Origin of the sequence: Mycobacterium europaeum (genome assembly GCF_034555895.2) — a bacterium.
In the GTDB taxonomy this organism is placed as follows: domain Bacteria; phylum Actinomycetota; class Actinomycetes; order Mycobacteriales; family Mycobacteriaceae; genus Mycobacterium; species Mycobacterium europaeum.
The window spans coordinates 1,827,840-2,750,585 of record NZ_CP157315.1; the positions used below are offsets into that span (position 1 = coordinate 1,827,840).

Annotated in this window: 693 protein-coding genes, 2 tRNA genes, 11 pseudogenes and 3 riboswitches (2 of these 709 running past the window's edge); of the genes and pseudogenes, 290 read left to right on the forward strand and 416 right to left on the reverse strand. The window is 68.6% G+C overall.

The window, feature by feature from the left end; all coding sequences use genetic code 11:
- Together U8D42_RS08580 and U8D42_RS08585 are read left to right on the forward strand one after the other, a co-directional pair.
- On the forward strand, positions 1 to 42 hold the end of the coding sequence (locus U8D42_RS08580; RefSeq protein ID WP_322861449.1) for a glycosyltransferase. 1,131 nt of this gene lie to the left of the window's left edge; the window shows 42 of its 1,173 coding nt (coding positions 1,132-1,173); its start codon lies beyond the left edge, outside the window; the stop codon is at positions 40 to 42.
- A gap of 51 nt (positions 43 to 93) precedes the next feature.
- Positions 94 to 1,137, forward strand: a complete 1,044-nt coding sequence (locus U8D42_RS08585; protein WP_322861450.1) for a class I SAM-dependent methyltransferase — start codon at positions 94 to 96, stop codon at positions 1,135 to 1,137.
- Positions 1,138 to 1,151: 14 nt separating this feature from the next.
- On the opposite strand, the gene U8D42_RS08590 is transcribed toward U8D42_RS08585, so the two are convergent.
- Positions 1,152 to 2,657 carry an FAD-dependent oxidoreductase gene (locus U8D42_RS08590; protein WP_322861451.1) on the reverse strand — a complete coding sequence of 502 codons (1,506 nt, stop codon included), beginning with the start codon at positions 2,655 to 2,657 and terminating at the stop codon, positions 1,152 to 1,154.
- Positions 2,658 to 2,716: 59 nt separating this feature from the next.
- Complete coding sequence (locus tag U8D42_RS08595; RefSeq protein WP_322861452.1) at positions 2,717 to 3,535, reverse strand: hypothetical protein; 819 nt, start codon at positions 3,533 to 3,535, stop codon at positions 2,717 to 2,719.
- A gap of 132 nt (positions 3,536 to 3,667) precedes the next feature.
- On the opposite strand from U8D42_RS08595, the gene U8D42_RS08600 reads away from it, so the two are divergent.
- The 3 genes from U8D42_RS08600 (at position 3,668) to katG (ending at position 7,787) form a co-directional block, all read left to right on the forward strand.
- On the forward strand, positions 3,668 to 4,954 hold the full coding sequence (locus U8D42_RS08600; RefSeq protein ID WP_322861453.1) for a L,D-transpeptidase: 1,287 nt from the start codon (positions 3,668 to 3,670) through the stop codon (positions 4,952 to 4,954).
- Between the two features lie 153 nt (positions 4,955 to 5,107).
- The gene (locus U8D42_RS08605) at positions 5,108 to 5,512 is read left to right on the forward strand and encodes a Fur family transcriptional regulator (protein WP_420845642.1); all 405 of its coding nucleotides are present in this window, start codon (positions 5,108 to 5,110) and stop codon (positions 5,510 to 5,512) included.
- Between the two features lie 34 nt (positions 5,513 to 5,546).
- On the forward strand, positions 5,547 to 7,787 hold the full coding sequence (katG, locus tag U8D42_RS08610; protein WP_322861454.1) for a catalase/peroxidase HPI: 2,241 nt from the start codon (positions 5,547 to 5,549) through the stop codon (positions 7,785 to 7,787).
- Positions 7,788 to 7,946: 159 nt separating this feature from the next.
- On the opposite strand, the gene U8D42_RS08615 is transcribed toward katG, so the two are convergent.
- The gene (locus U8D42_RS08615) at positions 7,947 to 8,753 is read right to left on the reverse strand and encodes a DUF1906 domain-containing protein (protein ID WP_322861455.1); all 807 of its coding nucleotides are present in this window, start codon (positions 8,751 to 8,753) and stop codon (positions 7,947 to 7,949) included.
- A gap of 358 nt (positions 8,754 to 9,111) precedes the next feature.
- Here U8D42_RS08615 and U8D42_RS08620 point away from each other — a divergent pair, with 358 nt between their 5' ends.
- The 3 genes from U8D42_RS08620 to U8D42_RS08630 are packed head-to-tail and all read left to right on the forward strand — an operon-like array spanning position 9,112 to position 12,192.
- Entirely contained in the window at positions 9,112 to 10,377 is a 1,266-nt protein-coding gene (locus tag U8D42_RS08620; RefSeq protein ID WP_322861456.1) for a glycosyltransferase family 4 protein, read from the forward strand.
- Positions 10,371 to 11,129: a class I SAM-dependent methyltransferase gene (locus tag U8D42_RS08625; RefSeq protein ID WP_090422076.1), complete on the forward strand. Its 759-nt coding sequence runs from the start codon at positions 10,371 to 10,373 to the stop codon at positions 11,127 to 11,129. Before U8D42_RS08620 ends, U8D42_RS08625 begins: the two co-directional genes overlap by 7 nt.
- Positions 11,116 to 12,192, forward strand: coding sequence for a prenyltransferase (locus U8D42_RS08630; protein ID WP_322861457.1), 1,077 nt, complete (start codon positions 11,116 to 11,118; stop codon positions 12,190 to 12,192). The genes U8D42_RS08625 and U8D42_RS08630 overlap by 14 nt, the downstream gene beginning before the upstream one ends.
- 9 nt (positions 12,193 to 12,201) lie before the next feature.
- Here U8D42_RS08630 and U8D42_RS08635 read toward each other — a convergent pair whose 3' ends face one another.
- Positions 12,202 to 12,864, reverse strand: a complete 663-nt coding sequence (locus U8D42_RS08635; protein ID WP_085238886.1) for a class I SAM-dependent methyltransferase — start codon at positions 12,862 to 12,864, stop codon at positions 12,202 to 12,204.
- Between the two features lie 123 nt (positions 12,865 to 12,987).
- Here U8D42_RS08635 and U8D42_RS08640 point away from each other — a divergent pair, with 123 nt between their 5' ends.
- Positions 12,988 to 13,659: a cutinase family protein gene (locus U8D42_RS08640; protein WP_085238887.1), complete on the forward strand. Its 672-nt coding sequence runs from the start codon at positions 12,988 to 12,990 to the stop codon at positions 13,657 to 13,659.
- Between the two features lie 24 nt (positions 13,660 to 13,683).
- Here the strand turns inward: U8D42_RS08640 and U8D42_RS08645 are convergent, their stop codons facing one another.
- Together U8D42_RS08645 and U8D42_RS08650 are read right to left on the reverse strand one after the other, a co-directional pair.
- Complete coding sequence (locus U8D42_RS08645; protein WP_348636942.1) at positions 13,684 to 14,439, reverse strand: sulfite exporter TauE/SafE family protein; 756 nt, start codon at positions 14,437 to 14,439, stop codon at positions 13,684 to 13,686.
- 52 nt (positions 14,440 to 14,491) lie between these two features.
- Positions 14,492 to 16,891 (reverse strand): plasma-membrane proton-efflux P-type ATPase, encoded by a 2,400-nt coding sequence (locus tag U8D42_RS08650; RefSeq protein ID WP_322861492.1) that lies wholly within the window; start codon positions 16,889 to 16,891, stop codon positions 14,492 to 14,494.
- Positions 16,892 to 17,701: 810 nt separating this feature from the next.
- Between U8D42_RS08650 and U8D42_RS08655 the strand changes: the two genes are divergently transcribed.
- Positions 17,702 to 18,550: a glycoside hydrolase family 16 protein gene (locus U8D42_RS08655; RefSeq protein ID WP_085238890.1), complete on the forward strand. Its 849-nt coding sequence runs from the start codon at positions 17,702 to 17,704 to the stop codon at positions 18,548 to 18,550.
- Between the two features lie 12 nt (positions 18,551 to 18,562).
- Here U8D42_RS08655 and U8D42_RS08660 read toward each other — a convergent pair whose 3' ends face one another.
- Both U8D42_RS08660 and U8D42_RS08665 read right to left on the reverse strand, forming a co-directional pair.
- On the reverse strand, positions 18,563 to 19,408 hold the full coding sequence (locus U8D42_RS08660; protein ID WP_322861459.1) for a class I SAM-dependent methyltransferase: 846 nt from the start codon (positions 19,406 to 19,408) through the stop codon (positions 18,563 to 18,565).
- Positions 19,409 to 19,438: 30 nt separating this feature from the next.
- Entirely contained in the window at positions 19,439 to 20,113 is a 675-nt protein-coding gene (locus U8D42_RS08665) for a hypothetical protein (protein ID WP_322861460.1), read from the reverse strand.
- Between the two features lie 76 nt (positions 20,114 to 20,189).
- Here U8D42_RS08665 and U8D42_RS08670 point away from each other — a divergent pair, with 76 nt between their 5' ends.
- Positions 20,190 to 21,200: an NADP-dependent oxidoreductase gene (locus U8D42_RS08670; protein ID WP_322861461.1), complete on the forward strand. Its 1,011-nt coding sequence runs from the start codon at positions 20,190 to 20,192 to the stop codon at positions 21,198 to 21,200.
- A gap of 3 nt (positions 21,201 to 21,203) precedes the next feature.
- Here the strand turns inward: U8D42_RS08670 and U8D42_RS08675 are convergent, their stop codons facing one another.
- The 5 genes from U8D42_RS08675 to U8D42_RS08695 all read right to left on the reverse strand — a co-directional run bounded on the left by U8D42_RS08675 (position 21,204) and on the right by U8D42_RS08695 (position 25,730).
- On the reverse strand, positions 21,204 to 22,040 hold the full coding sequence (locus U8D42_RS08675; RefSeq protein WP_322861462.1) for a class I SAM-dependent methyltransferase: 837 nt from the start codon (positions 22,038 to 22,040) through the stop codon (positions 21,204 to 21,206).
- Between the two features lie 37 nt (positions 22,041 to 22,077).
- The gene (locus U8D42_RS08680; RefSeq protein WP_085238895.1) at positions 22,078 to 22,302 is read right to left on the reverse strand and encodes a DUF2905 domain-containing protein; all 225 of its coding nucleotides are present in this window, start codon (positions 22,300 to 22,302) and stop codon (positions 22,078 to 22,080) included.
- A gap of 5 nt (positions 22,303 to 22,307) precedes the next feature.
- Positions 22,308 to 22,955: an SOUL family heme-binding protein gene (locus tag U8D42_RS08685; protein ID WP_322861463.1), complete on the reverse strand. Its 648-nt coding sequence runs from the start codon at positions 22,953 to 22,955 to the stop codon at positions 22,308 to 22,310.
- Between the two features lie 218 nt (positions 22,956 to 23,173).
- Positions 23,174 to 24,628 carry an aldehyde dehydrogenase family protein gene (locus U8D42_RS08690; RefSeq protein WP_322861464.1) on the reverse strand — a complete coding sequence of 485 codons (1,455 nt, stop codon included), beginning with the start codon at positions 24,626 to 24,628 and terminating at the stop codon, positions 23,174 to 23,176.
- A 199-nt stretch (positions 24,629 to 24,827) separates the two neighbouring features.
- Positions 24,828 to 25,730: an NAD-dependent epimerase/dehydratase family protein gene (locus U8D42_RS08695; RefSeq protein WP_322861465.1), complete on the reverse strand. Its 903-nt coding sequence runs from the start codon at positions 25,728 to 25,730 to the stop codon at positions 24,828 to 24,830.
- 196 nt (positions 25,731 to 25,926) lie between these two features.
- Here U8D42_RS08695 and U8D42_RS08700 point away from each other — a divergent pair, with 196 nt between their 5' ends.
- On the forward strand, positions 25,927 to 26,661 hold the full coding sequence (locus tag U8D42_RS08700; protein WP_322861466.1) for a PE family protein: 735 nt from the start codon (positions 25,927 to 25,929) through the stop codon (positions 26,659 to 26,661).
- A 20-nt stretch (positions 26,662 to 26,681) separates the two neighbouring features.
- Here U8D42_RS08700 and U8D42_RS08705 read toward each other — a convergent pair whose 3' ends face one another.
- Entirely contained in the window at positions 26,682 to 27,866 is a 1,185-nt protein-coding gene (locus U8D42_RS08705) for an acyl-CoA dehydrogenase family protein (protein ID WP_322861467.1), read from the reverse strand.
- Positions 27,867 to 28,011: 145 nt separating this feature from the next.
- Here U8D42_RS08705 and U8D42_RS08710 point away from each other — a divergent pair, with 145 nt between their 5' ends.
- Entirely contained in the window at positions 28,012 to 28,392 is a 381-nt protein-coding gene (locus tag U8D42_RS08710) for an NYN domain-containing protein (RefSeq protein WP_090422063.1), read from the forward strand.
- 59 nt (positions 28,393 to 28,451) lie between these two features.
- Positions 28,452 to 29,330: an NAD(P)H-dependent flavin oxidoreductase gene (locus U8D42_RS08715; RefSeq protein ID WP_348636963.1), complete on the forward strand. Its 879-nt coding sequence runs from the start codon at positions 28,452 to 28,454 to the stop codon at positions 29,328 to 29,330.
- A 51-nt stretch (positions 29,331 to 29,381) separates the two neighbouring features.
- Here U8D42_RS08715 and tpx read toward each other — a convergent pair whose 3' ends face one another.
- Complete coding sequence (gene tpx, locus U8D42_RS08720) at positions 29,382 to 29,876, reverse strand: thiol peroxidase (RefSeq protein WP_085238902.1); 495 nt, start codon at positions 29,874 to 29,876, stop codon at positions 29,382 to 29,384.
- A gap of 110 nt (positions 29,877 to 29,986) precedes the next feature.
- Here tpx and U8D42_RS08725 point away from each other — a divergent pair, with 110 nt between their 5' ends.
- Together U8D42_RS08725 and U8D42_RS08730 are read left to right on the forward strand one after the other, a co-directional pair.
- Entirely contained in the window at positions 29,987 to 30,946 is a 960-nt protein-coding gene (locus U8D42_RS08725; RefSeq protein ID WP_322861469.1) for a GlxA family transcriptional regulator, read from the forward strand.
- 79 nt (positions 30,947 to 31,025) lie between these two features.
- A complete protein-coding gene (locus U8D42_RS08730; RefSeq protein ID WP_348636964.1) occupies positions 31,026 to 31,751 on the forward strand; it encodes a DJ-1/PfpI family protein in 726 nt (241 codons plus the stop codon).
- A 38-nt stretch (positions 31,752 to 31,789) separates the two neighbouring features.
- Here U8D42_RS08730 and U8D42_RS08735 read toward each other — a convergent pair whose 3' ends face one another.
- Positions 31,790 to 32,266, reverse strand: coding sequence for a nuclear transport factor 2 family protein (locus U8D42_RS08735; RefSeq protein ID WP_322861471.1), 477 nt, complete (start codon positions 32,264 to 32,266; stop codon positions 31,790 to 31,792).
- Between the two features lie 58 nt (positions 32,267 to 32,324).
- Between U8D42_RS08735 and U8D42_RS08740 the strand changes: the two genes are divergently transcribed.
- Positions 32,325 to 33,095: an SDR family oxidoreductase gene (locus tag U8D42_RS08740; protein ID WP_322861472.1), complete on the forward strand. Its 771-nt coding sequence runs from the start codon at positions 32,325 to 32,327 to the stop codon at positions 33,093 to 33,095.
- 40 nt (positions 33,096 to 33,135) lie between these two features.
- Here the strand turns inward: U8D42_RS08740 and U8D42_RS08745 are convergent, their stop codons facing one another.
- Positions 33,136 to 33,792, reverse strand: coding sequence for a hypothetical protein (locus U8D42_RS08745; protein ID WP_085238907.1), 657 nt, complete (start codon positions 33,790 to 33,792; stop codon positions 33,136 to 33,138).
- A 116-nt stretch (positions 33,793 to 33,908) separates the two neighbouring features.
- Here U8D42_RS08745 and U8D42_RS08750 point away from each other — a divergent pair, with 116 nt between their 5' ends.
- Complete coding sequence (locus U8D42_RS08750) at positions 33,909 to 34,760, forward strand: bile acid:sodium symporter family protein (protein ID WP_244275495.1); 852 nt, start codon at positions 33,909 to 33,911, stop codon at positions 34,758 to 34,760.
- Between the two features lie 12 nt (positions 34,761 to 34,772).
- On the opposite strand, the gene U8D42_RS08755 is transcribed toward U8D42_RS08750, so the two are convergent.
- The 4 genes from U8D42_RS08755 to U8D42_RS08770 form a co-directional block, all read right to left on the reverse strand.
- Positions 34,773 to 35,444 (reverse strand): GAP family protein, encoded by a 672-nt coding sequence (locus U8D42_RS08755; RefSeq protein WP_322861473.1) that lies wholly within the window; start codon positions 35,442 to 35,444, stop codon positions 34,773 to 34,775.
- 8 nt (positions 35,445 to 35,452) lie between these two features.
- Complete coding sequence (locus tag U8D42_RS08760) at positions 35,453 to 37,780, reverse strand: arylsulfatase (RefSeq protein WP_322861474.1); 2,328 nt, start codon at positions 37,778 to 37,780, stop codon at positions 35,453 to 35,455.
- Between the two features lie 94 nt (positions 37,781 to 37,874).
- Complete coding sequence (locus U8D42_RS08765) at positions 37,875 to 39,107, reverse strand: serine hydrolase domain-containing protein (protein WP_322861475.1); 1,233 nt, start codon at positions 39,105 to 39,107, stop codon at positions 37,875 to 37,877.
- A gap of 75 nt (positions 39,108 to 39,182) precedes the next feature.
- The gene (locus U8D42_RS08770; protein ID WP_322861476.1) at positions 39,183 to 41,018 is read right to left on the reverse strand and encodes a fatty acyl-AMP ligase; all 1,836 of its coding nucleotides are present in this window, start codon (positions 41,016 to 41,018) and stop codon (positions 39,183 to 39,185) included.
- Positions 41,019 to 41,210: 192 nt separating this feature from the next.
- Here U8D42_RS08770 and U8D42_RS08775 point away from each other — a divergent pair, with 192 nt between their 5' ends.
- Positions 41,211 to 41,678 carry an SRPBCC family protein gene (locus U8D42_RS08775; protein ID WP_322861477.1) on the forward strand — a complete coding sequence of 156 codons (468 nt, stop codon included), beginning with the start codon at positions 41,211 to 41,213 and terminating at the stop codon, positions 41,676 to 41,678.
- Between the two features lie 31 nt (positions 41,679 to 41,709).
- Here the strand turns inward: U8D42_RS08775 and U8D42_RS08780 are convergent, their stop codons facing one another.
- The 5 genes from U8D42_RS08780 to U8D42_RS08800 all read right to left on the reverse strand — a co-directional run bounded on the left by U8D42_RS08780 (position 41,710) and on the right by U8D42_RS08800 (position 47,458).
- Positions 41,710 to 42,873 carry an LLM class flavin-dependent oxidoreductase gene (locus U8D42_RS08780; protein WP_322861478.1) on the reverse strand — a complete coding sequence of 388 codons (1,164 nt, stop codon included), beginning with the start codon at positions 42,871 to 42,873 and terminating at the stop codon, positions 41,710 to 41,712.
- 183 nt (positions 42,874 to 43,056) lie between these two features.
- Entirely contained in the window at positions 43,057 to 43,458 is a 402-nt protein-coding gene (locus U8D42_RS08785; protein WP_322861479.1) for a hypothetical protein, read from the reverse strand.
- A 154-nt stretch (positions 43,459 to 43,612) separates the two neighbouring features.
- Positions 43,613 to 43,825 (reverse strand): hypothetical protein, encoded by a 213-nt coding sequence (locus U8D42_RS08790; RefSeq protein ID WP_090422054.1) that lies wholly within the window; start codon positions 43,823 to 43,825, stop codon positions 43,613 to 43,615.
- A 400-nt stretch (positions 43,826 to 44,225) separates the two neighbouring features.
- Positions 44,226 to 46,514, reverse strand: coding sequence for an isocitrate lyase ICL2 (aceA, locus tag U8D42_RS08795; protein WP_322861480.1), 2,289 nt, complete (start codon positions 46,512 to 46,514; stop codon positions 44,226 to 44,228).
- Positions 46,515 to 46,738: 224 nt separating this feature from the next.
- Positions 46,739 to 47,458, reverse strand: coding sequence for an MBL fold metallo-hydrolase (locus tag U8D42_RS08800; RefSeq protein WP_322861481.1), 720 nt, complete (start codon positions 47,456 to 47,458; stop codon positions 46,739 to 46,741).
- Between the two features lie 112 nt (positions 47,459 to 47,570).
- Between U8D42_RS08800 and U8D42_RS08805 the strand changes: the two genes are divergently transcribed.
- Positions 47,571 to 48,017 carry an SRPBCC family protein gene (locus U8D42_RS08805; protein ID WP_090422050.1) on the forward strand — a complete coding sequence of 149 codons (447 nt, stop codon included), beginning with the start codon at positions 47,571 to 47,573 and terminating at the stop codon, positions 48,015 to 48,017.
- Positions 48,018 to 48,056: 39 nt separating this feature from the next.
- The gene (locus U8D42_RS08810; protein ID WP_322861482.1) at positions 48,057 to 48,659 is read left to right on the forward strand and encodes a YbhB/YbcL family Raf kinase inhibitor-like protein; all 603 of its coding nucleotides are present in this window, start codon (positions 48,057 to 48,059) and stop codon (positions 48,657 to 48,659) included.
- 9 nt (positions 48,660 to 48,668) lie between these two features.
- On the opposite strand, the gene U8D42_RS08815 is transcribed toward U8D42_RS08810, so the two are convergent.
- Positions 48,669 to 50,231, reverse strand: a complete 1,563-nt coding sequence (locus tag U8D42_RS08815) for a phytoene desaturase family protein (protein WP_322861483.1) — start codon at positions 50,229 to 50,231, stop codon at positions 48,669 to 48,671.
- A 105-nt stretch (positions 50,232 to 50,336) separates the two neighbouring features.
- Here U8D42_RS08815 and U8D42_RS08820 point away from each other — a divergent pair, with 105 nt between their 5' ends.
- The 8 genes from U8D42_RS08820 to U8D42_RS08855 all read left to right on the forward strand — a co-directional run bounded on the left by U8D42_RS08820 (position 50,337) and on the right by U8D42_RS08855 (position 56,229).
- On the forward strand, positions 50,337 to 50,936 hold the full coding sequence (locus U8D42_RS08820) for a TetR/AcrR family transcriptional regulator (protein ID WP_322861493.1): 600 nt from the start codon (positions 50,337 to 50,339) through the stop codon (positions 50,934 to 50,936).
- Positions 50,937 to 51,073: 137 nt separating this feature from the next.
- Positions 51,074 to 51,466 carry a tautomerase family protein gene (locus tag U8D42_RS08825; RefSeq protein ID WP_090422048.1) on the forward strand — a complete coding sequence of 131 codons (393 nt, stop codon included), beginning with the start codon at positions 51,074 to 51,076 and terminating at the stop codon, positions 51,464 to 51,466.
- Positions 51,463 to 52,437 (forward strand): NAD(P)H-dependent flavin oxidoreductase, encoded by a 975-nt coding sequence (locus U8D42_RS08830; RefSeq protein WP_322861484.1) that lies wholly within the window; start codon positions 51,463 to 51,465, stop codon positions 52,435 to 52,437. Before U8D42_RS08825 ends, U8D42_RS08830 begins: the two co-directional genes overlap by 4 nt.
- 165 nt (positions 52,438 to 52,602) lie before the next feature.
- A complete protein-coding gene (locus U8D42_RS08835) occupies positions 52,603 to 53,232 on the forward strand; it encodes a nitroreductase family protein (protein WP_090422046.1) in 630 nt (209 codons plus the stop codon).
- Positions 53,232 to 53,726 (forward strand): SRPBCC family protein, encoded by a 495-nt coding sequence (locus U8D42_RS08840; RefSeq protein ID WP_085238923.1) that lies wholly within the window; start codon positions 53,232 to 53,234, stop codon positions 53,724 to 53,726. The genes U8D42_RS08835 and U8D42_RS08840 overlap by 1 nt, the downstream gene beginning before the upstream one ends.
- Before the next feature lie 104 nt (positions 53,727 to 53,830).
- Entirely contained in the window at positions 53,831 to 54,415 is a 585-nt protein-coding gene (locus tag U8D42_RS08845; protein WP_322861485.1) for a hypothetical protein, read from the forward strand.
- 63 nt (positions 54,416 to 54,478) lie between these two features.
- Entirely contained in the window at positions 54,479 to 55,450 is a 972-nt protein-coding gene (locus U8D42_RS08850) for an FAD-dependent oxidoreductase (RefSeq protein WP_322861486.1), read from the forward strand.
- Positions 55,447 to 56,229 carry an enoyl-CoA hydratase/isomerase family protein gene (locus U8D42_RS08855; protein WP_085238925.1) on the forward strand — a complete coding sequence of 261 codons (783 nt, stop codon included), beginning with the start codon at positions 55,447 to 55,449 and terminating at the stop codon, positions 56,227 to 56,229. The genes U8D42_RS08850 and U8D42_RS08855 overlap by 4 nt, the downstream gene beginning before the upstream one ends.
- Here the strand turns inward: U8D42_RS08855 and U8D42_RS08860 are convergent.
- Positions 56,226 to 56,618: a phage holin family protein gene (locus tag U8D42_RS08860; RefSeq protein WP_085238926.1), complete on the reverse strand. Its 393-nt coding sequence runs from the start codon at positions 56,616 to 56,618 to the stop codon at positions 56,226 to 56,228. The genes U8D42_RS08855 and U8D42_RS08860 overlap by 4 nt on opposite strands.
- A gap of 42 nt (positions 56,619 to 56,660) precedes the next feature.
- On the reverse strand, positions 56,661 to 57,725 hold the full coding sequence (locus U8D42_RS08865; RefSeq protein ID WP_085238927.1) for an amidohydrolase family protein: 1,065 nt from the start codon (positions 57,723 to 57,725) through the stop codon (positions 56,661 to 56,663).
- 154 nt (positions 57,726 to 57,879) lie between these two features.
- Between U8D42_RS08865 and U8D42_RS08870 the strand changes: the two genes are divergently transcribed.
- Complete coding sequence (locus U8D42_RS08870) at positions 57,880 to 59,076, forward strand: MFS transporter (RefSeq protein WP_348636965.1); 1,197 nt, start codon at positions 57,880 to 57,882, stop codon at positions 59,074 to 59,076.
- A gap of 9 nt (positions 59,077 to 59,085) precedes the next feature.
- Here the strand turns inward: U8D42_RS08870 and U8D42_RS08875 are convergent, their stop codons facing one another.
- Both U8D42_RS08875 and U8D42_RS08880 read right to left on the reverse strand, forming a co-directional pair.
- The gene (locus U8D42_RS08875) at positions 59,086 to 60,360 is read right to left on the reverse strand and encodes a competence/damage-inducible protein A (RefSeq protein ID WP_322861488.1); all 1,275 of its coding nucleotides are present in this window, start codon (positions 60,358 to 60,360) and stop codon (positions 59,086 to 59,088) included.
- Between the two features lie 47 nt (positions 60,361 to 60,407).
- The gene (locus tag U8D42_RS08880; RefSeq protein ID WP_085238929.1) at positions 60,408 to 60,713 is read right to left on the reverse strand and encodes an MTH1187 family thiamine-binding protein; all 306 of its coding nucleotides are present in this window, start codon (positions 60,711 to 60,713) and stop codon (positions 60,408 to 60,410) included.
- A gap of 51 nt (positions 60,714 to 60,764) precedes the next feature.
- Here U8D42_RS08880 and dtd point away from each other — a divergent pair, with 51 nt between their 5' ends.
- Together dtd and U8D42_RS08890 are read left to right on the forward strand one after the other, a co-directional pair.
- A complete protein-coding gene (dtd, locus tag U8D42_RS08885) occupies positions 60,765 to 61,196 on the forward strand; it encodes a D-aminoacyl-tRNA deacylase (protein ID WP_085238930.1) in 432 nt (143 codons plus the stop codon).
- Between the two features lie 64 nt (positions 61,197 to 61,260).
- Positions 61,261 to 62,172 carry a class I SAM-dependent methyltransferase gene (locus U8D42_RS08890; RefSeq protein ID WP_322861489.1) on the forward strand — a complete coding sequence of 304 codons (912 nt, stop codon included), beginning with the start codon at positions 61,261 to 61,263 and terminating at the stop codon, positions 62,170 to 62,172.
- A 6-nt stretch (positions 62,173 to 62,178) separates the two neighbouring features.
- Here the strand turns inward: U8D42_RS08890 and U8D42_RS08895 are convergent, their stop codons facing one another.
- The 4 genes from U8D42_RS08895 to U8D42_RS08910 form a co-directional block, all read right to left on the reverse strand.
- A complete protein-coding gene (locus tag U8D42_RS08895; RefSeq protein ID WP_322861490.1) occupies positions 62,179 to 63,204 on the reverse strand; it encodes an alcohol dehydrogenase catalytic domain-containing protein in 1,026 nt (341 codons plus the stop codon).
- A 10-nt stretch (positions 63,205 to 63,214) separates the two neighbouring features.
- The gene (locus tag U8D42_RS08900; protein ID WP_322861491.1) at positions 63,215 to 65,146 is read right to left on the reverse strand and encodes a flavin-containing monooxygenase; all 1,932 of its coding nucleotides are present in this window, start codon (positions 65,144 to 65,146) and stop codon (positions 63,215 to 63,217) included.
- A 109-nt stretch (positions 65,147 to 65,255) separates the two neighbouring features.
- Complete coding sequence (locus U8D42_RS08905) at positions 65,256 to 66,644, reverse strand: HNH endonuclease signature motif containing protein (protein ID WP_348636943.1); 1,389 nt, start codon at positions 66,642 to 66,644, stop codon at positions 65,256 to 65,258.
- Complete coding sequence (locus tag U8D42_RS08910; RefSeq protein ID WP_322861387.1) at positions 66,641 to 66,850, reverse strand: hypothetical protein; 210 nt, start codon at positions 66,848 to 66,850, stop codon at positions 66,641 to 66,643. Before U8D42_RS08910 ends, U8D42_RS08905 begins: the two co-directional genes overlap by 4 nt.
- 175 nt (positions 66,851 to 67,025) lie before the next feature.
- Between U8D42_RS08910 and U8D42_RS08915 the strand changes: the two genes are divergently transcribed.
- Entirely contained in the window at positions 67,026 to 67,490 is a 465-nt protein-coding gene (locus tag U8D42_RS08915; protein ID WP_322861388.1) for a hypothetical protein, read from the forward strand.
- Between the two features lie 116 nt (positions 67,491 to 67,606).
- A complete protein-coding gene (locus tag U8D42_RS08920; protein WP_085243650.1) occupies positions 67,607 to 68,737 on the forward strand; it encodes a nitronate monooxygenase in 1,131 nt (376 codons plus the stop codon).
- Positions 68,738 to 68,743: 6 nt separating this feature from the next.
- On the opposite strand, the gene U8D42_RS08925 is transcribed toward U8D42_RS08920, so the two are convergent.
- Genes U8D42_RS08925 through U8D42_RS08935 form a run of 3 tightly spaced genes read right to left on the reverse strand, consistent with a single transcriptional unit; the run spans position 68,744 to position 69,731 of the window.
- Positions 68,744 to 68,974, reverse strand: a complete 231-nt coding sequence (locus U8D42_RS08925) for a hypothetical protein (protein ID WP_322861389.1) — start codon at positions 68,972 to 68,974, stop codon at positions 68,744 to 68,746.
- 58 nt (positions 68,975 to 69,032) lie between these two features.
- Entirely contained in the window at positions 69,033 to 69,323 is a 291-nt protein-coding gene (locus U8D42_RS08930) for a hypothetical protein (RefSeq protein WP_322861390.1), read from the reverse strand.
- Between the two features lie 9 nt (positions 69,324 to 69,332).
- Positions 69,333 to 69,731 carry a hypothetical protein gene (locus U8D42_RS08935; RefSeq protein ID WP_085243653.1) on the reverse strand — a complete coding sequence of 133 codons (399 nt, stop codon included), beginning with the start codon at positions 69,729 to 69,731 and terminating at the stop codon, positions 69,333 to 69,335.
- 211 nt (positions 69,732 to 69,942) lie between these two features.
- Here U8D42_RS08935 and U8D42_RS08940 point away from each other — a divergent pair, with 211 nt between their 5' ends.
- The 3 genes from U8D42_RS08940 to U8D42_RS08950 are packed head-to-tail and all read left to right on the forward strand — an operon-like array spanning position 69,943 to position 72,811.
- Complete coding sequence (locus tag U8D42_RS08940) at positions 69,943 to 71,211, forward strand: cytochrome P450 (RefSeq protein ID WP_322861391.1); 1,269 nt, start codon at positions 69,943 to 69,945, stop codon at positions 71,209 to 71,211.
- A gap of 24 nt (positions 71,212 to 71,235) precedes the next feature.
- The gene (locus U8D42_RS08945) at positions 71,236 to 72,249 is read left to right on the forward strand and encodes an alcohol dehydrogenase catalytic domain-containing protein (protein ID WP_322861392.1); all 1,014 of its coding nucleotides are present in this window, start codon (positions 71,236 to 71,238) and stop codon (positions 72,247 to 72,249) included.
- 13 nt (positions 72,250 to 72,262) lie between these two features.
- Positions 72,263 to 72,811: a YceI family protein gene (locus U8D42_RS08950; protein ID WP_322861393.1), complete on the forward strand. Its 549-nt coding sequence runs from the start codon at positions 72,263 to 72,265 to the stop codon at positions 72,809 to 72,811.
- A 17-nt stretch (positions 72,812 to 72,828) separates the two neighbouring features.
- On the opposite strand, the gene U8D42_RS08955 is transcribed toward U8D42_RS08950, so the two are convergent.
- Positions 72,829 to 73,935, reverse strand: a complete 1,107-nt coding sequence (locus U8D42_RS08955; RefSeq protein WP_322861394.1) for a DUF7159 family protein — start codon at positions 73,933 to 73,935, stop codon at positions 72,829 to 72,831.
- Positions 73,936 to 74,557: 622 nt separating this feature from the next.
- Here U8D42_RS08955 and ag85B point away from each other — a divergent pair.
- Positions 74,558 to 75,550 (forward strand): diacylglycerol acyltransferase/mycolyltransferase Ag85B, encoded by a 993-nt coding sequence (gene ag85B, locus U8D42_RS08960; RefSeq protein ID WP_085243658.1) that lies wholly within the window; start codon positions 74,558 to 74,560, stop codon positions 75,548 to 75,550.
- Positions 75,551 to 75,637: 87 nt separating this feature from the next.
- On the opposite strand, the gene U8D42_RS08965 is transcribed toward ag85B, so the two are convergent.
- Positions 75,638 to 76,255: a hypothetical protein gene (locus tag U8D42_RS08965; protein ID WP_322861395.1), complete on the reverse strand. Its 618-nt coding sequence runs from the start codon at positions 76,253 to 76,255 to the stop codon at positions 75,638 to 75,640.
- 56 nt (positions 76,256 to 76,311) lie between these two features.
- Between U8D42_RS08965 and U8D42_RS08970 the strand changes: the two genes are divergently transcribed.
- The 7 genes from U8D42_RS08970 to U8D42_RS09000 all read left to right on the forward strand — a co-directional run bounded on the left by U8D42_RS08970 (position 76,312) and on the right by U8D42_RS09000 (position 81,118).
- A complete protein-coding gene (locus tag U8D42_RS08970; RefSeq protein WP_322861396.1) occupies positions 76,312 to 76,890 on the forward strand; it encodes a chorismate mutase in 579 nt (192 codons plus the stop codon).
- A gap of 105 nt (positions 76,891 to 76,995) precedes the next feature.
- Positions 76,996 to 77,433, forward strand: coding sequence for a resuscitation-promoting factor RpfC (rpfC, locus tag U8D42_RS08975; protein WP_322861397.1), 438 nt, complete (start codon positions 76,996 to 76,998; stop codon positions 77,431 to 77,433).
- A 38-nt stretch (positions 77,434 to 77,471) separates the two neighbouring features.
- A complete protein-coding gene (locus U8D42_RS08980; RefSeq protein ID WP_142278532.1) occupies positions 77,472 to 77,945 on the forward strand; it encodes an SRPBCC family protein in 474 nt (157 codons plus the stop codon).
- Positions 77,946 to 77,951: 6 nt separating this feature from the next.
- On the forward strand, positions 77,952 to 78,782 hold the full coding sequence (locus U8D42_RS08985) for an SDR family oxidoreductase (protein WP_322861398.1): 831 nt from the start codon (positions 77,952 to 77,954) through the stop codon (positions 78,780 to 78,782).
- A 13-nt stretch (positions 78,783 to 78,795) separates the two neighbouring features.
- The gene (locus tag U8D42_RS08990; RefSeq protein WP_085243662.1) at positions 78,796 to 79,215 is read left to right on the forward strand and encodes a lipoprotein LpqH; all 420 of its coding nucleotides are present in this window, start codon (positions 78,796 to 78,798) and stop codon (positions 79,213 to 79,215) included.
- A gap of 53 nt (positions 79,216 to 79,268) precedes the next feature.
- Positions 79,269 to 80,600 (forward strand): cytochrome P450, encoded by a 1,332-nt coding sequence (locus tag U8D42_RS08995; protein WP_322861399.1) that lies wholly within the window; start codon positions 79,269 to 79,271, stop codon positions 80,598 to 80,600.
- A 62-nt stretch (positions 80,601 to 80,662) separates the two neighbouring features.
- On the forward strand, positions 80,663 to 81,118 hold the full coding sequence (locus U8D42_RS09000; protein WP_085243663.1) for a nuclear transport factor 2 family protein: 456 nt from the start codon (positions 80,663 to 80,665) through the stop codon (positions 81,116 to 81,118).
- Positions 81,119 to 81,135: 17 nt separating this feature from the next.
- Here the strand turns inward: U8D42_RS09000 and U8D42_RS09005 are convergent, their stop codons facing one another.
- The 6 genes from U8D42_RS09005 to bfr all read right to left on the reverse strand — a co-directional run bounded on the left by U8D42_RS09005 (position 81,136) and on the right by bfr (position 87,836).
- Complete coding sequence (locus tag U8D42_RS09005; RefSeq protein ID WP_322861400.1) at positions 81,136 to 82,245, reverse strand: amidohydrolase family protein; 1,110 nt, start codon at positions 82,243 to 82,245, stop codon at positions 81,136 to 81,138.
- 10 nt (positions 82,246 to 82,255) lie between these two features.
- Positions 82,256 to 83,608, reverse strand: a complete 1,353-nt coding sequence (locus U8D42_RS09010) for a glutamine synthetase family protein (protein ID WP_322861401.1) — start codon at positions 83,606 to 83,608, stop codon at positions 82,256 to 82,258.
- A 41-nt stretch (positions 83,609 to 83,649) separates the two neighbouring features.
- Complete coding sequence (locus U8D42_RS09015; RefSeq protein ID WP_322861402.1) at positions 83,650 to 84,537, reverse strand: TIGR03854 family LLM class F420-dependent oxidoreductase; 888 nt, start codon at positions 84,535 to 84,537, stop codon at positions 83,650 to 83,652.
- A 139-nt stretch (positions 84,538 to 84,676) separates the two neighbouring features.
- A complete protein-coding gene (locus tag U8D42_RS09020; protein ID WP_085243667.1) occupies positions 84,677 to 85,171 on the reverse strand; it encodes a carboxymuconolactone decarboxylase family protein in 495 nt (164 codons plus the stop codon).
- Positions 85,172 to 85,200: 29 nt separating this feature from the next.
- Positions 85,201 to 87,273: an MDR family MFS transporter gene (locus U8D42_RS09025; RefSeq protein ID WP_322861403.1), complete on the reverse strand. Its 2,073-nt coding sequence runs from the start codon at positions 87,271 to 87,273 to the stop codon at positions 85,201 to 85,203.
- A gap of 83 nt (positions 87,274 to 87,356) precedes the next feature.
- Positions 87,357 to 87,836 carry a bacterioferritin gene (bfr, locus tag U8D42_RS09030; protein WP_007170080.1) on the reverse strand — a complete coding sequence of 160 codons (480 nt, stop codon included), beginning with the start codon at positions 87,834 to 87,836 and terminating at the stop codon, positions 87,357 to 87,359.
- Positions 87,837 to 88,192: 356 nt separating this feature from the next.
- On the opposite strand from bfr, the gene U8D42_RS09035 reads away from it, so the two are divergent.
- Entirely contained in the window at positions 88,193 to 88,378 is a 186-nt protein-coding gene (locus U8D42_RS09035; protein WP_322861404.1) for a (2Fe-2S)-binding protein, read from the forward strand.
- 12 nt (positions 88,379 to 88,390) lie between these two features.
- Here U8D42_RS09035 and U8D42_RS09040 read toward each other — a convergent pair whose 3' ends face one another.
- Genes U8D42_RS09040 through U8D42_RS09055 form a run of 4 tightly spaced genes read right to left on the reverse strand, consistent with a single transcriptional unit; the run spans position 88,391 to position 91,272 of the window.
- A complete protein-coding gene (locus U8D42_RS09040) occupies positions 88,391 to 89,143 on the reverse strand; it encodes an enoyl-CoA hydratase/isomerase family protein (RefSeq protein WP_322861405.1) in 753 nt (250 codons plus the stop codon).
- Positions 89,144 to 89,161: 18 nt separating this feature from the next.
- Complete coding sequence (locus U8D42_RS09045) at positions 89,162 to 89,602, reverse strand: TIGR03618 family F420-dependent PPOX class oxidoreductase (RefSeq protein ID WP_085243670.1); 441 nt, start codon at positions 89,600 to 89,602, stop codon at positions 89,162 to 89,164.
- Positions 89,599 to 90,309, reverse strand: a complete 711-nt coding sequence (locus tag U8D42_RS09050) for an EthD domain-containing protein (protein WP_322861406.1) — start codon at positions 90,307 to 90,309, stop codon at positions 89,599 to 89,601. The genes U8D42_RS09045 and U8D42_RS09050 overlap by 4 nt, the downstream gene beginning before the upstream one ends.
- 27 nt (positions 90,310 to 90,336) lie before the next feature.
- On the reverse strand, positions 90,337 to 91,272 hold the full coding sequence (locus tag U8D42_RS09055) for a hydrogen peroxide-inducible genes activator (protein ID WP_322861407.1): 936 nt from the start codon (positions 91,270 to 91,272) through the stop codon (positions 90,337 to 90,339).
- Positions 91,273 to 91,372: 100 nt separating this feature from the next.
- Here U8D42_RS09055 and U8D42_RS09060 point away from each other — a divergent pair, with 100 nt between their 5' ends.
- Genes U8D42_RS09060 through U8D42_RS09070 form a run of 3 tightly spaced genes read left to right on the forward strand, consistent with a single transcriptional unit; the run spans position 91,373 to position 93,839 of the window.
- The gene (locus U8D42_RS09060; protein WP_085243673.1) at positions 91,373 to 91,960 is read left to right on the forward strand and encodes a peroxiredoxin; all 588 of its coding nucleotides are present in this window, start codon (positions 91,373 to 91,375) and stop codon (positions 91,958 to 91,960) included.
- 27 nt (positions 91,961 to 91,987) lie between these two features.
- Positions 91,988 to 92,524, forward strand: a complete 537-nt coding sequence (locus U8D42_RS09065; RefSeq protein ID WP_322861408.1) for an alkyl hydroperoxide reductase — start codon at positions 91,988 to 91,990, stop codon at positions 92,522 to 92,524.
- Positions 92,525 to 92,528: 4 nt separating this feature from the next.
- The gene (locus tag U8D42_RS09070) at positions 92,529 to 93,839 is read left to right on the forward strand and encodes an alpha-amylase family glycosyl hydrolase (protein ID WP_348636944.1); all 1,311 of its coding nucleotides are present in this window, start codon (positions 92,529 to 92,531) and stop codon (positions 93,837 to 93,839) included.
- Here U8D42_RS09070 and U8D42_RS09075 read toward each other — a convergent pair.
- Positions 93,825 to 94,262: a DUF1810 domain-containing protein gene (locus tag U8D42_RS09075; protein ID WP_085243676.1), complete on the reverse strand. Its 438-nt coding sequence runs from the start codon at positions 94,260 to 94,262 to the stop codon at positions 93,825 to 93,827. The genes U8D42_RS09070 and U8D42_RS09075 overlap by 15 nt on opposite strands.
- Positions 94,263 to 94,281: 19 nt before the next feature.
- Here U8D42_RS09075 and U8D42_RS09080 point away from each other — a divergent pair, with 19 nt between their 5' ends.
- From U8D42_RS09080 to U8D42_RS09115, 8 genes are all read left to right on the forward strand, one after another.
- A complete protein-coding gene (locus U8D42_RS09080; protein ID WP_090422011.1) occupies positions 94,282 to 95,541 on the forward strand; it encodes an alpha-hydroxy acid oxidase in 1,260 nt (419 codons plus the stop codon).
- A 121-nt stretch (positions 95,542 to 95,662) separates the two neighbouring features.
- Complete coding sequence (gene lon, locus U8D42_RS09085; RefSeq protein WP_322861410.1) at positions 95,663 to 97,984, forward strand: endopeptidase La; 2,322 nt, start codon at positions 95,663 to 95,665, stop codon at positions 97,982 to 97,984.
- A 249-nt stretch (positions 97,985 to 98,233) separates the two neighbouring features.
- Positions 98,234 to 98,659, forward strand: a complete 426-nt coding sequence (locus tag U8D42_RS09090) for a hypothetical protein (protein WP_244275282.1) — start codon at positions 98,234 to 98,236, stop codon at positions 98,657 to 98,659.
- 82 nt (positions 98,660 to 98,741) lie between these two features.
- The gene (locus U8D42_RS09095; protein ID WP_322861411.1) at positions 98,742 to 99,128 is read left to right on the forward strand and encodes a nitroreductase family deazaflavin-dependent oxidoreductase; all 387 of its coding nucleotides are present in this window, start codon (positions 98,742 to 98,744) and stop codon (positions 99,126 to 99,128) included.
- Between the two features lie 8 nt (positions 99,129 to 99,136).
- The gene (locus tag U8D42_RS09100; protein ID WP_085243679.1) at positions 99,137 to 99,469 is read left to right on the forward strand and encodes a TfoX/Sxy family protein; all 333 of its coding nucleotides are present in this window, start codon (positions 99,137 to 99,139) and stop codon (positions 99,467 to 99,469) included.
- A 44-nt stretch (positions 99,470 to 99,513) separates the two neighbouring features.
- Positions 99,514 to 100,149: an endonuclease gene (locus U8D42_RS09105; protein WP_322861412.1), complete on the forward strand. Its 636-nt coding sequence runs from the start codon at positions 99,514 to 99,516 to the stop codon at positions 100,147 to 100,149.
- Complete coding sequence (locus U8D42_RS09110; RefSeq protein ID WP_322861413.1) at positions 100,146 to 100,871, forward strand: DUF72 domain-containing protein; 726 nt, start codon at positions 100,146 to 100,148, stop codon at positions 100,869 to 100,871. The genes U8D42_RS09105 and U8D42_RS09110 overlap by 4 nt, the downstream gene beginning before the upstream one ends.
- Positions 100,872 to 100,920: 49 nt before the next feature.
- Positions 100,921 to 102,153, forward strand: coding sequence for an NAD(P)/FAD-dependent oxidoreductase (locus U8D42_RS09115; RefSeq protein WP_322861414.1), 1,233 nt, complete (start codon positions 100,921 to 100,923; stop codon positions 102,151 to 102,153).
- Here U8D42_RS09115 and U8D42_RS09120 read toward each other — a convergent pair.
- From U8D42_RS09120 to U8D42_RS09130, 3 genes are all read right to left on the reverse strand, one after another.
- Entirely contained in the window at positions 102,142 to 104,253 is a 2,112-nt protein-coding gene (locus U8D42_RS09120; protein WP_322861415.1) for an NAD-dependent epimerase/dehydratase family protein, read from the reverse strand. The genes U8D42_RS09115 and U8D42_RS09120 overlap by 12 nt on opposite strands.
- A 110-nt stretch (positions 104,254 to 104,363) precedes the next feature.
- A complete protein-coding gene (locus U8D42_RS09125) occupies positions 104,364 to 105,848 on the reverse strand; it encodes an acetyl-CoA acetyltransferase (RefSeq protein ID WP_322861416.1) in 1,485 nt (494 codons plus the stop codon).
- Between the two features lie 45 nt (positions 105,849 to 105,893).
- Positions 105,894 to 108,287 carry a CoA transferase gene (locus U8D42_RS09130; protein ID WP_420845703.1) on the reverse strand — a complete coding sequence of 798 codons (2,394 nt, stop codon included), beginning with the start codon at positions 108,285 to 108,287 and terminating at the stop codon, positions 105,894 to 105,896.
- Between the two features lie 168 nt (positions 108,288 to 108,455).
- Between U8D42_RS09130 and U8D42_RS09135 the strand changes: the two genes are divergently transcribed.
- The 3 genes from U8D42_RS09135 (at position 108,456) to U8D42_RS09145 (ending at position 111,688) form a co-directional block, all read left to right on the forward strand.
- The gene (locus tag U8D42_RS09135) at positions 108,456 to 109,373 is read left to right on the forward strand and encodes an undecaprenyl-diphosphate phosphatase (RefSeq protein ID WP_322861417.1); all 918 of its coding nucleotides are present in this window, start codon (positions 108,456 to 108,458) and stop codon (positions 109,371 to 109,373) included.
- 186 nt (positions 109,374 to 109,559) lie between these two features.
- The gene (locus U8D42_RS09140) at positions 109,560 to 111,152 is read left to right on the forward strand and encodes an alkaline phosphatase family protein (protein ID WP_322861418.1); all 1,593 of its coding nucleotides are present in this window, start codon (positions 109,560 to 109,562) and stop codon (positions 111,150 to 111,152) included.
- Positions 111,153 to 111,190: 38 nt separating this feature from the next.
- On the forward strand, positions 111,191 to 111,688 hold the full coding sequence (locus tag U8D42_RS09145) for a DUF427 domain-containing protein (RefSeq protein ID WP_322861419.1): 498 nt from the start codon (positions 111,191 to 111,193) through the stop codon (positions 111,686 to 111,688).
- Between the two features lie 26 nt (positions 111,689 to 111,714).
- Here U8D42_RS09145 and U8D42_RS09150 read toward each other — a convergent pair whose 3' ends face one another.
- Positions 111,715 to 112,224, reverse strand: a complete 510-nt coding sequence (locus U8D42_RS09150; protein WP_322861420.1) for a GNAT family N-acetyltransferase — start codon at positions 112,222 to 112,224, stop codon at positions 111,715 to 111,717.
- A gap of 111 nt (positions 112,225 to 112,335) precedes the next feature.
- On the opposite strand from U8D42_RS09150, the gene U8D42_RS09155 reads away from it, so the two are divergent.
- The 3 genes from U8D42_RS09155 (at position 112,336) to U8D42_RS09165 (ending at position 116,520) form a co-directional block, all read left to right on the forward strand.
- On the forward strand, positions 112,336 to 113,184 hold the full coding sequence (locus U8D42_RS09155) for an SDR family oxidoreductase (protein ID WP_322861421.1): 849 nt from the start codon (positions 112,336 to 112,338) through the stop codon (positions 113,182 to 113,184).
- A 103-nt stretch (positions 113,185 to 113,287) separates the two neighbouring features.
- Positions 113,288 to 115,657: a phosphoketolase family protein gene (locus U8D42_RS09160; RefSeq protein WP_322861422.1), complete on the forward strand. Its 2,370-nt coding sequence runs from the start codon at positions 113,288 to 113,290 to the stop codon at positions 115,655 to 115,657.
- Between the two features lie 101 nt (positions 115,658 to 115,758).
- Complete coding sequence (locus tag U8D42_RS09165) at positions 115,759 to 116,520, forward strand: CPBP family intramembrane glutamic endopeptidase (RefSeq protein WP_085243689.1); 762 nt, start codon at positions 115,759 to 115,761, stop codon at positions 116,518 to 116,520.
- 5 nt (positions 116,521 to 116,525) lie between these two features.
- Here U8D42_RS09165 and U8D42_RS09170 read toward each other — a convergent pair whose 3' ends face one another.
- From U8D42_RS09170 to modA, 6 genes are all read right to left on the reverse strand, one after another.
- Positions 116,526 to 117,554, reverse strand: a complete 1,029-nt coding sequence (locus tag U8D42_RS09170) for a zinc-binding alcohol dehydrogenase family protein (protein ID WP_322861423.1) — start codon at positions 117,552 to 117,554, stop codon at positions 116,526 to 116,528.
- 48 nt (positions 117,555 to 117,602) lie between these two features.
- Entirely contained in the window at positions 117,603 to 117,902 is a 300-nt protein-coding gene (locus U8D42_RS09175) for a GlsB/YeaQ/YmgE family stress response membrane protein (RefSeq protein WP_067760758.1), read from the reverse strand.
- Between the two features lie 131 nt (positions 117,903 to 118,033).
- Positions 118,034 to 119,065, reverse strand: a complete 1,032-nt coding sequence (locus tag U8D42_RS09180; protein ID WP_322861424.1) for an alanine and proline-rich secreted protein Apa — start codon at positions 119,063 to 119,065, stop codon at positions 118,034 to 118,036.
- A gap of 121 nt (positions 119,066 to 119,186) precedes the next feature.
- Entirely contained in the window at positions 119,187 to 120,293 is a 1,107-nt protein-coding gene (locus tag U8D42_RS09185) for a sulfate/molybdate ABC transporter ATP-binding protein (RefSeq protein ID WP_322861425.1), read from the reverse strand.
- Positions 120,290 to 121,096: an ABC transporter permease gene (locus U8D42_RS09190; protein WP_322861426.1), complete on the reverse strand. Its 807-nt coding sequence runs from the start codon at positions 121,094 to 121,096 to the stop codon at positions 120,290 to 120,292. The genes U8D42_RS09185 and U8D42_RS09190 overlap by 4 nt, the downstream gene beginning before the upstream one ends.
- A 3-nt stretch (positions 121,097 to 121,099) precedes the next feature.
- Positions 121,100 to 121,873 carry a molybdate ABC transporter substrate-binding protein gene (gene modA / locus U8D42_RS09195; RefSeq protein WP_322861427.1) on the reverse strand — a complete coding sequence of 258 codons (774 nt, stop codon included), beginning with the start codon at positions 121,871 to 121,873 and terminating at the stop codon, positions 121,100 to 121,102.
- A 250-nt stretch (positions 121,874 to 122,123) separates the two neighbouring features.
- On the opposite strand from modA, the gene U8D42_RS09200 reads away from it, so the two are divergent.
- The 4 genes from U8D42_RS09200 to U8D42_RS09215 all read left to right on the forward strand — a co-directional run bounded on the left by U8D42_RS09200 (position 122,124) and on the right by U8D42_RS09215 (position 125,859).
- Positions 122,124 to 122,801 (forward strand): SDR family oxidoreductase, encoded by a 678-nt coding sequence (locus tag U8D42_RS09200; protein ID WP_322861428.1) that lies wholly within the window; start codon positions 122,124 to 122,126, stop codon positions 122,799 to 122,801.
- A gap of 59 nt (positions 122,802 to 122,860) precedes the next feature.
- Entirely contained in the window at positions 122,861 to 123,778 is a 918-nt protein-coding gene (locus U8D42_RS09205) for an LLM class F420-dependent oxidoreductase (protein ID WP_322861429.1), read from the forward strand.
- Between the two features lie 111 nt (positions 123,779 to 123,889).
- Complete coding sequence (locus U8D42_RS09210; RefSeq protein WP_085239543.1) at positions 123,890 to 124,270, forward strand: DUF4189 domain-containing protein; 381 nt, start codon at positions 123,890 to 123,892, stop codon at positions 124,268 to 124,270.
- Between the two features lie 200 nt (positions 124,271 to 124,470).
- Positions 124,471 to 125,859 carry an NAD(P)/FAD-dependent oxidoreductase gene (locus tag U8D42_RS09215; RefSeq protein ID WP_085239544.1) on the forward strand — a complete coding sequence of 463 codons (1,389 nt, stop codon included), beginning with the start codon at positions 124,471 to 124,473 and terminating at the stop codon, positions 125,857 to 125,859.
- A gap of 44 nt (positions 125,860 to 125,903) precedes the next feature.
- Here U8D42_RS09215 and U8D42_RS09220 read toward each other — a convergent pair whose 3' ends face one another.
- Positions 125,904 to 126,317, reverse strand: a complete 414-nt coding sequence (locus tag U8D42_RS09220; protein WP_322861430.1) for a PaaI family thioesterase — start codon at positions 126,315 to 126,317, stop codon at positions 125,904 to 125,906.
- 257 nt (positions 126,318 to 126,574) lie between these two features.
- On the opposite strand from U8D42_RS09220, the gene U8D42_RS09225 reads away from it, so the two are divergent.
- The 4 genes from U8D42_RS09225 to U8D42_RS09240 all read left to right on the forward strand — a co-directional run bounded on the left by U8D42_RS09225 (position 126,575) and on the right by U8D42_RS09240 (position 130,986).
- Complete coding sequence (locus tag U8D42_RS09225; RefSeq protein WP_322861431.1) at positions 126,575 to 126,994, forward strand: BlaI/MecI/CopY family transcriptional regulator; 420 nt, start codon at positions 126,575 to 126,577, stop codon at positions 126,992 to 126,994.
- A 14-nt stretch (positions 126,995 to 127,008) separates the two neighbouring features.
- Complete coding sequence (locus U8D42_RS09230; RefSeq protein ID WP_085239547.1) at positions 127,009 to 127,959, forward strand: M56 family metallopeptidase; 951 nt, start codon at positions 127,009 to 127,011, stop codon at positions 127,957 to 127,959.
- A gap of 101 nt (positions 127,960 to 128,060) precedes the next feature.
- On the forward strand, positions 128,061 to 129,530 hold the full coding sequence (gndA, locus tag U8D42_RS09235) for an NADP-dependent phosphogluconate dehydrogenase (protein WP_322861432.1): 1,470 nt from the start codon (positions 128,061 to 128,063) through the stop codon (positions 129,528 to 129,530).
- A 79-nt stretch (positions 129,531 to 129,609) separates the two neighbouring features.
- Positions 129,610 to 130,986 (forward strand): GuaB1 family IMP dehydrogenase-related protein, encoded by a 1,377-nt coding sequence (locus tag U8D42_RS09240; protein ID WP_348636966.1) that lies wholly within the window; start codon positions 129,610 to 129,612, stop codon positions 130,984 to 130,986.
- 13 nt (positions 130,987 to 130,999) lie between these two features.
- On the opposite strand, the gene U8D42_RS09245 is transcribed toward U8D42_RS09240, so the two are convergent.
- A complete protein-coding gene (locus U8D42_RS09245) occupies positions 131,000 to 131,626 on the reverse strand; it encodes a GNAT family N-acetyltransferase (protein WP_322861434.1) in 627 nt (208 codons plus the stop codon).
- A gap of 291 nt (positions 131,627 to 131,917) precedes the next feature.
- Here U8D42_RS09245 and U8D42_RS09250 point away from each other — a divergent pair, with 291 nt between their 5' ends.
- The 4 genes from U8D42_RS09250 to U8D42_RS09265 all read left to right on the forward strand — a co-directional run bounded on the left by U8D42_RS09250 (position 131,918) and on the right by U8D42_RS09265 (position 138,953).
- Complete coding sequence (locus U8D42_RS09250; protein WP_322861435.1) at positions 131,918 to 133,285, forward strand: hemolysin family protein; 1,368 nt, start codon at positions 131,918 to 131,920, stop codon at positions 133,283 to 133,285.
- Between the two features lie 8 nt (positions 133,286 to 133,293).
- Complete coding sequence (locus tag U8D42_RS09255; protein WP_322861441.1) at positions 133,294 to 134,322, forward strand: hemolysin family protein; 1,029 nt, start codon at positions 133,294 to 133,296, stop codon at positions 134,320 to 134,322.
- 290 nt (positions 134,323 to 134,612) lie between these two features.
- Positions 134,613 to 136,808, forward strand: coding sequence for a malate synthase G (locus U8D42_RS09260; RefSeq protein ID WP_322861436.1), 2,196 nt, complete (start codon positions 134,613 to 134,615; stop codon positions 136,806 to 136,808).
- A gap of 108 nt (positions 136,809 to 136,916) precedes the next feature.
- Positions 136,917 to 138,953: a hypothetical protein gene (locus U8D42_RS09265; RefSeq protein WP_322861437.1), complete on the forward strand. Its 2,037-nt coding sequence runs from the start codon at positions 136,917 to 136,919 to the stop codon at positions 138,951 to 138,953.
- Between the two features lie 81 nt (positions 138,954 to 139,034).
- Here U8D42_RS09265 and U8D42_RS09270 read toward each other — a convergent pair whose 3' ends face one another.
- The 9 genes and pseudogenes from U8D42_RS09270 to U8D42_RS09310 form a co-directional block, all read right to left on the reverse strand.
- Positions 139,035 to 139,844 (reverse strand): methyltransferase domain-containing protein, encoded by an 810-nt coding sequence (locus U8D42_RS09270; RefSeq protein ID WP_322861438.1) that lies wholly within the window; start codon positions 139,842 to 139,844, stop codon positions 139,035 to 139,037.
- Between the two features lie 215 nt (positions 139,845 to 140,059).
- Positions 140,060 to 141,067, reverse strand: a complete 1,008-nt coding sequence (locus tag U8D42_RS09275; RefSeq protein WP_322861442.1) for a zinc-dependent alcohol dehydrogenase — start codon at positions 141,065 to 141,067, stop codon at positions 140,060 to 140,062.
- 340 nt (positions 141,068 to 141,407) lie between these two features.
- Positions 141,408 to 141,554: a hypothetical protein gene (locus tag U8D42_RS09280; protein WP_322861439.1), complete on the reverse strand. Its 147-nt coding sequence runs from the start codon at positions 141,552 to 141,554 to the stop codon at positions 141,408 to 141,410.
- A gap of 100 nt (positions 141,555 to 141,654) precedes the next feature.
- Positions 141,655 to 167,862: a non-ribosomal peptide synthase/polyketide synthase gene (locus U8D42_RS09285; RefSeq protein WP_348636945.1), complete on the reverse strand. Its 26,208-nt coding sequence runs from the start codon at positions 167,860 to 167,862 to the stop codon at positions 141,655 to 141,657.
- 23 nt (positions 167,863 to 167,885) lie between these two features.
- The gene (locus U8D42_RS09290; protein WP_322861686.1) at positions 167,886 to 168,116 is read right to left on the reverse strand and encodes an MbtH family protein; all 231 of its coding nucleotides are present in this window, start codon (positions 168,114 to 168,116) and stop codon (positions 167,886 to 167,888) included.
- A 1,283-nt stretch (positions 168,117 to 169,399) separates the two neighbouring features.
- Positions 169,400 to 182,785 (reverse strand): amino acid adenylation domain-containing protein, encoded by a 13,386-nt coding sequence (locus U8D42_RS09295; protein ID WP_348636946.1) that lies wholly within the window; start codon positions 182,783 to 182,785, stop codon positions 169,400 to 169,402.
- 29 nt (positions 182,786 to 182,814) lie between these two features.
- A pseudogene (locus U8D42_RS09300) lies at positions 182,815 to 183,038 on the reverse strand (MbtH family protein).
- 197 nt (positions 183,039 to 183,235) lie between these two features.
- Positions 183,236 to 222,994: a non-ribosomal peptide synthase/polyketide synthase gene (locus tag U8D42_RS09305; RefSeq protein WP_348636947.1), complete on the reverse strand. Its 39,759-nt coding sequence runs from the start codon at positions 222,992 to 222,994 to the stop codon at positions 183,236 to 183,238.
- 45 nt (positions 222,995 to 223,039) lie between these two features.
- Positions 223,040 to 223,252, reverse strand: coding sequence for an MbtH family protein (locus U8D42_RS09310; protein WP_322860349.1), 213 nt, complete (start codon positions 223,250 to 223,252; stop codon positions 223,040 to 223,042).
- 1,147 nt (positions 223,253 to 224,399) lie between these two features.
- Between U8D42_RS09310 and U8D42_RS09315 the strand changes: the two genes are divergently transcribed.
- Together U8D42_RS09315 and pks2 are read left to right on the forward strand one after the other, a co-directional pair.
- A complete protein-coding gene (locus U8D42_RS09315) occupies positions 224,400 to 225,707 on the forward strand; it encodes a cysteate synthase (RefSeq protein WP_322860348.1) in 1,308 nt (435 codons plus the stop codon).
- A gap of 430 nt (positions 225,708 to 226,137) precedes the next feature.
- On the forward strand, positions 226,138 to 232,395 hold the full coding sequence (gene pks2, locus U8D42_RS09320) for a sulfolipid-1 biosynthesis phthioceranic/hydroxyphthioceranic acid synthase (protein WP_348636948.1): 6,258 nt from the start codon (positions 226,138 to 226,140) through the stop codon (positions 232,393 to 232,395).
- Positions 232,396 to 232,408: 13 nt separating this feature from the next.
- Here the strand turns inward: pks2 and U8D42_RS09325 are convergent, their stop codons facing one another.
- Entirely contained in the window at positions 232,409 to 233,965 is a 1,557-nt protein-coding gene (locus U8D42_RS09325; protein WP_322860364.1) for an MFS transporter, read from the reverse strand.
- 349 nt (positions 233,966 to 234,314) lie between these two features.
- Between U8D42_RS09325 and kasB the strand changes: the two genes are divergently transcribed.
- Together kasB and U8D42_RS09335 are read left to right on the forward strand one after the other, a co-directional pair.
- The gene (gene kasB, locus U8D42_RS09330; protein WP_322860346.1) at positions 234,315 to 235,568 is read left to right on the forward strand and encodes a 3-oxoacyl-ACP synthase KasB; all 1,254 of its coding nucleotides are present in this window, start codon (positions 234,315 to 234,317) and stop codon (positions 235,566 to 235,568) included.
- Positions 235,569 to 235,633: 65 nt separating this feature from the next.
- A complete protein-coding gene (locus U8D42_RS09335) occupies positions 235,634 to 236,506 on the forward strand; it encodes a haloalkane dehalogenase (protein ID WP_322860345.1) in 873 nt (290 codons plus the stop codon).
- A 15-nt stretch (positions 236,507 to 236,521) separates the two neighbouring features.
- Here U8D42_RS09335 and gcvP read toward each other — a convergent pair whose 3' ends face one another.
- The 12 genes from gcvP to U8D42_RS09395 all read right to left on the reverse strand — a co-directional run bounded on the left by gcvP (position 236,522) and on the right by U8D42_RS09395 (position 250,110).
- A complete protein-coding gene (gcvP, locus tag U8D42_RS09340) occupies positions 236,522 to 239,359 on the reverse strand; it encodes an aminomethyl-transferring glycine dehydrogenase (RefSeq protein ID WP_322860344.1) in 2,838 nt (945 codons plus the stop codon).
- A gap of 42 nt (positions 239,360 to 239,401) precedes the next feature.
- A riboswitch (glycine riboswitch) is annotated at positions 239,402 to 239,526 on the reverse strand.
- Between the two features lie 2 nt (positions 239,527 to 239,528).
- Positions 239,529 to 239,626, reverse strand: a riboswitch (glycine riboswitch).
- 41 nt (positions 239,627 to 239,667) lie between these two features.
- Positions 239,668 to 240,273 (reverse strand): MerR family transcriptional regulator, encoded by a 606-nt coding sequence (locus U8D42_RS09345; RefSeq protein ID WP_085239559.1) that lies wholly within the window; start codon positions 240,271 to 240,273, stop codon positions 239,668 to 239,670.
- A gap of 282 nt (positions 240,274 to 240,555) precedes the next feature.
- Positions 240,556 to 241,050: a bifunctional nuclease family protein gene (locus tag U8D42_RS09350; RefSeq protein ID WP_007170013.1), complete on the reverse strand. Its 495-nt coding sequence runs from the start codon at positions 241,048 to 241,050 to the stop codon at positions 240,556 to 240,558.
- 105 nt (positions 241,051 to 241,155) lie between these two features.
- Complete coding sequence (ftsR, locus tag U8D42_RS09355) at positions 241,156 to 241,914, reverse strand: transcriptional regulator FtsR (protein ID WP_322860343.1); 759 nt, start codon at positions 241,912 to 241,914, stop codon at positions 241,156 to 241,158.
- The gene (gene garA, locus U8D42_RS09360; RefSeq protein ID WP_276038948.1) at positions 241,914 to 242,375 is read right to left on the reverse strand and encodes a glycogen accumulation regulator GarA; all 462 of its coding nucleotides are present in this window, start codon (positions 242,373 to 242,375) and stop codon (positions 241,914 to 241,916) included. Before garA ends, ftsR begins: the two co-directional genes overlap by 1 nt.
- A 262-nt stretch (positions 242,376 to 242,637) precedes the next feature.
- Positions 242,638 to 243,036 carry a glycine cleavage system protein GcvH gene (gene gcvH / locus U8D42_RS09365; protein ID WP_322860342.1) on the reverse strand — a complete coding sequence of 133 codons (399 nt, stop codon included), beginning with the start codon at positions 243,034 to 243,036 and terminating at the stop codon, positions 242,638 to 242,640.
- 28 nt (positions 243,037 to 243,064) lie between these two features.
- Positions 243,065 to 243,829 carry a DUF881 domain-containing protein gene (locus tag U8D42_RS09370; protein ID WP_322860363.1) on the reverse strand — a complete coding sequence of 255 codons (765 nt, stop codon included), beginning with the start codon at positions 243,827 to 243,829 and terminating at the stop codon, positions 243,065 to 243,067.
- A gap of 174 nt (positions 243,830 to 244,003) precedes the next feature.
- A complete protein-coding gene (locus tag U8D42_RS09375) occupies positions 244,004 to 244,336 on the reverse strand; it encodes a small basic family protein (protein WP_007170008.1) in 333 nt (110 codons plus the stop codon).
- 49 nt (positions 244,337 to 244,385) lie between these two features.
- Positions 244,386 to 245,312: a DUF881 domain-containing protein gene (locus U8D42_RS09380; protein WP_085239563.1), complete on the reverse strand. Its 927-nt coding sequence runs from the start codon at positions 245,310 to 245,312 to the stop codon at positions 244,386 to 244,388.
- Positions 245,305 to 245,934, reverse strand: a complete 630-nt coding sequence (locus U8D42_RS09385) for a CDP-alcohol phosphatidyltransferase family protein (RefSeq protein WP_090421965.1) — start codon at positions 245,932 to 245,934, stop codon at positions 245,305 to 245,307. The genes U8D42_RS09380 and U8D42_RS09385 overlap by 8 nt, the downstream gene beginning before the upstream one ends.
- Positions 245,935 to 246,089: 155 nt before the next feature.
- Entirely contained in the window at positions 246,090 to 248,414 is a 2,325-nt protein-coding gene (gene secA2, locus U8D42_RS09390; protein ID WP_322860341.1) for an accessory Sec system translocase SecA2, read from the reverse strand.
- 52 nt (positions 248,415 to 248,466) lie between these two features.
- Positions 248,467 to 250,110, reverse strand: coding sequence for an acetolactate synthase (locus tag U8D42_RS09395; RefSeq protein WP_322860340.1), 1,644 nt, complete (start codon positions 250,108 to 250,110; stop codon positions 248,467 to 248,469).
- 93 nt (positions 250,111 to 250,203) lie between these two features.
- On the opposite strand from U8D42_RS09395, the gene U8D42_RS09400 reads away from it, so the two are divergent.
- The gene (locus tag U8D42_RS09400) at positions 250,204 to 252,129 is read left to right on the forward strand and encodes an ABC transporter ATP-binding protein/permease (protein WP_322860339.1); all 1,926 of its coding nucleotides are present in this window, start codon (positions 250,204 to 250,206) and stop codon (positions 252,127 to 252,129) included.
- 58 nt (positions 252,130 to 252,187) lie between these two features.
- Here U8D42_RS09400 and U8D42_RS09405 read toward each other — a convergent pair whose 3' ends face one another.
- From U8D42_RS09405 to U8D42_RS09415, 4 genes and pseudogenes are all read right to left on the reverse strand, one after another.
- Positions 252,188 to 253,651, reverse strand: coding sequence for an FAD-binding protein (locus tag U8D42_RS09405; RefSeq protein ID WP_322860338.1), 1,464 nt, complete (start codon positions 253,649 to 253,651; stop codon positions 252,188 to 252,190).
- Positions 253,648 to 253,755, reverse strand: a pseudogene (locus U8D42_RS29350) (hypothetical protein); the annotation flags it as partial. The pseudogene U8D42_RS29350 and the gene U8D42_RS09405, both read right to left, overlap by 4 nt.
- 2 nt (positions 253,756 to 253,757) lie before the next feature.
- Positions 253,758 to 254,258, reverse strand: coding sequence for a VOC family protein (locus tag U8D42_RS09410; RefSeq protein WP_322860337.1), 501 nt, complete (start codon positions 254,256 to 254,258; stop codon positions 253,758 to 253,760).
- Positions 254,259 to 254,375: 117 nt separating this feature from the next.
- Positions 254,376 to 255,062: a TetR/AcrR family transcriptional regulator gene (locus tag U8D42_RS09415; RefSeq protein WP_322860336.1), complete on the reverse strand. Its 687-nt coding sequence runs from the start codon at positions 255,060 to 255,062 to the stop codon at positions 254,376 to 254,378.
- Between the two features lie 112 nt (positions 255,063 to 255,174).
- Here U8D42_RS09415 and U8D42_RS09420 point away from each other — a divergent pair, with 112 nt between their 5' ends.
- A complete protein-coding gene (locus tag U8D42_RS09420) occupies positions 255,175 to 255,630 on the forward strand; it encodes a nitroreductase/quinone reductase family protein (RefSeq protein ID WP_322860335.1) in 456 nt (151 codons plus the stop codon).
- A gap of 5 nt (positions 255,631 to 255,635) precedes the next feature.
- Here U8D42_RS09420 and U8D42_RS09425 read toward each other — a convergent pair whose 3' ends face one another.
- The 22 genes from U8D42_RS09425 to U8D42_RS09535 form a co-directional block, all read right to left on the reverse strand.
- Entirely contained in the window at positions 255,636 to 256,319 is a 684-nt protein-coding gene (locus U8D42_RS09425) for a hypothetical protein (RefSeq protein WP_085239572.1), read from the reverse strand.
- A gap of 95 nt (positions 256,320 to 256,414) precedes the next feature.
- Positions 256,415 to 257,305, reverse strand: a complete 891-nt coding sequence (locus U8D42_RS09430; protein ID WP_431523865.1) for a sterol desaturase family protein — start codon at positions 257,303 to 257,305, stop codon at positions 256,415 to 256,417.
- A gap of 138 nt (positions 257,306 to 257,443) precedes the next feature.
- Positions 257,444 to 258,160, reverse strand: a complete 717-nt coding sequence (locus tag U8D42_RS09435) for an MgtC/SapB family protein (protein ID WP_085239574.1) — start codon at positions 258,158 to 258,160, stop codon at positions 257,444 to 257,446.
- Between the two features lie 156 nt (positions 258,161 to 258,316).
- Positions 258,317 to 258,637, reverse strand: a complete 321-nt coding sequence (locus U8D42_RS09440; RefSeq protein WP_322860333.1) for a DUF732 domain-containing protein — start codon at positions 258,635 to 258,637, stop codon at positions 258,317 to 258,319.
- A 100-nt stretch (positions 258,638 to 258,737) separates the two neighbouring features.
- Complete coding sequence (locus U8D42_RS09445; RefSeq protein WP_322860332.1) at positions 258,738 to 259,061, reverse strand: DUF732 domain-containing protein; 324 nt, start codon at positions 259,059 to 259,061, stop codon at positions 258,738 to 258,740.
- Between the two features lie 79 nt (positions 259,062 to 259,140).
- Positions 259,141 to 260,541, reverse strand: coding sequence for a PPE family protein (locus U8D42_RS09450; protein WP_322860331.1), 1,401 nt, complete (start codon positions 260,539 to 260,541; stop codon positions 259,141 to 259,143).
- Positions 260,542 to 260,611: 70 nt separating this feature from the next.
- Positions 260,612 to 261,877, reverse strand: coding sequence for a PPE family protein (locus U8D42_RS09455; RefSeq protein ID WP_322860330.1), 1,266 nt, complete (start codon positions 261,875 to 261,877; stop codon positions 260,612 to 260,614).
- 642 nt (positions 261,878 to 262,519) lie between these two features.
- The gene (locus tag U8D42_RS09460; RefSeq protein ID WP_046182844.1) at positions 262,520 to 262,804 is read right to left on the reverse strand and encodes a WXG100 family type VII secretion target; all 285 of its coding nucleotides are present in this window, start codon (positions 262,802 to 262,804) and stop codon (positions 262,520 to 262,522) included.
- Between the two features lie 342 nt (positions 262,805 to 263,146).
- A complete protein-coding gene (gene eccA, locus U8D42_RS09465) occupies positions 263,147 to 264,979 on the reverse strand; it encodes a type VII secretion AAA-ATPase EccA (RefSeq protein ID WP_322860329.1) in 1,833 nt (610 codons plus the stop codon).
- Positions 264,976 to 266,175 (reverse strand): type VII secretion protein EccE, encoded by a 1,200-nt coding sequence (eccE, locus tag U8D42_RS09470; protein ID WP_322860328.1) that lies wholly within the window; start codon positions 266,173 to 266,175, stop codon positions 264,976 to 264,978. Before eccE ends, eccA begins: the two co-directional genes overlap by 4 nt.
- Positions 266,176 to 266,194: 19 nt before the next feature.
- Complete coding sequence (locus U8D42_RS09475; protein ID WP_322860327.1) at positions 266,195 to 268,033, reverse strand: type VII secretion-associated serine protease mycosin; 1,839 nt, start codon at positions 268,031 to 268,033, stop codon at positions 266,195 to 266,197.
- Complete coding sequence (eccD, locus tag U8D42_RS09480; protein WP_062899480.1) at positions 268,011 to 269,522, reverse strand: type VII secretion integral membrane protein EccD; 1,512 nt, start codon at positions 269,520 to 269,522, stop codon at positions 268,011 to 268,013. Before eccD ends, U8D42_RS09475 begins: the two co-directional genes overlap by 23 nt.
- On the reverse strand, positions 269,519 to 269,650 hold the full coding sequence (locus U8D42_RS09485) for a hypothetical protein (RefSeq protein ID WP_322860326.1): 132 nt from the start codon (positions 269,648 to 269,650) through the stop codon (positions 269,519 to 269,521). The genes eccD and U8D42_RS09485 overlap by 4 nt, the downstream gene beginning before the upstream one ends.
- 137 nt (positions 269,651 to 269,787) lie before the next feature.
- A complete protein-coding gene (locus tag U8D42_RS09490; protein ID WP_062899479.1) occupies positions 269,788 to 270,690 on the reverse strand; it encodes an ESX secretion-associated protein EspG in 903 nt (300 codons plus the stop codon).
- 87 nt (positions 270,691 to 270,777) lie between these two features.
- Positions 270,778 to 271,062, reverse strand: coding sequence for a WXG100 family type VII secretion target (locus U8D42_RS09495; protein WP_046182844.1), 285 nt, complete (start codon positions 271,060 to 271,062; stop codon positions 270,778 to 270,780).
- 50 nt (positions 271,063 to 271,112) lie between these two features.
- Positions 271,113 to 271,409 (reverse strand): WXG100 family type VII secretion target, encoded by a 297-nt coding sequence (locus U8D42_RS09500; RefSeq protein ID WP_090421951.1) that lies wholly within the window; start codon positions 271,407 to 271,409, stop codon positions 271,113 to 271,115.
- Positions 271,410 to 271,689: 280 nt separating this feature from the next.
- The gene (locus U8D42_RS09505) at positions 271,690 to 271,989 is read right to left on the reverse strand and encodes a PE family protein (RefSeq protein ID WP_062899477.1); all 300 of its coding nucleotides are present in this window, start codon (positions 271,987 to 271,989) and stop codon (positions 271,690 to 271,692) included.
- A gap of 625 nt (positions 271,990 to 272,614) precedes the next feature.
- Positions 272,615 to 274,033 (reverse strand): MFS transporter, encoded by a 1,419-nt coding sequence (locus U8D42_RS09510; protein ID WP_322860325.1) that lies wholly within the window; start codon positions 274,031 to 274,033, stop codon positions 272,615 to 272,617.
- A 975-nt stretch (positions 274,034 to 275,008) separates the two neighbouring features.
- Complete coding sequence (locus tag U8D42_RS09515) at positions 275,009 to 275,803, reverse strand: DUF6065 family protein (protein ID WP_322860324.1); 795 nt, start codon at positions 275,801 to 275,803, stop codon at positions 275,009 to 275,011.
- Positions 275,804 to 276,391: 588 nt separating this feature from the next.
- Positions 276,392 to 277,612: a PPE family protein gene (locus U8D42_RS09520; protein WP_322860323.1), complete on the reverse strand. Its 1,221-nt coding sequence runs from the start codon at positions 277,610 to 277,612 to the stop codon at positions 276,392 to 276,394.
- A 416-nt stretch (positions 277,613 to 278,028) separates the two neighbouring features.
- Positions 278,029 to 279,240, reverse strand: coding sequence for a PPE family protein (locus tag U8D42_RS09530; RefSeq protein ID WP_322860322.1), 1,212 nt, complete (start codon positions 279,238 to 279,240; stop codon positions 278,029 to 278,031).
- 490 nt (positions 279,241 to 279,730) lie between these two features.
- Positions 279,731 to 279,925 (reverse strand): ferredoxin, encoded by a 195-nt coding sequence (locus U8D42_RS09535; RefSeq protein WP_062899471.1) that lies wholly within the window; start codon positions 279,923 to 279,925, stop codon positions 279,731 to 279,733.
- A 266-nt stretch (positions 279,926 to 280,191) separates the two neighbouring features.
- Between U8D42_RS09535 and U8D42_RS09540 the strand changes: the two genes are divergently transcribed.
- Together U8D42_RS09540 and U8D42_RS09545 are read left to right on the forward strand one after the other, a co-directional pair.
- On the forward strand, positions 280,192 to 281,343 hold the full coding sequence (locus U8D42_RS09540; protein ID WP_322860321.1) for a cytochrome P450: 1,152 nt from the start codon (positions 280,192 to 280,194) through the stop codon (positions 281,341 to 281,343).
- Between the two features lie 58 nt (positions 281,344 to 281,401).
- Positions 281,402 to 282,562: a cytochrome P450 gene (locus tag U8D42_RS09545; protein WP_322860320.1), complete on the forward strand. Its 1,161-nt coding sequence runs from the start codon at positions 281,402 to 281,404 to the stop codon at positions 282,560 to 282,562.
- Positions 282,563 to 282,599: 37 nt separating this feature from the next.
- Here U8D42_RS09545 and eccCa read toward each other — a convergent pair whose 3' ends face one another.
- Both eccCa and eccB read right to left on the reverse strand, forming a co-directional pair.
- On the reverse strand, positions 282,600 to 286,769 hold the full coding sequence (eccCa, locus tag U8D42_RS09550) for a type VII secretion protein EccCa (protein ID WP_322860319.1): 4,170 nt from the start codon (positions 286,767 to 286,769) through the stop codon (positions 282,600 to 282,602).
- Positions 286,766 to 288,283, reverse strand: coding sequence for a type VII secretion protein EccB (gene eccB, locus U8D42_RS09555; protein ID WP_085239034.1), 1,518 nt, complete (start codon positions 288,281 to 288,283; stop codon positions 286,766 to 286,768). The genes eccCa and eccB overlap by 4 nt, the downstream gene beginning before the upstream one ends.
- Before the next feature lie 430 nt (positions 288,284 to 288,713).
- On the opposite strand from eccB, the gene malQ reads away from it, so the two are divergent.
- The 5 genes from malQ (at position 288,714) to U8D42_RS09580 (ending at position 294,700) form a co-directional block, all read left to right on the forward strand.
- A complete protein-coding gene (malQ, locus tag U8D42_RS09560; protein ID WP_085239033.1) occupies positions 288,714 to 290,876 on the forward strand; it encodes a 4-alpha-glucanotransferase in 2,163 nt (720 codons plus the stop codon).
- Between the two features lie 4 nt (positions 290,877 to 290,880).
- Entirely contained in the window at positions 290,881 to 291,759 is an 879-nt protein-coding gene (locus U8D42_RS09565) for an LLM class F420-dependent oxidoreductase (RefSeq protein WP_085239032.1), read from the forward strand.
- A 5-nt stretch (positions 291,760 to 291,764) separates the two neighbouring features.
- Positions 291,765 to 292,232, forward strand: coding sequence for a nuclear transport factor 2 family protein (locus tag U8D42_RS09570; protein WP_322860318.1), 468 nt, complete (start codon positions 291,765 to 291,767; stop codon positions 292,230 to 292,232).
- 323 nt (positions 292,233 to 292,555) lie between these two features.
- A complete protein-coding gene (locus tag U8D42_RS09575) occupies positions 292,556 to 294,298 on the forward strand; it encodes a molybdopterin-dependent oxidoreductase (RefSeq protein ID WP_085239052.1) in 1,743 nt (580 codons plus the stop codon).
- Positions 294,299 to 294,418: 120 nt separating this feature from the next.
- A complete protein-coding gene (locus tag U8D42_RS09580) occupies positions 294,419 to 294,700 on the forward strand; it encodes a hypothetical protein (RefSeq protein WP_090421938.1) in 282 nt (93 codons plus the stop codon).
- Positions 294,701 to 294,702: 2 nt separating this feature from the next.
- Here the strand turns inward: U8D42_RS09580 and U8D42_RS09585 are convergent, their stop codons facing one another.
- Together U8D42_RS09585 and U8D42_RS09590 are read right to left on the reverse strand one after the other, a co-directional pair.
- Entirely contained in the window at positions 294,703 to 295,131 is a 429-nt protein-coding gene (locus U8D42_RS09585) for a type II toxin-antitoxin system Rv0910 family toxin (RefSeq protein ID WP_322860317.1), read from the reverse strand.
- A 121-nt stretch (positions 295,132 to 295,252) separates the two neighbouring features.
- Positions 295,253 to 295,810, reverse strand: a complete 558-nt coding sequence (locus tag U8D42_RS09590; protein WP_085239029.1) for a hypothetical protein — start codon at positions 295,808 to 295,810, stop codon at positions 295,253 to 295,255.
- A 195-nt stretch (positions 295,811 to 296,005) separates the two neighbouring features.
- On the opposite strand from U8D42_RS09590, the gene U8D42_RS09595 reads away from it, so the two are divergent.
- Entirely contained in the window at positions 296,006 to 297,763 is a 1,758-nt protein-coding gene (locus U8D42_RS09595) for a DUF4407 domain-containing protein (protein ID WP_322860316.1), read from the forward strand.
- Between the two features lie 39 nt (positions 297,764 to 297,802).
- On the opposite strand, the gene U8D42_RS09600 is transcribed toward U8D42_RS09595, so the two are convergent.
- Both U8D42_RS09600 and U8D42_RS09605 read right to left on the reverse strand, forming a co-directional pair.
- Positions 297,803 to 298,612 (reverse strand): DAPG hydrolase family protein, encoded by an 810-nt coding sequence (locus tag U8D42_RS09600; protein WP_085239028.1) that lies wholly within the window; start codon positions 298,610 to 298,612, stop codon positions 297,803 to 297,805.
- Positions 298,612 to 299,952, reverse strand: a complete 1,341-nt coding sequence (locus tag U8D42_RS09605) for an FAD-binding oxidoreductase (protein WP_322860315.1) — start codon at positions 299,950 to 299,952, stop codon at positions 298,612 to 298,614. Before U8D42_RS09605 ends, U8D42_RS09600 begins: the two co-directional genes overlap by 1 nt.
- Positions 299,953 to 300,019: 67 nt before the next feature.
- Between U8D42_RS09605 and U8D42_RS09610 the strand changes: the two genes are divergently transcribed.
- Positions 300,020 to 300,766: an IclR family transcriptional regulator gene (locus U8D42_RS09610; RefSeq protein WP_085239026.1), complete on the forward strand. Its 747-nt coding sequence runs from the start codon at positions 300,020 to 300,022 to the stop codon at positions 300,764 to 300,766.
- 202 nt (positions 300,767 to 300,968) lie between these two features.
- Here U8D42_RS09610 and U8D42_RS09615 read toward each other — a convergent pair whose 3' ends face one another.
- From U8D42_RS09615 to U8D42_RS09625, 3 genes are all read right to left on the reverse strand, one after another.
- Positions 300,969 to 301,256 (reverse strand): ANTAR domain-containing protein, encoded by a 288-nt coding sequence (locus U8D42_RS09615; protein ID WP_085239025.1) that lies wholly within the window; start codon positions 301,254 to 301,256, stop codon positions 300,969 to 300,971.
- Between the two features lie 245 nt (positions 301,257 to 301,501).
- The gene (locus U8D42_RS09620) at positions 301,502 to 302,866 is read right to left on the reverse strand and encodes a wax ester/triacylglycerol synthase domain-containing protein (RefSeq protein WP_322860314.1); all 1,365 of its coding nucleotides are present in this window, start codon (positions 302,864 to 302,866) and stop codon (positions 301,502 to 301,504) included.
- Positions 302,867 to 302,983: 117 nt separating this feature from the next.
- Positions 302,984 to 304,228 carry a CaiB/BaiF CoA transferase family protein gene (locus tag U8D42_RS09625; protein ID WP_322860313.1) on the reverse strand — a complete coding sequence of 415 codons (1,245 nt, stop codon included), beginning with the start codon at positions 304,226 to 304,228 and terminating at the stop codon, positions 302,984 to 302,986.
- A gap of 231 nt (positions 304,229 to 304,459) precedes the next feature.
- Here U8D42_RS09625 and U8D42_RS09630 point away from each other — a divergent pair, with 231 nt between their 5' ends.
- From U8D42_RS09630 to U8D42_RS09665, 8 genes are read left to right on the forward strand one after another with little or no spacing between them, the layout of a single operon-like run.
- Positions 304,460 to 305,332 carry a mycofactocin-coupled SDR family oxidoreductase gene (locus U8D42_RS09630; RefSeq protein WP_085239022.1) on the forward strand — a complete coding sequence of 291 codons (873 nt, stop codon included), beginning with the start codon at positions 304,460 to 304,462 and terminating at the stop codon, positions 305,330 to 305,332.
- Positions 305,333 to 305,337: 5 nt separating this feature from the next.
- Positions 305,338 to 306,327 (forward strand): thiamine pyrophosphate-dependent dehydrogenase E1 component subunit alpha, encoded by a 990-nt coding sequence (locus U8D42_RS09635; protein ID WP_085239050.1) that lies wholly within the window; start codon positions 305,338 to 305,340, stop codon positions 306,325 to 306,327.
- 2 nt (positions 306,328 to 306,329) lie between these two features.
- Positions 306,330 to 307,328, forward strand: a complete 999-nt coding sequence (locus U8D42_RS09640; RefSeq protein ID WP_085239021.1) for an alpha-ketoacid dehydrogenase subunit beta — start codon at positions 306,330 to 306,332, stop codon at positions 307,326 to 307,328.
- Positions 307,321 to 307,557, forward strand: a complete 237-nt coding sequence (locus U8D42_RS09645; protein WP_085239020.1) for a lipoyl domain-containing protein — start codon at positions 307,321 to 307,323, stop codon at positions 307,555 to 307,557. Before U8D42_RS09640 ends, U8D42_RS09645 begins: the two co-directional genes overlap by 8 nt.
- A 20-nt stretch (positions 307,558 to 307,577) precedes the next feature.
- Complete coding sequence (locus U8D42_RS09650; protein ID WP_085239019.1) at positions 307,578 to 308,450, forward strand: enoyl-CoA hydratase-related protein; 873 nt, start codon at positions 307,578 to 307,580, stop codon at positions 308,448 to 308,450.
- Positions 308,451 to 308,468: 18 nt separating this feature from the next.
- A complete protein-coding gene (locus tag U8D42_RS09655) occupies positions 308,469 to 310,013 on the forward strand; it encodes an acyl-CoA synthetase (RefSeq protein WP_322860312.1) in 1,545 nt (514 codons plus the stop codon).
- Positions 310,014 to 310,031: 18 nt separating this feature from the next.
- The gene (locus U8D42_RS09660) at positions 310,032 to 311,417 is read left to right on the forward strand and encodes an aromatic ring-hydroxylating oxygenase subunit alpha (RefSeq protein ID WP_322860311.1); all 1,386 of its coding nucleotides are present in this window, start codon (positions 310,032 to 310,034) and stop codon (positions 311,415 to 311,417) included.
- A complete protein-coding gene (locus tag U8D42_RS09665; protein WP_322860310.1) occupies positions 311,414 to 313,096 on the forward strand; it encodes an FAD-binding protein in 1,683 nt (560 codons plus the stop codon). Before U8D42_RS09660 ends, U8D42_RS09665 begins: the two co-directional genes overlap by 4 nt.
- Here U8D42_RS09665 and U8D42_RS09670 read toward each other — a convergent pair.
- Both U8D42_RS09670 and U8D42_RS09675 read right to left on the reverse strand, forming a co-directional pair.
- Positions 313,093 to 313,941, reverse strand: a complete 849-nt coding sequence (locus tag U8D42_RS09670; protein ID WP_322860309.1) for an enoyl-CoA hydratase-related protein — start codon at positions 313,939 to 313,941, stop codon at positions 313,093 to 313,095. The two genes, U8D42_RS09665 and U8D42_RS09670, sit on opposite strands and share 4 nt — an antisense overlap.
- Positions 313,942 to 314,031: 90 nt before the next feature.
- Positions 314,032 to 314,592: a class I SAM-dependent methyltransferase gene (locus U8D42_RS09675; RefSeq protein WP_322860308.1), complete on the reverse strand. Its 561-nt coding sequence runs from the start codon at positions 314,590 to 314,592 to the stop codon at positions 314,032 to 314,034.
- 64 nt (positions 314,593 to 314,656) lie between these two features.
- On the opposite strand from U8D42_RS09675, the gene U8D42_RS09680 reads away from it, so the two are divergent.
- Entirely contained in the window at positions 314,657 to 315,220 is a 564-nt protein-coding gene (locus tag U8D42_RS09680) for a TetR/AcrR family transcriptional regulator (RefSeq protein WP_085239013.1), read from the forward strand.
- An 18-nt stretch (positions 315,221 to 315,238) separates the two neighbouring features.
- On the opposite strand, the gene U8D42_RS09685 is transcribed toward U8D42_RS09680, so the two are convergent.
- Positions 315,239 to 317,005, reverse strand: a complete 1,767-nt coding sequence (locus U8D42_RS09685; protein WP_322860307.1) for an N-acyl-D-amino-acid deacylase family protein — start codon at positions 317,003 to 317,005, stop codon at positions 315,239 to 315,241.
- A gap of 174 nt (positions 317,006 to 317,179) precedes the next feature.
- Between U8D42_RS09685 and U8D42_RS09690 the strand changes: the two genes are divergently transcribed.
- The 3 genes from U8D42_RS09690 to U8D42_RS09700 all read left to right on the forward strand — a co-directional run bounded on the left by U8D42_RS09690 (position 317,180) and on the right by U8D42_RS09700 (position 318,949).
- The gene (locus tag U8D42_RS09690) at positions 317,180 to 317,851 is read left to right on the forward strand and encodes a TetR/AcrR family transcriptional regulator (RefSeq protein ID WP_085239012.1); all 672 of its coding nucleotides are present in this window, start codon (positions 317,180 to 317,182) and stop codon (positions 317,849 to 317,851) included.
- A 42-nt stretch (positions 317,852 to 317,893) separates the two neighbouring features.
- A complete protein-coding gene (locus U8D42_RS09695) occupies positions 317,894 to 318,364 on the forward strand; it encodes a hypothetical protein (protein ID WP_322860306.1) in 471 nt (156 codons plus the stop codon).
- A 117-nt stretch (positions 318,365 to 318,481) separates the two neighbouring features.
- Positions 318,482 to 318,949: a nuclear transport factor 2 family protein gene (locus U8D42_RS09700; protein WP_322860305.1), complete on the forward strand. Its 468-nt coding sequence runs from the start codon at positions 318,482 to 318,484 to the stop codon at positions 318,947 to 318,949.
- A gap of 10 nt (positions 318,950 to 318,959) precedes the next feature.
- Here the strand turns inward: U8D42_RS09700 and U8D42_RS09705 are convergent, their stop codons facing one another.
- The 3 genes from U8D42_RS09705 to U8D42_RS09715 all read right to left on the reverse strand — a co-directional run bounded on the left by U8D42_RS09705 (position 318,960) and on the right by U8D42_RS09715 (position 321,116).
- Positions 318,960 to 319,340, reverse strand: coding sequence for a DUF5073 family protein (locus U8D42_RS09705; RefSeq protein ID WP_090421915.1), 381 nt, complete (start codon positions 319,338 to 319,340; stop codon positions 318,960 to 318,962).
- Positions 319,340 to 320,125, reverse strand: a complete 786-nt coding sequence (locus U8D42_RS09710; protein ID WP_322860362.1) for a heavy metal-binding domain-containing protein — start codon at positions 320,123 to 320,125, stop codon at positions 319,340 to 319,342. The genes U8D42_RS09705 and U8D42_RS09710 overlap by 1 nt, the downstream gene beginning before the upstream one ends.
- Positions 320,126 to 320,219: 94 nt before the next feature.
- Entirely contained in the window at positions 320,220 to 321,116 is an 897-nt protein-coding gene (locus U8D42_RS09715; protein WP_431523837.1) for an SDR family NAD(P)-dependent oxidoreductase, read from the reverse strand.
- 729 nt (positions 321,117 to 321,845) lie between these two features.
- Here U8D42_RS09715 and U8D42_RS09720 point away from each other — a divergent pair.
- The 3 genes from U8D42_RS09720 (at position 321,846) to U8D42_RS09730 (ending at position 323,932) form a co-directional block, all read left to right on the forward strand.
- Positions 321,846 to 322,655, forward strand: coding sequence for a SigB/SigF/SigG family RNA polymerase sigma factor (locus U8D42_RS09720; RefSeq protein ID WP_322860304.1), 810 nt, complete (start codon positions 321,846 to 321,848; stop codon positions 322,653 to 322,655).
- A gap of 122 nt (positions 322,656 to 322,777) precedes the next feature.
- Positions 322,778 to 323,401, forward strand: a complete 624-nt coding sequence (locus tag U8D42_RS09725) for a hypothetical protein (protein ID WP_322860303.1) — start codon at positions 322,778 to 322,780, stop codon at positions 323,399 to 323,401.
- A gap of 36 nt (positions 323,402 to 323,437) precedes the next feature.
- Positions 323,438 to 323,932, forward strand: a complete 495-nt coding sequence (locus U8D42_RS09730) for a DUF2231 domain-containing protein (RefSeq protein ID WP_322860302.1) — start codon at positions 323,438 to 323,440, stop codon at positions 323,930 to 323,932.
- A gap of 15 nt (positions 323,933 to 323,947) precedes the next feature.
- On the opposite strand, the gene U8D42_RS09735 is transcribed toward U8D42_RS09730, so the two are convergent.
- A complete protein-coding gene (locus tag U8D42_RS09735; protein ID WP_322860301.1) occupies positions 323,948 to 324,424 on the reverse strand; it encodes a nitroreductase family deazaflavin-dependent oxidoreductase in 477 nt (158 codons plus the stop codon).
- Positions 324,425 to 324,574: 150 nt separating this feature from the next.
- Here U8D42_RS09735 and U8D42_RS09740 point away from each other — a divergent pair, with 150 nt between their 5' ends.
- The 5 genes from U8D42_RS09740 to U8D42_RS09760 are packed head-to-tail and all read left to right on the forward strand — an operon-like array spanning position 324,575 to position 330,029.
- Entirely contained in the window at positions 324,575 to 325,252 is a 678-nt protein-coding gene (locus U8D42_RS09740; RefSeq protein ID WP_322860300.1) for a TetR/AcrR family transcriptional regulator, read from the forward strand.
- Between the two features lie 39 nt (positions 325,253 to 325,291).
- Positions 325,292 to 326,515, forward strand: a complete 1,224-nt coding sequence (locus tag U8D42_RS09745) for a cytochrome P450 (protein WP_322860299.1) — start codon at positions 325,292 to 325,294, stop codon at positions 326,513 to 326,515.
- Positions 326,509 to 327,687: an amidohydrolase family protein gene (locus U8D42_RS09750; protein ID WP_322860298.1), complete on the forward strand. Its 1,179-nt coding sequence runs from the start codon at positions 326,509 to 326,511 to the stop codon at positions 327,685 to 327,687. The genes U8D42_RS09745 and U8D42_RS09750 overlap by 7 nt, the downstream gene beginning before the upstream one ends.
- A gap of 1 nt (position 327,688) precedes the next feature.
- Complete coding sequence (locus U8D42_RS09755) at positions 327,689 to 328,924, forward strand: M24 family metallopeptidase (protein ID WP_322860297.1); 1,236 nt, start codon at positions 327,689 to 327,691, stop codon at positions 328,922 to 328,924.
- Positions 328,914 to 330,029, forward strand: a complete 1,116-nt coding sequence (locus tag U8D42_RS09760) for a M24 family metallopeptidase (RefSeq protein ID WP_322860296.1) — start codon at positions 328,914 to 328,916, stop codon at positions 330,027 to 330,029. Before U8D42_RS09755 ends, U8D42_RS09760 begins: the two co-directional genes overlap by 11 nt.
- A 5-nt stretch (positions 330,030 to 330,034) precedes the next feature.
- Here the strand turns inward: U8D42_RS09760 and U8D42_RS09765 are convergent, their stop codons facing one another.
- A complete protein-coding gene (locus tag U8D42_RS09765; RefSeq protein ID WP_322860295.1) occupies positions 330,035 to 330,646 on the reverse strand; it encodes a TetR/AcrR family transcriptional regulator in 612 nt (203 codons plus the stop codon).
- 96 nt (positions 330,647 to 330,742) lie between these two features.
- On the opposite strand from U8D42_RS09765, the gene U8D42_RS09770 reads away from it, so the two are divergent.
- From U8D42_RS09770 to U8D42_RS09780, 3 genes are all read left to right on the forward strand, one after another.
- Positions 330,743 to 331,975, forward strand: a complete 1,233-nt coding sequence (locus U8D42_RS09770; RefSeq protein WP_322860294.1) for a sulfotransferase family protein — start codon at positions 330,743 to 330,745, stop codon at positions 331,973 to 331,975.
- Positions 331,965 to 333,125, forward strand: a complete 1,161-nt coding sequence (locus tag U8D42_RS09775) for a DUF1214 domain-containing protein (RefSeq protein WP_085238996.1) — start codon at positions 331,965 to 331,967, stop codon at positions 333,123 to 333,125. Before U8D42_RS09770 ends, U8D42_RS09775 begins: the two co-directional genes overlap by 11 nt.
- Before the next feature lie 91 nt (positions 333,126 to 333,216).
- On the forward strand, positions 333,217 to 334,599 hold the full coding sequence (locus U8D42_RS09780; protein WP_322860293.1) for an HNH endonuclease signature motif containing protein: 1,383 nt from the start codon (positions 333,217 to 333,219) through the stop codon (positions 334,597 to 334,599).
- A 1-nt stretch (position 334,600) separates the two neighbouring features.
- Here U8D42_RS09780 and U8D42_RS09785 read toward each other — a convergent pair whose 3' ends face one another.
- From U8D42_RS09785 to U8D42_RS09815, 7 genes are all read right to left on the reverse strand, one after another.
- On the reverse strand, positions 334,601 to 335,878 hold the full coding sequence (locus tag U8D42_RS09785; protein WP_322860292.1) for a hypothetical protein: 1,278 nt from the start codon (positions 335,876 to 335,878) through the stop codon (positions 334,601 to 334,603).
- Between the two features lie 31 nt (positions 335,879 to 335,909).
- Positions 335,910 to 336,674, reverse strand: a complete 765-nt coding sequence (locus U8D42_RS09790) for an SDR family NAD(P)-dependent oxidoreductase (protein WP_322860291.1) — start codon at positions 336,672 to 336,674, stop codon at positions 335,910 to 335,912.
- Positions 336,671 to 339,016, reverse strand: a complete 2,346-nt coding sequence (locus tag U8D42_RS09795; protein WP_322860290.1) for a CaiB/BaiF CoA transferase family protein — start codon at positions 339,014 to 339,016, stop codon at positions 336,671 to 336,673. The genes U8D42_RS09790 and U8D42_RS09795 overlap by 4 nt, the downstream gene beginning before the upstream one ends.
- A 19-nt stretch (positions 339,017 to 339,035) precedes the next feature.
- Positions 339,036 to 340,004: an enoyl-CoA hydratase/isomerase family protein gene (locus U8D42_RS09800; protein ID WP_085238991.1), complete on the reverse strand. Its 969-nt coding sequence runs from the start codon at positions 340,002 to 340,004 to the stop codon at positions 339,036 to 339,038.
- Between the two features lie 30 nt (positions 340,005 to 340,034).
- Positions 340,035 to 340,871, reverse strand: a complete 837-nt coding sequence (locus U8D42_RS09805; RefSeq protein WP_322860289.1) for a mycofactocin-coupled SDR family oxidoreductase — start codon at positions 340,869 to 340,871, stop codon at positions 340,035 to 340,037.
- The gene (locus U8D42_RS09810; protein WP_322860288.1) at positions 340,868 to 342,073 is read right to left on the reverse strand and encodes a cytochrome P450; all 1,206 of its coding nucleotides are present in this window, start codon (positions 342,071 to 342,073) and stop codon (positions 340,868 to 340,870) included. The genes U8D42_RS09805 and U8D42_RS09810 overlap by 4 nt, the downstream gene beginning before the upstream one ends.
- A gap of 262 nt (positions 342,074 to 342,335) precedes the next feature.
- On the reverse strand, positions 342,336 to 343,016 hold the full coding sequence (locus U8D42_RS09815; RefSeq protein WP_322860287.1) for a TetR/AcrR family transcriptional regulator: 681 nt from the start codon (positions 343,014 to 343,016) through the stop codon (positions 342,336 to 342,338).
- Positions 343,017 to 343,115: 99 nt separating this feature from the next.
- Between U8D42_RS09815 and U8D42_RS09820 the strand changes: the two genes are divergently transcribed.
- Complete coding sequence (locus U8D42_RS09820) at positions 343,116 to 343,760, forward strand: SecDF P1 head subdomain-containing protein (RefSeq protein ID WP_322860286.1); 645 nt, start codon at positions 343,116 to 343,118, stop codon at positions 343,758 to 343,760.
- A gap of 433 nt (positions 343,761 to 344,193) precedes the next feature.
- Here the strand turns inward: U8D42_RS09820 and U8D42_RS09830 are convergent, their stop codons facing one another.
- Both U8D42_RS09830 and U8D42_RS09835 read right to left on the reverse strand, forming a co-directional pair.
- Positions 344,194 to 345,429 carry an FAD-dependent oxidoreductase gene (locus U8D42_RS09830; RefSeq protein ID WP_322860285.1) on the reverse strand — a complete coding sequence of 412 codons (1,236 nt, stop codon included), beginning with the start codon at positions 345,427 to 345,429 and terminating at the stop codon, positions 344,194 to 344,196.
- Positions 345,430 to 345,442: 13 nt separating this feature from the next.
- A complete protein-coding gene (locus tag U8D42_RS09835; protein WP_322860284.1) occupies positions 345,443 to 347,044 on the reverse strand; it encodes an arylsulfatase in 1,602 nt (533 codons plus the stop codon).
- Between the two features lie 110 nt (positions 347,045 to 347,154).
- Between U8D42_RS09835 and U8D42_RS09840 the strand changes: the two genes are divergently transcribed.
- Positions 347,155 to 348,174 carry an NAD(P)H-dependent flavin oxidoreductase gene (locus tag U8D42_RS09840; protein ID WP_322860283.1) on the forward strand — a complete coding sequence of 340 codons (1,020 nt, stop codon included), beginning with the start codon at positions 347,155 to 347,157 and terminating at the stop codon, positions 348,172 to 348,174.
- A gap of 4 nt (positions 348,175 to 348,178) precedes the next feature.
- Here U8D42_RS09840 and U8D42_RS09845 read toward each other — a convergent pair whose 3' ends face one another.
- From U8D42_RS09845 to U8D42_RS09895, 11 genes are all read right to left on the reverse strand, one after another.
- Complete coding sequence (locus U8D42_RS09845) at positions 348,179 to 349,000, reverse strand: class I SAM-dependent methyltransferase (protein ID WP_085238985.1); 822 nt, start codon at positions 348,998 to 349,000, stop codon at positions 348,179 to 348,181.
- Positions 348,997 to 349,467, reverse strand: coding sequence for a GbsR/MarR family transcriptional regulator (locus U8D42_RS09850; RefSeq protein ID WP_085239044.1), 471 nt, complete (start codon positions 349,465 to 349,467; stop codon positions 348,997 to 348,999). The genes U8D42_RS09845 and U8D42_RS09850 overlap by 4 nt, the downstream gene beginning before the upstream one ends.
- A 201-nt stretch (positions 349,468 to 349,668) precedes the next feature.
- The gene (locus U8D42_RS09855; protein WP_322860282.1) at positions 349,669 to 350,937 is read right to left on the reverse strand and encodes an amidohydrolase family protein; all 1,269 of its coding nucleotides are present in this window, start codon (positions 350,935 to 350,937) and stop codon (positions 349,669 to 349,671) included.
- A gap of 41 nt (positions 350,938 to 350,978) precedes the next feature.
- Positions 350,979 to 351,752 (reverse strand): class II aldolase/adducin family protein, encoded by a 774-nt coding sequence (locus U8D42_RS09860; protein WP_085238983.1) that lies wholly within the window; start codon positions 351,750 to 351,752, stop codon positions 350,979 to 350,981.
- On the reverse strand, positions 351,749 to 353,347 hold the full coding sequence (locus U8D42_RS09865; RefSeq protein ID WP_322860281.1) for a class I adenylate-forming enzyme family protein: 1,599 nt from the start codon (positions 353,345 to 353,347) through the stop codon (positions 351,749 to 351,751). Before U8D42_RS09865 ends, U8D42_RS09860 begins: the two co-directional genes overlap by 4 nt.
- Before the next feature lie 47 nt (positions 353,348 to 353,394).
- Positions 353,395 to 353,703 (reverse strand): hypothetical protein, encoded by a 309-nt coding sequence (locus tag U8D42_RS09870; protein ID WP_141659242.1) that lies wholly within the window; start codon positions 353,701 to 353,703, stop codon positions 353,395 to 353,397.
- A 430-nt stretch (positions 353,704 to 354,133) separates the two neighbouring features.
- A complete protein-coding gene (locus U8D42_RS09875; protein WP_322860280.1) occupies positions 354,134 to 354,658 on the reverse strand; it encodes a hypothetical protein in 525 nt (174 codons plus the stop codon).
- Entirely contained in the window at positions 354,651 to 356,018 is a 1,368-nt protein-coding gene (locus tag U8D42_RS09880; protein ID WP_431523838.1) for a molybdopterin-dependent oxidoreductase, read from the reverse strand. The genes U8D42_RS09875 and U8D42_RS09880 overlap by 8 nt, the downstream gene beginning before the upstream one ends.
- A 54-nt stretch (positions 356,019 to 356,072) precedes the next feature.
- Positions 356,073 to 356,813, reverse strand: coding sequence for an SDR family oxidoreductase (locus tag U8D42_RS09885; protein WP_085238980.1), 741 nt, complete (start codon positions 356,811 to 356,813; stop codon positions 356,073 to 356,075).
- Between the two features lie 69 nt (positions 356,814 to 356,882).
- Positions 356,883 to 358,289 (reverse strand): fatty acid desaturase family protein, encoded by a 1,407-nt coding sequence (locus U8D42_RS09890; protein ID WP_322860278.1) that lies wholly within the window; start codon positions 358,287 to 358,289, stop codon positions 356,883 to 356,885.
- A 16-nt stretch (positions 358,290 to 358,305) separates the two neighbouring features.
- Positions 358,306 to 359,403: a ferredoxin reductase gene (locus U8D42_RS09895; protein WP_090421879.1), complete on the reverse strand. Its 1,098-nt coding sequence runs from the start codon at positions 359,401 to 359,403 to the stop codon at positions 358,306 to 358,308.
- 255 nt (positions 359,404 to 359,658) lie between these two features.
- Between U8D42_RS09895 and U8D42_RS09900 the strand changes: the two genes are divergently transcribed.
- The gene (locus U8D42_RS09900) at positions 359,659 to 360,534 is read left to right on the forward strand and encodes a DMT family transporter (RefSeq protein ID WP_249025816.1); all 876 of its coding nucleotides are present in this window, start codon (positions 359,659 to 359,661) and stop codon (positions 360,532 to 360,534) included.
- Here the strand turns inward: U8D42_RS09900 and fadD1 are convergent.
- Genes fadD1 through U8D42_RS09945 form a run of 9 tightly spaced genes read right to left on the reverse strand, consistent with a single transcriptional unit; the run spans position 360,510 to position 369,567 of the window.
- Complete coding sequence (gene fadD1, locus U8D42_RS09905; protein ID WP_322860277.1) at positions 360,510 to 362,099, reverse strand: fatty-acid--CoA ligase FadD1; 1,590 nt, start codon at positions 362,097 to 362,099, stop codon at positions 360,510 to 360,512. The genes U8D42_RS09900 and fadD1 overlap by 25 nt on opposite strands.
- Positions 362,096 to 363,697: a flavin-containing monooxygenase gene (locus tag U8D42_RS09910; RefSeq protein ID WP_322860276.1), complete on the reverse strand. Its 1,602-nt coding sequence runs from the start codon at positions 363,695 to 363,697 to the stop codon at positions 362,096 to 362,098. Before U8D42_RS09910 ends, fadD1 begins: the two co-directional genes overlap by 4 nt.
- Positions 363,694 to 364,650 carry an alpha/beta hydrolase gene (locus tag U8D42_RS09915; protein ID WP_322860275.1) on the reverse strand — a complete coding sequence of 319 codons (957 nt, stop codon included), beginning with the start codon at positions 364,648 to 364,650 and terminating at the stop codon, positions 363,694 to 363,696. Before U8D42_RS09915 ends, U8D42_RS09910 begins: the two co-directional genes overlap by 4 nt.
- A 30-nt stretch (positions 364,651 to 364,680) precedes the next feature.
- The gene (locus U8D42_RS09920) at positions 364,681 to 365,082 is read right to left on the reverse strand and encodes a Zn-ribbon domain-containing OB-fold protein (RefSeq protein WP_322860274.1); all 402 of its coding nucleotides are present in this window, start codon (positions 365,080 to 365,082) and stop codon (positions 364,681 to 364,683) included.
- 2 nt (positions 365,083 to 365,084) lie between these two features.
- Entirely contained in the window at positions 365,085 to 366,287 is a 1,203-nt protein-coding gene (locus U8D42_RS09925; protein ID WP_322860273.1) for a thiolase family protein, read from the reverse strand.
- Positions 366,284 to 366,739 carry an acyl dehydratase gene (locus U8D42_RS09930; protein ID WP_322860272.1) on the reverse strand — a complete coding sequence of 152 codons (456 nt, stop codon included), beginning with the start codon at positions 366,737 to 366,739 and terminating at the stop codon, positions 366,284 to 366,286. Before U8D42_RS09930 ends, U8D42_RS09925 begins: the two co-directional genes overlap by 4 nt.
- A 7-nt stretch (positions 366,740 to 366,746) precedes the next feature.
- Positions 366,747 to 367,199, reverse strand: coding sequence for a MaoC family dehydratase (locus U8D42_RS09935; RefSeq protein ID WP_322860360.1), 453 nt, complete (start codon positions 367,197 to 367,199; stop codon positions 366,747 to 366,749).
- 37 nt (positions 367,200 to 367,236) lie between these two features.
- Positions 367,237 to 368,373, reverse strand: coding sequence for an acyl-CoA dehydrogenase family protein (locus U8D42_RS09940; RefSeq protein WP_322860271.1), 1,137 nt, complete (start codon positions 368,371 to 368,373; stop codon positions 367,237 to 367,239).
- Positions 368,374 to 368,376: 3 nt separating this feature from the next.
- Positions 368,377 to 369,567, reverse strand: coding sequence for an acyl-CoA dehydrogenase family protein (locus tag U8D42_RS09945; RefSeq protein WP_322860270.1), 1,191 nt, complete (start codon positions 369,565 to 369,567; stop codon positions 368,377 to 368,379).
- Between the two features lie 259 nt (positions 369,568 to 369,826).
- On the opposite strand from U8D42_RS09945, the gene U8D42_RS09950 reads away from it, so the two are divergent.
- A complete protein-coding gene (locus tag U8D42_RS09950; protein ID WP_167542718.1) occupies positions 369,827 to 369,991 on the forward strand; it encodes a hypothetical protein in 165 nt (54 codons plus the stop codon).
- A 16-nt stretch (positions 369,992 to 370,007) separates the two neighbouring features.
- Here the strand turns inward: U8D42_RS09950 and U8D42_RS09955 are convergent, their stop codons facing one another.
- The 3 genes from U8D42_RS09955 to U8D42_RS09965 all read right to left on the reverse strand — a co-directional run bounded on the left by U8D42_RS09955 (position 370,008) and on the right by U8D42_RS09965 (position 374,629).
- Positions 370,008 to 370,724, reverse strand: coding sequence for an MIP/aquaporin family protein (locus U8D42_RS09955; RefSeq protein ID WP_322860269.1), 717 nt, complete (start codon positions 370,722 to 370,724; stop codon positions 370,008 to 370,010).
- Between the two features lie 111 nt (positions 370,725 to 370,835).
- Positions 370,836 to 373,502 carry an FHA domain-containing protein gene (locus U8D42_RS09960; protein ID WP_322860268.1) on the reverse strand — a complete coding sequence of 889 codons (2,667 nt, stop codon included), beginning with the start codon at positions 373,500 to 373,502 and terminating at the stop codon, positions 370,836 to 370,838.
- Positions 373,503 to 373,591: 89 nt separating this feature from the next.
- Positions 373,592 to 374,629, reverse strand: a complete 1,038-nt coding sequence (locus U8D42_RS09965; protein WP_322860267.1) for an alpha/beta hydrolase — start codon at positions 374,627 to 374,629, stop codon at positions 373,592 to 373,594.
- Between the two features lie 184 nt (positions 374,630 to 374,813).
- Between U8D42_RS09965 and U8D42_RS09970 the strand changes: the two genes are divergently transcribed.
- Positions 374,814 to 375,659, forward strand: a complete 846-nt coding sequence (locus U8D42_RS09970; protein WP_085243607.1) for an SDR family NAD(P)-dependent oxidoreductase — start codon at positions 374,814 to 374,816, stop codon at positions 375,657 to 375,659.
- 12 nt (positions 375,660 to 375,671) lie between these two features.
- On the opposite strand, the gene U8D42_RS09975 is transcribed toward U8D42_RS09970, so the two are convergent.
- From U8D42_RS09975 to U8D42_RS09985, 3 genes are all read right to left on the reverse strand, one after another.
- Positions 375,672 to 376,175 (reverse strand): isoprenylcysteine carboxyl methyltransferase family protein, encoded by a 504-nt coding sequence (locus U8D42_RS09975; RefSeq protein WP_322860266.1) that lies wholly within the window; start codon positions 376,173 to 376,175, stop codon positions 375,672 to 375,674.
- An 11-nt stretch (positions 376,176 to 376,186) separates the two neighbouring features.
- Positions 376,187 to 377,293, reverse strand: coding sequence for a type III polyketide synthase (locus U8D42_RS09980; RefSeq protein ID WP_322860265.1), 1,107 nt, complete (start codon positions 377,291 to 377,293; stop codon positions 376,187 to 376,189).
- 119 nt (positions 377,294 to 377,412) lie between these two features.
- Positions 377,413 to 379,593 carry a molybdopterin-dependent oxidoreductase gene (locus tag U8D42_RS09985; protein ID WP_348636967.1) on the reverse strand — a complete coding sequence of 727 codons (2,181 nt, stop codon included), beginning with the start codon at positions 379,591 to 379,593 and terminating at the stop codon, positions 377,413 to 377,415.
- A 260-nt stretch (positions 379,594 to 379,853) separates the two neighbouring features.
- On the opposite strand from U8D42_RS09985, the gene U8D42_RS09990 reads away from it, so the two are divergent.
- The 4 genes from U8D42_RS09990 to U8D42_RS10005 all read left to right on the forward strand — a co-directional run bounded on the left by U8D42_RS09990 (position 379,854) and on the right by U8D42_RS10005 (position 383,081).
- Positions 379,854 to 380,030: a hypothetical protein gene (locus U8D42_RS09990; protein ID WP_167542717.1), complete on the forward strand. Its 177-nt coding sequence runs from the start codon at positions 379,854 to 379,856 to the stop codon at positions 380,028 to 380,030.
- 123 nt (positions 380,031 to 380,153) lie between these two features.
- Positions 380,154 to 380,588, forward strand: a complete 435-nt coding sequence (locus U8D42_RS09995; RefSeq protein ID WP_322860263.1) for a nuclear transport factor 2 family protein — start codon at positions 380,154 to 380,156, stop codon at positions 380,586 to 380,588.
- A 183-nt stretch (positions 380,589 to 380,771) separates the two neighbouring features.
- Positions 380,772 to 382,160: a WS/DGAT/MGAT family O-acyltransferase gene (locus U8D42_RS10000; RefSeq protein WP_322860262.1), complete on the forward strand. Its 1,389-nt coding sequence runs from the start codon at positions 380,772 to 380,774 to the stop codon at positions 382,158 to 382,160.
- 57 nt (positions 382,161 to 382,217) lie between these two features.
- Complete coding sequence (locus U8D42_RS10005) at positions 382,218 to 383,081, forward strand: alpha/beta fold hydrolase (RefSeq protein ID WP_322860261.1); 864 nt, start codon at positions 382,218 to 382,220, stop codon at positions 383,079 to 383,081.
- A gap of 84 nt (positions 383,082 to 383,165) precedes the next feature.
- On the opposite strand, the gene U8D42_RS10010 is transcribed toward U8D42_RS10005, so the two are convergent.
- Positions 383,166 to 383,636 carry a nuclear transport factor 2 family protein gene (locus tag U8D42_RS10010; protein ID WP_085243613.1) on the reverse strand — a complete coding sequence of 157 codons (471 nt, stop codon included), beginning with the start codon at positions 383,634 to 383,636 and terminating at the stop codon, positions 383,166 to 383,168.
- A 319-nt stretch (positions 383,637 to 383,955) separates the two neighbouring features.
- Here U8D42_RS10010 and U8D42_RS10015 point away from each other — a divergent pair, with 319 nt between their 5' ends.
- The 4 genes from U8D42_RS10015 to U8D42_RS10030 all read left to right on the forward strand — a co-directional run bounded on the left by U8D42_RS10015 (position 383,956) and on the right by U8D42_RS10030 (position 392,430).
- Complete coding sequence (locus tag U8D42_RS10015; RefSeq protein WP_431523866.1) at positions 383,956 to 388,383, forward strand: HAD-IC family P-type ATPase; 4,428 nt, start codon at positions 383,956 to 383,958, stop codon at positions 388,381 to 388,383.
- A 436-nt stretch (positions 388,384 to 388,819) separates the two neighbouring features.
- Positions 388,820 to 390,004 (forward strand): acyl-CoA dehydrogenase family protein, encoded by a 1,185-nt coding sequence (locus U8D42_RS10020; protein ID WP_322860260.1) that lies wholly within the window; start codon positions 388,820 to 388,822, stop codon positions 390,002 to 390,004.
- Positions 390,005 to 390,013: 9 nt separating this feature from the next.
- Positions 390,014 to 390,934, forward strand: a complete 921-nt coding sequence (gene bphC, locus U8D42_RS10025) for a biphenyl-2,3-diol 1,2-dioxygenase (RefSeq protein WP_322860259.1) — start codon at positions 390,014 to 390,016, stop codon at positions 390,932 to 390,934.
- Complete coding sequence (locus U8D42_RS10030; protein ID WP_085243617.1) at positions 390,931 to 392,430, forward strand: FAD-dependent oxidoreductase; 1,500 nt, start codon at positions 390,931 to 390,933, stop codon at positions 392,428 to 392,430. Before bphC ends, U8D42_RS10030 begins: the two co-directional genes overlap by 4 nt.
- Here U8D42_RS10030 and pstS read toward each other — a convergent pair.
- Entirely contained in the window at positions 392,401 to 393,516 is a 1,116-nt protein-coding gene (pstS, locus tag U8D42_RS10035) for a phosphate ABC transporter substrate-binding protein PstS (protein WP_322860358.1), read from the reverse strand. The genes U8D42_RS10030 and pstS overlap by 30 nt on opposite strands.
- Positions 393,517 to 393,968: 452 nt before the next feature.
- Between pstS and U8D42_RS10040 the strand changes: the two genes are divergently transcribed.
- A complete protein-coding gene (locus tag U8D42_RS10040; protein ID WP_322860258.1) occupies positions 393,969 to 394,292 on the forward strand; it encodes a DUF732 domain-containing protein in 324 nt (107 codons plus the stop codon).
- 52 nt (positions 394,293 to 394,344) lie between these two features.
- On the opposite strand, the gene U8D42_RS10045 is transcribed toward U8D42_RS10040, so the two are convergent.
- Together U8D42_RS10045 and U8D42_RS10050 are read right to left on the reverse strand one after the other, a co-directional pair.
- Positions 394,345 to 394,647 (reverse strand): ferredoxin, encoded by a 303-nt coding sequence (locus tag U8D42_RS10045; protein ID WP_322860257.1) that lies wholly within the window; start codon positions 394,645 to 394,647, stop codon positions 394,345 to 394,347.
- Positions 394,644 to 395,786, reverse strand: a complete 1,143-nt coding sequence (locus tag U8D42_RS10050) for a Rieske 2Fe-2S domain-containing protein (RefSeq protein WP_322860256.1) — start codon at positions 395,784 to 395,786, stop codon at positions 394,644 to 394,646. The genes U8D42_RS10045 and U8D42_RS10050 overlap by 4 nt, the downstream gene beginning before the upstream one ends.
- A 90-nt stretch (positions 395,787 to 395,876) precedes the next feature.
- Between U8D42_RS10050 and U8D42_RS10055 the strand changes: the two genes are divergently transcribed.
- Complete coding sequence (locus tag U8D42_RS10055) at positions 395,877 to 397,589, forward strand: 3-ketosteroid-delta-1-dehydrogenase (RefSeq protein WP_085243621.1); 1,713 nt, start codon at positions 395,877 to 395,879, stop codon at positions 397,587 to 397,589.
- 4 nt (positions 397,590 to 397,593) lie between these two features.
- Here the strand turns inward: U8D42_RS10055 and U8D42_RS10060 are convergent, their stop codons facing one another.
- Positions 397,594 to 398,487, reverse strand: coding sequence for a hypothetical protein (locus U8D42_RS10060; protein WP_420845701.1), 894 nt, complete (start codon positions 398,485 to 398,487; stop codon positions 397,594 to 397,596).
- Between the two features lie 68 nt (positions 398,488 to 398,555).
- On the opposite strand from U8D42_RS10060, the gene U8D42_RS10065 reads away from it, so the two are divergent.
- Positions 398,556 to 399,680 carry an FAD-dependent oxidoreductase gene (locus tag U8D42_RS10065; protein WP_322860255.1) on the forward strand — a complete coding sequence of 375 codons (1,125 nt, stop codon included), beginning with the start codon at positions 398,556 to 398,558 and terminating at the stop codon, positions 399,678 to 399,680.
- Between the two features lie 11 nt (positions 399,681 to 399,691).
- Here the strand turns inward: U8D42_RS10065 and U8D42_RS10070 are convergent, their stop codons facing one another.
- Positions 399,692 to 401,164, reverse strand: coding sequence for a multicopper oxidase family protein (locus tag U8D42_RS10070; RefSeq protein WP_322860254.1), 1,473 nt, complete (start codon positions 401,162 to 401,164; stop codon positions 399,692 to 399,694).
- The gene (locus U8D42_RS10075) at positions 401,161 to 401,904 is read right to left on the reverse strand and encodes a helix-turn-helix domain-containing protein (RefSeq protein WP_276327162.1); all 744 of its coding nucleotides are present in this window, start codon (positions 401,902 to 401,904) and stop codon (positions 401,161 to 401,163) included. The genes U8D42_RS10070 and U8D42_RS10075 overlap by 4 nt, the downstream gene beginning before the upstream one ends.
- 121 nt (positions 401,905 to 402,025) lie before the next feature.
- On the opposite strand from U8D42_RS10075, the gene U8D42_RS10080 reads away from it, so the two are divergent.
- The 9 genes and pseudogenes from U8D42_RS10080 (at position 402,026) to U8D42_RS10120 (ending at position 408,379) form a co-directional block, all read left to right on the forward strand.
- The gene (locus U8D42_RS10080; protein WP_348636968.1) at positions 402,026 to 403,243 is read left to right on the forward strand and encodes an APC family permease; all 1,218 of its coding nucleotides are present in this window, start codon (positions 402,026 to 402,028) and stop codon (positions 403,241 to 403,243) included.
- On the forward strand, positions 403,236 to 403,730 hold the full coding sequence (locus U8D42_RS10085; protein ID WP_322860252.1) for a DoxX family protein: 495 nt from the start codon (positions 403,236 to 403,238) through the stop codon (positions 403,728 to 403,730). The genes U8D42_RS10080 and U8D42_RS10085 overlap by 8 nt, the downstream gene beginning before the upstream one ends.
- A gap of 38 nt (positions 403,731 to 403,768) precedes the next feature.
- Entirely contained in the window at positions 403,769 to 404,095 is a 327-nt protein-coding gene (locus U8D42_RS10090) for an ArsR/SmtB family transcription factor (RefSeq protein WP_431523839.1), read from the forward strand.
- Positions 404,092 to 405,595: pseudogene (gene arsB / locus U8D42_RS10095) on the forward strand (ACR3 family arsenite efflux transporter). The gene U8D42_RS10090 and the pseudogene arsB overlap by 4 nt, the downstream one beginning before the upstream one ends.
- Before the next feature lie 23 nt (positions 405,596 to 405,618).
- On the forward strand, positions 405,619 to 406,026 hold the full coding sequence (locus tag U8D42_RS10100; protein ID WP_322860251.1) for an ArsI/CadI family heavy metal resistance metalloenzyme: 408 nt from the start codon (positions 405,619 to 405,621) through the stop codon (positions 406,024 to 406,026).
- A 46-nt stretch (positions 406,027 to 406,072) separates the two neighbouring features.
- Positions 406,073 to 406,570, forward strand: coding sequence for a flavin reductase family protein (locus U8D42_RS10105; RefSeq protein ID WP_322860250.1), 498 nt, complete (start codon positions 406,073 to 406,075; stop codon positions 406,568 to 406,570).
- A gap of 2 nt (positions 406,571 to 406,572) precedes the next feature.
- A complete protein-coding gene (locus U8D42_RS10110) occupies positions 406,573 to 407,262 on the forward strand; it encodes a pyrimidine reductase family protein (protein WP_322860249.1) in 690 nt (229 codons plus the stop codon).
- A 44-nt stretch (positions 407,263 to 407,306) separates the two neighbouring features.
- Positions 407,307 to 407,693 carry an ArsR/SmtB family transcription factor gene (locus U8D42_RS10115; protein WP_431523840.1) on the forward strand — a complete coding sequence of 129 codons (387 nt, stop codon included), beginning with the start codon at positions 407,307 to 407,309 and terminating at the stop codon, positions 407,691 to 407,693.
- On the forward strand, positions 407,690 to 408,379 hold the full coding sequence (locus tag U8D42_RS10120; RefSeq protein WP_322860248.1) for a cation transporter: 690 nt from the start codon (positions 407,690 to 407,692) through the stop codon (positions 408,377 to 408,379). The genes U8D42_RS10115 and U8D42_RS10120 overlap by 4 nt, the downstream gene beginning before the upstream one ends.
- Positions 408,380 to 408,401: 22 nt before the next feature.
- On the opposite strand, the gene U8D42_RS10125 is transcribed toward U8D42_RS10120, so the two are convergent.
- The 4 genes from U8D42_RS10125 to csoR all read right to left on the reverse strand — a co-directional run bounded on the left by U8D42_RS10125 (position 408,402) and on the right by csoR (position 412,143).
- A complete protein-coding gene (locus tag U8D42_RS10125; RefSeq protein ID WP_085243648.1) occupies positions 408,402 to 408,986 on the reverse strand; it encodes a hypothetical protein in 585 nt (194 codons plus the stop codon).
- A 14-nt stretch (positions 408,987 to 409,000) separates the two neighbouring features.
- Entirely contained in the window at positions 409,001 to 411,373 is a 2,373-nt protein-coding gene (locus U8D42_RS10130) for a copper-translocating P-type ATPase (protein WP_322860355.1), read from the reverse strand.
- Between the two features lie 59 nt (positions 411,374 to 411,432).
- Positions 411,433 to 411,711, reverse strand: coding sequence for a DUF1490 family protein (locus tag U8D42_RS10135; protein ID WP_090421838.1), 279 nt, complete (start codon positions 411,709 to 411,711; stop codon positions 411,433 to 411,435).
- 69 nt (positions 411,712 to 411,780) lie between these two features.
- On the reverse strand, positions 411,781 to 412,143 hold the full coding sequence (gene csoR / locus U8D42_RS10140) for a copper-sensing transcriptional repressor CsoR (protein ID WP_090421836.1): 363 nt from the start codon (positions 412,141 to 412,143) through the stop codon (positions 411,781 to 411,783).
- 103 nt (positions 412,144 to 412,246) lie between these two features.
- Between csoR and U8D42_RS10145 the strand changes: the two genes are divergently transcribed.
- From U8D42_RS10145 to U8D42_RS10155, 3 genes are all read left to right on the forward strand, one after another.
- Entirely contained in the window at positions 412,247 to 412,996 is a 750-nt protein-coding gene (locus U8D42_RS10145) for a DUF2182 domain-containing protein (protein WP_322860247.1), read from the forward strand.
- A gap of 195 nt (positions 412,997 to 413,191) precedes the next feature.
- Entirely contained in the window at positions 413,192 to 413,533 is a 342-nt protein-coding gene (locus tag U8D42_RS10150) for a hypothetical protein (RefSeq protein ID WP_085243636.1), read from the forward strand.
- 102 nt (positions 413,534 to 413,635) lie between these two features.
- Positions 413,636 to 415,417: a serine/threonine protein kinase PknE gene (locus U8D42_RS10155; RefSeq protein WP_322860246.1), complete on the forward strand. Its 1,782-nt coding sequence runs from the start codon at positions 413,636 to 413,638 to the stop codon at positions 415,415 to 415,417.
- A gap of 15 nt (positions 415,418 to 415,432) precedes the next feature.
- Here the strand turns inward: U8D42_RS10155 and U8D42_RS10160 are convergent, their stop codons facing one another.
- Genes U8D42_RS10160 through U8D42_RS10170 form a run of 3 tightly spaced genes read right to left on the reverse strand, consistent with a single transcriptional unit; the run spans position 415,433 to position 420,568 of the window.
- On the reverse strand, positions 415,433 to 416,917 hold the full coding sequence (locus U8D42_RS10160; RefSeq protein WP_322860245.1) for an MFS transporter: 1,485 nt from the start codon (positions 416,915 to 416,917) through the stop codon (positions 415,433 to 415,435).
- A gap of 55 nt (positions 416,918 to 416,972) precedes the next feature.
- Positions 416,973 to 418,766: an N-acetylglutaminylglutamine synthetase gene (ngg, locus tag U8D42_RS10165; RefSeq protein WP_322860244.1), complete on the reverse strand. Its 1,794-nt coding sequence runs from the start codon at positions 418,764 to 418,766 to the stop codon at positions 416,973 to 416,975.
- Positions 418,763 to 420,568 carry an N-acetylglutaminylglutamine amidotransferase gene (locus tag U8D42_RS10170; RefSeq protein WP_322860243.1) on the reverse strand — a complete coding sequence of 602 codons (1,806 nt, stop codon included), beginning with the start codon at positions 420,566 to 420,568 and terminating at the stop codon, positions 418,763 to 418,765. Before U8D42_RS10170 ends, ngg begins: the two co-directional genes overlap by 4 nt.
- Before the next feature lie 538 nt (positions 420,569 to 421,106).
- Here U8D42_RS10170 and U8D42_RS10175 point away from each other — a divergent pair.
- Positions 421,107 to 421,445, forward strand: coding sequence for a DUF732 domain-containing protein (locus U8D42_RS10175; protein ID WP_322860354.1), 339 nt, complete (start codon positions 421,107 to 421,109; stop codon positions 421,443 to 421,445).
- 17 nt (positions 421,446 to 421,462) lie between these two features.
- On the opposite strand, the gene U8D42_RS10180 is transcribed toward U8D42_RS10175, so the two are convergent.
- Both U8D42_RS10180 and U8D42_RS10185 read right to left on the reverse strand, forming a co-directional pair.
- A complete protein-coding gene (locus tag U8D42_RS10180) occupies positions 421,463 to 452,611 on the reverse strand; it encodes a non-ribosomal peptide synthase/polyketide synthase (RefSeq protein ID WP_322860242.1) in 31,149 nt (10,382 codons plus the stop codon).
- 52 nt (positions 452,612 to 452,663) lie between these two features.
- Positions 452,664 to 452,885, reverse strand: coding sequence for an MbtH family protein (locus U8D42_RS10185; protein WP_068059651.1), 222 nt, complete (start codon positions 452,883 to 452,885; stop codon positions 452,664 to 452,666).
- A 1,136-nt stretch (positions 452,886 to 454,021) separates the two neighbouring features.
- Here U8D42_RS10185 and U8D42_RS10190 point away from each other — a divergent pair.
- From U8D42_RS10190 to U8D42_RS10220, 7 genes are all read left to right on the forward strand, one after another.
- Positions 454,022 to 454,813 carry a GAP family protein gene (locus U8D42_RS10190; protein WP_322860241.1) on the forward strand — a complete coding sequence of 264 codons (792 nt, stop codon included), beginning with the start codon at positions 454,022 to 454,024 and terminating at the stop codon, positions 454,811 to 454,813.
- 42 nt (positions 454,814 to 454,855) lie between these two features.
- Positions 454,856 to 455,596: an ANTAR domain-containing protein gene (locus U8D42_RS10195; RefSeq protein ID WP_322860240.1), complete on the forward strand. Its 741-nt coding sequence runs from the start codon at positions 454,856 to 454,858 to the stop codon at positions 455,594 to 455,596.
- A 75-nt stretch (positions 455,597 to 455,671) separates the two neighbouring features.
- The gene (locus U8D42_RS10200) at positions 455,672 to 457,228 is read left to right on the forward strand and encodes a succinic semialdehyde dehydrogenase (protein WP_322860239.1); all 1,557 of its coding nucleotides are present in this window, start codon (positions 455,672 to 455,674) and stop codon (positions 457,226 to 457,228) included.
- Between the two features lie 95 nt (positions 457,229 to 457,323).
- Positions 457,324 to 457,758, forward strand: a complete 435-nt coding sequence (locus tag U8D42_RS10205; RefSeq protein ID WP_322860238.1) for a DUF4383 domain-containing protein — start codon at positions 457,324 to 457,326, stop codon at positions 457,756 to 457,758.
- 301 nt (positions 457,759 to 458,059) lie between these two features.
- A complete protein-coding gene (locus U8D42_RS10210; protein ID WP_322860237.1) occupies positions 458,060 to 458,443 on the forward strand; it encodes a hypothetical protein in 384 nt (127 codons plus the stop codon).
- A gap of 54 nt (positions 458,444 to 458,497) precedes the next feature.
- On the forward strand, positions 458,498 to 459,211 hold the full coding sequence (locus tag U8D42_RS10215) for a sensor domain-containing protein (RefSeq protein ID WP_322860236.1): 714 nt from the start codon (positions 458,498 to 458,500) through the stop codon (positions 459,209 to 459,211).
- Between the two features lie 29 nt (positions 459,212 to 459,240).
- Positions 459,241 to 459,948: a sensor domain-containing protein gene (locus U8D42_RS10220; RefSeq protein WP_322860235.1), complete on the forward strand. Its 708-nt coding sequence runs from the start codon at positions 459,241 to 459,243 to the stop codon at positions 459,946 to 459,948.
- A gap of 445 nt (positions 459,949 to 460,393) precedes the next feature.
- On the opposite strand, the gene U8D42_RS10225 is transcribed toward U8D42_RS10220, so the two are convergent.
- The 4 genes from U8D42_RS10225 to U8D42_RS10240 all read right to left on the reverse strand — a co-directional run bounded on the left by U8D42_RS10225 (position 460,394) and on the right by U8D42_RS10240 (position 463,465).
- Positions 460,394 to 461,113: a sensor domain-containing protein gene (locus U8D42_RS10225; RefSeq protein ID WP_322860234.1), complete on the reverse strand. Its 720-nt coding sequence runs from the start codon at positions 461,111 to 461,113 to the stop codon at positions 460,394 to 460,396.
- Between the two features lie 114 nt (positions 461,114 to 461,227).
- A complete protein-coding gene (locus U8D42_RS10230) occupies positions 461,228 to 462,055 on the reverse strand; it encodes an isocitrate lyase/PEP mutase family protein (protein WP_322860233.1) in 828 nt (275 codons plus the stop codon).
- 129 nt (positions 462,056 to 462,184) lie between these two features.
- The gene (locus U8D42_RS10235; protein ID WP_322860232.1) at positions 462,185 to 462,961 is read right to left on the reverse strand and encodes a cutinase family protein; all 777 of its coding nucleotides are present in this window, start codon (positions 462,959 to 462,961) and stop codon (positions 462,185 to 462,187) included.
- A gap of 198 nt (positions 462,962 to 463,159) precedes the next feature.
- Complete coding sequence (locus tag U8D42_RS10240; protein WP_322860231.1) at positions 463,160 to 463,465, reverse strand: hypothetical protein; 306 nt, start codon at positions 463,463 to 463,465, stop codon at positions 463,160 to 463,162.
- 225 nt (positions 463,466 to 463,690) lie between these two features.
- Here U8D42_RS10240 and U8D42_RS10245 point away from each other — a divergent pair, with 225 nt between their 5' ends.
- From U8D42_RS10245 to U8D42_RS10255, 3 genes are all read left to right on the forward strand, one after another.
- Positions 463,691 to 464,365 (forward strand): DUF2510 domain-containing protein, encoded by a 675-nt coding sequence (locus tag U8D42_RS10245; protein ID WP_322860230.1) that lies wholly within the window; start codon positions 463,691 to 463,693, stop codon positions 464,363 to 464,365.
- Positions 464,366 to 464,400: 35 nt separating this feature from the next.
- Positions 464,401 to 464,562, forward strand: coding sequence for a hypothetical protein (locus U8D42_RS10250; protein ID WP_322860229.1), 162 nt, complete (start codon positions 464,401 to 464,403; stop codon positions 464,560 to 464,562).
- A 380-nt stretch (positions 464,563 to 464,942) separates the two neighbouring features.
- Positions 464,943 to 465,368 (forward strand): DUF4189 domain-containing protein, encoded by a 426-nt coding sequence (locus U8D42_RS10255; protein WP_322860228.1) that lies wholly within the window; start codon positions 464,943 to 464,945, stop codon positions 465,366 to 465,368.
- Positions 465,369 to 465,507: 139 nt separating this feature from the next.
- Here U8D42_RS10255 and U8D42_RS10260 read toward each other — a convergent pair.
- Positions 465,508 to 465,687: pseudogene (locus U8D42_RS10260) on the reverse strand (R2-like ligand-binding oxidase); the annotation flags it as partial.
- 1,212 nt (positions 465,688 to 466,899) lie between these two features.
- Here U8D42_RS10260 and U8D42_RS10265 point away from each other — a divergent pair.
- Positions 466,900 to 467,469 (forward strand): annotated as a pseudogene (locus U8D42_RS10265) (PPE family protein); the annotation flags it as partial.
- A 1,629-nt stretch (positions 467,470 to 469,098) separates the two neighbouring features.
- On the opposite strand, the pseudogene U8D42_RS10270 reads toward U8D42_RS10265, so the two are convergent.
- Positions 469,099 to 469,282 (reverse strand): annotated as a pseudogene (locus U8D42_RS10270) (transposase); the annotation flags it as partial.
- Positions 469,283 to 469,525: 243 nt separating this feature from the next.
- Between U8D42_RS10270 and U8D42_RS10275 the strand changes: the two are divergent.
- The 3 genes and pseudogenes from U8D42_RS10275 to U8D42_RS29355 all read left to right on the forward strand — a co-directional run.
- Positions 469,526 to 469,651 carry a hypothetical protein gene (locus tag U8D42_RS10275; protein ID WP_322860227.1) on the forward strand — a complete coding sequence of 42 codons (126 nt, stop codon included), beginning with the start codon at positions 469,526 to 469,528 and terminating at the stop codon, positions 469,649 to 469,651.
- Positions 469,652 to 470,086: 435 nt separating this feature from the next.
- Entirely contained in the window at positions 470,087 to 470,455 is a 369-nt protein-coding gene (locus U8D42_RS10280; protein WP_322860226.1) for an STAS/SEC14 domain-containing protein, read from the forward strand.
- Positions 470,456 to 470,561: 106 nt separating this feature from the next.
- Positions 470,562 to 470,657, forward strand: a pseudogene (locus U8D42_RS29355) (VOC family protein); the annotation flags it as partial.
- A gap of 90 nt (positions 470,658 to 470,747) precedes the next feature.
- On the opposite strand, the gene U8D42_RS10285 reads toward U8D42_RS29355, so the two are convergent.
- The 4 genes from U8D42_RS10285 to U8D42_RS10305 all read right to left on the reverse strand — a co-directional run bounded on the left by U8D42_RS10285 (position 470,748) and on the right by U8D42_RS10305 (position 473,920).
- On the reverse strand, positions 470,748 to 471,209 hold the full coding sequence (locus tag U8D42_RS10285) for a TOTE conflict system archaeo-eukaryotic primase domain-containing protein (protein ID WP_322860225.1): 462 nt from the start codon (positions 471,207 to 471,209) through the stop codon (positions 470,748 to 470,750).
- A 332-nt stretch (positions 471,210 to 471,541) separates the two neighbouring features.
- On the reverse strand, positions 471,542 to 472,336 hold the full coding sequence (locus U8D42_RS10290; RefSeq protein ID WP_322860353.1) for an ABC transporter permease: 795 nt from the start codon (positions 472,334 to 472,336) through the stop codon (positions 471,542 to 471,544).
- 640 nt (positions 472,337 to 472,976) lie between these two features.
- Positions 472,977 to 473,315, reverse strand: a complete 339-nt coding sequence (locus U8D42_RS10300; RefSeq protein ID WP_322860352.1) for a DUF1490 family protein — start codon at positions 473,313 to 473,315, stop codon at positions 472,977 to 472,979.
- A gap of 65 nt (positions 473,316 to 473,380) precedes the next feature.
- Complete coding sequence (locus U8D42_RS10305; protein ID WP_348636949.1) at positions 473,381 to 473,920, reverse strand: ABC transporter ATP-binding protein; 540 nt, start codon at positions 473,918 to 473,920, stop codon at positions 473,381 to 473,383.
- A gap of 783 nt (positions 473,921 to 474,703) precedes the next feature.
- On the opposite strand from U8D42_RS10305, the gene U8D42_RS10310 reads away from it, so the two are divergent.
- Entirely contained in the window at positions 474,704 to 477,577 is a 2,874-nt protein-coding gene (locus U8D42_RS10310; RefSeq protein WP_322860224.1) for an ATP-binding cassette domain-containing protein, read from the forward strand.
- 421 nt (positions 477,578 to 477,998) lie between these two features.
- On the opposite strand, the gene U8D42_RS10315 is transcribed toward U8D42_RS10310, so the two are convergent.
- Positions 477,999 to 478,075 (reverse strand) — tRNA-Pro (locus U8D42_RS10315).
- A gap of 415 nt (positions 478,076 to 478,490) precedes the next feature.
- Here U8D42_RS10315 and U8D42_RS10320 point away from each other — a divergent pair.
- The gene (locus U8D42_RS10320) at positions 478,491 to 479,198 is read left to right on the forward strand and encodes a sensor domain-containing protein (protein ID WP_322860223.1); all 708 of its coding nucleotides are present in this window, start codon (positions 478,491 to 478,493) and stop codon (positions 479,196 to 479,198) included.
- 289 nt (positions 479,199 to 479,487) lie between these two features.
- Positions 479,488 to 480,117, forward strand: coding sequence for a sensor domain-containing protein (locus U8D42_RS10325; protein WP_322860222.1), 630 nt, complete (start codon positions 479,488 to 479,490; stop codon positions 480,115 to 480,117).
- Positions 480,118 to 480,165: 48 nt separating this feature from the next.
- Here the strand turns inward: U8D42_RS10325 and U8D42_RS10330 are convergent, their stop codons facing one another.
- From U8D42_RS10330 to U8D42_RS10345, 4 genes are all read right to left on the reverse strand, one after another.
- A complete protein-coding gene (locus U8D42_RS10330) occupies positions 480,166 to 480,924 on the reverse strand; it encodes an IclR family transcriptional regulator (protein WP_322860221.1) in 759 nt (252 codons plus the stop codon).
- Positions 480,921 to 481,751, reverse strand: coding sequence for a cyclase family protein (locus tag U8D42_RS10335; RefSeq protein WP_322860220.1), 831 nt, complete (start codon positions 481,749 to 481,751; stop codon positions 480,921 to 480,923). Before U8D42_RS10335 ends, U8D42_RS10330 begins: the two co-directional genes overlap by 4 nt.
- Positions 481,752 to 481,762: 11 nt before the next feature.
- Positions 481,763 to 482,548: an SDR family NAD(P)-dependent oxidoreductase gene (locus U8D42_RS10340; protein ID WP_322860219.1), complete on the reverse strand. Its 786-nt coding sequence runs from the start codon at positions 482,546 to 482,548 to the stop codon at positions 481,763 to 481,765.
- Positions 482,549 to 482,792: 244 nt separating this feature from the next.
- A complete protein-coding gene (locus U8D42_RS10345; RefSeq protein WP_322860218.1) occupies positions 482,793 to 483,899 on the reverse strand; it encodes a phosphotransferase in 1,107 nt (368 codons plus the stop codon).
- 79 nt (positions 483,900 to 483,978) lie between these two features.
- Here U8D42_RS10345 and U8D42_RS10350 point away from each other — a divergent pair, with 79 nt between their 5' ends.
- A complete protein-coding gene (locus tag U8D42_RS10350; protein WP_322860217.1) occupies positions 483,979 to 484,602 on the forward strand; it encodes a TetR family transcriptional regulator in 624 nt (207 codons plus the stop codon).
- Between the two features lie 29 nt (positions 484,603 to 484,631).
- Here U8D42_RS10350 and der read toward each other — a convergent pair whose 3' ends face one another.
- From der to U8D42_RS10380, 6 genes are read right to left on the reverse strand one after another with little or no spacing between them, the layout of a single operon-like run.
- On the reverse strand, positions 484,632 to 486,032 hold the full coding sequence (gene der / locus U8D42_RS10355) for a ribosome biogenesis GTPase Der (RefSeq protein WP_322860216.1): 1,401 nt from the start codon (positions 486,030 to 486,032) through the stop codon (positions 484,632 to 484,634).
- Positions 486,029 to 486,709, reverse strand: coding sequence for a (d)CMP kinase (cmk, locus tag U8D42_RS10360; RefSeq protein WP_322860215.1), 681 nt, complete (start codon positions 486,707 to 486,709; stop codon positions 486,029 to 486,031). Before cmk ends, der begins: the two co-directional genes overlap by 4 nt.
- Positions 486,706 to 487,449 (reverse strand): pseudouridine synthase, encoded by a 744-nt coding sequence (locus U8D42_RS10365; RefSeq protein WP_322860214.1) that lies wholly within the window; start codon positions 487,447 to 487,449, stop codon positions 486,706 to 486,708. Before U8D42_RS10365 ends, cmk begins: the two co-directional genes overlap by 4 nt.
- Positions 487,449 to 488,144, reverse strand: a complete 696-nt coding sequence (gene scpB / locus U8D42_RS10370) for an SMC-Scp complex subunit ScpB (RefSeq protein ID WP_322860213.1) — start codon at positions 488,142 to 488,144, stop codon at positions 487,449 to 487,451. The genes U8D42_RS10365 and scpB overlap by 1 nt, the downstream gene beginning before the upstream one ends.
- Positions 488,144 to 488,959, reverse strand: a complete 816-nt coding sequence (locus U8D42_RS10375) for a segregation/condensation protein A (protein WP_322860212.1) — start codon at positions 488,957 to 488,959, stop codon at positions 488,144 to 488,146. Before U8D42_RS10375 ends, scpB begins: the two co-directional genes overlap by 1 nt.
- Positions 488,956 to 489,819, reverse strand: coding sequence for a ParA family protein (locus U8D42_RS10380; RefSeq protein WP_085238696.1), 864 nt, complete (start codon positions 489,817 to 489,819; stop codon positions 488,956 to 488,958). Before U8D42_RS10380 ends, U8D42_RS10375 begins: the two co-directional genes overlap by 4 nt.
- 325 nt (positions 489,820 to 490,144) lie before the next feature.
- Here U8D42_RS10380 and U8D42_RS10385 point away from each other — a divergent pair, with 325 nt between their 5' ends.
- Positions 490,145 to 490,897, forward strand: a complete 753-nt coding sequence (locus U8D42_RS10385) for an O-methyltransferase (protein ID WP_322860211.1) — start codon at positions 490,145 to 490,147, stop codon at positions 490,895 to 490,897.
- Between the two features lie 13 nt (positions 490,898 to 490,910).
- Here the strand turns inward: U8D42_RS10385 and xerD are convergent, their stop codons facing one another.
- The 13 genes from xerD to tyrS form a co-directional block, all read right to left on the reverse strand.
- Positions 490,911 to 491,855, reverse strand: coding sequence for a site-specific tyrosine recombinase XerD (xerD, locus tag U8D42_RS10390; protein ID WP_322860210.1), 945 nt, complete (start codon positions 491,853 to 491,855; stop codon positions 490,911 to 490,913).
- Positions 491,852 to 492,475, reverse strand: a complete 624-nt coding sequence (locus U8D42_RS10395; RefSeq protein ID WP_322860209.1) for an NUDIX hydrolase — start codon at positions 492,473 to 492,475, stop codon at positions 491,852 to 491,854. Before U8D42_RS10395 ends, xerD begins: the two co-directional genes overlap by 4 nt.
- The gene (locus U8D42_RS10400) at positions 492,468 to 494,219 is read right to left on the reverse strand and encodes a CTP synthase (protein WP_322860208.1); all 1,752 of its coding nucleotides are present in this window, start codon (positions 494,217 to 494,219) and stop codon (positions 492,468 to 492,470) included. Before U8D42_RS10400 ends, U8D42_RS10395 begins: the two co-directional genes overlap by 8 nt.
- A 123-nt stretch (positions 494,220 to 494,342) precedes the next feature.
- On the reverse strand, positions 494,343 to 495,287 hold the full coding sequence (locus tag U8D42_RS10405; protein ID WP_322860207.1) for a copper transporter: 945 nt from the start codon (positions 495,285 to 495,287) through the stop codon (positions 494,343 to 494,345).
- Positions 495,288 to 495,294: 7 nt separating this feature from the next.
- Entirely contained in the window at positions 495,295 to 496,476 is a 1,182-nt protein-coding gene (gene steA, locus U8D42_RS10410) for a putative cytokinetic ring protein SteA (protein WP_322860206.1), read from the reverse strand.
- Between the two features lie 199 nt (positions 496,477 to 496,675).
- A complete protein-coding gene (gene recN, locus U8D42_RS10415) occupies positions 496,676 to 498,430 on the reverse strand; it encodes a DNA repair protein RecN (RefSeq protein WP_322860205.1) in 1,755 nt (584 codons plus the stop codon).
- Between the two features lie 7 nt (positions 498,431 to 498,437).
- The gene (locus U8D42_RS10420; protein WP_322860204.1) at positions 498,438 to 499,361 is read right to left on the reverse strand and encodes an NAD kinase; all 924 of its coding nucleotides are present in this window, start codon (positions 499,359 to 499,361) and stop codon (positions 498,438 to 498,440) included.
- On the reverse strand, positions 499,358 to 500,167 hold the full coding sequence (locus U8D42_RS10425) for a TlyA family RNA methyltransferase (protein WP_322860203.1): 810 nt from the start codon (positions 500,165 to 500,167) through the stop codon (positions 499,358 to 499,360). Before U8D42_RS10425 ends, U8D42_RS10420 begins: the two co-directional genes overlap by 4 nt.
- An 8-nt stretch (positions 500,168 to 500,175) precedes the next feature.
- The gene (locus U8D42_RS10430) at positions 500,176 to 500,361 is read right to left on the reverse strand and encodes a hypothetical protein (RefSeq protein WP_322860202.1); all 186 of its coding nucleotides are present in this window, start codon (positions 500,359 to 500,361) and stop codon (positions 500,176 to 500,178) included.
- Between the two features lie 12 nt (positions 500,362 to 500,373).
- Positions 500,374 to 501,375: an HAD-IIA family hydrolase gene (locus U8D42_RS10435; RefSeq protein ID WP_322860201.1), complete on the reverse strand. Its 1,002-nt coding sequence runs from the start codon at positions 501,373 to 501,375 to the stop codon at positions 500,374 to 500,376.
- A 1-nt stretch (position 501,376) separates the two neighbouring features.
- Positions 501,377 to 502,159 (reverse strand): hypothetical protein, encoded by a 783-nt coding sequence (locus U8D42_RS10440; RefSeq protein ID WP_085238632.1) that lies wholly within the window; start codon positions 502,157 to 502,159, stop codon positions 501,377 to 501,379.
- Between the two features lie 27 nt (positions 502,160 to 502,186).
- A complete protein-coding gene (locus U8D42_RS10445; protein ID WP_244275271.1) occupies positions 502,187 to 502,561 on the reverse strand; it encodes a DUF732 domain-containing protein in 375 nt (124 codons plus the stop codon).
- Positions 502,562 to 502,635: 74 nt separating this feature from the next.
- A complete protein-coding gene (gene tyrS, locus U8D42_RS10450) occupies positions 502,636 to 503,907 on the reverse strand; it encodes a tyrosine--tRNA ligase (protein ID WP_322860200.1) in 1,272 nt (423 codons plus the stop codon).
- A gap of 117 nt (positions 503,908 to 504,024) precedes the next feature.
- On the opposite strand from tyrS, the gene U8D42_RS10455 reads away from it, so the two are divergent.
- A complete protein-coding gene (locus tag U8D42_RS10455; protein ID WP_322860199.1) occupies positions 504,025 to 504,915 on the forward strand; it encodes a bile acid:sodium symporter family protein in 891 nt (296 codons plus the stop codon).
- 3 nt (positions 504,916 to 504,918) lie between these two features.
- Here the strand turns inward: U8D42_RS10455 and U8D42_RS10460 are convergent, their stop codons facing one another.
- The gene (locus U8D42_RS10460; protein ID WP_322860198.1) at positions 504,919 to 505,530 is read right to left on the reverse strand and encodes a DNA-3-methyladenine glycosylase; all 612 of its coding nucleotides are present in this window, start codon (positions 505,528 to 505,530) and stop codon (positions 504,919 to 504,921) included.
- 70 nt (positions 505,531 to 505,600) lie between these two features.
- Here U8D42_RS10460 and U8D42_RS10465 point away from each other — a divergent pair, with 70 nt between their 5' ends.
- From U8D42_RS10465 to U8D42_RS10480, 4 genes are read left to right on the forward strand one after another with little or no spacing between them, the layout of a single operon-like run.
- On the forward strand, positions 505,601 to 506,872 hold the full coding sequence (locus U8D42_RS10465) for an ammonium transporter (RefSeq protein WP_322860197.1): 1,272 nt from the start codon (positions 505,601 to 505,603) through the stop codon (positions 506,870 to 506,872).
- A 58-nt stretch (positions 506,873 to 506,930) separates the two neighbouring features.
- Positions 506,931 to 507,698 carry an ABC transporter ATP-binding protein gene (locus tag U8D42_RS10470; protein ID WP_322860196.1) on the forward strand — a complete coding sequence of 256 codons (768 nt, stop codon included), beginning with the start codon at positions 506,931 to 506,933 and terminating at the stop codon, positions 507,696 to 507,698.
- Positions 507,629 to 508,450 carry an ABC transporter permease gene (locus tag U8D42_RS10475; protein WP_322860195.1) on the forward strand — a complete coding sequence of 274 codons (822 nt, stop codon included), beginning with the start codon at positions 507,629 to 507,631 and terminating at the stop codon, positions 508,448 to 508,450. Before U8D42_RS10470 ends, U8D42_RS10475 begins: the two co-directional genes overlap by 70 nt.
- On the forward strand, positions 508,450 to 509,073 hold the full coding sequence (locus U8D42_RS10480) for a TetR/AcrR family transcriptional regulator (protein WP_085238625.1): 624 nt from the start codon (positions 508,450 to 508,452) through the stop codon (positions 509,071 to 509,073). Before U8D42_RS10475 ends, U8D42_RS10480 begins: the two co-directional genes overlap by 1 nt.
- Here the strand turns inward: U8D42_RS10480 and U8D42_RS10485 are convergent.
- From U8D42_RS10485 to U8D42_RS10495, 3 genes are all read right to left on the reverse strand, one after another.
- Positions 509,039 to 509,254, reverse strand: coding sequence for a Trm112 family protein (locus U8D42_RS10485; protein ID WP_085238624.1), 216 nt, complete (start codon positions 509,252 to 509,254; stop codon positions 509,039 to 509,041). The genes U8D42_RS10480 and U8D42_RS10485 overlap by 35 nt on opposite strands.
- Complete coding sequence (locus tag U8D42_RS10490; RefSeq protein WP_085238623.1) at positions 509,247 to 512,234, reverse strand: acyl-CoA synthetase; 2,988 nt, start codon at positions 512,232 to 512,234, stop codon at positions 509,247 to 509,249. The genes U8D42_RS10485 and U8D42_RS10490 overlap by 8 nt, the downstream gene beginning before the upstream one ends.
- Positions 512,235 to 512,333: 99 nt before the next feature.
- Entirely contained in the window at positions 512,334 to 512,579 is a 246-nt protein-coding gene (locus U8D42_RS10495; protein WP_141659238.1) for a hypothetical protein, read from the reverse strand.
- Positions 512,580 to 512,819: 240 nt separating this feature from the next.
- Between U8D42_RS10495 and U8D42_RS10500 the strand changes: the two genes are divergently transcribed.
- Entirely contained in the window at positions 512,820 to 513,506 is a 687-nt protein-coding gene (locus U8D42_RS10500; RefSeq protein WP_085238694.1) for an MspA family porin, read from the forward strand.
- On the opposite strand, the gene U8D42_RS10505 is transcribed toward U8D42_RS10500, so the two are convergent.
- The gene (locus U8D42_RS10505; protein WP_322860194.1) at positions 513,507 to 514,940 is read right to left on the reverse strand and encodes an HNH endonuclease signature motif containing protein; all 1,434 of its coding nucleotides are present in this window, start codon (positions 514,938 to 514,940) and stop codon (positions 513,507 to 513,509) included. It lies immediately after the preceding gene.
- A gap of 103 nt (positions 514,941 to 515,043) precedes the next feature.
- Between U8D42_RS10505 and U8D42_RS10510 the strand changes: the two genes are divergently transcribed.
- The 10 genes from U8D42_RS10510 to U8D42_RS10555 all read left to right on the forward strand — a co-directional run bounded on the left by U8D42_RS10510 (position 515,044) and on the right by U8D42_RS10555 (position 526,856).
- The gene (locus tag U8D42_RS10510; protein ID WP_348636969.1) at positions 515,044 to 516,276 is read left to right on the forward strand and encodes a transposase family protein; all 1,233 of its coding nucleotides are present in this window, start codon (positions 515,044 to 515,046) and stop codon (positions 516,274 to 516,276) included.
- Between the two features lie 358 nt (positions 516,277 to 516,634).
- Positions 516,635 to 517,114 (forward strand): hypothetical protein, encoded by a 480-nt coding sequence (locus U8D42_RS10515; RefSeq protein WP_085238620.1) that lies wholly within the window; start codon positions 516,635 to 516,637, stop codon positions 517,112 to 517,114.
- 5 nt (positions 517,115 to 517,119) lie between these two features.
- Positions 517,120 to 517,866: a gluconate 2-dehydrogenase subunit 3 family protein gene (locus U8D42_RS10520; protein WP_322861117.1), complete on the forward strand. Its 747-nt coding sequence runs from the start codon at positions 517,120 to 517,122 to the stop codon at positions 517,864 to 517,866.
- The gene (locus tag U8D42_RS10525; protein WP_322861116.1) at positions 517,866 to 519,569 is read left to right on the forward strand and encodes a GMC family oxidoreductase; all 1,704 of its coding nucleotides are present in this window, start codon (positions 517,866 to 517,868) and stop codon (positions 519,567 to 519,569) included. The genes U8D42_RS10520 and U8D42_RS10525 overlap by 1 nt, the downstream gene beginning before the upstream one ends.
- Positions 519,562 to 521,349: a glycoside hydrolase family 15 protein gene (locus tag U8D42_RS10530; RefSeq protein WP_322861115.1), complete on the forward strand. Its 1,788-nt coding sequence runs from the start codon at positions 519,562 to 519,564 to the stop codon at positions 521,347 to 521,349. The genes U8D42_RS10525 and U8D42_RS10530 overlap by 8 nt, the downstream gene beginning before the upstream one ends.
- A 19-nt stretch (positions 521,350 to 521,368) precedes the next feature.
- Positions 521,369 to 522,385 carry an SDR family oxidoreductase gene (locus U8D42_RS10535; RefSeq protein WP_322861114.1) on the forward strand — a complete coding sequence of 339 codons (1,017 nt, stop codon included), beginning with the start codon at positions 521,369 to 521,371 and terminating at the stop codon, positions 522,383 to 522,385.
- On the forward strand, positions 522,382 to 523,488 hold the full coding sequence (locus U8D42_RS10540) for an enolase C-terminal domain-like protein (RefSeq protein ID WP_322861113.1): 1,107 nt from the start codon (positions 522,382 to 522,384) through the stop codon (positions 523,486 to 523,488). Before U8D42_RS10535 ends, U8D42_RS10540 begins: the two co-directional genes overlap by 4 nt.
- Before the next feature lie 75 nt (positions 523,489 to 523,563).
- Positions 523,564 to 524,295, forward strand: coding sequence for a PAS and ANTAR domain-containing protein (locus U8D42_RS10545; RefSeq protein ID WP_431523841.1), 732 nt, complete (start codon positions 523,564 to 523,566; stop codon positions 524,293 to 524,295).
- A 19-nt stretch (positions 524,296 to 524,314) separates the two neighbouring features.
- On the forward strand, positions 524,315 to 526,096 hold the full coding sequence (locus U8D42_RS10550) for an ABC-F family ATP-binding cassette domain-containing protein (protein ID WP_322861112.1): 1,782 nt from the start codon (positions 524,315 to 524,317) through the stop codon (positions 526,094 to 526,096).
- 7 nt (positions 526,097 to 526,103) lie between these two features.
- Positions 526,104 to 526,856, forward strand: coding sequence for an SGNH/GDSL hydrolase family protein (locus tag U8D42_RS10555; RefSeq protein ID WP_322861111.1), 753 nt, complete (start codon positions 526,104 to 526,106; stop codon positions 526,854 to 526,856).
- Positions 526,857 to 526,860: 4 nt separating this feature from the next.
- Here the strand turns inward: U8D42_RS10555 and U8D42_RS10560 are convergent, their stop codons facing one another.
- The 17 genes and pseudogenes from U8D42_RS10560 to U8D42_RS10640 all read right to left on the reverse strand — a co-directional run bounded on the left by U8D42_RS10560 (position 526,861) and on the right by U8D42_RS10640 (position 559,011).
- On the reverse strand, positions 526,861 to 527,922 hold the full coding sequence (locus U8D42_RS10560) for a type III polyketide synthase (protein ID WP_322861110.1): 1,062 nt from the start codon (positions 527,920 to 527,922) through the stop codon (positions 526,861 to 526,863).
- Between the two features lie 124 nt (positions 527,923 to 528,046).
- Positions 528,047 to 531,109, reverse strand: a complete 3,063-nt coding sequence (locus U8D42_RS10565; RefSeq protein WP_322861109.1) for a type I polyketide synthase — start codon at positions 531,107 to 531,109, stop codon at positions 528,047 to 528,049.
- Position 531,110: 1 nt separating this feature from the next.
- A complete protein-coding gene (locus U8D42_RS10570; protein ID WP_431523867.1) occupies positions 531,111 to 537,443 on the reverse strand; it encodes an SDR family NAD(P)-dependent oxidoreductase in 6,333 nt (2,110 codons plus the stop codon).
- Positions 537,444 to 537,450: 7 nt separating this feature from the next.
- Entirely contained in the window at positions 537,451 to 543,825 is a 6,375-nt protein-coding gene (locus U8D42_RS10575) for an SDR family NAD(P)-dependent oxidoreductase (protein WP_322861107.1), read from the reverse strand.
- A gap of 44 nt (positions 543,826 to 543,869) precedes the next feature.
- A complete protein-coding gene (locus tag U8D42_RS10580) occupies positions 543,870 to 544,931 on the reverse strand; it encodes a type III polyketide synthase (RefSeq protein ID WP_085238608.1) in 1,062 nt (353 codons plus the stop codon).
- Between the two features lie 106 nt (positions 544,932 to 545,037).
- Positions 545,038 to 546,456 (reverse strand): argininosuccinate lyase, encoded by a 1,419-nt coding sequence (argH, locus tag U8D42_RS10585; RefSeq protein WP_322861106.1) that lies wholly within the window; start codon positions 546,454 to 546,456, stop codon positions 545,038 to 545,040.
- A gap of 79 nt (positions 546,457 to 546,535) precedes the next feature.
- On the reverse strand, positions 546,536 to 547,732 hold the full coding sequence (locus tag U8D42_RS10590) for an argininosuccinate synthase (RefSeq protein WP_085238606.1): 1,197 nt from the start codon (positions 547,730 to 547,732) through the stop codon (positions 546,536 to 546,538).
- Positions 547,733 to 547,744: 12 nt separating this feature from the next.
- Positions 547,745 to 548,245: an arginine repressor gene (locus tag U8D42_RS10595; protein ID WP_085238605.1), complete on the reverse strand. Its 501-nt coding sequence runs from the start codon at positions 548,243 to 548,245 to the stop codon at positions 547,745 to 547,747.
- A complete protein-coding gene (gene argF / locus U8D42_RS10600; protein ID WP_085238604.1) occupies positions 548,242 to 549,171 on the reverse strand; it encodes an ornithine carbamoyltransferase in 930 nt (309 codons plus the stop codon). Before argF ends, U8D42_RS10595 begins: the two co-directional genes overlap by 4 nt.
- A complete protein-coding gene (locus U8D42_RS10605) occupies positions 549,168 to 550,310 on the reverse strand; it encodes an acetylornithine transaminase (RefSeq protein ID WP_348636970.1) in 1,143 nt (380 codons plus the stop codon). Before U8D42_RS10605 ends, argF begins: the two co-directional genes overlap by 4 nt.
- A 38-nt stretch (positions 550,311 to 550,348) precedes the next feature.
- A complete protein-coding gene (gene argB, locus U8D42_RS10610; RefSeq protein WP_085238602.1) occupies positions 550,349 to 551,236 on the reverse strand; it encodes an acetylglutamate kinase in 888 nt (295 codons plus the stop codon).
- The gene (gene argJ, locus U8D42_RS10615) at positions 551,233 to 552,465 is read right to left on the reverse strand and encodes a bifunctional glutamate N-acetyltransferase/amino-acid acetyltransferase ArgJ (RefSeq protein WP_322861127.1); all 1,233 of its coding nucleotides are present in this window, start codon (positions 552,463 to 552,465) and stop codon (positions 551,233 to 551,235) included. Before argJ ends, argB begins: the two co-directional genes overlap by 4 nt.
- 56 nt (positions 552,466 to 552,521) lie before the next feature.
- Positions 552,522 to 553,581: pseudogene (gene argC / locus U8D42_RS10620) on the reverse strand (N-acetyl-gamma-glutamyl-phosphate reductase).
- 37 nt (positions 553,582 to 553,618) lie between these two features.
- Positions 553,619 to 556,111 (reverse strand): phenylalanine--tRNA ligase subunit beta, encoded by a 2,493-nt coding sequence (gene pheT, locus U8D42_RS10625; protein WP_322861103.1) that lies wholly within the window; start codon positions 556,109 to 556,111, stop codon positions 553,619 to 553,621.
- Positions 556,111 to 557,154, reverse strand: coding sequence for a phenylalanine--tRNA ligase subunit alpha (gene pheS, locus U8D42_RS10630; RefSeq protein ID WP_322861102.1), 1,044 nt, complete (start codon positions 557,152 to 557,154; stop codon positions 556,111 to 556,113). Before pheS ends, pheT begins: the two co-directional genes overlap by 1 nt.
- Before the next feature lie 121 nt (positions 557,155 to 557,275).
- Positions 557,276 to 558,079: a rhomboid-like protein gene (locus U8D42_RS10635; RefSeq protein ID WP_322861101.1), complete on the reverse strand. Its 804-nt coding sequence runs from the start codon at positions 558,077 to 558,079 to the stop codon at positions 557,276 to 557,278.
- Between the two features lie 8 nt (positions 558,080 to 558,087).
- Positions 558,088 to 559,011, reverse strand: coding sequence for an adenylate/guanylate cyclase domain-containing protein (locus tag U8D42_RS10640; protein WP_322861100.1), 924 nt, complete (start codon positions 559,009 to 559,011; stop codon positions 558,088 to 558,090).
- Between the two features lie 190 nt (positions 559,012 to 559,201).
- Here U8D42_RS10640 and U8D42_RS10645 point away from each other — a divergent pair, with 190 nt between their 5' ends.
- A complete protein-coding gene (locus U8D42_RS10645) occupies positions 559,202 to 560,257 on the forward strand; it encodes an oxygenase MpaB family protein (RefSeq protein ID WP_322861099.1) in 1,056 nt (351 codons plus the stop codon).
- On the opposite strand, the gene U8D42_RS10650 is transcribed toward U8D42_RS10645, so the two are convergent.
- From U8D42_RS10650 to infC, 4 genes are read right to left on the reverse strand one after another with little or no spacing between them, the layout of a single operon-like run.
- Positions 560,244 to 561,035 (reverse strand): TrmH family RNA methyltransferase, encoded by a 792-nt coding sequence (locus U8D42_RS10650; protein ID WP_322861126.1) that lies wholly within the window; start codon positions 561,033 to 561,035, stop codon positions 560,244 to 560,246. The genes U8D42_RS10645 and U8D42_RS10650 overlap by 14 nt on opposite strands.
- A gap of 3 nt (positions 561,036 to 561,038) precedes the next feature.
- Positions 561,039 to 561,434 carry a 50S ribosomal protein L20 gene (gene rplT / locus U8D42_RS10655; RefSeq protein ID WP_085238595.1) on the reverse strand — a complete coding sequence of 132 codons (396 nt, stop codon included), beginning with the start codon at positions 561,432 to 561,434 and terminating at the stop codon, positions 561,039 to 561,041.
- 58 nt (positions 561,435 to 561,492) lie between these two features.
- Positions 561,493 to 561,687, reverse strand: a complete 195-nt coding sequence (gene rpmI / locus U8D42_RS10660; RefSeq protein ID WP_085238594.1) for a 50S ribosomal protein L35 — start codon at positions 561,685 to 561,687, stop codon at positions 561,493 to 561,495.
- A gap of 41 nt (positions 561,688 to 561,728) precedes the next feature.
- Entirely contained in the window at positions 561,729 to 562,337 is a 609-nt protein-coding gene (gene infC, locus U8D42_RS10665) for a translation initiation factor IF-3 (protein WP_085238593.1), read from the reverse strand.
- A 429-nt stretch (positions 562,338 to 562,766) separates the two neighbouring features.
- Between infC and lysX the strand changes: the two genes are divergently transcribed.
- The 4 genes from lysX to U8D42_RS10685 all read left to right on the forward strand — a co-directional run bounded on the left by lysX (position 562,767) and on the right by U8D42_RS10685 (position 568,341).
- Positions 562,767 to 566,120, forward strand: a complete 3,354-nt coding sequence (lysX, locus tag U8D42_RS10670; protein ID WP_431523868.1) for a bifunctional lysylphosphatidylglycerol synthetase/lysine--tRNA ligase LysX — start codon at positions 562,767 to 562,769, stop codon at positions 566,118 to 566,120.
- Between the two features lie 75 nt (positions 566,121 to 566,195).
- Positions 566,196 to 567,677, forward strand: a complete 1,482-nt coding sequence (locus U8D42_RS10675; protein ID WP_322861097.1) for an alpha/beta hydrolase — start codon at positions 566,196 to 566,198, stop codon at positions 567,675 to 567,677.
- Between the two features lie 6 nt (positions 567,678 to 567,683).
- The gene (locus U8D42_RS10680; RefSeq protein WP_322861096.1) at positions 567,684 to 568,112 is read left to right on the forward strand and encodes a DUF6653 family protein; all 429 of its coding nucleotides are present in this window, start codon (positions 567,684 to 567,686) and stop codon (positions 568,110 to 568,112) included.
- The gene (locus tag U8D42_RS10685) at positions 568,102 to 568,341 is read left to right on the forward strand and encodes a hypothetical protein (protein ID WP_322861095.1); all 240 of its coding nucleotides are present in this window, start codon (positions 568,102 to 568,104) and stop codon (positions 568,339 to 568,341) included. Before U8D42_RS10680 ends, U8D42_RS10685 begins: the two co-directional genes overlap by 11 nt.
- Positions 568,342 to 568,403: 62 nt before the next feature.
- Here U8D42_RS10685 and uvrA read toward each other — a convergent pair whose 3' ends face one another.
- Entirely contained in the window at positions 568,404 to 571,307 is a 2,904-nt protein-coding gene (gene uvrA, locus U8D42_RS10690) for an excinuclease ABC subunit UvrA (protein WP_322861094.1), read from the reverse strand.
- A gap of 111 nt (positions 571,308 to 571,418) precedes the next feature.
- On the opposite strand from uvrA, the gene U8D42_RS10695 reads away from it, so the two are divergent.
- Positions 571,419 to 572,105: an MBL fold metallo-hydrolase gene (locus tag U8D42_RS10695; RefSeq protein ID WP_322861093.1), complete on the forward strand. Its 687-nt coding sequence runs from the start codon at positions 571,419 to 571,421 to the stop codon at positions 572,103 to 572,105.
- Positions 572,106 to 572,229: 124 nt separating this feature from the next.
- On the opposite strand, the gene U8D42_RS10700 is transcribed toward U8D42_RS10695, so the two are convergent.
- Positions 572,230 to 572,673 carry a universal stress protein gene (locus U8D42_RS10700; RefSeq protein WP_085238589.1) on the reverse strand — a complete coding sequence of 148 codons (444 nt, stop codon included), beginning with the start codon at positions 572,671 to 572,673 and terminating at the stop codon, positions 572,230 to 572,232.
- Between the two features lie 285 nt (positions 572,674 to 572,958).
- Between U8D42_RS10700 and U8D42_RS10705 the strand changes: the two genes are divergently transcribed.
- Complete coding sequence (locus tag U8D42_RS10705) at positions 572,959 to 574,530, forward strand: glycosyltransferase family 39 protein (protein ID WP_322861092.1); 1,572 nt, start codon at positions 572,959 to 572,961, stop codon at positions 574,528 to 574,530.
- Positions 574,531 to 574,594: 64 nt separating this feature from the next.
- Here the strand turns inward: U8D42_RS10705 and U8D42_RS10710 are convergent, their stop codons facing one another.
- The 3 genes from U8D42_RS10710 to U8D42_RS10720 form a co-directional block, all read right to left on the reverse strand.
- Positions 574,595 to 576,004, reverse strand: a complete 1,410-nt coding sequence (locus tag U8D42_RS10710; RefSeq protein WP_322861091.1) for an MFS transporter — start codon at positions 576,002 to 576,004, stop codon at positions 574,595 to 574,597.
- 58 nt (positions 576,005 to 576,062) lie between these two features.
- Positions 576,063 to 578,222, reverse strand: a complete 2,160-nt coding sequence (gene uvrB / locus U8D42_RS10715) for an excinuclease ABC subunit UvrB (RefSeq protein ID WP_322861090.1) — start codon at positions 578,220 to 578,222, stop codon at positions 576,063 to 576,065.
- Between the two features lie 161 nt (positions 578,223 to 578,383).
- On the reverse strand, positions 578,384 to 580,423 hold the full coding sequence (locus U8D42_RS10720) for a serine/threonine-protein kinase (RefSeq protein ID WP_322861089.1): 2,040 nt from the start codon (positions 580,421 to 580,423) through the stop codon (positions 578,384 to 578,386).
- A gap of 188 nt (positions 580,424 to 580,611) precedes the next feature.
- Here U8D42_RS10720 and U8D42_RS10725 point away from each other — a divergent pair, with 188 nt between their 5' ends.
- The 4 genes from U8D42_RS10725 (at position 580,612) to U8D42_RS10740 (ending at position 585,182) form a co-directional block, all read left to right on the forward strand.
- Positions 580,612 to 583,215, forward strand: a complete 2,604-nt coding sequence (locus U8D42_RS10725) for an FHA domain-containing protein (protein ID WP_322861125.1) — start codon at positions 580,612 to 580,614, stop codon at positions 583,213 to 583,215.
- 75 nt (positions 583,216 to 583,290) lie between these two features.
- A complete protein-coding gene (locus U8D42_RS10730; RefSeq protein ID WP_322861088.1) occupies positions 583,291 to 583,731 on the forward strand; it encodes a DUF402 domain-containing protein in 441 nt (146 codons plus the stop codon).
- Positions 583,716 to 584,723 carry a non-homologous end-joining DNA ligase gene (gene ligD, locus U8D42_RS10735; protein WP_322861087.1) on the forward strand — a complete coding sequence of 336 codons (1,008 nt, stop codon included), beginning with the start codon at positions 583,716 to 583,718 and terminating at the stop codon, positions 584,721 to 584,723. The genes U8D42_RS10730 and ligD overlap by 16 nt, the downstream gene beginning before the upstream one ends.
- 42 nt (positions 584,724 to 584,765) lie before the next feature.
- On the forward strand, positions 584,766 to 585,182 hold the full coding sequence (locus tag U8D42_RS10740; RefSeq protein ID WP_322861086.1) for a hypothetical protein: 417 nt from the start codon (positions 584,766 to 584,768) through the stop codon (positions 585,180 to 585,182).
- Here the strand turns inward: U8D42_RS10740 and coaE are convergent.
- From coaE to polA, 3 genes are all read right to left on the reverse strand, one after another.
- Positions 585,179 to 586,396, reverse strand: coding sequence for a dephospho-CoA kinase (coaE, locus tag U8D42_RS10745; protein ID WP_322861085.1), 1,218 nt, complete (start codon positions 586,394 to 586,396; stop codon positions 585,179 to 585,181). The genes U8D42_RS10740 and coaE overlap by 4 nt on opposite strands.
- Positions 586,397 to 586,408: 12 nt before the next feature.
- Positions 586,409 to 587,851, reverse strand: a complete 1,443-nt coding sequence (gene rpsA / locus U8D42_RS10750) for a 30S ribosomal protein S1 (RefSeq protein ID WP_085238580.1) — start codon at positions 587,849 to 587,851, stop codon at positions 586,409 to 586,411.
- A 188-nt stretch (positions 587,852 to 588,039) separates the two neighbouring features.
- Positions 588,040 to 590,700, reverse strand: coding sequence for a DNA polymerase I (polA, locus tag U8D42_RS10755; RefSeq protein ID WP_322861124.1), 2,661 nt, complete (start codon positions 590,698 to 590,700; stop codon positions 588,040 to 588,042).
- 134 nt (positions 590,701 to 590,834) lie between these two features.
- Here polA and U8D42_RS10760 point away from each other — a divergent pair, with 134 nt between their 5' ends.
- Both U8D42_RS10760 and U8D42_RS10765 read left to right on the forward strand, forming a co-directional pair.
- The gene (locus U8D42_RS10760; protein WP_322861084.1) at positions 590,835 to 591,278 is read left to right on the forward strand and encodes a Zn-ribbon domain-containing OB-fold protein; all 444 of its coding nucleotides are present in this window, start codon (positions 590,835 to 590,837) and stop codon (positions 591,276 to 591,278) included.
- Positions 591,275 to 592,477: a lipid-transfer protein gene (locus tag U8D42_RS10765; RefSeq protein WP_322861083.1), complete on the forward strand. Its 1,203-nt coding sequence runs from the start codon at positions 591,275 to 591,277 to the stop codon at positions 592,475 to 592,477. Before U8D42_RS10760 ends, U8D42_RS10765 begins: the two co-directional genes overlap by 4 nt.
- A gap of 202 nt (positions 592,478 to 592,679) precedes the next feature.
- On the opposite strand, the gene U8D42_RS10770 is transcribed toward U8D42_RS10765, so the two are convergent.
- Positions 592,680 to 593,294 carry an ANTAR domain-containing response regulator gene (locus tag U8D42_RS10770; protein ID WP_167542712.1) on the reverse strand — a complete coding sequence of 205 codons (615 nt, stop codon included), beginning with the start codon at positions 593,292 to 593,294 and terminating at the stop codon, positions 592,680 to 592,682.
- 126 nt (positions 593,295 to 593,420) lie between these two features.
- Here U8D42_RS10770 and U8D42_RS10775 point away from each other — a divergent pair.
- Positions 593,421 to 593,497: transfer RNA gene (locus U8D42_RS10775), tRNA-Leu, on the forward strand.
- A 339-nt stretch (positions 593,498 to 593,836) separates the two neighbouring features.
- On the opposite strand, the gene U8D42_RS10780 is transcribed toward U8D42_RS10775, so the two are convergent.
- On the reverse strand, positions 593,837 to 594,031 hold the full coding sequence (locus tag U8D42_RS10780) for a hypothetical protein (protein ID WP_322861082.1): 195 nt from the start codon (positions 594,029 to 594,031) through the stop codon (positions 593,837 to 593,839).
- 199 nt (positions 594,032 to 594,230) lie between these two features.
- Between U8D42_RS10780 and U8D42_RS10785 the strand changes: the two genes are divergently transcribed.
- From U8D42_RS10785 to cydC, 6 genes and pseudogenes are all read left to right on the forward strand, one after another.
- On the forward strand, positions 594,231 to 595,559 hold the full coding sequence (locus tag U8D42_RS10785; RefSeq protein ID WP_322861081.1) for an adenylate/guanylate cyclase domain-containing protein: 1,329 nt from the start codon (positions 594,231 to 594,233) through the stop codon (positions 595,557 to 595,559).
- A 30-nt stretch (positions 595,560 to 595,589) separates the two neighbouring features.
- Entirely contained in the window at positions 595,590 to 596,186 is a 597-nt protein-coding gene (locus U8D42_RS10790) for an HdeD family acid-resistance protein (protein WP_090421733.1), read from the forward strand.
- An 85-nt stretch (positions 596,187 to 596,271) separates the two neighbouring features.
- A complete protein-coding gene (locus U8D42_RS10795) occupies positions 596,272 to 597,744 on the forward strand; it encodes a cytochrome ubiquinol oxidase subunit I (protein ID WP_322861080.1) in 1,473 nt (490 codons plus the stop codon).
- A gap of 35 nt (positions 597,745 to 597,779) precedes the next feature.
- Positions 597,780 to 598,820, forward strand: a complete 1,041-nt coding sequence (gene cydB, locus U8D42_RS10800) for a cytochrome d ubiquinol oxidase subunit II (RefSeq protein ID WP_322861079.1) — start codon at positions 597,780 to 597,782, stop codon at positions 598,818 to 598,820.
- Positions 598,821 to 598,900: 80 nt separating this feature from the next.
- Positions 598,901 to 600,514: a thiol reductant ABC exporter subunit CydD gene (gene cydD, locus U8D42_RS10805; RefSeq protein WP_322861078.1), complete on the forward strand. Its 1,614-nt coding sequence runs from the start codon at positions 598,901 to 598,903 to the stop codon at positions 600,512 to 600,514.
- Positions 600,501 to 602,236, forward strand: a pseudogene (gene cydC, locus U8D42_RS10810) (thiol reductant ABC exporter subunit CydC). Before cydD ends, cydC begins: the two are co-directional and overlap by 14 nt.
- Here the strand turns inward: cydC and U8D42_RS10815 are convergent.
- The 10 genes from U8D42_RS10815 to U8D42_RS10860 form a co-directional block, all read right to left on the reverse strand.
- The gene (locus U8D42_RS10815) at positions 602,149 to 603,546 is read right to left on the reverse strand and encodes a bifunctional lysylphosphatidylglycerol flippase/synthetase MprF (RefSeq protein ID WP_322861077.1); all 1,398 of its coding nucleotides are present in this window, start codon (positions 603,544 to 603,546) and stop codon (positions 602,149 to 602,151) included. The pseudogene cydC and the gene U8D42_RS10815 sit on opposite strands and share 88 nt — an antisense overlap.
- A 134-nt stretch (positions 603,547 to 603,680) precedes the next feature.
- Positions 603,681 to 604,556 (reverse strand): acyl-CoA thioesterase II, encoded by an 876-nt coding sequence (locus U8D42_RS10820; protein WP_090421725.1) that lies wholly within the window; start codon positions 604,554 to 604,556, stop codon positions 603,681 to 603,683.
- Between the two features lie 25 nt (positions 604,557 to 604,581).
- Complete coding sequence (gene pyk, locus U8D42_RS10825) at positions 604,582 to 606,000, reverse strand: pyruvate kinase (RefSeq protein WP_322861076.1); 1,419 nt, start codon at positions 605,998 to 606,000, stop codon at positions 604,582 to 604,584.
- A gap of 66 nt (positions 606,001 to 606,066) precedes the next feature.
- On the reverse strand, positions 606,067 to 606,504 hold the full coding sequence (locus U8D42_RS10830; protein WP_085238569.1) for a DUF2752 domain-containing protein: 438 nt from the start codon (positions 606,502 to 606,504) through the stop codon (positions 606,067 to 606,069).
- 48 nt (positions 606,505 to 606,552) lie between these two features.
- Entirely contained in the window at positions 606,553 to 607,962 is a 1,410-nt protein-coding gene (locus U8D42_RS10835) for a prolipoprotein diacylglyceryl transferase (RefSeq protein ID WP_322861075.1), read from the reverse strand.
- The gene (trpA, locus tag U8D42_RS10840; protein ID WP_322861074.1) at positions 607,959 to 608,774 is read right to left on the reverse strand and encodes a tryptophan synthase subunit alpha; all 816 of its coding nucleotides are present in this window, start codon (positions 608,772 to 608,774) and stop codon (positions 607,959 to 607,961) included. The genes U8D42_RS10835 and trpA overlap by 4 nt, the downstream gene beginning before the upstream one ends.
- Positions 608,771 to 610,033, reverse strand: coding sequence for a tryptophan synthase subunit beta (gene trpB, locus U8D42_RS10845; RefSeq protein ID WP_431523842.1), 1,263 nt, complete (start codon positions 610,031 to 610,033; stop codon positions 608,771 to 608,773). Before trpB ends, trpA begins: the two co-directional genes overlap by 4 nt.
- A gap of 17 nt (positions 610,034 to 610,050) precedes the next feature.
- Positions 610,051 to 610,869, reverse strand: a complete 819-nt coding sequence (gene trpC / locus U8D42_RS10850; RefSeq protein ID WP_085238565.1) for an indole-3-glycerol phosphate synthase TrpC — start codon at positions 610,867 to 610,869, stop codon at positions 610,051 to 610,053.
- A gap of 113 nt (positions 610,870 to 610,982) precedes the next feature.
- Positions 610,983 to 611,660: a TIGR02234 family membrane protein gene (locus tag U8D42_RS10855; RefSeq protein ID WP_085238564.1), complete on the reverse strand. Its 678-nt coding sequence runs from the start codon at positions 611,658 to 611,660 to the stop codon at positions 610,983 to 610,985.
- A complete protein-coding gene (locus U8D42_RS10860) occupies positions 611,653 to 613,191 on the reverse strand; it encodes an anthranilate synthase component I (RefSeq protein WP_085238563.1) in 1,539 nt (512 codons plus the stop codon). The genes U8D42_RS10855 and U8D42_RS10860 overlap by 8 nt, the downstream gene beginning before the upstream one ends.
- Before the next feature lie 94 nt (positions 613,192 to 613,285).
- Between U8D42_RS10860 and U8D42_RS10865 the strand changes: the two genes are divergently transcribed.
- Positions 613,286 to 613,741 (forward strand): peroxiredoxin, encoded by a 456-nt coding sequence (locus U8D42_RS10865; RefSeq protein WP_322861072.1) that lies wholly within the window; start codon positions 613,286 to 613,288, stop codon positions 613,739 to 613,741.
- Positions 613,742 to 613,744: 3 nt separating this feature from the next.
- Here U8D42_RS10865 and U8D42_RS10870 read toward each other — a convergent pair whose 3' ends face one another.
- Complete coding sequence (locus U8D42_RS10870; RefSeq protein ID WP_085238561.1) at positions 613,745 to 614,836, reverse strand: calcium:proton antiporter; 1,092 nt, start codon at positions 614,834 to 614,836, stop codon at positions 613,745 to 613,747.
- Between the two features lie 217 nt (positions 614,837 to 615,053).
- On the opposite strand from U8D42_RS10870, the gene U8D42_RS10875 reads away from it, so the two are divergent.
- Positions 615,054 to 615,410, forward strand: coding sequence for a WhiB family transcriptional regulator (locus tag U8D42_RS10875; RefSeq protein ID WP_085238560.1), 357 nt, complete (start codon positions 615,054 to 615,056; stop codon positions 615,408 to 615,410).
- A 35-nt stretch (positions 615,411 to 615,445) separates the two neighbouring features.
- On the opposite strand, the gene hisI is transcribed toward U8D42_RS10875, so the two are convergent.
- The 8 genes from hisI to hisD form a co-directional block, all read right to left on the reverse strand.
- Positions 615,446 to 615,793 carry a phosphoribosyl-AMP cyclohydrolase gene (gene hisI / locus U8D42_RS10880; protein ID WP_085238559.1) on the reverse strand — a complete coding sequence of 116 codons (348 nt, stop codon included), beginning with the start codon at positions 615,791 to 615,793 and terminating at the stop codon, positions 615,446 to 615,448.
- Positions 615,790 to 616,575, reverse strand: coding sequence for an imidazole glycerol phosphate synthase subunit HisF (hisF, locus tag U8D42_RS10885; RefSeq protein WP_085238558.1), 786 nt, complete (start codon positions 616,573 to 616,575; stop codon positions 615,790 to 615,792). Before hisF ends, hisI begins: the two co-directional genes overlap by 4 nt.
- Position 616,576: 1 nt before the next feature.
- Entirely contained in the window at positions 616,577 to 617,377 is an 801-nt protein-coding gene (locus tag U8D42_RS10890) for an inositol monophosphatase family protein (protein WP_322861071.1), read from the reverse strand.
- Positions 617,378 to 617,384: 7 nt separating this feature from the next.
- Positions 617,385 to 618,116, reverse strand: a complete 732-nt coding sequence (priA, locus tag U8D42_RS10895; RefSeq protein ID WP_322861070.1) for a bifunctional 1-(5-phosphoribosyl)-5-((5-phosphoribosylamino)methylideneamino)imidazole-4-carboxamide isomerase/phosphoribosylanthranilate isomerase PriA — start codon at positions 618,114 to 618,116, stop codon at positions 617,385 to 617,387.
- An 82-nt stretch (positions 618,117 to 618,198) separates the two neighbouring features.
- Positions 618,199 to 618,819, reverse strand: coding sequence for an imidazole glycerol phosphate synthase subunit HisH (gene hisH, locus U8D42_RS10900; protein ID WP_090421712.1), 621 nt, complete (start codon positions 618,817 to 618,819; stop codon positions 618,199 to 618,201).
- On the reverse strand, positions 618,816 to 619,436 hold the full coding sequence (gene hisB, locus U8D42_RS10905; RefSeq protein ID WP_085238554.1) for an imidazoleglycerol-phosphate dehydratase HisB: 621 nt from the start codon (positions 619,434 to 619,436) through the stop codon (positions 618,816 to 618,818). Before hisB ends, hisH begins: the two co-directional genes overlap by 4 nt.
- Positions 619,433 to 620,569 (reverse strand): histidinol-phosphate transaminase, encoded by a 1,137-nt coding sequence (locus tag U8D42_RS10910; protein WP_085238553.1) that lies wholly within the window; start codon positions 620,567 to 620,569, stop codon positions 619,433 to 619,435. Before U8D42_RS10910 ends, hisB begins: the two co-directional genes overlap by 4 nt.
- Positions 620,566 to 621,882, reverse strand: a complete 1,317-nt coding sequence (gene hisD / locus U8D42_RS10915) for a histidinol dehydrogenase (protein WP_322861123.1) — start codon at positions 621,880 to 621,882, stop codon at positions 620,566 to 620,568. Before hisD ends, U8D42_RS10910 begins: the two co-directional genes overlap by 4 nt.
- A gap of 115 nt (positions 621,883 to 621,997) precedes the next feature.
- Here hisD and U8D42_RS10920 point away from each other — a divergent pair, with 115 nt between their 5' ends.
- On the forward strand, positions 621,998 to 622,420 hold the full coding sequence (locus tag U8D42_RS10920) for a nitroreductase family deazaflavin-dependent oxidoreductase (RefSeq protein ID WP_322861069.1): 423 nt from the start codon (positions 621,998 to 622,000) through the stop codon (positions 622,418 to 622,420).
- A 132-nt stretch (positions 622,421 to 622,552) separates the two neighbouring features.
- Here the strand turns inward: U8D42_RS10920 and nadC are convergent, their stop codons facing one another.
- From nadC to nadA, 3 genes are read right to left on the reverse strand one after another with little or no spacing between them, the layout of a single operon-like run.
- Positions 622,553 to 623,404 carry a carboxylating nicotinate-nucleotide diphosphorylase gene (gene nadC, locus U8D42_RS10925; RefSeq protein ID WP_322861068.1) on the reverse strand — a complete coding sequence of 284 codons (852 nt, stop codon included), beginning with the start codon at positions 623,402 to 623,404 and terminating at the stop codon, positions 622,553 to 622,555.
- Positions 623,404 to 624,975, reverse strand: coding sequence for an L-aspartate oxidase (locus U8D42_RS10930; RefSeq protein WP_322861122.1), 1,572 nt, complete (start codon positions 624,973 to 624,975; stop codon positions 623,404 to 623,406). The genes nadC and U8D42_RS10930 overlap by 1 nt, the downstream gene beginning before the upstream one ends.
- Positions 624,975 to 626,024 carry a quinolinate synthase NadA gene (nadA, locus tag U8D42_RS10935; RefSeq protein WP_322861067.1) on the reverse strand — a complete coding sequence of 350 codons (1,050 nt, stop codon included), beginning with the start codon at positions 626,022 to 626,024 and terminating at the stop codon, positions 624,975 to 624,977. Before nadA ends, U8D42_RS10930 begins: the two co-directional genes overlap by 1 nt.
- 46 nt (positions 626,025 to 626,070) lie before the next feature.
- Between nadA and U8D42_RS10940 the strand changes: the two genes are divergently transcribed.
- Both U8D42_RS10940 and U8D42_RS10945 read left to right on the forward strand, forming a co-directional pair.
- Positions 626,071 to 626,790 carry an NUDIX hydrolase gene (locus U8D42_RS10940; protein ID WP_322861066.1) on the forward strand — a complete coding sequence of 240 codons (720 nt, stop codon included), beginning with the start codon at positions 626,071 to 626,073 and terminating at the stop codon, positions 626,788 to 626,790.
- A 183-nt stretch (positions 626,791 to 626,973) separates the two neighbouring features.
- Positions 626,974 to 628,314, forward strand: coding sequence for a lipase family protein (locus U8D42_RS10945; protein WP_322861065.1), 1,341 nt, complete (start codon positions 626,974 to 626,976; stop codon positions 628,312 to 628,314).
- Here U8D42_RS10945 and U8D42_RS10950 read toward each other — a convergent pair.
- Genes U8D42_RS10950 through bioB form a run of 3 tightly spaced genes read right to left on the reverse strand, consistent with a single transcriptional unit; the run spans position 628,309 to position 630,256 of the window.
- Positions 628,309 to 628,971 carry a DUF2567 domain-containing protein gene (locus U8D42_RS10950; protein WP_431523843.1) on the reverse strand — a complete coding sequence of 221 codons (663 nt, stop codon included), beginning with the start codon at positions 628,969 to 628,971 and terminating at the stop codon, positions 628,309 to 628,311. The genes U8D42_RS10945 and U8D42_RS10950 overlap by 6 nt on opposite strands.
- An 8-nt stretch (positions 628,972 to 628,979) precedes the next feature.
- A complete protein-coding gene (locus U8D42_RS10955; RefSeq protein ID WP_085238544.1) occupies positions 628,980 to 629,207 on the reverse strand; it encodes a hypothetical protein in 228 nt (75 codons plus the stop codon).
- 14 nt (positions 629,208 to 629,221) lie between these two features.
- Positions 629,222 to 630,256, reverse strand: a complete 1,035-nt coding sequence (gene bioB, locus U8D42_RS10960) for a biotin synthase BioB (protein ID WP_085238543.1) — start codon at positions 630,254 to 630,256, stop codon at positions 629,222 to 629,224.
- 130 nt (positions 630,257 to 630,386) lie between these two features.
- On the opposite strand from bioB, the gene U8D42_RS10965 reads away from it, so the two are divergent.
- The 4 genes from U8D42_RS10965 (at position 630,387) to U8D42_RS10980 (ending at position 634,241) form a co-directional block, all read left to right on the forward strand.
- Positions 630,387 to 630,578, forward strand: coding sequence for a hypothetical protein (locus U8D42_RS10965; protein WP_085238542.1), 192 nt, complete (start codon positions 630,387 to 630,389; stop codon positions 630,576 to 630,578).
- A 108-nt stretch (positions 630,579 to 630,686) separates the two neighbouring features.
- Positions 630,687 to 632,516 carry a hypothetical protein gene (locus tag U8D42_RS10970; RefSeq protein WP_431523869.1) on the forward strand — a complete coding sequence of 610 codons (1,830 nt, stop codon included), beginning with the start codon at positions 630,687 to 630,689 and terminating at the stop codon, positions 632,514 to 632,516.
- 4 nt (positions 632,517 to 632,520) lie between these two features.
- Positions 632,521 to 632,880 (forward strand): hypothetical protein, encoded by a 360-nt coding sequence (locus U8D42_RS10975; protein WP_322861063.1) that lies wholly within the window; start codon positions 632,521 to 632,523, stop codon positions 632,878 to 632,880.
- On the forward strand, positions 632,877 to 634,241 hold the full coding sequence (locus U8D42_RS10980; RefSeq protein WP_322861062.1) for a hypothetical protein: 1,365 nt from the start codon (positions 632,877 to 632,879) through the stop codon (positions 634,239 to 634,241). The genes U8D42_RS10975 and U8D42_RS10980 overlap by 4 nt, the downstream gene beginning before the upstream one ends.
- Here U8D42_RS10980 and U8D42_RS10985 read toward each other — a convergent pair.
- Genes U8D42_RS10985 through U8D42_RS11000 form a run of 4 tightly spaced genes read right to left on the reverse strand, consistent with a single transcriptional unit; the run spans position 634,238 to position 637,938 of the window.
- Positions 634,238 to 634,747, reverse strand: coding sequence for a 2'-5' RNA ligase family protein (locus U8D42_RS10985; RefSeq protein WP_085238538.1), 510 nt, complete (start codon positions 634,745 to 634,747; stop codon positions 634,238 to 634,240). The two genes, U8D42_RS10980 and U8D42_RS10985, sit on opposite strands and share 4 nt — an antisense overlap.
- Positions 634,747 to 635,427 carry a dethiobiotin synthase gene (gene bioD, locus U8D42_RS10990; protein ID WP_322861061.1) on the reverse strand — a complete coding sequence of 227 codons (681 nt, stop codon included), beginning with the start codon at positions 635,425 to 635,427 and terminating at the stop codon, positions 634,747 to 634,749. The genes U8D42_RS10985 and bioD overlap by 1 nt, the downstream gene beginning before the upstream one ends.
- A complete protein-coding gene (locus tag U8D42_RS10995; RefSeq protein ID WP_322861060.1) occupies positions 635,424 to 636,572 on the reverse strand; it encodes an 8-amino-7-oxononanoate synthase in 1,149 nt (382 codons plus the stop codon). Before U8D42_RS10995 ends, bioD begins: the two co-directional genes overlap by 4 nt.
- Before the next feature lie 55 nt (positions 636,573 to 636,627).
- Positions 636,628 to 637,938: an adenosylmethionine--8-amino-7-oxononanoate transaminase gene (locus U8D42_RS11000; RefSeq protein WP_322861059.1), complete on the reverse strand. Its 1,311-nt coding sequence runs from the start codon at positions 637,936 to 637,938 to the stop codon at positions 636,628 to 636,630.
- Between the two features lie 62 nt (positions 637,939 to 638,000).
- Here U8D42_RS11000 and U8D42_RS11005 point away from each other — a divergent pair, with 62 nt between their 5' ends.
- The 6 genes and pseudogenes from U8D42_RS11005 (at position 638,001) to treZ (ending at position 648,287) form a co-directional block, all read left to right on the forward strand.
- Complete coding sequence (locus tag U8D42_RS11005; protein ID WP_322861058.1) at positions 638,001 to 638,465, forward strand: hypothetical protein; 465 nt, start codon at positions 638,001 to 638,003, stop codon at positions 638,463 to 638,465.
- Between the two features lie 330 nt (positions 638,466 to 638,795).
- Positions 638,796 to 639,452: pseudogene (gene ripD / locus U8D42_RS11010) on the forward strand (NlpC/P60 family peptidoglycan-binding protein RipD); the annotation flags it as partial.
- A 402-nt stretch (positions 639,453 to 639,854) separates the two neighbouring features.
- Positions 639,855 to 642,011 (forward strand): acyltransferase family protein, encoded by a 2,157-nt coding sequence (locus U8D42_RS11015; protein WP_322861057.1) that lies wholly within the window; start codon positions 639,855 to 639,857, stop codon positions 642,009 to 642,011.
- Positions 642,012 to 642,049: 38 nt separating this feature from the next.
- A complete protein-coding gene (gene glgX / locus U8D42_RS11020) occupies positions 642,050 to 644,248 on the forward strand; it encodes a glycogen debranching protein GlgX (protein ID WP_431523844.1) in 2,199 nt (732 codons plus the stop codon).
- A 3-nt stretch (positions 644,249 to 644,251) separates the two neighbouring features.
- Positions 644,252 to 646,552, forward strand: coding sequence for a malto-oligosyltrehalose synthase (treY, locus tag U8D42_RS11025; RefSeq protein WP_322861056.1), 2,301 nt, complete (start codon positions 644,252 to 644,254; stop codon positions 646,550 to 646,552).
- Positions 646,545 to 648,287 carry a malto-oligosyltrehalose trehalohydrolase gene (treZ, locus tag U8D42_RS11030; RefSeq protein ID WP_322861055.1) on the forward strand — a complete coding sequence of 581 codons (1,743 nt, stop codon included), beginning with the start codon at positions 646,545 to 646,547 and terminating at the stop codon, positions 648,285 to 648,287. The genes treY and treZ overlap by 8 nt, the downstream gene beginning before the upstream one ends.
- A 227-nt stretch (positions 648,288 to 648,514) precedes the next feature.
- On the opposite strand, the gene U8D42_RS11035 is transcribed toward treZ, so the two are convergent.
- Positions 648,515 to 649,843 (reverse strand): aminotransferase class I/II-fold pyridoxal phosphate-dependent enzyme, encoded by a 1,329-nt coding sequence (locus U8D42_RS11035; protein ID WP_322861054.1) that lies wholly within the window; start codon positions 649,841 to 649,843, stop codon positions 648,515 to 648,517.
- Between the two features lie 35 nt (positions 649,844 to 649,878).
- On the opposite strand from U8D42_RS11035, the gene U8D42_RS11040 reads away from it, so the two are divergent.
- Positions 649,879 to 650,568, forward strand: coding sequence for a pyridoxamine 5'-phosphate oxidase family protein (locus tag U8D42_RS11040; RefSeq protein ID WP_322861053.1), 690 nt, complete (start codon positions 649,879 to 649,881; stop codon positions 650,566 to 650,568).
- Between the two features lie 48 nt (positions 650,569 to 650,616).
- On the opposite strand, the gene ilvA is transcribed toward U8D42_RS11040, so the two are convergent.
- The 5 genes from ilvA to U8D42_RS11065 all read right to left on the reverse strand — a co-directional run bounded on the left by ilvA (position 650,617) and on the right by U8D42_RS11065 (position 654,638).
- A complete protein-coding gene (gene ilvA, locus U8D42_RS11045) occupies positions 650,617 to 651,912 on the reverse strand; it encodes a threonine ammonia-lyase (protein WP_322861052.1) in 1,296 nt (431 codons plus the stop codon).
- 38 nt (positions 651,913 to 651,950) lie between these two features.
- Positions 651,951 to 652,388: a nitroreductase family deazaflavin-dependent oxidoreductase gene (locus U8D42_RS11050; protein WP_322861051.1), complete on the reverse strand. Its 438-nt coding sequence runs from the start codon at positions 652,386 to 652,388 to the stop codon at positions 651,951 to 651,953.
- Between the two features lie 203 nt (positions 652,389 to 652,591).
- The gene (locus tag U8D42_RS11055; protein ID WP_322861050.1) at positions 652,592 to 653,155 is read right to left on the reverse strand and encodes an arsinothricin resistance N-acetyltransferase ArsN1 family B; all 564 of its coding nucleotides are present in this window, start codon (positions 653,153 to 653,155) and stop codon (positions 652,592 to 652,594) included.
- 168 nt (positions 653,156 to 653,323) lie between these two features.
- Positions 653,324 to 653,842 (reverse strand): phenolic acid decarboxylase, encoded by a 519-nt coding sequence (locus U8D42_RS11060; RefSeq protein ID WP_090421687.1) that lies wholly within the window; start codon positions 653,840 to 653,842, stop codon positions 653,324 to 653,326.
- Between the two features lie 49 nt (positions 653,843 to 653,891).
- Positions 653,892 to 654,638: an MBL fold metallo-hydrolase gene (locus tag U8D42_RS11065; protein ID WP_322861049.1), complete on the reverse strand. Its 747-nt coding sequence runs from the start codon at positions 654,636 to 654,638 to the stop codon at positions 653,892 to 653,894.
- Between the two features lie 125 nt (positions 654,639 to 654,763).
- Here U8D42_RS11065 and U8D42_RS11070 point away from each other — a divergent pair, with 125 nt between their 5' ends.
- A complete protein-coding gene (locus U8D42_RS11070) occupies positions 654,764 to 655,849 on the forward strand; it encodes a GGDEF domain-containing protein (RefSeq protein ID WP_322861048.1) in 1,086 nt (361 codons plus the stop codon).
- Between the two features lie 31 nt (positions 655,850 to 655,880).
- On the opposite strand, the gene U8D42_RS11075 is transcribed toward U8D42_RS11070, so the two are convergent.
- Genes U8D42_RS11075 through U8D42_RS11090 form a run of 4 tightly spaced genes read right to left on the reverse strand, consistent with a single transcriptional unit; the run spans position 655,881 to position 660,511 of the window.
- The gene (locus U8D42_RS11075; RefSeq protein WP_322861047.1) at positions 655,881 to 657,773 is read right to left on the reverse strand and encodes a lysophospholipid acyltransferase; all 1,893 of its coding nucleotides are present in this window, start codon (positions 657,771 to 657,773) and stop codon (positions 655,881 to 655,883) included.
- Complete coding sequence (fadD11, locus tag U8D42_RS11080; RefSeq protein ID WP_322861046.1) at positions 657,770 to 659,596, reverse strand: fatty acid--CoA ligase FadD11; 1,827 nt, start codon at positions 659,594 to 659,596, stop codon at positions 657,770 to 657,772. Before fadD11 ends, U8D42_RS11075 begins: the two co-directional genes overlap by 4 nt.
- A 40-nt stretch (positions 659,597 to 659,636) precedes the next feature.
- Positions 659,637 to 660,116, reverse strand: coding sequence for a VOC family protein (locus tag U8D42_RS11085; protein WP_322861045.1), 480 nt, complete (start codon positions 660,114 to 660,116; stop codon positions 659,637 to 659,639).
- Between the two features lie 14 nt (positions 660,117 to 660,130).
- Positions 660,131 to 660,511 (reverse strand): helix-turn-helix domain-containing protein, encoded by a 381-nt coding sequence (locus tag U8D42_RS11090; protein ID WP_322861044.1) that lies wholly within the window; start codon positions 660,509 to 660,511, stop codon positions 660,131 to 660,133.
- A 54-nt stretch (positions 660,512 to 660,565) separates the two neighbouring features.
- Here U8D42_RS11090 and U8D42_RS11095 point away from each other — a divergent pair, with 54 nt between their 5' ends.
- The 5 genes from U8D42_RS11095 (at position 660,566) to U8D42_RS11115 (ending at position 664,020) form a co-directional block, all read left to right on the forward strand.
- The gene (locus U8D42_RS11095; protein ID WP_322861043.1) at positions 660,566 to 661,012 is read left to right on the forward strand and encodes a PPOX class F420-dependent oxidoreductase; all 447 of its coding nucleotides are present in this window, start codon (positions 660,566 to 660,568) and stop codon (positions 661,010 to 661,012) included.
- Positions 661,009 to 661,938, forward strand: a complete 930-nt coding sequence (locus U8D42_RS11100; RefSeq protein ID WP_322861042.1) for an MBL fold metallo-hydrolase — start codon at positions 661,009 to 661,011, stop codon at positions 661,936 to 661,938. Before U8D42_RS11095 ends, U8D42_RS11100 begins: the two co-directional genes overlap by 4 nt.
- A 149-nt stretch (positions 661,939 to 662,087) precedes the next feature.
- The gene (locus tag U8D42_RS11105) at positions 662,088 to 662,894 is read left to right on the forward strand and encodes an SH3-like domain-containing protein (protein WP_322861119.1); all 807 of its coding nucleotides are present in this window, start codon (positions 662,088 to 662,090) and stop codon (positions 662,892 to 662,894) included.
- 36 nt (positions 662,895 to 662,930) lie between these two features.
- Positions 662,931 to 663,647 (forward strand): thiocyanate hydrolase subunit gamma, encoded by a 717-nt coding sequence (scnC, locus tag U8D42_RS11110; RefSeq protein ID WP_322861041.1) that lies wholly within the window; start codon positions 662,931 to 662,933, stop codon positions 663,645 to 663,647.
- Positions 663,648 to 663,657: 10 nt separating this feature from the next.
- Positions 663,658 to 664,020 (forward strand): thiocyanate hydrolase, encoded by a 363-nt coding sequence (locus tag U8D42_RS11115; RefSeq protein WP_322861040.1) that lies wholly within the window; start codon positions 663,658 to 663,660, stop codon positions 664,018 to 664,020.
- Positions 664,021 to 664,130: 110 nt separating this feature from the next.
- On the opposite strand, the gene dnaE is transcribed toward U8D42_RS11115, so the two are convergent.
- From dnaE to U8D42_RS11135, 4 genes are all read right to left on the reverse strand, one after another.
- Positions 664,131 to 667,697, reverse strand: a complete 3,567-nt coding sequence (gene dnaE, locus U8D42_RS11120; RefSeq protein ID WP_322861039.1) for a DNA polymerase III subunit alpha — start codon at positions 667,695 to 667,697, stop codon at positions 664,131 to 664,133.
- A 65-nt stretch (positions 667,698 to 667,762) separates the two neighbouring features.
- Positions 667,763 to 668,194, reverse strand: coding sequence for a type II toxin-antitoxin system Rv0910 family toxin (locus tag U8D42_RS11125; RefSeq protein WP_085238510.1), 432 nt, complete (start codon positions 668,192 to 668,194; stop codon positions 667,763 to 667,765).
- 161 nt (positions 668,195 to 668,355) lie between these two features.
- On the reverse strand, positions 668,356 to 669,159 hold the full coding sequence (locus tag U8D42_RS11130; protein ID WP_322861038.1) for an SDR family NAD(P)-dependent oxidoreductase: 804 nt from the start codon (positions 669,157 to 669,159) through the stop codon (positions 668,356 to 668,358).
- Positions 669,160 to 669,163: 4 nt separating this feature from the next.
- Positions 669,164 to 670,204 (reverse strand): SDR family NAD(P)-dependent oxidoreductase, encoded by a 1,041-nt coding sequence (locus tag U8D42_RS11135; protein WP_322861037.1) that lies wholly within the window; start codon positions 670,202 to 670,204, stop codon positions 669,164 to 669,166.
- A gap of 285 nt (positions 670,205 to 670,489) precedes the next feature.
- Between U8D42_RS11135 and U8D42_RS11140 the strand changes: the two genes are divergently transcribed.
- On the forward strand, positions 670,490 to 670,900 hold the full coding sequence (locus U8D42_RS11140; RefSeq protein WP_322861036.1) for a group I truncated hemoglobin: 411 nt from the start codon (positions 670,490 to 670,492) through the stop codon (positions 670,898 to 670,900).
- A 123-nt stretch (positions 670,901 to 671,023) separates the two neighbouring features.
- Positions 671,024 to 671,782 (forward strand): class I SAM-dependent methyltransferase, encoded by a 759-nt coding sequence (locus U8D42_RS11145; protein WP_322861035.1) that lies wholly within the window; start codon positions 671,024 to 671,026, stop codon positions 671,780 to 671,782.
- On the opposite strand, the gene U8D42_RS11150 is transcribed toward U8D42_RS11145, so the two are convergent.
- A complete protein-coding gene (locus tag U8D42_RS11150; RefSeq protein WP_085238506.1) occupies positions 671,783 to 672,709 on the reverse strand; it encodes an RluA family pseudouridine synthase in 927 nt (308 codons plus the stop codon).
- Positions 672,709 to 673,290: a signal peptidase II gene (lspA, locus tag U8D42_RS11155; RefSeq protein WP_085238505.1), complete on the reverse strand. Its 582-nt coding sequence runs from the start codon at positions 673,288 to 673,290 to the stop codon at positions 672,709 to 672,711. The genes U8D42_RS11150 and lspA overlap by 1 nt, the downstream gene beginning before the upstream one ends.
- 70 nt (positions 673,291 to 673,360) lie before the next feature.
- On the opposite strand from lspA, the gene U8D42_RS11160 reads away from it, so the two are divergent.
- Positions 673,361 to 674,287 (forward strand): asparaginase, encoded by a 927-nt coding sequence (locus U8D42_RS11160; protein ID WP_322861034.1) that lies wholly within the window; start codon positions 673,361 to 673,363, stop codon positions 674,285 to 674,287.
- Here U8D42_RS11160 and U8D42_RS11165 read toward each other — a convergent pair.
- Positions 674,252 to 675,649, reverse strand: a complete 1,398-nt coding sequence (locus U8D42_RS11165) for a DNA polymerase IV (protein ID WP_322861118.1) — start codon at positions 675,647 to 675,649, stop codon at positions 674,252 to 674,254. The two genes, U8D42_RS11160 and U8D42_RS11165, sit on opposite strands and share 36 nt — an antisense overlap.
- Before the next feature lie 48 nt (positions 675,650 to 675,697).
- Between U8D42_RS11165 and U8D42_RS11170 the strand changes: the two genes are divergently transcribed.
- Positions 675,698 to 676,198, forward strand: a complete 501-nt coding sequence (locus U8D42_RS11170) for a hypothetical protein (protein ID WP_322861033.1) — start codon at positions 675,698 to 675,700, stop codon at positions 676,196 to 676,198.
- Positions 676,199 to 676,247: 49 nt separating this feature from the next.
- Here U8D42_RS11170 and U8D42_RS11175 read toward each other — a convergent pair whose 3' ends face one another.
- The 9 genes from U8D42_RS11175 to U8D42_RS11215 all read right to left on the reverse strand — a co-directional run bounded on the left by U8D42_RS11175 (position 676,248) and on the right by U8D42_RS11215 (position 726,713).
- Positions 676,248 to 677,108, reverse strand: a complete 861-nt coding sequence (locus U8D42_RS11175) for a DUF559 domain-containing protein (protein ID WP_322861032.1) — start codon at positions 677,106 to 677,108, stop codon at positions 676,248 to 676,250.
- Positions 677,109 to 677,203: 95 nt separating this feature from the next.
- Positions 677,204 to 680,329: an isoleucine--tRNA ligase gene (gene ileS, locus U8D42_RS11180; RefSeq protein ID WP_322861031.1), complete on the reverse strand. Its 3,126-nt coding sequence runs from the start codon at positions 680,327 to 680,329 to the stop codon at positions 677,204 to 677,206.
- Between the two features lie 319 nt (positions 680,330 to 680,648).
- Positions 680,649 to 680,900, reverse strand: coding sequence for an Rv1535 family protein (locus U8D42_RS11185; RefSeq protein ID WP_322861030.1), 252 nt, complete (start codon positions 680,898 to 680,900; stop codon positions 680,649 to 680,651).
- Positions 680,901 to 681,193: 293 nt separating this feature from the next.
- Positions 681,194 to 681,363, reverse strand: a riboswitch (M-box (ykoK) riboswitch).
- 213 nt (positions 681,364 to 681,576) lie between these two features.
- Entirely contained in the window at positions 681,577 to 682,701 is a 1,125-nt protein-coding gene (locus U8D42_RS11190; RefSeq protein ID WP_322861029.1) for an NAD(P)H-dependent flavin oxidoreductase, read from the reverse strand.
- A 32-nt stretch (positions 682,702 to 682,733) separates the two neighbouring features.
- Positions 682,734 to 683,315 (reverse strand): carboxymuconolactone decarboxylase family protein, encoded by a 582-nt coding sequence (locus U8D42_RS11195; protein ID WP_322861028.1) that lies wholly within the window; start codon positions 683,313 to 683,315, stop codon positions 682,734 to 682,736.
- A gap of 130 nt (positions 683,316 to 683,445) precedes the next feature.
- A complete protein-coding gene (locus U8D42_RS11200; RefSeq protein WP_348636950.1) occupies positions 683,446 to 708,132 on the reverse strand; it encodes a non-ribosomal peptide synthase/polyketide synthase in 24,687 nt (8,228 codons plus the stop codon).
- A gap of 413 nt (positions 708,133 to 708,545) precedes the next feature.
- Positions 708,546 to 716,192, reverse strand: a complete 7,647-nt coding sequence (locus U8D42_RS11205) for a non-ribosomal peptide synthetase (protein ID WP_322861324.1) — start codon at positions 716,190 to 716,192, stop codon at positions 708,546 to 708,548.
- The gene (locus U8D42_RS11210) at positions 716,189 to 726,442 is read right to left on the reverse strand and encodes a non-ribosomal peptide synthetase (RefSeq protein WP_322861323.1); all 10,254 of its coding nucleotides are present in this window, start codon (positions 726,440 to 726,442) and stop codon (positions 716,189 to 716,191) included. The genes U8D42_RS11205 and U8D42_RS11210 overlap by 4 nt, the downstream gene beginning before the upstream one ends.
- A 40-nt stretch (positions 726,443 to 726,482) precedes the next feature.
- Positions 726,483 to 726,713, reverse strand: coding sequence for an MbtH family protein (locus U8D42_RS11215; protein WP_085238829.1), 231 nt, complete (start codon positions 726,711 to 726,713; stop codon positions 726,483 to 726,485).
- A gap of 965 nt (positions 726,714 to 727,678) precedes the next feature.
- Between U8D42_RS11215 and U8D42_RS11220 the strand changes: the two genes are divergently transcribed.
- The 8 genes from U8D42_RS11220 to U8D42_RS11255 all read left to right on the forward strand — a co-directional run bounded on the left by U8D42_RS11220 (position 727,679) and on the right by U8D42_RS11255 (position 738,611).
- Positions 727,679 to 728,098, forward strand: coding sequence for an MmpS family protein (locus tag U8D42_RS11220; protein ID WP_322861337.1), 420 nt, complete (start codon positions 727,679 to 727,681; stop codon positions 728,096 to 728,098).
- On the forward strand, positions 728,095 to 730,998 hold the full coding sequence (locus U8D42_RS11225) for an RND family transporter (protein WP_322861322.1): 2,904 nt from the start codon (positions 728,095 to 728,097) through the stop codon (positions 730,996 to 730,998). Before U8D42_RS11220 ends, U8D42_RS11225 begins: the two co-directional genes overlap by 4 nt.
- A 162-nt stretch (positions 730,999 to 731,160) precedes the next feature.
- A complete protein-coding gene (locus tag U8D42_RS11230; RefSeq protein WP_322861321.1) occupies positions 731,161 to 734,073 on the forward strand; it encodes an RND family transporter in 2,913 nt (970 codons plus the stop codon).
- A gap of 97 nt (positions 734,074 to 734,170) precedes the next feature.
- A complete protein-coding gene (locus U8D42_RS11235) occupies positions 734,171 to 735,118 on the forward strand; it encodes an ATP-binding cassette domain-containing protein (RefSeq protein ID WP_322861336.1) in 948 nt (315 codons plus the stop codon).
- A complete protein-coding gene (locus U8D42_RS11240) occupies positions 735,115 to 735,855 on the forward strand; it encodes an ABC transporter permease (RefSeq protein ID WP_322861319.1) in 741 nt (246 codons plus the stop codon). Before U8D42_RS11235 ends, U8D42_RS11240 begins: the two co-directional genes overlap by 4 nt.
- Complete coding sequence (locus U8D42_RS11245) at positions 735,855 to 736,646, forward strand: ABC transporter permease (RefSeq protein WP_431523845.1); 792 nt, start codon at positions 735,855 to 735,857, stop codon at positions 736,644 to 736,646. Before U8D42_RS11240 ends, U8D42_RS11245 begins: the two co-directional genes overlap by 1 nt.
- On the forward strand, positions 736,643 to 737,650 hold the full coding sequence (locus U8D42_RS11250; RefSeq protein WP_322861317.1) for a glycosyltransferase family 2 protein: 1,008 nt from the start codon (positions 736,643 to 736,645) through the stop codon (positions 737,648 to 737,650). Before U8D42_RS11245 ends, U8D42_RS11250 begins: the two co-directional genes overlap by 4 nt.
- A gap of 304 nt (positions 737,651 to 737,954) precedes the next feature.
- Positions 737,955 to 738,611, forward strand: coding sequence for a hypothetical protein (locus tag U8D42_RS11255; protein ID WP_322861315.1), 657 nt, complete (start codon positions 737,955 to 737,957; stop codon positions 738,609 to 738,611).
- 98 nt (positions 738,612 to 738,709) lie between these two features.
- Here U8D42_RS11255 and U8D42_RS11260 read toward each other — a convergent pair whose 3' ends face one another.
- From U8D42_RS11260 to gmd, 4 genes are all read right to left on the reverse strand, one after another.
- On the reverse strand, positions 738,710 to 739,459 hold the full coding sequence (locus U8D42_RS11260) for a glycosyltransferase family 2 protein (protein WP_322861335.1): 750 nt from the start codon (positions 739,457 to 739,459) through the stop codon (positions 738,710 to 738,712).
- A gap of 98 nt (positions 739,460 to 739,557) precedes the next feature.
- Positions 739,558 to 740,283 carry an FkbM family methyltransferase gene (locus U8D42_RS11265; RefSeq protein ID WP_322861314.1) on the reverse strand — a complete coding sequence of 242 codons (726 nt, stop codon included), beginning with the start codon at positions 740,281 to 740,283 and terminating at the stop codon, positions 739,558 to 739,560.
- A 95-nt stretch (positions 740,284 to 740,378) separates the two neighbouring features.
- Positions 740,379 to 741,341 (reverse strand): GDP-L-fucose synthase family protein, encoded by a 963-nt coding sequence (locus U8D42_RS11270; protein WP_322861312.1) that lies wholly within the window; start codon positions 741,339 to 741,341, stop codon positions 740,379 to 740,381.
- 6 nt (positions 741,342 to 741,347) lie between these two features.
- Positions 741,348 to 742,370 (reverse strand): GDP-mannose 4,6-dehydratase, encoded by a 1,023-nt coding sequence (gmd, locus tag U8D42_RS11275; RefSeq protein WP_322861311.1) that lies wholly within the window; start codon positions 742,368 to 742,370, stop codon positions 741,348 to 741,350.
- 392 nt (positions 742,371 to 742,762) lie between these two features.
- Here gmd and U8D42_RS11280 point away from each other — a divergent pair, with 392 nt between their 5' ends.
- The 4 genes from U8D42_RS11280 to U8D42_RS11295 all read left to right on the forward strand — a co-directional run bounded on the left by U8D42_RS11280 (position 742,763) and on the right by U8D42_RS11295 (position 748,579).
- Positions 742,763 to 744,661: a hypothetical protein gene (locus U8D42_RS11280; RefSeq protein WP_322861310.1), complete on the forward strand. Its 1,899-nt coding sequence runs from the start codon at positions 742,763 to 742,765 to the stop codon at positions 744,659 to 744,661.
- Positions 744,662 to 744,739: 78 nt separating this feature from the next.
- Positions 744,740 to 745,702, forward strand: coding sequence for a methyltransferase type 11 (locus U8D42_RS11285; protein WP_322861309.1), 963 nt, complete (start codon positions 744,740 to 744,742; stop codon positions 745,700 to 745,702).
- Between the two features lie 263 nt (positions 745,703 to 745,965).
- Entirely contained in the window at positions 745,966 to 747,219 is a 1,254-nt protein-coding gene (locus tag U8D42_RS11290) for a glycosyltransferase (protein ID WP_322861308.1), read from the forward strand.
- A 79-nt stretch (positions 747,220 to 747,298) separates the two neighbouring features.
- The gene (locus U8D42_RS11295) at positions 747,299 to 748,579 is read left to right on the forward strand and encodes a glycosyltransferase (RefSeq protein WP_322861307.1); all 1,281 of its coding nucleotides are present in this window, start codon (positions 747,299 to 747,301) and stop codon (positions 748,577 to 748,579) included.
- 9 nt (positions 748,580 to 748,588) lie between these two features.
- Here the strand turns inward: U8D42_RS11295 and U8D42_RS11300 are convergent, their stop codons facing one another.
- The 12 genes from U8D42_RS11300 to mutA all read right to left on the reverse strand — a co-directional run bounded on the left by U8D42_RS11300 (position 748,589) and on the right by mutA (position 764,992).
- Positions 748,589 to 749,392, reverse strand: a complete 804-nt coding sequence (locus tag U8D42_RS11300) for a TylF/MycF/NovP-related O-methyltransferase (protein WP_431523846.1) — start codon at positions 749,390 to 749,392, stop codon at positions 748,589 to 748,591.
- Positions 749,393 to 749,525: 133 nt separating this feature from the next.
- Positions 749,526 to 750,329 (reverse strand): TylF/MycF/NovP-related O-methyltransferase, encoded by an 804-nt coding sequence (locus U8D42_RS11305; protein ID WP_090423242.1) that lies wholly within the window; start codon positions 750,327 to 750,329, stop codon positions 749,526 to 749,528.
- Between the two features lie 134 nt (positions 750,330 to 750,463).
- Positions 750,464 to 751,750, reverse strand: a complete 1,287-nt coding sequence (locus tag U8D42_RS11310; RefSeq protein ID WP_322861305.1) for a glycosyltransferase — start codon at positions 751,748 to 751,750, stop codon at positions 750,464 to 750,466.
- A 391-nt stretch (positions 751,751 to 752,141) separates the two neighbouring features.
- Positions 752,142 to 753,410, reverse strand: coding sequence for a glycosyltransferase (locus U8D42_RS11315; RefSeq protein ID WP_322861304.1), 1,269 nt, complete (start codon positions 753,408 to 753,410; stop codon positions 752,142 to 752,144).
- Between the two features lie 115 nt (positions 753,411 to 753,525).
- Positions 753,526 to 754,332, reverse strand: a complete 807-nt coding sequence (locus U8D42_RS11320; RefSeq protein WP_322861303.1) for a TylF/MycF/NovP-related O-methyltransferase — start codon at positions 754,330 to 754,332, stop codon at positions 753,526 to 753,528.
- A 300-nt stretch (positions 754,333 to 754,632) separates the two neighbouring features.
- Complete coding sequence (locus U8D42_RS11325) at positions 754,633 to 755,694, reverse strand: NAD-dependent epimerase/dehydratase family protein (RefSeq protein WP_322861302.1); 1,062 nt, start codon at positions 755,692 to 755,694, stop codon at positions 754,633 to 754,635.
- A gap of 131 nt (positions 755,695 to 755,825) precedes the next feature.
- On the reverse strand, positions 755,826 to 756,854 hold the full coding sequence (locus U8D42_RS11330; RefSeq protein WP_322861301.1) for a sulfotransferase family protein: 1,029 nt from the start codon (positions 756,852 to 756,854) through the stop codon (positions 755,826 to 755,828).
- 381 nt (positions 756,855 to 757,235) lie between these two features.
- Positions 757,236 to 758,150, reverse strand: a complete 915-nt coding sequence (locus U8D42_RS11335; RefSeq protein ID WP_322861334.1) for a sulfotransferase family protein — start codon at positions 758,148 to 758,150, stop codon at positions 757,236 to 757,238.
- A 344-nt stretch (positions 758,151 to 758,494) separates the two neighbouring features.
- Positions 758,495 to 759,781 (reverse strand): serine hydrolase domain-containing protein, encoded by a 1,287-nt coding sequence (locus U8D42_RS11340; protein ID WP_322861300.1) that lies wholly within the window; start codon positions 759,779 to 759,781, stop codon positions 758,495 to 758,497.
- Between the two features lie 62 nt (positions 759,782 to 759,843).
- Positions 759,844 to 760,833: a methylmalonyl Co-A mutase-associated GTPase MeaB gene (meaB, locus tag U8D42_RS11345; protein ID WP_322861299.1), complete on the reverse strand. Its 990-nt coding sequence runs from the start codon at positions 760,831 to 760,833 to the stop codon at positions 759,844 to 759,846.
- Positions 760,834 to 763,110 (reverse strand): methylmalonyl-CoA mutase, encoded by a 2,277-nt coding sequence (gene scpA, locus U8D42_RS11350; RefSeq protein WP_322861298.1) that lies wholly within the window; start codon positions 763,108 to 763,110, stop codon positions 760,834 to 760,836.
- Positions 763,111 to 763,114: 4 nt separating this feature from the next.
- Positions 763,115 to 764,992 carry a methylmalonyl-CoA mutase small subunit gene (gene mutA, locus U8D42_RS11355; RefSeq protein WP_322861297.1) on the reverse strand — a complete coding sequence of 626 codons (1,878 nt, stop codon included), beginning with the start codon at positions 764,990 to 764,992 and terminating at the stop codon, positions 763,115 to 763,117.
- A gap of 168 nt (positions 764,993 to 765,160) precedes the next feature.
- Here mutA and U8D42_RS11360 point away from each other — a divergent pair, with 168 nt between their 5' ends.
- A complete protein-coding gene (locus U8D42_RS11360) occupies positions 765,161 to 765,928 on the forward strand; it encodes a TVP38/TMEM64 family protein (protein WP_322861296.1) in 768 nt (255 codons plus the stop codon).
- A gap of 105 nt (positions 765,929 to 766,033) precedes the next feature.
- A complete protein-coding gene (locus tag U8D42_RS11365; protein ID WP_322861295.1) occupies positions 766,034 to 766,870 on the forward strand; it encodes an endopeptidase in 837 nt (278 codons plus the stop codon).
- A 413-nt stretch (positions 766,871 to 767,283) separates the two neighbouring features.
- Here the strand turns inward: U8D42_RS11365 and U8D42_RS11370 are convergent, their stop codons facing one another.
- Both U8D42_RS11370 and U8D42_RS11375 read right to left on the reverse strand, forming a co-directional pair.
- Positions 767,284 to 768,798: a sensor histidine kinase gene (locus U8D42_RS11370; protein WP_322861294.1), complete on the reverse strand. Its 1,515-nt coding sequence runs from the start codon at positions 768,796 to 768,798 to the stop codon at positions 767,284 to 767,286.
- Positions 768,795 to 769,517, reverse strand: a complete 723-nt coding sequence (locus U8D42_RS11375) for a response regulator transcription factor (protein ID WP_322861293.1) — start codon at positions 769,515 to 769,517, stop codon at positions 768,795 to 768,797. The genes U8D42_RS11370 and U8D42_RS11375 overlap by 4 nt, the downstream gene beginning before the upstream one ends.
- Positions 769,518 to 769,703: 186 nt before the next feature.
- On the opposite strand from U8D42_RS11375, the gene U8D42_RS11380 reads away from it, so the two are divergent.
- The 3 genes from U8D42_RS11380 to U8D42_RS11390 all read left to right on the forward strand — a co-directional run bounded on the left by U8D42_RS11380 (position 769,704) and on the right by U8D42_RS11390 (position 770,917).
- Entirely contained in the window at positions 769,704 to 770,078 is a 375-nt protein-coding gene (locus U8D42_RS11380; protein WP_322861292.1) for a hypothetical protein, read from the forward strand.
- 99 nt (positions 770,079 to 770,177) lie between these two features.
- The gene (locus tag U8D42_RS11385) at positions 770,178 to 770,435 is read left to right on the forward strand and encodes a hypothetical protein (protein ID WP_322861291.1); all 258 of its coding nucleotides are present in this window, start codon (positions 770,178 to 770,180) and stop codon (positions 770,433 to 770,435) included.
- 65 nt (positions 770,436 to 770,500) lie between these two features.
- Entirely contained in the window at positions 770,501 to 770,917 is a 417-nt protein-coding gene (locus U8D42_RS11390) for a nitroreductase family deazaflavin-dependent oxidoreductase (protein ID WP_322861290.1), read from the forward strand.
- Here U8D42_RS11390 and U8D42_RS11395 read toward each other — a convergent pair.
- From U8D42_RS11395 to U8D42_RS11405, 3 genes are read right to left on the reverse strand one after another with little or no spacing between them, the layout of a single operon-like run.
- Positions 770,914 to 771,270 (reverse strand): DoxX family protein, encoded by a 357-nt coding sequence (locus U8D42_RS11395; protein WP_085239627.1) that lies wholly within the window; start codon positions 771,268 to 771,270, stop codon positions 770,914 to 770,916. The genes U8D42_RS11390 and U8D42_RS11395 overlap by 4 nt on opposite strands.
- A gap of 9 nt (positions 771,271 to 771,279) precedes the next feature.
- On the reverse strand, positions 771,280 to 772,428 hold the full coding sequence (locus U8D42_RS11400; RefSeq protein WP_322861289.1) for an SPFH domain-containing protein: 1,149 nt from the start codon (positions 772,426 to 772,428) through the stop codon (positions 771,280 to 771,282).
- 36 nt (positions 772,429 to 772,464) lie between these two features.
- Entirely contained in the window at positions 772,465 to 772,902 is a 438-nt protein-coding gene (locus U8D42_RS11405; protein WP_085239625.1) for an NfeD family protein, read from the reverse strand.
- 57 nt (positions 772,903 to 772,959) lie between these two features.
- On the opposite strand from U8D42_RS11405, the gene U8D42_RS11410 reads away from it, so the two are divergent.
- On the forward strand, positions 772,960 to 773,886 hold the full coding sequence (locus U8D42_RS11410; RefSeq protein ID WP_322861288.1) for a hypothetical protein: 927 nt from the start codon (positions 772,960 to 772,962) through the stop codon (positions 773,884 to 773,886).
- Here the strand turns inward: U8D42_RS11410 and U8D42_RS11415 are convergent.
- Genes U8D42_RS11415 through fabG1 form a run of 3 tightly spaced genes read right to left on the reverse strand, consistent with a single transcriptional unit; the run spans position 773,883 to position 776,540 of the window.
- Complete coding sequence (locus U8D42_RS11415) at positions 773,883 to 774,893, reverse strand: ferrochelatase (protein ID WP_322861287.1); 1,011 nt, start codon at positions 774,891 to 774,893, stop codon at positions 773,883 to 773,885. The genes U8D42_RS11410 and U8D42_RS11415 overlap by 4 nt on opposite strands.
- A gap of 22 nt (positions 774,894 to 774,915) precedes the next feature.
- A complete protein-coding gene (gene inhA / locus U8D42_RS11420) occupies positions 774,916 to 775,725 on the reverse strand; it encodes an NADH-dependent enoyl-ACP reductase InhA (RefSeq protein ID WP_090423229.1) in 810 nt (269 codons plus the stop codon).
- 47 nt (positions 775,726 to 775,772) lie between these two features.
- Positions 775,773 to 776,540 (reverse strand): 3-oxoacyl-ACP reductase FabG1, encoded by a 768-nt coding sequence (gene fabG1, locus U8D42_RS11425; RefSeq protein ID WP_085239620.1) that lies wholly within the window; start codon positions 776,538 to 776,540, stop codon positions 775,773 to 775,775.
- A 92-nt stretch (positions 776,541 to 776,632) separates the two neighbouring features.
- On the opposite strand from fabG1, the gene U8D42_RS11430 reads away from it, so the two are divergent.
- Entirely contained in the window at positions 776,633 to 777,472 is an 840-nt protein-coding gene (locus tag U8D42_RS11430; protein WP_322861286.1) for a type IV toxin-antitoxin system AbiEi family antitoxin, read from the forward strand.
- Between the two features lie 62 nt (positions 777,473 to 777,534).
- On the opposite strand, the gene U8D42_RS11435 is transcribed toward U8D42_RS11430, so the two are convergent.
- The 6 genes from U8D42_RS11435 to U8D42_RS11460 all read right to left on the reverse strand — a co-directional run bounded on the left by U8D42_RS11435 (position 777,535) and on the right by U8D42_RS11460 (position 783,761).
- On the reverse strand, positions 777,535 to 778,542 hold the full coding sequence (locus tag U8D42_RS11435) for a VWA domain-containing protein (protein ID WP_322861285.1): 1,008 nt from the start codon (positions 778,540 to 778,542) through the stop codon (positions 777,535 to 777,537).
- Positions 778,539 to 779,450, reverse strand: a complete 912-nt coding sequence (locus U8D42_RS11440) for a DUF58 domain-containing protein (protein ID WP_431523870.1) — start codon at positions 779,448 to 779,450, stop codon at positions 778,539 to 778,541. Before U8D42_RS11440 ends, U8D42_RS11435 begins: the two co-directional genes overlap by 4 nt.
- A gap of 38 nt (positions 779,451 to 779,488) precedes the next feature.
- Entirely contained in the window at positions 779,489 to 780,625 is a 1,137-nt protein-coding gene (locus U8D42_RS11445) for an AAA family ATPase (RefSeq protein ID WP_322861283.1), read from the reverse strand.
- Between the two features lie 152 nt (positions 780,626 to 780,777).
- Entirely contained in the window at positions 780,778 to 781,515 is a 738-nt protein-coding gene (gene ripB / locus U8D42_RS11450; protein WP_322861332.1) for an NlpC/P60 family peptidoglycan endopeptidase RipB, read from the reverse strand.
- Between the two features lie 25 nt (positions 781,516 to 781,540).
- Complete coding sequence (ripA, locus tag U8D42_RS11455) at positions 781,541 to 782,977, reverse strand: NlpC/P60 family peptidoglycan endopeptidase RipA (protein ID WP_322861282.1); 1,437 nt, start codon at positions 782,975 to 782,977, stop codon at positions 781,541 to 781,543.
- A gap of 241 nt (positions 782,978 to 783,218) precedes the next feature.
- The gene (locus U8D42_RS11460) at positions 783,219 to 783,761 is read right to left on the reverse strand and encodes a DUF6676 family protein (RefSeq protein ID WP_322861281.1); all 543 of its coding nucleotides are present in this window, start codon (positions 783,759 to 783,761) and stop codon (positions 783,219 to 783,221) included.
- Positions 783,762 to 783,962: 201 nt separating this feature from the next.
- On the opposite strand from U8D42_RS11460, the gene U8D42_RS11465 reads away from it, so the two are divergent.
- Positions 783,963 to 786,782 (forward strand): aconitate hydratase, encoded by a 2,820-nt coding sequence (locus U8D42_RS11465; RefSeq protein WP_322861280.1) that lies wholly within the window; start codon positions 783,963 to 783,965, stop codon positions 786,780 to 786,782.
- Positions 786,783 to 786,802: 20 nt separating this feature from the next.
- Entirely contained in the window at positions 786,803 to 787,417 is a 615-nt protein-coding gene (locus tag U8D42_RS11470; RefSeq protein WP_322861279.1) for a TetR/AcrR family transcriptional regulator, read from the forward strand.
- A 12-nt stretch (positions 787,418 to 787,429) separates the two neighbouring features.
- On the opposite strand, the gene U8D42_RS11475 is transcribed toward U8D42_RS11470, so the two are convergent.
- From U8D42_RS11475 to trxA, 4 genes are all read right to left on the reverse strand, one after another.
- The gene (locus U8D42_RS11475) at positions 787,430 to 787,627 is read right to left on the reverse strand and encodes a helix-turn-helix domain-containing protein (RefSeq protein WP_085239637.1); all 198 of its coding nucleotides are present in this window, start codon (positions 787,625 to 787,627) and stop codon (positions 787,430 to 787,432) included.
- 91 nt (positions 787,628 to 787,718) lie between these two features.
- Positions 787,719 to 789,347, reverse strand: a complete 1,629-nt coding sequence (locus U8D42_RS11480) for an ABC-F family ATP-binding cassette domain-containing protein (protein WP_322861278.1) — start codon at positions 789,345 to 789,347, stop codon at positions 787,719 to 787,721.
- A 30-nt stretch (positions 789,348 to 789,377) separates the two neighbouring features.
- A complete protein-coding gene (locus tag U8D42_RS11485; protein WP_085239610.1) occupies positions 789,378 to 790,187 on the reverse strand; it encodes an enoyl-CoA hydratase in 810 nt (269 codons plus the stop codon).
- A 519-nt stretch (positions 790,188 to 790,706) separates the two neighbouring features.
- Positions 790,707 to 791,060, reverse strand: a complete 354-nt coding sequence (trxA, locus tag U8D42_RS11490; protein WP_085239609.1) for a thioredoxin — start codon at positions 791,058 to 791,060, stop codon at positions 790,707 to 790,709.
- 251 nt (positions 791,061 to 791,311) lie between these two features.
- On the opposite strand from trxA, the gene U8D42_RS11495 reads away from it, so the two are divergent.
- The 3 genes from U8D42_RS11495 to U8D42_RS11505 all read left to right on the forward strand — a co-directional run bounded on the left by U8D42_RS11495 (position 791,312) and on the right by U8D42_RS11505 (position 794,851).
- Positions 791,312 to 793,138 (forward strand): acyl-CoA dehydrogenase, encoded by a 1,827-nt coding sequence (locus U8D42_RS11495; RefSeq protein WP_322861277.1) that lies wholly within the window; start codon positions 791,312 to 791,314, stop codon positions 793,136 to 793,138.
- A gap of 85 nt (positions 793,139 to 793,223) precedes the next feature.
- Positions 793,224 to 794,006, forward strand: coding sequence for a DUF5666 domain-containing protein (locus tag U8D42_RS11500; RefSeq protein ID WP_322861276.1), 783 nt, complete (start codon positions 793,224 to 793,226; stop codon positions 794,004 to 794,006).
- Between the two features lie 110 nt (positions 794,007 to 794,116).
- A complete protein-coding gene (locus tag U8D42_RS11505) occupies positions 794,117 to 794,851 on the forward strand; it encodes a DUF5666 domain-containing protein (RefSeq protein WP_322861275.1) in 735 nt (244 codons plus the stop codon).
- A gap of 108 nt (positions 794,852 to 794,959) precedes the next feature.
- Here the strand turns inward: U8D42_RS11505 and U8D42_RS11510 are convergent, their stop codons facing one another.
- From U8D42_RS11510 to U8D42_RS11540, 7 genes are read right to left on the reverse strand one after another with little or no spacing between them, the layout of a single operon-like run.
- A complete protein-coding gene (locus U8D42_RS11510; RefSeq protein WP_055405537.1) occupies positions 794,960 to 795,307 on the reverse strand; it encodes a metal-sulfur cluster assembly factor in 348 nt (115 codons plus the stop codon).
- On the reverse strand, positions 795,282 to 795,770 hold the full coding sequence (gene sufU, locus U8D42_RS11515; protein WP_090423219.1) for a Fe-S cluster assembly sulfur transfer protein SufU: 489 nt from the start codon (positions 795,768 to 795,770) through the stop codon (positions 795,282 to 795,284). The genes U8D42_RS11510 and sufU overlap by 26 nt, the downstream gene beginning before the upstream one ends.
- Before the next feature lie 9 nt (positions 795,771 to 795,779).
- On the reverse strand, positions 795,780 to 797,021 hold the full coding sequence (locus tag U8D42_RS11520) for a cysteine desulfurase (protein WP_322861274.1): 1,242 nt from the start codon (positions 797,019 to 797,021) through the stop codon (positions 795,780 to 795,782).
- A gap of 2 nt (positions 797,022 to 797,023) precedes the next feature.
- A complete protein-coding gene (sufC, locus tag U8D42_RS11525; protein WP_322861273.1) occupies positions 797,024 to 797,809 on the reverse strand; it encodes a Fe-S cluster assembly ATPase SufC in 786 nt (261 codons plus the stop codon).
- Positions 797,806 to 798,993 (reverse strand): Fe-S cluster assembly protein SufD, encoded by a 1,188-nt coding sequence (gene sufD, locus U8D42_RS11530; protein ID WP_322861272.1) that lies wholly within the window; start codon positions 798,991 to 798,993, stop codon positions 797,806 to 797,808. The genes sufC and sufD overlap by 4 nt, the downstream gene beginning before the upstream one ends.
- Positions 798,993 to 800,450 (reverse strand): Fe-S cluster assembly protein SufB, encoded by a 1,458-nt coding sequence (sufB, locus tag U8D42_RS11535; protein ID WP_322861271.1) that lies wholly within the window; start codon positions 800,448 to 800,450, stop codon positions 798,993 to 798,995. Before sufB ends, sufD begins: the two co-directional genes overlap by 1 nt.
- Positions 800,447 to 801,247, reverse strand: coding sequence for a helix-turn-helix transcriptional regulator (locus U8D42_RS11540; protein ID WP_322861270.1), 801 nt, complete (start codon positions 801,245 to 801,247; stop codon positions 800,447 to 800,449). Before U8D42_RS11540 ends, sufB begins: the two co-directional genes overlap by 4 nt.
- A gap of 156 nt (positions 801,248 to 801,403) precedes the next feature.
- Between U8D42_RS11540 and U8D42_RS11545 the strand changes: the two genes are divergently transcribed.
- A complete protein-coding gene (locus U8D42_RS11545) occupies positions 801,404 to 801,694 on the forward strand; it encodes a hypothetical protein (RefSeq protein ID WP_322861269.1) in 291 nt (96 codons plus the stop codon).
- A gap of 27 nt (positions 801,695 to 801,721) precedes the next feature.
- Here the strand turns inward: U8D42_RS11545 and U8D42_RS11550 are convergent, their stop codons facing one another.
- Positions 801,722 to 802,564 carry a HugZ family protein gene (locus U8D42_RS11550; protein WP_322861268.1) on the reverse strand — a complete coding sequence of 281 codons (843 nt, stop codon included), beginning with the start codon at positions 802,562 to 802,564 and terminating at the stop codon, positions 801,722 to 801,724.
- 47 nt (positions 802,565 to 802,611) lie between these two features.
- The gene (locus U8D42_RS11555) at positions 802,612 to 803,451 is read right to left on the reverse strand and encodes an NlpC/P60 family protein (RefSeq protein WP_322861267.1); all 840 of its coding nucleotides are present in this window, start codon (positions 803,449 to 803,451) and stop codon (positions 802,612 to 802,614) included.
- Positions 803,452 to 803,453: 2 nt separating this feature from the next.
- Between U8D42_RS11555 and mptB the strand changes: the two genes are divergently transcribed.
- From mptB to U8D42_RS11575, 4 genes are all read left to right on the forward strand, one after another.
- A complete protein-coding gene (gene mptB, locus U8D42_RS11560) occupies positions 803,454 to 805,166 on the forward strand; it encodes a polyprenol phosphomannose-dependent alpha 1,6 mannosyltransferase MptB (RefSeq protein WP_085239599.1) in 1,713 nt (570 codons plus the stop codon).
- A complete protein-coding gene (locus U8D42_RS11565; protein WP_322861266.1) occupies positions 805,163 to 806,098 on the forward strand; it encodes an ABC transporter ATP-binding protein in 936 nt (311 codons plus the stop codon). Before mptB ends, U8D42_RS11565 begins: the two co-directional genes overlap by 4 nt.
- A gap of 65 nt (positions 806,099 to 806,163) precedes the next feature.
- Positions 806,164 to 806,874, forward strand: coding sequence for an ABC transporter permease (locus U8D42_RS11570; protein ID WP_322861329.1), 711 nt, complete (start codon positions 806,164 to 806,166; stop codon positions 806,872 to 806,874).
- Between the two features lie 105 nt (positions 806,875 to 806,979).
- Positions 806,980 to 807,933, forward strand: a complete 954-nt coding sequence (locus U8D42_RS11575; RefSeq protein ID WP_085239597.1) for a COX15/CtaA family protein — start codon at positions 806,980 to 806,982, stop codon at positions 807,931 to 807,933.
- Here the strand turns inward: U8D42_RS11575 and U8D42_RS11580 are convergent.
- Entirely contained in the window at positions 807,883 to 808,530 is a 648-nt protein-coding gene (locus tag U8D42_RS11580) for a hypothetical protein (protein WP_322861265.1), read from the reverse strand. The genes U8D42_RS11575 and U8D42_RS11580 overlap by 51 nt on opposite strands.
- A 19-nt stretch (positions 808,531 to 808,549) precedes the next feature.
- Here U8D42_RS11580 and U8D42_RS11585 point away from each other — a divergent pair, with 19 nt between their 5' ends.
- The gene (locus U8D42_RS11585; protein ID WP_322861264.1) at positions 808,550 to 809,524 is read left to right on the forward strand and encodes a quinone oxidoreductase family protein; all 975 of its coding nucleotides are present in this window, start codon (positions 808,550 to 808,552) and stop codon (positions 809,522 to 809,524) included.
- 9 nt (positions 809,525 to 809,533) lie between these two features.
- On the opposite strand, the gene U8D42_RS11590 is transcribed toward U8D42_RS11585, so the two are convergent.
- Complete coding sequence (locus U8D42_RS11590) at positions 809,534 to 810,460, reverse strand: heme o synthase (protein ID WP_322861263.1); 927 nt, start codon at positions 810,458 to 810,460, stop codon at positions 809,534 to 809,536.
- Between the two features lie 256 nt (positions 810,461 to 810,716).
- Here U8D42_RS11590 and tkt point away from each other — a divergent pair, with 256 nt between their 5' ends.
- Genes tkt through U8D42_RS11620 form a run of 6 tightly spaced genes read left to right on the forward strand, consistent with a single transcriptional unit; the run spans position 810,717 to position 817,559 of the window.
- Positions 810,717 to 812,807: a transketolase gene (tkt, locus tag U8D42_RS11595; RefSeq protein WP_322861262.1), complete on the forward strand. Its 2,091-nt coding sequence runs from the start codon at positions 810,717 to 810,719 to the stop codon at positions 812,805 to 812,807.
- 15 nt (positions 812,808 to 812,822) lie between these two features.
- The gene (gene tal / locus U8D42_RS11600; protein ID WP_322861261.1) at positions 812,823 to 813,941 is read left to right on the forward strand and encodes a transaldolase; all 1,119 of its coding nucleotides are present in this window, start codon (positions 812,823 to 812,825) and stop codon (positions 813,939 to 813,941) included.
- Positions 813,938 to 815,482: a glucose-6-phosphate dehydrogenase gene (zwf, locus tag U8D42_RS11605; RefSeq protein ID WP_322861260.1), complete on the forward strand. Its 1,545-nt coding sequence runs from the start codon at positions 813,938 to 813,940 to the stop codon at positions 815,480 to 815,482. Before tal ends, zwf begins: the two co-directional genes overlap by 4 nt.
- A complete protein-coding gene (opcA, locus tag U8D42_RS11610) occupies positions 815,479 to 816,390 on the forward strand; it encodes a glucose-6-phosphate dehydrogenase assembly protein OpcA (RefSeq protein WP_085239633.1) in 912 nt (303 codons plus the stop codon). The genes zwf and opcA overlap by 4 nt, the downstream gene beginning before the upstream one ends.
- Positions 816,387 to 817,142, forward strand: coding sequence for a 6-phosphogluconolactonase (gene pgl / locus U8D42_RS11615; RefSeq protein ID WP_322861259.1), 756 nt, complete (start codon positions 816,387 to 816,389; stop codon positions 817,140 to 817,142). The genes opcA and pgl overlap by 4 nt, the downstream gene beginning before the upstream one ends.
- Before the next feature lie 27 nt (positions 817,143 to 817,169).
- Positions 817,170 to 817,559: an ATPase gene (locus U8D42_RS11620; protein ID WP_085239589.1), complete on the forward strand. Its 390-nt coding sequence runs from the start codon at positions 817,170 to 817,172 to the stop codon at positions 817,557 to 817,559.
- A 12-nt stretch (positions 817,560 to 817,571) separates the two neighbouring features.
- Here the strand turns inward: U8D42_RS11620 and U8D42_RS11625 are convergent, their stop codons facing one another.
- The 9 genes from U8D42_RS11625 to U8D42_RS11665 all read right to left on the reverse strand — a co-directional run bounded on the left by U8D42_RS11625 (position 817,572) and on the right by U8D42_RS11665 (position 828,548).
- A complete protein-coding gene (locus U8D42_RS11625; protein ID WP_322861258.1) occupies positions 817,572 to 818,381 on the reverse strand; it encodes a DUF1206 domain-containing protein in 810 nt (269 codons plus the stop codon).
- A gap of 16 nt (positions 818,382 to 818,397) precedes the next feature.
- Positions 818,398 to 821,205: a phosphoenolpyruvate carboxylase gene (gene ppc, locus U8D42_RS11630; RefSeq protein ID WP_322861257.1), complete on the reverse strand. Its 2,808-nt coding sequence runs from the start codon at positions 821,203 to 821,205 to the stop codon at positions 818,398 to 818,400.
- A 45-nt stretch (positions 821,206 to 821,250) separates the two neighbouring features.
- On the reverse strand, positions 821,251 to 821,484 hold the full coding sequence (secG, locus tag U8D42_RS11635; RefSeq protein WP_040624202.1) for a preprotein translocase subunit SecG: 234 nt from the start codon (positions 821,482 to 821,484) through the stop codon (positions 821,251 to 821,253).
- A gap of 30 nt (positions 821,485 to 821,514) precedes the next feature.
- On the reverse strand, positions 821,515 to 822,300 hold the full coding sequence (gene tpiA / locus U8D42_RS11640) for a triose-phosphate isomerase (RefSeq protein WP_090423212.1): 786 nt from the start codon (positions 822,298 to 822,300) through the stop codon (positions 821,515 to 821,517).
- Positions 822,297 to 823,544 (reverse strand): phosphoglycerate kinase, encoded by a 1,248-nt coding sequence (locus U8D42_RS11645; protein ID WP_322861256.1) that lies wholly within the window; start codon positions 823,542 to 823,544, stop codon positions 822,297 to 822,299. The genes tpiA and U8D42_RS11645 overlap by 4 nt, the downstream gene beginning before the upstream one ends.
- 12 nt (positions 823,545 to 823,556) lie before the next feature.
- A complete protein-coding gene (gene gap, locus U8D42_RS11650) occupies positions 823,557 to 824,588 on the reverse strand; it encodes a type I glyceraldehyde-3-phosphate dehydrogenase (RefSeq protein WP_322861255.1) in 1,032 nt (343 codons plus the stop codon).
- A 114-nt stretch (positions 824,589 to 824,702) separates the two neighbouring features.
- Positions 824,703 to 826,130, reverse strand: a complete 1,428-nt coding sequence (locus U8D42_RS11655) for a phytoene desaturase family protein (protein WP_322861254.1) — start codon at positions 826,128 to 826,130, stop codon at positions 824,703 to 824,705.
- Positions 826,127 to 827,938, reverse strand: a complete 1,812-nt coding sequence (locus tag U8D42_RS11660) for a DUF3556 domain-containing protein (protein WP_322861253.1) — start codon at positions 827,936 to 827,938, stop codon at positions 826,127 to 826,129. The genes U8D42_RS11655 and U8D42_RS11660 overlap by 4 nt, the downstream gene beginning before the upstream one ends.
- Positions 827,939 to 828,092: 154 nt before the next feature.
- Positions 828,093 to 828,548, reverse strand: coding sequence for a hypothetical protein (locus U8D42_RS11665; RefSeq protein WP_322861252.1), 456 nt, complete (start codon positions 828,546 to 828,548; stop codon positions 828,093 to 828,095).
- Positions 828,549 to 828,804: 256 nt separating this feature from the next.
- Between U8D42_RS11665 and U8D42_RS11670 the strand changes: the two genes are divergently transcribed.
- The 5 genes from U8D42_RS11670 to U8D42_RS11690 all read left to right on the forward strand — a co-directional run bounded on the left by U8D42_RS11670 (position 828,805) and on the right by U8D42_RS11690 (position 835,200).
- Positions 828,805 to 829,548: a lysophospholipid acyltransferase family protein gene (locus U8D42_RS11670; protein WP_090423506.1), complete on the forward strand. Its 744-nt coding sequence runs from the start codon at positions 828,805 to 828,807 to the stop codon at positions 829,546 to 829,548.
- Between the two features lie 69 nt (positions 829,549 to 829,617).
- Positions 829,618 to 831,189: an acyl-CoA ligase FadD12 gene (gene fadD12, locus U8D42_RS11675; RefSeq protein ID WP_322861327.1), complete on the forward strand. Its 1,572-nt coding sequence runs from the start codon at positions 829,618 to 829,620 to the stop codon at positions 831,187 to 831,189.
- Positions 831,189 to 832,463 carry an alpha/beta hydrolase gene (locus U8D42_RS11680; protein ID WP_322861251.1) on the forward strand — a complete coding sequence of 425 codons (1,275 nt, stop codon included), beginning with the start codon at positions 831,189 to 831,191 and terminating at the stop codon, positions 832,461 to 832,463. Before fadD12 ends, U8D42_RS11680 begins: the two co-directional genes overlap by 1 nt.
- 100 nt (positions 832,464 to 832,563) lie before the next feature.
- Positions 832,564 to 833,928 carry an HNH endonuclease signature motif containing protein gene (locus U8D42_RS11685; protein ID WP_322861250.1) on the forward strand — a complete coding sequence of 455 codons (1,365 nt, stop codon included), beginning with the start codon at positions 832,564 to 832,566 and terminating at the stop codon, positions 833,926 to 833,928.
- A gap of 126 nt (positions 833,929 to 834,054) precedes the next feature.
- Complete coding sequence (locus tag U8D42_RS11690; protein WP_322861338.1) at positions 834,055 to 835,200, forward strand: Rieske 2Fe-2S domain-containing protein; 1,146 nt, start codon at positions 834,055 to 834,057, stop codon at positions 835,198 to 835,200.
- A 9-nt stretch (positions 835,201 to 835,209) separates the two neighbouring features.
- On the opposite strand, the gene U8D42_RS11695 is transcribed toward U8D42_RS11690, so the two are convergent.
- The 7 genes from U8D42_RS11695 to uvrC all read right to left on the reverse strand — a co-directional run bounded on the left by U8D42_RS11695 (position 835,210) and on the right by uvrC (position 844,354).
- A complete protein-coding gene (locus U8D42_RS11695) occupies positions 835,210 to 836,460 on the reverse strand; it encodes a cytochrome P450 (protein WP_322861339.1) in 1,251 nt (416 codons plus the stop codon).
- Between the two features lie 18 nt (positions 836,461 to 836,478).
- Positions 836,479 to 837,663 carry a 3-hydroxy-9,10-secoandrosta-1,3,5(10)-triene-9,17-dione monooxygenase oxygenase subunit gene (hsaA, locus tag U8D42_RS11700; protein ID WP_322861340.1) on the reverse strand — a complete coding sequence of 395 codons (1,185 nt, stop codon included), beginning with the start codon at positions 837,661 to 837,663 and terminating at the stop codon, positions 836,479 to 836,481.
- 332 nt (positions 837,664 to 837,995) lie between these two features.
- Complete coding sequence (locus U8D42_RS11705) at positions 837,996 to 839,384, reverse strand: WS/DGAT/MGAT family O-acyltransferase (RefSeq protein ID WP_322861341.1); 1,389 nt, start codon at positions 839,382 to 839,384, stop codon at positions 837,996 to 837,998.
- 53 nt (positions 839,385 to 839,437) lie between these two features.
- The gene (gene whiA / locus U8D42_RS11710; protein ID WP_090423477.1) at positions 839,438 to 840,415 is read right to left on the reverse strand and encodes a DNA-binding protein WhiA; all 978 of its coding nucleotides are present in this window, start codon (positions 840,413 to 840,415) and stop codon (positions 839,438 to 839,440) included.
- Complete coding sequence (gene yvcK, locus U8D42_RS11715) at positions 840,412 to 841,488, reverse strand: uridine diphosphate-N-acetylglucosamine-binding protein YvcK (RefSeq protein ID WP_322861342.1); 1,077 nt, start codon at positions 841,486 to 841,488, stop codon at positions 840,412 to 840,414. Before yvcK ends, whiA begins: the two co-directional genes overlap by 4 nt.
- Positions 841,485 to 842,372, reverse strand: coding sequence for an RNase adapter RapZ (rapZ, locus tag U8D42_RS11720; protein ID WP_208859498.1), 888 nt, complete (start codon positions 842,370 to 842,372; stop codon positions 841,485 to 841,487). Before rapZ ends, yvcK begins: the two co-directional genes overlap by 4 nt.
- Before the next feature lie 26 nt (positions 842,373 to 842,398).
- Positions 842,399 to 844,354, reverse strand: a complete 1,956-nt coding sequence (gene uvrC / locus U8D42_RS11725) for an excinuclease ABC subunit UvrC (protein WP_322861343.1) — start codon at positions 844,352 to 844,354, stop codon at positions 842,399 to 842,401.
- 264 nt (positions 844,355 to 844,618) lie between these two features.
- On the opposite strand from uvrC, the gene U8D42_RS11730 reads away from it, so the two are divergent.
- From U8D42_RS11730 to U8D42_RS11740, 3 genes are all read left to right on the forward strand, one after another.
- Positions 844,619 to 845,635 (forward strand): cupin domain-containing protein, encoded by a 1,017-nt coding sequence (locus U8D42_RS11730; protein WP_322861382.1) that lies wholly within the window; start codon positions 844,619 to 844,621, stop codon positions 845,633 to 845,635.
- 354 nt (positions 845,636 to 845,989) lie between these two features.
- On the forward strand, positions 845,990 to 847,432 hold the full coding sequence (locus U8D42_RS11735) for a PPE domain-containing protein (RefSeq protein WP_322861344.1): 1,443 nt from the start codon (positions 845,990 to 845,992) through the stop codon (positions 847,430 to 847,432).
- A 123-nt stretch (positions 847,433 to 847,555) separates the two neighbouring features.
- A complete protein-coding gene (locus tag U8D42_RS11740; protein WP_085238703.1) occupies positions 847,556 to 847,894 on the forward strand; it encodes a hemophore-related protein in 339 nt (112 codons plus the stop codon).
- Positions 847,895 to 847,941: 47 nt separating this feature from the next.
- Here U8D42_RS11740 and U8D42_RS11745 read toward each other — a convergent pair whose 3' ends face one another.
- From U8D42_RS11745 to U8D42_RS11755, 3 genes are read right to left on the reverse strand one after another with little or no spacing between them, the layout of a single operon-like run.
- Positions 847,942 to 848,403 (reverse strand): PH domain-containing protein, encoded by a 462-nt coding sequence (locus U8D42_RS11745; RefSeq protein ID WP_322861345.1) that lies wholly within the window; start codon positions 848,401 to 848,403, stop codon positions 847,942 to 847,944.
- The gene (ribH, locus tag U8D42_RS11750) at positions 848,400 to 848,882 is read right to left on the reverse strand and encodes a 6,7-dimethyl-8-ribityllumazine synthase (protein ID WP_085238705.1); all 483 of its coding nucleotides are present in this window, start codon (positions 848,880 to 848,882) and stop codon (positions 848,400 to 848,402) included. Before ribH ends, U8D42_RS11745 begins: the two co-directional genes overlap by 4 nt.
- Positions 848,883 to 848,919: 37 nt before the next feature.
- On the reverse strand, positions 848,920 to 850,197 hold the full coding sequence (locus U8D42_RS11755) for a bifunctional 3,4-dihydroxy-2-butanone-4-phosphate synthase/GTP cyclohydrolase II (protein WP_085238706.1): 1,278 nt from the start codon (positions 850,195 to 850,197) through the stop codon (positions 848,920 to 848,922).
- 266 nt (positions 850,198 to 850,463) lie between these two features.
- Between U8D42_RS11755 and U8D42_RS11760 the strand changes: the two genes are divergently transcribed.
- Positions 850,464 to 850,739, forward strand: coding sequence for a hypothetical protein (locus U8D42_RS11760; RefSeq protein WP_322861346.1), 276 nt, complete (start codon positions 850,464 to 850,466; stop codon positions 850,737 to 850,739).
- A 38-nt stretch (positions 850,740 to 850,777) separates the two neighbouring features.
- Here U8D42_RS11760 and U8D42_RS11765 read toward each other — a convergent pair whose 3' ends face one another.
- Complete coding sequence (locus U8D42_RS11765; RefSeq protein WP_090423201.1) at positions 850,778 to 851,380, reverse strand: riboflavin synthase; 603 nt, start codon at positions 851,378 to 851,380, stop codon at positions 850,778 to 850,780.
- A gap of 129 nt (positions 851,381 to 851,509) precedes the next feature.
- On the opposite strand from U8D42_RS11765, the gene U8D42_RS11770 reads away from it, so the two are divergent.
- Both U8D42_RS11770 and U8D42_RS11775 read left to right on the forward strand, forming a co-directional pair.
- On the forward strand, positions 851,510 to 852,217 hold the full coding sequence (locus U8D42_RS11770) for an LppX_LprAFG lipoprotein (RefSeq protein WP_431523847.1): 708 nt from the start codon (positions 851,510 to 851,512) through the stop codon (positions 852,215 to 852,217).
- The gene (locus U8D42_RS11775) at positions 852,214 to 853,776 is read left to right on the forward strand and encodes an MFS transporter (protein ID WP_322861348.1); all 1,563 of its coding nucleotides are present in this window, start codon (positions 852,214 to 852,216) and stop codon (positions 853,774 to 853,776) included. Before U8D42_RS11770 ends, U8D42_RS11775 begins: the two co-directional genes overlap by 4 nt.
- Before the next feature lie 6 nt (positions 853,777 to 853,782).
- Here U8D42_RS11775 and ribD read toward each other — a convergent pair whose 3' ends face one another.
- The 4 genes from ribD to fmt form a co-directional block, all read right to left on the reverse strand.
- Positions 853,783 to 854,805, reverse strand: a complete 1,023-nt coding sequence (gene ribD, locus U8D42_RS11780; protein WP_322861349.1) for a bifunctional diaminohydroxyphosphoribosylaminopyrimidine deaminase/5-amino-6-(5-phosphoribosylamino)uracil reductase RibD — start codon at positions 854,803 to 854,805, stop codon at positions 853,783 to 853,785.
- A complete protein-coding gene (gene rpe, locus U8D42_RS11785; protein WP_085238711.1) occupies positions 854,802 to 855,488 on the reverse strand; it encodes a ribulose-phosphate 3-epimerase in 687 nt (228 codons plus the stop codon). The genes ribD and rpe overlap by 4 nt, the downstream gene beginning before the upstream one ends.
- Before the next feature lie 116 nt (positions 855,489 to 855,604).
- Complete coding sequence (locus tag U8D42_RS11790) at positions 855,605 to 856,993, reverse strand: RsmB/NOP family class I SAM-dependent RNA methyltransferase (protein WP_322861350.1); 1,389 nt, start codon at positions 856,991 to 856,993, stop codon at positions 855,605 to 855,607.
- Entirely contained in the window at positions 856,990 to 857,922 is a 933-nt protein-coding gene (gene fmt, locus U8D42_RS11795; protein WP_322861351.1) for a methionyl-tRNA formyltransferase, read from the reverse strand. The genes U8D42_RS11790 and fmt overlap by 4 nt, the downstream gene beginning before the upstream one ends.
- A 170-nt stretch (positions 857,923 to 858,092) precedes the next feature.
- On the opposite strand from fmt, the gene U8D42_RS11800 reads away from it, so the two are divergent.
- Complete coding sequence (locus tag U8D42_RS11800) at positions 858,093 to 858,905, forward strand: class I SAM-dependent methyltransferase (RefSeq protein WP_085238714.1); 813 nt, start codon at positions 858,093 to 858,095, stop codon at positions 858,903 to 858,905.
- A 16-nt stretch (positions 858,906 to 858,921) separates the two neighbouring features.
- Here U8D42_RS11800 and U8D42_RS11805 read toward each other — a convergent pair whose 3' ends face one another.
- The 3 genes from U8D42_RS11805 to U8D42_RS11815 all read right to left on the reverse strand — a co-directional run bounded on the left by U8D42_RS11805 (position 858,922) and on the right by U8D42_RS11815 (position 862,336).
- Positions 858,922 to 859,410 (reverse strand): MarR family winged helix-turn-helix transcriptional regulator, encoded by a 489-nt coding sequence (locus tag U8D42_RS11805; RefSeq protein ID WP_322861352.1) that lies wholly within the window; start codon positions 859,408 to 859,410, stop codon positions 858,922 to 858,924.
- A gap of 128 nt (positions 859,411 to 859,538) precedes the next feature.
- Positions 859,539 to 861,482, reverse strand: a complete 1,944-nt coding sequence (locus U8D42_RS11810) for a primosomal protein N' (protein WP_322861383.1) — start codon at positions 861,480 to 861,482, stop codon at positions 859,539 to 859,541.
- A 119-nt stretch (positions 861,483 to 861,601) separates the two neighbouring features.
- Positions 861,602 to 862,336 carry a lysoplasmalogenase gene (locus tag U8D42_RS11815; RefSeq protein WP_322861353.1) on the reverse strand — a complete coding sequence of 245 codons (735 nt, stop codon included), beginning with the start codon at positions 862,334 to 862,336 and terminating at the stop codon, positions 861,602 to 861,604.
- Between U8D42_RS11815 and U8D42_RS11820 the strand changes: the two genes are divergently transcribed.
- The 3 genes from U8D42_RS11820 to U8D42_RS11830 are packed head-to-tail and all read left to right on the forward strand — an operon-like array spanning position 862,335 to position 865,793.
- Complete coding sequence (locus tag U8D42_RS11820) at positions 862,335 to 863,297, forward strand: alpha/beta hydrolase (protein ID WP_322861354.1); 963 nt, start codon at positions 862,335 to 862,337, stop codon at positions 863,295 to 863,297. The two genes, U8D42_RS11815 and U8D42_RS11820, sit on opposite strands and share 2 nt — an antisense overlap.
- A gap of 22 nt (positions 863,298 to 863,319) precedes the next feature.
- Positions 863,320 to 864,285 carry an alpha/beta hydrolase gene (locus U8D42_RS11825; protein WP_322861355.1) on the forward strand — a complete coding sequence of 322 codons (966 nt, stop codon included), beginning with the start codon at positions 863,320 to 863,322 and terminating at the stop codon, positions 864,283 to 864,285.
- An 11-nt stretch (positions 864,286 to 864,296) separates the two neighbouring features.
- Positions 864,297 to 865,793: a flavin-containing monooxygenase gene (locus tag U8D42_RS11830; RefSeq protein WP_322861356.1), complete on the forward strand. Its 1,497-nt coding sequence runs from the start codon at positions 864,297 to 864,299 to the stop codon at positions 865,791 to 865,793.
- Here the strand turns inward: U8D42_RS11830 and metK are convergent.
- From metK to mihF, 5 genes are all read right to left on the reverse strand, one after another.
- Positions 865,790 to 867,001, reverse strand: a complete 1,212-nt coding sequence (gene metK, locus U8D42_RS11835) for a methionine adenosyltransferase (protein WP_085238719.1) — start codon at positions 866,999 to 867,001, stop codon at positions 865,790 to 865,792. The two genes, U8D42_RS11830 and metK, sit on opposite strands and share 4 nt — an antisense overlap.
- 97 nt (positions 867,002 to 867,098) lie before the next feature.
- Positions 867,099 to 868,352, reverse strand: coding sequence for a bifunctional phosphopantothenoylcysteine decarboxylase/phosphopantothenate--cysteine ligase CoaBC (gene coaBC / locus U8D42_RS11840; protein WP_085238720.1), 1,254 nt, complete (start codon positions 868,350 to 868,352; stop codon positions 867,099 to 867,101).
- Positions 868,353 to 868,373: 21 nt separating this feature from the next.
- A complete protein-coding gene (rpoZ, locus tag U8D42_RS11845; protein ID WP_085238721.1) occupies positions 868,374 to 868,700 on the reverse strand; it encodes a DNA-directed RNA polymerase subunit omega in 327 nt (108 codons plus the stop codon).
- Between the two features lie 55 nt (positions 868,701 to 868,755).
- Complete coding sequence (gmk, locus tag U8D42_RS11850; RefSeq protein WP_090423193.1) at positions 868,756 to 869,412, reverse strand: guanylate kinase; 657 nt, start codon at positions 869,410 to 869,412, stop codon at positions 868,756 to 868,758.
- A 49-nt stretch (positions 869,413 to 869,461) separates the two neighbouring features.
- Positions 869,462 to 869,776: an integration host factor, actinobacterial type gene (gene mihF, locus U8D42_RS11855; RefSeq protein ID WP_007171927.1), complete on the reverse strand. Its 315-nt coding sequence runs from the start codon at positions 869,774 to 869,776 to the stop codon at positions 869,462 to 869,464.
- 462 nt (positions 869,777 to 870,238) lie between these two features.
- On the opposite strand from mihF, the gene U8D42_RS11860 reads away from it, so the two are divergent.
- A complete protein-coding gene (locus U8D42_RS11860; RefSeq protein ID WP_085238723.1) occupies positions 870,239 to 870,661 on the forward strand; it encodes a TOBE domain-containing protein in 423 nt (140 codons plus the stop codon).
- Between the two features lie 113 nt (positions 870,662 to 870,774).
- Here the strand turns inward: U8D42_RS11860 and pyrF are convergent, their stop codons facing one another.
- From pyrF to pyrR, 7 genes are all read right to left on the reverse strand, one after another.
- The gene (pyrF, locus tag U8D42_RS11865; protein ID WP_322861357.1) at positions 870,775 to 871,602 is read right to left on the reverse strand and encodes an orotidine-5'-phosphate decarboxylase; all 828 of its coding nucleotides are present in this window, start codon (positions 871,600 to 871,602) and stop codon (positions 870,775 to 870,777) included.
- Positions 871,599 to 874,964: a carbamoyl-phosphate synthase large subunit gene (gene carB / locus U8D42_RS11870; protein WP_322861358.1), complete on the reverse strand. Its 3,366-nt coding sequence runs from the start codon at positions 874,962 to 874,964 to the stop codon at positions 871,599 to 871,601. The genes pyrF and carB overlap by 4 nt, the downstream gene beginning before the upstream one ends.
- A gap of 127 nt (positions 874,965 to 875,091) precedes the next feature.
- Positions 875,092 to 876,213, reverse strand: a complete 1,122-nt coding sequence (gene carA / locus U8D42_RS11875) for a glutamine-hydrolyzing carbamoyl-phosphate synthase small subunit (RefSeq protein WP_322861359.1) — start codon at positions 876,211 to 876,213, stop codon at positions 875,092 to 875,094.
- Positions 876,210 to 876,710 carry a transporter gene (locus tag U8D42_RS11880; protein WP_322861360.1) on the reverse strand — a complete coding sequence of 167 codons (501 nt, stop codon included), beginning with the start codon at positions 876,708 to 876,710 and terminating at the stop codon, positions 876,210 to 876,212. The genes carA and U8D42_RS11880 overlap by 4 nt, the downstream gene beginning before the upstream one ends.
- Complete coding sequence (locus U8D42_RS11885) at positions 876,707 to 877,999, reverse strand: dihydroorotase (protein WP_322861361.1); 1,293 nt, start codon at positions 877,997 to 877,999, stop codon at positions 876,707 to 876,709. The genes U8D42_RS11880 and U8D42_RS11885 overlap by 4 nt, the downstream gene beginning before the upstream one ends.
- On the reverse strand, positions 877,996 to 878,955 hold the full coding sequence (locus U8D42_RS11890) for an aspartate carbamoyltransferase catalytic subunit (RefSeq protein WP_085238728.1): 960 nt from the start codon (positions 878,953 to 878,955) through the stop codon (positions 877,996 to 877,998). Before U8D42_RS11890 ends, U8D42_RS11885 begins: the two co-directional genes overlap by 4 nt.
- Entirely contained in the window at positions 878,952 to 879,515 is a 564-nt protein-coding gene (gene pyrR, locus U8D42_RS11895) for a bifunctional pyr operon transcriptional regulator/uracil phosphoribosyltransferase PyrR (RefSeq protein ID WP_322861362.1), read from the reverse strand. Before pyrR ends, U8D42_RS11890 begins: the two co-directional genes overlap by 4 nt.
- Positions 879,516 to 879,726: 211 nt before the next feature.
- On the opposite strand from pyrR, the gene U8D42_RS11900 reads away from it, so the two are divergent.
- Entirely contained in the window at positions 879,727 to 880,365 is a 639-nt protein-coding gene (locus tag U8D42_RS11900) for a class I SAM-dependent methyltransferase (protein ID WP_322861384.1), read from the forward strand.
- Here U8D42_RS11900 and U8D42_RS11905 read toward each other — a convergent pair.
- Entirely contained in the window at positions 880,362 to 880,790 is a 429-nt protein-coding gene (locus tag U8D42_RS11905) for a cellulose-binding domain-containing protein (RefSeq protein WP_085238731.1), read from the reverse strand. The two genes, U8D42_RS11900 and U8D42_RS11905, sit on opposite strands and share 4 nt — an antisense overlap.
- A 211-nt stretch (positions 880,791 to 881,001) precedes the next feature.
- Here U8D42_RS11905 and U8D42_RS11910 point away from each other — a divergent pair, with 211 nt between their 5' ends.
- Genes U8D42_RS11910 through U8D42_RS11920 form a run of 3 tightly spaced genes read left to right on the forward strand, consistent with a single transcriptional unit; the run spans position 881,002 to position 883,145 of the window.
- Complete coding sequence (locus U8D42_RS11910) at positions 881,002 to 881,352, forward strand: STAS domain-containing protein (protein WP_322861363.1); 351 nt, start codon at positions 881,002 to 881,004, stop codon at positions 881,350 to 881,352.
- A gap of 43 nt (positions 881,353 to 881,395) precedes the next feature.
- On the forward strand, positions 881,396 to 882,601 hold the full coding sequence (locus U8D42_RS11915) for a serine hydrolase domain-containing protein (RefSeq protein ID WP_322861364.1): 1,206 nt from the start codon (positions 881,396 to 881,398) through the stop codon (positions 882,599 to 882,601).
- A gap of 4 nt (positions 882,602 to 882,605) precedes the next feature.
- Positions 882,606 to 883,145 carry a GNAT family N-acetyltransferase gene (locus U8D42_RS11920; RefSeq protein ID WP_431523848.1) on the forward strand — a complete coding sequence of 180 codons (540 nt, stop codon included), beginning with the start codon at positions 882,606 to 882,608 and terminating at the stop codon, positions 883,143 to 883,145.
- 55 nt (positions 883,146 to 883,200) lie between these two features.
- Here U8D42_RS11920 and U8D42_RS11925 read toward each other — a convergent pair whose 3' ends face one another.
- Positions 883,201 to 884,460: an MFS transporter gene (locus U8D42_RS11925; RefSeq protein ID WP_322861365.1), complete on the reverse strand. Its 1,260-nt coding sequence runs from the start codon at positions 884,458 to 884,460 to the stop codon at positions 883,201 to 883,203.
- 286 nt (positions 884,461 to 884,746) lie between these two features.
- On the opposite strand from U8D42_RS11925, the gene U8D42_RS11930 reads away from it, so the two are divergent.
- On the forward strand, positions 884,747 to 885,523 hold the full coding sequence (locus U8D42_RS11930; protein WP_085238734.1) for a COG4705 family protein: 777 nt from the start codon (positions 884,747 to 884,749) through the stop codon (positions 885,521 to 885,523).
- Positions 885,524 to 885,541: 18 nt separating this feature from the next.
- On the forward strand, positions 885,542 to 886,210 hold the full coding sequence (locus U8D42_RS11935) for a response regulator transcription factor (RefSeq protein ID WP_322861366.1): 669 nt from the start codon (positions 885,542 to 885,544) through the stop codon (positions 886,208 to 886,210).
- Here the strand turns inward: U8D42_RS11935 and U8D42_RS11940 are convergent.
- Positions 886,192 to 887,574, reverse strand: coding sequence for an ATP-binding protein (locus U8D42_RS11940; protein ID WP_431523849.1), 1,383 nt, complete (start codon positions 887,572 to 887,574; stop codon positions 886,192 to 886,194). The genes U8D42_RS11935 and U8D42_RS11940 overlap by 19 nt on opposite strands.
- Before the next feature lie 94 nt (positions 887,575 to 887,668).
- Between U8D42_RS11940 and U8D42_RS11945 the strand changes: the two genes are divergently transcribed.
- Complete coding sequence (locus U8D42_RS11945) at positions 887,669 to 887,932, forward strand: hypothetical protein (RefSeq protein WP_085238737.1); 264 nt, start codon at positions 887,669 to 887,671, stop codon at positions 887,930 to 887,932.
- Between the two features lie 2 nt (positions 887,933 to 887,934).
- Here U8D42_RS11945 and U8D42_RS11950 read toward each other — a convergent pair whose 3' ends face one another.
- The 6 genes from U8D42_RS11950 to U8D42_RS11975 all read right to left on the reverse strand — a co-directional run bounded on the left by U8D42_RS11950 (position 887,935) and on the right by U8D42_RS11975 (position 893,844).
- Entirely contained in the window at positions 887,935 to 890,799 is a 2,865-nt protein-coding gene (locus U8D42_RS11950) for an aminotransferase class I/II-fold pyridoxal phosphate-dependent enzyme (RefSeq protein WP_322861367.1), read from the reverse strand.
- A 78-nt stretch (positions 890,800 to 890,877) separates the two neighbouring features.
- Positions 890,878 to 891,267 (reverse strand): antitermination protein NusB, encoded by a 390-nt coding sequence (locus U8D42_RS11955; protein ID WP_322861368.1) that lies wholly within the window; start codon positions 891,265 to 891,267, stop codon positions 890,878 to 890,880.
- Positions 891,264 to 891,761, reverse strand: a complete 498-nt coding sequence (gene nusB, locus U8D42_RS11960) for a transcription antitermination factor NusB (protein WP_322861369.1) — start codon at positions 891,759 to 891,761, stop codon at positions 891,264 to 891,266. Before nusB ends, U8D42_RS11955 begins: the two co-directional genes overlap by 4 nt.
- The gene (gene efp / locus U8D42_RS11965) at positions 891,758 to 892,321 is read right to left on the reverse strand and encodes an elongation factor P (protein ID WP_007171952.1); all 564 of its coding nucleotides are present in this window, start codon (positions 892,319 to 892,321) and stop codon (positions 891,758 to 891,760) included. The genes nusB and efp overlap by 4 nt, the downstream gene beginning before the upstream one ends.
- A 133-nt stretch (positions 892,322 to 892,454) precedes the next feature.
- The gene (locus U8D42_RS11970; protein ID WP_231980576.1) at positions 892,455 to 892,676 is read right to left on the reverse strand and encodes a hypothetical protein; all 222 of its coding nucleotides are present in this window, start codon (positions 892,674 to 892,676) and stop codon (positions 892,455 to 892,457) included.
- 49 nt (positions 892,677 to 892,725) lie between these two features.
- Positions 892,726 to 893,844: a M24 family metallopeptidase gene (locus U8D42_RS11975; RefSeq protein WP_322861370.1), complete on the reverse strand. Its 1,119-nt coding sequence runs from the start codon at positions 893,842 to 893,844 to the stop codon at positions 892,726 to 892,728.
- Positions 893,845 to 893,877: 33 nt separating this feature from the next.
- Between U8D42_RS11975 and U8D42_RS11980 the strand changes: the two genes are divergently transcribed.
- Positions 893,878 to 894,576 carry a B-4DMT family transporter gene (locus tag U8D42_RS11980; protein ID WP_322861371.1) on the forward strand — a complete coding sequence of 233 codons (699 nt, stop codon included), beginning with the start codon at positions 893,878 to 893,880 and terminating at the stop codon, positions 894,574 to 894,576.
- On the opposite strand, the gene aroQ is transcribed toward U8D42_RS11980, so the two are convergent.
- The 10 genes from aroQ to U8D42_RS12030 all read right to left on the reverse strand — a co-directional run bounded on the left by aroQ (position 894,573) and on the right by U8D42_RS12030 (position 904,082).
- Entirely contained in the window at positions 894,573 to 895,013 is a 441-nt protein-coding gene (gene aroQ, locus U8D42_RS11985) for a type II 3-dehydroquinate dehydratase (protein ID WP_085238744.1), read from the reverse strand. The two genes, U8D42_RS11980 and aroQ, sit on opposite strands and share 4 nt — an antisense overlap.
- On the reverse strand, positions 895,010 to 896,107 hold the full coding sequence (aroB, locus tag U8D42_RS11990) for a 3-dehydroquinate synthase (protein WP_322861372.1): 1,098 nt from the start codon (positions 896,105 to 896,107) through the stop codon (positions 895,010 to 895,012). Before aroB ends, aroQ begins: the two co-directional genes overlap by 4 nt.
- Entirely contained in the window at positions 896,104 to 896,640 is a 537-nt protein-coding gene (locus U8D42_RS11995; RefSeq protein ID WP_085238746.1) for a shikimate kinase, read from the reverse strand. The genes aroB and U8D42_RS11995 overlap by 4 nt, the downstream gene beginning before the upstream one ends.
- The gene (gene aroC, locus U8D42_RS12000; RefSeq protein ID WP_322861373.1) at positions 896,640 to 897,854 is read right to left on the reverse strand and encodes a chorismate synthase; all 1,215 of its coding nucleotides are present in this window, start codon (positions 897,852 to 897,854) and stop codon (positions 896,640 to 896,642) included. The genes U8D42_RS11995 and aroC overlap by 1 nt, the downstream gene beginning before the upstream one ends.
- Positions 897,855 to 897,911: 57 nt before the next feature.
- Positions 897,912 to 898,337, reverse strand: coding sequence for an A24 family peptidase (locus U8D42_RS12005; protein ID WP_322861374.1), 426 nt, complete (start codon positions 898,335 to 898,337; stop codon positions 897,912 to 897,914).
- Between the two features lie 10 nt (positions 898,338 to 898,347).
- Positions 898,348 to 899,187 carry a shikimate dehydrogenase gene (locus tag U8D42_RS12010; protein ID WP_322861375.1) on the reverse strand — a complete coding sequence of 280 codons (840 nt, stop codon included), beginning with the start codon at positions 899,185 to 899,187 and terminating at the stop codon, positions 898,348 to 898,350.
- The gene (locus U8D42_RS12015) at positions 899,165 to 900,403 is read right to left on the reverse strand and encodes an endolytic transglycosylase MltG (RefSeq protein ID WP_090423184.1); all 1,239 of its coding nucleotides are present in this window, start codon (positions 900,401 to 900,403) and stop codon (positions 899,165 to 899,167) included. Before U8D42_RS12015 ends, U8D42_RS12010 begins: the two co-directional genes overlap by 23 nt.
- Positions 900,396 to 900,905 (reverse strand): Holliday junction resolvase RuvX, encoded by a 510-nt coding sequence (ruvX, locus tag U8D42_RS12020; RefSeq protein ID WP_085238751.1) that lies wholly within the window; start codon positions 900,903 to 900,905, stop codon positions 900,396 to 900,398. Before ruvX ends, U8D42_RS12015 begins: the two co-directional genes overlap by 8 nt.
- The gene (gene alaS / locus U8D42_RS12025; protein ID WP_322861376.1) at positions 900,906 to 903,608 is read right to left on the reverse strand and encodes an alanine--tRNA ligase; all 2,703 of its coding nucleotides are present in this window, start codon (positions 903,606 to 903,608) and stop codon (positions 900,906 to 900,908) included.
- 84 nt (positions 903,609 to 903,692) lie between these two features.
- Positions 903,693 to 904,082, reverse strand: coding sequence for a secondary thiamine-phosphate synthase enzyme YjbQ (locus U8D42_RS12030; RefSeq protein WP_208859496.1), 390 nt, complete (start codon positions 904,080 to 904,082; stop codon positions 903,693 to 903,695).
- 185 nt (positions 904,083 to 904,267) lie between these two features.
- Between U8D42_RS12030 and U8D42_RS12035 the strand changes: the two genes are divergently transcribed.
- The gene (locus tag U8D42_RS12035) at positions 904,268 to 904,891 is read left to right on the forward strand and encodes a hypothetical protein (protein ID WP_322861377.1); all 624 of its coding nucleotides are present in this window, start codon (positions 904,268 to 904,270) and stop codon (positions 904,889 to 904,891) included.
- 147 nt (positions 904,892 to 905,038) lie between these two features.
- On the opposite strand, the pseudogene U8D42_RS12040 reads toward U8D42_RS12035, so the two are convergent.
- Positions 905,039 to 905,289: pseudogene (locus tag U8D42_RS12040) on the reverse strand (hypothetical protein).
- Positions 905,286 to 906,662, reverse strand: a complete 1,377-nt coding sequence (locus U8D42_RS12045) for a replication-associated recombination protein A (protein WP_322861378.1) — start codon at positions 906,660 to 906,662, stop codon at positions 905,286 to 905,288. The pseudogene U8D42_RS12040 and the gene U8D42_RS12045 overlap by 4 nt, the downstream one beginning before the upstream one ends.
- A 91-nt stretch (positions 906,663 to 906,753) precedes the next feature.
- Between U8D42_RS12045 and U8D42_RS12050 the strand changes: the two genes are divergently transcribed.
- The 3 genes from U8D42_RS12050 to U8D42_RS12060 all read left to right on the forward strand — a co-directional run bounded on the left by U8D42_RS12050 (position 906,754) and on the right by U8D42_RS12060 (position 913,985).
- A complete protein-coding gene (locus U8D42_RS12050; RefSeq protein ID WP_322861379.1) occupies positions 906,754 to 907,758 on the forward strand; it encodes a hypothetical protein in 1,005 nt (334 codons plus the stop codon).
- Between the two features lie 117 nt (positions 907,759 to 907,875).
- Positions 907,876 to 911,274, forward strand: coding sequence for a DUF2126 domain-containing protein (locus tag U8D42_RS12055; protein ID WP_322861380.1), 3,399 nt, complete (start codon positions 907,876 to 907,878; stop codon positions 911,272 to 911,274).
- Complete coding sequence (locus U8D42_RS12060) at positions 911,274 to 913,985, forward strand: circularly permuted type 2 ATP-grasp protein (protein ID WP_322861381.1); 2,712 nt, start codon at positions 911,274 to 911,276, stop codon at positions 913,983 to 913,985. Before U8D42_RS12055 ends, U8D42_RS12060 begins: the two co-directional genes overlap by 1 nt.
- A gap of 22 nt (positions 913,986 to 914,007) precedes the next feature.
- Here the strand turns inward: U8D42_RS12060 and U8D42_RS12065 are convergent, their stop codons facing one another.
- The 4 genes from U8D42_RS12065 to U8D42_RS12080 form a co-directional block, all read right to left on the reverse strand.
- Positions 914,008 to 915,372, reverse strand: a complete 1,365-nt coding sequence (locus U8D42_RS12065) for an HNH endonuclease signature motif containing protein (protein ID WP_322861494.1) — start codon at positions 915,370 to 915,372, stop codon at positions 914,008 to 914,010.
- Between the two features lie 113 nt (positions 915,373 to 915,485).
- Positions 915,486 to 916,034, reverse strand: coding sequence for a DUF6629 family protein (locus tag U8D42_RS12070; protein ID WP_322861495.1), 549 nt, complete (start codon positions 916,032 to 916,034; stop codon positions 915,486 to 915,488).
- Between the two features lie 21 nt (positions 916,035 to 916,055).
- Complete coding sequence (locus tag U8D42_RS12075) at positions 916,056 to 917,111, reverse strand: zinc-binding metallopeptidase family protein (RefSeq protein WP_322861496.1); 1,056 nt, start codon at positions 917,109 to 917,111, stop codon at positions 916,056 to 916,058.
- Positions 917,104 to 918,045, reverse strand: a complete 942-nt coding sequence (locus U8D42_RS12080; protein WP_322861497.1) for a transglutaminase family protein — start codon at positions 918,043 to 918,045, stop codon at positions 917,104 to 917,106. Before U8D42_RS12080 ends, U8D42_RS12075 begins: the two co-directional genes overlap by 8 nt.
- Positions 918,046 to 918,134: 89 nt before the next feature.
- Between U8D42_RS12080 and U8D42_RS12085 the strand changes: the two genes are divergently transcribed.
- Positions 918,135 to 918,524 carry an MmcQ/YjbR family DNA-binding protein gene (locus U8D42_RS12085; protein ID WP_085241511.1) on the forward strand — a complete coding sequence of 130 codons (390 nt, stop codon included), beginning with the start codon at positions 918,135 to 918,137 and terminating at the stop codon, positions 918,522 to 918,524.
- Positions 918,525 to 918,530: 6 nt separating this feature from the next.
- Here U8D42_RS12085 and U8D42_RS12090 read toward each other — a convergent pair whose 3' ends face one another.
- Genes U8D42_RS12090 through aspS form a run of 3 tightly spaced genes read right to left on the reverse strand, consistent with a single transcriptional unit; the run spans position 918,531 to position 921,789 of the window.
- Positions 918,531 to 919,562 (reverse strand): FUSC family protein, encoded by a 1,032-nt coding sequence (locus tag U8D42_RS12090; protein ID WP_322861498.1) that lies wholly within the window; start codon positions 919,560 to 919,562, stop codon positions 918,531 to 918,533.
- A gap of 5 nt (positions 919,563 to 919,567) precedes the next feature.
- Entirely contained in the window at positions 919,568 to 919,999 is a 432-nt protein-coding gene (locus U8D42_RS12095) for a nitroreductase family deazaflavin-dependent oxidoreductase (RefSeq protein ID WP_322861499.1), read from the reverse strand.
- A complete protein-coding gene (gene aspS / locus U8D42_RS12100; protein ID WP_142278399.1) occupies positions 919,996 to 921,789 on the reverse strand; it encodes an aspartate--tRNA ligase in 1,794 nt (597 codons plus the stop codon). The genes U8D42_RS12095 and aspS overlap by 4 nt, the downstream gene beginning before the upstream one ends.
- A 56-nt stretch (positions 921,790 to 921,845) precedes the next feature.
- On the opposite strand from aspS, the gene U8D42_RS12105 reads away from it, so the two are divergent.
- Both U8D42_RS12105 and U8D42_RS12110 read left to right on the forward strand, forming a co-directional pair.
- Positions 921,846 to 922,733, forward strand: a complete 888-nt coding sequence (locus U8D42_RS12105; protein ID WP_322861537.1) for an oxidoreductase — start codon at positions 921,846 to 921,848, stop codon at positions 922,731 to 922,733.
- Between the two features lie 9 nt (positions 922,734 to 922,742).
- Positions 922,743 to 922,746 carry the start of an SRPBCC family protein gene (locus U8D42_RS12110; RefSeq protein WP_322861500.1) on the forward strand. Its footprint extends 500 nt past the window's final position, so 4 of the gene's 504 nt are visible here — the first part of the coding sequence; the start codon lies at positions 922,743 to 922,745; the stop codon falls past the right edge of the window.

Here is a 922,746-nt window from a genome sequence, read left to right on the forward strand (position 1 = left end):
AAAGCCGCCGACCTCTTGGAAGACGCCGCCCGCGCGGGCTGATCGGTGCGACGTTCAGTGGTGCAATGCGGCCGGGTCGTGTAGAAGGTTCTGGTGCAGGATCCGCCTTCTGAGCCGTTCGATCCGGCGATGCTCCACGAAGCGGTGGTCAGGCGGTTGTATCGCCGGTCGATGGCCGAGGGGCAGATCAGGGTCCCGGCAGTGCCCGCCTTGATCGACGAGTACGTCCAGTTGTGCGGCAACCTATGCGCCACGCTCGGGGTTTGGTACACGCCCGAACAGTCGTCTCAGTTCAGGGCCGCCCTGCAAGCAGAGCTCGCGAAGGGCTTCAAGGCCTCGCCCCGGTCGGACCTCGTCATCTCGTTCAACTCCCCCTTCGGAACCGGCGTGAATTTCCGAGTCAAGGCCGAATGGCGGACCCTCGACGCCGATTACGACGAATGGGTGGCCGTCCGTCCGCCGCCGCTGTTCGGCACCGAGCCCGATGCCCGCGTGTTGGCGCTGGCCGCCGAGGCGCCTGATCCGATGACCTACCGCGTGCTGGACGTCGGCGCGGGCACCGGGCGCAACGCTTTGGCCCTCGCCCGACTCGGCCACCCGGTGGATGCGGTCGAGATGGCGTCGAAGCTGGCCGATGTCATGCGTTCGGAGGCGGATCGCGAATCGCTGGCCGTGCAAGTGATTCAGAGCGACGTCTTCACCGCCATGGAAAGCGTCCACGAGGAATATCAGCTGATGGTGCTCTCCGAGGTGGTGCCCGACTTCCGGACGACCCACGAATTGCGGGGCATGTTCGAACTCGCCGCCGACTGCCTCGCTCCTGGCGGACGTCTGGTGTTCAACGCCTTCTTGCCCCGCGACGGATACGTCCCGGACGACGCTGCGATTGAGCTCGGGCAGCAGTGCAACACCATGATCTACACCCACGACCAGATGGCGAGCGCCGCGGTCGGCCTGCCCTTCGAGCTGATCGCCGACGACTCCGCCTACGAATACGAGAAAGCCCACCTTCCCGAGGGCGCCTGGCCGCCCACGGGTTGGTTCGAGGGATGGGCCCACGGGCTCGATGTGTTCGACGTCGAGCGCGAGCACTCGCCGATCGAGTTGCGCTGGCTCGTCTACCAAAAGGCGGGCTGAGCCCTCCTCTTGGCTCAGGCGGTCAGGTCGCGGGTCGCCGGCCCCTCCAGCAGGGTGCCGTCCGGCGCGAACCGCGACCCGTGCAGTGGGCATTCCCACGCCTGATCGGCGTCGTTCCAGTTCACGATTCCACCGAGGTGAGGGCACACCGGGGAAACGACATGCTCGGTGCCGTCGACGCGGCAGCGCGCCTCCAGATGCCACGGCGGCCCGCTGACCACGCCGCCCTCGTCCGCGCCGGGGCTTCGACGGCCGGCGCGCAGCAGCGGGGTGATCCAGCCCTTGGCCAGATCGAAGCCCACCTCGAGGTTGGCCTGCAAGGCCGTCGGCAGGCCCGACAGCTCGTGGGGGCTCCAGCTGGCGAACGCCCGGGCCCAGTCCATTCGGCCCCCGAGGATCCGGCTGGACAGGGCCAAGGCCGCTGCGGCGCCGTTCGTCATTCCCCATTTGTTGAATCCCGTTGCCACGAAGATGGTTTGGGTGTTGGGCAGGATGGGCCCGACATAGGGCAACTGATCGATGGGCGTGTAATCCTGCGCCGACCAGAAATGCGTCTGCTCGGCACCCGGATAGTGCGCGCGGGCCCACGACGCCAGCTCCTCGAGCGCCTTCGAAGGGCTCTTCTTGCGACCCACCGTGTGGCCGGCCCCGCCCACAATCAGCCGCTCCCCGTCCGCGGTGGGCGCGTAACGCACCGAACGCGTCGGCGAATCGGTGGAGATCATCATCGGCCGGGTGATCTCGCCCGGCACCTTGAACGCCAAGCAGTACGAGCGGCTGGGCTTCACGCGCGCGAAGTATCCACCGCGATCCAGGATCGGGATGCCGGTCGCGAGAACGAGCTGGCCGGCTTCGAGCGCCACGTCGCGCCGGGCCGCGTCGTTGGCGTGCACCGTCACCCGGTCCCCACGGGTGGACACCCGCCGGACCCGCGTGTGCTCGACCAGCCGTCCACCGCGGCCGAGCAGCTCCGTGGCCAGCGCGTCCAGGAACGGCACGGGATCGAACTGCGCCTGCTCGGGCAGCCGCACACCACCGTGATACGGGAACGGGACCCCGGCGTCGTCGTCCCAGACCGCCGGCAGCCCGACCGCCTGGCACGCTTTCAGCTCCAGGCGGGCGGACGGCACTCCCTTGGCCGACTGGGCGTAGCTGTAGGCGTCCTCGCGCTGCACCGCGATGTCATGCGACCGGCAGTAATCGACCACCCAGTCCTGGCCTTCGCGGTTGCCCTCCACATACGCGCGGGCCAGTTCCCTGCCATGCCTGGCCAGGATCTTCGACAGATGGGTGCCCTGTAGCAGGCTGATCTTCGCGGTGGTGTTTCCCGTCGCGCAGGCCCCCACCGTGCGCGCTTCGAGCACCAGCACATCCTTGCCCGCGCGGGCCAGCAGCACCGCGGTCATCAGCCCGGTGATGCCGGCGCCGACGACGATGACATCCGCGGAACGGGGGCCCTTGTCAAGGTCGCTTGCGGCCCAAGGCTGTTCGGCTCGACTGTCCAACCATAAAGACGTCACGGGTGGGCTAATACCCTCACGGGGGCCGGGGAAACACCGCCGCGGGCCGGTCGCCGCCGTCACGCCCGCTTCAGCTGTGCTTTCGCCTCTTTCACCGATTCCGCCGCGGCACGGCTGGCGTCCTTGGCCCGCTCGTAGCTCTCTTCGGCGCGTTCGAGGTCGCACTCGGCCGTTCGCAGCGCCGTAACGGCCTGATCGCGTCGCTGCCGGGACGTGTCCCGCTCGGCCCGACGCTGCGACAGCCTGGCGTCGGCGTCGGCCTTTTCGCGCTCGGCGGCGGTCACGGCTGCCGTCAGCTCGTCGAGCCGCCGCTGCTTGGCCGCGTCGCGCGCGGGTCGCTTGGCAGGTCGCGGCCGCGCAGGCGTCGGTCGCTCCGCCTGCCCCGCTGCCGCGGTCGTCCTCACCGGCGCCGCCGCGCCGAAATCGCCGAAACCCGACCACTGCTCGGGGCGGGCCAGCCGGCCGAGCCGCTCCCTCACCTCGGGTTCGGCGATCGCCGCTTGCAGTGTGCTGGTGATGTCGTCGCGCACGGCGGATGACGGGTTGCTGACGTCAGCCGCTTGCAGTGCCGCCCGCGTGAGTTCGTCGATGAGCTGGTGCTGCTTCGCGGACAAGTCGCGGATACGTGCGCCGTCCATCGCGGCGTGCGCGGCGCGCAGCTGATCGCCCAGGTCCGCCAGGCGTTGTGCGGAGTCGGTGTGCCGCAGGGCGAGTCGGTTGACGACCCACGCCGCCGTGGTCGGTTTGTTGGCCGCGGCGATCCGCTTTGCGGCGGCGTCGTCCCGGCGTCGCTTGGCCGCGGCCGTCAATCTGGTGCGCTCGGCGATGAAGTCCTTCGGCGCCGCCCAATAGAGACTGTCGAGTTCGTCGTCGGCCATGACGCCATGATCCCCGCGCCCGCGGGCGCCGGTTTAAAAATCGGACGACCGTGGCACCTGATGGACAACATCGTCCCGCTGGGTAGTGGCTTGGTCCCGGCAACCAACAGAACGCAAGGATCCGACAGCTCAATGATGTCCACGAACAGTGATCGGCCCGCCCGCCGGATCCTCGGCGATCGCCGGCCCCGCCGGTTGCTGATCGCCGCGCTGGTGCTTGCGGTCGTGGTGGCCGCAGTCGTGATTGCGGCATCGCTGGGTTGCTTCGGCGGCGGCTGCGGTCATCGCAGCGCGTCGCCGAAAACCGCAGGACCGGCGCAAGTCACCATCACGCCCGGCCCGGACGCGCGCGACGTCGATCCGGTCGCGCACGTGATGGTCAAGGCCGACTCGGGGACGCTCACCGACGTCCGGATGGTCAACGAGAACGGCAAGCAAGTGCAGGGCGTGATGACGCCGGACAACACCGTGTGGAAGCCCACGGTCCCGCTGGGCTACGGCCGCACCTACACGCTGACGGTCACCAGTCGCGGCCCCAACGGCATTGCTTCGCAACAGGTTTCGTCCTTTTCGACGCTCAAACCGTCGAACCAGACCAAGGTCTCGTTCACCACCACGTCGGAGGCCGCGCTCAAGGACGGCGGGACATACGGTGTCGGGACGGTGGTCGTGGCCCACTTCGACGAGCAGATCGGCGACCGGGCCGCCGCCGAGCGGCAACTGGCCGTGACCACCGACCCCAAGGTGCAGGGCTCGTGGTTCTGGGTCGACAACCAAACCGCCCACTGGCGGCCGGAGCACTACTACGCCCCCGGCACGACCGTCACCGCCGAGGCCAAGATCTACGGAATCGGCCTGGGCAACGGCCTATTCGGGCAGGACGACACCAAAGTGTCGTTCCGGATCGGCGACGCGCATGTGTCCATCGCCGACGATGCCACCAAACAAGTCAGCGTCTTCAACAACGGCACGTTGATGCGCACGATGCCCACCTCGATGGGGATGGGCGGCACCGAAAACGTCGGCGGTAAGAGCATTTCGCTGTGGACGCCGCCGGGCATCTATACCGTCCTCGACAAGGGCAACCCCGTCGTCATGGACTCCTCGACGTTCGGCCTGCCCAAGAACTCGCGCCTGGGCTATCGCGAAACCATCAACTACGCCACCCGGATCAGCACCGACGGCATCTACCTGCACGAGCTCGACGCCACGGTGTGGGCGCAGGGGCATCGGGACACCTCGCACGGATGCCTGAACCTCAACGCCGACAACGCGAAGTGGTTCTACGACTTCTCGGTGCCCGGGGATGTGGTCGAGGTTCGCAACAGCGGTGGCCCGCCGTTGACGCTGGCGCAGAACGGCGACTGGACGCTCAGCTGGGACGACTGGCGCAAAGGCAGCGCCCTGAAGCCGACCTGAAGCTAACTTGACGCCAACCTGACGCCGATGTGACGCAGCCCATTCGTCACCTGCATTTGTGGTCTGCTTCACAATAAACTCTTGACTCGTTCCAATTAAGTGCGTCATATTGGTGCGGTGGCACCGACCGCCGATTACGCGGAACGACTGCGGATGGCCGATCTGCGGGTGACCCGTCCCAGGGTCGCCGTGCTGGAGGCGGTGGACGCCCACCCGCACGCCGACACCGAGACCATCTTCTCGGCGGTGCGCGTCGGCCTGCCCGACGTCTCCCGCCAGGCCGTCTATGACGTCCTCAACGCGTTGAGCACGGTGGGTCTGGTCCGCCGGATCCAGCCCTCCGGGTCGGTCGCCCGTTACGAGTCGCGAGTCGGCGACAACCACCACCATGTGGTGTGCCGGTCCTGCGGCGTGATCGCCGACATCGACTGCGCGGTCGGTGCCGCTCCCTGCCTCACCCCGTCCGACGAGAACGAAGTTCTCGACGGTTTCGTCCTGGACGAGGCCGAGGTCATCTACTGGGGCGTGTGCCCCGACTGTTCGACCGCAGATGCCTAGCTCGCAGCCCAATCACCCCTAAGAAAGGAATGCTGTGTCCAGCGATACCTCCCAGAGTCGGCCGCCCCACGACGACACCAAGACGGCCAGCACCAGCGAGAGCGAAAACCCCGCAATCCCCTCCCCCAAGCCGAAATCGAACGCGCCCCTGACCAACCGGGACTGGTGGCCCGACCAGATCGACACATCGATGCTGCAGCCGCACAACCCGCAGTCCAACCCGCTCGGCGAGGACTTCGACTACGCCGCGGAGTTCGCCAAGCTCGACGTCGACGCGCTCAAGGCCGACATGATGTCGCTGATGACCAACTCCCAGGACTGGTGGCCCGCCGACTACGGCACCTACGGCGGCCTGTTCATCCGGATGAGCTGGCACGCCGCGGGGACCTACCGCATTCACGACGGCCGCGGCGGCGGCGGCCAGGGCATGCAGCGCTTCGCCCCGATCAACAGCTGGCCGGACAACGTCAGCCTGGACAAGGCGCGTCGACTGCTGTGGCCGCTCAAGAAGAAGTACGGCAGCAAGATCTCCTGGGCGGACCTGATCATCTTCGCCGGCAACTGCGCCCTGGAGTCCTTCGGGTTCAAGACCTTCGGCTTTGCCTTCGGCCGTGAGGACGTCTGGGAGCCCGAAGAGATCCTCTGGGGCGAGGAGGACGAGTGGCTGGGCACCGACAAGCGCTACTCCGGTAAGCGCGACCTGGCCGAGCCCTACGGCGCCACCACCATGGGCCTGATCTACGTCAATCCCGAAGGCCCCGAGGGCAAACCGGATCCCATCGCCGCCGCGATCGACATCCGCGAGACGTTCGCCCGCATGGCGATGAACGACGAGGAGACCGCCGCGCTCATCGTCGGCGGCCACAGCTTCGGCAAGACCCACGGCGCCGGCAGCGGCGATCTCGTCGGCCCCGAGCCGGAGGCCGCCCCGATCGAACAGCAGGGGCTGGGTTGGAAGAGCTCCTACGGCACCGGCGTGGGCAAGGACGCCATCACCAGCGGCCTGGAGGTGGTCTGGACGCCCACCCCGACGAAGTGGGACAACACCTTCCTCGAGACCCTGTACGGCTACGAGTGGGAGCTCACCAAGAGCCCCGGCGATGCCTGGCAGTTCGTCGCCAAGGACGGCGCCGGCGCGGGCACCATCCCCGACCCGTTCGGCGGGCCGGGCCGCGCCCCGACGATGCTGGTCACCGACATCTCGATGCGTGAGTCGCCGATCTATCGCGACATCACCCGGCGTTGGCTGGACCACCCCGGAGAGCTGACCGAGGCGTTCGCCAAGGCCTGGTTCAAGCTGCTGCACCGCGACATGGGGCCGGTCAGCCGCTACCTCGGCCCGTGGATCCCCGAGCCGCAGCTCTGGCAGGACCCGGTTCCGCCGGTCGACCACGCGCTGGTCGACGAAAGCGACGTCGCGGCGCTGAAGAGCAAGGTGCTCGCGTCCGGGCTGTCGGTTCCTCAGCTGGTCAAGACCGCCTGGTCCGCGGCGGGCAGCTACCGCAACACCGACAAGCGCGGTGGCGCCAACGGCGGACGGCTGCGCCTCGAGCCGCAACGGAACTGGGAGTGCAACGAGCCCTCCGAGCTCGACAAGGTGTTGCCCGTGCTGGAAAAGATCCAGCAGGACTTCAACGGCTCTGCATCGGGCGGCAAGAAGATCTCACTGGCCGACCTCATCGTGCTGGCGGGGTCCGCGGCGGTCGAGAAGGCGGCCAAGGACGCCGGCTACGAGATCTCGGTGCACTTCGCTCCCGGGCGCACCGACGCTTCCCAGGAGAACACCGATGTGGAGTCCTTCGCGGTGCTCGAACCGCGGGCCGACGGCTTCCGCAACTACACCCGGCCCGGCGAGAAGGCTCCGCTGGAGCACCTGTTGATGGAGCGGGCGTACCTGCTCGGTGTGACCGCCCCGGAGGCGACGGTGCTCATCGGCGGCCTGCGTGCCCTCGGCGCCAATCACGGTGGCTCCAAGCACGGGGTGTTCACCGACCGGCCCGGCGCGTTGACCAACGACTTCTTCGTCAACCTGCTCGACATGGACAACGCGTGGAAGGCGTCGAAGTCGGCGGAGAACGTCTACGAGGTCGTCGACCGGGCCTCGGGCACGGTCAAGTGGACCGCGACCGCGAATGACCTTGTCTTCGGGTCGAACTCGGTGCTGCGCGGGCTGTCCGAGGTCTACGCCCAGGACGACAACCAGGGCAAGTTCGTGGAGGACTTCGTCGCGGCGTGGGTCAAGGTGATGAACAACGACCGGTTCGATCTCAAGTAACGCCGGATGCCGGGCGGCGCCCCGTGGGCCATCGGCTCGCGGGGCGCCGTGCTTCGCGGGTACGTCAGCGGGTCGGGCGGTTCGTCCGCGACACAGAAACCGCGCACACGACACGCCGCGATTGGTCGCAACCGGTGAAGTCTGGCGGGCGAGCGCTACTCAGCGCGCGAAGTCCCACTGGCCGAAGTCCGGCGCGAGCACGTCGTCGATGTCGACGTTGATCCCGCCGAGGAGCGGACTCGGGTTCGACGGGCTGTTCACCACGGCCTGGTAAAGCACGGCCGCGGGTTCGCGGGCGCCGTGCGACCACGATTTCGTCTGCCACGCCCACCGATGTCCCGCACTGCTCGAGTTGCCGATGACGCCGTCCCGGATCGCCCACCCGCACGCGTGGGCATGCCCGTAGATGCCGGTGCGTCCCACCCCCAACGCGGAGTTGATCCCCCGAAACCATTGGACGGCAACGCTGTTCCAGGTGTTCTCGTCGATGTCGTCGTCGACGCTGAAGAAGATCGGCGCCGATGCCGGGCCCCCGGCCGCGCCGTGCAGCCGCTGGGCCGTCTGGGCATCCGCGACACCGCCGTCGAAACCGCGGGTGTAATCGGAGGGGTCCGGCCAGCCGGGTTTGCCGTACTGGAAGTTGCTGACGATGTGCAGGCCCGCCGCCCGCAGCGCGTCGGCATACGCGCGGGTGAGCGGTTTCGCCTCGAAGTTGGCCCCCGGCCGCGACTCCGACACGTAGTTCACCACGCCGTCATAACCCGCCGACCTGATCTCGTCCGGCGAGATCCTGCGCTCGGCGAAATCGATCAGCCGCATGTCGGCGGCGAACGCTTTCCCGTCGTCGAACGGTGCGGCGGCCGCGCCCAGGCCGAGCAAAACCGGCGCGGCCGCGAACTTGAAGACGTCGCGCCGCGATACCGATCGCCGCGCGCCGCGGTCGCCCGATGCGGCCGAATCCTGCACGGGCGTGATGCTAACAAACGGCCCAAAAGTGGTGCTCGGACGCCATCTACTGGTCGGCGCGGCCACAGTGAAGCGCTTCCGATGCATGGCTGGGTACAGCGGCTCAGACCGTGATCGCGTGGGGCGGGGCGAACGGTTCAGCCCGCCTCGGTGCCGGGTGGCATGATCTTTGCGTGCCGGATTTCCGTCAGAGCGATGACACAGCGGCCGGTGACGTCCGAGCTCGTTGCGCTCGATTAGGTAATCGAACTATAGTCTGGACACATGTCCAGTTTGCTGTCACGGAGTTCGGGAGCCCGTTGACCGCGATGGGTTCGGCGTTGTTCCGCGGTCATTCACCAGCAAAGAAGAGTTGAGTATGCGAATTGCCCTGCTGTCCTACCGTAGTAAAACTCATTGCGGCGGACAGGGCGTCTACGTGCGCCATCTCAGCCACGGCCTGGTGGAACTCGGTCACGACGTCGAGGTGTTCTCGGGCCAGCCTTATCCGGACCTGCTCGACCCGCGGGTCCGGCTGACCAAAGTGCCGAGCCTGGACCTCTACCGCGAACCCGACCCGTTCCGCGTGCCGCGGCCCAGCGAGATCCGCGACTCGATCGACCTGCTGGAACTGCTCACCACGTGGACCGCGGGGTTCCCCGAACCGCGGACATTCACCATGCGCGCCGCGCGGTTACTGGCCGGCCGGGTGGCCGATTTCGATGTCGTCCACGACAACCAGAGCCTGGGCACCGGCCTGCTTCGGATCGCCGCCGCGGGACTGCCGGTGGTGGCGACCGTGCATCACCCCATCACCCGTGACCGGGTGCTCGATCTGGCCGCCGCGCGGTGGTGGCGAAAACCGTTGGTGCAGCGATGGTATGGGTTCCTGGCGATGCAGCAGCAGGTGGCCCGTCAGATCCCGGACCTGCTGACGGTTTCCTCGTCGTCGGCGGCGGACATCGTCAGCGACTTCGGTGTCTCGCCGGAGCAGCTGCACGTGGTGCCGCTGGGCGTCAACACCGAGCTGTTCAAGCCGGGGTCGCGCCCCCGGCATCGAGGGCGGATCATCGCCATCGCCAGCGCAGATACCCCGCTCAAGGGTGTGCGCACCCTCCTGCACGCGGCCGCGCGGTTGCGCACGAGTAGGGATCTGGAGCTGCGGCTCGTCGCGAAGGTCGAACCCAACGGCCCGACCCACAAACTCATCGCCGAGCTCGGCATCTCCGACATCGTCCACATCACCAGCGGGCTTTCCGACGCCGAGCTTGCCGCGCTGTTCGCGTCGGCCGAGGTCGCCTGCATTCCCTCGCTCTACGAAGGGTTTTCGCTGCCCGCGGTGGAGGCCATGGCCAGTGGCACGCCGATCGTGGCCAGCCGGGTCGGCGCGCTTCCCGAAGTCCTCGGCACCGACGGCGCGTGCGCCGAGCTGGTACCGCCCGCCGACGTCGATGCGCTCACCCGCGCGCTCGGTGACCTGCTGGATTCACCGGAGAAGCGACGGAGTCTGGGCAAGGCCGGACGAACCCGCGCGGTCGACGTGTTCAGCTGGGAGGCGGTGGCCGCTCAAACCGTCCGGGTCTACCAGCGGGCGATCGCACGCAACGCCGCCCCCGCCGCGGCCGAAGGCCAGGCGCAATGCTGACCGTCGATTTCGACCGGCTACGGATCGGGCCCGCGACCAAGGTCATCGACGTCGGGTGTGGGGCCGGCCGGCACGCCTTCGAGGCGTATCGGCGCGGTGCGGACGTGGTCGCATTCGACCGCGATGCGGACGAATTGCGTTCGGTCGACACCATTCTGCGCGCGATGGCCGAGGCCGGTGAGGCGCCCGCCGGGGCGTCGGCGACGGCGGTGCTCGGCGACGCGCTGAAATTGCCGTACGCCGACGGGACGTTCGACTGCGTGATCGCGTCGGAGATCCTCGAGCACATCCCGCACGACGACGCCGCCATCGCCGAACTGATCAGGGTGCTCAAGGTTGGCGGCACCCTGGCGGTCAGCGTTCCGCGCTGGCTCCCCGAGCAGGTGTGTTGGCTGCTGTCCGACGAATACCACAGCAACGAGGGCGGCCACGTCCGCATCTACCGCGCCAGCGAACTGCGCGCCAAGATCCTCGATGGCGGAATGCGATTGACGCACGCTCACCACGCCCACGCGCTGCACTCCCCCTTCTGGTGGCTCAAATGCGCTGTGGGCGTGTCGAACACCGATCACCGCGCCGTGTCCGCATACCACAAACTCTTGGTGTGGGACCTGATGCAGCGGCCGAAGATAACGCAGCTGGCGGAATCGCTGCTCAATCCCCTGGTCGGCAAGAGCGTGGCGATGTACTTCGTCAAACAGCCGACCGCCGAGCGCCCAGCGACTGTGGGGTACGCAGTTGCGTCGGTCTAACCCGCCATCGGTCCCGGGTGTCCTGAGCCCGGAGCAATGCCGCCAGACCGCGCTGTCGATCGCAGCCCTCCAAGAATCCTCGGGAGCCATCCCCTGGTCTGAGGGCGGCCACACCGATCCGTGGGATCACGTCGAGTGCGCCATGGCGCTCACCGTCGCCGGACTGCTGGAACCGGCGCGCGCGGCGTTCGAGTGGAGCCGCCGCACCCAGCGGCCCGACGGCTCCTGGCCCATCCAACTGCGCGCGGGGGTCGTCGAAGACGCCAACAGCGACAGCAACTTCTGCGCCTACATCGCCACCGGTGTCTGGCACCACGTGCTCGTCACCGGTGACCGGCGCTTTGCCGCCCAGATGTGGCCGGTCGTGCACAAGGCCATTGACTTCGTCATCGACCTGCAGGTCGGCTACGGCGAGATCTGTTGGGCCCGAAGCGAAGCCGGTCCCCTGCAGGAAGCGTTGCTGACCGGCTGCGCGAGCGTCTTCCACAGCATCCGGTGCGCCTTGGCGCTCGCCGCCCTGATCGGTGAACCGCAGCCGGAGTGGGAACTGGCGCTGGGCCGCCTCGGGCACGCGATCGCCGCTCACCCCGAAGCGTTCACCGAAAAAGACCGCTACTCGATGGACTGGTACTACCCCATCCTCGGCAGCGCGTTGCGCGGGCCGGAGGCGGCCGCGCGGATCAAACAGCGGTGGGACGAGTTCGTGGTCGGCGGCCTGGGCATTCGGTGCGTAGTCGACAGGCCCTGGGTCACCGGTGCCGAGACGTGCGAGTTGGTCATGGCGCTCGACGCCATCGGCCAGCGGTCGGCAGCCCACCGGCAGTTCGGCGCGATGCAGCACTTGCGCGAAGAGGACGGCTCGTACTGGACGGGCCTGGTGTTCGCGGACGGAAAGCGGTGGCCCGAGGAGCGCACCACGTGGACGGGAGCGGCGATGATCCTCGCCGCCGACGCGCTGTCGGACACCACCGCCGGCGCCGGGATCTTCCGCGGCCACGGGCTGCCGATGGGCCTGCAAACGGACTTCGACTGCGAATGCGTGGCCGCCGGGCCGGGTCGGTGACCGTCGACTCTAGATCGCCTCGCCCGGCTGACCGCTGACGCGTTCGAGGACCCGCAGCGAACCGGTGGCCGAAACCTCCCGGAACTGGCCGGAATCGATTGCGCGGCAGTAGATGTAATACGGGGGTCGCCCGCCGTCCCTGGGGTCCGGGAACACGTCGTGGATGGCCAGTCCACCGCCGACGCTCACCCACTTCGCCCATCCGTCGAAGTCCTGGTTCGCAGCGGCCTCGCTGTGGCCGCCGTCGATGAACAAGAACTGCAGCGGCGAGCGCCACCCGGAAGCCACGACCGGCGACTTCCCCACGATCGCAACGACGTGGTCGTCCAGCCCCGCGGCATCCAGCGTGCGGCGGAAGGTCGGCAATGTGTCGAACAGTCCCGTGACGTCGTCCACCAGCGAGGCGTCGTGGTACTCCCAGCCGACCTGGTGCTCCTCGGAGCCGTGGTGGTGGTCGATCGTGTAGAGCACGGCGGCCCTCTGTTGGGCGGCGGCGCCGAGCAACAGCGTGGATTTGCCGCAATACGTGCCAATCTCGACCCCTACGCCGCCGTCGAGATAGCGCAGCGCGGCGTCGTAGAGGGCGCGGCCCTCGTCGGCGGGCAGGAAACCTTGCACCTGCTCGGCCAACGCAAACAAGCGCTCGGGTGCGCCCGCATCGACGTGACTCATCAGCTGAACCTATCGTTCCCGGCGACAGCGCCGGCGCGGTGGTCGTCGTCGCCGCCGCACCATCGGGTCAGGCCGCTACACCTAAGCCCAGCGGGGGTGGCGAGACCGCTTTACGATCATGCTGTGCTTGCCCGCAGACTCGGTGAAATCGGTTCGGCGGCCGTCCTGACCGCGGCCGTCGTGGTGTTGCCTGCCGCGGTGCCGTCGTCCGGCATCCCCAGCGCGGCCGCGGCCAGTTGCCCACCGGTGCAGGTGGTGTTCGCCCGCGGGCGCATGGAATCGCCGGGACCGGGGGCGCTGGGCAACGCCTTCATCAGTGCGCTGCGATCCAAGGTCAACAAGAACATCGGGGTGTATGCCGTCAACTATCCGGCCGATACCGAGGTCGCGCAGGGTGCCAACGACATGAGCCGCCATGTTCAGGACATGATCACCAACTGCCCCAACACCCGGCTGGTGCTGGGCGGCTACTCGCTGGGGGCGGCCGTCACCGACGTCGTGCTCGCGGCACCCATCAGCGCGTTCGGTTTCGACAGCCCCCTGCCGCCCGGCGCCGATCAGCACATCGCGGCCGTGGCGTTGTTCGGCAACGGAAGCCAGTGGGTGGGGCCGATCACCAACTTCAGCCCCGTCTACAACGACCGGACCATCGAGTTGTGCCACGGCGCCGACCCCATCTGCAACCCGGCCGACCCGAATACCTGGAAAGCGAACTGGCCACAACACCTGGCCGGCGCCTACATCGATGCCGGCATGGCCAACCAGGCCGCCGATTTCGTCGCCGGCAAGCTCTGACCGACGACGGCACCGTCGAACTGCTCAGCCGGCCAGGCGATACACGGTAAACGCAGTCCCGCTGGCGATCAGAAACCAGCCGAAAGCCGCCTGTACGTTCCTGGCACTCATCTGCTGAGCCCACAGAGCGGTCACCGTGCCGGACGGCGCGGCACCGAGAGTGAGCGCCGCGGCCACCGACCAATCGATATGCCCCAGTGCCCAATGCGTGGCGGTGGTTGGAATGACGAGCACGCTGATCACCGCCAGGCTCGTCCCCGCGGCCTGGGGCATCGTCAATCCGAAGAAGAGCAGGAACATCGGAACGAGAAGAAAACCGCCACCGTTCGCCAGCAACCCGGTGAGAAGGCCGACCCCCGCAGACACCGCCACCAACCGGACGCGATTCTTCCGCCGTGCCTCCCCAATGCGACGATCCCGGCCGGACACCGGACGCAATACCCTGACCCCGACGGCGATCAGAACCACACCGGAGGCGATCAGCAACGGGTCGCCACCGACCAGCGGCGAGAGCAGTGCGCCCCCCACGGTGGCGGGGACCGCGCCGAGCAACGACCACAACGCCGCCCGGGGGCGAACATGGCCCTTGCGCAGGTAAGGCCAGCCGGCGGCCAGAGCCGTCGGCAGTGTCGCGGGAAGCGGCGTAGCCACCGCCATCAATGCGGGCAGCCCGAGCAGCGACAGCAACGGCGTGGCCAGTGATGAACCACCGACGCCGAACACACCGCTGAGCGCGCCCAGCCCCGCACCCACCACCAGGAATTCCAGCCAGGGCGGCACAGCTAAGCCGCTAAGCTTTGACGCGACGAATCAGCCTGGGGCATCCGCGGTTTCACCTAGCGCGGCTGGAGCTGTGATTTAGCACCCAATAAGCGGCGAGCTTGAGCCGGTCATTGAAGAGAAACCAAACGACCGAGTAGCCCCAGACGAGGCCGGCCCACCGCCATCCGAGCGGCGCCATGGCCACGCCGTAGACGGCAATCAGGGTGGCGATGGTTTGAGCCGTGATGACCGCCCCCACCATCAGCGGTGCGGGTGCGGGCCGCGACCAGAACGGGCCGCGGGAACGGGTGAGGAAGATGGTCAGCTGACCGGCGACGGACAGCTTCAGGTAGATCATGGTGCGGATGAGGTCGTGGCTGAGCCCGAAGACCCTGTCGGCGAGGAAGAACAGCGTGAAGGTCGCGACGACGCCGATGACACCCAGCACGGTGGCGATGGTCAGCACGGCGCGCATGTCCCACTTGACGGGCCTGGGTGAGCCGCGCACGTGGTCGTAGGCGATCGACAGGATCGCGCCGTCGTTGAGCAGCGCCAGGAACACGATCATCGCCGCGGTGACCGGGAAGAAGTTCATGAACACCACCGCCAGGGTGATCAGCAGCAGCACCCGGATGGTCTCGGCGATGCGGTAGGTGGCATAGCTGGTCAACCGGGCGAAGATCTCGCGGGCCAGACCGATCGCGCGCACGATCACGGACAACCCCGGCGCCAGCAGGACCACGTCGGCGGCCGCGCGCGCCGCATCGGTGGCCCCGGACACCGCGATGCCCGCGTCGGCCTGCTTGAGCGCGGGGGCATCATTGACGCCGTCGCCGGTCATTCCGACGATGTGCCCGCGGGCCTGCAATAGCCGCACGATGTGGTACTTGTGCTCGGGAAACACCTGTGCGAAGCCGTCCGTCGCCTCCACCCGGGCGCCGAGCTCGTCGTCAGCGGCGCCGTCGAGGATGGCGGCATCGAGGATCTGGTCGCCCAGGCCGACCTGGCGAGCGATCTCGCGGCCGATGGCGACCTGATCTCCGGTGACCATCTTGACGTCGATGCCGAGTTCCCGTGCGGCGGCGATAGTCGCCGCGGAGTCCTCGCGGGGCGGATCCGCCAAAGCCAGCACACCCATCAGCCGCCAGGTGTCGTCGCCGTCGGTCTTCGCCACGCCGAGTGCCCGGTACCCGTGGCCGGCGAACCGTTCGACGACGCCGTCGACCTCCGCGGACGCGCCATCACCGCCACAGAGGGCGGCGATGACCTGTGGTGCGCCCTTGCTGACCCGGAAGGTCTTGCCCCCTGCGCCGTGCACCAGCGCCTCGGTGCGCTTGTTGACCGGATCGAACGGAAGGAACTGGGCCACCCGCTGCGCCGGTGGTTGTCCGGCGGCCGCCAGCACCGCCAGATCGATGAGGTCGTTGTCCTCCGCACGCGAGGCCAGCGCGGCGGCCTCGAGCAGTTCGTCGTCGCTGACGGCGGTGGCGGTCCAGCGCGCGGCGAGCGCCAGGCGGTTCTGGGTCAGGGTGCCGGTTTTGTCTGAGCACAGGAGGTCGATGCCGCCGAGTTCCTCGACGGCGGGCAGATGGCTGACCACGGCCTCGTGACGCGCAAGCTGGCGCGCGCCGATGGCCATGGTCACCGACAGCACCGCCGGCAGCGCCACCGGGATCGAGGCGATCGTGACGACCAGGGCGAACTCCAGGGTCTGCAGCACCGGGTTGCCCCGAACCAGCGAGACCGCGACCGTCAGGGTGACCAGGGCGAGCGCGATCACGATCAGGTAGTTGGCGATGCGCAGCACCGCGCGCTGGAAGTGGCTGACCGTGCCCGCGCTTTCCACCAGCGCGGTGGTCTTGCCCATGAACGACGCCGCGCCGGTCGCACAGACCAGCGCGTCGGCCTCCCCGCGCACCAGCACCGACCCGGAAAACAGGTCGTCGCCCCGCCCGCGACTGACGGCCAGCGACTCGCCGGTCAGCGCGGACTGGTCCACCTCGAGGGTGGCGTCGTCCAGCACCCGCAGGTCGGCGGGAACTACGTCGCCCAGCCGCACCCGCACCATGTCGCCGGGCACCAACTCGCGCACCGCCACCGTCACCCACGCGCCGTCGCGCAGCACCCGCGCGGAGGTCGCCAGCCGCTGTTTGAGCGCGGCGATCGCGTTGGCCGCCTGGTGCTCCTCGAAATACGCCACCAACCCGTTCATCGCCAGCAACACCCCGATGATCGCCGCGTCGGTCCAGTGCCGGGCGGCCAGCGACAACGCCAGCGCGACCTCGATCATCCACGGGATCGGTGCCCAGAAATATCCGAGAAAATCCAACACCGGATTGCGGTGCCGCTCGGCAATCTCGTTGGGCCCGTATTGTTCGAGCCGCTGTTGCGCCTCGGCTGATGTCAAGCCTGTTGTGGCGCCCCTCAATTCGCCGGCGTGTGTCAACTCTGCCTCCCCGCATACGGCAATTTCACGGTCCACCCTGGCACGGTCACTGGGTGCGAAGTAAGGGCCGAACGGCCCCAACGCTTTCCAGCGCTGCGCCGCGGAGACCCGTCGCGATGGCGGCTCGCGAGCCTTTAGGTGGCCGGGCAGCGCAGGTGTGGCGCGAATACCACGATGATTGGATACCGCCTCTCCCCGTCCACAATTCGAAAAATCGCGGCGAGGCCGCGAGCTTTGGTGGGCCGCGCTGCGCCCGGAAGCTCAGCCGTCATCCGAAACGGTGCAGGGGTCGGCGGGTCGTTGCCGCTGCCACGCTAACTCGTTGGCGCCCGAGTAACTGGCGCGGCCGCTTTTCCGCAATTTGCGCGGAGAAATGTCAGGCCGGGGTATTGGTGCTCGAGTACAACTTGAACTCGCGCATAAGCGGAATGACCTCGCCGCCGGGAATCGCGGCGCACTGCCGGGAGCGGAAAGCGGGATGACGGCGCATCGCGTCACGACGCTCGCGCTCGTGCCGCTGGGCCGCGGTCCATAACGGATGGGACTGAAGGAAAATTACCGTCGCTCCCGTTGTTTCAGCCACGATCGTTAACCCCTCTCAGCACGACCCGTAATAGCGGTGGTTATCGGCTTGTGATCTCAGAATGCCCGGCCGATCCTGAGACCAAACCATCCGTGAAGTTGAGAATTAGCCATGAATTTCGACTAATCGTTCAACCACCGCCGTGTCGCCATCCGTGCTGGCCCGGCGACGAAACGAAACGTTAGCGGCGGCCACCGACACATTTCGGTGTTTCGGCTCCGCACGGTGGCGGCTGCTATGGTCCCTTGCGTATGCCCGAGATGGATCGCCGCCGCATCATTTTGACGACCGGGATCGGCCTGCTGGCAGCCGCGCTGCCTGCGCCGCACGCCCTGGCCCACCCCGTGGGACGGGATTCGCCCGCGGACCGTCCTCCCGCTCCGGCGGCGCCTAGCGGCCAGACCGGCAGCTACGTCTTTCACGACGAGTTCGACGGTCCCGCCGGCTCGGCCCCCGACGCCTCGAAGTGGACGGTGGCGAAGGCCCGCGAGACCATCAAGGACCCGACCTATTGGGAACAGCCCGAGCACATCGGGCAGTACCGCGACGACCGGCGCAACGTCTTCGTTGACGGCAACTCCAACCTCGTGTTGCTCGCCGCCAAGGATGGCCCGACCTACTACAGCGGCAAGGTGCAAGGCCTCTGGCGCGGCGGCGTCGGCCACACGTGGGAGGCCCGCATCAAACTCAACTGCCTGACCGCCGGCGCCTGGCCTGCATACTGGCTCGGCAATGAGGACCAGGGCGAGATCGACGTCATGGAGTGGTACGGCAACGGCAGCTGGCCCTCGGCCACCACGGTCCACGCGAAAGCCAACGGCGGCGAATGGAAGACCCACAACATCGCGATGGACAGCGCCTGGCACACCTGGCGCACGCAGTGGGATGCGGCCGGTATTCGATTCTGGAAGGACTACGCCGAAGGGGCCCAGCCCTACTTCGACGTACCGGCGAGCTCGCTGCCCGATTGGCCCTTCAACGCCCCGGGCTACACCGTTTATCCGGTGTTCAACCTGGCGGTCGCCGGCTCCGGCGGCGGCGATCCCGGGCCCGGAACCTATCCCGCCAGCATGCTCGTCGACTGGATACGGGTCTGGTAGGAAGCCCCGCCGTCAGTGGGTGAGCAGGGCCACCGCACTCGAGGATCTGCCGCCCGGACGGCGCAAATCCGGTCGAGGCAGCCAGGCAAGCGGGCGCATCCAGATCGGTAGGCGATGCAATCGGTGGGCGGCCACCAGTACCGATTCCGCCTCGACCGTCCTCCAACCAAGGTTTTCGAAAAAGGCCAGCCCGTTGTCGGGTGCGAATTTGAACGGCGCGTTCTCCGAGATTCCGGCGACGTTCTTGTTGATTCGCTTCTTCAGGCCGGGAAAGGCGAAATCGAGCATCCACCACGCGACTTCGGGGCGCTTGATCGCATCCGAAAGCCCGGCGATGGCGGTGGGTTCGAGATACATCGACAGACCCTCAGTCAGCACGAAGGCCTTCGACGCACCGTCGAGCGCGTCGTTGAAGAACGCGTCTCGGGCGTGCGGGTCGGCGAGGTCAACCGCTATGCGCCGGAGTTGGCAGCGCGGGGTCTGATCGGCGAGTACTTGCGTCTTCTCCTCGAGCAACTTGGGCAGATCGGCCTCGATCCAGGTGAGATCAGCGGGGAGGTCCAAGCGGTAGGGCCGGGTGTCCAGGCCGGCGGCCAGATTCAGCACCCGGTCGCAGCCGTTCGCGAGCGCGTCGGCGATGGCGTCATCGATGAGCTTGGTGCGGGCGACCAGCCAGAAACCGCTGCGATCCGTCCAGCGAACGTTGTCGACGATCGCGCGGCCGTGTTCGCCGGCGAGGCGTTCGGCGAGCGGGTCGCGGAACAGCGCATCGGGGCGGGCCGATTCGGTCGCCCGGTGCAACGCCGTCCACCGAGCGGTATCGGAAACATGGGTGATGGTGTGCGCGTCGCCTGACATACGTTGCGTTATAGCAGCCCCGGTGCCGCCTTACTGTCCAGCCCTGCCCCCGGCGAGCCAGGCCTCGGTCACGGCGCGGGTCGCCGGCGGCGGAAGGACGGCGTCCGGTGCGCCGAGGCGGCCGACCTTGACGGTCCACGCCGCAGCGGAGCGGTCGATGCAGGATCCGGGCCCCTGGCTGGGCAGCCACAGCACGGCGAGGCCGCTGCCGGGGCCGCCGCAGCCGTAAACGCCGACGTAGCCATCGGCGCGTCCGCCCCACGCGCCACCGTTGCGCAGCAGGCAGCGGGTGCCGTCGTCCAGAGTGAGCGCGAACGGGTCCGGCGTCGCGCTCGGCCGCACGGGCGGGAGCGGGCCGTCGTAGCTGACCCGATGGAGGCGCTGCTGCCAGGGATCGTCCACGCACAACAGCGATCCGGGTGTCGACGGCCAGCAGGTGCCCGCGCCGGCCGCGCTGGGTGAGCAGTAGTAGACGTCGTCGGCCACCGCCGACGGCGACGGGGTGGTGCAGTCGTTGACGACGACGACGTTGCCCTCGGGAGGCGTTTCCTTATAGCCGTTGATCGGTTGGCCGCCGGGACCGACGGCCACCACGGTGATCACCTGGGTCGGTGGCGGATCGGCGGTCGCGACCCCGGGCTGCGCGGACACCGCCAGCGCCCCCACTGCGATCGACACGAAGACGAGTCGTGGCATCACCTTCATCGAGTCCACCTCCGGTCGAGCGGCGCCCCTTTGTGCAGGGTAGAACGCGCACGCGCGTGGAGGGTACGGTGCGCTAATGACCGGACGAAATCGTCGTTTCCTGCTGCGCGAACGTCCCGTCGGGCGCATCGGCCCCGGAACGTTCGAACTGACCGAAGAGGCGATCCCCGAGGTCGGCGACGGCGAGGCGCTGGTGCGGGTGGACTGGATCTCGCTGGACCCGACGAACCGCATGTGGATCAACGACACCCCGTCCTACCTGCCTCCGGTAGGCATCGGCGAGGTCATGCGAGCGGGTGCCCTCGGCGAGGTCGTCGCGTCGAAGAGTTCCACCTACGCCGTCGGTCAGCGGGTGCAAGGCCTGCTCGGCTGGCAGGAGTACGCGGTCATCTCGGACACGTCGCTGGTCAATCCCGTCGAGGTCGCGCCGGGCATTTCGCCGAGCGCCTACCTCGGTGCGCTGGGGATGACCGGGCTCACCGCGTGGATCGGGATCCGCGATATCGGCAAGCCGCAGCCCGGCGAGACCGTCGTCGTCTCCGCGGCGGCCGGTGCGGTCGGCTCGGTCGCCGGCCAACTCGCCAAGGACGCCGGAGCGCGTGTCGTCGGAATCGCCGGAGGGCCCGAGAAATGCGCGCTGCTCACCGACCGGCTGGGGTTCGACGCGGCGGTCGACCACCGTGCCGACGACTGGGCCGCCCAACTGGCCGCGGCGACACCCGACGGCATCGACGTCGACTTCGAAAACGTCGGCGGCGACCTCATGGACGCGATCTTCGCCCGGCTCAACATCGGCGCCCGCGTCGCGCTGTGCGGCCTGATCTCCGGCTACAACGCGGAGGACCCCCCGCCGGGTCCGCGTGCGTTCGGGAACCTGCTCATCCAGCGCGCCACCCTGCGGGGCTTCATCGTGCTCGACCACTTCGGGCGCGCGCCGGAAGCGATCAGCGAGATCGCCGGCCTGATCGAGGCCGGAAGGCTCACGCCGCTCGAGACCGTCGTCGAGGGGTTCGAGCAGTTGCCGACGGCGATCAACATGCTGTTCGACGGCAAGAACGTCGGCAAGCTGGTGGTCAAGGTCGGCTGATACTCAGCCGAAGTCGAGCAGAGCGTAGACCCCGCGGAAGGGCTTCATCGGCGGGAACCGCCACAACGCGGGGTACAGCGTCCCGAAGAACATGCCCCGGCCCGCGGGCATCGGGACATCGTGCACGGCGCGGATGCCGGGCACGGTCCGAGCCCATTTCTCCAGTTGGCCCACGGAGAGACTGAACGGCATCGGCGGCACCCGGTAGCGCTTGGACGAACGCAGTCCCTGCCGGGCGACCATCTTGATGGCGGTCGGCGGGAGGTCGAAGAACATCTGGCCGCCGGGAAAGCTTCTGGCGCACGCAGCGATCAGTCCCAGCGCCTCCTCGGGTTGCAGGTACATCAGCAGACCTTCGGCGCTGACGAACACGCCGTTGTCGCCGTCGACACGGTCGATCCAGCTGTAGTCGAGGACGGATTGTGCGAGGTGACTGATCCGCCGGGACTGCGGCAGCAGGCGCTTCCGAAGGTCGACGACGGGGGCCAAATCCACCGACAGCCACCTGAATTCCGCGTCGGGCAGGGCGCGGTGGAGGCGCCAGAAGGACGTCTGGAAACCCTCCGCGAGCGCGACGACGGTCGCCTTGGGGTGCGCGGTGAGGTATTCGACCGCGCACCGGTCGACGGCCAGCGAGCGCAGCGCCATCTCCTGGCCCTTGCGCCCGAATTTCTCGAAGTCGAAGTCGATGGAGCCGACGAGTTGGACGGCCATCGGATCGTCGATGATCGGGTCCGGGTGCGCGGCCTGGTGTGCCCTTCCGTTCAGGGTCAGCAGCGCCGTCTCCGACACGTCGGTCAGCATCCCGGCGTCGACCTTCTGTCCGTCCGGAGGGGTCATTTCCCCACACCGTAACCGGTGGCCGGTGCGCGACGCGTCATCGCCGAAACATGTAGCGCACCAGCGAGACCACGACCGTCGCCGCGACCGACACCAACAGCATCGACATCACCGGAACGTAGACGCGTACGTTTCCGCGCTCGATCCGAATATCCCCCGGGAGGCGACCGAACCACGACAATCCGCCGGCCCACACCAGGATGCCGAGCAGCGCGATGAGGATTCCCGCCGTCACGATGAACGGGCCGATGTGCCGTTCCATGCGGGCTAGCCCGGTGCGGACGCCGGATCGACGGGGATCGCGATCTCGTTGCGGCGCCGCATCGGCAACGTCCAGGGCGGGTCGTAGAACCAGGCCTCGGGATCTCCGGCCGGTTGAATTCCTCGCTCCTGCAATATCTTCAACAGTTCGTTCGTGCGGGCGGTGACCGCCTTGGGCCCGCGGTCGCCGCTGAATCGCAGCACCGCCACCGTGGCGGGCGGCACGCTGACGAGGCGGACCTGATCATCCTTGGGCATGGGAAGGGTCTCCAATGTCCACTTCGCGGGCATGAAAAACCGGATCGTCCAGCCGGTCTCGGTGCCTGCGGACTGGACGACGGGGGCGGTCATCGCGATCTGTTTGCCGCGACGGCTCGACTGCTGACTGACCGGCGCCGTCATCGAGATCGATTGGTCGCCCCGATTGCCGCCGAAGATATAGCCCGCCAACCGCCGGAACCCGACGTCGCGAGCGCGGATCTGGTCGGCGTCGACGGTGGTCTCGGCGGCAATCCGCGGACCGTAGCGGCGTATCTCGACGGCGTCGGTGACTGGGTGGTGCGTGTAGGTAGGCTCCTCGGTACCGACCCGGATGCCGCCCACGGCCAGAACTGATTCGACCACCTGCTCGGCCAGCTTGATCGGATTGATCATCAGGACCGTTTCCTTCCTCGATTCGAGAAGCAGACCAGGCTGACCCGCGGCGTCACGGGTGCTCCCCTGAATTGACCCACCAGCAGCAGTCTGCCCGCAAGCATGCCTTCGTCGCAGCGACTCTTGGGACCGGTAGCCGGTTCGCGGCCCCGCACTTGGTGCGAGGTGACGCGCCGGCGCGTTCGCGCTGTGGAGCGCCTTCCGTCTGACGCCGCGCGTTAAAGCTGGATCCAGGCCGACTTCGTCTTCATGTACATGTCGATGCCCTCTTTACCGAACTCGTGCCCCCAACCGGACTGCTTGTGGCCGCCGAACGGCACGTCGTGGTCGAAGACCAACTGGCAGTTGACCTGAACGCTGCCGGCGTGCAGGCGCTTGAGCATCCGGTGAGCCCGGCCGACATCCTGCGTCCAGGCGGTGGCCGCCAGGCCGTAGGTGGTGTCGTTGGCCATCGCCACGGCCTCGTCCTCGTCGTCGAAGGGCAGGATGGTGACGACGGGCCCGAAGATCTCCTGCTGGTACAGCCGCATGCCCGGATCGACGTTGGTGAGCACCGTCGGGTGCACGAAGTAGCCCTTGCGGTCCAGTCGGTAGCCGCCGGTGACCACCTCGACCCCGTCGCTGCGGCCCTCATCGATGAAGCCCATGACGCGGCTCAGCTGTTTGTGGCTGATCAGCGGGCCGCTGACGCAGCCCTCCTCGTTGGGCGCGCCCAGTTTGAAGGTATTCGCCATCATGGCAAGGCCTTCCACGACGCGGTCGTACACGCCGCGCTGCGCGAAGATCCGCGATCCGCACACGCAGCCCTGGCCGGAGTGGACGAAGATGCCCAGCGACGCCATCAAAATCGCCTTGTCCAGGTCGGCGTCGTCGAAGATCACGACCGGTGACTTGCCGCCCAACTCGAGCGTGACCTTCTTCAAGTTGCCGGCCGACGCCCGCACGATCTCCTTGCCGACCTCGGTGGACCCGGTGAAGGCGACCTTCTCCACGTCGGGATGCGCGGTGATCGCGGCGCCGGCGGTGTGGCCGTAACCGGTCAACAGGTTGACGACGCCCTCGGGTACGCCGGCCTCGTGGACCAGCCTGTCGAGCAGCAATGCCGAGAGCGGCGTCTCCTCGGCGGGTTTGACGAGCATGCTGCAGCCGGCGGCCAGCGCGGGCGCGAGCTTGGCGCTGGCGTTGAAGATCGGGCCGTTCCACGGGAAGATCAGCCCGACCACGCCGTACGGTTCCTTGCGGGTGTAGGCGTGCATGTTGACGAAGGCGTCCGTCGCGATGCCGTCGGTCTTCACGTCGTAGGCGACGCCGTTGATCTTCGAACACCAACCGGCGTAGTAGCGGAAGAACTCCGAGCAGGTCGACATCTGCAGCGTTGCCTGCATCAAGGGCATGCCCGTGTTGAGCGAGTCGAGCTGAGCGAACTCGTCGGCGTGTTCGTCGATCAGATCCGCTATGCGCCACATGATCTTGGCCCGCTCGCGGCCAGGGAGCTCGGACCAGACGCCGGACTCGAACGACGCCCTCGCCCGCGCGACGGCGTCGTTGACCGCCGCTCCCCCGCAGTCGGTGAATTCGGTGATCGTCTCCTCCGTGGCGGGGTCGATGACCGCGATGACGTCACCCGTTCCCGGCCGCTTGCGCAGGTCGTCCAATACCGTCTGCAGCGTCATCTGATCCCTCCCGTGCCGCGGGCCGTCCGGCCGCGAGTGCGTCACAATGCTGAGCACTTGCTTAGCATTGTGCGCGTGCAGCGGTCAAGGACCGCGTTCACGGGCACGACCGTGGGGCCGCGAAATCGGCTAGGCGCCGTCGATTACCGGGCGTGTGTCGAGTGGAGCCGTTGAATCCGGATCAGGTTGCCTGCCGGGCCTACGCGCCGACCAGCTCCGGATGGAACTTGGCGGCCATGCGGCGCAGCCCGTCCCGCCAGCCGACCGCCGTGCCGCCGATGAGCTCGTGCATCCGCGCGCTGTCGGTGGGATTGCCGCGCAGCGCCTGCTCGCTCACCTCGAAGACCGGCTCCTTGCCCACCAGTGAACCGAGGTAGCCGCACCACTCCTGAATGCTGACCGTTTGGTCGCCGCCCCAGTTGACCGTGGTCGCCGGGACGGCGGCCACCTCGAGCAACTTGGGAATGGTCGCGATGATGTCGTCCTCGTGGATGGGGTTGTAGCGGGCGGGCGCCCCGGGCGGCACCGGGATCGGGATGCCCGCCAGCATCATCTCCATGTGGTAGAACGGCCACCCGCCGTTGTCGCCGTAGGGAACGTTGAGCCGCGCGATCGTGGTGGGCACTCCGAGGACCCGCGCCATCGACCGGGCGACCACCTCCCCGGCGATCTTGGAGATGGAGTAGGTGGGAAACAGGGGCTTGTGGTTGTCGCCCAGGGCGGCATCCTCGGTCCGGGGATCGTCGCCGGGCGGGTCATACACGGCGGCGGACGAGCAGTGCAGAAACGCCTTCGCGTCGCGGCAGTGCGCCATGAGCAGGCCCACCGACTCCGCGTTGGCCGCGAGATCCTTGTCCCAGTTCCCGCTCTTGGCCACCGCCAGGTTGAGCACGTACTCGAAATCGTTTGGCAGATCGCCGAACTCACCGGCCGCCAGGTTGACCGTCTGGGTGTGGACGCCCGACTTCTGCAGACCCTCCCGAGCCGCTGGATCGGTGAAGCGGGCGATGCCCCACACCTCGTTGTCGGCCGCGAGTGCCCGTGCAATCGGGGTGGCGATTTGACCGGTGGGGCCGGTGATCAGGATCTTTGAGCCGCGCATGCGCTGATAGTAGGCGACGATCCGAGCGGGCCGACGATTTCGAGGTTCGGCGTGGTGTGCTCGCACGGGAGGGCGGCAGCCGGGCCCGCCCGAAAGTGTGGGCAGCACCCAACCGGCGCCCTTAGACTTGATTCATCGCCCAGCGCAGCTGGTCCCGACGTATCGGCGCTCATCGCTCGCACAGGAGCACACGCACATGGAACCGCTGTCACATGACCCGGCCGCGGGGGCCATCGGGTTGCAGGTGGTGGAGCTCGCCACCCAAGGTCTGGCCTCCGGCGCCGCCGCGACGGGGCCGGTGACCGCGTTGGCTCCCGCCGGCGTGGACGAGGTCTCGATGCTGGCCGCGACGGCATTCGCCGCCGAGGGCACCGCCATGCTGGCCCTCAACACCGCCGCCCAGGAAGAGATCGCCCGGACGGGGGTGGCGTTTGCCGACATCGCCCGGATGTACGCCCAGGTCGACGGAGAGGCGGCGGGCACTTTGCACTCAGCCGGCGGCCGGATCGTTGGCCAGACCTTCCTGGGGCCCACGGGCGGCGGCGGACTGCTGCGCGCGGAGGTGCTGCCGGGGGCGGGCGGCTCGGCTCCCCGCACGCCGCCACTGGCCGACCTGGTCGGGCGAGGGCCGGTCGCCGGCCCGGCGCCGACGGTGCCGGCCCCCTCACCGACGGTGCCGGCCCCCTCACCGACGGTGCCGACCCCCTCGCCCACGGTGCCGACCCCGGGCCCGGCGATGCCCGCCGCCGGCGCCGCGTCGACGTTGCTGGGCGCCGGTGCGGCACCTCTCAGCTCGCTTGGTTCGCTGGCCCAGGGGGCGTCGGCCGGCGGGGCCGCCGGGCCGGGCCTGGCCTCGTCGCTTGCGGGCAACACCGACGAAGGGAAGCGCGACGAGCCGGGCGACCAACAGCCGGGCGAACGCTTGGTCTAGCCGACGACCGGGTCAGCGAGTCACAGCCCCGGCTGGTCGTCGATGATGCCGAGCCAGATCTGCGCGACGTCGATGGCCACCTTCTCGCTGATGAAGGCGTGCTGCGTGCCGGTGTAGATGTCCCGGAAGGCGCGCTCCAGCCGGCTGCCCTCGCGGATGGAGCTGGTGCCGGCGACCAGGTGCGCCCACTCCGAGCAGCTCCGGGCCGTGTCGGTCGCGTAGACCGCGGCCACCCGCATGTCCGCGCGCAGCGCGGGCGTCAGCTCCTCCCCCGACGCGACCGCGGCCTCGGCGGTGGTGAACGCGTCGAGCACCAGCAGTCGGGCGGCGCGCCAGGCCGCGCGGTGGTGCGCCAGCCCCTTCTGGAATGTCGGGCGGCTGGCCAGCGACGCCATGTCACTCATCCGAAACTTCGTCGCCGCCAGTTCCTGGACATCGTCGAGCATGCTTTTCGCCACGCCGAGCGCCCACGACGCGTGCCCGGCGGCGGTGACCGGCATCAGGCCCATCCGGGTGGCCGGTGAGCTGCCCCGGTGCGGCTGGCGCGTGAACAGCTCGAAGGTGCGGCTCGCCGGCACGAACACCTCCTGGGCGCTGTAGTCGTAGGACCCGGTTCCCTTGAGGCCCTGGACGAACCAGCCGTCGTTGAAGCTGATCTGATCCCGGGGAATCACTGCGACCCGCATCTCGGGGAAGCCCTCGCTGATCCAGCGCATTTCGCCGTTGTCCATCGGCAGGAACCCCGCCGCGATGTACTGCGAGTGGCCGGTGCCCGAGCCGAAGTTCCACGACCCGCTCACCAGGTAACCGCCGTCGACGGCGGCCCCTTGACCGTTGGGAAAGAATTGGCCGCCCATGGTGACGCGGTTGTCGTGCGCCGTGAACACCTCGGCGAAACCGTCGTCGGGCAGGTAGGCCGCGGCGGCGAACGACGAGGGCAGGTTGGCGATCCCGATCCAACCGAAAGAGCCGTCCTGCCAAGCCATTTCGATCCAGGTCTCGATCATCTCGGCGAACGAGGGTTCCACACCTCCGGCCGCCGCCGGGTTGAACGCGGACATCAGCCCGGTGGCCCACATCTCGTCGACGATCCCCGGGGTCAGGGTGCGCATCCGCTCGGATTCGGCGGCCTCGGCGCGCACCAGTTCGCGCATTCCGCGGGCCAGCGACACAACCCGGTCATCGGTGTCGGCTATCGACGTCATTCACCAGTCCCATCGTTGCGACGGCATCAGCGGCAGCTGATATCGGTGACCGTACCAACCGCTTGACGCCCGAGAATGGAAACGGCGCGCCGCGGAATGCGGGGCCGTGAGCGCCGGTGTGACATGCCGCCTTACCGTAGGGGCCGTGCGGTGGATTGTGGACGGCATGAACGTGATCGGGAGCCGCCCGGACGGTTGGTGGAAGGACCGCGGCCGCGCCATGGTGGCGCTGGCCGAGCGGCTCGACCGATGGGCCGCCTCCCAGGGAGACGACGTGACCGTCGTGTTCGAACGGCCCCCGTCGACCGCCATACCCGCGTCGGTGATCGAGATCGCGTATGCGCCCAGGGCGGCCGCGAACTCGGCGGACGACGAGATCGTTCGGCGCGTCCGGGCCGCTCCCCGACCGCACGATATTCGTGTGGTGACGTCCGACAAAGGGCTCAGCGACCGCGTGCTCAGCCTGGGGGCCACGGTCCAGCCCGCCGCGAGCTTCCGGGACCTCATCGACCCGAGGTCCGCATGAACACAGTCAACCGGGTCTGCGGACTCGCCGGGATCGACATCCCGATCATCCAGGCGCCGATGACCTACATCGCCGGCGCCCAGCTGGCCGCCGCGGTGTCCAACGCGGGCGCGCTGGGCATCATCGAGACCACTTCCGAGCAGGGCCGAGCCGATCTACGGCGCGTCCGCGACCTCACCGACCGCCCGGTGGGCGCCAACATCGCGCTGATCATGAACCGCGACCCGGGCACCGTGGATCTCTTGGTGGCCAACGGGATTCGCTTCGTCACCACGTCCGCCGGCGATCCGGCGCTGTTCACCGGCCGGCTCCACGACGCCGGCATCACCGTGTTCCATGTGGTGGGCACCCTCGCGGCGGCCCGCAAGGCCGTCGATGCCGGGGTGGACGGGCTGGTGGTCGAGGGTGTCGAGGGCGGCGGGTTCAAGAACCGATTCGGTGCATCGACCATGGTGCTGCTGCCGTTGGTGGCGGCCCACGTCGACGTGCCGATCGTGGCGGCGGGCGGAATCTGCGACGCGCGCTCGATGGCGGCCGCGTTCGTGCTGGGTGCCGAGGGCGTGCAGATGGGCACGCGGCTGCTGGCCTCGGCGGATTCCCCGGTCCACGGCAACCTGAAGCAGGCGGTCGTCGCGGCCGACGAAACGTCCACCGTGCTGCTGCCCCTCGACGGCAAACGCATGATGCGTGTCATCCGGACGGCCGCCGCCGACAGGCTCGATGCCGCAACGTCTTCCGCCGATGGCGCCGCGGCGCTGCAGCGGGTGCAGCGGCTCTACTTCGACGGGGACATGGACGTCAGCGTCGCCAACACCGGTCAGGTGGCCGGCCGCATCCAGGACATCCCGCCCGCCGCCGAGATCATCGAGCGGATGTGGGCGGGGTGCCGCGAAGTGCTGGCGGTCACGGCCGATCGCCTGGGGCCGGCCGGGGCCTAGCCGCGGCGGTCCCTTGCCGTCGGAAACGACGCCGCTGCGGTCAGCCGGGGATCAGCCCGCCGCGGCCAGCGCCGCGTCGTAGTTCGGCTCTTGGGCGATCTCCGGCACCAGTTCGGTGTAGGCGACCTTGCCGTCCGCTCCGACCACGACGATGGCCCGGGCGAGCAGACCCGCCATCGGTCCGTCGCTCATGGTGACGCCGTAGTCCTCGCCGAAGCTGCTGCGGAACGCCGAAGCCGTCTTGACGTTGTCGATGCCCTCGGCGCCGCAGAAGCGGGCGAACGCGAACGGCAGGTCCTTCGACACGCACACCACCGAGGCGCCGCTGGCGGCGGCGCGCTCGTTGAAGGTCCGGACGCTGGTCGCGCACACCGGCGTGTCCACGGACGGGAAGATGTTGAGCACCACGGCTTTACCGCCGAGCTGGTCGCTACTGACCGCTCCCAGGTCGCCGCCCGTCAGGCTGAAGGCCGGCGCCGGAGATCCGACGGCAGGCAGCTCGCCGACGGTGTTGATCGGGTTTCCACGCAACGTTATCTGTGCCATGCCGACAGTCTGCCAAGCCCGTCGCGACGGCCATGGGTCAGGTCCCATGTCCTAATTCGTGGGGTGCAGGTCGTAGACGACACGCCCCGGCGTGCCGAACACTTGACCTCATGGCTCGCAAAGTGGTCATCGCCGGGTATCCCGGCGTGCAGGCGCTCGACGTGGTGGGGCCGCACGACGTGTTCACCGGCGCGGCGCGGCTCACCGGCGGCGGGTACGACGTCGTCGTGGCCTCCGTGGACGGGCGGGCCGTCACCACCCCGACCGGCCTCGCCTTCGTCGCCGCGCCGCTGCCGGAACCCGACGACCCCCGCGAAAAGATCGACACGGTGGTGCTGCCCGGCGGCGGCGGCGTGCAGGAAGCGCGGTCGGATGCCGAGCTGATCGGCTGGATCAAGGCCGTCGCCGCGACCGCCCGTCGCGTGGTCACGGTCTGCACGGGGGCGTTCTTGGCGGCCGAGGCGGGGTTGCTCGACGGGCAGCGGGTGACCACGCACTGGGCTTTCGCCGGACGGTTGGCCCGCGAATTCCCCGCGATCGACGTGGACGCGGATCCGATTTTCCTCCGCAGTTCGAAGACCGTGTGGACGGCGGCCGGTGTCACCGCGGGAATCGACCTGGCGCTCTCGCTGGTGGAGGACGACCACGGCACCGAGGTCGCGCAGACCGTCGCGCGGTGGCTGGTCTTGTATCTGCGCCGTCCCGGCGGGCAGACGCAGTTCGCGGCGCCGGTGTGGATGCCGCGCGCCAAACGACAGTCGATCCGCGCCGTGCAGGAGGCGATCGAGGCGGATCCGGGCGGTGAGCACGGCATCGACCAGCTGGCCCGCCGGGCGGCGATGAGCCCGCGTCACTTCACCCGGGTGTTCACCGCCGAGGTCGGCGAGGCGCCCGGGCAGTATGTCGAGCGGATCCGCACCGAAGCCGCGCGGCGGCAGTTGGAGGAGACCGACGACACCGTCGTCACGATCGCCGCCCGATGCGGTTTCGGCACCGCGGAAACCATGCGACGCAACTTCCTTCGCCGGGTCGGTATCCCGCCCGACCAATACCGCAAGGCCTTTGCCTGAAAAGACGCCTGAAACCGAGAGGACGACACCCATGACCCAGATCGCGATCGTGACCTATCCAGGATTCACCGCGCTCGACATGATCGGCCCCTACGAGGTGCTGCGCAACCTGCACGACACCGAAGTGCGGTTCGTCTGGCACCAGCCGGGGCCGATCACCGCCGACTCCGGCGTGCTGGTGATCGGGGCCACCCACTCGCTGGCCGAAACGCCCTCGCCCGACGTCGTTCTCGTGCCGGGCGGCCCCTCCACACCGGTGCACGCCCGCGACGAGGCGCTGCTGGACTGGCTGCGGCAGGCCCACCGGACGGCCCGATGGACGACGTCGGTGTGCTCCGGGTCGGTCATCCTGGCGGCGGCCGGCCTCCTCGTCGGCCGGCGCGCCACGTCGCACTGGCTGACCATGCCGGCGTTGAAGGCGTTCGGCGCCGTCCCGGTGGGCGACGAGCGAATCGTGCGGCAGGACAACGTCGTTACCGGCGCCGGGGTGTCGGCGGGACTCGACCTCGCGTTCTGGCTGGCCGGACAGATCGGTGGAGAAAGCCGCGCCAAGGCAATCCAACTCGCGATCGAATACGACCCGCAGCCGCCGTTCGACTCCGGCCACGTGTCGAAGGCGTCGGCGACCACGAAGGCGGCCGCGACCGCGCTGCTGTCCAGGGAAAGCGTCAAGCCGGCCAACATGAAGGCCGCCACCATGCTGGCCTGGGAGCTGGCCTGGGAGCAGGCATTGGCGGCCGTGCGATCGCGGCGCCGGGGCGCCTTCGGGGCCGACCGCGCATTTCGCGACACGACACGCCGGTGAAGCGTCGTAGCCTGCACGCTCGGCGGGGGTGGGACCGTCTACGCCTGAGGTTGCAGGATCTCGGTTGACTCGAGCCGTCCGCCGGCCTGCAGCCAGGCGGCCACCACGCCGGGCGCATCCCGGTTGGGGTTATAGATGTCTTCCTCGCTGGAGAACAAGCCGTTGCCGGCGTAGACCAGCCGCGTCCAGTTCGGGAACCAGAAGGGTTCGCCGTCGGGATCGGTCGGGTGGTCCAGCAGATTCTTGATCATCACGACGACGGCGTCGTTGTCCTCGTCGTAGGCGGTCCAGTCGGACGGAAATCGCATGTGCGGGAACGGCGCCATGACGGCGACGATCCAGTCCCGCACGGCCTCGCGGCCGTAGAACACCCCGTAGTGATGTTCGGTGTAGACGACGTCCTCGGTGAAGAGATCGGCGAACGGCCGCCAGTCGCCCGAGGCGCTGCACCCCTCCACGACCCGCGTGTAGTTCTCGACGGCTTGCTCGATTTCGGCCCTGGTGAATTTGCCCATGGCGGACACACTAGAACGTGTTTCCGGTACAGGTAGCTCGTCTGAATGGGGAGATCGCATGAACGTCTTGAAGTTGTTCGATCTGCGCGGCAAGCGGGCCCTGATAACCGGGGCATCGAGCGGCATCGGCAAGAAGGTGGCCCAGGCCTACCTCCAAGCGGGGGCCGACGTGGCCATCGCGGCGCGCCGTCCCGAGAGCCTGGACCGGGTCGCCCGGGAGATCGCGGGGGACGGCGAGGGCAAGGTCGTGCCGATCCGTTGCGACGTGACCCAACCCAATCAGGTCGGCGAGATGCTGGACCGGGTGACCGCGGAGCTGGGCGGCGTCGACATCGCGGTCTGCAACGCCGGCATCATCAGCGTGAACCCGATGCTGGACATGTCGCCGGAAGAGTTCGAACGCATCCAGAGCACCAACGTCACAGGCGTTTTCCTCACCGCGCAAGCGGCGGCCAGGGCGATGGTCCGACAGGGACGGGGCGGCGCCATCATCACGACGGCCTCGATGTCGGGGCACATCATCAACGTTCCGCAGCAAGTCGGTCACTACTGCACCTCCAAGGCGGCGGTGATCCAGCTGACCAAGGCCATGGCCGTCGAGTTGGCGCCGCACAACATTCGGGTCAACAGCGTCAGCCCGGGCTACATCCTCACCGAACTCGTGGAGCCGCTGACCGAATACCACCGCCAGTGGGAGCCGAAGATACCGCTCGGGCGGATCGGCCGCCCCGAAGAACTCGCCGGCCTGTACCTCTACCTGGCCAGCGACGCTTCCAGCTACATGACGGGTTCCGACATCGTGATCGACGGCGGATACACCTGCCCGTAGCTCACGTAACGCGGACGGGTCGGCCGAACCGGTTCGCAGGTCAGCCCTCGAGCTCCCCGGAGATCCCCCGCTCGATGCCGGCCTGGGTGGTGGCCGGCAAGACGATGAGGCCGTCGAGTTCCCGGCGCGCCAAGTCGTAGGCGCGCCCGCGTTCCTGCGATGTCGCCGCGGGATCCGACGCCACCCGGAGCAGGTTCTGAGCGCGCGCGATCCGCTGCTGGTCGGTCCCGGAGAAGTCACTGCGACGCCTGCGCATCGCTTCGGTCTCGGCGGCGTTGAAGGCGGTCACGTAATCCTCGACCGCGTGCCGGTATTGGGCGGTGGCCTCGCGGTCGTCGAGCAGCTCTTCGGCTTTGACCGGGCGCAGGAAGTCGGCCCGGAGCTTGGCCTTGTGAAAGGCGACCGTGAGCGGATCGCGCATGTCCGTCATGAGCGGGAAGTCGAGGAGCTTGGCGACGTCGAGCTCGTAGGCGAGCCAGCGCGCGTCGGTGCGGCTGTGCTCCTCGAGGATCCGGCGCAGCGACCGCCACTGCGCGACGTGATTGTCACCGGTCGGCGGTGTCTCCGTCCGTTCGGGAGGCGACTGCTGTTCGGCGCGCCGGCGGTTGGCCCCGAACGCGCGCACCGCCGCGACGGTCGCACCCGCCAGGGGCAGGAGCACGATCAACAGCTCGGCCAACCGGATGAGCACACCCACACGGCCAGGATGCCATTGCAGGGCCGTCCGGCGCGGGCTCGCGCGCATCCCGTGGTGCGTCCTCGACCATCCCGGCACCGTGCTGAGGCCGGCGTGGCAGGCTGACCGGTGTGAGCATGGCCGATGCGGCACGCATAGCCTTCCAGATCAGCCTCTTCGTCGTGATCCTCGGTTACGGGTTGACCGCGCGGTTCGCCGACGCCGCCTACCTGTTGCGCCTGCCGGATCTGCTGGCCCGCTCCTTGCTGGCCGTGCTGGTCGTGGCGCCGGTCATCGCGGGCGTGTTGGTGGGGGTGCTGGACCTGCGCCCCCAGGTGGCCATCGCGCTTGTCACCCTGGCGGTTTCACCGCTGCCGCCGTTGCTGCCGCGGCGGGGCGAGAAGGCGGGCGGGCGCCCGCAATACGGGCTCGGCCTCGTGCTGGTGCTCGCCGTTCTCGCGGTCCCGGTGATCTCCGTGGCCGCGCCGTTGATCGCGCGCGTGTTCGGGCACCAGTACGTCGCGAGCCCCTGGGCGATCGCGGAGCTGATGCTGATGTCGGTGGTGGCGCCGCTCGTCGCGGGAATGGGGATCCGGAGGCGCTGGCCGGCCCTCGCGGCGCGTATCGAGGGACCGATCGACCACGTGCAGCGGTGGGCGCTGCCGGTGGCGATGGTCGTTCTGCTGATCGCCGCGGCGCCGAGCATGTGGAAGCTGCTGGGTGAGTCGACGCTGCTGGCGATGGTGTTGTTCGCGGGCAGCACGGTCGCCGTGGGGCACGTGCTCGGGGGCCCCGAGCGGGAGTCGTCGGCGGTGCTGGCATTCGCCAGCAGCTGCCGTCACCCCGCGACGGCGTTGACCATCGCATCGGTGAACTTTCCCAACGCGGACGAACACGGGGCCGTCGCCCTCTACGGGCTGGTCACCGTCGCGGTGGGTGCGGTCTACACCTTCTGGTTGCGACGGCGCGCGGCCACGCCATCCGCCTGACCGGCGAGGTCCCTAGAGAATCCCGAAGCCGCGCAGGGCTTTGAGCGCGAACCATCCCCCGAAGACCACGCCCAGCGCGATCACGATCTGCCGGTCGTGTCCTTGCAGCCAACCCAAGACCCTGTCCAGCAGGGCGCGCGATCGGTCCGGGAAAACCGCTGCCACCACGACGATGAGGAGATTCACGCTCGCGGCGAGCGCCACAAAGAGGACATAAGAACCGACATTGGCGGGCCGGCTCAAATTCGCGTTGCCGATCACGCTGATGGCCCCGAGCGTGAAGACCCAGGCTTTCACCGACACGGCGATGACCCCGGCACCGATGAAGAACGCTTTGGCGGGCGTGGCCGACGTCAGCATGGTCATCCACTTCGGCGGCGGTGCGTCGGGATCGTCGTCCGTCAACAGCTCCCGCGCCGCGGTGACCAGCAGCAGCAGTGCCACCACCAACAGCGCGGTGGCAGCGATCCAGTGGTGCGGGCGGTCCGGGTCGGCGCTACGCGCTCCCCAATGCAGGATGGTGCCGAAGATGAGGCCTTGCAGCAGGCGCGTGCTGATGTGCCCCGCAACCCAGGCGCCGGCCGACCGCACACGCGACGGGGTCCCCAGCAGCATGATCGTGATGACGACTTCGATCGGTTCCAGCGCACAACCGAGGAGCAGCGGGACGAGGCCGCTCCACATCGCGAGCACTACTGCGCCCCGAGCGCGGCGCGCATCTCCGCCTCGGCGAGCGCCGCGGCCAGGTCGGTGGGATGCGGATGCACGGTGGCGTCGATGCGGTCGATGCGACCGGTGAACCGGAAATCGTGCCCGTAGGGCGCGACCGGGGAGCCGGTGTCGGTGCCCACGTCCAACGTCTCGCCGCTCATCGAGAAGCGAAACGGAACCGTGCGTTCGACGCGGCCGCCGGCCACGGTCATGTCGTTGACACGCAGCGACACCGAGGCGCCTTTGCCCAGTCCGCCGCCGTCGTAGTCAAACGACACGGCCAGCGCGACAGGGCCTTCCGGCAGCGGCTCGGTCGCCGCAATGGTGGTGAGCTCATGGCCCAGGTAGTTGTAGGCGAAGCGGGGAACGCCGCGTTGCAGGTACAAGCTCCACCCGGCCATCGCGCCGCCGATGCAGATGACCACGCCCCGAGCGCCGCCCGCCGGAATGGCGAGCTGTGCTCGCAATTCGAAAGAGGTGCTGGTGTAGCTCAGTGTCACGGGCTCGGGGATGCGCACCTGCCCGGCGTAGTAGGTGACCGAGGTGCGCTCGGCCAGCAGGCTCGGCCGGTTGCCGGGGAAGGCGCGGGCCAGCGTCGCGTCGCTGAGCGGGTAGACGTCGTATTTCCGCGCCTCGGCATCGAATACGGCCTTCAGCTCCGCGAGCTTGGCGGGGAGTTGCGCCGCCAGGTCGACGCCCTGGCTGAAATCGTCGGCGAGGTGGTAGAGCTCCCAGCGTTCGGTGTCGCCGAACGGCGTTGCGCGCTGGGCGCGGACCCAGGGCAGTCGACCGTGAAAACACGAGGCGATCCAACCATCGTGGTACACAGCGCGATTGCCGAAGATTTCGAAATACTGGGTGGTCCGCCGCCCGGCTGCGGCAGGGTCGTCGAACGAATACCGCATGCTGACACCCTCGACCGGCTTCTGTTCGACGCCGTTGACACACGTGGGCATCTCGATGCCGGCGGCTTCCAGGATCGTCGGCACGATGTCGATGACATGGTGGAACTGGCTGCGCTGCTCCCCCGCCGCCGCGATGCCCCGCGGCCAGGAGATCGCCAGCCCATTGCGGGTTCCGCCGAAGTGGGACGCCACTTGTTTCATCCACTGAAACGGTGCGTCGAGCGCCCACGCCCAGCCCACGTTGTAGTGGTTTTCGCAGCGTGGCGTGCCGAAGTCGGCGATGTGGGCCAGCAGCCACTCCGGATCCTCGGGCATGCCGTTCTGGAAGGCCGGTGAGCTCCACGCGCCGTGCAGCGTCCCTTCCGCGGATGCGCCGTTGTCGCCGCACAGGTAGATGAACAACGTGTTGTCCCACTGCCCTGACGCGTCGACGGCGTCGATGACCCGCGCGACCTGGGCGTCGGTGTGAGCCAGAAACCCGGCGTAGACCTCCATCAGCCGCCGGGCCACCGGCTTGTAGCGGTCGTCGTAGTCGGCCCATGCGGGTATCTGCGGGGGTCGCGGCGTCAACACGGCGCCGGCGGGGATGATCCCCATTTCCAGCTGGCGGGCGTAGATGCGTTCCCGCAGCGCATCCCAACCGTCGTCGAATTGGCCGGCGAACCGGTCCGACCATTCCGGCCACACCTGGTGCGGGCTGTGGGTGGCGCCGGGCGCGAAGTACAGGAAGAACGGCTTGTCCGGCGCGGACGTTTGCTGCAGCCGGATCCAGTCGATCGCCTTGTCGGCGAGGTCTTCGGTCAGGTGGTAGTCGTCGCGTCCCAGGTACGGCTCGACGGGCGTGATCTGGTCGTAGAGCGCGGGTTCGTACTGGGAGGTGTCCCCGCCCAGAAATCCGTAGAAACGCTCGAAGCCGAGTCCGGTCGGCCAGCGGTCGAACGGACCCGCCGGCCCGATCTCCCAAATCGGGGTGAAGTGCGCCTTGCCGAACAGCGCCGTGCTGTAGCCGTTCATCTTCAGCACCTGGGCGACGGTGGCGGTGCTCTGTGGGATCAGGCTGTCGTAACCCGGGAATCCGTAGGCGATCTCGCAGATGGTGCCCATGTGCGCGCTGTGATGATTGCGACCGGTCAGCAGTGCGGCGCGCGTCGGTGAGCACAGCGCGGTGGTGTGGAATTGGTTGTAGCGCAACCCGGCGCCGGCGACGCGGTCCAGTGCGGGGGTCGGCACCGGTCCACCGAAGGTCGACGCGGCGCCGAACCCGACGTCGTCGAGCAACACCACGACGACGTTGGGCGCGCCGGCGGGCGGGGCGACGATCGACGGTCTTACCGGGGTGGAGTCGGCCGTCGACGGGTTGAGGCCCCCGTCGAATCGTGCGTCCCCGCGGGGCGGGTTGACCATGGCGCCTCCTGGTGCTGGTGCAGCGGATCTCCCGGCTGTCCCCCAGGCAACTCGGCAGCCTCACCGTAGCGGACGAAAAGGATTTCCACCGGCGTCACGTCTGCGGACGCACGCCGAGCACGTCGCGAAACAGCGCCTGCCGCAGGGCGAGTTCGCGCGGGTCGCTCCACAGGTGAAAGCCCAGCCGATTCATCACGTAGGCGAACCCGACGCCGGTGTCCGGGTCGGCGCAGCCGAACGAGCCGCCGAAGCCCGGAGTTCCGAAGGCCTTTTCCGAGGAGCCGAAGGCGAAGTGCGGCACCGGTTTACAGAACCCCAGCGAATACACCACGTCCACGTTCATGACCTTGTCGCGGGCGCCCCGGCTCGGCTCGAGCGCCGGCGCCGCCAGCGCATCGAGGGTGTCGCCGCCGAGACCGAGTTCCGCTCCCCCGGTGGCCGCGCCGCCGTACAGCCGCGCCACCGCGCGGGCGGTGCCGATGCCGTTGGCCGACGGGATCTCGACCGCCCGCACCTCGTCGCGGTTGTAGTCGCCGTTGAACGCGTTGACGCCGCGCGGGACCCCGATGGTGCGCGCCGTCAGGCCGACCGGGTTGAGGGAGGCGCCGACGAACCCGGCCGGCATCACGTTCAGATGCAGCAGCGACTCCGCGCGCGCCCAGTTGTGGACGTGCGCCACCCGCTCGCGGTCGACCGAATCCGGCAGTCCGATGTGCAGGTCCAGTCCCAGCGGCCGGACGACCTCGTCGGCCATGAAACGGCCCAGCGTGCGGCCGGCCGGGTCGGTCCGGCGGATCAGCTCGGATTCGTACCAGCCGAGCGTGATCGCGTGGTAGCCGTGCCGGGTGCCCGGGCGCCACGCGGGCGCCTGCGCCGCGAGGATCGGCGCAAGCCTGGCGGGGTCGGCGACGTCGGCCAGCGTGGGTTTCGGTTTGAGCGCGCACAGTCCGGCCTGGTGCCCGAGGAGTTGGCGTACCGTCACCTCGCCCTTGCCCGCTTGCGCGAATTCCGGCCAGTAATCGGCCACCCGGGCGTCATAGGAGAGGAGTCCCCGGGACACCGCCACGGCCACGACCAGGGCGGCGACCCCTTTGGTCGTGGAGAACATGTTGACCATCGTGTCGGGCCGCCAGGGCTCCTTGGCCAACCCGTTGCGGTAGCCGCCCCACAAGTCGACGACCTTGACCCCGTCCCGGTACACCGCAACGGCGGCGCCGACTTCCGCGCCGGCGCGGAAACTGGCGCGGAAGGCGTCGGCGACCTTTCCGTAGCCGGTGTCGGCGTCGCCGTGAATCCGATCCGCCGGCACCGCAATCTTGAGCACCATCGTTCGCCTCCCACGGGAGACTAAGTCAACCGCGCCGCGAGGGCCCCGCTTTTGGGGCGTCCCGGCCCGCCGCGGTCAGCGCGCGCCCAGGCTGCCGCTGAGGTATTGGGCGCGGCACGCGCGGCGCGCCAGTTTGCCGCTGGTGGTGCGCGGAATGGCGCCGGCCGACAGGAAACGCACGTCGGCCACCGGCACACCGTGGCGGCGCGAGACCGCGGCGCGGATGGCCTCGATGGCCGGCTGCGGGTCGGCGCGGCTGGTTCCCGTGGCCCGCTCGGCGATGATCACCAGCTGTTGACCGGTGCCCTCGGCCGGCACCGCGAAGGCGGTCACGTACCCGCGCCGGACGATCGGCGACGCTTCTGCGACGGTCGCCTCGATGTGTTGCGGGTAGTGGTTGCGGCCGTCGACGGTGACCATGTCGGCGATCCGGCCCGTGACGTACAGCTCGCCGTCGAGATGGGTGCCCAGGTCCCCGGTCCGCAGCCACGGGCGTTCGGCGGCGGCGCCCTGGGCGTGGCTGCCCTCGGCGAGCCGCGAGTGCAGCCGGGCGCCGAACGCTCGCCGGGTGTCGTCGGGCAGCCCCCAGTAACCCCGGCCGACGTTGTTGCCCTGGATCCAGATCTCACCGATACGACCGTCGGGCAGTTCGGTGCCGGTGTCCGGGTCGACGATGACGGCCCATTCGCTGCGGCCCACCTGACCGCAGGAGACCTGTGCCACCGCTCCCGGCGCGTCCGCCGCCACCCGCACCGCGCGCCCGGCGCCCAGCTCGTCGCGGTCGAAGTAGGCGGCGGTCGCCTGGGCGTCGGGGGCGATGGTCGCGACGAACAGCGTGGCCTCGGCGATGCCGTAGGAGGGCTTGAACGCGGTGGGCTGCAATCCGTACGGGGCGAACGCCTTGTTGAAGCTGGTGATCGCGTCGATGCTGACCGGTTCGGACCCGATGATCAGCACCACGTTGCTCAGGTCGACGTCGTCGCCCGGGGCGGGCAGGCCCCGCTGGGCCGTCCACTCGTAGGCGAAGTTCGGCGCCGCGGTGACGGCGCGCCCCGCCTGGGCGGACAAGGCCTTGATCCAGCGCTGCGGCCGGCGGACGAACGCGGCGGGCGACATCAGCGTGGAGTGTCCCCCGTACACCGCCGGGAAGCCGATCATCGACAGGCCCATGTCGTGGTAGAGCGGTAACCAGCTCACCCCGTGGGTGTTGCGGTCGAGCAGGTCGATCGACAGGATCATCTGCACGAGGTTGGTGCCGACGGCCCGGTGCGTGATCTCCACGCCCACCGGGGGCCGGGTCGAGCCCGACGTGTACTGCAGGTGCGAGACGTCGTCGTGGCGTAACTCGGTGGGCGCGAACGATTCCCGCGCCGAGTCGGGGATCTCGTCGATGACGAGGACCCGCGGGCGCCGCAATTGCGGAAGGGTGCTCAGAAAGTCCTCGACCGCGCCCCGGGCCGCCGCCGTCGTCAACACCGCCGTCGGCTCCGAGTCCCGCAGGGCGGTATCGAGACGTTCCGCGTGCCCGGGCAACTCCGGCGCGAACAGCGGCACGGCGATGGTTCCGGCCTTGATCGCCGCATAGAAACCCATCACGTAGTCGAGGCTCTGCGGCGCCAGGACCGCGACGCGTTCGCCACGGCCGGCCGCCTGTTGGACGCGCGCGCCGATGGCTTCCAGCCGCACCCCGAACTGGCTCCACGTCACCTCCTCGACGAGCCCGTCGGCCGACCGGCTGTAGTCCAGGAATCGGTACGCCACGGCGTCACCGACGTTCGCGATGTTGCGCTCGATGAGCGAGATCAGCGTGACGTCCGGCGGCGGCATGATGTTGCCGTCGGCATCCAGGCAGTCCTCGATCTCGAGCAAGCCGGGAGGAGCTTGGTTGTGCTGCCGGGAACCGAACGCCATGGACAACACTGTAGGCAAGGCCGGCGGGCGGCGGCCGTGAACGTGATCATCGGCACCCCGGGGGCGAAGGGCGTTGAGGCCGAACTGAATTCGCCTGTCCCGCGAACCCCGTCCCGGGGATGCGCAGTGTGGGCGATAACCTACCCGCGAGCGGCACGCAGGGTCGCCGACGATGCCAGCGGGGGTTTGGTCATGTCAGGCAGGACATTTTCTTTCGAGGTGAACCGCACCAGCACCGCGCCCGCCGCGACGCTGTTCCGGCTCGTCACCGACGGCGCCAACTGGTCGAAGTGGGCCAAGCCCATCGTCGTGCAGTCGAGCTGGGCGCGGCAGGGCGATCCCGCGCCCGGCGGCATCGGGGCCATCCGCAAGGTGGGACTGTGGCCGGTGCTGGTCCAGGAGGAGACCGTCGAGTACGAGCAGGATCGCCGGCATGCCTACCGGCTGGTCGGGCCCCCGACACCCGCCAAGGATTACTCGGGCGAGGTGGTGTTCACACCGAACCCGGCGGGTGGAACCGACATCCGCTGGACCGGTTCGTTCACCGAGGGCGTGCGCGGGACGGGTCCGGTGATGCGTGCCGCCATGGGCGGCGCGGTCCGGTACTTCGCCGGTCGCCTGGTGAAGGCGGCCGAGCGGGAATCGAACGGCCGGCGCTAGCCCGCTTCCCGAGGCGGAACACGCTGAGCCGCTACGTCGCGCCGACCTCATCCTGGTACTTCTTCGTCATGTGCGCGACGGCGTCCAGCTGCGATTGCGCCAGGCTGTCGCGGGCCTGTCCGGCACGCGCGGCGGCATCCAGCGTCGGCTGCGCCTGGCCCTGGAAATGCGGCATGACTTCGGCGGCAAACAACTCCGCGGACCGCCGCGTGGCGGCCGGGTTGGCCCACTCGTGGCCCATCTGCAGCATGCAGCCGAACCCGCCGGATTGATCCCACAGGCGCTGCACCTGCTGGCGCGCCCGCTCGGGCGTGCCGATCACGCCCGCCCCGTTGTCGTTGATGACGTCGATCATCTCGTCGAGCTGCTCGCCGGGCATCGTCATCTGCGGGAAGGCGGCCACTTTCTGGAAATAGCGGAACCATGGCTCGATGCCGAACTTGACCTCTTCCCGGGCCTGCTTCTCGGTCTCGGCGAGATGGAACAGGCCGACCAGGCTCCAGTTCCTGCGGTCGACCTGCGTGCCGAAGGCCGCCGCACGCTCCTCGACGATGCCCCAGTGGTAGGAGAGCGCGTTGAAACCCTCGACGGTCAACGTCGCACCGATGGACAGCAGGCCGATGCCATGCTTGCCCGCCAGCCGCGCACCGGTTGGCGATGCGACCGCGGCGACCGAGAGCGGGATCCCGCCGTCCGAGTACGGGGCGAGCTGCAGCTTGGCGTCGAACAACTGATGCGTGGCCGTCTTGGCGCTCACCGTCTCCCCCGCCAGCAGCCGGACGACGATGTCGAGGTTCGTTTCGAGCAGCTCGCGGGTGTCCGTGGGGGTGAGCCCGATCATCGACGAGTCGCTGGGCAGTGAACCCGGGCCCACGCCGCCGATGATCCGGCCATGGGTGAGGTGATCGAGCAACATCAGCCGGTCGGCGACCCAGAGCGGGTTGTGATACGAGAGCGAAATGACCCCGGTGCCAAAGCGAATGCGCTTGGCGCGTTCGGCCGCGGCGGCGATGAAGATCTCCGGTGAGCTGATGATCTCGCTGCCCGCCGAGTGGTGTTCGCCCAACCACACTTCGTCGAAGCCCAGGGCGTCGAGGTGCTCGATGAACTCGAGGTCGCGCTGCAATGCCAGCGTCGGATTCGTGCCCGCCCGATGGAACGGGGCGATGAAGTATCCAAACCTGAGCTTCGCCATTGAAGTCCCCTTGCATCCGAGTTGGCCAGAACCATAACTCGAATCCGATGTTCGGCCCAGGGGTTTCGCGTCGCAACGTTCGGAGCGCGAGTTTCAGTCGGCGGGGCCGGGTGATCGCGGCCCCGCCGACTCAGGGAGCAAGTCTTCGTCTCGGTGCGCTACGGCCGGCTCAGCGCACGGATGTCAGTAGCCGCCGCAGACGTTGCCGACGCAACCCCCGCCGCCACCCGGGCCGCCGCCGCCACCCCCGACACCGGGGATGCTGCCGCCACCGCCGCCGGGTCCGCCGCCGCCGCTCGGGCCGCCGGGGATCCCGCCGCCGCCACCGCCGGGCCCGCCACTGCCGGTGGGCCCGCCCGGGACCCCGCCGCCGCCACCGCCGGGCCCGCCGCCTCCCGTGGGGCCGCCCGTGGTGCCGCCGCCACCCGGTGTCGACGGAGCGACGCTCGATGAGGGCGTCGTCGTGGTCGTGGTGGTGGTGGTGCTGCTCGGCCCCTTGTTGCCGCCACCGCCACACCCGACCGCGAGCACCAGCATGGCCGCCCCGCTAAAGAGCGCGACCGAGGTTCTTGCTGCAGATCTCATCGGAGTCCCCAATCCCCACCCGCACGGGGTGCAGGTGGTCCACTTCTCCTTACCCCGGTGTGCGGGGCGGCAAACGGGATCCGACGGGGCGACTTCCGCTCCCCAAAACGCCGGTGGCCCATCACGCGGATGGGCCACCGGGACAACAGCCGCGCTAGCAGTCGAGGCCGGACACGCAGCCGGCCAGGGTGGCCACATGGGTGCCGGCGCCGGTCGTCGACGTCGCCGCCGTGCTGGACGACGGGTGCGTCGCCGCTGCCGGCGCGCCGCCCGCCGGGTCGATGCCGACCGCGCCGAATCCCACCGCCAGGGCAACCGCGGACATCCCGCCGAACACCGCAGCCGCCGTCTTGATCTGCGCCTTCATCAACCGCTCCTCCCTGCCGCTGCGCGCCATAACTGGCGCGCATCCATGACCTAATCCTACATCTGTGCAACTATTGCTACACGACATATTTTCCGAGGGCATGGAGTGGATGTCGCACGAGGCGTGCCTCGTCGACCGCAGGGTGCTGAGGGTGGGTGTTGACGCGAGCGGAAAGCCCTGGGACTGAGCCCGGTGGGACCGATGGCCCATCTCGGGCTAATGGGCCATCGGTCAGCCAAATCGTATCCCCGGAAAACTGTTGTCATGCGGGAATTTACAAACCCGGCAATAAAAAATTTTCTTATTCGTAAATTGGACGTCTGCTCTCGCCCGGGGCGAGCCGAAACCGGATGGTATTGCCGTCCAACGCCTTCGCCACGGCGAGAACGCCGTCCGCCGGCTAGTCCTCCTTGGTGATGAGCTTCCGCAGGGCCACGCGGTCGGGCTTCAGCAACTCCTCGATGCGCGGGTGGTTCACCTCGGCGACGATGATCTCGCCGACCTCCTGGTACACCTCGCTGAAGATGCCGTGCGACTTCATCTTCGAGGTCTGGTACTGATTGTCCTCCGTCGGCGTCACGTAGTACACCGCGTCGGCCTTGAAGCGGTGCACGAGCCAGAGGTGGATCAGCGTCATCAGCCGCTTCTGACGCAGCTTCTCGGCGAAGGTGTTCTGATCGCGGACGGTGAGGATGCTGCGGCCGTGGCGGTCCTTGATGGGGTCGAAGACGACGTTGGCCAGCTGTTCGTCCCCGTTGCCGTAAATGCCCAGCACCAGCACGTCCGACCCGGCGCGCCGGGGCCGCAACTGCACCCGCAGCTTCTCGCCGAGGTGGTAATGCTCGCTCCACAGCGTGAGCCATTCCTCGAGCAGCTTCTTCGGCACCTCGGTCTGCACCAGATGCTGGTGCTGGGTCGAGCCCTTGCCCATCGCTTTGGTGGTCGCCGTGCGGCCGGAGGACGCCTGCAGCGCCGCGTCGCTGCGGGGGCCGCCGACCAGCGTCTGCGGCGTGCGGTACGGCGACTCCACCAGGCGCATCTTGCGCTGCAGGCGGGCCAGCGCCAGCATGCCGTCCTGCTTGAGGGAGGTGGCGAACTCCTCGGCCGCCACGCCGTCGATCTGGTGGCCGCCGTAGGTGATGAAGTTGAAGACGAAGCCCATCTTGCCGAGCTCCTCGGGGAATCGCTTCATCTCCTCGTCGGTCATCCCGGTGGTGTCCCAGTTGAACGACGGCGACAGGTTGTAGGCCAGCATCTGGTCGGGGAACTTGGCGTGAATCGCCTCGGCGAACTGGCGGGCATCGGCCAGGTCGGCGGTTTTGGTCTCCATCCACAGGATGTCGGCGAACGGGGCGGCCGCGAGTGACTTGGCGATCGCATACGGAATTCCGCCGCGAATCTGGTAGTAGCCCTCCGGCGTCTTCGCCAGCTCGCAGTCCCACGGCGGGTCTGCGCCAAGCTCTTTCGCTTTCTCCCGTGCCGCGTACAGCGACGCGGACTCGGAGAATTGCCGCCACTGCTCGGGACTCATGTCGACGGGTTCGTCCTCGCTCTCGCCGAACGCGAGCACCTCGGCGACGGCCTCGCCGTAGGTCATCAGCCCGGCGTCGTCCTCCCAGGCCGCCACGAACCGCGACTCGACCTGGTCGAAGAGGTCGTCGATTGATTCGTGCCCGTCCTCTCGCCGGGCGTTCACCGCCTCGGCGATCAGGCCCTGGATGCCCTGGCGCTCGAGCCAGGCTGTGGCGGCGGCGTACTCGGAATCGGCGAGCGCGTAGAGCAGGTGGCCGTTGAGCTCCTTGACGCCCAGCTCGTAGAACCGCCGGACCATCGCCAGGAAACACGACTTGTACGAAGGGATGTTGAGGTTGGTGGCGCCGAGCAGGAACGGCTGGTCGCGCTCGTCGGCGCGGCTGTCGATCAGGTTGGCCGCCTCGGCGTCGGTGCGCGCGACGATGATCCCCGGCACGCGCATGATGTCCAGCTGGAAGCGAGCCGCGTTGAGCCGCTTGATCTGTTCGTCGGACGGCACCAGCACCTTGCCGCCCTGGTGACCACACTTCTTGGTACCGGGGCGCTGGTCCTCGATGTGGTAGCCGGCCACGCCGACCTCGACGAAACGGCGGATCAGGTTGCGCACGTGCGGATCACCGCCGTGGCCGGTGTCCGCGTCGGCGATGATGAACGGGCGATAGTCGTAGGCGGGCGTGCTGGCGCGCTGCCGCTCGCTCATGTTCACGCGCAGGTACTGCTGATTGCGGTCGGCGGTGAGCAGGGCCCGCACCAGCACCGCGGCGTCGTCGGGCACCTGGCTGAGCGGGTAGCTGGCGAGGTCGGGACCGGGGTCTTCGGTGGTGGAGCCCTTGGCCGAGGTCGCCCAGCCGCCGAGGTAAATGCCCTCGATGCCCATCCGCTTCATGGCCACCGCCTGGCCGGGCGAATAGGGCCCGAAGGTGGTGATGCTCTTCTTGGCGGCGAACAGTTCGCGCAGCCGGTCGTAGAAGGCCGTCGCCGCGTTGCGCGCCACCGGGTAGTCGGTGGGGATGGTGCCGCGTTGCTCGACGACCTGGCGGGCGGTGTAGAGGCGCGTGATGCCGGCGAACCGCGGGCCGTCCATGTACCGCTGCGTGGCGGCGATGTCGTCTTCGAACGATGTCCGGACCTCGGTGTCCGAGTCGATGATGGCCATGGCCTTGAGCTCCTCTTCGGCGAGATTCCCCTGAATACGAGAGTCTATCCCCGGAACAGGCCGTTCAATCAGGGGTCAAAAGACCCGAGCCAAAACTGTTGTCGTGCCGTAGTCCGGCAGCCGTCGAGTGCCTCCCCGGGCCCGGGCGTGGCCGCCGGTGGGCGCCGGCCGCGCGCCCGGGCGACCACTTGGGATCGCATCAACATGCGGCGCAACCCTTTTCGTCATTGCGGCCTGATGGCCGCGCGTCGGCTCAGCCAGTCGCGCTGTCGGCGGACGAACTCGGCGTCGACCACGCTTCCATGTCCCGGGACGTAGAGGGCTTCCGATCCGCCGAGCGCAAGCACCCGATCGAGGGATGCCGGCCACGACGCGAGGTCGGAGTCCGCATCGATAGCCGGATCTCCGGACTCCTCGATCAAGTCGCCGGTGAAGACGACGACCGGGTCGCCCGGGTTGGTCCCGGCGGCCACCACCACCAAATCGGACGTGGTATGTCCGCGTCCGGGGTGCGCCACCACGACGGTGCGGTCGCCGAGGTCGATGACCGCGTCATACAGCCCCCGCTCCGGGCAACGCAGGGCCGCGATCGCCCGGTCGATCGCCCGCGGTTCGGCGCCGTGGCGCAGCGCGTCCTCGCGGAGTTCGCCCGTCGCCGAGGACAGCGCGTCGGCGACGCCGGGCGTGCAGTAGACGTCCGCCCCGGCGAACGCCGACGAACCCAGGACATGATCGAAATGCTTGTGCGTCAAGACGATATGGGTGACCGGGCCCCCGGCGAGCCGCCGCACGTCGGCCTCGATCGCCGCCGCCTCGGTGAGGGTGGAACCGGTATCGACCAGCAGCGCCCCGCCGCTCCCCCACACCAGCCCGACCGTGACATCGCAGAACGGCAGCCGGGTGCGGTACGCGCGGTCGGTCAGCCGTTCCCACGTCAGGTGCACGGTTTCCGACGCTAGTCCGCGGCCGGCGGCACGACCAAGGCGTGCGCACGGCACATGACGATGGCGGCGCAAAGTGGGTTTCTGGCGTCGTCGCTGTGGCTATGTTGCACCCATGGCTGTCACCGAATCCCGAGAAGTCGTCATCGAGGCCACCCCCGATGAGGTCATGGGCGTGTTGTTCGACCTGGAGTCGTTGCCCGAGTGGTCCTCGGTGCATCAAAACGTCGACATCCTCGAACGCGACGATGAGGGCCACCCGCTGAGGTCCCGGCAAGTGGTCAAACTGGTGGGCTTCACGGAGGAGCAGGTGCTGTCCTACGTGGTGCACGACGACGGTGTCAGCTGGACGCTGGACAGCGCCAAGCAGCAGCGCGCGCAGGAGGGCCGGTACACGCTGACCCCCGACGGGGATTCCACTCGCGTCCGGTTCGACCTCACCGTCGACCTCCTGATGCCGGTTCCGGGCTTCCTGGTCAAGAGGGGCGCCAAGAGCCTGATGGACACCGCCACCAAGGGCTTGCGCAAGCGGGTCCTGGAAGTGAAGAAGTCCGGCGGCTAGAACCTTTTCTATGGCGCCCCGGTCGGCGACACTTTCCCTATGGAAACCACGACGGCACGCAGGCGAATCGTTCTCGTGGTCGCGGCGCTGGCGCCGGTGCTGGGATTGGCCGGCTGCGGTGGGCACGGCGACACCCGGATCACGGCGCCGTCGACGCCGAGGGTGACAACCCTCGCGCGAACCGCCCCGGCCGCACCCGCCGGCGCACCGTTGAGCATCGCCAGCCCGGCATTCGCCGACGGTGCGCCGATCCCGGTGCAGTACACCTGTAAGGGCGCCGGCATGGCGCCGCCGTTGACATGGTCGGCCCCGTCGGCCGCGGCGCTCGTGGTCGACGACCCCGACGCCGTCAACGGGCTGTACGTGCACTGGGTCGTGACCGGAATCGCGCCGGGCGCCGGCAGCACCGCCGACGGTCAGACGCCGCAGGGGGCGACCACGCTGCCCAACAGCGGCGGACGGTCCGCCTACCAGGGCCCGTGTCCGCCCGCGGGAACCGGCACCCACCACTACCGGTTCACCCTCTACCAGCTGCCCGACGACTACCGGTTGCCCGGCGGTCTGGCCGGCGTCCGGGCGGCGACGACGATTGCGGGCGCCGCGACCGCGCACGCCCAGCTCACCGGAACCTTCGGCGGCTGACGGGCGCTCTCAGGCCATGTCGTCGAGCGCCTGATAACCGGCGTTGTAGCCGGGCGTGAAGGTGATGCCCGGCCCGCCGTGGCATCCCGCGCCGCCGAGGTAGAGGCCCTCGATCGGGATCGGGAAGTCGAGGAATCCCCTGGGCCCCGGCCTGTTGGGCCCCATCAAGTCCGGATGCAGCAGGCCATGGCAGAAGTCGCCCGCGGGGGCCCCGAACATCGTGTTCATGTGGTAGGGGGCAAAGGTGATGTGGCGGATCACGATGTCCTCGAAGTTGGGCGCCAACCGGGTGATCTTGTCGATAACGCGCTGTGCCATCTCATTTTTCAGTCGGCCATGATCGTGCCGGTCGACCTCCACCGGGAAGGCGTACGCGTAGGCGCTCGCGGCTTGCTTGCCGGGCGGCGCCATGCCCGGATCGTGCACCGACGGGATCTGCATTCCCATCGACGGGTTGTCCGGGACGATGCCCCGCCGGCAGTTCTCCCAGTGCAGCTGTTGTTCTTCGGGAGCGCCGAAGATGCCGACCGACTGCTGCATGCCTTCTTCGTTCAAAAACTCGTAGGGCGGGGCGAATTCGGGCAGTCCGTCCAGGGCGAAGTGGATCTGCACGAAGGAGGCGCGGTGGTCGCGGCCGGACAGCCGCGAGATCAGCTCCGCCGGAACATGCTCGGGTGCGACGAGATCGGTGAGGGTGACGTCGGGCGCGAGGTTGGAGACCACGATCGGCGCGGTGAGCGTTGACCCGTCGCGCAACCGCACCCCGGTCACTGCGCCATGCTCGACCAGGATCTGTTCCACCTTGGCGCGGAAGCGGATCTCGCCGCCGTGGGAGACGAACAGCTCCCGCAGGTGTTCGGTGAGCGCGCCGATGCCGCCCTTGAGTTTGGTCATCATGGCCGTGCTGTCGTCCGGTACCGCCAGGGCGAAGGCCAGGCAGGTGGCGCTGCCCGGCGTGTAGGGGCCGCGGTAGGTGGAGTTGATCGCGAGAAAGGCGAGCATCCCCCGCATGACCGCGTGCTTGTCCTTGTCGGGCAGGTATCGGTCGATGACGTCCATCGCCGACCCGAACAGCATCTCGTGGATGGCGCGCCGTTCGGCATCGTTGGCCGCGCACGCATACATCTCGTCGAGGGTCTTCGGTGGTGTGCGAACGTCGAAGCGCCCTAATGCTTTTGCGGGCCCCTGGCTCCACCCGATCAGTTCGGCCATGCCGGTGACGGCTTCGATGCCGTGCTTTTCGCCGAGGTGCGTCATCAGCCGCATCGGGTCGCGGTAGAAGATCATCGGTTCCTCGCCGTGGTCGCCGATGTTGGTGGACATCACGTCCGGCTCCACCGTCGGCAAGGTGTCCAGGCCGAGGTCCTTGGTGATCTGGCTCGCCGTCGGGAACTGCACCGAACCGGCGATCTCGTAGCGGAAGCCGTCGATCAGTTCGACGGTCGCCGCCATGCCGCCCGCGTAGGTGTTGGCTTCCAGGCACAGGGTGTGCAGGCCCGCGCGCTGCAGCACCGTCGCCGCGGTCAAGCCGTTGTGGCCCGCTCCCACGACGATCGCGTCATAGTCCGGCATGGCTTCCTCCCTGGGCTCGGCGTGACAAGAATATGTCAGTACTGACACAATTGGAAGATGTCAGTACTGACCGATTCCACCGGGGTGGGATACCATCCCCGTGGGATGAGCGCGCCGACGAACCGCCACCAGCTACGCCGACGATCGACGCATGAGGCACTGCGCGAGGCGGCCTTGAACAGCTTCGCGCGCAAAGGATTTACCAATGTCACCGTGACCGAGCTGGCCCGCGAAGCCGGCGTCACGGAACGGACCTTCTTTCGCCACTTCCCCACCAAGGAGGCGGTGCTCTTCCAGGACTACGAGACCCAGCTGGAATGGCTGGCCGAGGCGCTGGCCGCCCGCCCGGCCTCCGAGTCGCTCTTCGACGCCGTGCTCGCGAGTGTCGCGGCATTCCCGCATGACCTCGAAGTGGTCCGCCAGGCCGCGTCGGCCCGCGCCGAACTGATCGGCGCCGAGCGGATCGCGAGCCATCTGCGCGTCGTGCAGGCGTCGTTCGCGCGGGTGCTGACCGACTTCGTCAGGGGTCGCAACCCGGACGTGCCGAACATCGACCTGCTCGCCGAGGTCACCGGCTCGGCGCTGGCCGCCGCCCTCGTTGTGGCGGTGGAGAATTGGGGCCGCAACGGCTGCGCCGGCGACCTCGGCGAACTCGTGGCGTCCAGCCTGGCGCTGCTGCGCTCGGGTTTTGCGCTGCTCGCCTGACCCATCGAATGTGCGGCTACGCTCGCGACACGCCGAGCGATGCCGCCACGGGCGCACGCTCGACGTCGCGGGCGCACACTCAACCGCCGTGCGCCGTTTCGAGGGCGGACTCGAGGACATCAATCGGAGGAGACGAAATGCCACTGCTGTACATCGACCTCATCGAGGGTCGCACGCCGTCGCAGGTCCGGGTGCTGCTGGACGCGGTTCACGAATCCGTCGTCGAAGCGTTCGGGGTGCCGGCGCGGGACCGCTATCAAGTGGTGCGCACCCATCCCGCCCACGAGGTCGTCGCTTTGGACACCGGCCTCGGCATCGCGCGCTCGTCGCAACAGGTGATTGTGCACGTGGTGAGCCGGCGGCGCACGCGGGCGATGAAGGAGAAGTTCTACGAGTTGCTGGCCGTCAACCTGGCCGACCGGTGCGGGCTCGACGGGTCCGACCTGGTCGTGTCGATCACCGAAAACGGCGACGAGGACTGGTCTTTCGGCCACGGCCGGGCGCAGTTCCTCACCGGGGAGCTGCAATGAGCCTCGACACCGGCGTGACCAGGTTCTTCGGTATCGAACACCCCGTCGTGCTGGCCCCGATGGCGATGATCTCCGGTGGCCGACTGGCGGCGGCGGTGACCTCGGCCGGCGGTCTGGGCCTCATCGGCGGCGGCTACGGGGAGGCGGAGTGGCTGCGGCGCGAATTCGCCCGAGCCGAAGGGCAAACCGTCGGATGCGGGTTCATCACCTGGAGCCTGGCCCGCCAACCCGCCCTGCTCGAGGAGGTTTTGCGGCGGCAGCCCGCCGCGATCATGCTGTCGTTCGGCGAGTTGCACCCCTTTGCCGAGCGCATTCGGGCCGCGGGCGTCCCGCTCATCGCGCAGGCGCAAACGCTCGACCACGCGCGCCGGGCCCTGGATGCCGGCGCGGACGTCGTCGCGGCGCAGGGCGGCGAGGCCGGTGGGCACGGCATGACCCTGCGGTCCACGTTCACGCTGGTGCCCGACGTCGTCGACCTGGTCGCCGAACGCGCACCGGGCACCCCGGTGCTGGCCGCGGGCGGGGTCACCGACGGACGCGGCCTGGCCGCCGCGCTGGCGCTCGGCGCCGACGGTGCGCTGGTGGGCACCAGGTTCTGGGCGTCCCAGGAGGCGTTGGTGTCGCCGCGGGCGCACGAGCGCGCGTTGACGGCCAGCGGTGACGACACCATTCGCACGCGCGCCTATGACCTTGTGCGGCGGCTGGATTGGCCGGCCGGCTACAACGCGCGGGCGCTGGGCAACGACTTCCTGGACGCATGGCACGGCAACGAGGACCGGTTGGCGGCGTCGCTGCCCGATGCGGTGACCGACTACGAGAAAGCGGTTGCCGCGGAGGATTTCGACACCGCCGCCATCCTCGTCGGCGAAGGAGTGGGGCTTGTTCGCCAGGTCCGGCCCGCCGCCGACATCCTGGCCGACATGGTCGATCAGGCCTGCCGGATCCTGAACAGGTCGCGAACGGCGGAGTGACCGTGATCGCCGGCTCACCGCCCTGGACAGCCGAGTCGCGGATCTGATTTGCTCGACTCGCTGGTCACCTCAGACCGCCAGGAGTCGCCGATGGCCGTCTCGACGCGCCGGATGGCGCGGGCGTCGGGCGGTTCTGCGCAATCGATCTCTAGTGAGGAACACCGAATGGACCTGGCCACGGTCGACGAACTGCTGACGACGACGCGGTCGGTGCGCCGGCGCCTCGACTTGGACCGGCCGGTCGGCCGCGAGGTGATCCTCGAGTGCATCCGGCTGGCGATGCAGGCGCCCACCGCGAGCAACGCGCAGGACTGGCGCTGGCTGGTGATCACCGATGCCGACAAGCGCGCCGCCATCGCCGAGATCTACCGCAGCGTCGGCGCCGACTACCTGGCGCATGCGGCCAAGGAGGCGTCCGACCCGCAGACCCGGCGGGTGTACGCCGGCGCGCTGGCGCTGACCGAGACGCTGGGCAAGGTCCCCGTGCATGTGATCCCGTGCCTGGACAGTCGCATCGACAACGCCACCCTGTTGACCGCCGCGTCGGCCTGGGCGTCGATCATCCCGGCCGGCTGGAGTTTCTTGCTCGCCCTGCGGTCCCGCGGGCTGGGGTCGGTGTGGACGACGATGCATCTGGCCAGGGAGCGAGAAGTGGCCGAGTTGCTCGGCATCCCGGACACCGTCACGCAGGCCGCGCTGTTCCCGGTGGCCTACACGATCGGCACCGACTTCCGGCCGGCCGCGCGGCCGCCCGCGGAAACCGTGACGTTCTGGGATAGCTGGGGAGACGGCTGATGCAGTCCTACACCGTGCGTTTTCACGTCGAGGCACCCCCGGCGAAGGTGTGGCGGGTGCTGCATCCGCCCCCTCCGCCCAACGCACCCCGGCCGCGCGTTCTGAAGTGGCCCACCGGCAGCATGGAGATCCTCAACGAGGGCAACGAGGCGGGCGAGGGTCTGGTCCGCACCTGCATCTTCGAAGTACCCAAGTACCTCCTGTCGGGTGGCAAGGCACGTTCGTGGGAAACCGTCACCGAAGCCGAAACCAACAAGCTGTCGCGCTACATCGCCGTCGGCGCGCCGCTTTGGTCCCGGGCCGAGGGCTACCACCGGCTCGAGGAACAGCCGGACGGGACCACCGTGCTGACCTTCCACGAGACCTACCACGCCTACAACCCGGTGCTGCGCTTCCTTCTCGAACGCCCGGTGCACGCGAAGATCTCTCGCGACAACCTCAAAACCTATGAACACGCGCTCGGCCACGCCGGTCGCGTGCGCCGGCTCGCGTAAGGGCTCGGACGTGCCCGTGGCCACCGGTTTCGCGTCCGGGAACGGCGGCCGGCCCGTGGCGGCGCAGGTGATTTAGGCTGCTCATCCCGGTACGCTGGCGTGCTATGGGGATTGAGGCAGGTATACCTCCCGCGGCGCGACTGGTTGTCGCGGGGCTGTTGGTCGCGGGCTGGGCAGTCTCGGCGGGCGTGGCGGGCGCCGACCCCGACCAGACGCCGCCCCCGTCGCCTTCACCGGCGGCCTCCACGGGACCGGCACCCGGGCCCCCGCCGTCTTCGGCGTCACCGGCACCGTCACCCGGGGCTTCCCCCGCCGCCTCCCCCGCGCCCGGACCGAAGACGAGCATCGACAAGGACGGCATCTACAACGTCGGGACCGACATCGCCCCCGGGATCTACAGCTCGGGCGGACCCGCCAACAACGGCACCTGCTACTGGAAGCGCACGGGCAATCCCGACGGCAACATCATCGACAACAACATGACCAAGAAGCCGCAGGTGGTCCAGATCGACCCGACGGACAAGGCGTTCAAGACCTCGGGCTGCCAGCCGTGGCAGCTGACCCCGGATGCCGCCCTGCCGCCCACCACGCCCCCCGCCGGTGTGCAGGGCACGCTCGGCCTGCTCAACGGGTTGCTCGGCGGTCAGGCCGGCCAGCAGCCTGCGCCCCCGCCTCCCCCTCACTCCTGACGCGCTCTGATCACTAGCCCGGCCGCACCCCCGCGGAAGGGCTAGTTTCGCTACGGTGGCGCCGTGGCCTCTGCGCAACAGATCGTCGTCGTCGGTGCCGGTGTCAGCGGGTTGACGTCGGCGGTGTGCCTGGCCGAGGCCGGGTGGCCGGTGCGGGTCTGGACGGCTGCGATGCCACAGCACACGACGTCGAGGGTGGCCGGCGCGGTTTGGCTGCCGCCGCGCCCCGCCGAACGTGCCAGCGGCACGCTCGATTGGACCGAACACTCCCTGCGGGTGTTCCGCGAGCTCGCCACCGATCCGGGCTCCGGCGTTCAGCTCGCGCCCGCGCTGGCCGCCGGCGAACTGACGGCGACCGAGGCGATGGCGTCCGCCGCGGCCTTGATTCCCGACCTGCGGCCGGCCGAGCCGGCCGACCTGCCCGCCGGCCTCGGCAACGGCTTTCGCGCCACGCTGCCGATGATCGACATGCCGCACTATCTGGACTACCTGACGGGCCGGCTGGCCGCGGCAGGCTGCGAAATTGAGGAGCATCCGGTGCGGTCACTGGCCGAGGCCGCCGACGCCGCGCCGATCGTGGTCAACTGCGCCGGTCTGGCCGCGGGACGCCTGACCGGGGACGACACGGTGCGGCCCCTGTTCGGCCAGCACGTCGTGCTCACCAATCCCGGTCTGCAACAACTGTTTCTGGAGATCAACGGCGGCCCGGAATGGACCTGCTACTTCCCCCATCCCCGGCGCGTCGTGTGCGGCGGGATCAGCATCCCCGACCGCTGGGACACCACCGCGGAGCCCGACGTGACCGAGCGGATCCTGCACCGCTGCCGCCGGATCGAGCCGCGGCTCGCCGACGCCGAGGTGATCGAGACCATCACCGGGCTGCGGCCCGACCGCCCGTCGGTGCGGGTGGAAGCCGAGCCGCTGGGACGAGCCGTGTGCATCCACAACTACGGCCACGGCGGCAACGGCGTGACCCTGTCGTGGGGTTGCGCGCGCGACGTGGTCCGCCTGGCCGGTCAGCGGGGGGCGCGGTGAGCATCGATTACGCGGTGGGCGGGCACATCGCCACAATCACGATCAACCGCCCCGAAACCCGCAACTCGCTGGACATGGAACACTTCCGCGACCTGGCCCACGCGTGGGCGGCGTTCCGCGACGACCCCAGCGCGTGGGTGGCGGTGATAACCGGTGTGGGGCAGGACTTTTGCACGGGCGCCGACCTGAAGAAGTTCATCCCCGAACTCACCGGCGACCTGCCGCAGCCGCGAGGGTGGAATAAGGACGACGCCATCCACGCCGTCCTGCACCGCTTCCCCGTCTACAAGCCGATCATCGCCGCCGTCAACGGCACCTGCGTCGCGGGCGGCTTCGAGATGTTGAGTTCGACCGACATTCGGGTGGCCGTGCCGGCCGCGCGATTCGCGGTGATGGAGCCCAAGCGGGGCTTGTTCGCCGGCGGCGGGAGCACCGTGCGGTTGCCGCGTCAGATGCCCTATCCGCTGGCGATGGAGCTGCTGCTGACCGCCGACATGGTGGACGCGCAGCGGGCGCTGGCCATGGGGCTGATCAACCGTGTCGTCCCGCCCGAGCAACTGATGGACACCGCCTACGACTACGCCGAGCGCGTCGCGGCGAACGCGCCGCTCGCGGTGTTCGCGACGAAGCAGTCCGCCGTCGAGGGTTTGGCGCTCGACCTGGAGTCAGCCTACGACAACGAAACCCGGCACAGCGACCGCGTTTTCGAGACCGAGGACGCCAAGGAGGGGCCGCGCGCATTCGCCGAGAAGCGACCGCCGCGCTGGCGGGGACGCTAGCGACGGCTGACGTCCCGAATGATCAGCGACAGCACCCAGCTCACGATCGACAACACGACCGCGGCCCAGATCGCCGTCCACCAGAAGTGATCGATCTGCAAACCCCAATGCGTGGTGTGCTCGGTGATCCACGCCGTGATCCACAACATCAGGGCGTTGACGACGACATGGAACAAGCCGAGCGTCAGGATGTACAGCGGGATCGACAGCAACTGGACGATCGGCTTGATGAACGCGTTGACCAGTCCGAAGACGACGGCGACGACGAAGATGATGCCGACGCGCTCCAGCTTCGTGTCACCGCCGACGAACGTGATCCCGTGGACGAACTTCGTGACCAGCCACAGCGCGAAACCGGTCAGTGCGGCGCGAAGCAGAAAAGGGCCCATGGTCCAAGATCCTCCCACCTCCCGCGGCGAAGGGCGTCGCGTTCAGTTCAAGTTGTAGAAGCGCTGAGCGTTGAGCCCGCCGATCTTTTCGCGCGCCTCTTCGCTGATGTCGGAGCGGGTCCGCAGATGCTTGGTGCTTTCCGGCCATTCCCCGTCCCAGTGCGGGTAGTCGCTGGCGAACATGATGAAGTCGGCGCCGAGCACGTCGATCACCCCGGGCAGGATCGGCTCCTCCGGCTCGCAGGTCACCCAGATGTTGCCCGCGGCCAGGTACTCGTGCGGGTCGCGGCGCCATCCGCGTTCGATCCAGTCGCCGCGCTTCTCGTAGTGCTCGTGCAGGCGATCCATGAAGAAGGGCACCCAACCCGCGCCCGCCTCGAGGAAGGCGACCCGCAACCGCGGGTGGCGCTCGAAGACGCCGCCGGAGACCAGCGCCGTCATCGCCGTCATCTGGTCGAACGGGAAACTGATGCAGTGCACCTGGATGTAATTGGTGAAGCGGTCCACGCCGATCTTGGGCAGGTGGATGCCCGGCGCGCCGTGAATCCCCAGCGGCATCTCCAGTTCGACCGCCGCGGCATAGAACGGATCGAGATCGGGGTGGTCGAGGTTGCGGGTCTTGAGCGCCGGCGGAACCAAAGTCGCCACCAGTCCAAGGTCTTTCGCTTCCGTCATGACGTCGATAGCCGCCTGGCCGTGCTCGATCGGGGTCACGGCGACACCCCGTAGCCGGCCGCCCGACGGGGCGCAGTAGTCCGCGATCCACTGGTTGTAGAGCCGGGCGAACCCCGCCGCGAACTCGGGGTCCTCCAGCGTGGGCGCGCACAGGCCCAGACTCGGATACAACACCATGGTGTCGATGTGGTCGCGGTCGGCGTCGCCCAGCACGCCTTCGGTGGAGCGGCAGTTGATGTCCGGCGCCTTGCTGATGCCGTGCTGGGGCGGACACCCGGCGCCCGGGCCGTGATCCTCCGGGTAGCTGCGACCCTCGAACGTCAACCGGCTGCCGTCGGCCGCCGGCTTGACGTATTGCGGCCAGCGCTTGATCGCCTCGGCCGCCAGCGAGGGGTTCTCGGCAACATGTCCGTCGGCGTCGATGATGCGCATGTATCCGCAACTTACTCTCGCGGACCGCAACTCGAAACGGCTCGCTTTACCGTCCCCGGTACGCCACGATGCTGACGTGACCACACAAAGTCCGCAACCGAAGTTGACCGCCGATCAGCGAAACTCGTTCATCGCGGCCCTATTGGGCTGGACCATGGACGCCTTCGACTACTTCATCGTGGTGCTCGTCTACGCCGACATCGCAAAGACCTTCCACCACAGCAAGGCCGAGGTCGCGTTCGTCACCACCGCCACCCTGATCATGCGTCCCGTCGGCGCGCTGTTGTTCGGGCTGTGGGCCGACCGCGTCGGTCGGCGGCTGCCGCTGATGGTGGACGTGATGTTCTACTCGGTGGTGGGCTTCCTGTGCGCGTTCGCCCCCAACTTCACCGTGCTGGTGATTCTGCGGCTGCTGTACGGCATCGGCATGGGCGGCGAGTGGGGGCTGGGCGCCGCGCTGGCCATGGAGAAGGTTCCCGTCGAGCGGCGCGGCTTTTTCTCCGGCCTGCTGCAGGAGGGGTACGCGTTCGGCTATCTGCTGGCGAGCGTCGCGTCGCTGGTGGTGATGAACTGGCTCGGGCTGTCCTGGCGGTGGCTGTTCGCGCTGAGCATCATTCCGGCGCTGGTCAGCCTGATCATCCGTTACCGGGTGGAGGAATCCGAGGTGTGGGAGGCCGCGCAGGACCAGATGAAGCTCACCAGCACCAGGATCCGCGACGTGCTGCGTGACGCCAAGATCATCCGCCGGTTCGTCTACCTGGTGCTGTTGATGACCGCCTTCAACTGGATGAGCCACGGCACCCAGGACGTCTACCCGACATTCCTGACAGCCACCACCAACCACGGCGCCGGATTGTCCAGCGCGACGGTCAAGTGGATCGTGATCGTCTACAACATCGGCGCCATCATCGGCGGCCTGTTCTTCGGCACGCAGTCGCAGCGGTTCAGCCGCCGCCACACCATCATCTTCTGCGCACTGCTGGCGCTGCCGATCGTGCCGCTGTTCGCCTACTCGCGCACGGCGGCCATGCTGTGTCTGGGCTCGTTTTTGATGCAGCTGTTCGTGCAGGGCGCGTGGGGGGTCATCCCGGCCCACCTGACCGAGATGTCACCGGATGCCATCCGCGGCCTCTACCCGGGCGTGACCTACCAACTGGGAAACCTGCTGGCCGCGTTCAACTTGCCCATTCAGGAGCGCCTGGCCGAGTCGCACGGCTATCCCTTCGCGCTGGCGGCGACGATCGTGCCGGTGCTGATCGTCGTCGCGTTGCTGACCCTGATCGGCAAGGACGCGACGGGAATTCGCTTCGGCACCGCGCAAACCGCTTTCCTGGCAACCGATCCGATGTGAGTTGGCACCCTACTCGGGGCTGCTGAGGGCGCGGCGCAGCAGGTGCATCGCCACCGTCGTGGAGCGCTCCCGGATGTCGGAGCGGTTCCCGGGCAGCCGCAACGTGCGCGTGTCCTTGAAGCCGTCCGCCAGCGCCACCGTGAAACAGACTGTGCCGACCGGCTTTTCGGGAGTGCCCCCGCCCGGGCCGGCGATTCCGGTGATCGCGACGGCGGTGTCGGCGCCGAACCGGCTTAACGCGCCGGCCGCCATCGCCTCGGCCACCGGCTCGGACACCGCGCCGTGCGCCGAGATCAGCGCCGGGTCGACGCCGAGCAGCTCGGCTTTCGCGTCGTTGGCGTAAGCCACCACCCCGCCGGCCACGTAGTCCGACGATCCCGGCCGGTCGGTCAGCCGCGCGGCCAGCAGACCGGCGGTGCAGGATTCGGCCGTTGCGATCCGCCGGCCGGCCAGCGCCCGGGCGACCAGATCGTCCACCGTCGAACCGTCTTCGGAGAAGAGCTGCTGTGCGTGCCGGTCGCGCACCAGCTGCATCAGCTTTGCGTAGCCGGCCGCGGCTTCCGGTTCGTAGCGCGTGACCATCTCGATTTCGCCGCGCCGCAGGCAGGTGGTGATCTCGAGCGATTCGAAGCCGGGGACCGACGCCTCGGCGTCGCGCAGCGTCTCGGCCAGACCGGACTCGGGCAGCCCGAACATGCGCACGGTGTCCTGGCGATAAAGCGTCCGGCCGGCGATCGCCTGCTGCGCCGCGGGTGTCTCGATGGCCCGGCGCCACATCGGCTGCAGCTCGCGCGGTGGCCCCGGCAGGACGATCACGGTCGGCTTGCCGGGGACGACCACGCCGGGCGCGGTGCCGACCGGGTCGAGCACCTGCGCCCCGGCGGGAATCATCGCCTGCTTGCGATTGGCGGCGCGCACCGCTTCGAAGTCGGCGCCCTCGAAGCGGGCCATCAGCTTCCTCAGGATGTCCGCGATCTTGTTCTCGGTCTCGTCGTCCAACACCAGCTCGCGGCCGCAGAACCGTGCCACCACCTCCACGGTCATGTCGTCGGCCGTGGGCCCCAGACCGCCGCTGGTGACGATCAGGTCCATGCCCTGCTCCGCCAGGAAGCGGAGCTGAGCCTCGATGTCGGCCGGGCGGTCGCCGCAGATGGTGATGTGCGCGAGCTCGACGCCGAGCTCCAGCAGGCGGTCGGCGATCCACGGGCCGTTCGCGTCTTGGACTCGCCCGGTGAGGACTTCGGTTCCGGTGACGACGATGCCTGCGCGTGCGCTCACCGCCATGAGCCTACTGGCAGCGCCGGAAGGCGGAGCCGACCCACCGCGACGGGCTAACCGTTGTCCAGGTAGCGCTCGACGGAGGCGACCTTCTGGGTCATCGCGTCGCTGACCCCGGACCGCCAGTCCACCTTGATCACCGTGCTGACGCGGGGCGCGCGGGCGGCCACCACCTCGACCGCGCGCTGCACCACGCCCATCACTTCGTCCCAGGTTTCGCCCTCGATCACGGTGAACATCGAATCCGTCTCGTTGGGCAGGCCGGAATCGCGAACCACCCGAACCGCTTCGGCGACGATCTCGCCAACTCCCTCGCCGACACCCATCGGTGTCACGGAGAACGCGACGAGCACAGACACCCGACGAGCCTACCTAACCTCTCCGGCGCCGGGCTGGCAGCATCAAGGCCCATGCGGGTCTTGGTGCAGCGGGTCGCGTCGGCGACGGTGTCGGTCGACGGCGAAGTGGTGGGCGCCATCCGGCCGGACGGTCAGGGCCTGCTGGCCTTCGTCGGCGTCACCCACACCGACGACCCCGACAAGGCGCGCCGCCTCGCTGAAAAGCTTTGGTATCTGCGCATTCTCGCCGATGAGCGGTCGGCCGCCGACGTCAACGCACCGATCCTGGTCGTCAGTCAGTTCACCCTGTACGCCGACACCGCCAAGGGCCGACGGCCGTCGTGGAACGCGGCCGCCCCGGGCGCGGTCGCCGAACCGCTGGTAGACGCGTTCGCCGAGGAGTTGCGGCGGCTGGGCGCCGAGGTCCAGACCGGGTTGTTCGGCGCGAACATGCAGGTCGAATTGGTCAATGACGGGCCGGTTACAGTGTTTCTGGAGCTTTGACACAGGAACCGCGGGTACGTTGACGACGCCGGTTTTCGTTGGTCGATTGACGGGAGGCCCGACCATGAGCGCGACGCCCGAATTCGGCTCGCTGCGTTCGGACGACGACCACTGGGACATCGTCAGCAGCGTGGGTTACACCGCGTTGCTGGTGGCCGGATGGCGGGCGCTGCACGCGCTGAGCCCGCAGTCGCTGGTGCGGGACGACTACGCCAAGGTTTTCATCGAGGCCTCGCGCGACCCGTATCTGGCGGGCCTGCTGGCCAACCCGGGCACGTCCGAAGACGAGTTGGCCTTCCCTCGGCTCTACGGGGTGCAGACCCGGTTCTTCGACGACTTCTTCATCGCGGCCGGCGCCGCGGGCATCCGCCAAGCGGTGATCGTTGCCGCCGGCCTGGACTCCCGCGCATATCGGCTTGAATGGGTGCAGGGCACAAAGGTTTTCGAGATCGACCTGCCGAAGGTGCTGGAATTCAAGGCGCACGTGCTCGCGCAGCACGGCGCCAAACCAAAGGCCCCCAGGGTCGAAGTCGCCGCCGATCTGCGCACCGACTGGTCCAGGGCGCTGGAGGCCGCCGGATTCGACGTGGAACGCCCCAGCGCCTGGTCGGTGGAGGGAGTGTTGCCCTACCTGACTGACGAGGCGCAGAACACCCTGTTCACCCGGATCAGCGGGCTCAGTGCGCCCGGCAGCCGGATCGCGATCGGGGCGCTGGGGTCCCGCCTGGATCACGACCAGCTCGAGGCCCTCGAGACGGCGCATCCCGGCGTCAACATGTCCGGCGATGTCGACTTCTCCGCCCTGACCTACGAGCCGCGGACCGACCCCGCCGAACGGCTGGCCGCGCACGGATGGACGGTTGAACCCGTCCGCAACACGCTCGAGCTGCAGGCCGGCTACGGGATGACCCCGCCGGACGTCGACGTCAAGATCGACAGCGTCATGCGGTCCCAATACATCACGGCGACCCGGTAACGGGCGTCAGGGCGTCAGCAGGATTTTCACGTCGTCGCCCGTGCGGGACGCCGCGGTGGCGTAGCCCTTGGACGCTTCCTCCAACGGCAGCGTGGTGGTGAAGATGCCGTCGACGTCGAGGCGCCCGGACTGCAGTAGTGGGATCAATTCCGGCCAGGTGCGCTGCACCGGCGCCGTCGTCATCCGCAGCGTGATGCTGCGGATCAGGCACCCCAGGGCGTTGAGCGGGAACGGGTTCATGTCGTGCACGCCGACGACCGAGACGGTGCCGCCGGGCCGTACCGCGTTGAGCGCGTCGGTCAGGGACGCGTCGGTGGCGACGGCGTCGATCACGGCGTCCGCACCGCGACCGCCGGTCGCGGCGAGGATGGCCTCGACCGCCGGCGCCTGCAGGGGTGTCGCTCCCCACCGGGCGGCGCGGTCCAACCGCCCCTGGACCTGATCGACAGCAAAAACCGTTGCTGCGCCTTGAAACAGCGCGCTGCGCAGGGAGCACAGGCCGACAGCGCCCAAGCCGATGACGGCCACGGTGCCGCCGAATGGAATGTCGGCGCGTTGGGCGGCCGCCCAGCCGGTGGCGAGGTTGTCGGTGAGCAGCAACGCCTGTTCGGCGCTGATGCCTTCCGGCATTTTGAGCAGCTGGAAGTCGGCCGCCGGCACGGCCAGCAGGTCGGCCTGCGCACCGCCGAGCACACCGCCGCCGAAGATCTGGAAGCCGTTGTGGCACATGACCGGATCGCGGGTGGCGCAGCCGGCGCAGGCGCCGCACCCGGTCACCGACGACACCATGACCGGGTCGCCCACCTTGACGGTGTGCACGTCGTGGCCGACATCCACGACGGTGCCGATCGCTTCGTGGCCCAGCGCGATCGGCTCTGGCATCGGGAAATCCGCTTCGTAGAAGTGCAAATCCGATCCGCAGATGCCGGCGGCGGTGACCTCGACGATCGCCGCGTCCGGGCCGGGAAGGGTGGGGTCGGGCCGGGTGTCGACCCGAATGCTGTGGGGCCCGTCGACGACTACCGTACGCATGGTGAGGCGCTCACTTCCTTTGTCGCACGACGAATTGTGACCAGTCGGGCTCGCGCACCGCGGCCCAGTACTCGTTGAGGCGCCACGGACTGACGGTGTGGATCTCACCGTTGGCGTTCTTGAAGTAGGAGTGTTTGACGGCGGGGTGCGCCCACACCATCTTCTTGATCTGGGTCTGGGTGCGCTCATGCCAGTCGGCGGCGGCCTCGGGCTTGGGTTCCAGCGAATGCACGTCCGCCTCGGCCAGCCGCGCCAGGCACTGGTCGATGTAGCGCATCTGTAGTTCGGACTGAAAGATCAGGCTGCCGCCGTGCGCCAGGTGGGTCCCCGGTCCGTAGATGATGAACAGGTTGGGGAACTTCGGAACGGTGATGCCGAGGTAGGCGTACGGTCGGCTCCCCCACAACTCGTGCAGGTCGACCCCGTCGCGGCCGGTGATCTTCAGCGGCCACAGCACGTCGGTGTGCCGGAAACCGGTGGCGTACACGATGACGTCGGCGTCATGCGTCGCACCGTCCTCAGTGACGATGCCGCGGGGGGTGATCCGCCGGATCGGTGTGCGCACCAGCTCGACGTTGTCTCGTTGCAGCGTCTGCAGCCAGCTGCCGTTGTCCTGCAGGGTCCGCTTGCCGCAGGCCGGATAGTCGGGCATCACCTTGCTCAGCAGTTCGTGGCCTTCACCGACCTGGCTGGTGATCCACTGCGAGAACATCATCTGGGCGGCGGCGTTGATGTCGCTGACGGCGTGCTCTTGGTCGGCATAGTCCGGGTCGCTCTCCGCGGCGTCCAGGCCCTTGTCGGAGCCGGGCCAGAGCACCAGGAACCGGTACCACCGCCCGTAGAACGGCAGGTGCCGCATGGCCCAGCGCATGCCGTCGCCGACCTCGTCGTGATACATCGGGTTGGGGAACATCCACTGTGCGGTCCGCTGAAACACGGTGAGCTGTCCGACGATTGGGGCGATGGTGGGGGCGATCTGGAATCCGCTGGCGCCGGCGCCGACGAGCGCGACCCGTTTGCCGCTCAGATCGACGGAGTGGTCCCAGGCGGCGGAATGGAAGGCGGGGCCGGCGAACGTCTCGGCCCCGTCGAAGTGGGGAATGTTGGGCCGGTTGAGTTGACCGACCGCGGTGATCAGGGCCCGGGCGCGCACCGTGCTGGTCTGTCCATCGGCGCCGCGCAGCCGGACGCTCCAGGTGGCGTCCCCGTCGATCCACTCGGCGGTCAGCACTTCCGTGTTCCACAGCACGTGCTCGGCGAGGTCGTGCTTGCTCATCACCCGGGTGAAATAGCCCTGCAACTCGTGCTGCTCGGCGAAGAAATGCGTCCAGTCGTTGTTGGGTTCGAAGCTGTAGCAATAGAAATGGTTTGCCACGTCGACGCGGGCACCGGGATAGCTGTTCTCCCACCAAGTTCCGCCGGGGCCGGCGTTCTTCTCCACGATGGTGAAGGGAATGTTGGCCTGGCGGAGCCGGATTCCGGCCAGGATGCCCGATTCACCGCAGCCGACGACGAGCACCGGGATTTCGGTCGCTGTCTCAACCGGCAGGGCCGGTGGGCGGCGCGGGTCGACGCCGTCGAGGTCGATCTCCTCCAGGACCAGGGGCAGGTAGTCGTCGCTCACGTGCTCGCAGGCCGCCCAGTCCATCATCTCGCGGATGAGGTCGAGGCTGAGCGGCTTTGGCTCGGGGCAGCCGCGGTCCCGGTAGTCGGCGATCACCGGCAGGGCCGCCGCGCGGGCGCGCGCCTTGTCCTCCTCCGACATGAACCCTTGAATCTCGTTGAGGAAGACGCCCATCTGCTTGAACTCGCGGATGAACCGCGGGTCACCGGTGATGTGCACGAGCGACAGCAGCAGCGTCGGGATGCTGACGTCCGCGAGCGCCGCTTCGATCTCCGCCGTGGACGTGGTGAAGGGAACGCCGGCATAAACGCTGCGCATCAAGCGAATCCTTCCGGTGGATGAGTGCTGCAATTACGCTACGTGCCGTGTCGTAATTGGCAGCACTACGCTACCCGCTGGCCAGGGAACGGATCAATAGGCCGGACCGCTACGGCGCGTCGTCGTCATCCCCGTCTGACATCAACTTTTCGGGGTGGTGGAAGGTGTTGGTGCGTGGTTGCCCGCGGTCCAGGTGCGGCGGTGGGATCCATTCGGTGTCGCCGTTGGCGCGTTTTCGGGTGGTCCAGCCGTCGTCGAGGAGTCGGTGGTGGGGTCCGCAGGCCAGGGTGAGTTGGTCGATGTCGGTGCGGTAGGTGCTGGCCCAGTCCTCGACGTGGTGCACCTCGCAGTAATAGCCGGCCACATCACAACCCGGATGCGAACAACCGCGGTCCTTGGCGTACAACACGATTCGCTGACCCGGTGAGGCCAGCCGCTTGCCGTGATACAGCGCCACCGCCTTGCCCTTGTCGAAGACGGCCTGGGGGTACCTCCCGCTTGCGGGGGCATAGTGGCGGGCGTGGCGGGCCAGGCGGATCACGTCGGACATCGGTAGCACGGTGCCCCCACCGGTGAGCGCCTTGCCGGTGGCGGATTCGAGGTCTTTGAGCGTGGTGGTGACGACGATGGTCGCCGGCATCCCGTTGTGCTGACCCAACTCGCCCGAAGCCAGCACCGCCCGCAGTGCGGCGTTGAGGCCGTCGTGGTTGCGCTGGGCCGGGCTGCGGGTGTCGCGCTGGATCGCGTCCTCGCCAGGGGCGCCGTCGACGACCGGGGTCTGGTCGTCGGGGTTGCACATGCCGGGTGCGGCCAGCTTGGCCAACACCGCCTCCCACGTGGCCCGCGCCTCGGGGGTGAGCCAGCCGCTCAACCGCGACATGCCGTCGGCCTGCTGATGGCCCAGCACCAGGCCGCGAGCCCGCGCCCGGTCGGCATCGGTGTAGGTGCCGTCGGGATTGAGGCAGTCCATCAGGTGGCGGGCGAGCTTGACGAGTTCATCCGGGCGATAGTGGGTGGCCTCGCACGCCAGGTGTTTCTCGGCGTGCTCACGCGTGTCGAGGTCGACGCAGTCCGGCAGCTGGCGGAAAAACCTCCGGATCACCGCCACCTGCTCGGCCCCGATGGCCCCGTCGCGCTGGGCCGCCGCGGTTGCGGGCAGCACCGGCGCCAACGGCTCACCAGAAAGCGCCCGGCGCGGCCCCAGCTCGGCGGCCTCAGCGATGCGGCGGCTGGCCTCACTGCGGGTGATGTGCAGCCGATCGGCCAATGCCCACGACAGCTTCCCACCCAACTCGGTTGAATCAGCCTGCTCCCCAACCTGATTGATCAGCTGATGACTGGGTGTCTGCAGCCGGCGCGTCTCACACTCCAGGATCTCCAACAACGCCAACCGTTCCGGATTCGTCAACGCCGCATATGAATGCCCCTGAAAGCGGGACACCGCGGCACGCAACACCGCGACATCGTGCTGGATCTCCTCACGGTCCGTCACAGTCATGCGCGCCGCTCACCTGGCCACCCAAACGGACTGGACAACTCGTAGATGAGCGCATCGAGCTGGCCCATCAGAAACGCGTATCTGTCGAGGGCCGCGATGAGCTCGGAGCCCGTCAACGAGCCTGTGGACGCGAAGAACAGATATTGCGCCAGCTCGACGCGATCAAGCACGGCGGCGAACCGATCGTAAGCATCTATCGAACTCATGTTCGAATGCTACGACAGCCCACCGACAAAAGCGGTCCGGTCCGAGACCACTGAAACGAAAGTGGCGCAAGTGATTTCAGGGCGAGGCGCGCTATCCCCGACGCCCTTGCGCCGCTGCGAAACAATGGGTCCACACCGAGCAGTGCTCCCGGTGCGCCGGAGATGGAGGAGCGTCATGGCCTCATTGCTCACAGCCTGCGGCGGGTTCCTGCTCGCCGTCTTGTGGATGGATTTGATATTCGACGTTCAGGTTCTCCGGTTCCGTTCTGCCTCAGGGGATCTGCCCGAGGGCGTGCTCGCTTCCATCGCGGCTTACTACCATCGCGCCACGACCACGTCGCGCCCGATGGGCCGGTTGATCGCCGTCGTCATGGTGACCTTGTTGGGGGCGTTGACCTACGAGTCCGCACGCGGGCTGGAACCGTGGTGGGTCCTGTTGTCGTCGGCCGTGCTCGCTGGGGCGCCGATCATGCTCGCTTTGACGCAGACGGTTCCGGACGCGGTGCGACTGGGTGGCCGTACCGATGATCCGCCCGAGCAGACTCGCCTGGCGCGGTCGGTCTGCCGGGACCATCTCGTGTGCGCCGGGTGCATGTTCACGTTCCTGGCCCTGTGGGTCGCTTACAGCGCGGCGGCCTGAGCGTTCGACGCGACGGGTCGTAGTGACAAAATGCAGGTCAGGACCCGCTGGCCACGTCAATGAGGTTCGTACTAAACTAGAACACGTTTCAATTCGGCCGCGTCCCAGGAGTAGGCATGCACACCGCCATCTGCGATGAGCTTGGTATCGAGTTTCCGATCTTCGCGTTCACCCACTGTCGTGATGTTGTGGTCGCGGTGAGCAAGGCCGGGGGGTTCGGCGTGCTCGGCGCGGTCGGCTTCACCCCTGAGCAGCTCGAGATCGAGCTCAACTGGATCGACGAGAACATCGGCGACCACCCCTATGGCGTCGACATCGTCATCCCCAACAAATACGAGGGCATGGACTCGCATCTGTCCGCCGAGGAGCTGGCCGACACGCTGCGCAAGATGGTCCCCCAGGAGCACCTGGACTTCGGCAAGAAGATCCTCGCCGACCACGGCGTGCCGATCGAGGACAGCGACGGCGACAGCCTGCAGCTGCTCGGTTGGACTGAGGCGACGGCCACGCCCCAGGTCGAGGTGGCGCTCAAGCACCCCAAGGTGAAGATGATCGCCAACGCGCTCGGGACTCCGCCGGCCGACATGATCAAGCACATCCACGACGCCGGGCTCAAGGTGGCCGCACTGTGCGGCTCGCCTTCCCAGGCACGCAAGCACGCCGACGCGGGTGTCGACATCATCATCGCCCAGGGCGGCGAGGCCGGCGGCCACTGCGGCGAGGTGGGCTCGATTGTGTTGTGGCCGCAGGTCGTCAAGGAGGTCGCCCCGGTGCCGGTGCTGGCGGCCGGCGGAATCGGCAGCGGCCAGCAGATCGCGGCCGCGCTGGCCCTGGGCGCCCAAGGGGCGTGGACGGGATCGCAGTGGCTGATGGTCGAGGAATCCTCGAACACGCCGGTTCAGCAACAGGCGTACGTCAAGGCGGGTAGCCGCGACACCGTCCGCAGCCGGTCGTTCACCGGCAAGCCGGCCCGGATGTTGCGCAACGACTGGACCGAGGCGTGGGAGCAGCCGGACAACCCCAAGCCGCTCGGCATGCCGCTGCAGTACATGGTCTCGGGCATGGCGGTGCGGGCGACCAACCGGTACCCGAACGAGAGTGTCGACGTCGCGTTCAACCCGGTCGGTCAGGTCGTCGGCCAGTTCACCAAGGTGGAGAAGACGGCGACGGTCATCGAGCGCTGGGTGCAGGAGTACCTGGAGGCGACGAACAGGCTCGACGAGCTCAACGAGGCCGCCTCCGTCTGAGGACTCCTATACGTCGTCGTCGTCGTCGACCTCGTCGCGGCCGGTGAACATCTCCTTCGTCCTGTCGACCGCGTACGTGCCGATGTCGATCGAGTTCTGAACGATCCCGCTGGCACCGCCGGCGATGTCGCCGCGGATGATGTCGCTGGCATGCTCGACGATGTCGGAGGCCTTCTCGACCGCGTTGGTCGCGATGTCCCTGGCCGCGTCGACCGCATCTTTCGGATTGAAGCCCATCTCGAGTCTCCTCTTGTCGCAGGACCAGTTGGTATGACTCTAGCCCGGGCGCTGCGCGTCAGTAGTTGACCAAGCTGCGCCAGTAAGACTCGGGGATCTCGGCCCCGGAGCGCAATATTCGGGCCAAGCCCACGGCCATCGCGATACCCAGCAGGCCCAGCCACAGGCCCGCCAGCCCGATGACGGCCCACAGCACAGCGGTCACGACGGGCCACGGCGACAGCACGGCGAGGACCGGCGCGAAAAAGAATCCGGTCCCGATGTACCACGCCGAGCCGGCGCGATCCGACGCGAGGACGATGCGCAGCCAGCGCGGGACCGGGGTTCCGGAGGGCCGGCCGTCACCCATGTCAGCCGCTCATTCGGAAGGCGGGAAGAAGCCCGCCCCGGTGAACCATCCCTCCTGCCAGCCCCGCTCGCCCAGGCACAGCATGGGCAGTCCGCGATCCGACTGCGCCGCCGCCTGCGGCCCAGGGCACTTCGCCCCGGCCTGCTGCACCCCGTACAGCGGGTAGGAGATGACCCAGTACCCGGTGGTGGCGGCCGGGAACTGGTTCGGCGGGGGGAAATGGCACGCCTCGGCCTGGCCGCTGGGGCCCCGGCCGAAGATGAAGCGCTCGTAGTTGTCGCACGGCGCGCCCAGCGACGCCTGATAATTCATGCCCGGCACGTCGCCGTCGTACCCGGCGGCCGCACACGGTGCCACGCCAATCGCGATGCCCGCTGCAGAAGCGGCGCTGAGCAGTTCCCGAATCATGTTCCACCCCGCCTGTCGTCGCCGGTGACCTGCACCAAAGCATATCCATCGGGGCTCCGGCCACAAGACCGTATCCGCGGGCGGGGCGGGGAACGAGGAACACGTTCCAATTTGCCCCCTGCGATCTTGCGTCAATGCTTCCCAACCGTGGTGCGGCAATGGTTTATTTGCACAAAGACGACTAGACCACTTCGTCATCGAGGAGCGGGCCATGCCAACCGTCGAGCCAACCGCCAAGCCGGTCCCCAATCTCCCGCCCGGATTCGACTTCACCGATCCGGACATCCACGCCGAGCGGCTGCCGGTGGAGGAACTGGCCGAGCTGCGGCGGACGGCGCCGATCTGGTGGAACGAACAGCCAATCGGGGCGGGTGGATTCGACGACGGCGGCTTCTGGGTTGTCACCAAGCACAAGGACGTCAAAGAGATCTCGCTGCGCAGCGACGTCTTCTCCAGCCTGAAGAACACCGCCTTGCCGCGCTATAAGGACGGCACGGTCGGCGAGCAGGTGGAACGCGGCAAGTACGTCCTGCTCAACATGGACGCGCCGCAGCACACCCGGCTGCGCAAGATCATCTCGCGCGCCTTCACCCCGCGCGCCATCGAGCGCCTGCGCGGCGACCTCGCCGAGCGCGCCCGGTGCATCGTCGAGCAAGCGGCCGCCGAGGGCCGCGGGGACTTCGTCGAGCAGGTCTCGTGCGAGCTGCCGCTGCAGGCCATCGCCGGGTTGATGGGGGTGCCACAGGAAGAACGCAAGAAGCTCTTCCACTGGTCCAATGAGATGGTCGGTGACCAGGACCCCGAGTTCGCCACCAACGACGCCATGACCGCGTCCGTCGAACTCATCATGTACGGCATGCAGATGGCCGCCGACCGGGCGAAGAATCCGGGCGAAGACCTCGTCACCAAGCTGGTCCAGGCCGACATCGATGGGCACAAGCTTTCCGACGACGAGTTCGGCTTCTTCGTCATCCTGCTGGCCGTCGCCGGCAACGAGACCACCCGCAATTCCATCACCCAGGGCATGATGGCCTTCACCGACTTCCCCGACCAATGGGAGCTGTACATGCGGGAGCGCCCCGCCACCGCGGCCGACGAGATCGTCCGCTGGGCCACCCCGGTGACGTCGTTCCAGCGCACCGCCCTACAGGACTACGAACTGTCCGGCGTGCAGATCAAGAAGGGCCAGCGCGTGGTGATGGTCTACCGCTCGGCCAATTTCGACGAGGACGTCTTCGACGACCCGTTCACCTTCAACATCCTGCGCGACCCCAACCCGCACGTGGGATTCGGTGGCACCGGCGCGCATTACTGCATCGGGGCGAATCTGGCGCGGATGACCATCGACCTGATGTTCAACGCGATCGCCGACGGCATCCCCAACCTGGAGTCAATCGGGAAGCCCGAGCGGCTGCGGTCGGGCTGGCTCAACGGGATCAAGCACTGGCAGGTCGACTACCACACCGACGCGGCGAAATGATCTGTCGCGCATTAGGCTAAGCCGATGCCGACACATCAAGCCGTCCGGATCCAATCCGTGGGCGGCCCTTTAGAGCTGGCCGAAGTAGAAACCCGCCGACCCGGTCGTGACGAGGTACGCCTGACGGTCACCGCGTGCGGGATCTGCGGCACCGACCGCGCCTTCGTGCACGGCGGTTTCCCCAACATCACGTGGCCGCTGACCCCGGGGCACGAAATCGCCGGAACCATAGCCGAACTCGGCGAGGGTGTGGACAACTTCGCCGTCGGCGACCGCGTCGCGGTCGGCTGGTTCGGTGGCTGCTGCTACCAGTGCGACCCCTGCCGCAAAGGCATTTTCATCCACTGCGTCAACGGCAAGGTGCCGAGCTGGCACTACCCCGGAGGCTACGCGGAATCGGTGACGGTGCCCGCCAACGCGCTGGCCCGGATTCCGTCGGAGCTCACGGACGCGGAAGCCGCGCCCATGGGATGCGCCGGGGTCACCACCTACAACGCGCTGCGTCACACGAAGGCGGCGCCCGGTGACCGGGTGGCGATTCTGGGCGTCGGCGGGCTCGGTCATCTTGGCCTGCAGTTCGCGCGCGCGATGGGGTTCGAGACCATCGCGATCGCGCGCGGCACCGGCAAAGCCGAGGACGCAGAGAAACTCGGCGCCCACCATTACATCGACTCCACCAGCGGTGACGTCTCTGCCGCACTGCAGGCCCTGGGCGGCGCAACCGTCGTCCTGGGCACCGCCGGCAACGCCCAGGCCATGGCCGACACCGTCGGCGGCCTGGCGCCACAGGGCGAGTTGGTGACCATCGGCGTCACCCCGGACCCGTTGCCCATCAGCCCGGTGCAGCTGATAACGCCGGGCCTGAGCATCGTCGGCCATCCGTCCGGCACGGCCAAAGACGTCGAGGACACCATGCATTTCGCGGTGCTGTCCGGTGTCCGCGCCTGGATCGAGGAGCTGCCGCTGGCGCGGGCGGCCGAAGGCTATGCGGCGTTGGAGCAGGGCCGAGCGCATTACCGCACCGTCTTGACGATGTGACTACAGTCGGTCCGTGACCGAGCTATGGACCCTTACCCCATCCGACGGTGAGTTGTTGATCCGCACCGGCGTCACCGGCCGGGCCGCGCGGATGGGCCATCGGCTCACCATCGCGATGACGCGCTGGGAAGCCACGGTGGGGTGGGCCGGCGCCGAACCGGTCACCGCCGAGCTGGCCGTCGAGGTCGATTCCTTCGAGGTGCTGCGCGGCGAGGGCGGCGTGAAGGGGTTGACCGGGCCCGAGAAGGCCTTGGTGCGCTCCAACGCGCTGAAGTCGTTGGACGCCGGCAGGTTTGCCGGGATCCGCTTCTCCGCACGGACCATCGAGAAGACGGGCGACGGCTACCGCCTCTCCGGCCAACTCGAAATTCGGGGGAAGTCCCAAGACCATGTCATCGACCTTCGCACCGAGGATCTCGGCGACGCCTGGCGGATGTCTGCCGAATCCACCGTCCGGCAGACCGATTTCGGCGTGAAGCCGTACTCACTGCTGATGGGTTCACTCAGGGTCGCCGACGACGTTGTGGTGTCGTTCACCGCAACCCACGCGAAAGAGCCCTGAAGGGGCCAACGCCGCCGTCAGGGCTGCGGCTCGGCGGGCGCCGGCACTGCCGAGTCACCGACCGGTTCGCCGGCGTCGGCCGGTATGTGCTCGAGCACTCGCGTCAAATACGGCTGCCGGCCATCGGGGTCCGGCTGCGGTGCGTCCGACGCGGCGGGCTCCGTGATCGGTTCGCCCGCAGGCACTTTCGCCTGCGGGGTCAGCGGAGCGACGACCGCCGGCGGCGCCACGGCCTGGGCGACCTGCGGGGTCGGCGCGTGCACCGCGTGCCGCGGGGCGGAGTTGCTGGCCGGGGCCAGCTGGAAGCCCACCGCGAGCGATATCGAGGAGACGAAGGTGACCACGCCGGCGGCCAGCGTGGTCACGGCACCGGCGTAGGGCAACTTGCGAGGTGGCGCGGGCGTGGCCGCGGCTTCCGCGTCGTCCACCGCCAGTTCGTGGTCGGTGAACTCGGTGCTGCGGGCGGCGGCGAGCGCCGCGCCTCTCGCGATGGTCACCTGAGCCATCGATTGCACGAAAACCGGTACCGGCAGCGTCTTTTCGAGGTGCCAGGAGAAACTTTCGATGTCGTCGTGCGCACCGACGACCACGACCCCGCCGGGCTGCCATCCGTTGCGGTCGAACATGCCGGTCAGCCAGCGAGTCAGTCCGTCGAAGCCGCCACGCACCTGCTTGGTCGCCGTCTGTGTTTCCCCGCCGTGGGTGTCGACCATGACGACCGTCGTCGAATCGTGTTCGAGGATGCAGACCGCGGTCTGCTCGTAGCCGATGACCGGTGTGATGGCCTGCGCCAGCGTGTCGACGGCCTCGAGTTGCCGAACCGGCACCACGTTGTCGAAGCCGGCGTCGGTCAGCGCTTCCAGCACCAGCGCGGCCTGGGCGGCCGCGTCGTCGTTCCACGTCACCGCGATCATCCGCAGGCGATGCTCGGTGGCGGCCGCCTGCGCTTCGATCCGCGCGACCTCGTCCGCCACTTGCTCGGCGGTACTGACGGCGCGCGGCCCCCGGCCGGCGTCCAGCGTCAGCTGCTGATGGTCCAGGATGGTGCCGTCTGCGCCGTGCCCCTCAGCGAGGACCCACCCAATGGCGGTCGGCGTCACTGATAGCCCAAGTACCGTGTCCAAAACTCATTGCCCCAATCGGTCCCGGGTCTCCGACACCCTCACCCGCACCCGACGCGCTCCAGAAATCCCTGGTGAGGTGGTTCGTGAGGGCCGGAACGGACCGGGAAAACGTGGTCTCCATCGGCTTGCTTCGTGAGAGCCTACGCGGTCGGCGTGAGTCCGGCTGCGCCGGTTCACCTCACCGCGCAACCTGCCGGGCGGCGAGCGGCGGATGTGTCGACCGGACGCGCGGGTGAGGCAACGGTCGTCGGCGCCGGGAATCCGTGCCTTGTTGTCCCCGGGGATAAACGGCCACGCCAACGGCGACGTCCCAAATCCGCCTTTTCGGCGCCGGTTCGGCGTCGGGGCGCCGGCCGTCGTCCCCGCCGAGTCGACAATGGGCGCTTTATCCATTACCGCCTACCGCCGCGCGGCCCCGCTGCCAGGCGTTTCGGTCCGGCCAGCGCCGGTGGTGGGCGGCCGCGCCGACCGGCATCAGGCTGGCGTGCCGTTATCCGGGGTTCCAAATTCGTACGGGAAAAGTGATACCGAACTGAGATGACCTCGCGTCCCGATCGACATTCAGCCTATTCGCACGGTAAATTCCTGCTGAGACGACGATCACATGCGACAAGGGGCAGGTATGACAGATCTGAGCGAGATGGTCCGGGCCTGGGGGCGCCGGCTTTTAGTCGGTGCGGCAGCGGCTGTCACCCTGCCGGGCCTGATCGGTCTTGCCGGCGGCGCGCCGACCGCGGGAGCCTTCTCCCGGCCGGGTCTGCCCGTCGAATACCTGCAGGTGCCGTCGGCGGGGATGGGCCGCAACATCAAGGTCCAATTCCAGAGCGGCGGCAATAACTCCCCCGCGGTCTACCTGCTCGACGGGTTGCGGGCCCAAGACGACTACAACGGCTGGGACATCAACACCCCGGCGTTCGAGTGGTACTACCAGTCCGGCCTGTCGATCATCATGCCCGTCGGTGGCCAGTCCAGCTTCTACAGCGACTGGTACAGCCCGGCCTGCGGCAAGGCCGGCTGCACCACTTACAAGTGGGAGACCTTCCTGACCAGTGAGCTGCCGCAATACCTGCAGTCCAACAAGAGTGTGAAGCCCACCGGCGGCGCCGCGGTCGGCATCTCCATGGCCGGCTCCTCGGCGCTGATCCTGGCCGCCTACCACCCGCAGCAGTTCATCTACGCCGGCTCGCTGTCGGCCTTGATGGACCCCTCGCAGGGCATGGGGCCCTCCCTGATCGGCCTGGCGATGGGTGACGCCGGCGGCTACAAGGCGAGCGACATGTGGGGCCCGTCGAGCGATCCCGCGTGGCAGCGCAACGACCCCACGATCCAGATCCCCAAGCTGGTGGGCAACAACACCCGGCTCTGGGTCTACTGCGGTAACGGCACACCGTCGGAGTTGGGCGGGGCCAACATGCCCGCCGAGTTCCTGGAGAACTTCGTGCGCAGCAGCAACCTGAAGTTCCAGGACGCCTACAACGCGGCCGGCGGCCACAACGCCGTGTTCCACTTCGACCAGAACGGAACGCACAGCTGGGAGTACTGGGGAGCTCAGCTCAACGCCATGAAGCCCGACCTGCAGGGCACCCTGGGTGCCACGGCCGGCGGCGGCGGATAACCCCCGCCTGACCCGAGGTCGCTACTGCGCCCGACGACGACGCCGTCGGGCGCAGTAGCACGTCATGGCCCCTTTGCTCTGAGCGGTTCAGCGCGTCCGGGGGAATTGGTCGGTGACATCGGTCCATGTCGTGGCGTCGCGGCGATGGTCATTCATGTTCCGGCACTCGCCGTAGACCCGCAGGACCCCCAGTCGGGGTTCGTCGTCGTGGCGGTAAACGATCACCGTGACCGAGTCCCTGGTGAGCGTCCTGGCCCACGCATGATTGTTGGGCGGCAGGCCCTCGGCCCAGCCGTGCTCGCCCAGCGTCGCGGCGATTCGGGCGAAATAGGCGTCGGCCGGCGCCGCCGCGGGCACCGTGAACGTCAGGTAGACCGAGCCTTGATACGGCGGGTCGTCGCGGTTCTTGCAGGACATCAGCGAGTAGCCGGCCGACGACGTCTGCAGGCCCGTCATGACCACGACGCTCTGCGCCGCCTCGACGGCCTGAGCCCTCGACTGGCCGTCGCTGACCGGGCTGGCTGGATGCTCGAGGGCGTCGGTGGGGGTCGAATGGAGGCGATCGACCAGCAGGAACAGGGCGCCCAACAGCAGCGGAATCGCCAGCGTAACGGCTATCAGCGCGCGAATCTGCTTCGCGCGCAACGCCTTCCCGCGTAGGCTGCTATCGCGGCGCGGGCCGCGGCTGTTCATGGTCGACGACATCAGCAATTCAGGCTAACTCCGAAAGGCCCGGGTGGGCCTGCCGCACAATCATGGCTATGACCAACCGCGGGATCAGCCGTATCGCCCGCCGCTGCGGCGGCGTCATCGGTGGGATGGCGATTTTGGTCGCGTCGCCGGTGCGGGCGGACGACACGATCCCGCTCGAGGCGTTGGTCGACGCCGCGGCGCAGCGGTTGGCGATCGCCGAGCCGGTGGCCGCCTTCAAGTGGACCACCCACGGGGCCATCGAAGACCCGGTCCGCGTCCGGCAGGAACTCGCGAACATGGCCGCCCAGGCCTCCGCCCGGAAGATGAATCCCGATTACGTCACCCGGATATTCGGCGACCAGATCAGCGCTACTGAGGGCATCGAATACAGCCGGTTCGCGGAGTGGAAGCTCGACCCCGCGGCCGCACCCACCGGGGCGGAGGATCTGGCGGCGTCGCGATCCGCGATCGATGGCCTCAACCAGGTGATGCTGTCCCAGGTGGCGGCCAGCTGGGACCTGCTGCATTCGCCGGCGTGTCCGGGGCAGCTCGACCTCGCCAGCCGCGCGGTCATCGGCGCGCGCCGGCTCGACGGCCTCTATCAACGGGCGCTGGCGTTAGCAACTCAGTCATATTGCCAGCAATAATTTAGTTTTTCCTCATCGCTTTCTAACATTTTTCTGTGGCCCCGGAATAGGGGCATATCCGCAGATAGAAGGCCAATCTCGTGGCATTTTCGAATAGGTAACGCTTTGGCCACGGCCGCCGAAATCCAGGGCATGAAAATTCTCTGCAAGCCTCTCGTCAAGTCCCTGGCGGTCGGCGGGTTCGTTGCAGTGTCGATAGCTTCGTCCACCGGTGTGGCCACCTCGGCCCCCACCCCCAACTGGGACGCGATCGCCCAGTGCGAATCCGGTGGCAACTGGCACGCCAACACCGGAAACGGCGAATACGGTGGGCTCCAATTCAAGCCGGGCACCTGGGAACGATACGGCGGTGTCGGCAATCCGGCGGCCGCGTCCAGGGAACAGCAAATCGCCGTAGCCAACCGGGTTTTCGCCGACCAGGGCGTGGAGGCATGGCCGACGTGCGGCGCCGCCTCGGGCCTGCCGATCGGCTGGTACTCGCACCCGGCGCAGGGCATCAAGGAGATCATCAACGGGCTGATCCAGGCGGCGGTCCCGCACTGACGATCAACCGCCGTTGCGGTCTATGACCGCGCAGCAAGCTGTGTTTGGATCAGGCGATGGAAGGTTCGGCGACTGTTCACATGGCGGCGTCCGCGGACAAGATCTGGGATCTGATCGCAAACGTCGGCAATATCGGACGGTTCTCCCCCGAAGTGTTCGAGGCCGAGTGGCTGGGCGACGCGAATGGTCCGGCCCTCGGCGCCAAATTCCGCGGTCATGTGCGCCGCAACGAGATCGGTCCGGTGTATTGGACGACGTGCGAGGTCACCGCGTGCGAGCCCGGCCGCGAGTTCGGCTTCGCGGTGCTGCTCGGCGATCGGGCCGTCAACAACTGGCACTACCGATTGGCGCCCAGCGGCGGCGGCACCGACGTCACCGAATCGTTCCGGCTCAGCCCGGCGCCGTGGCTGGGCATCTACTGGTTGTTCGGTGGTTTTCTGCGCAAGCGACGCAACGTCCGGGACATGACCAAAACCCTGAACCGCATCAAAGATGTGGTCGAGGCGGGCTGACGCGCCGTGAAGTCGGTCTTCATCACGGGCGCCGGCAGCGGCATGGGCCGGGAGGGCGCCAAGCTGTTCCACGCCAAGGGCTGGCGGGTCGGTGCCGTGGACCGCAACGACGACGGCCTCGCGACGCTGCGAGAAGAACTGGGTGAGCGGCTGTGGACCCGCCGGGTCGACGTGATGGACAAGGCGGCGTTCGAGGCCGCCCTGGCCGACTTCTGCGCCGGCAACAGCGACGGCGGGCTCGACATGATGTGGAACAACGCCGGCGTCGGCGAATCCGGGTGGTTCGAGGACGTGCCGTACGAGGCCGCCATGCGCGTCGTCGACATCAATTACAAGGCGGTGCTCACCGGCGCCTACGCGGCGTTGCCGTACCTGAAGAAGTCCCCGGGCAGCCTGATGTTCTCGACGTCGTCGTCGTCGGCGACCTACGGCATGCCGCGCCTGGCCGTGTATTCGTCGACCAAGCACGCGGTCAAAGGCCTGACCGAGGCGCTCAGCGTCGAATGGGGTCGGCACGGCGTCCGCGTCGCCGACGTCCTCCCGGGCCTGATCGACACGGCGATCCTGACCACCACGCCCAACCGTTCCAACGACGGGGGCGCGCCGATGTCGGCGGAGGAGCTGCGCGCCGTCGCGCCGAAGAAGGGCATGCTGCGGTTGATGCCGGCGAGCAGCGTGGCGGAAGCGGCGTGGCAGGCTTACCACCACCCGAAGCGGTTGCACTGGTACGTGCCCAAGAGCATTCGTCTGATCGACTTGTTCAAGGGTCTGAGTCCGGAGCTCGTGCGACGGAGCATCGTCAAATCCCTACCCGCACTGATGCCGAAGCGGCAGTGAAGGAGGTGAACCGGTGCGACACCGGTTACCCGCGATTGTTCTCGTTCTCATCGCCGGCATCGGTGTCGCGGGTTGCGGCACGGCGCCGACGATCCCCCGCAAGGCGGCGCGCCTGATCCTCGACGGCGCCACCCACACGACACGCCCGCCGTCGTGCAGCCAGAACCAGCAGTACCGCACGATCGACATCAAGGATCACGACGGCGGCGTCGAGGCGGTGGTGCTGACCAGTGGCTACCGGGTGATACCCGAGTGGGTGAAGATCCGCGACGTCGACGGTTTCACCGGCAGCTTCTGGGAAGGCGGCGTGGGCGCCGCGCACGCCGACATCACCAACGACGCGTACACGATCAGCGGCAGTGCCTACGGCATCAACCGCAGCAACCCGGACAAAGTGGTGACGACAGAGTTCAAGATCATCGCCGAGTGCTGACCCGGCGGGGGCTGCGGGCCTAGGCTCGGTGACATCGACCGATGGAGGCGCCAGTGAAGGAACGATTGCACTGGTTGGCGATGCACGGCTTCATCCGGGGTGTCGCGACGCTCGGGGTCCGGCGGGGCGACCTGCACGCCAGGCTGATCGCCGACCCGCGGGTCGCCGCCGATCCGGTTCCGTTCTACGAGCAACTCCGGGTGGCGGGCCCGTTGGTCAAGGGCCGCGTCAGCTATCTGACGGCAGATCATGCCCTCGCCCACGAGCTGCTGCGGTCCGACGATTTTCGCGTGCTGGTATTCGGAGCGAACCTGCCGCGGCCGTTGCGCTGGCTGGAGGGCCGCACCCGCGACGCGCTGCTGCATCCGCTGCGCGCGCCGTCGCTGCTCGCCGTCGAGCCGCCAGACCACACCCGCTATCGCAAGACGGTGTCGGCGGTGTTCACTCCCCGCGCCGTCGCCGCGTTACGAGATCGCGTCGAGCAGACCGCCGCCGGCCTGCTGGATCAGTTGGCCGCCGAGTCTGGTTCCTCCGACGTCGTCGACGTCGTGGGCCGGTATTGCTCGCAACTTCCGGTCGCGATCATCAGCGACATCCTCGGCGTCCCCGAGCCAGACCGGCCGCGCGTCTTGGAATTCGGCGAACTGGCGGCACCGAGCCTGGACATCGGGCTGACGTGGCAGCAGTACCGCAGGGTGCAGCGAGGGCTCGAGGGCTTCAGCTCCTGGCTCGGCGAGCATCTGGGCCGGTTGCGCCGCGCCCCGAGCGACAATCTGCTGAGCCAGCTGATCCAAATTGCCGAAAGTGGCTCCGCGGAAACATATTTGGACGAGAACGAACTTCAGGCGATCGCCGGACTGGTGCTGGCGGCCGGGTTCGAGACCACGGTCAACCTGTTGGGCAACGGGATCCGTATGCTGCTGGACGCGCCCGACCGCCTCGATGCGTTGCGGCAACGACCCGAGTTGTGGCCCAACGCCGTCGAGGAGATTCTGCGGCTGGAGTCGCCGGTACCGCTGACCGCGCGGATGGCGCAGGGCGACGTCGAGCTGGCCGGCACGCCGCTGCAGCGGGGCGACTTGGTGATTGTCTATCTCGCCGCCGCCAACCGCGACCCGTCCGTCTTCGACGACCCGCACCGCTTTGACATCGAACGGCCCAATGCCGGAAGGCATCTCGCCTTCTCCGGGGGCCGGCACTTCTGCCTGGGCGCGGCGCTGGCGCGCGCCGAGGGCGAAGTCGGGCTCCGGGCCTTCTTCGACCGTTTTCCCGAGGTGCGCGCGGCGGGTGCGGGAAGCAGGCGCGACACGCGCGTGCTGCGGGGTTGGTCGTCTCTACCGGTGGCACTGGGGCCGGCGCGGTCGATGGCTCGCGTGAACGGCTAGGGATTCACGCTGTTGACACCGGTGCGGTTACCGAGTTTATTTACGCTATGACAGACACTTCTATGATCTCGGTCGAGGACGCCGTGCTCGGGCTGTGGCGGGCGCTGTCGCGACGGGACTGGGACGCGGTCAAGACGTTCCTCTCCGACGACTGCCTTTACGTCGACATGCCGGTGCCCGCGCTGGCGGCGCGCGGACCCGAAGACATCGTCAAGCGGCTCAAGATGGGTCTCGAGCCGCTGGCGGGCTACGAGAACCACGACGGCGTGCTGCTGTCCAACGGCTCCGACGTGATGTACGAGCATTCCGAGACCTGGACATTCGCGTCGGGCGAGCAAGGCGTGCTGCGATTCGTGACCGTTCATAAGGTCGCCGAGCGAGACGGCGCGGCCAAGATCACTGTCTGGAAAGACTATTGGGACATGAACAGCCTGGTGGCCTTCGCTCCCCCGAACCACTTCGAGAACCTGGCGAACGCCGACACCAGCTGGGTGTTCGACGCGACCGGGTTGGTCTGACCGGGCATCATCGCGGGTCAAAGGCGGTAGAGTCCGGCGGCGTTGTCGTGGGCGATCAGGTCGACCACCCGGAGGGCGTCGCGCTCGTTCCAGTCGTCGTCGGCCACGAAATCACCCAGCACGCGTTGCATCGCCCTGCGCCACAGGGCCGCGCCGAGGAAGTGGAGTTCCGCGGGGCCGAACCCGTCCGACGAGTAGAGGATCTTGCGGAACGGCGCCAACTCCAGGAGCCGGGCCACGAACGCCGGTGACCGCGCTCCGAGCTGGTTCACGCTGAGCCCGCCGTCGAGGTAGACGTTGTCGAAGGCCTGCGCCAGGTATCCGGCCTCGCGCTCGTACGGGTAGCAGTGCAACAGCACGATCGGGGTGCCCGCGGACTGGCGCAGGAAGTCGAGCAGCAGCAGCGGGTTGGTCTTGTGCAGGTCGCAGTCCCGGTCGCCGAGGCCGACGTGGAATTGCAACGGCTTCCCCAGCCGCAGCGCCCGGTGCAACCCGAAACGCAGCAGCACCCGATCCCGTAACCGGGTGCCGCCGCTGTCACGCCACCGTCCGGCCGCCTCGGCGACCTGCGCGGCCGACGGTTCGCTCAGGTCGCCGTCAAATCCGCCGCGGTAGGCCAGGATCGACTTGGTGCCGACCGCCGTAGCCGCGCGCAGCGCAAGGATCTCCTCGAACGCCGCCGCGTATTCCCCCGGCGCCTGCGCGGCCTGTTCGGCCACCTCTTCGAGGCGGACCACCTCGTGGGCGCGCCCGCCGGACAGCTCGGCCATGCCGGCCGGGCCGGCGGTGTCGGCGCCGATTCCGGTGTCCACCAGCCAGTCGCTCACTCCCGCGGCCGGCAGGAACATGCGGGCCAGCTCGGACTCACTGAACCGGCTGCGGTGTTCCCAATACGATTGCGGATCAACGTGTTTGGGCAGTCCCAGGACAGGGCCGCAGTGGGCGCGCACCGCAAAGCCGAGTTGGGAGTCGAAACCCGGGCCCGTGCTGGGTTCGGTGTTCGCCTCGTTGAGCGCGTTCTCGAACCGCCGTAGATCCCCTGCCGCCAACCAGCAGCCGTGGACGTGGTGATCGACCAACGTCACTTCGCCGATGCGCTGGGCCAGCGCCGAAGGGTCAGACACCATGGCGGGGCCGTCACACGCTCCAGGCCATGCGGAACCTGTCCGCCAATTGCTCGGTGTAGAGATCGCCGTACCGCTCGTGTTCCAGCCGGCGGACGGCAACCACCATGTCGACCGCGGGGTCGCCCAGAATTCTCCGCATCAGCTCCGAGCTATCCAGTGCGGCAATCACTTCGGCCTGCCCCCGGTGTAGGCACGTGATGCCTTCGCGATGGCGGTCGGACTCGGACAGGGCAGCCGGGTCGATGGTGATCTCCGGTGGTAGCGCGGCTTGGCGGTTGATTCCATCCAGGGCCAGCCCCAGGATCGCCGCCGACGCCAGGTAGGGGTTGGCGGACGGGTCGACGATCTTCACCTCGACGTTGCCGCCCCGCGGGTTGCCGGGCCCACCCGTGATGAATCGCACCGCCGCCTCGCGGTTCTCGGTTCCCCAGCACGCGTACGCCCCGGCCCAATTGCCGGGCTGCATCCGCAAGCCGGACACGATCGACCCGCACAACACGCCCTGTGCCTCACGCAGTCCGGCAACCACCCCCGCGACCGCGCTCTCCCCCGCAGCCGTCATGCCCTGGGCGCCCGTACCTCCGGAGAACAGCGGTCCCTCCGGCATGGTCAGCGAAAAATGCTGGTGTGCACCCGATCCCACGCCACCGGCGAAGGGTGCGGGCGACAGGCTGACGCGAACCCCGTGACGGCGCGCCACGCGTCCGAGGACGAGCCGTAACAGCACGAGTTGATCGGCCGCGGCTACCGGAGGCTGTGGCGCCAGCGACAGTTCGAACTGGTTGGCGCCGTACTCAGGATGGAACTGCTCGATCGCGATGCCCGCCGCGGCCGCCGACCGGGTGACCTCCCGGACGAACGCTTCGTGTTCCAGCACGCCGGCGAGGCCGTATTGCGCCCACAGCGTCGAGGGGAGGCGGCCGCCGTCGGGGGCGACCAGAAGGAATTCGACCTCGTGGCCGACGATGGCCTCGATCCCGGCCTCGGTGAGCGCGGCCTCGATCCGGCTCAGCGTGCCGCGGGCGCAGGCGGGAATGGGTGCGCCGTCCTGGGAGAAGAACGCGGCGGGCGCCCACGCGAGCCCGTCGCCGACGAAGCGCAGCGCCGCCAGGTCGATGCGGAGGCGTTGGTCGCCGACCACGCCGACATCGCGGGTGAAGGCGATGCCGCTCTGGTCGATCGCGAAGGCGTGCCACGAGGGGCTGGCGCCGAGGCCCGGTTCGGCGAACGCGCTCGTCCGCCGGATCGGAACCGTCTTGGCCAGGGTGAGTCCGGCGGGGTTCACGACGGTGCCGACCACGGTGTCGACGCCCTGGGCCTCCAGCTCGGCGATCGCGGCGGCGGCAAGCGGTGTGCCGGTCATGGCAGTCATTGTGCAGGGTCGCGGTGCTCCGGCTCGTGAATTCAGTTCTGCCGGCCGGTCAATTCGGTGACGAACCGATCGAGGAAGGCGTCGACCGGTGCGCCGCCCGCCGGGCGGATGACGAATTTGGTCAGTCCCGCGTCGATGTAGGCGTCCAACTGCCGGTGCAGCCGGTCCCAGCCGACGGCGATCAGCTCGGCGGGATCGACGTCGGGGCGACGCGCCCGGGCGGCTGTGGCCAGCGCCGCGGGCAGCTCGCCGGACCCGTCGACGACGGCCAATGAGATCCCGAAATGATCGGGGTCTATCTGCCGGCCGGCCTGCTCGGCCGCGCGTTCGATCGCCTCCCGGCCCACCCGCGCCTCCGCCGGGGTCAGGAAGCTGCCCAGCCAGCCGTCGGCAAGCGCGCCGATGCGCCGGAACGCCGGCGGCGCGGAGCCGCCCAGCCAGATGTCGAGCGGAGGGTTCGGCCTGGGCATGACCCCGGCCCCGCTGACGGTGAAATACCGGCCGCTGTAACGGGGCGGATCCTCGACCAGCACCGAGCGCAGCACCCGGAGCGACTCGTCGAATACCGCGGCGCGTTCCCCGTCGGGAACCACGAACACCTCGCGCTCGGCGGGTATCGCCGACCGCAGGCCGAAGACGGGCAGAACCCGCTTCGGCGCCAGGGCCGCCAACGACGCGAGTTGCTTGGCGACCAGTACCGGGTGCCGCCCGGGAAGCACGGCCACCGAGGTGCCGACCTTCAACCGGGTCGTGCGGGCCAGTGCGTACGCCATCCCGACCGCCGGATCGACCGCCGGCGTGTACACCAGCTCGGAGAACCACAGGGAGTCCACCCCGCTGGCTTCCAGGTGATCGACGATGGGCGCCAATTGATCTGGAGCGGTGTCCGCGCCCAGGCCGACGCCGAAGCGAATCTTCACCCGTGGAGCAACACCGTGGTGCCGCGCTTTGTGCCCACGAGACATAAACGTCTGCGACGTTTTCCGGCGGCGTGTCGTCGCCGCCGTTTATGTGTCGTGGCGCGTTGTGCCGGACGGAGGAGCCGAAGGCGCCCGGCGGCTATGCGCGGCTGGGAATGGTCAGCTTGCAGGCTTGGCCGATGTCGAGGGTCCGCAACACTCGGCCCATGCCGACCCACAGCGCGCACGACAGTGCCAGGTCGGCCAGCAGTTCGTCGGAGAAGTGTTCGGAGCACCGGCTCCAGAAATCCTCGTCGTCGCGCAGGGCGGTGTGGTCGGTGGCGAAGCGGTCGGCGAACTCGGCCGCCAGCCGCTCCTGGTCGGTGTAGCCGGGCCAGGTGCGCCACTGCGTGGCGTGGTCGTACAACTCCTCGTCGACACCGGCGGCGGGCCCGTCTTCGTCGCGGGTGTTGACGCAGACGACGCATTCGTTGCGGTGGGCGATCACCGCGCGGGCCAATTCGCGGGTGCGCAACGGCAACCGGTTCTTGGTGTAGACGGCCTGGCTGAAGCCGCCGAGGGCGCCGCCGATGTCAGGAGACTTCGCGAACCAGCCGGCCAGGTCGTCGTCAGCAAATGTTCCGATTCGGCTCATGGCGTGATGGTACGCCCGCGCCGCCCTTTTCAGGGTGCGGGCACCGGGATCTTCGTGGTGGGACGGTCGTCGTTCCAGTCCCGTTGCGCGAGAACGCGGCCCGCGACTCGATTCAGTGCCGCTTCGACCGCGCGACGATCCGGCCGTCCGTCGAATCCGGGTGACCGGGCGAGCTTGTCGACCAGCCAGCCCACCAGCAGCGAGTGCACGTAGTCCACTTGCTGTGCCCCCGCGGGTGTCAGCCACATCTGGTCGCCGTCGCCCTGGGCGTATCCGGTCGCGATCAGGCGCGAGAAGGTGGGCTCCAAGACCTCGAAGGGTATCCGTAGATAGTCGGCGATGTCGGTGAGCCGGGCCGTGCCGTACATCTGTCCGTAGCGGTTGATGCGTAGGACGCCCCACAATCCGGCCACGTCGAGCCGGCAGTCGGGTCGCATGGCGATGCTGCGCAATCGCATGCCGGGCACACCGCGCAGCATGCGTTCGACCGCGCCCTCGAGTATCTGATCCGGTGTCTCGGTGTTCGGCATGCCGAACGCGTCGCCGAGATCGATTGTGCTGTCGTGCATTTCCCGCAGGGGGACCTCCCGCAGGAACAACGCCAGGACGAACCCCGCAACCGCGACCGGAACCGCCCAGAAGAACACGTGGGTGAGCGACTCGGAGTAGGCGGCGACGATCGGAGCGGCCGCCTGGCGGGGCAACCGGTGCAACGCCTCCGGCGACGCGGCGGCCGCGGCCGGCGCCCGGCCGGCCGCCAGAGCCGGGCCGATCCGGCTGTGCAAGAAGTTGGTGAACAGTGAACCGAAGATGGCGGCGCCGAACGAGCTGCCGATCGTGCGGAAGAAGGTGACGCCGGAGGTTGCGACGCCGAGGTCGTCGAAGTCCACGGTGTTCTGCACGATCAGGACAAGGGTCTGCATGCACATCCCGATCCCGGCGCCGAGGATGACAAGGAACAGCGATTGAACCACCACCGATGTCGAGGGGTCCATCCTCGACATCAGAAAGAACGCCACCGCCATGACGGCGGTGCCGGCGACGGGAAAGACTTTGTATCTGCCCGTGCGGCCGACGATGAGGCCACTGCCCATCGAGGTGGTCAGCATCCCGATCACCATCGGCAGCGTGCGCAGGCCCGACGTGGTGGCCGAGACGCCGTCGACGAACTGCATGTACGTCGGCAGGAACGTCAGGGCGCCCAGCATCGCGAACCCGACCACGAAGGACAGGACGCAGCACACCGTGAACACCGGACTGCCGAACAGCCGGGTCGGCAGGATCGGCGCGGCGGCGCGGCTTTCCACCCAGGCGAATACGCACAACGCGATTACCGAGCCGACGAACAGGCCGACGATCGCGGGCGATCCCCACGGGTAGGTGGTCCCGCCCCAGCTGGTGGCCAGTGTCAGCCCGGCGGCGCCCAGGCCGACGAACACGATGCCGGTGTAGTCGATGACCGGTTTGGTGCGGTCGGACAGCGCCGGGATGGCGGCGGCCGCCACGAAGAACACCACGAACGAGATCGGCACGTTGATCCAGAACGCCCAGCGCCAGGTGAAGTGGTCGGTGAAGTAGCCACCGAGCAGCGGACCGATCACGGTCGTGACGCCGAATACCGCGCCCATCGCGCCTTGGTAGCGGCCGCGGTCCCGCAACGGGATCACCTCGCCGATCAGCGCCATGGCGGTCACCATGAGCCCGCCGCCGCCGATGCCCTGCAGCGCGCGTGACGCGACCAGCATGCCCATCGAGCTCGAGAGCCCACACAGCACCGATCCGGCGACGAAGAATACGACGGCCGCCTGGAACACCCGCTTGCGGCCGAACAGGTCACCGAACTTGCCGACGAGGGCGGTGATGATGGTCGAGGCGAGCAGGTAGCTGGTGACCACCCACGATTGATGGCCTGCGCCACCAAGATTGGCGACGATGGTTGGCAACGCGGTCGCCACGATCGTCTGGTCCAGCGCGGCCATCAGCATGCCGAGCAGGACCGCCACGAAGATGAAATTGCGTCGCTGCGGGTCGACCGCGACGTCCCCGGGTCCCGAATCCGAAGCGCGGCCGGCCGGAGCCGCCGCTGGTGTCGCCCTCGTCATGCCCGCCTTCCCACGGATTTCGATGGTATCGAGTGCCCACGGTCAACCCGTGGCAACCAAAACCGCGAAAGGCGCGTGCGGTGTTAGCTTGGCGGCCTCGAGACGCACTGTGCCGAGTAGAGCTCCACGCCGAGCTTGTCCATCAGCTCCAGCTGTGTCTCGAGGTAGTCGATGTGCTTCTCCTCGTCGGCCACGATCTCTTCGAGCAGGTTGGCGCTCGTGGTGTCCTGCTTCTCGCGGCACATGATGATGCCGGGCTTGAGCCGGTCCATCACCTCGTACTCGATGGCCAGATCGGCCTCGAACTGTTCGCGCAGCGTCTGGCCGATGCGCAGCGAGAACAGGCGCTGGTAGTTGGGCAACCCGTCGAGCAGCAGGATGCGGTCGGTGATCGCCTCGGCGTGCCGCATCTCGTCGAAGGACTCCTCCCGGGTGTGCTTGGCGACCTCGGTGAATCCCCAGTTGTCCTGCATCTTGGAGTGCAGGAAATATTGGTTGATCGCGGTGAGTTCGCCGGTCAACTGCTCGTTGAGCAGGCGCAAAACGTCGGGATCCCCTTGCATGTTCACTCCCCTACGGTGACGGTGAAAACGGTGGTCATTCTCGGCCCCGGGCCGGACGCGCTGGGCTGCGGCATCATGGCTGGCCGTACCCGCACTTTGCCACGGCGGGGTGCAATCTGCCAGCAAGGTATGGCTGTGCTCAGTGTGTGTCGCGTGGTAGCCGGAGGCGAGATGTTGCTGGCGAGTAAGGTTAGACTGCGCTAACGAACTTAGGTTAGACTCAACTAATACTGGGTCTCGGTTCGGCACTTTCCGGCCACCCCGATGACACGGGATGCCGAGAGGGAGGACGAAGTGCGCTCGCTTGGCCACGCCGCCAACCAAGGGAACGCCGCCCGCATGCAGGGGCCGCGCTGATGTACGTCTGCCTGTGTGTCGGCGTCACCAACCACACCGTGTCCGAGTTGGTCGCGCGCGGCGCCTCCACCTCCAAAGAGGTCGCCGCCGCGTGTGGCGCCGGGGGGGACTGCGGGCGCTGCAAGCGGACGCTGCGCGCGATCATCGCCGCGTCGACAAATCTCGAGACCGCTCCCTCGCATTGAGGGGGCGCCCGCTCAGCGGGCCTTGTTGAAGTCCGCCAGGGCCGCGGCGTTGGCCTGCGCGCCCATCAGTTCGGCGAAGTGAGCGTTCTCCCGCGCGCTGGCCGCCGCGATCTCCGGACGGACCGGTTCCATCATCGTGTGTTTGACCGCCATCAAGCTCGAAATGGGGCGGCCGGCAAGCACTTCCGCGTGACGACGGGCTTCGGGCAGCAGATCCTCGGGAGCGCACACCCGCCAGACCAGACCCATCCGCAGCGCCTCGTCGGCGTCGACCCATTCCGACGACATCAACAGCCAGGCCGCGTTCTGGCGGCCCACCAACTGTGGCAGCAGATAGGACGAAGCCGCTTCCGGTGCCACGCCCAGGCTGGTGAACGGGCACTTCAGGCGGGCCATCGACGACATGAATGCCAAATCCGCGTACCCCAGGATCGTGGCACCGATGCCGACACCGACGCCATTGACCGCGCAGATGAGCGGCTTGGGGAACGCGCTGAGGGCATCGATCAGCCCGGTGAAGCCGTGCCGGCCCGGAGTGAAGTCCGGATCGGTGATGCGGGCCTGCATTTCGGCGAGGTCGGTGCCGGCACTGAAGCCGCGGCCCGCCCCGGTCAGCAGCACCACGGCGACCTCGGGATCGTCGGCCGCGGCCAGCAGCGCGTCCGCGGTGGCGTCGTAGAGGGCTTCGTTGAATGCGTTCAGCGCCTCGGGCCGGTTCAGCGTGAGGGTGCGCACCCGCTTGTCGTCGTCGATCTGCAGCGTCACGGCTGCAGCCTAACGAGGTCAGCCGTTGCCGTAGACGCGGGTGGGCGCGACCAGTACGACGGCCCGGCGCTCCCCGGCCATGACGCGGTCGTAGGTGTCCCAGTCGTCGTGGGTGCCGCCCGCGGCGGTGAACACCTCGCGAAGCAGCAGCCGCAGCCGGTCGGGGGTCAGCCACGGCTGCGGGTCGTCGGGGCCGGCCAGCTCCGCGCGGCCCTCGACGGTCACCCACCGCCATCCGTTGCGGAAGGTGATCGCCAGCTGCGGCCGTTCCCGGAGATTGCCCAGTTTGACCTTGCCGTAGGTCGTGAAGCCCAAAACCTCCCGGCCGTTTTCGGGGTGCGCGAGCAGGCCGACGTTGACCAGCGAGGCCTGCACGGTTGTGTCGGCGCGGACGGTGGACACCACCGCCAGCCCGTGTTCCGCCGCGGCCAACGCGACGGCGTCGCGCAGTGTTGTCACGTGAGTTCCTCGACGAACGGGGTCCGGAAGACGTAGCGGCTGGTGGGGACGGTGTCGATGTTCTCGTTGGCGCCGAATGCCGTGGTGCTGGCAACCATTCGGCCCAACCGGTCCTGGAGGTCGGCGTCGTCGGCGGCGCCGAAGAACGCCTTGAGATCGGTGATGGCCTCCGCGGGGAACAGCTCTTCGACGATGCCCGCGATCTCCGGTGCGTCGGGGGTCAGCGTTCGCACCACCCAGTTCTGGGTGTAGCCGAAGGTCGACTGCGTCTCGATGGCCACCGAGGTGTGGTCGCGCTGCCACCGGGTCAGCCAACTGTCCCGGTCCAGGCCGGCGGGCCGGCGCAGCAGCGCGATATTGGCCAACCCCGCGGTGCGGGCACCGGATTCGGTCACCGGCGCCTTCAGCGGGACCGACTCGGTCACCAGGTACGCGGCGAGCTGTTGGCACTCCGCCTCCAGCAGGGTCAGCGCCGCGGCCATCTGCTCGCCGTAACACTGTTGGGTCCACATGCTCACCACCGCCGCGACCGGGGGGTCCAACGTGGTGAGCGTCATCAGTGAGTGGCGCACCGCGTCGTCGCGGACGTTGACCGACAGCCCCGGCAGGCGCAATTCCAACAGGGCATTGGCGACGGGCCCCCGCTGGCGGGCGCACCACTCCTCGTCCGAATCGGAACGCATGAGCACGGCGATGACCTTTTCCATAGGCAGAACCTACCGCCGGCGACCGCGCTATTTGACCAGCCGCACCTGGTGCTCGCCGCTGACCAGGGTGCCGATGGTCTTGGCCAGCTGCCGATAGGACTCGTCGCGTCCGCTGGACGAGCGGTACACCAGGCCGATGCGCCGCCCGGGCCGGGGGGCGGCGAACCGCGCCAGGCCGAGCCGGCTTCGCGTCGCCTCGACCGGCACCGCGCTCTGCGGGATCAGCGTGACCCCCAGCCCGCCGGTCACGCATTGCACGGCGGTGGCCAGCGACGCCGCGCGGGTGTTGGCCAACTCCGCTCGCACGCCCGCCTTGTGGCACACCTCCAGGGCCTGATCGCGCAGGCAGTGCCCCTCTTCCAGCAGCAGCAAGGGCAAGTCGGCCAATGCCGTCGCCGGCACCCGCCGTTTTCCCGACAGCGGATGCCCGGGCGGCAGCGCGAGGACGAAGTCCTCGTCGTAGATCGGGACCGCGGTGACACCGCCGGCGTCGACGGGCAACGCCATCAGCGCCGCGTCCAGCGCTCCTTCCCGCAGCACCGTCAGCAGCCGCTCGGTCTGGTCTTCGGTCACCCGCAAGGTCATCCCGGGGAATTGCTCGGCGAGGCCGGCGAGCACGGTGGGCAGGACGTAGGGCGCCACCGTCGGGATGAGCCCCAGCCGCATCCCGGCGCGCAACGGATCGGATGAGCCCGCGGCAGCGGCGGAGAACGCGTCCACCGCCTCGATCACGGCCTGGGCGCGCGGCAGCAGCTCCGCGCCCTCCGCCGTCAAGAGGACACGCCGCGTCGAGCGCTCGATGAGCCGGGTGCCGAGGCCGGTCTCCAGCGCCGCCAGCGCCTGCGACAGCGTGGACTGACTGACACCGAGACTGGTTGCGGCACTGCTGAACTGACGCTTTTCGGCGATCGCGGCGAACGCGCGGAGGCCGGCGATGGTGGGCTGATAAGTCTTATCGGGCATACCTATTAGTGTAGTGGGAAATATCACCTTTACTTCAGCCTGGGTGAACGGCACTATGGGTGACGACCGCTAATCTTGAGTAAATCCAATAAGGAGCGACATGCCTCTGCTGACCATCGGCGACCAGTTCCCCGCCTACGAGCTCACCGCGCTGATCGCGGGCGACCTGTCCAAGGTCGACGCCCAACAGCCCGAGGACTACTTCACCACCGTCACCAGCGAGGACTACGAGGGCAAGTGGCGCGTCGTGTTCTTCTGGCCCAAGGACTTCACCTTTGTGTGCCCGACCGAGATTGCCGCGTTCGGCAAGCTCAACGACGAGTTCGCCGACCGTGACGCGCAGGTCCTGGGTGTTTCGATCGACAGCGAGTTCGTGCACTTCAACTGGCGGGCCCAGCACGAGGACCTGAAGACCTTGCCGTTCCCCATGCTCTCGGACATCAAGCGTGAGCTGAGCCTGGCCACCGGCGTCCTCAACGCCGATGGCGTGGCAGACCGCGCCACCTTCATCGTGGACCCCGACAACGAGATCCAATTCGTCTCGGTCACCGCCGGTTCCGTGGGACGCAACGTGGAGGAAGTGCTGCGGGTTCTCGACGCGCTGCAGTCCGACGAGCTGTGCGCCTGCAACTGGCGCAAGGGCGACCCGACGCTGAACGCCACCGAGCTGCTCAAGGCCTCGGCCTAGTCGCCTAAGGTCTGCTGAGGAGGCGAGATGAGCGTAGACAACCTCAAAGAGGCACTGCCTGAGTACGCCAAGGACCTCAAGCTCAACCTGGGCTCGATCACGCGCACGACCGAGCTCAACGAGGAACAGCTGTGGGGCACCCTGTTGGCTACCGCCGCAGCGACGCGGAACGCCCAGGTGATCAGCGAGATCGGCGCCGAGGCGGCCGACATCCTGTCCGCCGGGGCATACAACGCGGCGCTGGGAGCCGCATCGATCATGGCGATGAACAACGTGTTCTACCGTGGCCGGGGCTTCCTGGACGGCAAGTACGACGACCTGCGTGCGGGATTGCGGATGAACCTCATCGCCAATCCCGGCGTGGAGAAGGCGAACTTCGAGCTGTGGTGCTTCGCGGTGTCGGCGATCAACGGATGCCCGGACTGTGTGGCCTCCCACGAGCACACGCTGCGCGAGGCGGGCGTGGGCCGGGAGACCATCCACGAGGCGCTGAAGGCCGCGGCGATCGTCTCCGGCGTGGCGCAAGCGCTCATCACCTCCCAGACGCCGGCTGCCGTCGGCTGACGCAGTGACGGCACCAGCCTGGGTAGAGCACGCCATCTGGTGGCAGGTCTACCCGCTGGGGTTCGTCGGCGCCTTCCCCGTGTCGTCGGAGCCGCCGCAGCCGGACCAACACCGGCTGCGGCGGCTCGTCGACTGGTTCGACCACGCCATCGCGCTGGGCGCGTCCGGCGTCGCGCTGGGACCGATCTTCGCCTCGCGCACACACGGTTACGACACCACCGACCACTACCGCATCGATCCGCGGCTCGGTGACGACGCCGACTTCGACCACCTCGTCGCCGAGGCCCGTCGCCGCGGCCTGCGCATCCTGCTCGACGGCGTGTTCAATCACGTCGGCCTGGATTTCCCCCGCTACCGGGAGGCGCCCAACGACGAGGCCGCCGCGCGCTGGTTTCGCGGGCGCCCCGGACGCTTTCACACGTTCGAGGGCCACGCGGAGCTGATCACGCTCAATCACGACAATCCCGAAGTGGTCGACTACACCGTCGACGTGATGACGCACTGGCTGGACCGCGGCGCCGACGGCTGGCGCCTCGACGCGGCCTACGCGGTGCCGGAACGCTTCTGGGCATCCACACTGCCCCGGGTGCGCGAGCGGTTCCCGGAGTCCTGGTTCGTCGGCGAGCTCATCCACGGTGACTACGCCGCGGTGGTCCGGGCCGCCACGTTCGACTCGGCCACCCAATACGAGCTGTGGAAGGCGATTTGGAGCAGCCTCAACGACGGCAACTTCTTCGAGCTGGACTGGGCGCTGCAGCGCCACGGCGAGTTCCTGGCCCGCTTCGCCCCGCTCACCTTCATCGGTAACCATGACGTCACTCGCATCGCGAGCCGGCTCGAACGCCCCGAGCACGTGGCACACGCGCTGGTGATCCTGCTGACCGTCGGCGGCGTGCCCAGCGTGTACGCCGGTGACGAGCTGGGATTCCGCGGCGTCAAGGAGGAGCGGTACGGCGGCGACGACGCGGTTCGCCCGGAGTTCACCTCTCCCCCAATGGAATTGGATGCCTTCGGGGCGCAGATGTGGGCGTTGCACCAGTTCCTCGTGGGGCTGCGTCGCCGTCACCCATGGCTGCACGGGGCGACGACCAGCCCGGTGCGGTTGGAAAACCGGCACTACGTGTACGAGGCCCGCTGCGGGGACAACGCGCTGCTGGTCGCCCTCAACATCGACGACGAGCCGCTGCGCCTGGCGCTGCCGGAGCTGGGTACGGCCCACCGAAAGGTCATCGGCGGATCGGCGGCCCCGCCCGAAGAGGTGGTGGACACGCTTGTCGTGGAACCGCACGGCTGGCGGATTTTAAGCCCGGCCTAGGCGTTGCAGTGTCAGCCGGTCCTGCTGGCCGTCGTAGTACTTGTCCAGGACCGCAAGGAAATCCGCGTTGTCGTCGGTCGCGTGGGCGAACAACGTCATCGACGAGCGCAGCTTCAGGTCGTCTGGCGAGCCGAAGATCTCGCCGATCGACCGGCCCTGCACTTCGTTCACCAACCGGGTGCACTCGCGCAGCCGCGGTCCCAGTACGTCGTGGCGCAGATAGCCCTTGGCTTCCCCGAGCGAGGAGATGCCATACCGATCGGCGGTCGGACTGCTGCCCAGACCGCGCAATTGCGGGAACACGAACCACATCCAGTGACCGCGTTTTCGCCCGTCGCGCAACTCCGCGACGACGTGCGGGTAGACCGCGGCCTGAGCCTTGGTGAAGCGATTCAGATCGTAGGGGTCGGTCGCCGATTCCATGTGACTACGGTGGCACACTGTGGAATCCAAAAGACGGAAGGCCGTCCAACGACGAGTGCCCAGGGTGCGCGATCTCGCGCCGCTGATCCGGTTCAAGCGGCCGCAGTTCGACGCGACCAGGCGCCGCCTCGACACCGCGTACACCATCGAGGACCTGCGGCGCATCGCTCGACGGCGCACGCCCCGGGCGGCGTTCGACTACACCGACGGCGCCGCCGAGGACGAGCTTTCCCTCGGGCGCGCCCGACAAGCGTTTCGCGACATCGAGTTTCATCCGACGATTCTGCGTGACGTCACGAACGTGACCGCCGGCTGGAACGTCCTGGGTGCACCGGTGGTCCTGCCGTTCGGCATCGCGCCCACCGGCTTCACCCGGTTGATGCACACCGAGGGCGAGATCGCCGGCGCGGCGGCGGCGGCCAAGGCGGGCATCCCGTTCTCGCTGTCCACCCTGGGCACCTGCGCGATCGAGGACCTGGCGACCGCCGTTCCGCAGGGCAGGAAGTGGTTTCAGCTGTACATGTGGCGCGACCGCGAACGGTCGATGGCGCTGGTGCAGCGCGCGGCCGATGCGGGTTTCGACACCCTGCTGGCCACCGTCGACGTCCCGGTCTCCGGCGCCCGGCTGCGCGACAACCGCAACGGGATGACGATCCCGCCGACGCTGACGCTACGCACCGTGCTCGACGCCGTGCCGCACCCGAAATGGTGGTTCGACCTGTTGACCACCGAGCCGCTGGCGTTCGCGTCGCTGGACCGCTGGCCGGGCACCGTCGCCGAGTACCTGAGCACCATGTTCGACCCGAGCCTCACCTTCGACGACTTGGAGTGGATCAAGGCCCAATGGCCGGGCAAGTTGGTGGTCAAGGGCATCCAGACGCTCGACGACGCCCGCGCCGTCGTCGACCGCGGTGTCGACGGCATCGTGTTGTCGAATCACGGTGGGCGGCAACTGGATCGGGCCCCGGTGCCCTTCCATTTGCTGCCGTCGGTCGCGCGGGAGGTCGGCAAGCACACCGAGATCCTGCTGGACACCGGCATCATGTCGGGCGCCGACATCGTGGCGGCCATCGCGCTGGGCGCGCGCTGCACGCTGGTCGGGCGGGCCTACCTGTACGGGCTGATGGCCGGCGGCGAAGCCGGCGTCACCCGCGCGATCGACATCCTGGCCGAAGGCGTGATCCGGACCATGCGGCTGCTCGGCGTCACCTGCCTCGAGGAGCTGTCGCCCAAGCACGTGACGCAATTGCGCCGACTGGGGCCGGTCCCGCCGGTGTGAAGCTGGCCGCACATTCGACACCGAGTGTGAGGCTGGCCGCACACTCGTCACGGCCTGACCCCGCGGGAACAAACCGGCGCCGGGCAGGGTTGAGCGCATCAGACTCAGTTTTGGAGGATTGATGGCTGAAGCCAAATCAATGCCGGTGCTGTTCGTCACCGACACCATCGTGTTGCCTGGCATGGTCGTGCCGATCGCGCTCGACGAGGCCGCCCGGGCGGCGATCGACGCCGCCCAGGCGACCGAATCCGGGCAGCTGCTGATCGCGCCCCGGCTGGACGACCGTTACCCGTCGCACGGCGTGATCGCCAAGATCTTGCAGGTGGGACGCATCGCGGGCGGCGGTACCGCGGCCGTCGTGCGCGGTGAGCGCAGGGCGCAGATCGGGACCGGCGCGTCCGGGCCCGGCGCGGCGCTGTGGGTCGAGGTCACCGAGGTCCCCGAGACCGAGACGACGGACGAGGTCAAGGCCCTGACTTCGGAGTACAAGCAGCTGCTGCTGGCCATGCTGCAACGGCGCGAGGCCTGGGAGATCGTCGACTACGTCAACAGGCTGACCGACCCGTCGGCGCTGGCGGACACGTCCGGATACGCGTCGTACCTGTCCAGCGAGCAGAAACGGCAACTGGTCGAGACCGTCGACGTGGCCGAGCGGCTGCGCGTGCTGATCGAGTGGACCAGCGCCCACCTGGCCGAGGTCGAGGTCAACGACAAGATCGCCGAGGACGTGCGCGAGGGCATGGAGAAGACCCAGAAGGAGTTCCTGCTGCGCCAGCAGCTGGCCGCCATCCGCAAGGAACTCGGCGACGGCGAACCCGACGGATCCGACGATTACCGGGCCCGCGTGGAGGCGGCCGGCCTGCCCGAGAAGGTGCGCGAGGCCGCGCTGCGCGAGGTCGGCAAGCTGGAGCGGTCCAGTGATCAGAGCCCGGAAAGCGGCTGGATCCGCACCTGGCTGGACACCGTGCTCGACCTGCCCTGGAACGTGCGGACCGAGGATTCGACGGACCTGAAGGCCGCGCGCGGCGTGTTGGACGCCGATCACCACGGGCTGGACGACGTGAAGGACCGCATCGTCGAGTACCTGGCCGTGCGGGCGCGCCGCGCCCAGCGCGGGCTGCAGGTCGTCGGCGGCCGCGGCTCCGGCGCCGTGATGGTGCTGGCCGGTCCCCCCGGCGTGGGCAAGACGTCGCTGGGCGAGAGCGTCGCCCGGGCCCTGGGCCGCAAGTTCGTGCGCGTCGCCCTGGGCGGCGTGCGCGACGAGGCCGAGATCCGCGGGCACCGGCGCACCTATGTGGGCGCGCTGCCCGGCCGGATCGTGCGCGCCATCGGCGAGGCGGGATCGATGAATCCCGTTGTGCTGCTGGACGAGATCGACAAGGTCGGTTCCGACTACCGGGGTGACCCGAGCGCGGCGCTGCTCGAGGTGCTCGACCCGGCGCAGAACCACACGTTCCGCGACCACTACCTGGATCTGGACCTGGACCTGTCCGACGTGGTGTTCCTGGCCACCGCCAACGTGATCGAGAACATCCCGTCGGCGCTGCTCGACCGCATGGAACTGGTGCAGATCGACGGCTACACCGAGGACGACAAGGTCGCCATCGCCCGCGACTACCTGCTGCCCCGGCAGCGGGAGCGGGCCGCGCTGACCGACGACGAGGTGACGATCACCGACGCGGCGTTGCGCAAGATCGCCGCCGACTACACCCGCGAGCCCGGGGTGCGGCAGTTCGAGCGGCTGCTGGCCAAGGCGCTGCGCAAGGTGACCACCAAGCTGGCGGAAACGCCCGAGCCGATCACCCTCGACGAACCGGATCTGGTGGATTACCTTGGCCGCCCGCGCTTCACGCCGGAATCGGCCGAGCGCACGGCGGTGCCCGGCGTGGCCACCGGCCTGGCCGTCACCGGCCTGGGCGGCGACGTGCTGTACATCGAAGCCGGCGCCACCGACGGTGAAGCCGGGTTGCAGCTGACCGGGCAGCTGGGTGACGTGATGAAGGAATCGGCGCAGATCGCGCTGTCCTATGTGCGCTCCCACGCCCAGGCGTTGGGGGTCGACCCCAAGGCCCTCGACCGGCGCATCCACGTGCACGTGCCCGCCGGCGCGGTGCCCAAGGACGGCCCGTCGGCCGGCGTCACCATGGTGACCGCGCTGGTGTCGATGGCGACCGGACGCCAGGTGCGCTCGGATGTCGGCATGACCGGCGAGGTCACCCTGAACGGGCGGGTGTTGCCGATCGGCGGCGTGAAGCAGAAGCTACTGGCCGCGCAACGGGCGGGGCTGTCGACGGTCTTCATCCCGGCGCGCAACGAGCCCGATCTGGACGACGTGCCCGCCGAGGTGCTCTCCGCGCTGGACGTGCGGCCGATGACCGATGTCGCCGACATCGTCGCGCAGGCGCTGGAACCGCACGCCGAGCCCGCGACGCTGGCTGCCTGATGTGAGGTTTGCCGGAACGCCGGCAAGGGTCCCTGCCCCCGCCCGGCATGAGGCCAGGGGTGCTTTGCTGCCCGACCGCACGGACCTGGGCCGACGCAGCAAATACGGCGAAGAGGTTTTCCGCATCCACCCGCCGGGTATTGCGTGGTTGGAGGTTCGACTGCCCGTAGGGGCGATGGGGTGAGCGAATCACCAAGTCAATTGGTTCAGCTGCGTAGGCAGCCAAACTGCTCGACAAGGGGATTCATCATGAAGTTGAACAGAATCGCAGCCGGCGCGCTCATGGCCGGCACCATCACGTCCGCGGCATTCGGCATCGGGGCCGGTGTGGCGCAGGCCGACCCGAATGGCCCGAACGTGCCGGGCCCGAACGTTCCGGGGCCCAACGTGCCCGGCCCGGATGTGCGGGCGCCGGGCCAGCTGCCGCCGCCGGGGACGCCGATTTGTAACGGCGGTCCCGGGGTCAACTGCAACCGTCCGGGCACTCCCCTTCCGCCGGGGCAGGGCGGTCTGACGCCCCCGCCGGGCCACTACAACGACCCGGTCGGCTACGGGCTTCCGCCTCGGTGGACGCCGCCGGGCCAGCCGGGTGACTACCCGGTCGTGTTCAACCCGTCGTTCAACCAGTGGGGCGTGTTCCTGCCCACCGGTCAGTTCGTCGCATACGCGGCGTAAGACGGCACAACGAAAACAGCCGCCTCCGAAAGGGGGCGGCTGTTTTCGTTGCCCGGTGACATCGGCGGGGGCTCAGCGTTGAATGGAAGCCGTGACTCTCAAACGCCAAGTGGTCCACCGCGTGCAACGGCTGCTCGTCAACCCGGTGGGCCGGCAGATGCCGGGCATCATTCTGGAAACCACCGGCCGCAAGAGCGGCAAGCCGCGGCGCACGGCCGTCGGCGGGCGCGTGGTGGACAACCAGTTCTGGATGGTCTCCGAACACGGCGAATACTCCGACTACGTGCGCAACATCAAGGCCAATCCCGCCGTTCGGCTGCGCATCGGCGGTCGCTGGCGCAGCGGCACCGCGCATCTGCTGCCCGACGACGACCCGCTGCAGCGGCTGGGCGACCTGCCGCGGCTCAACAGCGCGGTGGTGCGCCTGATGGGCAGTGACCTGCTGACCATTCGCGTGGACCTCGACTGACGCCGCCCATGGCCTACGACGAAGAGCTGGCCGACGAAATCCGCGAACTCGTGGCCGCCGAACGCGGCGTGGAGGAGAAACGCATGTTCGGCGGGCTCGCCTTCCTGGTCAACGGCAACATGTCGGTGGCGGTCAGCGGCCAGGGCGGCCTGCTCGTCCGGGTCCCGGCGGACGACCTGGACAAAGTGCTGCGGCGCGCCCACGTCGGTCCGATGGTGATGGGCGGCCGCGACGTTCGCGGCTGGGTGCGGGTGGAGGCCGCCGGACTGCGCACGAAACGTCAACTTCACGCCTGGGTGGCCCGCGGCGTCGGCTACGCGCGCGGCCTGCCGCCCAAGTGAGCCGGCGCGGTTCGCCGGCACTCGCCGCGGGTACGTGATCGGGTATGCCCGCAAGCGAGCAACTGGTGCGACGGCTGCTTGACGTTGCCGGAACCACCTATGCCGCCGAGGCGCGAATCAAGCTCGACGACAAGCCGATGCCCCTGTTTCAGCTGCTGGTCATCTGCATGCTGGCCAGCAAGCCGATCGACGCGGGCATCGCCATGCGCGCCGGGCGCGAACTGTTCAAGGCGGGACTGCGGACGCCGAAGGCGGTGCTGGCCGCGGACCGGCAGGCCATGATCGACGCCTTCGGCCGCGCGCACTACGTGCGTTACGACGAAAGCTCGGCCACCCGGCTCACCGAGATGGCCGAACGCGTGCGCGACGAGTATTCCGGCGACCTGCGGGGCCTCGCCGAGCGCAGCCGGCGCGACATCGCCGCGGCGAAGCGTTTGCTCAAGCAATTCAAGGGAATTGGGGATACCGGCGCCGACATCTACCTGCGCGAGGTCCAGGACGTGTGGACCTGGGTGCGGCCCTATTTCGACGACCGCACCACCGCAGCGGCCGGGCAACTCGGTCTGCCCACGCAGCCGGAAAAGCTGGGAGCTCTTGCGCCGCGGGCCAATGCGCGGCTGGCCGCCGCACTCATCCGGATGTCGCTGGACGACGACGTACGCCGGCAGGTGTGCGGTTGACCGTACGGATCGGCACCTCCGGGTGGTCCTACAACCATTGGGCGGACGTGCTCTACCCGCCGGGGCTGCCCGCCCCGCGCCGGCTGGCCCGCTACGTCGAGGTGTTCGACACCGTCGAGCTCAACGCGAGCTTCTACCGCTGGCCGAAGGATTCGACCTTCGCGGGATGGCGCGACCAACTGCCGGACGGGTTCAGGATGTCGGTCAAAGCGCATCGCGGACTGACCCACTACCGGCGGCTGTCCTCCCCGGGGCCGTGGATCGAGCGCTTCGAACGCTGCTGGGAACTGCTGGGTGATCGGCGCGGGGTCCTGCTCGTCCAGCTGCATCCCGAGCAGCAGCGCGACGACGCGCGCCTGGACGCCTTTCTGGGCAGCGTCCCGGAGTCGATCCGGGTGGCCGTCGAGCTGCGCCACCCGTCCTGGAACGACGACGGCGTCTACGCGCTCCTGGAACGCCGGCACGCCGCCTATGTGGTGATGAGTGGCGCCGGGCTGGCATGCGTGCCGAGGGCCACCACCGATCTGGTGTACGTCCGCATGCACGGCCCGGATCAGGACGCCATCTATGCCGGCTCCTACTCGAACGACGACCTGCGCGAGTGGGCCGACCGCATCGCCGCGTGGCGGGACGCCGGCAAGGACGTGTGGATGTATTTCAACAACGACCTGGGCGGGCACGCGGTGCGCAATGCGCTGACCTTGCAAGAACTCCTGCGGTAAGCACGCCGGCGTAGGCTGAGTTTGTCAACGGCGGAACGGAGTGACGATCATGGCCGGCTCTACCAGATTCGTCATCATCGGCGGCGGACTTGCCGGAGCAAAAGCGGTAGAAGCACTGCGTGGCAATGGATTTGACGGGCAAGTTACATTGTTCGCCGACGAGGAACATCTGCCCTACGAGCGGCCTCCGCTTTCCAAGGAGTACCTGACCGGCAAGAAGACGCTGACCGATTTCACTGTGCAGAGCTCCGCCTGGTACCGCGACCACGATGCCGACCTGAGACTCGGCGCGCGGGTGTCGGCCGTGGACCCCTCCGACCATGCCGTCGCGCTCCCCGACGGCACCAGCGTGCGGTACGACAAGCTGCTGCTGGCGACGGGATCGGCGTCCCGGCGCCCGCCGATACCCGGGGCCGACGCCGACGCCGTCCACTATCTGCGTACCTACGACGACGCCGTCGCCCTGAACTCTGTTCTGACCGAAGGGTCTTCGCTGGCGGTGGTGGGGGCCGGGTGGATTGGCCTGGAGGTGGCCGCCGCTGCCCGCCAGCGTGGCGTCGACGTGACCGTCGTCGAGACGGCCAAACAACCGCTGGCGGCCGCGCTCGGCGAACGGGTGGGTGAAGTGTTCGCCGAGCTGCATCGCGACCATCGGGTGGACTTGCGGCTCGAGGCGCAGGTGGAGGAGATCACGACGACCGGCGGCAAGGCCACCGGACTGAAACTGCGGGACGGGTCGACGGTTGCCGCCGATGCGGTGTTGGTGGCCGTCGGCGCGCAGCCGAACATCGAACTCGCCGAACAGGCCGGGCTCGCCATGGGTGACGGCGGCGTGCTGGTGGATGTGTCGCTGCGCACCAGCGATCCCGACATCTATGCGGTCGGCGACATCGCCGCCGCGGAACACCCGTTGTTCGGCGGCCGGATCCGCACCGAGCACTGGGCCAATGCGCTCAAGCAGCCCGCGGTGGCGGTGGCGGGCATGCTCGGCAAGCCGGGCGAATACGCTGAGTTGCCCTATTTCTTCACCGACCAGTACGACCTCGGGATGGAATATGCCGGACACGCCGCCGGCTTCGAGCGGGTGGTCTTCCGGGGCGACATGGCCGGACGTGAGTTCGTGGCGTTCTGGCTCGACGGCGACAACCGGGTGCTGGCCGGCATGAACGTCAACATCTGGGATGTGCTCGAAGACGTCAAAGCGCTGATCAGATCCGGGATTTCCGTCGACCCCGGCAAGCTGGCCGATCCCGAGCGCCCGCTGGCCGAGCTATTGGGCTGACGTCTCGACCGGAGCCCATGTCCCGTCGATGACCTCTGGCGGGCGCTGTGCCTGCAGCCGTTCCCGTTCGGCGCGACGGCGTTTGATTCGCAGCCTGGCGTCGCCCGGCATGGTGATCAGCTCGTCACACGTCAGGTAGTACACGTCCTCGACGGCATCCATCAGGTCCGCCGCCACTCGCCGAGACCCCAACTCGCGCAGCGTCATCCGTAGTTGATGAGTGAATCGCAGAGTCGTGTCGTGGGCTAGCTCACGGGAGTCGCGAGCGCCGGCGGCCAGGCGCTGAGCCAGCGTCGGCGGCGGCGGTTCCGTCGACGCCGCGGCGCCCACGGCGACATCCCCGGCCGCCTTGAGCAGCATCGCCGGGTCGTCGGCATACGTCTGACTGGCCAACTCGGCCTCGCCGGGCCCGCGGTGCCCGATGCGGCCCACGGCGGCATCCACGGCCGCCGCGGTGGTGGGCGACAAGGCGCGGATGCTGGCGAGATTGCCTTCCTGGGCCAGCGCGCACAACGGCGGGTCGGCCCGCAGTACGGCTGCCAGCTGGGCGGTCTCCGTTTCGACGAGGCTGCTGTCCATGATCATGTCCACGCCGGGCACGCCGGGAGCCGCCTTGCTGCGTTCCAGCGCCGCGGCGGTGACGCCCGTGTCGATCAACCACAGCGCGGTGAGGGCCCAGCCCTGGTGAATGCGGTCGCGCAGCAAGGGAATCCGGACCTCGAGGCCGGCGTCGGGCAGTGCCGTCAGCTGTGCGGCATCCAGCTGTTCGGCTTCGGCGGCCGCGCTGTACGCCCGGGTGTCCGCCTTGAGGTGCCGCAACAGCACCAGCGAGCGTCCCGCGACGACGGCTTTGGCGACGGAGCCGAGGGCTCCGCCCGCCAACGCGGGCTCACCGAACGGGAGCGGGTCTCCAAGGTGCGGCCGGCCGACCAGGGCGTTGCGCGCGACGGCGTCCTGATCCCAGCCCGGCAGCTGGGCCGCGGCGACCATGTTGACCGACACCCCGACGTAGGGCCGATGGCCGAATACGGCGATGGCCCGGTTTCCCCACTCCTCGCCCACCACGCCGCCGAGCGCCAACACGTGACCGAGCACCCGATTCGCCGTGCGCAAGCCGCTCAGCTGGACATCCAGCGTGATCGGGGTGAGCGGCCCGGGCAGAGCTCCGGCGAGGTTGCCCGCACTGAAGATCGGGAAGCGGGGGTCGACCCGGTCGTCGAACTCACCCTCGACGCCCTCGGGGGCCGCGCTGTGTTCCCCGCCGGCAGGGTGGGTGCGCGGGACGGCCTCGACGGGGAGCGCCAGTCGGCGGCCGTCGCCGGTGGCCCCGGCCGCCGCGATCCGGCGCCCGACGAGGCCGCGGGCCGTGTCGGCCACCGCCTCGAGCGCCTGCCAGCCGAACTCGAACGACCAATCCTCCTGCACCGCAGCGATATCCATGTCCGGAATGAGCTGGGGCCAGCTGCGGACCCGGTTGAGCCGGGACCGCGGGTCGGCGGAGCGCAGCATCCGCCACGCGGTGACCACGTTGACGGTGTCCGGGGAGGCGAGGTCCACCACACCGGTGCGCTCGGTGTTGAGCGACGACAACAGGAAGCGCACCAGGTCGTCGACGTGCAGCACCCGCATCGGCTGCGCGGAGACCTTGGTGCGCAGCAACGTGGCCACGGTCCGGCACACCATCCAGTCGAGCTGGCGGCCGACCGGCGGGGCGATTCGGACGACCAGGCTGGGCCCCCAGCTGGTGGCCACCAGCTCCTCGGCCGGCTTGTACAGTTCCGGCCGTCCCGCGGCCTGGGACACGAACAGCAGCCGGGCGCCGGCGCGGGCGGCCACGTCGGTCACGTGCGCGAGGCCCTCGATGTCGGCGCTGCCGGGCGCGCTGGTGTCGATGGGGGCCAGGTGGATCACCGCGTCGGCTTCCTCGGCGAGCTCCCGCAGGACCGGATCGCGCAGCGACGCGCAAACAAGGTCAACGTTGCGGTCCAGGCAGGGGTGTCGGCGCTCAGCAATGCCGCTGACGGTGTGCCCGGCAGCGATCAACTGCCGCGCAACCAGCCGCCCAAGTGCGCCGGTGGCGTCGGTAACCAGGATATGCACCCGGGTCTCACCTCCCCGACCTCACACTAAACAATAGGCAAGACGGCATGACCTACGCGACCGTTACTGGGCTAACGGGACCCTGAACTGGCGGAAAGGGCTTCGCCGGGTTATTGCAGCGCGGCGGAGCCGTCGGCGGCGACGGTGACCTTGGCGCCGCCGATGTCTTCGCGCACGGTGGCCTGCGCCGCGGCGCTATCGGTGATCAGGGCCAGCGTCCGCGAGCCATCGGGCGTGCGCACGGCCAAGAAGGCCTTTTCCGGCTGCCCCTCGCGATCGAACGGCGTCGTCCACGCTTCGACCGTGCCGACACCTTCCCATTCCACCAGGGCGTCGCGGGTGGGCTCCCGGTCGACGGCCGGTTGCGCGTCCTCCCAACGGAACTCGGCGGGCGGTTCGGTGCTGTACACGCCGAAGCTGTGCTTGGTCAGGTAGCCGCCGTTGGCGGTGATCAGGCCGCGCCGCCCGGGATTGGCCGCGAGCAACTCCGCCATGGTGGCGATGGAGTGCATCACATAGTTGCTCCAGGGGCCGCCCGCGAACGTCAAACCTCCGGTGACGGTGAGCGGGCGGGCGGGATCGTCGACCGGCAGGCCCAGCTCGGCGGCGGCCACCTGAACGGCCGAGGGGAAGCAGGAATACAGGTCGACATAGTCGACCTCGTCGATGCCCAGGCCCGCCAGTTCCAGCGCCCGGCCGCCGGCGATGCGGATGGCCGGAGAGCGGTGCAGCTCGTCGCGCTCGGCGATGGCCGAGGTGTCATGGGCGTCGGTGCCCGCGTGCGGGTAGATCCAGCGGTCGGCGGGGACCTGCAGGCGCCTCGCCTGCTCCACCGAGGTCAACACCAGCGCGGCGCCCTGGTCGACCATGTTGTTGGAGTTCATCAGCTTGGTATACGGCCAGCTGATCATCCGGTTCTGCGGGCCGGCCTCGCAGATCTCCTCGGCGGTCACCGGTTTGCGGATCCACGCGTGCGGATTGTCGACCGCGACGGCGTTGAAGCGGGCCCACAGCTCACCGATGCGCTTGCGGTGGTGCTCGACCGACTCGCCGTTGGCGATCCGCAGCGCCTGTTCGAAGAGTGGGTAGACGTAGGCGGGCCGGTCCAGCCGAATCCTGATCTCGGCCTCGCCCGCCATCGGGACGTCCTCGCCGCTGACCTCGGCCATCGGGACGGAGTTGTCCTGGGCGGTCCACTCGAGCTTGCCGCCTTTGGCGCGCAGGCCCCTGCGCGTGCGCCAGGTCTCGGCGCCGGCCAACAGCACCACCCGAGCCCTGCCCCGCTGGATGTCCAGGCACGCCTGGTTGACGAGCGACTGCGGCACGTTGCCGCCGACGGGACTGTAGAGCGTGGTGAAGTCGGCGGCGCCGATCCGCTGGCCGAGCAGCAGCCCCGGATCGCGGTAGTGCGCCGAGAGGATGTTCACCACGCGGATGGAATCGACGGCCTCGATGATCCGCGCGTCGGCGGCTTGCCGGGCCGCGGCCACCATCAGATCCAACGGCTCGACCGACCGTGTCGCCGGGTCGATCTCGTCGCGGTGGTTGACCTGGCCGTAGCCGATCAGCACAGGTGTCCTGGGGTCGACGGTCATACACCGAACCTAGCGTGGCGACGATGCGGACCGGATCCCCGGCTGTCAGGGCGGCCCGAACAGCACGCCCTCGGTGACGAGCCGGTCGATCTGCTGAGGGCTCATGCCGAGCAGCCTCCGGCACAGGTCGACGGTGTCCTGACCCGGCAGCGGCGCGGGCCGCTGGGGCGCCCGCGGGATGTGCTGGAACGGCGCCGGACCCGTCTCCGCGGGCAGCGGGCGTTCGATGAGCGGGTGCAGCATCTCGGCATACACCTGTCGCCCGACGAGCTGCGGGTCCTCCAAGATGTCCGGCGGCCGGTTCATCGGTCCGGCCGCGACTCCGGAGGACTGCAGTAGCTGGGCCACCCGCGCCGGGGTGCGGCTGCGCGTCCAGGTCGACACCGATTCCACCAGCTCGCGCCGGTTCGCCAGCCGGGCCTCAGCGGTGGCGAACCGCGGGTCGTCGGCCCATTCCGGGTGCTGGAAAACTCCTGCGGCGCAGCCCCATTCCTCGTCGGAACCGATCGAGATGACACACCATTCGTCTTCGCCCGCGCACGGGTAGACGGCATGCAGGCTGGTGTCTTCGGAGATCCTGGGCACGCCCGCGTCCAGCGCGGCCTGCGCGACGTACACGGCGTCGAGCTGGTTGATCACCGCCTCGGCCTGCGAGATGTGCACGTGCGACCCGCCGCCAGTCCGGTGGCGGTGGATCAGCGCGGCCAGCGCCGCGATGGCCGTGATCCGTCCGACCACGTGGTCGGGAAAGATCGTGGTGGCGTCGTAAAAGGCATGGCGCGCACCGTCATCACGGTTCTCCGGATCGTCGGCCGTCCACAGCCGGGTGACGCCGGTGGCGGCGCGTACCAGTGGCCCGTAACCCATGCGGGTGCTCCACGGGCCCTGGTCGCCGTAGGCGCTGCTCTCGGCCAGCACGACCCGCGGGTTGACGGCACGCAGTTCGTCGTAGGAAAAGCCAAGAGCGGTAAGCGTTCCCGGCTTGAAGTTGGCGAAGACGGCGTCGGACTCCGCGACCAACCGGGTGAACACCTCCTTGCCCGCGGGGCTGCGCAGATCCAGGCCCATCGCCAGGTGGTTGCGGTGGGTCCAGGCGAACGACTCGCTCATCGCCTCCCCGGCGCGGGCCTGCCGCAGCCCGTCCGGGTACTCGGCGCTCTCTATCTTGATGACCTCGGCGCCCAGATCACCGAACAGCCGGCTGAGCTCGCCGCCGGCGACGATGATGCCCAGGTCCAGGATGCGCACCCCCGCAAACGGATAATCGCCGACGCGGCCGGAGGGCGACGGCACCACGGCGGGGTTGCCGCGCCAACCCGGTCCGTCCTGGCCGAGGGCGGGCGCCGGGCTGCGAAAGCCCGCGTGGCGCCCATCGACGACGAAGTACCCGGTGGGGACGCTGGCCCGCACGCCCGGGACGAGCTCGGCGTCGGTGATCGCCCCCACCGCCCGAAAGTGTTCGGAACCCATCGCCCACGACGGCGTCAGCACCGCGGCGATCGGCACCCCGTGCGCCTGTCCCGCGCTCACCAGATCCTTCATGGTCTGCCCTGCGAACAGCGCCTGGACCAACTCGCTGATCTGTGGCCACGCGGCGAAGCGCGCGCCGATCACGTCGTATTTCGGGTCCTGGAAATCTTCCGGCTCGCCCAGCCAGCGCCGCAGTCCCCGCCACTGGCGCGGTGCCATCACGCAGAGCCGGACGTAGCCGTCCCGGCACGCGTAGATCGGGTAGGCGTCCTGGTTCTTCGGGCGCCCCCGCCACTGGCCGGCGCGGCGAATTCCGGCGGCGGCCTGCCCGTGCGCCCCGAACGCCGGGTCAAGCGACATGACGACCGCGTCGAACCGCGAGAAGTCGATGAATTCACCGGTGCCGCAATGCAATCGGCTGTAGTAAGCGACGAGTGTCGCCCAGGCGGCCTGGACGGCGGCGGTGGCCGACGCGATACCGTCCGGCGGCAACACCGGGGTGCCCGTGGTGGGGCCCGATCGCGCCAGCGAGCCGCACATCGCGTACAGCACCGGATCGGTGGCCCGCCACAACGACCGTGGGCCCGTCGCCCCGAAGTCGGTGATGGACAACACCACCAGGTGCGGGTGCTGGGCGGCCAGCTCCTCGACCGACGTCCCGAACGTGGGTGCCTCGCCGTAGAAACCGTCGTCGACGACGATGTCGGCCTGCGCGGCCAGGTCGAGGAACACGGCACAGTCGTCCTCGTCGAACGGGTCCAGCACCACACTGCGCTTGTTGGCGTTGTGCACAGCAAACGGAATGCTGGCACCGGACAGCGTCGGCGGCGTGTCGCGCGCCGGGCTTCCGCTCGGGGGTTCCACCTTGAGCACGTCGGCGCCCAAGTCGGCGAACAGCCGCGTCACCGCGTCGCCGTTACCGCTCGACAAGTCGAGGACGCGCACGGCGTCGAGCAACCCGTCAGCCATCAGCACACGGTACCCGCCGGCGCGGGGCCCGGCCGGGCCCACCGCCGCCCGACCCACCGAAAAGGCGACCGGGCAAGCTGATTGAGCGGGCGAATGCGCCGTCGGCTATCGTCACAGGCCGATCGGCGAGGCCGTATCCGCCACAACGATCCGACGGAGGCATCCCACATGAGCGCGCACCTGACCTACATGGAGGCCGTGGTGGTCGGCGCTTTCCAGGGCGTCACCGAGCTGTTCCCGGTCTCGAGCCTCGGGCACGCGGTGTTGGTGCCCGCGGTGGTCGGCGGCCGGTGGGCGCAGGACCTGAGCGTCTCCGCGCCCGAGTCGCCCTACCTGGCGTTCATCGTCGGGCTGCACGTGGCCACCGCCGCCGCGCTGCTGGTCTTCTTCTGGCGGGATTGGCTGCGCATCGTGGCCGGATTCGTGTCCTCGCTGCGGTATCGCCGCATCCAGACCCCCGATGAGCGGCTCGCCTGGCTGATCGTCGGGGCCACCATCCCGGTCGGGCTGGCCGGGCTGGTCCTGGAACGGACATTCCGCACCACGCTGGGCAAGCCGGTTCCCGCGGCAATCTTCCTGGTGCTCAACGGCATCGCCCTGTACGCGGGAGAGGTGCTGCGCCGGCGCGTCGCCCCCGCACCCGACCGGGAACAGCCGCCGGAGGAACAGCGCGGGCACACCGGCGAGGCCGTTGACAACCGCCTGGCCCAACTCCCCCTGCGCCGCGGCATCCTGATCGGCGCCGCGCAGATCCTGGCCCTGCTGCCCGGCATCAGCCGCTCGGGCATCACCATGGTGGCGGGCCTGTGGCGCGGCCTGTCCCACGAGGACGCCGCCCGGTTCTCCTTCCTGCTGGCCACGCCCATCATCCTGGCCGCAGGCGTGTACAAGATCCCGGAACTGTTCGGGCCCCGCGCCACCGGAATCCACGGCCAGGTGCTGGCCGGCAGCATCGCGTCCTTCGTCTGCGCCTACCTCGCCGTGCGGTTCCTGACGCAGTACTTTCAGACCCGCACGCTCACCCCGTTCGCCGTCTACTGCGCCGTGGCCGGCGGTGCCGGCCTGGTGTGGCTCGCCGTCGGCTGACGGGCGACCCCGTACACGACTTCTCCCGACATCGCCTCATCGACTCGGTCACCGAATGGCAACCGCTGGGTATCGGTTCGCGCAACAGCGTATGAGTTGAGCGTGACGTAGCTCACCATCGACGGAGCAAATGCGCGGTGTCTCGACCACAGAGGTGAAGCCTGGATGTTCTGTCGCCTTTGTCGCGTGGCCGGCGCCACCGTCGGGGCCGCCCTGCTGGTGCTGTCGACCTTCACGGCGCCCAAGGCGGCCGCCGCCGCCACGATGAGCCCGAATCTGTTGGTCAACCCGGGCGCCGAGCTCGGCGACCCGTCGTTGTCCGGTTACAGCGGGGTGACGATACCGGGATGGATCCCGACCGGCACGCCGACCGTGATCAAATACAACACTCTGGTCCGGCTGCCCTCGCCGCTCGGGTCGCCGGGGCCGACCATGCCAAAGTTCCTGGCATTCCCGGCCGCCCAGCACGGGCCTCCCGACGGCGGCACGCAGTATTTCGGCGGTGGCAACGTGGCGACGTCCACACTCACCCAAGTCGTCGACCTCAGCGGTGCGGCGGCGGCCATCGACACCGGCACCATGCCCTTCACGCTGAGCGGCTGGCTCGGCGGCAACAAGCTGGAACTGTCGGAGGCGTCGGCCACCGTCGACTTCCTGGCTGCCAGCCAATTACCCTTGGGCACAGGCAAAATCGGGCCGGTCTCGATACTCCAGCGCGGGTTCCAGACCGAGCTGGTCGAACGCGACACCACCGGGACGGTGCCGGTGGGCACCCGCAGTGCACGCATCACCGTCACCTTCAAGGACACCCATTGGGCGGGCGGGGCCTACAACCACTCCTACGCCGACAACCTCTCCTTCACCATCGGCGCCCCCTTGCCCGCGCCGGCGCCGCCAGCCCCGCCCGCGTCGAGTGTGAGGGCGCTCGATCACGTGTTCCTGGTCTACATGGAGAACCACGGCGTGAAAGACGTTGTGGGCAGCCCCAATGCGCCGTACATCAACAGCCTCATCAGCTCGTACGGGTACGGGTCCAACTACTTCGCCCTGACCCACCCGAGCCTGCCGAATTACTACCCGATCCTCGGGGGATCCGACTTCGGCGCCAACTACAACTGCGAAATGAACTGCTTCGACGCGCCGAACCTGGCCGACTCGCTCGAGGGGGCGGGCAAGACGTGGGCCAGCTACGAGCAGTCCATGCCCGGCCCGTGCGCGACGGCCTCGAGCGGTCCGTACAGCCCCGGCGAGCTGCCCTTTTTGGCCTTCCACGACATCGTCTCCAATGCGGCCCGCTGCCAGGCGCACGTGCTGCCGTTGACGCGGATGGCCACCGATCTCGCTTCGACCTCCACCACCCCGAACTTCGTGTGGTTCGCCGCGGACGAGGACAACAACATGGAAGGGCCGATCAACCTCCGCTTCGTCGGCAGTGAGCTCACGTCTCATCAATACAACATCAAGGCCGGCGACCAGTTTCTGCAGCAGGTGTTGCCCACCATCGTGAATTCACCGGCTTTTCAGACCCAACGCAGCGCCATCTTCATCACCTGGGACGAAGACTTCAACAACCTGTCCCTGACCCTCGGTAACGAGGGCAACCACATTCCCATGATCGTCATCCCGTCACCGAATTCCGGTATGCGTCAAGGGCATTTGGTGTCGACCTCGCACAACAACCACTACAGCCTGCTGCGCACCATCGAGGACTCCCTGCAACTTCCCCGGCTGACCAACAACGACAAGTACGCTCAGCCGATGAACGAGTACTGGCCGTAGGCCGTACCCGGGACACCGACGAGTCGAGCTGAGGACGGATGAGTCGAACCGGCCCCGCGGGCACCGAACCCCGGAAGGAGTCGGTGTGGGATTACCCGCGCCCGCCGCGCGTCGAGCCGTTCACCGGTCGGATCACCGTCGAGCTGGGCGGTGAAGTCATCGCGTCTACCCCGCGCGCCTGGCGGGTGCTCGAGACCAGTCATCCGCCGACCTATTACCTGCCACGCGAGGCGTTCGCCGACGGGGCGCTGCGCGCGGCGCCCGGAAGCTCCTGGTGCGAATGGAAAGGCCGGGCAACGTATTACGACCTCATCGGCGGCGGCGTCGTCGCCCCGAAATCCGCCTGGAGCTACCCGGACCCGACGCCGGGATTCGAACAGATCGCCGGGGCGATCGCGGTCATGGCGGGCAACGTCGACCGCTGCACGGTCAACGGAGAGGTCGTCGTGCCCCAACCCGGCGGCTTCGATGGCGGCTGGATCACCAGCTGGGTGACCGGCCCGTTCAAAGGCGGGCCCGGTTCGGCGGGTTGGTGACCGGGTTGGCGGTCGCGCCGCCGTCGTCACACCGGCTGTCGCCGATAGCGCACCAACCGCAGCGTTTGGTCGCCGAAAGCCGCTGAGCGCCTACCCCCGTCGGGCCACCAACCGTCGCGCTCGTAGAAGTGCCGCGCGGGGGTGTTCGCGTCCAGCACCCACAGCACCGCGCCCGTCACACCGATCGACCGCAACCGCCCGCGGGCGGCCGACATGAGCAGACGCCCCACGCCCGTCGCCACATGGTCCGGGTCGACGTAGAGCGCCATCAGCTCACCGAAGTTCGGCAAGTCGCCGTCGCGGCACAGCCCCGCGGTGGCGAAACCGCGAATCGCCGGCCCGTCGACCGCCACCAGGGTGGACGGCATCCGCAGGCCGACGCGGCCGAAGGTGTAACGGTCGACCAACGCCTCCGGGCTCAGACTGTCCAGGTAGTCCTCGGCGATGAGCCCCCGGTAGGCCACCCGCCAGGACCGGGCGTGCAGGCCGGCCACCTCGTGGGCGTCCGCCGGTACCGCCGCCCGCACCTCGGTCATCGTTGCAGTATCGGGGCTCGGCGGGCGGGTTGTTGCGCAAGCCCGCCGTCGGGTGCTGTGCTTAGCGCGGTGCGCAGTTGACACCCGTCAAGAATTCGGAGGGTTTGGGCAATGGCAGACACGACATCGATCGGCCTGAAGGTGCGCGGCAAGGTCGTCGTGATCACCGGCGGCGCCCGCGGCATCGGGCTGGCCACCGCGACCGCGCTGCACAATCTGGGCGCCAAGGTCGCGATCGGCGACGTCGACGAGGTGCGGGTGAAGGAATCCGGCACCGCGCTCGGCCTGGACGTCTACGGCAAACTCGACGTCACCGACCCACACTCGTTCGCGGAGTTCCTCGACGAGGTCGAGCGCCAACTCGGCCCGATCGACGTGCTGGTCAACAACGCCGGGATCATGCCGCTCGGCCGCGTCATCGACGAGCCCGACGCCGTGACCCGGCGCGTCCTCGACATCAACGTCTACGGCGTGATCCTGGGCAGCAAGCTGGCGGTGCAGCGCATGGCTCCCCGCCGCGCCGGCCACGTCATCAACGTCGCCTCGCTGGCCGGTGAGACGTACATCGCCGGCGCGGCCACCTACTGCGCCAGCAAGCACGCCGTCATCGGGTTCACCGACGCCGCGCGGATCGAGAACCGCTTGTCGGGCGTGAAGTTCTCGATCGTCATGCCCACCTTCGTCAACACCGAACTGATCGCCGGCACCTCCGGGGCCAAAGGCATCAAGAACGCCGAGCCGTCCGACATCGCCGAGGCGATCGTCAGGCTGGTCGCGCATCCCCGGCCGCGGGTCCGGGTCACCAAGACGGCCGGCGCGATCATCGCGTCGCAGAAATTCATGCCGCGCGCGCTGTCCGAGGGGCTGAACCGCGCCCTCGGCGGCGAGCACGTCTTCACCGACCACGTCGACGCCCGGCAGCGCCAAGCCTACGAGTCGCGGGCCCGCGGCGAAGAGTAGTCGGCGATCGCGAGCGCGGCGGAGCCGGGCGAAGCGGGTCGCCGCCATCAGGAAGGAGCGCCGCGTCGGGCGCCGTTCACCGCGGGCGCGGACAATCGGCGGGGTGAGCCTCCAAACCCCGACCACCGCTGCCCTGACCGACGACCAACTCGACCTGATCAACGCGTACTGGCGCGCGGCCAACTACGTGTCGGTCGGGCAGATCTACCTGCTGGACAATCCGCTGCTGACCGAGCCGCTGTCGCCCGGGCACGTCAAACCGCGGCTGCTGGGACACTGGGGCACCACCCCGGCGCTGAACCTGATCTACGCGCACCTGAATCGGATCATCCGCAACCGGGACGCCAGCGTCATCTACGTCACCGGGCCCGGCCACGGCGGCCCCGCGCTGGTCGCCAACGCCTATCTGGAGGGCACCTACAGCGAGGTGTACACCGGCATCGAGGAGGATGCTGACGGCCTGCGAAAGTTGTTCCGCCAGTTCTCCTTTCCCGGCGGCATCCCCAGCCATGTGGCCGCCCAGACGCCCGGCTCCATCCACGAGGGCGGTGAGCTCGGCTACGCGCTGGTGCACGCCTACGGCGCGGCCTTCGACAACCCGGACCTGGTCGTGGCCTGCGTGATCGGCGACGGCGAGGCCGAGACCGGCCCGCTGGCCGCCAGCTGGCACTCCAACAAGTTCCTCAACCCGGTCACCGACGGCGCGGTGCTGCCCATCCTGCAGCTCAACGGCTACAAGATCGCCAACCCCACCGTCCTGGCGCGGATCCCCCACCCCGAACTGGAATCACTGCTGCGCGGCTACGGCTACCGGCCCATCACGGTCGCCGGCGACGACCCCGCCGACGTGCATCGCCAGCTGGCCGCCGCCCTCGACGACGCCTTCGACGACATCGCGGACATCCAAGACGCCGCCCGCAGCGGCGACAGTGTCGAGCGGCCCGTGTGGCCGATGATCGTGCTGCGTACGCCGAAGGGCTGGACCGGCCCGAAGGTGGTTGACGGCAAGAAGGTCGAGGGCACCTGGCGAGCGCATCAGGTTCCGCTCGCCGAGACCCACGACAACCCCCAGCACCGGGCGCAGCTCGAGGAGTGGCTGCGCAGCTACCGCCCCGAGGAGCTTTTCGACGGCGACGGCAGGCTGCGCGCCGAGCTGCGGGCGCTGGCACCCGGCGGCGATCGCCGGATGAGCGCCAACCCGCACGCCAATGGCGGCCTGCTGCTGCACGACCTCGACCTGCCCGACTTCCGCGACTACGCGGTTCGGGTATCGCGGCCGGCGGCGGAGACCCACGAGGCCACCCGGGTGCTGGGCACCTTCCTGCGGGACGTCATCGCCCGCAACCGCGACCGCTTCCGGTTGATGGGGCCCGACGAGACCGCCTCCAACCGGCTGGACGCCGTGTACGGGTCGACGGCCAAGGTCTGGCTCTCCGAGCTCGGGCCCGACGACGAGAACCTCGCCGCCGACGGGCGGGTGATGGAGGTGCTCTCCGAGCACCTGTGCCAGGGCTGGCTGGAGGGCTACCTGCTGACCGGCCGGCACGGCCTGTTCAACTGCTACGAGGCGTTCGTGCACATCGTCGACTCGATGCTCAACCAGCACGCCAAGTGGCTGGCCACCAGCCGCGAGCTGCCGTGGCGGCGCCCGATCGCTTCGCTGAACTACCTGCTGTCCTCGCACGTGTGGCGCCAGGACCACAACGGCGCCTCGCACCAGGACCCCGGATTCATCGACCTGGTCGCCAACAAGCGGGCCGAGCTGACCCGGGTGTACCTGCCGCCGGACGGCAACACGCTGCTGTCGGTGGCCGACCACTGCCTGCGCAGCCGCGACTACATCAACGTCATCGTCGCGGGCAAGCAGCCGGCGCTGGCCTACCTGGACATGGATCAGGCGATCGCGCACTGCGCGCGCGGGCTGGGCATCTGGCCGTGGGCGAGCTCGGCCACCGGAGAACCCGACGTCGTGCTGGCCTGTGCCGGCGACATCCCGACGCTGGAGACCCTGGCCGCCGCCGACATCCTGCGCCGGGAACTGCCGGAGCTGGCGGTCCGGGTGGTCAACGTCGTCGACCTGATGCGGCTGCAGCCGGACTCCGAGCACCCGCACGGCTTGCCCGACCGGGAGTTCGACGCGCTGTTCACCCGCGACAAGCCGGTGGTCTTCGCCTACCACGGCTACCCCTGGTTGATCCACCGGCTCACCTATCGCCGCACCAACCACCCGCACATCCACGTGCGCGGGTTCAAGGAGCGCGGCACCACGACGACGCCGTTCGACATGGTGATGCTGAACGACCTCGACCGGTTCCACCTGGTCATGGACGTCATCGACCGGGTCGACGGGTTGGCCAGCCGGGCCGCCGAGCTCCGCCAGCGGATGGTCGACGCCCGGCTCGCCGCGCGGATCTACACCCGCGAGCACGGCGAGGACGACCCGCAGATCGCGGGCTGGACCTGGGAGGCTTGACGGCGAGATTGCCGCCACGGTCGCGCCCGGGTCGCCGCGCACGACCCCGACGGCGATCTCGACGCACCGCCGGCGCCGCGGGCCGCCGGTAGACTGGTCGGATGCTCGACGCCACCGGGACAGCCGACACCCATCCGGTGCTTTCGCAGCTCTGGGCGCTGCACAGGTTCCGGGTCCATCTCGACATCGTCGTCGTCGTAGCGGTGCTGGTGTTGACGAACCTGATCGCGCACTTCACCACGCCGTGGGCCAGCGTTGCGACGGTTCCCGCCGCGGCCGTGGGCCTGGTCTTCCTGATGCGCGCCAACGGCCTGGAGTGGGCCGACCTGGGGCTGGGGCGCGACCACTGGAAATCGGGCCTGATCTATGCGCTGGCCGCGGTCGTCGTCGTCGCCTCGGTGATCGCCGTTGGGGTGCTGCTCCCGATGACCCGGCCGATGTTCTTGAACCACCGGTACGCCACGGTCTCCGGCGCGCTGATCGCCTCGATGGTCATCATCCCGCTGCAAACCGTGATCCCGGAGGAGCTGGCCTTTCGCGGCGTGCTGCACGGTGCGCTGCACCGGGCCTGGGGTTTCCGCGGGGTCGCCCTGGCGGGTTCGCTGCTGTTCGGCCTCTGGCATGTCGCGACGTCGCTCGGGCTCACCAGCAGCAACGTCGGGTTCACCCGGCTGTTCGGCGGCGGCTTCGTCGGGATGCTGGCCGGGGTGACCGGGGCCGTGCTGGCCACGGGAGCCGCCGGCTTCGTCTTCAGCTGGCTACGCCGCCGCAGCGGCAGCCTGATCGCGCCGATCGCGCTGCACTGGTCGCTGAACGGGCTCGGGGCGCTGGCCGCCGCCCTGGTCTGGCACCTGACGGCCTGAGGCCCTCACACCAGCAGCACAGCCGCGCCGGCGATGCGGCCCGCGCTCAGGTCGGCCAGCGCGCGGTCCGCTTGGTCCAGCTGGTATTCCGGCGTGGTCACCTCGATGTGGTGCTCGCCCGCGAACGCGAGGAATGCTCGCGCGTCGGCCCGGGTGTTGGACGTGACCGAGCGGACCTGGCGTTCCTGGAACAGATGACGCTGGTAGTTGAGCGGCGGAATGTCGGAGAGGTGAATGCCGGCGATCGCCAGGGTGCCGCCGCGGTCCAGCCCTTCGAGGGCGGGCAGCACCAGTTCACCGACCGGCGCGAACAGGATCGCCGCATCCAGCGGCACCGGTGGCGGATCGGCCGCGCCCTGCGCCGAGGCGGCGCCCAGCTGCATCGCCAGCTCACGCGCCTCGGCCCCGCGGGTCATCACGTGCACCTCGGCGCCCTGCGCCAACGCGACCTGGGCGGTGATGTGGGCGCTTCCGCCGAAGCCGTAAAGCCCCAGCCGCCCGCCGGGTGGCAGCTCCGCGCGCAGCAGGGAGCGGTACCCGATGATGCCGGCGCACAGCAACGGCGCCAGCTCGGCGTCGCTGTATCCGGCCGGCAGGGGGTGCGCGAAAGCGGCGGGGACGGTGGCGAATTCGGCGTAACCGCCGTCGGCGTCCCAGCCGGTGTAGCGGGACTGCGGGCACAGGTTCTCGTCGCCGCGGCGGCAGTACTTGCACACACCGCAGGTGTGGCGTAGCCAGGCGATGCCCACCCGGTCACCCACCCGGAACGCGTCGCCGGCCTCGGCTCCGACCTCGACGACCTCCCCCACCACCTCGTGGCCGGGTGTGACACGGTCGCGATGCACGGGAAGGTCGCCCTCGGCGACGTGCAGGTCGGTGCGGCACACCCCGCAGGCGCGCACGGCGACCAGCAACTCCGGCGGCCCGGGACGGGGCACGTCCGTGGTGACTAGTTCGAGCGGGTCGGTGTCCATCGGTCCGGGCCGGCGCACCCGCCACGCCCGCATGGTCGTGGTGGTCAGCGGTGGAGCCATTCGTCCATCATCCCGCCAACCACCACGGCCGCAACGCGGTTACCGCGATCAGGTCCGCCGCACCATGCCGACGATCCAGAGCAGGATCAGCGACCCCAGCAGCGCGGTGAAAAAGGTGAAGATCAGGCCGCCACCCGCGGTGTTGACGAAGAAGCTCAGGATGAAGCCGCCGATCAGTGCGCCGATGATGCCGATCACGATGTCCATCAGGATGCCGGCGCCGCTGCCCCGGATGATCTTGCTGGCGAGCGCACCCGCCAGACCGCCGATGATGATGTAACCGATGATGCCGACGCTCGTGAACGTGGTTGAGCGGGCCAGATATTCGGTAGCTGCCATGACGTCCATGCGGGTCTCCTTATCGCTGGCAAAGCCCAGCTAGTTGCTGGGCCGTCACTTCGGTATACCCGCTTTGCGTAACGGAAAAGGGCGCGATTCGGCGACGGTTGACCCGCCAACTGAGGCCCCGTCTGGGGCTGTCAGGCCGATTGCGTCCGCTGAGGTGCCGGCGTGGGGGTCGGGCTGATCTCTCCCGCCGGAGCCGGGGCCGGCGCGGGCGCCGGAGCGGGCGCGGGTGCCGGAGCGCCGGGAGCCGGAGCCTCTGGCGCGGGTTGGGCACCCGGCGCCGGCGCGGTTCCAGGCGCCGGCGCGGCCGGGGCCGCCCAGGGCTGGATCGACTCGGCCAGCGCCTTGGCCGCACCCTTGTCCACCGGGTCGTTGGCCGTCCCGAGCCACACCACGAACCAGCGCTGCGGTGGCCCGGCGTTAGAGGTGCTCGTCGAGGGCATCCCGACCACGCCGGTCCAGATCTGCCCGTTGGGCTTGGACGCGTCGCTGAACTTGACCTCGTAGTAGGAGGCGCTGCCGGTGATGCCGTTGGCACCGGTGAGCGGCGTCGCTTCCTGGTTGATCCGGGTGCCCGGATACGGCAGGAAGAACTCACCCATGTCCGAACCGAGGCGGACCGCGGCCTTGGCGTTGTTGGCTTCGGCGCTGGCGTAGAGCTTCTGGTCCAGCCGGCCCATCACGATGCGCGTGTCGTTGGCGACGGGCGGCGGCTGGTCGGGCATCGGCGGCGGCCCGGTCGTCTTGCTCAGCAGCGCCGATCCGTAGTCGAGGTGGGATGCGTCCGACTCCACCCAGCCCGGGGGCAGGACGTAGCTGAAGCCGCCCACGGCGTTGGCGACCCGGCCGGCGTTCGGGTCGACGGGAGGCGGCGGTGGGGCGTTCGGATCGGCCGGCGGCGGGGGCGGTGCGTTGGGATCGGTCGCCGCCGGCGGGGCGCCGGGCGACGGGGCGGCCGGCGGCGCCGTGGTCGCCGGGGCGGCGGGACCGGCCGCCGGGGGCGGGGCCGTCGTCGTGGTCGGCGGGACCGGGGTCGGGACCTCCGGGTCGGCGTACGAGGTCGCCGGCAATGCGATCGTGACGGCGCTGGCACTGGTCACCGTGGCGATCGCCAGCGTCGCCCACAGGCCTTTGCGACGTGTCGAGTTGGGCTCCACCTGATCCATGGCGACGAACCTACCGTGTTACCGCTGTGACGCAAGGAGCCTTGCGGACAATTGCCGCGCCGTTTCGCCGATGTTGCCGACGCGCAACCCGCGGGGCGGCCGGGCGCTCCCGCCCGCCCACTCAGTGCGCCGCCGGATGCAGCGCCACCTCGTGCGCTTTCACCGCGAACCACACCTTCTCGCCGGGTGCCAGCCGCAGTTCGGAGGCGGCGTCGACGGTGATCTCCGCGGCCAGCCCGGGAGCGCCGTCGGGTTGCTGCTCCCCGCGCACCAGCACCGCCGACCCGCGCATGTCCAGCTCCGCGATCGTCACCTCGACCGTGTTGCGCGGGCTGCCGAGCGGCCGCTCCCGATAAACCGCCACCGCCGTGGGCGGGAAGACCGCGATCGCATTGCGGCCCGGCGCCAGGTCGTCAGGCCGCTGGCTCGCGGCGGCCGCATGCCAGCGGGCACCGTTGCGCGCGCGCAGGGAGGCGTCCGGGGCGACGGTCCCGTTGACAAGGTTGATGCCCGCGATGCGCGCCCCGAAATGACTGCGCGGCGCAGTCAGCACATCGGAGACGGGCCCGATCTCGGCGACCGCGCCGCCCTCGAGCACCAGCACCCGGTCCGCCAGTGTGAACACGTCGAGCAGGTCGTGCGTGACCAGAACGACCGCGCAGCCGGTGCGGCGGACGACGCGGCGCAACACCGCGCGGATCGCCGCGGCCGCGGAGACGTCGAGACCGGCCAGCGGCTCGTCGAGCAGCAGCACGTCCGGCTCGGCGGCCAGTGCCCGCGCGATCGCCACCCGCTGGGCTTGACCGCCGGACAGCCGGCGCGCCTTGCGGTCGGCCAGCCACTCGGCGTCCACCTCGCGCAGCCAGCGCAGCGCCGTGGCCTTCGCCTCGGCCCGGGCGGGGCGAAGACGCCCGCGGCGGCTGTGCGGCCCGAAGGCCACGTTGGCGGCAACGCTCATGTGCGGGAACAACAACGGCTCCTGCAACAGCAGACCGACGCGGCGGTCGTGGGTGGCCACGTCGACCCCGGCTGCGGTGTCGGTGAGCACCCGGTCCCCCACCCGCACGAAGCCCTGATCCGGGCGGATCAGCCCGGCGATCACATGCAGCGTCGTGGACTTGCCCGCACCGTTGGGGCCGAGGACCGCCAACACCTCGCCCGCCGGCACCGCGAACTCCACGTCCAGTGGGCGGTCCGCCACGACGGCGCGCAACTGCACCCCGCTCATGGCTGCGGCTGCCCCGCTTCGGCCCCGGCGAGCCGGTGCGCGCCCAGCCCCAACACCACCAGCGCCGCGACGGCCACCAACAGCATCGACAACGCCACCGCCGCGTCGGCGTCGGTCACCCGCTGCAGATAGATCTCCAGCGGCAGCGTGCGAGTGACCCCTTGGCGGGAGCCGGCGAAGGTCAGCGTCGCACCGAACTCGCCCAGCGAGCGGGCGAACGCCAGCACCGTTCCCGACATCAGGCCGGGTCGCAGCAGCGGCAGGGTGACCCGCCACCAGACGGTGCTGGGCCGCGCCCCCAGGGTCGCTGCCACCACCTCGAAGTCGGCGCCCGCGGTGCGCGCGGCTCCCTCCAGCGAAATGACCAGGAACGGCAGCGACACGAAGGTCTGCGCCAACACCACCGCGGCCGTGCTGAACGCGATGCTGATGCCGGCCGCTTCGAGATAGCGGCCGAGGAGCCCGAACCGGCCGAACGCGTAGAGCAGCGCTATCCCGCCGACCACCGGCGGCAGCACCAGCGGCAGCAGGATCAACGGCCGCAGCAGCCGCACCGGGCGCGCGGTGCTGCGGGCCAGCACCAGTGCCATCGGCACACCCAGCAGCACACACAGCGCTGTGCTGGCGGCGGCGGTCCGAAGGCTGAGCAGCAGGGCCGTCAGCGACGACGAGCTGGTGATCAGGGACCAGAAGTTCGGCCAGTCGACCTTGACCGCGATGGCCAGCAGTGGCAGCACGACGAAGACGGTCCCCACGGCGGCGGGGACGTACACCCACCGGGGCAGATCCGTCGGCCGGTGCACGGTTCAGGGTTTGGCGAAGCCCGACAGGGCGAGGATGTTCTGACCGGCCTCAGCGGTCACCAAGGCCACGAACCGCCGCGCCAACGTTGGTTGCGGCGCGTGTTTCAACACCGCGATCGGATAGCGGTTCACCGCGCCGGCGGCCTCCGGGAAACTCACGGTCGCCACCTTGTCCCCCGCGCCGCGGGCGTCGGTGACGTACACCAGCCCGGCGTCCGCCTGCCCGGTGGTGACCTTGTTGAGGACGTCCGTCACGCTCGGCTCCTCGCTCACCGGGTGCAGGCGCACCCCGGTGCTGTCTTCGACCCGTTGGGTTGCCGATCCGCACGGCACGGGCTGCTGGCAGACCACCACGCCCAGCCCGGGCCTGGCAAGGTCGGAGAAGGATCCGACCTTCTTGGGGTTGCCGGGCGCGGTGACGATCACCAGCGTGTTGGAGGCGAAGTCCACCGGGTCGCCGGCGAGCAGGCCGGCCCTGGCGACCGCGTCCATCTGCGCGGTGTCCGCCGATGCGAAGACGTCGGCGGTCGCGCCCTGCGTCAACTGGGTGGCCAGTTCCGAGGAACCCGCGAACTCGAATTCGACGTTGCTGCCGGCGTTTTGGCCTTTGAACTGCGAGCCGATCTGGGTGAACGCGGACTTCAGCGAGGCCGCGGCGAACACCACGAGGGTTCCCGGGCCCGCAGCGGGCTGGGCGGGCCGTGTGGAAGCGCATCCGGCCAGGCCCACCGCCAGTGCCATCGAAACCGCACCGGCCAGCATCCCGATCCGCCGCATGCGTGCACACTAACCCGCCGACGATGCGGTCCGTTGCGGGGCTTAATCGGCGCAAAAAAGTGACGGCCGAATAGTTACGCAAATGATCCGCGCGTCGCGGCGTCAAGAATTTCGCCGACTAGCTACTGTCCAGTAACATCTAGGCAGATTGATGCCATAACGTGCTGAGATCCCAGGCAGTTTCCGCAGCGGGCCCCGTGGCTGGGCCGCGGAGCCCGGGTCTGGGTTCAACGTTGAACACGAGGAGGTCATGGCAGTGGAGGTGTTGGTCACCGGCGGAGATACCGAACTGGGGCGCACAGTGGCCGAAGGCTTCCGCGATGACGGTCACAAGGTGACCCTCGTGGGCGCGCGGCGCAGCGAGCTGGAGATCGCCGCCAAGGAATTGGACGTGGACGCCATCGTGTGCGACACCACCGACCCGGCGAGCCTGACCGAGGCCCGCACCTTGTTCCCCCACCATCTCGACACCATCGTCAACGTTCCCGCGCCCTCCCGGGAAGCCGGTGACCCCCGCACCTACTCCATCGCCGACACGGCGGATGCCTGGCGGCATGCCCTGGACGCGACCGTGCTGTCGGCGGTGCTGACGGTGCAGACCGTGGGCGATCATCTGCGCTCGGGCGGCTCCATCATCAGCGTGGTGCCCGAGAACGCGCCTGCCGGAAGCGTGGGCGCGGCGATCAAAGCGACGCTGTCGAATTGGGTCGCGGGGCAGGCCGGCGTCTTCGGCACCCGGGGCATCACGGTCAACGTCGTCGCCGGCGGGCGCAGCGTCCAGTCCGGCTACGACGGCCTGTCCCGCACTGCCCTGTCGCTCGCCGAGGAGGTCGCTCGCCTGGCGTTGTTCCTGACCACCCCGGCGGCCCGCCACATCACCGGTCAGACGCTGCACGTCAGCCACGGCGCACTCGCTCAATTCGGCTGAGGGCGTAATCCGGCGTCGGGCCGTATCGTGTCGCGCGGAGCCGCACTACGGTAGAGCGCGTGGCGATTCGACTCGGTCTGCAGATCCCCAACTTCTCCTACGGCACCGGGGTGGAGGAGCTCTTCCCCACCGTCATGGCGCAAGCCCGCGAGGCCGAGGCGGCCGGCTTCGACTCGGTCTTCGTGATGGATCACTTCTACCAACTGCCGATGCTGGGAGATCCGGACCAGCCGATGCTGGAGGCCTACACCGCGTTGGGCGCGCTGGCCACCGCCACCGAACGAGTCCAGTTGGGCACCTTGGTAACCGGAAACACCTACCGCAACCCGGCGCTGCTGGCGAAGACCATCACCACCCTCGATGTGGTGAGCCAGGGCCGCGCGATCCTGGGCATCGGCACGGGCTGGTTCGAACTCGAACACGACCAGCTGGGTTTCGAATTCGGCACCTTCACCGACCGGTTCAACCGGCTCGAGGAGGCGCTACAGATCATCCTGCCGATGATCAAGGGCGAGCGGCCATCCTTCTCGGGCAAGTGGTATCACGTGCGCGAGGCGATGGCGAATCCCCGCTTCCGCGAACACATTCCGCTGATGATCGGCGGCAGCGGCGAGAAGAAGACCATCCCCCTGGCGGCACGCCACTTCGACCACCTCAACGTGATCGCCGGATTCGACGAGCTGCCGGGCAAGTTGGAGGTTGTGCGGCGGCGCTGCGAGGAGGTCGACCGGGACCCGGCGACGCTGGAGACCAGCACGCTGACCACGGTGCTCGTCGACGAGAGCGCGAAACCCGATCAGATCCCCGCCGAGATGACGCAGCGCATGGTGGTCGGCAGCCCCGACTCGGTCGCCGACCAGATCAAAACCAAGGTGGTGGACGCCGGCATCGACGGCGTGATCATCAACGTGCCGTTCTACACCCCCGGCGTGATCCGCGCCATCGGCGAAGCGCTGCGCCCGGTCGTCGGGCTGTAGCTCCCGCCCGCGTGGGGTCGCGGATTGGTCGCGCCGCGGTAATACTTCCCTGTAGCAGCGTCTACCTGCGCCCCACGGCGCAGCGCGGAAGAACAGGGCGGGGAGCAGGCCATGAAGAAACGAGCCCTGGCGGCGATCGCGGCCGGTGTGGCGTTCGCTGCCCCCCCGATCGCGCAGGCCGACAACAACTGGATCGCCATGGCGATCTCGGACTCCACCGGCCGCATCAACATCGCCGACGGAGCGGCCAGCCAGGGCGCGGCCGAGAAGGCGGTCATGGACACGTGCCGCAAGAGCATCAGCGACTGCCGCCTGCTGGCCAGCGGTGATGGCGGTTGCCTGGCGCTCGCGGTGAACGCGGCCAAGTCCAGATACTTCGGGGGTTGGGGGCCGACCCGCGAAGAGGCGGAGGCCGCGGCGCTGGCGCGCGCACCGGGCGGAACGATCCAGCCCGGCCACGACCACTGCGCGGGCGAAGGCTCCAGCCAATAACGAGGCGCCGCGCCGGGTGGACTGACGACCCTGATAGTTACGCCACAGTGCCGGCCGCCCACCAGGCATTTCGGACGAGAACACCGTTAGTGTTGCAAACAACACACGCTTATCAATTAGGTTTCCGGGTACCCGCCTGACTAGCGTTGTGGCTAACTGCAGTCGCGTGTCCAAAAGCCCCCGTCAGGAGCAGCGGAAACATGAGCCCCCCACCAGAAACCACAGCTGGAACCGAACGTCGCCACCAGGTCGTCATCATCGGTTCGGGATTCGGTGGACTCAACGCGGCAAAGAAACTCAAGCACGCCGACGTCGACATCAAGCTGATCGCGCGTACCACCCACCACCTGTTCCAGCCGTTGCTGTACCAGGTGGCGACGGGCATCGTGTCCGAGGGTGACATCGCCCCGCCCACCCGCGTCATCCTGCGCAGGCAGCGCAACGTCCAAGTGCTGCTCGGTGACGTCACGCACATCGATCTGGCCAGGAAGTCCGTCGTATCCGACTTGCTCGGCCACACGTACGAAACCCCTTACGACAGCTTGATTATCGCCGCCGGCGCGGGACAGTCGTACTTCGGCAACGACCACTTCGCCGAGTTCGCGCCCGGGATGAAATCGATCGACGACGCGCTCGAGGTGCGCGGACGGATCCTGAGCGCCTTCGAACAAGCCGAGCGGTCACGTGATCCGGAACGCCGGGCCAAGCTGCTGACCTTCACCGTGATCGGCGCCGGCCCCACCGGCGTCGAAATGGCCGGGCAGATCGCGGAATTGGCGTCCCACACGCTGAAGGGCTCGTTCCGTGGCATCGACTCCACCAAGGCGCGAGTGATCCTGCTCGACGCCGCGCCCGCCGTGCTGCCGCCGTTCGGCGACAAGCTGGGCATGCGGGCGCGCGCCCGCCTGGAGAAGATGGGCGTGGAGATCCAGCTGGGCGCGATGGTCACCGACGTCGACCGCAACGGCATCACGGTGAAGGACGCCGACGGCACGGTCCGGCGCATCGAATCCGCCTGCAAGGTATGGTCCGCCGGCGTGCAGGCCAGCGGGCTGGGCCGCGACCTCGCCGAGCAGTCCTCGGTGGAGCTCGACCGGGCGGGGCGGGTCAAGGTGCTACCGGACCTGTCGATCCCGGGACACCCGAACGTGTTCGTCGTCGGCGACATGGCCGCCGTCGAGGGCGTTCCGGGCGTGGCCCAGGGCGCGATCCAGGGCGCCAAGTACGTCGCCAACACGATCAAAGCCGAACTGGGCGGGGCGAATCCGGCCGAGCGGGAGCCGTTCCAGTACTTCGACAAGGGGTCCATGGCCACGGTTTCGCGGTTCTCCGCGGTGGCCAAGGTCGGGCCCCTGGAGTTCAGCGGCTTCATCGCCTGGCTGATGTGGCTGGTGCTGCACCTGGTCTACCTGGTGGGGTTCAAGACCAAGGTCAGCACGCTGCTGTCGTGGACGGTGACGTTCCTGAGCACCCGGCGCGGCCAGCTGACCATCACCGAACAGCAGGCCTTCGCCCGCACCCGCCTCGAGCAACTCGCAGTGCTGGCCGCGGAAACCAAACGCCCGGCGACCGCCAAGCGCGCCAGCTAGCCGCCCGGCCGCTCGGCCCGCCACCTGCTCAGCGCCCGGTTCGCCTACGCCTCGAGGTTCTGCAGGCGCACCTGGCCCCGCGCGACCACCCGGTCGTCGGCGTCGGTGATGGTGACCAGCCACAACTGTTGGCGCCGGCCGCGGTGGATCGGTTCGGCGGTGCCGTACACCATGCCCGAGCCGATGGAACGCAGAAAGTCGGTGTTGTTGTTGACCCCCACGACATTCCCGCCGCCGCGGGTCGCGAGCCAGGTGTAGGCGGCCACGCTGGCCATGCTTTCGATGATCGAGCAGTAGACGCCGCCGTGTACCAGGCCCATCGGCTGCAACAACTTGGGGGTGACCTCGAGCTCGGCGCGGGCGCCGTCGGGGCCGAGCTCGGTGAATCGCAGCCCGATCTCCTGGTCGAAGGGCGCGGTGAAGTCCGCGGGGATGGTCGTTTCCGGAGGCTGTGGCACGTTCTGTGTCTACACCATCGGTCCAGGAAACGGCTGAGCCCCGTGCCGTTGGGCACGGGGCTCGCCGATCGAGTAGACCGGGGGTCACTGCAGCCCTCAGGACTCTGCCGCGGTCGCTGTTCGCTCGACTCGGTTAGCATAGGCAAGGCTGCCCTAATTTTGCAAGCACCAATCGGTGGCGGGTTGGGTAGCTTCGGTACGACCGGCGGTAGTAACCGGGGAGTACGATGTTGTCGACGCTCAGGAGAGAACGCACTATGGCGAAACTGACCCGGCTTGGGGATCTGGAACGCGCCGTGATGGACCACTTGTGGTCCACGCCGGAACCTCAAACGGTCCGCCAGGTCCACGACGCGCTGTCGGCGCGGCGCGACCTCGCGTACACGACGATCATGACCGTCCTGCAACGGCTGGCCAAGAAGAACCTGGTCTCCCAGATCCGGGACGACCGCGCCCACCGATACGCCCCCGTGCACGGCCGCGACGAGTTGGTCGCCGGGCTCATGGTCGATGCGCTGTCCCAGGCCGAGGATTCCGGCGGCAGACAAGCCGCGCTGGTTCATTTCGTCGAGCGGGTGGGCGCCGACGAGGCGGAAGCGCTTCGGCGCGCGCTCGCCGAACTGGAAGTCAATCAACGCAACAACGCGTCAGCCGCTGGCGCGTCGTCGGAGGATTGAGGGAGACTGACAGCGTGTCCGCGCTGGCCTTCACCATCCTCGCGGTGCTGCTGGTCGGCCCTGTGCCGGCACTGTTGGCACGCGCGAGCTGGCCGCTGCGCGCTCCCCGCGCCGCCATGGTGCTGTGGCAGGCCGTCGCGCTGGCCGCGGTCCTCTCGGCCTTCAGCGCCGGCATCGCGATCGCCACGCGGCTGCTCATGCCCGGTCCCGACGGGCGGCCCACCGCGAGCATCCTCGGCGACGCGGGCCGGCTGGGGTGGCCGCTGTGGGCGGCATACATCGGCGTCTTCGCGCTGACCGTGCTGGTCGGGGCCCGGTTGATGGTCGCCGTGGTCCGGGTGGCCATCGCCAATCGGCGACGGCGGGCCCATCACCGCATGGTGGTCGATCTCGTCGACGTCCGCCACGACGCGGCGCTCCCCCAGCCCTGTGCCCGCAGGCGCGACCTGCGCGTGTTGGACGTTCCGCAGCCGCTCGCCTACTGCCTGCCCGGGGTGCGCAGCCGGGTGGTGGTCAGCGAGGGGGCGTTGAATGCGCTCGCCGAGGCGGAGGTCGCGGCGATCCTCACCCACGAGCGCGCTCATCTGCGAGCCCGGCACGACCTCGTTCTGGAAGCGTTCACCGCGGTGCACGCCGCGTTCCCGCGGCTGGTGCGCAGCGCGAACGCGCTCGGCGCGGTACGGCTGCTCGTCGAACTGCTCGCCGACGACGCCGCCGTGCGCGCGGAGGGCCGCGCCCCGCTGGCCCGGGCGCTGGTCGCCTGCGCGGCGGGACGGGCGCCGTCGGGTGCGCTGGCCGCGGGCGGTCCCAGCACTGTCGTCCGCGTGCGCCGGTTGTCCGGGTGCGGCAACAGCCTGGCGCTCTCGGCGGCGGCATACCTGGCCGCGTTTGCCGTGTTCGTGGTGCCCACCGTCGCGTTGGCCGTACCGTGGCTCACGGAGCTGCGGCGGCTGTTCAACCTCTGACGCCAGGGCGGAGCCATCACCCCGGGAGGGCGTCTGTCCGCTGTGCCACAGTGTCACGGAAAGCTTTTCGGCAACGTTCTGAAGACTTGAGAGGCGAAGACATGGGTTCGTCGGACACCCCGACTGGTTCCAAGACCGCTACCGCACAGATCGGTGTCACCGGCCTGGCGGTGATGGGGTCGAACATCGCGCGCAATTTCGCCCGGCACGGCTACACCGTGGCGCTGCACAACCGGTCGGTCGCCAAGACCGACGCGTTGCTCAAAGAGCACGGTGACGAGGGCACGTTCGTGCGGTCGGAGACCATCGCGGAATTCCTGGCCGCCCTGGAGAAGCCGCGCCGCGTGCTGATCATGGTCAAGGCCGGCGCCCCCACCGACGCCGTCATCAACGAGCTCGCCGACGCCATGGAAGAAGGCGACATCATCATCGACGGCGGCAACGCCCTCTACACGGACACCATCCGCCGCGAGAAGGCGATGCGCGAGCGCGGCCTGCACTTCGTCGGCGCGGGCATCTCCGGCGGCGAGGAGGGCGCGCTCAACGGCCCGTCGATCATGCCCGGCGGCCCCGCCGAGTCGTACAAGTCGCTGGGCCCGCTGCTCGAGGAGATCTCCGCCCACGTCGACGGCGTCCCGTGCTGCACCCACATCGGCCCCGACGGCGCCGGTCACTTCGTCAAGATGGTGCACAACGGCATCGAGTACTCCGACATGCAGCTGATCGGCGAGGCCTACCAGCTGCTCCGCGACGGGCTCGGCAAGACCGCCGGGCAGATCGCCGACGTCTTCGACGAGTGGAACAAAGGCGACCTGGACAGCTTCCTGGTCGAGATCACCGCGCAGGTGCTGCGCCAGACCGACGCCAAGACCGGCAAGCCGCTGGTCGACATCATCCTCGACGAGGCCGAGCAGAAGGGCACGGGCCGCTGGACGGTCAAGTCGGCCCTGGACCTCGGCGTCCCGGTCACCGGGATCGCCGAGGCCGTGTTCGCCCGCGCGTTGTCGGGCTCGGTGACCCAGCGCAAGGCCACCACCGGGCTGGCCTCGGGCGAACTGGGCCACAAGCCGGGTGACGCGCAGCAGTTCACCGAGGACATCAGGCAGGCCCTGTACGCGTCCAAGATCATCGCCTACGCGCAGGGCTTCAACCAGATCCAGGCCGGCAGCGCCGAATACGACTGGCGCATCACGCCGGGCGACCTGGCCACCATCTGGCGCGGCGGGTGCATCATCCGGGCCAAGTTCCTCAACCGAATCAAGGAGGCCTTCGACGAAGACCCTGAGCTGCCCACGCTCATCGTCGCGCCGTACTTCCGCAGCGCGATCGAGGCCGCGATCGACGGCTGGCGACGCGTCGTGGTGACGGCCACGCAACTGGGCATCCCGATCCCGGGCTTCTCGTCGGCGCTGTCCTACTACGACGCCCTGCGCACCGAGCGCCTGCCCGCCGCACTGACCCAGGGCCTGCGGGACTTCTTCGGCGCGCACACCTACGGCCGCATCGACGACGAGCCGGACAAGCGTTTCCACACGCTGTGGAGCGGCGACCGCAGCGAAGTCCCCGCCTAGTCCTGGAAGACTGGACGGCGTGAGGTTTCTCGACGGGCATCGGCCCGGGTACGACCTGACCTACAACGACGTCTTCGTCATGCCGAACCGGTCGGAGGTCGCGTCACGCTTCGATGTCGACTTGTCCACCACCGACGGCTCGGGAACCACCATCCCGGTGGTCGTCGCCAACATGACCGCGGTGGCCGGGCGGCGGATGGCGGAAACGGTGGCACGGCGGGGCGGGCTGGTCGTCCTGCCGCAGGACATCCCGATCACCGCGGTGCAGCAGACGGTCGAGTTCGTCAAGAGCCGCGACCTGGTACTCGACACCCCGGTGGTGCTGGGCCCCGACGATTCGGTGTCCGACGCCACCGCGCTGATCCACAAGCGCGCACACGGGGTCGCCGTCGTCGTCTTCGAGGGCCGACCGATGGGCTTGGTGAGCGAATCGAGCTGTCTCGGCGTGGACCGCTTCGCCAGGGTGCGTGACGTCGCCAGCACCGATTTCGTGACGGCCCCGGTCGGCACCGAGCCGCGCAAGGTCTTCGATCTGCTCGAGCACGCCCCCATCGGCGTCGCGGTGGTGACGAACGCGGACGGCACGCTGGCGGGGGTGCTGACCCGCACCGGCGCCGTGCGGACCGGGCTCTACACCCCGGCCGTCGACGCCCGCGGCCGGCTGCGGGTGGGCGCGGCCGTCGGCATCAACGGCGATGTGGGGGCCAGGGCGCGGTCCCTGGCCGAGGCGGGTGTGGACGTTCTCGTCATCGATACCGCACACGGGCACCAGGTCAAGACGCTCGACGCGATCCGCACGGTCGCTGCGCTGGAACTCGGGCTGCCGCTGGTGGCCGGCAACGTCGTCTCCGCCGAAGGCACCCGCGATCTGCTCGGCGCCGGGGCGAACATCGTCAAGGTCGGCGTCGGCCCGGGGGCGATGTGCACCACCCGGATGATGACCGCCGTGGGCCGCCCGCAGTTCTCGGCGGTGGTCGAATGTGCCTTGGCGGCAAGGGAATTGGGTGGACATGTGTGGGCCGACGGCGGGGTCCGGCATCCGCGCGACGTGGCGCTGGCGCTGGTCGCCGGGGCGTCCAACGTGATGATCGGGTCGTGGTTCGCCGGGACCTACGAGTCTCCCGGGGACCTGATGCGCGACCGCGACGACCAGCCCTACAAGGAGAGCTACGGCATGGCTTCCAAGCGCGCGGTGGTCGCCCGCAGCGCCGCCGATACCGCGTTCGAGCGCGCCCGCAAAGCGCTGTTCGAGGAAGGCATTTCGACGTCGCGCATGGGCCTCGACCCTGACCGCGGCGGCGTCGAGGATCTGCTCGACCACATCACCTCGGGTGTGCGTAGCACCTGCACCTACGTCGGCGCCGCCAACCTCACCGACCTGTACGAGCGGGCCGTCGTCGGCGTGCAGTCGGCCGCGGGGTTCGCCGAAGGCCATCCGCTGCCGCTGGGGTGGTGATCCGCCCCGGCGGTCATGCGCCGGCGGCCGCGCGTTCCAGGGCGTACAGCGACATGCGCCGGTTTGTGGTGTCGTGCTCGCCGAGAAACGCGCATCCGACGTCCTCGCACACCCGGCGCGCCGCGGTGTTGCGGTGATCGGGGTCGAACATGATCCGACGGCATCGCGGCTCCACGGAGAAGACGCTGTGGACGATCCGCGGCAAGAGCATCAGGCCCAATCCCCGGTTCACCAGTTCCGGGTCGGCGATGGCGGCGTGCACCCCCACGTCGTAGGGTTCGGCGTCGTAGTACTCCGAAATCAGATCCTTTGCACCCCAATATATTTCGAGGTATGCACAATCCCCGCCGCGGATGCTCCCCAGCAGCGGCAGCGAGTACGTTCCGTCGAGCTGCGCGCCCAGATGCCGTTCCCACCGGGGCGTCGGCCAGTCGTATTCCCAGGCCGCCGCAAGGTGCGGACGGTTCATCCATTCCGCCACCGTGCCCGCGTCCGTGCGCTGCGCGACGCGCAGCGCGAAGGGCGGATCCAGCGCGGGAAGCGGCGGCCGCGCCAGGCGCGCGATCTCCTCGGTGAGGTCCAGGCGCTCGCGGGGAAGGGCCTGGGCTGATCGGGTTTCGGATCGGGCTTTCGACGCCATAGTCTGCCCAGCCTATGGGATAAGGTTAGGCAACCCATAGTCGGGTCTACCGGGTGGCCGGCAACGGCAAACCCGAAAACGGTGGTTGACCGAGTGCGCCGGCGACCCGGCTACGATGAATCAGCAACGACCGGGGCGACCTCGTCCGCACCGGCTCCAGGCAGCGAAGGGATCGACGTGCCGCAGGCACCCATGCAGGCCATGGGCTTTCGGGCGCGGCGGTCCTCGGACGCGGCGCCCGATGCGGAGCCTTCCCCGGCCCCGCAATCGCCCAGCGGGCGGCGGTGATCCATGAACGCCACCGTCACCGTGATCAGCGTCGTGGCCATCGCCCTGCTCATCTTCGGCAACGCGATCTTCGTCGCCGCCGAGTTCTCGCTCACGACACTGGACCGCAGCGCCGTGGAGGCCAACGCCCGCGGCGGCGGACGCCGTGACCGCGCGATCCGGCGCGCACACCACAAGTTGTCGTTTCAGCTGTCCGGCGCTCAACTCGGCATCTCCGCCACCACCCTGGCCGCCGGTTACCTGACCGATCCGATGCTGGCCAACCTGCCGCACCCGTGGTTCGACGCGATCGGGATCTCCGAGCGGGCGGCCGACGCCATCATGGCGTTCCTGGCGCTGGTCGTCGTCACCTCGGTGTCGATGGTGTTCGGCGAGCTGGTCCCCAAGTACCTGGCCGTCGCGCGGCCGTTGTCGACCGCGCGGGCGGTGGTCGGCGTCCAGGTGCTGTTCTCGACGCTGTTCACCCCGGCGATCCGGCTGACGAACGGTGCGGCGAACTGGATCGTGCGCCAGCTGGGTGTCGAGCCGGCCGAAGAGCTGCGGTCGGCGCGCTCGCCGCAGGAACTGATTTCGTTGGTGCGCTCGTCCGCGCGCAGCGGCTCCCTGGATGCGGCCACCGCGTCGCTGGTGCGGCGCTCGCTGCAATTCGGCGCCCTGACCGCCGAGGAACTGATGACGCCCAGGTCGAAGATCGTGGCGCTGCAGACCGACGACACGGTCGCCGACCTGGTGGCCGCCGCGGCCGAATCCGGATACTCCCGCTTCCCGATCGTCGACGGCGACCTCGACGAGACCGTCGGCATCGCGCACGTCAAGCAGGTGCTGGCCATCCCCGCGGCCGAGCGGGCGCGCACGCCGCTGACCACGGTGGCGCAGCCCGTGCCGGTGGTGCCGTCGACGCTGGACGGCGACGCCGTCATGGCCGAGATCCGCGCCAACAGCCTGCAGACCGCGATGGTCGTCGACGAATACGGCGGCACCGCGGGCATGGTGACCGTCGAGGACCTGATCGAAGAGATCGTCGGCGACGTCCGCGACGAACACGACGACGCCACCCCCGATGTGGTGGCGGCCGGCACCGGCTGGCGCGTCTCGGGTCTGCTGCGCATCGACGAGGTGGCCGCCGCCACCGGCTTCCGAGCCCCGGAGGGGCCCTACGAGACCATCGGCGGGCTGGCACTGCGCGAACTCGGCCACATTCCGGCGGCCGGCGAGACCGTGAAGTTGCCCGCGCTGGACGCCGACGGGCTGCTGGACAGCTCGCTGCGCTGGCAAGCGACCGTGATCCGGATGGACGGTCGACGGATCGACCTGCTGGAGCTCAACGAGCTGCATGGTCACGGCGAGGGCCCGAAAGCGGGGCACCCGTGAGCGATCCCATGGGGGTGTTCCTGGCGATCCTGCTGATCGGCGTCAACGCCTTCTTCGTCGGGGCGGAGTTCTCGTTGATCTCGGCCCGGCGCGACCGCCTCGAGGCGCTGGCCGAGCAGGGCAAGGCCCGGGCGGTCACCGTCATGCGCGCCGGCGAGCAGCTTCCCGCCATGCTGGCCGGGGCCCAGCTCGGAGTCACGGCCGCCTCCCTGCTGCTCGGGCGCGTCGGCGAGTCGGCGGTCTCCAGCCTGCTGCGCACCGCCTTGGGCCTGACCGGCATTCCGCCGGCGCTGCTGCACACGTTGTCGTTCGCGATCGCGTTGGCGATCGTGGTCACGCTGCACGTGCTGCTCGGCGAGATGGTGCCCAAGAACATCGCGCTCGCCGGCCCCGAGCGGACGGCGATGCTGCTGGTGCCGCCCTACCTGGCCTATGTGCGGGCCGCCCGGCCGTTCATCGTGTTCTACAACAAGTGCGCGAGCGTGGTGGTGCGGGCGCTGGGCGTGGAACCCAAGGAAGAGCTCGAGATCACGGTCTCCCCCGTCGAGCTGAGCGAGATGATCGCCGAATCGGAGTCCCAGGGCCTGCTGGACCGCGAGGAACACACCCGGCTGACCCGGGCGCTGCAGATCCGCACCCGGGTGGTCGGCGATGTGGCCGTCCCGCTCACCGACGTCCACGCGGTGCCGGTGGCCGCGCCGGGCAGCGGCCCGACCGTCGGCGCCGTCGAGCAAGCCCTGGCCCAAACCGGCTACTCGCGATTCCCCGTGGCGAATGCCAATGGCGACTTCATCGGCTACCTACACATCAAGGACATGCTGACCCTCGGCGACGACCCCCACACGGTGATCGACCTGGCGATGGTGCGTCCCCTTCCCCGGCTGCCCAGGTCGCTGCCGCTGGCCGACGCGTTGTCCCGGATGCGCCGCAGCAACAGCCATCTGGCGCTGGTGACCGACGCCGGCGGCGACGTGGTCGCGATGGTGGCGATGGAAGACCTGGTCGAAGACCTCGTCGGCACGATGCGCGACGCATAGGGCCACCGCTCTCCGGGTGGGGCATTGCTGAGCCCGTATGATTCTCGGGGGCTGCCAGTCAAGTGCCAGTCAAGAAAGTGCTGGAAGGTGAAGGATTCCCGGCGTGCCGATGCGTTGCTGGAATTCGATCCCCTGGTTCGCCGCTGTGGCATGGATTCAGCTGTCAGCGCGGCCTGACCTGGTGCGGCGGGTCGGGCGGATACGCTCACCGGGCTGCTGCTCGGTACGCTGAAGGCATTGCCCTTCCGGGCCAATGGCGGCCAGAAGAGGCTTCATTATGGAGGAGAATCATGACTGATCGCGTGTCGGCGGGGAACCTGCGCGTCGCAAGAGTGCTCTACGACTTCGTGAACAACGAGGCCCTGCCCGGCACCGATATCGACCCGGACAGCTTCTGGGCCGGCGTCGACAAGGTCGTCACCGACCTCACGCCGAAGAACCAGGAGTTGCTCAACCGCCGCGACGAGCTGCAGGCCCAGATCGACAAGTGGCACCGGCAGCGCGTGATCGAGCCGTTCGATGTCGATGCGTACCGGCAGTTCATCACCGACATCGGTTACCTGCTGCCCGAACCCGACGATTTCACGATCACGACCTCGGGCGTCGACGACGAGATCACCACGACCGCGGGTCCGCAGCTGGTGGTGCCGGTGCTCAACGCCCGGTTCGCGCTGAACGCGGCGAACGCGCGTTGGGGCTCGCTGTACGACGCCCTGTACGGCACCGACGTCATCCCCGAGAGCGATGGTGCGGAGAAGGGCACCAGCTACAACAAGGTCCGCGGCGACAAGGTCATCGCCTACGCGCGCCACTTCCTGGACCAGGCGGTGCCGCTGGAATCCGGCTCCTGGGCCGACGCGACGGGGCTGTCCGTCGACGACGGCCAGCTGAAGGTCGCGACCGCCAACGGGACGGTCGGCCTGGCCAGCCCGGAGAAGTTCGCCGGCTACACCGGCGAGCTCGGCTCCCCCGACTGGTCGGTGCTGCTGGTCAATCACGGCCTGCACATCGAGATCCTCGTCGACCCCGAATCGCCGGTCGGCAAGACCGACCGCGCCGGCATCAAGGACGTGGTCCTGGAATCAGCCGTCACGACGATCATGGACTTCGAGGATTCGGTGGCCGCCGTCGACGCCGACGACAAGGTGCTGGGCTACCGCAACTGGCTCGGGCTGAACAAGGGCGAGCTGTCCGAAGAGGTGGACAAGGACGGCAAGACCTTCACCCGCGTGCTGAACCAGGACCGCACCTACACCACGCCCGACGGTGCGGGCCAGCTGACCCTGCCGGGTCGCAGCCTGCTGTTCGTCCGCAACGTGGGTCATCTGATGACCAACGACGCCATCGTTGATGCTGACGGTAACGAGGTGTTCGAGGGCATCATGGACGCGCTGTTCACCGGGCTGACCGCGATCCACGGGCTCAAGACCGGCGACGCCAACGGCCCGCTGACCAACAGCCGCACCGGGTCCATCTACATCGTCAAGCCCAAGATGCACGGACCCGACGAGGTCGCGTACACCTGCGAGCTGTTCAGCCGCGTCGAAGATGTCCTGGGCCTGCCCCAGGCCACCCTCAAGGTCGGCATCATGGACGAGGAGCGGCGTACCACCGTCAACCTCAAGGCGTGCATCAAGGCCGCCGCCGACCGCGTCGTGTTCATCAACACCGGCTTCCTGGACCGGACCGGCGACGAGATCCACACGTCGATGGAGGCCGGTCCGATGATCCGCAAGGGTGCGATGAAGAACAGCACCTGGATCAAGGCCTACGAGGACGCCAACGTCGACATCGGCCTGGCCGCCGGCTTCAAGGGCAAGGCGCAGATCGGCAAGGGCATGTGGGCGATGACCGAGCTGATGGCCGACATGGTGGAGCAGAAGATCGGCCAGCCCAAGGCCGGCGCCACCACCGCCTGGGTGCCTTCACCGACGGCCGCCACCCTGCACGCGATGCACTACCACTACGTCGACGTCGGCGCCGTGCAGGAGGAGTTGGCCGGCCAGAAGCGCACCACCATCGACGAACTGCTGACCATCCCGCTGGCCAAGGAGCTGGCCTGGGCCCCCGAGGAGATCCGCGAGGAGCTCGACAACAACTGCCAGTCGATCCTCGGCTACGTGGTGCGCTGGGTCGCCCAGGGTGTCGGCTGCTCGAAGGTGCCCGACATCCACGACGTGGCGCTGATGGAAGACCGTGCCACGCTGCGGATCTCGAGCCAGCTGCTGGCCAACTGGCTGCGCCACGGCGTGATCACCGAGGAGGACGTGCGGGCCAGCCTGGAGCGGATGGCGCCGCTGGTGGACGAGCAGAACGCCAAGGATGCGGCCTACCTGCCGATGGCGCCCAACTTCGATGACAGCCTGGCGTTCCTGGCCGCGCAGGACCTCATCCTGACCGGGACGCAGCAGCCGAACGGCTACACCGAGCCGATCCTGCACCGCCGCCGGCGGGAGGTTAAGGCCCGCGCGGCGCAATCAAATTGAGCTCGTGCCTTAATCGGGCTCACCACGCATCGGTGCAGCTGGTGACTAAGATCGGCGGTGGGTTGACAACAAGTCGGATGGATCGACGGAAAGGCGACGGGCACCGCTATGGGTAGGCACAGTTTGCCCGACCCTGAGGACTCCGCCGACCAGCCGTACGAAAGCGGCGAGACCGGCGACCACCACCCCGACGACTTCTCGGCCGAGGGCCACCACCCGGACGACGAGGAATTCACGGCGGACGACTACTCCGCGGGCGAAGACCTCTACGCCGAGGACGCGTTCGAGGATGACACCGCCGACGAATACCCGGAGTTTCCGCCGCGGCAGCCGGGCCCGGCGGCCGCGGAGCCGCCCGCCGCGTCGCCATCGCTGTTCGGCCGCGGCCACCGAGGGCTCGGCGAATGGCGCGGCGGCCATCGCAGCGTGGGCGGGCGCCGCGGAGTGAGCATCGGCGTGATCGTTTCCCTCGTCGCCGTCGTTGTGGTGGTCGGCGGCGTGATCCTGTGGACCTTTATCGGTGACGCCCTGTCCAACCGCTCGCACAAGGCTGCCGGACGCTGTGTGGGCGGCAAGGAGACCGTCGCCGTCATCGCCGACCCGTCCATCGCCGATTCGGTGCGGCAGTTCGCGGAAAGCTACAACTCCTCGGCCGGTCCCATCGGGGACCACTGCATGGAGGTCAGCGTCAAACCGGCGGGGTCCGACGCGGTGCTGAACGGCTTCATCGGCAAGTGGCCCGCCGAGCTGGGTGGGCAGCCGGCGTTGTGGATTCCGGGCAGCTCGGTGTCGGCCGCGCGGCTCGCCGGGGCCACGGCGCAGAAGACCATCACCGACAGCCGTTCGCTGGTGACGTCGCCGGTGGTGCTGGCCGTCCGGCCGGAGCTCCAGCAGGCCCTGGGCAGCCAGACGTGGGCGGCGCTGCCCGGGCTGCAGACCAACCCGAACGGGTTGGCCGGCGTGAACCTGCCCGCCTGGGGTTCGCTGCGGCTGGCCGTACCGATGAACGGCAACAGCGACGCGGCGTTCCTGGCTGGGGAAGCGGTAGCGGCCGCGGCCGCACCCGCCGGCGCCCCGGCGACCCAGGGCACCGGCGCGGTGCGTGCGCTGCTGAGCGGGCAACCCAAGCTGGCGGACAATTCGCTGACGGAGGCGATGAACACGCTGCTCAAACCCGGTGACCCGGCGACCGCGCCGGTACACGCGGTGATCACCACCGAGCAGCAGCTGTTCCAGCGCGGCCAGTCGCTGCCAGACGCCAAGGGCGCCTTGGCGTCCTGGTTGCCACCCGGGCCGGCGCCGGTCGCCGACTACCCCACGGTGCTGCTCAGCGGCTCGTGGCTCACGCAGGAGCAAACCTCGGCGGCCAGCGAGTTCGACCGTTTCATGCGCAAGCCCGGCCAACTCGCCAAGCTGGCCAAGGCCGGCTTCCGGGTCAATGGCGTCACACCGCCGAGCAGCCCGGTCACCACGTTCCCCGCCCTGCCGGGGACGCTGTCGGTGGGCGACGACGCGACGCGCGCGACGCTGGCCGAGGCGATGGCAGCCCCGTCGAGCGGGCTCGCCGCGACTATCATGCTGGACCAGTCGATGCCCGGCCAGGAGGGCGGGAAGACCCGGCTGGCGAACGTGATCGCCGCGCTTCAGGACAAGATCAAGGCGCTGCCGCCCACCTCCACGGTCGGGCTCTGGACGTTCGACGGCCACGAGGGACGGTCCGAGGTGCCCGGTGGGCCGCTCGGCGACCCCGTCAATCCCCCCAGTGGCCAGCCGCGCTCGGCGGCGCTGGTGGCCGCGTTGGACAAGCAGTACTCGTCGCCCGGCGGGGCGGTATCGTTCACCACGCTGCGGATGATCTACCAGGACGTGCAGGCGCATTACCGTACCGGGCAGACCAACTCGATATTGGTCATCACCGCGGGGCCGCACACCGACCAGACGTTGGACGGCCCCGGGTTGCAGGACTTCATCCGCAAGAGCGCGGACCCGGCGAAACCGATCGCGGTGAACGTCATCGACTTCGGCGCCGACCCGGACCGCGCCACCTGGGAAGCGGTCGCCCAACTCAGCGGCGGCGGCTACCAGAACCTCGCCACATCGGCGTCCCCCGACCTCGCCGCGGCACTCAACGCGTTCCTGAGCTGAGACGCAATTACTTTTGTTGGGGCGGAATGTACTTCGGACTCGCCAGCTAATCGAACGTCGCTTGGCTGACCGAGGACTCAGTCAGCATTCTGTCTCGCCTCGGTATTGACGGTTGGATTCGTCAGGGGCGTAAGCAAACGTTCCCCGCATTGAGGCGACGAACGCGCCGTGCGTGGAGCGGCGCACCATCTCGTCGTGCCATTGGCGCACCTCGGTGGCCGTGATCAGGTCGGTGTCGATCGCATGCTGCCAGATGGCGTCCATGTTCATGCTCGTGGTCAGGTCTTCGATGTCGTTAAACAAGCGGGTTTCCGGACGGGTGCTTACGGAGCTGAACCCACTGTCACGCAACCACTTTTCAAGCAGTTGCCCAGCCAGCGGCTGGCGATAGCAATCTTGGATACTACGAGCGATTGCCGCCGCTGCAGGCTCGGCGGTGCCCTCAACGGCAAGCGTTGCGGGGCTCGGCTCGAACAAGGCCGCGCGCGCGTTGGGACGCAACACGCGGCCCACCTCGGCGAGCGCCGAAACCGGGTCACTGAGATGAACGAGCACTCGCTCGATCCGACATCCGTCCACTGTGGCGTCCGCGATCGGCAGCGAGGTCCCGTCGGCCTGGACTAGCCACGCGGTCGGGCAGCGGCGGGCGCTGATTTCGAGCATGCGTCTGCTCGGGTCCACACCGATCGGGCGGCCGCCGGTCTCGGCAATCGCTACCAGGTCGTGGCCGGCGCCGCAGCCGACGTCGAGAATCCGTTGTCCTGCCGAAATTTCCAGTAGTTGGATGAGCTTTGTTTTGGTCGGCGCCCTGATGATGGCCATTCGATCCAAGAAGGACACCAGCCGGTCAGGATCGCCGCTGCGGTCCACATCGGCGAAGTCGGATGACACGATCCTCATCGTGCCGGAGTCGCCTGGGTAAAGCGAGCACCCCTGGCGGGCATCAATCGGGCGCACTGTCGCTACCCTTCGCTCGCCATCAGGGTGAACGTTTCACCGGCCTCAGATTCGCTGATCTGTGCTGGCATCGACCGGCGACTCCAAGGGCCAGAGCGCCGTTCGGCCACCCATGGGCGCACTCGCCTTCGATGCAACGGCACAGCCGCCTATCCGCAAGGCGCGGTTACGGGTATACCTGGCTTCGCCGAGTCGGTGCTGGTAAATGTCGACGGCGTCGAGATACCGGGGTCAGCGTCTCCTGCGCCGGGAGACAGAAAGCTCTTGAGGTTCTCGCCCGCGCGATCGGTGGCGAAGATATCGACGAAATCCTCTAACGGATGGGTCTGGCCTAGCAGGTCGGCCAGATCGTGACGAGTCAGGAATTCCAGGGATTCGGGGAACGTCCCATACGACACCGACTCGAATATCACTTCCTTACGCACCGCTGCGGCTAGATCGATGGCCACAGGGGCCGCGGGCCGGCTCTTGAGGATGATCCTGCCGCCGGGGCGTACGGCCCGGATCATTTCGTCGAAGGCCGGTGAGCTGGGTTGAGTCTCGATGATGAAGTCGTACGCATCCGTTTCTTGCGGCAATGACTGCCCCAGCCGTTGGGTCCTGACCGCTGGGAAGCCGGCGGTCGACAGCACACGTTTTGTCAGCTCCGCGATCCGGTTTTCACCGTGGATCAGGCCGCTGTCTCCCGGCTTAATGCTGGCTTTCAGTACGGCCAGGGAGGCGCATACCGGTTCGGTGTATGCGCCTTGCCTGAAAGACAGCGACGGCGGCAGTTGATGCACCACCTGAGCAGGTACCGCAACGTATTCGGCGAACGCTCCGTGCCGGCTGACCCCGAGGAACTGGTGGTTAGGACAGCATTCAGGCATCCCACCTGTGCATCGGACGCAGGCTCCGCACGGGATCACCGGCATCGCGGCTACCCGGTCTCCAGGAGCGAAGCTGTGGATGTCCGACCCGCAGGAGGCGACGACGCCTGCGAACTCGTGCCCGAGGATCAAGGGGTCAGCGCACGGGAGCTTTCCCTGAGCGACGTAGATGTCGGTGCGGCATATTCCCGCTGCCTCCACACGGATGAGGACTTCGCCCGGTCCCGGTTCAGGCACCGGCACACGGCACGCCCGCACCGAACGCCCCTGCTTGACAATCGCGCGCATCTCGGTCACGCTTCGCGCGTCCTTTCCCCCGTGGGATGCCTTAAGCGCATGAACCGCCTCGAGGCTTCTCGCGCTCGCATTCAGGACGAATCAATGTTAACGCCAGACAACGCTCGCCGCGCTCGAACCGCAGCACGGAATTCCGTGCATGAGGCAAGACCCGATAGAACGCAAACGGTCCCCTGAAGCCAGTCAGCCCAGGCCATCGAACTAACCGGCCGAGGGTGTGAGCAGGCCTAATGATTTGGCTGTTGGCGCCATCGCCCATCGCTCGTCCACTCTGCCAGCGGCTTATCGGCCAAGCAGCACACGGGCTTGGACCTGAGTTACGACAGCTGAATTACCTAAATTCCAGCGTCGAGTGGCTCCATCTGCCGATTAGCTGGAAGGCCGACGTTGATTGCGGGTCGGTGAGTTCGTCGATCTCAATGTCGTTGCGGTGGTGGCGGATCCGGTCGCGGGTGAGGGCGACCAGGTTGTCGGGCATGGCGCGGATGTTTGCGCAGTTTGCAGCCGATGTGCGCGCGGACGGGCACACTTGCCCAGCAAGCCTGGCAAGGCAAAGCACTCGATACCTCCTGCGGACTTCACCTGGGCGACCCGGCCGCTGGGGCATGATCCGTCGACGAATCTACGAGCAAGCACTCTTTGAGTTGTTTGCCGTATATGCCGAGCGATTCGGCGGTCAGCATCTCTTCATGCGTACAGTCGATCGAGTGTTCTGTGATGTCGCCGGCGGCATAAGGTTGCCAACTTTGCAGCAAGGGTGAATCCCCACCGTTCCCATCCCGCGCGGCGGAAAATATGGATATATCACCATCGAACGCGCCGGGTTGGTGAGCTCGGGACAACGCCATATTGTGGTTAAGGTTTCGCACAACCAAATCCAGAACCTGCTTGTATCGAGTGATTCCAACGGCTGCGTGTGTGCGGATCAGCTCGTCTACCTGCCCGTAGGTTAGCGGTCCATCCTGTTCAGGAATCGCGATATCGAAAAACCGCAAGACCTCTTCCAGTACGTGTTCCTCGATTGGTGCGGGGTCAGGTGCGGGGTCGCTGCTGTCGGCACTTGGCTGGGCGTCGAGAAGGATAAGACGTGGGATTACGCATCCGCGTCGTTGAAGCTCGATGGCGAGTTCATGGGCGACCACACCGCCAAAAGACCAGCCTAGAAGATTGTAGGGCCCAGCGGGATAAACCTGTTGAATTCTGTCGGCGTAGTTTTTTGCCATATCTCGAATTGACTGGGGTTCAGCTTCTTCGTCCTGCAGGGTTTGCTGAATTCCGATGATCGGGCAGTCCAAATAATTACCAAGAGCCTGATACGGCCAACTCATCCCGCCGCCGGGATGAATGCAGAACAACGGGACGCCGGTGCCGTGCTGCAGCGTCTGAACCGGAACTACTTCTTGGATAGACGAGCTAGTTGTATGCAGCCGCTGACTTAGATAGCTCACGGTGGGTGCCTCGAAGAGGGTGCGTACGGGTAGATCGGCATCCAGCCTGGTGTTGATGGCGGCGATCAGGCGCATCGCCGAGAGGGAATTCCCGCCCAGGTCGAAGAAGGAGTCGTCGACCCCGACACGGTCTATCCCCAGGATTTGGGCGTAGATGCCGGCCAACACCTCCTCGGTGGGACTGGCCGGGGCGCGATACTCACCACCGGTGTATTCCGGTGCCGGCAGGGCACGTTTGTCGAGTTTGCCGTTGACCGTCAACGGCAGGGCTTCGAGCACCACAATAGCGGCCGGCACCATATACCCGGGAAGACGCTTACCGAGTTGGGCGCGGACCGCCACCGGATCCGTTGCGCCCGAGGCGGATTCGGTGACATAGCCGACCAGGCGTTTATCGCCGGGGTGGTCTTCGCGGGCGATCACCACCGCCTGCCCCACCCCGTCTAGTGCCGCCAGGGCGGTTTGGATTTCGCCGAGTTCGATGCGATACCCGCGGATCTTGACCTGCTCATCGGCACGGCCCACATACTGCAACTGGCCATCGCCGCCCCAACGCACCAAATCTCCGGTGCGATACATCCGCGTTTCCGGGCCCCCGAAGGGGCAGGCCACAAACCGTGCTGCGGTCATCCCCGCCCGGCGCCAATACCCCACCCCCACGCCGCGACCGGCCACGTAGAGCTCGCCGACCACCCCGGCCGGCACCGGCTGCAACCAGTGATCGAGTACGAACAACGCCGCCCCAGAAACGGGCGACCCGATCGGCGGGACTCCGAATCCCGGCGCTAACGGGGCGCTTCTGGACGCACACACCGTGGCCTCGGTGGGGCCGTAGGCGTTGATCATCACCCGACCCGACGCCCACCGGTCCACCATCTCAGCGGGGCAAGCCTCCCCGGCCACCAGCAAGGCGACCGACTCCAAACCCACCGGTTGCAGCTCACCCAACGAAGACGGAGTCTGGCTCAACATCTCGACCTGTTGTGTAATCAGCAAGGTACGCAACTCATCCGGAGAGGTGGCCACCGCCTCGGGCACCACCACCAACCGTCCACCATGCAACAGCGCACCCCAGATCTCTTCAACCGAGGCGTCGAAGGCATACGAATGCCACTGCGCCCACGCCGGTACCCGTAGGTGGGCGTCCAGCGACCCCAATAACTGGGTGACGTTGTGGTGGGTAGCCGCAACACCTTTGGGGATACCAGTGGTCCCCGAGGTGTAAATCAGGTAGGCGATATCGTCGGCGGCCGGGCCAGGCAACGCCGTACTCGGGTGGGCATCGACGGCGGGGTCGTTGACATCGAGTACCCGTAGGTCGTCATACCCGTTTAACTGTTCGGCCAACTCGGTGGTAGTGAGCAACGCGATCGGTGCGGCATCGATGAGCAGAGACTCGATCCGGGCCGCGGGCCACCCGGAATCCATCGGCACGTAGGCGGCCCCGGTCTTCAAGACCGCCAGGATCGCGACGATGGCGTGCGCCGAGCGCTCCACCAGCAACCCTACACGCGTACCTGGGCCGGCCCCATGGCCAATTAACCAGTGCGCCAGCCGGTTTGCGTCCTCGTCAAGTTCCTGATAGCTCATAGAGCTGCCTCGGAAGGTCAGCGCCACTGCCCTCGGGGTCCGCGCCACCTGGGCGGCAAACGCTGCCGGAATCGACACCCCCGCCGCTGTCGTCGGCTCGTCTAACACCGCGCGGTTGCCCCACCGATCCAGGCGGGCGTGCTCATCGGCGTCGAGCACCTCGATCAACGACACCGGCCGCGATGGATCCGCCGTCATGGCCGTCAGCACGCGCTCGAATCGTGTGATCAGGGTCTGAATGCTGGCGGGGTCGAAGATGTCGGTGCGAAACTCCACCGCCCCACCGATCCCATCGGGCCAGCCCTCTTTCGTCCGGCGTTCGGCCAACGAGAACGTCAAATCCATACGCGCAGTGCGGGTTTCCACCGGCACGTGGCTGACCTGCAGTTCACCCAAGTTCAGGCTGGTGGGATCGTGGTTTTGCCAAGCCAACGCCACCTGTACCAGTGGGTGATGGGCCAGGCTGCGGGTGGGGTTGAGCCGTTCCACGAGCAGCTCGAAGGGCACGTCTTGGTGTTCGTAGGCGGCCAGGCTGTGCGCGCGCACCTGGGTCAGCAGCTCGGCGACGCTGGGATCGGCGCTTAGGTTTACCCGTAAGACCAGGGTGTTGACGAAAACTCCGACTACCTCATCGAGGGCGGGGTCGCGGCGGCCAGCGATCGGGAACCCCAGGGCCACATCGGTATTGGTGCTTAGTTTGGCTAGCAGCACGGCTAGGGCGGCTTGGATCACCATGAAGGTGGTCACCTGATGCGTCCGGGCCATTTGCGTGATCTGTTGTTGCAGTTCGGCTGGCCACTCGATGGTGAGGCTGGCGCCGCGGTGATCGGCCACTGGTGGGTAGGGCCGGTCGGTGGGTAGATCGAGCCGCTCGGGCATGCCGGTCAGCGCGTCCTGCCAGTAGGCCAGCTGCGCGCCGATGCGGCTGTCGGGATCGTCCAGGTGCCCGAATTGGGTGCGTTGCCACAGGGTGTAGTCGGCGTATTGCACCGCCAACGGCACCCACTCCGGGGCCTGGCCGGCACATCGGGCGGCATAGGCCACAGCCAGGTCACGTAGCAGCGGGGTGATCGACCAGCCATCAGCGGCGATATGGTGGGCCACCGCCGCCAACACATGCTCATCATCGGCGAGGCGGAAAAGCCGCACGTGGAAGGGGATCTCAGTGGCCAAATCGAACCGGTAGCCCGCCACCGCCGCGATGGCTTCATCGAGCTGGCTTGCCGACCAGCCGGTTGCATCACTGACCTGCCACCCGAGCTCGGCCCGCTCGGCCTGCACCACCTGCTGCTCGGGGACCCCCTCAAGCGCGGGGAACACCGTGCGCAGGCTTTCATGGCGGGCCACCACATCAGCGAGGGCGGCCCCCAGGGCATCAACGTCGAGCGGTCCGTGCAGGCGCACCGCGACGGGCATGTTGTAGACCGCAGAGGGGCCCAGCAGCTGGTCGATAAACCACAACCGCGATTGGGCAAACGACAACGGCACCACCGCCGGCCGCTCCCCGGCCACCACCGGCGCCAGCCCACCTCCAGCACCGACATCGATGCGGGTCGCCAACTCCGCGATGGTGGGCGCTTCAAACACCGCCCGCACCGACAGGTTGGCATCCAGGCTGGCATTGATCGCAGCGATCAGGCGCATCGCCGACAACGAATCCCCACCCAACTCGAAAAACGAGTCATCTACCCCGACACGGTCCAGCCCAAGGATTTCGGCATAGGTCCCGGCCAATACCTCCTCAGTCAGGGTGACCGGGGCGCGATACTCACCACCGATGTAGTCCGGGGCCGGCAACGCGCGGGTGTCGAGTTTGCCATTCACCGTCAACGGCAATGCCGCCAGCACCACGATCGCCGCCGGCACCATATAAGAGGGCAGGCGCTCACCGAGTTGGGCGCGAATCGTGACCGGAGCGAGCGCACCAGGCTTGGATTCGGTGATGTAGCCGACCAGGCGCTTATCGCCGGGACGGTCTTCTCGCGCGATTACCACCGCCTGGTCGACGGCGACCAAACTGGCTAGCGCGGCTTGGATTTCGCCGAGTTCGATGCGATACCCGCGGATCTTGACCTGCCCATCGGCGCGGCCGACATACTCCAACTGACCATCCGAGCACCACCGAACCAGGTCCCCGGTCCGATACATCCGCGTCCCGGGCGCCGCGGCGCCGGCGAAGGGGCAGGCCACAAACCGTGCTGCGGTCATCCCCGCCCGGCCCCAATACCCCACCCCCACACCAGCACCGGCCACATACAACTCCCCCACCACCCCGGCCGGCACCGCATGCAACCGCTCGTCCAGCACGAACAACGCCGTGCCCGACAGCGGCGACCCAATCGGCACCACCCCGGACCCCGGTGCGAGCGCGGCGGTGATCGTCGCATCCACCGTGGTCTCGGTGGGACCGTAGGCATTGAGCAGCACGCGCCCTGGTGCAAACCGCTCCACCAGCTCAGGCGGACAGGGCTCCCCACCGAGCACCAACGCCGCCGACCCCAAACCCTGCGGCGACAACACCGCCACCGACGACGGGGTTTGAATTAACACACTGACCTGCTCACCGGCCAGTAAGGCATGCAAGTCTTCCGGGGAGGCGGTCACCGTCTCTGGCACCACCACCAACCGGCCCCCACCCAGCAGCGCACCGAAAATCTCGTGCACTGAGCCATCAAAGGCCAACGAGTGCCACTGCGACCACACCTGTCCGGGCCCTAACGCCAGCCTTACCTCCAGCGAGTCCAGCAGTTGGGTGACGTTGTGATGGGTGACAGCCACCCCTTTCGGCACACCGGTGGTGCCCGACGTGTAAATCAAATACGCAAGATCCTCACCGGCTGGGCCCGGCAACGGTGTGCCCGGCCGGGCCTCGATCGCACGATCATCAACATCGATGACTCGCACGTCATGACCGTCGAGCCGTCCGGCTAACTCGGCGGTGGTGAGCACGGCGATCGGGGCGGCGTCGATGAGCATGAATCCGATCCGGGCTGCGGGCAGGCCTGGATCCATTGGCACATAGGCCGCGCCCGTCTTGAGCACCGCCAGGATCGCGATGATGGCCTGGGCCGAGCGCTCCAGCAACAACCCCACACACTGGCCGCGACCGGCCCCATGCGTAACTAACAAGTGTGCCAACCGGTTCGCGGCCTCATCGAGTTCCCGATAGGTCCACGACTGGTCCCCGAAGGTCAGCGCCACCGCCTCCGGAGTACACGCCACCTGGGCGGCGAACAACGCCGGGATCGACACCGCCGACGCGGTTACGGACTCGGCCAACGCTGCCCGGTTGCCCCAGCCATCCAGGCGGACATACTCTGACTTATCGAGCACATCAATCGACGACACCGGCTGGGTCGGGTCAGTAATCATCGCCACCAACGCGCGTTGGAATCGTGTGATCAGCGTCTGGATACTGTCGCGGTCGAACACATCAGTGCGGAACTCCACAGCCCCACCGATCCCGGCGGGCTGGCCCGCCTCGGTGAAGTGCTCAGCCAGCGAGAACGCCAAATCCATGCGCGCCGTGCGGGTTTCCACCGGCAGCGGACTGACCCGCACCTCCTCACTTAGCGCCAGCCCGGCGGCCAGGTCCAGGTCTTGTCCGGGCAGGTTTTGCCAGGTCAGCATCACCTGTACCAGTGGGTGATGGGCTAGCGAGCGGGTGGGGTTGATCCGTTCGACGAGTACTTCGAAGGGCACGTCTTGGTGGTCGTAGGCGGCCAGGCTGTGCGCGCGCACCTGGGTCAGCAGTTCGGCGACGCTGGGATCGGCGCTTAGGTTTACCCGTAAGACCAGGGTGTTGACGAAAACTCCGACTACCTCATCGAGGGCGGGGTCGCGGCGGCCGGCGATCGGGAACCCCAGGGCCACATCGGTATTGGTGCTTAGTTTGGCTAGCAGCACGGCTAGGGCGGCTTGGATCACCATGAAGGTGGTCACCTGATGCGTCCGGGCCATTTGCGTGATCTGTTGTTGCAGTTCGGCTGGCCACTCGATGGTGAGGCTGGCGCCGCGGTGATCGGCCACTGGTGGGTAGGGCCGGTCGGTGGGTAGATCGAGCCGCTCGGGCATGCCGGTCAGCGCGTCCTGCCAGTAGGCCAGCTGCGCGCCGATGCGGCTGTCGGGATCGTCCAGGTGCCCGAATTGGGTGCGTTGCCACAGGGTGTAGTCGGCGTATTGCACCGCCAACGGCACCCAATCCGGGGCCTGGCCCTGAGCGCGGCTGGCATAGGCCACAGCCAGGTCACGTAGCAGCGGGGTGATCGACCAGCCATCAGCGGCGATATGGTGGGCCACCGCCACCAACACATACTCATCGGGGCCCAGCCGGAAAAGCTGCGCGTGGAAGGGGATCTCGGCGGCCAGATCAAACGTGTAGCGTGCGGCGGCGCCGATGACCTCATGTAACTGGCTTTCTGACCAACCGGTCACATCAACGACGTCCCAGCCGAACTCGGCCCGCTCAACAGGGATCAGCTGCTGGTAGGGGATCCCGTCGACCGCGGAGAACACGGTGCGCAGGCTTTCATGGCGGCCCACCACATCAGCCAGCGCGGCGGCCAGGGCCTCGACATCAAGCCGACCGTGCAGGCGTACCGCGACGGGCATGTTGTAGACCGCAGAGGGGCCCAGCAGCTGGTCGATAAACCACAACCGCGATTGGGCAAACGACAACGGCACCCGCTCCGGGCGTGGGCCGGCCACCAGCGGGGCCAGCCCGCCCCCACCCCCGGCGTCGATGCGGGGTGCTAGTTGGGCGATGGTGGGCGCTTCAAACACCGCCCGCACCGACAGGTTGGTATCCAGGCTGGTGTTGATCGCAGCGATCAGGCGCATCGCCGACAGCGAGTCCCCACCCAGATCGAAAAACGAGTCATCCACCCCGACCCGCTCGAGGCCGAGGATTTGGGCGTAGATGCCGGCCAGGATCTCCTCGAGCAGATTCCCCGGGGCGCGATACTGAGCGCCGGTGTAGTCGGGGGCGGGTAGGGCGCGTTTGTCGAGTTTGCCGTTGACCGTCAACGGCAACGCCGCCAGCATCACGATCGCGGCCGGCACCATATAGCCCGGCAACCGATCTGCTAGTTGGGTGCGGATCGCGACCAGATCGACTGTCCCCGGGACGGATTCGGTCACATAGCCGACCAGGCGTTTATCGCCGGGGTGGTCTTCGCGGGCGATCACCACCGCCTGCCCCACCCCGTCTAGTGCCGCCAGGGCGGTTTGGATTTCACCGAGTTCGATGCGATACCCACGGATCTTGACCTGCTCATCGGCGCGGCCCACATACTGCAACTGACCATCCGCGCGCCACCGCACCAGGTCCCCGGTCCGATACATCCGTGCCCCGGGCGCTCCGGCGCCGGCGAAGGGGCAGGCCACGAACCGCGATGCGGTCAACCCCGACCGGCCCCAATACCCCACCCCCACCCCGGCGCCGGCCACATACAACTCCCCCACCACCCCGGCCGGCACCGCATGCAACCACTGATCCAGGACGAACAGCGCCGTGCTCGACACCGGCGACCCGATCGGCGGTGGCTCCACCCCCGCCGTCAGCGGGGCACTGATCGTCACCCAAACCGTGGTCTCGGTGGGACCGTAGGCGTTGACCATCACCCGTCCCGGCGCCCACCGATCCACCACCTCAGCCGGACACGCCTCCCCACCCACCAGCACGGCCACCGACTCCAAGCCCTGTGGCGAGAGCATCGCCGCCGCTGTGGGTGTTTGGCTCAATATGCTGACGTGTTCGGCAATCAGCAAGGCATGCAGATCATCTGGGGAGGCGGTCACCTCCTCGGGCACCACCACCAATCGCGCCCCATGCAGCAGGGCACCGAAGATCTCCCACAACGAGAAGTCGAACGCATATGAGTGACACTGCGACCACACCCCCAACGGCTGCAGGTGTGCACCCACTGATGCCAGCAGTTGGGTGACGTTGTGGTGGGTGATGGCGACACCTTTGGGCGTACCGGTGGTGCCTGAGGTATAGATGAGGTACGCGACGTCTTCGGGTGCCGGGCCCAGCAATTGTTTGGCTGGTTGCGAGTCAATAGTGGGGTCGTTGACATCGATTGCTCGCACGTCATGACCGTCCAACCGTCCGGCTAGCCCGGCGGTGGTCAGCACTGCGATCGGGGCGGCGTCGGTGAGCAGGCACTCGATTCGCGCGGTGGGCAGGCCGGGATCCACCGGTACATACGCCGCGCCCGTCTTGAGCACCGCCAGGATCGCAATGACCGCCTCCGCGCAGCGAGGCACCAGCAGCCCGACACACTCACCCGGGCCGACGCCCTGGCTAACCAGCAAGTGCGCCAACCGGTTCGCTGCCCCATCGAGTTCGTCATACGTCAACGACCGGTCCTGGAAGGTTAGCGCCACCGCCTCTGGAGTACGGGCGACTTGGGCAGCAAACGCATCCGGAATTGACACCCGCGGAGCGACCGGACGCTCCAACACCCCGCGGTTGCCCCACCCATCCAGCCGGACCAGCTCCGACGCGTCGAGCGCATCGATCACTGAGACCGGCCGCGAGGAATCAGCGATCATGCCCGTGAGCACCTGTTGGAATCGCTCGATCAGGGTGTGGATGCTAGCCGCATCGTAGACGTCGGTGCGATACTCAACGGTGCCGCAGATCCCGGCTGGCTCGCCGATCTCGTTCCAGCGTTCCCCGAGGAAGAATGTCAAATCTATACGGGCGGTGTGGGTATCTACCAGCAGGGGGCTGACTCGTACTTCGTCACTCAGGGCCGGCCCGACGGCTAGATCCTGATTTTGCCCCGGCAGGTTTTGCCAGGCCAGCATCACCTGTACCAGGGGGTGATGGGCTAGCGAGCGGGTGGGGTTGATCCGTTCGACGAGTACTTCGAAGGGCACGTCTTGGTGGTCGTAGGCGGCCAGGCTGTGCGCGCGCACCTGGGTCAGCAGCTCGGCGACGCTGGGATCGGCGCTTAGGTTTACCCGTAGCACCAGGGTGTTGACGAAAACTCCGACTACCTCATCGAGGGCGGGGTCGCGGCGGCCGGCGATCGGGAACCCCAGGGCCACATCGGTATTGGTGCTTAGTTTGGCTAGCAGCACGGCTAGGGCGGCCTGGATCACCATGAAGGTGGTCACCTGATGCGCCTGCGCCACTCGGGTGATCTGGTGTTGCAACTCAGGCGGCCACTCGATGGTGAGGCTGGCCCCGCGGTGATCGGCCACCGCGGGGTAGGGCCGATCGGTGGGCAGATCGAGGCGTTCGGGCATCTCGGTCAGCGCGTCTTGCCAGTAGGCCAGTTGCTCGCTGATGCGACTGTGTGGGTCTTCGAGGTCACCGAATTGGGTTCGCTGCCAGAGCGTGTAGTCGGCGTATTGCACCGCCAACGGCACCCAATCCGGGGCCTGGCCCTGAGCGCGGCTGGCATAGGCGATGCCCAGATCGCGCACCAGCGGGGTGATCGACCAACCGTCGGCGGCGATATGATGCACTGCGGCCGCCAGCACATGTTCATCGGAGGCGAGGCGGAAAAGCTGTGCCTGGAAGGGGATCTCGGCGGCTAGATCGAACCGATACCCCGCCACCGCCGCGATGGCCTCCTTGAGGCGCTCGTGCGTCCAGCCGCTGGCATCGATGACCGTCCAGCCGAAATCGGTCTCTTCGACCGGGATCACCTGCTGCTCGGGGATCCCGTCGACGGCGGGGAACACGGTGCGCAGGCTTTCATGGCGGCCCACCACATCAGCCAGCGCGGCGGCCAGGGCCTCGACATCAAGCCGACCGTGCAGGCGTACCGCGACGGGCATGTTGTAGACCGCAGAGGGGCCCAGCAGCTGGTCGATAAACCACAACCGCGATTGGGCAAACGACAACGGCACCCGCTCCGGGCGTGGGCCGGCCACCAGCGGGGCCAGCCCGCCCCCACCCCCGGCGTCGATGCGGGGTGCTAGTTGGGCGATGGTGGGCGCTTCAAACACCGCCCGCACCGACAGGTTGGTATCCAGGCTGGTGTTGATCGCAGCGATCAGGCGCATCGCCGACAGCGAGTCCCCACCCAGATCGAAAAACGAGTCATCCACCCCGACCCGCTCGAGGCCGAGGATTTGGGCGTAGATGCCGGCCAGGATCTCCTCGAGCAGATTCCCCGGGGCGCGATACTGAGCGCCGGTGTAGTCGGGGGCGGGTAGGGCGCGTTTGTCGAGTTTGCCGTTGACCGTCAACGGCAACGCCGCCAGCATCACGATCGCGGCGGGCACCATATAGCCCGGCAACCGATCTGCTAGTTGGGTGCGGATCGCGACCAGATCGACTGTCCCCGGGACGGATTCGGTCACATAGCCGACCAGGCGTTTATCGCCGGGGTGGTCTTCGCGGGCGATCACCACCGCCTGCCCCACCCCGTCTAGTGCCGCCAGGGCGGTTTGGATTTCACCGAGTTCGATGCGATACCCACGGATCTTGACCTGCTCATCGGCGCGGCCCACATACTGCAACTGACCATCCGCGCGCCACCGCACCAGGTCCCCGGTCCGATACATCCGTGCCCCGGGCGCTCCGGCGCCGGCGAAGGGGCAGGCCACGAACCGCGATGCGGTCAACCCCGACCGGCCCCAATACCCCACCCCCACACCAGCACCGGCCACATACAGTTCCCCGACCACCCCGGCCGGCACCGCACGCAACCACTGATCCAACACAAACAGCGCCGCTCCCGACACCGGCGACCCGATCGGCGGGGCACCCTCCCCCGGGACGAGCGGGGCGCTGATCGCCACCCACATCGTGGTCTCGGTCGGTCCGTACTCATTGAGCATCACCCGCCCCGGCGCCCACCGCTCCACCACCTCAGCCGGACACGGCTCCCCACCTACCAGCAAGACCACCGACTCCAACCCCTGCGGCGACAGCGCCCCCACCGCTGAGGGAGTTTGGCTCAACACGTTGACCTTTTGTGCAATCAGCAAGGCGTGCAAGTCATCCGGGGAAGCGGCCACCGCCTCGGGTACCACCACCAGACGCCCGCCATGCAACAGGGCACCAAAAATCTCCCAGCCCGAAATGTCAAAGGAATACGCATGCCACTGCGACCACACCCGCCCCGAGGCCACCACATCCCCACCCAATGACCCGATCAACTGAGTCACGTTATGGTGAGTAACCGCCACACCTTTAGGCACACCGGTGGTGCCCGACGTATAGATCAGATACGCCACATCGTCGGCGGCCGGGCCCGGCAACGGTGTGACCGGCTGGGCCTCAATCACGGGATCATCAACATCAATCATCGACACACCATGACCGGCCAACCGGTCGGCCAACCCCGTGGTAGTCAGCACAGCGATCGGCGCGGCATCAGCGAGCAGGAAACCGATCCGGGCTGCAGGCAAGCCCGGATCGATCGGCACATACGCCGCCCCCGACTTGAGCACCGCCAGGATCGCCACAATCGCCTGCGCCGAGCGCTCCACCAACAACCCCACACACCCACCCGGCCCCACCCCCCGGGCAACCAGCAAGTGCGCCAACCGATTCGCCGACTCATCCAATTCTCGATACGTCCACGACCGGTCCCCGAAAGTCAACGCCACCGCATCCGGAGTACACCCCACCTGCGCAGCAAACACATCCGGAATCGACACCCCCAAAGCCACCGGACGCTCCAACACCCCGCAGTTGCCCCACCCCTCCACGCGAGCCAACTCCGACTCATCGAGAACCTCAACCGACGACAACGACCGCGACGGATCCGCCGTCATCGCCGCAAGCACGCGCTGGAATCGCTCGATCAGGATTTCGATGCTGGCGGGGTCGAACACATCGGTGCGAAACTCCACCGCCCCACCGATCCCTGCCGGCTCCCCCGCGGCGGTCCGGCGTTCGGCCAACGAGAACGTTAAATCCATACGCGCAGTGTGGGTTTCCACCGGCATGTGACTGACCTGCAGATCACCCACGTCCAGATCGGGAGGATCATGGTTTTGCCAGGCCAGCATCACCTGTACCAGTGGGTGATGGGCCAGGCTGCGGGTGGGGTTGAGCCGTTCCACGAGCAGCTCGAAGGGCACGTCTTGGTGTTCGTAGGCGGCCAGGCTGCGCGCGCGCACCTGGGTCAGCAGTTCGGCGACGCTGGGATCGGCGCTTAGGTTTACCCGTAAGACCAGGGTGTTGACGAAAACTCCGACTACCTCATCGAGGGCGGGGTCGCGGCGGCCAGCGATCGGGAACCCCAGGGCCACATCGGTATTGGTGCTCAGTTTGGCCAGCAACACCACTAAGGCGGCTTGGATCACCATGAAGGTGGTCACCTGATGCGTCCGGGCCATTTGCGTGATCTGTTGTTGCAGTTCGGCTGGCCACTCGATGGTGAGGCTGGCGCCGCGGTGATCGGCCACTGGTGGGTAGGGCCGGTCGGTGGGTAGATCGAGCCGCTCGGGCATGCCGGTCAGCGCGTCCTGCCAGTAGGCCAGCTGCGCGCCGATGCGGCTGTCGGGATCGTCCAGGTGCCCGAATTGGGTGCGTTGCCACAGGGTGTAGTCGGCGTATTGCACCGCCAACGGCACCCACTCCGGGGCCTGGCCGGCACATCGGGCGGCATAGGCCACAGCCAGGTCACGTAGCAGCGGGGTGATCGACCAGCCATCAGCGGCGATATGGTGGGCCACCGCCGCCAACACATGCTCATCATCGGCGAGGCGGAAAAGCTGCGCGTGGAAGGGGATCTCGGCGGCCAGATCAAACGTGTAGCGTGCGGCGGCGCCGATGACCTCATGTAACTGGCTTTCTGACCAACCGGTCACATCAACGACGTCCCAGCCGAACTCGGCCCGCTCAACAGGGATCAGCTGCTGGTAGGGGATCCCGTCGACCGCGGAGAACACCGTGCGCAGACTCCCGTGCCGGGCCACCACATCAGCCAGGGCGGCCCCCAGGGCATCAACGTCGAGCGGTCCGTGCAGGCGCACCGCGACGGGTATGTTGTAGACCGCAGAGGGGCCCAGTAACTGGTCGATGAACCACAATCGGGACTGGGCAAACGACAACGGCACCCGCTCCGGGCGTGGGCCGGCCACTAGCGGGGCCAGCCCACCCCCGCCCCCGGCCTGGATGCGGGGCGCTAACTGCGCGATGGTGGGCGCCTCAAAGACCGCCCGCACCGACACGTTGGCATCCAAGCTGGTGTTAATCGCGGCGGTTAGCCGCATCGCCGATAGCGAATCCCCACCCAACTCGAAAAACGAGTCATCGATCCCGACCCGCTCCAGCCCAAGCACTTGGGCATAAATGCCGGCCAGGATCTCCTCGACCAGACTGCCCGGGGCCCGATACTGGGCGCCGGTGTAGTCGGGTGCGGGTAGGGCGCGGGTGTCGAGTTTGCCGTTGACCGTCAACGGCAACGCCTCGAGCACCACGATCGCGCCCGGTACCATATAAGAGGGCAACCGATCCGCCAGCTGCGTACGGATTGCGACCGGATCGACTGTTCCAGTATGAGATTCAGTGACATAGCCGATCAGGCGTTTATCGCCGGGGTGGTCCTCGCGGGCGATCACCACCGCCTGCTCCACCCCATCCACAGTGGCGAGGGCGGCCCGGATTTCCCCGAGTTCGATGCGATACCCGCGGATCTTGACCTGCTCATCCGCACGCCCCACATAGCGCAACTGACCATCGGGGTCCCAGCACACCAAATCGCCAGTGCGATACATCCGCACCCCCGACGCCCGCGCCCCGGGGCCGCCGAAGGGGCAAGCCACAAACCGCGATGCGGTCAACCCAGCCCGACCCCAATACCCGTACCCGGCCCCGGCACCGGCCACATACAACTCCCCGACCACCCCCGGCGGCACCGGCCGCAACCACCGATCCACGACGAAGAAGCTGAGGTGGGCCAGCGGTACCCCGATCGGGCTGACCGTGCCCGCGACATCACCGGTGACGATCTCGCGTACCGAGGCGTGCACCGTCGTCTCGGTGGTGCCATACATGTTGATCAGCCGTGGCGAGCCTCCGTGGTGGCCGAACCACCTCTTAAGACGCGCGGGCTCGAGGGCTTCCCCACCAAACACCACCGATTCCAGCGCCAGCTGTCGACCCAACCCCGCTGAGGATCCATCAACGGTTTGCAACGCATAAAACGCCGACGGGGTCTGGCTCAACACCCTGACTTGTTCACCGACCAGCAACGCATGGAAATCGTGCGGTGAGCCGACCACCGCCTCGGGCACCACCACCAACCGGCCCCCACCCAAAAGTGCACCAAAGATCTCCCACACCGACACATCGAACGCATAGGAATGCCACTGCGACCACACTCCCGCCCGCTCCACAAAGGCACCCGCCGACGCCAGCAGCTCGATCACATTGTGGTGCGTGACCGCAACACCTTTGGGCACCCCCGTGGTGCCTGACGTATAGATGAGGTATGCGATATCCTCCGGCGCCGGGCCCGACAGCGCGGTAGCCGGCTGGGCCTCAATTACAGGATCGTTGACATCAATGACCGGCACCTCATGAACATCGAGCCGTCCGGCCAACTCAGCGGTGGTCACCACCGCGATCGGGGCGGCATCAGCCACCACGAACCCGATCCGGGTCGCCGGCCACCCCGGGTCCATCGGCACATAGGCCGCCCCCGACTTGAGCACTCCCAGGATCGCCACAATGGCCTGTGCGCCGCGCTCCACCAGCAAGCCCACACACCCACCCGGCCACGCCCCATGGGCAACCAGCAAGTGCGCCAACCGATTCGCGGCCTCATCGAGTTCCCGATACGTCCACGACCGGCCCCCGAAACTCAACGCCACCGCCCCCGGCGTCCGCACAACCTGCGCGGCAAACACTGCCGGAATCGACACCCCCACCGCGGCCGCCGGGCGGTCCAACACCGCCCGATTACCCCAGTCGCCCAGGCAGGCATGCTCGGACTCATCGAGCACATCGACCGACGACAACAGCCGCCGGGGGTCAGCGGTCATCTCCGCCAACACCCGCTGCAACCGTGTGATCAACATTTCGATGCTGGCGGCGTCGAAAATGTCGGTGCGAAATTCCACCGCGCTGCTGATTCCAGCGGGCTGGCCCGCCTCGGTGACGTGCTCCGCCAAGGAGAAGACCAAATCCATACGCGCAGAGTGAGTGTCGACTGGCATTGGTCTAACCTGCGCCTGCCCCAAAGTCAGGTCGTGGAGCGCGTTAGTGTGCCCGGGCAAGTTTTGCCAGGCCAGCATCACCTGCACCAGCGGGTGATGGGCCAGGCTGCGGGTGGGGTGCAGTCGTTCGACGAGTACTTCGAAGGGCACGTCTTGGTGTTCGTAGGCGGCCAGGCTGCGGGCGCGCACCTGGGCTAGTACCTCTTCGATGCGGGGATCGCCGGCCAGGTCGACCCGTAACACCAGCGTGTTGACGAAACAACCGACTACCTTGTCCAGTACCGGGTCGCACCGGCCGGCGATCGGGAACCCGACCGCCACATCGCAACTCGCGCTGAGTTTGGCCAGCAGCACGGCTAGGGCAGCTTGGATCACCATGAAAGTGGTTACCTGATGCGTCCGGGCCACCCGGGCGATTTGCTGGTGCAGTTCGGCTGGCCACTCGATGGTGAGGCTGGCCCCGCGGTGATCGGCCACCGCCGGGTAGGGCCGATCCGTGGGCAGCACCAGCCGTTCAGGCATGCCGGCCAGGGCGCCCTGCCAGTAGGCCAGCTGCCCGCCGATCAGACTATCCGGATCCTCTAAGTCGCCGAATTGTTCACGCTGCCACAGTGTGTAGTCGGCATACTGCACCGCCAACGGCACCCACCCCGGCGCCTGGCCTTGAGCGCGGGCAGCATAGGCGGTGCCCAGATCATGTATCAGCGGGGTGATCGACCAGCCATCCGCGGCGATATGGTGGGCCACGGCCACCAACACATACTCATCGGGGCCAAACCGGAAAAGCTGCGCCCGCAATGGAATCTCGGCCACCAGATCAAACCGATGGCGTGCTGCGGCTTCAATCGCCTCACCTAACTGGGTATCCGACCACCCGCTGGCATCGATCACCGCCCAGCCGAACTCGGCCCGCTCGACCGGGATCAGCTGCTGGTGGGGGATCCCGTCAATGGCGGGGAATAGCGTGCGCAGACTTTCATGCCGGGCCACCACATCAACGAGCGCGGCCCCCAAGGCGTCGGTATCCAGGTGGCCGTGCAGGCGCACCGCCACGGGCATGTTGTAAACCGCAGAGGGGCCCAGCAACTGATCGATAAACCACAACCGGGACTGGGCAAACGACAACGGCACCACAGCGGGCCGCTCGCATGCCACCAGCGGCGCCAACCCACCACCCCCTCCAGCGTTGGGCTGGATGCGGGGCGCTAACTGCGCGATCGTGGGCGCCTCAAAGATCGCTCGCACCGACAGGTTGGCATCCAAGCTGGCATTGATCGCGGCGATCAGCCGCATCGCCGACAACGAATCCCCACCCAGCTCGAAAAACGAGTCATCGACCCCCACCCGCTCGATTCCGAGCACGTGGGCATAGATCCCGGCCAACACCTCCTCGAGCAGACTGCCCGGGGCGCGATACTGACCACCGGCGTATTCCGGGGCCGGCAGCGCGCGGGTGTCAAGTTTGCCGTTGACCGTCAGCGGCAACGCCTCGAGCACCACGACCGCGCCCGGCATCATATACCCCGGCAACCGATCCGCCAGCTGCGTGCGGATTGCGACCGGATCGACTGCCCCAGTATGGGATTCGGTGATGTAGCCGACCAAGCGCTTACCAGCGCTATGGTCCTGGCGCGCGATCACCACCGCCTGCTCCACCCCGTCTAGTGCAGCCAGCGCGGCCCGGATTTCCCCCAGTTCGATGCGATACCCGCGGATCTTGATCTGCTCATCCGCGCGCCCCACATAGCGCAACTGACCGTCGCCGCCCCAGCACACTAAGTCCCCGGTCCGATACATCCGCACCCCCGGCATCCCGAAGGGACACGCCACAAACCGCGATGCGGTCAACCCCGACCGCCCCCAATACCCCACCCCCACCCCGGCGCCGGCCACATACAACTCCCCCACCACCCCGGCCGGCACCGCATGCAACCACTGATCCAAGACGAACAGCGCCGCCCCCGACACCGGCGACCCAACCGGCACCGCCCCGCTCCCCGGAGTCAGCGGGGCGCTCATCGCCGCATACACCGTGGTCTCGGTCGGCCCATAGGCGTTGACCATCACGCGTGCCGGCGCCCACCGATCCACCACCTCCGGCGGACACGGCTCCCCACCCACCAGCAACGCCACCGACTCCAACCCCTGCGGCCAGAGCATCCCCGCCGCTGAGGGAGTCTGGGTGAGCACGCTGACCTGTTCACGCACTAGCAGAGCATGGAATGCCTCCGGGGAAGAGGTCACCGATTCGGGCACCACCACCAACCGGCCCCCACCCAGCAGGGCACCCCAGATCTCCCACACCGAAAAGTCGAACGCATAGGAATGACACTGCGTCCACACCCGTTCTGGCCCCAATCCCGCGTCCAGAGAATCGACCAATTGCGCGACATTGCCGTGGCTAACAGCAACGCCCTTGGGAATACCGGTGGTGCCCGAGGTGTAAATCAGATACGCCACATCCTGAGCCGCCGGACCCGGGAGCGGTGCGGGCGGCTGGGCCTGGATCGCGGGATCGTCAACATCGACGATCACCAAGTCGTACCCGTCTAGCCGCCCGGCCAACTTGGGGGTGGTGAGCACGGCGATCGGGGCGGCGTCGGTGAGCAGGAACTCGATCCGCGCGGCCGGCCATCCCGGATCGATCGGCACATAGGCCGCCCCCGACTTGAGCACCGCCAGGATCGCGACGATGGCCTGCGCCGACCGCGGCACTAGCAACCCTACACATCCACCCGGGCCAACCCCATGACCAATCAGCAAGTGCGCCAAACGGTTCGCGGTCTCATCGAGTTCTCGATACGTCCACGACCGGTCCCCGAAAGTCAATGCCACCGCCTCCGGGGTCCGCGCCACCTGGGCAGCGAACAACGCCGGGATCGACACCCCCGAAGCCACCGGGCGGTCCAACACGCCATGGTTGCCCCACCCAGCCAGGCAGACTTGCTCGTGCGCGTCGAGCACCTCAACCGAGGAGACTCGCTGGGTGGGGTCAGCGGTAATGGCCGCCAGTACGCGCTGGAATCGCTCGATCAGGATGTGGATGCTGTCGGGGTCGAATATATCGGTGCGAAACTCCACCGCGCCGCTGATCCCGGCCGGCTGGCCTGCCTCGGTGACGTTGTCGGTCAGGGAGAATGTCAAATCCATGCGGGCCGTGTGGGTTTGCACCGGTATGGGGTTGGCCTGTAGATCTGCCAGGTCCAAGTCGGTGGGGTCGTGGTTTTGCCAGGCCAGCATCACCTGTACCAGGGGGTGATGGGCCAGGCTGCGGGTGGGGTTGAGCCGTTCCACGAGCAGCTCGAAGGGCACGTCTTGGTGTTCGTAGGCGGCCAGGCTGCGCGCGCGCACCTGGGCCAGCAGTTCGGCCACACTGGGATCACCGGCCAGTTCGACCCGCAACACCAGGGTGTTGACGAAAAACCCGACCACCTCATCCAGGGCGGGGTCACGCCGCCCGGCGATCGGGAACCCCACCGCCACATCGGCACTGGCGCTGAGTTTGGCCAACAACACCGCCAGGGCGGCCTGGATCACCATGAAACTGCTCGCATTATGCGCCCGCGCCACCCGGGCGATCTGCTGCTGCAACCCCGCCGGCCACTCGATGGTGAGACTGGCCCCGCGATAATCGGCCACCGCCGGATAGGGCCGATCCGTGGGCAACACCAGGCGTTCAGGCATGTCCGCCAGTGCGCGCTGCCAGTAGGCCAGCTGCCCGCCGATCAGACTGCACCCGTCCTCGACGTCCCCGAATTGTTCACGCTGCCACAACGTGTGGTCGGCGTATTGCACCGCCAACGGCGCCCAACTAGGGGCCTGGCCGGCACACCGGGCGGCATAGGCCACGCCCAGATCCCGCACCAGCGGAGTGATCGACCAGCCATCCGCAGCGATATGGTGAGCCATTGCCACCAACACATGCTCATCTGAGGCGAGGCGGAAAAGCTGTGCCTGGAAGGGGATCTCGGCGGCTAGATCGAACCGATACCCCGCCGCCGCGGCGATGGCCTCCTCGAGGCGCTCGTGCGTCCAGCCGCTGGCATCGATGACCGTCCAGCCGAAATCGGCCTGCTCTGGCGGGATCAGCTGTTGGTGGGGGATCCCGTCGACGGCGGGGTACAGGGTGCGCAGGCTTTCATGGCGGGCCACCACATCACCGAGCGCGGCGGCTAGGGCATCGACGTCCAGTGGTCCGTGCAGGCGTACCGCGACGGGTATGTTGTAGACCGCAGAGGGGCCCAGTAACTGGTCGATGAACCACAATCGGGACTGGGCAAACGACAACGGCACCCGCTCCGGACGTGGGCCGGCCACCAGCGGGGCCAGCCCGCCCCCACCCCCGGCGTCGATGCGGGGTGCTAGTTGGGCGATGGTGGGCGCCTCGAACACCGCCCGCACCGACAGGTTGGTATCCAGGCTGGTGTTGATCGCGGCGATCAGGCGCATCGCCGACAGCGAATCCCCACCCAACTCGAAGAAGGAGTCATCCAGCCCCACCCGTTCCAGGCCCAAGACTTGGGCATAAATCCCGGCCAGGATCTCCTCGACCAGACTGCCCGGCGCCCGATACTGAGCGCCGGTGTAGTCGGGGGCGGGTAGGGCGCGTTTGTCGAGTTTGCCGTTGACCGTCAACGGCAACGCCTCGAGCATCACGATCGCGGCGGGCACCATATAGCCCGGCAACCGATCTGCTAGTTGGGTGCGGATCGCGCCCGGATCGACTGCACCAGTATGAGATTCGGTGACATACCCGATCAGGCGCTTGTCGCCGGGGTGGTCTTCGCGGGCGATCACCACCGCCTGCTCCACCCCATCCACAGTGGCGAGGGCGGCCCGGATTTCGCCGAGTTCGATGCGATACCCGCGGATCTTGATCTGCTCATCCGCGCGCCCCACATAGCGCAACTGACCATCGCCGCCCCAGCACACCAGGTCCCCGGTGCGATACATTCGCGCCCCGGGGCTACCGAAGGGGCAGGCCACAAACCGGGATGCGGTCAACCCCGACCGGCCCCAATACCCCACCCCCACCCCGGCGCCGGCCACATACAACTCCCCCACCACCCCGGCCGGCACCGCATGCAACCACTGATCCAGGACGAACAGCGCCGCTCCCGACACCGGCGACCCAACCGGCACCACAGCGCACCCTGGAGTCAGCGGAGCACTCAACGCCACATACATCGTGGTCTCGGTCGGCCCATAGCCATTGACCATCACCCGTCCCGGCGCCCACCGATCCACCACCTCACCCGCACACGGCTCACCGGCCACTGCCAACACGACCGACTCCAACCCCTGTGGCGAGAGCATCGCCGCCGCTGTGGGTGTTTGGCTCAACACACTGACCTGTTCGGCAATCAGCAAGGCATGCAAGTCATCCGGGGAGGCGGTCACCTCCTCGGGCACCACCACCAATCGCGCCCCATGCAGCAGGGCACCGAAGATCTCCCACAACGAGAAGTCGAACGCATATGAGTGACACTGCGACCACGCTCCCGACGGATCCAGGTGGGCACCCACTGACGCCAGCAGTTGGGTGACGTTGTGGTGGGTGATAGCCACACCTTTGGGCGTACCGGTGGTGCCTGAGGTGTAAATCAGGTATGCGATATCCTCGGCTGCCGGACCCTGCAATGCGGTACTCGGTTGAATATCGATGGCGGGGTCGCTGACATCGATCGCTGGCACGTCATGACCGTCGAGTCGCGAGCACAACTCGGCGTTGGTGAGCACTGCGATCGGTGCGGCGTCGGTGAGCAGGAACTCGATCCGCGCTGGGGGCACGCCCGGGTCCATGGGTACATGGGCCGCCCCGGTTTTGAGCACCGCGAGGATCGCCACGACCGCCTGCGCGCAGCGCGGCATCAGCAATCCCACGCACTTACCGGGACCTGCCCCCTCAGTAACCAGCCAGTGCGCCAACCGGTTCGCGGCCTCATCCAGCTGCCGATAGGTCATTACCCGGTCCGCGAAGGTCAGCGCTACCGCCTCCGGGGTCCGGGCGACTTGGGCGGCGAACACCTGCGGGATCGACATCCCCGGCGCAGCTGGCTGGGTCAATACGCCCCGGTTGGCCCAGCCATCCAAGCGGGCGTGCTCCTGCGCGTCCAGCACCTCGACCGAGGAGACTCGCTGGGTGAGGTCAGCGATCATGCCCGTGAGCACCTGTTGGAATCGCTCGATCAGGGTGTGGATGCTAGCCGCGTCGAAGACGTCGGTGCGAAACTCCACCGCGCCACCGATCCCGGCAGGCTGCCCGGCCTCGGTGAAGTGTTCGGCGAGCGAGAACGTCAAATCCATACGCGCCGTGCGTGTTTCCACGGGCAGGCGGCTGACCTGCAGATCCCCCAGGCCCAGCTCGGTCAGGTCGCGGTTTTGCCAGGCCAGCATCACCTGTACCAGGGGGTGATGGGCTAGCGAGCGGGTGGGGTTGATCCGTTCGACGAGTACTTCGAAGGGCACGTCTTGGTGGTCGTAGGCGGCCAGGCTGTGCGCGCGCACCTGGGTCAGCAGCTCGGCGACGCTGGGATCGGCGCTTAGGTTTACCCGTAGCACCAGGGTGTTGACGAAAACTCCGACTACCTCATCGAGGGCGGGGTCGCGGCGGCCGGCGATCGGGAACCCCAGGGCCACATCGGTATTGGTGCTTAGTTTGGCTAGCAGCACGGCTAGGGCGGCCTGGATCACCATGAAGGTGGTCACCTGATGCGCCTGCGCCACTCGGGTGATCTGGTGTTGCAACTCAGGCGGCCACTCGATGGTGAGGCTGGCCCCGCGGTGATCGGCCACCGCGGGGTAGGGCCGATCGGTGGGCAGATCGAGGCGTTCGGGCATCTCGGTCAGCGCGTCTTGCCAGTAGGCCAGTTGCTCGCTGATGCGACTGTGTGGGTCTTCGAGGTCACCGAATTGGGTTCGCTGCCAGAGCGTGTAGTCGGCGTATTGCACCGCCAACGGCACCCAATCCGGGGCCTGGCCCTGAGCGCGGCTGGCATAGGCGATGCCCAGATCGCGCACCAGCGGGGTGATCGACCAACCGTCGGCGGCGATATGATGCACTGCGGCCGCCAGCACATGTTCATCGGAGGCGAGGCGGAAAAGCTGTGCCTGGAAGGGGATCTCGGCGGCTAGATCGAACCGATACCCCGCCACCGCCGCGATGGCCTCCTTGAGGCGCTCGTGCGTCCAGCCGCTGGCATCGATGACCGTCCAGCCGAAATCGGTCTCTTCGACCGGGATCACCTGCTGCTCGGGGATCCCGTCGACGGCGGGGAACACGGTGCGCAGGCTTTCATGGCGGCCCACCACATCAGCCAGCGCGGCGGCCAGGGCCTCGACATCAAGCCGACCGTGCAGGCGTACCGCGACGGGCATGTTGTAGACCGCAGAGGGGCCCAGCAGCTGGTCGATAAACCACAACCGCGATTGGGCAAACGACAACGGCACCCGCTCCGGGCGTGGGCCGGCCACCAGCGGGGCCAGCCCGCCCCCACCCCCGGCGTCGATGCGGGGTGCTAGTTGGGCGATGGTGGGCGCTTCAAACACCGCCCGCACCGACAGGTTGGTATCCAGGCTGGTGTTGATCGCAGCGATCAGGCGCATCGCCGACAGCGAGTCCCCACCCAGATCGAAAAACGAGTCATCCACCCCGACCCGCTCGAGGCCGAGGATTTGGGCGTAGATGCCGGCCAGGATCTCCTCGAGCAGATTCCCCGGGGCGCGATACTGAGCGCCGGTGTAGTCGGGGGCGGGTAGGGCGCGTTTGTCGAGTTTGCCGTTGACCGTCAACGGCAACGCCGCCAGCATCACGATCGCGGCGGGCACCATATAGCCCGGCAACCGATCTGCTAGTTGGGTGCGGATCGCGACCAGATCGACTGTCCCCGGGACGGATTCGGTCACATAGCCGACCAGGCGTTTATCGCCGGGGTGGTCTTCGCGGGCGATCACCACCGCCTGCCCCACCCCGTCTAGTGCCGCCAGGGCGGTTTGGATTTCACCGAGTTCGATGCGATACCCACGGATCTTGACCTGCTCATCGGCGCGGCCCACATACTGCAACTGACCATCCGCGCGCCACCGCACCAGGTCCCCGGTCCGATACATCCGTGCCCCGGGCGCTCCGGCGCCGGCGAAGGGGCAGGCCACGAACCGCGATGCGGTCAACCCCGACCGGCCCCAATACCCCACCCCCACACCAGCACCGGCCACATACAGTTCCCCGACCACCCCGGCCGGCACCGCACGCAACCACTGATCCAACACAAACAGCGCCGCTCCCGACACCGGCGACCCGATCGGCGGGGCACCCTCCCCCGGGACGAGCGGGGCGCTGATCGCCACCCACATCGTGGTCTCGGTCGGTCCGTACTCATTGAGCATCACCCGCCCCGGCGCCCACCGCTCCACCACCTCAGCCGGACACGGCTCCCCACCTACCAGCAAGACCACCGACTCCAACCCCTGCGGCGACAGCGCCCCCACCGCTGAGGGAGTTTGGCTCAACACGTTGACCTTTTGTGCAATCAGCAAGGCGTGCAAGTCATCCGGGGAAGCGGCCACCGCCTCGGGTACCACCACCAGACGCCCGCCATGCAACAGGGCACCAAAAATCTCCCAGCCCGAAATGTCAAAGGAATACGCATGCCACTGCGACCACACCCGCCCCGAGGCCACCACATCCCCACCCAATGACCCGATCAACTGAGTCACGTTATGGTGAGTAACCGCCACACCTTTAGGCACACCGGTGGTGCCCGACGTATAGATCAGATACGCCACATCGTCGGCGGCCGGGCCCGGCAACGGTGTGACCGGCTGGGCCTCAATCACGGGATCATCAACATCAATCATCGACACACCATGACCGGCCAACCGGTCGGCCAACCCCGTGGTAGTCAGCACAGCGATCGGCGCGGCATCAGCGAGCAGGAAACCGATCCGGGCTGCAGGCAAGCCCGGATCGATCGGCACATACGCCGCCCCCGACTTGAGCACCGCCAGGATCGCCACAATCGCCTGCGCCGAGCGCTCCACCAACAACCCCACACACCCACCCGGCCCCACCCCCCGGGCAACCAGCAAGTGCGCCAACCGATTCGCCGACTCATCCAATTCTCGATACGTCCACGACCGGTCCCCGAAAGTCAACGCCACCGCATCCGGAGTACACCCCACCTGCGCAGCAAACACATCCGGAATCGACACCCCCAAAGCCACCGGACGCTCCAACACCCCGCAGTTGCCCCACCCCTCCACGCGAGCCAACTCCGACTCATCGAGAACCTCAACCGACGACAACGACCGCGACGGATCCGCCGTCATTTCGGCCAATATCTGCTGCAAGCGGTTGGCCAAATAAGAGACGTCGAAACTGGCAAAGGGTTGCCCAGCGCCGGCTGTTCTGAGATATAGCTGGTCACCGGAGCCGAGGAAGAACAGCCCAAAGTGGCCCACCGGGCCATGGTTGGTGTATGTCGCCGTGGCCGTAGCACCAGCCAGGTCCAGAGTTAATCGAGACGGGATGAAATTGACACTGACCCGATTGGCTACCTGCCCTAGGCCGCGAAGACCACCGCTTGCCTCCAGGGTGTGCACTGGAAACCGCTGATGCTGCAGCGCTCCTCGTATCCGGGTGTCCACCTGCACACAAAATTCCGCCACCGTGGACTGGGGCGATGCCGTCAACACCAGCGGCACCACCCCAGCAAGCATCCCGGGAAGCATCTTGGTCTCCGGACGCACCCGGCGGCTCACCGGGAAATCGAGCGCCACCTGCGAACCGCCCCCCGACCAGGCCCGTACCAACAGCGCACACGCCGCGGTCAGCGCCGAGGATCGACGGATCCGCAACGCTTTGGTCAATGAGTGAATGCGGCCAACAACAGTCGGGTTCAAGGGAACCTGAGCGGAAGCCGAATAGTAGTCACCCTGGCTCACCGCATCGGGCAAGCGATAAAACGGGTCGCTTTCTCGGGGAAGGCGGCTGCGCCAATACGCCCGATCCTGGTGATAGTCGGGGGAGGCTTCGTATTCTGACTCGCTGCGAACCAAGTCGTGCAACGAACCGAAGTAGGCCGCAGGGATGGGTTCTCCACGAACAATGGCGGTATAGATCGCGGCCAGCCGACGGCTGACCAGCACCATGCCCAACCCATCGATGACGATGTGATGACAGCACGCAAACAAATAAAACTCATCACCGTGGGTCTGAAACAACGCAAACTTGAACAGCGGCCCGCTCAATGGCATGGGCGTGCGTTGAATCGATGACGCGATCTCACCGACGTCCTGCACCGGATGCTGTGCGCCACGCAGATCATAAAAAGCCAATTCAACGTCCGGGTAATCGATCACCCGCTGCACAACCTGGCCAGCTTCCTCACAAAACGCCGCCCTGCCCGGTTCGGCCTCACGCACTACCTGGCGGATCGCCTGCTGCAAAGACTCCCGGTCGACGCGGCCCTCGACCCTGGCCAACAAGCCCAACTGCCACTCGGTGGCGCAGTGTCCCGCTTCCTGGCCAAGCTGTTGGGCCAGTTCCTGGGCAAGCCAGATGTCTAACTGTCCGCGTGTGAGCGGAAGTGCCTGGTCGTCGAGTTCCATTCGAGTCCACCAACCCAAACGGGTTACCGATCAGCAGCCCGACCCGCTACCAGCCTCTCGCGCAGACTCTTAGGCCGTATATCGGTCCAATTCTCGTCGATGCAATTTACACACACCTCATGATCGGCCTCGCCATACACCACCGGCCACCCCACGCGAACCTCAGCGAAATCCGGCCACAAACTGTGCTGTTCCGCGTCATTGACCACAACCACAAAACTGCCATTGTCATCATCGAATGGATTGATGCTCACCGATCCCCCAGACCGTCTAGCCGAGACACATGGTCCGCTCCAAACCATACGGCAGCACAACACCACCCGTCCCGAAAACTTTCCACAAACTCCTGTCCACGACCCATCAACACTCCTCACTAACGACGAGGCCCTGGGATCCAGCGGTTTGTGGGCGCATCGTGATTCGAGGATCGCTTCTTGTGGTGCGGTTTTGGGAACCCACTGCAAGCAACGCGCGGCCAGATCCAGATTCCGGCCCACATAAGCTGCCGACACAACGCCGCCACGGCATACCCAACCTGCTATCGACGCGGAGCCCGATGATCAACCTCCAGCATCTCGACCCCAACGAAAATTGAGTTGCGTCCTCGCTTCAGCCTCAGCCCATGCCGGCATCTCCGACAGGGTCTTTAGTCCTCAACCACCACGCACGATGTGATCAGAGCATGCGTGAATCACGTTGCGGCGCGCCATATCGCGAACCGCGCCGATGGCCGCTGGCAGCATTTCAAGAGCCGTACCCCAGCATGTCGCCCTCATTACGCAAACTCCGGTTCACGACTGCGGCGTCCGGCGAAAATATCGATCGCAACCGGCACGGGACTCGCCGCATCGAGCACGAGTCGCATACGACTGCGGTGGAACTTCGTCCGGCCGACCGTCGCCGGACCCAGCTGTGCTCCCCCGCAACGTCTTTTCGGCGGCAACGCGCAGTTTGATCGGACTGCGTCACACTCCAACTGCACTAAATCGCATGCTTGCGTTACAACTAACCGTAACGAAGCGGAACGGCGTGGCCGTCAGTACCCTTCCACAGCCGCTGGACTTACTCGAACTCTTGCAAGACACAGATTTGCCAATAAGCGCATCCTGATGCGAGCACTAGCAAGGCACGAGCCAGCATAAGTTGCTGTGGAATAGCTTGCGCACGTTGACGTTCCCACATCTAAGGCCGTCGGCTAGCGTCACGACCCGTAACACGGGATGGTGCGACGGCCAGCCCACAAACATAAGCACCACCATTGGCGCGACGAAGCGAACCAATGCCGGCACCCACTGAACTCTGGTCAATGACATCGACGCCGAGGACCGTCGGTTGGTGAGCGTGCGGGTCACGCGACCCTAGTGCGGGCATCTGCCAGTCGATTCACGTTACGGTCCAGTCGCAGAGGCGTGCGACGGCCTGATCTGGCTCGGCATGCGTTGATGGCTGCGCCGACCTCGTGGCTTACTTCGCCCGAGGCGAATCAGCAACAGACGCACTGAGATGCGTCAACTGCTAATCAACAATCCCAATATACCTAAGTCTCTAATAGTAGCTTTAGCCGTTTCCCATATATTCTGAGCGATTCGGTACTCAACATGTCATAATGTGTGCAGTCGACCGAATGCTCCGTAATGTCGCCAGCGACATAAGGTTGCCAACTTTGCAGCAAAGATGAATCCCGATTGCTTTCGCTACGTGCAGCAGAGAATATGACAATACTGCCGTCGAATACACCGGGAGCGTGCCGTAACAGATATAATTGATTAAGATTAACGCTTTGGATCATGGTTTCCAGCAGTTGCTTGGGCGGGAACATAAGATCCGCTGCTTCTTGTTGATGAATTAATCCCACCGCCCGCCGGTAGGTGAGGGGCACCGAATGCGGCGGAATTTCTATCCGGTGAGCTCGTAGGATGTGTTCCAGAACTTTGCCTTCGTCTAGGCGTTCGCTCCCCGCACTGACGCCGTTGGCACCTAATGCAGCATCTAGTAGAACGAGATGTTCGACTACACATCCTCGTCTGCGGAGTTCAATGGCGAGCTCGTGAGCTACGATGCCCCCAAAAGACCACCCGAGAATATTGTAGGGTCCGGCAGGATAAACGGCCTGGACCCTGTCAGCATAGCTGACCGCCAAGCTACGAATCGATCGCGGTTGAGGTTCGCCATTTTGCCCTATTTGGTTAATCCCAATAATCGGGCAATCCAAATAATCACCCAGAGCCCGAGTTGGCCAGCTAAGGCCGAAACCATCATGAATACAGAACAGCGGAACCCCGGTACCCTCCTTGAGTACTTCAACAGCAACTACCTCCACTGCCCCAGCATCGCTGGATATTCGCCGACTCAAGCTTCTCACGGTGGGGGCCTCGAAGATGGTGCGCACCGGAAGGCCCGCATTCAAGCCGGCGTTGATCGCGGTGATTAGGCGCATCGCCGACAGCGAATCCCCGCCCAGTTCGAAGAAGGAGTCGTCTACGCCGACCCGCTCGAGCCCCAACACTTGGGCGTAGATGTCGGCCAAGATCTTCTCGCTGTGGGTAGCCGGGGCGCGGTAACCATCGCCGATATATTCCGGGGCCGGCAGGGCACGTTTGTCGACTTTGCCGTTGACGGTCAGTGGTACGGCCTCGAGCACGACGACCGCGGCCGGCACCATGTGGGTCGGCAACCGCTCGGCTAGCTGGGCGCGGATCGCGCCGGGGTCGACCGTCCCAGAAGCGTGTTCGGTGACGTAACCCACCAGACGCTTGTCGCCGGGACGGTCCTCGCGGGCGATCACCACCGCCTGCCCAACCCCTTCCAAACTGGCTAACGCTGTCTGAATTTCGCCGAGCTCGATGCGATACCCGCGGATCTTGACCTGCTCATCGGCACGTCCCATATACCGCAGCTGGCCGTCGTCGCCCCAGCTCACCAGATCCCCGGTGCGATACATCCGCCCCCCGGCGCCCCCGAAGGGGCAGGCCACAAACCGTGACCCGGTCAACCCGGGCCGGCGCCAATACCCCACCCCCACGCCGCGGCCCGCCACATAGAGTTCGCCGACCACCCCAACCGGTACCGGGCGCAACCACTGATCCAGCACCAACAGGGCCGCCCCCGCCACCGGCACCCCAACCGGCGGAACCCCCGAACCCGCCAACAACGGGGCACTGATCGCCACACACATCGTGGTCTCCGTCGGCCCATAAGCGTTGACCAGCACCCGCCCGGGCGCTAAGCGATCCACCACCCCAGCCGGACATGCCTCACCGGCGACCACCAACGTCGCTGACCCCAACCCCTCCGGCGTGAGCATCGCCATCGCTGAGGGGGTTTGGGTGAGCACGTTGACCCGTTCAGCGATCAGAACGGCATGTGACTCATCCGGGGAAGCGGTCACCGTCTCGGGCACCACAACCAACCGGCCCCCGCCCAGCAAAGCACCGAAAATCTCCCACACCGAAACATCGAACGAGTACGAATGGCACTGCGACCACACCCGCTCTTGGCTCAAGTGCCCGTCCAGTGATTCCAGCAACTGGGTCACGTTCTGATGAGTAACGGCAACGCCTTTGGGAATCCCCGTGGTGCCCGAGGTGTAAATCAGGTAGGCGATATCATCCGGGGCTGGGCCCGGCGGTGGTGTGCTGGGCTGGGCGTCGACAGCGGGGTCCTCGACGTCGATCACCCGCATGCCATGACCGTCGAGAGCCGGCCGTAGGCCCGCCGTGGTCAAAGCTGCAATCGGCGCGGCATCGCTGAGCATGAACTCGATGCGGGCCGTCGGCAGGCCTGGGTCGATCGGCACATAGGCCGCCCCGCTCTTGAGTACCGCCAGGATCGCGATGATGGCCTGCGCCGACCGCGACATCAGTAGCCCCACATACTCACCAGGACCGGCGCCATGCGTAACTAACAAGTGCGCCAGGCGGTTCGCCGCCGCATCCAGCTCCCGATAGGCCAGAGAAAGGCCGCCACAAGTCAGCGCTACCGCTTCGGGTGTGCGGGCCACCTGGTCGGCCCACAACTGTGCGATCGAGACCGTCGGCGCGGCCGGGCGGGTCAACACACCTCGGTTTCCCCAGCCATCTAGGCGGGCATGTTCCTGCGCATCGAGCACATTGATCGAAGAGACGGGCTGCAAAGGGTCAGCAGTCATCGCCACCAATACGCGCTGGAATCGCCGGATCAAGGTTTGGATGCTCGCCGCCTCGAACACGTCGGTGCGAAATTGAACCGCACCGCCGATCCCGGCTGGCTCCCCCGCTTCGGTGAAGTGGTCGGCTAGCGAGAACGCCAAATCCATACGCGCAGAGCGGGTATCGGCTGGCAGCGGGCTGACGTGCATATCGCCCAAGCTGAAGTCCGTAATAGCATTGTGGTGCCCGGGCAGGTTCTGCCAGATCAGCATCACCTGCACCAGCGGGTGATGGGCCAGCGAGCGGGTGGGGTTGAGCCGCTCCACCAATACCTCAAAGGGCACATCCTGATGCTCAAATGCGGCCAGACTGCGCGCCCGCACCTGCCCCAACAGCTCGGCCACACTGGGATCCCCGCCCAGATCGGCCCGCAACACCAACGTGTTGACGAAAAACCCGACCACCTCATCGAGCGCCGGGTCGCGGCGCCCAGCAATCGGGAAGCCGATGGCCACATCGGCGTTGGCGCTCAGCTTGGCCAGCAGCACGGCCAGCGCGGACTGGATCACCATGAAACTGGTCACCTGATACGCGCGAGCCACCCGCGCGATCTGCTGCTGTAGCTCCGCCGGCCACTCCACGGTGATGCTGGCACCGCGGTGATCGGCCACCGCCGGATACGGCCGATCCGTGGGCAATACCAGTCGCTCGGGCATCCCGGCCAACGCGCCCTGCCAGTAGGCCAACTGCGCGCCGATGCGACTGTGCGGATCCTCGAGATCCCCGAACTGGGCGCGCTGCCACAATGTGTAATCGGCATACTGCACCGCCAACGGCAGCCAACTGGGGGCTTCGCCCGCGCACCGGGCGGCATACGCCATACCCACATCGCGCACCAACGGAGTCACCGACCAGCCGTCCGCGGCGATATGGTGCACCACCGCCACCAACACATGCTCGTCCTCGGCCACGTGGAAAAGCCATGCGCGGAAGGGGATCTCGGTTGCCAGATCGAATGTATAACGTGCTGCGGCCTCGATCGCCTCGTGCAGCCGGGTATCCGACCACCCGGTGGCGTCGACGCCGCTCCAGCCCAACTCGGCCTGCTCAGCGGGAATCACCAGTTGCTCGGGTATGCCGTCGACCGCGGGGAACACCGTGCGCAGACTCTCATGCCGGCCCACCACATCGACCAGCGCCGCTCCCAACGCGTCGGTGTCAAGCTTGCCTTGCAGGCGCACGGCCACCGGCATGTTGTAGACCGGGGATGGGCCCACCAACTGATCGATAAACCACAACCGGGACTGAGCAAACGACAACGGCAGCCGCCCCGGACGCGCGCCGGCCACCAACGGCACCAATCCACCGGCGTCCCGACCGATGCGGGGCGCTAACTGCGCGATGGTGGGCGCCTCGAACACCGCACGTACCGAAAGACCCGCATCCAAGCCAGTGTTGATTGCATCCACGAGACGCATCGCCGACAGCGAATCCCCACCCAACTCGAAGAACGAGTCGTCTACTCCCACCCGGTCGACCCCGAGCACCTGCACATAAATCGCTGCCAACACCTCCTCGAGGACACTGCCAGGGGCGCGATACCCATCGGCATCGGTGTACTCCGGGGCCGGCAACACACGGGTGTCGAGTTTGCCGTTGACCGTCAGCGGGAGGGCGTCGAGCATTACGATTGCGGCCGGCACCATATAGGTTGGCAGGCGCTCCGCCAGCTCGGCGCGGATCGCGACGGGATCGACCGTCCCGGTCACATAACCCACCAGGCGCCTAACATCGGGCCGGTCCTCCCGGACGAGCACCACCGCCTGCTCCACCCCAGTCAAACTGGCTAGCACTGCTTGGATTTCACCCAGTTCGATGCGATGCCCGCGGATCTTGACCTGCTCGTCGGCGCGGCCCACATATCGCAACTGGCCGTCGTCGGCCCACCGCACCAGATCCCCGGTGCGATACATCCGGATCCCGGCGCCGCCGAACGGGCACGCCACAAACCGCGACGCGGTCAACGCCGCCCGGCGCCAATACCCCACCCCCACACTGCGACCCGCCACATACAGTTCGCCGACCACTCCGGGAGGCGCCGGACGCAGCCCGCCATCGAGCACAAACAACGCGGTCCCTGACACCGGCGAACCGATCGGCGGTACCCCCGAGCCAACGTCAAGTGGGCAGCCAACCGTCACGTTGACCGTGGTTTCCGTTGGACCGTACTCATTTATCAAGGTGCTGGTGGCGGCATACCGGTCCACCACCTCCGCAGGGCAGGCCTCGCCGCCGACAATCAGCGTCACCCCGTCAAGTCGGTCAGGCGGCAAAGCCGCTAGTGCTGAGGGTGTCATCTTTGCGTGAGACACTTTCTGCTCTGCTATTAGCTTTGCCAATTCTTTGCCCGGCAGCGCCTGCTCGGCGTCCGGAATCACCGCAGCAGCACCCGTCAATAAGGCAAACCACATATTCCCGACGGACGCGTCAAAGACCAACGGAGCGAACTGCAAGATTCGGCTATCGCCCCTGATAGCAACGCGCTCAGCATGTGTCGCAACCAGATCGGCGATGCCCACATGGGTGACGGCGACCCCCTTGGGGACACCGGTCGTGCCCGAGGTGTAGATGATGTAGGCGATGTTGTAGGCATCCGGGCAGGGCCGCGAGACGGCCGGTTGGGCGTCGATCACGGGGTCATCGACATCGATGACCGACAGGTGGTATCCGTCTAGCCGCGACCGCAACTCGGTGGTGGTGATGGCCGCCGTCGGGGCGGCGTCGGCGAGGATGAACCCGATACGGGCGTCTGGATCCATCGGATCGATCGGCACATAGGCCGCTCCGCTCTTCAAGACCGCCAGGATGGCGGTGATGGCCTGCGTGGAGCGAGGCAGCAGCACTATCACCACATCACCGGGCCCCACGCCCCGGCTGGCTATGAGATGCGCCAACCGGTTGGACGCCTCATCGAGTGCACGGTAGCTCAGGGTGCGGCCTTCGTATACCAGCGCCACTGCCTCGGGTGTGTTGGCGACCTGGGCGGCGAACGCCTGCGGGATGGAGACCGGTGGGGCGGCGGAGCGGCTCAATATCGCCCGGTTGCCCCAGTTATCCAGACGGGTGTGTTCATGCGCGTCGAGCGCGTCGATCGAGGACACCGGCTGGGAGGGATTGACCATCATAGCCACCAGCACGTGGCCCAATCGCCGCATCAGAGTGCGGATGCTGTTGGGGTCGAACACGTCTGTGCGAAACTCCACCGCGCCCCTGATCCCGGCGGGCTCACCCGCCTCCGTGAAGTGTTCGGCAAGCGAGACCGCCAAATCCATACGGGCAGTGTGGGTGTGCACTGGGAGCGGGCTGACCTTCACTTTCCCCAAGCTCGGATTGTCGAGATCGTTGTTGTGCCCGGGCAAGTTTTGCCAGGCCAGCATTACCTGCACCAGGGGGTGATGTGCCAGTGAGCGGGCCGGATGCAGGTGCTCCACCAAAGCCTCGAAGGGCACGTCTTGGTGCTCGTAGGCGGCGAGGCTGCGGGCGCGCACTTGGCCGAGGAGTTCGGCCACACTGGGGTTCCCGGCCAGATCGACGCGTAATACCAGGGTGTTGACGAAGAACCCGACCAGCTCATCGAGGGCGGGGTCGCGTCGGCCGGCGATCGGGAACCCGACGGCCACATCGGTATTGGCGCTGAGTTTGGCCAACAAGACTGCCAGGGCGGCCTGGATCACCATGAAATTGCTCACGTGATGCGCGCGGGCCGCCTGCGTGATCTGCTGCTGCAACTCAGCGGGCCACTCGATCGCGATCCTGGCTCCACGGTGATCAGCCACCGCCGGATATGGCCGATCGGTCGGCAAATCCAGGCGTTCGGGCATGCCTGCCAGCGCGTGCTGCCAGTAGGCGAGCTGCCCGCCGATGCGGCTGTGTGGGTCTTCGAGGTCGCCGAGTTGGGTGCGTTGCCAGAGTGTGTAGTCGGCGTATTGCACCGCCAACGGCACCCAGGTTGGGGTCTGGCCTTGAGCGCGGGCGGTATAGGCCGTACCCAGATCTCGTATCAGCGGGGTGATTGACCAGCCATCGGCGGCGATATGGTGGGCCACGGCCACCAACACATGCTCATCTGAGGCGAGGCGGAAAAGCTGTGCCCGCAAAGGGATCTCGGCGGCTAGATCAAACGTGTAGCTGGCCACTGCGGTGATGTCCTCCCCCAGCCGGGTCTGCGACCAGCCGGTCGCATCCACGACGTCCCAGCCGAAGTCGGCCTGCTCGACCGCCACCACCTGCTGCTGGGGGGTCCCATCAACCGCGGGGAACAGGGTGCGCAGGCTTTCATGGCGGGCCACCACATCACCGATCGCGGCCGCCAGGGCGTCAACGTCGAGTGGTCCCGTTAGGCATACCGCGATGGGTATGTTGTAGACCGCCGACGGGCCCAGTAGCTGGTCGATGAACCACAACCGGGACTGCCCAAATGACAACGGCACCTGCTCCGGACGTGGGCCGGCCACCAGCGGGGCCAGCCCACCCCCACCACCGGTCTGGATGCGGGGTGCTAGCTGGGTGATGGTGGGCGCTTCGAAGATGGCGCGTACCGACAGGTTGGTATCCAGGCTGGTGTTGATGGCGGCGGTCAGGCGCATTGCCGACAACGAATTCCCACCGAGGTCGAAGAAGGAGTCATCGACCCCGACCCGCTCGAGGCCGAGAATCTGGGCGTAGATGCCGGCCAGGATTTCTTCGGTCAGAGTACCCGGGGCGCGATAACGACTGGTATCGGTGTAGTCGGGTGCGGGGAGGGCGCGCGTGTCGAGTTTGCCGTTGACCGTCAACGGCAACGCTTCGAGCACTACGATCGCGGCTGGCACCATGTAGGACGGCAACCGCTGCGCCAACTCAGTGCGGACGGCGACCGGATCGACTGTGCCCGAGTCGGATTGGATGATGTATCCGATTAGGCGTTTGTCGCCGGGGTGGTCTTCGCGGGCGATCACCACCGCCTGCCCCACGCCGTCCACGTTGGCGAGGGTGGTGCGGATTTCGCCGAGTTCGATGCGGTATCCGCGGATTTTGACCTGCTCATCGGCCCGGCCCACATAGCGCAGCTGGCCATCAGCACCCCAGCACACCAGGTCTCCGGTGCGATACATCCGTGTCCCTCGCACCACGGTGAAGGGGCAGGCCACGAACCGCGATGCGGTCAATGGTGCCCGGCCCCAATACCCCACCCCCACGCCATGACCGGCCACATACAGTTCCCCGACCACCCCGGCCGGCACCGGCTGCAGCCACGGGTCGAGCACGAACAGCGCTGCCCCTGATACCGGCGACCCAAGCGGCACGGCACCCGTGCCCGGGGTGAGCGGGGCACTCATCGCCGCATACACCGTGGTCTCGGTCGGGCCGTAGGCGTTGAGCATCACCCGCCCGGGCGCCCATCGCTTCACCACCTCCGGCGGGCACGGCTCCCCACCGACCAGCAGCGCCACGGACTCCACCCCCTGCGGGGACAGCGCCCCTACCGCCGAGGGGGTCTGGGTGAGCACGCTGACCCGTTGCTCGACCAGCAACGCATGCAATGCCTGCGGGGAGGCGGTCACCGATTCGGGCACCACCACCAACCGGCCCCCGCCCAGCAGGGCACCGAAAATCTCCCACACCGAAAAGTCGAACGCATAGGAATGACACTGCGTCCACACCCGCCCCGGCCCCAGGCCCGCGTCCAAAGAATCGATCAATTGCGCGACATTGCCATGGGTGATCGCCACGCCTTTGGGGACACCGGTGGTGCCCGAGGTGTAAATCAGATACGCCACATCCCCAGGCGCGGGCCCCGGGGGTGGGGTGGCCGGCTGGGCGCCGATCACGGTGTCGTTGACATCAATCACCACCGGCAGGTCATGACCATCCAGCCGCGTGCGCAATTCAGCGGTGGTCACCACGGTGGTCGGGGCGGCGTCGGTGAGCAGGAACTCGATCCGCGCGGCCGGCCATCCTGGATCGATCGGCACATAGGCCGCCCCGCTCTTGAGTGTCGCCAGGACCGCGATGACGGCCTGTGCGCAGCGCGGCATCAGCAATCCCACGCGTTGTCCGGGGCCCGCCCCTTGGGCAACCAGCCAGTGCGCCAACCGATTCGCCGACTCATCGAGCTCCCGATACGTCCACGACCGGTCCCCGAACGTCAACGCCCCCGCCTCGGGGGCGCACGCGACCTGGGCGGCGAACACCTGCGGGATCGACACCCCCGACGCTGCTGCCATCGGCTGGTCCAACACCGCCCGGTTACCCCAAACCGCTAGTCGGGCATGCTCATCGGCGTCGAGCACCCCGACCGAGGACAACAGCCGCTGCGGGTCGGCGGTCATCGCCGTCAGCACGCGCTGGAATCGTGTGATCAGCAACTCGATGCTGTTGGGGTCGAAGATATCGTTGCGAAACTCCACCGTGCCACTAATCCCAGCTGGCTGGCCCGCGTCGGTGAAGTTTTCGGTCAGGGAGAAGGTCAAATCCATGCGCGCGGTGTGGGTTTGCACTGGTATGGGGTTGGCTTGCAGATCCCCCAGGTCCAAGTCGGTGGGGTTGTGGTGTTGGAAGGCCAGCATCACTTGGACCAGCGGGTGGTGGGCCAGGGAGCGGGTGGGGTGCAGTCGTTCCACGAGTACTTCGAAGGGCACGTCTTGGTGCTCAAAGGCGGCCAGGCTGCGGGCGCGCACCTGGCTAAGGAGTTCGGCGATGCTGGGGTCGCCGGCCAGATCGACGCGTAGCACCAGGGTGTTGACGAAGAACCCGACCAGCTCATCCAGAGCGGGGTCGCGCCGGCCGGCGATCGGGAACCCCACGGCCACCTCGGTATTGGCGCTGAGTTTGGCCAGCAGCACCGCGAGGGCGGTTTGGATGACCATGAAACTGGTCGCATTATGCGCGCGGGCTACTTGGGTGATTTGCTGCTGCAACTGCGCGGGCCAGTCGATGGTGAGGCTGGCTCCGCGATAATCGGCCACCGCCGGATACGGCCGATCCGTGGGCAACACCAGCCGTTCAGGCATCCCGGCCAACGCGTGCTGCCAGTAAGCCAACTGCCCGCCGATCACACTATCGGGATCCTCTAAGTCACCGAACTGCTCACGCTGCCACAGCGTGTAATCGGCGTACTGCACCGCCAACGGCACCCAACCCGGAACCTGGCCCTTAGCCCGAGCGGCATAGGCCACACCCAGATCCCGTATCAGCGGAGTGATCGACCAACCATCAGCAGCAATATGGTGGGCTACGGCCACCAACACAAACTCATCGACGCCCACCCGGAAAAGCTGCGCCCGCAACGGAACCTCGGCCCCCAGATCAAACCGGTGGCGTGCTGCGGCCTCGATCGCCTCGTCCAACCGGGTAACCGGCCAGTTGCTGGCATCGATCACCGCCCAGCCGAAATCGGCCCGCTCAACCGGCACCACCTGCTGTTCGGGAATCCCATCAACCGCGGGGAAGACGGTGCGCAGGGTTTCATGGCGGCCCACCAGATCACCGAGCGCGGCCCCCAGGGCGTCAACGTCGAGTGGTCCCATTAGGCGTACCGCAACGGGCATGTTGTAGACCGCAGACGGGCCCAGCAACTGGTCGATAAACCACAATCGCGACTGGGCAAACGACAACGGCACCCGCTCCGGACGTGGGCCGGCCACCAGCGGGGTCAGCCCGCCCCCGGCGTTGGCGGCGATGCGGGGCGCCAACTGCGCAATGGTGGGCGCCTCAAACACCGCCCGCACCGACAAGTCAGCATCCAAGCTGGTGTTGGTCGCGGCGATCAGCCGCATCGCCGACAACGAATCCCCACCGAGATCGAAGAAGGAGTCGTCGATCCCGACGCGCTCCAACCCAAGGACTTCCTCGTAGATGCCGGCCAGGATGTCCTCGACCAGACTGCCCGGGGCCCGATACTGACCACCGGTGTATTCCGGGGCGGGGAGGGCGCGGGTGTCGAGTTTGCCGTTGACGGTCAACGGCAGGGTGTCGAGCACTACGATCGCAGCCGGCACCATATAAGACGGCAACCGGTCCGCCAACTCGGCGCGCACCGCCACCGGATCCACCGTGCCCGAAGCGGATTCAGTGACATAGCCGACCAGACGCTTATCACCGGGGTGGTCCTCGCGGGCGATCACCACCGCCTGCTCCACACCGTTCACGTCGGCGAGGGTGGTGCGGATTTCGCCGAGTTCGATGCGATACCCGCGGATTTTGACCTGCTCATCCGCGCGGCCGAGATACTGCAGCTGCCCGTCAGCACCCCAACACACCAGATCCCCGGTGCGATACATCCGCGCCCCCGGCGCTGCGGCCCCGGTGAAGGGGCAGGCCACGAACCGCGATGCGGTCAACGGTGACCGGCCCCAATACCCCACCCCCACACCGGCACCGGCCACATACAACTCCCCCACCACCCCCACCGGCACAGGACACAACCACCCGTCCAACACAAAAAACGCCGCCCCCGACACCGGTGACCCAATCGGCGGGGCACCCACCCCAGCAGCCAGCGGGATACTCTTGGATGCCCACATCGTGGTCTCGGTCGGCCCGTAGACATTGACCATCACCCGCCCCGGCGCCCACCGATCCACCACCTCCGCCGGACACACCTCGGCGCCGATCACCAGCGCCGCCGAGTCCAAACCATCCGTCGAGAGCACCCCCACCGCAGAGGGAGTCTGAGTGAGCACACTGACCCGCTCAGTCACCAGCAACGCGTGAAAATCATCCGCAGAACGGGTTAGCGCTTCGGGCACCACCACCAACCGTGCCCCATGCAACAACGCACCCCAGATCTCCCACACCGAAAAGTCAAACGCATACGAATGAAACTGCGACCACACCTGCCCCGGCCCCAGCCGCACACCCATCTCCAACGAATCAAACAACTGGGTCACATTGCGATGCGTGACAGCAACACCTTTAGGCACACCGGTCGTCCCCGAGGTATAGACAATGTGCGCGATATCGTCGACCGCCGGACCCGGCAACGGTATAGCCGGCTGGGTATCCACAACAGGATCATCAACATCAATGACCGGCACACCATGACCATCCAGCCGTGACCGCAACCCGGCGGTGGTCAACACCATCACCGGAGCCGCATCAGCGAGCATGAACCCGATCCGCGCCGCCGGCAGCCCAGGATCGATCGGCACATACGCCGCCCCCGACTTCAACACCCCCAGGATCGCCACGACCGCCTGCGCACAGCGAGGCAACAGCAACCCCACACACCCACCCGGGCCAACACCATGGGCAAGTAGCCAGTGGGCCAACCGATTCCCGGCCGCATCCAGCTCCCGATACGTCCACGACCGGCCCCCAAAACTCAGAGCTACCGCCTCCGGGGACCGCGCCACCTGCGCGGCAAACGCTGCCGGAATCGACACCCCCGAACCCACCGCACGGCCCAACACCCCCCGATTCCCCCACCCAGCCAGACAGGCGTGCTCCGACGCGTCGAGCACCTCCACCGACGACAGCAGCCGCGACGGATCAGCCGTCATTTCGGCCAACAGCTGCTGTAAGCGGTTGGCTAAGTAGGAGACGTCGAAACTGGCAAACGGCTGCCCAGCGCCGGCCGTGCTCAGGAAAAGCTGGTCACCGTCGTGAGAAAAGATCAGACCAAAGCCGTCGACGAGGCCAGAATTGGTGTACGACGCCGAGGCGGTCACTCCACCGAACGGCAAGGTGAATCCGGCCGGGATGAAATTGACGCTCACGCGATCGATTGATCGCACGGGGCCGTGGGGCTGGGCTTTGCGTTCGAGCGCCTGCACTGGAAAACGCTGATGCCGCAGCGCTTCCCGTATCCGCGTGTCGACATGCTCACAAAAGCTGGCAATCGGAGAAGCTGGTGATGCAGTCAACACCAGCGGCACAAACCCGGCGACCATCCCGGGAAGCGTCTTCGACTCCGGACTCACCCGTCGGCTGACCGGGAAATCGAGCACCACCTCGGACCCGCTACCCGACCATCCCCGCACCAACAGCGCACACGCCGCAGTAATGATCGATGTGCGAGACATATTCCACGCCTCGGACAAGTCATCGACTCTGCGCAGGACCCCGAGGTCCAACCCGACCGGCGCCGAAGGCCATGGGTCACGCTTCCCTTCAGCATCGGAAAACCGATAATGAGATCCGCATTCGGAGGAAAGATTCTGGGTCCAATAGGCCTCGTCGTCACGATAATCGGTCGAAGTCTCATACTCCAACTCACAGTCAACCAAGTCCTTCAACGAACCATAGAAAGCAGAAGGAATGGAAGCACCCGAATTAATTGCAGAATAGATGGATGCGATTCGGCGGCCAACAAGCGCAACCCCGAATCCGTCGATGACTATGTGGTGGCAGCATGCGAAGAAATAGAATTGATCACGCTGCGCTTGGAATAATGCGAACCTGAAAAGCGGGCCGCTCAGCGGCATGGGCTCGCTTTGGATCGATGACGCGATGTTACGGATTTCCTGCACGGAGTCCTCCGCGCAGCTCAGATCGTAAAAGGCCAATTCGACTTCGGGGTAATCGACTACCCGTTGGAAAACCTGGCCGTGCGACTGAAAGAAGGCAGCCCTGACTGGCTCGGCCTCGTGCACCACCCGTCGGATCGCCCAGTGCAAGGACTCTCGGTCGACCGTCCCCTCGATCCGAACCAACAGGCCCAGCTGCCATTCGATACTGGAGTGACCCGTTTCCTGGGCAAGCCAGATGTCTAACTGTCCGCGCGTCAGCGGAAACACCCGGTCGTCGACTTCCATCCGACCCACCAACCCAAGTGGCTTACCGATCAGCAGTCCGACTCGCCACCTACTCGGCCTCTTCTACAACTCTCAGGGCGAATATCGGTCCGATTCTTTTCAATGTAGTCGCCATACGCCGGACGGTCGGCCGTACCGACCACCCACGACCCAGTCGAATGTCAGCGAAAGCCGGGCACAGACTGTGTTGCTCCTCATCATCGGCTACGACGTAAAAAGTGGCATCCCCATCACTGAATGGACTGATGCTCACCGATCCTCCAGACCGTCTACCCGAGGTAACTGGCCAACTGCAAACCGGCCGGGAGACCAAAACGGTCAGGCCGTGATTTCCACGGAAGCTCTTAACGTGACCCATTTAGACTCCTCCTACCCCAGTAATCGGTGAACAAGCGCTGGCCCTTCACAGTCGTAACCTCGTCCTCACGCCGAAATCCCGGTCCCTAAGCATCACGGGGCAGATCCAGGGGCTAACCAATATTGAAGTTGCCTGCCGTACATGCTGAGCGATACGGCGGTCAGCATCTCTTCATGCGTACAGTCGATCGAGTATTCTGTAATGTTCCCGACGACATAAGGCCGCCAACTTTGCAACAATGACGGATCACCATCGCTCGCATCTCGTGCGGCGGAAAAGATCGTTATATCGCCATCAAAAATGTCGGGTTTGTGAGCTCGAGTCAACGCCATATTGTGGTCAAGGTTTTGGAGGATCGAATCTAACAGCTCCTTAAATCGAGCAATTGCGATGGCCGCGTGTGCGCGGATCAGCTCCTCTACCTGCTCGTAAGTAAGGGGCTCATCCTGTTCAGGAATCGCGATATCAAAAAACCGTAAGACCTCTTCTAATATGCGTCTCTCGATTACAGCGGAGTCAGGTCCTGGGTCGCTGCTCTCGGCGCCGGGCTGGGCGTCGAGAAGGATAAGACGTGAGATTGCGCACCCGCGTCGTTGAAGCTCTACGGCGATTTCATGGGCCACGACGCCGCCAAAAGAATAGCCCAGAATATTGTACGGTCCGGTAGGATTAACCGCTTGGATTCTGTCGGCATAGTTTTTTGCCATTCCTTGAATTGACCGCGGCTCAATTTCTTCGTTCTGCAAGGCTTGTTGGATTCCGATAATCGGGCAGTCCAAGTAATTGCCAAGAATTTGATACGGCCAACTCATGCCGCCGCCGGGATGAATGCAGAACAACGGAACACCGGTGCCGTGCTGCAGAATCTGAACCGGAACTACCTCTTGGGCAGACGCACTACCGTTGTGCAGCCGCTGACGCAGACTTCTCACGGTGGGTGCCTCGAAGAGGGTGCGTACCGACAGGTTGGCATCCAAACTGGCGTTGATGGCGGCGATCAGGCGCATCGCCGTCAGCGAATCCCCACCCAGATCGAAGAAGGAGTCATCGACCCCGACGCGCTCCAATCCGAGGATTTGCGCGTAGATGCCGGCCAGGATTTCCTCGGTCAGAGTGCCCGGGGCGCGATACCCCTTACCGGTGTAATCCGGTGCGGGGAGGGCGCGGGTGTCGAGTTTGCCGTTGACCGTCAGGGGTAGCGCCTCGAGTACCACGATCGCGGCCGGCACCATATAAGACGGCAACCGGTCCGCCAACTCGGCGCGGATCGCGACCGGATCCACTGTGCCCGGCTCCGTTTCGGTGACATAACCGATCAGGCGTTTGTCGCCGGGGTGGTCTTCGCGGGCGATCACCACCGCCTGCTCGACACCCTCCACATTGGCCAGGGCGGTGCGGATTTCACCCAGTTCGATGCGATACCCGCGGATCTTGACCTGCTCATCAGCACGGCCGAGGTACTGCAGCTGGCCGTCGACGCCCCAACACACCAAATCCCCGGTGCGATACATCCGCGACCCCGGGCTGCCGAAGGGACACGCCACAAACCGGGACGCGGTCAACGATGACCGGCCCCAATACCCCACCCCCACCCCGGCGCCGGCCACATACAACTCCCCCACCACCCCCACCGGCACCACACACAACCACGGGTCCAAGACGAACAACGCCGCCCCTGATACCGGCGACCCGATCGGCGGGGCACCCGCCCCCGGTGTCAGCGGGATACTCTTGGACGCCCACATCGTGGTTTCGGTGGGCCCGTAGACGTTGACCATCACCCGCCCCGGCGCCCACCGATCCACCAGCTCAGGTGGGCAAGCCTCGGCGCCGATAACCAGCGCCGTCGACCCCAACCCCTCCGGAGAGAGCGCCCCTACCGCGGAGGGAGTCTGGGTGAGCACGCTGACTTGTTCGCCGAGCAGCAGGGCGTGGAAGTCTTCCGGTGAGCGGGTTAGCGCTTCGGGTACCACCACCAACCGGCCCCCACTCAACAGGGCGCCGAAAATCTCCCAGACCGAAAAGTCAAACGCATAGGAATGAAACTGCGACCACACCTGCCCCGGCCCCAGCCGCACCCCAATCTCAAGCGAGTCGAACAACTGGGTCACGTTGCGATGCCTCACCGCAACACCTTTGGGCACCCCGGTCGTCCCCGAGGTATAAATGATGTGCGCAATATCCTCCGGCGTCGGCATCGGTCCTGGCAGTGGTGTGGTTGGCTGGCTGTCGATCAGGGGGTTGTTGATGTCGATCACCGGCACGCCATGACCGTTGAGCCGTGACTGCGAATCGGTGGTGGTTACCACGGTGATTGGGGTGGCGTCGGTGAGCATGAACTTGACGCGGGCTGTCGGTAGACCGGGATCTATTGGTACGTAGGCCGCCCCGGACTTGAGCACCGCCAGGATCGCCACGATCGCCTCTGGGCAGCGCGGCATCAGCAATCCCACACACTCACCCCGACCCGCACCGTGCCGAATTAACAAGTGCGCTAACTGATTCGCCGACTCGTCGAGTTCCTGATACGTCCAGGACCGGTCCCTGAAAGTCAACGCCACCGCCCCCGGGGTTTGTGCCACCTGCGCGGCAAACGCCGCCGGAATCGACACCCCCGGCGTGGCGGGGCGGTCCAACACGGCGCGGTTCCCCCACCCCTCCACACAGGCCAGCTCCGACGCGTCGAGCACCTGGATCGAGGACAACAGCCGCTGCGGGTCAGCCGTCATCGCCGTCAGCACGCGCTGGAATCGGGTGATCAGGGTGTGGATGGTGTGGGGGTCGAAGATGTCGGTGCGAAATTCCACCGTGCCACTAATCCCAGCTGGCTGGCCCGCGTCGGTGAAGTTTTCGGTCAGGGAGAAGGTCAAATCCATGCGCGCGGTGTGAGTTTGCACCGGCAGCGGGCTGACCCGCGCCTGGTCCCCCAGCGCTAGTCCGCCAGCCAAGTCCTCGTTGTGCTCGGGCAGGTTTTGCCAGGCCAGCATGACCTGCACTAGGGGGTGGTGGGCCAGGGAGCGGGTGGGGTGCAGTCGTTCCACGAGTACTTCGAAGGGCACGTCTTGGTGCTCAAAGGCGGCCAGGCTGCGGGCGCGCACCTGGCTAAGGAGTTCGGCGATGCTGGGGTCGCCGGCCAGATCGACGCGTAGCACCAGGGTGTTGACGAAGAACCCGACCAGCTCATCCAGAGCGGGGTCGCGCCGGCCGGCGATCGGGAACCCCACCGCCACCTCGGTATTGGCGCTGAGTTTGGCCAGCAGCACCGCGAGGGCGGTTTGGATGACCATGAAACTGGTCGCATTATGCGCGCGGGCTACTTGGGTGATTTGCTGCTGCAACTGCGCGGGCCAGTCGATGGTGAGGCTGGCTCCGCGATAATCGGCCACCGCCGGATACGGCCGATCCGTGGGCAACACCAGCCGTTCAGGCATCCCGGCCAACGCGTGCTGCCAGTAAGCCAACTGCCCGCCGATCACACTATCGGGATCCTCTAAGTCACCGAACTGCTCACGCTGCCACAGCGTGTAATCGGCGTACTGCACCGCCAACGGCACCCAACCCGGAACCTGGCCCTTAGCCCGAGCGGCATAGGCCACACCCAGATCCCGTATCAGCGGAGTGATCGACCAACCATCAGCAGCAATATGGTGGGCTACGGCCACCAACACAAACTCATCGACGCCCACCCGGAAAAGCTGCGCCCGCAACGGAACCTCGACCGCCAAATCAAACCGGTAGCCGGCCACCGCGGCGATGGCCTCATGTAGCTGGCTTTCTGGCCACCCGCTGGCATCAATCACCCGCCAACCAAAATCGGCCCGCTCAACCGGGATCAGCTGCTGGTGGGGGGTCCCGTCGGTGGCGGGGAAGATGGTACGCAGGCTTTCATGGCGGCCCACCACATCACCGAGCGCGGCCTCCAGGGCCTCAACATCAAGTGGCCCACCTAACCCCAGCGCAACGGGCATGTTGTAGACCGCAGAAGGCCCCTGCAACTGATCCAAGAACCACAATCGGGACTGGGCAAACGACAACGGCACCACCGCTGGGCGCTCTTGTACGGTCAGCGGGGCCAACCCACCCCCACCCCCGGCGTTGGCCTGGATGCGGGGCGCCAACTGCGCGATCGCCGGCGCCTCAAACACCGCCCGCACCGACAAGTCAACATCCAAAGAATTGTTGATCGCGGCGATCAAACGCATCGCCGACAACGAATCCCCACCCAACTCGAAAAAGGAGTCATCGACCCCGACCCGCTCTATGCCCAACACCTGGGCATAAATGCCGGCCAGGATGTCCTCGACCAGACTGCCCGGGGCCCGATACTGACCACCGGTGTAATCCGGTGCGGGGAGGGCGCGGGTGTCGAGTTTCCCATTAACCGTCAACGGCAGGGTATCGAGCACCACGATCGCAGCCGGCACCATATAAGACGGCAACCGCTGCGCCAACTCGGTGCGGATGGCGACCGGATCCACCGTGCCCGAACCGGATTCGGTCACATAGCCGACCAGACGCTTATCCCCGGGGTGGTCCTCGCGGGCAATCACCACCGCCTGCCCCACCCCGTCTAGCCCGGCTAGCGCGGCCCGGATCTCCCCCAATTCGATGCGGAACCCGCGGATCTTGACCTGCTCATCCGCCCGGCCCACATAGCGCAGCTGCCCGTCAGCACCCCAACACACCAAATCCCCGGTCCGATACATCCGCGACCCCGGGCTGCCGAACGGACACGCCACAAACCGCGACGCAGTCAACCCCGCCCGACCCCAATACCCCACCCCCACCCCGGCACCGGCCACATACAACTCCCCCACCACCCCCACCGGCACCACACACAACCACACGTCCAACACAAACAACGCCGCCCCCGACACCGGCGACCCAATCGGCACCACCGCCGGACCCGGGGCCAGCGGGGCACTGATCGCCACCCAAACTGTGGTCTCCGTCGGGCCATAAGCATTGACCATCACCCGCCCAGGCGCCCACCGATCCACCACCTCAACCGGACACGCCTCCCCACCCACCAGCAAAGCCGTCGACTCCAAACCCTCCGGGCAAAGCGTCGCCACCGCATTGGGGGTTTGGCATAACACACCGATGTTTTCGCTGACCAGTAGGGCGTGGAAGTCGTCTGGGGAGCCGACCACCGCCTCGGGTACCACCACCAGCCGCCCCCCATGCAGCAGGGCGCCGAAGATCTCCCACACCGAAAAGTCGAAGGCATAGGAGTGACACTGTGTCCACACCTGCCCAGCCGTCAGGCCGGCATCGAGGAGCTCGATCAGTTGGGTGACGTTGTGGTGGGTGACGGCAACGCCTTTGGGCACCCCGGTGGTGCCTGAGGTGTAAATCAGATACGCGACGTCGTCGGGCGCCGGGTCTGGCAGTGGTGTGATCGGGTGGGCGTCGAGGGTGGGGTCGGTGGTATCGATGACTCGCTCGTCATGGCCATCCAGCCGTGACCGCAACTCGGCGGTGGTGATAATGGCGGTCGGGTTGGCGTCGATGAGGATGAATTCGATCCGCGCGGTCGGCCATTCTGGGTCCATCGGCACATAGGCCGCCCCGGTCTTGAGTATCGCCAGGATCGCGAAGATCGCCTCCGCCGATCGCGACATGAGTATCCCCACGTACTGACCTGGGCCTGCCCCACGGTTAGCCAGTAAGTAAGCCAACCGATTCGTGGCCTCATCGAGTTCCCGATACGTCCAGGACCGGTCCCCGAAGCTCAGCGCCACCGCGTGCGGGGTGCAGGTGACTTGGGCGGCAAAGGCTTGCGGGATTGACGACGCCGCTGCCATTGGCTGGTTCAATATCGCGCGGTTGCCGACCACATCGAGACGCGCCTGTTCTGACTCGTCGAGCAGATCGATCGAGGACACCGGCCGTTGAGGGTCGGTGGTCATGGCTGAGAGCACCTGGCGCCACCGCGTGATCAGGGTGTCGATGCTGTCGGTGTCGAAGACGTCGGTGCGGAATTCCACCGCCCCGGCGATCCCCGCGGGCTCGCCGACCTCGTTCCAGCGTTCCCCAACGAAAAATGTCAAGTCCATGCGGGCGACCTGGGTCTCCGTGGCCAGCGGTGTGACCTGCAGATCCCCGAAGGCCAGCCTGGTCAGTTCGTGGTTTTGTCCGGGGAGGTTTTGCCAGGAGAGCATGACCTGTATTAAGGGGTGGTGGGCCAGGCTGCGGGTGGGGTGGAGTCGTTCGATGAGTAGTTCGAAGGGCAGGTCTTGGTGTTCGTAGGCGGTTAGGCTGCGGGTGCGCACCTGGTCCAGCAGTTCGGTGATGCTGGGGTCGCCTGCCAGGTCGACCCGTAGCACCAACGTGTTGAAGAAACAACCCATTAGCTCGTCCAGGGCCGGGTCGCGGCGTCCGGCGATCGCGAATCCGATGGCTACGTCGGTGTTGGTGCTGAGTTTGGCCAGCAGCACCGCGAGGGCGGTTTGGATGACCATGAAGCTGCTGACCTGGTGGGTGCGGGCCAGTTCGGTGATTTGTTGGTGGAGTTCGGTGGGCCAGTTGATGGTGAGGCTGGCCCCGTGGTGATCGGCCACCGCCGGATACGGCCGATCCGTGGGCAGCACCAGGCGTTCGGGCATCCCGGCCAGGGCGTGTTGCCAGTAGGCCAGTTGCGCGGCGATTGGGCTGTTGGGGTCGTTGAGGTCGCCGAGTTGTTCACGCTGCCAGAGTGTGTAGTCGGCGTATTGCACCGGCAACGGGGTCCAATCGGGGGGGTGGCCTTGAGTGCGGGCGGCATAGGCGGTCGCTAAATCGGTCACCAGTGGGGTGATTGACCAGCCGTCGGCGGCGATGTGGTGGGCTACGGCGGCTAACACGTATTGGTCTGGGGTGAGGTGGAAAAGTTGTGCCTGCAACGGGATTTCGACTGCCAGATCAAATGTGTGACGTGCCACTGCGGCGATGGCGTCCTTGAGGCGCTCGGGCGGCCAGTTGCTGGCATCGATGATGGCCCAGCCAAAATCTGTTTGTTCGGGGGGCACTACTACTTGGTGGGGGATTCCGTGGGTTGCGGGGAATATGGTGCGCAGGCTTTCATGGCGGGCCACTACGTCAGCGAGTGCGGCGCCCAGGGCGTCGGTGTCTAGGTGGCCTTGCAGGTGCAGTGCGATGGGCATGTTGTAGACCGCCGAGGGGCCCAGTAGCTGGTCGATAAACCACAACCGGGACTGGGCAAACGACAACGGCACCCGCTCGGGCCGCTGTTGGGTTGTTAAGGGTGCGAGCGCGGGTTGGCTGGGATGTTCTTTGAGCCATTGGGCCAGCCCGGCCACGGTGGGGATGTCGAACAATGTCCGGATTGGGACTTCGACACCGAGTTCGGCCTGGATCCGCGCCGCCAGCCGGATTGCTGATAGTGAATGGCCACCCAGATCGAAAAACACGTCGTCGATGCCGACTCGTGTCACTCCGAGAACGTCGCTGAACAGCGCGGCCAATACGTGTTCTTGTTGGTCACGCGGTGCTCGGTATGCCACCGCACTGATGAATTCTGGGGCGGGTAACGCGCGCCGATCGAGTTTGCCGTTGACCGTCAGTGGCAGGGCATCGAGCACCATGATCGCTGCGGGCACCATGTATTCGGGCAGGCGGTCTGCGACAAAGCCGCGCAGTTCGGCCACTCGTTCGATGGCTGAGGGGTCGTTGACATAGCCGGCAATTGAGCCCACCGGTGTGGCGGGCAGGTAGAGATCTGACAGCGCCGGCAGCGGGGAGTCCTTAGATGCGTGGCTGGTGTGGGTGAAGATGAGGTCCATCAGCCCAGCGGTCGGTGACCAGGTCAGCGCTGTGGTGTATCCCAGTTCTTGGCCCAGCAGCTGACACTGGTGCGGCAATAGCGCATCGGGTGCACAGATTTCGGCACGCAACTGGCTGACGGGCACCCGGTCGCCGGCGGCGGTCAGCGCGGATGCCAGTGCCACATCAGGCCATATCCCGCCATGGGGTACTCCGGTGACGCGCAGCTCCGGCAGGCGCTGCGACTGCAGGTATTCGCCCAGCCTGGCCAGGGTTGTGAACCGCTGCCAGGGTTGGCAGGGTAGGTGGGCAAGCGAGCGCGCCGGCGCCGGCGCCTTATGCAGCACGACCTCGTATCGGTAGCTGCTGAGTTCGTTGACCGCACCCATCTGTTTGAGCTGCACATCAACGGCCGCGATGTCGGGAAGGTGTTGGGGCAACGCCGCAAAGAACTCCGGCGCCAACAGCAGTTCCTGCTCGGCAAGCATTTCGCGGCGCACCCGCTCACGCAGCACCGCGGCGGTGTCGTCACTGGTGTCGGTGCACAACACCTTGGTGGTAAACGCCTGCAACAACGACAGGTTGCGCACATCGCCGATAAACACCGCCCCGCCCGGTGCCAACAACCGCATCGCGGCTGCCAGCACATCCAGCAGATAGCCCGCGCTGGGGAAGTACTGGATCACCGAGTTGAGCACCACCACATCGAAATGCGCCTGCGGCAACCCCGCGGCCGCATCGGCCGGCTGCACCCGCAACCGCACCCGATCCGCCCAGGACTGCGACGCCACCGCCGCCTGCAGCTGCTGAACCGTCGCCGCGGAGAAGTCCGTACCCCAGTACTCGACACAATCAGGGGCCAACCGGGCCAACAACAACCCGCTACCGACCCCGATCTCCAACACCCGCTGCGGACCCAGCTTGCGGATCCGCTCCACCGCCGCCGCCTGCCACTGGCGCATCTCTTCTAAGGGGATGGGTGCCCCGGTATAACTGCTGTTCCAGCCCCCGAAATCCTCCCCCAATACCGCTGGGGCGCCCTGCGCAGAGCTCACCTGCGAATACAGGCCCTCATACACTGTCTGCCACTGGCCAACGAGCTGCGCCTCCCGTTGCGGCTCTCGCACCAGCACCATCTGCTGATCCAGCACGACATAGCCCACCAACTGCTTGTCGCTGGCCCCCTGGTCGGCATTAACGGTGGAGGAGGCTGTATGGGCGATCACCACCGCCTGACCCACCCGAGGATGCGCCGCCAGCACGGCCTGGACCTCACCGAGTTCGATGCGATACCCGCGGATCTTGACCTGTTCATCGGCCCGGCCCACATACCGCAGCTGCCCATCACCACCCCAGCGCACCAAATCCCCGGTGCGATACATCCGCGCCCCGGCACCGCCAAAGGGACACGCCACAAACCGCGATGCGGTCAACCCCGCCCGACGCCAATACCCCACCCCCACACCGGCGCCGGCCACATACAACTCCCCGACCACCCCGGCCGGCACCGCACGCAACCACCGATCGAGCACAAAGAAGCCAAGGTGGGCCAACGGCACCCCGATCGGGCTGATCGTGGTGCCGACATCGTCTGTGAGGATCTCGCGGAACGAGGCATGCACTGTTGTCTCGGTGATGCCATACATGTTGATCAACCGCGGTGATCGCGGGTGGTTGTGCAGCCACGTCGAAAGACGCGCGGGCTCAAGGGCTTCTCCGCCGAACACCACCGTCGCAAGCTTCAGCTGCTCTGCCCGCTCGGGCTGGAGCGCATCAGTGGTTTGCAAGACATAAAACGCCGACGGAGTCCGGCTCAACACACTGACTTGCTCACCCACCAGCACAGCGTGGAACTCCTCTGGTGAGCGCGCCACCGCCTCCGATACCACCACCAACCGGCCCCCACCGAGCAGTGCACCGAAGATCTCCCACACCGAGAAGTCAAAAGCCAGGGAATGACACTGTGTCCACACCCCCGCCGGATCCAACTGCCCGTCCAGCGACGCCAACAACTGGATGACGTTGTGATGGCTTATGGCAACGCCTTTAGGCACCCCGGTGGTGCCCGAGGTGTAAATCAGATACGCAATATCTTCTGGCGCCGGGCCCGGCAGTGGTGTGGCCGGCTGGGTCTGGATCGCGGGATCATCGACAGTGATGACCACCAGGTCATGCCCGTGCAGCCGATCGACCAGCCCGGTGGTGGTAATCGCGGCGATCGGCGCGGCATCAGCCACCATGAATCCGATCCGCGCTGCCGGCAACGCCGGGTCGATCGGCAGATAAGCCGCCCCGGCCTTGAGCACCGCCATAATCGCTACGACCGCCTCCACGGACCGCGAAAACACCAGCGCCACACACGAACCCGGGCCCACCCCATGAGCTGTCAACAGGTGCGCCAACCGGTTGGCCGCCTCATCTAGCTCGCGGTAAGTCACCGAGCGGCCCTCGTAACTGATCGCCACCGCCTGCGGCGTGCGCGCCACCTGCTGGCTAAACAACACCGGAATCGACACCGACACCGACACCGACTGGGTCAACACCGCCCGATTACCGATCTCATCCAGGCGGGCATGCTCAGCCTCATCGAGCAGCTCCATCGACGACAGCCGGCGAGCCGGATCGGCCGTCATCCCCACCAACACCCGCTCGAACCGATCGATCAGCGTTTGGATGCTTTGCGGGTCGAACACATCGGTGCGAAATTCCACCGCCCCGCCGATCCCGGCGGGCTCACCGCCCTCGGTCCACCGTTCAGCCAGGAAAAACGTCAGATCCCAACGGGCGGTACTAGTCTCTGCGGGCAGCGGAGTGACCTGCACATCCCCCAAGGCCAACCCCGCCGCGGGATCATTGGCAGACCAGGCAAAGTTTTGCCAGGCCAACGCCACCTGAAACAAAGGATGATGAGTCAGGCTGCGAGTGGGGTTGAGCCGCTCCACCAACACCTCAAAAGGCACATCTTGATGCTCAAAGGCGGCCAGACTGCGCGTCCGCACCTGCCCTAGGAGTTCGGCCACACTGGGGTCGCCGGCCAGATCCAGCCGCAACACCAGGGTGTTGACGAAGAACCCGACCAGCTCATCGAGGGCGGGGTCGCGCCGGCCGGCGATCGGGAACCCCACGGCCACCTCGGTATTGGCGCTGAGTTTGGCCAGCAGCACCGCGAGGGCGGTTTGGATGACCATGAAACCGGTCGCATTATGCGCGCGGGCTACTTGGGTGATTTGCTGCTGCAACTGCGCGGGCCAGTCGATGGTGAGGCTGGCTCCGCGATAATCGGCCACCGCCGGATACGGCCGATCCGTCGGCAAAGCCAGGCGCTCGGGCAACCCGGCCAACGCGTCTTGCCAGTAAGCCAACTGCGCGCCGATGCGGCTACCGCTGTCATCAAGATCGCCCAACTGCTCACGCTGCCACAACGTGTAATCGGCATACTGCACCGCCAACGGCACCCAACCCGGAACCTGACCCACCGACCGGGCGGCATAAGCCATCCCCAGATCACGCGCCAACGGGGCGATCGACCAACCATCCCCAGCGATATGATGCACCACGATCACCAGCACATACTCATCGTCAGCGACACCGAAAAGCTGTGCCCGCAACGGGATCTCGGTAGCCAAATCAAACGGGCGACGCGCCACCGCGCCCACGGCCTCACGTAACCGACTTTGCGGCCAGCCGCTGGCATCGATCACCGCCCAGCCGAACTCAACCCCCTCAACCGGCACCACCACCTGCTCAGCAACCCCGTCGACCGCCGGGAACACCGTACGCAGGCTTTCATGGCGGCCCACCACATCACCGATCGCGGCCTCCAGGGCCTCAACATCAAGTGGCCCACCTAACCCCAGCGCAACGGGCATGTTGTAGACCGCAGAAGGCCCCTGCAACTGATCCAAGAACCACAATCGGGACTGGGCAAACGACAACGGCACCCACTGCGGCCGCTCCCCGGCCACCAGCGGCGCCAGCCCACTCCCACCCCTCGCTTGGATGCGGGGTGCCAACTGCGCGATCGCCGGCGCCTCAAACACCGCCCGCACCGACAAGTCAACATCCAAAGAATTGTTGATCGCGGCGATCAAACGCATCGCCGACAACGAATCCCCACCCAACTCGAAAAAGGAGTCATCGACCCCGACCCGCTCTATGCCCAACACCTGGGCATAAATGCCGGCCAACATTTCTTCGGTCAGACTGGCCGGGGCCCGATAGTGGGCGCTGGTGTAGTCGGGTGCGGGCAGGGCGCGGGTGTCGAGTTTGCCGTTGACCGTCAACGGCAGGGTATCGAGCACCACGATCGCGGCCGGCACCATATAGGCTGGCAACCGATCCGCGAGTTGGGCGCGGATGGCGACCGGATCAACAGCCCCAGTTTGGGATTGGGTGACATACCCGATCAGGCGCTTATCGCCGGGGTGGTCCTCGCGGGCGATCACCACCGCCTGCTCCACCCCGTCCACGTTCGCCAGGGCGGTGCGGATTTCGCCGAGTTCGATGCGGTATCCGCGGATCTTGACCTGCTCATCGGCCCGGCCCACATACTGCAGCTGCCCGTCAGTGCCCCAGCACACCAGATCCCCGGTGCGATACATCCGCGACCCCGGCGCTCCAGTCCCGGTGAAGGGACACGCCACGAACCGGGATGCAGTCAACGGTGACCGACGCACATAGCCCACCCCGACCCCGGCGCCAGCCACATACAGTTCCCCGACCACCCCCGCCGGCACCGGCTGCAACCACGGGTCCAAGACGAACAGCGCCGCCCCTGATACCGGCGACCCGATCGGCACCACCCCCGTGCCCGGGGTGAGCGGGGCACTCATCGCCGCATACACCGTGGTCTCAGTCGGCCCATAAGCGTTGAGCATCACCCGCCCCGGCGCCCACCGATCCACCACCTCAACCGGACACGCTTCCCCGGCCACCACCAACGCCACCGAGTCCAACCCCTGCGGAGACAGCATCGCCACTGCCGACGGGGTCTGACTCAACACACTGACCCGTTCAGCAATCAGCAAGGCATGCAAGTCATCCGGGGAACCGACCACCGCCTCGGGTACCACCACCAACCGGCCCCCACCCAACAGCGCACCGAAAATCTCCCACACCGACACATCAAAGGAATACGAATGCCACTGCGACCACACTCCCACCCGCTCCACATACGCACCCGCCGACGCCAGCAGCGAAGTCACGTTGCCATGCGTCACCGCAACACCTTTAGGAACACCGGTAGTACCTGAGGTGTAAATCAGATACGCCACATCCTCGGCAGCCGGGCCCGGCAACGGTGTGACCGGCTGGGCATCGATGACCGGATCGTTGACATCGATGACCGCCACGTCATGGCCATCGAGCCGCGAGCGCAGCTCGGCGGTGGTGAGCACCGCGACCGGGGCGGCATCAGTGAGCAAGAACTCGATCCGCGCTGCCGGCAAGCCTGGATCGATTGGCACATACGCCGCCCCGGACTTGAGCACCGCCAGGATCCCTACGATCGCCTGCGCGCAGCGCGGCAACAACAACCCCACACACCCACCCGGGCCCGCCCCCCGGGCAACCAGCCAGTGCGCCAACCGATTCGCCGACTCATCGAGCTCCCGATACGTCCACGACCGGCCCCCGAACGTCAACGCCACCGCCACCGGGGCGCAGACGACTTGGGCGGCAAACACATCCGGGATCGACACCCCCGACGCTGCTGCCATCGGCTGGTCCAACACCGCCCGGTTACCCCACACCGCTAGTCGGGCATGCTCATCGGCGTCGAGCACCCCGACCGAGGAGACCTGCTGGGTGGGGTCGGCGGTCATCGCCGCGAGCACGCGCTGGAATCGGGTGATCAGGGTGTGGATGGTGTGGGGGTCGAAGATGTCGGTGCGAAATTCCACCGCCCCACTAATCCCAGCTGGCTGGCCCGCGTCGGTGAACTTTTCGGTCAGGGAGAAGGTCAAATCCATGCGCGCGGTGTGAGTTTGCAGCGGTACGGGGTTGGCCTGTAGATCACCTAGGTCCAGTTGGGTCAGGTCGTGGTTTTGCCAGGCCAGCATGACCTGCACTAGGGGGTGGTGGGCCAGGGAGCGGGTGGGGTGCAGTCGTTCCACGAGTACTTCGAAGGGCACGTCTTGGTGCTCAAAGGCGGCCAGGCTGCGGGCGCGCACCTGGCTAAGGAGTTCGGCGATGCTGGGGTCGCCGGCTAGATCGACGCGTAGCACCAGGGTGTTGACGAAGAACCCGACCAGCTCATCCAGAGCGGGGTCGCGCCGGCCGGCGATCGGGAACCCCACCGCCACCTCGGTATTGGCGCTGAGTTTGGCCAGCAGCACCGCGAGGGCGGTTTGGATGACCATGAAACTGGTCGCATTATGCGCGCGGGCTACTTGGGTGATTTGCTGCTGCAACTGCGCGGGCCACTCGATGGTGAGGCTGGCTCCGCGATAATCGGCCACCGCCGGATACGGCCGATCCGTGGGCAACACCAGCCGTTCAGGCATCCCGGCCAACGCGTGCTGCCAGTAAGCCAACTGCCCGCCGATCACACTATCGGGATCCTCTAAGCCACCGAACTGCTCACGCTGCCACAGCGTGTAATCGGCGTACTGCACCGCCAACGGCACCCAACCCGGAACCTGGCCCTTAGCCCGAGCGGCATAGGCCACACCCAGATCCCGTATCAGCGGAGTGATCGACCAACCATCAGCAGCAATATGGTGGGCTACGGCCACCAACACAAACTCATCGACGCCCACCCGGAAAAGCTGCGCCCGCAACGGAACCTCGACCGCCAAATCAAACCGGTAGCCGGCCACCGCGGCGATGGCCTCATGTAGCTGGCTTTCTGGCCACCCGCTGGCATCAATCACCCGCCAACCAAAATCGGCCCGCTCAACCGGGATCAGCTGCTGGTGGGGGGTCCCGTCGGTGGCGGGGAAGATGGTACGCAGGCTTTCATGGCGGCCCACCACATCACCGAGCGCGGCCTCCAGGGCCTCAACATCAAGTGGCCCACCTAACCCCAGCGCAACGGGCATGTTGTAGACCGCAGAAGGCCCCTGCAACTGATCCAAGAACCACAATCGGGACTGGGCAAACGACAACGGCACCACCGCTGGGCGCTCTTGTACGGTCAGCGGGGCCAACCCACCCCCACCCCCGGCGTTGGCCTGGATGCGGGGCGCCAACTGCGCGATCGCCGGCGCCTCAAACACCGCCCGCACCGACAAGTCAACATCCAAAGAATTGTTGATCGCGGCGATCAAACGCATCGCCGACAACGAATCCCCACCCAACTCGAAAAAGGAGTCATCGACCCCGACCCGCTCTATGCCCAACACCTGGGCATAAATGCCGGCCAGGATGTCCTCGACCAGACTGCCCGGGGCCCGATACTGACCACCGGTGTAATCCGGTGCGGGGAGGGCGCGGGTGTCGAGTTTCCCATTAACCGTCAACGGCAGGGTATCGAGCACCACGATCGCAGCCGGCACCATATAAGACGGCAACCGGTCCGCCAACTCGGCGCGCACCGCCACCGGATCCACCGTGCCCGAACCGGATTCGGTCACATAGCCGACCAGACGCTTATCCCCGGGGTGGTCCTCGCGGGCAATCACCACCGCCTGCCCCACCCCATCTAGTCCGGCGAGGGCGGTGCGGATTTCGCCGAGTTCGATGCGATACCCGCGGATCTTGACCTGCTCATCCGCGCGACCCACATAGCGCAACAGGCCATCAGCACCCCAACACACCAAATCCCCGGTGCGATACATCCTGGACCCCAGCGCCCCTAACGGACACGCCACAAACCGCGATGCGGTCAACCCAGCCCGACCCCAATACCCGTACGCGACCCCGGCACCGGCCACATACAACTCCCCGACCACCCCGATTGGCGCCGCACGTAACCACTGATCAAGTACAAAAAAGCCCAAATGCGCCAACGGCACTCCGATCGGGCTCGCTATGCCCGCGACATCGCCGGCGACGATCTCACGCACCGAGGCATGCACCGTCGTCTCGGTGGTGCCATACATGTTGATCAGCCGCGTCGAGCCTCCATGGTGGCCGAACCACGTCTTAAGACGCGCAGGCTCGAGGGCTTCCCCACCAAACACCACCGATTCCAGCGCCAGCTGTCGACCCAATCCCGCTGATAATCCATCAAGGTTTTGCAACGCATAAAACGCCGACGGGGTGTGACTCAGCACACTGACACCCTCAGCAGCCAGCAGGGCGTGGAAATCGTCTGGGGAACGGGTCACCGTTTCGGGCACTACCACCAACCGGCCCCCACCTAGCAGGGCGCCGAAGATCTCCCACACCGAAAAGTCGAACGCATAGGAATGGAATTGCGACCACACCCCCGCCCGCTCCACAAAGGCACCCGCCGACGCCAGCAGCTCGATCACGTTGTGATGGGCAACAGCCACACCTTTGGGCACCCCGGTGGTGCCCGAGGTGTAAATCAGATACGCCACATCCTCAGGCGCCGGGCCCGGCAACGCGGTAGCCGGCTGGGCATCGATAGCGGGATCGTTGACATCGATGACCGCCACGTCATGACCATCGAGCCGCGAGCGCAACTCAGCGGTGGTCAGCACCGCGACCGGGGTGGCGTCGGTGAGTATGAACCCGATCCGCGCGGCCGGCAGACCCGGATCGATTGGCACATACGCCGCCCCGGACTTGAGCACCGCCAGGATCGCCACGATCGCCTCTGGGCAGCGCGGCACCAGCAACCCCACACACCCACCCGGGGTCGCGCCCTGGGCAACCAGCGAGTGCGCCAACCGATTCGCCGACTCATCCAACTCCCGATACGTCAGCGAAAGACCCTCACAAGTCAGCGCCACCGCCTCCGGGGTTTGTGCCACCTGGGCGGCAAACACATCCGGAATCGACACCCCCGAACCCACCGGGCGGTCCAACACGGCGCGGTTACCCCACTCCTCCAGACAGGCCAGCTCCGACGCGTCGAGCACCTGGATCGAGGACAACAGCCGCTGCGGGTCAGCCGTCATCGCCGTCAGCACGCGCTGGAATCGGGTGATCAGGGTGTGGATGGTGTTGGGGTCGAAAATGTTGGTGTCGTATTCGACCCGCAGGCCCAGTTCCTGACCGGGCGCCACTTGCAGTGTCAGCGGGTAGTGGTTGTATTCGCGGCTCGTGACCTCGTCGATGGCCAACTCGTGTGGCCCGGCCATTGCGGTGGTGTCGACCGGATAGTTTGCGTACACGAACAAGGTGTCAAACAGTTGGTCGTGTCCAGTGGCGCGGTGAATCTCGTTGAGCGCCAAGTGCTGATGGTCCAGGGTGTTGTTGTGGATGCGGTGCAGCGCCTCGAGCAGGTCTACGGTGCTAGTCGACGCGGTTAGGGTGGCACGCACCGGCACCGTGTTGATCAATAGGCCCACCATCGATTCCGCGCCGCTCAGCTCGGCGGGCCGTCCTGAGACGGTGATGCCAAAAGCGAGATCATGCTGGCCGGTCAACCCGCACAACAGCTGCGCGAAGCCGGCCTGCAGCACGGTGCTCACGGTGGTGTGACACGAGCGGGCCAACTCCACAAGGGCCAGCGTGGTCTGCTCAGACACCCTAGACGACACAACACCGCGCCGCCCCAGCGTCAATCGGCCCGGCGGACCCACCAGTGTGGGGGCCTCGAACCCGGTGAACACCTCGCACCACGCCGCCTGGCCGGCAGCGCGATCTTGGGCGGTCAGCCAGCTTACAAACCGGCGATAGGGCACCGGAGCAGGCAGCCGCTGCCCGTAATAGCTGGCGAAGATTTCCTGCAACAAGATCGGCAGCGACCAGCCATCGAGCACGATGTGGTGATTCGTCAGCACAAACCGGTGCTGATCGCCCGCGGTGCGGATCAACGCGGCCCGAAAAGCCGGCTGGCTGCCCAGATCGCACACCGCGGCCCGCTCGCTCGCACACAACCGCTGGATTTCATCGACGCCAACCCCGTCGCCGTCGGTGCTGGCGTCCAGTTCGACATACCGCCACGTCAACTCGGGCTCAGCCGGGATGATCTGCACCGGCTCCCCGAACCGGTCCCAGAACCGGGCCAGCAGGTGCGGATGGCGCAGCACCACCGTATGCACCGCCTCGCGCAGACGGTCGGGATCCAGGCCGCCAGTCACGGTGATATCCAGCTGCACCGCATACACATCATCGCCGCCCTGCGCGGTACTGGCATGAAAGAGCAACCCCTGCTGCAAGGGGGTCAACGGCAAAATATCGGCAACCCGATCCTGCCGACACAACTCATCGATCTGAACCTGACTCAACCGGGCCGGCGCAATATCGGAGGGAGTCAACCCACCCCCACCGTGTTGGACATGCGCGCAGATACCAGCTAGGGCCTCAAACCACAACCGGCTGAGCCGGCTGACCTGCTGCTCATCGAGTGCCGAGCGCGCCCACGTCCAAGCCGCCTGCAGATGCGGGCCAGCCTCCGTGTCCACGGTGGCGGCGTTGAGCCCCACGGTATGCATCAACGGCATCGCCACTGCCGTGGCCGCACCGGTCAACGACAAGCCGTCTCGATCGAGCCGCCACAAACCAGCCGACATCTCACCCTGGCCGCCCACCCGGCCCAAGTAGTTAAACCCGATCACCGGATCTGACCCGGCCAGCTCAACCTCGGGATTCAAATACCGCAGCAGACCATACGTCAGAGGATGCGGCAGGGCGCGCAGCTGTTCTTTGACGTCCTTGATGACCGCCCCCAGCGCGGCTTCACCGGCTACCACCTGCGACCAGTCCAGCTCACCGGGCGCCAACGCCACCGGGTACTTGGCGGTGAACCAGCCCACCGTGCGCGACAAGTCCAACCCGTCGCCTAGCTCCTCGTGGCGCCCGTGGCCCTCCACATCGATACCGACCGCCGCGGCAGCAGGACCCAGGAATTCCACGAAGGCCAAGCCGAACGCGATCAATAAAATGTCTTGCACGCCAGCGTGAAACGCCGCGGGCACCTCACCGAGCAGCAGGCGTGTGGTCTCGGCATCCAACGACACCGACAACTGCCCCGCACTCGCATACGTATCTACCCGCGGTTGCACCGGCGGCAATAAGACAGCGGTTGTCGCCACCTGCCGCCACACCTCGGCCTGGCTGATCACTTCTGGGGTGTGGGCGTACTTATCGAGCAGCCCCGACCACCGAGCAAACGACGTCCCCACGACGGGCAAGACGACCGGCTGACCACTGTGATGCTGAGCCCAGGCGATATTCAAATCCTCCAACAAAATTCGCCATGACACCCCATCAATAGCCAGGTGGTGAACGATCAACACCAACTGGCCCGTGGCGCCCACCCATAGCGCACTGACCATCACCCCAGCGCCCGGGTTCAACCGCGACCGCGCCTCTACCAACGCGTCATCGCATAACGCGTCCACCGCCTGCAGGCAATCGCTGGCGTTCACCGACCCCGGCTCGGGTACCCATAGCGCCCATCCGCCGGCGTCGTCGTCGACACACAACCGCAACATGGCATGCCGATCCAGCAGGGCCTGCAACACCACCACCACGTCGCCCTCGGTGACCCCGGCCGGCGCCTGCACCACCATCGTCTGGTTGAACTGGTCAACCGGACCGTCCACACCCTGCAGCCACCGCATGATCGGGGTGGCGACCAGCGGCCCGACACCCTCGTCCATTGGGGCAAGCTCGCCGCCGACCGCTACCTCGGCCACCCGGGCCAGCCGGGCCACGGTTTGCTCGACGAAGACATCACGCGGCCGACACAACAGGCCAGCCGCCCGCGCCCGGGCCACCACCTGCATCGACAAAATGCTGTCCCCACCCAGATCGAAGAAGGAGTCATCGACCCCGACCCGCTCCATGCCCAACACCTGGGCATAAATGCCGGCCAACATTTCCTCAATGGGAGTGCCCGGGGCGCGATAGTGGGTGCCGGTGTAGTCGGGTGCGGGGAGGGCGCGGGTGTCGAGTTTCCCGTTAACCGTCAACGGCAACGCGTCGAGCACCACGATCGCGACCGGCACCATATAAGACGGCAACCGCTGCGCAAGTTGAGAGCGCACCGCCACCGGATCCACCGTGCCCGAACCGGATTCGGTCACATAGCCGATTAGGCGTTTGTCGCCGGGGTGGTCCTCGCGGGCGATCACCACCGCCTGCCCCACCCCGTCCACGTTCGCCAGGGCGGTGCGGATTTCGCCGAGTTCGATGCGATACCCGCGGATCTTGACCTGCTCATCGGCCCGGCCCACATACTGCAGCTGCCCGTCAGTGCCCCAGCACACCAAATCCCCGGTGCGATACATCCGCGACCCCGGGCTGCCGAAGGGGCAGGCCACAAACCGCGACGCGGTCAACGATGACCGGCCCCAATACCCCACCCCGACCCCGGCGCCGGCCACATACAGTTCCCCGACCACCCCCACCGGCACCGCACCCAACCACGGGTCCAAGACGAACAGCGCCGCCCCTGATACCGGCGACCCGATCGGCACCACCCCCGTGCCCGGGGTGAGCGGGGCGCTGATCGCCGCATACACGGTGGTCTCGGTCGGCCCATAAGCGTTGAGCATCACCCGCCCCGGCGCCCACCGATCCACCACCTCAGCCGGACACGCTTCCCCGGCCACCACCAACGCCACCGACTCCAACCCCTGCGGCGAAAGCATCCCCACCGCCGACGGGGTCTGACTCAACACACTGACCTGTTCAGCAATCAGCAAGGCGTGCAAGTCATCCGGGGAGCCGACCACCGCCTCGGGTACCACTACCAACCGGCCCCCACTCAACAGCGCACCGAAAATCTCCCAGAACGAAACATCGAACGCATAGGAATGCCACTGCGACCACACCCCCACCCGCTCCACCTGACCGTCCAGCGTCTCCAGCAGCTGGGTCACGTTGTGATGGTTAACGGCAACACCTTTAGGAACACCGGTAGTACCTGAGGTGTAAATCAGATACGCAACATCCTCCGAAGTCGGGCCCGGCAACGGTATAGCCGGCTGGGCATCGATGGCGGGATCGTTGACATCGATGACCGCCACGTCATGGCCATCGAGCCGCGAGCGCAACTCAGCGGTAGTCAACACCGCGACCGGGGTGGCGTCGGTGAGCATGAACTTGACGCGGGCTGTCGGTAGACCGGGATCTATTGGTACGTAGGCCGCCCCGGACTTGAGCACCGCCAGGATCGCCACGATCGCCTCTGGGCAGCGCGGCATCAGCAATCCCACACACTCACCCCGACCCGCACCGTGCCGAATTAACAAGTGCGCTAACTGATTCGCCGACTCGTCGAGTTCCTGATACGTCCAGGACCGGTCCCCGAAAGTCAACGCCACCGCCCCCGGGGTTTGTGCCACCTGCGCGGCAAACGCCGCCGGAATCGACACCCCCGGCGTGGCGGGGCGGTCCAACACGGCGCGGTTCCCCCACCCCTCCACACAGGCCAGCTCCGACGCGTCGAGCACCTGGATCGAGGACAACAGCCGCTGCGGGTCAGCCGTCATCGCCGTCAGCACGCGCTGGAATCGGGTGATCAGGGTGTGGATGGTGTGGGGGTCGAAGATGTCGGTGCGAAATTCCACCGCCCCACTAATCCCAGCTGGCTGGCCCGCGTCGGTGAACTTTTCGGTCAGGGAGAAGGTCAAATCCATGCGCGCGGTGTGAGTTTGCACCGGCAGCGGGCTGACCCGCGCCTGGTCCCCCAGCGCTAGTCCGCCAGCCAAGTCCTCGTTGTGCTCGGGCAGGTTTTGCCAGGCCAGCATGACCTGCACTAGGGGGTGGTGGGCCAGGGAGCGGGTGGGGTGCAGTCGTTCCACGAGTACTTCGAAGGGCACGTCTTGGTGCTCAAAGGCGGCCAGGCTGCGGGCGCGCACCTGGCTAAGGAGTTCGGCGATGCTGGGGTCGCCGGCCAGATCCAGCCGCAACACCAGGGTGTTGACGAAGAACCCGACCAGCTCATCCAGAGCGGGGTCGCGCCGGCCGGCGATCGGGAACCCCACCGCCACCTCGGTATTGGCGCTGAGTTTGGCCAGCAGCACCGCGAGGGCGGTTTGGATGACCATGAAACTGGTCGCATTATGCGCGCGGGCTACTTGGGTGATTTGCTGCTGCAACTGCGCGGGCCACTCGATGGTGAGGCTGGCTCCGCGATAATCGGCCACCGCCGGATACGGCCGATCCGTGGGCAACACCAGCCGTTCAGGCATCCCGGCCAACGCGTGCTGCCAGTAAGCCAACTGCCCGCCGATCACACTATCGGGATCCTCTAAGCCACCGAACTGCTCACGCTGCCACAGCGTGTAATCGGCGTACTGCACCGCCAACGGCACCCAACCCGGAACCTGGCCCTTAGCCCGAGCGGCATAGGCCACACCCAGATCCCGTATCAGCGGAGTGATCGACCAACCATCAGCAGCAATATGGTGGGCTACGGCCACCAACACAAACTCATCGACGCCCACCCGGAAAAGCTGCGCCCGCAACGGAACCTCGACCGCCAAATCAAACCGGTAGCCGGCCACCGCGGCGATGGCCTCATGTAGCTGGCTTTCTGGCCACCCGCTGGCATCAATCACCCGCCAACCAAAATCGGCCCGCTCAACCGGGATCAGCTGCTGGTGGGGGGTCCCGTCGGTGGCGGGGAAGATGGTACGCAGGCTTTCATGGCGGCCCACCACATCACCGAGCGCGGCCTCCAGGGCCTCAACATCAAGTGGCCCACCTAACCCCAGCGCAACGGGCATGTTGTAGACCGCCGACCGGCCCAACAACTGATCCAAGAACCACAACCGGGACTGGGCAAACGACAACGGCACCACCGCTGGGCGCTCTTGTACGGTCAGCGGGGCCAACCCACCCCCACCCCCGGCGTTGGCCTGGATGCGGGGCGCCAACTGCGCGATCGCCGGCGCCTCAAACACCGCCCGCACCGACAAGTCAACATCCAAAGAATTGTTGATCGCGGCGATCAAACGCATCGCCGACAACGAATCCCCACCCAACTCGAAAAAGGAGTCATCGACCCCGACCCGCTCCAATCCGAGGATTTGCGCGTAGATGCCGGCCAGGATGTCCTCGACCAGACTGCCCGGGGCCCGATACTGACCACCGGTGTAATCCGGTGCGGGGAGGGCGCGGGTGTCGAGTTTCCCATTAACCGTCAACGGCAACGCCTCGAGTACCACGATCGCAGCCGGCACCATATAAGACGGCAACCGCTGCGCCAACTCGGCGCGCACCGCCACCGGATCCACCGTGCCCGAACCGGATTCGGTCACATAGCCGACCAGACGCTTATCCCCGGGGTGGTCCTCGCGGGCAATCACCACCGCCTGCCCCACCCCGTCTAGCCCGGCTAGCGCGGCCCGGATCTCCCCCAATTCGATGCGGAACCCGCGGATCTTGACCTGCTCATCCGCCCGGCCCACATAGCGCAGCTGCCCGTCAGCACCCCAACACACCAAATCCCCGGTCCGATACATCCGCGACCCCGGGCTGCCGAACGGACACGCCACAAACCGCGACGCAGTCAACCCCGCCCGACCCCAATACCCCACCCCCACCCCGGCACCGGCCACATACAACTCCCCCACCACCCCCACCGGCACCACACACAACCACACGTCCAACACAAACAACGCCGCCCCCGACACCGGCGACCCAATCGGCGGGGCACCCACCCCAGCAGCCAGCGGGATACTCTTGGATGCCCACATCGTGGTCTCGGTCGGCCCGTAGACATTGACCATCACCCGCCCCGGCGCCCACCGATCCACCACCTCCGCCGGACACACCTCGGCGCCGATCACCAGCGCCGCCGAGTCCAAACCATCCGTCGAGAGCACCCCCACCGCAGAGGGAGTCTGAGTGAGCACACTGACCCGCTCAGTCACCAGCAACGCGTGAAAATCATCCGCAGAACGGGTTAGCGCTTCGGGCACCACCACCAACCGTGCCCCATGCAACAACGCACCCCAGATCTCCCACACCGAAAAGTCAAACGCATACGAATGAAACTGCGACCACACCTGCCCCGGCCCCAGCCGCACACCCATCTCCAACGAATCAAACAACTGGGTCACATTGCGATGCGTGACAGCAACACCTTTAGGCACACCGGTCGTCCCCGAGGTATAGACAATGTGCGCGATATCGTCGACCGCCGGACCCGGCAACGGTATAGCCGGCTGGGTATCCACAACAGGATCATCAACATCAATGACCGGCACACCATGACCATCCAGCCGTGACCGCAACCCGGCGGTGGTCAACACCATCACCGGAGCCGCATCAGCGAGCATGAACCCGATCCGCGCCGCCGGCAGCCCAGGATCGATCGGCACATACGCCGCCCCCGACTTCAACACCCCCAGGATCGCCACGACCGCCTGCCCACAGCGCGGCATCAGCAATCCCACACACTCACCCCGACCCGCACCGTGCCGAATTAACAAGTGCGCTAACTGATTCGCCGACTCGTCGAGTTCCTGATACGTCCAGGACCGGTCCCTGAAAGTCAACGCCATCGCCCCCGGGGTTTGTGCCACCTGCGCGGCAAACGCCGCCGGAATCGACACCCGCGGCGTGGCGGGGCGGTCCAACACGGCGCGGTTCCCCCACCCCTCCACACAGGCCAGCTCCGACGCGTCGAGCACCTGGATCGAGGACAACAGCCGCTGCGGGTCAGCCGTCATCGCCGTCAGCACGCGCTGGAATCGGGTGATCAGGGTGTGGATGGTGTTGGGGTCGAAGATGTCGGTGCGGAATTCCACCGTGCCGGCGATGCCGGCCGGCTGGCCGGCATCGGTGAAGGTTTCGGCCAGGGAGAAGGTCAAATCCATGCGGGCCGTGTGGGTTTGCACCGCTATGGGGTTGGCCTGCAGCTCCCCCAGGTCCAAATCGGTCAGGTTGTGCTGTTGCCAGGCCAACATCACCTGCACCAACGGATGGTGGGCCAGGCTGCGGGTGGGTTGCAGCCGTTCCACCAACACCTCAAAGGGCACGTCTGGGTGCTCAAAGGCGGCCAGGCTGCGGGCACGCACCTGGCTAAGGAGTTCGGCGATGCTGGGGTCGTCGGCCAGATCGACGCGTAACACCAGGGTGTTGACGAAAAACCCGACCAGCTCATCCAGAGCGGGGTCGCGCCGGCCGGCGATCGGGAACCCCACGGCCACATCACAACCGACGCTGAGTTTGGCCAACAAGACTGCCAAGCCGGCCTGCACCACCATGAAGCTCGTCGCATTATGCGCGCGGGCTACCCAGGTGATCTGCTGCTGCAGCTCGGCGGGCCACTCGATCGTGAGGCTGGCCCCGCGATAATCGGCCACCGCCGGATACGGCCGATCCGTCGGCAACACCAGCCGTTCAGGCATGCCGGCCAACGCGTGCTGCCAGTAAGCCAACTGCCCGCCGATCACACTATCCGGATCGTCTAAGTCACCGAACTGCTCACGTTGCCAGAGTGTGTAGTCGGCGTACTGCACCGCCAACGGCACCCAACCCGGAACCTGGCCCTTAGCCCGAGCGGCATAGGCCACACCCAGATCCCGTATCAGCGGAGTGATCGACCAACCATCAGCAGCGATATGGTGGGCCACCGCCACCAACACATACTCATCTAAGCCCAACCGGAAAAGCTGGACCCGCAACGGAATCTCGGCCACCAAATCAAACCGGTGGCGTGCTGCGGCCTCGATCGCCGCATCCAACCGGGTATCCGTCCAGTTGCTGGCATCGATCACCGCCCAGCCGAAATCGGCTCGCTCGACCGGCACCACCTGCTGTTCGGGAATCCCATCAACCGCGGGGAAGACGGTGCGCAGGGTTTCATGGCGGGCCACCAGATCACCGAGCGCGGCCTCCAGGGCGTCAACGTCGAGTGGTCCGTGCAGGCGCACCGCCACGGGCATGTTGTAGACCGCCGACCGGCCCAACAACTGATCCAAGAACCACAATCGGGACTGGGCAAACGACAACGGCACCCGCTCCGGACGCGGGCCGGCCACCAGCGGGGTCAGCCCGCCCCCGGCGTTGGCGGCGATGCGGGGCGCCAACTGCGCGATCGCCGGCGCCTCAAACACCGCCCGCACCGACAAGTCAGCATCCAAGCTGGTGTTGGTCGCGGCGATCAGCCGCATCGCCGACAACGAATCCCCACCGAGATCGAAGAAGGAGTCGTCGATCCCGACGCGCTCCAACCCAAGGACTTCCGCGTAGATGCCGGCCAGGATGTCCTCGACCAGATTGCCCGGGGCCCGATACTGACCACCGGTGTATTCCGGGGCGGGGAGGGCGCGGGTGTCGAGTTTGCCGTTGACCGTCAACGGCAACGCCTCGAGCACCACGATCGCGGCCGGCACCATATACCCCGGCAGGCGCTGCGCCAACTCGGCGCGCACCGCCACCGGATCCACCGTGCCCGAACCGGATTCGGTCACATAGCCGACCAGACGCTTATCCCCGGGGTGGTCCTCGCGGGCAATCACCACCGCCTGCCCCACCCCATCTAGTCCGGCGAGGGCGGTGCGGATTTCGCCGAGTTCGATGCGATACCCGCGGATCTTGACCTGCTCATCCGCGCGACCCACATAGCGCAACAGGCCATCAGCACCCCAGCACACCAGATCCCCGGTGCGATACATCCTGGACCCCAGCGCCCCTAACGGACACGCCACAAACCGCGATGCGGTCAACTCCGACCGACCCCAATACCCGTACGCGACCCCGGCACCGGCCACATACAACTCCCCGACCACCCCGATTGGCGCCGCACGTAACCACTGATCAAGTACAAAAAAGCCCAAATGCGCCAACGGCACTCCGATCGGGCTCGCTATGCCCGCGACATCGCCGGCGACGATCTCGCGTACCGAGGCATGGACCGTCGTCTCGGTGGTGCCATACATGTTGATCAGCCGCGTCGAGCCTCCATGGTGGCCGAACCACGTCTTAAGACGCGCAGGCTCGAGGGCTTCCCCACCAAACACCACCGATTCCAGCGCCAGCTGTCGACCCAATCCCGCTGATAATCCATCAAGGTTTTGCAACGCATAAAACGCCGACGGGGTGTGACTCAGCACACTGACACCCTCAGCAGCCAGCAGGGCGTGGAAATCGTCTGGGGAACGGGTCACCGTTTCGGGCACTACCACCAACCGGCCCCCACCTAGCAGGGCGCCGAAGATCTCCCACACCGACACATCAAAGGAATAGGAATGCCACTGCGACCACACGCCCGCGCGGTTCACGTACGCACCTGCCGACGTTAGCAGCTCGATCACGTTGTCATGGCTAACGGCAACACCTTTAGGCATCCCCGTGGTGCCCGAGGTGTAAATCAGATACGCAATATCGTCGGCGTCGGGGGTCGGGCCCCGCAGCGTTGTTGCCGGCTGGGTATCGATCACGGGATCGTTGAGATCAATGACCGGCACGTCATGACCATCGAGCCGCGAGCGCAACTCAGCGGTGGTCAGCACCGCGACCGGGGTGGCATCGGTGAGCACGAACTTGATCCGCGCTACCGGCCATCCCGGGTCCATCGGCACATAGGCCGCCCCCGCCTTGAGGACCCCCAGGATCGCCACGATCGCCTGCGCGCCGCGCTCCACCAGCAAGCCCACACACTCACCCGGGCCCACCCCATGCCCAACCAGCGAGTGCGCCAACCGATTCGCCGACTCATCCAACTCCCGATACGTCAGCGAAAGACCCTCACAAGTCAGCGCCACCGCCTCCGGGGTTTGTGCCACCTGGGCGGCAAACACATCCGGAATCGACACCCCCGAACCCACCGGGCGGTCCAACACGGCGCGGTTACCCCACTCCTCCAGACAGGCCAGCTCCGACGCGTCGAGCACCTGGATCGAGGACAACAGCCGCTGCGGGTCAGCCGTCATCGCCGTCAGCACGCGCTGGAATCGGGTGATCAGGGTGTGGATGGTGTTGGGGTCGAAAATGTTGGTGTCGTATTCGACCCGCAGGCCCAGTTCCTGACCGGGCGCCACTTGCAGTGTCAGCGGGTAGTGGTTGTATTCGCGGCTCGTGACCTCGTCGATGGCCAACTCGTGTGGCCCGGCCATTGCGGTGGTGTCGACCGGATAGTTTTGATACACGAACAAGGTGTCAAACAGTTGGTCGTGTCCAGTGGCGCGGTGAATCTCGTTGAGCGCCAAGTGCTGATGGTCCAGGGTGTTGTTGTGGATGCGGTGCAGCGCCTCGAGCAGGTCTACGGTGCTAGTCGACGCGGTTAGGGTGGCACGCACCGGCACCGTGTTGATCAATAGGCCCACCATCGATTCCGCGCCGCTCAGCTCGGCGGGCCGTCCTGAGACGGTGATGCCAAAAGCGAGATCATGCTGGCCGGTCAACCCGCACAACAGCTGCGCGAAGCCGGCCTGCAGCACGGTGCTCACGGTGGTGTGACACGAGCGGGCCAACTCCACAAGGGCCAGCGTGGTCTGCTCAGACACCCTAGACGACACAACACCGCGCCGTCCCAGCGTCAATCGGCCCGGCGGGCCCACCAGTGTGGGGGTCTCGAACCCGGTGAACACCTCGTGCCATGCCGCCTCGGCGGCAGCGCGATCTTGGGCGGTCAGCCAGCTTACAAACCGGCGATAGGGCACCGGAGCAGGCAGCCGCTGCCTGTAATAGCTGGCGAAGATTTCCTGCAACAAGATCGGCAGCGACCAGCCATCGAGCACGATGTGGTGATTCGTCAGCACAAACCGGTGCTGATCGCCCGCGGTGCGGATCAACGCGGCCCGAAAAGCCGGCTGGCTGCCCAGATCGCACACCGCGGCCCGCTCGCTCGCACACAACCGCTGGATTTCATCGACGCCAACCCCGTCGCCGTCGGTGCTGGCGTCCAGTTCGACATACCGCCACGTCAACTCGGGCTCAGCCGGGATGATCTGCACCGGCTCCCCGAACCGGTCCCAGAACCGGGCCAGCAGGTGCGGATGGCGCAGCACCACCGTATGCACCGCCTCGCGCAGACGGTCGGGATCCAGGCCGCCAGTCACGGTGATATCCAGCTGCACCGCATACACATCATCGCCGCCCTGCGCGGTACTGGCATGAAAGAGCAACCCCTGCTGCAAGGGGGTCAACGGCAAAATATCGGCAACCCGATCCTGCCGACACAACTCATCGATCTGAACCTGACTCAACCGGGCCGGCGCAATATCGGAGGGAGTCAACCCACCCCCACCGTGTTGGACATGCGCGCAGATACCAGCTAGGGCCTCAAACCACAACCGGCTGAGCCGGCTGACCTGCTGCTCATCGAGTGCCGAGCGCGCCCACGTCCAAGCCGCCTGCAGATGCGGGCCAGCCTCCGTGTCCACGGTGGCGGCGTTGAGCCCCACGGTATGCATCAACGGCATCGCCACTGCCGTGGCCGCACCGGTCAACGACAAGCCGTCTCGATCGAGCCGCCACAAACCAGCCGACATCTCACCCTGGCCGCCCACCCGGCCCAAGTAGTTAAACCCGATCACCGGATCTGACCCGGCCAGCTCAACCTCGGGATTCAAATACCGCAGCAGACCATACGTCAGAGGATGCGGCAGGGCGCGCAGCTGTTCTTTGACGTCCTTGATGACCGCCCCCAGCGCGGCTTCACCGGCTACCACCTGCGACCAGTCCAGCTCACCGGGCGCCAACGCCACCGGGTACTTGGCGGTGAACCAGCCCACCGTGCGCGACAAGTCCAACCCGTCGCCTAGCTCCTCGTGGCGCCCGTGGCCCTCCACATCGATACCGACCGCCGCGGCAGCAGGACCCAGGAATTCCACGAAGGCCAAGCCGAACGCGATCAACAAAATGTCTTGCACGCCAGCGTGAAACACCGCGGGCACCTCACCGAGCAGCAGGCGTGTGGTCTCGGCATCCAACGACACCGACAACTGCCCCGCACTCGCATACGTATCTACCCGCGGTTGCACCGGCGGCAATAAGACAGCGGTTGTCGCCACCTGCCGCCACACCTCGGCCTGGCTGATCACTTCTGGGGTGTGGGCGTACTTATCGAGCAGCCCCGACCACCGAGCAAACGACGTCCCCACGACGGGCAAGACGACCGGCTGACCACTGTGATGCTGAGCCCAGGCGATATTCAAATCCTCCAACAAAATTCGCCATGACACCCCATCAATAGCCAGGTGGTGAACGATCAACACCAACTGGCCCGTGGCGCCCACCCATAGCGCACTGACCATCACCCCAGCGCCCGGGTTCAACCGCGACCGCGCCTCTACCAACGCGTCATCGCATAACGCGTCCACCGCCTGCAGGCAATCGCTGGCGTTCACCGACCCCGGCTCGGGTACCCATAGCGCCCATCCGCCGGCGTCGTCGTCGACACACAACCGCAACATGGCATGCCGATCCAGCAGGGCCTGCAACACCACCACCACGTCGCCCTCGGTGACCCCGGCCGGCGCCTGCACCACCATCGTCTGGTTGAACTGGTCAACCGGACCGTCCACACCCTGCAGCCACCGCATGATCGGGGTGGCGACCAGCGGCCCGACACCCTCGTCCATTGGGGCAAGCTCGCCGCCGACCGCTACCTCGGCCACCCGGGCCAGCCGGGCCACGGTTTGCTCGACGAAGACATCACGCGGCCGACACAACAGGCCAGCCGCCCGCGCCCGGGCCACCACCTGCATCGACAAAATGCTGTCCCCACCCAGATCGAAGAAGGAGTCATCGACCCCGACGCGCTCCAGCCCGAGCACCTGGGCGTAGATCCCGGCCAAGATTTCCTCAATGGGTGTGCCCGGGGCGCGATACCCCTGACCGGTGTAGTCGGGGGCGGGTAGGGCGCGGGTGTCGAGTTTGCCGTTGACCGTCAACGGCAGGGTATCGAGGACCACGATGGCGGCCGGCACCATATAGGCGGGTAGCCGATCCGCGAGTTGGGCGCGGACCGCCACCGGATCTACGGTGCCCGAACCAGATTCGGTGACATACCCGACCAGACGCTTATCCCCAGGGTGGTCCTCGCGGGCGATCACCACCGCCTGCCCCACCCCGTCCACGTTCGCCAGGGCGGTGCGGATTTCGCCGAGTTCGATGCGATACCCGCGGATCTTGACCTGCTCATCGGCCCGGCCCACATACTGCAGCTGCCCGTCAGTGCCCCAGCACACCAAATCCCCGGTGCGATACATCCGCGACCCCGGGCTGCCGAAGGGGCAGGCCACAAACCGCGACGCGGTCAACGATGACCGGCCCCAATACCCCACCCCGACCCCGGCGCCGGCCACATACAGTTCCCCGACCACCCCCACCGGCACCGCACCCAACCACGGGTCCAAGACAAAAAAGCCCAGATGCGCCAGCGGCGACCCAATCGGACTGACCGTCCGAGCGACATCGCCGGCCACAATCTCTCGCATCGAGGCATGCACCGTCGTCTCGGTAGTGCCATACATGTTCAGCAGCCGCGGGGCCCCCCGATGGTGGTCCAACCACGGCCCCAGACGTGCGGGCTCAAGGGCTTCCCCACCAAACACCACCGTTTCCAGCCTCAGCTGCTGAGCCAACCTCGCTGAGAATTCATCGACGGATTGCAACGCATAAAACGCTGTGGGTGTTTGGCTCAACACACTGACCCTCTGGCCGAGCAGCAGGGCGTGGAAGTCTTCCGGTGAGCGGGTTAGCGCTTCGGGTACCACCACCAACCGGCCCCCGCCCAACAGCGCACCAAAGATCTCCCAGACCGAAAAATCAAACGCATAGGAATGAAACTGCGACCACACCCCCACCCGCTCCACGTACTCACCCGCCGAGGCGAGCAATTGGAGCACGTTGTGGTGGTTAATGGCAACGCCTTTGGGGGTTCCGGTGGTGCCTGAGGTGTAGATCAGGTACGCAATATCCTCCGGCGTCGGCATCGGTCCTGGCAGTGGTGTGGCTGGCTGGCTGTCGATCAAGGGGTTGTTGATGTCGATCACCGGCACGCCATGACCGTTGAGCCGTGACTGCGAATCGGTGGTGGTTACCACGGTGATTGGGGTGGCGTCGGTGAGCATGAACTTGACGCGGGCTGTCGGTAGACCGGGATCTATTGGTACGTAGGCCGCTCCGGTCTTGAGTATTGCCAGGATCGCGATGATGGCCTGCGCGCAGCGCGGCATCAGCAATCCCACACACTCACCCCGACCCGCACCGTGCCGAATTAACAAGTGCGCTAACTGATTCGCCGACTCGTCGAGTTCCTGATACGTCCAGGACCGGTCCCCGAAAGTCAACGCCACCGCCCCCGGGGTTTGTGCCACCTGCGCGGCAAACGCCGCCGGAATCGACACCCCCGGCGTGGCGGGGCGGTCCAACACGGCGCGGTTCCCCCACCCCTCCACACAGGCCAGCTCCGACGCGTCGAGCACCTGGATCGAGGACAACAGCCGCTGCGGGTCAGCCGTCATCGCCGTCAGCACGCGCTGGAATCGGGTGATCAGGGTGTGGATGGTGTGGGGGTCGAAGATGTCGGTGCGAAATTCCACCGCCCCACTAATCCCAGCTGGCTGGCCCGCGTCGGTGAAGTTTTCGGTCAGGGAGAAGGTCAAATCCATGCGCGCGGTGTGAGTTTGCACCGGCAGCGGGCTGACCCGCGCCTGGTCCCCCAGCGCTAGTCCGCCAGCCAAGTCCTCGTTGTGCTCGGGCAGGTTTTGCCAGGCCAGCATGACCTGCACTAGGGGGTGGTGGGCCAGGGAGCGGGTGGGGTGCAGTCGTTCCACGAGTACTTCGAAGGGCACGTCTTGGTGCTCAAAGGCGGCCAGGCTGCGGGCGCGCACCTGGCTAAGGAGTTCGGCGATGCTGGGGTCGCCGGCCAGATCCAGCCGCAACACCAGGGTGTTGACGAAGAACCCGACCAGCTCATCCAGAGCGGGGTCGCGCCGGCCGGCGATCGGGAACCCCACCGCCACCTCGGTATTGGCGCTGAGTTTGGCCAGCAGCACCGCGAGGGCGGTTTGGATGACCATGAAACTGGTCGCATTATGCGCGCGGGCTACTTGGGTGATTTGCTGCTGCAACTGCGCGGGCCACTCGATGGTGAGGCTGGCTCCGCGATAATCGGCCACCGCCGGATACCGCCGATCCGTGGGCAACACCAGCCGTTCAGGCATCCCGGCCAACGCGTGCTGCCAGTAAGCCAACTGCCCGCCGATCACACTATCGGGATCCTCTAAGCCACCGAACTGCTCACGCTGCCACAGCGTGTAATCGGCGTACTGCACCGCCAACGGCACCCAACCCGGAACCTGGCCCTTAGCCCGAGCGGCATAGGCCACACCCAGATCCCGTATCAGCGGAGTGATCGACCAACCATCAGCAGCAATATGGTGGGCTACGGCCACCAACACAAACTCATCGACGCCCACCCGGAAAAGCTGCGCCCGCAACGGAACCTCGACCGCCAAATCAAACCGGTAGCCGGCCACCGCGGCGATGGCCTCATGTAGCTGGCTTTCTGGCCACCCGCTGGCATCAATCACCCGCCAACCAAAATCGGCCCGCTCAACCGGGATCAGCTGCTGGTGGGGGGTCCCGTCGGTGGCGGGGAAGATGGTACGCAGGCTTTCATGGCGGCCCACCACATCACCGAGCGCGGCCTCCAGGGCCTCAACATCAAGTGGCCCACCTAACCCCAGCGCAACGGGCATGTTGTAGACCGCAGAAGGCCCCTGCAACTGATCCAAGAACCACAATCGGGACTGGGCAAACGACAACGGCACCACCGCTGGGCGCTCTTGTACGGTCAGCGGGGCCAACCCACCCCCACCCCCGGCGTTGGCCTGGATGCGGGGCGCCAACTGCGCGATCGCCGGCGCCTCAAACACCGCCCGCACCGACAAGTCAACATCCAAAGAATTGTTGATCGCGGCGATCAAACGCATCGCCGACAACGAATCCCCACCCAACTCGAAAAAGGAGTCATCGACCCCGACCCGCTCCAATCCGAGGATTTGCGCGTAGATGCCGGCCAGGATGTCCTCGACCAGACTGCCCGGGGCCCGATACTGACCACCGGTGTAATCCGGTGCGGGGAGGGCGCGGGTGTCGAGTTTCCCATTAACCGTCAACGGCAACGCCTCGAGTACCACGATCGCAGCCGGCACCATATAAGACGGCAACCGGTCCGCCAACTCGGCGCGCACCGCCACCGGATCCACCGTGCCCGAACCGGATTCGGTCACATAGCCGACCAGACGCTTATCCCCGGGGTGGTCCTCGCGGGCAATCACCACCGCCTGCCCCACCCCGTCTAGCCCGGCTAGCGCGGCCCGGATCTCCCCCAATTCGATGCGGAACCCGCGGATCTTGACCTGCTCATCCGCCCGGCCCACATAGCGCAGCTGCCCGTCAGCACCCCAACACACCAAATCCCCGGTCCGATACATCCGCGCCCCCGGCGCTGCGGCCCCGGTGAAGGGGCAGGCCACGAACCGCGATGCGGTCAACGGTGACCGGCCCCAATACCCCACCCCCACACCGGCACCGGCCACATACAACTCCCCCACCACCCCCACCGGCACCACACACAACCACACGTCCAACACAAACAACGCCGCCCCCGACAGCGGCGACCCAATCGGCACCACCCCCATCCCCGGTGTCAGCGGGGCGCTGATCGCCGCATCCACCGTGGTCTCCGTCGGGCCATAAGCGTTGAGCATCACCCGCCCCGGCGCCCACCGATCCACCACCTCGGGCGAGCACGCCTCCCCACCGAGCACTAACGCCGCCGACCCCAACCGCTGCGGCGACAACACCGCCACCGACGACGGCGTTTGAATTAGCACACTGACCTGCTCACCCACTAGCAGGGCGTGCAAGTCATCCTGGGAAGCGGCCACCGCCTCGGGTACCACCACCAACCGGCCCCCACTCAGCAGCGCACCGAAAATCTCGTGCACTGAGCCATCAAAAGCCAACGAATGCCACTGCGACCACACCTGCCCGCGCCCCAACGCCAATCGCACCTCCAGCGAATCCAGCAACTGCAGCACGTTGTGGTGGTTAATGGCAACGCCTTTGGGGGTTCCGGTGGTGCCTGAGGTGTAGATCAGGTACGCAATATCCTCCGGCGTCGGCATCGGTCCTGGCAGTGGTGTGGCTGGCTGGCTGTCGATCAAGGGGGTGTTGATGTCGATCACCGGCACGCCATGACCGTTGAGCCGTGACTGCGAATCGGTGGTGGTTACCACGGTGATTGGGGTGGCGTCGGTGAGCATGAACTTGACGCGGGCTGTCGGTAGACCGGGATCTATTGGTACGTAGGCCGCTCCGGTCTTGAGTATTGCCAGGATCGCGATGATGGCCTGCGCGCAGCGCGGCATCAGCAATCCCACACACTCACCCCGACCCGCACCGTGCCGAATTAACAAGTGCGCTAACTGATTCGCCGACTCGTCGAGTTCCTGATACGTCCAGGACCGGTCCCTGAAAGTCAACGCCACCGCCCCCGGGGTTTGTGCCACCTGCGCGGCAAACGCCGCCGGAATCGACACCCCCGGCGTGGCGGGGCGGTCCAACACGGCGCGGTTCCCCCACCCCTCCACACAGGCCAGCTCCGACGCGTCGAGCACCTGGATCGAGGACAACAGCCGCTGCGGGTCAGCCGTCATCGCCGTCAGCACGCGCTGGAATCGGGTGATCAGGGTGTGGATGGTGTGGGGGTCGAAGATGTCGGTGCGAAATTCCACCGCCCCACTAATCCCAGCTGGCTGGCCCGCGTCGGTGAAGTTTTCGGTCAGGGAGAAGGTCAAATCCATGCGCGCGGTGTGAGTTTGCAGCGGTACGGGGTTGGCTTGCAGATCCCCCAGGTCCAAGTCGGTGGGGTTGTGGTGTTGGAAGGCCAGCATCACTTGGACCAGCGGGTGGTGGGCCAGGGAGCGGGTGGGGTGCAGTCGTTCCACGAGTACTTCGAAGGGCACGTCTTGGTGCTCAAAGGCGGCCAGGCTGCGGGCGCGCACCTGGCTAAGGAGTTCGGCGATGCTGGGGTCGCCGGCCAGATCGACGCGTAGCACCAGGGTGTTGACGAAAAACCCGACCAGCTCATCCAGAGCGGGGTCGCGCCGGCCGGCGATCGGGAACCCCACCGCCACCTCGGTATTGGCGCTGAGTTTGGCCAGCAGCACCGCGAGGGCGGTTTGGATGACCATGAAACTGGTCGCATTATGCGCGCGGGCTACTTGGGTGATTTGCTGCTGCAACTGCGCGGGCCACTCGATGGTGAGGCTGGCTCCGCGATAATCGGCCACCGCCGGATACGGCCGATCCGTGGGCAACACCAGCCGTTCAGGCATCCCGGCCAACGCGTGCTGCCAGTAAGCCAACTGCCCGCCGATCACACTATCGGGATCCTCTAAGTCACCGAACTGCTCACGCTGCCACAGCGTGTAATCGGCGTACTGCACCGCCAACGGCACCCAACCCGGAACCTGGCCCTTAGCCCGAGCGGCATAGGCCACACCCAGATCCCGTATCAGCGGAGTGATCGACCAACCATCAGCAGCAATATGGTGGGCTACGGCCACCAACACAAACTCATCGACGCCCAGGCGGAAAAGCTGGGCCCGCAACGGAATCTCGACCGCCAGATCAAACCGGTAGCCGGCCACCGCGGCGATGGCCTCATGTAGCTGGCTTTCTGGCCACCCGCTGGCATCAATCACCTGCCAACCAAAATCGGCCCGCTCGACCGGGATCACCACTTGTTCGGGTGTGCCCGCGGCCGCGGGGAAGATGGTGCGCAGGCTTTCATGGCGGGCCACCACATCACCGAGCGCGGCCCTGAACGCGTCGCCATCCAGACGGCCCTGCAGACGCAACGCGACGGGCATGTTGTAGACCGCAGACGGGCCGAGTAATTGATCCAAGAACCACAACCGGGACTGGGCAAACGACAACGGCACCACCGCTGGGCGCTCTTGTACGGTCAGCGGGGCCAACCCACCCCCACCACTGGCGTCGATGCGGGGTGCTAACTGGGCGATGGTGGGCGCCTCGAAGATGGTGCGTACCGATAGGTTGGCATTCAGGCTGGTGTTGACCGCCGCGATCAGGCGCATCGCCGACAACGAATCCCCACCCAACTCGAAAAACGAGTCGTCGATCCCCACCTGGTCGAGGTCGAGGATGTCGGCGTAGATGCCGGTCAACATTTCCTCAATGGGAGTGCCGGGGGGGCGATAGTGGGCGCCGGTGTAGTGGGGGGCGGGTAGGGCGCGGGTGTCGAGTTTCCCATTAACCGTCAACGGCAGGGTATCGAGCACCACGATCGCAGCAGGCACCATATAAGACGGCAACCGCTGCGCCAACTCGGTGCGGATGGCGACCGGATCCACCGTGCCAGAAGCAGATTGGGTGATGTAGCCGATCAGGTGTTTGTCGCCGGGGTGGTCTTCGCGGGCGATCACCACCGCCTGGTCCACCCCCTCCAATGCCGCTAGCGCAGTGCGGATTTCGCCGAGTTCGATGCGATACCCGCGGATCTTGACCTGCTCATCCGCCCGGCCCACATAGCGCAGCTGCCCGTCAGCACCCCAACACACCAAATCCCCGGTGCGATACATCCGCGCCCCGGGTGCTGCGAACGGACACGCCACAAACCGCGACGCGGTCAACCCCGCCCGACCCCAATACCCCACCCCGACACCGGCACCGGCCACATACAACTCTCCGACCACCCCCACCGGCACCGGACACAACCACGGGTCCAACACAAACAACGCCGCCCCCGACACCGGCGACCCAATCGGCACCGCCCCCATCCCCGGTGTCAGCGGGGCGCTGATCGCCGCATACACCGTGGTCTCAGTCGGCCCATAAGCGTTGAGCATCACTCGCCCCGACGCCCACCGATCCACCACCTCAACCGGACACGCCTCCGCGGCCACCACCAACGCCACCGAATCCAACCCCTGCGGTGAAAGCATCGCGACCGCCGACGGGGTCTGACTCAACACACTGACACCCTCAGCAATCAGCAAGGCATGCAGGTCATCCGGAGAGCCGACCACCGTCTCGGGCACCACCACCAACCGGGCCCCATGCAACAGCGCACCCCAGATCTCCCACACCGAGTAGTCGAAGGCATAGGAATGGCATTGTGTCCACACCTGAGCTGCGGTCAGGTCCAGTCCGGAATCAAACGAGTCGAATAACCGCGTCACGTTGTGGTGCGTGACCGCCACACCTTTAGGCATCCCCGTGGTGCCTGAGGTGTAAATCAGATACGCCACATCCTCCGCAGCCGGGCCCGGCAACGCCGTAGCCGGCTGGGCATCGATCACCGGATCGTTGATATCGATGATCGGCACGTCGTGACCATCCAGCCGCGCGGCCAGCCCGGCGGTGGTCAGCACCGCGACCGGGGTGGCATCGGTGAGCAAGAACCCGATCCGCGCGGCCGGCAGACCCGGATCCATCGGCACATAGGCCGCCCCCGACTTGAGCACCGCCAGGATCGCCACGATCGCCTGCGCGCAGCGCGGCACCAGCAACCCCACACACCCACCGGGCCCGACACCCTGGGCAACCAGCCAGTGCGCCAACCGATTCGCCGACTCATCCAACTCCCGATACGTCCACGACCGGTCCCCAAAGCTCACTGCTACCGCATCCGGGGTCTGTGCCACCTGGGCGGCAAACACATCCGGAATCGACACCCCCGAACCCACCGGACGATCCAACACGCCACGGTTACCCCACCCCGCCAGCCGGGCATACTCGGACTCATCGAGCAACTCGACCGACGACAACAGCCGCGACGGATCCGCGGTCATATCGGCCAACGCTTGCTGCAAGCGGTTGGCCAAATAGGACACGTCGAAACTGGCAAACGGCTGCCCAGCGCCCGCCGTGCTGAGGAATAGCTGATCACCGGCGCCAAGGAAGAACAGCCCAAAGTGACCCACTGGACCATAGTTCGTGTATGTCGCGGACGCTGGGGCACCGGCAAAGTCCAGGGTCAGCCGGGAGGGGATGAAATCGATACCGACCCGATTGGCCGCCTGTCCGAGCCCGCGGGGACCGCCGTCTGCCTCCAGGGTGTGCACAGGAAACCGCTGATGCTGCAGCAACTCTCGTATTCGGGTGTCTACCTGCACACAAAATTCTGCTACCGTGGACTGCGGTGACGCCGTCAACATCAGTGGGAGCACCCCGGCAAGCATCCCGGGAAGCATCTTGGACTCCCGATCCACCCGGCGGCTGACCGGGAAATCGAGCATCACCTCCGAGCCGCTACCCGACCAGCCCCGCACCAACAGCGCACACGCCGCAGTCAGCACCGAATACCGGCGCACTCGCAAGGCTTTCGTCAACGGCTGAATGCGGCCAACGACGGCAGGATCCAAGCCAACCGGCCCGCAAGGCAAGGAGTAGTCACGCTCACCTACCGCGTCAGGCAACCGATAAACCGGTTCGCTTTCTGGCCTAAGTTGGTTGCGCCAATACGCCCGATCGTGCAGGTACTCGGGGGAGGCTTCGTATTCTGACTCGCTGCGAACCAAGTCGTGCAACGAGCCGAAGGGGGCCGCAGGGATGGGTTCTCCGCGAACAATGGCGGTATAGATCGTGGCCAGCCGACGGCTGACCAGCACCATGCCCAACCCATCGATGACGATGTGGTGACAGCACGCAAACACATAAAACTCATCACCGCGGGTCTGAAACAGCGCAAATTTGAACAGCGGCCCACTTAACGGCATGGGTGTGCGTCGAATCGATGACGCGATCTCCCCGACGTCCTGTACCGGATCCTGCGCGCCACGCAGGTCGTAAAAAGCCAACTCGACATCCGGGTAATCGATCACCCGCTGCACAACCTGGCCATCTACCTCACAAAACGCGGCCCTGCCCGGTTCGACCTCACGCACCACCTGGCGAATCGCCTGCTGCAACGACCCTCGGTCGACGCGGCCCTCGACCCTGGCCAACAGACCCAGCTGCCACTCCGTACCACGATGACCCGTGTGCTGGGCAAGTTCTTGGGCAAGCCAGATTTCTAACTGACCACGCGTCAGCGGAAGTACCCGGTCGCCGAGTTCCATCCGAGTCCACCAACCCACCGGTTTACCGATCAGCAGCCCGGCCCGCTACCTGCCTAGCCTCTCGCGCAGACTCTTCGGCCGAATATCGGGCCAATTCTGTTCGATGTAGTCCAGACACGCCCCGCGATCGGCCTCGCCGAACGCCACCCGCCAACCAGCCGGAACGTCAGCAAAGACCGGCCACAGACTGTGTTGTTCCTCATCATTGACCAAGACCAGAAAACTGCCATTGTCGTCATCAAACGGATTGATACTCACCCGGTCCCCCAGACCGTCTAGTCAAAGAAAATGGTCCGTTCCAAACCATACGACAGCCCCAGACGCTCCGTCCCGGAATTTTTCACAAAACTCTCTTACGCTGTGATGCTCAGATCCCGCACTGCGCAGTCGCGTGCGCGTCGTCTTCGCGGATGGCTTCGTACGGTGCGGTATTCGGGTGCGATCCGTGCGCAATGAACGGCTACATCCGGCTTGTGGCCGCTACACCGCCGCCAGCCACGCCGATCATCCCGCGCCGGACTGCTCAGCATCACCATGCCGGCATCCCCGACAGAGGCTTGGGTCCAAAAACCCCTATGCCAGAGCCACCGCGATTTCCAAATACGTTGCGGTGCAGCGCAACCAGATCATCAGACGCTGCACGCGGACTGCGAACCACCTCCCGGCCATGGTTTCCGCTGCAGACACCAACCCCCAGCCGGCACCGAGCCCAGAAGACCGGCTGCCGTCGGAGTCTGTCCCGCCTGCGCCGCCTCACAGTTGCGATGCATGCACCGTCGTTTCCAGCGGCACCAGGCGAACTGGCGTCTCGAAAGCACCACCGAAACCACACCTTCAGCCCTTGCGTAGCGGCACGGCTAGCCGTAACGTACGCGACCGTCTACGTTCCGCATCGCTTCTTGCGGCCACCGACTCGCGGCGCTCATTAAACGTCCAGTTCGCCGACGAGCAGCAACGCTGGCGAGCTCAATCAAGCATGAAAACTTGCTCCTCAATACCAAATGCCTTGCTTCCGTTGGGCTTCCCGTCACCATGACCAGCTCTCGGCGTTACGGCTATCCGTGACATCGCACCACACGTCCTGATGACCGGCCCACCAACATGCGCCACCTGGTCGCCGTGAACGAGTCCATAGGACCGCCCAGCCACATCGCGCCGGCACCAAATGACCTGGCGTCCTCACCGACACCTTGCTGCCTCGACGACGCAGCGATTCAAAATCCGCTTTTGAGGTGCAGCGGCGGCGACGATCACGATAACCTTTTGCCGTGGTGGGGACTTCTGTTCCGGACGCGGTCCGCGAACATGCAAGCTTGCAGCCCAGTCGCGCAGCGATGACGCGTATCGAGTACGCCCACGACTCGAACGTGATGGCGGTGTCGCGGGGGAATTGCACGGGGCAATGATGGCCGAAGAACACCAAACACGGACGAGCCTCGGTGCATCCTACGAGCTCGTGTGTACGGCATGCGGCAAGGCATACGACGACGATGGATACCGTCTGCGTTGCGACGGAGAGCACGAAGATGCGATGCTTACAACGCGATATTCCACGGGGCGCTTCGTGCAAAATGGTCAAGCCTCGGGGTTAGCTAAATACGCTGCATGGCTCCCCCTCAATTCCGACCTTCTGGACAATGCCCAAAGCTGCATCGTATTCCGCTCGGAGGCGCTCGCCAGAGAGCTCGGTATGGAGAACCTCTGGATCGCATTCAGTGGGTATTGGCCCGAACGCGGAATCCAGTTCGCAACCGGTACGTTCAAGGAGCTTGAAGCGAATGTGTTGATAGCTCGACTTCCACCGTCCTCACCCCCAATGGTAATAGCCTCCGTCGGCAATACCGCCGCGGCGCTCGCTCGGATATCTTCCCTAGCCGAAAGACCGTGCGTTGTGGTGATTCCCGAGTTTGGTCTCGACAGGATTCGGTTTGCGGGAGAGATCGGTTGCAGCGTCAGGGTCGTATGCGTCGAGAAGGGGTCTTACCGGGATGCAATTGACTTTGGACAGTTCCTGTGTCGCCGATTCGGCTGGGTCTGGCCCGGTGGAGCACTAAACGTTGCCACACGAGACGGGCTGGCGACTGTAATGTTGGCGGCATTCGACGCAATAGGGAGCCTGCCCGAACATTATTTTCAGGCGGTCGGCAGTGGCGCAGGAGGAATCGCGGCCTGGGAGGCGAGCAGACGATTGCAGCCGACGGGCCAGCGGATACCGCGGTTGACCCTGTGCCAAAATGCTGAGCTCGCTCCCATCGCTTCAGAATTGTCTGCGCATTCGGTTGGCGATTTGCCGATCGGAATTCATGCCAATGGTGATGGAGAGGTTCCCTACGCTGATGAGCTAACCAACCCTAAGCCGCTGGTACGCATCAAGGGCGGTGTAAAGGATGCGCTTGCCGACACTAGAGGGAATGTCAGAACCGCGACCGCTCGGGAAGCTCAGGAAGGTAGAAACTTGTTTGCGGAAGTTGAGGGCGTAGACATCGAACCGGGACCCGCCGTCGCGGTCGCATGCCTGCGTAATGCGATAGCTGATGGTTCCGTATCGCCTGATTCATTGGTGCTCCTGAATGTCACCGGTGGCGGGAGGAGCACCTTGGAGCGGACCGGTAGGAATAAATGGCCTCTGCGTGTCGAAGCCGTTAGCTTGGGGCAAAACCGCGAGCTTTCTGCGGAGCGTGTCTTCAAATCTTTTGCCAAGACCTACCGCTAGTCCACAGCACTAATTCGTTCAAGTCTGGCACGGCGGCGATGATGTCGACGCCGCGGAGCGCTCATAGCCCGCATGTCCTGGCACACGCAAGGTTTCGATTGTTTCCGCCCGCAGTCGGAAAATGGCTGGGGTTCGGCAGTGCACCGATGCGAGCCAATACGTCGGGCTGACGGCCCAACTCTTCATATCGAAACAGACCTCCCGATGAGCACCGATCGCCTAGAGTATCGACAAGGCCATGCGATGAGCAGACCTCGACACGTGGGGTAATCCAGTAGGTTTCACGCCTTGCGCACCGGGAGCAGGCGAGGCTACTTGGTCGTTCGTGTGAGGACACGGAATGATTTCTGATGGTGTATACGGCTCAGCTTCAGCCGATCCGTTGCCCCGTGCGGACACCACCCGTGTAACCCCGGTCGCGATTATCGGTATGGCCTGCCGACTTCCCGGAGGTATCGACTCGCCCGAGCAGTTGTGGGATGCGTTGCTGCGGGGCGATGACCTGGTGACTGAAGTTCCGCCGGACCGCTGGGACGTCGACGAATACTACGATCCTGAGCCCGGTGTGCCGGGTCGTTCGGTGTCGAAGTGGGGCGCGTTCCTCGATGACGTATACGGCTTCGACTGCGAGTTCTTCGGAATCAGCGAGCGCGAGGCTACCGCGATCGATCCGCAACACCGATTGTTGCTCGAAACCTCCTGGGAGGCCATGGAGCACGCCGGCCTCGGCCCGGCGACGATGGCGGACTCGCGGACCGGGGTGTTCGTCGGATTGACGTTCGGCGACTACCACCTGCTGTCCGCCGACGCGCACGCCACAGAAGGGCCGTATGGCTTCACCGGCACCAGCTTCAGCATGGGTTCGGGGCGGATCGCTTATGCACTCGGTGTCCACGGCCCCGCGATCACGGTGGATACCGCGTGTTCTTCGGGCCTGACCGCGGTGCACCTGGCCTGTCGCAGCCTGCACGAGCGCGAAAGCGATCTTGCAATGGCGGGCGGGGCCCACGTGGCCTTAGATCCGCGGAAGGCGGCCGCGGGGTCGGCCCAGGGCATGTTGTCTCCCACCGGACGATGCCACGCCTTCGACGTCGCCGCCGACGGGTTCGTGTCCTCCGAAGGCTGCGTCGTAGTGCTACTCAAACGCTTGCCCGACGCGCTGCGCGACGGCGATCGGATCCTGACCGTGATCCGCGGCACCGCCGCAAACCAAGACGGCCACAGCCTGAACATCGCCACACCATCGGTGACAGCGCAGACCGCGGTGTATCGGGCGGCGTTGGCCGCTGCGGCCGTCGACGCCCCCAGCATCGGCATGGTGGAAGCACACGGCCCCGGCACCCCGGTAGGCGACCCCGTCGAATACGCCAGCCTGGCGGAGGTCTACGGGATCGACGGTCCTTGCGCGCTGGCCACGGTGAAAGCCAACTTCGGACATGCCCAGTCCGCCTCCGGGCCACTGGGGCTGATGAAAGCGGTCCTGGCCCTTCAGCACGGTGTGGTCCCCCAGAATCTGCACTTCACCCGGCTGCCCGACGAGATGGCCCGCATCGACACCAAACTCTTTGTGCCACAGGAGAACACCCCGTGGCCCACGAGCGCACATCACCCTCGGCGGGCAGCGGTGTCGTCGTACGGGCTCTCGGGAACCAACGTCCACGCAATCTTGGAAGAAGCACCGGAACGGGCGTCCCAAGCGATCCCCGACGAGCGCGTCCCAGAAGAATCATCAACGGCACCAATGCTTTTCCCGGTATCATCTTCCTCGGCCGACGAGTTGCGCCGCACCGCCGACCGGCTCGCGCGGTGGGTGCAAGCGCACGACGACGTCGCCTTGCCGGACCTGGCCTACACCCTGGCGTGCCGGCGCGCGCACCGCCCGGTACGCGACGCCGTGATTGCGAGCAGTCGCCCGGAGCTCACCAAGGCTTTGCGCGAGATCGCCGGCGGCGATACTCCGTATCAGGCCGCGGTCGGACAAGACGACCGGGGACCGGTGTGGGTGTTCTCCGGGCAGGGTTCGCAGTGGTCCGGCATGGGCGTCGAGCTGCTGGCGACCGAACCCGTGTTCGCGGCGACTGTCGCGCAGGCCGAGCCGCTGATCGCGCGCGAGTCCGGGTTCTCTGTCACCGACGCAATGTCGGCGGCTCAGGTCGTGACGGGAATCGACCGGGTCCAGCCGACGCTTTTCACCATGCAGGTCGCCCTGGCCGCCACCATGAGGTCCTACGGCGTGCGCCCGGGCGCGGTTATCGGGCACTCCCTCGGCGAGGTTGCGGCGGCTGTCGTCGCGGGTGCGCTGTCGCTGGAAGACGGCGTGAGCGTCATCTGCCGACGGTCGCGGCTGATGTCCAACATCACCGGCTCCGGCGCAATGGCATCTGTGGAATTGCCTGCCCAGCACGTGCTTTCCGACCTCGTCGTACGCGGCCTCAACGAGGACGTCGTGGTAGCGGTGGTGGCCTCGCCACACTCCACGGTGATCGGCGGTGCCACCCAGTCCGTTCGCGAGCTGGTCTCCGCCTGGCAGCAGCGGGATGTGATGGCGCGCGAGATCGCCGTGGATGTCGCCTCCCATTCGCCTCAGGTCGAACCGATTCTCGACGAGCTAACCGACGCACTGGCGGAGCTCAGCCCGATGGCACCGGAAATTCCGTTCTACTCGGCGACCCTGTTCGACCCGCGCGAGCGGCCGGTGTGCGATGCCCGGTATTGGGTGGACAATCTTCGCAAGATGGTGCGGTTCGCGCCGGCGGTACAGGCCGCATTGGAAGACGGCTATCGGGTGTTCGCCGAGCTGGCACCGCACCCCCTGCTCACCCACGCCGTCGAGCAGAATGCCCGAAGTCTCGATATGCCGCTGGCCGCCCTGACCGCGATGCGCCGTGAACAAGAACTGCCGCACGGGCTGCGTGGCTTCCTGGTCGACCTACACAGTGCCGGCGCCGCGGTGGACTTCTCGTTGCTGTGCCCGAGTGGGCGGCTGGTGGACGCGCCACTGCCGACCTGGACACACCGTCAGCTGCGAGTGACGAGCGAGAGCCAGGAATCCCCGACTCACGGGGCATGCCTCGTGGCGGTCCATCCGCTGCTGGGCCCGCATGTCCGCCTGCAGGAGGAACCGGAGCGCCACGTGTGGCAGGCCGAGGTCGGGACCGCGGCCCAGCCGTGGCTCGCTGACCACCAGATCCGCAACGTGGCCGTGCTTCCGGGCGCGGCGTACTGCGAGATGGCGCTCGCAGCGGCGCGGGCCGTGCTGGGCGAGCCTTCCGAGGTCCGCGACATCCAATTCGAACAGGCACTGCTGCTGGATGAGCAGACCCCGCTCGGCGCCTCGGCGTCGTTGTCGGCGCCGGGTGTCGCCGACTTCATCGTGGAGACGAATCGGGGGGACGCCCAAGCGCGGCAAGCCAGTGCGGTCCTCCTTGCCGCCGGGGATGATAGGCCGCCCGCGTACGACGTGTCCGCTCTGCTTGCCGTGCATTCGCGTCACGAGGACGGGGCGGACGTGCGCAAGGGCCTGGACCAGCGTGGTGTTCACTACGGTCCGGCGTTCACCGGTTTGGGTGCGCTGCACATCGACGATGAGGCCGGCTCGGTGCTCGCCGAGGTCGCGGTCCCGGGCCAAATCCGCACGCAGCAAGGCGCTTACGGCGTGCACCCGGCACTGTTGGACGCTTGTTTCCAGTCCGTTGGCGCCAGCCCGAAGATCCAGGCGCTGGGCGAAGATGCGCTGGCGCTGCCGTTGGGCGTCCGTCGACTCCGCTCGTACGCTTCAGCCCGCACCGCCCACTACTGCTACACCCGGGCGACGAAGATCGACCCTTCCGTGATCGAGGCCGACCTCGACGTGCTCGACCAGCACGGCACAGTCCTGCTCGGCGTAAAGGGGCTGCGATGCGGCACCGGCGTCTCCGAGGGCGGCCGAGACGAACGGGTGCTGGTCGAGCGACTGCTGACCATCGAATGGCGGCAACGAGACCTGCCCGAGGCGCCATACGCCGACACCGGACGGTGGCTGCTTGTCAGCACGACCGCCACCTCGGATGTGGTCGCCACCGCCTTGACCGAGGCTCTGAAAAACCATGGTGCACAGTGCAGCAACATGTGCTGGCCGTTACATGCCGATCACACGTCGAACGCGGAACAGCTCACAAGTCAGCTGCGTGCCGGCGGCTTCACCGGGGTGGTGATCCTCACGGGACCGAAGAACGGTAACGCCGCAGACCAGTCCCCATTGCTGGGTCGCGAGTATGTGCAGCATCTGGTGCGTATTGCCCGCGAACTGCCCGAGTTGCCCGGCGAGCTGCCGCGACTATACGTCGTCACAGGCAACGCCCAGACAGTCGTGGCCGGTGACGTGGCCAATCTCGAGCAGGCGGGGCTCCGGGGCTTGGTGCGCGTGATCGGCACCGAGCATCCGTACCTGCGCGCCACCCAAATCGATATGGACGAAGCCACCGATGCCGAGCAACTGGCGGGGCAACTGCTGAGCAATTCGCAAGAGGACGAAACGGCCTGGAGAAACGGCGCTTCGTACGTAGCACGGTTGTCCCCCGCTCCGCTGCTTCCCGATGAACGGCAGACTACCGTCGCGGACCTCGAGCACGACGGGATACGCCTGCAAATCCGCACACCCGGCGATCTGGAGTCGGTCGAATTCGTTGCCTGCGAACGAATTCCACCGGGACCGGGTCAAATCGAGGTAGTGGTCAGCGCGTCCAGTATCAACTTCGCCGACGTGCTGGTTGCTTTCGGCCGCTACCCGGCTCTTGAGGGGCGGCTACCGCAGCCGGGCACTGACTTCACCGGAGTGGTGTCCGCGGTCGGGCCGGGCGTGACCGACCATGTGGTGGGCGACCATGTGGGGGGCCTGTGCGCCGACGGCTGTTGGCGCACCTACCTCACCTGCGACGCCAGCCTGGCGGTGACCTTGCCCGCGGGCCTGACCGACCAGCAGGCGGCAGCGGTGACTACGGCGCACGCCACCGCATATTACGGCCTGCACGAGCTGGCCCGCATCAGAAGTGGTGAGAAGGTGTTGATCCATTCCGCGACCGGCGGCGTGGGGCAGGCGGCGATCGCCATCGCGCGGGCCGCGGGAGCGGAGATCTTCGCCACTGCCGGCAGTGATGAGCGTCGGCAATTGCTGCGCGACATGGGTATTGAGCATGTATACGACTCACGAAGTCTGGAATTCGCCGACCGGATACGCCATGACACAGACGGATACGGCGTCGACATCGTGCTCAACTCGGTCAGCGGCGCCGCCCAGCGCGCGGGCGTCGAATTGCTTGCGCCGGGTGGACGATTCGTCGAGATCGGCAAACGTGACATCTATGGCGACTCCCGGCTTGGGCTTTTCCCGTTCCGGCGCAACCTCGCCTTTTACGCTCTCGACCTGGGGTTGCTGTCCTACACCGATCCAGCCCGGCTCCGGTCCCTGTTGGAGACGGTGTACCGACTCACCGCGGACGGCTTGCTGCCGATGCCGGAGAGCACCCACTACCCACTTACCGACGCCGCCACCGCAATCCGAGCGATGAGCGGCGCGCAACACACCGGCAAACTCGTTCTCGACGTCCCCCACACCGGTCGCAGGCGCGTCATAGTGCCACCGGCACAGGTTCGGGTCTTTCGCCGCGACGGCGCGTACATCATCACCGGCGGTCTGGGTGGCCTGGGGTTGTTCTTGGCCGAAAAGATGGCTTCACCAGGTTTTGGGGCGGGCTGCGGGCGGATCGTGCTGAACTCCCGCTCGGAGCCGACGCCCGAGATGCTGGAAAGCATCGAGCGCATCCGCGCGACCGGCGCCGACGTCGCGGTGCAGTGTGGCGACATCGCCGAACCGGGCACCGCACAGCGGCTAGTTGCCACGGCGACCGCCACCGGGCTTCCGGTGCGCGGTGTGCTGCACGCGGCAGCCGTGGTCGAGGACGCCACACTGACCAATATCACTGACGAACTCCTTGAGCATGACTGGGCGCCAAAGGCTTACGGTGCGTGGAACTTGCACACCGCCACCGTCGACCAGCCGCTGGACTGGTTCTGCTCTTTCTCGTCGGCGGCGGCGCTGGTGGGTTCCCCCGGCCAGGGCGCCTACGCGGCGGCCAATAGCTGGCTGGACGCCTTCACCGGGTGGCGCCGGGCTCAAGGCCTGCCGGGCACCACGATCGCGTGGGGCGCGTGGGGCCAGGTGGGGCGCGCTACCGCCCTGGCGGAAGACACCGGCGCCGCCATCTCTCCCGACGACGGCGCGTACGCGTTCGAAACATTGCTGCGCCATGACCGCGGCTACACCGGCTACGCGCGGATCGTCGGCACCCCGTGGTTGACTGCCTTCGCCGAGCAGAGTCCTTTCGCCGAAGCCTTCCGGTCGACCGGTCACAGCGGCGCGGGCTCCAGCAAACTGTTGGCCGAGCTCAACGAGTTGCCCGTCGACGAGTGGCCCATTCGGCTGCGGCGTCTGGTCGCCGACCAGGTCAGCCTGATTTTGCGTCGCAATGTCGATCCCGACCGTCCGCTGCCCGAGTACGGGTTGGACTCGCTGGGCGCGCTCGAACTGCGCACCCGTATCGAGAGCGAAACGGGGATACGCATCAGTCCGGCCGACCTTGCCAACATCGGTACCGTTCGGGGTCTGGCGGGGCTGCTGTATGAAAAGCTGGCGCCGGTGGAAGCCGCCTGACAGCGACATCCGACTACTGTTCGCCTGCGTCGAAGGCTTTTTTGGCTTGCTGCGCGTGTGCGACCTGCTGCGCTGTGTAGCCGATGAGCAGCGCCACCACACCGAGCAGGACGACCACACCGCCCAGCCAGAGCAGGCCGTAGGTATAGCCGCGGTCAAGCGCGTGTAACTGGGTGGCGTTCATGTACTTCACCGGCCCGTGGGTGCCACCAAGCTGGACGGTGCGCGAGGTGATGACGGCCTGGATGACCACCAACACCAACGGCCCGCCCAGGCTCTGCAACATCAACGCGATCGCGGAAGTGGGCCCGAGCCTGTCTAATCCGACGCTGGCGAGCAGCGATAGCGAAAGCGGGACGTTCATCATGCCGAGACCGACAGTGCCGATGAAGATCGGCAGTACCAGGTTCGGCCAGTACGGCACGCCGTGGTTGAGCGTCGAGCCGTACAGCATCGCGCCCAGCATCAGGACTCCGCCGGCGATCACCATGACGCGCGGCGGGAACCACTTCACCAGCCGCGCCGAAGCGCCCACTCCGATGACCGACGCGATGACGAACGGGATGAAGCTGAAGCCAGCGCGCAGCGCGCTGTAACCCAGAATGCTCTGCACATACAGTGCGATCAGCACGGTCAGGGTCAGCCCCACCCCGCTGGCCAGGAACATGGTCGCGAACGTCGCCAGCCGGCTGCGGTCGAGGAACAGGCTGAACGGCATGACGGGGTTTTCGGCCCTGCGCTCGACGATGACGAACGCCGCGCAAGCGGCCAGACTCACGAGGGCTGAGCCGATCGTGGTGGGTGAGAGCCAGCCCTTCTCCGGCCCCATCGACAAGCCGACGACCGCGGCGGAAATCATCAACGTGGCCAGTACAGCGCCGGTGGCGTCGAGTTTCATACGCTCCTTCTGGGTTTCCCGCAGGGTGGTGCGGGCCAGGTAGATCACCAGCAGTCCGATCGGCACGTTCACCAAGAAAGCCAGCCGCCAGGAAACCTGGGTGAGCGCCCCGCCGACCACCAGGCCTATCACCGTGCCAGCACCGCTCATGGCCCCGAGCACCGCCATCGCGGCGTTGCGTGACGGTCCTTTCGGGAAGGTGGTCGCGACCAGGGCAAAGCAGGTCGGCGCGGCAATCGCGGCGGCCACGCCCTTGATCAGCCGGGCTAGAACGATCGTGTCCTCGTCCCAGGCGATGCCGCACATAGCAGAGGCAGCGGTGAACAAGGCGGCCCCGAGGATGAAGGTGCGCTTGCGGCCGATGGTGTCACCCAGGCGGCCGCCCAGCAGCATCAGCCCGCCAAAGGTCAGCACGTAGGCGGTGATCACCAAACTCCGCCCTGAATCCGATAGGCGCAGGTCGTTTTGGATCTTAGGCAGCGCGATGATCGCGACGGTGCTGTCCATCGTCGCCAGCAACTCAATGCCGCTGAGCACGATGACTGCGGCAATGAAACGGCGCCGCGGCAGCGCGGGCACAGACGGTTGCCCCGAGCGCGTCACCGGGCTGTCTTCGGCGGGCACATGGGCCGCACGGTCTGGACCGTCAGAGCCGTCGTAACGCACTTCCATACAGTAATTGTCGCGGCATGGTCCGCCGAGCTGCATGGATTTGGCCTACCATCTCTGAGCCTGTCGCTCTTCCCGGAAACCGCAGGGTCCCGTTCGGCCAACCACAGACGCGATGCCTCTGTTCATCGGGCGATCCTGGTCCCTTGGGCCCCGCCGTTGCGTCTTCACCGCTGCGGGCGCCTGCTACCGCTAAGCTCGATCGAGGTTGATTCCACGGCCGACGCGATGGGGAGCAGTGCGCAGGTTCCGGAGTTGAGTGCCCTCCCGTTGATCCTGAGGGCGCCCCGATGACGCGCGGGTCCGTGAAGACGGCCGGGGTGGCGCTGCGAAAGGATGATCCACGACCGAAATGACGAATCTGATTACTGGGCAAGGGCTTCCGGACGTGGTCGTCACCGGGATCGCCATGACCACCGCACTGGCCACCGACGCCGAGACCACCTGGAAATTGCTACTCGACTGCCAAAGCGGGATCCGCGAGCTCGATGACCCGTTCGTAGAGGAGTTCGACCTGCCCGTTCGCATCGGCGGGCACCTGCTGGAGGAGTTCGACAGCGAGCTCAACCCTGCCGAGCTGCGCCGGACGGGGTACCTGTCGAGAATGTCGGCCGTCGTCAACCGGCGGGCGTGGGACCACGCCGGCTCCCCCGAGGTCGACCCCAACCGCCTGCTGGTGTCTGTCGGCACCGGATTCGGTTCCGGCGAGGAGTTGGTGTTCACCCGCGACACCCTGCGCGCCCGCGGGGTCAAAGCGGTATCGCCGCTGGCGGTCAGCAAGTACATGCCCGACGCCGCCGCCCAGGCGGTGGGGCTGGAACGGCACGCCAGGGCCGGCGTGATGACCCCGGTGTCCGCGTGCGCGTCCGGGTCGGAGGCGATCGCACGCGCCTGGCAGGCGATGGTGTTCGGTGAGGCCGACGTCGCGATCTGCGGTGGCGTCGAGACCCGGATCGAGGCCGTGCCCATCGCCGCCTTCGCCAACATGCGGATCGTGATGTCGACGAACAACGCGAATCCGGCCGGCGCGTGCCGCCCGTTCGACAAGGACCGCGACGGTTTCGTGTTCGGCGAGGCCGGCGCGCTGATGGTGCTCGAGACCGAGGAACACGCCAAGGCTCGCGGGGCGCGCATCCTGGCCCGGTTGATGGGTGCAGGCGTGACCTCCGACGGCTACCACATGGTGGCGCCGGACCCGAGCGGGAACCGCGCCGGGCAGGCGATGACGCGCGCCATCCAGCTCGCGGGCCTCACACCCGGCGACATCGACCACGTCAACGCGCACGCCACCGGAACACAGATCGGTGACCTGGCCGAGGGCAAGGCCATCAACAATGCGCTGGGCACCAACAAGCCGGCGGTGTACGCGCCGAAATCCGCGCTCGGGCACTCCGTCGGCGCGGTCGGCGCGGTGGAGTCGATACTGACCGTGCTGGCCCTGCGCGACCAGATCGTTCCGCCGACGTTGAACCTGGAAAACCTCGACCCGGAGATCGATTTGGACGTGGTGTCGGGAAATCCGCGGCGGGGCAACTACCGGTACGCCATCAACAATTCGTTCGGGTTCGGCGGGCACAACGTCGCCCTGGCCTTCGGCAGGTACTGAAACGTCGCCGGCCCGGCGTTGTCACACTGCGGGCCTAGCATCATGAGCGCTACCGAAGGAGCGCCATGAGCATCGATTTCACACCCGACCCCAAGCTCTATCCGTTCCAGTCGCGCTGGTTCGACAGCTCGCGGGGACGCATGCACTACATCGACGAAGGTGACGGCCCGCCGATCCTGCTGTGCCACGGCAACCCGACGTGGAGCTTCCTGTATCGCAACATCGTCATCGCGCTGCGTGACCGCTTCCGTTGCATCGCACCGGATTACCTCGGCTTCGGACTGTCGGACCGGCCCGCGGGGTTCGGCTACAAGATCGACGAGCACGCCCAAGTGGTGGGTGAGTTCGTCGACCACCTCACTCGACGGGAAGGCCTGGACGGCTTTGTGACGATGGGTCAGGACTGGGGCGGTCCCATCAGCATGGCGGTCGCGGTGGAGCGCGCCGACCGGGTGCGCGGCGTCGTCCTGGGCAACACCTGGTTCTGGCCCGCGGACGAATTCACCACCAAGATGTTCAGCCGGGTGATGTCCAGTCCCCCGCTGCAATACGCGATCCTGCACCACAACTTCTTCGTCGAACGCCTGATCCCGGCCGGCACCCAGCACCGCCCCACCGATGCGGTGATGCAGCACTACCGGGCGGTCCAGCCCAGCGCCGACGCCCGCAGGGGCGTCGCGGAGATGCCCAAGCAGATCCTGGCCGCCGGTCCCCTGCTGGCCCGGCTCGCCCGGGAAGTGCCGGCCAGGCTCGGCGCCAAGCCCGCGCTCTTTGTCTGGGGGATGAAGGACTTCGCGTTCCGGCCCGGCCCCACCCTGCCACGCATGCGCGCGGCCTTCCCGGACCATGTCGTGGTCGAATTGCCCAACGCCAAGCACTTCATCCAGGAGGATGCCCCGGAGCAGATCGCGGCGGCGATCATCGAGCGCTTCGGCTGACCGCCCGCGCGGGATTCAGGCGAACGCCTCCACCGGCGGGCACGAGCAGACCAGGTTGCGGTCGCCGTAGGCGCCGTCGATGCGCCGTACCGGCGGCCACACCTTCGGCCGGAAGTTCTTGCCGAGCGGGTAGGCGGCGTCTTCGCGGGTGTACGGGTGCTGCCAGTCGGCGACCAGCAGGCACTCGGCGGTGTGCGGCGCTCCCCGCAGCGGATTGTCGTCCACGGGCCACTCCCCCGCGCCGACCCGGTCGATCTCCCCGCGGATGGCGATCATGGCTTCGCAGAAGGCGTCGACCTCGGTCAGGGTCTCGCTTTCGGTGGGCTCGACCATCAGCGTGCCGGCCACCGGGAAGCTCATCGTGGGCGCGTGAAAGCCGTAGTCGGCCAACCGCTTTGCGACATCGTCGACGGTCACACCGGTGGACTTGGTGATCGCCCGCAGGTCCAGGATGCATTCGTGGGCGACCATCCCGTTCTCCCCGGTGTAGAGCACGGGGAAGTACTCGTCGAGCCGGCGGGCGATGTAGTTGGCCGACGCGATCGCGGTCAGCGACGCCGCGCGCAGGCCGTCGGCGCCCATCATCCTGATGTAGGCCCAGCTGATCGGCAGGATCGAAGCCGACCCGTAGGGCGCCGACGACACCGGGTGGCCCTGGGGCAATTCAGGGGCGTGCGGGTGGCCGGGCAGGAACGGGGCCAGGTGCGCACGCACCGCCACCGGTCCCACCCCGGGGCCCCCGCCGCCGTGCGGGATGCAGAACGTCTTGTGCAGGTTCAGGTGGCTGACGTCGCCGCCGAACTTCCCCGGCCGGGCCAGGCCGACCAGCGCGTTGAGGTTGGCGCCATCGACGTACACCTGGCCGCCGGCGTCGTGGACGGCCGCGCAGATCTCGGCGATGTCGTGCTCGTAGACGCCGTGGGTGGACGGGTAGGTGATCATCAGCGTGGAGAGCTCATCGCCGTACTGGGCGACCTTGGTGCGCAGGTCATCCAGGTCGACGTCGCCGGCCCGGCCAGGCTCGTCGTGGCAACGCACCACCACCACCCGCATGCCGGCCAGCGCCGCCGACGCCGCGTTGGTGCCGTGCGCGCTGGACGGGATCAGGCAGATGTTGCGGTGCGGCTCACCCCGGCTGGCGTGGTAGTCGTGGATGGCCAGCAGGCCGGCGTATTCGCCCTGCGAGCCGGCGTTGGGTTGCAGCGAGACGGCGTCGTAGCCGGTGATCTGCACCAGCCAGGTCTCCAGGTCGCTGATGAGCCGGCGCAGCCCCGGGGTGTCCGATGCCGGGGCGAACGGATGCTGGCGGGCGAACTCCGGCCAGGTGATGGGTTCCATCTCGGCGGCGGCGTTGAGCTTCATCGTGCACGAACCGAGCGGAATCATGCTGCGGTCCAAGGCGATGTCTTTGTCCGCCAGCGTCCGCAGGTAGCGCATCATCGCCGTTTCGGTGCGGTATTGCGTGAACGCGGGGTGGGTCAGGAACGCCGAGGTGCGGGTCGCGATGTCCACGCCGGCCGGCTCGCCGGCCCTGACACCGAAGGCCTTCAGCACCGCCGCCACGTGGGCGTCGGTGGTGGCCTCGTCGCACGCCACCGAGACGTGGTCGGCGTCGACGCGCCACAGGTTGACGCCGCCGGCCTTGGCGGCGGCCACCACCTCGTCCGCGCGGCCGGGCACCCGGGCCAGCACGGTGTCGAAGTACTTGTCGTGCACCAGCGCGTCGCGCAGGCCTGCCGCGACGGTTTCGGCGTGGCCGTGGACGCGGCGGGCGATCGCGGTCAGTCCGTCGGCGCCGTGGTAGCTGGCATACATGGCGGCCATCACCGCCAGCAGCACCTGCGCGGTGCAGATGTTGCTGGTCGCCTTGTCCCGCCGGATGTGCTGCTCACGGGTCTGCAGTGCCAGCCGGTAGGCCGGGGACCCGTCGGTGTCCATCGACATGCCGACCAGCCGGCCCGGCAGCTGCCGGGCATGATTGGCGTGCACCGACAGGTATCCGGCGTGTGGGCCGCCGAATCCCATTGGCACACCGAATCGTTGCGTGGTTCCGAACGCGACGTCGGCGCCGATCTCCCCCGGCGGTGTGATCAGCGTCAACGCCAGCAGGTCGGCGCCGATGGCGACCAGCGCGCCCCGCTCGTGGGCCGCCGAAACCAACGCCGACCAGTCCGTGATCCGACCGCTGGCGCCGGGCAGCTGGGTGATCACGCCGAAGAACTCGCCGTCGGGCAGGCCGTCCCGCAGGTCGACGGTGACGATCTCGATGCCCAACGGCCGCGCCCGGGTGGCCAGCACAGCCGCGGTCTGGGCGAACAGATCGGCGTCGACGGCGAGGCGGTTCGACGTCCCACGGGTCGCGCGGTGCATCAACGTCATGGCCTCGGCGGCCGCGGTGCCCTCGTCGAGCATCGACGCGTTGGCGACCTCCAGCCCGGTCAGGTCGGCCACCATCGTCTGGAAGTTCAGCAGCGCCTCCAGGCGGCCCTGGCTGATCTCGGGCTGATACGGCGTGTAGGCGGTGTACCACGCCGGGTTCTCCAGGACGTTGCGCACCAGCACCGGCGGGGTGAGCGTGTCGTAGTAGCCCTGCCCGATCATGGAGACGGCCACCGTGTTGGCCTCGGCCAACGCCCGCAACTCCGCCAGCGCCTCCGATTCGGTGACGGCGGGCGGCAACTCGTCGAGGCCCGGCGCCGCGCCGCTGCCGGTGAGCTTGTCGAGGATGCCCGCGGGTACGGCCTTGGCGGCAAGCTGGTCGAGCGAATCGACCCCGATGACGCCCAGCATGGCCGCGACGGCCTGGGCGTCCGGGCCGATGTGGCGGGCTGCAAAGGTTGTGTGGTCCGGCACGGCGGGTCTCCTGAGGTGGCGGCAGAGGCAGAGGACTAGCGGTCCCCTCCCTCTGTCTTCACCCGTTCGCCGGGCGCCTGAGAGATTCGGCGCCCGTTGGTGTCCGGGCGCCTTTCCCCATCGGCGGGTGCGGACCGCGAGGGGTCAGCACCGCTTTCCAGAGGCATCGTTTACCCGCGCGGTCCGGGTGCCTGAGAGGTTGGCGGAGAGGTGTTGCTCCTTCGGCGTCCGTGACTGGCCGCCACGGAACTCTCCCGCACAAGTGCGATGCGTGAGCCAGTTTACCCGCCCGAACCGCGTGGGTGCGCTCAACCGATCTTGCGGTCGCGGTGCTTGCGGCGGGAGGCCAGCTCGTCCTCCGGCGCGGCGATCGACTCGCCGCCGTCGGCCCGCTCGCCGGGGAAGTCGGCGATCACGCCGGTCAGCTCGCGCATGGCGCCGGAAACGGCGATGCCGAACACGCCCTGCCCGCCCTGCAGCAGGTCGACGACCTCTTCGGCCGACGTGCATTCGTACACCGTGGTGCCGTCGGAGAACAACGTGATGTTGGCCAGGTCCTGCACGCCGCGCTGGCGCAGATGGTCGACCGCGACCCTGATGTTGTGCAGCGAGATCCCGGTGTCGAGCAGCCGCTTGACGATCTTGAGGACCAGGATGTCCTTGAACGAGTACAGCCGCTGGCTGCCCGAGCCGGCCGCGCTGCGGATGGACGGCACCACCAGCGAGGTGCGCGCCCAGTAGTCCAGCTGGCGGTAGGTGATTCCGGCGATCTGGCACGCGCTCGGACCCCGGTATCCCACCAGCTCGTCGGGCACCGAGTCGTCGGGAAACAGTCCGGGCTGCACGGGCGCTTCCGGCGCGGCGGTCGCGTGGTCAGCTAGGTCCAGCTGTTCTTGGCGTGGCTGCTCGCCCACGGTGCTTCCTCTCGCCGATCGCGCTTTCGTTTCCAGCTGCGTCACTGGCTGCGTCGCAGCCACGTTTGCTCAGGCCCGAGTGCTAGAGAGCTTACGCTTTTCGATAGCCACCGCGCCCTTAAGTCGTGATCAAAGTATGGCCGCCGCCGGGCCAAGTGAGGGCGCTATCCGCCAGGCGTGTCGACATCCCGGGGCTAGTTGAAACAGATCCGTGATGTCGATGCCCAGGGTAGTACGCGCACCGCGGGCGCCCAAACCGCGCTCACGCGGCCCACAGATGGCCTACGTCGCCTTGAAATCGTCGGGCGACACGCTGTCGAGAAACTCCTTGAACTTCTCCACCTCGTCCTCGCGGACAGCGGTGCCGCCCTCCTCGTCGCTCTCGTCGGGGATGAGCAGGCCGGCCTGGGCCAGCACGGCCTCCTCGACGTAGATCGGAACACCGACGCGCAGCGCTATCGCCACCGAATCCGAGGGTCGTGCGGACACGGTGATGTTGCGGTCGAAGACCAGGTCGGCATAGAAGGTGCCCTCTTGCAGGTCGACGATCCGCACCTCTTTGAGCGAATGGCCAAGCGCGGCAATGACATCCCTGATCAGGTCGTGTGTCAGCGGGCGGGGCGGCTCGACCCCCTGCTGCTCGAGCGCGATGGCGGCAGCCTCCGATTGGCCGATCCAGATCGGCAGGTACCGGTCGCCGTCGGTCTCGCGCAGTAACAGGACCGGCTGGTTCTGCGGCTGCTCCACGCGAATGCCGACAACACGAACTTCACCCATTTGTGTCTGCCCTCCGCATGTGCTGCCGTGTCGGTTCTTGGCGAGACGACGACGCCGAATTACCGCTGTGCCGCCGAAAACCAAGCTATCGACGAAGTCTAGTCCTCAGCGATGAAGAACGTCGCGAACGGCGGATTTGATCAGCGACGTGTGCAAAGTGATGGCCAGGGCCGCCACCTCGCGGGCCAGGTCGTCGGCGCGGTCGCGGGCGCCGGCCTTGTCGGCTTTGATTAGCGGCCCGGCGATTTGGGCGATCAGGTCCGATTGCCGATCCGCCGCCGAGCGGAAAGCGCGAAGATGCCGCGGCTCCACACCGTATTCGGAAAGCGCACGCGCGCACTGCAGGATGACGACGGCGTGTTCGTCGAAGAAGCCGCCCGGACCGGTGGTGATCACCCCCGCCTTCAGCAGCGCCGTCAACAGGTCGTCGTCGACCCCGGAGCGCTCGAGCAGGTCTTCACGACTCAGCCGAATGCTCGACGGCGCCACCGCGGCCGTGTCGGATCCGGGCTCCGGGCCCCCGGCACCGGCCTCCCCGACGCCAGCCACGGACACCAGGCGCGGCGCGGAGTAGGGCGAGCCGAACGGCGGCAACTCGCCGTCGGGCTGGGCGTCCAACTGTGCCCGGATGACCTTGAGCGGTAGGTAGTGGTCGCGCTGCGCGGTCAGGATGAAACGCAACCGGGCGCAGTCGTATGCGGTGAATCTCCGATAGCCCGACGCGGCACGCTGTGGCGTCACCAGTCCCTCGGCCTCCAAGAAGCGAATCTTGGAGATCGTGACATCGGGAAAGTCCGGCCTCAACATCTCCAGGACCGTCCCGATCGACATCCCGGCCAGCGCCGGGCTATCGGGCGCGCTCACTAGCCTCCGGATCCTCCGTCCTCACCCTGCTTGGGCCCGGTCAAAAACACCAAGCGGAACTTGCCGATCTGCACCTCGTCGCCGTTGGCGAGCACCGCCGAGTCCACGGGCTCCCGGTTGACGTAGGTGCCGTTAAGGCTACCGACATCCACCACGTTGAATTCGTTGTTTTCCAACCTGAATTCGGCGTGGCGGCGGCTGACCGTGACGTCGTCGAGGAAGATGTCGCTGTCCGGATGCCGACCGGCCGACGTGATCGGCTGGTCGAGCAGGAAGCGCGACCCCGCGTTCGGCCCCCGCTTGACGACCAATAGCGCCGAGCCGGCCGGGAGGCCCTCCACCCCGGATACCGCACTCTCGGTGCCGGCCTGCGCCGGGGCATCCAGTTCGTTGAGGAAGTCGGCACGGAAGACGGAGGTCGTCTCCACCGTGACTTCGTCAGAGGTCTGGTCGTTGTCCATGTCCGTCACGCGCTGCTCCTCACTGGCCGCTGTGGCGTTGTCTGACCGGGCCGCTCGGCCGGCTGCTCACTAGGTTTCTTCGCCCGGTACTGCCGATTACCGCGACCGGGGCCTTCAAGTGTCGATGTGTCGACGGTACCGCGCATAGGTCTGCAATGTGCCCCCCACCCGACGATCGAAAGGCCGATCTCCCGCCTTTCCCCCGCCGGCCTGCCGCGCCGCTCGCGTCGCCGCGCAGGGCTGGCAGGCACCTTAGCAACCGTCATTCGGTCAGCGTTCCGCGGTAGGCCTCCGCGTCGAGCAGCGACGAGATGGCCGACTCCAACGCGGCGGTGTCGGCCGCCCGCACCTCGACCAGCCAACCCGCCCCGTACGGGTCGGAGTTCACCAGCTGCGGACTGCCCTCCAGGTCGGTGTTCACCGCCGACACCGTGCCCGACACCGGGGCGTACAGATCCGACACCGATTTTGTCGACTCCACCTCGCCGAACGATTCGCCCGCGGTCAGTTCGGTGCCGACCTCGGGCAGCTGAACGAAGACGACATCGCCAAGCGCCGACTGGGCGAAGTCGGTGATGCCGACCCGCGCGGTGTCCTCAGCGCTTCGGCGAACCCACTCGTGTTCGGCGGTGTAGTGCAGATCGGGTGGGATGTCGCTCACGAGTGGTCCTGTTCTGTTGGCGAATTGCTCACTTGACGGGCTGAGCGTATTGGTGCGGTTTTGGTTGTCGCAAGGTGGTCACGTCCACCCGGTCGGCCTGCCGGACGGACAGCCGCGCCCCGACACGCTTGATGCTGTCCTCGGCGCCGCCCGGTATGTTCATCGCCGCGGCCAGGGTGGGCGGATCGCCAATCGCCAGAATCGAATACGGCGGCGACAGCGTCTTGTTGTCGACGGTCAGCGAGCCAGGGGTACCCACTACCCAGGTATCGACACCTACCCGCACCGACTGGTGTGCGTCGTTGATCTCGATGGCCTCCGCGCCGGCGGCGCGCAGTTCGTTGATGACGTCGAGCATGACCTCCGGCGCCACCCCGGGCCCGGGATCGTCGATCGTGACGATGACGCCAGGCCCGGTGGCTCCGACCGCGCCGGCCAGGATGGACAGCGCCGCCAGCCTGGCCTGTGCGGCCGCAATGGCGGCCTGGTCGTTGTTACCGGACGCCTGCAGCGAATTCAGCGTGTTCTGCAATTCGCTCACCTCGGCGTTGAGGGTGGCCTCCCGCTGCCGCAGCGAATCCAGCAACACCAGCAAGTCCGCCGGGCGCGCCGTGTCCAGCGAATCGCCCGACTCGTTCTGGCGGACCTGCGTGACGATGGCGATGCCCAACAGCAGACACAACAGCACCGCCAACGTCCCGAAAGCCATCCGGGAACGACTACCGCGGACCAGGCCGGACAACCCGGTGCGGCGCACCGGCCCGATCTCCGGGCGGGGGCTTTTCGTCGGCAGTTCGTGGCGGCCGTGCTGCGCGCGGCCCGCTGCTTCACGGCTTTCGGCGGCGCCGTCTGCCGGGTCCTGGCTCACGCCGGCCTCACCGCAGTCATCGCGCCGCTCCTCTTCATCTCGTCGTCCCCCTCGCCGCTTCGCGGCTGGGTGTGCCCCCACTGCATCGTCGCCGGCGCATCACGCCCCGAACAGCCGGCGCCGCAGCGCGGCGGCGTTGCCGAAGATACGGATTCCCAACACGACGATGATGGCCGTGGACAACTGCGTGCCCACACCCAGTTGGTCGCCGACATACACGATCAGGGCCGCCACGAAAACGTTGAACACGAACGAGATCACGAAGACTTTCGGGTCGAAGATCCGCTCCAGATAGGCGCGCAACCCGCCGAACACCGCGTCGAGCGCCGCGACCACCGCGATGGGCAGGTAGGGCTGGACGACCTCGGGCACGGCGGGGTGGAAAACCAGGCCGAGCACGATGCCGATCGCCAGCGCCGCGATGCCGATCATGCTCGATGTCCCGACTCGCACAGGGGGTGCTGTCTGCCGAGGACTTCTCTCACTGTGGCCCAATCTGTTTGGCGAACTTGGTGTCGCGGATCGATCCGGCGGGAAGCGTCAGTCCGTCGGCGGCGTCGACGGTGACGACGACGCCATAGGAGGCCTCGAGCAGCCTGAGCCGCTGCCGGCCGGAGCTTTGGTCGAAGACGTCCCGCATCGCCCGCGGCGGTCCCACCGCCAGGATCGTGTACGGGCTGTTGGTGGGGTTGTTGTCGACGAGGATCGCCCCGCCGGCCTGCCGGATGGTCGCGTCGGGCCCGATGCGGACGCCGCCGACCGAAATCGCCTCGGCGCCGCTGGCCCACAACGAGTTGACGACCAGCTGCAGGTCCCGGTCCAGGATGATCTGCCGACTGCCGCTGATCCGCTGTTTGGACACGTCGGAAAGGTTCGGGCCGGCGCCCGGGTCGGTCACGGTCACCTTCAGTCCGGGGCCGATCACCGCCGTGCTGGCCGCCGCCAGACCCAGCGCGTCGAGGCGCGCCAACAGCCGCTGCCCTTCGGCGTCGTCGGCCAGCGCGCGGCGCTGCACGTCGTCCACCCGTGCAGACAGCTCGCTGCGCCGCTGGGCGAGCTTGGTCGCCGAGTTCTCGGTCGAACGCACATTGCCCAGCAGCAGCTGCTGCGCGGAGCGCACGCCGGGGGCGACCGAGCGGGCCTGGGCGACCGCCGCGGCGAAGACCGTGGCGATCAGCAGCGCCGCCAATGCCTGCCAGAGCCAGCTCGCGGCGCGTTCGTGCCCCCCGCCGGCTCCGGCGGCGTCGCTGCGCCTGGCAGCGGCGGCGGCGTAACCGGGATCCAGGTGCTCGGACAGCAGGGCACGCAACAGTGAGGGCACCGGGATCAGCTTCGGCCGCGCGGCCACATGGGCGCTGCGGCCGGCGTTCGGGTCGTAGCCGCCGAGCAGGCGGTCGCCGTCAGCCATTTCCGACCGCCTTGGACGCCGCGGGCGGGCGAGTGCCATGTCTGAGCCGCGGCATCCGCCGCACGACCAACGTCATCTGGACGGCGTACAGCGCGAACGACCAGAGGTAGGCGTACAAGCCCCAGATCAGGAACGCCCAGCCGCAGGCGCCGACGACCCGGCTCCACAGCGCGTCCCAGGTGCCAAGCAGCACCAGCGGAAAGCCGGACATCAACGCGAACGTGGCGGCCTTCCCGATGTAGGTCACCGGCAGCGCGGACAGCCCGCGGCTCCACACCAGCGGCAGCGTCGCGGCCAGCAGCCCGTCACGCGCCAGCAGGATGGCGACGAACCACCACGGCACGATCCCGCTCCACGCCATCACGACGGGAACGCCGACCATGTACAGGCGGTCGACCGCCGGGTCGAGCAGGACACCCAGCCGCGACGACTGGTCGAGGAGCCGGGCGATCTTGCCGTCGGCCCAGTCGGACGCACCGCTGAACATCAAGATCCCGACCGCCCAGCCGTTGGCGTGCGCGACCAGCAGGGCGTAGGCGAACACGCCGATGAGCACCAGGCGAATGGCGCTCAGCGCGTTGGGCACCGTCAGCACCCGGTTGGGCGGAAGCGCCGGCTCCATAAGCCGTGACCTTAGCCCGACGACGATGCGGTCCGCAGCGCGGACCGTGGTGGGGGCACCCCCAGCCGCATGGCGGCGAGGGGGCGAGTCGGGCAATGGGCTCAGTCGAATGCCGACGGGGCGGCTGGGCGCACACTCGGTCGTCCGCGCGCGACCTAGCGGAAGACCCCGGGCAGGCTCAGGGTCGACAGGGTGTCATCCGACAGCGGGTTGTCGTTGACCATGTAGGTCCACGTCGACGTCGGCCGGGCCAGCTTGGAAAGGTCCAGCCCCTGTTCCTCTTCCAGGACGTTGGCGGTCTCGAAGGTCTGCTGCGCGGCCTCGATGGCGTCCGCGGCCAGCGACGCGAACGCGTCGACGGCCAACCGGTGGAACTCGTCCAGCGGGTTCTGCCGGCCCAGCGCCCGCAGGTGGATGCTTTCCCGGATGTCGGCCAGGTATGCCAGGTGATCGGCCCAGCCGCGGTCCAGGTGATAGAGCATGATCTGCCGGCAGATGGTCTCCAGGCGATCCTCGGGGATGTCCTCGGCCAGCTCCTTGTACCGCTTGGGCGCCAGCTCCGCGAGCTCCTCGCGCGCGGTTGGCGTGCGCAGCAACGTGTTTCGCCGATCGACGATGATGGCGCGCTGCTGGGCGATGAGCTGGTTGTAGCGCCAGGTGTTGGCGTGCACGTCGAGCATCCGGCCCTCGGCGACGCGCTGGGCGTGGTCGAGCAGCCCGGCCGCCTTGGGGCTGACGATCCGCCCGTCGTCGTCGGTTTCCATGGGCAGCTTGTTGTGGTCGAGGTTGGCCGCCACGACGTCGTCTTCCCAACTCGAGAAGAACACCGACGAGCCCGGGTCGCCCTGGCGCCCGGCGCGCCCGCGCAGCTGGTTGTCCAGTCGCTCGGTGTGGTGCCGGCCGGTGCCCACCACGTGCAGCCCGCCGAGTTCGGCGACCCTGTCGTGGTCGGCTTCGTCGGAGCCCCCGAGCCGAATGTCGGTGCCCCGTCCCGCCATCTGTGTCGACACGGTGACTACCCCGAACTTGCCGGCCTCGGCGATGACCTCCGCCTCCTCGGCGTCGTTCTTGGCGTTGAGCACCACCGCGGGCACGCCGCGGCGCAGCAGCCGCTCGTGCAGTTCCTCCGATTCGGCCACGTCGCGGGTGCCGACCAGCACCGGCTGCCCGGTCTCGTGCACCTCGGCGATGTGCGCGACGATCGCGTCGTTCTTGGCGGCGGCGGTGATGTAGACGCGGTCGGACTCGTCCTCGCGAATGTTGGGTTCGTTCGGGGGAATTGGTGACACGCCCAGCTTGTAGAACTGGCGCAGCTGCTCCCCGGCCGCCAGCGCCGTTCCGGTCATTCCGCAGACGGTCTGATAGCGGTTGATCAGCGCCTGCACCGTGATGGTGTCGAGCACCTCGCCGGTTTCGGTGGTCTCGATCCCCTCCTTCGCCTCGACGGCGGCCTGGAGGCCGTCCGGCCAGCGTTGCAGCTGCGCGATGCGGCCGCGCGCGGCATTGATCAGGTGCACGGCGTCGTCGCGGACGATGTAGTGCACGTCGCGCTGCAACAGCACGTGTGCGTGCAGGGCGACGTTCACCTCGGTCAGGGTCGTGCCGACGTGCTCCTCGGAGTAGAGGTCGATGCCGCCGAGCGCCTTCTCCACTTTGCGGGCCCCGACGTCGGTGAGATGGACGTTGCGGCTGTCGGAGTCGGTGTCGTAATCGGTCTCCGGGGACAGTTCACCGACCAGCTTGATGATCTCCAGCCGCGGCGTCTCGCGGTGCGTCGTGCCCGCCAGCACCAACGGCACCAGCGCCTCGTCGACCAGCACCGAGTCGGCCTCGTCGATCAGGGCCACGTCGGGGTTGGGCGACACCAGGTCGTCGACGTCGACCACGAGCTGGTCGCGCAGCACGTCGAAGCCGATCTCGTTGACCGAGGCGTAGGTGACGTCGCAGCCGTAGGCCGCGCGGCGCTCCTCGCTCGTCGACTCGGCGGTGATCCAGCCGACCGTCAACCCCATCGCCTCGATGAGGGGGCCCATCCACTCCGCGTCACGGCGGGCCAGGTAGTCGTTGATGGTCACCACGTGGACATGCCGCCCGGCCAGGGCGTACCCGGCCGCGGCGATCGCCCCGGAGAGGGTCTTGCCCTCACCGGTGGCCATTTCGATGACGTCGCCGGCGAGCATGCGCAACGCACCCAGCAGCTGCACGTCAAACGGACGTAGGGTCGTCGATCTTTCGGCCGCCTCCCTGGCGATGGCGAGGAACTGCGGGATGTCCTCGGACTCGGCGAGGTCGTCGAGTTTGAGCAGCCCGGCGGCCTTGCGTAGCTGCTCGTCGGTGAGGCCGGCGGCTTCCTCGTCGTATTCCGACGAGTCGGTGACCTGGGCGAGGGACCGGCTGCGGTTCTTCTCGGTGCTGGCGCCGAGCAGTCGCCAAAAACGGCTGCTCAGACGGCCGGGCTGCGGGCGGGGGGTCTTTGACACAGGTCAACGGTACGCGACCCGCCAGCCCGCGGGTCCGCCCGCGACACGCGGTTCACGCGAGGTTGGAGCGCCGGGGATAGGCCACGTCGGGGTCGGTGAGCACGTTGACGACGGCGGGCAGGCCGCTGGCGAACGCGCGTTCCAGCGCGGGCCGCAGCTCGGCCGGCGCGGAGACCAGCTCGCCGTGGCCACCGAGGGCGCGCACCACCTCGTCGTAGCGTGTTCCCGGACGCAGTTCGGCCACCACCGAATAGCCGTACAAGGCCTCCATGGGGTGCTTCTCGAGCCCCCAGATCCCGTTGTTGCCGATCACGGAGACGACGGGCACGCGGTGGCGTACCAGGGTGTCCCATTCCATGCCGCTGAAGCCGAACGCGCCGTCGCCCTGCAACAGGACCACCTGGCGCTCGGGCCGGGCCAGCTTGGCGGCCAGGGCGTAGCCGGGGCCCGAGCCGAGGCAGCCGAAGGGGCCGCTGTCCAGCCAGCAGCCGGGCAGGTAGCTGTCGATCACCCGGCCGGCGTAGGACCCGAAATCACCGCCGTCGATAACGACGATGGCGTCGCGGTCCAGCATCGGGGCGAGCTCGGCATACACCCGCATGGGGTGCAGCGGGATGCGGTCGTCGGCGAGCTCGGCCTTCTCCTTGCCGCGCGCCGCGGTCTCGGCCGTCCGCAGTTCGTCGATCCAGTCCCGGTGGTCGGTGCCGCCCCCGGCGGCCAGCGCCGCAAGTGTCGACAACAGGTCGCCGTAGAGCTCGGCTTCGACCGGGCGGGGATGATTGCGCTGCGGTGCGCTGCGGTCCGCGACGATGAGCCGGGTCTGCGCGCCGAACACCGCGCCGAAGCCGAGCCGGAAATCCATGGGCACCCCGACGATCAGCGCAACGTCGGCCTCGCCCAACGCTTTTCCGCGCACCCGGGAGAACGCCAGCGGGTGATCGGCGGGCACCGCGCCACGGGCCATTCCGTTCATCAGCACCGGGATCTGCAGTTCCTCGGCAAGGCGCAGCAGGGCCGCCTCCCCGCGTCCCCACCAGACGTTGGTGCCCGCCATGATCACCGGCCGCTTCGCCCCGGACAGCAGGCCGGCGGCGCGGCCCAGCGCGTCACCGTCGGGAGCCGGCCCCGGCGGCAGGTCGGCAAGGGCGCCGGGGCGGCCGTGATCCTCGGACATTGAAAACACGTGGTCCATGGGGAAGTCGACGAAGCCGACGCCCGACGGGGCGCCGACCGCCGCCCGCAACGCCTCGTCGACCAGCCGTCCCGCGTCCTCGGCCGACTGCGCCGTGGCGGCGAAGCGGGCCAGCGGCGCCACGAACGGCACGTGGTCGATCTCCTGCAGCGAGCCCATGCCCCACCGCCCCGCGGGCGCCCGCCCGCCCAGCACGACGAGGGGCGACAGGTTCTGCTGCGCGGCCGCCATCGCGCTCATCCCGTTGGTGACGCCCGGTCCCGCGGTGAGCGCGGCGACGCCGGGCACCCGCGTCACTTTCGACCAGCCTTCGGCGGCGAAGGCCGCGGTCTGCTCATGGCGGGTGTCGATCAGCCGGATGCCCTCCTCTCGGCAGCCGTCGTAGACGGAGAACAGGTGACCGCCGGACAAGGTGAAGACGGTGTCGACACCGCTGGCCCGCAGGCGTCGCGCGACGAGCCGGCCCGCGTGCAATGTTTGTGTGGGGATGGCGTCCGTGCTCATAACCGCAGCCTATCCAGATCCTTCGGGTACCTTCGCCGGAGGATTTCAAGTTCCAGCAGAGTCCACCAGCGCGACCGTGAGGAGACAGCGACCATGGGCCCGAAGCCGTTCAAGCCCTCGATCGACTGGTCGACGGCCCCCATCGATTCTTTGCGGTGGGTGGCCGTCGCGTGGCTGATCAGCGCGGTGGTGCTCTTCGTCGTGCTGGTCGCCTTCCGGTATCTCACGCCGTGGGGCCGGCAGTTCTGGCGGATCACCCGCGGGTACTTCGTCGGCGCCCGCAGCGTGCGGGTGTGGCTGATGCTGGGCGTGCTGTTGCTGTCGGTGCTGCTGTCAGTGCGGCTGATGGTGTTGCTCAGCTATCAGGGCAACGACCTGTACACGGCGGTGCAGAAGGCGGTGCAGGGTCTCGCGGCCGACGACGACGCGGTCAAACAGTCCGGGATTCACGGCTTCTGGATGTCGATCGCGATTTTCAGCGTGCTGGCGGTCTTGTACGTGATCCGGTTCATGATCGACATCTACTTGACCCAGCGGTTCATCATCGCCTGGCGCATGTGGCTGACGGCGAATCTCACCGATGACTGGCTCGCCGGGCGGGCCTACTACCGCGACCTGTTCATCGACCACACCATCGACAACCCCGACCAGCGCATCCAGCAGGACATCGACATCTTCACCGCCAATGCGGGCGGCACCCCGAACATCCCGTCCAACGGCACCGGCAGCACCTTGCTGTTCGGTGCGGTCAACGCCGTGGCCTCGGTGATTTCCTTTGCGGCGATCCTGTGGAACCTGTCCGGAAATCTGACCGTGCTCGGCGTCGACCTGCCCCGCGCGATGTTCTGGACCGTGCTGGTTTACGTGCTGGTCGCCACGGTGGTGGCGATCTGGTTGGGCCATCCCCTGATCCGACTCAGCTTCGACAACGAGAGGCTCAACGCCGCATTCCGGTATGCGCTGGTGCGATTGCGCGACGCCGCGGAGGCGGTGGGCTTCTACCGCGGTGAGCGCGTCGAGCGGAACCAGCTGTGGCGGCGCTTCACCCCGATCATCGACAACTACCGCAAATTCGTGCGTCGGACCATCATCTTCAACAGCTGGAACTGGTCGGTCTCGCAGGCAATCGTGCCGTTGCCGTGGGTGATCCAGGCGCCGCGTCTGTTCGCCGGCCGGATCGATTTCGGTGATGTGGGTCAGAGCGCGACGGCTTTCGGCAATATTCAGGATTCGCTGTCGTTCTTCCGCAACAACTACGACGCCTTCGCCGCCTTCCGGGCATCGATCATCCGGTTGCACGGCCTGGTCGACGCCAACGAGAAGGGGCGCGCGCTGCCGACCATCCTGGTCAAGCCGAGCGAAGAGGCCGCCGTCGAGCTTCGCGACCTCGAGGTGCGCACGCCGGCCGGCGACCGCCTGATCGACCCGCTCGATGTCCAACTCGCCGAGGGGGATTCGCTGGTGATCACCGGTCGCTCCGGGGCCGGTAAGACCACGCTGCTGCGCAGCCTGGCGGAGTTGTGGCCGTACGCCTCCGGCACCCTGTGCCGCCCCGACGGCGACAACGCGACGATGTTTCTGTCGCAGTTGCCCTACGTGCCACTGGGCAGCCTGCGCACCGTGGTCTGCTACCCGAACTCCCCGGATGACGTCTCCGATGCCGAACTGCGGGAGGCACTCACCAAAGTGGCCCTGGCACCACTGCTCGACCGGCTCGACGAAGAGCGGGATTGGGCCAAGGTGCTTTCCCCCGGGGAGCAGCAGCGTGTCGCCTTCGCGCGCATCCTGCTGACCAAACCCAAGGCGGTATTCCTCGACGAGGCCACCTCGGCGCTGGACGAGGGCCTGGAGTTCGCGCTGTACCAACTCCTGCGGACCGAGCTGCCCGACTGCGTGGTGGTCAGCGTCAGCCATCGGCCCACCGTCGAGCAGCACCACGAGCAAGAGCTGCAACTGCTCGGTGGCGGCCCGTGGCGGCTGGGCCCCGTGGAGGAGAAGAAGGAACCCGCTCGGGTTTAACACTTTTGGGCCGCGTGCCTACGCGCCGCGTGCGCTCCGGCGCCCGGTCGTAACGCGCCTACGCGCCCCCGGCGCGGTGCGCCGCGTGCGCTCCGGCGCGGCGGCCGAAGAACGATCCCTCCCCCAGTTGCGTACCGCTGGCGTAGCCCTTGCCGTCCTGGGCGATGTTGGACGCGCACGCGCCGGCCGCATACAAGCCCGGCACGACCGTGCCGTCCTGACGCAGTACCTCGCCGTCCACCGACGTGGCGAGCCCACCGATGGTGAAACCGGCATACATCGCCTTACCCAGCGACATGTCGAACGCGCCCCACGGCCCTTGGTCTTGTGCGGCAAGGAATTCGGGCTGCTTGTGGAAGTCGGGGTCCTCGCCGCGGGCAGCGTTGGCGTTGTAGCGGTCCAGCGTCGCCACCAGGTTGCCCTCCGGAATGCCAAGCGCGGCTTCCATTTCCGGGACGGTCTCCCACCCGTCGATCAGCGGGACCAGCGGCATCTTGGGGTGCTCCAGGTGCGCCTCGTCGACGATGAGGAACGCCGCGCTGTCGGGCTGGTCCATGATGAACCCCGAAGTCCTGGAATGGTACGAATCCTCGGCGACGAAGCGCTGTCCGAGCTTGTTCACGATGATCCCCGTCAACAGGATCGACGGCGGGTACGGCGGGGCCGTGATGAAGATCTGGTCCATGTGCTCGGTTGCGCCGCCCGCCGAGACGCCCAGACGGATGCCCAGGCCGTCGTCGTACGTATTGCCCAGCACGAACGGTTTCTCGGCCAGCTTGGGCGTGTACTCGGCAACCATCTCCGGGTTCATCACGAAGCCCCCCGCGGCGATGATCACCGACTTTGCCTTGGTCGCACCGGTTTCGGAGAACTGCTTCCACGCGACACCGCTCACCGCACCCGAACCGTCGACGATGAGCTCGGTGGCGCCCGTCTCGTACCGGATCTGCACGCCCAGGTCCGCGGCGCGCTTGAGCAGCAGGTCGATCACCATGCTGGCGCCGCCGGTGTCGCCGGGCACGGGGACCTTGTGGCCGCGCGGCGCCGGCACCGCCTTCTCCAGGAATGGCCACACCTTCTCGTTGCCGGTGAACATCAGCCCCTCGGTGTTGGGCTGGATGACCGCCTTGCCCGGGAAGTAACTGCGCTCGAATTGAAAACCCAAGTCTTCCAGCCAGTTGAAATGCTCGACGCTGTCCTCGCAGTAGGCGCGAATCTTGTCGTGGTCGGGCTGGCGGGACACGGCGACCAGGTACTTGTACATCTCCTCGGCCGAGTCGGGGTGACCGGTCGCCTGCTGGACCGCCGTTCCGCCGCCCAGGTAGAAGTGGCCCCCGGCAAGCGAGGTGGTGCCGCCCGCCGCTGCGGCGCGCTCCAGCACCAACACGCGCGCCCCGGCGGCCGCCGCGCTGACGGCCGCGCAGCCACCCGCGATGCCGAAGCCGACCACGACCACGTCGACATCATCGGACCACGACGTGACGTCGTCCGCGCTGACCGTTGCCGGTATCTCGGTGCTCATTGGCGCCACTCCTCTTCATCCCTGCGTCCCCCTCGCCGTCCCCCGCAAGCGGGAGGTACCCCCACCGCGGCTGGGGGTGCCCCCACTGCGTCGTCGCCGGCGCGGCTCATCGCTGCTCCTGTTTGATGTAGTCGTAGAACGCCCTCATCTCGGGTGCGATGTAGGCGATCTCCACGAATGGCACCGCCGCCTGTGGCGCCGAGAGATAACCGAACTGGATCCCGCCGGGCATCACACCTTGCTGCACCACCGCCGCTCCGAACTCCGCGGCCCCGGCCAACGTCGCCTCGAACTGCTCGGGGCTTTCCACCTCCATGCAGATGTGGTGCAGACCCGGCCCGGATTCGCGCAGAAAGTCACTATAGATGTTCTCGCCGCGGACCGGTTGGATCAGCTCCAGTTGCATGTCACCGAGGTAGCTCAGCGAGATGCTGGCGACGAAATCAGCCGGCTTACCGAGGTAGCTGCAGGAGTCCGGAGCAAAGTGCACGTCGGGTATCCGGACCCATTTGCGCACGCCTAACATGCCGGTAAGGGCGGTTTCGGTGGCGGCCAGGTCGGTGGTGACCCACGCGATCTGCGTCGGTGATTCAACGGGAACGGTCATCGTCTCGCAGGATAGTCCAATGGCTCGCCCGCCAGTAAGGGCCGCGGAGACTTTGCCACGACGAGCCGCCGCGGTCACGCCGAAGCTGGGTGAACATGTTCTAATTCGGCCCCGCGACTATCCGTGCCGGCCCAGCATGTCCACCAGCAGCCGAAGCTGTGCCTCGAACACCGCCTCGGGATCGGTCAGGGTGTCGGCACCGTACTGCCCGAACACCTCGAGGCTGATCGCACCCAACACGCCCGCCCACAACAGGAAGCACTTGGCGACGACCTGGTCATCGCCGGGGAACCCGAACTCCTGGCGGATCCGCTCGAAGTCCGACGACATGGGTTGGGGCGCAACGGCGTCCGTGAGCCTGATGTCTCCGGTGGCAATCCCCGACGCCACGGCGTCGAAGAAGGCGGCCACCACTCTGGTTCCCACCGCGACGGTGCGTTCGGGTGGCGCGTGATACCCGGGCACGGGGCTGCCGTACAGCAGGGCCCAGCGGGCCGGGTGCGCGACGGCCCACCGCCGTGTGGCCAGCGAAATCGCGACGACATCGTCACTCCAGAGGTCCCCGACCGCCTCACGGGCCCGGTCCACGGCGTCGGCCAGGTCCGTGTAGGCATCGACCAGCAGCAGCGTCAGCAACTCATCCCGGCTGGATACGTACCGGTACACGGCCGACGACACCATGCCCAGATCCCGGGCGATCGCACGAACGGACAGCCCGGCCGCGCCGCGTTCGACCAACTGCCGGCGGCCGAGCTCGACGATGCGCGCTTCGATCTGCTCCCGCGTTTCCTGGCGTTTGCCCACGAGGTGAGTCTGACACAACCGAGATCACTGCTCTTGCTTTCTGGGTAGGACTGTGGCAGCGTGCGCGGTTGAGAGAGCGGTGCTCTCTTTTATTCCGGCAGGAGGACACGACATGTCGACGCGATACGAAGAGCCGAACGGATTGGCCCGGGCCGCCAACGCGGTGATCCGCTGGCTTGCCGAGATCGGGGTCAGCGTCGCCGGGACGCGCGCGCTGCGGGTCCGGGGGCGCAAGAGCGGCAAGCCGCGGACGGTGGTCATCAACCTGCTCACCGTCGACGGCGTGGACTATCTGGTCTCGCCGCGGGGGAACACCCAGTGGGCACGAAACGTCAGGGTCGCGGGCGTGGTCGAGACGGGTCCCCGCTGGCGCAGGCGGCGCGCCCGAGCCAGCGAGGTGGCCGACCCGGCGAAGCCCGAGCTGCTGCGGCGGTATCTGGACCGCTGGTATTGGCAGGTCAAGGACTATGTCGCGGGGCTGACCCCGGACAGCACCGATGAGCAGTTCCGCGCCGCCGCACCGACGATCCCGGTGTTCGCGCTCGCGGAGGCGAACGGGCCCCGCTGAATCGCTTAGCGGGCGCCGACCCGCGCCACCCCGAGGTCCTCACGGACCTCTTCGGACGTGGCCCGCCACGACACCGCCGCCGGGAAATTGCCCCAGACGCTGTTGAAGATCCCCACGAGCAGGCCGGGGCCGGCGCTGGAAGGCAGGTACACCGGACCGCCGGAGTCGCCGTTGTGGCTCTGTACGCCGTTCGACATGGTGAACCAGCCGTTGTTGACGCTTTCCACCGTCCCGCAGGTCTCGCCGGTGCTGACCCCGAAGTGGCAGATCGCCTGTCCGGGGGCGAGCGCCGCCGCCGGATTCGAGATCAGCGGACGCCCGCCCGGCAGGACATTGTTCGCCATGACGCCGTTGTCCAGCACGATCGCCTCGTAGTCGGTGATCAATTGGTCGGTGGCCACGGTCGTGCCGCTCGGTGTGTTGTCCCGGAAGGCGGCCAGGCGGCCGATGACGGCTCCCCCGCGGTCGGTGACGACTCCCGCGCCGCCGCGGCAGTGCCCCGCGGTGAACGCGATCTTGAGGGCGGGGTCGACGTAGCCCAGCGTGCAGACGCGGTTGTCCTGTCGAATTTCCATGCCCGGATAGACCACGACGGGGTCGGCTTTGGCCGGCGCGGGTGGCAGGGCTTGCGCGAGCGCGGCGGCGGTGACGGACGCGATGAACGCGTGCATTGCCAGGCGACGCACCATCGAACTCCGATCCGTCGGGGCCAAATCTCGACCGATTTGAGATTACGGCGTGACTTTGCGTTACGCAGAAGTGTTCGCGCCGTCCGCCGCCGGCGTTACGTCGTCGTCGCGAGGGGAAGCGCGGCCTCCGGGTGGCCCGCGGTGCGCGGAGCCCAGCCCGGCGGGCCGAACACGTAACCCAACCGATCCCGCAGGCGGGTCGCCGATCGCCAGTCGCGGGCAATCGCCACGTACTCGTGGGTCTGCAGCTTCCAGATGTTGAACGTGTCGACCTGCTTGGTCAGCCCGTAATGCGGGCGGAACAGCTCGGCCTGGAAGCTGCCGAAAATGCGGTCCCAGACGATGAGGATGCCGCCGTAATTCTTGTCGAGGTAGATCTGGTCCATCCCGTGGTGCACCCGGTGGTGCGACGGGGTGTTGAACACGAATTCGAAGGGTCGTGGCAGCTTGTCGATCCGCTCGGTGTGTACCCAGAACTGGTAGATCAGGCTGATGGAGAAACTGAAGAACACCATCCATGGCGGGACTCCCAACAGCGGCAGGGGAACCCACATCAAGATCTCGCCGCTGTTGTTCCACTTCTGGCGCAACGCGGTGGCGAAGTTGAAGTATTGGCTCGAGTGATGCGCCTGATGCGTCGCCCAGATCAACCGGACCCGGTGGGCGATCCGGTGGTAGGCGTAATACAGCAGGTCGACACCGAGGAGCGCGATGACCCACGTGTACCACCTGCCCACCGAGAGATGCCACGGCGCCACGTAGGCGAAGAGCGCGGCGTAGCCGAACAGGGCCAGGGTCTTCCAGGCGGCGGTGGTCCCCACCGAGACCAGTCCCATCGAGATGCTGGCCATTGAGTCGCGGGTGAGGTAGGCGCCGGAGACGGGCCGTTGCTCCTCGACCATGCTTTCCAGCTTCCGGGCCGCCGCCCATTCCAGCGTCAACAGCAACAAGAAGAACGGAATGGCAAGCAGCACCGGGTCCCGCATCTGCGGGGGCAGCGCGGACACAAAGGCTGAGAGCGTACTCACAGGGATAAGACTACGACGCGCGACGCGGTGGTCGGGTCGCCTTGGTCCGGTATGCGGGCCGCACCGTCTCGACGTGGACCGATGGACGCCCGGGCCCTAGCCGCGCCCCTCCGATTGCGCTTCGTCGCCGGCGTACCACTGCACCGCCCGGACTCCGGGTTGCAGGGACAGCTCCGCCACCAACCGCTCCAGCCGGGAGGGGGCGTCCCCGTCCATGAGTAGGTGTGCGGTCAAGGTGATTCCGTCGTCGTCGGCCTGACCGGTATGGATTCCCCGCAGCGTGATGTCGTTGCTGCTGGCGTGCTGCACGATCTGGGCGCGTGCGTACTTCTCGTGCTTCGGGCGAGAGACCACCTGCACCAGGTAGGGCCGCAGGCTTTCGTCTTCGTCGCCGGTGTTGTCGCGGTCGATCAGCCGGCCCAGGGGCCGCCCGAGAAGGTGGATGCCGATCACGGTCCCGGTGCCGATCAACGCGAAAACCAGATGGCCGGACGCCGCCAGGACACCGATCGCCGCCGAACACCACAGGGTGGCGGCGGTGTTCAGGCCGCGAACATTGACCCCTTCACGCAGGATCACCCCACCGCCGAGGAACCCGATGCCGGACACCACGTACGACGCGACCCTGGTGGGGCTGGTGTCGGTGGTAGCGGCGGCGTACAGCACGAACAACGTCGCGCCGCCGGCGACCAGGGCGTTGGTGCGCAGGCCGGCTCGCCGCGCCCGCCATTGCCGCTCCAGACCGATGAGGGCGCCGCAACCCACTCCGACGGCAAGCCGGAGTGCGAAATCAGCGACGCTCAGCGTCTCCATCGGCGCTCCCTTTCTCGTTCGCGGCTCCGCACGGTCGCTTTAGCCGCAGCCAACCCGGTTCAGGTGAACGGCCGGTGGACCACAAGCCCATCAGTCGCATTGCGTCCACGCGCGCGACACCTGCGGGCAATCGGCGGACCCGATGGCCGCGCCGAGCTAGCTTTTGTTGAGTTGCTGAGGACAGTAGTACTTCGCGGCGATCGCCAAAAACGACGTTGCGTGATCGGTGGTGAGTCCGGGGTTTTGGGCTTTGAGTTCGTCGACCATCTGGGGCCCGTACTCGCCGTTGCCCATCGACTCGCACACCGCTCGCGCGAACTGGACGGCCGCGTCCGAGGTCTTGTAGGTGATACCCGCGCTGCGCAGCGACGCCAGAAAGCTCGACTCGTCGGCGCCACCGGTATCGGGCTCGCCGTACGCGGGCGCCGCAACTGTGATCACGGCGCAAGCACCGATCAGCGCCCCGAGCAGCTTCATAGCTGGCGATTGTCTCATGTCGGATCGTCGCGCGCAGCGCGGCGTCGAGGTGGCTGAATCGCGTTAGCGCTCAGGGCGACTCGGCAATCGCCGCCGCGCGTCAGGCTTTGCTGAGTTGGTGCGGGCAGTAGTACTTCGCCGAAAGCATGGCGAAGTTGGACGCCATCTCCATGTCCATACCCGGATTGTGCATCTTCACGTCGTGCAGCACCTCCAGGCCCGACTCCCCGTTGTTGAGGCACGAACAGACCGCCCGGCCTGCCCCGACGGCCGCATCCGGGCTGGCGAAGGTAAAGCCCGCTTGATGCAAGGCGGAGAGGAACGCACCGTCGTCACCATCGGGTTCCGGCGGAGGATCGGCGTATGCCGGGGCGGCCAGGCCGATCACGAGGGGGACGCCTAGCAGCGCTAGTAGCCGTTTCATTTCCTACCTTCTCTCCTGCTGACGGGAAGACACGTTGGCGGCGGAACTTGCCCAGTCGACCGCTGAACATTGTTGCTGCCTAACTTGATTGCGCGGCATCGGGCACGACTTTGGACTTGACGCCCTTTTTCAGATGCACCGCGTGGATGCCGGGTTTCTTCGCCAGTTGCTCGAGGAGGGCGTCGAGACCCTCCTGGTCGACGTTGTGGTGCTGCACCGTTTCCGGTTTCTCCGATATCTGTGCGACCAGACGCTTCAGTTGTTCGGGCGATTGCTTGTCTTTGAGGTCCTTGATCGGCTTCATCCGGTTGCGCACACTCGCCCCGACCACGGTGGGACCCCCGGAACCCATTGCGCTGCCCAACATCCCGGCCATCCCCATCGAGCTGAACAGGCTGCCCTCGCCCAGCGCGGCGGCCGGCACGGCCTCGGGCCCGGCGGCCGACAACGCGGCGGCCACCGTCCGGATGGCCGGGGTTGCCGAGGCCCAGCTGGGCGGGACGGTCAACGACCCCACCAACGTGCCCCGGGCGAAACCCGCGGTCGGCGTGATCGCGTCGAAGAGCGTTCCCCGGCTGAAGCCGAGCGCCCCGAGCCCCGCGCCCAGTGCGTCCTTCGGCAGCGCGCCGTAGGCGATGGGAGGGGCGAACTTGAGCCACTGTGAAACGGGGAAGTTGATCAGCAGGCCGATGTCGTTGAACTGGGTCGTCAGGCCGATCGGGACCTTGATGGCGTTGTACCATCCCGTCCAGTACGACGCCCCGCCGGGCAGTCCGTTCAGCAGACCCGTCGCGAACTCGTTGTAGAGGTAGGCGAGGTTGGCGGGAATAGAGAACGGTCCGCTATACGGCAGGGTGGTTGTCGTGGTCTTTAACAGGCTATTTGTCACATTGCCGACCGCGTTGTTGGTGCTCATGGTCAGCGCGGCCGCCTGCATCGGTCCGGCCGACTCGGTGGTGGTCTGTGGCGCCGGGCTGAACTGCGTCAACTTGTTGGAGGCGGTCGCCGAGGAGGCGAAGTAGGTGTCCATCGCCACCGCGTCCTGGGCCCACATCTCGCTGTATTGGACCTCGGTGGCCGCGATGGCCGCGGTGTTCTGCCCGAGCAGGTTGGTCGCAACCAGCTGCGCCAGCTGGGTACGGTTCGCCGTGATCACCGGCGGCGGCACGTGTGCGGCGAACGCCGTCTCATAGGCAGTTGCGGCCTCGGCAGCCTGGGCCGCCGTTTGGGCGGCTTGGACGGCGGTCTGTTGCAGCCAGGCCACATAGGGGGCGGCCGCGCTCGCCATGGCAACCGATGACGGCCCCACCCAGGGGCCGGCCGTCAGGCTCGCGATCACCGACGAATAGGCCGACGCGGTGGACTGCAGGTCGGCCGCCAGGTTCTCCCAGGCCGTCGCCGCGGCCACCAGCGATGCCGCTCCCGGGCCGCTGTACATGCGGCCGGAGTTGAACTCCGGCGGAAAGGCTCCGTAAAACATCGCTATTCCCCTTGCCTGGTTTTTGGCGCCTGGCCGGATGGTGCTGGGCGAATGTGCGTCGTCATGGCCGTCATTCCTCCTCGAGGAACGGAATCACGATGATGGTGGCCGCCGCGGGGTCTGCCTCGGCGACGACGCCGCCGAGCGAGCCTGCCGCCGCGGCACCGCCGGCTACCGGGCGGACCGCGGTGGCGGCGATGGCGCGGCCGGCCAGGCTGGACAGGGCCATCTGACTGAAGGCGCCCTCCTCGGCCATCGCGGCGACCGGGGCGGCCGCCATGTTGGTGGGCAGCACCTGGGCCAGGGTTCTGATCGACGGAGCGGCCTCGGTCCAGCCCTGCGGCACCGACATGCTGCCCACCAGGGCCGCTTTGCCCATCGATCCGGTGACCGGCGCGGCGCCCACGGCCGAACTCAGCATGGGCTTGACCGCGCCGCTGGCGAGGGGCGCCAGCGCACCGCTGATCGCTTTCGGGCCGGCCAGATACGCGGCGGCGCTCTGTCCGTTCTGGCCCCACGCGTAGGCCTGCCCGAACGACAGGAACGGACCGCCGGGGATGGTGCTCCACGACTGCGGTGAATATGGCCCGGTGAAGACCGACCAGAACTCGTTCCAGTTATTGACGGCAGTTGGCAAGGTAAGTGTCGGCGTCGAGGCCGCGCCCGAGGTGCCTGATCCAGCGCTGGACGACAACTGCACCGCCGGCTGGACCGTGGAGTTCAGCTGGGATAGGTGAGCGGCGGTGTTCACGCTCGACAAGGTGTGGGACTGGGTGACCGCGGCCGCCTGCATCGGTGCGGCCGACTGGTTGGTGGTCTGGGGCGGCTCGGCGAACGGGGTCAGCTGCGATGCGGTCGCCGACGAGGCCGCGTAGCCGTACATCGCGGCGGCGTCCTGCGCCCACATCTCCATGTACTGGGCCTCGGTGGCGGCGATCGCCGGGGTGTTCTGGCCGAGGATGTTCGTGGCGATCAACGTCGCCAGCAGCGCGCGGTTGGCCGCGATCACCGGCGGCGGGACCGTGGCCGCGAAAGCCGCCTCGTAGGCGCCCGCGGCCAGCTTGGCCTGGGTGCCGGTAGCTTCGGCCTGAGCGCCGGTGGCGTTGATCCACGCCACGTATGGGGCCGCGGCGGCGGCCATCGCGATCGACGACGGCCCCGTCCACGGTCCCGCCGCCAGCGCTTCGACCACCGAGTTGTACGACGCCCCGGTGGCCTGCAGCTCGGCGGCCAACTCATCCCACGCCGCCGCGGCGGTCAACAGCGGACCCGACCCCGCGCCCACGTACATCCGCCCCGAGTTAACCTCCGGCGGAAGCGCTCCGAAATCCAGCATCTCCTACCTCCGGTCCCCTAAGTGGCCGCCATGGTAGGCGGGGCTTTGCTGCCCTGGCCGCATCCGACCCACGGTTCTAATGAAACGCATCAAATCCGTCCTTGAGGCCATGAGCTCATTTCACACGTGTTGGACAACAGACCATTTCTCCTTAGCTGAAGCCCCCCGAAAAGATTGGTGCGCAGCCCACTTCTTTGGCTGCACCACGAATATAAGGGAATCGTGACCGCACTGTATTCGGCCAGCGTTCCCGGCAGGTAACGCCGTGTAAAAACCGAATGTCACCGAGCCGTTCGATCGTGTGAGAACTTTGCCCTCCCAGCTATTTCCGATAGCCCATAGACATGGTGTTCAGCCATGCTTTATGGCGCACACTAGCAACGGTTCGTGACGAATTTCACAACCGCGGCTTTACAATGCAATGATTGGCGTAGTCGACCTATAGTGCCGCTACGCTAAATCAACTCTGACCTAAGATTGATGCGGAATCGCAGAGCCCGAATAACCTCCTATTTCATCCTGCAAAACAGCACAAAAGGCCGTGTGCAGCAACGCTGCAAACCATTCATCGGCTTCCGGACCGACAGGCTCATTATGACCATGTCAGCCCGAATTAATTTATGTCCTCAATTTCACACGTGGTTACGCCCAGCTGGACCCGACGGCGCTGTCGGTGCTCGCCATGTTGCTACCGGCGCTTTGCACCTTCTGCCCGTGGGCGTTGGCCTGCTCGTAGATCACCTGGAAGTTGCGACCCAACTGGGTGATGAACTCCTGGCAGGCCACCGAACCCGCACCGCCCCAGAAGTCACCCGCAGCAAGCACATCGCGCACGATGGCCTGATGTTCGGCCTCCAGTGATGCGGCCTGGGCGCGGATCAAGGCGCCGTGGGCGTCGACATCGCCGAACTGATAGTTGATTGTCATGCAATTCCCCTAGCGTTCATCAACACGAAGGGTAAACGGACTACGCTGCCGCGCCGCTGATTAGCTGCTGATAGTTTCCTGTGGGCGCAGTTTCCACAGCTCATGTGGGCTTTTTCGAGAAGACCCGCGGGGTCGTAACGCCGGTCGCATAGTTGCCGAGACGCCCGATTTTCCTCAACGTGACATGTAAAAAACCGCGGCCTCGGCGATGCCCACGCCCAGGGTTGCCGGCACCGCGAGCCGCGACCAGCCACCCCTGATTGCCTGGCAGCCCGGGCTGCGGTCGGGCCGGGCATCCACCGACGCCGGATTACGCGCTACCCGGCGGGCACCGGAACCGATTTACGCGGACTTGTTCTCGGCGACTGCCGCACTGAGGCCCTCTGCGAGATCCTCCTGCGTCAATTCCCTGAACCGCTGGAGCTGCCGCTCGCTGAACTCGGTGACGTCGCTGGCCAGCACCGCATCCAGGTCCTCGTCGTCGAGGCGGAAGCTGCGGTGGTCGCGGGCCTTCTCCACCACGTTGCGCACGAAACCGGCATTGCCGAGCGTATCGATGCCGCGGATCAAGTCCCCGTCTTCGGAGTAGCTCTCGTCGAGATAAAACCTGGTGTACGAAGGCAACAGCGATTGGGCCGCTTCCTCGGTGATGACGTCCTCATTTTCCTGGCCCATCAACCGGGTCAGCGCCACCAGCTCGTCCGGCGTATAGCTGAAGAACTCGATCACGGTCGAAAACCGCCGCCGCAGACCCTGATTCACGTCGAGCATCTTTTCCATCGCCTTGGCGTAGCCCGCACCGAAGACCACCAGTTCGTCACGGTGGTTCTCCATGTACAACAGCAGCGTGTTGATGATCGCGTTGCCGTACGGGTCACCCTGCTGGTAACCCTTCTCGTGCAACGTGTGCATCTCGTCGAAGAACACCGCGCCGCCCAGAGCCTCCTCGAGCATCTCCTCGGTGTTCTTCTCCGCGTCGGCCATGTATCGGCCCAACAGCTTGGTCCGGCTGGTCTCCACCACCACCGGCTTGCGCAGCACCGTCAAGCCGCACAACTGCTTGGCGAAGGCCCGCGCCACCGAGGTCTTACCGGTGCCGGGCGGCCCCAGCAGCAGGGTGTGGCGCGACGTCACCGGCACCGGGAGGCCCATCTTGGCGCGCGCCAGGTTCACCTTCGTCGTCGCCTTGATGAGTTTGATCTCCCGCTTGGCGCGCTCCATGCCCAGCATCGCGTTGAGCTCCGCGTCACCCTCGGCGAGATACCGGGCGGCCTCCTCGGCGTGGCGCGCGGCCTCCACCTCCGCCCGGGTCGGCGCGCTGTCCGCATCCCACGGATCAGTCCGCGCCTCAATGGTTTCCGGGTCCGTCAGCACGAGTCGATAGTTCGGGTTGTCCAGCGCTTCACGGGCCGGACTGAACTTCGGATCCCGCGAGTACACCCGCCGCAGCAGTTCGACGGCCTCTTCCTCGCGACCCAGGTGTCGCAAGCACATGCCCTGCGTATAGAGGGCGATATTGGCCGCGCCCGGCACCCGGTCACCCTCGACGGCGTCCCGGCCACGCCGCAGCGCCTCCTCGAAGACGCCGAGCGACGCCAACGCCGTGGTTGCCATCGCCGCGCCGGCCGCCTTCAGCTCGGGCTGGCGCCAGACCTTGCCCTCCGGGAACTGATTGAGCACCTCCGGCCACCGCCCGGTCCGGAAATACAGCACGCCCCGCACGTAGTCGACCAGTTCCTGCTCGAACGGCTGGCGGGGTTCGATCCCGTCGAGCAGCTCCGAGGCCTCCTCGTAGCGCTTGGCCTCGGCGAGTACGGCCGCGTAAGCGCATGCGAGTGATTCCACGCTGGTGACCGCAAGCTGCAGGAACAAACCGTCGGAAACCTGGGGACGGAACTGCAGGTCGGTGACCCCGAGCCGGCGGGTCTCCCACCCGAAGGTCCGGACCGACGCCCACGCGCCGGCGAGCACCTCGATGCTGCGCTCCCCCGCGAGCAAGCGCGCCAGCCAGGCGTCGCACATCCCGGGGTCCAGGTTGGTGGCCGTGGTGAACATCTGCGACGCCACCTGCGGGTTGTGGCTCGGCTGTAGCCCGTTGACCGATATCCCGGATGCCAACAGGCCGGCGACCATCGCATTGCGGGCGCCTTCAGCCGTCGATTGCGGCCGCGTCATTGCGCTACAGGCACGCCCGCCGGGCTCCCTTGCAGCTGGCCGACCGACAGCACCAGGTCGTCTTCGTCGTCACGCAAGCCGCGGCTCGGCACGACAAGCCGGTCGCGTGTGGCCGGCGCCGGCAAACTGGCGCGTACCGCCGCCAGCTGGCGTCCGGTGAGGCGGTTGAGGCCGGCAGACACGTCGCGGGGCAGCCGCTTCTCGCTGTGGTAGCGGACCCAGGCCGACATCTGGGGCCGGCCCGCGCGAGCGGTCAGCCGGACGGTCAGCACGGTGGCCACGGTATCCGCCTGCCACAGCCCGTCGAGCGTGTCGGTGGAGATGTCTGCCGGCGTCACCCAGAAGCTGGTGGTGAAGCCGTTGAAATGCTTGAGGTGGCGCCAGCCCGGCCGGCTCCAGGTCGGCTCCAGGTCGGCCAGCACCGCGCGATCCACCTCGGTGATCTCCTCGGCGGTCAATGGCCGTGCGGCACAAGTGAGTCCGTCGAGATCCTGGGCAAGCCGCTCGGTGGCCGCCACAAACGTCGACGCCAGCGAATCACGGACGGCCACCGCGGCGATGTTGCGCTGCGGGTTCATCCGCAGCACCAGCCAGGTCCGGCGGACATACGAGGTGGGCTCGCCGTTGGCCACCTCCCACTTCTCCGGACCCCAGTCGTCGAGCTTCGACAACTCGGCGGCATTTCCGCCGCGGCGCACCTTCACCGACACGATGTCGATGTCATCGAGGTGAATGTCGAACTGCCGCAAGCCATCCGCGACGGCCTGCACCATCAAGGTGGGCGGCGACGTCCGGTGCCGGTGCCGCGACGACGGGTCATCGTCGCCACCGTTGACCGCGATCACCGTCACCAGCTGGCCCTCGTACTCCCGCACGCCGACCTTGTCGCGCCCAAATCGGCGCTGGTAGTCGAGCGCCGGAGTGCAGCCGGCGCCCAGCGCGGTGCCCGGATCGGCCGACCAATCCCACAGCCAGGTCGCCAATCCCGATGTCACCGTGATGCCGTGATAGGTCACCAACGACAACAGCGCGATCAACGCCGCAAGGCCGACACCCACCCAGAACGCGATGCGATAGGTGCCCTGCCAGGACTCTGGGCAATGGCTGGCGACCACCAGGATGGCGATGTCCACCAAGAACACCGCCGTGACCCGTGGCCACGACAAAGACAACCCGAACCTGCGCTGAGCTTTCATGACTGTTGCTGCTCCGCCCTCATTGCTGCTTCCGCGATCGCTTCATCAGCATCGCCGTACCGAACACGCCCCCACCGATAAGTAACGCCCCGAGCAGGCCTCCGCCGGCCACCCACACCGGCACCATATCGCGGGGTGGGGCGGGCTTGGGGATGTTCAGCGGCGCCGAAAGTTGCTGCGGCGGCTTCAACGGCCCCTCGGGCACGTCCCACGTCAGCGCCGCCACCGGGTCGACGACGCCGTGGCCGATCTGGTTGTCCACGCCGCGCGCCGGTGCGCGGGCGGTGCGGGTCAGCCGGTTGATGACCTGGTAAGCCGACAGCTCGGGGAACTTGGCGCGAACGAGCGCGGCGACACCGGACACGATCGCGGCCGAGAAGCTGGTGCCGGACGGAACCAGCAGCGTGTTGTCCGGTCCGTCAATCGCGTTGATCACGCCGTCGTCGCGGGGGGATAACCCGACCACGTCGGTGCCCGGTGCGGCGATACCCACCCACGGACCGGCCACGCTCGTCGAGGCCTGCCCCTGGTTGCCCTGGGTCAACGGCCGGCCGTCTTCGTCGACCGCCCCTACCGTCAGCACATAGTCGCTGAACCAGGAGGGCGTCACGACCGTGGTGACGGAGCGCCAGTTGCGAGGGTCGTTGGGCTGCAAGGGATCGTGCGGCGGGTTCTGCTTGCAGTCCTTCTTGCTGGTGTCGCCGGCCGCGGCCACGATGACGGCGTTCTTGTCGACCGCCGCGTAGCGCACGGCGGCGCCCAGCGCGCGCTGGTCGATGATGTTGCGGGCGCTCATGCAGGTCACGTCCGAAATGTTGATCACCTGCGCGCCCATGTTGGCGGCGTGCACGATCGCGCGCGCCATCGTCTGCACGTCGTCGACCTTCGCGCGGGTCTGCGGGTCCTCGTCGCCGGTGTAGGCGTCCTTGAGGCCGAAGGCCTGGCTGGACTGGCGGATCGCGATGATGTCCACGTCGGGGGCGATACCGCTGAATGCGTCGGGACCGGCCGCGGGTGCCGGCGGCGGGGGCGGCGGGGGCGGCGGCGGATCGAGCGGCCGCGGGTTGTCAACGCGGACCACATGCGCGCCACCGGAATAGCTCGGGATCGTCACCGTGCCGCCCGCGTGGCTGCCCGCCGGCGCCTGGCCGGCCGGCGGCGGTCCCGGAGGCGGCCCCGCCGGTTGCTGCGGCCCCGCCGGTTGCTGCGGCGGCGCTGGGGCCGGTGGCGGCGCCCCGAAGGGGCCTGGTGGGGGCTCCTCGGTCGGCGGGACCATCGTCACGGTCTGCGGCAGCGGCGACAGCGTCACCGTCTGGGGCGGCGGCGCTTTCGGCGGCGGTTCGGTGGTGGGGATGGTGACCGGCCGGCGCGGCGCCGCCGGTGGCACCCCCGCGCCGTTGGCCGGGGCGGCACCGATCATCGAGGCCACGATGGTGCCGTGCGCGTCGCAGTCCGACAGCCCGTCGCCGCCCATGACGTAATCACCGCCGGGGATCAAGTGCGGGAACCTGGGGTGCGGGCTCACACCGGTGTCGATGACGGCCACCTTCACGCCGGCACCGCGGCCGAACTGCCATGCCTCCTGCAGGTTGAGCATGTCCATGTACTTGGGCTGCAGCCGGAAGTCCGTGCCGGGCAAGACTCCGACCTCGGTGCAGTATGAGTTCTGCTTCATCGGCGCCGGCGGGCCGGGCGGACCGTCGGGCGGCACCGCCCCCGGGTCGATCGTCGGCGGCGAAATCGCATAAGCGGGCGGTAAGCCGGCCAATGCTCCTGAGGCGAGCAAGATGGCGGCGAGGGCGGCAGCGCCTGCACGCCCTCGCCACACCTTGCTGCTACCGGTAGCGGATCGCTGCATAAACATTCATCAACCACAATGCCAGCGGGAAGATCGGCATCAGGCAGAGGTATTCGATCCATTCCACGAACTTGCGGAACAGCGGGCTGTAGATCGTGTTGGGCACCACGGCCGCGGAGGTGAGCCCCGCCGCCGGCAGCAGAACCAGGATCGCCGCGCTGATCGACACGGCCAGGGGCGACTGCAACACGAGCGCGTACCGCGCCACCACTGCGCCGACGATGAGGACGGCGGTGACGGCGAGGGTGATCGCCTGCCAGCGGTCGACATAGGAGCGCCCGCGCAGCATCAGGAACCCGGCGCTGAAGCCGGCCAACAGCAGCGGCAGCCAGCGTTGACCGGTGTGCGGATCCGACAACGCCGTCAGCGAGACGATCATCAACACGCCCAGACCGATCAGCAGGCCTGACAGGAAGGAACGGGCGCGTTCGGCCTGCACCAGGACGTCGCGGACGGACGCGGGGCCCTCGAGGACCGGGGCGCCACCGTCCGAGCGAACCACGGTGGTGGGCAGGTCGGGCCTGGCCTCGAACACCCACCGGCTGGTCGCCGAGGGGAACACCGGCAGACGGATGCCGGCCAACCGCCGCGAAAGCGCCGGCGCGGTGTGGTAGACGAGCACGCACACCAGGACGACGCTGGTCAGAAGCGTCACGGCGCTGGCCATCGCGACCATTCGCGCCAGGGCCGCGATCGCCGTGACCAGGCTGACTGTGATGAGCGCGGTGTACAGCGCCAGCCGGCGCCCGGTGAAGCGCACGGCGAGCATCGCGGCGATGGTGAGCACACCGAAGCCCAAGACCGCGTGCGGGGAACCCACTCCCCCGGGAGGAGCCGCCGCGGCGGCGACCGTGAGGGGCGCCAAGCCGCTCAGCAGGATGATGTCGCCGATCCGGCGATCCTGGTCGGTGCGCGCCCGCATCAGCAGCATCAACGAGACGCCGAGGACCACCGCGGCGATCACCGCGGAGTAGGCCGTCGGCAGCCAGGAGTTGTGGTGCCAGCGGTACCAGAGCAGCAAGCCAGAGGCAGCGGTGACGCCTGCCGCCACCATCGACGCCCCGACCTGGACCGCAACCACCGGATCGATCGCCGCGAACCGCTTGCTCAGGTCCGCCGCCACCGCGGTGGAGATGTGCTCGATGACCTGCGAACGATGCTCGGTGTCCTGGATGAACCGGATCCACAGCCGGTCACCGTCGTAGACGTCCTGTTCGGTCAGGGACTGGGTCGCCCGCAGCGGCGTGCCGTCGACCAGGCAGAGAGCCCACCTGCCGCGACCCTTGGCCTCCAACGGGGTCTCGCCGAGCTCCCTGAGCCGGCTGTTGACCACCTTCAGCAGCGGCTCGGTCATTACCGACACCGGGGCGTTGGCGTCCAGCAGGACACCGATCTGTACGCCCGCGCCGGCCATGACGCCGACCACGACCGCCCGAGGCTGCGAAACTCCCTCAATGTCAGGCTGTAGCGCTTCAACTACCGCAGTCATCGCCCTGAACCCCTTACCGTCGTGAACGTGTTGCCCCGCGCCGCCAGCCGGGCGGCGGTCTGCGCCGGTCCGCTTTCCGAGGCGCTACGGCTCTCGGGAAAGTGCAGCTCGACTATTCCGAATTCCATCTACCCCGCCTTGCGATTAATAGCTTTGGTGACGCTGGTTCGAGATTTGCTGAATCCCTTAGAGAAGTATGCCGTGTTGGTATCTCAACCGCATGTTGAGTGCAAAGACATTGGTGAACTTTGTGTTTCGGGGAATGTCAGACCCTGCTGTGGGTTTTCCACTCGCCGTAGGGAAGCGTGTCCAGCACGGTCTTGACGCCGACCTGTACCAACTGGGGGGTCGCCGGGCAAATGGCCAGCCAGGCCTCCCCCGACCCGGCGGTCCGCGCCTGTTGGTAGAGCGCGATACGGCCACCGGAACCGTCTTTGAGCGAAAGTACCGAGGCGCTGGGGCCCTTGGCGTCGTCCCGATATTGACGCGCGTACACCGCGGCCTCGGCCGCCGGGTCGGAGAGCGCTTGTCCCAGCGCGGCCACGGTGGCGGCGCTGATGCCCATTCGCCGCAGGTCACCGCCGGAGAACACGTTGAAGCCCGACTCCTGCCACGACTTCGTCGCTTCCAGCATCTCTTCCAGTGGCACGTTCACCGCGTTGATCGCCGCCGGCTCTGCGTGGTGGATCGATTCCAGCGCGTCCAAGACCAAAGACGCGATCGACGCACTGTCGGCGACGGCGACGTCGTCGACAGTGATGTCGCTGCCGACCCGTACCGCGGACACCCAGTGCTGGCCGCGGCGCGCCAGGACCACCCGAAACTCGTTGTCGGGGATGTCGCGCGACCCGGGTGGCTGGTTCTCATCGTCGACCACGCCGTAGAGCAGCTTGCCCCGCGAAAGCAGGGCGATGACCTCGAGGTCCGGCGCGGCGAGCACCCTCATCCGAGCGGCCACATGCTCATTCACCTGGTCATTTTCGACGATGCCCTGCTCGCGCATCACCGCCATGCCGGGATGCTCGTTGAGCCAGTCGCTCGAGTCGGTCGAAACATATGGCCGGCACCGTAACTCCGGGGCGACGTGCCGAATGTCCAGAAGGGCCTGGAGCATCCAGAAACCGTCGACGTTAACGGTGATGTCGGTGCGCGCGGTCTGTTGGTCCATCAATACCTCAAGGGTTCAAAGTGCACGATAACCGCAGGACGCGGCAGCACACCCATGGGTGGTGTGCTGCCGCGCCTGAAGTTGGGATTAGGCCCAGCTGGACCCAACGGCGCTGTCGGTGCTGGCCATGTTGCTGCCGGCGCTTTGCACCTTCTGCCCGTGGGCGTTGGCCTGCTCGTAGATCACCTGGAAGTTGCGACCCAACTGGGTGATGAACTCCTGGCAGGCCACCGAACCCGCACCGCCCCAGAAGTCACCCGCAGCAAGCACATCGCGCACGATGGCCTGGTGCTCAGCCTCCAGAGACGCGGCCTGGGCGCGGATCAAGGCACCGTGGGCGTCGACATCGCCGAACTGGTAATTGATTGTCATAACGGTGTTCTCCTAATGTCTGGAATGTTACGCAGCCGCAGCTTTTAGCGCTAGCTGCTGAGGATTTGCTGCGAGGCCTGCTCTTGCTGCTCGTAGTTGTTCGCGTCGCGGATCAGTCCGTCGCGCACGCCGTGGAGCATGTTGACGATGTTGCGGAACGCCTGGTGGACCTGACCCATGGTGTCGTACGAGGTGGCCTGGGCCTGACCGCTCCAGCCCGAGCCGGCGATGTTCATCGAGGACGACCACATCTTGCGAGCCTCGTCCTCAACGGTCTGGGCGTGGACCTCGAAGCGGCCCGCCATCGCCCGCATTTCGTGCGGGTCGGTCATAAAACGTGTTGCCATGCTGGCTGTCTCCTTTATTGCGTGAATACTTAGGTACTTCTGTGGTTACGACGATGGCCGGACCGGTTACGCGCTGGCGAACCGCCGTGCCGAATACAAAAGGATGATCCCCCCTTCCCGTCAGCCGGCGGCCACCGGTCGCTGTAACACGGTGAGACGGACGTCAAACCCGAACCCCGGCGTTTGAGTTGTCCGGCCGTCAGCCCCCGAGATCTCGGTGCCTAGGCGGTTGGGCGGCGGGAGACCACATTGCCCCAAGCCCATCCAACCGCCTGCCCGATCAGCCCGCAGCAGCTGCGTTGGCTGCCTCGGTCGCGGCGTAGGAGCCCGAGCTCATCGACAGGGTGTTCACGAACGCCTCGTGAATAGCGGCAGCCTGAGCGCTGACCGCCTGGTACATCTGCGCGTGCGCTGCGAACTGCGCCGCCGTCAGCGCCGACACCTCGTCGGCCGCAGCAGGCACCACACCCGTCGTCGGGGCTGCTGCAGCTGCGTTCTGGGCGCTCAAGGCCGACCCGATAGCCTGCAAGTTCCCGGCCGCCGCGGCCAAAGCCTCCGGCTGTGTGGTCACGAACGACATATGTGTTCCCTCCTAGATCGATCCTCGACTCTGCGAGATTAAAGGACTGGGGCTCTCCAGGTCAGTGCGGAGGCCCGGTGTTTGCAACTGTTCACTTAGCAGTACGGCGAATTCACTTTTGGTAACGACACTGTAACAACGGCTGACCTCGACCGCTGGCCCTCGCGCGGGGGCTCTGAGCAGAGGATACCAGTGGTTAGCTGTAAAGTTGCTGGTCGTTGTCTCTGGGGATGCATCCAGCGACCGTCGCCGTCATAAGAATCTGACTGTCGCTTAACTCCCCGCAAAGGCGGAGTGGCGCGTTCGTTCCCGGTGAATGAAGTCCATCGGCTCTTGGGTCCCATCGCCGATGTCCGGCCGGAAGGGCCGTGAAACCCAAAAGCGCCCTTCCACGGCGGGCATTGTGCGTAGGTTGCGCCGTGCGGACGCGGCTACCGAGGCAGGGGCCCGGTGAGCAGCTCGCCGCCGAGCCGGATGCGGTCTGGGACCGAACCGTCGTTGCAACGGCCGCCCCGCGTACCTTCCAGCCCTCGTCGATCGACGACAGCCATCGAACGGGAGGACATCCGATCAGACGAGACAGCCGCGGGCTTTCATCGGCCTATCGAGAAAGCATGCCTACAGATCAGCTGACCGGTTGCTCGGCGACCACACCCCAACTCGCTTGCGTCGATGCGCCGGAAAGCGGCCGCTGCGGGCGCACGTACCTGGCCCACGTCACGATGGCGGCCGCGACATAGAAGATCAAGAAGATCCAGAAAGCCGGGGTCTCGGTGCCGGTGCTGGCATAGGACTGCCGAAGCGCCAGGTTGATCACCACCCCACCCAGCGCCCCGAAAGAGCCGGCGAACCCGATCAACGCGCCCGACCTCGCCCGCTCCCAGTGGCGCCGCTCCGAGGGGCTGAGGTCCAGCGCGCGGCTGCGCTCGGCGAAAACGGACGGGATCAGCTTGAACACCGACCCCTTACCCACGCCGCAGAAGATGAACAGGGCAATGAAACCGACGATGTAGCAGATCGTGGTGTACAGCGACACCGGCCCGCCCGGGCCATGGCTCATGTCGTCGTGAGTGCTGACCGCGACCAGGAACCCGCCGGCCACGATCATGGCCCCCACGACGGCCAGGGTGACGCGGCCACCGTCGAAGCGGTCGCCCAATCTCCCTCCGATCACCCGCGCGACCGATCCCAACAGCGGCCCGAGGAAGGCCATCTCGGCGGCGTGCAGCGCCGCCTGATGGTGGGTTTGGCCGCCGGCGAGCAGGTTGTGCTGGATCACCTGACCGAAGGCGAACGCGAAGCCGATGAAGGAGCCCGAGGCGCACATGTAGAGGAACGAGATGGCCCATGTGTCGGGCACCGTCAGAATCGAACGCAGGTGGGCGACCTCGATGAAGTGGTCGAGATTGTCCATGGACAACGCCGCGCCGACGCCCACAACGGCCAGCATCACGAGGTAGACCGCACACACCAGATACGGCTTCTCGTGGCCGAAAGTGGCCAGCACGATCAATCCGACCGCCTGGACACTCGCTGCGCCCAGGTTGCCGATCCCGCCGGTCAGGCCCAGCGCGAAACCCTTGTGCCGCTGCGGGAAAAAGGATTCGACGTTGGCCAGCGACGCCGCGTAATTGCCGCCGCCCAATCCGGTCAACGCCGCACACACCAGGTATGGCCACAACGGCAGGCCGGGGTTGGCCAGCAACACCACGGTCCCCACGGTGGGGATCAGCAGCACGGCCGAGGAGATGACGGCCCAGTTGCGTCCGCCGAACCGGGCGGTGGCCATCGTGTAGGGGATGCGGACCAGCGCCCCGACCAGGGCCGCGGTGGCGTCGATCAAGAGCTTGTCGGCGGTCGAAAACCCATAGACGGCCTGCGGCATGAACAGCACCATCACCGACCAGAGGTACCAGATCGAGAAGGCCACGTGCATGGTCGCGATCGACCAGATCAGATTGCGCCGCGCGATGACCTTGTTGCCGTTCTCCCAAGCGACGTGATCCTCTGGGTCCCAGTGCAAGATGCGCCGTGACTTCCCCATCAAGTTCTGCCTTTCACGTTCGTATACGGAGGCGGTAGCGCTAGGTTGCGAATCACCGTTGACGTTGCGGCGTCCGGCGTGTGCCCGTGGCCGGCCTGCGGACGAATTGTCGGCGGCGACGTAGCGGACCGGTTAGTTTCCGGGCACGGTTCTCCAGGATGACAGGGCATCCCCGGTAATCCCTTATTTCGGCGTAGGAGTCTGCTGAATAATCGCTGTGGAGATCCACCACCAGACCTTCAGTTGGGGCGACGGCGGCCTAGCCTTCGCACGAAACCCCAAAGTAGGCAGGCCAATTCACTCGCCGATCGCGCAGGAGGCGACCACTCTTCTCAATCTCCCCGGCTACCCGGTGTTCGTCAATAGTCCACCTTTGCCTAACCATCCTGTTATCCAACGTTCCGGTGCAGTCCAGTGACTGGGAGCACGACGGCATCGGGTGATGTCCGAATTCCGCGGATTAGGCGATCGGTGCTGCGGGATGACCTCCTGATCTGTCGGGGTCTCGATGGTCGCGCGAGGTTTGCTGACATGTTCGGCGCTTAAGTAGCGCGGTGTGAGCTCAAGCTGCTTCAAGGATCCGGTCGTATTGCGCGACAACCGATTCCGCGTTAGTTCATCTGGTGATCAGTTCGAGCGCACCATCGGGGAAGTCGCTCGCCAGCCGGGCATGAACGAGAGCCCCCTGCCCCGCCGACCGGGGTCTTGCCCGGTAATCCGCACACCACTTTGAGTTCCGAACCCCAGGAACCGACGTCGAACCTGCGCCAGCGGTCGAGTTGCCAGGTAGCCGTCAGCGCTTCTATCGGCGCCTCGGTCCCTCACGGCCCGCGCCGGGTGCTGACCCAAGTTGTATCTGGTTGTCGGCCACCCTTTGTGGGCCGGTTCCCGATCCGGGGCCGCGTGTTTGATTCGCGCTGGGGCCCCGGAGCTCTCCGACAGAAGCAGGGGCGTTCGGTACCGCTGAACGAGCACCTACTGCCGCTGCTCGCCTTCCTGCCCAGCGAACGACCGGAGATGACGGCGGGTCTGGTGATCGGGCGCGCCCTCCTCACCGTCGGCATGCTTGCCCCGCATGTAATCCCCTTGCCACGGCAGTCGCTCTCCCGCGAGCACGTTCGTCGCCAGTTGCTCCGGCGCCATCTCGGCGCGCGAGCGAAGAAAGTTTTCATTTTTGTTGCGCAGCTCGGGATCGGAATCGATGGGCCTGAGCTCGGGGGCGAACTGTTCCAGGTCGCCGCGACGTTGCGGGACGATCATGCAGATCGGTTCGTCGACCTCAAACCGCACCGGCATCATCTTGCGGGTGACTTTCCAGCTCATGCTGACACTGGCGCTCGCCCAATCGGTTTCGACCAAGCCCTCCAGCGGGCACACGGCATCCTTCGGATAGTTCGCCGGCCCGCGGACCAACAGGTTGTAGCCGGGCGGGGTTCGGAACAGCACCGGCAGATGCCACGTCAGAATGCCGTAGCCGAAGTGGCTGGAGGGCAGGAACTGACCGGGTGCGCGCCGATCGGGGGCGATCATCAGGCCCGTGCGGTCATCACCACCCATCCAGGTGGCGGTGAACGCGCACGGATTGCGCATCTCCCAGCCGCTCTGGTTGGCGATGAGCATCGGCAGACACCGGCTCGGCCAACCTTGCCGCAGTTCCGCCATCTCTGACATCCATGTCCGGTCGATCGGCGCCGGACCGATCGGCGGCGCATTGTCGGCGGTGACGTAGCCGATCAGCGGCAGGGTCTCTTTATCGGACTTGTCACTCACGGAATCCTCGATTCGCCCACACGTTGCTTTCCTGGGGCCAAACGACACCGCAGGCCATGGTCACGGCCCGACGCCGTCGCGCCAGCGGCCGAGGTGCAGTTTATCTGCCGCAAGATGCCTACTGCCCGCGTCGCCGGTGTGACGGGTCAGCGCGTCCCTGGCAGCTGCACGACGCCGTCGGCCCAGGCCTTGATGGGCTATGTCGACCGCGTATGCGGTTGGCGGTCACTATCGGGCGTTGCACCGTTACACCCCAGCCGAATTGGATTTACGGCGGAGTCGAGTCCGCCTGTTCACGGACACCGCTGATGGCGGCGCCGGATGACGCACGGGTGCGACGAACGACGTGATCGCCGGGTTCCAAGCCGCGCGAGTGCTTTTCGGCGGATGTCCGCGGGCGCGATCCCTGTCATGGTGAGCGCGGCAACCGTGGCTCGGTGCGTTCCTTGGCGTCGTCGATCTTCATACCGCGACAGGTGCCCGAGGCCAGTTGTAGAGCTTCGCCGCGAACACGACCACGGACCAGGTGTGCTGGTCCGTGGTCGCGTTGCAAGCGGCCTGGCTGTCCCGGTGTTCGGCCCGCGAAGTTTATCCCCCCAGGGGTGGCCGGGCCATGACGGTGGGCCGGAATCCGTATTTCGGACCCGCAACCCCGTGTCCGGCGGCACCCGCACCGGCCAGCGGCATACCACCGAGCAGGTTTCCGGGGCCTCCGGCGGCTTCCGGTGCGGCGCTGATACTGCTGACCGGGATGGCGTGCGCAACTGCCGGCGCAGCAGCCGGCGCTCCCGACCAGGCGACGGGTACCGACAACTTGCCCCCAACCGAGGCCGCGTTCCCCAAGGCCGCCATCGGGTGCGCGGCCGTGGCACCACCACCGAGCATGCCGCCCAGCCCACCGAGCCCGGGCAGGGCCTTGGCCGCGGCCGGCGCCGCGCCGCCCAGCATTCCGGTGGTTTTGGCGATCTGGACACCGAAGTTGCCCATACCGACGGAGAAGTACGGCAGACCTTCGGTGTTGTACCAGAGGGCCGAATACGGGTTGTAGCCGTTGATAAGCGTTCCCAGGTTGTTGGGGAGCACGCTCTGCCCGCTGATCAGATACCAGATTTCCTGCAGAGGATTCGTGCTCTGCTGGGTCGCTTGCGTCGTGGGCCCGGCCAGTTGTTTCAACGCGTTGGGCGTGGACGTCACCATTTGCGACAGGTTGGACGAGGTGTTGCCCGCCGACGTTCCGGTTGCTTTAGCGACCGAACTGGTCTGCAACGCCTGAGCGGTCGGGCTGGCGATCTGAGGTGCGTTCTTGTACGGCGTCACCTTCGCCGCGGTCGCCGATTGCCCCGCGTAGCCATACATCGCGCTGGCGTCTTGGGCCCACATTTCGCCGTACTGCGCCTCGAGCTGCGCGATCGTGGGGGTGTTCTGCCCCAACACGTTGGTCGCAACCAGCTGGGACACCTGGGCACGATTGGCCGCCACCAGCGGCGGCGGCACCGTCGCCGCCAAAGCGGCTTCGTAGGCCGCCACCGCCGAGCGCGCCTGCATCGCCGCCTCCTCGGCTTGTGCGGCGGTCGTGCTCATCCACGCCATGTAGGGCGCGGCCGCCTGGGCCATCGAGGCCGACGCCGTTCCCAGCCACTCCTCGCTGCTGAGGGCGGTGATCACCTTGTCATAACTCAGCGCGGCCGAATTCAGCTCAGCGGCCAGGGCGCTCCACGCCGACGCGGCACCGATCAGGGACCCCGCTCCCGGGCCCGAATACATCCGCGCCGAGTTGAACTCCGGCGGCATTGCTCCGAAATCAATCATCGTGACCTCCTTAGCCGGCCGCGGCCGTGGTGGCCGCCCCAGTCGCCGCGTATGACCCCGAGCTGATGCTCAAGGTGTGGACAAACATCCCGTGAATCGCCGGCACATGCTGCGCTTTCAACGTAGTACCAAGGCTCCGCAAAATCCCGGCAGCCGCGACCTGCGCCTTGGGCTGCGCTATCACTAGCGCCATGGGATCCCTCCTTTTGCAAACCCGTCGGGCGGCTAAGACCTTCGGGGGTGGGCTACTACTGTCACGAGTTGGATCGCCGGGCAGCGCCGCCAACGGTGCCAACTGAACGTGCCGGACGTCTGGCTGTCTTGCGAGACGATCGCAAGGCCGCCTGGTGGGCGGACATGCGGCGGTTTCGCGCTCCGACGCCGTCAAAGGGTAAATGATCGTGGCAGTCATGACGTCATCCTGCCGACGGTGGGCGCGTCAGCACGCTGTAGCGAAACCCGTACTTGTTGACATAACCGGCGGTGCTACGCCGCGCCGCGCTTCCCACCGGCATTCCCCGGAGCAATCCGTTCGCGGCGCCGGTATTCGCGGTCGCGTGGATCGAAGGTGTTTCCCCCCCGGCCATCACCCGGGTCACGTCCGACACCGGCGTGACCGCCCAACTTTGCGGAACCGACAGCATCCCGACCCTGCCGGCCTGACCCACACTCGCAGTCGTCGATATCCCTCCTCCACCGCCGAGGTTGCCCAGCCCCAGGTGGGCAAACTGCGGAGTCGGGTACCAGGCACCACCCGCACCGGCCGTCGTACCGCCGGGACCGTAGGTCAGCGCCTGCCCCCAGTTGTAGCCGTGGTAGCCCGTACCGTAGGCGTTATACACCTGCAGCAGGTCGTGGAAGATGATTTTGTAAGACGTGGGGTCGAGCCCCCACCAGTTGTTGGGTGACGGGATCAATGAGGTCGACGTCCCCTGGCCCGTCGTCGTCAGCGTCGTCGTCGACAGTTGCTGCAGAGTCTGGGGCATCGCGGTCGCCGTAGCCAGGTGCGGGGCGGTGGTCGCCGTGTTCTGTGCGGTGGTGCCCGCCTGCAGGGCATTGGCTTGGCTCACCGCCATCGCCTGTTCGGTCACCGCGTCCGGAGTGGTGGTGTTCGGGGGCGATGAGAACGGAGTCAACTGGCCGGCCGCGGTTGACGCACCGGCATACCCGTACATCGCCACCGCGTCTTGGGCCCACATCTGCATATATTGCGCCTCGGTGGCCGCGATGGCCGGGGTGTTCTGCCCGAAAAAATTCGTCGCGATCAATGCCATCAACAGCGCCCGGTTTGCCGCGATCTCCGGCGGGGGCACGGTCATCGCAAACGCCGCCTCGAACGCCGCCGCTGCCGCACGGGCCTGACTGGCGGTCTGCTCCGACAGGGCAGACGCCGTACTGAGCCAGGTCACATATGGCAGCACCGCCGCCACCATCGACGACGACGTCGGCCCAAACCAGAGCCCGCTGGTCAACTCTGAAATCACCGAACTGTAACCACTTGCCGCTGTACCCAACTCCGCCGCCAGCTCATCCCACGCCGTTCCGGCGGCCATCAACGGCCCCGATCCCGGACCCGTATATATGCGACCGGAATTGATTTCGGGCGGTAACGCACCGAAGTCAAACACCGCGTCCTCCTCAGTTGGCCCTGATCACTCATGACGATCTCGGCTGCTCATGCATCAGTAGTGGCCGGGTCACGACGTTGTAGACGATCGCCACATGTTGCCGCTGACCCGGTGGGCGTCACGGAGCCAGACCTCTCAGCCAACTAACCGAAACCGGAAACTGGCCAGTGCACCCTGCCGTTCCCGTCAGCTGCGCCGGGATCGGTGACGCGCCACCGATGATTCCGGTCATCTGCTCAGGATCGACACGCACAGTCCGCCTCGATTAACCCCCATTGTCAGCAACCGAGCGACAGCCCAAAGTGATCGAACTGCCGCTCGCGAATGAGATTAGTTCGTTACTCCGGCGGCACCGACAGCCGATGCCAACTGTTCATTCCGGGCCAGCCACTGTTCATTTGTGGCCACCCTTCGTTCACCAATCGACGTTGGTTGTTCACTTATCGTTTGTTTTTCGGTCGGCCGGCGGATTGAGTCCCCGTGCACGGGGTCAGTCATCTTCGATGATCAGTGCCATCTCCGGGCACGAGGCCGCGCCCTCGCGCGTCAACTGCTCGTCTTCGGGCTCCACGTGATGCTCCTCGAGGATCGAGTAGCCAGAGTCGTCGATGGGGAACAACTTTGGATCGACGGCGCAACATTGGGCGTGGCCCTCGCATTTCGACTTCTCGAGCCGAATCCTCACTACGTTTCCTCCTCGGCGGTTCCGTGGATACGCAAGACGCCTTTAACAGATGATGCGTCGATTAGTAGGCCTATAGAGTGTATGAGACGGTTGGCAACCTCGGCAGGCAGTGGGAACCCCAGCGCTAGCCGGGCAGGTCGATCGATGGCGCGTCGGCGCGCGTGCGATATTGGTGCCACCAGAGACCGCTGACGGCGAAGTCCGTAGGCGCACACAGTCGCGCCGGAAGTTATTGACCACGTAGACAGATGGGCTAATCGGAGCGTATGAGCACAGTGGGCGAAGGCCAGTACGGTACGTTCCACCTGCCGCGGCTGGAGTACTCCACGCTGCCGATGGCCGAAGACCGTGGTGCCGGATGGAAGACCTTGCGCGACGCGGGTCCCGTCGTATTCATGAACGGTAGCTACTATCTGACCCGCCGCGAAGACGTGCTGGCCGCGCTGCGCGACGCCAACCTCTTCTCGGCACACTTGGCGCTGCAGCCGCCCGGCGTCCCTGTCCCGGTGCTGCCTTCGGCGTTCGACCCTCCCGAGCACACCCACTACCGCAGAATCCTGCAACCGCACTTCAGCCCGCACGGCCTCAGTGCATCCCGGCCCGTGCTGGAGCGTCACGCCACCGAAATGATCGCCGCCCTCGCCGTCAAGGGCGAATGCGAAGCGATGACGGAGTTCGGTCGCCTCTACCCGTATCAGGTCTTCATGGATCTCTACGGACTGCCCCTAGAAGACCGGGACCGCGTGATCGGCTGGAAGGACGCCATCGTGGCCGGCAGCGCGGGCGGGGACGAGCTGTTCGATTATTTCGCCGACGTCATCCAGCGCCGCCGCCGTTCCCCGGGCTCTGACCTGTTGTCGCGAATCATGACCGGCCCAGGCGATCTCACCGACCTCGAGCTACTCGGCATGACTCACCTGCTGATTCTGTCCGGGCTGGACACGGTGGCGGCGGCGATCGGTTTCTCGCTGTACGAGTTGGCGCGGCGGCCGCAGCTGCGCGAAGAGCTTCGCGACAACCCCAAGCAGATCAGGGTTTTCATCGAAGAGATCGTCCGACTCGAGCCGTCGGCGCCGGCGGCGGCCCGGGTTACCACCGACTTCGTCAACGTGGGCGGCATGACGCTCCCTCCCGGCACACCGGTGCGGTTGTGCACGGCCGCAATCAACCGCGATGGCAGCGACGAAATGTCCACCGACGACCTGGTGCTGGACGGAAAGATGCACAGACACTGGGGATTCGGCGGCGGACCCCACCGCTGCTTGGGCTCCCACCTGGCACGCATAGAACTCACGCTGATCGTCGACGAGTGGCTCAAGCAGATCCCCCAATTTGACGTGCCCGCCGACTACGTCCCAGAAATTGCGTTCCCGTCGAAAACCTTTGCGCTCAAGTCCTTACCACTGCGCTGGGGCTGAGGTGTAGGGGCCTCACCGATGTCTCGAACAGCCACTGAGTAAACGGAGATCCAAGCGCGTGAGCACTCCTGGTAACGACCAGCCGGGTACGTTCCACCTGCCGCGGCTGGAGTACTCGACGTTGCCGATGGCCAAAGACCGCGGTGTCGGATGGAAGACGCTGCGCGACGCGGGTCCCGTCGTATTCATGAACGGTCACTATTACCTGACCCGGCGCGAAGACGTGCTGGCAGCGCTGGGCGACGCCAACCTCTTCTCGGCGCAGAGGGCGCTGCAACCCCCCGGCAGCCTGGTCCCGGTGGTGCCGCTGGCGTTCGACCCTCCCGAGCACACCCGTTACCGCGCAATTTTGGAACCGTACTTCAGCCCGCACGGCCTCAGTGCATCCCGGCCCATGCTGGAGCGCCACGCCCGCGACATGATCGCTGCCATCGCCGGCCGACACGAGTGCGAGATGATGACGGATTTCGCGCGCCTCTACCCGTACCAGGTGTTCATGGATCTCCACGGACTGCCCCTAGCGGACCGCGACCGGGTCATCGGCTGGAAGGACGCCATCGTCGCCGGCAAGCCCGGCACCGGCCCGGGTGATGAGCTGTTGCGCTATTTGACCGACGCTATCCGGCTCCGCCGGCGTTGCCCGGGCTCTGACCTGTTGTCGCGAATCATCAGCGGCCCAGGCGATCTCACCGACCCGGAGCTACTCGGCATGGTTCTCCTACAGATTCTGGCCGATCTGGACGTGCTGAGTGCGGCGATCGGTTTCTCGCTACTTGAGTTGGCGCGGCGGCCGCAGCTGCGCCAAGAGCTTCGCGACAACCCCGAGCAGGTCAGGGTCTTCGTCGAAGAGATCGTCCGACTCGAGCCGTCCGCGCCGGTGGTGGCCCGGGTTACCACCGACTTCGTCAACGTGGGCGGCATGACGCTCCCGCCCGGCACACCGGTGCGGTTGTGCACGGCAGCAATCAACCGCGATGGCAGCGACGAAACGTCCACCGACGACCTGGTGCTGGACGGAAAGATGCACAGACACTGGGGATTCGGCGGCGGACCCCACCAGTGCTTAGGCGCCCACCTGGCACGCTTGGAACTGACCGCGGTCATCCACGAGTGGCTCGAGCAGATCCCGCAATTTGAGCTGGCACCCGGCTACACGCCCGAAATCAAGTTCCCCTCAAAAGGTTTCACGCTCAGGGAATTGCCGCTGCGCTGGGGCTGAAGCCGGCCCACCCGGCCAGCCCCAGCGCAGCCACGTCCTACTTGCGCAATTCGGTCGCCGCGACCTGGACGAACACACCGGTGTCCTCGGCCATCAGCAGGCCTCGGCCGCGCGGCAGCGGGCCACCCTTCATCTTGCCGCGGATGAAGCCCTCGTCCGGGTCGGCGTCCATCACCAGCAACGGCGCGTTCGCCTGGGCCAGCGCCCGCAACATCGGGTCGGAGCCCGCCGAGGACCAGCCACCGAAGGTGCGCGTGACGAGCACGTGCAACCCGACGTCGGCCGCCCTGGTCACCCACGGCGCGGCCTTGTGCAGCGGCGAATCGAAACCCGCCGGCAGCTGCTGGATGTCGTCGACGATCAGGAAGATCTCCGGCCCGCTCCACCAGTTACGCGACAGCAACTCCTCCGCGGACAGGCCGGGCGGCGGTTCGCGCCCGGCCAGCACCGCGGCCAGTTCGCCCATCATCGCCTGGACGCCGTCGAGGTTGTAGGCGAACTTCTCGACATAGTCCGGACCCAGTGTCGTCAGCAGCTGACGCCGTGGGTCCACCAGCCACACCTGCGCCGACGGCTGGCCGGCCGGTGGCGGCGGTGCGCTGCTCGCCCCCGGTGCGTACAGCCGGCCGATTTCACTCATGATGGTGGCCAGCGTGGTGGTACGCCCACATTCGCGTCGTCCCGTCACCATCAGGTGCGCGTTCTCGGCGAAGTTGAGATAGACCGGCGACAGATCCAACTCGGAGATGGCCCAAGCGATTCCGCCCGCGCCAACCCCTTGACGGGTGTCTCGCGCGGCCAGCTCCCGCAGCTGCTCCAGGTCGAACCGCGCCGGGAGACGTCGCACCGGCGGCGCCTGCGCGCTGGTAAGGCGACTGACCGCGTCGATCACGCTGTCGGACTCGAACACGTAGTCCGGGGTGGTCGCGAACGCGGGCCGGGCCACCAACGTGTGCAGACCGGCCTGCGGGTCGGAGTCCAGGCGGACGTAGTTGACCGCGACCATGCCGCGGCCGGGCTTGACGGGAACGTCCTTGGCGAAGCGGGAGCGCACCAGTTTGGCGTCTTCCACGGCCGCCAGTCGCAACTCGACCCGGGAGCCGAAGCCGCTGCGCACCGGCGGCCGCAACTCCGACTCGCGATCGGCGGTGACCACCACGTGCACCCCGAACGAGGGGCCCTGGTTGATGATGACGTTGACCTGCTCGATCAGGACCTCGTTCTCTTCGGCCAGTGCCCGGTAGTTGTCCACCACCAGGTAGACGTCGCCGAACCCGTCGTTGGGGACGGGGCCGGGCTCGCCGCCGAACTTGCGTCGCCGGAAGACCTCCATGGAGGCGATGCCGTACTCGAGGAACGTGCTCTTGCGCTGGCGCACCAACGCCAGCAGTTCGGCCACCGTGCGGCGCACGCCGTACGGGTCGGTCGGACCGGCCACCTCACCCACGTGCGGCAACCGGGCGACCGTGGTCAGTGCGGTGCTGCTGTAGGCCAGGCAGTAGAACTGGACCTGCTCGGGAGTGTGGGTCAGCGCGGCCGAGCAGATCAGGGTCTGCAGAGCCGTCGTCTTGCCCGAGCCGCCGGCGCCCAGGATCAGGACGTTGGCGCCCGGCCCGGAGGTGTCGACGGTCCACGGCGGCTGGTCGTGCTTGAAGGGCCGGTCGATGATCCCGATCGGGAAGACCAGGTCCTTGGCGGAACCGTAGTCCTCCTGCCACGGGTGACCGAGGAACCGGTTGACCAACTCGTCGATGGGGACGGGCTGGTTCAGCGGCGGTTGCCACAACCGGTACGGCTCGAAGTCGATCTTGCGCAGCTGATCGATGATCACCGTGCCGACCTTGGGGACCCTGATGCCCTCGACGTCGTCGTCCTCACTCGGGGCGCCCTCGGCTTCGGCCGACTCGCCGTTCGTGATCGCCGCCGGGGTGAGTTCGGGTCCGCCCACGCTCACCTCGAGCGGGGTGAAGGAGTTGGTGAACAGTTGCGGGCGGACGTAGTCGATGCTGTGCACCAGCGCGGGCGCCTCGTCGCCGTCGTCGGTGAGCCCGCGCGCGAAGTAGTCCCGCCACAGGAACTCCGCCTGGAATCGGACGATGTCCTCCAGGCTGCGCCGGAAGTAGCCCAGACCCGCCTGCGCCGGCAGGTTCACCGCGTTCGGCACGCCCGCCGCCTGCGCCGCACCCGCGGTGCGCGCTTTCAGCACCAGCCGGTAACCCATGTTCTCCATGAGCTTTTCGGCCCGGCTCTCGATGGTCTGTGACGCCATCATCAGGTGGATCCAGTAGGCGCGGCCCTGCCGGCCGATCGAGTCGAGCACGTCGACCGCGGTCGGCATGATGCGGAACCACTCGTAGAACTCGTCGATGACGACCACGAGCATCGGCAGCGCCGGCATGTCCTGGCCGCGTGCCTGCATCCTGAGCCGGACGGAGTTGTACTCCTTGGCGTCGTCGACACCGGCGCTGTCGCAGATGGCCTTGCGCCGGGCGATCTCACCCCACAGGGCGTCCAGGAAGCGCTCCATCAGCGCCTGGTCTTCTTCCAGGTCGGTGATGATCCGGGAGACGTGCGGGACCCCGGCGAACGGCTTGACCGCCGACCCACCCTTGAGGTCGGCCAGCACGAACTGCAGCTCCTCCGGCGGGTGGCTGAGCATCAGCGATTCGATCACGGTTCGCACCAGGGTCGATTTACCCGAACCCGTCGTTCCGGACATGACGCCGTGCGGACCGTCACCGCCCTCGTCGAGCGACTTCATGTCCAAGAACAGCAATTCACCGTTGTCGGAGCGGTTACCGAACGGCGCGCGCAGTCGCGACCGGCCCATCGTGTCGGTGCGGGCGCCCCACAGCGCATGGAAGTCGATGCGGCCGGGGTCGTCGATTCCGTAGTAGCTCAGGATGTCCCGGGCGCCGATGTGGGCCACCCGCTGCCCGATCTCTTCGTAGGCCTCGGCAAGCCGCCAGTGGGCCAGCGCCTGCGCGAATTCCTCCGCCTCGGCGATGCTGATGTGGTCGGTCAGCGCGAAGAACCACGGCTTCTCGTCGATCACCATCCAGGTGTCGCGGTCGCGGGGCAGCGCCTCGATCACGCCCTTGCCGTCGAAGCGCAGGGTGCGTTCGGGGACCGCTGTCCACATCGACGCGCCGGTCAGATCGAAGAAGGTCACTCCGTCGATGCCTTCGGCGCTGATCACGAACTCCCACTGAGGGTCGACGACGTCGGCGACGATCACCGTGTGGGGTGTCGGCGTCTGCGCCGAGGAGCTCGCGTGCCGGGGTGTGAAAGATCCACGGCCGGCGAACAATTCGGCCTGCTCGGCGGCGAACTCGCGCACCGAGCTGTAGACCATCCGCGCGTTGCCGGCGGCGTCCTGGCGGCGCGGGTCACCGAAGTGCGGAAGCCACTTGACCCAATCCCATTCGTCCAGGTCCGACGTGACCACGACCATCTGCACGTGGTCGGGGCCGTGCGAGAACGCCAGCTGGCAGATGATCGCGCGCATCAGTCCCAGGACCTGCTCCCGCTCGCCGTCGAGCGAATACCAGGGTTCGACGAGCAACGAGATCATCTTGGGCAGGTTGTAGACGACGCTCTGGTAGCGACCGAATTCCTGCAGCGCCTTACCGGTCACCGGCTCCAGCTCGATGTCGGTCGGCATGTTCTGCGGCTCACCCCAGGTCACCTCGGGCCGCGTCATGCCGACACCGACCCGCACCACACCGAAATTGAGGTCCTTGCCGTCGGGCTTGCGTTCCCACATCCGCGGGGTGCCCACCGCGGCGGACAACGTGGTGGGCGCCGGGTGGAACCACCGGTAGTTGGCGTCCATGCTGTCGGCGGACTCGTGGGCGGTCTCGCGCAGCATGTCCAGCATCAGCATGAACTGGGCGCGCATCGCGTCCAGCTTGGGCCGGCTCATCTGCTGCTGACCGCCGAACCGGCCGCCGAACATCATCATCGCCACGCCGCCGATCATGAAGATCGGGAAGATGGCGCCGGCGCCGCCGAACACGTGCGAGCCGCTGGCGAAGGTCATGCCGACCATGCCGATCAGCAGGCCGACCACCAACACGCCGACCACCACCAGCCACCAGGGCTTGCCCTCCGGAGGCGGAATGCTCAGGGGCGTCGGGAGGACGATGTTCTCCGGCTTGATGACCGGAGGCTTCTCCGGTGTCGGCCGAGCAAACCCGCGTTTCACTTAGGTACCGCCAATTCTGCTGGGGACATATCCATCGGTAGGGTGTCGTGCTCCACGAGCGCGTCGGCCCGCGACAAGGTCGGCCCTTGCGGGAGCAGCCGCAGCGCCACCCATGGCGCCAGGCTCGGTTTCGTCTTCAGACCCAGCGCCTCGCGGACGTCACGGGTGTCGTCGACGCCGAACCGGGCGCCCGCGTCGGTCAGCCACCACAGCGATTCCGTCGTCTTGGCGCCGGGGTCATTCCCGGTGACGGCCACGAAGTTGCCGTAGTCGGGCCCGAAGAAGACCTGGTCGGCCTCGCGACCTGTGGTGTCGGCCTTGACCAGCGACACGACCTTGCTCTGGTCGTTGGCGGCGACCGGGATGGTCGCGCCGGAGATGACCTGAATGCGGGCCCGGTTCTCACCCGAGGTCTTCTGCCACCACCAGCAGGTCGCTGGGTTCTCGCGGATGTCCGCCACGTTGAGCGGGGCGTCCGGGTAGGACGACAGGTCCAGCTTGTTGACGACCGGCATCTTGGCCAGAGCGGACGGTTCCACGGTTACCGGTTTGGTGTTGCCCGGGCCCGCGTTCTGCAGGATCTGCGCCACCAGCGGCGGCAGCGTCTGCACGCCGTCCGCCAGCACCAGCGAATACTGTTGCGGCCCACTGATCTGGGGCGTGACGATGACCGTCCCGATCGGGCCGGGCGCACCCGGGAACGACGCGGCCGCGCCCGCGTTCTGCACCTGGGGCACGGTCAGCTCCGGACCCACCGGCAGCGCGTCGAACAACGCGCGGCTCATGGGCTTCGCCTGGCCGACCTGCTCCGGTGTCAGGCCCAGCGGCAACAGCACCGATCGGTTCGTCGCGTCGATGCGCGATCGGCGTCCCTCGCGGATCACCCAGGCGTCCCCGCCGTAGCTCAGCACCACGGCATCCGAACCGTTCAGCACGTGTCGGTGGTTGCTGAGGTCGGGGTTCCCGTCGATCACGGTCACGGTCACTCCGGACGGCGCGCTGGCACCGGTCGAGGTGGCGACGGTGTCGCACACCAGCCACGACGACGTGGACGGGGCCGTGGGGTGGAAGTTCGACGGCGCGCCGGGGATGCCGACCAGCGGGCCGCGCGGCAGGCTGGCGATCTGGTTGCCCTTGACCAGGTGCGGGTTGTCCGGGCGACCGGTGATCAACCGCGCCGAGGCCAGGTTCAGCGCCGGGTAGAGCTTGTCGCCCACGCGGACGTAGAGCGCGCCGGAGTCGCGGTCGGCGATGATCGGCGAATCCCCCACCTGGCCCGCCGGGCTGAGGAACGAGTACAGCAGAGCGCCCAGGCAGATCACCATCGCCGCCGAAACCGAGGCCACCACGGCCAGCGTCTGCCGCCGTCCCGGCTCGACCTCCATGCGGACGCGCCAGCGGGTGAGGGCCATTGCGGTGCGACGAGCGAGGAATTGGTAGCCGGTCACCTGCGTCCGCGTCGACAACCCGAGGCCGTACCCCGACCCGCGTTGTCCGCGACTCTCTTCCGCCACGTTAATTCACCATCCGGTCTGCTAGATCGCCTGGATATCGTCCGTAATAAATATCCGCTGCGCGAATTACATCGACAACCGTAAGGCACCCGTGAGGGCCTCGCCACGCGGCGCCGATGGCGTTCGCTGCCACATCTCTTTATCTATAGGTGTCCGGTCGTCGGCGGCTCGCCGGTTGCGCGACGACCGCACCGCGCCAGGCGCCGTTGAACTGGCACTATCGGATTCCCGCCGGTCCCCCGCCCGGACTCCCCATGTCTCCTCAGGGCATCGTAATGGCGAATGGCCGGCTCGTCCTGTTGAACGTTGGCGCTGAAGCGAACGCGGCGGCCCCGCGCCGGCCGGCAAAACGGGCGGTCGCGGGCGCGGGCGCCGGACGCGACTCTCCCCGATTCGCCGGGCGGCGAATTCTGGCAGCAAGATGAGCGGTATGAGTGAGCTCGCGCCGTCGCTGGTCGAACTTGCCAGGAGATACGGCATCGCCACCGAGTACGAGGACTGGACCGGGCGGCGGGTGCCGGTTCCGGCGTCCACGCTGGTGGCGGTGTTGGCCACGCTGGGCGTGGCGGCCGGCACCGAGCAGGAGCGCAACGTGGCCCTGACCGCCAAGCTGCGGTCGCACTGGGCGCGGCGGTTGCCGGCGACCATCGTCGGTCGCACCGGGGAGCAGACCCGGTTCTGGGCACACGTGACCCACGGGGAGCCCGCCGAGGTCTGGTTGCAGCTCGAGGACGGCACGGTGCGCGGCGGGATCGAGCAGGTCGACAACTTCACGCCGCCGTTCGACCTGGGCGGGCGCTGGGTCGGTGAGGCCAGCTTCGCGCTGCCGGCCGACCTGCCGCTGGGCTATCACCGGGTGCATCTGCGTTCCTCCGACGGGGAGACGAGCACCGCGCTGATCGTGACGCCGGACTGGCTCGGGCTGCCCGAGCGGCTCGGCGCCCGCCGGGGCTGGGGCCTGGCCGCCCAGCTCTACAGCGTGCGCTCCAGACAGTCGTGGGGCGTCGGCGATCTGACCGATCTGACCGATCTGGCGGTGTGGTCGGCGTCGCGGCACGGCGCCGACTATCTGTTGGTCAATCCGCTGCACGCGGCGGCCCCGACGCGTCCCATGGAACCGTCGCCCTACCTGCCGACGTCGCGGCGCTTCGTCAACCCGATTTATCTGCATGTCGAGGCGATCCCCGAGTTCGCCGAGCTGCCCAAGCGCAGCCGGGTGCGGCGGCTGCGCTCCGAGGTCCAACAGCGAGCCGCTCGACTCGACGCCATCGATCGCGACGCCGCGTGGGCGGCGAAGCGCGCCGCGCTCGAGCTGGTGCACCGGGTGCCGCGGTCGGCGGGGCGTGAGTTGTCCTACCAGGCCTTCCGGGCCCGTGAGGGCAGCGCGCTCGACGATTTCGCCATCTGGTGCGCCCTGGCCGAGAAGTACGGCGCCGACTGGCACTCCTGGCCGGAGTCGCTACAGCATCCCGACGCGCCCGGAGTCGCCACCTTCGCCGAAAAGCATTCGGGGACAGTCGATTTCCATCGTTGGCTGCAGTGGCAACTCGACGAGCAGCTCGCCGCGGCGCAGTCGCAGGCGGTGCGGGCCGGAATGGCGCTGGGCGTGATGCACGACCTGGCGGTCGGCGTGCATCCCAACGGCGCCGACGCGTGGGCCCTGCAAGACGTGCTGGCGCTGGGCGTCACCGCCGGCGCGCCGCCGGACGAGTTCAATCAGCTCGGCCAGGACTGGTCCCAGCCGCCGTGGCGGCCCGACCGGCTGGACGCCGACGAGTACCGCCCCTTCCGGGCGTTGATCCGTGCCGTGCTGCGGCATGCCGGCGGCGTGCGCATCGACCACATCATCGGGTTGTTCCGGCTGTGGTGGATCCCGGAAGGAGCGCCGCCCACGGCGGGCACCTACGTGCGTTACGACCATGAAGCGATGATCGGCATTGTCGCCCTGGAAGCACACCGCGCCGGTGCGCTGGTGGTCGGCGAGGATCTCGGCACCGTCGAACCCTGGGTGCGTGACTATCTGTTGTTACGCGGTCTGCTCGGCACGTCGATCCTGTGGTTCGAGTTGGACCGCGACGGAAACGGCGGCCCGCTGCCCGCCGAGCGCTGGCGGGAGTACTGCCTGTCCTCGGTGACCACCCACGATCTGCCGCCGACCGCCGGCTACCTGGCGGGTGACCACGTGCGGTTGCGGGAACGCCTCGGATTGCTCACCCGCCCCGCCGAGGACGAACTGGCCTCCGATCGGGCCGAACTGGCGGCCTGGCTGGCCGAATTGCGCCGGGTAGGCTTGCTCGACGACGACGCCGCCGACGCGGAAAGCGTCGTGCTCGCCCTGTATCGGTACCTGGGCCGGACGCCGTCGCGCCTGGTCGGCGTGGCGCTGACCGACGCGGTGGGCGACCGCCGGACCCAGAATCAGCCCGGGACCACCGACGAATACCCCAACTGGCGGATTCCGCTGACCGGCCCGGACGGCAGCCCGGTCCTGCTCGAGGACGTGTTCACCGACCCTCGGGCGGCCGCGCTGGCCGAGGCGGTGCGCAGTGCAATCGCGCCGGTCGCCGTCGAAAGCGCGCCTGTTAGCTTCTGAGGCCATGAAGGTCTCAGTCGTAGCGCCGGTCGCCGACGGTGTCACCGCGGATCCCGAGTGGATGGCGGCCTTCGCGGGCCACCTGGAACGGTGCGGCTTCGAGTCGATCGTCGTCGTCGAGCACACCGTGCTGGTCACCCGCTACGAGAGCGTCTACCCGTATGACAGTTCCGGACGCGTCGGCCTGGCCGCCGATTGCCCCATCCCCGACCCGCTCGACCTGCTGGCCTTCCTGGCCGGGCGCACCACCACCCTGGGTCTGGCCACCGGCGTGCTGGTGCTGCCCAACCATCATCCGGTGGTCCTGGCCAAGCGGGCCGCCACCGTGGACGCCCTGTCGGGCGGGCGGCTGCGACTGTGCGTGGGCGTGGGATGGCTCAAGGAGGAACTCGAGGCGTGCGGCGCCGATTTCGAGGACCGCGGCCGCCGAGCCGACGAGCAGTTGGCCGTCTTGCGGACGCTCTGGGCCGACCACCCGCGCGGGGCCTCGCACCACGGTGAATTCTTCGACTTCGACAACATCATGTGCTACCCCAAACCGGTTGCCGGCCAACGTCTCCCGATCCATATCGGTGGGCACAGCCGCGCGGCGGCCCGCCGGGCCGGACGGTTCGGCGACGGCTTTCAGCCGCTCGGCGTGACCGGACCCACCCTGGCGTCGCTGATCGCGCTCATGCGCGACGAGGCGTCGTCGGCCGGCCGCGATCCGGCGACCCTGGAAGTCTCATTGGGTCACGCGGTCAACAAGATCGACGCGGACCGCGCCGCCGGCCTCGTCGAGCAGGGCGCCGATCGGCTGGTGTTGGCCATGCCGCCGACCACCGACATCGAGCAGGCCAAGGACATGCTGTCGGCGTGTGCGCAACGCCTGTCGCTCGCGTGACCCCGATGACGCTGTCGACCGACGACCGAGCCGCCCTCAGCGACTTGGTGCACCGATACGCGGCGCACGTCGATGACCGCCAATTCGACTCCGTCGCGGAGCTATTCACCGACGCCGCCGTGCTGGTGGTGGCCGACCCGCCGAAGGCGCTGGAGCCGGTCCGTTCGCACCAGGGCCGAGACGCCATCGCCGGCGCGGTCGCCGCCGTCGCGGCGCTCATCCGGACCCAGCACGCCATCATCGGCGAGGTGTACGACCTGGGCGCCGGACCGGGTACCGCGCACGGGCGCGTCGCGTGCATCGCACACCACTGGGACCAGCGCGGCGACGAGCTCGCCGACGTGGTCTGGCATCTGCGCTACGACGACGAATACGAGCTGACCGACCGCTGGCGGATCGCCCGCCGGGCGTTGACCATCAACGCCGTTGAGACCCGGTCGGTCCGCCGGGTGCGCCGGCACGACCCGGCCTAGCGAGCTTCCAGAAGACTTTGCGCAAACTCACAGCGACCGCCCATGAACCGAATCTGCGGTAAGAACGCGGCCATTGTTGGGCGATTGCGGTTATCACCGGCCGGGCCGAGGCGAATTTTGCGCACGCCGGAGCGCGGCCTGCGGCCGTGGGACCCGGTGGGGCGCGAAGCGCCGCGGTTCTTCCTGATCGTGTCCAATTTATACAAGTCGGTTCGTGTATTTTCGGCGGCGTGACGGACACCGAGCATCGGAACCTGAACGTCGACGCCGCCGGCACCAACGGAGGCCGGTCAGCGCCGAACGGCAATGTATCGACACTGGCAGTGGGCACGCCGCTGGAGTCCCCGCCGGATTACCGCAACGAGATTCACACCGCCGAAGACGTCATCGACGTCGAGACCTACGGCGGCGGCTTCGATCTCACCAGGCGGGCGACGGCCCCGAAGCTGCGCATCGGCCGTGACCGATGGTTCAACCTGCTCTGGCTGATCCCCATCGGGTTTGCCCTGCTGATCGTCGGGGTGGCCGTCGGCAAAGGCCTGCACAACATGCCGGCGGTGCAGTCCTTCATCCAGCGTTATCCCGGGACGGACAGCTCCGGTGTCACCCCTGGCCTGCCGGCCTGGATCGGTTGGACGCACTTCTTCAACCTGTTCATGATGATGTTCATCATCAGGACGGGGATCCAGATCCTCTGCGACCATCCCCGCCTCTACTTCAGCCGCAACGCCACCCCGGGCAAGGACGAGTGGCTGCGGGTGGGCCCGCCGGTGCCCGACGACGAGCTGTGGACGGCCAATTCCGACACCGTGGCGCTGCCACCACAATTCGGGCTGCCCGGGTTCCGCCACTCGATCGGGCTCGCCCGTTGGTGGCACCTCGGGGTGGACGTGCTGTGGCTCGTCAACGGCGCGGTCTTCTACGTGCTGCTGTTCGCCACCGGCCAGTGGCGGCACATCGTCCCGACCAGCTGGGACGTCTTCCCCAACGCGGCGTCGGTGGCGGTTCAGTACCTGTCACTGGACTGGCCGACCGACAACGGGTGGGTCGCCTACAACGGCCTGCAGTTGTTGGCCTACTTCACCACGGTTTTCATCGCCGCACCCGCCGCGCTGATCACCGGCCTGGGCATGTCGCCCGCGCTGTCGCAGCGCGTGCACTGGTTGAGCAAGCGGCTGAGCATCCAGCACGCGCGGTCGCTGCACTTCGTGGTGCTGGTCTACTTCCTGTTCTTCATCCTGGTTCACGTCACGATGGTGTTGACGACCAGCGCGCTGCGAAACCTCAACCACATGTTCGCCTCCCGCGACGACAACAGCTGGGTCGGCTTCGGGATCTTCGCCGCGGCCATGGTGCTGACGGCCATCGCGTGGGTGTGGGCCACCCCGTTCACCATTCGCCATCCGCGGGTGATCCAGCGGGTCGGGTACGCGCTCGTCGGCCCCTTCCAGCGCATGCTCGAGCAGCTCGACCCCAAGCCCGGCGCCTTCACCGAGAAGGACATCTCGCCGCACCATTGGCGCAACGGGCGCCTGCCCGAGACCGTCGAGTACAAGGAACTCGAGCAGAACGACTTCAAGGACTGGCGGCTCAAGGTCTACGGTCTGGTCGAACACCCGATGGAGTTCTCGCTCGAGGACTTGATGGCGCTGCCCTACCACGAGCAGATCAGCCAGCACTTCTGCATCCAGGCCTGGTCGGGCGTCGCCAAATGGGGTGGCGTGCAGATGAAGACGATCATGGACATCGTCAAGCCGCTACCGGAAGCCAAATGGGCGGTGTTCTATTCGATGGGCCTCGGCGCGACGGGCGGCATCTATTACAACGCCCATCACATCGGGCAGATGGACCATCACATGACCATGCTCGCCTACAAGATGAACGACCAGCCGCTCCCCTACATGCACGGCAGGCCGCTGCGGCTGCGCAACGAATTGCAGCACGGCTTCAAACTCGTCAAGTGGATCAAGGGAATCGAGTTCGTCGCCGACTACCGCGACATCGGCAGCGGTTACGGCGGTTACAGCGAGGACCACAAGTACTTCGGGCGCCACCAGACCCTGTAGGCAGCGCGGCATCCTCGGCGGTGGCGCCTCGGCGTCGCGGCCTCACTTCGTTTGTCCCGACGGCGATCCGGGTAGCACAACGGAAGCGGCCGAACGGAAGTGACAGCAGAGGAGACGCCCATGAGGCACAGCCCCGTCGACCATGATCGGACCACCCATCGACATGACGCCGAGCCGGAACGGGACGTCGAGCACACGCCCGGGCTCATCGTCGTCGGGGCCGCGGTCCTGGCACTCGTGGTGTGCGTGGCGACCTTCGCCCTCGGGGACGCCGGTGCGGGCGTAGCGGCGGCCATCGTCGCCCTGCTCGGGTTCGGCGCCGGTTTGGCCTGGCTTACCATGGACCGCAGGCGAATTCGCCAGTCTGAACGGGAGTGGCCGATCGGCCACGCAGCACGCTAGCGCTATTGCAGCGCGACGAGGTTGTGCACGGACTTCTCCACATCGGAGCGGAGCACCCGTGCGACCAGCCCCCCGATCGGACCGCTGAGCAATCCGCCCCTGATGTCCGCGGTCAGGTGGAAGTCGGTTCCGGATTGCTCGTCCGAGACGGTCATCGCCACTCCGAGGCGAATCCCCCCGCGACCGCGACCTTGCAGCTCAATGGATTTCGGCTCGTCGTAGCGGGTGACCGTCCAGTGGATGACGTTGCGAAACCCCTTGACCTTCACGCAGGAGGACACGCAGGTGCCCTCCTCGATGGTTTGCGGAACGGGTCCGCGCCATCCGGCGAAAATGGTCATCCACTCGTCGAACCGGCTCAGGTCGGACGCCAGCTTCCAGGCGGTCTCCGGATCTACCTGCGACGTCACCGAAACATCTACTCGAGCCAAGTCTTCTCGCTCCTCCCCGGACGATGATCGTGCTGGGCGCCGGCACCGCGACACAGGCGGGAGGCGCGCAACACCCGGTGGATACCCGGGGACGGCCGGACCTACGCGTCGGCCTGGAAAGTCAGGGCCAGGCCTCGGCCAATTGCTTCGCCACGTCGATGACCTGCGCGGCCTGCGAGTGCGGCGCGTCGATCTCCTCGGCGACATACTGGGCGACGAACCGGCGGATCTCACCGTCGACGCCGGCGAGGATGCGCAACACCTCGCCGCGGAAGGACTTCGACGACACGTTGACGGTGATGTCGGACGGTCGTGGCTTCGCGACGTCGACGATCAGCAGCAGCGGCTCGGCGGCCCGCGCCGTGGCCCGCAACGCGATGTCCCCCGAGACCACGAACCGCTGCTTGTCGAGTCGGAGGTCGAGCAGCAGATCGATCGACAGCGGGATGTGTATGACGAAGGTGATGCTGTCGCCCAGGCGGCGGGTGACTTTGGGCTCGTGGATCTTGACGTTCGCGCTGACCTTGGCGATCCCGCCGGGCCCTTGCGCGATGGGCTCCATGGCGAACTCGTTGCCGGCGATGTCGGCGAATGCGGCGGCGACACGCTCGGGGGTGACCGCGACCTCGAAGAATCTGCGTCCGAACTCTTCGTAGGTGACAAAATCGTGAGTCTCCATAGGCTTATACCGTCTCACGCCGGCCGCGCGAACCGTTGCTGATCTGCCCGCGTCGCGGGAAATCGGCCCCGGTACGGCTCCCGCTGGGACCGCCGTCGATCCCGGCGCATTGTGAGGCGCGCCACACACCGGGGGCTTCAATTCGATTCGCCGGGTGGTGGCCTGGGAGGCTTGTTGCGTTGGGAGGTGTTTTCGATGTGCGCCCACAAAGCTGCCGAGCGGCGCTCGGACCTGTCGCCCGCGAGCCTGCTCACCTGGCTCGGCGGTGGTCAGTGGCGGGAGCTGGATGAGCGCCACGAGCGGTCCACCCACGCCGTATCCGGCGCGGTGGTGCTGTTCGGGGCGGTGCTGGCCTGGCTCGTCGCGACGCTGGCGGTGAGCGAGTCGACTCGCTGGTCACTCCTTTCCATCCTGCCGGTGACCCTGGTGTTCGGACTGCTGGTCGGCACGGTCACCCGCGCCACCGCGGCCGGGTCCCCCGGGGGCCGGGCCGCGGTGGCGGCGCGCGCGGCGGTGGCGGCCGCGCTGGGCGCCGTCGTGGGTGAACTGGCCGCGATCGTCCTGCTCTCCGGCTCGATCGACCATCGTCTCGACGAACGCGCCCTGCGCGACGCCGGATCGACGCCGGCGGTGGCGCAAGCGTCGGCGTCGCTGCAACAAACCCGGGACACGCGCGCCGCGCTCGACGGCGCCGTCGACCGGGCTCACCAGCAGCAGGATCAGGCCCTGGTCATCGCGCGCTGCGAATACCACCCGACCCCGGCCTGCCCGCAAACCCGGATCACCGGTGTCCCTGGCGCGGGACCCGAAACACGAACGGCGAACGAGGTTTTGGCGGATGCCCAGCGCGAACTGGACAGCGCGTTGGCCGCCCGTGACCGCCAAGCGCCCGCGCTGGACGCCGCCATCTCCCGGGAGCAGCACGCGCTCGACGAGGCGCGCCGCGGCGTGGTCGCCGACGCCGATCGCGGCCTGGGAGCGCGCTGGGTCGCGATGAACGACCTGACATCGGCCGACTTCGGCGCCCTGACGTTGCGGCTCATGGCGATCGCGTTCTGCGTCCTGGTCTACCTGCTGCCGCTGATCCTGGGACGGTGGCGTGGAGAGACCACCCAGGATCGCCATGCGTCGGCGCGCGCGGAGCGCGAACGCGCAGAACTCGAGGCGGACACCGCCATCGCGATCAAGCGGGCCGAGGTCCGTCGCGAGGCCGAGATCATGTGGGCCGAGCACCAACTCACCCAGGCCCGGATGGCGATCGAGGCCCAGACGGAGATCGACCGCGAGCAGCAACGCCGGCGAATCGAGGCGGCGTTCGAGCCCCCGGCGACGGCGCCGTCACAACGCACTCTCGAACCGGCCGACGAAGACATCTACCTGCCCATCGCCGCGGAAGCCGAGGCCGCCAGCCGGGCGCTGGTCGGCCTGCCCGCCCCCGCGCAGACCACCGGCGTGGAGAACTTGCCGGCGCCGGCCGCGCGCGAGGTCGTGCCGCGCGAAGACCGTGGCGCGTCGCTCATTCCCTCGATTCCCGATGCCACCAAGGCCGCCGCGCGGTGGGTTCGCCCGCTGGTGCCGCCGTTCGTGGCGCGGGTGCTCGACACGACGACCGCGCCGCTGCGCACCGCGCGTCAGGTCTTCGAAGAGGTCGAGGAGATCACCTTCGCGCTGCGGCGCACCCACCGGGTCACGATGGACTCCGAGAGCTCCGACGCCGGCGAGCGGCCCACGCCCTCGGCCACGACGGATGAACAGCCCACCCCCACCACGGGATTCATCGACTCGTCGCGCGTGGATCGCACCGCGGTGACCGCACGGCGGCCGGGCGGTCAAGACCCGTCCGCCGCCTCGCTGGGCGCGTCGGAGCGTGGAAGCGCTCCGGAATTGACGCAGCGCGACGGACCGGCCGAACTCGATCCACCCGCGGGCCCGCGGCAACTGCCGCCCGCCTGACGGCGTGCTGTCCCCGGTGCGCTAAACGGGCCCGGGCGCCTATTCGTTGCCGAAGGCTTCGTAGAGGTCCGGCAGGAAGGCGGCCAGGTGATTCATCTCCTGGGCGCAATGCACCATCAGGTTGCGGGCGCTGGTCTCGGCGTTGCCCAGCACCCGCGAGGCGATCGGGCGCACCGCCCGCGACGCGACGCCAGGCACATTGCGCACCTCGATGTGCCGTCCGCCCATCCAGAATCGCGACCGCATCTCGGCCCCGTTCGCGGTCGACCGGATGTGGTGAATGAACCATCCGACGTCCACCGGGGCTTCGCTGGACCCCAGCCGGGCACAGATCGCCACCGCACCGTCGCTGTCGGGCGGGCAGCCCATCGTCGCCGGCTCGACGAATTGGATTGCGCCGTTGAGCATTGTCGAGCCGATGTATTCGCTGATCAACGACCAGCGGCCGATGTAGCGCTGAGCGCCGAGACGCCCCGCGTCGTCGCCGTCCTTCCACGCGGCGTGCAGATGGGCCCGCGGATGCCACAGCTTGTAACGGCGGCTGTCGCAACCGTGCCAGCCGAACCACCAGGACCACATGGCCGGGGTCACCCCCGGCATGTCGGTGCGCACCGACACCTGATAGCCGCCGTCCTCGAGGACCCCGTAGCCATTCTCGGTCCGCTGGTATCCGTCGTCGGCGACCCGCGCGGCCTCGTCGAACGCCGACAGCGCCATGGCGCCTTGCGGGCCGTGTTCCAAGGCCTCGACGACATGGCGTGGCAACGGAGCCATCTCGGGTGTGAAGAACTTGCCGAACGGGGTGTTCGCGTCGTCGCCGCGGTAGCCCAGATAGAGGTCGCCGGCCATCAGAGCCGTCCCATCCAGCTGTTGAACAGCCCGTCGGGGTCGTACTCGGCGCGCACGCGGTCGAGCTTGGCCATGGCGGCGTCGCTGGCGAACCGCGCCGGACGCTGGCCGAGGTTCTCGTCGGCCAACTGGATGCCGATCGCGAACTCCGACATCGCCGCCATGTTGGACCGCGCCCAGTCGGCGTATTTCGCCTCGTCGGCCGGGTCCTTCCAGGACCCGTACAGGGCCAGGTAGATGTCACCTTCGACGCTGTAGGCCATGTCCTGGCGGGGAGCGCACGGACCCCAGTTGAGCCACAGGAAGTGCGCCGGATGCGGGGGCATGGTGTCCAGGATCGTCCGGATGCCCGGCAGCAGCTCTTCGGCCGACGCCGAGGTCCACATGTTGTCGACCGCGTAGTGGTGGTCGGACAGGTAGTGGCTCATCGCGACGTCATACCAGGTCGGCAAATCTGTTGGCAGGTAGGGGATTTTGACCAGCGCGCGATCGGCGACCGGGCAGCTGCCGAAGAGGGCGAGCGCCTTCTCGGCTTCCTCGTCGGAGTCCGCGAACGCGGGCGAGGCGAGCGAGATGACCGGGGTGTCGATGCCCATGTTCGGTTCTCCGCGCGAGGCCACGGCCTGCAACTCGACGCGAGGGTCCACCTCGGCGCCGACCGCGCGGGTCCACGTGAAGACCTCGTCAGCCAGCTCGAACGGGTAGACGTAGACGCTGGTGCCGCAGGCGCCGGGCCGGGGATAGAGCTTCAGGTAGAACGACGTGACCACACCGAAGAAGCCGGGCCCGGCGCCGCGGGCGGCCCAGTAGAGGTCGGCGTTGTTGCTGGCGTCGCAGTGGATCTGTTCGCCCTCGGCGGTGACGACGTCCAGGCCGACAACGCTCTCGCAGGCGGGGCCGTATATGCGGCTGTTCCAGCCGTAGCCGCCCTGCAGCAGGTAACCGCCGAGGCAGACACCCTTGCAGTGGCCGCCGGGGAAGAACAGGCCCTGCGCCTCGAGGTCGGCCATGAGCAGGCTGCCGCCCTTGCCCGGACCGACTTGGGCGAGCCGATTGTCGGCGTCGATGACGGCATGGTCCAGGCGGCTGACGTCGAGCAGAACGGAGCCGTCACGCAGGTGACTGGCCGCGAAGCTGTGCCCGCCGGAAACGATGCTGACCTTCAGGCCGTGCGCCGTGGCGTAGCGGAGGCCGGCGACGATGTCGTCGGCGTCGGCGGCCTGGACGATGACTTCGGGATAGCGCTCCGGCACCCGTTGGTGCCACACGGTGCCCCGACGGGCCGGCTCGTACCCGTCGTCGCCGCGGAAGTGGTGCCGCCCGGCCGGTAGCCCGCTCATCTGGAATCTCCCTTGATTCGCTATTCGGATCTTTGTGATTCGCGATGCGGAACAATATAGTGGAAGAATGCCGTCTTCGGGGGAGAATCTTTCAACCGGCCGCGACGAAGGCATCCAGGTGTTACGCCGCGCCGCCGCCGCGCTGGACGAGATCGCGGCCGAGCCCGGGCGGTTACGCCTGGTCGACCTCGGTGAGCGGCTGGGCCTGGCCAAGTCGACGGCTCGCCGGTTGCTGGTGGGCCTGGTCGAGGTCGGGTTGGCCAGCGTCGATCCGCAGGGCCGATTTTCCCTGGGCGACCGTTTGCTGGGGTTCGGCAACTCCGACGGCGCGCACATCGCGGCGATCTTCCGGCCAACCATCGAACGGGTCGCGCGCGCGACCGACGGGGAGACGGTCGACCTCTCGATATTGCGCGGCCAGCGAATGTGGTTCGTCGATCAGATCGAATCCTCGCATCGGCTGCGCGCCGTCTCGGCCGTCGGCGTCCGGTTCCCGCTGGATTCCACGGCCAACGGCAAAGCGGCCCTCGCGACCCTCGACCACGCCGACGCCGAGGCGGTGATCTCGCGCTGCGATCCCGATGTGGGTGATCGGCTGCGCGCCGAGGTCTCCGAGATCCGTTGCACCGGAGTCGCTTTCGATCGCGACGAACACACCCCGGGGATTTCGGCGGCCGCGATCGCACGCCGCGCGGTGGGCGACAACGTGGTCGCCATCTCGGTGCCGGCTCCGACGGAGCGCTTCCTGGAGAAGGAACAGCGCATCGTCGCCGCGCTGCGCGCCGCGGCGGAATCGCCGGTCTGGGCCCGCTAGCGTCAGCGAACCAGGTTGATCCCGTAGTCGATTCCGGGAATCCCGGGCGCTCGCCACCTTCGTGTGCGCCGGACACCACGCCCCCGGGTCGGCCAGTGCAACGGCAGGTCCTCCGAGGGGTCGCCGGGAACGGTCAGGGCGGAGTTGGTGACGGCCGGGTTACCCCTCGAAAGCTCGGCCGTCCCAACGTCGTGAGCCCCGCTCAACAGGGCAGTGCGGCGGAGGAGAACAGCGGGCCCCATTCGTGCCGGGCCGCGGACTGGGCATCGGTGAAACTCGGTGTCTTCTCGCCGTCGCCGGCCAGGTGCACCAACGCCCACGCCATCGCGAACACCGGCACCTTGTGCCGCAATGCCGCGCTGTGCAATTCGTCCAGGGCGGCGTCCGACGGGCACCGGCGCAGGCCGATGAGAATGCCCCGCGCGGTGTCGAGGATGCGGCCGGAATGCGGGCCACACGAAGTCTGGGCGGGGACCCAGTTCGTCGTCATGCTGTGGATACCTCCTGCGGCGCCGTCACGAAATCCGCCACTGGCGATAGCGGACGAGGAATTCCTGCGCTACGCATCGTCGCGGCCGCAAACCTCAAAGGCGCCCTGTGCCATGATTTGTCGATCGAGCGCGATGTGCCAGACCACCGAGGTGATTGATACCCGCCTGTGACCGATTCGGGATCGGCTGCTAATCAACGACTCCCGCGGCACACCGATGGGAATTGGAATTCGCGGAATTCGAATTACCTTGTCAAGGAAAGTATTTCGTCGAAGCCACCGGCGATGGCGTCGTAGAAGGCGTCGTAATCGGGAATTGCGGTGGTGTCGATGTTCAAGCCGAGCCCGCAGGTGTCGACATAAGTGAGAAGCGTGACATTGACGGCCGAACCGATGGTGGGGCCGAATGCGTATTGTGCGCGTACCGGGACGCCACCAAGAAAGACCGGCACCGGAACGCCGGGCACATCGCTGGCCACGAAATCGACGTGGCGCAGCACCGAGCCGATGTACCACCGGGGCGCCAGGTTGAGAACGCCGGCAATCAATTGCGTATATGGCAGCGACTTTTCGTTACGCACCGCCGCGGTACGCTGCCGGATCGCCGTGATGCGTTTCGCCGGGTCGGTCTCGCCGACGGGCACGTCGAAGCGCATCAGCGTGATCCGGTTTCCGCCGATGCCGTCATCTTGGGTCCGCAGGCTGATCGGCATCGTGATGTGCAGGTCACCCACCGGCACACCGTGCTTTTCGTGGTAGAGGCGCAGTCCACCGGCGACCCCCGCGACGAAAGCGTCGTTCAGCGCCCCACCGCACCGGTGTGCCGCCTCCCGCAGCGGCCGCGTCGGCACCTGATGCACCGCGAGATGGCGGATCAGGCCGCGCTCCGTTGCCAACGGCGACCCGGGTCGGCTGATCGGCCGGACGGTCCGGTAGACGGATGCCGCGGTGGTCGCCGCGGACCGGATGGTGGCGATGGGCCGCCGAACGCTGTCGTACATCAACCGTGGCACCCGGTTGGCCGCCCCCACCAGGGCCGAGTTGAGCAGGCCGGCGTCGTAGCGCACCGCATCGCGGTAGCCGCCCAGCAGTCCCGACCCCGCGACCTCCGGCGCCGGCGGCAGGGGTTCGGCGGGATAGTGGTCTTCGGAGAGGTCGAACAGCCGCATCGCGATCTGGACTCCGCCGACCCCGTCGGTGAGTGCGTGGTGGAACTTGCAGATCACCGCCGCGCCGCCGTTTTCCAGGCCGTCGATGAACGTCGTCTCCCACAGCGCGCGGGCCCGGTCGAAATCCTGCATCTCGGCGACCCGCGCGAGCTCGAGCACGTCGTCGAGGGTTCCGGGGCCGGAGATGGTCGCTCGCCGCAAGTGGTAGTCCAGGTCGAAATCCCGGTAATGCTCCCACCGCGGCGGGGCCGGCGCCGGTGACTGCACGACCCGCTGCCGGAACATGGGCAGCGTGCGGCTGATCAGGTCGAACCGTTTGCGCACTTCGTCCCAGTCCGGGGACCGGTCCAGAAGGATGACGCTGACCACGGTCGAACGCAGTCGTGGGTCGGTCTCCATCGCCCAGGTGAAGGCGTCGCTGGCACGCATGAATGCAGTCATGTTTGTACTCCTTGCACAAAACGTACGACTGCGAACCCCCGGGGTCATCGGGTTATCGGCAGTCGATGACTTTGGTCCCCACGGATAGCGCCTTTGGTCGACTGCCGGGCGCGGACGCTACAGAATCGCGTTGACGTCCTTGGCCGTAGCGATGTCGTCCCATTCGACGCCGAGCTCCAGCAGGATCTCCTCGGTGTGCTGGCCGTGCTCGGGGGCACGCGCGGGCGCCGGCGGCGTCTCGTCGAACTGGACGGGCGCGGCGACGATGCGGTACTTCTCGCCGTGGTCGTCGACGTTGGTCACCACGTATCCGTTGGGCTCGACCTGCGGATCGTTGAGGGTTTCCCGCGGCGTCGCCAGGGCGCCCCACACGCCGGGTTCGTCCTCGAGCGCCTTCTGCCAGTGGGCCAGGTCGTGGCGGGCGAACACCTCGGTGAGGATCTCGGTGGCCGCCGCGGCGTTGGCGATCAAGTTGACCGACGGCACGAAGCGTTCGTCGGTGGCCAGTTCGCCCAGGCCGATGCGCTCGCAGAACCCCGCCCAGAATTTGTCCGGTTGCAGGAACACCAACTGGATCCACCTGCCGTCGCGGGTCTTGTACCGGTTGACGAGCGGGTTGATGGCCAGCCCGGGCGGCGCGCCCGGGATGCCGTCGATGTCGAAGAAGTCGGCCGCCGAGATGGACGGCGCGATCGCCCACATCGCCTGCGCCAGCAGCGAGGAGTCGACGACCGTCGGTTCACCGGTGCGTTCGCGGTGAAACAGCGCGGCGCATACTCCCCCGGCGAGCGTCGCCCCGCCTTGCAGGTCGCCGAACGCGGGCCCCTGTACGGCGGGGGTCTCCGTGCCGAACGGCGTGAGCGTGTACGCGACGCCGCCCCGCGCGAGGTAGGTGGCCGCGTCGAACCCGCCGCGGTCGCGGTCCGGGCCCCGCACCCCCAGCCCGGTGCCGCGGGCGATGATGATCTTCGGGTTGAACGCGCGGACGTCGTCCACCGTCAGCCGGGCCCGTTCGAGCGCACTCGGCAGCCAATTGGTCAGGAACACATCCGCACTGGCCAGCAGACGACCGAACAGCTCGCGGCCCGTTTCGGATTTGATGTCGATGGCGACGCTGCGCTTACCGCGATTGCCCAATTCGAGGATGAAGTCGGCGTCCGGACGGGCCGCCTCCCGGGTGAACCCGCCGACGACCAGCGCGCGCCCGGGATCACCGGAGGCGACGCCCTCCACCTTGATCACGTCGGCGCCCCAGTCCGCCAGGGCCGCACCGGCCGAAGGCACATAGGTCCACGACGCCAACTCGACCACCCGCACCCCTGCGAGGACACCCCCGCGGACACCCCCGCGCACGTCGGACATCGCCACTCCCCTCGGCCGACCGCTATTCCTTGCTATTTTAGATATTCTAGCTAGTCTAGGGCGTAGTGCTAGCCCAGCTGCAGGTCAGCGCAGTTTTTCGGGGAAGAGATGCGATGGATGCGACCGTTGGCCCGATTCCGACACCCGTGACCGCGCGCCGTGTGCGCGGCCGGCGCACCGGCGAATACCACTGCGCGCCAACGCCGATCGCAATCTGACGAAGGAAGGGCGATGGGCAGGGTAGCGGGCAAGGTGGCCGTGATCAGTGGCGCCGCGCGCGGCCAGGGCCGTTCGCACGCGCGGATGCTGGCCGCCGAAGGCGCGGACATCATCGCGGTGGATCTGTGCGCCGACATCGAGACCAACGAATACCCCCTGGCCCGGCGCGAGGACCTCGACGAGACCGCCCGGCTGGTCGAGAAGGAGGGGCAGCGCGCGTTCACCGCCGTGGCCGACGTCCGCGACCGCGTGGCGCTGGCGGCGGCGATCGACCAGGGCGTGGCCGAGCTGGGGCATCTCGACGTCGTCGTCGCCAACGCGGGAATCTGCCCGCTGACGGCCGGGCTGCCGCCGCAGGCCTTCGCCGACGCCGTCGACGTGGACCTGGTCGGCGTGCTGAATCTGGTGCACGCCGGCCTCAAGCATCTGCAGGCCGGCGCGTCGATCATCGTGATCGGCTCCAACGCCGCGTTCATGTCGTCCCTGAGCACCTCCGGCGCTGAGAGTGGGGTCGGTGGTCCCGGCGGGGCGGGCTATGCCTTCGCCAAACTGGCTGCGGCGCACTACGTCAACGACTTCGCGCTGGCGCTCGCCAAGTTCTCCATCCGGATGAACGCGGTGCACCCCACCAATGTCAACACCGACATGCTGCACAGCCCGCCGATGTATCGGGCCTTCCGGCCGGACCTGAAGGATCCGACCCGCGAGGACGCGGAACCGGTTTTCCCGCTCGTGCAGGCGATGCCGATCCCGTATGTCGAACCCGAGGACATCAGCGAGGCGGTGCTCTTCCTGGCCTCCGACGCCGCCCGCTACATCACCGGGCAACAGCTGCGGGTCGACGGCGGCGGCTTCCTCAAGGTCAAGCCCTGGTCGGGTGCGTGACCTCGATGAGCGACGGTCAGGGCGCGGCGGGCGTCGAGCGCCGACTCTACGAACTGATGGCGCTGATGAAGGCCGCCGACGACCGGCTGTCCCAAGGGATCGGCACCGGCGAGTTCATGTGCGTGTACTGGCCGTCGCGCGGGCAGGAGGCCATCGCCGCCGCGATGGGCGTCGCGCTGCGGCCCGACGACCAGTTGGTGACCACCTACCGCGGGCTGCACGACCTCATCGGCAAGGGCGTGCCGCTGGAAGAGATCTACGGCGAGATGATGGGCCGCACCGTCGGCGCCGGCCGCGGCAAGGGCGGCAGCATGCACATCGCCAATCCCGCTCGGGGCGTGATGCTTTCGACCGGGATCGTCGGGGCGGGCCCGCCGGTGGCGGTGGGATTGGCGATGGCCGCCAAACGCAAAGGCCTCGATCGCGTCACCGCGGTCAGCTTCGGCGACGGCGCCACCAACACCGGGTCTTTCCACGAGGCGGCGAACATGGCCGCGCTGTGGGACCTGCCGATGGTGTTCGTCTGCCAGAACAACCTCTACGCCGAGATGACGCCGACCGCCGACACGATGAAGCTCGAATGTGTCGCGGACCGGGCGGCCGGCTACGGCATGCCGGGGGTGCGTGTCGACGGAAACGACCCGCTGGCGATCAAATCGACACTCGATGAGGCGCTGTGGCGGGCCCGCGCCGGTGGGGGCCCCACCTTCGTCGAATGCGTGACGTTCCGCTTCCGCGGCCACTACTTCGGTGACCGGATGTCCTACATCCCCAAGGATCAGCTGGCCGCCGCGATCGAAGCCGACCCGGTGCCCCGCTTCCGCGACCAGCTGGCCGAGGCCGGCATCTGCGATCGGGACGAACTCGACCGCATCGACGAGGAGGCGCTGGCCGCGGTGGAAGCCGCGCTGCGCACCGTGATGAGCGCCGAAGCCCCGTCGATCGACGAGCTGGACCGAGACGTGTACGCGGCCCCGATCAAGTTCCCGGTGTGAGCATGCAAGAACGAGAGATGACGATGCGCGAGGCACTCAACCTCGCGCTGGATCAGGCGCTCGCCGCCGACGACCGGGTGTTCCTGCTCGGTGAGGACATCGCCGACCCCGGGGCGTCGGGGCCGACGGCGGGCCTGTCGACGAAGTACGGCCACGACCGCGTCCTGGACACCCCGATCTCGGAGGCGGCCATCGTCGGCGCGGCCGTCGGCGCGGCGATCGACGGCCTGCTGCCGGTCGCCGAGATCATGATCATGGATTTCATCGGCATCGCCGCCGACCAGCTGATCAACAACGCGGCCAAGCTGAGGTTCATGACCGCCGGCCGCACGACGGCTCCGCTCACCATCCGCACCCAGGTCTACGCCGGGCTGGCCACCGGGGCCACGCATTCGCAGAGCCTGGAGGCCTGGTTCATGCACATCCCGGGCATGAAGGTCATCGTGCCGGCCACGCCCCGGGACGGGAAAGGCCTGCTGACGACGGCGATCTTCGACCCCGATCCCTGCCTGTTCGTCGAAACGATCCGGCTGCAGGGCAAGAAGGGTCGCGTCCCCGCCGATCCCGGGTTCGCAATCCCGTTGGGGCGGGCCGACATCAAGCGGCCGGGCACCGACGTGAGCCTGATCGGCTACGGGCGCTGCGTACACGACGCGCTGACCGCCGCGGCCACGCTGGGAGAACAGGGCATCAGCGCCGAAGTCGTCGACCTGCGCACCCTGGTTCCGCTCGACGTCGAGACCGTCGTCGCCTCCGCACGCCGCACCCGCCGAGCCGTCGTCATCCACGACGCGGTCCAATTCGCCGGTCCCGGAGCGGAGATCGCCGCGATCCTGCACTCGGAGTTGTTCTCCGAACTGGCCGCACCCGTCGAACGGGTGGCCGCCCGCTTCGTCCCCAACCCGGCCGCGGCGGCGCTCGAGGCCCAGGTGTACCCCTCCCCGCAGCGGATCGTCGCGGCCGCGCGCAAGACCCTTGCGGGGGCGAGAGTGCATGGCTGACTTCGTCATCCGCATCCCGCGCGTCTCGGTGGCCGTGTCGGAAGCCGAGCTCACCGGCCTGCTCGTCGACGCCGGCCAGCACGTGGAAGCGGGCACACCGATCTACGCGATCGCCACCGAAAAGGTGGAACAGGAAATCGAAGCGGGAGCGTCGGGCACCGTGCACTGGACGGGCCGGGTCGGGACCACCTACGACATCGGCGCCGAAATCGGCGTCATCACTTCGTGAACCAGGAAAGGTGAGCACGCATGGATCTCAACGAGACTCGCGAGAGAATCATCTACCAGAAAGAGGGGCCCATCGCCCGGGTCACGCTGAACTGGCCGGAGAAGGCGAACGCCCAGGACCAGAAGCTGGCCGAAGAGGTCGACGCCGCGCTGGCCGACGCCGACCGCGACTACGACATCAAGGTGCTCGTGCTCAAGGCCAACGGCAAGGGCTTCTGCTCGGGGCACGCGATCGGCAACAACGCGGTCGACTACCCGGCCTTCGTCGAGGGCGCCAAAGTCATGGGCACGCCGTGGAAGCCGCAGACCGACCTGTTCGTCAAGCCGGTGCTCAACCTGTGGGAGTTCTCCAAGCCGACCATCGCCCAGGTGCACGGGTACTGCGTGGGCGGGGGCACGCACTACGGGCTCACCACCGACATCGTGATCGCCTCCGAAGACGCGTACTTCTCCTACCCGCCGCTGCAGGGCTTCGGCATGCCGTCGGGTGAATGCTCGATCGAACCATGGGTTTTCATGAACTGGCGGCGCGCCGCCTATTACCTGTACCTCGCCGAGGTCATCGACGCCAAGAAGGCCCTGGAGGTCGGCCTGGTCAACGAGGTGGTGCCGCGCGACCAACTCGACGACCGCGTGGAGGCGATCGCCCGCCACATCGCGCAGGCGCCGATGACCACGCTGCTGGCCACCAAGGCCAACCTGAAGCGGGCCTGGGAGTTGATGGGCATGCGGGTGCACTGGCAGAGCTCGAACGACCTCGTCGCCCTGGCCTCCATCAGCAAGGACGTCCAGGAGCTGATCCAGACGGTGTTCCGCGACAAGGTGTTGCCGTCGGAGCAGGCGCGGCGCCAGGCCGCGGCGGCCGCATCCACCGACGGCGCCACCGCCCCTTAGGTTTTCGCAGGTTCACCGGTGAACATCGCCGAGCACGCCGCCGGGGCCGGGAACGCGCCGGCCCTGATCGTCGCGGACGGCGACACGATCTCGCACGCCGAACTTTACGCCCGCAGTCAACGGGTCGCCGCGGCGCTGCACGACGCCGGGCTGCGCCCCGGTGACGGCGTGGCCCTGATCCTGCCCAACCGGTCCGAGTTCCTCGAGATCACCTGGGGCTGCCAGCTGTCGGGGCTCTACTACACCGCGATCAACACCCACTTCACCCCGGACGAGGCCGCCTACGTCGTCGAGGATTCCGAGGCGCAGGCGGTGTTCGTGGACACGACGGACGCCGCCCTGCGCGACGTCGCCGCCCACGTGCGCGAGGCCAACACCGCCGTGACCGTCCACCTCGCCGTAGGGGGGTCCCTGCCCGGCTGGCGCGCGTACGAGGACGTGCTGGCGCACGCCGGCGACGCGCCGCCGTTCAGGGACGGGTCGGAGATGCTGTACTCGTCGGGAACCACGGGGCGCCCCAAGGCCGTCCGCCGGCCCCTGCCGACCGACGGCAACGGCTCATGGGCTCAGGCGGTGCTGGAACTGGCGTTGACCCACAAGTACGGGATGAGCCGGTCCAGCGTGTACCTCTCCCCCGCACCGCTCTATCACGCCGCCGGGGTGAACTACACCATGGCCGTCAACCGCGTCGGCGCGGCGGCGATCCTGATGCACAGGTTCGACGCCGAGGCCGTGCTGCGGCTGATCGAGACCCACCGGGTGACCCACGCGCAGTTCGTGCCCACCATGTTCGTGCGAATGCTCAAGCTGCCCAGGGCGGTTCGGGAGCGCTACGACGTCTCGAGCCTGCGATGCGTCATCCACGCGGCCGCGCCCTGCCCGGTCGACGTCAAGCAACAGATGATGAAGTGGTTCGGGCCGATCATCCACGAATACTACGGTGGCACCGAGGGATTCGCGGGTACGACGATCGGTCCCGACGAATGGCTGGCCCATCCCGGTTCGGTGGGCAGGCCCATGTCGCCGGTGCACGTCATCGGAGACGACGGCGTCGAGCTTCCCGCCGGCCAATCCGGCGAGCTCTTCTTCGAGGGCGGTCCCGATTTCGAATACTTCAAGGACGCCGCCAAGACCGCTTCGGTGTCCAACGACCACGGCTGGCGCACCCTGGGCGACATGGGATACGTCGACGAGGACGGATACCTCTACCTGACCGACCGGTCCACGTTCATGATCGTCTCCGGCGGGGTGAACATCTATCCCCAGGAAGTCGAGAACCTGCTGATCATGCATCCCAAGCTCGTCGACGCGGCGGTCTTCGGGGTTCCCAACGAGGAGTTCGGCGAGGAGGTCAAGGCCGTCGTGCAGCCGATCGACGGCGTCGCGCCGGGTCCCGGCCTCGAGGCCGAGCTCATCGAGTACTGCCGCGTACACCTGGCCGGCTACAAGTGCCCGCGCAGCGTCGAGTTCGTTGCCGAATTGCCCCGCGACCCCAACGGAAAGCTGTACAAGAGGCGCATTCGCGAGCGTTACTGGCAGGGGCGGGCATCGCGGATCGTGTGACCAACGAGGGATGGCGAGATGGCTTTCAAGACAGACGCAATGGCAGGCGCCGTGCACGGGACACCGCTACCGGTGCCGTGGGCGGTCCAGGCCGTCGATCGCATTCCCAAGCAGCGGTACTACGACACCGACTTCTACGCGCTCGAGGCGGAGAACTTCTGGCCCCGCGTCTGGCAGATGGCCTGCCGGCTCGAGGAGATTCCCAGGCCCGGCGACTTCGCCGAGTACGAGATCCTCGACCAGTCGCTCATCGTGGTGCGGGTCGACACCGAGACGGTCCGGGCCTACCACAACGCGTGCCGTCATCGCGGGGTGAAATTGGTGGAAGGCCGGGGGAACCGGCGGACCTTGGTCTGCCCCTTCCACGGCTGGTGCTGGGGCCTCGACGGCAGCAACACGTTCGTGTTGCGGCCCGAGGCGTTCGCCGAGGAGAACATGAATCCGCAGGACCTGCAGCTGGTTTCGGTCCGGTGCGAGACCTGGGGCGGATGCGCGTGGATCAACCTGGATGACGAGGCCCCCGCGCTGCGCGACTGTCTGGAGCCCTTCGCGTCGATCTACGACGCCTGGAAGGTGGAGTCGCTGCGGGTCGAGTGGTGGCAGTCGTGCCGGTTGCCGGTCAATTGGAAGCTGGCGACGGCGGCGTTCATGGAGGGATACCACGTCCCGCAGACCCATCCGCAGTTGCTGCCGTCCGCGCAACAGGACGGCCCGGCGAGCTCCGCGGTGCACCCGGTCATCGCGAGCAGCCTGTACTTCATGCGGACCCTGGGCACCGGGATGGGCGGCATGACGCACGACAACGACATCCGAATCGCCGAGGGCCTGCAGCACCTGGAGCTGCCCGCCGACCCCGCCGCGGCGATGGCCGCCTGGCGCAGCGCCCTCAACGACGCCGTCGTGGCCTGGCATCGGGCCCGGGGCAGCGACATGCCCGACCTCAACGAGCTGGTCCGCCGCGGCATCACCGACGCCATCGGGTTCTGCTTCCCGCATTACTTCCTCCTGCCCACCTACAGCAGCGCGTCGTCGTACCGCATCCGTCCGCTCGGGCCCGAGGACACGCTGTTCGAGATCTGGTCGCTCACCCGGTTTCCCGACGACGCCTCGGCGGGCAAACCCCAACCGCCCGACCCCATGGCGCCGGACGACGCGCGCTGGCCGCCGATCCCCGCCCAAGACTTCTCCAATCTGCCGAGGCAACAAAAGGGATTGCATTCCAAGGGCTTTGACTACATGCGGTTGTCCGACCAGATCGAGGGGCTGATCTCCAACTTCGAACGCGTCATCGACGGCTTCCTCGCCGGTCTGCCGTACGACGCGCTGGTGCCCGCGATCCAGAAGACCAACACCACCATCGACGTGCCGGTCGCCGACTTGGGCTTCAGCGCGGGGCCACGATGACCACCCGATGGGACCACTCCGTGGATCTGCTGATCGCGGGCAGCGGGGGCGGCGGCATGGTCGCCGCGCTGGCGGCGCTCGACTCCGGGATCGAACCCCTGGTGGTCGAGAAGCAGCCGCTGGTGGGCGGTTCCACCGGACTCTCCGGTGGCATGGTGTGGCTGCCGAACAACCCGCTGATGCGGGCCGACGGCGTCCCGGACTCGCACGAGGAGGGGCTCGCCTACTTCGACGACGTCGTCGGCGACATCGGCCCGGCGTCGTCGCCGGCGCGGCGCGAGACGTTCCTCACCGCCGGCTACGAGATGATCAATTTCCTGACCCACCAGGGTGTTCGGTTCGTCCGGTGCCCGGGCTGGAGCGACTACTACCCGAATCACAAGGGCGGCAACGAAGCCGGTCGCGCGATCGAGTGCGTCCCCTACGACGCGGCCGCCCTGGGGAGCTGGCGCGAAAAGGTCCAGCCCTCGATGGCCAAGGCCTACGGCGGGTTCGTTCTCAAGACGAACGAGCTGCGCGCGGTGCAGTATTTCAATCGGTCGCCGCGCGCCTTCGCCGTCGCGACGCGGGTGTTCGCCCGCACCAGGACGGCCAAGCTCCTCCACCGGGAGATGCTCACCAACGGCGCATCGCTCATCGGCCAGATGCTCAAGGCGCTGATCGACCGGCGCGGCGAACCACCGATCTGGACCGGGGCCGCAATGGAGGACCTGATCGTCGAGAACGGCCGTGTCGTCGGCGCACGCGTCGCGCGGAACGGCGTCGCGCTCAACGTCGAGGCCCGCAAGGGCGTCCTGCTGGCCGCCGGCGGGTTCAGCCGCAACCCGGACATGCGCCGCCGCTACAGCGGCGAGCAGCCCAACGAAGGGATCTGGTCGATCGCGAACGCGGGCGACACCGGCGAGGTGTTGCAGACGGCGATCGGGCTGGGCGCGAAGACCGATCTGATGGACGAGGCCTGGTGGCTGCCATCGGTGTTCATCGCCGACGGCGGCGACGCGGCACGGGCGCTGGGCAGCGGCCGGCAGCGGCCCGGCGCCATCTATGTCGACGGGACCGGCCGGCGGTTCTGCAACGAGTCCAACTCCTACGTCGAGGTGGGCAAGGCCATGTACGCGAACAAGGCCGTGCCGTGCTGGATGGTGTTCGACCAGGGCTACATCGGCCGATACGTGTCGGGGGCCAACCCGTTCAAGCGGCGCCGCCTCCCCGAAGATCTCATCACGCGCGGCGCCGTAGTGCGGGGTGAGACCATCGGCGACCTCGCGCGCCACATGGGTGTTCCGCCCGACGCGCTGGAGCGGACGATCAAGCGGTTCAACGGGTTTGCGGCCAAGGGTCTCGACCCGGACTTCGGCCGCGGCCAGTCGGCCTACAACGCCTGTCTGGGCGATCCCGGATATCGCCCCAACGCCGCGCTCGGCCCCCTCGAGCGGTCACCGTACTACGCCACCAAGGTCGTTCCGGCCGACGTCGGAACGTGCGGCGGGGTGATCACCAACGAGCACGCGCAGGTCATCGGCGAGGACGACCGCGTGATCGACGGACTGTACGCGACGGGCAACATCACCGCGACGGTGATGGGCCGGAACTACCTGGGCGCCGGCGGGAGCATCGCCTACACCATGGTCTTCGGCTACGTCGCGGCCCGCCACGCCGCCGGCCATCGGGGCCGCTAGCCCGCGGCGTCGTCGTTGTCGTCGCGGCCGACGAACTCTCGTGGCTTCATGCCCGACTGCTTCAGCTCGGCCCGCCGCGCCTGGACATCGGAGGCGGCGCCGACCATGTTGGTCAGGATGTGGCTGACCTGCAGGTGAACGCGCATGCCCATCAACTCCCACGCGCGCTTCACGTTGTTCTTCACCGCCATCAGCGTGGTCAACGGGATTTGGGCGATCTTGTGGGCCATCTCCTCGACGACGTCCTCGAGGTCTTCGCGCGGCACGACGCGGTTGAGCAGCCCCCAGTCGAGGGCTTGCTGGGCCGAGAGGGTCGGGGCCAGCAGCAGCCAGTCCATGGTGCGGTGCCAGTTCATCAGCAGCCACGGCTCGATCATGGTGTGGCCGCCGGGTTCACCGAGGCTTTGGGCAAGCGGCATTTGGAAATACGCGTCGTCGGACGCCACGCAGAAGTCGGTGAGCAGGCCGAGATAGATCCCGCCGCCCATGCAATAGCCGTGAATGGCGGAGATGGTCGGCTTCGGGAATTCCCACAGGTACAGCGTCGGCCACAGGAACAGGTCGGCGGTGCCCTTGTACAGGTCCTCGAACGTTTCGCCGAAGTCCGGATAGGGGTTCTCGTCGGGTCCCCAGCGGGCGACGTGTCCGCCGCAGAATCCTTTTCCGTTGGCCTTGAGGATGACGACCTTGATCTCCTTGTCCCGGTCGGCTTCGTGCAGGCATTCGTCGACCTCGGTGACCAGGACCGCATCCTTGGTGTTGGCCTTGTCGACCCGGTTCAGGACGATCCGCGCAATCGGCGGCTCGCGCTCGTAGATGACCGCTTCGAGGACGCGCCGCTCCATCTGCGTGACATTACCCGGCCGGGGGCCGAAATGGCACCGCCAGACGCCATTCCGGCGAGCCGCGATTGACACGGCGAAACCGCTTGCGCCTCAGCGTTCTTCGTGTCCCGCGCGCGCCACCAGCCAGGCGTGGCCCGCGCCTTCGCCGGCGGCGAGCACGTCGAGATCGGCGAACGCCGCGGGTAGCTCACCGGCAACCGCGCGAAACGGCCCTGGGGCGGCGCCGACTTCGCTCAGCACGGCGATCGCCAGCAGGCCGCCGGGTGCCAGGCGTTCGATGATCGCCCGGTCGAGGCGGCGGTCGCGGAATCGATTGCACAGGATGACGTCAGCGGGCGGGCCGGCCGGCAGCCCGTGGTCCAGGTCGACGACCTCGAAGTGGCACCGATCGCTCACTCCCGCGCGCTCGGCGAGGTCGCGCGCCCGGCCCACCGCCACCGGGGATACGTCGAATCCCTCGACCCGAAGTCCGCGCGTCGCGAGCCATACGGCCGCGAGGCCGGGCCCGCACGCGAGGTCGAGTGCCCTTCCGGCAGTAGGAAGTACGTCCGCATGGGGCGCCAGGAAGTCGGGTGGTCCCACCGCGTCCCCCGACGGTGGTGCCATGGTCTGGTACCGCTCGTCCCAGCGATGCCGGTCCGCCTCGGCCATAGCCGCAACTGTAGAACCCGGTAGGACGTTGTAGGGGCTTTCAGCGTCTTCCTACACTGGACGGGTGTCCAAAGATGCGGTTCGCCGGTCGGATCGCCGGCCGGGGCAGACGATCCGCAAGGTTCTCGACGCCGGGCTTCAGGAATTGCGGGGGTCGTCGTACGCGAACCTGACGATGCGCTCGGTGGCGACCCGGGCCGGAGTCTCGCCGGCCAGCGCCTACACCTACTTTCCGTCCAAAAGCGCGCTGGTGGCGGCGGTGTACCTGCGGTTCCTGCGCGAGTTGCCGCTGCACACCGACGTCAACGACACGACCAGGACGCGGGTCAGCGCCACGCTGCGCGACATGGCCGTCGTGGTCGCCGACGAGCCGGAGCTGACCGCCGCCTGCGGCGCAGCCCTGATGGCCGACGACCCGGCGGTCACGCCGATTCGTGAGCAGATCGGCCACGAGGTCGCCGCCCGCATCGGCGCCGCGCTGGGTCCGGGTTGGCCGCGCGCCGTGAAAACCACGCTGCAGCTGGCCTTCTCCGGCGCGTTGATGACCGCCCGGTTCGTCAGCTTCGACGAGATCGAGGGGCAACTCGACGAGGCCGTCGATCTGATCCTGGGTGCCTCCGTCGCGTGAACCGCTGCGCGGCAACGACTAAGCCACCGTTGTCAAGCTGTTCGACGCCTGGCCGGCCCTCAGGAAGCGGCCGAACTTCTGCTTGCCCAACGCGGGTGCGGCCCGGCCCGCACCGAACGCGAACTGCCCCGCCACGAGCACGGCGCTGACGGTGTCGTCGTTGCGGTTGACCATCCGGGACAACCCGCCGTAGGACGCCACCGGATGCTCGGCGTAGCGGTCGAGCGAGGCGTCGAGCTTGTCCGGGTTGATGACGACGACGTCGGCGCGATCCCCTTCGCGCAGGGTGCCGGCGTCGATTCCGTACCACGCCCCGAGTTCGCCGGTGAGCCGGTGCACGGCACGCTCGACCGACATGAACGGGGCGCCGTGCTTGTCCGCCTCGTGCACGTGCCGCAGCAGACGAAGCCCGGAGTTGTAGAAGGCCATGTTGCGCAGGTGCGCACCGGCGTCCGAGAAACCCATCTGTACGGTCTCGCTCCGCGCCAGCTTCTTGAGCACCTCGGGACGATGGTTGGAGATCGTCGTGCGCCAGCGCAGCTTTTCGCCGTGCTCCACCACCAGGTCGAGGAACGCGTCCACCGGATGCAGCCCGCCGCGGTCCAGCCCCACCCCACCGAACGACTTGCCCACCACGGACGGGTCGGGGCACGACACGATCTCGGCGTCGAAGAAGTCGCGGTGCCACACCCGGGGGCCGAACCTCTTGTCGTAGTCCTCCCGAAACCAGCGGCGGTAGTCCTCGTCGCGCATGAGCCGGTTGCGCTCGAGCTCATTCTGCAGGTGCAGCGCCGCGGCGCCGGCGCCGAACTCCTCGAACACCACCAGCGAGATCCCATCGGCGTAGACCTCGAACGGCACCGGCAGATGCTGCCACCGGAAGTCGCCGCCGAGGCCGTTGACGACCCGGGCGAGGGAGTCCATCAGGTGGATCACCGGCGGGATGGCCTTGATGTCGGCCGCCGAGAGCAGGCTGGTCTTTAGCCGGGGACGACCGAACCCCAGCGACGTCATCAACTGCGACACGACCGACAGCGGATTCTTGATATCGGGTCCCGATTGCAGGATCTTGTTGCGCCGCCGCAGGATAGCGTTCAGGCGGCGCAGTTCCCGGGGCCTGGCGTAGGTCGACGGCAGGGTGCGCGACCGGCAGACCTCGCCGTCGAGTTTGTCGAACAGTAGTTGCTGCGACGACATCCCGACGAAGCCTTCGTCGAGCGCCTCGTTGAGCATCGACTCCATCCGCGCCAGTTCCGCCGCCGACGGCCGGGCGTCCTTGCGGGTCGCGCGGTCGAGTCCCATCGTCGCCGCGCGCATGTCGGAGTGCCCCATGAACGCCGCAACGTTGGGGCCCAGGTTCCGCCGGTCGAGTTCGGCAACGTACTCGGCGGGATTGGTCCAGGAGCGGGCCGCGTCCAGGTGTTCGATGACATAGCGCCGGGGAATCGCCTCGACCCGGCCGAAGATGTCGCCCGCGTCCACGTTGTCCAGATACACCGTGGACAACGAACACGATCCCAGCATCACGGTGGTCACGCCGTGCCGCAGCGATTCGGAAAGTTCGGGCTCGCAAAGTACTTCGACGTCGTAATGGGTGTGGATGTCGATGATGCCGGGGATGACCCACTGGCCCGTCGCGTCGATGACGTCGGCGCCCGCCGTGTCGAGTGGTTCGGAGCTGATGGTGGCCACCCGGCCGTCGCGCACCCCGATGTTTCTGCGCGCCGACGGCGCACCCGTCCCGTCGAACCAGCGTCCGTTCACGATCACGGTGTCGTACTGCAATGTTCGGCCTTTCTGCCGCCGGACGCGCCACATCCGCGGTGATCATACATAGTTTCCGAAGTGTCTGGCCACGCTGTGCGGCGCCCGCGGGGCGTCAACCTGCGACGATCACGATCCACCAGCCGCTATGATCCAGCTGTGGGGATCACCGACTACGGGTTTGCCGCCCGTTAGATGCGCAGTCACGGTTGGGCGGGCAACACGCCCGCCTCCGACGAGGAGGCGATCGAGCGCATCCTGGACGCCGCCGATGCGATCATCGAGGAACGCGGCTCGGCGATGCGGATCGCCGACGTGGCACGGGCGCTCGGGGTCACCCGCCAGACCGTGTACCGGTACTTCCCGGGAACGCAGGCACTGCTGGTGGCCTCGGCGATGCGGTCGGCCGACGGGTTCCTGGACCGGATGGCCGCCCACCTCGACGGCGTCACCGACCCGGTCGTGGCGATGACGGAGGGCATGGCATTCGCCATCGAGCAGCTCGCCTCGGACAACCAGGTGGAATTCGTGCTCAATCAACGCCATCGGGGCGGCCAGAAGGTGTCGATCGTCTCGGATACCGCCCTGGCGTTCGGGCGGTCCATGCTGCATCGCTATGACATCGACTGGGAGAGTTACGGTTTCGATGAAGCCGGTCTCGACGAATTGAATGAATTCAGCCTGCGGGTGCTGCACTCGTTCCTCGCCGACCCGGGGCGTCCGGCGCGCAGCGGTGCCGATCTGCGGCGCTATCTCACGCGTTGGCTCGGGCCGGCGATCGCCTATCCGCAGCTGCTGCGCGCGATGGCCGCGCTGCAAAGCCCCGAGCCGCCGCGCACGCGGCGGCGCCCTTTCAAGGCATCCTGACGGCGCGTCGGGCGGCGTTGACGACAACCACAAGGAGCGGGCATGACGGGCCTCGGACAGATCGCGCTCAACAGTGCGCCCGTCTTCGGCGGCGCGATGCTGGCGGTCGCCGCCGGCCAATTCCGGGCCCCGGATTTCCGGGGGCTGATCAAAGACGACATGGATCTGTTGGACCGGCTCCCCCCTGAGGCCGGCGCCAGGCGCGCTGAGCTGCAACGCACCATCGACGCCCGCATCGACGACCTGATCGAGAGCGCGGAGCGAAGCAGGGCGCTGCGCAAGGCGGCGTTGTCCTACCAGGGGAACTGGCGGGACATCGTGCTGGTGGTCTGTGTGGCGTTGTTCACCGTCATCTGGTGGGACGTCGACCACAGCAGGGGCAACTGGTTGCCGATGTTCGTCCTGCTGATCGTCCTGACCGTGGTGAGTGCCGCCTATGCGTTTCGCGGCGTGCTGCGGGCCGCCCGTTCGCTGCTGCACCGACACCCCCCGGGGACGGACACGCCGCGGTAGCCCGTGGCGGTCGCCGCACCCTGCCCCGACGTCGAGGTGGTGTTCGCCCGGGCCGCATCGGTCAGGCGGCCGATTTCGCCGCCGGCCGCCGGTAGCCGGGCGCCTAGACTGACCACCGTGGCCGGGAATCCGATCGAGAGCGTCGGAAGTGCGGCCTTCGACGTCGCTGACCGGCTGGCGATCATCAACCTGTTCGGCGCCTACGCCTACACCTATGACCACAACCGGCTCGACGAGTTTCGCACGCTGTTCACCGAGTCGCCGGAACTCGTCCTGTTGCACGAGGGCCAACCGTTGTCGGCCGACATCGAAACGGTCATGAGCCTGCTGGCGGCCCGGAAGGCGGCATTCAAGGCCGAACACAACCAACGCCGCCACGCGCTGAACTCATTCTGGTTTTCCGGCCAAGGCGCCGACGAGGCGACGGGACACTGCTACGTCCAGGTCTTCGCCATCAAGGACGGTGGTCCGCCCGTTGCCGACCTCACCGGATGCTATGACTTCACCGCCGTCAAGCGCGACGGCAGCTGGAAGTTCAGTCGGTGGGTGGTGGGCCTCGATCAGAGCCAGTCGGGCAGCCCGTGACCGCGCGGGATCAGCGCGGCCCGGAGCCGGCGTCGAGCACGTCGAGCGCCGCGTCGATGTTGGGCATGATCGTCGGGCCGTAGCGGGTCACCAGCTGTCCGAGCGCGCGGGCGATATGGGGTCCGACGGTGCCGGCGGCCAGGACCTCCTCGGCCAGGACGATGCCGTTCACCACGTGCGCGGCGCTCACCCGACCGTCGACCGTGAGCTCGTAGCGCCAGTCGCCGATCTGCACCCGCTCCGGCTGCGACCGGAAAAAGCCGCGCCGGGCGGGAACGACGACCACCCCCGGAACCCCGGAAAACACCTTGAGTACCAGCCCGACTCCCCCGGGCCCGGCCAGGGCGGTTCCGACGACCCGGCCGACCCGATCGTGATCGAGGCCCGTCATCAATCGCTCATGGGCAGGACGAACGACGGCGTCAGCGTCTGCGCCTCACCGCTGTGACGCACCGCGGTGCCGGCCACGTAGAACTCGACGGTGTGTTGCCCCCACGCGTAGTTCGAGATGGCGAAATGCACTCCGACAACACCGGTTGCGCCGTCGCGCTCGGCTTCACTTTGCATGCGTGCCATCGCCAGCTCGCGGGCCTGGTAGCTGCCCTGCGTCCACTGCGGCATCTCGGCATTGCGCCCCATCTGGCTGAGCGTGCGCAGGAAGCCTTGCACCGCAATGTGAAACACGCAGTTGCCCATCACGAACGCCACCGGGGCGAACCCCGATCGCAGCAGGGTCGTCAGGTCCTGCCCGGACAGGTGGCTGGTGAACGCCTGACCGTTGGGGCGCCGATAGGCGCCGGGCTTCTGCGTGTAGCGCACCGCGGTTCCGACCGCGATGAACTCCAGGTGCTCGCCCTCCCCCTGGTGCCGCCATTCGAGGCGGACACCGACCACACCGTCGGCGCCCAGCGCGTCCGCCTCCGCCTGCATCCGCGACATGGCATTCCAGCGCGCCCGATAGGTCGCGTCAGTGAGCACCGGCAGTTCGGATTGCTGCCGGATACCGCTGAATTGATAACCGACGTGGTAGACCGACACGCCCATCACGAGTTCGATCGGTTCGAACCCGGCCCCGTGCAGCAAGGCGAATTCGTTGATCGACAGATCGGATGTGAACACCTTGCCCGCGTGCGAGAGCCGTTCGCTGGCGACGGGGTCGAGCGGGTTCGATTGCACTGTCAAAACACCCTCCTGCGGTTCGCAGGACAGCGTAGGCGGCGCACATCCCTAACGTGCGACTTTCGGGCGGACCGCCGTGGCGTCCCGCCGCTCAGCGCGCGGCTTGCGCGGCGGCGATCATCTCGTGCACATCGCCGACCGTCCAGGGCCCGGCGTCATGGTGGTCGCGGTAACCGAGCACCCGCGGGGCCGGCCGGTCGAAGCGACCAACGAATCCGCCTGCGGCGACAAAGATCTCGCCCGTGACGGCCTGCGCGAGGTCGCTCACGAGATAGGCATACACCGGGGCAACGAAGGCCGGTGGGGCGCTGTTCAGGGAGGCCCGCATGGTCATTTCGTCCAGCAGCCCTCGGCGGTGCAGGTCCTCGATGTGCTCCTCGTACTGGGCGCCCGTCGACAGGCGCGTGCGGGCCCCGGGACACACGACGTTGGCCCGCACGCCGTGTGCCTTCAATTCGGCGGCGACGGCCAACGTCAGGGCGTTCACCCCACCTTTGCCCGCGGGATAGCCGGTGCCGCCGTAGTCGCCCAGGAACGCCACCGAACTGGTGTTGACGATGGCACCGTGTCCCTGCGCCGCCATGACGCGCGCCGCCGCCCGCGACGTGTGGAACGCCGAGCCGAGGTGGGCGCTGACCAGGCGGTCGAAGTCTTCGGGCGAGATGTTGAGGATCGAGGAGCCGGGCGGCTCGGCGATGCCGACGCAGTTGATCACGGCGTCCAGCCGCCCGAAGGCACGCACGCAACCGTCGATGAGGGCGCCGGCTACGCGCTCCTCGTCAGCGGGTCCGACCACCGCGCCGGCATGTCCGCCTGCAGCCGTGATCGCGGCGACGGTCTCCTCGACGGCGTCGCCGTCGCGCCCGTTGACGACCACGCCGGCCCCCAGGTCGCCGAGCAGTTCGGCGACCGCGCGGCCGATCCCACGGCTGCCGCCGGCCACCACCACGCCGTGCCCCTCCAGCAGGCGTTCGCCGTCCTTCAGCACAGCGGATGAGGTAACGCGTTGTGCGCGAACGACTCTCGGCATGAACCGAGCTCGGGCCGCGGCGGATCGGTCACAAACATTAGGCGAACAGTACCCAGCCGGTCCGAAAATGAGAACCGCGGTCCACAATTTCGAGCAGGCGAACCCGGGGAAGCGCGTGAGCAGCACCGGGAGCGGGCGCCGCAACCCCGCCGCGCGGGGATGGCGGACCCGCACCCGCGGCGACGCCGGTTGCCGGGCGAAGCGCCACGTCGTTTGCCGCAGGCAGGCGGCTCCGGTCCCGGACAGGCCGACGACCCAGCTCGACCGGGATGGTTCGTGGACCGGACATACAGTCCGGTTTGCTGTCAACCCGAACGCTACACCGTGGAAACTGTTGCCTAAGAGTTGGTACAGACTTGCGGCGAGTGACGCGGGCCCCTGCGATGAGGCGTATAGTCTCCATTGAAGTCCGTTATGGATGTGTCGCCGTTTAGCTCAAAGCGGCCAGTCAGCCGCCCGGCTACTGAGCTAGATATGGCTCCGGCGACCAAAACCCGAGTCATCTCCGTTGGTAGCCCGCGCGTTGGATAACCGACCAGTCCCGCGGATACAGGTGCAGTGAGGCGACTCTGAGCATAGCCGCCACGCCCCGCTGCGCACGACTCAGAGGAGTGAGTCAGCAATGCAAAAGTATTGGTACACAAAACTTTTCCGGATCAGCCGCGCCGATAGCGGGCGCGTGCGCCTATGACCGATCTGATCACCCCAACCCGTTCGGCCCCGTGCCGCGACACCAAAGCCGACGATTCCTACGACGACGTGGTCGAAATGTTCGTAGCGTTGCGCCGGATGCCGGCGGAGTCACACGAGTACAGCCGCCAGCGCGAACGGATCGTGGCACGATGCCTGCCCCTGGCCGACCATGTGGCCAGCCACTTCGCGCGCCGCGGGGAGGGTCTCGACGATCTCGTCCAGGTGGCGCGGCTTGGTCTGATGAACGCCGTCAACCGGTTCGATCCCGACAAGGGCCCCAGCTTCATCGGCTTCGCGGTCCCGACCATGATGGGCGAGGTTCGCCGGTACTTTCGCGACTACAGCTGGGGTATGCGGGTCCCGCGGCGGCTGCGTGAACTCCACGTACAGATCAGCAGGACGACCGGCGACCTGGCCCAGAAGCTGGGACGCGCGCCGACCGCGGGCGAGCTGTCGCAAGAGCTGGAAGTGCCCCGCGAGGAGATCGTCGAGTGCCTTGTGGCGGGCGACGCCTACCGGCTGGATTCCCTGGACGCGCCGGTGGGCACCGACGGCTCGGGGTCACCCCGGCTGGTCGCTGATGCGGTCGGCGGCATCGATCCGCAGATCGAGCACATCACCAATCGGGAGGCGCTGCGCGTCCTGGTGGCCGCACTTCCGGGGCGGGAACGCGACGTCTTGCGCATGCGGTTCTTCGAGTCGATGACGCAGAGCCAGATCGCCGAGCGGATCGGCGTGTCGCAGATGCAGGTCTCCCGCATCCTGGCCAGCACCCTGCGCTGCCTGCGCGACCAACTGGAGTAGCCCTCCGTAGCCCGCCCAGGGGCCTTCGGCGCCACCGCGGCGCCACGACGCAATGTGTACTGTGCGATTCGGAAACGAACTCGACAGTGGCGCCGGAGGCGGCCTGGAAGGGAGCTCGAGCGATGACGACCTCACGGACGGTGACCGCGGGCGTCGCGGCGGCGGCGGCGGCGCTGGCAGTGGCGATCGCGGGGTGCAGCAAGCATCCGGCGCCGTCGACGCCTAAACCGGGCTCGTCCAGCCCGACCACCAGCGCCCCCGGCTCGACAGCGACCTCGTCGGCGTCCCCGCAGGCCAACCAGTACACCGGGCTGTTGATCCAGGCGAGCGACATCAACGCGCCGATCCCGTTCACCGCCACCCCGCCGACCAGCAACCCGAACGGCCAGCCGGGCGTCGCGACGACGTTCAAAGACGAGGACGGCAGCCACGTCATCAAGGACACGATCCAGGTGCTCGCGGACCCCGACGCGGCGACGAGCGCGTTGAACGCGGCCAAGGGTGCGCAGGGTGATGTGATCAAGAACCCGACAACGCAAGCCGCCAACGTGGGCACGGGCGGAACGACCCTGATGGGCAACTCCCCGGACAAGAGCAAGGGCGTGACGATACTGCTGTTCACCGAGGGCAGGGCCTTCGTCACGTTGGAATTCGACGGGCCGCCCGACACGCTTGCCCCGGCCGACTTCGTCAACGACGTGGGCCAGAAGCAGGACGCGGCCATCAAGAAGGGGCTCGGCGGCTGAGCGCCGGCTGACCGCCCCAACACACCAAGGAGCCCGATGACCGTCATCAACGGCCTGCCCGCCCATGCCCTGCTGCTGCACTTCGTGGTGGTGCTCGTACCGCTGACCGCCGTGCTGGAGATCGTGTGCGTGTTCTGGCCGACGGCGCGGCGGGGCCCGCTGTTGTGGCTCGCACTGATGTCGGCTGCCGCCACCATGGTGTTGACGCCGATCACGGTCAACGCCGGGGAATGGCTTTACGACCTGAGGGCCAAACCCAGCGCGATCCTGCAGAAGCACGCCGACCTGGGCGCGACGATGACCTACTTCTCCGCCGCACTCCTGGCGGCCGCGTTGGTGCTGGTGGTGATGCGCCTGATCGAAAACCGCACGGAAAAGAGCCGCATTGTCGTCCGGGCGACCATTGCGATACTGGTGCTCGCCGTCGCCATCTCATCGATGGTCCAGATCTACCGCGTGGGTGATGCTGGGGCCCAATCGGTTTGGGGCGGCGAAATCGCCAAATTGGAACAGGCGCACCACCCGGGTTAGCGGTCGTCGCGGCGCCTATGCCGTAGGCGTGAGGAGAAACAGCCGGAATTGCCGGCCGCCCGCACGGTCCTGGGCGACCCGATAGTTCGGCCAGTGCGCCAGCGCCGTGGACCACGCCTGCTCGCGCTCCGCACCGGTGAGCAACCGCACCGTCGCGACGAAGCGCTGGCCGCGCCGGCGGACCGTAACCCGTTGTGTGGCCTTCAAATTCGCCGACCATGATGGGTGGCGATCCCGGCCCCAGTTCGAGCCGACCAGCAACAGGCCGTTCTCGACGGGCACGTACTGCACCGTCGCCGTGCGCGCGAGCCCCGTCTTGCGACCCGACGTGGTGACCTGCACGTTGGGCAGACCGGCGAGGTCCAGAACACCGAGCCGGCCGTTTGTCGCGAAACGCAGCAGCGCCTCGAGTCCCTCGGTGACTGGCCGACCATTCAGGACGAGCCGGCGATAGGCCGCCGGATTGCGAGCCACCCGCTGGAGCGGATTCATACGAAGACTGTATTCCCGGGGCGGCCAGGCTCGGGCGTCGACGCAATGAAATCACCTTGAAGGGCCGGGGATTGAGAACCCCGAGGCTTACGCATCGCGCGGCGGCCGCCGCACTCGTTAAATAAATGGCTTGATTTAATCCGCCCCGCCGTGTTCACTGAGGCGATGACCGCCGAGCGGATCGCCCGCTCCGACAGGTCGACGGGCACGCGGGAGGCGATCCTGTCGGCCGCGGAAGTGCTGTTCGCCGAACGCGGCATGTATGCCGTATCGAACCGGCAGATCAGCGAGGCGGCCGGGCAAGGCAACAACGCCGCCGCTTGTTACCACTTCGGCACCAGGACCGACCTGCTCCGGGCGATCGAAAGCAAGCATCGCGAGCCGATCGAGCGCGTGCGGGCGCAGATGCTCACGGCCATCGGCGATTCGACCGAGCTGCGCGACTGGGTGGGCGCGCTGGTGCGGCCACTCACCGATCACCTGCACACACTGGGCACCCCCAGCTGGTACGCCCGGTTCGCGGCCCAGGCCATGGCCGACCCCACCTACCGCCACGTGGTCACCAAGGACGCGCTCGCCTCCCCGTTGCTCGTGCGGACCATCGACGGACTCAATCGGTGCCTACCCGACCTGCCCCGGCGGGTGCGTTCCGAACGGATGGTCATGGTCCGCAACCTGCTCATGCACACCTGCGCCGAGCACGAAGGCGCGCTCGCCGAACACGGACCGCGGTCCCGTTCGGCCTGGCCGGTCGCCGGCGAAGGGCTGATCGACGCGATCGTCGGCCTGTGGCTGGCACCGGTCCACGTGGCCGCGGCGGGCAGCTAGCCCACCAAGCGGAGAACGATCCCAGCACCCAGGAGAGCGATGACCGAGACCCCGACCGCCACCGACGTACCGGAGTTCCCGATGTCACGCGCGCCGGGTTGCCCGTTCGCCCCGCCGCCGAAGGTGTTGGAGCTCAACGCCGAAGCCCAGTTGAGCCGCGTCCGGATCTGGGACGACAGCACGCCGTGGCTGATCCACGGCTACGAGGCGATCCGGGCGTTGTTCACCGACTCGCGGGCCAGCGTCGACGACCGGCTGCCGGGGTATCCGCACTGGAACGCCGGGATGCTGGCGACCGTGCACAAGCGGCCGCGTTCGGTGTTCACCTCCGACGCCGAAGAGCACACCCGATTTCGCCGGATGCTGTCGAAACCGTTCACCTTCAAGCGCGTCGAGGCGCTGCGCCCGGCGGTGCAGAGAATCACCGACGACCACATCGACGCGCTGCTGGCCGGCCCCAAGCCGGGAGACCTCGTCAACGCGTTGGCACTGCCGGTCCCGTCGTTGGTCATCAGCCAGTTGTTGGGCGTGCCGTACGAGGACGCGGATTTCTTCCAGGCCCAGGCGCAGCGGGGCATGGGCCGGTACGCCACCGAGGAGGACACCGCGCAGGGGGCCGCATCGTTGGCGAAGTACCTGGCGAACTTGGTGCGCACCAAAATGGAAAGCCCGTCGGAGGACCTGGTGTCCGACCTCGCCGAGCGGGTCAACGCCGAGGAACTCAGCGTGCGCGAGGCCGCGCAATTGGCCACCGGTGTGCTGATCGCCGGCCACGAGACCACCGCCAACATGATCAGCCTGAGCATCGCGGCCTTGCTCGGGCATCCCGACCAGTTGGCGCTGCTGCGCGACACCGACGACCCCAAGGCGATCGCGGTCGCGGTCGAGGAATTGATGCGCTACCTCAGCATCATCCAGACCGGTCAGCGCCGCATCGCCGTCGAGGACATCGAGGTGGCCGGCGAGACGATCCGCGCGGGCGAGGGCATCATCCTCGATGTCGCGCCGGCGAACTGGGATACCCGCCAATTCCCCGACCCGGACCGGCTCGACCTGCGCCGCGAGGACGGCCCACACGTCGGCTTCGGCTACGGTCGCCACCAGTGCGTCGGGCAGCAGCTGGCCCGGATGGAGCTGCAGATCGTCCTGCCCACCTTGCTGCGCCGCGTCCCGACGCTGCGGCTCGCCGTACCGCTGGAAGAGTTGCCGTTCAAACACGACGCGCTGGCCTACGGCCTCTACGAGCTTCCGGTGACATGGTGAACCCGGGGCGACTTCAGGCGCGCACCCTGTACCCGGAGGGCGTGATCGGCGCGCCCAAGCACCGCCGCGGCCGGGCCGCCGCCGCCAGCACCGGCCTGCCGCCCGGCACCGAGGTGTTCTCCGCCGACAACCACATCTCGGTGGCCGACGACATCTTCTACGAGCGCTTCCCCGACGAACTGAAGGACTACGCGCCGAGGATCTGGTACGAGGACGGCGCCTACCTGCTCGGCCGGCCGGGCCAATCGATGGTGGTCGGCGACTTCAGCGCGGTGCTCATGCAATACGACGACCTCGCCGGTGCGGTCAGCAACAACATCGACGCCCGCGTGCGTGAACTCGCCGAAGACGGCGTCGACAAGGAACTGGTGTTCCCCAACGCGGTGCTGGCCCTGTTCCACTATCCCGACAAGGACCTGCGGGAGCGCATCTTCCGCATCTACAACGAACACATCGCCGCCCTGCAGGAGCGTTCCGATGGCCACTGCTACGGGGTGGGGCTGATCAACTGGTGGGATCAGCGCGGCACCCGGCGCACGCTGACCGAGCTGAAGTCGCTGGGGCTCAAGACATTTCTGATGCCGATCAACCCCGGCATCGACGACAACGGCCACGCGATCGACTTCTCGAGCACCGCGATGAGCGCCGTGTGGGACGAGATCGAGGACGCCGGCCTGCCCGTCACCCATCACATCGGTGAGAGCCAGCCGAAAGTCCCGAGCGAGGTCAACAGCGTCGCGGTGGCCATGATGGTCAACATCGACTCGTTCCGGGAGATGTTCTCCAAGTATGTCTTCGGCGGCATCCTGGACCGCCATCCGCGGCTGCGGGTCGGCTGGTTCGAGGGCGGCATCGCCTGGATCCCCCCGGCTTTGCAGGACGCCGAGCACGTCCTGGCCTCCTATCGGCACATGCTGGCACACCAGCCCGAACACGACGTGCGCCATTACTGGGACGCCCACATGTGCGCGTCGTTCATGGTGGACGGCCTCGGGCTCGCCCAGATCGACGAAATCGGAATCGGCAAGGTGATGTGGTCCTCGGACTACCCACACAACGAAAGCACCTACGGCTACTCGGAGCGGTCGCTGGCCGCAGTGGTCGACGCCGTCGGTCCCGAGGATGCGGTCCGCGTCGTCAGCGGAAACATCAGAAACTTCCTGGGGCTCTGAGATGACCGATTCGCTCACCGCTCACGGCTCGGTGATCGACATTCCGGATGAACCGGACCGGGTCCGCATGCGCGCCGAGATCGGGGCGCGGCTCCGGTCCGCGATGGCAGCCCACGGCGTCGACGCGCTGGTCCTGCTGATGAACGGCTACGTCGGATACGCGACCGGCGCCAGTTGGCCGCTGCTGGACGCGGGCCTCTCCCACGTGGAGCGCCCGGTCGCCGTCGTGCTCGCCGACGACGAACATCCGCACCTGTTCATGCCGTTCCGCGGCGGGGCGTCCACGGAGTCACCGGTGCCCGGCGATCATCTGCACGGACCCGTGTACCTCGAATTCGACCACGGGGTCGAACAATTCGCGCGCGAGCTGGCGGGTCTGATCCCGCCGGGCGCGAACGTCGCCGTGGACGAACTGACCGGGGCGATGCGCAGGGCCGGCCGCGCGCTGTTCCCGGCTGGCCCGCCCTCGGACGCGGCGATCGTGCTCGCCGACGCGCAACTGGTGAAGACCCGAGACGAGTTGTCCTGCCTGCGCCGCGCCGCCCGCATCACCGAGCAGGCCATCGTGGACGTCCGGCGGGCGCTGGCGCCGGGAGTGCGGCAGACCGACCTCTCGGCCACGCTGGTCCGGCGCGCGTTCGAGCTGGGTGCCACCACCAACATGCTGGAGGCCATCTGGCAGGTGATGCCGAGTTCACGCGAAGCCGGGGTGTGGACGACGCATGGCGATCTTGCGCTGCCGCTGCTGACCACCGATCGCGAGCTGGCCGCCGGCGACGTGCTGTGGACCGATATCAGCATCACCTACCTCGGCTACTGCTCCGACTTCGGCCGGACCTGGGTAGTCGGCGAACGACCCACGCCGCGACAGCAGGACCAGTTCCGGCAATGGCGGGCCATCCTGGATGCGGTGCTCGCGGTCACCAAGGCCGGCGTCACCTCGGGTGATCTGGCGCGCGCGGCGATCGCGGCCAATGGGGGCCGCAAACCGTGGCTGCCGCATTTCTACCTGGGCCACGGCATCGGCACCTATCCCGCCGAAGCGCCAATGATCGGAACGGATCTCGGCGAAGACTTCGATGACAGCTTCGTCTTCCCGCCGGGGATGGTTCTGGTGTTGGAACCCGTGGTGTGGGAGGACGGGACCGGCGGCTATCGCAGTGAGGAGATCGTGGTGATCACCGAAGACGGCTACCAGCCGATCACCGACTACCCCTACTCCCCCTATGGCGACTGACGTCCTGCCCGACGCATACCCGCTGCGGGCGGGGCGTCGGGAACGGGCGCTGGCCCAAATGGACGCATACGGACTCGACGTCCTGGTCCTCGGGCGGCAGGCCAACATTCGCTACGTCACCGGCGCACCGCAGCTGTGGATCGCCGGGACGCGGCCATTCGGTCCGATGTGCGTGCTGGTGCGCGCCACCGAGGACATCTACCTCAACAGCACCGACGACGAGGGCGTCCCCGACGAGATCGGGCACGATCACCTGTACGGACTGGCCTGGAACCCGATGACCCTCATCGACGTGCTGAAGAAGATCGACGGCGCCGACGCGGCCCGCAGGGTCGGAACCGACGCGATCACACCGACTTTCGCCGCGTTGCTGCCCGAAGCCTTCCCCAACGCCGAGATCGTCGACGCCGAACCGGCCATGCGGGCGGCGCGACGGGTCAAGACGTCCGACGAGATCGTGGCGATGGGCACCGCGGTGCGGGTCGCCGAACGCGGATTGGCAGCGGCCCTTTGCGAATTCGCACCCGGGGTGTCGGAGCGGACGCTGGCCGGGGCGATGATGGAGGCCATGGCCGCGGGCGGGGTGAGCACCCCGGCCACCCAGGACGCGGCCTGGGTGACGTCGAAGGAACAGCCCTGGCGGCGTGCCGATTCGGGTGACGTGCGGCAGGGTGACCTCGTCGCGTTCGCCGCCGGAGCGCTGGCGAACGGCTACGTCGCGGAAGTGGGCCGCACCTGGCCGGCCGGTGGTTCTGCCCCGGAGCTGTTCGGCCGTTCGGATTTGTTGTACGACAAGATGCTTGCGGCCTGTCGGCCCGGCGCGCCCACCTCGGACTTGGTGGCCGCCTATCGGGCGGCCGGCGAACCGATTCCGCCGATGCCGATCGCGCACGGGTTGGGGCTGGGGTTCGATCCACCCGTGGTGTCCCAAACGCTGCTGGACGCGGGCGAACACGACCGGCTGGAGGCCGGCATGGTGTTGGCGATCACCGGCTACGTGTGGCAGGAGGGCGTCGGGGCGGTATTCCGGCGGGACAGCGTCCACATCACCGAGGCCGGCGCCGACGTGCTGACCACCAGTCCGGTGTGGCGCGACGGAGGCTGACGAGTCTATCGGGCCAGACCCTTGGCGATGAGGGCTGTGTTCTGCTCGACCCAGGCGTCATCGAGGACTCGTTCGTTGGCCAGGGCCATCAGCACGGTGCCACCGATCATGTCCACCAGCACGCGGGCGTCGACACCGTCGGCGGCGCGTCCGTCGGCGGCGGCCTCGTCGAGGTAGCGCTGCAGCAGAAGGTACGTGCTGCCCTGCAGGCGGCTGAGCAGGCGCGCCGAAAGCCCCGGCTCCGAGGGCAATTCGGCCATCAGGCCCGATACCGCGGAATGGACGGCCGGTCGGCTGAATAGGTCGATCGTTGCTCGTATCAGGGTGCGGACAACGTCCGCCGGATCGCCGGCCAACGGGAGCTCGGCACTCGGCGGCGTCGGAAATACGGCCTCGTAGACCAATTCGACTCGATTCGGAAACCGTCGATACACCGCGGGGGGCGTCGCCCCCGCGCGGGCTGCGACCAGCGGAATGGTCAGTCGTGTGTAGCCGATTTCCTCCAGGAGCTCGACCGTGGCGGCGAGCACCGCCTCGTCGATGCGGGCGTCGCGCGGCCGTCCCTGCGACCGCGCGCCACCGCCTCGTCGCTGACCGGTCCCCGCCATTGACTCCATTACGTTCAAATCGTAATGTTTTGCGGACCGGAAGACAACGCGCGGGCCCCAGGGAGGCGCTCCCCCAGCATGGCGATCGAATCACCCCGTCGGCCTGTGCCTTTCCGGATTCTGAACGGCGGTTACCGGGCGGCGCGTCGACTGCGCGCCCATCCGCTCCCCCTGCGCAAGCCGGCGTTGATGGACCGGGCCAGCCACCGCGCGGGGGGCCTGACCGACTTCGGTGATCCACGCTTCGAAAGCGGCCTCGACCGCCTCATCGAATCGCTCGAAAGCGATGATCGCCTCAACGGTTTCGGCCGGATCCTCGCCACGTCACACATCACCAATTTGCTGCGCCAGCGGCTCCTGTTCACCGAGCACCTGCGTCAGCACCCGGAAATTCGCGACGAGATGATCGCGAAGCCGATTTTTCTCGTCGGCGCGCCGCGCACGGGCACCACCATCACCCATCACCTGTTGAGCCGAGACGACCGGTTCCGCTACCCGCTCACCTGGGAATGCGATGAGCTCCATCCACCGCTGAATCCGGCCACCATGCATACCGATCCGCGAATCAGGCGCAGCGACAAGCAGATCCGCCGCAGTCTGGCGCTGGCACCCGATCTCGACGCCGCGCACCCGGTCGGCGCGTGGGAGGCGCAGGAGTGCGCGCTGCTGCACGCCTATGCCTTCCACAGCGCGACTTTCCACGTCATGTTCAATTGCCAGGGTTATGACCGGTGGTTGGCCGGGCAAGACCTGACCTGGGTCTACCAGGAACAGAGACTGCTCTTGCAGTACATGCAAAGCGGCGGATTGCGCCCTACCGAGAGTTGGCTTCTCAAGACGCCGCCGCATATGGAGAACATCGACACCATCTTGGCGGTATTTCCCGACGCGCGCTTCGTCACCACCTACCGCGAGCCGACCGAGATCGTCGCCTCCAGCTGCAAGCTGGCCGGGACCGTGTTCGGGATGGTCGAGGACGAGGTCGACTGGCTCGACCACGGCCGGTACATGCGCTGGCGCACCGGCAGGATGCTGGCCCGCAATGTCGAGCTGCGTAAGCGGTACGCGCACGACCCGCCACGGTTCATCGACTTTCCGATGGACCGGATGGTGGCCGACCCCATGTCGTGCGTGCAGGAAATCTACGAGTTCTTCGGCATCGAACTCACCGAGGGCGCCCACCGCAGGATGAGGCTGTTCATGGACGACCGCGCCCTGGCCAAGCGCAAGCCCAACATCTACGACGCCGCGGACTACGGGCTCGACATCGACGAATTGTGGCCGCAACTGCAGTTCTATCGCGACTTCTACGGAATCGAGGACCGCCGTGGGCGATGACGCACAGCAACTCTTACGCGCGGCGTGGCGACGCTTCCGCGACCTGCAGGAGGAACTGCTCGAACTTGCGCTGTCCCAGGGCACTCTCGACGACGGTGCCGCGGCGGCCGTGCTCGGGTGCCTTCTCGGCCACATCCAATACCTGGGCCTGCAACTGCGCAGCGATCCCGCGCGGCCGCATCTCATCAACGGCCAATACGCGCCGTGGAATTGGGGCCATTCCAACCCCGATACGCTGTACCTGACCGCGCGCATCGACGACAGACACGACTACCGCGTCCACGGGAAGCTGGGTTGTGTCGCGCAGACGACCTTCGGCGTCTACGCGGGTAAGGATGAGCGGGCCGAGTCGGTGAAGGTGCTCTCCGAAGACCTCGCCATCGGCGACGATGGTTCGTTCGAAATCTTCTTCAGCCGCCGGAAGATGGGCGACACGAACTGGTTCCCGCTCCCGGCCGGGGCTGACTCGTTCTGCAGTTACCAAACCTTCGGCGACTGGGACCGTGAGACCAAGGGCACGGTTCGCATCGAATGCCTGAACCCCGGCGATCCGGCCGGCCCGGATTCGCTCGAGCGGGCGATCGCCGCGTTCGACGCGCAACTGATGGCGTCTCGCGAGCTATTCACCATGTGGGTCAGGGACATTCCGGCGCGGGTGTTCGGCGCCCTGCCGAAGAACATTGCCATTCCCCCGCTCCAGCCCCCCTCGGCGATGGCCGGCGCGTGGTTCGTCCCCATATCGTGGGCGCTCGATGCCGGCGAAGCGCTCGTCATCGACTACGAAATCCCTCCCGGTTCGCCGTACGTCGGAATCTGCCTGACCAATCGATGGAGCCAGATGATCGATGTCGACGCCCGGCAAACCAGCCTCAACCTTGCACAATCCCACGTTGAGGAGGGGCGGGTCCGGGTCTTGCTGTCGACCGAGGACTTCGGCGTGCGCAATTGGCTTGACGCCCGCGGGTATCGCGACGGTGTGGTGACGTGGCGGGCAAGCACACCGCATCAGCCGAAGACGCCGACAGTGACCGTCATTCCGACGGACCAACTGGACGAGCACTTCCGGCCGGAACAGCGGATCAGCGCGGAGGAACGGAGGCGGGCAATCGACGCGCGGACTCGTCACTTTGCCGAGCGCGACGCCCTCTAGGTGTCGGTGGCACTGAAATCACTTGCGTCACTGTGGTTTCAGTGGTCTCAAGGGGCGGTTTTTTGTCGGTGGGCTCCGATAGCTTCGGGGTGTGAGTGTAGATCCCGAGGCGGTGTCGGCGGCTTTCGACACCATCGACGCTGCGGTCAAAGAACTGATCGGCTATGACTGCGACGCCTCGACCACCCGCGAGCAGCTCGCGATGTTGGGACGGTGCGAGAGAGTGCGCCGGCAACTCCCGGCCATCGAGCATCCACTGATCAACAACCTGGCCCGCCAGGCCACTCCGGAGGAGTTGGGCGGCAAGCTGTCGTATGCGATCGCCGAGGCGACGCTGATCAGCCGCGCCGAAGCGTCGCGCCGCGTCAAGGAGGCGGCCGAACTGGGGCCGCGGCGCGGGTTGACCGGTGAGCCGCTGGAGCCGCTCTTGCCGGCGACGGCTGCCGCCCAACGCGAGGGAAAGCTGGGCACTGGCCAGGTGGCGGTGATCCGAGGGTTCTTTCATCGGCTGCCCGGCTGGGTGGACTTCGCCACCCGCCAGGCCGTCGAGGCGGACCTGGCCGCGCACGGAACGCAGTATCGCCCCGACCAATTGGCCGAGCTGGCCGACCATATCGCCGACTGCCTCAACCCCGACGGCACCTACACCGACGAGGACCGCACCCGGCGGCGCGGCCTCACGCTGGGCAAGCAGGAGGCCGACGGCATGTCCGAGCTGCGCGGCGTGCTGACACCCGAACTGCGCGCCACCCTCGACGCCGTGCTGGCCAAACTCGCCGCACCCGGCATGTGTAACCCGCTGGATGACGCGCCTTGTGTCGACGGGACCCCGACGCAAACCGCGATCGACCGCGACGCCCGTAGCACCGCCCAACGCAACCATGACGCGCTACTGGCGGCGTCGCGAGCGTTGCTGGCCTCGGGAAAGCTGGGTCAGCACAACGGGTTGCCGGCCTCCATCGTCATCACCACGACGCTGCAGGAGCTCGAGTCGGCCGCCGGCCGCGGCCTGACCGGCGGCGGCACCATCCTGCCGATCAGCGATGTGATCCGGCTGGCTCGCCACGCGCACCACTACTTGGCCGTCTTCGACAAGGGCAAGGCGCTCGCGCTCCACCACACCAAGCGCCTGGCATCCCCGGGGCAGCGAATCGTGTTGTATGCGAAGGACCGTGGGTGCTCAGCCCCCGGCTGCACCGTGCCCGGCTATCTCTCCGAGGTGCATCACGTCACCGACTGGGTCAAGTGCCGCCGCACCGACATCGACGGCCTCACCTTCGCCTGCGGACCGCATCACCGCCTGCTCAAACCCGGCGGCTGGACCACGCGTAAGAACGCCAAGGGCGACACCGAATGGATACCGCCGCCACACTTGGATAGGGACCAGCCACGCACCAACACGTTTCACCATCCGGAGAAGCTGCTGCGCGACGGCGACGATAACGATGATGATGACGACGACGACGCGGCATAGCTCAGGGGGTCCCCTCCGCAAGCGCGGCGTCGAGGTGATCCCCGGCCCGATGCCGCTGCCACACGAACAGCAGGTTCGACAGCATCTGCAGCGGCGCGCGCACGCTCTCGTCGGCGCGGATCAGGGGATGCGCGCGGCTGCGCGGTATGGCCTCGAATCGCTTGCGGATCAACGCGGGCACACCCAGCAGCCACGCCGCACCCATCGCCGCGGCGTAGAGCACCGTGTGCCGCCGCAACCGGGCCGGTTCGAGTTCCGGCCCACCGTAGCGATGGAACTCCCCGGCGAACAGCTGCAGCAATTCGTCGAAATGGGCGTCCCACATGCCCGTTTCGGCGCCGGACAAGGCTCCCCAGAGCGCCATGCCCAGGTTCATCTGGCCGACGCATCCCCAGTCCATCAGGCCGCACCGCAGCACGCCGTCGGAGTCGCGCCAGAACCACGCGTTGTCGATATTGGCGTTCCAATGGCACAGCGCAACGTAGTCGGAGTCGCCGGAGAGCAGGGCTGCGATGGTCTGCTCATGGCGTGCGAACCGCGGCACGTCGTCGCGCAGGCGCGCGGTGAACTCCGGCGAGAGCTCCGGAAGCAGCCCGGGATGGGCCTGTGCGAACGCGGCCAGTTCGTCCACTCGGCGAACCAGCTTGTCGGCCGACAACGGCGCCCGCTCCCCCACCGTCGCGGCCGCGACGTCCACGGGGAAGGCCGCGGTCAGCCCCGGTAGCCGCCCGGATCGATGGGTGCCGGCAAGCCGGGCCAGGGCGGTGACCAGCGCGCGGTAGTGCGCGAGGGGTTCGGGCATCTCGTAGTCGAGGCACTTGTGATATTGCCGTTCGATCCCGTTGGCGCCGAATCCGATTCGCTCAGTAATCAGTATTCCCGTGCCGGTCCGGCGTTGGTAGTCGGCGAAGAGGGCCCTGGGCACGGCGATGGGAAACTCCGGGGCACCCGAGAGTGCGGCAAACCGCACCTCCGGTTCCATTTGCGTCTTTCCCCGGTCACGCGCCGGGTCGTCGAAGTCGCGCGAGAACTTGACGAACAACTCGGTGGGCAGACCCGTTGCGGGTCTGGCGTATTCGACGGAGAGCATCGCCTTGCGCCCGGTGCTGCCGCCGGCCACTTCACGAAATCCCGTCATACGCGTGATGCCGTTGTCTCGGCACGCCCGGGACGCGAGAAAGGCTTCGGTGAGAAAGCGCGCCCCGGCGCACTCCAGCGCCGCGGGATCGGCCGGAAACGCGAGCCCGTAACGGTCGCCGACGGCCCACTGTGACGTCAATGGCTGAGTCAATGGCTGAGAAGTCAATGGCTTACCAGGTTTGTTCGGCCGCGCGCACCAGCATGTGGTTGACGGCCACCCGGCGATCACGGGTCACCATGAACAGCACCGCATCGGCGATGTCTTCCGGGCGCAACTTGACCATGCCGGCGGTCTGCTGCTCGAACGCTTCCCGCGACGAATCGGCGAGGTGGCTGAAGATCTCGGTGTCGACCGTTCCCGGGCCCACCACGCCGACCCGGACCCGCTTGCCGAGCACCTCTTGGCGAATGCCCTCGTTGAAGGCGTTCACGCCGAATTTCGTCAGCGAGTAGACGGCGGTGTTCGGTCGGGCGACCCACCCCGCGGTCGAACTGATGGTGACCAGATCGGCGACACCGCGCGGGGAATCGGCGGCGGCGTCGATCAGGTGCGGGAGTGCGGCGCGGGTGACATACAGGACCCCTTGCACGTTGACGGTCACCATGGCGTCCCAATCCCGCAGCGAGGCCTCGGCCGCGGGTCCGGATTGCATGAGCCCGGCGTTGTTCACCACGGTGTCGAGCCGGCCGAACTCCGCGACGGCGCGCCGCACCGCCGCCGACACCTGCTCGGCGTCGGTGACGTCGGCCGGGACGGCAAGCGCTGTGCCACCGGCGGATTCGATATCGGCTTTCAGGTCGGCGAGCCGCTCGGTGCGACGTGCGAGCAGGGCCACCGCCGCGCCTTCGGCGGCCAGTGCTTTGGCCGTCGCGGCCCCGATACCGCTGCTGGCGCCGGTCACCAGCGCCGCGGTGTGTGCGAGTGTCCCCGTCATGCGCCCAGTATCTCGTGTAGCACGTACTCGGTGTGCTCGCCCAAGTCGGGTGCGCCGCGGGCCATGCGCGCCTGACCGCGCGCCATCCGCCAGGGCGGCCCGACGATCGGCCGCTGGCCCTCGCCGTGATCGCTGACGAATCGATACAGTTCGCGGTCCCAGAGTCGTCGGTCGCCGATCACGTCGAGGGACGTGGCGCTCTTGACCGCGGGGACCCCGGCCGCGCGCAGGCGATGCGCGAGGTGCTCGGCATCGTGGCCTGCCGTGAGTTGCGCGAGGTCGGCGTCGAGCGTTTCGGTGTTCTGGCGGCGCCCGGCCATGGTGGCATAGCGGGGCTCCCGGGCCAGCGATCCCGCACCGAGCACCGCGCACATCCCTTGCCACTGCGTGTCGCAGGCGACCGCCACGGCGATCCAGGCGCCGTCGGCGCACGGGTAGCAGCCGTGCGGGCACAGGTCGGGGTGATCGTTGCCGTTGGGCTCGAGGCGTTGCCCGGTCAACGCTTCCTCGAGCAGGCGGTCGCCGATCATCGACGACAGGGTTTCCACCGCCGAGAGGTCGACGAACTGCCCGGCTCCGCTGACTTCGCGATGCAGCAACGCCACCACGGCGGCGTAGGCGGCGGCCGCGCCGACGGTCGAATCGCCGTAGCGCATGCTCGCCCCCAGGGGCGGCCCACCTCGGTAGCCGACGAGTGGGGCGAGGCCGGCCAGCGCGGCAAAGCATGGCGCGTAACCGGTTTGATGGCCCAGCGGTCCGTCGTTGCCCCACATCTTGATCGACACCGAGATGATGTCCGGCTTGATCTCCCTCAACTGCGCATATCCCAGGCCCTGGCGTTCCATCGCGCGCGGGCGCAAATTGTTGATTACGATGTCGCTGCGGGCGATCAGCTCGCGCAACCGCGCCATACCGTCGGCGGACTTGATATCGAGATCCACGCTGAGGATTTCGGGGTTGATGCTCAGGAAGTAGGGCGCGTGGTTGATGTCGGTGCCGCCGTAGGCCCGCATCTCCTCCGGGCTGCCCGCGGTCTCGATCTTGATGACCTCGGCGCCCAGCATCGCCAGCAGCTTGCCCGCGTAGGGGCCGGCCCATACCTTGGTGAGCTCGACGACCCGCACCCCGTCGAGCGGCCCACCGCGCGATTCCCTGGCCGGTTTGAGTTGCGCGGCCTGGGCGCGCGGCCGTGGGCGCGGGGAGCCGATGCAGTCCAGCACCCGCCCGGTGTGCTGGCCGAGAGTGGGTGCGGCCGAGGTGATCCGGGCCGGTGACGCGCTGAACGCGTACGGCACCGTCGGATATGCCGCGTCGCCGAGCACCGGGTGATTGACCCGCTGGAAGAAGCCACGGTGGCGGTATTGCGGTGACGCATGCAGGTCCGCGGCTCCGTTGACCGGCACCAGCGGCACGCCCAGGCGCTGAGCCTGGTCGGACGATTCCTCCTTGGGGCGGTCGCGGACCCACGCCGCGAAGCCCCGCCGGAATGCGGCGACCTTTTCCGCGGTGACGGAGAATTCCAGCCAGTCGTCTTCGAACGCGTCCAGCCAGTCCGGCTGTCCCATGAGTTCTTTCACGCCCAGCCAGTGCGCGCGGCTCGTCATGTACAGGTACACGAACCCGTCGGCGCATGCGAAAAACGCTGCCGGGCCGGCCTGATCGTAGTCACCGCGGTGGCCCGCGGCCGTCGCCTCGCCCGTAACGAACCGGCCGAGGATGCAGTCCGCGCGGGAAACCAGCACGGCATGTGCGGAGACGTCGATGGAGTCGCCGCGGCCGCCGTGCAGGCGCCCGAACAGCGACGCCGCCACGCAGAGCGCGGCGTCCAATCCCGCCTCGTAGTCGGCCAGGAATCGGCCGGGCCCCTGCAATGGCGGCTTGGCCGGGTCGGGGTGGCTGGGCGTGTGGTACCCCCAGCCGCTGGCATGAAAGACGTTGATGCTCCTGGCATTGGCGAACTCGCGGGGGGCGTCCCGACCGAATGGCGTGATCGAGCAGAACACCACATCCGGATGCCGCTGCGGCCAGCCGGCCGCCCGATCAATGGCACCGTCGTCGATGACGGCGTCCGCGCCGCCGATGAGCCGATGGACGGTCTCGACGTCGTCCTCGGAGCGGAGATCCAGCACGGCCGACTGTTTGTTGGTGTTCAGGTAGGCGAACAGCGCGCTTCCGTCGCACCCGTCCGCCACCATGGGCGCCATCGCCCGCGTCGGGCTGCCGCACCCCGGCGCCTCGATCTTGATGACCTCGGCGCCGAAGTCCGCCAACAGCTTTCCGCAGTACTCTCCCGCGACGGTGCCGGCCAGCTCAACGACCCGAAAACCCGTCAGCGCCGACACGCCAGCCCGTCCAACACGGTCAGGGCTTCGCGCGTCCGGAGCGGCTCAGGCGCCACTCCGGCGGGAAGTTCAGGTCGTTGTCCTTGACCACATTGTTGAGGCCCTTCTCGAAGGTGCCCGCGGTCAGGTCGACCTCTTCCGCGTCGTTGGCGATCATCGGGAGCATGCCCTCGACCATGCCGGTGAGCAGGCTGCCGAAGTACTCGCCCTTGTGCTGCTTGTAGAGCTCGAGGAAGGTCTTCTGCACCGCGACCGTGTCGGTCGGCCGGGAGCGCGAACACGCCATCGCGTACTTCAGCGTCTCGTCTTCCAGCTTCTCCCGGGGCACCACGCTGTTGACGAAGCCGCACTCGTACATCTCTTTGGCGGTGAACGGGCGCCCGGTGAACAGCATTTCGGAGAACTTGCGCAGTCCCATCGTCTCGGCCCACCACCACAGCCGCGGTCCCCAGCCCACGTAGCGGAAGGCCGGGTGCCCGAACAGGGCGTCGTCGGAGGAGACCACCAGGTCGGCGTCGCCGGCCTGGTAGAAGTGCCAGCCGTAGCAGTAACCCTTGGCCTCGATGATGCTGATCTTGCGCAGCTCCTGCAGCGGGCGGTTCCCGGCGCGGGCCTTGGCGTAGAAGTCGGTGACCGTGGACAGGTAGCGGTAGGACCCACCGGGCGGGTACTTGACGTCGTCGTCGTTGATCGCCAGCTCGTGCAGCAGCGGCATCCCCGGGTTCTCCAGCATTCCGCGCTGCTCGGGCAGATCTCCGCCGCTTCCGAAATCCTCACCCTCCCCGCGGATCACGACGACCTTGACGTCGTCGTCGACGTTGCACTTGTGGATCAGGTCGGCGTAGTTCTGCCGCATGCCCAAGGTGGTGGAGTTGAGTTCCTCGGGGCGGTTGAAGGTGATGTAGGCGATCCGGTTCTTCTTGTCCTTCTCGAACTTGATGTACTGCTCGGCTTCCTTCTTCATTTCTTCGTAGTCGTATTCGGGCATGGTCTTCTCCAACTTCTCTTGAATTTGCGCCTATTTGAGCAAGCTGCCCGCGTCGACGGGGAGCGAAACGCCGGTGACATAACGGGATTCGTCAGAGGCGAGGAACAGCACCGCGTTGCTGATGTCCGCGGCTTCCACCCAGGGGACGGGCAGGGTGTGCATCATCTGGGAAATGGGGGCGAAGTCGTCCGGTCCCGGGTTTTCCAGATCCGGGCGAAACAGCCGATACGTATTGTCGTTCATCACCATCGTGGTGCTGACCTGGGTGGGCAGTACCGCATTGACCCGGATCATGTGCTGGCCCAGTTCCACGGCGAAGGAACGCATCAAACCGATGACGCCGTGTTTGGCCGCGATGTAGTGGCCGGTGTTGGGGTAGGCCTTGCGCCCGCCGACGGAGCTGGTCAGCACGATCGATCCGCCCCGCCCGCCCGAGAGCACGTGCGGGACGGCGGCTTTGACCGTGTGCCAGACGCCCGTCAGATTGATGTCGATCATGTCCTGCCAGACGTCCTCGCGGATCTTGTGCAGTTTCCTGCCGTCGGTACCCACGCCCGCGTTCGCGACGATGATGTCGAGCCGCCCGAGTTGTTCCACTCCGCCGTCCACCGCGGATTTCAGCGCTTGGTAGTCGCGGACGTCCACCTGCGCGGTGACGATGCGACGGTCCTGGGCCTTCACCAGCTCGGCCGTCTCGGCCAGATCTTCCGGCGTCGAGTGAGGATAGGCCAGGTTTTCGATCGGCCCGCAGACGTCGATGGCGATGATGTCGGCGCCCTCCTGAGCCAGGCGCACCGCGTGGCTGCGGCCCTGGCCCCGGGCGGCGCCGCTGATGAAGGCGACCTTCCCCTCGACGCGGCCGGTCATCTGGGCACCAGAGCCGGCATGCACTCCCAGCCCCGCACGGTCGAGGTCGGGCTCAACGTGGCGCTGGCCAGGTCGACCTCCCACTCGGGGAATCGCTTCAAAATCTCTTCCAGCGCGACCCGGCCCTCCAGGCGCGCGAGCGCCGACCCCAGGCAGAAGTGGGTGCCCACACTGAAGGTGAGGTGGGGGCGGACCGTCCGGTGGATGTTGAAATCGCCGGCGTCGGGCCCGAATTGGCGTTCGTCGCGGCAGGCCGCACCGATGAGCATCATCATCACGCTGCCCTCGGGAACTGTCTGGCCGTAGAGCTCGACGTCGCGGGTCACATACCGTGAAACGTGGGGGGCGGGCGGCTCGTAGCGCAGCAACTCCTCGATCGCCTGCGGGATCAGTTCGGGGCGTGCGACGAGGTCGCGACGCTGGTCGGGGTACTCGGCGAGAACCTTTCCGGCCCAACCGATCAGCCGGGTCGTGGTCTCGTTGCCCGCGCCGGCCACGACGTTGAGGTAGACGAGGATCTCGTCGCGGGTGAGCCGCCGCGTGGTGCCGGTCTCATCGACGAACTCGACGTTGAGCAGCTCGGTCATGATGTCATCGGACGGGTGGTCGGCGCGCCAGTCGATGTAGGCCTCGAACTGCTCGCCCACCGACAGGCCGTGCTGGGCGGCATCCATCGGCTTGCCCGCCTCGGTGCGCAGCTGGGCGTTGCCCCGGTCGCGGATGTACACCTGGTCGTCTTCGGGGATGCCCAGCAGCGAGCTGATGACCTTCATCGGCATCAGTGCGCCGAGGTCGGCGACGAAGTCGAAGTGGCCCGAGCCGACCAGCGGATCCAGGAGCTGGGCGCAGTAGTCGCGAATCATCGGCTCGAGCGACGCGATCCGTCGTGGGGTGAACATGCGCGACAACAACTTGCGGTGCACGTCGTGAATCGGCGGGTCTTCGAAGATCAGCATCCCCGAGGGAATCTCGAGGTTGGCCTTGATCAATTCCAGAATTGCGCCCCGGGCGGAGCTGAAAGTCGCGTGGTCGACGAGCGCTTTGTTCACGTCGGCATACCGGCTTACCGCGAAAAAGTCGTATTCGGCGTTGTAATAAAGCGGCGCTTCTTCGCGCAGACGCGCGAACATCGGGTACGGGTCGGCGATCAGGTCGACATCGTACGGGTCGAATCGCACATGGCTATCGGTGCTCGTCGTCACGAATCCCCTCCTAGGGCCGCCGTTTCCGGGCCATCCGTACCGCCTGAGCAGCGCTCGCGCTGCCAGTGTTGCAGCGCCGGATCCGGTTCGGGCAATTTGTACACTCCGCTTAATTGCGTTGCTGCGAGATACGCACCGGCCGGGTCGAAATCCACCCGTCAGCGTGCCGTAACTCTATTCTCGTAGAGAACCATAACGCCCATGCTCTGGCAAGACCCCGTGCCGCACGACCCGCCGCCATTGCGCGCATGGCCGGTCCGGGTCACCCGATCGCCGTGGCCGACCGCGGCGGGCGCTGTCCGGCCGTCTCGGTCAGCCGGCCCTGGTACGGGCTGCGCAGGATGCCGGCCGCGACGGCCGAAAGGATCCCGTCGAGCTGCTCGGGAGTGTCGACGATCCGGTCACCGTGCGCGAACCGCACCAGCAGACCGTTGATGAACGTGAGCGTCACATTGCTCAGATCCTCGACCACGGCGGGGTCCAGGTCCGCACCGTGCGGCATGAGTTGAACCAGGATCTCGCGGTGCAGCTTGGTGAATTCGTCGGTGGCCCGCTGCAGGATGGCGGCCAGCGCCGGGTCGCGGGCGGCCTGCATGGTCAGCTCGTAGCGCGCCTTGGTCCGGAACAGTTGCGGCTCGTTGCCGGATCGGATGACCACCTGCGACAGCCGCGAGGGCGACGGGTTGTCCCCGCGGCCGTCGGAGTCGTCGGCGACGGACTGCAGATCGGCGAGATCCAGTTCGGCGAGGCGCTCGGCCACGGCCCGCAGCAGCGCCGAGCGGGTGCGGAAATAGAACGACGTCGTCCCGTCGGGCACCCCCGCCTTGCGGTCCACCTTGAGATGGCTCAGTCCCTTGGTCCCGTCGTCGGCCAACAACTGAATCGCCGCATCACACAAGTCGCGGCGGCGCTCACCGGGATTAGGCTTTCGGCGTTTGTCCATGACGTCCTCTCCGGTCGAGACGCTACTCTATATTCGTAGTGTCGGTAAAGAGCCGTGTGACGGCCATGGCGAGGCATCCTGGACTGGAAGAATGGCCGGATGACTCGACGCCGGATTGGTGAAGAAGCGCGGGCGGTGTCGCGCCGCCCCGCTCGGGGCCGATTCCGCATCGCGGCCGCTTGGCTGGCATGCGGCGGTCTGCTCGGCGCGTTGACGTGCGGCTGCCATGCGGCGCGGCACCAAGCCGCGCACCCGTCGACCACCACCACGACACCCACCACCGTGACACCGGCCGCGCCGGTTGCGCCCAGCGTTAAGATCGCGCCGCTGCCGGTCCGCCCGGTCAACAAATCGCAACCGGCCAGCCCGCAGAAGTGCCCAGCCACCGACCCGAATCACCCCGCCGCGCCGACCGATGCGCTCACCACCTGCGACATCGGGCGGACGACCTTATACATGCTCGGCCCGGAGACGATGCAGCTGGGGCTGATACACGTGGACCCACCCAAGTCGCTGACCGCCGGCTTCTACGGCGTGACGCTGATCCTCGACCCGCCGTCGGCGGCCGCATGGGCCACATACACCGGCGCGCACCTGCAAGACCATGTGGCCTTCGTCCGCGATGATCTCGTCATCGAGGCGCCGATCATCGAGGGACAGGTCACTTCCGGACGCATCGCGCTGACCACCCAAACGGCCGAAGGCGCTGCGCGCCTGGCCCAACTGGCCGGCCGGCCAACCTGACTGGTCACACCCGCCGTCAGCGGGTCACGGCATCAGGTGCAGGGAACGCCGTGCGGGCCACCGACCCAATGGCCGGGCGGCGCCTGCCAGGGGCAAATTTGCTTGACTTGCCCAGGCGGCAGCGGATTCAAATGGCCATTGTCGACGACGTGCGGACCCGGCGGAACCGGCGGAGGCCACGGTCCCGGGTGGGCCTGCGCCACACCGGTACCGAGACCGAACGCCGCCGCGCCCAACGCGCCGGCGACCGCGGCCTTACCTGCGAGTTTCTTGAGATTCACCATTTCTGGCCCCCTCTCGGTCCAAGGCTCGCCAGTGGCGGCGTCCGCACGGCGCGGATAGGACCGATTTCCCGACCTCAAACTGTCATGCAAATTGTCGCAAAAGGTTACCCCGGCTCGCGAAATACCAAACCGCCTCCAGGGCAGGCGGCTCAGCCGTCTCGGCCGGCGGCGGCGCGGCGCGCGAATGCGGGCGCGTGCTCGGGCCGCACGCCGACGCCCACGAAGTAGGCCGGAACGGCCGACAGCCACGGCAGCCGCTGCATCAGGCCCAGCAGCGCGTCCGGCGGCGTGGGATCCTCGCCGCGCAGCAACGGCCCGAGCAACATCCGGTGCAGCACCTGCTGGACCAATTGCGTGACTACCGTGGGGAACACGCGCCTGCGGTGCACCGCGGCGAGTTCACGGTCGCCGACCCGGTGTCGCCGCAGTGGTTCGGCCAGCACTGTCGCGGCGGCGACGGCATCCTGGATCGCGAGGTTGATGCCGACGCCGCCCAGCGGCGACATCGCATGCGCCGCATCGCCGATGCACAGCAGCCCCGCGGTGTGCCAGCGTCGCAGTCGATTGACGTGCACGTCCAGGTGTTTCACGTCGTCCATCGATTGCAGCGCCGCCACCGACTCGGGCATATCGGGCAGCAGCTCTTCGACGTCGCGCCGAAAGGCCTCGATGCCGCGCGCCCGCAGCTGGGCGTCGATGCCCTTCGGTCCGAGGTAGGCGATCTGGAAGTAGCCCTTCCGCGGGATCACGGCGAGCCCCTTGCCCGCGCCCAGCCGCGGCAGGAACGAGATTTCGGTATCTTCCTTGCGCGGCAACCGAAACCACCACGCGTCGAACTTCACCGGGAACTCGCGCGCCTTGAGCCCCGCCGCGCGGCGAGCGACAGACCAGCGGCCGTCGCAGGCCACCGTCAGCTCGGCCCGCAATTCGCCCGGGCCGTCGGGCCCCCGGTAGCGCACTCCGGCCACCCTGCCCGCGTCCCAGATCAGCCCGGTGACTTCGGTGTTCATCCGCAGCGAGAAGCTCGGCTCCGCCTGCGCCGCGTCGGCCAGCAGGTTGAGCAGGTCCCACTGCGGCACCATCGCGACAAAGGGATGCGGCAGGCGCAACCGCTCGAAGTCGACGTAAGTCACCGAGCGGCCGTTGGATTCGAGTTTCGCGGTGCGAACCTCGGTAAAAGGCAAGGCCGCGAACGATTCCCAGAGGCCGAGCTCGTCGAGCAGCCGCATGGTGGTCGGGTGGACCGTGTCGCCGCGGAAGTCGCGCAGGAAGTCGCCGTGCTTTTCCATCAGCGTGACCTGCACACCCGCCCGGGCCAGCAACAGCCCCAGCACCATGCCGGCCGGGCCGCCACCCACAATCGCGCACGTCGTCGTCTCAGCCATCAGAACCCAGCCGTCAGAGCTCGAGGTCGAACACCGAGACGGGATCGAGGATCACGCCGTTTTCCTCGACGTAGCGATCCCACAGCGTCAGCAGCTCGGCCAGCTTGTCGGGGTGCGAGTCGGCCAGGTCGTGAATCTCACCGGGATCCGAGGCGAGGTCGTAGAGCTGCCAGCTGCCCGGGCCGTGCGGTGCGGGCAGGTGCAGCGCCTTCCAATCCCCCTGCCGAATGGCCCGGCGGCCGAACAACTCCCAGCCGGTGCCGGTATCGGCGCCGTGCACCGTTTCCGCGCCGCCCGACAGGTACCCCACCAGCGAGCGGCCGCGGATGGGCGCCACCTCACGCCCGCGATACACCGCCCCGGGATGCGCGGCCCCGGCCAGTTCCAGCACCGTCGGAGCGATATCCATGACGGTGCTGAACGCGGTGCCGATCTGCGCCTGCCGGTCGAAGCCGGGCCAGGTGATGAAGCCGACCACCCGGATCCCGCCCTCGGTGGTGAACGCCTTGTGCAGCCGCGACGGCGCGGTGGCGGCTTGCGCCCATCGCGGCCCGTACCAAATGAACGACGACGGGCGGCCGAGGTTGTCCACGCTGTTGTCGCAATGCTTTTCGATCTGCTCGGCGATTCGGGGACCGACCAACGGCATGGCTTCGACGATCGCGCCCTCGGCGCCGTTGTCGGACAGGAAGATCACGACCGTGTCGTCGAGCTCGCCGGTCTGCGAGAGGTAGTCGAGCACCCGGCCCACGTTCCAGTCCATCCGGTCGACCATCGCGGCATAGACCTCCATGCTGCGTGCCGACACGGCACGCTGTTCGTCGGTCATGGCGGCCCACTCCACGGCGCCGTCCGCGACCACCGGGTGCGCCTCGACGTCGGGCGGGCACAGGCCCAGCCGCTTGAGCGCCGCCAGGCGCTCCTCGCGCAGGGCGTCCGGCCCGGCATCGTAACGACCACGGTATTTCGCGATGGATTCGTCCGGCGCCTGCAGCGGCCAGTGCGGCGCCTGGAAGGGCAGGTACGCGAAGAACGGACGGTCGTCGCCGGGTGCGCGTTCCCGCAGGTACTGCAACAGCTTGTCGGTGTAGGAGTCCGACGAGTAGAAGTCGTCCCCGACGGTGACGAACTGGTCGTCCTCGGTGTAAAGCGTTGGCACCGGGGAGAAACTCCGGGCGCCGCCGCCGCCGAAGTGGCTGGCGCCGGCCGGCAGCAACGCGAACGACCGCTCGAATCCGCGTGCCCAGGGCGACGTCTCGATGGTGGCGCCCAGATGCCACTTGCCCGACATCAACGTCAAGTATCCGGCGTCGCGCAGCAGCTCCGGCAACGCCACCACCCTGTCGTTGAGGTAGCCCTCGTACCCCGGTGCGCCGCGGAAGCCGGGGCCCGCGACCTCCAGCATGGTGCCGATCCCGGCGACGTGGTGGTCCGTTCCCGTCAGCAGCATCGCCCGGGTGGGCGAGCAGGCCGGCGCGGAATGGAAGTCGGTGAACCGGACCCCGGCGTGGGCGAGCCGATCCAGGTTGGGTGTCTCGATTTCTCCGCCGAACGCGCCGATATCGGAAAACCCGAGGTCGTCCGCAACGATCACGAGGAAGTTGGGCCTTTTCACGCTGAAGCATCCTGCCAGGTCCCGCCCGTGGGCGGAATGCCGCCGTGGCGGCACGCCGTTATTGTCGGATGCGGCGCTCTGCGCGCCGATCAAAAGGGAGGGTTCTGGAGATGCTGGCGCAGTTCGGGATGTCCCTGCCGCTGGTCGCCGCCCCGATGTCGGGCGGCCCGACGACCCCCGCGATGGTGTCGGCCGCGAGTCGCGCCGGCGCCCTCGGCATGCTGGCCGCGGGCTACAAGACGGTGGAGGCCGTCGAGGCGGAGGTGAAACAGGTTCGGGCCGAAGGAATCCCGTTCGGTATCAACCTGTTTGCGCCCAATCCCCTGCCGGTCGACGCCGAGAGCTACCGGGCTTATGCCGCGATCGTTCAGCGCGAGGCGGACCAGTTCGGCCTGACGCTGCCCCCGGACCCCGTCGAGGACACCGACAAATTCGACGAGAAGATCGCGCTGTTGCTCGACGACCCGGTCCCGATGGTGTCGTTCACGTTCGGCATTCCGCCGCCAAGCGTCATTGTCGGGTTGCGCAAGGCCGGTAGCGTCGTGGTGCAGACGGTGACCACGCCCGAGGAGGCGGTGCAGGCGCGCGACGCCGGGGTCGACATGCTCGCCGTGCAGGCGGTGGCCGCCGGTGGTCACTCCGGCACACTCTCGCCGCGGACGCCGTTGACGCCGGTGCCGATCGCCGAGCTCGTCGCACGGGTCGTCGCGGCGGTGCCGCTGCCGGTGATGGCGGCCGGCGGGCTCGCCACCCCCGCCGCCGTCGCCGAGGTCATCCGCGCCGGGGCGGCGGCCGCCGCCGTCGGGACGGTTCTGTTGCGCGCCGACGAAAGCGGCGCCTCGGCCACCCACCAGGCGGCCCTGACCGATCCCAGGTACACCGAGACGGTGCTCACGCATGCCTTCACCGGCCGCCCCGCCCGCGGGCTGCGCAATGCGTTCATCGACGCCCACCAGACGCAGGCACCGCTGGGCTATCCCGCCCTCCATCACCTCACCAGCCCGCTGCGCAAGGCCGCGGCCGCGGCGGGCCGGCCCGACTTTGTCCATCTGTGGGCCGGCACCGGATACCGCAACGCCACCGCCGAACCGGCGTCCGACATCCTGCGCCGGCTGGCGTCCAAGTTGTGACGCCTCAGAACGCGAAACGGTTCAGGACGTCGTACTTGCCGCCGGGCGTTGCGCACGTCAGCCTGTACATCCACCGGACCGCGGTCGATTCGATTTTCTGGTAACCCGCCAGGGCGGGTGACTGCTCGAGCAGCCGGAGCCTGGGGTTCCACGTCTGCAGCTCCCGCGCGTCGCGGATGCCCCACTTGATGATGCCCCTGGTGAACACCTTCGACAGCAGCGGCGCCAGCGCCGACAGCGTGTCGAAATGCATTTCGCCGCAATCAAACCGGTCGGTCAGGCGCCGCAGCAGCTGGCGCACCTGCTGCTCGGTCAGATACATCAGCAGGCCCTCGGCGACGACCAGCGTGGGGCGCCCGGTGGGGATTTGATCCAGCCACTCCGGATCGGTCACCGACGACCCGATCATCCGGTAACGCTCGGTGTCGTCATAGAGCCGCCGCCGCAGCTCGATGACAGCGGGCTGGTCGATGTCAAACCACGCAACCGACGGCGGCGCCGCGACCCGGAAGGCGCGACCGTCCAGGCCGCAGCCCAGGTGCAGCACCACCGCGTCGGGATTGCGCCGAAGGAAATCGGCGCACCAGCCGTCCAGCTGCTTTGCGCGCAGGGCGACCAGGTACTGGTTCGACGCGGGCAGCGACATTCGATGGATCCTCTTGAAGTCATAGTGAATCCGGTCCACCGCTTCGGCAGCCGCCCTGTCTCCCAGAATCGGTCGTTCCGAACGGCTTTCATACGCGCGCAGATATAGGGTGACGAGATTCGTCCATTCGACCGATCCCCACTTCACCCCGGTGAAGTCGACTTCGTCCGTCGCGGTCATGGCTGCCTCCTTGCCGCTCGATATTCGGTCCACATCTGCATGAGCTGGTCTCGGTAGGCCCGGGTGCAGAACTCGCAGAAATCGCGGAAGTCTTCGACGCGTCGCCGCTGTTCGGCGCGATCCTCGCCTAGCACGGAGAGCGCGAACTCGGCCGGCTCGATCCCCAGCCGCATCAGGGACAGCTGCGTTTCCAGCACGCTGGTGAATCCGCCCGGTGCGACCCGGTAGAGGTGTTGCCGGTTCGGACTCGGCAACCGCTCCACCATGCCGCCCTCCAACAGCTGCCGGGCAACGGTACTGATCGATGCCTTACTCACCGACAAGGCGGCCGCCAGCTCGGTTAACGACTGCTGCGGCGGATCACAGATGAGCAGCCAGCCATACACCCGGCCCATGGTGCGAGTGGCGCCGAGAAGCTCGAAGAACAGCCCGAGGCGATCGACGAACTCGGCCTCTTCCGGAGACATCTGATCCTCCGACGTCGTAATTTGTTTAGTACATACTAAACGTAATTTATGCGACGCGGGCCGTAAACTGGCCACCCGCTGGCCACGGTCGACGTGCCCAGCGCGCGGTCGATCGCGTCGCTGGCCCATCCTTGACTCGCTTGTGTGCGATAGCCACGCAACCGCGATTTTGCGCTTGGTGCTCGCCCGCGGCAGTCCGGGTCAGAAGGCCTCGGGATCGCGCTGTACCTCTGCCGGGACGGGGTGGCGGTACAGGCGAGATGCGTTCTCCCAGCTGAATTTGCGGATCACATCCGGGGGGAGGTCGCCGATTTGTTCGTGGATGGTCTGCTGGGTGTGCGGCCAGGTGGAGTCGCAATGCGGGTAGTCGGCTTCCAGCATGATGTTGTCCACGCCGATCCGGTCGCGTTGCACGAACGACGATTTGTCCTCCACCGCGCAGAACCAGAAGTTCCGGGTGAAAACCTCGGCGGGAGTCAGGCTTTCGCCCAGCGCCTGCCAGGTGCCGTACATCGCGTGATAGCTGAGCATGTGGTCGAGGCGATCCAGCAGCCCGGCGACCCAGCCGATTCCGCCCTCCGACAGGCAGATCTTCAGGTTGGGGAAGCGGCTGGGTAGTCCGGAGTACAGCCAGTCGACCGCCGCGGAGATGGCGTAGGCGAAGAACAACACGCCCTGCACGTCCGGCGGCGCGTCGTCGGTGGTGGACGGCGAGGCCCCCGACGAACCGATGTGCAGGTTGACGACGGTGCCGGTCTCGGCGCACGCCGCCATCATCGGGTCCCAGTGCCCGGAGTGGATGCTCGGCAATCCCAGCATCGCCGGGTTCTCGCTGAACGTGACGGCGTGAAACCCGCGCTCGGCGTTCTCGTAGATCATCTTCGCGCCGAGTTCGGGGTCCAGTAACCACGGCAGCTGGCACGGAATGATGCGTTCGGGATACGACCCGGCCCAGACCTCCAGGTGCCAGTCGTTCCACGCGCGCACCGATGCGAGCGCCAGGTCGCGGTCGGTGGTGACCTGCTGCAGTCGCTGGCCGGCGAACCCGGGCAGGAAGGACGGGAAGTTCAGCGAGGCGTAGATGCCGTTCAGGTCCATGTCCTTGACACGTTCATGGATATCCCAGGCGCCCCTGCGCATTTCGTCGAACCGCACCGGTTCGAAGCCGTACTCGGCCACCGGCCGGCCCACGACGGCGTTGAAGCCGACGTTGGGCAGCTCGCGGCCGTCGTAGACCCAGGTCTGTCCCCCGCTGTCGGTTTCCACGACTTTGGGGGCACGGTCGGCGAACTTGCGCGGCATCCGGCCGGTGAAGGTGTCCGGCGGTTCGACGATGTGGTCGTCGACCGAGATGACCGTGTAGCGGCGCGGTGCCCGGGGCGGGTCCGGCAGGAAGGTGACCGAGCGTTGCCCGCCGGTCTTGGCGGTGGTGAAGCTCAGGTCGGCGGCCAGCTCGTCGATCGATTTCACTCGTCAATCTCCTTGCCTGACGGCGGCGTTGAGTGCGCGGTTCACGTGAGCACGTCGGGATCGGCCTTGATGGTCATCCTGGCCGCTCCCGCCCAGTACACGTCGGCCGCGCGTTCGACGAGCGACCGCTGCATGCCGGCCATGTCCGACCACTTCATGGCGACCGGCTGGATGCCGGTGAGCAGCACGTCGTAGGCCAGCTTGCACACCCGCTCGATCGACGCCGCACGGTAGACGGCCTCGGGCAGGCTGCGTCCGGTCGCGATGACGCCGTGGTTGGCCAGGATGGTCAGGTTGGCCGAGCCGATGCGGGCCGCCAGCTCGGCGGCGCGAGCGGGGCTGTCGACCTCGCCGTCGTAGGTGTCCACCAGGCACAGGTCGTCGAGGAAGAGCGACCCGGTCTGGTGCACCAATTCGGGCAGCCTGCCCAGGGCGGCGAGCACGCAGACGTAGTACGGGTGGTTGTGGATGACCACCCGGGCGTCGTCGCGGACGCGGTGCAGCTCGGTGTGGATGTGGATCGCCGGGGTGACGTCCCAGCGGCCGCGCAGCACCCGGGCGTCGGCGTCCACGACGCAGATGTCGGAGGCGGTCACCTCCTGCCACCACAGCCCCCACGGATTGACGAGCATCTCGGTCTGCCCGTCCGGCTGCCAGGTGATGTGTCCGGCCATGTTCTCGGCGAATCCGATGCCGGCCAGGTGGCGGAAGGCCACGGCGAGGGCTTGCTCGTCGGAGAGCTCGACGCCGATCGGGGGAACCACCGACGGCGCCCAGACTTCCAGGCCGCCCCGGCGGGCGTCAGGAGCTTTCATGATCTCCCCTCCGTTCTGGCTCGAATATCCTCGCGGAGCCGGCCTTTGGCAACCTTCCCGCCCGACGATCGCGGGAGCTCGTCGACCACGATGAGCCGTTCGGGCAACAGTTCCTTGGAGACTCCGAGCGCCAACAGGTGTTCGGACAGCCCGGGCAGGTCCAGAGTGACCCCGTCGACGAGTTCGGCGTAGAGGCAAACCCTTTCGCCGAACACCGGATCGAGCATGGCCACCGCCGCCGCGACCGCGATGGCGGGGTGGGTGGTGACGGCGTCCTCGACCTGGGTCGCGCTGATGTTCTTGCCGCCGCGCAGGATGAAGTCGGAGGTGCGGCCCGTGACCGTGAGATAGCCGTCGTCGTCGATTTCGCACAGGTCACCCATACGCATCCAGCCGTCGCGGGTGAACAGCTTGTCGTGATCGGTGCCGCCGAGGTAACCCAGGCTGGTCGCCGGGCCGCGGCAGGCGGGCTGGCCGCGTCCCGTCTCGGTGACATCCCGGTCCCCATCGAAGAGCCGGACCGACATTTCGGGGACGATCCGGCCGCCGGTGCGCAGCCGGCGGTCACGTGAGTCGTCGACCGTGGTGGCGCTGAGCATCCCCGTTTCGTTCGAGCCGTAGAACTGCAGAATCGTCGCGCCGGTGAGTTCCTCGAACTCGGCGGCCGGCCGATACGGCAGCGCCTCGCCGCCGGTGAACACGACACGCAGCGAGCTCAGGTCGTACTCGCGAGTGGCGGGGTCGGCCATCAGCATCGTCAATTGCGTGCTCACGCAGCACAACACGCTGATTCGATGCCGGGATATCGCCTCGCAGGTCGCTTTGGCGGTGAACCGTTCGAGGATGACCGCCGTGGCGCCGAGGTAGATCGGCGTGGTGTGGCTGGTCCACAGCCCGAAGCCGAAGGGCGTCGGTATCACCGGCAGGAACGTGTCGGCCGCCGTGAGCAGCCCGTTGGCGACGGCCTTCTGGTGGAAGTAGTACCAACGGTTCTGGGTGTGCACCACGCACTTGGGCAGGCCGGTGGTGCCCGAGGTGGAGTTGATGAGGAAGACCTCGTCGGGCCCCAGTCGGCTTTCGCCGTCCAGCGTCTTGGGCGGCGCCGCGACGTTGAGCCGCGGTGCGCCGGTGTCGGCGCTCAACACCAGGGTGGGCAGCGAAAGCTGCTCGGCGACAACCGCCGCGGCGTCGCCGCGCTGCCGATCACTGATCAGGATCTGCGGCCGCGCGCTGCGCAGGATCGCCGCGACCTCACGGGTTCCGGCCCGCGCGCCGACGCCCACGACCACCGCGCCGCAGCGCTCGATCGCCACGAACAGGACGTGCAGGGCCGCCGAGTCGCCGTGCCACACCGCCACCCGATCGCCGGGAGACACCCCCGCACCGGCCAGATGTTCGGCCAAATCGGTCGCCGCACGGTCGAATTCGGTCCAGGTCAACCCCGTCCCCGGATGGTCGAGGTAGGCGAGACGATCCGGGGACCGTTCGGCGTTGCGACGCACCGCGTCCGACAGCGTCGAGTCAGACCACCATCCGGCGGCCCGGAACCGGGCCGAGTCCTCGTCGGTGAAGGCCGGTGACCACGCGGTCTGCATGAGCAGATGATAGGGAAGCCGCGCGGGGCCACGTCGGCTGATGCCCGTTAGGGGTCCTGCGGGGCGGGTGCCGGCGCGGCGTGTTGCGGGTCGCCCGCAACGGCGGGCGGACGCGGGCGGGGCTTGTGGCAGTTGCGCGTGCAACCGCAGTTGAGGCCGATGATGCAGCCGCCCCCGCCGGCGGGCTGTACCGGCAGGGCGCCGCCCGGACTCGGAGGGGGCGCGGGCGACACGCTCGACGAAGAACGGGCGGCCGCGGCCGTCGCGGCCACGTCGCCGGGCCAACCGAACCCCACGACCAGCGCGGCCCCACAGGCGCACAGCGCCGCGGCCGTCCTGGTTCGTCCGTTCCCCACGCCTCACCACTGTAGTTACGCGCCGCAGGACCTGCAGAACGCGCGCGCACTTCAAAGGACATTCCAAGAAGTCGTCAAGAATCCGGCAGGGCCGGCACCGGACGGTGGTGACACCCGGCGTTCTCGGGTTCGGTAGCGCCGCGGACGGATTGCACTTAACCCCCCACCGCTGCCACCGCAGCGAATTGATCGGAGGTACACCGCGGATGAGGAGCAAGGCTGTCGTACTGCCGGCCGGCGTGCCGTTTGCCCTGCGTCTCGTCGACCTGGGCGCCGGCTGGAGCACCAAGGAGGGCGGCGCCATGCCGCACCGTCGCGGCCGCCACGCCGCGCTACCGCTGTCGGGGCCGCCGCCGTCCGAGCGCCTCAGACGGCTCGAGGAGTGCACACCCGCGGCGCGATCTCCGACACCGAGTACAGCGCGCAGCGGCTACGCATCATCGCCAACATGTAGCCCGGGCGCGCGCCCCGGTCGCCTGCGCGCCGTTGTCAGCCGGACCGCGTAGGCGGCGGCGCTGATCCCGAACATCGCGGCCGTCAGCAACAGCCAGCGCCCCAGGAAAGGATCCTGGGTCTGCCCGGTCGCGGCCGAATAGGTCGCGGCGCCCTGTTCCATGATGCCGGGGAGGAACACCAGCAGCGTCAGACCGGCGCCCAGCGCGGGCACGCGGATGTGGTTGACCGCCGGGACGCGCGGCGCCGCGAGCCGGACGACGGTCCGCGACAGCAGCCGGTCGAGCAGTGCGTAGATCGGGAACAAAATCAGGTCGTGGGCGACGATGGCCGCGGCGAACCACACCATGATCGACTGCCACCACACGTGTGAATTCCACAGCGTGGCCGGTCCGATGGTGGCCACCACGTAACCCAAGAGCGCGAACCCGGCGATCAGGGTCAGCAGGTGCAACGGGCGGGACCCGTAGAGCCTGACGAAACCGGCACGGGCGCTACGCATTCGCGGCCGCCCGGAAGGCGATGGACTCCACCCACTTGGTGTTATGCACCCCGGGCAGCGCCGGCACGACGATGCGCGCCGGGAAGCCGTGGTCCGGGGAAAGATCCGTTCCGTTGACGCGCAGCGCGAGCAGCGCGTCCGGGTGCAGCACCTGGCTCCCCTGCAACGTCGCGCGGCCGAACGCGCCGGAGCGCTCCAGCGAGGAGACACGCGCCGAGTCCGGTGTGGGAACGCCCGCCAGCCGGGCCAAGTCCGCCAGCCGCACCCCCGTCCAGGTTTGGGTGGTGGACCAGCCTTCCACGCAGGCGATCGGCAGCACGGCGGTGTGCTGCGGCATGGCCAAGAGCGCGGCGCGGTCCAGTGCGACGGCGCGGGGTCCGCCGCTCAACGTCAGCCGCCAGCGTTCGCCGGTGTCCCCGGCGGAGATGCCGGCCACCACGGCGGTCCGGTTGATCTCGAAGTCGTTGGGCCCGTCCCCGCGGGTGCGCCCGCGCGGCAGCAGCAGCGCGGCCGGCCGCGCGTAGCCGCCCAGGGTCTGGCCCGCCGTGATGACCGCCATGAACAGCGCCCCGCCGCCCACCAGCGCCAGGGCGCCGCGGCGGCTCATCGTCGCCGGCTGCGGGTTCGCGGCGACCAATCCGTCCGGTTCCCACGCCTGGGCCGCGGTCGCGGCGCGCCCGGTGCGCAGGACGTCGCGCGGTGAGATCGAGCGCAGGCCCGACCACATGGCCGGGAGCTTGATCGCGATATGGACGACGAACCCGGCGATGAACACCCACGCGCCGAAGTAATGCGCGGTGTAGAAGCTGAATCCGAAAACGTAGTCGTACTGGATGTTCAGCACACCCGTAACGATTTCGAACAGCACGCCGCCAACCAGCATCAGCAGCGAAACACGTTCCAGCAGTTGGGCTATCGATCGGGCGGGCGGCCACGCGAAGAGCCTCGGTATCACCGACCACAGTTTGGCCAGCACCACCGGGATCAGGACCAGACCGAGCCCGACGTGCAGCCCTTGGGTCAGCCGATACAGCCAGGACGGGTTGGTGGGCCAGTCGAACGTGGGCAGCTTCAGCCACCCGACGTCGCCGGGGATCGCCTGGCCGAACCGCGGTCCGTAGGCGATGTAGGACAGCAGGCCGGTGACGACGACGATCGGCAGCGTCACCAGCAGCACCGAACCGAACACGGAAGTCAGCCACGGACCCCGCAGCGGGCTGCGCCATCGCTGCGCCCGGCCGACGCCCGGCGCCGGGTGCTCGTCCAACCGACGCCACAGGCGCGCGGGAAACCCGTAGCCGCCGGAATCACCCGTCGGCTCGGCGTCTTCGCTATCGGACTCGCGGATGCGGCGCATCATCGATGATCATCCACGACCGGTCGACGCAAATGGTTCAGATTCGGCGACCCGGTGCTATCCCTGGACGGTCGGCCGGATGGTGATGTCGCCGATCTCGACGTCGTGCGGCTGTTCGATGGCGAACGCGATGGCGCGTGCCACCGCCGCCGGCGGCAGGCCGAAGTCGGTCATGTTGCGCCGGATCTGCGCGCGCGCCTCCGGGTCGTCGATGGAGCTGTCGAGTTGGGTGTCGACGAATCCCGGTGAGATCGACGTGGTCCGGATGACGCCGTCGGTGGACTCCTGGCGCAGTCCCTCCATCACGGTGCGAACGGCGTTCTTGGTGGCGGCGTAGACCGCCATGGTGGGGACGATCTTGAGCCCCGCGGTCGACACCGTGGTGACGAAGTGGCCGCGTCGCTGGCGCCGAAACACCGGCAGCGCCGCGGCGATCCCGTGCAGCACGCCCCGCAGGTTGACGTCGATCATCGCCGACCACCCGTCGACGTCGAGATCGGACATCGGCCCGACCTTGCTGATGCCGGCGTTGCCCACCAGGACGTCGAGCCGGCCGAACTCGCCGGCGGCCGCGGCGACGAGCCGCGCGAGGTGTTCACGTCGCGAGACATCGGTCTCGCAAAGGATGGCTTGTCCGCCGCGCGCGCGTATCCGTCGCGCAACGTCGTCGAGCCGATCGACCCGCCGGGCGCCCAGCACCACCCGCGCTCCGCGCTCGGCGAGCAGCAGAGCGGTCGCCTCCCCGATGCCACTGCTTGCCCCGGTGATGGCCACCACCTGCCCGTCGATGCCCGCCATTGCGCTCCCTGAGTCAGCAGCCCGAATCCCCTTGCGGATTAAGGCTACTCGGGGCGCCCGGGTGCCGGGTCAGTCCTTGCCGCGCGGTGGCGGTTGCACCTGGACGCCAGTGCCCTCGTGTTCGGGACCCGCGGCCGGGTGCTCGGCCGGGACCCGGTCGCGGAATCGCGTGCCCTCACTGGACCGCCCGGGCTCGGGGCGGTGGACGTTGCCACGGTAGGGGCCGGGCTTCGGCCGGGGCTTTCCGCCCGGGAAGGCCAGGCGGAAGATGCTGCGGTGCACCATCAACCACTGCCTGCCGAACCGGCCGGAATTGTAGGGCAACTCGTAGCGCTCGCAGATGTCTTTGACCTGGGGCGCGATCTCCGAGTAGCGGCTGCTCGGCATGTCCGGGTAGAGGTGGTGCTCGACCTGGTAACCGAGATTGCCGCTGACGATGTGGAACAGCGGGCTGCCGTCGATGTTCGCGGCGCCGAGCAACTGGCGCACATACCAACCGCCGCGCGTCTCGTTCTCGACTTCTTCCTGCGTGAACGTATAGGTCTGATCCGGGAAGTGGCCGCAGAAGATGATGGCGTGCGCCCACACGTTGCGGATGACGTTGGCCAGCGCATCGGCGGCCAGCGTGCGCAGGTAGGTGCTTTCCACGCCGGGCGCGACTTTGTCGAGGAAGTTCGCCGCGGCGCCGATGCGGCCGCGGCTGGACACCTTGCGCAGCCTCCTGCCCAACCGTGACTTGGCCGGCTGCTCGAGCCCGCCGCGCAACGCCAGTTGAGTGAGGGCGAAGGCGCCGGCGCTGATGGCCGGCCAGCCGAGGTAGTCCTTGTAGATCTGAGCGCGCGCCTTGACGCCGATGCCCCGCAGATCCTTGCGCACCTCCGACCACGGCTTCTCGCGCTTGCGGATGGCGTCGATGTCCATGTCGTGGACGGCCACGCCCCACTCGAACAGCAGGGTGAGCAGCAGGTTGTAGATCGGTTGGCCCAGGTAGCGCGGCGCCCATCTCTGGTTGGGGTCGATTCGCATGATCTCGTAGCCGAGATCCTTGTCCTTGCCGAGGATGTTGGTGAAGGTGTGGTGGATGTAGTTGTGGGAGTGCTTCCACGACTCGGCGGTGGACGCGGTGTCCCAGTCCCAGACCGAGGAGTGGATGTCGGGGTCGTTCATCCAGTCCCATTGACCGTGCATCACGTTGTGGCCGATCTCCATGTTCTCCAAGATCTTGGCCATCGAGAGGCAGGCGGTGCCCAGCAGCCACGCGGTCTTCGAGCGCGAGGCCAGCAAGAGCACCCGGCCGGCCACCACGATCTGTCGTTGCGCCGAGATGACGTTTTTGATGTAGCGCCGGTCCCGGTCGCCGAGGTCGGCGAACACCTCGTCGTGGATGGCGTCGAATTCCTTCGCCAGCTTTTCCAGTTCTTGTTCGCTCAGGTGCGCGAGTGGGCTGTCCGCACCCTTTTTCACGGCAGTTGTCACCGGCCGCTCCTTTCGATCAAAGTTCCAGTTGCACGTCGCCTTCGGCGGTGTTGATGCAGATCCGCACGTCCTGACCCGTGGGTTCGATCACGTCACCTGAGCGCAGGTCGCGCAGCTTGCCCGATTTCAGCGTCCCGACACAGGTATGGCAGATCCCGATGCGACAGCCGTAGGCCAGATTGAGACCAGCCTTTTCGCCGGCCTCGAGGATCGATGTGCCACCGTCGCATTCGGCTTCCTTGTCGCTGTCGAGGAAGCAGACGGTGCCACCCTCGCCGGCGTTGGCGTCGCCGCCGATCTTGGGCTGAAACCGCTCGAAGTGCAGGCGGTCCCGATCGCCGGTGTCCTCCCAGTGCTCGATCAGCGCGTCGAGCAATTCCCCGGGGCCCGAACAAAACGCCTCGCGCTCACGCCAGTCCGGGCATACGTCGTCCAGGTCGTCGGGCGTCAGTCGGCCCTGTTCGGAGGTGAGGCGCAGCTCCAGCCGCATCCCCGCGTGCCGCTTCTCGAGCTCTTCCAACGCGGGCAGGAACATCGCCTGTTCGCGGGTTCGCGCCGAATGAAGGACCACCGCGTCGCGCACTTCGTCCCGGTGGTCCAGGTCGCGCAGCATGCTGATGATCGGGGTGATGCCGCTTCCGGCACTGATGAACAACAGCTTCTCCGGCAAGGGCTCGGGCAGCGTGAAGACGCCTTCGATCTCGCCCAGCCGTACCAAGTCCCCCGGCTGAATCTTGTGCACGAGATACGGCGACACCACCCCGCCGTCGACCCTCTTCGGCGTGACGCTGATCAGACCGTCTTCGGGCCTGGGATCCGACGTGAGTGAGTAGGCGCGCCAGTGGTAGACGCCGTCGATGACCACACCGAGGCGCACGTATTGACCGGGCTTGTGACCGGGCCATTCGTAGCCGGGCCGGATCAGAATGCTGGCCGCTTCCGAGCCCTGCTGCTCGATGCCTTCGACCTTTCCGCGCAGCTCCTTGGTGGTCCACAGCGGGTTGATCATCTCGAGGTAGTCGTCCGGCTGCAGCGGGCTGAACAACCGCCGCACCGCCCGCAGGAACAACCGTCGTCCCCATGGGACGTGGGGCTGGGCGCCGCGCTCTGCCATGTTCGCTAGAGTACACACTTGTACACTGAGTTTAAACGTAATTTTCGAATCAGCTTGTGGCGCTTTATTTTGACAAACCGTTAACGACCGTAGACACAGCGCATGACTGTTCGCCAGTTGTGATGAGTTGACCAACCCCCCAGCCACGCTTACCTCTGACGTGCCCGCACGCGCCGTCGCCCAAACATTTGTTCAGACAGATCTCAGCCGGTCGGGCACCCGCGCCAGTCGTGGCAGCGGCCTATTGTTCGACGTGTGCTGATCGGATTCCTGCTCGCGCTGGGGTGCTCCGTCTGTTACGGCACGGCCTCGGTGTTGCAGGCGGCGGCGACCCGCTCGGTGGAGGCCGGCAGCGGCAGCGGTGTCGACACGGTGCTGCTGTTGCGCGCCGCCCGGCAGTGGCGCTACCTCGTCGGCGTCGGCCTCGACGGGTTCGGCTTCCTGCTTCAGGTCGCGGCGTTGCGCCTGGTGCCCATCTATGTGGTCGCGGCCGCGCTGGCGGCCTCGATCGCGGTCACCGGCATCGCGTCCGCATGGTTGCTGTCGGCGCGGTTGTCGCCCACCGAATGGGGCGCGGTGGGCGTGGTGTGCGCGAGCCTGGTGGTCCTCGCACTCGCCGCCGGGCACGGGCACTTCCGGCGCGCCCCGGCCGGGCTGGGCTGGGCTTTACTGGGGGTGGTGGCGGCGATCCTCATCGCCGGCGCCGTGGCGGGCCGGCTGCCGGACCGACCGCGCGCGCTGGCGCTGGGACTGGCGGCCGGAACCGGTTTCGGGGTCATCGAGGTCGGCGTGCGGCTGATCGAGGTGCTCGATCCCACCCAGCGCGCGTTCTACACCAATCCGGCGCTGTACGCGGCGGTCGCGGGCGGGGCGGCGGGCTTCCTGCTGCTGACCTCCGCCCTGCACCGCGGTTCGGTGACCACGGCCGTCGCCGGGATGGTCATCGGTGAAACCATCGCCCCCGCGTTCGTCGGAGTGGTGTGGCTGGGTGACAGCGCGCGCGACGGACTCGGCTGGCTGGTTATCGCGGGCTTCGCCGTGGCCGTGTCCGCGACATTGGTGCTGGCGCGGTTCGGTGAAGCACCGCAGGACCTTTCTGAATCGGCTCAGGCCGGCGAAGCCGTAAGCTGACTGTAGGTGGTGCCGCGCGCCGGGCGCGTCCACAAGACACCGCCCTCCGCGGTGACACCCGCAGACATCAGCGCACGCTTGAGGATCTTGTTGGTCGCCGTCGTCGGCAGGTCGGCGTTGATGCGCACGTACCGGGGCCAGGCTTTGGGCGACAGATCCGGTTGCGCGGCAAGGAACTTCGCGAAGTCGTCCGGGCCGAGCCGCGCTCCTTCCCGCAATACCAGCGCGGCCATCACCTGATCTCCGACCCGGTCGTCGGGCACCGCGTAGACGGCGACCTGGCTGACCTCGGGCAGGCGTCCCAGGATCCGCTCGATCGGGCCCGCCGCCAGGTTCTCGCCGTCCACCCGCATCCAGTCGGCGGTGCGGCCGGCCAGGTAGATCCAGCCGTCGGCGTCGCGGTAGGCGAGGTCGCCCGACCAGTACATGCCGTGCCGCATCCGCTCCGCCGTCGCGGCCGGGTCGTTGTAATAGCCGACGAACGGGCCCGCGCCCTGGGTGTTGACGAGTTCCCCGACCGCGTCGTCGAAGTTGGTCAGCGCCCCGTGCTCGTCGAATTCCGCGACGGCGCACTCGCGCAGCGTCGCCGGGTTGTAGATGGCGACCCCCGCATATGGCTTGCCGATCGACCCCGGCGGCGTGCCGTCCTCGCGGACGACGATCACCGCGAACTCGCTGGAACCGAAGCTGTCCACCACGCGGCAGCCGAAACGCCTTGCGAATTCGGCGATGTCGCGGTCGGTGGCCTCGTTGCCGAACGCCACCCGCAGCGTGTTGTCCGCGTCGTCGGGACGTTCGGGGGTGGACAGGATCAAGGCCAGCGGCTTGCCGACGTAGTTGAGATACGTCACGCCGTAGCGGCGCACGTCGTCGAGGAAGCGTGACGGCGAGAACCGGGCCGGGACCATGGTGGCGCCCGCACCGACGGCGACCGCCCACCCGGCGGCGACGCCGTTGGAGTGAAAAAGCGGCATCGACAGGTAGCAGACATCGGCGGCGGTGACGTCGTACTGGAAGATCAGGCTGGCGCCGCACATGATCGCCATCGCGTGCGCGAGCCGCACGACCTTCGGGTCGCCACTGGTTCCGGAGGTGAAGATCATCATCAGGGTGTCGTCACCGGCGACCTCTCGGTGCGGTTCCAGGGCCGGCGCGGCGGCCACCAGTTCGGCGTAGCGCCGGCCGGTCACGTCGAGCACCTGAATCCCGCCGAGATCCAGGCCGTCCAACAGGTCCCGGTGTTCGGGGTCGACGAGCAGGAGTTGGCAGTCGGAGCGCCGGATGTCGGCCAGCAGCCCGGCGCCGCGCCGCGTGGTGTTGATCCCGCACAGCACGTAACCGCCCAGCGCCGCCGCGGCCATGGCGCGCAGCATCGCCGGGGAGTTGGGCAGCAGGGCCCCGACGTGCAGCGGACGGGCCGAATCGGCGAGACCGATCAGCGCGGCGGCCTCCGCCTCGGCCTCCGCGAGGTGTTCTCTCCAGGTCCAGACGCGCTCGCCGTGCGCGACCGCAGGGGTGTCGTCGTCCCGGCGTCCCCGCAGCAGTTGCTGAACCGTTTCGATCATCGGGTGGTCAGCACCAGCCCGGCATAGTGCCGGCGCGCCACCTCGTCGCAGTGGCGCCGATACGTGCCGAATCCCCCGGCGTAGGGCATGAAGATCCGCTTTTTGCCTTCGATGTTGGCGCCGAGGTACCACGACGAGGCGGCTTTCGGGAACAGCGTCTGCTCGGCCGCACTCGCGACGTGGTCCGTCCACGCCTCGGCGGCATCGCGGCGCGGCTCCACCTCCGTCACCCCGAGGCGTCGCATCGACAGCATCAGCTCGATGACCCAGTCGACCTGAACCTCGGCGTGCAGCACCATGTTGGCCAGCACCGAGGGGCTGCCCGGTCCACTGATGGTGAACATGTTCGGCAGGCCGGGCACCATCAGCCCGAGAAAGGTCAGCGGGCCGTCGGCCCAGACGTCGCGCAGCCGCGCTCCCCCCGGCCCTTCCGGGTCGATGCGGGTCAGAGCGCCGGTGAGCGCGTCGAAGCCGGTGGCAAAGATCAGCACATCGCACGGGTAGGTCGAGGCGGTGGTTCGCACGCCGTGGGCGGTGATGGTCTCGATGGGTTCGCGCCGGAGGTTGACCAGCTCCACGTTGTCCCGGTTGAACGCGGCGTAATACCCGCCGTCGGTGCAGATTCGCTTGGTCCCGATCGGGTGGTCGACGGGGATGAGGTCGTTGGCGACGACGGGATCGGCCACGATCTCGCGGATACGCTCCTCGGCGAACTCCCGGGCGATGTGGTTGGCGGCGAGGTCGGAGTTCTGGTCCGGGAACGTCTTGGCAAACAGCACGCCGCCCTCGCGCCAGCGCCGCCACAGGGCTTCGGCGCGCTCCTGCGGGTCGGCGTCGACCGCGTTCTTGTGGTACGTGCCGTGCGGTGTGCCCGACGCCGCGTAGGCCGAGGCGCGGCGGCGCTCGGGATACTGTTCGCGGATCTGTTGTTGTTCCTCCGGCGTCCAGGGTCGGTTGGGCATCGGGATGCTGTAGTTGGCCGACCGCTGGAACACCACCAGCCGGTCCGCCTGCGCGGCGACGATCGGAACCGCTTGAATGCCGGAGGATCCCGTGCCGATCAGGCCGACGCGCTTGCCACGCAGGTCGGGGTCCTCGCGCGGCCACGCCGCGGTGAAGTAGACCGCGCCCGCGAAATCGTCGGCGCCGGGGATGTCCGGGCGGTTGACCGCCGACAGACAACCCGTCGCGCAGATGAGGAACCGGGCGGCATAGGTCTGTTGGTCGCGGGTGCGGACCCGCCACTGGCCCTGGCCGAAGGCGGCCCCGACGACGTCGACCCCGAACCGGTAGTGGCGGCGGAGATCGAACCGGTCGGCAACGTGGCCCAGGTAGGCAAGGATCTCCGGTTGGGCGGCGAAGCGTTCGGTCCACGTCCAGCTCTGCTGGAGTTCCTCATCGAATGAGTAGGAATAGTCCACACTTTCGACGTCGCACCGCGCGCCAGGGTAGCGGTTCCAATACCAGGTGCCGCCCACGTCGGGCGCCGCCTCGACGCCGAGCACCGACAGTCCCGCCGACGCGGCGCGGTGCACGGCGTAGAGCCCGGCGAACCCCGCGCCTATCACGATCACGTCTTTGATTGCGGTGTCGGTCATATCGCCTCGCGAAGGGTCGTCCGGAGCAGCCCGCGCAGGTCGGCGCAGATCAGGTCGAGCGCCGAGACCGCCGGGGGAAAGGCCGGGATGGTCAGGAAGCCGTGAAACAGGTCCGGGAAATCGCGGTGCACGACGGGCACCCGCGCGTCGCGTAACCGGCGCGCGTAGTCGCAGCCCTCGCTGTGCAGCGGATCGAGGCCGGCGGTGACGATCACTGCGGGCGGGAGGCCGGCATGCGACTCGGCGCGGGCCGGCGCCACCAAATCGGTGTGGCCCGGCTGTGTTTCCGCACCCAGGTACTGGCGCCAGTACCACTGCATGGCGGCGCTGGTGAGGAAGTAGCCGGAGGCACAGCGCCGGTAGCTGTCGGTGTCGAACGACGGCTCGATGACCGGATAGATCAGCAGTTGCGCGGACGGCGCGGCCACGGCCCGGTCGCGGCAGCCAATGGCGGTCACCGCGGCGAGGTTGCCGCCGGCGCTGTCGCCGGCGACGGCCGTGCGCGCAGGGTCGATGCCGAGTTCGGGCGCGTGGTCGAAAACCCAGCGGAACGCGGCCAAAGCGTCCAGCGCGGCCGCGGGAGCCGGGTGTTCGGGCGCGAGGCGGTAGCCGACCGACACGACGACCGCCTGCACGCCGCGGGACAGTGCGCGGCAGAATCCGTCGTGAGATTCGATGTCGCACAACACGAATCCGCCACCGTGGTAGAACACGATCGCGGGGCGGTCCGCCTGGGGTTCGCCGTGCGGGTAGTAGATCCGCGCGGGGATGTCCCCGGCCGGACCGGGAATCGACCGGTCTTCGGTGTGGCGGACGTCGTCGATGTTGTCGACGGGCCGGCGCCGCTCGGCGACAGCCGCGCGAGCCTGCACGGCAGTCATGGTTTCGATACGCGGGAATGCCGCGTCCAACTCACGCAACAACGCCCGGACGCCGCCAAAAGGGTCGTCCATGTACACCTCCGAGCTCGTCGCCCAAGTCGGTCATGCCGGCCGGTACTTCAACAGGGTGATCCCGGCTTCGGGCAGATCGTAGAACACCGGCTCGACCCGCATGCCGATATGGACGTCGCCCGGGTCGACGTCGACGAGCTCGGTGCTGAATTTGGGCCCGGCGTCCCACTGCACGACCGCGAGCAGCTGTGGCAGGGCGTCCGCCCACGGCGGCCCGGTGGGCCGGCGGGCGATGGTGAACGTGTACAGCGTTCCCTCGCCGTCGATTTCGCGCCACTGCAGGTCGTCGGCCAGTGTCCCGGGGGCGAGCGTGCGGGGATAGAAGACGTAGCGCCCCAACGACGGTGAGTACTGCACCCGGATGCGGTGCTGGGCCAGGCCGTCCCAGAAGGGCCGCGACACCGGCGTGGGTTCGGGAATCGGGGTGCCCATCGCTAGTCCCCCCGCATCAGCAGCGCGACCTGCTCGCTCATGATGCCGCCGTTGCCGGTGACGAACGCGGTGTGGCAGTCGCGCACCTGCGCGTCGCCCGCCCGTCCCATCACCTGCCTGGCGCCGTCGACGACGTGGTGCATGCCGCCGGCCATCCCGGCCTGCCCGAACGACAGCTGCCCACCGGCGGTGTTGAGCGGGAAGTCGCCGCGGTAGGTCAGATCGTGGCCGCTGATCCACGACATCCCGTCGCCCTTGTCGCAGAAGCCGGCGTCCTCGAGGCTCATCAGCACGGTGATGGTGTAGCAGTCGTAGATCGACGCCACGTCCACGTCCGAGCGGTGCAGGCCGGCCATGGCGAACGCCTTGTCGGCGGCGCGGGCGATCGGGGTGCGCAGCACGTCCTCGGCATAGGTCGGGGTCTTGAAGGCGATGTGCTCGCCAAAACCCTTGATCCACACCGGTCGGTGGCGGCCGCCGCGGGCGATGTCGGCGTTGGCGATCAGGACGCCCGCTCCCCCGTGCACCCGCATCACGGTCTCGAGCATGTGAATGGGATCGGCGATCATCGGGCTGGCGAGCACGTCGTCCACCGTGATCGGGGTGCCGTGGAACACCGCGCCGGGGTGGGCGCACGCGTTGGTCCGCTGATCGACGGCGATTTTGGCCACCGCGGCGGGGTCGTAACCGAATTCGGCGGCGTAGCGCTGGGCGATCTGCGCGTACGGCGCGTTCTGGCCGACGTTGCCATATGGGATCTCGAATTCCGCCTGCGGCGACCCGTAGGTGTTCGACGACGCGCCATACCAATTCGGGGCCGGTGGGGGCCGCTTCTCGGACTGCGGCTGCGATGCCGAGCCGGGGACGACGGCCAGGACGGCGTCGCAGATGCCCAGCTCCACCGCGGCCGCCGCCCGCCAGATCATGCCCGCCGCCGTGGCCCCGCCCAGGTCGACCCGCTCACCGAAGTCCAGGGGCAGGCCGAGGTATTCGCACAGGGTGGCGGGCGCGAACATCGCCGACTCGGCGATGCCGTGCGTCAGCAGGCCGTTGACGGATGCGGCGCCGACGCCCGCGTCGTCGATCACCATCTTCGCCAGCAGCGCGTACTGGTCGAGGGTGAACAGCGGCGGCCGGGTGGGACGCCGCTGCGCAGGCAGCTCGGCGATGCCGACGATCGCGGCGTCGCCGCGCAGCCCGGTCACTGATCGGCTTCCCGGGGCGTTGCGCGCCGGGGCAGCTCGACCGTTGCGGTTCCGGGCATCAGCACCGTCTGCTCGCGGCGGCCGGCGATGTCGAGGTCCACCAGCCCGGCGCCCTCGTCGGAGAGGCGCTTGCCGGTGATCGTGCCGCCGAAGCTCAGCGGCTGGCCGGGATGGGCGACCGCGCGATTCTGGACGGAAAAGGACACCAGCCGGCCCCGCCCGCCGATCCAGTCCCCGATGGCCCGGCCGAGCAGCGCGGCCTGCAGGGGTCCGTGGACCAGCACGTCGTCGTAGCCTTCGACGTTGCGCGCCCAGTCTTTGTCGTAGTGGATCCGGTGCCCGTTGTAGGTGGCGGCGCTGAAGAAGAACAGCTGGGTTTCGTCGACGGTCACGGTGAGTTCGGGCATCTGGTGGCCCACCTCGACATCCTCGTAAAAGACTTGGCCGGTCATCGGGCTCCTAGGGACGGGCGATCATGGATGTCGACGCTTCGGCGAGCAGGTCTTGATGCTGGTTGCGGTACACCGTGTGCCAGGTGACCAAGACGAATCTGCCGGAGCGGCCTTGCTTTTCGACGATGGAGGAGATGGTGCGCACCATCTCGACTTCGTCGCGGTGATACGCCGGCAGGTGGAAGGCGAAGCTTTCCCCGCCGGCCATCCGCTTGGGAGCACGCGGAAACGCGAGGCTACCCGAGACCGCTCCGGAGGAACCGTCGGGCCGCAGCGCCTCGAGGTGCGTGACACCGAGCACGGCGTACTGCAGGAACAGCGGCGGGCAGACGATGTCCCGAAAGCCGTTGGCCCTGGCGTAGTCCGGGTCGAACCACAGCGGGTTGTGGTCACCGATCGCCGCCGCCCACCGTTGCCAGTCGCGCCGGTTCACCTCGCCCGTCGCCGTCGCGGCGACCATGCCGACCCGCGACGCCGCGTCGGCGTCGATCAGGCTGTCATCGTTCGGGCTCACCGGCGCTCCTCGAGGTTTCGTCCCAGGCCTCCTCCAGCCACGACGCGGCGGCCTCCGCGCCGCCGCCCCAGGTCGATCCCAGCCGTGCCCGCTCGGACCACAGATGCAGATCGGTCTCGGTGACATACCCCATGCCGCCGTGCAATTGGTGGGCGTCCAACGTGATCGACCTGGAAGCGGCGGCGGCGTGCATGCGCGCGATGGCGGTTTCCCGGGTCGCCGTGCGACCGCGCGCGATCCAGAAGACCGCCGCATGCGCGGCCAGCCGGGCCGCCGCGAGGGCGATGTGCATGTCGGCGACGAGGTGTTGGGCGGCCTGGAACGACGCGATGGGCCTGCCGAACTGGTGACGCAGCTTGGTGTAGTCGACGGTGCGGTCGATGACCGCCTGCCCGACGCCCACCAAGTCCAGCGACCCCAATGCCACCGCCGTGTTGGCCGTGCGCCGCAACGCCGTGGCGGTGACCTCCCCCACCAGCGCATCGGCGCCGACCATGACGCCATCGAAGCGGACGGTGGCGGCCCGGTGACCGCCCGCCATGGCGAGCGGTTCCATCGTCACACCGGGCGCTTCGGCGTCGACAGCGAATACGAGGGTATTCCCTTGTGCCGCAGCCGATACCACGATGACGTCGGCGACGTCGGCGTCGGCGACGTACTCCGCGGTGCCGTTCAGCCGCCATCGCGCGGACACGGGGTCGGCGCGCAGCGCAGCCGACACCACCGCGGCGTCGCGTGCGCTCCACAGGGCGGTGGTGCCGCGGACCGCGCCGGAAGCCAGGCCCGGCAGCCAGGTGTGCTTGCCCTCCGGGGAGCCGAGCTGGTCGATCGCCAGCGCCGCGTGGATGCTGCTGGACACCGCCGTCGGGCACAGCGCGCGACCGGCCTCGGTGGCGAAGACGGCGAGGTCGTCCAGCGTGCCGCCGGAGCCGCCATATTCCTCGCCGATGGCCAGCCCGAGGACACCCGCCTCGATCAGTGCCTCCCACAGCGCCGGGGTGCGCCGGTCGGCGCCCGGTTCGTTCAGCGCGCGCACCAGCGGCACCGGGCACTCGGCGGCCAGCAGGGCCCGCAGCGACGAGGCGAACTCGCGCTGTTCGGCGGTGGGGATCACCTTCATGCGTCAGCGCCCGTAGCTGGGCATCTTGTGCCCGCGCTGGGCGATGATGTCGCGGAGCACCTCGTTGGTTCCGCCGCCGAAACGCATCAGCGGCGCGGCCCGGTAGAGCCGCTCGAAGGTGCCGGCCAGCGGCGCGGCAGGGCTGCGGTGCGCCAGCAATCCGTCCGGGCCGAGCAGATCCAGCGCGAGCACGGCGATGCGCTGGCGCAGCTCGCTGGTGAACACCTTTTCGACGCTGACCTCCACCGACGGGATGACACCGCCGTCGAGGATGGAGGCGGCCTCGTAGCCCATCAGCGTGGCGACCGCCACGTCGGCTTCGGCCTGAGCGAGCCTGCGGCGCAGCGAGGGGCTCTCGGCGGGCACCGTGCCGTCGCGGCGCGGCTGCCGCGCGAGCTCGCGCAGCTCGTCCACCGCGCGGCGCAGGTCGCCCGGGTTGGTCAGCGCACCGCGTTCCAGATCCAGCGCGCCGGTGATGTATGTCCAGCCGCGGTTGACTTCGCCCACCAGGTTGGTGACCGGCACCCGCACATCGTGGAAGTGCACCTCGTTGGTGCGATAGCCCGACCACGCGTAGAGCGGGCGGACCGTCACGCCGGGACTGTCGATCGGGACGACGATGACCGAGATGCCGCGATGGCGCGCAGCATTGGGGTCGGTGCGCACGCAGAGCCACTCGTGGGTGGCGCGCTGCGCGCCGCTGTTCCAGATCTTGGTGCCGTTGATCACCCACTCGTCGCCGTCGCGGACCGCGCTGGTGCGCAGGTTGGCCAGGTCGGTGCCGGCGTCGGGTTCGGAATATCCGACGGCGCAGATCATTTCGCCCCTGGCTATCAGTGGTAGCCATTCGGATTTGTTCCGTTCGGTGCCGTGCCGCATGATCATCGGCGCCACCGAGGTGACCGTCAGGTCGGGCCCGGGCACGCCCCAGTACTCGAATTCGCTCATCAGCAGGTGCAGGTGAATGGCACCGAGGCCCTCTTTGTCGGCAAGACCGCCGTACTCGCGTGGCCAGTTCAGCCCGAACCAGCCCTTCTCGCCGATCTTGCGGCGGAACCGCGCCACCTCGCCGCCCGGGAACTCCAGGTCATGCTCGGCGAGCTCGGCGCGCAGCTCTGCGGTGACGTTCTCGTGGAGGAACTCGCGGACCTCGGCCAGCCACGCGCGCTGCCCGGCGTCGAGTTCAAAGTCCATGCGGGCGCCCGCGCCTTTCTGCCAGCCTTACACCGAGCAGCGTCAGCGTAACGCGAAGGCGATCGTACGCCCGGAATTTCGCCGCGGCGATACGCCCGGCGCCGACAACCCGGGCGCGCCCGCTGTAAACACGCCGTCAAACTCCCGTTAATTCGGATCGGCGCTCTCGCCGATCGCCGGCGCGGCTGCGAAAATGTGTCAATCGGTTGGTCGACGCGGACCAGGACCCTTTGCCCGGCCGCAGCCCGAGGGAGATGTCATGCCCACTGTTGAGACACGTCTCCGCGACGACTTGCGCAACTATGCCGTCGAATTGCGGCAATTGGCCTACACCCTCCCGCTCGGTGTGGGCGAGCACGCGCTCTTGCAGTTGTCTGACCGCATGCGCGCCGCCGCCGAGCAGGCCATGCGCAAGGGAGCCTGACCGCGATCCCATCGGGTCATTGGTCGTCCTGGTTCAGACCGACATACGTCAGGCCCGCGGCGACGGCGGCGATGGCCTGCGCCACGAGATAGATCCATAGCGTCGGCCAGGCGAACAGGCCGGCGACCGCGGCGCCCACGATGACGGACGGGTTGAACGCGCCACCGGAAATGGCACCGACCGCGAATGCCCCCGACACCACGGTGAATCCGATCGCCAGGCCGTAATACGCGTTGTCGGAACGCTTTCCGCTGGTGGCGACGTTGAGCACCACGTAGCACAGGGCGAAGGTGAACAGGAATTCCACGACGAACACGGCGACCAGCCTGCCGGTCGGCACGGTCAACGTCGACGGGGTGCCGGCGTGGGCGGGATCGACGACCCAGTGGACCACCGCCGCCGCGAGCAGTCCGGCACCCATTTGCACACCCCAGTACCGGGCGGCGTCGCGCAGCGAGATCCGCCGCCGCACCAGCACCGCCAGGGTGACCGCCGGGTTGTAGTGCCCGCCCGAGATGTGGCCGCCCGCGTACACCATCACCATCAGCACCGCCCCGATCGCCAACGGCGCCAGTGGGGTGCCGCTGCTGACCGCGGCATCGCAGGTGAACACCAGAAAGAAGGTTCCGATCGCCTCGACGGCGCACTTCGCTGCGGTACGCGGGCCGGCGGCACCGGCTGGGTGGGCATCGGCGGTGACGTCGTCGCGCTCGAGCGGGGTGATTCGTTGCATGGCACCACCTTCACCCGAAACGCGGGGTGCCGTCGTCGGTGCTGGCGCCCGTCAAGGCCACCGGCTGGCATCAGTTGCCCGGTACCTGCCAGCTGCAAACGCCGTGCGGGCTCAGCCGCCCCTGAGCCGGATCTTCCAGCGGACGAAGCTCAGGTAGAAGACGCTGATCACCACGAGCATGGCGATGTCGAACCACCACGCGGCAGGCGTATGCCGCCAGTGCGAGTCCTTCGGGCTCAGCGGTCCGGGCACCAGCTTGGTCAGGTCGGCGGTCGAGGCCGACGCGGCGAAGCCCCAGCGCGCCGGGGTGACCCAGGACATCTGGTCCAGCCCGAGTCGTCCGGTCACCGGAATCATGCCGCCGGAGAACACCAGCTGCGACATGACGGCCACCACCAGCAGCGGCATGATCTGTTCGTTCGACCTGGCGATGGCCGACAGCGCCAGCCCGAGCATGGCCGAGGCCACGCAGGTCAACGCGACGTCGGCGAACAGTTCGAGACCGGGCCGGCCCAGGGCCACCGCGCCCTGGGTGGGACCGCCCTTGCCGATCAGCACGATCACGGTCACGATCGCCGACTGGATGACCGCGAAAACCGTGTAGACGCAGACCTTGGCCAGCAGGTAGGCGCTGGTGGACAGCCCGACCGCCTGTTCGCGCAGGAAGATGGGGCGTTCACCGATCAGGTCGCGGATGGTCAGCGCCGTCCCCATGAACACCGCTCCGACGTTGAGCAGCACCAGGATCTGCCCGGGCTCGTTGGGCGCGGCGCCGTAGGGGTTGGGGATGCCGAACCCGACGTTGCCGGGCACCGACATGGACAGCGAGCCCATGATGAACGGCAGCACCGCCAGGAACACGAAGTAGCCCCGGTCGGAGAAGATCAGCCGGACCTGCCGCCGCGCGATCGTGGAGAACTGCCGGAACAGGCTGGTGTGCGACGGGTCGCCCAGGTCGGCGGGCTGCTGCGCCGGGGGCGGGGGCGGTGTCGGGCCCGTGCGCGCCAGGTAGCGCGCCTTCGCCCCGTCCGGGTCGCCCGCGACGCTGCTGAAGATGTCGGCCCAGTTCGTGGTCCCCATGGCCGACCCGATCTGGCTGGGCGGCCCACAGAAGGCGGTCTTGCCGCCGGGGGCCAGCAGCAGCACCTGGTCGCAGACGTCCAGGTAGGTCAGCGAGTGGGTGACCACGAGCACGACGCGACCGGCGTCGGCCAGCTGTCGCAGCATGGTCATCACCTGGCGGTCCAGCGCGGGGTCCAGGCCGGAGGTCGGCTCGTCGAGGATCAGCAGCGACGGCCCGGTGAGCAACTCCAAGGCGACCGAGGCGCGCTTGCGCTGGCCGCCGGAGAGCTTGTCGACCCGGGTGTGCAGGTGCTGGGTCATCTCGAGTTCCTCGAGCACCCGGGCGACCACCTGGGCGCGGTCTTCCTTGGTGGTGTCGGGTGGCAGCCGCAGTTCGGCGGCATACATCAGCGCCTGCTGCACCGTCAGCTGCCCGTGCACCACGTCGTCCTGGGGCACCATGCCGATCCGGCTGCGCAGCGAGGCGTACTCGGCGTGGACGTTGTGGCCCTCGAACGCGACCGTGCCCCTGGTCGGGTGCGTGTATCCCGCGACCAGCCGGGCGAAGGTCGACTTGCCCGCGCCCGACGGCCCGATGACGGCCGTCAGCGTCCCCGGCTGCGCGCCCAACGAGATGTCGTCCAGCAGCGTCTTGTTGTTCTCGATCGTCCACGTCACGCCGCGCACGTCCAGGCCGCCGGTGGGGGTTGCGGTCGCACTCTCGTCGCGGCGGGCCAGCGTGCCGCCGGCGAAGACGAGGTCGATATTGCCGATCGTGACGACGTCGCCCTCGTGCAGCACGGCCGAGTCGACCCGGGCGCCGTTGACGAACGTGCCGTTGATGCTGCGGTTGTCGCGGATCTCGGTGCCGTGCGGCGTCGGGACCAAGGTGGCGTGATGGCGCGACGCCAGCACCTCGGGAATGACGATGTCGTTGTCGTTGGCCCGACCGATCTTGATCGCGCCCGGTACCGATTCCACCGCCTTGCCCGGCCGCAGGATCTTCATCATCGATGTCGCGATGTTGGACGCGTCCCCGCCGACCCGCCCGGTCTCCAGGCCCGCCGGCTGCCCGCCATGGGCCGGGGGCGCGGTGGTGGCCTGCGGGCGGTAGATCTGCGGGGCGTGTTGCGGCCCGCTGTGCGGCGCCGCAGGTTGCCCGGCGGTCGGGTACCGCGGCTGCGGGGCTGACGGGTGGCTCGGTATCGATCCACTCGGTGGCTGGACGGGCTGGGGTCCGCTGGGCTGATGTGTGGGCTGCCGGAACGAGGCGGACGCCGGTTGCTGGGGCTGGCCGGGCCAGTTCGCGCCGGACGGCTGGGGGTGGGTCACGCGGGGGCCCGCCGCGCCGGCCGGGTTGACGATCGGGATGGACGTCGTCAGCGGGGGTCGCCCGGCCGAGCCCTGGTGTCGGCCGACCTCGAAGGTCAGCGCCGGGCCGTCCGGATTGCCGATGTTCACGCGCATGCCGTCCTGGATGTCGAGCATGGGCACGCGATGGTGGTTGACGAACAGTCCGTTGAGGCTGCCGTTGTCGATGGCTATCCATCGGCCCTGGTCGAATCGAACGATGAGGTGCGTGCGGGAGATAAGGGGATGTGCCACTCGAACGTCGGCGCGGAGGTCACGCCCGATTGAGACATCGTTGCCTGCGGCGAACGTGCGCTCGGATCCTTCGTACCGGACGGTCAACACAGGTGGGGCTGGTCGGCTCATTACGACCCACTGTATCGGCAGCGGCGCGAAACGGGTCGCCGAATCTCGGCCGGGCCGACTTCACGCGGCCCGGGCACTTTCTGGGTCGGTTAGCCGGCGGCCGCGGCGGTGTGCAGGCCGCGCCGCCACGGCGTGGCCGCGGCGGTGACGTCCTTGACGAAATCGCCGAGGTAGCGGATGGCGCGCCTGCCCTCCGGCAGGATGTCCGCCGCCAACGGAAAATCGTGGATTTGCCCGTCCCACAGGTGCAGATCACACGGAACTCCACTGGCTTCCAAGCGCTTTGCCATCAGTTCGGCGTCCGGGAGCAGCAGCTCGTCGGAGCTGGCGTGAATCGTCACCGGCGGCAGCGAGGACAGATCGGCGTCCACCGGCGAAGCCACGGTGGACTCGCCGCGCCCCTCCAAAACCTGTGCCTGACTAAGGTATTGGGCGAACATCGACAGCGCCCCGCGGGTGAACATGGAGCACTTGCGCGCGTTGCGGTGCCGCAGCTTTCGGGCCGGGTCGGCATCGGTGAACGGGGAGATGGTCGCGATCCCCGCCGGCCGCATCACCTCGCTGCTGATGGCCAGCAACGAGGTCATGAACGCAAGGTATCCCCCGGCAGAGTCGCCGGCGACGACCACCTGGTCGCCGTCGAAACCGCGATCCTGCAGCCAACGAAGCCCGCTCATCCCGTCGTCGATCGCGTCGGTGATGTGATGCGAAGGCAGCTTTCGGTATCCCAGGGTGAGCACGGCGGCATCCGCCGCCTTCGACAAGCGGGTGACCACCGAGCGATGCGTGTTGAGACCGCAGGTGAGGAAGGCGCCGCCGTGCAAATAGAGGATCGCCCGGTCGGTGGACGCGCCGTGGGCGCAAACCCATTCGGCGGCACAGTTTTCCAGTTGAACCGGTTCGATTTCTGCGGAGATGCCGAACCGCGGCACCATTCCCGCGAGCTCGTCGACATATTCGAATGGCCAGTGCAGATTCGGGGTGGCGGCCCAGGCTCGGACGGTGTTCTTCACGATCATTCGGCTGGCCAGGGAGACCGCGACCGACTGCGGGCTGTGGCGACGGTGCACCCGCCGCTTCATTGCGCCACTTGGCAATAAGCGATGTGGATCGGTGGTGCTAACCATGCAATCCCTCCTAAGTGGGCACGGAATACCCACGCGGGGCCGGGAAAAACTGCGGGTGAAGGGGTCACGAATGTTGGGTACATCACGGTTTACCGCGGGTAGCCGATGGGTATATGTCGGCGTTTCCGGCTCTTCACCGGGCCCGGGCCCCGTGGATTTCGCCCGGTGGCCCAGGATATGAGCGATGAACCACGATTCGCGCGCTGACGCGTTGTTGAGTGGCCGGGTAGCGGTGGTGACCGGCGGTGGCGGCGGCATCGGCGCGGCCACCGCCAGGGTGTTCGCGGGGCAGGGCGCCCACGTGGTGATCGTCGATGTCGACGCCGGGCTTGCCGCGGGGACGGTCGACGAGATCGCGGCCGCGGGCGGATCGGCTGTGGCGGTGGTCAGCGACGTCCGGGACGCGGATGCCGTCGACGACTTGGCGCGGTCGGTGCTGGATCGCTACGGCCGGGCGGACGTCCTGGTCAACAACGTGGGCCACTGGCTGCGGCATCCGGGCAACTTCGTCGACACCGATCCCGAGTTCTGGGCCGAGCTTTACCGGATCAACCTGCACCACGTCTTGCTGGTCACCCGCGCTTTCCTGCCGGCGATGGTCGCCCGGCGGGCCGGCGCGATCGTCAACGTCTCCTCCGTCGAGGGGCTGCGCGGCTACCCGGAGGACCCGGTCTACGCGGCCTTCAAGGCCGCCGTCATCCAGTTCACCCGCAGCCTCGCCGTACAGGTGGGCGGGCACGGGGTGCGGGTCAACGCGATCGCTCCCGACGTCACCGAATCGCTGCAGGTGCCCTACTCGCAATGGCTGTCGGCCGAAGAGCAGGCGCAGTGGCCGCAATGGGTTCCGGTCGGCCGGATGGGGGTGCCCGAGGACCAGGCCGACGTGATCCTCTTTCTGGCATCCGACCTCTCGGCGTTCGTCACCGGCCACACCATCCCGACCGACGGCGGCACCGGCGCGGCGGGCGGCTGGTTCCGCTCGACGCGCCGGCCCGACCGCGAGTGGACGAACCGTCCAATCGCCCCCTGACGGCCCGGGCGCTTACACCAGACCCAACGCGGCGTTCTCCGCCCGGATTCGGACGTTGAGCACCAGTGCGTTGGCGATGCTGAACACAATCGCCGTCAGCCACGCCGAGTGCACCAGCGGCAGCGCGGCCACCTCGGCCGCGACGGCGGTGTAGTTCGGGTGGCGCACCCATCGATAGAGCCCGTCACGCACCAAGGGTGCGCCCGGGATGACGATGAGCCGTGGATTCCAATGCCTGCCGAGCACGCTCACGCAACGCCAGCGCACCACGGTGCTCAGCGCCACGACGGCGAGCATCGGCCACCCCAGCCATCCGATGAAGGGCCGTGCGAAGACCCAGGTTTCCACGACGCACGAAACCAGCAGCAGGGCATGCATGCTGACCATGGCCGGGTAGTGGTCGCGGCCGAATTCCTTGCCGCCGTGCGCCAGTGACCATTTGGTGTTCCGTTGTGAGACCGCGAGCTCGACCAGGCGCTCGGCGCCGATGGCCAGAATGAACAGGTAGTAGTACATGGCCTCGCCCCTCACCACTGCAGCAGCAGCAGCTCGAAGCTGAAGCCCGGGCCCATCGCCAGCATCACCCCGAAGGCCCCTTCGGCGGGCGGTTGGGCGACCGTGCGGCGCAGCACGTCGAGCACCGACGCCGAGGAGATGTTGCCGTTGTCGCGCATGGAGTTTCGGCTGTGAACCAGCGCCTCCGACGAAAGACCGAGTGCTTCTTCTATCGAGTCCAGGACCTTCGGGCCGCCGGGATGACACACCCACGTCGAGATGTCGGCCAGGGACAGGCCGTGGTCGGCCAGGAAACCGTCGACCTCGTCCCGCAGGTAGGCATCGGCCATCTTGGGCACGTCGCGCGACATCACCAGCTGGAAGCCGGTGGATCCCACGTTCCACCCCATGACGTCAACGGTCTCGGGCACCACGCAGCTGCGCGTCCCCAGGAGCCGGGGCGCACGGCGTCCGTTGTGGGCAGGGGGGATTCGGTCGGCTCCGGTGGCGACCACGGCGGCGGCACCGTCGCCGAACAAGGAGACCCCGATCAGCGCGGGGATCGAGGTGTCGTCGCGCTGCAGCGTGAGGGAACACAGCTCGACGGACAGGAGCAGGGCCACATCCCCCGGGTAGCCGTGCAGGTAGTCGTGCACGCGCGCCATCCCGGCGGCGCCGGCCACACAGCCGAGGCCGAACAGCGGAACGCGTTTGATGTTGGGCCGCAGTCCGATTCGGGTCATCAGCCGTGCATCGATGGTGGGTACCGCGATGCCGGTGCTGGAGACCATCACGATGGTGTCCACCTCGTGTGCCGCGATGCCGGCCTCCTCCAGCGCCGAACGTATCGCCCGTTCGCCGAGATCGACCGCGACCTCGAGATAAGCATCGTTGGCTTCGGTGAAGCCGCTCAGCTGTGGGTAGCGTGACAGCGGCAGCGCGAGACTGCGGTGGTCTACCCCCGTCGTCTCGGCGAAACGCAGGAACCGCGGATCGGTGAATTCGGTGAGCTCGCGGGCGACTTCGTCTTGGTTGTAGCGGTGCGGGGTGAAGGCCACCGCCGCCCCGGCGATGTGCGGTGCGCCCTGCTCGCGGTGAGCGGCCCGGCGCGGCGATGTGAGATGCGTTGTTGCAGTCATGCCTATGCCGACGACGGGCCACGCCGCACGGTTCATCCGAATGACTCGGGGGTGAGATGAACCACAAGGCGGCGCTTGCCGTTAATCAACCGAGGGGGTGGCAGGGGACGTAGCGCGACTCAGGGTGTCTGCGCGGGGCGGAACCGGGCCTGGTCGTCGATGATCGTGACCGGTATGCCGTTGAGCGCGCCGTTTCCGGACGGCTCGTCGATAAATGTCGGTGGGGAAAGCACATTCGTGTTGACACCCGGTAAATTGTTGGCGACCGCCAGGCGAGTGCCCGGCTTGCCGTGCCCCCATCCGTGGGGCATCGACACCACGCCCGGTTTGATCGCGTCGGTGATCTCCACGGGCACTTTGATCTCGCCGGCCGCCGATTTCACGGTGACGACGTCGTCGTCGGCGACACCGCAGCGCGCCGCGTCGTCGGGATGAATCAGCAACGTGCAGCGGTCCTTTCCCTTCATCAGCGCCGGCACGTTGTGCAGCCAGGTGTTGTTCGAGCGCAGGTGCCTGCGACTGACCAGGACCAGCGGCTCGGCGGGCCGCTCCAGCCGCGCCGTGAGCCTCGGCAGGTCATCCAGCAGGTACTGCGGGGCGAGATGGATCTTCTTGTCGAGGGTGCCCAAGATCTCGGGTAGCTGCGGCACCATCGGCCCGAAGTCGATTCCGTTCGGGTTGGCCTTGAGCAGGTCCAGGGTGAGCCCGCCCGGGTTCTTGCCGTACTGGTCACCGAACGGTCCGGTCCGCAGCGTGAGGTCGAGCATGCGTTCGGGGCCGCCCTGCGTGTAGAGCTCGCGGATCTCCGCGCCATCAAGCCCTTTGGTGAACGCCAGGTAGTCGAAGAATCCGTCGTCGATCGCCGCGACGTCGACGTCCTCCGCCGGCGTCCCGGTGCACAGGCCGGTCAGCCGGATCAGGATCTCCCATTCGTGTGGGCGGTCGCCCGGATCGAACACCGGCGCCGAGTAGTTCGCGATGCTGCGGATCGCAAAAAGCAGGATCAGGTCGTCGTGGTGCGGCTGCTCGAGCGGGGACAGGCCGGGCAGGATCACATCGGCGTGCCGCGTCGTCTCGTTGAGCCAAAGGTCAACGGAGATCATCGCTTCCAGCATTGGAAGCACCTCGTCGAGTTTGTCTCCGCCCGGGGTGGACAAGACGGGATTGCCGGCGACGGTGATCAGCGCCTTCAGCTGCCCCTCTCCCGGGGTGGCGATCTCCTCGGCCATGCAGGACACCGGCGCCTGGCCCAGCACTTCCTTCGCCCCGCGCACCCGGGTGTGCCAGCGGCCGAATTCCGGCAGGCCACCCTCCAGGCCGGGCAATGGCTGGGTGGTGATCGACCACGCCGCCGGCTTCGGAAACATCGCTCCCCCGGGCACGTCGAAGTGGCCGGTCAAGATGTTGATCACGTCCACCAGCCAGCTGGCCAGGCTGCCGAACTCCTGGTTACACAAGCCGATTCGCCCGTACACCACGGACTTATCGGTGCCGGCCAGTTCCCGGGCCAACCGCCGGATGCGGTCCTCGTCGATGCCGGTGACCGCGCTGACGCGTTCCGGCGGCCAATCCGCGGCCACCCGGCGCATGGTGTCGACACCGTCGACGTGTGGTCCGGGATTGATCAAATCTTCGTCGAACAGCGTGTGCGCCACGGCCAGCAGCAGCGCGGCGTCGGTCCCGGGCACGATGGGCAGCCACTCGTCGGCGCGGGCCGCGGTCTGCGTGCGCACCGGGTCGATCACGATCACCTTGCCGCGCTTGCGGATCGCCTCGATCAGGCCCATCACGTCGGGCGCGGCCAACAGCGAGCCCTGCGACGCTGCGGGGTTGGCACCCATGATGACCATCAGGTCGGTGCGGTCGATGTCGGGCACGGGGAAGTTCCACCAGAGGCCGTACATCAGGTGCGAGGACAGGTTCTTCGGCCATTGGTCGACGGTCCCCGGTGAATACGTCACCGGCATCCCGGACATCCCCATCAGCACTCCGGCGTACCGGGCCAGCGAAAACGAGTGTGCCAGCGGGTTGCCGGTGTAAGCGGTGACCGCGCCGATCCCGTATTTCTCGATCACCGGCGTCAGCAACTCGGTGCAGCGGCGGAACGCCGCGTCCCAGCTGACCTCGTGCCATTGGCCGTCGACCTTGATCATGGGCCGGCGGATGCGGTCCGGGTCGTCGTGCAGCGCCGCAAGTGAGACACCCTTCGGGCAGATGTGTCCGCGGCTCCACACGTCGTCGCGGTTTCCCCGGATGCTGGTGACCTTGCCGTCGTTGACCTGAATCTCCAAGCCGCACATGGCTTCACAGAGGGGGCAGGTGCGCACGTGCCTGCCGTCTTCGCCCGTCGTCACCCACCCACTGTATTCCGCTACTGTCCGTCGCGGAAGTGGCAAAGTCCGCTGCCGGGCCCAACGAATTCCTTGAGAGCCATTTGAATCGGGCCGGTGCGCTGTACAAGGGCGAGTCGCCGAACTTAGCGTCGACGCCGGACGCCACATTCAGGGGAGGGAGCTGGCTCGTTGAGGATCGAAGCGGACCCCGCGGATCGGGATCTGCCATGAGCGATCAGGCCATCGGCATCGACTACCTGCGCGCTGAAGTCATCGACCGGATCGACGCCCAGCCCTTCGAGGACTGGTCCCCCGCCCTGCTGCGGGCCCTGATCGCGGTCTTCGACCTCAACGGCGTGGTCCCGGCCGCCCCCCGCGGCTTCCGCCCTCACCTCGTGAAGTAGCCGCCACGACCGCGAAAGCGCCACTGACAGCGCGGCTTCCGCAAAGACCCGCCCCCGAGGGATCTTCCACGGATTAGGCTCCGGCATAGTCCGGCGACCCGGCGCGAGAACGGAGCCACCGCGGTGGAGATGTGGGAATTGTCCGCCCGAGAGCGGATCCGCGACACCATCGCCCGCTACAACTGGGCGGGAGACTCCGGCGACGTGGACGGCCTCGCCGAGACGTTCTGCGCGGGGGGCGTCCTGGAAATCCGCGGCTCCGAGCCGCTGCGGGGCCGAACGGCGATCGCCGCGTTCCTGCGTGGTGTCGCCGTCGCGCGGCAGCCCGGCGTCAAGCCGATCGTCCGGCACATCGTCACCAACGTGCTGTTCGCCGGGCTGGATCGCGACACGGCGCATGTCTCGTCGTACTTCACCGTGCTCACCCACGTCGGACTCGACCACGCCGGCCGCTACCGCGACACCCTGGTGCGCGACGGCGACACCTGGCTCATCAGTCACCGGAAGGTCTCGACCGACTGGGCGGCCCCGAACTCGGCCATGGCGCGCCGGAGGTGAACGGCCGTGGCGATTCCGTTGAATGTCTGGCTGACAATGTTTGCCGTCGGCCGCTCAACGGCTACAGATAGAAATCACACCTAGACATTGCGGTTGATCCTGATTGCGTTCGCCGGTCGGATCCGGGGCTGAGCGCATGCTGTATGACCAGCGGTCATAGCCGCACCGACGAGACGAGCGGATATGCAACGACTGAGCGGCTTAGACGCATTCTTCCTGTACCTGGAATCACCGACGCAACCATTGAATGTTTGCTGCGTGCTGGAGCTGGACCCGTCGACCATGCCGGGCGGTTACACCTTCGACAGGCTGCGCGAAGCGCTGTCGGCGCGAATGGACGCGGTGCCCGAATTCCGTCTCAAGCTGGCCGACAGCCAGCTGAACTTCGACCACCCGGTCTGGACCGACGACGGTGATTTCGACCTCGGACGCCATCTGCACCGGGCCGCCGTCCCCGCCCCCGGCGGCCCCCGGGAGTTAGCGGAGATCTGCGGCCACGTCGCCGGGCTCCCGCTCGATCGCGATCGACCGCTGTGGGAGATGTGGGTGATCGAGGGCCTGCACGGCAACGAGGCGCTGGCCGTCGTCCTCAAGGTGCACCACGCGGTGGTGGACGGGGTGGGCGGGGCCAACCTGTTGGCCCAGTTGTGCAGCAGCATGCCGGACGCCCCGGCGCCCGCACCCGCCACCCGATCCGGCGCGGCGAATCCCCTTCAGATCGCCGCCTCGGGGCTGCTCGCCGCCGGGCTTCGGCCGTGGCGCCTGGCCAAGGTGATACCGGCGACCGCACTGACGCTGGCCCAAACCGTGCTGCGCGCCCGCGGCGGTGGGCACACGATGGCGGCCCCATTCGCCGGGCCGCCGACGCCGTTCAACGGACGCTTCACCAAGCGCCGCAACGTCGCCCTGGCCAGCCTGGACCTGGAGGACGTCAAGAAGGTCAAAACCAGGTTCGGGGTCACGGTCAACGACGTGGTGACCGCGCTGTGCGCGGGGGCGCTGCGGCAGTTCCTGCTGGATCGGGGCGAACTGACCGACACCCCGATGGTGGCCAGCGTGCCGGTCTCGGTCCGGGGCAAATCGGACCGGCCGGGCCGCAACCAGACCACCTGGATGCTGTGCCGGCTGGAGACGCACATCGACGATCCGGGGCAACGACTGCGCAGCATCGCGGCAGGCAACGCCGCGGCCAAGGATCACGCCGCCGCCCTGGGTCCCAGCCTGCTGCAGGACTGGACGCAGGTGGCCGGGCAGACGATGTTCGGCGCCGCGATGAAGCTGTTGCCACGCATCCCGCTGCCCGAGAAACCGCCACACAACCTGGTGATGTCCAACGTGCCCGGCCCGCAGGAACAGCTCTACTTCCTGGGCTGCCGACTCGACGCCATGTATCCGCTGGGCCCGATCATCGCCGGCGCCGCGCTCAACATCACCGTGATGTCGCTCAACGGACGGCTCGGCGTGGGCCTGATCGCCTGCCCCGACCTGGTCGCCGACCTGTGGGACCTTGCCGACGCGTTCCCCGCCGCGCTCAAAGAGCTGCTGAACTGCAGCGAGCCCAGCCACGACTAGACGTGGCCCGCGGAACCCCGTGGGGCCGTCTGGCCGCGGCATGGCAAGGTGACTTCCGTGGCAAACACCGTTGCGCAACCTGACCTGCGTGAAATCAGCACTCCCAAGGGCGCTTTGCGCTACTACGACACCGGACCGGAATCCGCCCCGGTGCTGTTGTTCCTGCACGGCTCCGGACCGGGCGTCACCGGGTGGCGCAACTTCCGCGGCATCCTGCCCGCATTCGCCGAGCGGTTCCGCTGCCTGATCCTGGAGTTTCCCGGCTTCGGCGTCAGTGACGACTTCGGCGGCCACCCGATGGTCACCGCGTTCGGCACCGTGTCGCCCTTCCTGGACGCGCTCGATGTCAAGAAGGTGCACATCGTCGGCAACTCGATGGGCGGCGGGGTCGGCATCAACTTCGCCACCCACAACCCCGACCGCGTCGACCGGTTGGTGACGATCGGCGGCATCGGGACCAACATCTTCAGCCCGAGCCCCAGCGAGGGCATCCGGCTGCTGCAGGAGTTCGTCGAGGACCCCACCCGGCAACGGCTGGTCGACTGGCTCAAGTCGATGGTCTACGACCAGGCGCTGATCACCGAGGAGCTGATCGGGGAACGCTGGGAGCTGGCCACCGACCCGGACACGCTGGCCGCGGCGCGCCGCATGTACGGGAAAGCGGCCTTCGCCGCGATGAACGCCGCGATGGCAGCCTCCGACCGCCCGATGCCGTGGGCCGTCATGCACAAGCTGACCGCGCCCACCCTGCTGACGTGGGGACGGGACGACCGGGTGAGCCCGCCGGACATGGCGCTCATCCCGATGCGCACCATCCCCAACGCGGAGCTGCACATCTTCCCCAACTCCGGGCACTGGGCGATGATCGAGGCCCGCGAGGCGTTCGAGAGCGTCGTGCTGGCTTTTCTCTCGCGGGCCTAGGCGCCCACGCCCCCTCGAGACCGACGCCAGCGCGAAAAAGCGCGAGAAGCCTTGGCGCTGACGTCGATTTCGACGAACCGCGGGCTAGCCCGTCAGGCCTCTGGTCAACAACGCGTGCGCGTCGGGGTTGCCGTCCAGGACGCGGGTGGTGCGAACGCCGATCCGCCACTCGCCCTCGATCCTTAGTAGCGCGAAATGGTTTGCGGCGCAACGCCATACCCGGTAGCCATCACCGTCTCGGATCAGGACCACAGACTCGCACACCGCCTCCGCCGTGTCGCCGCTGACGGTGACGACGCACGGACCCAGGAAGTGACAGCACCCCTTGGCCACCAGCTTCTGGTGGGCCGACGACTGCACCATGGCGTGCACCTGCTCCCGGCCCTCCATGCGCCAGCCGTCGACGTCATAGATTCCGTCGGGCGCCCACAACCGTGCGGCCGCGTCGGCATCCCCCGCATCCACCGCCGGTCCGTACGAGGCGATGAGCCGGGCGATGTCGCGTTCGTCCTCGAGCCGGCGCAGCCGCATGGACAAGTCGTCGGTGTCGGTCATGGTTCCTCATCATCGTCGGGATTAGTGCGGCGGACCATCATCAGGCGTGACCACGACGGCCCATTGGGTTTGCTCAATATATGGATCAGGCGGCTCGAAGATTTCGATCGAAGCCTCCTAACAGCTGCGACCAGTTTTTACATGATCGTTACGCGGGTTCATCTCAAGTTGCTGGAACCTTGACCGCGGGTTAGGTTGGTCGGGTTTTCGGTCGCGGCCAACGTCGGTCGGCGGCCTCCCTCGCGGATGACCGCGTAGCCACCATTCGTCAGGTGCGGGAAAGGGGTTGCGGGTGCGACAGCTTTCGCCGCTGCGAGTCATGTCGACCGGACTCGGGGCCGCCGCGGGACTCGGCGACGCGGCCGGCAAACTCGCCGCCGCCGGCCTTGATGTCGTCGCCCTGCCCGTCCGGATGGGCGCAAAGGCGCTCTCGGGCGAGGTTTCCCGCTCGACGCTGACCCGGCGTTGCGGGCGAGGGGACGGCCGCATCTGGATCGAGGTCCGCGGCCTCGACGGCACCGGTGGGGCGGCGCGTGGCCGGGCCGCCGTTGCCGCGCTGCGGGCACAGCCCGGCGTCACGAATGCCGTCCTGAACCGTCCGCTGTCGCGGGTGGTCGTCGAGATCGACGACGGGGCGTCCCCCGACGACCTCTGCGCGGCGCTCGACGCCGTCGAAAAGGACGATGAGACCACCGATTCCGCGCGTTGCGACAGCTTGCCCGGTGACGGTCTGCTGCTGGCGGCCCGCGGCGCGATGGTAGCGGTCAACGCCGCCGGGTTCGCGGTCGCAGTAGCCGGCCGGGCCCTGCGCTTGCCGGCGGCCCCGATCGCCGTCGAGGCGGTGTCCGCGATCGCGAATTATCAACCGTGGCTGCGCCGTGCGCTCGAGGCAGGGATCGGCCCCGGCGCGACGAACACCGCGTTGTCGCTGTTCGGCACCGCCGCCCATGTTGTCACGCTGTCGCCGGCGAAGCTGTCGGTCGACCTGGCGATGCAGGCTTTCCGGGCGGCCGAGTGCCGGGCCGCCTCGCGGGCATGGGCCCGTTATGAGCCGGAACTGGCCCGGCATGCCGACGAGCCGGAAATGCACCGCCTACCGCGCCCGGTTCCCGCGCCGGCCGGCCCGGTCGACCGTCATGGGAAACGCGTGGCGTGGGCGCAGCTGATCGGTGTCGGCCTGACGGGAGCCCTCACCCGCAACGTCACGATGGCTTCGAACGCGGCGCTGGCGGCCTCGCCGAAGGCGATGCGCACCTCGCATGAGGCGTTTGCGGCCACGCTCGGACGCGGCCTGGCCGATCGGCACGCGGTCCTGCCGCTGCGGCCGGAGGGTTTGCGCCGGCTCGACAAGGTCGATGCGCTGCTCATCGATCCGCGCGTGCTGTGCGGCGAGGCGATGCGGGTGGTGCGCGTGCGCGGCGCCCGCGACGGCGAGCTGTTCAGCGCCTGGACGCGCGCCCAGGAACTGCTCGACGAGGGGGCGGCCCCGGGCTGGCACCGGGTTGACACGCCCTCGATCGACGAGCCGGTCGAGGCGCTCATCGCACCGGCCGCCCACCCGCTCGCGTCGGCCCTGATCACCCGGGCGCGTGACTCCGGCGCACGCCTGGTGTCGGTCGACACCGAACTGCTCGGCGACTTGCGCCCCGCGTTCGACGACGTCCTCCCGGTCGGCAACGGCGGCATCGATGATGAGCTCGCCGATGCGGTGTCGCGACTGCAACATGACGGGCACACCGTCGCGGTGCTGTCTTCGTCCGGCGCACAAGCACTTTCGGGAGCCGACGTGGCATTGGGAATCAGGCCGAGCGCCGACACCCCGCCGCCCTGGAATGCGGACCTGATGATGGAGGACCTGGCGGCGGCCTGGCTGGTGCTGCATGCGTTGCCCGCGGCGCGAGAGGCGAGCCGGCAGGGCATCGCGATATCGGTGGGCGCGTCGGCGCTGGGCGCGCTGTTCATGGTGCCCGGGGTACGCAGGTTGCGCGGGCCCGGCCCGGTGACCGTCGGCGCCGTCGCGGGCATGCTGTCGGGATACCTGTTGGCGCGCGGCGCGATTCGCACCCCGACACCCCGGCCGGCGCCGGCCTACGAGTGGCATGCGATGTCGGCCGAGCAGGCCCGCGAGGTGCTGGCGGCGCTGCGTGACCCCGACGAGCGTGCTGCCGCAACCGAACCCGCAGAAGGCGGCACCGGGTTCCCCGCCGCGGCGTGGGAGTTCGCCAGGGCCGCCGCCGCCGAGCTGACCGGTGACCCGTTGACGCCGATCCTCGGGCTGTGTTCGGCGGCGACCGCGCTGCTGGGATCGCCGACCGACGCGGTCATGGTCGGCACCGTGCTGACCGGCAACGCGATGCTGTCGACGTACCAACAGCTGCAGGCCGAGAAGCGGCTGAACCGGCTGCTGGCCCAGCAGGCCCCGCCGGCGCGGCTGGTGACCGACGCGCGACGCTACCGGGAAGTCGTCGTCGAGCGGCTGCGGCCGGGCGACGTGATCGAGGTGCGCAGCGACGAGGTGGTGCCCGCCGACGCCCGGGTGATCGAGGCGCACGACCTGGAGGTCGACGAATCGTCGCTGACCGGTGAATCCCTGTCCGTGCAGAAGCGGGTCGAGGCCACACCGGGGGCCGAACTGGCCGAACGTCGCTGCATGATCTACGCCGGAACCACCGTGGTGGCGGGCACCGCCGTCGCGGTGGTCACCGCGGTCGGGGCCGACACCCAGACGCGTCGCGCGGCCGAACTCGCCTCCGGTGAGCTGCCGACCGTCGGGCTGCACCACCAGCTCAGCCAGCTCATGAGGCGAGCGTTCCCCTTCAGCGCGGGCGGCGGCGTCGCGGTCGGTGCACTCGGCCTGCTCCGCGCCGGCGGCCTGCGCCAGGCGCTGAGTAGCGCCATCGCGGTCTCCGTGGCGGCCATCCCCGAGGGCATGCCCCTGATGGCCACCCTGGCCCAGTCCGCGTCGGCGCAGCGGCTGGGCGAAGCCGGGGCGTTGGTGCGGGTGCCACGGGCGGCGGAAGCGCTCGGCCGCGTCGAGGTGGTCTGCTTCGACAAGACCGGGACGCTGAGCGAGAACCGCCTTCGAGTCGCCGAGGTGCGCCCCATGGCGGGGCATTCCCGCGACGACGTTTTGCGGTGCGCCGCCCGGGCCGCACCCGCCGACGACGGCAACCCGCACGTCCACGCCACGGACGAAGCCATCGTCAAGGCGGCGGATGCGGTGGCGGATTCCGGTTCGCGACCCGAGCCCGACGCGCATCTGCCGTTCCGGTCCGGCCGGGCCTTCTCGGCCTCGGTGACGGGCACGCAGTTGACCGTCAAGGGCGCGCCGGAAGTGGTCTTGGCGGCGTGCCCGAACGTCGGCGGGGAGGTGGAGGACGCGGTCGCCGCCCTGACGACCGCCGGACTGCGGACGATCGCCGTCGCGCAGCGCCGCCTCAGCGCGGCGCAGGCGCGGTCGTTGCGGAACGACCCCGACGGCATCACCGAACTGTGCGGCGGGGGGCTGACGCTGACCGGATTCCTGGGGCTGTCGGACACCCCGCGCCCCCAGGCGCCCCAGTTGCTGGCCGACCTGGCCGGCCGGGGCGTGGCGATCCGGCTGATCACCGGCGATCATCCCGTCACCGCCACCGCGATCGCCCGCGAGCTCGGCGTGCCGGTGAGCGCCGGCCAGGTGATCACCGGAGCCGAGTGGAACGCCCTGTCACGGCAGGATCAGGTGCGCGCGGTGGGCGACCGGGTGATCTTTGCCCGGATGTCGCCGGAGAACAAGGTGCAGGTGGTCCAGACGCTCGAGCGCTCCGGCCGGGTGTGCGCCATGGTCGGTGACGGCGCCAACGACGCCGCCGCGATCCGGGCGGCCAGCGTCGGGGTCGGTGTGGTCGCGCGCGGCAGCGACTCCGCGCACACGACCGCCGACGTGGTGCTGACCGACGGCCGCATCGAGACGCTGGTCGCCGCCATCGACGAGGGACGCCGGCTGTGGCGCGGGGTCCAGGCGGCCGTGGCCGGGCTGCTGGCCGGCAATGCCGGCGAGGTGATCTTCTCGGTCATCGGGACCGCGATCACCGGGACCTCGCCGCTGAACACCCGCCAGTTGCTGCTGATGAACATGCTCACCGACGCGCTGCCCGCGACCGCGGTCGCCGTCAGCACGCCCGCCGGGCCGGTGCAGCGCGTCGGGCGCGGCATCGACGAACGCGCACTGCGCCGCGCCGTGGCGGCGCGCGGGTCGATCACCGCCGTCTCCGCCACGGCGGCCTGGGCGCTGGCCTCGGTCACCGGACTGCCGCAGCGGGCCTCCACTGTCGCGTTGATTTCGTTGGTCGCCGTCGAACTCGGCCAGACGGTGGTCGACTCACACGCACCTCTGGTGTTGCTCACCGCGGCCGGCTCGTTCGCCGCGTTCGCCGCGATGATCACCACCCCGGGAATCAGCCAACTCGTGGGCTGCACACCGGTCGGCCCCGTGGGCTGGGCCCAGGGGCTGGGCACCGCCGCGGCCGCCGTCCTCGCCGTCGCGGCCACCAATCGACTGCGGTCGGGTCACCGGGACGCGGAGTCACCGCTCACCGATGACCCGGAACTCGACGAGCCCGCCGAGTCACCCCCACAACCAGCGCAGCACAGCGGATCACGCGCTCCGCATACCGCGATGGCTCCGGCAAAGGCCGCGCGTGCCCTGAAACTGGTGGACCGACACCAGCATCGGATTTCGGCGGAGGCCGTCACCGATCGCCCGTGAGCCTCGGGGCACGGTCACCGCGGCGGCTCGGCGCGGACGATGAACACGCCTTCTGCGGCGACCGTGATTCCTCATTCGCGACGACGATGTCGAGGCGCCCCAGTGCCATGACGCCGTCGGCCACGGCACCCGTTACAGCCTCGATGTCACTCACCTCGGCAACACCCGTCACGCAGCGCCGACCGCGGATTTCGACATCCCTTGGGTGCTGTGTGGCGACGGTCGTCGAAGGCGAGGTCGAGATCATCGCGAAAACGACGTCATCGAACCGGACGACCGACTGGAGGGCCTGATCCTGGCGGGCCGGGCCCGGCCCGTGAGCGCCGCATCGTGCATTCGATTCTGAGGCTTTTGCTTCCGCTCATCGGGAACGGCTTCGGCTGAGGCACGAACTGCGGTAGACCATTACTAGGCCCCCAGACATAAGGACACCAACATGAGCGAACGGGTACTCGACCGGGTCGTGGCGATGGCCGACCAGTTGCGCGACCAGGCCCCCGAGGCCGAGCGGATCGGGCGGCTCACCGACGACACCGTCAAGCTGATGAAGGGTGCCGGCCTGATCCGGCTGCTGCAAACCAAGCAGTATCAAGGCTTCGAGGTGCACCCGCGCGAGTTCGCCGAGACGACGATGGCGACCGCGGCGCTGGATCCGGCGGCCGGCTGGATCGTCGGCGTGGTCGGCGTGCACCCCTACCAGTTGGCGTACGCGGACCCGAAGGTCGCCGCCGAGATCTGGGCCGAAGACGTCGACACCTGGATGGCCTCGCCGTACGCGCCGCAGGGGGTGGCCAGGCCCGTCGACGGTGGCTACCTGTTCAACGGCCGCTGGCAGTTCAGCTCCGGCACCGACCACTGCGACTGGATCATCCTGGGCGCGATGCTCGGCGACGACAAGGGCATACCGATCATGCCGCCGCAGATGCTGCACATGATCCTGCCGCGCAAGGACTACGAGATCGTCGAGGACTCGTGGGACGTGGTGGGGCTGCGCGGCACCGGGTCCAAGGACGTGATCGTCTCCGACGCGTTCGTCCCGTCGTACCGGACGATGGACGCGACCAAGGTGATGGACGGCACCGCCCAGCGCGAGGCCGGGATGACCGAGCCGCTCTATCTGATGCCGTGGTCGACGATGTTCCCGCTGGGCATCTCCGCGGCGACCATCGGCATCGCCGAGGGCGCGCTGGCCGCGCACCTGGACTACCAGCGGGAGCGCGTGGGCGCCACCGGAACCGCCATCAAGGACGACCCGTACGTGATGTACGCCATCGGCGAGGCCGCCGCCGACATCAACGCCGCCCGCCAGGAGCTGCTGGCCAACGCCGATCGCATCTACGACATGGTCGCCGCCGGCAAGGAGGTCTCGTTCGCCGACCGCGCGGCCGGCCGGCGCACCCAGATCCGCGCGGTGTGGCGCGCGGTGTCGGCGGTCGACGAGATCTTCGCCCGCTCGGGCGGCAACGCCGCCCGCATGGACAAGCCGCTGCAACGGTATTGGCGCGACGTGCATGTCGGCCAACTGCACGCCATCCACATGCCCGGCACGGCCTATCACGCGTCGGCCCTGAGTTCGCTGGGTATCGATCCGCCCGAGGGCCCCCTGCGGGCTTTGATCTAGGAGAGCACGTTGACCGACCTGAAAAGCCTGGGCTACATCACCATTTCGACGAACGACATCGACCGCTGGCGGCACTTCGCCTTCGGTGTCCTGGGTTTCGCGGAGGGCTCCCCTGGTTTTAGAGGCCCGGACCCGGAGGCGCTGTACCTGCGGATGGACGAGCGCGCGGCCCGGCTCATCGTGGTGCCCGGCGAGACCGACCGGGTGCTGACCGTCGGCTGGGAGGTGCGTGACCGCCCGGCGCTGCAACGGGTCAAAGCGACGCTGGACGCCGCCGGGACCCCGTTCAAGCAACTGTCCACCGACCAGGCGGAGTCCCGCCGGGTGGAAGAGGTGATCACCTTCGAGGACCCGGCCGGCACCACGCTCGAGGTGTTCCACGGTGCGGTGCTCGACCACAGCCCCGTCGTCACCCCGTTCGGCGCGAGGTTCGTCACCGGCGACCAGGGCATGGGCCACGTGGTCGTACCCGCCACCGACCCCAATGGGCTGTTCGACTTCTACACCGAGGTGCTGGGATTTCGCGCCCGCGGCGCGTTCCGGGTGCCGCTGCCCAAAGAGTTTGGGCCCGTGCGGGTCCGGTTCCTGGGCATCAACGAGCGCCACCACAGCCTGGCGATCGTGCCGGCCGCACACCAGCGCGACCCGCGCCTGGTGCACATCATGGTCGAGGTCGACAGCCTCGACGCCGTCGGGCAGGCGCTGGACCGGGTGAACGCCGAGGGCTTCCAGCTGTCCTCCACGCTGGGCCGGCACACCAACGACAAGATGGTGTCGTTCTACGTCCGCGCGCCCGGTGACTGGGACATCGAATTCGGCACCGACGGCATGCGTGTCGACGAAACCTATTACACCGCAGAGGAAATCACCGCCGACAGCTACTGGGGACACCAGTGGATCGGCGAAATGCCCGCGGCCATGCGGTTATGACGCCCGATTCCGACGTCACCCCGGTCCCGGCCTCCTCGGTCACCTCCTGGGATGACGAGGCCGACGTCGTCATCGCCGGCTACGGGGTGGCCGGGGCCGCCGCGGCGGTCGAAGCCGCCCGCGCCGGTGTCGACGTGCTGGTACTGGAACGCACCGGATCCTGGGGCGGCGCCGCGGCGATGGCCGGCGGGTTCATCTACCTCGGCGGCGGCACGCCCCTGCAAAAAGCCTGCGGCTTCGACGATTCCGTCGACAACATGGCGGCGTTCCTCAATGTCGCGATGGGACCCGGCGCCGACGCGAACCGCATCGCCGACTACTGCGCGGGCAGCGTCGCGCACTTCGACTGGCTCCTCGGCTGCGGCGTGCCGTTCAAGGCCGAGTTCTTCTCCGAACCCGGGTGGGAACCCATGGGTGACCAGGGCCTGATGTACAGCGGCGGGGAAAACGCCTACCCCTTCAACACGATCGCCTCCCCCGCCCCGCGCGGCCACGTCCCGCAGATGTCCAACAAGAAGCAGGGCGAAGCCAGCGCGGGCTACATGCTGATGAAGCCCCTCGTCGAGACCGCCACCGCCGCTGGCGCACGCGCGCTCTACGACGTGCGGGTGCAACGCCTCGTCGTCGAAGCCGACGGCCGGGTGGTCGGCATCCGCGCCCGCCGGTACGGCACCGAGATCACGGTCCGGGCCCGCACCGGTGTGGTGCTCGCGACCGGCAGCTTCGCCTACAACGACGCGATGGTGGCCCGCTACGCCCCGCGCATCGCCGGCCGCCCGGCCGCCTCCATCGAGCAGCACGACGGGCAGGCCATCCGCATGGCCCAGGCACTCGGCGCCGATTTGGCGCACATGGACGCCACCGAGGTCGCCATCTTCATCGACCCCCAACAGCTGGTGCGCGGGATCCTGGTCAACGGCCGCGGCCAGCGCTACGTCGCCGAGGACACCTATCCGGGCCGCGTCGGCCAACTCACGCTCTACCAGCAGGACAACACCGCTTACCTGATCATCGACGACGACGCCCAGCAGGAGGCGATGGCATCGTGGTCCCCGAAATTCATGCTGAGAGAGGCGACGTGGGTGGCCGACACCGTCGCCGACCTGGAGCGCGACATGGGTCTGGCACCGGGTTGCCTGCAGGCCACCGTCGCCGCCTACAACGAGGGTGCCGCCCGCGGCGAGGATCCGCTGCTGCACAAGAAACCTGAGTGGCTCAAGCCCATCGGTTCGCCGGTCGGCGCCATCGACTTGCGGGAGAACACCGGCGGTTTCACATTGGGCGGTCTGGCCACCACGCTGGACGCCGAGGTGCTCCACGTCAGCGGTGAACCGATCCCCGGCCTGTTCGCCGCCGGCCGCTGCACCGCCGGGCTGGCCGCGTGGGGCTACGCCAGCGGTATCTCGCTGGGCGACGGTAGCTTCTACGGCCGCCGCGCCGGCCGATCCGCGGCCCAGGTTGATCGATCAGGAAACGGCGTTGACCGCCGTCGATAGCCTGCTCTTGAACGCGTCGGGAATGGGGATGTACCCATGATCCGCCAAGCCGGTTTGGCCCGCGCCAATGGTGCTCTGCAGGAAAGCCTTTACCGCCATACCGAGCTGGGGATCGGAATACTTCGAGCAGACGATCTCATAGGTCGCCAGCACGATCGGGTATGAGCCGGGCTGGTTTGGCCGGTAGAACGAGATCGTGTCGAGGACAAGGTCGTTGGTCTTATTGATGACGCCTGCCGTCGCGATCGTCTTTCCCACCGAGTCCGCGCTGATCGAGACGGGGTCCGGACCGGCCGACGTGATGATCCTGGCCATGTTGAGCTGTTGCGCTTGGGCGAACGACCATTCGTTGTAAGTGATCGCGCCCTCCGTGCGCTTGACGGCCGCGGCGGTACCGTCATTGCCCATGGCGCTCTCGCCGACGCCGCCGTTGAACGTCTTTCCGGCACCCTTGGCCCACGCGTCACCACCGGCGGTATCGAGATATTTCTGGAAGTTGTCCGTAGTCCCGGACAAGTCGCTGCGGGACACGACATGAATAGGCTCGGCGGGCAAGGTGATACCCGAGTTCAGCGCGCGGATCGCGGGGTCATTCCACGTGGTGATGGCACCGTTGAAGATCTTGGCCGCGGTCGGACCGTCGAGAGCCAACGAAGTGACGCCGTTGACGTTGTAGGTGATGGCGATCGGGCCGAACACCACCGGTAGGTTCCACGCCGGCGAGCCGCAGCGTTGCTGGGCGGCGGCGTACTCCGCCGGAATCAGGGGTGAGTCGGACCCACCGAAATCGGTCTGATTGCGAATGAACTCGCTGATTCCGGCGCCGGAGCCATTGGCCGTGTAATTGAGCGTCTGGCCCGAGCAGGCCTGCTCGAACGCATTCACGAACCGGGCCATCGCGTTGGCCTGGGCCGTCGATCCGCTGGCCCTGAGCGTCTTGTTCCCGCCGCAACTCACGTTCGCGGGGGGTGGCGAACCGGTCGATGAGCTTGGCGCACTTGCCTGTTTGTTGCTGTCACACCCCGACAACACCAGCGCGGCGGTAACCAAGACACACGGCAAGGCACTAAATCGGTTGACTTTCAACACAGTTCCCTATGTTCTTACTTCCCTCGGCTGGAAGCTGAACCACGGTCGCCGCGCCTGTAGCCATGCCATTTCGACGGGCTATTCAGGCAGCCGCCACCGAATTCGACCGCCATTTCGAAATCGACCTCGGCCGGCTCAGATGGTATCCCACTCCGCCGCAGAAAACAGCACGGCTGACCTTATGGTGAACTGGGAATCTGTTGTGCGCGTGCCGGGCGGCGCCCCCGGCGTTGCGACCCAACGTATGTCAGCGCGGGAATGGCGTTAAGGCTGCGGAACGTTCGCAACCCGCGGTTAGCCGTCAAGTGAACAAAACATGTACAACCAGTCTTCCGGCTGGAAGCGCGGTCGCACCGAACGCCAGAATTACTCCAAAAGTTCGAACCAATCAGTCCCCGGCGGCTTACCTTGGTGTCAGCGCGATATCTCACATCTGAAAGCACCCACAAATGGTTACCCGTCTGCAACTAGCCATGGGGATCGTGGTGATTGGTCTCCTGGCCGCAGCGCCTACCGCTCATGCCGACAGCACCGACGACAAGTTCGTGGCGAAGCTGAAGGCCCAAGGCATCAGCGACAACGTATCTCCCGCACACGAAATCGAAGCCGGTCATTTCGTATGTGTGAAGCTCGACAACGGCGCCACACCGATGGATGTGATGGAAGACATCATGAAGAGCAGTGGGTTGCCGGAGTTTCACTCCGGCTACTTCGTCGGCGCGAGCATCGACGCCTACTGCCCGCGGCATAAGGGTGAAGTGCCGGAGGGGTAGGCCTCGGACGCGACCCCCTGGTTCGACGGCGGCGCGCGCTCGATCCCTCGAGCTACGGTCGTTGACCGCCGGCCCCGTCGACGATCGCCAGGGCGCCCCGGCGCACCGCGTCCACGATCGACGCGCTCAGCGCCGAGCACGCCAGGAACACGCATCGGCCCGCGTGCCCGGAGATCTTGCGCGCCTCGGCGAGTTCGACGCACCGGGCCGTCGCGTCGGCATTCCACTGCACGCTGGTCTGGTTCCAGGTGCTCTTGCGCGCCAGCACGCGCGCGCCGCAGTCCCGGCACACCACCGGCGCCATCGGCATCTCGTCGAGCCGGTTGTCCGTCCTGACGGACGAATCCAGCGTCATCGCGGACCCGCGGCGGCCGCCTGGGCCGCCATATTGTCCTCGACCTCTTTCATCCACGCCTCGTACGGGCGGGTGGTGTCGAGCTCGAATTCGAAGCGGTCCACCATGTCCGGCGTCACGTCGGCGGCGTCGACGTAGAACTGCTGGTACCAGCGCCGGAGCTGGTACACCGGCCCGTCCTCCTCGACCAGCAGCGGATTGTCGATGCGCGCCTTGTGCCGCCAGATCTGCACGTCCTGTTCAAACCCCAGCTTGATGTAGTCGCCGAGCTTGATCGCGGTCTGCATGGCCTGGTCGGAGGGCATGGCGTCCGACTTCTGCACGATGATGCCGTACTGCAGCACAAAGGAATTCGCGTCGATCGGATAGTGGCAATTGATCAGAATCGAATGCGCGTCACCGGTCCGGTAGTGGTAGGTCAGGTCGTCGATCATGAAGGACGGGCCGTAGTAGGACGCGACCGACGTCGTGCCGAGCATCTCGGCACCCACCGTGCCGCCGAGGTCGGGCCGGCCCTCGCCGTTCATGTACTGCGTCGCCACGTGGCCGGAGAAGATGTTCTTGAAATACGTGGGCAGCGAGCCGTGGATGTAGAAGAAGTGCGCCATGTCCACGACGTTGTCGATGATCTCGCGGCAGTTGCTTCCCACCACGGTGGTGTACCAGTGCCAGTCGGTCCAGTCGTTGCTCGTCGCACCCTCGATGCGTGGAATCGTGACCTCGGGCGGCGGCGGATTGCCCTCGGGGTCGTTCCACAGGAACAGCATCCCGTCCTGTTGCAGCGTCGTCCAGGCCCGCGTGCGGGCCAGCCGCGGCGTGCGTCTGGCGTAGGGCACCCGTTTGCATCGGCCGTCGCCGCCCCAGCGCCAGTCGTGGAAGGGGCAGGCGATCTCGTTGCCTTTGACCTCGCCCTGCGAGAGGTCACCGCCCATGTGTCGGCAGTAGCCGTCGAGCACATTGATCTCGCCGTCCCCGCTGCGAAAGACGACCAGCTTCTGCCCGAAGGCGTTGATGGGGTGGGGCTTGCCGTCACCGAAGTCCCGGATCAGGCCCAGGCAGTGCCAGCCGCGGGCGAACCGGGCGGGCGCGGGCTGCGCTTCGATGAGCCGAACCTCGTCGGCTTCCGACTGCATCGTCATAGGCATTGATTTAACGCCTGCTGCCGGAGTTGTGGGGCCACTTGTTCCCGCCTCTTCCTCTGCCACCCCGCCCGGCATACCGTTCACAGCGTGAGCCCGCGCAGCGCGACCATCCCGGCCGGCCTACCGGCGACCGACACCACCGTCGACCTGCTGGTGGTCGGCTCGGGAACCGGTATGGCCGCCGCGCTGGCCGCGCACGAGGGCGGGCTCTCAGTGCTGATCGTCGAGAAGTCGCCGTTCGTCGGGGGCTCGACGGCCCGCTCCGGCGGTGCGCTCTGGCTGCCCGCCTGTCCCGTGCTGCGCGAGGCCGGCGCCAACGACACCGCCGAGCGCGCCGCCACCTACCTGGACGCGGTGGTCGCCGGGTCGGCGCCCGCGGCACGCTCGGCCGCGTTCCTGGCGCACGTGTCCGCGACGGTCGACATGCTGCGCCGCACGACTGCCCTGCGCCTGTTCTGGGCTCGCGACTACTCCGACTACCACCCCGAGGAGCCGGGCGGCAGCGCCGCGGGCCGCACCTGCGAGTGCCACCCGCTGGACACGTCGATCCTCGGTGAATACCGCACCCGGTTGCGGCCCGGCGTGTTGGAGGCCGGCTTCTCAATACCGACGACGGGCGCCGACTATCGCTGGATGAATCTGGTCGCGCGGGTACCGCGCCGCGGCATCCCGACGTTCGCCAAGCGGGTGACGCAAGGACTGGGTGGGCGGCTGCTGGGCCGCCGCTACGCGGCGGGCGGCCAGGCCCTGGCGGCCGGCCTGTTCGCCGGAGTGCTGCGCGCCGGCATCCCGGTCTGGACCGGCACCACGCTGCTGCGCCTGACCGGCGACGCCGACCGCGTGACCGGCGCGGTCGTCGGCCACGACGGCCGCGAGGTGGCGATCACCGCCCGGCGCGGCGTGGTGCTGGCCACCGGCGGTTTCGACCACAACATGGAGATGCGGCGGAAGTTCCAGACCGAGTCGCTGGAAGCCAACCTCAGCCTGGGCGCTGAGACCAACACCGGCGAGGGAATCCGCGCCGCGCAGGACGTGGGCGCCGGCATCGATCTGATGGACCAGGCGTGGTGGTTCCCCGCCATCGCGCCGCTGCCCGGCAAGCCGCCCGGGGTGATGCTGGCCGAGCGGTCGCTGCCGGGTTGTCTGATCGTGGACCAGAACGGCCGCCGATTCACCAACGAGTCCTCGGATTACATGTCGTTCGGTCAACGGTTACTTGATCTAGAGCGGTCGGGCACCCCTGTCGAAGCGATGTGGATCGTCTTCGATCAGCAGTACCGCAACGGCTACGTCTTCGGCGCCGAACTGTTTCCGCGCATGCCGATTCCGCAATCGTGGTACGGCGCGGGCATCGCGGTGCGCGCCGAGAGCCTCTCCGAACTGGCCGCGCTCATCGGTGTTCCGGCCCACGAGTTCGTTGCGACGATGACCCGGTTCAACGAAAGCGCCTCCGCGGGGCAGGATCTCGACTTCGGCCGGGGCCGCAGCGCCTACGACCGGTACTACGGCGACCCCACCGTCACACCGAACCCCAACCTGCGTCCACTGCTCAAGGGTCCGTTCTATGCGGTCAAGATGGCCCTCAGCGACCTGGGCACCTGCGGTGGGCTGACGGCCGACGAACGAGCGCGGGTGCTGCGCGAGGACGGCACCGCGATCCCCGGGCTGTATGCGATCGGCAACGCCGCCGCCAACGCGTTCGGCACCACCTACCCCGGCGCGGGTGCGACGATCGCGCAGGGATTGGTGTACGGCTACATCGCGGCCCGCGACGCAGCGCACGCCGAGCCCCGGCGGTGACCGGTCACCTGATCGCCACCCCGCGCCTGCGCACCCACGCCAGGGCGCCGACCGTGCCGAGGACCCAGATGGCCGTGGCGATGGCCAGGTGCACGAAGCTCTTGGTGTCGCGCCCGAACACCGGCCAGATCAACGAGGGAATCTGGTACCAGAGAACTTTGTGCTCGACCCCGTTCATGGGATCGGCGACGTAGTACACCGCGTACGGCAGCGCCAGCGCGGCCAGCCAGCCGACGGTGCGGCGCCGGTCGCCGCGCTGCCGCCACCGCCGGGTCAGCGGCTCGACGCCGACCGGGTACAGCACCGAGACGAGGTTGCCCAACCCGAGCCAGGACAGGAGGGGCACGGCGACGGTGGGAATCGTGATCCCCAGCCGTCCGGGCGTCTCCAGGCACAGGGTCAACACCACCGCGGCCGCCACGGTGGGCAGCCCGACGATCGCGAGCAGGGCAAGGTTCTTGACCAGCAGGATCCGCCCGACGGGCACGCCGTCGGCCAGTGCCTCCCGGACGCGGTAGTGGTCGGCACCGAGCAGGTTGGTGGTGGTGACGTCGGCCAGCACCCACGACGAGAAGTAGGTGCCGACCAGGATGACCCAGTCCGTGTGGTGCAGCCCGATCGTCAGCGGCTGGACCAGCATCCACGCCGCGGCGAACATCACGTTGGCGACCACGCCCATCAGCCAGGTCCGGGGCGGGGTGAACGCCCACCGGATCTCCGCGACCACCGCCGCCCACAAACCCGGCGTCCGCAAGTCGTGGGCGGCCCGCCGGGCGGCGGACGGACGGGGGGCCGACGCCCGCACGGCGGCGCGCAGCGCGGCACGCGCGCGCGGCGGCATCGACCACTGCACGCCGGTCATGCATTCGGCGCGGCCGCTCCTGGGCGAGACGATCAAGTGGCGTGCTCCTGGCAATCGGTCGAGCGGCCGTCGGGCCCGAATTTCGTCCCAGGCAGGATAACGGCATGAACCGCAAGCGCGTCGTCATTGCCGGGCTCGGAGACGCCGGTGTCCTGGCGGCGATCCGGCTCTCCGGGTACGCAGACGTCGTCGGCATCTCCGCTAAGCCCGCGCTGGTCAGCGGGCAGGAACTCGGCGTGCGGCTGTCCCGCCCGCACGACTGGGCGCGCGATTACTGGATTCCGTTCGACAGGTTCCGGCGCCTGGACCGGGTCCGGACGGTGCAGGCCGAGCTGACCGGGGTGGACCTGGCCGGCCGCACCGTCGTGGGCAAACGCGCCGACGGCTCGGCGCTGGCCGAGGAGTACGACGCGCTGATCATCTCGACCGGGGTGAGCAACGGCTTCTGGCGCCGGCCGACGCTGCAGTCGGCGGCCGAGGTCGGCGCGGAGCTGCGCGCCGCGCATCACCGGTTGGCGGCGGCCGGCTCGATCATCGTCGTGGGCGGCGGCGCGGCGGCGGTCAGCAGCGCGCTCAACATGGCCACCACCTGGCCGGGGAAGCGGATCGACCTGTACTTCCCCGGGCACGCCGCGCTGGAGGGGCACCATCCCCGGATTTGGGCCCGGATTCGCGAACGACTCGACCGCCTGGGCGTGGGCATCCACCCCGGCCATCGTGCCGTGCTGCCCGACGGGTTCGCGGGCGACGAGATCACCGGTGAGCCGGTGCGCTGGAGCACCGGGCAGCCCCCGGCGTGCGCCGACGCGGTGCTGTGGGCGATCGGGCGGGTGCGGCCCAACACCGGCTGGCTGCCACCGGAGCTGCTCGACGAGCGCGGCTTCGTGCGCGTGACGCCGGAGCTGCGCGTGCCCGGTCACCGGGGTGTCTTCGCGGTCGGCGACGTCGCGGCGACCGATCCCCTGCGCAGCTCGGCCCGCAACCGGGGGGACGCCCTGGTGGCCCGCAACGTGCGCGCCGAGCTCAGCGGCGGGCGGCCGGGGACCTACCGGGCCCCGACGCGCCGGTGGGGCTCGCTGGTGGGCGCGCAACGCGACGGGCTGGAGGTGTTTCTGCCCACCGGCCACGCGTTCCGGTTCCCGGCGTGGTCGGTCGAGCGCATCGTGATGCCGTGGATCGTGCGGTGGGGCATGTATCGCGGAGTGCGGCGGAACAATCCGCTGGGGTGAGGCCGGCCGGATCAGGCGCTGTTGAGCAAGAGCATGAGGCCGTAATCCATGTGGATCTGCTGGTGGCAGTGCAGCAGCGACAGGCCGGGCTGGTCGGCGACGAAGTCGACGTCCATGCTCTGGTAGCCGCCCAGCATCGCGACGTCCTTGCGCACGCCGGCCGTTGGCGTGCCGGCGAATCGGGTGATCTCGAACGTGTGCCGATGCAGATGCATCGGGTGCATGTCGTCGCTGGCATTGCGGAAGCGCAGCCGGTAGCGCTTGTCCCGTTCCAAGTCGAGCACCGGTCGGTTGGTGTCCATGGAAAACGGTGTGCCGTTGAAGGTCCAGAGGTTGAAACCGTTGTCGGCGGCGTTGCGCTTCTCGATCAGCAGCTCGATCGTGCGCTCGGGCGGCGGGACGGGGGCGGGCCGCGCGAACAGCCGGTAATCCCACTTGAACGACGGCGGCGGCGCCCACTGCGGATCCCCGCCGCGGCCGGCATACTCCACGACGACGCCCATGCCGTGGCCGCGGTCGTCGTCGGACACGTCCCCCAGCACCCACACCCCCGGGTTGGTCATCGCGACGAGGGCCGAAACGCGTTCGCCGGCACCGAGCCACAGCACCGGCACCGACGCCGGGGCGGGTACCGGGTTACCGTCCAGCGCCACCACGGTGAAGGCGTGACCCGGCAGGGCCAGGCTCCGCGTTTCGGTGGCGCTCGCGTTCAGCACGTGCAGCAGCACCCGCTGACCGGTCCGGACCCGGATGGGGTCGCTGTGGCCCAGCATCCGTCCGTTGACGGCGAACGCCCCGTAGCCGACCTCGAACCCGCGCGGGTCGCCACGGCCGAGCGACGCCGCCATCGATGACTCCCCCTTGTCTTTCAAGTCGGGTTGCTGTTCACCGGCCAGGAAGTCCGCGGCCATGTCGCCCCCGCGGGTGAGACTGGGCTCGAATTCCTTGAGCGTCAGGAAGATCTCTTGGTCGTACGCACCGACGTGCTGCCTGGGCTCGATGTAGACGGGGCCGACCAGGCCGCTGTATTGGCCGCGGGACAGGTCGGCCCGCGGCACCACGTGCGTGTGGTAGAAGCGAAAACCCGCCGGCCCCGGCACGAAGGAAATCCGCCGCATGCCGTGCGCGGGGATGTAGGGGGTGCCCTCCTCCGCGGAACCGTCGACGTCGACGCCGACGTGCTGGCCGTGCCAATGCAGCTGCTCGGGCGAATCGGTGTCGTTGAAGACATCCACCGTCGTTCGCCGGCCCTCGTCGAACCGCAGCAGCGGGCCGGGGAACTGCCCGTTGTAGGTCAAGGTCGACACCACGTGGCCCGGGGCCAACTCCACGGTGGCGGTACCGATCCGCAACGTGTGATCGGCTTTGCCGACGGGCCGGGTGGGCCGTGCGCAGGCGGAGACGGCGCCGGCGCCCCCACTTGCGGCCAGCGCCGCCAGGCCACCCCACTTGAAGAAGCCGCGCCGATCGAGCGACACGGTCATCGCCCCCGCGGACACGCGCCGAGGGCGGGCACCAGGAATTCGATGCGGTCTTCCAATTCGTCTGCCACCCGGCCGAATTCCGGGTATCTCGCGCCGTGGGCCGACGGGTCGGGCAGGCTCCAGTGCATCGTCACGTCCGGGCCATGCTCGTGCGCATACTCGCGGACCTTGTCGCACAGGGTGATCACGCAATCGAAGTTGCGGCGGGCCACCGCGGTCAACGGTTGGGGCCGGCGCCCGGCGAGGTCGATGCCGTACCTCTCGCGCATGACGCGTATCGCGTTGGGGTGCAGGTGCGGTTTGGGATGGCTGCCCGCGCTCGCCGCGCGGATGCGGCCCCGTCCCCGCGTCTTCAGCAGCGCCTCGGCCATGGGTGAGCGCGCGCTGTTGCCGGTGCACAAGAACAGCACCGACCGGGCGGGCGGCGTGGCGAGCGGCGCCGGCGCGAGCGCGGGATGCAGCGCCGCGGCCGCGTCCCGGAACGCTCCGGCGCATCCGGTCAGGTTCACGCGGTAGTAGGTGTCTCGACCGTCGAAACTGCTGCGCCGCGCGTGCACCAGCCCGGCCGAGCGCAGCAGCCGCAGGTGATACGAAACCAGGTTCTGCGGCTCGCCCACGGCGGCGGCCAACTCCCGCACCCGGTGGTCGCCGCCCACGAGTTCGCTCAGCAGCGCCCAGCGCACCGGATGCGACGCCATCCGCATCAGCTGCGGCACCGCGGGACGATCGGTAGCCGACACCCCTCGGACAATACCTCAAATCGATTTGATAGATTGGGCGCTGCCTGCGCGGTGAGGAGAGCCATTGGGCGACAACGACACCGGCGAACTTCGCCGCAGCCTGGGCGTGTTCGACGCGGTGATGATCGGGCTGGGCTCCATGATCGGCGCCGGTATCTTCGCCGCTCTCGGCCCGGCGGCGCGCGCGGCGGGGTCCGGCCTGCTGCTGGGCCTGGCGCTGGCGGCGCTGGTGGCCTACTGCAACGCCACCTCCTCCGCCCGGCTGGCCGCTCGCTACCCCGCCTCCGGCGGCACCTACGTCTACGGCCGCGAGCGGTTGGGCGATTTCTGGGGATATCTGGCGGGTTGGGGTTTCGTCGTCGGCAAGACCGCCTCGTGCGCGGCGATGGCCCTGACCGTCGGCTCCTACGCGTGGCCGTCGCAGGCGCACGCGGTGGCGGTCGCCGCGGTGGTCGCGCTGACCGCGGTCAACTACGCCGGGGTGCAGAAGTCGGCCTGGCTGACCCGAGTGATCGTCGCGCTCGTGTTGGCCGTGCTCGCCGCGGTGGTGGTTGCCACCTTCGCGTCGGGAACGGTTAGCGCCGAACAACTTCGCCCGTCCGGGACGACGGTCGGCGGGGTGATTCAGGCGGCCGGGCTGCTGTTCTTCGCCTTCGCCGGCTACGCGCGCATCGCGACCCTGGGCGAGGAGGTGCGCGACCCCGCGCGCACCATTCCGCGGGCGATCCCGCTGGCGCTCGGCATCGCCCTGGCCGTCTACACCCTGGTGGCGGTGGCCGCGGTCGCGGCGCTGGGGCCACGGCGCCTCGGCCACGCGACGGCGCCGCTGGTCGACACCGTGCGGGCGGCCGGGACGGGCTGGCTCGTCCCCGTCGTACAGGTGGGCGCGGCGGTCGCGGCGCTGGGATCGCTGCTGGCACTGGTCCTCGGCGTCTCGCGCACCACCTTGGCCATGGCCCGCGACCACCACCTCCCCCACTGGCTGACCGCCGTGCACCCGAGCTTCCGGGTGCCGCACCGCGCCGAGCTGCTGATCGGTGCCGTCGTGACAGCGTTGGCCGCCACCGTCGACCTCAGGGATGCGATCGGTTTTTCCTCGTTCGCGGTGTTGATCTACTACGCGGTCGCCAACGCCTCCGCTTTCACCCTCCGGCCGGACGAGGGCCGCCCGGTCCGCGCGATCCCGGTAGTCGGGTTGATCGGCTGCGCGATACTGGCGTTCGCGATGCCCCTGTCGTCGGTGCTGTCCGGCCTGGTGGTGCTCGCCGTCGGCATCGCCGCCTACGCGATTCGGCGGGCCCCAAGGGATTCTGATCACGAGGAGGCCACGCATGATTAGCCCCGGATCGCGACTCGCACCGGCGCTCTCGACACGCGCCCCGGCCGCGGTGGTGCTGATTCGCTTCTATGTGGGACTGGTGTTCCTGTGCGAGGGCGTTCTGAAGTTTCTTCGACCGGCCGCGCTGGGCACCGGCAGGTTCGAGAAGGCGGGCATCCCGGCACCTACGTTCTTTTCCACGCTGGACGGAGCCTTCGAAATCGGCTGCGGCACGCTGATCCTCCTCGGGCTGCTGACCCGGCTGGCCGCCGCGCCGATGATCGTCGACATGCTCGGGGCGTTGCTCATCACCAAGCTGCCCCTCTTGTGTTGCCAGGCCCCGCTCTTCGGCCGCGAACACGGGTGGTGGGACTTCATCCACGAATCCCGCGTCGACCTGGCCCAGCTATGCGGCAGCCTGTTCCTACTATTCGCCGGGGCCGGCACCTTGTCGCTCGATGCCTGGCTCACCGGGTCGGCGCTGCGGTCACCACCGACGACCACGTGAGGGTGGCGCATTGATTCGATATGTGTTTATATAGAAGAATGTCGAATCAACTGCAGACCTGCTGCCCGACGCTGGGAACGGCCGCGATGGCCGATTCGCAGGCGTCCGAATTGGCGGCCATGTTCAAAGCGCTGGGCGATCCGGTGCGCCTGAGGTTGTTGAGCCTGATCGCCAGCCACCCCAGCGGGGAGGCGTGCGTGTGCGAGATCTCGGCGACCTTCGATCTGTCGCAGCCGACGATCTCCCATCACCTCAAGCTGCTGCGTTCGGCCGGGCTGCTGGACTGCGAGCGGCGCGGCACCTGGGTGTACTACTGGGTGATTCCCGCTGCGCTGCAGCGTCTTTCGTCGGTGCTGAAGCCATGACCGACATTCGTGCCACGGCGCCCACCGCGGCGGCGAGCCGGCTCCCCACCATGGACCGGTTCCTGCCGGTATGGATCGGCGCGGCGATGGCCGCCGGCCTGTTGTTGGGCCGCATCGTGCCGGGACTCGGGTCGGCCCTGAGTGCCGTTAGCGTGCAAGGCGTTTCGCTCCCGATCGCACTGGGCCTGTTGGTCATGATGTATCCGGTGCTGGCCAAGGTCCGCTACGACCGGCTCGACGAGGTCACGACCGACCGGAAGCTGATGGTGTCCTCCCTGGTGCTCAACTGGGTGGTGGGACCCGCGGTGATGTTCGTGTTGGCCTGGGCCCTGCTGCCCGACCTGCCCGAGTACCGCACCGGGCTCATCATCGTCGGATTGGCGCGCTGCATCGCCATGGTCATCATCTGGAACGACCTGGCCTGCGGGGACCGAGAGGCCGCCGCCGTGCTGGTCGCGCTGAATTCACTGTTCCAGGTGGTCATGTTCGCCGCGCTGGGCTGGTTCTACCTGTCAGTGCTGCCCGGCTGGCTGGGCCTGCCGCAGACGGGCATCCACGTCTCCCCATGGCAGATCGCCAAGGCCGTGCTCATCTTCCTCGGCATTCCGCTGCTGGCCGGATATTCCTCGCGCCGACTGGGCGAACGCTTCCGGGGCCGCGACTGGTACGAGACGCGGTTCCTGCCCCGCATCGGTCCCTGGGCCCTGTACGGGCTGCTGTTCACCATCGTGATCCTGTTCGCCCTGCAAGGCCACGAGATCACTTCCCGGCCACTGGATGTGGCCCGGATCGCGATCCCGCTGCTGGCCTACTTCGCGATCATGTGGGCGGGCGGGTATGCCCTCGGACTCGTGTTGCGCCTCGGCTACGCCCGCACCGCCACCCTCGCGTTCACCGCCGCCGGCAACAACTTCGAACTGGCCATCGCGGTGGCCATCGCCACCTACGGCGTCACGTCCGGGCAGGCCCTCGCCGGGGTGGTCGGCCCCCTGATCGAGGTACCCGTGCTGATCGGGTTGGTCTACGTGTCGCTTGCACTGCGCGCCCGGCTGTTCCGCGACGACCCGGCCCCAGGAGTCCCCACCGATGGCCGGTAAGCCCAGCGTCCTGTTCGTCTGCGTGCACAACGCCGGCCGCTCACAGATGGCCGCCGCCCTGCTGGGCCAGATGGCCGACGGACGCATCGAAGTCCGTTCCGCGGGAACGCAGCCCGCCGACGAGGTCAACCCCGTCGCGATCGCGGCCATGGCCGAGCGGGGCATCGACATCACCGCCGCCAACCCGAAAATCCTCACCGGCGAAGACGTGCAGACCAGCGACGTGGTGATCACCATGGGCTGCGGCGACACCTGCCCCTACTTTCCGGGGGTGTCCTACCGCGACTGGAAAGTGCCCGACCCGGCGGGCCAACCGCTGGCCACCGTGCGTGCCATCCGCGACGACCTCGCCGAGCGCGTCGCGGCGTTGATCGCCGAACTGCTGCCCACGGCAACCGCCTAACCCGCACCCGAAGAAAGGACATCATGTCTCGCGTGCAACTCGCCCTCAACGTCGACGACCTACAGGAGGCGATCGCGTTCTACTCCAAGCTGTTCGACACCGAACCGGCCAAAATCAAGCCCGGCTACGCCAATTTCGCGATCGCCGAGCCGCCACTCAAGCTCGTGCTGCTCGAGAACCCCGGTCACGGCGGCAGCCTCAACCACCTCGGGGTGGAAGTCGCCTCCAGTGAGACGGTGCACGCCGAAATCGCCCGCCTGGGCGACCGGGGACTGGTCACCGACGAGGAGCTCGACACCACGTGTTGCTTCGCCACCCAGGACAAGGTGTGGGTCACCGGCCCCGGCGGGGAACGCTGGGAGGTCTACACCGTGATCGCCGACTCCGACACCTTTTCGGACACCGCCGACGAGCCCTGCTGCCAGAGCTAGGCGCGCCGCCGGGTTCGCCGGCGCCTCGAACGGGAAGACTGAGCGGATGACCGACCCGGGAGAAGACGCGTTCGAAAAGCTGGTGGGGCTGCTCAATTACCCGATGTACGTGGTGACCACGTCGGCCGGCGACGTCTCGGCGGGCTGTCTGGTCGGGTTCGCCTGCCAGACCAGCATTCACCCGCCCCGATTCCTGGTCGGCCTGTCCAAGAAGAACCACACCTTCCGGGTCGCCGCCCAGGCGACTCACTTGGCGGTGCACCTGTTCGACCACGACCACCTCGACGTCGTGGAGCTGTTCGGCAGCCAAACCGGCGACACCGTCGACAAGTTCGACCGCTGCTCGTGGCACGCCGGCCCGGCCGGGGTGCCCATTCTCGACGACGCCGCCGCATGGTTCCTCGGCGAAATTCTCGACAGGTTCTCGCTGGGCGACCACGTCGGGCACCTGCTCGCGCCGGTGGACGGCAAGCCGCCGGAGGAACTCGAACGCTGGGTGTCCTTCCGCGACGTCCGCCATCTGGAACCCGGCCACGAGGCGTAGGCGTGACTCCCCGGGTGGGCACCGTCGCCGGTGTCACCGAACTCGCGCCGTTCTACGCCGATGCCCCGGACGGGGTGCGGGTCAACATGATCTTCAGCGCCGACGGCGCCGCCGCGTTCGGCGGCCGGGCGGGTCCGCTGTCGTGTCCGGCCGACCAGCAACTGCTGAGAATCCTGCGCGGCTTCGCCGACGTCGTGCTGGTGGGCGCGGGGACGGCGCGGGCGGAGAACTACGGGCCGGTGCGGCTCGCGGACCCGGGGCGGACCCCGCCGCCGATCGCGGTGATCAGCCGCAGCGGCCAGCTGCCGCCGAGGCTGCTCGGCGACCCCGGCCAGCCACCGATCCTGGTGACGTGCGCGCACGCCCCGGCGGTGCGAGACCACCCCGACGACGCCGGCCGGCGGCAGGTGCTGCTGGCCGGCGAGGACTCCGTGGACGTGGCGCGCGCCGTCGCGCTGCTGCGCGCGGGGGGCTTGCGCCGCATCCTGTGCGAGGGGGGCCCGACCGTGCTCGACGAGCTGGTGGAGGCCGGTGTGGTCGACGAGGTCTGCGTGACGCTGGCCCCCAAACTTGCCGCGAGCCAGCCGGTTGGGCAGCGATTGACCCCGTCGGCACTGACCGCGCCCGTGCCGATGCGCCTCGAACACGCACTGGTTTGTGACGACTACCTGTTCGTGAAATACCGCCGGTGAGCGGGCCGGGTACCGCGGTCGCCGCCAGGCGATAACATTCCCCAATGGGAATGAATGCGGCCGCTGCCGCGACGGAAGTGCAGCGAATAGAACTCACCCCCGCCGCCGCATTGTTCCGGTCGCTGGGCGACCCCACCCGGCTCGCCATCGTGCGGCACCTGGCCGCCGGGCCGGCGCGGGTCACCGACATGGTCGGTGCGGTCGGGCTGACCCAGTCGACCGTCTCCAAACACCTGGGCTGCCTCAAGGATTGCGGCTTGGTGGATTCCGAACCGATCGGGCGCGCCTCGTTGTTCCGGCTGACTCAGCCCGCGCTGATCGACCTGCTGAGCGCCGCAGAGACGGTGCTGGCTGCGACGGGGCAGGCCGTCGCGCTCTGTCCCGTCTACGGGACGGAAGACGACGACCCCCGATACGAGGTGGCGCCATGACCATCGACCAGCCGGCCGACGCCACGACCCAGTGCGCGTGCAAAGGTCCCTGCGGCGACTCACTGCCCACGCCGCTCACGCGCGATGCCGCCTGGCATCGCGCGGCGCTGGCCGCCCGATGGCTGGCCTGGGCCAGCCTGGTCTGGATGCTCATCGAGGGTGCGGTCGGGCTCTGGCAGGGCTTCGCCGTCGGCTCGATCGCGCTGATCGGCTGGGCACTGGGCAGCGCAGTGGAGGGGCTCGCCAGCGTGATCGTCGTCTGGCGCTTCACGGGTTCGCGCACCCTGTCCGAGACCGCCGAACGGCGGGCCCAACGCGGAGTGGCCGTCTCGTTCTGGCTCATCGCGCCCTACATCGCCGCCGAGTCGATCCACAACCTGCTCGACGAGCACCAAGCCCGGACCACGATGATCGGGATCGCGCTGACCGCGCTCGCGCTGATCGTCATGCCGGTACTCGGCTGGACGAAACACCGACTCGCCGCCCGTCTCGGCTCGGGGGCTACAGCCGGAGAGGGCAAGCAAAACTACCTGTGCGCCGCGCAGGCCGCGGCGGTGTTGGTCGGTCTGGCCGTCACCGCCGTGTGGCCCGGTGGCTGGTGGCTGGACCCGGTGATCGGTCTCGGGGTGGCGGCAGCCGCCGTCTGGGAAGGCGTCGGATCGTGGCGCGGGGACGACTGCTGCTGACCCCGGCGTCCGGGCCCTGATGTCAGGGCGGTCCCATCATCCCGCCGGGACCCATCATGCCGCCGGGCCCTCTCATGCAGCCGGGCCCCATCATTCCCCGCATCATTGCCGGCATGCCGTCCTGTACGAACCCGGTCACCTCGCGGGCGTGGGCACGGATCACCTCGGTGAGCGCCGGGTCATCGGAGGTTTCCTCGGCGATGACGCCGGTGGGCGTGAGCGTCAGCTGGCGGCGGTAATTACCGGCGTTGCGGAACAGCGTGGGTAGGGTCTGGCTCATACACATCACCTCGGTGCCCTGATCCAAATGCGCGTACATGCTCGAGACGTGGGCGTGCAGCTGAGCGGTGAGGTCGGGAGCCGCGGATTGGGTTGTGGTGCGTACGCCGCCGGGGATCTCCTCAACTGTGCGGGTGATCTCCGCGTGCCGGTGGAACATGTCCATGTATGCCCGCATGTCGGCGTGGCCGGCGCCCATCATGCCGCCACAGTCGGCCAGGCGGATCCGCACGGCGGGCCCCGCCGCGACGCGCAACACGACCCCGACGCCCGCCGCGGCGCTGGCGCCGAGCGCAACGAGCGCCGTCCGCCGGCTGAATCCAGCCATCCCGACCTCCTCGGTCATCCTCTCCGAATGTCGCGACTCTCAACGCTTTTCGGCCCGGCAACGTCTCGTTCGTGGTCCATTTCACGACCGAAACGGCGGAGTCGCAGCGAATTCGTCACGACGCTGACCGACGAGAAACCCATCGCCGCGCCGGCCACCACGGGATTCAGGGAACCCAGGGCGGCGAGCGGGATGGCGGCGGTGTTGTAGCCGAAGGCCCAGCCGAGGTTCTGGTAAATGGTGCGCAGGGTTTGCCGGGAAAGCTGGATCGAGCGCACCACACCGTCGAGGCGATCGGACATCAGCGTGATGTCGGAGGCCTCGATGGCCACGTCGGTGCCGGTGCCGATCGCAATGCCCAGGTCGGCTTGCACCAGCGCCGGGGCGTCGTTGACGCCATCGCCCACCATCGCGACGACCCGGCCCTCGTCCTGCAGGCGGCGCACCTCGGCGACTTTGTCCTGCGGCAGCACCTCGGCCAGCACGCGGTCGATGCCGAGCTGTCCGGCGATCGCGTGAGCCGTGCGGGCGTTGTCCCCGGTGATCATGGCGACCTGCAGCCCCATGTCGTGCAGCTGCCGGACCACGCCCGCGGCGTCGTCTTTCACCGTGTCCGCCACGGCGAGCACGCCGACGACCTGGCCGTCCTGGCCGACGAACACCGCGGTGCGGCCCTGCCCTTCCAGCTCGGCGGCCGCCGCGGCGAGGTCGTCGGGCAACTGCAGACGGTGCTCGTCGACGAGCTTGCGCCGCCCGACCACCACCGACTTGCCGTCCACCTCGGCGCGCACCCCGTGCCCGGCGACGCTGGCGAACCCCGTGGCGGCCGGAACCTTCAGCTCCCGCTCGCGCGCGGCGGCGACGATCGCCGCGCCGATCGGGTGTTCGGAGCCCGACTCGACCGCGGCGGCGACCCGCAACACCGGATCGGGCTGGCGCCGCTTGCCCACGACGACGTCGGTCACCCGCATCTGGGCGCGGGTGAGGGTGCCGGTCTTGTCGAACACCACCGTGTCGACCTTCTTCGACGCTTCCAGGACCTCGCCGCCCTTCACCAGGATCCCGAGGTCGGCGCCCCGCCCGGTCCCGACCATGATCGCGGTCGGAGTGGCCAGCCCCAGCGCGCACGGGCAGGCGATGATCAGCACCGCGACCGCGGCGCTCATGCCGGCGACGGGATTGGCGGCGATCAGCGTCCAGCCCGCAAAGGTCGCGACCGCGACACCGATCACCGCCGGCACGAACACCGACGAGACGCGATCGGCCAGCCGCTGCACCGGAGCCTTGCCGCCCTGTGCCTGCTCCACCAGCCGCACGATCTGGGCCAGCGCGGTGTTCGCCCCGACGGCGGTGGCGCGCACGGTCAAGATCCCGTCGGTGTTGACCGTCGCCCCGGCGACATGGTCGCCGACCGATTTCTCGACGGGAACCGACTCGCCGGTCAGCATCGATTCGTCGACTGCGGCGCGCCCGTCGACGACCTCGCCGTCGACGGGAATCTTCTCCCCCGGACGCACCCGCACCAGGTCGCCGACTTGGACCTGATCGATCGGCACGAGAAGCTCCTCGCCGCCGACGAGCAGCGTGGCCTCCTTCGCGCCCATCTCCAGCAGCTTGCTGATGGCCTCTCGCGCCTTACCGTGTGCCCTGGCCTCGAAATAGCGGCCCAACACCACGAACGCGATGATCAGCGCCGAGGTGTCGAAGAACAGCGGGCCACCGACCAACAACTGGTAGGTGGAGTAGACGAACGCGGTCAGCGTGCCCAGCGCCACCAGCGTGTCCATGCTGGAGGTCCCCGCCCGCGCCTGCCGCACCGCCCCCGCCAGGAACGGCCACCCCGCGACGAACTGCACCGGCACCGTCGCGGCGAAGGCCACCCACCCCGCCCACGAATATGCGCCGAACAACATCGTCGACGCCATCGCCACCAGTCCCAGCGGGAAGGCCAGCAACACCCGGCGCAGCCACGTGCGTCGCTCCCGCCTGCTCTGCTCGTCCGGCGGCAGCGACCCCGAGGTGACCGGTGGTGTGGAACCGCAGCCGCCGCAACTCGCGGCGTCGGCCGAACCCTCCGACGGGCGCTGCCGCAGGCCGAAGAGCGCCAACCCGATGCCGCTCGCCAGCCTGCGCAGCACGCCCGTCTTGGGGATGTCGGCCGAGTGCGGAGCGCGCACGGGCACGGCCTCCGCCGGGACGTGTTCGGCTTCGGCGATCGCCGAGAGCACGGCAGCGGTGTCGCACTGCCCGGGCGAGTACCAGATCACCACCGACGCGGTGCGCGGATAGGCTTGCACCGCCTGCACGCCGGCCACCTCGGCGACCGCCTCCTCGATCGCGACGGCCCGCACCGCGTCCACACCGAACCCGTTGACCTGCACGCGCATTCGCCCGGAAGCGTCGGATACGACCTTCAGGGCGACATCGACATCGCACAGGACAGCGGTCATTCGTCGTCGCCCGAACCCGCCACGGTCAGCGGCGCACCCTCGGACCCGGCGCGCTCCCTCGCCTCGGCCATCAGGTCGGCGACCGTCAGCCGAGCCTGCTCGGCGCTCCGGCCCGCCTTGCGCTCCGCCTCGCGGGCCACCCGGATGCCCCATGCGGCGGCCACCACGGTTGCCTTCCGCCACGGCGCCTTCGCCAGCGCCTCGTAGGCGGCGGCCCCCACCACGCCGGTCACCACCGTGGGCATCGCCTTAGCCGCGAATCCATGCAACGGCATGTCCTCACCAATCCCTTCGTCTCGTTGCCCGGTCGAAGCGGGCCGTCGCCGGCACCGCGAACCCCGTCGTCATCCCCGGCTTCCGGCGGTCGCCGGCTCGCCGTCGTCGGCGGCCTCGCCGACCGCCGCGCCGGTGAGCTGGGCCTGCGGTCCGGTCAATGCCGGCGTGAACTTGACCGCGTCGATCAGCTCCTCAATGGCGGCCTGACCGCGACCATCGATCACCGCGGCGGAAAAGCACGTCTCCAAATGGTTGTGCAACATCACCCGGTTCGCGCGTTCGAGCGACGACTGCACCGCCGATATCTGCTTCATCACGTCGACGCAGTACGCGTCCGACTCCACCATGCGGATGATCCCGTCCAGGTGGCCCCGAACCGTCTTGAGCCGATTGAGCGCCGCGCGCTTCTTGTCCGTGAGGTCCTCGCCCATACCGCTCTCCATCCGGTCGACCGTCTACACGGTACCCTACCCCACCCGGGGTGGGGTAGGGTACGGTCAAATCGCGCTGGGATGTGGACGAAGGGGTGGCCTCGTGGGCGACAGCCAACAATCCAAGTGGTCGTGGAGCGACGTCTGGTTGCCGGCAATCCTGCTGGCGGTGGCCGGTCTGGGCTGGTGGTGGTCGGTGGCCATGGCCACCATGCAAGGCGACTCGATGCCGATGAACGCCCAGTCCGCGATGTCGCTGGTCGCCTTCCTCATCGCGTGGGTGGCGATGATGGCCGCGATGATGCTGCCGGCCGTCCTGCCCGTCGTCCGGCGCTACGCCCACGCCGCCACCGGCAAGGTTGCGCCGGCGATCATGTTCGTCACCGGATACCTGGCCATGTGGGCCGCCGTGGGCCTGCCGGCCTACGTTGCGTCCGTCCGCCTGGACCCGGTGCTTCACGCGTGCTCGTGGGTCGGCCGCGTCGCCGGCGCGGTGGCGGTGCTCGCGGGTCTGCATCAGCTCACGCCCTTCAAGGCGGCATGCCTGCGGCACTGCCGCTGGCCGATCTCCGCGCCCGCCGGATCCGGCCGCCTCGGCGGGGCGGGCCGCGCATTTCTGGCCGGTGGCCGGTACGGCGGTTATTGCGTCGGTTCCTGCTGGTTGCTGATGTTGTTGCTGATCGCCTTCGGCACAATGCAATTGGCATGGATGCTGGCGCTCGCGGTCGTGATCTGGCTGGAAAAGTCGACCCCGTTCGGCGATCAACTCAGACGCGTGACGGCGGCGGCCCTGGTGCTTCTGGGCGTTGCGCTGTTGATCCACCCGACACTGGTCAGCCACCTCCTCTCGTGATCTCGGCCTGGCAGGCGCGGCGGGTCACACCCGGGGGGCGAGTGCCCGGGCCGGCGCTCGAAATGCAGCGAACGCGCTCGCTTCCTATGATGGAAACGCCCGGTTTGACGCTCGCGTCGAATCGCCTGCGCGGCATCGTTTTCAGTTCCTCACCGTCCACTTTCTCGAGCCACACAGAGGAGGGCTATCGGCCAGGTGAGCAGCTCAATAGATGATCACGACTACCGCAACCTGGCGGTGAACCGGCTGCGGCCCAGCGAACTTCGGTGGGCGCTGAACCATGACGCCGTGCACGGGATCGCGTACGCCTTCAAGAATCCCGTCGCCGTCGCCGAGTCGATCGACGATCCGGACGACGACCGGCTGACCTACCTGATCCGCGTCAAGCGCGACGACCTGGCCAACGCGCTGGGCAAGATCAACGACTGGATCACCGAAAACCCCGGGCCGGCCGGGATGCAGGCCTTCGGATTCGTCCGCGCGCTGTCCCGCGAGGGGCTCGCCGAACGCAGCGGCGGTGACGACGAGCCCCGGTGATCGGGGCCCACCGAATTTGCTGGCTTTCGCTATTCGCCGCGCCCGGCGGCCTGCGAAACCTTAGCCTTATGCCTGCGCACGGTCGGTGGCTGAGGAGTCGGGATGAGTGACACGACCGCGGATTCGCGGGAGGGTTCGCAGTTCGGTCCCTACCGGCTGCTGCGGCTGGTCGGCCGCGGCGGCATGGGCGACGTCTATGAGGCCGAGGACACGGTGCGCGAGCGGATCGTGGCGCTGAAGTTGATGTCGCAGACGCTGTCCAACGACCCCGTCTTCCGCTCCCGCATGCAGCGCGAGGCCCGCACGGCGGGCCGGCTGCACGAACCGCACGTCGTCCCGATTCATGACTTCGGCGAGATCGACGGCCAGCTCTACGTCGACATGCGCCTGATCGACGGCAAAGACCTGGCCACCATGCTGAGCCGGTACGGCCCGCTGTCCCCGCCGCGGTCGGTGGCCATCGTGCGCCAGATCGGCTCGGCGCTCGACGCCGCGCACGCCGCCGGGGTGCTGCATCGCGACGTCAAGCCGGAGAACATCCTGGTGAGCGGCGACGACTTCGCCTACCTCGTCGACTTCGGGATCGCCAGCGCCACGTCCGACGAGAAGCTGACGCAGATCGGCACCACGGTGGGCACCGTCAAATACATGGCCCCCGAGCGGTTCAGCGACGCCGAGATCACCCACCGGGCCGACATCTACGCCCTGGCCTGCGTGCTGTACGAGTGCTTGACCGGATCCCCGCCGTACACCGGCGACCAGGTCAGCGTCATAGGCGCCCACCTGCACCAGCCGATCCCACGGCCCAGCGCCGCACGGCCCGGCATCCCGGTCGCCTTCGACGGGGTGATCGCCCGCGGCATGGCCAAGGATCCCGCGGACCGCTACGCCACCTGCGGTGACCTGTCCGCGGCCGCCTACGCGGCGCTGGCAGAACCCGACCGGGACCGGGCCACCGACATCCTGCAGCGCAGCCAGGTGGCACGGATACCGGCCGCGTTCGCCAACCAGCACGCCGCCGGGATTGCCCAGGCCCCCCGGGCGCACGCCCCCGCGTCCGGGCCGACGCGGGCCGCGCCGGCGGCCCCCGGGGTTCCGGTCCCCCAGCCGACGGGCTGGGCGGGCGCCCCCGCGTGGGGATCCGCCGGGCCCGTCGGGGCGCCGCCCTGGGCCCAACCGCCGCGGCCGAGCCGCAAGCCCTGGCTGTGGGTCGGCGTCGCCGGTGTCGCGGTGCTGGCCGTCGCGGCCCTGGTCCTCGCGATACTCCGGCCGTGGGAATCGTCCCCGGCCGCGCCGACCCCGCAACCGCCCCCGCCGGACGCCGTCGCGCTGCGCGTCCTCGACGACGGCGTGTATGTGGGCAGCTCGGCGGCGCCGTTGACGATCGACATCTTCAACGAACCCATCTGCCCGCCGTGCGGCAGTTTCATCCGGTCCAACGCGGGCGACATCGACACCGCGGTGAACAACAAGAAGCTCGCGGTGCGCTACCACCTGCTGGACTTCCTCGACGACAAGTCGCACAGCAAGAACTACTCGACCCGGGCCGTCGCGGCGTCGTACTGCGTCGCCGCGCAGAACGACCCCAAGCTCTACACCGCCTTCTATTCGGGCTTGTTCGCCAGCAACTTCCAGCCGGCCGAGGACGCGCCGGAGGACCGCACCGACGGGGAGCTCGCCTCGCTGGCCAAGACCGTGGGCGCGGACGCCGACGTGTTGACCTGCATCAAATCGGGCGACGACCTCGGCGCGGGCAAGACGAAGTCGGCGAACGGCTACGCGACCCTGTCGGGACTGAACGCCAATTCCACCCCGTTCGTGTGGGATGGCACCGCGTCGGTGAACTACCAGGACCCCACCTGGCTGACCAAGCTGCTCGGGTAAGCCGGCACGGCCGCGCTATCGCGTCGCGGCCTCGCCGGCCTCCCGGTGTGCGGCGTCGTCGACCGTCAGGGGCAATGCCAGCTCTTCGAGCGGGCGCCGTTCGGCGGCAATGCCGAGCCACAACTCGACCAGACCCGCGATCGCCATGACGGCGGCGCCGGTCAGGAAGGACCACAGCACCTGGCCGCGCTCCCCCGAATTGATCAGCTGGCCGAACAGCAGCGGGCCGGTGATGCCGCCGATCGCGGTTCCCATCGCGTAGAAGAACGCGATCGCCAGCGCCCTGGTCTCCATCGGGAAGATCTCGCTGACCGTCAGGTAGGCCGCGCTGGCACCCGCCGAGGCCAGGAAGAACGCCACCGCCAGGACGCCGATGAACGCCCAGACGCCGCCGGTCTGCGTCACAAACAGGATCGCGAGCACGACGGCCACGACGGCGGAGCCGAGGTAGGTGGCCGTGATCATCGGCTTGCGGCCGATGCTGTCGAACAGGTGCCCGAGCGCCAGCGGGCCGATGAAGTTGCTCAGTGCCCACAGGATGAAGAACAGTGGCACCTTTCCCGACGGCACCCCGTAGAACCCGCTCAGCAGCGTGCCCAGGTTGAACGTCACCCCGTTGTAGAGGAAGGCCTGCCCGGTGAACAGCGCCAGCCCGAGGATCGCGCGCCGCGGGTAGAGCTTGAACGCCACCCGGGCGATCTCGCGGAACGAGATCGTCTCGCGCTGGCGGATCTTCAGCTTGCGCCCCTGCGGCTCGGGCAGCGGCTCGCCGGTTTCCGCCCGCACCGCTTCCTCGATCTCGCCGACGACGCGCTCGGCCTCCTCGTCGCGGCCGTGGATGAACAACCAGCGCGGACTCTCCGGGACGTTGCGCCGCACGAGCAGCACGAAGATGCCGAAGATGGCGCCGACGCCGAAGGCGAGCCGCCAGCCGACGTTGGGCGCGAAGTTCGACGTGTCCAGTAACACGAGCGCACCGGCGGCGCCCGCGGCGGAGCCGAGCCAGTACGTGCCGTTGATGATGAGGTCGACGCGGCCGCGCAGGCGGGCGGGGATCAGCTCGTCGATCGCCGAGTTGATCGCGGCGTATTCGCCGCCGATGCCCGCGCCGGTGAAGAACCGCGTGACGAAGAAATACCAGGGGGCGAAAGCGAACGCGGTCGCCACCGTGGCCACCAGGTACACCGCCAGGGTCAGCATGAACAGGTTGCGCCGCCCGAACCGGTCGGTCAGGTGCCCGAAGAACAGCGCGCCCAGGCACGCGCCCGCGATGTAGAACGCGGCCGCCAGGCCGATCTGCGCCGGGTTGAGGTCGATACCGCTGCCCTTTTCGGTGAGGCGAGCGGACACGTTGCCCACCATCGTGACCTCGAGCCCGTCCAGGATCCACACGCCGCCGAGCCCGATCACGACGCGCCAGTGGAATCGCGACCAGGGCAGGCGGTCCAGGCGCGCCGGCACGTGGGTGGTGATGGTCCCGGTTTGCACGCTTCCGCTCATCTGGCTCCTCTCTGAGTGATCTTCAGAATTACCCCAGCGAAGCGGATGGCAAGCCTCAGCCACGGTCGGCGCGCGACTCCTCGGGGGTCCAGGCCGCCGGCTGGCCCGGGTGGCCGGGGAACAGGAAGTCGATGAAAGCCGCCGCCGTGGGCTGGGGTTCGTGGTTGGCCAGCCCCGGCCGCTCGTTGGCCTCGATGAAGGCGTACTCGGCGCCGGTGACGTCGGGCACCAGCAGGTCGATGCCCGTCACCGGGATACCGATCGCCTCGGCGGCCGTCACCGCGACGCGGCACAGCTCGGGATTCACCACGGCGGTGACGTCGTGGATGGTGCCGCCCTGGTGCAGGTTGGCGGTGCGGCGGACGCGCAGGCGGCTGCCCTGGGGCAGCACGTCGTCTAGCGTCCAGCCCGCCTCGGCGACCGTCGCCTCGGTGAGGTCGTCGAGCGGGATGCGTGACTCGCCACCGGTGGCTGCGGAGCGCCGCCGGCTTTCGGCCGCGATCAGGTCCCGGATGCTGTGCTCGCCCGTCCCGATGATCTCCGGCGGCATCCGCAGCGCCGCGGCGACCACCCGGCCGTCGATCACCACCAGCCGAAGGTCGTCACCCTGCACCCGCTGCTCGATCAACACGTCCGGGTATTGCTCACGCGCGCGGGCCAGGGCGTCGGCGAGGTCCTGGAAACCGTTTTCGGCGGTGACGCCGACGGTGATGCCCTTCCCCTGCTCTCCGCGGGTCGGTTTGACGACCACCTCGCCGACCTCGGTGAGGAAGTTGTGGTCGCCTTCGTCGAACGTGGCCAGGCGGGCGCGCGGCACCGTGATGCCCGCCTCGGAGACGAGGCGGCGGGTGCGGCGCTTGTCGTCGCAGCGGCACATGGCGACCGCCGAGGTGTACTCGGACAGCGACTCGCGGGTCACCACGCTGCGGCCGCCGTGGGTGAGTCGCATCTCGCCGGTCTCGGCATCGAGCACCTCGACCCAGATCCCGCGGCGCAGCGCCTCGTCGGCGATGATCCGCGCGTAGGGGTTGAGGTCGTCGACCGTCTCGGGCGGCGGGCTGAACAGGGGCTCGTTGATCGCGTTCTTGCGCTTGATCGCCAGCACCGGGACGCGGCGGAAGCCGAGCTTCTCGTACAGGCCGATGGCGGCGGCGTTGTCGTGCGCGACCGACAGATCCATGTAGGCGCGGCCCGCGGTGCGGAAGCGTTCGGCCAGCGCCCGGGTGAGGGCCGCGCCGATCCCGGGCAGTCCGGCGGCGGGGTCGACGGCCAGGGTCCACAGGCTCGACCCCTGCTCGGGATCGGAGAACAGCAACTCGTGGTCGACGCCGGTAACTGTGCCCACCACGGCGCCGTCCGCGTCCCGCACCGCCAGCAGATAGGTCACCGCCGGCACGTTGAGGTGGTTGTTCCAGATGACGTCGACCCCGGCGGGCACCATGCCGCAGCGCACGTAGACGCGGTTCATGGCGTCGGCGTCGACCGGGTCGTTCAGCGTGCGCACGGTGATGCCCAGCGGCGGCGCCGACAGGTCCTCGGGTGTGGCATCGGCGAAGCGCAGGCGGTAGGTGTGGCTGGGGTCGATGAAGAGCTCGGTCGGCGCTTCGGCCACCACCACGTGGGATTCGCGGGCGTAGATGCAGATGTCGCGGCGGCCGGGCCCCTCCCGGCGCAGCGCCTCCACCAGCTGCTGCGAATCGGCGAACGTCTGTCCGAAAATGAGCCGGCCCCAGCCCAACTCGAGCTCGACGTCCTTGGCCATCGCCTCCACCAGCTCCGGCGGCGAGGCGTCGTGCAGGCCCATCGTGATCGCCTCGGTGTGGTCGCCGGGGGGATCGGCCACGGTCATGCCACCGGACCCGTGATGCCGTGCCGTTGCAGCCAGAGTTCCAGCAGGGCGATCTGCCAGAGTTCGTTGCCGCGCAGCGGTGTCAGCTTGCTGTTGGGATCGGCCAGCAGGGCGTCGACCGCCTCGGCGCGGAACAGGCCGCGCTCCTTGGCGACCGGCGCGTAGAGCGCGTCGCGCACCATGTCCAAGTACGGCCCCTCCAGGTGGGTGAGCGCCGGAACCGGGAAATACCCCTTGGGCCGGTCGATGACCGCCGATGGAATCACCCGCCGCGCGGCCTGCTTGAGGACGCCCTTGCCCTCGTGGGCGATCTTCAGCTCCGGCGGGCAGGTCGCCGCCAGCTCGACCAGCTCGTGGTCGAGGAACGGCACCCGGCCCTCCAGGCCCCAGGCCATGGTCATGTTGTCGACCCGCTTCACCGGGTCGTCCACCAACATCACGGTGGTGTCGAGCCGCAGCGCGCGATCGACGCCCGTCTCGGCGCCGACGCGCGCGAAGTGTTCGGTGACGAAGCGCTCGCTGGGGTCGCCGGGGGCCATGATGCCCGGCCCCAGCAGGCCGGCCAGCTCCGCCGAGTCGCGGTCGAAGAAGGCCCCGCGATACTCGGCGACCGCGCCCTGAAGCGACGCCGCGGCCGGCGAGCCCATCGGCGGGTACCAGTGGTAGCCGGCGAACACCTCGTCGGCGCCCTGACCCGACTGCACGACCTTCACATGCCGCGCCACTTCCTGGCTGAGCAGATAGAAGGCGACGCAGTCGTGGCTGACCATGGGCTCGCTCATCGCGCCGATCGCGCCGTCGAGCGCGGGCAGCATCCGGTCGGTGCCGATGCGGATCTGATGGTGGTCGGTTTCGAAACGCTTCGCGATGATGTCCGACCACCGGAACTCGTCACCCTCGACGCCGCCGGCCGCCTCGAAGCCGATGGAGAACGTCATCAGGCCGTGCTGGCCCGCCTCGGCGAGCAGGCCGACGATCAGGCTGGAGTCGACCCCGCCGGACAACAGGCAGCCGACCGGCACGTCGGCGACCAGCCGGCGCTTGACGGCGATGCGAAGCGCGTCGAGCACCGCCTCTTCCCAGTCGGTTTCCGACCAGCCGGCGCGGTCGGCGTGCCGGGTGAAGTCCGGGGTCCAGTACGTGGTGGTGGTGCGCCGGCCGTCGGGCTCGATGGCGATCAGCGACGCCGGCGGCACCTTGCGGACGCCCCGGAGGATGGTCAGCGGCGCGGGGACGACCGAGTGGAACGTCATGTAGTGGTGCAGCGCGATGGGGTCGATGCGGGTGTCCACGCCGCCGCCGGCCAACAGCGCCGGCAGGGCCGAGGCGAACCGGATCCGCTGGCCGTCCTCGGTCAGGTAGAGCGGCTTGATCCCCAGCCGGTCGCGACCGAGCAACACCCGGCCGCTGTCGCGCTCGACGATGGCAAACGCGAACATGCCGTGCAGGTGGCTGACGAAGTCGTCGCCCCAGCGGTGGTAGGCCTTGAGCAGAACCTCGGTGTCACTGTGTGAGAAGAACCGGTAGCCGTGCCCGGTGAGTTCGCTCCGCAGCTCCTTGTAGTTGTAGATGCAGCCGTTGAAGGCGATGGACAGACCCAGCTCCGGGTCGACCATCGGCTGCGCGCCGGCCTCGCTGAGGTCGATGATTTTGAGGCGACGATGTCCGAGCGCGACACGGCCCTGTGACCAGGCGCCGGACGCGTCCGGGCCCCTTCGGGTCATCACGGCGGCCATTGCCGACACCGCTGCTACATCGGGGACCCGCCCGTCGAGCCGTACCTCCCCGGTGACTCCGCACACTCCTTGGACCATACCGAAGGCGGCTGCGGCGCGCCCGTACGGCCACCGGGCAATGCATCGGCGGCGCCGCTTCGGGCGCGGTGAAAGCGTTGCGTTCCGGCCGCCCCGGTTCGCGGGCGGACCGACGACCGCGGCTGCACGGCACGGAATGGAGCGGGCGGGATTTCTCGCCGCGGGACGGGATTTGGCGCGCGGCGAGCCCCGCCCCGGTTAAATCTTCGTTGCGGTTTGCTCTCGCCGGCGGCGCCCGCGCCAGCCGGTCGCGACGCCCGCCCCCGCGGATTCCGCTCGGCGGCCGACCCGCGACTCGCCGACAGGCACTGGCAATCCCTGTCCCCCAATAGATTTCGACGTCCGCGCCGCCGCGCCCGTCCGGCCCGCCCGGACGTGAACCGCCGGCAGAGCCCCGCGATGCGCGACGAATGGTGTGAGGCGGCGCGGTTAACTCCGGCGAGAAAGATGCCGCGATTCTGGTTAACGTTCAGCCACCGTTGGCACTACGGAACCCAGCCGCACTTTGAGGAAGATCTTGACGCGAATGAATGGGCATTGCGGGAATTGGCCGGCGATCGGCGCGCTCGCCCTCACAGCCGCCGCGGTGGTTTTCGCCGCACCGGCGTCGGCCGATCAAAAGGACGATTCGTTCATCGCGGAGATTCAGCGACACGGAGTCGTCTTCGGCGACCGCGGCGCCGCGATCGCCGCGGGGCACAACATGTGCGCCGGACTCGACAAGGGCAGGACGCCGAGCTCGCTGGTGATGGGCGTCGCCAGGGCCACCGATCTGTCGGCCCATGAAGCCGCCTTCCTGCTCGGCGCCTCGGTGGCGTCCTATTGCCCCCAGCACAGGGCCACCCTCGCCGCCTCGACGTCCTGAGCGCCGCGTCGGGTTCGCTAGCCGGCGCGCTCCCCGGGCACCTTGCCCTCCCGCGACGCCGCGGTGTGCTGAGCGCCGTGGGCCAGTTCGAGCCGACGTTCGGCGAGGACCAGCAAACGCCTGAGCCGCTGCCCGTACAGGCCGACCGATTCGCTGGTCAGCATGTCGTCGTGCCCGCACTCGATCGCGTAGGTGAGGATCTCGCCGGAAACGTGCGGTCGCCAGGACCGCGACAGGAAGGCGCCGCGATCGCCGCCGTCCTGCGCGGCGGAGAACACGGTGATGTCCCCGGTGAAAACCTCGGGCCGGTGCGCCCGGTACCGCTCGACGTTCTTGCGGAGGTTGTCGGCGAGGAGATCGAACAGCCGCCCGGAGCGCGCGGCCTCCGGCAGCTGGCCGGCACCGAGGGCCTCTTCCGGCGGGGCCGCGCCGTCGTCCATGGCCGGCTGGGCGTCGAGCAGGACCAGGCGGGCGACCACGCACCCGCGCCGCTGCAGCTCGACCGCCACCGCGTGGGCGACGACCCCGCCGAACGACCAGCCGAGAAGGTTGTAGGGGCCGGAGGGGTAGGCCTCCTGCAGCCTGTCGGCGTAGGTCGCCGCCATCTCCGGGATGGACCGCGGTTCTCGTTCGGCGCCCCCGCGGACCTGTTGAATCCCGATGATCGGGCAGTCCAGATAGTTGCCGAGAACCTGGTACGGCCAGCTCACGCCGCCCGCCGGGTGGATGCAGAACACCGGGATGCCCGCGCCGCGCTTGAGGGTCTGGACCGGAACGACGTCCGGGCCGGACGGGGTGTCCGTGGTCAGTCGCCGGCTCAGGCTCCGCACCGAGGGTGCGTCGAACAGGGAGCGCACCGCGAGGTCGACGGCCAGCTCGGCGTTGACGGTGGCGATCAACCGCATCGCCGAGATGCTGTCGCCGCCGAGGTCGAAGAAGGAGTCGTCGACGCCGACCCGCTCGACCCCGAGCACCCGGGCGAAGACGCCGGCCAGGATCTCCTCGGTCGCGTTCGACGGGGCCCGGTATGCGCCGCCGGTGTATTCCGGTGCCGGCAGGGCGCGAGCGTCGAGCTTGCCGTTGGGTGTCAGCGGCAGCGCGTCGAGCCCGAGCACGGCCGTGGGCACCATGTAGACGGGTAGGCGTCCGGCCAGCGTGGTGCGCGCCTCGGCGGGGTCGGCCGTCCCGGTGATGTAGCCGACCAGTCGTTTGTCGCCGGGGCGGTCCTCGCGGGCGATCACCACCGCCTGATCGACGCCGTCCAGCCGGGCCAGCGCGGCCTGAACTTCGCCCAGTTCGATGCGGTAGCCGCGGATCTTGACCTGCTCGTCGGCGCGCCCGACGTACACCAGTTGCCCGTCGGCGCCCCACCGCACCAGGTCACCGGTGCGGTACATGCGGGTGCCGGGTTCGCCGAACGGGCAGGCCACGAACCGCGAACCGGTCAGCCCGGCCCGGCCCAGGTAGCCGGCGGCCAGCCCGGTGCCCGCCACGTACAGCTCGCCGATCGCCCCCGGCGGCACCGGCCGCAACCAGGCGTCGAGCACGAACAGCCCGGCGCCGGGCACCGGCGAGCCGATGGGGGGTGTCCCCGACCCCGCCGTCAGCGGGGCGCTGATCGCCACGCACATCGTGGTCTCGGTGGGGCCGTAGGCGTTGACCATCACCCGGCCCGGCGCCCAGCGATCGACCACCTCGGCCGGGCAGGCCTCGCCGGCCATCACCAACGCCACCCCCTCCAGCCCGGCCGGGTCCAGCATCGCCACCGCCGTCGGGGTCTGGGTCAACACGCTGACCCCTTCGTCGACCAGCAGGGCGCCGAAGTCCCGCGGGGAGCGCACCACCGCCTCGGGCACCACCACCACGCGCCCGCCGCGCAGCAGCGGCGCGAAGATCTCCCACACCGACACGTCGAAGGCATACGAGTGGCACTGCGTCCATACACCCGGGGCCGGCAGTCCGGCGTCGAGCGAGCCGATCAGCCGGGTCACGTTCTGGTGGGTGACCGCCACGCCCTTGGGCACGCCGGTGGTGCCCGACGTGTAGATGAGGTAGGCGACGCCGTCCGCCGCCGGCGCCGGCAGCGCGGTGTCCGGGCAGCCGGCGATCCGTGGGTCCTCGATGTCGATCACCCGCGCGTCGGACCCGTCCAGCCGCGACCGCAATCCCCCGGTGGTAACCGCGGCGACCGGCGCGGCATCCCCGAGCATGAAGTTGATCCGGGAGACCGGGGCGGCCGGGTCGATCGGCAGGTACGCCGCGCCCGTCTTGAGGACCGCCAGGATGGCCACGATCGCCTGCGCGGAGCGCGAGAACAGCAGGGCCACGGACTCGCCCGGGCCGGCGCCGTCTGCGGCCAGCAGGTGCGCCAACCGGTTCGCCGCCTCGTCCAGCTCCCGGTAGGTCATGGACACGTCGCTCCAGCTGATCGCCACCGCGTCCGGGTGGTGCGCGACCTGCGCGGCGAACAACTCCACGATCGAGGCGGGCGGGGTCGCCGGCCTGCTCAGCGCCGCCCGGTTGCCGATTGCGTCCAGACGGGCGTGTTCGGGCCCGTCGAGCAGGTCGACCGAGGAGAGCCGCCGGGCCGGGTCGGTGGTCATCGCCACCAGCACCCGCTCCAGCCGGTCGGTCAGGGCCCCGATGGTGCGCTGGTCGAACAAACCCGCGTCGTATTCGACGCGCAGGCCGAGCCGTTCGCCGGACAGGGCGGCTTGCATCGTCAGCGGGTAGTGGTTGCGTTCGAACATGTCGAAGTCGGTGATGGACAGCTCGTGGTCGACCGCCATCGCGGACGTTTCCAGTGGGTAGTTCTCGTAGGCGAACAGCGTGTCGAACAGCTTCTCGTGGCCGGTCATCCGGTGGATCTCGCTGAGCGACAGGTGTTCGTGCTCGACGGTGTCGTTGTGCGCGCCCTGCAGCTGATCGAGCAGGTCCGCGGTGCTGGTCGCCGGGGTGATGCGGGCGCGCACCGGGATGGTGTTGATCAACAAACCGACCATCGACTCGGCCCCGGGCACTTCGGCCGAGCGGCCCGAGACCGTGGTGCCGAACGCGACGTCGTGGTTGCCGGTCAGCCAGGTGAGCAGCTGCGCCCACGCGGCTTGCAGCACGGTGCTGACCGTGGTCTGGCGCGAGCGGGCCAGCTCGCCGACCGCCCGGGTGGTCTCGGCCGACACCGCGAACGTCTCGAGGCCACGCGCGCCCGGCGCCGTCTGGTGCGGGGGCGCGACGAGCGTCGGGGCGTCGAAGCCGGCGAGCACCTCGCCCCACGCGGCCCGCGCGGCGTCCAGGTCGCGGTCGGCCAGCCAGGTGACGAATCGGCGATACGGTGCCGGCGGGGCCAACTGCTGCCCGGTGAGGCTGGCGAACGTCTCGTTCACCAGGATCGGCACCGACCAGCCGTCGAGCACGATGTGGTGGATGGTGAGCACCAGCCGGTGCCGGTGCCGGCCGGTGCGGATCACGGCGACCCGGAAGGCGGGTTGGTCGGCCAGGTCGCAGACCGCGGCGCGTTCGGCGGCGCGCAGTTCGTCCACGCGGTCGGCCCGGCCGTCGACGTCGTCGAGCTCGACATACCGCCATGCCGGAACCGGGTGCGCGGGGATGATCTGCACCGGTTCGTCGGGCCGGTCCCAGAACCGGGCGACCAGGTGTGGATGCCGGTTCACCACGGTCTGCACGGCATCGCGCAGCCGGTCAGCATCCAGCGGGCCGGCGACGCCGATGTCCAGCTGCACCACATACAGGTCGCTGGAATCGCCGCCGCCGCCCCGCGTGGTGGTGGTGGTGGTGTGGAAGAGCAGCCCCTGTTGCAGCGGGGTCAGCGGCAGCACGTCGGCGATCGGGGCTTGCCGTTCGAGCTCGTCGATCTGCTGCTGAGCCAGCCGGGCCGGCAGGAGGTCCGACGGGGTCAGCCCGCCGCCGCCGGAGCGCACGTGGGCGCAGATGCCGGTCAGCGCCTCGAACCAGAGCCGGCTCAGCCTGCTCACCTGCTCGCGGTCCAGCACCGAGGGCGCCCACGTCCAGTTGGCGTGCAGCTGCGGGCCGGCCTCGGTGTCGGCGGTGCCCGCGTTGAGGTCCACCGTGTGCATCAGCGGCATCGGCACCGCCGTGCTGGTTTCGGTCACCGAGGAGCCGTCGCGGGAGATCCGCCACAGCTCGTCGGACAGCTCGGCCGCCGCGCCGCCCAGCCGGCCGAGGTAGTTGAACCCGATCGTCGGGTCCGAAGCATCCAGTCCCACTTCGGGATTGAGATAACGCAAGAGCCCGTAGGTCAGCGGGTCCGGCAGGGCGCGCAGCTGTTCCTTGGCCGCCTTGAGCACCGCCCCCAACGCCGGATCGCCGGAAACCACGCGCTCCCACGGCAATTCACCCACCGCCAGCGACACCGGGTATTTGGTGGTGAACCAGCCGACGGTGCGCGACAGGTCGACTCCGGGGGCGAGTTCCTCGTGGCGGCCGTGGCCCTCGACGTCGATGCCGATCGGCGCGGTATCGCCCAGGAACTCCGCCCAGGCCAGGGCGTAGCCGATCAGCAGGATGTCGTTGATGCCGGCATGGAACGCCGCCGGCGCCTCACCGAGCAGCGTGCGGGTGGTGTCCGCGTCGAGCTGAACGGAGAGGTGCTCGGCGGTCTCGTAGGTGTCCGCCTCGGGGCGCACCGGCGGCAGCGCGGGCGGGGTCGCCGCGACCCGCCTCCACGCCTCGGCCTGCTCGACCACCGCCGGGGTCTGCGCGTGCTCGCCGAGCAGGCCGGCCCAGCGGGCGAACGACGTCCCGCCGGGCGGCAACGCCACCGGCTGCCCGCCGCGATGCTGCGCCCAGGCAATATTCAAGTCCTCCAACAGGATTCGCCAGGACACACCGTCGACGGCCAGGTGGTGGATGATCAGCACGAGCCGGCGGGTGGAGGCGGCCAACAGCGCGCTCACCATCACCCCGTTGGCCGGGTTCAGCCTCGACCGCGCCTCGATCACCGCCGCGTCGGACAACGCATCCACGGTGTGCAGGCAGTCGGCGGCGTCCACCGACCCGGCCTCGGGCACCGTCAGCGCGCCCTCGTCGTCCAGGCGCAGCCGCAGCATGGCGTGGCGATCCAGCACGGCCTGCAACACCGCCAGCACGTCTTCCTCGCCGGCCCCGGCGGGCGCCTCCACGACCATGGTCTGGTTGAACTGGTCGACCGGGCCCTCGACGCCTTGCAGCCACCGGATGATCGGGGTTGCGGGCAGTTCCCCGATGCCCTCGTCGATGACGCCGGCGTCACCGTCGGCCGTTCCCACCACGCGGGCCAGCCGGGCCACGGTCTGCTCGACGAAGATGTCGCGCGTCCGGCACGTCAGGCCCGCGGCGCGGGCACGCGTCACCACCTGCATCGACGAGATGCTGTCGCCGCCCAGGTCGAAGAAGGAGTCGTCGACGCCGACCCGCTCGACGCCGAGCACCTGGGCGTAGATGCCGGCCAGGGTCTCCTCGACGGGATTGCCGGGGGCACGGTAGCGATCGGCGCCGGTGTATTCGGGTGCCGGCAGGGCGCGGGTGTCGAGCTTGCCGTTGGGTGTGAGCGGCAGTGTGTCGAGCGCCACCACGGCCGCCGGCACCATGTAGGCGGGGAGCCGGTCGGACAGGGCGGTGCGGAGCTCGGCGGGTTCCGCCGACCCGGCGACGTAGCCGACGAGGCGCTTCTCGCCGGGCCGGTCCTCGCGGACGACGACGGCCGCCTGCCGCACCCCGCGGAGCTCGGCCAGCGCCGCCTGGATCTCGCCCAGTTCGATGCGGTAGCCGCGGATCTTGACCTGGTCGTCGGCGCGGCCCAGGTACTGCAACTGCCCGTCGGCGCCCCAGCGGACCAGGTCGCCGGTGCGGTACATCCGTGCCCCGAGCCCGCCGAACGGGCAGGCCACGAACCGCGACGCCGTCAGCGCCGCCCGTCGCCAGTACCCGCGCGCCAGTCCGCCGCCGGCCACGTACAGCTCGCCGATCACCCCGGGCGGCACCGGCCGCAGGGACTCGTCGAGCACGAACAACGCCGCGCCGGCCACCGGGGAGCCGATCGGCACCGCCGGGGATCCGGGCGTGAGCGGCGCGCTGATGGCGGCGTACACCGTGGCCTCGGTGGGGCCGTAGGCGTTGATCATCACGCGGCCGGGCGCCCACCGGTCCACCAGGTCCGTCGGGCAGGCCTCGCCCGCCACGACCAGGGCGGCCGACTCCAGCCCCTGCGGGTCCAGCATCGCTGCGGCAGAAGGGGTTTGGCTCAGCACGCTGACCCCCTCCGCGATCAACAGGGCGTGCAGGTCCTCCGGGGACCGCACCACCGCGTCCGGGACCACCACCAGGCGCCCCCCGCGCAGCAGCGCGCCGAAGATCTCCCACACTGACACGTCGAAGCCGTAGGAGTGCCACTGCGACCACACCCCGGCGTCCGGCAGGCTGGCGTCCACGGAAGCCATCAGCTGCGTCACGTTGCGGTGGCTGACCGCCACGCCCTTGGGCCGGCCAGTCGTCCCCGAGGTGTAGATGAGGTAGGCGGTGTCCTCCGCGCCGGGGGCCGGCGGGGCGGTGGCGGGCCGGGCCTCGACGGCGGGATCGTCCACGTCGATGACCGCCACGTCGTGCTCGTCCAGCCGGTGGGCCAGGTCGGCGGTGGTGACCGCCGCCACGGGTTCGGCGTCGGCGAGCATGAAGCCGATGCGGGCCGCCGGATGGGCGGGATCGATGGGCAGGTAGGCCGCGCCGGTCTTGAGCACCGCCAGGATCGCCACGATCGCCTCGGCGGACCGCGAGAACAGCAGCGCGACGGCCTCGCCCGGGCTCGCGCCCTCGCTGATCAACAGGTGCGCCAACCGGTTTGACGCCTCGTCCAGCTCCCGGTACGTCCACGACCACCGACCGCAGCCCAGCGCCGGCGCGTCCGGTGTGCGCGCCACCTGGGCGGCGAACGCTTCGGGAATCGACACCGGCGCGGTGGCCGGTGCGGTCAGCGCCGCCCGGTTGCCGATCTCGTCGACGCGGGCGTGTTCGGCCGCGTCGAGCAGGTCGACCGATGACACGGTGCGGTTCGGATCGGTGGTCATCGTCGCCAGCACCCGCTGCAGCCGTGCGACCAGTGCCTCGATGCTGTCCGCGTCGAACACGTCGGTGCGGAACTCGACCCGCCCGCCGATCCCGGCGGGCTCGTTGCCCTCGGTCCAGCGCTCGGCCAGCGAGAACGTGAGGTCCATGCGGGCGACCTGGGCGTCGAGCGGCATCGAAGTGACCTGAACGTCGCCGAGCGCCAGTCCGGTCGCGGGGTCGTTGTCCTGCCCACCGAAGTTCTGCCAGGCCAGCATCACCTGGATCAGCGGATGATGGGTCAGGCTCCGGGCCGGGTTGACCCGCTCCACCAGCACCTCGAACGGCACGTCCTGATGCTCGAAGGCCTCCAGGCTGCGCGTGCGCACCCGGTCCAGCAGGTCGGCGAAGGTGGGGTCGCCGCCTAGCTCTTTCAGGTCGACCCGCAGCACCAGGGTGTTGACGAAGAACCCGACCAAGTCGTCGAGCGCGGGGTCGCGCCGCCCGGCGATCGGGAAGCCCACCGCCACATCGGAACTCGCACCGACCTTGGACAGCAGCACCGCCAGCGCGGCCTGCACCACCATGAAACTGGTCGCGTTGTGTTCGCGGGCGACCGCGGTGACCTGCTGCTGCAGGTCGGCGGGCCAGTCGATGGCCACCGTGGCCCCGCGCTGGTCGGCGACCTGCGGGTAGGGCCGGTCGGTGGGCAACTGCACGCGCTCCGGCATGCCGGCCAGGGTCTCTTCCCAGTAGGCCAGCTGAGCCGCGATGCGGCTGTCGCTGTCCTTCAGGTCGCCGAACTGGGCCCGCTGCCACAGCGTGTAATCGACGTATTGGACCGGTAATTCGGCCCACTCGGGGGGCTCCCCCGCGCAGCGGGCCGCGTACGCGATGCCCAGGTCGGCGGCCAACGGCCGCAGCGACCACCCGTCGGCGGCGATGTGGTGCACGACGGCCACCAGCACGTGCTCGTCCTCGGCGACGCGGAAGAGCCACGCGCGCAACGGGATATCGGTCGCCAGGTCGAAGGTGTCGCGGGCGGCGGCCTTGACGGCCCCGTCCAGTCGGCTCGCCGACCAGTCACGCGCGTCGATGACCCGCCAGCCGAAGTCGGCCCGCTCCGCGGGGATGACCACCTGCTGCGGCGTTCCGTCGGGTGCGGCGAACACGGTCCGCAGGCTCTCGTGTCGGGCCACCACGTCGGCCAGCGCCGCGCCGAGCGCCGGCTCGTCGAGCCGGCCGCGCAGGCGCATGGCCGCCGCCATGTTGTAAACCGGTGACGGGCCGTTCAATTGGTCGAGGAACCACAGTCTGGACTGGGCGAACGACAACGGCACCACCGCCGGCCGCGGACCGGCCACCAGCGGCTCCAGGCCGCCCGCGCCCTCACCGATCCGGGGCGCCAGCTGGGCGATGGTGGGCGCCTCGAAGATGGCGCGCACCGACAGGTACTCGTCGAGGTCGGTGTTGACCGCCGCGATCACCCGCATCGCCGAAATGCTGTCTCCACCAAGGTCGAAGAACGATTGGTCGATGCCGACCCGCTCGACGCCGAGCACCTGCGCGTAGATTCCGGCCAGGATTTCCTCGGTGGGATTGGTCGGGGCGCGGTACCCGGACGCGGTGTATTCGGGTGCGGGCAGGGCGCGGGTGTCGAGTTTGCCGTTGAGGGTCATCGGCAGTGACTCGAGGGCGACGATGGCGGCCGGGACCATGTAGCCGGGCAGCCGCTGGGCCAGCGCGGTGCGTACCTCGGCGGGGGCGGCGGTGCCGGTGAGGTAGCCGACCAGGCGCTTGTCGCCGGGACGGTCCTCGCGCACGATCACCACCGCGTCCTCGACACCGTCCAGGGCGGCCAGCGCCGAGCGGACCTCGCCGACCTCGATGCGATAGCCGCGGATCTTGACCTGCTCGTCGGCGCGCCCCACATACTGCAGCTGCCCATCGGCGCCCCAGCACACCAGATCGCCCGTCCGATACATCCGCCCGCCGGGCCCGCCGAACGGGCACGCCACGAACCGCGAGGCGGTCAACCCCGCCCGGCGCACATACCCCAGCCCCACCCCGCGACCGGCCACATACAACTCACCGACCACCCCGGCCGGCACCGGCCGCAACCAGCCGTCCAGCACGAACAACCCCGCCCCGGGCACCGCCGACCCGATCGCCGGCGCCCCCGATTTCGCGGCCAGCGGGGTGCTCATCGAGGCAAAGATGGCGCTCTCGGTCGGCCCGTAGACGTTCATCATCGCCCGCCCCGGCGCCCAGCGATCCACCAACTCCGCGGGCACCGGCTCGGCCCCGATCACCAGCGCCGTGGAATCCAGACCCTGCGGTGAGAGCATCCGCACCGCCGCCGGGGTCTGACTCAACACCGTGACCCGCTCGGCGACCAGCAACGCGTGGAAATCCTTGGGCGAGCGGGCCACCGCCTCGGGCACCACCACCAACCGCCCACCATGCAACAACGCACCCCAGATCTCCCACACCGAGAAATCAAAGGCATACGAATGGAACTGGGTCCACACCTGATCCGGCGCCAACGCCACCCCCACCGCCGGCGCGTCGAACAACCGCGTCACATTGGCGTGACTGACCGCCACCCCCTTGGGCACCCCCGTGGTCCCCGACGTATAGATGATGTGGGCGACATCCTCCGGATCGGGCCCCGGCAACGCGGTGGCCGGCTGGGTCTGCAGGGCCGGGCTGTGCACGTCGACGATCGGCAGCACGCGATCGGCCAGCTTCTCGGCCAGCGCCGCGGTGCTCACCGCCGCCACCGGCGCGGTATCGGCCAGCATGAACTCGATGCGCGCCGCCGGCAACCCCGGGTCGATCGGCAGATACGCCGCCCCCGACTTGAGCACCCCCAAGATCGCCACGATCGCCTCGGCCGAACGCTCCAACAGCACCGCCGCCGACTCCCCCGGGCCCGCGCCGCGGCCACGCAACGCGTGCGCCAACCGGTTCGACGCCTCATCGAGCTCCCGATACGTCATCGACCGGCCCTCAAACCTCACCGCCGTCGCCAACGGACTGCGGGCCACCTGCGCGGCGAACAACACCGGAATCGACACCGGCACCCACGGCCGGGTGAGCACCGCCCGGTTGCCGATCTCGTCCAGCCTGCGGTGTTCACCGGCGTCCAGGGCATCGATCGATGACAACGGGCGCGCCGGGTCGGTGGTCATGGCGGCCAGCACCCGCCGCAGCCGCTCGACCAACGTCGCGACGGCGCCCGGGCCGAACACGTCGGTGTCGTATTCGACGCGCAGCCGCAGCTGGTGCCCCGGCTGGGCCTGGATCGTCAGCGGGTAGTGGGTGGATTCGCGGCTGGTGATGTCGGTGATGGACAACTCCTGATCACCGGACAAGGCGGCCGCGTCGATCGGATAGTTCTCGTAGGCGAACAGGGTGTCGAAGAGCTTGTCCTGGCCGGTGATGCGGTGAATGTCGTTGAGCGCCAGGTGCTGATGGTCGAACGTGTGGTTGTTGGCGCCCTGCAGCTGCTCGAGCAGGTCGGCGGTGGTGGTGGTGGGGCCGATCTTGGCCCGCACCGGCACGGTGTTGATCATCAGGCCGACCATCGATTCCGCGCCGAGGAGTTCGGCCGGCCTGCCCGAAACCGTGGTCCCAAAGGCGACGTCGTGCTGGCCGGTCAGCCAGCACAGCAGTTGCGCGTAGGCGGCCTGCAGCACCGTGTTGACGGTGGTGTGGCGGGAACGCGCGAGTTCACCGACGGCGCGGGTGAGATCGGCTGGGAGACTGAGGGTTTCGACGCCTTGGCCGCCCGGCTGCAGCCGGTCCTGACGGCCGACCAGGGTCGGGGCGTCGAAGCCGGCGAACACCTCGCCCCAGGCGGTGCGGGCGGCGTCGCGGTCGCGGGCGGCCAGCCAGCCGACGAAGTCGCGGTAGGGCGCCGCGGCGGGGAGGCGCTGGCCGTAGTAGCCGGCGAAGATGTCGCCGAGCAGGATCGGCATCGACCAGCCGTCGAGCACGATGTGGTGGTTGGTCAGCACCAGCCGGTGCCGGTCGATCGCGGTGCGGATCAAGGCCACCCGGAAGGGCGGCTGGTCGGCGAGGTCGCAGACGGCGGCGCGTTCGGCGGCGCAGAGCCGCTCGATGTGCGCGTCGACGTCCTCGTCGCCGCCCAGCTCCAGGTATTGCCAGGCCGGCGCGGGGTCGGCCGGGATGACCTGCACCGGCTCGTCGAACTGGTCGAAGAATCGGGCCACCAGGTTCGCATGCCGGTGGGCCACCGCGTGCACCGCGTCGCGCAGGCGGTCGGGGTTCAGCGGGCCGGCGATGCTGATGTCGAGCTGGCCGGCGTAGAGGTCGCTGGCATCCCCGCCCGCGCCCCGCACCGTGTTGGCGTGGAAGAGCAGCCCCTGCTGGACGGGGGTCAGCGGCAGCACGTCGGCGATGCGGCATTGCCGTTGCAGGTGGTCGATCTGCTTCTGGCTGAGGCGGGCGGGTGCGACGTCCGAGGGCGTCAACCCGCCGCCGCCGGATCGCACGTGCGCGCAGATCCCGGCCAGCGCGTCGAACCACAACCGGCTCAGCCGGCCGACCTGCCCGTCGTCCAGCGCCGACGGCGCCCACGTCCAATGGGCCTGCAGCTGCGGGCCGTCCCCGGTGTCGACGGTGGCCGCGTTGAGCTCCAGGGTGTGCATCAGCGGCATCGGGATCGCCGCGGCCGCGGCGGTGACCGAGCCCGGCACGGGCCGCCACATCTCCTCGGTGAGCTCGGCGCCGCCCTGCCGTCCCAGGTAGTTGAACCCGATCGGCGGGTCGGAGCCGTCCAGGCCGGCCTCGGTGTTCAGGTAGCGCAGCAGCCCATAGGTCAGCGAGTCGGGCAGGGCGCGCAGCTGTTCCTTGGCGTCCTTGATCGCCGCCCCCAGCACTGGGCCGCCGGAAATGACTTGCGCCCAGGGCAATTCACCGGTCGCCAATGACACCGGGTACTTGGCGGTGAACCACCCGACGGTGCGCGACAGGTCGACGTCGCGGCCCAGCTCCTCGTGGCGGCCGTGGCCTTCGACGTCGATGCCGATCGGCGTCCCGCCCTCAGCGCGGGGGCTCAGGAACTCGGCCAGCGCCAGGGCGAACGCGATCAGCAGGATGTCCTGCACGCCGGCGTGGAACGCGGCGGGCACCGCACCGAGCAGCATGCCGGTGGTCTCGGCGTCCAGCTCCGCCGAGAGCTGCCCGGCGGCGGCGAAGGTGTCCGCCTCGGGGCGCACCGCGGGCAGCGCCGCGGGCGTCGCCGCCACCCGCGTCCAGGTGTCCAGCTGGTCCACCACGTCCGGGTCGTTGGCGCGCTCGGCCAGCTGCGCGGCCCACCGCGCGAACGACGTCCCCGCCGCCGGCAGCGCCACCGGCTGGCCCAGCCGGTGCTGGGCCCAGGCGATGTTCAAGTCCTCCAACAGGATTCGCCAGGACACGCCGTCGACGGCCAGGTGGTGGACGATCACCGCCAGCTGGGCGGTCGAGGTGACCCACAGCGCGCTGAGCATCGCCCCGGCGGCCGGGTTCAGCCGGGACCGCGCGTCGATCAGCGCCGCGTCGGACAACTCGGCCACGGTGTGCAGGCAGTCGGCGGCGTCCACCGCACCCGGCTCCGGAACCGTCAGCGACCAGCCGTCGTCGACACGCAGCCGCAGCATGCCGTGCCGATCGAGCAGGGCCTGCAGCACCACCAGCACGTCGGCCTCGCCGACCCCGGCGGGGGCCTGGACCAGCATCGCCTGGTTGAACTGGTCGACCGGGCCCTCGACGCCCTGCAGCCAGCGGATGATCGGGGTGGCCGGCACCGGGCCCACGCCCTCGTCGGCCACGTCGGCGGGGGTGTCGGCGACCTCGGCCACCCGGGCCAGCCGGGCGACGGTCTGCTCGACGAAGATGTCGCGGGTCCGGCAGATCAGGCCGGCGGCGCGGGCCCGGGTCACCACCTGCATCGAGGAGATGCTGTCGCCGCCGAGGTCGAAGAAGGAGTCGTCGACCCCGACGCGGTCCAGCCCGAGCACCTGGGCGTAGATGCCGGCCAAAATTTCCTCGACGGCGTTGTCCGGGGCCCGGTACCGGTCGGCGTCGGAGTATTCCGGCGCGGGCAGGGCGCGGATGTCGAGCTTGCCGTTGGGCGTCAGCGGCAGCGCGTCGAGCACCAGCACGGCGGCCGGGATCATGTACGCCGGCAACCGCTCGGCCAGCGCGGCGCGCACGCCGGCCGGGTCGGCGGATCCGGTGATGTAAGCGACCAGTCGCTTACCGCCGGGCCGGTCCTCGCGGGCGACGACGACCGCCTGCTCCACCCCGTCCAGCCAGGCCAGGGCCGCGCGCACCTCGCCGAGCTCGATGCGGTACCCGCGGATCTTGACCTGTTCGTCGGCGCGGCCCAGGTAGTCCAGCTGCCCGTCGGTGCGCCAGCGGACCAGGTCGCCGGTGCGATACATGCGGGTGCCGGGGCCGCCGAACGGGCACGCCACGAACCGTGAGGCCGTCAGGGGCGCGCGATGCCAATACCCGCACGCCACGCCGGCACCGGCGACGTAGAGCTCGCCGACCACGCCGACGGGCACCGGCCGTAACCGCCCGTCGAGCACGAACAACGCTCCCCCGGGCACCGGCGAGCCGATCGGCACCACGCCGGACTCGACCGACGCCGGCTCCAGGGGTTCGCTGACCGCCGCGTACACCGTGGCCTCGGTCGGGCCGTAGGCGTTGATCATCGCCCGGCCCGTGCCCCACCGGTCGACCAGCTCGGCCGGGCACGCCTCGCCGGCCACCACCAGGGCGGCCCCGTCGAGCCCGTCGGGTGACAGCATCGCGGCCGCCGAGGGGGTCTGGCTCAACACGGTGACCTGTTCGGCCACCAGCAGCGCGTGGAGGTCTTCGGGCGAGCGTGCCACCGATTCGGGCACCACGACCAGCCGGCCACCGTGCAGCAGCGCACCGAAGATCTCGTGGACCGAGACGTCGAAGGCGAGCGAATGCCACTGCGACCACACCCCGGCGCGCGGCAGACCGGCGTCCATGCGCGCCAGCAGTTGGGTCGCGTTCTGGTGTGTGACCGCGACGCCCTTGGGGACGCCGGTGGTGCCGGACGTGTAGATGAGGTAGGCGAGGTCCTCCGGTCCGGGCGCCGTCAGCGTCGCTTCGGGCCGGGCGGCGGGCTCGAGGTTGTCGACGTCGATGACCGGCACGTCGTGGCTGCGCAGCCGGTCGGCCAGGTCGGCGGTGGTGACGACGGCCAGCGGGGCGGCGTCGGAGAGCACGAATCCGATTCGGGACTCCGGCAGCGCCGGGTCGATCGGCAGATACGCCGCCCCGGCCTTGAGCACCGCCAGGATCGCCACGATCGCCTCGGCCGAACGCGAGAACAGCAGCGCCACGCACTGTCCCGGCGCGGCCCCGCGGGCGGCCAACACCAGCGCCAGGGAGTTCGCGGCCTCGTCCAGCTCGCGGTAGGTCATGGACCGGCCACCGCACACCAGCGCGACGGCCTCCGGTGTGCGGGCCACCTGCGCGGCGAACAGCGCCGGAATGGACACCGGCACCGCCAGCGGCGCGGTCAGCACCGCCCGGTTCCCGATCTCGTCGAGGCGGGCGTGCTCGGCGTCGTCGAGCAGATCCAGCGACGACAACGGTCGGGTGGGGTCGACGGTCATGGCCGTCAGCACCCGCTGCAACCGTCCGACGAGCGCCTGGATGCTGCCCGGGTCGAACACGTCGGTGCGGAATTCCACGGTTCCGCCGATACCGGCGGGCTCCCCGGCCCGGTTCCAGCGCTCGGCCAGCGAGAAGGTCAGGTCCATCCGGGCGGTTTGGGTGTCCACCGGCATCGGCGTGATCTCGACGTCGCCCAGGGACAGGCCGGCGGCCGGGCCGCCGCCGTCCTGCCCGGCGAAGTTCTGCCAGGCCAGCATGACCTGGACCAGGGGGTGGTGGGTGAGGCTTCGGGCGGGGTTGAGCCGTTCGACCAGCACCTCGAAGGGCACGTCCTGGTGTTCGTAGGCGGCCAGGCTGCGCCCGCGCACCTGCGACAGCAGGTCGGTGAACGTGGGATCGCCGGCCACCTCGACCCGCAGCACCAGGGTGTTGACGAAGAACCCGACGAGGTCGTCGAGGGCGGGGTCGCGCCGCCCGGCGATCGGGAAGCCCACCGCCACATCGGGGCTGGCGCTGAGCTTGGAGAGCAGCACCGCGAGGGCGGTCTGGACCACCATGAAGCTGGTCGCGTTGTGCTTGCGGGCCACCGCGTCGACTTGCCGCTGAAGCTCTGTGGGCCAGTCGATTTCGACGGTGGCGCCGCGTTGATCGGCCACCAGGGGGTAGGGCCGATCGGTGGGCAGTTGCACCCGGTCGGGCATGCCGGCCAGGGCCTCTTCCCAGTAGGCGAGCTGCGCGGCGATGGGGCTCTGGCGGTCGTCGAGGTCGCCGAACTGCGCGCGCTGCCACAGCGTGTAGTCGACGTATTGGACCGGCAGCGGCGCCCAGCCGGGGGTGCGGCCGGCGCACCGGCTGGCATAGGCCATGCCCAGGTCGCGCACCAGCGGGGTGATCGACATGCCGTCGGCGGCGATGTGGTGGACCACGGCGGCCAGCACGTGCTCGTCGTCGTCGATACGGAAAAGCTCTGCGCGCAGCGGGATTTCGGCGGCCAGGTCGAAGGTGTAGCGGGCCGTGTCGCCGATGGCCTCGTCGAGCTGGGCGGCCGACCAGCCGCTGGCGTCGACGACCTCCCACCCGAAGTCGGCCTTTTCGACCGGGGTCACCAGCTGGTGGGGGGTGCCCTCGGGCGCGGCGATCAGGGTGCGCAGGCTCTCGTGGCGGGCCACCACGTCGGCCAGCGCGGCGCCGAGCGCGTCGGCGTCGAGCGGCCCGCTCAGCCGCAGGGCGGCCGCCATGTTGTAAACCGGTGATGGGCCCTGCAATTGGTCGAGGAACCACAGCCGGTTCTGCGCGAACGACAACGGCACCACGGCCGGTCGCTCGGCGGCCACCAGCGGCTCCAGGCCGCCCGTGCCCTCACCGACCCGCAGCGCCAGCTGGGCGACCGTGGGCGACTCGAACACGACGCGCACCGGAAGGCCGACATTCAGGCTGCGGTTGATCGCGGCGACAAGGCCCATCGCCGAGATGCTGTCGCCGCCGAGTTCGAAGAAGGAGTCGTCGACCCCGACGCGGTCGGCGCCCAGGACTTCGGCGTAGATGGTGGCCAGGATTTCTTCGACCGCGTTTTGCGGGGCGCGGTAGTCACCGACCGCGTATTCCGGTGTGGGTAGCGCGCGGGTGTCCAGCTTGCCGTTGGCGGTCAACGGCAGGGTTTCCAGCCCGACGATCGCCGCGGGCACCATGAATCCCGGCAACCGCTCGGACAGCTTTGCGCGCAGCTTCGCCGGGTCAGCCGCGCCGGTCACATAGCCGACCAGGCGCTTGTCGCCGGGGCGGTCCTCGCGCGCGATCACCACCGCCTGCCGCACCCCGTCCAAACCGGCCAGCGCGGCCTGGATTTCGCCCAACTCGATGCGATAGCCGCGGACCTTGACCTGCTCATCGGCGCGGCCGAAGTACTGCAGCTGCCCGTCGTTGTTCCAGCGCACCAAATCGCCGGTGCGATACATCCGCGTTCCGACCCCGCCGAACGGGCAGGCCACAAACCGCGACGCAGTCAGGCCGGGCCGGCCGAGATATCCCACGGCGACACCGGATCCGGCCACATACAGCTCCCCGACCACGCCTTCGGGCACGGGACGCAACGACTCGTCCAGCACCAACAGCGCCGCCTCGGGCACCGGGAATCCGATCGGCGGCACGCCCGCCCCCGCCTCCAATGGGGCGCTGATCGCCACACACATCGTGGTCTCGGTCGGCCCGTAGGCGTTGACCAGCACCCGACCCGGCGCCCACCGATCCACCACCTCAGGCGGGCAGGCCTCCCCGGCCAGCACCAACGCCACCCCGTCCAGGCCGGCCGGATCCAGCATCGCCACCGCCGACGGCGTCTGGGTCAGCACACTGACGGCCTGGGCGACCAATACCGCGTGGAAGTCCTGCGGTGAGCGGGCCACGGACTCGGGCACCACGACCAGCCGCCCTCCGCGGAGCAGCGGGGCAAAGATCTCCCACACCGACACGTCGAATGCCAGCGAATGCGCATGCGACCACACCCCCGGCGCCGGCAGACCGGCGTTCAGCGACCCGATCAACTGCGTCACGTTACGATGCGTCACCGCAACACCTTTGGGCACACCGGTGGTACCCGACGTGTAGATCAGGTAGGCGACACTGTCCGGTCCCGGCAGCGGCAGGTCGGTGGCGGGCAAGGTGTCGAGGCGCCGATCGTTGACGTCGATGACAGGCACGCTGTGGCCTGCAAACCGTCTGGCCAGATCGGCGGTGCTGACCGCGACGACCGGCGTGGCGTCACCGAGCATGAACTCGATCCGGGTATCCGGGGAGGAGGGGTCGATCGGCAGGTAGGCCGCCCCAGTCTTGAGCACCGCCACAATCGCCGCGACCGCCTCGGCCGACCGCGAAAACAGCAGCGCCACAGTCTGTCCCGGACCCGCACCGTGGGCCACCAACAGGTGGGCCAACCGGTTCGACGCCTCGTCCAGCTCGCGGTAGGTCACGGACCGGCCCTCGCACACCAGCGCCACCGCCTCCGGCGCGCCGGCCACCTGCGCGGCGAACAACTCCGGCACCGACAACGGCGCCGTCGCCGGCCCCGTCAAAACCGCCGTATTGCCAAGCTCTCCCAGACGCGCGTGCTCGGTCGCGTCGAGCAGGTCCACCGAAGACAACACCCGCGACGGGTCACCCACCATCGCCACCAACACCCGCTGCAGGCGTTCGGTCAGCGCTTCGATGCTGTGCGCATCGAACACATCGGTGCGGAATTCCACCCGCCCGGCAATCCCGGCGGCCTCGCCCGTCTCGTTCCAGCGTTCGGCAAGCGAGAACACCAGATCCATGCGGGCCGAATCGGTGTCGACCGGCACGGAGCTGACCTCGAGGTCGCCCAGCGTCAGACCGGCGGCGGGATCGTCGTGGCCGGCGAAGTTCTGCCAGGCCAACATCACCTGCACCAGCGGGTGGTGGGTCAGGCTGCGGGCCGGGTTGAGCCGCTCCACCAGCAACTCGAACGGCACGTCCTGGTTTTCGAAGGCCTCCAGGCTGCGCGCCTGCACCCGCTCCAGCAGTTCGGAGAAGCTGGGGTCGCCGGCCAGGTCGACCCGCAGCACCAGCGTGTTGACGAAGAAGCCGACGAGCTGGTCGAGCGCGCGGTCGCGGCGCCCGGCGATCGGGAAGCCCACCGAAACATCCGCGGTGCCACCGATCTTCGACAACAGCACGGCGAGCGCGGCCTGCACCACCATGAACGTGGTCGCGTTGTGTTGGCGGGCAATCCGGCGGATCTGCTGCTGCAGCTCCGCCGGCCAGTCCACGACCACGCTGGACCCGCGCTGGTCGGCGACCGGCGGGTAGGGCCGGTCGGTGGGCAGTTGCAACCGCTCGGGCATCCCGGACAGGGCGTCCAGCCAGTAGGACAGCTGCGCCGCGATGGGGCTGTCGCCGTCGTCCAGGTCGCCGAATTGTGCCCGCTGCCACAGCGTGTAGTCGACGTACTGCACGGGCAGGTCCGCCCACGCCGGCGCCCGGCCCGCGGACCTCCCGGCGTACGCCGTGCTCAGATCCGCGGCCAACGGCGTCAGCGACAACCCGTCCGCGGCGATGTGGTGTACCACGATCACCAGCAGGTGTTCGCGCTCGTCGAGGGCGAACAGTCTTGCGCGCAAAGGTGTTTCGATGGCGAGGTCGAAGGCGTGGCGGGTCGTCGCTTCGATGGCGTCGCCCAGCTCGCCGTCGGCCCATCCGGTGGCGTCGACGACGTCCCAGCCGAAGTCGACGTCCTCGGCCGGGATCACCACCTGCTCGGGCGTTCCGTCGCGGGCGGGGAACAGGGTGCGCAGGCTTTCGTGGCGGCGCACCACATCGGCCAGGGCCGCGCACAGCGCGTCGGCGTCGAGGCGCCCGCCGAGCCGCAATGCGGCCGCCATGTTGTAGATGGGCGACGGCCCCTGCAACTGCTGGATGAACCACAACCGGCTCTGCGCGAACGACAACGGGATCACCGCCGGTCGCTCGCTTGCCACCAGCGGCGCCAGCCGGCCCGCGCCCTCGTCGATGCGGGGCGCCAACTGCGCGACCGTGGGCGCCTCGAACACGACGCGCACCGGGAGTTCGGTGTCCAAAGACGCGTTGATCGCCGAGATCAGCCGCATCGTGGACAGCGAGTCGCCGCCGAGGTCGAAGAACGAGTCGTCGACCCCCACGCGTTCGACGCCCAGCACCTCGGCGTAGATGCCGGCGAGGATCTCCTCGGTCGCGGTGGTCGGGGCGCGGTAGTTGTCGACGTCCCGATAGTCGGGCGCGGGCAGGGCGCGGGCGTCGAGCTTGCCGTTGACCGTCATGGGCAGGGCCGGCAGCGCGACGACCGCGGCGGGGACCATATAGGCGGGCAGCCGCTCGGCCAGCGCGGCGCGAGCCCTGCCCGCATCCACGGCGCCGGTGACGTAGCCGACGAGGCGTTTGTCACCGGGACGGTCCTCGCGGGCGACGACCACCGCCTGCTCCACCCCGTCCAAACCGCCCAGCGCCGACTGGATTTCGCCGAGTTCGATGCGGTAGCCGCGGATCTTGACCTGCTCGTCGGCGCGGCCCAGGTAGCGCAGTTGCCCGTCCGGGGCCCAGCACACCAGGTCGCCGGTGCGGTACATGCGAGCGCCTGGCGCGCCGAACGGGCAGGCCATGAACCGCGAGGCGGTCAGCGCGGAGCGGCGCCAGTACCCGACGCCGACCCCGTCGCCGGCCAGGTACAGTTCGCCGACCACCCCGGCCGGCACGGGCCGCAGCCATTCGTCGAGAACGAAGAAGGCCGCCCGGGTGACCGGGGAGCCGATCGGCGGGAAGCCCGATCCCGCTTCCAGCGGCGCGCTCTTGCACGCCCACATCGTGGTTTCGGTTGGGCCGTAGACGTTCACCATCACCCGCGCGGGTGCCCAACGGTCCACCAGCTCGGGCGGGCAGGGCTCCGCGCCGATCACCAGCGCGGTCCCGTCCAGTCCGTCGGTCGGCAGCATCCCGACGGCGGACGGGGTTTGGGTGAGCACCGTGACTCCCTCGCCGACCAGCAGGGCGTGGAATTCTTCCGGCGAACGGGAAACCGCCTCGGGCACGACCACCAGGCGCCCGCCGTGCAGCAGTGCGCCCCAGATCTCCCACACCGAGAAGTCGAAGGCATAGGAGTGGAACTGGGTCCACACCTGTTCCGCCGAGAGTTCGATGCCCAGGCGCAGGTCGTCGAAGAGTTGAGCGACGTTGTGCTGGGTTACCGCAACGCCTTTGGGCACACCGGTGGTGCCGGACGTGTAGATGATGTGGGCCAGGTCGTCGGGTGCGGGCGGCGGCGGCGCCGTGGCGGGTTGGTCGCCCACGGCGGGGTCGTCCACGTCGACGACCGCCAGGCCGAAGCCGTCCAGCCGGCCGGCCAGGGCGGCCGTGGTGACGGCGGCGATGGGCGCGGCGTCGGTGAGCATGAACTCCATCCGGGCCGCCGGCAGTGCCGGGTCGATCGGCAGGTAGGCGGCCCCGGATTTGAGCGCGGCCAGGATCGCCACGATCGCCTCGGCCGAGCGCGAGAACAGCAGCGCCACCCGCTCGCCCGGACGTGCGCCGTGGTGGATCAGCAGGTGCGCCAGCCGGTTGGCGGCCTCGTCCAGCTCCCGGTACGTCATCGACTTGCCGTCGCAGACCAGCGCCACCGCGTCGGGGGTGCGGGCCGCCTGCGCGGCGAACAACGCGGGGACCGACTTCGGCGTCGCCGGCCGGGTCAGCACTCCCCTGTTGCCCCACCTCTCCAGGCGGGCGTGCTCACCGGCATCGAGCAGGTCCACCGACGACAGCCGTCGGTCCGGTTCGGCGGCGACCACCGTCAGCAGCCGCTGCAACCGCTCGATCATTCGCTCGACCGTGTTTGCGTCGAATACGTCGGTGCGGTATTCGGCCGTCACGACGATGCCGGCGCGCGCGCCGGAGTCGGTAAAGCGCTCGGCCAGGGAGAACGTCAAATCCATCCGGGCGGTGTCGGTGTGCACCGGCATCGGCGTGACCTGTAGATCACCCAGGGCAAGTCCACCCGCCGGAGCAGTGACCTCCCCGGGGAAATTTTCCCAGCCCAACAAGACCTGGATCAGCGGATGGTGGGCCAGACTCCGAGCGGGGTTCAGCCGTTCCACCAACAGTTCGAAGGGCACGTCCTGGTGTTCGAAGGCGGCCAGGCTGCGCCGGCGTACCTGCGCCAGCAGGTCGGCGAACGTGGGATCCCCGCCCAGCTCTTTCAGGTCGACCCGCAGCACCAGGGTGTTGACGAAGAAGCCGATCAGTTCGTCGAGCGCCGGCTCGGATCGCCCGGCGATCGGGAAACCCACCGCCACGTCGTCCGCGGCGGCGATCCGGGACAGCAGCGCGGCGAACGCGGCCTGGATCACCATGAAGCTGGTCGCGTTGTGCTCGCGCGCCACGCGGCGAATCTGCTGCTGTAGCTCCGCCGGCCAGTCCACCGCCAGCCGGGCACCGCGGTGGTCGGCGACCTGCGGGTAGGGCCGATCGGTGGGCAGCTGCAGACGTTCGGGCAGCCCGGCCAGGGCGTCGGCCCAGAAGTCCAGCTGGGCCGCGATGCGGCTGTCGGCATCGTCGACGTCGCCGAGATGCGCGCGCTGCCAAAGGGTGTAGTCGACGTACTGCACCGCCAACGGCGCCCAGGCGGGGGCATGGCCCGCGCACCGGCTGGCATATGCCACCCCGAGGTCCCGCGCGAAGGGAGTGATCGACCAGCCGTCGGCGGCGATGTGATGCACCGCGACGACCAGGATGTGCGCGTCGTCGCCGAGGGTGAAAAGCTCAGTGTGCAAGGGGCTTTCGCTGGCAAGATCGAAGGTGTAGCGGGCCGCCGCGGCCATGCGCTCACGCAGCCGGTCTTCCGGCCACCCGCGGGCGTCGATGACCTCGCAGGCAAAGCCGATCCGCTCGGCGGGAATCACCACCTGCTGCGGGACCCCGTCGGCAGCCGCGAACACCGTGCGCAGGCTTTCGTGCCGGGCCACGACGTCGGCCAGCGCCGCACCAAGCGCGTCGGCGTTCAGATACCCGCGCAGCCGCAACGCCACGGTGACGTTGTAAATCGGTGAGGGGCCTTGGAACTGGTCGATGAACCACAGCCGGGTCTGGGCGAACGACAGCGGAATCACCGCGGGGCGGTCCCGCGCGACCAGGGGCTCCGGCCGGTTGGCTTCGTCGCCGACGAGACGCACCAACTCGGCGACGGTGGGCGCCTCGAAGACGGCCCGCACCCCGAGGTTCGCGTTCATGCTGGCGTTGACCGCGGCAATCAGGCGCATCGCCGACAGTGAGTCCCCGCCCAGGTCGAAGAACGAGTCCTCGACGCCGACCCGCTCCAGCCCGAGCACCTGTCCGTAGATGCCGACGAGGATCTCTTCGGCGGGAGTGGACGGGGCGCGGTAACGATCCACGTCCTGGTACTCCGGTTCGGGCAGGGCCCTGCGATCGAGCTTGCCCGAGGAGGTCATCGGGAATTCCTCGAGCGCCACGATGTGTGTCGGCACCATGTATTCGGGCAACCATGCGTTCAGTTGCTCGCGCACCTCACCGATCTTGGTGTTGGTGCGAGGGTCATTGGCATGGCTGGTGCGCTGGCGCATTCCCGCCGGAGGCAGGTACAGATCGGTCAAGGCTGCGGCAGGCTGGTCGTCGGCATCGACGAAAACCGCACTGAGGGTGCCGGTTTGGGTACCCCAGGTAACGGCCACACGATAGCCCGCGGAGTCGCCGATGCGATGCAGTTCTTCGGCGACGGTGACCGGCGCGTCGGGGCTGGCTTGGGCGAGCGCGTCCTTGACGGACAGGCCCGCAGCGAGCGCACCCTGGATGCGGACGTCGGCGATCACTCCGGCCTGCGGGATGTCGGTGACGCGGACCACGGCAGGACGCAGCGACATCAAGTCGTCGCGCAGTCCATCCAGGCCCGCGCGCTCGGTCCACGACCAGGTGGGTGCGGTCGCCACCGACCGCACGGCTGCAGGCGCCTTGTGGATGACGATGTCGTAGCGGTACCGGTTCAGCTCGTTGTCGGACACGCCACGTTTGACCTGGATGTCCAGTCCGCCCACCGACGGCCGGCTGACGGCCCAGGTGGTGAAAAAATCAGGAGCCAAGAGCAATTCGGTCTCACCGAGCATGGCGTGGCTGACCCGCTTGCGTATCTCGTCAGCATCGGCGGTGTCGGCGCTACGCGATAGGGCGATCCCGGTCTGGAACGCGCCCTGCAGCGCGTGGTTGCGGACGTCGCCGATGAACAGCGCCCCGCCCGGGGCCAGGAGCTCCATCGCGTGGTCGATGACCTCGGCCAGATATCCCGCGTTGGGGAAGTACTGGACGACGGAGTTGACGATGACGGTGTCGAAATGGCCTTGCGGCAACCGGTCCGTGACGTGGGCGGGCTGGGTGAACAACTCGACCCGGTCCCGCCAGGCGAACTGCGACTCCTCCAGCGAGCGGGCTAGGTTTTCGATTGCCACGGGCGAGAAGTCGGTGGCGACGTACTGCTCGCACTCCGGCGCGATCTGCGACAGCAGCAATCCCGAGCCCGCGCCGATCTCGAGGACGCGCCGCGGCCGCAGGGCCATGATCCGATCGACCGTGGCGGCACGCCATTCGATCATCTCCTCGAGCGGGATCGGCTCGCCGGTGTAACTGCTGTTCCAGCCGCGGAAATCCATGCCGAAACGGGATCCGAGGTCGGCGCCGTACAGGTCGTCGTAGAGGTGCTGCCACTCTTCGACGTCTTCCACGTCGTGGTCGGCGTTGGTGGTGTGGTCGAGGGTGACGTAGGCGACCAGATGAGATCCCGCGGCGCCGTCGCGCACGGTCACGGCGGCCTGGGTGACGTGCGAGCAGGCCAGCAGCGTGTTTTCGATCTCACCCAATTCGATGCGCTGGCCGCGCAATTTGATCTGCTTGTCGGCGCGGCCGACGAAATCCAGGGTGCCGTCGCGGGTCCAGCGCACCAGATCGCCGGTCCGGTACATGCGCGAACCGGCGCCGCCAAACGGGTTGGCTACGAACCGTTCCGCCGTCAGGTCCACGCGCCCCATGTAGCCGTGCGCCAGCGCGGGCCCGCTCACATACAGCTCGCCCACCACCCCGACCGGCGCCGGGTTCAGCCAGGCGTCGAGCACCATGGCACACACGCCCGGGATCGGGGTGCCGATCCGCACCGGCCCCTCGGCCGACAGGGGCGCGCTCATGGTGACCCAGATGGTGGTTTCGGTCGGACCGTAGACGTTGAACATGCGCCGGCCCGGCGCCCAGGCCGCCACCAACTCCGCCGGGCACGCCTCGCCGCCGACCATCAATCTGTCGAACTCGGGCAACCGGGAACGATCCAACGACGACAGCACCGTCGGGGTCAGGAAGGCCGCGTTGACGCGTTGGCTCTGCAGCAGCGCGGTCAGCGGCTCGCCCGCGTACACCCCGGCGGGGGCCACCACCAGCGCCGCCCCCGACACCGCCGCCAACAGCATCTCACCGACCGACGCGTCGAAGGTCGGCGAGGCCACCATCAGCACCCGGGCATCCGCGTCCAACCCACAGGACTCGCGTTGCGCGGCAGCCCATCCCAGCAGACCCGCATGCCCCACCACTACACCCTTGGGGGTGCCGGTCGACCCCGACGTGAAGATCACATAGGCCGCATCATGCGCCGTCAGTGGCGCCAACCGATCGGCGCCGGTGATCGGCTCTGCGCTGTGCCCGGACAGATCCAGCCCGTCGATACGCAGCACCGGCCGCGCGCCTGCCCCGGCTACTTCGTCTGCGCCACAAGTCAATACGCAGACCGCTCCCGCGGATTCCAGCACTGCGGTGATCCGCTCGACGGGGTGGTCCAGATCGACCGGTGCGTGGACGCCGCCGGCCTTGACCACCGCCCACCACGCGACCACCAATTCGAGGCAGCGATCCATCGCCACGCCCACAGCGCGCTCGGGACCCACGCCGGCGTCGATCAGCCTGCGGGCCAGGCGGTTAGACCATTCGTCGAGCTGGCGGTACGACAGCCGCCGCTCGCCGTCGACCGCGGCGACGGCGTCCGGGTCGGCCGAGGCCGCCGCCGCCAGCAACTCCGGCGCCACGCCCATCGGCGCGGCCGCACCGGCGCCGGATAGCTCCGCCAGCACCAGGTTGCGCTCGTCGCGGTCGAGCAGCTCCACGGACGAGAGTCGCCGTCCGGGATCAGACGTCATCGCCACCAACACCCGGCGGAAGCGTTCGACAAGCGCCTCAACACTTTCGACGTCGAACACGTCGGCGTCGAACTCGACGTGCAGGCCGAGTTCGCGGCCCGGGAGCGCCTCCATTGTCAGTGGGTAGTGGTTGTACTCGCGGTTGGTGAACTCGGCGATGGCCAGCCCGTCGGGGCCCAGCTGCATGCCGTCGCCGATCGGGTAGTTCTCGTAGACGAACAGGGTGTCGAAGAGCTGCTCGTGTCCGGTGAGGCGATGGATGTCGTTGAGCGCCAGGTGCTGATGTTCGAGGGTGTCGTTGTTGGTCTCCTGCAGCTGACGTAGCAGCTCCGCGGTGGTGGTGGTCGCGGCGATGTTGGCCCGCACGGGCACTGTGTTGATCAGCAGCCCCACCATCGATTCCGCGCCGTCGACTTCCAGCTGGCCCACGCGAGACCGCGGTGTGCCGAAGACGACATCGTGCTGGCCGGTCAGCGAGGTCAGGAGCAGCGCCCAGGCGCCGTGCAAGACGGTGCTGACGGTGGTGTGGCAGGAGCGTGCCAATTCGGTGACGGCGCGGGTGGTCTTCTCGGCCACCCGGAACGATGCCGCTCCGCGCCGCCCTTGGCCCAGGCGGTCGTTCGGGCCGACGAGCGTCGGCGTCTCGAAGTCGGCGAGCACGTCGGCCCAGGCCGCGCGGGCGGCGTCGAGGTCGCGATCGGCCAGCCAGGTGACGAAGCTGCGGTAGGGCGCGGCCGCGGGCAGCGGTTCGCCGTAGTAGCTGGTGAAGATTTCGCGGAGCAGAATCGGCAGCGACCATCCGTCGAGCACGATGTGGTGGTTGGTCAGCACCAGCCGGTGCCGGTCCGCTCCGGTGCGGATCACCGCCACCCGGAAGGGCGGCCGCTCGGCCAGGTCGCCGACCGCGGCGCGTTCGGCGGCGCAGAGCTCCTCGATCTGCTGCTCGGTGTCGAGTTCGACGCATCGCCACTCCACCACGGGATTGGCGGGGATGATCTGCACCGGCTCGTCGAACCGCTCGTAGAACCAGGCCGCCAGGTGCGGATGCCGGTTGATCACCGCGTGTACGGCGTCGTGCAGGCGGTCGGGGTCCAGCGGGCCGGTGAGCGTGAAATCCAGTTGCACCGCGTACATGTCGTCGCTGCCGTGCGCGGTGCTGGAGTGGAAGAGCAGGCCCTGTTGCAGCGGGGTAAGCGGCAGGATGTCGGCGAGGTCGTATCGCCGGTGCAGCTCGTCGATCTGCGGTTGGCTCAGGCGGGCGGGCGCGATGTCCGACGGCGTGAGCCCGCCGCCCCCGGCCCGCACGTGCGCGCAGACGCCGGACAAGGCGTCGAACCACAATTGGCTCAGCCGGCGGATCTGCGCTTCGTCGAGGGCCGACGGCGCCCAGGTCCAGTTGGCGTGCAGTTGCGGACCGGCGTCGGTGTCGACGGTGCCGGCGTTGAGTTCGACGGTGTGCGCCAACGGCATCGGGATCGCCGCGGCGGCGCCGGTCAGCGAGAGGCTCTCCGGGTGCAGCCGCCACAGCTCATCGGACAGCTCGGTTCCCGCGACCAGGCGACCGAGATAGTTGAAGCCGATCGACGGGTCGGCGCCGTCCAGCTCCGCGTCACCGTTGAGGTAGCGCAGCACGCCGTAGGTCAGCGGGTGCGGCACGGCGCGAAGCTGTTCCTTGCCTTCCTTGATCAGCGTTCCCAGCGCCGGCTCCCCGGCCTGCACCTGGGCCCACGACGTGGGGCCGACGGTCAAAGCGACCGGGTATTTGGTGGTGAACCAGCCGACGGTGCGCGAGAGGTCCACGTCGGGCGCGAGCTCCTCGTGGCGGCCGTGGCCCTCGACGTCGATGGCTATCGGCGCGGCACTGGCAATGTCGGGGCCCAGGAATTCCGCCCACGCCAGCCCGAACGCGATCAACAGGATGTCTTGCACGCCGGCGTGAAACGCCGCCGGCGCCTCGCCGATCAGCGTGCGGGTGACCTCGGCGTCCAGCGACACCGACAGGTGCCCGGCCGTGGCGTAGGTATCGACGTCGGGGCGCACCGCCGGCAGCGCGGGTGGGGTCGCCGCGGTCCGCTTCCATGCCGCGATTTGCTCGATGACCTCCGCGCGGCGCGCGTGCTCGTCGAGCAGCGACGCCCACCGGGCGAACGACGTCCCGCCCGCCGGCAACTCCACCGGCTGGCCGCCGCGGTGCTGCGCCCACGCGATATTCAAGTCTTCCACCAGGATTCGCCAGGAGACCCCGTCGACGGCCAGGTGGTGGACGATCAGCGCCAGCTGACCGGTGGGGGCGACCCACACCGCGCTCAGCATCGTCCCGGTGGCGGGGTCGAGTCGCGACCGGGCCGCCGCCAGCGCCTCGCCGGAGAGCACCTCCACCGACCCCAGGCAGCCGGCGGCGTCCACGGACCCCGGGTCGGGCACCCGCAACGACCATCCGTCGGCGCCGTCGCGATCGACGCGCAGCCGCAGCATGGCATGCCGATCCAGCAAGGCCTGCAACAGAATCGCCACGTCGGCCTCGGCCACGCCCGCGGGCGCCTGCAGCAACATCGTCTGGTTGAACTCGTCGATCGGGCCGTTCACGCTTTGCAGCCAGCGCATGATCGGGGTGGCCCGTACCGGGCCGAGACCCTCGTCGATCACGTCGGCTTCGCCGCCGGCCACCGCCGCCACGCGGGCCAGGCGGGCGACGGTCTGCTCGACGAAGACGTCGCGGGGACGGCACCTCAGGCCGGCGGCCCGCGCCCGCGACACCACCTGCAGGGCCAGGATGCTGTCGCCGCCGAGTTCGAAGAAGGAGTCGTGGGTGCTGACGCGGTCGGTGCCCAGGACTTCGGCGTAGATGGTGGCCAGGATTTCTTCGACTGCGCTTTGCGGGGCGCGGTAGGCACCGGTGGCGTATTCCGGTGTCGGTAGCGCGCGGGTGTCCAGCTTGCCGTTGGCGGTCAACGGCAGGGTTTGCAGACCGACGATGGCCGCGGGCACCATGAACCCCGGCAACCGCTCGGACAGCTGGGTGCGCAGCGCGGCGGTATCGGCGGCGCCGGTCACATAGCCGACCAGGCGCTTGTCGCCGGGGCGGTCCTCGCGGGCGATCACCACCGCCTGCTCAACCCCGTCCAAACCGGCCAGCGCGGCCTGGATTTCGCCCAACTCGATGCGGTAGCCGCGGATCTTGACCTGCTCATCGGCGCGCCCCAGATAGCGCAGCTGCCCATCAGCACCCCAACAGGCCAAATCCCCGGTCCGATACATCCGCTGACCGGCCCCGCCGAACGGACACGCCACAAACCGCGCCCCGGTCAACCCCGCCCGACCCACGTAACCGGTGGCCACCCCGGCGCCGGCCACATACAACTCCCCGACCACCCCGACCGGCACCGGCCGCAACCAGCCATCGAGCACAAACAAGCCCGCCTGCCGCACCGGCGACCCGATCGGCGCCACGCCCGTCCCCGCCTGCAGCGGGGCGCTGATCGCCACACACATGGTGGTCTCGGTCGGCCCATAGGCATTGACCAGCACCCGACCCGGCGCCCATCGATCCACCACCTCAGGCGGGCAGGCCTCCCCGGCCAGCACCAACGCCACACCGTCCAGGCCGGCCGGATCCAGCATCGCCACCGCCGAGGGCGTCTGGGTCAACACCGTCACCTCTTCGGCGACCAGCACCGCGTGCAGCTCCTCGGGCGCACGCGCGGTGTCCTCATCGACGATCACCACCCGCCCTCCACGCAGCAGCGGGGCGAAGATCTCCCACACCGACACATCGAAGGCCGGCGAATGACAATGCGACCACACCCCCGGCACCGGCAAACCGGCATCCAGCGACCCGATCAACTGCGTCACGTTACGATGCGTCACCGCAACACCTTTGGGCACACCGGTGGTGCCCGAGGTGTAAATCACATACGCCACACCCTCGGCATCCGGCTCGGGCAAAGCCGTCTCAGGCTCGCCGTCGAGGCGCGGATCGTCCACATCAATCACCGCCACGCCACGCCCGGTCAGACGCCCGGCCAGCTCCGCGGTGGTAACTACCGCCACCGGCGCGGCGTCAGCGAGCAGGAACCCGATCCGCGAATCCGGAGACACCGGATCGATCGGAAGATAGGCCGCCCCGGTCTTGAGCACCGCCAACATCGCCGCAACCGCCTCGGCCGACCGCGAAAACAGCAGCGCCACAGTCTGTCCCGGACCCGCACCCTGCGCCACCAAACGATGCGCCAACCGATTCGACGCCGCATCCAACTCGCGATACGACACCGACCGGCCCCCACACACCAACGCCACCGCCCCCGGCGCCCGCGCCACCTGCCCGGCAAACAACGAAGGCACCGACACCGGCACCGGCCCCGAACCAGTCAAAACCGCCCGATTACCAAACACTTCCAACCGGGCACACTCGTCATCGCCAAGCACATCCACCGACGACAACACCCGCGACGGATCACCCGCCATCGCCACCAGCACCCGCTGCAACCGCCCGGCCAAGTCCGAGACGTCGAAGTTCGAGAACGGTTGCCCGACACCGACGGTGCTCAGGAACTGCTGATCGCCGAAGCCGAGGAAGAACAGCCCGAAGTGACCGACCGGGCCGAAGGTGGTGTACGTGGCGGTCGCCGGAACGCCGGCGAGGCTGAGGGTGAGTCGGGCCGGAACGAAGTTGACGACGACCCGGCTGGACGCCTGAGGGGCGCCACGGAACCCGCCGTCACCGCCGAGCATGTGAACCGGAAAGCGCTGATGCCGCAACGCTTCCCGTGAGCGGGTGTCAACCTGCCGGAGGAAGTCGGCGACCGTCCCGTGCGGTGCCGCGGTCAAGACGAGCGGCACGACCCCGGCGAGCATGCCGGGATGCGTCTTCGATTCGGGATCCGTGCGGCGGCTGACCGGGAAGTCGAGCACCACCTCGTCGGAATTGTCGGTGCGGAACGCGCGCACCAAGAGCGCGCACGCAGCGGTGAGTACCGACGATCGGCGGATGCCCAGGGCCTTGGACAGCTGTTTGATCAGGCCGACCGCCGAGGAATCCAATTGGACCGGCGCAGAGGGTGCGTAGGGGTCCCGCTCGCTGGCGGTTTGGGTCAGCCGGTAATCGGCCCCGCTTGCGGAGGGAAGGTGCTCGGTCCAATAGGTCTGGTCCGCGACGTAATCGGCGGACGCCGCGTACTCGGCCTCGCTGTCGACGAGGTCGCGCAACGAGCCGAAGAAGGCCGGCGATATCGGCGCACCGGAGGCAAGTGCGGAATAGACGGCCGCAATGCGGCGGCCCAGCAGGGCGATGCCCAACCCGTCGATGGCGATGTGATGGCAGCAGGTGAACCAGTAGTACTCGTCGGGCGCCGTTTGGAACAGGTGGAAGTTGATCATCGGGCCGGTGAGCGGCATCGGCGTCCGTTGGATGGCCGACGCCCTCTCCCGGACCGCGCGCTCGGGATCGGGCGAACCGCTCACGTCATAGAAGCCCAGATCGATCTCGGGGTCCTCGAGCGCGGTCTGGAAGACTTCGCCGTCCACCTCGAAGAAGCTCGCCCGAATGCTTTCGGCCTCGCCGACCACGTGACGCATCGCCCGCTCGAACAAAACGCGGTCAACCGTGCCCTCGATCCGCACGAGCACCCCGAGCTGCCACGCCACATCGAAGTGACCCGTTTGCTGCGCGAGCCAGATGTCCAACTGCGCCCGCGTCAACGGCAATGCGCGGTCACTGCGTTCCACTAATTCCCCCCGAATACTTTCCCGACTCCTTCATACCTAGACCGTCTACACATCACAAACCAGGAGCGGACAACCTGTCACGCAGGCTTTTCGGGCGGATGTCGGGCCAATTCTGTTCGATGTAGTCGAGGCAGGCGGCCCGATCAGCCTCCCCGTACACCACCCGCCAGCCGGGCGGAACATCGGTGAACACCGGCCAAAGGCTGTGCTGTTCCTCGTTATTGACTAGGACGAAAAATTTGCCACTGTCGTCATCGAAGGGATTGTTCTGCAACGGACGACCTCCTCAGACCCGATGAAAATTGCATGACGAACCGCGCGCAGCACAAAAGCTGTGCCGCGCTTCAGGATTGGCCGTTAGTCTCGACCAGTGTGCCGATCTGCCCGCGGGCGCGAAGCCGGCGCCGGTGGGCTTGATTGCGGAAATCCCCGTCGTGACGTGACTGGCTGCAGTTCGGGCCCCAGTTCTTCCCCGGCTCGAATCGCAATACCGCCCGCAAGATCAACGGTAACCCGAAAATCGCGGAGGGTGCTCCGCGGGGGCGTTCCGTTGGTGCAGCAGCGGACCATCAGCATGCTGGCACTACGACTTTGGGTGTCGCGCTCCACGGCTCGCCGGTTACCCGCCGGTACCCGCCGTCAAACCTGTGAATTTCCTTCTTGCATAAGAGATTCGCACCCCCGGGTTGTTCGACGCGTGCCTCGCCATCCCACAAAACCAAATCTTTGTCCCCCACCCGCCGTCACCGTTCCGCACCGGGACGAGGCCGCGCGATTTCGGCGCCTCTCCGAACACGAGGGCGATGGTTTGCTGCCCCGGCACGCAGTCGTTGCCCGAACGACCGCGCGCCTTTTGCGGGCAGGCTTCGGTTCACCCCGGTGCAGCAAGCGTTCGGCAGCGGCTTGGCGGGAGGGAAACCCGGCATCTGCGCATCGTAATTGCTGATCGCGACGTGCGTGTGTGGTTTTGTCGACTTTCCCGAAGGCCACCTTGCCCCGACGGGCGAAACTCCTGGGGGAGCTTGCTACGCCGGAGGGTTGGGACGACTCCGAACGATACCTTGCGGGACAGCGTCTTCGCTGCGGACGGACCGACAGTCGCGGCGGCACCGCGCTCGACGGCCGCGTCCGCATTGGTCAGCGCCCGGGGTCGCTGCGGTTGGTCGCTCCGACGGCCGAGCCTTCTTTGTGATCGATCTCACCAGAGTTGCCCCGGTGGATGTTCACGCGGGCGTGGCGGGGCGTTCATCTGATTGCCGCGCGAAGAGCGTTTCGCGAACATGTTGTGCGCCTGTGACATTCGGCACTCCCGAGCCATCTCGGCCGACCGAGCACGTGCGGTCGTCGGCGGGGGCGCAACCGCCCGCCGGCGGTGTTTAGACACCCCCGGGCGCGGGTAGAGCTGCGCCAATGTGGGGGTCAGTGCTGGGGTTGGGAATTCTGGCGGCGCTCAATCCGGTGCGCCTCGGCCTCGCCCTCCTGATGATCTCCCGTCCGCGGCCGGGACCGAACCTGCTCGCCTACTGGGTCGGTGGCCTGACCGTCGCTGTGCCCGAGCTGCTCGCCCCCCTGATGCTGCTGAACTTCACGTCCGCGTTCGGCACATTCCGGCACGGCTCGCCCGGGCGGGCCGCGAGCTCCACGCTCCCGCACATCCAGATCGGCCTGGGCGTGCTCGGGTTGTCGATCGCCGCGCTGATGGCGGTGCGCTTCTCGACGCGTCAGCGGGCCCAGGCGCGGGCATCCGGCGGCGGCTCCCCGACCTCGACGCCAGGTCCGGGGGCGCCCATAGTGGTTCCACGATTCCTGAGCCGCGCGCAAGACCTTTCCCCCGAGGACCGTTCCGGAGTCCGGCGCCTGCTCCACCGGGCCCACCGCGCGTGGGAGAAGGGGTCGTTGTGGATCGCGTGGGTCATCGGGCTGGCATCGGTGCCGGTCGACGGGGTTCTCTTCATTCTCGCGATCGTCGTGGCGTCGAGGGCTGCGGTCGCCACGCAGGTCAGCGCCTCCATCGCGTTCGTGCTGCTGATGTATTCCGTCGTCGAAGTGATCCTGGTCGGCTATGTGGCCGCGCCGGCTCGAACCCATGCGCTCTTGCGCCAGCTGCACGAATGGGTGCGGGCTTACCACCGGCAGATCCTGGTGACGGTCTTCACGGTGGTCGGAGTGACGCAGTTGGCCCAGGGAATGCACATCCTCTGAGGAGGCGGTTACATCTCCGCCTGAACGGGTAGTGGCAACTCGATGGACAGCCAACGGCGGTTCGAAGTGATAGCCCGCGACATGGCCCAGAGCGCGCCGGGAGGGTCCCTCCTGCTCCTCGATTGCGATCTACGGATCCGTGCGGCGAGCGTCGCCTACGAGCGGGTCACCCTGCGCGAATCCGGCGAGTTGCCCGGGCAGTTGCTCTTCGACGCGTTTCCCGACAACCCCCACGATCCGCAGGCGAACGGCACCGCGAACCTCGCCGCATCCCTGGAGACGGTGATGCGCGACCTGCGCCCCCATCAGATGCGAATACAGCGCTATGACGTGCCCGATCCGGTCGCTCCCGACCGATTCGTGCCGAAGGTGTGGAGCCCGACCAACACTCCCCTGGTCGACCACGGCGAGTTGGTGGGCGTCGCGCACTGTGTCGAAGAGATCTCAGAAAGCGGGCAGATGCTCGCAGAGATGACCCGCGCAGCCGATCAAGGCGCTTCGTGGACGCCCACCGAAGTGCTCCATACCCTCGAGGCGATCAAGACGGCCGAAAGCGCCCGCCACCACGAACGCTTGCAGGCCCTGGTCGCCGAGAACGAACAACTGCGGCGCGCCGTCGAAACGCGCGACGTGATCGGCCAGGCCAAGGGCATGCTGATGGAGCGATTCGACGTCGACGCCGGTGCCGCCTTCGAGCTGTTGGTGAAGCTTTCGCAGGACACCAACGCCCGCGTGGAGCAGATCGCCCTCAAGCTGGTCGAGCTGGACCATCCGCCGAGCTGAACTTTCTGGTCGGCCCGACACCGCGCGGCATAGCCTGGTGTCCTGAACGCCCGTGCTTCTGCGAGAGGAAGCGACATGCCTGCACCATCAGCCCAAGTCTTCGACCGTTTGCGTCAGCTGGCCGCGATCAAAGACGTCTCCACCCGCGAGACCAGGACGATCGACGAGGTCTTCACCGGCAGACCGCTGACCACGATCCCCATCGGCACGGCCGAAGACGTCGAAGCGGCGTTCGCCGAGGCGCGCGCGGCCCAGGTCGAGTGGGCCAAGCGGCCGGTGACCGAGCGCATCGATGTCATTGCCCGCTACCGCGACCTGGTCTTCGAGAACCGCGAGTTCCTGATGGACCTCCTACAAGCCGAGGCGGGCAAGGCCCGATGGGCCGCGCAGGAGGAGATCGTCGACCTGATTGCGAACGCGAACTACTACGTGCGCGTGGCGGCGGACCTGCTGAAGCCTCGCACGGTGCAGTCGCTGCTCCCCGGAATCGGCAAGACCACGGTCGGTTACCAGCCCAAGGGCGTGGTCGGGGTGATCTCGCCGTGGAACTACCCGATGACGCTGACGGCGTCCGACTCCGTGCCGGCGCTGCTGGCGGGCAACGCGGTGGTGCTCAAGCCGGACAGCCAGACGCCGTACTGCGCGCTGGCCTGTGCCGAGCTGTTGTACCGGGCCGGCCTGCCGCGGGCGCTGTACGCGATCGTGCCCGGCCCGGGCTCGGTGGTCGGCACCGCCATCATCGACAACTGCGACTACATGATGTTCACCGGCTCCACCGCCACGGGCAGGCAGCTCGCGGAGCATTGCGGCCGCCGGCTGATCGGTTTCTCGGCCGAACTCGGCGGCAAGAACGCGATGATCGTCACCCGCGGGGCCAATCTCGACAAGGTCGCCAAGGCGGCCACCCGCGCGTGCTTCTCCAACGCGGGCCAGCTCTGCATCTCCATCGAACGGATCTACGTCGAGAAGGACGTCGCGGACGAGTTCATCGCCAAATTCGGTGCCGCGGTGCGGAATATGAAGCTGGGCACCGCGTATGACTTCACCGTCGAAATGGGCAGCCTGATCTCCGCGGGCCAGCTGGAGACGGTCACCGACCACGTCAACGACGCGAAAGCCAAGGGCGCCAAGGTGATTGCGGGCGGCAAGGCGCGGCCCGAGATCGGCCCGCTGTTCTATGAGCCGACGGTGCTGACCGAGGTCACGCCGGAGATGGAGTGCGCGGCCAACGAGACGTTCGGGCCGGTAGTCTCGATCTACCCCGTCGCCGACGTGGATGAAGCGGTCGAGAAGGCCAACGACACCGAGTACGGGCTCAACGCCAGCGTGTGGGCCGGCTCCTCCGCGGAGGGCGAGCAGATCGGCGCGCGGTTGCGGTCGGGCACCGTGAACGTCAACGAGGGCTACGCGTTCGCGTGGGGCAGCCTGAGCGCGCCGATGGGCGGGATGGGCCAGTCCGGGGTCGGCCGCCGGCACGGACCCGAGGGCTTGCTGAAGTACACCGAGTCGCAGACGATCGCGACGGCCCGCGTGTTCAATCTCGACCCGCCCCTTGGGATTCCGGCGACGCTCTGGCAGAAGTCGCTGCTGCCCGTCGTGCGCACGGTGATGAAGTTGCCCGGGCGGAACTGACAGCGGGACCGTCCGCCGATCCACCACAGCGTTGACCCCGTCCTACTACCGCGCGTAGTATTCGGGCCATCCCGCCGTGCACAAGGGGGTGCAACGTGAGGTGGAGTTTCGCCCAGATCGGGCTGCTGATCATTTGCGTCGTCCATGTCGTACAGGCGGTGATCGGCTTCGTCATGAATCCCAGCTTCGCGATCGGGCCCGGGGCACCGACGGTCCAGCTGCTCGGGATGGACTACAACGGCTGGCACGCCGTCGCCGGCCTCGCTCTCTTCGCTCCGGGCCTGGTGTTCGCCACGCGCAAGTCGTGGGCCGTGCTGTATTTGCTGCTCGCCGCGATAGCCGGTGCGCTGCCGGGCATTTGGGCCTTCTTCTCGCATCAGGTCGCCTTCGTCTTCACCTTTCCCAACAACATCACCGACGCGTGGGTGCACTTGGTGACCGCGGCGGTGATGGTGGCGGTGGCGGCCGTGCAGATCCGGATCGACGGTGGACTTCGAAACTCACTCGCCGATCTCCGGAAAGCGCGCTAGCGTTTCATCGCTTTGAGGCGGCAGCGTCCGGCCGTATGGACTTCTGGCCGTTTTCACGTGACCTAGGTCCCTAGCCGCCATACCGCACATATTCAAAACTCCCTTCATGAAACACCTCATTACCTGCAAGGTTGGAGGATTGCTCGCAGTCACAGCGGTGCTGGCGAACCCTGCATGCACCCATCGCGCACCAGCACCGTCACCGCAAACAACCAGCGCACCAACGACGACGTCGACGACTGCGCCTACGTCGCAAACCACCACGCCGACCCCCACCGTCCCGCCGGGTCCGCATTCCGCGTTGGCCGACATCGACTTGCCACCCGGATCGGTCCTGACGAAGACGGTCAATAATGTCGACAAGGCCGGACAGCCGATAACACAGGAGTTCTACTCCTACACGGTGCCCTACGACGTTGCCGTGGACTTTGTCGGAAAACAGTTGTCGCAGAACCAATCCCCCAACGGATGGTACAAAGGCAAGCTGCGGCCATGCCACGGCCGCGTCGCTCCCAACCCTGCCCTGGTACCCCCTCCATGGCACAATGAGAACTTGACCGAATGGCGGTGGGCCGACGACAACAGGGCATTGAATGTCGACGTCACCAATCCAGAAAGCAAGGTCATCAAACAGCCCACGATCTCCATCGGCGACCTGCCGATCAGCGCGGCCGGATGCCTGTAGACAACCTCAAACGGCCGGCAATCCCTAATCTCCTGAAACCAAGGGCAGCAGGTGATGTCACGCAAGTTGGCGGGTTTCCTAACTGCGGCACTCGGGGCTGGCGTGGTCGCGCTGGTGGCTGGATGCGGCGGCGGGCAGAGCGGCCACAGCACGAAACCGGTAACGCCTACGGTGGTGCCCACGCTGGCGCCCAGTGCGGTCGACTCGCTGATCTTGGCACCGGACGTGGTTGGCGACATCGTCGGGGCGAAACTCAACTGGGCGTCCAAGCCTCCGCCGGGCTGGACCTCGCCTCCCGTGGCCGAGATTGCCGACGAAGGCAACTTCGAGTGCGAACCGCTGCTCCGGCCGGACAATTACTCGATTGGCGTGGTTTACACCGCATGGCGGAACAACCAATACAAAGAGGACAAGGATACTTACGACCATTCGGTCTTCCAAGCTGTTGCGACGGTCGCCGACGCGAAAGCAGCGACGCAGTTGCTGGCCAACGCTTTTACCAAGCGCCTAGATCCCTGCAACAATACCGTCATCCATCTTAAAGACGACAAATTTCGCTGGAGACTTCAAAAGACCGATGCCACCGACACGAATGTGCGTTGGATGGCCACAGAGCTGAAGGACGACGAGGTCGTCGGTTGGGTCTGCGCCAGCGAGGGCCGAGCGAAGAACAACGTGGTGCTATATGCGCGGGTATGCCAATACGGCAACGGCGCTCCGGCCGCGGCGGCAATCCTCGACAAGATCTCGGCGAAGATCCCGGGATAGGGCTGTCTGCTCTTCAGCGAGGAAATGAAATGCGACTTCATCTCTTGGCTTCGGCACTCGGGGCCGGGGTCGCCGCATTCGCGGTGGGTTGTGGCGGCGGGCAGGGCAGCGGCCACAGCGCAAAGCCGGCGACAACCACGGTGGCACCCACACTGGCGCCTGATGCCATCAACTCGCTGATCTTGGCGCCGGACGTGGTTGGCGACATCGTCGGGAGGAAACTCAACTGGGCGTCCGACCCCCCGCCGGGCGCGACTAGGCCTCCACCGCCCTTTCTCACCGACGAGGGTAATCCCGAGTGTGGGGCTCTCAACTGGCCGAGCATCAGCACGTTTGGTGCGGTTTACACCGCATGGCGGGGCACTTCTTACAGAGAGGAGAAGGACGCTTCCGAACATGCGGTCTATCAGATTGTCGCGACGGTCGCCGACGCGAAGGCAGCGACACAGTTGCTCGACAACGCTTTCATCAAGCCCCAAGATTCCTGCGACAATGCCGTCGTCCATCGTAAAGACCATAAAGGTCGTTGGCGACTGCAAAAGGTCAACGCCATCGGTACGGATGTGCGGTGGACGGCAACAGAACTGTTCGACGGCCAGGCCGTCGGTTGGGTCTGCGCCGACGAGGCCCGGGCAAAGAACAATGTGGTCATATACGTGGAGGTATGCCAATACGGCAATGGCGCTCCGGCCGCGGCGACGATCGTGGACAAGATCTCCGAGAAGATACCCGGATAGACCGGGTCAACCCATGGCATACCACCGCAGCCGGGCCAGGGCAGGAAAGGTTCTCGGCGTTACCGTTTCGGGGGCTGTACGTGATGCGGGCTATCCGGCGTGCTCAGCGGTTGCCCGCCCGACATCGAGCTGATGGCTTCAGGGCTATCGGGCGTGCTCAGCGGTTGCCCGCCCTGGCCGGAGTCACACCGGGCGACCTGCGGACACGGAAGTAGGGGATCCGCCCGCGCCACCGTGTCTCCTAAGCCGCTGGAGGCCGCGGTGAGGGCGCCAACGATTGCCGCTCCTGCGGCCAAACGTGTCAATATCGCCATGAAATTCCGATCGAGCTGGACGGATAGAGGCTGACACCCCTGAAAAGTTAACGAGATGGGGTCTCAAACCTCAGCAAGACTGCCCATGTTACTCCTCCCGCCCCTGCAATAGCCTTCTGCTTCTTCCCGAGCTATCCGGGTATTTTCTCCGAAATCTTGTCCACGATTGCTGCCGTGGCCGGCGCGCCGTTGCCGTATTGGCAGGCCTGCACGTATATGACCACATTGTTCTTTGCCCGCGCCTCGTTGGGGCAGACCCAACCGGTGACCTGGCCATTCTGCAGTTCCGTTGCCGTCCACCGCACATCCGTGCCGGTGGTATCGACCTTTTGAAATCTCCAGCGAGATATGTCGTCTTTACGGTGAAGGACCGCGTTGTCGCAGGAATTCACAGGCTTGGTAAACGCATTGTCGAGCAACTGTGTCGCCGCTTTCGCGTCGGCGACCGTCGCAACAACCTGATAGGCCGCGTGTTCAAAGGTGTCCTTGTCCTCTTTGTATTGATTGCTGCGCCATGCGGTGTAGATCACGCCAACTGTGTTGGTGTTCGGCCCGAACAGCGGCTCGCACTCTGGGTTGCCCTCATCGATGACAGCAGGGCCTGGCGGCCTAGTCCAGCCGGGCGGGGGCATGGCCGCCCAGTTGAGTTTCGCCGCGACGATGTCGCCCACGACGTCCGACGCCAGGATCAGCGAGTCGATCGCGTTGGGCGCCAATGTTGGTGCCGCCGGTGGTGTGACCGTGGATGGCACTGGCTTTGCGCTGTGGCCGCCGCCCTGCCCGCCGCCACAACCAACTACGAAAACGGCCATTCCAGCCCCCACGGCTGAAGCCACAAAAAGACTCTTCATTTCGTCTCCTTGCTAAGGGGCGAAAGCCATCCCTTGCATTTCATCGGAGACTATGACCCGTGTGGGGCACGCGGACCGATTTTTCACCAAACTGATAGTTGCGTACGGCCGCCGCTATTCGGTGAACAGCGCATTCAGCTCGTCGAAGCTTGCGGCCCCCGCCAGTCCCTCGAATGACCCGTCGTCCTTCAGTTTCCGCGCGGCAGCCAGGAAGGCACCCCACGCGACCCGGCTGAAGGCCGAGCCGATGCTGATCCGCCGGACCCCCAGCTCCGCAAGGTCCGCTACCGTCAGCCCCGAGTTCGACGACATCAGTACGTTGACCGGATACGGCCGCACGGCGTCGACGAGGGTGGCGATGTCCGCTTTGGTACGGACGCCCGGGGCGAACAGCACCTCAGCGCCCGCCTCGGCATAAGCCTGCAGCCGCCTGATGGCCTCGGCGAGCGGATCGGGGTGGCCGTAGAGGAAGCATTCGGCGCGGCCGGTCAGCACGACGTCGGCCCCCGAGTCGTCGATCGCCGACCGCACGGCGCGGACCCGATCGGCGGCCTCGGCGGGGTCGAAGAGCGGCGCGTCGGCGATGCCCGTGCCGTCCTCGACGGAGAGCCCGGCTACGCCGGTGGCCACACAGCGCGCCACATTGTGCGCGAGTTCGTCGGTGCCGCGGGCATAGCCGGCCTGGAAGTCCGCGTTGACGGGCACGCTGACCGCACCGACGATTTCGGCGATGTTGTCCAGCGCCGCGTCGACCGAGAGCGCGGTCACCGTGTCCGGCAGACCGCGCGCGAAGCACAGCCCGGCGCTCGTGGTGGCCAGCGCCGGGAAGCCAAGCTTGGCCAGAGCGATCGCGGAGCCCGCGTCCCACGGGTTCGGGATGAGAAAGCACCCCTCTTGATGCAGCCGGCGAAACTGCGCTCCGACACCGCCGTCTGGGTCCACGACCCGATTATGCTCGCGCTGCCGCGGAGCTCGCCACGCCGCCGCCGGATCGGCCCGGGATGCGAAATGACTTGCGCTGCTGGGCTTCTTTGACCAGACCCGAAAGCAAGGCGAGTTGCCGAGCTCCGATCAACCGGCAGCGCCTTCGTTTGGAGACGGTAACCCGGCGGCGGTCGTCGGCGCTGCTGGACCCGCACCGGCGGGCCCGCTGGAAGCTCCACCAAGACGACTGGCCGCGAACGCCGCACCCTGGTCGATCACTGGCGCGTTGGTCGAGTACGTGTCATGGGCGGCGAAGTTCATCCCGTCGGAACAGATCGGGTCCCCGGCGGCGCATACCTGAATGGTCTTGGGCTGATAGAGCGGACCGATGGCGACCGGCGGCTCACCGAAGAAGTTCATCGCCTTGTCGTTCGGCAATGCGAAGAGCACGACCGAGGAGACGTGGTTGGCCACCTCGGGGTCCATCGGTTTGGGTACGCTCGCCGGATCGATCCCGGGCGGCACGGCAGCCGAGGTGACGAAGCCCATCACGGCCGCACCTTGGGAATAGCCGCCGAGCACCATCTTGGTGTTGGGGCAGTTGTGCGCCATTGAAACGACATGCGCGCCCGCGTCTCTGACGCCCGCCTCGCCCGCGTTTGTCCAGTCATGGGTGGCGGGGTAATCGACCGGATAGATGTCGAGCGATTTTGCGCCCACGCGTGGGCGCAGCGAATCGACGAATGCCTGTCCGGTCGGGCCAAGGCCCGGCGGGTCATCGGTACCGCGGGCGAACACCACCTGGACATCCGGACACGGATCGGCAGACGCAAACGGGATCGCGGAAGCGAAGACCGAAGCGCTGACGCCTGACACCCCGACGACCGCGGAGGCAAGGAAATGGGGGACGTGACGTGCGGTCATGGCGCTGGGTGCCCAACACACGCGGTTTCTAAACCACGAATTTTCGTGCGCTGACCGCGGTGGAACAGCACCGCAAGGGCGGTAACCGGCGCCGGGCAACTGCCGGGTAGCCGGTGCCGGCTGCGCCGTCGCATCGTGGGCTGGAAGCCCTTGTGTCGCTTTGGCTCTCGATTCAGAGCCCACTCGGGCTCGTAGCTGCTATCGGGGGTCAGCGACAGCGCCAAGGCGCTCGCTCACGCGGGCCAGTGCCTCGTCGAAGATCTCCACCTTTTCGCCGCGCTTTTCGTTGGCCGGCTGGGCGGAGCCGCGGGCACCCTCGGCCTCCACCCGAGCCGCGCCCTGGCGCCGCAACAGGCTGAAGTTCTTCTCGCGCGCTTGCCTGAGCCGGCTCTGCAAGTGCTTCAGCGATTCCTCGTCCATGCGTGCGAGAGCTTCGGGATGGCTTTCGCCGATCAACGAGCTTTCCTGCTGGGTCAGGTTCACGTGGTGGTTGCTCACCGTCATTTCATAGCCGCTACCGGCCACCCCTGCGCGTCGAATGCCTGGTGTCACGCCGAACCGTCATGCCAAGGCCATCTCATGTTTACGTCACCGGACACCGGGGAGCCACCAGGCCGTCTCGGTTCTTCAGTTGCGCCGCTGCGGGTAGTCCCTCGATCGAAGGAGGTTGCGATGGCCGAGCAGGAATGGCAGTAGCCGGGATGCCTCCCTCACGGCGAAAATGGACAGATGCCACCTGAGCAGGCGCCGCCCCCGCCGAAGTCGGCGCCGGGCTGGTACCCCGACCCCGCCGGGGTCGGCCACGGGCTGCAACGGTACTTCGACGGCACCAGTTGGACCAGCGAGTATGCGTTCTCCACCGAGCCGCCGAAGAAGAACACCTCCGAGAAGGCGGCCCTGGCCCTAGCGGTACTGGGTGCGCTGATCCTGCTCGCCATCATCGGCAAGAGTTGGGCTTTCGACTACAAGAAGGACGCCCCATCGAGCAACTCGGCCACGGCGGAATCGTCGGCATCGGCCGAGGCGCCACCCTCGACACCGCCCGCCCCCAAGAAGCCGGACGGGGTCACCTTCACCACCACCCCGGGCCCGAACGGCGACGTGGTCGACGCGCGATTCGCCATCCGCGACAACTACACCGAGCAGATGATCAGGGACGGCGCCCGAATGGACACCATCGACATCCTCAGGTACGCGAGAGCGACCTACCCTGACGCGTCCGCGGTCAACGTGCAGGGCACCTTCCCGATGACCGACCCGTACGGCAACACCGCGACTCACGTCGCCATTGACCTCACGTATTCGCGAGCGACGTTGAACAAGATCAACTTCGACGGCATCACCAAAGCCAGCATCTGGGAGATCCGAGATTCCGGCACCGTGCTTCCGGCCTTCGAGCAGTAGGCCCGCCACTCCCCCAAAGCTGAAACAATCGCGTCGTGCCCACCGAACCCACCGAACCCCCGCCCCCACCGCCGGCCGCCCCGAAGCGGCCGCGCATCACGCCGGAGGATTTGGAGCGCTTCGGTGACGAGGAGCAGATGCGCTCGGCGTCGGACGAGGGCCGGCTGCGCGACGAGCGTCCGCCGCACCACGGATAGGCCCCCGCGCCCTGGCCAGGCGCACCAACAGCAAAGCATCAACGACCTCGCCGGGGAATGCGGCTCCCCCCGCGGGGCGGATCGCCTGTCGTAGCCCCCAGGCCGCGCGGCCAGACTGTGAAGATTTGCTACACGCGTGTCAAGCGTTTGTAAAGTGCGTGGCCCATTCCTCGTCAAGCCAGCACTGTAAGAGCACGACGCTCCGAACGTGGCGTCGCTGAAAGTTGGCGTTCGCGATGATCTTCGAGTCTGGGCCGGCATCTGCCGGCGCCGCCGGTGCGGTGGTGACATGACCAGCCGAGTACCGCCCGGTGCCAACCAGCAAATTTGCCTTGTGCCAGGGGTCCTTTCGTGCCCGCACACCAAATGAAAGGAAGCATGTGTTCAAGCCTCTCGCGTCCGCAGTGATCCTTGCCGTCTGTGCTGTCGGACTGGCCGCACCGGCACAGGCCCAGGGCGGATACATCGTGATCGCGGGGTCGGATTCCACCCACGCCGTCGAAGTGACCGTCGGCGGCGGCCTCGCCAGTCTGAGTGACGTCGAGGCGTACGCGGTCAGTCATTGCGCCGGGAGGAACGGCGCAACCGACTGCCACGTTCTTGCCGAGGGCCGGGGTGGCTGTGTAGCCCTGTCGGATAACGGTCACGGCTTGGTCGGCGGCTGGGGTCCCACCCGCAATACCGCCGGTGCCGCGGCGGCGGCCAAGGTTGCGTCGGGGCAGGCCAATGTCGATGGCACTCGCTGCGTCGTTGACCCGGACCTGATCGCGACTGCTCGCAACTTCTCGTTCGTGGCCACGCAATAGCGGCGCCGCTCAGGCGGTGCGGCGATGGGTATCGGTCGACCAGAGATGGCCGCAATCCGAGCATTGCAGGTGCACCAGCGTCCCCTTGTTGCTGAGCAGGTACTGCCAGTGCGTATCGCAGTTTCGCGTCCTCCGGCAATCACCACATACGGCGCGGTGATCGCAGCGCGGGCAGGGCCGAGGCGGCCAGAACCTTGGCGTCCTCGTCGGCGAAGGTGTCCTCGAGCTGCAGCGGCGAGTAATCGAGGTCGATTTCCCTGGGTGGTCGCCCGCGAGCGCTCGAGATCGTGTCGAACCGGCGCGTCCTCTTGTCGCTCGCATCGTCAATTGCAGCTTCGCCTTCCGTTGACGACTACGGGAGCACGAAATATTAGCCAGGTGATGGGAAATGTCACGGTCGGAAATATCGATAGGGAAGTCAGCGTATTTGCGGACGTTGTCTTGTCTTCCCAACTCCTATTTGCAACAAAGAGGCCAAAGGGATTCAGATTTTGGAATCGCACGGGCCGGCTCACGCTGAGGCCACGCGCTGTAGCGGCCTCTTGAACAACGCTCAATTCTTCGGCTGTGAGGCAAATGAGACCGGCGAGGTGTTCGGGTGCCGGCTAGTCGAATCACCCAGAAATGCGGGGCTGGGTTCGTGGTTCGCCAGGGCCGGTGGCGGTGACGTGTGAGGCGGGCCCGACGAGGTTCGGGGTGGCCGGGATCCTGCTCATAGCCGGGTTGGTGTGTTTGGTCGCAGCGTCCTCGAAGTTGCAAGGTCCGAGTGAGGATCGGCTAAAGACTGATGCCCGCGATGCCCGATTGCTGCCACTTGGGTCAGGTGACAGAGGTAACGATTCCGAGCATCGAGCATGAGGCAGCCCCGGACCTCGTGCGGGCTCGCAAGGACGCCGGGACCTTGATGTCGGCCCGGCATCGCGTCTCGAAACCGCTTTCACGACAAGGGATCGTGCACTCCGGCGGGAAAACCTGGACCGGCAATCACCAGCTGGGGAAGCGGCCGCGCACCTTCCCCGCCAGGACGACAGCCGGCCTACGACGCGGCCTTCGACACCATGGTGTCCACCGTGGACCGCCGTGACCGCCGTGACCGCCTCGATAATGCGATCGCTGAGGTGGCCGCCGGGCCAAGGTTCAAGCGCGCAGATCCACCGGTCGCCCGGTAACTCCATCAGCAGGGGCCGCGGGCAAGGGCCACCCCTGGCTGACCCGCCTTCTTGGGCGCCCGCTGCCGGCGCCCAGCACGATGGCGCTGCAAGCAAAGCGCGATGGTGGCCACCGCCTCTTAAAAGGGCGGTGGTCGGCCGATATACGTACCTAAAGGGGACATGAATTCATTTCGGATTGACCAGCGGTATGTTCCCGACAAATCCGGCGCCAGCATCGTTTTTCCCGCACCCGCGGACGACTCACAGCAGACTTCCAGCGCACGGTCGCCAGGCTTTCATGTGAGTCGGGTTGGATCAACGCGTCCCTGTACTCCTTGAACTCATCGCCGCGGTCGACACGGAAACGAGGGAAAAACAGCATGGATTTCGGATTGATGCCCCCCGAAGTCACCTCCGGACTGATCTACGCCGGGCCCGGGCCTGGGCCCATGCTGGCCGCCGGGGCGGGCTGGAACGCGCTGGCCGCCGAGTTGGAGTCCACCGCTGCTGGCTACGCCAGCCAAATCGACGCGTTGACCGCCCAGGCCTGGTTGGGCCCCTCAGCCTCGGCGATGGCCGGTGCGGCCGCCCCGTATGTGGACTGGCTGCACACCAGCGCCGCCGCGGCCGCCCAAACCGCCGCGCAGGCCTACACCGCGGCCGCGGCCTACGAACAGGCGTTCGCCATGACCGTGCCGCCACCGGTGATCGCAGCCAACCGGGCGCAGTTGGCGGTGTTGGTGGCCACGAATTTCTTCGGGCAAAACACCCCGGCGATCGCGGCCACCGAAGCCCAATACATGCAGATGTGGGCCCAAGACGCCACCGCGATGTACACCTACACCACCACCTCGGCCACCGCCACCCAGCTGCAACCGTTCACCGATCCCCCCCAGACTGCCAACCCCACCAGCCAAACCACCCAAACCCAAGCCCTGGCCCACACCGCCCTGCAAACCACCACCAACACCACCCTCAACACCACCGGCTCCACCTACACCGTGACCGGCAACCAAACCCTGCCCAGCACCATCACCGCCATCGGCACCGGCGACCAATACACCTCCGTCGTGGTCGACCAGGGCGCCACCCTGACCATCAACCACGCCCTGACCATCGGCAGCGGCGGCACCCTGACCAACAACGGCACCCTGACCGTCACCGGCGGCGGGACCCTCAACGTCTCAGGCGGCGCCCTGACCAACACCAGCACCGGCACCCTGACCGTCGGCAACACCGCCACCGGCACCACCATCGTCAACGGCGGCTATGGCGCCCTGAACATCACCAGCGGCACCCTGACCAACTCGGGCACCCTGACCGTCGGCAACACCGCCACCAGCGGCGGCACCATCATCAGCAGCTCTGGAGACCTGAGCGTCTCTGGGGGCACCTTGTCCAACTCGGGCACCCTGACCGTCGGCAACACCGCTACCAGCGGCGGCAGCATCACCGGCGGCTCTGGCGCCCTGAACATCACCGGCGGCACCGTGACCAACTCCGGCACCCTGACCGTCGGCAACACCGCCACCAACGGCGGCACCATCGCGGGCCAGAGCTCTGGCACCGTGACCGTGAGCACCGGCGGCACCCTCACCGACAGCGGCACCCTCACCGTGAGCAACGGCGGCGCCCTGGACGACTACGCCACCGTCTCCGTGAGCAACGGCGGCACCCTCACCGACAACGGCACCGTCTACGTGAGCAACGGCGGCACCCTCACCGACAGCGGCACCGTCTCCATCCAAACCGGCGGCGCCCTGGACGCTTACGGCACCACCACTGTCGACCCCGGCGGCACCCTTACCGACAGCGGCGGCGTCTATCTGAGCACCGGTGGCACCCTCACCGACAACGGCACCTTCACCATCAACACCGGCGGCACCCTCAGCTACAACGGCGGCACCGTGACCGTCGGCCATAGCGGCGTCCTGAACGACTACGGCTCCGTCTCCCTGGGCCCCGGCGTCCTGAACGACAACGGCACCCTCACCATCCACACCGGCGGCACCCTGGACAACTACGGCACCGTCTCCGTGAGCAACGGCGGCACCCTCACCGACAGCGGCACCGTCTACGTGAGCAGCGGCGACACCCTCACCGGCCAACTCACCGACAGCGGCACCGTCTCCGTGAGCAACGGCGGCACCCTCACCGACAGCGGCACCGTCTCCGTGGGTAACGGCGGCGTCCTGAACGCTTACGGCACCGCCACCGTCGACCCCGGCGGCACCCTCATCTTCGGGCCCGGCCCCCTCGAAACCGTCGGGCCCGAGGGCCTCACCATCGACTCCGCCAACTCCGGCGGCGCCGTCGTCGGATCCCTCTCCGTCGATCACCTCGGCATTGTCACCACCCCCCTCGCCCCCAACATCCCGGCCGTCCCGACGGCGCCGCCGGGATTTTTCAGCTTCTTGGATGCACCGGGCTTGGCGGGAACCTCGGGAATCCAACCCCAGCTCAACGCGCCACTGCTTGCGGAATGGGCGAACAACCTCACTGGTGCCGAGTTCGCGGCGGGCCTGCAATAAGTTCCCGGCTCGACCTCGGGGGCCTTATCCCCAGCCCGGGGGCTGTCCCTAGGTGATCGCGAACGCGTTGAGTGCGGGCTTCCACCTCATTGCCCATCGTGCCCTGCCTCGGTCGATCCAGTGATCGGGTGACGGGATACAGGCATTTCATCGCGGCCTGACCAGTCGGGAAGTGCCCGCGGGCACGGATCGCGCGCCGGTAGCAGGCGTTGATCGACTCGATCGAGCGACTCAACAAGGAGTACACAAACGATTGGTTAGGACCGATGCCCTCAGTGAGGCTGATAAGGCTATGACGGGCATCACTTTGGCCGGTTGAGGTTCGTCACAATCGACCGAGGCGCACCGTTGCGGCTGCCAGGCCGTTATCCGCCCTGGCGGCAATAACGCGCTATTGCGTTGCGCTGCAACTCGGTTCCACATTACGGCGCCAAATCTCCCCCGTGGGTCCGGACGGTGCGTAGGCTCTCGGGCTATGGCCAGGGGGAAGAAAATCATGTTCGCAGTGCTGCTCGCGTTCGCCGTCTCGACGACGTCGGTGAGCTGCGTTCCCATCAACATTCCCAGCTGCCCAGCGGGCGGCGGCCCGGTCGGCTGCTGATCACCGGCGCTGCAGGGGCCGGAGCATCAGCTGCCGCCGGGTGGGACGGGACCTAACGCCGCAGCTTTTCCGCTGGTGGAAGCGCCGGGCTGACACGATTTGACCCTGCGCACACTTGACCCCGAGTAAGTAGCGACAACGTGTCTTCGCAGCTCGCGGGAAGCCTGCGGGCTTTTGGTCTCTCGCGTATGAGGTTCATTCACGCGCAGGCCGTTCAGCATCACGTATGACGTGTGGTCCCAGGATGGTCCCCAACCGGGGGCCCAGACGCGTCGACAAGATGTACAAGCCACTGATGTCCAAGATGGTCAAACGCCATCCCGGAAGTGGATCGATGACCTTCTCCCCTACCCAGGACGATGCGCAAGGCGCACGCTTGCGATGCAGTCGGTGCGTTACGCGCAATAGCCGCAAACGATCAGATTGAGGGGACAAATGATTGATTACGACCTGGACACCGCGCGCTCTATCTTGCTCGTGCGACCGGAGTCTCGGCTCGACAAGGACGACTTCGTCAAACTCGCGAACGCGGTCGATCCGCACATCGAGGCAACCGGCGATCTCGCCGGCGTCATCATCGATGCGCCATCGTTTCCCGGGTGGGCAGATTTTGGCTCGATGGTCAACCACTTCCGGTTTGTTCGGGATCACCAAAAGCACGTCAAGAAGGTCGCCGTCGTAACAGACTCGGCGCTAGGCGATGTCGCAGAGCATCTCACGTCACATTTCGTGTCTGCGGAGATCAAGCACTTCCCCGCCGGTCAGACCGAGGCAGCCAAACAGTGGATTGCAAGCGGGTCGTGACGCTTTGGGCTGCGCCCATTTGAAGCCCCAATGGTTCGTTGATAGCAACTCTCCACTGTGAGCACGACCGAGTTTCCCGGCGCATCCGATTCGTTGAGGACGCATGATGCGCTGGCGGGGTGTTCACCACGTGGAGTTCAACGTCGTGGAATACGACGAGTCGATCGCCTTCTACGACGCCATGTTTGGCTGGCTCGGCTACATCTGATACTCAAGGAGAAGTAACCGCTAGCGGCATGGAGAATTTCCCTGGCGAGTTGGACACTCTGCGTGCCGACAACGCGCGTTTGCGTCAACTTCTCCGGCTGACTGAGCAACAGGCACGCGCATTGCCGTTCATCGGCGCCGAGATGAATTTGCCCACCCCACGCCCGGTGTGTACATCCTGAGACGGGAACAAGCGGTCATAGCTACTCAGATGCATGCTGCCACGAAGCCGAAATGCCTCACCCAGCAGACTGATAGCGACGGTGCGGGCGACCGACGCCGAGATCGCATGAGCGAAGAAGATCCAGACGTGAGCTCCTCGTCCGGATTGTGATACCTCTAGCGCAGCCGGAATTCCATAGGAGCGAGCGGCTTTCATGTAGGCGAGCGCATCGAGCATCGCGGCTTCTCTGTCGAAATCGGCCGCTATCCACCAGCAAGTGTGATCATCGTTGAGCGGATACAGGCCGATGTGTGGCTCGCCCCGCAGGTGGGCGTCAATGACCTCTTCAGTCAGCGAAAGGTAAGGTGCGTCGGCCCGATTCATGCCCTTGCGCCAGTAGCCCTCGTTCCCTCGGCATCGGTATGGCAAAGCGATGTACGACATCGCATGCGGGGTCGTTGCCGCCTACACCACCTCGGCAGCGCCGCGCCAAGAAAGTGCATTCACCAGAGGGAGAGTACCGGCTGATCGAACGCTTTGAGGCGATCACCGGGTTGGGTCCACGCGGCTCGTATCCGCACGCCATCAACTACTTTCAGCACCACAGTTTCGGAGAAGCGTCCCAGCGATAAGGAGCCGATACGCTTCGACAGGCACCAACCTTCCCCATCACTTTGAGTATCACGTGGTGCTCGGCAACAGCGCCGACGGTCAAGTCAGCTCGGTTCGCTTGCCTGATCCACCTGAACCAGGCGCTGGGCCTCGTCGAAGAGTTCCCGTTCTGCGAGACCGGCGGCAGTGAGCGCGGAGAGCGCGGTGGCGGCCAACAGCATGTACATCACCACGATCTGGTAGCGAATCGCGGTGACCGGATTGACCCCGGCGAGGATCAGTCCGGTCATGGCCCCGGGCAGACTAATCAGCCCGACTACCTTGGTGGAGTCGATGGTCGGTATCAGCGCGGTACGCAGCGCGGATTGTTGATGTGGCAGGAACGCTTGCCGGCCGGACTGCCCAAGGCTCAATCGGGCTTCGATCTCCGGCCGCGCTTGCTGGGCTTCCTCGCGTAGCCGCCGCAGCGCTACGCCGGCGGCCAGCATGGCGGACGAGACGATCTGGCCGCCGACCGGGACGATCACACGGGCCTCGGGGGCGATAACCCGTCCGGCCAGCAGGGCACCCAGCGTGACAACGGTGCCTGTGACGACACCGCCGGTGGCGGCAACCTTGGCGCCGGGCAGGCCCGCGCCGCGGCGGCCAGCGACCTGCCCGGCGATCAACATCATCGCGATCACCCAACCGGCGCCGCCGGGTAGACCGGCTCGTTGGAACAGTAGGAGAAGGATGGCGCCGACCCCGACCAACTGCAACCCGGCGCGGGCCGCGGCGACGACGAGTTCCCGAGTGAGCCCCAGCCGCTGGCGGTAGGCCACCGCTGCGGCCACCGCGACCAGCGCCAGGGAAGTGGCTACCCCGCCCCAGCTAGGCACCAGCAGCGCGGATGTGGCCATGGCGCCGACCGGTGGGCGGAATCGCCGGGACGCCAAGCCGCGACCGGACGGCCCTGCTCGAGGACCGAAACCTATCAGCCGCCGCATCCATGGGTTAGCGCGGAAAACCAAGACCGTTGTCCCGCCAACTACGACAAGACCCAGCGGCCAAGCCAGGCGCGCCCACGGCCACGAACTCCGTAGCCCGTCCTGCGTCGGCTGGGTCGCCGGCTCGAGGTGATAGCCGAAACGATCCAGCGCCTTGCGCAGCCTCTCGATCTCCGGAGCAACATCTGGCCCGTCGTCGCGCGAACGCAACAGAGTTCGCGCCATCCCGCCGATGACTTTCTCCACCACGCCGCCGTTGCCGACAGCAGTCGAGTGGCGGACACGTGTGGGCACCGACGCGGCGGGAACGTGCTCCCCGTCGCCGATCGCCGTCAAGACGGCAGCGGTGTCGCAGTGCTCGGGCGAATACCAGATCACCACGGATCCCGTTCGCGGATAGGCGCGCACCGCGCGCACGCCGGTCAGGCCGGCAACCGTCTCCTCGATCGCGAGGGCCCGGGCGGCGTCGAAGCGAAACCCGTTGGCCTGCACACGCATCCGTCCCGCTGCAGCCGATACGATGGTCGGTTTGGGGCTCTTTGTGCCGCCCACGTCAGCGCTTGGCACCTCTAGCCTTGGGCGCAGCCTTGGGGACCGCCTTACGGGCCGGGACGTCTGCGGAGTTGGCCGGCGGCGGTTGGACTTCCTCCCCCGCGCGCTCTACTGCCTCGGCGACCACGTCGGCGACCGCAAGTCGGGCCCGCTCGGTACCCTCCTCGGCCCTGCGCTCGGCCTCGCGTGCAACGCGCAGCGCCCAGGCCGTAGCGGAAACGGATGCCTCCCGCAGCGGAGCCTTCGCCACCGCTTTGCGAAGCGCCTCGTATGCAGCAACCCCCACCACGCCGGTCACTACTGCCGGCGCCGCCTTCGCTAACAGTCCATGCCACATAATCGCGGACACTCCCTTTCCATCGTTCTTCCCATCATTCTCAGGTCACAGCCCGGACGCCAACGCGGTCATGCCGTGCCGTCCACGACGAGATGGCCGTGCTCCAGGTGCAGGACTCGCTCGGCGACACTTCCGATCAGACCGTGGTCGTGGCTGACGAGCACCACAGTGCCGCCCGTGCTCACATGCTCGCGGACTAGTGCGCCAATGACGGTGGCCGTGGGGCCGTCCAGCGCCGAGGTCGGCTCATCTAGTAGCAGGATCTCCGGTTCGACGGCCAACGCCCGGGCCAGACACAATCGTTGCGCCTCGCCCCCGGACAACTCCGCGGTAGTGCGGGTAGCGAATCGTGGCGCCAGCCCCACCCGCGCAAGCAACTCGCCCGCTCGGTCGTCGGGAAGGTCGGGGCGGCCGACACGGACCTCGTCGAGTACGCGGTCGGCAAGCAATACTGGGGCCTGCGGGACCAGTCCGACACGCCGTCGCAGTGCCAGCACGTCCAGCTCGGCAATGGGCACACCGTCGAGCAAGACGCGTCCGGTCGTGGGTTCGGTGAGCCGGTTCAGTAGCCGCAACATCGTCGTTTTTCCGGCGCCGCTCGCACCCATGACTGCGGTGCAGCGGCCAGCCGGAATACACGCATTGATCCGCGCAAGGAGGGTGGCCGGGCCGCGAGTCACAGCGACTTCGTCGAGGCGGAAGCCATGCACTCTAGGAACGCTACCGGGGGTCCGCAGCCCCGAGTGAGTCCATGCACCGGGCGGCCGCGCCAATCTCGCCGTGTCGGCCGTCGCAGGGCCGGTCCCCATCGGCAATTGCTGCACGTTGTCCCACACCTCGATCGTGCCGGCCCTCACATCGCTCATGTAGCCAGCCTGGCCCATGACCGCTGTGGGGATGCTGAGAAGTGGAGCAGTCGCGGCAGCCAGAAACGATTCGACCGCATGAATCCGGTTGGGTCGTGGTCACCATGATCGAGCCCACGGATGTCGTGGTATAGCGATTCTCCATACCGGCCGCTGATGCTGGGTGAAGCCGGTGGCGGCCCTGCGCCGGCACCGCGATCCGGACAACGACGACGGCAACGCGGTATGGCTGGTCGGCAGTGCCCAATATTCACTCTCAATTTGCGATTGTGAATTGCGTTCTTCGGCTTAGGCAACGAAACAAGCAGTCGCGCAGGGTCTTTCGTACGCAAACAAACTCGACCCTTCACCGCATTACAGGCATATTAGTTAGTTTGGGGTCGAGTCGTGATCTGGCCACGGCCGCTGCCTCATCGGCTGTTTGCGTCGAGGGTGATCGATGACAGCAATCCGGACAGCGAAGCGCGCTTTGTGAGCGGCCGCATTGTCGGTGGGGCGGTGCGCCGAGACTGGCATAATCGGGACGTGACATCGCCCGGTGCGGCGATCCTGCCGGAACGGGCTGGATCGCTAGGACCCAGCGAACTGGCGCAGGCATCGGTGATGGGCGCTCTGTGCGCCGCGATCGCGATTATTGCGGTAGTCCTCCCGCACCTTGGGGCACTGGGACTGCTGGGCGCGATGCCGATAGCGCTGCTGGCCTATCGCTACCGGATCCGCGCGGTGATCACCGCGACGTTCGCCGGCGGTGTGATCGGGTTCCTGGTAGTTGGTATCAGCGGCTTGGGGGCGGTCGTGCTGTCTGCCTACGTCGGTGGGCTGGCTGGAATCGTGAAACGCCGCGGCCGCGGCACGCCGACCGTGGTCGCGGCGTCCTTTGGCGCCGGTGTTTTGGTTGGTGCCGCGGTGGTCATCGCGCTGACCGTCCTGACACGGCTGCGGCTGCTGGTGTTCCGGACGATCACCGCCGCAGTCGACGGAATCGCGACGGTCATCGCGCGGATGCGGAGTCTGCAGGGGGCCGCACAGCAGCTCAACCGGTTCTTCGTCGATGCACTGGATTACTGGCAATGGCTCGTCCTGGGGTACGCCGTCGTCGCGATCATGGGTGTCTCGGTGATCGGCTGGTGGGCGCTGTCGCGGGTGCTGAGGCGGCTACGCGGCGTTCCCGATGTGCACAAATTGGACGCGCCGGTCGACATCGGGCCGATCCAGCCCGTCCCCGTGCGGCTGGGCAAGGTGCGCCTCCGCTACCCGCATACCGATCACGACGCGCTGCGCGCGGTGAGCCTGGACGTGGGAGCAGGCGAGCACGTCGCGGTGACCGGCGCCAACGGCTCGGGAAAAACCACGCTGATGCTGATCCTGGCCGGCCGCGAACCGACCTCGGGCACTGTCGAACGGCCCGGCGCGGTGGGCCTCGGTCGGCGTGGCGGCACCGCCATCATCATGCAGCACCCGGAAAGCCAGGTACTGGGCACGCGCGTCGCCGACGACGTGGTCTGGGGACTACCGCCCGGCGAGACTACCGATATCGACCGCCTACTTCGCGAGGTCGGGCTGGCGGGCCTCGCCGAACGCGACACCGGCGGCCTGTCCGGCGGTGAACTGCAGCGCCTGGCCGTGGCCGCGGCGCTGGCCCGGGAGCCGGCTCTGCTCATCGCGGATGAGGTCACCAGCATGGTCGACCAGCAAGGCCGAGAGGCACTACTGGCCGTGCTCTCGGGTTTGACCGAACGTCATCAAACCGCCCTGGTGCACATCACCCACTACGCCAACGAAGCTGATTTCGCCGAGCGCACGATCAACCTCAGCGGGTCCCTGGACAACACGGCGATGATCGAGACCGCGCCCGCGCCCGCGCCGACGGTTGCGGTGGGCCACAAATCCCACCTGCCGGTGCTCGAACTCGCAGGTGTCAGTCACGAATACGGCAGCGGCAGCCCCTGGGCGAAGACCGCCCTGCGCGGCATCAGCTTCGTGGTGCACGAGGGCGACGGGCTGTTGATCCACGGCGGCAACGGCTCCGGCAAGTCGACGCTGGCCTGGATCATGGCCGGATTGACGATACCGACCAGCGGCACCTGTCTGCTTGATCAGCGCCCCGTCTCTGGGCAGGTCGGCGCGGTCGCGCTCCAGTTCCAGGCGGCCCGGCTGCAGTTGATGCGCAGCCGTGTCGACCTGGAAGTGGCTGCGGCAGCGGGCTTTTCGCCCGACGACCACGCCCGGGTGACCGCGGCGCTGGCCGTCGTCGGGCTGGATGCGTCGCTGGCGAAGCGGCGCATCGACCAACTCAGCGGCGGCCAAATGCGTCGCGTGGTCCTGGCCGGATTGCTGGCGCGGTCACCGCGCGTATTGATCCTCGACGAGCCATTGGCGGGGCTGGACGCCGCCAGCCAGCGCGGTCTTGTGCGACTGCTCGTGGATCGGCGCCGTGACACCGGTCTGACCCTGGTGGTCATCTCGCACGACTTCGCCGGGCTCGAGGAGCTGTGCCCGCGCACCCTGCACCTGCGCGACGGTCTGATGGATCTGGCCGGGGCCGGGGCGAACGACGTGACCGCGACCTCGCCGGCAACACACCCGACCCGCCGTCCACGTCGCCCCGTTGTGCTGCTTCGCCCAGTGCCCGGAAGCTCTGCCATCCACCAGTTGTGGGCCGGCACCAAACTGCTTGCCGTTTTTGGCCTTTCAGCTTTGTTGACACTCTTCCCGGAATGGGCGGCGATCGGGCTGGTGGCCGCGCTGGTTCTGGCCGGAGCGTGGGTCGCACATATTCCGCTTGGCGTGCTGCCGTCGGCGCCACGCTGGCTTCCGATCCTGCTGGTCATCGTCGGCATCACCGCGACATTGGCCGGCGGTAGTCCGCACATCCAGATCGGTACGGTCTGGCTCGGCCTCGGCGGCCTGTTGAACTTCCTGCGCTTCACCGCGCTGTCGGTCGTGCTGCTCGGTCTGAGTGCGCTGGTGTCGTGGACCACCAATGTCGCCGAAATCGCGCCCGCGGTGGCCAGTCTGGGTCGCCCACTGCGACCGTTGCGGATCCCCGTCGACGATTGGGCGGTCGCGTTGGCGCTCGCGCTGCGCACCTTCCCGATGCTCATCGACGAATTCCGGGTGCTCTACGCCGCCCGCCGGTTGCGGCCCAAGCAGGCAGTGCGGACCCGCAGGGCCCAGCTCAGGCGCATGACGGCAGACCTGATCGACCTGATCGTCGCGGTCATCACCGTGACACTGCGGCGCGCGGACGAGATGGGCGACGCGATCACCGCTCGCGGCGGCGCCGGTCAGATCTCGGCGGCCCCATCGCGGCCGAAAGTTGCTGACTGGATTGCACTCTCGATCGTGTCGGCGGTGTGCGCGGCCGCCGTCGCGGCAGAGCTGGTGTTGGGCGGCTGATCCGGATCGCTCGCAACCGCACCGATGCCGGCCGCTATACCACCGGTTTCGGCCAGGGTGGTGCTCATTTCGGTGGACGCCAGATAGGTGGAAATCACGCGTGCGATGTCTAAGTTCTCGGTCAGGTGAGCGATGCGGGCGGCTGCTTGCCGATTCAGGAACTCGTCAGCAGCTGCGGTCGCCACGTCAACAGTGGTAGGGGTGTTCGCACATCGCCGGGCCTGCAGCTCCTCAACGTCTCGCCGGGTCCGCTGGAGGGCGAGGTGATAGCCGTAGAGGGCGACAACACCCCAGCCGGCAGTCCGTGACCAACGCTGGAGACTTGCTCTCCCGGCACTTACGGTCCCCAAATGGTCCCCAGCTTCGGGTGATTTCGTCTTGGACGAGCGTTCCTTCGTCGCAGGTCGAAGCCGTTTCGGCTTGGTCGGGCTGACAGGATTTGAACCTGCGACCACTTGACCCCCAGTCAAGTGCGCTACCAAACTGCGCCACAGCCCGGATGCCGCCCGAATCGGCGGCAGCAGGTCGAAAGCCTACCGCAGACGACCCCGAACGCAGCGATGCGGCCTCCGACCAAGCCGGCGACAGCTGCGGGCAGGGAAACCGCAAACTCCAATCCCCGTCGCCATCTAGAATCCTGCTCACGAACGCCGGCGGGCTGCTGTGCTCGCCCACACACTTCGGGGGACGACCGCAATGATGGCGAACGGTCCGGCGCGTGGCAGGTAGTGAACCGCCGCCGAATCAGGGCAATGCCCTGCCGCCGCCCGGCGGCTACCACGTCGGCCCCTCCGGCGCTCCATATGCGCCGGGACAGCCGTGGAGCGGCTACCAGCCGAGCACGGCCGGCCCACCGCCTCCGTGGCCTCCCCGCCCGAGGCCAGCCCCATCCCGTGGCGCCAAACGATGGCTGATGCTCACGACGGCCATTCTTACGGTCGCCTCGGCCGCGTTGGGCGTCGTCCTCATCAGCCGTGCGATCACCTCGGGTGCATCGGCGGCGGCGTCTTCACACCGTGAGCCGCCCGGGCTGTCGGTGCCCATGACACCGGGCTTGGTCCATCCGGAAGACCTGAAGAATCTTCTGTTGAGTCCCGCCGAGGCCGGCGACATCCTGCACGTGCCGGGAATGACGCTCTACCAGAGCAACAACGGCCTGTTCATGGATACCGCCGACCCGCCCGAATGCGCCGGCATCTGGGCCCCGGGCATGGCGCAGGTCTATCGCGACACCCGCTTCATCGACGCGCAGTCGGCCGAACTTCACGGACCGGGTGACGTGTACGTGAAGTTGACCCTGCAGTCGCTGGTGGCTTTTCCGACCGCGAAAGACGCCGGCGCCGTCTTCGAGGACCTCACGAGGAAGTGGGATCACTGCGCTCGAACCGAGGTTTTGGTGAACCGCCACGAGGGCGGCACCATCGCCGTCGGCGACCCCAAGGTCGTCGACAACACGCTGATGGTCTCCTGGGAGAAGACCGGCGGAACCGGCTGGGGTTGCCAGCGTGCCCTGATGCCGCGCAGCAACGTTGTGATCGACATGAGGGTGTGCGACTACGGCGGCAGCGATCAAGCCGTTGAACTCGTCAACAAAGTCGCCTCCCGGATCCCCACCTCGTGAACAGCACAGGGGGTAAGGCATGAGCGTTCCGGGCGACCGGGGCAGCGGCCCGGAAGGCAGGCAGGAAGCCACTTCCGGCGCGCCGGCCTATGCCGGTCACCCACCGTCGCCACCGGCAAGCCCGGGATATGCGCCACCGTTCGGTTACCAGGGCGCGCCCGGACACCTGCCTCCGCCCGGCCCCGGCGCCTTCTGGCCGAACCAGGCGGCGACCCCGGGCCGTTCCGGTGAGTCGCTCGCCCGGTGGTGGTGGCTGACGAGCGCCGCGGCGCTGCTGACGGTCGGGCTATTGGTCGCGGTCATCGTGTACCAGCCGACCCACCCGGGCGGCGGCACCGTGGCCGCCTCCGCACTCCCGGATGTTCTGTTGACTGCGGAGGAAGCTGCCCACGCTGTGGGCGCCGAAACGTTGTCCGGCGAACCGGTTCAAGACAAGCTGGCCGACACACCCATCGTTGACGAGGACTGCGTGGGCGTGTTGAAAGCGGCCGAGCAGAAGGCGTACGGGAAGACCGGTTGGACTGCGGTTCGGACGCAGGAGCTTGGCGACGCTCCCGCCAAGGGATGGCGATTGATTCAAGCTGTCGTGTCCTTCCCGGACGCGGAATCTGCGAACAACTTCGTCGGCAACGCCGCGACGGACTGGCAGAAGTGCGCCAATCGCGAGCTCAACACCCGAAACGTCAATAAGGATGATCCCCGCAACGTGTTTTGGACGACGGGATCGGTGTCGCGGGCCGGCGACATCCTCGCGATGGACATGGTTCAAGAGGCTCAGGGCTGGAACTGCCAGCGCGCCCTCAGCGCCCGGAAGAACGTCGTCATCGACCTTGATCTCTGCGGACGAAGCGTGTCGGGGTCGGCGGTGCCACAGTTCGTGAACGCAGTCGACAAGAAAATCGACGGCCGGGCTTCGTAGGCGTCGTAGCGGCGGACCGCTGCAACGGACAACCGGGGCCGGCCCGATTCATCCCTGCGCCGCCAACCAGGCGTTGACGTTCTCCACCCACGCCCGCAGCGCCTGCGCCAGTTGGGATTCGCGGCCGTAGAACCGCTGCGCAGGGACGGGCACGCTGACCGCCACCGCGTGCCCGGCCACGCCCTTGAGCACCGCGCCCACCGCGCAGATGCCCTCGGTCTGCTCCTCGCGGTCATAGGCGACGCCCTCGGCGCGCACCCGCTCGAGCTCGGCGCGCAGCGCCGCCGGGCTGGTGATGGTGTTGGGGGTGAGCCGGGCCAGCCGGCTCGGCAGCTGCTCGGGCGGCAGGCCGGCCAGCAGCGCCTTGCCGTTGGCGCAGCAGTGCAGGGGAAACGACTCGCCCACCGCGCTGATCGCCCGCAACCGGTGCGGCGACACCACCTGGTCCACGAAGGTCGCGCGGTCCCCGTCCAGGATCGACAGGTCGACCGTCTCCCCCAGCTCCCGCGACAGCTCCTCCATGAACGGGTGCACATCCATCACGATGCCGAGGCGCACGGTGTTGGCCATCCGCGCGATCTCCGGTCCCAGCCGGTACCCGCCGCGGCTCCCACGCGAGGCGACCAGCCCTTCGTCCTCCAGCGCGTTGAGGATCCGGCTGACCGTGGAGCGCGCCATGCCCAGCCGGTCGCCGATCTCGGCCTGGCTGAGCCCGCCCGGGTGCGCCTGCAGCAGCCGCAGCATCTCCGCCGCGCGGGCGATGACCTGAATCCCGCTGCCACGGGCCTCCTCTGCGACGACACTCATGCCGCCCGGCCCGTCTCGATGCGGTAGCTACCCGTGGGGTCGACGATCGCCACCAGCCGCACGATGCACCCGTCGCCGCCCACCCAGCGCCACGGGAACGCCGCAAACGTGACCCGCTTGCCGGTGACCTTGTCCAGGTCGCCGCCGACGTTCTCGAAGCCGTAAATCCCCTGGGACAGGATCGCCCGGTGACAGGGCTCCCACTCGGGAAAGTCGTCGAGCACCCTGCGTCCGGTCTCCTCCTCGTATTCCCTTACCGCCCAGGGCAACAGCCCGCCGGTGTGTTCGGCCGGCCCGTGCGGTCCGATCGAGGTGGCCAGCGGATGGTCCAGCGCCTGGGTGTCGGTGCCGACGGCCTTGACGCCCTTGTCGGCGAACCACTCGCCGGCCTCCCGGTAGAAGCCCGGGGAGTAGGCGTAGTACTCCGCGCTGTCGGCGTACTTGTGGTGCCAGCCGGTGTTGACGACGACGATGTCGCCCGGCCGGATCTCGGGCGTCGCCTTCTCCAGGTCCTCGGCGGTGACGACTCCCCACTTGCCCTTGGGGATCGAGACCACGACGCCGGTGCCGAAGAAGGCGCTCAGCGGGATCTCGTGCAGGAACGGCGTGCCCTCCACGACGTGTGCCGGCGCGTCGATGTGCGTGCCGGAATGCATGACGGTGGTGATCTTTTGGGTGAGCACCCGGCTTCGCGCCATGTTGTGCAGGCGCTCGATCTTGACGTCCTCGAAGTACGGCCACGCGGGCGCCCCGTGACCCCACGGGTGCGACAGGTCGTAGAACTGCAGCGTCGATTCGGCCTCGCCGAGCGGCCAGGTGATGCTCATGCCGGTTCCTTTCAGCAGGCGGTGTATCCGCCGTCCAGGTACATCACCTGGCCGGTGTAGAAGCTGGATGCGTCGCTGAGCAGATAGATCAGCGCGCCGATGAAGTCCTCCGGTTCGGCGAAGCGCCGCAACGGGATCCGGGCGAACACCGCTTCGCGGGCGGCGCGGCCCTTTTCGTCGTCGGCGTACATCCACTCCGTCAGCTGCGAACGGAACACCGTGGGCGCGAGCGCATTCACGCGAATGCCCGCCGCGCCCCACTCGGCCGCCAACGACTTGGCGAGCAGGTCGGCGGCACCCTTGGACGGACAGTAGGCGCTGTAGCCGGCGGGGCTGCCGAGGGATCCGCGGACCGACGAGACCAGCACGACGCTGCCGCCACTGCCCTGTTCGAGCAGGATCCGCCCGGCCGCCTGGCAGACCAGCCAGGCGCCCCGCGCGTTGGCGTCCATCACCCTGTCGAAGTCCTCGACGGCCATCTCGGTGATGGGCGCGACGTGATTCATGCCCGAGGCCACCAGCACGCCGTCGAGCCGGCCATGGCGGGCGAGTGCCGCCTCCACCATGGCCCGGGCGTCGGCGGGGGTGTCGGGGCGGCGGGCGACCACCGCGGCGTTGTCGATGCCGAGGGCGTCCAGTGCGGCGGCGTTGCCGCCCGCCACCGTCAGTCGCGCGCCGGCGCCGGCCAGCGCCCGGGCGGCAACGCTGCCCAGCGCACCGCTCGCCCCGGTGATCAGGATCGACTTGCCTTCGACGCTGAAGCGCGCGGCGGTGGGCGCCTCCCGTGTCACGTTCACTCTGCCTCCATGTCCCGCAATACGGGTCCTGCAACCCGCTATACGAGAACAATAGGTGCGTTGAGGAGAGGAAGTCAACGTATATTCTTGTGATACAGCTTTCACATACCGCATCGTGGGATCACGTACCACCGCGGCAGTACGATGCGGCGATTCGCAAACGTGATATCGCCGGCGCTATCGGATTCGAGGGGGATCAATCGGTTCGGGAGAGCCGCGTCGCAACGCCCGGCCTCACGTCGCGTCAGCTCAGTTCGGAGAACGCCCCGTGGGAGTCCAAGTCGCGATAGGCAGTAGCCAGCCGGATATGGTTGGCGACGTTGATTTCCCATCCGTAATTCTCGATCGGAGTGGTCAACCATCCGATGCACAAGCACCATGCCGCGGCCAGGCGATGCTCGAAGATGAGTTCCTCGAGTGATGGCACATCGCTGACGCCCTCCTGGATGAGGCGGCGCCGGTAGTAATCGATCAAACTGCGCTCGTGTCGGCGACGCTCATCCACCGACAACCCGGTCAGCAGAATGTAGGTCACGTCATGCATGCAATAACCCCGCGCGGTCAATTGCCAGTCGACCAAACCCCTGTCCCCGTCGGGCAACAGATAGGTGTTGCCGGCGTGCGCATCGCCGTGCACGAGGGTCAACGGCAACGTAGCCTGGTGCGCCTGCGCGCGGGCAACGTTGCGCAGCAGTGATTCTGCCGTTTCATCGACCGATTCCACGAGCTCTCGCTTGAATTGCCGGCTCTGCACTTCCCAGTTGATCAACATCGGTACACCGGCCTGGTGACTGAACAGCTCATGAATGGGACCGCTGATGTGCGGAAGAACCCAAGCCAGGTCGGAGTCGAAACGCGGGGACTTCCAGTAGGTGGCGTGCAGCGCCGCGAGCTGGTCCAGCAGCTTCTTCATCCCCTCCGGTCCGATCGGGGTCGCGACGGAGGCGAACGAAACACCCAGGGGACGCAGATCTTCCAGCACCAGGCCGAAGCTGGCGGTAGCCGCATCGCGGCGCGCACCCAGGCAACGGGGGGTGTTCACGGGCAACTCGTCGCCGACTTTGGCGTACACGTTCACTTCGTTGTCGTACAACGGAATATCGCCCAGACCGGGCCGTGCGACTTTGATCATGAGTCGCCGTGGCAGACGTTCGCCGCCCGCGCCGTAGTCGGCCTCCACCGCGATCCTGCGGGCCGTCGACACCCGCTCCTCGCCATCGCTGGCGAGAGCCGCATCGACGACGCGGACCCGCTCCACGACCACATCGGGATGCTTGGTGTTGATCAGGCGCTGTACGAGCGGTGCGGTGAATTCCTCCGGCTCAATGGGGATCGCTTGGCGTTCCGGCATAGCGGCAACCGTAAAGCGGGTGCTTTATCCTGTCAACAAAGCATATGCTTTAATCAGTAGTCATGAACCGCCCTGCTCCGTGCCGAACGGCGCGGCCATGACGAGCGCATCCGCGGCACGCGAAACACTGATGGACACCGCCGAACGATTGATCGGCGAACGAGGCCTCGATGTCAGCGCGCGGGAGATCGCGGCGCAGTCTGGTCATGGCAACAACTCGGCGGTGATCTATCACTTCGGCAATCTCGACGGGCTCATCCAGGCCACCTTCGATCGGCGCATGACCCACCTCGAGCGGCGACGCGGCGAGCTCCTGCGAAATTTGGAAGGCCGACCGGACCGCACCGTCGCCGACGTCGTCGAGGCGATCGTCGCCCCCGCGTTGACCATTCCCTACCAGCAGGGGGCCACCCACTACGCGCGCTTCGTCGAACAAATTCAAACCCATCCCGTGATGGCACAGTTGGTTCCGCGTGGCGAGAGTTACCCCACGGTGATTGCGCTGACGCGACTTCTACGAAACTGCCTGCAGCCCATCGACCGTCGCAAGCAGGCTCACCGCATCCACCTGATGACCATCGCGATGTTCGCGTTGATGGCCGACTACGAGCGCCGCGGTGAACTCATCTCCTCGCGGGCGCGCACGCGGGCCACCCGGGAACTCGTAGCTGTCCTGTCTGCCATTGTGACCGCGCCCCTGTAGGCCCACGGGCAGGCATCACCCCATGGCGCTCAGCGCCGCTTGGCCCCACGCTTCTCGCGCACCCGCACGTTGATCCGGATCGGGCTGCCCTCGAAACCGAAGGCCTCGCGCAGCCGCCGCTCCAGAAAGCGCCGGTAACCGGCCTCCAGAAAGCCGGTGGTGAACAGCACGAACGTCGGCGGCCTGGCGGTGGCCTGGGTGGCGAACAGGATGCGCGGTTGCTTGCCCCCGCGCACCGGTGGCGGCGTCGCGGCCACCACCTCTTTCAGCCACGCGTTGAGCGGGCCCGTCGGGATGCGCGTGTCCCACGACGCCAACGCCGTCTCCATCGCGGGCACCAGCTTCTGCACCGCGCGTCCCGTCCGGGCGGAGATGTTGACCCGTTGCGCCCACCGCAGCTGCACCAGTTCGCGGTCGATCTCGCGCTCGAGGAGTTCGCGCCGGTCCTCGTCCACCAGATCCCACTTGTTGAAGGCCAGCACCAGCGCCCGGCCCGCCTCGATGACCATCGACAGCACCCGCTGATCCTGTTCGGTCAGCGGCTGCGAGGCGTCGATGAGCACCACGACCACCTCGGCCGCGTCGATCGCCGAATGCGTGCGCACCGAGGCGTAGAACTCATGCCCGCTGGCCTGACCGACCTTGCGGCGCAGGCCCGCGGTGTCGACGAATCGCCATACCTTGCCGCCGAGTTCGATGAGCGAGTCCACCGGGTCCACGGTGGTCCCGGCGACGTCGTGGACCACCGAGCGCTCGTCCCCGGCCAGCTTGTTCAGCAGCGAGCTCTTGCCCACATTCGGCTTGCCGACCAGCGCCACGCGGCGCGGGCCGCCCGGCGCGGGCGCGGCTTCGGACACCTCCGGCAGCGCGGCCAGCACCTCGTCGAGCAGGTCGGCGACGCCGCGACCGTGGATCGCGCTGATCGCGTGCGGCTCGCCGAGCCCCAGCGACCACAACGCCGCCGCGTCCGCTTCACCCTTTTCGCTGTCAACCTTGTTGGCGGCCAGGAAGACCGGCTTTCCCGAGCGCAGCAGGATCCGGGCGGCGGCCTCGTCGGCCGCGGTGGCGCCGACGGTGGCGTCGACCACCAGGATCACCGCGTCGGCGGTGCGCATGGCCACCGACGCCTGTTCGGCCACCAGTTGCTGCAGGCCCTTGGCGTCGGGCTCCCATCCCCCGGTGTCCTGCACGACGAACCGGCGGCCGGTCCACAGCGCGTCGTAGGACACCCGGTCGCGAGTCACACCGGGAATGTCCTGCACCACCGCCTCGCGCCGGCCCAGGATCCGGTTGACCAACGTGGACTTCCCGACGTTGGGCCGCCCGACGATCGCCACGACGGGCGCGGGGCCGGCCTCTGCTTGCTCTTCGAGCTCGGATTCGACCGACTCCCAATCGCTTTCGTCGGTCCAGGTGCCGTCGGAAGTCATCGCACCGCCCCGCTTCGCTGCTCGACCAGTTCCAGCAGGCGGTCGATCACCTGCGCCTCGGTCATCTCGCTGGTGTCGACCACCACCGCGTCGGCGGCGGCGCGCAGCGGCGACACCGCCCGGGTGGAGTCCAGGTGATCGCGCCGACGGACGTCGGCCAGCACCGCGTCGTAGTCGTCGGTCAGGCCGGCCGCGACGTTCTGATCGTTGCGGCGCCGCGCGCGGGTTTCGGCCGAGGCGGTCAGGAAGATCTTCACGGGGGCGTCGGGCAAGACGACGGTGCCGATGTCGCGGCCCTCGACGACGACGCTGCCGGGCCCCTCGGCCATCTCGCGCTGCAGCCCGACCAACCGGGCGCGCACGGCGGGGACCGCCGACACCGCCGAGACCGCGCGGGTCACCTCGTCGCCGCGGATCTCGGCCGAAACATCTTCTCCGGCAAGGAAGTACCGGTCGCCGTCGGCCTGATAGTCCACCGACAGCGGCGCTGTCGACCCGATGCGGCCGACGGCCTCGTCGTCCGTCGGGTTGATGCCCGCGCGCAGCACCGCCAGCGTCACCATCCGGTACATCGCCCCGGTGTCCAGGTAGCGGGCGCCTAGCGCACGCGCCAATCCCCTTGACACCGAGGACTTCCCGGTCCCGGCGGGCCCGTCGATGGCGACAACGACGTTCACAGCCCGACCGCCTGGTACAGCTGCCCAACCTCGCCGTGGCTCAGCGCCCGGATGCTGCCCGGCCGCTGCTTGCCCAGCGACACCGGCCCGATGTCGGTGCGCACCAGCGACTCCACCGGGAAGCCCGCGGCGCCCAGCAGCCGGCGCACGATGCGGTTGCGCCCTTCGTGCAACACCACCCGCACCAGCGTCTTGCCCGGAATGGCGTCCACCACGGCGAATTCGTCGACGCGCGCCGGGCCGTCGTCCAATTCGATTCCCGCCTTCAGTCTTTTGCCCAGCCCGCGCGGGACGGAACCGGTCACCGTAGCCAGGTAGGTCTTGGGCACCTCGTGTGAGGGATGCATCAATCGGTGCGCCAGCTCGCCGTCGTTGGTGAGCAGGATCAGCCCCTCGGTCTCGGCGTCCAACCGCCCGACGTGGAACAGGTTCTTGTTGCCGCGCACCTTGCGTTCTACCAGGTCGCCGATGCACGGGCGCCCCCGGTCGTCCGACATGGTGGAGTGCATGCCCCGCGGCTTGTTCAGCGCCAGATACACCAGCGACTCGTCGAGCACCACCCTGGCGCCGTCGACCCGGATCACCGAGGCATCGGGGTCCACCCGGGTGCCCAACTCGGTCACCACCTGCCCGTCGACCTCGACGCGGCCGTCGATGATCATCTTCTCCGCGGCGCGTCGCGACGCAATCCCCGCCTGCGACAACACCTTTTGCAGGCGGACCCCTTCGGTATCGACCATCAATCGTGGTCCACGTCGAACGTCATCGCCTGCTCGGGCGCCTGACCGCCCGACAGCTTGATGAAACGCGGCTCGCTGTCCAGGGATTCGCTCAGATCCTCGATCGTGTCGACGTCGGGAAGCAGCGGGGCGATGTCGGGCAGGTCGGCGAGCGACGTCAGCCCCAACCGCTCCAGGAACAGGTCGGTGGTCGCGAACGTCGCGGCGCCGGTGTCGCCGTCCACCCCGGCCTCGGTGATCAGGCCGCGCGCCAACAGCGTCCGCATCACGGCGTCCACGTTGACGCCGCGGACCGCGCTCACCCGCGCCCGGGTCACCGGCTGGCGGTAGGCCACCACGGCCAGGGTCTCCAGCGCGGCGCGGGTCAGCTTGGACCGCGCGCCGTCCAGCAGCAGCTTCTCCACGTACGGCGCGAACCGCGCGCGGGTGTACATCCGCCAGCCCTCGCTGGTCTGGCGCAGGTCGATGCCGCTGTCGCGTTCGGTGAGTTCGTCGGCCATCTGCTGCAGCCGGGCGGCGACCCGGTAGACGGGTTGCTGCGTGGCCGCGCCCAGCGCCTCGGCGGAGACGGGGGTGTCGACCACCAGCAGCAGCGCCTCCAGCACCGAGCCGAGTTCCTCGGCGTCCATGGGTGCCGCCTCGGCGATGTCCGGGATGCCGGCGTCGAGATCGACGTCAGGCACGTTTTCGCTCATCATTCGTCCCGCACTTCTAGCAAGGCTTCGCTGGCCGGACGTTCCCCGGTCCAAGAAATCTGGAGCACACCAAGCGGCTCCGACTGGTCGAATGCTACCGCCCGGCTCCGATACAGCTCGAGCAGCGCCAGGAAGCGCCCGACCACCTCCATCGGCGCCTCGCAGTCGGCGACCAGCTCGGAGAACGTGGCCCACTGGCCGCTGCCGCGCGACTGAAGAATCGCCAGCAGCTTCTTGGCCTGCTCGGGCACCGAGACCGCCACCTCGTGCAGGTGCCCGAGGCCCACCGTCGGCACGGGACGCGGGCTGAACGCGATCGCGGCGATCTGGGCGAACCGGTCGGCGTCGACACCCAGCATCACCTCCGGCAGCAGCTCGGTGAACCGGTCCTCCAGCGACACCGCGCGCGGGTAGCTGCGCAGCGCAGTGGCCTCCAGCTCGGCGAACATCTCCGCGACGTGCTTGAACGCGCGGTACTGCAGCAGCCGGGCGAACAGCAGGTCGCGCACCTCCAGCAGCGCCAGGTCCTCTTCGTCGTCGATCTGCCCGGCCGGCAGCAGCCGGGCGGCCTTGAGGTCGAGCAGGGTCGCGGCGACCACCAGGAACGCGGTGGTCTCCTCCAGGTCCAGCTGGGAGCCGATCTCGCGGGTGTAGGCGATGAAGTCGTCGGTGACCTGATGCAGTGCCACCTCGGTCACGTCGAGGCGGTGGGCGAAGATCAGCTGCAGCAGCAGGTCGAACGGACCCTCGAAATTGGTCAGGCGGACTTGAAAACCGTTCTTGGGTGGCGCCTCACCGTTTGCGCTGGCCGTCACGCGCCGAATCGGTCGATGAACTCGCGGGCCAGGGCGCGGTAGGCCATGGCGCCCGTGGACCGCGGGGCCCAGGTGGTGATCGGCTCCCCCGCCACGCTGGTCTCCGGGAAGCGGACGGTTCGGGTGATCACGGTGTCGAACACCAGATCGCCGAACCGCTCCACCACGCGGGCCATCACCTCGCGGGAGTTGACGGTGCGCGGGTCGTACCGGGTGAGCAGGATGCCGCTGATCTCCAGCTTCGGGTTCAGCCGGTCGCGCACCTTGTCGACGGTGTCGGTGAGCAGCGCCAGGCCACGCAGCGAGAAGAACTCGCATTCGGTGGGGATGACCACGCCGTCCGCGCAGGCCAGCCCGTTCACGGTGAGCAGCCCCAGCGACGGCTGGCAGTCGATCAGGACGTAGTCGTAGCGGTCCAGCACGGGATGCAGCGCCCGGCCCAGGGTCTGTTCCCGGCCCACCTCGTTGACCAGCTGGATCTCGGCGGCGGACAGGTCGATGTTGCTGGGCACCAGGTCCAGATACTTGACCCGGGTCTGCAGCAGCACGTCGTCGATCGACACCCGCGGCTCGACCAGCACGTTGTGGATCGTCTTCTCCAGCTCGTAGTGCGGGACGCCGAGCCCGGCGGACAGCGCACCCTGCGGATCCATGTCCACCAGCAGCACCCGCCGGCCGTATTCGGCGAGCGCGGCGCCCAGGTTGATGGTCGATGTGGTCTTCCCGACGCCGCCCTTCTGGTTGCACATCGCGACGACCTTGGCCGGGCCGTGCGAGGTGCGCGGCTGCGGTTCCGGGATCGCCCGCGGCGGCCGCCCGGTCAGGCCGAGCTCGACGCCGTTATCCGGCTGCTCGGTCATCATGGCGGGGGTGTTCGGGAGATGAACATCGACCGAAAGTCTAACGGGTTTGCGGGCGGAAGCCGGGCGACCCGCAGGCAATTCACCGGCCAATTTCGCCGGATTTGCGCTGGTAGCGCGCGTGGCGGCGGTGATCATTAACAGCAGTCACACCAGCATCACCGGGGAGGTGGTGGGCGGATTCCAAAGTTGATATCGCGGGCGATATCGCGGCGCCGACGCCGCGCCGAGATCGCCGTGAGGGTTGCGATTCCCGCCGCGGCGACGACCCTGGTGGCAATCCCGGCGCCCGCGGCCCGGCCGCCGCCCGCACTACTGTGGCGTCATGGATCTCAAGCGACGGATTCCCCTGCTGCGCTGGTCGGTCTGGCGGATGGCGACGGGGGTGCGCAACATCACCACGACGGGCCAGATCGGCGACGGACGGGAGGCCGCCGCGGTCGACTACGTCCTGGGAAACGCCAGGGCCGGCGACATCGACGACGTGCTGGCCACGATCGACAAGTTCGCCTACGAGAAGTCGATGCTGATCAACGTCGGCGACGAGAAGGGGCAGATCCTCGACGCGGCGGTGCGGCGTGCCGACCCGACCGTGGCGCTGGAGCTGGGCACCTACGTGGGATACGGCGCGCTGCGCATCGCCCGCGCCGCCCCGAGGGCGAAGGTGTATTCCGTCGAACTCGCCGAGGCCAACGCCGCCAACGCGCGGCGGATCTGGGCGCACGCCGGCGTCGCCGACCGGGTGACGTGTGTGGTGGGCACGGTGGGCGACGGCGGGCGCACGCTGGACGCGCTGGCCGACGAGCACGGGTTCGCCCCCGGCGCCCTCGACTTCGCGTTCCTCGACCACGACAAGGACGCGTACCTGGACGACCTGCACAGCATCATCGCGCGCGGCTGGCTGCGCCCGGGCGCGATCGTGGTCGCCGACAACGTCCGGGTGCCCGGCGCCCCGAAATACCGCGAGTACATGCGCCGGCAGCAGGGCAACGAATGGAACACCGTCGAGCACAAGGCGCACCTGGAATACCAATCGCTGGTGTCCGACCTGGTGCTGGAGTCCGAGTACCTCGGTTGACGGCCGCCGCTGCCTATTGCGCCCGCGGGTGGGCGCCGGCCCACACCTCGCGCAGCGCGTGCACGGTCACCATGGTGTAGATCTGCGTCGTCGTCACCGAGGCGTGTCCCAGCAACTCCTGCACCACGCGCACGTCGGCACCGCCCTCGAGCAGGTGGGTCGCGAACGAGTGCCGCAGCATGTGCGGCGACACCCCCGACGTGATTCCGGCGCGCTCGGCGGCGTCCTGCAGCACCTGCCACGCGCTCTGCCGCGACAGCCGCCCGCCACGCACGTTGAGAAAGATGGCCGGCGTCCCGCGTCCGCGGCGGGCCAGGTCGGGGCGGCCGCGCACCAGATAGGCGTCCAGTGCCTGCACCGCGGGCCGCCCGATGGGCACCAGCCGTTGCTTGCCGCCCTTGCCGCGCAGCAGCACCGACCTGGCCCGGGTGTCGATGTCGTCCACGTCGAGGCCGACGGCCTCCGAGATGCGCGCCCCGGTCGAGTACAGGAGCTCCAGCAGCGCCCGGTTGCGCAGCGTGAGCGGGCCGTCGGAGGCGCTGTCCCCGCCCGCACCCTCCAGCAGCGCCAGCACCTGGTCGACGGTCAGGCTCTTGGGGAGCCGGCGGCCCGGCGTCGGCGGGCGGACCGCCCGCGCCACGTCCAGTTCGGCCAGCCCTTCGGCCGCGGCGAACCGGTGCAGGCCGCGCACCGCAATCAGGGCGCGCGCCGCCGACACCGCGGACAGCGCCGTGGTTCCCGAGTCGGGGTCGCCGCGGCGCAGCGCGACCAGGAACTCGCTGACGTCGTTCTCGCCGACCTTGGCCAGGTCCTGAATTCCGCGGTCCGACAGGTGCTTGGTGTAGCGGCGCAGGTCGCGGCGATACGAGCTGAGCGTGTTGGCGGCGACGCCGCGCTCGATGGCGAGGTGGTCGAGGTAGCCCTGCAGTTGGGTGTCGAGCGTGAGCGCCGTCGTCATCGGGCGGCCTTCCGCGCGACGAACGCCGTCGGCCTATCGGGCCACGGGCTGTCCACCGGCCGCGGCTCGGCGATGCCTTCGGTCACCGCGTGGGCGGCCAAGATCCCGGCAATGGCAATGGAATTCACGATCTCGCCGCTGAACACCCCGCGCACCGCGTCGGCGACGGGAAACCAGCGCATCGTCATGTCCGCTTCCTCGTGATGCGCCTCGGGCCGGGCCACCTCGGTCAGCTCGGTCGCCAGGTACACCCGCACCGACTCGTCGCTGAAGCCCGGCGCGGAATCCAGGTCCACCAGCACCTGCCAGGTTCCGGCCTGCAGGCCGACCTCCTCCTGGAGCTCACGGACCGCGGTCGCCTGTGGCGGCTCCCCCACCATGTCGAGCAGCCCGGCCGGAAGCTCCCACAGCCGCCGGCCGAAGGCGTGGCGGTATTGGTACACCATTGCGATGTTGTAGTCCTCGTTCAACGCCACGATGGCGACCGCCCCGTAGTGCTCGACGACTTCACGAATCGCGGTGGCACCGCCGGGCATCCGGACCCGATCGCTGCGCAGCGCGAAAATCTTTCCGGTGTACAGCGTTTCGGATGACGCCGTCTCGAAGACGTGCTCAGCCACGGGCCGCGGGCTCGGGTAGCGACTGGCTGACGCCGTCCCGCTGCTGGTTGCCGTTGGAGGCGTGCTCGGGGATCTCCACCGGCAGCAGCTCGCCCGACTGGTAGTCGATGGCCGCCCCGACGAACGCGACGAACAGCGGGTGCGGCCGGGTGGGCCGGCTCTTCAGCTCGGGGTGGGCCTGGGTGCCCACGATGAACGGGTGCACCTCGGGCGGATATTCGACGAATTCCACCAGATGCCCGTCGGGCGAGGTGCCGGAGAACCGCAGGCCGCTCTCGGCGATCTTGTCGCGATAGGCGTTGTTGACCTCGTAGCGGTGCCGATGCCGCTCCGACACTCCGGTGGTGCCGTAGGCCTGGGCGACAATCGAATCCGCCTGCAACACGGCGGGATACGCGCCCAGCCGCATGGTGCCGCCGAGGTCGGCCTGACCGGCGACGGCGTCGACCTGATCGGCCATCGTGGAGATGACGGGATCCGGTGTGTCGGGGTCGAATTCGGCGGAGTTGGCCTGCGCGAGCCCCGCCGAACGCGCGGCCTCGATCACGATGCACTGCAGGCCGAGGCACAGGCCCAGCACCGGCAGCCCGCGCGTCCGCGCGTACCGGATGGCGCCGATCTTGCCCTCGATGCCGCGGATGCCGAAGCCGCCCGGGATCAGCACGCCGTGCACGTCGCCCAGCGCCGCCGCCGCGCCCGCCCCGGTCTCACAGTCGTCGGAGGCCACCCACTGCATCTCCACCTTGGCGTGGTGTTTGAACCCGCCGGCGCGCAGCGCCTCGGTGACCGAAAGGTAGGCGTCGGAAAGCTCAACGTACTTGCCCACCAGGGCGATTCGCACCGTCTCGTGCGGCTCGTGCACCCTGCGCAGCAGGTCGTCCCACTCGGTCCAGTCGACGTCGCGGAACGGCAGGTTGAGCCGGCGCACCACATACGCGTCGAGCTCCTCGCGGTGCAGCCGCTTCGGGATATCGTAGATCGACGGTGCGTCCGGGGTGGAGATGACGCCGTCGATGTCGACGTCACACATCAGCGCGATCTTGTTCTTCAGCGCTTCGGGGACGTCCCGGTCGCAGCGCAGGATCAGCGCGTCCGGGGTGATACCGATGCTGCGCAACGCGGCCACCGAATGCTGGGTGGGCTTGGTCTTGAGCTCACCCGAGGGCGCCAGGTACGGCACCAGCGAGACGTGCAGGAAGAAGACGTTCTCCCGCCCCAGGTCGTGACGGACCTGGCGCGCGGCCTCCAGGAAGGGCTGCGACTCGATATCGCCGACCGTGCCGCCGATTTCGGTGATGACCACGTCGGGACGGTTGCCCTGGGCGTCCGGCTCTGCCATCGCCATGATCCGGCGCTTGATCTCGTCGGTGATGTGCGGGATCACCTGGACGGTGTCGCCGAGGTATTCGCCGCGCCGCTCCTTGGCGATGACGGTCGAATACACTTGTCCCGTCGTCACATTCGCCGAGCCGGACAGGTCGCGATCCAGGAACCGTTCGTAGTGGCCGACATCGAGGTCGGTCTCGGCGCCGTCCTCGGTGACGAACACCTCGCCGTGCTGGAAGGGGTTCATCGTGCCCGGGTCCACGTTGAGGTACGGATCGAGCTTTTGCATCGTCACGTACAACCCGCGGGCCGTCAGCAGCTGACCGAGGCTGCTCGCGGTGAGACCCTTGCCCAACGAGGACGCGACGCCCCCGCTGACGAAGAGGTGCTTGGTGGCGGATTGCGGGTGCTTTCGCACAGGCGACCTCCGTGAAGACGGGCAGGGCGTCGAATTTTTGCTAGTGAATAACTAGTTGGGCCTGCCGACCCACGGAAACCCACCCTAACACCCACCACCGGGGTGTCGTGCCGAACACGCCCGCTACTGCGGCACGGTGATCGATGTGGCGCCGTGACCGGTGCCGTACTGCCCGGCGTGGCCGCCGTTGATCAGGTCGTGCAGGCCGAGCACCGCGGTGATGCGGCCCGGCGCGCTGTCGACGTCGTCGACGGTGCTGACCGCGGAGTTCATCCCCGCGTCGGCGCGCGTCACAGCGACGGCCGCGCCGCCGGTCGCCGAGCCGTCCCGCCCGGCGAGCAGGGTGCCCGACCCGTGCGGGGCCAGCGCGGCGGCGAACCGGGCGACGCTGGCCCCCTGATTACCGGCGTCCTGGGGCAGCGAGCCGCCGGTGATTACCAGCGCGGCGTTCGCCGCGCCCATGTGCTCGCTCGGCTGATAGGTGATGAACCCCGTGTCGCGCAGCGCGGCCAGCACGGTGTCGCGCTGCGGCTCGTCGACGGGCGGGACCGCGGGGTTGGCGTTGATCAGCAAGGCGATGCCCATCAGGTCGCCGGCCTGCGATCCCTGGTCGACGAGCTTGGTGCTCAGCTGTTGTCCGGCCGGCAGGATCGACGAGTTCACCACCGTCCGCAGCTTCTCCGCGGAATTGGCCTCCACGAATTCCTGGGTCAGCGACACCGTTCCGGTTACCGCGCCACCGGCCTGACCGATGAACTTCGACACCGCGGCCACGTCGTCGTCCTTGGCGTCCGGGGTGCGAAACAGCACCACCGACTTGCCGCCGAGCGTGTCATGCACGATGCGGCCCACCAGCTGGGTGTCGAAGTTGTTTGCCGCGCTGAGCTTTTCGTTCAGCACGTTGTTCCGGTCGTTGAGCCCGTCGATCTGGGTGTGCAGGTCCCGCTTCTCGGCACGCAGGCTGGACAGCAGCGTGTCGGACAGGAAACCCGAACCGAGCACGACTCCCACGGCCAGCGCCAGGAAGACGGCGGCCAGCGATATCGCGTGTTGGCGTAACGAGATCATCGAGACCCTAGGACACTAGGTGGGCAATCCAGAGGGAAAAGTGGTTCCAGTAGTCGGTGACCCAGTGCAGCACCACGCCATCGCTGCGGGACACCCACAGGGCGACGATGACGGCGATCAGCATCGTCAACGCCAGCAGGGCGATGGCCCCCGCCGAGATGTGGTTGCGATACAGGGTGGCCACGGCCTTGGCGTCCACCACCTTCTCCCCCACCCGAAGCCTGGTCAAGAACGTCGAGGGATTGCTGTGCGCGCGGGTGCGGTCGAAGAACGTCTCGATGTTGGCGGTGTGGCCCGCGGTCACCAGCAACGCCGCGCCGTGATGATCGGCCAGCAGCAGGGCCAGGTCGATCGCCGAGCCGGCGGCCGGGAACGTCATCGCCCCGACACCGAGGTCCTGGATGCGTTCCAGCCCGGGCGCGTGGCCGTCGGCGTCGGCGGGCAGCACGACCTGGGCGCCGCACTTGAGGGCGTCGGCGCTGATCTTGTCGGGGTCGCCGACGATGATCTGCGGGCGATACCCGGCCTTGCGCAACACGTCCGCGCCGGTGTCGACGCCGATCAGCACCGGCTGGTACTCCTTGATGAACGGCTTGAGCGACTTCAGGTCCTCTTCGGCGCTGGGCTCGTCGGCGACGATGACCACGTGCCGGCGGCGCAGGTCGACATCGATGTCGGGGATGCCGATGCCGTCGATCAACAGCGGGCTCTCGCTCTTGATGAACTCGATCGTGTTGCCCGCGAATGCCTCCAGGTGCGCGGACAGGCCGCTCTTGGCCTCCCGCATCAAGTCGGCGATGTCGTGATCGGTGCGCTCGGTGCCCCGGACCAGCCTGCGGTCGCCGGAGTACACACCGCCTTCGTGCAACCGGATCTTGGCGCCGTCCTTGACCTTCTTGAAGATGTCGGGTCCGGCCTCGTCGATCAGCGTGACCCCGTTGTTGACCAGCACTTCCGGCCCCATGTTGGGGTAGCGGCCCGACACCGAGGGCGAGGCGTTGACGACCGCGGCGATGTCCGCCTCCACCAGGGCGTCCGCTGTGATGCGGTCCAAGTCCAGGACGTCGAGCACCACGATGTCCCCGGGGCACACCCTGCGCAGCAGTCGGTCGATATTCCGGTCCACCCGCGCGGTGCCGACGAGGCCCGGCCGGGTGGTGTTACGGGTAAGCAGGCCTGACATCTTCATGGGGGCGATTCTGTCGGTGATGCCCGGAGGAGGCGTGGAGGCGCGCCGTAACATTAGCCCCAGAAGTTATCTAGAGTCCCATTAGTCACAAGCCCCTAACGGGTTGATCGCGCGAAGGTGCGCAGTTGCACGGGTCGGCCGGCGTGTCGCCGTGCGAACACGCACGCTCGCGCGCCGGGGGTGCCCCGGGGGCTTCGGGTTAGATCTCGTCGCGCTGGGCCGCGTCGAGCAGCTCGCGGGCGTGCGCGCGGCCGCTGTCGGACTCCCCCAGCCCGGCCATCATTCGGGCCAACTCGGCGACCCGCTCGTCGCCGGTGACGCGCCGCACGATGCTGGTCCCCTTGGGGCCGGCGCTGTGCACCACCAGGTGCACGTCGGCGTACGCCGCCACCTGCGGCAGATGCGTGACGACGATGACCTGGTGCGTGCGCGCCAACCGCGCCAGCCGCCGCCCGATCTGCACCGCGGCCCGGCCGCCGACACCGGCGTCGACCTCGTCGAACACCATGGTGGTGCCCGCCGCCGAGGCCGCCAGCACCACCTCCAGCGCCAGCATCACCCGGGACAGCTCGCCGCCGGAGGCGCTCTTGGCCAGCGGCAGCTGATCCATCCCGCGATGCGCGGCGAAACCGAACTCGACCTGGTCGACGCCGTCGGCACCGGCCCGGGCGAACTCGCCCGTCGGCAGCGCGAGGGCGGCCGGATCCTCGTCGGCGGCCACGTCGTTGCTCACGTCGATGCTGAACTGCGCGTCGGCCATCGCCAGCCCGGACAGCTCCGCGGTGACCTCCTTGGCCAGTCTCTTGGCCGCCTTGCGCCGGATGCCACTGAGATCGACGGCGGCCTGGGCCAATTCACGCGCGAGCTCGTCCACCCGGGCGGCCAGCGCCGTCAACCCCTCCTCGGAGACGTCGAGTTGGGCCAGCCGTTGGCGCGACTCCTGGGCCCACTGGAGCACCCCGTCGACGTCCGCGGCGTACTTGCGGGTCAGCGTGCGCAGCTCGGCTTGCCGGGCCAACTTGGCTTCCAGCGCGCTGGCATCGACCGGCAGCTCGTCCAAAAAGCCGCTCAGCTCGCCCGCCGCGTCGGCGACCACCGTCAGCGCCTCACCGACCTGCCCGGCCAGCGCCCGCAGCTTCGCGTCGTCGGTGGACTCCAACGCGGCCCTCGCACGCCCCAGCCCGTCGGCGGCGCTGTGCCCGGACGCCTCGGCGTCGTCGGGCGCCCCGGAGAGCGCGGCGTGCGCGGTCATCGCCGCCTCCCGCAGGGTGTCCAGTTCGGAGAGCCGGACGATGTCGGCGACCAGCGCGTCGTCCTCGCCCGGTTGCGGGTCGACGGCGTCAATCTCGTTGAGCGCGAAGTTGAGTCGGTCGGATTCCAGCGCCAGTTCGCGCATGCGGCTGCGGCGGTCGGCCAGGTCGTTCCGCGCGGTCAGCCAGGCGTCGCGCAGTTTGCGGTAGCGCTCGAGCGCGGGCCCGGCCTTCGCGAACCGGTCCAGGGCGCCGCGTTGCTCCTCGGGCCGCATCAGCCGCAACTGGTCGTTCTGCCCGTGCAGGGTGAGCAACCCGGCGGTGAAGTCGCCGAGCGACTTGGCGGGCACGCTGCGGCCCCCGAGATACGCCCGCGACGGCCCCTCGCGGCTGACCGAACGCAGCGCGATCACGCTGCCGTCCTCGTCGCGCTCCGCGCCGGACGCGTCCAGCATGTCGTCCAGCTGCCCCACCACGGCATCCTCGAGATCGGTTGTGGTGAAACGGCCTTCGACCACCGCCCGGTCGGCGCCCGACCGCACGCGGGTGGCGTCGGCGCGGGCACCGCCGAGCAGATGCAGCCCCGTCACCACCATGGTCTTGCCGGTGCCCGTTTCACCGGTCAGCACGGTCAGGCCACGGTCGAACTCCCCGACCGCCGCGCTGATCGCGCCCAGCGACTCGATGCGTATTTCGGTGAGCACCCGCCGTTTACTTCCCGCGCCAACCCGTCACCGGCAACCGGAATTTACGCACCAAGCGGTCGGTGAACGGGGCGCTGTCCAGCCGCGCCCATTTCACCGGTGTGTCGCAACGCCTCACCTCGATGCGGCTGCCGGCCGGGATCAGCATTTCGCGGCGGCCGTCGCAGAACACCAGGGCGTCGTGCCCGTCCGCCTCGATCTCGATGGCGATGGTGGCGTCGGGACTGGTGACCATCGGCCGGCCGAACAGCGCGTGAGCGTTGTTGGGCACCACCAGGATTGCCTCGAGGTCCGGCCACAGCACCGGCCCGCCCGCGGAGAACGCGTAGGCGGTCGACCCGGTGGGCGTCGACACCAGCACGCCGTCACACCCGAACGCCGACACCGGCCGCCCGTCGATCTCGACGACCACCCCCAGCACGCCCAGCCGCGGGCCCTTCTCCAGGCTGACCTCGTTGAGCGCCCAGCCGTTTTCGATCTCGCGGCCCCCCGAGCGCACGACCACGTCCAGCGTCAGGCGGTCCTCCACCCGGTAGTCCTTGGCGACGACGTGGTCCAGCACCTGGTCGATGTGCTCCGCTTCGGCCTCGGCCAGGAAGCCGATGCGGCCGAGGTTGACGCCCAGCACCGGGATGCCGGCGTTGCGGGCCAGTTCGGCCGCGCGCAGGAACGTGCCGTCGCCGCCGAGCACCAGCACCAGTTCGCAGCCGTCGGCGGCGCGCGGATCGGCGTCGACCACCTGGATTTCGACGCCCATCGCGCGGATGTCGTCGGGGGCCACCTGCAGCGAGCCGCGGTCGACCGCCTCGGCGGACAGGACGCGTAGAGCAATGTCGTTGTCGCTCAGGACCTTCTGCACGCGGGCCGCGGTTTCGGTGGCTTCCTCGCGGCCGGTGTGCACCACCATCAGCACCGTGCGATGTTCGATCACTGGGGCCCCTCGCTCACCGCGCGCCGCACCGCTGCCACCAACTCGTCATCCGCCAATCCCCGATCGGTCTGGGCGCGCAACCACAGAAAGTACTCGACGTTGCCCGACGGGCCCGGCAGCGGGCTGGCGGTGACGCCGACCGTGTGCCAGCCCAGCTCGCCGGCGCGGCGCGCCACGGCCACGACGGCGTCGGCGCGCAGGCCCGGGTCGTGCACCACCCCGCCGGCGCCGACCTGGCCCCGGCCCACCTCGAACTGCGGCTTCACCATGGGAACGATATCCGCAGTGTCCGAAGCACATCCAGCCAGCGCGGGCAACACGGTGGCCAGCGAAATGAACGACAGGTCGGCCACGACCACGTCGACCGGCCCGCCGATAAGCTCGCGGGACAGGTCACGGGCGTTCGTCCGCTCGACGACGACCACCCGGGGGTCGCACCGCAGCGACCACGCCAGCTGGCCGTACCCGACGTCCACGGCGACCACTTCGGCGGCGCCGCGGTCCAGCAGCACCTCGGTGAACCCGCCCGTCGACGCGCCGGCGTCCAGGCAGCGGCGGCCCGCCACATCGATGCCGAAGGCGTCCAGGGCGCCGATGAGCTTGTGCGCGCCGCGCGACACCCAGCCCCGTTCCCCGTCGTCGGCGACGGTCAGGGCCGCCGTGAGAGCGACGGCGGTGCCCGGCTTGCGGGCCGGCAGCCCGTCGATGCTGACCCGGCCGGCGCCGATCAACTCCGCGGCCTGTTGCCGCGATCGCGCGAGGCCGCGCCGAACCAGCTCGGCGTCGACGCGGGCGCGGCGAGACATGCGCGCACTCAGCCCTTCTCCGCCGACTCCAGCGCGGCCAGCAGCACGTCGTGCGCCTCGGACAGGCGACGCGCTATGTCTTCGAGCTCGGTGAGCGACGGGTCGCTGCCGGCGCCTTCCGGCGTCCCGGGCTCGGGTAGCCGGGCGAGCAGGGCGTCGATTTCCGCGCGAATCTGTTCAGGATCGATAGTCATTGCGCTTCTACGCTAGTCCAGAGACCAGCGCTGCAGCGCCTCGCGGGCGCGCGCGTCGCCGGCCTCGATGCCGATCGGTTCCCCGTCCGACGCGGCACTCCATACCGCGGCGGCGACCGCCCGCACGATAGCGAGCCCGTCGCCGTCGTCGGCTCCATCGCCGCTGACGGTCACCGCCCGCTCGCCGACGTCGACGCGCCAGCCCGGCTGGGGCCCGACCGCCAGCCGATCGCCGTCCTGATGCAGCGCCCGCAGGTCGTGGCCGATGTAGGTGGGCCGGTGGGCGGGTTCGGCGTACACCGCGTCCCGCGCTGAGCTGACGCCGGTGAGCACCATCAGGCTGGGCAGCTCCGCCGCGTTGGCGCCCTCGATGTCGGTGTCCAGCCGGTCGCCGACCACCAGGGGGGCGCGGAAATCGCCCCTGGCCGCCGCGTCGGTGAGCAATCCGGGTGCCGGCTTCCCCGCGACCTGGGGTTCGGCACCGGTGGCCGCGCGCAGGGCGGCGACCATGGATCCGTTCCCGGGCAGCAGGCCGCGCTCGGTGGGCAGCGTGGGGTCGACGTTGGCCGCAACCCACAGCGCGCCGGACCGGATGGCCAGCGCGGCCTCGGCCAGGTCCGGCCAGCCGATGGTCAGCGACAGGCCCTGGACGACGGCGACGGGGTCGTCGTCGAACCGGCGCACCGGACGCAGGCCCACGGTCGCCACCTCGTCGGCCAGGGCATCGGTGCCCACGATCAGCACCGGTGCACCGGCCGGCAGCTGCCCGGCCAGGAGCCGGGCCGCGCTCTGCGCGCTGGTGGCGACGTCGTCGGCGGTGGCGGTGAAGCCGAGTTCGGTCAGGTGCGCGGCGACCTCGGCCGCGCTGCGCGACGCGTTGTTGGTGACGAAGAACGCGCGGCTGCGCAGCTCGGCCAGCGCCTGCACCGCGCCCTCGGTCGGCCGGCGGCCGCGGAACAATGTCCCGTCCAGGTCGAGCAGCAGGCAATCGTATTGGCGCGCAACGCTCGTCATCTCAGCCCAGCTCGCTGACCCGGTCTTCGGCGTCGGTGACGCCTTCGACATCGGCGGCCGCCGAGCGTAGGAACCATTGCAGCGCTTCGTCATTGCGGTCCAGCGCCAGCAGCGTGTCGGCGTAGGCGTAGAACAACCGCGCCGCCGTCGAGCCCGTGCGGGCCGGGTCCAGTTGCGGCGTGGACAGGACGGTCAGCGCCTGCTCCAGCTGGCCGAGGTCCGCGCGGGCGCCCGCGGCGACGATGCGCAACTCGTCGGCGTCGTCGCCTTCCAGCCGGGCCGCCTCGGGCCCGCGCGCGAGCTCGATCGCCCGCTCCGGGCGGCCAAGCCCGCGTTCGCAATCCGCGATCAGCGCCAGCAGGTTGGACTTGCTGCCCATCCTGCGGGCGGCGCGCAATTCGGCCAGCGCCTGCGCCCAGTCGCCGCAGTAATAGGCGGCGATTCCGACGGCCTCGCGGATGGCGGCGATCCTGCTGGACCGGGCGCGGGCGGCGCGGGCGTGGCTCAGCGCCGCCTCCGGGTCCTCGTCGAGGAGCTCACCGGCGGCAACCAGGTGGCGCGCCACCGCGTCGGCCGTGGCGCGGTCCAGGGTGCTCAGTTCGCCCCGGATCTCGGGCGCCAGCTGGCGGGCGTCCACGCCGGGCGGTATCGGCGGGCCCGGCTCCGGCGTGCGGCGGCCTTCGGGCTGCTGCGGCTGGGCCGGGCGCGCACGGCCGGGACCCGACCAAGGGCCGGATGGGCGGGGGCGCCGTTCGCCCCGCTGCCGCTGCCTGTCGTCGACCACGCAGCCGAGGATACGGGGGCCCGTCCGCTAGTACGCCGTGAGCCGGTTCTGCAGCAACGGCGCTATCACCGCCGGGCAGTAGTTGGCCACGGCGACGATGGTGAACAGCCCGGCCGACTCGTAGCCCAGGCCGCTGCGGTGGGCCATTTCGTCGGCGACCGAGTCGAAGGACTGGCCCGGGGTGACCAGCATCGGGCACACCGACTGACCCAGCGCCAGGGCGCTCTCCGGGTGCGGATAGGTGATACCGGCGTTGCTCAGCGCCATCAGGAACGCGTTCCCCCGCATGTCGGCGCGCACCGGCGCGGCCAGGGGCGCGGCCAGCCCGGCCACGCACGCCCCCACCCCCAGCACACGCAGCAGGATCCATTCCACACGCCTGAGGGATATCACCGTGACCACCCTGGCCAATGCGGGTCACAGCCGCAACACGGTGCGGTAAAGATTTGCGCACCACCGCGTTTTGCGGGTGCGTTCTAGACCTTTTCGATCCCGGCGACGGTGCGCTTGCCGCGGCGCAGCACCAGCCACCGGCCGTGCAGGAAATCCGAGGGCTGCGGAGTCCATTCCTCGCTGTCGATGCGGACGTTGTTGACCGACACACCGCCCTCGTTGAGGGTGCGGCGCGCGGCCTTGCGGCTCTCGGACAGGCCGCTGGACACCAGCAGGTCGACGATCCCGTCCGGGCCGCCGGGTTTGAGCTCGGCGACCGACGCCTCGCGCAGCGCCGCCGCCAGCGTCGCCTCGTCCAGGCGGTCCAGTTCGCCCTGCCCGAACAGCGCGCGGCTGGCGTGCTCGACGGCCTCGGTGGCGGCCTCCCCGTGCACCAGGACGGTCAGCTCGCGGGCCAGCCGGCGCTGGGCGGCCCGCTGCTGCGGGCGCTCGGCCGTCGCCTGGTCCAGCTCGGCCAGCTCGTCGGCCGACAGGAAGGTGAACCACCGCAGGTAGCGGATCACGTCGGCGTCGGCGGTGTTGAAGAAGTACTGGTACCAGGCGTACGGGGTGGTCATCGCCGGATCGAGCCACAGGCTGCCGCCGCCGGTCGACTTGCCGAACTTGGTGCCGTCGGCCGCGGTCACCAGCGGCACGGTGAGCGCGTGCACCGTCGCACCCAGCTTCTGGCGGACCAGCCGGACCCCGGCGATGATGTTGCCCCACTGGTCGGAGCCGCCGATCTGCAGTGCGCAGCCGTACCGGCGGTGCAGTTCGACGTAGTCGTTGGCCTGCAACAGCATGTAGCTGAACTCCGTGTAGGAGATGCCCTCGCCGTCCAGCCGCCGCCGGATCGTGTCGCGGTCGAGCATGACGTTGACCGAGAAGTGCTTGCCGAGGTCGCGCAGGAACTCGATGGCCGACAACGGGGCCGTCCAGTCCAGGTTGTTGACGACGACCGCGCCGGTCGGGGACGTGTCGAAGTCGACGAAGCGCTCCAGCTGCCCGCGGATGCGCTCGGTCCATTCGGCGACGGTGTCCGCCTCGTTGAGGGTGCGCTCGCCGACGTCGCGCGGGTCACCGATCATGCCGGTCGCGCCGCCGGCGAGCACGATCGGGCGGTGGCCGGCGCGCTGAAACCGGCGCAGCGCCAGCAGCGGCACCAGGTGCCCCGCGTGCAGGCTGGCCGCCGTGGGGTCGAAACCGGCGTACACGGTCATCGGCCCGCGCTGCGCCTCGGCCGCCAGCGCGTCGAGGTCGGTGGACTGCGCGATCAGCCCGCGCCAGCCCAGCTCGTCAAGGATCCCGGAAGACATCGCCGCCGACTTTAGTCGCTCGCGCGGCCGGGATTCGCCCATGCGCTGCGGGATAAGGCAAGCTAACCGAGCGGCGCACCGCCTTCCCCGCTGAGCGCACCGACGACGTGGAGCGTTATGGACAACCGTTACTGGCCGCTGGTCGTCGTGGTGGTGATGCTCGCCCTCGGGCTGACGCTCACGGTCGCCGACTTCAAGCGGGCGGCCACTATGCGCAAACCGCTGACGGTGGCACTGATCTGCCAGTCGCTGCTGCTCCCGGCCCTGTGCCTGGCGATCGCCGAGGCCTTCCACCTCGAACCGCACCTGGCGGTCGGGCTGATGCTGATGGCCGCCACCCCCGGCGGGACGATGTCGAGCATCCTCAGCCACCTGTTCAACGGCGACCTGGCGCTCAACCTGACGCTGACCGCGATCAACGCCGTGCTGTCGATCGTCGCGCTGCCGGCGATCCTGGCGGTGTCGATGACCTGGTTCCTCGGACAAGGCCGGTTCCTTCCGCTTCAGGTGGACAAGTTCTTCACGGTGTTCGGCCTGGTGCTCATCCCGATCGCGATCGGGGTCGCCTTCCGCCACCGCTTCCCGGGGCTCGCCCAGCGACTGCAGAAGCCGGTCCGCATCGTCGCGTTGGTGTTGCTGGTCGTCGCGGTGCTCGGCGCGGTCGCCGGGGGGCGAAGAACGTTGTGGCAACACTTCGGCGTGCTCAGCGGGGCCGTCGTGGCCTTCTGCGCCGTGAGCCTGACGGTCGGCTACCTGGCGCCGCGCTTCATGCGGCTGGCTCCCCGGCAGGCCGTCGCGGTCAGCCTGGAGGTCGGGATGCACAACGCCGTGGTGGCGATGGGCGTCGCGTTGAGCCCGCAGCTGCTGAACAGCGCCGAAATGGCCATGCCGCCCGCGGTGTACAGCGCCGTCGCACCCCTGCTGGCGGTGACGTTCGTGTTCCTCGCGCGGCGGGTGGACCCGGCCTTTCGCGCCGTCGCCCGCGCCGACGCGCCCGCCGCGGCTTAGCTGCTAGTCGCTGGCCCCGGGGGCCGGTGCGCGCGGGCTGCGCCGGTACGCCGAGACTTCCGGCCGGCCCGCGAGCCAGAATCGCCACGGCCGGTCGGCGGCCTGGCTGACCCCGACGCGCGGGCCGGACGCGGCGGTCAGCGGCTCGTTGAGTTCGAGGGTCACCGGGCTGGCGGGGTCGAAAAGGTCGATGCCGTTGTCGTCCATGGTGATTCCCAGGGCCGAACACAGGTTGCCCGGGCCCCGCGCGAGCGCGGCCCCGCGCACCAGCTCGCCGCGCCGGGCGCGCGCCGTCTCGGTACCCTCGTCGAGGGCGGCGGCGCGCAGCAACACCGCCGCCGCGGTACCGTCCGGCCCGCAGGAAACGTTGGCGCAGACGTGGATTCCATGGCTGCGGTAGGTGTAGAGCCGCCCGGGCGGCCCGAACATCACCGCGTTGCGCCCGCTGATGCCGCGATAGGAGTGCGCCGCGGCGTCCGGCCAGGGACCGCCGGGAACGCCGCCGTAGGCCTCGACTTCGACGACGACGGCGCTGACGCCCCGCCCGGTGAGGGTGGCGCCGAGTAGCCGTTGGGCAGCAGCGACGGGGTCGACGAGCAGCTGGCGTGCGGCCACCCACCGAACCTACCGGCCGCGCTGCCATGGCAGTATCCCGGTGTCCTGGACCTGCGAAGGAGCACACGTCATGCATCCGATCGACCCCGCCGCCACCGCGTGGCTGCTGGCCAGCACCGCGCTGGTGCTGCTGATGACTCCCGGTCTGGCCATCTTCTACGGCGGCATGGTCCGCACCACCGGGGTGCTCAACATGATCATGATGAGCTTCATCTCCATCCCGCTGGTCACGGTGGCGTGGCTGCTGCTCGGCTACACCCTCGCGTTCTCCGACGACGGGACCAGCGGGTTGCTCGGCAACCTCGGGCACATCGGGATGCTGGGCATCACCCCGGACACCGCCCACGGGGCGGTTCCCGAGCTGCTCTACGCCACCTTCCAACTCACGTTCGCGATCATCACCGCCGCCCTGGTCAGCGGCGCGATCGCCGACCGCGCCAAGTTCGCCGCGTGGATGGTGTTCGTCCCGGTGTGGACTGTGGTCGTGTATTCGGTTGTCGCGCACTGGGTGTGGGGGCCCGGCGGGTGGCTGGCCAAGCTCGGTGTGCTCGACTACGCGGGCGGCCTGGTCGTGGAGATCGTGTCCGGTTCCTCGGCCCTGGCCCTGGCCCTGGTGCTCGGGCCGCGCATCGGCTTCAAGAAGGACGCCATGCGGCCGCACAATCTGCCGCTGGTGCTGCTCGGCGTCGGTCTGCTGTGGTTCGGCTGGTTCGGGTTCAACGCCGGTTCCGCCCTGGCCGCCAACGGCACCGCCGCCGCCATCTTCCTCAACACGCTCGTCGCCGGATGCCTGGGCATGCTGGGTTGGCTGTCGGTCGAACAGATCCGCGACGGCCGGCCCACGACATTCGGCGCGGCCTCCGGCGTGGTGGCCGGGCTCGTCGCCATCACGCCGTCGTGCGGAACCGTCAACACGCTCGGCGCGGCGGTCGTCGGGCTCGCTGCCGGCATCGTGTGCTCCTTCGCGGTCAGCGCGAAATTCCGCTTCAACTATGACGATTCGCTCGACGTGGTCGGTGTGCACTTCGTCGGCGGCGTCGTGGGGGTGTCGCTGATCGGGCTGCTCGCCACGGCGGTCATGACGTCGGGCCCGCGGGGCCTGTTCTACGGGGGCGGCTTTTCCCAACTGGGCAGGCAGACGCTCGCGATCGTCGTCGTCGCGCTCTATGCGTTCGCGGTGTCATTCGTGCTCGCGAAGGTGATCGACCGGCTGATGGGCTTCCGGGTCAGCGCGGAAGATGAGACCACCGGCGTGGACCTCACCCAGCACGCGGAGACGGCCTACGCCGAGGGCGTGCACGGGCACCTGCCCCAACGCCGCCCCGGTTCGCCCGAACGCTGAGCAGCTAGCGAGTCGAGGGCCCTTGACAACCCCCCATGGGGGAACGATTATTCATCGTATGATGAGTTCATCGAGTGATGAATTACTGCGGGACGGCGCCGCGCCCGCGGTCACCATCGAGCATCTGCGCGTGGTGCGCGGCAAACTGCCTGCGGTGCAAGATCTTTCCGTTCAGATTGCCCGGGGCACCATCACCGGGCTGCTCGGTCCCTCCGGATCCGGTAAGACCACGCTGATGCGCTGCATCGTCGGCACCCAGATCGTCGCCGGGGGCTCGGTGACGGTGCTCGGCCACCCGGCCGGGTCACGTCAGCTGCGGCGGCGGGTCGGCTACATGCCACAGGATCCGACGATCTACAACGACCTGCGGGTGATCGACAACGTCCGCTATTTCGGCCAACTCTGTGGAGCCGACGGTTCGGCCGCCGATGAAGTCATCGCATCGGTCGACCTGACCGATTACCGCACCACCCGCTGCGCCAACCTGTCCGGCGGGCAACGCGCCCGGGTGTCGCTGGCCTGCGCACTGGTCGGACGCCCCGACCTGCTGGTGCTCGACGAGCCGACCATCGGCCTGGACCCCGTGCTGCGCGTGGAGCTGTGGGAACAGTTCGTGGCGCTGGCGCGGCGCGGCATCACGCTGCTGGTGTCCAGCCACGTGATGGACGAGGCCGACCGCTGCGGCGATCTGCTCCTGATGCGCGAAGGCCGCCTGCTGGCGCACACCACGCCAGATCAGTTACGGAAGGAGACGGAATGCACGTCACTAGAGGAAGCGTTCCTGTCGATCATCCGACGCACCACCACCATGCCCGCAGCCGGCTGAGCCCGCAGAACTACGCGGCCACCACGACCAGAATTCTGCGTCAGCTGGCCGCCGATCACCGCAGCGTCGCGCTCGTCCTGATCGTGCCGATCCTGGTCATCACGCTGATGTATTTCATGTTCCAAAACGCCCCGCATCGCCCGGGGACGCCGTCCCCGTTCAACAACGCCTGCCTCATCCTGCTGGGACTCTTTCCGTTTTTCGTGATGTTCATCATCACCGCCATCACCATGCAGCGCGAGCGGGGCTCCGGGACGCTGGAGCGCATTCTGACCACTCCCCTGCGCCGGCTCGACCTGCTGATCGCCTATGGCACCGCATTCTCGATTGCCGCTGCGGCGCAAGCCGTCTTGGCCTGCATCGTGTCGTTCTGGTTGCTCGGCTTCGACACCGCCGGCAGCCCGGTGTGGGTGTTCGTCATCGCGATCGTCAATGCCGTGCTGGGCGTTGGGCTGGGCCTGCTGTGCAGTGCGTTCGCCCGCACCGAGTTTCAGGCCGTCCAGTTCATCCCGCTGGTGATCGTGCCGCAGCTGCTGCTGGCCGGAATCATCGTGCCGCGGGCGCTGATGCCGCACTGGCTGCAGTGGGTCAGCAACGCGATGCCGGCCAGCTACGCACTGGAAGCCCTGCAACAGGTGGGCACGCACCCGGGGCTGACCTACATCGCGGTGCGCGACGTCGTCGCCGTGTTGGGCTTCGCGCTCGCGGCGCTGTGCCTGGCGGCGGCGACGCTGCGGCGACGGACGCCCTAGTGGCGATCGCACGCGCGGGGCGCCGGCGACCCGGGCGGCCCGCCGGCAGCTCCGACACCCGCAACCGAATCCTGACAAGCGCTAGAGAACTCTTTGCGCGCAATGGCATTCGCAACACCTCGATCCGCGCGGTCGCGGCGGCGGCCGGCGTCGATTCGGCGCTGGTGCATCACTACTTCGGCACCAAGGAGAAGCTGTTCGCCGCGGCCGTCCACATCCCGATCGACCCCATGGACATCATCGGCCCGCTGCGCGACGTGCCGATCGAGGAAGTCGGCTACCGGCTGCCGTCGATGTTGTTGCCGCTGTGGGATTCCGACCTGGGCACGGGGTTCATCGCCACGCTGCGGTCCATCCTGGCCGGCTCGGAGATCAACCTGTTCCGCACGTTCATCGAGGATGTGATCGCGGTGGAAGTCGGCCCGCGCGTTGACCATCCGCCCGGAAGCGGGGTCATCCGCGTCCAGTTCGTCGCGTCGCAGTTGGTCGGCGTCGTGATGGCCCGCTACATCCTGCAGCTGGAGCCGTTCGCGTCGCTGCCGGCCCAGCAGGTCGCGGAGACCATCGCGCCGAACCTGCAGCGCTACCTCACCGGGGATCTGCCGGACGGGCTCGTGCCATGAGCCGGGCGTGCTCGTCGTCGTCGACGTCGCGGGCCTCGTCGACGAGCAGTACCGGGATGCCGTCCTCGATCCGGTAGGCGCGCCGCAGCCGCGGGTTGTACAGCAGCTCGTCGTCGATGAGCAGCAACGGGCCCCGGTCGGCCGGGCACACCAGGATGGCGAGCAGTGAATCGTCAATCATGTTCGCGCCCAATCAGTTCGGATCGCACGCCGGGGGTCAGCTTCCGGAAGAAGCTGCCCTCGGCGTCGAAGTACCAGACCTGGCGGCCCGGCTTCGGAATGCCCGCCGCGCGCAGGGCGCTGACGGTCGGACGGTAGGTCGCGCTCAATGTCATCGCCGGACACACGTGGACGATGTCAGGGCCGACGCCGATGGGGATCTTCGCCAGGGCGTCGGTGAGGTCGGCCGCGGTGATGCTGGCCCCCGGCAGCAGCGTCACCGCCGAGACCGCGACCTGGCGGTCACCCATCGGCACGTTGTAGGTCACCGCGAGATCGACGCCGTTGACGCAGCCGAGCACGTTGGTGACCGGTTCGTCGAAGACGGGGCCGCGCGCGGTGTGCACCACCGAGCCCCGCCGGCCCGCCAGCCAGTAGTCGCCGTCGTCGTCGCGGTAGAACAGGTACTCGGTCGAGATCCAGGTGTCGCCGGCGGCGAAGACGCCCCGCTTGACCGACGCGGTCGGGTCGATGGGACCGTTGGACGCGGCGAGCAGCACCCCGACTTGTTTCGGCTCGGCGACCTGGACGAAGCCGCGGTCGTTCTCCAGGATCAGGTCGTGGTCGACGTCGTAGGCGCCCAGCTCGATGCGCCCGGCGCCCGGCAGCGGGCGACCCTTGCTGCCGACCTTGGCGCCGGAGACGTTGGCCAGCACCGCTTGTCCGTCAGTGGTGGCGAAGAACTCGACGACGTGGGCGGGCGCGAAGGCGTCGACGACCCGCTCCCACAACCCGGTCGGCATGCCCGAACCGATGAACAACCGCACCGGGTGGTTGCCGTGCAGCACGAACGCGGGATCGTCGACGATCTCGCGGAGCATGGCCCAGGTGTAGGACACCACCGTGACCCCGTACTGCCGCACCTCTTGGACGAACCGGTCGCAGTCCAGGCCGCGGGAGAGCGCGATGCGGGTGCCGCCGACGACCGCGCCGCCCAGGCTCACCAGCAGCGCCGACTCGTGGTGCAGCGGGGTCAGGCAGTAGACGGTGTCCCGGCGGTCCAGTGCGGCCGTCGAGGCGGTCCCGAACGCCGACACCGCCCAGCGGTAGTTGGTGATCTGCTTGGCCACCAGTTCGCCGCCGGCCGCGCTGAACGCGATGAACGCCAGGTCCCGGGCGAGTCCGGGATTAGGCCGGTACCACCCCGGCAGTTCGACGGCGTCCGGGTCGATCTGTTCCATGTCGATGACGTCGCTGTCGTCGGGCAGGTGCAGATCCCGAGCCTCACCGCCGCCCAGCACCAGCACCTGTTGCAACCCCTGGCGGTCCGACGACAGCACCGACTCCAGGTTGGTGGGGTCGGTCAGCAGCTCGGTCACTCCGCCGAGCCGGACCGACGCGGCCAGGTCGGCGTCGGGTCGCATCACGACGGCGACGGCGCCGAGCCGGGACAGCGCGGCGATGGCGACCAGCGCGCTGGGCCGCGTCTCCATCAGGACGCCCACCCGGTCGCCCTGGCGCACCCCGACCTCGATCAGGCCCCGGACGACGTTGTTGACGCGCCGGTTGACGGCCTCGTAGGTGTGCACGCGACCGTCGAACAGCAGGAATTCGCCCTGCGGGGCGTCGTGCGCCTGCTCGTCGATGATGCGGCCCAGCGAGATGCGGGTGTGGTCGTTGATCTGCCCCAGCCGGACCAGGCGCGGCAGCGTGCGGGCCGTTTCGACGGCCAGGGTGCGCATCGACTTGTTGGCCGCGACCACCGTGTTGGCCGCGCCGCGCACCACGCCCAGCGCCGCCTCGGACACCTCCCCGATGCCGTGTGCGACACGGGAGCTCAACGCGACACCGCTGTCGGTGTGCTTCTCGGGCTGGTCGGCCATCAGGTCGATGCCATCGGGTTTGTCGCCGCCGGTGGAGAGCCACTTCACCCATTCGGCGACCGTCGGCCAACTCTGCTGCGCCGCCTTGGATCCGACCACCAAGCCGAAATGACCTGTGCGGATGAGCTTTTCGTAGACTTCGGCGTCCGGTGCCGCGCGCCTGATGCCGCGCACCGACGCCGGCTGCCCGATGTCGTCCACCTCGCCGACGAAGGCCAGCACCGGGCAGGTGATGTCGGTGAGGGTGACCATCTGGCCGTTGACGGCGAAGCCGCCAGTCATCATCCGGTTGTGGGCGATGAACTGTTTGAGCAGTTCGGAGATCGCCGGGCCGGACCAGGCGATCCAGCCCTCGCGTTCGAGGAATCTGCGCTGCTGTTCGCGCGGCAGCAGGGCCTCCCGGTCGTGCAGCTGACGGACGAAGTCGATGCGGGCCTTGGCGGTCTTGAGCGGGTCGAGCATCTGGAAGCCGGTGCGCGCCATCCAGCTGGGGATGGCCAGCCGGCTGAAGACGTGGTCGGCCATGAAGTTGGCGGCCGGCGCCGCGAAGTTCGGCGGGATGCCCATCGGCAGGGCGGCCAGGGTGTCCACCGGCGAGCCGAAGGTGACGATGCTGGCCAGGCTCTTCGACCGCCGGTAGGCGGCGACCTGGTAGCACCACATGCCGCCCTGGGAGTAGCCGACCAGATGGATGTCGCTGCCGGTGACGTCCTTGACGGTGTCGATGGCCTGGCTGAGCGCGACGATGTGGTCGGCCAGGGTGCGGCGCATGCCGCCTTCGACCTTGTCGGGTTCGCCGAAGTCGATGACCCAGGGGTCGAGCCCGTTGGCGTGCAGGATGCCGACCGCGCCGTCCTCACGGGTGACGTCCCACATGTCCGCCGACATCATCATCGGGTGCACCATCAGCACCGGCGGACCCACCGGCGGCTTGTCCGGCCGGTTGTCGGGCGGAAAATAACGCCGCAGCTTGTACATCGTCACGCTCTCGACGATTTGCGACGGCGACGGCACGCTACCCGTTTCCAGGCCCCCCAGCCGGACGACCTCCAGCCCGTTCTGCGCCGTAGCTATCAGGCGCTCCACCGGTCGCGTGACGATCGACAAGTTGAGATCCACGGCCGCTCCCCTATGTCTTGACAGCTCCGACATCATGGCACATCAGCGGGGTCCGCGGTTCTGGCCAGGCTATTTGCTCGAAGGTGGTCGGCCGTGCGGCTAATGACACCGCGCGAATCGGTTCTCGCAATACATCCCGACGGCGTTCGAGCCCACCGCCGGACCGTCTTCGTCGGCCGGGTCGGGAGCCAGCGCCGGAGTCGACGTGATGAGTTGATTGATGATGCCCGGCCCCGGTGGACCCGCCGGGTCGGAATCCGCGTGCGCCACGCCGGTGCCGCCCAAGATGGCCATGGCGGCAGCCGCCGCGGCGAGCAGTCCGAGAGCGCGGATGTGACTTCTCATCGTCTCCCTCTCTGCCGCTCCCGGGACGGTTGTCCAGGACAACGATTCTACCGGCCCGGCAAACGAGGTGGAGGCGGGAATTCCGGCCCGTTCCGGTGAGCGCGACCCGGCCCACTCAAGGACTCCCTGGCCCGTATCCCATAACGGTTACGAACGCACAACGACTTCGGCGGGCCGGCAAGCAAATTTCGCGTCGGCGCTCGGGCGGTACGTACGGTGTCGCACGTGTGGCCGGTACCCGTGGTCGTCCGTCGCGGTGCGATCGTCGCGTTGTGCGTCGCCTTGTCGGTGATCTCGGCGCCTCCGACGGCCGCCGATCCGGACGCCGAAAACGCGGCGGCGACCGTGGCGGCGCCCGACGAGGGGCAGGTGCCCTCGTCCGATCCGGTGACCTACACGACGCCGGAGGGCTGGAACCTGACCCTGGGCGCGAAGGACGAGTCGCTAGTCCCCATAGCGCCGTTGACGACCGCGGTCTCGTCTCGCGAATACCTCACCCGGGGAACGTTCTTCGGTTCGCTGGACGGGCTCGAACAGCCCCGCGGGCTCCTCGAGGTGGGTTACGAGATCGGCTGCGGGATCGACATGAGCACATCCAACGGCGTCACGATCGCGGGCAGCGCCGGCGTCAGCCCGGGCATTGGCATCGCGGGCCTGGGGGCCGGTACGCCCATAGCCGTGCCGTTGGTCACCGTCCCGCTGAACGGGGTGGTCACCGTGGGCCTCAAGCCCGGCGTCGTAGTCGTCGTACCGGTTGCCAGGAAGGACTTCAAGGGCGCGAATCCCCGGGTCATCGTCACCGGCTTCCACGTCAAGATCGACGGGTGCGTGGGCCAGTCCTTCATCCGGTCCTACGCGACGCTGACCCAGATGACCGACGAATCCGACGTCGTGCTTTCCTACGTCGGCGTCACCAAGACCGTCTGATCAGAACGGCGGGGGTTCGTCGTCCGGTGGTGCCGGGCCGGTTTGGGCGGTTTGAGCCGCCAGCCGGGCTCGGCGGTTGCGGTGGCGTTCGGTGGCGATGCGTCGGGCGCGGTGCTGGGCGCGGGTGCGGGTCCGCCGCGGCATCCGCGCGGTACGTTCACCGCTGCGCTCGCGCGGTGTCGGGGCGGGCACGTCGCCGGTGGGCGCGCACAAGCCGGGGAACAGCAACGCGCTGCCGGGTGTGGTGACGTAGCTGTGGCCGTCGGGCAGCCGCCAGATGACGGTTCCGTCGGGCAGCTGTTCGTCGTGCCAGCCCCAGAACGTTTTCAGCAGATGATGTTGGCGGCAAAGACATTTCAGGTTGGACGGATGCGTCAAGCCGCCCTCGGCGTACGGGATCGTGTGGTCGATGTCGCAGTCGGCGGCAGGCCGGTCACACCCCGGCGCCCGACAGGTCAGGTCCCGGCAGCGCACGAAGTCGGCCAGCCGGGCCGAGGGGGTGTAGCGCGGTTCGGGCTCGGTGGGGATGCTCAGCGGGACCAGTTTGGCCGAGCGGGCGAGCTCGGCGATCACCTCGGCCGGGATGAGTCCGTCGATGCCGGGCAGCGCACCCGGGGACGCTCCGCGGCCGGCGACCGTCGCCTGCTCGGCCACGACATGGATCACCACATTGCTCGGGGTGTGTCCGCCGCCGGCGCACTCGGGCGTTCCGCACAGGCACCTCAACCGATCCGCGCCGGCGGCCAGCGCGCCCAGTGCATCGGCCCGCCTCTGCCGGGGGGTGCGCGGGTCGGCAGCACACACGCTGCGCGCCATTTCCTCGAGCCGCCGATCCAGCGCATGCCCGTGGGCGCCGAGCAGGCTTCCGGTCAGCCAGGCCGTCCCCGACTCGTTGTCTTGCACATCGACGAACCGATCGGCGACCGCCTCCTTGGCCCGGCGCACCGCGTCGGCGTCCACCAGGGCCACCACTCGATCCACGGCAGCGCTCAGCCCGCTCCGGGTCAACGACGGGCGCCGCGACAGCAACGCCGCCAACCTGGCGTCCACGCGCGCCATGACGTCCGGGTCGGTGATCAGATCGGTGCGGTAGACGACGGTCTGAAAAGAGCGATAGTCGATCTCGCCCGCCCGGAACGCGTTACCGACCTCCGGTAGCCGCTCGCGCATCGCCATCGCATAACGCAGGTAGGTGTGCGCCATCGCCAGGCTGCATCCCAGCGCCGCGCCGACTTGCGCGGCAGCCGCCTCCCACGCATCGGCCGCCCAGTCCGCCCGCTCCCCCGAATCGCGGCACCGCAGCACCAGCAACTCACCCACTGCCACAAGGCGTTCCGCGGCGGCCCGCGCCTCGGCGCGCCCCGCCTCGCGCACCCGGGTCAGCAGCGCGGCCGACTCCGGCGTCGACCGCGAAGCGTCGGCGTATTCGAACATAGTTTCGATACTAGGTGGGGGGTCTGACCGCGTTGACTCGTCAGAAATGCGCGCGAAAGGGTGAGTCGTTGCCTCACTGAAAATGCGCGCGTACGCCCAGTGGATGGGGTTGACGTTGGCAGAGCGCAGAGCAATCACCGAGACGACCGCGACCCGCTACCAGCAGGCGAGCAAGCGCGCTAAGAGCCGGATCCTCGACGAGTTGTGCGCCAATACCGGATGGCATCGAAACCATGCCCGCAAGGCCCTCAAGGCCGCACTGGTGCCCACGGTCGTGACGCCGCGCAATCCACGGCCGGTGAAGTACGGCGATGATGTCATCGCTGCGTTGATCCGCTGCTGGGTGGTGCTCGAAAGGCCGGCCGGCAAACGGCTCGCACCCATGCTCACAGAGCTGGTGGCCGTACTGCGCTACTTCGGGGAGCTGATCATCGATGACGCCACCGCGGAGTTGTTGGTGTCGATGTCGGCAGCCACCATCGATCGCCGCCTGGCCGATCAGCGAGCCAAATACTCGCTGCGCGGACATGTGGGGACAAAGCCGGGATCGCTGCTCAAAAGCCAGATCCCGGTGCGCACCTGGGCCGAATGGGACGACGCTCGACCGGGGTTCGTCGAGATCGACCTGGTCTGGCATGACGGCGGCAACCGCGGTGGAGGCCATGCATTTACCTTGACCGTCACCGATATCGCCACCGGCTGGACCGAGAACCGCTCCGTGCCGGACAAGACCGCCAAATGCGTGCTGGCAGCCCTCAATGACATCGCCGGCAAAATGCCGTTCCCGATCCTGGGCGTGGACTCCGATAACGGCTCAGAATTCATCAACGACCACCTGCTGGGATGGTGTCAAGGACGCCAGATCACCTTCACCCGCGCACGACCGGGCAATAAGAACGACGGTTGCCACGTCGAGCAGAAGAACTGGGCGGTGGTCCGTACCGTGGTCGGCTACCACCGCTACGACACAGCTGCAGAACTGTTGCTACTCAACGAGATCTGGCAGTTGCAGTCCAAGCTGACCAACTACTTCTACCCGCAGCAGAAACTGATCTCCAAGGTCCGCAAAGGCGCCAAAGTGTCCAAGAAACACGACACCGCCACCACCCCATTTCATCGCGCGATCGATCACCCCGCCATCACCGTGGAACGCATCGTGGCGCTAACCCGGACCTACTCGCTGATCAATCCCGCCGCCACCCAGCGCCAGGTCCAAGCCCTCACCGCCCAGCTCCACACCCTCACCACCAGCAAAGCTGCACCCGGCGCCACAGCTCCAATCAACAAGCGCGCACGTTTACGTGAGGCAACGAATCCGCCTTCGCGCGCATCTTGACATGAGGCAACAGGCTGACACGTGCGGGAACCGGCGTCAACCGGCCGATCGCGGACGGTTTGCACCTATCCAAACCGGGTACGCACCGAATGCGCTTCGGTCACGGCGCGCCGTCGGGACCACCTCGGTTGAAACACACAGCTGGGCGCTCACCAGTTCTCTGGGCAGCCATCGCGAGTCGTCATCGCGGCATGGCTGCCTGAGCGTGTTTTCAGTCCAGAAATGAGGTGACGCATGGGTCTATCGGCCGCGGACCGTGACGCGATGGCGTCGGTCTCGGTGGGCGGGCGTCCGCTCGCTCGCGTCATCCCCTAACCCGGAACAACCAACGAGCCCACGAGCCAGGAAGGCAAATCAAATGTTGTTGTTAGGCAACGGCGGACGACGCAAGAGCGAGGCGATGCAGTTGGGCGAGCGGGCCCTGTACGACGTCGCGCACGGCCGCTTCGAACGCTCGCTGTCCGGGCTGACGGCCATGGCGGCCCTGGTCACCACGGCCGAGATCTATTTCGAGCACTACAAGGCGAGCTTCGGCAACAAGTGGATGTGGAGCCCGATCGTGGTCACCCCGCCGGTGGTGGTGGCCGGAGTCGGCGGGGTGTTCTCCCGGCGCTGGGCCAAACTGTGGCTGCCGATCACGGCCGGCATCTACACCGCCAACGGCCTCATGGGCGAGTACCTGCACGCCCGCGGGGTGGCCCGCAAGCCGGGCGGATGGAAGAACGCGTCCTACAACGTGCCCATGGGCCCGCCCATCGCGGCGCCGGGGCTGATGTGCATGGTCGGAGGGATGGGGCTGCTGGCCTCGATCCTGCGGCGCGAGCGGTTCCGGGGCTGAGCGCGATGGCAGACACCACCCGCCCCGACCACCTGCCCAACCTGCGAGCGGATCGCCAACCCCCGCACCCGTCCTGGCTGCCCAGCCAACGCCGCGGGACCACACCCCAAATGATCGGGCGCTACCCGGATTACGACGTGCTGGAGACGGTTGACACCTGGGACGAGGCCACCAAGAAGGTGGTGCTGGCGAGGCTGGAGCCGCCCGGGCCGCTGCGGTTCTTCACCACCGAGGAGGAGCCCTGCCTGCGCGCGTTCTGCGACACCGTGCTCGCCCAGGACGCCGAGCCGCGGGTACCTGTGCCCGAGTCGGTCGACTCCAAGCTCGCCGACGGCCGGCTCGACGGCTACCAGTACGCCGACATGCCCGACGACCGCGACACGTGGCGGCTGGTGCTGCGGGCGTTGAACGAGACCGCGTCCAGCCGCTACGGCAAGGCCTCGTTCGCCGACGCGGACCCCGGCACCCGCGAGGCGATCGTCGACCAGTTCTGCCAGGGCGACCTGGACGGCGGCGCCTGGGAGCGCCTGAACGTCAAACGCGCATGGTCGGTGTGCATGCGAATGGTGTTGTCCGGGTTCTACTCCCACCCCTGGGCGTGGAACGAGATCGGGTTCGGCGGCCCGGCCTACCCGCGCGGGTTCATGCGCCTGGGCGGCGCCACCGGGGACGCCGCGGCGCGCGAACCGTTCGAGACGAGGGGCGCCACGGACGAGGACCCGGTCCGCGTGGTGCAACGGGGCGAGCTGTGATGGGCGACCGACTCCGCGGACTGCTCAAGGGAGCCGTCGGGCCCAAGGACAACGAATCGCGGTTCCTGCTCGACGTGCACTCGCGTGACCTGCCCGGCGAGAAGACGATGCAGCGCTACGGCGACGACGACGAGGTCGACCTGGTGGTCGTCGGCGCCGGCGCCGGCGGGTCGGTGCTCGCCCAGCGCCTGGCGCGGGCCGGCTGGCGGGTCGTCATCCTCGAGGCGGGGCCGTTCTGGCACCCCGACGAGGACTGGGTGTCCGACGAGGCGGGTTCGCACCCCCTGTACTGGACGCAAAAGCGCATCATCGGCGGTGAAGACCCGATCGAGCTGGGCAAGAACAACTCCGGGCGAGGCGTGGGCGGCTCGATGGTCCACTACGCCGGCTACACGCCGCGGTTTCATCCCAGCGACTTTCACACCTACACCCTCGACGGTGTCGGGGCGGACTGGCCGATCCGCTACGAGGACGTCCGCCCGCACTACGAGCGGATCGAGCTCGAGTTGCCGGTGGCCGGGCAGAACTGGCCGTGGGGCTACCCGCACCGGTATTCCTTTTCCCCGCACCCGATCTCGGGCGCGGCCGCCAAGCTGTGGCGGGGCGCCATGCAACTCGGCATCGAGATGCGGGTCGGGCCCGTCGGCATCGTCAACGGCACCTTCGGCAACCGGCCGCACTGCATCTACCGCGGCTACTGCCTGCAGGGCTGCAAGGTCAACGCCAAAGCCAGCCCGTACGTCACGCACCTGCCCGACGCGCTGGCCCACGCGGTGGAGATCCGCGCCAACTGCATGGCCGCCCGCGTCGAGCTCGACGAGACCGGCGCCGCGCGCGGGGTCGTGTATTACGACGAGACGGGCGGCAGCGAACGGTTGCAGCGGGCGAAAGCCGTTGCCATCGCCGGCTACTCGATCGAAACGCCCAGGCTGCTGCTCAACTCCGTCAGCGAGCGCTTCCCGAACGGGTTGGGCAACAACGACGATCAGGTCGGCCGCTACGTGATGGTGCAGGGCGCCACGCAGTCGGCGGGCCGGTGGTCGGACGAGGTCAGGATGTACAAGGCCCCACCCCCGGAGGTGTCCTCGGAACAGTTCTACGAGACGGACCCGTCGCGCGGGTTCGCCCGCGGCTTCTCCATCCAGACCGTCTCGCCGCTGCCCATCGGTTGGGCCGAACACGTGCTCGCCGACGGGCATTGGGGCCGGCCATTGCGGGAGTACATGCGCGACTACAACCACTGGGCGACCATCGGCGTGCTCAACGAACTGTTGCCGCTGCCGGACAACCGGGTCACCCTCGCCCAGGAGACGGATCCGTACGGCATCCCGGTCGCCCGGTTCGACTACACGCTGTGCGACAACGACAAGGCCAACATGTCCTACTCCACCAAGGTGATCGGCGACATCCTGCACGCCGCCGGCGCCCAGGACGTGCTGACCATCCAACGTTTCGCCCACCTGATCGGGGGCGCCCGGATGGGCACCCGCCCGGACAACTCCGTGGTCGACTCCGACCACCGGGTGTGGGGCGTGCCGAACCTGTTCCTCACCGACGGCTCGGTGTGCCCGACGCAGGGCTCGGCGAACCCGGCGCTGACGATCATGGCGTTGGCCTCGCGACTGGCCGAACGGATGGCGACGGGCAAGATCGGCAGGGAAGCCCCGGCGAGCCGGCCGGCAAAGGCGGGGGTCCGTGTCTGACCGCAGGATCGATGTCGAGGCGACCTTCTCGCCGCGGGTGCTGCGCGAGTACGCGCTGCTCGCCGACGGCGAGCGGGGCGCCCTGATCGGCCCGCAGGGCGACGTCGCGTGGATGTGCGCGCCGCGGTGGGACTCCGACGCCGTGTTCTCCAATCTCATTGGCGGCGACGGGGTTTACGCGGTCACCCCGACCGATGTCCGGCACGTGTGGGGCGGCTATTACGAGCCCGGCACCCTGATCTGGCGCAATCGCTGGATCACCCGCGACGGCATCGTGGAATGCCGCGAGGCGCTGGCCTTCCCCGGCGATCCCGACCGGGTGGTGTTGCTGCGCCGGCTGATGGGCTGCCGCGGGACCACGCGGGTGCGGCTGCTGCTGCAGCCGAGCGCCGCGTTCGGCCGGCACGGCGTCGGCGACCTCAGCTTCGACGACGGGGTATGGAGCGGGACGTCGGGACGGTTGCGGTGGCGCTGGCGCGGCGGCTGCGACGCGCGCGCCGTCAAAGCGGCGCACGGCCACGGGGACCTGCTCGCCTGCGAGGTCACCGTCGACGAGGGCGGTCAGCACGACTTCGTCCTGGAGCTCTCCGAACGCGCGCTCCCCGACCAGCCGCCCGACCCCCACATCACCTGGGACGCAACCGAGGCCGCGTGGCACCGCAGCATGCCCGAGCTGAACGGCACCATCGCCCCGCGCGACGCGCGCCACTCCTACGCGGTGCTGCGCGGGCTGACCAGCAGCGGCGGCGGCATGGTCGCCGCCGCCACGATGAGCCTGCCCGAGCGCGCGCACACCAACCAGAACTACGACTACCGCTACGCGTGGATCCGGGATCAGGTCTACGCCGGCATCGCCGCCGCGACCGTCGGCGCGACCGAATTGTTGGACCGCGCAGTCGAATTCGTGGGCGCCCGGCTGCTGGAACACGGGCCGGACCTCAAGCCGGCCTACACGGTCACCGGCGGCACCGTGCCCAGCGAGGAAACCCTCGACCTGCCCGGCTACCCCGGCGGCACCGACAAGGTGGGCAATTGGGTCAACCAGCAGTTCCAGCTCGACGTCTTCGGCGAGGCGCTGCAGCTGCTGGCGTGCGCGGGCAACGCCGGCCGGCTCGACGTCGAGGGCTGGCGCGCCGCGCAGGCCGCCATCGGGGCGATCGAAAAGCGTTGGTGCGAGCCGGATGCGGGGATCTGGGAGACCGAGAACGAGCACTGGACGCAGTCCCGGCTGGCGTGTGTGGCGGGGCTGCGCGCCATCGCCAAGGTGGCGGGCGGCGGCCCCGAGGTGGCCGCCAGCGCCTCGCTCGCCGACGCGATCCTGGCCGACACCGCCGCCGGCAGCCTGCACCCGCAGGGCTACTGGCAACGCAGCCCGCGGCTGCCCGGGGTGGACGCCTCGCTGCTGCTGCCTCCCGTGCGCGGGGCCATACCCGCCGACGACCCGCGCACCCGGGCCACCCTGGATGCGGTCCGCAGGCAGCTCAGCAACGACGGGTTCGTCTACCGCTTCCGGCACGACGAGCGTGACCTCGGCGACGCCGAGGGCGCCTTCCTGCTCTGCGGATTCATGATGGCGCTCGCCGAACACCAACTGGGGCACGCCCATTGCGCGATGCGCTGGTTCGAACGCAACCGCGCCGCGTGCGGGCCCCCCGGATTGTTCTGCGAGGAATACGACATCAGGCAGCGCCAGCTGCGCGGCAACCTCCCCCAGGCCTTCGCGCACGCGCTGATGCTGGAATGCACGGCCACCCTCGCCGACGACGCCCACCATGACTGAACGAGAGGAGATTCCAGCGATGACACCGACCCCACAAACAGTTGTGATCACCGGGGCGAGCGCCGGCATCGGCCGCGCCACCGCCCAGCTGTTCGGTCAGCGCGGGGCGAACGTCGCCCTGCTCGCCCGCGGATCCGCGGGCCTCGAGGGCGCCGCCCGCGACGTCGAAGCCGGTGGCGGCAAGGCGCTGACCATTCCCACCGACGTGGCCGACCACGCGGCCGTCGTCGCCGCCGCCGACGAGACCGAGGCCGCCTTCGGCCCCATCGACGTCTGGGTCAACGTCGCGTTCACCTCCGTGTTCGCGCCGTTCCACGAGATCAGCGCCGAGGAGTTCAGACGCGTGACCGAGGTGTCCTACCTCGGGTACGTGCACGGCACCATGGCGGCGCTGGCCAAGATGCGGCCGCGCGACCGCGGCACCATCGTGCAGGTCGGTTCCGCGCTCAGCCAGCGATCCATCCCGCTGCAGTCGGCGTACTGCGGCGCCAAGCACGCCATCAACGGCTTCACCGAATCGGTGCGCTGCGAACTGTTGCACGAGCACTCGAAGGTGCGGGTCACCGTGGCCCAGATGCCGGCGGTGAACACCCCGCAGTTCTCCTGGGTGCTGTCCCGGCTGCCGCGCCATCCCCAACCGGTGCCGCCGATCTATCAGCCCGAGGTCGCCGCCCGCGGCGTCCTCTATGCCGCCGATCATCCCGGGCGCAAACAATATTGGGTCGGGGACAGCACCGCGGTGACGCTGCTGGCGCAGAAGTTCATCGCACCGCTGCTGGACCGCTACCTGGGCCGCACCGGTTACGACTCGCAGCAGACCGAGGAGCCGGTCAGCGCCGGTCGCCCGCACAACCTGTGGCAGCCGCTCGACGAGGAGCCGGGCAGCGACCACGGCGCCCACGGCGGGTTCGACGACAAATCCCACGCGCTGAGCCCGCAACTGTGGGCGTCGCAGCACGCGATGCTCAGCGGAGCCGGCGCGCTCGGCGCGGCGGGACTGGGCGGCTGGCTCGCCGCGCGCCGGTGGGCCCGATGAGCGTCGACGCACGCATCGACGACGTCACCGCCCAGGCCTACGAAATCCCCACCGACGCACCCGAGGCCGACGGCACCCTGCCGTGGTCGTCGACCACGCTGGTGCTGGCCGAGGTTGCCGCGGACGGGCGGCGCGGGATCGGCTACACCTACGCCGACGGCGCGTGCGCGGACCTGATCAACGGTCCGCTGGCCGGCACCCTCACCGGACACGGCGCCCTGGACATCACCGGCCGGTGGCAGGCGATGGTTCGGGCGATGCGCAACAACGGGCGGCCGGGGCTGGTGTCGTGCGCCATCTCGGCGGTCGACACCGCCCTGTGGGACCTCAAGGGCAAGCTGCTGGACCTGCCGGTGTGCCGGCTGCTCGGCATGGCGCACGACGCGGTCCCGATCTACGGCAGCGGCGGGTTCACCACCTACGACGAGCGTCAGACTCGCGCCCAGCTCGAACGCTGGGTGGACGAGTGGAAGATCCCGCGCGTCAAGATCAAGATCGGCGAGTCGTGGGGATCCGACGAGCGCCGCGACCTCGATCGAATCGCGCTGTCCCGCAGGGTGATCGGGCCGGACGTCGAGCTCTATGTCGACGCCAACGGCGCCTACCGCCGCAAGCAGGCGATCCGGGTGGCCCACGCCATGGCCGACCACGACGTCACCTGGTTCGAAGAGCCCGTCTCGTCCGACGACCTGGACGGGTTGCGGGAAGTCCGCGACCAGGTGCCCCCCGACGTCGCGGCCGGCGAATACGGCTATGACCTGGCCTACTTCAACCGGATGCTCGCCGCCGGGGCGGTCGACTGCCTGCAAATCGACGTCACCCGCTGCGGCGGCATCACCGACTGGCTGCGGGCCGCCGCCGTGGCCGCCGCCCACAACGTCGACGTGTCCGGGCACTGCGCCCCCAACCTGCACGCCCACGTGGCGAGCACCATCCCCAACCTGCGCCACCTGGAGTACTTCCACGATCACCACCGCATCGAGCACATGGTGTTCGACGGCGCGCTGTCCCCCGAGGGCGGCGCGCTGCGGCCGGATCTCCGCCGGCCGGGGCTGGGCCTCGAATTCAAACGCGCTGACGCGGAGCCGTATCGGAAAGCCTGATCCATGAATGGACTCGCGCAAAAATGGGCATTGATATGCGGAGGACATAGTTGCGGATCTGAAGGACAGCGACCGATGACCGTGAACTCCGAGGACGAAGCAGTGCGGGGGCGCGACGGGAACCGCCCCGATGACGACGCGGCGACCACCGCGTGCGAGGCGTTCATGTCCGACGCCGTCGACCAACAAGACCTCAACGCGGTCGACCTGGTCCTGGGCCTGGGCGAGCCGCAGAACGTCGGCCGGTTCCGGTTCTTCCTCGACGGCCACCGCTGGGAGTGGTCGGCCGCGGTCGCCCGGATGCACGGTTACCGGCCCGGCCAGGTGCAGCCCACCACGGAACTGCTGCTCAAGCACAAGCACCCCGACGACCGCGAACGCGTCGACGCCGTCCTGGACCGGGTGATGCGGGGCAAGCCGTTCAGCAGCCGCCACCGCATCATCGACACCGGCGGGCGCACGCACTGCGTCGTCGTCGCGGGCGACCGGATGCTCGACGACGACGACGGCAGCATGATCGGAGCGTCGGGCTTCTACGTCGACGTCACCGACTCGCTGCAGACCGACATCAACAACGTGCTGTCGGCGGTGGCCGACGCCCGCGCCCGGATCGAACAGGCCAAGGGCGTGCTGATGGCCGCCTACGGCATCTCCGCGGAGCGGGCGTTCGACATCCTGGTGTGGCGCTCCCAGGAGACCAACCTGAAACTGCGCGACCTCGCCGGCCGCTTCCTGGACGCCCTTGCCAGCGAGGCGTCGGCGGAGACCCAGAGCCAAATCGACCGGGCGCTGCTGACCCTCCAGTAGCGGCAGTAGGGTCGGGCCGGTGGCGCACCTATTGGGGGCCGAGGCCATCCGCCTCGAATACCCGACCCAGCTGGTCTTCGAATCGGTCACGTTGGGCGTGAACGACGGCGCGCGCATCGGCATCGTCGGGCGCAACGGCGACGGCAAGTCGAGCCTGCTCCGGCTGCTGACGGGCCAGCTGCAACCCGACTCCGGCCGCGTGACCCGCCGCAGCGGCCTGCGGGTCGGCGCGCTCAGCCAGGCGGACACCCTGAAACCGGACCGCACGGTGGGCTGGACGCTGGTGGGCGAGGCGGCCGAACACCAGTGGGCCGGCGACGCGCGGGTCCGCGACGTGGTCGCCGGCCTGGTGTCCGACATCGCCTGGGACGCAACGATAGCCACGCTCAGCGGTGGCCAGCGCCGCCGGGTCCAGCTGGCGGAGTTGCTGGTCGGCGAGTGGGACGTCATCGCCCTCGACGAACCGACCAACCATCTGGACATCGAGGGCATCACCTGGCTGGCCGAGCACCTCAAACAGCGCTGGGCGCGCAACACCGGCGGGCTGTTGCTGGTGACGCACGACCGCTGGTTCCTCGACGAGGTCGCCACCACGACGTGGGAGGTGCACGACGGCATCGTGGAGCCGTTCGAGGGCGGCTACGCGGCGTACGTGCTGCAGCGCGTCGAGCGCGACCGGATGGCCGCCGCCACCGAGGCCAAGCGGCAGAACCTGATGCGCAAGGAGCTGGCGTGGCTGCGTCGCGGCGCACCGGCCCGCACCTCGAAGCCCAAGTTCCGCATCGAGGCGGCCAACCAGCTGATCGCCGACGTGCCGCCGCTGCGCAACACCGTCGAGCTGGCCAAGCTGGCGACGGCCAGGCTCGGCAAGGACGTCATCGACCTGCTCGACGTGTCGGTCGCGTTTGGCGGCCACCCGGTGCTGCGCGACATCGAGTGGCGGATCGCCCCGGGGGAACGCACCGGCATCGTCGGGGCCAACGGCGCCGGCAAGTCGACGCTGCTGGGGCTGATCGCCGGAACCGTCAAGCCGGACACCGGGCGGGTCAAGCGCGGCAAGACCGTGCGGCTGGCCGTGCTGGACCAGCAGGGCGACGCCCTGGCCGGGCTCACCGACGACCGGATCGCCGACGTGCTGGGCGGGTTGCGCGGCGGGTACGAGGTCGAGGGCCGGGAGGTGACGCCGGCGCAGCTGCTCGAGCGGCTCGGCTTCGGCGGGCGCAGGTCTCAGGGCCAGCTGTCCGCCCGGATCGGCGAACTCTCCGGCGGGCAACGGCGGCGGCTGCAGCTGATGCTCACGCTGCTGTCCGAGCCCAACGTGCTGCTGCTGGACGAGCCCACCAACGACGTCGACACCGACATGCTGACCGCGATGGAGGACCTGCTCGACTCGTGGGCGGGCACCCTGATCGTCGTCTCGCACGACCGCTACCTGCTCGAGCGGGTCACCGACCAGCAGTACGCCATTCTCGACGGCCGGTTGCGCCACCTGCCCGGCGGCATCGACGAGTACCTGCGGCTGGCCGCGCCGAAGGCCGGCGCCGGCGCCCAGCCGGCACGACCCGAGACGGCGGGGATGTCGGGAGCCGAACGGCGGGCCGCGGAAAAGGAGCTGGCCGGCCTCGACCGCCGGCTCGCGCGCCTGGCCGACCAGATCGCCGACAAGCACCGCGAGCTGGCCGAGCACGACCAGGCCGACCATGTCGGCATCGCGCGGCTGACCGCGGAGTTGCGTGCCCTGGACGACGAGGTCGCCTCGACGGAGGGCCGGTGGCTGGAGCTGTCGGAGATCCTCGAATAATGCGAGTGTGACTTCCGGCCCCACCGAAACCGTGGCCTGCGTCGGCTCCAGCACCACCGCGTCCAAGGGAACCTACCGCTGGATCGAAGAACTGCAGAATCGGCTGCGCAACAAGCGATTCCGGTTCGTGAACTTCGGCGTGGGCGGCGACCTGTCCTTCCACACGATCCGGCGGCTGCGCCGCGTGACCGCCATCCGGCCCGACCGGGTGATCGTCCTGATCGGCACCAACGACATGCTGGCCGGCGTCTTCCCCAACTTCCGCCGGGTGGTGCGAGTGTGGAAGGGGCTGCCCGCCGAGCCGACCGCGCGGCGGTTCGAAGAGAACCTCGAACTCATCACGCGCCGGTTGCGGCTGGAGACCGACGCCAGGATCGCGCTGAGTTCCCTCGCGCCCGTGGGGGAAGACCCGCAGTCGACGCACGCCGTCCAGGCTCGCCTGAACGACGAGTGCGCCGCCTACAACGACGCGATCCGGGCGGTGGCGGCGCGGGAGGGCACGGACTACATCGCCTTCTTCGAAGCGTTCCAGGACCAATTGGTCCGCGCGCAGACCGCCAAGCCGTTCACCCGGTTCTCGTTCCGGTCGTTCTACCGCGACTATCTGATCCGGGAGGCGGTGCTGCGCCGCAGCTTCGATGACATCTCACGGATGAACGGATGGGAGTTTCACATCGACGGCATCCACCTGAACACCCGCGGCGGCCGCATCCTCACCGAGGCCGTTCAAGGCTTCCTGGACTCGCCGGCGGCGGGCTGACCGGCTAGCGCCAGCGCAACAGCACGAGCTCGGAGCTGAACCCCGGGCCCATCGCGAGCATCAGCCCGGGGCCTCCGCCGGGCGGCGGCTTGGCGATGGTGTCACGCAGGATGTGCAGCACCGAGGCCGACGACAAGTTCGCGATCTCACCCAGCGAGCGCCAGGTCAGCTCGAGGGCGTCGGGCGGCAGCTCGAGGCTGTTGGCGATCGCGTTGATGACCTTGGGGCCGCCGGGATGCGCCACCCAGGCGCCGATGTCGTCCTTGGTCAGGCCGTGGGCGCCCAGGAATCGGCTGACGTCGCCGGCCAGGTAGCGGTCGATGAAGTCGGTCAGCTCCGGGGACATCACCAGGTGCAGCCCGGCCGGGCTGACGTTCCAGGCCATGACGTGCAGCGAATCCCGATACAGGCGGCTGCGGGAGTCGACGATGTCGGGCCCGCCGGGGTTCGACCGGTCGGCGCGACGGTCGCCGACGGCGACCACTGCGGCGGCCCCGTCGCCGAACATGGCGGTGCCGACCAGGCCCGACACCGTGGGCTTGACCGCAGGGAAGGTGAGCGAACACAGCTCGACCGAGACCAGGGCCGCGACGCCGTCCGGCGCCCCGCGCAGATAGTCGTGCAGCCGGCCCACGCCGGCCGCCCCGGCCGCGCAGCCCAGCCCGAACAGCGGCACCCGGCGCACGTCCGGGCGCAGCCCGAGCCGCCCGGCGATCCGCGCGTCGAGCGACGGCACCGCCACGCCGGTCACCGTGGTGGTGGCGATCATGTCGATGTCCTGGGGTCGCAGACCGGCCTCGTCGAGCGCGCCCAGCAGCGCCTGGCAGCCGAGCTCGACGGCGTGCTCGATGAAGATCTCGTTGGCCTCACCGAAATCGGTGAGCGACGGGTAGCGCTCCAGCGGCAGGACGAGGTGGCGGCTGTTGACCTTGGCGGCGGCGTGCAGCCGCCGGACGACCGCCTCGTGCTCCTTGAGGGCGGGCAATTCGACGAGCTGGTCGGTGATTTCGGCCTGGCTGTAGCGATGCGGCGGCAATACTGCGAACACACCCGCAATGACGCTCATGCCCAACCCTCTTGCTTGCATCCCAGCTCGAATGGGACTTTCACCGATCCCCGAAGCTTATGCGGTTCGCGACATCCCGGCAAAAGTTTGACGTATTCGACGTGTGTGTCATTGCTTTGGGGTTTCATCGTCCGTCGCTCTCGTCGTCACCCGCGTTGAGCGCCATCGCGATCAACGCGTCGGGGGTCAGGGAATCGATCTCATCGCCGGTGATCACCGGTTCGGCGGCAACGCTTTCCGGTCCGCCGGCGAGCAGCAGGAGCTTGTCGAGCAATCCGGTCCTGCGGAGCTCGGCGACGGGGATGCTGCGCAGCGACGACCACAGCTTGTCCTCGTCGGATCGGTCGTCCTCCCCGCGGAACAGTTGCTGCCGCAGGTGATCGGCCAGCGCCGCGGGGGTGGGATAGTCGAAGATCAGGGTCCGCGACAGAGCCAGGCCGGTCGCCGTCGTCAGCCGGTTGCGCAGTTCGACGCCGGTCATCGAATCGAACCCGAGGTCGGCGAAGGCGCGGTCGCGGTCGATGGCACTGCCGTCCGGGTGTCCCGAGACGGCGGCGACGTGCTCGCAGACCAGTTCGACCAGCCCCCTCTGCCGGTCCGCGGGCGCCAGGGCGTGCAACCGCTCGGCCAGGTCCGGCGACTGGCTCGCCTTGGCGGGCACCGCATCCCGCGCATCCCCCAGCCAGAATCGTTGCCGCGCAAAGCCGTACGTCGGCAGGTCAACCCGGCGGGTCCCGGGGGCGGCCAGCACGACCGGCCAGCGTACGTCCACACCGGCGGTGAACAGCCGGCCGGCCGCGTACAGCAGCGACCCGACCTCGGGACCGTCCTTGGGCATGGTCACCGCCGAGATCGGCCGCTGGGTGGTCAGCGACTGGTCCACCGCCGGGCTCAACCCACCGCCCGGGCCCATCTCGGCGAACGCCGTCACCCCCAGAGCCTCGGCGGCGCGCACGCCGTCGAGGAACCGCACCGGCCGGCGCACATGCTCGACCCAGTATCGCGCGGATCCGTACCCGGGGCCGGCGGGCTCGCCGGACACGTTGGAGATCAGGCAGATTCGGGGCTGGCGCGGTTGGATGCCGGAGATCCGATGCGCGAACTCGTCGAGCATCGGTTCCATCAACGGCGAATGAAAGGCATGCGAGACCGCCAATCGGTGCGTCCGATGGCCGGTGTCCGCCAGGCGGTCCGCCACCGCACCCACCGCGGCGCGCTCACCGGACAGCACCACCGCGTTCGGAGCGTTGACCGCCGCGATGCTGACGTCCGCGCCCAGCATCGGGGTCACCTCCGCCTCGCCGGCGTCCACCGCCACCATCACCCCGCCCGCCGGCAGCCGGGCCATCAATTCTCCGCGCGCCGCCACGATGCGCGCCGCGTCGTCCAGCGACAACGCCCCCGCCACACACGCCGCCGCGATCTCCCCCACCGAGTGGCCCAGCACCACATCGGGTACCACACCCCAGGACCGCCACAGCGCGGCCAGGGCGACCTCGAGCACGAACAACGCCGGCTGGGCGAATCCGGTGTCCCGCAACGACTCCGCGTCGTCGCCCCACATCACCTCGCGCAACGGCACCCGCAGGTGGGCGTCCATCGCCGCGGCGGCCTCGTCGAACGCGCGGGCGAACGCCGGAAATCGGTGATGCAGCCGGCGACCCATCCCGGGCCATTGCGAACCCTGGCCCGGGAACACGAAGGCCGTCTTGGCCGCCGGCCCGGCGTGGCCGACCACCAGCCCCGGGGCCGCCTCGCCGGCCGCCACGCCGGCCAGGTCGCGGGTCAGCGCCTCGCGATCGCGGCCCACCAGCACCGCCCGATGGTCGAACACCGAACGCGTGGTCACCAACGACCACGCCACGTCGGGCGCGGTCAGCTCCGAGTCGGCCACCCACGCCGCGAGCCGCCGCGCCTGGTTGGCCAGGGCCTGCGCGGAGCGCGCCGAGAGCACCCACGCAACCGGCCCGTCGGGCGCGTCGGCGGGTGTATCCGGTTGCGCGGGAGCCTCTTCCACGACGACGTGCGCGTTCGTGCCGCCCATGCCGAACGACGACACCCCGGCGCGGCGCGGACGCTCGGCCGCCGGCCACGGCAGGGCGTCGGTGTTGACCCGCAGCCCCAGGCGATCGAGCTCGGGGTCGGGGCCGGCGTGGTTGAGGCTCGGCGGAATCACCGAATGCCGCACGGCCAGCACGGCCTTGAGCAGGCCCGCGATGCCCGCGGCGGCCCCGGCGTGCCCGATGTTGGTCTTCACCGAGCCCACGTTCACCGGGCGCCCGCGCCCGCCGAACACCTCACCCAGCGCCTGCGCCTCCGCCGCGTCGCCGACCTTCGTGCCGGTGCCGTGCGCCTCGACATAGTCGATGTCGCCGCCGCCCAGACCGGCGGCGGCAAGCGCGCGGCGGATCACGTCGGCCTCGGCGGAGACCGAGGGCACCGTCTGACCCGCGGCGCTGTGCCCCGCATTGCCCACGGCGCTGCCCCGGATCACCGCGTGGATGCGGTCCCCGTCCCGCAGGGCCGCCGGCAACGGCTTGAGCAGCACCAGTCCGCCGCCCTCGCCACGGACGTAGCCGTCCGCGCGCCGATCGAACGCGTAGGTGTGACCCGAGGTCGACAGCGCGCCGAATTCGCGCTCCAACATTGCCGTTTCGTCGGCCAGGTTGAGGTGGACGCCGCCGGCGAGCGCCAGCGCCGACTCGCCCGAACGCAGGCTCTCGCACGCGAGGTGCACGGCGGTCAGCGACGACGATTGCCCGGAGTCGACGGTCATGCTGGGCCCGCGCAACCCCAGGGCATAGGACACCCTGTTGGCGATCATCCCCCGGCTGATGCCGGCGAACGAGTGGTGGTCGAGGTTGTCGGCCAGGTCGCGCAGCGTGAGGACCGCGTAGTCGTCGGCCATCGCCCCGACGTACACCGCAACCGACTCGCCTCGCACGGTTTCCGCCACCACGAACGCGTCTTCGAAGGCCTCCCAGGCCAATTCGAGGGCCAGCCGCTGGCGGGGATCCATCGCGCCCGCCTCACGCGGGGAGAGATGGAAGAAATCGGCGTCGAACTCCGCAATGTCGCCGGGCAGTCGCGCCGCCTCCCGCCCGTCGCGGAGCACACCCCAGAGGTCGCGCGGGTTCTCCGCGCCGGGAAATCGGCACGCGAGACCGATGATCGCGACGTCGGTCACGCTAAGGGCCCATCTCGTCGTCGAGGATGGCGAAGAGCTGGCTCTCGGTGGCGGTGGCGATGTCGTCGTCGAACGGGTCGTCGGGATGTTCGGGGTACGGCACGGGCGCGGGACCGGTCAGGCCGGTCAGCAGGCCCTCCAGCCGGGCGGCGAGCTGCGCTTTGTCGCCGGGGCTCCAGTCGGATTGGCCGAGCAGCGCCTGCATCTCGCGGAGCACGTCGTCGAAGCGGGCCATGCGATCCGGCGGCTCGCCGTTCGTCCCGGTGGACAGCTGCGCGTCGAGATGCTCGGCCAGCGCCGCCGGCGTCGGGTGATCGAAGATCAGCGTGGGCGAAAGGGTCAGTCCGGTCGCTATTTTGAGCCTGTTGCGCAGTTCCACGGCGGTCAGCGAGTCGAAGCCCAGATCGGCGAAGGCCTGCTCGGCGTCGACGTCGGCGGTGCTGTGACCCAACACGGTGGCGGCGTTGCCGCACACCAGCTCCACCAGCTCGCGGCGCCGCTGCTCGGGGGCCAGGCCGTCCAGCCGCGCCCGCAGGCCCGTCAACGACACCATGTCGGTCGGGTCGAGGACGCGCCGGGCCGGCCGAGATGCCAACTGGCTCAACAGCGGCGGCAGCGCGGCGCCGGCGTGCGCCAGCGCGGCGGTGTCGAGCCGGGTGGCCACCACGACGGGGGGCTCGGCCAGCAGCGCGGTGTCGAGCAGGTCGAGCGCCTGGCGGGTGGACAGCGGGGCGAGCCCGGCTCGGCCCATCCGGGCCCTGTCGCGGTCGCCGAGGTGCTGGGTCATGGCCGACGCCTGCTCCCACATCCCCCAGGCGATGGACAGGCCGGGCAACCGGTGGGCCCGGCGGTAGGCCGCCAGGCCGTCGAGGAAGCTGTTGGCCGCCGCGTAGTTGCCCTGGCCCGGCGCGCCGACGATCCCCGCCATCGACGAAAACACCACGAACGCCGCCAGATCCAGGCCCCGGGTCAGCTCATGCAGGTGCCACGCGCCGTCGACCTTGGACCGCAACACCGTGTCGATGCGCTCCGGGGTCAGCGACGCGATCACCGCGTCGTCCAGCACGCCGGCGGCATGGAATACCCCGCGCAGCGGCAGCTGCGCGGGCACCTGTGCCAGCACCCCCGCCACGGCGTCGCGATCGGCGACGTCGCAGGCCACCACCGACACCCGGGCCCCGGCGTCGCGCAGCTCGGCGACCAGCCCGGACATCCCGTCGGCCCGCTCGCCGCTGCGGCTGACCAACATCACGTGCGGCACCCGGTGGCGGTCGACCAGGTGACGAGCCACCGCCGCGCCCGCCATGCCCGTCCCGCCGGTGATCAGCACGGTGCCACCGCCCAGCCCGGCGGGCCCGTCGGGCATGGTGAGCACGACCTTGCCGATGTGGCGGGCCTGGCTGACGAACCGGTAGGCGTCCGCGGCGCGCCGCACGTCAAACACCTTGACCGGCAACGGCTTCAGCGTCCCGTCGGCGAACAATCGCATCAGCTCGGCCAGCATCTCGGCGATGCGGTCCGGTCCGGCCTCCATCAGGTCGAACGCGCGGTATCGGACGCCGGTGAGGGCCTCCGGGTCGCGCAGGTCCGTCTTGCCCATCTCGATGAAGCGCCCACCGGGGACCAGCAGCCGTAGCGAGGCATCGGTGAACTCGCCGGCGAGCGAGTTGAGCACCACGTCCATCCCGGCGCCGCCCGTCGCGACGGAGAACTCGCCCTCGAACTCCAGCGTCCGCGAATCCGCGATGTGTTCCTCGTCGAGACCCATGGCGCGCAGGGTGTCCCACTTGCCGCGGCTGGCGGTGGCGAAAACCTCGGCGCCCCAGTGCCGGGCCAGCTGCACGGCGGCCATGCCGACCCCGCCGGCTCCGGCGTGCACCAGCACCCGCTCGCCGGCCCGCAGGCCGCCCAGGACCGACAACCCGTAGTACGCCGTGAGGAACACCACCGGCACGCCCGCGGCGTCGGTGAACGACCAGCCGGGCGGCACCCGCGTCACCAGCCGCCGATCGACGGCGGCCTCCGACCCCGTCAGGCCCAGGATCCCCATGACCGGGTCGCCGACGGCCACATCGGTGATGCCGGGCCCGATCTCGGTCACCACCCCGGCGCCCTCGGCGCCCAGCTGCGCCGCGCCCGGGTACATGCCCAGGGCCACCAACACGTCGCGGAAGTTCACCCCGGCCGCCGCCACCGCCACCCGCACCTGACCGGCGGCCAGTTCGGCCGGCGGGGCGGACTGCACCGCCAGGTCCTCCAGCGTGCCGGCGTCGCCGGCGGCCAGCCGCCAGACCGACGGTGGCTCGGGCAACTGCAACACCGGCTGCGCCTTGAGCGGCTTGAGCCGGGCGCCGTAGGCGACGCCCTCGCGTACCACCAATTGCGGCTCGCCGCAGCCGATCACGGACCCGAGGTCGAGCGACCCGTCGGAGTCGACCAGCACCACCTGGCCCGGCTGCTCGGCCTGCGCCGACCGCACCAGCCCCCACACCGCCGCGCCGGCCAGATCCGACACGTCCTCGCCGGGCAGCGCGACCGCCCCGCGGGTCAGCACCACCAGCGGCGGGGCGCCCTCGGCCCGGGACTGCAACTCCCGCAGCGCCTCATGGGTGGCGCTGTACACCGACCCGACTACCCCCGCAGCGTCCACCGGCAGCCGCCACACCTCGGGTTCCGCCCCGAAGCCGTTGTCCGGCAACGTGATCGGGGACCACACGGCCTCCAGCAGTTCACCGCCGCCGGATCGCGCCGCCACGGCCGCCGACAGCTGCGCGGCCGAGACCGGACGCGTCACCAGCTCGCGCACCGACAGCACCGGCACGCCCGACGAATCGGCCAGTTCGACCGAGACGGCGCCCTCGCCCGCCGGGGCCAGCCGCACCCGGACCCGCGACGCCCCGGCCGCATGCAGGCACACGCCTTGCCACGAGAACGGCAGGACGGTTTGGCCCCGCTCGCCGGCGACCCCCAGGGCATGCAGGGCGGCGTCCAGCACCACCGGGTGAATCCCGAAGCCGCCCACCGTCACCCCGGCCTGCTGCGGGGCCTCCACCTCGGCGAAGGTCTCGGCGCCCCGGCGCCACACCCTGCGCAGCCCGCGGAAGGCCGGGCCGTACCCGTAGCCGCGCGCCGCCAGATCGTCGTAGGCGCCGGTCACGTCGACCGCGGTCGCCCCGATGGGCGGCCACACCGACAGGTCCGGCTCCGGTGCGGGTGTGCCTTCGCTCAACACGCCCTGGGCGTGCAGCGTCCACTCCGCGCCGGCCTGCGAATACACCGCGACGGCCCGGGATCCGGTGTCGCCGGCCGCGTCGACCACCACCTGCACGCGCACCGCGCCGGCGGCCGGCAGCGGCAACGGGGCCGACAGCGTGAGCTCCTCGATCACCGGGCAGCCGACCTCGTCGCCGGCCCGCAGCGTCAGCTCCACGAACCCGGCGCCGGGGAACAACACCGTCCCGGTCACCGCGTGATCGGCCAGCCACGGCTGGGCCGCGGTCGAGAGCCGGCCCGTCAGCACCACGCCGCCCGAATCGGGGCGCTGCACCACCGCGCCCAACAGGGCGTGCTCGGCCGGGACCAGGCCCAGGCCGGCGGTGTCCCGGGCACCCACCGACTCGGTCGATAACCAAAACCTGCGCCGCGCAAAGGCGTACGTCGGCAGGTCGACCCGGCCGGCAGCCAGGCCGGCGAACGCCGCGGCCCAGCCGACGTCGGCGCCGGAGGCGAACAACCGCCCGGCCGCCAGCAGCACCGAATCGACCTCGGGGCGGTCCTTGGGCATCGACACCGCCGACACGGCCGGCTCGGCCGCCAAGGACTCCTCCACCGCGGCCGTCAGCGCCGCGCCCGGTCCCACCTCCAGGAACGCGCCGGCGCCCAGCGCTTCGGCGCACCGCACGCCGTCGACGAACCGCACCGGCCGGCGCACGTGCTCGACCCAATAGTCGGCGGACCCGTACCCGGGCCCGGCCAGTTGCCCGGTCACGTTGGACACCAAGTCGATTCGCGGCGCGCGGGGCGACACCGCGGCCACCACCGCGGAGAACTCCGCGATCATGGGCTCCATCAGCGGCGAGTGGAAGGCGTGCGAGACGGCCAGTTGCCGCACCCGCCGCCCGCGGTCGGCCAGCCGATCCGCCACGGCCGTCACCGCGGCCCGGTCGCCCGACAGCACCACCGCGTCCGGGCCGTTGACCGCCGCGATGCTCACGCCACCGTTCAGCAGCGGCGCGACCTCGGCCTCGGCGGCGGTCACCGCCACCATCACCCCGCCGTCCGGCAGTGCCGCCATCAGCCGGCCACGGGCCGCCACCACCCGCGCCGCGTCCTGCAGCGAGAGCACCCCGGCCACGCAGGCCGCGGCGATCTCGCCGACCGAGTGGCCGATCACCACATCGGGTGCCACACCCCAGGACCGCCACAGCGCCGCCAGGGCGACCTCCAGCGCGAACAACGCCGGCTGGGCGAACTCCGTGCTCTGCAACAATTCCGGGTCGCCGCCCCACATCACGTCGCGCAGCGGCAGCCGCGCGTGGGCGTCCACCGCCGCCACCGCCTCGTCGAACGCCTCGGCGAACACCGGGAAGCGTCGATAAAGTTCGCGTCCCATCCCGAGCCGCTGCGCGCCCTGACCGGGAAAGACGAACACCCGCTTACCGACCGCGCGGGTGCGCCCGACCGCCACACCCGCGCCGGGCTCCCCGGACGCCACGCCCGCGAGCCCCGCCAGCAGCGTCTCGCGGTCGGCGCCCACCAGCACCGCGCGGTGCTCCAGGGCCGCCCGGGTGGTGGCCAGTGACCAGCCCACGTCCACCGGGCGCAGCCCCGGCTCGGCGTCCAGGTGGGCCGACAGCCGCGCGGCCTGCGCCGCCAGCGCGTCGGCCGACCGGGCCGAGAGCACCCACGCCACCGCCGCTTCGGGCGAATCACCTTGCGCCACAACGACGTCTGGCTCCGCGGGGGGCTGCTCGACGATCACGTGGGCGTTGGTTCCGCTAATCCCGAACGACGACACGCCCGCCAGGCGCCGGCCGTCGCGCGCCGGCCACGGCCGGGGCTCGGTCAACAGCGACACCGCGCCCGCCGACCAGTCCACATGCGGCGACGGCACATCCACGTGCAGCGTCCTGGGCATCACCCCGTGCCGCATGGCCTGCACCATCTTGATCACCCCGGCCACCCCGGCCGCGGCAGAAGTGTGACCGATGTTGGATTTGATCGAGCCCAGCCACAGCGGCCGGTCCGCCGGCCGGTCCTGCCCGTACGTCGCCAACAGGGCCTGGGCCTCGATGGGGTCGCCCAACACCGTGCCCGTGCCGTGGCCTTCGACCACGTCGACGTCCGCGGCGGTCAACCCGGCGTTGGCCAGCGCGGTGCGGATCACCCGCTGCTGGGACGGCCCGTTGGGCGCGGTCAGACCGTTGGAGGCGCCGTCCTGGTTCACCGCCGAGCCGGCCAGCACCGCGAGCACCGGATGCCCCAGCCGCCGCGCGTCGGCCAGTCGCTCCAGCACCAGGACGCCCCCGCCCTCCGACCACGACGTGCCGTCCGCGGCGCCGGCGTACACCTTGCACCGGCCGTCCGGCGCCAGCGCCCGCTGCCGGCTGAACTCGACGAACGCGGCGGGCGTGGCCATCACCGTGACGCCGCCGGCCAGCGCCAGATCGCACTCCCCCGACCGCAGCGACTGCGCGGCCAGGTGCATCGCCACCAACGACGACGAACACGCCGTGTCCACCGACACCGCGGGGCCTTCCAGACCCAACACGTAGGACACCCGGCCCGAGGCCACGCTCAGGGTCGAACCGGTCAGCCCGTAGCCCTCCAGCTCGCCCTTCACCTCGCCGCCGTAACCGGCGTGGATGACACCGGCGAACACTCCGGTCGCCGAGCCGCGCAGCGCGAGCGGGTCAATCCCCGCCCGCTCCAACGCTTCCCACGACATCTCCAGCATCAACCGCTGCTGAGGATCCATCGCCAGGGCCTCGCTGGGGCCGACCCCGAAGAAGCCGGCGTCGAAGTCGGCCGCGTCGCGCAGGAAGCTGCCCTGCCGGGTGTACATCTTGCCCGCGGCGTCGGGATCCGGGTCGTAGAGCCCCTCGACATCCCAGCCCCGGTCCGCCGGAAAGTCCGACACCGTGTCGCGGCCCTCATCGACCAACTGCCACAGGGCTTCCGGCGAATCGACCCCGCCCGCGTAGCGGCACGCCATGCCGACCACCGCGATCGGTTCGGACAGCTTGCCTTCCAGTTCCGCGACGCGTCGGCGCGCCCGCCTGAGATCCGCCGTCAGGCGCTTCAGGTAGTCGACGTGCTGCGAGGTGTCCGGCATCGTGGTCTCAGCGGCCGAGTTCTTCATCGAGGATGGCAAAGAGTTGGCTTTCGGTGGCGGCATCGAGGTCGGCGTCCAGGCCTTCGGGGTCGGGGTGATCGTCGGGGTCCAGGGCGGTGAGCAGGTTGTGCAGCCGGGCCCGCAGCGCCGACTTGTCGCCCGCGTCCCAGCCGGGCCGAGCGAGCAGCGCCTGCAGTTCGCGGGTGATGTCGGTGAAGCGCGCCATCAGGTCAGGCTGCTCGCCCGAGCCGGCGGCCAGCTGGCCGTCGAGGTGCTCCGCCAGCACCGACGGCGTGGGGTAGTCGAAGATCAGCGTGGGCGAAAGCGTAAGCCCCGTAGCAGTTTTGAGCCGGTTACGCAGCTCGACGGCGGTGAGCGAATCGAAACCGAGGTCACCGAACGCGCGGCCCGCGTTGATGTCGGCGGGGTTCGGCAGCCCCAGCACCGTCGCCGCGTTGCCGCAGACCAGGTCGACCAGCTCCCGCTGTCGCGCCTCGGGGGCCAGGCCGTGCAGGCGCGCCGCGAGACCGGTCGTCAGGGCGGTGGTGTCCACATCGTCGATGACGCGGCGGGTGGTGCGCGCGCCCAGCTCGCTCAGCAGCGGGGGCAGCGCGGCGGCGTTGTCGGACAAGGCGACCCGATCCAGGCGGGCTGCCATCAGCACCGGGGCCTCGACCAGCATGGCGGCGTCGAACGACTCCAGCGCCTGCTCGGTGGACAGCGGTGCGATCCCGAGCCGGCTCATCCGGGCCTTGTCGCGCTCGCCGAGGTGGGCTGTCATCGCCGACGTCTGCTCCCACAGGCCCCAGGCCAGCGACAGACCCGGCAGCCCGTGCGCGCGCCGGAACGCGACCAGCCCGTCGAGGAAGCTGTTGGCCGCGGCGTAGTTGGCCTGGCCCGGGGTGCCCACGATCCCGGCCATCGACGAGAACACCACGAACGCCGACAGATCCTGCTCGCGGGTCAGCTCGTGCAGGTGCCAGGCCCCGTCGACCTTGGCCCGCAACACCGCATCCACCCGATCCGGGGTCAGCGACAACACCAGTCCGTCATCGAGAATGCCGGCCGCGTGCACCACCGCGCGCAGCGGATACTCCCGCGGTATCTGCGCCAGCATCGCCGCGACCGCGTCGCGGTCCGCGACATCGCAGGCCACCACCGACACCCGGGCGCCCGCCTCCTGCAGGCCATCCACCAACTCCGCGATCCCCGGGGCCCCGGCGCCCGCGCGGCTGGCCAGCACCACGTGGGCCACGCGATACCGGTCGACGAGGTGCCGGGCCAGCGCCGAGCCGGCCATGCCGGTACCGCCGGTGATCACCACGCTGCCGCCGGCCAGCCCGCCGCACCCACTGAGTACCGCGCCGGGCCCGGACGGCAGGGTGAGCGCGACCTTGCCGATGTGCCGGGCCTGGCTGACGAACCGGTACGCCGCCGAGGCGCAGCGGACGTCGAAGGTCTTCAGCGGCAGCGGTTTCACCGCGCCCTCGCGCAGCAGTCGCACGATTTCGGCCAGCATCGCGGCGGTGCGGTCCGCGCCCGCCTCCATCAGGTCGAAGGCGCGATACCGGGCGCCCCGATACCGCTCGGCGACGTCGTGCGGATCGCGGACGTCGGTCTTGCCCATCTCGATGAAGCGCCCGCCGGGGGCCAGCAGCCGCAGCGACGCGTCGGTGAACTCACCCGCCAGGGAATTGAGCACCACATCGACGCCGGCCCCGCCGGTGGCCGCCGAGAACCTCTGCTCGAACTCCAGCGTCCGCGAGTCGCCGATGTGGTCGTCGTCGAATCCCATCGCGCGCAAGGTGTCCCATTTGCCGCGGCTCGCGGTGGCGAACACCTCCGCACCCCAATGCCGGGCCAGCTGGACCGCGGCCATCCCCACCCCGCCGGTGGCGGTGTGCACCAGCACCCGCTCGCCGGCGCGCAGGCCCGCCAACTCCGACAACCCGTAGAGCGCGGTGAGGAACACCACCGGCACGCCCGCCGCCGTCACCAGCGACCAGCCCTGCGGCACCGGGGTCACCATTCGCTGATCGACCACGGCTTCCGACCCGACCACCCCGAGCAGCCCCATCACCGCGTCACCGACGGCCAGCCCGGTCACGCCGGGACCGGCCTCGACGACCACACCCGAGCCCTCGGCCCCCAGCCGGCCACCGCCCGGATACATGCCCAGGGCGACCAGCACGTCGCGGAAGTTCACCCCGACCGCGGCCACCGCCACCCGGACCTGGCCGGGCTCCAGCTCCGCCGGCGGGCACGGGCTCACCACCAGGTCCTCCAGCGTGCCCCCGGCGCCGGCATCCAGCCGCCAGCCCCCCGGCGGCAGCCGGAGCACCGACCCCCTGCGCACCGGCCGCATCCGGGCCGCGTACGCCACGCCGTCGCGGACCGCCAATTGCGGCTCGCCGCAGCCGATCACCGCCCGCGGGTCCAGCGATCCGTCGGAGTCGATCAGCACCACCCGGCCCGGATGCTCGGCCTGGGCCGAGCGCACCAGGCCCCATACCGCCGCGCCGGCCAGGTCCGTGACGTCCTCGCCGGGGAGCGCCACCGCGCCGCGGGTCTGCACGGCCACCACCGGGGAGCCGGCCTCGCCCAGCCACGATTGCAGCGCGACCAGCGCCCCGGTGGTGGCCGCGTGCACCGAGCGCACCATGTCGCCGCCCTGCCCGCCCGGCTCCCACACCGTGACGTCGGGGTCGAAGGCGTTGCCGCTCAGGGATATCGGCGACCACGCCACCTCGAACAGGCCCTCGGCGGGCGTCGCCGCGAGCGACAACTGCTCGGCGGACACCGGACGCATCGCCAGCGAGCGCACCGACAACACCGGCAGCCCGGAGCCGTCGGCCAATTCCACCGACACCGCTCCCGCGCCGGACGGCGCTATCCGGACCCGCGCCCGCGATGCGCCGGCCGCGTGCAGCGACACCCCCTGCCAGGAGAACGGCAGGACGGTCTGGCCCGGCCCGGCGGCCACGCCGATCGCGTGCAGCGCCGCGTCGAGCAACACCGGGTGTATGCCAAAGCCACCGTCCGAGGCGCCCGCGTCGTCCGGCAGGGAGACGTCGGCGAAGATCTCGTCGCCCCGCCGCCACATCGCCCGCAGGCCGCGGAACGCCCGGCCGTACTCATAGCCGCGCTCCGCCAGCCGCGCGTACGCGTCGCCCACCTCCACCGGAGTGGCCCCCACCGGCGGCCACACCGACATGTCCACGGCCGGCGCCACGGCCGCCGCGCCCAACAGGCCCTGGGCGTGCAGCACCCACTCCGACTGCGCCCCGGCCGCATACACCGACACCTCGCGCCGACCCGCCTCGGTGGCCCCGCCGACCACCACCTGCACCTGCACCCCGTCCGCGGGCGGCAACACCAGCGGGGCCGACAGCGTCAATTCCTCGAGGACGCCGCACCCGACTTCGTCGCCGGCGCGGACGGCCAGCTCCACGAACCCCGCGCCGGGGAACAACACCGTGCCGCCCACCGCGTGGTCGGCCAGCCACGGCTGCGCGGCCGTCGACAGCCGGCCCGTCAGGACCACCCCGCCGGAGTCGGGCCGCGCCACCACCGCGCCCAGCAGCGCATGCCGTGCGCCCGCCAGCCCCAGGCTGGCCACGTCTCCCGATCCAGTGGCCCCGCCCGGCAGCCAAAAACGTTGCCGCGCAAAGCCATACGTCGGCAAATCCACGCGCCGCCCACCCAGGCCGGCGAGGGCGGCCCGCCAGTCCACCGGCACCCCGGCCACGTGGGCCTGACCCGCCGAAAGCCAGAACCGGTGCAGCGAACCGTCGTCGCGGCCCAGGGAGGGGACCACCACCGCGTCCCGACCGCAATCGGCCAGCGTCTCCTCGACGGCGGCCAGCAGCACGGGGTGCGGGCTGGATTCGACGAACACCCCGTACCCGGCGCCGCACGCGTTGCGCACCGCCCGCTCGAACTGGACCGTCTGCCGGATGCTGCGGAACCAGTAGTCGGCGTCGAGTCCCGCGGTGTCCAGCGGCTCGCCGGTCACGGTGGAAAACAGCGTGACCGAGGACGACCGCGGCTCGATTCCGGCCAGCGCCTCGGTCAGGGCGGCGCGGATCGCGTCGACGTGCCGGGAGTGGGAGGCGTAGTCGACGTCGATCCTGCGGGCCCGCACGTCGCCGCCCTCACAGCGCCGGATCAACTCGTCGAGCGCCTCCACCTCACCGGACACCACCACCGCGGAAACACCATTGACCGCCGCGACATTCAGCTGATCGCCGAACGCGGCGATCAGCTCTTCGGCCCGGCCCAGGCCGCAGGCCAGCGACACCATGCCGCCGGCGCCCGACAGCCCCACCAACAGCCGGCTGCGCAGCGCCACCACCCTGGCGGCGTCCTCCAGGGACAGCGACCCCGCGACATAGGCCGCCGCGATCTCGCCCTGCGAATGACCGATCACCGCATCGGGAATCACGCCCAGCGAGCGCCACAACTCCGCCAGCGACACCATCACCGCCCACAGGACCGGCTGCACCGCGTCCACCCGGTCCAGCCCGGGCGCTCCGGGCGCCCCGCGGATGACGTCGACCAGGGACCAGTCCACGTGTTCGGCGAGCGCCTTCTCGCAGCGCTGCAGGTGTTCGGCGAAAACCGGTGAGGTGTCGAGCAATTCGGATCCCATGCCGACCCATTGCGAGCCCTGCCCGGGAAACACGAACACCGTCTTGCCCACCGGTTGCGCCCGGCCCACCACCGCGCCCGCCCCCGGCGCGCCGGCGGCGTGGTCAGCCAGGCCTGCCAGCCCCGCCAGCAGGCGCTCGCGGTCCCCGACCAGCACGGCCCGGTGCTCGAACAGCGACCGCGTCGACACCAGCGACCAGGCCACGTCGACCACCCGCAGACCCGGTTCTGCGTGCAGCCGCGCCAGCAGCCGGGACGCCTGGTTGGCCAGCGCGTCGGTCGAGCGGGCCGACAGCACCCACGGCGCGGGCGCGTCATCGCCGGCCGGCGCGGGGCTTTCGGGCTCCAGCGGTGGTTGCTCGACGATGACGTGCGCATTGGTGCCGCTGATCCCGAACGACGACACCCCGGCGCGGCGCGGCCGGTCCTGCGCGGGCCACTCCCGCGCCTCGGTCAGCAGCGACACCGCGCCCGCCGACCAATCCACGTGCGGCGTGGGCACATCCACGTGCAGTGTCTTGGGCATCAGCCCGTGCCGGACCGCCTGCACCATCTTGATCACCCCGCCGGCGCCGGCCGCCGCCGAGGTGTGGCCCATGTTGGACTTGATCGACCCCAGCCACAGCGGCCGGTCCGCCGGCCGGTCCTGCCCGTAGGTGGCCAAAACCGCTTGCGCCTCAATCGGATCCCCGAGGGTGGTGCCCGTCCCGTGCCCTTCCACCAGATCCACGTCCGCGGCGCGCAGGCGCGCGTCGGCCAGCGCGGCCCGGATCACCCGCTGCTGCGAGGGCCCGTTGGGCGTCGCCAGCCCGTTGGAGGCGCCGTCCTGATTGACCGCCGACCCGCGCAGCAGCGCCAGCACCTGATGCCCCAACCGGCGCGCGTCGGACAGCCGTTCCAGCACCAGCACGCCGACGCCCTCGGAGAAGCCGGTGCCGTCGGCGGCACCGGCGTACGCCTTGCACCGCCCGTCGGCGGCCAGCGCCCGCTGCCGGCTGAACTCGATGAACATCGCCGGGGTGGCCATCACCGTCACGCCGCCGGCCAGCGCCAGGTCGCACTCGCCGGCGCGCAGCGACCGCGCCGCCAGGTGCAGGGCCACCAACGACGACGAGCAGGCCGTGTCCACCGACACGGCCGGGCCCTCCAGCCCCAGCGAGTAGGCCACCCGGCCCGACGCCACGCTCAGCGTCGAGCCGCGCAGCCCGTAGCGCTCCAGGTGCCCGGGCACCCGGCCCTGGCCGCCGTAGGAGCCGTGGAAGATCCCGGCGAACACCCCCGTCGCCGAACCGCGCAGATCGGCGGGGTCGATCCCGGCCCGCTCCAGCGCCTCCCAGGACACCTCCAGCAGCAGGCGTTGCTGCGGGTCCATGGCCAGCGCCTCGCTGGGCGCGATGGAAAAGAACGCGGCGTCGAAGTCGGCCACGTCGGCGAGGAAGCCCCCGCAGCGGGCGTAGGACTTCCCCACCGCGTCGGGGTCGGGATCGAACAGGCCCGCCAGGTTCCAGCCGCGGTCCGCCGGGAAGTCCGAGACCACATCGCGGCCCTCGACCACCATCTGCCACAGGGCCTCCGGCGAATCCACACCGCCCGGATACCGGCAGCCCATCCCGACCACCGCCACGGGTTCGGTTGCCGCGGCGAGGTATTCGCGGGCCTCCCGCTTCAGCCGCTCGTTGTCCTTGAGCGCCGCACGGAGGGCCTTGACCAGCTCGTCGGAATCGCTGTTCATCGGACGCGGCCGGATGTTTCGGACAACAGGGAACGCCTCAGCTGTCAGTGCCAGCGCAGCAGGACGAGCTCGGAACAGAATCCCGGACCCATGGCGATCATCAGGCCGGGGCTGTCGCTGGGCGGCGGCTTGGCCCGGGTGTCGCGCAGCACGTGCAGCACCGACGCCGACGAGAGGTTGCCGATCTCCCCCAGCGAACGCCAGGTCAGCTCCAGCGCATTGGGCGGCAGGCTCAGGCTCGCGTTGATCGCGTCGATGATCTTCGGGCCACCGGGATGGCTGACCCAGGCGCCGATGTCGGTGGTCGTCAGCCCGTGCGCCCCGAGGAACCCGGTGACGTCCCGCTCGATGTGCTCCTCGACCACCTGGGCCAGGTCCTTGGCCAGCACCAGCTCGAACCCGGCCGCGCCGACGTCGTAGCCCATGGTGCGCAGCGAATCGGGGTACAGGGTGCTGCGCGAGTCCAGGATGGCGGGCCCGCCGGCGGCCATCCGTTCGGCCCGGCGCTCGCCGACGGCCACCACCGCGCCCGCCCCGTCGGCGAACAGCGCGCTGCCGACCAGGCCGGGTAGCGACGGCTTGTACCCGGGGTAGGTGAGCGAGCACAGCTCGACCGAGATCAGCGCCGCGGCGGCGTCCGGCGCCCCGCGCAGATAGTCGTTGAGCCGGGCCACGCCCGCGGCCCCGGCCACGCAGCCCAGGCCGAACAGCGGAACCCGGCGGATGTCGTCGCGCAGCCCCAGCCGCCCGGCGATCCGGGCGTCCAGGGAGGGCACCGCCAGGCCGGTGACCGTCGTCGTGATCAGCACGTCGAGGTCCTGGGGCCGCAGGCCCGCCTCGTCGAGCGCGCCCGAGAGCGCCTCGCAGCCCAGGTCGACGGCGTTGTCGATGAAGATCCGGTTGGCCACGCCGAAGTCGGTCAGGGCGGGATACCGCTCCAGCGGCAGCACCAGGTGTCGGCTGTTGACCTTGGCACTGGCGTGCAACTGCCGGACGATGTCCTCGTAGCCCTCGAACTCCGGGATGCTGACGAAGAAGTCGGTGAGCTCACGCTGGGAATAGCGATACGGCGGCAAGGCACCGGACACGCCCGCGACGACGCTCATTGGTCCCACCCCTTGGTCACGAGGATTCGGTCTGACAGGTTCAGCCGCATCGCTTGAGCCGGAATTCTAGCCCGATTGGAATTGACCGGAGCGTAAACGGGCGTCCTCATTCCCGGCCGCCGAGCCGCGCCTTGAGCTCCTCGCTGCGGGCCAGGACGGCTTCGAGCTGCTCGGCGACCCGGACCGGCGCCGTGCCGCCCCGCCGGTCGCGCGACGACACCGAACCCTCGACCGTCAAGATCTCACGCACCTGCGGCGTCAGCTCGGGGCTGATGGCGGCCAACTCGTCGTCGGTCAGCTCGTCGAGCCCGACGGCGCGCCCTTCGGCCGCGCGCACCGCGGCCCCGGCGGCCTCGTGCGCCGCCCGGAACGGCACCCCGCGGCGCACCAGCCATTCGGCGATGTCGGTGGCCAGCGTGTACCCGGCGGGCGCCAGGGCCGCCATCCGCTCGACGTCGAACGTCAGGCTGGCCACCAGGCCGGCCATCGCCGGCAACACCAGCTCCAGCTGGGCGACCGAGTCGAACACCGGCTCCTTGTCCTCCTGCAGGTCGCGGTTGTAGGCCAGCGGCTGGGCCTTCAGCGTCGCCAGCAGCCCGGCCAGGTTGCCGATCAACCGCCCGGACTTGCCGCGGGCCAGCTCCGCGATGTCCGGGTTCTTCTTCTGCGGCATGATCGAGCTGCCGGTCGACCACGAATCGTGCAGCCGGACATAGCCGAACTCCGTCGAGCTCCACAGGATGATGTCCTCGGCCAGCCGCGAGATGTCCACGGCGATCATCGCGAAGATGAACGCGGCCTCGGCGGCGAAATCCCTGGCGGCGGTCGCGTCGATGGAATTGTCCGCGGCGGTGGTGAATCCCAGCTTGGCGGCGATCGCGTCCGGGTCCAGGCCCAGCGACGAGCCGGCCAGCGCCCCCGAGCCGTACGGGGACACGTCCGCGCGCCGGTCGAAGTCGACGATGCGGTCGACGTCGCGCAGCAGCGGATGCGCGTGCGCGAGCAGGTGGTGGGCCAGCAGCACCGGCTGGGCGGACTGCAGGTGCGTCTTGCCCGGCATGATCGCCGTCGGGTGCTCGGCGGCCTGGCCGGCCAGCGCGGCCACCAGCTCCAGCGCCCCATCGGCGACCCGGCGCACCGCGTCGCGCAGCCACATCCGGAACAGGGTGGCCACCTGGTCGTTGCGCGACCGCCCGGCCCGCAGCCGGCCGCCCAGGTCGGGGCCGACCCGGTCGATCAGCCCGCGCTCCAGCGCGGCGTGCACGTCCTCATCGGTCACCAGCGGCGTGAAGCTGCCGTCGGCCACGCCCTCGGCCAGGCTGTCCAAGCCGGCCAGCAGCCCGTCGCGCTGCTCGGCGGTGAGCAGCCCGGCGTGGAACAGGATCACGGCGTGCGCCCGCGAGGCGACGATGTCGTAGCGGGCCAGCACCCAGTCGAAATGGGTGGACTTACTGAGCGCCGCCAGCGCGTCCGACGGGCCGTCGGCGAACCGCCCGCCCCACAGCGACCCCTCGCGGGTGCTCACTTTCCCCCCGCGAACAGACATAAACTCGCACGCAGACGGACCAATTCATGCGATTTTGCGTCTGCTCGCCCAGAGGAGGTCACCGCAGGTCCCGGCGGGACGCGATCTTGGACGACAGCCCGTGCACGTAGACGAAGCCCTTGGCGGCCGACTGGTCGAAGCTGTCGCCCTCGTCGTAGGTGGCCAGGTTGAAGTCGTAGAGCGACTGCGCGCTGCGCCGGCCGTTGACCGCGATGTGCCCGCCATGCAACACCATGCGGATCTCGCCGGTGACGTGCTCCTGGGTCTTGGCGACGAACGCCTCCAGCGCGGTCTTCAGCGGCGAGTACCAGAGCCCGTCGTAGACCAGCTCGGCCCAGCGCTGGTCGGTGTGGCGCTTGAAGCGGCCCAGCTCGCGCTCCAGCGTGACGTGCTCGAGCTCGGTGTGGGCGGTGATGAGCACCATCGCGCCCGGCGCCTCGTAGATCTCGCGGCTCTTGATGCCCACCAGCCGGTCCTCGACCACGTCGAGGCGCCCGACCCCCTGGCTGCCGGCGCGGCGGTTGAGCTCCTCGATGGCAGCCAGCACCGACACCGGCTTGCCGTCGATGGACACCGGGACCCCGCGCTCGAACCCGACGATCACCTCGTCGGGGGTGTTCCAGTTGATGGTGGGGTCTTCGGTGTAGGCGTAGATGTCCTTGGTGGGCGCGTTCCACAGGTGTTCCAGGAAGCCGGTTTCCACCGCGCGGCCCCACACGTTCTGGTCGATGGAGAACGGCGAGCGCTTGGTGACGTTGATCGGGATGGCGTTCTCCTCGGCGAACGCGATCGCCTTCTCCCGTGTCCAGGCGTAGTCGCGGACCGGCGCCAGCACCTCCAAATCCGGTGCCAGCGAAGCGAATCCGACCTCGAACCGGACCTGGTCGTTGCCCTTGCCGGTGCAGCCGTGCGCGACGATGCTGCCGCCGTGCTCGCGGGCCGCCGCCACCAGGTGCTTGGCGATCAGCGGGCGGCTGATCGCCGACACCAGCGGGTAGCGGTCCATGTAGAGGGCGTTGCTCAAGATGGTGGGCAGGCAGTAGCCCTCGGCGAACTCGTCGCGCGCGTCGACGACGACGGCCTCCACCGCGCCGCAGTCCAGGGCCCGCTGGCGGACGACCTCCATGTCCTCGCCGCCCTGGCCGAGGTCGATCGCCACCGCGACCACCTCGCGGCCGGTCTCCTTGCCGATCCAGCTGATCGCGACCGAGGTGTCCAGACCGCCGGAATACGCCAGGATGACGCGATCTGACATGAACCAATCTCCTTAGGTTGTGGTGAGGCTTTCGAGCGTGCGGGCCAGCTCGGCGCCGGTCATCGGCTCTCGGGCCGCGACGAAGACCGTGTCGTCACCGGCGATGGTGCCGACGACGTACGGTAGCGCCGCGCGGTCGATCGCGCTGGCCAAATAGTTGGCGCCGCCGGGCGGGGTGCGCAGCACCGCGAGGTTCGCGCTGGCGTCGGCCGACACCAGCAGCTCGCTGAGTAGGCGGGACAGCCGGGCGGTGCCGCCGGACACGCCGCGCACCGGGCTGCCGTCCTCGGGGACGATGTAGACGCCGACGCCGCCGTCGGCGCCGCGCAGCTTCACCGCGCCCAGCTCCTCGAGGTCGCGCGACAGGGTGGCCTGGGTGACCTCGATACCCTCGTCAGCCAGCCGGGCCGCCAGCTCGCTCTGGCTGCTGATCGACGCTGACGACAGGATCGCCACGATGCGGTCCTGGCGGCCGGCCCGGGTGGTTTCGGGGGTGGTCTTGCTGCGGGTCATTGCGCCCGCTCCAGCAGCCACACCAGCAGCGCCTTCTGGGCGTGCAGCCGGTTCTCGGCCTCGTCCCACACCGCGCTGGCCGGCCCGTCCATCACCTCGTCGGTGATCTCGTCGCCGCGATGCGCCGGAAGGCAGTGCAGCACAATGGCTTCCGGGTCCGCCAGGCCCAGCAGCCGCTGGTTGACCTGGAACGGCCGAAACGGCGTGAGGCGGTCCAGCCCATCGCCCTCCTGCCCCATCGACGTCCAGGTGTCGGTCACCAGGACGTCGGCACCGGCCGCGGCCGCGTCGGCGTCGGGGGTCAGGGTGACCGAGCCGCCGGTGGTTTCGGCGCGCTCGGTGGCGGCCGCCACGAACGCGGGGTCGGGGGCGAATCCGGCCGGGGCGGCGACGGTGACGTGGATGCCGGCGGTCACCCCGCCGAGCAGCAGCGAGTGGGCCATGTTGTTGGCGCCGTCGCCGAAGTAGGACATCCGCAGCCCCGCGAGCGACCCCTTGCGTTCGGCGACGGTCTGCAGGTCGGCGAGCACCTGACAGGGGTGGAACTCGTCGGAGAGGGCGTTGACCACGGGCACCGTCGCCGCCTCGGCCATCGCCTCGAGCCGGTCCTGCCCGAAGGTCCGCCACACGATGGCCTCGACGTAGCGGGACAGCACCCGCGCGGTGTCGCCCAGCGTCTCGTCGCGGCCCAGCTGGGTGCTGCGGGCGTCGACGACGACGGCGTGCCCGCCGAGCTGCGCGATGCCCAGCTCGAACGAGAACCGGGTGCGGGTGGAGTTCTTGTCGAAGAGCACCGCGACCCCGCGCGGGCCCTCCAGCGGGCGGGCGCTGAACGGGTCCTTCTTCAGCTCGGCGGCCAGCTGCAGCACCTCGGCCTGCTCGGAGGGCGACAGGTCGTCGTCGCGCAGAAAGTGGCGGGGCGTCATGCCGCGGCCCTGTCCAGGATGGCCGGCAAGGCGGCGACGAAGGTCTCGAGCTGGGCCTCGGTGACGATGAGCGGCGGGGCCAGCCGGATGACGTCGGGCGCGGCGGCGTTGACCAGGAAACCGGCGTCGCGCGCGGCGCTTTCGGCGTCCTTGGCGCGCGGCGCGGTCAGCACCATGCCCTGCAGCAGCCCGCGGCCGCGCACATGGTCGACCAGCGGGTGGTTCACCGACTCGATGCCGTGGCGCACCGCCTTGCCCAGCACCTCGGCGTGCCGGACCAGGTCCTGGTCGGCGATCACCCGCAGCACCGCCCGCGCGGCGGCGGCGCAGACCGGGTTGCCGCCGAAGGTGCTGCCGTGCAGGCCGGGGGTCATCAGCTCGGCGGCCGGACCGACGGCCAGGCAGGCGCCGATGGGCAGCCCGCCGCCGAGGCCCTTGGCCATGGTCACGACGTCGGGGGTGATGCCGTCGTGCTGGTGGGCGAAAAACGTCCCGGTGCGGCCCATTCCGGTCTGCACCTCGTCGAGCACCAGCAGCGCGCCGTGCCGCGAGGTGATGTCGCGGGCGGCGCTCAGGTATCCCTCGGGTGGCACGACGACGCCGCCCTCCCCCATGATCGGTTCGAGGAACACCGCGGCGGTGGCGTCGTCGACGGCGGCGGCCAGCGCGTCGGCGTCGCCGTAGGGCACGTGGGTGACGAATCCGGGCAGCGGTTCGAACGGCGCCTGCTTGCTCGGCTGGCCGGTCAGCGCCAGTGACCCCATCGTGCGGCCGTGGAAACCTCCCTGCGCCGCAACGAGTTTCGTGCGCCCGGTCAGCCGCGACAGCTTGAACGCCACCTCGTTGGCCTCGGTTCCGGAGTTGCAGAAGAACACCCGCACCGCGGCTTCCGCACCCAGCAGGGCCACCAGCTCCTCGGCCAGCGCGATGCCCGGCTCGCTGGCATAGAGGTTGGAGGTGTGCCCCAGCGTCGCCAGCTGGTGCGTGACGGCCTCGATGACCGCGGGATGGCGGTGGCCGAGGACGTTGACGGCGATGCCGCCCAGCAGATCGAGGTACGTGTTGCCGTCCACGTCGGTGACCACGGCGCCGTCGCCGGCGGCCAGGGCCAGGGGCGGGGTGCCGTAGTTGTTCATCATCACGGCTTCCCAGCGGTGCTTGAGGGTGTCGGCATTGTTCACGAGCTCACCACCTTGGTCCCGGTGCCCGCGTCGGTGAAAAGCTCGACCAGCACACAGTGTTCGACCCTTCCGTCGATGACATGCGCGCTCGGCACCCCCGCCGTCACGGCCCGCAGGCACGCCTCGACCTTGGGAATCATGCCCGCCTCCAGCGTGGGTAGCAGTTGGGACAGGGTGGCGGTGTCGATCTCGCTGACCAGGGAATCCCGGTCCGGCCAGCTGGTGTAGAGGCCCTCGACGTCGGTGAGCATCAACAGCTTCTCGGCCCGCAGGGCCTCGGCGAGCGCCGCGGCGGCGGTGTCGGCGTTGATGTTGTGCACCACACCCTCGGCGTCCGGCGCGAGCGTCGACACCACCGGAATGCGGCCCGCCGCAATCAGATCCAGCACCGCGGCGGTGTTGACCCGCTCGACGTCGCCGACCAGCCCGATGTCGGTGGCCACCCCGTCCACGGTGACGCTGCGCCGCACCGCGGTGAACAACTGCGCATCCTCGCCGGTGATGCCGACGGCGTAGGGGCCGTGCGCGTTGATCAGGTTGACCAGTTCGCGCCCCACCTGGCCGAACAACACCATCCGCGCCACGTCGAGCACTTCCGGCGTGGTGACCCGGAAGCCGCCCTTGAAGTCGCCCTCGATGCCCAGCCGGCGCAGCATGGCGGTGATCTGCGGGCCGCCGCCGTGCACGACGACGGGGTGGATGCCGCAGTTGCGCAGGAAGGCCATGTCGGCGGCGAAGGCGTGCCGCAGCGTGTCGTCGGTCATGGCGTTGCCGCCGTACTTGATGACGATGACCTTGCCGTACAACTGCTTGAGCCACGGCAGCGCTTCGGCCAGCACCTGGGCCTTGACCGCGGTGGGCAACTCTTGAGTGTTGACGGTCATGAGCTGTACGCCGAATTCTCTTCGACGTAGGCGTGCGACAGGTCCGTGGTGCGGACGGCCGCGGAGCCGTCGCCCACGCGCAGGTCGACCGTGATGTCGATGTCGGCGCCGGACAGGTCCACATCACGCGCGCCGGGCGCCCCGACCCCGTCGACGCACACGGCGAAACCGTTGAACGACACCCGGATCCGGTCCGGGTCCAGGGTCACCGGCGCCATGCCGACCGCGGCCAGCACGCGGCCCCAGTTGGGGTCGGACCCGAACACCGCGGTCTTGACCAGGCTGTCGCGGGCGATCACCCGCGCCGCGGTCAGCGCGTCGTCCTCACAGGCCGCCCCGGTCACGGTCACGGTGACGCGCTTGGTGACGCCCTCGGCGTCGGCCTGCAGCTGCGCGCACAGGTCGTCGCAGACCGCCAGCACGGCGTCGTCGAGTTCGGCCTGCGACGGCGTGATCTCGCTGGCGCCCGACGCCAGCAGCAGCACGGTGTCGTTGGTCGAACAGCTGCCGTCGATGTCGAGCCGGTCGAAGGTGCGCGCGGTGGCGCGGCGCAGCGCGGTGTCGAGCGCGGCGGCGTCGACGGCCGCGTCGGTGGTGAGCACGCAGAGCATGGTGGCCAGCGAGGGCGCCAGCATGCCCGCCCCCTTGGCCATCCCGCCGACCGTCCAGTTGCCCGGGTGGTGCAGCGCAACCTGTTTGGGCACGGTGTCGGTGGTCATGATGGCGCGGGCGGCCTCGTCTCCGCCGCTCAGGCCGCCGGCCATGTCCTGCACGATCGCCCGGACGCCGGCCAGCACCTTGTCCATCGGCAACCGGTCCCCGATCAGGCCGGTGGAACACACCGCGACCTCGATCGCCCCCGTCTCGGTCCCCCACTCGGACAACGCGGCCGCGACGGCCTCGGCGGTGGCGTGGGCGTCCTGGAAGCCGCCCGGTCCGGTGCAGGCGTTGGCGCCGCCGGAGTTGAGGATCACCGCGCGCAGCGCCCCGGTGGTCAGCACCTGCTGGGTCCACAGCACGGGCGCGGCCTTGACCTTGTTGCGGGTGAACACGCCGGCGGCCGCGTAGTCGGGGCCCTCGTTGAAGACCAGGGCCAGGTCGCGGTTGCCCGACGCCTTGATGCCGGCGGCGATGCCGGCGGCCCGGAACCCGGCGGGCGCGGTGACGCCCTGTTCGCGCACCAGCCGCGCCTCGGTGGCTACGACAGATGGCGCCGCTCTCCCCCGCAAGCGGGAGGTACCCCCTCCTACCCCGGCTGCGCCGGCGTCATCGTCGCCGGCGCGGGTCACGGCGCGACTCCGACCACCGAAAGGCCTGCTGTCTCCGGCCAACCCAGCGCGAGATTCATGGATTGCACCGCCGCGCCGCCGGTGCCCTTGACCAGGTTGTCGATGGCGGCGATGGCCACGAACGCACTTGCGGCCTCGTCCACCGCGACGGCGAGGTGCGCGGCGTTGCTGCCGATCACCGATCCGGTGCGGGGCAGCTGGCCCTCGGGCAGCAGGTGCACGAAAGGCTCTCCGTCGTAGGCCTTTTCGTAGGCGGCCCGCAGCTGCGACAGCGGCGATCGGGTGCGCGCGGTGCAGGTGGCCAGGATGCCGCGCGACGTCGGGATCAGCACCGGGGTGAACGACACCGTGACGTCGCGGTCGGTGACGGCCCGCAGGCCCTGGGCGATCTCGGGGGTGTGCCGGTGGGCGCCGGCGATGTTGTAGGCCCGCGCGGATCCGATCACCTCCGAGCCCAGCAGGTCGGTCTTGGCGGCGCGCCCGGCCCCCGAGGTGCCGCTGACGGCGACCACCGTGACGGCCGGCTCGATCAGGTCCTCGGCGACCGCCGGCAGCAGCGCCAGCAGCGCCGCCGTCGGGTAGCAGCCCGGCACCGCGATGCGCCGGGCGCCGCGCAGCCGCTCCCGCGCGCCGGGCAGTTCCGGCAGCCCGTACGGCCAGCTGCCGGCGTGCGGCGAGCCGTAGAACCGTTCCCAGGCGCCGGCGTCGGTGAGCCGGAAGTCCGCGCCGCAGTCGATGATCAGCGTGTCGGGGCCGAGTTGTTCGGCCAGCGCCGCCGAATGCCCGTGCGGCAGGGCCAGGAACACCACGTCGTGCCCGGCCAGCACGGCGAGGTCGGTGGGCTCGACCACCCGCTGCGCCAGCGGCGTCAGGTGTGGATGGTGCTCGCCGAGCGTGCTGCCGGCGCTCGCCGCGGCGGTCAGCGACCCGATGGCCAGCCGGCCGTCGGCGTAGGCCGGATGTCCGAGCAGAAGCCGCAGGATCTCCCCGCCCGCGTAGCCGCTGGCCCCGGCAACCGCCACCCTCAATACGTCGGCCATTCCGCCGATTCTGCATGGTTATGCATTGGTTTGCAAATCCATTCCAGATGGTGTTAGGCGCGTAGTTCGGCGCCGACCGCGTCGGCGGCGCGCCGCACCGCGGCGTCGCGGGCCGCGCTGGCGTCGTCCTCGGTCAGCGTGCGGTCCGGCGCGCGGAAACGCAGCGCGAATGTCAGCGACTTGCGGTCCTCGCCGACCTGCGGGCCGGTGAAGACGTCGAACAGCTGCAGGTCTTCCAGCAGCTCGCCGGCGCCCTCCCGGACGGCGTCGGCCACCGCCTGGGCCGGCACGTGCGCGGGCACCACCAGGCTGACGTCCTGGAACACGGCCGGGAACGGCGACACCCGGGGCGCCGGCAGCGCCGCCGCGATCGGGATCGCGTCGAGGTTGAGCTCGATGGCGCAGGTGCCCTTCGGCAGGCCGGAACGCTCGATCACCGCCGGGTGCAGCTGCCCCGCGTGGCCGACGACGGTCTCCCCGACAAGCACCTCGGCGCACCGGCCCGGGTGCCACGGCAGGTGCCGGGCCGCCCGCAGGCTCACCTCGACCCCGCTGGCGCGGGCGATGATCCGGGCCGCCTCGAACGCGTCGGCGGCCTCGGCGCGCCGGCCGGGGCCCCACGGGCCGCGGCGTTCCCGCAGGCCCGCCAGGACGGCGGCCACGTGCTGGGGCTGGCGGGGCAGCGAGGCGTCCAGCTGGGCGATCTCGGCGTCGGTCGGCCTGCGGTGCACGGGGATGGCCTGCACGCCGCGGGTCTGCTCGGTCGGTTGCACCACCTGCGCCAGGGCGTACAGCGCGACGTCCACCAGCCCGCGCGACACGTTGCGCACCAACGCTTCCAGCAGGGCGGGCAGCAGCGTGGTGGCCAGGTGCGGGCGGTCGGCCTCGAGCGGGTTGAGCACCTGCGTGGTGGCGCGCCGCGGGTCGTCGGACGGCAGGCCCCACAGGTCGAACACGCCGGCGGGCAGGAACGGCGTCGGCAGGACCTCGACATAGCCGGACTGCGCGAGCGATTTGCCGATCGCGCGGCGACGCTTCTGCGCCGCGGTCAGGCCCCGCCCCGCGGGGGCCGCGGGCAGCACCGACGGGATGGCCTCCAGGCCCTCCAGCCGCAGCACCTCCTCGACGAGGTCGGCGGGCTGCAGCAGGTCGGGCCGCCAACTCGGCGGCGTCACGGTCAACGTGTCGCCCTCGACGCGCACCGACGCCCCGATCTGTGCCAGGCGCCGCGCGGCGGTCCCGGGCGGATAGGCCACCCCCGCGAAGCGGTCGGGCAGCTCCGCGGCGATCCGGATCGGCGGGAGCGCCCAGTCGTCCGTCGGCGGCTCGCCCCGCCAATCGGTCAGCCGGTCCGACACCGTTCCCCCGGCGATCTCGACGAGCAGCGCCGCGCACCGGTCCAGCGCGGCCACCGAGATGGCCGGGTCCACGCCGCGCTCGTAGCGGCGGGCGGCCTCGCTGGGCAGGTGCAGCCGGCGCTGGGTGCGCGAGACGGCGGCCGGGTCCCACACGGCGGCCTCGAGCAGCACCTCGGTGGAGTCGGCGCGCACCTCGGTGCTCGCCGCGCCCATCACGCCGCCGATCGCCGCGGTCGCCCGGTCGTCGACGATGAGGACGTCGGCGGGATCCAGCCGGCGCTCGATGTCGTCGAGGGTCACGACGGTCTCCCCGGGCCGGGCGAACCGCACCGCGAGGCCACCGGAGATGCGGTCGCAGTCGTGCGCGTGCATCGGGTGGCCGAGTTCGAGCATCACGTAGTTGGTGACGTCCACCGCCGGCGAGGTGGCGCGGACGCCGGCCAGCAACAGCCGGCGTTGCAGCCACCACGGCGACACCGCGGCGGGGTCGATGCCGGTCACGGGCCGCAGCGCGAAGCGCCGGACACCGGTCTCGGGCTCGACGGTCAGGGGCCAGGCCTCCCCGCCGGCCGGCGGCTGGGCCGCCTCCGCGCCGGCGGGGTCGACGAAGTCCAGGTCGTAGGCGCAGGCGACCTCGCGGGCCAGCCCGCGCACCGACATGCAGTAGCCGCGGTCGGGGGTGATGGCCAGGTGGAAGACCACGTCGTCGAGTCCCAGCACCGCGGCGCCGTCGGCGCCCGGTTCGGCGGTGCCGGGTGGCAGCACCAGGATCCCGGAATGGTCGGCGCCCAAACCGAGTTCGGCCGCCGAGCAGATCATGCCGTCGGAGTCGCGGCCGTAGGTCTTGCGCGCCGCGATGGCGAACCCGCCGGGCAGCGTGGTGCCGGGCAGCGCCACCACGACGAGGTCACCGACGGCGAAGTTGGTTGCGCCGCAGACGATGTCGCGGTCGCCCCCTGCGCCGACGTCGACCCGGCAGGCCCGGATGGGCTTTTTGAAGCCGGTGAGTTCCTCGATGCCGGTCACCCGCCCGACGGTGAGCGGGCCGTCGACCGGGCCGAGCGCGACGACCTCCTCCACCTCGTGGCCGATCCGGATCAGCGTTTGCTCGAGGTCGGCGGGCGTGGCGTCCCAGCCCGGAGCCCCGGCCGCCACCACTTCCCGCAGCCAGCTGTAGGGGATCCGCATCAGGCACCCACCCCGAACGGCAGCGAGAACCGGACGTCGCCCTCGACCATGTCACGCATGTCGGGGATGCCGTTGCGGAACTGCAGGGTGCGTTCCAGGCCCATTCCAAAGGCGAAGCCGGAGTACACCTCGGGGTCGATTCCCGCAGCGCGCAACACGTTCGGGTGCACCATGCCGCAGCCGCCCCACTCCACCCAGCCGGCGCCGCCCTTCTTGCCGACGAACCACACGTCGACCTCGGCGGAGGGTTCGGTGAACGGGAAGAAGTGCGGCCGGATGCGGGTGCGCGCCTCGGGGCCAAACTCGGCGCGGGCGAATGCGTCCAGGGTGCCCCGCAGGTGCGCCATGGACAGGCCGCGGTCCACCGCCAGCCCCTCGACCTGGTGGAAGACCGGGGTGTGGGTGGCGTCGAGCTCGTCGGTGCGGAAGGTGCGGCCGATCGAGACGATGTAGACGGGCAACTCCCGGGCGAGCAGGGTGCGCACCTGCACCGGCGACGTGTGGGTGCGCAGCAGCTGCCGGGAATCGTCCGGCGCGATGTAGAAGGTGTCCTGCTCGCTGCGCGCGGGGTGGTCCGCCGGGAAGTTGAGGGCGTCGAAGTTGAACTGCTCGGTTTCGACCTCCGGTCCCTCCGCCAGCTCCCAGCCCATCGCGACGAAGGTGTCGGCGATGTGCTCGGCCAACTGGGTGATCGGGTGGCGGGCCCCGGGTGGCTGGCGCGTCGAGGGCAGCGTGACGTCGATGCTTTCGGCGACCAGCACCGCCGCGTCCCGTTCGGCGCGCAGCGCCGCCAGCCGCTCGTCGTAGCTGCGCTGGACCTCGGTCCGCGCGGAATTGACCCGTTTGCCCGCGTCGGCGCGCTCCTCCTTGGGGACGCCGCCCAGCGCCTGCCGCGCCAGCGCCAGCGGCGAGCGGTCGCCGAGGTGCTCGGTCTTCACCCGCGCCAGCGCGTCCAGGTCGCCGGCGAGCGCGATGGCCTCCTGGGCGACGCCGACCGCCTTGGCCAAGGCATCCGGTGACAGGTCGACGGGCTGAGCACCCACGCGGCGACACTCTCCTTGCTGGATGAGGGGCTGGGAGGAAGTTGCCCAGCGGCAAGTGCCGATCATAGTGATGCGGTGCGCGCTGCCCGGCGGGCGCTTCGGGGTAAGGGCGGCCCGGTGTCTAGCCCGCGGTGGCAGGCTGCGGGACGGCCAGAGCGGCGTCGTCCAGCGCCGCCCGCCCGTTGACGAACTGCACGAGCTTGTGCGCCGCCAGCGCGCCCAGGACGCCGAATGCGGGCGCCGCGGCCATCGTCCCCCAGTGGTGGGCCAGCAGCAGGAAGCCGAAGCCCGACGAGGCGGCCAGCATCAGGATGCGCACCGGCGTCCAGTGGATGGGCTGACGGAACCGGGCGGACACCAGCACGCCCAGGACCACGGCGACGGTGTGCCCGGCGTCGGTGAAATCGCCGCCGATGATCGCGGAGGCGATGCCGGCCGCCACCCACCAGCCGACCCAGGCGGGCCGCCAGCGCTGGGGAATCACCGCTGTCATCGCTCCGAGCACGGCCAGCGCGCCGTAGCTCATCCCGACGTCGCTGGCCCGGGTGATCGACACCGGCATCCACTCGAACTCGACCGCCGCGGCCAGGGCGGCCGCCACCAGCAGCGTCGCGCCGATGTGCCCGACGAGGAACGCCACCACCAGGCGGATGGTGCGCAGGTGCAGCTCGCCGAGCGCGAGCAGGCAGGTCAGGAAGGGCAGCCAGAAGTAGAGCGGACCGGCGTCGACGACCAGCGCGCTGCCCAGCAGGGTGCCCACGTGGCCGTGGGCCAGGTTGTGCAGGTTGGTGCTGGCGCGCTCGACAAGCACGTCATGGGCGTGCGGTCCGAGCACCAGGATGACGCAACTGACGGCAAGCAGCGCAGCCACGTAACCCAACGTGAACTGGACCCGGGCCAGCCGGGCGAGGATGCCCCCAAACATTGCATCCATTATGTCGGCTGGTTTGTTTCCGTGCCGTGATCCGGCGCTGTCAACTCCCTATGAGTCCGCAAACGATATATCGCCAAGTCGGCCGGCACGCCCGTGGTCTTTCCCGAAAACACGGGTTTACGTGCGCGTTTGGCGACAACCCCCATCGCATCCAGTTCGCTCTGGGCGATCTGGTCGAGTGTCGAACCTGACACCATGACCCCGCCCTTGGTGGCGCGCTCCATCACCCGCGCGGCGATGTTGACGTCGACACCGAGCCAGTCCGCCGCCAGCCGCTGGGGCCGCCCGGTGTGGATGCCGGCCCGCATCCGCGGCGTGTAGCCGGCCACCTCGACCGACTTCAGCGCCTCCTTGGCGGCCAGGACGGCGCGCACCGCGACCGTCGGATCGCCGAAGACGGCCATCAGGCCGTCGCCCATCCGCTTGACGATGTGTCCCCCGGCGTCCAGCAGCGGCGGCTCGACGGCCCGGGCCACCTGACGCAGCAGGCTGAGCGCCGCGTCGTCCCCGGCCTGCAGGGACCACGACGAGAACCCGACCAGGTCGGTGAAGACCAGCGTCACTTCGGGATTCGCCGGACGCCGGGCAACCGACTCGGTCAACGCCTGCCACACCTGCAACACCCCGAGACTGACCTCCCGCGACACCGCGTCGCGGTCCCCCAGCAGCCGGTCGGCCGCCCGGGCGGCCGCGCGCGGGCCCCCGTCGCCGGCCGTGGAGAGCGGGTCGCCGAACTCGGGGTCGCCGGGTAGCAGCCGTCGCGCCCGGCGGATGAAGGCCACCGCGCCGGGGCTGTGGTTCCGGCTGTGCAACCACTGCGTCGCGTTGTGCACCGAAACCGGGGAGCGCCCCGGCGAATCGGATGCCGTCACCGTCGGCTCTTCGGGCTCGCCCGAGTCCGAACCGCGACGCGCGAGTTCCACCCGGCCAGGTTATTTCCTCCCGCCGGAGGCGGGCAATGAAGGCCACCCGCTGTGTGTCGGAGCTCGCACGTATCGCCTGATCACGGGGGCGCCACACCGGTGTTCACGCTCGATAACACCCACCGGCGCGCGGGCCCGAAATCGTAGACAACGCACGTTGTCAAAGTTATCGTGAGCGCAGGAGGCCGAGATGACTGTCACTCCAGCGAAATCCGACGATCCGCTCGGGCCAGATTCCCTGACCTGGAAGTACTTCGGCGATCTGCGCACCGGAATGATGGGCGTCTGGATCGGCGCGATCCAGAACATGTATCCGGAGCTGGGAGCGGGCGTCGAAGAGCATTCGATCCTGCTGCGCGAGCCCCTGCAGCGGGTGGCCCGCTCGGTGTACCCGATCATGGGCGTCGTCTACGACGGTGACCGGGCCGCGTCGACCGGGCGGCAGATCACCAGTTACCACCACACCATCAAGGGCATCGACGCATCCGGGCGCCGCTACCACGCGCTGAATCCCGAAACGTTCTACTGGGCGCACGCCACCTTCTTCATGCTGGTGATCAAGGTGGCCGAGTACTTCTGCGGCGGCCTGACCGAGGCCGAGAAGCGGCAGCTGTTCGACGAGCACGTGCGGTGGTACCGGATGTACGGGATGAGCATGCGGCCGGTGCCCGGCTCCTGGGAGGAGTTCTGCGACTATTGGGACCGGGTCTGCCGCGAGCAACTGGAGATCAACCAGGCGACCCTGGACATCTTCCAGATCCGGATCCCCAAGCCCAGGTTCGTGCTGATGCCCACGCCGGTCTGGGACCAGATGTTCAAGCCGCTGGTCGCCGGCCAGCGCTGGATCGCCGCGGGCCTGTTCGAGCCGGCGGTCCGCGAGAAGGCGGGCATGCGCTGGACGCCGGGCGACGAGGTGTTGCTGCGCCTGTTCGGCAAGCTCGTGGAACTGGCCTTCCTGGCGGTGCCCGACGAGATCCGGCTGCACCCGCGCGCGCTGGCCGCCTACCGCCGCGCCGAGGGACGGCTGCCCAGCGACGCGCCGTTGGTGGAGGCGCCGACGTTCATGGCACCGCCCCGCGACCGCCGCGGGCTGCCCATGCACTATTTCCCTCCCCGTTCCCGCCTCGCTCCCCGCTCGGCTCTCGACCCGGCCAAGGCGCTGATGGAGCGCGCCGGCTCGCTGGTGCACGGGACGCTGTCGCTGGCGGGCCTGCGCCCCGCCCGGGGGCGAGTCAGGGCCGCTTGAACACGCCCAGCGCCGCGGCGCTCTGGTAGAGGCAGATGGCCGCGGCGGAGGCCACGTTCAGGCTCTCCGCGCCGCCGGACATCGGGATGCGCATGCGATGGTCGGCCGCCGCCGCGATTTCGGTTGGCAGCCCCCGTGATTCAGGCCCGAACAACCATGCCGTCGGCTTCCCGAGCAGCCCGCCGGCCTCGTCGAGGCGCGTCTCGCCGTCCACGGTGCTGGCCAGCACCTGCAGCCCCGCATCGCGCACGGCTCGCAGCGCGGCGGGCGTGTCCGGCTCCTCGACCACCGGGATCGAGAAGATGCTGCCGGTCGAGGCGCGCAGGCACTTGCCGTTGTACGGGTCCACACTGTGGCCGCCGAGGATCACGCCCCGCGCGCCCATGGCGTCGGCGATGCGAATGAGCGTGCCCGCGTTACCCGGCTCACCGATCTCGACGGCGACGGCGATCAGCCGTGGCGAACCGGCCAGCACGTCCGCCAGCCGCGGCGCCGGCATCTCGCAGACCGCCACCAGCCCGGCGGGGGCGACGGTGTCCGACAGCGCCTTCGCGGCCCGCTCACTGACCAGATGGACCGGCGCCTGCTGCCCGCCGAGCAAGGAGGCATACCGCTGCCCGGCGGCTTCGGTGACGAAGACGTCGCGAACGAGGCCGCGGGCGGCGGCAGCCTCGACCAGGTTGGGGCCTTCGGCGAGGAACCGCCCCGCGCGGCGGCGGCCGACGTGGCGATGCAGTTTTACCGCCGCGGCGACCCGGGCCGAACGTTCGGTCAGCAGGGGCTAGGCGGCCTCTCCGGAATCCGACGGGGCGTTGACGTCCTCGGGCAGCGCCGCCCGGGCGACGTCGACCAGCGCCGTGAACGCCGCGGGATCGGAGATCGCGATGTCGGCGAGGTTCTTGCGGTCCACCTCGACGCCCGCGGCCTTGAGCCCCTGGATCAGCCGGTTGTAGGTGATGTCGTTGGCGCGTGCCGCCGCGTTGATCCGCGAGATCCACAGCTTGCGGAACTCGCCCTTACGCGCGCGACGGTCGCGGTAGGCGTAGTTCAGCGAATGCAGCTGCTGCTCTTTGGCTTTGCGGTACAGCCGCGATCGCTGGCCGCGGTAGCCCTTCGAGGCCTTGAGAATGCTGCGCCTCTTCTTCTGGGCGTTGACCGCCCGCTTCACGCGTGCCATGGGGGGTTCCTACTCTCGTTGAAAAGAAAATGGTGGGGCGCCGGGTCCGGCGCGATGGTCAGCCGTTCAGCAGCGCGTTGACCCGCTTGGTGTCGTTGGCCGCCACGGTGGTGCGGCCTTCGAGACGACGGGTCCGGGTGGACGGCTTGTGCTCCAACAGGTGCCGGCGATTGGCTTTCTGGCGGACGATCTTGCCGGTTCCGGTGCGCCGGAACCGCTTCGAAGCCCCGCTGTGGGTCTTGGCCTTGGGCATGTTTCCTCTACTTCTGCTTCATCAGTTCTGTGTCGTGCCGGTCAGTTGGGTGAAGGGGTGGTGTCGGCGGAGGCGTCGGTGTCCGGCGCCGTGCCGTCCCCGGGTCCCTCGGGGTGCCGCGCCCTGGCGCGGGTCTTCGCGCCGCGGTGCGGGGCCAGCACCATCGTCATGTTGCGGCCGTCCTGCTTGGCGGACGTTTCGACAAAGCCGTATTCGGCCACGTCGGCGCCCAGCCGCTGCAACAGGCGGTAGCCCAGTTCGGGCCGCGACTGCTCGCGTCCGCGGAACATGATGGTGACCTTCACCTTCGAACCCGCCTCCAGGAAGCGGATCACGTGACCCTTCTTGGTCTCGTAATCGTGATCGTCGATCTTCGGTCGTAGCTTCTGCTCTTTGACGACGGTCTGCTGCTGGTTGCGGCGGGATTCGCGCGCCTTTTGCGCCGCCTCGTATTTGAACTTGCCGTAGTCCATGATCTTGCAGACCGGGGGTCTGGCGTTGGGGGCGACTTCGACAAGGTCGAGATCGGCGTCCGCGGCGACGCGCAGTGCGTCTTCGATGCGCACTATGCCTACCTGCTCTCCCCCGGGGCCGATCAGTCTGACTTCAGGTACGCGGATGCGCTCGTTGACGCGGGTCTCAGTGCTGATGGGGCCTCCCTTGTTGGGCTTATACGTGTCGTGCCATCACGGCCAGCGCCTGGATCCGATTCGGAATGCAGCGGCGGAAACACCACACCACCAGCAGAAAAGCCCTGCACGTAGCAGGGCCCAATGCCGACCGATCACGGCCTGCCATTGGTCAAGCCGCCCGCGTCGCTCGCGGAACAGACATACGCGATGTCTGTGACCGGACCGCAAAGCCTTGAAGAAATTCGTGGCCCGCGGTGGGAGTGGGACTCCACTTAACTGTTCCTGGCCTTCGCCGGGATGGTCGCGGACGTCAGTTTAGCAGCCACGGGGCGGCTTTTCGTACTTAGCCCCCGCCCTCGTTCGTCCGGCGCCGGCCCACGCCCGCCACCGGGCGAATTATTGCTCGCCGCTCTTAGCGCTTCGCCAAGCTTTTCACGGACTGAGGGCATATCCTCGCGGTCTGTGACACTCGCTTCCTCTCGTTCGGGGTCGCGTTCGGGACCCCGCGGCCGGTCGCAGTCCCGGTATCGCTGGGTACCGGCGGCGGCCGGGTGGATCGTGGGCGTCATCGCCACGGTGTCGTTGCTGGCGAGCGTGTCCCCGCTGATCCGGTTTCTGATCAAGGTCCCCCGCGAGTTCATCAACAGCTACCTGTTCAACTTCCCCGACACCAGCATCGCGTGGTCGTTCGTGCTGGCGTTGCTGGCGGCGGCCCTGAGCGCGCGCAAGCGGGTCGCCTGGCTGCTTTTGCTCGGCCAGATGATCCTGGCCGCGGGGGTCAACGCCGCCGACATGGCCGCCGGGGACAACACCGCGGCCGAGACCTTCGGGGAGAACCTCGGATTCGCGGTGCACATCGTCGCGATCGTCCTGCTGGTGCTGGCCTACCGGGAATTCTGGGCCAAGGTCCGCAAAGGCGCGCTGGTCAAAGCCGCCGCGGTGCTGGTCGCCGGGGACGTGATCGGCATCCTGGTGTCCTGGGGCCTGGTGGAGCTGTGGCCGGGGACGCTGACCCGCCAGGACCGCCTGCCCTATGTGGCCAACCGGGTGGTCGGGTTCGCCCTGGCCGACCCGGACCTGTTCACCGGCAGGCCGCACGTGTTCCTCAACGCGATCTTCGGCCTTTTCGGCGCGCTGGCGCTGATCATGGCGACCATCGTGCTGTTCCAGTCCCAGCGCGCGGAAAACGCGCTCACGGGTGAGGACGAGTCGGCCATCCGCGGGCTCCTCGAGCTGTACGGCAAGAACGACTCGCTCGGCTACTTCGCGACGCGGCGCGACAAGTCGGTGGTGTTCGCGCGCAGCGGGCGCGCCGCCATCACCTACCGCGTCGAGGTCGGGGTGTGCCTGGCCAGCGGCGACCCGATCGGTGACCCCCGGGCGTGGCCGCAGGCCATCGACGCCTGGCTGGCGTTGTGCCAGACCTACGGCTGGGCGCCGGGCGTCATGGGCGCCAGCACGCAGGGAGCGCGGGTGTATCGGGAGGCCGGGCTGAACGCGCTCGAGCTGGGCGACGAGGCGATTCTGCGGACCGCGGACTTCCGGCTGTCCGGGCCCGACATGCGCGCCGTGCGCCAGGCCGTGACCCGGGCCCGGCGGGCCGGGCTGACCGTGCGCATCCGGCGACACCGGGACATCTCGGCCGAGGAGATGGCCCAGACGACCACCCGCGCCGACGCCTGGCGCGACACCCAGACCGAGCGCGGCTTCTCCATGGCGCTGGGCCGGCTCGGCGATCCCGCGGACGGGGATTGCCTGCTGGTCGAGGCGATGGACCGCGAGGGCACCGTGGTGGCGATGCTGTCGCTGGTCCCCTGGGGAACCACCGGCGTCTCCCTGGATTTGATGCGCCGCTCCCCGCAATCGCCCAACGGCACCATCGAGCTCATGGTCAGCGAGCTCGCCCTGACCGCCGAAAAGCTGGGGATCAGCCGCATTTCGCTGAACTTCGCGATGTTCCGCTCGGCCTTCGAGCAGGGCGCCCAGCTCGGCGCCGGACCGGTTGCCCGGTTGTGGCGCGGGCTGCTGTTGTTCTTCTCGCGGTGGTGGCAGCTGGAGACGCTGTACCGCTCGAACATGAAGTACCAACCCGAATGGGTTCCGCGCTACGCCTGCTACGAGGACGCGCGACTGATCCCCCGGGTCGGGGTCGCCTCCGTGATCGCGGAGGGCTTCCTGGTATTGCCGTTCACCCGCCGCGACCGGGTGCACACCGGCCACCACCCCGCCGTGCCGCCCAGGCTGGCGGAGTCGGGCCTGCTGCACCACGACGGCTCGGCGCCGGACGTGAGCGAGTTGCAACAGCGACGCGACGCCGCGGAGCTCGAAGAGTCGAGAGCCCGGCTGCCCGAACAGGTGCGGGTGCGGCTGGCCAAGCTGAAAGTGCTGCGGCGCAAGGGCATCGATGCCTACCCGGTGGGGTCGCCGCCCAGCCACACCATCGCCCGGGCGCTGGAGGCCGACGACCAGGAAACCATCTCGGTATCGGGCCGGATCCTGCGGATCCGCGACTACGGCGGGGTGTTGTTCGCGCAGCTGCGGGACTGGTCGGGCGAATTGCAGGTGCTGCTTGACAATTCACGTCTGGAGCATTGCCGCACCGCGGATTTCACCGCGGCCATCGACCTGGGTGACCTCGTCGAGATGACCGGGCACATGGGGTTTTCCAAGAACGGCACCCGCTCGCTGATCGTGCGCGACTGGCGGATGATCGGCAAGTGCCTGCGGCCGCTGCCGAACAAGTGGAAGGGACTGACCGACCCGGAGGCGCGGGTGCGGACGCGCTATGTCGACCTGGCGGTCAACCCCGAGTCCCACGAGCTGATCACCGCCCGCAGCAGCGTCCTGCGGTCGGTCCGCGAAACGCTGTTCGCCAAGGGGTTCATCGAGGTCGAGACGCCGATCCTGCAGCAGATCCACGGCGGGGCGACCGCCCGGCCATTCGTCACCCACATCAACACCTACGACATGGACCTGTTCCTGCGCATCGCTCCGGAGCTGTACCTGAAGCGGTTGTGCGTCGGGGGCGTGGAGCGGGTGTTCGAGCTGGGCCGGGCCTTCCGCAACGAAGGCGTCGACTTCAGCCACAACCCGGAGTTCACGCTGCTGGAGGCCTACCAGGCGCACGCCGACTACATGGTCTGGATCGACGGCTGCCGGGAGCTCATCCAAAACGCCGCGCAGGCCGCCCACGGTGAGCAGGTGGTGCTGCGGCCCCGCACCGACGGCGGCCACCTCAGCCCGGTCGACATCTCCGGCGACTGGCCGGTGAAGACCGTGCACGACGCGGTGTCCGAAGCCCTCGGGGAGCACATCGATCCCGACACCCCGTTGCCCGTGTTGCGCAAGCTCTCCGACGCCGCCCACATCCCGTATCGGGCGCAGTGGGACGCCGGCGCCGTGGTGCTGGAGCTGTACGAGCACCTGGTCGAGGACCGGACCGAGCGGCCGACGTTCTACATCGACTTCCCCACGTCCGTTTCGCCGCTGACCCGTCCGCATCGCAGCCGGCGCGGCGTGGCCGAGCGGTGGGACCTGGTGGCTTGGGGGATCGAGCTGGGAACCGCCTACAGCGAGCTCACCGATCCGGTGGAGCAACGGCGCCGCCTGCAGGAGCAGTCGCTGCTGGCCGCCGGCGGCGACCCCGAGGCGATGGAGCTCGACGAGGATTTTCTGCAAGCCATGGAGTACGCGATGCCGCCCACCGGCGGGCTCGGGATGGGCATCGATCGGGTCGTCATGCTCATCACCGGCCGCAGCATCCGCGAGACGCTGCCATTCCCGCTGGCCAAGCCCCACTAGCCGGCCCCGGGCGCGCGCCGTGTCCACGGAGAACATTGGGTGAACGTGTTCCGGGCCGGTTAACGATGCCTCACAATGAATGCCGTGACCGCGCCGACGACCGACCCCACGACGCAGTTGCTGGCAAGTAGTCACACGTCCCTCATGCACGGCTGGCTGCCCACCACGATCCAGGTGGTGACCGCGGTGGTGCTGACGCTGGCCGTCGGCTGGCGGACCCGGCGGTGGCGGACGGTGTGGTTGCCGGCGGCTGCGCTGGCCGGTGCCGTCGTCGCCTACCTGGCGCACTGGTACGTCGTGGACCGCGGCTTGTCCGACGATCCCGCGCCGCCCTCGCTGTGGCTGTGGATCACGTTGACCGGTGCGGCCGTCGCGGTCCTGGTCCTGGGGTGGCGCGGCGCTGCGAGCTGGCGGCGCGGGGCCGGGCTGCTGGCCGTCCCGTTGTGCGCGCTGTGCGCCGCGCTGGTGCTCAACCTGTGGGTCGGCTACTTCCCCACCGTGCAGGCGGCGTGGAACCAGGTCACCTCCGGACCGCTGCCCGATCAGACGGACCCGGCCACCGTCACCGCCATGGCCGCCAAACGGGCCCGACCGTCGCACGGCAGCGTGGTGCCCGTCGTGATCCCTTCCGACGCATCCCATTTCAAACACCGCGGCGAGTTGGTCTACCTGCCGCCCGAATGGTTCACCAGCAGCCCGCCGCCGGCGCTGCCCACGGTCATGATGATCGGCGGCCAGTTCAACACCCCCGCCGACTGGATGCGCGCGGGCAACGCCGTGAAGACGATCGACGACTTCGCGTCCGCCCACGACGGCAAGGCGCCGGTCCTGGTGTTCGTCGACTCGGGTGGCGCCTTCAACAACGACACCGAATGCGTCAACGGCGTCCGCGGCAACGCCGCCGACCATCTGACCAAAGACGTTGTGCCGTATATGGTTTCCAAATTCGGCGTCAGCCGTGACCGGACCCATTGGGGCATCGCCGGTTGGTCGATGGGCGGAACCTGCGCCCTTGACCTGACCGTCATGCACCCCGACATGTTCAGCGCTTTCGTCGACGTCGCCGGCGACTTCTTCCCGAATGCCGGGAACAAGGCCCAGAGCATCGCCCGGCTCTTCGGCGGAAACGCCGACGCGTGGGCGGCCTTCGACCCGACCACGGTGATCAGCCGGCACGGTCCGTACAGCGATGTGGCCGGCTGGTTCGCGATTTCCTCCGAGGGGCCGCCGGCGCCGCGCCGCGACCTGCCCGGCGCCGACATCGGCGCGATCCGTCTCGCCGGCCGGGAGGCCGCCGCCGACCCCGGCAACCAGACGGCGGCCGCCTATTCGCTGTGTGCGCTCGGGCGGGCGAACGGGATCGACTGCGCGGTGGTGCCCCAGCCCGGCAAGCACGATTGGCCGTTCGCGGACCGGGCGTTCACCGCCGCGCTGCCGTGGCTGGCGGGCCGGCTGGGCACGCCCGGAATCACGCGGACCGCGCTGCCCGGCACTCCCCCGCCCGCGCCGCCCACCCCGGTCGTCGTCCGGGCCGACCATTCCCCCGCCCGGCGGTAGCCGCCGGTGCTGTCCGTCGCGCGGGTTCGGCGTGCGATCTTTGCGCGGCACTGCAATCCGTGGAGTGCCTGGACCCGCTGGGCGAGCACCCCGCTGATCGTGGTGCCGCCGTGGACGCGGCGCTGGAGCCACGCGGCCTTGATTGCGCTGTGGCTGGCCGTCAACCCCTTCGTCTTCGGCAAGCCGGCGCACGAGCGGGCGTGGTCCACCCGGGCCATGCTGGGCGAGGAATTGTGGATCAGCCGTCGCCCCCGGGATGCGGCCACGGTGGTGAGCGCGCTGACGTCGGTGGCCGCGCTGGGCGCGGTCGTCGCCGCTTACCGCCGTCGCCTGCTGCCGGCGGCGGCCGCTATCGCCGTGCAGATGGCGTTGACGCTGCTGTACTGGGAGCAGATGGTGCGGTATTTCGAACGGGAGCGTGGCTATGTCCGATGAACCGACCCCACCCGATCCCGGGTACGACGCCGACGGCGTGCCGACCTTCGAATCCGTCCGGGAGAAGATCGAAGGCCGCTACGCCACGGCGGAGGGTGCCGCCGAGCTCGATGCCGAGTCCGCGCAGGGCCGGACGGTCGAGGAACAGTACGAGGAACGCGAACGCGCGGCCGCCGAGCGCTTGGCCCAGATCCGCGAATCCATGCGGCGCGACGGCCACGAAACATAAACGGCGGCGGTGCTTTTCGGCGTGTCGTGTACGACCTTTCAGTGTCGCGACGGACGCCGGGCTCAGGCGGTGACTTTGCGCCGCCGGCCGGACCGCTGCGGCGGCGCGGCGCGGCCGATGACCTCGGCGAGGAACTTCCCGGTGTAGCTCTCGGGCACCGCGGCGATGTCCTCCGGCGCGCCCTCGGCCACCACGGTTCCGCCCTCGGCGCCGCCCTCGGGCCCCATGTCGACGATCCAGTCCGACGTCTTGATGACGTCCAGGTTGTGTTCGATGACGATGACCGTATTGCCCTTGTCGACCAGGCCGTTGATGACGGTCAGCAGCTTGCGGATGTCGTCGAAGTGCAGCCCGGTGGTGGGCTCGTCCAGGATGTAGATGGTCCGCCCCGTCGAGCGCTTCTGCAGTTCGGCGGCCAGCTTGACCCGCTGGGCCTCGCCGCCCGACAGGGTCGGGGCCGGCTGGCCCAGCCGGACGTAGCCCAGGCCGACGTCGACGAGCGTGCGCAGGTAGCGGTGGATGCCGGTGATCGGCTCGAAGAACTCCGCGGCCTCCTCGATCGACATGTCCAGCACCTCGGAGATGGTCTTGCCCTTGTAGTGCACTTCCAGGGTTTCGCGGTTGTAGCGCGCGCCGTGGCAGACCTCGCAGGGCACGTACACGTCGGGCAGGAAGTTCATCTCGATCTTGATGGTGCCGTCGCCCGTGCAGGCCTCGCAGCGACCGCCCTTGACGTTGAACGAGAACCGGCCCGGTTGGTAGCCACGGACTTTGGCCTCGGTGGTGGCCGCGAACAGGGTGCGGATCTTGTCGAATACTCCGGTGTAGGTGGCCGGGTTGGACCGCGGCGTGCGGCCGATCGGCGACTGGTCGACCCGTACCAGCTTGTCCAGGTGGTCCAGACCCGTCACCCGGGTGTGGCGCCCCGGGACCAGCCGGGCACCGTTCAGCCGGTTGGCCAGCACCGTGGCCAGGATGTCGTTGACCAGCGTCGACTTGCCGGAGCCGGACACCCCGGTCACCGAGGTGAGCACGCCCAGCGGGAACGAGACGTCGATGCCGCGCAGGTTGTGCTCGCGGGCGCCGACGACCGTGAGCTGGCGCTTGCGGTCGACGGGACGCCGGATGGCCGGCATCGCGATGGACTCCTTGCCCGACAGGAAGGCGCCGGTGATCGACTCCGTGTTGGCCAGCAACTCGCTGTAGGTTCCGCTGTGCACGATCCGCCCGCCGTGCTCACCGGCGCGCGGGCCGATGTCGACGATCCAGTCGGCGTGCGCGATGGTGTCCTCGTCGTGTTCGACGACGATCAGCGTGTTGCCCAAATCCCTTAGCCGCGTGAGGGTTTCGATGAGCCGACGGTTGTCGCGCTGGTGCAGCCCGATGGACGGCTCGTCGAGCACGTACAGCACGCCCACCAGGCCGGACCCGATCTGGGTGGCCAGCCGGATGCGCTGCGCCTCGCCGCCGGACAGCGTGGCCGCCGCGCGCGACAGCGACAGGTAATCCAGCCCCACGTCGAGCAGAAAGCCCAGCCGCGACTGGATCTCCTTGAGCACCTGCCCGGCGATCGCCTGCTCGCGCGGCCCCAGGGTGAGCGCGTTCAAGAAGTCCGCGCAGTCCGAGATCGAGAGCTCGGACACCTCCGCGATGGACTTCGCGCCCCTGTCCCCCGCGGCCAGCGTCACCGCCAGGATCTCCGGCTTGAGCCGGGTCCCCTCGCATTCGGGGCACGGCACGTCGCGCATGAAGCCCTCGTAGCGCTCCTTCATCTGCTCGGATTCGGTCTGCGCCATCTTGCGCTGCAGGAACGCCAGCACGCCCTCGAAATCGGCGTAGTAGGAACGGGTTCGGCCGTAGCGGTTGCGGTAGCGCACGTGCACCTGGTGGTCGGAGCCCTCGAGAATCGCCTTGCGCGCCTTGGCCGGCAGCTTGCGCCACGGGGTGTTGACGTCGAAGCCCAGCTCGTCGCCGAGTCCGGCCATCATCCGGGTGAAGTACTCCGCGGTGTGACCGGTCGACCAGGGCGCCACCGCGCCCTCGGCCAGCGTGCGCTCCGGGTCGGGCACCACCAGGTCGGGGTCGACCTCCTTGCGGATGCCCAGGCCGGTGCACTCGGGGCATGCGCCGTAGGGCGAGTTGAACGAGAACGACCGCGGCTCCAGGTCGTCGACCGCCAGCGCGTGCCCGTTGGGGCAGGCCAGCTTCTCGGAGAAGCGCTGCTCGCGGTTGTGGGCGTCGTGTTCGTGATCGACGAACTCCAGCACCACGATCCCGTCGGCCAGGTTCAGCGCGGTCTCCACCGAATCGGTGAGCCGCTGCTTGGCCGAGGCCTTGACGGTCAGGCGGTCCACCACCACCTCGATGTCGTGCTTCTCCTGCTTCTTCAGCTTGGGCGGGTCGGTGAGCGGGTGCACCACGCCGTCGACCCGCACCCGGCTGTAGCCCTGCGCGTTCAGCTTCTCGAACAGGTCGGCGAACTCGCCCTTGCGCGTGCGCACCACCGGGGCGAGCACCAGGAACCTGGTGCCCTCCGGCATCGCCAGCACCTGGTCGACGATTTGCTGGGGCGTCTGACGGGCGATCCGCTCGCCACAGACCGGGCAGTGCGGCGTGCCGGCGCGCGCGTAGAGCAACCGGAGGTAGTCGTACACCTCGGTGATGGTCCCGACGGTCGAACGCGGGTTGCGGTTGGTCGACTTCTGGTCGATGGACACCGCCGGCGACAGGCCCTCGATGAAGTCGACGTCCGGCTTGTCCATCTGCCCGAGGAACTGGCGGGCATAGGCCGACAGTGACTCCACGTACCGGCGCTGCCCCTCGGCGAAAATCGTGTCGAACGCCAGCGACGATTTCCCCGATCCCGACAGCCCGGTGAAGACGATCAGCGCGTCGCGCGGCAGGTCGAGGTCGACGCCCCGCAGATTGTGTTCGCGGGCGCCCTTGACGATCAGGCGGTCAGCCACGCTGCCCTCTCTCAGTGGATCTTTTAGGTGCTGCAGCCGTTGATGCGCACGGCGCATTCCATGCTAGGTGCCCATACCGACAAGCAACGTTTGACCAGTAACGTGGCCGCTATGACTGCCCCCGACAAGGTGAGCGACAACTACACCGGACACGTCGACCCCGGTACCGCGGCGCGCCGGACCCTACCCGGCGCCACGATCCTAAAGGCATCCGTGGGCCCCGTGGACAACAACGCGTATCTGGTGACATGTTCCGCGACCGGGCAGACCTTGCTGATCGACGCCGCCAACGATGCGGACACCCTGGTCGGCCTGATCCGTGAGTACGCGCCCAAGCTGTCGCTGATCGTGACCAGCCATCAGCACTTCGACCACTGGCAGGCGCTGGAGGCCGTGGCGGCGGCCACCGGCGCCCCGACGGCCGCGAACGAGATCGACGCCCAGGGGCTGCCGGTCAAACCGGACCGTTTGCTGACCCAGGGCGACACCGTGGAAATCGGCGAGCTGCGGTTCGACGTCATCCACCTGCGCGGACACACGCCCGGCTCGATCGCCCTCGCCCTCGACGGCCCCGCGACGGGTGGGGTCACCCAGCTGTTCACCGGTGACTGCCTGTTCCCGGGCGGCGTCGGGAAGACCTGGCAGGCGGGCGATTTCACCCAGCTGCTCGACGACGTCACCACCCGGGTGTTCGACGTGTACGACGACTCCACCGTCATCTACCCCGGCCACGGCGACGACACGGTGCTGGGCGCGGAGCGCCCGCACCTGGGCGAGTGGCGCGAGCGGGGCTGGTGAGGCCGGGCCCGTGGCGATCGCGAGCGCGGCGTAGCCGGGCGACGCGGGTCGCCACCACCGGGTCAGTGGCGATCGCGAGCGCGGCGTAGCCGGGCGACGCGGGTCGCCACCACCGGGCCTCGAGCTAGGACGTGGTGTGCACGATCAGCACGTCGACCTTGGCACGGCGTGAGACGTTGGCCGGCACCGAGCCGAGCAGCCGGCCGGCGATCGTGCTGAGCCCGACGTTGCCGACGACCAGCAGGTCGGCCTTCTCGTCCTCGGCCAGCTTGACCAGCGCATCCACCGGGGCGCCTTCGATCGGGCGCTCCTCGACGTTCTTGGCCCCGGCCTTGTGCGCACGCTCCTTGGCGTCCTGCAGGATCGCGTAAATCGGCGCGGTGCCGGACACCTTGTAGCTCTCGTCGCGCAGCACGTCGGCGGCCCGGGTGTCCTCATGCTGGGGCAGGTACGCCGAGGCGACGATGAGCTTGGCGTCCGGCCCGGCGATCTGCGCCGCCCTGTCCACCGCACGCATTGACGAGTCCGAGCCGTCGGTTCCCACCACCACAGTCTGATAGGCGCCCATTTACCCTCCCAGTTTCGGTTGGTCAGCCAACCCAAGACAGTATCGCGTTTGCCCGTTACAGAGGGAACAGATTAGCGACACCGCGTGGCGCGGCGTGTCCACAATTTGCGGGGCAACGCCGCGTCAACGGACAATATCGCCGGTGACAAAACATTCAAATGTGCGGGTCCGGGGCGGAAAGCGTTGCATAACGCGGTTTTTCGCGGATTGGGGACGCCGGGGACAAATTGGCCGCCCACGATTCGTGACGCGGCTCCGCGATTCAGCTTTACAGTGACAATCATCATGTCCATGCCCACCGTCGAACAGCGCGTCGCGGACCGAGTCGAGGAGCCGGCGCCCCCGCGTCCGGCCGGCCGGTTGGCCGACCCGTGGGCGATCGCCGCGTTCGCGGCTGTGGTCAGCGGCGCCTGGGCCTGTCGGCCCTCCTTGTGGTTCGACGAGGGCGCGACCATCTCCGCCGCGGCGAGCCGGACGCTGGCGGAGCTGTGGCGCCTGCTGAGCCACATCGACGCCGTCCACGGGCTGTACTACGTGGTGATGCACGGGTGGTTCGCGTTGTTTCCGCCGACCGAATTCTGGTCGCGGGCGCCCAGCGCCCTGGCGATCGGCGCCGCCGCCGCCGGCGTCACGGTGTTCACCCGGCAGTTCTCGACCCGGCCGGTCGCGGTCTGCGCAGGTGTGCTGTTCGCCATCCTGCCGCGCACCACCTGGGCGGGCATGGAGGCGCGACCGTACGCCTTCGCGGCCGCCGCGGCGATCTGGCTCACCGTATTGCTGGTCGCCGCCGTCCGGCGCAACAGCACGCGCTTGTGGGTTTGCTATGCGCTGGCGCTGATGCTCTCGATTCTGCTCAACCTGAACATGGTGCTGTTGGTGCCCGTTTACGCCGTAATGGTGCCGCTGCTGGCGCCGCGGAAAGCGCGGAAAGCTCCGGTGATTCGGTGGGCGATCAGTTCCGCCGTGGCCGTCGCCGTCATGACGCCGTTCATCGTGTTCGCGCATGGCCAGGTGTGGCAGGTGAATTGGATCTACCCGGTCAGCTGGCATTACGCGTTCGACATCATCCTGCGCCAGTATTTCGACCACAGCGTTCCGTTCGCCATCTGCGCCGCCGTCCTCATCGTGGCGGCGGCCGCGGCCCGGCTGGCCGGGGTCCGCCCCCCGGCCGGCGACGTGCGCACGCTGCTGATCGTCTGCGCGGCGTGGCTGGTCATCCCCACCGCGCTCGTGGTGATCTATTCGGCCGTCAACGAGCCGATCTACTACCCGCGCTACCTGATCTTCACCGCGCCCGCGATGGCCGTCGTCCTGGCCGTCTGCATCGTCACCCTCGCCCGCAGACCGTGGCCGATCACCGGCGTGGTGCTGGCCTGCGCCCTTGCCGCGGTGCCGAACTACCTGTTCATCCAGCGTTGGCCGTACGCCAAGGAGGGCTGGGACTACAGCCAGGTGGCCGACCTGATCGGCTCCCACGCCGCCCCCGGCGACTGCCTGATGGTGGACAACACCGTGCCGTGGCGACCCGGGCCGATCCGCGCCCTGCTGGCCACCCGGCCGGCGGCCTTCCGGTCGCTGATCGACGTCGAGCGCGGGGCGTACGGGCCCAAGGTTGGGACCCTTTGGGACGGCCACGTCGCCGTGTGGCTGACGACCGCAAAAATCAACAAATGCCCCGCAATCTGGACCATCACCAATAAAGAATCGTCGCTGCCCGACCACCAATCCGGGCCGTCATTGCCGCCGGGTCCCGCTTTCGGGCGCGCACCCGCTTATCGATTCCCGAGTTACCTCGGGTTCCACATTGTCGAACGTTGGCAGTTCCATTACTCGCAGGTGGTGAAGTCCACGCGCTGATTTGCGGCTTTGCCGACGGCGTGAACCGCCATTTCCCGGGTAGTTGACGGGTATGCAGAGCTGGCTAGCCGACCGGCTGCGTCTCGCGCACGCCGCGGGTCGCGCCGTAGGACACCGCGACACCGGCGGCGCTCAGGGCGGTGAACACCGTGAACAGCCAGTGCGCCGCCATCCCGTCGCCGCCCTTGGCGGTGTTGACCACCACCCCGGCCAGCCCGGCGGCGATCGCCGCGGAGATCAGCTGCACGGTGTTGATCGCCGCCGAGGCGGCGCTCCCTTCGGCGGGGTCGTCGACCGAGGCCATCGCGCGCGCCGACAGATGCGGCCAGGCCATCCCGATCCCGGTCCCGGCCACCAGCAGCGCCACCGCCCAGAGCGCGGCCGTCCAGGGCGAGGCGTCGCCGCGCCGTGCGACCGCGGCCAGGGCGAGCCCCGAGGCGGCGACGATCGGCGCGGCCACGATCACCCGCCCGATCGTGCGCGGGCTCTCCAGCGAAGCGCTGAGGATCTCGCTGACCGTCCAGCCGAGCGCGAGCGTGGCCCCCAGGAACCCGGCCGCGATCGGGGTCAGATGCGCCAGCCGCTGGCCGAACAGCGGCACGTAGGTGTTGACCATCGCGGCGCCCATCAGTGCGCCCATGGTCAGATAGATCCACTTCAGCGGCCCGGGGCCGAACACGCTGGGCGGCAGGATCGCCGTGTGCATGCGCCAGTCGACGACCACGAACACGCCCACCAGCGCGATGCCGGCGGCGAGCAGCGCGAACGTCGCCAGGGTGTTGCGCGGGATCTGGGCGACGCTGACCGCGAGCGCGGCGGCGCCGATCAGCAGCAGCGAGCGCACCGGCACCTTCATCGGCGGCATGGCGGCGCTGGGCGTGAAACGGGTCAGTGCGACGGGCACCAGCATGGCCATCAAGCCGGTCAGCGCCGCCATCGCGACGAAGGCCCATCGCCACAAGCCGAGCTGGGCGAACAGGCCGCCCGTCGTGGGCCCGACCACCGTGGCCACGCCCCACATCGCCGACACCAGCGCCGACCCGCGGGTCCACAGGGTACGCGGCAGGGCGGAATTGATGACCGCGTAGCCGAGGCCGGCCAGCAGACCACCGGCCACCCCCTGCAGGGCGCGCCCAGCTATCAAAACCTGCATGTTCGGCGCCGACGCGCAAACCAGGCTGGACACCCCGAACACGGCCAGTCCGGTCAGGTAGGACGACCGCGCCCCGGCACGCAGCAGCATCGGATTGACCATTGCCGCCGCCACCACCGACCCGACCAGGTACAGGGTCGTCACCCAGGCGTAGAGCCGGCTCCCGCCGATTTCGGCGATGGTGTTGGGCAACAAGCTGGTGGTCAGGAACTCGTTGGTGGCATACAGCGCCACCCCACCGGCCAGCAGGATGGAGGTCCGCAGATACCTCGGCCCCAGCAGCTCATTCCAGCCGCCGGTGACGGTCACGGTGTCGGTCACCCTTCTACCGTATGGGGTGTCTTCGGGGCCGCCAATCCGAGATGTGCTGCCAGCAAACTCATTTCAGGCCGGCGGCGTCCATCCCCCGCAGTTCCTTCTTCAGGTCGGCGATCTCGTCGCGGAAGCGCGCGGCCAGCTCGAACTGCAAGTCACGCGCGGCGGCCATCATCTGCTCGGTCAGGTCCTTGATCAGGTCGGCCAGTTCGGCGCGCGGCATGCTGGTCGTGTCGCGGCCCTCGAAGACGCCGGCGCTGACGGCGCGGCCCGGTTCGCCCTGGGCGCGCCGGCCCCGGGAGGCGTTGCGCCCGGACCCGCCGATCCCGACCGTTTCCGTGTCGTCTGCCTCGCGATAGACCTGGTCGAGGATGTCGGCGATCTTCTTGCGCAGCGGCTGCGGGTCGATGCCGTGGGCCTCGTTGTAGGCGATCTGCTTGGCCCGGCGCCGTTCGGTCTCGTCGATCGCCTCCTTCATCGAGTCGGTGATCGAGTCGGCGTACATGTGCACTTCGCCGGACACGTTGCGGGCGGCGCGGCCGATGGTCTGGATCAGGCTGCGCGAGGACCGCAGGAAGCCCTCCTTGTCGGCGTCCAGGATCGCCACCAGCGACACCTCCGGAAGGTCCAGGCCCTCGCGCAGCAAGTTGATGCCGACGAGCACGTCGTACTCGCCCAGGCGTAGCTGGCGGAGCAGTTCCACGCGACGTAGCGTGTCGACCTCTGAGTGCAGGTAGCGCACCCGAACGCCCATCTCCAGCAGGTAGTCGGTGAGGTCCTCGGCCATCTTCTTGGTCAAAGTGGTGACCAGCACCCGCTCGTCGGCGTCGGTGCGCTTGCGGATCTCGCCGATCAGGTCGTCGATCTGGCCCTTGGTCGGCTTGACCACGACTTTCGGGTCCACCAGGCCGGTCGGCCGGATGACCTGCTCGACGAACTCGCCGCCGGCCTGGCTGAGTTCGTAGGGCCCCGGGGTGGCCGACAGGTACACCGTCTGCCCGATCCGGTCGGCGAACTCCTCCCAGGTCAGCGGGCGGTTGTCGCAGGCGGACGGCAGCCGGAACCCGTATTCGACCAGGTTGCGCTTGCGGGACATGTCGCCCTCGTACATGCCGCCGATCTGCGGCACCGTGACGTGGGACTCGTCGATGACGAGCAGGAAGTCCTCCGGGAAGTAGTCGAGCAGGGTCGCCGGCGGCGAGCCGGGGCCACGGCCGTCGATGTGGCGCGAGTAGTTCTCGATGCCCGAGCAGAAGCCCACCTGGCGCATCATCTCGATGTCGTAGTTGGTGCGCATCCGCAGCCGCTGCGCCTCCAGCAGCTTGCCCTGGCCCTCCAGCTCGGCCAGCCGCTCCGCCAGCTCCTCCTCGATCGTCGAGATGGCGTGGGCCATCCGCTCCGGACCGGCGACGTAGTGGGTGGCCGGGAAGATGCGCAGCGAGTCGACCTGGCGGATCACGTCGCCGGTCAGCGGGTGCAGGTAGTACAGCGCCTCGATCTCGTCGCCGAAGAACTCGATACGGACCGCCAGCTCTTCGTAGGACGGGATGATCTCGACCGTGTCACCGCGCACCCGGAACGAGCCCCGGGTGAAGGACAGGTCGTTGCGGGTGTACTGCACGTCGACCAGCAACCGCAGCAGCGCGTCGCGGGGCACCTCGGTGCCCACGCCGAGTTCCACGGACCGGTCCAGATACGACTGCGGTGTGCCCAGGCCGTAGATGCACGACACCGAGGCCACCACGACCACGTCGCGCCGGGAGAGCAGCGACGACGTCGCGGAGTGCCGCAGCCGCTCCACGTCGTCGTTGATCGAGCTGTCCTTCTCGATGTAGGTGTCGGTCTGCGCGATGTACGCCTCCGGCTGGTAGTAGTCGTAGTACGACACGAAGTACTCGACCGCGTTGTGCGGCAACATCTCTCGCAGTTCGTTGGCCAGCTGTGCGGCCAGCGTCTTGTTCGGCGCCATGACCAGCGTGGGCCGCTGCAGCCGCTCGATGAGCCAGGCGGTGGTGGCCGACTTCCCCGTGCCGGTCGCGCCGAGCAGCACCACGTCGCGCTCACCCGCCCTGATGCGGCGTTCCAGCTCGTCGATGGCGGCCGGCTGGTCGCCGGCGGGCGCGTACGGGCTGACGACCTCAAAGTGGCCGCCGACCCGCACGACCTCGTCGACCGCGCGGTATTCCGAATGTGCGACTACCGGATGTTCCGTGGCGAAAGCCATGCCACCAGGGTAGAGCCGTGTACCGACAAGTGTCGGGCGCTGGCCGCGGCAGCCACACCCGTCACATGAGTACCGGTTCGGAAGGACAAGACGACCGTCGAACGTGATAGCGCGGGCGGTATCACGTTCGCGAGTCACCTATTGGTAGCCAACTCCGCCGCCTATCCCCCCGGACGGGTCCAGGTCCGGGTGACGGGATCGCACTGCAGCAGATAACCGTCGTTCGAGGTGGTCATGGCGAACACCGAGGTGCCCGGCCGGTCGCAGGAGCTGCCGGCGGCGTGCACGCCCATCGTGATCGGGGCCTTGGCCCAGCTGTTGCCCTCGCAGACGATCTGCTCGCTGTTGGTGGGGTCGTAGGCCAGCTTGCCGACGTCGCCGCACACCGCGCCGAGGACGGGCGGCGCCGGGGCCGCTGCCGCCGTCGACGCGCTGACGGCCTGGGCGGGGTCGCCCAGGTTCACCCCGGCCGGCACGTCGCCGACCCGGGTGGCCACCACGGGCACCCGCACCACCGCGCCCTGCGCGCCGCACTCGTTGGTCAGCACGGTCTCGGTCACGGTGCCGCGCAGGCTGCCGTCGGCCTGCGGCGCCAGCGACCACGCCAGGGTCTCCTGCTGGCTGGCCTGGGTCTGCCCGTCGGGCGGGGTGCAGCCCAGCCGGTCCTGTTGCGGGGCGCCCTGCCAGTAGCCCCCGACGAAACGCAAGGTGTCCGTCTGGCCGGCGGCCGTCTGATGGGTGGCGTTGTCCAGCCGTCCCGCGGTGGCCGCGCATCCGTTGGCGGTGCACGCGGAACGGAAGGCCCACCACCCGGTGGCCGGGCCGTCGTGGCGGATCGCGACGCCGTTGGTGGTGCGCCTGCTCTGGTCGTAGTCCAGCTTGTAGGTCCCGTTGAGCACGGGTCCGCCGGAGCCGGCCGGCGCGGCGCTGGGCGCGGGGACGGACGGTTTGGACGCGAGCGCGGGGGTGCTCGGCGGCGTGTCCGGCTCGAATGAGTACAGCGCCGACCAGGTGGCCGCCACGGCGATGAGCATCGCGCACACCAGCCCGACCGCCCATCGTGTCCGCGCGGACAGCCGGTGGTGCGTCGTCGCGACGACGCCGCGCCGCGCCGCCGGCGACATCCCGCGCTGGCCGGCTGCGGCGACGTCGTCGAACGGCTCGCAGACGGCGGCGGCGAACGCACGGCACCGCTCGAACCGTTCTTCGGGGTGTTTGGCCAGGGCCCTGGCGAACACCCCGTCGAGGTGGGACAGCTCCGGTCGGTAATCGCTGAGCCGGGGCGGCTCCTCGTGCAGGTGCTGGCCGATCACCGCGATCGGATTCGAATGCTGAAACGGCGGCGCACCGGTGAGCAGATGAAAAGCCGTTGCGGCCAAAGCGTATTGGTCCGCGCGCCCGTCGATGTTGGACCCCGTCAACTGTTCCGGCGCGGCGTAGGCCACCGTTCCGACGGCGACGTTGGTCTCGGTGATCCCGCTGATGTCACCGAGGTGGCGTGCGACACCGAAGTCGGCCAACAGGATTCGGCGGTCACCGTCATCGGGGTGGGTGAGCAGGATGTTGGCCGGTTTGACGTCACGGTGCAGCAGCCCCCGGTCGTGGGCGTAATCGAGTGCGCCCGCGACGGCGTGCACGATGGCGCGCACCTCGTCGATCGGCATCCCGTCGCGGTGGCGCTCCTTCACCAGGCGGGAGGCGTCGGTGCCCTCGACGTAGTCCATGGAAATCCAGAGGTGACCGTTGAATTCCCCCCGGTCGTGCACGCCTACGACGTGGGGATGCCACAGCGTCGCGGCGAGATCGGCCTCCCGGTTGAACCTTTCGCGAAACTCGGGATCGGCCGTGACCGCCTCGGCCAGGACCTTGATGACGTCACGACGGGGCAACCGGGGATGCAGCGCCAGATACACCTCGGCCATGCCCCCGGCGCCCAGCTGGCGCAAGATCGTGTACCCAGCGAACGGCGCCCCGCCGGTGATCGCCGGGCGGGAACCGTCGCCGTTGCCGGCCCGCGCCGCCGCCTCGGCCGGCGCGCTCGGGGCCGAGCTGACCGGCGGGATGCGACGAAACAGGTGGGCGAGGGTGACCGCGGGCACGGAGTGAAGGCCCGCGCGCAGCGCCGCGCGGGCCTGACCCGGGTTGCTCAACAACCGGCGCCCGGCGCCGATGCGCCGGGTGGCGCCCTTGTCCTCGTCCATCGATCACTTCACCCCCTCGTAGCCGCCCCGGCGCGCGGGCAGTCTCCCCCTACGTTCAAGATCATGCCGGATCCCGGTGGGGGCTTCGCCTCACCAAGCTATGAAACGGCTATGAGTGCCCGCCGCCGAAACATAGCGAAATCACAGGCGCCTCAACGGAAAGCACCCACGCGCGCACCGATACTTGAATAGTGACCCGCCCCGCCCCGCCCATCCTGACGATCCGGCACGACGGGTACCAGCGATCCTTCGCCGCCGGCCACGAAGTGGTCGTCGGCCGCGACATGCAGGCCGACATGCGCATCGACGATCCGCGCATCTCGCGTGCCCACCTCATCGTGCGTTTCGATCAGGGCCGCTGGTTGGCGATCGACAACGGCTCGCTGAACGGCACCTACCTCAACGGTTATCGGATGCCGGTCATCGACGTCCACGACGGTCAGAGCATTCACGTCGGCAATCCGCGGGGACCGCGGCTGACCTTCGCCGTCGGGCCGCAACAGGGCTACACCGACCGGCCGGGCCGGACCCGGCCGGGCCCGCAGCCCGGGCCGCCGACGCTGGCGTGGTCGGCGTTGCCCGAGCAAACAAATCGCACCCGCCGGCCAGAGCCGGCCGGGCCGCCGGATCCCCCGCGCAGGCAGCGCATTTCACCGGCCCGCCAGGCGCCGCACAGCCCGCTGCGCGCCGCGCCCCCCGACGAGCGGACCACCGTCGTGCACGCCGGACCGCCGTCCCCGCCCGGCTCGACGCCGCCCGCCGAACTCACCGTGGTCGACGCCGAGACGGCCGACGTGTCGACCCTGTCGACGCGCTTTGTCAAGCTGCTCTCCCCGCGCTCGTCGGCGGCCGCGGGCACCCGCGCCCTGACGATCGGCCGCGCGGCCGAGTGCGACATCGTCGTCCCCGACGTGCTGGCCTCCCGCCGGCACGCGACGTTGGTGCAGACGCCGCTGGGCACCGAGATCCGGGACAACAGCATCAACGGAACCTTCGTCAACGGCACCCGCGTCGGGTCGGCGATCCTGACCGACGACGACGTCGTCACCATCGGCAACGTCGACCTCGTTTTCCGCGACGGCACCCTGGCCGAACGCAGCGAGGCCGCGACGCGCGGCGGCGGCCTGGAGGTGCGCAACGTCAAGTACGTCGTCGACAACGGCAAACAACTGCTCGACGACATCTCGCTGATCGCGCGCCCCGGCACGCTGACCGCCGTCATCGGCGGGTCGGGCGCCGGAAAGAGCACACTGGCCAGGCTCATCGCCGGCTACACCACGCCCAGCTCCGGCTCGGTCACGTTCGAGGGCCACGACATTCACGCCGAGTACGCGTCGTTGCGCAGCCGCATCGGAATGGTCCCGCAAGACGACGTGGTGCACCGGCAGCTGACGATCAACCAGGCGCTCGGCTACGCCGCCGAACTGCGCCTGCCGCCCGACACCGGCAAATCCGACCGGGCGAAGGTCGTCGCGCAGGTCCTCGAGGAGCTCGACCTGACCAAACACGCCGACACCCGGGTGGACAAGCTGTCCGGTGGTCAGCGCAAACGCGCGTCGGTGGCGCTGGAGCTGCTCACCGGCCCGTCGCTGCTGATCCTCGACGAGCCCACCTCGGGCCTGGACCCGGCGCTCGACCACCAGGTCATGACCATGCTGCGGCAGCTGGCCGACGCCGGTCGGGTGGTGATCGTGGTGACGCACATGCTGTCCTACCTCGACACCTGTGACCAGCTGCTGCTGGTGGCCCCGGGCGGCAAGACGGCCTACTGCGGCCCGCCCGACCAGATCGGCGCGGCGATGGGCACCACCAACTGGGCGAAGATCTTCACCCGGGTGGGCGCCGATCCCGAGGAAGCCAACCGGCGCTTCGTGGAGCGGCGGGACGCCGAGAAGCGGCCGTCGAAGCCGTTGCCGGACAAGGCCGGTGAGCCGGGCGCCCTGGGCGAGCCAGTGCATACCAGTGTGCGGCGCCAGATTTCGACGGTTGCCCGGCGGCAGGTCCGCCTGGTGGTCGCCGACCGTGCCTACTTCGCCTTCCTGGCGCTGTTGCCGTTCATCCTGGGTTCGCTGTCGCTGACCGTCCCGGGCGCCAACGGATTCCACCTGCCGGGCGCGAACGCCGGGACTCCCGACGAAGCGGCGCAGATCCTGGCCCTGCTGATGCCCGCCGCGGCGTTCATGGGCACCGCGCTGACCATTCGCGACCTGGTCGGCGAACGGCCCGTCTTCCAGCGCGAGCAGGCGGTCGGGTTGTCGACCACGGCGTATCTGCTCGCGAAGACCGCGGTGTTCTGCGGGTTCGCGATCCTGCAGTCGGCGGTCGTCACCGCGATCGTGGTGATCGGCAAGAGCGCACCCACGCGGGGCGCCGTGCTGCTCGGCCATTCGGCCGTCGGGGCGACCGCCGAACTGTTCGCGACCGTCGCGGCGACCTGTGTGGCCTCGGCGGTTCTGGGCCTGGCGATTTCGTCGCTGGTCCGCTCCAGCGAGCAGATCATGCCGTTGTTCGTGGTGACGGTGATGGCCCAGCTGGTGCTCTGCGGCGGCATGGTCCCGGTCACCGGCCGGCTGGGGCTGGACCAGCTGTCCTTCGCGATGCCCGCGCGCTGGGGCTACGCCGCGGCGGCGTCGACGGTCGACCTGCGGCACCTGGTGCCCGATTCGCTGCTGTCCCAGGACCGGTTCTGGCGGCACACGTCGAAGGTCTGGCTGCTCGACATGGGCATGCTGGCGGCGTTATCGCTGTTCTATGCCGCTTTTGTGCGCTGGAGAATCCGGCTGCGACGCTAGGATTGCCTCATCCATCCACCCAAGCGCGAGACGTTCGACCTCCTCGCCCGCACCAACACCGATCCCAAGGGCATCGTGCGGGCCGTGGACCACTATGCGGTCCGCCCGTGGGGCCTGTACGTGGCAAGGCCCACGCCCGGCCGCGTGCAGTTCCACTACCTCGAGTCGTGGCTGCTGCCGTCGCTCGGCTTGCGCGCCACGGTCTTTCACTTCAATCCCGGCCATGAACGTCAACTCGACTACTACCTGGACGTGGGTGAATACACCCCCGGTCGCGATGTCTGGCGTTCGGAAGACCACTACCTCGACATCGAGGTCCGCACCGGCGACGGCGCGGAGCTGGCCGACGTCGACGAACTGCTGGAGGCCGTCCGCCACGGCTTGCTGACGCCGGAGGTCGCCGAGCGGGCGGTGCGGTGCGCCGTGGCCGCGGTGGCGGGCCTGGCCGGCCACGGCTACGACCTTTCCCGCTGGCTGGCGGGCCAGGGGATGGAGCTGACGTGGCGCGCGACGTAGGGGCGGATCTGCCCGAGGCGGTGCGCCGGGCGCTGCACGACGAGCCGGTGCCCGACTGGCGGTCCCCCACGCTGGCCACCCTGACCGACAAGCGGTTCTCCGATCCGGGCTGGATCTTCGAGCGCAAGTTCGACGGCATGCGTTGCCTGGCGTTTCGCGACGGCGACCGGGTGCGGTTGTTGTCGCGGAACCGCCAGCCGCTCAACGGAACCTATCCGGAACTGGTCGACGCGGTCGCCGCCCAGCACAGCACGCGCTTCGTGCTGGACGGCGAGGTGGTGGCTTTCGAGGGGCGGCGCACCAGCTTCGCCCGGTTGCAGGCCCGCCTGGGCATCACCGACCCCGCGGTGGCCCGGGCGTCGCCGGTGCGCGTCTTCTACTACGTCTTCGACCTGCTGCACCTCGACGGCAAGTCCACCGTCGATGCGCCGCTGCGGTGGCGTAAGCGGCTGCTGCGCAAGGCGATCGAGTTCGGCGATCCGCTGCGGTATACCCCGCATCGGGTGGGGGACGGCCTGGCCGCCTACCGCGCGGCGTGCGAACGTGGCGACGAAGGGGTGATCGCCAAGCTCGCCGAGTCGAGGTATGACGGTGGCCGCTCGAGGAATTGGTTGAAGTTCAAGTGCGTGCGTGACCAGGAGTTCGTGGTCGGCGGCTACACCAGCCCCAAGGGCAGCCGCGTCGAGCTGGGGGCGCTGCTGCTCGGCTATTACGACGGCCGCGATCTGGTCTACGCCGGGAAGGTGGGCACCGGTTTCGACGACGCCACGCTGCGCCGACTGCACGAGCGGCTGTCGGCGATCACGCGGGACACGCCACCCTTCAGCCGCGGTCTGGTGCGGGAGCCCGACGCGCATTGGGCGCGCCCGGAATTGGTCGTCCAGATCGGCTTCACCGAGTGGACCCGTGACGGGAAGCTGCGCCACCCGCGTTATCTGGGAGTCCGCACGGACAAAGATGCCGCCGACGTGGTGCGCGAGACCGTGGCCTGACCGCCTGGTCCTGGGCACCCGGCGGGCGTAATGTCAGCAACCATGAGCTGCACCGGCCGCAGGTTGCTGCCGATCACCGTGGCGACGATCGTCGCCGTCGGCTCCCAGTTGAGCCCGGCGACCGCGCGGGCGGACCTGCACAACATCACCTACCGCGCCCGCATCGATGCGCTGACCACCGGCAGTCAGGCCACGTTCATCATCAACGGCGGCCAGACCAACACCACCAACCTGCCGTCCATGCCCGGCAACGTATTCGAGGCCGACACCGTGCTGCCCGACCCACAGCAGGCCGGGATGCGGATCGTGCTGCACTTCCCTTACTCGGCCAGCGTGCACTGCGAGATCGACGTCGACGACAACGTTTTCACCCAGACCGACCAGATGGTCAGGCCGGCACCCGGAAACGCCGATCCCAACAACGGTGCGCTGGCTTGCGGCGCTCCCCTGCCGGGCTAGGGCCGCCAGCCCGTGGAGTCCGCCCACGCCCACGCGCGCCGGTAGGCGTCGAGATACCACGGCTCCTTGACCGCCACATAAGCCGCCGTGTCGCCGGCGCCGGCCTCGGTCTCGGCTGACCGCTTGACGGACAGGTAGTCGTTGCGCGCCTTCGCGTCGGCCGACAGCCAGGCCGGGAACAACAGGGCGAACTGCTGATTGGGCCAGCCGCCCACCCGGATGTGCACGTTGGTGGGGCGGCCAGGATCCGCCGAGGCATGAATCCGCTTGTCCCACAACCCCTTATCGTCACTGTGGTCATAGCGCTCGATGAGGCTGCGGGCATCGGACTTGGCCACGTCGGAGGTGATGCTGTCGATGCGTGGGTAACCGGCGGCCAGCAGGGACTCGGCGAGTTCGTCGGCGACCGCCAGGGATTCGACGGTGATCTGCATGTCGATGACGTCCTTGGCGGGAAAATCCGGCACGGCGGTCGAACCGATGTGGTCCACCCGAATCGCCCGGTGCCCGCAGGCGGTCCGCAACCGGTTCGCGATCCGCCGGGCCTGATCCGGCCACTCCGGATCGGGCGGCACCAACCGCGTCGCCGCCCGGGCGACCCGACGCTGACTCAGGTTGTCCGCGAAGGGCCGTATCCGGTTGTCCCAGAGGTCATGCGCGCGCTGCACCAAGTCCTCCGGGCTGCCGGAGTTGTCCACCCAGACGTCGGCAACCGCGCGGCGCTGCTCGTCGCTGGCCTGCGCGGCGATGCGGGCGCGGGCATCCTCTTCGGGCATGCCGCGCTGGTCGACCAGCCGTCGCACCCGCACCTCGACGTCGGCATGCACCACGACGACGAGCGGGAACAGCGGCGCCATCCCCGACTCGACCAGCAGCGGGATGTCCTCGACGACAACCGAATCCTCGGGCACCGAGGCGATGATCTCGGCGCGGCGCTTGCCGACCAGCGGGTGCACGATGCCGTTCAGCCGTTGCCGCGCCTCGTCGTCGGCAAAGGCCTTGGCGGCCAATGCGGGACGATCCAGCGATCCGTCGGGAAGCAGGATGTCGTCACCGAACGCGTCGACCAGCGCCGCCAGCCCCTCGGTGCCCGGCTGGACCACCTCGCGCGCGATGACGTCACCGTCGACGATGACCGCACCGCACTTGGCGAAGGTGGCCGACAGCGCCGACTTGCCGGCGCCGATGCCACCGGTCAACCCGATACGCAGCATGCCTGGACGCTGTTAGGCGTTGCCGGCGAGCTTCTCCCGCAGCGCGGCCAATTGGGCGTCGCTGGCCAGCGACCCGCCGGCCGCCTTCTCCTCGCGCGCGCCGCCGTTGCCCGACGACTGCTCGGCGTGCCCGGCCGCCTCGGCCGCGGCGAACTTCTCCATCTGGGCGGTGTGCATCTTGTGCCGGCGCTCGGCCTCGGCGTAGCGGGCCTCCCACTCGGCACGTTGCTTCTCGAACCCCTCGAGCCATTCGTTGGTCTCGGCGTCGAAGCCCTCGGGGAAGATGTAGTTGCCCTGCTCGTCGTAGCTGTCGGCCATGCCGTACTTCGCCGGGTCGAACTCCTCGGTGTAGTCCTCGTTGGCCTGCTTGAGCGACAACGAGATCCGGCGCCGCTCCAGGTCGATGTCGATGACCTTGACCATGGCGTCGTCGCCGACGGCGACCACCTGGTCGGGCACCTCCACGTGGCGCTCGGCCAGCTCGGAGATGTGCACCAGACCCTCGATGCCCTCCTCGACGCGGACGAACGCACCGAACGGCACCAGCTTGGTGACCTTGCCGGGCACGATCTGGCCGATGGCGTGCGTGCGGGCGAAGTGCCGCCACGGGTCTTCCTGGGTCGCCTTCAGCGACAACGAAACGCGCTCGCGGTCCATGTCGACGTCGAGCACCTCGACGGTGACCTCGTCACCGACCTGGACGACCTCGGACGGGTGGTCGATGTGCTTCCAGGACAGCTCCGAGACGTGCACCAGGCCGTCCACACCGCCCAGGTCGACGAACGCGCCGAAGTTGACGATGGAGGAGACGACACCCTTGCGGATGGCGCCCTTCTGCAGCTGGTTGAGGAACTCGCTGCGCACCTCGGACTGGGTCTGCTCCAGCCACGCCCGGCGCGACAGCACCACGTTGTTGCGGTTCTTGTCCAGCTCGATGATCTTGGCTTCGATCTCCTTGCCGATGTACGGCTGCAGGTCGCGGACCCGGCGCATCTCGACCAGCGACGCGGGCAGGAAGCCCCGCAAGCCGATGTCGAGGATCAGGCCGCCCTTGACGACCTCGATGACGGTGCCCTTGACGGCCTCGTCCTTCTCCTTGAGCGCCTCGATGGTGCCCCAGGCGCGCTCGTACTGCGCGCGCTTCTTGGACAGGATCAGGCGGCCCTCTTTGTCCTCCTTGGTGAGAACAAGCGCCTCGACCTCATCACCGACGGAAACGACCTCGCTGGGGTCGACGTCGTGCTTGATGGAGAGTTCGCGGGCGGGGATGACGCCCTCGGTCTTGTAGCCGATGTCGAGGAGCACCTCGTCCCGGTCCACTTTGACGATCGTCCCCTCGACGATGTCGCCATCGTTGAAGTACTTGATCGTTTTGTCTATTGCGGCAAGAAAATCCTCGCTGGAGCCGATGTCGTTGACGGCTACTTGGGGCGAGGTGACGGTGGGACTCGGCATGTGGTGGGTTGCTCCGGACAGGTTGGGTCGTAGGGACAAAATTGGGATTTACCCGTTGAGGTTACTCGACTGCGTACACGCTGGCCAAACCCGGGCGGCGCGCCACCTGCGCCACGCTGGCGTTTGAGCGCGACGAAAGTGACGGCAGCACGAATTTCGCGCCAATTCTTTCGACCCGAATTGCCGCGCTAGTGCGCGGCGGCGTCCCACGAGCGCCCGTAACCCACCGATACCTCCAGCGGGACGTCCAGCGGATAGGCGCCGCCCATCTTCTCGCGGGCCAGCGCCTCGAGCCGCTCCCGCTCGCCGGACGCGACTTCGAACAGGAGTTCGTCGTGCACCTGGAGCAGCATGCGGGATTTCAGCCCGGCTTCCTGGATCGCCTTGTCCACCTCGATCATCGCGACCTTGATGATGTCGGCGGCGCTGCCCTGGATGGGGGCGTTGAGCGCCGCCCGCTCGGCGGCCTCCCGCACCTGGCGGTTGCTGCTGTCCAGCTCGGGAAGGTAGCGGCGGCGGCCCAGCACCGTCGAGGTGTAGCCGTCCTTGCGCGCCTGGTCCACGACGTTCATCAGGTAGTCGCGCACGCCGCCGAAGCGGGCGAAGTAGGCCTCCATCTGTTCTTTCGCCTCTTCGGTGGAGATCTTCAGCTGCTGCGACAGGCCGTAGGCGCTCAGCCCGTAGGCCAGCCCGTACGACATCGCCTTGACCCGGCGGCGCAGGTCGGCGGTGACCTCCTCGATGGGCACGCCGAACGCCCGGGAGGCGACGAACGAGTGCAGGTCCTCCCCCGTGTTGAAGGCCTCGATGAGGCCCTCATCCCGGGACAGGTGCGCCATGATCCGCATCTCGATCTGGCTGTAGTCGGCCGTCATCAGCTCGCTGTAGCCGTCGCCGACCACGAACGCGTCGCGGATCCGCCGGCCGGCCTCGGTGCGGATCGGGATGTTCTGCAGGTTCGGTTCGGTCGAGGACAGCCGGCCCGTCGCCGCGATGGTCTGGTTGAACGTGGTGTGGATGCGCCCGTCGGAGGCCACCGAGCCCAGCAGCCCGTCCACGGTGACCTTGAGCCGGGTGACGTCGCGGTGGGTGAGCAGGTGCTGCAGGAACGGGTGGCCGGTCTTGTCGAACAGCGACTGCAGGGCGTCCGCGTCGGTGGTGTAGCCGGTCTTGGTGCGCTTGGTTTTCGGCATCTCCAGCTCGTCGAACAGCACCGTCTGCAATTGCTTCGGCGAGCCCAGGTTGATCTGCTTGCCGATCACCGCGTAGGCCGCCTCGGCCGCGTCGCGGATCTGGTGGGCGAACTCGCTCTGCAGCTCGCCGAGCAGGTCCAGGTCGACTGCGATACCGGTGTGTTCCATCCCGGCCAGCACCCGCTGCACCGGCAGCTCCATGCCGCCCAGCAGCGAGGTGGAGTCGATGCGGGCCAGCTCCTCGTCGAGGGCGTCGGCGAGGTCGAGCACCGCCACGGCCCGCAGGATCAGCGTCTGCACCGCTTGGTCGTCCGTGCCGTCGGAGTCGTCGAGAAGCGAAAGCTGTTGCTGTTCAGAGGTTTCCGCGCGCAACTCGCGCCGTAGATAGCGCAGCGATAGGTCCTCGAGGGAGAAGCTGCGCTGCCCGGGGCGCACCAGGTAGGCGGCCAGCGCGGTGTCGGAGGTGACGCCGGCCAGCGTCCAGCCCCGCCCGGCGAGGTCGTGCATCGCCAGCTTGGCTTCGTGTAGCGCCTTGGGCGTACCGGGGTCGGCGAGCCAGGACGCCAGCGCCGCCTCGTCGTCGGGTCCCAGCGCCGCGGTGTCGATGTAGCGGCCCTCGCCGTCGGCGGACACGATGGCCAGCGCAGTGGCGTCGGCGTCGTAGGCCAGATGGGTACCGACGACAGCCAGGCCGAAGCGCTTGCCCGCGCTGTGCTCGGCCAACCAGGCGGCCAGCTCGCCGGGCTGCAGCGCGCCGCCGCGCACGTTGAAACCCTCGTCGACCTCGGGTTCCACGGCGGCCAGGGTGTCGAACAACCGGTCGCGCAACACCCGGAACTCGAGGTCGTCGAAGAGCCGGTGGATGTGGTCGCGATCCCACGGCTGCATGCGCAGCGTGTCCGGGGTCTGCGCCAGCGGCACGTCCTTGACCAGGTCGGTGAGCTCCCGGTTGCGGATCACGCCGGCCAGGTTGGCCCGCAACGCGTCGCCGACCTTTCCGCGCACCCCGTCGACGTTGTCCACCAGGCCTTGCAGCGAGCCGTATTCGGCGATCCATTTCGACGCCGTCTTCTCCCCGACGCCGGGAATGCCGGGCAGGTTGTCGCTGGGATCGCCGCGCAGGGCGGCGAAGTCGGGGTACTGCGTCGGCGTCAGGCCGTACTTCTCGACGACGGCCTCGGGCGTGAACCGGGTGAGCTCGCTAACGCCCTTGCGCGGATACAGGACCGTCACGTCGTCGCTGACCAGCTGCAGGGAGTCCCGGTCCCCGGTGACCACCAGGACGCGGAAGCCGTCCTTCTCGGCCTGGGTGGCCAGCGTCGCGATCAGGTCGTCGGCTTCGAAGCCCGGCTCGGCGAGCACCGTGATGCCCAGCGCGTTCAGCACTTCCTTGGTGATGTCGATCTGCCCGTGGAACTCGTCGGGCGTCGACGCCCGGTTCGCCTTGTACTCCGGGTACCGCTCGGAGCGGAAGGTCTGCCGCGACACGTCGAACGCGGCGGCCACGTGCGTCGGCGCCTCGTCGCGCAGCAGGTTGATCAGCATCGCGGTGAAGCCGTACACCGCGTTGGTGGTCAGGCCGCCGCGGGTCTTGAAGTTCTCGGCGGGCAGCGCGTAGAACGCGCGGAACGCCAGCGAATTGCCATCCAGCAGCATCAGCGTCGGCTTGGTCTGCTCCTCGGTCACGGCGGGCACGGCTATCACTCTAGGCACCGGTACCGACGATCCCGGCGCTGCCGCAGAACTGCAACACGTTTCAGTTTTATGTTGGCCCTGGGTAGTCTGGCCGAGTGCCAGAGGTCACCAGCCAAGAACCCGCGATCGACGGGTGGTTCGCCACCGATGACGCCGGCAGCCCGCATCTGATCGGCAGCAAGTGCCCCGAGTGCGGCACCTATGTCTTCCCGCCGCGCGAGAACAACTGCCCCAACCCGGGCTGCACCAGCGACACGCTGGAGCCGGTCGCGTTGTCGACTCGGGGAACGCTGTGGAGCTACACCGAAAACCGGTATCCGCCGCCCCCGCCCTACCCCGCCCCGGATCCATTCGAGCCGTTCGCCATCGCCGCCGTCGAGCTGGCCGAGGAAGGGCTCATCGTGCTGGGCAAGGTGGTGGAGGGCACGCTGGCCGACGACCTCAAGGTCGGCATGGAGATGGAGCTGACCACCATGCCGCTCTTCACCGACGACGACGGCGTGCAGCGCATCGTGCACGCGTGGAGGATCGCGAAATGAGTACTCCCGAACCGCTGTACATCCTCGGCGCCGGCATGCACCCGTGGGGCAAGTGGGGTCGCGACTTCACCGAATACGGGGTGGTCGCGGCGCGCGCCGCGCTGGCCGAGGCCGGCCTGGACTGGACACAAATCCAGCTGGTCGCCGGCGCGGACACCATCCGCAACGGCTACCCGGGCTTCATCGCCGGGTCGACGTTCGCCCAGAAACTCGGCTGGAACGGCGTGCCGGTCAGCTCGAGCTACGCCGCGTGCGCCAGCGGCTCCCAGGCGCTGCAGAGCGCGCGGGCGCAGATCCTGGCCGGCTTCTGCGACGTCGCGCTGGTGATCGGAGCCGACACCACCCCTAAGGGCGCGTTCGCCCCGGTCGGCGGGGAACGCAAGAACGATCCGGACTGGCAGCGCTTCCACCTGATCGGTGCGATGAACCCGGTGTACTTCGCGCTGCTGGCGCGCCGCCGGATGGACCTGTACGGCGCGACATCCGAGGACTTCGCCCAGGTGAAGGTGAAGAACTCCCGGCACGGCCTGCAGAACCCGAACGCGCGCTACCGCAAGGAGGCCTCGGCCGACGACGTGTTCGCCAGCCCCGTGGTGGCCGACCCGTTGCGACAGCTCGACATCTGCGCCACCTCCGACGGCGCGGCGGCCCTGATCGTCGCCAGCGCCGAGTTCGCCCGCAAGCACCTCGGCTCGCTCGACGGCGTCCCGTCGGTGCGCGCGGTCAGCACCGTCACCCCGCGCTACCCGCAGCACCTGCCCGAATTGCCGGACATCGCAACGGATTCCACGGCCGCCGTGCCGGCGCCGGAGCGGGTCTTCAAAGATCAGATCCTGGATGCGGCGTACGCCGAGGCGGGCATCGGCCCGGAGGACGTCAGCCTGGCCGAGGTCTACGACCTGTCCACCGCGCTGGAGCTCGACTGGTACGAACACCTCGGGCTGTGCCCGAAGGGTGAGGCCGAGGCGCTGCTGCGCAGCGGCGCGACCACCATCGGCGGCAGGGTGCCGGTCAACCCGTCCGGCGGGCTGGCCTGCTTCGGCGAGGCCATCCCCGCCCAGGCCATCGCCCAGGTTTGCGAGCTGACCTGGCAGCTGCGCGGTCAGGCCACCGGCCGCCAGGTGGAGAACGCCACGGTCGGCGTCACGGCCAACCAGGGCCTGTTCGGGCACGGCTCGTCGGTGATCGTCGCGCGCTGAGGCCGGCGCGTCGAGTCGCCCAGACTGCAAGCCGGCCCGTCGAATCGCGCCCCATCTGAGCGCAGCCGACGCGGCTCACCACACCGACTGTGCGATGACGGCTTTCGGTGTGCGCTCAGGGCGAGATTTTCGCGGTCTTATCGCCCTGGACGGACACGAAAAGCCGTCAACGCACACTCAAGTCACACTCAACGGCCGAGCGCTACTCGTCCGGAGTGTCCAGGGTCTCCAGGACGACTTCGGCGACCCGCTTCATGGTGGTCCGCCGGTCCATGGCGGCGCGCTGAATCCACTTGAACGCCTCGGGCTCGGTCATGCCCTGCTTGGTCTGCAGCAGGCCCTTGGCGCGTTCGACGAGCTTGCGGGTCTCCAGCCGGTCGGACAGCGTCGCCACTTCGCGTTCCAGCTCGGTGATCTCGCTGAAGCGGCTGACCGCCAACTCGATCGCCGGAATCAGGTCGCTGATCGTGAAGGGCTTCACCAGGTAGGCCATCGCCCCGGCATCGCGGGCTCGCTCGACGAGGTCGCGCTGGCTGAACGCGGTCAGCACCACGATCGGCGCGATGCGCTTGCTGGCGATCTCCGACGCCGCGTCGATGCCGTCGCGACGCGGCATCTTGACGTCCATGATCACCAGGTCGGGCTGGTGCCGTTCGGCCAACTCGACGGCTTCCTGCCCGTCGCCGGCCTCCCCGACGATCTCGTAACCCTCCTCTCGCAGCATCTCGGCGAGGTCCATCCGGATCAGCGCTTCGTCTTCCGCGATCAGGACCCGGCGCGGCACAGCGGCGTCGGTGTCGGTCGTGGGGCCTGTCATGACGGACATTGTGTCGTGAACGCGTCAGACCAGCGACCTCGGGGGCGGTCAGACGGCCGGCCGCGCCAAATCCTCTATGGTGGGAGGCTGCCTCTAAGGTAGGAGGCCGGACTCGAGCAGAATCAAGCCCTCGTATCCCAACTGGCAGAGGAAACGGACTCAAAACCCGTCCAGTGTGGGTTCGAATCCCACCGAGGGCACCATGGGCGGCTTGCGCGTCCCGGCCATCTGGGCGGCCGTGCGGGCCGCCGACGCACCCGGGGTGAGCCGGCAGAAATCGCAAAGTTTGTTGCTGGGGCGAAATGCGTGCCAAAAGTATGGACTCGCCGGATTTAATAAACTTTAAGCTATTCAAGAGCGACGTCGCATTCGACAAACCGCTACGAATACCTCATGAATTCATATTGTTCTCGGTACCCGAGATCCGCGCGCCGCGGAAAAAACCGGCGATGGCCTCCGTCGTGGCACCGCGAGGTCCCGATCGCTACCCACGAACCGCCGGGGATGAGCGAGGGGTCGCACGACCCACGGGCGTCGCCGATTCAGTCGCCGAACGATCGCGTGACGCAAACCTGGTCTGACGCAGAGACATTCAGCCCCGTGGCATCGTTGCCGATGGAGTCGCCGGCGACCCGGAGGAGCCAATTCGGCTCGCCGCAGCCGACGCCGCAGCCCGCCATGAGCACAGCGCTGACAGAGAGGATCAACGCAAGAACAAATCTCTTCAGACCCGCCATCCGGCACCCCTTAGTCGAGGCGAACACGTGTCCAACAGCCCTGTCAAACAGATGTCGAATAACCCATCCGAACATTCCGCAAACCCGATTACAACCCGATAACAAGAACAGTTATCAGACTCGGAACTTACGGGGGCGAAAACGCGGCATTTCATGGAGACAACCGGCGACTGTGCTGCTCAGCGGTTACGCTTTCACCGTGGCGGCTAAGAAGTGCGGGCCCCCACCTGTGTCAGATGGCTCGTCGAGAAGCCCGGACTGCGTAGCCGCGGTGCGGGCGCAAACGCGTGACCGCAATCAGCACTACGCCGCCAGCGCCGCGCGCCGCGCCAGGATCCTCACCATCACCTCGTGGCTCGCCGTGACGGTGAGCGTGAGCTTCGTGGTGGTGCAGATCCTCAGTGGACCCTGGATGTGGCAGGTGAGCTCAATCAACATCCTGGGCGCCATGGTCTTTGCGGTGGTCCCGTGGCTGCAGCGCTTCGGTGAATTGGTTGCGCCGCTCACCTTTCTGGGCACGGCCTACGTGTCGGTCTTCGCCAGCTGCGTGGCCGTCGGCACCGGGTCGGGGGCTCAGTTGTTCTTCCTGGTGGGCGCCTGCATCGTCGTGCTGTTGCTGGGGATCGAACACATCCTCTTGGCGTCGACGATGGCCGCGGTCGCCGCCGCCCTGATCGTCTCCGTCGAGTTCCTGGTCCCCCGCGACACCGGGCTGCAACCGGCCTGGGTCCAGTCGACGGGTTTCATCGTCACCACGATCTCCAGCGTCGTGATGGTGGTTGTCACGGTGTCGTTCGCCCTTCGCGACACCGCGCGCGCCGAGGCCGTGATGGAAGCGCAGTACGAGCGCTCGGAGGCGCTGGTGGCAAACATGTTGCCGGCCAGCATCGCCGAGCGGCTCAAGGAGCCGGACCGCGGCATCATCGCCGACAAGTTCGACATCGCCTCCGTGCTGTTCGCCGACATCGTCGGGTTCACCGAGCGGGCCAGCAGCACGGCGCCCGCCGACCTGGTGCGCTTCCTGGACCGGCTCTACAGCGCCTTCGACGCCCTCGTGGACAAACACGGCCTCGAGAAGATCAAAGTCAGTGGCGACTCTTACATGGTGGTGAGCGGGGTCCCGCGGGCTCGACCGGATCATGCCCAGGCGCTGGCGGACTTCGCGCTCGAGATGGCCAATGTTGCGGCCGGGCTGAAGGATCCGCACGGCAACGCCGTTCCGCTGCGAGTCGGCATGGCGTGCGGGCCGGTGGTCGCCGGTGTCGTGGGTTCGCGGCGCTTCTTCTACGACGTGTGGGGTGACGCGGTCAACGTCGCGTCCCGGATGGAATCCACCGACTCGGTGGGCCGAATTCAGGTGCCCGAGGCCATGTACGAGCGACTCAAAGATGAATTCGTGCTGCAGGAGCGCGGCCACATCGACGTCAAAGGCAAAGGGCTCATGCGCACCTGGTACCTGATCGGTCGCAAGGCGTCCGACGAGGCGACCGATCTGCTGGCCAAGCATCCACATAAGGCCCACGTATAGGCCCAAAGTGCCCTATACCAAGGCCGGTGTTTGTGTCAGACTGCGGCCATGCAAACCACACCTGGATCTCTCCCCGCTCCAAGTCTGTTGCCGCATCTGTGGAAATCGACCCTGTTATCGGGAATTCTGTCGCTGGCCCTCGGCGTGCTGGTGCTGGCGTGGCCCGGAATATCCATTGTGGTCGCCGCTGTCGCCTTCGGCGTTTACCTGTTGATCACCGGCGCCGCACAGGTGTTCTTCGCGTTCAGCCTGCATGTCTCGGCGGGAAGCCGGATCCTGTTGTTCATCAGCGGCGCCGCGTCACTCATCCTGGCATTGTTGGCGTTTCGCCATTTCGGTCAGGGTTACGCAATCCTGTTGTTGGCCATCTGGATTGGGATCGGATTCATCTTTCGCGGGGTGGGCACGACGATTTCGGCCATTCAGGATCCGCTTTTGCCGGGTCGGGGATGGGCGATCTTCATCGGAGTGATCAGCCTGCTCGCGGGCATCGTCGTCCTCGCGTCGCCGCTGGAATCCATTGTGACGCTGGCGCTCGTGGTCGGAGTCTGGTTCGTGGTTCTCGGCATCTTCGAAATCGTGTCGTCCTTCAGCATCCGCAAGGCCTCCAAGACCCTGACCGGCTGACGCCGCCCCCGGTCCCGCCCCCCTGACCCTTCTACTACACTGCGTAGTAGCCGCCAGTGTGGCTACGTAGTTCTGGGAGTGACAGATGAATGTCGTCGACCTTTCACGGTGGCAGTTCGGTATCACCACCGTCTACCACTTCATCTTCGTGCCGCTCACGATCGGTCTGGCACCCCTGCTCGCCGTCATGCAGACGGTGTGGGTGGCCACCGGCAACACCGCGTGGTATCGCCTCACCAAGTTCTTCGGAAAGCTGTTCTTGATCAACTTCGCCATCGGTGTGGCGACGGGGATCGTCCAGGAATTCCAGTTCGGCATGAACTGGAGTGAGTACTCGCGGTTCGTCGGCGATATCTTCGGCGCGCCGCTGGCCATGGAGGGCTTGTTCGCCTTCTTCTTCGAGTCCACGTTCATCGGGTTGTGGATATTCGGCTGGGATCGGCTGCCGAAGCTGATCCACCTGGCCTGCATCTGGATCGTCGCGATCGGTGTCAACATGTCCGCGTTCTTCATCATCGTGGCGAACTCGTTCATGCAGCATCCGGTCGGCGCGCACTACAACCCGGTGACGCATCGCGCCGAGCTGGACAGCATCACCGCGCTGCTCGGCAACAACACTGCGCGGTGGGCGTTTACCCACACGGTCGGCGGCGCGTTGCTGACCGCCGGGACGTTCGTCGCGGCCGTCAGCGCGTGGTTTTTGGTCCGCTCCCGCCGGGCGGAGACGGCCGCCCCCGCCGCAGAATCGGACGCCCGCACCATGTTTCGCCCGGCCGCCATCCTGGGCTGCTGGGTGGTGCTGCTCGCGGCCGTCGGCCTGTTCTTCACCGGCGACCGCCAGGGCAAGCTGATGTTCGTTCAGCAGCCGATGAAGATGGCGTCGGCCGAGACACTGTGCGACACCCAAACCGACCCGGACTTCTCCATCCTGACGGTGGGCCGGCACAACAACTGTGACGGGGTCAGAGGTGTCATACAGGTGCCCTACGTGCTGCCGTTCCTCGCCGAGGGCCGCATCAGCGACGTCACGTTGCAGGGCGTGCGCGACATCCAGCACGACTACGAACAGCGCTTCGGACCGAACGACTACCGGCCCAACCTGTTCGTCACCTACTGGTCGTTCCGCGCGATGATCGGGTTCCTGGCCATTCCGGTCTTGTTCGCGCTCGCGGCGCTGTGGCTCACCCGCGGCGGGCGGGTGCCCGACCAGCGATGGTTCTCCTGGCTGGCGCTACTGACGATTCCCACACCGTTCCTGGGGAACATCTCCGGGTGGGTGTTCACCGAAATGGGGCGCCAACCCTGGATCGTCGCGCCGAATCCCACCGGCGACCAACAGGTTCGGTTCACCGTGCACGAGGCCGTCTCGCAGCACGTGCCGGGCATGGTCATCACCTCCCTGGTGACGTTCACGCTCGTGTATGCGGTGCTGGCGGTCATCTGGTTCTGGCTGCTCAAGCGGTACATCGCCGAAGGGCCGCAGGAACACGACGCCGAACCGGCCCCACCGCCGGCCCCCGGCGAGGAAGAAGTGGCGCCGCTTTCGTTCGCCTACTAGGCCCCGGCTCACGAACTGCAGAAAGGAGCTGACCGATGGGACTGCAGCAGTTGTGGTTCGGCATTATCGGATTGCTGTTCGTCGGTTTCTTCGTCCTGGAAGGCTTCGACTTCGGCGTCGGCATGTTGATGGAACCCCTTGCGCGCGTCGGCATCGGTGAGCCCGAACCGATCCGGCGGACGGCGCTGAACACCATCGGCCCCGTCTGGGACGGCAATGAGGTGTGGCTGATCGTGGGCGGCGCGGCCATGTTCGCCGCCTTCCCCGGCTGGTATGCCACCGTGTTCTCCACGCTGTACCTGCCGCTGCTGGCCATCCTGTTGGGGATGATCCTGCGCTCCGTGGCCATCGAGTGGCGCGGCAAGGTCGACGACACGAAGTGGCGGGGCTGGGCCGATTTCGGCCTCGCCGCCGGTTCCTGGCTGCCCGCGGTGTTGTGGGGCGTGGCGTTCGCCATCCTGGTACGCGGGCTGCCGGTGGACGGGGCCGGTCAGGTCCACCTGTCGATCACCGACGTGCTCAACGCCTACACACTGCTGGGCGGCTTGGCCACCGCCGGGCTGTTCCTGTTCTACGGCGCGGTCTTCATCTCTCTGAAGACCTCCGGCGCCAGCCGCGACGACGCGCACCGGCTGGCGGTGTGGCTGTCGCTTCCGGTGACCGGACTGGTTGCGGCCTTCGGCATCTGGACGCAACTGGCGCACGGCAAGGACTGGACCTGGCTGGTGCTCGGGCTCGCCGTGGTGGCGCAGCTGGCGGCCGTGCTGCTGGTGTGGCGGCGAGTGTCCGACGGCTGGGCGTTCGCGTGCACGGCGATCGTCGTCGGGTCGGTGGTGGTCTTGCTGTTCGGCGCGCTGTACCCGAACCTGGTGCCCTCGACGCTGAACCCGCAGTGGAGCCTGACGATCCACAACGCCTCGTCGACGCCCTACACCCTCAAGGTCATGACGTGGGTGACCGCGTTCATGGCCCCGCTGACGGTCGTGTACCAGGCGTGGACGTACTGGGTGTTCCGGCAACGGATCTCGGCGGATCGGATTCCGCCGTCCATCGGCCTGGCGAGGCGTGTGTCCTGAGCGCAACGGACTCGCCGCCCGCATCACGATCAGGGTCGCGGGGCCCCCTGGACCCGCGACTGTGGCGGGCGTCGAGCGCGTTGCGCCGCTACCTGGGGGCGACGGTCTGCTGCGGAGTGGTGATCTCCGCCTGCGCGATCGGCTCGGCGATCGTGCTGGCGGGCGTCGTTGCCCGCGCCGTGCGCGATCACTCGTCGCACAGCCTGCGGGCCTGGCTGGGGCCGCTGTCGATCCTGTTGGCGCTGTGGGCCGTTCGCACGCTCGCGCATTGGCTTCAGGCCCGGCTGGGCCAGCGGGGCGCGAGCGCGGTCATCGCCGATTTGTCCGGTCAGGTGCTGACCGCGGTGACGGCCCGCCAGCCGGCTGACCTCGCCGCCCAACGCGACGAGGCCGCGGTGGTGGTCACCCGGGGTCTGGACGGCCTGCGGCCCTATTTCACCGGCTACCTTCCCACGTTGCTGCTCGCCGGGATCCTGACTCCGGCGACCGTCGCCGTCATCGCGTTCTACGACCTGAGGTCGACGGTGATCGTGGCCATCACCCTGCCGCTCATACCGATCTTCATGGTGCTCATCGGCCTGGCGACCGCCGACCGGTCCGCGGCCGCCCTGGCCGCCATGACGACGCTGCAGGGGCGACTGCTCGACCTCATCGCCGGCATCCCCACGCTGCGGGCGCTGGGGCGCGTCCGGGGCCCGGAACGCCGGATCGCCGAACTGGCCGCCGCGCACCGCCGCTCGGCGATGGCGACGCTTCGGATCGCCTTCCTGTCCGCGCTGGTGCTGGAATTGCTCGCGACGCTGGGCGTGGCGCTGATCGCAGTGGGGATCGGATTCCGGCTGGTGTTCGGCGAGATGACGCTGGCGACGGGCCTCACGGTGCTGTTGCTGGCGCCCGACGTCTACTGGCCGCTGCGCCGGATCGGCGTGGAATTCCATGCCGCGCAGGACGGACGGACCGCCGCCGACAAGGCCTTCGCCCTCATCGGCGATCCGGCGCCCCCGAATCCCCAGGGCCAGACGGTCGCCGCCCGGGGCGCGGAGATCCGCCTCGACGAACTCAGCGTCGCCGGCCGCGACGGCCACGCACCCCGCGACCTCACCGCGGTCATCGCACCGGGCGCGGTGACGGTGCTGACCGGACGCAACGGCGCGGGCAAGACCACGACCCTGCAGGCGATCATCGGGGTCACCGCGCCGTCGTGCGGCCGGGTGACCGTGGGCGGAGTCGACGTCGCCGACCTGGAGCCCGGCGCGTGGTGGCGCCAGCTGTCGTGGCTACCGCAGCGCCCGGCGCTCGTTCCGGGCACCGTCCGGGACAACCTGGTGCTCTTCGGCGAGCTCGATGACCTCGAAACAGCCTGCGCGGCATCCGGTTTCGATACGGTGCTGGGCGACCTGCCCGACGGGCTGGACACCGTGCTCGGCCGCGGCGGCGTCGGCCTGTCACTGGGACAGCGGCAACGGCTCGGCCTGGCCCGCGCACTCGGATCGACGGCGGCCGTGCTGTTGCTCGACGAGCCCACCGCCCACCTGGACCCCAGGGCCGAGCAACGCGTGCTGCGGGCGATCGTGGAACGCGCCCGGGCGGGTGCGACCGTCGTGGTCGTCGGGCACCGCGAATCCGTTCTGGCCATCGGTGACCGGGTGGTCGAAGTGGTCGCCGACAGTGGGGCGCGTTATGCCCCGGTCTGATCCGCTGCTGGCGGCCGCGCCCCTGCTGCGGCCGCGACTCCCCCGCATCGCGGCGGCCATCGCGCTGGGCGTGCTGTCACTGGGCAGCGCGCTGGCGCTGGCCGGTGTGTCGGCGTGGCTCATCACCCGGGCCTGGCAGATGCCGCCGGTGCTGGACCTGTCGGTCGCGGCCGTCGCGGTGCGCGCGTTCGCGATCTCGCGGGGGGTGTTGCACTACTGCGAGAGGCTGGTCACCCACGACACCGCGCTGCGCGCGGCCGGCACCGCCCGGGCGGGGATCTACCAGCGGCTGGCCGAGGGGCCCGCGGCGGCGGCCGTTCGTCTGCACAGCGGCGAGCTGGTCACCCGCGTGGGTTCCGACGTCGAAGAACTGGCCAACGTGCTGGTGCGTGCCGTGGTCCCGATGGGTGTCGCGGCGGTGCTGGCCATCGCGGCGACCGCGGTGATCGCGGCCATCTCGCTGCCGGCCGCGGCGGTGCTGGCGGTCTGCCTGCTGGTCGCGGGCCTCGTCGCACCTCGTCTCGCGGGCAAGGCCGCCGCGAGCCAGGAAAGCCTTGCGCGCCAGCATCATTCCCAGCGCGACACCTCGGCGATGATCGCGCTGGAACACGCGCCCGAGCTCCGCGTCGCCGGCCTGCTGCCGCGGGTCATCGCCGAATCGCAGCGCCGTCAACGCGCGTGGGGCGCCGCCCTGGACGCCGCCGCCCGGCCGGCCGCCCTCGCCGAGGCCGCGCCCACCGCGGCCATCGGGGCCAGCGTGCTCGGCGCGGTGGTCGCCGGCATCGGGTTGGCCCCCACGGTCGCCCCCACCACGCTGGCCATCCTGATGTTGTTGCCGCTGTCCGCATTCGAGGCCATGACCCCGCTACCGGCCGCCGCCATCCAGTTGACGCGGTCGCGGATCGCCGCGCGCCGGCTGCTCGACCTGACGGCGAACGATCGCCCGCCCCGGCCGGAATCGGCCGTGGCCGCGCCGACGCCGAATCCCACCGGCGCGCTGTCGGCCGACATCCGGGCCGGGCACGCCGGGGCCGCCCGCTCCAACCGCATCACGCTCGACCTGCCGCCCGGTGCCCGGCTGGCTTTGACCGGGTCCAGCGGGTCCGGCAAGACCACGCTGTTGATGACCCTGGCCGGGCTGCTGCCCCCACTGGAGGGACGGGTGACCCTCGGCGGCACCGACCTGACCGACTTCCGGGAAGCGGACTTACGCGGCGCGGTCGGCTTTTTCGCCGAGGACGCGCACGTCTTCGCCACCACCGTCCGGGACAACCTGCTGGTCGCCCGCGGCGACTGCGGGGACGCCGAACTGGAGGGCGCGCTGGAGGCGGTCGGGCTCGGCGCCTGGCTCGCGGGTTTGCCCGAGGGCCTGTCGACGGTGTTGACCGGTGGCGCGCAGGCGCTTTCGGGCGGTCAGCGCCGGAGGCTGCTGCTGGCGCGGGCGGTGCTCGCACCCGCCCGGATCGTGCTGCTCGACGAGCCCACCGAACACCTGGACGCGGCCGACGCGGAATCGATTCTGCGCGACCTGCTGGGGCCCGGCTCGGCGCTGATGGCCGCCCACCGGACCGTGGTGGTGGCCACCCACCATCTGCCCGGCGACATGGACTGCCCCGAACTGCGCGTCGACGCGCTCAGAGGTGTCGCCGGCGGGGCATGAATTCCAGCGACAGCAACACGATCAGCAACGTGGGGATCTGCGTCATCGAAACCAGCGCGTAGCGCCGGGCGTGCAGCGCGTGGAACTTGCGCACGTACCGGTACAGCGATTCGAGCGCGATCAACGGGTCGAGGACATGGATCAACCGGTAGAACAGGCGCTGGGTGCGGCCGCGATTCTTCTCGTCGAAGATTTCCGGGAAGGCCGCGAAGGCGAGGGAAAGGCGTTGGGCGCCATTGTCTTTGCCCGCCATGATCATGTCGACGCTGAGCCGCTCGTCGATGCCGTTGGGGGCCCCGCGCCGACGCCACGGCACGTCGAGGGTGATGTCGCTGCCGCCGCCGGCCGTCGCGTAGCGGTGGAATCCCTGCACCTTGCCCGAGGCGTCCCTGGCGACGATCAGCTGGATGCCGGGGAATCGGCCCTCTAGCACCCCGTCGAGGTTCATGTGGAATCCGCGCTCGGTGTGGGCCGCCTTGCTCGACGCCCGCACCACCTCGGTCAGCTCGGCCAGCTGCTCGCGATTGAGTTCCTGCTCCCCGACGATCTCGGTGGTGATGCCGCAGTTGTGCGAGCGCTTGACCGCCTGGCGCAGGTTGCGGAACTTGCGGCCCACCATGTCGAAACCGGTGACGTCGATCACCACGTCGCGCCCGATCGGGACGGCGCGCAGCGACTGCCCGATCACCGCGGGGTCGTTCCACAGGTCGAGCCGCCGCTCGCCGCACCCCACCACCGCGATCCGCCAGCCGTGGGTGTGGCAGATGGCGGCGAAGTCGGCGATCAGCTCGGGGAATCGGGTCTCGTCGCCGATCGGGTCACCGCCGACCACGGCGATGCCCATACGCGTCCGATAGGCCAGCGCGGCGCTGTCGTCCGCGGTGAAGTGGTAGCTCTTGCCGGTCTGCATCGCGAACGGCGCCAGCGGATCGTCCCTGGTGGCCTGGATCAGCTTCCAGGCCCGGGGCAGATCCTCCGGATTCGGCCGCGACGACGTCGGCCACATCAGCACCATGCCGGAGCCGGCGATCACCACGTCGCCGAGCAGGTCAAAGGCCAGCACGTGCAGGCCCAGCCCCGCCAGCACGAAGAAGCCGGCGGTGACGGCGTGCGTCGCCGTCACGGGACGGCCCAGGAAGATGCCGCGCGCGATCCACGTCACCGCGACGAGCACCGTCAGCGACCACGCCAAACGATCGGCGTAGTGCCACGACGGCTGGTGGTGGTGGCGGACCAGGATCTCGCCCAGCCAGCAGGCGGCGCTGAGCAGGGCCAGCGCACCGATGAGCCGGGCCGCCCGCGAATCGACGGAGACCACGACGCGTTCGCGCGCGCGGGGCTTAGCTGAGACGTCGACCAAGGGCCCGCTCACAACCACCTCCCGATGCGCTGGCTGGCGGCGCATTGCCGCCTCCGCACCGAATACCCGGCTGCTGAAAATTTACGCGCGGGCCCCGCCCCTGCCGGGCCGGATTCAGCGCGATGTGCTGCGGGTATCCGACCTGTCTATCGGCGGGCGGGCGGAAAGTATTTCAGGACCCCTTCCTGGACCACCGTGGCGAGCACCCGCCCGGAGCGATCGAAGAAGTGACCGGTGCCCAGCCCACGCGAATCCGCGGCCACGGGTGACGACGTCGAATACAGCACCCAGTCGTCGAAGTTGACCTGCCGGTGAAACCAGATGGAATGGTTGGCGGAGGCGGCGAAGATGCGGTCGAACCCCCACGACAGGCCGTGGGTGGTGATCACCGAGTCCAGCACGGTGGTGTCCGAGGAGTACACCATGGTCGCGGTGTGCAGGACCGGGTCGTCCGGCATGGCGCCGCCGGCCTTCATCCACACCCGATTGTGCGGCAGCCGATCGCCCTTCTCGCGCATCACCCAGGCCGGATCGTTGGTGTAGCGCCACTCGATCGGCTGCAGGGCGTTGACGAAGTGCGGGACGGTCTCCTCGTAGCCGCGGAGCAGCTCGCCGATCGGCGGCTGCGTCTCCGGCTCGCCCACCCGCGGCGGGTCGACGGCGTGTTCGAGGCCGCGGCCGCCGGCCATGTAGGAGACCATCGCCGAGGACAACAGGACGCCGTCCTGCACGGCGTCGACGCGCCGATTGGCGAAGCGCCGCTCGTCGCGCAGCTTGATGACGTGGAACTCGATGTCCTTGGCGGTGTCGCCCCCGTTGACGAAGTGCACCGACAGCGCGCTGGGCGGCAGGTCATCGCGGACCAGCGTGCGGCTGCTCGCGACGAAGGACTGGGCCATGAGCTGGCCACCGAAGGTCCGCATCGGGTTCTTGCTGGGATGAGACCCGACGAAGAGCTCATCGGTGACGCGGTTGAGGTCGAGCGTCGCCAGCAGTTCCTCGAAATCAGAATTCGTGCTGATCGCGGGCTCTCCTTGGGTGTGGGCGCTAAACGTCGTCCTCCCCGATCCGGTGCACGTGGATCAGGTTGGTCGAACCCACTGTGCCAGGTGGCGCGCCGGCGACGATGACCACCAGGTCACCGCGCTTGTAGCGGCCGAGCTCGAGCAGCGACTGGTCGACCTGGCGGATCATGCCGTCGGTGGACGTCATCATCGGCACGATGAACGTCTCGGTGCCCCAGGTCATGGCGAGCTGGCTGCGCACCTCCGGCCATGCGGTGAAGGCCAGCAGCGGCAGCGGGGTATGCAGGCGCGCCAGCCGCTTGACGGTGTCACCGGACTGGGTGAAGGCGACCAGCGCCTTGGCGTCGAGCCGCTCGCCGATGTCTCGGGCGGCGTACGAGATCACCCCGCGCTTGGTGCGCGGCACGTGCGTCAGCGGGGGGGCGGCGGTGGAATTGTCCTCGACGGCGCAGATGATCCGGGACATGGTCCGGACGGCGGCCAGCGGGTACTTCCCCACCGACGTCTCGCCGGACAACATCACCGCGTCGGCCCCGTCGAGCACAGCGTTGGCGACGTCGGAGGCCTCGGCTCGCGTGGGCCGCGAGTTCTCGATCATGGAGTCGAGCATCTGGGTCGCCACGATCACGGGTTTGGCGTTCTCCCGGGCCATCTGGATGGCCCGCTTCTGCACCAGCGGCACCTCCTCGAGCGGCAGCTCGACACCGAGGTCGCCGCGGGCCACCATGATGGCGTCGAAGGCCAGCACGATCGCTTCCAGATTGTCGACGGCCTCCGGCTTTTCCAGCTTGGCGATCACCGGCACCCGCCGCCCGATCCGGTCCATCACCTCGTGCACCAACTCGACGTCGGACGGCGAGCGCACGAACGACAGTGCCACCAGGTCCACACCGAGGTCCAGCGCGAACGTGAGGTCCTCGATGTCCTTCTCGGACAAGGGCGGTGCGGACACGTTCATGCCGGGCAGCGAGATGCCCTTGTTGTTGCTGACGGGGCCGCCCTCTTCGACGGTGCAGATGACGTCGCCGCCGTCGATGCGCTCGACGACCAGGCCGACCTTGCCGTCGTCGACCAGCACCCGGTCCCCGACCGTCGCGTCCGCGGCCAGATTCTTGTAGGTGGTCGACACGCGGTCGTGGGTGCCTTCGCAGTCCGCGACGGTGATGCACACGGTTTCGCCGTCGGCCCAGTACGTGGACCCGGTCGCGAAACGCCCCAGCCGGATCTTCGGCCCCTGCAGGTCGGCGAGCACACCGACCGCGCGGCCGGTGGTGTCCGAAGCGGCCCGCACGCGCTCGTAGGCGGCTTTGTGGTCGGAGTAGTCGCCGTGACTGAAGTTCAACCGGGCGACGTCCATTCCGGCCTCGACCAGCGCCAGAATCATCTCATCCGAATTCGTCGCAGGGCCAAGGGTGCAGACGATCTTCCCGCGTCTACTCACGCCGACACAGCATAGTCGCGTGCGAGCAGCCCGGTCCGACCGAACGGTGTTCGCGCGATGGGCGCGTTACCCACTCTGAATCGCCGGAAACAGCGGGAAGCCGGGCAGGTTACGCACGACCGTCCACGCGATGACGGCCAGCGTCATCGCCAGCCAGGCCGGCGTCGACGGCGCCGGTTTGCCCCGGCCGCGGCGGATCAGCAGCCATCCGGCCAGCAGGGGGATGCCGATCAGCAGGAAAAGATTGTCGTTGACGGCGGCGGCCAAGTGGCCGTGCAGCAGGTCGTGCGTCATCCGCAGGCCACCGCAGAACGGGCAGTTCCAGCCGGTGAGCCATTTGAAGGGGCACTGCGGATACACCGAATGCGGGTTGTGCGGGTCGACCAGCCCGACGTAGCCCAGCGCGCCCCCCAGCGCCAGGGCGGTTCCGGCCGCGACGTACCGGTGCTGACGCCGTCCGTGACACTGTTCCACCGCGTGTCCGGCGGATTCGGTTTGCGTCACGTGTTCAGCATGCCAGACCGCGCGGTGTGCGGCCGGAAGTCGTGCCCGCTAACGGTTCCTCCGCAGCCTCCACCGGCCGCGGCTTGGCTTCTCCGGCTCGGCGGCCGAATCGCTTTCGGCCGGCTCGGGCTCGGGCTCAGCTTTTGGTTCGGGTTCGGGCTCGGGCTCGGGCTCGGGCTCGGGCTCGGGCTCGGGCTCGGGCTCGGGGTGATCATCCGCCTCGGCTTTCGGCTCTTCGGGCTCTTCGTGCTCCGCCTCTGCGGGCTCCACCTCGTCGGGCGCTTCGGGCTCCGCGGATTCGGGCTCGACCTCGTCAGCCGCTTCGGGCTCCGCCTCTGCGGGCTCCGCGGATTCGGCTTGGGGTTCTTCGCCTTCGGTTTCCTCGGCTTCGGCCGCGGGCTCTTCCGCCGCCTCCGCTTCGACCGTCTCCGGCTCGCCGGCGTCACCGGCCTCGCCCGTTTCCGCCGACTCGGCGGGCTCAGCGCCGTCTCCGCCGGCACCCGCCGCGACCACCGCAGTCGTCGCCGCGGCCGAGACGACGGGCGGCGACGCGGCCGCCGGCTTTACTGCCGGGGCTTCCCCGGCGACGTGATCGGTGCCCCGCAGGCTCTCGGGCGCCTCGCGTCCCTTCGGCGCCGCCATGATGTACACCACGGCGCCGATGAACACGAAAGTCGATGTGAACGAATTGATCCGGATGCCCGCGATATGGGTGGCGGTGTCGTCGCGCAGCAGTTCGACACCGAAGCGCCCGATGCAATAGCTGGCCACATACAGCGCGAACAGTCGTCCGTGCCCCAACGCAAACCGCCGGTCGGCGTAGATCAGGAAGGCGAAAACCAGGACGTTCCAGATCAATTCGTAGAGGAACGTCGGCTGCACGACGAGTGCGACCTGGCCCGTGGAGACACCGTCCAGAGAGTGGGGGTCGATGTATCCCGAGGGGTCTCGGCGGTAGAAGATCTCCAGACCCCACGGCAGCGTGGTTTCCCGGCCGTAGAGCTCCTGGTTGAAATAGTTCCCCAGCCGGCCGATGGCCTGCGCCAGGATGATGCCCGGGGCGACCGCGTCGGCGAAGGCGGGCAGCGGAATGCCGTGACGCCGGCAACCGATCCACCCGCCGACGGCACCGAGGGCCACCGCGCCCCAGATGCCCAGGCCGCCGTCCCAAATGCGCACCGCCGCACCCAAACCGGCACCGCCCGGACCCCAATAGGTCCGCCAGTCGGTGGCGAGGTGATAGAGCCGACCGCCCACCAATCCGAACGGCACGACCCACAGGGCGATGTCGTAGATGACCCCGCGCTGGCCGCCGCGCGCCTCCCAGCGCCGGTCGCCGATCAGCAGGGCCGCGACGATGCCGGTGATGATGAACAACGCGTAGGCGCGAATCGGCAGCGGCCCGAGGTGCCAGACACCCTGGGGCGGGCTCGGGAAATACGTCGGCAACGTCCTCATCGGCCGGACGCCCTCTGCCGAACGCCGGCGGCCAGTTCCCCGGTGAGCGCGCGCAGCGCGGGCAACCCGCCGTCGCCCAGCGCCGACACCAGGGCGGACCCGACGATCACACCGTCGGCGTAGCTGGCGATCTGCGCCGCCTGCTCCCGCGACCGCACGCCCAGGCCGACCCCGACCGGGATGTCCGACACGGCCTTTACCCGTCGCACCAGTTCGGGCGCGGCCTGCGACACCGCGTCCCGCGCACCCGTCACCCCCATCGTGGAAGCAGCGTAGACGAATCCCCGCGATGCCTCGACGGTCATCGCCAACCGTTGCGGCGTCGAGGACGGCGCCACCAGAAAAATGCGATCCAACCGATGCTCCTCAGCTGCCGCCAGCCACGGCCCGGCTTCGTCGGGAATGAGGTCCGGTGTGATCAGGCCGTGGCCTCCGGCGGCCGCGAGATCACGCGCGAAGGCGTCCACCCCGTACCGCAATACCGGATTCCAATAGGTCATCACCACCGCGCGGCCGCCGGCCGCACTGATCGCCTCGACGGCGGCCAGCGTGTCGCGAACCCGCACTCCCCCGTGCAGCGCGAGCTCGGTGGCGCGTGCGATGGTCGGCCCGTCCATACCGGGATCGGAGTAGGGCACACCGACTTCGATGATGTCGCAACCCGATTCGACCAGGGCCAGCATTCCGTCCACCGAGGCCCGCACGTCGGGGTAACCGGTGGGCAGGTAACCGATCAGCGCGGCGCGATCCTCCGCGCGGCACGCGTCGAAGACCGGCCCGAGCCTGCTGGCTTGCCGCTGTTCCACGCTCATCGTTCGCTGGGCCCCATCAGGCCGAACCATTTCGCGGCCGTCTCGACGTCCTTGTCGCCGCGACCCGACAGGTTCACCACGATAATGGCCCCCGGCCCCAGCTCGAGGCCGAGCTTGACCGCGCCGGCGACCGCGTGCGCCGATTCGATCGCCGGGATGATCCCCTCGGTGCGGCACAGCAGCGCGAACGCGTCCATCGCCTCGGCGTCGGTGATCGGCCGGTATTCGGCGCGCCCGGTCTCCTTGAGGTACGCGTGCTCGGGGCCCACCCCCGGGTAGTCCAAACCCGCTGAGATGGAATGCGATTCGATGGTCTGGCCGTCCTCGTCCTGCAGCAGGTAAGAGAACGACCCCTGGAAGGCGCCTGGCGAACCGCCCGCGAATGTCGCGGCGTGCCTTCCGGTTTCGACACCGTCTCCGGCCGCCTCGAAGCCGACCAGGCGCACCCCCGCGTCGTCGATGAACGGGTGGAAGATGCCGATGGCGTTGGATCCGCCGCCGACACAGGCCACGACCGCGTCGGGCAACCGGCCCGCCTGGGCCTGGATCTGCACCCGCGCCTCGAGCCCGATGATGCGCTGAAAATCGCGCACCATCGCCGGAAACGGATGCGGCCCCGCGGCGGTGCCGAAGCAGTAATAGGTGCGGTCGGCGTTGGTCACCCAGTCACGAAACGCCTCGTTGATGGCGTCTTTGAGCGTTTTCGAGCCGCTTTCCACGGAGACGACCTCGGCGCCCAGCAGGCGCATCCGCGCCACGTTGAGCGCCTGGCGGGCGGTGTCCACCGCGCCCATGTAGATGACACATTCGAGGCCGAGCAAGGCGCATGCGGTGGCGGTGGCGACGCCGTGCTGGCCGGCGCCCGTCTCGGCGATGACCCGGGTCTTGCCCATCCGCTTGGCCAGCAACGCCTGACCGAGCACGTTGTTGATCTTGTGAGAACCGGTGTGGTTCAGATCTTCTCGCTTGAGGAAGATGCGTGCCGCGCCGGCGTGCTCGGACAGCCGGGTGGCCTCATACAGCGGGGACGGGCGGCCGGCGTAGTTGGCCTGCAGATCGTCCAGGGTGTCCAGGAAATCGGGGTTGATGCGTTCCTTCTCGTAGGCAGCGGTGACCTCTTCGATCACCGCCATCAACGCCTCCGCGACGTAGCGGCCGCCGTAAACCCCGAAATGGCCTCCCGCATCGGGTTCGTGGCTGGTGGGTTCGGCGACGGCTGCACTCGGACGGGGAAGGTCCGGGCGGGACACGTTGACCATCACCAGCGACTTGACGACTAGCGAGACGGCTTCGGACAGGACGGGTGGGTGCCCGCGGTGACCAGGTCGGCGACCGCCGCGCGCGGGTCACCGCTTTTGACCAGACCCTCGCCCACCAGAACGGCGTCCGCGCCGGCGCCGGCATACGCCAACAGGTCACCTGTGCCGCGGACACCGGACTCGGCGATCCTGATCACCTTGCTGGGCAGGCCGGGGGCGATGCGCGCAAAGCAATCGCGGTCGACTTCCAGCGTCGCGAGATCGCGTGCGTTGACGCCGATTACGTTGGCGCCCGCCTGCAGCGCGCGGTCGGCCTCCTCCTCGGTGTGCACCTCGACAAGGGCCGTCATGCCCAGCGATTCGGTGCGGTCGAGCATCGACACCAGCGCGGACTGGTCCAGCGCGGCAACGATGAGCAACAACATGTCGGCGCCGTGCGCGCGCGCTTCGTGGATCTGATACGGCTGCACCACAAAGTCTTTGCGCAACACCGGTATCGAGACGGCGGCCCGGACCGCGTCGAGGTCGTCGAGCGACCCGCGGAACCGTCGCTCCTCGGTCAGCACGCTGATGATCCGGGCTCCGCCACCCTCGTACGCGCGGGCCAGTTTCGCCGGATCGGCAATGGTGGCCAGGGAACCCGCCGAGGGACTGGCGCGCTTGACTTCGGCGATGACCCCGATGCCGGGCTCGCGCAGCGCGGCCATCACGTCAAGCGGTGGAGGCGCGGCCGCAGCGGCGGCCTTGATCTCGGACAAGCTGATGAGGGCTTCGCGCGCGGCGACGTCGGCCCGGACTCCCTCGAGGATGGAGTCAAGCACGGTAGCCGGACTCATGCCTGTTGCTTCCCTTCGCGCTGTCAACCATCGTCACCCCACAGCCAACCTGACGAACCGGAGCCGATTGCGACGACGTGAATGAAGGGTAGCGGCCCCCGGCTCGCGGCCCGTCACCGACCCTCGGTGTCCGAGTCGCGGGCCCGATCGGTCGGGTCGCGACCCTCGTCAAGCGCGTCCCAGATCATCCGCTCCGACATTTCCGGCGTCTCCGGCTGCTCCAGCATCGCGCCATCGGCGTCGTCGCGTAGCGCATTCGAGCGGCGCGTCGCCGGGGCCGCATACTTTTCCGCGCTCAGCCTCGCCGACCCGGAATCGCCGGCCGACCGCAGCAACAGGACGGCCGCGACCAGGGTGCAGGCCGCGGCGGCCACCGCGATGCCCGCGCCGACGTAGCGCCGCTCGCTGCCCACCAGCGTCATCACCGCGACGTGCGCCAGATCGGCACCGCGCACGGCGACGTCGGGGAGCGCCCACAGACTGACGCCCAGGTATCCGACGGCCAGGCTGGCCACTGCCAGCAGCCCCGCCAGCGCCCGCAGTGGCCAGCCGCGCACCGCGATCGCCGCCACGGCCGCCGCCAGCATGAGCACCGCCAACGGCAGCAGCGCCGTCGACCACGACGCGCCGGACAGCGTCACCTCCCGCGGCGGCCCCAGCCCGTCGAACGACCGGATCACCACCCACGGCAGGCGGGACGCCGCCCACAACGCCGCCGCGGATCCCACCAGCAACACCTGGGCCACCCCGACGGCCAACCGGGCCCGCCGGGCGGGCCGGGCCTCAGTCATGGGGGCCGGCCTCCGGGGCGGTCAGCGTCTCGGCGGCGGCGATCGCGCCCAGCACCGCGCGCGCCTTGTTGGACGCCTCGGTGTACTCGTACGGGCCGTTGGAGTCGGCCACCACCCCGCCGCCGGCCTGCACATAGGCGGTGCCGTCGCGCATCAGCGCGGTGCGGATGGCGATCGCGAAGTCGGCGTTGCCGGCGAAGTCGAGATAGCCGACCACGCCGCCGTAGAGGCCGCGCCGCGTCTTCTCCACCTCCTCGATCAGCTCCATGGCCCGCACCTTCGGCGCGCCCGACAGCGTGCCGGCCGGGAAGCAGGCAGTCACCGCGTCCAGCGCCGTCCGGCCCTCGGCGAGCATCCCCGTCACCGTCGACACCAGGTGCATGACGTGGCTGTAGCGCTCGATGTGGCTGTAATCCTCGACCCGCACGGTGCCGGGCGCGCACACCCGGCCGAGGTCGTTGCGGCCCAGGTCGACCAGCATCAGGTGCTCGGCGCGTTCCTTCTCGTCGGCCAGCAGTTCCTTTTCGAGCAGCTGATCCTCTTCCTCGGTCTGCCCGCGCCACCGGGTGCCGGCGATCGGATGCGTCGTCGCCCAGCCGTCGTGAACGGTCACCAGCGCCTCCGGGCTGGAACCCACGACCGAAAAGTCCGTTCCCCCATGGCCATTGGGGACATGCAGCAGGTACATGTAGGGGCTGGGGTTGGTGACCCGCAGCATGCGGTACACGTCGATGGGGTCGACGTCGGTGTCCACCTCGAACCGCTGCGAGGGCACGACCTGGAAGGCCTCGCCGGCGGCGATCTGGTCGACGAGGTAGTCGACGATCTTCCCGTACTCCTCGACGCTGCGCTGCGCGCGGTACCGCGGCTCGGGGCGGTCGAACGTGGCGACCGTGGACGGCAGCGGCTGGCCGAGCGCCGAGGTCATCACGTCCAGGCGGGCGACCGCGTCGTCGTAGGCCTCGTCGACCCGCTCGTCGGTGCCGTTCCAGTTCACCGCGTTCGCGATGAGCGTGATGGTGCCCTCGTGGTGGTCGACCGCCGCCACGTCGGTGGCCAGCAGCAGCAGCATGTCCGGCAGGTGCAGGTCGTCGACGGCAAGTTCGGGCAGGCGTTCCAGGCGCCGCACCATGTCGTAGGCGAACAGGCCGACCATCCCGCCGGACAGCGGCGGCAGCCCCGGCAGGGTCCCGGTGGCCAGCAGCTCGAGGGTGGCCCGCAGCGCCAGCAGCGGGTCACCGCCGGTGGGCGCGTCCTGCGGCACGGCCCCCAGCCAGACCGCTTCGCCGTCGCGGACGGTCAACGCCGACGGCGCGCCGGCGCCGATGAACGACCAGCGCGACCAGGATCGGCCGTGCTCGGCGGATTCCAGCAGGAACGTGCCCGGGCGATTGGCAGCGAGCTTGCGGTAGGCCGACAGCGGCGTCTCGCTGTCGGCCAGCACCTTGCGGGTCACCGGAACCACGCGGTGCTCGGCTGCGAGCTGGCGGAAGGCCTCTCGTGAGGTCGTCGCGGCGAGGTGGGCGTGCACCGGACCATCCTCGCAGACGTGGGCCCGGGCGCTCGCGGGCGTGACGGGGCTGCGCTGGTGGGCCCGGGAGTCGCCGTGGCGTTACGCTCGCGGCATGAAACCCGGAGACACCGTCGCGGACTTCGAACTTCCCGATCAGGCGGGGACGCCACGCAAGCTCAGCGACCTGCTCGCCGGCGGACCCGTCGTGCTGTTCTTCTACCCCGCCGCGATGACGCCGGGCTGCACCAAGGAGGCCTGCCACTTCCGGGACCTGGCCGCCGAATTCGCCGCCGTGGGGGCCACCCGGGTCGGCATCAGCGTCGATCCCGTGCACAAACAGGCCAAGTTCGCCGACATGCAGAAGTTCGACTATCCGCTGCTGTCCGACCCCGACGGCACCGTCGCCGCGCAGTTCGGGGTCAAGCGCGGCCTGCTCGGCAAGCTGATGCCGGTCAAGCGCACCACCTTCGTCATCGACACCGATCGCAGGGTGCTCGACGTCATCTCCAGCGAGTTCAACATGGACAGCCACGCCGACAAGGCGCTTCAGACGCTGCGCGCCCACTGAGCGTCAGGGGCTGATGGCCAGGAACACGTACGCGGCCAACAGCACCAGGTGCACCTCGCCCTGCAGCCGGGTCGCCCGCCCCGGGACGACCGTCAGCATGCTGATGACCACCGTCAGCGCCAGTAGCACCAGCTGGATGGCGCCCAGGCCGAGCACCAGCGGCCCCTTCAGCCAGATCGACGCCAGCGCGATCGCCGGGATGGTCAGCCCGATGCTGGCCATCGCCGAGCCGTAGGCCAGGTTCAGGCTGATCTGGATGCGGCCCTGGCGCGCGGCGCGCACCGCGGCCAGGGTTTCCGGCAGCAGGACCAGGGCGGCGATCACGACGCCGACGAAGGACTGCGGGAATCCCGCCGCCGTCACCGCGCTCTCGACGGCCGGCGACTCCTCCTCGGCCAGCCCCACCACCGCGCCCAGGGCGACCAGCAGCAGCGCCAGGCTGCCCAGCGCCGCGCCGCGGCTCGGCGGGTCCGCGTGGCTCTCGTCCTCGAACAGCCGCTTCTGCCCCCGCTGTGCGACCGGCAGGAAGAAGTCGCGGTGCCGCACCGTCTGGGTGAAGACGAAGACCAGGTACAGCAGCAGCGAGGCGACCGCCGCGAAGGCGAGCTGCCCGGGCGAGAATTCCTTGCCCAGGCCGCTGGTCGTGAACGCCGGCAGCACCAGGCTCAGCGTCGCCAGGGTGGTGAGGGTGGCCAGCGCGGCGCCGCTGCCCTCGGCGTTGAACAGCGTGACGCCATAACGCCGGGAACCCATCAGCAGCGACAGACCCGCGATGCCGTTGGTGGTGATCATCACCGCGGCGAACACCGTGTCCCTGGCCAGCGTCGCGGCCTCGTTGCCCCCGGACGCCATCAGCTCGACGATGAGGGCCACCTCGATCACGGTCACCGCGGCCGCGAGCACCAGCGACCCGAACGGCTCGCCGACCCGGGCCGCGACCACCTCCGCGTGATGCACCGCGGCCAGCACGGCCCCGATGAGAAACGCCGCCGCCAGCACGGCCAGTGCCGGACTGAGCCGCTCGCCCCAGATCACGGCCAGCACGCCGACGGCAAGCAGCGGTACGACCGCGGTCCACGACATCCGTCTCAACATCGATCGCCATTCTCATCGACGGCACCCGATCGGGCGACTTCGGAGTTGTTTGAACCGAAAGTCCCCGGGCACTGGGACAAAAGCCCCTAACGCTGACCCGGCGGCTTTTCATACGGTCGCAACATTCGCCTCAGGTTTACACGGGCTGATCCGGAGGGAAGTCAAACAGGCATATCCGAACGCTGGTCTTTAGCTAGCCGGATCGAAGGGGGACACGGTGTTAGCTACCCGGACCACCGCACAAAGCGGCGCCAACAGCTCCATTCGCAACCATCTGCGCAGTGTGCAGGACGAGGATCGCAACGACTGGGTTTCAAAAGCCCTGTGTCGAACCGGCGACCCGGACGGATTGTTCGTGCGCGGCGCCGCCCAGCGAAAGGCCGCGGCGATCTGCCGGCACTGCCCGGTGATCCTGGAGTGCGGGGCCGACGCGCTCGACAACCGGGTCGAGTGGGGCGTCTGGGGCGGGATGACGGAACGCCAGCGCCGTGCCCTGCTCAGACGGCACTCCGAGGTGGCGTCGTGGGTCGACTTCTTGGCCGCCGCCCAGGGTCAGCGTCGCATCGGGAGCTAGTGCCGCCGAACGGATCGCCACACACCACGGCCCCGCTAACCCTCGGGTTGCAGCAGCACGTCGGCGTCGAAGCAGCTGTGGTCACCGGTGTGACAGGCTCCGCCCACCTGGTCGACCGTGAGCAGCACGGCATCCCCGTCGCAGTCCAGCCGCACCGAGTGCACATATTGGGTGTGGCCGGACGTCGCGCCCTTGACCCACTGCTGGCCGCGGGAGCGCGAAAAGTACGTCGCCTCACGGGTTTCCAGCGTGCGGGCCAGCGCCGCGTCGTCCATCCAGGCCACCATCAGCACGTCGCCGGTGCCGCGTTCCTGCACGATCGCGGTGAACAGGCCGTCGGCGTTGCGCTTGAGCCGCGCGGCAATCTGCGGGTCCAGCGTCATCGCACGGTGATCCCTTCGGCGGCCATCGCCGCCTTCACCTGGCCGATGGTCAGCTCCCGGAAGTGAAAGACGCTGGCCGCCAACACCGCATCGGCGCCGGCGGCGACCGCGGGCGCGAAGTGTTCGGCCGCGCCGGCACCACCGCTGGCGATCACCGGCACCGTGACCGCCGAGCGCACCGCCTGCAGCATCGCCAGGTCGAACCCGGCCTTGGTGCCGTCGGCGTCCATCGAATTCAGCAGGATCTCCCCCACCCCCAGATCGGCTCCGCGGGAAGCCCATTCGACCGCGTCGATCCCCGTGCCACGGCGCCCGCCGTGCGTGGTGACCTCCCAGCCCGACGGCGTCGGCACCGAATCCGGGGGCACGGTGCGGGCGTCCACCGACAGCACGATGCATTGCGAGCCGAACTGCCTCGCCATCTCCTCCAGCAGGTCGGGCCTGGCGATCGCGGCGGTGTTGATCGACACCTTGTCGGCCCCCGCGCGCAGCAAGACGTCGACGTCGGCCACCGTGCGCACCCCGCCACCGACGGTCAGCGGGATGAACACCTGCTCGGCCGTGCGGCGCACCACGTCGAGCATGGTGGCCCGCCCCGACGACGAGGCGGTGACGTCGAGGAAGGTGAGCTCGTCGGCGCCCTCGGCGTCGTAGGCCGCCGCGAGCTCGACGGGATCGCCTGCGTCGCGCAGGTTTTCGAAGTTGACGCCCTTCACCACCCGCCCGGCGTCGACGTCCAGGCAGGGAATCACCCGCACCGCAAGGCCGCTGTCGGGGGGCATCTCAGAAGTCCTCCGGTCGGCCCGTGCCCCGCAGGACCTCGAGGATCTCGGCGTGCGCGCGCGGTCCCGCGGCCAGCGCGGAATCCGACGCGGGGGTCCAGGGTTCACCGCGGACGTCGGTGACCACCCCGCCCGCGGCGCGGACCAGCGCCACGCCGGCGGCGTGGTCCCACACGTGGCCGCCGAAACTGATGGAGCCACCGAGCACCCCGTCGGCGACGTAGGCGAGGTCGAGTCCGGTGGAGCCGTGCATCCGCAACCGCGACGAGACGCGGCTGAGGTTCTCCAGCACCGCGATGCGGTAGCGCCCCGGGAACCGGCCCCGCGCGTCGGCGCTGAACGAGCCGGCACCGATCAGGGCGTCGGCCAGGTCGACGGGCGCCAGCGGGGGCTGGGCGACACCGTTTTTCATCAACGGCCCACCCACCACCGCGGTGTAGCGCTGGTCGACGAAGGGCAGCCAGGTCAGGCCCGCGACCGGGTCGCCGCGGTGCAGCAGGCCCAGCAGGATGCCCGCCATCGGTGAGCCGGCCGCGTAGTTGAACGTGCCGTCGACGGGGTCGAGCACCCACACCCATTCGGAGTCGACGTCGGTGCCGCCGAATTCCTCGCCGTGCACGCCGATTCCGGTTGCCTCGGTCAGCGCGTCGACCACCTGCCGCTCGATCGCGAGGTCCACGTCGGTGGCGAAGTCGTTGCCCTTCTTCTGGACCGCCGAGTCGGCGCGGTGGCCGGCAAGGAACGGCTCCGTGGCGTCGTCGAGGATCGCCGACGCCTGCTGAACCAACGCGTCCAGGTCCATCGCCGCCCTACCCCGCGACCGCGGCCAGCGCCTGCGGCAGCGTGAACCGCCCGGCGTAGAGCGCTTTCCCGACGATGGCGCCCTCGACGCCCCGGTCGGTCAGGGTGGCGATCGCGCGCAGGTCATCCAGGCTCGACACGCCGCCGGAGGCGATCACCGGGGCATCGGTCCGGTCGGCGACGGCGGCCAACAGGTCGAGGTTGGGGCCGCCCAGCGTGCCGTCCTTGGTGACATCGGTGACGACGAAACGCGAACACCCTTCGCGGTCAAGGCGTTCCAGCACCTCCCACAGGTCACCGCCGTCGGTTTCCCAACCGCGGCCCCGCAACCGGTGCTGCCCATCGACGATCTGGACGTCCAGCCCGACCGCGACCTTCTCGCCGTGCTCGCTGATCGCGCGCGCACACCACTGCGGGTTCTCCAACGCCGCCGTGCCCAGGTTGACCCGGGCGCAGCCGGTGGCCAGCGCCGCGGCCAGGGACTCGTCGTCACGGATACCGCCGGACAGCTCCACCTGGACGTCGAGCTTGCCGACCACCTCGGCGAGCAGTTCGCGGTTGGAGCCGCGCCCGAACGCCGCATCCAGGTCCACCAGGTGGATCCATTCCGCGCCGTCGCGCTGCCAGCCCAGCGCCGCGTCCAGCGCCGAGCCGTATTCGGTTTCGCTGCCCGCCTTGCCCTGGACCAGCCGCACCGCGCGGCCGTCGACCACATCGACCGCGGGCAACAAGATCAACACATTTCCTCCTTCGCGCCGAGACTGCAACTGACGACGCACCCTCTCGACGTTCGCGTAGCGGAATACAGTTTCGCGGAGGTGATCACAGTGCCTCGATCCAGTTGCGCAGCACCGCCGCACCGGCGTCCCCGCTCTTTTCGGGGTGGAACTGGGTGGCCGACAACGGCCCCTGCTCGACCGCGGCCAGAAACGGCACCCCGTGAGTGGCCCAGGTGAGCACGGCCTCGGGCGGGCCCTCCCATCGCTGTGCGGCGTAGGAGTGCACGAAGTAGAACCGGGTGCCGGCGTCCAGTCCCTTGAACAGGGTGCTGCCGGCCCCGGCGTCGACGACGTTCCAGCCCATGTGCGGGATCACCGGGGCTTCCAGGCGGGTGACCTCTCCCGGCCACTGGCCGCAACCCGTTGTCTGCACACCGAATTCGACGCCGCTGGCGAACAGGATCTGCATGCCGACGCAGACGCCGAGCACCGGGCGGCCGGCGGCGACCCGGTCGGCGATGATGCGGTCTCCGTGGACTCTGCGCAGGCCCGTCATGCAGGCCTCGAAGGCCCCGACCCCGGGCACCACGAGCCCGTCGGCGGCGGCCGCGGCGTCGGCGTCGGCGGTCACCTCCACCGACGCGCCCGCCCGCTGCAGGGCGCGCTGGGCCGACCGCAGATTGCCCGAGCCGTAATCCAGGATGACGACGGATGGTGTTGTCACAGAACACCTTTGGTGGACGGCACGTCGGTCACCCGGGGGTCGGGCTCGACGGCCTGACGCAACGCGCGGGCCACCGCCTTGTACTGCGCTTCGGTGATGTGGTGCGGGTCGCGCCCGTAGAGCACGCGCACGTGCAGCGCGATGCGGGCGTTCATGGCCAGCGACTCGAACACGTGCCGGTTGATGACGGTGTGATACGGCACGGAGCTGCCGGCGATGGTGGTGTGCTGCAGGTGATCCGGCTCTCCGGTGTGCACGCAGTAGGGCCGGCCGGACACGTCGACGACGGCGTGGGCCAGCGTCTCGTCCATCGGGATGTACGCGTCGCCGAACCGGCGGATGCCCCGCTTGTCGCCGAGGGCCTGCCCGAGCGCCTGCCCCAGCGCGATCGCGGTGTCCTCGATGGTGTGGTGACCCTCGATCTCGACGTCGCCCGTGGTGCGCACGGTCAGGTCGAAACTCGCGTGGCTGCCCAGCGCGGTCAGCATGTGGTCGTAGAACGGCACACCGGTGTCGACGTGGACCTGGCCGGTGCCGTCGAGGTCCAGTTCGATGACGATGTCGGATTCCTTGGTGCGGCGCTCGATACGCGCACGCCGGGTGGCACTGGTGGTCACGGGGCTCCTACTGGGGTGGCTGGGGCCAGTTCGGTGGCGGCGATCTGGGCGCTGGCCCGCAAGAACGCGTCGTTCTCCTCGGCCAGGCCCGTCGTCGCGCGCAGGTAGCCGGGAATCCCGACGTCGCGGATCAGGACGCCGGCGTCCAGGTAGCGCTGCCAGGCGGCCGGAGCGTCGGCGAACCGCCCGAACAGCACGAAGTTCGCGTCGCTCGGGATCACCCGGAAACCCATGGCGCTCAACGCTTTCGTGACACGTTCGCGTTCGGAGATCAGCGCGGCGACGCTGCTCAGGGTGTCGTCGGCGTGCCGCAGCGCGGCCCGGGCCGCGGCCTGGGTGACCGACGACAGGTGGTAGGGCAGCCGCACCAGCAGCATCGCGTCGATCACCGCGGGCGTGGCGATCAGGTAGCCGAGCCGCCCCCCGGCGAACGCGAACGCCTTGCTCATCGTGCGGGTGACGATGAGCTTGGTCGGATACTCGCGCACCAGCCCCACGGCGCTGGGCTCGGAGGAGAACTCGCCGTAGGCCTCGTCGACGATCAGGATGCCCGGGGCCGCGTCGAGCAGGCGCCGCAGGGCCGGCAGCGAAACACTCTGCCCGGACGGGTTGTTCGGGCTGGCGATGAAGACCACGTCGGGCCGGTGCTCGGTGATCTCGGCGACCGCCGCGTCGACGTCGAGGCTGAAATCGTCGGCGCGGACGCCCTCCAGCCATTCCGTGCGCGTGGCGTCGGAGATGATCGGGTGCATCGAGTAGGACGGGGCGAACCCGATGGCGGTGCGCCCGGGCCCGCCGAACGCCTGCAGCAGCTGTTGCAGGATCTCGTTGGAACCGTTTGCCGCCCAGAGGTTTTCCACGCCGAGCCGCACGCCGGTCTGCGCGGTGAGGTAATCGGCCAGGTCGCGGCGCAGGTCGACCGCATCCCGGTCGGGGTAGCGGTGCAGTTCGGCGGCGGCCTCGGCCACCGACCGCACGACGTCGTCCACCAGCGCCCGGCTGGGCGGGTGCGGGTTCTCGTTGGTGTTCAGCCGCACCGGGACCGCCAGTTGCGGTGCGCCGTAGGGCGATTTGCCGCGCAGGTCGTCGCGCAAGGGCAGGTCGTCCAGCGTGGGGTTCTCCGGCCCGGTCATCGCTCGAACCTCCGCCGGATCGCCTCGCCGTGCGCCGGCAGGTCTTCGGCCTTGGCCAGCGTGACGACGTGCCCCGAGACGTCCTTGAGGGCGGCCTCGGTGTAGTCGACCACGTGGATGCCGCGCAGGAAGGTTTGCACCGACAGGCCGCTGGAATGCCGGGCCGAGCCCGCGGTCGGCAGGACGTGGTTGGATCCGGCGCAGTAGTCGCCGAGGCTGACCGGCGAGTACGGCCCGACGAAAACGGCACCGGCCGAACGGATTCGCCCGGCGACCTCGGCCGCGTCGGCGGTCTGGATCTCCAGGTGCTCGGCGGCGTAGGCGTTGACCACCTTGATGCCGGCGTCGAGGTCGTCGACCAGGATAATCGCGGACTGGCGGCCCGCGAGCGCGGTGGCCACCCGCTCGCGGTGCACCGTCGTGCGCAGCTGGGCGGCCACCTCCGCGTCGGCGGCGTCGGCAAGCGCCGCGCTCGGGGTGACCAGCACGCTGCCCGCCATCTCGTCGTGTTCGGCCTGGCTGATCAGGTCGGCGGCGACGTGCGCCGGGTCGGCCGTGTGGTCGGCCAGGATGGCGATCTCGGTCGGCCCGGCCTCGGCGTCGATGCCCACGCGCGAGCGGCACATCCGCTTGGCGGCGGTGACGTAGATGTTGCCCGGGCCGGTGATCAGGTCGACCGGCGCCAGCTCGGAGCCGTCCGTGTCGGCGCCGCCGTAGGCCAGCAGCGCCACCGCCTGCGCGCCGCCGACGGCCCACACCTCGTCCACCCCGAGCAGCCGGGCGGCGGCCAGGATCGTCGGATGCGGCAGGCCGTCAAAGCGGGCCTGCGGCGGGCTGGCCACCACCAGCGAGTCGACGCCCGCGACCTGCGCCGGCACCACGTTCATCACCACGCTCGACGGGTAGACGGCGTTGCCGCCGGGCACGTACAGGCCCACCCGCTCGACGGGGACCCACCGCTCGGTCACCGTCGCGCCGGGCCCCAACGTGGTGGTGACGTCGGTGCGACGCTGGTCGGCGTGCACCGCGCGGGCGCGTTCGATCATCACCCGCAGGGCGTCGACGACGTCGGGATCCAGACCGGCCAGCGCCGACTCCAGCGCCGCCGCGGGCACCCGCACCGCCGCCGGCCGCACCCCGTCGAACGACTCGCCGTACTGCAGCGCCGCCTCGGCGCCGCGCTCGGCGACGGCCTCCACGATCGGACGCACCTTGGGCAACACGCTCTCCACGTCGGCGCCGCCGCGCGGCAGCGCCGTCCGCAACCGGGCAGCCGTCAGCGCCGCGCCCCGCAGGTCGATGCGGGCCATCACGGGTGCTGAAGTGGTACTCATCGCCTCCATTGTCCCAGAGCAACTCAAGTTGATATTCGACCGGTACAGTGCCCTTGAATGGCCGGGTACGACCCATCCGACTCAGGGAGCCGTCATGTCCGCGAAGGATCACCCCAACAACGCACCGGGCGTGCCGATGGTGTTCCCGCCCTGGTTCGAGCGCTTCCAGATCAGGTATTTCAACCCGGCGGTCAAGCCGATCGCCCGCTTTCTGCCCGGCACCGCCACCATCAAGCACCGCGGCCGCACCTCGGGCAAACCGTACGAGACCATCATCACCCCCTACCGCAAGGACAACGTGCTGGCGATCGCGCTGGGCCACGGCAAGACGAACTGGGTCAAGAACGTGCTGGCGGCCGGCGAGGCCGACGTGCAGTACAGCCGCAACCGCGTGGTGCACATCACCAACCCGCGGATCTTGCCGGCCGGCTCGGACGGCCCCGACGCCGAGCGCCTGCCGCGGATGGCCCGGATGCAGCTGCGACGGGTCGGCGTGTTCGTCGGCGACATCGCCTGAGGCCTCGGCGCCGCCGCTTTTGGTGTGCGTTGACGGCTTTCGGTGTGCGCCGACGGCGGGATTTCCGCGACCTTCCCGCCCTGGGTGCACACTCGACGCCCTGGGCGCCCACCGCTGCGCTCGTCCAAGGCCCTACATGTCCAGGCCGACGTCGAGCGCGCGCACCGAGTGCGTCAGCGCGCCGACGGCCAGGTAGTCCACCCCGGTGGCCGCGTAGGTGGCGGCGTTCTCCAGGCTGAGCCCGCCGGAAGACTCCAGCAGGACGGCGGGTGCGCGCGTGTCCCGGCGCTGCACGGCCATCTGCGTCTGCCATACCGGGAAGTTGTCCAGCAGGACCAGTTCCGGCTTTTCGGCCAGCACCTCGTCCAGCTGCTCGAGGGAGTCCACCTCCACCTCGCACGGCAGATCCGGCGCCGCGTCACGCACCGCCCGCAACGCGTCGACCACCGATCCCGCGGCCACCACGTGGTTGTCCTTGATCAGCGCCGCGTCACCCAGGCCCATCCGGTGGTTGACGCCCCCGCCGACCCGCACCGCGTACTTCTGCAGCGCACGCAGCCCGGGCAGGGTTTTGCGGGTGTCGCGGACCTTGGCCTTGGTGCCGTGCACGGCGTCGACCCAGGCCGCCGTCGTGGTGGCGATACCCGACAGGTGGCAGACCAGGTTCAGCATGGTCCGCTCGGCCGTCAGCAGGCCACGGGTGTCCGCGCGCACGGTCAGCACCGGCTCGCCGGGCTGCAGCCGGGCGCCGTCCTCGACGCGGTGCACCACCTCGTAGCCGCCGGCCAGGACGGCGTCGAGGACCAGCAGCGCAACCTCGACGCCGGCGATCACGCCGGCGTCGCGGGGCACCATCGACGCGGTGGCCACCGCGCCGGCGGGCACCGTCGCGAGGGTGGTGACGTCGGGCCCGTAGCGCAGGTCCTCCTCCAGAGCCCGCCGGATGGTGTCCTGAGCGGCGCTTCGTTCGTCGGGCAGCATCATCAGCCCACCGCCGCCAGCGCCTCCGCCAGCACCGAGTTCCGGTCGTCGGCCAGCCGCAGCACGCTGCTGCGCGCCTGGTCCGGCGCGGGCTCGGGGTGTTCCGCGCGGTGGTGGCAGCCCCGGCTCTCGCCGCGGGCCAGTGCCGCGGCGGTCACGGCGCGGGCGGCCACGGCCAGCGCGACGTCTTCGAAGTCGCGACGCCCGGCGATGGCCCGTACCGGCGCCGCCGACAGCGTCTCGGACAACCGGTTCAGCCCGGCGGCGTCGCGCACCACCGAGGCGTCGCGGCTCATCGCGGCCTGCAGTTCGCCGCGGTCCGGGGCGGTGTGGACGGACGGCTCGCGCTCCGCGGCGCGGACGCGCCCCGCCGCCAGCGCGTGCGCGGCCGCGGCCTTCCCCGCCCGTCCGCCGACGACCAGGCCCTCCAGCAAGCTGTTGGACGCCAGTCGGTTGGCGCCGTGCATTCCGGTGCGCGCCACCTCGCCGGCGGCGAACAGCCCCGGCAGTTCCGTCTGCCCGTACACGTCGGTGACGACGCCGCCGCAGCTGTAGTGCGCCCCCGGCACGACCGGGATGGGTTGGCGGACGGGGTCGATGCCGGCGGCCCGGCACGCGGCGGTCACCGTCGGGAACCGGGTGGCGAAACCCTCGATGCCGCGCGCGTCGAGGAAGACGCACGGGTCGCCGGTGGCCTTCAGCCGCGTGTCGATGGCCGCGGCGACCACATCACGCGGCGCCAGGTCGCCCATCGGGTGCACGCCGGCGGTGACCGAATTGCCTTGCCGGTCAAGCAGTATCGCGCCCTCACCGCGGATGGCCTCGGTGATCAGCGGACGCCGGCCGCCGCCACCACCGAAGAGCATCGTGGGGTGGAACTGGATGAACTCGAGGTCGCTGACCGCGACACCGGCCCACAGCGCCAGCGCGATGCCGTCGCCCGTGGAGCCCGCGGGATTGGTGGTCGCACCGTAGAGGTGCCCGAGGCCGCCGGAGGCCAGGATGACCGCCGGCGCGCTGATGATTCCGTACCCGTCCGCATTGCCGACTGACACGCCGGTCACGGCCGTGCCGTCGTGCAGCACGCGCAGCGCGACGTGGCCGGTCCGGATGTCCAGCAGCCGGGCGGCGTGGTCGAGCGCGCGCTGCACCTCGGCACCGGTGGCGTCGCCGCCGGCATGCACGATCCGCCGCCGCGAGTGCCCGCCTTCGCGCGTCACGTCCCAGCGGCCCGGGGCCGCCTCGTCGAATCGCGCTCCGGCACCGACCAATTCGGACACCGCCCGGTAGCCATCGGCAACGATCGAGGCCACCGCGTCGGGATCGCAGAGGCCGGCGCCCGCGGCCACGGTGTCGGCGACGTGAGCCTCGACGGAGTCGTCGTTGTCGGGCAGGACCACCGCGATGCCGCCCTGGGCGTAGTGGGTGGCCGTCGCCCCGCGCGCCTGGTCGGCCTTGCTCAGCACGACGACGCGGCGGCCCGCGCGGTGGGCGGCCAGCGCGGCGGCCAATCCCCCGACGCCGGTACCGATGACGACGACGTCGGCGCTGTCCGTCCAGCCCGGGCGGGCGATCATTCGCCGCCGCCCGGCTGACCGATCTCGATCATTCGCTGCACGCTGCGACGGCCCGCCGCCGCGACCTCGGGGTCGACATCGACTTCGTCGGCCCCGTCCACCAGGCAGCGCAACAGGGCCGCGGGCGTGATCATCTTCATGTACTTGCAGGACGCCCGGTCGTTGACCGCGCGGAAATCGACCTCCGGGGCCGCCCGGCGCAGCTGATGCAGCATGCCGACCTCGGTGGCCACCAGCACTTTGCGGGCCCGGGTCTCATGCGCGGCGTCGAGCATGCCGCCGGTGGACAGGATCTTCACCCGATCCGCCGGGACGGCGCCCTCCCCGGCGAGGTACAACGCCGAAGTGGCGCAACCGCATTCGGGATGCACGTAGAGGTCGGCGTCGGGGTTCGCCCTGGCCTGCTCGGACAGCTCGTCGCCGTTGATCCCGGCGTGGACGTGGCATTCACCGGCCCACACATGCATGTTCGCGCGGCCGGTCACCCGGCGCACGTGGGCCCCGAGGAACTGGTCCGGGCAGAACAGCACCTCGCGGTCGGGGTCGATCGAGTTCACCACGTCGACCGCGTTGGACGACGTGCAGCAGATGTCGGTCAGGGCCTTCACCGCGGCGGTGGTGTTGACGTAGGAGACGACGACCGCGCCGGGGTGCTCGTCCTTCCAGGCGCGCAGCTCGTCGGCGGTGATCGAGTCGGCCAGCGAGCAGCCGGCCCGCTGATCCGGGATGAGGACCGTCTTGTCGGGGCTGAGGATCTTGGCGGTCTCGGCCATGAAGTGCACCCCGCAGAACACGATGGTGTCCTCGGGCGCCTCGGCGGCGATCCGCGACAGGGCCAGCGAATCACCCACATGGTCGGCGACGTCCTGGATCGCGGGCAGCTGGTAGTTGTGCGCGAGGACGGTGGCGCCGCGCAGCTTGGCCAGCCGGCGAATCTCGGCGGCCCACTGCTCGTCGCCGTCCACGCCGCCGTAGCCGGTGGGCGAATTCGTGATGTCGGCCATCATGTCTTCGGCGAGCGTGTCCATGCGATTCACAACCGTCACGGCGGCTCCTTTCAGCCCAGGAGGTTTTCGACTTATAATCGAAAACATGGCCCATACTAGCACTGAACACGAGGTGCTTGCGGTGGTGTTTCAGGTTCGCCAGGTAACGGGCGGCCCGCGAATACAGAAACCGCAGCTTAACGTGCTGTTATGGCAGCGCGCCAAAGATCCGCAGCGCGGCGCCTGGTCGCTGCCGGGCGGACGGCTGCGCAACGACGAGGACATGATCAGCTCGGTCCGCCGACAGCTGGCCGAGAAGGTGGACCTCAAGGAGCTGGCGCACCTCGAGCAGCTGGCGGTGTTCTCCGAGCCGAACCGGGTGCCGGGCGCCCGGGTGATCGCCTCGACGTTCCTCGGCCTGGTGCCCTCCCCCGCCACCCCCGAGCTGCCGCCGGACACCCGGTGGCACCCGGTGAGCTGCCTGCCGGAGATGGCCTTCGACCACGGTCCGATGGTGACCCACGCCCACGCCCGCCTGGTCGCCAAGTTGTCCTACACCAACCTCGGATTTGCCTTGGCGCCAAAGGAATTCGCGCTCTCGACGTTGCGCGACATCTACGGCGCCGCGCTGGGCTATCAGGTCGACGCGACGAACCTGCAGCGGGTGCTGGTCCGCCGCGGCGTGATCAGCCAGACCGGCACCATCGCGCAATCCGGTCGCAGCGGGGGCCGGCCGGCGGCCCTCTACCACTTCACCGACTCCCGGCTGCGGGTCACCGACGAATTCGCCGCGCTGAGGCCTCCCGGCCACCCCGGCCAGGTTTGACCTCCCGCGCCGCTCCCCCCGGCAAGTTTGCGGAAAGCGCCGTCCGGGGACACGGATGAATCGGCAACTGTGACGCGTCTGACCCGCCGTCCCCGGCGAGAAGTCGCCCACCATGCGGCGATTGTGTTTTGGTTACCTGCCGTTCATGGGCGAGAATGCCGGGTGGCCTAGAAGGGAGCCTCAATGGCTGAGCTCGGCAATCTGGCAGGCACACGCGGGGCGGAGTGGATCGCCCGGCCACCGCACGAGGAACTGCAGCGCAAAGTACGCCCGCTGCTGCCGTCGGACGACCCGTTCTACCAGCCGCCACTGGGGTTCCAGCACGCCGAGCCCGGGACGGTGCTGCGCTCGCGCGATGTCGAGCTGGCGTTTCTGGGGTTGATTCCCCAGCCGGTCAAGGCCGTCCAGTTGCTCTACCGGACGATGGACATGAACGGCGAGCCCGAGGCGAGCGTGACGACGGTGATCGTCCCCGCTGAGCTCGCCCCGGAACGGCCCTGCCCGCTGCTGTCCTACCAGTGCGCGATCGACGCCGTGTCGTCGCGCTGCTTCCCGTCCTACGCGCTGCGGCGCCGGGCGAAGGCCCTGGGCTCCATCGGCCAGTTCGAATACTTCCTGATCGCCGCCGCCGTCGCCGAGGGCTGGGCCGTCTCGGTGCCCGACCACGAAGGCCTGCAGGGCCTGTGGGGCGCGCCGTATGAGCCCGGCTATCGCGTGCTGGACGGAATCCGGGCCGCCCTGGGTTCGGAACGCCTCGGAATTTCCCCACTGGCCCCGATCGGCCTGTGGGGCTATTCCGGCGGCGGCCTGGCCAGTGCCTGGGCTGCGGAAGTATGCGCCGACTACGCGCCCGAGCTCGACATCGTCGGGGCCGTGCTGGGATCACCCGTCGGGGACCTGGGCAACACCTTCCGACGGCTCAACGGCAGCTTCCTGTCGGGCCTGCCCGCCCTGGTGGTGGCCGCGCTCGCCCACATCTACCCCGAGCTGGACCGGGTGATCAAAGAGCACAGCAACGAGGAGGGGCGCGCCCTGCTCGAATCGCTCGAGAAGATGACCACCGTGGAGGCGGTCATCCGGATGGCCGGCAAGAACATGGGTGACTACCTCGACGAGCCGCTCGAGAGCATCCTCTCGACGCCCGAGGTCACCCACGTCTTCGAGAACATCAAGCTGGGGGCGGCCGTCCCGACGCCGCCGGTGCTGATCGTGCAGGCGGTCCACGACTACCTCATCGACGTCGAGGACATCGACGTGCTCGCCGACGCCTATTCGGCCGGCGGCGCCCAGGTCACCTACCATCGCGACGCGTTCAACGAGCACATGCTGCTACACCCGCTGTCGGCGCCGATGACGCTGCGCTGGCTCACCGACCGGTTCGACCGCCGGCCCGTGACCGAGCACCTGATCCGGACCACCTGGCCGACGATGTTCCACCCGATGACCTACGTCGGGATGGCCCGGCTGACCAAGATCGCCGCCAAGGTCATCTTCGGCCGCAGGATTCACCGCCGGCCGCTATGACACGGGCGCGTCCGGTGCACCGCCCGCTGCCACCGGCAGCGCGTCGGCAGGTCGGCCGCCCGGCGGGTAGGCCCCCAGGTCGTCGCGGGAGTCGGCGGCCGCAAACACGGCATAGAGCAGCGCGGCGATAGCGGCGGGCCACAGCAGCGTCAGCGCCACCGGCAGCGGATGGTCCGCGAAGAACACCGGGGGTGCCTGGATGACATACGCCACCGACGGGGCTTTGGACAGCGGCACCGCGTCGAAGTTCAGTGCGCCGTAACGGATCCGCGCCAACACCGCCCCGATTGCCGTCGCGGCCGCGGCGGCGGTCACCATGCCCGTCGAGAGCACGACGACCATCCCCGGTCCGCGGCGCGCGCGCCACTGCCACGCCAGCACCGTCGCCACCACGGCGAGCACGGTTAGCAAGCCCAGCATCAGGCACGGCGCGTCGAAGAAATGCTCCGACTCGGTGCCCAGATAGTCGTGCACCCGTTCACCCGCGCGGGTGAGCGCCACCACGGCGTGGATCGGCGGCGCGATCCACGCCCACAGCCCGCCGATCAGCACACCGATCAGCAGGGAGCCCAGCGCGGCGACCGCGATGGCACGGATCCCCGACGTGGACGGGACGGTTGCGGGCGGCGGACGTCGTGGACCTTCCGGATCTGCCACGGGCTGGGTCACCGTTGGGCCTCCAGGTCGACGGAGTCGACCTGACCGTGCCGCGAGCACCGCGCCCGCCAGCCGTCGGGGCGAACCTGCACCACCATCCGGCGGCCGCATTCCGCGCAGAACCGGGGCGGTTCCAGGCCCAGCTGCGCCGCCGTCGGCATTGCGGTGCCCCCCAATTCCCCGGTGTAGACGTTGTAGACGCCCGCGCTGACCGGAGCACCCAGATCACCAACCACAGTCGCCACGTTTCTTACAGGGTGGCGTTGAGCGCCTTGATGGGCATCTGCAGGTCGTCGAGCAGTTCCAGGTCGGCTTCGGCCGGGCGGCCGAGCGTGGTCAGGTAGTTCCCCACGATCACCGCGTTGATGCCGCCCAGCATGCCCTTCTTGGCGCCCAGGTCGCCCAGGGTGATCTCGCGTCCCCCGGCGAACCGCAGCATCGCGCGCGGCAACGCCAGGCGGAAAGCGGCCACCGACTTCAGCGCCTCGGCCACCGGCAGCACCTCGAGGTCGCCGAACGGCGTGCCGGGCCGCGGGTTGAGGAAGTTCAACGGCACCTCGTCGGGTCCCAGCTCGGCCAGTTCGGCGGCGAACTCCGCCCGCTGCTCGAGCGTCTCGCCCATGCCCAGGATGCCGCCGCAGCACACCTCCATCCCGGCGTCGCGCACCATCGACAAGGTCTGCCAGCGCTCTTCCCAGGTGTGGGTGGTCACGACGTTGGTGAAGAACGAGCGGGCCGTCTCCAGGTTGTGGTTGTACCGGTGCACGCCCATCGCCGAGAGCTGCTCGACCTGCTCGGCGGTCAGCATGCCCAGCGAGCAGGCGATGTTGATCTCGACCTCGTCGCGGATCGCCTCGATGCCGGCGGCGACCTGGGCCATCAGCCGCTCGTCGGGACCACGCACGGCGGCCACGATGCAGAACTCGGTGGCACCGGACTTGGCGGTTTGCTTGGCGGCCTCGACCAGGCTGGGAATGTCCAGCCGCGCGCTGCGCACCGGGGAGGCGAACAGCCCCGACTGTGAGCAGAAATGGCAGTCCTCCGGGCAACCGCCGGTCTTCAGGCTGATGATGCCCTCGACCTCGACCTCCGGGCCGCACCAGCGCATGCGCACCTCGTGGGCCAGCGCCAGCAGGTCGTCGAGCCGGTCGTCGGGGAGCTGCAGCACCTGCAGCACCTGCTCCCGGCTCAGCCCCTCACCGCGTTCGAGCACCTGCTCGCGCGCGACCGCCAGGATGTCTGCGTCGTGGGCGCCGGTCGCCGGTCGAGTGGCCGCTTGAGTCACCAGTTACTCCCCTGCATCTTTGTTGGCCGAGCATGCGGCCACCCCTGCCACCTGGTGGCAGCGCGAATAAAAGTGTTCAAAGTAGGGTAACGGCCGCAGCAGACGGCGCCCGCCGGGGTATCTCACCACCATGACCGATCCGCACACCGCATACGTCGCCCACCACATGCTCCTGCTGGCGATTCCGGCCTTCCTGCCGGCGGTGATTGTGGTGGCCGTGATCCTGTATGTCGCCTTGAGGGACCGCCGCGCCGGTGGCGACGACGGATCGCCGGACGGCTCGGAAGCCGCACGCGGCGCCGCCGACGAAAAGCGTGATTGACGACACGCCCGGTGGGGCATCCCGCGAACAGACACCGGCCCGCTAACTTACTAAAGAGTAAGTTAGCGATCGTCGGACCCGGCGCGAGTTTGGGAGGGCACAACGATGATGTCGACGGGGCTGATGCTGCTCGCGGAGCCACCGGCGCGGGGCGCGGGGCTGAATCAGGTGATCGGGCTGTCGGTCGCGGCGCTGGTGATCGCGGCGGCGCTGCTGTGGCTCGGCTACGCGCACCGCAACCATCGCATTCAGTGGCTGACCCGGTTCGCCGACAAGATGGGCGAGAAGTTCCACCGCCCCAATTGGGTCGCGCTTCCGGTCCTGATCTTCACCACCTCGATCATCTGCGCCCTGTTCGGGTTCATCTGGGACGTCAGCTGGCACATCGGAAACGGCCGCGACCCCGGGCCACTGGCCAACCCGGCGCACTACTTCATCATCATCGGGCTGTTCGGGATCTTCCTGGGCGGCATGACGGCGATCGTGCTGCCGTTCGACAAGCCCGGCCCGGCCGCGGTCCGCATCACCCGCAACTGGTACGCCCCGGTCGGCGGGGTGCTGATGGCCGGTTGCGGGATGTACGCGATGATCGGGTTCCCGCTCGACGACATCTGGCACCGCATCTTCGGCCAGGACGTGACGCTTTGGGGCCCAACACATTTGATGATGATCGGCGGAGCCGGGTTTTCGCTGTTCGCGGTGTTGATGCTGGAGCGTGAGGGTGAGGCCCACGAAGGCGCGGACGTCTACCACGGCGCCTTCATCAAGTTCCTGCGCTACCTGTCCTTCGGCGGCATGTTCATCGGTCTGTCGGTCTACCAGATCGAATACGACTTCGGCGTCGAGCAATTCCGCCTGGTGCTGCAGCCGATGATGATCGCCGCGGCGGCCGCGCTGGCCGCGGTGGCCGCCCGGATCACGATGGGTCGCGGCGCGGCCGTCATCGCCGCCGTCTTCGCCATCGCCCTGCGCGGGGCGGTCGCGTTGTTGGTCGGGCCGGTCCTGGGGGCACCGATCAACTGGTTCCCGCTCTACCTCGGCCCGGCGCTGATGGTCGAGTTGGTCGCGCTCACCCCGTTGTTCAAGCGGCCCATCGCCTTTGGCGCGGTCTCCGGCCTGGCCGTGGGCACCGTGGGGCTGTGGCTGGAGTCGCTCTGGATCGGCAGGGTGTACCACTACCCGTGGCCGATGAGCATGTGGGGTGAGGCGCTGGCGATGGCCGTGCCCGTCGCGATCTTGACGGGGACGTGCGGCGCGCTGTTCGGCATGGTGCTCACCGGCCGGCGCCTGCCGGGCCGCGCCACGGGGATCGCGGTGGTGGCGGCCACGGTGTTGGTGATCGGCGGCGCGGTGGCCAACGGGCTGCATATCGTCGTGCCACGTCAGGACAACGCCACCATCACGTTGACCGACCTGCCCAGCCCGCCCGGACAGCGCATGGTGTCGGCCGACGTGCGGATCACGCCGGCCGACATGGTGAGCCAACACCCCGAATGGCTGACCATCCTGTCCTGGCAGGGCCGGATGGAGAACGACCGCGGCCTGGTGATCGACCGGCTGCAGCAGGTCGGCCCCGGGCATTACCGCTCGACGCAGCCGGTGCCGGTGTGGGGTTCATGGAAGACGCTGCTGCGCGTGCAAGACGGTTACACGATGACCGCCGTACCGATCTGGGAGCCGGCCGACGACGCGATCCCGGCGCCCGAGGTTCCGGCCCTGGCGTCGTTCAACCGGCCGTTCGTGCAGGAGGTCACGATCCTGCAGCGCGAACGGGACCAGAGCGCGCCGGCCTGGCTGTTCACCGCGGGCTCGATCGTGGTGTTGTTCCTGACGCTGATGGTGATCGCCGGGCTGACCTGGGGTGCCGGCCGCCTCAACAACGCCGTCACCGAGCCGGAACCGGTCGAGGACAAGCGGCCGGTGCCGAGAGCGGCGTGAGCCGATGACGAGTCGCATCGCCCCGGCGTGGGTGGCGGCGCTGGTGTGCGCCCTGGTCGCCTGCGGCGGTAAAACACCGAGCCAGCCGCCGCCGGACGCGCTGGATATCAACGTCACGATCGCCCACGGCCAGGTGACCCCCACCAACGCCGACCTGCAGGCCAGGGTGAAGCAGCCGATCACCCTGCACGTCACCAGCGACGTCGCCGACGAGCTGCACGTGCACTCGACGCCCGACCACAAGTTCCCGGTGGCCGCCGCGCCCAACCAGACGTTCCAGTTCAGCGTCGACGTGCCCGGCGACGTCGAGGTCGAACTGCACCACCTGAACCGCACGATCGCGACCATCCAAGTCCAGCCGTGAGCGCCGGTGGCGCGACGGTGGTGCTCGCGCACGGTCTGGGCGGATCCGGCGACCTGCCGGTGCCCTACCTGTACGCGATGGTCGGCGCGGCGTGGGCGCTGACGTTCACCTTCGCACTGGTCGCGTTCGCCTGGCGGCGGCCCCGGTTCGACCCGCTCAAGCCGGGCCGCCCGCTGCCGGCGGTGGTGACCGCCGTGGTCGACGCTCCGGCGACCCGCTGGACGGCTGCCGGGTTGGCGCTGGTGTTCGCGGTGTGGGCGGTGGCGACCGGGGGGTGGGGTCCGCGATCGGAGACCAATGCCCTGCTGGGGGTGTTCTACGTGCTGCTGTGGGTCGGCCTGGTGGCGCTGTCGCTGCTGTTCGGGCCGGTCTGGCGGGTCCTCTCACCGATGCGGACGGTGTACCTGCTGCTGCGGCGCGGCACGCCCGAGCGCCTGCACCGGGCCCGGTGGTGCTATCCCGAGCGGTGGGGTTACCGCCCGGCCGCGCTCGGCCTGTTCGCGTTCGTCTGGATGGAGCTGGCCAGCCCCGACCCGGCGTCGCTGCCTGGGGTGCGGGCGTGGCTGGGCATCTATGCGGGGGCCATGCTGGTGGGCGCCTGGCTGTGCGGCGAGCGCTGGTTGGCGCGCGCCGACCCGTTCGGGGTGTACAGCATGGCGGTGTCCCGCCTCTCGCCGTTTCGCCGCGACCCGCAGGGCGGGAGAATCGTCGTCGGCAACCCGCTCGATCATTTGCCGTCGCTGCCCGTCCGGCCCGGCGTGGTCGTGCTGCTCGCGGTGCTGCTCGGGTCGACGGCGTTCGACAGTTTCTCGTCGTCGCCGACGTGGCGCGGCTTCGCCGACCGGCTCTCCCCCGGCGTCGGCCTGACGCCGACGCTATCGTCGTCGCTGCTGCGGACCGTCGGGCTGGTGGCCTTCATTTCCGTTGTGGCGGTGACCTTTTCGCTTGCTGCGCGTGCGACGGGCGGCGTGGACTCCGGGCAACGCCGAGCCCTGCCCGGCCAGATGGCGCATTCGCTGATCCCCATCGTGGTGGGCTACATCTTCGCCCACTACCTGACCTACCTCGTCGAGCGCGGGCAGCAGGCCGTGTTCGCGCTGGCCGACCCGTTCGGCCGTGGCTGGAATTTGCTGGGGCTGGCGCACCAGCAGGTGGCCTACGTGTTGTCCACGCACCCGCCGGTGCTGGCCGGGATCAAGGTGGCCTGCGTGGTGACCGGCCACATCGTCGCGGTGATCGCCGCGCACGACAAGGCGCTGCGGCTGCTGCCGGGCGGCCACCAGCTCACCGGCCAGCTGACGATGATGCTGGTCATGGTCGGCTACACCTTCACCGGCCTGTATCTGCTGTTCGGCGGCTAGCGGATCAGGTAGTCGTACTTCTGCTCGCCGTTCCAGTGCCGCAGGCCGGCGAAGCTGCCCTCGATCAGCGGCGGGCGCCCCGCGATGCGCAGCGCCCGGCCCAGCGCAGGTCCCCCGACGCGGCGCGCCAGCGTGACGTGTGGCGTCCACTGGCCCGGCAGGCTGGTCGGGGCCGGCGCGGGGGCCAGGTGTTCGCCGCACAGCCGGTGCACCTCCGCGTGGAATGCCAGCAGCTCGACCGTGGGCACGACGAGCCGGGCCAGGATCGCGTTGGACCGCCCGAGGAGCAGGGATGCACCGACGGCGCAGCCCAGCGGCAGCCGGCGGGTCAGCGGCCGCAGCGCTTCGTCGGCCGCCCCGGCGATGCGGTCGGCCACCGCGAGCGTGACGTGCGGCCGCCCGGCGGGCGCCTGGCTCGGGATCCCGGCGCCGGCCAGCGCCTCCCAGAGCCCGCGGATCGTCGCCTCGGTCTCGTCGTCGAAGAGCAGCTCGACGGAATGGACCATCAGCTGACCAGCGCGGTGACCCAGTCGCGGTCGAACGCCGCCGCGCTCATGGCCGCGAACGCGGCGGCGTTCATCAATCCCGCCCCGGCGGGCAGTGCCGCCCGCACCGGCGCGAGCCGGTCCAGGGCCGCGCGGTTCGAGTTCTCCACCGGCCCGGGGTGCGCCGGCCAGCTGCCGATCACCAGGCCGGCACACGAAACGCGATGGGTGGCAAGCGCTTCCAGAGTGAGCGCGGTGTGGTTCAGGGTGCCCAGTTCCGCGGTGACCGCGATCAGCGCGGCGGCCCCCAGCTCGACCGCCAGGTCGCGCAGGGTGACGCCGGCGTCGGCGAGTTCGACGAGCAGCCCGCCCGCCCCCTCGACGAGCGTCAGCCGGCCAGGGCGGTCCAGGCCGGCGATCAGCCGCAGTAGCCGTTCGCCGGTGGGCAGCGCCGCGCCGGCCTGCTCGGCCGCTGCGGCCGGGGCCAGGGGTTGCGGATAGCGGGCCAGCCCGGCGACCGCCGTCACTCCGGACAGCCGGGTGACCTCGGCGAGGTCGTCGTCCCCGGCGTCGGTGCCGGTCTGGACCGGCTTGCACACCGCCACGTCCATGCCGGCCTGGCGCGCATGACAGGCCAGCGCCGCGGTGACGATCGTCTTGCCGACGCCGGTGCCCGTGCCGGTGACGACCAGGACGGTCAAGGCCGGGTCGCAGCGAGCACGTCGGTGAGCACCCGCCGGGCGAGGTCGAGTTCGGCCGCGTCCAGCGACGCGCGCGCGGTCAGCCGCAGCCGGGAGGTCCCGGCGGGCACGGTCGGGGGCCGGAAGCAGCCCACCTTCACGCCGGCGTCCAGGCAGGCGGCCGCCGCGGCCAGGGCCACCTCCGGGTCGCCCAGGACCACCGACACCACCGCCGACTGGGCGACCCCGGGGACGTCGCACACCTCGGCCAGGGTGCGGGCGTGCCGCAACACCGCGGCGGGCCGCCACGGTTCGGCCCGCAGCACGCCGAGCGCGGCCCGGGCGGCGCCCGCCGCCGCGGGCGCCAGGCCGGTGTCGAAGATGAACGTCCGCGCCGCGTCGATCAGGTGCGCGCGCACCGCCGCCGGAGCGAGCACCACGCCGCCCTGGCTGCCCAGCGCCTTGGACAGGGTCGTGGTCATCACCACGTCCGGGGCGCCGGCCAGCCCGAGCTCGTGCAGCAGCCCGCGCCCGTCGCCGCGCACGCCCAGGCCGTGGGCCTCGTCGACGATCAGCAGCGCGCGGTGGCGGCGGCACACCTCGTGCAGCTCCCGCAGCGGCGCCAGCGCGCCGTCGGCGCTGAACACCGACTCGGTGATGACGACGGCGCGTTCCTCCGTGCGGGAGGCAAGCGCCGCCTCCACCGCGTCGACGTCGCGGTGCGGTGTGACCGTTACGCGCGCCCGCGACAGCCGGCAGGCGTCGACGAGGGAGGCGTGCGACAAGGCGTCGGACACCAGCAGCGCACCCCGGCCGGAGAGGCCGACGACCGCGCCCAGGTTGGCGGCGTAGCCGGAGGAGAACAGCAGGGCCGCCGACGCGCCGACGTAGTCGGCCAGTTCGGCCTCGAATTGCTGGTGCAGTTCGGTGTCGCCGGTGACCAGGCGGGAGCCGGTGGCCCCGGCGCCCCACATGCGCAGCGCCGCGACGCCGCCCTCGATCACGTCGGGGTGCTGTGACAGCCCGAGGTAGTCGTTGGAGGCCAGGTCGAGCTCCGTGGCGACCGCGGGCCGCGGCCGCAGCGACCGGCGCAGCCCGGCCTCGCGGCGCTGCCGCTCCACGGCCTCCAGCCAGGAAAGCGGCGACGTCTCGATCGGTGCCTTCATCGGGGATCAGCCTAGTGGCGACCGCGAGCGCGGCGAAGCCGGGCGCTGCGGGTCGTCACTGCTGGTGGACGAGCCGGGCGACCTCGACCATCGCGGAGGTGATCTGGGCGATCTCGGCGTCCGTGCAGACATAGGGCGGCATCGCGTAGACGAGGTTGCGGAACGGGCGCAGCCAGACGCCGCGGTCCAGTGCGGCCGGGGTGGCGATGGCCAGGTCGACCGGGCCGGCGCACTCGATGACGCCGATCGCGCCGCACACCCGCACGTCGGCCACGCCGCGCAGCGCGCGGGCGGGTTCGAGTCCGGCCGCCAGCGCGGAGGCTATCCCGGCGACCCGCGCGCGCCAGTCCTGGTCGAGCAGCAGCTCGACGCTGGCCACCGAGACCGCGCAGGCCAGCGGGTTGGCCATGAAGGTCGGGCCGTGCATCAGCGCGCCGGCCTCGCCGGCGCTGATGGTGTGCGCGATGTCGGTGCTGCACAGCGTGGCCGCCAGGGTGACATAACCGCCGGTCAACGCCTTGCCGACGCACATGATGTCCGGGCTCACGCCGGCGTGGTCGGCCGCGAAGAGCTCGCCGGTGCGGCCGAAGCCGGTGGCGATCTCGTCAAAGATCAGCAGCACGCCGTGCCGGCTGCACAGCTCGCGCAGGTCGCGCAGGTAGCGGGGGTCGTGGAAGCGCATCCCGCCGGCCCCCTGCACCACGGGTTCGACGATGACGGCCGCCAGTTCGCCCCCATGCCGGGCCAGTTGCTCCTCGAACGCCGCGCTGTAGGCGGGGTCGTAGTCGCGCGGCACCTGCGGCGCGAACACCTGGCGGGCCAGGATGTCGGTCCACAGCGAGTGCATGCCGCCCTCGGGGTCGCAGACGCTCATCGGCGTGAAGGTGTCCCCGTGGTAGCCACCCCGCCACGTCATCAGCCGGTGCTTGCCGGGCCGGCCGCGGCCGCGCCAGTACTGCAGCGCCATCTTGACCGCGACCTCGACCGACACCGATCCCGAATCGCTGAAGAAGACGGTGTCCAGCCCCGGCGGGGTGATCTCGACCAGCAGCTGGGCCAGTCGCGCGGCCGGTTCGTGGGTCAGCCCGCCGAACATGACATGGTTCATCACGCCCAGCTGCTTCGTCAGCGCCGCGTCCAGCGCCGGGTGGCCGTGCCCGTGGATGGCCGTCCACCAGGAGCTCATCGCATCCAGCGCCTCGATCGGCTCGCCGTCACGGATCAGGGTCAGCCAGGCGCCCCGGGCGGCGACGGCCACCACCGGCGCGACGGCTTCGCGGCCGATGGTGCTGTACGGGTGCCACACGTGCGCAGCGTCGATCGCGCTGATCTGCTCGGGCGTCAACCCGACCCTGGCCGCAGGCATAGTGATCGAGGGTAAAGCAGCCGAGTCGCACAAACTGCGCCCATCGGGGAGCATGGGACCCGATGGCTACGCCGCACCCGCCCGGTAACCCCGCCACCGGCCCCTATCCGACCCCGTATCCGACCAAGGACACCAATTCGCCCCTGGTCGACTACGACGACGAAGCGCCACGGGTCATCCGGCTGCGGCTGGCCGCATGGGACGTGACCTGCACGGTCGCGTTGCTGGCGCTGCTCATCGTGCTGGCCACCGCGACGACGTGGCCGAACCGCCTGTTCGGCTTCCTCGACCACGTGTGCGCCGACGAGACATGCGGGCCGGTGCCCTTCGGGATCGACTACTACATCCGCCCACTGGTGTGGGGCGGATGCGGGGCGGCGATCGCCGCCGCCGTGGTGGGCCCCCTGGTTTCCATGCTCAAGGGCTGGTACATGTCCTTCTGGCCGGTGCTGGCCCTCACCCTGATCATGGTGAGCTCGGTCGCCGGCTCCCTGCTGACGATGTTCAGCGAACGTTATTGGGTGTAGGCGGACCGCCGCCGCCGATTCGGCGACCAGGCGCCCCCGGCGTCGGACTGAGACCCAAATCACAACGGCGCATAGGGGATTCGACGGCCCAGTCACCTTCCGGTCACGGTACGACAAAAAATCCCGCCGGGCCCTGGCGGCTAACAATCGTTGTTGTCAGAGTGGTTGCAGTGACTGGTGTGAAAACAGGGGGCCCGCCCGCTGTTCACATCCGCAGAGGTCATGCAGCGGCGTCGGCCCCAACGTGGAGGCCCCCGCCCGGGTCATGCAACGGCGGCGGACGCGTGAAGTCACCGCGCTGAGGCCAGTGAGCCCTGAGAGGCCAAGGACATGAAACGCATCTACGCCTTCGCGATCGGTCTGGCGATCCTGGCGGCCCCGGCGGCCGCAGCCCCCGTGGTCGCGTCCGCCGACCCCGGCGCCCGGTCGATGGACTACCAGCAGGCCACCGACGTGGTGATCGCGCGCGGGCTGTCGCAGCGCGGCGTGCCGTTCTCCTGGGCCGGTGGTGGCATCAACGGCCCCACCCGTGGCACCGGGACGGGCATCAACACCGTCGGATTCGACGCGTCGGGCCTGATGCAGTACGCCTACGCCGGCGCCGGCATCAAGCTGCCGCGCTCGTCGGGGGCGATGTACAAGGTCGGCCAGAAGGTGCTGCCGCAGCAGGCGCGCAAGGGCGATCTGATCTTCTACGGCCCCGAAGGCACGCAGAGCGTCGCGATGTACCTGGGCAACAACCAGATGCTCGAGGTGGGCGACGTCGTGCAGGTCTCGCCGGTGCGCGCCAACGGCATGGCTCCCTACCTGGTCCGCGTGCTGGGCGTCCAGTCGGCGCCGGTCCAGCCGCTGCCGCAGCAGGTGCCCACCCAGCAGGTGCCCACCCAGCAAGCGCCCACCCAGCAGGCCCCGCTGCAACAGCCGCCGCTGCAGCAGCTGCCCACCCAGCAAGCGCCCGCGCAGCAGGCTCCGCTGCAGCAGCCCCCGGTCCAGCAACTGCCCACCCAGCAGGCCCCGGCGCAGCAGGTGCCCACCCCGCAAGCACCGGTCCAGCAGGCGCCGCTGCAGCAGCAGTCCGCTCAGGCCCCGCTGCCTCAGGCGCCGCTGCAGCAACGTCCGGTGCAGCAGGCACCGCTGCAGCAACGTCCGGTGCAGCAGGCACCGGTCCAGCAGGCTCCACTGCAGCAGGCCCCGCTGCAGCAACTGCCGACGCAGCAAGCGTCGCCGCAACAGGCCCCGGTGCAGCTGGTGCCGCCCCAGCAATCTCCGTTCCTGCCCCCGGCGGCCGGCACCGCCCGGTAAACCGCGGCGTCTTCCGGGGCCTGCCCACACCGCCGCCTGCTCCGGACCGGGAGCGGGCGGCGGTTTTCGGTAAATTAGCGGTCGATCATGCCGACCCTGTCCCTGCTGCCCCGACCGGTCGCGACCGCGAAACCGGTCACTTCCGGAGCGCCTAAGGCGGGGTTCTATCGGTACGACCTCGACGGCCTGCGCGGCATCGCGATCGCGCTCGTCGCCGTGTTCCACGTCTGGTTCGGCCGGGTCTCCGGCGGCGTCGACGTGTTCCTGGCGCTGTCCGGATTCTTCTTCGGCGGCAAGATCATCCGCGCGGCGCTGAACCCGGCCGTCACGCTGTCGCCGGTGGCCGAGGTGATCCGGCTCGTGCGCCGCCTGGTGCCCGCCCTCGTCGTGGTGCTGGCCGGGTGCGCCGTGCTGACCATCATGGTGCAGCCGGAAACTCGCTGGGAGACCTTCGCCGACCAGAGCCTCGCCAGCCTCGGCTACTACCAGAACTGGGAGCTGGCCAACACCGCGTCGGACTACCTGCGCGCGGGCGAAGCCGTCAGCCCCCTGCAGCACATCTGGTCCATGTCGGTGCAGGGCCAGTTCTACGTCGCCTTCCTGCTGTTGATCGCCGGGTGCGCGTATCTGTTCCGCCGCCTACTGGGCGCCCGCCTGCGCACCCTGTTCCTGGTGCTGCTGACGGCGCTGACGGTGGCGTCGTTCGTCTACGCGATCGTGGCGCATCAGGGCGACCAGGCGGCCGCCTACTACAACAGCTTCGCGCGCGGCTGGGAGCTGTTGCTCGGCGCGCTGGTCGGTGCGCTGGTGCCGTCGATCCGCTGGCCGATGTGGCTGCGCACGCTGTTGGCCACGGTGGCGCTCGCCGCGATCGTGTCCTGCGGGGCCCTGATCAACGGCGTGAAGGAATTCCCCGGCCCGTGGGCCCTGGTGCCCGTCGGGGCCACCATGCTGATGATCCTGGCGGGGGCCGGGCTCCAGGGCGATCCCGCCGCCAAGGAGCGGCTGCCGCTGCCCAATCGGCTACTGGCGGCCGGGCCGCTGGTCGCGCTGGGTGGGATGGCGTATTCGCTCTATCTGTGGCACTGGCCGCTGCTGATCTTCTGGCTGTCGTTCACCGGGCACCGGCACGCCGGCTTCGTCGAAGGCTCGGCGGTGCTGCTGGTCTCGGGGCTGCTGGCATACCTGACCACCCGGCTCGTCGAGGATCCGCTGCGCTACCGCACCACCGGGAAGGCACCGGCCCCGGTACCCGGCTGGCTGGCGCGCCTGCCCAGGCCCACGATGGCGCTGGGAACCGCGATCGTGCTGCTGGGCGTGACGCTGACGGCGACGTCGTTCACGTGGCGTCAGCACGTCACCGTCCTGCGGGCCGCGGGCAAGGAGCTCAGCGTGCTCAACCCGCAGGACTACCCGGGGTCCCGCGCCCTGACCGAGCATGTGCGGGTGCCCGCACTGCCGATGCGGCCCAGCGTCCTGGAGGTCAAGGACGACCTGCCGGCCTCCACCCGCGACGGCTGCATCAGCGACTTCGTCAACCCCGCGGTGGTGGTGTGCACCTACGGCGACCCGACCGCCGACCGCACGATCGCGCTGGCGGGCGGTTCCCACGCCGAGCACTGGCTGCCCGCGCTGAGCCTGCTCGGCCAGATGCACCACTTCAAGGTGACGACCTATCTCAAGATGGGTTGCCCGCTGTCCACCGAGGAAGTCCCGTTGATCATGGGCAACAACCTCGCCTACCCGCAGTGCCGGGAGTGGGTGGAACAGACGATGGCCAAGGTGATCGCCGATCGCCCCGACTACGTGTTCACCACGACCACCCGGCCGTGGAACATCAAGCCCGGTGACGTGATGCCGGCGACGTACATCGGAATCTGGCAGCAGTTCTCCGACAACAACATTCCGATCCTGGGCATGCGGGACACCCCGTGGTTGGTGAAGAACGGCCAGCCGTTCGATCCGGCGGATTGCCTGGCCAAGAAGGGCGGCACCCCCCAAACGTGCTCGGTCAAGCGCTCCGACATGTTGTCCGACCGCAACCAGACCCTCGACTTCGTCGCGCAGTTCCCGCTGCTGAAGGTGCTCGACATGTCCGACGCCATCTGCCGCGCCGACGTGTGCCGCCCGGTCGAGGGCAACGTGCTGATCTACCACGGCGCCCATCACCTGACCCCCACGTACGTGCGGACCATGGCGGGTGAATTGGGCCGCCAGATCGCCGCCAACACCGGTTGGTGGTGAACGCGCCCGGCGCCCACGACCGCGACTAAGGTCGAGAGGTGCCGACCGACTATCACGCTTCAGAAGCAGGCGTATCTGGTAACCAGCAGCCGAAACTGGCCACCGTGTGGCCGGGGAACCCCTATCCGCTCGGCGCGTCCTATGACGGGGCGGGAACCAACTTCTCGTTGTTCTCCGAGATCGCCGAGAGGGTCGAGTTGTGTCTGATCGACGACGCCGGGGCGGAGTCACGGATCCCGCTCGACGAAGTGGACGGCTTTGTCTGGCATGCGTATCTGCCGAACATCACTCCGGGTCAGCGCTACGGCTTCCGGGTGTACGGGCCCTTCGATCCAACCGCCGGGCACCGCTGCGACCCGAGCAAGCTGCTGCTGGACCCGTACGGGAAGGCCTTCCACGGCGAGTTCACCTTCGGGCAGGCGCTGTTCTCCTACGACATGAAGGCCGCCCACCCCGACGGGGATGACGCCGACCCCGGGACTCCCCCGATGGTCGACTCGCTGGGCCACACCATGACCAGCGTGGTGAGCAATCCCTTCTTCGACTGGGGCTCGGATCGTTCGCCGCTCACCCCGTACCACGAAACGGTGATCTACGAGGCCCACGTGAAGGGCATGACCCAGACCCACCCGGGCATCCCCGCCGAGCTTCGCGGCACCTATGCCGGCCTGGCCCACCCGGTCATCATCGATTACCTCAAGTCGCTGAACGTCACCGCGCTGGAGCTGATGCCGGTGCACCAGTTCATGCACGACGCGCGGCTGCTGGATCTCGGCCTGCGAAACTACTGGGGCTACAACACTTTCGGGTTCTTCGCGCCGCACAATCAGTACGCGGCCAACCGCAACTCCAGCGTCGCCGAGTTCAAGTCCATGGTGCGCGCCCTCCACGAAGCCGGCATCGAGGTCATCCTCGACGTGGTCTACAACCACACCGCCGAGGGCAATCACCTGGGCCCGACGATCAACTTCCGCGGCATCGACAACGCCGCCTACTACCGGCTGGCCGACGAGGACCTGCGCCTGTACAAGGACTACACCGGCACGGGCAACAGCCTCAACGCCCGCCACCCGCACGTCCTGCAGTTGATCATGGACTCGCTGCGCTACTGGGTCACCGAGATGCACGTCGACGGGTTCCGCTTCGATCTGGCCGCCACGCTCGCGCGCGAGCTGCACGACGTCGATCGATTGAGCGCGTTCTTCGATCTGGTGCAGCAGGATCCGATCGTCAGCCAGGTCAAATTGATCGCCGAGCCGTGGGACGTCGGCGAGGGCGGCTACCAGGTCGGAAATTTCCCGGGTTTGTGGACGGAGTGGAATGGGAAGTATCGCGATACTGTGCGCGACTACTGGCGGGGCGAGCCCGCAACCCTGGGCGAGTTCGCTTCCCGGCTGACCGGGTCGTCGGACCTCTATGAGGCGACCGGCCGGCGCCCGAGCGCCAGCATCAACTTCGTCACCGCCCACGACGGGTTCACGCTCAACGACCTGGTCTCCTACAACGAAAAGCACAACCTGGCCAACGGCGAAGACAACCGGGACGGCGAAAGCCACAACCGCTCGTGGAACTGCGGCGTCGAGGGGCCGACCGACGACCCGGAGATCCTGGCGCTGCGCCGTCGCCAGATGCGCAACTTCTGGGCGACCCTGATGCTCAGTCAGGGCACGCCGATGATCGCGCACGGCGACGAGCTGGGCCGCACGCAGAACGGCAACAACAACGTGTACTGCCAGGACTCCGAATTGTCTTGGATGGATTGGTCACTGGTGGACAAGAATTCGGACCTGCTGGCGTTCGCACGCAAGGTGAGCTCGCTGCGCAAGAGCCACCCGGTGTTCCGCCGGCGCCGGTTCTTCGAGGGTGAGCCGATCCGAACCGGGGACGAAGTGCGCGACATCGCCTGGATGAATCCGAGTAGCCGCGAGATGACGCACGAGGACTGGGGCGAAAGCATTCACAAGTGTGTGGCGGTGTTCCTCAACGGCGAGGCCATCACCGCACCCAATGCACGCGGTGAACGGGTGGTCGACGACTCATTCCTGTTGTGCTTCAACGCCGGTGAAGATCCGGTGGAGTTCGTGCTGCCGAACAACGAATATGCGCAGGAGTGGACCGTGGAACTGGACACCAACGACCCGGTGGGCGTCAAGGACGATGCCGATCAGGTGATGAACGCCGGGCAGCAGATCGTGGTGGGTTCACGTTCGCTTCTGGTACTACGTAAGACCATGTGACGCATGGTTTTTCCCATACTGTCGACCTACCGGCTGCAGCTGCGGGGTGAGGCCAGCGGGTTCGCGTTCACCTTCGCTGACGCGGAGAATCTGCTGGACTATGTGGACGAACTCGGCGTGTCGCACCTCTACCTGTCCCCGATCATGACCGCGGCCACCGGGTCCAACCACGGCTACGACGTCACCGACCCGACGACCGTCTCCCCCGAACTCGGCGGCCGCGACGGGCTGGTGCGGCTGTCGGCGGCGGCGCGGGAGCGCGGCATCGGCCTGATCGTCGACATCGTCCCCAACCACGTGGGGATCGACCAGCCCCAGCAGAACGCGTGGTGGTGGGACATATTGACGCACGGCCGGTCCTCGGACTACGCAACGTATTTCGACATCGACTGGGACCTCGACGAGGACGGCCGCATCGTGCTGCCCATTCTCGGTTCCGACGACGACGCCGCCGATCTCAAGGTCGACGGTGAGTTGCTGCGGCTGGGCGACCTGGCCCTGCCCATCGCGCCCGGCACCGCAGAGGGCACCGGACCCGAGGTGCACGACCGCCAGCACTACCGGCTGGTGGGGTGGCGCAACGGCGTGTGCGGCTACCGGCGTTTCTTCTCGATCACCTCCCTGGCCGGGCTGCGCCAGGAGGACCGCGCAGTGTTCGACGCCACCCACGCCGAGGTCGCCCGCTGGGCCGCCGAGGGACTCGTCGACGGCGTGCGCATCGACCACCCCGACGGGCTGTCCGACCCGTGCGGCTACTTGGCGTGGCTGCGCGAATCCGTCGGCCCGCAAACCTGGATCGTGATCGAGAAGATCCTCGCGGTCGACGAGGCCCTCGAACCCACCCTGCCCATCGGCGGCACCACCGGCTACGACGTGCTGCGCGAGGTCGGCGGCGTGTTCGTCGACCCCAGCGGCGCGCCCGCGCTCACCGAGCTCGTGCAGTCCGCGGGCCTGGACTACGGCGCGACGCCGGAGATGTTGGCGGGACTCAAGGTCCGCGCGGCCACCGACACGCTGGCCAGTGAACTGCGCCGGCTGCGCCGGGCCGTCGTGGCCGCGGCCGGCGCCGATCACCCGCGGTTGCCCGAGGCGGTGGCCGCGCTGCTCACCCATATCGGCGTCTACCGCTGCGATTACCCGGGGCTGTCGGCGATCATGCCGACGGCGCTGGCCGAAACACAGGCGCAATCACCGGAATTGGGGCCCGCGCTGCAGGTGCTCGCCGCGGCGCTGGCCCGCGGCGGCGAGCCGGCGACCCGGCTGCAGCAGCTGTGCGGCGCGGTCACCGCCAAGTCTGTCGAGGACTGCTACTTCTACCGCGACGCCCGGCTGGTGTCGCTCAACGAGGTGGGCGGCGAACCGCACCGGTTCGGTGTCGGCGCCGCGGAGTTCCATCACAGCGCGGCCGCCCGCGCCCGGCTGTGGCCGCAGACGATGACGACGCTGACCACCCACGACACCAAACGCGGCGAGGACGTGCGGGCCCGCATCGGGGTGCTGTCGCAGGTCCCGTCGCTGTGGGCCGAGTTCGTCGCCCGCTGGGAGGTCGCCGCGCCCTCACCGGACCCGGCGACCGGACAGTTCTTGTGGCAGAACATCTTCGGCGTGTGGCCGGTCAGCGGCGAGGTCAGCGCCGAGCTGCGCGAGCGGCTGCACGCCTACGCGGAGAAGGCCATCCGGGAAGCGGCCTGGCGCACCTCGTGGAACGATCCGGACACCGAGTTCGAGGACGCGGTCCACCGGTGGCTGGATCAGGTGTTCGACGGCCCGGTGGCGGGCCAGCTGACGGAACTGGTCACCCAGCTCAACCCGCACGCCGCCAGCGACGCACTGGGGCAGAAGCTGCTGGCGCTTACCGTGCCGGGCATACCCGACGTCTACCAGGGCACCGAGTTGTGGGACGACAGCCTGGTCGACCCGGACAACCGCAGGCCCGTCGACTACGCCGCTCGCCGCGCCGCGCTGAAGGCGTTGGAGCACCCCAAGATTCGAATCGTGACGACGGCGCTTCGGGTGCGCCGTGCGCATCCGGATACGTTCCTGCACGGCGACTATGTGCCGGTGCTGGCCGACGGCGACGCCGACGAGCACGTGCTGGCCTTCCGCCGGGGCGACGACGTGGTGGTCGCGGTCACCCGCTGGACCGTGCGGCTGGCCGAAACCGGCTGGGGCAACACGGTGGTGCCGCTGCCCGAGGGGACCTGGAAGGACGCCCTCACCGGGGCCGTGGCGGAAGGCGCGACGTCGGCCGCGCAGTTGTTCGCCGACCTGCCTGTCGTGCTGCTGGAGCGCCACCATGACTGAATTCCGCGTCTGGGCGCCCAAACCGGAGTCGGTCCGACTCGACGTCGAGGGCCGGGTGCACGCGATGACGCGTTCCGACGACGGCTGGTGGCACACCACCGTCGACGCGGCGCCGGACGCCAGGTACGGGTTCCTGCTCGACGACGATCCGACCGTGCTGCCCGACCCGCGCTCGCCCCGGCAACCCGACGGCGTGCACGCCCGCTCGCAGCTGTGGGACCCGGCCGGCGCGGCGTGGACCGACGGCGACTGGCAGGGCCGGACGGTCGAGGGCGCGGTGATCTACGAACTGCACCTGGGCACCTTCACCGAGGCCGGCACCTTCGACTCCGCGATCGAGAAGCTGGACTACCTGGTGGACCTCGGCGTCGACTTCGTCGAGCTGATGCCCGTGAATTCCTTTGCCGGAACGCATGGCTGGGGATACGACGGGGTGCTGTGGTACAGCGTGCACGAGCCCTACGGCGGCCCCGACGGCCTGGTCCGGTTCGTCGACGCCTGCCACGCGCGGGGGCTGGGCGTGCTGATCGACGCGGTGTTCAACCACCTCGGCCCGTCGGGCAACTACCTGCCGAAGTTCGGACCCTACCTGTCGTCGGCGAGCAATCCGTGGGGCGAGGGCATCAACATCGCCGACGCCGACTCCGACGAGGTACGCCGCTACATCATCGGGTGCGCGCTGCGCTGGATGCGCGACTTCCACGCCGACGGGCTGCGTCTGGACGCCGTGCATGCCCTGGTGGACACCACCGCCATCCACATCCTCGAGGAGCTCGCGGCCGAAACCGATTGGCTGGCACAGCAGCTGGACCGCCCGCTGTCGCTGATCGCCGAGAGCGATCTCAACGACCCGCGGCTGATCACCCCGCGTGACCGCGGTGGCTACGGCCTGACGGCGCAATGGGCCGACGACATCCACCACGCCATCCACACCGCGGTGTCCGGTGAGCGCCAGGGTTACTACGCGGATTTCGGCTCCCTGGCCACCCTGGCGCAAACGCTGCGCCACGGTTACTTTCACGCGGGCACGTATTCGTCGTTCCGGCACCGCCGCCATGGCCGGCCGCTGGACACCGCGGAGAAGTCGGGGATCCCCGGCACCCGGCTGGTCGCGTACACCTGCACCCATGACCAGGTCGGCAACCGGGCCCTCGGAGACCGGCCGTCACAGAACCTGACCGGCGGCCAGCTGGCGATCAAGGCCGCGCTCGCGCTCGCGACGCCCTTCACCGCAATGCTTTTCATGGGTGAGGAGTATGCGGCGTCGACCCCGTTCCAGTTCTTCAGCTCGCATCCCGAGCCAGAGCTGGCGAAGGCGACCGCCGAAGGGCGCAAGGCCGAGTTCGCCGAACACGGCTGGGATGCCGACGAGATCCCGGACCCGCAGGACCCGCAGACGTTCCAGCGCTCGAAGCTCAACTGGGACGAGGTCGACTCGGGCGAGCACGGGCGGGTGCACCGCCTCTACCGCGAGCTCATCGCCTTGCGGCACGGCGACCCCGACCTGGCCGACCCGTGGCTGGACCATCTCACGGTCGACTACGACGAGGACCAGCGCTGGATCAGCGTGTCGCGCGGCCGGTTACGCATTGTGTGCAACCTGGGACCCGGGGCGGTGAAGGTGCCCGTCACCGGTGACGTGGTCCTGGCCTGGGGCGACCCGCAGGTCGACGGCGAGCACACGGTGCTCGAAGGCCACTCGTTCGCCATCCTGGCTGCCCACCAGCGCGCGTAGCCTCGCGCCGGCCTGTGGATAACGGTGAGCCGCCGCGCGGGCAACCGTCGATGATTCGCCCATGAATCGATCCGCATTCGGCCGGTGTATCGGCTTGCTGAGGAAGAAGAGGCCGGCGCCGGCTTCACCCGTCACGCCCGGCGAGACGCCGCCGGAGCCCAGCGTGGAGCTGCTGTGGACGGGCCCGGGCCTGGGATCCGTGCGCGGCGAAGGCCGTTGACGCTGCGCTAGACGCTGGGCCGGCCCGCGCCGTGCACCGCTTCGGCGATCGCGTCCGCCAGCGGGCCGATCTCGTCGGCCGCCAGGTCCGCGACCGTGACGCGGATGCCGGGCGGGGTGGCGATCCGAAACCGCGTGCCGGGGGCGGCCGCCCAACCCGCGCCGAGCAGCCGGGTGATCGCAACGGTCTCGTCGGGCACGGGGACCCATACGTTGAGTCCGGAACGTGCGTGCGCCACAACGCCTCGCTCGGCCAGGGCGGCGGATAGCCGCCGGCGGGTTTCGCCGTATTGCCGCTCGGCCGCCGCGACCAGCCGCGCGGCCGCCTGATCCGACCACAGGCTGACGGCCAGGTCCTGCAGCAGGTGACTCACCCAGCCGGGCCCCAGCCGCAGGCGGCCGTGCACGCGCTCGACGGTGCGGCGGTCGCCCGCGAGCACGGCCACGCGCAGGTCGGGTCCGTAGGCCTTGGACGCGGACCGGACGAACGCCCAGTGCCGGGTTGCGCCGGCCAGCGTGCGCAGCGCGGCGCCGGATATGCCCGCGCAGTGGTCGTCCTCGACGAGCAGCAGGTCGTCGCCGCGGGGCGTCAGCAGCCGCCGCAGCGCCTCGGCGCGGTCCGCGGACAGTGCCGCCCCGGTTGGGTTTTGGGCGCGATTGGTGATGACGATCCCGCGCACACCGCGGTCCAGCGCCCGCGCCACGTCGGAAGGCAATGGCCCGTCGTCGTCAACCCGGACCGGCTCGGCCGAAAGCCCCAGGGCGGCAAGCAAATCGAGGAGGTTAGCCCAGCCAGGGTCCTCGACGGCGACCCGGTCGCCGGGACGCAGGTGCGCGGTCAGGACGCGCTCGATGCCGTCGAGCGCGCCGCTGGTCACCGCGAGGTGCTCGGCCGGCACACCATCGGCGCGCAGCGCCGCCCGGGAGAACTCGACCAATGCCGCCGACATCGCCGGCTCCCCGTACAGCACCGGGCGGCCCGCGACGGGTCCGGGCAGCGTGGCGCCCGCGAGGGGCAGCAGGGCGGGGTCCGGATTGCCGGTCGACAGGTCGCGCACCCCGGCGGGGACGTCGAGCGCCAGGAGGGATCGCGGCGTGGTCGCCGGGCGGTGGCGCACCCGGGTGCCGCGCCGGCCCGCGGTCTCGACGGCCCCGCGATGACGCAGCAGCCGGTAGGCCGCGGCGGCGGTGTTGGTGTTCACGCCGAGGCGGGCGGCCAGCTCACGGACGGGTGGCAGTGCCTCACCGGGCGCCAGGGAGCCCGCCGAGATCGCCTCTTCGATGCTGGCGGCTATGGACTCCGCGCCCGTCCCGGTTATGCTCCTTTGTACTGTCACACATAAAATTATGTACTAGTACGAAAGTCAAGGCCATGCAGACCGGATACGAGCCGACGCCGCGCACCACGCCCACGCGTTACCGCGAGCGGATGCACTACGACCGCGCGACGGTCCACCAGATCCTGGACGAGTCGCTGATCTGCCACCTGGGTTATCTCAACGCCGGCCGACCGGTGGTGCTGCCGACGACGCACGCCCGGCTCGGCGAGACGCTCTACCTGCACGGCTCCACGGGCGGCGGCCCCCTGCTCGCGGCCCGCGCCGCGCCGTCGGGGCTGCCAGTGTGCGTCACCGTCACCCTGGTCGACGGGCTGGTGCTGGCGCGCTCCGCCATGCACCATTCGGTGAACTTCCGCTCGGTGGTGGTACTGGGCGACGCCCGCGTAGTCGACGAGGCCGCGGAGAAGCGGCGGGCCCTCGCCGGCCTGCTCGATCACGTCGCGCCCGGGCGCGCCGCTGACTGCCGCGCCGCGAACCCGCGCGAACTGGCCGCCACCGGCGTTCTCGCGCTCGACCTCGTGGAGGTCTCGGCCAAGGTGCGCACCGGAGGGCCGGTGGACGACCCGGAGGATTGCGCGCTGCCGCACTGGGCGGGGGTGGTGCCGCTGAGCCTGACGGCCGGGGCGCCGATCCCGGCCGACGACCTGAGCGCCGGCATTCCGGTGCCGCGGTATCTCGACCGAGCGCGCGAGCGTGCGTGTCTGCACGGCGAGTGGCCGTAAAGCGCGTACGAACGCGCACCCTCGCGCGCGGAGGCCGGGCAGTAGGGCCTACAACAGCAGGTAGCGGTAGGCCGGTGAGCCCGGCTCGAGGCGTTCGATGTGCATTTCCGTCGCCCGCATCCGCGCCAGCAGGCCATCGAGATCGGCCGACGATCCCAGCTGGATACCGACCAGCGCCTCACCGGTCTCGCGGTTGTTGCGCTTGATGTACTCGAACAAGGTGATGTCGTCGTCGGGCCCCAGCACCTCGTCGAGGAACCGGCGCAGCGCACCGGGTTCCTGGGGGAAGTCCACCAAGAAGTAGTGCTTGAGGCCGAGGTGGACCAGCGAGCGCTCCAGCACCTCGCCGTAGCGGGACACGTCGTTGTTGCCGCCCGAGATCAGGCACACCACCGTGGAGCCGGGCTCGACGTCGGCCTCCAGCAGCCCCGCGACCGACAGCGCGCCGGCGGGCTCGGCGATGATGCCCTCGTTCTGATAGAGGTCCAGCATCGCGGTGCACACCGCCCCCTCGTCGATCGTGGTGATCGACACCATGTCGCCGGCGGCCGCCAGCGCGGCGTAGGTCAGCGTGCCCGCGCGCCGCACCGCGGCACCGTCGACGAACTGGTCGACGTGGTCCAGCGTCACCGGCTCGCCGGAGGCCAGCGCGGCCATCATCGCCGCGGCCCCGGCCGGTTCGATGCCCAGCACCGACGTGTTCGTCGTCCGCTCGGCCAGGTAGGTGGTGATGCCGGCGATGCAGCCGCCACCGCCCACCGGGACCACCACCAGGTCCGGCTCCCCGATACCAAGCTTGTCCAGTTGATCCAGCAGTTCGACGGCGATGGTCCCCTGCCCCGCGATGGTCCGCAGGTCGTCGTACGGCGGAACCAGCGTGGCGCCGGTGCGTTCGACGTCGGCCAGCGCGGCCTCGGCGGCCAGGTCATAGGTCGTTCCACCGACGATCAGTTCGATGGAGTCCCCGCCGTGGTAGCGGATGCGGTCCCGCTTTTGCTGCGGGGTCTTGGCGGGCACATAGACGCGGCCGTGCACCCCCAGCATCCGGCACGCGTAGGCGAAGCCCTGGGCGTGGTTGCCCGCCGACGAGCACACCACGCCGGCGGCCAGCTCCTCGTCGGACAACTGCACCAGCAGGTTGTAGGCCCCGCGCAGCTTGTAGGAGCGCACCACCTGCAGGTCTTCGCGCTTGAGGTAGACGTTCGCGCCGGTGATGGCCGACAGCCGGTCGCTCAATTGCAGCGGGGTCGGCGTGACCACCGCGGCGATCCGCTTGGCCGCGCCGTCGATGTCAGCCGCGGACAGCGGCGAGACGCTCGGGTGATGGCTCAGTTGGGCGGACACTGATCAATGGTGCCATGGCAGCCGGCCAACTCCGGAATTCAGCCGACCGGAGTCAGCACGAACACCGGGATTTGCCGGTCGGTCTTGTTCTGGTATTCGGCGTAGTCCGGCCAGGCCTGCACGGCGCGCTCCCACCAGACCGCCTTCTCGTCGCCGAAGACCTCACGGGCGTCGTACTCGCGGGTGACGGCACCGTCCTGCAGCTCGACCCGGGGGTTCTTGACGACGTTGTGGTACCAGACGGGGTGCTTCGGGGCGCCGCCGAGCGAGGCCACGATCGCGTACTCGCCGTCGTGCTCGACCCGCATCAAAGGCGTCTTGCGAAGCTTGCCCGTCTTGGCCCCGACCGTGGTCAGCACGATGATGGGTTTCCCCTTCATGTCGGTGGCTTCGGTCCCGCCCGACTGCTCGTACTTCTCGGCCTGCTCCCGGGCCCAACCCCACGGACTCGGCGCGTATTCCCCTGAAAGTGGCATGCCGCCAACTCTATGCCGGGGATCCCGGGGGCGCCGGGCCCGTCAGGCAGCGCGCGGGGTGATCGCCTACCGATGCGTCCCTAGCTGGGACGCCACGAACCGCCGGAGAGGGATCCGGGCCTGGTGGTCGGGCGACCCGGCAAGTCGCCCGGCCCGACGTGGCGGCGGACAGGGTTGCGGGGCGCTATGGACGGACTGTGGTTCTACCCGGCGTGACCGGCCAGCGCACCCTCAATTGCGCTAGCCGGTAGCTCCGACCAAGGCCGCGGGTCGGTGGGCTCCGCGGGCCGGTCAGCCAATGGGCGGTGCCACCAGCCGACGTCCCACCACTCTCCGTTCTTGAAGCCCACGCCGCCGAACACGCCGACACGCGCGAACTCCATCGACTCATGCAGGCCCACGCTTGCGGGATTGGGCAGCGCAATGGCGGCGTAGGCGTTCACGTATCCCTGTGCGGCAAGCAGATTGAACAATGCCGCGTAGACGCGCCGACCGTGGCCCTGCCGGTGGAGTGGCCTGGCCACGTACAAGGACACGTCCACAGACCAGCGGTAGGCGGCCCGCTCGCCGTGCGGGCTCGCGTAGGCGAATCCCCGCACCGCGTCTCCCTCGCTGACCACCAGCCAGGGCAGCTGGCCCAGCATGGCGGTCAGCCTCGACCGCATCTCGTCGACGGTTGGCGGCACCGATTCGAAGGAGATCACGGTGTCGCGCACATACGGCGCGTAGATGTCAGCGATAGCGCCGGCGTCGTCCGGCGTCGCCATTCGGATCATGAGAGGAACAGTTCTCGGTCGGCGTCTTCGGCGGGCCCGGAAGCACCGCTCATGATGGCGCGTTGGCCATTGCCCACCACGTTCGATCTTCGGACCCGACCCCACATGCGCGCCTCCATTGCTGTGCGTACCTGCCGTCTGCCGCGCTCGCCGACCGCGTCAATTGCTGCGGTCGGCCCAGCCCGGTGGAAGCTCGCCGGGGGCTACGTCGATCACCGATTCGTCGTCGGCGCCGACACGCTCGAACAGCGTGATGTAGGCGAATTCGGGCACGGCATAGATCGGGTAGGTCGGCCCCGCGTCGCGGTAGGCGCGCATCTCGTCGAGATGATCGTTCTGGAAGCACACCGTGCGTTCGCCGTGCTGCCGAATCCATTGCGGAAAGAAGATCACGCCATGGATTCGCCGCTTGCCGGGCATCACGTTGACGGCCACCGACGTGCCCGTCGGTTCGGTCCACGAGATCTTGTAGCTGTCGTCGTCGAGCTGCACCAGGTCCACCTCCTGGCCCTTGACCCAGCGGCCACCGACATGGCCGGAATGGATCCGATAGTCGATGGTGCGGTCGTTCTTCACGTACATCTCGTAGCGCCAGCCGTTGGCGTAGGTGTAGATGAACCGGTGCCCCACGATCCCCGACAAGTCCTGCGGCGGAATGGGATTGTCGACGGTGGTCATGGTGAGCTTCCGTTCGGTGGCCGGTTGATTGGACGTGTTGGGCGAGACGTCAACGGCGTTGGTCCTCCCACACCGTTGTCTCGGCGTGCACCACCCGGCCGTGCCCGGGTAGCAGGTGGGCGACGGGGAGCTTCTCCAGACGCTCGCGGGTGCGCGCGGCGGCGGCGCCGTCGACCGTTTCCGGCGTGTGCCATGCCCGCCCCCGCGCGCTCAGAACGGCGTCGCCCGCTATCAGGCTGCGGCTCAGCGGGTTCCAGAACGCGATGCTGTCGTCCGTGTGGCCCGCGGTCGCCAGGATCCGCCATTCGGGGGCACCGGGCAACGATTCCGCGTCGGCGAGCGGGCCGGCCGGTGCTGGACCGGACCATCGCATACCCGCAGCGGTCCCATAGCCGGCAGTGCGGGCACCCGAAATCAGCCCCGCCACCCCGACCCCGTCCAGCGGCTGGTCGATCAGCGTGGGCCAGATGCGGGCGACCCGCGCCGCGCCGGGAGTGCGCGGCCGCTCGCCCCCGAGATACCGCATCGTCACCGCGGGCAGATGAATCGGTGCCCCATACTTCGTCGCGAGCGCGGCGGCGCCGGCGACGTGATCACTGTGGCCGTGGGTGGCCACGATCGCGCCGACATGTCCGCCGAGCCGGTCCAGAATCGGCGCCAGATCAGCTGCGGCAGAGGGCATTCCGGCGTCAACAACGATAGCGTTTCCCTCGTTGTGGATGACATAGCAGTTGAACACCCACCGCGAAATCCTGGTGACACCAAGCTCGGGCATCGCATCGATTACCAGGCCCACCCATTGACCCTATGTCTCCCGACGCCGCCGCGACCAGGCGGTGGCCGGCGGAAATTGTGAACGGCTCCCGATTCCGACGGCGGTCAGTACCATACGGCGAAAGTACGGGTTAGGGGCGTCGCGGAATGCATTGGATCGGCGTGTGGTGGCGTCAGCCCGACCACTACGAGTGGTTCTCTGACTACCTCGGCGCGCGCGGATTGAAGCCCTTCGTCCGCTACCTGATGGTCGGAATCCTGGCCATCCTGGCCGCGGCGACGTTGCTGATGCTCAACAGCCCGTCGGGCCCGCAGACGCCCATCCGGCGCGCCATCGCGGCGGCGTTCATCGCCTGCCTGGCGGGCATGGCGCTGGTGTGGCTGCGGCGCTGGCCCGGCCGCGTTCAATCACAGGTGTTTTCGATTGTGGGCACACTCGGTATCGGCGCGATGGGCGTGATCGAGGGTGACCCGCGTAGCGGAATGCTGGCGTGCGCGGCATTCGGCGGCCTCGCGGGCTACGTCGCGTTTTGTCACTCCGCCCGCCTCCTGGTTTTCACGCTGGGCACCGCCCTGGGTACCGCGGCGGTGTGCGCCGGGCGAATCGCCGAGTCCGGTGACGCGGCAATGGCGGCGGCCAATCTGTTGTTGCTCAGCGCGGGAATACTGGCGGTGCCCTTCTGCGGACAGATACTCGTGCACTGGTTGTCCGTGGACGCCCTCAAGTCCTCGACCGATCCGCTTACCGGCCTGCGCAACCGCAGGGGCTTCTACCGGTCGGCGTCGAAACTGTCGGTCGCCGACCAACGCTCGCCGTGCCTGAGTGTATCGATGGTCGATCTGGACAATTTCAAGCGCGTCAATGACACCCACGGTCACGCCGCCGGGGACCGCATCTTGGTCGCCGTGGCCGGCAACCTGCGCCGCATCGGCGACGAGGGAACCATCATCGCGCGGGTGGGCGGGGAGGAATTCCTGGTCGCCCAGAGGATCGAAGCGGCCGAAGCATGTCGGATCGCGGAGGCCATGCGGCAGGCCATCGCCGCCACACCGTGGGGCGTGACCGCCAGCGTGGGCGTCAGCAGCCTCCGGCTGCCGACCGGCGGCGAAGCTCTCGACCGGCGGGTGATCGAACGCCTGGTGCACGCCGCCGACCTGGCGATGTATGAGGCCAAACGTGCCGGCGGGAACCAGGTTCGACACGCCGACCTTCCCGTACCCCCCGTGCGCTGACGACAGCGCGGGTCCGTTGGGGAGACGGGGTTTACCGCGCCCCGGCCAGCGCAGCGATGGCGTTGACCCGCCGCACGGCTGTGGCGATCTCGTCGGCGAACTCGCGGCGTCGCCGCGCGATATCGAGGTCCTCGAAGCCGTCCACCAGTTCGCGGTGCCGGGCCAGCCGCAGCGCGGTCTTGAACAGCTCCATCGACCTGGACTCGGCGCTGGCCATCCTGCGCTGCAGCTCCCACTGCTTGCCGACCTCGAGGCACTCGGTGAGAAACGCGTCCTCGTCGAAGGATTCGTCGTCGTAGGCGGCCAACCGGTCGGCGACGATGTGGTAGGCGTCCAGGAACGGGCGCAGCACGAGGTGCGCCAGCAGCAGGTCGGCCTTCTCCAGCAGTCCGCGGACGTCGGCCGCGCTGGCCGCCTTGCTGGTGTCCTCCACCCGCCCGATCAGGCGCACCTCGTCGGCGAGCTCTTTCTCGAACTGCGCCCGCCCCGAGAACAGGAACTCGAATTTCAGCAACTCCCGCAGGCTCAACGCCTCGTCGCGCACGGTCGCCGGTAAAACCAAGCCGTCGACGGAGTTTTCGGCCTCTTCGATGGCGGCCAGCAGGGCCGTCTCGGCGATGGCGCGATCGACCACGATGTGGATGGCGGTGTTGCGGTAGAACGCGGCGACCAAGTGCTGGTCGGCCCCGATCCCCCAGACCGGTTCGGTGCCGGCGTCGTAGACGCTGACCACACCGGAGGCGACGAGCTGGTGCAGCGTCCAGCGGATGGTCGAGCGATTCGTCAGGTCGGCGGCGCCGGCCACCGACCAGTTCCGCGCCGCGATGTAGCTGGCCAGCGGCCGCACGGTGGCCAGCACCTCGCTGATGGACAACGAACGGTCGGCACCCAGCAGCGCGAGGCTCACCACCGCGGTGGGGGTGACCGGGGTCGCGCGGTTGATCCGGTGCTCGACGTCGAGCGCGATGCGTTCGATCTCGGTGCCCGTTCCGGTCTCCTCGGCGCGCAGCTCCTCGAGGCGCTTGCGCAGCGGGAGCGGTTCGCCGAAGTCCAGGTAGGCGCGCCCCAGCCGCTCCCCCTGCTGGCGCGCCAACCGGACCAGGAAACGGAAGTCCTCGGGCCGCTTGGTCGCTCCGTAGGCCTCGGTGGTCATCGCCTCGACCTCGTGCAGCTGGTCGTAGACGATCGACGTGGGCACCAAATACACCTCGGGGCCGTCGATTTCGTCGACGGCGTCGCTGATGTAGCGCAGGATCCCGTATACCGGGGGCCGCAGCTTGCCGGTCCGGGTGCGGCCCCCTTCGATCGACCAGGTGAGGTTGGCGTGGTTTTGCACCAGCTGCGCGGCGTAGGCGCGCAACACGAAGCGGTAGACGGGGATGTCCTTGGTCTGGCGCCGGATGAAGATCGTCCCGGTGCGCTTGGCCCACGCCCCCATCGGGAAGAAGTTCAGGTTGGCTCCGCCGAAGGTGAGGGCGGGCGAGAGCCGGTTGGCCTGGATCACCTCCGGCAGCAGCAAGCCGTCCAGATAGGAGCGATGCGAAAAGGCGAAGGCCAGCGTCGCTTTGCGGTCCAGCTTGCGCAGCTGCGCTATCTGATCCTCGTCGACCAGCACGTCGTAGGCCCGCATCAGCCAGCAACTGAAGCTGCGCCAGGCCCGCACGGCCCGCTCGTCCAGCGAGGGGGCCATCTCCCTCAGGTAGGACGCGGCCTCGGCGCGCACGCCGGGCAGGTCGCGCCCGAGCTCGTCGGCCAGCGCGCTCAGCCGCTCGTCGTACCAGGGGGCGGCGAGCAGCTGGACAACCTCCACCGGGTCGGTCGTCAGTGGTGTCGTCGACTCCTCGACAATGCCGGTGCGCTGCAGCAGCTTTCGCGCCCCCACCCGGCCGAACTCACGGGCCGTCGCCCCCGGTCCCCGGCTCATGCCGGCTGCACCGTCGCGGCCGCCGAAGGCTCGTGCACGTCCGGGTGCAACTCGGGCGCGTAGAGTTCCTCGATCTCGCTGGCGTACTTCGCCATGATGGGCTTGCGCTTGAGTTTCATGGTCAACGTGATCTCGTCTCCCCCCGGCTCCCAGAGTGACGGCAATACCCGGAAGCGCTTGATCTGTTCCACCCGTGAGAGTTTGGCGTTGCCCTCGGCCACACCCGCGGCGATCCGGGCGATGACCTCCGGGTGCGCCGCCAGGGCGGCCGGCGAGGTGTCGGCCAGTCCCAGCTGGGCCGCGTAGGGACCGACCGATTCGGCATCGAAGACCATCAGCGCGGCGTTGTACGGCCGCCCGTCGCCGATCGTGATCATCACCCCCACCATCGGGCACGCGGCCAGCACGGTGTTCTCGATGTTGGCCGGCGACATGTTCTTTCCGGCGGCGTTGATGATCAACTCCTTCTTGCGGTCGACGATCCTGAGGTACCCCTGGTCGTCGACCTCGATGATGTCTCCGGTGTGCAGCCACCCGTCGGCGTCGATGGCCCCGGCGGTCTTGGCGGGTTCCTTGCGGTAGCCCTTCATCACCAGCGGACCGCGGACCAGGAATTCGCCGTCGTCGGCGACCCTGCCCTCCATCCCGGGGAGCAGCTTGCCGACGGTGCCCAGGCGCGCGTCGCGGGGATGGCTCACCGAGGCGACGCAGCTCAGTTCCGACATTCCCCACACTTCGGCAATCGGAATGCCGATCCCGAGGAAGAAGGCCAGCGTCTCCCTGGGGATCGGGGCCGCGCCCGACACCGCCCACCGCAGTTCCCCGAAGCCGAGCCGCTCGCGCAGCTTGGACAGGACCAGCTCGTCGGCCTGGGCCCATTCGGCGGACAACTCGGCGGACTCCGCGTCACCGGCCAACAGGGTGGCGGCCCGCTGGCCGGCCACCGACATCGCCCACTGCAGGGCCTGGCGCTTGACCTCGTCCGTTTCGGTGCTGACGGCGAATTCGATTCCGGCCTTGAGCTTTTCCCACACGCGGGGCACCCCGCCCCACACCGTGGGCCGCACGTCGGGCAGGGCGGCGGCGATGGCGCGGACGTCGGAGACGACCGTAACCTGGGCGCCGAACACCTCCAGGCCGTACAACCCCATCACCCGGTCGGCGATGTGTGCCGTCGGCAGATAAGACGTGACCCGGTCACCGAACTCGGACGGCAGGACGCTGTTGAGCGCATACGCCTCGAACAGCAGGTGCTCGTGGGTCATCTCGACGCCCTTGGGGTTTCCGGTGGTCCCCGAGGTGTAGATGAGCGTGACGACGTCGTCGGGCTGCACGGCCCGCCAGGTCGCCTCGAAGTCGAAATCGGGCGGGGCGGCGGCATACACGTCGTCGACCGGGATGGTGCCGGGCGGCGAACCGTCGATGCAGACGATGTGCTCGATGGGTGCGCCGCTGGCACGGATGCGGTCGACGTACTGCTCCTCGCAGATCGCGACCTTGGTGCCGGCGTTGTCGAACAGGTAGGTCAACTGCTCGGCGGGCAGCGTGTTGTACACCGAAAACGAAGTGGCGCCCAGGTGTTGGGCGGCGATCTCGAAGGGGTAGAACTCGATCCTGTTGGCCATCATCAGCGACACCGTGTCACCCCGGCCGACCCCCAGGCCGGCCAGGCCGGAGGTGACCTTCTCCACCTGCGCGGCAAGCTCGCTCCACGTCAGCGTCGCCGTGTCACCGGGGGTCCGCAGCGCGACGGCATCCGGCTCGATCGACGCGCTGCGCTGGAACGCCTCGCACAAGGTGACCGGGCGCTCGGCTGTCGTCATGTGTGTGAGCGTACGTGCGCGGGTTGTGGCGCGGAACACATCACGCGGTATCGGGGCGCCACAGCTGCAGCGTGCTCGAGATACCGGCGGGCAGTTCCAGTAGTTCGATGGGGGTGCCGTCGGGGTCGTAAATGAAGAACATGCGCACGCCGCCGATATCGACGGGCGGTTCGGCCCGCACGTCGGGGTGCTCGCGCCGGACGGCGTCGAAGGTGGCGTCGAGGTCGTCGACCCGGAACGAGACGTTGGTGTACCCCAGGTGCGGCCCGCTCGGGCATTCGGGCACCTGTCCCAACGACAGCAGCTCGACCATGGCGGCGCCGATCAGGCCCCCGACCATGCGGCCTCGCTGCGCCGCCCCGCCGGTCACCGAATCCAGGCCGGCCCCCTCGAGTTCGACGTCGAACACGACGTCCATGCCCAGCACCGCGGTGTAGAAGGCCAGGGCGGCCTCGATGTCGGAGACGCCGATGCACACGTGGGAGAAGTTCTGCACGGCGATGGTGGGTGGCCGGGTCATGGAAGCTCCTTTGCTCAGGCGGGCACAGCGGTATGAATTCCACACGTGCACGAGTCGATCGACGGACACGTGCAGCGCATCCCCCACTCGATGACGGCGCGCGCCCGGGCCAGCGACTCCAGCTGCGCATCGATCTCGGCGAGCTTGGCCTCGGCCAGCGCACGGCTGGCCGGACGACCCGGCGCGTCATCGGCGAACAGCAGCTGGATCTCCTCCAGCGCGAAGCCGGCCGACTTGCAGAGCCGGATCACCTCGAGCCGGGCCAGCACCGAGTCGTCGTAGCGGCGCTGACCGCCCCGCCGTCCCGGCGGCGGCACCAGCCCGATCTGTTCGTAGTACCGCAACGTGGTCGCCGCGACCCCGGCCCGGCGCGCCACCTCGCCGATCGTCAGCATCGGGCCTCCTTCGGCGCTTGACTTAGAGCCAACTCTAAGTCGTTGACTGGGGCGATGCACACACATTCACTCGACGGGCTGCGTGCGGCGCGCTACGCGCTGCTGCGGTCGTTCCGCCGCGACGGCACGCCGGTCGACACCCCGGTCTGGTTCGGGCTGGACGGCGACGCGCTGGTGTTCCGCACCAAGGAGGGGCCGAAGACCAGGCGGCTGACCGCACACCCCGGCGTCGAGCTCACCGCGTGCGACTATCGCGGGCGGGTTCGGCCGGGCGCCCCGGCGGTGGCGGGCCGCGCCACAATCCTTTCCGGCGCCGAGGCCGAGCGGGCCAACCGCGTCCTGCGCACCCGGTATGGCTGGCAGTGGAACATCGTGCCGCTGATCAAGGTCCCGGGTGTCACCAACGTCCACCAAGACCTGTGCGTGCGCGAGAAGCTGGCCCACGCGCGCGACCGCGCCGTGTGGCCCGACAGCGTCATCGTCCGGGTGGACGTGCCATGACGCCCGACCCGGTCCGCTCCCCCACCCTGCGCCAATGCTGCGCCGCGGCAACCGGATTGGTGTGGGGCGCGGTACGCCCGAGGCGGCCCGACGAGCGGTTCCTCCGCAGCGTCACCGACGCGGGGTTACCGACGCCCCGGCGCACCGTCACGGTGACGGCGCTGCCCCAGGTGCCGCGCTCGGTGCCGACCGCGGCGATCGTCGAGGGCACGTTCGGGCCGGCCCGCGTCGAGAACGCGATGACCTCGTTCGTCGTCAGCCACCCGGAAGCCACCTTCATCGTCGACCCGGCCGTGTGCCGTGACGTCGGGCACCGCGCGATCGCCCAACTACCCGCGGTGCTGCGGGTCGCGGTCCGCCCGCCCGCCGACACCATTCCCACCATCACGGCGCTGAACCGGCTGCCCGAGATGCCGGCGTTGGACTTCGCGCTGCCGACTCACGCGCACTGGGACCACGTGTCGGGTCTGCTGGACCTGCCGGATCTGCCCGTCCATCTGCACCGCACCGAGCGGGACTGGATCGGTTCCGGTCCGGTGGCGCCAGTCGGCGGTGTTCGCGATTCACTGCGCGGCCGGCCCGTCGTCGACTACGAGCTCGACGGGCCGCCGGTGCTCACCTTCACCCGCAGCCACGATGTGTTCGGCGACGACTCCGTGCTTCTCGTCGACCTCGCCGGACACACTCCGGGCAGCGTCGGGGTACTCGCCCACACGGGCCGCGGGTGGGTCTTGATCGCCGGCGACGCCGCCTGGCACGCGTTGCAGATCGAGAAGGTTCGCCAAAAGTCGAGCTACCCAGGTGTTCTGGTGGACGAGGATCGTGACGAAGCCTTCCGGACACTGCAGCGACTGCACCTGGCGCGGCATGCGGTGACGATCATCCCCACCCACGACCACCAGGCGGCGCTCGGGCTGTCCGCGTAGCCGCGCGCCGAGGGTGCGGCCGGCCGCAGATTCGGGATCGGTCGGGCACAAGATTTGCCGAACGCAGATGACTCGAGCGGTGTTACGGTTGTCTTTGGGTTATGCACTCTCGCTTCTACTTTGAGGTAGCGATCGTGGCGAATTCTGTTATGGGCGACTTGGTCAGCCAACTGCGCGTCGCCTTTCACCGGTTGCAGGACTGGGCTTACCCGGACGAGATCCATCACGATCGCTTCCGCGCCTTCATGAAGACGCCCCACGACGTGGGCGGCGAGCCGGACGCCCCGGCGGTCTTCGAGGAGAAAGAGGAAGAGCAGTGGGAACTCAACACGTTTGTCACATGTGAGGTTCTCGGCTGGCGAGGCATCTGGACATCGGAGGAGCGCAGACGGCTCGGCAACGTCGATGTCGGACGGATGCTCTATCAGGGCTTCCCCTACTACGGCCGTTGGGTTTTGGCGGTTGCCCGGTGCCTCATCGACAAGCGCCACATCACGCTCGGTGAACTGATCGACCGGGCGGCCGAAGTACGCGGGCGCGCGGCGGCCGGCGCGACCCCGTTGGAACCTGAGCCTCGCACTGTCGGCGACGCGGCGGCGGTGCCCAGGAACCGCCATCACGTTGAGGCGATGGGCAAGGGCGACCCGCAGTGCTTCGACGGCCTCGCCGGTGACGCGCGATTCGCGGTCGGCGACGCGGTGGTGGTGCGGGAGCTGCCCACCATCTTCTATACCCGCACCCAGGAATACCTGCGGGGCAAGCCGGGCACGGTCGTCCGGGTGTCCTACGAGAGCCCGGCGCCCGAGGACGAGGCGTTCGACCGCGAAGACCAACGGCCGGAGTGGTTCTACATCGTTCGCTTCAAGATGACCGACCTTTGGGAGCCCTACGCGGGCGCGCCGAACGACACGCTGCAAGCCGAGATATCGGAACGCTGGCTGCAGCCGGCTTCCTAAGCCGAGCCGACACTCATCACCAACCAGGATGGCGAGATGACAGAGCACACCGAGGCGGCCCACGAACCTGAACGCCACGCGGCACCGATGGTCGAGGAGGTCACCGACTTCGAAGTGCTGGAAATCGCGCTGCGCGAGCTGGCAATCGAGAAGGGGCTGTTCACCGCCGAGGATCATCGGCGCTACACCGAGTTCGTCGAGCAGATGGGGCCGGCGCCGGGCGCCCGGCTCGTCGCGAAGGCTTGGGTGGACCCGGACTTCAAACGGCTGGCGTTGCAGGATGGGATCGCCGCCAGCCGCGAGGTAGGCATCGACTGGCTCCATCCGACCGGCTTCGGGACACCCAGCGACTTCACGGCGCTGCACATACTCGAGGACACCGAAACGCTGCACCACGTGATCGTGTGCACGCTGTGCTCGTGCTATCCACGTCCGCTGCTGGGGAACTCCCCGGAGTGGTACCGGACGCCGAACTACCGACGCCGCATCGTGCGATGGCCCCGCCAGGTCCTCGCCGAGTTCGGCCTGTATCTCCCTGAGGAAGTCGAAATCCGGGTCGAAGACTCGAATTCCAAACACAGGTTCCTCGTCCTGCCGCTTCGGCCGGCAGGAACCGACGGGTGGAGCGAGGAGCAGCTCGCCGAGATCGTGACGCGCGACTGCATGATCGGCGTTGCCCTTCCCCGGCCGGGTGTGACCTCTAACATCGAACGCCCCGTGCACCCCGCGGTCCGCCCCGCCGAGAACTATTGAAGGCCTACCGATGCCCGCCGAGATCGACGTCACCGCCGTCCGAGTGCCGACGCTGGAGCAGGTCGCCGAACGCGACCAGGTGTGGGCACGGATGGCGGAGAAGTACGGCGTGAGCAATCCGGTCCCGCCCTGGAAGTCCAGCCTCGACGGGATGTGTGAAGCCCTCGACAGGCAGGGAACGGCGCTGGAGCTCTTGATGCGCCGGACCGACGAGGATCGCCTTGGAGAAGGGGTGTACGCGGCCCTGCCGTATCCGGAGAGCCAGCTCGTCGCGCTGGCGCACTCCCTCATCGCCCGCAACGTCATCGACGAGGCGGCGCTGGCCCAACGCATGGATGCCGTCCGTGCGCGGCTGCAGGCCGGCGACGCCTGACGTTCGGGGGTGACGGCCAGCCCGCGAGTGTGAAGCTGGTTTCACGCTCGGCCGCGAGTGTGAAACCAGCTTCACACTCGGCTCCGGCGAAGGGGACAGGCCGCGCCAGGCTAGCTGCCGAGGCACCCCGGGCCGAGCAGCTCCTTGAGGTCACCCATCAGCGCCGGCGAGGGCGTGACCCGCAGCGAGGCGTCCAGCTCCAGGGTGGTGATGCGGTCCCCGCTGATCAGCCGCAGATGCACCTGCGCGGTGCCGGGGTGACGCGCCAGCACCTGCTTGAGCGCGCTGACCTTGTCGACGGTGCACTGCCGGGTGGGCAGGCTGACCGCGATCGGCCGGTTCGGCTGGGCGTTGGAAAAGTCCGGCACCACAAGGTCGTTGGCGATGAGGCTGATGCGGTCGTCGCGGATGGCGACCTTGGCGTTGATCAGCACCACCGCGTCGTCGGCGATGTCGGCGCCGTAGGTGGAATAGGCGTGCGGGAAGAACATCACCTCGATGCCACCGGTGAGGTCTTCCAGTTGGGCTGAGGCCCAGGGCATTCCGTTCTTGTTGACCCGCCGGTTGACCGACGCCAGGATGCCGCCCACCCGAACCTGGGTGTCGTTGGGGACGTCGCCGTCGAGGATGGCCGGGATCTGGGTGTCCACCTGCGCCGCCAGCAGATGGGCCACGCCGTTGAGCGGGTGCCCCGACACGTACAGGCCCAGCATCTCGCGCTCCAGGGCCAGCTTGTGCTTGTCCTCCCACTCGTCTTCGGGCACCTTGATGGTGAACACCGCCTCGGTGCATCCGTCGTCGCCACCGAAGAGGTCGAATTGCCCCATCGCCTCGGCCTTTTTGGTGCCCAGCACCGAGTCGACGGCGTCGGTGTGCACCAGGAACAGGCCCTTGCGGGCGTGGTTCAGCGAGTCGAACGCGCCCGCCTTGATCAGCGACTCGGTGACCTTCTTGTTGCAGGCCGAGATGTCGATCTTGTTCAGGTAGTCCGAGAAGTCGGTGAACTTCCCCTTCTCGTTGCGGGTCTTGATCAGCGACCCGACCACGTTGGCGCCGACGTTGCGCACCGCGCCCAGCCCGAACCGGATGTCCTGGCCGACCGACGCGAAGTTCACCAGGGACTCGTTGACGTCCGGCGGCAGCACGGTGATGCCCAGCTTGCGGCAGTCGGCCAGGTAGACCGCGGCCTTGTCCTTGTCGTCGCCCACCGAGGTCAACAGGCCGGCCATGTATTCGGCCGGGTAGTTGGCCTTCAGGTAGGCCGTCCAATAGGAGACCAGACCGTAGCCCGCGGCGTGTGACTTGTTGAACGCATACCCGGCGAACGGAAGGATGGTGTCCCACAACGCTTTGACGGCCTTCTCCGAGAAGCCGTTGGTGGTCATGCCCTCGTAGAAGCCCTTGTACTCGGCCTCGAGCACCTCGAGCTTCTTCTTGCCCATCGCCTTGCGCAGCGCGTCGGCCTTACCCATCGTGTAGGAGGCGACCTTCTGGGCGATGAACATGATCTGCTCTTGATAGACGATCAGACCGTAGGTCTCCGACAGGATTTCGCGCAGCGGCTCCTCGAGCTCCGGGTGGATCGGCTTGATCGCCTGACGGTTGTTCTTGCGGTCGGCGTAGTCGTTGTGGGCGTTCATGCCCATCGGGCCGGGGCGGTACAGCGCGAGCACGGCGACGATGTCGTTGAACTCGGTCGGCTGCATGCGGCGCAGCAGGTCGCGCATCGGCCCGCCGTCGAGCTGGAACACGCCCAGGGTGTCGCCGCGGCCCAGCAGCTCGTAGGTGGGCTTGTCGTCGAGCGGCACCGATTCCAGGTCGAGGTCGATCCCCCTGTTGGCCTTGATGTTTTCCAGCGCGTCGCCGATGATCGTCAGGTTGCGCAGGCCCAGGAAGTCCATCTTCAGCAGGCCGATGGCCTCACACGACGGGTAGTCCCAGCCGGTGATGATGGCGCCGTCCTGCGGCCGCTTCCACAGCGGGATGGCCTCGGTGAGCGGCTCGCTGCTCATGATCACCGCGCAGGCGTGCACACCGGCGTTGCGGATCAGGCCCTCCAGGCCGCGCGCGGTCTGGTAGATGGTGCGGACGTCGGGGTCGGTCTCGATGAGGCCGCGCACCTCGGCGGCCTCCTTGTACCGCTCGTGCGCCGGGTCGGTGATGCCCGACAGCGGGATGTCCTTGGCCATGATCGGCGGCGGCAACGCCTTGGTGATCCGGTCGGCGATGGCGAAGCCGGGCTGGCCGTAGTGGATACGCGCCGAATCCTTCAGCGCCGCCTTGGTTTTGATGGTGCCGAAGGTGATGACCTGGGCGACGCGGTCCTGGCCCCACTTGTCGGCAGCGTAGCGCACCATCTCACCGCGACGACGGTCGTCGAAGTCGATGTCGATGTCGGGGGCAGACGGACGCTCGGGGTTGAGGAACCGCTCGAACAGCAGCCCGTGCGGGATCGGGTCAATGTTGGTGATGCCCAGCGCGTAGGCCACCAGCGATCCCGCCGCCGAACCGCGCCCGGGCCCCACCCGGATGTCGACCGACCGCGCGTAGTTGATCAGGTCCGCGACGATCAGGAAGTACGACGGGAAGCCCTTGTCGCAGATGACCTTGATCTCGTACTCGGCCCGGTCGATGTAGTCCTGGCCGACGCCCGACGGGAAACGCCGCCGCAGCCCGGCCATCACCTCGTGGTGCAGCCAGGACGCCTGGTCGTGTCCCTCGGGCACCGGGAAGATCGGCATCCGGTCCCGCGGCGCCCACACGTCGTCGTAGGGCTGCACCCGCTCGGCGATCAACAGGGTCGAGTCGCAGGCGCCGGGCACCTCGGCGTCCCAGATCTGGCGCATCTCGGCGGCGGACTTGAGGTAGTAGCCGTCGCCGTCGAACTTGAACCGGTTCGGGTCCGACAGCGTCTTGCCGGTCTGCACGCACAACAGCGCCTCGTGGTTGTGGGCGGCGTCGCGGGTGACGTAGTGGCAGTCGTTGGTGGCCAGCGGCGGGATGCCGAGCTTGCGTCCGATCTCGAGCAGCCCCTCGCGGACCCGCTGCTCGATGGACAGCCCGTGGTCCATCAGCTCGAGGAAGTAGTTGTCGGCGCCGAAGATCTCGCGCCACTTGGCGGCCGACTCCAGCGCCTCGCGGTCGTGCCCGAGCCGCAGCCGGGTCTGTACCTCGCCCGACGGGCAGCCCGTGGTGGCGATGATGCCCTCGGCGTGCTCGGCGATGAGCTCGGCGTCCATCCGCGACCACTTGCCGAGCTGGCCCTCGAAGGAGGCCAACGACGACAGCTTGAACAGGTTGCGCAGGCCGGTGGCGTTCTCGGCGACCATGGTCAGGTGCGTGTAGGAACCGCTGCCCGAGACGTCGTCGGACTTCTGGCCGGGGTCACCCCATTGGATGCGCCGGGTGTCGAAGCGCGAGCCGGGTGCGATGTACGCCTCGACCCCGATGATCGGCTTGATCCCCGCTTTGGCCGCCGCGTTGTAGAACTCGCTGGCGCCGAACATGTTTCCGTGGTCGGTCATCCCGACGGCGGGCATTCCCAGCCGCTCCACCTCGGCCAGCATCGGCGTGATCTTCGCAGCCCCGTCCAGCATCGAATACTCGGTGTGGTTATGCAGGTGCACGAACGACGACTCGCGACGAACGCTTGCGTGAGGAGGAATCGAACCTGTCATAGGGACGCCAGTCTATGACCGACTACCGACGCATCCTCGGCGTGTCGCGCAAGTGTGTTTGGTTTTTATCCGTACAACTCGACGAACTGCTCCAGCGACTTCTGCACATCCCCCTTGACGGCCCGGGCCGCCGCCGCGCCCACCGGGCCGAACAGCGGGCGCCCGCCCAGCTCGAGGCGCAGGCCCAGCGTCGACCCCTCTTCGGCGGCCCGCACGGTGAGCGTCACCGCGTACTTGGCGCCGCCCTTGCCGGACCCCGACAGCGCCACCTGGCGCGGCGGGTCCCACGTGGTCACCGTCCACGTCACCCGGTTGCGGAAGCCCTTGGCCCGGGCGACGCCCACGACTTGGGCACCCTCGCCGAGCTCCTCGGGCAGGTCGCTGCGCCAGCCCTCGTGCATCACCAGCCAGTCGCCCAGGTCCGACAGATCGGAGACGTGGTCCCACATGTCCTGCGGGCTCATCGGTACGTCGGCGGTCAGGTCAACAGCGGCCATGACCGGAGCCTAGCGCGAGGGGCCACCCGTGCGGTGAGGGCTTTCGGTGTGCACGGACGGCTTTCGGTGTGCGCTCAGGGCGGTGTTGCTCGGCGCGGAACCACCCAGGACGCACACTCGCCGCCACAGACGCACACTGTCCGCGACCGATGCCAGAACCGTCAGCGGCTGGGTCCCCCGCGGAAGCGGCTACCGATGCGGATCCCGGGCAGCAACAGGCCGCGCGGCGCGAACCTGCCGCCGGTGCTCACGACCTTCGGCACCACACCGGGTACGACGGTGCGCCGGCCGGCCAACATCCCGGCGATCGCCGCCTCGGCGACGTCGCGCGGCGAGACCTGCGCGATGGGAATGCTGAACCGCTCGGCGTTGGCGATCTCGGCCCACTCGGTCGGCACCGGCCCCGGACACAGGCACGTGACCGACACGCCCGTTCCGTGCAGCTCCTCGTGCACGGCCTCGGAGAACGTCTGCACGAACGCCTTGGTGGCCGAATAGACCGCCATGTACGGCACCGGCTGAAAGCCCGCGATCGACGCGATGTTCATCACCGCGCCGGCCCCGCGCTCGACCATGCCGGCCAGGGCCGCGTGGGTGAGTTCCATCAACGCCAGCGCGTTGAGGGTCACCTCCTCGCTTTCGCGCTCGAGCGGCAGCTCGTAGAAGACGCCGCTGGTGCCAAACCCGGCGCTGTTGCACAGCCCGGCGATCGGCTCGGCGCGCAGCCGGTCCGCCAACTTCGCGCGGCCCTTGGGGTCGCCGAGGTCCAGCGGCAGCACCTCGACCGCCACGGAGTACTCCTGGCCCACCTCGTTGGCCAGCTCGTCGAGGCGTTCGCGGCGCCGCGCGACCAGCAACAGCGGGAAGCCGCGGCGGGCCAGCCCGCGGGCCAGTTCGGCGCCGATGCCGGAGGAGGCGCCGGTGATGACGACGGTGGTCGCAATGTCGGGTTTGGGAAGGCTCATGATGTCACCAATGTATCCCGCGCGTCGCCCGCACAAACGTCTCGCTGCGTTTGTCGAATTGCGTTGAATCGCTTGGCGATTCGTCACCTCGGGCGGCATCGGAGTCGCCGAACATGGCGAACGCCCGGTTGCGCACCCGGTCCATCACCGCCGGGTTCACGGCGTCGGCGACGGCGGCGAATTGCCCGAACGGCGAGCTGGCCCGGCGGGGCCGGTGCACGATCGCGTCGGCGATCACCCCGGCCGCCTGATCCGGCGTCAGCGCCGGGAACTTGTCGTAGAGCGTGGTCGGGCTGATCATCGGCGTGCGCACCAGGGCCATGTGCACGGTGGTGAACTTCACGCCGTCGTTGACGGTCTCGGCCTGCAGGGAATCGCACAGGCTGTCCAGCGCGGCCTTGCTGGCGATGTAGGCGCCGAAGCGCGGCGCGCGCGTCTGCACGCCCACCGAGGAGACGTTGATGATGTGCCCGAAGCCGCGTTCGCGCATCCCGGGGATGAACTTGAGGATGAGCTGGACCGCGCCCAGGTAGTTCAGCTGCATGGTCCGCTGGTAGTCGTGGATCCGGTCGTAGGAAAGCTCCAGCGAACGCCGGATCGAGCGCCCCGCGTTGTTGATCAGGATGTCCACGCCCCCGAGATCCTTGAGCACCTGATCGGCCATCGCGGCGATCGCGTCCATGTCGGACAGGTCGCACGGGTAGACGTGGGCGGTGCCGCCGTTGCCTTCGATCTCAGCGGCCACCTTCTCCAGGTTTTCCCGGGTCCGCGCGACCAGCACGACCTTGCCGCCCGCTTCGGCGATCCGCTTCGCGGCGGCCTCGCCGATGCCCGACGATCCCCCGGTGATCAGGACGGTCTTGCCCCCGACGGCCTCGTCCAGCGTGCGGCCCTGGACGGCGTCCAGCAGGTTCCGCAGATAGAACGGTCGGTAGCGCCCCGCGGAGTTGGGCGTGTTGACGATGTGGGACACCGCCGCGATCGGCTTCTCCACCAGGCTCGCGAGCGGCTTTTCGACCAAGTTCGTTAAGTCACCAAGATTCATCGGCTTTGGCTCCTGATGATGTCGGCCCCCCGACCGCTACTGGCCTGCCCGTTGACCACGATCGCCTGGCGGGGCTGAGTGAATGATGTGACGTGCGTCATCAAGCCAACCTATGGCATCAATCCCCCGGCTCGGTGCAGATTTCGGGCACGTAACGCGGGCCGCACGCCTCACGGCCCGGCGCAGGCAACCGTCAAATGGGGGCAATCCGCTTGTTACGCAAAGACATCCGCGTGTGATCCCGAACTAACTGGCGAGCAATGCCGAGATGTTCCAATCGGAATTATGAAAATTCTGGCACGGTTCCGCAAACCCGAGCCGGTCGCCGTCTACGACCGGATCGGCGGGCACGAGGCGATCGAAGTCGTGGTGGAGGACTTCTACGTTCGTGTGCTCGCCGACGACCAGCTCGCGGGTTTCTTCACCGGCACCAACATGAACCGCCTCAAAGGCAGGCAGGTGGAGTTCTTCGCCGCCGCCCTCGGCGGCCCCGAGCCTTACACCGGCGCGCCGATGAAACAGGTGCACCAGGGGCGCGGCATCACCATGCACCACTTCAACCTGGTGGCCCGGCACCTGTCCGACGCGCTCGCGGCGGCCGGGGTCCCCTCCGAGACGGTCACGGAGATCATCGGCGCGATCGCGCCGCTGGCCCCGGAGATCGCGACGGGCGAGGCCAACAAGGCCACGGTCTAGCCCGTTCGCCGAGATTGCGGTGAGGGCTGCGGTCGCGGGCGCCGCCACGGCCGTGGCGGCAATCTCGGCGGGACGCGCCCAAGGTACGCCCGGCAGCCGCGCACGGTGCCTAGCATGCTCGGCATGGGCCGCACATTCGACGACCTCGTGGCGGAGGCCGACGCGGCCCCCGTCGACGGCTGGGATTTCTCCTGGCTGAACGGGCGGGCCACCGAGGAACGCCCGTCGTGGGGTTACCAGCGGCAGATGAGCCAGCGGCTGGCGAACGTGTCAGCCGCCTGCGACCTCGACACCGGCGGCGGCGAGGTGCTCGCCGGCGCCGAGGCGTTTCCGCCGACGATGGCCGCGACGGAATCCTGGCCGCCCAACGCGGCCCTGGCGACGCGACGCCTGCATCCGCGCGGGGTGGTGGTCGTGGTGACCGGGAACGAGCCGCGGCTGCCGTTCGCCGATGCGGCGTTCGACCTGGTGACCAGCCGCCACCCGATCGCGGTGCGGTGGCCCGAGATCGCCCGCGTGCTGCGGCCGGGCGGCACCTACTTCGCCCAGCAGATCGGGCCCGCGACGATGGCCGAGCTGGTCGAGTACTTCATCGGCCCGCAGCCGGAGAAGTGGGCCGAGTTGCACCCCGACGTCCAGGGCGCCGAGGCCCAAGCCGCCGGGATGGACGTGGTCGACATGCGCATGGAGCGGATGCGGGCCGAGTTCTTCGACATCGGCGCCGTCATCTACTTCCTGCGCAAGGTGGTTTGGACGGTGCCCGACTTCACGGTCGACGCCTATCGCGGGCGGCTGCGCGAGCTGCACGAGCGGATCGAGGCCGACGGGCCCTTCGTCGCGCACTCGGTGCGGCTGCTCGTCGAGGCGCGCAAACCCGGGTGATCAGCCCTCGGCGCGCAGCACGTCCAGCGCGTGCTGCAGATCGGCCGGGTACGGGCTGACGATCTCCATCCGCCTGCCGTCCGCCGGATGGGCGAACGACAGCGAGCGGGCATGCAGCCATTGTCGTTCCAGCCCAAGCCTTTTCGCGAGCTTCGGGTCCGCTCCGTAGACAAGGTCACCGCAGCACGGGTGGTGCAGCGCGGAGAAGTGCACCCGGATCTGGTGGGTGCGACCGGTTTCCAGGTGCACGTCGAGCAGGCTGGCGGCCTGAAAGGCTTCGATGGTGTCGTAGTGGGTGAGGCTGTGCCGGCCGTTCGTCGTGACCGCGAACTTCCACTCGCCGCCGCGGTGCCGCCCGATCGGCGCGTCGATCGTCCCGCTGGACGGGTCCGGGTGCCCCTGCACCAGCGCGTGATAGCGCTTGTCGACCGTGCGCTGCTTGAACGCCCGCTTGAGCGCGGTGTAGGCGCGCTCGGAGAGCGCCACCACCATCACCCCGGAGGTGCCCACGTCGAGGCGGTGCACGATGCCCTGCCGCTCGGGCACCCCGGACGTGGTGATCCGGTAGCCGGCGGCGGCCAGGCCGCCGAGCACGGTCGGCCCGGTCCAGCCCACCGAGGCGTGGGCGGCCACCGCCGCCGGCTTGTCGACCGCGACGATGTCGTCGTCGGAGTACAGGATCGTCATGCCCTCGATGTCGACGGGCGTGTTCTCCACCGGCGCCGGGGCTTCGGGCAGGCGCACCTGCAGCCACGCGCCGCCGGTCAGCCGGTCGGACTTCCCGGCCCGCACGCCGTCCAGTTCGACGCCCCCGTCTTCGGCCAGGGCCGCCGCGGCGCTGCGGGACAATCCCAGCAGCCGGGCCAGGCCCGCGTCCACACGCATGCCCGCCAGTCCCTCGGGGACCGGCATGGAACGGTCGGTCATCAGCTTCGGTCGGCCTTGCTCCGCCGGCCCACGGTGTCGAAGTCGTAGCCGAAGACCGACAGCACCACCAAGAGGATGGCGCCGCCGACCACCGACGGGTCGGCGACGTTGAACACCGGCCACCAGCCGACCGACAGGAAGTCCACGACATGGCCGCGCAGCGGGCCGGGCGCCCGGAAGAAGCGGTCGACCAGGTTGCCCATGGCGCCGCCGAGGATCATCCCCAGCCCGACCGCCCACCACGGCGACACCAGCCGCCGTCCCATCCAGAAGATGCCGACCACCACACCGGTCGCAATGAGCGTCAGCACCCAGGTGTACCCGGTCGCCATGGAGAACGCGGCGCCGGAGTTGCGCACCAGCGTCCAGGTCACCGTGTCGCCGATGATGGGCACCGGCTGACCAGGCGGCAGCAGTTTGACGGCGAGCACCTTGGTGACGATGTCGAGGGCCAGGACGATCGCGGCGACCGACAGCAGCAGGCGCAGCCGCCTGGGCGGACGCTGCGGGTCGGTGGCCGCGTTCTCGGCCTCGTCGGTTGAGGTCACGGGCTCAGTGGATCCTGCGGGTTCCTCGGGCACTCTCACATCATCCCCCAATGCGGCCGCGGGCCGGCCGATGTTCGCGGTTGGCGTGCGCGATGATCTCCCCATGGGCCGGCTCACCGTCATCGCCACCGGAGGCACCATATCGACCGGCACCGGCGCGGACGGCGTGCACCGGCCCGCCTATGGCGCGGCCGATCTGGCGGCCGGACTCGACGTCGACGGGGTCGACCTCCTGGCCGTGGACAGCTCGCAGCTGGTGCCGGCCGACTGGGACCGGATGCGCGGCGCGGTGCGGGCCGCGATCGCAGGCGGCGCCGACGGTGTGGTGATCACGCACGGCACCGACACCATGGAGGAGACCGCGCTGTGGCTCGAGCTCACCCATGACGGCGACGTTCCGGTGGTGCTCACCGGGGCCATGCGCAGCGCCGACGCCCCCGACGCCGACGGTCCGGCCAACCTGCGGGCCGCCCTTGCGGTGGCGGGCAGCTCCGCCACTCGCGACCTGGGCGTGCTGGTGTGTTTCGCCGGCCGGGTGCTGCAGCCGCTGGGGATGAGCAAGGTGGCGACCAACGACCTGAGCGGTTTCGCGGGCCGGCTGATCGGCACCGCCGACGGCGGCGTCACACTGGCCGGCACCAAGACGCGGCCCCAGCTCGGCGCCCTGAGCGCGGCGGAGGCGCCGCGGGTGGACATCGTCGCCGCCTACCTGGGCAGCGACGGGGTGGCCCTCGACGCGTGCGTGGCCGCCGGGGCGCGCGGCGTGGTGCTCGAGGCGCTGGGTTCGGGCAACGCCGGGGACGCGGTGGTCGACGCGGTGCGTCGCCACTGCCGGGCCGGCGTCGCGGTCGCGGTGTCCACCCGCGTCCCGGGCGGCCGGGTCGGGGCCAGCTACGGACCCGGGCACGAGATGGCGGCCGCGGGCGCGGTGATGGTGCCCAGCTTGCGGCCGCCGCAGGCCCGCGTGCTGATGATGGCCGCGCTGGCCGCGGGGCTACCCGTCGGCGATGTCATCGCCCGGTGGGGCTGACGCCGCATTCGCTTCCAGGTCCTGCATCGCGCCCAGGTAGTCCGGCCAGTCCAGCGAGTCGACCGGGTTGGCCTTGGTCAGCTCGGCGGTGTCGGCGGGAAAGGTCCGGGCCGGGCCCGGGCCCGAGCTCCGGGTCTCGAACCGCGCGGTGACCACGCCGTGGCCCGCGCCCTGCACCCAGCCGTGCCCGAGTTCGCGGTGCGCGACGTCGTCACCGATCCGCCACCCCGGGACCGCCTCCGGCCCCGGCGCGAACATGGCCTCGGCAGCGGTCTGGACGGCGTGTTCCTCCGACGTCTCCCCCGCCAGGTCCAGATCCGGGAACAGCGACTCCTGGCGCACGTCGCTCAGACCCGAAAAGCCCACGCCCAGCAGGCGGATCGGGCCGATCTCGCGCGGGTCGAGCAGCAGCCGCCGCGCCACCGCGACCAGCGCGCCGGGCTCGGTGGTGGCGTAGGGCAGCGTGGCCGAGCGGGTCAGCGTGCTCATGTCGGACTTCTTCAGCTTCACCGTGACGGTGCGCGCGCCGCGGCCGTCGCGCAGCAGGCGTTGGTGGGCGTGCTCGGCGATCGGATCGATGGCCTCGCGCAGCTGTTCCAGGCTGGTCAGGTCGACGGCGAAGGTGGACTCGGAGCTGATCTGCTTGGCTTCGGCGCGCTCGGCGACGGGGCGGTCGTCGACGCCCCGGGCCAGGCGGTGCAGCGCCGGCCCGATCGTCGCGCCCAGGATGTTGGCGGCCTCGGCGTCGGTCAGCGCGGCCAGGTTGCCGATCGTCTCGATGCCGAGCCGATTGAGCTTCTCCTCGGCGACCGGCCCGATGCCCCACAACCGCCGCACCGGCAGCCCGCCCAGCAGCGACCGCTCTTCGGCGCGCCGGACCACCCGGATGCCGTCGGGCTTCGCCAGACCGGAGGCGATCTTGGCGATCTGCTTGCCCGAGCCGGCGCCGACCGAGGCGATCAGGCCGGTCTCGTCGCGCACCCGCCGCCGCAGGTCCTCGCAGAACGCCTCGACCTCCTCGGCCGACGCGCCCGCAAGCTGCGGCGGCTCACCGAAGCCCTCGTCGAAGGACAGCTGCTCGACGACGGGCACCAGGCTGCGCACGGCGTCGAAGACCCGCCGGCTGGCCACGCCATAGACGACGCCGCGCGGTGGCAACACCACGGCGGTCACCCCGATCAGCCGGCGGGCCTGATGCATCGGCATGGCCGACCGGGCGCCATACACGCGGGCTTCGTAGCTGGCGCCGGCCACCACGCCGCGCCCGCCGAGGCCGCCGACCAGCACCGGCCGCCCCCGCAGGGTCGGCCGGGTGAGTTGTTCCACCGAGGCGAAGAACGCATCCATGTCCAGGTGCAGCACCCAACGGGACTCCACGCAATTGATGCTATGGGTCTAGCGTCATTTGGTATGGACGCCGAAGCACCGAAGTCTCGGTGGGAGCGGTTGCGTCACCAGTGGGACCAGCGGCTGCAGCCCGGTGAGCAGGCCACGGTCCTGGCCTGGACGTCGTTCACCCTCACGTTCGCCGGGCTGCGGGCGCTGACGCATTGGATCCGGGCGGGCCACGGCCCGTCCGGGGGCGGTGTGTCGTTGGGCGGCAAGCACTTTCACCACTACAACATCGGCATCGGGATGTTGGCGACGGTGGGCGGCGTGGGCCTGCGCGGAACCGAGAGGCAACGACGGCATCCCGTGGCGGCCATGGCCTACGGGGCCGCGAACGCCATGATCGTCGACGAGCTCGCGCTGCTCCTGGACCTCAAGGACGTCTACTGGGCACGCGACGGCCGCGAGAGCGTCGACGTGGCGGTCGGACTCATCGCCACCGGCGCGACCGTCGTGGCGGGAATGCCGTTCTGGCCGCACGCCCACCGGGCGCTGCGCTCCCGTTCCTCCGCGAAACTGTAACCAGCGACGAGTCTTCTCGAGAAACACGTTCCCCGTTGCAGTCTCGCGGTCAGCACGGACAGCCCCTCGCGGTAAGGGCACTCCGAGCCCGCTCCACGAGGACATCCGGCCGGTGTCTGAGCAGGTCGGCGCTGACGCGGATCAAGCGCCATCCGCGTCGCTCCAATTCCGCGGTGCGTTCGATGTCGTTGGCGCGGATGCGCGGGTCCGTCCAGTGTTGCGGGCCGTCGTACTCCACCCCGACCAGCCACTCCTCCCAGCCCATGTCGATCCTGGCCAGCACGGCGCCCCAGACGTTGCGCACGACGATCTGGGTCTGCGGCCTGGGTAGACCCCCGCGGATCAGCGCCAGCCGTGTCCTGGTCTCCTGCGGAGATTCGGCGCCGGCGTCGACGAGGGGCAACACGCGTCGCAACTGCCTCATGCCGCGGGCGCCGCGGTGGTCGTCCACCAGCGGCCACACGTCTTCGGCGGCAAGGCCCGTCGCTCGGGCCAGGGCGTCCATGCGGATCACCGCGACAGTCGACCCCGGTCGCCGTCCCAGGTCGAAGGCAGTGCGGGCCGCCGAGGTGACGGGTATGCCGTCGACCATCGTCACCTCTGCGGCGGCAAGCGTCTCGTTGCGGGTGACGATCAATGGCGGCGGACGCGTGCGATCGCAGACCAGTTCGGCCGGGGAGTGCGGATCGATCCACTCGGCGCCGTGCAGGGCTGCGGCCGAGGTGCCCGCCACGACGGCTTGCTTACCGGACCACAGCCACGCGGCGATCGCGCGGTCCCGCGCGGTCAGTTCGCCGCCGCGCCGCTGGTACACGTTGCGGTAGATCCGGGTGCACGAGCGCCGCAGCTCACGTTGCGTCCACGCCCCCGCGCGGATGGCGTCGGTACCGACGAATGGCTCTGTGCTCACGACGGCAGGGTGTCACGCCACGCCGACATGCCCGCGAGACTGCAACTAGCGACCGCTCGTCTCGGGAAATGCGTCGCGGAATACAGTTTCGCGGGTCAGGCTTTGGCGATGCTCACCCGCACGCCGTCGCCGATGTCGACACCGTCGGCGGGCGTGCCGAATTCGAAATCGGTGGCCAGGATCTCACCGGCGATCAGGTCGCGATGCGTGCGCGCCCAGTCGGCCCGCTCGGCCGGCACCGACATCACCACACAGATCCGGTCCGACACGTCCAGGCCGCTCGACTTGCGCAGCTCCTGCAACTCACGAATGCGGTCCTTGGCCCAGCCCTCGGCCTCCAGCTCCGGCGTCACCGTGCCGTCCAGCACCACCAGGCCCGCCCCGTCGGGCAGCGCCGCGGTGAATTCCGGGTCGGCGGCGACCAGCCGCGAGCTGTACTCCTCGGGCTGCAGCACCGCGGGTCCCGCGGTCAGGGTGCCGTCGGGGTTGACGACGCCCTCCCCCGCCTTGACCGCCTTGATGGCGACCTGCACGTCCTTGCCCAGCCGCGGCCCGGCGACGCGGGCGTTGACGGTCAGCTCGAACCGGCCGTAGGTGTCGATGGCGTCGGTCAGCTCGACGCTCTTGACGTTGAGCTCGTCGGCGATCAGGGCGGCGAACGGCTCCAGCCGCCGCGGATCGTCCACCGCCACAGTCAATTTCGGCAGCGGCAGGCGCACCCGCAGCTTCTTGGCTTTGCGCAGCGACGACGCCGCCGAGCACACGTCGCGGACCTGGTCCATCGCGGCGACCAGATCGGGGTCGGCCGGCAGCGGTTCGGCGTCGGGCCAATCCGTGAGATGGACCGACCGCCCCCCGGTCAGGCCGCGCCAGATGATCTCGGTGACCGACGGGAGCAGCGGCGCCGCCAGCCTCGCCGTCACCTCGAGCACGGTGTGCAGGGTGTCGATCGCGTCGGCGTCCTCCTCCCAGAACCGCGAACGCGACCGTCGCACATACCAATTCGTCAAAGCCTCGGTGAACTGCCGCAGGTGCTCGCACGCCCTCGAGATGTCGCAGGAGTCCATCTCACGGGTGAGGTCGTCGCGCAGCACGGCCAGCTTGGCCAGGATGTACCGGTCGAGTACATGCGGCGAATCGGTGCGCCAGGTGCCCACTTTCGGCGCGTAGAGCGCCAGGAAGCTGTAGGCGTTCCACAGCGGCAGCTGGACCTGGCGCACGCCTTCGCGGATGCCCTGCTCGGTGACGATGAGGTTGCCGCCGCGCAGGATCGGCGAGGCCATCAAGAACCACCGCATGGCATCGGAGCCGTCGCGGTCGAACACCTCGGAGACGTCGGGGTAGTTGCGCAGCGACTTGCTCATCTTCTGCCCGTCCGAACCCAGCACGATCCCGTGCGCGACACAGGTTTTGAACGCGGGCCGGTCGAACAGCGCGGTGGCCAGCACGTGCAGCGTGTAGAACCAGCCGCGGGTCTGACCGATGTACTCGACGATGAAGTCGCCCGGATAATGCGTGTCGAACCACTCCGCATTCTCGAACGGGTAGTGCACCTGGGCGTACGGCATCGAGCCCGAGTCGAACCACACGTCGAGCACGTCGGGGATGCGCCGCATGGTGCTGCGGCCGGTCGGGTCGTCGGGATTGGGCCGGGTCAGCTCGTCGATGTAGGGCCGGTGCAGGTTGGTCGGTCGCACCCCGAAGTCGCGTTCCAGCTCGTCGAGGCTGCCGTAGACGTCGATGCGCGGGTAGGCCGGGTCGTCGGACTTCCACACCGGAATGGGGCTGCCCCAGTAGCGGTTTCGCGAGATCGACCAGTCGCGGGCGCCCTGCAGCCACTTGCCGAACTGGCCGTCCTTGACGTGTTCGGGATACCAGGTGATCTGCTGGTTGAGTTCCACCATGCGGTCCCGGAACGCGGTGACGGTGACGAACCAGGACGACACCGCCCGGTAGATCAGCGGGTTGCGGCAGCGCCAGCAGTGCGGGTAGGGGTGCTCGTAGGTCTCGTGGCGCAGCAGCACCGCGCCGTTGGCCGCCGCCGGGCCGCTGCCGTTCTTCAGGTCGCGGATGATGTGCGGGTTGGCGTCGAAGACGCGCTGCCCCTGGTAATCGGGCACCGTGGCGTCGAAGCGGCCCCTGGCATCGACCGGCGTGACCGGCACGATGCCCACCTTGTCGGTGGTGGCCATGTCGTCCTCGCCGTAGGCCGGCGCCATGTGCACGATGCCGGTGCCGTCCTCGGTGGTGACGAACTCCCCGGGCAGCACCTGAAAAGCCTTGGGGCTGTCCATGAAATACGGGAACGGCGGCAGGTAGCGGGTGCCGAGCAGGTCGGCGCCGCGGTAGGTGGCCAGCACTTCGGGTTCTTCGCCCAGTTCCCGGGCGTAGGCGGCCAGCCTCGGTTGGGCGAGCACGAACCGGTGCTCGCCGGCCCGCACCTCGACGTAGGTCACCTCGGGGTTGACCGCGACGGCCAGGTTCGACGGCAGGGTCCACGGCGTGGTCGTCCACACCAGCAGGTGCGCGCCGTCCAGCGGGCCGCCGGCGACCTTGAATCCGACGGTCAGCGCCGGGTCCTGGCGACTCTGGTAAACGTCGTCGTCCATCCGCAGTTCGTGGTTGGACAACGGGGTTTCGTCGCGCCAGCAGTACGGCAGGACGCGGTAGCCCTCGTAGGCCAGGCCCTTGTCCCAGAGTTGCTTGAACGCCCAGATCACCGACTCCATGTAGGACAGGTCGAGCGTCTTGTAGTCGTTGTCGAAGTCGACCCAGCGGGCCTGGCGGGTGACGTACGCCCGCCACTCGTCGGTGTAGCGCAGCACCGAGTCGCGGCACGCGTCGTTGAACGCGGCGATCCCCATGTCGTCGATCTGCGACTTGTCGCTGATGCCCAGCTGCCGCTCGACCTCGAGTTCGGCGGGCAACCCGTGCGTGTCCCAGCCGAAACGGCGCTCCACCTTGTAGCCGCGCATGGTGCGATACCGCGGGACGATGTCCTTCACATAGCCGGTGAGCAGGTGCCCGTAGTGCGGCAGCCCGTTGGCGAACGGCGGTCCGTCGTAGAAGACGTACTCCGGGGCGCCGTCGCGGCGGGCGATGCTGGCCCGGAAGGTGTCGTCGGCGGCCCAGTAGTCGAGGACCTCGAGTTCGAGGGCCGGGAAGTCCGGGGCGCCACCGGCCAGCTTCGGGTAGGCCTTGGCGTCAGCGTTCTCGGTCACGGTGCGCGTCGTCTCCTGCGTGCCTATGGTGAGGCCGGGGACGACGACGCGCTGACTGCGCGAGCGCCGCGGTACCACCCCGCTTGCCACGCTGCGCGTGGCCGCTCGTTGAAGGCTGTGACGGGCCCACCCGTTCGGTTCTACTGAGCTGGTTCCGCTGGAGAAGCCGGCTGTTCTTCCGAAGGCTCCCCGGTGATGCCGGATCGACGCCAGTGGCCCGATTCTACTCAGGCGAAGCGCCCCAAGTGGCTACCTGGCCTCAGGAAACACCTGCGGCCGGGTAGCCCCTTGGAGCCATGGTTGGTCGCTGCACATCGGATCAGGCCTGGACTTCGAGCACGCCGACGCGCCACAGTGCCGCGTACACGTGGCGCAGCGGGACGCTGAGCAGCCGGGTGGCGCCCTCCACCAGCGGGTCGCCGGCGAGCACGGGCTGCTTCTGGACCTTGCGGGCGGCCTTCTTGGGCGCGGGGGCCGCAACGGCGGCCTGCGTCGTGTCGGCGTCGCGCACCACCCTCAGCTTGCGGGCGGGCGCTGCGGTCACCACTTCGTCGTGCAGGGCTACGGTCATGATCGCCTCCTAGGCGGGGTTCGTGAAAACGGGACTAACTGGACTGACGCGTCCCATCCCGTCGCGGTTCCGATCCGGAGAACGCTTGGCCGGCAAGCCATTAGCGTTGCGACGACTCAACCGAGAACGTCGTGCCGGAGATCGGCTCGGGACGAGACGGAGTTCGGACTTCGACCCGGACTGTCGCTGGAACTCATGTGTCCCTCACCTCCTCGCGGTCACGACGCATGCGGTGATCCGCACGCGATTTTTGCGCGCAGCATGAGGAGCAGAAACCCGGCACTCGCCGGCGATCCGCACCCCTCTCGTCAGAGCTTCGGCACCACACGACGTGTCCGGTACTCCGGAAGCCACCTGGGCTCAACCCTTAAGCCGGGAGGAGCTGTCCTGACCCGGGGCGTCTTTCGACGTTCGGGGTCAGTGGCCTGTATTCGTGTAGACGCCTCACCTAACGAGGTGCTTACGCGACCGATAATGCACGACGGGTCCGACGGGGTCAAACTCCGCGCCGCCGCGTTTCCCGATCTTTACGGCTTTCCGGGGCGAGCACACAGGGTTCGGTCAGGTTGCGGCCATGAGCTGGGCGGATAGCCAACCCCGAGGCGGTGCCGCTTGTTCACCTCGTGTTTGCCGGGCCGCTGTGAAAAGCCGGTGAACGGCCGCCCTTGACCGCCGATCAGCTCTCGACGAGTCCGTCGAGCCGCCCGACGGTGTCGATGAACTCCTCGACCATGTCGAGCACCACCGTTCGCGTAGGGCGAACGCGGTCGAGCGAGCCCACCACCTGGCCGACGAAGTAGGTGGCCAGCTCGCGCGCCTTGGCCCCGGGGTGCGCGGCCGCGGAGTTGATGCGCACCTGCGGCTCGGTGACCAGCGCGGTCTGCAGGGGCATGCCGAGCGGGTCGGGCTTGTCCGGCCGGTCCCATTCGTCGGTCCAGGCCGTACGCAGCATCCGCGCCGGCTTGCCCGTCATCGAGCGCGAGCGCACCGTGTCCGAGGAGGTGGCGGCCAGGAACTTGTCCTTAACCACCGGCGGCGTCTCGGCTTCTTCGGTGGTCAGCCACACCGACCCGCACCACACGCCTTCGGCGCCCAGGGCCAGGGCGGCCGCGATCTGGCGGCCGCGGGCGATGCCGCCCGCGGCGAGAACGGGCACCGGCGCCACGGCGTCGACGACCTCGGGGACCAGGACCATGGTGGCGACCTCGCCGGTGTGGCCGCCGGCCTCGGTGCCCTGGGCCACGATCAGGTCGACGCCGGCGGCGGCGTGCCGTTGCGCGTGGCGTGTGGTGCCGGCCAAGGCGGCCACCAGCACGCCGCGGTCGTGGGCGTGTTCGACGAGGTCCGCCGGCGGCGGGCCGAGCGCGCTGGCGATCAGCCGGATGTCGTGCTCGAACGCCACCTCCAGCAGCGGCTGGTAGCCCTTGGGCGAGATGTTGAGGCCGCCGGCGGAGGCGCGCGCCTCCTGGGCCGGCGCGGTGATCCCATAGCGGGCGAGGATGTCGTCGACGAACGCGCGGTGCTCCTCGGGCAGCAGCGCCCGCGCCTGCTTGGCGTCGATGCCGCCCTCGTCCGAACCGACGTACTTGGGCGGCAGCAGCAGGTCCACCCCGAACGGTTTGCCTCCCGTCTGCTCCTCGATCCAGGTCAGCTCGTTCTGCAGCCGCTGGGGACTGTGCGCCACCGCGCCGAGGATGCCGAACCCGCCCGCATTGGTCACCGCGGCCACCACGTCGCGGCAGTGGCTGAACGCGCAGATGGGAAACTCGACGCCGAGCATTTCGGCGACTCTGGTACGCATTGCCCGACGCTAAAGAGCCATCGATCGATATGTCAATCGACGACGGCCGGCGCGGGCGACCGGCCGTCCGGCGGCCAGCTGGACACGCCCTCTTCGAGCGGGACCCGCAGGCTGTGCAGCAGCGACGCGACCATCCGCCACGCACCGATCGCGGTGACGAGCTCGATGAGAACCGTTGGGTCACCGCCCAATTCACGCTCGCAGGCCGCCCAGCTGGCGTCGCTCACCGCGCCGTCGCGGACCACGTCGTCGGTGGCGGCCAGCACGGCGCGCTCCACGGCGCCGAATCCGGCGTACGTTTGCCAGTCACGCACGCCGAGCAGATCCTCGGGCGCGACGCCCAGCCGCGACGCGACCCGCCAGTGCTGCGTCCACTCGTAGTCGCATGCCGTGAGCCAGCCGATCCGCATGATCACCAACTCGCGCAGCCGCGGGTCGAGGGCACCGTGCCAGAGCATGGTGGCGAGCAGATCGTTGATCGCGCGCGCCAGCGGCGGGTGGTTGAGCAGCACCTGAAAGATGCTCAGTTCGGCCATGTAGTTGGGCACCGCCGCCTCGTCGGCGGCGGCGGTGGCCTCGTCGAGCGGCAATTTCGGCACGCGGGCTGTTGTCATGGTGAGCGCTTTCGTGTGCTGGCGGGACACCGTCACGATCACCGGTGATGGTAGTCAGGGTTTGCGCCGACGTGGCCGAAATGCCGGGCATTGCGTTCGGTCCGCGTGAAACCTGCTGCCGCTCAGTGCTTTACAGCAGGCCGAGCAGTTGCAGGTCGGTGACGTATTTGACGATCACCGGCGCCGTGACGTGCGGGATGTCCGGATCGTCGCCGTCGGCGCCGATCTTGGCTTCCTGAACCGCGGCCCGGAAGCGGTCGGTCGGGGCGAGCGACCCGCGCGCCGGCGCACCGGGCTCGACCAGCTCGGTGCCGGCCGACTGTAACAGCGGGAACACCGAGTGCTGGCGCTGCTGTTCCGGCAGTTCGCGCAGGGCGGCCTCGAAGCGCTGCAGCCACTCGCCGAAGTCGTCGATCCGTTCGATCGGATAGCCCGCCTCGATCAGCCAGTCGACGTACTCGTCGATGCCGACGCCGTCGTCGTGCGGGTTCATCACGTGATAGGTCTCGAACCCGTCCATCACCTGGGCACCCAGCGTGGTGACCGCCTCGGCGACGAACTCCACCGGCAGCGCATCGAAATGCGCACGCTGCCGATTGCCCTCGGCGTCCAGCTGGTAGAACGAGCGCGGCGCGACACCGGTCGCCGCCAGGCTCAACACCATCCGGGTGAACACGTCCGACAGGTTGAGCTGCCCCGCATAGCTGACACCGGCCAGCAGAAGGTCGCAGCGGAACACCGAGACCGGCAGGCCGCACAGGTCGTGCGCCTCGCGCAGCAGCACCTCGCCGGCCCACTTGCTGTTGCCGTAGCCGTTGGAATACCCGCCGTCGAGGGTCCGGGTGGGGCTGATGACCCGGATGTCGGCGTCCTCGGTGAACGCCGCCGGCTCCACCCCGTCCCCGACGTTGGCGGTCGAAACGTACGTGTAGGGCTTGAGTTTGGTGGTCAGGGCCACCCGGATCAGCTCGGCGGTGCCCGCGACGTTCGGCCCGAACAGCTCGCTGTAGGGCAACACACCGTTGACCAGGGCCGCCGAGTCCACGATCAGGTCGACAGTGTCGGCCAACCGCTGCCACGTCCGCTCGTCCAGACCAAGATTCGCCGCGCCCTTGTCCCCCGCGATCACCTCCAAGTGATCGGCGGCCAGATCCTGGAAATACCGCAACAACTTCGGATCACCGCTGTCGAAGGTCTTCTCCAGCCGCTGACGGGCCTCCTCGTCCGAGCCCGCCCGCACCAGACAGATCAGCCTGCCGTCCACCAACTCCAGCTGCTCGAGCCACTGCAACACCAGATAACGCCCCAGGAAACCGGTCGCCCCGGTCAACAACACCGTGCGCACCTGCGAACTCGGCCCGGGCAACGCCGGCGCGGTCCCCAGCGTCGCGGCGTCGATGAACCTGTCCAGCTTCAGATCACTCGCGTAGATCTCGGTGGCGTCGCGACCGTGCACCGACGCGAAGCCGGGGCCGGGCGTGCGTTCGGCCCCGAAATCCTGTGCGTGCCGGTCCAATTGCTGGCTCAGGCTGCGCACCGACGGGGCGTCGAAGACTGCGCGCACGGGCAGCTGGATGCCCAGGCTGGTGTGGATCGCCGCAATCAGGCGCATGGCCGACAGTGAATCGCCGCCGAGGTCGAAGAACGACTCCTCCACGCCCACCCGCTCCACGCCCAGGACCTGGGCATAGATGTCGGCCAGAGTCTCCTCGATCGGTGTGGCCGGCGGGCGGTAGCGGTCACGATCGGTGTATTGCGGGGCGGGCAACGCCCGGGTGTCGAGTTTGCCGTTGACCGTCAACGGCAGCGCGTCGACCGCCACCACCGCGGCGGGGACCAGGTAGGCGGGTAGCCGGTCGGCCAGCGCCGCGCGCAGCCCGGCCGGGTCGGCGGACCCGGTCACGTATCCCACCAGCCGCCTGTCGCCGGGACGGTCTTCGCGGGCGATCACCGCCGCCTGCCCGACGCCGTCCAGGGCGGCCAGGGCGGCGCGGACCTCCCCGAGTTCGACGCGGTGCCCACGGATTTTGACCTGGTCGTCGGCGCGGCCCACGTACTTCAGTTGCCCGTCGGCGCCCCAGCAGACCAGATCCCCGGTGCGATACATGCGCTGTCCGGGCACCCCGAACGGGCACGCGACGAACCGCGACGCGGTCAGACCGCCCCGGCGCACGTATCCGTACGTCAGGCCCGCCCCGGTCACATAGAGCTCCCCGATCACGCCGGTCGGCGCCGGCCGCAGCCGCCCGTCGAGCACGAACAGCGCGGCACCCGGCACGGGTGAACCGATGGGCGGGGTTCCCGACTCGGGCACCAGCGGCGCGCTGATCGCCACACACATCGTGGTCTCGGTGGGGCCGTAGACGTTGAGCATGGTCCGCCCCGGCGCCCACCGGTCCACCACTTCTTCCGGACAGGCCTCGCCGGCCACCACCAAGGCGGCCGAGTCGAGACCCTCGGGAGACAGCATTCCCGCCTCCGACGGCGTCTGGGTGAGCACGCCGACGTTTTCGGCGGTCAGGAGGGCGTGCAGGTCTTGCGGGGAGCGGGCCGTGGCGTCGGGCACCACCAGCACCCGCCCGCCGTGCAACAGCGCCCCGAAGATCTCCCAGACCGACACGTCGAAGACCAGCGAATGGCTCTGCGACCACACCCCGCCCGCCGGCAGGGGCGCGTCGAGCGGGGCGAACAACTGCGTGACGTTACGGTGCGTGACCGCAACGCCTTTCGGGGTTCCGGTGGTCCCGGACGTGTAGATGATGTAGGCGAGGTCGTCGGCCGTCGGCGCCGCCGGCGGCGCGCCGCCGGGCTGGGCGGGCAGGGCGGGATCGTCGACGTCGACGACCGGGCGTTCGAAACCGTCCAGCCGCGCCCGCAGACCGGCGGTGGTCAGCGCGGCGACCGGCGCGGCGTCGGCGAGCAGGAAGTCGATCCGCGCCTCGGGCAGCCCCGGGTCGATCGGCAGGTAGGCCGCCCCGGTCTTGAGCACCGCCAGGATCGCCACGACGGCCTCGGCCGAGCGGTCCGCGAGCAGCGCCACGCATTCGCCCGGTCCGGCCCCGCGGTCGACGAGCAAGTGCGCCAACCGGTTTGCGGCCAGGTCGAGTTCCCGGTAGGTCATCGAGCGGTCCCCGCAGCTGACGGCCACCGCCTCCGGGGCGCGGGCGACGTGCGTGGCGAACACCTCCAGGATCGACGGCCAGGTCACCGGGCGGCTGGAGACCGCGCGGTTGCCCCACTCGTCGAGGCGGGCGCGCTCGTCGTCATCGAGCACGTCGATCGACGACAACGGACGTCCGGGGTCGGCGGTGATGGCCAGCACCACCTGGTGCAGGCGTTGGACCAGCTTTTCGATGGTGCCCGCGTCGAACACGTCGGTGCGGAACTCGACCTGCCCACCGATCCCGGCGGGCTCACCGGTGCCGTCGAAGTGCTCGGCCAGTGAGAACGTCAGGTCCATGCGGGCGGTGTGGCTGTCCACCGGGAGCGGGGCGACGTGCAGGTCACCCAGGCTCAGCTCGGTCTGGTCGTTGTTCTGCCAGGCCAGCATCACCTGCACCAGCGGGTGATGGCTCAGGCTGCGGGCCGGGTGCAGCCGCTCGACCAGCACCTCGAAGGGGACGTCCTGGTGTTCGTAGGCGGCCAGGCTGCGCCCGCGGACCTGTGCCAGCAGTTGCGCGACGGTCGGGTCCCCGCCGAGATCCGTCCGCAGCACGAGGGTGTTGACGAAGAAACCCACCACGTCGTCGAGGCACGGGTCGCGGCGCCCGGCGATCGGGAAGCCGACGGCGACCTCGCTGCTTCCGCTCAGCGTCGACAACAGCACCGCCAGCGCCGCCTGGATCACCATGAAACTGGTCGCGTTGTGCGCCCGCGCCGCCTCGCGCACCCGTTGCTGCAACTCGGCCGACCACCGCACCCCCACGGTCGACCCGCGGTGATCGGCCACCAGCGGATAGGGCCGGTCGGTGGGCAGCACCAGTCGCTCGGGCATCCCGGCCAGCGTGTGCTCCCAGAACCGCAACTGCCCGGCGATGGGACTGTCCGGGTCGTCCGGGTCGCCGAGATGGGAACGTTGCCACAGCGCGTAGTCGGCGTACTGCACGGCCGGCGGCGCCCAGTTCGGGGCTTCGCCCGCGCACCGGCCGGCGTAGGCCACGCCGAGATCGCGCACCAGCGGCGTGAGCGACAGGCCGTCGGCGGCGATGTGGTGCAACACCGTCACCAGCACGTGCTCTTCTGTGTCGGTGCGGAAAAGCCAAGCCCGCAACGGGATTTCGGTTCTCAGGTCGAACGCGTAGTGGGCGACCGCCTCGACGGCCTCGGCCAACCGGTCCTGCGGCCAGCCGGTGGCGTCGAGCACATCGCATCCGACGTCGGCCTCCTCTGGTGTCTTCACGACCTGTAGCGGTGTCCCCTCGGCGGCGACGAAGACCGTGCGCAGGCTTTCGTGGCGGGCCACCACGTCGCCCAGTGCGGCACGGAAGGCGTCCGCATCCAGGCGCCCGTCCAGCCGCAGCGCCGCCGCCATGTTGTACACCGCCGAGGGCCCCTGCAACTGGTCGAGGAACCACAATCGGGATTGGGCGAAGGACAACGGGATCACCGCGGGCCGCTCGATCGCCACCAACGGGGTGCGGCCCGTGCCGTCCTTGCCGAGGCGCGATGCCAACCGGTGAATGGTGGGCGCCTCGAACAGCGACCGCACCCCCAGGTGGGCGTTGAGGCCGGTGTTGACGGCCGCGATCAGGCGCATCGCTGCCAGCGAATCGCCGCCCAGATCGAAGAACGAGTCGTCGACGCCGACCCGGTCGAGGCCCAGGATCTGGGCGTAGATGCCGGCCAGGATCTCCTCGGTGGGGGTGGCGGGGGCGCGGTAGCGGCCGGTGTCGCCGTAGTCGGGCGCCGGCAGGGCCCGGGTGTCGAGTTTGCCGTTGACGGTCAACGGGATCGCGTCCACGACGACGATGGCGGCGGGCACCATGTAGGCGGGCAGTCGCTCGGCGAGCGCGGCGCGGATGCCGGCCGGGTCAGCCCGCCCGGTCACGTACCCCACCAGCCGCCTGTCTCCGGGACGGTCCTCGCGGGCGATCACCGCGGCCTGCCGCACCCCGTCCAAACCGGTTAGCGCCGAACGGATTTCACCGAGCTCGATGCGGTAGCCGCGGATCTTGACCTGATCGTCGGCGCGGCCGAGGTATTGCAGCTGCCCGTCGGCGCCCCAGCGCACCAAGTCCCCGGTGCGGTACATGCGCCGCCCGGGCGCGCCCGAGGGGCACGGCACGAACCGCGACGCCGTCAGGCCCGGCCGTCCGAGGTAGCCACATGCCAACCCCCGGCCGGCCACGTACAGCTCGCCGACCACCCCCGCCGGCACCGGCCGCAACCAGGCGTCCAGCACGAAGAAGGCGAGGTGCGCCAGGGGAATTCCGATCGGGCTGGCGTCGCCGTCGACGTCACCGACGACGATCTCGCGGAGCGAGGCGTGCACCGTGGTCTCGGTGGTTCCGTACATGTTGATGATGCGTGGCCGTCCCGGATGGCTGTCCAGCCACGTGGCCAGCCGCGCGGCTTCGAGCGCCTCGCCGCCGAACACCAGCGTCTGCAGCTTGAGCTGTTGGCCGAGGTCTGGCGTCAGCGCATCGGCGGTTTGCAGCGCGTAGAACGCCGACGGCGTCTGGCTGAGGACGCTGACCTGTTCGTGAACCAGCAAGGCGTGCAGGTCGTCCGGTGAGCGGACCACGGAGTCTGGCACTACCACCAGGCGGCCACCGTGCAGCAGCGCGCCGAACATCTCCCACACGGAGAAGTCGAAGGCCAGGGAGTGGCACAGCGTCCACACCGTTCCCAGCTCCAACTCGGCGTCCAGGGACTCCAGCAGCCGGATGACGTTGCGGTGGGTGACCGCCACGCCTTTGGGGGTCCCGGTGGTGCCGGACGTGTAGATGACATAGGCGATGTCGTCGGGCGCCGGGGCCGGTGGCGCCGCGGCGGGGTGGGCGGCGTCGTCGTCGTGGGCGTCGACGACGGGCAGGCCGCAGCCGTCGAGGCGCGGCCGCAGGCCGGCCGTGGTGAGCACGGCGGCGGGTGCGGCGTCGTCGAGGACGAAGCCGACCCGCGCGGCCGGCAGCCCCGGATCGACCGGCACGTACGCCGCCCCGGTCTTCAGCACCGCCAGGATCGCCACGACGGCCTCGGCCGAGCGGGGCATCAGCAGCGCGACCCGCTCCCCCGGACCCGCGCCGAGCTGGAGGAGCCGGTGCGCCAGGCGATTCGCCTTGTCGTCGACCTCCCGGTAGGTCAGGCAACGGCCGCCGCAGGTGATGGCCACCGCGTCCGGCGCGCGCTCCACCTGGGTGGCGAACGTTTCCGGAATCGACCTGCCCGCCGGCGCGGGCCGGCTCAGCGCGGCGTGGTTGCCGATGACCTCGAGGCGGGCGTGCTCCGCCTCGTCGAGCACATCGATGGACGACAACCGGCGGGCGGGGTCGGCGGTCATGGCCGCCACCACCCGCTGGAGCCGCGCGACAAACGTTGCGACGGTGGCGGTGTCGAAGACGTCGGTGCGGAACTCCACCGCCCCGCCGATCCCGGCGGGCCGTCCGTCACCGGTCCAGCGCTCGGCCAGCGAGAACAACAGATCGGTGCGGGCCGTGCGGGTGTCCACCGGCAGCGCGGTGACCTGCAGATCTCCCAACGCCAGGTCGGCGGGCTCGGTGTTCTGCCAGGCCAGCATCACCTGAACCAGCGGGTGGTACCCGAGGCTGCGGGTGGGGTTGAGCCGTTCGACGAGGACCTCGAAGGGCACGTCCTGATGCTCGTAGGCGGCCAGGCTGCGCCGGCGCACCTGGGCCAGAAGTTCGGCGATACACGGGTCCCCGGCCAGGTCGACCCGCAACACCACGGTGTTGACGAAGAAGCCGACCACGTCATCGAGCGCGGGATCGCGACGCCCGGCGATCGGAAAGCCCACGGCCACATCGGAACTCGCGGTGAGCTTGGCGAGCAACACGGCCAGGGCGGCCTGGATCACCATGAAACTGGTCGCGTTGTGCGCCCGCGCCAGCTCGCGCACCCGGTCCTGCAGCTCGGCGGGCCACTCGACGTCCACCCTGGCGCCGCGGTGATCGGCGACCACCGGATACGGCCGGTCGGTGGGCAACTCGAGGCGCTCGGGCATCCCGGCCAACGCGTCCTGCCAGTAGCGCAGCTGCCCGGCGATCGGGCTGTCCGGGTCGTCCAGATCGCCGAGCCGGCCGCGCTGCCACAGGGTGTAGTCGGCGTATTGCACCGCCAGCGGCGCCCACCCCGGCGCCCGGCCCGCGCACCGGCCGGCGTAGGCCACGCCGAGGTCGCGCACCAGCGGGGTGAGCGACCAGCCATCGGCGGCGATGTGGTGCACGACGGCCACCAGGACGTGTTCGTCCTCGGCGATCGTGAACAGCGTTGCCCGCAAGGGAATCTCGGTGGCCAGGTCGAATGGGCGCCCCGCGCTCGCCTGGACGGCCTCCGCCAGCCGCGCCGCGGACCATTCGGTGGCGTCGACCACGTCCCAGTCGGCGTCGGCGCGCTCCGGCGGCAGCACCACCTGGTGGGGCGTGCCCTCGGCCGCGACGAACACCGTGCGCAGGCTTTCGTGGCGGGCCAGCACATCGGCCAGCGCCGCGCCCAACGCGGCGCGGTCCAGTTGGCCGCGCAGCCGCAGTGCCGCCGCCATGTTGTAGAGCGGCGACGGCCCGTGCAGCTGTTCGATGAACCACAGCCGGGATTGCGCGAAGGACAGGGGCAGCACCGCGGGCCGCGCGCCGGCCACCACGCGCGCCGGTCCGTCTCCGCCCGGTCCCACCAGCGGCGCCAGTCGGCGAACGGTGGGCGCCTCGAACACCGCACGCACCGACAGGTGGGTGTCCAAGGCCGCGTTGGCGGCGGCGATCAGGCGCATGGCCGCCAGCGAATCACCGCCCAGGTCGAAGAACGACTCCTCGACCCCCACCCGGGCCAAGCCCAGCACGCGCGCGTAGATCTCGGCGAGGATCCCCTCGATCGGCGTCGCCGGGGCGCGGTAGGACTCGGCGTCGTGGTACTCCGGGGCCGGCAGCGCCCGTTTGTCGAGTTTGCCGTTGAGCGTCAACGGGATTGCGTCCAAGACGACGACCGCGGCGGGCACCATGTAGGCCGGCAACCGTTCGGCGAGCGCGGTACGGATCGCGGCCGGGTCGACGGTTCCGGTGACGTAGCCGACCAGCCTGCCCTCGCGGGCGATCACCGCCGCCTGCTGCACGCCCTCGAAAGCGGTCAGCGCGGCGCGTATCTCGCCGAGTTCGATGCGATGCCCGCGGATCTTGACCTGATCGTCGGCGCGCCGCAGGTACCGCAGCCGCCCGTCGGCGCCCCAGCGCACCAGGTCGCCGGTGCGGTACATGCGGGTCCCTGTCCCACCGAACGGGCAGGCCACGAACCGCGACGCCGTCAAGCCGGACCGGCCCAGATAACCGCACGCCACACCGCGGCCGGCCACATACAACTCCCCGACCACCCCGGCCGGCACCGGCCGCAGCGACCGGTCCAACACCACGAACGCGGCGCCGGACACCGGCGATCCGATGGGCGCTCCGGCCCCCGCGGTCAGCGGCGCGCTGAGCGCCGCGTCCACGGTGGTTTCGGTGGGGCCGTAGGCGTTGACCATCACCCGGCCCGGCGCCCACCGATCGACCAGCTCGGGCGGGCACGGTTCACCGCCGATCACCAGGGCCACGGCATCCAGGCCCTCGGTCGACAGGGCGCCGGCCTCGGACGGGGTCTGACTCAGGACGCTGACGCGTTCACGAATCAGCAAGGCGCGCAGTTCTTCCAGTGCGCGGACCACCGATTCGGGCACCACGACGAGGCGCCCGCCGCCCAGCAGCGCGCCGAAGATTTCCTGGACGGAGACGTCGAAGGCCAGTGAATGCGAGTGCGACCAGACGCCCGGGGCCGGCAGCGGCGCATGCAGCGACGTCATCAGCTGGGTGACGTTGTGGTGCGTGACCGCGACGCCCTTGGGGACGCCCGTGGTGCCGGATGTGTAGATGAGGTAGGCGAGGTCGTCGGGGGCCGGTGCGGTCAAGTCCGCGGCGGGGCCGGTGTCCACCGGTAGGTGGTGCACGTCGATGACCGGCACGCCGGAGCCGTCGAGCCGCCCACGCAGGTCGGCGGTGGTGACGGCGACGATGGGCGCGGCGTCGGCGATCATGAACCCGATCCGCGCCGCCGGCAGGCCGGGATCGATCGGCAGGTAGGCGGCCCCCGTCTTGAGTGCCGCCAGGATCGCGACGACGGCATCGGCGGACCGCGAAAACAGCAGCGCCACAAAGGTTCCTGGTGCGGCACCGTGGGCGGCGAGCAGGCGGGCCACGCGGTTCGCGGCCTCGTCCAGCTCCCGATACGTCATGGAACGGCCTTCGAAGCTCAGCGCCACCGCCTCCGGGGCGCGGGCCACCTGCGCGGCGAACAGCTCCGGAATCGACGGCCCGGTCACCGGCTCGGCGAGCGCTGCCCGGTTGCCCCATGCGACCAGGCGAGAGTGCTCCGCCTCATCGAGGCCGTCGATCGCCGACAACGGGCGGTCGGGGTCGGCGGTCATGGCGACCAACACCCGGCGGAACCGTGCGATCAGGGTCTCGATGCCGGCCGCGTCGAAGACGTCGGTGTCGAATTCGACGCGCAGGCCCAGCTCGTCGCCCGGCACGGCCTGCACCGAGAGCGGATAGTGGTTGAACTCGCGGCTGGTGAATTCGGAGACGGTGAGTTCGTGGGCGCCGGCCAGCGCGGCGGTGTCGATCGGGTAGTTCTCGTACACGAACAGGGTGTCGAACAACTGGTCGTGGCCGGTGGCGCGGTGGATTTCGGGCAGCGCCAGGTGCTCGTGGTCGAGCGTCTGGTTGTGGGCGCGGCGCAACTGGTCGAGGAGACCGGCGGCCGTTTGCGCTGCGGTGATCGTGGCCCGCACCGGGACCGTGTTGATCAGCAAGCCCACCATCGATTCGGCGCCGGGCAGCTCGGCGGGGCGGCCGGAGACCACGGCACCGAAGACCACGTCGTCCTGGCCGGTCAGCCACGCCAGCAGCTGCGCCCAGGCGGCCTGCAGGACGGTGCTGACGGTGGTGTGCGACGCGCGGGCCAGCCCGCCGAGGGCCCGCGTGGTTTCGGCCGGCACTGCGAAGGTGGCGACGCCCCGCCGGCCCGCCCGGCCCGAGGGGCGGACCAACGTCGGGGTGTCGAAGCCGTCGAGCACCCGGCGCCACGCCGCTCGCGCGGCCGCCAGGTCGCGGTCGGCCAGCCAGGTGAGGTAGCTGCGGTACGGCGCCGCCGCCGGCAACCGCTCTCGGTAATAGCCGGCGAAGATCTCCTGGAGCACGATCGGCAGCGACCATCCGTCCATCACGACGTGGTGGACGGTCAACACGAAGCGGTGCCGGTCTTTCGCGGTGCGGACCAACGCGGTCCGGAACGCCGGGCGGGCGGCCAGGTCGCACACCGCGGCCCGTTCGGCGGCGCACAGCTGCGCGACCCGCTCGTCCGGGTCGGGGTCGTCGGCGTCGAGCTGGAGGTAGCGCCACGCCACGGCGGGGTCGGCGGGGATGATCTGCACCGGCTCCTCGAACGCTTCGCAGAACCGGGCCATCAGGTTGGGGTGCCGGATGAGCACGGTGCGGACCGCCTCGCGCAGGCGCTGGGGGTCGAGCGGGCCGCACACCGTGATGTCGAGCTGCACCGCGTACACGTCGTCGCCGGGGTCTCGTCCGGTGCCGGCGTGGAAGAGCAGTCCCCGCTGCAGCGGGGTCAGCGGCAACACGTCGGCGACGGGCTGTTGCCGGCACAGCGCGTCGATCTGCTGCTGGCTCAGCCGGGCGGGGGCGATGTCCGACGGGGTCAGGCCGCCCCCGCCGTTGCGCACGTGCGCGCAGATGCCGGCCAGCGCTTCGCACCACAGCCGGCTGAGCCCGCCGACCTGTTCGCGGGTCAGCGCCGAGGGCGCCCAGGTCCAATTCGCCTGCAGGCGTGGTCCGTTCGCCGTGTCCGTGGCGCCGGCGTTGAGTTCCAGCGTGTGCCCCAGCGGCATCGGCAGCGCCGCCGCCGCGGCGGTCAACGACAGGCTGTCCTGATCGAGGCGCCACAAGTCGTCGGACAGCTCGGCCGTCCCCGCGAGCCGTCCCAGGTAGTTGAATCCGATCGCCGGGTCCGAATCGTCCAGGCCGACGTCGGGGTTGAGATAACGCAAGAGCCCGTAGGTCAGCCCGTCCGGCAGGGCACGCAGCTGCTCCTTGGCTTCCTTGATCAGCGCGCCCAGCTCGGGGTCGCCCGCTTTGACCTTCGGCCAGTGCGGCGCGCCGAGCCGAAGCGCGACCGGGTATTTGGCGGTGAACCAGCCCACGGTGCGGGACAGGTCGACGCGCGGGCCGACGTCTTCGTGCCGGCCGTGGGCCTCGACGTCGATATAAGGCGGCGCGCCGGTGCCCAGGAATTCGTTGATCGCCAACCCGAGGGCGACCACCAAAATATCCTGGACACCGGCGTGAAACGCCGCCGGCACTGCCCCCAACAACATGCGCGTGGTGTCGGCGTCCAGCGACACCGACAACTGTTCGGCCGTCTCGTACGTGTCGACGCCCGGGCGTACCGCCGGCAGCGGGGCCGGGGCGGTCGCCACTTCGCGCCAGGCGCCGGCCCGGTCGACGACCTCGGGGCGCCGGGCGTACTCGGCCAGCATCGCCGACCAGCGGGCGAACGACGTCCCGCCGGGCGGCAGCGCCACCGGTTGCCCGGTGCGCTGCTGTGCCCAGGCGATGTTGACGTCTTCCAACAGGATTCGCCACGACACCCCGTCGACGGCCAGGTGGTGGACGATCAACGCCAACCGCCCGGTGGGCTCCGCCCAGACCGCGCGCAGCATCACCCCCGCGGCCGGGTCCAATCGCGATCGCGCGGCCACCACCGCCTCTTCGGACAACGCGTCGACGACGTGCAGGCAGCTGCGAGCGTCAACCGCGCCGGGCTCGGGCGCACGCAGCGACCAGCCGCCGGCGCCATCGTCGTCCACGCACAGCCGCAGCATGGGGTGCCGGTCGATCAGGGCCTGCAGCAGCACCACCACGTCGTCCTGGGTGACGCCCGCGGGCGCCCGCACCACCACCGTCTGGTTGAACTGATCGACCGGACCGTCAATCCGCTGCAGCCAGTGCATGATCGGTGTCGCGACCACCGGGCCGGTGCCATCGTCGGCCACGTCCTCGTCGGCGGCCACGCCGGCCACCCGGGCCAGCCGCGCCACCGTCTGTTCGACAAAGATGTCACGCGGGCGGAACAGAACACCGGCCGCCCGCGCGCGGGCCACCACCTGCATCGACAAGATGCTGTCCCCGCCCAGGTCGAAGAAGGAGTCGTCGATCCCCACTCGCTCGACACCGAGCACCTGGGCGTAGATGCCGGCCAGGATCTCCTCGACGGCGTCGCCGGGGGCGCGGTACTGCTCGGCGCTGTGGTAGTCGGGTGCGGGCAGGGCGCGGGTGTCGAGTTTGCCGTTGACCGTCAACGGGATCGCATCCACCGCGACGACGGCGGCGGGGACCATGTAGTTGGGCAGCCGGTCGGCGAGCCGGCTTCGGATGTCGGCGGGTGCGGCGGTGCCGGTGGTGTAGGCAACGAGGCGCTTGTCGCCTGGGCGGTCCTCGCGGACGACCACCGCCGTCTGTCCGGCGCCCGCCAAACCGGCCAGGGCCGTGCGGATTTCGCCGAGCTCGATGCGGTAGCCGCGGATCTTGACCTGATCGTCGGCCCGCCCCAGGTACTGCAGCTGTCCGTCGGCCCCCCAGCGCACCAGGTCCCCGGTGCGGTACATCCGTTGCCCGGCCGCCCCGAAGGGGCAGGCCACGAAACGCGAAGAGGTCAACGCCGACCGGCCGACATACCCGCACGCGACGCCGCGTCCGGCCACGTACAACTCACCGACCACACCGACCGGGACCGGCCGCAGCCAGGTGTCTAGCACGAACAACGCCGCGCCGGGCACCGGTGACCCGATCGGCGGTGCTCCGGTTCCCGCGGTCAGCGGCGCGGTCATGGCCACGTACATCGTGGTCTCGGTCGGACCGTACTGGTTGACCATCACCCGCCCGGGCGCCCACCGGTCGACCACCTCGTGCGGACAGGCCTCCCCGCCCATCACCAGTGTCGCGATCGAGTCCAGGCCGTGCGGCGACAAAGCCGCAACCGCCGAGGGGGTGTGGCTGAGGACGTCGACCTGTTCGCGAATCAGCTTGGCGTGCAGTTCTTCTGGTGAGCGGACCACGGCGTCGGGCACGATCACCAGCCGGGCGCCGCGCAGCAGCGCCCCGAAGATCTCCCACACCGAGAAGTCGAAGGCTAGCGAGTGGGATTGCGACCACACCCGCCCGAGCCTCAATTCGTCGTCGGCTGACTGCAGCAACTGGGTGACGTTGTGGTGGGTGACGGCCACGCCCTTGGGGACCCCGGTGGTTCCGGAGGTGTAGATGACGTAGGCGATGTCCTCAGGGTCGGGCAGCGGCGGCGCGCAGCGGGATTGGGTGGCCAGTTCGGGGTCGTCGAATTCGATGACGGCGATGTCCGACCCGTCCAGCCGCGACCGCACGCCCGCGGTGGTGACGGCGGCGACCGGTATGGCGTCGGTGAGCATGAATTCGATGCGTGTTGGCGGCAGTGCGGGGTCGATGGGCAGGTAGGCCGCCCCGGCCTTGAGCACCGCCAGGACCGCCACCACGGCCTGCGCCGAACGCTCGGCCAGCACCGCCACACACTCCCCCGGCCCGGCACCATACTCAACAAGCAAGCGCCCCAACCGAGTCGACCACTGATCAACCTCACCATAAGTCCACGACCGATCCCCATCGGTGATCGCCACCGCCTCCGGCGCCCGCGCCACCTGCCCGGCGAACAACTCCGGAATCGACACCCCCGCAGCCACCGGCGCACTCAACACCGCCCGGTTACCCAGCTCATCAAGACGAGCACGCTCACACCCATCGAGCACATCGATCGACGACAACCGCCGCCCCGGATCAGCCGTCATGGCCACCAACACCTGATACAACTGCTCGACCAACGCCTCCACCCGAGCGCAGTTGAACACATCGGTACGAAACTCCACCGCCCCACCAATCCCGGCGGGCCGACCATCCTCGGTCCAACGCTCAGCCAACGAGAACACCAAATCCATTTGAGCGCTGCGGGTGTCCACCGGCATCGGGGTGACGTGAAGACCACCCAGGGCCAGGTCGGCGAGGTCGACGTTTTGCCAGGCGAGGACGACTTGGATCAGGGGGTGGTGGCTGAGGCTGCGGGTGGGGTGTAGGCGCTCGACGAGGACTTCGAAGGGGACGTCCTGGTGTTCATAGGCGGCCAGGCTGCGCTGTTGGACCTGTGCCAAGAGCTCAGCCACGGTCGGATTTCCACCCAAATCGGTACGCAACACCAACGTGTTGACGAAAAATCCGACCAACTCATCAAGCGCAGGATCACGACGGCCGGCGATCGGAAAACCCACCGCAACATCCGAAGTCGCACCCAACCTGCCCAAAACCACCGCCAACGCGGCCTGGACCACCATGAAACTCGTCGCATTATGCCCACCTGCCACCTCACTGACTCGCTGCTGCAACTGCGCAGGCCACTCCACTACCACCCGCGCACCCCGATAATCAGCCACCAACGGATACGCCCGATCCGTCGGCAACTCCAACCGCTCCCCCATCCCCGCCAACGCATCCTGCCAATACGCCAACTGCCCAGCGATCGCACTGCGCGGATCCTCCAAATCCCCGAACTGCGCCCGCTGCCACAACGTGTAATCCACGTACTGCACCGGCAATTCGGCCCACCCCGGCACCTCACCAACACACCGGCTGGCATACGCCACCCCCAAATCACGCACCAACGGCGTGATCGACCACCCATCAGCGGCAATATGATGAGCCACCGCCACCAACACATGCTCACCCTCACCCACCCGAAACACCGTCGCCCGCAACGGAATCTCCACCGCCAAATCAAACGAATAACACGCCGCCGCCTCAACCGCCCCCTGCAACCGATCCGCCGCCCACCCGCCCGCATCGACCACCTCGCACTTGACGCGCGCCTGGTGGGGTGGCAGCACGATCTGTTGCGGGGTGCCCTCGGGCGCGACGAAGATCGTGCGCAGACTTTCATGCCGGGCCACCACGTCGTTCAAAGCGGCGCGCAGTGCGTCGGTATCCAGCGGCCCGACCAGCCGCAGCACCGCCGGCATGTTGTAGACGGGCGACGGGCCGTTCAATTGGTCGAGGAACCACAGTCTGGACTGGGCGAAGGACAGCGGGACCACGGCCGGCCGGGATCCGGCGACCAGCGGCGCCAGGCCGCCGCCGCACAGCCCTATGCGGGGGGCGAGCTGCGCCACCGTGGGCGCCTCGAACAACGCCCGCACCGAAAGAGCGCTATCGAAGCCATTATTGATGGCCGCGATCACCCGCATTGCCGAGAGCGAGTCTCCGCCGAGCTGGAAGAACGAGTCGTCGATGCCGACCCGCTCGAGACCCAGGACTTGGGCGTAGATTCCGGCCAGGATCTCCTCGACCGCACTGGTGGGAGCCCGGTAGTGATCGGTGTCGGCGTATTCGGGGGCGGGCAGGGCGCGGGTGTCGAGTTTGCCGTTGAGGGTCATCGGCAGGGACTCAAGGGCGACGATGGCAGCCGGGACCATGTAGCCGGGCAGCCGCTGGGCCAGCGCGGTGCGCACCTCGGCGGGGTCGGCGGTGCCGGTGAGGTAGCCCACCAGGCGCTTGTCGCCGGGACGGTCCTCGCGCACGATCACCACCGCCTGCTCGACCCCATCCAAAGCCGTTATCGCGGCTTGGATTTCGCCCAATTCGATACGGTAGCCGCGGATCTTGACCTGCTCGTCGGCGCGCCCCACATACCGCAGCTGCCCATCGGCGCCCCAGCACACCAGATCGCCCGTCCGATACATCCGCCCGCCGGGCCCGCCGAACGGGCACGCCACGAACCGCGAGGCGGTCAACCCCGCCCGGCGCACATACCCCAACCCCACCCCGCGACCGGCCACATACAACTCACCGACCACCCCGGCCGGCACCGGCCGCAACCAGCCGTCCAGCACAAACAACCCCGCCCCGGGCACCGCCGACCCGATCGCCGGCGCCCCCGCTTTCGCGGCCAACGGGGTGCTCATCGAGGCAAAGATGGCGCTCTCGGTCGGCCCGTAGACGTTCATCATCGCCCGCCCCGGCGCCCAGCGATCCACCAACTCCGCGGGCACCGGCTCGGCCCCGATCACCAGCGCCGTGGAATCCAAACCCTGCGGTGAGAGCATCCGCACCGCCGCCGGGGTCTGACTCAACACCGTGACCCGCTCGGCGACCAACAACGCATGGAAATCCTTGGGCGAGCGGGCCACCGCCTCGGGCACCACCACCAACCGCCCACCATGCAACAACGCACCCCAGATCTCCCACACCGAGAAATCAAAGGCATACGAATGGAACTGGGTCCACACCTGATCCGGCGCCAACGCCACCCCCACCGCCGGCGCGTCGAACAACCGCGTCACATTGGCGTGACTGACCGCCACCCCCTTAGGCACCCCCGTGGTCCCCGACGTATAGATGATGTGCGCGACATCCTCCGGATCAGGCCCCGGCAACGCGGTGGCCGGCTGGGTCTGCAGGGCCGGGCTGTGCACGTCGACGATCGGCAGCACCCGATCGGCCAGCTTCTCGGCCAGCGCCGCAGTGCTCACCGCCGCCACCGGCGCGGTATCGGCCAGCATGAACTCCACCCGCGCCGCCGGCAACCCCGGATCGATCGGCAGATACGCCGCCCCCGACTTGAGCACCCCCAAGATCGCCACGATCGCCTCGGCCGAACGCTCCAACAGCACCGCCACCGACTCCCCCGGACCCGCGCCGCGGCCACGCAACGCATGCGCCAACCGGTTCGACGCCTCATCGAGCTCCCGATACGTCACCGACCGGCCCTCAAACCTCACCGCCGTCGCCAACGGACTACGGGCCACCTGCGCGGCGAACAACACCGGAATCGACACCGGCACCCACGGCCGGCTCAGCGCATCTTGGTTGCCGAGGGCGCGCAGGCGGGCATTTTCGGATTCGTCGAGGACGTCGACGTCCGAGAGCGTGCGGGTCGCGTCGGTGGTCAACGAAACCAACACCCGCCGCAAACGGTCGATCAGGGCCGCGACGGTGCCGGTGTCGAACACATCGGTGCGGAACTCCACGGACCCGCCGATGCCGGCGGGCTGTCCGTCGTCGGTCCAGCGTTCGGCCAATGAGAACACCAGATCCATGCGGGCCGTGCGCATGTCGAGCGGCAGCGAAGTCACCCGGACGTCGCCCAGGTGCAATTCGGCGGGCCCGTTGTTCTGCCAGGTCAGCATGACCTGCACCAGCGGATGGTGGGTGAGGCTGCGGGTGGGGTTGAGCCGTTCCACGAGCACCTCGAAGGGCACGTCCTGATGCTCGTAGGCGGCGAGGCTGCGCTGCCGCACCTGCGCCAAAACCTCTGCGAGACTGGGGTTTCCGGCCAGATCGACCCGGAGCACCAGGGTGTTGACGAAAAAGCCCACCAGTTCGTCCAGCGCCGGATCCCGGCGCCCGGCGATCGGGAAGCCCACCGCCACATCGGAGGTCGCGCCGACTTTTGCCAGCAGCACCGCCAGGGCGGCCTGGAGCACCATGAAGCTGGTCGCGTTGTGCTCGCGAGCGATCTCGCGGACGCGCTGTTGCAGCTCCGCCGGCCACTCCACCGCCACGCTGGATCCGCGATGGTCGGCCTCCGGCGGGTACGGCCGGTCGATGGGCAGCGCGAGACGCTCGGGCAGTCCGGCCAAAGCCTTTTGCCAGTACCGCAACTGCCCCGCGATGGCGCTGTCAGGGTCGTCCAGTGCGCCCAGGCCGGCCTGCTGCCATAGCGTGTAGTCGGCGTACTGCACCGCCAGCGGCGCCCACGCGGGCGCCTCGCCCGCGCACCTGCTGGCATAGGCCACCCCGAGATCGCGCACCAGCGGCGTCAGGGACGACCCGTCGGCGGCGATGTGGTGGATGACCGCCACCAACACATGCCGGTCCGGGGAGACCCGGAAAAGCTTCGCGCGCAACGGTATTTCGGTGGCCAACTCGAAGGTGTGGCGGGCAGTGTCCTCGATGGCCTCGTCGAGGCGGCCGGCCGACCACTCGACGGCGTCCACCACTCGCCAGCCGAAGTGGGCGCGCTCGGCGGGGACGATGACCTGCCGGGGTGTCCCGAGCGGTGCGGCAAACACCGTGCGCAGGCTTTCGTGCCGGGCCACCACGTCGGCGAGCGCCATCCCGAGCGCCTCGACATCCAGGGGCCCGTCCAGCTGCATCGCCGCGGGCAGGTTGTAAACCGGCGACGGCCCCTGCAACTGATCGGTGAACCACAAGCGGGATTGGGCGAACGACAACGGCACCACCGCCGGCCGCGCACCGGCCACGATGCGGGTGGGGCGGCCCTCGCCCGCACCGAGATGCTGGGCCAACTGCCGGATCGTGGGCGCCTCGAACAAGGTTCGTACTTGGAGGTGGGCGCCCAGACCGGTAGTGACCGCCGCGACCAAACGCATGGCCGACAATGAATCCCCGCCGAGGTCGAAGAAGGACTCCTCGACCCCGACGCGCGGCAGCCCCAGGACCCGCGCGTAGATGCCGGCGAGGATTTCCTCCACTGGAGTCGCCGGAGGCCGGTATTCCCCACTTTCCTGGTAGTCGGGTGCGGGCAGGGCGCGGGTGTCGAGTTTGCCGTTCAGGGTCAGCGGCAATTCGTCGAGCGCGACGACGGCGGCCGGGAGCATGTAGTGGGGCAGTCGGTCGGCAAGCCGGGCGCGGACCTCGGTCGGGTCGGCGGTGCCGGCGATGTAGGCGACCAGGCGCTTGTCGCCGGGGCGGTCCTCGCGGACGGCCACCGCGGCCTGCCTTACGCCATCCAAATCGGTTAGCGCGGTATGGATTTCGCCGAGCTCGATGCGGTAGCCGCGGATCTTGACCTGCTCGTCGGCCCGCCCTAGGTATTGCAGCTGTCCGTCGGCTCCCCAGCGCACCAGGTCCCCGCTGCGATACATCCGTCGTCCCGGTGCTCCGAAGGGGCACGCCACGAACCGCGACGCGGTCAGACCCGCCCGGCGGACATACCCATGCGCCACCCCATGACCGGCCACGTACAACTCGCCCTGCACGCCGGCGGGCACCGGGTTGAGCCACCGGTCCAGCACGAAGAAACCCAGGTGCGGCAGTGGCACTCCGATGGGGCTGGCGCCGCTGTCGAGGTCGCCGTCGGCGATCTTCCGGAACGAGGCGTGCACGGTGGTCTCGGTGATGCCATACATGTTGATCAGGCGCGGCGCCCCCGGCCGGTGGCGCAACCACCCGGCCAGCCGCTGCGGTTCCAGCGCCTCGCCGCCGAACACCACGGTCCGCAGTTTCAGCTGTTGGCCCAGCGCGGGCGAGAGCGCGTAGAACGCCGAGGGGGTGTGGCTGAGGACGCTGACCTGTTCGCGAATCAGCGTGGCGTGCAGTTCTTCTGGTGAGCGGACCACGGCGTCGGGCACGATCACCAGCCGGGCGCCGCGCAGCAGCGCCCCGAAGATCTCCCACACCGAGAAGTCGAAGGCCAGCGAGTGGCATTGCGACCACACCCGCCCGAACGCCAGCTCACGGTTGACGGACTCGAGCAGCTGGGTGACGTTGCGGTGCGGCACCGCGACGCCCTTGGGGACCCCGGTGGTTCCGGACGTGTAGATGATGTAGGCGATGTCCTCCGGTGACGGCGCCGGCAGCCCGCCGCCGGGTTGGGTCTCGGTGGGGGGCTCGACGATGTCGATGAGGGCCAGGCCGGGCCCGTCGAGCCGGGGCCGCAAGTCGGGGGTGACAATCGCGGCGGCCGGCTTGGCGTCGGTGAGCATGAATTCGATGCGTGTTGGCGGCAGTGCGGGGTCGATGGGCAGGTAGGCCGCCCCGGCCTTGAGCACCGCCAGGACCGCCACCACGGCCTGCGCCGAACGCTCGGCCAGCACCGCCACACACTCCCCCGGCCCGGCACCATACTCAACAAGCAAGCGCCCCAACCGAGTCGACCACTGATCAACCTCACCATAAGTCCACGACCGACCCCCATCGGTGATCGCCACCGCCTCCGGCGCCCGCGCCACCTGCCCGGCGAACAACTCCGGAATCGACACCCCCGCAGCCACCGGCGCACTCAACACCGCCCGGTTACCCAGCTCATCAAGACGAGCACGCTCACACCCATCGAGCACATCGATCGACGACAACCGCCGCCCCGGATCAGCCGTCATGGCCACCAACACCTGATACAACTGCTCGACCAACGCCTCCACCCGAGCGCAGTTGAACACATCGGTACGAAACTCCACCGCCCCACCAATCCCGGCGGGCCGACCATCCTCGGTCCAACGCTCAGCCAACGAGAACACCAAATCCATTCGGGCGACCTGGGTGTCCACCGGCATCGGGGTGACCTCCACGTCGCCCAACGCCAGCCCCGCGGTGGGTCCATTGTGCTGCCAGGGCAGGTTTTGCCAGGCGAGGACGACTTGGATCAGGGGGTGGTGGCTGAGGCTGCGGGTGGGGTGTAGGCGCTCGACGAGGACTTCGAAGGGGACGTCCTGGTGTTCATAGGCGGCCAGGCTGCGCCGTTGGACCTGTGCCAAGAGCTCAGCCACGGTCGGATTTCCACCCAAATCGGTACGCAACACCAACGTGTTGACGAAAAATCCGACCAACTCATCAAGCGCAGGATCACGACGGCCGGCGATCGGAAAACCCACCGCAACATCCGAAGTCGCACCCAACCTGCCCAAAACCACCGCCAACGCGGCCTGGACCACCATGAAACTCGTCGCATTATGCCCACCTGCCACCTCACTGACTCGCTGCTGCAACTGCGCAGGCCACTCCACTACCACCCGCGCACCCCGATAATCAGCCACCAACGGATACGCCCGATCCGTCGGCAACTCCAACCGCTCCCCCATCCCCGCCAACGCATCCTGCCAATACGCCAACTGCCCAGCGATCGCACTGCGCGGATCCTCCAAATCCCCGAACTGCGCCCGCTGCCACAACGTGTAATCCACGTACTGCACCGGCAATTCGGCCCACCCCGGCACCTCACCAACACACCGGCTGGCATACGCCACCCCCAAATCACGCACCAACGGCGTGATCGACCACCCATCAGCGGCAATATGATGAGCCACCGCCACCAACACATGCTCACCCTCACCCACCCGAAACACCGTCGCCCGCAACGGAATCTCCACCGCCAAATCAAACGAATAACACGCCGCCGCCTCAACCGCCCCCTGCAACCGATCCGCCGCCCACCCGCCGGCATCGACGACTTGCCAGCCGAAATCAAAGCGCCCGACCGGGACAACCACTTGTTGCGGGGTCCCGTCGGGCGCGACGAAGACCGTGCGCAGGCTTTCATGCCGGGCCACCACGTCGGCCAGTGCCGCCCCGAGGACGTCGACATCCAGACGTCCGCGCAAGCGCAAGGCCACGGCCATGTTGTGCACGGGCGACGACCCGTGCAGTTGGTCGAGGAACCACAACCGGGACTGGGCGAACGACAACGGCACCACCGCCGGCCGGGGGCCGGCCACCACCCGCGGGAGGCGGCCCTCGCCCTCACCCAGGCGGGGCACCAGCCGGCGAATGGTCGGCGCCTCGAACAACGCCCGCACCGAAAGGTTCGCATTCAGAGCGGCGTTCACCGCGGCGACCAGGCGCATGGCCGACAGCGAATCCCCGCCCAGATCGAAGAAGGAGTCGTCCACGCCGACCCGGGTGAGGCCCAGGACTTGGGCGTAGATTCCGGCCAGGATCTCCTCGACCGCACCGGCCGGGGCGCGGTAGCCATCACCGGCGGCGTATTCCGGTGCCGGAAGCGCGCGGGTGTCGAGTTTGCCGTTGAGGGTCATCGGCAGCGACTCAAGGGCGACGATGGCGGCCGGGACCATGTAACCGGGCAGCCGCTCGCCCAGCGCGGTGCGCACCCCGTCGGGGTCGGCCGTGCCGGTGAGGTAGCCGACCAGGCGCTTGTCGCCGGGGCGGTCCTCGCGGGCGATCACCACCGCCTGCTCGACCCCATCCAAAGCCGTTATCGCGGCTTGGATTTCACCTAATTCGATACGGTAGCCGCGGATCTTGACCTGCTCGTCGGCGCGCCCCACATACCGCAGTTGCCCGTCGACGCCCCACCACACCAGATCGCCCGTCCGATACATCCGCCCACCGGGCCCGCCGAACGGGCACGCCACGAACCGCGACCCGGTCAACCCCGCCCGGCGCACGTACCCCAACCCCACCCCGGCCCCGGCCACATACAGCTCACCCACCGCGCCCGCCGGCACCGGCCGCAACCACCCGTCCAGCACGAAGAACGCCGCGCGCGCCACCGGCGACCCGATCGCCGGCGGCCCCGAGCCCGCCTCCAACGGCGCACTCTTGGCCACCCACATCGTGGTCTCGGTGGGCCCGTAGACGTTGACCATCACCCGCCCGGGCGCCCAGCGGTCCACCACCGCCGCCGGGCAGGCCTCCGCCCCGACCACCAGCGCGGCCCCCAGACCCTGCGGTGACAACACCGCCACCGCAGACGGTGTCTGGGTCAACACCGACACCCGCTGCTCGATCACCAACGCGTGCAGGTCATCCGGGCACCGCACCACCGCATCGGGCACCACCACCAGCTGGCCCCCATGCAACAACGCGCCCCAGATCTCCCAGACGGAAAAGTCGAACGCCAGGGAATGGCACTGCGACCACACCTGCCCGGCCGCCAGCAACCCGTCACCGGCCAACGCCTCGAACAACTGCGTCACGTTGCGATGAGTGACCGCCACCCCCTTGGGCACCCCCGTCGTACCGGAGGTGTAGATCACGTGCGCCACGTCGTCGGCAGCCGGCCCCATCACCCCCGCGCTCGACTGGCGCTCGATCGCCGGATCATCAACCTCGACCACGGCTCCCGAAAAGCCATCCAACCGCGGCCGCAGGCCCGCGGAAACGATCACCGCCACCGGCGCGGCATCGGCGAGCATGAACCGCACCCGCTCCGCCGGCGACGCCGGGTCGATCGGCACATAGGCAGCTCCCGCCTTGAGCACGCCCAGCACCGCGATCACGGCCTCCCCCGACCGCTCCACCAACAATCCGACATGCGTCCCGCGATGCGCGCCATGCCCGATCAGCCAGCGCGCCAGGCGATTCGACGCCTCGTCCACCTCCCGGTACGACCAGGACCGGCCACCGCACGACACCGCGGGAACGTCGGGCGCGCGAGCCGCCTGCACCGCGAACAGCTCAGGAATCGACGCCGCCGTCGGGCCACCGGGGCCCAAGGCTGCCCGGTTGCCCCAGCCGTCCAGGCGTGCACCCTCGGCCTCGTCGAGGACGTCGACGGACAGCAACCGTCGCGTCGTATCCGTGGTCAACGCCACCAACAGCCGCTCCAAGCGGCCCACCAGATAGGGGACGTCGAGGGTGGAGAACGGCTCCCAGGCGCCCGCGGTGCTGAGGAACAGCCGGTCGCCGTCGGTGGAAAAGATCAAACCGAAGCCACTCGCCTGCCCGGAGTTGGTGTAGGACGCGGAGGCGGTGACACCGCCGAACGGCAGGGTGAAATCCGAGGGGACGAAATTCACGCTCACCCGTTCCGGCGGCCCCACCGGGCCGCGGCTTTTGCGCTCGAGCGATTGCACCGGAAACCGTTGGTGCTCAACCGCTTCCCGAACGCACTCGTCGACGTGTCGGCAGAACTCGGCGACCGTGAGCTCGGGCGAGACGCGTAACACCAGCGGCACCACACCGGCGACCATGCCGGGCAGGGTTTTCGACTCCGGGCGAACGCGCCTGTTGACCGGGAAGTCGAGGACCACCTCCGAGCCGTCTGCGCTCCACCGGCGCACCAACAGCGCGCACGCCGCCGTGACGATCGAGGTTTGGGACACTCCCCACACCTGTGCGAGCTTGTCGACCCGGCGAAGGAGGCCGGCGTCCAGCGCGACCGGGGCGCACGGCCATGGATCGCGCTCCCGCGCGGCGCGCGGCGCCCGATGCGGGGCGGCGTCGTTCGCGGGAAGGTGCTGCGTCCAGTAGGCCTCGTCGTCCCGGTAATCGCCGGACGCTTCGTAGGCGGCCTCGCAGGCGATCAGATCCTGCAGCGAGCCGAAGACGGCCGGAGGGACAGGCGCGGCGGAGACGATGGCCGAGTAGATGGAGGCGATGCGGTGCCCGACGAGTGCGACCCCGGTTCCGTCGATGACGATGTGGTGGCAGCAGGCGAACAGGTGAAATTGGTCGGTGCGGGTCTGGAAGAGGGCGAACCGGAACAGCGGGCCCGTGAGCGGCATGGGAGTCCGCTGGATCGACAACGCCATCCGCCGGGCTTCTGCGACGGCATCGTCCGAGCCGGTCAGGTCATGAAACGGGAGTTCGACGTCCGGGTAGTCGATCGCCCGTTGGAAGACCTCGCCGTCCGCCTCGATGAATGCGGCCCTGGCGGGTTCGGCTTCTTCGAGCGCTTGGCGGATCGCCCACTTCAGGGCGTCACGGTGAACCCTGCCGTCGATCGTGACGAAGAGACCGATCTGCCACTCGGTGCCGGAATGGCGGGTCTGCTGCGCGAGCCATATGTCCAGTTGCCCGCGAGTAAGCGGGAGTGCCCGGTCACCAAGCTCCATCCGACGTCCCAACCATAGGGTTCACCCTGAAACCCCCGGTTGACGGCGCCGCTCGACCGAACTCCTCCGCAATGCCTGTTCGGTTCCGCTTGATGTAGTGCATACGGCGCGGTCCGTGCCCGGATCCTCGCCGCTGTCGCCGCTCGTCGCCGCTAAGAAGGCGGATCTGCTGCGGTCGCCATGGGAGCGGACGCACAGCATCTCCGTCAACTGAATCGACATCAGTGCAACAGTCCGAAAGGTTAACGGAAGATCACGATCTTGCGCTAGGGGTTTTTAAAAAATGGCAGGAACCTGTCAGGGATCAGGGGAATGGCGTGTAAAAGATACGAGAAGGATCATTCTCCCGTTAAAACCCAACCATACGATTTGGGGCGGCCCCGGCGGGGCCGCCCCAAATGCAGGGATGCGGATTAGAGCAGACCGAGCAGTTGCAGGTCGGTGACGTATTTGACGATCACCGCCGGCGTGATGTGCGGGATGTCGTTGTCGGCGCCGATCTTGGCTTCCTGCACCGCGGCACGGAAGCGGTCGGTCGGGGCGAACGACCCGCGGGCCGGCTCCGGCGCCTGCAGTTGGTTGTACCCCGGGACCTGCAGCATCTGCAGGACCGAGTGCTTGCGCTGGTGTTCCGGCAGGTCGCGCAGGGCGGCCTCGAAGCGCTGCAGCCACTCGCCGAAGTCGTCGATCCGTTCGATCGGATAGCCCGCCTCGATCAGCCAGTCGACGTACTCGTCGATGCCGACACCGTCGTCGTGCGGGTTCATCACGTGATAGGTCTCGAACCCCTCTATCACCTGGGCACCCAGCGTGGTGACCGCCTCGGCGACGAACTCCACCGGCAGCGCATCGAAGTGCGCACGCTGCCGATTGCCCTCGGCGTCCAGCTGGTAGAACGAGCGCGGCGCGATGCCGGTGGCCACGAGGCTCAGCACCATCCGGGTGAACATGTCCGACAGGTTGAACTGGCCGGCGTAGCTGGTGTCGGACAGGATCATGTCGGAGCGGAACACCGAGACCGGCAGGCCGCACAGGTCGTGCGCCTCGCGCAGCAACACCTCGCCGGCCCACTTGCTGTTGCCGTAACCGTTGGCGTAGCTGCCGTCGATCTTGCGGATGGGGCTGATCAGCCGGATGTCGGCGTCCTCGGTGAACGCCGCCGGGTCGATCTGGCGGCCCACGTCGGAGGTCGACACATAGGCGTAGGGCTTCACCTTGCTGGTCAACGCCACCCGGATCAGCTCGGCGGTGCCCGCGACGTTCGGCCCGAACAGCTCGCTGTAGGGCAACACGCCGTTGACCAGCGCCGCCGAGTCCACGATCAGATCGACGCTGTCGGCCAACCGCTGCCACGTCTGCTCGTCCAGGCCCAGGTTCGCCGCGCCCTTGTCCCCCGCAATCACCTCCAAGTGATCGGCGGCCAGATCCTGGAAATACCGCAACAACTTCGGATCACCGCTGTCGAAGGTCTTCTCCAGCCGCTGACGGGCCTCCTCGTCCGAGCCCGCCCGCACCAGGCAGATCAGCTTGCCGCCGACCAGCTCCAGCTGCTCGAGCCACTTGAGCGCCAGATAACGCCCCAGGAAACCGGTCGCCCCGGTCAACAAGACCGTGCGGACCTCCGAACTCGGCCCGGGCAACGCCGGCGCGGTCCCCAGGGTCGCGGCGTCGATGAACTTCTCCAGCTTCAGATCACTCGCGTAGATCTGGGTGGCGTCGCGGCCGTGCACCGACGCGAAGCTGGCCGCCCCGCCCTCGGTTTCGTCGGCGCCGCTGGCGTCGTGCTCCGCCCGGTGGCCGAGGCGCCGCACCGACGGTGCCTCGAACAAGGTGCGCACCGAGAGGTTGGCGTCCAGGGCCGTGTTGATCTCGGCGATCACCCGCATGGCGGACAGCGAGTCGCCGCCGAGGTCGAAGAACGAATCCTCCACCGAAACCCGCTGCAGCCCAAGGACGTTCGCGTAGATGTCGGCCAGGGTCTCTTCCACGGGCGTGGCCGGGGCCCGGTATTCACCGCCGGTCTTCTGGTACTCGGGGGCGGGCAGCGCCCGCTTGTCGAGCTTGCCGTTGACGGTCAGCGGCAGCGCGTCCAGCACCACCACCGCAACGGGCACCATGTACGCGGGCAGCCGCTCGCCCAACCGGGCCCGGATGTCGGCCGGGTCGGCGGTGCCGGTGATGTAGCCCACCAGGCGCTTGTCGCCGGGGCGGTCCTCGCGGGCGATCACCGCAGCCTGCTCGACGCCGTCCAAACCGGCCAGGGCCGTTTGGATTTCGCCAAGCTCGATGCGGTAGCCCCGGATCTTGACCTGCTCGTCGACCCGTCCCAGGTATTGCAGTTGCCCGTCGGCGCCCCAGCGCACCAGGTCCCCGGTGCGATACATGCGCTGCCCGGGCGGACCGAACGGGCACGCCACGAACCGCGAGGCCGTCAGGCCCGAGCGGCGCACATACCCGGAGGCCACACCGCGACCGGCGATATAGAGTTCGCCGACGACGCCCTGCGGCGCGGGTCGCAGCCAGCGATCCAGCACGAACAGCGCCGCCCCCGGCACCGGGCTGCCGATGGGCGCGCCCGTGTCCGGGTTCAGCGGCGCGCTCATCGCCGCGTAGACCGTGCCTTCGGTGGGGCCGTAGGCGTTGATCATCACCCGGCCCGGCGCCCACCGCTCGACCACCTCGGGCGGGCAGGCCTCACCGGCCACCACCAGCGCCGTCGCGTCCAGCCCCTCGGGCGAGAGCATGCCCACCGCCGACGGGGTCTGGCTGAGCACCGTCACGTTCTCCGCGACCAGCAAGGCGTGCAGGTCCTTCGGGGATCCGGCCACGGACTCGGGCACCACGACCAGCCGTCCGCCGTGCAACAGCGCGCCGAAGATCTCGTGGACGGAGACGTCGAACACCAGGGAATGCCACTGCGCCCAGACACCCGGGTCGGGCAGGTCAGCGTGCAGCTTCTCCAGCAGCTGGGTGGCGTTGTGGTGGTTGACCGCCACGCCCTTCGGGACGCCCGTGGTGCCCGAGGTGTAGATCAGGTACGCGATGTCCTGGGCCGTCGGCGCGGGTAGCGCCGTGGCGGGCTGGGCATCCACCGACGGGTCGTTGACGTCGATGACCAGCAGATCGGAGCCGTCCAGCCGCGACCGCAGGTCGGCGGTGGTGACCGCCGCGACCGGCGCGGCGTCGGCGAGCAGGAACTCGATCCGCGCGGCCGGGACCGCCGGGTCGATCGGCAGGTAGGCCGCCCCGGTCTTGAGCACCGCCAGGATCGAGATGATCGCCTCGGCGGACCGGGGGAACAGCAGCGCGACGCTTTCGCCCGGGCCCGCGCCGTGCCCGGCGAGCAGGTGGGCCAACCGGTTGGCGGCCTCGTCGAGCTCGCGGTAGGTCAACGTGCGGCCCTCGAACGTCAGCGCCGGAGCCTCCGGAACGCGGGCGACCTGCCTGGCGAACAGGGCCGGGATCGACTTCGCCGCCCGCACGGGCGCGGTCAGCACCGCCCGGTTGCCCCACTCGTCGAGGCGGGCGCGCTCGCCGCCGTCCAGCACATCCATCGCCGAGAGCCGCTGGCTGGAGTCGGCGGTCATGGCCCCCAGCACCCGCTGGAACCGCTCGATCAGCGACTCGATGCCGGCGGTGTCGAACACGCTGGTGTCGAACTCGACCCGCAGGCCCAGCTCCCGGCCCGGGAGCGCCATGACCGAGAGCGGGTAGTGGTTGTATTCGCGGTTGGTGACGTCGGTGATCGCCAGCTCATGGAAGCCCAGCGGCACGCTGGTGTCGATCGGGTAGTTCTCGTACAGGAACAGCGTGTCGAACAACAGGTCGTGGCCCGTGACGCGGTGAATCTCGTTCAGCGCCAGGTGCTCGTGCTCGATCGTGTCGTTGTGGGCGCGCTGCAGCTGTTGCAGCAGCTCGGCCACGGTGGTGCCGGCGGTGACGTGGGCGCGCACCGGCACGGTGTTGATCAGCAGGCCCACCATCGACTCGGCGCCGACCAGGTCGGCGGGCCGGCCGGACACCGCGGTGCCGAAGGCCACGTCGTGCTGGCCGGTCAGCCGCATCAGCAGCTGGGCCCACGCCGCCTGCAGCACCGTGTTGATCGTGGTGTGGCAGGAGCGGGCCAGCTCGCCCAGCGCGCGCGTCGTCTCCGCGGGCAGCCGGTAGGACTCGACGCTGCGCCGCCCCACGGCCAGCCGGGCCGGCGGACCGACCAACGTGGGGGTGTCGAAGCCGGCCATCACCTCGGCCCACGCCGCCCGGGCGGCCGTGCGGTCCTGCGCCGTGAGCCAGGTCAGGTAGCTGCGGTACGTCGCGGGCGCGGGCAGCCGTTCGCCGTAGTAGCTGGTCAGGATCTCCCGCAGCATGATCGGCAGCGACCACCCGTCCATCACGATGTGGTGGTTGGTCAGCACGAATCGGTGCCGGTTGTCGGCGGTGCGGATCAGCGCGGCCCGGAACGCCGGCCGGTGGGCGAGGTCGCTGACCGCGGCGCGCTCGGCGGCGCAGAGCTGTTCGATCTTGTCCTCGGGGTCCAGGTCTTCCGCGCCGAGCTGGACGTAGCGCCATGCCATCACCGGGTCGGCCGGAATGACCTGGACCGGCTCGCCGAACTGGGGGCAGAACCGGGCCGCCAGGTTGGGGTGCCGGTCGACGACGGTGTGGACGGCCTCGCGCAACCGGTGCGGGTCGAGGTCGCCGGTCACGGTGATGCCGAGCTGTACCGCATACACGTCGTCGCCGGGGTCGTGCGCGAAGCTGGCGTGGAAGAGCAGCCCCTGCTGCAGCGGGGTCAACGGCAACACGTCGGCGACCGCGTACTGCTGGCACAGGTCGTCCAGCTGCTGCTGGGTCAACCGGGCCGGGGCGACGTCCGACGGGGTCAGCCCGCCGCCGCCGCTACGGACGTGCGCGCAGATCCCGGCAAGGGCCTCGAACCACAACTGGCTCAACCGGCTGACCTGCTCATGGTCCAGCGCCGAGGGCGCCCACGTCCAGTTGGCCTGCAGGTGGGGGCCGGCCTCGGTGTCCATGGTTCCGGCGTTGAGGTCGACGGTGTGCATCAACGGCATCGGCAGCGCCGCGCTGGCGGCGCCGGTGAACGACAGGCTGTCCTGGCTGATCCGCCACATCTCGCCGGGCAGGTCGGCGGCCGCACCCAGGCGGCCCAGGTAGTTGAAGCCGATCACCGGGTCGGACCCCTCCAGGTCCACCTCGGCGTTCATGTACCGCAGCAACCCGTAGGTCAGCGGGTCGGGCAGGGCGCGCAGCTGCTCCTTGGCCTTCTTGACCAGCATGCCGAGCGCGGGGTCGCCGGCCATCACCTGCGCCCAGTCCAGTTCGCCGACGGTCAGCGCGACGGGGTACTTGGTGGTGAACCAGCCCACGGTGCGCGACAGGTCGACGTGCGGGCCCAGTTCCTCGTGGCGGCCGTGGCCCTCCACGTCGATGCCGATCGGCGCGCCGGTCCCCACGAACCGCGCCCAGGCCAAGCCGAACGCGATCAGCAGGATGTCCTGCACACCGGCGTGGAACGCCGCGGGCACCTCACCCAGCAGCATCCGGGTGGTGTCGACGTCCAACGACACCGACAGCTGCTTGGCCGTCTCGTAGGTGTCGACGTCGGGGCGCACCGCCGGCAACAGCGCCGGGGTCGCGGCCACCTCACGCCACGCGTCGGCCTGGGCGACGACGTCGGCGCGCTGGGCGTGCTCCTCCAGCATCGCCGACCACCGGGCGAACGACGTCCCGCCCGTCGGCAACGCCACCGGCTGGCCGCTGTGATGCTGCGCCCAGGCGATGTTCAAGTCTTCCAACAGGATTCGCCAGGACACGCCGTCGACGGCGAGGTGGTGAATGATCAACGCCAGCTGGGCCGTGGATTCGGCCCACACGGCGCGCAGCATGATCCCCGCCGCGGGGTTCAGCTGCGAGCGCGCGGCCACCAGCGTCGCGTCGGACAACGCGTCGACGATGTGCACGCACGCGTCGGCCTCGACCGCGCCGACCTCGGGCGCGTGCAGCGACCAGCCGCCGGCGCCGTCGTCGTCGACGCGCATCCGCAGGGTGGCGTGCCGGTCCAGCAGCGACTGGAGCACCACCCGGACGTCGTCACCGGTGACCCCCGCCGGGGCCTGCACCACCATGGTCTGGTTGAACTGGTCGGTGGGGCCGTCGACCTGCTGGAGCCAGCGCATGATCGGGATCGCCACCACCGGGCCGATGCCCTCGTCGACCACGTCGTCGTCGGAGGCCACGCCGGCCACCCGGGCCAGCCGCGCCACCGTCTGCTCGACGAAGACGTCGCGCGGGCGGCACACCACGCCGGCTGCGCGGGCGCGGGCCACCACCTGCATCGACAGGATGCTGTCCCCGCCGAGGTCGAAGAACGAGTCGTCGACGCCCACCCGCTCCAGGCCGAGGACCTGGCCGTAGATGGCGGCCAGCGTCTCTTCGACGGCCGTGGTCGGGGCGCGGTATTCACCGGTCGTCTTCTGGTATTCGGGGGCGGGCAGGGCCCGCTTGTCGAGCTTGCCGTTGACGGTCAACGGCAGCGCGTCCAGCACCACGACCGCGGCGGGCACCATGTAGCTGGGCAGCCGCTCCCCGAGCCGGGCGCGGACCTCGGCCGGGTCGGCGGTGCCCGTGATGTAGCCGACCAGCCGCTTGTCGCCGGGGCGGTCCTCGCGGGCGATCACCGCCGCCTGCTCCACGCCGTCCAGCGCCGCGAGCGCGGTCTGGATTTCGCCGAGCTCGATGCGGTAGCCGCGGATCTTGACCTGCTCGTCGGCGCGCCCCAGGTACTGCAGCTGGCCGTCGACGCCCCAGCGCACCAGGTCGCCGGTGCGGTACATCCGCGTCCCCGGCGCCCCGAACGGGCACGCGATGAAGCGCGACGCCGTCAGACCCGCCCGGCGCACGTAGCCGGAGGCCACGCCGCGACCCGCGATGTACAGCTCGCCGACGACGCCCTCGGGCGCGGGCCGCAACCACTTGTCCAGCACGAACAGCGCCGCGCCGGGCACGGGCGAGCCGATCGTCGGCGCCCCCGACTCGGCGCTCAGCGGCGCGCTCATCGATGCGTACACCGTGCCCTCGGTCGGGCCGTAGGCGTTGATCATCACGCGTCCCGGCGCCCACCGGTCCACCACCTCGGCCGGGCAGGCCTCGCCCGCCACGATCAGCGCCGTCGAGTCCAGGCCGTCCGGCGACAGCATCCCCACCGCCGACGGAGTCTGGCACAACACGGTGACCTTCTCGGCGACCAGCAGCGAGTGCAGGTCGTCGGGCGAGCCGGCCACCGACTCGGGCACCACGACCAGGCGTCCGCCGTGCAGCAGCGGACCCCAGATCTCCCACACCGACACGTCGAACACCAGCGAGTGCCACTGGGACCAGACGCCGGCCTGCGGCAGTTCGGCGGGCAGCTTCTTCAGCAGCTGGGTGACGTTCTGGTGGGTGACGGCCACGCCCTTGGGCGTCCCGGTGGTCCCGGACGTGTAGATCATGTACGCGATGTCCTCGGGCGCCGGGCCGGGCAGCTCCGAGGTGGGCTGCTCGGCCACCGCGGGGTCGTCGACCTCGACGACCAGCAGGTCGAACCCGTCCAGCCGCGGCCGCAGCTCGGCCGTCGTCACCGCGGCGACCGGGGCCGCGTCGCCGAGCATGAACTCCATCCGCGCGGCCGGGACGGCCGGGTCGATCGGTAGGTAGGCCGCGCCGGTCTTGAGCACCGCCAGGATGGACACGATCGCCTCAGCAGACCGCGACTGGAGCAGCGCCACGCACGCGCCCGGACGGGCGCCGTGTTCGGACAGCAGGTGCGCGAGCCGGTTGGCGGCCTCGTCGAGATCGCGATAGGTCAGCGTGCGGCCCTGGAACGTCAGCGCGGGAGCCTCCGGAATGCGGGCGACCTGCTTGGCGAACAGTGCCGGAATCGAGACAGCACCCGTCGCCGGCGCGGTCAGCACCGCCCGGTTGCCCCACTCGTCGAGGCGGTCGTGCTCTCCGCCATCGAGCAAGTCGATCGACAACAATCGCCGCCCTGCACCGACGGTCATGACTGCTCCTCCACATCTGCGGTCATGGCTTCCAGCACCCGCCGGAACCGCTCTATCAACCTCTCGATTCTGCCCGTGTCGAAGACTTCTGTATCGAATTCGACGCGAAGACCCAGTTCATGACCCGGAACGGCTTGCACCGAAAGCGGGTAATGGTTGAATTCGCGGTTGGTAAAGCCATCGATGGCCAGCTCGTCGACGGCCGACAGCGCGGCGGTGTCGATCGGATAGTTCTCGTACACGAACATGGTGTCGAATAATTGGTCGTGTCCCGTTACACGATGGATTTCGTTCAGCGCCAGATGCTGGTGCTCCAGCGTGTCGTTGTAGGCGCTTTGTAGCTGGTTGAGCAGGTCGGCGATGGTGGTTTCGGCGCCGATCGTCGCCCGCACCGGCACCGTGTTGATCAGCAGCCCCACCATCTGGTCCGCGCCCGCCAAATCGGTGGGCCGGCCCGAGACCGCCGTCCCGAAGGTGACGTCGTGCTGGCCGGTCAGCCACATCAGCAGCTGCGCCCAGGCGCCCTGCAGCACGGTGCTGACGGTGGTGTGGCACGACCGGGCCAGCTCACCGAGCGCCCGCGTGGTCTCCGCCGACACCTCGAACGAGGAGACGGCCCGCGGGCCGAGGCTCATCCGGCCGGGCGGCCCGACCAACGTGGGGGTGTCGAAGCCGGCCAGCACCCGCCGCCACGCTGCCTGGGCGGCGCCGCGGTCCTGCGCGGCCAGCCAGTCGACGAACTTGCGGTAGGGCACCGGGGCGGGCAGCGGCACCCGGTAGTAGGCGGCGAAGATCTCCTGCAGCAGGATCGGCTTCGACCAGCCGTCGAGCACGATGTGGTGGTTGGTCAGGATGAAGCGGTGTCGGTTGTCGGCGGTGCGGATCAGCGCGGCGCGGAACGGCGGGCGCTCCGCCAGGTCGCACACCGCGGCGCGCTCGGCGGCGCACAGCTGCTGGATCTGCTCTTCGGGCTGGAGGTCTTCGGCGTCGAGTTCGACGTACCGCCACGCCAGCGGCGGGTCGACCGAGAGCACCTGCACGGGCTCCCCGAAATCTTCGAGGAAGTGCGCCACCACGTTGGGATGCCGCTTGATCACGGTGTGCACCGCGTCGCTCAGCCGGTGCGGGTCGAGCGCACCGCTCACGCTGATGTCGAGCTGCACCGCATACAGGTCATCGCTCCCGTGCGCGGTGCCGGTGTGGAACAGCAGGCCCTGCTGCAGCGGGGTCAACGGCAACACGTCGGCGATCGGGTAGCGCTGGCACAGCTCGTCGATGTCCCGCTGGGTCAACCGGGCGGGGGCCAGGTCCGACGGGGTGAGCCCGCCGCCACCGCTGCGGACGTGGCTGCAGATGCCGCTCAGGGCGTCGAACCACAACTCGCTCAGCCGGCCGGCCTGGACCTCGTCGAGCGCCGAGCGCGCCCAGGTCCAGTTGGCCTGCAGCAGCGGGCCGGCGGCGGTGTCCAGGGTGCCGGCGTTGAGCTCGACGGTGTGCGGCAGCGGCATGGGCACCGCCGTCGCGGCGCCGGCCGATGCCAAGCTGTCCTGATCCAGGCGCCAGAAGTCGCTGGAGAGTTCGGCGGCGCCGCCCAGGCGGCCGAGGTAGTTGAACCCGATCACCGGGTCCGGCGCGTCCAGCTCGACGTCGGGGTTCAGGTAGCGCAGCAGCCCGTAGGTCAGCGCGTCCGGCAGGGCGCGCAGCTGTTCCTTGGCGTCCTTGACCAGCGCCCCCAGCTCGGCCTCACCGGCGACGACCTGGCCCCAGGACAGCCCGCCGACCTTGAGCGCGACCGGGTACTTGGTGGTGAACCACCCGACCGTGCGGGACAGGTCCACGTGCGGGCCCAGTTCCTCGTGACGGCCGTGGCCCTCGACGTCGATCGCGATCGGCGCGCCGGTGCCCACAAACTGCGCCCAGGCCAACCCAAATGCGATCAACAGGATGTCCTGCACCCCGGCGTGGAACGCCGCGGGCACCTCGCCCAGCAACAACCGGGTGGTGTCGGCGTCGAGCGACACCGACAGCTGTCCCGCGCTGACGAAGGTGTCGATGTCGGGCGCCACCGCCGGCAGCGGCGCCGGCGTCGACGCGATCTGCCGCCACGCCTCGGCGGTGTCGACGACCTCCGGCCGACGCGCGTGCTCCTCCAGCATCGCCGACCACCGAGCGAACGACGTCCCGCCCACCGGCAAGGCCAGCGGCTGGCCGCTGTGATGCTGCGCCCAGGCAATGTTCAAGTCTTCCAACAGGATTCGCCACGAAACCCCGTCGACGGCCAAGTGGTGGATGATCAGCGCCAGCTGGCCCGTGGGGGGCACCCACACCGCGCGCAGCATCGCGCCGCTGGCAGGGTTCAGCTGGTCGCGGGCGGCCGACAGTGCGGCGTCGGACAGCGCCTCGACGGTGTGCACGCACCCCGCGGCGTCCACCGCGCCGACCTCGGGCACCCGCAGTGACCAGCCGCCGGCGCCGTCGTCGTCGACCCGCAGCCGCAGCATCGCGTGCCGATCCAGCAAAGCCTGCAGGATCAGCACCACGTCGCTCTCGCCGACCCCGGCCGGGGCCTGCACCACCATGGTCTGGTTGAACTGTTCGATCGGGCCGTCGACGCTGTGCAGCCACCGCATGATCGGGGTGGCGACCACCGGGCCGATGCCCTCGTCGACCACGTCGTCGTCGGAGGCCACGCCGGCCACCCGGGCCAGCCGGGCCACCGTCTGCTCGACGAAGATGTCGCGCGGGCGGCAGACCACGCCGGCCGCCCGGGCGCGGGCGACGACCTGCATGGACAGGATGCTGTCCCCGCCGAGGTCGAAGAACGAGTCGTCGACGCCGACGCGCTCCAGCCCCAGCACCTGGGCGTAGATGCCGGCGAGGATCTCCTCGACGGCCGTGCCCGGCGCCCGGTAGTGGTCGGCGTCGGAGTATTCCGGCGCCGGCAGCGCGCGGGTGTCGAGTTTGCCGTTGACGGTCAACGGCAGCGCCTCGAGCACCACCACGGCCGTGGGCACCATGTAGGCCGGCAGCCGCTCCCCGAGCTGGTTGCGGATCTCGGCCGGGTCGGCGGTGCCGGTCACGTAGCCCACCAGCCGCTTGTCGCCGGGGCGGTCCTCGCGGGCGATCACCGCCGCTTCGTTGACCCCGGCCAGGGCGGCCAGGGCCGCATGCACCTCGCCGAGCTCGATGCGGTAGCCGCGGATCTTGACCTGCTCGTCGGCCCGGCCCATGTACTGCAGCTGGCCATCGGCGCCCCAGCGCACCAGGTCCCCGGTCCGATACATCCGTTGTCCAGGCGCGCCGGCACCGACGAACGGGCACGCGACGAACCGCGTCGCGCACAGCCCCGACCGGCCCACGTACCCGTACGCGAGGCCCCGGCCGGCCACATACAACTCACCGACGACGCCCTCGGGCACCGGACGCAGCCAGCCGTCCAGCACGAAGAAGCCCAGGTGGGCCAGCGGCACGCCGATCGGGCTGGCGTTGCTGTCGACGTCACCGTCGACGATCTCCCGGAACGACGCGTGGACCGTGGTCTCGGTGATGCCGTACATGTTGATCAGCCGCGGCAGCCCCGGGTGGTGGTGCAGCCATTTGCCGAGCTTGTGCGGCTCGAGCGCCTCGCCACCGAACACGACGGTCTGCAGCTTGAGCTGCTGGCCGAGCTCGGGGGCGAGCGAGTCGGCGGTCTGCAGCGCGTAGAACGCCGACGGCGTCTGGCTCAGCACGCTGACCTGCTCGCGGACCAGCATCGCGTGCAGCTCTTCGGGCGACCGGACGACCGCGTCGGGCACGATCACCAGCCGGCCGCCGTACAGCAGCGACCCGAAGATCTCCCACACCGAGAAGTCGAACGCCAGCGAGTGGCACTGCGTCCACACCTGGCCCAGCGCCAGCTGCGCGTCCAGGGACTCCAGCAGCTGGGTGACGTTGCGGTGCGGCACCGCCACACCCTTGGGGGTGCCAGTGGTGCCGGACGTATAGATGATGTAGGCGATGTCCTCCGGCGACGGCGCGGGCAGCCCGTCGGTGGGCTGGCCGGCGACGGCGGGGTCGTCGAAATCGATGATGTCCAGGTTCGACCCGTCGAGCCGCGACCGCACGTCCGCGGTGGTGACCGCGGCGATCGGCGCCGCGTCACCGAGCACGAACTCCATGCGCGCGGCCGGCACCGTCGGGTCGACCGGCAGGTACGCCGCACCCGTCTTGAGCACCGCCAGGATCGCCACGACGGCCTCGGCCGTGCGCGGGAAGAGCACCGCGACGCGCTCGCCCGGGCGGGCGCCCCGGCCGGCCAGCAGGTGCGCCAATCGGTTGGCGGACTCCTCGACCTCGCCGTAGGTCCACGACCGGTCGCCGAAGGTGATGGCCACCGCCTCCGGCGCGCGCGCCGCCTGCGCGGCGAACAGCTCCGGAATCGACGCCAGCTTGGGCGCCGGCTCGGCCAGCACCGGCCGGTTGCCCCACTCGTCGAGCCGGTGGTGCTCGCCGGCGTCGAGCAGGTCGATCGAGGACAGCCGCCGCGACGGGTCGGCGGTCATGGCGACCATCACCTGCTGCAGCCGCTCGATCAGCGTGTCGATGGCGGCCCGATTGAAGACCTCGGTATCGAATTCGACGCGAAGGCTCAGTTCGTGACCCGGCGAGACCACCACCGACAGCGGGTAATGGTTGTACTCCCGGCTGCTGAAGTCGGTGACCGCCAATTCGTGGACGCCCAGCAGCGCGCCCGCGTCGATCGGGTAGTTCTCGTAGAGGAAGAGGGTGTCGAACAACTGGTCGTGCCCGGTGGCCCGGTGGATGTCGGGCAGCGCCAGGTACTCGTAGTCGACGGTGTCGTTGTGCAGGCGTTGCAGCTGGTCCAGCAGGTCGGCGACGGTGGTGGTCGCGGCGATGCTCGCCCGGACCGGCACGGTGTTGATGAGCAGGCCGACCATCGCGTCCGCGCCGTGCAGTTCGGTGGGCCGTCCGGAGACCGCGGTGCCGAAGGCCACGTCGTGCTGGCCGGTCATCCAGGTGAGCAGCTGCGTCCACGCGCCCTGCAGCACGGTGCTGATGGTGGTGCGGCACGAGCGGGCCAGCTCGCCCAGCGCCTTGGTGGTCTCGGCGGGAACGTGGAAGGCGGCGACGGCCCGACGGCCGATCTGCCCGGGCGGTCCGACCAGGGTGGGGGTCTCGAACCCGGCGAGCGCCTCGGCCCACGCCGTTTGCGCGGCGGCGCGGTCCTGGTTGGTCAGCCAAGTCACGAAGTTGCGGTACGACGGGGCGGCGGGCAGCCGCTCCCCGTAGTAGCTGGCGAAGACCTCCTGCAGCAGGACTGGTAGCGACCAGCCGTCGACGACGATGTGGTGAATGGTCAGCACGAACCGGTGCCGGTCGGGCGCCGTGCGGATCAGCATGGCCCGGAACGTCGGCTGATCGGCCAGGTCGCAGACGGCGGCGCGTTCGTCGGCGCACAGCCGCTCGACCTGCTCGTCGACGTGGCCGGCGTCCAGGTCGACGTACCGCCACGCCATCTGCGGATCGGCCGGGATGACCTGCACCGGCGCGCCGAAGTCTTCTGTGAACCGGGCGACCAGGTTGGGGTGCCGCTTGACGGCCGTGTGGACCGCCTCGCGCAGCCGCGCCGCGTCGAGGGCGCCGCTGACGGTGATCCCCAGCTGGACCGCGTACAGGTCGTCGGTGTCCTGCCCGAACGCGGTGTGGAACAACAGGCCTTGCTGCACCGGGGTCAGCGGCAGCACGTCGGCGACGCCGCCCCGCCGGCAGAGGGCGTCGAGCTGTTGCTGGGTGAGCTGGGCGGGCGCGATGTCCGACGGGGTCAACCCGCCACCGCCGGCCCTGACGTGCGCGCAGATCCCGGCCAGCGCCTCGAACCACAACTGGCTCAGCCGGTTGACGCGCTCGTCGTCCAGCGCCGAAGGCGCCCACGTCCAGTTGGCCTGCAGGTGCGGGCCGGCGTCGGTGTCCATGGTGCCGGCGTTGAGCTCCACGGTGTGCGCCAGCGGCATCGGCACCGCGGTGGCCACGGCCGCCACGGCCAGGCTGTCGTGGCTGACCCGCCACAGTTCGTCGGAGAGGTCGGCGCCCGCGCCGAGCCGTCCCAGGTAGTTGAACCCGATGACGGGGTCGGGCCCGTCGAGGTCCACGTCGGGGTTGAGGTAGCGCAGCAGCCCGTACGTCAGGCCGTCGGGCAGGGCGCGCAGCTGTTCCTTGGCGGCCTTGATCACCGGGCCGAGTTCGGTCCCCCCGGCCACCACCTGCGACCAGCTCAGCCGGCCGCCCTTGAAGGCCACCGGGTACTTCGTGGTGAACCAGCCCACGGTGCGCGACAGGTCGACCCGGGGGGCCAGTTCTTCCTGGCGGCCGTGGCCCTCAACGTCGATGCCGATCGGCGCCGCGCCGGTGCCCAGGAATTCCGCGAACGCCAGCCCGAAGGCGATCAGCAGGATGTCGCCCACGCCGGCGTGGAACGCGGCGGGCACCTCGCCGAGCAGCAATCGGGTGGTCTCGACGTCCAGCGAGACCGACAGCTGACCGGCAGTGACATAGGTGTCGGCGTCGGGTTGCACCGCCGGCAACGCGGCCGGGGTGGCCGCCACCTGCCGCCACTCGTCGGCCCGGGCCACCACGTCGGCTCGCTGGGCGTGCTCGGCAAGCAGCGACGACCAGCGGGCGAACGACGTCCCGGGCGCCAGCAGGGATATCGGCTGCCCGTTGTGGTGCTGGGCCCAGGCGATGTTGAAGTCTTCCAACAGGATTCGCCACGACACCCCGTCGACGGCCAGGTGGTGGATGATCAACGCCAGCTGACCCGTGGGCTGCGCCCAGGCCGCGCTGACCATCACCCCGGCGGCCGGGTTCAACCGCGACCTCGCGTCGGCCAACGATTCGTCGGACAACGCCTCGACCGCGTGCACGCAGCCGCGCGCGTCCACCGCGCCGACCTCGGGTACCTGCAGCGACCAGCCGCCCGCGCCGTCGTCGTCGGCGCGCAACCGCAGCGCGGCATGGCGATCCAGCAGCGCCTGCAGCACCGCCACCACGTCGGCCTCGGTCGCCCCCGCCGGGGCCTGGACCACCATGGTCTGGTTGAACTGCTCGATCGGCCCCTCGATGCTGTGCAGCCAACGCATGATCGGGGTGGCCACCACCGGCCCGACGCCGTCGTCGGCCGCACCGCCGGCGCCGTCGACCGCCACCTCGGCCACCCGGGCCAGCCGGGACACCGATTGCTCGACGAACACGTCGCGGGGCCGGAACAGGATCCCGGCCGCCCGCGCCCGGGCCACGACCTGCATGGAGAGAATGCTGTCGCCGCCGAGGTCGAAGAACGAGGCGTCCACCCCGACCCGGTCCAGGCCCAGCACCTGGGCGTAGATGTCGGCGAGGATCTCCTCGACCGGGTCCTCGGGCGCGCGGTATTCGGCGGTGGCGTATTCGGGTGCGGGCAGGGCGCGCTTGTCGAGCTTGCCGTTGCCGGTCAACGGCAGGGCCTCCAGCACCACCACCGCGGCCGGCACCATGTACGGCGGCAGCCGGTCGGCCAGCGCGGCGCGGATCGCGGCCGGATCGGCCGTGCCGGTGATGTATCCGACCAGGCGCTTGTCGCCCGGGCGGTCCTCGCGGGCGATCACCGCCGCCTGGTCCACCCCATCGAGGCCCTTGAGCACCGATTGGATTTCGCCGAGCTCGATGCGGTAGCCGCGGATCTTGACCTGCTCGTCGGAGCGGCCGAAGTACTGCAGCTGCCCGTCTTCGCCCCAGCAGACCAGGTCGCCGGTGCGGTACATGCGCGCGCCCGGACCGCCGAAGGGGTTGGCCACGAACCGGGAGGCCGTCAGGCCCGCGCGGCGGACGTATCCGATGCCGACGCCACGGCCGGCCAGATAGAGCTCACCGACCACACCGGCCGGCACCGGCTGCAACCACTTGTCGAGGACGAACATCGCCGCCCCGGCGATCGGCGAACCGATCGGCACCACGGCCGAGCCCGGGGTCAGCGGCTTGCTGATCGACGCGCACACCGTGGTTTCCGTGGGGCCGTAGGCGTCGAGCATCACCCGCCCGGGCGCCGCCCAGCGGTCCACCACGTCCGCCGGGCATGCCTCGCCGGCCACCACCAACGCGGTGGACTCCAGGCCCTCCGCCGGCAGCATCGCGACCGAGGACGGGGTCTGGGTCAGGACGCTGACCTTCTCCGCGACCAGCAGGTCGTGCAGGTCTTCCGGCGAGCTCGCCACCGACTCGGGGACGACCAGCAGCCGCCGCCCGCGCAGCAGGGCGCCGAAGATCTCCCAGACCGAGAAGTCGAAGGCCGAGGAGTGGCACTGCGTCCACACCTGGCCCTTGGGCAGGCCGGCGTCGAGCGACTCGATCAGCCAGGTGACGTTGAGATGAGGAATCGCAACGCCTTTGGGGGTTCCGGTGGTTCCGGAGGTGTAGATGATGTAGGCGATGTTCTCCGCGGCCGGCGCCGGAAGCGGCGTGGCGGGCTGAGCGTCGACGGCAGGGTCGTGGACGTCGACCACCAGCAGGTCGTGCCCGTCCAGCCGCGAGCGCAGGTCGGCGGTGGTGATGACCGCGCTCGGCGCCGCGTCAGAGAGCACGAACTCCATGCGCGCCGCGGAGTGCGCGGGGTCGATCGGCACATAGGCCGCCCCGGTCTTGAGCACCGCCAGCATCGCCACGATCGCGTCGGTGCACCGGGGGAACATGACCGCGACGCAGCCACCCGGACCCACCCCGTGGCCGGCCAGCAGGTGCGCCAGCCGGTTGGAGGCCTCGTCGAGTTCGGCGAACGTCAACGACTTGGCGGAGCAGGTCACGGCCGGGGCATCGGGCGTCCGCTGCACGTGTTCGGCGAACGCCGCCGGGATCGACACCGGGGCGGGCACCGGCTCGGTCAACGCCGCGCGGTTGCTCCACTGGTCGATCTTGGCCGGCTCGTCGGCGGCCAGCAGGTCGATGGAGGACAGCCACCGCTCCGGGTCGGCGGTCATCTCCTCCAGCACCTGCTGCATCCGGGCCGCCAGATCGGCGACGCCGAAGTCGGCGAACGGCTGCCCCGGTCCCGCGGTGCTCAGGAAGAGCTGGTCGCCGGAGCCGAGGAAGAACAGGCTGAAGTGCCCCACCGGCCCGTGGTTGGTGTAGGTGGCCGTCACCGGCGATCCGGCGAGGTCGAGGGTGAGCCGCATCGGGAGGAAGTTGATGCCGACCCGGCTCGCCGCCTGCCGCAGGCCGTCGCTTTCGAGGGTGTGCACGGGGAAGCGCTGGTGGTGCAGCAGCTCCCGGATTCGAATGTCGACGTGTTTGCAGAAGTCGGCGACCGTGCCCGTGGGTGGGGTGTCCAGCACCAGCGGCACCACCCCGGCGAACATCCCGGGAAGGGTTTTTGACTCCGGGCGGACCCGCCGGCTCACCGGGAAGTCGAGCGCGACCTGCGAACCGCTCCCCGACCACGCCCGAACCAGCAGCGCGCAGGCGGCGGTGGTGACGGAGAATCGGCGAATCCCCAGCTTCTTGGACAGCTCCTTGATCCGGGTGGTGACGGACGGGTCCAACTGGACGGAGGCGGACGGCGAATAGTGGTCCCGGCCGCTCGGCTCATCGGTCGGCCGATCAACCCACGCGGTCTCCGGCGGCAGGTTGTGACTCCAGTACTCCTTGTCCTCCTGATAGTCGGAGGACGCTTCGTACTCCGCCTCCAGGTCCACCAAATCCTGGGCCGAGCCGAAGTAGGCGTCAGGAATGGGTTTTCCGGCGACCATGGCGGTATAAATCGTGGCGACCCGACGGCATACCAGCGCCATTCCCAATCCGTCGATTGCGATGTGGTGGCAGCAACCGAACAAATAGAACTCGTCAGCCTGTGTCTGGAACAACACGAATTGGAACAGCTGACCGTTCAATGCCATCGGGGTGCGCTGGATAGACGACGCCATGGCGCGGGCTTCCTGCACGGGATCCGGCGAGGAAGTCAGGTCGTGGAAAGTGAGCTCGACGTTCGGGTAGTCGATCGGCTTTTGCACGACGTGCCCGTCGACCTCGAAGAACGACACCCGGCCGGCCTCGGCCTCCGCGACGGTTTGGGTGAGCGCGCGCTGGAGCGCATCGCGATCGAGCGACCCCTCGATCTTTATCAGTAGCCCGAGCTGCCACTCCGTACCGACGAAGCCCGTTTCCTGCGAGAGCCAGATGTCGAGCTGCCCGCGCGTCAGCGGAAGTGTGTGATCACCATCTCCCATCGACTCCCCCAAAGCTCCATCCGCCCCATACCCCGACTCGTTACTGCTCAAAACCCTGACCCGTTGCGAGCCTGTCGCGCAGACTCTTTGGCCGAATGTCCGGCCAGTTCTGCTCGATGTACTCCAAGCACGCAGCGCGGTCTGTCTCGCCGTACACCACTCGCCAGCCGGCTGGAACATCGGCGAAGGCCGGCCACAGACTGTGCTGCTCCTCGTCATTCACCAGGACGAAAAAGCTGCCGTTGTCGTCGTCGAACGGGTTGATGCTCACGGTTCTCCAGATGCCTAGTTGACACAAGTGGAACGGTCCAAACCCTACTGGAGGCACCAGCGTGCGTCCGAGATTTGGCAAAGTTCCCGGTGTGACCTGTCAGGTTCTTAACGCAACCTAAGAATTGGGCTGTGCGGGCTGCGCAGCTGCCGCCGTTGGTAGCTGTGACCTGCAACAAAGGCTCACCGGTGCGGTTAGCGATTGGGCGGGGTCGACCTTCAAGGACGATGCAATTTTGGGTGGTTATCACTGGCCAGGATACCGGCCCTGGAGCTAGCGCGAAAATCACTGCGAGGCGAGCCGGTGGCGGCGGCGAGAACATCGCCAAAACAGGTGCGCCTGTCGCGGGAGCGCGCCCTGCGGACCCATTGACTAAGACGGGTGATCGTCGTTAGCTGACTAGGGCTGCTGATCCCTCCGCAGGCTTCGGCCGCTGGGCGCACCGTGGGTGGGCGTGTGCCGTTCCGGCCCGAGTGGGCGCTCGGTGACAATCGGGTGAATCATCCGGGCTGGGAGGTCTAAAAAGTGCCGTTACGCACGCGATATGCATTACGATCCCGTATCTCGTTGCCGAAGGGCTGATACGGAGACCAATGGCGTGGTTTACTCATGAAGACTCGGTCGCGCTCCCCGGGGGCGGGGCTCGTATGAGGTGCCGAAGCACGACTAGTCTGCGACGTACACCGCATTTCGGAGTGCCCTCACCTGGCGTATCGCTTCCACCATGTAACAGCTTGCTAGGGCCGGCGGAATAACAAGACGACGTGAAACGGGTAGAAGGGGGTGCGGTGACCGAACCCGACGTGCGGGCCCGGCCCGGAGACGCGACGGACGGCCATGACAGTGGCCAGCCGACTGGTCGCCGACGTGGCTTTTTGGGCATTGGTCGCCAATCCCCGACTGGACCTCAGAGGCCAGTCGGACGTGAACACACTCATCCCCGCGGAAGTGGAATCATTGCCACGCTGAAGCGGCTTTGGATTCCGCTGCTCATTGTGGCCGTGGTCGCCGCCGGAGGCTTGACCGTGTCCCGACTGCACGGCATCTTCGGCTCCGAGAGGCGCGAGTCGTACGCCGACACCCGGATAAAAGACACCAAACCTTTCAACCCGAAGCACATCAGATACGAGATTTTCGGTCCGCCGGGGACAACCGCCGACATCAGCTATTTCGATGTCGACGGCAACCCGGTGCATGTCAACGGACAGCCCGTGCCGTGGTCCTTCGATATTTCGACGACGCTGCCGTCAATCCTGGGAAACGTTGTGGCACAGGGCAATGGCGACATGCTCGGCTGCCGCATCGTGGTTGACGGGGTTGTCAAAGCCGAGAGGGTTTCGCACGAATTGAACGCGTTCACCTACTGCATGCTGACGGCCACATGAGCGACGTGCAGAGCGACCTGCATATGGAGAATGCCCGGCAGTCGAGGCCGTTCATAGCGCGGATGGTCCATCGGCTTTCGATACCCATCATCTTGGGATGGTTGGGGATCGCCGTCATCGTGGCGGTCGGCGTACCTCCGCTGGAGCAGGTCGAGGCGGAGAACGCGGTCTCACTGAGTCCCGTTGCGGCGCCGTCGTTTCGGGCGATGGAGCACTTGGGGCAGGACTTCAAGGAGACCAACTCCGGCGCCTTGGCGATGATCGTCCTCGAGAGTCAACAACCTCTCGGCGACGCCGCGCACAAGTACTACAACCAATTGATTCATGAATTGCGGGCCGATAAGAAGCACGTGCAGAACGTCCAGGATTTCTGGGGCGATCCGGTCACGTCGAAAGCCGCGGAAAGTTCCGACGGAAAAGCCGTCTATGTGCAAGTCCAGCTTGCCGGAAGCCAGGGCGGGGCGTCGGGTGACGAATCGGTAGCCGCCATTCGGCAAATAGTGGCGAGGACACCCACGCCGAACGGATTGAAGGCCTACGTCACGGGCCCCGCGCCGACTGTTGCGGACATGAACATCGCCGGTCAAAAGACCGTCATGCTGGTCACCGTCACGAGCCTCGCGGTGATCTTCCTTACCCTGCTCATCGTCTACCGGTCGATCTTGACCGTCATTCTCTTGTTGCTGATGGTCGGCCTCCAATTGCAGGTGGCACGAGGGATAGTGGCCTTCCTTGGCCATCTCCAGTTGGTGGGTCTCACTACCTTTGCCGTCAACCTATTGGTCGCCGCGGTCATCGCGACGGGGACCGACTACGGGATATTCTTCGTCGGGCGATATCAGGAGGCGCGTCAGGCGGGCGAAGACCGGGAAACGGCCTTCTACACCACATTCGGCAGCGTGGCCAAGGTGGTCTTGGCTTCCGGCTTGACGATCGCTGGAGCCGTCTTCTGCCTCAACTTCACCCGGCTGCCCTATTTCCAGCCCCTCGGCATCCCGTGCGCCGTGGGCATCACTATCGCCGTCTTGGTTGCGCTCACGCTCGCGCCGGCGCTTCTCGTCGTTGCCGGCCGTTTTGGCGTGTTCGACCCGAAACGCGTGATTACGACGCATCGGTGGCGACGGATCGGCACGGCGATCGTCCGATGGCCCGCACCCATTCTGATCACGACCCTGGCTATAGCACTTATCGGTCTATTGACCCTGCCGAATTACAACCCGAGCTACGACGATCAGAAATTCATCCCCACTGATATTCCGGCTAGTGTGGGAAATGCTGCCGCGCAGCGACATTTCCCCCAATCGCGAACCATGATGCCCGAGATTCTGCTCCTCGAGAGCGATCATGATCTGCGCAACCCGGCCGACATGATCGTCCTGAACAAGGTGGCTAAGGGCATCCTTGCCGTTCCGGGCGTTTCCACCGTGCAGTCGGTCACCCGGCCCGAGGGCATTCCGCTCGAGCACACCACGATCCCCTGGATCGTGAGCATGTCGCAGGCGAGCCAGCAGGTGAACATGGCGTTCCAGAAGGACCGCATGGACGACATGCTCAAGCAGGCCGAAGAGATGGCAAGAATGATTCAGATCATGCAGCACATGTATGGCCTGATGAAGGAACTGGTCGCTACGACCCACCACATGGTCGGCAAAACGCACGAGATGCAAGAGATCACGAACGATTTGCGCGACAAGATTTCCGACTTCGAGGATTTCTTTCGGCCGATCCGCAGTTACTTCTACTGGGAACGGCACTGCTACGACATTCCTGTTTGCTTCTCGATACGGTCGATATTCGATGCACTCGACGGCGTTGACGAGATAACCGACAAGCTCAAAGAGTTGGTGGCGGACCTGGACCAACTCGACGTCCTGCTCCCGCAGATGGTCGTGCTGCTGCCACCCATGATCGAAAGCATGCAGAGCATGCGGACCATGATGTTGACGATGCACAGCACCATGTCGGGAGTCATGGGCCAGATGGAATCGCAGGGCAATAATTCGGCCGCGATGGGGCAAGCTTTCGACCAATCCCGAAACGAGGATTCTTTCTACCTGCCGCCGGGGATCATCAATGACTCGGAGGCCTTCAAACGGGTCGAGAAAATCTTCATGTCGCCGGACGGAAAAGATGTCCGGATGCTCATCTCGCAAAAGGGTGATCCGGCCACGCCCGAAGGGCTCTCCCGCGTGGAGCCCATCAAGACGGCGGCCGAGGAGGCGCTCAAGGGGACTCCGTTGGAGGATGCCAAGGTCTACCTCACGGGCACCGCGGCCATCACGAAAGACATTGTGGACGGCTCGAAATGGGACCTCTTGATCGCGGGGGTCGCCGCGATCTGCCTCATTTTCATCATCATGCTGATCATGACGCGGAGTTTCATCGCCGCGCTGGTGATCGTCGGTACGGTCTTGCTGTCAATGGGCGCGTCGTATGGGCTGTCCGTGCTCGTCTGGCAGTATCTCCTCGGCCTGCAACTGCACTGGACGGTGCTGTCGACGTCCGTGATCGTCCTTTTGGCGGTGGGATCGGACTACAACTTGCTGCTGGTTTCCCGGATGAAAGAGGAACTCGCCGCCGGGATCAACACCGGCATCATCCGGGCGATGGCCGGCACCGGCAAGGTCGTCACCAACGCGGGCCTGGTGTTCGCCTTCACCATGGCTTCGATGGGGGTCAGTGACCTGCGCAGCGTCGCCCAGACGGGCACGACGATCGGGTTGGGGTTGCTGTTCGACACCCTGGTCGTGCGCGCGTTCATGACGCCATCCGTCGCGGCGTTGCTGGGGCGCTGGTTCTGGTGGCCGCAACGTGTGCGCCCGCGGCCCGCTAGCTCATTGCTTCGGCCGCTAGGGCCCCGTCCGTTGGTGCGCTCGCTGTTGCTCAAGCAGCCGTTGTAGCTGCCGGACTTCCACTTTCAGCACAGGCATCGCGACCGTGGGGAACATCGTGACACAGGACAACGAGGACGGCATTCGCCGCCGCGCCGCAGTGGACGGCGCGGTCAAGGCTGTGAACGTCCCGCACCGGCTGCGCGCCACTGCGGCCTGGGCGTCGGCCACATGACCACCGAGCCCGCTCGGGCCCCGTTCTTCGCCCGGAGCATCCGCAGGCTTTCGGTGCTCATCGTGCTGGCGTGGGTGGCGCTGACGCTCCTGGTAACCTTCGGCGTTCCCTGGCTGGAGACGGTCGGCCGCGAACATTCCGTGCCATTGGCCCCTCAGGACGCACCGGCGGTCCAGGCCATGCAACGCATGGGCAAGGATTTCAAAGAGTCCGATTCGGACAGTATTGCGATGATCGTGCTCGAGGGGCAGCAACGCCTCGGGGACGACGCTCATACGTACTACGACCAGTTGGTTCGTGCACTCAAGGCCGACCCGAAGCATGTGGAGCACGTACAGGACCTGTGGGGAGACCGGCTGACGGCGGCGGGCGCCCAGAGTGACGACGGCAAAGCCGTCTATGTGCAGGTAAATCTGGCGGGCAACCAGGGCACCACCCTCGGGCAGGACTCCATCGCCGCGGTCCGCAATATCATCGCGCGGACGCCCCCGCCACCGGGAGTCAAGGTCTATGTCACCGGCCCGTCGGCGCTCCTGTCGGACATGCAGCAGGCCGGTGACAGATCCATCCTGAAGATGACCGCGGTGGGCGCGCTGATCATTTTTGTGGTGCTGCTCTTCGTCTACCGGTCGGTCATCACGGTCATTCTGCTGCTGGTCACCGTGGGGATCGAGGTCTTTGCCGCCCGAGGAATCGTGGCGTTCCTCGGCGATCACAGTCTTGTCGCGCTCTCAACCTTTGCCGTCAACCTCCTGGTAGCACTCGCCATGGCGGCCGGGACCGACTACGCGATCTTCTTCTTCGGCCGGTATCAGGAGGCACGCCAGGCCGGCGAAGACCGGGAGACGGCCTTCTACACCACCTACCGCGGCGTCGCTCCCGTCGTCTTGGGTTCAGGCTTGACGATCGCCGGCGCAATGCTGTGCCTGGGCTTCACCCGGATGCCCATCTTTCAGACCATGGGCGTGCCCTGCGCCGTGGGCATGCTCGTCGCCGTCGTCATCGCGCTCACCTTGGTTCCGGCGGTTCTCACCATCGGAAGTGGTTTCGGGTTCTTCGACCCCAGGCGGGTCCTCGCATTCGGCCGATGGCGCCGAATCGGCACGGCGATCGTGCGCTGGCCCGTGCCCATCCTTGCGGCGACCATAGCGGTCGCCGTGGTCGGGCTGGTGACACTGCCCGGCTACCAGACCAGCTACAACAACCGGTTCTACATGCCCAGCGACATTCCCGCCAACGTCGGATACGCGGCCGCCGATCGCCATTTCTCTCAAGCGAGAATGATGCCAGAAATCGTGATGATCGAGTCGGATCACGACATGCGCAATCCCGCGGACTTCCTAGTCCTGCACAGGTTGGCGAAGGCGATATTTAGGGTGCACGGCATTTCTCGGGTGCAGGGAATCACCCGGCCCGAGGGCACGCCGATCCAACACACGTCGATACCTTTCTTGCTGCAAATGCAATATTCGGTGATGCAGCAAGATCAGAAGTATATGAAAGACCGTTCGCAAGACATGCTCAAGCAGGCGGATGTACTATCGTATCAAATCGCGACGCTGAAGCGCATGTATGCTTTACAAAAGCAGATCACGGCCATCACGCACGATTCGATCACGAAAACAAAGCAGATGCGCGACACCATATCGGATCTCAGAGATCGCGTCTCCAATTTTGAAGACTTCTTTCGACCCCTCCGAAGTTACTTTTACTGGGAACGGCATTGTTACGACATTCCCATCTGCTGGTCGCTGAGGAATATCTTCGAAACGCTCGATGGAATCGACACACTGAGCGATAAGCTCGACGAACTTATCGTCGATCTGGACAAGATGGACGCGCTGCTGCCGCAGTTGCTCGAGATGTTCCCGCCGTCGATCGCAGTCGCCGAGGACGCCCGGAACATGCTGCTGACGGCCTACAGCACCATGAATGGCACGCTTGGCCAGATGGAAAACCAAAAAGAGAATGCCACCGCCATGGGGGCCACGTTTGACGCCGCAAAGGACGACGATTCGTTCTATCTTCCTCCCGACATCTTCCAGAACGAAGACTTCAAGCGCGCCATGAGTCAGTTCCTGTCCCCCGACGGGAAAGCGGCTCGATTCATCATTTCCCACAAGGGCGATCCCGCAGCGCCCGAGGGCCTGGCGCGTATCGATAAGATACGGACGGCGGCCGAGGAGGCTCTCAAGACGACACCCTTGGAGCCGTCCAAGATCTATATCGCCGGCACCGCATCGACGTTCAAGGACTTCCGCGACGGTTCCACCTACGATCTGTTTATCGCGGGCGTCGGTGCGCTCTGCCTTATTTTCATCATCATGCTGATCATCACGCGCAGTTTTGTGGCCTCACTGGTCATTGTCGGCACGGTGGCGTTATCGCTCGGATCATCATTCGGGCTGTCAGTCCTGATCTGGCAATATATTTTGGGCGTCAAGCTGTACTGGATGGTGCTGCCGATGTCGGTGATCGTCCTGTTGGCGGTGGGGTCCGACTACAACCTTCTGCTGGTATCCCGGATGAAAGAGGAAATAGCCGGCGGCATCAACACCGGCATCATTCGCGCGATGGGTGGCACCGGCAAGGTCGTGACCAATGCGGGCCTGGTGTTCGCATTCACAATGGCCTCGATGGCGGCCAGCGATTTGCGGATCATCGGTCAGGTCGGTACCACCATCGGCTTGGGCCTGCTGTTCGATACCTTGATCGTGCGCTCCTTCATGACACCGTCCATCGCCGCGCTGCTCGGGAGGTGGTTCTGGTGGCCGCAGATCGTCCGCCCCCGCCCGGCCAGTCAGATGCTTCGGGCGGAGGGGCCGCGTCCGCTCGTGCGGTCCCTGCTACTACACCGCGAGTTCAGCGACGATACGCCCACGACCGAGATCCCGAGACCATCTGTCTAGGATGGCCGGTCGCCACCGCAGAGAGCAGCAGCCTCTTGATGCCGCTGATGCTCGAACACGGCCAACTGCGGGCACCGACCGTGAAATACTCACTACTGTGAGACCACTGGCGATCGAGGTTCAAGGCCTCACAAAGACATTCGGGGGAAAGACGCAAGCGCTCGACGGCGTGAGCTTCTCGGTTCCGGCCGGTACGGTCTGCGGCCTCCTCGGCCACAACGGCGCCGGCAAGACGACCACCATCAACATCCTTTCCACCCTGATCCGTCCGACTTCCGGCCGTGCCACCGTCGCCGGATATGACATCCTCCGCGAGGCAGCCCGGGTGCGTGCCAGCATCGCGATGACCGGGCAGTACACCGCCTTGGATCCCTTGCTCACCGGCCGCGAGAATCTGGTGTTGTTCGGCAGGCTGCGAGGCCTACGTCGTCAGGAGGCGAAGGCTCGGGCCGCCGAACTCATCGAGCAGTTCGATCTCACCGCTGCCGCCGACCGAGGGGTCCTCACGTATTCAGGCGGTATGCGGCGGCGCGTCGACCTCGCCGCCGCCTTGGTGGTGCTCCCAAAGGTGTTGTTCCTCGACGAGCCGACGGTAGGGCTAGACCCACGCGGACGCCGCGATGTATGGGCGTTGGTGAGTTCGCTTGCCCTTCAGGGCACCACAGTGCTCTTGACGACACAGTACCTGGAAGAGGCCGACGTCCTGAGCGACTCGATTGTCGTCATCGACCACGGCCAGGTGATCGCCAGCGGCACCGCCGAGGACCTCAAGCGCAGAGTGGGGACCAGTTATTGCCAAGTGACGCCGGCCAACCCGGCCGACTTACCCCGGGTCGCGACGGCGCTCGCCGGTCTTAACGGGGTCGACGTCGACGCAGACATGAATTTCGTGTCGGTGTTCGCCCCGGATGGCGTCGCCACGCTGGGCGAGGTCTTCCGACGGGTCGACGCGGCCGGCATCGAACTCGCCGACATTTCGTTGCGCAAACCCTCGCTCGACGAGGCGTTCCTTCACCTCACCGAGCGGGCCGTCCACCAATCATGAGCGCCCTGGCCGCCCTCACCGAGCGTTCGCTGATGTCCTCCGCCCGCGATGGCGGGCTGGTCTTCGAAATCCTCTCCCCCGTCGCGTATTTGGCGGGGTTCAGCGTGGCCCTGCACGGCCTCGTCAACACGGGCAGCACCAGTTATCCGCAGTATCTGCTGCCGGCTGTGGTCGTGCAGTCGGTCGTCTTCGTCGCTCTGCTCACTGCGGACCGGGCGGCGCGCGATCAACTGCATGGGATGGCCAAACGCTTGGGGACGTTGCCGATCGCCGCGGCCGTACCCGTGACCGCCCGCATGACCGCCACCCTGTTACGGGGGGCACTCGCCCTGTCGGTGTCGATCGGCGCCGGCTATGCGTTCGGATTCCGCATGACGGGCGGGCTGGGCTATTCGGTCGCCTTCATACTCGTTGCGATGCTCCTGTGCCTCGCCGTTGCACTTGGGGCCGACGCGCTGGGATCCACCGCCAGCAGTGTCGAAGGCGCCAGTTACCTTCTATTCGTCCCTCAGTTGCTGCTCTTCATGCTGTCCACCGGGATTGCGCCCGAGAAGACATTTCCGGGTTGGTTGCGTCCGTACGTGCGTAATCAACCCGTATCGCAGATCTCGGAATCGCTGCGCGGTCTCGCCACCGGACACGTGGTCGCGGCCAATATGGCGGCCACGCTGGCCTGGTGTCTGGGTATGGCTGTAATTTTCGGCGCGATCACGCTGCGGATGCAAAGGCGCGGATGATGACGGCGCAGCCCGCGACACAGAGCTCCCTGCTTACCCAAACCTGGGTGTATGCCGGTCAATTCCTTACCCGGTGGCGGCGCGACCGAGCGGTGCTTTTGGGCTCGCTTCTCTTCCCCGTGTGTTTGATGCTCGTCTACCAGGTTGTCCTCGGCGAGCAGGTGCGCAAGGTCACCGGTGTCGACGGCCTTTACGGGTTGGTTCCCATCAGCGCGGTGCTGTCGGCGTTGTTCGGTTCGATGGGAAACGCGATTGGCATCACGACGGATCGCCAGTCGGGACTGCTCAGTCGGATGTGGGTGCTGCCGATACACCGGTCGAGCGCTGTCACCGGGCGGCTGACGGCCGAGGCCGCCCGCGCCTTGATCGGGACTGTGCTGATCACGGCGCTAGGTCTGGCCATGGGCCTGCGCTTCGCGCACGGTTGGCTCGCGGCATTGGTGTTCATTCTCATCCCCTCCATCGTGGTGGTGGGGTTCACCGCGCTGGTGATGGCGCTGGCGATCCGCGCTAATGCCCGCACGGTGATGACTTGGTTGGTGGGCATCATCGTATCGCTGGCGTTCGTCAATCCCGGGACCACTCCGATCGGGCTGTTCCCGGATTGGCTGCGACCGTTTGTCCGCGTGCAACCGATGTCGCCTCCGGTCGAAACGATGCGCGCACTGGCCTACGGCGGCCCGCTCTTGTGGCCCGTGGCGTTGACGCTAGTGTGGGCGGTCGGGCTGGTTGCAATCTTCACTCCGATAGCCCTCCACGGCTATCGGAAGGCCGCCGAGTCCGGTGTATGACAGGCACCTCGGCGGTAAATCCCAACGGGATTGACCATTCTTCGGCCAGTCCGCTCATCTCGGTCTGTGTACCGATGTACAACAACGGCGCGACGATCGAGCGATGTCTGCGCAGCATCCTCGATCAGGACGGCGTCGACTTCGAAATCGTCGTCGTTGACGACCAGTCGACCGACGATGGCGCGACCACCGCCGCGCCATTGCTCCGTGCGGAGGATCGCTTGTTACGCAACGAGTCCCGCCTCGGGCTGAATGGAAACCACAACCGGGGTTTAGAGCTCGCGCGCGGCGAGCTGGTTCAGTTCCTGCACGGCGATGACTGGCTCCTTCCCGGGGCCCTTCGTACTCTCGCCGGGTGTTTCGGCGATCCCAGCGTTGGCATGGCATTCGCACCCCGGCGTGTGCTGACCGAGGACTTACCGTGGAGCGAACGACGACGAGCGCCAAGCAAGCTCCATGTCTACTTCGTGAAACTTCGGGAACGCAATCGCGGGTCGTCATTAGTGCTGCAGATCGTCGCTTTGTGGGGTGCGAGCGCCAACTTGATCGGCGAACCGAGTTGCGTGATGTTCCGGCGCCAGCTGGCCCTGGACGCTGGGGGATTACGGAACGACATCTATCAGACCGTGGATTTGGATTTCTGGTTGCGCCTGATGCTACGGTCGGCGGTTTGCTTTGTGCCCCATGAACTCTCGGTGCGCCATCACACCGCGACCACGGAATCGGCGAATATCACCAAGGCTCATCGGCACTGGCTCGATCAGCTACGCATCCTCACCTGGATGGTCGTGGATCCGGCATCGACCACCGCCATCCGGATCGCCGCCGCCGCCTGGTGGATTGCTAGATGGTCGACGCTTCTCATTGCCGTCTCGATATTGGGCCCTGAGCGGCGGGCACGTCTGAGGATGCTGGGGTTGGCGCCAGTACGTGAATTCGCCCGCGCTCGCCGGTTCCGCATGGGACTGACAAATGAGCCGGGCAAACGACTGCGCGGAAAATAGTTCCCCTGCGGCGCGACGGTGGGTTCATGCCGGCAGCACGGCAGAAGTTCACTTCTGGCCGGTTGTCCCGAACGTCATGGCTGGCGGCGAGGTGTTGTCCTCCTTCCAACTCGGCCGATGCGGGAGTCGTACGGATGTGTCCCCGTCGCTGTGTCGACAGCGCGCTGAATGCTTACCGGGGAAACCAATCAGCACGACGATACGGCGGGCAGCAGATTCCACGGCGCCTGCTGATCGAGTCAGTGGAGCAGCGAGTTGTATCCATCCTTCCCACGCGGCGACTACTGGCCCTACGCTTACTCGTATGTCGAAGGCCACGCAACTGATTGGGTTCACGCTGAACTCATTCCGCAACAAGAAGTCGTTGGAACCCAATCGTTGGGCGGCTGCGTATGGCTGGATCCACGGCGAGTGCCTGGTTTCACCACCGGCAATCGCTAAACAGCGTCATCTGCTGACCGTCCTGGAGTCGCGCAAACACCGGATCTTTGTTGAAGCTGGCACGTATATGGGTGAGACGACCGCATTCTTCGCGCGACGGGTAGACCAGGTGTTCTCCGTAGAACTCCATGACGGGCTGTTCGCGGCGGCGGAAAAGCGGTTCGCAGGCCACGCCAATGTCACTCTGGTGCACGGCGATTCGTTGATCGAAATCCCGAAGATCGTTGCGAACTGCGTTACGCCTCCACTGGTCTTCCTTGATGGGCACTTCTCGGGCGCTGGGACAGCTCAGGGACTGGAGATGGAGCCGGCGGAGTCGACACTGCGCCAGCTCGCTGGCGTAACACCGCCAGGCACAACAATCGTCATTGATGACTTACGGCTATTCGGCTCAGGGCTTGCCGGATTTCCCCAATTAGACGAGCTGACGGCCGCCGCACGTGACGCTTTCCCGACTGCGATCATTCGTGTGGGTTTGGATTCAGTCGTGGTAGAAATCCCCGGAAAGACAGTAGCTTGATTGTGGTCTCTGAAACTACAGTGTGCCCCCTCTCAGTGCGTGGGACGCCTAATCTCGATCCCAGGGCTCCATCACAGTACGCGTCAATACATCCGCCATCAGGCGGGGCCCAAATTTCGCGGGCTACGAGCGTAAGGGCGGCCCCAACGAAGGTCTAACGTGCGGCTACGAGTCAGGGGAACTCTTAGGACAAATTTGGTGGAGTTGGGTAGCCGCTTTTTAAATTCCTTGTCCTCGCTGCTACTGAGGCCGCTCGTATCGTTGTAGTTGGCGACGACCAAGTCCATATAGTGGGTGACGAGTGCGGGGTTAGAGAAGCAGCGGATATTGAAGTCCCAGTCGGCCCAGAGGCGGTAGCGCAGGTTGTACGGGCCAATGCCAGCGAAAAGCTCACGGCGGTAGAAGATCGACTGATGGCAAATGTTGGTTTCAAATAGCAATCGGTCAAGGTCGAACTCCCCGGCATGGCGGGAGCCGGTTGAGCGCATGACCACATCGCCATATACCAGCTCGCTGTGCTTGTGATCGCCGATGAAGGCTGCCACGCGAGCTAATGTGTCGGCCTGGTACAGTGTGTCGTCGGCGCCCAGGAATAGCAGCCAATCCCCCGCAGCCATTCCAACACCACGGTTCATGGCATCGTAGGCGCCCTCGTCCGGTCCGCAGTGGATGATAAGACGCGCGCCTAGGCTGGCGGCAAAGCTGTTCGCCACGTCGAGTGTTCCGTCGTTCGAGCCGCCATCCACCAAAACCAGCTCAAAGTCGCTGCAGGTCTGGCGGGCGACGCTGTCGATGGACGCATGCAGTGTCGACGAAGCGTTGAATGTGGGCATGATGATTGAAAACATGGGCGCGGTCATGGCGTTAGCCACCTTAGCAGCGGTCGGCCCAGCACCCGACTCCGTCGACCATCCGATTTGGTAAACAATTTACCTGCGTTTTCGGGTCACTCACGGAAGAAGATACCGTCGGCCTGCAACATTCGACCATTGCGCGGATCGGTAAAACCGGGCAGCAAGCCGGTCAGCGTGAAGCCCAGCGAATATACGAGGTCAAGCGCCTCACGGATGAGCATGCCGCCTTCGTATAAGGGTAGGAACGAAAGTTCGAGTTCCATGCCGACGCACCGGTCGTTCACCGTCGACGTGCCACCCGCCAGTACCTGTTTCTCAAACCCTTGGACATCGATCTTGAGGAACGCCGCATCCGTTGGCCGCAAAACCTCGGGCATCACCGAATCGAGTCGGCGGATTAGCACCTCTTCGACCCCGACATAATTCGCTGGCGGAAAGGCATCCTGATGGCTTTTCAACATCGGCAGCACGGAACTGCTTGCGCCGGCGTTGCCCGCAACGTTTATCGATATTGTTCCGTCGGCATCGCCTAAAGCGCATTGTCGACAATCCCACAGAGGATCTTTCGAGGTATTGCGTTCTAGATCGGAAAATGGACCCGAAAGAGGTTCGAATGAGACGATGCGTCCCTTGTATGCCGCCCTGCGGAGGTCGGTGGCGTATTGTCCCGAGTTAGCGCCGATATCAAGGACGACGTTTACCTCACGCGACTCCAACTGCTTTACGAACTGGCGCTTCAAGCCGCCTTCAGAATAGGGGCGCGACACCTCGAAGGTAGTACTACGCGAGATCAGACCACCACGGCGGAAAAAATCCACCGCGTCACATTAACATGCGAACACAACGCCGACCACCGCCTCGGAGTGGCCCAGCGCGGCGGCACTGTGCCGCGAGGCTGTTCTGATGCGCAGGTTCATTGCCTCACCGCGTCGGTGTTCGCGCGATACCACGCCACAGTCGCCTTGATGCCGTCCCGCAGCGGGATTTGGGACCGCCATCCCGCGTCCTGTAGCACAGAAACGTCCAGCAATTTACGCGGCGTTCCATCGGGTTTCGTTGTGTCCCAGCGGGTTTCGCCCATATAGCCCACTGCAGTTGCGACCATCTCAGCGACCTCCTTGATGGTGTGGTCGATGCCGGTGCCTACGTTGACATGATTGGGACCGTCGAAGTGTTCCAGTAAGAATAGACATGCGCTCGCCAGGTCATCGACATGCAGTAGCTCGCGCCGAGGAGTTCCGGTGCCCCAGTTCGTCACCTCAGGTGCTCCGCTCGCCCTCGCCTCCTCATACCTACGGATGAGCGCCGGCAGCAGGTGCGAGCCCGACGGCGAGAAGTTGTCTTCGGGTCCGTACAGGTTGGTGGGCATTGCTGAGATCCATGCCAGGCCGTGTTGACGCCTGACGGCCTGGACCTGAAGGATGCCCGCGATTTTGGCGATCGCGTAGGCGTCGTTCGTTGGCTCCAGGGGACCCGTCAGCAGCGCACTCTCCTTGATGGGCTGCGGGGCATGCTTCGGGTATATGCACGACGAGCCTAAGAACAACAGGCGCGGTACCCGCGCGGCCACCGCAGCGTCGAGCAGATTGACCTGGATCTGTAGGTTTTCGGAGAGAAAATCGGCCGGGTAGCTGTTGTTGGCCATGATGCCACCAACCTTGGCCGCAGCATCGACGATAACCTGCGGCTTTGACTCGAGGATGAAGTCGAATGTCGCGCCGCGATCCGTCAGATCGAGTTCGCTATGTGGTCGCACCAGGACACTGGTGAATCCCTCCGCCTGGAACTTGCGTAGCAGGGCGGACCCGACCAACCCGCGGTGGCCCGCAATGTAGACGCGAGAGGTCCGGTCAAGGACGCCGACCGACAGGTCCATGCTTACTCAGCCCCAACCGGGCAGTGCGGGCTTGTCGATCCATGGCTTACCGTCGCACGCCAATGCTGCAATGTCCGCGTCCACCATGATCCGCGCGAGTTCGGCGGTGTGCACCGAAGCCTTCCACCCGAGCGTTTCGGCGGCCTTGGTCGTATCTCCCACCAGCGAATCCACCTCAGTCGGTCGGAGATAGCGCTCGTCGAACTTCACATGCTTCTCCCAGTCGAGCCCGGCGTGGTCAAAGGCGGTCTGGGCGAACTCGCGCACGGTGTAACCGCGCCCAGTCGCCAGGACGAAGTCCTCAGGAGTCGCGGCCTGCAGCATCCGCCACATCCCTTCGACGTACTCGGGTGCGTATCCCCAGTCGCGGACGGCATCAAGGTTGCCCATGTAGACATCGGACTGGATGCCGGCCTTGATACGTGCGACGGCTCGCGTGATCTTTCTTGTCACGAATGTCTCACCGCGCCGCGGTGATTCGTGATTGAACAAGATCCCGTTCACCGCGAAAAGCCCGTAGGCTTCCCGGTAGTTGCGGGTCGACCAGTACGCGTAGACCTTTGCCGCGCCGTATGGCGAGCGCGGGTAGAACGGTGTTTGCTCGTTTTGCGGTGGCGGAGAAGCGCCAAACATCTCCGACGAGGACGCCTGATAGAAGCGGCACTCGATGCGGGAAAGGCGAACGGCTTCTAGCAGTCGGATCGAGCCCATGCCCGTGGTATCGCCGGTGTGTACCGGTTCATCAAAGCTGACGCGCACATGCGACTGTGCTGCAAGGTTGTACACCTCGTCTGGGTCGATCGTGCTGAGCAAGGTAACCAGCCGGGTGCCGTCGGTGAGGTCGCCGTAGTGCAAGAACAGTCGTGCGTCTGGCTGGTGCGGGTCGACGTAGAGGTGATCGATCCGCGAGGTGTTGAAGGTCGAAGCTCGACGGATGAGTCCGTGGACCTCATACCCCTTGCTCAACAGTAGTTCGGCGAGATAGGAACCATCCTGTCCCGTGATGCCCGTGATGAGCGCTCGCTTCACTGGATTATTGCTTCCGCAGGTGAATACTGGTCACCACATTCCCGGTATTCCATCGTGGCTAGCTCACTCCTCGTTAGGCCACAACGGCGAAGCATCGCCCTCGGCTAGATCCTGCATCGCTCAGGTCGCAAGACCGCTTCTTGCCTGTGTTCAACGTACAGGAGATAGTCTCCGCGCGAACCGTGTCCCCAGGTAACGCCTTTAGCAGTCGCAGGAGAAAAAGGTCGACGGCGCTGCGCCGCTTCGCTTCCCGCACCGCGCGGCGTGGCCGGTTCGGTGGTCAAAAATTTGGATTGTAGTCAATAGGCGGTGAGTTTCGACTAAGATTTTGGGCGACCGATGGTAGGGGTACGCTCCGCGACCGCTGACGTTTGGTGCAGGAAAGGGGAGGAATGAACCGACCCCTCGAGGGGCTACGGCACTTACTCTCGAAACCCGACAAAACTGAAACCCGTTCCGCCAGTAGCCAATTCGACGGAGGCGTCGACAACACCGACGCCGTCGGAGCCACCGCCACGTCGTCCGGCCGGTTCGCGCGATTCCTCGATTTGTTCGCGCATCCGCGAGCGTTGTCCGTGGTCGTCGTGCTCACTGTGCTGATCACCCTTCCCACGTTGATGATCGGGTTCTACGCGGATGACTACAGTCTGATCGGCGAGATTGAGCACAACGTGCCGGGGAGTCCGCGCCCCTCGCCCTTCGACCTCTATCGATTCTCTACAAGTCGCAGCGAACTTGAACACGCAATCCAGGATGGGCCACTCCCGTGGTTCACCGATCCCAGCCTTAAAATGCACTTTTTCCGACCGTTGACGAGTGTGCTGTTCTGGCTCGATCACAGTCTCTGGGGCCACTTCGCCGTGGGCTACCACATCACCTCGATCCTCTTGTACGCCGCGCTCGTAATCTCTGTGGGCCTCCTTCTTCGCACAGCTCTCACATTGCGCCAATCGAGGTTCACCACAGCGACACCGGTATTCGCAGCCCTGCTGTTCGCGATCGAAGCAGTTCATACCGAGCCCGCCGGGTGGATCTCGTCGCGCCATGTCATAGTCGCCGCTATCCCCGCGGCACTTGCTCTCGCGGCGCATGTGAGATTTGTGCGTGAAGGATGGCGCCCGGGAGCATGGCTAGGACCGCTCGGCGTCATCGCAGCTCTCCTCGGCAGCGAGACCGGCCTAGCCGCAGTCGCTTGCTGGCTGTCCTTCGACGCACTCGGTCCGGCGCCAGCGGAGCGGTCATCTGCGCGTGCTCGACTGCTCGCCAGTGCGCCGGCACTCGTGGTTGGCGCAGCCTACCTGGGCATATACAGGTTCTTCGGCTTCGGCGCCGGCGGCGGCGCGTATAACGACCCCATTAACGATCCGCTCGGCTTCTTGAAGGTTGCGGCGGAAAAGGTGCCCACACTCGTTGGCTTCTCGCTGACAGGGGTTATCGCAAGTACGTCGCCAATAGTGGGTGTCGTAGTCGGGTTCGCCACTGCCATCTTGCTCTACGCGCTCTACCAGCTGGCACGGCCTCGCATCCCCGACGAGGAACGGATTACGCTGCGCTGGCTGCTGCCGGGAGCTGTGTTGTCGCTGGTCATCGCCTCGGCTGGCGATCTCAGCCCGCGGCTACTTCTGTTTCCTAGCATCGGAACCGCCTTTTTACTCGCTGTGCTGATTTATCGGGGTGGCCAACAACTCGTCTGCGGCGGCCGGCAGCTGGCGCTACGTGTCGGCCGGTGGCCAGTTGTGGTCTTACATCTTGTCCTTGCCCCGCTTGCGTTCGTGCTTGCGGCCGTCCAGCTAGCAGGTGCCGCCCGACTGGAGAGGCAAGTCTTTTTCACGGCCGACTTCGATCACTCCGCTAGAAGCCACGTGATGGTGCTGGCCGCCCCGGATGTGCAAACAGCGTTCTACCCCGCCATGGTGGGCCAGGTACTTGCACCCCAAGCAATCAGCGCCTGGCAAATTCTTTCCATGGCCAACGGGGACCATCGCTTCACACGGACTGGTGCGTCGCGTTTCCGCCTTGACGTAATCGGCGGCGCCGCAACGCACAACTCGATTGAAGACACCTTCCGTTCGCCGCGCACGCCGATCCGGGTTGGCGATTCGGTAGAGCTCACCGGCGCTACGGTGACCGTGCTCAAAGTGGATGGCCTTGAGCCCACGTCTCTTGACGTGACGGTCGGGGTCCCGCTAGATAACCCCACACTTGCCCTGTTGATGTGGCGCAACGGTCGCCTCGTCCGTTTCCTACCACCCCCAGTGGGCGCCAGCTTCCAAATTCCGTGGAGTCATTGAATTTCAGCAAAGCCGAGTTTCGGACGAAAATGTCGATATCGCCGTGAATCTGCTCGAAGTCCTTGCAAAGATAGCACTGTGACAACGACGCCGCCGGTAATCTTCACCATCTTCAACCGAACGGACACCGTCAGGCAGGTCTTCGAAGCGATTAGGGCCGCGAGACCGAGCAAGCTCCTAGTGATCGCCGACGGACCCCGCGCGGATAGGCCCGGGGAGGCCCAGCGGTGCGCTAAGGCGCGCGCCATCATCGATGAAGTCGACTGGGACTGCGAAGTCCACAGAAATTTCTCGGAGACCAACATGGGTATCCGCCTGCGCATCTCTTCCGGCATAACCTGGGCCTTCGAGATTGTGGATAAGGCGATCATCCTCGAGCACGACTGCCTACCCTCTTCTTCGTTCTTCCGATATTGTGCCGAGCTCCTCGACCGTTACGAAAGCGACGAGCGCGTCATGATGATCTCCGGACAAAACCATCTGTTCGGACATGCCCATACGGCGGAAAGCTATTATTTCTCACGGTATCCACACGTCATGTGGGGCTGGGCTACCTGGAGGCGCGCCTGGGCGAACTACGACCTCAATATGACGTACTGGCCTGAGTTCAGAGATCGGAAGCTCTTTGACCAGTACTTTCGGAGGGCGAGAGAACGGTACTACTGGGAGTCAGTGTTTCAGTACACCGTGTACAACGGCCGGCTGGATACTTGGGATTACCAGTGGTTCTACAGCATGTGGGCAAATTCCGGCCTCTGCGCAACTCCTGCCCGAAACCTCGTACGCAATGTTGGGTTGGATGCCGAGGCGACACATACACACACGAAGTACGACACCATCTACTCGTCGCTGCGCGCCGAGGACATCGGTCTGCCCCTCATCCATCCCAACACCGTCCTCGCGAGCTCGGACAAAGACGAGCTCGAGGCCAGACTCCGGTTTGCCTACCACACAAGGGGAATGCTGGGCGCCTTTTTTAGATACCTCGCGCTCAAGGTTTTCTTCGATAGGGCGGTGAGGCGCGTCCGGGCCGCGGCATAAGAGGTTGTCACGGTCCGGTAAGCGTCCGCGTTGGCCAATTCGCGGCAGAGCCCTTTGTCCAGCGAGTCGATGAACCAGATCGCGTTGGAAACCGCTACGCCCATGCGTATGTTCAAACCGGGAGCGTTATCAGGAGCACCCGAACACAGCCCAACCCGACAGGATGAAACAAGGGTGAAGTGACCAGCTCGCAGGAGAGTAACCAGAGATAACGGCCTCTGGCATCGTCCACCGACACGACAACTCGAAAGGCCGGATTCGTCGTGAAGTTCGCCCTGGCCAGCTATGGAACTCGCGGTGACGTCGAGCCCTGCACGGCGGTCGCCCGCGAACTGCGCCGCCGCGGGCACGACGTCGGCATGGCCGTCCCGCCCAACCTGGTCCCCCTCGTTGAATCGGCCGGGCTTCCGGTGGCCGCATACGGGCCGGATCAGCAGGAGGGCTTCTGGGACACCGACTTCCTCGCCAAGTTCTGGAACTTTCCCGAGGTTAAACGGCGATGGCGGGAAGCCCAGAACATGCTGGTCCGGTCCTGGGCGGAAATGAGCACGACGCTGACATCGCTGTCCGAGGGTGCCGATCTGGTGTTCACCGGCCCGGGCTTCCCGGGGATCGCGGCCGACGTGGCCGAGTACCTCGGACTTCCGCTGGCAACGATGCACTACTTCCCGATGCGGCCCAACGGCCAGCTCGCCCCGAACCTGCCGGCGCCGCTGGTCCGCTCGGGGATGGCGGCGCTGGACTGGGTCCAGTGGCGGGTGACCAAGAGGGCCGAGGACGCTCAGCGCCGCGCATTCGGTCTGCCCAAGGCAAAGGGGCCGGCGCCGCAGCGAATGGCCGCCCGCGGCGCCCTCGAGATCCAGGCCTACGACGAAGTGTGCTTTCCCGGGCTGGCCGACGAATGGGCGAAGTGGAACGGCCAACGACCCTTTGTCGGGACGCTGACCATGGAGCTGACCACGGACGCCGACGACGAGGTCGCCTCCTGGATTGCGGCGGGGACACCGCCGATCTGCTTCGGCTTCGGCAGCACAAGGGTCGATTCGCCGGCAGAGACGATCACCATGATCGGCGAGGCCTGCGCGGAGTTGGGCGAGCGGGCGTTGGTGTGCTCCGGCAAAACCGATTTCAGCGGCGCAGCGGATTTTGATCACGTCAAGGTGGTGGGCGTGGTCAACTACGCGGCGGTCTTTCCCGCTTGCCGGGCGGTGGTGCACCACAGCGGCGCGGGCACCACGGCCGCGGGGCTGCGCGCGGGAGTGCCCACCTTGAGCCTATGGAGCATGAGCGATCAAAAGATCTGGGCAGGCCAGGTGGATCGGCTGAAAGTCGGTGTCGCCCGGCCGTTTTCCAAAACTACGCGCGAGTCGCTGGTGGCCGACCTGCGCCGAATCCTCTCCCCCGACTATGTCTTCCGCGCCCGCGAGCTGGCCGCTCGGATGACCAAGCCCGCGGACAGCATCACCAAGACCGCCGACCTGCTGGAAAACTTCGCGCGCGTGGGACGGTTCGGCTGATCAGCGACGACACAGTGCCGCCAGCGGGGACCGGTACCCCCGACGTCGCCCGTGCACGGCAACTGCAAGGCTAGGACCCGTGACGAAATTCGTCCTCGCCGGATACGGAACCCGCGGCGACATCGAGCCTTTGGCAGCCGTCGGGCGCGAACTGCTGCGCCGGGGGCACGCCGTGGCCATGGCGGTCCCGCCGGAATTGGTGGGCTTCGCCGAGTCCGCTGGGCTCGCGGCGGTCCCGTATGGGCCCGAACTGCACGATTTTCTCGACGAGGAGTTCCTCCGCAACATGTGGGCGGAATTCTTCCGGAACATCTGGACGCTCCGCAGCCCGATCCGATTGATGCGCAAGGTGTGGGAGCCGCTCATCCGGCATTGGGCCGAAGTCAGCACGACCCTGACGTCGGTCGCGGCCGGCGCCGACCTGCTCTGCACCGGCCTGAATTTCGAGCAGGCCGCCGCCAACGTCGCCGAGTTTTACGGCATTCCGCTGGCGACACTGCATCACTTCCCGATGCGGGCTAACGGCCAGCTTGTTCCGCGCGTGCCGGCGCCGTTGTTCCGCTCCAGCATGAGAACGGTCGAGTGGTTGTTTTGGCGCTCGACGAAGCGGGTCGAGAATGAACAGCGTCGCGAACTCGGCCTGCCCGCGGCCACGAAACCCTCGCCGCGACGGATCGCCGAACGCGGCTCGCTCGAGATTCAGGCCTATGACGAAGTCTGCTTTCCCGGCCTAGCCGCCGAATGGGCGAAGAAATGGGGCGACCGACGGCCCTTTGTCGGTGCGCTGACGATGCAGTTGACCACAAACGCCGACGAGGATGTGGCGTCGTGGATCGCCGGTGGATCGCCGCCGATCTGCTTCGGTTCGGGCAGCATCCCACTCGAATCTCCCTCCGCCACAGTCGAGATGATCAGCTCGGCCTGCGCGGCCTTGGGCGAGCGTGCGCTGCTGTGTTTCGGCGGAACCGACTTCAGCGGAGTGCCACATTCCGACCACGTCAAGCTCGTGGGCGTGGTGAATTACGCATCGGTCTTCCCGACCTGCCGCGCGGTCGTTCACCACGGGGGTTCGGGCACCACGGCCGCAAGCCTGCGCGCCGGCGTCCCCACGCTGATTTTGTGGAGCTCGGCCGACCAGCCCTACTGGGGAAATCAGGTCAAGCGCCTCAAGGTGGGAACCGCCCGGCGCTTCTCGGAGACCACCGAAGGCTCGCTTGTCGCGGACCTCCGCGAGATCCTCTCCCCGGAGTATGCGGCCCGGGCCCGTGAACTCGCCGGCCGGATGACCACCCCCGCCGAGAGCGTCGCCAAGGCCACCGATCTGTTGGAGAAGGCCGCCCGGGAGAAAGCTTCCGGCTGAGGCGCCTTCTTATCGTGCCGGCTTGATGAGCAGGCCCTGGCCAGTGGGCAAAGCGCAGATCTTCACGCCCAGTTCGTCCGCCGCGGCGTCCATGGCGCGACGTTGCTCGTCGCGCCCTCGATTGGCGTAATCGTCCAGGAGCACGAACGCTCCCGGTGTGAGCCGCGGCCAGAAGTAGCGCAGGGCGGCGACTTCCGGTGGGGCGCAGTTCATGTCGATGTGCAGGTAGGCGATGGTGGTCGCGTCGACCTCGTCGAGCGTCTCCGGAACCGCGCCGACGATGATGCGGTGGTTGTGCCACTCCGCGAAATTTGCGCGGACGCTTTCGACTCCGCTGGCGTACATCCCGTTGCGCAGGTGGTCTTCGCTGATCTCCAAGGCCCCGGCCCGCCGTTCGTTCTCGGTGACGAAGCGCGGGTCGAGTCCGGCGAACGTGTCGAGCAAGTAGAAGGTTTTGCCCAGCCGGTCCCAGTCCAGGTATTCCATGATGGCACTGCTCAAGAACCCGTAGCTGACGCCGCATTCGACGAAGTCACCGTCGAGCTTACTGGCGCTGGCCGCCGCCCACAGCCCCACGTGCACGCGCCACTGCCACTGATACCAGTCCTCTTTGCCCAGCGAGCGGGCCCCGCGCCGGTAGGCGCGTTGGAAGTCCGGATCGTCCAGAAACGCGTGATAGTTGTTGAACGTGACCAGCGCGTCGTTGGCATAAACGTCGGGAAGGATGGTCCGCGCGAGCCAGTACTCGGTGCGTACCCACCACATCCGCAGGCGGGTTCCGGTTGTCAGCCCTGTTGCCACGGCGGCAACCATAACACTGGCGGACCGATCGTTTGCGACAAATACGAGGGGTTCACCGGTTCACCCGGTGATTCGGCAAAACTTCTGGCAGCCAGGGAATTTCACCCAGGCGCTCCAGCGCCCACACCGGGGACTAGATCGCGGTCTACTTGCGCCACAGCACCCCGGTGCCGTCGATCTCGACGATCTCGGAGGTCACGCCGTGCTTTGCGCGATAGTCCGTCACCGCTTGCTCGCACGCCTTGATCGCGTGGTAGTCGTCGACGATGCAGAAGCCACCAGGTGACAGCCGCGGATAAAGGGCATCGAGCGCCTGGATCGTCGACTCATACAGGTCGCCGTCCAGTCGGAGCACGGAGATGCGATCGATCGGCGCATCCTGCAGGGTGTCCTTGAACCAGCCGGGAACAAACCGAACCTGGTCGTCCAGCAACCCATATCGCTCGAAATTGGCGCGCACTTCGGCTTCGGGCACTCCCAGGATGCGCGCGTGCCGGTGCAGCGTAATCCCCTTGTCCTGCTTGTAGTTTGCGACGTCGGGTGGCGGCACGCCCGCAAACGAGTCGCACAACCACACACAACGCTTCTCGTCCCCGTAGGCGGCCAGCACAGCGCGCATCAAGATGGAAGCACCGCCGCGCCATACCCCGCACTCGACCAGGTCGCCGGGGATGTCCTCCTCCAGCACCGTCTCGACACAATGCTGCAGGCTGGTCAGCCGCTGCATCCCGATCATCGTCAAGGCGTCCGCCGGCCAGTCGAGGCCCAGGTCGCGCGCGTGCTTGTTGAACGGGCGCTTGCGCACCAGCATGAGATTGCGGGTGCTGAACAAGGGGCGCCCCAGCCGGTACCAGCCCACCGGCACCAACTCGTCGTTGCCATACCTGGTCAGGTCGCGTCGGAGCAAGTCGAGGTATGCAAACCGCGTGTCGTGATCAGTCACGGCCAAAGTTGCCCCTTAATCCGCAAGTCGATAGTCCCGGTCATGAGCCTAGACGCCCCGTGGAGGCGCTCAATGCGTTTCGCAGTCTATCCATCAACTTGGCGCGAGCCGCCAACATGGATGCCGAGTCACCGTGAAGCTCAGCCACAACGCTGCGGACCGACGGCACGATCGCAACGTCCGGAACGGGCAAAATTTTCCAGCAGATCAACTGCGCGCCCGGCGCTCTCGGAAGGTTTGCTCATCCGGCCGGCGATCTCGCGCGCACGAGCCGTGTACTCGGGCGCGAGGATCTTGCGCAGGTCCTTGACCAGCGTTTCGCGGGTGCTTGCCGAAAACCGCCGGGAAGTGCCGACCTTCAATTGTTTGATGTGCGAGCCCCAGAACGGCTGGTCCCCCGCTGTCCACAGGATCAACGTCGGTATTCCGGCGCGCAGACCCGCGGCCGTGGTGCCCGAGCCGCCGTGGTGGACGACCGCCCGGCAGGCGGGGAAGATCTTGGTGTAATTCACCACGCCCACCACCTTGACGTGGTCGGACTGCGGCACGCCACTGAAGTCACTCCACCCCGAGCAGACCAGCGCCCGCTCCCCCAGCTCCTCGCACGCCGCCCTGATCAGGGCGACCGTGTCCGCGGGGGACTCGGCGACCGGCATGCTGCCGAATCCGAAGCAGATCGGCGGCGTGCCCTTGGCGATCCACGACAGCACCTCGTCGTCGGCGTCGGTCGTCAACTCCATCGTCAGCGACCCCACGAACGGCCGTTGAGCACCCCATTTCGCCCACTCGGCGGCCAAGCCGGGGAAACACACCTCGTCATAGGCCTGGATTTCCAGTGACCCGCGTTCGGCGATCCGGCGCGGTGAGGCGACCGTGGCGGTGGGCAGGCCGAGTTCACGGCGCTGCCGATCCTCGGCCCTCTTGTTCATCCGCCAGCACATCCAGTCGTACACCGCCATCCCGGTACGGACCATCGGCCCGGGCAGTGCCGGAATCAGCTCGCCGTTGGGCCGCATCGGGATGTAGTGCAGCGTGGCCATCGGAATGCGGTAGTAGTCCGCGACGTTGATCGCCAGGTCCTGGTAGAGCTGGCCGGTGAAGATCAAATCGGCGCCCGCCCCGACCGACAGGAGTGACGCACTCATCTGTTGCCAGTTACGCAGCACCGGCTCCCACGCGTCGCGCATCAGCTTGACGGGCCCCCGCACGAAATTCTTCCAGAAGTCGCGGATGAACTCGTCACTCCAGAAGTCGTGCATATCGGGTCCGTAGCCGATGGCCGAAAGCCCCGCTTCCTCCGCGAGCCCAACAAGATTGGGCGGGACGGCCATCCGCACTTCGTGGCCTCGGCGCATCAATTCCCGGCCGATAGCGAGGCACGGCTCGATGTCACCGCGCGTCCCATAGCTTGCCACAGCAAATTTCATCGCGTTGTAACCTTAATCACTTTTCCGCTGCGCGGGCAACACTTCGGAGTAGGGTCTTTCGGCCCTGATTTCAGTCTCTCCCTTCCCGATTGGGATTGACCGTTTTCGTTGCATGGCATGGGGAGTGAGGTTCCGCGAGCGGGCTAACCGGCAATTGTCACCGGGCGCCGTCGGGTGTGACGAAGCCAATATCATCGGCCTATCCCCCCGACCATTGGACTGTGACGACCTTTGACGGCTTGACGCGGCGCCCAGGCATCGTCGGCTGACCAGATATCAGTCTGCCAGAAAGTGTGCTCGCGTGTCTCCAGAAGTGGAAACTTGCGTGGCGCTCGCGTAGGGGTCAGGACGTTGACCGCAGGGCACGCATTCGGGTTGTCGGCTTTGCCGATCAGGCGCGACTCCGGGAGCTGGCAAACTTCTCCACCACGTCGGCGGCCTTGACGACGCTTTCGGCGGGTTTGGTCATGTGCCGGGCGATCTCACGCGCGCGCACGCCGTAATCCGGATCGAGTATCCGGCGCAGGTCCGCCAACAGCGTTTCCCGGGTGGTGGCCGAAAACCGCCGTGTGGTACCGACTTTCAAACGTTTGAGCTGGGCTCCCCAGACGGTCTGATTGACATCCATCGAGAGGATCAGCGTCGGGACCCCGGCCCGCAGGCTTGCCGCCGTGGTGCCCGAGCCGCCATGATGTACGACCGCGCGGCAGGCGGGAAAGACCGCCGCATAATTCACCGCGCCCACCACCTTGACGTGCTCGGGAAGTGTCACCTCGCTGAAATCGCTCCAACCGGCGCAAATCAGCGCGCGTTCGCCCAATTCCGCGCAGGCCGCACCGATCATTTCGACCGTGTCGATCGGAGATTCGACCGGCATGCTGCCGAATCCGAAGCAAATCGGCGGCGTTCCCGCGGCGATCCATGACGCCACGTCGTCGTCGGCGCTGGTGGTCAATTCCATTGTCAGGGGGCCGACAAATGGCCGTAGGCCATCCCATTTCGCCCATTCGGCCGCCAGCCCGGGAAAGCAAACCTCGTCATAGGCCTGGATTTCCAGCGATCCGCGCTGGGCAATCCGTCGCGGCGAGGGACCCGTCGCCCGGGGCAGGCCGAGTTCGCGGCGCTGCGCATCCTCGACCTTCTTGTTCAGGCGCCAACTGAACCAGTCGAACGCCGTCATCGCCGAGCGCCCCAACGGCGCCGGGAGGATCGAAACCACTTGGCCGTTCGGCCGCATGGGGACGTGATGCAGCGTGGCCAACGGGATGTCGTAGTACTCCGCGACGTTGGCGGCGGGCTCCTGGTAGCTTTGCCCGGCCAGCAGCAGATCCGCACCGTCGGCAAGCGACACCAGGGTGGCGTTCATCTGCCTCCAGCACTGGTCGCTGAGATCCCACATTTCGCGCCACATCGACCTCATCTCCCGGACCCGCCAGAAAGCGCCGAAGAACGACGTCCAGAAGTTGCGATACAGGTCCAGCCACGCCTGCGATTCCAACCCGTACGAGACGGCCGCCAGCCCGGCCGATTCGGTGAAGGCGATCGAGTCCGGCGGGACCGCCATGCGCACGTCGTGGCCCCGGCGGACCAATTCACGGGCGACCACCACGGAAGGCTCGATGTCGCCGCGAGTGCCATAGCTTGCCAGCACCAATTTCATCGCGAATTCAAGCCCTTCACTCGTGCCGTCGGCGGCAATGATGCACCGACATCACCCTAAATATCGGCGAATGCCGGCATCGGTGCGGGCTAGTCGGCGACGGCGAAGCGGCTTGTCATTCCTTACGCCACAGCACCCCGGTGCCGTCGATCTCGACGATCTCGGCGGTCACTCCGCGCTTGGTCCGGTAGTCCGTGACAGCTCGCCGGCACGCCTCGATCGCGTGGTAGTCGTCGATGATGCAGAAACCTCCGCGCGAGAGCCGCGGGTAGAGCGCATCGAGGGCTTGGATCGTCGACTCGTACAGGTCGCCATCGAGCCGCAGCAGGGAGATGCGGTCGATCGGGGCGTCCTGCAGGGTGTCCTTGAACCAGCCGGGCAGGAAACGAACCTGGTCGTCCAGCAACCCGTACCGCTCGAAATTCGCGCTGACCTGAGCCTCCGACACGGCCAGCACGCCCGCGGCGTGGTGCAGCCGGATTCCCCTGTCCGCTTCGTAATGCGCGGTGTCGGGCGGCGGAACCCCCTCGAATGAATCGGCCAGCCAGACGCGTCGCGTCGTGTCGCCGTAGGCGCCCAGCACGGCACGCATGAGGATCGACGCGCCACCGCGCCACACCCCACATTCGACCAAGTCACCGGGGATGTCCTCGCTCAGCACCGTCTCGACGCAGTGCTGCAGACTGGTCAGCCGCTCCATGCCGATCATCGTCAAGGCGTCCGCGGGCCAATCGAGGCCCAGGCCGCGGGCATGCGGATTGAACGGGCGCTTGCGGACCAACATGAATTTGCGGGTACTGAGCATCGGCCGTCCGAAGTAGTACCAACCGACGGGCACCAACTCGTCGCTGCCGTACCGGGTGAGGTTGCGGCGCAGCAAGTCAAGGTACGCCGATCGCGTGTCCACGAATGAAGATCGCATGCCGCGATCGGCAACGGTCAAGACTGCCCCCCAGTTCGCACGAACTTTCTCCCGTTGATCAGCCTAGACGTAAGCCCTGACCGCCAATCCGTTTCGCATCTTTCCATCATTCTCGCCAACCCTCGCCCCCTCGCATGTGCCGGGTAGCCAACGAGTGACTTGCCGCCTGACCACCGGTCAGCCCCCTGCGGACCATCATATGCTTCGTACGGCCGCCGCCCCGCCATCACGAAGCCGCGTCGTTTGCTGGAGCGGCCCTTCGATGGTTGTCGACACGGCGAAGGCGGCTCTTTGGTTCGGTCAGCCGGAGGATTCGGATTGCTTGCCGATCCATTCGAGCAATGCACGCAGACCGTCGTCGAGCGTCCATTTCGGCTGCCAGTCCAGCTCGGCTTCGGCCTGTCCGATGTCGCAGCTGGCGGCGCGCACGTCACCGTCACGAAATTTGGCGACCACGGTCGGGGCGGGCGCGTCGCACATGGCGGCCACTTTGTCGGCCAGCTCGTGAATGGTGGTCCCGTTGCCCGACCCGATGTCGAGGCGGCGCGACCCGGTCGCGGGCCGCCGCACGGCCGCGTACAGCGCGTCGACGACGTCGTCGATGTAGACGAAGTCGCGCACGATCCGGCCGTCTTCGTACACCTCCAGCGATTGACCCTCGCGCGCCAACCGGGCGAACAACGCGACGATTCCGGTGTATGAATTCGTCAGTGACTGGCCCGGACCGTAGACATTCTGGAGCCGGAGCACGCTCACATTGGTGTCGTGGGCGGCCGCCCAGGCCGCCAGCAGATGCTCCTGAGCGAGCTTGGTCGCGGCGTAAACGTTGGTCGGCCGGGGTTCCGTCCCGCTCGCGCAGCTCGGCAGCGGCACCGCAGGTGCACCGTCGGGCCCCACAGGATCCCACTGGCCGGCCACGAGCTGCGCGTGGCTGCGCGGCGGCGGATAGAACACATGGCCGCCGCCCTGCCAGGCACCTTCGCCGTATACCGCCCGCGACGACGCCAGTACGAGCTGGTCGGGAACGATTCCGGAGCGGCTCAGGGCGTCGAGCAGCTGGGTGGTGCCCACCACGTTCACCGAACCGTGGCGCGTGGCTTCCGACAGGGACTGCGCCGTTCCCGTCTCGGCCGCCAGGTGGACGATCTGCGACGGCCGGCACAAGCGCAGCACCGCGTCCCAATCCGGGGCGTGGGTGACGTCGCCGGTGAGCAACCGCACCGACGGCGGCAGGTCGATCGGCCGGCCTCCCCCGTGCACCTGCGGGTGCAAGACATCCATCACCGCGACGTCGTACCCGTCCACCACGAGACGGTGCGAGAGCGCCGACCCGATGAACCCCGCCCCTCCAGTGATGAGCACGGAAGCTGACAAGAGCCGGGACCTCCCATTGATCTGCAGGTAGGAGAGCAAGTTGCCGCGATCGCGGTCCGGTCGATCATATCGGGCGCCCTCTCGGGGTCACCGGGATTGCCGATTCAGGCCCGCAGCGGCTAGGCCCAGGTGCCCCTGCGCCGGTGAGCTATCGCGAGCACCTCCATCACCGGGCCCGCGATCACCGGCGGGAAGACGCGAAACAGCATGCTGCCGGACAAGCCGTGAAAATCCTGGAATGCCTGACGGAAATCGCGCTCGCACGCCCGGTATGACCCGAAGACGCGATCCAATGTGGGCGCGTCCACGGGCTCGTCCAGCGCCGCCGCGGACATCGTCTCGTAGACCGCGGAAATCCAGTCGGTGCCAAAGAGATCCGCCACCGGACCGCAGTGTCGTTGGCGTCGCAGGTCGGGCCGCAGGAAGTCCTCGACCGGCTGTTCTTCGTCCGCGTTCAATTCGTCGGGGAGCGTCGTCGAGATTCGCTTCACCTCCCGGCGCCAGTCGTCGAGCAGGTTGGCGTATTCGACGAACACCCGCGGCACCCCGCGCGTGTGGCGCTCGGCCAACAGGTTGTATTTCACCCAGATCGCACTGGCCAGCGCCGCAGACACTCTCCAGGACGCCGCGATCGACTTGATGACCTCCTGCGGCTGACGCACCGCGATGACGGCCGCTACATCGAACCCGGCCACGCGTGCCGCCTCGAACCACAGGTCGGACAATGTGGTGATCCGGGGTTCCTTGATCACCACGAGCGGCGCCGCCGGCAGCTTGGTGAGGTAGTCCCCGATCTTGGCGATGTGGGCGGCCCGCTCCTGCTGGCTGAAGCCGGCGTCCGGCAAGCGCAGCGCCGGGTCGTACCAGCTGCTGCCGTGGCGACGCAGGATCGATTCGTTGAGCGTGATGGCGGCCCGCGGTTCCCAATAGCCCAGTGGGTTGTTGGCGTCCGCGCCCAGCATCCCGGCCGGAAGCGTGCCGCCGCACAGCGAGAGAACTCGCGTGATCGCCGACGTTCCCGACCGTTGTGGGCCCAATACGAAGACAATGACCGGGCGGTTCGCCGTCACGAGGTGACCCGGTTTCTCTGAGTGACGGTCGGCGCGGTGAGTAGTTCCAGCAGATTTCGCGATCCAGGCAGATCTCATTGCAAAAGCAAACCTTTCGGTGTACCTGGCTACATGCGGATTCGGTTGCCACCCATGACTTTTCGACTCCGCGCGCACAGCCCAGCTTTTGCGCACGGCAGCGCCGCCAGAGTCAAGACCGTCTTTGCCCGGTGTGCGCCAGGACGCCAAGATATGAAACTCGATGCATCTCAACGTCTTTGGCACAAAGACGACACTTCCCCCTGCACCTCTGCAGGATCAAGCTCTCCCCTGACGAGCGAATGATCGGATCATGGTGCGTTGAAGATTTTAGCGTGATCGCGGGTGACTAGGGCGTCAATTATGCATATTTGTTTTGTTTACTTCACATTTAAATGACCAGGGCGAGTCCACCCGGCGGGAGAAGGGAGCCTTCGGCGGCTAGGCCCAGGTCCCCTTGCGGCGGTGCGCCATCGCGATGACCTCGAGCACCGGCTGCACGATGGAGGGTCGCAGCAGCCTGGCCGTGAGGCTGCTGGAATGGCTGCGAGCGTCTTCCAGCGCGATTCGGAAGTCGCGCTCACTGGCCCGGTAGGCCTCGAACACGCGGTCCAGCGTCGCCACGTCCGGCGGCCCGTCCAGCGCCGCCGCGTGCATCGCCTCGTAGACCGTCGACATCCAGTCGGCGCCGAAGCGATCGATGACCGGGCCACTTTCCCGGTTGCGCCGCAGATCGGGCGTGAGAAATTCATCGACTGCGCATTCGTCCTCGGCGCGAAGGTCGATCTCCAGCGCCGTGGAAATCCGCTTCACCTCCCGGCGCCAATCCTCCAGAAGTTGCGTGTATTCGACGAACACTCGCGGCACGCCACGCGAGTGGCGTTCGGCCAGCAAATTTCCCTTCAGCCACAGCGCACTCGCGAGCTCCGGCGACGCCCCGGTGGCCTTCCCGAGCGACGCGATCACCTCCTGCGGGTGGCGCACCGCGATCACAACGGCGACGTCGAGACCCGCCTCGCGCGCCGCCTCCAACCACATCTCCCAGAGCACCACGATTTGCAGGTCCTTGATGACCAGCAGCGGCGCGTCCGGCAGCGACCTGAGGTAAGCCTCGATGTCGGCGGTGCACGCCGCCCGCTCCGCCGCGGTGAAGGCGCCTTCCTCCAGCACACGCAGCGACGGGTCCCACCAAGCGCTGCCGCGGCGCTCCAGGATCGACCTGTTGAGCAGGAGGGATGCGCGCGGCTCCCAGTAGCCGCGCTGGTTGGTTTCGTCGGCCCCCATCATTCCCGCCGGGAGCGTGGCCCCGCATAAGGAAAGGACCCGGGTGAGCGCCGACGTCCCCGACCGCCCCATCCCCAGGACGAACAAGGCGAGGGGGCGCGTCGCGGCCGAACGCTCGAGCAGATCCCCGGTGCCGGCAAAGCTTTCGGAGGGTCTAGTCATGCGGGCCCGTTTCATCAAGCTTCAGCCTTCCAAGTCGTGCGCGTCATCGACGCCAGGTCTATCGCGGGATTATTACCGATTCTTTGACTTTGCAGGCCGGTTCGATGAAACACATGTCAACTACGTAAAGACCGCGTAGACCAGGATTAATCGGACCGCTTAGCAACCTCGCTGAGCTGGGCTTTTCCGGTGCCTGCCAGCGTGGTGCTGTGCTTGAGCGCGGTCCGCGCAACCGCGCGCGAACGTTTGCCGGGTCAGCCGGTGGCGGCGCCCGGCTGGAAGTACGGCGCCCCGAATTCGGTGACCGGTTCGAAGCCACGCTTGCGTGCCTTCTCGGCGGCGTTGCGGATCAGCGCGTACAGGCCGACGAATGCCGCGTGATCGGTCATCACGAACGGCGTCAGCAGCCGGTTGTGCACCAGCGAGAACGCCAGCCCGCTCGCCGGGTCGGTCCAGCCGAGCGAACCGCCGAGCCCGACATGGCCGAAGCCGGGCATCACGTTGCCGATCGGCAGGCTGTGGTAGCCCAGGTGGAATGCCAATGGCATGAACAGGTTTCGGTCCGGCCGCAGGCTGCGTCGACCGGTCAGGCCGGCGACCATCTCCCTGGACAGGAACCGGATGCCGTCGACCTCGCCGCCGTTGGCGATGGCCCCGTACATCCGCGCCAGCCCGCGGGCCGTCGCCACCCCGTTGGCGGCCGGGATCTCGGCGTCGAGTAGCGGCGTGTCGCCCTGCACGGCGGCCACCATGCCCGGGAAGTACATGGACCGGAAACCGCCGGACAGCTCGTTGGCCACCTTGCGCGTCACGCAGCTGAGCAGCGGGTTCCGCACCAGGTTCTGCGGCGCGATGATCTCGGCGACCCGGGTCGGCGCGCCGGCCGGCGGGCGCCCCAGGTAGAGCCCGTCGGTGCCCAGCGGCTCCGCGAGTTCCTCGCGGATCAGCACTCGCATGCCCTTGCCGGTCACGCCCCGGGCGAGGCCGGACATCAGCCAGCCGAAGGTCAGCGCGTGATAGGCCGACTTGCCCAGCAGCCGCCCCGGCGCCGCCGCGGCCAGGCGCTCTTCCATGACCACGTGGTCCAGCAGGTCTTCGCTGCGGGCACCGCGCAAGCCCGACAGGCCGGCGGCGTGCCTCATCACCTCGCGCACGGTGAGGTTGCCCTTGCCGTTGGCCCCGAACTCCGGCCAGTACAACGCAACGGGCGCCTCGTAGTCGATCAGCCCGCGGTCGGCGAGCCGGTGAATCACGGTGGCGGCCATGCCCTTCGTCGCCGAGAAGACCATCGGCGCGCTGTCGGCCGACCACGACCGGTGACCGCCCCGGTCGGACCACCCGGTCCAGACGTCGACGACGGGCTGGCCGTCGAGATACACCGCCAGCGCACCGCCGCCGAACCGACGGGCGGGGAACATGGTCGAAAAGCTTCGAACGACGCATCCGAAGTGTGAGTCCGCCGCGCCGGACACACGGTGACCTGCGTCAAGGTCATCGTGGACAGGGACCGCGCGGCGATCGACTCGGGCTTCCACCGTCACAATTTCGAATTTACTTGGATTTCACACCTTCCCGGAGCGAAATCGGATTGTTTATCTATCTGTTATTCTGACGCAGCCGTTAATATTTGCTGTGCCGCCAGCGCGGGGGTCAGCTCTCCGGCCTTGACCCGGCGTTCGACGTCGGCGCGCATCGTGCGCACCTTCGGGTTGGACAGCACCCGGTCCAAGACGGCGTCGCGCACCATCTGCCACGTCCAGTCCACCAGTTGGGCCCGCCGGCGCGCCTCGAACTCGCCGGCCTCGGTGAGCACCTGGCGATGACGTTCGATGGTGTCCCACAACTCCTTCAGTCCGGTCCCCTCCATCGCGCTCATCGTGAGAACCGGTGGTCGCCAAAGTGTTTCACGGGGGTGGATCAACCTGATCGCCGAGGACAGCTCGCGCGCGGCCACCCGGGCCTCCGCCAGGTGCTCGCCGTCGGCCTTGTTCACCACCACGATGTCGGCCAGCTCCAGCACACCCTTCTTGATGCCCTGCAGCTGATCGCCGCCGCGCGCCAGGGTCAGCAAGACGAACGTGTCGACCATGTTGGCGACCGTCACCTCGGACTGGCCGACGCCGACGGTCTCGATGATGATCACGTCGAAACCGGCGGCCTCCAACAACACCACCGTCTCCCGGGTGGCCTTTGCCACGCCGCCCAGGGTGCCCGACGTCGGCGACGGCCGGATGTAGGCGTCGGGGTGCACCGCCAGGCGCGCCATCCGGGTCTTGTCGCCGAGAATCGAGCCACCGGTTCGCGTCGACGACGGGTCGACGGCCAGCACCGCCACCCGGTGGCCCCGCTCGATCAGGTGCATGCCGAGGGCCTCGATGGTGGTCGACTTCCCCACCCCGGGCGTCCCGGTGATGCCGACGCGGTGGGCGTTGCCCGAGTCCGGTGTGAGCTCGAGCAGCAGCCGCTGGGCCGTCTCGTGGTGGTCGGCGCGGGTGGACTCCAGCAGCGTGATGGCCCGCGGCAGCGCCGCGCGGTCGCCCGCGCGAACGGCCTTGGCCAGCTCGTCGACGGTGTCGCTCCTGCGGGACGCCATCTAGTCGAGCGCGTAACCCAGCCGGTCGGCGAGCTTGTGCAGCAGGCCGATCGCGGCATCGGCGATCACCGTCCCGGGCGGGAAGATGGCGGCGGCCCCGGCCGCGTACAGCTCGTCGAAGTCGCCGGGCGGGATCACCCCGCCGACCACGATCATGATGTCAGGCCGGCCCACCTCGGCGAGCGCCTCGCGCAGCGCGGGCACCAACGTCAGGTGGCCGGCGGCCAGCGACGAAACGCCCACGACGTGCACGTCGTTGTCGGCGGCCTGGCGGGCCACCTCCTCGGGCGTGGAGAACAGCGAACCGACGTCGACGTCGAACCCGAGGTCGGCGAAGGCCGTCGCGATCACCTTCTGGCCGCGGTCGTGACCGTCCTGGCCCATCTTCGCCACCAGGATTCTGGGCCGGCGGCCGTCGGCCTCGGCGAACTTCTCGACCAGTTCGGTGGCGGTGGCGATGTTGGTGGCCTTTCCGGCTTCGTCGCGGTAGACGCCGGCGATGGTGCGGATCTCCGCCTGGTGCCGCCCGTATACCTTTTCCAGCGCGTCGGAGATCTCCCCGACCGTCGCCTTGGCCCGGGCGGCGTTGATCGCCAGTGCCAGCAGATTATTACCCAGCCCGTCTCCCCCGCAGGCGGGAGGCGCCCCCACCCCCGCGCGGCCGTGCGCCGCGGCGGCGCGCGACAGCTCGGCCAGCGCGGCGTCGACCGCGGACTGGTCGCGGCTGGCCCGCAGCTCGGAGAGCTTGGCCAGCTGTTCGGCGCGCACCCGGCTGTTCTCGACCTTGAGCACCTCGACCTCTTGGTCCTCTTCGACCTGGTACTTGTTCACGCCGATCACCGGCTGGATCCCGGAGTCGATGCGGGCCTGGGTGCGCGCGGCCGCCTCCTCGATGCGCAGCTTGGGGATGCCTTCGTTGATGGCCTGGGCCATGCCGCCGTGCTCGGCGACCTCGGCGATGTGGGCCCGGGCCCGCTGCGCGAGCTGATGGGTCAGCCACTCCACGTAATAGGAGCCGCCCCAGGGATCGATGGGCCGGGTGGTGCCCGACTCCTGCTGCAGCAGCAGTTGGGTGTTACGCGCGATCCGCGCCGAGAAGTCGGTGGGCAGCGCCAGCGCCTCGTCCAGGGCGTTGGTGTGCAGCGACTGGGTGTGTCCCTGGGTCGCGGCCATCGCCTCGATGCAGGTGCGCGCGACGTTGTTGAAGGCGTCCTGCGCGGTCAGCGACCAGCCGGATGTCTGCGAATGTGTGCGCAGCGACAGCGATTTCGTGTTCTTCGGGTTGAACTGGGCGACCAGCTCGCTCCACAGCAACCGGCCGGCCCGCAGCTTGGCGACCTCCATGAAGAAGTTCATCCCGATGCCCCAGAAAAACGACAGTCGCGGCGCGAACTTGTCGATGTCCAGGCCGGCGTCCAGCCCCGCCTTGATGTAGTCCACGCCGTCGGCCAGCGTGTAGGCCAGCTCCAAATCGGCTGTGGCGCCGGCCTCTTGGATGTGATAGCCGGAGATCGAGATGGAGTTGAACTTCGGCATCTTCGCGCTGGTGTAGCCGAAGATGTCGGAGATGATCCGCATCGACGGCTTGGGCGGATAGATGTAGGTGTTGCGCACCATGAACTCTTTGAGGATGTCGTTCTGGATGGTGCCGGCCAGCTTCTCCGGCGGCACGCCCTGCTCCTCGGCGGCCACCACGTACAGCGCGAGGATCGGCAGCACGGCACCGTTCATGGTCATCGACACGCTCACGGTCGACAGGTCGATGCCGTCGAACAGCTGCCGCATGTCGAGGATGGAATCGATTGCCACACCGGCCATCCCGACGTCGCCCTGGACGCGGGGGTGGTCGGAGTCGTAGCCGCGGTGGGTGGCCAGGTCGAAGGCCACCGACAGGCCCTTCTGGCCGGCCGCCAGGTTGCGGCGGTAGAACGCGTTCGACTCCGCCGCGGTGGAGAAGCCCGCGTACTGCCGGATGGTCCACGGCTGGTTGACGTACATGGTGGGGTACGGGCCGCGCAGGAAGGGCGGCTCACCGGGGAAGGTGTTCAACGGGTAACCGTCGGCCACCGCGGCGGCCCGGTCGGCCCCGATGTACACCGGCTTGACGGCGATGTCTTCCGGGGTGTGCCACTCGAGCTGATCCGGCGTGTACCAGTGCGCCGCCGCGGCCGCGGCGACGTGCTTGTCGACGGCCGCTTCGGTGGGCGGCGGCAGCGGACGGTCGCCGACCAGCGGGACCTCGGCGAAGTTACCGATCACAGGTGCGGTTGTGGTCATCGGACTAGGCTCCCAATCGGGTGAGCAGGTTCGAAAGGGCTTCGACGGCATCGATTTTCGCGGTCAGGAAGTCGTCGGGCCGGTGCTCGGCGTCACCCACGGCCTTCTCCGGCCCGGCCAGGTAGACCGTCGACACACCGGCGGCCCGGGCCGACTCGACGATCGCCGCGGCCTCGTCCTGGTAGCGCTTGTCGGTGCCGCAGATCACGGCGGCCGCCGGCGATCCGGCGTCGGCGACGGCCTTGGCGACCGTGGTCGCGTCGACCGTTCCCGGGTTGACGGCCTCGATCCCGCCCGACGCCAGCAGGTTGGCGGCAAAGGTGGCCCGGATGTTGTGCTCGGCCAGCGGGCCCAACGGAAGCAACAGCGCCTGCGGACGCGCGCCGGTGCGGCTCAGGTGGGCATCCGAGCGGTCGCGCAGCGCCTCGAACGCGGCGGCGTAGCGCCGCAGGTTGCCTGCGGCCAGCGGCGTCGATGTCGAAACGTCCTGTGGCAGAGCGGGTTCGGTGAGGTTCGGGAATTCGTTGACGCCGGTGATCGCGGTGCGGCGGTGCGCGATGTCGTCGGCGCGCCGCGCGGCGACCTCGGCGATCTGGCCGGCGACGTAGTCACGCGCCACGACGAACCCGCCGCGCGCCTCGATCTCCTGGAAGTGCTCCCACGCCTTCTCCGCGAGCCGCGCGGTGAGGTCCTCGACGTACCACGAGCCGCCCGCGGGGTCCAGCACCCGGCCCACGTGCGACTCCTCCAGGAGCAGCAGCTGCGTGTTGCGGGCGATCCGGCGCGCAAAGCTTCTCGCCGTGCCGGGGAAGCCGCCCGGGATCGCCACGTCAAAGGGCAGCACCAGCACGGTGTCGGCGCCGCCGACGCCGGCGCCGAAGGCGGCCAGCGTGCAGCGCAGCATGTTCACCCACGGGTCGCGCTGGGTCATCATCGGCAGCGACGTTTCCGCGTGCACGGTGACGGCGCCGCCGTCCGGATCGCCGACGACCTCGGCGACCCGCGCCCACAGCTGACGCACGGCCCGCATCTTGGCGAGCGTCACGAACTGGTCGTCGTCGGCGGCCAGCCGGAAACTGATCTGCCGCAGCGCGTCACCGACGGACATGCCCGACTCGGTGAGCCGCCGCAGATAGACCACCCCGGCGGCGACGGTGCCGGCCAGCTCCCACGTCGCGTTGGCGCCGAGGTTGTGGAAGGCGGGCCCGTCGACGGTGACCGCACGCACGCCGCGTTCACCGGCCGCGCGTTGCGCGACCGCGACGACCTCGTCGAGCGCGGGCGCGGGACGGCCGCTCAGCGCCGCGGTGAGCGGGTCGCCACCCAGGTCGATCGACAGCAGTTCGCGCTGGTCGGCCTCCACCCGGGTCGCCATCGCCAACATGACGTCGGCCACGGCGGAGTAGTCGGCGCCGGCGTCGACGATCACCGACGCCATGCTCAGGTGCACGCCGTCCAGGGCGTCCTCGAGCTGATCCACGGTCACGCCGGATTCCCCCACGCGCAGCATCAGCGCGCTGGCCCCGTTGCCGAGGGCCTCGAGCACCGCGGAGTTGACGTCGGAGGCCGTGACCCCGGCGACGCGGTCGGCCGGGAAGGCCTCGGCCACCCGCCAGCCCGATTTGACGTCGCGCAGCGCGTCGGCACCCCGCACATAGGGCCATTCGCCCGGCAGCGGCGGTTCCGGCAGCTCGTCGAGCGCGGTGTAGAGCGCCCGGACGGCGATGCCGTCGTAGGTCGGGGTTTCCAGCAGGCGCTCGGGCTCGTCCCCGAGTTCCCCCGGGTCCTTGCGGGTGCTCTTCGAGAGCACTCCGGCGACCGCACTGCGCCAACGCCCGCGAACCTGTTCTAGTTCGGCGAGTTCGGGTACATCAATGGACACCGATTGCTCCCTTTTTGCCAGCAAATGGGGCCTGCGACTCACTAATGAGGCTAATTGATCGGGCCGGTTGGAAAAAAACCGCGCGACCCGGCGATCGGCTTGGGCCGGCGGTGAAACGCCAGCCTCGGGATACGAGTTATTCATCTGCGGCCCGTAACCTTTAGAGGCGTGACGGCTTCCGCCACCTGCAGAATCAACCGGACGTTGCGCGACCTCGGCGGCGCGCTGGGCGCGGCCGCGCGCATGTTGTCGCGGCCCCGGGCGATCGCCACAGTGGTCGGTATCACACTCCTGATCGCGGCGGCGTCCTGGCTGCCGCTGCCCACGCCGGTGCAGATGCGCGACTGGGCCGAGTCGGTCGGCCCCTGGTTCCCGTTGGCGTTCCTGGCCGCGCACGTCGTCGCGACCGTGGTGCCGGTCCCGCGCACGGCGTTCACCCTGGCCGCCGGGCTGCTGTTCGGCCCGCTGATGGGTGTGGCGATCGCGGTCGTCGCCAGCACCGCGAGCGCGCTGATCGCGCTGCTGCTGGTCCGGGCCGCGGGATGGCGGCTGAACCGCCTGGTCCGCCACCGGTCGATCGACACGGTGGACGAGCGGTTGCGGCAACGGGGCTGGCTGGCCATCTTGTCGCTGCGGCTGATTCCCGCCGTGCCGTTCTCGGCGATCAACTACGCCGCCGGCGCCTCGACGGTGCGGGTGCTGCCGTACACGCTGGCCACCCTGGGCGGCCTGTTGCCCGGCACCGCCGCGGTCGTCATCCTGGGCGACGCGCTCGCCGGTCACCCCAACTCGCTGCTGTACCTGGTGTCGGTGTGCACCGCGACGCTGGGCCTGATCGGCCTGGTCATCGAGGTCCGCCACTACCGCCGTCACCATCGCCGCACGCACGGTTCCGTCGGTGACGAGCCCTCCCCCGAGCCCGCCACGATCAGCTGACCCGCCCGCGCGAAATATCTGACCAATCCCCACAATTCAGCGGCCGAAAGCTGGCAAGCTGGGGCCTGCAGTACTCACCGGCATCGCGCGCTCAAAGGGGGGCTCTTGGCCGGGACCCACGTGTCATACCCGCTGCCGCAACGCTCCAGGACGCATTCGGCGTTGCTGGTGATCGCGTCGCTGTGTTGCGCCACCGCTCTCCTCGCCGTGGTGAACCTGCTGCCCAAGACCATCGCCCCGGGCCCTCAGCCCTCCCCGCCGCCGCTCCTGTCGCCGATCGATCTGCCCGCGTCGAGCGCCGTCGGGCCCGGTGCGGGCATCTACGTCGAGTACGCCGACGGGACGGGCGGGATGGGCTGCACCGCAGGGTTTTTGGTACGCACCAGCACCGGCGCGCCCGGTGTCCTGACCGCCGGCCACTGCAACCGGCCCGGCGAGGCCAGCAAGGTGACGATGAACCTGGGCGGGGTCCTGCCCTACGCCACGCTGGGCACGTTCACCCAGACGGTCAGCGAGGGCGTCCACAACGAACAGCACGACATCGGCCTCATCCTGCTCAACGGGGGCAACGTTCCCCGCAATCCGGCCATCGGGGCCACCCTGCCCGTCTCCGGCGTCGCCACCAACCTGCGGACCGGCCAGGAACTGTGCAAACTCGGCATCGGCACCGGCGAGGCCACCTGCGGGCAGATCACCGAGATCACCGACAGCAAGGTCGTGTTCCTGGCGCCCGGCCAATGCGGTGATTCCGGCGGCCCGGTCTATGTCAATGAAGCTGACGGCACGGTCCGCGCGGTCGGCATCCTCATCCGCGGGGGCGACCCCTACACTCCCATGCCGCGGTGCTCCGTCCCGGCGAAATTCTCGGTCGCCGAGCTCGTCCGGCCCTGGCTGGACAAGTGGCGGCTCACCGCCGTGACCGCGGAGACCGCGTCCGGCTGACGCTCCTTCAGGCTGGCTTCAGGCCAACTTCCTACTGTCGCGCATCGCGGCGACCCGCTGGGGGCCGCCGCGGACAGAGAGGAGAGATGGGCCGAGTGAAGATCAACCAACTCATCGCCGGGTCCTTGCTCGCGGGCGCCCTCGGGGCGGCCGCGGCCGGCTTAGGCGTCGCGGTGGCGAGCGCGGATCCGCCCCCGCCCCCGCCACCGGGGCAGCCGGGGCCGCCGCATCCGCCGGGTGGACCGTTCGGCGGGCCACCGGGACCGGGCGGGCCGGGTGGACCCGTTGGGCCGGTTGGCCCGGGCGGGCCGCCGCCCCCGGGGCCCGGCGACCCGTTCCGGCCCCCGCCGCCGGGATTCTGGCGGAGGGTCACCGTGTCGAGCGGTGACCGCCTCGCCCGGGGCGGTCACCGCTCATCGGTCCCGTTTCACCGCCTTCACCGTCGGAACCAACGGCAGCGTCAGCCGGAAGCCTGCCCCGCCCTCGTGTGGCAGACACACGAGCTCGCCGCCGTGAGCACGGGCGAGCGCCCGGGCGATCGGCAGGCCCAGCCCGGCGCCGCCGTGATCGCGGGCGCGCCCGGCGTCCAGGCGCACCAGGCGCTCGAAGATCCGTTCCCGTTCGTCGTCGGGAATGCCCGGACCGCTGTCGGTGACGGTCACCTCGGCGGCGTCGGTGCGCCCGCGAACGTCGACCGTGATGGCGCCTCCGGGCGGGGTGTAGCGGCGGGCGTTGTCGAGCAGATTGGACAGGATCTGCGCGATCCGGGTGGGGTCCCCGTCGAGACGCAGCTCGGTGGCGCCCGTGCGATTGATGGTCAGTTGCGGCGCCAGCATCGCGGCCCGGTCGACTTCGGCGTCGACGATCGCGGCCAGGTCGATGTCGTCGGTGTCCAACGGCAGGCCGGCGTCGATGCGGCTCAGATCGAGCATGTCGGAGACGAGCCGCCCGGCCCGCCGCGCGTCGGAGAGCAACAGGCTGGCCCGGCGATACTGACCGTCCGCCGCGTCGTCGCCTTGCCGCGCGTTGGTGGCGAGTTGCTCGGCGGCGACCTGGATCCCGGCGATCGGGGTACGCAACTCGTGCGCGGCGTCGACCATGAACCGCCGCGTTGCCGTCTCGGCGCGCTGCGCCGCGTCGGCGGCCCGCCGGGCCCGGCTCTCGGAAGCCTCGAGAGCGTCCAGCATCCCATCGAAAGCGCTTGCGGCGCGGCCTAATTCGGTATCGGGGCGATCAGGGCGCAGCCGTCGCCCGCGGTCGCCGGTCCGGATGTCGTTGGCCAGCGCCGTCAGCCGGTCCAGTGGACGTAACGCCACCCGGCTGACCGCCACCAGCAACAGCGCGGCAACCAGCAGGGTCGCCACACCCGCCCCGATCATCAGCATCCGCAGCTGGCGTGTCACCTGGGTGGTTTGCGTGGTGTCGGCCACCAGGATGACCCGGGCGCCATCGGGCAGCGGACGCACGACGGCCGTCGCCGTGGCGTCCGGCGGGGGCGGCGGTGGTGGTGGCGGTGGCGGTGGCCAGGGCGGCGGGAAATCCGGGCGGGGCGCCATCGGCGGCGGCGGATAAGGCGGGGGCGGCGCCAGGAACGGCGGCAGGGGCGGCCGGGCCATCGGGCCGGTGACGGTATCGGGACTGATACTCCGGTCCCCGTACGTCGCGCCGTCGGCGGTGACCAGCAGGGCGCGCACCCCGCCGCCGTTGAGCTCGGCGGCCAGCAGATCGGGTGACGTGCGCGCGGCGTCCAGCGCCTCGGCGCGCGACGCGGTGGCCAGCAGCCGGTCGTGCAGGTTTCGACGGGCGAGAACACCCAGGCTGACGTCCACGGTGACGCCGAGCAGCACCAGCAGCAGGGCCAGCAGCGCCACCACCACCAGCGTCACCCGGCGCTGCAGGGACGGGGTCCGAGTCGATCCGGCCGTCATGATCGCTGGGGCTGCAGCCGGTAGCCGATGCCGCGCACGGTGTGCAGGATGCGCGGCCCGTGGGCTTCGAGCTTGCGCCGCAGGCCACTGATGTGCACCTGGACCAGGTTGGGGTCGTAGGCGTCGTACCCCCACACCGCGTTGAGGATCTGGCCGGCGCTGACGATGCGGCCGCGCTGCTCGACGAGGAAGGCCAGCAGCCGCAGCTCCGTCGCGGTCAGGTCGAGACGCTGACCGGCGCGCGCGGCGATTCCGGCGTCGGCGTCGAGGATCAGGTCGCCGACCTGGACGACTTGCGGCAGCCGTCCGCGCCGCCGCAACACCGCCCCCACCCGGGACACCAGTTCGGCCAGCTCGAACGGTTTGATCACGTAGTCGTCCGCCCCGCCGTCCAGGCCACGCAGCCGATCCTGCAGGCCGTCGCGCGCGGTGATCAAGACGATGCCCACGTCACCCCAGTCGCGGACCACGTCGATGAGGTCGAAGCCGTCGCGCCCGGGCAGCATGACGTCGAGCACCACCAGGTCCGGGCGCAGACCGTCCAGCGCCTCCTCCAGCCCGTCGCCGTCACAACGGCCGACGGCGTGGTAGCCGACGTCGGTGAGTGCCTCGCTGACCATTTCCCGGATCGTCTCGGAGTCTTCGACCACCAGGACCCGGGGCGCGCCGACGCTGAAGCGGCCGGCGGCGGCCCGCGGGCAATTCGTCATGCCTCCCATTGTCGGCGGCGGTGCTGAAACCAACCTGAAGCGGCGGCGCAGCTGTCTCGGGAGCCTCAGCCGTCACGAGAATGTCGGGATGTGCTCAAGTGCAACGCCGCTCACTAACCGCTGGTGGCAGGAGTGACGCGCGGGGCCCCAGTTTCTTCAGGTCCGCTTCAGTTCCGGCTCCTACCGTCCGGTGCCATGACCACAAATGAGGACATCGACACCCCGACGCCCGCCCCGCCACCGGCCGCCCCTCGACCAGGTGAGCCCCGCCGCCACTCCACCGGGGTGGTGGTCGGCGCCGGGCTGGCGGGCGTGCTGCTCGGCGCGGCCGGCACCATCGCGGCGATCGCCTTCGCCTGGATCGTCAGCGTCGGCCCACCCGGGCCACCGCCACCGCCCGGGCCGCCGCCGATGATGGCGCTGCAGCACGGACCACCTCCCCCGCCGATGGGCGGACCCATGGGAGGTTTCGGGTTCGCGCCACCACCCGGCCCACCGGGCCCGCCGCACGGCGCCTGGCCGTCGCCGCCCGGCGAGGTGCCCCCGCCACCACCGGCTCCGCACAGCTGACCGTCCTGCCGCCGTCACGATCCCCCAAATCGTGACGGCGGCAGCCGTCGCGCCAGTAGCGTCTCGGATGACCGACATCCGCCGACCATGGGGAGCCGCATGACCACGGACAACCTGGGAACCCGCCGCTTCCCGGCGGGCGTCGCCGCCATCGCCGGCCTGGTCGGCCTGCTGCTCGGCGCGCTCGCCACCTTCGCGATCACCGGGCTGGTCTGGACGGTCCGGGTCGAGCTTCCCCCGCCGCCATACCCGCCACCGCTGTCCTCGCAGTCGGGCGGCGGATGCGTCTACCCGTCGCCGCCGGCACCCACGTCCGCGCCGGCCGTCGTGCCCGCGCCGCCGTTGCCGCACGCCTGATGGCCGGGCAACGAAGGTCTTTTCTGCCCAGCGCCGGCGCACGCGTGCTGCGGTCGCGCCGACTCATGCGCGCACCGATCTGGCTTTACAACGCCCGCGCGGGCGCGCTGTTCGGATCCCGCATGCTGATGCTCGAGCACACCGGCCGCAAGTCCGGCACACCGCGCTACGTGGTGCTGGAGGTCGTCGGTCACCCGTCGCCCGACACCTACGTCGTCGCTTCCGGCTTCGGCCGAAAGGCGCAGTGGTTCCGCAACGTTCAGGCGGACCCGCGCGTGCGCGTCTACGTCGGCAGCCACCCGCCGCGGCGCGGCACGGCTCGGGTACTGCCCCAAGACGAGGCGGACCGCGCCCTGGCCGCCTACGTCAGCCGTCATCGCAGAGCGTGGGAGCAGATGCGGCCGGTGCTGGAGGAAACGCTCGGCGTTCCGATCACCGAGACCGACACCCCGCTGCCGCTGGTCGAGTTGCGCCTGGACTAGCTGCGGTCGGGCCCCTGGGCCGTCATCACGGCGAAGGTGGCCAGGAACATCGCCGCCGGCAGGGCGTTGACCACTTTGTCGCGGACCCGGATGTGCGCGCCGAGCGCCACGACGAAATAGATCGTCAGCATCGCCGTCGTCAGCCGCGCCAGGGCCGGGAAGCGGGTGACCGACAGCAATCCCACGGCGGCGGCGCCCTTCACTACGGGCAGCACCGGCCGAACGTTCTCCGGCAGACCCACATCGTCCAGGACCTTCTTGATCGGAGCGACCTGGACACCGCATAGCACCGCGTCCACGGCGTGGAAGGCGCCAAGCGCCACGTAGGTCTTGCGCGAAGTGAAAAGGCTCATGCGGCAATCCTATTGACCCAACTGCGGCGGCGTCCCCGGCGGTGTGCCGTCCACCGGCTGGCGGGCGCTCGCTTCGGCCTTGGCCACCGCCTGGGCGATCGCGGGATCGGTCTCGGTGGAGAACCAGTCGGCGATGTCCGCGTCGTCGGATTCGGCGGCGTGTTGGGGTGTGTCGTCGACCGGGGAGGGCTCGAACCGGAACACCCCGTCCTGGCCCGGGGTGCCCAGCATCCTGGTGAACCCCTGCAGGGCCGCATTGAAATCGCTCGGCACCACCCACACCTTGTTGGCGTCACCGCGCGCCATCTCCGGCAGGGTCTGCAGGTACTGGTAGGCCAGCATCTCCGGGGTGGGCCGGCCGGCCTTGATCGCGGCGAACGTCTTCTCGATGGCCTTGGCCTGCCCCTGCGCCCGCAGGTAGGCCGCGGCGCGCTCACCCTGTGCGCGCAGCATGCGGGACTGCCGGTCGGCCTCGGCGGCCAGGATCGCGGCCTGCTTGGCACCCTCGGCGGCCAGGATCTGCGCCTGCTTGGCACCTTCGGCCTGGGTGATCGCGGCCTGCCGGTTCCCTTCCGCGGTCAGGATCATCGCCCGCTTCTCGCGGTCGGCCTTCATCTGCTTTTCCATCGAGGCCTGGATGGACGGCGGCGGGTCGATGCTGCGCAGCTCGACCCGGGCGACCCGCAGGCCCCAGCGGCCGGTCGCCTCGTCGAGCACACCGCGCAATTGACCGTTGATCTGGTCTCGCGAGGTCAGCGTCTGCTCCAGCGTCATGCCGCCCACCACGTTGCGCAGCGTGGTGGTGGTCAGCTGCTCCACGCCGACGATGTAGTTGCTGATCTCGTAGACGGCCGCCTGCGGGACGGTGACCTGGAAGTAGACCACCGTGTCGATGTTCAGCGTCAGGTTGTCCTCGGTGATCACCGGCTGCGGCGGGAACGACACCACCCGCTCACGCAGGTCCACCCGGGCGCGCACCCGGTCGATGAACGGCACCAACAACGTCAGCTGACCACTGACCGTCCGGCTATAGCGGCCCAGCCGTTCGATCACCGCGGCCTCCGCCTGCGGGATCAGCGCAACCGACTTGGCCACCACAACGATGGCGAATATCACCAAGACCGCCAACAACACCAAACCAGCAACCGCACCTTGCACGCGAGTTCCTTTCTCTCACAGCGCCTCTCGCGGCCTTCACAGACCGCTCTTGAAGACCACCGCGGTAGCGCCGTCAATGTGCATGACGGTCACCGCCTCCCCCGGTTCGTAGATGTCGTCCTCGTTGAGCGGACGCGCCGTCCACACCTCGCCGTCGAGCTTCACCCGGCCATCGTCGCGGCTGATCCGCTCGAGCACCAGCGCTTTCTTGCCCTCCAGCGCCTCGATGCCGGTCTGCAGTATCTGGGCGGGCGTCAGGCGCCGCCGCAGCGGGGGCCGGACCAGCACCAGCAGCAGCACCGAGACAATCAAGAACACCGTCCCGTTCGCCCACACCGGCCAGTTCGTCAGCCAGCTGGTCACCGCCGCGGCCAGCGCACCGCCGCCCAGCATCACCAGGAACAGATGGCCGGTGAGCGCCTCGGCACCGGCCAGCACCAGCGCGAATATTAGCCAAAGCACCGCCGCGGGCATGCGGCCAGAATACGCGTGATCGGCCTTTGCCGGACAAAACAACTACACTGCGGAATCGTGTGGTGTCCCAGTGTCTCGCTGTCCCTGTGGGCCAACGCCTGGCTCGCGGGCAAGGCCGCGCCCGACGACGTCTTGGACGCGTTATCGGTATGGGCGCCAAAGCAATCGGTCACCGCGTATGATGCGGTCGCCGCGGGCCATACCGGGCTGCCGTGGCCCGATGTGCACGACGCCGGGACGGTGACGCTGCTGCAGACGCTGCGCGCCGCGGTTGGCCGGCCGTCGCCCACTCCGGGCGGCCCGGGCCCGCTGCGCGGAACGATCAACGTGCTTTTGCCCGTGCCCGGCGACGTGCGCGGGCTCGCCCCCGGAACGCAGTTCGAACGTGACGCCCTGGCCGCGGGCGAGGCGATCATCATCGCCAACCCGGCCAATCCCGCCACCGCCGTCGGGCTGGTTCCCGAGTTCTCCTACGACGATGAGCCGGACGACTTCCCCGAGCCGTACGCGCTGTCCTGGACGGTGTACTCGCTGCCGGGCGTGCCGGTGCTCGATCACTACGAGCTCGGCGATGCCGAATACACGCTGCGGTCGGCGGTGCGGTCGGCCGCGGACGCGCTCGGCGCCATCGGGCTGGGGTCGGCCGCGACCGATGTCGACGACCCCCGGGGCCTCGTCGAGCAACTGCTGGAATCCGCACGGCAGCACCGGGTTCCCGACCACGCGCCGACCCGCGCGCTGCGGGTGCTGGAGAACGCCGCGCACGTCGACGCGATCATCGCGGTCAGCTCTGGGCTCAGCCGCTCAGCCGACTCACCGGAGCGTTTCGCCGCGCCCATCGTCGCCGGCCCTGAGCCGTTCGGGACGCAATCGTCCTCGGAGGCGCGCATCGCCGGCGACGCGCTGCGGCCGCTGACCGCCGTGGTGCGTTCGGCGCGGATGGCCGCCGTCACCGCGATCCTGCACTCGGCGTGGGCTGACTAGGCCTCGTCGCGCCTTGCGCAGTGCGGTGGCCGGCACGGCGCGCCGTCGACACTGGCCAGACAGCCGGGCACCGGGTCCGGGCCGGCCACCCGGGCCGGCTCTCGGCCGGTGCGCAGTTCGTCGATCAGATCGGCGGCCAGCCGGGCGAATCGCCGGTCGGCGTTGGGCGTGGCGGCCCGCGCGAACGTCAGCCCGGCCGCGTCGGCCTGGGTGCGCAACTCCTCGTCGAGATCCCACACCACCTCGATGTGGTCGGCGACGAACCCGATCGGACAGACGATGACCGCCGCGGTGCCCGACGCGGCCAGCGCGGCGAGGTGGTCCTCGACGCTGGGCTCCAGCCACGGCACCTGCGGCGGACCCGAACGCGACTGCCAGGCCAGATCGTAATCGACGTAACCCGCCGCGGCCGCGACAAGCCTTGTGGCATAAGCGACTTGACGGCTATAGAGTCGTGGGCCGAGGCGCTGATCCGCGGCCACCGGGACCGAGTGCGCGGTGAACACCAGCCGGGCGCCGGCGGGCACCTTCTCGGCCGCGGCCGTGACCGCGCCCGCGAACATCTCGACGAAGAGCGGGTGGTCGAAGTAGGGCCGCAGCTTCACCAGCTCGGGCGCCTCGGGCCCCGCGGCCTTGCGCGCCCGGGCGATGTCCTCGGTGTACTGCGTGCAGCTCGAATAGCCGCTCCACGCCGAGGTAGTGAACACCGCGGCACGACGAACACCGTTGTCGCGCATGGCCTTCACGGTGTCTTCGACGTAGGGCTCCCAGTTGCGGTTGCCGAAGTAGACCGGCAGGCCCTGCACCGCCTCGAGCTCGGCGATCAGGGCGCGGTTGATGCCGTTGATCGGCGATACCCCGCCGAAATGCAGGTAATGCTGCGCGACGTCGTCCAGGCGCTCGGGGGGCACGTTGCGCCCGCGGGTGACGTTCTCCAGGAACGGCCGCACCTGCTCGGGGCCCTCCGGACCGCCGAAGGACAGCAGCAGGACGGCGTCGAATTCCATTGGGGCTAGAGCAATTCCGCTTTTAGAGCAACTGCGTACTGGCGCCACCATCGGCGAAGATGATGGTGCCGGTGGTGGCCGGCAGCCAGTCCGAGAGCACGGCGCACACCGTCTTGGCGACCGGCGTGGGGTCCTTCATGTTCCAGCCGATCGGTGCGCGCTGGTCCCAGCCCTCTTCCAGCAGTTGCATCTGAGCGCCGGCCTCCTCGCCGAGCGCGCCGCCAACGATCGCGGACATGGCCAGCGTCCGGATGGGGCCCGCCGCAACGAGATTCGAGCGCACCCCGAACTTGCCGGCCTCGCGGGCGACGAACCGGTTGACCGATTCCAGCGCGCTCTTGGCCACCGTCATCCAGTTGTAGGCGGGCATGGCCCGGCTGGGATCGAAGTCCATGCCGACGATCGACCCGCCGGGGTTCATGATCGGCAGCAGCGCCTTGGCCAGCGAGGCATACGAATACGCCGAGATGTGGATGCCCTTGGAGACGTCCTCATACGGTGCGTCGAAGAACGGGTTGATGCCCATCCCGGTCTGCGGCATGAAGCCGATGGAGTGCACCACGCCGTCCAGCTTGTTGCCCTCGCCGATCTCGGCGGTGACCCGCTCGGCGAGGGTGCTCAGGTGCTCCTCGTTCTGCACGTCGAGTTCGACCAGCGGGGCCTTCTCCGGCAGCCGGTCCGCGATGCGCTGGATCAGCCGCAACCGGTCGAAGCCCGTCAGCACCAACTGGGCGCCCGCCTCCTGGGCCACCTTGGCGATGTGAAACGCGATCGACGAGTCGGTGATGATCCCGGAGACCAGGATCCGTTTGCCGTCGAGCAGTCCTGCCATGTCCGTCCTTAAATGTCGTGGTTGAAGTCGTTGTGTCCCCGGTGGATTCAGTGGCCCATGCCCATGCCGCCGTCGACCGGGATGACCGCCCCGGCGATGTAGCTCGCATCCTCGGACGCCAGGAAGCTGACCGCCCCGGCGACCTCCTCGGCCGTGCCGACCCGCTTGGCCGGAATGAATTCCAGTGCACCCGCTTGGATCCGCTCGTCGAGCGCGCGGGTCATCTCGGTGTCGATGTAGCCGGGCGCGACCACGTTGGCGGTGACCCCGGCCTTGGACAGCTCGCGGGAGATCGAGCGCGCCATGCCGATCAGGCCGGCCTTGGCGGCCGCGTAGTTGGCCTGGTTGCCGATTCCCCACATGCCGGACACCGACCCGATGAAGATGATCCGCCCGAACCGCTTGCGCTGCATGCTGCGCGATGCGCGCTGGGCCACCCGGAACGCCCCGGTGAGGTTGGCGTTGATGACCTCTTCGAACCGCTCCTCGGTCATCCGGATGAGGAAGGCGTCTTTGGAGATGCCGGCGTTGGAGACCAGCACCTCGACCGGACCCTGGTGCTCCTCGACCTCTTTGAAGGCGCGGTCGACGGCTTCGTTGTCGGTGACGTCACACACGACGCCGAACAGCCCCTCGGGTGCCCCGGATCCGCGGTGGGTGACGGCCACCTTGTGGCCGTCGGCGGCCAGCCGCTGCGCGATCGCCAGACCGATCCCCCGGTTTCCGCCCGTCACCAGAACGGAGCGCGATACGAAGGCGGGTTTGCCGCCGGTGGCGGTACTTTCGGTGGTGTTCTCGGTGGCCGTGTCAGTCACCCCGTCAACCTATCGCCTCGGGTTGCCCGTCCCGTAATGTCCCCCCTTTCGCGCTCGCGCGCGTTGTCGGTGGTTGTCGGCACACTTCCGCCATGACAGACGCTTTCCTGGGCAGCGAGGCCCTGGCTGCCGGCTTGCTGACGCCCTATCGGCTGCGCAGTCGGTACGTCGCCCTGCACAAAGACGTCTACGTGCCGCGTGATGCAGAGCTCACCGCACGATTGCGTGCCCAAGCGCTGTGGCTACGCTCTCGTCGCCGCGGCATTCTGGCCGGTTACTCCGCTTCGGCGCTGCACGGCGCCAAGTGGATCGATGCGACTCTTCCCGCCGCCGTCGTCGACACCAACGCCCGCCGCGAACCCGGCGTCCAGGTCTGGGAGGACCGCATCGAGGCCGACGAGGTGTGCATCGTGGACGGCATGCGGGTGACCTCCCCGGAGCGAACGGCGCTCGATCTGGCCCGTCGCTTTCCCCGGGACCAGGCCGTCGCCGCGGTCGACGCCCTCGTTCAGGCGACGCATGTGAAACCAGCTGACGTCGAGCGATTGGCCGAGCGCTACCGGGGTGGTCGGGGTATGAAAGCCGCGAGGGCTGCCCTCGACCTGGTCGATGGTGGCGCGCAATCACCCAAGGAGACCTGGCTGCGCCTGCTGTTGATTCGCGCCGGGTTTCCGCGTCCGCAGACACAGATCGCAGTCCGCAATGAATGGGGTTGGGCCGAAGCATATTTGGACATGGGCTGGGAAGACCTCAAGGTCGCCGCCGAGTATGACGGAGATCAACATCGGTCGAGCCGCTACCAGTACGTCAAGGACATCCGGCGACTAGAAAAGCTGGAGCGGCTCGGATGGATCGTGGTCCGGGTCGTAGCTGAGGATCATCCCCAGGACGTCATCTACCGGGTGCGCGAGGCGCGGGCCTCGCGAGCCTAACCAGGCTGCGAAATCCGGCGCGGAAGATCGCAGCCAGGTTAGGCACGCGAGAAAAGAAGCCGTCAGGTCGGCAGGCGGCGGTTGATCAGCAACGCCGCCAGGGCCGCAAGCGCCAAGACCAGCGCACCCAACCGCACCCAGCCCATGCTGGCATCGCCTTTGATCGTCTCGTAGCCGATCTGCTGCTGCAGCGTCGCGTAGACGGACTTCAGCTCGGCCAGGCTCGCGGCATTGTACCAGCTGCCTCCCGAGAGTTCGGCGACCTTCTTCATCGTCGAGTCGTCGACGGGCACCGGCTGGCGCTGGTCGTTGATCTCGACGAAACCGTACGGCGTGCCGAAGGAGATCGTCGAGATCGGCACGCCCTGATCCTTGGCGGTGCGCGCGGCGGTGAAGGCGCCCTTGGGGTTGTCCGGATTGGTCGGCATCGTCTCCTTGCCGTCGGAGAACAACACGATGCGCGCCGGCGGCGGCGTGTCGCCGCCCCCGATCACCGCGCCCACGGTGGCGATGGCCTGCAACGCGGTGAAGATGCCTTCGCCGGTCGCCGTGCGATCGGCGAACTGCAGCTTGTCCAGCGCGTTCTTGGTCGCGTCCCGGTTGGTCGTCGGCTGCACCAGCACGGTCGCGGTGCCCGCGTACTCGATCAGCCCGAGGTTGATGCCGGGGGTCAGCTCGTCGGCGAACTGCTTGGCCGCATCCTGGGCGGCCGCCATCCGGTTCGGCTGCACGTCGGTGGCCCGCATCGACTGCGACACGTCGATCACCAGCATCACCACCGCTCGGTTGCGCGGGATCCGCACGTCGTGCGTCGGGCCGGCCATCGCGATCGTGAACAACACCAGCGACGCCACCAGCAGGACCGCCGGCACGTGCCGCCAGCGGGGAGGCCGCTCCGGGGCGACGCTTTCCAGCAGCTCCATGTTGGCGAACCGCAGCATGCGCCGCTGCCGCGCCAACTGCATCACGATGTAGAGCGCGGCCAGCCCGACGACGACGAGCAGGAAGAGGAAGAACCACGGATGTTCGAAGCCCGACAACGACATCGGGCCGAGGAGCGGCAACGTCACTGCCGCCCCGCCAATGCACCGCGCCGGCGGGACTCGACGAACCGGACGATGTCCGCGATCCAGTCGCGGTCGGTGCGCAGCGTCAGTATCGGGGCCCCGCAGCTGCGGATCGTGCGCGCCACTTCGGCGCGGTGCGCCGCGGCGGCCTTGGCGAAGTCGTCGCGCAGCTGGGCGTCGATGGTGAATTCGCGGGTGACGCCGGACTCGGCATCCTGCAGCACAACATCGCCGATGTCGGGCAGTTCGACGTCGCGGGGGTCCAGCACCTCGATGGCCAGCACCTCGTGCCGAGCCGCGATCGCGCGCAGCGGACGCATCCAGTTGATCGGGCCCAGGAAGTCGCTGATGATCACCGCCATGCCGCGGCGCCGCTCCGGGCGGCGCAACGCGTCGATGGCGGTGGCCAGATCCCCGCGCACCCCCACCGGCGCCCGGGGGGTGGTGGCGATGGTGCGCAGCAGCGTCTGTTCGTGCTGGCGCCCGGAGCGCGCCGGGACCCGCTTCATGGTCGCGCCGTTGGCGATCAGCGCCCCGAGCCGGTTGCCGCCGCCGCTGTTGAGGAACGTGATCGCGGCCGCGGCCGCGACCGCCAGGTCCCGCTTCTCGCAGCCGACGGTGCCGAAGTCGAGGCTGGCCGACATGTCGACGACCATCCAGGTTTCCAGCTCGCGGTCGGCGATCATCTGCCGGACGTGGGGGTGTGTGGTGCGCGCGGTGACGGCCCAGTCCATGCGCCGGACGTCGTCACCGGGCTGGTACTCGCGCGACTCCCCCGGCTCCGAGCCCGGCCCCGGGATCAGCCCCAGGTGGTCGCCGTGCAGGACACCGTCGAGCTTGCGCTTGACCGTCAGCTCGAGTTGCCGCAGCGCCGCTGCGAGCTTCGGGTCGACGATCTGCCCGCGCTGCATGGATGGCGGATGCGGGACCGCCGGCTGCTGGGGGTCGGTCACCGACCGCTGGCCGCGCCGGCGGGCTGCATCACCGGGGGCACCGACTGCCCTTGCTGCGGAACGGCGTTCACCTGCGGCAGGGCAACCGTCTGCAGCACCCGGTTGATGACGATCTCCGGCGAGATCTCGTCGGCGAGTGCGTCGTAGGTGAGCACCAAGCGGTGCCGCAGCACGTCGGGAATGACGTCCACGACGTCTTGCGGGATCACGTAGTCGCGGCCGCGCACCAGCGCCAGCGACCGGGACGCGGCGATGATGCCCAGCGAGGCACGCGGGGAGGCACCGAAGGAGATCCAGGACTTGACGTCGTTCATGCCGAGCTGTTCGGGGTGTCGGGTCGCGGTCACCACGCGCACCACATAGTCGACCAGCGCGTGGTGGACGAAGTTGTTGGCCGCGATGTCCTGCAGCCGCAGCAGGTCGCCGGTGGCCATGATCTGCTTGGGCTCCGGCGGGCGCACGCCCATCCGGTAGATGATCTCGCGCTCTTCTTCGGGCGTCGGGTAGCCCACGTTGATCTTGAACAGGAAGCGGTCGCGCTGGGCCTCGGGCAGCGGGTACACGCCCTCGTGCTCGATCGGGTTCTGGGTGGCCATCACCAGGAACGGGTTGGGCAGCGGGAAGGTCTTGCCGCCGATCGACACGTGCCGTTCCTGCATGACCTCCAGCAGCGCCGACTGCACCTTGGCGGGCGCGCGGTTGATCTCGTCGGCGAGCAGGAAGTTGACCACGACCGGGCCGAGTTCGGTGTCGAACTCCTCCTTGCCCTGCCGGTAGATGCGCGTACCGATGATGTCGGTCGGCACCAGGTCGGGGGTGAACTGGATGCGGGCGAACGTGCCGCCGACGACCTTGGCGAAGGTCTCGACCGCCAGCGTCTTGGCCACGCCGGGCACGCCCTCGAGCAACACGTGCCCCTTGGAGAGCAGGCCCACCAGCATCCGCTCGACGAGCTGGTCCTGCCCGACGATGATGCGCTTGACCTCGAAGATGGCCCGCTCGAGGGTGTGGACTTCGGCGGCCAGGCCGTTGCCGGCACCAGCCGACGGCGCTTCCTGCGCCGGCGGGCCGGACTGTCCGCCCGGGCCCGGGTAACCGCTGGCGCCCGGAGGCGGCCCACCTGCTGCTGTCATCAATAACCCTCCACAACTCATTCGGACACGACCGCTTGCAACACCACTGCCGTGGGGCCGCGACGTGCCCGCGTTCAACTATTCCAGGCCCGCCGGATTCCGTCGACGCTGGTGGTTCGCCCCGCGAACCGGCACGGCTGACCGCGCCTGGATCAGTACTCGATGATCCTAGTCAGGAACGGCGTCATGCCGGGCTTGCGAACCGGGCTGACGGTCACCTTGCCGGCGAGGCTGGACGCCTCCAGCATCTGCCCGTTGCCCAGATACATCGTGACGTGCTGGCCGCCGTTCGGGCCGTAGAAGATCAGGTCGCCGCGCCTGGCCTGGTCCGGCGGGATGTGGCGGCCGGCGTTGTACTGGTCCCCGGAGAACCGCGGGATCAGCACGCCGACGCCGGCGAAGCCGTACCGCATCAGGCCCGAGCAGTCGAAGCCGGTGATGTTGGCGCCGTCGCCGACGCCCTTGCTGGGACCGTCCAGCGAGCCACCACCCCAGGAGTAGGGAACGCCCATCTGCGATCCCATCCGCTTGATCACGTACTCGATGGCCTGCCGGCCGTAGACGCGGGGAATCTTGCCGCCGGGGTTGGTCGGGGCGGCCGCGGTGGGTGCGTCGTTGCCGCCGATGTTGATGCCGAGCCCGCCGAGGAATTGCCTGCCCAGATTGAACGTGGTCTGGGTGGCCTGCGCGGTGGCCTGCAGCGAGGCATTGGCGACCGCGAGCGGGTCGCCGGGAGCGCCGGCGCTGATCGTGGCGGGCAGCGTCGGGTCCCAGGCCCCGGGGTCGGCCGCGGCCGGGGCGGCACCGGAGTAGGCCACAGACAACATCAGCCCGGTCACCACGGTGGTGATCCAGGCGAAGTTGATCAGGCGAATCCGCTTGCAGCGCATGGTTTTCCGTTCACTTCTCATTCGTTCACCACTCGATGTAGCGGACCACGTAGGGCGTCATACCGCTGGTGCGCACCGGCGCAACGCGGACTTTCAGACCGATGTCGGGAGCCTCGAGCATTTGACCGTCGCCGAGGTAGATCGTCACGTGCTGGCTGCCGCCCGGTCCGTAGAAGATGACGTCGCCGCGGCGCATCTGCGAGGACGGGATCTTGCGGCCGAGGTTGTACTGCGACCCCGAGTAGTGCGGCAGCTTGATGCCCACGCCGGCGAACGAGTAGAGGACCAGGCCCGAGCAGTCGAAGCCGGTGATGCCGGCCCCGGAGTCGATGCCCTTGCTCGGCCCGGCCGCGTTGCCGCCGCCCCAGGAGTAGGGCACGCCGATCTGCGACATGCCGCGCCGGATCACGTACTCGGTGGCCTGCCGCCCGTAGACCCGCGGGATGCGCCCGGCCGTCGCACCGGGGGACGCGTTGGTGATGCCGGTGTCGTCGGGCTTGAGGATGCCGAGCTGCTGCAGGAAGTTGCGGCCCAGGCCGGCGGTGACCTGCGTCGAGGTGGCGGAGATGCCCAGCACCTGGTTGATGACGGCGATCGGGTCGCCCGGGACGTTGGCGCTGGGGATCATCGGCAGGGTGGGGTCCCAGGCGCCGTCCCAGCGGCGGGCGCCGCCCTGCGGTGCCGTCGCGCCCGGGGAACCGGTCTCCCACCGGTCACCCGACGCCGGAGCGGCGGGCCCGCCCGGAGCGAGAGACCATTGCCGTTTGGCCGCTTCGAGTTTCGCCTGCGCCTCGTCGCGTTCGGCGGCCAGGCGAGTGACTTGTTCGCGCTGCTCGTCGAACTTGCGCCTGGACTCGGTCAGCGCCGCCACCGCGGCGTCCTGGCTGCCCTTGGCGTCGGCGGCGGCCTTGTCGGCCTTCTGCTTGGCCAGCCGCGCCGCCGACTCCTTGTTCACCTGTTCGGTGCGCGCCCGCTGCAGCTTGGCCATCACCGTCTGGGAACTCGCGGACAGGGTCTTGGCGGCGGCCTCGGTCGCGATGATGTCCTCCGGGCTGCTGGCCGTCAGGTAACCGCTCGAGGGGCCGTTCATATAGGTGGCGGCCGCGAACGTGTCGAACCGCCGCTGCGCCGCGGCGATCGCGGCGTTGGCGTCGTTGACCGCCTGCTGGCTGGTCTCCAGGTCGTGCTGGGCCGCGGCGGCGTTGTCCCGGGAGGTCTCGACGTCGACCAGCGCCTTGTTGACGCTCTCCTGCTCGGTCTGGATTTCTGCGCTCAGGTTTTCCAGCCGCTGGTTGGCCCTGGCGACGTTGGCGATCAAACCGGCCAGGCTGTCGGCGGCGGTGTCGCCGTGTGCGAGCCCCGGCGTGCAGAGCAGAAAGGCCACGCTCAGCACCGACGGCACGACCGGCCGAGCCAGCCTCGCGACCGGCCAGGCAGCGGAGCCCCGGCGTATGCGTGTCATCCGACTCAGGTCTCCTACGGCTCAACGTGACGGGCGGCGCCGGCCACGAAGTTCACCAAGGGCGCCAAAGGCAACAGCAGCATCATTTGCACCGTACGTCACAGTTTTGGGCGCGCAAACGCTCCGCCGAAATCGCACTCTCTACGTGCGTTTAATGTGACCGAACGGTGACCTACGGGTTTGCCGCGCGGCGGCGGGGCGACCCGGGTGGGGAAGTTCCGGCCGAGCCGGACGCGCCTGGCTAGGCGGTGTTGGTGGGCGTGACTTCCTCCGCCCCCGCCGAACCCGCCGGGGGTGCGGAACGCTTGCTGCGCACCTGCAAGAATCGGGTCCCGACGGCCGCCGCGAGCACGGCGAGCAACAGGAAGATCGTCAGACCCGTCCAGGGGAATTCCGGGGAATTCAGCTCGTTCAGGAAGTGCTGCGCCGAGACCACCGGATTGCCCGTCTTGGCGATGTCCTCGCCGGCCTCCAGCGTGACGCGCGGAAATTGCGTGCTGTAGCTCCCGACGTAACTGGGGCTCAGCGTCAGGACGGTGGCGTCGTGATAGTCGGCGCCGACCACCGTGGAGATGTCGCGCAGTGGGGTGTCGTTCGGCGGGTTGTGGTCGAGCAGCACGATCTTGAGGTTGATGCCGTGCGCATGGGCTTCGTCGACGATGTGCAGCAGGCCCGGCATGTCCGCCGCCGGCGCGCTGACGCCCGTGGCGGCGACCTGAGCCTTGACCGCGGTCATGTCGACGTCCTGCGGGATGTAGACGGGTAGACCCGGGTGCAAGGTCATGATGTCCCTCCTGCCGTAGCGCTAGTGGCACCGTACGCGACTTCGTTGCGGGGGGTTTAAACCGTCGGCTCAGACGACAAGACTGGGACTACGGACGCCCCGCCTTAATGCAGGACAAGCGTACTGTTAAAGTGGCTGTACTCGTTTGACGCACCGCCGACACGGCCCGTCGGTGGAAGAACTTAATCCTCGGGAGTTGAAGTGAGCAAAGAAGATTCTGTGAACTCGTTCGGAGCACGCGACACCCTCGAGGTCGGCGACAAGAGTTACCAGATCTACCGTCTCGACGCCGTCCCCAACACCGAGAAGCTCCCCTACAGCCTCAAGGTCCTGGCCGAGAACCTGCTGCGCAACGAGGACGGCAGCAACATCACCAAGGACCACATCGAGGCCATCGCCAACTGGGATCCCAAGGCGGAGCCCAGCATTGAGATCCAGTACACGCCCGCCCGCGTCGTCATGCAGGACTTCACCGGGGTGCCGTGCATCGTGGACCTGGCCACCATGCGGGAGGCCATCGGCGACCTCGGCGGCAAGGCCGAAAAGGTCAACCCGCTGGCGCCGGCCGACCTGGTGATCGACCACTCGGTGATCGCCGACCTGTTCGGCACCGCCGACGCCTTCGAGCGCAACGTCGAGATCGAATACCAGCGCAACGGCGAGCGCTACCAGTTCTTGCGCTGGGGCCAGGGCGCTTTCCGCGACTTCAAGGTGGTGCCGCCGGGCACCGGCATCGTGCACCAGGTCAACATCGAGTACCTGGCCAGCGTGGTGATGGAACGCGACGGGGTGGCCTACCCGGACACCTGCGTGGGCACCGACTCGCACACCACCATGGTCAACGGCCTGGGCGTGCTGGGCTGGGGCGTCGGCGGCATCGAGGCCGAGGCCGCGATGCTGGGCCAACCGGTGTCTATGCTCATTCCGCGGGTGGTCGGCTTCAAGCTCACCGGTGAGATCCAGCCGGGCGTCACCGCGACCGACGTGGTGCTGACCGTCACCGAGATGCTGCGCAAGCACGGCGTGGTCGGCAAGTTCGTCGAGTTCTACGGCGAGGGCGTGGCCGAGGTGCCGCTGGCCAACCGCGCGACCCTGGGCAACATGAGCCCCGAATTCGGTTCGACCGCAGCGATTTTCCCGGTCGACGAGGAGACCATCTCCTACCTGCGGTTCACCGGCCGCTCCGAGGAGCAGCTGGCGCTGGTCGAGGCCTACGCCAAAGCGCAGGGCATGTGGCACGACCCCAAGCACGAGCCGGCGTTCTCCGAATACCTCGAACTCAACCTCTCCGACGTGGTGCCCTCGATCGCCGGGCCCAAGCGCCCGCAAGACCGGATCGCGTTGTCGGACGCCAAGTCCACCTTCCGCGCGCAGATCGGCGACTACGTCGGCGACGACCCCGACAAGACGGAGTACTCCAAGCTCGACGAGGCGGTCGACGAGACGTTCCCGGCCAGTGACCCCGGGGCGCTGGAGAACGGCCACGCCGACGACGCCCCGAAGGTGGAGTCGGCCGCCAAGCATGCCAAGGGCCGGGTGAGCACCCCGGTGACGGTGAAGTCGGCCGACCGCGGCGAGTTCGTGCTCGACCACGGCGCGGTGGTGATCGCGGCGGTCACGTCGTGCACCAACACCTCCAACCCCGAGGTGATGCTGGGTGCGGCGCTGCTGGCCCGCAACGCCGTCGAGAAAGGCCTGACCGCCAAGCCGTGGGTGAAGACGACGATGGCGCCCGGTTCGCAGGTGGTCCACGACTACTACGAAAAGGCCGGCCTGTGGCCGTATCTCGAGAAGCTCGGCTTCTACCTCGTGGGGTACGGCTGCACCACGTGCATCGGCAACTCCGGCCCGCTGCCCGAGGAGATCTCCAAAGCGATCAACGACAACGACCTGTCGGTGGCCGCGGTGCTGTCCGGTAACCGCAACTTCGAGGGCCGGATCAACCCCGACGTGAAGATGAACTACCTGGCGTCGCCGCCGCTGGTGGTCGCCTACGCGTTGGCCGGGACCATGGACTTCGACTTCGAGAACCAGCCCCTGGGCACCGACAAGGACGGCAACGACGTCTATTTGAAAGACATCTGGCCGTCGCAGAAGGACGTCTCGGACACCATCGCCTCGGCCATCAGCCAGGAGATGTTCACCAAGAACTACGCCGACGTGTTCAAGGGCGACGAGCGGTGGCGCAACCTGCCCACGCCGAGCGGCAACACCTTCGAGTGGGACCAGAACTCGACCTACGTGCGTAAGCCCCCGTACTTCGAGGGCATGTCGGCCGAGCCGGAGCCGGTCCGCGACATCACCGGCGCCCGGGTGCTGGCGCTGCTGGGCGACTCGGTGACCACCGACCACATCTCCCCGGCCGGGGCCATCAAGCCGGGCACCCCGGCGGCGCAGTACCTCGACGAGCACGGCGTGGAACGCAAGGACTACAACTCCTTCGGCTCGCGGCGCGGCAACCACGAGGTGATGATCCGCGGCACGTTCGCCAACATCCGGCTCCGCAACCAGTTGCTCGACGACGTCTCCGGCGGCTACACCCGCGACTTCACCCAGGACGGCGCGCCGCAGGCGTTCATCTACGACGCCGCGCAAAACTATGCGGCGCAGAACATTCCGCTGGTGGTGCTGGGCGGCAAAGAATACGGCTCGGGTTCGTCGCGGGACTGGGCCGCCAAGGGCACCCTGCTGCTCGGTGTGCGGGCGGTGATCGCCGAGTCCTTCGAGCGCATCCACCGCTCCAACCTGATCGGCATGGGCGTCATCCCGCTGCAGTTCCCCGAGGGCAAGTCCGCCAAGGAATTGGGGCTGGACGGCACCGAGGTGTTCGACATCACCGGCATCGAGGCGCTCAACGACGGCAAGACGCCCAAGACGGTGCGGGTGAAGGCGGCCAAGGAGTCCGGCGATCCGGTCGAGTTCGACGCGGTGGTGCGGATCGACACCCCGGGCGAGGCCGACTACTACCGCAACGGCGGCATCCTGCAGTACGTGCTGCGCAACATGCTGAAGTCCGGTTAGGAAGCCGGCCAACCCGGCCCATGCCAAAAGTCAGTGAGGGCCATCTGGCGGCGCGCCGCCGCCAGATCCTCGACGGTGCCCGCCGCTGCTTCGCCGAATACGGCTACGAGAGGGCGACGGTGCGGCGGCTGGAGCAGGCGATCGGGATGTCGCGCGGCGCGATCTTCCACCACTTCCGCGACAAGGACGCGCTGTTTTTCGCACTGGCGCACGAGGACGCCGAGCGGATGGCCGACGTGGCGTCGCGCGAGGGCCTCATCCAGGTGATGCGCGACATGCTCGCCGCCCCCGACCAGTTCGACTGGCTGGCCACCAGATTGGAGATCGCGCGCAAGCTGCGCAACGACCCCGACTTCAACCGCGGTTGGGCGGAGCGGTCCGCCGAACTGGCGGCGGCGACGACCGATCGGTTGCGCCGGCAGAAGGAGGCGCAACGGGTCCGTGACGACGTACCCGGCGACGTGTTGCAGTGCTACCTGGAGTTGGTGCTCGACGGCCTGGTGGCCCGGCTGGCCTCGGGCGAGGACCCGCGGCGGCTGTCCGCCGTGCTCGATCTGGTGGAAAAGTCGGTGCGCCGCAACGGATCCGGCGATGCGGCCCGCGAGCCTGACGCCGCTGTGAACAAGGAGGCGTGAGTCGCCGCGACGCTACGCTCGCGCGGTCCGCGAAGTGTGGTTGGGCCCACCCCGGCCGCGCAACGTGGTGCCCGCCTGAAGCAGCATGGCGTGAACCGAGCCGTACGATCTTCCGGTGCTGGCCGCCAGCGTGCGGATGCTGGCCCCGCCCTCGTAGGCGTTACGCAGCTCGAACAACAACTGCTCGCGGGTCTTCTTCGACCTCTGCAGCGTCCTTTTCATGGATGCCCTCCGCGCCCGAACACGATCGCAAGCACAAGAGTAGGAAGCCGCCGCCGCCCGCGGGCCGATTTGACCGAAGTCAGGCGAGCTCGATGAGATCCCGGTACTCGTCGGACCAGAAGTCCTCGGTGCCGTCGGGCAGCAGCACCACGCGCTGAGGGTCCAGCGCCTCGGCCGCTCCGGGATCGTGCGTCACCAGCACCACCGCACCCTGATAGCTGCGCAGCGCGTCGAGCACCTGTTCGCGCGAGGCGGGATCCAGGTTGTTCGTCGGTTCGTCGAGCAGCAGCACGTTCGCGGTGGAGGCCACCAGACCGGCCAGCGCGAGGCGGGTCTTCTCCCCACCCGACAGCGTGCCCGCCGGCTGGTCGAGTTGCGGCCCGCTGAACATGAACGCGCCCAACAGCCCGCGCAGGTCCTGCTCCCCCGAATCGGGTGCGGCGTGCCGGATGTTCTCCCAGACGCTGGCGTCATTGTCGAGCGTGTCGTGCTCCTGCGCGAAGTAACCCATGCGCAAACCGTGTCCGGGCTCCAGCCCGCCGGTGTCGGGCTGCTCGGTGCCGGCCAGCAGTCGCAGCAGCGTGGTCTTGCCGGCGCCGTTGAGGCCCAGCACCACCACCCGGGAGCCGCGGTCGATGGCCAGGTCGACGCCGGTGAACACCTCCAGCGAGCCGTAGGACTTGCTCAGCCCCTTGGCGACCAACGGCGTGCGACCGCACGGGGCGGGGGTCGGGAACTTGATGCGGGCCACCTTGTCGGCCACCCGCTCCTCGTCGAGCGCGGCCATCATCCGGTCGGCGCGGCGCAACATGTTCTGGGCCGCAACGGCTTTCGTGGCCTTGGCGCCCAGCTTGGCGGCTTGCGTGCGCAACGCGGCGGCCTTGCGTTCGGCGTTGGCGCGTTCGCGGCGGCGGCGCTGCTCGTCGGTGGCCCGGGCGTCCAGGTACTTCTGCCAGCCCATGTTGTAGACGTCGACCTCGCCGCGCACGGCGTCCAGAAACCAGACCCGGTTCACGACATCGGCGAGCAGTTCGACGTTGTGGCTGATGATCACCAGCCCGCCGGTGTGGGCCCGCAGGAAATCGCGCAACCAGCCGATCGAATCCGCGTCGAGGTGGTTGGTGGGCTCGTCGAGCAGCAGCGTGGTCGACGACCCCGCGCCGGTGTCGGACGCGGCGAACAGGATGCGCGCCAACTCCACCCGGCGGCGCTGCCCGCCGGACAGCGTGCGCAGCTTCTGCGTCAGCACCCGGTCCGGCAAGCCGAGGCTCGCGCAGATGCGGCTGGCTTCACTCTCGGCGCCGTAGCCGCCCAGCGCGACGAACTGCTCCTCGAGCTGCCCGTAGCGGCGGATCGCGCGGTCGCGCGCGTCGTCGTCGGCGACCTCGGCCATCAACGCCTGCTGCTTCTCCAGGTCGGTGAGCAGCACGTCCAGACCGCGGGCGGACAGAACGCGATCGCGGGCCAGGACTTCCAAGTCGCCCTCTTTGGGATCTTGTGGCAGATAACCGATTTCACCGGCGCGGGCGACGGATCCCGCATACGGTTCGGTCTCGCCCGCCAGGATGCGCAGGGTGGTCGTCTTGCCCGCGCCGTTGCGACCGACCAGCCCGATGCGGTCGCCGGGCTGCACGCGCAGATCCGGGCCATCCGGTGAGAGCAGAATGCGCGCGCCAGCGCGGACCTCGAGGTCCGTGGCCGTGATCACATTTGCTCCCTTGCGCTTCCCTTGTCGTGGCTACTTGTCGTCGGTGAACACCGCGGGGCGTCGCTCCGCGCGCGCGGCAACCGCCTCTTCGAAGTTGGCGGTGAGCAGACGAACGAACAGCTGACCCAAGCCTTCGGCTTGCATGTGCCCTTCCAGGCTACCGGCGTCCAGTCCACTCCACAGTGTGCGCTTGGTCAACTCGACTCCCGGCCGCGAGAACGCCGCGATGCGCGCGGCGACGGCGTAGCAGGTGTCCAGCAACTGCTCGTCGGGCACCTGGCACGACACCAGCCCGATGCGCTCGGCCTCCTCGGCGGTGACGTCGCGGCCGGTCAGCATGATCTCGAACGCCCGCGACGATCCGATGGCCCTGGGCAACAGGTAGCTCAGCCCCAGTTCGCTGGCGGTCAGGCCGTTGTTGATGCCGGCCGCGCGAAAGTACGCCCCGGTCGAGGCGACCCGGATGTCGCAGGCCAGCGCCAGGCACAGCCCACCGCCGATGGCCGGGCCGTTGACCGCGGCGATCACCGGCTGATGCAGGCGCCGCAGCCCCAGGATGACCTCGTCCAGGACCTCCATCGAGCGCAACGCGTAGGTCGGACGGGTGAGCCCCTCGACATGCGGCACCGAGCCCGCCGACTTGTGGTCGGCACCCGAGGAGAACCCGCGACCCGCCCCGGTCAGCACGACCACGCGCACGGAATTGTCGTACCGGACCTTCTCGAGGGCCTCTTTGAGCGGCACCATGACGTCGAACGCCATGGAGTTCATCCGCTCGGGGCGATTGAGCGTTATCAGCGCGACGCCGGGCCGCGGGTGTTCTACCAGTACCAAGCTCACCCAAGCAACCTAGCGCGTGGGGTCCGCAATCCCGACGCTGGCGGGATCCTCTAGTTTCGGGGTCGGACTTTGGAGAAAAATCCAAGTTTGTCGACCGGGGTACGCGGGTAAAGGACACCGCCCCCTCGTCTTAAAGGTTTAGGAAAGCTAATGCTCAGAGCGCGCATCAACGACTTCAAAGAAGCTTGTCTTCTGTTCCTGGGCACGCTGGCCGCTCTACCCGCCTCGCAATCGGGCCTCAGGTACCCCTTGCCCAAGCCAGGAGACAGGGACGCACCGCTTCGCGAGTCAGCTCTCGATGTAACGCCGCCGCCCGCCCCGGCGGCCGTGGGTGCGTGGGTCACCACCCCCACGAACACACCGACGGCGGCGTGGATGCGCCGTGATCCCGAACCACATGGCATACCTGCGCAAGGCCCGGCGCACGTCGCGCCGCCGGAAGGCACGCCGGTCGCGGCTCCCTGAACGTTCGCTTCGGCGATTCGCCCCGACGGCAGGCAACCGGGACCGGGGCCGGGGCTATTCGGCCTGGCCGGCCTGGGCCGCGTCCACGTCGAATGCCCTGATTTGCTGGACCAGGTCTTCGAGGGCCGCGGGCGGTAGCGCGCCGGCCTGGTTGAACAGCAGTTTGCCCTTCTTGAAGGCCATCAGCGTCGGGATGGACCGGATCTGGGCGGCAGCGGCCAGCTGCTGTTCGGCCTCCGTGTCGACCTTGGCGTGCACGATGTCGGGATGCTTCTCCGACGACGCCTGGAACGTGGGTCCGAACTGGCGGCATGGTCCGCACCACGACGCCCAGAAATCGACGAGCACGATGTCGTTGCCCTCGATGGTTTCGTTGAATTTCTCAGCAGTGAGATCGACTGTTGTCACATTTGCTCACAACGCCGAAACCCGGCGTGATGTTCCCGGGCGGTGAGGCCCGGGCCGGGTCCGCCCGGTCGTCGTCGCCGCCTCGCCGAGTCGGCCTACCGCCAACGCAAGCGCACGCGTCGGTTCGGAACGACGACACCGGCGCGTAACCCGCCCGCGGCCCGCCGTAGGTTACGGTTGCGTACGTTTTCCCACGTCGGAGACACTGATGCGGACGAGCCGCCGCCTCGAGGACCAGTGAGGGAATCGCGTTGGGCCACTACATCGCAAACGTCCGCGACATCGAGTTCAACCTGTTCGAGGTCCTCGGTATGGGCAACGTCCTGGGCACCGGCCCCTACGCCGACCTCGACGAGGACACGGTCCGGACGATCCTCGACGAAGCCGCCCGCCTGGCCGAAGGCCCGGTCGCCGAAACCTTCGCCTTCGCCGACCGCAACCCCCCGGTGTTCGACCCGGCCACCCACACCATCAGCGTGGCGCCCGAGCTGGCCAAGACGGTGGAGACGATCAAGGAGGCCGGCTGGTGGCGGCTGATGCTCGACGAACAGATCGGTGGGATGGCCGCGCCGCCCCCGCTGGCGTGGGCGGTGAACGAAATGATCATCTGCGCCAACCCCTCTGCCAACTTCTTCTGCCTCGGCCCGTTGATGGCCCAGGCGCTGTACGTCGAGGGCAACGAACAGCAGCGGCGGTGGGCCGCCGAGGGCGTGGAGCGCGGATGGGCGGCCACCATGGTGCTCACCGAACCCGACGCCGGCTCCGACGTCGGCGCGGGCCGTGCCAAGGCCATCGAGCAACCCGACGGCACCTGGCATATCGAGGGCGTCAAGCGATTCATCTCCGGCGGCGAGGTGGGCGACACCGCCGAGAACATCTTCCACCTGGTGCTGGCCCGACCGGAGGGGGCGGGACCGGGCACCAAGGGGCTGAGCCTGTTCTACGTGCCCGAGTACCTCTTCGACCCGGACACGTTCGAACTCGGGCCCCGCAACGGCGTTTTCACCACGGGCCTGGAACACAAGATGGGGATCAAGTCCTCCCCCACGTGCGAATTGACTTTCGGCGCAACGGATGTGCCCGCGGTCGGCTACCTGGTGGGTGACGTGCACAACGGGATCGCGCAGATGTTCACCGTGATCGAGCACGCGCGCATGACGATCGGCGTCAAGGCCGCCGGGACCCTGTCCACCGGTTACCTCAACGCGCTGGCCTTCGCCAAGGAGCGGGTGCAGGGTGCGGACCTGACGCAGATGTCCGACAAGACCGCGCCGCGGGTCACCATCATGCACCACCCCGACGTGCGTCGTAGCCTGATGACGCAGAAGGCCTACGCCGAGGGCCTGCGGGCGCTGTACATGTACGCCGCCGCGCACCAGGAAGACACTGTGGCGCAACATGTTTCGGGTGCCGATCACGAGATGGCGCACCGGGTGGACGACTTGCTGCTGCCGATCGTGAAGGGCGTGAGCTCCGAACGGGCCTACGAAGTGCTGACCGAGTCGCTGCAGACGCTCGGCGGTTCGGGCTTCCTGCAGGACTACCCGCTCGAGCAGTACATCCGTGATTCCAAGATCGACTCCCTCTACGAGGGCACCACGGCGATCCAGGCGCTCGATTTCTTCTTCCGCAAGATCGTTCGAGACCGCGGCCAGGCGCTGCAGTTCGTGACGGCCCAGATCACCGCGACGATCGACTCCTGCGACGAGGCGCTCAAACCACAGGCCCAGTTGCTGCAGGCCGCGCTCGACGAGGTCACGGCGATGACGGCGGCGCTGACCGGATACCTGATGTCCGCCGCGCAACATCCGAGTGAAATCTACAAAGTCGGACTCGGATCGGTGCGGTACCTGCTGGCGGTGGGCGACCTGCTCATCGGCTGGCGGCTGCTGGTGCAGGCCGGCGTCGCCCACGCCGCGCTGGCGGGCGCGGCCGGCAACGACGTGGCCTTCTACCAGGGCAAAGTCGCGACCGCGGCGTTCTTCGCCAAGAACATGCTTCCCAAACTCGCCTCCCTGCGCAAAGTCCTCGAGTCCATCGACGACGAGGTGATGCGCGTTTCCGAAAACGCATTCTGAGCGCCCCCGCGATTACACACAGGTTAGGTACAGGTTCGGCGGGTAAACCCTTTCGTTGGTGCTGACCACGATTGGAGAAACGTTGATGTCTGCCGGCAGTCGTACGCCTCTGTTCACCCGCGTCGCGGTAGTCGCCGTCGCGGGAACCACCGCACTGTCCATCGCCGCCTGCGGCTCGTCCAACAAGTCCAGTCCGCCGTCGACGTCCACCTCCACCGTCACCTCGACCACCACGTCGCCGGTGCCCGCCGCCGGTGAGGCCCGCGTCAGCGGCCTGATCGCCTCGGTCGCGGGCAACTCCGTTCAGGTGACCCAAAAGGACAACGCCACCGCCACCGTGAACTTCACGGCCACGACCAAGGTCACCGAGGTCACCCCCGCCGCGCTCACCGACGTCACCGCGGGCAACTGCGTCACCGTCCGGCCCACAAACGAGGGGCAGGGCGGGCAGCCGGTGACCGCGGCGTCGGTGAAGGTCAGCCCGTCGGTCAACGGCACCTGCCCGAAGCCCAAGGCGGCCGCGCCCGGCGGTTCACCCGGCCCCGCCCCGTCTGGGGCGCCAACGCCACCGCCGGCAAAGCCCGCGCCCGTGCAGGGCTCGGTGGCCTCGGTGACGGGTAACACCATCAACGTCACGGGCACCGACCCGAGCGGCAACACCACTCAGACGGCCGTGACAGTCGACGACAAGACCAGGTACACCAAGCAGTCGTCGGCCACCACGGACGCGATCACGCAGGGCAAGTGCCTCACCGCGCGCGGCACCAAGGACAACAGCGGCGCGCTGCAGGCGACCAGCATCAACGTCCGGGCGGCCAACGACGGGAAATGCGCCGGCCCGGCCGGGCCGCCGCACGCCCACGGCTGACCGCCGCCGAACCCGCCGAGACAACCGTCACACCAGGCGAGCGCGGACGTGACCACCGCGCTCGCCTGGCTATTGCTGGCGATGGCCAGCCCGCATTCGGAGGTGTGTCGATGCCCGCGACTTCGGTAAACCCGCGGCTGGCGCGGCTCGCGCTCGTCGCCGTCGTCGCGGTGGTCCTGCTGGGCGTCGCCATGTGCCGGTCGAGCGACACGACGACCGGCCATACCGCCAAACCGACGGTGGCGGCCGCGGCCCCGCCCAGCGCGGCGCCGCCCAGCGCGGCGCCGGCGCCCCCGCCCGTGGGCAAGGATTACGTCGAGGGCCTGATCCAGTCGGTGTCGGACGGCACGATCCGGCTCAGGACACGGACCGGGAGCGCGACGGTGGACTTCGCCCCGTCGACGCGGGTCGTGCAGGTCACCCCGGCCAAGCTGGCCGACGTCACCCCCGGCAGTTGCGTCAACGTGCGCGCCACCCCGCAGAGCGCGCCCAGCCGTGGCGCGATCGAGGCGCAGGCGGTGACGATCACCTCCGCCGTCGACGGCAAGTGCCCGCCGCCGGCCGGCTTCTACGGCACGGTCACGTCGGTCTCCGGCGACACCATCGCGGTCAACGGCATGGGCTCGCAAGCGACCCCGACCAACGTGACGGTCGCGAACTCGACCTCATACCAACTGCAGACGGCGTCGGACGCCCAGGCCATCGCGAACGGAAAATGCATGGGAGCGCAGGGAATTGAGGACGCCGGCGTGCTGCACGCCACGACCATCAGCCTGCAGACCTGCCCGCCGATGGGGCGCCCGCACCACCACCTGCACCTGCCACACCTGCCCTTCCACCTCTAGCGGCGATCGCAAGCGCGGCGAAGCCAGGCGCAGCGGGTCGCCGCCATCTGGTCCAGCGGCGATCGCAAGCGCGGCGAAGCCGGGCGCAGCGGGTCGCCGGGGCAGCCTTTAGACGGTGAAACCGAGGGCGCGCAGTTGTTCGCGTCCGTCCTCGGTGATCTTGTCCGGGCCCCACGGCGGGTTCCACACCCAGTTGATCCGCAGGTCGTCGACCAGCCCGCTGCTGACGAGCGCGCTGCGGGACTGGTCCTCGATGACGTCGGTCAGCGGGCAGGCGGCCGAGGTCAGCGTCATGTCGAGCAGGGCGACGGTTCCCTCGTCGCCCTCCTCCACGTTGAGGCCGTACACCAGCCCGAGATCCACGACGTTGATGCCCAATTCGGGGTCGACGACGTCGCGCATCGCCTCCTCGAGGTCGGCAAGAAATTCGTCACCCGGTGCGGCGGTCTCGCTCATCCTTCTCCTCCTCGAAGTCCGCGTCCCTGTCCGCGCAAGCCTGGGCCAGGGCGTCCTTGAACGCCATCCAGCCCAGCAGCGCGCATTTCACCCGGGCCGGGTATTTGGCCACCCCGGCGAACGCGATGCCGTCGCCGAGGACGTCCTCGTCGCCCTCGATGGTGCCGCGTGAGGACACCATCTCGGTGAAGGCGGCGATGGTGTTGAGCGCCTCCGGCACGGTCTGACCGATCACCTGCTGGGTCAGCACCGAGGTGGCCGCCTGGCTGATCGAGCAGCCCTGGCCGTCGTAGGAGACGTCCGCGACGCGCTGACCGTCGTCGGAGAGCGCGACCCGCAGGGTCACCTCGTCACCGCAGACGGGGTTGACGTGATGCACCTGGGCGCCGAACGGCTCCCGCAGCCCGCGGTGCTGCGGGTGCTTGTAATGGTCGAGGATCACGTCCTGATACATCTGCTCCATGCGCACGGGTCATTCGCTCCCAAAGAAATCGAGCGCGCGTCGCACGCCGGCCACCAGACGCTCGACCTCGTCGAGGGTGTTGTACACGGCGAACGACGCCCGAGCGGTCGCCGCCACGCCGAACCGGCGGTGCAGCGGCATCGCGCAGTGATGCCCCACCCGCACCGCGACGCCGTCGTCGTCGAGCACCTGCCCGACGTCGTGCGCGTGCACGCCGTCCACGACGAACGAGACGGGCGAGCCCCGGTTCTCCATCGTGGTGGGCCCGACGATCCGCACGGCGTCGATGCGCGAGAGCCCGTCGATGGCCGCGGCGACCAGCTCGCGCTCGTGCGCCTCGACCGCGTCCATGCCGATGGCATTCAGGTACCGCGCCGCGGCGCCCAGCCCGACCACCTGGGAGGTCATCGGCGTGCCGGCCTCGAACCGTTGCGGTGCGGGCGCGTAGGTGGACGTCTCCATGGTCACCGTCTCGATCATCGACCCACCGGTGAGGAAGGGGGGCAGCTCCGAAAGCACCTCGCGACGGGCGTAGAGCACGCCTACCCCGTTGGGGGCCAACATCTTGTGTCCGGAGAACGCGGCGAAGTCGACGTCGAGCGCGTGCAGGTCCACGGGCTGGTGCGGCACCGACTGGCAGGCGTCCAGCACCGTCACGGCCCCCACCGCCTTGGCGCGGCCGACCAGTTCGGCCACCGGCGCCACCGCACCCGTCACGTTCGAGTGATGGCTGAAGGCAATGACCTTCACGCGCTCGTCGAGTTCCAGCGAGTCCAGGTCGATGCGCCCGTCGTCGGTGACGCCGTACCAGCGCAGCGTGGCACCGGTGCGGCGGGCCAGCTCCTGCCACGGGACGATGTTGGCGTGGTGCTCGAGCTCGGTGGTGACGATGACGTCACCCTGGCCGACGGCACGGTCAAACCTGTTGTCCCCCAGCACGTACGACGCCAGATTGAGCGCCTCGGTGGCGTTGCGGGTGAACACCAGCTCGTCTGCACCGGCACCGACGAACGCCGCGATGTCGGCGCGGCCCTGCTCGTAGGCGTCGGTCGCCTCCTCCATCAGCTGATGCGCCCCGCGGTGCACCGCGCCGTTGGAGGTGATCAAGAACTCCCGCTCGGCGTCGAGCACCTGCAACGGTCGCTGCGACGTCGCGCCGGAATCCAGGTACGCCAACTGCTTTCCGCCGCGCATCACGCGCTTCAAGATCGGAAAGTCAGCGCGGATGGCGTCGACGTCCAGTGCATTCATGCCTACGCCCCTGCGGCCGCCGCCGCTTCGGTGAAGCGCACGTAGCCGTTCTCCTCGAGTTCGTCGGCCAACTCCGGACCGCCGGATTCGACGATCCGGCCGCCGACGAAGACGTGCACGAACTGCGGCCGGATGTAGCGCAGGATCCGGGTGTAGTGGGTGATCAGCAGGATGCCGCCGTGCTCGGCCTCGGCGTAGCGGTTGACGCCCTCGCTGACCACGCGCAGCGCGTCGACGTCCAGGCCGGAGTCGGTCTCGTCGAGGATGGCGATCTTGGGCTTGAGCAGTCCCAGTTGCAGGATCTCGTGGCGCTTCTTCTCGCCGCCCGAAAATCCTTCGTTGACACTGCGTTCGGCGAACGCCGGGTCGATGTCGAGGTCGGCCATGGCGGCCTTGACCTCCTTGACCCAGTGTCGCAGTTTCGGCGGCTCGCCGCGGACGGCGGTGGCGGCGCTGCGCAGGAAGTTCGACATCGACACGCCCGGCACCTCGACGGGGTACTGCATGGCCAGGAACAGTCCGGCGCGGGCGCGCTCGTCGACGCTCATGTCCAGCACGTTCTGGCCGTCCAGCGTGATCGACCCGGACGTCACCCGATACTTCGGGTGACCGGCGATGGCGTAGGACAGCGTCGACTTGCCCGACCCGTTCGGCCCCATCACCGCATGCGTCTCACCGGAATTGACGGTCAGATTGACACCGTTGAGGATGGGGATCTCGCGGTTCCCCTCCGGGGCGTTGGGGTCTTCGACGCTGACGTGCAGGTCTTTGATCTCGAGTGTGGTCATGAGGCTGTTGTCTTCTCCGTGATTTCCAGTTCGTGTTCGATGGCGGCGGTCAAGCGTTCCCGGATGTCGGGCACGGCGATCTTGGAGATGATCTCGCCGAAGAAGCCGCGCACCACCAGCCGCCGTGCCTGGTCTTCCGGGATACCGCGCGCCCGCAGGTAGAACAGTTGCTCGTCGTCGAAACGCCCGGTGGCGCTGGCGTGTCCGGCACCGACGATCTCGCCGGTCTCGATCTCGAGGTTGGGCACCGAGTCGGCGCGCGCCCCGTCGGTGAGCACCAGGTTGCGGTTCACCTCGAAGGTCTCGGTGTCGGTGGCCTCGGCGCGGATCAGCACGTCACCCACCCAGACGGTGTGCGCATCGGGCCGCTCCGACGCCGGATCTCCTTGCAGCGCACCCTTGTAGAGCACGTTGGATTTGCAGTTGGGCTGCGCGTGGTCGACCAGCAGCCGCGACTCCAGGTGCTGCCCATCGTCGGCGAAGTACAGCCCGAGCAGCTCCGCGTCCCCGCCCGGGGCGGCGTACCGCACGTTGGCCGACATCCGCACCACCTCGCCGCCGAGGGTGACGGCGACGTGCCGCAGCACCGCGTCCTTGCCCAGCCTGGCGTGGTGCGCGGACAGGTGCACCATGTCGTCGGCCCAGTCTGCGACCCACACGACGGTGAGCCGGGCGGCGTCGCCGACGATGAATTCGACGTTGTCGGCGTAGGTTCCGCTGCCCCGGTGGTCGATCACCACGACCGCCTCGCCGAGTTCGGCGACGCTGATCTGCAGGTGCCCGTAGGCCACCGCGCCGGCCCCGGGACCCGTCACGGTGATGTTGACCGGCTCGGCGACCTGCGTGTCCCTGCCGACGCTCACCAGCGTCGCGGAATTGAACGACGAAAACGCTTGCGCGGCAACACGGTCGGTGGGCACGCCGCCGCGGCCGAGCCGCTCGTCACCGCGGCGGACGGTCTCGACCCGCACGCCGGGCTGTTCGCTGACGTCGATCCGCGCCGCGCCCGTGGCCCGGGCCGAGCCGTCGTGCAGGCCGCGCAGCCGCCGCAGCGGGGTGAACCGCCAGATCTCGTCGCGCCCGCTGGGTACCTCGAAGGCGTCCACGTCGAAGGACGCGAACAGCTCACCCTTGTTAGCTGCGGCGAGGGCCGAACCCTCAACCGCCTCAGTCAATCCCGTCACTAGCCGACCGCACCTTCCATCTGCAGCTCGATCAGCCGGTTGAGCTCGAGGGCGTACTCCATGGGCAGTTCCTTGGCGATCGGCTCGACGAAGCCGCGCACCACCATCGCCATCGCCTCGTCCTCGGTCAGCCCGCGGCTCATCAGGTAGAACAACTGGTTGTCGCTGACCTTGGACACGGTGGCCTCGTGGCCCATGGTGACGTCGTCCTCGCGGATGTCGACGTAGGGGTAGGTGTCGCTGCGGCTGATCGTGTCAACTAGCAGCGCATCGCATTTCACGCTGGAGCGGGAGCCGTGCGCGCCCTTGTTCACCTGCACCAGGCCGCGGTAGGAGGTCCGGCCGCCGCCGCGGGCCACCGACTTCGAGACGATGTTGCTCGACGTGTTCGGCGCCAGGTGCAGCATCTTGGCGCCGGCATCCTGGTGCTGACCCTCGCCGGCGAAGGCGATCGACAACACCTCACCCTTGGCGTGCTCCCCGGTCATCCACACCGCCGGGTACTTCATGGTCACCTTGGACCCGATGTTGCCGTCGACCCACTCCATGGTGGCGCCGGCTTCCGCGCGGGCCCGCTTGGTGACCAGGTTGTAGACGTTGTTCGACCAGTTCTGGATGGTGGTGTAACGGCAGCGGCCGCCGGGCTTGACGATGATCTCCACCACCGCCGAGTGCAGCGAATCCGACTTGTAGATCGGCGCGGTGCAGCCCTCCACGTAGTGCACGTAGGCGCCCTCGTCGACGATGATCAGCGTCCGCTCGAACTGGCCCATGTTCTCGGTGTTGATCCGGAAGTAGGCCTGCAGCGGGATGTCGACGTGCACGCCCGGCGGGACGTAGATGAACGAGCCGCCACTCCACACCGCGGTGTTCAGCGCGGAGAACTTGTTGTCCCCCGCCGGGATCACCGTGCCGAAGTACTGCTGGAAGAGATCGTTGTGCTCGCGCAGCCCGGTGTCGGTGTCGACGAAGATGACGCCCTGGGACTCCAGGTCCTCCCGGATCTGGTGGTAGACCACCTCGGACTCGTACTGCGCGGCCACACCGGCCACCAGGCGCTGCTTCTCGGCTTCCGGGATGCCCAGCCTGTCGTAGGTGTTCCGAATGTCCTCGGGCAGGTCATCCCACGTGGCGGCCTGCTTCTCGGTGGACCGCACGAAGTACTTGATGTTGTCGAAGTCGATGCCCTCGAGGTTGGAGCCCCACGTCGGCATCGGCTTGCGGTCGAAGATGCGCAGCGCCTTCAGGCGCGTCTGCAGCATCCAGTCGGGCTCGTTCTTCTTCGCCGAGATGTCGCGGACCACCGCCTCGGACAGCCCGCGCTGTGCGCTGGCGCCCGCGACGTCCGAGTCCGCCCAGCCGTAGCCGTAACGGCCCAGGGAGGCGATGGCCTCCTCCTGGGTCAACGGCCCGTCTGCCGTCCTGATGGCCTGCTGGGCCTCGGGGGTGAGGGTCATAGCGACGCTCCTTCGATGCTCGTGGGGTCGGGGCGCGGGCTGGGCGCCTTCGAACTAGGGACAGTAAGAGGCACGTGGGTGGTGCAGGCGCAGTTCCCGTTGACGATGGTCGCCAGCCGCTGCACGTGGGTCCCGAGCACCTCGGCCATGGCCTGCTGCTCGGCCTCGCACAGCTCCGGGAATTCCTCGGCGACGTGCGACACCGGGCAGTGGTGCTGGCAGATCTGCACGCCGTGGATCGGGCCGCCCACGCGTGCCGTGGTAGCGACGTAACCCGCCTTGGTGAGCGCGCCGGCCACCCGCTCGGCGGCGGCCTCGACTTCGGCGTCGTCGTCGCTGCCCGCGGCCGGCACGCCGCCCAGGATCGTGTCGATGCGCTGCCGGGCGAACGTGCGGACGGCGTCCTCCCCGCCGATCTCGCGGAGCTGCCGCATGGCCGCCGCCGCCAGGTCGTCATAGGCGTGCTCGAGCTTGGCGCGGCCCGCCGCCGTCAGCCGGAACCGCTTGGCGGGGCGCCCGCGTCCCGCCTGCTGCCAGGACGCGGCGGGCACCGATTCGGCGTCGCCCGCCTCGATCAGGGCGTCGAGATGGCGCCGCACACCGGCGGCCGCCAGCCCTAGCCGGTCGCCGATCTCACCGGCGGTGATCGTTCCGGACTCCAACAGCAGGCGCACGATGGCGCGACGCGTCTGACCATCCGGCACCGCAACGGACGCCGCGCTCACGGCGGCATCGTCGAGACCGGTCCGGAATTTCACAACACCAGTGTGACGCAATTCCGGGGATCGGTCTACCAAGGGTGCCCTGAGCGGTCCGTTGCGCTGGTCACATTACGCCCGTTGCGGAAGACCATTGGCAGCGACGATGGGGACCTTCGCCCGTAGTGCGCGGCCCGCCGCGCCGAATAGCGTCGGCGGCGCTAGTGAAAGAAACAACCCCAGGAAGGAACTGGCATGCCTGACACGACTGAATCGACGTCCGGCGCATCGCGTTCGACCGACCTGCTCGACGAGGTACGCGAATCGGCCAAAGCGGGCCAGCACGCCGCGGCGGAGGCGCTTCGCGCGTTCCACAAGACCCTTGACGAGGCAATCCCGGAGGCGGTGCAACCGCTGCGCACCAAGATTGTCGACGCCGCCATCGAACTGGCCGACAAGTTCGTCGCCGCCCAGTATCAGTTCAACCGCAGGCTGGTCGCGACCGCGGACCGGGCGCTGAGCAAGGCTGACGGCGAACAGAAGTAACCGGGGCGGGGTCTTGCCGGCTTGTCTTCAGCGTTGCAGATCAAGCCCTTTAGTCCGGGCCGTGTTCTCGATAGCCGAGTTCGCGGCCCGGGCTAATCCCGCTGTCGCCGAACGCAACTCGTCGGCAGATTCCAGCCGTGCGGGAAACCCGACCCGGGTGTAGGCCACACCGCGGGGGGTGTGCACCCGCAGATCCAGGCCATATTGGTCGACGCCGGTACACATCGCGGTGTCGGTGTCGGGGTAACCGCCGAAGATCCGGGCCATGGCAGCCAGGGAGTCGGCGTGGTCGGTGTTGAGATGCGCGAGGGCCCGGGCAGCCGTCGGCGCAACCGGGTCTGGGGAAGCGGCGGCATACTGATCGCCGGTGGCCGAGTCCATCCGGCCGTATCCACCTACCCATCGCAGCCGCTGAACCCGTAGCACCCACAGGCTGAAATCGCTGAAGTCCAGGTAGTGCCGGGCGGCGGGCACCGCCGCCAGGTATGCCGTCCGGGCGTCGTCGTGCTCCGAGCCCGTGGGCTTCGCGACCCGCCCGGCCAGGGTGATTCGACTGCCGGCCAGTGGGTCGGTGTCGCCGCTCGCCGCCACGATGGACAGGCTGGCCCTCGGGTCTCGCGCCAGGTTGCGGCCGTGCTCGGCCAGGCTCGAGACGCACAGCACTGGCATCCCGCCCAGCAGTCCATAGGTCACCAACGACGCCCACGGGTCGCCGTCAGCGGTCAACGTGGCCAGCGTGGCGGCATTGGTGGCGGCGGCGATGGTACGGGCCTGCTCCGCCGCGGACGGGCGGGCGTCGTTAGCCGGCGGGCACAGGGGTGGCGGCACGGAGGGTGCGTCCCCGGGGTCGCCATGGTCGCGAATCGCCACGAACGCGAGGCTACGCGTGAGCAATCCCGATCCGCCGTGGAGTCGTCTCAGCCGATCGGCCGCCACGCGACGATTACGGCGTCGCGGTACCAGCCGACCCGATCCCGGACCTGGACTCCGATGAGGTTCTGGGCGCTGACCCGGCTGTCGATGATGTGACCGTCGTCGACGTAAAGGACCACGTGCGAGGCCTGGCCGGGATTTCCGTTGGGGTGCAGATAGATCAAATCCCCGAGCTGGAACGGCCCCTCTGTCGGGATGCGTCGGCCCATCGGACCGGCGGTGCCGTCCGCTTGTTGGTGGACATTGCCGCCGAACTTGATGCCCAGACCGTAGTTGTAGATCCAAGCGGTGAAATTAGAACAGTCCAGACCTCGTCCGGGACCCCAGGCCGTCGGCCCGGGTGGTGCATCGGCATCGGGATTCTCTTCGGACACACCGGCATACGTCGAGGCCGGTGGCTCCCATACGGGGATGTGATGGTGGCGGTATTGCAGCCCCAGCGGGTTGCCGGGCGCGTAGATGTAGCGCATCGCCACCGCGAGGATCCGTTCCCGCTTCCAGGCGGCGGGATCGCAACGCGCGTCCTGCGGAATGCTCGGCGGCGGCAGGGCTTTCGCGCGTGGTCCCCATCCTCGGTTCACGTATTGACCTTCGGCGTCGGTGCGGTACCACCGGGCCGGGGGGTCGTCGGTTTGCGGCAGCGCGTCGCGGCCGGCGAAGTCCGCCGTCAATGAGCCCCAGGTGCAGGAAAAGCGGTAGGACGCCTCGCCGTGGTCGCCACGAGCCGGCCCGGCCGGCGTCCAGGTCGGAGCCGCGAGGCACAGCACCGACGTGATAGCGACGGCGAGCCGGCGGGCGGCGAGCCCCCGGCAGCTAAGCTGCACGGATGGCAGCCCGCCACCACGCGCTGAGCTCGTCGATCGCCAGCCTGCATGGCGACGAGCAGGCGGTGGGCACGCCGCTGAACGATACCGAGCTGACCGCGCTGCAGCGCACCCGCCTGTTCGGGGCGACCGGCACCATCCTGATGGCGATCGGCGCGCTGGGCGCCGGAGCCCGGCCCGTAGTGCAGGACCCCACCTTCGGCGTGCGGTTGCTCAACCTGCCGTCCCGGATCCAGACGGTGTCATTGACGATGACGACGACCGGCGCGGTCATGATGGCGCTGGCCTGGCTGATGCTCGGCCGGTTTGCGTTGGGCAGCAGGCGGATGTCGCGCGGCGACCTGGACCGCACCCTGCTGCTGTGGGTGCTGCCGCTGCTGATCGCGCCGCCGATGTACAGCAAGGACGTCTACTCCTACCTGGCCCAGAGCCAGATCTCGCTGGAAGGGCTCGACCCCTACCGGGTGGGTCCGGCGTCCGGCCTGGGCCTGTCGCACGTGTTCACGCTGTCGGTGCCCACCTTGTGGCGGGAGACGCCGGCGCCCTACGGCCCGCTGTTCCTGTGGATCGGCCGCGGCATCTCGGCGATCACCGGGGAGAACATCGTCGCCGCCGTGCTGTGTCACCGGCTGGTGGAGCTGATCGGCGTGGGACTGATCGTGTGGGCGACACCGCGGCTGGCCCGGCGCTGCGGCGTCGCCGAGGTCAGCGCGCTGTGGCTGGGCGCGGCCAACCCGCTGCTGATCATGCATCTGGTCGCCGGCGTGCACAACGAGGCGCTGATGCTCGGGCTGATGCTGGCCGGGGCCGAGTTCGCGCTGCGCGGCATCGACGCGCCGCGGCTGTTCCCCGCCTCCTGGCGGCCCGGCCCCGACTGGGAGCCGCTGGGCATGCTGCTGGCCGGCGCCGTCCTGATCACGCTGTCGTCGCAGGTGAAGCTGCCGTCGCTGCTGGCGCTCGGGTTCGTCACGATGGCCCTGGCCTACCGCTGCGGGGGGAACCTGCGGGCGCTGCTGCTGGCGGGCGGCGCGATGACCGCGCTGTCGTTGGCGGTGATGGCGGTCGTCGGCTGGGCCAGCGGGCTCGGGTTCGGCTGGATCTACACCCTCGGCACCGCCAACGTCGTGCGCAGCTGGTTGTCGCCGCCGACGCTGCTGGCCCTGGGCACCGGGCAGGTGGGGATCCTGCTGGGGCTCGGCGATCACACCACCGCGGTGCTGGGGCTCACCCGTTTTATCGGTGTGCTGATCATCACGGTGATGGTGGGCTGGCTGCTGGTGGCCGTCTTCCGCGGCCGCCTGCACCCGATCGGTGGCCTGGGCGTGGCGCTGGGCGTCACCGTGCTGTTGTTTCCCGTCGTGCAGCCCTGGTACCTGCTGTGGGCGATCATCCCGCTGGCCGCCTGGGCGACCCGCAGCGGGTTCCGGGCGGCGGTCATCGTCATCACCCTCGTCGTCGGGATCTTCGGCCCGACGGCCAACGGGGACCGCTTCGCGCTGTTCCAGATCGTGGACGCCACCCTGGCCAGCACCGTCATCGTGGCGGCGCTCATTGCGCTGACCTACACCCGGCTGCCATGGCGGCGGCTGCCGGCCGACGCCGCCGAAGCGCCTCCCGACGCCGTCGAGACCGCCCCGGCGGCCGAGACCACCCAGACCACCCGGGCCACCCCGCGTTCCGAGGCGGTGCCCGACGCCTACGCTGATTCCACGTGAGCTCGGACGTTCCTGAAACAGTCGTACGACTGCGCGGGGTGAGCAAGCACTACGGATCCACCACGGCCGTCGCCGATCTCGACCTCGAGGTGCACGCCGCCGAAGTGCTCGCCCTGCTGGGCCCCAACGGGGCCGGCAAGACCACGACGGTCGAAATGTGCGAGGGCTTCGTGCGCCCGGACGCCGGCACCATCGAGGTGCTCGGGCTGGACCCGATCGCCGACAACGCCCGCCTGCGTACCCGCATGGGCGTGATGCTGCAGGGCGGCGGCGGTTATCCCTCCGCGCGCGCCGGCGAAATGCTCGAGCTGGTCGCCTCCTACGCCGCCGACCCCCTGGACCCGGCCTGGCTGCTGGACACCCTGGGCCTCACCGACGCCGCGCGCACCACGTACCGGCGGCTGTCCGGCGGGCAGCAGCAGCGGTTGGCGCTGGCGTGCGCGCTGGTCGGCCGGCCCGAGCTGGTCTTCCTCGACGAGCCGACCGCGGGCCTGGACGCGCACGCCCGGCTGCTGGTGTGGGAACTGATCGACGCGCTGCGCCGCGACGGTGTGACGGTGGTGCTGACCACCCACCAGCTCAAGGAGGCCGAGGAACTCGCCGACCGGCTGGTCATCATCGACCACGGCGCGACGGTGGCCGCCGGCACACCGGCCGAGCTGATGCGCGCGGGCGCCAAGGACGAATTGCGGTTCACCGCGCCGCCGCGGCTCGACCTGTCGCTGCTGGCCGCCGCCCTGCCGGAGGACTACCGGGCCAGCGAGGTGACGCCGGGCGAGTACCTGGTCGAGGGCCCGGTCGACCCGCAGGTGCTGGCCACCGTCACGGCGTGGTGCGCGCGGATCGACGTGCTGGCCACCGACATGCGCGTCGAGCAGCGCAGCCTCGAGGACGTGTTCCTCGACCTCACCGGCAGGAAGTTGCGGCAGTGACCGAATCGAGCGTCTTCCCCACGGGAACCTTCACCCCCGACCCGCGCCCGGCCCCCGTCCCGCGGATGCTGGCCGCCCAGTTCCGCCTGGAGCTCAAGCTGCTGCTCCGCAACGGCGAGCAGCTGCTGCTGACCATGTTCATCCCGATCACGCTGCTGGTCGGGCTCACGCTCTTGCCGTTCGGGTCGTTCGGCCATAACCGCGCCGCCACCTTCGTCCCGGTCATCATGGCCCTCGCGGTGATCTCGACCGCGTTCACCGGGCAGGCCATCGCGGTCGCCTTCGACCGGCGCTACGGCGCGCTCAAACGGCTGGGGGCGACCCCGCTGCCGGTCTGGGGCATCATCGCCGGAAAGTCGCTGGCCGTGGTCACGGTGGTGTTCCTGCAGGCGATCCTGTTGGGGGCCATCGGGTTTGCGCTGGGCTGGCGGCCGGCCCTGGCCGCACTGGCGCTGGGCGCGGCGGTCATCGCGCTGGGCACCGCGGGTTTCGCGGCCCTCGGGCTGTTGCTCGGCGGCACGCTGCGGGCCGAGATCGTGCTCGCCGTCGCCAACCTGCTGTGGTTCGTCTTCGCCGGCCTCGGCGCGCTGACGGTGGAGAGCGGGATGATCCCGACCGGGGTCAAGTGGGCGGCCCGGCTCACCCCGTCGGGCGCGCTCACCGAGGCGCTGTCGCGGGCGATGGCGCTGTCGGTGGATTGGTTCGGGGTAGTCGTCCTGGCCGTGTGGGGGGCGCTCGCCGCGCTCGCCGCGCGGCGCTGGTTTCGGTTCACCTGACGCGGGCTCGGCTCGGCGGGGCTCGGCTCGGGGTCGGCTTGGTTTATGTCTGGTGACGGCAGGGCTTACTACAGGATGTAGTTTTCGTTGGCCTACCATCGGGCCATGCCCGGACGAACGCTGATGCGGTTGGTGGACCTGCTTCCCAACCCGAGCGTGCGCGCCCAGCGCCTCGTCGCCGCGGCCGTCGTCCTCACCCAGGGCACCATCGCCGTCACCGGGGCGATCGTCCGCGTCACCGCGTCGGGGTTGGGTTGTCCGACCTGGCCGCAGTGCTTTCCGGGCAGCTTCACCCCGGTCGCGCACGCCGAGGTGCCGCGCATTCACCAGGCGGTCGAGTTCGGCAACCGCATGATCACCTTCGCGGTGGTCATCGCGGCGGCGCTGGCCGTGCTGGCCGTGACCCGGGCCCGGCGGCGCCGGGAAGTCCTGATCTATGCGTGGCTCATGCCGGTGTCGACGGTGGTGCAGGCGGTGATCGGCGGCATCACCGTGCGCACCGGGCTGCTGTGGTGGACGGTGGCCATCCATCTGCTGACCTCGATGACGATGGTGTGGCTGTCGGTGTTGCTCTACGTCAAGATCGGCGAGCCCGACGACGGTGTGCCGCAGCGGCGCGTGCCCAAGCCGCTGCGCGCCCTGACCGCACTGATCGGCCTGGATCTGGCGGTGGTGCTGGTCACCGGCACGCTGGTGACGGCGGCCGGTCCGCACGCGGGCGACCGCAGCCCCACCCGGACGGTGCCCCGCCTCGAAATCGCGGTCGAGACCCTGGTGCACGCGCACTCGTCGCTGCTGGTCGCCTACCTCGCCCTGCTGGTCGGGCTCGGCTTCGGGCTGCTGGCCGTGCACGCCGCGCGGCCGATCCTGCGCCGGCTGATCGTGCTGCTCGCGCTGGTCTGCGCGCAGGCCGCCGTCGGCACCGCCCAGTACTTCACCGGGGTGCCCGCCGCCCTGGTCGCCCTGCACGTCGCCGGCGCCGCCGCGTGCACCGCGGCCACGGCCGCGCTATGGGCCTCGATGCGAGAGCGGGCCGAGCCCCAGCCGCTCGCAGGCTGACTCGACGGCGAGCGCGAAGTCGCGCTCGGCGCGCTCCCGGGTGGCGGCGTCCAGGTGCTGCCAGCCCAGCGGCGGCGCGACGAGGTCCAGCCGCACCAGCCCGTCCCCGCTCACGTCGGCGCGCGCGTACAGCAACTCGCGGACAGCGACTCCGGAGCGCTCGGCGGCCGACGCGATCGCGGCGTAACCGAGGTCCCACCACTCGAAGTCCGGGTCGACCGGCCAGGCGTGGGACTGCTTGCCGCCCAGGAAGATCAGCGCCGCCTGCGCCGTCCCGCCCGGGCGGGTCGGGACCCCGTCGTTATCGAGGTCACGCAGATACCGCTCGTCGAGGTTCCAGGCGACCGCGTCGGGCGGGTTGAGCAGGTGGCGCACTCGACGGGTCCAGGCCAGGAATTCGTCGCGCCGGCCGCCGTCCGCGGAGGCGCGCAGAATCACCAGGTCGGCGCGCAGCGTCTCCGGGTCGTCCCACGCCAGCCAGTGGGCGTGCAGCCCGCGGCCCCGCAGTCCGGGGACCAGGCCGGCGTCGCCGGGATCGCCGCCGGGCCCCGCCAGCACGATGCGGGGATGGAAGATGTCCGGGCGGGCGAGTTTCATGCCCGGGCATGATAAGCACATGCACGCAATCGAAGTCAGGGAAACCGGCGGCCCCGAGGTGCTGCGCTACGTCGACGCGCCACAACCGGTGCCCGGTCCCGGCGAGGTGCTGATCAAGGCCGGCGCGGTCGGCGTCAACTACATCGACACCTACTTCCGCTCGGGGCAGTACCCGCGCGAGTTGCCGTTCATCCTCGGTTCCGAGCTGTGCGGCACCGTCGCCGCGACCGGTGACGACACCGACGGCTTCAGCGTCGGCGACCGGGTGGTCAGCGCGTCGGCGTCCGGCGGTTACGCCGAGTACGCCACCGCCCCAGCGTTTTTGACCGCACACGTGCCGGACGGGGTGAGTTCCGACGTGGCGGCGTCGGTGCTGCTGAAGGGCCTGACGGCGCACTACCTGCTGAATTCGGTGTATCCGGTGCAGGCCGGCGACACGGTGCTGGTGCACGCGGGCGCGGGCGGCGTCGGGCTGATCCTGACGCAGTGGGCGCACCTGCTCGGCGCGCGGGTCATCACCACGGTCTCCACCCCGGAGAAGGCCCGGCTGTCCAGGCAGGCCGGTGCGGACGAGGTGCTGTCCTACCCCGAGGACGCCGAAGAGTTCGGCAGGCAGATCCGCGGGCTCACCGACGGCGCCGGCGTCGAGGCCGTGTACGACGGCGTCGGCGCCACCACCTTCGACGCGAGCCTGGCCAGCCTGGCCGTGCGCGGCACACTGGCGCTGTTCGGGGCGGCCAGCGGACCCGTTCCGCCGTTCGATCCTCAGCGTCTCAACGCCGCCGGCTCGGTGTTCTTGACCCGGCCGTCACTGGCGCACTTCATTCGCACCGGCCAGGAATTCAGTTGGCGGGCAGAGGAATTGTTCGACGCGATCGTCGGCGGGGCCATCACCATCGAGGTCGGTGGGCGGTATCCGCTCGCCGAGGCCGCGCGCGCCCACCGGGACCTGCAGGGCCGCAAGACCGCCGGCTCGATCGTGCTGCTGCCCTGAACGGCGGCGTCAGAACAGGTGCGGCAGCGCGATCACCGAGTCGACCGCCAACGCGCAGAACACCACCGCGAGGTAGTTGTTCGATTGCAGGAACAACCGCAGCGGCTTGACGGGCTCGCCGGCGCGAACCCCGGTGTACAGCTGGTGGGCCATCGCCAGGAACCAGACCCCGGCGACGACGGCGACCGCCGCGTACAGCCAGCCGGTGGCCAGGGCCAGCGCCAGCGTCGACAGCACCGTCAGCCACGTGTAGACGAGGATGTGCTTGGTGACCTGACGCTCGGTCGCCACGGCGGGCAGCATCGGCACACCGGCCGCCTTGTAGTCGTCCTTGTAGCGCATCGCCAGCGCCCAGGTGTGCGGCGGCGTCCAGAAGAAGATGATGGCGAACATCACCAGCGCCGGCCAGCCGATGGTGCCGGTGACGGCCGACCAGCCGATCATCACCGGCATGCAGCCGGCCGCCCCGCCCCATACGACGTTCTGCGACGTGCGGCGCTTGAGCAGCAGCGTGTAGACGAACACGTAGAAGGCGATGGTGGCCAGCGCCAGCAGACCCGACAGCAGGTTCGTCGTCCACCACAGCCAGAAGAACGAGCCCGCCGTGAGCGCCAAACCAAACACCAACGCGTTGCGCGTCGGCACCGCGGCGCGCGCCAGGGGGCGGCGCGCGGTGCGCTTCATCACCTTGTCGATGTCCGCGTCGGCCACGCAGTTGAGCGTGTTGGCTCCCCCGGCGGCCAGCATCCCGCCGATCAACGTGTTGAAGATCAGCAGCGGGTTCACCGCGCCGCGGTGGGCGAGCAGCATGGCGGGGATCGCGGTCACCAGCAACAGTTCGATGACCCGCGGCTTGGTCAGCGCCAAATAAGCCAGCACCGTGCCGTGTATTCGGCTCGGTATCCGGCTCGGGGCGACGCGCCCGCGAACGCTCACGCAATAACTCCTCGGGGTCGCAGCAGCGCGCAGCATCTACTACACACGATGGTAGACCGCGGGCCGGTGATGGCCCGCCCGCAGGGTCCATTCATCCAGGCTTCTCCCAGATTTCCGAACTGAATGTTACGGGTCGCGGGCCACCGCGTAATTTTCACACCAGCCGGCGGCGGGTACCCGAAACCTGCACTGCAAGAGCCGGCCATCCCGCACTAGGGTGGGATTGATCAGCTTGATGACCCTTAGGACTGAGTCTGTGACCACACTCGAAGAGATCTCTACGCTGACCCAACCGCACCTCCCCGACGACTGGTCCGAGCTCGACTCGGCCGCCGTCGACACCGTCCGGGTGCTGGCCGCCGACGCGGTCCAAAAAGTCGGCAACGGACACCCCGGAACGGCGATGAGCCTGGCTCCCCTGGCCTACACGCTGTTCCAGCGAACGATGCGCCACGACCCCAGCGACACCTACTGGCTGGGCCGCGACCGGTTCGTGTTGTCGTGTGGCCACAGCAGCCTGACGCTGTACATCCAGCTGTACCTGGGCGGGTTCGGCCTGGAGCTCGCCGACATCGAGTCGCTGCGAACCTGGGGATCCAAGACGCCCGGGCACCCGGAGTTCCGGCACACCAAGGGCGTCGAGATCACCACCGGCCCGTTGGGCCAGGGCCTGGCCTCGGCGGTGGGCATGGCGATGGCCGCGCGCTACGAGCGCGGCCTGTTCGACCCCGACGCCGCCCCGGGGACCAGCCCGTTCGATCACCTCATCTACGTGATCGCCTCCGACGGCGACATCGAGGAGGGCGTCACCTCGGAGGCGTCGTCGCTGGCCGCCGTGCAGCAGCTGGGCAACCTGATCGTCTTCTACGACCACAACCAGATCTCGATCGAGGACGACACCAACATCGCGCTGTGCGAGGACACCGCCGCGCGCTACGAGGCCTACGGCTGGCACGTGCAGAGGGTCGAGGGCGGCGAGAACGTCGTCGGGATCGAGGAGGCCATCGCCAACGCCAAGGCGGTCACCGACCGGCCGTCCTTCATCGAGTTGCGGACCATCATCGGCTTCCCGGCGCCCAAGTTGATGAACACCGGCAAGGCGCACGGCGCGGCGCTGGGCGACGAGGAAGTCGCGGCCATCAAGGAGATCCTCGGCTTCGACCCCAACAAGACGTTCGAGGTGCGCGACGAGGTCATCGCCCACACCCGCAAGCTGGTGGACCGGGGCAAGGAAGCGCACGAGAAGTGGCAGGCGGACTTCGACGCGTGGACGCAGCGCGAACCCGACCGCAAGGCGCTGCTGGACCGGTTGACCGCCGAGGAGCTGCCCGACGGCTGGGACGCCGACATCCCGCGCTGGGAACCCGGCGACAAGGCGCTGGCGACCCGCGCGGCGTCCGGCAAGGTGCTCAATGCCGTGGGTCCCAGTCTTCCCGAGTTGTGGGGCGGCTCGGCCGACCTGGCGGGCAGCAACAACACCACCATGGACAACGTCAAATCCTTTGGGCCGCCCTCCATTTCGACCAAGGACTACACCGCGGACTGGTACGGCCGCACGCTGCACTTCGGTGTGCGCGAGCACGCGATGGGCGCGATCCTGTCCGGCATCGTGCTGCACGGCCCGACCCGGGCTTACGGCGGCACGTTCCTGCAGTTCTCCGACTACATGCGCCCGGCGGTGCGACTGGCCGCGCTGATGGACATCGACACCATCTACGTGTGGACGCACGATTCCATCGGGCTCGGCGAGGACGGGCCGACGCACCAGCCGATCGAGCACCTCGCGGCGCTGCGCGCCATCCCTAAGCTGTCGGTGGTGCGCCCGGCCGACGCCAACGAGACGGCCTACGCCTGGCGCACGATCCTGGCCCGCGGCAACGGCAGCGGCCCGGTCGGGCTGATCCTGACCCGGCAGGGCGTGCCGATCCTCGAGGGCACCAACGCCGAGGGCGTGGCCAAGGGCGGCTACATCCTCGGTGACGAAGGCACGGAGGACCCCGACGTCGTGTTGATCGCCACCGGGTCGGAGGTGCAGCTCGCGGTGGAGGCGCAGAAGTTGTTGGCCGACAAGGACATCGTCGCGCGGGTGGTGTCCATGCCGTGCGTGGAATGGTTCGAGTCGCAGCCCGAGGACTACCGCGACAGCGTGCTGCCGCCGTCGGTGTCGGCCCGGGTGGCGGTCGAGGCGGGCGTCGCGCAGCCCTGGCACAAGCTGGTCGGCGACACCGGCCGGATCGTGTCGATCGAGCACTACGGCGAATCCGCCGACTACAAGACTTTGTTCCGTGAATTCGGTTTCACCGCAGAAGCCGTCGCGGCCGCCGCGGAACAGGTAGTGGACAACTGAGAAAGGGGGGTTCACATGACCCAGAACCCTAACCTCGCCGCGCTCAGCGCCGCGGGGGTTTCCGTTTGGCTGGACGACTTGTCGCGCCAGCGGCTGCAGTCGGGCAACCTGCAAAAGCTGATCGACACCAAGAGCGTCGTCGGCGTGACCACCAACCCGTCGATCTTCCAGAAGGCGCTGGCCGAGGGTGACTCCTACGACGGCCAGATCGCCGAGCTCGCCGAGCGCGGCGCCGACGTCGACGCCACCATCCGCACCGTCACCACCGACGACGTGCGCAACGCCTGCGACGTGCTCAAGCCCCAGTGGGAGGCGTCCGACGGCGTCGACGGCCGGGTGTCCATCGAGGTGGACCCGCGGCTGGCGGACGAGACCGACAAGACCGTCGCGCAGGCCGTCGAGCTGTGGAAGATCGTCGACCGGCCGAACCTGTTCATCAAGATCCCGGCCACCAAGGCAGGCATCCCGGCCATCACGGCCGTTCTCGCCGAAGGGATTTCGGTCAACGTCACGCTGATCTTCTCCGTCGAGCGGCACCGCCAGGTGATGGACGCCTACCTGGCCGGCCTGGAGAAGGCCCGGGAGGCGGGTCACGACCTGTCCAAGATCCATTCCGTTGCCTCGTTCTTCGTGTCCCGGGTGGACACCGAGGTGGACAAGCGGCTGGAGAAGGTCGGCACCGAGGAGGCGCTCGCGCTGCGCGGCCAGGCCGGTGTGGCCAACGCCCGGCTCGCCTACGCCGCCTACCAGGAAGTGTTCGAGGGCGGCGATCGCTACGAGGCGCTCAAGGGTGACGGGGCCCGCGTGCAGCGCCCGCTGTGGGCGTCGACGGGGGTGAAGAACCCCGACTACTCCGACACCCTCTACGTCACCGAACTGGTCGCGCCCAACACGGTGAACACCATGCCGGAGAAGACGATCGACGCCGTCGCCGACCACGGCGAGATCAAGGGCGACACGGTCACCGGCACCGCGCAGGCCGCGCAAGGGGTGTTCGACAAGCTGGCCGGGGTCGGGATCGACCTCACCGACGTGTTCGTGGTGCTGGAGAAAGAGGGCGTGGACAAGTTCGTGGAGTCGTGGACCGAGCTGCTGGAGGAGACGCAGAAGCAGCTGGGTTCCGCCTCGAAATGAGCCCGGCCCGTACCGCTGCAGAATGGCGAAACCCGTTACGGGACAAGCGCGACAAGCGGCTGCCGAGGATCGCCGGCCCCTGCGGGATGGTGATCTTCGGCGTCACCGGTGACCTCGCCCGCAAGAAGGTGATGCCGGCCATCTACGACCTGGCCAACCGCGGGCTGCTGCCGCCCAGCTTCTCACTGGTGGGCTTCGCCCGCCGGGACTGGGAGACCCAGGACTTTCGCAAAGTCGTCTACCAGGCCGTCAAGGATCACTGCCGCACGCCGTTCCGGGAGGAAAACTGGGAGCGGCTGGCCGAGGGATTCCGTTTCGTGCCAGGCTCTTTCGATGACGACGAGTCGTTCAGCCGGCTGGCCGAAACCCTGGACAAGCTGGACGCCGAGCGCGGCACCGGCGGCAACCACGCCTTCTACCTGGCCATCCCGCCGAAGTCGTTTCCGGTGGTGTGCGACCAGCTGCACCGGTCCGGGCTGGCCCGCCCGCAGGGCGACCGATGGAGCCGGGTCGTCATCGAGAAGCCCTTCGGGCACGATCTGGAGAGCGCGCAGGCGCTCAACCATGCGGTCAACGTCGTCTTCCCCGAAGAGGCGGTGTTCCGTATCGACCACTATCTGGGCAAGGAGACCGTCCGCAACATCCTGGCGTTGCGGTTCGCCAATCAGTTGTTCGATCCGATCTGGAACGCGCACTACGTCGACCACGTACAGATCACCATGGCCGAGGACATCGGATTAGACGGGCGCGCAGGCTATTACGACGGCATCGGGGCCGCCCGCGACGTCATCCAGAACCACCTGATGCAGCTGCTCGCGCTGACCGCGATGGAGGAGCCGGTCAGCTTCAACCCGGCGGCACTGCAGACCGAGAAGATCAAGGTGCTTTCCGCGACGCAGCTGGCCCAGCCGCTCGACGAGACCACCAGCCGCGGCCAATACACCGGCGGCTGGCAGGGCGGCGAGAAGGTCGTCGGGCTGCTCGACGAGGAGGGGTTCGCCAAGGACTCCACCACCGAGACGTTCGCCGCGATCACCCTGGAGGTGGACACCCGCCGCTGGGCCGGCGTGCCGTTCTACCTGCGCACCGGGAAACGGCTGGGCCGCAGGGTGACCGAGATCGCGCTGATCTTCAAACGCGCCCCGCACCTGCCGTTCGACGCCACCATGACCGACGAGCTGGGTACCAACGCCATGGTCATCCGGGTGCAGCCCGACGAGGGCATCACGCTGCGGTTCGGTTCCAAGGTGCCCGGTACTGCGATGGAGGTCCGCGACGTCAACATGGACTTCTCCTACGGCTCGGCGTTCGCCGAGGAGTCGCCCGAGGCCTACGAACAGCTGATCCTCGACGTGCTGCTGGGCGAGCCGTCGCTATTCCCTGTCAACGAGGAGGTCGAATTGGCCTGGGAGATATTGGATCCCGTCCTCGACAACTGGGCGGCCGACGGCAAGCCCGAGCCTTACGAGGCGGGGACGTGGGGCCCGGAGTCCGCGTTCGAGATGCTGCGCCGGACCGGTCGCGAATGGCGGCGGCCGTGATCATCGACATGCCGGACACCACCACCACCGCGGTCAACAAGAAGCTCGACGAACTGCGGGAGAAGGTCGGCGCCGTGACGATGGGCCGCGTGCTGACGCTCATCATCGCGCCGGACAGCGACGCCATCCTCGAGGAATCGCTCGAGGCGGCCAACAACGCCAGCCACGAGCATCCCAGCCGGATCATCGTCACGATGCGGGGCGACCCGTATGCCGACGAACCGCGCCTGGACGCGCAGTTGCGCGCGGGCGGCGACACCGGGGCCACCGAGGTGGTGATCCTGAGCCTGTCCGGGGCGCTCGCCGGGCACGCCGCCAGCGTCGTGACGCCGTTCCTGCTTCCCGACATTCCCGTGGTGGCCTGGTGGCCGGACATCGCCCCGGCGATTCCCGCCCAGGATCCGTTGGGCAAGTTGGCGATTCGGCGCATCACCGACGCCACCAAGGGAACCGACCCGCTGTCGGCGATCAAGGGCCGACGGTCCGGATACACCGCCGGAGACACCGACCTGGCGTGGGCGCGCATCACCTATTGGCGGGCGCTGCTCACCTCGGCCGTGGACCTGGCGCCGCACGAACCGATCGAGTCGGCACTGGTGTCCGGCCTGAAAACCGAACCGGCGCTTGACATCCTCGCGGGCTGGCTGGCCAGCCGGATCGACGGCCCGGTGCGCCGGGCGGTCGGCGAGCTCAAGGTGGAGCTGGTCCGCAAGAGCGAGACCATCGTGTTGAGCCGGCCCCAGGAGGGCAGGACGGCGACACTGAGCCGCACCGCCAAGCCGGAGGCCCTACTACCCTTGGCGCGCAGGGAGACCGGCGAGTGCCTCGCCGAAGACCTGCGGCGGCTCGACCCCGACGAGATTTACCAGACAGCCCTGGAAGGCATTGAGAAAGTGCAGTACGTGTGAGCACCATCATCGAAGTTTTCCCCGAGACTCAGGCCCTGATCGAGGCCGCGGCCAACCGGCTGGCCGACACCATCGGCGAGGCCGTGGCGGCCCGCGACCGGGCGCTGGTCGTGCTGACCGGCGGCGGCACCGGCATCGGCCTGCTCGAGTCCCTGGTGGGCCACGAGATCGAGTGGCCCAAGGTGCACCTGTTCTGGGGGGATGAACGCTACGTCCCCGAGGGCGACGACGAACGCAACGACAAGCAGGCGCGTGCGGCGCTGCTGGACCGGATCGACATTCCGTGCAGCCACGTGCACACGATGCCGGCCAGCGACGGCGAATTCGGAACCGACCTCGCGGCCGCGGCGCTGGCCTACGAACAGCTGCTGGCCGCCAACGCCGCCCCCGGCCAACGGGTTCCGAATTTCGACGTGCACCTGTTGGGCATGGGCCCGGAGGGCCACATCAACTCCCTGTTCCCCGACACCCCCGCCGTGCTGGAGGCCAGCCGCATGGTGGTCCCGGTCGAGGACTCCCCCAAGCCACCGCCCCAACGAATCACCTTGACCCTGCCCGCAGTTCAGCGTTCGCGCGAAGTGTGGCTGATGGTGTCCGGCGCTTCGAAGGCCGACGCGGTGGCCGCCGCGATCGGCGGCGCCCCGCCCGTCTCGGTGCCCGCCGCCGGGGCGATCGGCCAGGAAACCACGCTGTGGCTGCTGGACGAGGAGGCCGCGGCCAAACTCCCCTCCCGGCCGGGTCAGCCAAGCTAGCCCCCGCCCGGATCGTTCCGGGTGATAATGACGGTCATGGCAGACAGAACCGTGCGTGGCGGGCAAGAGCGGAACCGGCTCAAGACTCTCACCCAGGCAGCGCTGAATGCCGACAAGACGGTGGAGCAGGTCGAGGACGTCCTCGATGGCCTGAGCACCACCATGAAAGAGCTGAACGCGTCCCTTTCCGCCCTGAACGCCACGGTGGAACGGATGGAGAAAGGGCTGGATCACCTGGACGGCACGCTGTCGCGGCTGGACGACCTGGCGCGGCGACTGATCGTCCTGGTCGAGCCGGTGGAGGCGATCGTCGGGCGGATCGACGGCATGGTGAAGGTGGGCGAGACGATGATGACCCCGCTGTCGATGACCGAGAACGCCGTGCGCGGTGCGCTCGACCGGCTGCGCAACCGCTGACTGGCGCGGGGGCTACATCTTGGTTGACCGGGCCATCACGAAGCTGTAGAGCCCGTAGGTGATGATCCCGGCGCCGGCGGCGATCAACAGCGCTGCCCCGTAGTGCTGGGATCCGAGCGTCTTGAGCGCGCCGTCCAGTCCGGTCGCCTTCTTGGGTTCGGAGCGGCACGCGGCGACGATCACCAACGCGCCCGTCAGGGTGATCACCGCCCCTTTGCCGACGTACCCGGCCACGCCCAGCCGCCGCACCAGGTCACCGGACTTGCCCTGCAGGTCGTCGACGAAGTTGCGGCTGGCGCCCTTGTAGATGTGGTAGATCCCTACCCCGACGATGACCACGCCCGAGGCGACCAGGACGATGGTCCCGCCCGTCGATCCCATCAGCCGCGCGCTGATGCTCGAATTCTGTTGATCCGCGGGCCTTCCGGCGCCCCGGGCGAATCCGAACGCGGAGTACGCGAAGGCCAGGTACACCGCGGCGAGCCCGAGGGCCTTCGCCCGCGAGGAGACGTCCGACGGACGCTGTGACTCACGGTCGCTCGATCGGCCGAGCGCGGTCTCGACAAGCCGCCAGAGGCCCATCGCCAGGAGCGCGGCCGTGGCGATCCACAGCGCGAGCGGGCCGCCCGGTTTGGCCGCCAGCGTCGCCAGGGCGCCGGTTTGGTCAGCGGTGCCGCCGTCGCCGCACGCGACACGGATGGCGAGGTAGCCGACGATCAGGTGCAGGATCCCGTTCACGACGTAACCGACGCGCGCCAGGCGCTCGAAGACGCTGTTCTGGGCCCACTCGGCCGCGGCGACGGGGGAAGCGCTGTCGGACATGCCTCATGGATGCCCGTCACCCGCTGTTACGTAACGCGCTCGCCAATCCGTTCATCGTGAGCAGGATGCCGCGCTGCACCAGCTCGTCGTCGTCGCCGGAACGGTATCGGCGCAGCAATTCCACCTGCAAATGGTTCAGCGGCTCCAGATAGGGGAAGCGGTTGAACACCGACCGTGCCAGTGCGGGGTTATCGGCGAGCAAGTCCTCGTGACCGGTGATGAGCTTGTGCATCGCGATCGTCCGCCGGTGCTCGTCGACGATCTTGCCGAACACCCGATCGCGCAGTTCCTCGTCGGCCACCAGCTCCGCGTAGCGCGCCGCCAGGCCCAGGTCGCTCTTGGCCAGCACCTGCGCCATGTTGGACAGCACGCTGCGGAAGAACGGCCACCGTTGGTACAGCTCGTGCAGGATCCCCACCCGTTCGTCTTCGCTTTCGGGCCCCGCCGCGATCCACTGCTCGAACGCCGAACCGGTGCCGTACCAGCCGGGAAGCATGACCCGGGACTGGCTCCACGCCAGCACCCAGGGGATGGCGCGCAGGTCAGAGATCGACGAGGTGGGTTTGCGCGACGTCGGGCGGCTGCCGATGTTCAGCGAGCCGATCTCGCTGACGGGCGTGGAGGCGGTGAAGTAGTCGACGAAACCCGGTGTCTCGTGCACCAATTCGGCGTACGCGCGCTGCGCCAGGGTGGCCACCTCCTCGAGCACGGCGTAGGCCGGCTCCGCGGCGTCGCCCAGGCCCTCGACGTCGAGCAGGGTCGACTCCAGCGTGGCGGCCACCAGGCTTTCCAGGTTGCGCCGCGCCGACTGCGGTTCGGCGTACTTGGCGGCGATCACCTCGCCCTGCTCGGTGAGGCGCAGCGAGCCGTTCACCGCGCCCGGCGGCTGCGCCAGGATGGCCTGATAGCTCGGCCCACCGCCGCGGCCGACGGTACCGCCGCGACCGTGGAAGAGCCGCAACCGAATCCGGTTCTTGCGGGCCACCTCGACCAGGGCCAGCTCGGCGCGGTAGACGGCCCAGCTCGACGCCAGGTAACCGCCGTCCTTGTTCGAGTCGGAATAGCCGAGCATCACCTCCTGGCACCCGCCCTGCGCGTCGACGACCGCACGGTACAGGGGAAGCTCCAGCATCGCGTCCACGATGGCCGCGCCGTTGTGCAGATCGTCGATCGTCTCGAACAGCGGCGAAATCGCCACCGGGCAGTACGGTTCGGGCCCGGAGGCGTCCAGCAGCCGGCACTCCTTCAACAGGATCGCCACCTCGAGGACGTCGGAGACCGAGCGGCACATGGAGATGACGTAGTTCGGGACGGCGGCCGGGCCGTAGCGCCCGATGGCGTACGCCGCGGCGGTGACGACCTCGAGCTCCTTGCGGGCCAGCTCCGAAAGTTGTCCGCGATCACCGACGAGTGGACGGCGGGTGCCGAGTTCGCCGGCCAGCAGCGCGACCCGGTCCTCCTCGGGCAGGGAGGCGTAGTCCGGGTGCACCCCGGCCCAGGCCAGCAGCTCCCCCACCACCTCCTCGTGGACGTCAGAGTTCTGCCGCATGTCCAGACCGGAGAGGTGAAATCCGAAGACGCTCACGCCTTCTCGCAGCAGAGCCAGGCGGTCGTCGGCCAGCAGCGCGCTGCCGTGGGCGCGCAGGGACTCGTCGATGGTGTCGAGGTCTTGTTGCAGTTCTGCCGGGGTGGCATATGGCGGCAGGCCGAGGTCCAGCTCGTGCTGTGGCCGGCGGTCCAGGATCTCGGCGCCGGTCGCGGTGAGCCGGGAGCGGATCACCCGGACCGCCCGCCGGTAGGGCTCGTCGGCGCGGGCCTGTTCGCCGCAGCCCTCGGCCAGTTCGGCCAGCCCGGGTGTGACCGGGACGAGCCGCGCCGACATCGACAGGTCTTGTTCCAGGGCGGTGAGCTCGGCCAGATAGTGCGACAGCGCGGTGAACGCGGCGCTGCCGGTGGCCTGGCGCACCACCTCGCCCGTCACGTTCGGGTTGCCGTCGCGGTCGCCGCCGATCCAGGAACCGGGCGCCACGATCGGCGCGGCGAGCAGATCAGCGTCGGGCCAGCGCGCCCGCAACGCGTCCCTTACCTCGGCGTTGACCTGCGGGATGACCTGGAAGAACGCGGCCGCGTAATAGCGCAGTCCCACCTCGATCTCGTCGGTGATCTGCAGCCGGGACAACCGGAGCAGCGCGGTCTGCCACAGGGTGAGGACCTGACGGCGCAACTCGCGCTCGATGTTGCGCCCGTCGTCGGTCTCGGTGTGGCCCTCGGCGTGCAGCCGCATCAGCTGGGTGATCCGGTGCTGGGTGACGAAGACGGTGCGCCGCCGGGTCTCGGTGGGGTGGGCGGTGATCACCGGGGAGATCAGGGCGCCGCGCAGCGCGGTCGCCACCGTGGCCGAATCTAGTTCGGCGCCATCGAGTTTGGCGTAGGTTGCGGCCAGGCTGCTGTCCTGCGGCGGCTCACCCGCGGCGACGTGGATGGCGCGGCGGCGTTCGCGGTGGATGTCTTCGGCGACGTTGGCCAGCAGCGCGAAGTGGCTGAACGCCCGGATGACCGGGATCGCTCGGTGAATGTCGATGCCATCGAACATCCGCGCCAGGTCGGCCCGATCGATCTCGGAGCGGCGCACCCGGAACGATTCCACCCGGGCGCGTTCCACGAGGTCGAAGACCTCGTCCCCGTTCTGCTCGCGCACGGTGTCGCCGAGAATGGCGCCCAGCAGCCTGATGTCGGCGCGCATCGGCTCGGTCGCCTCGCGACCGACCAGCGTGCGTTGCACGGCGCCGATCGGTTCCAGCGCGATGTCGGAAACGTCAACCATGTGTCCCAGTATCGGTGCGGATCAGGTGGTCCGCCCGCCGACGGGTCACCGGTACTTGATCAGCAGCGCCACCCCGATGATGGAGACCAGCCAGATGCCGGTGATGAACAGCGTCAACCGGTCCAGGTTCTTCTCCACCACCGTCGAGCCGGAAAGGCTGGACTGCACACCGCCGCCGAACAGCGTCGACAGGCCGCCACCCTTGGCGCGGTGCAGCAGCACCAGCAACACCACCAGCACGCTGGTGACCACCAGGGTGATCTGCAGGGCCAACTCCATGACAGGCAGCTTACCGGTGGTGCGCTGCGCTCAGGGCAGGGGCCCGCCGGCCGCGATGGCCGCGAGCGTCGCGAACTGCTCACCGTCCAGGGACGCCCCGCCGACCAGGGCCCCGTCGATGTCGTCGCGGGCGATGAGGTCGCCGATGTTCTTGGCGTTCACCGAGCCGCCGTAGAGCACTCGCACGGCGTCGGCCACCTGGGGCGACGTCAGCGAGGCGAGTTCCGCGCGGATCGCGGCGCACACCTCCTGGGCGTCGGCGGCGCTGGCCACCCGGCCGGTGCCGATGGCCCAGACGGGCTCGTAGGCCACGACGACGGTCGCGATCTGTTCGGCCGACAGGCCGGCCAGCGAGCCGCGCAGCTGCTCCATGTTGTGCTCGACGTGGTTACCGGCCTCGCGGACCTCGAGGTGCTCGCCGATGCACACGATCGGGGTGAGCTCGTGCTTGAGCGCGGCGGCGGCCTTGGCGGCCACCAGCGCGTCGTCCTCATCGTGGTAGGTGCGGCGCTCGGAGTGACCGACCACGACGAAGCTGCAGCCCAGCTTGGCCAAAAACGCGCCGCTGATGTCGCCGGTGTAGGCGCCCGAGTCGTGCTGGGACAGGTCCTGTCCGCCGTACGTCAGCCGCAGCTTGTCGCCGTCGACCAGCGTCTGCACGCTGCGCAGGTCGGTGAACGGCGGCAGGACGGTGACGTCGACCTTGTCGTAGTACTTGTCCGGCAGCGCGAACGCGATCTTCTGCACCAGCGCGATCGCCTCGAAGTGATTGAGGTTCATCTTCCAGTTGCCGGCGATCAGCGGCTTGCGGCTCACGCGTCCCCTCCACCCGGCTGCGGCTGCCCGAGCACCTCGATGCCCGGCAGCGTCTTGCCCTCAAGGTATTCCAGCGACGCGCCGCCGCCGGTGGAAATGTGCGAGAAGTCGCCCTCCGGGATGCCCAGGGCGCGCACCGCGGCCGCGGAGTCGCCGCCGCCGACCACGCTGAACGCGCCCTTGCCGGTCGCCGCGGCGATGGCCTCGGCGACGCCGCGGGTGCCCGCGGCGAACGCGGGGAATTCGAACACGCCCATGGGGCCGTTCCAGAAGATGGTCTCGGCGTTGGACAACAGGGCCGCAAAGCGTTTGACCGAGCCGGGTCCGATGTCCAACCCGATCAAGTCGTCTCCGATGGCGTTGGCGGCCACCGTCTGCGGCGGCGCGTCGGCGGCGAACTTCTCCGCCACCACGATGTCCACCGGGAGCCGCAGCACGTCGACGTAGGTGTCCAGCAGTCGACGGCAGGTGTCGACCATCTCTTCTTCCAGCAGCGACTTCCCCACCGAAAAACCTTGCGCGGCAAGGAAGGTGAAGCACATCCCGCCGCCGATCACGATGCTGTCGGCCTTGGTGGCCAGCGACTCGATGACGCCGAGCTTGTCGGACACCTTCGATCCGCCGAGCACCACCGCGTACGGGCGGGTGGTCGAGCTGGTCAACTGCTCCAGCACCCGGATCTCGTCGGCCACCAGCGTGCCGGCGTAGTGCGGCAGCAGCGTGGCCACGTCGTACACCGACGCCTGCTTGCGGTGCACCACCCCGAACCCGTCGGAGACGAAAGCCCCTCCGGGCGAAACCAATTCGGCGAGCTCGCGGGCGAGGGCCAGCCGCTCGCCGTCGTCCTTGCTGGTTTCGCGCGGATCGAAGCGGATGTTCTCCAGCAGCAGGACGTCGCCGTCGGTGAGTCCCTCGGCGCGGGCCAGGGCGTCGCCGCCCACGACTCGGGAACGATCGGAGCCGGCCAGCTGGACGTGCCGGCCGAGCTGCTCACCGAGCGCGGCGGCGACCGGGGCCAGCGACAGCTTCGGGTCGGGCCCGCCCTTCGGCCGGCCGAGGTGCGCGGTGACCACCACCTTGGCGCCGGCGTCGACCAGCGCCCGCAATGTCGGCACCGACGCGGTGATCCGGCCCGGGTCGGTGATGGCGCCGTCGTCGAGCGGAACGTTCAGGTCGGAGCGCACCAACACGCCCCGACCCGAAACCCCTTCGGCCAGAAGGTCTTTCAGATTTGGAATCGTCACGATTGGCTGAACTTACAGCGTCTTGCCGACCAGCGCGACCAGGTCGATGAGGCGGTTGGAGTAGCCCCACTCGTTGTCGTACCAGGACACCACCTTGGCCTGGTTGTCGATCACCTTGGTCAGCCCGGAGTCGAAGATCGAGCTGTGCGGGTCGGTGACGATGTCACTGGACACGATCGGCGCGTCGTAGTACTTCAGGATGCCCTTGAGCCGGCCCTCGGCGGCGGCCTTGAACGCCGCGTTGATGTCTTCGGCGCTCGCGGCCTTGGTCAGCTCGGCGGTCAGGTCGGTCACCGAGCCGGTGGGGATCGGCACCCGCAACGCGTACCCGTCGAGCTTGCCCTTCAGTTCCGGGAGCACCAGGCCGATTGCCTTGGCGGCGCCGGTCGAGGTCGGCACGATGTTCAGCGCCGCCGCCCGCGCGCGGCGCAGGTCCTTGTGCGGGCCGTCCTGCAGGTTCTGGTCCTGGGTGTAGGCGTGCACGGTGGTCATCAGGCCCTTGACGATGCCGAACTCGTCGTTGAGGACCTTGGCCAGCGGCCCCAGGCAGTTCGTGGTGCACGAGGCGTTGGAGATGATGTTCTGGCTGCCGTCGTACTTGTCGTCGTTGACGCCCAGCACGATGGTGATGTCCTCGTCGGTGGCGGGGGCCGAGATGATCACCTTCTTGGCACCGGCGTCCAGGTGACCCTTGGCCTTGGCCGCGTTGGTGAACAGCCCGGTGGACTCCACGACCACGTCGACGCCCAGGTCGCCCCACGGCAACGCCGCCGGGCCCTCTCTGACCTCGAGCGCCTTGATCTTGTGCGGACCCACCACGATGGTGTCCTGGCCTTCCAGGCTGACGTCATAGGGCAGCCGGCCCAGGATCGAGTCGAATTTGAGCAGATGCGCCAGCGTGTGGTTGTCGGTGATGTCGTTGACCGCGATCACTTCGATGTCGGCCCCGGAACTGGCAGGGCCCTGCTCCTGTTGGGCCAGAAGCGCCCGGTAGAAGTTGCGTCCGATTCGACCGAAGCCGTTGATGCCTACTCGGACCGTCACTTGATGTCTCCCTGTCTGCTGATGTCGTTCGTGAGTCCGCTGATTACGCGCTCGTGGTCAGCCTAGATCAGCAGGATGCGCGGTTGCCGCCCCGGTTCCCGCGACCAATGTGAGTCAGCCGCGGCGCGGCTTCTTCAGCCACTTCAGCGCCGACTCGGCGGCGTGGTAACCGCACTGACCGTGGATGCCGGCCCCCGGCGGTGTGGACTGCGAACACAGGTAGACGCCCGGCACGCCCAGCGGGTAGGGATCGACGGCGATGCGGGGGCGGAAGATGACCTGCAGGCCGTCGTTGGCGCCGCCGATGATGTCGCCGCCGATGAAGTTGGCGTTGTAGGCCTGCAAATCGGCGGTGCCCTTGGTGACGGTCGCCAGGACGCGCTCGGAGAAGCCCGGCGCGAACCGCTCGATCTGGGCGACGACGGCCGCCGTGGCGTCGCCGTCGTAGCCGAACGGCACGTGCGCGTACGCCCAGATCGGGTTGACGTTGCCCGCCGAACGGGACGGGTCGGCCAGGTACTGCTGGCCGACGAGCACGAAGGGCCGGTCGACCGTCTTGCCTTGCGCGCGTTGGCGTTCGGTGTCCGCCACCTCGGCGAACGTGCCGCCCAGGTGCACGGTGCCGGCCCGCGCGCAGGCGGGGTTGGTCCAGGGGATGTCGCCCTCGATGGCGAAGTCGACCTTGAACGCCGACGAGCCCTCCCGATAGCGCCGATACGACCGCCTGATGCGGGCCGGCATCGCGTCGCCGTAGAGGGCGAGCGCCGCGGCGGGGCTGAGGTCGAGCATGACTATGTCGGCGTCCGGGATGTCCTTGCGGCGGGTGACCCGCACCCCGGTGGCTACCGAGCCGCCGTGCTCGACGAGCGCGGCGGCGAGCGCCCGGCTGATCGACCCGGATCCCCCTTCCGCAACGGGCCAGCCGTACCGGTGCCCGCTGGCCAGGATCATCAGCCCCAGGGACGCGGTGAGCGGGCGGTCCAGCCGGGTGTAGATGTGCGCGGCGGAGCCGCCGAACAACGCGCGGGCCTGCTCGGTGCGAAACCAGCGGGCCATCGTGGTGGCCGGCAGCAGCGCCCGCGGACCGAAGCCGGCCAGGCGGATCGGGTGCCGCGGGACGCCCAGCACCGGGCCGAGCAGATCCTCGGCCAGTTCGTCGAATCCCGCCGCGAGGTCCCCGATCGCCCGCCGCCATCTGCCGCCGTCGGGCCCCAGGGCGGCCACCGTGTCATCGATCGACTGGTAGAGCACGCCGGCGGTGCCGTCGTCGAGCGGGTGCGCGCAGTCGACCTCCGGCCACTTCCACCGCAGCCCATGGCGCTGCAGGTCGATCTGCTTCCACAGCGGCGACCCGACGCCCAGCGGGTGAAACGCCGAGCAGTGGTCGTGGATGACCCCGGGCATGGTGAGTTCGCCCGAGCGGGCTCCCCCGCCTACGGTGTCGCTCGCCTCGAGCACCTGCACGTCGACGCCGTTGCGCGCCAGGTGGATCGCGGCGGCCAGGCCGTTGGGGCCGGCGCCGACCACCACGGCCCGGGTCATCGGGCGCTGCGCCGCGTGGTCCGCGGTGATCGCGAGCGCGGCGAAGCCGGGCGCGGCGGGTCGCCGCCATCGAGGACATGGACCGGGTACTCGTCGCCGGGCTCGGGCCACGGCTGACGCGCCAGCATGCTTTCCACGTCGACGTAACCCTCTTCGATCAAGCCGGTCTTGGCGTCGACGATGCGGTACTCCTGGCGCTGGACGTGGATCGGCTGGCTTTCCAGAATGATCACCCGGACGTCGCCCTCGTCGAACTGGCAGCGCCGCTGCACCGCCGCGAGCAACTGCTCGTTGTGCAGGTGGCCTTCGCCGAAGTTCCACCCGATCAGCGGTCCGGCGATGATCTCACCGTCGCGCAGCTTGTAGTCCGCCTCGTCGCGCCCGTCCAGCGCGCGGGCCACCAGCCCGTTGAGCGTGCGCCCGTGCGTGTGCATGGACCGCCAGCCCATCAGCTTGTCGATCATCATCTCGGCGGTGTTCGGGTCATAAAGGCGGGCAAGCTGTTTGGGGACGAGCGCGGAGGCCTTGGTGATGTTCGCGTCGATCTTGTCCTCCGCGCCGTCCCGCAGGCACCACAAGCTGGTGGCCCAGTTGCCGGCGTAGTAGCGCATCGCGGGCAGAAACGAAACCTGCTTGGGGAACAGGTTTCCCACGATCGGCACCACCGCGAGCGCGGCGATCAGGATGACCAGCAGCAGCGGCGAGCTCAGCCCCGTGGCGGTGACGCCGGCGTAGTGCCCGAACAAGTAGAACAGCGAGAACAGGAAAAACACGTTCCACTCCAACGGAACCCCCATCGGAATGGTGGAGGTGATGTTGAGGTGGAAGAGAACCATGAACCCGATGAGGAACCATGCCCACTTGTGCCCGTCGGCGAAGAAGACCAGGACGAGCGGCACCAGGAATTCCGCGGTCGTCCCGCCGACATGGGCCATCACCTTCGGGATCCACGACGGGCGTAGGTCGTTGACCGGGTCAAGGTAGAGCCTGCGCTTGAACCAGTTGAATGCCCGGCTGCGCAGCACCGGGCTGTTGCTCATCATGACCGCCACGACGTAGGGGAAATGGTGGTTGAGTTTCGACGTCGCGGCCCCCCACCACAGCGCCAGCATGATGATCTTGAAGGCGGCGATCTGGTCGGTGAAGGGAAAGAAGAAGACCAGCAGGGTCAGTCCGTAGTGTTCGCCGCGGGCGGCGAGGAAGACGGTCTTGTCGCGCAGCCCGAGCAGGGCCAGCGCGGCGATGGTCGGCACCACCAGCACGGGATCGATGAGGCCGACGTCGCCGCCGGCGGTCACCGGCCCGCCCCGCCCGGGCGAGAGCAACGCCCAGGCGCCCGAGACCAGCACCACCAGGTAGAGCACCACGTCGACGACGGTGCGGTTGTCGCCACCGGTGAGCGGAACCTTGTCGGGCCATGGCGGCAGCCGAATCGTGTTGGGCCGCAACCAGTACAGGAAACCCCCGAACAACGGCCAGAACCGTGCGGTCAGCGGCCCGGATCCGCAGCCCAGGCCCAGGATCTCGAACAGGAGCGTGAAGATGACCACCTTCTGATACACGATCGGCTGCGTCCACCAGTCGCCGATGCGCCCGAGGCCGCCCAGGCCCGGCGTCAGGGAGATAATCGCGGCGGCGCCGGCGACGTACACCGCGATCTTGACGATGTAGAACAGGTAGACCGCGTATGGGGAACCGAAGCCGTGTTCGACCCAGTGCCGCGTCATGATCTGCCGCCTGGTCGATCGCGGCAAACCGGGCCAACTCTGCGGGTCGACGTCGGGAATGTCCGGGGTCATGAATCCCATGGGCGGCCTCGTTCGGTGTCGGAAGAACCCAGTTGGCCCGTCAAATGTATCGGGACGGCGATGCGGGCGTGGCCGATTCGGGTCGCTGCACCCTTCGGCGGTCTGCGCGGGAGACGAAAACCGCTGCGCCCCCGGTGGATTGATTCCGGCCGGGTCAGCGGATCGCGGCGCGCGGCCGCGCAGGCGGGGCCGGCGGCTGGCCCGGGGAGCTGCGGGCGAAGCGGCGGCGCAGCTTCTCGAGCATGCCGTCTACGCTGTCGCGGTCCTGTTCCTCGGTCCGCTCCATGCGCCGGAGGTTGCCGACGGCATCGACGTCGCCGTTGGCCTGTGCGGTGGCGATCGCCTTCTGATAGTCGTCGATCCGCTGGTCTATGAGCCTGCGGTTCTGCAAGAGCAGCCGGACGAAATAGTCGGCCTGCCGACGATCCGCCACGTCCGCGACGGCCGGGTCCACGTCACCGGCTCGCCGGTCGGCGGACGGCGCGGGGGCCGGGTTGGGGCGGGCCGAATCGGGGCGGGCCACGCCGGCGTGTGGTCCGTGAGCACGCCGGTCACGCAGGCCGACACCGCGACGGGAGCCGCGTTCGTGGGACAAACCCGCAACGTCCATCCGATCCCCGCTTCTCGAGATTTCACTTAGGGCGTCGTAACGATAGCGCCCGCGCCCGGCCGGCACCATAGCCGCGGACCGGCGAAGAGATAAGCACCATGACGGCGGTTGTACCCCGGTCGCTACCATCGAGAAACGCGACGCGGCACCCACACCTCGGGCGGCCTCGCGGGAGCGTCAAGGGAGGAACGTGACCGATAAGGATCGCCCCGATGCCGGTGACATCGGCAAATTCGACCCCGTCTTGACCCAGCGCATGGTGGGCGTGATGCGCCCGTTCCTCAAGGCGTATTTCCGGTCGGAAGTGCACGGCCTGAGTTCGTTTCCGCCCGGCGGGGCGCTGGTCGTGGGCAACCACTCCGGCGGCATGTTCCCGATGGACGTCCCCATCTTCAGCGTCCACTTCTACGAGAAGTTCGGCTACGACCGGCCGGTCTACACCCTGAGCCACGACATCCTGATGACCGGCCCCACCGGGGAGTTCTTCCGGCGCACCGGATACATCCGCGCCAACCGGGAGAACGCGGCGCAGGCCCTGCGGTCCGGCGGGGTCGTGATCGTCTTCCCCGGCGGCGACTACGACGCCTACCGCCCCACGCTCTCGGAGAACGTCATCGATTTCAACGGCCGGAAGGGATACGTCCGGACCGCCATCGAGGCCGGCGTCCCCATCGTGCCCGCCGTCTCGATCGGCGGGCAGGAGACGCAGCTCTACCTGTCGCGTGGCACCTGGCTGGCCGAGCGGCTGGGGGTGAAGCGCTTGCTGCGCAGCGCCATCCTGCCGTTGTCGTTCGGCTTCCCCTTCGGCTTCAGTGCGGTGATCCCGCCCAATCTGCCGCTGCCCACCAAGATCGTCACGCAGGTGCTCGAGCCGATCGACATCGCCGCCGAATTCGGTGACGACCCGGACGTCGACGAGGTGGACGAGCACGTGCGGTCGGTGATGCAGCAGGGCCTCAACGACCTGGCCGCCAAGCGACGCTTCCCGATCCTGGGCTGAGCCGTGGCTTCTCTGCTTGGTCCGGTCAACGACGCCCTCGGCGTCATCACCACCCTGAGGCGTGCAGGGATGATCGCGCCGATGCGGCCCGACCGCTACCTGAAGATGGCCGCGGCCATGCGCCGCGCGGGCATGGGGATGACCGTGGGCTTCGCCACCGCGGCGCAGCGCTGCCCGGACCGGCCGGGCCTGGTCGACGAACTCGGCACCCTGACCTGGCGCCAGCTCGACGAGCGGATCAACGCGCTCGCCGCGGCGCTGCAGGGATTGCCGTCGGGAACCCCCAGGGTCGTCGGGATCATGTGCCGCAACCACCGCGGCTTCGTCGAGGCGGTGGTGGCCACCAACCGGATCGGCTCGGACGTCGTGTTGCTCAACACGTCCTTCGCCGGGCCCGCGCTGGCCGAGGTGGTCAACCGCGAAGGCGTCGACGCCGTCATCTACGACGAGGAGTTCACCGAGACGGTGGATCGCGCACTGGCCGACAAACCGGACGCCACCCGCATCGTGGCCTGGACCGACGGCCCGCACGAGCTGACCGTCGAAGGGCTCATCACCGATCACGCCGGCCAACAGCCCGAGCGCGCCGGCCGCAAGGGCAGGATGATCCTGCTGACCTCCGGCACGACCGGAACACCCAAGGGGGCCAACCAAACCGGCGGCAACGCCGGCATCGGCACGCTCAAGGCCATCCTGGACCGCACGCCGTGGCGGGCCGAGGAGACGGTGGTGATCGTGGCGCCGATGTTCCACGCCTGGGGCTTCTCGCAGTTGGTCTTCGCGGCGTCGATGGCGTGCACGGTGGTCACCCGGCGCAAATTCGACCCGGAGGCGACGCTGGACCTCATCGACCGGCACCAGGCGACGGGCCTGGCGGTGGTGCCGGTGATGTTCGACCGCATCATGGAACTGCCGCCCGAGGTGCGAAAGCGGTACAGCTGCAAGTCATTGCGCTTCGCGGCGGCATCCGGGTCGCGCATGCGGCCCGATGTCGTCACCGCATTCATGGACGAGTTCGGCGACGTGATCTACAACAACTACAACGCCACCGAGGCCGGCATGATCGCGACCGCCACCCCGGAAGACCTGCGCGCGGCCCCCGACACCGCCGGCCGGCCCGCGGGCGGAACCGAAATCCGGATCCTGGACAGCGAATTCAACGAGCTGCCCACCGGCGAGGTCGGCACCATCTACGTGCGCAACGACACCCAGTTCGAGGGCTACACGGAGGGCTCCTCCGGCAAAGGGAAAAGCTTTCACGCCGGGTTCATGTCGTCGGGCGACGTCGGCTACCTGGACGGGGCCGGCCGGTTGTTCGTGGTGGGCCGCGACGACGAGATGATCGTCTCCGGCGGCGAGAACGTCTACCCGATCGAGGTGGAGAAGACGCTGGCGGCGCACCCCGACGTGGCCGAGGCCGCGGTCATCGGCGTCGACGACGAGCAGTACGGGCAGCGGCTGGCCGCGTTCGTGGTCTTGACCCCGGGCGCCGGGGCCACGCCCGAGACCCTCAAACAACACGTCCGGGAAAGCCTGGCCAATTACAAGGTGCCCCGCGAGATCGCCGTGCTCGACGAGCTCCCCCGCGGCAGCACCGGCAAGATCCAGCGCAACGAACTGCAATCGCGGGTCAACGGCTGATGCGCCGGTTGTCGCGCCGCCTGGTGCGTCCCCGCCCGCTGGCGCGCGCCGCGCTCGAACTGGCCAACGCCGCCAACGGATTACGGCCGCTGGCCCGCAAGGGCTACAGCACCGTGCTGGTCTTCTGGTTCGGCTGGCCGACGTCGGAGGTGCCGGGGATCTACTTCTCCGTCTCGCTGCTGGACGCGCTGCGGCGCGCGCGGCGGGGCCACTTCGCGGGACGGCGGGGCAAGGCTGCGCTGGCCATGACGGCCGCGTCGTGGGTGATCCTGGGGGTGATCCGCTACCGCGGCGTCACCACCCCGGGTCCGGTGCTGGAGGCGGGCCTGCGCGAGCAGCTCGGACACGACTACGCCGAGGCGGTGAGCAAACTGCCCCACGCCAAGCCGACCCGCAGCGGGCGGCGCAGCCTGCCGCTGGGCAACACCGTGGCGCGCCGGCGCTACGTCGAGAAGACCAACGTGGTGTCCTACGGCCCGAACGGCCGCGCCAACCTGGCCGACATCTGGCGCCGCCGCGACCTGCCGCGCGATGCCAAGGCGCCGGTGCTGCTGCAAGTGCCCGGGGGCGCCTGGATGATCGGGATGCGCCGGCCGCAGGCCTACCCGCTGATGAGTCACCTGGCCGCCCGCGGCTGGGTGTGCGTGTCGATCGGTTACCGCGTTTCGCCCCGCCACACCTGGCCCGACCACATCGTCGACGTCAAACGGGCGCTGGCGTGGGTCAAGGAGAACATCGCCGACTACGGCGGCGACCCGGACTTCGTCGCGGTCACCGGGGGTTCCGCGGGTGGGCACCTGTGCGCGCTGGCGGCGCTGACCCCCAACGACCCGTCATTCCAGCCGGGGTTCGAAGACGCCGACACGTCGGTGGCGGCCGCGGTCCCGATCTACGGCCGCTACGACTGGTTCTCCACCGAGGGCGAGGGCCGCCCCGAGTTCGTCTCGCTGCTCGAAAAGTTCGTGGTGAAGCGGGGGTTCAAGTCGCACCGCGACGTCTACGTCGACGCCTCGCCGATCCGCCGGCTGCGGGCCGACGCGCCGCCGTTCTTCGTCCTGCACGGCCGCGACGACTCCCTCATCCCCGTCGGCGAAGCCCAGGAATTCATCGAGGAGCTGCGCGCGGTGTCCAAGTCGCCGGTCGCCTACGCCGAATTGCCCAGCGCGCAACACGCTTTCGATATTTTCAGCTCACCCCGGGCGCATCGCGCCGCGGAGGCCGTCGCGCAGTTCCTGTCCTGGGTGTACGCAACCAACCCGCCCGACCGCGACTAGCCGGACCGCTCGTTCGTTCACGCGAATCCCTTGTGTCACTTTGGCTTCTGTGGTCACATTGTGGCCGTTTTTGTCGGTGGGGGTTTCTAGGGTTTGGGGTATGGGTGCGAGCAGTCGTGAGGAGATCGTCGAGGTGTTCGACGCGCTCGATCATGACGCGGATCGCCTGTGCGGGTTGTCTTTTGACGTGTTGACCACCTCGGAGCGGTTGGCTGCCCTGGAGCGGGTGGAGCGCGTGGCCCGCCGGCTGCGCGCACCCCAGCATGCGTTGATCAACCAGCTCGACGCCCAGGCCAGCCCCGAGGAGCTGGGCGGCTCGCTGCGTGCGGGGCTGGCCGACCGGTTGCGCATCACGAAAGCCGAGGCCGCCCGGCGCATCGCCGAGGCCCACGACCTGGGCGAGCGCCGGGCGCTGACCGGTGAGCCGTTGGCGCCGCGGTTGAGCGCGACCGCGACCGGACAGCGCGCCGGGCTCATCGGCGACGGCCACGTCAAAGTGATCCGCAGCTTTTTCGCCCAGCTGCCCGCCGAGATCGACGCGTTCACCCGCCAGGCCGCCGAGGCCGACCTGGCCGACAAGGCCACCGGGTATCGGCCCGAGGAGTTGGCCAAATACGCCCAGCGGGTGATGGATTGGCTGCACCCCGACGGGGATTTCAGCGACGCCGAGCGGGCCCGCAGACGCGGGATCATCCTGGGCGCCCAGGAAGGCGATGGCATGTCACGCCTGAGCGGGCTGGTGACCCCGGAGCTGCGGGCCGCGATCGAGGCCATGCTGGCCAAGCTGGCCGGACCGGGGGTGTGCAACCCCGACGACGAGACCCCGGTGCTCGACCAGACACCCGATGAGGACGGGGTGCGTCGCGACACCCGCTCCCAGGCTCAGCGCAACCATGACGCCTTCCTGGCCGGACTGCGCGGACTGCTCGCTTCCGGGGACCTGGGTCAGCACAACGGGCTGCCGGTGTCGATCGTGGTCACCACCACCTTGCAGGACCTCGAAGCCGCCGCCGGCAAGGCGCTGACCGCCGGCGGCACCCTGGTGCCCATGAGCGATGTGATCCGCTGGGCCAGCCACGCCCACCACTACCTGGCGATCTTCGACAAGAGCAGGTCACTGGCGCTGTGGCACACCAAACGCCTGGCCTCACCCGCCCAACGAATCATGCTGTACGCGAAGGACCGTGGCTGCACCAAACCCGGGTGTGACGCCCCCGCCTACCACAGCCAAGTCCACCACATCAAAGGCTGGCAGGCCACCCGCCGCACCGACATCGACGACCTCACCCTGGCCTGCGGCCCCGACAACCGGCTCGCCGAACACGGCTGGACCACCCGCACCAACGCCCGCGGCCAAACCGAATGGATCCCCCCACCCCACCTGGACCGCGGCCAACCCCGCACCAACAGCTACCACCACCCCGAACGACTCCTCCACCACGAAGACGACGACGAACCCGATTGACGCAACGCGCGCCAACTAGGGCCATAAGTCACAAAAGTAGTGGCTTTAGCCTGCGTGTATATCTGCCGCGCGGACGCAAAACTATAACGTGTTCTAGTAGGCCCGGTGAGCGGCTGGAGGCGCGAAGTGAGTATCGATACCGCTGGGATCGGCGTCCGGGAGATCGACGTCGGAACGTTGCCGACCCGGTTTGCTCGCGGCTGGCACTGCCTGGGCGTGGCCAAGGACTTCCTCGACGGCAAGCCTCACCCGGTCAACATCTTCGGCACCAAGCTCGTCGTCTTCGCCGACACCGAACACAACCTGCGGGTCCTCGACGCCTATTGCCGGCACATGGGCGGCGACTTGTCGCAGGGCACGATCAAGGGCGATACCGTCGCGTGCCCGTTTCACGACTGGCGGTGGGGCGGCGACGGCAAGTGCAAGGAGGTGCCGTACGCCAAGCGCACACCGCGGATGGCGCGCACCCGCTCGTGGCCTACCGAGGTGCACAACGGTCTGTTGTTCGTCTGGCACGACCACGAGGGCAACCCACCGTCACCGGAACTGCAGATTCCCGATATCCCCGAGGCCGCCAGCGACGAATGGACGAACTGGCGGTGGCGCAGTGAGCTCATCGAGGGTTCGAACTGCCGCGAGATCGTCGACAACATCGTCGACATGGCGCATTTCTTCTACATCCACTACGGCTTCCCGACGTACTTCAAGAACGTCTTCGAGGGCCATATCGCTTCGCAGTATCTGCGCACCGTCGGCCGGCCCGACGTGCTGCTCGGCGGTTCCCACTACACCGGCGAACAGACGCTGGACTCCGAGGCCTCCTACTTCGGCCCGTCCTTCATGATCAACTGGCTGCACAACAGTTACGGCGGCTACAAGGTGGAATCGATCCTCGTCAATTGCCACTACCCCGTCACACAGAACTCCTTCATGCTGCAGTGGGGCATCATCGTGCGGAAGCCCGAGGGCATGGACGACGCCGCCACCGAGAAGCTCTCCGAAGCGTTCACCGACGGCGTCAGCATGGGCTTCTTACAGGACGTCGAGATCTGGAAGCACAAGACCCGCATCGAAAACCCCTTGCTGGTGGAAGAGGACGGCCCGGTCTATCAGCTGCGTCGCTGGTATCAGCAGTTCTATGTGGACGCCGGCGACGTCACGCCGCAGATGACCGACCGCTTCGAGTACGAGGTCGACACCACGGCCGCGAACAAGCATTGGCACACCGAGGTGGAAGAGAACCTGCGGCCCAAGGTGGCGCAGCCCGGGTAGCAGCGCCCGTCAGTGCTGCACGGGGCACTTGCCGGTGTAATCGACCTGCCAGTGCTTGATCCCGTTGAGCCAGCCCGACCGGATCCGCTCCGGCTTGGCGAGGGGCGTGAGGTCAGGCATGTGGTCGGCGATGGCGTTGAACATGAGGTTGATCGTCAACTTGGCCAGGTTGGCGCCGATGCAGTAGTGCTCGCCGGTGCCGCCAAATCCCACGTGCGGGTTGGGGTTACGCAAGATGTCGAAGGTGAACGGATCGGTGAAGACGTCCTCGTCGAAGTTGGCCGAGCGGTAGAACATCAACACCCGCTGGCCCTTCTTGATCTTCACGCCCGACAGCTCGGTGTCCTCCTTGGCGGTGCGCTGGAAGGCGGTGACCGGGGTGGCCCACCGGACGATCTCGTCCGCCGCAGTCTCCGGGCGCTCCTTCTTGTACAGCTCCCACTGGTCGGGGAAGTCGGCGAACGCCATCATGCCCTGGGTGATCGAATTGCGGGTGGTCTCGTTGCCGGCAACCGCCAGCATCATCACGAAGAACCCGAACTCGTCGTCGGAGAGCTTCTCGCCGTCGATATCGGCCTGCAGCAGCGTGGAAACGATGTCGTCGCCGGGGTTTTCGGCCCTGAGCTCCGCCATTTTCATCGCGTAGGCCAGCACCTCCGCCGACGACGCCTTGGGATCGATATGCGAGTATTCCGGATCCTCGGCGCCGGTCATCTCGTTGGACCACCGGAACAGCTTGCCGCGGTCCTCCTGCGGCACGCCGAGCAGCCCGGCGATGGCCTGCAGCGGCAGTTCGCACGCGACCTGCTCGACGAAATCACCGGACGCCTCGGCGACGGCCGCCTTGGCGATCGCCTGCGCCCGTTCGTTGAGCTCGTCGCGCAGCCGGCCGATCGCGCGCGGCGTGAACCCGCGGGAGATGATCCGGCGCAGCCGGGTGTGGTGCGGCGGGTCCATGTTGAGCAGCACGAAGCGCTGCAGGTCGATGTCCTCACGGCTCATGTCGTCGGCGAAGCGCGGAATGGCGCCGTTGAGCCAGCTGGAGAAGACGTCGTTGCGCAGCGACACCTCCTTGACGTCCTTGTGCTTAGTCACCACCCAGAAGCCGCCGTCGTTGAAGCCGCCCTTGCCGATGGGCTGATCACACCACCAGATCGGTGCGTTGTGGCGGAGTTCGGCGAGCTCCTCGACGGGCAGACGCTCGGCGTAGATGTCCGGGTCGGTCGGGTCGAATCCGGGGGGAAGGTGCGGGCAGGTCATCGTTGGCTCCTCTGCGAGTCAGACCATCGTGTCGGCGGGCGGCAGCCCGAATTCGTGGTTGCCGAAGATCAGGTAGGCCCGCTCGGGATCGTTGGCGGCGTGCACCCGGCCGGCGTGCGCGTCGCGCCAGAACCGTTGCACCGGAGCGCTATTGGCCAACGCGGTGGCACCCGAGGCGTCGAACAACCGGTCGATCGAGGCGACCGCGCGGGCGGTGGCGCGCACCTGGTCACGACGGGCCCGGGTCCGCAGCTCGAACGGGACCTCCCGACCCGCCACCAGACACGAGTACTCGTCGCCGACGTTGCCGATCAGCTGTCGCCACGCGGCGTCGATGTCGCTGGCCGCCTCGGCGATACGCACCTTGGCGAACGGGTCGTCCTTGGACTTCTCCCCCGCGAACGCGGCACGCACCCGCTTGCCCTGATGCTCGACGTGGGAGTCGTAGGCGCCGTAGGCCATGCCGACGATGGGGGCGGTGATCGTGGTGGGATGCATTGTGCCCCATGGCATCTTGTAGACCGGGTCGGTGTTGGTCACCAGCCCACCGGCAGTGTGGTCGTTCATCGCCTTATAGGACAGGAATCGGTGCCGGGGCACGAACACGTCCTTGATCACCAGGGTGTTGCTGCCGGTGCCCTTCAGGCCGACGACATGCCAGACGTCGTCGATGCGGTAATCGCTTTTCGGGATCAAGAAGCTGCCGAAGTCGACCGGCTGGCCGTCCTTGATCACCGGGCCGCCGACGAACGTCCACGTGGCGTGGTCGCAACCCGACGACCAACTCCACGAGCCATTGACCAGGTAGCCACCGTCGACCACCCGGCCGGCACCCATCGGGGCGTATGACGAGGAGATGCGCACGTCTGTGTCCTCGCCCCAGAGGTCTTGCTGGGCCTGTTGGTCGAACTGCGCCGCGTGCCAGTTGTGCACGCCGAGAATCGATGCCACCCATCCGGTGGACCCGCACGCACTGGCCACGCGCCGGACGGCCTCGAAGAACACCGTGGGATCACACTGCATCCCGCCCCACTGCGCTGGCTGCAGCAGCCGGAAGAAACCGATATCCTGCAGCTCGCTGACAGTGGCGTCCGGTAGCCGCCGCAGCCCCTCGGTCTCCAGCGCCCGCTGCCGCAGTGTGGGCAAGAGATCGTCGATGGCGGCCAGCACGGACTGGGCGTCGACTTCTTGAATGGTCGTCACTGCTCACCTCCACGCGCACGCACCCGGTCACAGGACTAGAGCACATTGCGGTCTTGATCGAGTATTTCATTGTTTTCCCTGTACAGAAGCAATAAAACCTACCCTGTAACTTGTTCTAATTATGGCCGCGCGCCGAGTCGCAGCTAGGGCATAAAGTCCCACAGCCGTGACGCGGGTGCTGCCCGCGATGGGAATTGGCGTCGCTGATGAGTCCGTCCGCTGCGCCCGACTACGCCGCGCTTGCGATCACCGCTCGCCCCATGGCAGCGACCTGGGGGCACCTCCCGCTTGCGGGGGACTGCGCCCGAGTACGCCGCGCTTGCGATCGCCGCTTACTCCCGGGCGGCCGCCTTCTCGAGTTCGGTGAGCGCCGCCTCGATCCGGTCGGCCATGTCGTCGATGTCGTTGGCCACCTCGGGCGTCGTCACGAAACCGAAGTCCAGGTAGTCGGTGTAGGAGAAGCAAGTGATGTTCAGGGCGACATCCATGACCGGCGGGCCGAGCGGCACCAGCGAATCCAGTTTGGCGCCGGCCATATACAACGGGAATGGCGGGCCCGGCACATTGGACACGACCAGGTTGATCGGCGCCAGGTTCCGCGACAGCCCGCTGGCGGTGTAGGCCCGCGCGGCCAACTGCAGCAGTCCCGGGGGCGTGGTCTCGGTCAGGCCCATGATCTGGTGCGCCGACAACGCCTTGGCCATCAGCTTGGCGTTCTGGGTGCTTTCGTGGATGGCCCGCAGCCGCTCGGCGGGGTCGTCGACGTCGGTGGCCAGCGACACGGTCATCGAGCTCACCTTGTTGCCGACGTCGTCCTTATCGTCGTCGGTGCGGGTGGAGACCGGGATCTGGGCGATGAGCGGTTTGGCGGGCAGCTCACCACGCTTCTGCAAGTACTCCCGGGCGGCGCCGGCCACCAGAGCCAGCACGACGTCGTTGAGCTTGACACCGTAGGCGTCCTTGACGGCCTTGGCCCGCGCCAGCTCGACGCGGCAGCCGGTGATCCTCCGGTGCGGGGACACGGGCGCGTTGAACCGCGTCTTGGGCGCTTCGAAATACCGTGGGGGACGGCCGCTCACGCCCAGCGCGGCGATCTGCTGGCGCACGGTCTGTTCCACGAGCCTGGCAATGCGGAAGGGCGTCTTGACGCCGACGTTGATGAGCGCGCCCACCGCCCGCCGTTCGATGCCCGGGATCCGCGAGCCCACCAGCGATCCGACCGTTTCCCGTTGCGGCGGGCGCGGTTCCGGCGTGACGTCCAACAGGATCTCCCCCAGGCCGGCACCAGAGACGCCGTCGACGATGGCGTGGTGCATCTTGGTCAGCGACGCGACCCGGCCGCCCTCGACGCCCTCGATCACCCACATCTCCCACAACGGCCGGGCGCGGTCCAGCTTGTAGGACATCAGCCGGCCCACCAGCTCCTCCAGCTCGCGGCGGCCGCCGGGCGCCGGCACGGCGATGTGCCGGATGTGGAAGTCGATGTCCAACTCCTCGTCTTCGACGAACCACGGCCGGTCCAGGCCGAGCGGCGCACCGGTGACCCGCCACCGCAGCTGCGGCAGCTCGGGCAGCCGCTCGATGATCAGCTCGCGGAGCCGCTGGAAGCTGTACTCCGGCGAACCCTTCGGGTCGCAAATCGCCAGTGCGCCCACATGCATGTGCCAGCCTGAAGTCTCGGCCGACCAAAACGCCGCATCAACGCTCGAAAGCCGCTTCATCACCCGACCGTAGCCCCCACCCACCCGTTGCGAACAGCGATTGACGCGACCGGTTACGCGTCTTCCAGCAGATCCGGGGTCACCGCCGATTCAGTATCGGGGATGCCCTCGATCTTGGCCTTGCGATCGGCCATCGACAGCAGCCGCCGAATGCGGCCGGCGACAGCATCTTTCGTCATCGGGGGGTCGGCGAGCCGGCCCAGCTCCTCCAGCGAGGCCTGCCGGTGCTCGACGCGCAGCTTGCCGGCCGAGGCCAAATGGTCGGGGACGGTGTCGCCGAGGATCTCCAGCGCGCGTTCCACCCGGGCGGCCGCCGCGACGGCGGCCCGGGCCGACCGGCGCAGGTTGGCGTCGTCGAAGTTGGCGAGCCGGTTGGCCGTCGCCCGCACCTCGCGGCGCATCCGGCGCTCCTCCCAGACGAGCCGGGTGTCCTGCGCGCCCATCCGGGTCAGCAGCGCGCCGATGGCTTCACCGTCGCGCACCACCACCCGGTCGGCGCCACGCACCTCGCGGGCCTTCGCGCTGACCCCGAGCCGGCGCGCCGCGCCCACCAACGCCAGCGCGGCCTCCGGTCCGGGGCAGCTGACCTCCAGAGCCGACGACCGCCCCGGCTCGGTCAGCGAGCCGTGTGCCAGGAAGGCTCCGCGCCAGGCGGCTTCGGCGTCGGTGATGCTGCCACCCACCACCTGGGCGGGCAGACCCCGCACCGGGCGGCCACGGTTGTCGAGCAGGCCGGTCTGGCGTGCCAGCGCCTCACCGTCGTTGGCCACCCGCAGCACGTAGCGGGTGGTCTTGCGAATCCCGCTGGCGGACAACACATGCACGACGGCGCTATAGCCGTAGAGCTCGAAGATGTCCTTGCGCAGCCGCCGGGCGACGTTGCCCAGGTCCACCTCGGCCTCCACCACCACCCGGCCGCCGACGATGTGCAACCCGCCGGCGAACCTCAGCAGGGACGTCACTTCCGCGCGGCGCGCGCTGACCGACTTCACGACCAGGCGGCTGAGCTCGTCCTTGACTTCGGTCGTCATCGCCACGCGTCGTCACCCCTTGGTCCGCTGCCGGCCGGTCCGTTGCCACCGGTCTGTGGGCTTGCACCGTCGACCCGAATATCCGCGGTGGCCGTGACCGGGGGCGCTCCCGGACCCTTGTGGGCCGCCCGTACCCCGTCCAGGGCCGCCGCGAGCTTGCCCGGGTCATGTAAAGGTGTACCAGGTCGGGCCACGTCGACGAAGTGGACCTCGGCCGAAAGCAGCATCGCCGTGCGGCGCAGGTGTTCCCGCTCCCGCTCGCCGGGGACCCGCTCGGCATCGATGATGATGTCGTGCACGGTGAAACCCGGTGCGTGCTGGGCCAACACGTGCAGATGACGCTCGACCGAGAAGCCGGCCGTCTCCCCCGGCTCGGCCACCAGGTTGAGCACCAGCGCACGACGGGCGGTGGTGGCGCGCAGCGCGGCCGCCAGCCCGGGCACCAGCACGTGCGGGATCACGCTGGTGAACCACGAGCCGGGACCCAACACCACCAGGTCGGCGGCCATGATGGCGTCGACGGCCTGCCGGGTCGCCGGGGGGTCGGACGGCAGCAGCCGTACCCGCCGCACCTTGCCCGGTGTGGTGGCAACCGCCACCTGGCCGCGGATCAGCCGGAACATCCGCGGATCGGTCTCCAGGCCGGACACGTCGGCCTCGATCTGCAGCGCGATCGGGCACATCGGCAGCACCCGGCCCTTGACACCGAGGATCCGGCCGAGCTCGTCGAGGGCGGCCACCGGATCGGCCAGCACCTCGGACAGCCCGGCGAGCATCAGGTTGCCGATCGGGTGTCCGGCCAACGCACCGTTGCCGCCGAACCGGTGCTGCAGGATGGTCGCCCAGAGCCGCCCGTGCGGGCTGTCAGACGCCAAGGCCGCCAATGCCATTCGCAGATCGCCCGGCGGCACCACATCCAGTTCGCTGCGCAGCCGCCCGGACGAACCGCCGTCGTCGGCGACGGTCACCACCGCGGTGACATGGGGAGTCAGCCGGCGCGCCGCGGACAACGTCGCGTACAGGCCGTGTCCCCCGCCCAGCGCCACGATGCCCTGATTCGTCGGGGCGCTCATTCGCGCCCCAGATCCCGGTGCAGCACCCGCACCGACAGTTGAGGATTGCCCTTGAGCAGCCCCATCAGCGCCTCGGCGATCGCGACGCTGCGATGCTTACCGCCGGTGCAGCCGATGGCGACCGTCATGTAGCGCTTGCCCTCCCGGCGGTAACCGTCGACGACCAAAGACAGCAACCGATGGTAGGCGTCGAGAAAGTCCGCGGCGCCGGGCTGACTCAGCACGTATTGGCTGACGGCCGGGTCCTGTCCGGTCAGCGGACGCAGCTCGTCGACCCAGTGCGGGTTGGGCAGGAACCGCACGTCCATCACCATGTCTGCGTCCATCGGCAGGCCGTACTTGAAGCCGAACGATTCGACGGTGACGCTGATCGACGTGCTGACGTCGCCGCCGAACGCACGCTCGATGCTCTCCCGCAAGCCCCGCACCGACAGCGTCGACGTGTCGATGATCAGGTCGGCGGTGGCGCGCACCGGCGCCAGCATCCGGCGCTCGGCGGCGATGCCCTCGGCCAGGGTCTGATCCCCCTGCAGCGGATGGCTGCGGCGGTTCTGTTCGTAGCGGCGCACCAGCATGTCGTCGGATGCCTCCATGAACACCACCCGCGGCCTGATGTTGCGGGTGGCCAACTCGTTGCGCACCTCGTCGAGGTCGCCGGTGAAGCCGCGCGACCGCACGTCCATCACCACCGCCAGCTGGGTGATCCGCGAACCGGCCGCCAGCCCGAAATCGACCATCCGGGTTATCAGCTGGGGCGGCAGGTTGTCGGCCACATACCAGCCGAGGTCCTCGAGCACCTTGGCGGCGGTACCCCGCCCGGCGCCCGACAACCCGGTGACCAGTACGACGTCGATGCCGGCCCCACCATCCGGGCGGGCGTCCATCGGGCGGCCCTCAGCCAACTCACCCGTCATTCGGCTTCTCCGGGCCGCTCGGGCCGCAGCGCCTCGAGGACGGCCGTGGCGGTGGCCACACCGATACCGGGAACGGCCGTGATCTGGTCGACGGTGGCCTCCTTGAGGCGGGCTATCGATCCGAAATGGGTTACCAGCGCCTTGCGGCGATGTTCCCCCAATCCTGGCACCGAATCCAGCGCCGAGGCGGTCATTCGCTTGGATCGCTTGCTGCGATGGTAGGTGATGGCGAACCGGTGCGCCTCGTCACGAATTCGTTGCAGCAGATAAAGGCCCTCGCTGTTGCGGGGCATGATGACGGGATCGGGCTCCGACGGCACCCATATCTCCTCCAGCCGCTTGGCCAGACCGATCACCGCGACGTCGGTGATGCCGAGGTCTTCGAGCACGGCGCTGGCCGCGTTGACCTGCGGTGCGCCACCGTCGACGACGTAGAGGTTGGGCGGATAGGCGAACCGGCGCGATTTCCCCTCCGGTGAAAGCATATTCGGGTCGTTCTGCTCGCTCAGGTGCCGCGCGAACCGGCGCCGGGTCACCTCGGCGATCGAGGCGACGTCGTCGGAGCGGCCGTGCCCCGCGGCTTCACGGATCGCGAAGTGGCGGTAGTCCGACTTGCGCGGCAGGCCGTCCTCGAACACCACCAGCGAGCCCACCACGTCGGTGCCCTGCACGTGGCTGATGTCCACACATTCGATGCGCAGCGGCGCGTCGGCCAGGCCGAGGGCCTCCTGAATGTTCTGCAGCGCAGCCGATCTGGCGTTGAAATCGCCGGCCCGTTTCAGCTTGTGCTGCTGCAGCGCCTCTTTGGCGTTGCGTTGCACGGTTTCGGCCAGCGCCCGCTTGTCGCCGCGGCGCGGCACCCGCAGCGCGACCCGCGAACCGCGCAGACCCGACAGCCAGCTGGTCAACTCGTCGGAGTTGGACGGTAGGCAGGGCACCAGCACCTCGCGCGGAACCGGGTTGGCGGCTTCGTCTGTGGTTTGTCCCAAGGCACCACCGAGTTCGGCCTGCTCGCCGTAGAACTGCGTCAGGAATTGCTCGACCAACTGCTCCTCGCCGGAATCACCGGCCTCCGCCGACTTTTCGACGATCCAGCCACGCTGGCCGCGGACCCGGCCGCCGCGAACGTGGAACACCTGGACCGCCGCCTCCAGGTCGTCGTCGGCGAAGGCGACCACGTCGGCGTCGGTCCCGTCGCCGAGCACCACGGCCTGCTTTTCCATGGCGCGCTTGAGAGCGCCGAGGTCGTCGCGGAGGCGCGCCGCCCGCTCGAAGTCGAGTTCGTCGGAGGCGGCCTGCATCCGCTGTTGCAGCTCGCGGGCGTAGCGGTCGGTCTTGCCGGACAGGAAGTCGCAGAAGTCGTCGACGATCTGGCGGTGCTGCTCGGCGCTGACCCGCCCGATGCAGGGCGCCGAGCACTTGTCGATGTAGCCGAGCAGGCAGGGGCGATCGATCTGCTTGTGCCGCTTGAACACACCGGCCGAACAGGTGCGGGCCGGAAAGACGCGGGTGAGCAGGTCCAGCGTTTCCCGGATCGCCCACGCGTGGGAGTAGGGCCCGAAATAGCGGACGCCTTTGCGGCGCGGGCCGCGATAGACCATCAGCCGGGGGAACTCCTCGTTGAGGGTCACGGCCAGCACCGGGTAGGTCTTGTCGTCGCGGTAGCGAACGTTGAAGCGGGGATCGAACTCCTTGATCCAGTTGTATTCGAGCTGCAGCGCCTCGACTTCGGTGTTGACCACCGTCCACTCCACCTTGGCGGCGGTGGTCACCATCTGCCGGGTCCGCGGGTGCAGGCCGGCGACGTCGGCGAAGTAGGACGTCAGCCGGCTGCGCAGGCTTTTGGCCTTGCCGACGTAGATGACCCGCCCGTGCGTATCCCGGAATCGGTAGACGCCCGGCTCGACCGGGATGGACCCGGGCGGGGGGCGATAGGTGGCGGGATCTGGCACCCATTCAGGCTAGTAGCCGTCGCCGGGGTGGCCGAGAAGGCCGGGCGAGTGCGGGTGCCGGTCTAGTGTGGTGCACACCGGTCGGCACTACGTTCGGGGGTCACCGTCGAGTCTTCGCTAGCCTGGTTGCTGCACCCCGTCGGCGTTGATACCTTCCTCGACGAGATTTGGGCGACCAGCCACCACCACATCCAGCGCTGCCGGCCCGGCTACTTCGACAAGCTGCTTCCCGGGCCGTCGGCCGTCGACGTACTCCTGGAGCATGTGCAGCCGGAACCGTCGGCCATGCGACTGGTCAAGGGCGGGGCAGACAAGGATCCGGCGAGCTACCGCCGCGCCGACGGCGGCCTTGACCCGGTGCGGGTACGCGAGGGCCTGGCCGGCGGCTACACGATCGTCGTGAATGGGGTCGAGCGCTATCTGCGCACGATCGCTTCCCTGTCGCATTCCATCGAGGTCGAGCTGAACTTCCCGACCCGGGTCAATGCCTACGCCACGCCTCCGAAGTCGACCGGCTTCGTCCCGCACTACGACCCGCACGACGTGCTGGTCCTGCAGATCGAGGGGTCCAAGACCTGGCATCTGTCCGACGCGGCCGCGGTGCCGCCGCACGAGATCCAGCGACGCAAGGGGGTCGGGACAGCCGGGCTCACGTCGTCGACCGACGTGACCCTGCAACCCGGCGACGTGCTGTATCTGCCGCGCGGCCAAGTGCATTCGGCCGAGACCGGCTCCGAGCCCTCGGTCCATCTCACGATCGGGCTGCACGCGCCCACTGTGCTCACGCTCCTCACGCACGAGCTGCACACGCTGAGCCTGCGCGACCCCCGGATGCACGCGCGCCTATCGCCACGCCACCTGGATGACGCATCCGCCCGTGCCGGCCTGGGCGAGCTCGTGCGCGACAGCGTGCGGGCCCTCGAGGATCCCGAGATCCTCACCGAAAGCCTCGACGCGTTGGCCGACGTCTTGGTCCGGCGGGGCCGATGCCCTCCGGTCGGGAGGGTCAGCGACACCGTCGGGATCGACGGGCGAACGCTGGTTGCGAAGTATGAACCGCTCTATGCGCGGGTGGCGCACGTCGACGACCGCGTCGTGCTGCGATTCGCGCAGCTGTCGGTGGGCGCGGGCGCCGACCATGAGGCGGCGATGTTGTTCCTCGCCGGCAGCACGGAGCCGTTTCGGGTCGGCGAGCTACCCGGGCTGAGCACCGCGCAGCAGATCGGGCTGGCGCAGACATTGATCCTGAACGGATTCTTGGTCCGGCTGTCCAACGGCTGACAGTTACCTTCACGTCTCCGGTGAAAGAGGAATGCCTATCCTCGTTTGCGGTGGTTTTCGGCGTAATCTTCGGTACATGCGGCTTTCTGCCCGGTCAGCCGCTGGCTTTTCCGATCAGCTGGCCCGTCGCACCGCGTGGACGCGCCGGTTGACCCACGACGCGATATCGGCGCCCAGCCTCCGCCGAGACCGCGCAAGGTCGCATTGCCGAAACGCCGAACACCACTAGGAGGCCGGGACAGGCGGTTACTCGCGTGACTGACCGGGCCAGCGCCGGCCGGCCACGCGGGACCGCTGGCCGGTTTGTCGGGAGGAGCGCAACATGGCGGCACGGACGCACGCGGGGGGCCGCCGATGACCATGCCGATCTGGGCCGCCTTCCCGCCCGAGGTGCATTCGGCGGCGCTGTCCAGCGGTCCCGGGCCGGCATCCCTGCTGGCGGCCGAGCAGGCGTGGCAGGCGTTGAGTGCCGAATACGACTCGGCGGCCCAGGAACTCGGCGACCTGTTGGCCGCGGTGCAGGCAGGAACGTGGCAGGGCCCCAGCGCGGAGGCGTACGTGGCCGCCCATGTGCCTTACCTGGCCTGGCTTCTGCAGAACAGCGCCAACAGCACGGCGGCGTCCCTCGAGGCCGCGACGGTCGCCGCGGCCTATACCGCTGCACTGTCCGCCATGCCGACCCTGGAGGAGATCGAAGCCAACCACGCCGCTTTCGCGCAACTGGTGGCGACGAATTTCTTTGGCGTGAACACGATTCCGATTGCGCTCAATGAAATGGACTACCTGCGGATGTGGCTGCAGGCGGCCACCACGATGGCGATCTATGAGGCAGTGTCCGAGACCGCGCAGACGTGGGTCCCGCCGACCGCCCCGCCCCCGCCGATCCAGCTGGCCAACCCCCCCAACCAAGATGCGGGTGGCGGCGCAGACCAACTGAGCTGGTGGGTAACTCGCGTGCAAGAAGTTGCCCAAGAACTCAACGGAGATCTCAGCCAATCCGGATCCAACCCGTCCACGGTCCTCAACACCCTGATGAGCGACCCGATGCTCGCCTCCCAGGTTCCACACTGGGCGGGCGAGGCGCTCTACACCTTCCTCCCCCAAGTGCCCCAATTGACGCAGCTTTCCGTCGGCCTGATTGCTCCCTTCGTCTCCCTCCCCGTCGCGGGCGCGGCGGGCCTGGCGGGTCTGGCCGGGTTGGCCGGCGTAGGCCAACCCGCACCCACGCTGCCCGCCGCCGCGCCGGCTCCGTCCCACACGGGAACGCCCGTCGCGATGGCACCCGGTCTCGGCGCCCCCGCTCCGACCCCCACCACCGCCCCGGTGCACGCGACCGCGCCCACCGCGGCGTCGGTGTCCGCCCCGGCGCCGGCGCCGCCCGCCCCCGGCGTCCCCGCTCTCAGCTATCCCTACGTCGTCGGCCCCCCCGGGCTCGGGGCCGGCACGGACATGAGCCTCGGCTCGCGCATCGCCCGGAAATCGCGCGTGCCCGACGCCGTCGCGGCGCCGACCGCCTCGGCCCGGCGGGAACGGAACCAGCAGCGCAGGCGCACCCGATGGGGCTTGATCGACCCCGGGCACCGCTATGAATACCTCGACCCGGACGACTACGCCGCGTCGCCGACGGCCTCGGCTCATGGCGCGGGAACGATGGGGTGGTCGGGCGCCGCGGACTCGGCCGGTGCCGGTCAAGCGGCCGGCCTGGCCACCCTCGGCGGCGACGAAAGGGGCGGTCCCAGCATGCCGATGCTGCCCGGCGACTGGGCGTCCGAAACCGGCGAACGCGGTCCCGAATAGCCCGATGACCAGCGCCGACGCCGTGCAGGCGCAGGTGTGAACGGTTTGGAGGGCTCCCATTTCGGCTACCAGAGGTGGAGCCGGACGTTACAGTGGGTGGTAATCAATGGAGGGAGTCCACAGATGTTCAAGCGCTCGTTGACCAGGCTCGCGATCGGGGTCGGCGGTCTGGCATTGGCGTCGACCGCCGCGGCCGGGGTCGCATCCGCTGCCCCCGACTACGGACCGATGATCCACACGACCTGCACCTACGACCAGGCGATGCGGGCGGTGCACGCCGAAAACCCGATGGCCGCTCAGTACCTCGACCAGTCGCCGCCGAACCAGCAGTTCCTGCAGCAGTACCTGGCGTCGTCGCCGGATCAGCGGGTGAACCTGCTCCACGCCATCGAGCACAACCAGGGCGCGCAGCAGGCGCTGCCGATCTTCCAGCAGATGATGACCGACTGCAAGAACTTCTGAGCCGTCCACCTGAAAGGGCTATCCGTGCGGGGGCACGGATAGCCTTTTCAGCGGGTGTGCAGGTCGGGCCGGTATCGCGCCAGCAATGACCGGACGGTATCCATCGCGTTGACCGCGCGGTCCTTGTCGACGGCCTGGATGGCCATCACGGGGATGTACTCGTCGTCGGGCAGGTCGATGCGCGCCCAGCGATTACCCGCCGGGAACGAGACACCGGCGACGTCTGGCCATTCGATCAGCCTGTCGCCCAACAGGTTACGCACCGATATTCCGGCCGCCCCGACCCGGAGCCGGGGCCGGGCGAACAGCAGGATCACGCCGGCGAGGACCACACCGAGCAGCGCCATCGCCACCTGGTCGCTGGTGTGGAACACCACGCCGGTGGAGCCGACCTTGAGCAGGAAGCCGATCGCGATGTGGACCACCACGATGACGACGGCCGTCACGTAAACGAATATCGGCGTGCGGTGGGGACGCAATTCGACGTCCCATTCCCCCGGCTCGGTCACGACCCAGAGCGCAGGTCACGCAGCGTCAGCGCGGTTTGCAGCGCCGCGCCGGTCGCCTGGGCGCCTTTGTCCTCGGCCGATCCGGGAAGGCCTGCGCGGTCCAGCGCCTGCGCCTCGGTGTCGGTGGTCAGCACGCCGTTGGCCACCGGTGTCGACGAGTCCAGCGAAACCCGGGTCAATCCCTGCGTCACCGCATCGCATACGTAATCGAAATGCGGTGTCTGCCCGCGGATCACCACACCCAGGGCGACCACCGCGTCGTGATTGCGGGTCAGTTCCTGTGCCACCACCGGGATTTCGATGGCGCCGATCACCCGGACCACCGTCGGGTTGTCGATACCGGACTCGGACGCCACCTTGCGTGCACCGGCCAGCAGGGCATCGCAGATCCCGGTGTGCCAGGTGCTCGCGACGATGGCCAGCCGCAGGCCGGATGCGTCCAGCGGTGGGAAATCCGGCACACCCGCCGCAGGACTCATCGGCGCCACTCCTCCTCATCGCTTCGTACCCCGCGACTCACAAAGCACCGCCGAATTCGCCTGGCAGATGGACGGATTCGTGAAAGTCGTCCAACCCCACCAGGTCGTGGCCCATCCTGTCGCGCTTGGTCATCAGGTAGCGGATGTTCTCCGCGTTGGCGCGCACCGGCAGCGGCACGCGCTCGATGATGTGCAGGCCGTAGCCGTCCAGCCCCACCCGCTTGGCCGGGTTGTTGGTCAGCAGCCGCATGGAGCGGACGCCGAGGTCGACCAGGATCTGCGCCCCGATTCCGTAATCCCTTGCGTCGGCGGGCAATCCGAGTTTGAGGTTGGCGTCGACGGTGTCCTCGCCGGCGTCCTGTAGCTGGTAGGCCTGCAATTTGTGCATCAGGCCGATGCCGCGGCCCTCGTGGCCGCGCATGTACAGCACGATGCCGCGACCCTCCCGCGCGACCATCGCCATCGCGGCATCCAGTTGGGGCCCGCAATCGCAGCGGCGAGAACCGAACACGTCACCGGTCAGGCACTCGGAGTGCACGCGGACCAGCACGTCGTCGCCGTCGGCGTTCGGCCCGGCGATCTCGCCACGAACCAGCGCCACGTGTTCGACGTCCTCGTAGATGCTGGCGTAGCCGATCGCGCGGAACTCGCCGTGCCGGGTGGGTATGCGGGCCTCGGCGATCCGCTCGATGTGCTTCTCGTGCTTACGTCGCCACTCGATCAGATCGGCGATGGTGATCAGCGCGAGGTCGTGCTCGTCGGCGAAGACCCGCAGCTCATCGGTCTGCGCCATCGAGCCTTCGTCCTTCTGGCTGACGATCTCGCAGATCGCGCCCGCCGGCTGCAGCCCCGCCATCCGGGCCAGGTCGACGGCGGCCTCGGTGTGGCCGGGGCGGCGCAGCACGCCGCCATCCTTGGCACGCAACGGAACCACGTGGCCGGGGCGGGTGAAATCGTTGGCGACGCTGGCGGGATCGGCCAGCAGGCGCATGGTGGTGGCCCGATCGGAAGCCGAGATCCCGGTACCCACACCGTTTCTCGCGTCGACGGTGACGGTGTAGGCGGTCCCGTGCTTGTCCTGGTTCACCGCGTACATGGGCAGCAGCCCCAGCCGGTCGCAGATCGCGCCGTCCAGCGGCACGCACAGGTACCCCGAGGTGTAGCGGACCATGAACGCCACCAGCTCCGGCGTCGCCTTTTCGGCGGCGAAGATCAGGTCGCCCTCGTTCTCGCGATCCTCGTCGTCGATGACGACCACGGCCTTACCGGCCGCAATGTCGGCAACCGCCCTCTCGACGGAGTCCAACCTCGTCATCGTCGCTACCTTGCTGTCTCAGGGGTCCGCGGGAAGAGCCCAAGTGTTGCATTCAGTATGAACCACCGCGCGGGACACGTTATTGCCGCTGCGTTCCCGCGGCGCGACCGGCACCGGTGACCCGCGCACGGGCCCGGACCGCCCCCGTGCGGCGGCAGGTCTCGCCGGCGCCCTGGCGCCGCCGGCGGCGTGCGCCCCTTCGACACCGGGCGAACCGGCACGCCGAAACGACTCCTGATCGGGCGCCAGCAATCTACGCTGAGCGGATGAAAATCACAGTGAGGCTTGCGGCACCGGCCGTGACCTTGATGTTCGCGGCGGGATTCGCGGCGGCGATCGCCCACCCGCAACCGGCGGCGGCCGACGCGTGCGCCGACGTCGGCGGCCGGCACGTGAGTGTCGGCGGGTGCACCGATCCGGGGCGCTGGGGTAACTGGGTCCTTCCGGCCGATGCGATGACGGCCCCGCCGCCCGACGCGCCGCCGCCGTGCTACACCCCGTCCGGCGAGCCGTACTGGACGCCGCCGGGCGAACCCTGCTGACCGGATCGGCACGGCGCGCGTCACCGAACGCGGCGTAGTCAGCGCGCGGTGAGCAACCTCTCCACGTATTTCGCGATGACGTCGACTTCGAGGTTGACCTGTGTTCCGACCGGGGCGCGACCCAGGGTGGTCAGCTCGCGGGTGGTGGGGATCAGCGAAACCTCGAACCAGTCCCCCGGCCCGTTGCCGAGCCCGGAGACCGTCAGGGAGATGCCGTCGACCGTGATCGACCCCTTCTCCACGACGTAGCGGGCCACGCCCGCGGGGATCTCGATGCGCACCACTTCCCAGTGCTCGGACGGCGTGCGGGCCACCACCTGGCCGGTCCCGTCCACGTGTCCCTGCACGATGTGCCCGCCCAGGCGGCTGTTGACCGCCGCGGCGCGCTCCAGGTTGACCGGGCTGCCGACCTGCAGCGCGCCCAGGTTGGACCGGTTGAGGGTCTCGGCCATCACGTCGGCGGTGAACTGGCCGTCGGGCAGCAACTCCGCGACGGTCAGGCAGACGCCGTTGACGGCGATCGAATCGCCGTGCCCGGCATCGGAGGTAACCACGGGTCCGCGGATGGTCAGCCGCGCCGCGTCGGCGAGCACGTCGCGGCCGGTCACCTCTCCGAGTTCCTCGACAATTCCGGTGAACATGGCATCAGGTTAATCGGCCGCCGCGAACCCGCGGCCGCGCTGGTGAGCACGCCAAAGGTTCGGCCCCGGCGCGACACCGCGCCCCCGCGTCCCCCAAGCCGGTCACCGGCACCCTCTACGATGCAAGGTATGCAGACCCGCCGCCGTCTATCGGCCGTCCTCGCATCCCTGACCCTCGCCACCGCCTTGGTCGCCGGCTGTTCGTCGGGCTCAAAGCAGAGCGGCGCCCCGCTGCCCGACGCCACCACCCTGGTCAAGCAGTCGGCCGACGCCACCAAGAACGTCAAGAGCGTGCACCTGGTGCTGACCATTCAGGGCAAGATCCAGGGGCTCCCCATCAAGACGTTGACCGGTGACCTCACCACGGCCCCGGCCACCGCGGCGTCGGGCAACGCCACGATCACCCTCGGCGGCTCCGACATCGACGCCAACTTCGTGGTGGTCGACGGCACCCTGTACGCCACGCTGACGCCGAACAAGTGGAGCGACTTCGGCAAGGCGTCCGACATCTACGACGTGTCGGTGCTGCTCAACCCCGACACCGGGCTGGCCAACGCGCTGGCGAACTTCACCAACGCCAAGGCCGAGGGCCGCGACACCATCAACGGCCAGAGCACCATTCGCGTCAGCGGCAACGTGTCGGCGGACGCGGTGAACAAGATCATGCCGCAGTTCAACGCGACGCAGCCGGTGCCGAGCACGGTGTGGATCCAGGAGACCGGTGACCACCAGCTGGTTCAGGCCAACATGCAGAAGAGTTCGGGCAATTCCGTCCAGGTCACGCTGTCCAATTGGGGCGAGCAGGTTCAGGTCACCAAGCCCCCGGTGAGTTCATGAGTTCGCAGACCGGGCGCCGCGTCGCGATCAGCGCCGGCAGCCTCGCGGTGCTGTTGGGCGCCCTGGACGCCTACGTCGTCGTGACGATCATGCGCGACATCATGAGCGACGTTCACATCCCGATCAACCAGCTGCAGCGCATCACCTGGATCATCACGATGTACCTGCTGGGCTACATCGCGGCGATGCCGCTGCTCGGCCGGGCGTCGGACCGGTTCGGCCGCAAGCTGGTGCTGCAGGTCAGCCTGACGCTGTTCATGGTGGGTTCGGTGGTGACCGCGCTGGCCGGGCACTGGGGCGACTTCCACCTGCTGATCGGCGGCCGCACCATCCAGGGCGTGGCCAGTGGCGCGCTGCTGCCGGTCACGCTCGCCCTCGGCGCCGACCTGTGGGCCCAACGCAACCGCGCCGGCGTGCTGGGCGGCATCGGCGCCGCACAGGAGCTCGGCAGCGTGCTGGGCCCGCTGTACGGGATCTTCATCGTGTACTTGTTCCACGATTGGCGCTACGTCTTCTGGATCAACGTCCCGCTGACCTTGATCGCGATGGTGATGATCCAGTTCAGCCTGCCCTCGCACGAGCGGGTGGAGGAGCCCGAGCGGGTGGACCTGGTCGGCGGTCTGCTGCTCGCGGTCGCGCTGGGCCTGGCCGTCATCGGCCTGTACAACCCCCAACCCGACGGCAAACAGATCCTGCCGAGCTACGGGCCGCCGCTGGTCATCGGGGCCGTCGTGGTCGCCGTGCTGTTCCTGCTCTGGGAACGGTTCGCGCGCACCCGGCTGATCGAGCCGGCGGGGGTGCACTTCCGCCCCTTCCTGGCGGCGCTGGGCGCATCGCTCGCCGCGGGCGCGGCGCTGATGGTGACCCTGGTGGACGTCGAGCTGTTCGGGCAGGGTGTGCTGCAGATGGACCAGACGCAGGCCGCCGGGCTGCTGCTGTGGTTCCTGATCGCGCTGCCGATCGGTGCGGTGCTCGGCGGCTGGATCGCCACCCGGGTGGGCGACCGCGTGATGGCCTTCATCGGGCTGCTGACCGCGGCCTACGGCTACTGGCTGATCCACTACTGGCGTCAAGACGTGCTGAGCCAGAAGCACGACATCTTCGGGGTGCTCAGCGTCCCCGTGTTGCACGCCGACCTGTTGGTGGCCGGTGTCGGCCTCGGCCTGGTGATCGGGCCGCTGACCTCCGCCGCCCTGCGGGTCGTCCCCTCGGCGCAGCACGGCATCGCCTCGGCGGCGGTGGTGGTGGCTCGCATGACCGGCATGCTCATCGGTGTGGCCGCGCTGAGCGCGTGGGGCCTGTACCGGTTCAACCAGATCGTGGCGGGGCTGACCGCGGCGATACCCCCCAACGCCTCCCTGCTGGAGCGGATCGCCGCCCAGGGCACCATGTACCTCAAGGCGTTCGCGATGATGTACGGCGACATCTTCAGCGCCACCGTGGTCATCTGCATCGTGGGAGCGCTGCTGGGCCTGCTCATCGGCGGCCGCAAGGAACACGCCGAGGAGCCGGAGATTCCCGAGCCGCAGACCGTGGCGCTCGGCGAGCACCAGCGCTGACCGCTCCTACTCGCCGCGCGGCACCAGGCTGAGCAACAGATCCGGCCCGACGCGGTCGACCCCGTCGAACTGCCAGCGCAGCGCCCGCGCGATCGTGGGCACCCCGACGTCGTCGACCGCGGAGACGGGACCGCCCAGCAGCATCGGCGCGACGTAGGCCAGGATGCGGTTGACCACCCCCGCCCGCAGGAATGCGCCCGCGAGGGTGGGTCCGCCCTCCACCAGGACGTCGGTGCGGTCCGAGAGCGCCTTGATCACCTCCATGGGGTCGTGCGTGCGAATCACCATGGTCCGCGAATCGTCGTTGAGAACCTTTGCCTCCGCCGGTATTTCGCGCATCCCCACGACCACGCGCAGCGGCTGCCGGTCGGCCAGCGAGCCGTCGGGCAACCGGGCCGTCAACGCCGGATCGTCGGCCAGCACGGTGCCGGTGCCGACCACGATCGCGTCGGCCGCCCCGCGGCGGCGATGCAGGTCCAGCCGCGAGGCCTCGCTGGAAATCCACTGGCTGGTGCCGTCGGCGGCCGCGCTGCGGCCATCGACGCTGCTGGCGTATTTCCAGGTCACGTGCGGCAGCCCGGTGCGCTGCTTGTGCAGCCATTCCCGCAACGGCCCACCGGCGACTTCGTCGGCCAGCACCCCGGCCGTCACCTGCACGCCCGCCTCGGTCAACCGGGCCGCGCCGCCGGCGGCGGCGGGGTTGGGGTCGGCGACGGCGTAGACCACCGCGCCCACCTTCGCGTCCAGCAGGGCGTTCACGCACGGCGGGGTCTTGCCGTAGTGGTTGCAGGGCTCCAGCGTGACCACCGCGGTCCCGCCGACCGCCAGTTGGCCAGCCCGCCGCAACGCCAGCACCTCGGCATGGTCGCCGCCGGCCGGTTCGGTGCCGCCCACACCGACGACCGCCCCGTCCGCATCCAGGATGACCGCGCCCACCGGCGGGTTCGGATAGGTGGTGCCCTTGACCTGGTTGGACTGCTCGATCGCCAGGCGCATGGCCGCGTCGAGCCCGTCGACGGCTGGGTTCATCGCAGGTGCGGTGACACCGCCGCCGCCTGTCTGCGCAGTGCCGCCACGGCGGCCTCCGGGTCCTGGGCGCCGTACACGGCCGACCCGGCGACGAAGCAGTCGACGCCGGCCTCGGCGGCCTGCTCGATGGTGTCGTCGTTGATGCCGCCGTCGATCTCGACCAGGATGGTCAGCTCCCCCGCGTCGATCAGCTTGCGCGCGGTGCGGACCTTGCTCAGCACCTCGGGGATGAAGCTCTGGCCGCCGAAGCCGGGCTCGACCGACATGATCAGCAAGGTGTCGAACTGCGGCAGGATTTCCAGGTACGGCTCCAGCGGTGTTCCCGGCTTGACGCTGATGCCCGCCTTGGCGCCCGCGGCGCGGATGTCGCGCGCCACCGCAACCGGGTTGTCGGTGGCCTCGGCGTGGAAGGTGACGTTGTAGGCGCCCGCCTCGGCGTACGGCGGTGCCCAACGGTCCGGGTCCTCGATCATCAGATGGCAGTCCATCGGGATGGCGGTGGCGGCCAGCAGGCTCTCGACCACCGGCAGGCCGATGGTCAGGTTGGGCACGAAATGGTTGTCCATCACGTCCACGTGCAACCAGTCGGCGCCGCGCACCGCGGCCGCCTCATCGGCCAGCCGCGCGAAGTCAGCGGACAGGATGGATGGCGCGATCAGCGGACGACCGGTATTGCCAGGCATGTGCGCCAGACTATCTGCGGCGCAGCGCAGCCGCGGCCCCGCCCGTCAAGTCGCGCCGCCCTACCCCGCTTCGCGGCGCAGCGCGGCCGCGGCACCGCCCGTCAGGTCGCGCCGCCCTACCCCGCTTCGCGGCGCAGCGCGGCCGCGAACATCGCGTCGGTGCCGTGCCGATGCGGCCACAGCTGCACATGCGGCCCGTCCCCCAACCCGGTGACGGGCTCGAACAGCGGCCGGGTGTCCAAGGCGCACACCGGGTGCCGGCGCAGCGCGTCGGCGACCACGCCGACGGTTTCGGCCAGGTGCGGCGAACATGTCGCGTACAGCACCACACCGCCGGGCCGGGTCAGCGCGATCGCGGCGCCCAGCAGCTCGCGCTGCAGCTTGGCGAGCACCGGCACGTCGGCCGGCTGCCGCCGCCACCGCGCCTCCGGCCGGCGCCGCAACGCGCCCAGCCCGGTGCAGGGCGCGTCGACCAGCACCCGGTCGAACGTCGGCTCGAGTCCGGTCTGCCGCCCGTCGACCCGCAGCACCTCGACGGGCAGCCCGCGGGTGTTCTCGGCCACCAGGTCGGCGCGGCGCGGGGCCGGCTCCACCGCCGTGACGCGGGCCCCCGCACCGGCGCCGATCGCGGCCAGCAGCGCGGTCTTGCCGCCCGGGCCGGCGCACAGATCCAGCCACCGCCCGGCGTCGTCCTCGACCGGCGCCAGCGTGAGCGCGCGGGCCACCAGCTGGCTGCCCTCGTCCTGGACCAGCGCCGCGCCGTCGCGCACCGGCGCCAGCCGCCCGGGATCGCCGCCCGGCAGGTACACCGCGTAGGGCGAATACCTGCCGACGGTGCCCCCCACGGCATCGGCCAGCTCCGCGGCGGTCAGCACCCCGGGGCGGGCCGCCAGGTGCACCTGCGGCCGCTCGTCGTCGCTGGCCAGCAGCGCGTCCAGCTCGCCCGCGGCGGGCCCCAGCGCGTCGGCGAAGGCCTGCGCGACCCAGCGCGGGTGGGCGTGCACGAAGGCGGCGTGCCCGACCGGGTCCCGCGAAGGGTCGGGCGCCAGTTCCTCGACCCAGGACTTCTCGTCTCGGGCGGCGATGGCCCGCAGCACGCCGTTGACGAATCCGGCTCGGGCCGAATCGAATTCGATTCCAGCCTGCTCGACCGTGGTGGACACCGCGGCGTAGGTGTCCACCCGTGTGCGCAGCAGCTGGTAGGCGCCGAGGCGCAGCAGGTCGAGCAGCACCGGGTCGATCGTGTCCGGCGAGCGGCCCGCGGCGGCGCCGATGACCGCGTCGAGCAGGCCCCGGGTGCGGCACGTGCCGTAGGCCAGCTCGGTGGCGAACGCCGCATCGCGGCCGGTGATCCCGCGTTCGCGCAGCAGGGCGGGCAGGGCCAGGTTCGCGTAGGCGTCGCGCTCGGTGACCGCCCGCAGCACGCCGAACGCCGCGGCCCGCGCGGGGTCGAGCGGCCGGCGCCGCTTGCCGCGCCCGCGGTTCGGCGGTCGGGGCGGGCTCATGTCGCCCGCGCCGCGGCGTCGAGTCGCGCGCCGCGGGCCCAGTCGACGGCGTTCATGAGTTTCTTTCCGGGCGGCTGGATTTGGCCCAGCCGCACGGCTTGCGAGCCCGTCCCGACCCAGACGCTCTTGCGGTCGACGTGAATAGCGCCGGGCGGCAACGCTTCCGGGGCGTCGGCCTCGATGTGCACCGGGCCAAGCTTGATGCGCAGGTCGCCGATCATCGTCCAGGCACCCGGGTTCGGCGTGACCGAGCGGATCCGCCGCTCCACCACCGCGGCGGGCAGGTCCCAGCGCACCCGGGCCTGCTCGACGGTGATTTTCGGCGCGACGCTGACGCCGTCGGCGGGTTGCGGGCGGGGCGTCAACGTCTGGTCGGCGATGCCGTCCAGCGTGGTCGACAGCAGGGCCGCACCCGAATCGGCCAGTCGCTCAAGCAATTCGCCGGCGGTGTCGGTGGGCCGGATCGTTTCGGTGACGACGCCGTAGACGGGGCCGGAGTCCAGGCTGGGCTCGATCCGAAACGTCGTCGCCCCGGTGATGGTGTCCCCGGCCGCGATCGCCGCCTGCACCGGCGCCGCCCCCCGCCAGGCGGGCAGCAGCGAGAAGTGCAGGTTGATCCACCCGTGCGGGGGCACCGCGAGCAGCGCGTCGCGCAGCAACGCTCCGTAGGCCACGACCGGGCAACAGTCCGGTGCCAGCTCCGAGAGTTCGGCGACGAATTCGTCGGAGTTCGGTCGCCCCGGCCGCAGCACCGGGATGCCGCGGTCGAGCGCTTCGCGCGCCACCGGCGACGGCTGCGGCTTGCCGTGCCGGCCGACCGCGGCGTCGGGCCGCGTCAGCACCGCGATCACCTCGTGACGCGGCGAGTCGATGAGGCGACGCAGGGCGGGCAGCGCGGGTTCGGGGGTGCCGGCGAAGACGAGACGCACCGGCCCAGTCTAGGAAGACACGGATGCCACCCGACCGTAAGTTGCGCACATAAATTATTTCTCATGCATACTATTGCTAAAGGTCACCATCTTCGCCGGGTGACCGCACTGCCGTGCTAGTGACAACGGGGTCGAGTGGGCAGCCCTTTCCTTATCTCCAAGGAGGTCTGATGACTCTCGACACGATGATCAGCGACGCCACTCCCCACCGCGCGATATGGGCCCTCGGCGACTACGCCCTGATGGCCGAGGAAGTGATGGCCCCGCTGGGCCCGGTCCTGGTCAAGGCCACCGGCATCGGGCCGGGCGTGCGGGTGCTCGACGTCGCGGCCGGCTCGGGCAACATCTCGTTGCCGGCCGCCGCCACGGGCGCCGAGGTGGTTTCCAGCGACCTGACCCCCGAGCTGTTGCAGCGGTCGCAGGCCCGGGCCGCGGCACGCGGCCTGACGATCGACTACCGGGAGGCCAACGCGCACGCGCTGCCCTTCGGCGACGGCGAGTTCGACGTCGTCATGTCCGCGATCGGCGTCCAGTTCGCGCCGGACCAGCAGCGGGCCGCCGACGAACTGGTCCGGGTCTGCCGGCCGGGCGGGACGATCGGCGTCATCAGCTGGACCCCGGAAGGATTTTTCGGTCGGATGCTCGCCACCATCCGGCCTTACCGGCCCAGCCTGTCGCAAGCCGTGCCACCCGCCGCGCTGTGGGGACGGGAAGGCTATGTCACTGGACTGCTCGGCGAGCGGGTCGGCCGGATGACCGCGGTGCGGGGAATGCTGGGGGTCAACCGATTCACCAGCGCCAAAGCGGTACACACCTACTTCAAGAACCACTACGGTCCGACGATCGAGGCCTACGCGAACATCGGCCACAACCGGGTCTTGACCGCTGAGCTGGACGCCCAACTCGTCGAACTCGCCGGGCAATACCTCGACAACGGCACGATGGGCTGGGAGTACCTGCTGGTCATCGCCGAAAGGCGGTGACCAGCCAAGGGTTCGGCTACAGGTCGATCTCGGCGTCGAGGTGCACGTCCGGCTCACCGCCAGCGGCGGTGAACGCGGTCAGCGCGCGCACCAGGCCGTGGCGCTCCGCCGGCGGCATCTGCTCCACGATGGCCGCGATTTCGGACCGCCGGTGCGCGGTCACCTGACGGACGACCTCGCGCCCCCGCTTGGTCAGGGCGGCGAGTAGCTCGCGCCGGGACGTCGGGTGCGGGAGGCGGTCGATCAGCCCCGCCGCGACGAGGCGATCGACCATCCGCCCGGTGGCGGAGGGTTGCACCCCCAGCAGACCGGCCAACGTGGCCAGGTTGACCGGACCCCGATTGGACAGGATCACCAACGTCCGGAACTGCGGGATGGTGATCGTCTCGTCCACCTGCCCGATTGAGCGCGCCGAGATGGCAACCAGCAGGCGGGAAGCCGTCAGCAAAGCGTCGGTGATCACATCGAGCGACTCGTCCGCCGTCGCCGGATTGTCCGCTGCCATCTCGACCCTTCCCCGGATCATCTCCGGCCTGTCGACGGCTGAAGAACAGGAAGTGTAACAACACTCCAATGAAGTAGTGAGGAACTATTTCCGACGCATACTATCCCTTCGCGCGGGATGTCGCGAGGTCACCCGATGTGCAGGGGATCGATCTGGACCCGCACCGGCTCGTGGGATTGACGGGCGGACAGCACACTCACGCCCCGGCGCAGCGCCGCGGCCAACGCCAGACCCTGATCGCGGCGGGCGCGCACCAACATCCTGGTCACCGGCACGCCGGCCGGCGTCCCCGGCGGGCGGCGCACGCCCGCCGGCAAATCCACCGGACCCAGCACGTCGGCCCCCTCGGGCAGCCCGGCCTCCTCGAGCAGCGCCGCCACCGCCTCGGCGGCGCCGTCCAGCGCCGCCATGTGCACGCTCGGGGGCAGGCCCAGTTCGGTCCGAGCCGCCAGGTCGGCCTCGGCGTGGCCCACCGGGTCCCATCGGATCAGCGATTGCACCGTCGGAATGGACGATTCGGCCACCGCCAGCACCACCCCGCCGTCGCCGCGGGCACGCACCAGCGCCGCGGCGCTCATCCAGCGCCACAGCGCGTCCTCGGCGGCGCGCAGGTCCTGTCGGCCCAGCAGCGCCCAGGTGTCCAGTAGCAGCGCGGCCCCGTAGCCGCCCGCCGCGGCGGGTTCCGCCCCCGGTGTCGCCACCACCAGCGCCGGGGCGGCGGCGACCTCCGGCACGACGCCCTCTCCCGACGAGGTGATCACCGCGGTGCCGGGAAAGGCGCGCCCGAGTTCTTCGGCGGTCCGACGCGCCCCGACCACAACGGCGCGCACCGCGTCGGACCCACAGCGCGTGCAGCGACGGGTCGGGTCGATGCGCCCGCACCACCGGCAGACCAGTGCGGCGCCGCCCTCCTGCGCCGACAGCGGCCCGGTGCAGTGCCGGCACCGGGCGATGGCCCGGCAGCGCGCGCAGGCCAGCGATGGGACGTACCCGCGCCGCGGCACCTGCACCAACACCGGCGCGCCCGCCTGCAGCGACGACCGGGCGGCGCGCAGGGCGATGGACGGGATCCGCGCGGTGCGCGCGGCCGGGTCACGCTCGTCCGCGTAGCCGGTGTCGTCGAGGGCGACCACCCGCGGCGTGCGGGCCCGCACCACCGCCCGGGCCGCGACGATGTCGTGCGCCCACCCGCTGCGCACCAATGCCTGCGCTTCCGCGGTGCGCGCGTACCCCCCGATCAGCGCCGCGCAGCGGGCCTGGTGCGCGCGCAGCATCGCCACCTCGCGCGCGTGCGGGTACGGCGCCCGCGGCTCCGACAGGCTGTCGTCGGCATCGGCCCAGACCATGACGAGGCCCAGGTCGCTGAGCGGCGCGAAAACCGCGCTGCGCGTGCCGATCACCAGCCGGGCCTGACCGCGCAGCGCCGCGAGCCACCGCCGGTAACGCGCGGCCGGCCCCAGCCCGGCCGATAGCGCCACCACGCCGTTCTCGTCGATCCGCTCGGTCGCGGCCCGCCACAGCGTGTCCAGGTCGCGCTGGTCGGGCACGATCGCCAGCACCGCCCGCCCGGCGCGGATGGTCTGCGCGGCGGCCTCGGCGAACCGGTCCGCCCACGACTCTCCGGGCAGCGCCTGCCAGACGGCCCGCGCGGCCCGCGATTCGGCCAGGGCGTCCAGGAACTGCGCGCCCCGGCCGTAGGACGCCCACGCCGCCGGGTCGACGGGCGCGGGGACCGGCAGCCGGTGGGCGGTCACCGGTTCCCGCTCCACCCGCGCGTGCCGGGCCGGGACCGCCAGGCGCAGCACGTCCGGCCGGGTGCCCGCGTAGCGCGCCGCCACCGCGTCGACCAATCGGCGGATCTCGGGGGTCAGTACCGGTTCGGCCGACACGACGCGGTCCAGCCACCCGAGCTTGCCGTGGTGGTCGGTGTCGTTGCGGCGCTCCAGCACGAACGCGTCGACCAGCCGGCCGTGAAACCGCACCCGCACCCGCACCCCCGGCTGGGCGTCGTCGGACTGCTCGGCCGACACCAGGTAGTCGAACTCGCGGTCCAGGTGCGGCACCGAGAGCATCGGCAGCACCCGGGCGATGGGTTCGACCTGAACGGGCGTCGGCGCGCCGGCGGTCAATGTTCCCGCCGGTATCGAAATGTGGTGTAGGCCAACACCTTCACCGTCCGGCTCGGAAGCGGTCAGCTTTCGTCCGATGCCGGGGGGCCGGCGTCGGACGGTGCCTCACGGCCGAAGAAGAATCCCGCCGTCATCAGGATCAGCGCGGCCGCGTAGGACCACCAGATCGGCACCGCCAGCGCCTCGTTGCCCAGGATGAAGCGGCCGATGGCGATCAGGGAGTCCGAAGCCGCGAAACACACCGCTCCCACCGCCGTCCAGATCGTCGGCAACCGCGCCACCAGCGCGGCACACACCATCGCGGTCAGCACCAGGATGTAGGCCGTCACCGGAAGCGTCAGCTTGTTCAGGTGCGGCCAGAACCAGGCCAGCAGCGCGGCGGTGGCCGCGCACATGGCAACCACCGCGGCGATGCGCGGCTTCGACGGGCGCCGCGCCGCCAGCGGCAGGAGCGCCCCCAGGTAACACAAGTGCGCCAACAGGAATGCGGCCAGGCCCACCACGAAGGACTGCGTCCACCACGGGATGGCCAGCGCCCAGTCGCCGACGGCCGACAGCAGCAGGGCGGGCATCAACCATCGCCGCTCGCGCACGATCGCGTGGCCCACCGCCGCGGCGGTCAGCAACAGCGCCATCGAGGCCTTGAACAGCGGCTGCAGCACCCAGTGCCCGGTCAGCTCGGTCCCCGGCGGCGATCCCAGCGCCAGCACCGTCAGGTAGACGCCGTAGCCGAGGGCCGCCCAGCCGGCCACCACCCAGCCGCCGGTCACCAGTCGAGGTGCGTACGGTACGTCCATGCCAAGCTTGGATAACACAGCCGACGAAAAGCCCGCGATCGACCCCATCCTGCAGAAGGTACTGGATGCGGTTCCCTTCCGGCTATCCACCGACGACGGCGTGGACGCGGCGCGGCAGCGGTTCCGCGACCTGCCGCGCCGGGCGCTGCATCCCGAGCTGCGCGTCGAGGACCGGGCCATCCCGGGACCGGCGGGATCGGTCGGCGTGCGGATCTATTGGCCGCCAAGCCATTCCGAAGACGCCGCGGCGCCCGTCGTGCTGTATTTCCACGGCGGCGGCTTCGTCGTGGGCGACCTGGACAGCTACGACGGCACGGCGCGTCAGCACGCGGTCGGCGCCGACGCGATCGTGCTGTCCGTCGACTACCGGTTGGCGCCGGAGCACACCTATCCCGCCGCCGTCGAAGACGCTTGGGCCGCAACGCTTTGGGCCGCCGAGCACGCCGTCGAGCTGGGCGGTGACCCGAATCGGATGGGTGTGGCCGGGGATTCGGCCGGCGGAACCATCAGCGCGGTCATGGCGCAGCGGGCTCGGGACAGCGGCGGGCCGCCGATCGCGTTCCAGCTGTTGTGGTATCCCTCGACGATGTGGGACGCCACGCTGCCGTCCTTCACCGAGAACGCCGGCGCGCCGATCCTCGACGTCAAGGCCGTCGCCGAATTCTCGCGTTGGTACGCCGGCGATGTCAACCTGTCGGCCCCGCCGGCGGGTATGGCGCCCGGCCGGGCCGAAGACCTGTCCAACCTGCCGGCCGCCTACATCGCGGTCGCCGGCTACGACCCCCTGCGCGACGACGGCATCCGCTACGGCGAACTGCTGGCCGCCGCCGGTGGGGCCGTCGAGGTGCACAACGCCGAGACGCTGGTGCACGGCTACCTCGGTTACGGCGGTGTGGTGCCGGCGGCGACCGCCGCGATGGAGCGCGGGCTGGCGGCCCTGCGAACCGGGCTGCGCGGGTGAATCCGGGGCGTACGGTGAATCCATGACGGAGCCCACCTTCGCCCGCCCGGGCATCGATCCGGCGTTCAAGGCGCTGCTCGACGCCTTCCCGATGACCTTCCGCGCCGACGACGGCGTGGAGGTGGCCCGCAAGCGGCTGCGGCTGCTCCAGGTGCCGCCCGAAATGCTCCCCGACCTGCGGGTCGAGGACCGCACGATCGGCCACGGCGAGCTCACCGACATCCCGGTGCGGATCTACTGGCCGCCCCTGGAGCCGGAGGAGGCGCTGCCCGTCGTCGTCTTCTACCACGGCGGCGGGTTCTGTCTGGGCGGCGTGGACACCCACGACCCGCTCGCCCGCGCGCACGCCGTGGGTGCCGAGGCGATCGTGGTGTCGGTGGACTACCGGCTGGCCCCCGAGCATCCGTTCCCGGCCGCGGTCGAGGACGCCTGGGCGGCGCTGCAGTGGGTCGCGGCGCACGCGGGCGAGCTGGGCGGAGACCCGGATCGGATCGCCGTCGCCGGCGACTCGGCCGGCGGCAACCTGGCCGCCGTGATGACGCACCTGGCCAGCGAGAACGCCGGGCCCACCCTGAGCTTCCAGCTGCTCTGGTACCCGGTCGTCACCGCCGACCTGTCGCTGCCGTCGTTCACCGAGAACGCCAACGCGCCGATCCTGGACCGCGACGTGATCGACGCCTTCCTGTCCTGGTACCTGCCCGACACCGACCTCAGCGACCCGACGTCGCTGCCGGTCACCCTCGCGCCGGCGAACGCGACCGACCTGTCCGGGTTGCCGCCCGCCTACATCGCGACCGCCGAACACGATCCGCTGCGCGACGACGGTGCCCGCTACGCCGAGCTGCTGGATGCCGCCGGCGTGCCCGCCGAGCTGAGCAACGAGCCGAACCTGGTGCACGGCTACGCCAGCTTCGCCCTGGTCATTCCCGCGGCCGGCGATGCCACCGACCGCGGACTGGCCGCACTCAAGAAGGCACTCCACTCCTAGGCGGGCGAACGATGGGCAGCACTCCCGATTTCCACACGCTGATCGTGGGCGCCGGCTTCTCCGGGATCGGCGCCGCCATCAAGCTCGACGACGCCGGGCTGTCCGATTATCTCGTCGTCGAGGCGGGCGACGGGGTGGGCGGGACGTGGCACTGGAACACCTATCCCGGTATCGCAGTGGACATCCCGTCGTTCTCCTACCAGTTCTCCTTCGAGCAGAGCCCCGACTGGTCGCGAACGTACGCGCGGGGACGCGAGCTCAAGGCGTACGCCGAACACTGCGTCGACAAATATGGCCTCCGGTCGCGAATCCGGTTGAACACCAAGGTGCAATCGGCCGAGTTCGACGACGGGCAATGCCTGTGGCGGGTGCAGACCGACCCCGGCGGCACGGTCACCGCCCGGTTCCTGATCAGCGCGTGCGGCGTCCTCACCGTCCCCAACCTGCCCGACATCGACGGGGTGGACACCTTCGGCGGCGTCACGATGCACACCGCGCGCTGGGATCACGGCCAGGACCTGACCGGCAAGCGCGTCGCCATCATCGGCACCGGCGCCTCGGCCGTCCAGGTCATCCCCGAGATCGCCCCGATCGTCGAGCGGCTCACCGTGTTTCAGCGCACCCCGATCTGGTGCTTCCCCAAGCTGGACGTCGCGCTGCCCGCGCCGGCCCGCTGGGCGATGCGGGTGCCCGCCGTCTTGGTCATGCAGCGGCTCCTCAGCCAGGCCTTCGTCGAAGTCACCTTCCCGATCTCCGCGCACTACTTCACGGTGGTGCCGCTGGCCAAACGGATGGAATCGGCGGGACTGGCGTATCTACGCAAACAGGTGCACGATCCCGCGGTGCGCGACCAGCTCACCCCGCGCTACGCCGTCGGCTGCAAACGCCCGGGTTTTCACAACGAGTACCTGGCCACGTTCAACCGCGACAACGTGCGGCTGGTCACCGAACCGATCGACAAGATCACGCCCACGGCGGTGGCCACCACCGACGGCGAAGACCACGAGATAGACGTGTTGATCCTGGCCACCGGGTTCAAAGTGATGGACCCCGACGACGTTCCGACCTTCGCGGTCACCGGAAGCGGCGGCAAATCGTTGAGCCGGTTCTGGGACGAGCACCGGCTGCAGGCCTACGAGGGGGTTTCGGTCCCGGGATTCCCGAACCTGTTCAACGTGTTCGGCCCGTACGGCTACGTCGGCTCCTCGTACTTCGCGCTCATCGAGACCCAGACCCACCACATCGTGCGGTGCCTGAAGCGCGCCCGGCGCGACGGCGCGACGCGCGTCGAGGTCACCGAAAAAGCCAACGACCGCTACTTCGCCGAGATGATGCGCCGGCGGCACCGGCAGATCTTCTGGCAGGACAGTTGCCGGCTGGCCAACAGCTATTACTTCGACAAGAACGGCGATGTGCCGCTGCGCCCCACCACGACGGTGGAGGCCTACTGGCGCAGCCGGCGTTTCGACCTCGACGACTACCGGTTCGCCGGTGCCGGCGCGCGCTAGACGGCGCGCTTGAGGTCGTCGACCTTGTTGAGCTGCTCCCACGGCAGCTCGACGTCGGTGCGGCCGAAGTGGCCGTACGCGGCGGTCTGCGCGTAGATCGGGCGCAACAGGTCCAGGTCGCGGATGATGGCGCCGGGCCGCAGGTCGAAGACCTCGGGCACGATCTTCTCGATCTTGACCGGGTCGACCGTGGCGGTGCCGAACGTCTCGACGAACAGGCCGACGGGCGCGGCCTTGCCGATCGCGTAGGCCACCTGCACCTCGACCCGCTCCGCCAGCCCGGCGGCGACGATGTTCTTGGCCACCCAGCGCATCGCGTACGCGGCTGAGCGGTCCACCTTGGACGGGTCCTTGCCGGAGAAGGCGCCGCCACCGTGGCGCGCCCATCCGCCGTAGGTGTCGACGATGATCTTGCGGCCGGTCAGCCCCGCGTCGCCCATCGGGCCGCCCAGGACGAACTTGCCGGTCGGGTTGAAAAGCAACCGCGTCGACGAGGTGTCCAGGGTGTCGTGCGCGAGGTCGTCGAGCACGGTGTTGACGACCTTTTCCCGCAGGTCGGGGGTCAGGGTCTTCTCCAGGTCGATATCGGCCGCGTGCTGGGTGGAGATCACCACGGTGTCGAGCCGGACCGGGACGTTGTCTTCGTATTCGATGGTGACCTGCGTCTTGCCGTCCGGACGCAGGTACGGCAGCACGCCGTTCTTGCGCACCTCGGTCAGCCGCCGGGACAGGCGGTGGGCCAGCGCGATGGGCAGCGGCATCAGTTCGGGGGTGTCCGCGATCGCGTAGCCGAACATCAGGCCCTGGTCACCGGCGCCCTGCGCGTCCAGCGGGTCCCGCTCCCCTTCGACCCGGGCCTCGTATGCGGTGTCGACGCCCTGGGCGATGTCGGGCGACTGGGCGCCGATGCCGATGTTCACCCCGCACGAGGCCCCGTCGAAGCCCTTGTCGGAGGAGTCGTAGCCGATCTCGAGGATGCGCTCGCGGACGGTGTTGGTGATGTCGGCGAACGCCTCCTTGGCCGTCGTCGTCACTTCGCCGACGACGTGGACCTGGCCGGTGGTGACCAGCGTCTCGACCGCGACACGTGAGCGGGGGTCCTGCGCCAGCAGGGCGTCGAGCACCGAGTCGCTGATCGCGTCACAGATCTTGTCGGGATGTCCCTCAGTCACCGACTCACTGGTAAACAGGCGACCCTTTTCGCTCACAATCTCAACCCTTCCGAATAGTTAGTTAACCGAATTATATCGGCTGGCATGGGGCCGGCCGGCAGCTGGCCTGGCGCCACAGGAAAACTGAACCGTGTTACCCGCCGCCGTGCAGGAACGCGCCGATCGCATCCACGATACGACTGGCCATCAGCGTCTTGGAACCGTGCTGCAGCGCGGACTCGGTGCCGTCCGCGGCGAGCAGCCACCCGTCGTTGTGGTCCACCTCGAAGGCCCTGCCGTCGCCGACGGCGTTGACCACCAACAGGTCGCAGCCCTTGCGGCGCAGCTTTGCGCGGGCGTGGAAGAGCACGTCGCCGTTGGCGTCGCCGGTTTCCGCGGCGAAGCCGACGATGGCCCGCATCTTGGGCAGCTCGCCGTGGGCGCGCGCCCGCACGGCGCCGGCCAGCACGTCGTCGTTGCGCACCAGCTCGATCGTCGGTGGGCCGTCGTCACCCTTCTTGATCTTGGCGGCGGAGACCTGCGCGGGCCGGAAGTCGGCGACGGCGGCGGCCATCACCAGCACGTCGGCCGCGGGGGCATGCTTGGCGACCGCGTCGCCGAGCTGCTCGGCGGAGCTGACGTGGACCACCTCGACGCCGGCGGGATCGATCAGCCCGGCGGTGTGCCCGGCGATCAGCGTGACCTCCGCGCCGCGCTGGGCGGCGACGCGGGCCACCGCATAGCCCTGCTTGCCCGAGCTGCGGTTGCCGATGAAGCGGACGGGGTCGATCGGTTCGCGGGTGCCGCCGGCGGTCACCAGCACCTTGCAGCCGGCGAGGTCGTAGGGAAGCGCGTCGTGGCGTTCGAGCAGCAGCTGCGCCAGCGTGGTGATCTCCTCGGCCTCGGGCAGCCGTCCCGACCCGCTGTCGCTGCCGGTGAGCCGGCCGAACGCGGGTTCGAGCACCACGGCGCCGCGCCGCCGCAGGGTGGCCACGTTGTCGACGGTGGCCGGGTGCAACCACATCTCGGTGTGCATCGCCGGGGCGAACAGCACCGGGCATCGCGCCGTGAGCAGGGTCGCGGTCAGCAGGTCGTCAGCGCGGCCGTGCACCGCGCGGGCCAGCAGGTCCGCGGTGGCCGGCGCCACCACGACCAGGTCGGCCTTCTGTCCGAGCTGAACGTGCGGCACCTCTGGGACGTTCTCGAACACCCCGGTGTGCACCGGCTGGCCGGACAGCGCCTCGAACGTGGCGGCCCCGACGAACCGCAGCGCGGATTCGGTGGGGATGACCCGGACCAGGTGGCCGGCCTCGGAGAGCTGGCGGACGACCGTGCACGCCTTATAGGCGGCGATGCCGCCGGAGACGCCGACGATGACTTTTTTCGCGACGTGATCGCGGTTGTCCACAGCGCGCCCGGCCCCAGCCCGTTACTCGCCCTCGGTGTGCTCGAGCAGGTCGGCGTGGATCTCGCGCAGCGCGATCGACAGCGGCTTCTCCTGCAGCCCGGGCTCGACCAGCGGCCCCACGTATTCGAGGATCCCCTCGCCGAGCTGGTTGTAGTAGTCGTTGATCTGCCGGGCCCGCTTGGCCGCGTAGATGACCAGGGCGTACTTGCTCGACACGCGGTCCAGCAGCTCGTCGATGGGCGGGTTGGTGATGCCCAGCGGGGTGTCGTAGGCGCGTTGTCCGCCCGCCGACGGGTCGAACCGGTCGGGGACGGCGGCCAATGCCGCGTCGGACTGCGGAATAGTCACGTAGGTCGTTCTCCTTGGCGGATTACAGCGGCTGGTACCGCCGGCGATTCGATGCTCAATCTCGATCGGATTTGGTCTGGCCAGGCGGGTCGTGCCGAGCCGGCGCAGTGTTCACCAGCAAGGATACCAATTCGGCGCACGCGGACTCCAATTGACTGTTGACCACGACCTCGTCGAAGTCGTCCCGGGCCGCCATTTCGATGCGCGCGGTCTCCAGGCGGCGCCGCATGGCCTCCGGCGTTTCGGTGCCGCGGCCCACGAGCCTGGCCTCCAGGTCCTGCCAGCTGGGGGGCGCCAGGAACACCGTGATGGCCTCGGGCATCGCCCGCTTGACCGCCCGGGCGCCGGCCAGGTCCACCTCGATGAGGACCGGGATCCCCGCGGCCGTGGCGTTGCGCACCGGCTCGGCCAGGGTGCCCGATCGGTGCAGTCCGCCGTGGATGTCGGCCCACTCCAAGAGCGCGCCGTCGTCGATGAGCTGCTGGAAGCGGGCGGGGGTGACGAAGTGGTAGTCGACGCCGTCGACCTCGCCCGGCCGCGGCGACCGCGTCGTGGCCGAAACGGAAAAATGCAGGTCCGGGATCCGCTCGCGCAGGCACCGGACCACCGTCGACTTGCCGACCGCGGAGGGACCGGACAGCACGACCACACGTCCCTTGCCAGGGGCGGGACGTGTCCCGTGCTGGACGTCCGGTCCCCCGCCGGCGCTCACTGGCGCTCCTGGGCCGGTGCGCCCACAGGGCGGGTTGGCCGAGGCCGGGTTAGGAGCCGAACTTTTCCAGCAGGGCCTTGCGCTGCCGATCGCCGAGGCCCCGCAGGCGGCGGGTGGGGGCGATCTCCAGCTCGGTCATGATTTCCTGCGCTTTGACCTTGCCCACCTTGGGCAACGCCTCAAGCAGCGCGGAAACCTTCATCTTGCCCAGGACTTCGTCGGTCTCGGCGTCCTTGAGCACCTGGGTGAGGTTGGTGCCACCGCGCTTCAGCCGGTCCTTGAGCTCTGCTCGCGCTCGACGTGCGGCAGCCGCCTTCTCCAACGCGGCCGCGCGCTGCTCGTCGGTCAACTGGGGAAGGGCCACGATTCCTCCGTATCTGATCGATCACTGTCAATCGATCGCTTTTGTCTCTGCCGGGTACTTCAGCCAGCGGAGACGACCGTACTCAGGCCTCCTGACGAAATCTAACCCGACCCCCTGGTTAAGGGGACAAACTCCCAGCATGAGCCCGGCGTGTGGCCCGAAAAAGCGGGCCGGCGGGCGTCGCCGGCGGCGGGCGCGCCCGGCGGTGCGACGGCGGCGGCGCGGGCGCCTCGGGCCGCCGCGATGCCGCTCTGACCAGGGGTTTTAGCGTCACCGACCGCGGCGGGGCCGCCGCCGGGGCGGCTGTCGACGGCGGCGAAGGCGTGCCGAAACTGCTCATGCGGGGAATCACGCATTTTTCGTCGCGCGTCGCGCGTGTCGCGCCGCGCCGTTCAGCGGGGCGATCACGCGTGGATCGCTGGTACGACCGCCGGCTCACACCCGCGGGGTTAGGATTTAGCGGTGTCCAACCTGCGGATCCGTCAGGCCGCTGAACTGCTCGGGGTCAGCGACGACACGGTCCGGCGGTGGATCAACCAGGGGTCGCTGACGGTCGGTCACGACGCGGCCGGCCGCAAGGTCATCGCCAGCGAAGACCTGGCCCGGTTCTCCCGGACCAACGCGCCCACCCCGCCGCCCGACCCGCTGAGCATCGGCAGCTCGGCCCGCAACCGCTTCGTCGGGCTGGTCACGAAGGTCACCAGCGACACGGTGATGAGCCAGGTGGAGATGCAGTGCGGCCCCTTCAGCGTCGTGTCGCTGATGAGCACCGAGGCCGCCGAGGAGTTGCAGCTGCGGCCCGGCACGGTGGCCGTCGCGGTCGTCAAGGCCACCACGGTGATCGTGGAGACCGCCCGGCCCAGCACCGCCCTCACGTCCGACTAGCCGAGCCGTCCCGCGGGTGCGCTGGCGGCTATGCGTGTGCGCCGACGGCGGAAGTGCGGCCCTATTCGCGCCCCCGGCTCACACTGAAAGCCGAGAGTTCACCCGCGACGCGCCTACGGCGCGGCCAGGTAGGCGACGGCGTCCCGCATCCGCTCGCCGGCCGCCCGCAGCTCGGCCACCCCCGGCCCGGCGCGCAGCACCTCGCGGGCCACCGCGGGCAGCAGCTGGCCGGGATCCGCCCCACCCAGCCCGGCGAGAGTCTCGGGCCGTCCCCCCTGCACCCCCAGGCCCGGCACCAGCACCGGTCCGCCCAGCGCGCTCAGGTCGGGGGCCTGCAGGACGGTCGCGCCCACCACCACGCCGACGTAGCCGGGACCGGTCGGCGTGGCGGACTTGTTCACCACCGCCGCCTGGTCGACGACCAGCTGGGCCACCGTGCGGCCGTCGAACACGGCGCGCTGCACGGTCGCGCCCTCGGGGTTGGAGGTGGCGGCCAGCACGAACACGCCGCGATTGTGCGCGGCGGCGGCCTCCAGCAGCGGTCGCAGCGAACCGAACCCGAGGTACGGCGAGGCGGTCACGGCGTCGGCGGCCAGCGGCGAGTCACCCGCCCAGGCGGCGGCGTAGGCCCCCATCGTCGTGCCGATGTCGCCGCGCTTGGCGTCGGCCAGCACCAGGACCCCGACCGAGCGCAGCGCCGCGATGGTGCGTTCCAGCACGGCGAACCCGGCGGCGCCGTAGGGCTCGAAGAACGCCACCTGGGGCTTGACGACGGCGAACCCGGAGAAGGCCTCGACGCAGATGTCGCAGAACGCGGCCAGCCCCTCGGCGCTGACCGGCAGATCCCAGGCGCGCAGCAGCTCGGGGTGCGGGTCGATGCCCACACACAGCGGGCCGCGTCGCGCCTTGGCCTCGGCCAGCCGGACGCCGAAGCCCGTCACCGGGCGCCTTCGCCGGGCGCGGCACCCTGTCCCATCAGGCTGTGCAGCTCTTGCAGGGACCGGACGCCGATGTCGCCGCGGATGCCCGCCTCGATGCCCTGGATGGCGGCGGACGCGCCCTGCACGGTCGTGACGCAGGGAATGTTGACCGACACTGCGGCCGACCGGATCTCGTAGCCGTCGATGCGCGGGCCGGAGTTGCCGTAGGGCGTGTTGATCACCATGTCCACCTCACCGGCCTTGATCGCGTCGACGGCGGACACGGCCGGGCGGCCCGGCTGCGGCGGCTCGAAGTGTTTGCGGACCTCGTCGCAGGGAATCCCGTTGCGGCGCAACGTCTCCGCGGTACCCTCGGTGGCCAGCACGCGGAAGCCCAGGTCGGCCAGGCGCTTGACGGGGAACACCAGCGACCGCTTGTCCCGGTTGGCGACCGAGACGAATACCGTGCCCTGCGCCGGCAGCGACCCGTAGGCGGCGGTCTGGCTCTTGGCAAACGCGGTGCCGAAGTCGCGGTCGATGCCCATCACCTCGCCGGTCGACTTCATCTCCGGGCCCAGCAGCGAATCGATCGCGGCCCCGTCGGCGCGGCGGAAGCGGTGGAACGGCAACACGGCCTCCTTGACCGCGATAGGGGCGTTCTGGGCCGCGTGGGCGCCATCCCCGGTGGCCGCCAGCATTCCCTCGTCACGGAGCTGGGCAATGTTGGCGCCCAACATGATCCGGGCGCACGCCTTGGCGAGCGGAACCGCGGTGGCTTTGGAGACGAACGGCACTGTGCGGCTGGCCCTCGGGTTGGCCTCGAGGACATAGAGCACGTCGTCCTTCAGCGCGTACTGCACGTTGAGCAGGCCGATCACGCCGATGCCGTGCGCGATCGCCTCGGTCGCGCGGCGCACCTTCTCGATGTCGCTGCGACCCAGCGTGACCGGCGGCAGCGCGCACGCCGAGTCGCCGGAGTGGATGCCGGCCTCCTCGATGTGCTCCATGATGCCGCCGATGTAGACCTCGGTGCCGTCGCACAGCGCGTCCACGTCGATCTCCACCGCGTCCTCGAGGAAGCGGTCCACCAGCACCGGGTGCTCGGGCGAGAGCTCGGTGGCGCGGGTGATGTAGCCCTCCAGCGTCTCCTCGTCGTAGACGATCTCCATCCCGCGCCCGCCCAGCACGTACGACGGCCGCACCAGCACCGGGTAGCCGATGTCCTCGGCGATCCGGCGGGCCTGCGCGAAAGTGGTTGCCATGCCGTATTTCGGTGCCGGCAACCCGGCGCCGGTCAGCACGTCACCGAACGCGCCGCGGTCCTCGGCCAGATCGATCGCCTCCGGCGGGGTGCCCACGATCGGGACCCCCGCGTCGGACAGGCGCTGCGCCAGCCCGAGCGGGGTCTGCCCGCCCAGCTGCACGATGACGCCGACCACCCCGGGCCCGTCCCCCGCCGACTGCTGTTCGGCGTGGAACACCTCCAGGACGTCTTCGAACGTCAGCGGCTCGAAGTACAGCCGGTCGGCGGTGTCGTAGTCGGTGGACACCGTCTCGGGGTTGCAGTTGATCATCACAGTCTCAAAGCCGGCCTGGCTCAATGTCGTTGCGGCGTGCACACAGCTGTAGTCGAACTCGATGCCCTGCCCGATGCGGTTCGGCCCCGACCCGAGGATCAACACCTTGGGCCGCTCGGCCTGCGGGGCCACCTCCGTCTCGGCCGCCGGGTCGAGCTCGTAGCTGCTGTAGTGGTAAGGCGTCTTGGCCTCGAACTCGGCCGCGCAGGTGTCCACCGTCTTGTACACCGGGTGGATGCCGAGGCGCTCGCGCAGCGAGCGCACCCCGTTCTCCCCCGCCAATTCGGGCCGCAGCGCGGCGATCTGGCGATCCGACAGCCCGCTGTGCTTGGCCCGCCGCAGCAGGTCGGTGTCCAGCACCGGGGCCTCGACCAACTCGGCGCGCAGCGTGCCCAGCTCGCCGATCTGGGCGACGAACCACGGGTCGACGCCGCTGGCCTCGGCGACCTGCTCGACCGAGGCGCCCAGCCGCAGCGCCAGTTCGATGTCGTAGAGCCTGCCCTCGGTCGGGGTGCGCAGCCGGTCCAGCACCTCGCCGGCGTCCCCGTCCGGGTCCGGCTTGGTCCAGAAGCCTGCGCGGGTGGTCTCCAACGACCGCATCACCTTGCCGAGTGCCTCGATGAAGTTGCGGCCCAACGACATCGCCTCGCCGACGGACTTCATCGTGGTGGTCAGGGTGGGGTCGGCGCCGGGGAACTTCTCGAACGCGAACCGCGGCGCCTTGACCACGACGTAGTCGAGGGTGGGTTCGAAGCAGGCCGGCGTTTCCTTGGTGATGTCGTTGACGATCTCGTCGAGGCTGTACCCGATGGCCAGCTTGGCGGCGATCTTGGCGATCGGGAAGCCGGTGGCCTTGGAGGCCAGCGCGCTGGACCTCGACACCCGCGGGTTCATCTCGATGACGATGAGCCGGCCATCGACCGGGTTGATCGCGAACTGAATGTTGCAGCCGCCGGTGTCCACCCCGACCTCGCGCAGGATCGCGATGCCCAGGTCGCGCATCCGCTGGTATTCCCGGTCGGTCAGCGTCATGGCCGGAGCGACGGTGACCGAGTCGCCGGTGTGCACGCCCATCGGGTCGAAGTTCTCGATCGAGCACACCACGACCACGTTGTCGTTGCCGTCGCGCATCAGCTCGAGCTCGAATTCCTTCCAGCCGTAGATCGATTCCTCGATCAGCACGTTGGCGCTGGGACTTTCGGCCAGGCCGGCGCCGGCCATCCGGTCGACCTCCTCGACGGATCGCGCCATGCCCGACCCCAGCCCGCCCATGGTGAAGCTGGGCCGCACCACCACCGGGAGCCCGAGTTCCTCGACCGTCTCGCGAACCTCTTCCATGGTGAAACACACCCGGCTGCGCGCGGATTCGCCGCCGACCTTGGCGACGATGTCCTTGAACATCTGCCGGTCCTCGCCGCGCTGGATGGCGTCGATGTCCGCCCCGATCAACTCGACACCGTGGCGTTCCAGCGCCCCGTTCTCGTGCAGCGCGACCGCGGTGTTGAGCGCCGTCTGTCCGCCCAGCGTGGCCAGTAGCGCGTCGATCTTGTTGCCGCGCTCTGCCTGCTGGGCGATCACCCGCTCGACGAAGGCCGGGGTGATGGGTTCGACGTAGGTGTGGTCGGCGTACTCCGGGTCGGTCATGATGGTGGCCGGGTTGGAGTTGATCAGGCTGACCTGCAGGCCCTCCGCCCGCAGCACCCGGCAGGCCTGGGTGCCGGAGTAGTCGAATTCGGCCGCCTGGCCGATGACGATCGGTCCCGAGCCGATCACCAGCACGTGCTTGAGGTCACTGCGCCGCGGCACTAGCGCCCCCTTTCGCGTTGTTGGGCCTTGCGGGCGCTGCGGGCGTGAAGGTGCGCAGATGTACGCCGACTACGGCGCGTCGCTGCGCAGACACGCACGCTCGCGCGGGTAGGAGTGCGGGGAGTGGTCATCGCGGCGCGGCCATCAGCTCGATGAATTGGTCGAACAGGTATTCCGCGTCGTGCGGGCCGGCGGCGGCCTCCGGGTGGTACTGCACCGAGAACGCCCGCCCGTCGGCGAGTTTGACGCCCTCGACCACCCCGTCGTTGGCGCAGGTGTGGCTGACGACGGCCGGCCCGAACGGTGTGTCGAAGGATTGGCCCGCCTCGCCTTCCAGCGCGAAGCCGTGGTTCTGCGCGGTCACCGCCACCCGCCCGGTGGCGTGGTCGATGACGGGGATGTTGATCCCGCGGTGGCCGAAGACCATCTTGTAGGTGGACAGGCCCAGTGCGCGGCCCAGGATCTGGTTGCCGAAACAGATGCCGAACAACGGGATTCCGGCGCCCAGCACCTCGCGGGTGAGCGCGACGACGTCGTCGGCGGTGGCGGGGTCACCGGGGCCGTTGGACAGGAACACGCCGTCGGGTGCGATGTCGGTGATCTGGTCGAAGCTCGTCGACGACGGGAGCACATGGCTGCGGACGCCCCGGCGGGCGAAGTTGCGCGGGGTGTTGGTCTTGATGCCCAGGTCCAGCGCAACCACGGTAAACCGTTGTTGGCCTTCGGCTTCCACGATGTAGGGCTCCGGGGTGCTGACCTCGCCTGCGAGATCGGCACCCAGCATCGACTGCTGCCCCCGAACCCGCTCCACCAGCTCGGCCGGCTCGGCGAGCGCCTCGCCGGAGAACACCCCGGCCTTCATGGAGCCGCGGGTGCGCAGGTGGCGCACCACCGCCCGGGTGTCGATGCCGGCGATCCCGACGATGTGCTGGCGCACCAGTTCGTCCTCCAGCGTGCCGGTGGCGCGCCAGTTCGACGCCCGCGGCGACGGGTCACGCACCGCGTAACCGGCGACCCAGATCTTGTCGCCGCGGCTTTCGGCGTCCTCGGTGTTCCAGCCGGTGTTGCCGATCTGCGGCGCGGTGGCCACCACGATCTGCCGGTGATAACTGGGGTCGGTCAGCGTCTCCTGGTAGCCGGACATGCCGGTGGAAAACACGGCCTCGCCGAGGGTTTGGCCGATCTGGCCGAACGGCGTGCCGGTGAAGACCCGCCCGTCCTCGAGTACCAGTAGGGCCTTGTTGGTCACGCTGCTTCCTCTTTCAGCCACTCGGTGTAGTCATCACGGTGGTTGGCCCGGAAGCCGGTGTCGATCTCGACTCCCGACGGCAGCCGCCACCGAATCGCCAGAATCCCGATCCGGGCCGCGGGCCGGCCTCCCATGCCGCGCTCCATGCGGATGTGGGTGATCGAATCGCGTGGAATCCAAAGCGGTTGGGCGCGTAGGCGTTCCACCATGATTCCGCTCGCATAGCGGGTCAGCACCGCTTTGCTGCGGTAACCCAGATCGCCGACGGCGATCCGCTCGCTCCAGCCCGGGGCCATCATCGAACCGCAATAGTGGCCTTGGGTGGTGGTCGTCGCCGCGCCCACCTGGTCGGGCGCGTCGGGCAGCCGGCCGATCAGTTCGGACTGCCGTTGCGAGCGCCGCCGCCAGCTGCGCATCATCAGCTGGATGACCACCGCGATCACCACCACCAGCACGGCCGCGAAGATGAGCGACCCCACCAGCGTGCCGGAATTCATGCCGGGCACTTCCCGTCTCGAGCGGTGACCTTCCCGCGCAGCAGGGTGGCCGTCACGGTGGCGGGCAGCGCCATCGACTCGAAGGGCGTGTTGGCCGACCGGCTGGCCAGCTCGGACCCGGCGACGGTCCAGGTGGCGTCGGGGTCCACCACCGTCAGGTTGGCCGGCTCACCCACCTCCAGCGGGCGGCCCTGGTCGGGCAGCCCGACGATGCGCGCCGGGTTTTCGCTCATCACGCGGGCGACGCCCCGCCATGTCAGCAGCCCGGGCTCCACCATGGTCCGCACCACCACCGACAGTGCGGTCTGCAGGCCCAGCATGCCGGGACGCGCCGCGGCGAACTCCACGCACTTCTCGTGCTCGGCGTGCGGGGCGTGGTCGGTGGCCACACAGTCGATCACGCCGTCGGCCAGGGCCTGGCGCAACGCCACCGCGTCGGCGGCCTCGCGCAGCGGCGGGTTGACGCGATTGCGGCCGTCGTAGCCGGCGAGCCTGCTGTCGTCGAGCAGCAGATGGTGCGGGGTGACCTCGGCGGTGATCGAGATCCCTTGTCCCTTGGCCCATTTCAACAGCTCGACGGTGCCCGCGGTGGAGGCGTGGCAGATGTGGACGCGGGCGCCCGCATCGCGGGCCAGCAGCGCGTCCCGCGCGACGATCGACTCCTCGGCGGCCCGCGGCCATCCCGCGAGGCCGAGCCGGGCGGCGGCGGGTCCCTCGTGGGCGACCGCGCCGACGGTCAGCCGTGGTTCCTCGGCGTGCTGGGCGATCAGCACCCCCAGGCCCGTGGCGTATTCGAGCGCGCGGCGCATCACCAGCGGGTCGTGCACGCAGCTGCCGTCGTCGGAGAACATCCGGACCTGCGCGGCGCCGGCCGCCATCATGCCCATCTCGGTGAGCTCGGTGCCGGCCAATCCGACGGTGACGGCGCCGACGGGGTGGACGTCGACCAGGGCGACCTGCTGGCCGCGGTGCCAGACGTGGTCGGTGACCACCGGGCTGTCGGCGACCGGGTTGGTGTTGGCCATCGCGAACACGGCGGTGTACCCGCCCAACGCCGCTGCGGCCGAGCCGGTTTCGATGTCCTCGGCGTATTCGCGGCCGGGCTCGCGCAGGTGGGTGTGCAGGTCGACGAAGCCGGGCAGCAGCACCTGCCCGGTGGCGTCGATGACGTCGGCCGTGTCGGGAATCGCGAGCGTGGGCCCGATGTCGGCGATCTGGCCGTCATCGACCAGCACGTCGACCCGGTCGCCCTCGCCGTACAACCGGACCCCGCGGATCAGCACGCTCACGCCGCCCCCTCTTTCCCGGCGGATTCCGCACCCACCAGCACGTGGAACAGCACCGCCATCCGCACGTGCACACCGTTGGCAACCTGTTGCAGCACAGCCGATTGCGACGAGTCGGCCACCGACGACGCGATCTCCATGCCACGCAGCATCGGGCCCGGGTGCAGCACCACGGCGTGGCCGGGCAGCATGGCCTGGCGGCGATCGGAAAGCCCGAAGCGGGAGGAGTATTCGCGCACCGACGGGAAGAAACCGCCGTTCATCCGCTCGGCCTGCACCCGCAGCATCAGCACCGCGTCGGCGGCGGGCAGCTCGGCGTCGAAGTCGCCGGAGACGGTGACCGGCCAGCCGTCGACCCCGGCCGGCAACAGCGTCGGGGGCGCGACCAGCACCACCTCCGCGCCCAGGGTGTTCAGCAGCATGACATTGGAGCGGGCGACCCGGCTGTGCAGGATGTCGCCGACGATCACGACGCGCCGGCCCTCGATCCCGCCGAGGCGCTGGCGGATGGTCAGGGCGTCCAGCAGCGCTTGCGTCGGGTGCTCGTGCGTGCCGTCGCCGGCGTTGATCACCGAGGGGCCGGAATCGTTGTCGGCGCACGTCCAGTCGGCCAACAGATGGGCCGCGCCGGAGGCCGGATGCCGGATGATCAGCGCGTCGGCGCCGGCCGCGCGCAGCGTCAACGCGGTGTCGCGCAGCGATTCGCCCTTGCCCACCGAGGATCCGGCGGCGCTGACGTTGATCACGTCGGCGCTCATCCACTTGCCGGCCACCTCGAACGACACCCGGGTGCGGGTGGAGTTCTCGTAGAACATCGTGATCACGGTGCGCCCGCGCAGGGTCGGCAGCTTCTTGACCTCGCGGCCCACCAGCGCCTCGGCGAACCGGTCCGCGTCGTCGAGGATGGCGGTGGCCTCGTCGCGGCTGAGATCGCCGGCGGCCAGCAGGTGACGCGTCATCGCGAGATCACCACCGCGTCGCGCCCGTCCTGCTCGCTCAGCAGCACGTGCACGCTCTCGGTGCGGGAGGTGGGCACGTTCTTGCCGACGTAGTCGGCGCGCAGCGGCAGTTCGCGGTGGCCGCGGTCGACCAGCACCGCCAACTGCACCACCCGCGGGCGGCCCACGTCGCGCAGGGCGTCCAGCGCCGAGCGGACCGAACGCCCGGAATACAGCACGTCGTCGATGAGGATCACCAGCGCGTCGTCGATGCCGCCGGCCGGGATCGAGGTGACCTCCAGCGGTCGCGGCGGCTTCTGCATCAGGTCGTCGCGATACAGGGTGATGTCGAGGGCGCCGTGTCCGACGTCGACTCCGCTGTATTCGGCGATGTTGGTGGCCAGCCGCTCGGCGAGGATCACGCCGCGGGTCGGGATGCCCAGCAGCACCACCCGCGGCGCGTCGGGCCCGTCCAGCGCGGTCTTTTCGATGATCTGATGCGCGATACGGGAAATGGTGCGACTCACGTCGGCCGCCGACATCAACTCGCGGCCGGTGCCGGTGTCACCCGCTGCACCCATGCGAAACCCTGACCTCCTTCTCCGCCTCGCCGGACGGATCGTTAAAGGATGTCGACTGCCCGGCAGCGTAGCACTTCTTCGCCGGAGGGCGGCGCGAGGCACGACCGCCACCGCGCGGGATCACCCGACGCGCCACACGCGTCCCACGCGTCCCGGCTTGAGCGGACGCGGCACTACCCTGGCGGACATGACCGGCTCAGGCTTCTCCGGACTGCAGCGAATGGACTTCGACGCGCTCTACCGCGGCGAGAGCCCCGGCGAAGGCATCCCGCCGATGACGACACCGCCGTGGGACACCAAGGCGCCCAAGGACAATGTCATCGCGTGGCATGGCGGGGGCTGGGTCCACGGTGACGTCCTCGACATCGGCTGCGGGCTCGGCGACAACGCCATCTACCTGGCGCAGAACGGGTTCCAGGTGACCGGCCTGGACATCTCCCCCACCGCGCTGATCACCGCCGGGCGCCGGGCCGCCGACGCCGGCGTGGACATCACGTTCGCGGTCGCCGACTCCACCGAGCTGGCGGGCTACAGCGGCGCGTTCGACACCGTCATCGACAGCGGCATGTTCCACTGCCTCGACGACGAGGGCAAGCGCAGCTACGCCGCCGCGGTGCACCGCGCGACCAGGCCGGGCGCCACGCTGTTGATCAGCTGCTTCTCCGACGCGAACGCCCCCGACGAGCGCTGGCCCCGGCCGGCGGTCTCCGAGCAGACGCTGCGCGACGTCCTGGGCGGCGCGGGGTGGGACATCGCGGCGCTGGAGCCCGCCACGATGCGCCGCGAGGTGGACGGCGCACAGGTCGAGATGGCGTTCTGGTACGTCCGCGCCCAGCGCGGTCGCCGCTAGGCGCAGCGATACTGCCCGTTGAGCACGCAATTCGACGGTGGCGAATAGGTACCGCTCAGCACGCCCCGGAAGCCCCCCGTGGCCGAACCCCCGGGCGCGATGACGCGGTTCCAATTCGCCGGGGTGACCACAAAATGCGTGCCGGATTGGGTGACGGTGCTGTTCCAGCTGTGCACGACGGACTGTCCGGCCGGCATGTCGAATTCGAGCTTCCAATCGGGTAGCGGCACCATGTTCGGGTTGGTGACGGTGAAGCGGGCGATGAAGCCGGTCTGCCAGGTATGTTCGACCGTCAACGTCGCCGTGGCCGCGGCCGCATGAGCCGCGGGGGCGACCGCCAGCCCGACGAGGGCAACCGCCGACGCCGAGGCCGCTACGTGAAGCGCTGTGTGCCAGCGCTTCACGTGATTCTTCAGTCCAGCCATAGCAGCCAACACTAGAACCGGACCGGGGATGTCGGCCCGCGCCCCGCGGGTAAGCTGCCGTACCTTTGCCCAACCGAAACCGTCATGAAATTTCGGCCCCGGTGCACCGATCCCCACGTCGCGGGCGGGTGACGGGCCGGCCCCCACGTCGCGGGCGGGTGACGGGCCGGTTAACCGGCCGTGTTGAGAAGGCGATACGGTTCGGATCGTCATGAGCGAGGAGTTTTGGGTCAACCGCCGCGACGCCGGTGAGGCGGTGATCCTGGAGGTCAGCGGCGTCGTGGACATCATCACCGCGCCCTCGCTCGCCACGCACATCGACATCGCCCTGTCCGGCACGCCGGCCGTGCTCGTCATCGACCTCACCGAGGTGGATTTCCTGTCCTCGGCGGGCATCACCGTGCTGGTCGAGGTGCATCGCCTGACCCAGGACAGCCCGACGTCGCTGCGGGTGGCCGCCGACGGCTCGGCCACCAGCCGGCCGCTGCGCATCGTGGGCCTCGACGAGGTCATCGACCTCTATCCCACGGTGAACCAGGCGCTGGAGGGGCGAGAGTCCTAGTGTGACGTCGGTGCGCCCCGGGCCCGACGCTAACGTGATTCGGGTGAATCTCGACGCCAACGCGGCCTCCATCCGCGAAGTGTGCGACGCCGGCATGCTCGCCGGCGCGGTCACCATGGTCTGGCAGCGCGGAGAAGTGCTGCAGGTCAACGAAATCGGCCATCGCGATGTGGACGCCGGCCTGCCGATGCAGCGGGACACGCTGTTCCGGATCGCCTCGATGACCAAGCCGGTCACCGTCGCCGCGGTGATGAGCCTGGTCGACGAGGGCAAGCTGACGCTGAAAGACCCCATCGTGCGCTGGGTCCCCGAGCTGGCCGATCTGCGGGTGCTCGACGAGCCGCACGGCCCGCTGGACCGGACGCATCCGGCCCGGCGCGCCATCCTGATCGAGGACCTGCTCACCCACACCAGCGGCCTGGCCTACAGCTTCTCGGTGTCCGGGCCGATCGCCAAGGCCTACATGCGGTTGCCGTTCAATCAGGGCCCGGACGCCTGGCTGGCCGAGCTGGCCAAACTGCCGCTGGTGCATCAGCCGGGCGACCGGCTCACCTACAGCCATTCGATCGACCTGCTGGGCGTCATCGCGTCGCGCATCGAGGGCAAGCCGTTCCACCAGGTTCTCGACGAGCGGGTGCTCGGCCCGGTCGGCATGCGTGACAGCGGGTTCTTCGTCTCCCCCGAGGCGCGGCGCCGCGCCGCGACCATGTATCGGCTCGACGAGCGGGGCCAACTGCACCATGACGTGATGGGTCCGCCGCACATCAAGCCGCCCTCCTTCCCCAACGCGGGCGGGGGCCTGTGGTCGACCGCCGACGACTACCTGCGGTTCGTGCGGATGCTGCTCGGTGAAGGAACGATCGACGGTGTGCGGGTGTTGTCGGCCGAGTCCGCCCGCCTGATGCGGACCGACCGGCTGACCGACGAACAGAAACGCCACAACTTCCTGGGGGCGCCGTACTGGGTGGGCCGCGGCTTCGGGCTGAACCTGTCGGTGGTGACCGATCCGGCCCGCAGCGCGCCGCTGTTCGGCCCGGGCGGCGTCGGGACCTTCAGCTGGCCCGGCGCCTACGGGACGTGGTGGCAGGCCGACCCGACCGCCGACCTGGTTCTGCTCTATCTGGTGCAGAACCTGCCCGACATGTCCGCCGACGTGGCCGCGGCCGTCGCCGGCAACACCTCGCTGGCGAAACTCCAATCGGTACAACCGAAATTCGTTCGCCGCACGTATCAGGCGCTCGGCCTCTAGCACCGTGGCCGATTACCCACCCGACCGGATCACCGGGCCCCGGCTGGTGCTGCGCCGGCCCGTGCTCGACGACGCGGGCGCCCTGTTTCAGCGCGTCGCGCGCGACCCCGAGGTCACCAAGTATCTGATGTGGGCGCCGCATCCCGACGTCGCGGCGACGCGGCGGGTGATCACCGAGAAGCTCAACGCCACCCCCGACGAGCGGACCTGGGTGATCGAGTTGCGGCACAGCGGCGAGGTCGTCGGGCTGGCCAGCTGCCGGCGGGCGGCGCCGCACTCGGTCGAGATCGGTTACTGCCTGAGCCGTCGGTGGTGGGGGAAGGGTCTGATGGCCGACGTGCTCGACATGCTGCTGGCCACGCTCGACAGCGACCCGGCGGTGTATCGGGTGTGGGCCACCTGCAGCGTCGACAACGAGCGCTCGGCCAGGCTGCTGGAGCGCGCCGGTTTCGTGCTGGAGGGACGACTGGCCCGCCACGCCGTCTACCCCAACGTCGGCTCCGAGCCGCAGGACAGCCTGCTGTACGCCAGGATCCTGCGCTGATCGAGCGCACCCCGGATCGCCGGCTACCAGGCCGGGTCCGGCGCCCTGCGCGCGATCACGAAACGCCGATCACCTCGCGGTCACGCCCGGCTCCCGGTGACCCGGCACCGTCCGGCGCGCCCGGGTTCCGTGCGGAGGAGGGCACCAGCGGCACGGCCGCCAGCGGGAACAACGCGCACAGCGCCCACGCCGGCGGGTACGCGGCGGCCGCGATCAGCGCACCGAAGAGGGGCGGCCCGGCGGCGGCCATCAGCCGTTGCGCGGTGTTCTGCAGGCCCAACGCGCGACCGCTCCAGAACGGCCCGGCGAACTCGGTGATCGCCGTGGCCTCGAGTCCGTTGTCGAGCACCGCGATCACCGAGATGACGACCATGAGCACCACGTCGAAGCGTGAACCGGCGCCGTCGGTGAAGGCCAGCAGGAACAGGCTCAGCGCGGCGGCGACGGCTACGGCGCGGAGGGGCCGCATCCGCGAGCCGACGCGATCCGACCAGCGCCCGACCGCGACACGGCCCGCCGCCCCCAGCAGCTGACACACCATCACCAGGCCGCCGGCGGCGGCCAGCGACCAGCCCTGCCGATTGATCAGCCACACGAGCATGAACGTCACGGTCACCGTCTGCGGCATCATCAGCAGCGCGCTCACCGCGTGAAGTCGCCACAGTACGGAGGACCCTCGATAGGGGCTGGCCAGTTCGGCGTCGGTGGCCGCCTTGCGCGATTTCCGGGGCGGATCGACGATCCCCAGCGCGCTGGCGACCGCGGCCACCGTGCACATGAGCGCGAGGAACATCAGCCCCGAACGTGGGCCGCGCTCGGCCAGCTCCGGTATCACCAACGCGCCCAGGGCGATGCCCAATGGCTGCGCGGTCTGACGAATGCCCATCGCCAGGCCCCGCTGGTGCGACGGGAACCACGCGGACACCAGCCGCCCGCCGGCGGTGTTGCAGCTGGCCGCCGCCATCCCGCCGAGGACCAAGAAGACGCTGACGGCCAGCATCGAATGGGCCGACGCCGCCGCACAGGCCGCCGCCGCCGTGAGCGCCGAACCGACCGTCAGCACGACCCGCTCACCGACGCGGTCCAACACCCAGCCCCACAGCACCAGCGTCACCACCATGCCCCAACTCGGCATGGACGACACCAGGCCGGCCTCGGCCAACGGGATGCCGCGGCCCGCCTGCAGCGACGGGATCAGGAACGCGACGCCATTGATGAAGAGGAACGACGTCGCCGTCACCCCCAGGGAGACGACCATGACCGACCACCGCGCCCCCGCGCCGAGTCGACCGACGCTGCCGGCTTCCCGAGACATGAAATCCATGGTGACACGACGTTCGCCCGGGCGGTTGTCGCCGCGAGCACCGTAACGTATTGGATCCTAAGGCGATTGATAACCGATACTCAGAGTTGACGCCCCGGCCCCCGCGGTTCATCAGCGGAATCCGTTCTGCGCCTTGGGATTAGCGAAACGGCCGAGTCGCTATGCGACCCCGTGATTCACAGCGCGAACACAGCGCTCGCTTATGCGCGCACTCAGCGTTTTCTCAGCGCGACTACCCTAGAAAAGCACCAACGACGACACCGGAAGTTGACGGGGGATGACTGACGTTTCGCGGCAGGCGCTGACCAAGGTGCCCGCGGTCACCCTGGGCTTCTGGATCATCAAGGTCTTCGCCACCACGCTGGGCGAGACGGGCGGCGACACCGTCACGATGACACTGAACTGGGGCTACGCGGCGGGGGTCGCGCTGTTCGGCGTCGCGCTGGTCGTGCTGGTTGCCGCGCAGATCTTCGCCAAGCGCTTCCACGCGGCGCTGTACTGGGCGACGATCGTGGCCTCGACGACATTCGGCACGACGCTGGCCGACTTCGCCGACCGTTCGCTGGGCATCGGCTACACCGGCGGGTCGCTGCTGCTGTTGGCGTGCCTGCTGGCCACCCTGGGCCTGTGGCGCTGGTCGCAGGGCACGGTGTCGGTCACCACCGTCTCCACGCCGAAAGTGGAGGCGTTCTATTGGGCGACAATCACTTTCTCGCAGACCCTGGGCACCGCGCTCGGCGATTGGCTCGCCGACACCCGCGACTTCGGTTACGAGCGCGGCGCGCTGGTGTTCGCGGCCGGCCTGGCCGCGGTCGTGGCGCTCTACTACTGGACGTCGGTCTCGCGGGTGGTGCTGTTCTGGGTCGCGTTCATCTTGACCCGTCCGTTGGGCGCGACGGTGGGCGACTTCATCGACAAGCCGGTCGCCGACGGCGGCCTGGCCCTGAGCCGCCCGCTGGCGTCGGCGGTGATCGCCGCGATCATCGTGGCCCTGCTCGTCGTCCTCCCCCAGCGTCCGGGGCGCCACCCCGGCGCGGCCCACCACGAAGCATGACGACATGAGCGTGACGACATGAGGGTCCTTCTCGTCGAGGACGAAGCGCGGCTGTCGGCGACCCTCGCCCGGGGCCTGCAGGCCGAGGGGTTCGTCGTGGTGAACGTCGGCACCGGCGTCGACGGCCTGCGGGAGGCCATCGAGAACAGCTTCGACGTGGTGGTCCTCGACATCATGCTCCCCGGCCAGAGCGGATACGAGGTGCTGCGCCGGATGCGGGCGCGCAACGTGTGGACACCGGTGCTCATGCTGACCGCCAAGGACGGCGAGTACGACGAGACCGACGCGTTCGAGCTGGGCGCCGACGACTACCTGACCAAGCCGTTCTCGTTTCGGGTGCTCGTGGCGCGGCTGCGTGCGCTGGTGCGTCGCGGCGTGCCGGAGCGACCCGCGGTGCTGACCGCCGGATCGCTGGTGCTGGACCCCGCGCGCCACACCGTCCGACGCGACTCCACCCCGATCACGTTGACGCCCAGGGAGTTCGGGGTGCTCGAATTCCTGATGCGCAATAAGGACATGGTGGTGACGAAGGCCGAAATCCTGCGCAACGTGTGGGATGCGCACTACCACGGCCCCGACAACGTGGTCGAGGTCTACGTGGGATATCTGCGCCGCAAGATCGATATGCCGTTCGGCACCAACACCATCGAAACGATCCGCGGCGTCGGTTACCGACTGTTGTGCTGAGGGTCGCGGTGCGGCAGGGTCACGATCACTCGGGTCCCGCCCCCCGCCCGGTCGTCGATGGTGACCGTGCCGCCGTGAGCGGCGGCCACCTCGGCGACGATCGCCAGGCCAAGGCCGGCTCCCCCGCCGCTGCGGGCACGGTCGGAATCCAGCCGCACGAAGCGTTCGAACACCCGGGTCCGGTCGCCCGGAGCGATTCCGGGGCCGTCGTCGCCGACGGTGAGGATCGCCGTGCCGTCGCGGCTGCCGACCTCGAGGACAACCCGCGACGTGGCATGGCGGACGGCGTTTTCCACGAGGTTGCGGATCATCCGCGAGAGGGCCACCGGGTCGCCGGTGCAACGCACCGGGCACAGGTCGGTGTCGATTGCGCAGTCCGCCTCGCGGCGCGCGCGGGCGGCCTCGACGGCGGCGACGTCATCGAGAGCCAGTTCTTCCCTGCGCCGCAGCAGGCTCTGTTCGTCGGCCCGGGCCAGCAGCAGCAGATCTTCGACCAGCGTGCGCATGCGTTGCGCCTCGGGCAGCAGGGTGTGGACCGCCAGCTCCGCGTCCAGCAGATCGGGGTGGGCCTCGGCGACCTCCAGTCCGGAGATGATGGTGGCCAGCGGGCTGCGCAGCTCATGTGACGCGTCGCCGACAAAGCGTTGTTGCGCACGGTGGCCGGCTTCGATGCGCGACAGCATCTGGTTCATGGTGACCGCCAGCGCGGCGATCTCGTCGCGGCCCTCCGGCACCGGAACCCGTTCGGCCAGATCCGATGCCGAGATTTCGGCCACGTGCGCGCGGATCGCGTCCACGGATCGCAGCGACCGGCGAACCAGCCAGAACGTCGCGGCCGCGGCCCCGGCGATGACGACCGGCGCGCCGCACGCCAGCAGCAGGGCGACGGTCCGCGCGGTCGCCTCGACCGCGCGGCTACCGCCGCCCACCAGCACCGTGTAGTCGCCGGACGGGGTCGCGACCCGTTGACCGCTGACGCGCATGTCGTCACCGGCCACCGCGTCGTCGGACAATCCGCGACGCAGCTCGAAGCCGAACTCGCCGACCGGAACGAGCGGCGTGGTGGGCGCCGAGCGTGACCGCTTCACCACCTGACCGTCCGGGGCGATCACTTGAACGGCGACCACGCGTTGGTCGGTGGTCAACAGCGAGCTGTCGAGGCCGGCCGGCGGATCGGACTGCAGCGCCTTTTTCAGGTCGCGCACTCTCTCGGCGGAGGCGTAATCGACGCCCGTCAGCAGGGACCGATACAGGAACGCGTCCAGTCCCGCGCCGGCGATGGCGAGCGCGCAGAGCACGACGACCGCCGACACCGCGGCCGAGCGGGCGGGGATGCCCCAGTGCGGGAGGCGAGGCAGCTGCACACCTCCGATTCTGCAGGGCCGCCACCCGGGAAACACCGAGCTCAGCACGCTTCTCAGCGGCCTCTCAGCGACCCCCTCCTAGGCTGACCTCGTCATGTCAGGTACTGCACGCCTTGCGCGCCGCAACAACCGCGCGACCACACGAATGCTGGCCTATCTCGCCATCGTCCTGGGCTCCGGGCTGGTGGGGGCGGCGCCGGCCGGCGCCGACCCGAGCCCTTTCAACACCCTCAGCTGCAGCTGTCCGGAGACGGCTCGAGCCGGCAGCACCGCCCGCAGCGACGAGATCCAGCGGGGGATCCGGCGGGGCGAACTCGGCCGGCCGCAACCACAAGTCTCGGCCCAACCGGGGCATTAGGCTCAGGCGTCTTCGCTGACGGCTTGCGCGGCACCGTTGCCGTTGAGCGCGCCGTTGAGTCCCGAGGCGTCCGAGGGCAGCTCGAAGGCCGGGAACGCCGAACCGACCGCGGCCGTCGCCGCGCTGCGCTGCGCCTCCATCCGCGCCAGCGCCGCCTCGGTGAACACCGAGAGCCCCAGGTCGGGGTTGTAGCCGTGGATCTCTTTGACGTCGAGCTGGGCCAGGAAGTAGATGATCTCCTTGGACACCACCTGACCGGGGACCAGCACCGGAAAGCCGGGCGGGTAGGGCACCACGAACGTGGTGGACACCAGCGTCTTGCCTTCGGCCAACCGCCGCCCCGCCATGCCGATCAGGACATGCTCGCGGTCGGACTCCTCGTATCCGGCGTAGAAGGCCGACCGCATGTCGCCGAAGATGCACGCGTCGACCGGCCGGAAGGCGACGTCGAACTCGCTGAAGTCGGGAAGGTGCGGCAGGTCCTGGGTGATCTCCTCGACATGCCGCCGGTGCAGCGCCCGGTCGGCGACGCTGGCCGCGCTTTCGGCACGGTCGAAATCGGTTGCCACCCTGCGCAAGACATCGAGCAGATAATGCACGCTCGACCACGTGACACCGATGGTGAAGATCAGCAGCACGCTGTTGATCGACGTCTTGTTGATCTGGATGCCGAATCGCTCCATCAGGATCTTCTCGCGGAAGTCGTAGCCGTTCATCCCCGTCTTGCCGACGAACAGGGTCACCCGCGTCGCGTCCAGCACGAACTGGTCGGACCGCCACGCCTCGTTCCACTCGGCCAGCGCGCCCTGGCGGACCTCGCGGTAGGAACTCACCGACGACGCCCGGAACTCCTCGGGCACCAGATCCGACTCGTCGAGGATGCGAAACCACTTGCTGATCAACCGGTCTCGACGCACCCGATGGCGGAAGACCAGCGCCATGTCGTAGGTCTGCCGGACCAGCTGAAAACCCTCGATGTCGACCTGCCGGCGGGCCAAGTCCAGCGACGCCAGCAGTTGCTGGTTCGGTGAGGTCGACGTGTGCGTCAGGAACGCCTCACCGAACGCGTCGCGGGTCAGGGCGTTGAAGTCCTGGTCGCGGACGTGGATCATGGACGCCTGCCGAAGCGCGGACAGCGACTTGTGCGTCGAATGCGTCGCGTACACGCGGACCCGCGCGCGGGCGGGGTCGGGCAACAGCCGGCGGTCGACCCACTCCGACCGGTCCCCCTTTTTTTGCACCCGTTCCATTTCGGCCGCCCAATCCCGGTACTGCGCGGCGTATTCCGGCGATGCCAGCATCTGCTCGAGGCGCTCGGCCGCCACCATCGCCGTGCGCTGCCGGGCCCACGGCACGGCCGTGGCGAACGCGTACCATGCCTCGTCCCACAGGAAGCAGATGTCCGGCTTGATCGCCAGCACCTCCTGCATGACCTGCAGCGGGTTGTACACCACGCCGTCGAAGGTGCAGTTGGTCAGCAGCAGCATGCGCACCCGGTCCAGCTGACCGGCCGCCTCCAGGTCCAGCAGTGTCTGCTTGATCGTGCGCAGCGACACCGCCCCGTAGATCGCGAACTGCGGCAACGGATACGCGTCCAGATACAGCGGGTACGCGCCGGCGAGCACCAGCCCGTAGTGGTGCGACTTGTGGCAATTGCGGTCGATCAGCACGATGTCGCCCGGGCGGGTCAGGGACTGCACGACGATCTTGTTGGCGGTGGAGGTTCCGTTGGTGACGAAATACGAGTGGTCGGAGTTCCAGGTGTGCGCGGCCTTGTCCATCGCCTTCTTGATGTTGCCGTGCGGGTCGAGCAGCGAGTCCAGGCCGCCGGACGTGGTCGAGGTCTCGGCCATGAAGATGTTGCGACCGTAGAACTCCCCCATGTCCTGCAACGACTTCGAGTTGAAGATGCTGGCGCCGCGCGCGACGGGCAGCGCGTGGAATTGGCCCACCGGTGCCGCCGCATACGCCCGCAGCGCATCGAAAAACGGTGTGCTGTAACGGTTCCGCAGCCCGGCGAGGACGGTGCTGTGCAGGTCGGTGACGTCGTTGAGCCGGTAGAACGTCCGGTCGTAGACGTCGGGCTCGGTGTCGTCGCCCGCCGCGATCGACTCGTCGGTCAGCAGGTACAGGTCGATGTGGGGCCGCAGCTCGCGGATCCACTCGCCGCACTCCACCCAGTCGTTGGCACGGTCGGGGATGACGTCGCCCGCGTCCTCGTTCGGCCCCAGCAGCGTGTTCATCAGCGGCAGCCGGTCGCGGGACCGCAGGGGCAGGTCATCGCGGATGATCGCGGCCTGGATCTCCCCGTTCAGCGCGACCGCGGTGATGGCGTCTTCGACGCTGGGCACCACCAGGATCTCGAACTGCACGTCGTCGGACGGGTTGCGCAGGGTCCGCAGGCATTCGGCCAGGCAGTCGGGGGCCGTCGCGGGCGCGTCGTCGGCGAGCAACACGGTGTAGAACTGCTGCTGTTTGGCCTGGGCCACCAGCTCCTGGTCGGCCAGCGGCGCGGAGGTGTCGAAAAGGCCTGCGCGGTCGCCGTATTCGCTCAACAGCCGCACGGCCATGGACACCTCTTCGGTGAGCCGCACCGTCGACAGGCTCTCGAGGTGCGCACGGAAGACCGCCAGGTTCTGCGCCCCGGGGTACAGCCAGTACCGCTCGTAGGCGGCGATGCGGTCCATCAGGCGTTTCACCCGGGCCACCTCGTGGGTCTTGTCGAGGCCGGCCAGGTCGACCTCGGCGAGGTGGCGGCACGCGTCGTCGAGCAGGTTCCAGGTGTCGACGCGGGCGTAGGACGGGTTGGCCACCGCCGCCAGCGCGGAGACGCGGAGTCGTCGCGGCTGGGTGGTGTATCGAGTCATGACCTCACCTGTTCTTCTGTGCGACTTGTATTCTCACCCCGCCGCGGCTCCGGCGTGATCGTTTCGCGTGAGCGCTCCTCAGCCGTCCAGCTCGTCGTCGGCGTCCACGACGCGCCGATTCGCCCGGGTGCCGTCCACCCAGCGCAGCACCGGGAGGTCCCAGCGCCGGGCCGGCAACTCGGTGACGTCGGTCAGGGACCTGACCACCGACTGGGTCAGGCCCATGAGCGCGGCCATCACCGGCAGCAGCGGCTGCAGCGGCCTGGCGGCCGAGCGGACGGTGCTGATGCGGCGCGCCACGATCAGGCGCTCGACGCAGTGATACAGCCAGGCCCCCACGCCGAGCGCGTAGATGGACAGCGCCGACGCGACGATCGTCCAGCCGAAGGCGGCGCACACGACGGCGCCCAGCACCACCGTCGCGGCCAAAATTCCCGCGACGACGACGCGCAGCTCCAGCCGGGTCACCCGTCGGGGCCCTCGTTCTCCGGCCCGGTGGCGGGCGCGGATCGGACCGCCGCGGCGGCGGCCCGAATCTGCGGCGTCACCAGCATGACCTGGCCCAGCACGCCGTTGACGAAGCCCGGCGAGTCGTCGGTGGACAGCTCCTTGGCCAGCTGCACGGCCTCGTCCACGGCGACCGGCTCCGGGACGTCCTCGGCGTAGAGCAGCTCCCACACGGCCACCCGCAGGATCGCGCGATCGACGGCGGGCAGCCGGTCCAGCGTCCAGCCCTGCAGGTGCGAGCTGATCAGATCGTCGATGTGGGCGGCGTGCTCGCCGACCCCGCGGGCGGCCGCGACCGTGTAGGGCTGTAGCGGCGCCACGTCGGGATTGGTCTCGGCCAGCGCGGCCCGCACGTCGACCACTTCGGCCGCGCCCAGTCCGCGCGCCTCGGCCTCGAACAGCAGGTCGACGGCGCGCTTGCGGGCCTGGTGGCGTCCCCTGACGGGCCTGTTCACGCGTTGACGCGCCCCAGGTAGCTGCCGTCGCGGGTGTCCACCTTCAGCTTGTCGCCGGTGTTGATGAACAGCGGCACCTGGATCTCGGCCCCGGTCTCCACGGTGGCGGGTTTGGTGCCGGCGCTGGACCGGTCACCCTGCAGGCCCGGCTCGGTGTGGGTGACCTCCATCTCGACCGACACCGGCAGCTCGATGTAGAGCGGCGCCCCGTTGTGGAACGCCACCTGCACCGGCAGGCCCTCCAGCAGGAACCGGGCGGCGTCGCCGACCAGCGACTCCGGCAGCGGATGCTGCTCGTAGTCCTGACTGTCCATGAACACGAAGTCCGAGCCGTCGCGGTAGAGGTAGGTGGTGTCGCGCCGGTCGACCGTGGCGGTCTCCACCTTCACGCCGGCGTTGTAGGTCTTGTCGACGACCTTGCCCGACAGCACGTTTTTCAGCTTGGTGCGCACGAAAGCCGGGCCCTTGCCGGGTTTGACGTGCTGGAACTCGACGATCTGCCACAGCTGGCCGTCGATCACCAGCACCAGTCCGTTCTTGAAATCGGCGGTGCTTGCCACGGTTCGGTGTCTCTCCTAGGGAATGGACAGCCGTTCTCCGACTGTCTGCAATGTGTCCGTCAGTCTAAGTCGCGTCGCGCCCGGGACCCGCGGGTCGGGTGGCCCGGGACCGGCGGGAAGCCCGCCGCACGCGCTACGGGCCGGCCTCTTCCGGCTTGGTGGCCGAAGGGGGCATCCGCTTGATCATCGTCAAGAAGGGAACGCTCAGGCCTCGACCGCCGGTGAACGGCACGGGGACGGTGAAATAGACGATGTCGATCTCGAGCCGCATCTCCCGTAAGGGCTGGGCGTGGATGTCCCACCGGAAGTCCCGCAGGCGCGCCAAACCACGTTCGATTGGCTCCACCCCGCTCACGCTCCCCGACTCTACCCCGGGCCGCCGGTCCGCCAAATGCCCAGTTTGCCTAGTCGAGAACGGCGAGCTCCTTGGGAAACCTGGTCAGCAGTTCCGGTGCCTGCCCGCGGGCGGCGGCCGCTTCGTCGGGCACGACCAGGGTGTCCTCGATGCGCACGCCGCCGCGACCGGGCAGGTAGACGCCCGGCTCGACGGTCACCACCGAACCCGCCAGCAGGGTGCCGGTGGAGGTGGCCCCAATTCCCGGCGCCTCGTGGATCTGCAATCCCACCCCGTGCCCCAGCCCGTGGCCGAACTGCTCGCCGTAACCCGCGTCGACGATCATCCGCCGCGCAGCGCCGTCGACATCGCGCAGGCTCGCGCCCGGCCGCAGCGCCTCCCGGCCGGCCCGCTGCGCATCGGCGACCAGCTGATAGATCTCCAGTTGCCAATCGGCCGCCTTGCCGAGCACGAAGGTGCGGGTCATGTCGGAGTGATAGCCGGCCACCAGCGCGCCGAAGTCGATCTTGACGAAGTCGCCCGCCGCCAGCGGCGCGTCGGTGGGGCGGTGATGCGGGATCGCCGAATTCGCGCCGGCGGCCACGATGGTCTCGAACGAGATCGCATCGGCGCCGTGGTCGAGCATGAGGGCCTCCAGCTCCCGGCTCACCTCGCGTTCGGTTCGCCCGGGCCGCAGGCCGCCGCGCTCCACCAGCTCCGCGAGCGCGGCGTCGGCCGCCTCGCAGGCCAGCCGCAGCAGCGCCACCTCACCGTCGTCCTTGACCTCCCGCAGCGCCTCGACGGTTCCCGCGGCCCGCACCAGCTCGGTGTCCGCGTGGCGTTCGCCGAGCTCGCCGGTCAGGACGTCGAAGGCGTCGACGGTCACCACGTTGCTTTCGAAGCCCAGCCTCGCCACGCCGCCCTCGGCGGCCCGGCCGACCAGATGCCGCCCGAGGGCCCGCTCGATGGCGATCTCGAGCCCCGGCGCCTGTTCGGCGGCCTGGGTGCGATACCGGCCGTCGGTGGCCAGCACCGGGTCGCGATCGTCGGCGAACACCAGCAACGCGCCGTTGGATCCGGTGAAACCGGACAGGTAACGCACGTTGTGCAGGTCGCTGACCAGCATCGCGTCCAGTCCGACGGCCCCGATTTGCGCCCTCAGGTGGTCCCGGCGCTGAGAATGTGTCACGACCCTTGACGGTACTCGCTACGCTGATTGCCCATGAGGTCCTGGATGCTGCGCGGATTGGTCTACGCCGCGGCGATGGTAGTCGTTCGTTTGTTCCAAGGCGCGTTGATCAACGCGTGGCAGACGCAGGCCGGGCTCTTCAGCGCGGTGCTGCTGCTTCTCTTCATCATCGGCGTGGCCGTGTGGGGGGTATTCGACGGCCGGGCCGACGCCATCGCGAACCCGGACCCGGACCGCCGGCGCGACCTGGCGATGACCTGGCTGCTGGCCGGCCTGGTGGCCGGCGTCCTGTCGGGCGCCGTCTCCTGGCTCATCGCGCTGGTCTACAAGGGCCTCTACACGGGCGGGCTGATCAACGAGCTGACCACGTTCGCGGCGTTCACCGCGCTCTGCGTGTTCCTGCCCGGGATCATCGGGGTGACCATCGGCCGCTGGCGGGTGGACCGCAATCCCCCGCCCCGCCGGCCGGGCACGGACGAGGAGCGGGCGGACACCGACGTGTTCTCCGCGGTGCGCGGTGACGACGCGCCGACCGGGGAGATCCCGGCGGCCGCAGCGCAGCACGAGGAGCGGACCGCGGCGGTCGCGACGGCCGAGCGGGAGGCACCCGCGGAAGCGGCCGAGCGCGACGCGCCCACCGAAACGATCGCCAAGACCGAGGACGACCCCAAGACCGAGGTGATCCGCACGGTCGGCGACGAGCCCGCCAAGCCGGACCCGGACAAGGGTTAGCGCTCGGCGGCTTCGGCCAGATAGCGCAGGGCGAGCAGGTAGCCCTGGATTCCCAGCCCGACGATGACCCCCGTCGCGACCGGGCTCAGGTACGAGTGGCGCCGAAACTCCTCGCGGGCATGCACGTTGGAGATGTGCACCTCGATCAGGGGCGCGCGCAGCTCGGCGCAGGCGTCGCGCAGCGCGACCGACGTGTGGGTCAGGCCACCGGCGTTGAGGATGACCGGTTCGCCCGCGTCGGCGGCCGAGTGAATCCAGTCCAGCAGCTGGGCTTCGCTGTCGCTTTGCCGCACAACCGCTTTCAGGCCGAGCGCGGCGGCCTCCCGCTCGATCAGCGCGGCCAGTTGCTCGTGTGTGGTGTCCCCGTACACCTCGGGCTCGCGGCGGCCCAGCCGGCCCAGGTTCGGGCCGTTGATGACGTGCACGCTGCCGGTCATCGCTCACCCTCTTCACCGGACAGCCCGGCGTACGCCGCCGCCAGCAGCGACGGGTCGGGGCCGGCCAGCCGGCCCGGCTTGGCCAGCCCGTCGAGGACCACGAACCTCAGCACACCGGCGCGCGATTTCTTGTCCTGGGCCATGTATTCCAGCAGCTGCGGCAGCGCGTCGGGATCGTAGCCGACCGGCAGCCCGAGCGCCGACAGCACGGTGCGGTGGCGCTGCGCGGTCGCGTCGTCGAGCCGGCCGGCCAGCCGGGCCAGCTCCGCGGCGAACACCAGGCCCACCGACACCGCGGCCCCGTGGCGCCACTCGTAGCGCTCCCTGCGCTCGATCGCGTGCGCCAAAGTGTGGCCGTAGTTGAGGATTTCGCGCAGCTCCGACTCCTTCTCGTCGGCGGCGACCACCCGCGCCTTGACGGCGATCGAGCGCCGGATCAGCTCCGGCAGCACCTCGCCCGTGGGGTCCACGGCGGCGCGCGGGTCGGCCTCGATGAGCTCGAGGATCACCGGGTCGGCGATGAAGCCGGCCTTGACCACCTCGGCCATCCCGGCGACGAGTTCGTTGTGCGGCAAGGTTTCCAGGGTCGCCAGGTCGACGAACACCGCTAGCGGCTGGTGGAACGCGCCCACCAGGTTCTTGCCGGCGTCGGTGTTGATGCCCGTCTTGCCGCCGACGGCCGCATCGACCATGCCGAGCAACGTGGTGGGGACGTGGACGATGTCGACGCCGCGCAGCCAGGTCGCCGCCGCGAAGCCGGCGACGTCGGTGGCGGCGCCGCCGCCGAGGCTGACCACGGCGTCTTTGCGGTCGATCCCGATGCGGCCCAACACCTCCCAGAGGAAGCCGACGACCGGCAGGTCCTTTCCGGCCTCGGCGTCCGGGATCTCGATGCGGTGCGCGTCGACACCCTTGTCCGCCAGCCGGCTTCGGATCGCCTCGGCGGTGTGCGCCAGCACCGGCTGGTGCACGACGGCCACCCGGTGCCGGTCGCAGAGGAGGTCGACCAGCTCCTCGCCCAGGTCGGCGCCGATCACCACCGGATAGGGCGGGTCGACGGCCACCTGCACGGTGACCGGATCCGGGCGCGTCATGTGGCGGCCTCCGCGTGCGCGCCCTCGGGCGTCTCCAGCCGGGACACGATGTAGCGCACCACCGCGCCGGGATTGCGGCGGTTGGTGTCGACACGGATGGTCGACACCCGCCGGTACAGCGGCGCCCGCTGGGCCATCAGCGCCTTGTATTTCTCGGCGCGGTCGGGGCCGGCGAGCAGGGGGCGCACCGCGCCGCCGCCGGTGCGGCGCACGCCCTCACCGGCGCTGATCTCCAGGTAGATGACGGTGTGGCCGGCCAGCGCCGCGCAGACCCCGGGGCTGGTGACGGCCCCGCCGCCGAGCGACACCACGCCGTCGTGGTGGGCCAGCGCGTCGCGCACCGCGTCCTCCTCGATGCGGCGGAACTCCCGCTCGCCGTCGGCGGCGAAGATGTCGGCGATGCTGCGGCCGGTCCGCTGCTCGATCGCGGCGTCGGTGTCGAGGAACTCGACGCCGAGCGCCTTGGCCAGGCGCCGCCCGATGGTGGACTTGCCCGACCCCGGCAGCCCGACGAGTACCGCCCTGGGGGCCATCACGCGGTACCCCGCGCGGCCGGCGGCTCCCGGTCGGCGACCGCGCGCCGATACGCCTCGATGTTGCGGCGGGTCTCGGTGAGCGAGTCGCCGCCGAACTTCTCCAGCGCCGCGCGCGCCAGCACCAACGCCACCATGGCCTCGACCACGACGCCGGCGGCCGGCACCGCGCAGACGTCGGACCGCTGGTGGATGGCGACGGCCTCGCCGCCGGTGGCCATGTCGACGGTGGCCAGCGCCCGCGGCACGGTGGAGATGGGCTTCATCGCGGCGCGCACCCGCAGCGGCTGGCCGTTGGTCATGCCGCCCTCGAGCCCGCCGGCGCGGTTGGTCGAGCGGACGACGCCGTCGGGCCCGGGATACATCTCGTCGTGGGCGCGGCTGCCCCGACGGCGCGCCGTCTCGAAGCCGTCGCCGATCTCCACGCCCTTGATGGCCTGGACGCCCATGACCGCGGCGGCGAGCTGACTGTCGAGCCGGTTGTCGCCGCTGGTGAACGAGCCGAGCCCGACGGGCAGGCCCAGGGCCACCACCTCGACCACACCGCCGAGCGTGTCACCGTCCTTCTTGGCCGCCTCGATCTCGGCGATCATCGCCTCTTCGGCGGCCTTGTCGAAGGCGCGCACCGGGCTGTCATCGATGGCGGGCAGGTCTTGCGGCCGCGGCGGCGGGCCGTCGTAGGGCACCGACGCACCGATCGCGATGACGTGGGACAGCACGTCGACGCCGAGCGCCTGGCGCAGGAAGGAGCGTGCGACCGTGCCCGCCGCGACGCGGGCGGCGGTCTCCCGGGCGCTGGCCCGCTCCAGCACCGGCCGGGCGTCGTCGAAGCCGTACTTGAGCATGCCCGCGTAATCGGCGTGGCCGGGCCGCGGCCGGGTGAGCGGCTCGTTGCGCGCTGAGTTTTCCAGCTCGGCGGCTCGCGCCGGGTCGACCGGGTCGGCGGCCATCACGGTCTCCCACTTGGGCCACTCGGTGTTGCCGATCTCGATCGCGATGGGCCCGCCCAGCGTCACCCCGTGGCGCACCCCGGACAGCACGGTCACCGCGTCGCGCTCGAACTTCATCCGCGCGCCGCGGCCGTAACCGAGCCGGCGGCGGGCCAATTGGTCGGCGATGTCGGTGGAGGTGACCTCCACCCCGGCGACCATGCCCTCGACCATGGCCACCAACGCGCGGCCATGCGACTCTCCTGCGGTGATCCAACGCAACACCCGATCATCTTCCCATGTGCGCCCGGGTGGCCTTAAATCCGCGCGCCGCCGTCGGGGTCAGGCGAGCGCCAGCCCGATCGCGGCGGCGGTGGCCACGCACATCGACGGGCCGTGCGGCACCGCGGCCGCGCCCGCCCGGCCGGCGAGCCGGCCCCACGTCACGGTCAGCAGCGGCGCGGCCAGCGCCGCCAGGAACCACACCGGGGCGCCGAAGCAGCCGGCCAGCGCGCCCACGCCGATCGCCAGCTTGACGTCGCCGGCCCCCATCCCCGCCGGCGCCATCAGGTGCACCAGCAGATAGATCGCGGTCAGCGCGGCCGCGCCGGCCAGGGCGGGCCAGCCGCGCCCGGCCACGGCGGCCGCCAGCAGGATCACCCCGGCCCCGGGCAGCGTCAGCAGATTCGGCAACCGGCGCTCGCGGACGTCGTATCCGCTCAACACCGCCAGCCAGGCCAGCACCGCGACCGTCGCCGCCATCCGCATGCCGCGGACGCTAGCCGAGGGCCGCGGCCATTGCCTCTCGCGGCGCCGGGAGCCCTGTGAACAACTCGACCTGGGTGAACGCCTGGTGCAGCAGCATCTGCAACCCGCTGACGACACGGCCGCCCGCCGCGGCCACCGCGGCGGCCAGCGGCGTGGGCCACGGGTCGTAGACGGCGTCGAGCAGCACCGGGATCGGCGCGAAGGTGTCCGCGTACCGCGCCGCGACGTCCGCGGGGATGGTGCTGACCAGCACCTCGGCGGCGGCCACCGCGCCGGCCAGCCCGTCGCTGTCCAGGGCCACGAACCGCGTCGGCACCCCGGCGCCCGTGCCGAGGTCCACCAGCCGGGCCGCCTGATCGGGGTTGCGCGCGACGACGGTGATGGCGGTGACGCCGAGCTGGGCCAGCCCCAGGACGGCCGCCGGCGCGGTGCCGCCCGAGCCGCACACCAGCGCCGGGCCGGCCACTTCCCCTTGTGACGCCAGCGCCCCCGCGACGCCGTCGATGTCGGTGTTGTCGGCCCGCCAGCCCGCCGGCGTGCGGACCAGGGTGTTGGCCGACCCGACCCGCTCGGCCCGGTCGGTGCGCTCGTCGGCGAACCGCAGCGCGGCGAACTTGCCCGGCATGGTCACCGACACCCCGACCCACTCGGGCCCGAACCCGCCGACCACCGCGGGCAGCTGCTCGGCGTCGCACTCGATGCGCTCGTAGGTCCAGTCGTGCAGGCCCAGCGCCCGGTAGGCCGCCAGGTGCAGCTGCGGGGACTTCGAGTGGGCGATCGGCTTGCCGAGCACCGCCGCTTTCCGGGCCGCGCCCGGGACGGGCGCCCTACCGTGCGGAGTCGAGGACACCGTTGCGCTTAGCCAGCTCGATATTGGCCAGGTGCTGCTGATAATCCTTGGTGAACAGCGTCGTCCCCTGGGCGTCGATGGTGACGAAGTACAACCAGTCGCCGGGCTCGGGATGCTCGGCGGCGTGCAGGGCGTCGGTACCGGGCGAGCAGATCGCCGTCGCCGGCAGCCCCTGCGACACGTAGGTGTTCCACGGCGTCTTCTGGGCGCGGTCGGCGTCGGTGGTGGCGACCTCACGGCGGTCCAGCGGGTAGTTGACCGTCGAGTCGAATTCCAGCGTGTGGTGCGCGTGCAGGCGGTTGTAGATGACCTGGGCGACCTTGGCGAAGTCCTGGGATTTGGATTCCTGCTCCACCAGCGAGGCCACCACCAGGATGTCGTAGGGCGACAGGCCCATGGTTTGGGCGGTGTCCCCCAGCCCGGACTTCATGTACTCGACGGCGCCGGCGCTGATCAGCCCGGACAGGATGGTCTGGGCCGAGGCGGACGGGTCGACGTTGAAGGTCCCCGGTGCGATCAGCCCCTCGATCCGGCGATGGTCCTTGCCGAGCTCGGTGAACGGCTCGACGGCCCACGGCGGCACCGACAGCGCCGCGGGGGTGCTGTTGGTCGCCGCCGCCCGCAGCTCCTCCACCGCCACGCAGTGCTGGTTGCCATCCAGATCCACGCAGGTGGCGCGGGAGATCAGGGTGAAGATCCCCGGGTTCACCTTGTTGGTCTTCATGTCGGTGGTGTCGTCGAGCTGGCGGCCTTCGGGGATGACCAGCCGGCCGACCCGGTTGTTCGGGTCGGTCAGCCGCGCGACCGCGTTGGCCGCCGGGATTTCGGTGCGCATCCGGTAATAGCCGGGCTGGATCGAGGAGATCTTGCTGTTGCCGTGCGCGGCGTTGACGAACGCGCGGACGGTCTTGACCACCTGCTCGTGCTGCAGCGTCTCCCCGACCATGGTGGTCGAGTCGCCATCCTTGATCTGGATGACGATGTCGCGCTTGCCGTCTCCGGTGTAGTCGTCACCGGCCCCGAACACCGTGTGCCAGAGCTTGGCGCCGACGAACACCCCCACCAGCACGACGACGGCCACGACCGCGAGCACGATCTGGCCGGTGAACCGCCGGCGGCGTCCCCGCTGGGCCCGGTTCCGGGCGACGCGGCTCCCCTTTCGGGACGGACCGACCGCTTCGGGCTCGGCCCGTTGGCGCCGTGCGCTGTCAACCATCGGCGGGCTCCCCCGCCGCCAGGGTGGCGCGGCGCTGGTCGAGCCAGCTCTGCAGGATGGCCACCGCGGCCGCCTGGTCGATCACCGCCCGCTGCTCTTTGGCCCGGACACCGGCCGCGCGCAGCGACCGCTGCGCGCTCACCGTGGTCAGCCGTTCGTCGGCCAGTCGCACGGGCGTGGGCGCGATCCGCTGCGCCAGCGTGTCGGCGAGCTCCATGGCGTCGAGCGCCGAGGGGCCGGTGCGGTCGGCCAGCGTCCGCGGCAGCCCGACGACCACCTCGACCGCCCCCAGCTCCGCGGCCAGCTCGGCGAGCCGCCGCACGTGTTTGCCGGAGCGGTCGCGCCGCACGGTTTCCACCGGGGTGGCCAGGATGCCGTCGGGGTCGCTGCAGGCGACGCCGATGCGCACGCTGCCGACGTCTACGCCGATCCGTCGGCCCCGACCGGGGTCCTGGCCCGGTTCACCGGGCCGGTCGGGCAAGCGATGCTGTGCGGGAACCACTCAGCCGACCCGCGCTATCTCGGAGCGCAGCGCCTCGAGCGCCGCGTCGATGCGGGTCGCGTCCTTGCCGGAGCCCTGCGCCAAGTCCGGCTTGCCCCCGCCGCGGCCGTCGACGGTCGCGGCCAGTTGCTTGATCAGGTCGTTGGCGCGGATTCCGAGTTCCTGGGCGGCGGGGTTGGCGGCGACCGCGTACGGCACGCTGCCGCCCTCGCCCTCCGCGATCAGCGCCACCACCGCGGGATCGCTGCCCAGCTTGCCGCGAATGTCACCCACCAGGGAACGCAGGTCGCCGGCCGTCATCCCCGCGGACATCCGTTGCGCCACCACACGGACGTTACCGATACGCTCCGCGCCCGCCGCGGCGTTGGTCGCGGCGGCGCGGGCGCTCGCCAGCCGGGCGCGTTCGAGTTCCTTCTCGGCGGCCTTGAGCCTGTCGACCAGGTTGGCCACCCGGGTCGGCACCTCGTCGGACGGCACCTTCAGCGACGACGCCAGCCCGGCCATCAGCGCGCGTTCCTTGGCCAGGTGGCGGAACGAGTCCAGCCCGACGTAGGCCTCGACCCGGCGGACCCCCGACCCGACCGACGATTCGCCCAGGATGGTCACCGGCCCGATCTGCGCCGAGTTGTGCACGTGGGTCCCACCGCAGAGCTCCAGCGAGAACGGGCCGCCGATCTCCACCACGCGCACCTCGTCCGGGTAGGCCTCGCCGAACATCGCCATCGCGCCCATCGCCTTGGCCTTGTCCAGCTGCTCGATGAAGGTGTGCACCTTGAAGTCGGCCTGCACGGCCTGGTTGGTGACCTCTTCGACCTGGGTGCGCTGCTCGTCGGACAGCGGCCCCTGCCAATTGAAGTCGAACCGGAGGTAGCCGGGGCGGTTCAGCGATCCCGCCTGGACGGCGTTGGGGCCCAGCACCTGGCGCAGGGCGGCGTGCACCATGTGGGTGCCCGAGTGCCCCTGCGTGGCCCCGCGGCGCCATTCCGGGTCGACCGCCGCGACGACGGTGTCGCCCTCGACGAATTCTCCGGATTCGACGTTGACCCGGTGCACCCACAGGGTTTTGGCGATCTTCTGCACGTCGGTGACCGCCGCGCGGGCGCTCTCACTGGTCCCCGTCCCGCTGATGGTGCCCTCGTCGGCGATCTGCCCGCCGGACTCGGCGTAGAGCGGGGTGCGGTCGAGCACGAGTTCGACCTGCTGGGCGGCCCCTCCTGTTTGGGCGCCGTGGGCGACGACCGGCACCCGCTTGCCGTCCACGAAGATGCCGAGAACCTTTGCTTCCGAAGACAATTCATCGAAGCCGGTGAACTCGGTGGGCCCGGCGTCGACCAGCTCGCGGTAGGCGCTCAGGTCGGCGTGCGCGTGCTTGCGCGCGGCGGCGTCGGCCTTGGCACGGCGCCGCTGCTCGGCCATCAGTTCCCGAAAGCCGATCTCGTCGACCTGCAGGCCGGCCTCGGCGGCCATCTCCAGGGTCAGCTCGATGGGGAAGCCGTAGGTGTCGTGCAGGGTGAAGGCGTCCGAGCCGGAGATCGCCTTGGCGCCGGCGGCTTTGGTGGTGCCGGCGACCTCGTCGAACAGCTTGGAGCCGGCCGCCAGCGTGCGGTTGAAGGCGGTCTCCTCGGCCACGGCGATGCGCCTGATCCGGTCGAAGTCGGCGACCAGCTCGGGGTACGACGGGCCCATGGCGTCCCGCACGGTGGCCATCAGCTCGCCGACGATGGGTCCCTCGATGTCGAGCAGCTTGGCCGACCGGATCACGCGGCGGAGCAGTCGGCGCAGCACGTACCCGCGCCCGTCGTTACCCGGGGTGACGCCATCGCCGATCAGGATCGCCGCGGTGCGGCTGTGGTCGGCGATCACCCGGTAGCGCACGTCGTCGTCGTGGTTGCCGGAGTCGTAACCGCGCGGCGCGCGAGCGGCCACGACGTCGATGACCGGCCTCAGCAGGTCGGTCTCGTAGACGTTGTGCACGCCCTGCAGGATGAACGCGACCCGCTCGACGCCCATGCCGGTGTCGATGTTCTTGCGCGGCAACGGCCCCAGGATTTCGAAGTCCGTTTTGCCGGTGCCCTCGCCGCGTTCGTTCTGCATGAACACGAGGTTCCAGATCTCGATGTAGCGGTCTTCGTTGGCCACCGGGCCGCCGCCGACCCCGAACTCCTCCCCGCGGTCGTAGTAGATCTCCGAGGACGGGCCGCACGGTCCGGGGATCCCCATGGACCAGTAGTTGTCCTCCATGCCGCGGCGCTGGATCCGCTCGGCCGGCAGCCCGGCGATCTCCTGCCACAGCTGCACGGCCTCGTCGTCGTCGAAGTAGACCGTCGTCCAGATCCGTTCCGGATCCAGGCCGTAGCCCCCCTCGGACACGCCGTTGGTCAGTAGGGTCCACGCCAGCTCGATGGCGCGGCGCTTGAAGTAGTCGCCGAACGAGAAGTTGCCGGCCATCTGGAAGAAGGTGTTGTGCCGGGTGGTGATGCCGACCTCGTCGATGTCGGGCGTGCGGATGCACTTCTGGATGCTGGTGGCCGTCGAATACGGCGGGGTGCGCGCGCCCAGGAAGTACGGCACGAACTGGACCATGCCCGCGTTGACGAACAGCAGGTTGGGGTCGTCGAGGATCACCGATGCGCTCGGCACCTCGGTGTGGCCCGCCTTCACGAAATGATCAAGAAACCGCTTCCTGATCTCGTGTGTCTGCACTGTTGAGTCCGCTTCTTTCCTGTTTGCTGATTGCGTGGACGTCTGCTCCAGCCTATTCGCCGGACTGGTGGATGTAGCGGGCCGCTAGCCCTCCAGGAAGCTCAGCCGCACCGACCGCTGCGGGTTGTCGCGGTTCAGGTCGACCAGCACGATGCTTTGCCAGGTGCCCAGCATCGGCTCCCCGCCGGAGACCGGCACCGTCACCGACGGCGCGACGAGCGCCGGCAGCACGTGGTCGGCGCCGTGGCCCGGCGAGCCGTGCGAATGCCGGTAGCGGTCGTCGCGGGGCAGCAGCCGTTCCAGCGTGTCGACCAGGTCGTCGTCGGAGCCGGCCCCCGTCTCGATGATGGCGACGCCGGCCGTCGCGTGCGGGACGAACACGTTGCACAAGCCGTCGCCGCGCGACCAGCAGAAGCCGCGCACCGCCTCGGTCAGGTCGACGATGCGGCGCCGTGTGGTGTCCACGTCCAGCACATCGGTATGCATTCGGACCAGCCTACGGGCCGCCCGCCGGGCCTGCTCAAGACCGGCCAACCGTTTGTGAGCGCGGCCACATCAGGGCATTGCGGCGGGTAGCGGGCAGGAGGAAGGTAACTGGTGGGGCCGGTGGCGCCACCGGGGCCCGCTCAATTACCAGCCCCGACAGAGAGGGGTCAGCCGTGTACGCACGCTCTACCACCATCCAGGCGCAGCCCTTGTCGGTCGACATCGGAATCGCGCACCTGCGCGATGTCGTCATGCCGGCACTCGAGGCGATCGACGGCTGCGTCGGACTGTCACTGTTGGTCGACCGGCAGTCCGGAACCTGCATCGCCACCAGCGCGTGGGACAGCATCGACGCCATGCGCGCCAGCGCCGAGCGGGTCGCCCCGATCCGCGATCGGGCCGCGCTGATGTTCGACGGCAGCGCGCGCGTCGAGGAGTGGGACATCGCTTTGCTGCACCGCGACCATCCCTCCCGGCAGGGGGCCTGCGTGCGGGCCACCTGGCTCAAGGTGGTGCCCGATCAGCTCAGCCGATCGCTGGACTTCTACCGGTCCTCGGTGCTGCCGGAGATGGAGCAGCTCGACGGGTTCTGCAGCGCCAGCCTGTTGGTGGACCATCCCGCGTGCCGGCGGGCGGTGTCGTGCTCGACGTTCGACTCGATGGACGCCATGGCCCGCAACCGCGACCGGGCGACCGAGTTGCGCAGCAGGCGCGTGCGGGAGCTGGGCGCCGAGGTGATCGACGTCGCCGAATTCGAGTTGGCGATCGCGCACCTGCGGGTGCCCGAGTTGGTCTAACCGCGGGCTTTCGCCTCGAGTGTGCGGCCAAGGCTTTCGGTGTGTCTCTGTGGCGGGGATTCCGCGAAATCTGCGCCCCGGCTACACACTGAAAGCCGTCAGCTCACACTCGAATACCGCCTGCCGAGGCTGCAGCCGTGCCACTACCTAGGGCAGCGCGTCGCCGGGGAATCCCCGGCAGGGGTGCACCTGGTAGGTGAAGACATTCGCCGCGAGACCGGCAGCACCACGGCCAGCACGCCGTCGTCGCGCAGCCCGAAATTGCGCCGCCCGTGCTCCCAGATGATCGCCGGCGACGACTCGTCGCCGAACCGGGGACCCCGCTTGAGGATGACGACGCTGTATTCCCTGGCGCTGGGCAGCAGCTCGCCCATCTCCTGGTCGGTGAAGTGCTTCACGCCCGTCCCCGCTTCCCGCGGATGATCGCCCGCAACCGTTCCAGCCGCCCGGCCATCTCCCGCTCGCCGCCGCGGCCGGTCGGCCGGTAGTAGTCGACGCCCGCCAGCTCGTCCGGCGGGTACTGCTGGGCGACGACGCCGTCGGGATCGTTGTGCGAGTACCGGTAACCCTGCGCGTGCCCCAGCGCCGCCGCGCCGGAATAGTGCCCGTCGCGCAGATGCGGCGGCACCAGCCCGGCCTTGCCCGCCTTGATGTCGTCCATCGCCGCCGCCAGCGCGGTGGTGACGGAGTTCGACTTGGGCGCGGTGGCCAGGTGGATGGTGGCGTGCGCCAGCGTCAGCTGCGCCTCGGGCATGCCGATCAGCTGCACGGTCTGGGCGGCGGCCACCGCGATCTGCAGGGCGCTCGGATCGGCCATGCCGATGTCCTCGCTGGCCAGGATCATCAGCCGGCGGGCGAGGAACCGCGGGTCCTCCCCCGCGACCAGCATGCGGGCCAGATAGTGCAGCGCCGCGTCGACATCCGAGCCGCGCACCGACTTGATGAAGGCGCTGATGACGTCGTAGTGCTGGTCGCCGTCGCGGTCGTAGCGCACGGCGGCCTTGTCCAGCGACTGCTCGATGGTCCCGACGGTGACCGACTCGGTGGCCGCCTCAGCCGATTCCGCCGCCACCTCCAGCGCGGTCAGCGCCCGCCGGGCATCCCCGGCGGCCAGTCGGACCAGCAGGTCGAGGGCGTCGTCCGTCACCGCGACGCGACCGCCCAGCCCGCGGGGATCGGCGATCGCCCGCTGCACCACGGTGCGGATGTCGTCGGCGCTCAGCGGGCGCAATTGCAGGATCAGCGACCGGGACAGCAGGGGCGCCACCACCGAAAACGACGGGTTCTCGGTGGTCGCGGCCACCAGCAGCACCACCCGGTTCTCCACGGCGGACAGCAGGGCGTCCTGCTGGGTCTTGGAGAACCGGTGCACCTCGTCGATGAACAGCACCGTCTGCTCGCCGTTGAGAAGCGCGTGCCGCGCCTTCTCGATGACGGCACGCACCTCCTTGACACCGGCCGACAGCGCCGACAGCGCCTCGAACCGCCGGCCGGTGGCCTGGGAGATCAGCGCGGCCAGCGTCGTCTTGCCGCTGCCCGGCGGGCCGTAGAGGATGGCCGACGCCACGCCGGATCCCTCGACGAGGCGGCGCAGCGGCGAGCCGGGCGCCAGCAGGTGCTGCTGCCCGACCACTTCGTCCAGCGAGGCCGGGCGCATGCGCACCGCCAGGGGCGCGCCGGCCGACACACCCAGGCCGTGATTGCCCCCCGGCTGCGCCCCGGGCAGGTCACTGGGCATGTCAAACAGACCGTCGGACACGGCTTCAGGCATACCACGGAATTTAATCCGGGCGGTGGGGACACATCTTTGCTAAGTTCCCGTGTGCGCGTGCCCACAGGTTGAGTCAACAGCTAGGACGGACATGAGCCAGCCTCCCGAGAATCCCGGCACACCGGCCGACCCGCACGGCAGCGAACACAACCCGCCCGGCTATCCCCCGCCGCCCAACTACGGCCCACCCCCCGGCGGCGGCCCGCCACCCGGATACGGCCCACCCCCTGGATACGGCGCACCGCCACCCGGCTACGGCCCGCCCCCTGGATACGGCGCACCGCCGCCCGGCTACGGCCCACCCCCCGGCTACGGCGCACCGCCACCCGGCTACGGACCGCCCCCCGGCTACGGGGCCCCGCCCAAGCCCGCGTTCAGCGTGGGCGAGGCGTTCAACTGGGCGTGGAACACCTTCACCAAGAACGCCGCGGCGTTGATCGTCCCCGCGCTGGTCTACGGGCTGCTGATCGGGGTGGCCGTCGCGCTGCTCACGCTGAGCCAGAACATGGCCACCGCCACAAACTCCGACGACTACGACTTCACCTTCACGACCAACCTGACCGGCCCCGGGTACGGGCTGCTGACCCTCGGCTACCTGGTGGCCTACGCGGTGAGCGCGTTCGCGCAATCGGCGTTCCTGTCCGGCTGCCTCGACCTCGCCGACGGCCGCGCCGTGACCATCGGCTCGTTCTTCAAGCCACGCAACCTCGGCATGGTGTTTCTGGCCGTGCTGATCGTCGAGGTCCTCACCTCGCTCGCGTCGGTGTTGTGCTTCGTCCCGGGCCTGGTGCTGGGCATCTTCACCCAATTCACCGTCCCGTTCGTGATCGACCGCTCGGAGTCGGCCATCAAGGGCTTCACGTCCAGCTTCTCGCTCGCCGGGTCGAATTTCGTCAACGCGCTGCTGGTGTGGTTGGTCGCGCTCGCGTGCGGCATCGTCGGGGCGCTGCTGTGCGGCATCGGCCTGCTGGTGGCGGCGCCGGTCGCGTCGCTGGTGATCATCTACGCCTACCGCAAGCTCTCCGGCGGCCAGGTCGTCCCCGTGCCGCAGCCGGGTTACCAGCCCGGCCCGCCGCCGGGGCCGCAGCCGGCGTAACCGCCGGCATCAGCGCAGGCGGCGGCCGGTGTTACGGCGCTGTTAGCCGCGGCTGCGGTGCGCTGCGGCCGCGTGCCGCCTGTGATGAGATCACCTTGATATGAGCATCAAAGTGATATGAGCATCAAAGTCGCGCTGGAGCACCGCACCAGCTACACCTTTGACCGGCCGGTCCGGGTGTATCCGCACGTCGTGCGGCTGCGCCCGGCGCCCCATTGCCGCACGCCGCTGGACGCCTACTCGCTGCGCGTCGAGCCCGAAGAGCACTTCATCAACTGGCAGCAGGACGCGGTGGGCAATTTCCTTGCGCGCCTGGTGTTCCCGAACCCCATGCGGCGACTGACCATCACGGTCGGGCTGATCGCCGACCTCAAGGTGATCAACCCGTTCGACTTCTTCATCGAGGACTGGGCCGAAACCTGGCCGGAAGGCGGGTTGACCTACCCCAAGGAGCTGGCCGCCGACCTGGAGCCCTACCTGCGGCCCGTCGACGAAGACGGCGAGGGCTCGGGTCCCGGCGAGCTCTCCCGCGCCTGGGTGCGCAAGTTCTCGGTGCCCGACGGTACGCGCACCATCGACCTGCTGGTCGCCCTCAACCGCGCCGTCCACGCCGACGTCGCCTACAGCGTGCGGATGGAACCGGGCGTGCAGACACCGGATCACACGCTGCGGACCGGGGTCGGCTCGTGCCGCGACTCCGCGTGGCTGTTGGTGTCGATCCTGCGGCAGCTGGGCCTGGCCGCCCGCTTCGTGTCCGGCTACCTGGTGCAGCTGGCCTCCGACGTCGAGGCGCTCGACGGGCCCTCGGGTCCCGCCGCGGACTTCACCGACCTGCACGCCTGGACCGAGGTGTACATCCCGGGTGCGGGCTGGATCGGGCTGGACCCGACGTCGGGGTTGTTCGCCGGCGAGGGCCACATCCCGCTGGCGGCCACCCCGCAGCCGGCGTCCGCGGCGCCGATCAGCGGCGGCACCGAACCGTGCGCATCGGAGCTGGAGTTCTCCAACACCGTCACCCGCATCCACGAGGACCCCCGCGTCACCCTGCCCTACACCGATGCCGCATGGCGGACGATCTGCGAGGTCGGCTCGCGCGTCGACGAGCGTCTCGCGGCCGCCGACGTGCGGCTGACCATCGGGGGTGAGCCGACGTTCGTGTCGGTGGACAACCAGGTCAGCGCGGAGTGGACCACCGCCGCCGACGGCCCGCACAAGCGGCAGCGTGCCTCCGACCTGGCCGCGCGCCTGAAGACGGCGTGGGCGCCGACCGGGCTGGTGCAGCGCGGGCAGGGCCGCTGGTACCCGGGAGAACCGTTGCCGCGCTGGCAGATTGCGTTGTATTGGCGCACCGACGGGCGTGCGCTGTGGAACGACGACGCGCTGCTGGCCGATCCGTGGGGGGACCGCCCGGCCCCCGTCGACAACGACGCGGGCCGCCGGCTGCTCGCCGGGATCGCCGACGGCCTCGGGTTGCCGCCGTCGCAGGTGCGGGCCGCCTACGAGGACCCGCTGCACCGGCTGGCGACCAAGGTGCGGCAGCCCGACGGCGACCCGGTACACCGCGCCGACGACCTCGGTTCGGACGACCTCGGTTCAGACGACTTCGGTTCAGACGACTTGGGTTCAGACGACTTGGGCCCCGACGACACCGCGGACTCCCCCGCCGCTCGCGCCGCGCTGCTGGCCCGCCTCGACGAGTCCGTGAGCGCCCCAGCGGCTTTCGTGCTGCCGCTGCACCGCCGCGACGACGGCCTGGGCTGGGCCAGCGCCGACTGGCGCCTGCGCCGCGGCCGAATCGTGTTGCTGCCCGGCGATTCTCCGGCGGGCCTGCGCCTGCCGCTGGATTCCATCAGCTGGCGGCCGCCGCGCCCGTCGTTCGACACCGACCCCCAGACCGTCGGGGACGACGCGCTGGCGCCCGAGCCGGGCACCGCGGTCGTGGAGGACCCCGACACCGCGCCGCCCACCGCGATGGTCGCCGAGGTCCGCCAGTCAGGCCACGGCGACCTGCTCTACCTCTTCATGCCGCCCACCGAGGCGCTGGAACACTTCGTCGACCTCATTTCCCGCGTCGAGGCCGCCGCCGCCGAGCTCGGCTGCCCGGTGGTCATCGAAGGCTACGACCCGCCGCCGGACCCACGGCTGCGCTCGACGACGATCACCCCGGACCCAGGCGTCATCGAGGTCAACGTCGCGCCCACGGCCAGCTTCGCCGAGCAGAGCCAGCAACTCGAAACGCTGTACGAGCAGGCGCGATTGGCCCGGCTGTCGACCGAGTCCTTCGACGTCGACGGCACCCACGGCGGCACCGGCGGCGGCAACCACATCACGCTGGGCGGCGTCACGCCCGCGGACTCACCGCTGCTGCGGCGGCCGGACCTGCTGGTCTCGCTGCTGACCTATTGGCAGCGGCACCCGTCGCTGTCGTATCTGTTCGCCGGCCGGTTCGTGGGCACCACCTCGCAGGCGCCGCGCGTCGACGAGGGCCGCGCCGAGGCGCTGTACGAACTCGAGATCGCGTTCGCCGAGATCGCGCGACTGTGCGCGGGCGGCGCCCCCAAACCCTGGGTGATCGACCGCGCGCTGCGCCACCTGCTGACCGACATCACCGGCAACACCCACCGCGCCGAGTTCTGCATCGACAAGCTCTACAGCCCCGACAGCGCCCGCGGCCGGCTCGGCCTGCTGGAGCTGCGCGGCTTCGAGATGCCCCCGCATCTGCGCATGGCGATGGTGCAGTCACTGCTCGTGCGCTCGCTGGTGGCGTGGTTCTGGGACGAGCCGCTGCGTGCCCCGCTGATTCGCCACGGCGCCAACCTGCATGGACGATACCTGTTGCCGCACTTCCTGATTCACGACATCGCCGACGTGGCGGCCGACCTGCGCGCGCACGGCATCGCGTTCGAGACCAGCTGGCTGGACCCGTTCACCGAGTTCCGCTTTCCGCGCATCGGCACCGCGGTGTTCGACGGCGTGGAGATCGAGCTGCGCGGGGCGATCGAGCCGTGGAACACCCTGGGCGAGGAGGCCACCGCCAGCGGCACCGCCCGCTACGTCGACTCGTCGGTCGAGCGCATCCAGGTCCGCATCATCGGCGCCGACCGCCACCGCTACGTGCTGACCGTCAACGGCTACCCGGTGCCGCTGCTGGCCACCGACAACCCCGACATCCACGTGGGCGGGGTGCGGTTCAAGGCCTGGCAGCCGCCGAGCGCGCTGCACCCCACCATCAGCACCGACGTCCCGCTGCAGTTCGAGCTGATCGACCTGACGACGGGCACGTCCCGCGGCGGCTGCACCTATCACGTCGCGCACCCCGGCGGGCGGGCCTACGACGAGCCACCCGTCAACGCCGTCGAAGCCGAGGCGCGCCGCGCCCGCCGTTTCGAGGCGACCGGCTTCACCCCCGGCAAGCTCGACCTGTCCGCCATCCGGGAGAAGCAGGCCCGCATCTTCACCGACGTCGGCGCGCCGGGCATCCTCGACCTGCGCCGCGTGCGTACCGTGCAGCGGTAATGGTGTTTGCCGACAGGACATTCGGCGCCGGCGCAGCCCCGGCGGCCGCTGGCGGCCGCCACGAAGACGGCTACGAGGACCGCTACGATGCCGACCGCCTGCTGGCCGGGTACCGGGCCGCGCGCGCACAGGAGGCGCTCTTCGACGTTCGGCACGGCCCGGCCGCCGGCTACGACGAGTTCGTCGACCGGGACGGGAACGTGCGGCCGGCCTGGGCTGAGTTGGCCGACACCATCGCCGAGCGTGGCCGGGCGGGGCTCGACCGGTTGCGCTCGGTGGTGCGCGGCCTGATCGACAGCGACGGCATCACCTACACCGACGTCGATCCCGGCGAGCACGGGCTGGAGCCGCGGGCGTGGATTCTGGACACGCTGCCGCTCGTGCTGTCGGCCGCGGAGTGGGAGGGCCTCGAGGCCGGGCTGACGCAGCGGTCCCGGATACTCGACGCCGTGCTCGCCGACCTGTACGGGTCGCGCAGCCTGCTCACCGACGGCATCCTGCCTCCGGAGTTGCTGTTCGCCCATCCCGGCTATGTGCGCGCCGCCAACGGCATCGAAGTGCCCGGGCATCACCAGCTTTTCCTGCACGCCTGCGACGTCAGCCGGTTACCGGACGGCAGCTTCCGGGTCAACGCCGACTGGACGCAGGCACCGTCGGGCGCCGGCTACGCGCTGGCGGACCGGCGCGTCGTTGCGCATTCGATTCCCGATCTCTACGAACGGATCGTGCCGCGCCCGACGACGCCGTTCGCCCAGGCGTTGCGGCTGGCGCTGATCGACGCCGCGCCCGATGACGCGCAGGATCCGATGGTGGTGGTGCTCAGCCCGGGCATCTTCTCCGAAACCGCGTTCGACCAGGCGTATCTGGCCACGCTGCTGGGTTTTCCGTTGGTGGAGAGCGCGGACCTGGTGGTGCGCGACGGCAAGTTGTGGATGCGCTCGCTGGGCACCCTGAAACGGGTCGACGTCGTCCTTCGCCGGGTCGACGCCGACTACGCCGATCCGCTGGACCTGCGGGCCGATTCCCGGCTGGGCGTGGCCGGACTGGTGGAGGCGTGCCACCGCGGCACGGTGACCGTGGTCAACACGCTGGGCAGTGGAATCCTGGAAAACCCCGGGCTGCTTCGGTTTTTGCCGAAGCTGTCCGAGCACCTGCTCTCCGAGGCCCCCCTGCTGGAGACCGCGCCGGTGTACTGGGGCGGCATCGCCGCCGAACGTTCGCACCTGCTGGCCAAACTGTCGTCGCTGCTGATCAAGTCCACCGTCGGCGGGAAAACCCTTGTCGGGCCGACCCTTTCGTCTCATCAACTGGCGCAGTTGGCCGCCCGCATCGAGAAGATGCCGTGGCAGTGGATCGGCCAGGAGCTGCCGCAGTTCTCGTCGGCGCCCACCGACCATGCCGGGGTATTGTCGTCGGCCGGCGTCGGCATCCGGTTGTTCAACGTCGCCCAGCGCGGCGGATACGCCCCGATGATCGGCGGCGTCGGCTACGTGCTGGCGCCCGGCCCGGCCGCGTACACGCTGCAAACCGTTGCCGCCAAGGATGTTTGGGTACGCCCGACGGAACGCGCGCGGGCCGAGGCGGTGAGCCTGCCGTCGCCCCCACCGCCGGCGAAGACGGCCGCGGGCACCTGGGGCGTCAGCTCACCGCGCGTGCTGTCCGACCTGTTCTGGATCGGCCGCTACGGCGAACGCGCGGAGAACATGGCGCGGCTGCTGCTCGTCGCCCGGGACAGGTTCCACGTCTACCGGCACCAGCAGCACACCGAGGAAAGCGAATGCGTGCCGGTCCTGATGGCCGCGCTGGGCCGGATCACCGGAACCGGCACGGGGTCCGACGACAGGTCCGACGACGGCAGCGCCAGTGACGGGGCCAGTGACGGGGCCGAGATGATCGCCGTCGCCCCCTCGACCCTGTGGTCGCTGACGGTGGATCCGGACCGGCCCGGATCGCTGGTGCAGTCGGTGGAAGGCCTGGCGCTGGCCGCCAGGGCCGTGCGCGACCAGCTGTCCAACGACACCTGGATGGTGCTGGCCGGGGTCGAGCGTGCGCTCGCCCAGCGGCGGGAGCCGCCGGATTCGCTCGCCGAGGCCGACGCGCTGCTCGCGTCGGCTCAGACGCAGACGCTGTCCGGGATGCTGACCCTGGCCGGGGTCGCCGGCGAGTCGATGGTGCGCGATGCGGGCTGGACGATGATGGACATCGGCAAGCGCATCGAGCGCGGCCTCTGGCTCACCGCGCTGCTGCGGGCCACGCTGACCGCGGTGCGCGGCCCCGCCGCCGAACAGACGATCATCGAGGCGACGCTGGTGGCGTGCGAGTCCTCGGTCATCTACCGGCGCCGCACCGTGGGCAAGGTCAGCGTCGCCGCCGTGGCCGAGCTGATGCTGTTCGACGCGCATAACCCGCGGTCGTTGCTGTATCAGGTGGAGCGGCTGCGGGCCGACCTCAAGGACCTGCCGGGCGCGTCGGGGTCGTCGCGCCCGGAACGGCTGGTAGACGAGATCGGCACCCTGCTGCGCCGCTCGCATCCCGCCGAGCTGGAAGCCGTCAGCGCCGAGGGGCTGCGCGCGGAGCTGGCCGGCCTCCTCGGTTCGGTGCACACGGGACTGCGCGAACTCGCCGAGGTGATCACCACCACGCAGCTGGCGCTGCCGGGCGGCATGCAACCGCTGTGGGGCCCCGACGTTCGCAGGGTGATGCCCGCCTAGTGGCGCGCAGATGCGCTTCCCGTCAATCGGGTTCGTCGTCGTCTTCGTGGTGGAGGAGTCGTTCGGGGTGGTGGTAGCTGTTGGTGCGGGGTTGGCCGCGATCCAGGTGGGGTGGGGGGATCCATTCGGTTTGGCCGCGGGCGTTGGTGCGGGTGCTCCAGCCGTGTTCGGCGAGTCGGTTGTCGGGGCCGCAGGCCAGGGTGAGGTCGTCGATGTCGGTGCGGCGGGTGGCCTGCCAGCCTTTGATGTGGTGGACCTGGCTGTGGTAGGCCGGGGCGTCACACCCGGGTTTGGTGCAGCCACGATCCTTCGCGTACAGCATGATTCGTTGGGCGGGTGAGGCCAGGCGTTTGGTGTGCCACAGCGCCAGCGATCGGCTCTTGTCGAAGATGGCCAGGTAGTGGTGGGCGTGGCTGGCCCAGCGGATCACATCGCTCATGGGCACCAGGGTGCCGCCGGCGGTCAACGCCTTGCCGGCGGCGGCTTCGAGGTCCTGCAAGGTGGTGGTGACCACGATCGACACCGGCAGCCCGTTGTGCTGACCCAGGTCCCCGGAAGCGAGCAGTCCGCGCAGTCCGGCCAGGAAGGCGTCGTGGTTGCGCTGAGACTGGGAGCGGGTGTCGCGACGCACCCCGTCCTCATCCGGTGTCTGGTCGAGCACCGGGGTCTCGTCGTCGGGGTTGCACACCCCCGGTGCGGCCAGCTTGGCCAGCATCGCCTCGATCGCGGCCCGCAGCTCCGGGGTCACCAGCCCGCTCAGGCGTGACATGCCATCGCCTTCCTGGGCGCCCAGGATGATCCCGCGTCTGCGGGCCCGCTCGGCGTCGCTGAAATCCCCATCGGGGCGCAGCCAATCCATCACCCGCTGGGCGTATTTGGCCAACTCCTCGGGCCGATACCCGGTGGCCTTGTCGGCCAGGTCGGCCTCGGCGGCCTGGCGGGTGAACGCGTCGATCTCGGCGGGCAGCTGGGCGAAAAAGCTGCGGATCACTTTGACGTGGCCATCCCCGATGAGCCCGGCGCGCTGTCCGGCCGCGGTCGCGCTCAACCGCGGCGCCAACGGTTCACCGGTCAGCGCCCGGCGCTGCCCGAGGTCGTGGGCCTCGGCGATGCGCCGGGCGGCCTCAGTCTTGGTGATGCGCAACCGGTCGGCCAGCCCCGCACGCAGCGAACCGCCCAGCTCTTCGGGGCTGGCCTGGGCGTCGAGCTGGTTGATCAACGCATGTTGGGGTGCGCGCAGCCGGCGGGCCACGCGCTCCACCCGCTCCAGGGCAGCCAACCGCTCCGGGGTGGTCAACACGTCAAAAGACAACCCACACAGGCGATCCGCGTCATGATCGAGCGCGTCGAACACCTCGACGATCTCCTCACGACTGCTCGCACCCATACCCCAAACCCTAGAAACCCCCACCGACAAAAACGGCCACAATGTGACCACAGAAGCCAAAGTGACACAAGGGAATACAACGATGGGACCGCGATGCGACCAGCTGGCAGGGATCACACCTTCGACGTCGCGTGATCCATGGCGACCCCCTGGTAGCGGTGCGGGTCGGGCAGCCGCCGGCGACGCCGCATGTGCACCAGTACCAGGACCGACAGCACCGCGGCGTAGATGCACCACAGTGACGCGAACGCCTGCAGGTAGAGGATGGCGACCACGATCAGCCCCACCAGGTTCGCCCACCCGAACACCACGATGGAGCGATAGCCCCTCATCACGGCGGGCCCGATGACCGCGACGATGTAGAGCACCGCCCACAAGTAGCTTTCGTGAACGGCCGTCTGGTATTCCAGCGCGTGGGGCCACCTCTTCACCCCGATCGGTTCGGTGAGGACCACGACGGCCAGGTACGCCGACACGGCGGCGCCGAGCACCGCGAAGGGTGCCACCCGCAGTCGGGCGCCGCGCGGTTCCAGCATCAAGACGAACAGCGGGACCAGCGCGGGCAATAACGCGAATGGCAGCTCGCGCCAGTGCTTTACCTCACGCAGGGTCGCGACCGCGACGGCCAACAGGGCGGTGCCCACCACAAGGTCCGCCGTCATCGAAAAGCACACCGTGCAGCCCTAGCCTGCGATGGCGGCCGGCCCCCGCGATTCCGAGGTCACCTCGTCGATCACGGTGTAGATGAATTTCATCTTCTCCAGCACCGCGACCGGCAGCACGAACGGGTACAGATCGTCGTGGCCCATCGAGCGGTTCACCATGTTCAGCGACCACGACAACGGCAGCCACATGTCGATGATCGTCTGGAAAGCGCTGGGGCCCAGCGCGGGACGGTCGAAGGTCGCCGACGCCGACGCGAAGCCGCACCACGCCGAGGTGTCCAGGGTGTCGCGGATGTGCAGATAGTGCGCGAACGTCTCGGCCCAGTCCTCGGCGGGATGCATGGTGGCATACGACGACACGAAGTTTTCCTGCCACTCCTCGGGTGGCCCCTCGCTGTAGTGCCGATCCAGCGCCTCCTGATAGTCGGCGTCGGGATCGCCGAACAGCTCGTTGAAGCGCGCCAGGTATCCGCTGGACGGGGCGATCAGCCGGTAGAAGTAGTAGTGCCCGATCTCGTGCCGGAAGTGCCCCAGCAGCGTGCGGTACGGCTCCTCCATCTCCACCCGCAGTTGCTCGCGGTGCACGTCGTCGCCCTCGGCCAGGTCCAGGGTGATCACGCCGTTGTCGTGCCCGGTCATCACGTTCTCGTGCGCGCTGGACAGCAGGTGAAAGGCCAATCCCTGCTCGGGGTCCGCGTCGCGCCCGATGATCGGCAACTTCAGCTCGTGCAGCTCGGCGATCAGCCGCCGCTTGGCCGCCTCGGCCCGGGCGAACTCGGCCAGGCCGGCGGTGTCGGCGTCGTTGGGCCGCACCGTGGTCAGCGCGCAGGACGCGCACAACAGCCGCGGGTTGTTGACGGGCACCAGCCAATTGCATTCGGCCAGTAGCAGATTGGCACACAACTGATATTCGGCGGCGTCCACGAAGCCCGCGTGCTCGCCGGCGTTGTTCTCGGTGATCACCAGCAGGGCCATCTGCTCAAGCGAAAACCCCAGCGCGCTGCCGCAGCTGAGGCAGGTGGAGTTCTCGAACGTCAGGCGCTGCCCGCAGTTGGGGCAGTTGAAGTCACGCATGGAGCACGTCCCCCTCGAAGGGCACCACGTCGACGGCCACGTCGATCACGCTGTGCTCCGAATCGGTGTAGATGATGCCCCGCAGCGGCGGCACGTCCGCGTAGTCACGGCCGCGCCCGACGATGATGTAGCGCTCGTCCACCAGCTGATCGTTCGTGGGATCCAGACCCAGCCACTCGAACTGGCCGGGCCGCTGCGGTGTCCACACCGCCGCCCAGGCGTGGGTGGCGTCTATACCGATCATTCGATCCTTCCCCGGTGGCGGGTCGGTGGCCAGGTAGCCGGACACGTAGCTGGCCGCCAGACCGTTGGCGCGCAGGCAGGCGATCGCCAGCCGCGCAAAGTCCTGACATACCCCTTCCCGGGCCGCCAGAACCTCAGTTACACCGGTGGAAATCGTCGTCGACCCCGAGCGGTAGGTGAAGTCGGCGAAAATCCGCGACGCGAGGTCGCGCAGCACGTCGACCAGCGGGCGCCCAGGGGCGAAACTGGGCGCCGCGTACTCGCGCACGTCGTCGGTGATCTCCGGTGGATTGAGGTCCAGGGTGAATTCGGCGGCGAGCGCTCCCCCGCCTCCCGTCGGCCGGGCGGACTCCCACGGCTGCACCGCCGGTCCGTCGGTGTACAGCCCGGGGGCCGGCGGATACACGTCCACGATGGAGTCGCTGGTGACGCTCAGCGTGCGGTGCGGCTCGGTGACGTGGAAGTACGAGCTGATGTTGTCGTAGACGTCGACGCTGCTGGAGACGTCGGCGGGGGCCGGGTCGATGGTCAGCCGGTGCTCGACACAACGTTGCCGCAGCGAATCCCGCGGGGTGAGAAAGCCGCGACCGTAGGAGCTGGTCACGACGTCGGAGTACCGGTACTCGGTGCGGTGGGTGACCCGGTGGCGGCGGGCGGGCCCGACGTCGGCTTCAGACACAAGGCTGATCACATCACACCCGGGGCCGGTGCGCCGTCCGCGCCGCGAAAGCGTTTGCCGATACAGCGGCACGCGGGCCAAAACGGGAGCACAATCGAGAGGTGGCCACGTGGTACGACGTCGCCCGCATCGTTCGTGAGTTGGCACTCACCTCCGAGCCGTCACTGCATGACTGGCGAGTCGGCAAGAAGTTGCTGGCCTGGGAGCGGCCGCTGCGCCCGTCGGAGCGCGAGGCACTGGCCCGCGACGGCTCGGAACCGCCCGGCGGCGACATCCTTGGCGTGCGGGTGTCCGACGAGGGGGTCAAGTTCGGGTTGATCACCGACGAGCCGGACGTCTACTTCACCACCCCCCATTTCGACGGCTACCCCGTCGTGCTGGTCCGGCTGGCCGGGATCTCGGTGCGCGACCTCGAGGAGCTGATCACCGAGGCGTGGCTGACGCAGGCCCCGAGGAAGTTGGTCCAGGAATTCCTTGCCGAGTCCGGCTGAGCGGGCTCATTTCCGACGCAGCTCGATCACACGTTGCAGGTCATCCACGCAGGCGGCGACGGCGCCGGCCAGCAGTACCCCGGCCCGGTCGTGCGCGGCGGCCTGCAGCGTCGACGCGTCGCGGCACGCCGCCGCCGTGTATGCCGCGGCCCCGGCCGGGTCCGGGTCGGCGAGGGCCGTCGCCGCCGCGAGCTGGTCCAGGATGGCGGGCACGGGCGCGCGGAGCGGTTGGCAGCCGCCGTCGGCGGCGGGGACGACGGCGCGGGCCAACTGCAGCACGGAACCGGCCAGCTGGGCCACGTGTAGCGCCTGCCGGTCGGCGGCGGCGACCGCGGCGCGCGCCCCCCAGCGCCGCGGCGCGACGCGCACGACTTGGCGGGCGGTGGCGCGGGCCTCGATCAGCTCGCCCAGTTGCCGGTGCACGCGGTCGGCCATCGACAGCGGCCAGTCGTGCGCGGGCACTCGGCGCCCGGCGGCGACGTCCGCGGTGCGGGTCAGGACACCGTGCAGGGCGTCCAGCACGCCCATCCGCGCGCTGCGCAGCACCTGCAGCGGGTCGGCCGGGAAGAGCACGATCGCGAATACGATCGCCACGCCGCCGCCGACCAGGGCGTCGTTGATGCGTTCCCACCCGACGCCGCTGCGGAAGAGCGCCAGCACCAGGATCGCCGAGACGACGGTCTGGTTGGCGAACATCATCCCCTGGCCGATGAGGCCGTGGCCGACGAACACCGCTGCGCACAGCGCGATCAGCGCGGCGACGCCGATGGACACGGCCCCGGGCCCGAGCACGCCCTGGACCAGGGTGCCCATCCCGATGCCCAGGGTCACACCGATCATCATCTGGATGGCGCGCTGGGCCCGTAACACGTTGCTGATCGACAGCGACACCGCGGCGGCGATCGGCGCGAAGAACGGCTGGGGATGCTCGAGCACGTCGCGCGCGAGATACCAGGACAGGCCCGACGCGACCGAGGTCTGGACGAGGGTGAACCACACGGCGCGGAGCCGGTTGATGCCCGCCCGCGCCGCGTTCACGAAAGTCAGGCCGGCTGCAACTCGAACAACGGAATGACCCGGCTGGTCTTCGACTGGTATTCGGCGAAGCCGGGCGCGGCGGCGGTGACCTTCTCGAACAGCGCGTCGCGCTCGTCGGAGGGCAGCTCACGCGCCGTGACGGGGAACTGCTCGGTGCCGATCTCGACCCGGGCCCGCGGATTGGCCCGCAGGTTGTGCACCCACGCCGGGCTGACGGGCGAGCCCGCAAACGAGCCGATGATGATGAGCTTGCCGTCGATGCGGAAGTAGGCCAGCGGAGAGACTCGGGGTTGTCCGGACTTGGCGCCGGTCGTATGCAGCAGCAGCAGGTCGGCGTTGGCGAACTGGCCGCCCACCTTGCCGCCGTTGGTACGGAACTCGTCGATGATGCTCTTGTTGAACGCGTTGATCGTGTCGGTGTCGGGCATTTGCGTCATGCCCGGTCAACTTCCTTGGGCTTGGCGTCTATTCCGGATTCCTTGCGCTGCTGGGCGGTGATGGGCGCGGGCGCCTCGGTGAGCGGGTCGACGCCCCCGCCGGTCTTCGGGAACGCGATCACCTCGCGGATCGAGTCCACCCGGGACAGCAGCGCGTTGATCCGGTCCCAGCCGAAGGCGATTCCGCCGTGCGGCGGCGCACCAAAGGTGAACGCCTCCAACAGGAATCCGAACTTCTCCTCGGCCTCGGCGCGGTCCAGGCCCATCACGGCGAACACCCGCTCCTGGATGTCGCGGCGGTGGATACGGATCGAGCCGCCCCCGATCTCGTTGCCGTTGCAGACGATGTCGTAGGCGTCGGCCAGCACACCGCCGGGATCGGTGTCGATGACGTCCTCGAACTCCGGCTTGGGCGACGTGAACGCGTGGTGGACGGCGGTCCAGGCCCCCGAGCCGACGGCCACGTCACCGGCGGCGGTCGCCTCGTCGGCGGGCTCGAACAGCGGCGGGTCCACCACCCAGACGAACGCCCACGCGTCCGGGTCGATCAGACCCAGCCGGTCCGCGATCTCGCCGCGGGCCGCGCCCAGCAGCGCCCGCGAGGGCTTCGCCGGGCCGGCTGAGAAGAAGACGCAGTCCCCCGGCTTGGCGCCCACGTGCGCGGCCAGCCCGTCGCGTTCGGCGTCGGTCAGGTTCTTGGCCACCGGGCCGCCCAGCGTGCCGTCCTCGGCGACCAGCACGTAGGCCAGCCCCTTGTGCCCGCGCTGCTTGGCCCACTCCTGCCACCCGTCCAGCGTGCGCCGCGGCTGCGACGCCCCGCCGGGCATCACCACCGCGCCCACGTAGGGCGCCTGGAAGACGCGAAAGGTGGTGTCCTTGAAGAACTCTGTGCATTCGACGAGCTCCAGCCCGAACCGCATGTCCGGCTTGTCCGAGCCGAACCGGCGCATCGCGTCGGCATAGCTGATCCGCGGGATGGGCGTCGGGATCTGGTAGCCGATCAGCGCCCACAGCGCGGTCAGGATCTCCTCGGAGATCGCGATGATGTCCTCGGCGTCGACGAAGCTCATCTCCATGTCGAGCTGGGTGAACTCGGGCTGACGGTCGGCGCGGAAGTCCTCGTCGCGGTAGCAGCGGGCGATCTGGTAGTACCGCTCCATCCCGGCCACCATCAACAGCTGCTTGAACAGCTGCGGGCTCTGCGGCAGGGCGTAGAACGAGCCCGGGTGCAGCCGTGAGGGCACCAGGAAGTCGCGCGCCCCCTCGGGGGTGGAGCGGGTGATCGTCGGGGTCTCGATCTCGACGAAGTCGTGTCGCGCCAGCACCGAGCGGGCGGCGGCATTGACCTTGGAACGCAACCGGATCGCCGCGGCCGGGCCATCGCGGCGCAGGTCGAGGTAGCGGTACTTCAGCCGCAACTCCTCGCCGGCGGGCTCGTCGAGCTGGAACGGCAGCGGCGCGCTCTCCCCGAGGACGGTCAGCGACGCGGCGTTGACCTCGATGTCGCCGGTGGCGATCTCGGGGTTGGCGTTGCCCTCCGGGCGGATCTCGACCACACCGGTGACCGCGACGCAGAACTCGGCGCGCAACCGGTGCGCCTGGGCCAGCGCCTGTCCTTCCTGCAAGGCGTTGCGGAACACCACCTGCGCGATGCCCGAGGCGTCGCGCAGGTCGATGAAGATGACGCCGCCGTGGTCGCGGCGGCGAGCCACCCAGCCCGTTAACGTGACCTGCTGCCCGGCGTCGCTGCTTCTGAGCGAACCGGCGGCGTGGCTGCGCAGCACAAACACTCCCTTTCCCGCGGTTGGAACGAGTGCCCAGTCTAGAGGCAGGTAATTTCGGTCCTATCGTCACCAACATCGCACTCGTCGGTCCGGGCGCCGTCGGCACGACGGTCGCCGCGCTGCTGCACAAGGCCGGGCATCCGGTGCTGGTGTGCGGTCACACGCCGCGGGACCGTATCGAATTGCGGCCCGACGGCGCGGATCCGATCGTGGTGCCCGCCCCGGTGCACACCGATCCCCGCGAGGTGAACGGCCCCGTCGACGTGGTGGTGCTGGCGGTCAAGGCCACCCAGAACGACGCCGCGGCCAAATGGCTGGCCCGCCTCTGCGACGCGCACACGATCGTCGCCGTGCTGCAGAACGGCGTCGAGCAGGTCGAGCAGGTGCGGCCGCACTGCCCGTCGTCGCCCGTGGTCCCGGGCATCGTCTGGTACTCCGCGGAAACCCAGCCCGGGGGCTGGGTCCGGCTGCGCACCGAGCCCGCGCTGGTGCTGCCCAGCGGGCCGTCGGCGGAGGCGCTCGCCGAGCTGCTGCGTGGAGCGGGATGCCGGGTGGACTGCGACCCCGACTTCATCACCGCGGCCTGGCGCAAGCTGCTGACCAATGCGCTGGCCGGGTTCATGGCGCTGGCCGGACGGCGATCCGGGATGTTCCGCCGCGACGACGTCACCGCGCTGTCGCGCCGCTACGTCGCCGAGTGCCTGGCGGTGGCGCGGGCCGAGGGCGCCCGGCTGCCCGACGGCATCGTCGACGAGTTGGCGGACATGTTCCGCCGGACGCCCGAGGACATGGGGACGTCGATCCTGGCCGACCGGGAGAACGGCCGCCGGATGGAATGGGACATCCGCAACGGCGTGATCATCCGCAAGGCCCGCGCTCATCACCTGGCGACGCCGATCAGCGACGTCGTGGTGCCGTTACTGGCCGCGGCCAGCGACGGGCCAGGATAGATTCGAGCCATGT

Bases quoted from the DNA above. Each gene is read 5' to 3' on its own strand.
- U8D42_RS08595 (WP_322861452.1), bottom strand. From the start codon at position 3,535: ATGGCCGACGACGAACTCGACAGTCTCTATTGGGCGGCGCCGAAGGAC.
- U8D42_RS08600 (WP_322861453.1), top strand. From the start codon at position 3,668: ATGATGTCCACGAACAGTGATCGGCCCGCCCGCCGGATCCTCGGCGAT.
- U8D42_RS08605 (WP_420845642.1), top strand. From the start codon at position 5,108: ATGGCCGATCTGCGGGTGACCCGTCCCAGGGTCGCCGTGCTGGAGGCG.
- U8D42_RS08620 (WP_322861456.1), top strand. From the start codon at position 9,112: ATGCGAATTGCCCTGCTGTCCTACCGTAGTAAAACTCATTGCGGCGGA.
- U8D42_RS08625 (WP_090422076.1), top strand. From the start codon at position 10,371: ATGCTGACCGTCGATTTCGACCGGCTACGGATCGGGCCCGCGACCAAG.
- U8D42_RS08635 (WP_085238886.1), bottom strand. From the start codon at position 12,864: ATGAGTCACGTCGATGCGGGCGCACCCGAGCGCTTGTTTGCGTTGGCC.
- U8D42_RS08655 (WP_085238890.1), top strand. From the start codon at position 17,702: ATGCCCGAGATGGATCGCCGCCGCATCATTTTGACGACCGGGATCGGC.
- U8D42_RS08660 (WP_322861459.1), bottom strand. From the start codon at position 19,408: ATGTCAGGCGACGCGCACACCATCACCCATGTTTCCGATACCGCTCGG.
- U8D42_RS08665 (WP_322861460.1), bottom strand. From the start codon at position 20,113: ATGAAGGTGATGCCACGACTCGTCTTCGTGTCGATCGCAGTGGGGGCG.
- U8D42_RS08670 (WP_322861461.1), top strand. From the start codon at position 20,190: ATGACCGGACGAAATCGTCGTTTCCTGCTGCGCGAACGTCCCGTCGGG.
- U8D42_RS08675 (WP_322861462.1), bottom strand. From the start codon at position 22,040: ATGACCCCTCCGGACGGACAGAAGGTCGACGCCGGGATGCTGACCGAC.
- U8D42_RS08680 (WP_085238895.1), bottom strand. From the start codon at position 22,302: ATGGAACGGCACATCGGCCCGTTCATCGTGACGGCGGGAATCCTCATC.
- U8D42_RS08685 (WP_322861463.1), bottom strand. From the start codon at position 22,955: ATGATCAATCCGATCAAGCTGGCCGAGCAGGTGGTCGAATCAGTTCTG.
- U8D42_RS08690 (WP_322861464.1), bottom strand. From the start codon at position 24,628: ATGACGCTGCAGACGGTATTGGACGACCTGCGCAAGCGGCCGGGAACG.
- U8D42_RS08695 (WP_322861465.1), bottom strand. From the start codon at position 25,730: ATGCGCGGCTCAAAGATCCTGATCACCGGCCCCACCGGTCAAATCGCC.
- U8D42_RS08700 (WP_322861466.1), top strand. From the start codon at position 25,927: ATGGAACCGCTGTCACATGACCCGGCCGCGGGGGCCATCGGGTTGCAG.
- U8D42_RS08705 (WP_322861467.1), bottom strand. From the start codon at position 27,866: ATGACGTCGATAGCCGACACCGATGACCGGGTTGTGTCGCTGGCCCGC.
- U8D42_RS08715 (WP_348636963.1), top strand. From the start codon at position 28,452: ATGACCTACATCGCCGGCGCCCAGCTGGCCGCCGCGGTGTCCAACGCG.
- tpx (WP_085238902.1), bottom strand. From the start codon at position 29,876: ATGGCACAGATAACGTTGCGTGGAAACCCGATCAACACCGTCGGCGAG.
- U8D42_RS08725 (WP_322861469.1), top strand. From the start codon at position 29,987: ATGGCTCGCAAAGTGGTCATCGCCGGGTATCCCGGCGTGCAGGCGCTC.
- U8D42_RS08730 (WP_348636964.1), top strand. From the start codon at position 31,026: ATGATCGGCCCCTACGAGGTGCTGCGCAACCTGCACGACACCGAAGTG.
- U8D42_RS08735 (WP_322861471.1), bottom strand. From the start codon at position 32,266: ATGGGCAAATTCACCAGGGCCGAAATCGAGCAAGCCGTCGAGAACTAC.
- U8D42_RS08740 (WP_322861472.1), top strand. From the start codon at position 32,325: ATGAACGTCTTGAAGTTGTTCGATCTGCGCGGCAAGCGGGCCCTGATA.
- U8D42_RS08750 (WP_244275495.1), top strand. From the start codon at position 33,909: ATGGCCGATGCGGCACGCATAGCCTTCCAGATCAGCCTCTTCGTCGTG.
- U8D42_RS08755 (WP_322861473.1), bottom strand. From the start codon at position 35,444: ATGTGGAGCGGCCTCGTCCCGCTGCTCCTCGGTTGTGCGCTGGAACCG.
- U8D42_RS08760 (WP_322861474.1), bottom strand. From the start codon at position 37,780: ATGGTCAACCCGCCCCGCGGGGACGCACGATTCGACGGGGGCCTCAAC.
- U8D42_RS08765 (WP_322861475.1), bottom strand. From the start codon at position 39,107: ATGGTGCTCAAGATTGCGGTGCCGGCGGATCGGATTCACGGCGACGCC.
- U8D42_RS08770 (WP_322861476.1), bottom strand. From the start codon at position 41,018: ATGGCGTTCGGTTCCCGGCAGCACAACCAAGCTCCTCCCGGCTTGCTC.
- U8D42_RS08775 (WP_322861477.1), top strand. From the start codon at position 41,211: ATGTCAGGCAGGACATTTTCTTTCGAGGTGAACCGCACCAGCACCGCG.
- U8D42_RS08780 (WP_322861478.1), bottom strand. From the start codon at position 42,873: ATGGCGAAGCTCAGGTTTGGATACTTCATCGCCCCGTTCCATCGGGCG.
- U8D42_RS08785 (WP_322861479.1), bottom strand. From the start codon at position 43,458: ATGAGATCTGCAGCAAGAACCTCGGTCGCGCTCTTTAGCGGGGCGGCC.
- U8D42_RS08790 (WP_090422054.1), bottom strand. From the start codon at position 43,825: ATGAAGGCGCAGATCAAGACGGCGGCTGCGGTGTTCGGCGGGATGTCC.
- aceA (WP_322861480.1), bottom strand. From the start codon at position 46,514: ATGGCCATCATCGACTCGGACACCGAGGTCCGGACATCGTTCGAAGAC.
- U8D42_RS08805 (WP_090422050.1), top strand. From the start codon at position 47,571: ATGGCTGTCACCGAATCCCGAGAAGTCGTCATCGAGGCCACCCCCGAT.
- U8D42_RS08810 (WP_322861482.1), top strand. From the start codon at position 48,057: ATGGAAACCACGACGGCACGCAGGCGAATCGTTCTCGTGGTCGCGGCG.
- U8D42_RS08815 (WP_322861483.1), bottom strand. From the start codon at position 50,231: ATGCCGGACTATGACGCGATCGTCGTGGGAGCGGGCCACAACGGCTTG.
- U8D42_RS08820 (WP_322861493.1), top strand. From the start codon at position 50,337: ATGAGCGCGCCGACGAACCGCCACCAGCTACGCCGACGATCGACGCAT.
- U8D42_RS08825 (WP_090422048.1), top strand. From the start codon at position 51,074: ATGCCACTGCTGTACATCGACCTCATCGAGGGTCGCACGCCGTCGCAG.
- U8D42_RS08830 (WP_322861484.1), top strand. From the start codon at position 51,463: ATGAGCCTCGACACCGGCGTGACCAGGTTCTTCGGTATCGAACACCCC.
- U8D42_RS08835 (WP_090422046.1), top strand. From the start codon at position 52,603: ATGGACCTGGCCACGGTCGACGAACTGCTGACGACGACGCGGTCGGTG.
- U8D42_RS08840 (WP_085238923.1), top strand. From the start codon at position 53,232: ATGCAGTCCTACACCGTGCGTTTTCACGTCGAGGCACCCCCGGCGAAG.
- U8D42_RS08845 (WP_322861485.1), top strand. From the start codon at position 53,831: ATGGGGATTGAGGCAGGTATACCTCCCGCGGCGCGACTGGTTGTCGCG.
- U8D42_RS08860 (WP_085238926.1), bottom strand. From the start codon at position 56,618: ATGGGCCCTTTTCTGCTTCGCGCCGCACTGACCGGTTTCGCGCTGTGG.
- U8D42_RS08865 (WP_085238927.1), bottom strand. From the start codon at position 57,725: ATGCGCATCATCGACGCCGACGGACATGTTGCCGAGAACCCCTCGCTG.
- U8D42_RS08870 (WP_348636965.1), top strand. From the start codon at position 57,880: ATGGACGCCTTCGACTACTTCATCGTGGTGCTCGTCTACGCCGACATC.
- U8D42_RS08875 (WP_322861488.1), bottom strand. From the start codon at position 60,360: ATGGCGGTGAGCGCACGCGCAGGCATCGTCGTCACCGGAACCGAAGTC.
- dtd (WP_085238930.1), top strand. From the start codon at position 60,765: ATGCGGGTCTTGGTGCAGCGGGTCGCGTCGGCGACGGTGTCGGTCGAC.
- U8D42_RS08890 (WP_322861489.1), top strand. From the start codon at position 61,261: ATGAGCGCGACGCCCGAATTCGGCTCGCTGCGTTCGGACGACGACCAC.
- U8D42_RS08895 (WP_322861490.1), bottom strand. From the start codon at position 63,204: ATGCGTACGGTAGTCGTCGACGGGCCCCACAGCATTCGGGTCGACACC.
- U8D42_RS08900 (WP_322861491.1), bottom strand. From the start codon at position 65,146: ATGCGCAGCGTTTATGCCGGCGTTCCCTTCACCACGTCCACGGCGGAG.
- U8D42_RS08905 (WP_348636943.1), bottom strand. From the start codon at position 66,644: ATGACTGTGACGGACCGTGAGGAGATCCAGCACGATGTCGCGGTGTTG.
- U8D42_RS08910 (WP_322861387.1), bottom strand. From the start codon at position 66,850: ATGAGTTCGATAGATGCTTACGATCGGTTCGCCGCCGTGCTTGATCGC.
- U8D42_RS08915 (WP_322861388.1), top strand. From the start codon at position 67,026: ATGGCCTCATTGCTCACAGCCTGCGGCGGGTTCCTGCTCGCCGTCTTG.
- U8D42_RS08920 (WP_085243650.1), top strand. From the start codon at position 67,607: ATGCACACCGCCATCTGCGATGAGCTTGGTATCGAGTTTCCGATCTTC.
- U8D42_RS08925 (WP_322861389.1), bottom strand. From the start codon at position 68,974: ATGGGCTTCAATCCGAAAGATGCGGTCGACGCGGCCAGGGACATCGCG.
- U8D42_RS08930 (WP_322861390.1), bottom strand. From the start codon at position 69,323: ATGGGTGACGGCCGGCCCTCCGGAACCCCGGTCCCGCGCTGGCTGCGC.
- U8D42_RS08935 (WP_085243653.1), bottom strand. From the start codon at position 69,731: ATGATTCGGGAACTGCTCAGCGCCGCTTCTGCAGCGGGCATCGCGATT.
- U8D42_RS08940 (WP_322861391.1), top strand. From the start codon at position 69,943: ATGCCAACCGTCGAGCCAACCGCCAAGCCGGTCCCCAATCTCCCGCCC.
- U8D42_RS08945 (WP_322861392.1), top strand. From the start codon at position 71,236: ATGCCGACACATCAAGCCGTCCGGATCCAATCCGTGGGCGGCCCTTTA.
- ag85B (WP_085243658.1), top strand. From the start codon at position 74,558: ATGACAGATCTGAGCGAGATGGTCCGGGCCTGGGGGCGCCGGCTTTTA.
- U8D42_RS08965 (WP_322861395.1), bottom strand. From the start codon at position 76,255: ATGTCGTCGACCATGAACAGCCGCGGCCCGCGCCGCGATAGCAGCCTA.
- U8D42_RS08970 (WP_322861396.1), top strand. From the start codon at position 76,312: ATGACCAACCGCGGGATCAGCCGTATCGCCCGCCGCTGCGGCGGCGTC.
- U8D42_RS09000 (WP_085243663.1), top strand. From the start codon at position 80,663: ATGATCTCGGTCGAGGACGCCGTGCTCGGGCTGTGGCGGGCGCTGTCG.
- U8D42_RS09005 (WP_322861400.1), bottom strand. From the start codon at position 82,245: ATGGTGTCTGACCCTTCGGCGCTGGCCCAGCGCATCGGCGAAGTGACG.
- U8D42_RS09010 (WP_322861401.1), bottom strand. From the start codon at position 83,608: ATGACCGGCACACCGCTTGCCGCCGCCGCGATCGCCGAGCTGGAGGCC.
- U8D42_RS09020 (WP_085243667.1), bottom strand. From the start codon at position 85,171: ATGAGCCGAATCGGAACATTTGCTGACGACGACCTGGCCGGCTGGTTC.
- U8D42_RS09025 (WP_322861403.1), bottom strand. From the start codon at position 87,273: ATGACGAGGGCGACACCAGCGGCGGCTCCGGCCGGCCGCGCTTCGGAT.
- bfr (WP_007170080.1), bottom strand. From the start codon at position 87,836: ATGCAAGGGGATCCCGACGTTTTGCGCCTGCTCAACGAGCAGTTGACC.
- U8D42_RS09035 (WP_322861404.1), top strand. From the start codon at position 88,193: ATGTACGTCTGCCTGTGTGTCGGCGTCACCAACCACACCGTGTCCGAG.
- U8D42_RS09050 (WP_322861406.1), bottom strand. From the start codon at position 90,309: ATGGAAAAGGTCATCGCCGTGCTCATGCGTTCCGATTCGGACGAGGAG.
- U8D42_RS09055 (WP_322861407.1), bottom strand. From the start codon at position 91,272: ATGCCCGATAAGACTTATCAGCCCACCATCGCCGGCCTCCGCGCGTTC.
- U8D42_RS09060 (WP_085243673.1), top strand. From the start codon at position 91,373: ATGCCTCTGCTGACCATCGGCGACCAGTTCCCCGCCTACGAGCTCACC.
- U8D42_RS09065 (WP_322861408.1), top strand. From the start codon at position 91,988: ATGAGCGTAGACAACCTCAAAGAGGCACTGCCTGAGTACGCCAAGGAC.
- U8D42_RS09075 (WP_085243676.1), bottom strand. From the start codon at position 94,262: ATGGAATCGGCGACCGACCCCTACGATCTGAATCGCTTCACCAAGGCT.
- lon (WP_322861410.1), top strand. From the start codon at position 95,663: ATGGCTGAAGCCAAATCAATGCCGGTGCTGTTCGTCACCGACACCATC.
- U8D42_RS09090 (WP_244275282.1), top strand. From the start codon at position 98,234: ATGAAGTTGAACAGAATCGCAGCCGGCGCGCTCATGGCCGGCACCATC.
- U8D42_RS09095 (WP_322861411.1), top strand. From the start codon at position 98,742: ATGGAAGCCGTGACTCTCAAACGCCAAGTGGTCCACCGCGTGCAACGG.
- U8D42_RS09100 (WP_085243679.1), top strand. From the start codon at position 99,137: ATGGCCTACGACGAAGAGCTGGCCGACGAAATCCGCGAACTCGTGGCC.
- U8D42_RS09105 (WP_322861412.1), top strand. From the start codon at position 99,514: ATGCCCGCAAGCGAGCAACTGGTGCGACGGCTGCTTGACGTTGCCGGA.
- U8D42_RS09115 (WP_322861414.1), top strand. From the start codon at position 100,921: ATGGCCGGCTCTACCAGATTCGTCATCATCGGCGGCGGACTTGCCGGA.
- U8D42_RS09125 (WP_322861416.1), bottom strand. From the start codon at position 105,848: ATGACCGTCGACCCCAGGACACCTGTGCTGATCGGCTACGGCCAGGTC.
- U8D42_RS09130 (WP_420845703.1), bottom strand. From the start codon at position 108,287: ATGGCTGACGGGTTGCTCGACGCCGTGCGCGTCCTCGACTTGTCGAGC.
- U8D42_RS09135 (WP_322861417.1), top strand. From the start codon at position 108,456: ATGAGCGCGCACCTGACCTACATGGAGGCCGTGGTGGTCGGCGCTTTC.
- U8D42_RS09145 (WP_322861419.1), top strand. From the start codon at position 111,191: ATGAGTCGAACCGGCCCCGCGGGCACCGAACCCCGGAAGGAGTCGGTG.
- U8D42_RS09150 (WP_322861420.1), bottom strand. From the start codon at position 112,224: ATGACCGAGGTGCGGGCGGCGGTACCGGCGGACGCCCACGAGGTGGCC.
- U8D42_RS09155 (WP_322861421.1), top strand. From the start codon at position 112,336: ATGGCAGACACGACATCGATCGGCCTGAAGGTGCGCGGCAAGGTCGTC.
- U8D42_RS09165 (WP_085243689.1), top strand. From the start codon at position 115,759: ATGCTCGACGCCACCGGGACAGCCGACACCCATCCGGTGCTTTCGCAG.
- U8D42_RS09170 (WP_322861423.1), bottom strand. From the start codon at position 117,554: ATGGCTCCACCGCTGACCACCACGACCATGCGGGCGTGGCGGGTGCGC.
- U8D42_RS09175 (WP_067760758.1), bottom strand. From the start codon at position 117,902: ATGGACGTCATGGCAGCTACCGAATATCTGGCCCGCTCAACCACGTTC.
- U8D42_RS09180 (WP_322861424.1), bottom strand. From the start codon at position 119,065: ATGGATCAGGTGGAGCCCAACTCGACACGTCGCAAAGGCCTGTGGGCG.
- U8D42_RS09185 (WP_322861425.1), bottom strand. From the start codon at position 120,293: ATGAGCGGGGTGCAGTTGCGCGCCGTCGTGGCGGACCGCCCACTGGAC.
- modA (WP_322861427.1), bottom strand. From the start codon at position 121,873: ATGCGGCGGATCGGGATGCTGGCCGGTGCGGTTTCGATGGCACTGGCG.
- U8D42_RS09200 (WP_322861428.1), top strand. From the start codon at position 122,124: ATGGCAGTGGAGGTGTTGGTCACCGGCGGAGATACCGAACTGGGGCGC.
- U8D42_RS09210 (WP_085239543.1), top strand. From the start codon at position 123,890: ATGAAGAAACGAGCCCTGGCGGCGATCGCGGCCGGTGTGGCGTTCGCT.
- U8D42_RS09215 (WP_085239544.1), top strand. From the start codon at position 124,471: ATGAGCCCCCCACCAGAAACCACAGCTGGAACCGAACGTCGCCACCAG.
- U8D42_RS09225 (WP_322861431.1), top strand. From the start codon at position 126,575: ATGGCGAAACTGACCCGGCTTGGGGATCTGGAACGCGCCGTGATGGAC.
- gndA (WP_322861432.1), top strand. From the start codon at position 128,061: ATGGGTTCGTCGGACACCCCGACTGGTTCCAAGACCGCTACCGCACAG.
- U8D42_RS09240 (WP_348636966.1), top strand. From the start codon at position 129,610: ATGCCGAACCGGTCGGAGGTCGCGTCACGCTTCGATGTCGACTTGTCC.
- U8D42_RS09245 (WP_322861434.1), bottom strand. From the start codon at position 131,626: ATGGCGTCGAAAGCCCGATCCGAAACCCGATCAGCCCAGGCCCTTCCC.
- U8D42_RS09250 (WP_322861435.1), top strand. From the start codon at position 131,918: ATGAACGCCACCGTCACCGTGATCAGCGTCGTGGCCATCGCCCTGCTC.
- U8D42_RS09255 (WP_322861441.1), top strand. From the start codon at position 133,294: ATGGGGGTGTTCCTGGCGATCCTGCTGATCGGCGTCAACGCCTTCTTC.
- U8D42_RS09260 (WP_322861436.1), top strand. From the start codon at position 134,613: ATGACTGATCGCGTGTCGGCGGGGAACCTGCGCGTCGCAAGAGTGCTC.
- U8D42_RS09265 (WP_322861437.1), top strand. From the start codon at position 136,917: ATGGGTAGGCACAGTTTGCCCGACCCTGAGGACTCCGCCGACCAGCCG.
- U8D42_RS09275 (WP_322861442.1), bottom strand. From the start codon at position 141,067: ATGCGCGCGATTGTCAAGCAGGGGCGTTCGGTGCGGGCGTGCCGTGTG.
- U8D42_RS09280 (WP_322861439.1), bottom strand. From the start codon at position 141,554: ATGCCCGACAACCTGGTCGCCCTCACCCGCGACCGGATCCGCCACCAC.
- U8D42_RS09285 (WP_348636945.1), bottom strand. From the start codon at position 167,862: ATGGAACTCGACGACCAGGCACTTCCGCTCACACGCGGACAGTTAGAC.
- U8D42_RS09295 (WP_348636946.1), bottom strand. From the start codon at position 182,785: ATGGAAGTCGACGACCGGGTGTTTCCGCTGACGCGCGGACAGTTAGAC.
- U8D42_RS09305 (WP_348636947.1), bottom strand. From the start codon at position 222,994: ATGGAACTCGGCGACCGGGTACTTCCGCTGACGCGTGGTCAGTTAGAA.
- U8D42_RS09315 (WP_322860348.1), top strand. From the start codon at position 224,400: ATGGCCGAAGAACACCAAACACGGACGAGCCTCGGTGCATCCTACGAG.
- pks2 (WP_348636948.1), top strand. From the start codon at position 226,138: ATGGCCTGCCGACTTCCCGGAGGTATCGACTCGCCCGAGCAGTTGTGG.
- U8D42_RS09325 (WP_322860364.1), bottom strand. From the start codon at position 233,965: ATGGAAGTGCGTTACGACGGCTCTGACGGTCCAGACCGTGCGGCCCAT.
- kasB (WP_322860346.1), top strand. From the start codon at position 234,315: ATGACGAATCTGATTACTGGGCAAGGGCTTCCGGACGTGGTCGTCACC.
- U8D42_RS09335 (WP_322860345.1), top strand. From the start codon at position 235,634: ATGAGCATCGATTTCACACCCGACCCCAAGCTCTATCCGTTCCAGTCG.
- U8D42_RS09350 (WP_007170013.1), bottom strand. From the start codon at position 241,050: ATGGGTGAAGTTCGTGTTGTCGGCATTCGCGTGGAGCAGCCGCAGAAC.
- garA (WP_276038948.1), bottom strand. From the start codon at position 242,375: ATGGACAACGACCAGACCTCTGACGAAGTCACGGTGGAGACGACCTCC.
- U8D42_RS09375 (WP_007170008.1), bottom strand. From the start codon at position 244,336: ATGATCGGCATCGCGGCGCTGGCGATCGGCATCGTGCTCGGCCTGGTT.
- U8D42_RS09380 (WP_085239563.1), bottom strand. From the start codon at position 245,312: ATGGCTGACGGCGACCGCCTGCTCGGCGGCTACGACCCGAACGCCGGC.
- U8D42_RS09385 (WP_090421965.1), bottom strand. From the start codon at position 245,934: ATGGAGCCGGCGCTTCCGCCCAACCGGGTGCTGACGGTGCCCAACGCG.
- U8D42_RS09395 (WP_322860340.1), bottom strand. From the start codon at position 250,110: ATGAGCACGGACGCCATCCCCACACAAACATTGCACGCGGGCCGGCTC.
- U8D42_RS09400 (WP_322860339.1), top strand. From the start codon at position 250,204: ATGGGCCCGAAGCCGTTCAAGCCCTCGATCGACTGGTCGACGGCCCCC.
- U8D42_RS09405 (WP_322860338.1), bottom strand. From the start codon at position 253,651: ATGAGCACCGAGATACCGGCAACGGTCAGCGCGGACGACGTCACGTCG.
- U8D42_RS09410 (WP_322860337.1), bottom strand. From the start codon at position 254,258: ATGACCGTTCCCGTTGAATCACCGACGCAGATCGCGTGGGTCACCACC.
- U8D42_RS09420 (WP_322860335.1), top strand. From the start codon at position 255,175: ATGTCGACGCGATACGAAGAGCCGAACGGATTGGCCCGGGCCGCCAAC.
- U8D42_RS09425 (WP_085239572.1), bottom strand. From the start codon at position 256,319: ATGGTGCGTCGCCTGGCAATGCACGCGTTCATCGCGTCCGTCACCGCC.
- U8D42_RS09430 (WP_431523865.1), bottom strand. From the start codon at position 257,305: ATGCGGGACCCGGTGCTGCTTGCCATTCCGTTCTTCTTGTTGCTGTTG.
- U8D42_RS09435 (WP_085239574.1), bottom strand. From the start codon at position 258,160: ATGGAGACGCTGAGCGTCGCTGATTTCGCACTCCGGCTTGCCGTCGGA.
- U8D42_RS09440 (WP_322860333.1), bottom strand. From the start codon at position 258,637: ATGAAGCTGCTCGGGGCGCTGATCGGTGCTTGCGCCGTGATCACAGTT.
- U8D42_RS09445 (WP_322860332.1), bottom strand. From the start codon at position 259,061: ATGAAACGGCTACTAGCGCTGCTAGGCGTCCCCCTCGTGATCGGCCTG.
- U8D42_RS09450 (WP_322860331.1), bottom strand. From the start codon at position 260,541: ATGTTTTACGGAGCCTTTCCGCCGGAGTTCAACTCCGGCCGCATGTAC.
- U8D42_RS09455 (WP_322860330.1), bottom strand. From the start codon at position 261,877: ATGCTGGATTTCGGAGCGCTTCCGCCGGAGGTTAACTCGGGGCGGATG.
- U8D42_RS09460 (WP_046182844.1), bottom strand. From the start codon at position 262,804: ATGACAATCAACTATCAGTTCGGCGATGTCGACGCCCACGGCGCCTTG.
- eccA (WP_322860329.1), bottom strand. From the start codon at position 264,979: ATGACGCGGCCGCAATCGACGGCTGAAGGCGCCCGCAATGCGATGGTC.
- eccE (WP_322860328.1), bottom strand. From the start codon at position 266,175: ATGAAAGCTCAGCGCAGGTTCGGGTTGTCTTTGTCGTGGCCACGGGTC.
- U8D42_RS09475 (WP_322860327.1), bottom strand. From the start codon at position 268,033: ATGCAGCGATCCGCTACCGGTAGCAGCAAGGTGTGGCGAGGGCGTGCA.
- eccD (WP_062899480.1), bottom strand. From the start codon at position 269,522: ATGACTGCGGTAGTTGAAGCGCTACAGCCTGACATTGAGGGAGTTTCG.
- U8D42_RS09485 (WP_322860326.1), bottom strand. From the start codon at position 269,650: ATGGAATTCGGAATAGTCGAGCTGCACTTTCCCGAGAGCCGTAGCGCC.
- U8D42_RS09490 (WP_062899479.1), bottom strand. From the start codon at position 270,690: ATGGACCAACAGACCGCGCGCACCGACATCACCGTTAACGTCGACGGT.
- U8D42_RS09495 (WP_046182844.1), bottom strand. From the start codon at position 271,062: ATGACAATCAATTACCAGTTCGGCGATGTCGACGCCCACGGTGCCTTG.
- U8D42_RS09500 (WP_090421951.1), bottom strand. From the start codon at position 271,409: ATGGCAACACGTTTTATGACCGACCCGCACGAAATGCGGGCGATGGCG.
- U8D42_RS09505 (WP_062899477.1), bottom strand. From the start codon at position 271,989: ATGTCGTTCGTGACCACACAGCCGGAGGCTTTGGCCGCGGCGGCCGGG.
- U8D42_RS09510 (WP_322860325.1), bottom strand. From the start codon at position 274,033: ATGGGGAAGTCACGGCGCATCTTGCACTGGGACCCAGAGGATCACGTC.
- U8D42_RS09520 (WP_322860323.1), bottom strand. From the start codon at position 277,612: ATGATTGATTTCGGAGCAATGCCGCCGGAGTTCAACTCGGCGCGGATG.
- U8D42_RS09540 (WP_322860321.1), top strand. From the start codon at position 280,192: ATGAGCACAGTGGGCGAAGGCCAGTACGGTACGTTCCACCTGCCGCGG.
- malQ (WP_085239033.1), top strand. From the start codon at position 288,714: ATGAGTGAGCTCGCGCCGTCGCTGGTCGAACTTGCCAGGAGATACGGC.
- U8D42_RS09565 (WP_085239032.1), top strand. From the start codon at position 290,881: ATGAAGGTCTCAGTCGTAGCGCCGGTCGCCGACGGTGTCACCGCGGAT.
- U8D42_RS09570 (WP_322860318.1), top strand. From the start codon at position 291,765: ATGACGCTGTCGACCGACGACCGAGCCGCCCTCAGCGACTTGGTGCAC.
- U8D42_RS09580 (WP_090421938.1), top strand. From the start codon at position 294,419: ATGAGGCACAGCCCCGTCGACCATGATCGGACCACCCATCGACATGAC.
- U8D42_RS09590 (WP_085239029.1), bottom strand. From the start codon at position 295,810: ATGGAGACTCACGATTTTGTCACCTACGAAGAGTTCGGACGCAGATTC.
- U8D42_RS09595 (WP_322860316.1), top strand. From the start codon at position 296,006: ATGTGCGCCCACAAAGCTGCCGAGCGGCGCTCGGACCTGTCGCCCGCG.
- U8D42_RS09600 (WP_085239028.1), bottom strand. From the start codon at position 298,612: ATGGCCGGCGACCTCTATCTGGGCTACCGCGGCGACGACGCGAACACC.
- U8D42_RS09605 (WP_322860315.1), bottom strand. From the start codon at position 299,952: ATGAGCGGGCTACCGGCCGGGCGGCACCACTTCCGCGGCGACGACGGG.
- U8D42_RS09610 (WP_085239026.1), top strand. From the start codon at position 300,020: ATGCCGTCTTCGGGGGAGAATCTTTCAACCGGCCGCGACGAAGGCATC.
- U8D42_RS09615 (WP_085239025.1), bottom strand. From the start codon at position 301,256: ATGACGACGAACTGGGTCCCCGCCCAGACTTCGTGTGGCCCGCATTCC.
- U8D42_RS09620 (WP_322860314.1), bottom strand. From the start codon at position 302,866: ATGACTGCATTCATGCGTGCCAGCGACGCCTTCACCTGGGCGATGGAG.
- U8D42_RS09625 (WP_322860313.1), bottom strand. From the start codon at position 304,228: ATGTCCGACGTGCGCGGGGGTGTCCGCGGGGGTGTCCTCGCAGGGGTG.
- U8D42_RS09630 (WP_085239022.1), top strand. From the start codon at position 304,460: ATGGGCAGGGTAGCGGGCAAGGTGGCCGTGATCAGTGGCGCCGCGCGC.
- U8D42_RS09635 (WP_085239050.1), top strand. From the start codon at position 305,338: ATGAGCGACGGTCAGGGCGCGGCGGGCGTCGAGCGCCGACTCTACGAA.
- U8D42_RS09640 (WP_085239021.1), top strand. From the start codon at position 306,330: ATGCAAGAACGAGAGATGACGATGCGCGAGGCACTCAACCTCGCGCTG.
- U8D42_RS09645 (WP_085239020.1), top strand. From the start codon at position 307,321: ATGGCTGACTTCGTCATCCGCATCCCGCGCGTCTCGGTGGCCGTGTCG.
- U8D42_RS09650 (WP_085239019.1), top strand. From the start codon at position 307,578: ATGGATCTCAACGAGACTCGCGAGAGAATCATCTACCAGAAAGAGGGG.
- U8D42_RS09660 (WP_322860311.1), top strand. From the start codon at position 310,032: ATGGCTTTCAAGACAGACGCAATGGCAGGCGCCGTGCACGGGACACCG.
- U8D42_RS09665 (WP_322860310.1), top strand. From the start codon at position 311,414: ATGACCACCCGATGGGACCACTCCGTGGATCTGCTGATCGCGGGCAGC.
- U8D42_RS09670 (WP_322860309.1), bottom strand. From the start codon at position 313,941: ATGGAGCGGCGCGTCCTCGAAGCGGTCATCTACGAGCGCGAGCCGCCG.
- U8D42_RS09675 (WP_322860308.1), bottom strand. From the start codon at position 314,592: ATGGCCGAGGCGGACCGGCATCGCTGGGACGAGCGGTACCAGACCATG.
- U8D42_RS09690 (WP_085239012.1), top strand. From the start codon at position 317,180: ATGCGCAGTCACGGTTGGGCGGGCAACACGCCCGCCTCCGACGAGGAG.
- U8D42_RS09695 (WP_322860306.1), top strand. From the start codon at position 317,894: ATGACGGGCCTCGGACAGATCGCGCTCAACAGTGCGCCCGTCTTCGGC.
- U8D42_RS09705 (WP_090421915.1), bottom strand. From the start codon at position 319,340: ATGACGGGCCTCGATCACGATCGGGTCGGCCGGGTCGTCGGAACCGCC.
- U8D42_RS09720 (WP_322860304.1), top strand. From the start codon at position 321,846: ATGACCGATCTGATCACCCCAACCCGTTCGGCCCCGTGCCGCGACACC.
- U8D42_RS09725 (WP_322860303.1), top strand. From the start codon at position 322,778: ATGACGACCTCACGGACGGTGACCGCGGGCGTCGCGGCGGCGGCGGCG.
- U8D42_RS09730 (WP_322860302.1), top strand. From the start codon at position 323,438: ATGACCGTCATCAACGGCCTGCCCGCCCATGCCCTGCTGCTGCACTTC.
- U8D42_RS09735 (WP_322860301.1), bottom strand. From the start codon at position 324,424: ATGAATCCGCTCCAGCGGGTGGCTCGCAATCCGGCGGCCTATCGCCGG.
- U8D42_RS09745 (WP_322860299.1), top strand. From the start codon at position 325,292: ATGACCGAGACCCCGACCGCCACCGACGTACCGGAGTTCCCGATGTCA.
- U8D42_RS09750 (WP_322860298.1), top strand. From the start codon at position 326,509: ATGGTGAACCCGGGGCGACTTCAGGCGCGCACCCTGTACCCGGAGGGC.
- U8D42_RS09755 (WP_322860297.1), top strand. From the start codon at position 327,689: ATGACCGATTCGCTCACCGCTCACGGCTCGGTGATCGACATTCCGGAT.
- U8D42_RS09760 (WP_322860296.1), top strand. From the start codon at position 328,914: ATGGCGACTGACGTCCTGCCCGACGCATACCCGCTGCGGGCGGGGCGT.
- U8D42_RS09765 (WP_322860295.1), bottom strand. From the start codon at position 330,646: ATGGAGTCAATGGCGGGGACCGGTCAGCGACGAGGCGGTGGCGCGCGG.
- U8D42_RS09790 (WP_322860291.1), bottom strand. From the start codon at position 336,674: ATGACGGGGACACTCGCACACACCGCGGCGCTGGTGACCGGCGCCAGC.
- U8D42_RS09800 (WP_085238991.1), bottom strand. From the start codon at position 340,004: ATGCCCGAATACGACTACGAAGAAATGAAGAAGGAAGCCGAGCAGTAC.
- U8D42_RS09805 (WP_322860289.1), bottom strand. From the start codon at position 340,871: ATGACCGGCCGCGTCGAGGGGAAGGTCGCCTTCATCAGCGGCGCCGCC.
- U8D42_RS09815 (WP_322860287.1), bottom strand. From the start codon at position 343,016: ATGGACAAACGCCGAAAGCCTAATCCCGGTGAGCGCCGCCGCGACTTG.
- U8D42_RS09820 (WP_322860286.1), top strand. From the start codon at position 343,116: ATGACTCGACGCCGGATTGGTGAAGAAGCGCGGGCGGTGTCGCGCCGC.
- U8D42_RS09830 (WP_322860285.1), bottom strand. From the start codon at position 345,429: ATGGCTGAGACGACGACGTGCGCGATTGTGGGTGGCGGCCCGGCCGGC.
- U8D42_RS09840 (WP_322860283.1), top strand. From the start codon at position 347,155: ATGCTGGCGCAGTTCGGGATGTCCCTGCCGCTGGTCGCCGCCCCGATG.
- U8D42_RS09845 (WP_085238985.1), bottom strand. From the start codon at position 349,000: ATGACCGCGACGGACGAAGTCGACTTCACCGGGGTGAAGTGGGGATCG.
- U8D42_RS09850 (WP_085239044.1), bottom strand. From the start codon at position 349,467: ATGTCTCCGGAAGAGGCCGAGTTCGTCGATCGCCTCGGGCTGTTCTTC.
- U8D42_RS09860 (WP_085238983.1), bottom strand. From the start codon at position 351,752: ATGAAAGCTCCTGACGCCCGCCGGGGCGGCCTGGAAGTCTGGGCGCCG.
- U8D42_RS09865 (WP_322860281.1), bottom strand. From the start codon at position 353,347: ATGCAGACCGCGTGGTCACCGGCCTTCACCGACGAGGACTCGGCCCGG.
- U8D42_RS09875 (WP_322860280.1), bottom strand. From the start codon at position 354,658: ATGCGTAGCGCCCGTGCCGGTTTCGTCAGGCTCTACGGGTCCCGCCCG.
- U8D42_RS09880 (WP_431523838.1), bottom strand. From the start codon at position 356,018: ATGATGCGCCGCATCCGCGAGTCCGATAGCGAAGACGCCGAGCCGACG.
- U8D42_RS09885 (WP_085238980.1), bottom strand. From the start codon at position 356,813: ATGGCGGGCATCGACGGGCAGGTGGTGGCCATCACCGGGGCAAGCAGT.
- U8D42_RS09895 (WP_090421879.1), bottom strand. From the start codon at position 359,403: ATGGCAGAGCGCGGCGCCCAGCCCCACGTCCCATGGGGACGACGGTTG.
- fadD1 (WP_322860277.1), bottom strand. From the start codon at position 362,099: ATGATCGAAACGGTTCAGCAACTGCTGCGGGGACGCCGGGACGACGAC.
- U8D42_RS09910 (WP_322860276.1), bottom strand. From the start codon at position 363,697: ATGACCGACACCGCAATCAAAGACGTGATCGTGATAGGCGCGGGGTTC.
- U8D42_RS09915 (WP_322860275.1), bottom strand. From the start codon at position 364,650: ATGGACGACCCTTTTGGCGGCGTCCGGGCGTTGTTGCGTGAGTTGGAC.
- U8D42_RS09920 (WP_322860274.1), bottom strand. From the start codon at position 365,082: ATGGGCACCCCGATTCCCGAACCCACGCCGGTGTCGCGGCCCTTCTGG.
- U8D42_RS09930 (WP_322860272.1), bottom strand. From the start codon at position 366,739: ATGACCGGCCAAGTCTTTTACGAGGATGTCGAGGTGGGCCACCAGATG.
- U8D42_RS09935 (WP_322860360.1), bottom strand. From the start codon at position 367,199: ATGGTCGCCGCGACGGCGACGGGCGAGGTGAACCGGCGCGACTGGCAA.
- U8D42_RS09940 (WP_322860271.1), bottom strand. From the start codon at position 368,373: ATGAAGGTGATCCCCACCGCCGAACAGCGCGAGTTCGCCTCGTCGCTG.
- U8D42_RS09945 (WP_322860270.1), bottom strand. From the start codon at position 369,567: ATGGACTTTGAACTCGACGCCGGGCAGCGCGCGTGGCTGGCCGAGGTC.
- U8D42_RS09950 (WP_167542718.1), top strand. From the start codon at position 369,827: ATGCCCACTGTTGAGACACGTCTCCGCGACGACTTGCGCAACTATGCC.
- U8D42_RS09955 (WP_322860269.1), bottom strand. From the start codon at position 370,724: ATGCAACGAATCACCCCGCTCGAGCGCGACGACGTCACCGCCGATGCC.
- U8D42_RS09960 (WP_322860268.1), bottom strand. From the start codon at position 373,502: ATGAGCCGACCAGCCCCACCTGTGTTGACCGTCCGGTACGAAGGATCC.
- U8D42_RS09965 (WP_322860267.1), bottom strand. From the start codon at position 374,629: ATGGTTAGCACCACCGATCCACATCGCTTATTGCCAAGTGGCGCAATG.
- U8D42_RS09970 (WP_085243607.1), top strand. From the start codon at position 374,814: ATGAACCACGATTCGCGCGCTGACGCGTTGTTGAGTGGCCGGGTAGCG.
- U8D42_RS09975 (WP_322860266.1), bottom strand. From the start codon at position 376,175: ATGTACTACTACCTGTTCATTCTGGCCATCGGCGCCGAGCGCCTGGTC.
- U8D42_RS09980 (WP_322860265.1), bottom strand. From the start codon at position 377,293: ATGACTGCAACAACGCATCTCACATCGCCGCGCCGGGCCGCTCACCGC.
- U8D42_RS09985 (WP_348636967.1), bottom strand. From the start codon at position 379,593: ATGTGCGGCTTGGAGATTCAGGTCAACGACGGCAAGGTCACCAGCATC.
- U8D42_RS09990 (WP_167542717.1), top strand. From the start codon at position 379,854: ATGAGCGATCAGGCCATCGGCATCGACTACCTGCGCGCTGAAGTCATC.
- U8D42_RS10000 (WP_322860262.1), top strand. From the start codon at position 380,772: ATGCAACGACTGAGCGGCTTAGACGCATTCTTCCTGTACCTGGAATCA.
- U8D42_RS10010 (WP_085243613.1), bottom strand. From the start codon at position 383,636: ATGACCGACACCGACGACTTGTCCATGCGGCTGCGCCGGCTCGAGGAC.
- U8D42_RS10015 (WP_431523866.1), top strand. From the start codon at position 383,956: ATGTCGACCGGACTCGGGGCCGCCGCGGGACTCGGCGACGCGGCCGGC.
- U8D42_RS10020 (WP_322860260.1), top strand. From the start codon at position 388,820: ATGAGCGAACGGGTACTCGACCGGGTCGTGGCGATGGCCGACCAGTTG.
- U8D42_RS10030 (WP_085243617.1), top strand. From the start codon at position 390,931: ATGACGCCCGATTCCGACGTCACCCCGGTCCCGGCCTCCTCGGTCACC.
- U8D42_RS10040 (WP_322860258.1), top strand. From the start codon at position 393,969: ATGGTTACCCGTCTGCAACTAGCCATGGGGATCGTGGTGATTGGTCTC.
- U8D42_RS10045 (WP_322860257.1), bottom strand. From the start codon at position 394,647: ATGACGCTGGATTCGTCCGTCAGGACGGACAACCGGCTCGACGAGATG.
- U8D42_RS10050 (WP_322860256.1), bottom strand. From the start codon at position 395,786: ATGACGATGCAGTCGGAAGCCGACGAGGTTCGGCTCATCGAAGCGCAG.
- U8D42_RS10065 (WP_322860255.1), top strand. From the start codon at position 398,556: ATGAACCGCAAGCGCGTCGTCATTGCCGGGCTCGGAGACGCCGGTGTC.
- U8D42_RS10070 (WP_322860254.1), bottom strand. From the start codon at position 401,164: ATGACCGTGTCGCTCGATCGGCGCGGCTTCTTCAAGTGGGGTGGCCTG.
- U8D42_RS10080 (WP_348636968.1), top strand. From the start codon at position 402,026: ATGATCGGGCTGGGCTCCATGATCGGCGCCGGTATCTTCGCCGCTCTC.
- U8D42_RS10085 (WP_322860252.1), top strand. From the start codon at position 403,236: ATGATTAGCCCCGGATCGCGACTCGCACCGGCGCTCTCGACACGCGCC.
- U8D42_RS10090 (WP_431523839.1), top strand. From the start codon at position 403,769: ATGTCGAATCAACTGCAGACCTGCTGCCCGACGCTGGGAACGGCCGCG.
- U8D42_RS10100 (WP_322860251.1), top strand. From the start codon at position 405,619: ATGTCTCGCGTGCAACTCGCCCTCAACGTCGACGACCTACAGGAGGCG.
- U8D42_RS10105 (WP_322860250.1), top strand. From the start codon at position 406,073: ATGACCGACCCGGGAGAAGACGCGTTCGAAAAGCTGGTGGGGCTGCTC.
- U8D42_RS10115 (WP_431523840.1), top strand. From the start codon at position 407,307: ATGGGAATGAATGCGGCCGCTGCCGCGACGGAAGTGCAGCGAATAGAA.
- U8D42_RS10120 (WP_322860248.1), top strand. From the start codon at position 407,690: ATGACCATCGACCAGCCGGCCGACGCCACGACCCAGTGCGCGTGCAAA.
- U8D42_RS10125 (WP_085243648.1), bottom strand. From the start codon at position 408,986: ATGGCTGGATTCAGCCGGCGGACGGCGCTCGTTGCGCTCGGCGCCAGC.
- U8D42_RS10130 (WP_322860355.1), bottom strand. From the start codon at position 411,373: ATGCGCGTGCAGGTCAACGGGTTCGGTGTGGACGCGGTGCGGGCCGTC.
- U8D42_RS10135 (WP_090421838.1), bottom strand. From the start codon at position 411,711: ATGCCGTTGCATGGATTCGCGGCTAAGGCGATGCCCACGGTGGTGACC.
- csoR (WP_090421836.1), bottom strand. From the start codon at position 412,143: ATGGGCGAGGACCTCACGGACAAGAAGCGCGCGGCGCTCAATCGGCTC.
- U8D42_RS10155 (WP_322860246.1), top strand. From the start codon at position 413,636: ATGAGTGACACGACCGCGGATTCGCGGGAGGGTTCGCAGTTCGGTCCC.
- U8D42_RS10160 (WP_322860245.1), bottom strand. From the start codon at position 416,917: ATGAGCGGAAGCGTGCAAACCGGGACCATCACCACCCACGTGCCGGCG.
- ngg (WP_322860244.1), bottom strand. From the start codon at position 418,766: ATGACCGTGGCCGATCCCCCCGGCGACCACACCGAGGCGATCACGATG.
- U8D42_RS10175 (WP_322860354.1), top strand. From the start codon at position 421,107: ATGAATGGGCATTGCGGGAATTGGCCGGCGATCGGCGCGCTCGCCCTC.
- U8D42_RS10190 (WP_322860241.1), top strand. From the start codon at position 454,022: ATGTGGGGGTCAGTGCTGGGGTTGGGAATTCTGGCGGCGCTCAATCCG.
- U8D42_RS10195 (WP_322860240.1), top strand. From the start codon at position 454,856: ATGGACAGCCAACGGCGGTTCGAAGTGATAGCCCGCGACATGGCCCAG.
- U8D42_RS10200 (WP_322860239.1), top strand. From the start codon at position 455,672: ATGCCTGCACCATCAGCCCAAGTCTTCGACCGTTTGCGTCAGCTGGCC.
- U8D42_RS10215 (WP_322860236.1), top strand. From the start codon at position 458,498: ATGTCACGCAAGTTGGCGGGTTTCCTAACTGCGGCACTCGGGGCTGGC.
- U8D42_RS10220 (WP_322860235.1), top strand. From the start codon at position 459,241: ATGCGACTTCATCTCTTGGCTTCGGCACTCGGGGCCGGGGTCGCCGCA.
- U8D42_RS10225 (WP_322860234.1), bottom strand. From the start codon at position 461,113: ATGAAGAGTCTTTTTGTGGCTTCAGCCGTGGGGGCTGGAATGGCCGTT.
- U8D42_RS10235 (WP_322860232.1), bottom strand. From the start codon at position 462,961: ATGACCGCACGTCACGTCCCCCATTTCCTTGCCTCCGCGGTCGTCGGG.
- U8D42_RS10240 (WP_322860231.1), bottom strand. From the start codon at position 463,465: ATGACGGTGAGCAACCACCACGTGAACCTGACCCAGCAGGAAAGCTCG.
- U8D42_RS10245 (WP_322860230.1), top strand. From the start codon at position 463,691: ATGCCACCTGAGCAGGCGCCGCCCCCGCCGAAGTCGGCGCCGGGCTGG.
- U8D42_RS10275 (WP_322860227.1), top strand. From the start codon at position 469,526: ATGGCCAGGGGGAAGAAAATCATGTTCGCAGTGCTGCTCGCGTTCGCC.
- U8D42_RS10280 (WP_322860226.1), top strand. From the start codon at position 470,087: ATGATTGATTACGACCTGGACACCGCGCGCTCTATCTTGCTCGTGCGA.
- U8D42_RS10285 (WP_322860225.1), bottom strand. From the start codon at position 471,209: ATGAATCGGGCCGACGCACCTTACCTTTCGCTGACTGAAGAGGTCATT.
- U8D42_RS10290 (WP_322860353.1), bottom strand. From the start codon at position 472,336: ATGGCCACATCCGCGCTGCTGGTGCCTAGCTGGGGCGGGGTAGCCACT.
- U8D42_RS10305 (WP_348636949.1), bottom strand. From the start codon at position 473,920: ATGGGTGCGAGCGGCGCCGGAAAAACGACGATGTTGCGGCTACTGAAC.
- U8D42_RS10320 (WP_322860223.1), top strand. From the start codon at position 478,491: ATGCTCACGACGGCCATTCTTACGGTCGCCTCGGCCGCGTTGGGCGTC.
- U8D42_RS10330 (WP_322860221.1), bottom strand. From the start codon at position 480,924: ATGAGTGTCGTCGCAGAGGAGGCCCGTGGCAGCGGGATTCAGGTCATC.
- U8D42_RS10335 (WP_322860220.1), bottom strand. From the start codon at position 481,751: ATGAGCATCACCTGGCCGCTCGGCGAGGCCGAATCGACGCTGCAGTTC.
- U8D42_RS10345 (WP_322860218.1), bottom strand. From the start codon at position 483,899: ATGCCGGAACGCCAAGCGATCCCCATTGAGCCGGAGGAATTCACCGCA.
- der (WP_322860216.1), bottom strand. From the start codon at position 486,032: ATGACTTCCGACGGCACCTGGACCGACGAAAGCGATTGGGAGTCGGTC.
- U8D42_RS10365 (WP_322860214.1), bottom strand. From the start codon at position 487,449: ATGGTCGATACCGAAGGGGTCCGCCTGCAAAAGGTGTTGTCGCAGGCG.
- scpB (WP_322860213.1), bottom strand. From the start codon at position 488,144: ATGAGCGAAAACGTGCCTGACGTCGATCTCGACGCCGGCATCCCGGAC.
- U8D42_RS10380 (WP_085238696.1), bottom strand. From the start codon at position 489,819: ATGACCGAGCAGCCGGATAACGGCGTCGAGCTCGGCCTGACCGGGCGG.
- U8D42_RS10385 (WP_322860211.1), top strand. From the start codon at position 490,145: ATGGATCTCAAGCGACGGATTCCCCTGCTGCGCTGGTCGGTCTGGCGG.
- xerD (WP_322860210.1), bottom strand. From the start codon at position 491,855: ATGACGACGGCGCTCACGCTCGACACCCAACTGCAGGGCTACCTCGAC.
- U8D42_RS10405 (WP_322860207.1), bottom strand. From the start codon at position 495,287: ATGATCTCGTTACGCCAACACGCGATATCGCTGGCCGCCGTCTTCCTG.
- steA (WP_322860206.1), bottom strand. From the start codon at position 496,476: ATGAAGATGTCAGGCCTGCTTACCCGTAACACCACCCGGCCGGGCCTC.
- U8D42_RS10425 (WP_322860203.1), bottom strand. From the start codon at position 500,167: ATGTCTCGCCGCGCCCGCGTCGACGCCGAGCTGGTTCGGCGCGGCCTC.
- U8D42_RS10430 (WP_322860202.1), bottom strand. From the start codon at position 500,361: ATGACTATCGATCCTGAACAGATTCGCGCGGAAATCGACGCCCTGCTC.
- U8D42_RS10435 (WP_322860201.1), bottom strand. From the start codon at position 501,375: ATGACGAGCGTTGCGCGCCAATACGATTGCCTGCTGCTCGACCTGGAC.
- tyrS (WP_322860200.1), bottom strand. From the start codon at position 503,907: ATGTCTTCCGGGATCCTTGACGAGCTGGGCTGGCGCGGGCTGATCGCG.
- U8D42_RS10455 (WP_322860199.1), top strand. From the start codon at position 504,025: ATGGACAACCGTTACTGGCCGCTGGTCGTCGTGGTGGTGATGCTCGCC.
- U8D42_RS10465 (WP_322860197.1), top strand. From the start codon at position 505,601: ATGCATCCGATCGACCCCGCCGCCACCGCGTGGCTGCTGGCCAGCACC.
- U8D42_RS10470 (WP_322860196.1), top strand. From the start codon at position 506,931: ATGATGAGTTCATCGAGTGATGAATTACTGCGGGACGGCGCCGCGCCC.
- U8D42_RS10475 (WP_322860195.1), top strand. From the start codon at position 507,629: ATGCACGTCACTAGAGGAAGCGTTCCTGTCGATCATCCGACGCACCAC.
- U8D42_RS10485 (WP_085238624.1), bottom strand. From the start codon at position 509,254: ATGATTGACGATTCACTGCTCGCCATCCTGGTGTGCCCGGCCGACCGG.
- U8D42_RS10495 (WP_141659238.1), bottom strand. From the start codon at position 512,579: ATGAGAAGTCACATCCGCGCTCTCGGACTGCTCGCCGCGGCGGCTGCC.
- U8D42_RS10505 (WP_322860194.1), bottom strand. From the start codon at position 514,940: ATGTTCGAATACGCCGACGCTTCGCGGTCGACGCCGGAGTCGGCCGCG.
- U8D42_RS10510 (WP_348636969.1), top strand. From the start codon at position 515,044: ATGGGGTTGACGTTGGCAGAGCGCAGAGCAATCACCGAGACGACCGCG.
- U8D42_RS10515 (WP_085238620.1), top strand. From the start codon at position 516,635: ATGTTGTTGTTAGGCAACGGCGGACGACGCAAGAGCGAGGCGATGCAG.
- U8D42_RS10520 (WP_322861117.1), top strand. From the start codon at position 517,120: ATGGCAGACACCACCCGCCCCGACCACCTGCCCAACCTGCGAGCGGAT.
- U8D42_RS10525 (WP_322861116.1), top strand. From the start codon at position 517,866: ATGGGCGACCGACTCCGCGGACTGCTCAAGGGAGCCGTCGGGCCCAAG.
- U8D42_RS10535 (WP_322861114.1), top strand. From the start codon at position 521,369: ATGACACCGACCCCACAAACAGTTGTGATCACCGGGGCGAGCGCCGGC.
- U8D42_RS10540 (WP_322861113.1), top strand. From the start codon at position 522,382: ATGAGCGTCGACGCACGCATCGACGACGTCACCGCCCAGGCCTACGAA.
- U8D42_RS10545 (WP_431523841.1), top strand. From the start codon at position 523,564: ATGACCGTGAACTCCGAGGACGAAGCAGTGCGGGGGCGCGACGGGAAC.
- U8D42_RS10560 (WP_322861110.1), bottom strand. From the start codon at position 527,922: ATGAGCGTCATTGCGGGTGTGTTCGCAGTATTGCCGCCGCATCGCTAC.
- U8D42_RS10570 (WP_431523867.1), bottom strand. From the start codon at position 537,443: ATGCCGGACACCTCGCAGCACGTCGACTACCTGAAGCGCCTGACGGCG.
- U8D42_RS10575 (WP_322861107.1), bottom strand. From the start codon at position 543,825: ATGAACAGCGATTCCGACGAGCTGGTCAAGGCCCTCCGTGCGGCGCTC.
- U8D42_RS10580 (WP_085238608.1), bottom strand. From the start codon at position 544,931: ATGAGCGTCGTCGCGGGCGTGTCCGGTGCCTTGCCGCCGTATCGCTAT.
- U8D42_RS10590 (WP_085238606.1), bottom strand. From the start codon at position 547,732: ATGTCAGATCGCGTCATCCTGGCGTATTCCGGCGGTCTGGACACCTCG.
- U8D42_RS10595 (WP_085238605.1), bottom strand. From the start codon at position 548,245: ATGACCCGCAGCAAGACCACCCCCGAAACCACCCGGGCCGGCCGCCAG.
- argF (WP_085238604.1), bottom strand. From the start codon at position 549,171: ATGACGCCCCGCCACTTTCTGCGCGACGACGACCTGTCGCCCTCCGAG.
- U8D42_RS10605 (WP_348636970.1), bottom strand. From the start codon at position 550,310: ATGATGAACAACTACGGCACCCCGCCCCTGGCCCTGGCCGCCGGCGAC.
- argB (WP_085238602.1), bottom strand. From the start codon at position 551,236: ATGACCGTCAACACTCAAGAGTTGCCCACCGCGGTCAAGGCCCAGGTG.
- pheT (WP_322861103.1), bottom strand. From the start codon at position 556,111: ATGCGGATCCCCTACAGCTGGCTGCGGGAAGTGGTGGCGGCCGGGGCT.
- U8D42_RS10635 (WP_322861101.1), bottom strand. From the start codon at position 558,079: ATGTTTGGGGGCATCCTCGCCCGGCTGGCCCGGGTCCAGTTCACGTTG.
- U8D42_RS10645 (WP_322861099.1), top strand. From the start codon at position 559,202: ATGACTGTCACTCCAGCGAAATCCGACGATCCGCTCGGGCCAGATTCC.
- rplT (WP_085238595.1), bottom strand. From the start codon at position 561,434: ATGGCACGCGTGAAGCGGGCGGTCAACGCCCAGAAGAAGAGGCGCAGC.
- rpmI (WP_085238594.1), bottom strand. From the start codon at position 561,687: ATGCCCAAGGCCAAGACCCACAGCGGGGCTTCGAAGCGGTTCCGGCGC.
- U8D42_RS10675 (WP_322861097.1), top strand. From the start codon at position 566,196: ATGAATGCCGTGACCGCGCCGACGACCGACCCCACGACGCAGTTGCTG.
- U8D42_RS10685 (WP_322861095.1), top strand. From the start codon at position 568,102: ATGTCCGATGAACCGACCCCACCCGATCCCGGGTACGACGCCGACGGC.
- U8D42_RS10695 (WP_322861093.1), top strand. From the start codon at position 571,419: ATGACTGCCCCCGACAAGGTGAGCGACAACTACACCGGACACGTCGAC.
- U8D42_RS10700 (WP_085238589.1), bottom strand. From the start codon at position 572,673: ATGGGCGCCTATCAGACTGTGGTGGTGGGAACCGACGGCTCGGACTCG.
- U8D42_RS10705 (WP_322861092.1), top strand. From the start codon at position 572,959: ATGTCCATGCCCACCGTCGAACAGCGCGTCGCGGACCGAGTCGAGGAG.
- uvrB (WP_322861090.1), bottom strand. From the start codon at position 578,222: ATGGCTTTCGCCACGGAACATCCGGTAGTCGCACATTCGGAATACCGC.
- U8D42_RS10720 (WP_322861089.1), bottom strand. From the start codon at position 580,423: ATGGACGAGGACAAGGGCGCCACCCGGCGCATCGGCGCCGGGCGCCGG.
- U8D42_RS10740 (WP_322861086.1), top strand. From the start codon at position 584,766: ATGAGCTGCACCGGCCGCAGGTTGCTGCCGATCACCGTGGCGACGATC.
- coaE (WP_322861085.1), bottom strand. From the start codon at position 586,396: ATGCTGCGTATCGGGTTGACCGGTGGCATCGGCGCCGGCAAGTCGGCG.
- rpsA (WP_085238580.1), bottom strand. From the start codon at position 587,851: ATGCCGAGTCCCACCGTCACCTCGCCCCAAGTAGCCGTCAACGACATC.
- polA (WP_322861124.1), bottom strand. From the start codon at position 590,700: ATGCTGCTGGATGGCAATTCGCTGGCGTTCCGCGCGTTCTACGCGCTG.
- U8D42_RS10765 (WP_322861083.1), top strand. From the start codon at position 591,275: ATGAGTACTCCCGAACCGCTGTACATCCTCGGCGCCGGCATGCACCCG.
- U8D42_RS10770 (WP_167542712.1), bottom strand. From the start codon at position 593,294: ATGACAGGCCCCACGACCGACACCGACGCCGCTGTGCCGCGCCGGGTC.
- U8D42_RS10780 (WP_322861082.1), bottom strand. From the start codon at position 594,031: ATGGCGGGTCTGAAGAGATTTGTTCTTGCGTTGATCCTCTCTGTCAGC.
- U8D42_RS10795 (WP_322861080.1), top strand. From the start codon at position 596,272: ATGAATGTCGTCGACCTTTCACGGTGGCAGTTCGGTATCACCACCGTC.
- cydB (WP_322861079.1), top strand. From the start codon at position 597,780: ATGGGACTGCAGCAGTTGTGGTTCGGCATTATCGGATTGCTGTTCGTC.
- U8D42_RS10835 (WP_322861075.1), bottom strand. From the start codon at position 607,962: ATGAGGACGTTGCCGACGTATTTCCCGAGCCCGCCCCAGGGTGTCTGG.
- trpA (WP_322861074.1), bottom strand. From the start codon at position 608,774: ATGAGCGTGGAACAGCGGCAAGCCAGCAGGCTCGGGCCGGTCTTCGAC.
- trpB (WP_431523842.1), bottom strand. From the start codon at position 610,033: ATGGTCAACGTGTCCCGCCCGGACCTTCCCCGTCCGAGTGCAGCCGTC.
- trpC (WP_085238565.1), bottom strand. From the start codon at position 610,869: ATGAGTCCGGCTACCGTGCTTGACTCCATCCTCGAGGGAGTCCGGGCC.
- U8D42_RS10855 (WP_085238564.1), bottom strand. From the start codon at position 611,660: ATGACTGAGGCCCGGCCCGCCCGGCGGGCCCGGTTGGCCGTCGGGGTG.
- U8D42_RS10865 (WP_322861072.1), top strand. From the start codon at position 613,286: ATGAAACCCGGAGACACCGTCGCGGACTTCGAACTTCCCGATCAGGCG.
- U8D42_RS10870 (WP_085238561.1), bottom strand. From the start codon at position 614,836: ATGTTGAGACGGATGTCGTGGACCGCGGTCGTACCGCTGCTTGCCGTC.
- hisI (WP_085238559.1), bottom strand. From the start codon at position 615,793: ATGACGCTGGACCCGCAGATTGCCGCGCGGCTCAAGCGCAACGCCGAC.
- hisF (WP_085238558.1), bottom strand. From the start codon at position 616,575: ATGCCCCCCGACAGCGGCCTTGCGGTGCGGGTGATTCCCTGCCTGGAC.
- U8D42_RS10890 (WP_322861071.1), bottom strand. From the start codon at position 617,377: ATGGACCTGGACGCGTTGGTTCAGCAGGCGTCGGCGATCCTCGACGAC.
- U8D42_RS10910 (WP_085238553.1), bottom strand. From the start codon at position 620,569: ATGACCGGGCCGGAGAACCCCACGCTGGACGACCTGCCCTTGCGCGAC.
- U8D42_RS10920 (WP_322861069.1), top strand. From the start codon at position 621,998: ATGTCCGCGAAGGATCACCCCAACAACGCACCGGGCGTGCCGATGGTG.
- nadC (WP_322861068.1), bottom strand. From the start codon at position 623,404: ATGATGCTGCCCGACGAACGAAGCGCCGCTCAGGACACCATCCGGCGG.
- U8D42_RS10940 (WP_322861066.1), top strand. From the start codon at position 626,071: ATGGCCCATACTAGCACTGAACACGAGGTGCTTGCGGTGGTGTTTCAG.
- U8D42_RS10945 (WP_322861065.1), top strand. From the start codon at position 626,974: ATGGCTGAGCTCGGCAATCTGGCAGGCACACGCGGGGCGGAGTGGATC.
- U8D42_RS10965 (WP_085238542.1), top strand. From the start codon at position 630,387: ATGACCGATCCGCACACCGCATACGTCGCCCACCACATGCTCCTGCTG.
- U8D42_RS10970 (WP_431523869.1), top strand. From the start codon at position 630,687: ATGTCGACGGGGCTGATGCTGCTCGCGGAGCCACCGGCGCGGGGCGCG.
- U8D42_RS10975 (WP_322861063.1), top strand. From the start codon at position 632,521: ATGACGAGTCGCATCGCCCCGGCGTGGGTGGCGGCGCTGGTGTGCGCC.
- U8D42_RS10985 (WP_085238538.1), bottom strand. From the start codon at position 634,747: ATGGTCCATTCCGTCGAGCTGCTCTTCGACGACGAGACCGAGGCGACG.
- U8D42_RS10995 (WP_322861060.1), bottom strand. From the start codon at position 636,572: ATGAAGGCACCGATCGAGACGTCGCCGCTTTCCTGGCTGGAGGCCGTG.
- U8D42_RS11000 (WP_322861059.1), bottom strand. From the start codon at position 637,938: ATGCCTGCGGCCAGGGTCGGGTTGACGCCCGAGCAGATCAGCGCGATC.
- U8D42_RS11005 (WP_322861058.1), top strand. From the start codon at position 638,001: ATGGCTACGCCGCACCCGCCCGGTAACCCCGCCACCGGCCCCTATCCG.
- U8D42_RS11015 (WP_322861057.1), top strand. From the start codon at position 639,855: ATGCCGACCCTGTCCCTGCTGCCCCGACCGGTCGCGACCGCGAAACCG.
- treY (WP_322861056.1), top strand. From the start codon at position 644,252: ATGGTTTTTCCCATACTGTCGACCTACCGGCTGCAGCTGCGGGGTGAG.
- treZ (WP_322861055.1), top strand. From the start codon at position 646,545: ATGACTGAATTCCGCGTCTGGGCGCCCAAACCGGAGTCGGTCCGACTC.
- U8D42_RS11040 (WP_322861053.1), top strand. From the start codon at position 649,879: ATGCAGACCGGATACGAGCCGACGCCGCGCACCACGCCCACGCGTTAC.
- U8D42_RS11050 (WP_322861051.1), bottom strand. From the start codon at position 652,388: ATGCCACTTTCAGGGGAATACGCGCCGAGTCCGTGGGGTTGGGCCCGG.
- U8D42_RS11055 (WP_322861050.1), bottom strand. From the start codon at position 653,155: ATGGCGACGCCGGACGACGCCGGCGCTATCGCTGACATCTACGCGCCG.
- U8D42_RS11060 (WP_090421687.1), bottom strand. From the start codon at position 653,842: ATGACCACCGTCGACAATCCCATTCCGCCGCAGGACTTGTCGGGGATC.
- U8D42_RS11070 (WP_322861048.1), top strand. From the start codon at position 654,764: ATGCATTGGATCGGCGTGTGGTGGCGTCAGCCCGACCACTACGAGTGG.
- U8D42_RS11075 (WP_322861047.1), bottom strand. From the start codon at position 657,773: ATGAGCCGGGGACCGGGGGCGACGGCCCGTGAGTTCGGCCGGGTGGGG.
- fadD11 (WP_322861046.1), bottom strand. From the start codon at position 659,596: ATGACGACAGCCGAGCGCCCGGTCACCTTGTGCGAGGCGTTCCAGCGC.
- U8D42_RS11085 (WP_322861045.1), bottom strand. From the start codon at position 660,116: ATGACCCGGCCACCCACCATCGCCGTGCAGAACTTCTCCCACGTGTGC.
- U8D42_RS11090 (WP_322861044.1), bottom strand. From the start codon at position 660,511: ATGCTGACGATCGGCGAGGTGGCGCGCCGGGCCGGGGTCGCGGCGACC.
- U8D42_RS11095 (WP_322861043.1), top strand. From the start codon at position 660,566: ATGCACACACATTCACTCGACGGGCTGCGTGCGGCGCGCTACGCGCTG.
- U8D42_RS11100 (WP_322861042.1), top strand. From the start codon at position 661,009: ATGACGCCCGACCCGGTCCGCTCCCCCACCCTGCGCCAATGCTGCGCC.
- U8D42_RS11105 (WP_322861119.1), top strand. From the start codon at position 662,088: ATGGGCGACTTGGTCAGCCAACTGCGCGTCGCCTTTCACCGGTTGCAG.
- scnC (WP_322861041.1), top strand. From the start codon at position 662,931: ATGACAGAGCACACCGAGGCGGCCCACGAACCTGAACGCCACGCGGCA.
- U8D42_RS11115 (WP_322861040.1), top strand. From the start codon at position 663,658: ATGCCCGCCGAGATCGACGTCACCGCCGTCCGAGTGCCGACGCTGGAG.
- dnaE (WP_322861039.1), bottom strand. From the start codon at position 667,697: ATGACAGGTTCGATTCCTCCTCACGCAAGCGTTCGTCGCGAGTCGTCG.
- U8D42_RS11125 (WP_085238510.1), bottom strand. From the start codon at position 668,194: ATGGCCGCTGTTGACCTGACCGCCGACGTACCGATGAGCCCGCAGGAC.
- U8D42_RS11130 (WP_322861038.1), bottom strand. From the start codon at position 669,159: ATGAGCCTTCCCAAACCCGACATTGCGACCACCGTCGTCATCACCGGC.
- U8D42_RS11135 (WP_322861037.1), bottom strand. From the start codon at position 670,204: ATGAATCTTGGTGACTTAACGAACTTGGTCGAAAAGCCGCTCGCGAGC.
- U8D42_RS11140 (WP_322861036.1), top strand. From the start codon at position 670,490: ATGAAAATTCTGGCACGGTTCCGCAAACCCGAGCCGGTCGCCGTCTAC.
- U8D42_RS11145 (WP_322861035.1), top strand. From the start codon at position 671,024: ATGGGCCGCACATTCGACGACCTCGTGGCGGAGGCCGACGCGGCCCCC.
- U8D42_RS11150 (WP_085238506.1), bottom strand. From the start codon at position 672,709: ATGACCGACCGTTCCATGCCGGTCCCCGAGGGACTGGCGGGCATGCGT.
- U8D42_RS11160 (WP_322861034.1), top strand. From the start codon at position 673,361: ATGGGCCGGCTCACCGTCATCGCCACCGGAGGCACCATATCGACCGGC.
- U8D42_RS11170 (WP_322861033.1), top strand. From the start codon at position 675,698: ATGGACGCCGAAGCACCGAAGTCTCGGTGGGAGCGGTTGCGTCACCAG.
- U8D42_RS11185 (WP_322861030.1), bottom strand. From the start codon at position 680,900: ATGACCGTAGCCCTGCACGACGAAGTGGTGACCGCAGCGCCCGCCCGC.
- U8D42_RS11190 (WP_322861029.1), bottom strand. From the start codon at position 682,701: ATGCGTACCAGAGTCGCCGAAATGCTCGGCGTCGAGTTTCCCATCTGC.
- U8D42_RS11195 (WP_322861028.1), bottom strand. From the start codon at position 683,315: ATGACAACAGCCCGCGTGCCGAAATTGCCGCTCGACGAGGCCACCGCC.
- U8D42_RS11200 (WP_348636950.1), bottom strand. From the start codon at position 708,132: ATGGAGCTTGGTGACCGGGCACTCCCGCTTACTCGCGGGCAACTGGAC.
- U8D42_RS11205 (WP_322861324.1), bottom strand. From the start codon at position 716,192: ATGACCGTCGGTGCAGGGCGGCGATTGTTGTCGATCGACTTGCTCGAT.
- U8D42_RS11210 (WP_322861323.1), bottom strand. From the start codon at position 726,442: ATGGGAGATGGTGATCACACACTTCCGCTGACGCGCGGGCAGCTCGAC.
- U8D42_RS11225 (WP_322861322.1), top strand. From the start codon at position 728,095: ATGAGCGACGTGCAGAGCGACCTGCATATGGAGAATGCCCGGCAGTCG.
- U8D42_RS11230 (WP_322861321.1), top strand. From the start codon at position 731,161: ATGACCACCGAGCCCGCTCGGGCCCCGTTCTTCGCCCGGAGCATCCGC.
- U8D42_RS11240 (WP_322861319.1), top strand. From the start codon at position 735,115: ATGAGCGCCCTGGCCGCCCTCACCGAGCGTTCGCTGATGTCCTCCGCC.
- U8D42_RS11245 (WP_431523845.1), top strand. From the start codon at position 735,855: ATGACGGCGCAGCCCGCGACACAGAGCTCCCTGCTTACCCAAACCTGG.
- U8D42_RS11250 (WP_322861317.1), top strand. From the start codon at position 736,643: ATGACAGGCACCTCGGCGGTAAATCCCAACGGGATTGACCATTCTTCG.
- U8D42_RS11255 (WP_322861315.1), top strand. From the start codon at position 737,955: ATGTCGAAGGCCACGCAACTGATTGGGTTCACGCTGAACTCATTCCGC.
- U8D42_RS11260 (WP_322861335.1), bottom strand. From the start codon at position 739,459: ATGTTTTCAATCATCATGCCCACATTCAACGCTTCGTCGACACTGCAT.
- U8D42_RS11270 (WP_322861312.1), bottom strand. From the start codon at position 741,341: ATGGACCTGTCGGTCGGCGTCCTTGACCGGACCTCTCGCGTCTACATT.
- U8D42_RS11280 (WP_322861310.1), top strand. From the start codon at position 742,763: ATGAACCGACCCCTCGAGGGGCTACGGCACTTACTCTCGAAACCCGAC.
- U8D42_RS11300 (WP_431523846.1), bottom strand. From the start codon at position 749,392: ATGGTTGCCGCCGTGGCAACAGGGCTGACAACCGGAACCCGCCTGCGG.
- U8D42_RS11310 (WP_322861305.1), bottom strand. From the start codon at position 751,750: ATGAAATTTGCTGTGGCAAGCTATGGGACGCGCGGTGACATCGAGCCG.
- U8D42_RS11315 (WP_322861304.1), bottom strand. From the start codon at position 753,410: ATGAAATTGGTGCTGGCAAGCTATGGCACTCGCGGCGACATCGAGCCT.
- U8D42_RS11320 (WP_322861303.1), bottom strand. From the start codon at position 754,332: ATGCGATCTTCATTCGTGGACACGCGATCGGCGTACCTTGACTTGCTG.
- U8D42_RS11330 (WP_322861301.1), bottom strand. From the start codon at position 756,854: ATGAGATCTGCCTGGATCGCGAAATCTGCTGGAACTACTCACCGCGCC.
- U8D42_RS11335 (WP_322861334.1), bottom strand. From the start codon at position 758,150: ATGGGGCGGTCGGGGACGTCGGCGCTCACCCGGGTCCTTTCCTTATGC.
- meaB (WP_322861299.1), bottom strand. From the start codon at position 760,833: ATGGCGTCCCGCAGGAGCGACACCGTCGACGAGCTGGCCAAGGCCGTT.
- scpA (WP_322861298.1), bottom strand. From the start codon at position 763,110: ATGACCACAACCGCACCTGTGATCGGTAACTTCGCCGAGGTCCCGCTG.
- U8D42_RS11370 (WP_322861294.1), bottom strand. From the start codon at position 768,798: ATGACGGCCGGATCGACTCGGACCCCGTCCCTGCAGCGCCGGGTGACG.
- U8D42_RS11375 (WP_322861293.1), bottom strand. From the start codon at position 769,517: ATGGGAGGCATGACGAATTGCCCGCGGGCCGCCGCCGGCCGCTTCAGC.
- U8D42_RS11380 (WP_322861292.1), top strand. From the start codon at position 769,704: ATGACCACAAATGAGGACATCGACACCCCGACGCCCGCCCCGCCACCG.
- U8D42_RS11385 (WP_322861291.1), top strand. From the start codon at position 770,178: ATGACCACGGACAACCTGGGAACCCGCCGCTTCCCGGCGGGCGTCGCC.
- U8D42_RS11390 (WP_322861290.1), top strand. From the start codon at position 770,501: ATGCGCGCACCGATCTGGCTTTACAACGCCCGCGCGGGCGCGCTGTTC.
- U8D42_RS11395 (WP_085239627.1), bottom strand. From the start codon at position 771,270: ATGAGCCTTTTCACTTCGCGCAAGACCTACGTGGCGCTTGGCGCCTTC.
- U8D42_RS11405 (WP_085239625.1), bottom strand. From the start codon at position 772,902: ATGCCCGCGGCGGTGCTTTGGCTAATATTCGCGCTGGTGCTGGCCGGT.
- U8D42_RS11415 (WP_322861287.1), bottom strand. From the start codon at position 774,893: ATGGAATTCGACGCCGTCCTGCTGCTGTCCTTCGGCGGTCCGGAGGGC.
- inhA (WP_090423229.1), bottom strand. From the start codon at position 775,725: ATGGCAGGACTGCTCGACGGCAAACGGATCCTGGTCTCCGGGATCATC.
- U8D42_RS11430 (WP_322861286.1), top strand. From the start codon at position 776,633: ATGACAGACGCTTTCCTGGGCAGCGAGGCCCTGGCTGCCGGCTTGCTG.
- U8D42_RS11440 (WP_431523870.1), bottom strand. From the start codon at position 779,450: ATGCAGCGCGGGCAGATCGTCGACCCGAAGCTCGCAGCGGCGCTGCGG.
- U8D42_RS11445 (WP_322861283.1), bottom strand. From the start codon at position 780,625: ATGACAGCAGCAGGTGGGCCGCCTCCGGGCGCCAGCGGTTACCCGGGC.
- ripB (WP_322861332.1), bottom strand. From the start codon at position 781,515: ATGCGCTGCAAGCGGATTCGCCTGATCAACTTCGCCTGGATCACCACC.
- ripA (WP_322861282.1), bottom strand. From the start codon at position 782,977: ATGACACGCATACGCCGGGGCTCCGCTGCCTGGCCGGTCGCGAGGCTG.
- U8D42_RS11460 (WP_322861281.1), bottom strand. From the start codon at position 783,761: ATGACCTTGCACCCGGGTCTACCCGTCTACATCCCGCAGGACGTCGAC.
- U8D42_RS11470 (WP_322861279.1), top strand. From the start codon at position 786,803: ATGCCAAAAGTCAGTGAGGGCCATCTGGCGGCGCGCCGCCGCCAGATC.
- U8D42_RS11500 (WP_322861276.1), top strand. From the start codon at position 793,224: ATGTCTGCCGGCAGTCGTACGCCTCTGTTCACCCGCGTCGCGGTAGTC.
- U8D42_RS11505 (WP_322861275.1), top strand. From the start codon at position 794,117: ATGCCCGCGACTTCGGTAAACCCGCGGCTGGCGCGGCTCGCGCTCGTC.
- U8D42_RS11510 (WP_055405537.1), bottom strand. From the start codon at position 795,307: ATGAGCGAGACCGCCGCACCGGGTGACGAATTTCTTGCCGACCTCGAG.
- sufU (WP_090423219.1), bottom strand. From the start codon at position 795,770: ATGGAGCAGATGTATCAGGACGTGATCCTCGACCATTACAAGCACCCG.
- U8D42_RS11520 (WP_322861274.1), bottom strand. From the start codon at position 797,021: ATGAATGCACTGGACGTCGACGCCATCCGCGCTGACTTTCCGATCTTG.
- sufC (WP_322861273.1), bottom strand. From the start codon at position 797,809: ATGACCACACTCGAGATCAAAGACCTGCACGTCAGCGTCGAAGACCCC.
- sufB (WP_322861271.1), bottom strand. From the start codon at position 800,450: ATGACCCTCACCCCCGAGGCCCAGCAGGCCATCAGGACGGCAGACGGG.
- U8D42_RS11545 (WP_322861269.1), top strand. From the start codon at position 801,404: ATGCCTGACACGACTGAATCGACGTCCGGCGCATCGCGTTCGACCGAC.
- mptB (WP_085239599.1), top strand. From the start codon at position 803,454: ATGGCAGCCCGCCACCACGCGCTGAGCTCGTCGATCGCCAGCCTGCAT.
- U8D42_RS11570 (WP_322861329.1), top strand. From the start codon at position 806,164: ATGCTGGCCGCCCAGTTCCGCCTGGAGCTCAAGCTGCTGCTCCGCAAC.
- U8D42_RS11575 (WP_085239597.1), top strand. From the start codon at position 806,980: ATGCCCGGACGAACGCTGATGCGGTTGGTGGACCTGCTTCCCAACCCG.
- U8D42_RS11580 (WP_322861265.1), bottom strand. From the start codon at position 808,530: ATGAAACTCGCCCGCCCGGACATCTTCCATCCCCGCATCGTGCTGGCG.
- U8D42_RS11585 (WP_322861264.1), top strand. From the start codon at position 808,550: ATGCACGCAATCGAAGTCAGGGAAACCGGCGGCCCCGAGGTGCTGCGC.
- tal (WP_322861261.1), top strand. From the start codon at position 812,823: ATGACCCAGAACCCTAACCTCGCCGCGCTCAGCGCCGCGGGGGTTTCC.
- zwf (WP_322861260.1), top strand. From the start codon at position 813,938: ATGAGCCCGGCCCGTACCGCTGCAGAATGGCGAAACCCGTTACGGGAC.
- U8D42_RS11620 (WP_085239589.1), top strand. From the start codon at position 817,170: ATGACGGTCATGGCAGACAGAACCGTGCGTGGCGGGCAAGAGCGGAAC.
- U8D42_RS11625 (WP_322861258.1), bottom strand. From the start codon at position 818,381: ATGTCCGACAGCGCTTCCCCCGTCGCCGCGGCCGAGTGGGCCCAGAAC.
- ppc (WP_322861257.1), bottom strand. From the start codon at position 821,205: ATGGTTGACGTTTCCGACATCGCGCTGGAACCGATCGGCGCCGTGCAA.
- secG (WP_040624202.1), bottom strand. From the start codon at position 821,484: ATGGAGTTGGCCCTGCAGATCACCCTGGTGGTCACCAGCGTGCTGGTG.
- U8D42_RS11655 (WP_322861254.1), bottom strand. From the start codon at position 826,130: ATGACCCGGGCCGTGGTGGTCGGCGCCGGCCCCAACGGCCTGGCCGCC.
- U8D42_RS11660 (WP_322861253.1), bottom strand. From the start codon at position 827,938: ATGGGATTCATGACCCCGGACATTCCCGACGTCGACCCGCAGAGTTGG.
- U8D42_RS11665 (WP_322861252.1), bottom strand. From the start codon at position 828,548: ATGGACGTTGCGGGTTTGTCCCACGAACGCGGCTCCCGTCGCGGTGTC.
- U8D42_RS11670 (WP_090423506.1), top strand. From the start codon at position 828,805: ATGGTGGGCGTGATGCGCCCGTTCCTCAAGGCGTATTTCCGGTCGGAA.
- fadD12 (WP_322861327.1), top strand. From the start codon at position 829,618: ATGATCGCGCCGATGCGGCCCGACCGCTACCTGAAGATGGCCGCGGCC.
- U8D42_RS11680 (WP_322861251.1), top strand. From the start codon at position 831,189: ATGCGCCGGTTGTCGCGCCGCCTGGTGCGTCCCCGCCCGCTGGCGCGC.
- U8D42_RS11685 (WP_322861250.1), top strand. From the start codon at position 832,564: ATGGGTGCGAGCAGTCGTGAGGAGATCGTCGAGGTGTTCGACGCGCTC.
- U8D42_RS11695 (WP_322861339.1), bottom strand. From the start codon at position 836,460: ATGACCTGCCCGCACCTTCCCCCCGGATTCGACCCGACCGACCCGGAC.
- U8D42_RS11705 (WP_322861341.1), bottom strand. From the start codon at position 839,384: ATGAAGCGGCTTTCGAGCGTTGATGCGGCGTTTTGGTCGGCCGAGACT.
- whiA (WP_090423477.1), bottom strand. From the start codon at position 840,415: ATGACGACCGAAGTCAAGGACGAGCTCAGCCGCCTGGTCGTGAAGTCG.
- yvcK (WP_322861342.1), bottom strand. From the start codon at position 841,488: ATGAGCGCCCCGACGAATCAGGGCATCGTGGCGCTGGGCGGGGGACAC.
- rapZ (WP_208859498.1), bottom strand. From the start codon at position 842,372: ATGGACGCCCGCCCGGATGGTGGGGCCGGCATCGACGTCGTACTGGTC.
- U8D42_RS11735 (WP_322861344.1), top strand. From the start codon at position 845,990: ATGACCATGCCGATCTGGGCCGCCTTCCCGCCCGAGGTGCATTCGGCG.
- U8D42_RS11740 (WP_085238703.1), top strand. From the start codon at position 847,556: ATGTTCAAGCGCTCGTTGACCAGGCTCGCGATCGGGGTCGGCGGTCTG.
- ribH (WP_085238705.1), bottom strand. From the start codon at position 848,882: ATGAGTCCTGCGGCGGGTGTGCCGGATTTCCCACCGCTGGACGCATCC.
- U8D42_RS11755 (WP_085238706.1), bottom strand. From the start codon at position 850,197: ATGACGAGGTTGGACTCCGTCGAGAGGGCGGTTGCCGACATTGCGGCC.
- U8D42_RS11760 (WP_322861346.1), top strand. From the start codon at position 850,464: ATGAAAATCACAGTGAGGCTTGCGGCACCGGCCGTGACCTTGATGTTC.
- U8D42_RS11765 (WP_090423201.1), bottom strand. From the start codon at position 851,380: ATGTTCACCGGAATTGTCGAGGAACTCGGAGAGGTGACCGGCCGCGAC.
- U8D42_RS11770 (WP_431523847.1), top strand. From the start codon at position 851,510: ATGCAGACCCGCCGCCGTCTATCGGCCGTCCTCGCATCCCTGACCCTC.
- U8D42_RS11775 (WP_322861348.1), top strand. From the start codon at position 852,214: ATGAGTTCGCAGACCGGGCGCCGCGTCGCGATCAGCGCCGGCAGCCTC.
- ribD (WP_322861349.1), bottom strand. From the start codon at position 854,805: ATGAACCCAGCCGTCGACGGGCTCGACGCGGCCATGCGCCTGGCGATC.
- rpe (WP_085238711.1), bottom strand. From the start codon at position 855,488: ATGCCTGGCAATACCGGTCGTCCGCTGATCGCGCCATCCATCCTGTCC.
- U8D42_RS11790 (WP_322861350.1), bottom strand. From the start codon at position 856,993: ATGAGCCCGCCCCGACCGCCGAACCGCGGGCGCGGCAAGCGGCGCCGG.
- U8D42_RS11800 (WP_085238714.1), top strand. From the start codon at position 858,093: ATGACTCTCGACACGATGATCAGCGACGCCACTCCCCACCGCGCGATA.
- U8D42_RS11805 (WP_322861352.1), bottom strand. From the start codon at position 859,410: ATGGCAGCGGACAATCCGGCGACGGCGGACGAGTCGCTCGATGTGATC.
- U8D42_RS11810 (WP_322861383.1), bottom strand. From the start codon at position 861,482: ATGCTCTCGGTGCCGCACCTGGACCGCGAGTTCGACTACCTGGTGTCG.
- U8D42_RS11820 (WP_322861354.1), top strand. From the start codon at position 862,335: ATGCCAAGCTTGGATAACACAGCCGACGAAAAGCCCGCGATCGACCCC.
- U8D42_RS11815 (WP_322861353.1), bottom strand. From the start codon at position 862,336: ATGGACGTACCGTACGCACCTCGACTGGTGACCGGCGGCTGGGTGGTG.
- U8D42_RS11825 (WP_322861355.1), top strand. From the start codon at position 863,320: ATGACGGAGCCCACCTTCGCCCGCCCGGGCATCGATCCGGCGTTCAAG.
- U8D42_RS11830 (WP_322861356.1), top strand. From the start codon at position 864,297: ATGGGCAGCACTCCCGATTTCCACACGCTGATCGTGGGCGCCGGCTTC.
- U8D42_RS11880 (WP_322861360.1), bottom strand. From the start codon at position 876,710: ATGAATTCCGGCACGCTGGTGGGGTCGCTCATCTTCGCGGCCGTGCTG.
- U8D42_RS11890 (WP_085238728.1), bottom strand. From the start codon at position 878,955: ATGACGCGTCACCTGCTGGCCGCCGGCGATCTCAGCCGCGACGAGGCC.
- pyrR (WP_322861362.1), bottom strand. From the start codon at position 879,515: ATGGGTGCAGCGGGTGACACCGGCACCGGCCGCGAGTTGATGTCGGCG.
- U8D42_RS11905 (WP_085238731.1), bottom strand. From the start codon at position 880,790: ATGGCTGGACTGAAGAATCACGTGAAGCGCTGGCACACAGCGCTTCAC.
- U8D42_RS11910 (WP_322861363.1), top strand. From the start codon at position 881,002: ATGAGCGAGGAGTTTTGGGTCAACCGCCGCGACGCCGGTGAGGCGGTG.
- U8D42_RS11925 (WP_322861365.1), bottom strand. From the start codon at position 884,460: ATGTCTCGGGAAGCCGGCAGCGTCGGTCGACTCGGCGCGGGGGCGCGG.
- U8D42_RS11930 (WP_085238734.1), top strand. From the start codon at position 884,747: ATGACTGACGTTTCGCGGCAGGCGCTGACCAAGGTGCCCGCGGTCACC.
- U8D42_RS11935 (WP_322861366.1), top strand. From the start codon at position 885,542: ATGAGGGTCCTTCTCGTCGAGGACGAAGCGCGGCTGTCGGCGACCCTC.
- U8D42_RS11945 (WP_085238737.1), top strand. From the start codon at position 887,669: ATGTCAGGTACTGCACGCCTTGCGCGCCGCAACAACCGCGCGACCACA.
- U8D42_RS11950 (WP_322861367.1), bottom strand. From the start codon at position 890,799: ATGACTCGATACACCACCCAGCCGCGACGACTCCGCGTCTCCGCGCTG.
- U8D42_RS11980 (WP_322861371.1), top strand. From the start codon at position 893,878: ATGAGGTCCTGGATGCTGCGCGGATTGGTCTACGCCGCGGCGATGGTA.
- aroQ (WP_085238744.1), bottom strand. From the start codon at position 895,013: ATGACCGGCAGCGTGCACGTCATCAACGGCCCGAACCTGGGCCGGCTG.
- aroB (WP_322861372.1), bottom strand. From the start codon at position 896,107: ATGACGCGCCCGGATCCGGTCACCGTGCAGGTGGCCGTCGACCCGCCC.
- U8D42_RS11995 (WP_085238746.1), bottom strand. From the start codon at position 896,640: ATGGCCCCCAGGGCGGTACTCGTCGGGCTGCCGGGGTCGGGCAAGTCC.
- U8D42_RS12005 (WP_322861374.1), bottom strand. From the start codon at position 898,337: ATGCGGATGGCGGCGACGGTCGCGGTGCTGGCCTGGCTGGCGGTGTTG.
- U8D42_RS12015 (WP_090423184.1), bottom strand. From the start codon at position 900,403: ATGGTTGACAGCGCACGGCGCCAACGGGCCGAGCCCGAAGCGGTCGGT.
- U8D42_RS12045 (WP_322861378.1), bottom strand. From the start codon at position 906,662: ATGCCTGAAGCCGTGTCCGACGGTCTGTTTGACATGCCCAGTGACCTG.
- U8D42_RS12050 (WP_322861379.1), top strand. From the start codon at position 906,754: ATGAGCCAGCCTCCCGAGAATCCCGGCACACCGGCCGACCCGCACGGC.
- U8D42_RS12055 (WP_322861380.1), top strand. From the start codon at position 907,876: ATGAGCATCAAAGTCGCGCTGGAGCACCGCACCAGCTACACCTTTGAC.
- U8D42_RS12060 (WP_322861381.1), top strand. From the start codon at position 911,274: ATGGTGTTTGCCGACAGGACATTCGGCGCCGGCGCAGCCCCGGCGGCC.
- U8D42_RS12065 (WP_322861494.1), bottom strand. From the start codon at position 915,372: ATGGGTGCGAGCAGTCGTGAGGAGATCGTCGAGGTGTTCGACGCGCTC.
- U8D42_RS12070 (WP_322861495.1), bottom strand. From the start codon at position 916,034: ATGACGGCGGACCTTGTGGTGGGCACCGCCCTGTTGGCCGTCGCGGTC.
- U8D42_RS12075 (WP_322861496.1), bottom strand. From the start codon at position 917,111: ATGCGTGACTTCAACTGCCCCAACTGCGGGCAGCGCCTGACGTTCGAG.
- U8D42_RS12095 (WP_322861499.1), bottom strand. From the start codon at position 919,999: ATGACGCAAATGCCCGACACCGACACGATCAACGCGTTCAACAAGAGC.